The sequence below is a fragment of the Psychrobacter sp. M17(2026) genome (assembly GCF_055699815.1).
The window spans coordinates 1,153,428-2,076,173 of record NZ_CM146741.1; the positions used below are offsets into that span (position 1 = coordinate 1,153,428).

General features: G+C 42.6%; 764 protein-coding genes, 5 tRNA genes, 2 other RNA genes, 7 pseudogenes and 1 other annotated feature (1 of these 779 cut by a window edge). Of the genes and pseudogenes, 380 read left to right on the forward strand and 398 right to left on the reverse strand.

The features are described from left to right. Positions 1-37: 37 nt before the first annotated feature. A complete protein-coding gene (locus tag ACR63T_RS04860) occupies positions 38-682 on the reverse strand; it encodes a hypothetical protein (RefSeq protein WP_305899928.1) in 645 nt (214 codons plus the stop codon). 550 nt (positions 683-1,232) lie between these two features. Here ACR63T_RS04860 and ACR63T_RS04865 point away from each other — a divergent pair. After that, on the forward strand, positions 1,233-1,505 hold the full coding sequence (locus ACR63T_RS04865; protein WP_201572785.1) for an HU family DNA-binding protein: 273 nt from the start codon (positions 1,233-1,235) through the stop codon (positions 1,503-1,505). 361 nt (positions 1,506-1,866) lie between these two features. Beyond that, positions 1,867-3,741, forward strand: coding sequence for a SurA N-terminal domain-containing protein (locus ACR63T_RS04870; protein ID WP_472784941.1), 1,875 nt, complete (start codon positions 1,867-1,869; stop codon positions 3,739-3,741). A gap of 181 nt (positions 3,742-3,922) precedes the next feature. On the opposite strand, the gene purH is transcribed toward ACR63T_RS04870, so the two are convergent. The 6 genes from purH to mrcB form a co-directional block, all read right to left on the reverse strand. Next, on the reverse strand, positions 3,923-5,497 hold the full coding sequence (purH, locus tag ACR63T_RS04875) for a bifunctional phosphoribosylaminoimidazolecarboxamide formyltransferase/IMP cyclohydrolase (RefSeq protein ID WP_305899930.1): 1,575 nt from the start codon (positions 5,495-5,497) through the stop codon (positions 3,923-3,925). Positions 5,498-5,675: 178 nt separating this feature from the next. Then, positions 5,676-5,954, reverse strand: coding sequence for a helix-turn-helix domain-containing protein (locus ACR63T_RS04880; RefSeq protein ID WP_472784942.1), 279 nt, complete (start codon positions 5,952-5,954; stop codon positions 5,676-5,678). Positions 5,955-6,013: 59 nt separating this feature from the next. Further along, positions 6,014-7,402: a zinc-ribbon and DUF3426 domain-containing protein gene (locus ACR63T_RS04885; protein WP_472784943.1), complete on the reverse strand. Its 1,389-nt coding sequence runs from the start codon at positions 7,400-7,402 to the stop codon at positions 6,014-6,016. A 173-nt stretch (positions 7,403-7,575) separates the two neighbouring features. After that, entirely contained in the window at positions 7,576-8,517 is a 942-nt protein-coding gene (prmA, locus tag ACR63T_RS04890) for a 50S ribosomal protein L11 methyltransferase (RefSeq protein ID WP_201572793.1), read from the reverse strand. A 102-nt stretch (positions 8,518-8,619) separates the two neighbouring features. After that, entirely contained in the window at positions 8,620-9,519 is a 900-nt protein-coding gene (locus tag ACR63T_RS04895; RefSeq protein WP_227680371.1) for a tetratricopeptide repeat protein, read from the reverse strand. A 62-nt stretch (positions 9,520-9,581) separates the two neighbouring features. Beyond that, positions 9,582-11,966, reverse strand: coding sequence for a penicillin-binding protein 1B (gene mrcB / locus ACR63T_RS04900; protein WP_472785233.1), 2,385 nt, complete (start codon positions 11,964-11,966; stop codon positions 9,582-9,584). Positions 11,967-12,382: 416 nt separating this feature from the next. On the opposite strand from mrcB, the gene ACR63T_RS04905 reads away from it, so the two are divergent. Next, the gene (locus ACR63T_RS04905; protein WP_472784944.1) at positions 12,383-15,187 is read left to right on the forward strand and encodes a heavy metal translocating P-type ATPase; all 2,805 of its coding nucleotides are present in this window, start codon (positions 12,383-12,385) and stop codon (positions 15,185-15,187) included. Between the two features lie 101 nt (positions 15,188-15,288). Here the strand turns inward: ACR63T_RS04905 and ACR63T_RS04910 are convergent, their stop codons facing one another. Beyond that, positions 15,289-16,011, reverse strand: a complete 723-nt coding sequence (locus ACR63T_RS04910) for a Bax inhibitor-1/YccA family protein (protein WP_472784945.1) — start codon at positions 16,009-16,011, stop codon at positions 15,289-15,291. Between the two features lie 257 nt (positions 16,012-16,268). On the opposite strand from ACR63T_RS04910, the gene ACR63T_RS04915 reads away from it, so the two are divergent. Together ACR63T_RS04915 and ACR63T_RS04920 are read left to right on the forward strand one after the other, a co-directional pair. Continuing rightward, complete coding sequence (locus tag ACR63T_RS04915) at positions 16,269-16,916, forward strand: glutathione S-transferase (RefSeq protein WP_472784946.1); 648 nt, start codon at positions 16,269-16,271, stop codon at positions 16,914-16,916. A gap of 769 nt (positions 16,917-17,685) precedes the next feature. Then, on the forward strand, positions 17,686-19,368 hold the full coding sequence (locus ACR63T_RS04920) for an NAD-dependent malic enzyme (protein WP_472784947.1): 1,683 nt from the start codon (positions 17,686-17,688) through the stop codon (positions 19,366-19,368). Positions 19,369-19,523: 155 nt separating this feature from the next. On the opposite strand, the gene ACR63T_RS04925 is transcribed toward ACR63T_RS04920, so the two are convergent. From ACR63T_RS04925 to ACR63T_RS04935, 3 genes are all read right to left on the reverse strand, one after another. Beyond that, the gene (locus tag ACR63T_RS04925; protein WP_472784948.1) at positions 19,524-21,167 is read right to left on the reverse strand and encodes a histidine kinase dimerization/phospho-acceptor domain-containing protein; all 1,644 of its coding nucleotides are present in this window, start codon (positions 21,165-21,167) and stop codon (positions 19,524-19,526) included. Between the two features lie 52 nt (positions 21,168-21,219). Next, positions 21,220-21,879: a response regulator gene (locus tag ACR63T_RS04930; protein WP_305899939.1), complete on the reverse strand. Its 660-nt coding sequence runs from the start codon at positions 21,877-21,879 to the stop codon at positions 21,220-21,222. Positions 21,880-22,031: 152 nt separating this feature from the next. Continuing rightward, positions 22,032-22,238, reverse strand: coding sequence for a PepSY domain-containing protein (locus ACR63T_RS04935; RefSeq protein WP_472784949.1), 207 nt, complete (start codon positions 22,236-22,238; stop codon positions 22,032-22,034). 256 nt (positions 22,239-22,494) lie between these two features. On the opposite strand from ACR63T_RS04935, the gene ACR63T_RS04940 reads away from it, so the two are divergent. Beyond that, positions 22,495-23,043 (forward strand): manganese efflux pump MntP, encoded by a 549-nt coding sequence (locus ACR63T_RS04940; RefSeq protein WP_472784950.1) that lies wholly within the window; start codon positions 22,495-22,497, stop codon positions 23,041-23,043. 35 nt (positions 23,044-23,078) lie between these two features. On the opposite strand, the gene ACR63T_RS04945 is transcribed toward ACR63T_RS04940, so the two are convergent. From ACR63T_RS04945 to ACR63T_RS04955, 3 genes are all read right to left on the reverse strand, one after another. Beyond that, positions 23,079-23,837: a PAP2 family lipid A phosphatase gene (locus ACR63T_RS04945; RefSeq protein ID WP_305899943.1), complete on the reverse strand. Its 759-nt coding sequence runs from the start codon at positions 23,835-23,837 to the stop codon at positions 23,079-23,081. 48 nt (positions 23,838-23,885) lie between these two features. Further along, positions 23,886-24,356 (reverse strand): diacylglycerol kinase, encoded by a 471-nt coding sequence (locus tag ACR63T_RS04950; protein WP_305899944.1) that lies wholly within the window; start codon positions 24,354-24,356, stop codon positions 23,886-23,888. A gap of 352 nt (positions 24,357-24,708) precedes the next feature. After that, positions 24,709-25,308 carry a PepSY domain-containing protein gene (locus ACR63T_RS04955; protein WP_305899945.1) on the reverse strand — a complete coding sequence of 200 codons (600 nt, stop codon included), beginning with the start codon at positions 25,306-25,308 and terminating at the stop codon, positions 24,709-24,711. A 350-nt stretch (positions 25,309-25,658) separates the two neighbouring features. Here ACR63T_RS04955 and ACR63T_RS04960 point away from each other — a divergent pair, with 350 nt between their 5' ends. The 3 genes from ACR63T_RS04960 to ACR63T_RS04970 all read left to right on the forward strand — a co-directional run bounded on the left by ACR63T_RS04960 (position 25,659) and on the right by ACR63T_RS04970 (position 28,818). Beyond that, the gene (locus tag ACR63T_RS04960; protein ID WP_472784951.1) at positions 25,659-26,639 is read left to right on the forward strand and encodes a CorA family divalent cation transporter; all 981 of its coding nucleotides are present in this window, start codon (positions 25,659-25,661) and stop codon (positions 26,637-26,639) included. Between the two features lie 91 nt (positions 26,640-26,730). Next, entirely contained in the window at positions 26,731-27,582 is an 852-nt protein-coding gene (locus tag ACR63T_RS04965) for a hypothetical protein (RefSeq protein ID WP_472784952.1), read from the forward strand. A gap of 3 nt (positions 27,583-27,585) precedes the next feature. Continuing rightward, the gene (locus ACR63T_RS04970) at positions 27,586-28,818 is read left to right on the forward strand and encodes a phosphatidylglycerol lysyltransferase domain-containing protein (protein WP_472784953.1); all 1,233 of its coding nucleotides are present in this window, start codon (positions 27,586-27,588) and stop codon (positions 28,816-28,818) included. 75 nt (positions 28,819-28,893) lie between these two features. Here ACR63T_RS04970 and ACR63T_RS04975 read toward each other — a convergent pair whose 3' ends face one another. The 12 genes from ACR63T_RS04975 to ACR63T_RS05030 form a co-directional block, all read right to left on the reverse strand. Further along, positions 28,894-30,240, reverse strand: a complete 1,347-nt coding sequence (locus ACR63T_RS04975) for a sensor histidine kinase (RefSeq protein ID WP_472784954.1) — start codon at positions 30,238-30,240, stop codon at positions 28,894-28,896. 82 nt (positions 30,241-30,322) lie between these two features. After that, positions 30,323-31,009 (reverse strand): response regulator transcription factor, encoded by a 687-nt coding sequence (locus tag ACR63T_RS04980; RefSeq protein ID WP_472784955.1) that lies wholly within the window; start codon positions 31,007-31,009, stop codon positions 30,323-30,325. Between the two features lie 44 nt (positions 31,010-31,053). Next, a complete protein-coding gene (locus tag ACR63T_RS04985; RefSeq protein WP_472784956.1) occupies positions 31,054-32,730 on the reverse strand; it encodes a phosphoethanolamine transferase in 1,677 nt (558 codons plus the stop codon). 170 nt (positions 32,731-32,900) lie between these two features. Next, positions 32,901-33,548, reverse strand: a complete 648-nt coding sequence (locus ACR63T_RS04990) for a c-type cytochrome (RefSeq protein ID WP_472784957.1) — start codon at positions 33,546-33,548, stop codon at positions 32,901-32,903. 63 nt (positions 33,549-33,611) lie between these two features. Further along, positions 33,612-35,213, reverse strand: a complete 1,602-nt coding sequence (locus tag ACR63T_RS04995; protein ID WP_305899953.1) for a flavin monoamine oxidase family protein — start codon at positions 35,211-35,213, stop codon at positions 33,612-33,614. Positions 35,214-35,258: 45 nt separating this feature from the next. Next, positions 35,259-36,614: a c-type cytochrome gene (locus tag ACR63T_RS05000; RefSeq protein ID WP_472784958.1), complete on the reverse strand. Its 1,356-nt coding sequence runs from the start codon at positions 36,612-36,614 to the stop codon at positions 35,259-35,261. A 91-nt stretch (positions 36,615-36,705) separates the two neighbouring features. Then, on the reverse strand, positions 36,706-37,320 hold the full coding sequence (locus ACR63T_RS05005) for a YceI family protein (RefSeq protein WP_472784959.1): 615 nt from the start codon (positions 37,318-37,320) through the stop codon (positions 36,706-36,708). A 264-nt stretch (positions 37,321-37,584) separates the two neighbouring features. Then, positions 37,585-38,283 carry a VIT1/CCC1 transporter family protein gene (locus tag ACR63T_RS05010; RefSeq protein ID WP_305899956.1) on the reverse strand — a complete coding sequence of 233 codons (699 nt, stop codon included), beginning with the start codon at positions 38,281-38,283 and terminating at the stop codon, positions 37,585-37,587. A 66-nt stretch (positions 38,284-38,349) separates the two neighbouring features. Continuing rightward, positions 38,350-39,033 (reverse strand): ferric reductase-like transmembrane domain-containing protein, encoded by a 684-nt coding sequence (locus ACR63T_RS05015; protein ID WP_305899957.1) that lies wholly within the window; start codon positions 39,031-39,033, stop codon positions 38,350-38,352. Positions 39,034-39,119: 86 nt separating this feature from the next. Then, positions 39,120-40,268, reverse strand: a complete 1,149-nt coding sequence (locus ACR63T_RS05020; RefSeq protein ID WP_472784960.1) for an FAD:protein FMN transferase — start codon at positions 40,266-40,268, stop codon at positions 39,120-39,122. A gap of 58 nt (positions 40,269-40,326) precedes the next feature. Then, the gene (locus ACR63T_RS05025; RefSeq protein ID WP_305899959.1) at positions 40,327-40,641 is read right to left on the reverse strand and encodes a hypothetical protein; all 315 of its coding nucleotides are present in this window, start codon (positions 40,639-40,641) and stop codon (positions 40,327-40,329) included. Between the two features lies 1 nt (position 40,642). Beyond that, a complete protein-coding gene (locus ACR63T_RS05030; RefSeq protein ID WP_472784961.1) occupies positions 40,643-41,161 on the reverse strand; it encodes a PepSY domain-containing protein in 519 nt (172 codons plus the stop codon). A gap of 388 nt (positions 41,162-41,549) precedes the next feature. Between ACR63T_RS05030 and ACR63T_RS05035 the strand changes: the two genes are divergently transcribed. The 5 genes from ACR63T_RS05035 (at position 41,550) to ACR63T_RS05055 (ending at position 46,396) form a co-directional block, all read left to right on the forward strand. Further along, positions 41,550-42,029, forward strand: coding sequence for a hemerythrin domain-containing protein (locus ACR63T_RS05035; RefSeq protein WP_472784962.1), 480 nt, complete (start codon positions 41,550-41,552; stop codon positions 42,027-42,029). A 63-nt stretch (positions 42,030-42,092) separates the two neighbouring features. Further along, a complete protein-coding gene (locus ACR63T_RS05040) occupies positions 42,093-42,476 on the forward strand; it encodes a TehB family protein (RefSeq protein ID WP_472784963.1) in 384 nt (127 codons plus the stop codon). A 329-nt stretch (positions 42,477-42,805) separates the two neighbouring features. Next, entirely contained in the window at positions 42,806-44,038 is a 1,233-nt protein-coding gene (locus ACR63T_RS05045; RefSeq protein ID WP_472784964.1) for an NnrS family protein, read from the forward strand. A 108-nt stretch (positions 44,039-44,146) separates the two neighbouring features. Beyond that, on the forward strand, positions 44,147-44,731 hold the full coding sequence (locus tag ACR63T_RS05050) for an Rrf2 family transcriptional regulator (protein ID WP_472784965.1): 585 nt from the start codon (positions 44,147-44,149) through the stop codon (positions 44,729-44,731). 183 nt (positions 44,732-44,914) lie between these two features. Then, positions 44,915-46,396 (forward strand): MFS transporter, encoded by a 1,482-nt coding sequence (locus tag ACR63T_RS05055; RefSeq protein ID WP_472784966.1) that lies wholly within the window; start codon positions 44,915-44,917, stop codon positions 46,394-46,396. Between the two features lie 78 nt (positions 46,397-46,474). Here ACR63T_RS05055 and ACR63T_RS05060 read toward each other — a convergent pair whose 3' ends face one another. Both ACR63T_RS05060 and ACR63T_RS05065 read right to left on the reverse strand, forming a co-directional pair. Beyond that, complete coding sequence (locus tag ACR63T_RS05060) at positions 46,475-47,134, reverse strand: response regulator (RefSeq protein ID WP_472784967.1); 660 nt, start codon at positions 47,132-47,134, stop codon at positions 46,475-46,477. A gap of 52 nt (positions 47,135-47,186) precedes the next feature. Further along, positions 47,187-49,247 carry a histidine kinase gene (locus tag ACR63T_RS05065; protein WP_472784968.1) on the reverse strand — a complete coding sequence of 687 codons (2,061 nt, stop codon included), beginning with the start codon at positions 49,245-49,247 and terminating at the stop codon, positions 47,187-47,189. Positions 49,248-49,645: 398 nt separating this feature from the next. Here ACR63T_RS05065 and ACR63T_RS05070 point away from each other — a divergent pair, with 398 nt between their 5' ends. From ACR63T_RS05070 to ACR63T_RS05135, 14 genes are all read left to right on the forward strand, one after another. Then, on the forward strand, positions 49,646-51,025 hold the full coding sequence (locus ACR63T_RS05070) for a NarK family nitrate/nitrite MFS transporter (RefSeq protein ID WP_472784969.1): 1,380 nt from the start codon (positions 49,646-49,648) through the stop codon (positions 51,023-51,025). Between the two features lie 336 nt (positions 51,026-51,361). Next, positions 51,362-55,120, forward strand: coding sequence for a nitrate reductase subunit alpha (locus tag ACR63T_RS05075; protein WP_472784970.1), 3,759 nt, complete (start codon positions 51,362-51,364; stop codon positions 55,118-55,120). A 73-nt stretch (positions 55,121-55,193) separates the two neighbouring features. Beyond that, positions 55,194-56,735, forward strand: a complete 1,542-nt coding sequence (gene narH / locus ACR63T_RS05080; protein ID WP_305899969.1) for a nitrate reductase subunit beta — start codon at positions 55,194-55,196, stop codon at positions 56,733-56,735. 112 nt (positions 56,736-56,847) lie between these two features. Continuing rightward, positions 56,848-57,663 (forward strand): nitrate reductase molybdenum cofactor assembly chaperone, encoded by an 816-nt coding sequence (gene narJ, locus ACR63T_RS05085; RefSeq protein WP_305900272.1) that lies wholly within the window; start codon positions 56,848-56,850, stop codon positions 57,661-57,663. 11 nt (positions 57,664-57,674) lie between these two features. After that, entirely contained in the window at positions 57,675-58,400 is a 726-nt protein-coding gene (gene narI / locus ACR63T_RS05090; RefSeq protein WP_305899970.1) for a respiratory nitrate reductase subunit gamma, read from the forward strand. A gap of 202 nt (positions 58,401-58,602) precedes the next feature. Beyond that, positions 58,603-59,805 carry a globin domain-containing protein gene (locus ACR63T_RS05095; protein WP_472784971.1) on the forward strand — a complete coding sequence of 401 codons (1,203 nt, stop codon included), beginning with the start codon at positions 58,603-58,605 and terminating at the stop codon, positions 59,803-59,805. Between the two features lie 189 nt (positions 59,806-59,994). Next, positions 59,995-61,047, forward strand: coding sequence for a peptidylprolyl isomerase (locus ACR63T_RS05100; RefSeq protein ID WP_472784972.1), 1,053 nt, complete (start codon positions 59,995-59,997; stop codon positions 61,045-61,047). A 66-nt stretch (positions 61,048-61,113) separates the two neighbouring features. Next, positions 61,114-62,421, forward strand: a complete 1,308-nt coding sequence (locus ACR63T_RS05105) for a molybdopterin molybdotransferase MoeA (RefSeq protein WP_472784973.1) — start codon at positions 61,114-61,116, stop codon at positions 62,419-62,421. Positions 62,422-62,603: 182 nt separating this feature from the next. Continuing rightward, a complete protein-coding gene (moaA, locus tag ACR63T_RS05110; RefSeq protein ID WP_472784974.1) occupies positions 62,604-63,713 on the forward strand; it encodes a GTP 3',8-cyclase MoaA in 1,110 nt (369 codons plus the stop codon). A gap of 74 nt (positions 63,714-63,787) precedes the next feature. Further along, a complete protein-coding gene (moaB, locus tag ACR63T_RS05115) occupies positions 63,788-64,318 on the forward strand; it encodes a molybdenum cofactor biosynthesis protein B (RefSeq protein ID WP_472784975.1) in 531 nt (176 codons plus the stop codon). Positions 64,319-64,378: 60 nt separating this feature from the next. After that, complete coding sequence (locus tag ACR63T_RS05120; RefSeq protein ID WP_201572878.1) at positions 64,379-64,675, forward strand: MoaD/ThiS family protein; 297 nt, start codon at positions 64,379-64,381, stop codon at positions 64,673-64,675. A 97-nt stretch (positions 64,676-64,772) separates the two neighbouring features. Then, positions 64,773-64,922, forward strand: a complete 150-nt coding sequence (locus tag ACR63T_RS05125; protein ID WP_201572880.1) for a chlorhexidine efflux transporter — start codon at positions 64,773-64,775, stop codon at positions 64,920-64,922. A gap of 25 nt (positions 64,923-64,947) precedes the next feature. After that, on the forward strand, positions 64,948-65,391 hold the full coding sequence (locus tag ACR63T_RS05130; protein WP_305899976.1) for a CopD family protein: 444 nt from the start codon (positions 64,948-64,950) through the stop codon (positions 65,389-65,391). 293 nt (positions 65,392-65,684) lie between these two features. After that, positions 65,685-66,614, forward strand: coding sequence for a bestrophin family protein (locus tag ACR63T_RS05135; protein ID WP_201572887.1), 930 nt, complete (start codon positions 65,685-65,687; stop codon positions 66,612-66,614). Between the two features lie 144 nt (positions 66,615-66,758). Here the strand turns inward: ACR63T_RS05135 and maiA are convergent, their stop codons facing one another. Continuing rightward, a complete protein-coding gene (gene maiA, locus ACR63T_RS05140; RefSeq protein WP_305900273.1) occupies positions 66,759-67,400 on the reverse strand; it encodes a maleylacetoacetate isomerase in 642 nt (213 codons plus the stop codon). 165 nt (positions 67,401-67,565) lie between these two features. On the opposite strand from maiA, the gene ACR63T_RS05145 reads away from it, so the two are divergent. Further along, positions 67,566-68,426, forward strand: a complete 861-nt coding sequence (locus ACR63T_RS05145; protein WP_472784976.1) for an IclR family transcriptional regulator — start codon at positions 67,566-67,568, stop codon at positions 68,424-68,426. Positions 68,427-68,500: 74 nt separating this feature from the next. On the opposite strand, the gene ACR63T_RS05150 is transcribed toward ACR63T_RS05145, so the two are convergent. The 4 genes from ACR63T_RS05150 to ACR63T_RS05165 all read right to left on the reverse strand — a co-directional run bounded on the left by ACR63T_RS05150 (position 68,501) and on the right by ACR63T_RS05165 (position 73,066). Continuing rightward, positions 68,501-69,076: a VOC family protein gene (locus ACR63T_RS05150; RefSeq protein WP_201572892.1), complete on the reverse strand. Its 576-nt coding sequence runs from the start codon at positions 69,074-69,076 to the stop codon at positions 68,501-68,503. Positions 69,077-69,175: 99 nt separating this feature from the next. Further along, entirely contained in the window at positions 69,176-70,465 is a 1,290-nt protein-coding gene (gene fahA / locus ACR63T_RS05155) for a fumarylacetoacetase (protein WP_472784977.1), read from the reverse strand. A gap of 270 nt (positions 70,466-70,735) precedes the next feature. Next, positions 70,736-71,932 carry an amino acid aminotransferase gene (locus tag ACR63T_RS05160; protein WP_472784978.1) on the reverse strand — a complete coding sequence of 399 codons (1,197 nt, stop codon included), beginning with the start codon at positions 71,930-71,932 and terminating at the stop codon, positions 70,736-70,738. Between the two features lie 207 nt (positions 71,933-72,139). Continuing rightward, entirely contained in the window at positions 72,140-73,066 is a 927-nt protein-coding gene (locus ACR63T_RS05165; RefSeq protein WP_472784979.1) for a LysR family transcriptional regulator, read from the reverse strand. 134 nt (positions 73,067-73,200) lie between these two features. On the opposite strand from ACR63T_RS05165, the gene hppD reads away from it, so the two are divergent. The 4 genes from hppD to nhaC all read left to right on the forward strand — a co-directional run bounded on the left by hppD (position 73,201) and on the right by nhaC (position 77,406). Continuing rightward, complete coding sequence (hppD, locus tag ACR63T_RS05170) at positions 73,201-74,313, forward strand: 4-hydroxyphenylpyruvate dioxygenase (RefSeq protein WP_305899981.1); 1,113 nt, start codon at positions 73,201-73,203, stop codon at positions 74,311-74,313. Positions 74,314-74,464: 151 nt separating this feature from the next. After that, the gene (phhA, locus tag ACR63T_RS05175; RefSeq protein WP_472784980.1) at positions 74,465-75,379 is read left to right on the forward strand and encodes a phenylalanine 4-monooxygenase; all 915 of its coding nucleotides are present in this window, start codon (positions 74,465-74,467) and stop codon (positions 75,377-75,379) included. An 81-nt stretch (positions 75,380-75,460) separates the two neighbouring features. After that, a complete protein-coding gene (locus tag ACR63T_RS05180) occupies positions 75,461-75,799 on the forward strand; it encodes a 4a-hydroxytetrahydrobiopterin dehydratase (protein WP_305899983.1) in 339 nt (112 codons plus the stop codon). A gap of 182 nt (positions 75,800-75,981) precedes the next feature. Further along, positions 75,982-77,406 (forward strand): Na+/H+ antiporter NhaC, encoded by a 1,425-nt coding sequence (nhaC, locus tag ACR63T_RS05185; RefSeq protein ID WP_305899984.1) that lies wholly within the window; start codon positions 75,982-75,984, stop codon positions 77,404-77,406. Positions 77,407-77,703: 297 nt separating this feature from the next. Here nhaC and ACR63T_RS05190 read toward each other — a convergent pair whose 3' ends face one another. Then, complete coding sequence (locus tag ACR63T_RS05190; protein ID WP_472785234.1) at positions 77,704-79,257, reverse strand: ATP-binding protein; 1,554 nt, start codon at positions 79,255-79,257, stop codon at positions 77,704-77,706. 4 nt (positions 79,258-79,261) lie between these two features. Next, on the reverse strand, positions 79,262-79,966 hold the full coding sequence (locus tag ACR63T_RS05195) for a heavy metal response regulator transcription factor (RefSeq protein WP_305899986.1): 705 nt from the start codon (positions 79,964-79,966) through the stop codon (positions 79,262-79,264). Positions 79,967-80,193: 227 nt separating this feature from the next. Here ACR63T_RS05195 and ACR63T_RS05200 point away from each other — a divergent pair, with 227 nt between their 5' ends. The 16 genes from ACR63T_RS05200 to ACR63T_RS05275 all read left to right on the forward strand — a co-directional run bounded on the left by ACR63T_RS05200 (position 80,194) and on the right by ACR63T_RS05275 (position 95,933). Further along, positions 80,194-80,520: a hypothetical protein gene (locus ACR63T_RS05200; RefSeq protein WP_305899987.1), complete on the forward strand. Its 327-nt coding sequence runs from the start codon at positions 80,194-80,196 to the stop codon at positions 80,518-80,520. A 129-nt stretch (positions 80,521-80,649) separates the two neighbouring features. Continuing rightward, a complete protein-coding gene (locus tag ACR63T_RS05205) occupies positions 80,650-80,925 on the forward strand; it encodes a hypothetical protein (RefSeq protein ID WP_472784981.1) in 276 nt (91 codons plus the stop codon). Positions 80,926-81,051: 126 nt separating this feature from the next. Next, positions 81,052-81,648, forward strand: a complete 597-nt coding sequence (locus ACR63T_RS05210) for a c-type cytochrome (protein ID WP_305899989.1) — start codon at positions 81,052-81,054, stop codon at positions 81,646-81,648. A 95-nt stretch (positions 81,649-81,743) separates the two neighbouring features. Next, positions 81,744-82,373 carry a DUF411 domain-containing protein gene (locus ACR63T_RS05215; RefSeq protein ID WP_305899990.1) on the forward strand — a complete coding sequence of 210 codons (630 nt, stop codon included), beginning with the start codon at positions 81,744-81,746 and terminating at the stop codon, positions 82,371-82,373. Between the two features lie 67 nt (positions 82,374-82,440). Continuing rightward, the gene (locus ACR63T_RS05220) at positions 82,441-84,141 is read left to right on the forward strand and encodes a copper resistance system multicopper oxidase (RefSeq protein WP_305899991.1); all 1,701 of its coding nucleotides are present in this window, start codon (positions 82,441-82,443) and stop codon (positions 84,139-84,141) included. A gap of 27 nt (positions 84,142-84,168) precedes the next feature. Beyond that, positions 84,169-85,323, forward strand: coding sequence for a copper resistance protein B (locus ACR63T_RS05225; RefSeq protein ID WP_472784982.1), 1,155 nt, complete (start codon positions 84,169-84,171; stop codon positions 85,321-85,323). A gap of 41 nt (positions 85,324-85,364) precedes the next feature. Continuing rightward, positions 85,365-85,850, forward strand: coding sequence for a DUF305 domain-containing protein (locus tag ACR63T_RS05230; RefSeq protein ID WP_472784983.1), 486 nt, complete (start codon positions 85,365-85,367; stop codon positions 85,848-85,850). Between the two features lie 153 nt (positions 85,851-86,003). Further along, a complete protein-coding gene (locus tag ACR63T_RS05235) occupies positions 86,004-87,347 on the forward strand; it encodes an APC family permease (RefSeq protein ID WP_472784984.1) in 1,344 nt (447 codons plus the stop codon). Between the two features lie 264 nt (positions 87,348-87,611). Then, positions 87,612-87,884 carry a DUF5676 family membrane protein gene (locus tag ACR63T_RS05240; RefSeq protein ID WP_305899995.1) on the forward strand — a complete coding sequence of 91 codons (273 nt, stop codon included), beginning with the start codon at positions 87,612-87,614 and terminating at the stop codon, positions 87,882-87,884. A 205-nt stretch (positions 87,885-88,089) separates the two neighbouring features. Further along, on the forward strand, positions 88,090-90,720 hold the full coding sequence (locus ACR63T_RS05245) for a copper-transporting P-type ATPase (protein ID WP_472784985.1): 2,631 nt from the start codon (positions 88,090-88,092) through the stop codon (positions 90,718-90,720). Between the two features lie 78 nt (positions 90,721-90,798). After that, complete coding sequence (gene tatA / locus ACR63T_RS05250) at positions 90,799-91,113, forward strand: Sec-independent protein translocase subunit TatA (RefSeq protein ID WP_472784986.1); 315 nt, start codon at positions 90,799-90,801, stop codon at positions 91,111-91,113. 82 nt (positions 91,114-91,195) lie between these two features. Further along, positions 91,196-91,552: a Sec-independent protein translocase protein TatB gene (gene tatB / locus ACR63T_RS05255; protein ID WP_472784987.1), complete on the forward strand. Its 357-nt coding sequence runs from the start codon at positions 91,196-91,198 to the stop codon at positions 91,550-91,552. Beyond that, entirely contained in the window at positions 91,549-92,382 is an 834-nt protein-coding gene (gene tatC / locus ACR63T_RS05260) for a twin-arginine translocase subunit TatC (protein ID WP_472784988.1), read from the forward strand. Before tatB ends, tatC begins: the two co-directional genes overlap by 4 nt. Before the next feature lie 130 nt (positions 92,383-92,512). After that, entirely contained in the window at positions 92,513-93,799 is a 1,287-nt protein-coding gene (locus tag ACR63T_RS05265) for an ATP-grasp domain-containing protein (RefSeq protein ID WP_472784989.1), read from the forward strand. Positions 93,800-93,939: 140 nt separating this feature from the next. Continuing rightward, positions 93,940-94,362 (forward strand): ion channel, encoded by a 423-nt coding sequence (locus ACR63T_RS05270; RefSeq protein ID WP_472784990.1) that lies wholly within the window; start codon positions 93,940-93,942, stop codon positions 94,360-94,362. 110 nt (positions 94,363-94,472) lie between these two features. Continuing rightward, entirely contained in the window at positions 94,473-95,933 is a 1,461-nt protein-coding gene (locus ACR63T_RS05275) for a leucine-rich repeat domain-containing protein (protein WP_472784991.1), read from the forward strand. A 210-nt stretch (positions 95,934-96,143) separates the two neighbouring features. Here ACR63T_RS05275 and ACR63T_RS05280 read toward each other — a convergent pair whose 3' ends face one another. The 3 genes from ACR63T_RS05280 to ACR63T_RS05290 all read right to left on the reverse strand — a co-directional run bounded on the left by ACR63T_RS05280 (position 96,144) and on the right by ACR63T_RS05290 (position 98,576). Then, positions 96,144-96,755, reverse strand: a complete 612-nt coding sequence (locus ACR63T_RS05280; RefSeq protein WP_472784992.1) for a nitroreductase family protein — start codon at positions 96,753-96,755, stop codon at positions 96,144-96,146. Positions 96,756-96,817: 62 nt separating this feature from the next. Then, positions 96,818-97,759 (reverse strand): pirin family protein, encoded by a 942-nt coding sequence (locus ACR63T_RS05285; RefSeq protein WP_472784993.1) that lies wholly within the window; start codon positions 97,757-97,759, stop codon positions 96,818-96,820. 106 nt (positions 97,760-97,865) lie between these two features. After that, positions 97,866-98,576 (reverse strand): pirin family protein, encoded by a 711-nt coding sequence (locus ACR63T_RS05290; protein WP_472784994.1) that lies wholly within the window; start codon positions 98,574-98,576, stop codon positions 97,866-97,868. 215 nt (positions 98,577-98,791) lie between these two features. On the opposite strand from ACR63T_RS05290, the gene ACR63T_RS05295 reads away from it, so the two are divergent. Then, entirely contained in the window at positions 98,792-99,118 is a 327-nt protein-coding gene (locus ACR63T_RS05295) for a GNAT family N-acetyltransferase (RefSeq protein ID WP_305900005.1), read from the forward strand. 135 nt (positions 99,119-99,253) lie between these two features. Here the strand turns inward: ACR63T_RS05295 and ACR63T_RS05300 are convergent, their stop codons facing one another. From ACR63T_RS05300 to ACR63T_RS05310, 3 genes are all read right to left on the reverse strand, one after another. After that, on the reverse strand, positions 99,254-99,949 hold the full coding sequence (locus ACR63T_RS05300; RefSeq protein ID WP_472785235.1) for a YoaK family protein: 696 nt from the start codon (positions 99,947-99,949) through the stop codon (positions 99,254-99,256). Positions 99,950-100,031: 82 nt separating this feature from the next. Beyond that, complete coding sequence (locus ACR63T_RS05305) at positions 100,032-100,958, reverse strand: IS30 family transposase (protein ID WP_472783565.1); 927 nt, start codon at positions 100,956-100,958, stop codon at positions 100,032-100,034. Positions 100,959-101,157: 199 nt separating this feature from the next. Then, the gene (locus tag ACR63T_RS05310; RefSeq protein WP_305900006.1) at positions 101,158-101,553 is read right to left on the reverse strand and encodes a DoxX family protein; all 396 of its coding nucleotides are present in this window, start codon (positions 101,551-101,553) and stop codon (positions 101,158-101,160) included. Between the two features lie 157 nt (positions 101,554-101,710). Here ACR63T_RS05310 and ACR63T_RS05315 point away from each other — a divergent pair, with 157 nt between their 5' ends. From ACR63T_RS05315 to ACR63T_RS05325, 3 genes are read left to right on the forward strand one after another with little or no spacing between them, the layout of a single operon-like run. Then, positions 101,711-102,616 carry a LysR family transcriptional regulator gene (locus ACR63T_RS05315; RefSeq protein WP_472784995.1) on the forward strand — a complete coding sequence of 302 codons (906 nt, stop codon included), beginning with the start codon at positions 101,711-101,713 and terminating at the stop codon, positions 102,614-102,616. Between the two features lie 38 nt (positions 102,617-102,654). Continuing rightward, positions 102,655-102,819, forward strand: a complete 165-nt coding sequence (locus tag ACR63T_RS05320; protein WP_472784996.1) for a hypothetical protein — start codon at positions 102,655-102,657, stop codon at positions 102,817-102,819. Positions 102,820-102,847: 28 nt separating this feature from the next. Next, the gene (locus ACR63T_RS05325) at positions 102,848-103,201 is read left to right on the forward strand and encodes an MliC family protein (RefSeq protein ID WP_305900009.1); all 354 of its coding nucleotides are present in this window, start codon (positions 102,848-102,850) and stop codon (positions 103,199-103,201) included. A 660-nt stretch (positions 103,202-103,861) separates the two neighbouring features. Here the strand turns inward: ACR63T_RS05325 and ACR63T_RS05330 are convergent. The 13 genes from ACR63T_RS05330 to ACR63T_RS05390 all read right to left on the reverse strand — a co-directional run bounded on the left by ACR63T_RS05330 (position 103,862) and on the right by ACR63T_RS05390 (position 117,085). Then, the gene (locus ACR63T_RS05330; protein WP_472784997.1) at positions 103,862-105,226 is read right to left on the reverse strand and encodes an aromatic acid/H+ symport family MFS transporter; all 1,365 of its coding nucleotides are present in this window, start codon (positions 105,224-105,226) and stop codon (positions 103,862-103,864) included. Between the two features lie 392 nt (positions 105,227-105,618). Next, positions 105,619-106,395: a 3-oxoadipate enol-lactonase gene (gene pcaD / locus ACR63T_RS05335; RefSeq protein WP_472784998.1), complete on the reverse strand. Its 777-nt coding sequence runs from the start codon at positions 106,393-106,395 to the stop codon at positions 105,619-105,621. Between the two features lie 88 nt (positions 106,396-106,483). Next, positions 106,484-107,725, reverse strand: coding sequence for a 3-oxoadipyl-CoA thiolase (pcaF, locus tag ACR63T_RS05340; protein WP_472784999.1), 1,242 nt, complete (start codon positions 107,723-107,725; stop codon positions 106,484-106,486). A 50-nt stretch (positions 107,726-107,775) separates the two neighbouring features. Continuing rightward, positions 107,776-108,435, reverse strand: a complete 660-nt coding sequence (locus ACR63T_RS05345) for a 3-oxoacid CoA-transferase subunit B (protein ID WP_472785000.1) — start codon at positions 108,433-108,435, stop codon at positions 107,776-107,778. A gap of 37 nt (positions 108,436-108,472) precedes the next feature. Then, positions 108,473-109,174, reverse strand: coding sequence for a 3-oxoacid CoA-transferase subunit A (locus tag ACR63T_RS05350; protein WP_197217509.1), 702 nt, complete (start codon positions 109,172-109,174; stop codon positions 108,473-108,475). 115 nt (positions 109,175-109,289) lie between these two features. Continuing rightward, a complete protein-coding gene (gene benE, locus ACR63T_RS05355) occupies positions 109,290-110,486 on the reverse strand; it encodes a benzoate/H(+) symporter BenE (RefSeq protein WP_472785001.1) in 1,197 nt (398 codons plus the stop codon). A 75-nt stretch (positions 110,487-110,561) separates the two neighbouring features. After that, positions 110,562-111,341, reverse strand: coding sequence for a 1,6-dihydroxycyclohexa-2,4-diene-1-carboxylate dehydrogenase (locus ACR63T_RS05360; protein WP_201619409.1), 780 nt, complete (start codon positions 111,339-111,341; stop codon positions 110,562-110,564). Positions 111,342-111,400: 59 nt separating this feature from the next. Continuing rightward, positions 111,401-112,417 carry a benzoate 1,2-dioxygenase electron transfer component BenC gene (gene benC / locus ACR63T_RS05365; protein WP_011513598.1) on the reverse strand — a complete coding sequence of 339 codons (1,017 nt, stop codon included), beginning with the start codon at positions 112,415-112,417 and terminating at the stop codon, positions 111,401-111,403. Positions 112,418-112,482: 65 nt separating this feature from the next. Next, on the reverse strand, positions 112,483-112,980 hold the full coding sequence (gene benB, locus ACR63T_RS05370; RefSeq protein ID WP_020443471.1) for a benzoate 1,2-dioxygenase small subunit: 498 nt from the start codon (positions 112,978-112,980) through the stop codon (positions 112,483-112,485). A 62-nt stretch (positions 112,981-113,042) separates the two neighbouring features. Continuing rightward, positions 113,043-114,428, reverse strand: coding sequence for a benzoate 1,2-dioxygenase large subunit (benA, locus tag ACR63T_RS05375; RefSeq protein ID WP_472785002.1), 1,386 nt, complete (start codon positions 114,426-114,428; stop codon positions 113,043-113,045). A 128-nt stretch (positions 114,429-114,556) separates the two neighbouring features. Further along, a complete protein-coding gene (gene catA / locus ACR63T_RS05380) occupies positions 114,557-115,480 on the reverse strand; it encodes a catechol 1,2-dioxygenase (protein WP_149408309.1) in 924 nt (307 codons plus the stop codon). A 99-nt stretch (positions 115,481-115,579) separates the two neighbouring features. Continuing rightward, positions 115,580-115,870 (reverse strand): muconolactone Delta-isomerase, encoded by a 291-nt coding sequence (gene catC, locus ACR63T_RS05385; RefSeq protein ID WP_011513602.1) that lies wholly within the window; start codon positions 115,868-115,870, stop codon positions 115,580-115,582. Positions 115,871-115,912: 42 nt separating this feature from the next. Further along, positions 115,913-117,085, reverse strand: a complete 1,173-nt coding sequence (locus tag ACR63T_RS05390; protein ID WP_472785003.1) for a muconate/chloromuconate family cycloisomerase — start codon at positions 117,083-117,085, stop codon at positions 115,913-115,915. 244 nt (positions 117,086-117,329) lie between these two features. Between ACR63T_RS05390 and ACR63T_RS05395 the strand changes: the two genes are divergently transcribed. The 4 genes from ACR63T_RS05395 to ACR63T_RS05410 all read left to right on the forward strand — a co-directional run bounded on the left by ACR63T_RS05395 (position 117,330) and on the right by ACR63T_RS05410 (position 124,522). After that, entirely contained in the window at positions 117,330-118,247 is a 918-nt protein-coding gene (locus ACR63T_RS05395) for a LysR family transcriptional regulator (RefSeq protein WP_472785004.1), read from the forward strand. Between the two features lie 524 nt (positions 118,248-118,771). Further along, positions 118,772-119,005: a hypothetical protein gene (locus tag ACR63T_RS05400; protein WP_472785005.1), complete on the forward strand. Its 234-nt coding sequence runs from the start codon at positions 118,772-118,774 to the stop codon at positions 119,003-119,005. Further along, positions 119,005-121,329 (forward strand): hypothetical protein, encoded by a 2,325-nt coding sequence (locus ACR63T_RS05405; protein WP_472785006.1) that lies wholly within the window; start codon positions 119,005-119,007, stop codon positions 121,327-121,329. Before ACR63T_RS05400 ends, ACR63T_RS05405 begins: the two co-directional genes overlap by 1 nt. Beyond that, positions 121,322-124,522, forward strand: a complete 3,201-nt coding sequence (locus ACR63T_RS05410) for a tyrosine-type recombinase/integrase (RefSeq protein ID WP_472785007.1) — start codon at positions 121,322-121,324, stop codon at positions 124,520-124,522. The genes ACR63T_RS05405 and ACR63T_RS05410 overlap by 8 nt, the downstream gene beginning before the upstream one ends. 36 nt (positions 124,523-124,558) lie before the next feature. On the opposite strand, the gene ACR63T_RS05415 is transcribed toward ACR63T_RS05410, so the two are convergent. The 9 genes from ACR63T_RS05415 to ACR63T_RS05455 form a co-directional block, all read right to left on the reverse strand. Further along, positions 124,559-125,506, reverse strand: coding sequence for an IS256 family transposase, variant Zn-binding type (locus ACR63T_RS05415; RefSeq protein ID WP_472785236.1), 948 nt, complete (start codon positions 125,504-125,506; stop codon positions 124,559-124,561). A 204-nt stretch (positions 125,507-125,710) separates the two neighbouring features. Then, the gene (locus tag ACR63T_RS05420) at positions 125,711-126,982 is read right to left on the reverse strand and encodes a tyrosine-type recombinase/integrase (protein ID WP_472785008.1); all 1,272 of its coding nucleotides are present in this window, start codon (positions 126,980-126,982) and stop codon (positions 125,711-125,713) included. Positions 126,983-127,153: 171 nt separating this feature from the next. Beyond that, a tRNA-Ile gene (locus ACR63T_RS05425) sits at positions 127,154-127,230 on the reverse strand. A gap of 96 nt (positions 127,231-127,326) precedes the next feature. Next, complete coding sequence (locus tag ACR63T_RS05430) at positions 127,327-128,130, reverse strand: pteridine reductase (protein ID WP_472785009.1); 804 nt, start codon at positions 128,128-128,130, stop codon at positions 127,327-127,329. 3 nt (positions 128,131-128,133) lie between these two features. Further along, positions 128,134-129,315, reverse strand: a complete 1,182-nt coding sequence (locus ACR63T_RS05435) for a tRNA nucleotidyltransferase (RefSeq protein WP_472785010.1) — start codon at positions 129,313-129,315, stop codon at positions 128,134-128,136. A gap of 130 nt (positions 129,316-129,445) precedes the next feature. Continuing rightward, positions 129,446-131,767, reverse strand: a complete 2,322-nt coding sequence (locus tag ACR63T_RS05440) for an NADP-dependent malic enzyme (protein ID WP_472785011.1) — start codon at positions 131,765-131,767, stop codon at positions 129,446-129,448. A 293-nt stretch (positions 131,768-132,060) separates the two neighbouring features. Further along, positions 132,061-133,569: a protein adenylyltransferase SelO gene (locus ACR63T_RS05445; RefSeq protein ID WP_472785012.1), complete on the reverse strand. Its 1,509-nt coding sequence runs from the start codon at positions 133,567-133,569 to the stop codon at positions 132,061-132,063. 250 nt (positions 133,570-133,819) lie between these two features. Further along, entirely contained in the window at positions 133,820-135,238 is a 1,419-nt protein-coding gene (locus ACR63T_RS05450; protein ID WP_472785013.1) for an acyl-CoA desaturase, read from the reverse strand. Positions 135,239-135,472: 234 nt separating this feature from the next. Continuing rightward, entirely contained in the window at positions 135,473-136,258 is a 786-nt protein-coding gene (locus ACR63T_RS05455) for a glycerophosphodiester phosphodiesterase (RefSeq protein ID WP_472785014.1), read from the reverse strand. 263 nt (positions 136,259-136,521) lie between these two features. On the opposite strand from ACR63T_RS05455, the gene ACR63T_RS05460 reads away from it, so the two are divergent. Further along, on the forward strand, positions 136,522-137,448 hold the full coding sequence (locus tag ACR63T_RS05460) for a hypothetical protein (RefSeq protein WP_472785015.1): 927 nt from the start codon (positions 136,522-136,524) through the stop codon (positions 137,446-137,448). A gap of 157 nt (positions 137,449-137,605) precedes the next feature. Next, entirely contained in the window at positions 137,606-138,442 is an 837-nt protein-coding gene (lepB, locus tag ACR63T_RS05465) for a signal peptidase I (protein WP_472785016.1), read from the forward strand. Between the two features lie 57 nt (positions 138,443-138,499). On the opposite strand, the gene ACR63T_RS05470 is transcribed toward lepB, so the two are convergent. Then, on the reverse strand, positions 138,500-139,123 hold the full coding sequence (locus ACR63T_RS05470; protein ID WP_472785017.1) for a cob(I)yrinic acid a,c-diamide adenosyltransferase: 624 nt from the start codon (positions 139,121-139,123) through the stop codon (positions 138,500-138,502). Between the two features lie 286 nt (positions 139,124-139,409). On the opposite strand from ACR63T_RS05470, the gene cysS reads away from it, so the two are divergent. The 5 genes from cysS (at position 139,410) to pdxH (ending at position 146,971) form a co-directional block, all read left to right on the forward strand. Beyond that, positions 139,410-140,870 carry a cysteine--tRNA ligase gene (cysS, locus tag ACR63T_RS05475; protein WP_472785018.1) on the forward strand — a complete coding sequence of 487 codons (1,461 nt, stop codon included), beginning with the start codon at positions 139,410-139,412 and terminating at the stop codon, positions 140,868-140,870. Between the two features lie 277 nt (positions 140,871-141,147). Continuing rightward, positions 141,148-142,980, forward strand: coding sequence for a mechanosensitive ion channel family protein (locus ACR63T_RS05480; RefSeq protein WP_472785019.1), 1,833 nt, complete (start codon positions 141,148-141,150; stop codon positions 142,978-142,980). A 282-nt stretch (positions 142,981-143,262) separates the two neighbouring features. Then, positions 143,263-144,735: an IMP dehydrogenase gene (gene guaB, locus ACR63T_RS05485; RefSeq protein ID WP_305900021.1), complete on the forward strand. Its 1,473-nt coding sequence runs from the start codon at positions 143,263-143,265 to the stop codon at positions 144,733-144,735. A gap of 156 nt (positions 144,736-144,891) precedes the next feature. After that, positions 144,892-146,256: a phosphoglucosamine mutase gene (gene glmM, locus ACR63T_RS05490; protein ID WP_305900022.1), complete on the forward strand. Its 1,365-nt coding sequence runs from the start codon at positions 144,892-144,894 to the stop codon at positions 146,254-146,256. Between the two features lie 70 nt (positions 146,257-146,326). Continuing rightward, on the forward strand, positions 146,327-146,971 hold the full coding sequence (pdxH, locus tag ACR63T_RS05495; protein WP_472785237.1) for a pyridoxamine 5'-phosphate oxidase: 645 nt from the start codon (positions 146,327-146,329) through the stop codon (positions 146,969-146,971). Positions 146,972-147,162: 191 nt separating this feature from the next. Here the strand turns inward: pdxH and ACR63T_RS05500 are convergent, their stop codons facing one another. The 5 genes from ACR63T_RS05500 to ACR63T_RS05520 all read right to left on the reverse strand — a co-directional run bounded on the left by ACR63T_RS05500 (position 147,163) and on the right by ACR63T_RS05520 (position 151,835). Next, the gene (locus ACR63T_RS05500; protein ID WP_472785020.1) at positions 147,163-147,792 is read right to left on the reverse strand and encodes a glutathione S-transferase family protein; all 630 of its coding nucleotides are present in this window, start codon (positions 147,790-147,792) and stop codon (positions 147,163-147,165) included. Between the two features lie 44 nt (positions 147,793-147,836). Beyond that, complete coding sequence (locus ACR63T_RS05505) at positions 147,837-148,514, reverse strand: type 1 glutamine amidotransferase domain-containing protein (protein ID WP_201572964.1); 678 nt, start codon at positions 148,512-148,514, stop codon at positions 147,837-147,839. Positions 148,515-148,589: 75 nt separating this feature from the next. Further along, positions 148,590-149,657 (reverse strand): NADP-dependent oxidoreductase, encoded by a 1,068-nt coding sequence (locus ACR63T_RS05510; RefSeq protein ID WP_472785021.1) that lies wholly within the window; start codon positions 149,655-149,657, stop codon positions 148,590-148,592. A 100-nt stretch (positions 149,658-149,757) separates the two neighbouring features. Beyond that, a complete protein-coding gene (locus ACR63T_RS05515) occupies positions 149,758-150,978 on the reverse strand; it encodes an iron-containing alcohol dehydrogenase (RefSeq protein WP_472785022.1) in 1,221 nt (406 codons plus the stop codon). A gap of 221 nt (positions 150,979-151,199) precedes the next feature. Further along, the gene (locus tag ACR63T_RS05520; RefSeq protein ID WP_472785023.1) at positions 151,200-151,835 is read right to left on the reverse strand and encodes a TetR/AcrR family transcriptional regulator; all 636 of its coding nucleotides are present in this window, start codon (positions 151,833-151,835) and stop codon (positions 151,200-151,202) included. Positions 151,836-152,232: 397 nt separating this feature from the next. On the opposite strand from ACR63T_RS05520, the gene ACR63T_RS05525 reads away from it, so the two are divergent. Beyond that, the gene (locus tag ACR63T_RS05525; RefSeq protein WP_472785024.1) at positions 152,233-153,720 is read left to right on the forward strand and encodes an aldehyde dehydrogenase family protein; all 1,488 of its coding nucleotides are present in this window, start codon (positions 152,233-152,235) and stop codon (positions 153,718-153,720) included. Positions 153,721-153,821: 101 nt separating this feature from the next. Here ACR63T_RS05525 and ACR63T_RS05530 read toward each other — a convergent pair whose 3' ends face one another. Further along, the gene (locus tag ACR63T_RS05530; protein ID WP_201572974.1) at positions 153,822-154,052 is read right to left on the reverse strand and encodes a hypothetical protein; all 231 of its coding nucleotides are present in this window, start codon (positions 154,050-154,052) and stop codon (positions 153,822-153,824) included. 216 nt (positions 154,053-154,268) lie between these two features. On the opposite strand from ACR63T_RS05530, the gene ACR63T_RS05535 reads away from it, so the two are divergent. The 3 genes from ACR63T_RS05535 to ACR63T_RS05545 all read left to right on the forward strand — a co-directional run bounded on the left by ACR63T_RS05535 (position 154,269) and on the right by ACR63T_RS05545 (position 156,705). Beyond that, positions 154,269-155,690 (forward strand): DASH family cryptochrome, encoded by a 1,422-nt coding sequence (locus ACR63T_RS05535; RefSeq protein ID WP_472785025.1) that lies wholly within the window; start codon positions 154,269-154,271, stop codon positions 155,688-155,690. A gap of 73 nt (positions 155,691-155,763) precedes the next feature. Beyond that, entirely contained in the window at positions 155,764-156,201 is a 438-nt protein-coding gene (locus ACR63T_RS05540; protein ID WP_472785026.1) for a DUF3429 domain-containing protein, read from the forward strand. A 60-nt stretch (positions 156,202-156,261) separates the two neighbouring features. Further along, on the forward strand, positions 156,262-156,705 hold the full coding sequence (locus tag ACR63T_RS05545; RefSeq protein WP_472785027.1) for an SRPBCC family protein: 444 nt from the start codon (positions 156,262-156,264) through the stop codon (positions 156,703-156,705). 63 nt (positions 156,706-156,768) lie between these two features. Here ACR63T_RS05545 and ACR63T_RS05550 read toward each other — a convergent pair whose 3' ends face one another. The 3 genes from ACR63T_RS05550 to ACR63T_RS05560 form a co-directional block, all read right to left on the reverse strand. Next, a complete protein-coding gene (locus ACR63T_RS05550) occupies positions 156,769-157,080 on the reverse strand; it encodes a DUF1244 domain-containing protein (protein WP_201572982.1) in 312 nt (103 codons plus the stop codon). Positions 157,081-157,141: 61 nt separating this feature from the next. Beyond that, the gene (locus ACR63T_RS05555; RefSeq protein WP_472785028.1) at positions 157,142-157,888 is read right to left on the reverse strand and encodes a hypothetical protein; all 747 of its coding nucleotides are present in this window, start codon (positions 157,886-157,888) and stop codon (positions 157,142-157,144) included. A 109-nt stretch (positions 157,889-157,997) separates the two neighbouring features. Further along, the gene (locus tag ACR63T_RS05560) at positions 157,998-158,744 is read right to left on the reverse strand and encodes a hypothetical protein (RefSeq protein WP_305900036.1); all 747 of its coding nucleotides are present in this window, start codon (positions 158,742-158,744) and stop codon (positions 157,998-158,000) included. A gap of 228 nt (positions 158,745-158,972) precedes the next feature. Between ACR63T_RS05560 and ACR63T_RS05565 the strand changes: the two genes are divergently transcribed. Both ACR63T_RS05565 and ACR63T_RS05570 read left to right on the forward strand, forming a co-directional pair. Further along, positions 158,973-159,764 (forward strand): ankyrin repeat domain-containing protein, encoded by a 792-nt coding sequence (locus ACR63T_RS05565; RefSeq protein WP_472785029.1) that lies wholly within the window; start codon positions 158,973-158,975, stop codon positions 159,762-159,764. A gap of 234 nt (positions 159,765-159,998) precedes the next feature. Beyond that, positions 159,999-160,493: a hypothetical protein gene (locus ACR63T_RS05570; protein ID WP_472785030.1), complete on the forward strand. Its 495-nt coding sequence runs from the start codon at positions 159,999-160,001 to the stop codon at positions 160,491-160,493. Positions 160,494-160,698: 205 nt separating this feature from the next. Here ACR63T_RS05570 and ACR63T_RS05575 read toward each other — a convergent pair. Next, positions 160,699-160,827: pseudogene (locus tag ACR63T_RS05575) on the reverse strand (type I-F CRISPR-associated endonuclease Cas1f); the annotation flags it as partial. A gap of 378 nt (positions 160,828-161,205) precedes the next feature. Between ACR63T_RS05575 and ACR63T_RS05580 the strand changes: the two are divergent. From ACR63T_RS05580 to ACR63T_RS05595, 4 genes are all read left to right on the forward strand, one after another. After that, positions 161,206-162,402 carry an MFS transporter gene (locus ACR63T_RS05580; RefSeq protein WP_472785238.1) on the forward strand — a complete coding sequence of 399 codons (1,197 nt, stop codon included), beginning with the start codon at positions 161,206-161,208 and terminating at the stop codon, positions 162,400-162,402. Between the two features lie 117 nt (positions 162,403-162,519). Further along, entirely contained in the window at positions 162,520-163,680 is a 1,161-nt protein-coding gene (locus tag ACR63T_RS05585; RefSeq protein WP_472785031.1) for an acyl-CoA dehydrogenase family protein, read from the forward strand. A 59-nt stretch (positions 163,681-163,739) separates the two neighbouring features. Beyond that, positions 163,740-165,020, forward strand: coding sequence for an enoyl-CoA hydratase/isomerase family protein (locus ACR63T_RS05590; RefSeq protein WP_472785032.1), 1,281 nt, complete (start codon positions 163,740-163,742; stop codon positions 165,018-165,020). 459 nt (positions 165,021-165,479) lie between these two features. Next, positions 165,480-166,313, forward strand: a complete 834-nt coding sequence (locus ACR63T_RS05595; protein ID WP_472785033.1) for a hypothetical protein — start codon at positions 165,480-165,482, stop codon at positions 166,311-166,313. Between the two features lie 128 nt (positions 166,314-166,441). Here the strand turns inward: ACR63T_RS05595 and ACR63T_RS05600 are convergent, their stop codons facing one another. From ACR63T_RS05600 to ACR63T_RS05610, 3 genes are all read right to left on the reverse strand, one after another. Continuing rightward, positions 166,442-167,068 carry a 4'-phosphopantetheinyl transferase family protein gene (locus ACR63T_RS05600; protein WP_472785034.1) on the reverse strand — a complete coding sequence of 209 codons (627 nt, stop codon included), beginning with the start codon at positions 167,066-167,068 and terminating at the stop codon, positions 166,442-166,444. Positions 167,069-167,218: 150 nt separating this feature from the next. Beyond that, complete coding sequence (gene pal, locus ACR63T_RS05605; RefSeq protein WP_472785035.1) at positions 167,219-167,767, reverse strand: peptidoglycan-associated lipoprotein Pal; 549 nt, start codon at positions 167,765-167,767, stop codon at positions 167,219-167,221. Positions 167,768-168,061: 294 nt separating this feature from the next. Beyond that, on the reverse strand, positions 168,062-168,607 hold the full coding sequence (locus ACR63T_RS05610; protein WP_472785036.1) for a DUF6231 family protein: 546 nt from the start codon (positions 168,605-168,607) through the stop codon (positions 168,062-168,064). Positions 168,608-169,047: 440 nt separating this feature from the next. Here ACR63T_RS05610 and pepN point away from each other — a divergent pair, with 440 nt between their 5' ends. Continuing rightward, positions 169,048-171,648, forward strand: coding sequence for an aminopeptidase N (gene pepN, locus ACR63T_RS05615; RefSeq protein ID WP_472785239.1), 2,601 nt, complete (start codon positions 169,048-169,050; stop codon positions 171,646-171,648). Between the two features lie 166 nt (positions 171,649-171,814). Further along, positions 171,815-173,359: an inorganic phosphate transporter gene (locus ACR63T_RS05620; protein WP_305900045.1), complete on the forward strand. Its 1,545-nt coding sequence runs from the start codon at positions 171,815-171,817 to the stop codon at positions 173,357-173,359. A gap of 120 nt (positions 173,360-173,479) precedes the next feature. On the opposite strand, the gene ACR63T_RS05625 is transcribed toward ACR63T_RS05620, so the two are convergent. Continuing rightward, positions 173,480-174,562 (reverse strand): 3-deoxy-7-phosphoheptulonate synthase, encoded by a 1,083-nt coding sequence (locus ACR63T_RS05625; protein ID WP_472785037.1) that lies wholly within the window; start codon positions 174,560-174,562, stop codon positions 173,480-173,482. Positions 174,563-174,741: 179 nt separating this feature from the next. Between ACR63T_RS05625 and lpxB the strand changes: the two genes are divergently transcribed. The 4 genes from lpxB (at position 174,742) to ACR63T_RS05645 (ending at position 179,716) form a co-directional block, all read left to right on the forward strand. Beyond that, on the forward strand, positions 174,742-176,028 hold the full coding sequence (lpxB, locus tag ACR63T_RS05630; protein ID WP_472785038.1) for a lipid-A-disaccharide synthase: 1,287 nt from the start codon (positions 174,742-174,744) through the stop codon (positions 176,026-176,028). Positions 176,029-176,103: 75 nt separating this feature from the next. Further along, positions 176,104-176,979, forward strand: coding sequence for a ribonuclease HII (locus ACR63T_RS05635; RefSeq protein ID WP_472785039.1), 876 nt, complete (start codon positions 176,104-176,106; stop codon positions 176,977-176,979). Between the two features lie 47 nt (positions 176,980-177,026). Continuing rightward, positions 177,027-178,322 (forward strand): CAP domain-containing protein, encoded by a 1,296-nt coding sequence (locus tag ACR63T_RS05640; RefSeq protein ID WP_472785040.1) that lies wholly within the window; start codon positions 177,027-177,029, stop codon positions 178,320-178,322. Between the two features lie 185 nt (positions 178,323-178,507). Then, positions 178,508-179,716 (forward strand): CAP domain-containing protein, encoded by a 1,209-nt coding sequence (locus ACR63T_RS05645; protein WP_472785041.1) that lies wholly within the window; start codon positions 178,508-178,510, stop codon positions 179,714-179,716. A gap of 2 nt (positions 179,717-179,718) precedes the next feature. On the opposite strand, the gene ACR63T_RS05650 is transcribed toward ACR63T_RS05645, so the two are convergent. Continuing rightward, positions 179,719-180,348: a DUF924 family protein gene (locus ACR63T_RS05650; protein WP_472785042.1), complete on the reverse strand. Its 630-nt coding sequence runs from the start codon at positions 180,346-180,348 to the stop codon at positions 179,719-179,721. 86 nt (positions 180,349-180,434) lie between these two features. On the opposite strand from ACR63T_RS05650, the gene ACR63T_RS05655 reads away from it, so the two are divergent. The 8 genes from ACR63T_RS05655 to ACR63T_RS05690 all read left to right on the forward strand — a co-directional run bounded on the left by ACR63T_RS05655 (position 180,435) and on the right by ACR63T_RS05690 (position 187,392). Next, positions 180,435-181,673: a carboxynorspermidine decarboxylase gene (locus tag ACR63T_RS05655; protein WP_472785043.1), complete on the forward strand. Its 1,239-nt coding sequence runs from the start codon at positions 180,435-180,437 to the stop codon at positions 181,671-181,673. A gap of 266 nt (positions 181,674-181,939) precedes the next feature. Then, positions 181,940-183,220, forward strand: coding sequence for a saccharopine dehydrogenase family protein (locus tag ACR63T_RS05660; protein WP_472785044.1), 1,281 nt, complete (start codon positions 181,940-181,942; stop codon positions 183,218-183,220). Positions 183,221-183,451: 231 nt separating this feature from the next. Continuing rightward, a complete protein-coding gene (locus ACR63T_RS05665) occupies positions 183,452-184,072 on the forward strand; it encodes a hypothetical protein (protein ID WP_472785045.1) in 621 nt (206 codons plus the stop codon). A gap of 183 nt (positions 184,073-184,255) precedes the next feature. Beyond that, complete coding sequence (locus ACR63T_RS05670) at positions 184,256-185,152, forward strand: hypothetical protein (protein WP_472785046.1); 897 nt, start codon at positions 184,256-184,258, stop codon at positions 185,150-185,152. An 80-nt stretch (positions 185,153-185,232) separates the two neighbouring features. Continuing rightward, the gene (locus tag ACR63T_RS05675; protein WP_472785047.1) at positions 185,233-185,862 is read left to right on the forward strand and encodes an FMN-binding negative transcriptional regulator; all 630 of its coding nucleotides are present in this window, start codon (positions 185,233-185,235) and stop codon (positions 185,860-185,862) included. A gap of 33 nt (positions 185,863-185,895) precedes the next feature. After that, positions 185,896-186,273: a cupin domain-containing protein gene (locus ACR63T_RS05680; RefSeq protein WP_472785048.1), complete on the forward strand. Its 378-nt coding sequence runs from the start codon at positions 185,896-185,898 to the stop codon at positions 186,271-186,273. 46 nt (positions 186,274-186,319) lie between these two features. Beyond that, complete coding sequence (locus ACR63T_RS05685) at positions 186,320-186,904, forward strand: HD domain-containing protein (protein WP_472785049.1); 585 nt, start codon at positions 186,320-186,322, stop codon at positions 186,902-186,904. A gap of 26 nt (positions 186,905-186,930) precedes the next feature. Continuing rightward, positions 186,931-187,392, forward strand: coding sequence for a methyltransferase family protein (locus ACR63T_RS05690; RefSeq protein WP_472785050.1), 462 nt, complete (start codon positions 186,931-186,933; stop codon positions 187,390-187,392). Positions 187,393-187,401: 9 nt separating this feature from the next. Here ACR63T_RS05690 and ACR63T_RS05695 read toward each other — a convergent pair whose 3' ends face one another. Beyond that, the gene (locus ACR63T_RS05695) at positions 187,402-188,595 is read right to left on the reverse strand and encodes a hypothetical protein (protein ID WP_472785051.1); all 1,194 of its coding nucleotides are present in this window, start codon (positions 188,593-188,595) and stop codon (positions 187,402-187,404) included. Between the two features lie 122 nt (positions 188,596-188,717). On the opposite strand from ACR63T_RS05695, the gene ACR63T_RS05700 reads away from it, so the two are divergent. The 12 genes from ACR63T_RS05700 (at position 188,718) to radA (ending at position 200,373) form a co-directional block, all read left to right on the forward strand. Further along, complete coding sequence (locus tag ACR63T_RS05700) at positions 188,718-189,548, forward strand: PhzF family phenazine biosynthesis protein (RefSeq protein ID WP_472785052.1); 831 nt, start codon at positions 188,718-188,720, stop codon at positions 189,546-189,548. A gap of 28 nt (positions 189,549-189,576) precedes the next feature. Beyond that, positions 189,577-189,909: a YnfA family protein gene (locus ACR63T_RS05705; RefSeq protein ID WP_472785053.1), complete on the forward strand. Its 333-nt coding sequence runs from the start codon at positions 189,577-189,579 to the stop codon at positions 189,907-189,909. A 296-nt stretch (positions 189,910-190,205) separates the two neighbouring features. Further along, positions 190,206-190,724, forward strand: a complete 519-nt coding sequence (gene tsaE / locus ACR63T_RS05710; RefSeq protein WP_472785054.1) for a tRNA (adenosine(37)-N6)-threonylcarbamoyltransferase complex ATPase subunit type 1 TsaE — start codon at positions 190,206-190,208, stop codon at positions 190,722-190,724. A gap of 87 nt (positions 190,725-190,811) precedes the next feature. Continuing rightward, the gene (gene mutL, locus ACR63T_RS05715; protein ID WP_472785055.1) at positions 190,812-192,557 is read left to right on the forward strand and encodes a DNA mismatch repair endonuclease MutL; all 1,746 of its coding nucleotides are present in this window, start codon (positions 190,812-190,814) and stop codon (positions 192,555-192,557) included. A 30-nt stretch (positions 192,558-192,587) separates the two neighbouring features. Then, positions 192,588-193,715: a tRNA (adenosine(37)-N6)-dimethylallyltransferase MiaA gene (gene miaA / locus ACR63T_RS05720; RefSeq protein WP_472785056.1), complete on the forward strand. Its 1,128-nt coding sequence runs from the start codon at positions 192,588-192,590 to the stop codon at positions 193,713-193,715. A gap of 429 nt (positions 193,716-194,144) precedes the next feature. Beyond that, the gene (gene hfq / locus ACR63T_RS05725; protein WP_201573067.1) at positions 194,145-194,672 is read left to right on the forward strand and encodes an RNA chaperone Hfq; all 528 of its coding nucleotides are present in this window, start codon (positions 194,145-194,147) and stop codon (positions 194,670-194,672) included. Positions 194,673-194,889: 217 nt separating this feature from the next. Beyond that, entirely contained in the window at positions 194,890-195,882 is a 993-nt protein-coding gene (locus tag ACR63T_RS05730; RefSeq protein ID WP_201573070.1) for a KpsF/GutQ family sugar-phosphate isomerase, read from the forward strand. Between the two features lie 120 nt (positions 195,883-196,002). Then, positions 196,003-196,605 carry a KdsC family phosphatase gene (locus ACR63T_RS05735; protein WP_472785057.1) on the forward strand — a complete coding sequence of 201 codons (603 nt, stop codon included), beginning with the start codon at positions 196,003-196,005 and terminating at the stop codon, positions 196,603-196,605. A 2-nt stretch (positions 196,606-196,607) separates the two neighbouring features. Beyond that, positions 196,608-197,189, forward strand: a complete 582-nt coding sequence (gene lptC, locus ACR63T_RS05740) for an LPS export ABC transporter periplasmic protein LptC (RefSeq protein ID WP_201573074.1) — start codon at positions 196,608-196,610, stop codon at positions 197,187-197,189. A gap of 67 nt (positions 197,190-197,256) precedes the next feature. After that, positions 197,257-197,784 (forward strand): lipopolysaccharide transport periplasmic protein LptA, encoded by a 528-nt coding sequence (gene lptA, locus ACR63T_RS05745; RefSeq protein ID WP_201573076.1) that lies wholly within the window; start codon positions 197,257-197,259, stop codon positions 197,782-197,784. A gap of 120 nt (positions 197,785-197,904) precedes the next feature. After that, complete coding sequence (gene lptB, locus ACR63T_RS05750) at positions 197,905-198,615, forward strand: LPS export ABC transporter ATP-binding protein (protein ID WP_305900278.1); 711 nt, start codon at positions 197,905-197,907, stop codon at positions 198,613-198,615. 309 nt (positions 198,616-198,924) lie between these two features. Next, positions 198,925-200,373: a DNA repair protein RadA gene (radA, locus tag ACR63T_RS05755; protein ID WP_305900068.1), complete on the forward strand. Its 1,449-nt coding sequence runs from the start codon at positions 198,925-198,927 to the stop codon at positions 200,371-200,373. 146 nt (positions 200,374-200,519) lie between these two features. Here radA and ACR63T_RS05760 read toward each other — a convergent pair whose 3' ends face one another. Both ACR63T_RS05760 and rodA read right to left on the reverse strand, forming a co-directional pair. Then, positions 200,520-201,125 (reverse strand): septal ring lytic transglycosylase RlpA family protein, encoded by a 606-nt coding sequence (locus ACR63T_RS05760; RefSeq protein ID WP_201573080.1) that lies wholly within the window; start codon positions 201,123-201,125, stop codon positions 200,520-200,522. 392 nt (positions 201,126-201,517) lie between these two features. Further along, entirely contained in the window at positions 201,518-202,660 is a 1,143-nt protein-coding gene (gene rodA, locus ACR63T_RS05765) for a rod shape-determining protein RodA (protein WP_305900069.1), read from the reverse strand. A gap of 354 nt (positions 202,661-203,014) precedes the next feature. Between rodA and ACR63T_RS05770 the strand changes: the two genes are divergently transcribed. Further along, positions 203,015-203,980, forward strand: coding sequence for a D-Ala-D-Ala carboxypeptidase family metallohydrolase (locus ACR63T_RS05770; RefSeq protein WP_472785058.1), 966 nt, complete (start codon positions 203,015-203,017; stop codon positions 203,978-203,980). Between the two features lie 266 nt (positions 203,981-204,246). Then, positions 204,247-204,720 (forward strand): EscV/YscV/HrcV family type III secretion system export apparatus protein, encoded by a 474-nt coding sequence (locus tag ACR63T_RS05775; protein ID WP_201573084.1) that lies wholly within the window; start codon positions 204,247-204,249, stop codon positions 204,718-204,720. A gap of 29 nt (positions 204,721-204,749) precedes the next feature. Here the strand turns inward: ACR63T_RS05775 and ACR63T_RS05780 are convergent, their stop codons facing one another. The 3 genes from ACR63T_RS05780 to ACR63T_RS05790 all read right to left on the reverse strand — a co-directional run bounded on the left by ACR63T_RS05780 (position 204,750) and on the right by ACR63T_RS05790 (position 208,214). Next, positions 204,750-206,315, reverse strand: a complete 1,566-nt coding sequence (locus tag ACR63T_RS05780) for a M16 family metallopeptidase (RefSeq protein WP_472785059.1) — start codon at positions 206,313-206,315, stop codon at positions 204,750-204,752. 92 nt (positions 206,316-206,407) lie between these two features. Continuing rightward, entirely contained in the window at positions 206,408-207,838 is a 1,431-nt protein-coding gene (locus tag ACR63T_RS05785; RefSeq protein ID WP_201573089.1) for a M16 family metallopeptidase, read from the reverse strand. Between the two features lie 217 nt (positions 207,839-208,055). Next, the gene (locus ACR63T_RS05790; protein WP_201573092.1) at positions 208,056-208,214 is read right to left on the reverse strand and encodes a hypothetical protein; all 159 of its coding nucleotides are present in this window, start codon (positions 208,212-208,214) and stop codon (positions 208,056-208,058) included. A 249-nt stretch (positions 208,215-208,463) separates the two neighbouring features. Here ACR63T_RS05790 and ftsY point away from each other — a divergent pair, with 249 nt between their 5' ends. After that, positions 208,464-209,795 (forward strand): signal recognition particle-docking protein FtsY, encoded by a 1,332-nt coding sequence (gene ftsY, locus ACR63T_RS05795; protein ID WP_472785060.1) that lies wholly within the window; start codon positions 208,464-208,466, stop codon positions 209,793-209,795. Between the two features lie 45 nt (positions 209,796-209,840). Continuing rightward, positions 209,841-210,434, forward strand: a complete 594-nt coding sequence (locus tag ACR63T_RS05800) for a methylated-DNA--[protein]-cysteine S-methyltransferase (RefSeq protein ID WP_472785061.1) — start codon at positions 209,841-209,843, stop codon at positions 210,432-210,434. A gap of 82 nt (positions 210,435-210,516) precedes the next feature. Here the strand turns inward: ACR63T_RS05800 and ACR63T_RS05805 are convergent, their stop codons facing one another. Beyond that, positions 210,517-211,272 carry a YebC/PmpR family DNA-binding transcriptional regulator gene (locus ACR63T_RS05805; protein ID WP_201573096.1) on the reverse strand — a complete coding sequence of 252 codons (756 nt, stop codon included), beginning with the start codon at positions 211,270-211,272 and terminating at the stop codon, positions 210,517-210,519. A 414-nt stretch (positions 211,273-211,686) separates the two neighbouring features. Here ACR63T_RS05805 and ACR63T_RS05810 point away from each other — a divergent pair, with 414 nt between their 5' ends. Next, positions 211,687-212,538, forward strand: coding sequence for an ion transporter (locus ACR63T_RS05810; RefSeq protein ID WP_201573098.1), 852 nt, complete (start codon positions 211,687-211,689; stop codon positions 212,536-212,538). Positions 212,539-212,583: 45 nt separating this feature from the next. On the opposite strand, the gene ACR63T_RS05815 is transcribed toward ACR63T_RS05810, so the two are convergent. Then, a complete protein-coding gene (locus ACR63T_RS05815) occupies positions 212,584-213,891 on the reverse strand; it encodes an ABC1 kinase family protein (protein WP_201573100.1) in 1,308 nt (435 codons plus the stop codon). Positions 213,892-214,152: 261 nt separating this feature from the next. Continuing rightward, positions 214,153-214,704, reverse strand: a complete 552-nt coding sequence (gene aroQ, locus ACR63T_RS05820) for a type II 3-dehydroquinate dehydratase (RefSeq protein ID WP_472785062.1) — start codon at positions 214,702-214,704, stop codon at positions 214,153-214,155. 406 nt (positions 214,705-215,110) lie between these two features. On the opposite strand from aroQ, the gene ACR63T_RS05825 reads away from it, so the two are divergent. After that, positions 215,111-215,326, forward strand: coding sequence for a cold-shock protein (locus ACR63T_RS05825; protein WP_305900078.1), 216 nt, complete (start codon positions 215,111-215,113; stop codon positions 215,324-215,326). 26 nt (positions 215,327-215,352) lie between these two features. Then, on the forward strand, positions 215,353-216,507 hold the full coding sequence (locus ACR63T_RS05830) for a DEAD/DEAH box helicase (RefSeq protein WP_305900079.1): 1,155 nt from the start codon (positions 215,353-215,355) through the stop codon (positions 216,505-216,507). A 162-nt stretch (positions 216,508-216,669) separates the two neighbouring features. Here the strand turns inward: ACR63T_RS05830 and ACR63T_RS05835 are convergent, their stop codons facing one another. From ACR63T_RS05835 to ilvA, 8 genes are all read right to left on the reverse strand, one after another. Beyond that, a complete protein-coding gene (locus tag ACR63T_RS05835) occupies positions 216,670-217,503 on the reverse strand; it encodes a sulfite exporter TauE/SafE family protein (protein WP_472785063.1) in 834 nt (277 codons plus the stop codon). Between the two features lie 43 nt (positions 217,504-217,546). Further along, the gene (gene ccoS, locus ACR63T_RS05840) at positions 217,547-217,846 is read right to left on the reverse strand and encodes a cbb3-type cytochrome oxidase assembly protein CcoS (protein ID WP_472785064.1); all 300 of its coding nucleotides are present in this window, start codon (positions 217,844-217,846) and stop codon (positions 217,547-217,549) included. A gap of 162 nt (positions 217,847-218,008) precedes the next feature. Continuing rightward, complete coding sequence (locus tag ACR63T_RS05845; RefSeq protein ID WP_472785240.1) at positions 218,009-218,779, reverse strand: YdcF family protein; 771 nt, start codon at positions 218,777-218,779, stop codon at positions 218,009-218,011. Continuing rightward, the gene (gene murB, locus ACR63T_RS05850; protein ID WP_472785065.1) at positions 218,769-219,893 is read right to left on the reverse strand and encodes a UDP-N-acetylmuramate dehydrogenase; all 1,125 of its coding nucleotides are present in this window, start codon (positions 219,891-219,893) and stop codon (positions 218,769-218,771) included. Before murB ends, ACR63T_RS05845 begins: the two co-directional genes overlap by 11 nt. Before the next feature lie 59 nt (positions 219,894-219,952). Next, on the reverse strand, positions 219,953-220,450 hold the full coding sequence (locus tag ACR63T_RS05855; RefSeq protein WP_201573113.1) for a low molecular weight protein-tyrosine-phosphatase: 498 nt from the start codon (positions 220,448-220,450) through the stop codon (positions 219,953-219,955). Positions 220,451-220,631: 181 nt separating this feature from the next. Then, a complete protein-coding gene (locus tag ACR63T_RS05860) occupies positions 220,632-221,072 on the reverse strand; it encodes an RNA-binding S4 domain-containing protein (protein ID WP_472785066.1) in 441 nt (146 codons plus the stop codon). Positions 221,073-221,201: 129 nt separating this feature from the next. Then, a complete protein-coding gene (locus ACR63T_RS05865) occupies positions 221,202-221,591 on the reverse strand; it encodes an excalibur calcium-binding domain-containing protein (RefSeq protein WP_472785067.1) in 390 nt (129 codons plus the stop codon). 57 nt (positions 221,592-221,648) lie between these two features. Continuing rightward, on the reverse strand, positions 221,649-223,202 hold the full coding sequence (gene ilvA, locus ACR63T_RS05870) for a threonine ammonia-lyase, biosynthetic (protein WP_305900086.1): 1,554 nt from the start codon (positions 223,200-223,202) through the stop codon (positions 221,649-221,651). 328 nt (positions 223,203-223,530) lie between these two features. On the opposite strand from ilvA, the gene rpiA reads away from it, so the two are divergent. Beyond that, positions 223,531-224,190 carry a ribose-5-phosphate isomerase RpiA gene (gene rpiA, locus ACR63T_RS05875; RefSeq protein ID WP_305900087.1) on the forward strand — a complete coding sequence of 220 codons (660 nt, stop codon included), beginning with the start codon at positions 223,531-223,533 and terminating at the stop codon, positions 224,188-224,190. 243 nt (positions 224,191-224,433) lie between these two features. On the opposite strand, the gene argF is transcribed toward rpiA, so the two are convergent. From argF to dnaB, 3 genes are all read right to left on the reverse strand, one after another. Next, the gene (gene argF, locus ACR63T_RS05880; RefSeq protein ID WP_472785068.1) at positions 224,434-225,354 is read right to left on the reverse strand and encodes an ornithine carbamoyltransferase; all 921 of its coding nucleotides are present in this window, start codon (positions 225,352-225,354) and stop codon (positions 224,434-224,436) included. A gap of 129 nt (positions 225,355-225,483) precedes the next feature. Then, positions 225,484-226,602, reverse strand: a complete 1,119-nt coding sequence (gene alr / locus ACR63T_RS05885) for an alanine racemase (RefSeq protein ID WP_472785069.1) — start codon at positions 226,600-226,602, stop codon at positions 225,484-225,486. 134 nt (positions 226,603-226,736) lie between these two features. After that, positions 226,737-228,137, reverse strand: a complete 1,401-nt coding sequence (dnaB, locus tag ACR63T_RS05890; RefSeq protein WP_201573126.1) for a replicative DNA helicase — start codon at positions 228,135-228,137, stop codon at positions 226,737-226,739. Positions 228,138-228,453: 316 nt separating this feature from the next. On the opposite strand from dnaB, the gene pdxA reads away from it, so the two are divergent. The 4 genes from pdxA (at position 228,454) to ACR63T_RS05910 (ending at position 232,847) form a co-directional block, all read left to right on the forward strand. Then, entirely contained in the window at positions 228,454-229,530 is a 1,077-nt protein-coding gene (gene pdxA, locus ACR63T_RS05895) for a 4-hydroxythreonine-4-phosphate dehydrogenase PdxA (protein ID WP_472785070.1), read from the forward strand. A 208-nt stretch (positions 229,531-229,738) separates the two neighbouring features. Next, complete coding sequence (locus ACR63T_RS05900) at positions 229,739-230,725, forward strand: SEL1-like repeat protein (RefSeq protein WP_443553730.1); 987 nt, start codon at positions 229,739-229,741, stop codon at positions 230,723-230,725. 325 nt (positions 230,726-231,050) lie between these two features. Further along, complete coding sequence (gene rsmA / locus ACR63T_RS05905) at positions 231,051-231,914, forward strand: 16S rRNA (adenine(1518)-N(6)/adenine(1519)-N(6))-dimethyltransferase RsmA (protein WP_472785071.1); 864 nt, start codon at positions 231,051-231,053, stop codon at positions 231,912-231,914. Between the two features lie 96 nt (positions 231,915-232,010). Further along, positions 232,011-232,847, forward strand: coding sequence for a symmetrical bis(5'-nucleosyl)-tetraphosphatase (locus ACR63T_RS05910; protein ID WP_472785072.1), 837 nt, complete (start codon positions 232,011-232,013; stop codon positions 232,845-232,847). A gap of 109 nt (positions 232,848-232,956) precedes the next feature. Here the strand turns inward: ACR63T_RS05910 and ACR63T_RS05915 are convergent, their stop codons facing one another. The 8 genes from ACR63T_RS05915 to ACR63T_RS05950 all read right to left on the reverse strand — a co-directional run bounded on the left by ACR63T_RS05915 (position 232,957) and on the right by ACR63T_RS05950 (position 247,609). After that, complete coding sequence (locus ACR63T_RS05915) at positions 232,957-235,425, reverse strand: site-specific recombinase (RefSeq protein WP_472785073.1); 2,469 nt, start codon at positions 235,423-235,425, stop codon at positions 232,957-232,959. 225 nt (positions 235,426-235,650) lie between these two features. Then, positions 235,651-237,435, reverse strand: coding sequence for an acyl-CoA dehydrogenase C-terminal domain-containing protein (locus ACR63T_RS05920; protein WP_472785074.1), 1,785 nt, complete (start codon positions 237,433-237,435; stop codon positions 235,651-235,653). Positions 237,436-237,856: 421 nt separating this feature from the next. Further along, positions 237,857-239,650, reverse strand: a complete 1,794-nt coding sequence (locus ACR63T_RS05925; RefSeq protein WP_472785075.1) for an acyl-CoA dehydrogenase C-terminal domain-containing protein — start codon at positions 239,648-239,650, stop codon at positions 237,857-237,859. Positions 239,651-239,990: 340 nt separating this feature from the next. Continuing rightward, the gene (locus ACR63T_RS05930) at positions 239,991-241,784 is read right to left on the reverse strand and encodes a putative bifunctional diguanylate cyclase/phosphodiesterase (protein ID WP_472785076.1); all 1,794 of its coding nucleotides are present in this window, start codon (positions 241,782-241,784) and stop codon (positions 239,991-239,993) included. Positions 241,785-242,054: 270 nt separating this feature from the next. After that, positions 242,055-242,999: a 16S rRNA (uracil(1498)-N(3))-methyltransferase gene (locus tag ACR63T_RS05935; protein WP_472785077.1), complete on the reverse strand. Its 945-nt coding sequence runs from the start codon at positions 242,997-242,999 to the stop codon at positions 242,055-242,057. A gap of 187 nt (positions 243,000-243,186) precedes the next feature. Next, the gene (locus ACR63T_RS05940) at positions 243,187-244,047 is read right to left on the reverse strand and encodes a methylenetetrahydrofolate reductase (protein ID WP_472785078.1); all 861 of its coding nucleotides are present in this window, start codon (positions 244,045-244,047) and stop codon (positions 243,187-243,189) included. A gap of 47 nt (positions 244,048-244,094) precedes the next feature. Then, complete coding sequence (ahcY, locus tag ACR63T_RS05945; protein ID WP_472785241.1) at positions 244,095-245,519, reverse strand: adenosylhomocysteinase; 1,425 nt, start codon at positions 245,517-245,519, stop codon at positions 244,095-244,097. A 260-nt stretch (positions 245,520-245,779) separates the two neighbouring features. Further along, the gene (locus tag ACR63T_RS05950; RefSeq protein ID WP_472785079.1) at positions 245,780-247,609 is read right to left on the reverse strand and encodes a TonB-dependent receptor plug domain-containing protein; all 1,830 of its coding nucleotides are present in this window, start codon (positions 247,607-247,609) and stop codon (positions 245,780-245,782) included. Between the two features lie 504 nt (positions 247,610-248,113). Between ACR63T_RS05950 and ACR63T_RS05955 the strand changes: the two genes are divergently transcribed. Next, positions 248,114-250,066 carry a mechanosensitive ion channel family protein gene (locus ACR63T_RS05955; protein ID WP_472785242.1) on the forward strand — a complete coding sequence of 651 codons (1,953 nt, stop codon included), beginning with the start codon at positions 248,114-248,116 and terminating at the stop codon, positions 250,064-250,066. Positions 250,067-250,088: 22 nt separating this feature from the next. Here the strand turns inward: ACR63T_RS05955 and ACR63T_RS05960 are convergent, their stop codons facing one another. The 5 genes from ACR63T_RS05960 to ACR63T_RS05980 form a co-directional block, all read right to left on the reverse strand. After that, the gene (locus ACR63T_RS05960) at positions 250,089-250,721 is read right to left on the reverse strand and encodes a DNA-3-methyladenine glycosylase family protein (protein ID WP_472785080.1); all 633 of its coding nucleotides are present in this window, start codon (positions 250,719-250,721) and stop codon (positions 250,089-250,091) included. Positions 250,722-250,819: 98 nt separating this feature from the next. Next, on the reverse strand, positions 250,820-251,557 hold the full coding sequence (locus ACR63T_RS05965) for a Smr/MutS family protein (protein ID WP_472785081.1): 738 nt from the start codon (positions 251,555-251,557) through the stop codon (positions 250,820-250,822). 378 nt (positions 251,558-251,935) lie between these two features. Beyond that, entirely contained in the window at positions 251,936-252,796 is an 861-nt protein-coding gene (trpC, locus tag ACR63T_RS05970) for an indole-3-glycerol phosphate synthase TrpC (protein WP_472785082.1), read from the reverse strand. A gap of 65 nt (positions 252,797-252,861) precedes the next feature. Continuing rightward, positions 252,862-253,995, reverse strand: a complete 1,134-nt coding sequence (gene trpD, locus ACR63T_RS05975; protein ID WP_472785083.1) for an anthranilate phosphoribosyltransferase — start codon at positions 253,993-253,995, stop codon at positions 252,862-252,864. Between the two features lie 185 nt (positions 253,996-254,180). Further along, positions 254,181-254,804 (reverse strand): anthranilate synthase component II, encoded by a 624-nt coding sequence (locus ACR63T_RS05980; protein ID WP_472785084.1) that lies wholly within the window; start codon positions 254,802-254,804, stop codon positions 254,181-254,183. A gap of 713 nt (positions 254,805-255,517) precedes the next feature. On the opposite strand from ACR63T_RS05980, the gene glnA reads away from it, so the two are divergent. The 3 genes from glnA to ACR63T_RS05995 all read left to right on the forward strand — a co-directional run bounded on the left by glnA (position 255,518) and on the right by ACR63T_RS05995 (position 258,298). Continuing rightward, positions 255,518-256,927, forward strand: coding sequence for a type I glutamate--ammonia ligase (gene glnA, locus ACR63T_RS05985; protein ID WP_472785085.1), 1,410 nt, complete (start codon positions 255,518-255,520; stop codon positions 256,925-256,927). 177 nt (positions 256,928-257,104) lie between these two features. Beyond that, a complete protein-coding gene (locus tag ACR63T_RS05990) occupies positions 257,105-257,359 on the forward strand; it encodes a hypothetical protein (RefSeq protein ID WP_201573171.1) in 255 nt (84 codons plus the stop codon). Positions 257,360-257,509: 150 nt separating this feature from the next. Next, positions 257,510-258,298 (forward strand): DUF4124 domain-containing protein, encoded by a 789-nt coding sequence (locus ACR63T_RS05995; RefSeq protein ID WP_472785086.1) that lies wholly within the window; start codon positions 257,510-257,512, stop codon positions 258,296-258,298. Positions 258,299-258,446: 148 nt separating this feature from the next. On the opposite strand, the gene ACR63T_RS06000 is transcribed toward ACR63T_RS05995, so the two are convergent. Next, complete coding sequence (locus ACR63T_RS06000) at positions 258,447-259,178, reverse strand: SIMPL domain-containing protein (RefSeq protein ID WP_201573177.1); 732 nt, start codon at positions 259,176-259,178, stop codon at positions 258,447-258,449. A 304-nt stretch (positions 259,179-259,482) separates the two neighbouring features. On the opposite strand from ACR63T_RS06000, the gene ffs reads away from it, so the two are divergent. The 11 genes from ffs (at position 259,483) to msrB (ending at position 271,021) form a co-directional block, all read left to right on the forward strand. Beyond that, an RNA gene (ffs, locus tag ACR63T_RS06005) (signal recognition particle sRNA small type) lies at positions 259,483-259,579 on the forward strand. Positions 259,580-259,819: 240 nt separating this feature from the next. Next, positions 259,820-260,299 carry a hypothetical protein gene (locus tag ACR63T_RS06010; RefSeq protein WP_472785087.1) on the forward strand — a complete coding sequence of 160 codons (480 nt, stop codon included), beginning with the start codon at positions 259,820-259,822 and terminating at the stop codon, positions 260,297-260,299. A gap of 74 nt (positions 260,300-260,373) precedes the next feature. After that, positions 260,374-260,544, forward strand: coding sequence for a hypothetical protein (locus ACR63T_RS06015; protein ID WP_472785088.1), 171 nt, complete (start codon positions 260,374-260,376; stop codon positions 260,542-260,544). Between the two features lie 65 nt (positions 260,545-260,609). Next, positions 260,610-261,422, forward strand: a complete 813-nt coding sequence (locus tag ACR63T_RS06020; RefSeq protein ID WP_472785089.1) for a hypothetical protein — start codon at positions 260,610-260,612, stop codon at positions 261,420-261,422. A gap of 105 nt (positions 261,423-261,527) precedes the next feature. Continuing rightward, positions 261,528-262,640 carry a 3-phosphoserine/phosphohydroxythreonine transaminase gene (gene serC / locus ACR63T_RS06025; RefSeq protein ID WP_201573184.1) on the forward strand — a complete coding sequence of 371 codons (1,113 nt, stop codon included), beginning with the start codon at positions 261,528-261,530 and terminating at the stop codon, positions 262,638-262,640. Between the two features lie 242 nt (positions 262,641-262,882). Further along, positions 262,883-264,712: an extracellular solute-binding protein gene (locus tag ACR63T_RS06030; RefSeq protein WP_472785090.1), complete on the forward strand. Its 1,830-nt coding sequence runs from the start codon at positions 262,883-262,885 to the stop codon at positions 264,710-264,712. Between the two features lie 65 nt (positions 264,713-264,777). Then, positions 264,778-265,557, forward strand: a complete 780-nt coding sequence (gloB, locus tag ACR63T_RS06035) for a hydroxyacylglutathione hydrolase (protein WP_472785091.1) — start codon at positions 264,778-264,780, stop codon at positions 265,555-265,557. Between the two features lie 83 nt (positions 265,558-265,640). Then, positions 265,641-266,711: a microcin C ABC transporter permease YejB gene (yejB, locus tag ACR63T_RS06040; protein WP_201573190.1), complete on the forward strand. Its 1,071-nt coding sequence runs from the start codon at positions 265,641-265,643 to the stop codon at positions 266,709-266,711. Beyond that, positions 266,711-267,886: an ABC transporter permease gene (locus ACR63T_RS06045; RefSeq protein WP_472785092.1), complete on the forward strand. Its 1,176-nt coding sequence runs from the start codon at positions 266,711-266,713 to the stop codon at positions 267,884-267,886. The genes yejB and ACR63T_RS06045 overlap by 1 nt, the downstream gene beginning before the upstream one ends. Position 267,887: 1 nt before the next feature. Further along, complete coding sequence (locus ACR63T_RS06050; protein WP_472785093.1) at positions 267,888-269,549, forward strand: ABC transporter ATP-binding protein; 1,662 nt, start codon at positions 267,888-267,890, stop codon at positions 269,547-269,549. 248 nt (positions 269,550-269,797) lie between these two features. Beyond that, positions 269,798-271,021 carry a peptide-methionine (R)-S-oxide reductase MsrB gene (gene msrB, locus ACR63T_RS06055; RefSeq protein WP_472785094.1) on the forward strand — a complete coding sequence of 408 codons (1,224 nt, stop codon included), beginning with the start codon at positions 269,798-269,800 and terminating at the stop codon, positions 271,019-271,021. Positions 271,022-271,201: 180 nt separating this feature from the next. On the opposite strand, the gene folE is transcribed toward msrB, so the two are convergent. After that, positions 271,202-271,798 (reverse strand): GTP cyclohydrolase I FolE, encoded by a 597-nt coding sequence (folE, locus tag ACR63T_RS06060; RefSeq protein WP_201573196.1) that lies wholly within the window; start codon positions 271,796-271,798, stop codon positions 271,202-271,204. Positions 271,799-272,123: 325 nt separating this feature from the next. On the opposite strand from folE, the gene ACR63T_RS06065 reads away from it, so the two are divergent. Continuing rightward, the gene (locus ACR63T_RS06065) at positions 272,124-272,933 is read left to right on the forward strand and encodes an enoyl-ACP reductase FabI (protein WP_472785095.1); all 810 of its coding nucleotides are present in this window, start codon (positions 272,124-272,126) and stop codon (positions 272,931-272,933) included. A 113-nt stretch (positions 272,934-273,046) separates the two neighbouring features. Continuing rightward, positions 273,047-273,748 (forward strand): YoaK family protein, encoded by a 702-nt coding sequence (locus ACR63T_RS06070; protein WP_201573201.1) that lies wholly within the window; start codon positions 273,047-273,049, stop codon positions 273,746-273,748. 66 nt (positions 273,749-273,814) lie between these two features. Here ACR63T_RS06070 and ACR63T_RS06075 read toward each other — a convergent pair whose 3' ends face one another. Beyond that, the gene (locus ACR63T_RS06075; RefSeq protein ID WP_201573203.1) at positions 273,815-273,976 is read right to left on the reverse strand and encodes a hypothetical protein; all 162 of its coding nucleotides are present in this window, start codon (positions 273,974-273,976) and stop codon (positions 273,815-273,817) included. 346 nt (positions 273,977-274,322) lie between these two features. On the opposite strand from ACR63T_RS06075, the gene ACR63T_RS06080 reads away from it, so the two are divergent. Continuing rightward, positions 274,323-275,744 carry an SLC13 family permease gene (locus ACR63T_RS06080; protein ID WP_472785096.1) on the forward strand — a complete coding sequence of 474 codons (1,422 nt, stop codon included), beginning with the start codon at positions 274,323-274,325 and terminating at the stop codon, positions 275,742-275,744. Positions 275,745-275,825: 81 nt separating this feature from the next. Here the strand turns inward: ACR63T_RS06080 and ACR63T_RS06085 are convergent, their stop codons facing one another. Beyond that, a complete protein-coding gene (locus ACR63T_RS06085; RefSeq protein WP_472785097.1) occupies positions 275,826-276,998 on the reverse strand; it encodes a JmjC domain-containing protein in 1,173 nt (390 codons plus the stop codon). Between the two features lie 159 nt (positions 276,999-277,157). Here ACR63T_RS06085 and ACR63T_RS06090 point away from each other — a divergent pair, with 159 nt between their 5' ends. Continuing rightward, the gene (locus ACR63T_RS06090; RefSeq protein ID WP_201573207.1) at positions 277,158-277,343 is read left to right on the forward strand and encodes an NF038104 family lipoprotein; all 186 of its coding nucleotides are present in this window, start codon (positions 277,158-277,160) and stop codon (positions 277,341-277,343) included. 15 nt (positions 277,344-277,358) lie between these two features. Here ACR63T_RS06090 and ACR63T_RS06095 read toward each other — a convergent pair whose 3' ends face one another. Further along, the gene (locus tag ACR63T_RS06095; protein WP_305900122.1) at positions 277,359-278,012 is read right to left on the reverse strand and encodes a DUF2238 domain-containing protein; all 654 of its coding nucleotides are present in this window, start codon (positions 278,010-278,012) and stop codon (positions 277,359-277,361) included. Positions 278,013-278,266: 254 nt separating this feature from the next. Here ACR63T_RS06095 and ACR63T_RS06100 point away from each other — a divergent pair, with 254 nt between their 5' ends. Beyond that, positions 278,267-279,382: a WavE lipopolysaccharide synthesis family protein gene (locus ACR63T_RS06100; protein ID WP_472785098.1), complete on the forward strand. Its 1,116-nt coding sequence runs from the start codon at positions 278,267-278,269 to the stop codon at positions 279,380-279,382. Positions 279,383-279,502: 120 nt separating this feature from the next. Here the strand turns inward: ACR63T_RS06100 and ACR63T_RS06105 are convergent, their stop codons facing one another. The 4 genes from ACR63T_RS06105 to purB all read right to left on the reverse strand — a co-directional run bounded on the left by ACR63T_RS06105 (position 279,503) and on the right by purB (position 283,900). Further along, positions 279,503-280,231, reverse strand: a complete 729-nt coding sequence (locus ACR63T_RS06105; protein WP_472785099.1) for a glycosyltransferase family 2 protein — start codon at positions 280,229-280,231, stop codon at positions 279,503-279,505. Next, positions 280,232-281,881 (reverse strand): hypothetical protein, encoded by a 1,650-nt coding sequence (locus ACR63T_RS06110; RefSeq protein WP_472785100.1) that lies wholly within the window; start codon positions 281,879-281,881, stop codon positions 280,232-280,234. Next, positions 281,878-282,249, reverse strand: a complete 372-nt coding sequence (locus ACR63T_RS06115) for an HAD hydrolase family protein (protein WP_305900126.1) — start codon at positions 282,247-282,249, stop codon at positions 281,878-281,880. The genes ACR63T_RS06110 and ACR63T_RS06115 overlap by 4 nt, the downstream gene beginning before the upstream one ends. A 247-nt stretch (positions 282,250-282,496) precedes the next feature. Next, complete coding sequence (gene purB, locus ACR63T_RS06120) at positions 282,497-283,900, reverse strand: adenylosuccinate lyase (protein ID WP_472785101.1); 1,404 nt, start codon at positions 283,898-283,900, stop codon at positions 282,497-282,499. A gap of 299 nt (positions 283,901-284,199) precedes the next feature. Here purB and ACR63T_RS06125 point away from each other — a divergent pair, with 299 nt between their 5' ends. Together ACR63T_RS06125 and ACR63T_RS06130 are read left to right on the forward strand one after the other, a co-directional pair. Next, the gene (locus ACR63T_RS06125; protein ID WP_472785102.1) at positions 284,200-284,865 is read left to right on the forward strand and encodes a hypothetical protein; all 666 of its coding nucleotides are present in this window, start codon (positions 284,200-284,202) and stop codon (positions 284,863-284,865) included. Between the two features lie 131 nt (positions 284,866-284,996). Beyond that, complete coding sequence (locus tag ACR63T_RS06130; RefSeq protein WP_472785103.1) at positions 284,997-285,815, forward strand: hypothetical protein; 819 nt, start codon at positions 284,997-284,999, stop codon at positions 285,813-285,815. A gap of 12 nt (positions 285,816-285,827) precedes the next feature. Here ACR63T_RS06130 and mnmA read toward each other — a convergent pair whose 3' ends face one another. Continuing rightward, complete coding sequence (gene mnmA, locus ACR63T_RS06135) at positions 285,828-287,027, reverse strand: tRNA 2-thiouridine(34) synthase MnmA (RefSeq protein ID WP_472785243.1); 1,200 nt, start codon at positions 287,025-287,027, stop codon at positions 285,828-285,830. A gap of 218 nt (positions 287,028-287,245) precedes the next feature. On the opposite strand from mnmA, the gene ispF reads away from it, so the two are divergent. The 5 genes from ispF to ACR63T_RS06160 all read left to right on the forward strand — a co-directional run bounded on the left by ispF (position 287,246) and on the right by ACR63T_RS06160 (position 292,283). Continuing rightward, a complete protein-coding gene (gene ispF / locus ACR63T_RS06140) occupies positions 287,246-287,740 on the forward strand; it encodes a 2-C-methyl-D-erythritol 2,4-cyclodiphosphate synthase (protein ID WP_472785104.1) in 495 nt (164 codons plus the stop codon). Between the two features lie 141 nt (positions 287,741-287,881). Continuing rightward, on the forward strand, positions 287,882-288,232 hold the full coding sequence (grxD, locus tag ACR63T_RS06145) for a Grx4 family monothiol glutaredoxin (protein WP_010201219.1): 351 nt from the start codon (positions 287,882-287,884) through the stop codon (positions 288,230-288,232). A gap of 224 nt (positions 288,233-288,456) precedes the next feature. After that, positions 288,457-288,978, forward strand: a complete 522-nt coding sequence (locus tag ACR63T_RS06150) for a hypothetical protein (protein WP_472785105.1) — start codon at positions 288,457-288,459, stop codon at positions 288,976-288,978. A gap of 244 nt (positions 288,979-289,222) precedes the next feature. Then, a complete protein-coding gene (mnmG, locus tag ACR63T_RS06155) occupies positions 289,223-291,118 on the forward strand; it encodes a tRNA uridine-5-carboxymethylaminomethyl(34) synthesis enzyme MnmG (protein WP_472785106.1) in 1,896 nt (631 codons plus the stop codon). A gap of 205 nt (positions 291,119-291,323) precedes the next feature. Beyond that, positions 291,324-292,283: an AEC family transporter gene (locus ACR63T_RS06160; protein WP_472785107.1), complete on the forward strand. Its 960-nt coding sequence runs from the start codon at positions 291,324-291,326 to the stop codon at positions 292,281-292,283. Between the two features lie 355 nt (positions 292,284-292,638). On the opposite strand, the gene ACR63T_RS06165 is transcribed toward ACR63T_RS06160, so the two are convergent. Together ACR63T_RS06165 and ACR63T_RS06170 are read right to left on the reverse strand one after the other, a co-directional pair. Continuing rightward, a complete protein-coding gene (locus ACR63T_RS06165) occupies positions 292,639-292,803 on the reverse strand; it encodes a hypothetical protein (protein ID WP_305900130.1) in 165 nt (54 codons plus the stop codon). A 68-nt stretch (positions 292,804-292,871) separates the two neighbouring features. Further along, on the reverse strand, positions 292,872-293,909 hold the full coding sequence (locus ACR63T_RS06170; protein WP_472785108.1) for an LLM class flavin-dependent oxidoreductase: 1,038 nt from the start codon (positions 293,907-293,909) through the stop codon (positions 292,872-292,874). A 407-nt stretch (positions 293,910-294,316) separates the two neighbouring features. Here ACR63T_RS06170 and ACR63T_RS06175 point away from each other — a divergent pair, with 407 nt between their 5' ends. Next, the gene (locus ACR63T_RS06175; RefSeq protein WP_201573227.1) at positions 294,317-294,550 is read left to right on the forward strand and encodes a hypothetical protein; all 234 of its coding nucleotides are present in this window, start codon (positions 294,317-294,319) and stop codon (positions 294,548-294,550) included. A 44-nt stretch (positions 294,551-294,594) separates the two neighbouring features. Continuing rightward, positions 294,595-295,098: a hypothetical protein gene (locus ACR63T_RS06180; RefSeq protein ID WP_201573229.1), complete on the forward strand. Its 504-nt coding sequence runs from the start codon at positions 294,595-294,597 to the stop codon at positions 295,096-295,098. Positions 295,099-295,148: 50 nt separating this feature from the next. Here the strand turns inward: ACR63T_RS06180 and ACR63T_RS06185 are convergent, their stop codons facing one another. Next, positions 295,149-296,054, reverse strand: coding sequence for a LysR substrate-binding domain-containing protein (locus ACR63T_RS06185; RefSeq protein WP_472785244.1), 906 nt, complete (start codon positions 296,052-296,054; stop codon positions 295,149-295,151). A 406-nt stretch (positions 296,055-296,460) separates the two neighbouring features. Continuing rightward, positions 296,461-298,653, reverse strand: a complete 2,193-nt coding sequence (gene katG / locus ACR63T_RS06190) for a catalase/peroxidase HPI (protein WP_472785245.1) — start codon at positions 298,651-298,653, stop codon at positions 296,461-296,463. Between the two features lie 630 nt (positions 298,654-299,283). On the opposite strand from katG, the gene ACR63T_RS06195 reads away from it, so the two are divergent. The 5 genes from ACR63T_RS06195 to ACR63T_RS06215 all read left to right on the forward strand — a co-directional run bounded on the left by ACR63T_RS06195 (position 299,284) and on the right by ACR63T_RS06215 (position 305,551). Then, entirely contained in the window at positions 299,284-300,957 is a 1,674-nt protein-coding gene (locus tag ACR63T_RS06195) for an AmpG family muropeptide MFS transporter (protein WP_472785109.1), read from the forward strand. A gap of 42 nt (positions 300,958-300,999) precedes the next feature. Further along, positions 301,000-301,908: a peptide chain release factor N(5)-glutamine methyltransferase gene (gene prmC, locus ACR63T_RS06200; RefSeq protein ID WP_472785110.1), complete on the forward strand. Its 909-nt coding sequence runs from the start codon at positions 301,000-301,002 to the stop codon at positions 301,906-301,908. Positions 301,909-301,979: 71 nt separating this feature from the next. Then, positions 301,980-302,774 carry a HesA/MoeB/ThiF family protein gene (locus ACR63T_RS06205; RefSeq protein ID WP_472785111.1) on the forward strand — a complete coding sequence of 265 codons (795 nt, stop codon included), beginning with the start codon at positions 301,980-301,982 and terminating at the stop codon, positions 302,772-302,774. Positions 302,775-302,885: 111 nt separating this feature from the next. Next, positions 302,886-304,226 (forward strand): ABC1 kinase family protein, encoded by a 1,341-nt coding sequence (locus ACR63T_RS06210; protein WP_472785112.1) that lies wholly within the window; start codon positions 302,886-302,888, stop codon positions 304,224-304,226. Between the two features lie 77 nt (positions 304,227-304,303). After that, the gene (locus ACR63T_RS06215) at positions 304,304-305,551 is read left to right on the forward strand and encodes a YbfB/YjiJ family MFS transporter (protein WP_472785113.1); all 1,248 of its coding nucleotides are present in this window, start codon (positions 304,304-304,306) and stop codon (positions 305,549-305,551) included. A 6-nt stretch (positions 305,552-305,557) separates the two neighbouring features. Here the strand turns inward: ACR63T_RS06215 and ACR63T_RS06220 are convergent, their stop codons facing one another. After that, a complete protein-coding gene (locus tag ACR63T_RS06220; RefSeq protein WP_472785114.1) occupies positions 305,558-306,040 on the reverse strand; it encodes an Lrp/AsnC family transcriptional regulator in 483 nt (160 codons plus the stop codon). Between the two features lie 201 nt (positions 306,041-306,241). Here ACR63T_RS06220 and leuA point away from each other — a divergent pair, with 201 nt between their 5' ends. Both leuA and ACR63T_RS06230 read left to right on the forward strand, forming a co-directional pair. Beyond that, positions 306,242-308,014 carry a 2-isopropylmalate synthase gene (gene leuA, locus ACR63T_RS06225; RefSeq protein WP_472785115.1) on the forward strand — a complete coding sequence of 591 codons (1,773 nt, stop codon included), beginning with the start codon at positions 306,242-306,244 and terminating at the stop codon, positions 308,012-308,014. Positions 308,015-308,250: 236 nt separating this feature from the next. Continuing rightward, positions 308,251-308,910, forward strand: coding sequence for a hypothetical protein (locus ACR63T_RS06230; protein WP_472785116.1), 660 nt, complete (start codon positions 308,251-308,253; stop codon positions 308,908-308,910). Between the two features lie 145 nt (positions 308,911-309,055). Here the strand turns inward: ACR63T_RS06230 and accC (ACR63T_RS06235) are convergent, their stop codons facing one another. The 4 genes from accC (ACR63T_RS06235) to ACR63T_RS06250 form a co-directional block, all read right to left on the reverse strand. Continuing rightward, a complete protein-coding gene (accC, locus tag ACR63T_RS06235; RefSeq protein ID WP_472785117.1) occupies positions 309,056-310,417 on the reverse strand; it encodes an acetyl-CoA carboxylase biotin carboxylase subunit in 1,362 nt (453 codons plus the stop codon). Between the two features lie 147 nt (positions 310,418-310,564). Next, positions 310,565-310,993 (reverse strand): acetyl-CoA carboxylase biotin carboxyl carrier protein, encoded by a 429-nt coding sequence (gene accB, locus ACR63T_RS06240; protein ID WP_305900141.1) that lies wholly within the window; start codon positions 310,991-310,993, stop codon positions 310,565-310,567. Positions 310,994-311,369: 376 nt separating this feature from the next. Further along, entirely contained in the window at positions 311,370-312,737 is a 1,368-nt protein-coding gene (locus tag ACR63T_RS06245; RefSeq protein WP_472785118.1) for an MATE family efflux transporter, read from the reverse strand. Positions 312,738-313,056: 319 nt separating this feature from the next. Further along, positions 313,057-313,530 (reverse strand): EVE domain-containing protein, encoded by a 474-nt coding sequence (locus ACR63T_RS06250; RefSeq protein ID WP_472785119.1) that lies wholly within the window; start codon positions 313,528-313,530, stop codon positions 313,057-313,059. 201 nt (positions 313,531-313,731) lie between these two features. Here ACR63T_RS06250 and hemW point away from each other — a divergent pair, with 201 nt between their 5' ends. Beyond that, entirely contained in the window at positions 313,732-315,024 is a 1,293-nt protein-coding gene (gene hemW / locus ACR63T_RS06255; RefSeq protein ID WP_472785120.1) for a radical SAM family heme chaperone HemW, read from the forward strand. Between the two features lie 120 nt (positions 315,025-315,144). Here the strand turns inward: hemW and ACR63T_RS06260 are convergent, their stop codons facing one another. Continuing rightward, positions 315,145-315,285, reverse strand: coding sequence for an entericidin A/B family lipoprotein (locus tag ACR63T_RS06260; RefSeq protein WP_201573256.1), 141 nt, complete (start codon positions 315,283-315,285; stop codon positions 315,145-315,147). A 348-nt stretch (positions 315,286-315,633) separates the two neighbouring features. Between ACR63T_RS06260 and ACR63T_RS06265 the strand changes: the two genes are divergently transcribed. Then, on the forward strand, positions 315,634-316,194 hold the full coding sequence (locus ACR63T_RS06265) for a tRNA (cytidine(34)-2'-O)-methyltransferase (protein ID WP_472785121.1): 561 nt from the start codon (positions 315,634-315,636) through the stop codon (positions 316,192-316,194). Between the two features lie 73 nt (positions 316,195-316,267). On the opposite strand, the gene ACR63T_RS06270 is transcribed toward ACR63T_RS06265, so the two are convergent. From ACR63T_RS06270 to tusD, 4 genes are all read right to left on the reverse strand, one after another. Further along, positions 316,268-316,627 (reverse strand): TusE/DsrC/DsvC family sulfur relay protein, encoded by a 360-nt coding sequence (locus tag ACR63T_RS06270; RefSeq protein WP_472785122.1) that lies wholly within the window; start codon positions 316,625-316,627, stop codon positions 316,268-316,270. Beyond that, on the reverse strand, positions 316,624-316,953 hold the full coding sequence (locus tag ACR63T_RS06275; RefSeq protein ID WP_472785123.1) for a hypothetical protein: 330 nt from the start codon (positions 316,951-316,953) through the stop codon (positions 316,624-316,626). Before ACR63T_RS06275 ends, ACR63T_RS06270 begins: the two co-directional genes overlap by 4 nt. 94 nt (positions 316,954-317,047) lie before the next feature. After that, on the reverse strand, positions 317,048-317,371 hold the full coding sequence (locus tag ACR63T_RS06280; protein ID WP_472785124.1) for a hypothetical protein: 324 nt from the start codon (positions 317,369-317,371) through the stop codon (positions 317,048-317,050). 35 nt (positions 317,372-317,406) lie between these two features. Next, positions 317,407-317,817: a sulfurtransferase complex subunit TusD gene (gene tusD, locus ACR63T_RS06285; protein WP_472785125.1), complete on the reverse strand. Its 411-nt coding sequence runs from the start codon at positions 317,815-317,817 to the stop codon at positions 317,407-317,409. A gap of 498 nt (positions 317,818-318,315) precedes the next feature. Here tusD and glnE point away from each other — a divergent pair, with 498 nt between their 5' ends. Together glnE and ACR63T_RS06295 are read left to right on the forward strand one after the other, a co-directional pair. Continuing rightward, a complete protein-coding gene (gene glnE, locus ACR63T_RS06290; protein WP_472785126.1) occupies positions 318,316-321,174 on the forward strand; it encodes a bifunctional [glutamate--ammonia ligase]-adenylyl-L-tyrosine phosphorylase/[glutamate--ammonia-ligase] adenylyltransferase in 2,859 nt (952 codons plus the stop codon). A 208-nt stretch (positions 321,175-321,382) separates the two neighbouring features. After that, positions 321,383-322,312: a branched-chain amino acid transaminase gene (locus tag ACR63T_RS06295; protein WP_472785127.1), complete on the forward strand. Its 930-nt coding sequence runs from the start codon at positions 321,383-321,385 to the stop codon at positions 322,310-322,312. Positions 322,313-322,398: 86 nt separating this feature from the next. Here the strand turns inward: ACR63T_RS06295 and ACR63T_RS06300 are convergent, their stop codons facing one another. From ACR63T_RS06300 to ACR63T_RS06315, 4 genes are all read right to left on the reverse strand, one after another. After that, a complete protein-coding gene (locus ACR63T_RS06300; protein ID WP_472785128.1) occupies positions 322,399-323,466 on the reverse strand; it encodes a ChbG/HpnK family deacetylase in 1,068 nt (355 codons plus the stop codon). Next, positions 323,463-323,888, reverse strand: coding sequence for a GtrA family protein (locus ACR63T_RS06305; protein ID WP_472785129.1), 426 nt, complete (start codon positions 323,886-323,888; stop codon positions 323,463-323,465). Before ACR63T_RS06305 ends, ACR63T_RS06300 begins: the two co-directional genes overlap by 4 nt. After that, positions 323,881-325,059, reverse strand: coding sequence for a glycosyltransferase family 2 protein (locus ACR63T_RS06310; RefSeq protein WP_472785130.1), 1,179 nt, complete (start codon positions 325,057-325,059; stop codon positions 323,881-323,883). Before ACR63T_RS06310 ends, ACR63T_RS06305 begins: the two co-directional genes overlap by 8 nt. A gap of 87 nt (positions 325,060-325,146) precedes the next feature. Next, positions 325,147-326,733, reverse strand: a complete 1,587-nt coding sequence (locus ACR63T_RS06315; protein ID WP_472785131.1) for a glycosyltransferase family 39 protein — start codon at positions 326,731-326,733, stop codon at positions 325,147-325,149. Positions 326,734-327,089: 356 nt separating this feature from the next. Here ACR63T_RS06315 and ACR63T_RS06320 point away from each other — a divergent pair, with 356 nt between their 5' ends. Both ACR63T_RS06320 and ACR63T_RS06325 read left to right on the forward strand, forming a co-directional pair. After that, a complete protein-coding gene (locus ACR63T_RS06320; RefSeq protein WP_472785132.1) occupies positions 327,090-328,184 on the forward strand; it encodes a glycosyltransferase in 1,095 nt (364 codons plus the stop codon). A 505-nt stretch (positions 328,185-328,689) separates the two neighbouring features. Further along, on the forward strand, positions 328,690-329,616 hold the full coding sequence (locus ACR63T_RS06325) for an IS30 family transposase (RefSeq protein WP_472783565.1): 927 nt from the start codon (positions 328,690-328,692) through the stop codon (positions 329,614-329,616). Here the strand turns inward: ACR63T_RS06325 and ACR63T_RS06330 are convergent. The 5 genes from ACR63T_RS06330 to aspS form a co-directional block, all read right to left on the reverse strand. Then, positions 329,613-330,404 carry a glycosyltransferase family 8 protein gene (locus ACR63T_RS06330; protein WP_472785133.1) on the reverse strand — a complete coding sequence of 264 codons (792 nt, stop codon included), beginning with the start codon at positions 330,402-330,404 and terminating at the stop codon, positions 329,613-329,615. The genes ACR63T_RS06325 and ACR63T_RS06330 overlap by 4 nt on opposite strands. 265 nt (positions 330,405-330,669) lie before the next feature. After that, positions 330,670-331,518: a hypothetical protein gene (locus ACR63T_RS06335; RefSeq protein ID WP_472785134.1), complete on the reverse strand. Its 849-nt coding sequence runs from the start codon at positions 331,516-331,518 to the stop codon at positions 330,670-330,672. 113 nt (positions 331,519-331,631) lie between these two features. Next, positions 331,632-332,348, reverse strand: coding sequence for a glycosyltransferase (locus ACR63T_RS06340; protein ID WP_472785246.1), 717 nt, complete (start codon positions 332,346-332,348; stop codon positions 331,632-331,634). Between the two features lie 172 nt (positions 332,349-332,520). Beyond that, positions 332,521-333,534: a lysophospholipid acyltransferase family protein gene (locus ACR63T_RS06345; RefSeq protein ID WP_472785135.1), complete on the reverse strand. Its 1,014-nt coding sequence runs from the start codon at positions 333,532-333,534 to the stop codon at positions 332,521-332,523. A gap of 90 nt (positions 333,535-333,624) precedes the next feature. Then, entirely contained in the window at positions 333,625-335,466 is a 1,842-nt protein-coding gene (gene aspS / locus ACR63T_RS06350; RefSeq protein WP_472785247.1) for an aspartate--tRNA ligase, read from the reverse strand. Between the two features lie 510 nt (positions 335,467-335,976). Between aspS and sohB the strand changes: the two genes are divergently transcribed. The 5 genes from sohB (at position 335,977) to ACR63T_RS06375 (ending at position 341,896) form a co-directional block, all read left to right on the forward strand. Continuing rightward, on the forward strand, positions 335,977-336,951 hold the full coding sequence (gene sohB, locus ACR63T_RS06355) for a protease SohB (RefSeq protein WP_472785136.1): 975 nt from the start codon (positions 335,977-335,979) through the stop codon (positions 336,949-336,951). Positions 336,952-337,257: 306 nt separating this feature from the next. Beyond that, positions 337,258-338,493: an acyl-CoA dehydrogenase family protein gene (locus tag ACR63T_RS06360; protein ID WP_305900286.1), complete on the forward strand. Its 1,236-nt coding sequence runs from the start codon at positions 337,258-337,260 to the stop codon at positions 338,491-338,493. A gap of 168 nt (positions 338,494-338,661) precedes the next feature. Then, the gene (locus ACR63T_RS06365) at positions 338,662-339,969 is read left to right on the forward strand and encodes a phosphotransferase family protein (RefSeq protein WP_472785137.1); all 1,308 of its coding nucleotides are present in this window, start codon (positions 338,662-338,664) and stop codon (positions 339,967-339,969) included. 62 nt (positions 339,970-340,031) lie between these two features. Beyond that, positions 340,032-340,802, forward strand: coding sequence for a histidine phosphatase family protein (locus ACR63T_RS06370; protein WP_472785138.1), 771 nt, complete (start codon positions 340,032-340,034; stop codon positions 340,800-340,802). A 392-nt stretch (positions 340,803-341,194) separates the two neighbouring features. Further along, entirely contained in the window at positions 341,195-341,896 is a 702-nt protein-coding gene (locus tag ACR63T_RS06375) for an SDR family oxidoreductase (RefSeq protein WP_472785248.1), read from the forward strand. A 171-nt stretch (positions 341,897-342,067) separates the two neighbouring features. On the opposite strand, the gene ACR63T_RS06380 is transcribed toward ACR63T_RS06375, so the two are convergent. Next, entirely contained in the window at positions 342,068-342,682 is a 615-nt protein-coding gene (locus ACR63T_RS06380) for a thioesterase family protein (protein ID WP_472785139.1), read from the reverse strand. A gap of 291 nt (positions 342,683-342,973) precedes the next feature. Here ACR63T_RS06380 and xthA point away from each other — a divergent pair, with 291 nt between their 5' ends. The 3 genes from xthA to ACR63T_RS06395 all read left to right on the forward strand — a co-directional run bounded on the left by xthA (position 342,974) and on the right by ACR63T_RS06395 (position 345,753). Further along, positions 342,974-343,795 carry an exodeoxyribonuclease III gene (gene xthA, locus ACR63T_RS06385; RefSeq protein ID WP_472785140.1) on the forward strand — a complete coding sequence of 274 codons (822 nt, stop codon included), beginning with the start codon at positions 342,974-342,976 and terminating at the stop codon, positions 343,793-343,795. Positions 343,796-343,894: 99 nt separating this feature from the next. Next, entirely contained in the window at positions 343,895-345,136 is a 1,242-nt protein-coding gene (gene argJ, locus ACR63T_RS06390; RefSeq protein WP_305900163.1) for a bifunctional glutamate N-acetyltransferase/amino-acid acetyltransferase ArgJ, read from the forward strand. A gap of 218 nt (positions 345,137-345,354) precedes the next feature. After that, entirely contained in the window at positions 345,355-345,753 is a 399-nt protein-coding gene (locus ACR63T_RS06395; RefSeq protein ID WP_201573289.1) for a DUF4377 domain-containing protein, read from the forward strand. 167 nt (positions 345,754-345,920) lie between these two features. On the opposite strand, the gene ACR63T_RS06400 is transcribed toward ACR63T_RS06395, so the two are convergent. Further along, complete coding sequence (locus ACR63T_RS06400; RefSeq protein WP_472785141.1) at positions 345,921-347,354, reverse strand: L-serine ammonia-lyase; 1,434 nt, start codon at positions 347,352-347,354, stop codon at positions 345,921-345,923. Positions 347,355-347,891: 537 nt separating this feature from the next. Here ACR63T_RS06400 and ACR63T_RS06405 point away from each other — a divergent pair. Continuing rightward, positions 347,892-349,304 (forward strand): solute carrier family 23 protein, encoded by a 1,413-nt coding sequence (locus ACR63T_RS06405; RefSeq protein ID WP_305900166.1) that lies wholly within the window; start codon positions 347,892-347,894, stop codon positions 349,302-349,304. Between the two features lie 101 nt (positions 349,305-349,405). On the opposite strand, the gene ACR63T_RS06410 is transcribed toward ACR63T_RS06405, so the two are convergent. Continuing rightward, a complete protein-coding gene (locus tag ACR63T_RS06410) occupies positions 349,406-350,338 on the reverse strand; it encodes a DMT family transporter (protein WP_472785142.1) in 933 nt (310 codons plus the stop codon). 246 nt (positions 350,339-350,584) lie between these two features. On the opposite strand from ACR63T_RS06410, the gene ACR63T_RS06415 reads away from it, so the two are divergent. Continuing rightward, the gene (locus tag ACR63T_RS06415; RefSeq protein ID WP_472785143.1) at positions 350,585-352,183 is read left to right on the forward strand and encodes a WG repeat-containing protein; all 1,599 of its coding nucleotides are present in this window, start codon (positions 350,585-350,587) and stop codon (positions 352,181-352,183) included. 72 nt (positions 352,184-352,255) lie between these two features. Here the strand turns inward: ACR63T_RS06415 and ACR63T_RS06420 are convergent, their stop codons facing one another. Together ACR63T_RS06420 and ACR63T_RS06425 are read right to left on the reverse strand one after the other, a co-directional pair. Beyond that, positions 352,256-353,314 carry an alpha/beta fold hydrolase gene (locus ACR63T_RS06420; protein ID WP_472785144.1) on the reverse strand — a complete coding sequence of 353 codons (1,059 nt, stop codon included), beginning with the start codon at positions 353,312-353,314 and terminating at the stop codon, positions 352,256-352,258. Positions 353,315-353,342: 28 nt separating this feature from the next. Continuing rightward, positions 353,343-353,507 (reverse strand): rubredoxin, encoded by a 165-nt coding sequence (locus ACR63T_RS06425; RefSeq protein ID WP_201573299.1) that lies wholly within the window; start codon positions 353,505-353,507, stop codon positions 353,343-353,345. 380 nt (positions 353,508-353,887) lie between these two features. Here ACR63T_RS06425 and ACR63T_RS06430 point away from each other — a divergent pair, with 380 nt between their 5' ends. Further along, a complete protein-coding gene (locus ACR63T_RS06430; protein WP_472785145.1) occupies positions 353,888-354,400 on the forward strand; it encodes an adenine phosphoribosyltransferase in 513 nt (170 codons plus the stop codon). Between the two features lie 198 nt (positions 354,401-354,598). Here the strand turns inward: ACR63T_RS06430 and ACR63T_RS06435 are convergent, their stop codons facing one another. Both ACR63T_RS06435 and ACR63T_RS06440 read right to left on the reverse strand, forming a co-directional pair. After that, positions 354,599-355,042, reverse strand: coding sequence for a hypothetical protein (locus ACR63T_RS06435; protein WP_472785146.1), 444 nt, complete (start codon positions 355,040-355,042; stop codon positions 354,599-354,601). A gap of 185 nt (positions 355,043-355,227) precedes the next feature. Beyond that, positions 355,228-356,166, reverse strand: coding sequence for a transaldolase (locus tag ACR63T_RS06440; protein WP_472785147.1), 939 nt, complete (start codon positions 356,164-356,166; stop codon positions 355,228-355,230). A gap of 355 nt (positions 356,167-356,521) precedes the next feature. Between ACR63T_RS06440 and pheA the strand changes: the two genes are divergently transcribed. The 7 genes from pheA (at position 356,522) to ACR63T_RS06475 (ending at position 363,812) form a co-directional block, all read left to right on the forward strand. Continuing rightward, the gene (pheA, locus tag ACR63T_RS06445) at positions 356,522-357,715 is read left to right on the forward strand and encodes a prephenate dehydratase (RefSeq protein WP_472785148.1); all 1,194 of its coding nucleotides are present in this window, start codon (positions 356,522-356,524) and stop codon (positions 357,713-357,715) included. Between the two features lie 206 nt (positions 357,716-357,921). Next, positions 357,922-359,040 carry a histidinol-phosphate transaminase gene (gene hisC, locus ACR63T_RS06450; RefSeq protein WP_472785149.1) on the forward strand — a complete coding sequence of 373 codons (1,119 nt, stop codon included), beginning with the start codon at positions 357,922-357,924 and terminating at the stop codon, positions 359,038-359,040. 128 nt (positions 359,041-359,168) lie between these two features. After that, on the forward strand, positions 359,169-361,445 hold the full coding sequence (locus tag ACR63T_RS06455; protein ID WP_472785249.1) for a bifunctional prephenate dehydrogenase/3-phosphoshikimate 1-carboxyvinyltransferase: 2,277 nt from the start codon (positions 359,169-359,171) through the stop codon (positions 361,443-361,445). Positions 361,446-361,596: 151 nt separating this feature from the next. Further along, positions 361,597-362,547, forward strand: coding sequence for an EamA family transporter RarD (gene rarD, locus ACR63T_RS06460; RefSeq protein ID WP_305900175.1), 951 nt, complete (start codon positions 361,597-361,599; stop codon positions 362,545-362,547). 29 nt (positions 362,548-362,576) lie between these two features. After that, positions 362,577-362,966, forward strand: coding sequence for a dihydroneopterin aldolase (gene folB / locus ACR63T_RS06465; protein ID WP_472785150.1), 390 nt, complete (start codon positions 362,577-362,579; stop codon positions 362,964-362,966). Then, positions 362,959-363,471 carry a 2-amino-4-hydroxy-6-hydroxymethyldihydropteridine diphosphokinase gene (locus ACR63T_RS06470; protein ID WP_472785151.1) on the forward strand — a complete coding sequence of 171 codons (513 nt, stop codon included), beginning with the start codon at positions 362,959-362,961 and terminating at the stop codon, positions 363,469-363,471. The genes folB and ACR63T_RS06470 overlap by 8 nt, the downstream gene beginning before the upstream one ends. Continuing rightward, positions 363,468-363,812, forward strand: a complete 345-nt coding sequence (locus ACR63T_RS06475) for a hypothetical protein (RefSeq protein ID WP_472785152.1) — start codon at positions 363,468-363,470, stop codon at positions 363,810-363,812. Before ACR63T_RS06470 ends, ACR63T_RS06475 begins: the two co-directional genes overlap by 4 nt. A gap of 161 nt (positions 363,813-363,973) precedes the next feature. Here ACR63T_RS06475 and ACR63T_RS06480 read toward each other — a convergent pair whose 3' ends face one another. From ACR63T_RS06480 to ACR63T_RS06540, 13 genes are all read right to left on the reverse strand, one after another. Continuing rightward, the gene (locus tag ACR63T_RS06480) at positions 363,974-364,420 is read right to left on the reverse strand and encodes a PACE efflux transporter (protein ID WP_472785153.1); all 447 of its coding nucleotides are present in this window, start codon (positions 364,418-364,420) and stop codon (positions 363,974-363,976) included. A gap of 8 nt (positions 364,421-364,428) precedes the next feature. After that, complete coding sequence (cysE, locus tag ACR63T_RS06485; RefSeq protein ID WP_472785154.1) at positions 364,429-365,292, reverse strand: serine O-acetyltransferase; 864 nt, start codon at positions 365,290-365,292, stop codon at positions 364,429-364,431. 219 nt (positions 365,293-365,511) lie between these two features. Beyond that, positions 365,512-365,955 (reverse strand): YtoQ family protein, encoded by a 444-nt coding sequence (locus ACR63T_RS06490; protein ID WP_472785155.1) that lies wholly within the window; start codon positions 365,953-365,955, stop codon positions 365,512-365,514. A gap of 291 nt (positions 365,956-366,246) precedes the next feature. Continuing rightward, entirely contained in the window at positions 366,247-367,125 is an 879-nt protein-coding gene (locus ACR63T_RS06495; protein ID WP_472785156.1) for an RNA methyltransferase, read from the reverse strand. Next, the gene (locus ACR63T_RS06500; RefSeq protein WP_227680391.1) at positions 367,125-367,550 is read right to left on the reverse strand and encodes an Hpt domain-containing protein; all 426 of its coding nucleotides are present in this window, start codon (positions 367,548-367,550) and stop codon (positions 367,125-367,127) included. The genes ACR63T_RS06495 and ACR63T_RS06500 overlap by 1 nt, the downstream gene beginning before the upstream one ends. A 120-nt stretch (positions 367,551-367,670) precedes the next feature. After that, entirely contained in the window at positions 367,671-371,342 is a 3,672-nt protein-coding gene (dnaE, locus tag ACR63T_RS06505; protein ID WP_472785157.1) for a DNA polymerase III subunit alpha, read from the reverse strand. Between the two features lie 487 nt (positions 371,343-371,829). Then, positions 371,830-372,792, reverse strand: coding sequence for an NAD(P)/FAD-dependent oxidoreductase (locus tag ACR63T_RS06510; protein ID WP_305900290.1), 963 nt, complete (start codon positions 372,790-372,792; stop codon positions 371,830-371,832). Then, positions 372,782-373,087, reverse strand: a complete 306-nt coding sequence (locus ACR63T_RS06515) for an FAD-dependent oxidoreductase (protein WP_305900182.1) — start codon at positions 373,085-373,087, stop codon at positions 372,782-372,784. The genes ACR63T_RS06510 and ACR63T_RS06515 overlap by 11 nt, the downstream gene beginning before the upstream one ends. A 335-nt stretch (positions 373,088-373,422) precedes the next feature. Next, on the reverse strand, positions 373,423-374,871 hold the full coding sequence (locus ACR63T_RS06520) for an alanine/glycine:cation symporter family protein (RefSeq protein WP_305900183.1): 1,449 nt from the start codon (positions 374,869-374,871) through the stop codon (positions 373,423-373,425). A gap of 106 nt (positions 374,872-374,977) precedes the next feature. Beyond that, complete coding sequence (locus ACR63T_RS06525; protein WP_472785158.1) at positions 374,978-376,477, reverse strand: aldehyde dehydrogenase; 1,500 nt, start codon at positions 376,475-376,477, stop codon at positions 374,978-374,980. 99 nt (positions 376,478-376,576) lie between these two features. Further along, the gene (dapA, locus tag ACR63T_RS06530) at positions 376,577-377,458 is read right to left on the reverse strand and encodes a 4-hydroxy-tetrahydrodipicolinate synthase (protein ID WP_472785159.1); all 882 of its coding nucleotides are present in this window, start codon (positions 377,456-377,458) and stop codon (positions 376,577-376,579) included. A gap of 92 nt (positions 377,459-377,550) precedes the next feature. Next, entirely contained in the window at positions 377,551-378,798 is a 1,248-nt protein-coding gene (locus ACR63T_RS06535) for an NAD(P)/FAD-dependent oxidoreductase (protein ID WP_472785160.1), read from the reverse strand. 67 nt (positions 378,799-378,865) lie between these two features. Next, positions 378,866-379,852 (reverse strand): proline racemase family protein, encoded by a 987-nt coding sequence (locus ACR63T_RS06540; RefSeq protein ID WP_472785161.1) that lies wholly within the window; start codon positions 379,850-379,852, stop codon positions 378,866-378,868. A 344-nt stretch (positions 379,853-380,196) separates the two neighbouring features. Here ACR63T_RS06540 and ACR63T_RS06545 point away from each other — a divergent pair, with 344 nt between their 5' ends. Continuing rightward, positions 380,197-381,012: a PAS domain-containing protein gene (locus ACR63T_RS06545; protein WP_472785162.1), complete on the forward strand. Its 816-nt coding sequence runs from the start codon at positions 380,197-380,199 to the stop codon at positions 381,010-381,012. 194 nt (positions 381,013-381,206) lie between these two features. Here ACR63T_RS06545 and ggt read toward each other — a convergent pair whose 3' ends face one another. Beyond that, positions 381,207-383,123, reverse strand: a complete 1,917-nt coding sequence (gene ggt / locus ACR63T_RS06550) for a gamma-glutamyltransferase (RefSeq protein WP_472785163.1) — start codon at positions 383,121-383,123, stop codon at positions 381,207-381,209. A gap of 380 nt (positions 383,124-383,503) precedes the next feature. Here ggt and ACR63T_RS06555 point away from each other — a divergent pair, with 380 nt between their 5' ends. Both ACR63T_RS06555 and ACR63T_RS06560 read left to right on the forward strand, forming a co-directional pair. Further along, a complete protein-coding gene (locus ACR63T_RS06555) occupies positions 383,504-385,516 on the forward strand; it encodes a hypothetical protein (RefSeq protein ID WP_472785164.1) in 2,013 nt (670 codons plus the stop codon). 58 nt (positions 385,517-385,574) lie between these two features. Beyond that, positions 385,575-387,473: a hypothetical protein gene (locus tag ACR63T_RS06560; RefSeq protein ID WP_472785165.1), complete on the forward strand. Its 1,899-nt coding sequence runs from the start codon at positions 385,575-385,577 to the stop codon at positions 387,471-387,473. A 65-nt stretch (positions 387,474-387,538) separates the two neighbouring features. On the opposite strand, the gene ACR63T_RS06565 is transcribed toward ACR63T_RS06560, so the two are convergent. Next, on the reverse strand, positions 387,539-388,192 hold the full coding sequence (locus ACR63T_RS06565) for a hypothetical protein (protein WP_472785166.1): 654 nt from the start codon (positions 388,190-388,192) through the stop codon (positions 387,539-387,541). Positions 388,193-388,664: 472 nt separating this feature from the next. Here ACR63T_RS06565 and ACR63T_RS06570 point away from each other — a divergent pair, with 472 nt between their 5' ends. After that, positions 388,665-389,525 carry a universal stress protein gene (locus ACR63T_RS06570; RefSeq protein WP_472785167.1) on the forward strand — a complete coding sequence of 287 codons (861 nt, stop codon included), beginning with the start codon at positions 388,665-388,667 and terminating at the stop codon, positions 389,523-389,525. A 69-nt stretch (positions 389,526-389,594) separates the two neighbouring features. Further along, a complete protein-coding gene (locus ACR63T_RS06575) occupies positions 389,595-390,194 on the forward strand; it encodes a class I SAM-dependent methyltransferase (protein WP_472785168.1) in 600 nt (199 codons plus the stop codon). A gap of 109 nt (positions 390,195-390,303) precedes the next feature. On the opposite strand, the gene ACR63T_RS06580 is transcribed toward ACR63T_RS06575, so the two are convergent. From ACR63T_RS06580 to pnuC, 8 genes are all read right to left on the reverse strand, one after another. Further along, positions 390,304-390,801: a DUF302 domain-containing protein gene (locus ACR63T_RS06580; RefSeq protein WP_472785169.1), complete on the reverse strand. Its 498-nt coding sequence runs from the start codon at positions 390,799-390,801 to the stop codon at positions 390,304-390,306. A gap of 8 nt (positions 390,802-390,809) precedes the next feature. Further along, complete coding sequence (locus ACR63T_RS06585) at positions 390,810-391,064, reverse strand: hypothetical protein (protein WP_472785170.1); 255 nt, start codon at positions 391,062-391,064, stop codon at positions 390,810-390,812. 50 nt (positions 391,065-391,114) lie between these two features. Continuing rightward, positions 391,115-392,029: a DMT family transporter gene (locus tag ACR63T_RS06590; protein WP_472785171.1), complete on the reverse strand. Its 915-nt coding sequence runs from the start codon at positions 392,027-392,029 to the stop codon at positions 391,115-391,117. Positions 392,030-392,203: 174 nt separating this feature from the next. Continuing rightward, positions 392,204-393,781 (reverse strand): cell envelope integrity protein CreD, encoded by a 1,578-nt coding sequence (creD, locus tag ACR63T_RS06595; RefSeq protein ID WP_472785172.1) that lies wholly within the window; start codon positions 393,779-393,781, stop codon positions 392,204-392,206. 218 nt (positions 393,782-393,999) lie between these two features. Continuing rightward, complete coding sequence (locus ACR63T_RS06600; protein WP_472785173.1) at positions 394,000-394,596, reverse strand: hypothetical protein; 597 nt, start codon at positions 394,594-394,596, stop codon at positions 394,000-394,002. 1 nt (position 394,597) lies between these two features. Continuing rightward, positions 394,598-395,209, reverse strand: a complete 612-nt coding sequence (locus ACR63T_RS06605) for a hypothetical protein (protein WP_472785174.1) — start codon at positions 395,207-395,209, stop codon at positions 394,598-394,600. 38 nt (positions 395,210-395,247) lie between these two features. Continuing rightward, positions 395,248-395,835 carry an AAA family ATPase gene (locus ACR63T_RS06610; RefSeq protein WP_472785175.1) on the reverse strand — a complete coding sequence of 196 codons (588 nt, stop codon included), beginning with the start codon at positions 395,833-395,835 and terminating at the stop codon, positions 395,248-395,250. Then, positions 395,786-396,475, reverse strand: coding sequence for a nicotinamide riboside transporter PnuC (gene pnuC, locus ACR63T_RS06615; RefSeq protein ID WP_472785176.1), 690 nt, complete (start codon positions 396,473-396,475; stop codon positions 395,786-395,788). Before pnuC ends, ACR63T_RS06610 begins: the two co-directional genes overlap by 50 nt. Before the next feature lie 262 nt (positions 396,476-396,737). Here pnuC and ACR63T_RS06620 point away from each other — a divergent pair, with 262 nt between their 5' ends. The 5 genes from ACR63T_RS06620 (at position 396,738) to ACR63T_RS06640 (ending at position 404,420) form a co-directional block, all read left to right on the forward strand. Next, the gene (locus ACR63T_RS06620) at positions 396,738-397,883 is read left to right on the forward strand and encodes a beta-ketoacyl-ACP synthase III (RefSeq protein WP_472785177.1); all 1,146 of its coding nucleotides are present in this window, start codon (positions 396,738-396,740) and stop codon (positions 397,881-397,883) included. Positions 397,884-398,107: 224 nt separating this feature from the next. Continuing rightward, the gene (gene prfA / locus ACR63T_RS06625; protein ID WP_201573340.1) at positions 398,108-399,196 is read left to right on the forward strand and encodes a peptide chain release factor 1; all 1,089 of its coding nucleotides are present in this window, start codon (positions 398,108-398,110) and stop codon (positions 399,194-399,196) included. Between the two features lie 85 nt (positions 399,197-399,281). Next, positions 399,282-400,820 carry a lysine--tRNA ligase gene (lysS, locus tag ACR63T_RS06630; protein ID WP_472785178.1) on the forward strand — a complete coding sequence of 513 codons (1,539 nt, stop codon included), beginning with the start codon at positions 399,282-399,284 and terminating at the stop codon, positions 400,818-400,820. Between the two features lie 166 nt (positions 400,821-400,986). After that, entirely contained in the window at positions 400,987-403,287 is a 2,301-nt protein-coding gene (dnaX, locus tag ACR63T_RS06635) for a DNA polymerase III subunit gamma/tau (RefSeq protein ID WP_472785179.1), read from the forward strand. A 233-nt stretch (positions 403,288-403,520) separates the two neighbouring features. Further along, positions 403,521-404,420 (forward strand): LysR family transcriptional regulator, encoded by a 900-nt coding sequence (locus ACR63T_RS06640; RefSeq protein WP_472785180.1) that lies wholly within the window; start codon positions 403,521-403,523, stop codon positions 404,418-404,420. A gap of 115 nt (positions 404,421-404,535) precedes the next feature. Here ACR63T_RS06640 and ACR63T_RS06645 read toward each other — a convergent pair whose 3' ends face one another. Further along, positions 404,536-405,717 carry an acetylornithine transaminase gene (locus tag ACR63T_RS06645; protein WP_472785181.1) on the reverse strand — a complete coding sequence of 394 codons (1,182 nt, stop codon included), beginning with the start codon at positions 405,715-405,717 and terminating at the stop codon, positions 404,536-404,538. Between the two features lie 82 nt (positions 405,718-405,799). Continuing rightward, positions 405,800-405,994 carry a DNA gyrase inhibitor YacG gene (locus ACR63T_RS06650; protein WP_201573345.1) on the reverse strand — a complete coding sequence of 65 codons (195 nt, stop codon included), beginning with the start codon at positions 405,992-405,994 and terminating at the stop codon, positions 405,800-405,802. 281 nt (positions 405,995-406,275) lie between these two features. Here ACR63T_RS06650 and ACR63T_RS06655 point away from each other — a divergent pair, with 281 nt between their 5' ends. Next, positions 406,276-406,947, forward strand: coding sequence for a DUF938 domain-containing protein (locus ACR63T_RS06655; RefSeq protein ID WP_472785182.1), 672 nt, complete (start codon positions 406,276-406,278; stop codon positions 406,945-406,947). A 187-nt stretch (positions 406,948-407,134) separates the two neighbouring features. Here the strand turns inward: ACR63T_RS06655 and ACR63T_RS06660 are convergent, their stop codons facing one another. Further along, entirely contained in the window at positions 407,135-408,526 is a 1,392-nt protein-coding gene (locus ACR63T_RS06660) for an ABC1 kinase family protein (protein WP_472785183.1), read from the reverse strand. 238 nt (positions 408,527-408,764) lie between these two features. Continuing rightward, positions 408,765-410,123: a phosphoribosylamine--glycine ligase gene (purD, locus tag ACR63T_RS06665; protein WP_472785250.1), complete on the reverse strand. Its 1,359-nt coding sequence runs from the start codon at positions 410,121-410,123 to the stop codon at positions 408,765-408,767. A gap of 469 nt (positions 410,124-410,592) precedes the next feature. On the opposite strand from purD, the gene ACR63T_RS06670 reads away from it, so the two are divergent. Next, positions 410,593-415,452 (forward strand): NAD-glutamate dehydrogenase, encoded by a 4,860-nt coding sequence (locus ACR63T_RS06670; protein WP_472785184.1) that lies wholly within the window; start codon positions 410,593-410,595, stop codon positions 415,450-415,452. Between the two features lie 304 nt (positions 415,453-415,756). Here ACR63T_RS06670 and ACR63T_RS06675 read toward each other — a convergent pair whose 3' ends face one another. The 4 genes from ACR63T_RS06675 to ACR63T_RS06690 form a co-directional block, all read right to left on the reverse strand. Further along, a complete protein-coding gene (locus ACR63T_RS06675; RefSeq protein WP_472785185.1) occupies positions 415,757-419,686 on the reverse strand; it encodes an SbcC/MukB-like Walker B domain-containing protein in 3,930 nt (1,309 codons plus the stop codon). Between the two features lie 81 nt (positions 419,687-419,767). After that, entirely contained in the window at positions 419,768-421,333 is a 1,566-nt protein-coding gene (locus ACR63T_RS06680; protein ID WP_472785186.1) for an exonuclease SbcCD subunit D C-terminal domain-containing protein, read from the reverse strand. Between the two features lie 110 nt (positions 421,334-421,443). Next, entirely contained in the window at positions 421,444-423,144 is a 1,701-nt protein-coding gene (gene cobA, locus ACR63T_RS06685; RefSeq protein ID WP_472785187.1) for a uroporphyrinogen-III C-methyltransferase, read from the reverse strand. Positions 423,145-423,402: 258 nt separating this feature from the next. Then, positions 423,403-424,695: an iron-containing alcohol dehydrogenase gene (locus ACR63T_RS06690; RefSeq protein ID WP_472785188.1), complete on the reverse strand. Its 1,293-nt coding sequence runs from the start codon at positions 424,693-424,695 to the stop codon at positions 423,403-423,405. A gap of 212 nt (positions 424,696-424,907) precedes the next feature. Here ACR63T_RS06690 and ACR63T_RS06695 point away from each other — a divergent pair, with 212 nt between their 5' ends. Continuing rightward, positions 424,908-426,146 carry a WG repeat-containing protein gene (locus ACR63T_RS06695; protein ID WP_472785189.1) on the forward strand — a complete coding sequence of 413 codons (1,239 nt, stop codon included), beginning with the start codon at positions 424,908-424,910 and terminating at the stop codon, positions 426,144-426,146. A 77-nt stretch (positions 426,147-426,223) separates the two neighbouring features. Here the strand turns inward: ACR63T_RS06695 and ACR63T_RS06700 are convergent, their stop codons facing one another. The 3 genes from ACR63T_RS06700 to ACR63T_RS06710 all read right to left on the reverse strand — a co-directional run bounded on the left by ACR63T_RS06700 (position 426,224) and on the right by ACR63T_RS06710 (position 429,205). Beyond that, positions 426,224-426,862, reverse strand: coding sequence for a phosphoadenosine phosphosulfate reductase domain-containing protein (locus ACR63T_RS06700; protein ID WP_472785190.1), 639 nt, complete (start codon positions 426,860-426,862; stop codon positions 426,224-426,226). Between the two features lie 74 nt (positions 426,863-426,936). After that, positions 426,937-427,527 carry a DUF934 domain-containing protein gene (locus ACR63T_RS06705; RefSeq protein ID WP_472785191.1) on the reverse strand — a complete coding sequence of 197 codons (591 nt, stop codon included), beginning with the start codon at positions 427,525-427,527 and terminating at the stop codon, positions 426,937-426,939. Then, positions 427,520-429,205 (reverse strand): nitrite/sulfite reductase, encoded by a 1,686-nt coding sequence (locus ACR63T_RS06710; protein WP_472785192.1) that lies wholly within the window; start codon positions 429,203-429,205, stop codon positions 427,520-427,522. Before ACR63T_RS06710 ends, ACR63T_RS06705 begins: the two co-directional genes overlap by 8 nt. A gap of 320 nt (positions 429,206-429,525) precedes the next feature. On the opposite strand from ACR63T_RS06710, the gene sat reads away from it, so the two are divergent. Beyond that, positions 429,526-430,779, forward strand: a complete 1,254-nt coding sequence (gene sat / locus ACR63T_RS06715) for a sulfate adenylyltransferase (protein ID WP_472785193.1) — start codon at positions 429,526-429,528, stop codon at positions 430,777-430,779. A gap of 86 nt (positions 430,780-430,865) precedes the next feature. On the opposite strand, the gene ACR63T_RS06720 is transcribed toward sat, so the two are convergent. Further along, positions 430,866-431,414: a hypothetical protein gene (locus ACR63T_RS06720; protein ID WP_472785194.1), complete on the reverse strand. Its 549-nt coding sequence runs from the start codon at positions 431,412-431,414 to the stop codon at positions 430,866-430,868. A gap of 278 nt (positions 431,415-431,692) precedes the next feature. On the opposite strand from ACR63T_RS06720, the gene ACR63T_RS06725 reads away from it, so the two are divergent. The 5 genes from ACR63T_RS06725 to ACR63T_RS06745 all read left to right on the forward strand — a co-directional run bounded on the left by ACR63T_RS06725 (position 431,693) and on the right by ACR63T_RS06745 (position 436,945). Then, on the forward strand, positions 431,693-432,769 hold the full coding sequence (locus tag ACR63T_RS06725) for a sulfate ABC transporter substrate-binding protein (protein WP_472785195.1): 1,077 nt from the start codon (positions 431,693-431,695) through the stop codon (positions 432,767-432,769). A 228-nt stretch (positions 432,770-432,997) separates the two neighbouring features. Further along, a complete protein-coding gene (locus tag ACR63T_RS06730; RefSeq protein ID WP_305900222.1) occupies positions 432,998-434,098 on the forward strand; it encodes a sulfate ABC transporter substrate-binding protein in 1,101 nt (366 codons plus the stop codon). Between the two features lie 193 nt (positions 434,099-434,291). After that, a complete protein-coding gene (cysT, locus tag ACR63T_RS06735; RefSeq protein WP_201573366.1) occupies positions 434,292-435,194 on the forward strand; it encodes a sulfate ABC transporter permease subunit CysT in 903 nt (300 codons plus the stop codon). A gap of 1 nt (position 435,195) precedes the next feature. Next, positions 435,196-436,140 (forward strand): sulfate ABC transporter permease subunit CysW, encoded by a 945-nt coding sequence (gene cysW, locus ACR63T_RS06740; RefSeq protein WP_305900223.1) that lies wholly within the window; start codon positions 435,196-435,198, stop codon positions 436,138-436,140. Between the two features lie 82 nt (positions 436,141-436,222). After that, positions 436,223-436,945: a sulfate/molybdate ABC transporter ATP-binding protein gene (locus ACR63T_RS06745; RefSeq protein WP_201573368.1), complete on the forward strand. Its 723-nt coding sequence runs from the start codon at positions 436,223-436,225 to the stop codon at positions 436,943-436,945. A 132-nt stretch (positions 436,946-437,077) separates the two neighbouring features. Here the strand turns inward: ACR63T_RS06745 and ACR63T_RS06750 are convergent, their stop codons facing one another. Further along, a complete protein-coding gene (locus tag ACR63T_RS06750; RefSeq protein WP_201573369.1) occupies positions 437,078-437,392 on the reverse strand; it encodes an ArsR/SmtB family transcription factor in 315 nt (104 codons plus the stop codon). Positions 437,393-437,903: 511 nt separating this feature from the next. Here ACR63T_RS06750 and ACR63T_RS06755 point away from each other — a divergent pair. The 3 genes from ACR63T_RS06755 (at position 437,904) to bfr (ACR63T_RS06765) (ending at position 439,533) form a co-directional block, all read left to right on the forward strand. After that, a complete protein-coding gene (locus tag ACR63T_RS06755; RefSeq protein WP_472785196.1) occupies positions 437,904-438,095 on the forward strand; it encodes a (2Fe-2S)-binding protein in 192 nt (63 codons plus the stop codon). Between the two features lie 348 nt (positions 438,096-438,443). Continuing rightward, entirely contained in the window at positions 438,444-438,935 is a 492-nt protein-coding gene (gene bfr / locus ACR63T_RS06760) for a bacterioferritin (protein ID WP_201573371.1), read from the forward strand. A 118-nt stretch (positions 438,936-439,053) separates the two neighbouring features. Beyond that, the gene (gene bfr / locus ACR63T_RS06765; protein ID WP_305900224.1) at positions 439,054-439,533 is read left to right on the forward strand and encodes a bacterioferritin; all 480 of its coding nucleotides are present in this window, start codon (positions 439,054-439,056) and stop codon (positions 439,531-439,533) included. 105 nt (positions 439,534-439,638) lie between these two features. Here the strand turns inward: bfr (ACR63T_RS06765) and ACR63T_RS06770 are convergent, their stop codons facing one another. Next, positions 439,639-441,015, reverse strand: a complete 1,377-nt coding sequence (locus ACR63T_RS06770; RefSeq protein WP_305900225.1) for a DHA2 family efflux MFS transporter permease subunit — start codon at positions 441,013-441,015, stop codon at positions 439,639-439,641. A gap of 274 nt (positions 441,016-441,289) precedes the next feature. On the opposite strand from ACR63T_RS06770, the gene yghU reads away from it, so the two are divergent. The 6 genes from yghU to ACR63T_RS06800 all read left to right on the forward strand — a co-directional run bounded on the left by yghU (position 441,290) and on the right by ACR63T_RS06800 (position 449,706). Next, the gene (yghU, locus tag ACR63T_RS06775; RefSeq protein WP_472785197.1) at positions 441,290-442,120 is read left to right on the forward strand and encodes a glutathione-dependent disulfide-bond oxidoreductase; all 831 of its coding nucleotides are present in this window, start codon (positions 441,290-441,292) and stop codon (positions 442,118-442,120) included. Between the two features lie 277 nt (positions 442,121-442,397). Further along, positions 442,398-443,594 carry a DUF1176 domain-containing protein gene (locus tag ACR63T_RS06780; RefSeq protein ID WP_472785198.1) on the forward strand — a complete coding sequence of 399 codons (1,197 nt, stop codon included), beginning with the start codon at positions 442,398-442,400 and terminating at the stop codon, positions 443,592-443,594. Between the two features lie 529 nt (positions 443,595-444,123). Further along, positions 444,124-445,815, forward strand: coding sequence for a DEAD/DEAH box helicase CsdA (gene csdA / locus ACR63T_RS06785; protein WP_305900227.1), 1,692 nt, complete (start codon positions 444,124-444,126; stop codon positions 445,813-445,815). Between the two features lie 382 nt (positions 445,816-446,197). Next, on the forward strand, positions 446,198-447,433 hold the full coding sequence (locus ACR63T_RS06790; RefSeq protein ID WP_472785199.1) for a DUF819 family protein: 1,236 nt from the start codon (positions 446,198-446,200) through the stop codon (positions 447,431-447,433). A gap of 129 nt (positions 447,434-447,562) precedes the next feature. Then, complete coding sequence (locus tag ACR63T_RS06795) at positions 447,563-449,191, forward strand: long-chain-fatty-acid--CoA ligase (RefSeq protein ID WP_201573383.1); 1,629 nt, start codon at positions 447,563-447,565, stop codon at positions 449,189-449,191. Between the two features lie 299 nt (positions 449,192-449,490). Continuing rightward, positions 449,491-449,706 carry a hypothetical protein gene (locus ACR63T_RS06800; protein WP_305900229.1) on the forward strand — a complete coding sequence of 72 codons (216 nt, stop codon included), beginning with the start codon at positions 449,491-449,493 and terminating at the stop codon, positions 449,704-449,706. A 72-nt stretch (positions 449,707-449,778) separates the two neighbouring features. Here ACR63T_RS06800 and ACR63T_RS06805 read toward each other — a convergent pair whose 3' ends face one another. Beyond that, entirely contained in the window at positions 449,779-451,176 is a 1,398-nt protein-coding gene (locus ACR63T_RS06805) for an aminotransferase-like domain-containing protein (RefSeq protein WP_472785200.1), read from the reverse strand. Positions 451,177-451,401: 225 nt separating this feature from the next. Here ACR63T_RS06805 and ACR63T_RS06810 point away from each other — a divergent pair, with 225 nt between their 5' ends. Then, positions 451,402-452,592, forward strand: a complete 1,191-nt coding sequence (locus ACR63T_RS06810) for an MFS transporter (protein ID WP_472785201.1) — start codon at positions 451,402-451,404, stop codon at positions 452,590-452,592. A 70-nt stretch (positions 452,593-452,662) separates the two neighbouring features. Next, positions 452,663-453,640 carry an EamA family transporter gene (locus ACR63T_RS06815; RefSeq protein WP_472785202.1) on the forward strand — a complete coding sequence of 326 codons (978 nt, stop codon included), beginning with the start codon at positions 452,663-452,665 and terminating at the stop codon, positions 453,638-453,640. Positions 453,641-453,872: 232 nt separating this feature from the next. Here ACR63T_RS06815 and ACR63T_RS06820 read toward each other — a convergent pair whose 3' ends face one another. From ACR63T_RS06820 to ACR63T_RS06830, 3 genes are all read right to left on the reverse strand, one after another. Continuing rightward, positions 453,873-454,613, reverse strand: coding sequence for a proteasome-type protease (locus ACR63T_RS06820; RefSeq protein WP_305900233.1), 741 nt, complete (start codon positions 454,611-454,613; stop codon positions 453,873-453,875). A gap of 40 nt (positions 454,614-454,653) precedes the next feature. Then, on the reverse strand, positions 454,654-455,439 hold the full coding sequence (locus ACR63T_RS06825; protein WP_305900234.1) for a transglutaminase family protein: 786 nt from the start codon (positions 455,437-455,439) through the stop codon (positions 454,654-454,656). A gap of 74 nt (positions 455,440-455,513) precedes the next feature. Further along, positions 455,514-457,859 carry a circularly permuted type 2 ATP-grasp protein gene (locus ACR63T_RS06830; RefSeq protein ID WP_472785203.1) on the reverse strand — a complete coding sequence of 782 codons (2,346 nt, stop codon included), beginning with the start codon at positions 457,857-457,859 and terminating at the stop codon, positions 455,514-455,516. Between the two features lie 327 nt (positions 457,860-458,186). On the opposite strand from ACR63T_RS06830, the gene ACR63T_RS06835 reads away from it, so the two are divergent. Further along, a complete protein-coding gene (locus ACR63T_RS06835; protein WP_472783474.1) occupies positions 458,187-458,828 on the forward strand; it encodes a GDSL-type esterase/lipase family protein in 642 nt (213 codons plus the stop codon). Positions 458,829-458,928: 100 nt separating this feature from the next. On the opposite strand, the gene ACR63T_RS06840 is transcribed toward ACR63T_RS06835, so the two are convergent. From ACR63T_RS06840 to ACR63T_RS06850, 3 genes are all read right to left on the reverse strand, one after another. Beyond that, entirely contained in the window at positions 458,929-460,011 is a 1,083-nt protein-coding gene (locus ACR63T_RS06840; RefSeq protein ID WP_472783475.1) for a DUF2855 family protein, read from the reverse strand. 89 nt (positions 460,012-460,100) lie between these two features. Then, positions 460,101-461,249: a hypothetical protein gene (locus ACR63T_RS06845; RefSeq protein WP_472783476.1), complete on the reverse strand. Its 1,149-nt coding sequence runs from the start codon at positions 461,247-461,249 to the stop codon at positions 460,101-460,103. 6 nt (positions 461,250-461,255) lie between these two features. Next, positions 461,256-461,564 carry an NAD(P)-binding protein gene (locus tag ACR63T_RS06850; protein ID WP_472783477.1) on the reverse strand — a complete coding sequence of 103 codons (309 nt, stop codon included), beginning with the start codon at positions 461,562-461,564 and terminating at the stop codon, positions 461,256-461,258. A gap of 167 nt (positions 461,565-461,731) precedes the next feature. On the opposite strand from ACR63T_RS06850, the gene ACR63T_RS06855 reads away from it, so the two are divergent. Next, positions 461,732-462,319, forward strand: a complete 588-nt coding sequence (locus ACR63T_RS06855; protein WP_472783478.1) for a TetR/AcrR family transcriptional regulator — start codon at positions 461,732-461,734, stop codon at positions 462,317-462,319. A 358-nt stretch (positions 462,320-462,677) separates the two neighbouring features. On the opposite strand, the gene ACR63T_RS06860 is transcribed toward ACR63T_RS06855, so the two are convergent. Then, positions 462,678-463,325: a hypothetical protein gene (locus ACR63T_RS06860; protein ID WP_472783479.1), complete on the reverse strand. Its 648-nt coding sequence runs from the start codon at positions 463,323-463,325 to the stop codon at positions 462,678-462,680. 283 nt (positions 463,326-463,608) lie between these two features. Here ACR63T_RS06860 and ACR63T_RS06865 point away from each other — a divergent pair, with 283 nt between their 5' ends. Next, positions 463,609-464,013, forward strand: a complete 405-nt coding sequence (locus tag ACR63T_RS06865; RefSeq protein WP_472783480.1) for a hypothetical protein — start codon at positions 463,609-463,611, stop codon at positions 464,011-464,013. 180 nt (positions 464,014-464,193) lie between these two features. Here the strand turns inward: ACR63T_RS06865 and ACR63T_RS06870 are convergent, their stop codons facing one another. Next, the gene (locus ACR63T_RS06870) at positions 464,194-465,108 is read right to left on the reverse strand and encodes a LysR family transcriptional regulator (RefSeq protein ID WP_305898163.1); all 915 of its coding nucleotides are present in this window, start codon (positions 465,106-465,108) and stop codon (positions 464,194-464,196) included. A 161-nt stretch (positions 465,109-465,269) separates the two neighbouring features. Between ACR63T_RS06870 and ACR63T_RS06875 the strand changes: the two genes are divergently transcribed. Together ACR63T_RS06875 and ACR63T_RS06880 are read left to right on the forward strand one after the other, a co-directional pair. Further along, complete coding sequence (locus tag ACR63T_RS06875; RefSeq protein ID WP_472783481.1) at positions 465,270-465,947, forward strand: glutathione S-transferase family protein; 678 nt, start codon at positions 465,270-465,272, stop codon at positions 465,945-465,947. Between the two features lie 108 nt (positions 465,948-466,055). Beyond that, entirely contained in the window at positions 466,056-467,183 is a 1,128-nt protein-coding gene (locus tag ACR63T_RS06880; RefSeq protein WP_472783482.1) for a zinc-binding dehydrogenase, read from the forward strand. 203 nt (positions 467,184-467,386) lie between these two features. On the opposite strand, the gene ACR63T_RS06885 is transcribed toward ACR63T_RS06880, so the two are convergent. Next, a complete protein-coding gene (locus ACR63T_RS06885) occupies positions 467,387-468,295 on the reverse strand; it encodes a hypothetical protein (RefSeq protein WP_472783483.1) in 909 nt (302 codons plus the stop codon). A gap of 591 nt (positions 468,296-468,886) precedes the next feature. On the opposite strand from ACR63T_RS06885, the gene ACR63T_RS06890 reads away from it, so the two are divergent. The 6 genes from ACR63T_RS06890 (at position 468,887) to ACR63T_RS06915 (ending at position 477,378) form a co-directional block, all read left to right on the forward strand. Beyond that, entirely contained in the window at positions 468,887-469,951 is a 1,065-nt protein-coding gene (locus ACR63T_RS06890; protein WP_472783484.1) for a LysR family transcriptional regulator, read from the forward strand. Between the two features lie 205 nt (positions 469,952-470,156). Continuing rightward, the gene (locus ACR63T_RS06895; RefSeq protein WP_371747861.1) at positions 470,157-471,443 is read left to right on the forward strand and encodes an NRAMP family divalent metal transporter; all 1,287 of its coding nucleotides are present in this window, start codon (positions 470,157-470,159) and stop codon (positions 471,441-471,443) included. 472 nt (positions 471,444-471,915) lie between these two features. Continuing rightward, complete coding sequence (prpB, locus tag ACR63T_RS06900; RefSeq protein WP_305898168.1) at positions 471,916-472,809, forward strand: methylisocitrate lyase; 894 nt, start codon at positions 471,916-471,918, stop codon at positions 472,807-472,809. A gap of 67 nt (positions 472,810-472,876) precedes the next feature. Then, positions 472,877-474,004, forward strand: coding sequence for a bifunctional 2-methylcitrate synthase/citrate synthase (prpC, locus tag ACR63T_RS06905; RefSeq protein WP_472783485.1), 1,128 nt, complete (start codon positions 472,877-472,879; stop codon positions 474,002-474,004). A 243-nt stretch (positions 474,005-474,247) separates the two neighbouring features. Further along, entirely contained in the window at positions 474,248-476,881 is a 2,634-nt protein-coding gene (gene acnD / locus ACR63T_RS06910; RefSeq protein WP_472785251.1) for a Fe/S-dependent 2-methylisocitrate dehydratase AcnD, read from the forward strand. A gap of 251 nt (positions 476,882-477,132) precedes the next feature. After that, complete coding sequence (locus ACR63T_RS06915) at positions 477,133-477,378, forward strand: type II toxin-antitoxin system Phd/YefM family antitoxin (protein WP_472783486.1); 246 nt, start codon at positions 477,133-477,135, stop codon at positions 477,376-477,378. A gap of 3 nt (positions 477,379-477,381) precedes the next feature. Here the strand turns inward: ACR63T_RS06915 and ACR63T_RS06920 are convergent, their stop codons facing one another. Then, positions 477,382-477,567, reverse strand: coding sequence for a hypothetical protein (locus ACR63T_RS06920; protein WP_305900348.1), 186 nt, complete (start codon positions 477,565-477,567; stop codon positions 477,382-477,384). A 55-nt stretch (positions 477,568-477,622) separates the two neighbouring features. Between ACR63T_RS06920 and prpF the strand changes: the two genes are divergently transcribed. The 5 genes from prpF (at position 477,623) to ACR63T_RS06945 (ending at position 484,170) form a co-directional block, all read left to right on the forward strand. After that, positions 477,623-478,852 (forward strand): 2-methylaconitate cis-trans isomerase PrpF, encoded by a 1,230-nt coding sequence (gene prpF, locus ACR63T_RS06925; RefSeq protein WP_472783487.1) that lies wholly within the window; start codon positions 477,623-477,625, stop codon positions 478,850-478,852. Positions 478,853-479,281: 429 nt separating this feature from the next. Next, entirely contained in the window at positions 479,282-479,728 is a 447-nt protein-coding gene (locus ACR63T_RS06930) for a hypothetical protein (protein ID WP_472783488.1), read from the forward strand. Between the two features lie 136 nt (positions 479,729-479,864). Continuing rightward, complete coding sequence (locus ACR63T_RS06935; RefSeq protein ID WP_472783489.1) at positions 479,865-481,715, forward strand: ABC transporter ATP-binding protein; 1,851 nt, start codon at positions 479,865-479,867, stop codon at positions 481,713-481,715. A gap of 104 nt (positions 481,716-481,819) precedes the next feature. Continuing rightward, a complete protein-coding gene (locus ACR63T_RS06940) occupies positions 481,820-482,437 on the forward strand; it encodes a GNAT family N-acetyltransferase (RefSeq protein ID WP_472783490.1) in 618 nt (205 codons plus the stop codon). Positions 482,438-482,655: 218 nt separating this feature from the next. Beyond that, positions 482,656-484,170: a bifunctional 2-methylcitrate dehydratase/aconitate hydratase gene (locus tag ACR63T_RS06945; protein WP_305898174.1), complete on the forward strand. Its 1,515-nt coding sequence runs from the start codon at positions 482,656-482,658 to the stop codon at positions 484,168-484,170. A 202-nt stretch (positions 484,171-484,372) separates the two neighbouring features. On the opposite strand, the gene ACR63T_RS06950 is transcribed toward ACR63T_RS06945, so the two are convergent. Both ACR63T_RS06950 and ACR63T_RS06955 read right to left on the reverse strand, forming a co-directional pair. Continuing rightward, positions 484,373-485,128 (reverse strand): SDR family oxidoreductase, encoded by a 756-nt coding sequence (locus tag ACR63T_RS06950; protein WP_472783491.1) that lies wholly within the window; start codon positions 485,126-485,128, stop codon positions 484,373-484,375. A gap of 173 nt (positions 485,129-485,301) precedes the next feature. After that, positions 485,302-486,783, reverse strand: coding sequence for a nucleobase:cation symporter-2 family protein (locus ACR63T_RS06955; RefSeq protein WP_472783492.1), 1,482 nt, complete (start codon positions 486,781-486,783; stop codon positions 485,302-485,304). 646 nt (positions 486,784-487,429) lie between these two features. Between ACR63T_RS06955 and ACR63T_RS06960 the strand changes: the two genes are divergently transcribed. Continuing rightward, the gene (locus tag ACR63T_RS06960) at positions 487,430-488,788 is read left to right on the forward strand and encodes a DUF2868 domain-containing protein (protein ID WP_472783493.1); all 1,359 of its coding nucleotides are present in this window, start codon (positions 487,430-487,432) and stop codon (positions 488,786-488,788) included. Positions 488,789-488,879: 91 nt separating this feature from the next. Then, positions 488,880-490,568, forward strand: a complete 1,689-nt coding sequence (locus ACR63T_RS06965; protein ID WP_472783494.1) for a GTPase/DUF3482 domain-containing protein — start codon at positions 488,880-488,882, stop codon at positions 490,566-490,568. A 29-nt stretch (positions 490,569-490,597) separates the two neighbouring features. On the opposite strand, the gene ACR63T_RS06970 is transcribed toward ACR63T_RS06965, so the two are convergent. From ACR63T_RS06970 to ACR63T_RS06980, 3 genes are all read right to left on the reverse strand, one after another. After that, positions 490,598-491,608, reverse strand: coding sequence for an ArsA family ATPase (locus tag ACR63T_RS06970; RefSeq protein ID WP_472783495.1), 1,011 nt, complete (start codon positions 491,606-491,608; stop codon positions 490,598-490,600). Between the two features lie 40 nt (positions 491,609-491,648). Next, positions 491,649-491,966, reverse strand: coding sequence for a cory-CC-star protein (locus ACR63T_RS06975; protein WP_305898179.1), 318 nt, complete (start codon positions 491,964-491,966; stop codon positions 491,649-491,651). A gap of 192 nt (positions 491,967-492,158) precedes the next feature. After that, a complete protein-coding gene (locus tag ACR63T_RS06980; protein ID WP_305898180.1) occupies positions 492,159-493,838 on the reverse strand; it encodes a carbon starvation CstA family protein in 1,680 nt (559 codons plus the stop codon). A 255-nt stretch (positions 493,839-494,093) separates the two neighbouring features. On the opposite strand from ACR63T_RS06980, the gene ACR63T_RS06985 reads away from it, so the two are divergent. Together ACR63T_RS06985 and ACR63T_RS06990 are read left to right on the forward strand one after the other, a co-directional pair. Further along, complete coding sequence (locus ACR63T_RS06985) at positions 494,094-494,762, forward strand: hypothetical protein (protein ID WP_305898181.1); 669 nt, start codon at positions 494,094-494,096, stop codon at positions 494,760-494,762. Between the two features lie 125 nt (positions 494,763-494,887). Then, positions 494,888-495,451 carry a hypoxanthine-guanine phosphoribosyltransferase gene (locus tag ACR63T_RS06990; RefSeq protein ID WP_472783496.1) on the forward strand — a complete coding sequence of 188 codons (564 nt, stop codon included), beginning with the start codon at positions 494,888-494,890 and terminating at the stop codon, positions 495,449-495,451. Between the two features lie 79 nt (positions 495,452-495,530). Here ACR63T_RS06990 and recD read toward each other — a convergent pair whose 3' ends face one another. From recD to ACR63T_RS07005, 3 genes are all read right to left on the reverse strand, one after another. Beyond that, positions 495,531-497,789, reverse strand: coding sequence for an exodeoxyribonuclease V subunit alpha (gene recD, locus ACR63T_RS06995; RefSeq protein WP_472783497.1), 2,259 nt, complete (start codon positions 497,787-497,789; stop codon positions 495,531-495,533). 98 nt (positions 497,790-497,887) lie between these two features. Continuing rightward, entirely contained in the window at positions 497,888-502,408 is a 4,521-nt protein-coding gene (locus ACR63T_RS07000; RefSeq protein WP_472783498.1) for a UvrD-helicase domain-containing protein, read from the reverse strand. Positions 502,409-502,489: 81 nt separating this feature from the next. Further along, positions 502,490-507,085 carry an exodeoxyribonuclease V subunit gamma gene (locus ACR63T_RS07005; RefSeq protein WP_472783499.1) on the reverse strand — a complete coding sequence of 1,532 codons (4,596 nt, stop codon included), beginning with the start codon at positions 507,083-507,085 and terminating at the stop codon, positions 502,490-502,492. 330 nt (positions 507,086-507,415) lie between these two features. Between ACR63T_RS07005 and ACR63T_RS07010 the strand changes: the two genes are divergently transcribed. The 3 genes from ACR63T_RS07010 to ACR63T_RS07020 all read left to right on the forward strand — a co-directional run bounded on the left by ACR63T_RS07010 (position 507,416) and on the right by ACR63T_RS07020 (position 508,768). Continuing rightward, a complete protein-coding gene (locus tag ACR63T_RS07010; RefSeq protein ID WP_305898185.1) occupies positions 507,416-508,177 on the forward strand; it encodes a hypothetical protein in 762 nt (253 codons plus the stop codon). Positions 508,178-508,266: 89 nt separating this feature from the next. Then, positions 508,267-508,342, forward strand: a tRNA-Arg gene (locus ACR63T_RS07015). A 177-nt stretch (positions 508,343-508,519) separates the two neighbouring features. Continuing rightward, positions 508,520-508,768, forward strand: coding sequence for an integrase arm-type DNA-binding domain-containing protein (locus ACR63T_RS07020; RefSeq protein WP_472783500.1), 249 nt, complete (start codon positions 508,520-508,522; stop codon positions 508,766-508,768). A 459-nt stretch (positions 508,769-509,227) separates the two neighbouring features. On the opposite strand, the gene ACR63T_RS07025 is transcribed toward ACR63T_RS07020, so the two are convergent. From ACR63T_RS07025 to ACR63T_RS07060, 8 genes and pseudogenes are all read right to left on the reverse strand, one after another. Further along, entirely contained in the window at positions 509,228-509,716 is a 489-nt protein-coding gene (locus tag ACR63T_RS07025) for a hypothetical protein (RefSeq protein WP_472783501.1), read from the reverse strand. Positions 509,717-509,799: 83 nt separating this feature from the next. Next, positions 509,800-509,928, reverse strand: a pseudogene (locus tag ACR63T_RS07030) (IS3-like element ISPar1 family transposase); the annotation flags it as partial. A gap of 126 nt (positions 509,929-510,054) precedes the next feature. After that, positions 510,055-511,692: a tetratricopeptide repeat protein gene (locus tag ACR63T_RS07035; RefSeq protein ID WP_472783502.1), complete on the reverse strand. Its 1,638-nt coding sequence runs from the start codon at positions 511,690-511,692 to the stop codon at positions 510,055-510,057. Positions 511,693-511,752: 60 nt separating this feature from the next. Next, a complete protein-coding gene (locus ACR63T_RS07040) occupies positions 511,753-512,847 on the reverse strand; it encodes a WG repeat-containing protein (protein ID WP_472783503.1) in 1,095 nt (364 codons plus the stop codon). 140 nt (positions 512,848-512,987) lie between these two features. Beyond that, positions 512,988-513,740: a WG repeat-containing protein gene (locus ACR63T_RS07045; RefSeq protein WP_472785252.1), complete on the reverse strand. Its 753-nt coding sequence runs from the start codon at positions 513,738-513,740 to the stop codon at positions 512,988-512,990. A gap of 30 nt (positions 513,741-513,770) precedes the next feature. Continuing rightward, positions 513,771-513,899, reverse strand: a pseudogene (locus ACR63T_RS07050) (hypothetical protein); the annotation flags it as partial. Then, positions 513,838-514,719, reverse strand: coding sequence for an IS982 family transposase (locus tag ACR63T_RS07055; RefSeq protein WP_472783504.1), 882 nt, complete (start codon positions 514,717-514,719; stop codon positions 513,838-513,840). The gene ACR63T_RS07055 and the pseudogene ACR63T_RS07050, both read right to left, overlap by 62 nt. Positions 514,720-514,757: 38 nt before the next feature. Beyond that, positions 514,758-515,297 (reverse strand): WG repeat-containing protein, encoded by a 540-nt coding sequence (locus ACR63T_RS07060; RefSeq protein ID WP_472783505.1) that lies wholly within the window; start codon positions 515,295-515,297, stop codon positions 514,758-514,760. 199 nt (positions 515,298-515,496) lie between these two features. Between ACR63T_RS07060 and ACR63T_RS07065 the strand changes: the two genes are divergently transcribed. Continuing rightward, entirely contained in the window at positions 515,497-516,144 is a 648-nt protein-coding gene (locus ACR63T_RS07065; protein WP_472783506.1) for a hypothetical protein, read from the forward strand. A 118-nt stretch (positions 516,145-516,262) separates the two neighbouring features. Continuing rightward, a complete protein-coding gene (locus tag ACR63T_RS07070) occupies positions 516,263-516,880 on the forward strand; it encodes a hypothetical protein (RefSeq protein ID WP_472783507.1) in 618 nt (205 codons plus the stop codon). Between the two features lie 390 nt (positions 516,881-517,270). Here ACR63T_RS07070 and ACR63T_RS07075 read toward each other — a convergent pair whose 3' ends face one another. Next, entirely contained in the window at positions 517,271-518,197 is a 927-nt protein-coding gene (locus ACR63T_RS07075) for a DMT family transporter (protein WP_472783508.1), read from the reverse strand. An 83-nt stretch (positions 518,198-518,280) separates the two neighbouring features. On the opposite strand from ACR63T_RS07075, the gene ACR63T_RS07080 reads away from it, so the two are divergent. Beyond that, entirely contained in the window at positions 518,281-519,171 is an 891-nt protein-coding gene (locus tag ACR63T_RS07080) for a LysR family transcriptional regulator (protein WP_472783509.1), read from the forward strand. A gap of 309 nt (positions 519,172-519,480) precedes the next feature. Here the strand turns inward: ACR63T_RS07080 and ACR63T_RS07085 are convergent, their stop codons facing one another. The 4 genes from ACR63T_RS07085 to ACR63T_RS07100 all read right to left on the reverse strand — a co-directional run bounded on the left by ACR63T_RS07085 (position 519,481) and on the right by ACR63T_RS07100 (position 525,336). Further along, complete coding sequence (locus ACR63T_RS07085; protein WP_472783510.1) at positions 519,481-521,097, reverse strand: NAD(P)/FAD-dependent oxidoreductase; 1,617 nt, start codon at positions 521,095-521,097, stop codon at positions 519,481-519,483. A gap of 447 nt (positions 521,098-521,544) precedes the next feature. Beyond that, positions 521,545-522,747, reverse strand: coding sequence for a 3-oxoadipyl-CoA thiolase (locus ACR63T_RS07090; RefSeq protein WP_472783511.1), 1,203 nt, complete (start codon positions 522,745-522,747; stop codon positions 521,545-521,547). 90 nt (positions 522,748-522,837) lie between these two features. Beyond that, positions 522,838-524,436, reverse strand: coding sequence for a 3-hydroxyacyl-CoA dehydrogenase (locus ACR63T_RS07095; RefSeq protein WP_472785253.1), 1,599 nt, complete (start codon positions 524,434-524,436; stop codon positions 522,838-522,840). Positions 524,437-524,559: 123 nt separating this feature from the next. Then, positions 524,560-525,336, reverse strand: coding sequence for an enoyl-CoA hydratase (locus tag ACR63T_RS07100; RefSeq protein WP_472783512.1), 777 nt, complete (start codon positions 525,334-525,336; stop codon positions 524,560-524,562). 228 nt (positions 525,337-525,564) lie between these two features. Between ACR63T_RS07100 and ACR63T_RS07105 the strand changes: the two genes are divergently transcribed. Continuing rightward, complete coding sequence (locus ACR63T_RS07105) at positions 525,565-526,719, forward strand: acyl-CoA dehydrogenase family protein (protein WP_472783513.1); 1,155 nt, start codon at positions 525,565-525,567, stop codon at positions 526,717-526,719. Positions 526,720-526,840: 121 nt separating this feature from the next. Beyond that, positions 526,841-527,686 carry an IclR family transcriptional regulator gene (locus ACR63T_RS07110; protein WP_472783514.1) on the forward strand — a complete coding sequence of 282 codons (846 nt, stop codon included), beginning with the start codon at positions 526,841-526,843 and terminating at the stop codon, positions 527,684-527,686. Between the two features lie 163 nt (positions 527,687-527,849). Here the strand turns inward: ACR63T_RS07110 and ACR63T_RS07115 are convergent, their stop codons facing one another. Further along, positions 527,850-531,143, reverse strand: a complete 3,294-nt coding sequence (locus ACR63T_RS07115) for a type I restriction endonuclease subunit R (RefSeq protein WP_472783515.1) — start codon at positions 531,141-531,143, stop codon at positions 527,850-527,852. A gap of 127 nt (positions 531,144-531,270) precedes the next feature. Between ACR63T_RS07115 and ACR63T_RS07120 the strand changes: the two genes are divergently transcribed. Both ACR63T_RS07120 and ACR63T_RS07125 read left to right on the forward strand, forming a co-directional pair. Then, positions 531,271-532,095, forward strand: coding sequence for a tetratricopeptide repeat protein (locus ACR63T_RS07120; protein ID WP_472783516.1), 825 nt, complete (start codon positions 531,271-531,273; stop codon positions 532,093-532,095). Further along, positions 532,092-532,511 carry a hypothetical protein gene (locus ACR63T_RS07125; protein ID WP_472783517.1) on the forward strand — a complete coding sequence of 140 codons (420 nt, stop codon included), beginning with the start codon at positions 532,092-532,094 and terminating at the stop codon, positions 532,509-532,511. Before ACR63T_RS07120 ends, ACR63T_RS07125 begins: the two co-directional genes overlap by 4 nt. Positions 532,512-532,692: 181 nt before the next feature. On the opposite strand, the gene ACR63T_RS07130 is transcribed toward ACR63T_RS07125, so the two are convergent. After that, positions 532,693-533,214, reverse strand: coding sequence for a hypothetical protein (locus tag ACR63T_RS07130; RefSeq protein ID WP_305898227.1), 522 nt, complete (start codon positions 533,212-533,214; stop codon positions 532,693-532,695). Positions 533,215-533,432: 218 nt separating this feature from the next. Further along, complete coding sequence (locus ACR63T_RS07135) at positions 533,433-533,570, reverse strand: hypothetical protein (RefSeq protein WP_472783518.1); 138 nt, start codon at positions 533,568-533,570, stop codon at positions 533,433-533,435. Positions 533,571-533,651: 81 nt separating this feature from the next. On the opposite strand from ACR63T_RS07135, the gene ACR63T_RS07140 reads away from it, so the two are divergent. Together ACR63T_RS07140 and ACR63T_RS07145 are read left to right on the forward strand one after the other, a co-directional pair. Continuing rightward, the gene (locus tag ACR63T_RS07140) at positions 533,652-534,005 is read left to right on the forward strand and encodes an IS630 transposase-related protein (protein WP_472783519.1); all 354 of its coding nucleotides are present in this window, start codon (positions 533,652-533,654) and stop codon (positions 534,003-534,005) included. Further along, on the forward strand, positions 533,956-534,498 hold the full coding sequence (locus tag ACR63T_RS07145) for an IS630 family transposase (protein ID WP_472783520.1): 543 nt from the start codon (positions 533,956-533,958) through the stop codon (positions 534,496-534,498). Before ACR63T_RS07140 ends, ACR63T_RS07145 begins: the two co-directional genes overlap by 50 nt. Here the strand turns inward: ACR63T_RS07145 and ACR63T_RS07150 are convergent. Beyond that, positions 534,485-535,108 (reverse strand): hypothetical protein, encoded by a 624-nt coding sequence (locus ACR63T_RS07150; RefSeq protein WP_472783521.1) that lies wholly within the window; start codon positions 535,106-535,108, stop codon positions 534,485-534,487. The two genes, ACR63T_RS07145 and ACR63T_RS07150, sit on opposite strands and share 14 nt — an antisense overlap. Before the next feature lie 267 nt (positions 535,109-535,375). Further along, positions 535,376-535,930 carry an REP-associated tyrosine transposase gene (locus ACR63T_RS07155; protein WP_472783522.1) on the reverse strand — a complete coding sequence of 185 codons (555 nt, stop codon included), beginning with the start codon at positions 535,928-535,930 and terminating at the stop codon, positions 535,376-535,378. 411 nt (positions 535,931-536,341) lie between these two features. On the opposite strand from ACR63T_RS07155, the gene ACR63T_RS07160 reads away from it, so the two are divergent. After that, positions 536,342-537,334, forward strand: a complete 993-nt coding sequence (locus ACR63T_RS07160) for an IS110 family RNA-guided transposase (protein ID WP_472783523.1) — start codon at positions 536,342-536,344, stop codon at positions 537,332-537,334. A gap of 22 nt (positions 537,335-537,356) precedes the next feature. Here ACR63T_RS07160 and ACR63T_RS07165 read toward each other — a convergent pair whose 3' ends face one another. From ACR63T_RS07165 to ACR63T_RS07195, 7 genes are all read right to left on the reverse strand, one after another. Next, positions 537,357-538,730 (reverse strand): restriction endonuclease subunit S, encoded by a 1,374-nt coding sequence (locus tag ACR63T_RS07165; RefSeq protein WP_472783524.1) that lies wholly within the window; start codon positions 538,728-538,730, stop codon positions 537,357-537,359. Beyond that, positions 538,730-541,150 (reverse strand): type I restriction-modification system subunit M, encoded by a 2,421-nt coding sequence (locus ACR63T_RS07170; RefSeq protein WP_472785254.1) that lies wholly within the window; start codon positions 541,148-541,150, stop codon positions 538,730-538,732. The genes ACR63T_RS07165 and ACR63T_RS07170 overlap by 1 nt, the downstream gene beginning before the upstream one ends. A gap of 358 nt (positions 541,151-541,508) precedes the next feature. Next, positions 541,509-542,597 (reverse strand): CaiB/BaiF CoA transferase family protein, encoded by a 1,089-nt coding sequence (locus tag ACR63T_RS07175; RefSeq protein WP_472783525.1) that lies wholly within the window; start codon positions 542,595-542,597, stop codon positions 541,509-541,511. Further along, entirely contained in the window at positions 542,590-544,773 is a 2,184-nt protein-coding gene (locus tag ACR63T_RS07180) for a 3-hydroxyacyl-CoA dehydrogenase NAD-binding domain-containing protein (protein ID WP_472783526.1), read from the reverse strand. The genes ACR63T_RS07175 and ACR63T_RS07180 overlap by 8 nt, the downstream gene beginning before the upstream one ends. Positions 544,774-544,828: 55 nt before the next feature. Further along, positions 544,829-546,037: an acetyl-CoA C-acetyltransferase gene (locus tag ACR63T_RS07185; protein WP_201573457.1), complete on the reverse strand. Its 1,209-nt coding sequence runs from the start codon at positions 546,035-546,037 to the stop codon at positions 544,829-544,831. A 90-nt stretch (positions 546,038-546,127) separates the two neighbouring features. Next, positions 546,128-547,009: an IS982 family transposase gene (locus ACR63T_RS07190; protein WP_201555364.1), complete on the reverse strand. Its 882-nt coding sequence runs from the start codon at positions 547,007-547,009 to the stop codon at positions 546,128-546,130. Positions 547,010-547,140: 131 nt separating this feature from the next. Then, the gene (locus ACR63T_RS07195; protein WP_201573458.1) at positions 547,141-548,292 is read right to left on the reverse strand and encodes an acyl-CoA dehydrogenase family protein; all 1,152 of its coding nucleotides are present in this window, start codon (positions 548,290-548,292) and stop codon (positions 547,141-547,143) included. Between the two features lie 267 nt (positions 548,293-548,559). Between ACR63T_RS07195 and ACR63T_RS07200 the strand changes: the two genes are divergently transcribed. The 10 genes from ACR63T_RS07200 to ACR63T_RS07245 all read left to right on the forward strand — a co-directional run bounded on the left by ACR63T_RS07200 (position 548,560) and on the right by ACR63T_RS07245 (position 559,122). Next, positions 548,560-549,228 carry a TetR/AcrR family transcriptional regulator gene (locus tag ACR63T_RS07200; protein ID WP_472783527.1) on the forward strand — a complete coding sequence of 223 codons (669 nt, stop codon included), beginning with the start codon at positions 548,560-548,562 and terminating at the stop codon, positions 549,226-549,228. Positions 549,229-549,420: 192 nt separating this feature from the next. After that, positions 549,421-549,975: a carboxymuconolactone decarboxylase family protein gene (locus tag ACR63T_RS07205; protein ID WP_472783528.1), complete on the forward strand. Its 555-nt coding sequence runs from the start codon at positions 549,421-549,423 to the stop codon at positions 549,973-549,975. Between the two features lie 190 nt (positions 549,976-550,165). Continuing rightward, positions 550,166-550,834, forward strand: coding sequence for a DsbA family oxidoreductase (locus ACR63T_RS07210; RefSeq protein ID WP_472783529.1), 669 nt, complete (start codon positions 550,166-550,168; stop codon positions 550,832-550,834). 277 nt (positions 550,835-551,111) lie between these two features. Further along, a complete protein-coding gene (locus tag ACR63T_RS07215; protein WP_472783530.1) occupies positions 551,112-551,525 on the forward strand; it encodes a hypothetical protein in 414 nt (137 codons plus the stop codon). Between the two features lie 37 nt (positions 551,526-551,562). Next, the gene (locus ACR63T_RS07220) at positions 551,563-553,638 is read left to right on the forward strand and encodes an FAD-dependent oxidoreductase (RefSeq protein ID WP_472783531.1); all 2,076 of its coding nucleotides are present in this window, start codon (positions 551,563-551,565) and stop codon (positions 553,636-553,638) included. 114 nt (positions 553,639-553,752) lie between these two features. Beyond that, positions 553,753-555,066: an ABC transporter substrate-binding protein gene (locus ACR63T_RS07225; RefSeq protein ID WP_472783532.1), complete on the forward strand. Its 1,314-nt coding sequence runs from the start codon at positions 553,753-553,755 to the stop codon at positions 555,064-555,066. After that, positions 555,063-556,829, forward strand: coding sequence for an ABC transporter permease (locus ACR63T_RS07230; protein WP_472783533.1), 1,767 nt, complete (start codon positions 555,063-555,065; stop codon positions 556,827-556,829). Before ACR63T_RS07225 ends, ACR63T_RS07230 begins: the two co-directional genes overlap by 4 nt. Positions 556,830-556,899: 70 nt before the next feature. Then, a complete protein-coding gene (locus tag ACR63T_RS07235; protein WP_472783534.1) occupies positions 556,900-557,610 on the forward strand; it encodes an ATP-binding cassette domain-containing protein in 711 nt (236 codons plus the stop codon). A 59-nt stretch (positions 557,611-557,669) separates the two neighbouring features. Then, the gene (locus tag ACR63T_RS07240) at positions 557,670-558,341 is read left to right on the forward strand and encodes a CDP-alcohol phosphatidyltransferase family protein (RefSeq protein ID WP_472783535.1); all 672 of its coding nucleotides are present in this window, start codon (positions 557,670-557,672) and stop codon (positions 558,339-558,341) included. Continuing rightward, positions 558,331-559,122 carry a sterol desaturase family protein gene (locus ACR63T_RS07245; RefSeq protein ID WP_472783536.1) on the forward strand — a complete coding sequence of 264 codons (792 nt, stop codon included), beginning with the start codon at positions 558,331-558,333 and terminating at the stop codon, positions 559,120-559,122. The genes ACR63T_RS07240 and ACR63T_RS07245 overlap by 11 nt, the downstream gene beginning before the upstream one ends. Positions 559,123-559,130: 8 nt before the next feature. On the opposite strand, the gene ACR63T_RS07250 is transcribed toward ACR63T_RS07245, so the two are convergent. After that, positions 559,131-559,778 (reverse strand): TetR/AcrR family transcriptional regulator, encoded by a 648-nt coding sequence (locus ACR63T_RS07250; protein WP_472783537.1) that lies wholly within the window; start codon positions 559,776-559,778, stop codon positions 559,131-559,133. Between the two features lie 161 nt (positions 559,779-559,939). Here ACR63T_RS07250 and ACR63T_RS07255 point away from each other — a divergent pair, with 161 nt between their 5' ends. From ACR63T_RS07255 to ACR63T_RS07270, 4 genes are all read left to right on the forward strand, one after another. Beyond that, positions 559,940-561,370: a patatin-like phospholipase family protein gene (locus ACR63T_RS07255; protein WP_472783538.1), complete on the forward strand. Its 1,431-nt coding sequence runs from the start codon at positions 559,940-559,942 to the stop codon at positions 561,368-561,370. 153 nt (positions 561,371-561,523) lie between these two features. Then, on the forward strand, positions 561,524-562,234 hold the full coding sequence (locus ACR63T_RS07260) for a haloacid dehalogenase type II (RefSeq protein ID WP_472783539.1): 711 nt from the start codon (positions 561,524-561,526) through the stop codon (positions 562,232-562,234). 110 nt (positions 562,235-562,344) lie between these two features. Then, on the forward strand, positions 562,345-562,884 hold the full coding sequence (locus tag ACR63T_RS07265; protein ID WP_305898247.1) for a peroxiredoxin-like family protein: 540 nt from the start codon (positions 562,345-562,347) through the stop codon (positions 562,882-562,884). A 172-nt stretch (positions 562,885-563,056) separates the two neighbouring features. Then, complete coding sequence (locus tag ACR63T_RS07270) at positions 563,057-563,737, forward strand: glutathione S-transferase family protein (protein ID WP_201573463.1); 681 nt, start codon at positions 563,057-563,059, stop codon at positions 563,735-563,737. A gap of 6 nt (positions 563,738-563,743) precedes the next feature. On the opposite strand, the gene ACR63T_RS07275 is transcribed toward ACR63T_RS07270, so the two are convergent. Continuing rightward, positions 563,744-563,929 (reverse strand): hypothetical protein, encoded by a 186-nt coding sequence (locus tag ACR63T_RS07275; protein WP_318282056.1) that lies wholly within the window; start codon positions 563,927-563,929, stop codon positions 563,744-563,746. Between the two features lie 77 nt (positions 563,930-564,006). On the opposite strand from ACR63T_RS07275, the gene cadR reads away from it, so the two are divergent. Further along, positions 564,007-564,420, forward strand: coding sequence for a Cd(II)/Pb(II)-responsive transcriptional regulator (gene cadR, locus ACR63T_RS07280; RefSeq protein ID WP_472783540.1), 414 nt, complete (start codon positions 564,007-564,009; stop codon positions 564,418-564,420). A 49-nt stretch (positions 564,421-564,469) separates the two neighbouring features. Here the strand turns inward: cadR and ACR63T_RS07285 are convergent, their stop codons facing one another. The 14 genes and pseudogenes from ACR63T_RS07285 to ACR63T_RS07350 all read right to left on the reverse strand — a co-directional run bounded on the left by ACR63T_RS07285 (position 564,470) and on the right by ACR63T_RS07350 (position 576,194). Further along, positions 564,470-565,780: an arsenic transporter gene (locus tag ACR63T_RS07285; protein WP_472783541.1), complete on the reverse strand. Its 1,311-nt coding sequence runs from the start codon at positions 565,778-565,780 to the stop codon at positions 564,470-564,472. Between the two features lie 68 nt (positions 565,781-565,848). Continuing rightward, positions 565,849-566,565, reverse strand: a complete 717-nt coding sequence (gene arsH / locus ACR63T_RS07290; protein ID WP_472785255.1) for an arsenical resistance protein ArsH — start codon at positions 566,563-566,565, stop codon at positions 565,849-565,851. A gap of 138 nt (positions 566,566-566,703) precedes the next feature. Beyond that, a pseudogene (locus ACR63T_RS07295) lies at positions 566,704-566,982 on the reverse strand (arsenate reductase family protein); the annotation flags it as partial. A 68-nt stretch (positions 566,983-567,050) separates the two neighbouring features. After that, entirely contained in the window at positions 567,051-567,419 is a 369-nt protein-coding gene (locus ACR63T_RS07300; RefSeq protein ID WP_472783542.1) for an ArsR/SmtB family transcription factor, read from the reverse strand. A 253-nt stretch (positions 567,420-567,672) separates the two neighbouring features. Next, on the reverse strand, positions 567,673-568,095 hold the full coding sequence (locus ACR63T_RS07305; protein WP_472783543.1) for an acetyl-CoA carboxylase biotin carboxyl carrier protein: 423 nt from the start codon (positions 568,093-568,095) through the stop codon (positions 567,673-567,675). Between the two features lie 22 nt (positions 568,096-568,117). Further along, entirely contained in the window at positions 568,118-569,305 is a 1,188-nt protein-coding gene (locus ACR63T_RS07310; RefSeq protein ID WP_472783544.1) for an NRAMP family divalent metal transporter, read from the reverse strand. A gap of 53 nt (positions 569,306-569,358) precedes the next feature. Continuing rightward, a complete protein-coding gene (pxpA, locus tag ACR63T_RS07315; protein ID WP_472783545.1) occupies positions 569,359-570,120 on the reverse strand; it encodes a 5-oxoprolinase subunit PxpA in 762 nt (253 codons plus the stop codon). After that, positions 570,110-571,030, reverse strand: coding sequence for a 5-oxoprolinase subunit C family protein (locus ACR63T_RS07320; RefSeq protein ID WP_472783546.1), 921 nt, complete (start codon positions 571,028-571,030; stop codon positions 570,110-570,112). The genes pxpA and ACR63T_RS07320 overlap by 11 nt, the downstream gene beginning before the upstream one ends. 88 nt (positions 571,031-571,118) lie before the next feature. Then, entirely contained in the window at positions 571,119-571,790 is a 672-nt protein-coding gene (pxpB, locus tag ACR63T_RS07325) for a 5-oxoprolinase subunit PxpB (protein WP_472783547.1), read from the reverse strand. 73 nt (positions 571,791-571,863) lie between these two features. After that, entirely contained in the window at positions 571,864-573,210 is a 1,347-nt protein-coding gene (gene accC / locus ACR63T_RS07330; RefSeq protein WP_472783548.1) for an acetyl-CoA carboxylase biotin carboxylase subunit, read from the reverse strand. 69 nt (positions 573,211-573,279) lie between these two features. Then, complete coding sequence (accB, locus tag ACR63T_RS07335) at positions 573,280-573,771, reverse strand: acetyl-CoA carboxylase biotin carboxyl carrier protein (protein WP_472783549.1); 492 nt, start codon at positions 573,769-573,771, stop codon at positions 573,280-573,282. A 115-nt stretch (positions 573,772-573,886) separates the two neighbouring features. Then, positions 573,887-574,678, reverse strand: a complete 792-nt coding sequence (locus ACR63T_RS07340; RefSeq protein ID WP_472783550.1) for a putative hydro-lyase — start codon at positions 574,676-574,678, stop codon at positions 573,887-573,889. Positions 574,679-574,866: 188 nt separating this feature from the next. Next, positions 574,867-575,349, reverse strand: a complete 483-nt coding sequence (locus ACR63T_RS07345) for a hypothetical protein (RefSeq protein ID WP_472783551.1) — start codon at positions 575,347-575,349, stop codon at positions 574,867-574,869. After that, positions 575,346-576,194 (reverse strand): WG repeat-containing protein, encoded by an 849-nt coding sequence (locus ACR63T_RS07350; protein ID WP_472783552.1) that lies wholly within the window; start codon positions 576,192-576,194, stop codon positions 575,346-575,348. The genes ACR63T_RS07345 and ACR63T_RS07350 overlap by 4 nt, the downstream gene beginning before the upstream one ends. Before the next feature lie 212 nt (positions 576,195-576,406). Between ACR63T_RS07350 and ACR63T_RS07355 the strand changes: the two genes are divergently transcribed. Together ACR63T_RS07355 and ACR63T_RS07360 are read left to right on the forward strand one after the other, a co-directional pair. Beyond that, positions 576,407-577,414 carry a tetratricopeptide repeat protein gene (locus ACR63T_RS07355; protein WP_305898263.1) on the forward strand — a complete coding sequence of 336 codons (1,008 nt, stop codon included), beginning with the start codon at positions 576,407-576,409 and terminating at the stop codon, positions 577,412-577,414. Positions 577,415-577,705: 291 nt separating this feature from the next. Then, positions 577,706-578,050 (forward strand): hypothetical protein, encoded by a 345-nt coding sequence (locus ACR63T_RS07360; RefSeq protein ID WP_472783553.1) that lies wholly within the window; start codon positions 577,706-577,708, stop codon positions 578,048-578,050. A 54-nt stretch (positions 578,051-578,104) separates the two neighbouring features. Here the strand turns inward: ACR63T_RS07360 and ACR63T_RS07365 are convergent, their stop codons facing one another. From ACR63T_RS07365 to ACR63T_RS07430, 14 genes are all read right to left on the reverse strand, one after another. Then, complete coding sequence (locus tag ACR63T_RS07365) at positions 578,105-578,854, reverse strand: MBL fold metallo-hydrolase (protein ID WP_472783554.1); 750 nt, start codon at positions 578,852-578,854, stop codon at positions 578,105-578,107. A gap of 188 nt (positions 578,855-579,042) precedes the next feature. Further along, on the reverse strand, positions 579,043-580,038 hold the full coding sequence (locus ACR63T_RS07370) for a phosphatase PAP2 family protein (protein ID WP_472783555.1): 996 nt from the start codon (positions 580,036-580,038) through the stop codon (positions 579,043-579,045). Between the two features lie 9 nt (positions 580,039-580,047). Next, positions 580,048-581,472 carry an aspartate ammonia-lyase gene (locus ACR63T_RS07375; protein WP_472783556.1) on the reverse strand — a complete coding sequence of 475 codons (1,425 nt, stop codon included), beginning with the start codon at positions 581,470-581,472 and terminating at the stop codon, positions 580,048-580,050. A 53-nt stretch (positions 581,473-581,525) separates the two neighbouring features. Continuing rightward, positions 581,526-585,701, reverse strand: a complete 4,176-nt coding sequence (gene hrpA / locus ACR63T_RS07380; protein ID WP_472785256.1) for an ATP-dependent RNA helicase HrpA — start codon at positions 585,699-585,701, stop codon at positions 581,526-581,528. Between the two features lie 154 nt (positions 585,702-585,855). Continuing rightward, a complete protein-coding gene (locus ACR63T_RS07385) occupies positions 585,856-586,173 on the reverse strand; it encodes a hypothetical protein (protein WP_472783557.1) in 318 nt (105 codons plus the stop codon). A 133-nt stretch (positions 586,174-586,306) separates the two neighbouring features. Then, on the reverse strand, positions 586,307-587,311 hold the full coding sequence (locus ACR63T_RS07390) for an alpha/beta fold hydrolase (protein WP_472783558.1): 1,005 nt from the start codon (positions 587,309-587,311) through the stop codon (positions 586,307-586,309). A 230-nt stretch (positions 587,312-587,541) separates the two neighbouring features. After that, positions 587,542-588,945 (reverse strand): guanine deaminase, encoded by a 1,404-nt coding sequence (gene guaD / locus ACR63T_RS07395; RefSeq protein ID WP_472783559.1) that lies wholly within the window; start codon positions 588,943-588,945, stop codon positions 587,542-587,544. Between the two features lie 186 nt (positions 588,946-589,131). After that, positions 589,132-590,121, reverse strand: coding sequence for an XdhC family protein (locus ACR63T_RS07400; protein ID WP_472783560.1), 990 nt, complete (start codon positions 590,119-590,121; stop codon positions 589,132-589,134). A gap of 4 nt (positions 590,122-590,125) precedes the next feature. Continuing rightward, on the reverse strand, positions 590,126-592,708 hold the full coding sequence (gene xdhB, locus ACR63T_RS07405) for a xanthine dehydrogenase molybdopterin binding subunit (protein WP_472783561.1): 2,583 nt from the start codon (positions 592,706-592,708) through the stop codon (positions 590,126-590,128). A 142-nt stretch (positions 592,709-592,850) separates the two neighbouring features. Next, positions 592,851-594,506 (reverse strand): xanthine dehydrogenase small subunit, encoded by a 1,656-nt coding sequence (locus ACR63T_RS07410; protein WP_472783562.1) that lies wholly within the window; start codon positions 594,504-594,506, stop codon positions 592,851-592,853. 658 nt (positions 594,507-595,164) lie between these two features. Further along, positions 595,165-595,854 (reverse strand): 1-pyrroline-5-carboxylate dehydrogenase, encoded by a 690-nt coding sequence (locus ACR63T_RS07415; RefSeq protein WP_472783563.1) that lies wholly within the window; start codon positions 595,852-595,854, stop codon positions 595,165-595,167. A gap of 13 nt (positions 595,855-595,867) precedes the next feature. Beyond that, positions 595,868-599,128 (reverse strand): bifunctional proline dehydrogenase/L-glutamate gamma-semialdehyde dehydrogenase PutA, encoded by a 3,261-nt coding sequence (putA, locus tag ACR63T_RS07420; protein ID WP_472783564.1) that lies wholly within the window; start codon positions 599,126-599,128, stop codon positions 595,868-595,870. A gap of 56 nt (positions 599,129-599,184) precedes the next feature. After that, positions 599,185-600,111 carry an IS30 family transposase gene (locus tag ACR63T_RS07425; protein WP_472783565.1) on the reverse strand — a complete coding sequence of 309 codons (927 nt, stop codon included), beginning with the start codon at positions 600,109-600,111 and terminating at the stop codon, positions 599,185-599,187. Between the two features lie 907 nt (positions 600,112-601,018). Then, positions 601,019-602,314 carry an NCS2 family permease gene (locus ACR63T_RS07430; RefSeq protein WP_472783566.1) on the reverse strand — a complete coding sequence of 432 codons (1,296 nt, stop codon included), beginning with the start codon at positions 602,312-602,314 and terminating at the stop codon, positions 601,019-601,021. A gap of 777 nt (positions 602,315-603,091) precedes the next feature. On the opposite strand from ACR63T_RS07430, the gene tolQ reads away from it, so the two are divergent. The 5 genes from tolQ to ACR63T_RS07455 all read left to right on the forward strand — a co-directional run bounded on the left by tolQ (position 603,092) and on the right by ACR63T_RS07455 (position 607,095). Next, complete coding sequence (gene tolQ, locus ACR63T_RS07435; protein ID WP_305898277.1) at positions 603,092-603,829, forward strand: protein TolQ; 738 nt, start codon at positions 603,092-603,094, stop codon at positions 603,827-603,829. Further along, positions 603,826-604,284: a protein TolR gene (gene tolR / locus ACR63T_RS07440; RefSeq protein WP_472783567.1), complete on the forward strand. Its 459-nt coding sequence runs from the start codon at positions 603,826-603,828 to the stop codon at positions 604,282-604,284. The genes tolQ and tolR overlap by 4 nt, the downstream gene beginning before the upstream one ends. Before the next feature lie 93 nt (positions 604,285-604,377). Then, positions 604,378-605,358: a cell envelope integrity TolA family protein gene (locus tag ACR63T_RS07445; protein WP_472783568.1), complete on the forward strand. Its 981-nt coding sequence runs from the start codon at positions 604,378-604,380 to the stop codon at positions 605,356-605,358. A 241-nt stretch (positions 605,359-605,599) separates the two neighbouring features. After that, positions 605,600-606,808, forward strand: coding sequence for a translocation protein TolB (locus tag ACR63T_RS07450; protein WP_472783569.1), 1,209 nt, complete (start codon positions 605,600-605,602; stop codon positions 606,806-606,808). A gap of 161 nt (positions 606,809-606,969) precedes the next feature. Beyond that, positions 606,970-607,095: a hypothetical protein gene (locus ACR63T_RS07455; protein ID WP_305898281.1), complete on the forward strand. Its 126-nt coding sequence runs from the start codon at positions 606,970-606,972 to the stop codon at positions 607,093-607,095. A 121-nt stretch (positions 607,096-607,216) separates the two neighbouring features. Here the strand turns inward: ACR63T_RS07455 and ACR63T_RS07460 are convergent, their stop codons facing one another. From ACR63T_RS07460 to ACR63T_RS07470, 3 genes are all read right to left on the reverse strand, one after another. Beyond that, a complete protein-coding gene (locus tag ACR63T_RS07460) occupies positions 607,217-607,837 on the reverse strand; it encodes a flavodoxin family protein (protein WP_472783570.1) in 621 nt (206 codons plus the stop codon). 90 nt (positions 607,838-607,927) lie between these two features. Beyond that, positions 607,928-608,938, reverse strand: a complete 1,011-nt coding sequence (locus tag ACR63T_RS07465; RefSeq protein WP_472783571.1) for a purine nucleoside phosphorylase YfiH/LACC1 family protein — start codon at positions 608,936-608,938, stop codon at positions 607,928-607,930. A 31-nt stretch (positions 608,939-608,969) separates the two neighbouring features. Further along, on the reverse strand, positions 608,970-610,178 hold the full coding sequence (locus tag ACR63T_RS07470) for an RluA family pseudouridine synthase (protein WP_472783572.1): 1,209 nt from the start codon (positions 610,176-610,178) through the stop codon (positions 608,970-608,972). A gap of 611 nt (positions 610,179-610,789) precedes the next feature. Between ACR63T_RS07470 and ACR63T_RS07475 the strand changes: the two genes are divergently transcribed. The 3 genes from ACR63T_RS07475 to rpoD all read left to right on the forward strand — a co-directional run bounded on the left by ACR63T_RS07475 (position 610,790) and on the right by rpoD (position 616,782). Further along, positions 610,790-612,022, forward strand: a complete 1,233-nt coding sequence (locus tag ACR63T_RS07475; RefSeq protein WP_472783573.1) for an outer membrane protein assembly factor BamD — start codon at positions 610,790-610,792, stop codon at positions 612,020-612,022. Positions 612,023-612,221: 199 nt separating this feature from the next. Continuing rightward, a complete protein-coding gene (locus tag ACR63T_RS07480; RefSeq protein ID WP_472783574.1) occupies positions 612,222-614,426 on the forward strand; it encodes a DNA primase in 2,205 nt (734 codons plus the stop codon). 451 nt (positions 614,427-614,877) lie between these two features. Further along, positions 614,878-616,782 carry an RNA polymerase sigma factor RpoD gene (rpoD, locus tag ACR63T_RS07485; RefSeq protein ID WP_305898287.1) on the forward strand — a complete coding sequence of 635 codons (1,905 nt, stop codon included), beginning with the start codon at positions 614,878-614,880 and terminating at the stop codon, positions 616,780-616,782. 149 nt (positions 616,783-616,931) lie between these two features. Here rpoD and ACR63T_RS07490 read toward each other — a convergent pair whose 3' ends face one another. Further along, positions 616,932-617,432 (reverse strand): lactoylglutathione lyase family protein, encoded by a 501-nt coding sequence (locus ACR63T_RS07490; protein ID WP_305898288.1) that lies wholly within the window; start codon positions 617,430-617,432, stop codon positions 616,932-616,934. Positions 617,433-617,553: 121 nt separating this feature from the next. On the opposite strand from ACR63T_RS07490, the gene ACR63T_RS07495 reads away from it, so the two are divergent. The 8 genes from ACR63T_RS07495 to ACR63T_RS07530 all read left to right on the forward strand — a co-directional run bounded on the left by ACR63T_RS07495 (position 617,554) and on the right by ACR63T_RS07530 (position 628,538). Further along, positions 617,554-618,423, forward strand: coding sequence for a LysR family transcriptional regulator (locus ACR63T_RS07495; protein ID WP_305898289.1), 870 nt, complete (start codon positions 617,554-617,556; stop codon positions 618,421-618,423). A 523-nt stretch (positions 618,424-618,946) separates the two neighbouring features. Then, positions 618,947-619,594 carry a thiaminase II gene (gene tenA, locus ACR63T_RS07500; protein WP_472783575.1) on the forward strand — a complete coding sequence of 216 codons (648 nt, stop codon included), beginning with the start codon at positions 618,947-618,949 and terminating at the stop codon, positions 619,592-619,594. 118 nt (positions 619,595-619,712) lie between these two features. Then, on the forward strand, positions 619,713-620,411 hold the full coding sequence (locus tag ACR63T_RS07505) for a class I SAM-dependent DNA methyltransferase (RefSeq protein WP_472783576.1): 699 nt from the start codon (positions 619,713-619,715) through the stop codon (positions 620,409-620,411). A gap of 282 nt (positions 620,412-620,693) precedes the next feature. Beyond that, positions 620,694-621,014 (forward strand): YbeD family protein, encoded by a 321-nt coding sequence (locus ACR63T_RS07510; RefSeq protein ID WP_227680454.1) that lies wholly within the window; start codon positions 620,694-620,696, stop codon positions 621,012-621,014. 516 nt (positions 621,015-621,530) lie between these two features. Continuing rightward, a complete protein-coding gene (gene nrdA, locus ACR63T_RS07515; protein ID WP_472783577.1) occupies positions 621,531-623,807 on the forward strand; it encodes a class 1a ribonucleoside-diphosphate reductase subunit alpha in 2,277 nt (758 codons plus the stop codon). A 178-nt stretch (positions 623,808-623,985) separates the two neighbouring features. Next, entirely contained in the window at positions 623,986-626,937 is a 2,952-nt protein-coding gene (locus ACR63T_RS07520) for a hypothetical protein (RefSeq protein ID WP_472783578.1), read from the forward strand. Then, a complete protein-coding gene (locus tag ACR63T_RS07525; protein WP_472783579.1) occupies positions 626,930-627,394 on the forward strand; it encodes a response regulator in 465 nt (154 codons plus the stop codon). The genes ACR63T_RS07520 and ACR63T_RS07525 overlap by 8 nt, the downstream gene beginning before the upstream one ends. Next, positions 627,375-628,538: a phosphorylase family protein gene (locus ACR63T_RS07530; RefSeq protein ID WP_472783580.1), complete on the forward strand. Its 1,164-nt coding sequence runs from the start codon at positions 627,375-627,377 to the stop codon at positions 628,536-628,538. The genes ACR63T_RS07525 and ACR63T_RS07530 overlap by 20 nt, the downstream gene beginning before the upstream one ends. Positions 628,539-628,654: 116 nt before the next feature. On the opposite strand, the gene ACR63T_RS07535 is transcribed toward ACR63T_RS07530, so the two are convergent. Further along, entirely contained in the window at positions 628,655-628,819 is a 165-nt protein-coding gene (locus tag ACR63T_RS07535; protein WP_472783581.1) for a hypothetical protein, read from the reverse strand. A gap of 29 nt (positions 628,820-628,848) precedes the next feature. Here ACR63T_RS07535 and ACR63T_RS07540 point away from each other — a divergent pair, with 29 nt between their 5' ends. From ACR63T_RS07540 to yfaE, 4 genes are all read left to right on the forward strand, one after another. Further along, positions 628,849-629,193: a hypothetical protein gene (locus tag ACR63T_RS07540; RefSeq protein WP_472783582.1), complete on the forward strand. Its 345-nt coding sequence runs from the start codon at positions 628,849-628,851 to the stop codon at positions 629,191-629,193. Positions 629,194-629,279: 86 nt separating this feature from the next. Further along, on the forward strand, positions 629,280-629,429 hold the full coding sequence (locus ACR63T_RS07545; protein WP_201569100.1) for a hypothetical protein: 150 nt from the start codon (positions 629,280-629,282) through the stop codon (positions 629,427-629,429). 85 nt (positions 629,430-629,514) lie between these two features. Continuing rightward, on the forward strand, positions 629,515-630,648 hold the full coding sequence (nrdB, locus tag ACR63T_RS07550) for a class Ia ribonucleoside-diphosphate reductase subunit beta (protein WP_472783583.1): 1,134 nt from the start codon (positions 629,515-629,517) through the stop codon (positions 630,646-630,648). Between the two features lie 75 nt (positions 630,649-630,723). After that, a complete protein-coding gene (gene yfaE / locus ACR63T_RS07555; protein ID WP_472783584.1) occupies positions 630,724-630,990 on the forward strand; it encodes a class I ribonucleotide reductase maintenance protein YfaE in 267 nt (88 codons plus the stop codon). Positions 630,991-631,092: 102 nt separating this feature from the next. Here the strand turns inward: yfaE and ACR63T_RS07560 are convergent, their stop codons facing one another. Further along, positions 631,093-632,424, reverse strand: a complete 1,332-nt coding sequence (locus ACR63T_RS07560) for a S1C family serine protease (RefSeq protein ID WP_472783585.1) — start codon at positions 632,422-632,424, stop codon at positions 631,093-631,095. Between the two features lie 386 nt (positions 632,425-632,810). On the opposite strand from ACR63T_RS07560, the gene ACR63T_RS07565 reads away from it, so the two are divergent. Together ACR63T_RS07565 and ACR63T_RS07570 are read left to right on the forward strand one after the other, a co-directional pair. Next, positions 632,811-633,659, forward strand: coding sequence for a Nif3-like dinuclear metal center hexameric protein (locus ACR63T_RS07565; protein WP_472783586.1), 849 nt, complete (start codon positions 632,811-632,813; stop codon positions 633,657-633,659). Between the two features lie 817 nt (positions 633,660-634,476). Continuing rightward, positions 634,477-635,685 (forward strand): transglycosylase SLT domain-containing protein, encoded by a 1,209-nt coding sequence (locus tag ACR63T_RS07570; protein WP_472783587.1) that lies wholly within the window; start codon positions 634,477-634,479, stop codon positions 635,683-635,685. Between the two features lie 169 nt (positions 635,686-635,854). Here the strand turns inward: ACR63T_RS07570 and ACR63T_RS07575 are convergent, their stop codons facing one another. The 3 genes from ACR63T_RS07575 to ACR63T_RS07585 form a co-directional block, all read right to left on the reverse strand. Continuing rightward, positions 635,855-638,860 carry a LysM peptidoglycan-binding domain-containing protein gene (locus tag ACR63T_RS07575; protein ID WP_472783588.1) on the reverse strand — a complete coding sequence of 1,002 codons (3,006 nt, stop codon included), beginning with the start codon at positions 638,858-638,860 and terminating at the stop codon, positions 635,855-635,857. Positions 638,861-639,117: 257 nt separating this feature from the next. Continuing rightward, positions 639,118-639,615 carry a hypothetical protein gene (locus tag ACR63T_RS07580; protein WP_472783589.1) on the reverse strand — a complete coding sequence of 166 codons (498 nt, stop codon included), beginning with the start codon at positions 639,613-639,615 and terminating at the stop codon, positions 639,118-639,120. A gap of 280 nt (positions 639,616-639,895) precedes the next feature. After that, positions 639,896-640,906 (reverse strand): CNNM domain-containing protein, encoded by a 1,011-nt coding sequence (locus ACR63T_RS07585; protein WP_371747936.1) that lies wholly within the window; start codon positions 640,904-640,906, stop codon positions 639,896-639,898. Positions 640,907-641,603: 697 nt separating this feature from the next. Between ACR63T_RS07585 and yajC the strand changes: the two genes are divergently transcribed. The 7 genes from yajC to ACR63T_RS07620 all read left to right on the forward strand — a co-directional run bounded on the left by yajC (position 641,604) and on the right by ACR63T_RS07620 (position 648,480). Further along, positions 641,604-641,933 carry a preprotein translocase subunit YajC gene (gene yajC / locus ACR63T_RS07590; protein ID WP_201569118.1) on the forward strand — a complete coding sequence of 110 codons (330 nt, stop codon included), beginning with the start codon at positions 641,604-641,606 and terminating at the stop codon, positions 641,931-641,933. A gap of 123 nt (positions 641,934-642,056) precedes the next feature. Continuing rightward, entirely contained in the window at positions 642,057-643,937 is a 1,881-nt protein-coding gene (gene secD, locus ACR63T_RS07595; RefSeq protein WP_305898302.1) for a protein translocase subunit SecD, read from the forward strand. Positions 643,938-644,237: 300 nt separating this feature from the next. Next, a complete protein-coding gene (gene secF, locus ACR63T_RS07600; protein ID WP_318282058.1) occupies positions 644,238-645,236 on the forward strand; it encodes a protein translocase subunit SecF in 999 nt (332 codons plus the stop codon). Positions 645,237-645,389: 153 nt separating this feature from the next. After that, entirely contained in the window at positions 645,390-646,814 is a 1,425-nt protein-coding gene (locus ACR63T_RS07605) for an MATE family efflux transporter (RefSeq protein WP_472783590.1), read from the forward strand. A gap of 120 nt (positions 646,815-646,934) precedes the next feature. Beyond that, positions 646,935-647,654 carry an AzlC family ABC transporter permease gene (locus tag ACR63T_RS07610; RefSeq protein ID WP_472783591.1) on the forward strand — a complete coding sequence of 240 codons (720 nt, stop codon included), beginning with the start codon at positions 646,935-646,937 and terminating at the stop codon, positions 647,652-647,654. Beyond that, complete coding sequence (locus ACR63T_RS07615; RefSeq protein ID WP_472783592.1) at positions 647,651-648,010, forward strand: AzlD domain-containing protein; 360 nt, start codon at positions 647,651-647,653, stop codon at positions 648,008-648,010. Before ACR63T_RS07610 ends, ACR63T_RS07615 begins: the two co-directional genes overlap by 4 nt. A 110-nt stretch (positions 648,011-648,120) precedes the next feature. Next, a complete protein-coding gene (locus ACR63T_RS07620) occupies positions 648,121-648,480 on the forward strand; it encodes a hypothetical protein (RefSeq protein ID WP_201569128.1) in 360 nt (119 codons plus the stop codon). Between the two features lie 369 nt (positions 648,481-648,849). Here ACR63T_RS07620 and purF read toward each other — a convergent pair whose 3' ends face one another. The 11 genes and pseudogenes from purF to ACR63T_RS07675 form a co-directional block, all read right to left on the reverse strand. After that, positions 648,850-650,385, reverse strand: a complete 1,536-nt coding sequence (gene purF, locus ACR63T_RS07625) for an amidophosphoribosyltransferase (protein ID WP_305898308.1) — start codon at positions 650,383-650,385, stop codon at positions 648,850-648,852. Between the two features lie 117 nt (positions 650,386-650,502). Further along, the gene (locus ACR63T_RS07630) at positions 650,503-651,000 is read right to left on the reverse strand and encodes a CvpA family protein (protein WP_472783593.1); all 498 of its coding nucleotides are present in this window, start codon (positions 650,998-651,000) and stop codon (positions 650,503-650,505) included. 108 nt (positions 651,001-651,108) lie between these two features. Further along, positions 651,109-652,140, reverse strand: a pseudogene (locus ACR63T_RS07635) (quinone-dependent dihydroorotate dehydrogenase); the annotation flags it as partial. Positions 652,141-652,263: 123 nt separating this feature from the next. Beyond that, entirely contained in the window at positions 652,264-652,824 is a 561-nt protein-coding gene (locus ACR63T_RS07640; RefSeq protein WP_472783594.1) for a DUF4870 family protein, read from the reverse strand. Between the two features lie 148 nt (positions 652,825-652,972). Beyond that, a complete protein-coding gene (gspM, locus tag ACR63T_RS07645; RefSeq protein WP_305898311.1) occupies positions 652,973-653,512 on the reverse strand; it encodes a type II secretion system protein GspM in 540 nt (179 codons plus the stop codon). Between the two features lie 30 nt (positions 653,513-653,542). Continuing rightward, on the reverse strand, positions 653,543-654,874 hold the full coding sequence (gene gspL, locus ACR63T_RS07650; RefSeq protein WP_472783595.1) for a type II secretion system protein GspL: 1,332 nt from the start codon (positions 654,872-654,874) through the stop codon (positions 653,543-653,545). 79 nt (positions 654,875-654,953) lie between these two features. Next, the gene (gene sixA / locus ACR63T_RS07655; protein WP_472783596.1) at positions 654,954-655,409 is read right to left on the reverse strand and encodes a phosphohistidine phosphatase SixA; all 456 of its coding nucleotides are present in this window, start codon (positions 655,407-655,409) and stop codon (positions 654,954-654,956) included. A 48-nt stretch (positions 655,410-655,457) separates the two neighbouring features. Beyond that, positions 655,458-656,780: an NAD(P)H-dependent glycerol-3-phosphate dehydrogenase gene (locus tag ACR63T_RS07660; RefSeq protein WP_472783597.1), complete on the reverse strand. Its 1,323-nt coding sequence runs from the start codon at positions 656,778-656,780 to the stop codon at positions 655,458-655,460. Positions 656,781-656,888: 108 nt separating this feature from the next. Beyond that, the gene (locus ACR63T_RS07665; protein ID WP_305898315.1) at positions 656,889-657,527 is read right to left on the reverse strand and encodes a nitroreductase family protein; all 639 of its coding nucleotides are present in this window, start codon (positions 657,525-657,527) and stop codon (positions 656,889-656,891) included. 213 nt (positions 657,528-657,740) lie between these two features. After that, positions 657,741-658,841 (reverse strand): cell division protein ZapE, encoded by a 1,101-nt coding sequence (gene zapE / locus ACR63T_RS07670; RefSeq protein WP_472783598.1) that lies wholly within the window; start codon positions 658,839-658,841, stop codon positions 657,741-657,743. A 299-nt stretch (positions 658,842-659,140) separates the two neighbouring features. Next, positions 659,141-659,791, reverse strand: coding sequence for an alpha/beta hydrolase (locus ACR63T_RS07675; protein ID WP_472783599.1), 651 nt, complete (start codon positions 659,789-659,791; stop codon positions 659,141-659,143). Positions 659,792-660,056: 265 nt separating this feature from the next. Here ACR63T_RS07675 and ACR63T_RS07680 point away from each other — a divergent pair, with 265 nt between their 5' ends. The 3 genes from ACR63T_RS07680 (at position 660,057) to xseB (ending at position 662,501) form a co-directional block, all read left to right on the forward strand. Next, positions 660,057-660,437 (forward strand): hypothetical protein, encoded by a 381-nt coding sequence (locus ACR63T_RS07680; RefSeq protein ID WP_472783600.1) that lies wholly within the window; start codon positions 660,057-660,059, stop codon positions 660,435-660,437. Between the two features lie 187 nt (positions 660,438-660,624). Next, positions 660,625-662,184, forward strand: a complete 1,560-nt coding sequence (gene xseA, locus ACR63T_RS07685) for an exodeoxyribonuclease VII large subunit (RefSeq protein ID WP_472783601.1) — start codon at positions 660,625-660,627, stop codon at positions 662,182-662,184. A gap of 71 nt (positions 662,185-662,255) precedes the next feature. After that, on the forward strand, positions 662,256-662,501 hold the full coding sequence (gene xseB / locus ACR63T_RS07690; RefSeq protein WP_472783602.1) for an exodeoxyribonuclease VII small subunit: 246 nt from the start codon (positions 662,256-662,258) through the stop codon (positions 662,499-662,501). A 13-nt stretch (positions 662,502-662,514) separates the two neighbouring features. On the opposite strand, the gene pncB is transcribed toward xseB, so the two are convergent. Beyond that, positions 662,515-663,777, reverse strand: a complete 1,263-nt coding sequence (gene pncB, locus ACR63T_RS07695) for a nicotinate phosphoribosyltransferase (RefSeq protein WP_472783603.1) — start codon at positions 663,775-663,777, stop codon at positions 662,515-662,517. Positions 663,778-664,102: 325 nt separating this feature from the next. Here pncB and ACR63T_RS07700 point away from each other — a divergent pair, with 325 nt between their 5' ends. Continuing rightward, the gene (locus ACR63T_RS07700; protein ID WP_305898322.1) at positions 664,103-664,660 is read left to right on the forward strand and encodes a DUF2058 domain-containing protein; all 558 of its coding nucleotides are present in this window, start codon (positions 664,103-664,105) and stop codon (positions 664,658-664,660) included. Between the two features lie 26 nt (positions 664,661-664,686). On the opposite strand, the gene ACR63T_RS07705 is transcribed toward ACR63T_RS07700, so the two are convergent. The 3 genes from ACR63T_RS07705 to ACR63T_RS07715 form a co-directional block, all read right to left on the reverse strand. Continuing rightward, positions 664,687-665,577 (reverse strand): ATP-binding cassette domain-containing protein, encoded by an 891-nt coding sequence (locus ACR63T_RS07705; RefSeq protein WP_472783604.1) that lies wholly within the window; start codon positions 665,575-665,577, stop codon positions 664,687-664,689. Between the two features lie 80 nt (positions 665,578-665,657). After that, positions 665,658-667,622, reverse strand: coding sequence for a glycine betaine ABC transporter substrate-binding protein (locus ACR63T_RS07710; RefSeq protein ID WP_472783605.1), 1,965 nt, complete (start codon positions 667,620-667,622; stop codon positions 665,658-665,660). A 194-nt stretch (positions 667,623-667,816) separates the two neighbouring features. Then, entirely contained in the window at positions 667,817-669,175 is a 1,359-nt protein-coding gene (locus ACR63T_RS07715) for a coniferyl aldehyde dehydrogenase (RefSeq protein ID WP_472785257.1), read from the reverse strand. A 478-nt stretch (positions 669,176-669,653) separates the two neighbouring features. On the opposite strand from ACR63T_RS07715, the gene lipB reads away from it, so the two are divergent. The 4 genes from lipB (at position 669,654) to ampC (ending at position 673,370) form a co-directional block, all read left to right on the forward strand. Next, on the forward strand, positions 669,654-670,547 hold the full coding sequence (gene lipB / locus ACR63T_RS07720; RefSeq protein WP_472783606.1) for a lipoyl(octanoyl) transferase LipB: 894 nt from the start codon (positions 669,654-669,656) through the stop codon (positions 670,545-670,547). Positions 670,548-670,769: 222 nt separating this feature from the next. Continuing rightward, the gene (locus ACR63T_RS07725) at positions 670,770-671,300 is read left to right on the forward strand and encodes an inorganic diphosphatase (RefSeq protein WP_201569169.1); all 531 of its coding nucleotides are present in this window, start codon (positions 670,770-670,772) and stop codon (positions 671,298-671,300) included. A 176-nt stretch (positions 671,301-671,476) separates the two neighbouring features. Further along, complete coding sequence (locus ACR63T_RS07730) at positions 671,477-671,941, forward strand: hypothetical protein (protein ID WP_472783607.1); 465 nt, start codon at positions 671,477-671,479, stop codon at positions 671,939-671,941. 253 nt (positions 671,942-672,194) lie between these two features. Beyond that, positions 672,195-673,370: a class C beta-lactamase gene (ampC, locus tag ACR63T_RS07735; RefSeq protein WP_472783608.1), complete on the forward strand. Its 1,176-nt coding sequence runs from the start codon at positions 672,195-672,197 to the stop codon at positions 673,368-673,370. An 84-nt stretch (positions 673,371-673,454) separates the two neighbouring features. Here the strand turns inward: ampC and ACR63T_RS07740 are convergent, their stop codons facing one another. From ACR63T_RS07740 to ACR63T_RS07765, 6 genes are all read right to left on the reverse strand, one after another. Then, the gene (locus ACR63T_RS07740; RefSeq protein ID WP_472783609.1) at positions 673,455-674,321 is read right to left on the reverse strand and encodes a hypothetical protein; all 867 of its coding nucleotides are present in this window, start codon (positions 674,319-674,321) and stop codon (positions 673,455-673,457) included. A 195-nt stretch (positions 674,322-674,516) separates the two neighbouring features. Then, positions 674,517-675,431, reverse strand: coding sequence for a lantibiotic ABC transporter permease (locus tag ACR63T_RS07745; protein WP_472783610.1), 915 nt, complete (start codon positions 675,429-675,431; stop codon positions 674,517-674,519). A 289-nt stretch (positions 675,432-675,720) separates the two neighbouring features. Continuing rightward, entirely contained in the window at positions 675,721-676,605 is an 885-nt protein-coding gene (locus ACR63T_RS07750; RefSeq protein ID WP_201569175.1) for an SDR family NAD(P)-dependent oxidoreductase, read from the reverse strand. A 362-nt stretch (positions 676,606-676,967) separates the two neighbouring features. Further along, a complete protein-coding gene (gene dusB / locus ACR63T_RS07755; protein ID WP_472783611.1) occupies positions 676,968-678,035 on the reverse strand; it encodes a tRNA dihydrouridine synthase DusB in 1,068 nt (355 codons plus the stop codon). Positions 678,036-678,128: 93 nt separating this feature from the next. Continuing rightward, positions 678,129-680,177 carry a BCCT family transporter gene (locus ACR63T_RS07760; RefSeq protein WP_472783612.1) on the reverse strand — a complete coding sequence of 683 codons (2,049 nt, stop codon included), beginning with the start codon at positions 680,175-680,177 and terminating at the stop codon, positions 678,129-678,131. 287 nt (positions 680,178-680,464) lie between these two features. Then, entirely contained in the window at positions 680,465-680,905 is a 441-nt protein-coding gene (locus ACR63T_RS07765) for an HIT family protein (RefSeq protein WP_472783613.1), read from the reverse strand. A gap of 169 nt (positions 680,906-681,074) precedes the next feature. Here ACR63T_RS07765 and ACR63T_RS07770 point away from each other — a divergent pair, with 169 nt between their 5' ends. From ACR63T_RS07770 to ACR63T_RS07780, 3 genes are all read left to right on the forward strand, one after another. Continuing rightward, the gene (locus ACR63T_RS07770; protein ID WP_472783614.1) at positions 681,075-681,827 is read left to right on the forward strand and encodes a hypothetical protein; all 753 of its coding nucleotides are present in this window, start codon (positions 681,075-681,077) and stop codon (positions 681,825-681,827) included. 213 nt (positions 681,828-682,040) lie between these two features. Continuing rightward, positions 682,041-683,927: a dihydroxy-acid dehydratase gene (ilvD, locus tag ACR63T_RS07775; protein ID WP_472783615.1), complete on the forward strand. Its 1,887-nt coding sequence runs from the start codon at positions 682,041-682,043 to the stop codon at positions 683,925-683,927. A 228-nt stretch (positions 683,928-684,155) separates the two neighbouring features. Further along, positions 684,156-685,406, forward strand: a complete 1,251-nt coding sequence (locus tag ACR63T_RS07780; RefSeq protein ID WP_472783616.1) for a cation:proton antiporter — start codon at positions 684,156-684,158, stop codon at positions 685,404-685,406. A 46-nt stretch (positions 685,407-685,452) separates the two neighbouring features. Here ACR63T_RS07780 and ACR63T_RS07785 read toward each other — a convergent pair whose 3' ends face one another. From ACR63T_RS07785 to ACR63T_RS07800, 4 genes are all read right to left on the reverse strand, one after another. Continuing rightward, the gene (locus tag ACR63T_RS07785) at positions 685,453-686,808 is read right to left on the reverse strand and encodes a serine hydrolase domain-containing protein (protein ID WP_472783617.1); all 1,356 of its coding nucleotides are present in this window, start codon (positions 686,806-686,808) and stop codon (positions 685,453-685,455) included. A 126-nt stretch (positions 686,809-686,934) separates the two neighbouring features. Further along, positions 686,935-687,528 (reverse strand): protein tyrosine phosphatase family protein, encoded by a 594-nt coding sequence (locus tag ACR63T_RS07790; RefSeq protein WP_472783618.1) that lies wholly within the window; start codon positions 687,526-687,528, stop codon positions 686,935-686,937. Positions 687,529-687,581: 53 nt separating this feature from the next. Further along, entirely contained in the window at positions 687,582-688,505 is a 924-nt protein-coding gene (locus ACR63T_RS07795; protein WP_201569191.1) for a MaoC family dehydratase, read from the reverse strand. A gap of 317 nt (positions 688,506-688,822) precedes the next feature. After that, on the reverse strand, positions 688,823-690,223 hold the full coding sequence (locus ACR63T_RS07800; protein ID WP_472783619.1) for a 3-oxoacyl-ACP reductase: 1,401 nt from the start codon (positions 690,221-690,223) through the stop codon (positions 688,823-688,825). Between the two features lie 1,094 nt (positions 690,224-691,317). On the opposite strand from ACR63T_RS07800, the gene ACR63T_RS07805 reads away from it, so the two are divergent. Then, complete coding sequence (locus ACR63T_RS07805; RefSeq protein WP_472785258.1) at positions 691,318-692,607, forward strand: acetyl-CoA C-acetyltransferase; 1,290 nt, start codon at positions 691,318-691,320, stop codon at positions 692,605-692,607. 209 nt (positions 692,608-692,816) lie between these two features. After that, the gene (gene ppk2 / locus ACR63T_RS07810; protein WP_472783620.1) at positions 692,817-693,896 is read left to right on the forward strand and encodes a polyphosphate kinase 2; all 1,080 of its coding nucleotides are present in this window, start codon (positions 692,817-692,819) and stop codon (positions 693,894-693,896) included. A gap of 41 nt (positions 693,897-693,937) precedes the next feature. Here the strand turns inward: ppk2 and ACR63T_RS07815 are convergent, their stop codons facing one another. From ACR63T_RS07815 to rsmG, 8 genes are all read right to left on the reverse strand, one after another. Further along, entirely contained in the window at positions 693,938-694,285 is a 348-nt protein-coding gene (locus ACR63T_RS07815; RefSeq protein ID WP_201569195.1) for a PilZ domain-containing protein, read from the reverse strand. 117 nt (positions 694,286-694,402) lie between these two features. Continuing rightward, a complete protein-coding gene (locus ACR63T_RS07820) occupies positions 694,403-695,548 on the reverse strand; it encodes a DNA polymerase III subunit delta' (protein ID WP_305900303.1) in 1,146 nt (381 codons plus the stop codon). 78 nt (positions 695,549-695,626) lie between these two features. Further along, positions 695,627-696,463 (reverse strand): 3-deoxy-manno-octulosonate cytidylyltransferase, encoded by an 837-nt coding sequence (gene kdsB / locus ACR63T_RS07825; RefSeq protein ID WP_305898339.1) that lies wholly within the window; start codon positions 696,461-696,463, stop codon positions 695,627-695,629. Between the two features lie 11 nt (positions 696,464-696,474). Beyond that, entirely contained in the window at positions 696,475-697,635 is a 1,161-nt protein-coding gene (gene lpxK, locus ACR63T_RS07830; protein ID WP_472783621.1) for a tetraacyldisaccharide 4'-kinase, read from the reverse strand. A 54-nt stretch (positions 697,636-697,689) separates the two neighbouring features. After that, entirely contained in the window at positions 697,690-699,480 is a 1,791-nt protein-coding gene (msbA, locus tag ACR63T_RS07835) for a lipid A export permease/ATP-binding protein MsbA (RefSeq protein WP_201569203.1), read from the reverse strand. Positions 699,481-699,607: 127 nt separating this feature from the next. Next, positions 699,608-700,756 (reverse strand): ParB/RepB/Spo0J family partition protein, encoded by a 1,149-nt coding sequence (locus ACR63T_RS07840; protein ID WP_201569205.1) that lies wholly within the window; start codon positions 700,754-700,756, stop codon positions 699,608-699,610. Between the two features lie 169 nt (positions 700,757-700,925). Further along, positions 700,926-701,723: a ParA family protein gene (locus ACR63T_RS07845; protein ID WP_472783622.1), complete on the reverse strand. Its 798-nt coding sequence runs from the start codon at positions 701,721-701,723 to the stop codon at positions 700,926-700,928. A gap of 128 nt (positions 701,724-701,851) precedes the next feature. Beyond that, a complete protein-coding gene (gene rsmG / locus ACR63T_RS07850; RefSeq protein WP_201569209.1) occupies positions 701,852-702,556 on the reverse strand; it encodes a 16S rRNA (guanine(527)-N(7))-methyltransferase RsmG in 705 nt (234 codons plus the stop codon). Positions 702,557-702,893: 337 nt separating this feature from the next. Here rsmG and ACR63T_RS07855 point away from each other — a divergent pair, with 337 nt between their 5' ends. From ACR63T_RS07855 to ACR63T_RS07865, 3 genes are all read left to right on the forward strand, one after another. Further along, complete coding sequence (locus ACR63T_RS07855; RefSeq protein ID WP_472783623.1) at positions 702,894-705,758, forward strand: AAA family ATPase; 2,865 nt, start codon at positions 702,894-702,896, stop codon at positions 705,756-705,758. Positions 705,759-705,896: 138 nt separating this feature from the next. Beyond that, positions 705,897-706,952, forward strand: coding sequence for a WYL domain-containing transcriptional regulator (locus ACR63T_RS07860; RefSeq protein WP_201569211.1), 1,056 nt, complete (start codon positions 705,897-705,899; stop codon positions 706,950-706,952). A 94-nt stretch (positions 706,953-707,046) separates the two neighbouring features. Then, on the forward strand, positions 707,047-707,700 hold the full coding sequence (locus ACR63T_RS07865) for a TerD family protein (RefSeq protein ID WP_472783624.1): 654 nt from the start codon (positions 707,047-707,049) through the stop codon (positions 707,698-707,700). A 107-nt stretch (positions 707,701-707,807) separates the two neighbouring features. Here ACR63T_RS07865 and ACR63T_RS07870 read toward each other — a convergent pair whose 3' ends face one another. Beyond that, entirely contained in the window at positions 707,808-708,785 is a 978-nt protein-coding gene (locus ACR63T_RS07870; protein WP_305898345.1) for an ion transporter, read from the reverse strand. A 553-nt stretch (positions 708,786-709,338) separates the two neighbouring features. Here ACR63T_RS07870 and ACR63T_RS07875 point away from each other — a divergent pair. Continuing rightward, the gene (locus ACR63T_RS07875; RefSeq protein ID WP_305898346.1) at positions 709,339-709,965 is read left to right on the forward strand and encodes an OmpW/AlkL family protein; all 627 of its coding nucleotides are present in this window, start codon (positions 709,339-709,341) and stop codon (positions 709,963-709,965) included. Positions 709,966-710,135: 170 nt separating this feature from the next. Here ACR63T_RS07875 and ACR63T_RS07880 read toward each other — a convergent pair whose 3' ends face one another. After that, positions 710,136-711,842, reverse strand: a complete 1,707-nt coding sequence (locus ACR63T_RS07880; RefSeq protein ID WP_472783625.1) for a 2-oxo acid dehydrogenase subunit E2 — start codon at positions 711,840-711,842, stop codon at positions 710,136-710,138. Between the two features lie 39 nt (positions 711,843-711,881). After that, on the reverse strand, positions 711,882-714,695 hold the full coding sequence (aceE, locus tag ACR63T_RS07885; RefSeq protein WP_305898348.1) for a pyruvate dehydrogenase (acetyl-transferring), homodimeric type: 2,814 nt from the start codon (positions 714,693-714,695) through the stop codon (positions 711,882-711,884). A gap of 1,616 nt (positions 714,696-716,311) precedes the next feature. On the opposite strand from aceE, the gene ACR63T_RS07890 reads away from it, so the two are divergent. The 4 genes from ACR63T_RS07890 (at position 716,312) to ACR63T_RS07905 (ending at position 725,424) form a co-directional block, all read left to right on the forward strand. Next, positions 716,312-716,776 (forward strand): hypothetical protein, encoded by a 465-nt coding sequence (locus ACR63T_RS07890; protein ID WP_305898349.1) that lies wholly within the window; start codon positions 716,312-716,314, stop codon positions 716,774-716,776. Positions 716,777-716,891: 115 nt separating this feature from the next. Beyond that, a complete protein-coding gene (locus ACR63T_RS07895) occupies positions 716,892-719,012 on the forward strand; it encodes a hypothetical protein (RefSeq protein ID WP_472783626.1) in 2,121 nt (706 codons plus the stop codon). Between the two features lie 139 nt (positions 719,013-719,151). Then, positions 719,152-724,452 (forward strand): hypothetical protein, encoded by a 5,301-nt coding sequence (locus tag ACR63T_RS07900; RefSeq protein WP_472783627.1) that lies wholly within the window; start codon positions 719,152-719,154, stop codon positions 724,450-724,452. A gap of 147 nt (positions 724,453-724,599) precedes the next feature. Further along, positions 724,600-725,424 carry a hypothetical protein gene (locus tag ACR63T_RS07905; protein ID WP_472783628.1) on the forward strand — a complete coding sequence of 275 codons (825 nt, stop codon included), beginning with the start codon at positions 724,600-724,602 and terminating at the stop codon, positions 725,422-725,424. A gap of 67 nt (positions 725,425-725,491) precedes the next feature. Here the strand turns inward: ACR63T_RS07905 and ACR63T_RS07910 are convergent, their stop codons facing one another. The 4 genes from ACR63T_RS07910 to glpK all read right to left on the reverse strand — a co-directional run bounded on the left by ACR63T_RS07910 (position 725,492) and on the right by glpK (position 730,441). Beyond that, positions 725,492-726,187: a TetR/AcrR family transcriptional regulator gene (locus ACR63T_RS07910; RefSeq protein ID WP_201569230.1), complete on the reverse strand. Its 696-nt coding sequence runs from the start codon at positions 726,185-726,187 to the stop codon at positions 725,492-725,494. 202 nt (positions 726,188-726,389) lie between these two features. After that, positions 726,390-727,418, reverse strand: a complete 1,029-nt coding sequence (locus tag ACR63T_RS07915) for an endonuclease/exonuclease/phosphatase family protein (RefSeq protein ID WP_201569232.1) — start codon at positions 727,416-727,418, stop codon at positions 726,390-726,392. Positions 727,419-727,767: 349 nt separating this feature from the next. Further along, the gene (locus tag ACR63T_RS07920) at positions 727,768-728,316 is read right to left on the reverse strand and encodes a hypothetical protein (protein WP_305900305.1); all 549 of its coding nucleotides are present in this window, start codon (positions 728,314-728,316) and stop codon (positions 727,768-727,770) included. A gap of 499 nt (positions 728,317-728,815) precedes the next feature. After that, entirely contained in the window at positions 728,816-730,441 is a 1,626-nt protein-coding gene (gene glpK / locus ACR63T_RS07925) for a glycerol kinase GlpK (RefSeq protein ID WP_472783629.1), read from the reverse strand. A 347-nt stretch (positions 730,442-730,788) separates the two neighbouring features. Between glpK and ACR63T_RS07930 the strand changes: the two genes are divergently transcribed. The 5 genes from ACR63T_RS07930 to ACR63T_RS07950 all read left to right on the forward strand — a co-directional run bounded on the left by ACR63T_RS07930 (position 730,789) and on the right by ACR63T_RS07950 (position 737,340). Beyond that, positions 730,789-732,552, forward strand: a complete 1,764-nt coding sequence (locus ACR63T_RS07930) for a TolC family protein (protein WP_472783630.1) — start codon at positions 730,789-730,791, stop codon at positions 732,550-732,552. Positions 732,553-732,695: 143 nt separating this feature from the next. Beyond that, positions 732,696-733,562 (forward strand): YihY/virulence factor BrkB family protein, encoded by an 867-nt coding sequence (locus ACR63T_RS07935; protein ID WP_472783631.1) that lies wholly within the window; start codon positions 732,696-732,698, stop codon positions 733,560-733,562. Positions 733,563-733,654: 92 nt separating this feature from the next. Further along, complete coding sequence (locus ACR63T_RS07940) at positions 733,655-734,848, forward strand: HlyD family secretion protein (protein WP_472783632.1); 1,194 nt, start codon at positions 733,655-733,657, stop codon at positions 734,846-734,848. Then, positions 734,849-736,135, forward strand: coding sequence for an ABC transporter permease (locus ACR63T_RS07945; protein ID WP_472783633.1), 1,287 nt, complete (start codon positions 734,849-734,851; stop codon positions 736,133-736,135). After that, complete coding sequence (locus ACR63T_RS07950; protein WP_472783634.1) at positions 736,135-737,340, forward strand: ABC transporter permease; 1,206 nt, start codon at positions 736,135-736,137, stop codon at positions 737,338-737,340. Before ACR63T_RS07945 ends, ACR63T_RS07950 begins: the two co-directional genes overlap by 1 nt. 82 nt (positions 737,341-737,422) lie before the next feature. Here the strand turns inward: ACR63T_RS07950 and sthA are convergent, their stop codons facing one another. Next, positions 737,423-739,072 carry a Si-specific NAD(P)(+) transhydrogenase gene (gene sthA, locus ACR63T_RS07955; RefSeq protein WP_227680209.1) on the reverse strand — a complete coding sequence of 550 codons (1,650 nt, stop codon included), beginning with the start codon at positions 739,070-739,072 and terminating at the stop codon, positions 737,423-737,425. Positions 739,073-739,160: 88 nt separating this feature from the next. Continuing rightward, positions 739,161-740,057, reverse strand: a complete 897-nt coding sequence (gene ppsR / locus ACR63T_RS07960) for a posphoenolpyruvate synthetase regulatory kinase/phosphorylase PpsR (RefSeq protein ID WP_227680210.1) — start codon at positions 740,055-740,057, stop codon at positions 739,161-739,163. A gap of 457 nt (positions 740,058-740,514) precedes the next feature. Here ppsR and ppsA point away from each other — a divergent pair, with 457 nt between their 5' ends. The 7 genes from ppsA (at position 740,515) to ACR63T_RS07995 (ending at position 747,473) form a co-directional block, all read left to right on the forward strand. After that, on the forward strand, positions 740,515-742,899 hold the full coding sequence (gene ppsA / locus ACR63T_RS07965; protein WP_472783635.1) for a phosphoenolpyruvate synthase: 2,385 nt from the start codon (positions 740,515-740,517) through the stop codon (positions 742,897-742,899). A 202-nt stretch (positions 742,900-743,101) separates the two neighbouring features. Further along, positions 743,102-744,088 (forward strand): RDD family protein, encoded by a 987-nt coding sequence (locus ACR63T_RS07970; protein WP_472783636.1) that lies wholly within the window; start codon positions 743,102-743,104, stop codon positions 744,086-744,088. 302 nt (positions 744,089-744,390) lie between these two features. Continuing rightward, positions 744,391-744,789: a 30S ribosomal protein S6 gene (gene rpsF, locus ACR63T_RS07975; protein WP_201569246.1), complete on the forward strand. Its 399-nt coding sequence runs from the start codon at positions 744,391-744,393 to the stop codon at positions 744,787-744,789. A gap of 16 nt (positions 744,790-744,805) precedes the next feature. Beyond that, positions 744,806-745,036 (forward strand): 30S ribosomal protein S18, encoded by a 231-nt coding sequence (gene rpsR / locus ACR63T_RS07980; RefSeq protein WP_010198808.1) that lies wholly within the window; start codon positions 744,806-744,808, stop codon positions 745,034-745,036. Positions 745,037-745,056: 20 nt separating this feature from the next. Continuing rightward, on the forward strand, positions 745,057-745,563 hold the full coding sequence (rplI, locus tag ACR63T_RS07985) for a 50S ribosomal protein L9 (protein ID WP_201569248.1): 507 nt from the start codon (positions 745,057-745,059) through the stop codon (positions 745,561-745,563). Positions 745,564-745,662: 99 nt separating this feature from the next. Next, positions 745,663-746,997: a questin oxidase family protein gene (locus ACR63T_RS07990; protein ID WP_472783637.1), complete on the forward strand. Its 1,335-nt coding sequence runs from the start codon at positions 745,663-745,665 to the stop codon at positions 746,995-746,997. Between the two features lie 20 nt (positions 746,998-747,017). After that, entirely contained in the window at positions 747,018-747,473 is a 456-nt protein-coding gene (locus ACR63T_RS07995) for a hypothetical protein (RefSeq protein ID WP_472783638.1), read from the forward strand. Positions 747,474-747,765: 292 nt separating this feature from the next. On the opposite strand, the gene ssrA is transcribed toward ACR63T_RS07995, so the two are convergent. The 3 genes from ssrA to ACR63T_RS08010 all read right to left on the reverse strand — a co-directional run bounded on the left by ssrA (position 747,766) and on the right by ACR63T_RS08010 (position 749,654). Further along, positions 747,766-748,144, reverse strand: a transfer-messenger RNA (tmRNA) gene (ssrA, locus tag ACR63T_RS08000). A gap of 169 nt (positions 748,145-748,313) precedes the next feature. Beyond that, positions 748,314-748,748: a hypothetical protein gene (locus tag ACR63T_RS08005; RefSeq protein ID WP_472783639.1), complete on the reverse strand. Its 435-nt coding sequence runs from the start codon at positions 748,746-748,748 to the stop codon at positions 748,314-748,316. A 234-nt stretch (positions 748,749-748,982) separates the two neighbouring features. Beyond that, the gene (locus ACR63T_RS08010; RefSeq protein ID WP_472783640.1) at positions 748,983-749,654 is read right to left on the reverse strand and encodes an alpha/beta hydrolase; all 672 of its coding nucleotides are present in this window, start codon (positions 749,652-749,654) and stop codon (positions 748,983-748,985) included. Between the two features lie 589 nt (positions 749,655-750,243). Here ACR63T_RS08010 and ACR63T_RS08015 point away from each other — a divergent pair. The 3 genes from ACR63T_RS08015 to ACR63T_RS08025 all read left to right on the forward strand — a co-directional run bounded on the left by ACR63T_RS08015 (position 750,244) and on the right by ACR63T_RS08025 (position 753,128). Further along, positions 750,244-751,005, forward strand: coding sequence for a response regulator (locus tag ACR63T_RS08015; RefSeq protein WP_472783641.1), 762 nt, complete (start codon positions 750,244-750,246; stop codon positions 751,003-751,005). Beyond that, positions 751,005-752,813, forward strand: a complete 1,809-nt coding sequence (creC, locus tag ACR63T_RS08020; RefSeq protein ID WP_472783642.1) for a two-component system sensor histidine kinase CreC — start codon at positions 751,005-751,007, stop codon at positions 752,811-752,813. The genes ACR63T_RS08015 and creC overlap by 1 nt, the downstream gene beginning before the upstream one ends. A gap of 102 nt (positions 752,814-752,915) precedes the next feature. Beyond that, positions 752,916-753,128 (forward strand): hypothetical protein, encoded by a 213-nt coding sequence (locus tag ACR63T_RS08025; protein ID WP_305898366.1) that lies wholly within the window; start codon positions 752,916-752,918, stop codon positions 753,126-753,128. 163 nt (positions 753,129-753,291) lie between these two features. Here ACR63T_RS08025 and aroC read toward each other — a convergent pair whose 3' ends face one another. Both aroC and prmB read right to left on the reverse strand, forming a co-directional pair. Beyond that, positions 753,292-754,395 (reverse strand): chorismate synthase, encoded by a 1,104-nt coding sequence (aroC, locus tag ACR63T_RS08030; protein ID WP_201569262.1) that lies wholly within the window; start codon positions 754,393-754,395, stop codon positions 753,292-753,294. A 91-nt stretch (positions 754,396-754,486) separates the two neighbouring features. Next, on the reverse strand, positions 754,487-755,635 hold the full coding sequence (prmB, locus tag ACR63T_RS08035) for a 50S ribosomal protein L3 N(5)-glutamine methyltransferase (RefSeq protein WP_201569264.1): 1,149 nt from the start codon (positions 755,633-755,635) through the stop codon (positions 754,487-754,489). 398 nt (positions 755,636-756,033) lie between these two features. On the opposite strand from prmB, the gene ACR63T_RS08040 reads away from it, so the two are divergent. Next, the gene (locus ACR63T_RS08040; RefSeq protein ID WP_305898369.1) at positions 756,034-757,407 is read left to right on the forward strand and encodes a L,D-transpeptidase family protein; all 1,374 of its coding nucleotides are present in this window, start codon (positions 756,034-756,036) and stop codon (positions 757,405-757,407) included. A gap of 122 nt (positions 757,408-757,529) precedes the next feature. On the opposite strand, the gene ACR63T_RS08045 is transcribed toward ACR63T_RS08040, so the two are convergent. Beyond that, the gene (locus ACR63T_RS08045; RefSeq protein WP_201569268.1) at positions 757,530-757,751 is read right to left on the reverse strand and encodes a hypothetical protein; all 222 of its coding nucleotides are present in this window, start codon (positions 757,749-757,751) and stop codon (positions 757,530-757,532) included. A gap of 331 nt (positions 757,752-758,082) precedes the next feature. On the opposite strand from ACR63T_RS08045, the gene ACR63T_RS08050 reads away from it, so the two are divergent. The 5 genes and pseudogenes from ACR63T_RS08050 to ACR63T_RS08070 all read left to right on the forward strand — a co-directional run bounded on the left by ACR63T_RS08050 (position 758,083) and on the right by ACR63T_RS08070 (position 765,100). Next, positions 758,083-759,771, forward strand: a complete 1,689-nt coding sequence (locus tag ACR63T_RS08050) for a DUF389 domain-containing protein (RefSeq protein WP_472783643.1) — start codon at positions 758,083-758,085, stop codon at positions 759,769-759,771. A gap of 177 nt (positions 759,772-759,948) precedes the next feature. Then, positions 759,949-762,621 carry an alanine--tRNA ligase gene (alaS, locus tag ACR63T_RS08055; protein ID WP_472783644.1) on the forward strand — a complete coding sequence of 891 codons (2,673 nt, stop codon included), beginning with the start codon at positions 759,949-759,951 and terminating at the stop codon, positions 762,619-762,621. A gap of 135 nt (positions 762,622-762,756) precedes the next feature. Further along, positions 762,757-764,043, forward strand: coding sequence for an aspartate kinase (locus tag ACR63T_RS08060; RefSeq protein ID WP_201569274.1), 1,287 nt, complete (start codon positions 762,757-762,759; stop codon positions 764,041-764,043). 340 nt (positions 764,044-764,383) lie between these two features. Continuing rightward, positions 764,384-764,551: pseudogene (csrA, locus tag ACR63T_RS08065) on the forward strand (carbon storage regulator CsrA); the annotation flags it as partial. 174 nt (positions 764,552-764,725) lie between these two features. Then, entirely contained in the window at positions 764,726-765,100 is a 375-nt protein-coding gene (locus ACR63T_RS08070) for a HopJ type III effector protein (RefSeq protein WP_201569278.1), read from the forward strand. A 107-nt stretch (positions 765,101-765,207) separates the two neighbouring features. On the opposite strand, the gene ACR63T_RS08075 is transcribed toward ACR63T_RS08070, so the two are convergent. The 3 genes from ACR63T_RS08075 to ACR63T_RS08085 all read right to left on the reverse strand — a co-directional run bounded on the left by ACR63T_RS08075 (position 765,208) and on the right by ACR63T_RS08085 (position 768,274). Continuing rightward, entirely contained in the window at positions 765,208-765,519 is a 312-nt protein-coding gene (locus tag ACR63T_RS08075; protein ID WP_201569280.1) for a YeaC family protein, read from the reverse strand. A gap of 70 nt (positions 765,520-765,589) precedes the next feature. Next, positions 765,590-766,498 (reverse strand): NAD(+) kinase, encoded by a 909-nt coding sequence (locus tag ACR63T_RS08080; RefSeq protein WP_305900306.1) that lies wholly within the window; start codon positions 766,496-766,498, stop codon positions 765,590-765,592. 783 nt (positions 766,499-767,281) lie between these two features. Then, positions 767,282-768,274, reverse strand: coding sequence for a glutathione S-transferase family protein (locus ACR63T_RS08085; RefSeq protein WP_472783645.1), 993 nt, complete (start codon positions 768,272-768,274; stop codon positions 767,282-767,284). 246 nt (positions 768,275-768,520) lie between these two features. On the opposite strand from ACR63T_RS08085, the gene ACR63T_RS08090 reads away from it, so the two are divergent. Both ACR63T_RS08090 and ACR63T_RS08095 read left to right on the forward strand, forming a co-directional pair. Then, a complete protein-coding gene (locus tag ACR63T_RS08090) occupies positions 768,521-768,754 on the forward strand; it encodes a LysR substrate-binding domain-containing protein (protein ID WP_305898373.1) in 234 nt (77 codons plus the stop codon). Between the two features lie 84 nt (positions 768,755-768,838). After that, the gene (locus ACR63T_RS08095) at positions 768,839-770,623 is read left to right on the forward strand and encodes a potassium/proton antiporter (RefSeq protein WP_305898374.1); all 1,785 of its coding nucleotides are present in this window, start codon (positions 768,839-768,841) and stop codon (positions 770,621-770,623) included. Positions 770,624-770,650: 27 nt separating this feature from the next. Here the strand turns inward: ACR63T_RS08095 and ACR63T_RS08100 are convergent, their stop codons facing one another. Then, entirely contained in the window at positions 770,651-771,175 is a 525-nt protein-coding gene (locus tag ACR63T_RS08100) for a TIGR00645 family protein (protein WP_472783646.1), read from the reverse strand. 92 nt (positions 771,176-771,267) lie between these two features. After that, a complete protein-coding gene (locus tag ACR63T_RS08105; protein WP_472783647.1) occupies positions 771,268-772,455 on the reverse strand; it encodes a sugar transporter in 1,188 nt (395 codons plus the stop codon). Positions 772,456-772,657: 202 nt separating this feature from the next. Between ACR63T_RS08105 and ACR63T_RS08110 the strand changes: the two genes are divergently transcribed. From ACR63T_RS08110 to ACR63T_RS08135, 6 genes are all read left to right on the forward strand, one after another. Continuing rightward, positions 772,658-773,413: a M90 family metallopeptidase gene (locus ACR63T_RS08110; RefSeq protein WP_472783648.1), complete on the forward strand. Its 756-nt coding sequence runs from the start codon at positions 772,658-772,660 to the stop codon at positions 773,411-773,413. A gap of 201 nt (positions 773,414-773,614) precedes the next feature. Then, positions 773,615-775,144: a DUF4331 domain-containing protein gene (locus tag ACR63T_RS08115; RefSeq protein WP_472783649.1), complete on the forward strand. Its 1,530-nt coding sequence runs from the start codon at positions 773,615-773,617 to the stop codon at positions 775,142-775,144. A gap of 22 nt (positions 775,145-775,166) precedes the next feature. Then, on the forward strand, positions 775,167-775,442 hold the full coding sequence (locus ACR63T_RS08120) for a hypothetical protein (RefSeq protein ID WP_201569296.1): 276 nt from the start codon (positions 775,167-775,169) through the stop codon (positions 775,440-775,442). 75 nt (positions 775,443-775,517) lie between these two features. Continuing rightward, positions 775,518-776,891, forward strand: a complete 1,374-nt coding sequence (locus tag ACR63T_RS08125; RefSeq protein WP_472783650.1) for a tetratricopeptide repeat protein — start codon at positions 775,518-775,520, stop codon at positions 776,889-776,891. Then, a complete protein-coding gene (locus ACR63T_RS08130; protein ID WP_305898380.1) occupies positions 776,888-778,033 on the forward strand; it encodes a HupE/UreJ family protein in 1,146 nt (381 codons plus the stop codon). Before ACR63T_RS08125 ends, ACR63T_RS08130 begins: the two co-directional genes overlap by 4 nt. A 556-nt stretch (positions 778,034-778,589) precedes the next feature. Beyond that, positions 778,590-779,357, forward strand: a complete 768-nt coding sequence (locus tag ACR63T_RS08135) for a DUF5020 family protein (protein WP_472783651.1) — start codon at positions 778,590-778,592, stop codon at positions 779,355-779,357. A 99-nt stretch (positions 779,358-779,456) separates the two neighbouring features. On the opposite strand, the gene ACR63T_RS08140 is transcribed toward ACR63T_RS08135, so the two are convergent. Continuing rightward, positions 779,457-781,115 carry an alpha-keto acid decarboxylase family protein gene (locus ACR63T_RS08140; RefSeq protein ID WP_472783652.1) on the reverse strand — a complete coding sequence of 553 codons (1,659 nt, stop codon included), beginning with the start codon at positions 781,113-781,115 and terminating at the stop codon, positions 779,457-779,459. Positions 781,116-781,367: 252 nt separating this feature from the next. On the opposite strand from ACR63T_RS08140, the gene ACR63T_RS08145 reads away from it, so the two are divergent. Beyond that, a tRNA-Gly gene (locus tag ACR63T_RS08145) sits at positions 781,368-781,442 on the forward strand. A gap of 210 nt (positions 781,443-781,652) precedes the next feature. On the opposite strand, the gene ACR63T_RS08150 is transcribed toward ACR63T_RS08145, so the two are convergent. After that, the gene (locus tag ACR63T_RS08150; protein WP_472783653.1) at positions 781,653-781,931 is read right to left on the reverse strand and encodes a peptidylprolyl isomerase; all 279 of its coding nucleotides are present in this window, start codon (positions 781,929-781,931) and stop codon (positions 781,653-781,655) included. Positions 781,932-782,560: 629 nt separating this feature from the next. Between ACR63T_RS08150 and ACR63T_RS08155 the strand changes: the two genes are divergently transcribed. Continuing rightward, positions 782,561-783,088: a peroxiredoxin gene (locus tag ACR63T_RS08155; RefSeq protein WP_305898384.1), complete on the forward strand. Its 528-nt coding sequence runs from the start codon at positions 782,561-782,563 to the stop codon at positions 783,086-783,088. 148 nt (positions 783,089-783,236) lie between these two features. Here the strand turns inward: ACR63T_RS08155 and ACR63T_RS08160 are convergent, their stop codons facing one another. The 7 genes from ACR63T_RS08160 to ACR63T_RS08190 all read right to left on the reverse strand — a co-directional run bounded on the left by ACR63T_RS08160 (position 783,237) and on the right by ACR63T_RS08190 (position 790,863). Beyond that, a complete protein-coding gene (locus ACR63T_RS08160; RefSeq protein WP_201569329.1) occupies positions 783,237-784,073 on the reverse strand; it encodes a bifunctional allantoicase/(S)-ureidoglycine aminohydrolase in 837 nt (278 codons plus the stop codon). Between the two features lie 799 nt (positions 784,074-784,872). Beyond that, positions 784,873-785,664 (reverse strand): aspartate dehydrogenase, encoded by a 792-nt coding sequence (locus ACR63T_RS08165; protein ID WP_472783654.1) that lies wholly within the window; start codon positions 785,662-785,664, stop codon positions 784,873-784,875. A gap of 36 nt (positions 785,665-785,700) precedes the next feature. Continuing rightward, a complete protein-coding gene (gene arfB, locus ACR63T_RS08170) occupies positions 785,701-786,114 on the reverse strand; it encodes an alternative ribosome rescue aminoacyl-tRNA hydrolase ArfB (RefSeq protein WP_201569333.1) in 414 nt (137 codons plus the stop codon). Positions 786,115-786,182: 68 nt separating this feature from the next. Further along, a complete protein-coding gene (locus ACR63T_RS08175; RefSeq protein WP_472783655.1) occupies positions 786,183-787,049 on the reverse strand; it encodes an HpcH/HpaI aldolase/citrate lyase family protein in 867 nt (288 codons plus the stop codon). A gap of 315 nt (positions 787,050-787,364) precedes the next feature. Beyond that, positions 787,365-788,126, reverse strand: a complete 762-nt coding sequence (locus ACR63T_RS08180) for an SDR family oxidoreductase (protein ID WP_201569337.1) — start codon at positions 788,124-788,126, stop codon at positions 787,365-787,367. Positions 788,127-788,188: 62 nt separating this feature from the next. After that, positions 788,189-788,974 carry an SDR family NAD(P)-dependent oxidoreductase gene (locus tag ACR63T_RS08185; protein WP_472783656.1) on the reverse strand — a complete coding sequence of 262 codons (786 nt, stop codon included), beginning with the start codon at positions 788,972-788,974 and terminating at the stop codon, positions 788,189-788,191. 68 nt (positions 788,975-789,042) lie between these two features. After that, positions 789,043-790,863 carry an acyl-CoA dehydrogenase gene (locus ACR63T_RS08190; protein ID WP_472783657.1) on the reverse strand — a complete coding sequence of 607 codons (1,821 nt, stop codon included), beginning with the start codon at positions 790,861-790,863 and terminating at the stop codon, positions 789,043-789,045. Positions 790,864-791,026: 163 nt separating this feature from the next. Here ACR63T_RS08190 and ACR63T_RS08195 point away from each other — a divergent pair, with 163 nt between their 5' ends. Continuing rightward, a complete protein-coding gene (locus ACR63T_RS08195; RefSeq protein ID WP_472783658.1) occupies positions 791,027-792,025 on the forward strand; it encodes a GlxA family transcriptional regulator in 999 nt (332 codons plus the stop codon). Between the two features lie 26 nt (positions 792,026-792,051). Here the strand turns inward: ACR63T_RS08195 and ACR63T_RS08200 are convergent, their stop codons facing one another. From ACR63T_RS08200 to ACR63T_RS08225, 6 genes are all read right to left on the reverse strand, one after another. After that, a complete protein-coding gene (locus ACR63T_RS08200) occupies positions 792,052-792,840 on the reverse strand; it encodes an ABC transporter ATP-binding protein (protein WP_305898390.1) in 789 nt (262 codons plus the stop codon). After that, positions 792,833-794,122, reverse strand: coding sequence for an ABC transporter permease (locus ACR63T_RS08205; protein WP_227680215.1), 1,290 nt, complete (start codon positions 794,120-794,122; stop codon positions 792,833-792,835). Before ACR63T_RS08205 ends, ACR63T_RS08200 begins: the two co-directional genes overlap by 8 nt. Beyond that, on the reverse strand, positions 794,119-795,360 hold the full coding sequence (locus ACR63T_RS08210; protein ID WP_472785259.1) for an efflux RND transporter periplasmic adaptor subunit: 1,242 nt from the start codon (positions 795,358-795,360) through the stop codon (positions 794,119-794,121). Before ACR63T_RS08210 ends, ACR63T_RS08205 begins: the two co-directional genes overlap by 4 nt. 97 nt (positions 795,361-795,457) lie before the next feature. Then, positions 795,458-796,318 carry a universal stress protein gene (locus ACR63T_RS08215; RefSeq protein WP_201569347.1) on the reverse strand — a complete coding sequence of 287 codons (861 nt, stop codon included), beginning with the start codon at positions 796,316-796,318 and terminating at the stop codon, positions 795,458-795,460. Between the two features lie 159 nt (positions 796,319-796,477). Further along, a complete protein-coding gene (locus ACR63T_RS08220; protein WP_305898392.1) occupies positions 796,478-796,729 on the reverse strand; it encodes a hypothetical protein in 252 nt (83 codons plus the stop codon). A gap of 435 nt (positions 796,730-797,164) precedes the next feature. Then, on the reverse strand, positions 797,165-797,470 hold the full coding sequence (locus ACR63T_RS08225; protein WP_305898393.1) for a type I restriction enzyme endonuclease domain-containing protein: 306 nt from the start codon (positions 797,468-797,470) through the stop codon (positions 797,165-797,167). A gap of 202 nt (positions 797,471-797,672) precedes the next feature. Between ACR63T_RS08225 and ACR63T_RS08230 the strand changes: the two genes are divergently transcribed. Next, positions 797,673-798,614 carry an acyltransferase gene (locus ACR63T_RS08230; protein WP_472783659.1) on the forward strand — a complete coding sequence of 314 codons (942 nt, stop codon included), beginning with the start codon at positions 797,673-797,675 and terminating at the stop codon, positions 798,612-798,614. A gap of 445 nt (positions 798,615-799,059) precedes the next feature. On the opposite strand, the gene ACR63T_RS08235 is transcribed toward ACR63T_RS08230, so the two are convergent. From ACR63T_RS08235 to cobT, 5 genes are all read right to left on the reverse strand, one after another. Further along, a complete protein-coding gene (locus ACR63T_RS08235) occupies positions 799,060-800,583 on the reverse strand; it encodes an acetyl-CoA hydrolase/transferase family protein (protein WP_305898395.1) in 1,524 nt (507 codons plus the stop codon). Between the two features lie 204 nt (positions 800,584-800,787). Continuing rightward, on the reverse strand, positions 800,788-801,210 hold the full coding sequence (locus tag ACR63T_RS08240) for a tetratricopeptide repeat protein (RefSeq protein ID WP_472783660.1): 423 nt from the start codon (positions 801,208-801,210) through the stop codon (positions 800,788-800,790). 178 nt (positions 801,211-801,388) lie between these two features. Then, complete coding sequence (locus ACR63T_RS08245) at positions 801,389-801,970, reverse strand: histidine phosphatase family protein (protein ID WP_472783661.1); 582 nt, start codon at positions 801,968-801,970, stop codon at positions 801,389-801,391. Positions 801,971-801,988: 18 nt separating this feature from the next. Next, positions 801,989-802,801: an adenosylcobinamide-GDP ribazoletransferase gene (cobS, locus tag ACR63T_RS08250; protein WP_472783662.1), complete on the reverse strand. Its 813-nt coding sequence runs from the start codon at positions 802,799-802,801 to the stop codon at positions 801,989-801,991. Continuing rightward, entirely contained in the window at positions 802,801-803,871 is a 1,071-nt protein-coding gene (cobT, locus tag ACR63T_RS08255; protein ID WP_305898398.1) for a nicotinate-nucleotide--dimethylbenzimidazole phosphoribosyltransferase, read from the reverse strand. The genes cobS and cobT overlap by 1 nt, the downstream gene beginning before the upstream one ends. Before the next feature lie 130 nt (positions 803,872-804,001). Here cobT and ACR63T_RS08260 point away from each other — a divergent pair, with 130 nt between their 5' ends. After that, on the forward strand, positions 804,002-805,162 hold the full coding sequence (locus ACR63T_RS08260) for a glycerate kinase (RefSeq protein WP_472783663.1): 1,161 nt from the start codon (positions 804,002-804,004) through the stop codon (positions 805,160-805,162). Positions 805,163-805,294: 132 nt separating this feature from the next. On the opposite strand, the gene ACR63T_RS08265 is transcribed toward ACR63T_RS08260, so the two are convergent. Together ACR63T_RS08265 and ACR63T_RS08270 are read right to left on the reverse strand one after the other, a co-directional pair. Further along, entirely contained in the window at positions 805,295-805,633 is a 339-nt protein-coding gene (locus ACR63T_RS08265) for a RidA family protein (protein ID WP_201573524.1), read from the reverse strand. 85 nt (positions 805,634-805,718) lie between these two features. Continuing rightward, positions 805,719-806,978, reverse strand: coding sequence for an NAD(P)/FAD-dependent oxidoreductase (locus ACR63T_RS08270; RefSeq protein WP_472783664.1), 1,260 nt, complete (start codon positions 806,976-806,978; stop codon positions 805,719-805,721). Positions 806,979-807,592: 614 nt separating this feature from the next. Between ACR63T_RS08270 and ACR63T_RS08275 the strand changes: the two genes are divergently transcribed. Continuing rightward, positions 807,593-809,575 carry a hypothetical protein gene (locus ACR63T_RS08275; protein WP_472783665.1) on the forward strand — a complete coding sequence of 661 codons (1,983 nt, stop codon included), beginning with the start codon at positions 807,593-807,595 and terminating at the stop codon, positions 809,573-809,575. A 144-nt stretch (positions 809,576-809,719) separates the two neighbouring features. Beyond that, complete coding sequence (locus tag ACR63T_RS08280; RefSeq protein ID WP_472783666.1) at positions 809,720-810,064, forward strand: DMT family transporter; 345 nt, start codon at positions 809,720-809,722, stop codon at positions 810,062-810,064. A gap of 23 nt (positions 810,065-810,087) precedes the next feature. Here the strand turns inward: ACR63T_RS08280 and ACR63T_RS08285 are convergent, their stop codons facing one another. The 4 genes from ACR63T_RS08285 to surE form a co-directional block, all read right to left on the reverse strand. Then, positions 810,088-812,271: an ATP-dependent helicase gene (locus ACR63T_RS08285; protein ID WP_472783667.1), complete on the reverse strand. Its 2,184-nt coding sequence runs from the start codon at positions 812,269-812,271 to the stop codon at positions 810,088-810,090. 59 nt (positions 812,272-812,330) lie between these two features. Then, positions 812,331-813,899 carry a phosphatase PAP2 family protein gene (locus tag ACR63T_RS08290; protein ID WP_472783668.1) on the reverse strand — a complete coding sequence of 523 codons (1,569 nt, stop codon included), beginning with the start codon at positions 813,897-813,899 and terminating at the stop codon, positions 812,331-812,333. A gap of 18 nt (positions 813,900-813,917) precedes the next feature. Beyond that, positions 813,918-814,727 carry a LysM peptidoglycan-binding domain-containing M23 family metallopeptidase gene (locus ACR63T_RS08295; protein WP_201569376.1) on the reverse strand — a complete coding sequence of 270 codons (810 nt, stop codon included), beginning with the start codon at positions 814,725-814,727 and terminating at the stop codon, positions 813,918-813,920. A 132-nt stretch (positions 814,728-814,859) separates the two neighbouring features. Beyond that, positions 814,860-815,660, reverse strand: a complete 801-nt coding sequence (surE, locus tag ACR63T_RS08300) for a 5'/3'-nucleotidase SurE (RefSeq protein WP_472783669.1) — start codon at positions 815,658-815,660, stop codon at positions 814,860-814,862. 500 nt (positions 815,661-816,160) lie between these two features. Between surE and ACR63T_RS08305 the strand changes: the two genes are divergently transcribed. Both ACR63T_RS08305 and ACR63T_RS08310 read left to right on the forward strand, forming a co-directional pair. Continuing rightward, positions 816,161-816,619 carry an MCR_0457 family protein gene (locus tag ACR63T_RS08305; RefSeq protein WP_201569380.1) on the forward strand — a complete coding sequence of 153 codons (459 nt, stop codon included), beginning with the start codon at positions 816,161-816,163 and terminating at the stop codon, positions 816,617-816,619. Between the two features lie 440 nt (positions 816,620-817,059). Beyond that, entirely contained in the window at positions 817,060-818,226 is a 1,167-nt protein-coding gene (locus ACR63T_RS08310) for a D-alanyl-D-alanine carboxypeptidase family protein (protein ID WP_305898407.1), read from the forward strand. A gap of 142 nt (positions 818,227-818,368) precedes the next feature. Here the strand turns inward: ACR63T_RS08310 and ACR63T_RS08315 are convergent, their stop codons facing one another. From ACR63T_RS08315 to ACR63T_RS08375, 13 genes are all read right to left on the reverse strand, one after another. Then, positions 818,369-820,324, reverse strand: a complete 1,956-nt coding sequence (locus ACR63T_RS08315) for a sensor histidine kinase (protein ID WP_472783670.1) — start codon at positions 820,322-820,324, stop codon at positions 818,369-818,371. 193 nt (positions 820,325-820,517) lie between these two features. Continuing rightward, positions 820,518-821,939, reverse strand: coding sequence for a ribosome biogenesis GTPase Der (gene der, locus ACR63T_RS08320; protein ID WP_472783671.1), 1,422 nt, complete (start codon positions 821,937-821,939; stop codon positions 820,518-820,520). Positions 821,940-822,101: 162 nt separating this feature from the next. Continuing rightward, complete coding sequence (gene bamB, locus ACR63T_RS08325; RefSeq protein ID WP_472783672.1) at positions 822,102-823,310, reverse strand: outer membrane protein assembly factor BamB; 1,209 nt, start codon at positions 823,308-823,310, stop codon at positions 822,102-822,104. 91 nt (positions 823,311-823,401) lie between these two features. After that, positions 823,402-824,217 carry a YfgM family protein gene (locus ACR63T_RS08330; protein WP_305898410.1) on the reverse strand — a complete coding sequence of 272 codons (816 nt, stop codon included), beginning with the start codon at positions 824,215-824,217 and terminating at the stop codon, positions 823,402-823,404. A gap of 89 nt (positions 824,218-824,306) precedes the next feature. After that, positions 824,307-825,620, reverse strand: coding sequence for a histidine--tRNA ligase (hisS, locus tag ACR63T_RS08335; protein ID WP_305898411.1), 1,314 nt, complete (start codon positions 825,618-825,620; stop codon positions 824,307-824,309). 55 nt (positions 825,621-825,675) lie between these two features. Next, positions 825,676-826,791 (reverse strand): flavodoxin-dependent (E)-4-hydroxy-3-methylbut-2-enyl-diphosphate synthase, encoded by a 1,116-nt coding sequence (gene ispG / locus ACR63T_RS08340; protein WP_472783673.1) that lies wholly within the window; start codon positions 826,789-826,791, stop codon positions 825,676-825,678. A gap of 44 nt (positions 826,792-826,835) precedes the next feature. Next, complete coding sequence (locus ACR63T_RS08345) at positions 826,836-827,648, reverse strand: helix-turn-helix domain-containing protein (RefSeq protein WP_472783674.1); 813 nt, start codon at positions 827,646-827,648, stop codon at positions 826,836-826,838. After that, positions 827,645-828,514, reverse strand: coding sequence for a type IV pilus biogenesis/stability protein PilW (gene pilW, locus ACR63T_RS08350; RefSeq protein ID WP_472783675.1), 870 nt, complete (start codon positions 828,512-828,514; stop codon positions 827,645-827,647). The genes ACR63T_RS08345 and pilW overlap by 4 nt, the downstream gene beginning before the upstream one ends. A gap of 229 nt (positions 828,515-828,743) precedes the next feature. Next, entirely contained in the window at positions 828,744-829,925 is a 1,182-nt protein-coding gene (rlmN, locus tag ACR63T_RS08355) for a dual-specificity RNA methyltransferase RlmN (protein ID WP_305900308.1), read from the reverse strand. A 498-nt stretch (positions 829,926-830,423) separates the two neighbouring features. Then, on the reverse strand, positions 830,424-830,855 hold the full coding sequence (ndk, locus tag ACR63T_RS08360; protein ID WP_201569400.1) for a nucleoside-diphosphate kinase: 432 nt from the start codon (positions 830,853-830,855) through the stop codon (positions 830,424-830,426). Between the two features lie 205 nt (positions 830,856-831,060). Further along, entirely contained in the window at positions 831,061-832,755 is a 1,695-nt protein-coding gene (locus ACR63T_RS08365) for a hypothetical protein (protein ID WP_472783676.1), read from the reverse strand. Positions 832,756-832,836: 81 nt separating this feature from the next. Next, a complete protein-coding gene (locus ACR63T_RS08370; RefSeq protein ID WP_472783677.1) occupies positions 832,837-834,126 on the reverse strand; it encodes an adenylosuccinate synthase in 1,290 nt (429 codons plus the stop codon). Between the two features lie 129 nt (positions 834,127-834,255). Next, complete coding sequence (locus ACR63T_RS08375) at positions 834,256-835,494, reverse strand: ATP phosphoribosyltransferase regulatory subunit (RefSeq protein ID WP_472783678.1); 1,239 nt, start codon at positions 835,492-835,494, stop codon at positions 834,256-834,258. Positions 835,495-836,017: 523 nt separating this feature from the next. Between ACR63T_RS08375 and ACR63T_RS08380 the strand changes: the two genes are divergently transcribed. The 4 genes from ACR63T_RS08380 (at position 836,018) to ACR63T_RS08395 (ending at position 841,176) form a co-directional block, all read left to right on the forward strand. After that, positions 836,018-836,407: a DUF2237 family protein gene (locus ACR63T_RS08380; RefSeq protein WP_201569405.1), complete on the forward strand. Its 390-nt coding sequence runs from the start codon at positions 836,018-836,020 to the stop codon at positions 836,405-836,407. A gap of 104 nt (positions 836,408-836,511) precedes the next feature. Then, a complete protein-coding gene (corA, locus tag ACR63T_RS08385) occupies positions 836,512-837,705 on the forward strand; it encodes a magnesium/cobalt transporter CorA (protein WP_305898416.1) in 1,194 nt (397 codons plus the stop codon). 246 nt (positions 837,706-837,951) lie between these two features. Further along, positions 837,952-839,571 carry an RCC1 domain-containing protein gene (locus tag ACR63T_RS08390; protein WP_472783679.1) on the forward strand — a complete coding sequence of 540 codons (1,620 nt, stop codon included), beginning with the start codon at positions 837,952-837,954 and terminating at the stop codon, positions 839,569-839,571. A gap of 153 nt (positions 839,572-839,724) precedes the next feature. Further along, on the forward strand, positions 839,725-841,176 hold the full coding sequence (locus ACR63T_RS08395) for a di-heme oxidoredictase family protein (protein ID WP_472783680.1): 1,452 nt from the start codon (positions 839,725-839,727) through the stop codon (positions 841,174-841,176). An 83-nt stretch (positions 841,177-841,259) separates the two neighbouring features. Here the strand turns inward: ACR63T_RS08395 and ACR63T_RS08400 are convergent, their stop codons facing one another. Together ACR63T_RS08400 and folD are read right to left on the reverse strand one after the other, a co-directional pair. Continuing rightward, positions 841,260-841,778, reverse strand: a complete 519-nt coding sequence (locus tag ACR63T_RS08400; protein ID WP_305898419.1) for a phosphate-starvation-inducible protein PsiE — start codon at positions 841,776-841,778, stop codon at positions 841,260-841,262. A 121-nt stretch (positions 841,779-841,899) separates the two neighbouring features. Beyond that, the gene (gene folD / locus ACR63T_RS08405) at positions 841,900-842,787 is read right to left on the reverse strand and encodes a bifunctional methylenetetrahydrofolate dehydrogenase/methenyltetrahydrofolate cyclohydrolase FolD (RefSeq protein WP_305898420.1); all 888 of its coding nucleotides are present in this window, start codon (positions 842,785-842,787) and stop codon (positions 841,900-841,902) included. Positions 842,788-843,857: 1,070 nt separating this feature from the next. Between folD and ACR63T_RS08410 the strand changes: the two genes are divergently transcribed. From ACR63T_RS08410 to ACR63T_RS08435, 6 genes are all read left to right on the forward strand, one after another. Beyond that, the gene (locus ACR63T_RS08410) at positions 843,858-845,507 is read left to right on the forward strand and encodes a sodium:solute symporter family protein (RefSeq protein WP_472785260.1); all 1,650 of its coding nucleotides are present in this window, start codon (positions 843,858-843,860) and stop codon (positions 845,505-845,507) included. A 9-nt stretch (positions 845,508-845,516) separates the two neighbouring features. Next, positions 845,517-845,651, forward strand: a complete 135-nt coding sequence (locus ACR63T_RS08415) for a putative transporter small subunit (protein ID WP_305898422.1) — start codon at positions 845,517-845,519, stop codon at positions 845,649-845,651. A gap of 219 nt (positions 845,652-845,870) precedes the next feature. Continuing rightward, a tRNA-Cys gene (locus ACR63T_RS08420) sits at positions 845,871-845,944 on the forward strand. Between the two features lie 114 nt (positions 845,945-846,058). Next, positions 846,059-846,145 (forward strand) — tRNA-Leu (locus ACR63T_RS08425). Positions 846,146-846,428: 283 nt separating this feature from the next. Beyond that, on the forward strand, positions 846,429-847,229 hold the full coding sequence (locus tag ACR63T_RS08430; RefSeq protein ID WP_305898423.1) for an alpha/beta fold hydrolase: 801 nt from the start codon (positions 846,429-846,431) through the stop codon (positions 847,227-847,229). A 352-nt stretch (positions 847,230-847,581) separates the two neighbouring features. Beyond that, complete coding sequence (locus ACR63T_RS08435) at positions 847,582-849,336, forward strand: alpha/beta hydrolase family protein (protein ID WP_472783681.1); 1,755 nt, start codon at positions 847,582-847,584, stop codon at positions 849,334-849,336. A 162-nt stretch (positions 849,337-849,498) separates the two neighbouring features. Here ACR63T_RS08435 and ACR63T_RS08440 read toward each other — a convergent pair whose 3' ends face one another. The 9 genes and pseudogenes from ACR63T_RS08440 to ACR63T_RS08480 form a co-directional block, all read right to left on the reverse strand. Then, positions 849,499-849,624: an AlpA family phage regulatory protein gene (locus tag ACR63T_RS08440; protein ID WP_371747938.1), complete on the reverse strand. Its 126-nt coding sequence runs from the start codon at positions 849,622-849,624 to the stop codon at positions 849,499-849,501. Between the two features lie 295 nt (positions 849,625-849,919). Then, complete coding sequence (locus ACR63T_RS08445) at positions 849,920-850,096, reverse strand: hypothetical protein (protein ID WP_472783682.1); 177 nt, start codon at positions 850,094-850,096, stop codon at positions 849,920-849,922. Positions 850,097-850,240: 144 nt separating this feature from the next. After that, positions 850,241-850,356 (reverse strand) — a sequence feature (AL1L pseudoknot). Positions 850,357-850,686: 330 nt separating this feature from the next. Further along, entirely contained in the window at positions 850,687-851,646 is a 960-nt protein-coding gene (gene eutC, locus ACR63T_RS08450) for an ethanolamine ammonia-lyase subunit EutC (protein WP_472783683.1), read from the reverse strand. Positions 851,647-851,707: 61 nt separating this feature from the next. After that, positions 851,708-853,087 (reverse strand): ethanolamine ammonia-lyase subunit EutB, encoded by a 1,380-nt coding sequence (locus tag ACR63T_RS08455; protein ID WP_305898427.1) that lies wholly within the window; start codon positions 853,085-853,087, stop codon positions 851,708-851,710. 158 nt (positions 853,088-853,245) lie between these two features. Next, positions 853,246-854,688 (reverse strand): ethanolamine permease, encoded by a 1,443-nt coding sequence (gene eat / locus ACR63T_RS08460; protein WP_305898428.1) that lies wholly within the window; start codon positions 854,686-854,688, stop codon positions 853,246-853,248. A gap of 172 nt (positions 854,689-854,860) precedes the next feature. Next, on the reverse strand, positions 854,861-856,387 hold the full coding sequence (exaC, locus tag ACR63T_RS08465; protein WP_472783684.1) for an acetaldehyde dehydrogenase ExaC: 1,527 nt from the start codon (positions 856,385-856,387) through the stop codon (positions 854,861-854,863). 241 nt (positions 856,388-856,628) lie between these two features. Further along, positions 856,629-856,925: pseudogene (locus ACR63T_RS08470) on the reverse strand (DUF2218 domain-containing protein). Between the two features lie 66 nt (positions 856,926-856,991). Then, positions 856,992-857,810: a DODA-type extradiol aromatic ring-opening family dioxygenase gene (locus tag ACR63T_RS08475; RefSeq protein WP_472783685.1), complete on the reverse strand. Its 819-nt coding sequence runs from the start codon at positions 857,808-857,810 to the stop codon at positions 856,992-856,994. A 26-nt stretch (positions 857,811-857,836) separates the two neighbouring features. Next, the gene (locus ACR63T_RS08480; RefSeq protein WP_472783686.1) at positions 857,837-858,289 is read right to left on the reverse strand and encodes a DoxX family protein; all 453 of its coding nucleotides are present in this window, start codon (positions 858,287-858,289) and stop codon (positions 857,837-857,839) included. Positions 858,290-858,450: 161 nt separating this feature from the next. On the opposite strand from ACR63T_RS08480, the gene ACR63T_RS08485 reads away from it, so the two are divergent. After that, positions 858,451-859,368, forward strand: a complete 918-nt coding sequence (locus ACR63T_RS08485; protein WP_305898433.1) for a LysR family transcriptional regulator — start codon at positions 858,451-858,453, stop codon at positions 859,366-859,368. A gap of 138 nt (positions 859,369-859,506) precedes the next feature. On the opposite strand, the gene ACR63T_RS08490 is transcribed toward ACR63T_RS08485, so the two are convergent. Next, positions 859,507-860,769: an LD-carboxypeptidase gene (locus ACR63T_RS08490; protein ID WP_472783687.1), complete on the reverse strand. Its 1,263-nt coding sequence runs from the start codon at positions 860,767-860,769 to the stop codon at positions 859,507-859,509. Between the two features lie 252 nt (positions 860,770-861,021). Here ACR63T_RS08490 and ACR63T_RS08495 point away from each other — a divergent pair, with 252 nt between their 5' ends. Further along, on the forward strand, positions 861,022-861,573 hold the full coding sequence (locus tag ACR63T_RS08495) for a YkvA family protein (protein ID WP_305898435.1): 552 nt from the start codon (positions 861,022-861,024) through the stop codon (positions 861,571-861,573). Between the two features lie 133 nt (positions 861,574-861,706). Here ACR63T_RS08495 and ACR63T_RS08500 read toward each other — a convergent pair whose 3' ends face one another. After that, positions 861,707-862,000, reverse strand: coding sequence for a hypothetical protein (locus ACR63T_RS08500; protein WP_201569428.1), 294 nt, complete (start codon positions 861,998-862,000; stop codon positions 861,707-861,709). A gap of 57 nt (positions 862,001-862,057) precedes the next feature. After that, on the reverse strand, positions 862,058-862,564 hold the full coding sequence (locus ACR63T_RS08505) for a hypothetical protein (protein ID WP_472785261.1): 507 nt from the start codon (positions 862,562-862,564) through the stop codon (positions 862,058-862,060). Positions 862,565-862,907: 343 nt separating this feature from the next. Here ACR63T_RS08505 and dnaQ point away from each other — a divergent pair, with 343 nt between their 5' ends. The 8 genes from dnaQ to ACR63T_RS08545 all read left to right on the forward strand — a co-directional run bounded on the left by dnaQ (position 862,908) and on the right by ACR63T_RS08545 (position 871,482). Beyond that, positions 862,908-864,557 (forward strand): DNA polymerase III subunit epsilon, encoded by a 1,650-nt coding sequence (gene dnaQ / locus ACR63T_RS08510; RefSeq protein WP_472783688.1) that lies wholly within the window; start codon positions 862,908-862,910, stop codon positions 864,555-864,557. Between the two features lie 65 nt (positions 864,558-864,622). Further along, complete coding sequence (locus tag ACR63T_RS08515) at positions 864,623-866,317, forward strand: hypothetical protein (RefSeq protein ID WP_472783689.1); 1,695 nt, start codon at positions 864,623-864,625, stop codon at positions 866,315-866,317. Between the two features lie 46 nt (positions 866,318-866,363). Next, positions 866,364-867,335 (forward strand): NAD(+) diphosphatase, encoded by a 972-nt coding sequence (nudC, locus tag ACR63T_RS08520; RefSeq protein ID WP_472783690.1) that lies wholly within the window; start codon positions 866,364-866,366, stop codon positions 867,333-867,335. Between the two features lie 101 nt (positions 867,336-867,436). Next, on the forward strand, positions 867,437-868,282 hold the full coding sequence (locus ACR63T_RS08525) for an RnfABCDGE type electron transport complex subunit B (protein WP_201569436.1): 846 nt from the start codon (positions 867,437-867,439) through the stop codon (positions 868,280-868,282). Between the two features lie 58 nt (positions 868,283-868,340). After that, a complete protein-coding gene (gene nth, locus ACR63T_RS08530; RefSeq protein WP_472783691.1) occupies positions 868,341-869,036 on the forward strand; it encodes an endonuclease III in 696 nt (231 codons plus the stop codon). A gap of 282 nt (positions 869,037-869,318) precedes the next feature. After that, complete coding sequence (gene metK / locus ACR63T_RS08535) at positions 869,319-870,485, forward strand: methionine adenosyltransferase (protein ID WP_472783692.1); 1,167 nt, start codon at positions 869,319-869,321, stop codon at positions 870,483-870,485. Positions 870,486-870,593: 108 nt separating this feature from the next. Further along, on the forward strand, positions 870,594-870,938 hold the full coding sequence (locus tag ACR63T_RS08540) for a DUF3144 domain-containing protein (RefSeq protein ID WP_305898442.1): 345 nt from the start codon (positions 870,594-870,596) through the stop codon (positions 870,936-870,938). 193 nt (positions 870,939-871,131) lie between these two features. Further along, complete coding sequence (locus ACR63T_RS08545; RefSeq protein ID WP_305898443.1) at positions 871,132-871,482, forward strand: hypothetical protein; 351 nt, start codon at positions 871,132-871,134, stop codon at positions 871,480-871,482. A gap of 127 nt (positions 871,483-871,609) precedes the next feature. Here ACR63T_RS08545 and ACR63T_RS08550 read toward each other — a convergent pair whose 3' ends face one another. From ACR63T_RS08550 to ACR63T_RS08600, 11 genes are all read right to left on the reverse strand, one after another. Continuing rightward, positions 871,610-873,262, reverse strand: coding sequence for a BCCT family transporter (locus ACR63T_RS08550; protein WP_305898444.1), 1,653 nt, complete (start codon positions 873,260-873,262; stop codon positions 871,610-871,612). 227 nt (positions 873,263-873,489) lie between these two features. Further along, entirely contained in the window at positions 873,490-875,139 is a 1,650-nt protein-coding gene (locus tag ACR63T_RS08555; RefSeq protein WP_305898445.1) for a BCCT family transporter, read from the reverse strand. 180 nt (positions 875,140-875,319) lie between these two features. Next, positions 875,320-876,588, reverse strand: a complete 1,269-nt coding sequence (locus tag ACR63T_RS08560) for a PQQ-dependent sugar dehydrogenase (protein ID WP_472783693.1) — start codon at positions 876,586-876,588, stop codon at positions 875,320-875,322. Positions 876,589-876,740: 152 nt separating this feature from the next. Continuing rightward, positions 876,741-879,338: an ATP-dependent chaperone ClpB gene (clpB, locus tag ACR63T_RS08565; RefSeq protein ID WP_472783694.1), complete on the reverse strand. Its 2,598-nt coding sequence runs from the start codon at positions 879,336-879,338 to the stop codon at positions 876,741-876,743. Positions 879,339-879,781: 443 nt separating this feature from the next. Then, positions 879,782-880,357, reverse strand: a complete 576-nt coding sequence (locus ACR63T_RS08570; RefSeq protein WP_472783695.1) for a L,D-transpeptidase family protein — start codon at positions 880,355-880,357, stop codon at positions 879,782-879,784. Between the two features lie 108 nt (positions 880,358-880,465). Beyond that, on the reverse strand, positions 880,466-881,254 hold the full coding sequence (locus tag ACR63T_RS08575; RefSeq protein ID WP_472783696.1) for an SDR family NAD(P)-dependent oxidoreductase: 789 nt from the start codon (positions 881,252-881,254) through the stop codon (positions 880,466-880,468). Positions 881,255-881,287: 33 nt separating this feature from the next. Continuing rightward, positions 881,288-882,445, reverse strand: coding sequence for a DNA topoisomerase IB (locus tag ACR63T_RS08580; protein WP_472783697.1), 1,158 nt, complete (start codon positions 882,443-882,445; stop codon positions 881,288-881,290). Between the two features lie 208 nt (positions 882,446-882,653). After that, the gene (gene ppnP / locus ACR63T_RS08585; RefSeq protein WP_472783698.1) at positions 882,654-882,938 is read right to left on the reverse strand and encodes a pyrimidine/purine nucleoside phosphorylase; all 285 of its coding nucleotides are present in this window, start codon (positions 882,936-882,938) and stop codon (positions 882,654-882,656) included. Positions 882,939-883,001: 63 nt separating this feature from the next. Then, positions 883,002-884,097 (reverse strand): peptide chain release factor 2 gene (gene prfB, locus ACR63T_RS08590; protein WP_472783699.1). Its coding sequence is split into 2 segments (ribosomal slippage): positions 883,002-884,024 and positions 884,026-884,097, totalling 1,095 coding nucleotides; the frame shifts between segments, so codons are not numbered across the junction. A gap of 115 nt (positions 884,098-884,212) precedes the next feature. Next, positions 884,213-884,887 carry an HAD family hydrolase gene (locus tag ACR63T_RS08595; protein ID WP_201569460.1) on the reverse strand — a complete coding sequence of 225 codons (675 nt, stop codon included), beginning with the start codon at positions 884,885-884,887 and terminating at the stop codon, positions 884,213-884,215. Positions 884,888-884,947: 60 nt separating this feature from the next. Further along, on the reverse strand, positions 884,948-885,484 hold the full coding sequence (locus ACR63T_RS08600; RefSeq protein ID WP_472783700.1) for a gamma carbonic anhydrase family protein: 537 nt from the start codon (positions 885,482-885,484) through the stop codon (positions 884,948-884,950). 294 nt (positions 885,485-885,778) lie between these two features. Between ACR63T_RS08600 and ACR63T_RS08605 the strand changes: the two genes are divergently transcribed. The 10 genes from ACR63T_RS08605 to ACR63T_RS08650 all read left to right on the forward strand — a co-directional run bounded on the left by ACR63T_RS08605 (position 885,779) and on the right by ACR63T_RS08650 (position 898,474). After that, the gene (locus ACR63T_RS08605) at positions 885,779-886,330 is read left to right on the forward strand and encodes a phosphatase PAP2 family protein (RefSeq protein WP_472783701.1); all 552 of its coding nucleotides are present in this window, start codon (positions 885,779-885,781) and stop codon (positions 886,328-886,330) included. A gap of 337 nt (positions 886,331-886,667) precedes the next feature. Beyond that, positions 886,668-887,906, forward strand: coding sequence for a glutamine-hydrolyzing carbamoyl-phosphate synthase small subunit (gene carA, locus ACR63T_RS08610; protein ID WP_472783702.1), 1,239 nt, complete (start codon positions 886,668-886,670; stop codon positions 887,904-887,906). After that, positions 887,906-889,054 carry an AAA family ATPase gene (locus ACR63T_RS08615; RefSeq protein WP_472783703.1) on the forward strand — a complete coding sequence of 383 codons (1,149 nt, stop codon included), beginning with the start codon at positions 887,906-887,908 and terminating at the stop codon, positions 889,052-889,054. The genes carA and ACR63T_RS08615 overlap by 1 nt, the downstream gene beginning before the upstream one ends. Continuing rightward, positions 889,047-889,472, forward strand: a complete 426-nt coding sequence (locus tag ACR63T_RS08620) for a PIN domain-containing protein (RefSeq protein WP_472783704.1) — start codon at positions 889,047-889,049, stop codon at positions 889,470-889,472. The genes ACR63T_RS08615 and ACR63T_RS08620 overlap by 8 nt, the downstream gene beginning before the upstream one ends. Next, positions 889,473-892,751, forward strand: a complete 3,279-nt coding sequence (gene carB, locus ACR63T_RS08625) for a carbamoyl-phosphate synthase large subunit (RefSeq protein WP_472783705.1) — start codon at positions 889,473-889,475, stop codon at positions 892,749-892,751. It abuts the gene before it with no gap. A 254-nt stretch (positions 892,752-893,005) separates the two neighbouring features. Next, the gene (greA, locus tag ACR63T_RS08630; protein ID WP_305898458.1) at positions 893,006-893,482 is read left to right on the forward strand and encodes a transcription elongation factor GreA; all 477 of its coding nucleotides are present in this window, start codon (positions 893,006-893,008) and stop codon (positions 893,480-893,482) included. Between the two features lie 230 nt (positions 893,483-893,712). Then, a complete protein-coding gene (locus tag ACR63T_RS08635) occupies positions 893,713-894,609 on the forward strand; it encodes a hypothetical protein (protein WP_472783706.1) in 897 nt (298 codons plus the stop codon). A 217-nt stretch (positions 894,610-894,826) separates the two neighbouring features. Further along, entirely contained in the window at positions 894,827-896,095 is a 1,269-nt protein-coding gene (locus tag ACR63T_RS08640) for a putative DNA modification/repair radical SAM protein (protein ID WP_201569479.1), read from the forward strand. 60 nt (positions 896,096-896,155) lie between these two features. Beyond that, positions 896,156-897,028, forward strand: coding sequence for a TIGR03915 family putative DNA repair protein (locus tag ACR63T_RS08645; protein WP_472783707.1), 873 nt, complete (start codon positions 896,156-896,158; stop codon positions 897,026-897,028). Between the two features lie 114 nt (positions 897,029-897,142). After that, complete coding sequence (locus ACR63T_RS08650; RefSeq protein WP_472783708.1) at positions 897,143-898,474, forward strand: glycosyltransferase; 1,332 nt, start codon at positions 897,143-897,145, stop codon at positions 898,472-898,474. Between the two features lie 120 nt (positions 898,475-898,594). On the opposite strand, the gene ACR63T_RS08655 is transcribed toward ACR63T_RS08650, so the two are convergent. Both ACR63T_RS08655 and ACR63T_RS08660 read right to left on the reverse strand, forming a co-directional pair. Then, a complete protein-coding gene (locus ACR63T_RS08655; RefSeq protein ID WP_472783709.1) occupies positions 898,595-899,287 on the reverse strand; it encodes a cupin domain-containing protein in 693 nt (230 codons plus the stop codon). After that, positions 899,265-900,002, reverse strand: coding sequence for a gamma-glutamyl-gamma-aminobutyrate hydrolase family protein (locus tag ACR63T_RS08660; RefSeq protein ID WP_472783710.1), 738 nt, complete (start codon positions 900,000-900,002; stop codon positions 899,265-899,267). Before ACR63T_RS08660 ends, ACR63T_RS08655 begins: the two co-directional genes overlap by 23 nt. Positions 900,003-900,332: 330 nt before the next feature. Here ACR63T_RS08660 and ACR63T_RS08665 point away from each other — a divergent pair, with 330 nt between their 5' ends. The 6 genes from ACR63T_RS08665 to ACR63T_RS08690 all read left to right on the forward strand — a co-directional run bounded on the left by ACR63T_RS08665 (position 900,333) and on the right by ACR63T_RS08690 (position 908,267). Beyond that, complete coding sequence (locus tag ACR63T_RS08665; RefSeq protein WP_472783711.1) at positions 900,333-901,676, forward strand: glutamine synthetase family protein; 1,344 nt, start codon at positions 900,333-900,335, stop codon at positions 901,674-901,676. Position 901,677: 1 nt separating this feature from the next. After that, positions 901,678-903,027, forward strand: coding sequence for an NAD(P)/FAD-dependent oxidoreductase (locus tag ACR63T_RS08670; protein ID WP_472783712.1), 1,350 nt, complete (start codon positions 901,678-901,680; stop codon positions 903,025-903,027). Between the two features lie 143 nt (positions 903,028-903,170). Then, entirely contained in the window at positions 903,171-904,664 is a 1,494-nt protein-coding gene (locus ACR63T_RS08675; protein WP_305898466.1) for a Na+/H+ antiporter NhaC family protein, read from the forward strand. A 107-nt stretch (positions 904,665-904,771) separates the two neighbouring features. Further along, complete coding sequence (aguB, locus tag ACR63T_RS08680) at positions 904,772-905,641, forward strand: N-carbamoylputrescine amidase (protein ID WP_472783713.1); 870 nt, start codon at positions 904,772-904,774, stop codon at positions 905,639-905,641. 57 nt (positions 905,642-905,698) lie between these two features. Beyond that, complete coding sequence (gene aguA, locus ACR63T_RS08685) at positions 905,699-906,805, forward strand: agmatine deiminase (protein ID WP_472783714.1); 1,107 nt, start codon at positions 905,699-905,701, stop codon at positions 906,803-906,805. A gap of 88 nt (positions 906,806-906,893) precedes the next feature. Beyond that, positions 906,894-908,267 (forward strand): NAD-dependent succinate-semialdehyde dehydrogenase, encoded by a 1,374-nt coding sequence (locus ACR63T_RS08690; RefSeq protein WP_472783715.1) that lies wholly within the window; start codon positions 906,894-906,896, stop codon positions 908,265-908,267. Between the two features lie 88 nt (positions 908,268-908,355). Here the strand turns inward: ACR63T_RS08690 and ACR63T_RS08695 are convergent, their stop codons facing one another. From ACR63T_RS08695 to ACR63T_RS08705, 3 genes are all read right to left on the reverse strand, one after another. Then, positions 908,356-909,798: an APC family permease gene (locus tag ACR63T_RS08695; RefSeq protein ID WP_201569485.1), complete on the reverse strand. Its 1,443-nt coding sequence runs from the start codon at positions 909,796-909,798 to the stop codon at positions 908,356-908,358. A 357-nt stretch (positions 909,799-910,155) separates the two neighbouring features. Next, positions 910,156-911,427, reverse strand: a complete 1,272-nt coding sequence (gene gabT / locus ACR63T_RS08700) for a 4-aminobutyrate--2-oxoglutarate transaminase (RefSeq protein ID WP_472783716.1) — start codon at positions 911,425-911,427, stop codon at positions 910,156-910,158. 67 nt (positions 911,428-911,494) lie between these two features. After that, a complete protein-coding gene (locus tag ACR63T_RS08705) occupies positions 911,495-912,973 on the reverse strand; it encodes an NAD-dependent succinate-semialdehyde dehydrogenase (RefSeq protein WP_472783717.1) in 1,479 nt (492 codons plus the stop codon). A gap of 256 nt (positions 912,974-913,229) precedes the next feature. Here ACR63T_RS08705 and ACR63T_RS08710 point away from each other — a divergent pair, with 256 nt between their 5' ends. Continuing rightward, positions 913,230-914,000: an IclR family transcriptional regulator gene (locus ACR63T_RS08710; protein WP_305898472.1), complete on the forward strand. Its 771-nt coding sequence runs from the start codon at positions 913,230-913,232 to the stop codon at positions 913,998-914,000. Between the two features lie 58 nt (positions 914,001-914,058). Here ACR63T_RS08710 and ACR63T_RS08715 read toward each other — a convergent pair whose 3' ends face one another. Together ACR63T_RS08715 and ACR63T_RS08720 are read right to left on the reverse strand one after the other, a co-directional pair. Continuing rightward, positions 914,059-915,303 carry a CaiB/BaiF CoA transferase family protein gene (locus ACR63T_RS08715; RefSeq protein ID WP_472783718.1) on the reverse strand — a complete coding sequence of 415 codons (1,245 nt, stop codon included), beginning with the start codon at positions 915,301-915,303 and terminating at the stop codon, positions 914,059-914,061. A 201-nt stretch (positions 915,304-915,504) separates the two neighbouring features. Next, positions 915,505-916,707 carry an acyl-CoA dehydrogenase gene (locus tag ACR63T_RS08720; protein WP_472783719.1) on the reverse strand — a complete coding sequence of 401 codons (1,203 nt, stop codon included), beginning with the start codon at positions 916,705-916,707 and terminating at the stop codon, positions 915,505-915,507. 223 nt (positions 916,708-916,930) lie between these two features. Between ACR63T_RS08720 and ACR63T_RS08725 the strand changes: the two genes are divergently transcribed. Next, complete coding sequence (locus tag ACR63T_RS08725; protein WP_472783720.1) at positions 916,931-917,746, forward strand: IclR family transcriptional regulator; 816 nt, start codon at positions 916,931-916,933, stop codon at positions 917,744-917,746. Positions 917,747-917,862: 116 nt separating this feature from the next. Further along, positions 917,863-918,768 (forward strand): hypothetical protein, encoded by a 906-nt coding sequence (locus ACR63T_RS08730; RefSeq protein WP_472783721.1) that lies wholly within the window; start codon positions 917,863-917,865, stop codon positions 918,766-918,768. Positions 918,769-918,798: 30 nt separating this feature from the next. Here ACR63T_RS08730 and ACR63T_RS08735 read toward each other — a convergent pair whose 3' ends face one another. Together ACR63T_RS08735 and rtcR are read right to left on the reverse strand one after the other, a co-directional pair. Then, entirely contained in the window at positions 918,799-919,527 is a 729-nt protein-coding gene (locus ACR63T_RS08735) for a ubiquinone/menaquinone biosynthesis methyltransferase (RefSeq protein WP_472783722.1), read from the reverse strand. Positions 919,528-919,604: 77 nt separating this feature from the next. Further along, positions 919,605-921,299: an RNA repair transcriptional activator RtcR gene (rtcR, locus tag ACR63T_RS08740; protein WP_472783723.1), complete on the reverse strand. Its 1,695-nt coding sequence runs from the start codon at positions 921,297-921,299 to the stop codon at positions 919,605-919,607. 243 nt (positions 921,300-921,542) lie between these two features. Between rtcR and ACR63T_RS08745 the strand changes: the two genes are divergently transcribed. Beyond that, positions 921,543-922,746, forward strand: the 5' portion of a protein-coding gene (locus tag ACR63T_RS08745) for an RtcB family protein (protein ID WP_472783724.1). 17 nt of this gene lie beyond the right edge of the window; 1,204 of the gene's 1,221 nt are visible here — the first part of the coding sequence; it begins with the start codon at positions 921,543-921,545; the stop codon falls past the right edge of the window.

Here is a 922,746-nt window from a genome sequence, read left to right on the forward strand (position 1 = left end):
TATAAGTACTTTAGCCCCTTATATTTCAGGAATTATCCTAACTCAAAACTGCGTATAAAATAGCAATGATAGCGATAACAATAGCGATAACAGCTGTGATCATCATTGTTTTTTGCTTGCTTTGCAGCTCCTTAACGCTGGTTTCAAGTTCACGATTTTTGATTGTTAAGGTATTGATTTTAGTTTGTTGATCAGCAATGCGAACCTTATAGCGATTGGCTTTTTCCTCTTTTTCAGCGGCACTAGGGTTATTACTGTTGTCTGAACCTTTGAACTTTTTGAGTAAACTTTGGACGAGGCCGCCTAAACCTACTTGAGTGATAAACGCTCTAACCATTTGCACTTGTAGATGTTCACCGCGCATCTGCAATTTATCAATAGTATCGCTGTCATGAGTCGCTATCGCTTTTATGATCTCTACGCTATAAGCATTAATGATGACATCAGGCTCGCTGCGATTAGCAGGGAGCTTGGCATCTAACAGCACCCCTTTATAACTGAAGGTTGCGAATACCTCGATATGTGGCAGATATAGACGTAAACAAACCACAGTACCCTGTTTGGCAAGGGGATAAGCCGCTTTGCGCAAGTCAGAATCTAGACGCAATAATAGCGTCAAGGCAGATTCGATGAATACTAATATAATATTAAGTAAAGAGTGGGATAAAGTAGAGCGCTTCATAGGAATAATCCATTAAATGTAGCAAGTTTATATTTAAAATAAAAATCGGTAATTGTTCAAGAAAGTTAATTTTAACAAGTAGTTTTTTTTAAATAACTAAATAGTATGAAATGATACACAATAAATAATATAAAGACTGTACTTGGTCTTTTAATTGGGTCGCTTCGCCTATCATAACGAATTCATAATAAAAAGTAATGTGTAGCTATGTCAGTTTGTATATTGTTGCGTCATTCAAAACCCCAATGATAAGTCCAAAACATAAACGATAAGTGGTTGATTTATCAAAGTAGATGCTATCAATTAACTGAGTAAGGTAAGGATTACTTACTAGTGTTTTGCGTAAAGTTGAGTGTTAAATACGTAGCCTAGGTCATTAAAATATGTAAAATTGCTTGCGCTGCCTTGATACCCTTGATATAAAGGCGTTAATACCTCGTTATCGATCGATACGCATAGCAAGTATGGTTTATATTGCTTATCTTTGTGTAGAGCGATACAATAATTGACGTTAGCGTGTATTACAGCCCTTAAACTTGAAGGAAAACTTATGAATAAGTCAGAATTAGTTGATAGCATTGCAGAAAAAAGCGGTTTAAATAAGACTCAAGCTGGTGATGCTTTGAATGCCGTTATGGAAAGCGTTGGCCAAGCTTTAGAAGCTGGTGACAGCATCTCATTAGTAGGCTTTGGTACTTTTAGCGTAAAAGACCGCAAAGCTCGTACTGGTCGTAACCCTAAGACTGGTGAAGAGTTGGCTATCCCTGCCAGCAAAGTGCCTAGCTTTAAAGCAGGTAAGAATTTAAAAGAGCGTTTAAACTAAGCTACTATTGCTAATCGACGCTTTAGCCTATTTTTGAGAGTAGTGATTTATCGAAAGTAGGTGTTAATAAGCGCATTATTTGTATTTGAATTAAAGCACCTTAGCAGAGGTGCTTTTTTTATGGCTAAATATTGAAGCGTGTTGTCAATTGAATCATGCGAACAATTTCTAGTGTTTTGTCGTGAATATTTTGAGTCTAGATCAAAATTCACGTATCATAGAGCGCGCTAGTAGGACGACTAGCATAGATTTTACTACCACTTTATAGCATACTGACATCTCTTATTTTACCGTTGCCTTGAATGCAAGACTGACTACTGCAATGGTTCTCACTATCATAGGTTAAAAAGCAGAATAAATTATGGATAAACTGCGGGATTTTTTGAAGAGCTGGCCTGGTCGCATTTTATTGATCCTATGCCTATCACCCCTTGCACTGCTAGGGGTAGAAAGCTATTTTGGTGGTTCAGTTGACCCTAATCAAATCGCTCAAGTAGGCGAGGCAAGTATAGGGTTATCAGAGTACCAAAATGCAGTAAACTCTCGTCGTTCTGAGATTCTAGAACAGCTTGATGATGCCAGTTTACTCAATGAAGATGTGTTGCATCAACAGGTGCTCAAGGGGCTTGTTGATCGTACTTTGTTGGAGCAGCAAGCGGGCAAGCTTGGGATGACTGTATCTGATGACACTATCAATCGTCTATTGCGCCAAGAGCAAGTATTTTTGGATGCTAATGGTGAGTTCTCTAATGATCAGTTCTCAAACTTCTTACGTCAACGTGGCATGAACAAAGAGCAGCTGTTTGCAGAGTTTCGCAATCAGTTAAGCTTAGATCAGCTTAATGCGAGTATCGTAGGGACGGCTATTTATCCTATGCAAGCGGTCAGTCAACTCATTGGTTTGCAGCTAGAGGCGCGCAATCTGTGGGTGCATCGCTTTAATTGGCAAGATTACCAAGCTAAAGTAAAGCTGACCCAAGCAGATATCAAAAGCTACTACGATGCTAATAAAGGGGATTTAAAAAGTGCCGCTATGGTCGATTTGGCCTATATACAGCTAGATCCAGCGACCATCAAAATTGATGAGGTTACCGAAGAGGAAATCGAGCAGCAGTACGAAGCCTACAAACAAAGCTCAGCGGTTGTTGATGAACGTGAGATCAGTCAGATTCTGGTGACGGGTGATAAGAGCAAAGCTCGCGCGGATCAGATAAAGATGCGTTTGGATAAAGGGGAGGCTTTTGCAGCGGTCGCTAAAAAAGACTCTGATGATCCCTCAGGAGCTGACGGCGGCGCTATTGGTCGCTTTAATCCTGCGGTATTCGGGAATGATGCTGACGCAGTTACTAATGCATTACAAGGTTTGAGCGTTGGTGATATCAGCGCGCCTATCAAGACCAGCTTTGGCTATCAGATATTTACAGTCACTCAAGATAATGGTACGCAAGTGCCAACTATGGAGAGCATGCGCTCTGAGCTTAGTGCTAAAGCTAAAGAGTACAAGCGCCAGACTGTGTACGCGGATAAAGTCACCGCGATCAATGATATGGCGGCTGACGGATTAAGTATCGCAGATATTGCGCAGCAAGAGGCTGTAGCGCTAAAGCGTATCAAAGACTATCGTAAGAATAACAACACCTCAGTATTATCGCAGCCAGTAGTTATCAAGCAAGCTTTTGATGAATTTACTATCCAAGATCAGGCTGTTACTTCTGGTATAGGGGTTGGTACAGGGACCATATGGGCGCAGCCAAGTAACTATCGCCCTACTCAAACCTTGAGCTTAAAGGCAGCAATGCCGCAGATTACGCAGACTTTATTAAAACAAAAAGCCAGTGCCTTAGCACTTAAAGATGCTCAAAGTATTGCTGCTGGTATCAAGTCGGCCAGTGATATTAACAAACAAGCGGTAAATTTTCAGTCTCTGGGTCAGACTAATCGTCAAACGACGCTACTGAGTGAAAAAGAACGTGGTTTGGCATTTAGTCAACAAGCACCTGCCAACGGCGTGGTGGCTTTGACTAGTGTGACAGAAACAGGCGCTACAGTAATCGTTGGTGATCGTATTGAAACCGAGCAACAAGCGCAGCTCTCTGAAATAGAGCAAGCGCAAACGGCTCGAATCATTCGCGATAATTTAGGTCAAGATCAACTACAAGATTATCTAGACTATCTACGCTTAGTCTATAAAGTTGAGGTCAATGAGTCGAATATGGCGGGTGCACAAGGCCGTTAATTAGTTAAGCTCAGCTAGGCTAAGTCTTTGAGGTTCAGTCTATAACAAAAAGCCACTACGATAAAGTAGTGGCTTTTTTAACTTTAGAATATAGGTTTTACTAACAGAGTTGTCTTAAATCTATGTTTTTAGATCTATGTTCCCAAATTTTTATCCTTAAGTCTATGTTCTTAAGTCTATATTAATGACGGAAATGACGCATACCTGTAAACACCATAGCGATACCATGCTCATCAGCGGCCGCGATAGTCTCCTCATCACGCATAGAGCCGCCTGGTTGGATAATGGCGGTAATACCTACTTCAGCGGCGTTATCGATACCATCACGGAACGGGAAGAAGGCATCAGAGGCCATTACTGCACCTGTTGTCGCAAGACCTGCGTGCTCGGCTTTTATAGCTGCGATACGTGCTGAATTGACGCGGCTCATCTGGCCTGCACCAATACCGATAGTACGCTGATTTTTGCCATAGACAATAGCATTGGACTTGACATATTTAGCCACATTCCAGCTAAATAACAAGTCAGCAATTTGCGCTTCTGTAGGTTGAACATCCGTGACTATTTTGAGCTCATTGACCCCAACTCGACCCAAATCTTGCTCTTGCACTAAAAGACCGCCAGTGACACGCTTATAATCAAGCTGAGTATTACGTTGTTCAGGTTTTGGTAAGGTGCCTGATACTAAGACTCGCACGTTTTTCTTACTAGCCGTTATTTGTAATACGCCCTCTTCAATGCTTGGCGCAATAATAACTTCTACAAATTGGCTATCAACAATGGCTTTTGCAGTCGCTACTGTCAGTGGTGTGTTGAAAGCGATAATACCGCCAAAAGAAGACTCAGGATCAGTGCTAAAAGCCGTGCGATAGGCGGCTACTTGGTCATGATCTATAGCGACACCACAAGGATTGGCATGTTTGACAATCACACAAGCGGGCGCACTAAAAGTTTTGACGCATTCCAAAGCCGCATCGGTATCAGCAATATTATTATAAGATAACGCTTTGCCTTGTAGCTGCTGAGCAGTTGCGATCGAGGCTTGGCTATCGGCTTGGCTATCGATATAAAAAGCTGCTTGCTGATGAGGGTTCTCACCATAACGCAAATCTTGAGCTTTATTGAGCTGAACGTTAAAGGTGCGCGCAAAAGTCTCTGGCTCTTGAGTATCATTAACCCGGCTACCTAAAAAGTTGGCAATCATACCATCGTACTGAGCCGTATGCTCAAAGGCTTTTACAGCCAAATCATAGCGTAGAGCAGGGGTAAGCTGAATGCCACCATCCAATGCTGTTATAACTCGATTATAATCTTTAGGGTCGGTTACGATGCCTACGTGAGCATGGTTCTTCGCTGCTGCGCGCACCATAGTTGGGCCACCAATATCGATGTTTTCAATAGCGTCATTCATAGTGACATCAGCGCGAGCGATCGTTTGCGCAAACGGGTATAAGTTGACGACGACTAAGTCAATACGTTCAATGTTATGGGCGCTCATGACGTCATCATCCATGCCACGACGAGCTAAAATACCACCATGAATCTTTGGGTGTAAAGTCTTGACACGACCATCCATCATCTCAGGGAAACCAGTATAATCTGATACCTCTGTGACCGCGACATCGTGCTCTTTTAGCAGCCGATAAGTACCACCAGTTGATAAAAGCTGAAAACCTGATTGGATTAGCGCTTGTGCGAATTCAACGATACCAGACTTGTTAGACACTGAGAGTAGAGCAAGTGGGGTTGTACTCATAAGAAAATTTCCGTAAAAAAAGCCTGACAAAAGTGTCTGGCGAGGGATGGTTAGCAGCTATCAGTAAGTCATAGCGATGCTGAGCATCATAATAAAACATTTGAGCGCTTTATACAAAACAGGGTTAGCATTGAGGCTTATTTGATTGATGAGAAAGTCTTATCAACTATTTATGTCACTACATCAAGTCATAAGTTTTTAGTTTTTTGCGTAATGTACCCCGATTTAGTCCCAAAACTTGGGCGCATTTGGTTTGATTGCCACGGGTCTGTTCGAGTACTACCGTCAATAATGGTAGCTCTACTTGCGCTAAAATAAGCTCATAAAGTTCGGTCGGCATCTCATCACCTAAAGCGAAAAAATACTCACGTACCGCACGCTCTACATGAACATGAAGAGGCTCAGTAGGATTAAGAATACCAGCACCCTCATCTGAGGAAGGGATGTGAGATGTCATAAGCTAATATCCTAAAACCTTAAAGAGTAAATGTAAAGCTGATAGTAAATACATGGCCTCTAATAAATAGGCTCTATGGTAAAGCTATTAATTTTCTGGGCAGATAAAGGGATTGTAAACATGATACCTAAGCTTTGTTCACCACCAAGCTGACTTTGGTTACTGAGTAGATAGTCCCCTGGCGTAGCAATAAATGCGCCAAGCAAACCCGCTTCGCCATAAACACTTACTTTAAGATTAGGCAGCAGTTGCGCCTGCGCGCTGCTATTGACTAATTCAGCCTGTAAGTCACTAAAATCAGCATAGGTATTGACTCTACTGCGTCTGATAGACAGCTGAGTGGTATTGAGAGCCGATAAATCAGCATTAGGCAACCCACAAACAACGACTGAACAGATCGCCTGTAAGCGCTTGGCATGTACTGGGTTTTTTATCAGAGTGTTTAGATTGAAGATAATATACTGTGCTATTAACAGTAGTATTAGTACCGCGCAACCCGCTATCCATAGTAGGGTAGCAACAGGTGTTGAGGCGGATCTTGAGGCAGGTGCAACCGTCGGTTGAACGCGATCTAGCATGGGATTGCTATACTGCTGATTTAGAGACGGTTTGTAGTCCAAAATGGTGTTTTTATTGGTTAGTAGATGCGTTAGATGGGTGACAGAAGGTGACCTATCAGATAAAGACTGCTCCTTTTTAACCAGCTTATTAGTGCTGATTTTTTCATCACTTTTTTGTTGAGCACGGTTATCCGTTGAGCTTTGTTGGTCAATACGCTTATCATTGGTAGGGTGGCTAACTACCGCGGATCTAGCTGGGGATTTGTCTTTATTGATAACTGCTGAATGTTGTGCAGGCTTCGCCTTTATCGAGGCGCTAGTAGTAGGTGCTTTTGCGTCAATTGCCGCTGCTGCTGCGACACTATTCGATGAGGTTTTATTAACTTTATCTATTAATTGCTGTTTGCTATTTGCATGCAAATCATCGTTGTGCGTTGTTTTATTTATTGGGTTCTGCCAAGCATTAAAGCTATCAAGTGCTGCAGCCTCTAAATCATGCTCGCCTGAGCGCTGAGTATCTTTAATGTTAGGGCTTTTAACACCCTTTTTATCTGACTTGTTTTTATTTGTCTTTGTGGTGGCTTTAACAGCATCGGTATTAAGGCCAGTGTCACTGGCAACTCTATATATCACTGAGGCAAAATTATAGCTACCGCGTCCTGCTATATTTTCAATACCATTTTGATTAAAAATGCCTTTGTTGTTTTCAAAATCATTTTCGAGCATCGCAGGCTGATCATCAGCAGAAACAACGAGATGATCATTGACCAAAAAAACTTGTTGGCATTGACCACAACGGCCTTTGACGTCTGCTTGGTCTAATTGTTCTTCTAGAACGTCAAAGAGGCTATAGCATTGAGGACAGCGCGTTTGAATAGACAGGGTCATATTATTGAATCCAAAAAATGCGGCAACGACACCGCTTATCTACTGCTAGTATTTGAAATATTTATATAGAAGACTGTCTTTAATACCATAGATTTAAAAAAGCTAAGTAGACACGCTTGATACCAATAAGCTTTAACTCACGATCCCATCGTAACAGATGTAATCAATTGTTGCTAGTCTGTAAATTTACCTGATAGTCGTTGCCAATGCTGATCTTCTTGCGCTGTAAAAGCGTGTTTAGGATCGAGAGAGAAGTAGGGGCTATAAGCGGCACTGACTTGCTCAGTTTGTGATTCAATTAATCCAGCTAATACAATACGACTATTAGATGCCATCAGAGTGGCAAAGTAAGGTGCTAACGATATTAAGGGCTTCGCTAAAATATTAGCCACCATAACATCAACAGGAGCAATAGATTGACTGCGACAAAAATCACGAAAGTCATCAGGTAAAAAAGCTTGCAGTTGACTCTCAACTTTGTTGCGTACTGCATTTTGATTAGTAGCTAGTACGGCTTGTGGATCGATATCTACCGCGTAGACTTGCTTTGCACCCAGCAGCAAGGCGCCAATGCCTAAAATACCTGAGCCACAGCCATAGTCGATGACTATCTTATCCTTTAGGTCTTGCTCAGTGAGCCAATCAAGACATAGCCGAGTGGTCGCATGATAGCCTGTACCAAAGGCTAGGCCTGGATCCATAATGATATTAATAGCCTCAGGTTTGGGCGGCTTAATCCAGTTAGGCACTATCCATAAGTTATTAGCACATTCAATAGGATGATAATGACTCATCCATTCGCGCTCCCAGTCCTTGTCTTCAACAGCGCTTAACCACAGACGACTGGCATTAACCTCAGCACCAATTTCATGACTTAACTGCTCGATAGCTTGCCGACTACTATTGTCAGCACTGCTATTTTCAATACTGACATCAAACAAACCTGTAAGTATGACTTCATCCCACAATGGCGACTCACCTGGAAGCGGCTCAAATAAAGGCTGATCTCCAGCATCATCTAAGGCGATAGATAGAGCGCCTGCCTCTAACAATAATGCTTCTGCAAGATCGACGTTTGCTTTTTCGCATTGTAAGTGCAATTGTTGCCATGCCATAAAATTACCTTATTTTAAATTTAAAGACTCATAGGAGCGTTTGTTAAAAAGAGCACTGTCTTATTATATTGTCTTATTACATTGTTTTAGCAAATATACAGGCTAGCGTAGCGCTTGTTTAGCCTCGTTGATGACTCGAGTACTGTTTTGGGCTTGCCCTGACTGCAATATGATTTGCCATAGTGCGCGCCGACGACTGCTATCTTCTGATACCACAAGACCACGCCTTGCCATAGCTTCAGCCTTACGCGGTTGGTTCTTTTTCAGTGCCACTTGTGCCAAATAAAAATAAACCGCTGATGACTTAGGTGCCATGCGCTGAGCACGGGTAAAGCTGTTCTCCGCAGCGGTTAGTTGCCCTGATTTTAGCTGGTTTATACCTACGTTCATCAGGTTACGAAAGGCAGGTAAGCTACTGTTATCTGAGGTGCTTTGACGGGTCTGCTGCTGAGAGTTTTGTCGAGCGCGCTCAAGCATCTCGCTATGCGATGGCATTGCAGGCATGGATGAGTTACTTGGGCGTTCAGTGATAGCATTATTGGAGCTGGGCTGACTGTACTTTGGATCATAAGGCTCAACTATCGGTTCAGCGGCTTGCTCAACTTTTTGTTGATATACGGTAGACTCATAGGCAGATTCTGCAGTGCTGATATCGGTGTTGTATTGAACAGTATCTTGACTGGACGGTATATAAGGTTCTATAGGATAGGTATTGTTCCCAATAGCACTGTTTTGCTCAAAAGTATCATCAGGATAGCTTTCTTGATATTCATCATCTACAGGATAATCATTATCTACCGAATCTGCTTGAGGTGTAATCGCTTCATTCTGTGATTCAGCAGCTACTATGACTGTCTGTTTCGATATAGTAGTCGGCAGTGGTGTAGAGCTGACAGGCGGAGGTGGCGTCGTTTGACAGGCACTTAGCGTAAGAGCGCCAAACAACGCTAGTATCGATAACTGCCATTTAGAGGACAGCTTGTTACTGTTATATTCGATCATGCCTAAAGCCCCTGACTCTTAGTGTTATTTATGAGCGGATAAACCAAAACGTGTCGTTAATTTTAGAACCATTCAAGCGCACGATCATACCAAGTATCGGCATCTCTTTGCTCGTTGTCGCCAGATTCAATCACCTCGCTATTGGGGATATCTAGCCCTTCGCGTTGGCGCTGCTGATTGATAGCGTCTTGTCCTGATTCAAACTGCGAGCGCTCACGTGCACGCTCTTGCTGATACAGGTTAAGCGCACAGCTACTGGATTCTTCTGGCAGATAAGCTGACATAACAGGTAAGTAACGCGCATCGCTACAGCGCTCATTGGAGAGCTTACCAGAGTTATTCTCAAGCCACATCCACTCGATACCCTCAGGCTCAGCCATAGATACAGGGGTTAGCCTTAAGCGTTTCATATAGTCTACCCATACAGGTAGTGCGCCGCTGCCGCCACTTAGGCCGATAGGCTTATTGTCATCACGACCTACCCATACGACGCTGACATAGTTACCACTATAACCTGCAAACCAAGCATCACGAAAGTCATTGGTAGTGCCCGTTTTGCCCGCTAGATTTAGGTTACTGCCAAGAGACTGAACGCTTCTAGCTGTACCATCCTTGACCACTTGCTGCAATGCATAGTTGGTCAAAAAGTTAGTCTCAGGCGGCACACTGCGCTGGGTATTTAACCCTGTACGTTGCAATATACGTCCGCGATCATCAATCACCGTGCGAATACTATGAATAGGCGTACGAAAGCCGCCCGTAGCAAAGACCTGATAGACGCCAAGCATGTCCATAGGGCTAAGATTGACCGCACCTAACAGCGCTGAGGGATAAGGCGGAATCTTCTCTTCAATGCCCAAGCGGCGTAATTGTTTGGCAAAAGTATCTACCCCAAACTCCATTCCTAAGCGCACCGCACTTTGGTTATAAGACTTGGCAAGCGCAGTCGTCAAAGGGACAAACCCGTGATCACGATTGTCATAGTTTTTTGGATTCCATTTAGTGCCATCACTAAGATTAACCGTAATAGGGGAGTCATCGACTGAGCTGGCTAGATTGTAGCGTCCGCTCTCTAAAGCCGTCATATAGATAATAGGTTTTAATAATGAGCCAACAGGACGCTTGGCATCAACTGCACGGTTAAAGCCTGTAAACTCGCTACCGCTACCGACGACAGCTACCAGCTCGCCCGTTTCAGGATTGGCACTGACTAACGCGCCTTGCAAATCTTTGGTTTTACTACTGTTGCCACGTAGACTGCCAAGCTTTTGACTGACGGCTTTATCTGCTGCCATTTGCGTAATAGGGTTGAGGGTACTGATGATAATAAGACCTTCGTTCTTTAGATCATCTGAGTAATAGACATCATTGAGCTCACGCTTGACGATATCCAAAAAGTCAGGAAAACGGCTCTTGCCCTCTACTGGTTTCTCGACTACGCCCAAAGGCTTCTCGATAGCTTTATCATAGTCTTCTTGAGTGAGAACGCCTATGGTGAGCATATTGTTGAGCACCGTATCCCGACGCGCTTTGGAATCGTTGGGATGGCGGCGAGGGTTATAAACACTAGGCCCTTTTGCCATACCGACTAGTAGTGCTTGCTGATCGATACGCAATTCATTGAGCGGTTGATCAAAATAAAACTGTGAGGCAAGGCCAAAACCATTGATGGATCGATTGCCGTTTTGACCTAGATAGATCTCATTAAGATACGCTTGCAGGATCTCATCTTTACTATAATGCAACTCTAGTAACACCGCCATCAAAGCTTCGTTAGCTTTACGCTTTAACGTGCGATCTGAATTGAGATAAAAGTTCTTTATCAGCTGCTGAGTGATAGTCGAGCCACCTTGGCGGGCGCCGCCAGAGGAGTTATTCATTATTGCCCGTGCAATACCGCGGACAGAGACACCTTTATGCTCATAAAAGCCGCGATCTTCGGTCGCTATTAAGGCGTCAATCAAAGGCTGAGGCACATCATCCAAAGAGACGATCATACGATCTTCATTACTATCAGGATAGATACCACCAATACTCACAGGCTCTAGGCGGATAATACCCGTCTCATTCTGCTCGGTGCTTTGAATAGAGGCAATCTTATTCCCAGAGATCGTCATTTTAATGACTTGTTCTTGATCAACATCATTGGCGCTATAGCTAAAGCCGCGGGTATGGATAAAGTAGTTATTACCTGATTTATAATAGCTACCTGTACGATCATAAGCCTTGTTGCTGCGATAATTGAGCAGCTCAAGCCAAGTCTTCATCGTATCGTTATCAACATTAGCACCTTGATACAATTCAAGCGGCTGCGAGTATACTTTTGCAGGAATGTCCCAGCGCTTACCTTCAAACTTTTTGGTAATGGTTCGATCAAGCTTGACTAAATAAAGCGACAATAACACCATACTTGCGATGATAACGATCAATAAAATGCTGCTAATCACGGCGCCACGCTGTTGCGAGGGTAGCGTGTGAATCGCGACTTTAGATGATTTTGCTGAGGTAGAATAAGGTTTTTGCACTGATAACACACCGTTTTGAGATAAAAAACTGCTTTATAATGACGCAAATTGATAAAATTTTCAATCTATCGTCATCTAGGTAAGTGTTGATAGGTAAGTATTGACCGTCTTATGGGCGTGAGCCTGTATAATGGCAGTCAGTAATAATGAAGCCGTCGCTATAATAACACTAAACGTCGCTTAGCTTTCAATTTAGCTTATAGCGCCTCTATAAAATAGCAGCTAAGAGCTATCGATAAGATGTTTTTTTGATGAATTATTTGAGCTTTCAATAAAGCAGTCGTTCTAAAAGCCCGCGCCATTGCAAGTCAATTTGTTTGAAGGAAATTAAAGTAGCTATGTCTAGCGCCTCATCACTGTCTAATAATGTTTCTACTTATGATAAGTCAATCATCCAAGGGCTAGTATTGCCAATAGCGAATCATTGCTTCCATTGTGGTGATCCTGTACCACGTCCGCCCTTTTATACCGAAGTGCTCGGATCTCAACGTGAAATGTGCTGTATGGGCTGTCAGCTGGCATCGCAAAGTATCGTCGAGGCAGGGCTCGAGCAGTATTATCTAGATCGCTCAGAGATCAATCGTACGGCCAGTTTACCGACTCAACTGACGCGATTGGAGGCGTATGACCATGACGAGATCAAGTCGCAATTTGTCTACGCGCAAGACGGTCTATCGGTCGCGGAACTATCCGTTAATAATCTACGCTGCGCGGCTTGTACTTGGCTGATCGAGTCGCGGTTGTATGAGATCGATGGTATAGATAAGTGTCAGGTCAATCTAACCAACCAGCGGATGCGTATCGTTTGGGATGAGTCCAAGCTGCCTATCAGTCGGATATTAGCAGTGATCAATGAGATCGGCTACGAGGCTAAGCCTTATCGGCAAGATACTCATGAGGCGATGCTTGCCAAGCACAACAATAAGATGCTGCTTAGATTAGGTATTGCCGCGCTCGGTGCCATGCAAGCGATGATGTACGCGGTAGCGCTATACTTTGGCGCGCACGATGGCATGCTGATATTACAGCGTGACTTTTTGCGCTGGGTATCGCTTTTTGTCAGCATACCCGTATTCTTCTATGCTGGCGTGCCGTTTTTTACCTCAGCATGGTCAGCCGTTCGCGCCCGTCAAGTCAATATGGATGTACCCGTCAGCATAGCGCTGATTGTGACCTTTTTTGCCAGCCTTTATGCGACGATTACGGGTAGCGGAGAGACTTATTATGACTCTGTCAGTATGTTTATTTTCTTCTTATTGGCTGGGCGCTATATCGAGCATAATGCACGGCTAAAAGCGGCGACTATGGCGAATGATTTAGTCGTGATTGAACCTATGCTGGTCCGAAAAATAGCTGAAGACAAAGAAGCGGCTAACTTAGTGTTACAGCAGCTAAGCCCTAGTGACGTTAATGATTTCGATACTGATACTGGTATTAATACTGATGCAATAGCAGTTAGTGGTTTAGCTAGCAATTCATCGGTTTTGACCATAAAGACACCCGCCAGCTTTATGCCGCAGATGGATGCTGGCACACAGCTGATCACTACACGCATTGCACAAGCTTGGCAGCAAAAAGAACCGCTATCTTTGCATGAGGATCACCTTATCAAAGATAGTAAAATGGTCACCGCGCAAAGCTTGCAAGTCGGCGATATTATCATGGTAGAAGCAGGTGCTGAAATCATCAGTGATGGCATACTGCTTAGTCCAATGGCTACGGTCTCGCAAAGTCTGCTGACGGGTGAGGGCGACCTCATTACTAAGGCTCAAGGCGACTATATCGTTGGCGGTGCGCAAAATGACAGTCAACCGTTCGAGATGCTGGTGACCGCACTACCAGAAGACAGTCAAATTGGCTTAATTGATCGGCTCATGAACCGTGCGCTTAGTGAAAAGCCCAAACTGGCTCAGCAAGCGGATAAGCTGGCGCGCTGGTTTGTGGCGCGGATATTAGTGCTATCCGTATTAGTATTTATAGGTTGGTATATCGTTGATCCAAGCCAAGCGATTTGGGCGACAGTCGCTGTCTTGGTAGCGACTTGTCCCTGTGCGCTGTCGCTTGCTACCCCTATTGCTTTGACGGTTGCAACCAACCGCCTTGCTACTTACGGGTTCTTGACGACTCGTGGGCATACCTTGCAAACGCTTGCTGAAATTACCCATGTGGCTTTTGACAAGACAGGCACCTTAACTTATGGTAAGCCCAATCTATTAAACATTGAACTACTACCATTGTCGGATGAGCAGACCATTGCACTTGATAAAAACGAGGTATTATCCATTGCGGCCGCTTTAGAGGTCGGTAGCCGCCATCCTATCGCTCATGCGCTACTGACAGCAGCCTATCAATTGCATCTGCCAGCTACCCAAAACCTAGCGCATTATCCTGCTGGCGGCGTAGAGGCTATCATCGATGGCGTGCGATATCGAATCGGTCATGCCAACTTTGCTTTAGATGCAGCTACTAATGCTAACAATAATTTGACTGTAGATTTAAGTCAGCATCGCGCCAGCTCAGCAGTAGTATTATCTTATAATAAAGGTTTAGATGCCTTTAATAAAGCTGGCACAGCATCTGATAAGTGGCAAGCGCTGGCTTGCTTTTACTTCAATGATAAAGTGCGTGATAGTACGCAAGCTATGCTAGATGCTCTAAAGGCGGCAGGGTTAGAATCAGTAATGCTAACCGGTGATCCTAGTCCGCAAGCGCTAGTGATGGCAGATGCTTTGGGCATGCAATCGGCCTATAATGGTCTCTCGCCTGCGGACAAAGTCGCTCATATTCAGCAATTGCAAGCTCAAGGGGCGGTAGTGCTGATGGTTGGTGATGGTATTAACGATGCGCCTGTACTCGCGGCGGCAGATGTCTCCACCTCTATTGCAGGCGCGGCAGATTTGGCGCAAGTCTCAAGCGATAGTATTATCTTAAATGGCCAGATTGAAGCGATTAGTGCGGCTAAACGTATCGCGAATAAGACCGAGCGCATTATTAAGCAGAATTTTCGTTGGGCACTTATTTATAATGGTAGTGTGTTGATACCAGCGGCTCTAGGCTATGTACCACCTTGGCTGGCTGCTATTGGTATGTCACTCAGCTCTTTATTGGTAGTATTGAATGCGCTACGCCTAAAACGTGCCTAATTCAAACGATTTGCTTAGATAAGTTTTTAAAGTTCTCCCATAAAAAACCGCCTTTAGAAGACGGTTTTTTGTGTTTGAATAATGGCTGAAAATTTTATAGATTAGTCTTGTAAGTAGCTTAGCAGACGCATAAATTCAATATACATCCACACTAAGGTTGCAAGAATACTGACGCTAAATAGCCATTCGTAATCTTCTGATATACCTGCTGCAACGCCGCGATCGATGTTATCAAAATCAAGCAGTAACGTGAACGAAGCAATAACGATAACGAATAGGCTAAAACCAATAGCGATAGCGCCACCTTCAAACAAGAAAGGTAAGCTTGAGCCAAAGGCTAAAGATAATACCCACTGCGCCACATAAACCAGCATAATAGCAATAATAGCTGAGGTCACAATTGAGCGAAATTTCTGCGTGACTTTGATCAGTCCTGAGCGATATAGTCCAAGCATTACCGCTGCAGTGACAAAAGTAGCGCACATAGCCGTAACCGGTACACTTGGGTACATACGCATAAAGAATAAGGAGATACCTCCTAATAAGATACCTTCTAAAATGGCATAAGGGATCGCCAATGTTTTGGCAGTGTGAGGTTTAAAGGTCATAAATAAAGCTAAACCAAGGGCGGCGAACATACTACCAAAGGCCGCCATAGTGGTAAAACCTTGTGATAGACCTGTCATAAGGGCATAAAAGAAAAAGCCCACACCCGTGATAGCAGATAAACCTAGTAACAAGCTGGTCTTTTGTATTACGCCTTTGACGGTCATCGGCTCGCCGCCGATCGCAAGTTCCGCGCGACTGACAATAGGATTTGCCATGTTTGTATCCTTAATTAATGATATAAATTCGATATAGGTAAGTTTGACATAGATGACCAATACTTTAGCAAAAGTGCCATTATTGTCAACGGTATTTAAGTGACTGTGTTGCAGCTTTGCAGCTTGATGATGTTTAGGGTCTGTTGTTTGAAAAAGCTAACTATAAAGTAAATAGTATTCAAAACTATAAAAAATAAGTGATGTTCAGCCTATTGTTCTTAATTAAATCATGGATAACTTAAATCACGGATAACCTTATGACTTTCTCACAGCACTGTCTTTACTCTTTTCGTCGCTGCCCCTATGCGATGCGCGCCCGCCTCGCAATCTTGTTTGCCGAGTTATCGGTAGAGCTACGGGAGATTGTGCTAAAGAATAAGCCTGCCCAGTTATTAGCGATTAGCCCCAAAGCCACAGTACCTGTTCTACAGCTTGTAAGTGGTCAAGTGCTTGAGGAGAGTCGGGAGATTATGGTTTGGGCGCTGACGCAGCATGATCCGCAAGGATTGTTAGATAATAGATACTTACGTCAAAGTAATGAGTTGATTGAGCAAAATGATGGCGACTTTAAGTATTGGCTTGATCGCTATAAATACGCTGATCGCCATCTTGAAATGAGTCAAACAGAGTATCGGCTACGAGGTGAGGCCTTTTTGCAGGTGTTAGAGGCATTGCTAATGGATAATACTTTTCTGTTAGGGGATAAGGCGAGTATTACTGATATTAGCATCATGCCTTTTATCCGCCAATTTGCTCATGTGGATCGCAAGACTTTTTATAGTTTGTCTTACCCTAAAGTGCAGCACTGGCTGCAATATTGGTTGCAACAGACTTATTTTTTACAGGCGATGAGCAAGGTCCAGCCATGGCAAGAAGGCGATGATACCGTGACTTTTCCGATATAATGGTTTTGCTCCTTGTCGATAAATTCATAGCACAGAATCTATCAACAAAAAGCTGTCACGGTTATCTAAAAGCTAATCTTCGTTGCGCTTGTATACAATATTCAGCTTTTTAAAAAAATTGTGCCAAGTGTCGGTGAAAATGTAATAGAATAGCTAGGGCGTGTCATAAATTGAAACATTTATATTTTTACTTTTATAATCTAATTGATGACGTGCCGTAGGGCCGTATTTGACCATGGATTGGCAAAGGACTGCTTTTTAGACGCATATCTTAAGATACAAGCACGTTAAAAGTGCTTAAACAATCTATGCACCTTGTTTTGGTACATATCGTCAAAAAACAGTTCAGCCTTATCACGCGGATATTAAAATCATCTCAGGATGCATTGCAAGTCTAGCTATTGCACCTGTATCATCTTTAACTTTCATTTTATCTAGCGCATAGCTTTGATCGGCTACCAGCAGTCTCTACTTGTGAATTATTAAACACGCCCTAAGGTATGTCCGCATTCGATATCATTGCATTTAATGGTATTAAAAAGGCTATATTCTTGCCACTCTCTGAAAATTTATAGACAAGAGATTTATATTCTCTGCAAAATTTACTTTGATTAGCAAAAATCTGTTCTTATCCCTACGAGTCAATTAAGGACACAGCCTAATAAATTATTAAACTTTAAGACTCTTAATTTTAACACCTAAGTTTTAACCTCTAGCTTTTATCACTACTCATCGTACTACCCTAAACTTTTACTAAGAAGATTTTATTATGTCAAACAAACGTCCTTTATATATCCCTTTTGCTGGGCCAATATTGCTAGAAACCTCTTTACTGAATAAAGGTAGCGCTTTTACCTCGGAGGAACGCGATAGCTTCAATCTAACGGGTTTGCTGCCTCAAAGCATCGAGACGATAGAGGAGCAGTCATCACGCGCTTACCATCAGCTTTGCTCTTTTGATAGTGCAATGGATAAGCATATCTACCTGCGTAATATTCAAGATACTAATGAGACGCTTTATCATCATTTGATTGAGCAGCACATTGAAGAGGTCATGCCGCTTATTTACACCCCGACGGTTGGGCAGGCTTGTGAACAATTCTCCAAAATCTATCGCCGTAAGCGTGGTTTGTTTATCTCTTATCCTGAGCGCCATAAAATTGATGATATGCTACAAAATGCCACTAAGCAAAGAGTAAAAGTGATCGTAGTCACTGACGGTGAACGTATCTTAGGTCTAGGTGATCAAGGTATTGGCGGCATGGGGATTCCTATTGGTAAATTAGCCCTATATACCGCTTGTGGTGGTATTAGCCCTGCTTACTGTTTGCCAATTTTATTAGATGTGGGTACGAATAATCAGCAACTGCTAGATGATCCTATGTATATGGGTTGGAGAAATCCACGTATCTCTGGCGATAAGTATGACGAGTTTGTCGAGCTATTCATTCAAGCGGTCAAACGCCGCTGGCCTGAGGTGTTATTACAGTTTGAAGATTTTGCTCAAACCAATGCCACGCCCTTGTTAAATAAATATCGTGACCAGCTATGCTGCTTTAACGATGATATTCAAGGCACTGCAGCGGTTTCAGTCGGTACTTTGATCGCTGCGTGTTTGGAGAAAGGCGAAAAGCTTAGCCAACAAACCATAGCATTTTTGGGCGCAGGTTCAGCAGGCTGCGGTATCGCTGAGCACATTGTTCGCCAGATGCAGCGTGAAGGCTTGAGTGAGGAGCAGGCTCGCAAACAAGTGTTTATGGTGGATCGTTATGGCTTGCTTACCGATAACATGACAGAGCTACAAGAGTTCCAAGCACCGTTAGTACAAAAACAGGCAGACATTGAGGATTGGGACAAAAGTAAGCAACTTAGTTTGTTGCAAGTGGTTAAACAAGCCAAAGTAACGGTGTTATTTGGTGTCAGTGGGCAAAAAGGTCTATTCACCCAAGAGGTGATCGAAGCTATGTGTGCTAATACTGAGCAACCCATTGTGCTACCACTGTCAAATCCGACCTCTCGTATCGAAGCCACACCGCAGGAAATAACGAATTGGAGCCGTGGTCGCGCTATTATTGCTACTGGTAGTCCTTTCCCTAATACTACTTTTGCAGGTCAAGTCTTTGAAGTCTCTCAGTGTAATAACAGCTATATATTCCCAGGTATTGGCTTAGGCGTTCTTGCCGCGCGGGCAACAGGTATTAGCGATAATATGCTCACAGCAGCAAGCCAAGCACTGGCAGATATATCAGTAGAGTACAAAAAAGCACCAGGCGCTATATTACCGCCAATCAAAGTCATACGAGAGATCAGTGAAAGAATAGCTTATGCAGTAGCTTTGCAAGCGGTTGAGGATAAGCTAGCCTTACCAATAACAGCAGAGAATCTAAAGCGTCGCTTAGAAAGTAACTTTTGGCGACCTGAATATCGCAACTATCGCCGTACTTCTTTTTGATTATTAAAATAAGCTACAAGTTATAAAGTAATCATAAAATATAAAGAGCCGAATATTACTGTTAGCAGTAGCATTCGGCTTTTTTTGGTGGGTTCACTAAGGTATCTCTGTAGGTGTTAAAAAAGCATCAAGATTCATCAAAAACTTATATGAACTCAGAATACTAAGGTGATACAGAGTCCTTTATTATTATTTGGACTTGAAAAGCTAGCAGTAGAATTATTCATAAAGACATCGATACCTGCCTGCTCGCAGATTGATTTGACGATTGAGAGTCCTAGTCCTGTTCCCTGTATTTCTTGTGAAGTATTACTAGTACTGTCTGATCTTGAGTCGTTTGTATTATTACTCATGCTATCACTCATATTATTACCCATATTGTTCCTGAGCTGATCAACTGTATTTGATGATTGATTGAGCCGTACAAAAGGCTCAAAAACGGTTTCATAATCGCTAGGATGAATGCCTGCGCCTGAATCTATTATTTGCAATACTAATCTGTTATCTATCATTTTAGATAAACTATTTAACTTGCCAGAGTGAATCACTTGTGAGCCAAAATTATACTGAGCATTTAAAGATGAGTTCTCCAAGCTATCTGATTTTCGCTCAAGCTGAAATAGTTTAACGATGACTTGACCATGAGCTGGCGTGTAAATAATAGCGTTTTGAATCAGGTTTTTGACTAGAACTAATAATGAGGTTTCATTCATATTTATTTTACGGTTAGATTGTAGATCTACCGTGAGCTCGATATTTTTATTATCGGCAATAGGGATAAGTAAACCGATGACTTGCTCGATAATGAATTTGACAGAAGTTAAAGTTTCTTCATTACCAAGCGCCGTATTGATATTACCAGCTCGAGCCAGCGTTAATAGCTGCTCGACCAAACTTTGGTTTCTTTTTAGACGAATCGCTAGTTTGTCTAGTCCTTCTGACATCACGCTATCAGTAGTGATACGCTGTAATCGTTGTAGCTGTAGTGATATGGCGGTCAATGGTGAGCGTAATTCGTGCGCAGCATCGGCGATAAAGCGTTGCTGACGCTCTATACTGACTTTGACCAGTGCTAATAATCGATTTAATGATTCGGCTAATGGCAATAGCTCTGAGGGCAGGTTACTCACTGGTAGAGGGTGCAAATCGCTTTCACGACGCGCGCCAATCTCTTTTTGTAATTGGCGTACAGGCTTCATCATTCGCCACATGATAAAAGGTAGTAACAGTATCAAAAATACCATGCCAATAATTAAGGGTAAAAAAGACTGCAATGCACTAGATCGGGCGAGATCATCTTGGAACTCGGTACGCTGGCGTACTATAACCACTCTATTAGCATCGTTACTACGATAAACGCGCCATACTTTATCATCTATGGTTTGCGTACTTAACCCCTCTGCTATAGCAGGCAAGTCCTCTAACGTCAGATCGTTATAATTGTCTTCATTATGATCATCGGTATCATCATTATTATTTTCATGAGAAGAGCTATACACGAGTGATGATGCTATTGTTGTATTAATAACATCGACGGTGATACTACCGTCGTCATCATCGGTATCAAAATGAATGTTAGATTCGAGCAGCGTAGCAGAGTCAGCTACTTTGACATTAAGCGTTTGCTCAAGTAACGCTGACATACTTTTTAGACTGTCATCTTGAAAGTCGTTGAGCTCGTTATAGCTATACCAAAACCCATAACCGCCAGCGACTATGGCAAGTAGCAACAAGGACACAACAGACCAAAAGATAAGTTGGAACTGTAGCGAGTGAAAGAGCTTATGGAATTTAGTCATAGCAATTAACTTTTATGGATGACAAATTGTTTTTAGTATTATGTGATTAAAGTTAGGCATTGCTGATGTACCATCCCAAGCCGCGAACGTTTTTGATCCGCTCTTGCCCGAGTTTTTTACGTAAGCTATGAATCAAAAACTCAATAGCATTACTTTCAACTTCACCGCCCCAGCCATAAAGTGAATCTTCAAGCTCAGTTTTTGACATCACTTTTTCAGGAGATTGCATAAAGGTAGTGAGCAGCATATACTCTTTTGCGGTTAAATCGACAGGATTGCCCTCCATCATCACGCGTTTGTGTGCGGTATCTAAATGTAAATTGCCAACGGTCACTTGATTATCAGCCTTACCTTGAGCTCGGCGAATAAGCACTCTCATCCGTGCAAAGACTTCTGCCAGCTCAAAAGGTTTGACGACATAATCATCAGCTCCTGAGTCCAATCCTTTAACACGATCTCTTAATTGATCACGGGCAGTGAGTATCAACACTGGTGTATCAATCTTGGCATCACGCATAACCGTCAATACGCCCATACCATCAACCTCTGGCAGACCTAAATCTAATAGAATGATGTCATAAGGCTGCACCCTTAACGTTAGGATAGCTTGGCGACCATCTTTGACCCAGTCAACGGTATAAGCCTCATCTTGCAAGGCTTCACTCAGACTCTCACCAATCATCAAGTCATCTTCGACTACCAATACTCGCATGAGATATCCTTATTGTATGGCTATTAAGAGTAAAAAATATTTATCTATAGTGATACTTTTGATAGCGTCTTTAAACCAAAAAGCTCTAATCGATACTAGTGTGTACAGAGTAGAGCTATTGTTAAGTTATATTCAACTAGATTTTTAGAATATTAATTATCATAGTCTAGCTGACTGCTAATAACTTGACTATTGCTGCTATTGATCACCAATTTGTGTATGTCCATTCCTTTCGCTATTTCAATCCCATAAGCAGGCATGCCATTGTCAAAATCAAATTTGGCTTCAATAATTTTACCATTAATACTTTGAGTCGCTTTTTGCATCGCTTGGGTTAGGGTTATTTGTGCCTTTTTCATAGCGTTATATTCTGCTATGTCGTCTTGATCCAGTTGTTCCTGCTTAGATTTTAGAACTTTACCCGTACTCGCATCAATTTTTACTTCGTAATGCTAGTAGAAGTCCATCATACAGAATAAGACATAGGAGAAACTTAGCGCAAAATAAGGATTCAGTTAGCTGCTACTGTTTTTGAGCTATTGTTTTTTAGTTATTGTTTTTGAGCTATAATGCGGCTGCTTATTCGACAATCTTTGCAAAGAGTACTACTTTATTATGTTAGAGATACTACTATTGGCATTAGCACTAGCTGCGGATGCGTTTGCAGCTTCAATCGGTCTTGGCTCAACGCATAGACATGATGCTAAGTCGCAGTTTATAAAAATGGCATTACTTATCGGTACCTATTTCGGGGTTGCGCAAGGGGTAATGCCGCTGATTGGTTATGCGCTTGGGTCTGCTATGATTGGTTGGTTGAGTAGAGGAGCGGCTTGGATAGGCTTTATTATATTAGTAGCGCTTGGGATTAAGATGCTTTATGAGTCACGTTCTGTGAACGATGATGATACCCGAATCAGTCTAAATCATAAAACGTTACTGTCATTGGCTATCGCCACCAGTCTTGATGCCATGGGCGCAGGTTTTACGTTAAATCTATTGTCCGTCAATGCTTATTTGGCATGTGTAATTATTGCATTGACGACCGCTATTTTAAGTATTTTAGGCGCTTATATAGGGCGTCAGTCAGGAACTTGGCTTGGCAGCTGGGCAGAAGCTCTGGGCGGTTTGGTATTGATCGCTATTGGGGTTAGGATGGTGCTATGACGTATAATGAGAGGTATGAATAATAAGGGTAGTTATCAATTTATCATAGCACTAGATTCAATGTTGCTACTGTCATAAATAGTTGTTTTTTTGAATAATAAGCTGGCAAGGGCACAAGCTATCGTCAGCGACAGCAGCATCGATACCAATGTATGACTAAAAAAATGATCGCCAAAACTCATTTTATACAGTCCCATTGTCCAGCCTAGAACTGTCACGATTTCAAATATCCTATAGCGATACTTATACAAGCTAGGTAAAAACGCCAAGCCATATAAAGAGAACCCTGCGCTGGCATGAGCGGCTGGGAAGCATTTTGCATCGGTTTTAGCGAGCATGCTTTGCCAAAGGTTTAGATAGGGTAAATCACCACCGAAGAGCGTTAAATGATTGGGACAACTGACGTGAGTCACCCCTTTTAATAGCGCAATAGTAGACGGTACTACGACAAGAATAATCAGTAAGTAACTTATTTCACGGATTGAAAAAGGCACAATAAGTTTATTGATCCTGCCTTTGTTATGAATGGAATTACTGCTTGAGCGTTGTTTGTATTTGATAATTAACACAGTGATTAAATAGAGGGCTAGCAAGATCAGTAATACTTTAGGACCATCATAAAAAATAAAAGCATAAGGCTGAGCGCCTTTTTGTATCAGCCATTGCCCATTAGTATAAAAAAGCTCGCTGATGCGAATATCGAACTGACTATGCTCAAAGAGCAGAGTGGCAATAACCGTTAAGCAAAGCAGTTTGAGCCACATCCAAGCAGATAAGTTATTTTCTAAAGCCATTGAAATACCTTTCAATATATTAATTTGCAAAAGCTCAAGTACTCTTCGCTATAAGAAACTAAATAAAGCCATCGACCATAGAATAAACAATAGTAATAACGCCAAAAATTGCGCAGCAGAGCCGACATCTTTGGCTATTTTGGCAAGAGGGTGTTGCTTGGTTGAGGTGTGATCAACGCAGGCTTCAATACCTGTGTTAAATAGCTCGACGATAAGCGACAAAAACGAAGCGATCAGCAGCAGCATTGTTATAGGGATAGCAAAAGGCATGAATATTAGAGTGATAAATAGTATGAAATTAAGCCAAATAACTTGCCTAAAAGCCGCCTCATATTTATAAGCTGCTTTAAAACCATCTATCGAATAGCCCGTCGCTTTTAAAATACGAGCCAACCCCTTTTTACCTTTAACTTCACTCGCAAAGCTATCAGCTACCAGTAAAGCGTCGGATGTTTCTTTGGGTTTATAACCGAGATGTTCGGCTTTATTATCGAGAGTGACAGGTTTGAGAGTGCTCATATTCATTGCTTAATAGTCATTAAAATTAGAGTATGTTGTAGACTGTGAAGATAAAAAAAGTGCAATCACTGATATAGTTATTGTTGTAATGATCCCAGTGTAGGAGGGCACTGGTTAGCACTTGGGTATCATTATGGACTTAGGATTGTTAAGAAAACGTTAAGATGATGCCCTGTAACTTAAATTTATACCGTTAACTTAAGCGGGAGAGATACGAGTTTTGGACTTTTAATCTAGCGCTTTTATTAAACTGAATGCCTAAATCTTGTACAAACCAAAAAGCAGTAGCCAATACCTGTCCTATTGAGGTAAAGGCTACTGCTTTGATTAACAGTAAGATTAAATTTTAAGACTAATCATCCTCCTCCATATCGACTTGACTGCTTAGCACCTTGCCCGTATTGGCATCTATACTCACCTCATATATCTGATTGTCTTTGACAATTTCGATGTTATATAAAGCTTGACCTTTTTCTAGCTCGAACTCAGCGCTGATTACTTTACCATTTACGCTTTGGATTGCAGTTTGCATGGCACTATTCATAGATACTTTGGCCTGCTTCATAGCGCTATACTCAGCCATGTCTTCTTTATCTAGGGTCTCTTGCTCAGTCTTGAGCACTTTGCCCGTATTAGCATCGATCTTCACTTCATAGGAAATACCGTTCGCTACAAATGCAACTTCATATTCACCCGTTACGACACCTTTATTTTTTTCATCGTCGTCATAATCAAACTCTGCGCTGACCAAGTCGCCTTTGGCGTTTTGTTTGGCTATATCAATCGCCTGAGTCAGGCTGATTTTACTTTGCATAGCGCTGACGGCTTCACTTGAGCTGGTTACGGCTTTGGTATTGATGTTGCCAGCAGGGGCTGCGATAGCTGCTGCACCTACACCTGCAATACTAAGAGCGATGATCGCTGACTTGGTTAACGTTGATAAGTTTTTCATGAGATGATTCCTTTGTATTAAGTTGATTTCTGACATGCCGCTTAGTGGTTTATCAGCTACCTTGTTGGTATGGCTCTATAATACGAAATAAGACATAGGAGAGACTTAGCGTAGAGTAAGGGTTTAATTAGCGAGTTAAAAATAATAAATATTATTTGCTTGAGCCATCCAAGATGCTATTTAAATGGTCTTTCCTAAACTTGCGCTGGCAAATATCTGTTAACTTAAGCGTGGATATAGTGCGTTTTAAAATTCATTATTCATTGTTACGCTTAACCTGAATATTAAATTTGTTCAAGCTTTTGAGGTCTTAAGATTTTGTTTAAAAGCCTCTTTATAAGGTAAAAAAGATGTTGGATAAATTCTTAGAAAATACGACACTTATCACTTATTCATCGTCAAAAGTGTCAAAAGCATCCTGTGATGATATTACAAAATTGAGATTTGACTCATACAGTGACGAAGTATTTTGGCTGAATACTTATGGGTTAAGTGAATTCGATGCGATAAAGCAGGTTGTCATCCAAAATCAGTTTGATGATTTTTTGATCAAGCTACTGCAAGACAAAGAACATGCTAATAAGGTACTTGAGCTGGATAACGTGTTGTTTATCGCCTTAAAGGTATTGGAAACTGAAGATAGGAGCCTCAAAAGCGAGCAAATAATTTTTATTATATCGTCCAATATGCTGTGGAGCTTGCAAGAGAATAGTAGCAATCATTTTCAGTGGGTTCGCGATCGCTTGCTTCAAGGTAGGGGTCAAGTCAGAAGTAAAAAAGTGAATTACCTTATATTTCTTTTGATTGAATCGTTAATAACAAACTATGAGGAGACGTTTGAAAAATTATTAAATACTGACAGCGACTTTATAAAGGTAGCCAATATTAATCCAACGCCTTATTTTACCGAAAAGGTTGAGGAGCAAAAGCGACGTATGCTGAATTTTAAAAAGGCGACACTCAGTTTACGCAACACTATCGTAAAGCTGGAAACCATTGATATTATCACTATGGACGTTAAGTATTTCACAGAGCTTAAGGAGCAAGCAAATAATTTGATCGGTGAGATCGATTTTGAGTTATTCGAGCTTGATAGTAAAACTAATCTGATATTTTCAATTCAGGGGCATCGTTTAAATGAGATCATGCGCACGTTGACTTTGGTGTCTGTAGTATTCATACCGTTGACATTTTTAGCAGGTATTTACGGTATGAACTTTGAATACATACCTGAGCTAAAATGGCACTATGGTTATTTTATTGTGCTTGGTTTGATGGTAACCATAACAGTGGGTATTGTCTTGTATTTTAAAAATAAGAAATGGTTTTAAAATAGTCTTAGTCTAGCCTTTCATACTTTGAAAACCGCAAATATTACGTAGGAAAAGTTTAATACCAGCTACGGTATTGTTGAGACTTATCGTGCTAGCTGTTATCGATATCGCTTTAGTCGCTTATATCATTCATATGCTAATACCTGCCAGCACAGTCAGCTATCTAGAGGTTTTCTCAGCTTACGTCCAAGCCATCACGGTAGGTATTATCAGCCATGTGCCTGGCGGACTGGGTGTGTTTGAGCTGTCTATGGTGGCCTCATTACCTAAAGTAGATAAGACCACACTGCTATCAGTATTGCTATTGTTCCGTATTCTTTATTACCTTATACCCTTTGCACTTGGTTTATTGTCGTTCTTTTTGCATGAGGCTTATATTCGCTCAGGTATGGATACTACTAGAAAACGTAGAATTATACCTAGTGTATGGGTGCCGCAGCTGCTTGCTTTGGCAACGGCTGGCTTAGGTATCACTATGCTCGTGCTCAGCATTCTACCGCCTGTTGCTGATCGAGAGCTGCTATTAGGGGAGTTCATACCGATACCTATTATCGAGACCTCTTATCTGCTCAACACGCTGATGGGTTTTGCTTTACTGGTACTTGCGCGTGGACTACATCAGCGTCTTAATGGCGCGTGGCATCTATCAATGTGGCTGCTAGGGCTATCCGTAGTGACTTTACTTACAAAGCATTTGGAAATCGAAGTTGCGGTTATCTGTACGCTATTATTTGCGGTAGCCTATTTTAATCGTAGCTACTTTAGCCGTCAGTCTAATTTGATGAGTTTACGCTTAAACTCACAAACTCTCGTTTTATTATCGGTATTTTTGATTAGTCTATTTTGGGTAGGGATGTATGTCCATCGTCACGAAGCCTATAGCCCTGATCTATGGTGGAATGTGTCAGGAGATAGCGGCGCACGATTCTTACGCTCATAAGCGATGCTCGCTATCTTAACCATCGCCCATACTTTATTTAGCCTCATTCGGTTTAAAAAACCATCTCCAAGCCTTCCTACGCAAATAGAGCTTGCCCAAGCTGAACAAGTGGCTCGTAACTCTGCTTATTCGATTGCAAATTTAAGCTTGCTAGGTGATAAGCAACTGCTATTTAGCGACACAGGCAATAGCTTTATTATGTATCAAACTCAGGGAAGAAGCTGGATTGTCATGTCTGATCCCATAGGTGATGAAAGCGAATTTGGTGATTTAATTGAGACATTCATTGCGTTATGCCAAAGCTTTGGCGGGACCTGTGTTTTTTATGAAGTCAGTAATAGATATCGTCAACTATTCAATGAGAATGGCATACAGCTCCTAAAAATTGGTGAAGAAGCTATTGTTGACTTAGACGCCTTTAGCCTACAAGGAAGTAAAAACTCTAAATTTCGTCAAGTCATCAGTCGCGGCACCAAAGATGGGCTGAGCTTTGAAGTCCTGTCACAATCGCAAATCCCAGCAATACTTGAAGAGTTGAAAGTCGTTTCTGATATTTGGCTAGGAGACAAAAAGTCAGCGGAAAAAGGATTTTCACTTGGCTACTTTGATGAGGACTATCTAAAGTATTTTGATTGTGCAGTCATAAAATACCAAGGCGAGATTGTCGCTTTTGCTAATCTCTGGCAAAGTGGTCAGCTCAATGAGCTGTCTATCGACTTGATGCGTTATAGAGAGGTGCAAAATAGCGAAGGTAAAGCTATAAAAAATATGATGGACTATCTATTTATTAGCTTGTTTATGTGGGGCAAAGAAGCGGGATTTCACCATTTTAGTTTAGGAATGGCACCGTTTACTGGTTTTAAAGTTGAAGATAGGACGGCAGTCAAAAGCCATTCTTTAAAGGATAGTACTGCAAAAGATAATGACTCAAACGACGACGAAGCCTTAAAAACGATGAGCCAACATATTATAGATAGTAAATATATGGAAATTCCAGCAGAAGTAGAAGCTATTGGGCCTAAATGGCGCTATGTGACCAATACCGTGACCAAATACGGTAAGACTTATTATAACTTTACGGGACTGCGTCATTTTAAAGAAAAATTCAATCCTGAGTGGGAACTGCGTTATATAGGGATTGAAACGGGACTTCGTGCAGGCATGAAACCGATTAAAGGGCTAACCGATACCACTTTACTTATCTCTGGTGGGCTAGGTAATTTGGTTAAAATTTAGTAGCGCTCAGTTTGGTTGCATAATCTGAGCCCTCATCAGTATGGCAAGTTTGATCTGTTTATTACTTCAAGAGTATTAATGATAGTGAATACTAAAAGTGCTACCTCCGGACTCATTTGCCTCATGAGTGAGCTGCCATTCCATATGCGTCATGATACGCTGCACAATACTTAGTCCTAGGCCAGTCCCTTCTACTTTATTACTCGATGACTCAGATGAGATAGTATTATTATCTGTATTAATACGTTCTAAACGCTTAAATCTTTCATACAGCAGCGGCATCATATCTTCTGAAATGCCAAGTCCAGTGTCTCTTACCGTTATCTTGTTGCTATCAATAGTGATTTTTACGTCACCTTCGTCGGTGTATTGAAAAGCATTTTTAATTAAATTACCAAGCGCCATTTTTAATAGCTCTGGTCGAACATTGACCGTGTAATCTTTTTCAGCGACGACCGTACAAGTTACTGATTTATATTTTATTAAATAACCGAGCCTAGCTATTTCATTATTAGCGATAGTATTAATAGAGGTTATTGGATTATCTAACTTTTCAGGGTTACGAGATAATAGTAAAAGGGCAGTAATGATCTCTGAGGTTTCTTTTGCAGTATTACTGATACGATCGGTAAATTCACTTAGATAGCTATCGTCTGCTAATTGCGATGCGAGCACCTCAGAGGCGCCCAAAATGATAGTTAGCGGTGTACGCAACTCATGGCTGACATCACCCGTAAATAACTGCTCACGCTTTAGATACTGCTCAAGCTTGTGATTTTTTTCATCAATCGCTCGCGCTAATACACCCACTTCCGATGGTAGATGCGTGAGCTCGGCTAAGTTTTGATGATCGGTTTCTACTGCTTTTTTTAGATCTAATAGCGGCTTAGTAATTTGCCGAGAGGAAAACTGAGAGAAAATTATGGCAATCAGTAAGCTCAAAATCACAGCGACTCTCAAGGCATTAGCAAAAATATCTTCCAATTGTTCAAATATAGCAAGAACAGGGTAGTTCGCCATCACCAGCTCAGAGTCTTCTAAGTAGGTCAAAATATACTCTTGTGCATTTTGCTCGTAGATGAAAAAATGTAGGTTAGTATTGGTGATGCCTGCTTTTGTATTTACAGTGACAGACGTCTCTTGCACCGTATTAGTTGCTTGATCCTTTAAGCGCTCAGGTGCGACATCATACTGATATATTTTAATCCCTGGATCGGCAATATAAATAGATTGCTCACCTTCCTTTTCTTGACTTAGCTCTAATTGCTGTAGCAGCCGCGCTTTGACCAGCTCTTGCTCCATGCGGGTTTCAGCATACATAAAGATGCTGACGAAAGTTGCGCATAATAAAACCGCAAACACGAAGTAGGACAGCCGAAACTTATTAACGATAGAAGTTAAATTAAAAGAAGATAGAGTCATAATGGCAGTGGCTTATTTGGGTTTAACCTATGAAGTCGTTTAAACGAACGAAACATTTATCATTATAGATAATGACTAAAGCTTAAGCGTTATCAGGGTCAATAATCTGATAGCCAACACCCGCTATGGTCATGATCATCGGCTCGATAAAAGGTTTGTCGACTTGTGAGCGTACACCATGCATGTGCGTACGTAAGGCATCGCTACTAGGGATATCCTCACCCCATACTTTCTCCTCAAGCTCATTTTTGCTAACGACTCGAGGTGCTGCACTCATCAAAGTATTCAGTATTTTAAATCCTGTTGGCGTAAGCTTTAATGATTTGCCCTCACGAGTGATCGTATGCTGATCGGTATTTAAAGAGAGCTTACCAACGGTAATATCATGCTGGAAGTGATCATCTTGATGCCGACGGATTAAAGCTTTAATGCGGGATTCTAATTCAACGAGCGAGAAGGGCTTCACTAAATAATCATCAGCGCCACTATCAAAACCTGCGACTTTATCTGAAATCGTATCACGCGCCGTCAACATGAGCACAGGTGTTTTACTATGCAAATCTTCTCGAAGCGCTTTGCACAGTTTAGTGCCATCCATGCCAGGCAACATCACATCTAGTAGGATGACATCATAACGATTATTCGAAGCTAGCGTTAAGCCGCTAATGCCATTATGAGCGTTATCAAGCTCAAAGCCTTTAGGCTCAAAAAAGGCATAGATATTGGCAACGATATCGGGATTGTCTTCAATAACAAGGATCTTATACATAGCGGTCTCGTGCCTAAAAGCTAACAGGGATTGAAATAATAAACTTAACGAGTGGACTTAAAAAAGGTTGGCGCTGCTGCTACCTCATCGGTGGTAATACCGAAAAAGTTAAGTACAGTTGGGGTAATAAAATCGTGTGATACAGGCTGATTAATCATATCCGTCAAGCTGTTTTTATCAATACTATTGTCAGTAGGCGACCAAATAATGATAGGAACCTGCTTTTGCGCAGCAGGTGCTATAGCGTAGGGCATACCATGCAAGTAGATATTGTTTTCACCTAAGCTCTCGCCATGATCACTAACATATACCATTACCACATCATATTCCTGCTGATAATCTTTTAGCGTATCAATAACGTTATTCAAGAAATAATCGGTATAACGAATGGCATTGTCATAAGCGTTGATAACCGCTTGGTCATCGCATTTAGACAGCTCATTAGTCATACAGACAGGCTGGTACTCTTCAAACTCTTTAGGGTAACGCTTAAAATAAGCGGGGCCATGATTGCCCATTTGATGCAATAAAATAAGGGTATCTTTAGCAGGAGCTTCTGTTTTTACAAGCTTATCAAAACCATCGAGCATACCACTATCGCGGCACTCGTCATCACAATTTGGATTGAGATCGCTCGTCTTGAAGTCCTCAAAAGTCACTCGATCCGCCACGCCTTTAGAGCTAGAATTATTGTCACGCCAAATGACGTTTACACCTTGTTTATTGAGCGTATCGAGCACGTTTTCATTATAGTCTGCTTCATCAGGATTATAGTCTGAACGATTAGCATAACTAAACATACAAGGCACTGAGTAAGCTGTAGAAGTACCACAAGAGCTCGCGTTTTTAAAGCTATAAATATCGGGTTGGCGGGCGAGTAGTGGCATTGTATCGCGCTGATAACCGTTCAGGCCAATATGATCCGCGCGTACCGTTTCACCTACCACAAATACCATGAGTTTAGGTTTTGCTGTACGACCATTAGCGGTGCTACGTTTGGCATCAGTGGCATGCATGATCATTGTTTCAGGGCGTCGCAGCTCAGCAGTATAATCCATTCCAAGCTTGATAACAGAATAAATAGGGGTGATAGGGTTGGCGTAACTGCGCACCATTTTATGCTGGCGAAAAAAGGTGGCGTATTGATCGCCAAAGGGCAATAAGCACACGGCTACTAAGGCAATAGCCGCTATCAAAGTAGCTGCCTTTTGCAGTATCGCGCGTCGTAAGGGAGCGTGCTTTATACGAAGCTTAGCAATAATAACAGCGGGTATAACGCCCAAGACCAGCAGCCGAATAAAGAAACTTGGTGCCATCAGCCCCATCGCTTCTGCCTGATCGGTCTGTAAGCTATTGACCAGCATATTAGTATCAAATATGGTGCCATAAGCATCGGTAAAATACCCACAAACAGCCGCTATCAGAACTAAAGCTATTAGCACAGGTTTGGCGATTGGTCGATAGCATAGCAACTGAATAACTAGCCACATTAAGCCAAATAATAAGCCTGTTATAGAGGCTATAAAGCCAACATTCGAGCTAAAAGGATATATGCTTAATACTTGTGCAAAGAAGCCAATATTTGCAGTAGCGACTAAATACAGCGCGATGATGATAATCAAATAGCTAAGGTTAATCTCACGATCAAAAACCTTGCTTAGATAGCTTTTTTTCGTATGAGCTTGAATACTGTCAGCGCTAAGTGCTTGAGAGTGTAACATAAGTGGACTTCTCAACAGGATAGTAAGGAATGAGATTCCCTACGATAGCAAGCAGCCTGTTAAGAAGACGTTAAGAGGATTGAACGAGCAGTGTCTCTTAGCGTGAATATCAAAACTCTTAAAGATAGAGTATTAAGTACTAAGACGTAGCGTTGAAAAGTATTTTCACTTTATTCACTTGGATCAGATCCTGGCGGGAACTCATGACGTAATTGTGCGACATTGTCCGCAGTGACGATATCGGTAAAACTATTTAAATCACTATGCACGTATTGCGTGACCGCGGCTATTTGCTGATCGCTCATCATGCTTTGAAAGCTTGGCATACCGCGTAGACCGTTGATAACGGTACTAATGATATAGTACTTCGATTGCATTTTAGTATTATTAGCGAGCGCTGGATAGTAGCCTGCGCCTTGAGCGCCCATACCGTCTTGCATATGGCAACCTGCGCAGGAATCATCATAGAGCTTCTTACCATCCGTACTAAAAAAACCTTTTTTACCTTGCAAACTATTTTCGAATTTCTTAAGCCAAGGTTGCAAGTCAATATCCGCTGCCATTAGTGGTATCGAGTCGATATCGACGATATTAGCTTGTGGTGATCTTAGCTCCTCTTTAGTCATGTAGACCGCGCCCCAAGCGCCATTATTACGGCTGGCTTGATTATCAAATACGTTTTGCGCCTCTTGCAAATTAGCTAACGTCGGTGCGGTATGAGCAGTTTGCTCTTTGCTATAACGACTACAGCCAGATAAAGTGGTAGCGCTAAACGCTACGGTTATCACAGATAGAGCAAACAGGTTAGGTTTTATCATTGCTATAATCGCCTGTAAATATATTATTAAATTACTACTAATTTGATCAGCATCTAAGGCTAATTAGCCTAGACTTTTGGCTCGTTGATGCAAACGTGTTGCAGCGTCCATACCGGATAGTATCGCGCCTTCTTGCCATGCTGGAATATGTGAGCAGTGCTCGCCTGCTAAGACAATACGATGATCGATGGCGCATAAGGTATCGTAGTATTGATCACGGCTTGACTCGCTCCAAATACCATAACAGCCAAGTACCCAAGGGATACGATGCCATGCCACCGAAGTACCAGAGCGGAACTCTTTGGGATACTGGGGATGGATTTGTTTGCCGTATTGCAAAGCGACATCGATACGCTGCTTAGGCGTTAAACTATTAAATTTATAAGAGGCTTCCCCAAAACCATAGGCACCGAGTAATACCCCTGAGCCTGTCTTGAACATATCTTGTGAAGGATAAGATATTTGGGTAATAGGCAAGTCGGTATAGCTAATCCCGCCATATATCCATTCATCTTCTTCCCAAAAGCGGCGCTTAAACTCTAAGCCGACTTTATAAGAGCTATCGTAAGGGACGGCTGCCATGGCCTGCTTCATAGGCTCTGAGACATTAATGTCCATTTGCGTCAATATTGATAACGGAATAGTACAGATACACCAGTCAGCGCGTACGGTTTTGGCAGTGCCATCAACGTCATTAGCATCAACATAATCAACGCTGACACCGCTATCATCTTGCTTAATTTTGGTGACTTTGGCGTTGAAGGTAATCATGTCGCGGCATTCACGAGTGAACGCATCGCCGATTTTACCCATGCCACCGACGGGCTGAAACATCGTTGGCTGATGGACATGGACAGTATAGTCGTTATACAAATTAGCCCACATTCCTGACGCTAGTAGTTTATCCATTGGAATAGGCGTTGAGGGCTTGGCATCGGGCATAAGACCGCCACCTGGATAGACACTGTAGCCGCGATGCTTGCTGGTTGCGTGGCTTTTGACATAGCGATAATTATTATCAAGGACGCCCCAGCCTTTTAGACCTTCTAGCAGCTTTTCCTTGTCCTCTTTGTTTACTGTGCTATCAAGACTGCCTTTATTAACCGCTTTAGATAATAGCTCTGAGACATAACCGCGCACATCGTTTTGTACTTCGCCTAAGCGCTGCGGTGCGCCATTAAAATGATTGGTGCGATGTAGGTAGGCGCGATCATTAGTTTGGATAAAGGGCTGCAGCGCAACGTTGAACTTTTTACAATAATGAAAGACAGCATAATGATGAATCGGCAAGCGCCACGGACCGCCATTAAAATAGTTGCCTTTTTGAAAGTCGCAACTGACCTCCGCGCCGCCCAATTCAGTGTATTTATCTCCGCTATTAAGCGTCCAACTGCGACCGCCACCGCGATTTTGGTACTCAAGTACAGTGACTTTATAGCCTGCTTTACGTAGCTCGTAAGCTGCTGTAAGACCCGCCAAACCAGCACCCAAAATAACGATACTAGAGCCAGCAGGCGCGCCTTTAAGTTCCATTTGCTGCTTAAAGCTAGACTCGGAGGCGAAACCCAAAGTGGTCATCGCCTGATACATCGCCGTTGCGCCAGCGGTTTTGCCAATCATCGCTAATAGTTGTCTACGCGTTGGTGCTTGAAGTGGGTCAATCATTATATATCCTTGTTATAGAGCATTCGTCCATGACTGTATAAGTCGCTATTTCATTATGTTTTTGACATCACTTTCTGTGACAGTACTAGTGGCTAAACCACCAAAATTAACGCGTACATAATTAGCAATACTGGCAATCTGTGCATGGGTTAAATCTTTTTCAAAACCTGGCATCTTCGGGGCAGTATTTAACGCGCCTTTTGCGCCAAAGCCAATAACATTCACTAGCGCATCAGGTTTGGCGCGGCGAATACTGCTAAGCCCTACTATCGAGGCATAACGAGCATCGGGCTGAGCATAGCCGTCGACACCATGACAGCTGGCACAATGCGTGAGGTATAGCGCTTTGGGCGAATTGATACTATTAATACTGGCATTAGTTACAGAGTTAGCTTTGGCCTGTGATATATACTTTTCTTGCTCAATTAAATCGTAAGTAATAGAGCTACTGATAGGGTTTGGCAAGCGAGCTGTATTTAGAGGTATAAGATAATCATCCGTTTTGATAACAGGCACGACTTTTAGATAAGCCGCCATAGCGCTCAAATCTGCATCAGTTAAGTAGCGCGTACTATGAGCGACCGCTTCAGCCATCGGTCCACCTGCATAAGCGCGTTTATCAAGTTTTCCAGTACGTAGATAAGTGACGATATCGTCTTCGCTCCAGCGCCCAATACCCGTATTATTATCAGGAGTGATATTTGGCGCGAACCATTTGCCCAGTGGCGCGCCAGAGAGATAGCGGTCTTTATCGAGACCTTGTGTTAAGTTGCGCGGAGTATGACAAGTCCCACAGTGCTCGGTATTATTGACTAAATATTCTCCGCGTTGCTGCACTGGCGTTAATCCTGTGCGGTTCTCGGTGGAGGGCACATTAATGACATTCCAAGCCAACATCAACATCCGAATATTTAACGGAAACGGTAGCTTAGTGGTTTTTTCAGGGGGTTCTTCTACGGGCGGCACAGTCTGGAAATAAGCGAATAGGGCGCTAATGTCGTCATCGCTCATACCATGATAGGAAGGATAGGGCATGGCTGGATAAATCTGATGCTCAGGCGAACGGCCTTTTTGCAGCGCTTTTTTGAGATCTGCCTCGGTATAATTACCAATACCGTAGCGACGAGAAGGCGTAATATTGGTTGAATAAATATTGCCAATAGGCGTCTCAATCGCCACACCGCCACTATAATCCTCGCGATGACAAGCCATACAGTCAGCAGTACGCGCCACATAAGCGCCACGATTAGCCAAATCACTATTTGCAGGGCTAACGTTGGGCAAGCTAATTGGGCTAAGAGTGCCAACAGTTGGCTCGCTATCAGCAAATGCAGCAGTAGGTACTAGACTAAGTAACAATCCTAATACTGATGCTGAAAGTCTTATAGATGTGGGCTGCATAATATCCTTATAGAGCTGGCAGGTAATACTAAGTTATTCTACTAAAAACTATATTACTTATGTTGGTTTAACTTATTATCATACTCAAAAACTATTGTTTAGTGGCTTCAACTTGAATATTTAAAGTGAGATTCTTAGTCATACCAAACAAAGTATACTTATTGATATTCCATTTGGTTCGGTCAATGGTCGCTGTAAAAGCGCCGCCACAGACTTCTTTTTTAACAGTAGGATTTAGGGAGCAGTCAAACTTATTCGCTCTTAAGCTGATAGGATGAGTTTCACCATGCAAGGTAAGGTTGCCATCGACTTGAGTGACTTGTGGACTGGTTTTACTATTATTAAAATACCATTTGCTAGACTCAAAACGTGCCAAAGGAAACTGCTGAATATCAAAAAATTCAGGACCTGTTAGTTTAAGATTAAAAGCCTTATTACCTGTATCTAAAGATTTGATAGGGATAATAAGCGAGATAGTGCCCACTTTTGAGCTTGGATCATATTGGAGCTGTCCCTTAACGTTATAAAAGCCGCCAGTAGTGCTAGAGGTTTTGAGGTTATCAAGCGCAAAACGTACATTAGTTTGAGTAGAGTCAATGACGTAACTGGCCGCATAACTGGTAGCAGTGCTACTGACTATGATCAGTAATAGCGATAGCCCTTTATAAAAATGTGTTAGGTATTGCCTGAGAAAAAATCTTACCATAACGACATTCCATTGTTAGATTCTAATACATAAAGAGCTTACTAATTTAAGTTAGATTAAATATTTTTAATTAGCTTATATTTATTTTATACTCTATTTTTCAATAATTTAGTAGATGTTTTTTAGGAGTGTAGTGATAGTAATGACAATGGTCGAAGTTACTCAAAGGTCTCTAGCAAATCTTAATGACCTCTTCTTTAGCATAATCAACAGCGTGTTAAGAAAGCGTTAAGATAAAGGGCAGGTTTTGGGATAAAGTGTGCCCTAAACCGCTACCCCAAATAAGCGCCCAATCAACGACGTTGCTAGCATGGCAAGCGCGCCCCAAACCACTACTCGAGTGGTAGCAGGAACAATAGGCGCACCGCCCAAGCGTGCGGACACTAACCCAAGCAAAGTCAAACCTATCAGGGTTACAGTCGCTAATGACCAGACTAGCGTTGACTCAGGCAAGATCATAATGCCAATAATAGGTAATAGGGCACCAGCAATGAACGATAACCCTGAGGCGATTGACGCATGAATCGGCTTTGCTTGGCTAAGATCAGTCAGGCCTATTTCATCACGAGCATGAGCTTCAAGCGCATCGTGCTCGGTTAATGCTACCGCGACCTGATGCGCCAAAGTGTGATCAAGTCCACGTGTCTCATATATTTTCGTCAGCTCAATAAGCTCGCGTTCAGCATTATGAGTTAACTCGTAGAGCTCCTTCTTCAGATCCGCTTTTTCAGTATCTGCTTGTGAAGATACTGAGATATATTCACCAGCCGCCATCGATAAAGCGCCTGCAGTCAATGCTGCCACTCCCGTTAATAGTAACGTTTGGTGACTTGGATTTGCCGCAGCCACGCCGACTAATAAACTGGCGGTTGAAATCAAACCATCATTTGCTCCCAGTACTGCTGCCCGCAACCAATGATTACGATTACTTAGGTGTGCCTCGTCATGAATAGAGTGATGCATAGATATCCCCAAATACTGCAAATATAAAGTTCATGGTGACATTGTAGCTTATAACTTCATCTCGGATCATCTGAGTTGTCTTAACATCAATAGCCGATAGCTTATCAGTAAAAACACCACCGTCTGACTGACTGCATAAAATAATAATAATGGCAGTGCTCGACTGTCAGATCCCACCATAAACACATGAATACTGATCAGCATGTAAGCCATAAAGGTCAAAAAGTGTAGCCATCGCCAGGCCGATTGGCCAAGGTATTGCTTAATATAAAAGCTAAAAGCGCAGATAAATAACAGCCAAAACCCTAGCTGTCCTAATGCAACACCCACACGATCTGTCTGAAAACCAAAGGGCAGTAATATCTGCCATAAATTAAGATTGAGATAATTATCTGCTAACAATATACCAGCATGAAAGGCGGCAAAGCCCACTGCAATTAGACTTAAATATTGATGCAGTGCAAATACCCGAGCATTATTAAAAGTTTTGCCTAAACGGGTACTTAGCAATAAGCCAAAAACCATCGCTAACCAGAATAAGCTATAGGAGACAATTCCACTGGCTCGCGATAAATACCAAAAATGCTTATCAGTGGCGCTCAGTAATTGAACAGTGGCATCTCCCCATATTAAAAGTGCATAGCCACCAGCCGAAATGCCAATGCCCAAAATTAATATAATCCATAAGACTCTAGCTACTGCTGTCAATTTAGAGTCATTATGACTACTAATAAGATGATTCGTTTGCATAGCTATGCTCCTATGGATATATACCTAACGACTTTTTAATGAATGGCTTTTTGATGTACAGCTCTTCAAAAATCTATCTTCATCATTTAAATCGCTATTGATTCTGAATGAACTAAATTTGAAGAAATGGCGTGGGAGGTCAGTACTTGGTTATCCGTAGCAATCAAAAGTGCCGCAATATGATTTTTGTTAAGCCATGCCATTGCCTCATTAACGCCAAGTAGCACACAGTATTTAGCGTACACCTCCGCCATTAGGGTATCGTCAGCGAGTACAGTTGCGGTTAGGACATCACTGCTTACTGGACGAGAATAATGAGGATGGATTAAATGATGTTGCCATTGGCCCTTATGCCACCAGCGCCGATAGTCTTGACCTGAGGTTGCGACGCCGCCAGATTTGATAGCAAGGATTGCGACGTCTTCCTGATCTTGAATTGGCTCGCCATTCATAAGATGCGGTTTGGCGACAGCAACTCCCCAAACGATAGGCTTATCTATGTCTTGATCGCTTGGGACACCAATCGCTATATCACCACCCATATCTACTAAACAGGGAAAATGCCAATCATGAAAGTGGCTAATTTGCTCAGCCAACTGCATAGCGCACCAGCCTTTGACATAACCATTTAAGTCTAGCGCCATACCCGTTGGCAGATAAACTTGCGGCTGCCCATTATCTAATAAGCGCATCTGGATACGTTCTGCGTGCTGATTGGCTTGGTTTAATTGAGTATCATTCGTTACAGGCATATCTTGTAGACTTGCCCCCGTAATAGCGGTTGATGCAGTATTGGTAGTGCTAATGGGCAGGGATGATATAGCGTGTTTTGGCAGCGCTGCAAATGACTGTTTATAGCCCGCTGCCCACAAAGATTTTAGTAAAGTTGGGGTTACTAAGCCCTGAGTTTTTGGCACAAAATAAATGGCACGCTGCAACACCGCAAATGATTCTGCGCTTACGTTAGTCCATTGGCCAGTATTACTATTGAGGGTCATCAGCTCGCTAGTGTCATCAAAACGACTAAAGATTTGCTCCCAGTAAATTAGTTGCTGTTGAATATTATTTGCCAATAAAGCGATTTGCTGGTCTATAGACGCTTGCGAGTATGGCGTGCTCAGCCTTTCTGTATTTAGCCTTGCAGTATTTAAGCTGATTTGAATGTGACAACCCATCGCGTACAACTTAATCGTTGCCAGTTGTGGTGCATTTTCATGAGATACGTTATTTATCATTAGCGGGCTCCACTTTTTGCGATAGGGTATTAACGTAATAACTGCTGGCCTTTTCTATTTATTGAGAGGAACGGGTACGAGCGACGACGGTTATTGCCTCGACAGGCTGGATTTCATTGACTTGTCGCAGCTGGCTAATATCTACGACTGGCATTGGCTCAGCAGCCTTCTCGTTATTCTTAGAAACAGAAGCATTGAATAGGGCAGTATCTATAGGTTGGCTAGCGGTTTCTTGATTGAGTAGCACTAACCATCCTGCCATAGTGCCTACGATTGAAACCATCATAATGCTGCTTTTGAGTGCCGCAAAAGGGTCTGCTTTTTTAACCCTTTTGTCAGCCGTTTGGGACGAATTTGATTTAGTATTAGTCATCTTAGCTATCCTTATCATTGTCATACTGCTCGTAACTCTTTGTGATTAAACGTTCATTGTTTTTATAGTACTCATCGTCTTCATAATCATCATTATGACCATCTTCATAATCATCATTATGACCATCTTCATAGTCATCATCAAAGTCATCAGCACGATAGTTATCGGTAGCCACTGGATTAAGGACAACTCCTAGATTGGCATCAATGTAAGCCGTGCCGCTATCCAATAGCACCTCATAAGCAACTGTACCGTTATAGTTGATAAGCTCAGGCGTCGCTTGTAGTTGCGCACTAGGCATGTCTTGCTTGGCCAATGCTATCGCTTGCGCAGAAGTCAGCGCAGCAATAGAAGATACATTAGTATTTTGATCAACAAGGCTAGGTGCTGATAACGTCGGCTCTGATAAGAGATCAATAGATTCAGACGACTGGATTGCCAAGGCAATGACACCGCCAAAAAATACCAACGAGGTAGCACCGACTGTTAATAACAAGGGTCTTAATAAAGGCAGGCTCATAGTATGTACTCCGCATTATTTGGTTAGGGAATACAAGTAGCATACGCTATGAATATTAGCTTAGACTTAGGATGTGGCGGTATATCAATATATTATTGATTATGATAAGTTCAGAGGCTTTGGTAATATTGATATCTATCTAGGCGGTATGAGTGCTTGGCAAAAGCTACAGGATTAATGAGGCAAGTGAATGAGTTGAGACTTAAAGGCGTTCAAAAGACTTACCTTCATTGGTAGGATTTTTTTATATCATCGCACTATATTCATAATTTTAAATAATTATCATTCGTATTTATGAATAATAGGAGTAGACTGGCGCTATAGTGTTTTATTCAGTGACTATAATGCCAATAACATTAATAACATTAATAACTTTGGGAGCTTATTTATGAAACGTGCCAAACAGTTACAGCCTCTATCGCGACAGCATCATCTTGGCTTAAATATCGGGCGTCATGGCAAAGAGTGCGCTGATAATCCAGAGCAGATCGCTGAACACTGGCAAGCGCTATCGTCTTATATGGGTGATATGCAGGATCACTTTAGACTCGAAGATGACTTAATTGTTGAGGGCTTGCAGCCTTATCGCAAGGAAGAACCCGAGGTCGCCGCTGTGCTTGGTAAACTGGAGGAGCAGCATAAAGAGCTGCGTGAGCTTACCGCCGATATGAAAGCTTCTTTAAAAACAGCATCGAGCTTGCCTAGCGTCGAACAGGTTAGAGCGCTGGCAGGCTTATTATATGATCATGTCCGTTTTGAGGAGCGCGAGCTGTTCCCCGTTACCGAAAAGTATCTGACAGAGTCTGAGCTTGACGCTATTTATAAAGCTAGTCCAGATGACATTAAGCATTTAGATGAGCTGCGTTAACTATAAAGCTGTTAGTTATTAAATAGAGTAATCAAAATAAAATGTAATCAGTAAGGAGTCACTATGAATCGTCAAGTTATTCCAAGTCACTGGAAAATAAAACGTTCTACGCATTTTTTCACTAAAGATAAAGTCCCTAAAGCTCTGCTGACTCATCATAATACCGCTAAAGGTGTCTTTGGCCAAATTTGCGTCATGCAAGGGGTGGTTACTTTTTACGGCTTTGCCAATGAGGCGGCAACTGATCCTGAACAAACTATCGTGATTGAGGCAGGACAATTTGCGGTTAGTCCACCAGAATACTGGCATCGTGTAGAGCTCAGTGATGACGCGCAGTTCAATATCAACTTTTGGACAGAAGGCGAGACTGAGGGCAAGTCACTGTTTAACAGCTCAACTATCCATAGTAAGCCGATTGAAAAGCTGTTCGATAAGCCAGAAGAGTAGTAATAACTCAAGTTATAAAAATACCCGCATCTCGCGGGTATTTTGGTATTTGCAATAATATATATAATTGAATAAAAGTAATAATGTCACGATTTTAAATTATTTTAACCATAAAGTGCCTAATAACCATTTCTATAGCATCGCTCGACTTAGACTATCTCTAGCAGACATTATGTATTATAATAAACATTCATTTTAAATATATCTTTATTGATTATTTTAAAGCAGTGTCTTCAAAATAATGCTTTAAAAATAGTTTTATCCAAAGTGTCTTTTGCTAGTGTTTAGTAATACCATCTTCCGATTTGCCCTGCTATAAGGTGCTCAACATGCTGCACATCCAGTTGCCGACGAGCCGTCCAACGTCACCCCATCCTATTTTAAACCTTGCCTTTCGTATATTTTTTAGTGCCGCAGGGCTATTTGCAGTGTTAACCATGCTGCTCTGGGCATTGGTGTTTATGGGTAAGACGGATATCGATGTCACTGCTATCAACCCGCTGTATTGGCACGGGCATGAGATGTTATATGGCTATACCATAGCAGTGATTGCAGGATTTTTATTGACGGCAGTTAAGACTTGGACAGGGGTCATGATGCCCTATGGCTATCGGCTGCTGGGCATTTTCTCATGCTGGGCAGTCGCTCGGATAAGCTGGGGGCTAGTGGGAATAGGCGTGAGTAGCGCCAATCTTTGGTTCGCACTGGCGGCAGTAGGGGACTTGGCTTTTATGGTATCGATGGCTTGGGTCATCGCCAAAGCGGTAATGGCGGTCAAGCAATATAAACAGATGGGTATTATCTCCAAGCTAGTACTATTAACGATCGGTAATGGTCTATGCTATTGGGGTATTTATAGTGGTGACATGAGCTATGTGCGAGTCGGTATTTATCTTGGTTTATATATCATTATCGCGCTAGTGCTCACTATTGGTCGCCGAGTCGTGCCGTTCTTTATCGAGCGTGGTATCAGCGCGACGAGTACCGAACAAGTCAAAGTCAAAAACAGTAAAGTCCTTGATATCCTAAGTCTGGTGACCTTTTTAGTGTTTATGCTTGCTGATATTTTTTATCCCAATAAATACTTAATCACCATCAGTGCACTGAGTGTAGCCTTGGTTAATGGCATTCGTTTGCTGGGCTGGTATCATCATGGTATCTGGCAAAAACCGTTGTTATGGTCATTGTATCTAGCTTTTGTAGGCATGTGCAGCAGCTTTATTTTATTTGCGCTGCAGCCTTGGTTGAACTTTAGCCATAGTATAGCGCTGCATGCTTTAGCGCTATCAGGCGTTGGCATGATGACTTTGGCAATGATGTCGCGCGTCTCTTTAGGGCATACGGGTCGCAGTATTCATCAGCCATCGAAGGCGGTGTCAGTGATGTTTGTATTAATGATTGGCGTCTTTATCTTTCGAGTGCTTATGCCGCTTATCACGATGGACTACTATATCGTTTGGCTAATGATAGCGCAGACTTCATGGATACTCTGCTTTGCTTTATTCTGTATGACTTATATTCCGATGTTATCTAGGGCGCGTCCTGATAAGTTATTTGGTTAATTTAAAAGGGATAGATACTGAGCTTATAAAGATTTGTATAGGCTTTAAGAATATAATACGTTTAGAGTTATGAAAATTATAAATAAACCTTAAAAATGGGCTAATACTATGCGTCTAACTAATTATAGTGATTATGCGCTACGAATCTTGATGTATTTGGCAGTGATGCCAACTTCTGAAACTTTGGCAACGATATCTGACATTGCGGATAGCTATCAGATATCCAAAAGCCACTTGACTAAAATCGTGCATCAACTCGCGCAGCTTGGTTATATAGATAGTGTACGTGGTAAGAATGGTGGTATTCGACTGGCTATGGCCGCCAAAGACATTAATTTAGGTCAGATCTTGCGTCATACTGAGCCGGACTTTGCCATTGTTCCTTGCTTTGGAAACAAGTTCTTGCAAGGTGATGTTGTAGCCGAAAACGCAGATAATAGTGTGGACAGTAATAGCAGTCGGCAGGCACTAATCGAAGAGAAAGGCAAAGAGGAAAGCGCAAAGGCAAGTGCGGACAAGGAGAAGATTGACTTGGCGGATAGTCCGTCTAAGACCCTATGTACTATCAATCCTTCTTGCCAGCTAAAAGGTGTGTTTTATGAAGCCACACAAGCCTTTATCAAGGTAATGGATGACTATACTCTTGCCGATATTACTCTCAATAATAAAGAGCTTCAGCAATTGCTGTCTTAAATCATGTTTCATATGCTTTATTCTTATAAATTACACTCGCTATCCAAGGCCTATTTTGGCTCTACCCTCATCCCTCTTAAGTAGTACTTGGTATGTATTTTATACCGCTTTTGCTCAATAGTTAACGTCAGTATTTGTTGGTACATTACCTCCATATTTTAATCAATAAGGAGGGCGTGTGCTATGCATGCAAAAGAGCTGCTGGAGATGGAACGTCGCGATATAAGAGCGCTTCATTATACGTGGATCGCTTTTTTTCTTACCTTTTATGTCTGGTTCAATATGGCGCCGCTTGCAACATCTATGCTGCAAACGGAAAGCTACTTGACGCCCGACCACATCAAGCTATTCTTGATTGCCAACGTCGCGTTGACTATTCCGGGTCGCGTCATCGTTGGTATGGCGCTTGATCGCTTTGGCCCTAGACGCGTCTTTTCAATTTTGATGGTCGTCATGGCGATACCGACTTGGTTCTTCGCTTTTGGCACCTCAGCGATGCAGCTATTCGTAGCACGATTGTTTATGTCTATCGTTGGAGCGGGCTTTGTCGTCGGTATTCATATGACCGCGCTTTGGTTTAAGCCTAAAGACATTGGCTTTGCTGAAGGGTTTTATGCTGGTTGGGGCAACTTTGGCTCGGCAGCAGCAGCGATTACCATTCCGACAGTGGCGCTACAGTTCTTTGGCGGCGATGATGGGTGGCGCTGGGCGGTTGCCTTGTCGGGCGTGCTCATGGCAGCATACGGCGTTGCTTATTGGTTTTTGATTACCGATGGGCCAGACGTCAATACGCATCAAAAATCACGTAAGGCGGGCGCCCTAGAAGTCTCTACTTGGGCGGATCTGCTGCTTTATTGCTTATTTATTATTCCGTTATATGGTGTGCTGTCATTACTGGTCTATCGCACGCAAGGTATGGGGTTTTTAAGTGATACGGGTGCATGGGTATGCTATGGCGTTATTGCCTTAATGGTGATCTATCAGATCTACAAAGCGATTAGCGTGAATGTGCCTATTATCAAAGCGGGTATTCCTGAAGATGATAAATATCCTTTTACCTCTGTTGCGGCTCTCAATGTCACCTACTTTGCTAACTTTGGGGCAGAGTTAGCGGTGGTCTCTATGCTGCCGATGTTCTTTGCGGCAACTTGGACGCTTGATCCAACAGTAGCGGGTCTTGTCGCCTCAACCTTTGCCTTTGTGAACTTATGGGCGCGACCACTCGGCGGCTACATCTCCGATAAAATAGGCAACCGTCGCCTAGTTATGCTGGTATATATGTTTGGTATAGGGATTGGCTTTGGGCTGATGGGCTTATTAAATGCAGAGTGGCCATTATTTATTGCAGTAATATTCACCATTTTTTGTTCAGTGTTTGTCCAAGGGGCAGAAGGCGCAACCTTTGGCGTTATTCCATCTATCAAGCGTCGTCTCACAGGTCAGATATCAGGATTAGCGGGCGCTTATGGTAACGTGGGCGCGGTATTCTACTTATTCGTATTTACCTTAGTTGAGCCTAATCAGTTTTTCTTTATTATCGCAATCGGTGCCTTTATTGCTTGGGTACTTTGCTTCTTTTGGTTAAAAGAGCCTGCAGATGCCTTTGGTGATGAGTATCAAATGTCATCGGTCGATCGTCAGATTGCTAAAGAATATAACGGCTAATTTTATTTTTCCTATACATATAAAAACCAGCCAATTTATAATTAGCTGGTTTTTATATGTATCAGTTTTGATCAAGAGTTATTTAGACAAGTTATTCACGGTCCATACCGCAGCATCTACACGAGTACGCAAGCCCGTCTTATTAAGAATGTGCTTCACATGTACTTTTACTGTTGACTCTGCGATATCTAGTTTATTAGCGATCATTTTATTACTGAGACCTTCGGCGATCATTTGAATGACCTCAAGCTCTCTTATTGTCAGGTTGCCCGCAATGTCACTAGCACTTGGGGTACGTAGTGTCTGTGCTAATATCGATGCAAGATTAGGGCTAATAACTAGCTCTCCGCGCAGTATCTTCCTGATATCATCAATGATTAAGTCAGGCTCCATATCTTTTAATAGGTAACCATCGACCCCTAATTTTAATGCTTCTTGCACATCATTACCGCTATCAGAGACCGTAAACAACAGCGTCTTTACCTTAATATGTCGAGCTTTGATTTCCTTTAAAGTTTCAATACCAGTCAATACGGGCATATTGTGATCAAGGATAACTAAGTCAACCGCATTGTTTTGTAGAAAGTCTAAGGCTTGCTTGCCATCGCTTGCTTCGCCCACCACCTTGACATCGCCCTCAAGACTGAGTAAATCTGACATGCCTCGGCGTAACATAGGATGGTCATCAACCAGTAATAGTTTAGCTGGCGAGGTCGCGGTATAAACAACAGTACTCATAACAGTCCCATAAAGTAAAAAAAAGAGTTTTCAAAGTTAACCACTATATAAACTAATAGCGGTTAAAAAAGTCAGGGGCGAACTTGACCGCTATAATCGTGCCTTTTGGCTCATTATCAGTCACGATCAAGATGCCGCCCAAACTGTGCGCGCGCTCTTCCATAATCATCAGGCCATGATGTAGGGATTGATCAACCTCGCCTGCGATACCAACCCCATCATCTATAATCGCCATAACGATATGAGTGTTTTCATCATTGTGGCCAAAATCAATCTCTACATTGTTGGCATGAGCATGACGGCTTATATTTGATAAGGCTTCTCTGGCGATTTGAATAAGATCCACCTGTTCAGCGGCGGTTAGATTGAGCGTCATGACGTTATTATTCACGGTCACATCAAAGCCACCTTTTAAGGCAAATTCGCTAGCCGATTCGTGCAAGGCTTCATCAAAGTTATCGTTATCAATAGTCAGACGAAAGGTCACCAATAAGTCTCTTAGCTCCTGATAAGCAGATTTTAGCCCTGTTTTTATGTGCTCAATATGCGCCCAAACATTTTTTTCAGCTGCTATCTCTTGTTGGGTGAAGGCTTTTTTCAGGTGTTTTTCTAACACGCTAATCTGTATCTTAAGATAGGACAAGGACTGCGCCAAAGAGTCGTGCAGCTCTCTTGCAATAGTCGTACGCTCTTCAAACAGCACCAGCTGATACTCCTGCTGTCTTTGTTTACGTAGTGATAGCGCGGTACTGATTAGGCTGGTGAGCGTAGTAATGAGCTCATCATTTTCAAAGCGAAAATATGGGCTATTTTCATCAATAATCGGAATACGATTGGAGGCTTTCGGTGATCTTTGAAAAGTTTTTTCACCCATATTGGCAGCGCTAGATGTTGATAGATCAGGCGATTGTGATTGTGGCGGGGTAGTCGGTAGCATAGACTTAGGCCGCACTCTTAACTCACCAAATTTAGCCTTTTGATGGGCGATAAGATAAGATTTAGTATGCTCATTGTTTTTGATACTACAATTATCACAAGTGAGTTTGGCGCACAGCTCTTGCATATTATCACTGTGCAAGGCTATAGAGTCTTTATGATTAAGTACATCATTTTGTAGGCACAAGGTGAGCTCTAGGTGCGGCAGTATCTCGCCAAAGTCAGTAATTAAGCTGTCAAGTTTATGCAAGCTTAACTGGCTGGTGGTTAAATGTTGGGCGAAATCATAAAGTAAGGTCAATGCTTGGTTAGCTTTGATTAAATGCTGGGTCTTTATGCTTATCTCGTTTTCAAGGGAGAGCTGGCACGTATCAATCGTTGCAGCCATCTTATTAAAAGATGCCCCCAAGGCATTAAATTCGCTATAGCCTGATATAGCTACTCTCGTATCATATTTGCCTTGTTCAAATGCTGTATTAGCGTTAATAAGCTGCTCCACTGGCATCAGCACGTTGCGTCGAAGCTTATACAGACCGACCATCATAATAAGTATAGTCAGCACTAGCGAGACAAGCTGGAGCAATTGCTGCCAGTTTTGCCGCTGCTCATTCCTATACTGCAATTCACTCACTAACGCATCCACATCATCAACATAAGGTAATGAGGCGGTATAAAAAGCTCCTTTATCTTGTAATAGCAATGCAGGCTTTAGCTGCTGTAACCACTGCTTTTCAATGCTGTCAAAACCTTGATCAATGAGCTTATGCTTACGCTTACTTTCTATTAAATAAGTATCTAACTTTCCCAGCCTAGCTTCCATATCTGTGATGAGAATCACTATTTTTGCATCATCTCCAAGCACATGAGCCGTTTTGCTATCAGTCAAGGTATTAGCTGTCTGCTGGCTAGTAGAGTCATTTACCTGCGAAGAGCTTTCTATATCAGTGCTAGCACTACCAGTAGGATTAACATCAACAAAATCAGTCGCCAATTGAAAATTAATTCGATAAGCGGCCATCCGTACTGATCCTGCTGTATTAATGGCTTGAGCATCGGTCTCTGATATCCATGCCAGCATACCGCCGCCGAGCGCTGATACCAAGCATAAGAGAGCAATAGCACAGGCGCTCGCCCATGCTTGAATAGGTAAAGAATGACGTAAAAATTTTCTGATCATGAATAACACTTCACTTATCAAATACTATAACGAATTTAGGGGATAAAAAAGCCAAACAATAATCACTCATTGCTTATTCAACTTCTTACCCTTTTAACTTTTACCCTACAGATTGAGAAGGATAGCGCCTTAAACCTACTAAGGACTACTCCTTTAGGGTGCCAGTATACCACCATGTATGAATACTAATAAAACAACACTCAGAGTAAGGTGAGATATAAGGTTTTATTCATAAATGACTTTTTAACTGTACTGATTTAACCGTACTGATCAAAAATAAGATAAAAATAGGGCGGATAAGCAAAGGTGGTGGACGATATCGCAGAGGTTCAGAGTCTGTTTTCTACTACTTGATGATATCTAGCGACTTATATAAGCAGTGATAAGCGAGGAAGAGCATGAGTAATAAACACTATACAAAAGGCGGTAAACTAATTACTGACTGGCGTCCTGAGGTGCAAGAATTTTGGGAAAATGGTGGTAAAAAAGTAGCTACGCGTAACTTATGGATATCGATACCTGCCCTGTTACTTGCCTTCGCGGTTTGGATGGTATGGAGCGCGGTCATCGTAAACTTACCTGAGATTGGCTTTAGTTTTGATGATGGTCAGCTGTTTTGGCTAGCAGCGCTGCCAGGACTGACGGGGGCAACACTACGTATATTTTACTCTTTCATGGTGCCCATCTTTGGGGGTAGACGCTGGACCGCAATTTCAACCGCATCCTTGCTTATTCCAGCATTATGGATGGGCTTTGCGGTTCAAGATCCAAATACACCATTCATAACCTTTGCTATTATTGCGCTGTTGTGTGGTTTTGGTGGCGCGAACTTCTCCTCTTCTATGTCTAATATCTCGTTCTTTTATCCCAAATCTGAGCAAGGCACGGCGCTAGGTCTAAATGCAGGCTTAGGTAATCTTGGCGTCTCAGTCATGCAGTTCGCTATCCCTGTCGTTATTGGGCTAGGTGTTTTTGGTGCTTTGGGCGGCGCGCCGCAAGTCACGGCAGCTGGCAAAGAGCTGTACTTACAAAATGCAGGCTTTATTTGGATACCTTTTATCGTTGTTGTCTCAATAGCGGCTTGGTTTATGATGAATGATATCTCATCTGCCAAAGCATCGTTTAAAGATCAATCGGTTATCTTTACCCGTAAGCATAACTGGATAATGTGTATTCTTTATATGGCAACTTTCGGCTCATTTATTGGCTTTTCTGCCGCTTTTCCAATGCTGATAAAAGGCTCTTTTCCTGAAATAAACCCCCTTAAATACGCCTTTTTAGGACCATTTGTCGGCGCCATATTTCGTCCATTAGGCGGCTGGGTATCGGATAAAATAGGTGGCGCACGAGTAACCTTTTGGAACTACATAGTGATGGTTATTGCTGTCATTGGGGTGATGTACTTTTTACCTAGTGAGACCAGTCAAGGCAGCTTTGTCGGTTATTTTATCTGCTTTATGGTGCTATTTATTACTACAGGTATCGGTAACGGCTCAACCTTTACTATGATCCCTGTTATTTTCAAAACCTTTTTAGAGCGTCTACACCCTAGTAGAGTAGGCACAGAAGCCTTGTTTATTGAAATACGTAAGGAGTCTGCTGCAGTTGTTGGCTTTACCGCAGCTATCGCAGCTTATGGTGCTTTCTTTGTACCGAAGATGTTTGGTTCAGGTCTAGGAGTATCTGGTACTTTCATTGCTTTGATTATTTTCTATATCGTTTGTATCGTTTTAACTTGGTGGTATTACAGCCGCGGTAATGCTGAAATCCCTTGTTAAGAGGTTTTAAATCTAAAAAATAAATCCAAAATGATTGTTCGGTTTGGCTACTTATCTGAGTAGCCTTTTTTTATTTAATTTTTTATCAGATTCAAGCGGATAGCGAACATCGAGCACTACTACTAAGGGAGTAGATCCATGCTCATATTAGTCAATAGTCAGACTATGTAAGGTTTCATAAAATGATGATACCGAAATAGTATTGTTAGCTGTATTCATAGAGCTAAGCATTAGACCAAATATTAGAACTCTCTGTTAGGACTAAGCATCAAAGCTATTTATTAAACGCATGCTAGGGCTAGATATATAACGAGCATCAACACAAAGGATAGAGATATGAGCCATTTACTTGACCAATTTCGTTTTTTTAAGCGTAAACAAGGCGAGTTCGCTGACGGACATGGCGAGACTCGTGCAGAGTCACGTTCGTGGGAGGATTCTTACCGCAACCGCTGGCAGTACGACAAGATTGTGCGCTCAACTCATGGCGTCAACTGTACTGGCTCATGCTCTTGGAAGATTTATGTTAAAAACGGTCTAGTAACGTGGGAGACGCAGCAAACGGACTATCCAGAAACCCGTCCAGATCTGCCAAATCATGAGCCGCGCGGCTGTCCACGTGGTGCTAGTTATAGCTGGTATATGTACTCGGCTAATCGGGTCAAATATCCTAAAGTTCGTAAGCCGCTACTCAAGCTATGGCGCGAAGCCAAAGGCCAGTTCCCAGACCCTGTTGATGCCTGGGGCAGTATTGTCGAAGACCCTATCAAAGCCGAACAGTACAAGTCTAAGCGCGGCATGGGCGGCTTTATCCGCTCAACATGGGGCGAGGTCAATGAAATCATCGCGGCTAGCAACGTCTATACGGCTAAGACTTATGGCCCTGATCGCATTGTTGGCTTCTCACCGATTCCTGCAATGTCAATGGTTAGCTATGCCGCAGGTAGCCGCTATCTATCTTTGATTGGTGGTGTTTGTCTATCGTTTTATGATTGGTACTGTGATCTACCACCAGCCTCACCGATGACTTGGGGCGAGCAAACGGACGTGCCTGAATCAGCGGATTGGTACAACTCGGACTATATTATTGCTTGGGGCTCTAACGTGCCGCAAACGCGTACGCCTGACGCGCATTTCTTTACCGAAGTTCGTTATAAAGGTACCAAAACCGTCTCTATTACCCCTGATTATGCGGAAGTGTCAAAGCTTACTGACTTATGGCTTAACCCTAAACAAGGAACGGATGCGGCATTAGCGCAAGCGTTTTGTCACGTTATCTTAAAAGAGTTCTATCTCAAGCAGCCAAGCGACTATTTTTACGACTACGCCAAGCGTTATACCGATTTGCCTATCTTAGTTATGATAGAGGGCGAGGAGGGCATGCGTCGTCCTGGTCGCTATCTGCGAGCATCAGATTTGGTCGATGATTTAGGTCAAGAAAATAACCCAGAATGGAAGACGATTGGCTTAAGTCAAACGGGCGAGCTGGTATCGCCACAAGGCTCAATCGGTTATCGCTGGGGCGAAAAAGGCAAATGGAACATCGAGCAAAAAGACGGCGCAACGGGTAAAGCGTTTGATTTAACTCTAAGCCTAAAAGACAGCGCTGAGACTTGTACCGTCGCTTTTGATTACTTCGGTAATGTCGAGCATCCTCATTTTAACTGTGTACCTGGTGAGGCGATCCAGCAAAAAACGATTCCTTGCAAGACCATAACCCTTACCGATGGCACAACCGCTACGGTTGCCACAGTGTTTGACTTAACCACTGCCAGCTTAGGCGTCGATAGTGGTCATGGTGGCGATCATGTCACTGACGATTATAACGATGCAACCGTACCAGGCACGCCTGCTTGGCAGGAAGTGATAACAGGCGTAAGCCGTGAGCGCGTGATTCAAGTAGCCCGTGAGTTCGCTGAAAACGCCCATAAAACCCACGGCAAATCGATGATTATCATCGGTGCGGGTATGAATCACTGGTATCACCTCGATATGAACTATCGCGGTGTCATCAATATGCTCATGCTCTGCGGCTGTATCGGTAAGTCTGGCGGCGGCTGGGCACATTATGTGGGTCAAGAAAAACTGCGCCCACAAACTGGCTGGTTGCCACTAGCCTTTGCACTCGACTGGCATCGTCCGCCACGTCAAATGGCAGGTACGAGCTTCTTTTATGCGCACAGCTCGCAATGGCGTCATGAGACCATCTCAGCGCACGAGATACTATCACCACTGGCGAATAAAAAGTTCTTCCCAGAGCACATGCTGGACTACAACATTCAAGCAGAGCGAGCGGGCTGGTTACCCTCAGCGCCGCAGCTCAATCGTAACCCGTTGACTATCGCCGCCGAAGCTAGAGCCAAAGGTCAAGATATCGAGGAATATGTCGTTGATTCCTTACATGAGGGCAGCCTACGCTTCGCTTGTGAATCTCCAGATAATCCCGTCAACTTCCCGCGCAACATGTTTATCTGGCGCTCGAACCTTTTAGGCTCATCAGGTAAAGGTCATGAGTATATGCTCAAGTACTTCTTGGGCACCTCAAACGGTCTACTCAATGAGGAAAACCCGACGGGGCATCTGCAACCTAAAGAGGTCGATTGGGTCGAAAAGGGTCCTACAGGCAAGCTTGACTTAGTGGTGACCTTAGATTTTCGCATGTCATCAACTTGTCTGTACTCTGACATCGTCTTGCCAACCGCGACTTGGTACGAAAAAGATGACATGAATACCTCAGATATGCACCCGTTCATTCATCCTTTGACCGCTGCTACTGATCCTGCTTGGGAATCCAAAACCGATTGGGAAATCTATAAAGGTATTGCCAAGACCTTCTCTGAAGTCTCTAAAGGGCATTTAGGCGTTGAAACCGATGTGGTCACTTATCCGATGCAACATGATAGCCCAGGTGAGCTGGCTCAGCCTTTTGGTGGTACCGATTGGAAAACCGCTGGCGAAAAACCTGTTCCTGGTAAAAACTGCCCAATGATCAAAATCGTTGAGCGTGACTATCCTAATACTTATGCCAAATTCACCGCGCTTGGGCCACTCATGGACGAGCTAGGTAATGGCTCTAAAGGGCTGAACTGGGATACTAAAGAAGAAATTGTTAACTTAGGCGATCTGAACTACAGAATCGTGAATACTGGTGTTGCTGAAGGTCGACCACGTATAGAGACAGCGGCTAACGCTTGTGAAACCATCCTAATGCTAGCGCCTGAAACTAATGGTCATGTCGCGGTTAAAGGCTGGGCTGCGTTGTCTGAATTTACGGGTCGCGATCATAGCCATTTGGCCAAACCTAGTGAGCATATAAAAATTCGCTTCAAAGACATCGTCGCGCAGCCACGTAAGATTATCTCAAGTCCGACGTGGTCAGGTATTGAGTCTGACAAGGTCAGCTATACCGCAGGCTACACTAATGTTAATGAGCTTATTCCTTGGCGTACGATTACTGGTCGTCAGCAGTTTTATCAAGACCATCCTTGGATGCAAGCCTTTGGTGAACAGATGCAGCAGTATCGTCCACCAATCGATACCAAAACCACTGAAATCATCAAAGACGCCAAGCCTAATGGCAATAAAGAGATTGTCCTAAACTTTTTAACACCGCATCAAAAGTGGGGTATTCACAGTACTTACTCTGAAAACCTACTAATGCTGACCCTAAGCCGTGGTGGTCCTTGTGTTTGGATGTCTGAAACAGATGCACGCAAGGCAGGTATCGTCGATAACGATTGGATAGAGCTGTTCAATGCTAACGGTGCGCTAACAGCCCGTGCCATTGTCAGCCAACGGGTCAAAGAGGGCATGGTCATGATGTATCACGCTCAAGAAAAACTAGTCAACATCCCAGGCTCGCAGCAAACCGGTATTCGTGGCGGTATTCATAACTCGATGACCCGTACTATCCTAAAGCCCACTCATATGATCGGTAGCTACGCCCAGCAATCTTACGGCTTTAACTACTATGGCACGGTAGGCTGTAACCGCGATGAGTTTGTCGTTATCCGTAAAATGTCAAAAATCGACTGGTTAGAAGAAAAACCAGATGATGAACTGCCGCGCCCATTGCCAACCACTATCGATGGATAAAACGGCATTGCAGTATTTTAGGATAAGACAAGTTTTTAATTATGCTTTTTAATGATAGCTGGAGCACACACCCATGAAAATTCGTTCACAAGTCGGCATGGTGCTTAACCTTGATAAATGTATCGGTTGCCACACCTGTTCAGTCACCTGTAAAAACGTTTGGACCAGCCGCGAAGGTATGGAATACGCGTGGTTCAATAATGTTGAGTCAAAACCAGGTATTGGTTATCCCAAAGAGTGGGAAAATCAAAATAAATGGAAAGGTGGCTGGATACGTAATGCTAATGGCACTATTAATCCGCGTATCGGTGGTAAGTTCCGCGTATTAGCCAATATCTTTGCCAATCCTGATTTGCCTGAGATTGATGACTATTATGAGCCGTTTGATTTTGATTATCAGCATCTGCATACCGCCCCTATCGGTAAGTATCAACCGATTGCGCGCCCACGTTCTTTAATAACGGGCAAGCGTATGCAAAAGATCGAATGGGGCCCTAACTGGGAAGAAATCTTAGGCACTGAGTTTGAAAAAAGACGTAAAGATAAGAACTTTGACAATATCCAAGCTGAGATATATGGCGAGTATGAAAACACCTTTATGATGTATCTACCGCGCCTTTGTGAGCATTGTTTGAACCCTACTTGCGTCGCCTCTTGCCCTAGTGGTGCGATCTATAAGCGTGAAGAAGACGGCATTGTCTTGATCGATCAAGACAAATGCCGTGGTTGGCGCATGTGTATCTCTGGCTGCCCTTACAAAAAGATCTACTACAACTGGAAGTCTGGTAAATCTGAAAAATGTATCTTCTGTTATCCCCGTATCGAAGCGGGCTTGCCGACGGTATGTTCAGAGACTTGTGTTGGGCGTATTCGCTACTTAGGCGTATTGCTCTATGACGCTGACAAAATCGCCGAAGCCGCGAGCACCCCTAACGAGCAAGACTTATATCAAGCACAGCTTGATATATTTTTGGATCCGAACGATCCTGCGGTCATCGCTCAAGCGTTAAAAGATGGCGTGCCGCAATCGGTTATTGATTCAGCCCAGCGCTCACCTGTTTATAAGCTGGCAGTCGATTGGAAACTAGCGCTACCGTTACACCCTGAATACCGTACGCTACCTATGGTTTGGTATGTACCGCCATTATCACCGATTCAAAACGCTGCTGAAGCGGGCAAAGTCGGTATGGACGGTCTCATCCCTGATGTTGACAGTTTACGTATTCCACTGCGTTATCTTGCCAATATGCTGACAGCAGGCGATGAAGAGCCGGTACGTTTGGCTCTGAAACGCTTGCTCGCTATGCGTAGCTACAAGCGTATGCAACTGGTCGAAAAGCAAGAAGTACAAAGCATCTTAGACGACGTCGGTTTGACTAAACTGCAAGTCGAGGAGATGTACCGTTATCTGGCTATCGCTAACTACGAAGATCGCTTTGTCATACCAACCGCGCACCGTGAAGAAGCCTTAAGCGATGCATTCGCTGAACGTGGCGGCTGTGGCTTTACCTTTGGCGATGGTTGCTCATCTGGTGAGTCTGATAACAGTATGTTTGGGCAAAGTAAAACCAATCGTCGCGACTTTACCCAAACTGTCCAAAAGTGGGAGGTATAACATGCCAAATTCTAAACTAAATAGCCCCGAATCTTATAGCGCCCAGCCTTACAATAATGATTTAGGCGACGATTTAGATAATGATTTGGATCATGATACGGATGTGCTTCCTATGATTGAACATTCTGAGCTGAAGATCCTCAAAGTACTCAGCTTATTGGTAGATTATCCAACCAATGAGCTGTTTGCAGACGATACTTTTGCGACCTGCAAGCAAATAGTAATGAGTTCAACCTTGATCAGTCCACAAGTGCGCCGTCAAATTAGCGACTTAATCGATAGTTTAATCGCTAAAGGATCGCTTGAAGCGCAAGCGGAATATGACGGACTATTTGAGCGTGGTCGTACTTTATCACTATGGTTGTTTGAGCATGTGCATGGCGAATCGCGTGATCGCGGTCAAGCCATGGTGGATCTGATGAATCAGTACGAAGAAGCTGGTTTTATGATCAATATGAAAGAGCTACCAGACTATATTCCTTTATATCTAGAGTTTTTGGCTTATCAAGCAACGGTGATAAACGACGATATTCAGATTCGTATGGAGATAGCTGATGTCAGCCATATTATTGCTTTGCTAGCCGCTAGACTCAAAGACCGCAGTAGCCTGTACGAAGGTTGTTTTAATGCGCTATTGCAAATCGCTGGTAAGCCGCTTGATATCGTGGCGGATTACGATGAAAAAATCAGTAAAGAGCCACGCGATGACACTTTTGATGCCATAGATAAAGAGTGGGAAGAAGAGGTCGTTGATTTCTTAGATGCCCAGCAAGAAGAGCGCTGCGCCTCATCCACTAGCACGCAAAGCCTTGCGGCTAAGGCTGGAGTTAGAAAGTCTACGTCAGCGGCAAAAATGGTTGATGCGCCCGTACATTGGGTGGATTTTAAGCAAACTAGCAAGCAAAACCAGACAGCTGACCAATTATAAGGAGAGATAACATGAATCTTGGAGCGCCTAGTTTACAAGCTTTAGCCAGCCTAAATTGGCTACAAATATTCCTTTTTGGTGTTTATCCCTATATTGCGTTGGCTATTGCTATCGTTGGTACTTGGGTGCGCTTTGATCTATCACAGTACTCTTGGAAATCCAGCTCTTCGCAGATGCTCAGAAAGAAAAACATGCGCTGGGCGAGCAACCTATTTCATGTCGGTATTATTATCGTGTTACTTGGGCATTTATTCGGTTTGCTCACGCCGCATATTTTATATGATCGCTTTATCAGTGCAGGTAATAAGCAAATATTAGCAGTAGTGGTTGGTGGTATTGCTGGCGTGTTCTGCTGGATTGGGCTAGTGATGCTGATGTGGCGACGTTTTACTGATGATCGCATCTCTAACACTTCTAAGTTTTCCGACAAAATGATATTGGTAATATTGTTTGTGCAGTTAACGTTAGGACTAGGCACTATCTTTACCTCAGCTCAGCATTTAGATGGATTGACCATGCTCAACTATGCAGGGTGGGCACAGGACATTACACTCTTAAGACCAATACAAGCCGCAGCACGTATCGAGCAGGCGGATCTTATTTATCAGCTACATATGGCATTAGGTATCACTTTGATTATGATTTTCCCATTCACCCGTTTGATTCATATTATCAGTGCGCCTGTGTGGTATCTCGGTCGTCGATATCAGATCGTTAGACAAAAAAGCTCTCAATAAAAAGCTCTCAATAAAAAGTCTCAATAAATAGTCGCAATAATGATGCAAGGGAATTTGAATAATGTTATTATAAGATGTATTTAAAATGAATGTTTAACGATGGTTTGATAGCTGGCCTATAAACCATCGTTGCATTTTTCAAATGCATACCTTCAATACATATATTAATTAACTTATTTAGATCCTGAAAAAGAGAAATATTATGGCTACTGCACAAACGCTAAAAATCGTCAAAGCAACCGTTCCTGTATTAGAAGAACACGGCAACGCTATTACCACTGTATTTTATCAAAATATGTTCGCCAATCATCCTGAGCTACTCGATATCTTTAATGAAACCAATCAAAAGCTAGGCCGCCAACAAACGGCATTGGCAACGACGGTTCTGGCGGCCGCGAAACATCTTGAGCATTTGGAAGTTTTATTACCACAAGTGACCGAAATAGGTCATAAGCATCGTGCTTTGCAGATCTTGCCAGAGCATTACCCTATCGTCGGCGAGCATCTAATAGGCGCTATCAAACAAGTGCTAGGCGAGGCGGCTAACGATGACATTATAGAGGCTTGGACTGAAGCCTATGATGAGATCGCTAATGTCTTTATTCAGTTTGAAAAAGGCTTGTATATTGATGCGATGTGGAAAGGCTTTGCGAGCTTTAAAGTCGTCGAAAAAGTAGCCGCTGCAACAGATATTGCCGCCTTTACTGTCGTTCCTGTAAATGATGATTCAGAAGATAAAAGCCAAAATATTGATTTGAGCAAACTTGCTTTAACCGCTGGGCAATACATCACGGTAAAAACAAACCCTCAAGACAGCGACCATTTAGCGCTACGTCATTACTCTTTAAACTCCACTATTACCGATAAAGGTATTCAGTTCGCTGTCAAAAGAGACAATCGCAATGGTCATTATGGCTTAGTCTCTAACTATCTACACGACGAGCTGCAAGTGGGCGAGACGCTGTTATTATCAGCACCAGCGGGCGACTTTGCTCTTGATAAAGAACTTATCCATCAGAACGATATTCCATTAGTATTTATTAGTGCTGGCGTGGGGATTACGCCTATTCTAGCGATGCTCGAGACTCAAGTAACGGCGAACCCTCAGCGTCCTATTATCTGGGCTTATGCTTGTCAAAATAACGATCATCATGCTTTTGAGAGTCAAGTAAATCAACTTTTAGAGTCAGCGACCACGGTAGAAAAAAATATCTTCTACTTTGATAGTGGACAGCTATTAGGTAACGACTTACTGGCTACTTTGCCTAAACCTGCTGACATCTACGTCTGCGGCTCTATGCCGTTTATGGAAAGTATGATTGGTGGCTTAACAGCGCTTGAGCACAGCACTGATAGTGTCCATTACGAACCGTTTGGTCCTAAAATGAGCCTACAAATCGCTTAAGTCTTTGTATTAATAGTAATGATAATAACAACAGAACGGCATTTAAGCAGCATTGTAATTAACCCTCATTATGCTTTTAAACGCTGTTCTGTTTATTACTTAATAAAATTTTTCAGTTTTGCAGTAAAGTTAATGATTTTTTGAATTTTGATTACCTAATTTGATTATTTAAATAGCGGAGTAGAACCTATGACAGTCAGTACTTATAACCCAGCCGACTACATTAATAACGACGTCACTCATGCCGCTAACGCCCCTACTGTCGCAAGCAAGCTGGCAACGCATACTATCGACACAACACCTGCCAATAACAGTGATGACATTGTCCGTGTCATGCCCAGCTTAGCTGACCTACAAAAGCCACATTCTGATCAAGAGTTTATTGATAAGGCCATGCGCGAAGAGCGTAGCAATCACAGCAATAATAGCAATCTCATCGGCTCTAGCCGTGAAGAGCTACCAACGGTCAGTGTCAACGGTGTAATGATTGATAAAACCGCTATCGCGCAAGAGCTACAGTATCACCCTGCTAAGGATAAAGATGACGCCCTGTTTTTAGCAGCCCAAGCTCTAGTCGTTCGTGAACTGTTAAGAATCGCTGTATTAGAGGATAATAATCTTGGCGAGTCTGCATGGATAGAGGATGAAGAGCAGGCGATCTCAGCACTCATTGATAAAAATGTCCAAGCTGTGATGCCAGATATAGACACTTGCAAACGCTATTATCAGCAAAATACTGCTGACTTTAAGACCGATCCTATTATGTCAGTGCGCCATATCTTATTAGCTTGTCTGCCTGAAGATGGTGAAGAGAGATTAGCCGTCAAAAAAACGGCTTATGAGATGATTGAGCAGATTAATAATAATGCCAATCCCAATGCAGAATTTATTCAGATAGCACGTCAATACTCGGCTTGTCCCTCAAAAGAAGCGGACGGTGAGCTTGGCGTGGTTAGTAAAGGTCAAACGGTTTCAGAGTTTGAAAGCATATTATTTAGCTTAGAGACGGGCCTTGCGCCAAGTCCTATCGAGAGTCGATACGGCTTTCATATTGTCGAGGTGCTCGATAAGCAACCAGGGATGCAAATGACTTATGACCAAGTCGCAGCGGCAATCTCTAATAAATTAAGCCAGCAAGCCTTTCATCAGTCGCTTTGTGATTATTTATTTATGTTATCTAACGAAGCCGAGATAGAAGGTATTGAGGTGACGCTTGAGCAAGAAAACATCTTTCGAGGATAGTTAGCTATCGGCTTAAAATAATTTTATTTACTATAGTCTTTTATTGAGAATAGGGGTACGGCGTTTATGATCACGACAGATCAGTTGCTCCATGCGATAACCAAGCGTGTCGAGATTTACAATAAAATTGATGCTCCTATAAATAAAAGAGCTACAGAGATGTGCTCGCTTTTGGAGAGTCGTAATAAGATCTTAGCGGATTATATTATGTCGCCGTTTGACGTTCCTAGACAGAATGTATCAGCAATGGATGGCTATGCTATAGCGAAAGGCAGTACGCTCTCAAAAGCCACTATGATTGAAATAGTTGGCGAATCACAAGCGGGAAGCCCCTTTGCAGGTTCGCTTAAAAAAGATCAGGGCATTCGTATTTTTACTGGTGCTGTCGTGCCAGACGGCTGCAATACGGTTATTATGCAAGAGAACACCAATTTTGAGTTTATAAAAGATAGCATTGATAAAACCCAACCTTATGAGATTATATTAGCAAAAGCGGCAGACACGGATGCGCATATCCGTAAGCAAGGCGAGGAGATACAACAAAAGGAGTTGATGCTACCGCAAGGCAAGCGCTTGAATCCTGCTGATATCAGTTTGCTTGCTAATTTAGGCATTGATAAAGTAAAGGTATTTGAGCCGCTCACCGTCGGCATATTAGCGACGGGTGATGAGCTGGTGACACTTGGCGATAAGTTAACAGACTCTGCGCAAATATATAACTCCAATACCCCAACGCTTAAAAGCATGCTGTCTGATCTGCCGATTGTCATTCGTGATTATGGCATTATCCCTGATGATTTGGATAAAACCACTAAGATTGTCAGTAAAGCCATGCAAAAGTGTGACGTGCTGATATCTACCGCTGGCGTGTCAGTAGGTGATTATGATTTTTTGACTAGGGTCATTGAACAATTAGGTCAGATCAATCATTATAAAGTCGCGATGAAACCAGGTAAGCCTTTTGTTTTTGGCGAACTACTAGGTGATAAGAATAAAAAAATGGCTAAGCCAGTGCTCTATTTTGGTTTACCAGGCAATCCTATATCAACGGTGGTCGGCGCTCTACAATTTATAATCCCAGCGCTATGGCAATTATCTGCGGTCTCAATACAAGATCAGCCTATGCCATTGACCGTAACGGCAACGCTGACCACTGATATTAAAAAATCGGTAGGTCGCACGGACTTTCAGCGTGGTCTATTAACCCGAGATAAACAAGGCGATTATCAAGTCGAAAGCTTCTTTAATCAACAGTCGCACCGAATAAAGCAGCTTAGCCGAGCCAACTGTCTTATTGTACTATCACAAGATACTGGCAATATAGCATCAGGCACTAAGGTAGAAGTACAACCCTTTCCTTGGTTGAATAGTTAAGCTATATAGTCAAAAGTAGTCTCTCCAAATCTACTACTAAAGGGGTAGGGAGGAGGGCTCTTTTGGTTAATAGTCATCTTTACTGAACCTGTCATAATAAGTTTTAATACTAATATATTCACTCACAACCTGAGGCAATGCCTAAAAGTCGACCGTACTCTCAATAGTAGTGGTAATCATCTATGAACCCTCTTGCCCCCATTATAGGCGGTGCTCAGTTATACTCGCCTGCCGTCCCCGCTGTTTTTGATGATGATTCATCGAAACTTGCGGTCTTATCTACTCAATCGTCTACTCAATCCTTCATCAAACCCGCTGAACCTTTAACTGATAGCTTTTCACGGCAGCTCACTTATCTGCGCCTATCTATTACTGATTTTTGTAATTTTCGCTGTGAGTATTGTTTGCCAAACGGCTATCAAGGTAAGCCGCCACAGAATGAGTTAAGTGTGACTGAGATTGCTACCTTAGTGAGCGGCTTTGCGCAAGTTGGGACTAAAAAGGTACGTATTACAGGTGGTGAGCCATCTATTCGTCGCGACGTTGTCGATATTATAAAAGTGATTAAAAATACTGAAGGTATAGAAACCGTCGCTATGACCAGTAATGGCTACAAGCTTGGTAAGCACTTAGCTGATTGGAATAGTGCGGGACTGAATCAAATCAATATCAGTATGGACAGCTTTGACGCTGGGACTTTTCATAAGATGACAGGCTTTGATATGCTGCCGCAGTTAATGACCGATATGGATAAGCTGTTAGACACCACTGATATTGAGCTAAAAATAAACAGTATATTAATGGCAGAAACCGCCTTTGAAAATCTGATGAATGCTATTGAATACGTCAAAGACAGACCCGTGACTTATCGCTTTATAGAATTTATGCAGACCAGTGATAATAGCGATCTATTCTTTGCGCAATATGCTCAGTCTGATCTTATCACTAACTATTTAATCAAGCACGGTTGGCATGCGCATGATCGCGGTAGTGCCGATGGCCCTGCTATTGAATATAGTCACCCTGATTATATCGGACGCATCGGTATGATTGCGCCTTATGCTGCCCACTTTTGTGATAACTGTAACCGTCTGCGCGTCAGTAGTCAGGGCAAAGTCCATCTTTGCCTGTTTGATGACGGTAACTATGATATTCGTAGCTACTTACAGCAAAACGATATTGCGGGCTTAATCAATACTTTACATAGTTTTATGCCGATCAAGCCTGAGCATCATCACTTGCATGAGTCCAACAGCGGTATGATGAATAATTTGTCAATGATTGGTGGCTAAGTTCTTATTAGTAATTTTTTATAAAACAACAACTAGCAAAACACTGACTAAATAATAATCGTTAAGGAACCCTAATGTCCAAACCTGCTGCCGAATTTATCCCACTTAATATCGCCATCTTAACGGTCTCTGACTCTCGTACTATTGACGAGGATAGCTCAGGGCAATATCTGGTCGACCAATTGACCGCTGCGGGGCATCATCTAGCTGATCGCCAGCTTATTACGGATGATATCTACAATATCCGCGCGGTTATTAGCAGTTGGATTGCCGATTCGAATATACATGCCGTTATTACCACTGGTGGCACAGGGTTTTATATTCGTGACAGTATGCCCGAAGCAGTTGGGGTGTTATTTGATAAGTCGATTGATGGTTTTGGTGAGATGTTCCGCTTAATATCAAAAGATGATATCGGCATGGCAACCGTTCAGTCGCGTGCGATAGCTGGCATGGCTAATGGTACTGGTATCTTTTGTCTACCAGGATCAACAGGTGCGTGCCGTACAGGATGGGAGGGCATATTAAAAGAGCAGTTTGATAGTCGTACTCGCCCTTGCAACTTTGTGGCACACTTTATGCGCGCCAATCCTAGCCCTCATTAATATTTTTAATAAGTGCTTTTTTTATTAGCTTTCATTCAAATAGCGAAAGGTGAGAATTTTATGCTCATTACTTATACGGATAATACTATCGCTGATAACACTATGACGATTGATGTTTTATATTTTGCAGATGTAACTGATAAAAAGGATTATAGCGAAGAGAGAGTAAAAATTGAGCAAGCAGCTTCACTGACTGATTTATATAAGCAGCTAAGTCAAAATCATATTTTTAGTCATCCTCAATCGAAACTACGAGTGGCAATAAATGATGACTTCGTCAACTGGAATGAGCTGATTTATGATGGTGATAATGTGGCATTTATTTTGCCAGTTATCTCGCCAGTAGCTTGTAGTTAAAGCCATAAGGATAAATTATATTCAATCATTAAGTTGCTTAATTTTAAATATAACTAAAAAAGGAAATCATAAGTAGTTAAAAAAATTAGGAAGTATCATGCGTATTATAAAAAATCGTATCCGTCATACCTTAGCTTTTAAAATAATAGGTTTAATTGTTTTTACACCATTAACAAGCTGGGTATTCGGGTTTGAGATGTATTTGATAAGTGCAATAGCCAAAGATAACTTCAACAAACTCTTTTAAATTTCAATTTTCAGGATTTAGCTTTATGCTCAACTATATACTAATCGCTCACTTGTTAGGCGCTACAATTTGGACAGGCGGCCATCTGATTTTATCACTAGTTGTGCTACCCAAAGCCTTATCAAAACATGATGTCAATGTACTGCTACAATTTGAAGAACAGTTTGAGAAAGTCGGTATTCCCGCCTTAGTTGTACAAATAAGCACGGGTCTATGGATGGCGTACAAACTGATGCCAGACATTGGAGGTTGGTTCACTTTTGATAACGATATTAGTATTTTGATTGGTCTAAAATTACTACTGTTGTTAGCCACTATTGTTGTGGCTCTACACGCACGCTTTTACGTGATACCTAAACTATCTGCTGAAACGCTAAAAGCCTTTTCAGTAAATATTCTCTTAGTAACTCTGCTATCAGTGAGCTTCGTGGTCGTTGGTACACTTTTTCGGACAGGCTTAAGCGGATAAGTACAATAAATGCTGGTTATAGTTGATTATTAAAGTAAGACACTAGGACATAAGATACCAAGCACCCGATTTATTTTAAATAATATGTGATAGGTGTTTATGTTATTGGCAATTATACGGTTAATACACTTGGCATTATAAAAAGATAAGTTTTAGTGATAAAATCGTCACTCGCTATTTTCTCAATAAAAAGTGTTTTTATAAGAGATAGGTAAGTTATTGAAATCATTCAATCGCCACTCAGATGGTGAATTTGCTATTGCCTGTCCAAAATTTATCGATAAGAAACTGTTATGATCGTCCGACAAAAACCGAATGCATTCAAAATACTTTTTACGTTACGTGGCTCTGTCATTCCGCACATTTATCCTCAGGTTTTATTCATTACCTTACTCAGTGCCATTATATCAGCCGTTCAACATTGGATTCCAAGCTCTTTTTCTACTTATGGTGCCGCGCCTTTTACTTTACTCGGTATCGCTTTATCTCTATTTTTAGGCTTTCGTAATAATGCAACTTATCAACGCTGGTGGGAGGCGCGAGGATTATGGGGTCAGCTGGTCTTTGACTCTCGTAGCTTAACTCGTCAAGTGCTTTCGTTTATTGATGATGAGAGTGAAATAGGACGCGACACACAGCAGTCTATTATCCGCCTTAATATCGCTTTTGTTCATGCGCTACGACATAGACTGCGCAATACATCCCCATGGCAAGATGTTGAGCGTTTTGTAGAGCCTGAATATCATATCAGTATGCGTCAAGCGCGAAATCTACCTGAATACTTGCTACGATTAATGGGTAAAAAATTAGGCTATAGTCGACGCCAGAGTTTGTCCTCGGATCTTATGATACAGAATATGGATAACACATTATCCTCGTTGACGGTAGTTTTGGCAGCGTGTGAGCGTATTCATACGACACCGTTGCCCTTTGCTTATATTCTACTCGTCCATCGAACCACTTATTTATTTTGCTTTATGCTGCCTTTTGGTTTAGCGAACTCTTTAGGTTGGGCCACCCCTTTGATGTGCGCTGTCATTGCCTATACCTTTTTTGGTCTCGATGCTTTGAGTGAAGAGATCACTGATCCCTTCGGTACAGAGGCTAACAATTTACCACTGACGGCCTTATCACGGATTATTGAAATAAACTTGCTAGAGGCAATGGGAGAGACGGATATCCCAGACGAGATTAGTCCAATAGATGGTTATTTTTTAGAGTAAATCATAGATATGAGCCTGCTAAGTGAGAGTAGCTTTTAACAGACCCTATGCAAATATGCTCAAAGTTGGTAGTTTGAGCATTGCGATAAAGATATCTTGTAGCGGTGATCCTCTACTATACTTTTTTCTGCACAATCTATAGGGTCAATGAGGCGCATCAGGCTGCATCATAGGATCAGCGTCGGCAAAGGCTTTTAGCGTACGGCAGTTGGTATCAACAGCGACAATATTGGGGTAAGGACTCAAATCGACTTTGAAACGGCGAGCCGAGGAGACCTGCGGAATAAGATAGCAGTCTGCTAAACTAGGACTGTTGCCATAGCAGAAGTCACCACGGGTTTTGTTGGCAGCCAAGCGCTTCTCTAGCGCAGCAAACCCATCACTCATCCAGCGCTGACACCACGCCATGACTTTGTCTTCTTCCACTGACAGCTCATTACGTAGATATTGCAGTATGCGCCGATTGTTAATCGGATGCATATCACAGCCGATCATGGCACTGATAGCGCGGACGTGCATGCGCCCAGCAGCATCTTTGGGCAGCAATGCAGGTTCAGGATAGACCTCTTCTAACCACTCCAAGATAGCAGGGCTCTGATATAATAGTAAATCATCGGCTTGCAGCACCGGCACTAGTCCTTGTGGGTTAAGCGCTTTAAATTCTGCCTCCAACTGCTCATCCTGTGCTAAATTGACCGTGATATTATCATAGTCCAAGCCCTTTAGATTCATCGCGATACGCGTGCGGTAAGCGGTGCTACTGCGAAAATAGCCATAAAGCGTCATCATCATTAAATCCTTTTATTGTGTTATATAAAGGTAGGTGAAATGGTTATAATTACGCCTACGATCATCACTTTATAAAATCATAAATATCTATTATGACTTTGCGTCTTATATCAATATATAGTAATAGCTAATTAAGCAATCAAAAAATCAATTGAGCCAATCATGCCAGCAGCTAAAAATCCTGTAGATAAATCTATAAGCGCGAGTAAAAGCCAAAACGGCGTGCAATCCCTTGAAGTTGGACTATCGATATTAGATGTGCTTATCGATTATAACGAGCCTATGATGTTAAAAGACATCGCGCAAGCGATACAGATGCATCCTGCAAAGTGCCATCGTTATTTGGTCAGTCTTATCCGCACAAACTACGCGCGTAAGCTCGATGATGGCCGCTATGGGCTTGGCGATAGGGTCAGCTCATTAGCAGCGTTAGGCGCAATGGGTCACACAGGGTTTAACCCGAACAATATCTTAGAGCGCCTCACCTATATTGCTAATGATATTCAAAAAACGACAAACTGCGCGGTACAAATCGCCAAATGGTTCAATGAAGGCCCTATTATCATTCAGTCTGTCGAACCTGATAGTCCTATTAGTATTATTACGCGCATCGGCTCACGTATGCCATTGACGACATCGGCTACAGGCCAGCTGTTTGCTAGTTATCAGTCTGACTCTATCATTAAGCCACTTGTTATCGCCGAATGGAAAACTAATGATACGGCGTTAATAGCAGAAAAATGGCAGCACTTTGAGCAACTAAAAATCGAGATACGCCGCCAAGGGTATGCAACTGTGACGGGCGATATGCTAATGGGTATTAATGCTATTACTATCCCTGTGATCCTACCAGCGCTTGATTGTACCTTCGTTAAGCCTAGCGATAGTCGCTCATTGACTGAACAACCCTCGTTAGAGTATGCGATCACCGTTATTGGTACTACAGAGCAGTTGCCAATAAGTGCAAAACATAATGTCATCGAGAAAATTATGGCAATCGCGCAGCGCTATCAAATTGCGTAGCGATTGCCTTTTTATAGGTTACTAATCTTCATAAGCAATGACTCACTTATCCAAGCGAGTAAGCCACTAAAGGCTTACTCACCCACAGGTGCAACCTCTCTTGCTTCTGCCAATTCCTCAGCGTGCAAAAACTGCGTATGCGCGGGTGCGCGCTTGGTACGTGACCATTCATCGAGCATGTCTCTCTTAATCTCTTCGGTAATCATAGACACTTTGTCTTCTGAGGTCGGATCGTCATAAGTTAGCTCTAAGCGATGGCCATTGGGATCAAAGAAATAGATAGAATGGAAAATGCCATGGTTGGTAACGCCGATAACATCAACTCCGCCATCCTCTAATTGCTTCTTAGCCGCTATCAAAGTATCGCGGTCTTTTACTTTCAGCGCTAAATGCTGAACCCAGTTGGGTGTATTAGGATCAAAGCCCATTTCAGGCTGATTAGGCACTTCAAAAAATGCCAGCACATTGCCATTACCAGCATCTAAAAAGATATGCATATAAGGGTCAAAGGCTTTGGTAGAAGGTACATGGTCTTCAGCAAAGGCTAAAATAAAATTCATGTTTAAGTGCTTTTGATACCATTCGACGGTTTCTTTGGCGTCTTTGCAACGATAAGCTACGTGATGGATTTTTTCAATTTCAAAACTCATATCAAACTCCTTTTGATAGGCGTGCTGTTAATATAAATTGCCAATGGCTAATGGGGCGATTGGCAACTTATATTTGCAAACTAATACTATGTATAAACACTATTGGTTAAAATCAAAGCTGAGCGCGGGCAATACTTTGCCGCGTACTTCACCAAAGCCGATGCGAACACCGTCTTTTTCGCTATAACCTTTCATAATCACAGTGTCACCATCTTCGATAAAGCTACGCGTCTCGCCACCTTTGAGGGTGACTGGTTTGGTCGCATTCCATGCAATCTCAAGCATCGAACCATAAGAGTCAGGTGTAGGTCCCGAAATCGTCCCTGAACCCATCATATCGCCAACTTCCACTTTACAACCCGTAATGGTGTGATGGGTCAGTTGCTGTGCCATCGACCAATACATATATTTGAAGTTAGTCTCACAAACGACAGTGGCTTCATCGCTGTTTTCAGGTAATAGCTCTACTGATAGATTAATATCATAGCTGTTATTGGGCTCTTTTTCATTGAGATAAGCCAGCGGCTTTGGCTCTTGGGCTGGGCATGGGGTTCTAAAAGGGGCTAGGGCATCCATAGTTACAATCCAAGGCGATACCTCAGAGGCAAAGGTTTTGGCATTAAATGGGCCGAGCGGTACATATTCCCATTTTTGAATATCGCGAGCTGACCAGTCGTTGAGCAGTACCATGCCAAAGATATGCTCGATAGCAGCATCGACGGCAATCGGTTGACCGATATTATTGCCTTGACCGACAACGAAAGCGGTTTCAAGCTCAAAATCCAAACGCTGACAGGCTGAGAATACAGGGCGCGCATCAGCATTGGGTTTTAGCTGACCTGATGGGCGTACTACATCGTCCCCACTGACGATGACGGTGCTGGCACGTCCGTTATAGCCAACGGGCATCTCAGTCCAGTTCGGCAGTAGGGCGTTACTTGGATCACGGAACATAGTACCGACGTTGGTCGCGTGCTCTTTAGAAGAGTAAAAATCGGTAAAGCCAGGTACTCGTACTGGCAGATGCAGGGTGACGTCTGTTTGCTGGAATAGCGCTTTTTTCTGCAAGTCTGTATTGTCGCGTAAGCTATCACAGTCACTAGAGAGTAGGGTTTGGATAGTTTTGCGTGCTGTCGTCCAATTATCACGGCCAGAGTCAATAAAGGCGTTCAGCGTTGACTGGTCAAAATAAGGCCCACCGTCTAGGCTCAGTAAGCCCTCCGATTCAAGCACGGATAAATCTAATACCCGCTCGCCAATAGCTACGCCTGCGCGGCGTTGACCCTCGGCCGTTTCACTAAAGATGCCATAAGGCAGGTTATGAATTGAGAAGTCAGAATCTTGAGCGACATCGATAAAAGAGGTGAGGTTTTTGTCAATCGTTGACATATAGTGCTCCTTGCTGAATATGGATTTGAAAGTATTAAAATAATAGGGTAGTGAATTACGTTATATATAATTACTTACGTATAATGTAATTTATCAAATTGTAGATTGCAAGCACTTTTATAAATGTTGTACATAAAGCAGTCTCATAGTTGATACTAAATAAAACAGGCACAAAAAAAGGCTGAGACTGGCTCAACCTTTCTAATTCATCTATATTTTGCTAAACCTTGTAGCGGTTTGCTTAGGTTTTCCGTTTAATTCTCAAGCTGTTTAGTCTTTTAATACATCCGCCATAGCGTTTGCCACATAATCGATGTTATTGGTGTTCAATCCTGCCACACACATCCGTGAGTTGGATATCATATAGATACTATACTCACTTTTTAGGCGCTCGACTTGCTCAGGGGTCAGACCAGTAAAGCTAAACATACCGTTTTGACGGGTAATGTAATCGAAGTTGCGGTTCGGAATTTTGGCCTCTAATACTGATTTGAGCTTTAGGCGCATGGCTTTGATACGGTCACGCATCGCATAGACTTCACCGATCCATTGCTCGTGCAACGCGGCATCGTTCATAACAATATCGACGACATGGCCGCCATGTGACGGTGGGCTTGAGTAGATACGACGTACCATAGAGTTTAACTGACCGAAGACGCGCTCGGCTTCATCTGTCGTTGGGCAAACCACTGATAGACCGCCAACTCGCTCACCATATAGCGATAAGTTTTTGGAAAACGAGTTACTGACGAACAAGGGCAGACCCATATCTACCGCTTTACGGATAGCATAAGCATCGCTATCCATGTCCTCGCCAAAGCCTTGATAGGCGATGTCCATAAAGGGAATCAGCTCATGCTCTTGAATGACATTTAATACGGTATCCCATTGCGCATGGGTCAAATCTAGTCCCGTTGGGTTATGGCAGCACGGGTGGAGCAAAATCACATCGTTTTTATTTAATGTTGCAAAAAATGCAATCATCTCGTCGAATCTGAGGCCACCTGTTGCGGTGTCGTAGTACGGGTATTTACCGACTTCTACATTAGAGCCTTCAAATATAGCGATATGGTTGCCCCACGTTGGGTCGCTAACGTAGCACTTAGATTGCGGGAACCATTCATTGATAAACTCTGCCCCAATCTTTAGAGCGCCTGAGCCGCCGATAGTGGCGATAGTCGCAACTAAGCCGTCTTTTAGAACCTGAGCATCTTTACCGAACAGCAAATCTTGACAGCCTTTGCGATGTCCTGGCAGGCCTGCCATAGGCAGGTATGGACGTGCAGAAATCGAGTCAGCGATACGCTTTTCTGCGGTTTTTACGCAATCAAGCACAGGCATCACGCCATTTTCATCATAATAAATGCCGATACCTAAATTGATTTTATTAGGATTTTCATCGGCCAAAAATTTTTCTACCAATCCCAAGATAGGATCACCAGCATAATAATCGATACGTTCAAACATGTTGCTTCCTTGTTTTCTTTATACAGCAAAATATAAATCGAGCCGCCAAAAATCATAGAGCAAATTGACGACGAACTCAATATTAGATTCAGTTATCTTTGACAATAAGTGCAATAATGAGCTGTTTTTATCGTACTTTAAGGTTTTAACCTGTACTCAACCACCGCGTAGACAGTACTTAAGCACATTATAAACCATCGCTGCAAATCATCGTTGCAAGTCATCAAAGTGATCAGAAAAATAGCGCTGCAAAAATTCCCTAAAGGCGATAGTGGCAGGCGATAAAGCACGCGACGAACGCTGATAAATAAAGAACTGCCGCATTTTTCTCGGTTGTGCTAATGGTCGCATCTGTAAACTATTGGCGCTGACCCAGTCAATGACCTCAGGCATATAGGGCAGGCATAAGGTAATGCCAAACCCTTGACGGGTCATCTCAAGAGCAGTGGACATAAAGTTGACCTTGTAGCGCGCCTGCTGGACATGGCTTGCCACATCGTCAGCGAGTTCAGCGGTGACTTGCTCCAAAAAAGGCCCTTGTAGGGTAATAAGCGGGCTATGTAACAAATCCTGCCAAGTGATGGCAGATTTTTTTGCTAGTGGATGCCGCTCAGGTATCACCACGCAAAAGGGCAGCTGATATAACAAATCGGCTTTGATGTCATCCTCGGTGTCTATAAATCCAAGCTCAGTGCCAACGCCTAAGTCCACTTCAATATCTTGAATATGTTTGAGTAAATTCTCAGCCGAGCAGTCCAATAACGACACGCTAATATCGGGATAGTGTTTGGCAAATTGCGCAATCACCGCTGGCATGGAGGACGCGGCAAACTGCGATACCGCAAGTCTCACGTTGCCTTGCGCCAAGCTGGTTAAGCTACTGGCCTCGTTTTCGAACAATTGCATCTCATTTAAGATACGCCGCGCTTGTGGTAGCAAATGATGCCCTACGACGGATAGAGACAGCTGGCGCGTGGTGCGATCGAACAATACTACACCGAGGTTTGATTCTAATTCTTTAATCAAACCGCTGACCGCCGATTGAGTCAAATGCATCTGGTCGCTGGCACGAGTAAAGCTGCCGTTGTCAGCGACTTTAATAAAAGCGTTTAATTGGCGAATGCTGATATTCATAAGTAAACCTGATAAATAAATCATAAAAAACAATTAGTCTTATAAATAAAGCTACTCTACTATAAATACAACGTCAATAAGAATTATTGATTTACAGCATTTTATACCACCAATTGAAATTAAGGATGATGACAATGTCAGAGTTAAAGGCAGATTTATTTGACAACCCAATGGGCCTAAACGGATTTGATTTTGTTGAATTCGCCTCACCTCAGCCTGATACCGTTGAAGCTTTGTTCAAACAGCTTGGCTTTACTCATGTTGCCAATCACCGCTCAAAAGACGTGGCGCTATACCGTCAAGGTGATATCAATCTTATCTTGAACCGCGAACCAAAAAGCCAAGCCAGCTACTTCGTTGAAGAGCATGGCGCTGGTGCTTGCAGTATGGGTTTTCGCGTTCGCGATGCCAAAAAAGCTTATGAGCGTGCTATTGAAATGGGCGCACAGCCTGTTGATGTTCCAACTGGCGTAATGGAGCTGAGACTACCTGCTATCAAGGGTATCGGCGGCTCATTGATCTATCTTATCGACCGTTATAAAGATGGCGAATCTATCTACGATGTCGATTTTGAATTTTTTGCTGATATCGATAGAAGCCCTGTTGGCCACGGTTTTAAAGTCATCGACCACTTAACCCATAACGTCTATCGCGGTCGCATGGCTTATTGGGCAAACTTTTATGAGCGTATCTTTAATTTCCGAGAAATCCGCTTTTTCGATATCAAAGGCGAATACACAGGCCTGACCAGTAAGGCTATGACCGCACCTGACGGTAAAATTCGTATCCCGTTGAATGAAGAGTCAAAGCAGGGCGGCGGTCAAATTGAAGAGTATTTGATGCATTTCAATGGCGAAGGTATACAGCACATTGCCTTGGCCAGTGATGACTTGTTTGCCAGTATTGATAAGCTAAGAGCCGCTGGTATTCCGTTAATGACAGCGCCAAATGATACCTATTACAAGATGCTTGATGAGCGTCTCCCTGGCCATGGCGAAAATATCTCTGATTTGCAAATGCGTGGCATCTTATTAGACGGTACAACAGAGAGTGGCACGCCGCGTCTGCTGCTACAGATTTTCTCTGAAACTATCTTGGGCAGCCCAGTTTTCTTCGAGTTTATCCAGCGTAAAGGTGATTACGAAGAAGGTTTTGGCGAAGGTAACTTCAAAGCTTTGTTTGAATCCATCGAGCGCGATCAAGTTCGCCGCGGCGCGGTTGGTCAGTCAGAAACTGAAACACCGTAATTAAAGTGCTGAACGGGCAGGACAAAAGGAGTTCGTCCTGTCCCTATTAATCTGTTGTTTATAACCTATTGCTATTGATAGCGTTGTTTTAATGACGGTTGCTAAACCCTAAATAGGGTTGGAGATGACCCGTAATAAAAGGAAGAGGGGCATGGAACGTCCATTATCTAACATGATTCAGCAGACAGTTAGCGCCAATAGTGCGCTTACTGCTAAAGCATCTGCGCACCACAATTCTACTCATAATGTTTCTACTCCCAGTGTCTCTGCTCAAAAGCATGCAGCTGATAAAAAGCAGCCCTACGTATCGCGTCAGCCAGATGAGCACGGTCATATTGGTTATAGCGCTGATGAGAATATGATGTGGCAGACGCTGCTTGAGCGTCAAGCCGTACAAATCCCTAATCGTGCCTGTTCGGCTTATCTAGAGGGCTTAGAGAAGCTACAGCTGCCTACGACTTATATTCCTCAGCTCTCTGATATCGATGAAGCGCTGCAAGCTACCACAGGCTGGCAGACTGCGGCGGTGCCTGCGCTGATCAGCTTTGGTAAGTTTTTTAAGCTATTGGCTAATAAGTCCTTTCCCGTAGCTACCTTTATTCGCCGCTTTGAGGACATGAACTATATCGAAGAGCCTGATATATTTCACGAAATCGTCGGACATTGTCCACTGCTGACCCATCCTGCGTTTGCCGCTTTTAATGAGACTTATGGCAAGCTAGGACTGGACGCTAGTAAAGAGGAGCGATGGTTTTTGGCGCGTCTTTATTGGTTTACCATTGAGTTTGGTCTCATGGGCGCGACCAAAGACACTCGTAGAATTTATGGTGGTGGCATTTTGAGCTCACCTTTTGAGACCGTCTATGCCCTAAGCGATGAACCCGAATGCCGAGCATTTGATTTGGTTGACGTCTTGCGCACTCCTTATCGTATTGACCAAGTCCAACCTATTTATTATGCCATTGATGACTTAGATACCTTATTTGATATCGTAAATAGCGATATCATGGGCGCGGTAAAAAAAGCCATGAATTTAGGCTTGTATGCAGCCACTTATGCTGAGTAATAGCGATTAAAGAAAGTACGTGCAAAATAAATTAACCCTTAAATAACTATCACTACAGAAAAATAAAACAAGGAAATTATTATGTCTGCATTATCACAAGCCAGCTGTGAAGTCTGCCGTATCGGCGCGCCAAAAGTTACCGATTTGGAGGCTCAAGAGCTGATGCAACAAATCCCTGACTGGTCACTTATTGAAGTGGATGGCATCCAGCAGTTAGAGCGTCACTATAAATTTAAGAACTTCGTAAAGGCGATGGCATTTGCCAATCAATTGGCTGAAGTTGCTGAAGCCGAAGGCCATCATCCCGGTATGTTGGTTGAATGGGGTAAAGTGACGGTTACATGGTGGTCGCACAGTATCAAGGGTCTACACAAAAACGATTTTGTGATGGCGGCGAAGACTGATGCTTTGCTCAATTAATAAGGTGCTAAGTTTTTCAGAAGTGATTATTTTTAAAACGCTTATTTTAGAAAGATTCACAGCTCTTTAATTATTGCCCTTTAGTCACTGCTGTTTACTATTAGACTTTTATCCATTCGTTTTTAATGATTTAAGCCTCTATTTTAGAGCTTTAATAAAAACAGGCCACATAAGGATGTGTCATGCCGCCGCAAGTACTTACCGAGTTATCTCCTAAATTAGCCTTTATCATTGCCAGCGTAGTCATCGCGATTATGGGTGTCACCATGATCGGTTTTGGCTGGGTGCCGCACCTATCATTAATGCTTGCTATTGCCATTTTGCTCGCTCTAGGTATGTTCAAGGGCTTAAGCTTTGAGAAGATGCAGGAACAAATGTCATCTGGCGTTGTCAGTGGTATTGGTGCGATCTATTTATTGTTCTTTATTGGTTTGCTAGTTGCCGCGCTTATGATGTCAGGCGCTATTCCTACTATTATGTACTATGGCTTTGAGCTGATCTCGCCACAGTATTATTATATTTCCGCCTTTGTCTTGACCTCGATTATTGGGATTGCCTTGGGCAGTAGTCTGACTACGGCTGCGACCATCGGTGTGGCATTTATTGGTATGAGTAATGCCTTTGACGCCAATGTCGCTATCGCTGCAGGGGCTATCGTTTCAGGTGCGTTCTTTGCTGATAAAATGTCGCCACTCTCAGATACTTGTACGCTAGCGTCTTCTGTTGTGGGTATCGATTTATTCGAGCACATTCGCAATATGATGTATACCACAGTACCCGCGTGGCTTATCACCGCAGGGCTATTTTGGTTCTTCTCAGGGCAAGCAGGTACAGGCAATTTAGACCAAGTGACTTTGTTGCAGTCGCAGTTAGTAGATAGCGGCTTAGTCCATGGTTATTCTGTCATACCGTTTATCGTGCTAGTCGTCTTAGCGCTTTGTCGAGTGAATGCCATTTATACCATTATTTACACGATTGCCAGCGCTTTGATTATTACTTATTTACATAGTATGCCGAGTATTGGACAGTTGGGCGGCTATATGTTTGGTGGCTATGCGCCTGCTGAAAACTTGGCTCTTGGCGAAGTAGGCGGTATGATTTCACGTGGTGGTATGCAGAGCATGTTCTTCACCCAGACCATTGTGATATTGGCATTAAGTTTGGGTGGTCTACTGCGAGCTTTGGGTGTATTACCAGCACTATTGTTAGGTATCAAAGATATGCTGACCAGCTCAGGTCGTGCCATCTTTGCCGCCGCTATGGCAGCCCTTAGCATCAACGTGTTAATCGGTGAGCAGTACTTAAGTATTCTATTGTCAGGTACAGCCTTTCGCCCGACGTTTGAGCGCTTAGACTTACATCCTAAAAACTTATCGCGCACCATTGAAGATGCAGGTACGGTCATCAACCCACTGGTGCCGTGGAGCGTATGCGGGGTGTTTATCAGCCAAGCGCTAGGAGTACCAGTGCTCGACTATCTGCCCTATGCGTTCTTCTGTTACTTATCTCTACTGCTAACGATAGTGTTTGGTTTTACTGGAATAACGATTACCCGTAAAGATGGCAGCAACGTGCGTAAGTACCAAAAAGCACAATCCGCTCATTAATAAGTCGATATGGCAGAGAGCTTATACAGCGTTAAGAAGTACTCTACATTAAGCGCTAACGATAAGGGGTTGTGTTTTTAGAAGCCATGAAAATGATGGACAAAGTAACAGCGCAAGCTGACAGTACTATAGAAAATATTAACCACATCACCTAAGAAAATCAGGCTTCACACTTTAGCTCTATACGCTATATAAGTAATAGCATATAGGGCTTTTTTGACTTATTAAAATGAATTAAACCTATAAGGATTTCTACACATCATCGATATTCTAAATACTAAAATATTGAGGTTTTTACTACCTAGCAATCAATAAACCCACGGTAACCTCAAAACAATAGTCATCTTTGATAACAATATTAACCTCCCCTTTATGAGCAGTAGCGATGGTCTGAACGATAGACAGCCCTAGACCTGAGCCTGAATGGTGCTGGCTGGTCTTGTCATGACGATAAAAGCGCTCAAACAATCGATCTGCTTCGCTTTGGTTTAAAGGTTTTTGTAGATAATTAGTAAAAGTTATCTCTAGCCAAGGTTGCTTAGAGATTTGAGTATTACCCTTGTCATTCTTAAACAGACTATTAGTATTAACAGGAGTTTTTGAAGTATTAATAGTAGCTGATATCGTGATAACGCTGTGACTAGTGGCATAGTAGATGGCGTTGGACAGTAGATTAGCAAATAATCTTTGCAGTAAACCCTCATTACCTAATACTGCACTGAACTCACCTGATTTCTCAAAAGTTATTCCACGATCCTCGGCAATCATTTCAAAGTAATCTAGTAGCTTGTTGATTAGGCTCTCAGTATCTACAGTAGTCACTTGCGAATCACTCAGTCCTTTTTGTGTTTTTGCGAGCAGCAGCATGTTATTAATCATCGCCGATAACTGTTCTAAGGTATTATGCTGATGATGCAATTGCTCAATGTATTCCGCTTCTTCTCTAGGCTTATTCAACATGACTTGCGTTTGCGTACTTAACGTCGCTATGGGCGTGCGTAGCTCATGAGCGATATTATCTGAAAATCGCGATAAGGATTCAAAATTGCTTTCAAGCTTAGCTATCATTGAATTATAGGACTCGGCTAAGGGTCTTAGCTCTAATGGCATATCACTAACGGTTACTCTTTCGCCCAATCTTTCAGGGTTAATACTCTTCATCTTCTGAATAATCGTTGATAAAGGCGCAAATCCCCAATAGACGCTCAACGCTGCTATTGACACCAACAGCAAGGTAATAGCAAATAAAATCATACTCAGCTGACGATTGAACTGCAATAAATACTGATGATGCACGTCGATGGGCAAGGCGATAAGGGCAAGCATATTATCGTCTTCGATGACCATAGCCCGATAACTTCGGTCACTGATATTGATCACAAACTGTCTATCATCATTATTTTGCCGCAAGGATAATAGATTGAAACTGCCACTTAACTCATCAGCAAAGATATTTGGAGTGCTCGATAGCAATCGTCCCTCTTTATCAGCAATGACAGTTTTTAAGTCGTAATCTAGCCAAGCAGAATGTAGATGATCATCATTTTTCGTGGCTATGGTAGGCAGCAGATTTGAAGGAGCTTGCGAGCGAAATTGTTGTTGAGTATTTGATGGACTTTGAGTTTCGGGTAGGGTCTGAGAGGCTATTTGGTTATCCACCTCTGTTACGCGCTTACGTAGGTTGAAGGCTGCGTGGGTGATAATCTCAGCATCCATCTGCTCAAAATGCCCTTTGACAGAGCGCTGTACCCAGATATAAATGATGACCTGAGAGATGACGACGAAGATTGTTAGTAATAATACGGTACGCCACAATAAAGGCAAGCGCCGATTATCAAAAGCTCCTCTCATCTTATTAGCAGTCATGTTCATGAGTATCAGCGTCAACAGAATCTAAACGATAGCCCATGCCGCGCACCGTATGAATGAGCTTGGTCTGATAACCATCATCGATCTTTAGTCGTAGTCGTCTAACGGCCACATCGATCACATTAGTATCGCTATCGAAGTTTATATCCCATACTTGTGAGGCAATGACTGAGCGTGGCAATACTTCACCGCGGCGCTCTAGCATGAATTGTAGTAAGGAGAACTCTTTTGCCGTCAGTTTGATAGGTGCGTCATCTCTGTGTACAGTGCGCTTGGCAATGTCCATTTTGAGATCCGCTATTTGCATCAGCGTACTTTTATAATCAGCTTGATTAGCACGGCGCAGCAAGCTTTTTATACGCACGACTAATTCTGCAAAGGCAAAAGGCTTGGTCAGATAATCATCACCGCCAATCTCAATCCCTTTAATCTTGTCATCCAAATCATCTTTCGCTGTTAGAAATAATACTGGCGTATGCTTGCCCGCCGCTCGGTAATTACGTACTAGCTCAAAACCACTAACATCAGGCAGCATAACATCCATGAGTATCACGCTAAATTCTTCAGTCATCATAGCATGGTAGCCATCTAAGCCTGTTAGCTGGTGGTCGACAATGAAGCCTGCTTCGCTTAAACCTTTTTTTATATATTCGCCAAGTTTTAACTCATCTTCTACTAGTAGTACTTTCATAATAATCCTTTAATGTAATTATGGCTTTTTAATGCTCGAATTGACATAAGTGACAAAATGGACTGGTGTCTGACAAAGATGTCACGTGCTCGTCAGCAAACGGTCAGTATTCATTTGCTACTCTATATCCATAGTACATAGCGGCTCATTCATGATACGAGTAGCTACTATGAATTATTCCTACAGGTCATTAATTTTGATATTCAATAATTTATTAAGGGTTTTATATGAAAAGTTATCTTTCATTCAAAAAAGTAGTACTGCTGTCTGCTTCAATGCTCATTGGTATGTCAGCGGCTAATGCACATACGACCAATCTAAGTACTTCGATTATCGACAACTGCGATAACGTTACTAAGTTTGCCAGGAATCTAGACCACAATAATGCGCAAATCTCTGATGCGCAAATGAAAAGTTATATTGATGCACGAGTCGCTTGTCAGGTTCAACATCAAGACCAGCATTTACAATCTGAAAAATACTTTATCAATAAGTATGGTAGTCAGAGTAATCGCAGCTCTGATGCTATATTAAAGGAATACGTGCAGCATTAAAATTCAAATGTATAAAGATGACAAGATTGTAATCTTAGCGTCATCTAGCAGTCAGAATCACTATTGTATTATCTAGACTGGTCCAACGTCTTTATACTTTCTAACCCAATTCACTACTAGGAATTATTTATGTCACAATTTAAATTACTATCTAAATCAATCGCAGCAACGGCTATTGCTTTAATTGTTTCAACATCAGCGATGGCGCATTCTCCAGAAATGCATGCACAAAAAGATCAAATGAACTGCGAAAAAATGGAGAAGCATATGCAAATGATGCAAAAAATGGATCATAGCAAAATGGATATGAATGACCCGGCTATGAAAGCGATGATGACGAATATGAGCAAGATGAAACAGATGTACCAAAAGCATTGCGTCGCCAGTGACAGTGCTTCTAAATAATTTTAGCTGTACTAGTTATTAGGCAATACGCAATAAGTCAGATTTAACTACAATCTTCGTTAAATCTGATTATTTTGACTAGATTGATAGTAAAGTTTTGACAGCAACAAAATCAAGGACGAACATATGAGATTTTTATGGGGTGCGCTGTTTACTATGTTTGTCGCCATCGTTGGCGTTTTTACGGTAGTTTCTAGTGGCATTATTAATATTGGGGCAGATCAACTCCATACTCCAATAGTCCATGGTTTTTTGGAGACGGCTCGCGAACGTTCTATAGAAAATGCGAGTAAAGACATCGTTGTTCCAGACCTACAACAAGTGGATATGATCAGCTCTGGCGGCGCGGACTACAAAGACATGTGTGCAGGCTGCCATCTAGCACCTGATGCAACACAAACAGATCTGAGTGAGTACTTATATCCGAAACCACCAAACTTTACTAAGGCTGAAGTGGTCGAGCGTTTCAAATCTGAAGCAGGTGCGCAGCAAAGCTTTTGGGCGATTAAACATGGCATTATGGCATCTGGAATGCCTGCGTGGGGCGCGACTCACGATGACGAGAGAATGTGGGCTATGGTCGCTTTTATCAGAGCATTGCCTGAGTTAGATGAGGCGCAATATACGCTACTTACCACAAGATTTGACAGCGATATGATGGATATGTCGTTTGACGATGAGATGATGGATATGTCGGATGGTGACACTGAGATGCAGCATTAATGTGATAACTGGTAGTGCTGTGGTACTACCAGTTATCAGTTGAGATTTAATTTTTAGAGTATTTGCTAGACAAATAAACGCTTAGGAGTAGTTTTATGAGACGCCACACTGATATATCTTTCAATGAGCATCACTGGGCATCCGGGCGTGCTCTTTTGTTGGTTTCTTCATTGTCACTAGTACTTGCAGCTTGTAGTCAACCAAGCTCTACTGCTACTAGCTCGATGCCAGCTACGCAATCGACGACGACAACTGCAGTAGAGCAGCCACAGGCTCACATGATGCCTGTTAGCGCAAACTCAGACACGCAGTCAACTATTTTAAGGGATGTCTCAGCTACTGTTTACAAAGATGCCAATTGCGGCTGCTGTAAAGAGTGGGTAGGTTATGCCGAAGACAATGGTTTAAACGCAACGGCACAAGACGTTGCAGATGTGTCCCTTTTCAAAGACCGCTATGGCGTACCCCAACAGATGCGCTCTTGTCATACTACTATCACCACAGATGGCTATGTTTTTGAAGGACATGTCCCTGCCAAACATATGGCGCAGTTTTTGACAAATCCGCCAAAGGATGCGATTGGTCTGGCTGTACCTAGTATGCCTGTTGGCAGCCCTGGTATGGAGTACCAAGATAAGTTTATGCCTTATCAGGTAATGCAGCTGAACAAAGATGGTAGTACTCAAGTTTACGCTGCTATTGAATCACCAGCGCAGCAGCTATAGTTTTATTAATAAGTCGTTAGATATATAAGTTCAACTCTCATTTCATGGATTAACTTAGGTCAATATTATGAATAATAAAAGTATATTTAACCGTAGGCGTTTTCTGACAGGGTCATCCACCTTGCTCGGCGCGTCAATGCTATCCACACTACCGACGATGGCCAATAGTGCACTAAGCAAAAATCAAAAAGTTGCTGTCAACAGTGATCGAGCCGACCATATCGTACCTGTTCTGACAGGTAATGAGTTTGACCTATATGTTAGCGAAAAGATGATAACGGTCAATGGCAAATCAAGTATGGCAACCTTGATCAATGACTCGCTACCAGGGCCTACGCTCAAAATGCAAGAGGGCGACACGGTTACCATTCGGGTTCATAATCAGCTCAATGAATCGACCTCTATTCATTGGCATGGTTTGCTGGTACCGTTTGAGATGGATGGCGTACCCGGCATTAGCTTCGACGGTATTCCCGCCAAAAGCACTTTTACTTATAAATTTAACATACCGCAATCGGGTACTTATTGGTATCACTCGCATTCAGGGTTTCAAGAGCAGACGGGTATGCGCGGCGCTATAGTCATTGAGCCCAAAGGAGCGGAGCGTTATCCAGTAGAGGAAGACCATGTGATCTTGCTCAGTGATTGGACGCACCGTGACCCGCATAATTTACTCAAACTGTTAAAGCAGCGTTCTGATTTTGACAATTACCATTTGCCAGATTTCAAAAAGCTGTTATCTGATATCGCCGCTACGGATCTTGAGGCCGCTTACGATAAGCGTAAAATGTGGAATCAGATGCGCATGATGCCGACTGATTTTACGGATTTGTCAGGTGAAAACACGTTCACTTATCTTATGAATGGTAAGACCACAGCGGCTAATTGGACGCAACTGGTCAAAGCGGGTCAAAAGGTCAAATTACGTTTTATCAATGCTTCTGCGCAGACAATATTTGATGTACGTATACCCGGTCTGAAGATGACCGTCGTCTCGACAGATGGCAATGATGTTGCACCTGTCAGTGTTGATGACTTCCGTATTGGTGTTGCTGAGACTTATGATGTTATCGTCACGCCAACTGGGGATGCGCATACGATATTTGCGCAAAATATAGATCGCTCAGGTTTTGTTGCCACTACGCTTGCGACCAAAAAAGGCGCTCGCGCTGCGATACCTGCTATGGATAAAATCGAGTGGCTCACGATGGCCGATATGATGGGCGCGATGGGCGCGAATGGCTATGAAGCCCGTCATGCTGAAACAGAATATGACTTTAAGACGGACATGCGCGTTGATAGTGCACGTATTAACATTGATGATCCGGGTATCAATTTACGCGATATCAATCGTAAGGTTTTGACTTATGATCAATTACGCTCTGTAGATAAGCAAGTACTAAGCGAGCAGCGCAAGCCTACTAGAGAGATTGAAATACACCTAACAGGTGCTATGGAGCGCTATATTTGGGCCATGGATGGGGTTATGTTTAAAGATGCCACGCCCGTCAATATCAAGCCGGGTGAACGTGTACGTATCACCTTGGTCAATGACACCATGATGAACCACCCTATGCACTTACATGGTATGTGGAGTGATCTACGTGCACCTAATGGAGACTTTCAAGTCCGCAAGCATACCATCGTCGTGCAACCTGCACAGAAGATTAGCTTTGATGTCACAGGAGAAGCGGGACGATGGGCGTGGCATTGCCATCTGCTTTATCACATGGAAGCAGGTATGTTCAGAGAAGTCGCCGTTGTTTAAGTTATTCTTTGATAGGTGAGAGATAAGATGAAAATACGTAAAGTAAGGTTTAACACTACTGTATTGCCAGTATCCATATTGTCTGCAGCAATGTTGTTGGCTATGCCAGTGGCGAATGCAGCATCAAATCCTGATGCTATGAGTAAAACGAAAATGCCAGTAAGTGACATGTCAGGCATGGATCACAGCGGTATGGATATGTCGGGTATGGATCATAGTGGCATGGACATGTCGGATATGGATCATAGCAGTATGGACATGTCGGATATGGATCACAGCAGTATGGACATGTCGGATATGGATCACAGCAGTATGGATATGTCTGGAATGGACATGTCAGATATGGACCACAGCAGCATGGATATGTCAGGTGATATGGCAGGCATGGACCACAGCGGTATGGATATGTCAGGCGACATGGCAGGTATGGACCATAGCAAAATGAACATGGACATGTCAGGCATGCAAGGTGGTGAGGCTCCAGCTGATGCTCGTAGTTCAGATTATTCCAACGGTGTCCCTTATGGACAGTATGGTAAGCCTGTCATGATGGGTAGCATGCCATTGTGGGGCGTTTCAGTAGATGATTTAGGCTATCAGTTCGATGATGATCAGATCAACTTTGAGATTGAGGGATGGTATGGCGATGATAGTAACCGTTTCAGATTGCGTACAGAGGGAAGTGCTCAAACCAAAGACGATAAAGAAATTAGTAGTTTGAGCTCATTGGCTTACTGGAAGCCACTCGGCATTTATTGGAATGGGGAAGCGGGTGTTGCTTATAATACTGAAAATGATAAGCCAGCGGTAATGGCAGGTATTGTCGGTACGGCTCCATACTTTATTGAAACAGATGCTAGAGCCTACTTATATAGTGATGGTCAAGTACAGCTTGATCTGGGTGCAGAATATGAATGGCGTTTAACTCAACGTTGGGTGGTGATACCAGAAGTAGGTTTGACTGCGTTTAGTAAAGACGATAGTGACAACCAAATCGCTAAAGGCTTCAATGAAATGGAAGCCGAAGTGAGACTAACTTATGAAACCTTGAGTCGGCAGTTAGCACCTTATGTTGGTATAAGCTACGAGTCAGCTTTGGGTGATGCACGTGATTTGCGTCGTCAAGATAACGAATCAGTTGATGGCAGTAGTCTGACTGCGGGTGTCAAATTCTGGTTTTAAACCGTTAATTGTACAATTGTTAAATTTAAAAAGGTCATATTATGAATGCTGATAACCAAAATAGTATGAATCATCAACAGGGTATGAATCCTTACCTAAAGTTTACCTTGATGATTGTCACATCTACAATCGTAATGTTTGTCATGATGTATTTCAATACCTATAAACTCGACCATATTTATTTTAGTGAGACTCGCGCTTATATGGCGCTATACATGGGCGCAGTGATGGCTATTATCATGCTAGCCTTTATGACCAATATGTATAAGAAAACCAAGATAAACTTGATGGTTTATGGGATTAGTGTCTTTCTTTTTGCCTTTGGTCTATGGGGTGTACGCTCGCAACAAACGGTCGATCAGGTCGATTGGATGCAAGCAATGATTCCGCACCATTCGATTGCAATTTTGACCAGTTCACGTGCCGATATCGAAGATCCACGGGTGCGTCAATTAGCTGATGATATTATCGAAGCGCAGAAGCGTGAAATCGGTGAGATGCAGCAATTGATTGATGAGCTGGAGTAAAGAATTATAAGATTAATAGGAGTACTTTAAACTAAAAAATAGTGAGCTATCGAATAGTTACGGTTGCTCATACAGATATATGTACTCAAAGTTCTTATCCACCGCAGATTTAAAGTCCTACTCGTTAAAAAGGTAGTGAAAGGATAAATTGGCATGGAACAAAACAGAACGACTCGTTATCAGCAAGATAGTCTGACTTTATCAGGAACAGTTATGCTAGGTACCGGTGTCATGATTGGCGCCGGTATTTTTGCATTGACTGGGCAGATGGCTCAGATGGTAGGTTCGCTTTTCCCCTTAGCGTTTTTAGCTGCTGCAATTGTTGTTTCTTTTAGCGCCTATTCCTACATCAAAATCTCTAATGCCTACCCATCAGCTGGCGGTGTTGCAATGTATTTGCATCAGGCATACGGAGATCGTTTACCGACTGGCTTTAATGCTTTGCTGATGTATTTTTCCATGGTTATAGCGCAAAGCTTTCTGGCTCGAACGTTCGGGTCATATACTATGCAGTTATTCGGTGGCGATGACAGCGGTCGCATGGTATCTGTTCTTGGTGCAGCACTTATTCTTGCTGCATTCTTGATTAATTTGCTTAGCAATCGTTGGATCCAAGGGGTCGCATCATTTATTGGTATTATAAAAATTGTTGGAATTCTCATCTTCGGTTTAGTTGGTGTCTGGCTAGCTGATAGCTTTGCAATTGATTCTTCCATATTAGGTGATACTAATACTGCTGGTAACTTTCTTGGCGCAACGGCGTTAGGCATACTGGCATTTAAAGGTTTTACCACAATTGCCAACAGTGGCACGGAGGTAAAAGATCCTCATCGTAACGTTGGCCGTGCCATCATAATCTCAATTGCAATCTGCGTAGTTATTTACACTTTAGTCGGTTTTGCGGTGTCTAGTAATCTGTCCCTTGCCGAAATTATTGAAACCAAAGACTATTCCTTGGCTGCTGCCGCACGGCCAGCGCTTGGTGATTATGGTCTGTGGTTCACAGTGGCAATCGCAATGGTAGCTACCGCTGGCGGTCTCCTTGCTAGCATCTTCGCAGTCTCGCGGATGCTTGCTATGTTGACTGACATGAAGCTGGTACCCCATCGTCATTTGGGGATGCCAGGAAGCGTTCAAAAACATACGCTGGTCTATACCGTGGTGTTGGGTTTAGCTCTTACGACGTTATTTGATCTTTCACGCATTGCAGCGCTTGGGATTGTTTTTTATCTAATCATGGATATTGCTATTCATTGGGGGGTTCTAAGATACCTTCGTCAGGATATAAAAGCGGTGGTGTGGGTGCCTGTAGTGGCCATAATTCTTGATATCTCAATTCTTAGTGGCTTTATCTGGATTAAACTAAACTCAGATCCATTTGTGATTGGCGTGGCAATTGTCACTATTATAGTGATTGCTGTGGCTGAGCAGATTTACTTGAAATCTTCAGCGAGGAAAAAAGCTATCGAAAAAGATGCACTTGCACAGTATTCTTGATAAATGCATGGCTCGCTCGACGTGAGGAACGGCATATGCTCGAATCATTTGGTGAAGGTTACCTTGCTTGTAAACGGCAGGTACCAATGTTTATTCCTCATTGGGGTCGCTAGCGTCAACTCGCTGGCGCCACACGAATCAAAAAGTAATGCTAATACAGCATAAAGCTTTTACTTATACTGGTTCTTTAAATTTAGAACGGAAAGGTGGACGTTTAATTAGTTTAAGCTTGAACGACATCATGTAATAACAAGGAGTATTAAGATGGTCAAATCAAACTTAACAACAAGTACCTTAAGAATTGTCCCTGTTGGCAACAGTGTATCGTTGTTTTTACTCATTAGTTACCTGTTATGCATAGGCTTTGGTTTACTCGCTCCCGAGCAAATATCTATGCATGAAGCTTGGGCGCCTCTACTACCCGGCTTTGAATGGTTGACTTGGACAGGTTTTCTAATTGGACTTGTAGAATCGTACCTTTATGGTTGGTATTTCGCAATCTTGTTCGTGCCACTATACCGTTGGTTCGCAAAATAGTTCAAAGGTACCAATATTAATCATCAAGGCTCTGCTCAAATATTTGAATGATAAAGACTAAAGTCCAATTGAAAGTATAAAAAGTAATTTTTTAGATTAATGATTATATGAATTAATGATTATATTAATAGCAATTGAGAATTGATAATAGTGCTTTAAGAGCTGTACTTATTATCAACATTTATTGTCTTCAAGGAGTAAATTTATGAAACATATTGCCGATGACAAATCTATCAAAGGTGGTCAGTACGATAAAGTGCCAGAAAATTATAGTGGTACGGTTTATATCTGCCCGATGCATTCTGAGGTTAGAGATGTTGAAGCTAGCGATTGTCCGATATGCGGTATGTTTCTCAAACCTGAAGACAAGGCTACTCAATCCAACAATAATGAAGATAGTCATGCGAATTGCCATGGAGCAGATACTAATAATAGCACTGAGGCAAAACCTATCGAAGGCGGTAAGTACGATAAAGTGCCAGCCGATTACAACGGTACAGTCTTTATTTGCCCGATGCATCCTGAGGTCAGAGATGTCGAAAAAAGTGACTGCCCCATATGCGGGATGTTTCTTCAGCCTGAAGACGAAGTTGCTGACTCAAGCGACAAAGAAGACAGTCATGCCCATTGTCATGGAGCGGGTAATGGTAGCGGCTCGGTAAAATCTATTAAAGGCGGTAAATACGATAAAGTACCAGACGATTATAATGGTACGGTCTATATCTGTCCCATGCATCCAGAAGTCAGGGATGTTGAGAATAGTGGTTGTCCAATATGCGGCATGGCACTTGAGCCAGAAACGGTCACCATTGGCGAAGAAGATACCTCAGAGCTTAATGATATGACCCGCCGATTTTGGATTTGTACGGTACTCACTATCCCGCTATTAATATATGTTATGAGCGGTATGTTTGGAATAAGCTTAGCTAACTTTAGTCAGTATGGTATACCTTCACAGGTTTTACAATGGGCTGAGTTAGTGCTTGCGACACCTGTAGTGCTTTGGGGGGCTGCCCCGTTTTTCGTTCGTGGCTGGCAGTCTATAAAAAGTCGCAATCTCAATATGTTCACTTTGATTGCCATAGGCGTAGGCGCTGCTTATATTTTCAGTATTGTCGCGACCTTTTTCCCCAATATTTTCCCAAACAGTTTTAGAGACGCTAGTGGTCAAGTCGGCGTCTACTATGAAGCAGCAGCTGTCATCGTAACCTTGGTACTACTCGGTCAAGTGTTAGAGCTCAAAGCCAGAAGTAAAACTTCAGGTGCGATTCGAGCATTGCTTGAGTTAGCTCCACCGACTGCAAGACGTGTGGATGAAAACGGAGAAGAGATCGAAGTCTCGCTTGATGAGGTTGTCAGTGGCGATAAGCTACGGGTTAGACCTGGTGAGAAGTTGCCCGTAGACGGTACAGTGATCGATGGTAATAGTAATGTTGATGAATCAATGGTAACGGGTGAACCAATCCCTGTATCAAAAGTAGCAGGAGATACCGTGACTGGTGGTACGGTAAATGGCACCGGAACGCTATTGGTCGAAGCGGTCAATGTTGGAGCAGATTCGGTATTATCCAAAATTGTACAAATGGTTAGTGAGGCTCAGCGTAGCCGCGCGCCTATCCAGCGCTTGGTAGATCAAGTGGCGGGTTGGTTCGTACCCATTGTTATTATCAGCTCTATCATAACCTTTATTGTTTGGGCGATATTCGGCCCTGAGCCCGCTATGGCTTATGCTTTGGTTAACGCGATTGCAGTACTGATTATTGCCTGTCCTTGCGCCCTTGGTCTGGCGACACCTATGTCCATTATGGTCGGTACGGGTAAAGGCGCGCAAAACGGTGTCCTTATCAAAAATGCCGAAGCGCTAGAGACTATGGAAAAGGTCGATACCATCGTCGTCGACAAAACTGGCACTCTGACTGCTGGTAAACCTGAGCTGACCGCAATCGATGCGTTGGCAGGTCAAGATGAAGATGAATTTTTAGCCTTAATAGCCGCAGTAGAAAGCGCAAGCGAGCATCCTTTGGCAGAAGCTATCGTGAGAGCCGCTCAAGAAAGATCACTTACTATTCCTAAAGCCCAAGACTTTAATTCGACGACGGGCGAGGGCGTACAAGCCATCGTCAATGGTAAACAAGTCGCTATCGGTAACTCAAAGCTTATGGAGAGTTTAAACAGCTTCGATCAGGATTTATCTACTAAAGCCGACGTCCGTAGAAAGGATGGGGAAACGGTAATGTTTGTGGCTATAGATGGTAAAGCGGCAGGGATAATATCAGTCGCTGATCCTATTAAACCAAGCACCAAGGAAGCCATAAAGTTACTACACGACTCGGGACTAAAAGTTGTGATGCTAACCGGTGACAACGAAAAAACCGCGCAGGCAGTCGCTAATAAATTAGGCATTGATGAAGTTCATGCGGATGTCTCACCAGAGGATAAAAACCGTATCGTCAAAGAAATGCAAGACAGCGGTAAATTGGTCGCTATGGCAGGCGACGGTATTAACGACGCGCCTGCACTAGCGCAGGCTAATGTCGGTATTGCTATGGGAACGGGTACTGATGTGGCGATGGAGAGTGCGGGTATTACCCTGCTAAAAGGTGATTTGATGGGCATTGCCAAAGCTTATAAGCTTAGCCACGCCACCATGCGTAATATCAGACAGAATCTGTTTTTTGCCTTTATCTACAATGCACTTGGCATTCCAATTGCCGCAGGTGTGCTCTATCCCGTATTTGGGCTTCTACTTAGCCCAATGATAGCAGCGGCAGCGATGAGCTTGTCGTCATTCTCGGTGATTGCTAACGCGCTTAGACTACGTCGGTTGGACTTATGATGTGAATGTCATAAAGAGAGTATTAAAGTGCAGTGCCCAGTATGGGTTTGATTAAAACTTAAAAGTAAGGATGTTGTTATGGGTAGTTTTTCTATTACACATTGGCTGATATTGTTAGTAGTCGTGGTAGTGGTGTTTGGTACTGCCAAGCTTAAAAATGCAGGTAAAGATTTAGGCAGCGCAGTAAAGGGCTTTAAAGAAGCGGTCAAAGATGAAGAAACTGAGCACGCTCGCACGCGGCAGGCAATTAGCCATGAAGCCACTACTTCAACTGCAAATAATGACTTAAACGCTAATAATTTAAGTACTAATAACTTAAATACTGAGGGTAGCACTCAAGTCGATGATTTAGAAGTTAGTCCGGTTCCCACTGATGACAAGAATACGTTGTAAAGCGTATTACTAGCCATATTCAATAGCCTATTCACTAATATATTTGCCTATTATGTTTGATATTGGATTTTCCGAGTTACTCTTGTTTGGCGTTATAGCATTAATTGTCTTAGGTCCAGAAAAATTACCTCAGGCGGCCCGTACCGCGGGGCAATGGTATGCCAAACTGCGTCGCATGATCTCAACCTTAAAGTCTGAAATAGAGTCTGAGCTTGATCTGGCTGAGACACGAAAACAAATGCAGGATGAGCTGGCAAAGATTCGTCAGACTGAGACAGAAATGAAGCGCGAATTGGCCGAGATGCGCGGTAGTATGGATAAGTTTGAAAACTCGCAGAATCAAAGCTCAGATAGCTCCTATAGGCCAACCGCTCCTCATCAGCAAAATCATAAGCCAAATATTTCCTCATTATCGCATGTAGAGAAGGGGGATGAATGAGCTTGTTTAAGCGCCGAAAAAACCACCAAAGAAAGTTAGCGGATACAGATACTAAAGCGCCAGATACTACCTATAGTGCTGAGACTGATAATATGCTAAATGCGCTCAGCGATATGCCTATTACTGAGCATTTGATCGAATTACGCAAGCATCTCATCAGAATATGCGTAGCCGTTTTGATTGTCTTCTTAGCATTGGTAGGGTTTTCGCGCGAGCTCTACAACCTCTTATCAGACCCTTTAGTCGCGCAGCTGCCTGCGAATTCGACTATGATTGCCACTGATATCACCTCGAACTTTATGTCACCCATTCGCTTGACGATTTTCGTTGCTGCCTTTGTAGTGATGCCTTATATTTTGTATCAAATTTGGTCATTCATAGCCCCCGCATTATATAAAAAAGAGAGAAAAGTCACTATTCCAGTGCTGATATCTTCAATATTTCTATTTTATACTGGTGTTGCTTTTGCCTACTTTGTGGTACTCAAAGGCGTATTGAAATTCTTTATCCTATTTGCTCCGCAAAACGTCATACCCATGACCGATATTGATAGTTATTTGAGCTTTACTCTCAAATTATTTATGGTATTTGGACTCACCTTTGAGATTCCAGTCGTGACTCTACTACTGATAATGGTTGGAATCGTCTCTACAAAGAGCTTAGAGGATAAGCGCCGCTTTATCATAGTTGGTTGTTTTGCAATCGCAGCGGTAGTGACACCGCCCGATGGTGTCTCGATGCTGTTACTCGCGATTCCAATGTGGCTATTGTTCGAATTAGGCTTGTTTTTGGCAAAAATATTAATCAAAGAAGAGCGTAAAACCGTTTAATCTTACAAAGTCACTATTTCGCAAAACAACTATAAAAATTAAATTTATCTAAACATTCAAACCCTTCTTCTACTTTGGCTTCTCCTTAAACCCTATTAGTTCATTCACTCTATTTAGTAATGAGATTAAAATGGAACCCCTAATCAATAATAAAAATAATGACAATTTTGCAGATCGACTTAATCAAGAGTGCTATTGCCATACTTTAGATCGCAAAGCACTTAATACCAGCCTTCAAAATCAGTTATCAGACACTACAGACAACCCAATAGGAGCTAATGAGCTCAATAAGCTGTTTTCAGCAACGCCAGTGTTCGTCCCTAAAACAGAGATCAAGACAATGATGCGTATTGTTGAAGCTATTGAGTCGGCTGCTAGACTGCCGTCTTATCAACAGCAAGTACTGTCATGGGCACCCAAAATAGCGGCTTTCGATTCTGGTCCAATAGGGGCGTTTATGGGTTATGACTTTCACTTAGGTAGCGATGGCCCTCAACTTATTGAGATCAATACCAATGCAGGCGGCGCGTTTTTAAACGCAGCACTTGCTCGCGCACAAAAACACTGCTGCCACCCATCCCAGCAAAGTGTTGCTACTACTAAAATGCTTGATGGCTTTGAAGAAGCCGTCACTAGCATGTTCATAGAAGAATGGCAGCGACAATCAGCGACTGCCATGCCCAATCGAATCGCTATTGTGGACAACGATCCCAAAAACCAGTTCATGTATTTAGAGTTTCAGCTGGCCTGCAAACTACTTCAGGCTAAGGGCATTGATACCGTTATACTTGATCCGTCCGAACTAAATTATGTTGATGGAACACTGACCGCCCATGGCAAGCCCATTGATATGATCTATAATCGCTTGGTTGACTTCGCATTTGAAAACCCCAACCACGCCACACTCAAAAAAGCCTACTTAGAGGGCGCGGTAGTGGTAACCCCTAATCCGCATGTTCATGCTATATTCGCTAATAAGCGCAATCTTACTTTGTTATCCGATCCGCAAACGTTACGTTCGTGGGGACTAGATAACGTCGCAGCAGAACACCTAAAAAGATCAGTACCAATAACGAGAATGGCTACGCAAAACGACGCAGAAGAATTGTGGCGTACGCGGCGACAATGGTTTTTTAAGCCAGTAGCTGGTTATGGTAGTAAGGGCGTTTATCGTGGCAGCAAGGTTACTCGTCGAGTGTTTGAGAATATATTAGATGAAGACTATATTGCGCAGACTTTTATACCGGCAACAGAGCGCTCAATAAAAATCGATGATGTTGTGACGACTAGAAAGGTAGACATACGTCTTTACACCTATGCAGGACAGTTGCTACTCACTGCGGGACGTATCTATCAGGGTCAAGTGACCAATTTTCGTACATCAGGAGGTGGATTTGCGCCTGTTTTTCAAGTGTGACTATTTGAGTTTGGTGTGCTTACATCGGTAGAGAGGGATAACTACCATTGGTTGATAGATAGAATGTAATCATCTGTGCTGTCCTTTCGACTATAAAACGGTTGTCTTGAAGAGGGTAAAAAGTGATTCTGGCAATGATAATGGCGGCGATTCTGATCGCTGTCTGCACGACAATACATTACGGCGCACTAAAGTTCTCATCACAGTTTGTGACGCCGTCTCGCCATTTAGGACACTGCCTTGGGGTCGCAGTCGGCTTAATCGTACTTGCCCAAACGTTCGAGGCCTTGCTCTATGCTGCTGGCTTCTGGTTTGCGGTGCACAACCTTGAGGTCGGTAACCTTGTATCATCTTCATCTGGCAATGGCGACGCTCTTAGTTTTATGGATTACTTTTACTTTTCGCTAGTCAACTTCACCACGCTTGGACGAGGCGATCTCATGCCTAACGGACATCTGCGATTCATGACTGCGATGGAAGCTTTTCATGGGTTTTTACTGATTACAGTATCCGGAACCTTTGTTCTACAGATTATGAGCGGTAAAAAACCCCTTTCAAACTAGTTAAAAACTTTCTCAATGATACGTCACGCAGAGTTGCATAAGCTATGTCAGGACGCTAATACTACTCTGATACGGATAAAATAGTTCAAGTGGTTAAAAGGAATAAATCTATGACACGAAGCAACAAAGATCATCAGGACATTGATCAGTCTATTAGAACCCTAGATTCTGATGACAACTGGATTGAGAAAATATGGGCATGGGCAGATGAGTTTGAGCTAAAGGACTCAGAAATCCCTCGTGACAAGAAGTCATTACTTGCTCTAAAAAAGCTAGAGATTTTGGAGCTTGAACTCGATAAGCAACACTCAAGGGACGTCTATAGAATAGACTATGTACCTGATGAGCTTACCAATCTTACCAATCTAATAGAAATAACGATCAGTGGTTTGTCTTCAAGTCATTTACCTCACAATATAGGCAAGCTCAATAATCTAACTAAGCTATCTATTAGTCACTCTAAACTTATCGCATTACCTGACAGCATCGGAAAACTCAGTAACCTCCAAGAGCTCTTCATTGATGATAGTAGACTTGAAGTGCTACCCGATAGTATTGGGCAACTTTGTAGTCTTACTAAAATGTTTATTGGCCGTTGTCCGCTTCAACATCTACCTGACAGCATAGGATTACTCACTAATCTGACAGTACTTGATCTCGTTCACTGTGAGCTTGAAGATCTGCCTGATACCATTGGACAGCTTAATAACCTTGCTAAGCTTTTTATGAGTTATTGTCTGCTCAAGCACTTGCCTGATAGCATAGGGCAACTCACTCACTTAATTGAGCTTGAATTTATCAACTGTGATCTCAAAGACCTACCTAGTAGTATTGGACAGCTAACTAACCTTAACAAGCTTTATATCAATCGTTGTAATGTTAAAGAGCTGCCTGACAGCATTGGACAGCTCAGCAATCTTACAGAGCTTTTTATTAGTCATTGCGAGCTCAAACAGCTACCTAATAGTATAGGCCAGCTTGTGAGCTTAATTAACCTTGACCTGCTTCACCTTGAACTGACAGAGCTACCCGATAGCTTTGGACACCTCATCAATCTTACTGAGCTCAATATTATCAACTGTAAACTTAAAGTATTGCCTGATAGCATCGGACAGCTCATTAAATTAACTAAGCTCAATTTTAATCATTCCAAGCTTGAAGTCCTACCTGACAGCATAGGGCAGCTCACTAACCTTACTGAGCTTTTTATTAGTCATGGCAAGTTTGACAAGCTACCTGATAGCGTAGGTCAACTTGCTAATCTAGAGAAGCTTTATATTAACCATTGTAGCCTTAAAGAGCTGCCTGAAAACATAGGGCAACTTAAGAGTCTGACTGAGTTTTTCATCAGTTATTGCAAATTGGACAAGCTGCCTAGTAGTATTGGTGAGCTTAATAATCTCGCTAAGCTTGAGCTTATTTATTGTAATCTAATTAATCTGCCAGACAATCTTGTACAGCTGAATAGTTTGAGATGTATCAATCTTACTGGTAATCCTCTTGATAGACTCTCTTTAGAGGTGAAAGATTATTTGCGTGCTATAGATACAGTCTACGGTTGGGATGAATAGTTATATTCTGGTCTTAACAACCTCATTTAAGTAAAACTAAAAGTATGAAAAACCTAATATTATTAACGAGTTTTGAAGCTACTATAGTACAGCCAGCTAACTAGCATGCTTTTTAGAAACTGGATTCCATCCCATAAAAAATGATGGCCACCATTAAGCTGACCATCATTTTTTCGAAATTTACTTGGTTTTAACTAAGACAGTTGTGCCTTACTTACCAAACACTTTCATACGCTTGTCTAAAGACTGGAACGCTTTGTCGCTTGCTGGCTGCTCGATTGCACCAAATACCATCTGGGCGTTTAGTTCCCAATCGGTATCAATATTCCAAGTACTCGCAACTTTGTCATCTATCACTGGATTATAATGTTGTAAGTTGGCACCGATATTGAGGCTAGCTAATGCCGTCCAAATCACGTACTGATGCATAGCACTGGTTTGGTGTGCCCAGATAGGGAACTTATCGGCATATAAAGGCGCAGCTTCTTGCATATTTCTGACGACGCCTTTGTCCTCAAAGAACATAATCGTGCCAGCGCCTGCTCTAAACCCAGCGATCTTATCTTTAGTGCCTTGGAATTTCTCTTCATCATTAACGATAGCTTTTAACGTCTCTTCAGTTATATCCCAGAGCTTTTTATGATCGTCGCCGAATAAGACGACAATACGCGCTGACTGCGAATTAAAGGCTGATGGTGTGTGCAAAATAGCATGTTCGACCAGATCAACGATCTCGTCTTTTGAGACGGGCAGATTGTCGCTAAGCGCATATATAGAACGACGCTTTTCAGCTAGTTGTTGTAAGTCTTTTAAATTTGACATAGTTATCTCCAGTGGTTATAAATTTAAGTAAAATGTAAAAATAATCTAAAATGAAGCGGTGATTAGCCTTTAAAGCCTTCAGGTAATTCTGGTGCTGGCAAACGCTTCATATCAGAGTCAACATTACCGAAACGCTCATGACCATTGTTCCAGTCAATGATTGATTGCTCAATCTCTTCCTTATTATCCGCGACAAAGTTCCACCAGAGTAGCACTTGGTTATTCAAGGGTTCACCGCCGATAAACATAATACGCGTGCCTTTTTTAGCCGCTATTTTAATGCTCTCATTATTAGCGACATCACTATCATGGAAGCGAAACAATTGATCTTGCTTACAGATTTTGCCTTCAGACTCTATTTCGCCCTCGCTAACTAAGATGCCATACTCAAAGCCTGACTCTAAAGTCATTATGGCTTCATCATCTTCAATGAAATAAACGTCGATACCGACCATCTTTGAGTATTGAATAGTAGGCGCTTCAAAATGCTTACCTGAAGCGTTGGTATAACTACCTGTAGTCAGGATCATCTCGACATTATTCTCCTGCCAAGTGGGCAGATCAGGATAATGATGAAAACCGCGCTCTATCTGTTGATCAGTCGGTAGGGCAATCCATAGCTGCACCATGCTTAGGGCACGCGATGCGTCTGGTGAGCCACCTGTATCTGCAAAGACACTTTGTTCAGTATGACTAATGCCTTGATTCAAGCCTGTACCTGCGGTCATGACGTTGACTTGATTCTTGGTAATCACTTGCTCGTTACCTAAGCTATCCTTGTGCAGTACTTCACCATCAAGCATCCAGCTAAAGGTCTGTAGATTGATATGCGGATGGCGACCCACTTGCATACCTGATTCATCTGCATCAAATTCGGCAGGACCTGCATGGTCCAAAAAGCACCACGCACCAATGGGCTGTTTGCCTTTATTAGGCAGCAAACGTGCAATCGGAATACCACCGACATCGGCCATTCTTGGCTCTAAGGTTTGAATACTCATCATTTACCTCTTATTATTCATTAGTTACTATTTATCAGTTATTAGGCCTTGAGCTGGGTTAACTAAGTTAAAAGCCCAGCCTGCGCCACTTCAATCTTTACTGCACTCTTTATTGCATTGGTACTTCCATTAATAGAACTCTAGCGTCCTCATCAGCATCCATTGTAAAGCTCTTAGTATCCCAAATACCGAGACCATCGCGAGTAGCTAAAACGTTACCATTAATAGTGACACTACCTTCTAGTACTAAGACATAGACGCCATTTCTAGTATCTTTGAGATCATAACTGTGCGTGATGCCTTTGTCGAAATGACCCATATGGAACCAAGCATCCTGATGAATCCAGACCCCAGCATCATCTGGATTTGGCGATAGCACTTGGCTGAATTCATTAGGCTTCATTTCATCAATCATATGCAATTGCTGATAACGTGGCTCGACACTGCCTTTATTAGGAATAACCCAAATCTGTAAGAACTTGACTGGCTCATTAGCATCACCATTCATCTCGCTATGAGTAATACCCGTACCTGCTGACATGACCTGAATCTCACCCGTCTCAATAAAGCCTTCATTACCGATATTATCGCCATGACCTAGCTTGCCAGAGAGTGGAATACTGATGATTTCCATATCGCGATGTGAATGCTTACCGAAACCGCGACCACCAGCGACAAAATCGTCGTTGATAACTCGTAGTGCACCAAAACCCATACGCTCTGGATTATGATAATTAGCAAAGTTAAAGGTATGACGGCTTTTGAGCCAGCCGTGATTGGCATCGCCGCGAGAGTCTGCTGCATGATAGATCGTTTTCATAAACTGTCCTTTATAATTAATCTGCTTGTTTAAGCTATGGGTCTATTATAATTGTTAATCCAGAGTAGATAAACTAAGCTAATCGCAAATGACTATTCTTATTTTTAGAACAATAAAGGCGTACAATTAACGTACTATAATGCTAGTTTGATAATCCATATAACCTGCTAGCATAAGCCAGTAAATGAATAGCCAATTATAAAGAGGGAATAACTATGTCAAATCTACATACCACGCACTACGATGTGATCGATAATAAAAGCCAAAATCGCTTTGAGATTCATATCGAGGATCAGATTGCTTATGAAGACTATGAGTTTTTTACTACCTCACAAGGCGAGAAGGGTATTGAATATAAGCACACTTTAGTACCAGAAGCGCTTAGTGGTCGCGGCATTGCAGGCTATTTAGTAAAGGTTATCTTAGATTGTGCAGCCGCTAGAAAACTGCGCGTAAAACCGACTTGTCCTTATGTAAAATCTTACATTGATAAGCATCCAGAATACCAAGCCAATTCAGTCTTTCATGACGCTACTCCTTAAAGCAGAAGCTCAAAACAGTTAAAGTACCTTTTAATAAAAAGTATCTTCAATAAAAAAGTAACGTTCAATAAAAAAGCCATGACGAGTAATCATGGCTTTTTCGATTAATGACGGTAGAAAAAAATAAAACTTTAATTAGCTGATATGCTGTAAAAACTTTGGATCACGTGCCAGTATCGATAAATACAACACAGGAATGACAAATAAACCTACTGCCCAGTAGCTCAACTGCACATACAATAAAGCACCTAATAGCGCACCAACCACGAAGCTGATGACCAATGCTGAGCTATTGGCTAGTTTTCTAGCATTCTCCGAGGTTCTATTGGCTAAGTAATCGGTAAGTCCAATACCTAATTGGGTCGTATTGCCTGTCATTAGCACGGTAGGACTCATGCCTTTGATGACCGTTTTACTAGCGGTATTACGAATAGCAAGTGCGGTTAATCCTAAGCCCCCTGTCAATGCGACGTTAAGACTATCGGCATCGGTAAAGGGCCCAAAGGATAATCCTGCTATCATAAATGCGGTTAAGAATAGCGCTTCTGCTAAAAATAAATGACTCAGTACCAACGACTGTTTTCGGCTATTATCGATATATAGTTTAGTTACTACTACCGTCAAAATAAATAAGGGTACTGAGGCCAGCTTAATCCACAAGCCATCTTCACCTTTGACCAGACCGCTACCCGCCAGCACTAAGTTACCCGTGACATGCGCGGTAAAAAAGCCAAATAGCGTTATAAAACCAATAGTATCAATCGCACCGCCTACTACAGTCAATAAAATAGGCGCTTGATAGCGCTGCCAAAAGCTTGGCTGATTTGATATGTCTGTCCCTACATTATTGGTTTTAATAAAGTAATCCTTACTTGACTATTAACAAACTTAGATTAACACACCAAGTGCAACGCTAATTAATATTATAGAACGCCTGCATAGGCGTTTTAAACCCTAAGCGTTTTCTTGGTCTGTTGTTTAGTTTATTCTCAATGTCCTGTATCTCATTATCAGAGACTTGTCTAAAGTCACAACCCTTAGGCAAGAACTCTCTGATTAAGCCGTTAGTATTCTCGTTGGTTCCTCGCTGCCATGACGCATAAGCATCGGCAAAGAAGAAAGCGCTAAAGAGCTTTTGTTTCACCTTCTTATGCTGAGCAAACTCTTTACCATTGTCAGAGGTAATGGTCTTAACCTGTAACTTCACTGGCTTTAGGATACCTATCATTGCCTCTGATACTTGCTGTGCCGTTTTATGACCCACACGCTTCATTTTAAGCAGTCCTGTTTTACGTTCAACGAGCGTTACAATCGCTTGCTTGTGATGCTGACCGATAACGGTATCCGCTTCCCAGTCACCAATACGTGATCGTTCTTCCACAATACAAGGGCGCTCATGAATCGAGACTCTGTCGTTGATACGGCCTCGGGTCTCAGCCGTTAGTCGCTTACGGTAAGGTTTGGCTTTGCGTCTGAGATACTGCCATAACCTGCCGCCTTGTCTCTTGTCCCTCCAGATATAGCGATAGATGCTCATGTGACTAATACCACCATGAACTCCGGCTATTTGTTCAGGACTCCAGCTGTCTTTTAGCTTGTCTGTGACCCAATCCCATACATCAGCGATGATAGTGAAAGCATTGTTAGAGCGTCTGTCACAAGCCTTGTTATTAGCATGATTAGCTCGGTAACCTCGAAGGCTTTTATTGCGTCTGATCTCTCTTGATATGGTGCTAGGACTTCTTCCTAATGTGTCAGCTATAAATTTAATACTATGTTCTGCCCCTATAAGGGCATAAATCTGGTATCGTTCTCCTAGGCTTAGATGTGTATAGTTCATGGTTGCAATCTCACTTTGGTCGGTGGATAAAGACTTTGATGCTAGCGCATCTAGGTCTTTTTTTCACCTCGCATTTGATATTGCACTTCATGTGTTAATCTAAGAAAGCAAATAGTACCGCAAAAAACACATTAGATTCGCTATGCTACTTTTATAGCAGATTCAATACAATGTCTTTTTCTTTGTGAGATCTAAGTGATTAGAGCTTATCCATAGTATGTCGATTATCAATAGAGTAAGCTCCAGCGCCATGCGCAAATATCATCAAAAACCCACCCGCCATAGCGATGTTTTTCATAAATGGGTTCATTTGCGACTCATCTATCCAGAACTGATGGAAAAGCAGCGCCGATATAACATTAAATCCCACTAGCAAAATAGCAGCCAAACGCGCTTTAAGCCCAAAAAGGATAGCAAGACCGCCCAATAATTCAACCGCTATTACTAAAGGGAGTAGCATACCTGGTACTCCCATTGACTCCATATAACCTTGAGTACCTGCATAGCCTGTAATCTTGGTAAAGCCTGAAAATATAAATATCATTGATAAAAATAGACGTCCAATAGGGGCGCTTAATTCTTGTAGTTTATCCATTTTATTGCTCCAATTATTGATGTTTTTGCTCAATCACGTATGAATGAAGCTATTATAATCGTTGACGGAAATTGAATAAACACAGATAATTGCAATTATAAGTTCTTAATATTAGAACAATGATTCTGTTATCATCGAAAAAAATAGGATAAGCCACATGGGACAATTAGAAGACATGGCGATGTTCGTACGCATTGTCGAGGCGGGTAGTATTACTAAAGCCGCTGAACAATTAAATATTGCAAAGTCTGCGGTTAGTCGCCGTTTAAAAGAGCTTGAGTCACGCTTAGGCTCGCAACTCATCAGTCGAACGACAAGGCAATCTAATCTAACCCAAGCGGGTGAGCATTATTACAGACAAGCATGTAGTATCCTAAATGATGTCGATGCTCTTAATGAACAAACCAGTGGAGCGCCCACGCAAATTGAGGGTACGCTAAAGATGACTGCGCCGTTATCTTTTAGTCTGTTGCATTTAGGCGAAGTTATTGATGACTTTGCTTCTATGCATCCTAATTTGAGCTTTGAGCTAGATTTAGCGGATCGGCATGTTGATTTAGTAGAGGAGGGCTATGAGCTTGCTATCCGTATAAGTGAGTTACAAGACTCTAGCTATCAAGCCAAGCGCTTAGCTTTGATTCGCTTTGTCATGTGCGCCAGTCCTGAATATTTGGCGAAAAACGGTACACCTGACACGCTAGCGACACTCGCTCAGCATGAGTTTGTGCAATATGGTTTAGGTAAAGATATCACCTTAGAATTAATGGATGCTAATGGCAAAAAACACAACCTGACCGTTGACTCAAAGATAAAGGCTACTAATGGAGAGTTCCTAGTAGATATGGCAATTAAAGGTCATGGCATCACCTATATTCCGACCTTTATTGCTTATAAAGCTCTAGCAGATGGCAGGCTAGTTGCGGTAATGCCAGAGTATCAATTGCCAACTCTAAACGCTTATGCGGTCTATCCTAAGAATCGCTTTTTATCACAGCGCTGTCGCTATCTTATTGACTTCATTGCTGAGCGTTTCGGCGATAATCCTTATTGGGATGAGTTTTGATAAGCATTTACGGCTCGACACTTAACGGACAAGCTTAAATGATTACTATAGCTGCCCTCAATAAGATAAGTGCCCGAGATCCTAACGAACCCAATCGACCCTCAACTACGCTAGAGTTATTGTTTGATTTAGTCTATGTCATTGCGGTTGCCGCTGCAGCAAGCGGGCTACATCATCGTTTGCTCGAACATGATTTTTTTTAATGACTTACTTTTATCAATAAAGACTTTTATGAAAAAACTAATGGCTACGGCCCCTATTATGTTACTACTAGCTGCTTGTGCTACTAATGCGCCTATGACTAGCGAAAACCAAACGACTACTATGACGTGTGAAGACGGTGGTCAAGTCCTAGCAGCGTATTCAGATAACAGTCAAGTGGCCAATCTAAACGTAACTTTGCCTAAAGTTGGTATAAACAATAAAAAGATCAGCTTAAATCAAGCGGTATCTGCTTCTGGCGCTCGTTATGTTAATAATACTGACCCTAAGGTGAGCTATGATTGGCACACCAAAGCGGACTATGGTGTTATGAGTGTGCGTATGGCCAATGGCCAAGAATATAGCGTGAACTGTCAGCTATAATTAAAAATAAGTCATCCTATTTAGTTTAAGAGGTTGACTGTGCTAAAGGGTTGTTAATGTCTGATTTTTAGGCTTTAATAACCCTTTTTTTATAAAATAAGTGCTTTTATAGAGAATGCAAATACCGATGACATATTTTGTATATTGTTAAAAGAAGAATGGTGTTTTGCCACTATTGGCGTCTATAAGACTTCCAGAAATCCCATAAAAAAAGGCTTGCTGCATCACTGCGAACAAGCCTGATTGTTTTCTATAAAGTGTAAAACTTAAATTTGGTGGGCCCAGTAGGACTTGAACCTACGACCAAAGGATTATGAGTCCTTGTTCTTACAACAACAATACACAATATATAGCGATAAGTAGCTGTAATTTCCGGCCGTAAGTCAATTAGTATAAGGGTTTAGAGTATAATATAAATATACCTATCAACAAGTAGATATATCTATCAATAAATTCAGAGTATCAAAATAGTATCAAAAACAATGGTATTAACAGTTCTTTGAAAAGTAAGTATCTATAAATGAAACTTTTAAGTGATGAGCAGCAGAGGACTAATCTTTCATTCAAAGTATCAAAAAAGCGTACCCACATTGTGAATACGCTCAATACTAATAAGTACAAAAAAAGAATATCTGGATTAAAGTAAAGTCTGACTCAGATCTAGGTCGCTATAGGTCTATCTAAAGTAACTGGTGTCACGCTACCATGTTTACTGTCCACTGCTGCAGTAAGATTTACTAAGAAGATAGCAATGGCTGCGATAATGCCTGGTATAGCGATAAACAAAAAATTCATCTGATGAGTTAGTTCTAAGGTGAGTAGCGCACCAGTTAGAATAGGACCTACGATAGCACCAATACGTCCAATCCCTGACGCCCAACCCATAGCAGTCGTGCGTACAGCGGTAGGATAATATTGAGCCACAAAAGTATAAAGTAGGATTTGTGAGCCGATGGTTGTAGCACCTGCAATCGCAATGAGCGTATATAGTACAATTTGAGGACTGTTGTAGCCAAGCAAAATTAATGCTACTGCCCCAGCGACAAACATAATAGTTAGTACAGGTTTTAAATGGAATTTATCAGCTAAGACACCACCACCAATAGCCCCAATCATCCCACCAATATTAAGTGCAAATAGAAATAACATACTAGCACCTAGCGAGTAACCGGCTTGAATCATTAGCTTTGGTAACCAGCTTGCTAAAGCGTAAACCATCAGCAAACACATAAAAAATGCTACCCAGAACATAATAGTAGTGAATCCACGTCTGTTCAGAAATAACGCTTTAATTGGTGCATCATCACCTTTGGTGGGTTCGTCCAGTACTAAAGTGGTAGAGGGTGTAACTTTTTCTTGAGGAGCCAATTTTTGAACGATATTTTTAGCTTCATCTTCTCGATTTTCTTTGACTAAATACATCAAGGATTCAGGTAGCATCTTCCATATAATTGGCAATAGTAAAGTAGGAATGCCCGCAATATAAAACATAATTTCCCAGCCAAAATCTAGAACCAAAAAAGATCCTAATAATGCTGACGTCATACCGCCAATTGCGTAACCACTGAACATAATAGCGACTAAAGTACTACGCATACGTTTCGGTGCGTATTCAGATGTTAGTGCCACGCAGATTGGCATCACGCCGCCAATACCTAGACCTGCAATGAAGCGTAAAGCCGCAAACTGCATAGGCCCACTAGCGAAAGCACCAAAGAAAGTAAAGCTACTGAATAGAGCGACACAGATCATAATTGTTTTTTTACGACCGATCTTGTCAGATAAAGTGCCAAAAATCATGGCGCCAAACATCATGCCGAATAGTGCTGCGCTAGCAAGAAAACCTGCTTGTACCGAAGTCAATGACCACTCTTCCATAAGTAGTGGGAGAGCCACACCGTAAATAATGAGGTCGTAGCCGTCAAAGATAATAATCAGTAAGCACCAAAATAGGACTTTCCAATGAAAAGGTGAAAATTTGGCTTCATCAATAACTTTATTGATGTTTAAGGTTTGAGATTCCATTCATATTCTCCGTTGATGATATCCTTATACGTGCTTTACAAGTTAGGGTTTTACAGGTGCTAAGTCAAAAACTATCTAGGTATTAATCGATACCTAAAAGGTATATCTTTCCATATAACACTTTATTGAAATAATGTTGGCCTTCATCTTAATTAGAGGAGTGAGTACTCTTATAAAGTATTAGATACGAAGAATGATGCTTGCAGTGAGTGTATGTAAGACAACTAACACCAAAAATTTTCATTGATTTCTAATATAAAAATACCGGATGCGCAGAAAATCATCCATATACTAAAAAAATATATAGATGATTAAACATGTAAGATAAATAGATTAAATTAGCCTAATTAATCAAGGCTAATAAATGTGTTTTTTAAAAGCATTTACTGGCGTTATTGTAGGTAATATCTAACATACTCATTAAATGCTTCAGGTTGTTCAATATTTGAGATATGCGAAGCATTGATAGTCGCAAGCGTAGCATTAGGTATATGATCGACCATATATTGGCCATCGGCAACGGTCGTCACTGGGTCTTCAACGCCTGCTAACACTGTAATTGGTACACGAATATCTTTTAACTGTTTGTGAGTATCAGCGATAGATAACGCCTCGCAGCAGCTTGCGTAGCCCTCTGCACTGCCAGTCGCAAGAGCGTTAGACAATGACGTGACTACATCTGGGTAATGATCGATAAAATCTGCTGTGAACCAACGCGGAGCAGCTGTAGCCGCGATAGTAGCTAGACCTTGCTCACGTACCAATCTTGCACGCTCCGTCCATGCTATTTCGTTACCAATTTTCGCTGCAGTATTACATAACATCAAGTGGTGGAAGCGGTCAGGGTGATTGATAGCTAGCCATTGACCAGTCATACCGCCCATAGAAATGCCACAAAAAAATGCCTTATCAAGATGCAGGTGATCTAACAAGTCAATCACATCTTGCCCCAGCTGGTTTAAATTATAAGGACCTTTGGGTGCTGATGATTTACCATGGCCACGAGTGTCATAGCAGATGATAAAGTAATCGGCTTGCAAAGTATCGATTTGTGGTTGCCACATATGATAGCTAGTACCTAAAGAGTTGGAGAATATTAGGGCAGGGTTGCTGCTATTGCCAAAGGTGGCATAGTTTAGCATGACACCTTTATTTTCAAATACAGGCATGATGAACGTCCTTGTTTTAACTTTCGGGTGATTAAGGTTTTCTTTTTGATTTATCAAGCTGGGTGTCTATTTTATTTTGAGCTATCAATCAATTCTTAACATGCTCAACCCGCTCAATAATCATCGCAATACCTTGTCCAACGCCAATACACATCGAGCAAATTGCATAACGCTTATTAGTATGTTCAAGCTGATTAAGGGCGGTTATGACAAGACGTGCACCTGATGCGCCGAGTGGATGACCAAGGGCAATCGCACCACCATTCGGATTGACACGTGCGCTATCGTCAGGCAGACCTAAATCACGAGTACAGGCTAATGATTGCGATGCAAAGGCCTCGTTTAATTCAACGACATCCATATCATCAAGTGACAGACCAGTTTGCGCTAGTAGCTTTTTCATCGCTGGTGCTGGGGCAAAGCCCATAATACGTGGCTCAACGCCTACCGTAGTTGAGGCCACGATACGTGCACGTGGCTTCAAATTGAATTCTTTAACCGCTTGCTCTGACGCTACTAAGAAGGCTGCTGCGCCATCATTGATTCCAGAAGCATTTCCAGCGGTTACTGTGCCATCTGCGGTGACGATAGGGCGTAATTTGGTCAACTTTTCAAGTGTAGTATCAGCACGAGGATGCTCATCAGTATCGATGGTGACAGGCTCGCCTTTACGTTGGGGGATGACGACAGGGGTAATCTCATCTTTGAAGAATTCTGACTCTTGCGCCGCTGCGGTACGTTGTTGGCTACGTAGCGCAAATGCATCTTGGTCAGCTCGATTGACATTAAATTGCTCTGCAACATTTTCAGCCGTTTGAGGCATGGTTTCTGTGCCATATAGCTCATCAAGTTTTGGATTGATAAAGCGCCAACCCATGGTGGTATCTTCAAGATTTTGGCTGCGACCAAAGGATTTGTCTGATTTACCCATCACAAATGGCGCACGGCTCATGCTCTCAACACCACCTGCGATAATTAGATGAGCTTCACCGGCTTTAATCGCACGCGCAGCTATCGCTAACGCATCCATCGACGAGCCGCACAAGCGATTAACCGTAGTTGCAGGCACTTGATAAGGTAGGCCGGCTAGCAATGACGACATACGTCCGACGTTACGGTTGTCTTCGCCGCTTTGGTTAGCACAGCCGTAGATGACGTCATCTACTTTTACCCAATCGACATTAGTATTACGTTCGATTAGCGCCTTGATAGGGATAGCACCTAAATCGTCCGCACGTACTGGTGCTAGACCGCCGCCGTAACGACCAAAAGGGGTACGAATGGCATCGATAATATAAGCATTATTTAAACTAGTGATTGAATCAATCATGGTGATTATCCTGAGTTTTAATTGTTCTAGGCTTTTAGTAAGAGGGTTTTTTATTGAGTAGCGTCAATTAACATTGCACCAGTCAATTCTTGCAAGTCCAAAAAGCTCATATCGTCGACCATTTCAGTGACTAGCAGTCCTTTATCAGTGACATCAATGACGCATAGGTCGGTATAAATCCGATCTACGCAATTTTTCCCAGTCACAGGGTAGGTAAGTTCGCTGACGATTTTAGGATCCCCAGTTTTGGTGATGTGATTGGTCATTACAAAGACTTTTTTGGCGCCGACGGCTAAGTCCATAGCACCTCCAACAGCTGGTATCGCATCCTCTGCACCAGTACTCCAATTGGCTAAATCACCATTAGCAGCTACTTGAAACGCACCCAACACGCAAATGTCGATATGGCCACCGCGCATCATGGCAAAAGAGTCACCATGATGAAAGTAGCTACCGCCATCGAGCATAGTAACGTATTCCTTTCCAGCATTAATCAGTTCGGGATCTTCTTCACCCTTGGCAGGTGATGGACCAAAAGCTAATAAGCCGTTTTCTGAATGCAAAAATACGTCTTTATCATTAGATAAATATTGTGCGATTTTAGTCGGTAGTCCGATGCCTAAATTGACATAGGCTCCATCTGGAATGTCTTGTGCAGCTCGTTCGGCTATTTGGTCACGGGTCAAAACGGTGTAAGAGGTATGGCTCATGATGACGCTCCTTATAATTGGCAGTATTTAGCGGTGGCTACGCTGCAGTATCAGAAAGTTCAGTACTAGTGCTAGCAGGTTGGACTTGCACCACGTGCTGCACAAAAATGCCTGGTGTAATAACGTGCTCAGGATCAAGCTCACCTAGATCAACTGTTTGAGAGACTTGAGCGATAGTCACGTCAGCTGCCATTGCCATAATTGGACCAAAGTTACGTGCAGATTTTCGGTAAACTAAGTTACCCCAACGATCACCCTTGTTTGCTTTTATTAAGGCGAAATCAGCTTTAATTGGATATTCCAAGACATAGTCTTTGCCATCGATATGACGAGTTTCTTTGCCTTCTGCGAGTAGAGTGCCGAACCCTGTTGGTGTATATACGGCTCCAAGCCCCATGCCTGCCGCTTGAATACGGCAAGCCAAATTACCTTGTGGTACTAATTCCAGATCAATTTTTCCTGCATGATAAAGCTCATCGAATACCCATGAGTCTGATTGACGAGGAAAAGAGCAAATGATTTTACGTACCGCGCCCGTTTTTAATAATCTGGCAAGACCATGATCACCGTTTCCAGCATTATTATTAATAATGACAAGGTCTTTAACACCTAAATTGATAAGGCCATCAATGAGTTCAGCTGGTTGCCCTGCAGTTCCAAAACCACCAATCATAATAGTGGCGCCATCTTTAATTTGGCTAAGTACATCCGTGATATTTTTTTCAGCTTTATTAATCATGTTTATGTCCTATACAAAAGTAATATTAGGTATTGCGAGACTTAAATTTTATGCATCTTCGAGACTGTCTTGTTGTTTTAGCTGTTTTATTAATAAAAGTGACGTATATTTTTGCTTATGAAAACAAAGGTAATAAGCGTTTTTTGCTTAAAATATAGTAAGCAACCATGCCGATAAGAATGCCCCAAAAAACAGAGCTTAGTCCTAGAAAACTCATACCAGATGCTGTTGCTAAAAAAGTGATTAGCGCTGCATCTCTTTGAGAGTCATCTTTCATTGCTATAGTAATGTTGGTAGAAATGGCACCGATAAGTGCAAGACCGGCTAATGCTGCAACTAGCTCTTTGGGCAGCAAGCTAAATACCATCACGATGCTACCGGCAAGTAGTCCCCCTAATAGATAAAAAATACCGTTTGCTACACCTGCTATGTAGCGTTTCTCTTTTAATTCATGGGCATCCTTACCAGTACAAAGTGCTGCGGTGATTGCTGCTAGGACAATCGTAATACCCCCTACACAGGCGACTGCTAACGAAGCTAGGCTTGTAATACTGACGATAGGCTTGGCTGGTGTGTCATAACCACTAAGATTAAGAATCGCCATACCAGGTAAAAACTGTCCAGTTAAGCTCACAAGAATGAGTGGAATCGCAAGGTTGAATACGGCATTCCATGTCCACTCAGGCCATATCACAGTAGGTATGGTAATGGCTAAATCTATATCGACAGGGTTCATCTTACCCAATAGAACACTTAAAATGACACCGCATAGCAGTACCCAAATCATGGTATAGCGCGGTGAAAAACGTTTGGCTACTAAGTAACAGCCAAGCATGCTAAACACGATAAATGGCATCGTATTAGTTGCTACAAATAACTCTAAACCAAATTGAAACAGGATGCCTGCCATCATACCGGCAGCGATACCATTAGGAATCCATCTTAAAATTTTGTCAAAAGATCCAGTTGCGCCTACTAAAAAAATCACAATCGCTGATACGATATAAGCGGCTATCGCTTCATTAATACTCATCTGTGGAAATAGGGTAACCAGTAAAGCGGTACCAGGGGCGGACCATGCTGTAATAACCGGTGTTTTATATTTAATAGATAAATAAATACCAGGAATGGCGGCACCGATGGAGACACCCCAAATCCAAGACGCCATCATGGCATCTGAAACTTGTGCGGCTTGTGCGGCCTGAAAAAAAATAATCAAAGGACCCGCATAAGAAATAAGAACCGCTAAGAACCCTGCAACCGATGCGGAGAGCGACCAGTCGTTTTTTAAGGTTTGGATTACAGAGGCCATATTGCTTCCTTGCAAATTAGCATTCGTTACAGGGCTGCAAATTAAGATGCATGCTACTAATTGGCAGATTTACTATTAGCCTTCGTCGCCACCGCCCACAGGAATGGTACTACCAGTGATATAAGAAGACTCATCGGATGCTAAAAACAAGATGGCATTGACTTGCTCATCAATCGTGCCGTAGCGTCTCATAAAGGTGCGATCAATGGTTTGGTCAACCACCGCATTCATCCATGATTTTTCATCATCAGTTAATGGTTTGGCGTTACGTGGAATCTTTCTGGGCGGCGCTTCAGTACCGCCAGTTGCCACTGCATTCACACGGATGCCATCGTTTGCATACTCAAAAGCGAGCGATGCGGTCATGGCGTTCACGCCGCCTTTCGCTGTCGAATAGGGTATGCGGTTGATACCGCGAGTAGCGATAGAGGACACATTAACAATAGTGCCTGATTGCTGTTTGACCATGGTTGGTAAAACAGCATGACAACACCATAATGTTGGAAATAATGAGCGGCTGATTTCCTTTTGGATTTCTGCTTCAGAGAAGCTGGTAAAAGGTTTCATCCATATTGCGCCGCCGACATTGTTGACCAATATATCGATACGCCCATAGCTATCAAGTGCCTTATCAATAGCCTCTTTAGCACCTTGATGGGTTTCAAGGTCAGCTTGAATGGTAACGGCTTCTCCGCCATCAGCAATGATTTCAGCCAGCACCTCTTCTACTAATGGAGAAAAGTCTGCCATGACGATTTTTCCGCCCTCACTTGCCAAACGTAAAGCGACTCCGCGTCCGATGCCTTGGGCGGCACCAGTAACGATACATACTTTATTATCAAATCTTTTACTCATGACAGTCTCCTAAAAATCTTGCTCATGCTTTGCTAGTAGAGAAATACGGCTAGGCTACGTTATTGCTCACTGGGCGTGAATTTTTCATAGTAAAAATTACTCGGTTTTAGATTACTGCTGTCTAACCAGTTACTCACCGCATCCACCATCCCTAACGGGCCACACAAGTAGACATCGACGTCACCATCGTTTAGCCACTCATTATCAACATGACCGGTGACATAGCCTTTACGCTCATGCTGGCTGTCTTCAGTGGCGACACAGGTGCGGTAGTCAAACCAAGGGTGGTTTTGTTTGACTTCTTCTAGTTTCTCAACTTCTATCAGATCAAAGTCGTTGGTGACGCCGTAGACCATCCTGACAGGATGATGAGCACCAGACACTTCTAAACTTTTTAGCATCGATAAAAAAGGCGCGATACCAGTACCACCTGCTAGAAATAGGGTCGGGCGGATTAGAGGGCGCAGGTAAAAGCTACCAAATGGACCCTCAAAATTAATCTCTTGACCTATAGTCGCAGTATCAGATAAAAAGGTGCTCATTTTGCCGTTAGGAATATTGCGGACGACAAATTCAGCCTGATTGGCACTAGGTATAGAGCTAAATGAATAGGAGCGTGTCTCGTTAGAGTCAGGAATACTGACATTGACATACTGGCCTGGCAAAAATACTAGTGCATCTGGATTGTCGACTTCGACGCCAAAGTGAATGGTAGATTCTGACAGTACATTCAGCTGTTGTAGTTTGCCTTTGAATACAGACTTGCCGACTTTGCAGGCTTCAGAGGAGGTTGGTACTTTGATCACGCAGTCGCTTTCTGGAATCATCTGACAGGTGAGTACATACCCTTCAGCAGCTTCAGCTTCTGTCAGTGCATCTTCGATATACATATCAGGGTGCATGTCGTAGCTGCCAGATTCACAATGGCAACGGCAAGTACCGCAAGCACCATCAAGGCAATCCACAGGGATATTAAATTTTTGACGATAAGCGGCTTCGGCGACGGTTTCGTCGGCTTCACATTTGATGAAGCCTGTGACGCCGTCTTCGAACTGTAGAGCAATATTATATTCCATGAGAAATATCCCTTTTCAACACGTATTAATTAAAAGCTAGTGGCTAAATAATGAGTGAATAATGATTAGACGTGATAGACGTCCATGATTTGATGCACATAGTCGTCTTTTAAGACCACATACTTATCCAAAATTTTTGGTTGGTCTTGAGTCATGTCTATTTTGTACTGAGAGTAACCCCAATAGGTGTTGGTCTCGTGATAGCGAAAGGACTTGTTGATCCAGTTGAAACGCACCGTCACAATACCGTCATTGTCTTCGAGCAATTCAATATTCGATAAATTGTGCGTGGTACGTGTATCAGGAATGGTCGCTGATGAGCGCTCAGTCTCGATGCGGAAGATACGATCTTCAAGACCACGGCGATCCGGATAATAAATCAGCGAGATTTCTCGTTGTGGGTCGCTGATGAGCTGACCATCGTCATCCCAACTTGGCATCCAGAAAGGGCAGTCTTCATCGTAATAAGTAAGCCATTCTTCCCATTTTTTCTCATCCAATAAACGCGCTTCACGGTATAGAAACTGTCTAATGTCTTCAATGTTAACAGTTGCATTTTTCATGATTGATATCCTTATTTTTTTGTCAGTTCTACAATAAATAGCAGAGTAATAATAAAAATGTATTAGTCGCTATTAGCACCGTGTAGCTGCTGCTCTTGCTCTAGAGCTTTTTTCATCTCTTCGTGCCAGTAGCGATGTTGGACGGTATATAGCCCTTCATCTTCAGTCTTAACACCACTCATCAAAGGTTTAAGGTCAATAGCGGCCGCGCCTTCATCTGCACCTTGAATCCAATGCTCAGAGCCTCGGCACATATCATTCCATTCAAGCTTGATACCGTTATAACCTTCTTGACACGAGCGGAACTCTTCTAAGTCATCAGGTGTTGCCATACCAGTAACGTTAAAGAAATCTTCATACTGACGAATACGGCGTGCACGTGCCTCATCGCTTTCGCCTTTTGGTGCGATACACCAGATACTGACTTCAGTTTTATCAACCGCGATAGGGCGGAGCATGCGAATTTGTGAGCTGAACTGATCCATGATGTAGACGTTTGGATATAGGCATAAGTTACGTGAGCGCCCAATCATCCAGTCCGCCATGGCTTCACCGTAGCTGGCGACATACTCATCGCGATAAGCATAGTTTGGACGGTCTTGTGGGTTTTCCCATTGTGTCCATAACAGCATGTGACCGTTTTCAAAAGAATAAAACCCACCGCCTTGTCGACCCCATTTGCCAGCGTTCATGGCTTTGATATTGTCTTCTTTGACAGCTTCAGTTTCTTTACGGCGCGCAGTTGTCGCAGCGTAGTTCCAATGGACGGCTGATACGTGATAGCCGTCGGCACCGTTTTCAGCTTGCAGTTTCCAGTTACCATCAAAGGTATAGGTTGAGGTGCCGCGTAGAACTTCTAGACCTTCTGGCGACTGATTGACAATCATGTCAAGAATTTTGGTAGAGCCGCCAAGCCAGTCTTCGATTGACTGAACATCATCATTTAAGCTGGCAAAGATAAAGCCTTTATAATTGGCCATCTTCACTTGTTTTAGGTCGTGTGAGCCTTCTTTATTGAAGCATTCTGGATAGCCTGCATGTCTTGGATCTTTAACTTTAAGCAGCTTACCTGAGTTGTTAAAGGTCCAACCGTGGAATGGGCAGGTGTAAGTGGCTTTATTGCCTTTTTTATGTCGGCAGAGCTGTGCACCACGATGTGAGCATGAGTTAATCATGCAATGCAGCTCGCCTTCTTTATTGCGGGCAAGAATCACAGGCTGACGACCAATGTATGAGGTGTAGTAGTCGTTGTTATCAGGAACTTGAGACTCATGAGCCAAATACACCCAATTGTTTTCAAAGATGTACTTCATCTCAAGCTCGAACAACTCTTCGTTAGTGAAGGCGCTACGATGCAGGCGATAAATCCCTTTTTCACTGTTCTCTTCTAAAAAATCATCAATAGTGATGTCTGATCCTTCAGGTACTAGATTGATACGCTCGCTCATGGCTGCCTTCCTTGTATAATGACGGTATAAAATGAGATTAGAAGCTAACGTTTGATACGACAACTGAGGACATATCAAACGTAAGTCGCTAATAGTTATTAATGAATGCTATTTAATATGAGTGCTCATTAACCTTGAGCACGGCGGCGTTCTACTTCGCTGCCTTGTATAGCTTGGTCAATGTCTTTTACTAAATGAAAGTCAAAGTCGATACTTGCGTAAGGCTTATCAAGCGCTTTTTCTTTTAGCTTGTCCGCATCTTCTACCATCGTTACCTCTGGTACCAAACCTTCGCGGCTTGCAAAAGCAAAGTCATCCCATAGGTACTCATCGCCATCGATGTTAATCTGCGTGGTCAGTTTGCGATGACCGTCAGCACTGGCAAAGAAATGAATGTGAGCTGGGCGATGACCGTGACGTCCTAGCGCGCCCAATACTTTTTGCGTCATTCCTTCTGGTGGTACTGAGTAACCTAGCGGCACGATGCTGCGGAATGCATAATTTCCGTTTTCATCGGTAATGATGCTACGACGTAAGTTGAAATGAGACTGTGATTCATCAAAGAAAGAGTAGTTACCTAAGCTGTTGGCATGCCATACTTCAACTTTTGCGTTTGGAAGAGGCTTTCCATCTTCACCATAAACAGTGCCTTGCATAAATAGCACGGTGCCATTATCAAGGTCAGTGCCATCATCTAGACGCGCGAAGCCTTTTTCTTCTGGCGCACCAGCGACATAGAGTGGACCTTCAATAGTACGCACAGTACCACCGTCAAGACCGGCTGCTTTTAAATCCTCTTCAATCATTAAATCCATGAAGTGATCGAAACCCAAGCCTGGTGATAACAAACCGGCTTCTTTGCCTAAATCACCGATAAACTCAACGCCAGACCAATACTCATCGGCGGTGATTTTTAAGTCATTAATGGTTTGCATAAGGTCGGTCACAATACGTAATACAATCTCTTGCACGCGTGGATTAACTTGCTCAGGGAAGTCGATTTTGCCTTTGATGAACTGAGTGGCTAATGCTTCAATTTGGCTGCGTTCCATGTCTCTCTCCTTGTTGAGGACTGTTTTATTAAGGGGTAATTACAGTGAGTATTCTTACTCAGTTTTTATAGATTCTGATATCAGCTGTACTGGCTTGCTTTAGCTGTCATCACTACGAACAGATGATGGATGACGTAACAATGGTGTCACTTCAACCTTCATGTACGGATAGAGCGGTAATGACATCATAATGTCGTGTAGCTCTTCATTACTCTCAACATCAAAGATACTGAAGTTAGAATACTGACCGGCTATGCGCCAAATATGACGCCATTTACCTTGCTCTTGGAGCTTTTGTGATAATGCTTTTTCGGTGGCTTTAAGCTCGTTGACCTTGTCGGCGTCCATATCTGTTGGGATTAAGACATCCATTCTGACGTGGTATAACATAATTATTTCCTTATATTTGATGACGGGTAATTTTTTTAGCTGTTACAGTATTTCAGTTTGAGCATTAGTGGCAAATTGCGGCTTTGATGATTTAAGTGAATTATTGATTGCTTGTTTGGCGTAGTGATAGACTTTATCGCTATCTACTTCGATACCAAGACCTGCGCCCGTAGGTACATTTAAACCAAAATCTTGATAATCAAGAGGCTGTACTAAAACGTCTTCGGTTAATAGTAAAGGACCAAAAAGTTCTGTATCGAAATTTAAACTGGGATAGGTTGAGAATACATGGGCGGATGCGGCTGTACCGATAGGACCTTCTAACATGGTGCCACCATAGAGCTCGATACCTGCTAGATGTACCATTTGTCCGATTAAGCATGCTGCTTTTAATCCGCCTGCTTGATTGATTTTCACGGCAAAAACATCGGCACAGTGATCCGCTGCCAATTGAAACGCATTATATGGATCTTGCACGACTTCATCAGCCATAATAGCCACGTCGAAGTGTTCAGCTAAACGCTTCAGCGCTGATTTATTACGCATTGATACTGGTTGCTCGATTAAATCAACACCGCCATTCTGTAATAAATTTATACCTTTCATAGCTTCAAGCTCTGTCCATGCTTGATTGACATCAACGGTGATGCGGCAATCAGGTAAGGCTTGTTTAATAGCTAACACATGGGCGACATCATCAAGAATAGGGTTGCTGCCTATTTTTAGTTTAAAAATCCGATGTTTTCTTTGTTCAATCATTCGATGAGCTTCAGTGATGTCGGTATCAGTATTTCCGCTAGCAAGTGTCCATGCCACTTCAATACGATCACGGATGCGACCACCGATGAGCTCGCTGATAGGTAGGCTGAGTCTTTTGCCTTCGATGTCTAGTAGAGCAGTTTCAATCGCGCATTTTGCAAAACGATTGCCACTGATGTGGGTATTCAATAGCTGCATTGCTTTTGCTGTGCTTGTAGGCTTTTCTTTCATCAAGAGAGGGGTAAAGTAAGTATCGATATTAGTTTTGATACTATGAGGACTTTCTTCAGCATAACTTAAGCCGCCAATCGTCGTTGCTTCGCCCCAACCTTCGTAGCCATCTTCGGTTTGGATATGTACCAGAACCAATACTTGTTCATTCATTACGGTACAAGCCAGTTTATGCGCTCGAATAGTAGGTATTGGTACTAGTAAAGTATTAATTGAACGAATCATATCTATCCTTAGTATAAAATTTTGGCTTCCTTATGCTTAATAAGAACTATAGGTGTTAAATATCGACATGTCTAAGACCTATTTAGTCTTGTTTTAATACTTTTTAGGTATTTTGTCGAAAGGTAGGTAGCATGTTATGTTCTTTAGGTATGGACATTTTGTATATGAAGTAGGTGATAGATAAAAGGGAAGAAATTAGAACGACTTAGGATAGAAACAATAGGAAGTCAATCAAGGAAGAATAATGGAACTCAGGCATTTACGCTATTTCATAGCTGTGGCAGAAGAAAAAAGCTTCAATAAAGCAGCTGCTCGTTTGTACATCTCGCAGCCACCACTTAGCCGGCAGATAAAACAGTTGGAAGAAGAGATTGGCGTTACGCTCATCGATAGGGAGAACCGTCCCTTGAAACTCACTGAGGCTGGCGAGTTTTTTTATGATCATGCTATTCAAATTTTAAAAAAATCAGACGACTTGCGTACTATGACTATTCGTAAGGGAAATTTTGATAATTCACTTTCAATAGGCTTTGTATCATCTATATTGTATGGCATATTGCCGAGAGTAATATCCCGTTTCAGAGAAGTTCATCCGAATATCGAGGTTAAACTGTATGAGCTAAACTCTTGGCAACAAACGCAAGCATTGACAGAAGGTAAGATAGATGTAGGTTTTGGCAGGTTGTTATTTGAAGATGCTTCCATTAGGCGAATGGTGCTTAGAGAGGAAGATTTAGTAGTCGCTGTTCCTATCGAGCACCCATTATCAAAAGAAAAACGCGACAGTTTAAGCTTGATCGATTTAACAAATGAAAACCTCTTACTTTATCCAACAGCACCGAGGCCCAGTTTCATTGATTACGTATTAGAACTATTTGAAAATCGTAATTTGAAGGCGAATTATTTCATGGAAGTACGTGAATTGCATATTGCCCTAGGGTTAGTAGCAGCAGGAGAAGGGTTGACTATCGTACCAAAGACACTTGAGCATTTACGTCATCAAGAGATAACCTATATCCCATTTGAAGAGGGGATATTAACTTCGCCAATCGTGATGAGTGTCAGGCATTTTGATAAGTCTGAATTACTGGAAACGCTATTAGATGTTACTTATCAAATTTATGACGAAGAAGGCTTCATTTATAAGCGTGAGAAGGTTTGAATATATCTCAAATCTCAACGTCAAGACTCTTAATTATAGTCAAACCCCAATATTAAGCACATCACCTAAGTAAAATACTAACTAAAGAAAGGTTGCTGACACTATGGATAATATAGTGTTAGGAACCTTTTTTAATTTTATAAAAATCAGCCATACCGTATATGAATTTATAATCTTAATATTCCTATAAACACACTAATGAGGTAATTAGTACCTAACAAATCTCAAGCCAGCCTATAAAGTTATTTCTCTATAGCGTTAAACTTAGTTAAAGACAGCATGGGTCTTGAATATCAGTCAAGAGCGGTAAACATTGTCATTTGTATACGAACATGATTCATCTAGCTTAGCAGTTATGAGCCAGTCATCGCCACAATATGTGCGCTAGTCTGCGTCATAATGCCATCTAGTATGCACCCAAGCGGTTCGATTCACCTGCTGATACGTATAGTGATTACCCATGTTTAATCATCCCTGAAAGTATCAATGATATTCAGCAGCTAGCATGGCGAGAAGTAGTCAGTTTGATTTCATTGAAAGGTATCAATCATCCTGATTTATTTAAGGTACTGAAAAATAACGCGCCTCAAAGTGTTATATGTCAGTTGATGCGTATTAAGTATTTGACCGTAAAGGAATACTGCCGCTTTGCACGTATTAGCCAGAGCAACTATGAGTATCAAAAATGCAAGTTTGCATCAGAAGAGCGTGTCATAGGTATGCCTAAAAGCATGGACTGGCTGAGTGACGCACGCTAATGAATATGCATAAATTCGATACTACTGAATTACAGAGAGTCCTAGAACAGCTAGTACCCTCTAATTCACCGCACTATATAAAAGTACAAAATTTGATTGTTAATCTGCTGGATATCAATCCAAACTTTTACCTGCACATTGGTGAACATGCCAGCCTAGATATACAGGTATTGACACCGTCTGAATGTGAAGCTATTGCCGGTACAGTTATCAAAGAGAAAAAGATTGAGGATTGGGCCGTCACTTATATGCTGGTTTTGTTTTACCAGAGATATGGTCAAGTACATATTAATAATGAAGCATGGCAGTTTATGAGTGCATACCTGCAGGTCATTATTATGATTGCTGCACGTAAAGATGAGCACTCTGCCAAAATCAATCAGCTAAGTGTGCGTCTTAGAATGGGATTAAAGAACAACAACCCGCAATCTAAAATCGTCGAGAAGTTAATCACTATTCATGCTCAACATGATTCAATGGCAAACGTACTATCAGCGTTACGTCAGTATGAAGCTCAGACAAAAAATAACGAAGCATCAGGCAAAGTCATTAATCAAAAATTGGCGGGTAAAATTGGGCAAATACGACTTGCTTATGAAGTGGTTGCAGAGAACAAAGTCTTTGTAGGCAAAACTTATACCAATTCAAAAGATAATGAGCCTAGCAAAGGACACTCTAATACGCTGTATCTGGGTAGTACTGATGAACCACTAAGAGCTACAGTATTTGGCAATACCCATAAAGAGGATAACGTTGCTTATGATGAAAATATTGCTGACGACGAACCACCTAAACTTTTAGACAATGACTTCAAACCTTCCAAGACAACAGCCAAATCCTCAGAATTACAGCAATGGAAGCTAAAAAACAACTATCGACATGCCCGCCGCAATCAATTTAATTTTCCCACCAATATTCGTCAGTTACGTTTATTGAGTTATCAGATGCTATTCACCAGAGTTTGGCAACTTTTTACCATTGTCAGCTATAAACAGCGTCAGGTTTATGCCGTTATATTGCTGTCAATGCTAAGTGGTCGTAAGATTCAAGAAGTAGTTCATGAGCTGCAGTTGGATAAAAGTCAGCGCAAGTGGCTGAGTCATGAAAGCGGTTCGGCTACTAATGGTTATGTTATGAGCATCACTATTAACGTGACCTCGAATCGTAGAAGTCACTTATTACCGTATCGTCAGAGTTACGACAATAAATTTAAATTACCTTTGCCAATTAGATTACAAGCGGTCATTGAGAATAAGTTTTTGGTAAATAGTAATGAGATCTCTGAAGTGCTGGCAAGTTTAAAAATGCAACTAGATCTACCAGCATTATCAAATCAGCATATTGATGCTTGTCTATATACGATTATCAAGAATGAGCTTCATGAGCCACTCCATGCCGAGATTCTGACTGGGGTTGATGTGAAGCACAGTTCACCTTTGTATTACACCAGCATTGAGACGATAAGCTTAGAGCAGACATACAGCAATGTTATACATCTATTGACCCAATACTGTACGGCGGACGTTCAGAATGAAGTTCGACCATTTATTCTATCTAGCCCAAAAAGTAATCAGTACAAAAAATATATCGGTAGTGACATGACTTTAAATACTGATATCTGCCAAAGGTTCTTTGATGAGCTTGCTGAGGCAGCTGAGAGCTATAACGGTCGATTAAAGCGGAACGTAAGCATAAGGCAGGACCGTTATATTGAGCAGTTTAATGCTTATGGTGTCTGGCTATGGCATATCATATTTATTCAGACTGGGATTAGACCTGTAAAGCATGCGCCGGGGCTTTTAAATCAATTTGACTTTAGGCAAAGACTGTTATGGGTGTCCGATAAAGAAGAGCGTCAGGGACAAGGGCAGGGAAGACTCATTCCTCTAAGTGATTTCTTGATCACAGCCGTTCAAAACTATATTGAATATATTAATCAATTTGCAGTCTTCCATAATGCAATTTATCCAAATGACCAATTCCCACTAGACGACATATTAAACTCTAAACAGCCAATCATTCAGCTTTTCAGTAAAAATCCTAAAGGGTTTTCTGGTATTACGCCTAGTAAAATTCGTTATCAGACAAGGCACTTTTTTAGCCATCAAGATAATTGGCTAAGGCATCAATTACGCTCAATGCTAACAAATAAGTCTCCTGAGCATTTGATCTGCGCCTTATATGGTCATGAACATCCAGATCAGGAGGCTATGCATCCTATGTCGTCACTATCCATTAATGAGCTAAAAAAACTATCTGCTGACTTAGATAAAGTTGCAGTTGAGCTTAACCTACGACAAGTTGAGGTGACTATATATGGATAATGCCGTTGCTCATCAGTTAAGAGAAGAAAATAGAAGCAAAAGTCATGACGCTATCAAAAATGAGGCGAAAGTTTTGATAGCGTCGTATGTTGATGACAATCACATAACGACAGAAAAAGACCTAGTTGAATGCTATCAAGCAATCGATAACGTGCTTAAGACGCGCTTTGATACCGCCCATACTTACTACTTAGCCAGACAAGGTTTTTTAGCATTCATTCGAAGTTACAACAAAAAGAATGATACTGATTTAGATGAACCTGTGGTGCCCGTCATCGCAGAGCGCGATAATTTAATCATCTCTTATGATTGGATGGTGAATGGCGCTCAAATAAGCCTTGCTAGTCAGCAAATGATTGAAATATGGCAACGAAAAAGAAGATTCTCAAATAATGACTTAATTGAGTCAGCACTCTACTGTAGCGTGATGTATGGTGGATTGAATGACGTAGACGCACTAAAAGCACTCTATCAGTGGCTGCTAGGCGAACGTGAGATATATCAATTGCAGCTACCAGCAACTGATGAATTATCAGGTTCAGGTGTCAGTAGCGAGAGTTTGGCGCTAATTTTGCTCAGTATTGATGATGACAATTACGGTTGTTCTTATACGCAAGGATATACCTCAGAGGATGTATCTGCTACAAACTTACAGCGCTATATAGAGTACATACCTGATGATATGACACTTTGCTTTTTATACGCGCTAAAAGATAAAAAGTTAAAAAAAGAAAAAGAAGATGTGAAGTCGTTTGAAACCATTATCAGTGATATTTGTAAAAAGCTAAAACTACAAAATAAAGATAAAAGCAAACCGCATTTATCGCAGTTAATAAAATACGCTGACTATCATTGGCGGCAGATGAAGGGTGCCGATATAGATAGTGCGCTGTCTATTGTTAGACAGGGGAAAATTAAAACGACTGGCTTAACTACAAATAAGCTTATTAATTATAATCAAGAGGTGATTAGCTCAAACCCGCTACCACTTACGTGGTCAGAGCTGTTTGTAGCAAGTTATTCAGGATCAAATAAAAGAAGTACCAATAAAAGTAATTATCCAAGCTTTAGCAAAAATCTTGTTAAAAAGGTGCAAGATGCTCTCAAATGCAGCAGGGCATCAGCTATTTTGCATATAGAGTTATTACAACAGGAGTTCACTCAACCGAATGCCATGCGTCTTTTAGGGTGGGTAAGAAGCTTATTGAACACTAGCAATAACAGGTTAAATACCATCAGTAAATACGTGGGCTGTATTGGTCGTGATTGGCTGATGCTAATGATGGATGAGACTCTTGATGAATGGTCGGATGAGGACTTTGAAGCTATCTATGAGGAGATTATTCAAAGTAAGATTAAGGATGGTCGTAAATCTTCGCTACTTAAAAAAGATTCTGATTTCAACGATGAAGCTATAAGTAACATAAATGAAGATGCAGGCATTATCGAAAATGAGGTACCTGATTCCCCAAGCGTATTAAATGAGCTGGCAAGTGACATTAAAGTATCTTACTTAGATCAGCTTAAAGATACTCAAAAATTTACCTATGGTCGCCTGAGAGCATTTCATGATTATCAAATAGAGTATTACGATGCTCCATATGTGTATTTTCCATGGGGTAATAAACGTCAGGTTATAAAGGCGAGTATGATATCGCCTCGTATATATCATGCGATGAAAGAGTATCTGGTCACCTCGGATCTAGACTATGAACAGAAAAACCTTTGCTTAGTAGTCTTAAATCTGGCATACCGAACAGGAATGCGAATAAAGGAACTCATCGGTATTAAAGTTGCTGATGTAGCAGATATCTATGCTGATGAGCATGGACAACGAATAGAGCAACCACAAATATGGCTAAGACCGAATCGCTATCGAAGATTGAAAAGTAGCAGTGCAAGTAGGCTTATACCGGTTGATTGCTTACTTAAGCAAGACGAGCTGGAACAATTTATTCAGTTATATTATCAGCAGAAAAGACTGAAGCGACGTTACTTGTTTTCTCAAGGATCAGGTGATCAGCCGTTACCCAGTGTATTTTTTAGCAATCTCATGAAGTTAATTTGGGATAGATTGCTAGGAGAGCACGACTTCACATTTCATAGCTTTAGACATACTGCTATTAGTCAACTGGCATTAGTGCTACGTGAATCTTCATTGGCACAGGTGATGACGGATTATAATAACGACCAGTGCGAAAAAATAGTGAAAGGAATTCTTGGTTATCACAAAGAGCAGGGCGCTTGGTTCGGGCTGGCAAGTCTTGCAGGGCATTTAACGTGCGACACAACCTTCGAGCATTACATTCATACTGCTCACTTGCTAGCAGGGGAACAGCTCAGCAGAGCGTGCTTGCAGCTACCTATAGCCGTTTTAGAGTTAATAACAGGGCTTGGTTATTCAGCTATATATAGACAAAATAAAACTGCTTATGATGCAACGACAAAGATGGTGCAGCTAAATAAGATAAGACCATATTTACTTAAAAAGATAGCTTCCAATAAAGTATCATTATTCAAGAATATAGATGAACCTGAACATAATGCTAGCCAGCAACTGTTAAACGATAATTTGAATGGATTTAAAGAGTCGAATACAAATTCAATTTTCATTCATCCTAAATATTCGGACGTCATAGGTTTTTTAGAGGAATTACAGAAGTTAAATATCAACTCTAGAAATGAGCTGTTACCTGAGATTGCTATTAGACATGGTATAGGTCTAAATGAATCTAAATGTTTATATCTGCGCGCTAGTGAGCTGTTTGATGATGACAGGCTATTACTAGGTAGGCCTAAAGGTAGCAAAAATCAGGAAGTAATAACTAGAGCATTAGATAGAGCTTATCAGATGTCCACAAAAAATCCTGAGAAGTTGAGAATGTTTATTGAAATATTTGCACATAAACATAACTTAAATAACTCATCGATTCATTTTGGTATTAAGGAGACCCAGCTTGAGACGCTACAGAGTTTCATGCTAATAGGTTGTCAGCTTATTGATGCCAGTCATTGGCAGGTTAGGGCATATAGCGAGCAAGTTGTGAGTGATGTTAAAAAAGACTTGAGTCTGAACAGCTCAATACGTGTCGGTGCTCGTGAAAACTTCCACGGCTATGAGGTAAGGGTAGTGCAGAAAAAGCGTAAACGTTCTGATAAGAATTTGGGGTGTAATGGACAAAATTCATGCTAAAAAGTAGAAGGTAGTCGCTAATGGACATAATTCATGCTATTTGAGTGACTTTGATAGTAGAAAGTCCTTTATAAACCGTAACTTACGTTCCTCATTTAGCCCGTGATGACTGTGTAATTGTCGCTTTAACTCACTGAATAACCCTTCAAGAGAATTGGTGGTATTTGGTATATCTAAGTGGTTGTATTCTTGATAAGTAAACAACCAATCGCTATTGGTTCTAAGACTACGATAAGCACTTCTAAGACGCTTATGCGTGTACCACGTTCTACTGTTATCGTCATTGGTACTACGCTCATCAAGATAGTTTTCATGAGTTAAGTACCATTGATCTAAGCGCTTTATAAAGTCAGTTTTATCAAGCTGTGTTATCTCTAAAGTAAGTCGTCTAAGCTCAATACTAGCGATATTCTTAGGGCGACGAGTCAAGTAGCGAGTTACTATTTGTACTTGATGGAACTGGCACATCTGGCAAGGGGTACGGGTGAATAACGTTCTAAGCCCTCGTCTACCATCACAGGTGATGCTTTGTATATCAACGCCTAACGACACTAGATGATCAATCCCTTGCTTATAGGCACTATTGGTTTCATGGCTGACTATCGCGTAATAAAGAACGGCTCTAGTAGTATTATCCATAAAAACCATTAGACCAAACTTACGACCGAAGTAAGTGGTGTCGATGATGATGTTAGCAGTCTTTGGTCGTTTAATCTGATATTCAATATTAACTTTATCTAAGCGTCTTTGTATGGTTTTAAGACTACAGTGATACTTATCAGCTAGCTGCTTGTAGGTCTGTTTACCTTGCGTATATTCAGTCCATAGGGTTTGGTTATTGAGTCTTATGCCACCTAAAAACTGCCGTTTGCAAGCTAGACATTGATACTGCTGTTTGCCAAGCTTAACCCCGTTCTTCTTGGTGTGTTTTTCACTACAAAAAGGGCAGTTTTTTGATTCATGGCTTTGATTCCTTGCAAATATAGACAGTATATAGCGTTAGACTCTAAGCCAGCATGAAAAATGTCCATTACACCGAATTTGGCTATTACTGATGATTACTACGCTTCGTCGGGGGTGCTTAAATACCTAGGTTATTTGTTAATGGTATTGGTTATCTTTTAGTGAGATTTTAAATGCTATGGACTAGGTTCGGTCTATAAATTTGATAAGAATTGCAGCTTTGATCTATATGAGTGCTTTTATGAAGCCGCTTTGTGTCGTGCTAGCATGCTGACAATAGAAAGACTCTATTGAATTTAAAGCGTCTCGTAGTTGCCGCTGTGACACTTGAACATATTGTAGGGTAACATCATCGCTTGATTTAGCTTCACGATGATTGAGCAAGCGTTTAAGGACTGGATAGCTGATATTTAAGCTATTGGCTACTGTTCCAAAAGTACGACGCAAGTCATGAGGTGTAATATATAGGTTTGCTTGTTTACCTATGGACTTATAACTACCACTTAAGTCTTTTATATGATCATCGCTAGCTTGCAAGTCACTTGGAAATACCCATTGCTTACCAGAACTCATTCTCCACCTTTCTTCGAGTAGAGCCTGTAAAACATCACTAGTAGGCATATGATAATCAGAACCGTTTTTGGTATCTTTGAATATTATCCTGCCAGCTTTAAGGTCGATGTCAGACCACTTTAAAGACTGTGCTTCGTTTAAACGCACACCAGTAAACATGAAAAATAGCATGATATCTCGTGCATTGTTGCTATGAGGTGCTTGCATGTGAGAGCTTCTATCAACATAATTTAAAAGCGTTTTAAGGTACGTACCTAAATATTCTTCTTCGATATGTTTGGTACGTGGCTTAACTCTATTCCAATCTTTCTTTGCGTTAAGTATGCGTATAGGTTGCTCTTTGATTAAAAAGTCTTCGTCATCATCTAAAAAGCTATCACGACAATAGTTCCAAATTGATCTTAGAGCTCTCATAGTTGCGTTAGCCTGAGCTTCGCTATGCTTACTTATCTCCTTATGTTTATCACTTATCATTGACTTGGTAATATCATTTAGAGAGATATTTAGCCAGTCTTTCAGCTTATGTAGTATTTGACGGTCATAAGTGGTAATAGTGCCTTCAGCTAAGCCAGTCTTCGTTGATTTAAAGTAGTCATAAGCTTCTTGCAGTGTTGGCACATTATTGGTCTTGTCCTTCGGCTCTTCTAGGTTCTCATGAAGCCCGTCATAAACATGCATGCCTTTTTTGATGTTAGCCATCATTATGCTTGCTTTTTCACGTGCTTCGGTTAGCGTAATTAGATGCGTTTCCTCTACTTCGTCTCTATACAGATCTCCGTTAATGCGCTTATGCAATGTATAGCGTTTAGACTGCTTACCGACACGTAGCGCAAATCCAGTTAATACATCATCCATATAGATATCAGTACCTTTAACGGTATAGTCTACTGAATCGATAAGTTTTTTGGTAAGTTTAACTTTCATATATCACCCATGCAGCAGTATATAACCATAGTGTTAGTAGTCATCATACTTTAATTACTACAAGGGTCAAAGTATCAAGATAGTATCAAAAAATTAATTATATCAGTGCACTTGCATGAAATTTAGACAATAAAAAACCCTTACAAGTCAATGACTGTAAGGGTTTGAATTTGGTGGGCCCAGTAGGACTTGAACCTACGACCAAAGGATTATGAGTCCTCTGCTCTAACCAACTGAGCTATGGGCCCTAACGCTAGACGGACAATGATACATTAATTTTTTAGTTTTTCAAGTAAAAGATAGCATCTAGCTGGATTTTATTATTAATAGAGTGATTGTTTATCTCAATCACCTGCCAAAGTTAGGCTACGTCCGCCGTCTACGTTAATGATATGCCCCGTAATATAGAGAGCCTCAACCAAAAACAGCACGCTTTGTGCGATATCCTCAGGGGTGCCAATACGCTGCATAGGAATAGAGCGGACGATGTTGTCTTGTTGAGCTTGATCAAGCGCTTGATCGCTATCAGCATCAGGTAAGATATTGACGCCAGGGGCAACCCCGTTGACTCGTACGTCAGGCGCTAGCTCTAACGCCAAGGATTGTACCATCGTACGCTGCGCCGCCTTGGCCATATTATAAACGGTGTAGCCACTAAAAGGTTTATCGTATGCATGGATATCGAGTAGGCTGACGATACAGCCTTGCTGTACTTGCAGGTAAGGGAGTAGGGCTTGGCTCAGTAGTAGCGGCGCTTTGGCATTGGTTAGCATCAACTCATCCCATTGCGGGTTATCGATACTACCGATCGGCGTAGGATAAAACCGAGAAGCATTATGTACTAACACATCTAACTGACCAAACGGTTCTATGACATGCTGTACAAAATCGTTTAGCTCAGCTTGATTATTGACTAGCGCTAAATCAGCGACTACTACTGATGCGCTATCAGCTCGAATACTATTCAATGCTTTTGCTAAGCGCTCAGCCCTCTGTTGACTGCGATGACAGTGAATGATGACTCGATAGCCCTTATCATGCGCCGCTTTGATGATAGCCGCGCCGATACGCTTAGCGCCACCAGTCACTAACATTACAGCTGTATTATCCTGCAAAGTTTTATCCGCCTTTTGATCTAGCTCATTCATATACTAAGCCTGCTGCTCTTGCGTCTGTAAATGCTTAATACGCGCTTGACGTAACGCATCACCGATAGCTGCACCCTTTATGTCTGGGTCAATATTATCCATACCAATAGCATGAAAGCTGTTTAACGCAAGCATCATTTGTCGATGCTGCTGAGCTAGTTGCCAAACGTTACTAGTAACGAGTAGTTGAGATAGAGTGTTTGGGTCTTTATGAGCGCTACAGGCTTGAATAAGATCAATTCTATCGCTAGCAGTTAGCTCATTTATTTTGTTCAGTTTAGAAGCCTGTTGAGTGAATAGTTTGGCAAACTGAGTCTGTGCTTTGGGTATTTTCGCATTATTACCTATTTTAATAACGCTTTTTATAGGGTCATCAGTGCTCGTGTCAGTACCGACATCGAATAAAGACGAATCGAGGCTATTCATTAATAACGCCCAGCGCTGAGATAAATTGAGCTGCATTTGCCCTGCAAAGTAGAGCGCAGTTTGAACCGTTTCACGAATAGAAGTATTCGTCCAAGCTTGCTCTAAGGGTGCAAAGTAATCATTGAGGGCGCCAAGCTCGTACAGTTGCTGCCAATAAACCTGCGGTGAGGTCTGCATCATCGCACGGCTAGACTCTTGCCATATGCGCTCGCGACTTAAGTGTGCCAGCTCACCTGAGCTGACTAACTCACGCATCAATTCCAAAGTTTCATCGGCTATCGTAAAGCCTAAATCATAATAGCGACTATAAAAGCGTGCAACGCGTAATACTCGCAGTGGATCTTCGCTAAATGCGGCTGAGACATGGCGCAGGGTTTTATTTTCGAGATCATCTAGTCCGCTATAGTAGTCGATTACCGTACCATTGATAGGTGTATCATCAGTGAGGCTAGTGACTTCAATCGCTAACGCATTGACGGTTAAGTCACGACGCTGCATGTCCTCAAGTAGCGTCACTTTACTACTAGCATCGACGCTAAAGCCTTGATAGCCATGGCCTTGCTTGCGCTCAGTACGAGCCAGTGCATACTCTTCATGAGTTTTAGGATGCAGGAACACTGGGAAATCAGCACCAACTTGCACAAAGCCTGCTGTCAACATATCGGTTACGCTAGCACCGACTACCACAAAGTCCTTATCCTTGATGGAACGTCCTAACAGCTGATCTCTTACGGCTCCGCCAACTAGATAAACTTGCATGATGACCTCTTTGATTATTTTTATATCTTAAGCTCAAAATAAAGCCCGTCGGCACTATTTGCGCCAACGGGCTTTATTATAACAGAGGGCTACTGTCTAATATAATAGTAGCCAAGACTGCAAGTGCTAACTATTGTTGCTCATTCTCTAAATCCATCGCTTCAGTAACCGCAAGGGCTGTCATATTGACGATACGACGGGCAGTAGCTGATGGGGTTAAGATATGCACAGGCTTATTGGCACCCAAAAGAATAGGGCCGATTGATGCACTATTAGTCGCTGTTTTTAGTAAATTAAAGGCAATATTTGCTGCATCCAAAGTAGGTAGAATCAATAGGTTTGCAGAGCCTTTAAAATTAGTAGAAGGGAAGTCCTCTAGACGAATGTGCTCATTGAGCGCCGCATCGCCTTGCATCTCGCCATCAAATTCAAAATCAACGTTCATCTCGGTCAATAATTCAAAAACTTTACGCATTTTCACAGCACTGGCTCGGTTTGAAGTACCAAAGCTTGAATGTGATACTAAGGCGACACGTGGTGTCATGCCAAATCGACGCAATTGGTTAGCTGCCAATACCGTCATTTCAGCTAATTGCTCAGCGGTCGGGTCTTCATGGATATAAGTATCAGCGATAAAGATGTTGCGATCTTGCATTAAGATGGCGTTCATAGCATAGAAATTACTGACGCCCGTCTTTTTACCGATAACGCTTTGCACGTATTCCAAATGCAGCTGGTAATGACTAAAGGTTCCACAAATCATACCTTCAGCATCGCCGTTTTCGACTAGTAATGAGCCAATAAGAGTAGTCTTACGACGGACGTCACGGCGAGCAAGCTCGATACTTACGCCATTACGTTTATTCTTTTCGTAGTAGCCTTGCCAGTAGTCTTTATAGCGATCATCGTCATCCACATTGACGATAGTGATATTTTCCCCATCTTTTAAACGTAGACCCAATCTCTCGATGTTCGTTTCGATAATAGCGGGACGACCCACTAAGATAGGCTGCGCCAATTGCTCATCAACGACGACCTGCACGGCAAGCAGGACGTTATTGTCTTCGCCTTCACAATAGACGATACGTTTAGGGTCAGATTTTGCCCGTGAGAAAATAGGCTTCATCACAAACGCTGAGTTATAAACAAATTCAGAGAGACGCTGACGATAGGCTTGCATATCGTCGATAGGTAGGGTTGCAACCCCCGAATCCATAGCCGCTTGGGCGACCGCAGAGGCAATCTCGATGATTAAGTTTGGCTCTAATGGTCCTGGAATTAAGTAGTTAGGACCAAATCTTGCGATGTTATCGACATTTCTGACATTAGCCGTTGGCGTGGCCTCAACATGTGCCATCGCTGCAATAGCACGCACACAAGCAATTTTCATCTCTTCATTAACCGTCGTTGCGCCAACATCTAACGCACCACGGAATATATACGGGAAACACAAGGCGTTGTTAACTTGGTTCGGATAGTCCGAGCGGCCTGTTGCCATGATAACGTCTGAGCGTACTGAGTGCGCTACTTCTGGCATAATCTCAGGCGTTGGGTTAGCTAAGGCAAAGATAATAGGATCTTTTGCCATACGACGAACCATATCTGTTGACAGCACACCTGGCATAGATAGACCTAGGAACATGTCTACATCGTCCATCACCTCTTCAATAGTCATCGCGTCAGTATCACGAGCATAGCGCTGTTTGGTTTCGTCAAGGTTTTCGCGACTAGTGCTAATAATACCGCGTGAATCAGAAACAAAGACATTGTCCTTATTGACGCCCAAAGCACAGATAATATTCAAGCATGAAATAGCCGCCGCACCCGCACCTGAGCAGACAATTTTGATGTCTTCGATTTTTTTGCCTGTTAACAATAAAGCATTCAGCAGAGCTGCAGCAACAATAATAGATGTACCATGCTGATCGTCATGGAAAACAGGAATGTTCATGCGCTTACGTAATTCGCGCTCAATTTTGAAACATTCTGGTGCCTTGATGTCCTCAAGATTAATCCCGCCAAAGGTAGGCTCAAGTGCTGCTACGGCTTCGATAAATTTATCAGGATCGTTCTGCGCAATCTCTAAATCGAATACATCAATACCTGCAAACTTTTTGAATAAGACGCCTTTACCTTCCATCACAGGCTTTGAAGCCAACGGCCCGATATTGCCTAAACCAAGAACAGCCGTACCATTAGTGATGACGCCGACAAGATTGCTACGAGCGGTATATTTAGCCGCTAGTTTTGGATCTCTTTCAATCTCTAAACAAGGAACCGCAACACCTGGTGAATAAGCTAGAGCCAAATCACGTTGATTAGCCATCTGCTTAATAGGTGTAACCGAAATCTTACCAGGTCTTGGAAACGCGTGATAATGCAGAGCCGCTTGTTCGAACTGCTCTTTATCAGTAGTAGGAGTGTCCATATTCAGATTATTATCGTCAGTCATAATGAGTACCATTGTTGGAATAAAGGAGAAAATAGAGTAAGGCTCAAGACACAAAAGCGATCGTTATATTTAATACGGCTACTAAGTTTAAGGACGATAAGCCAATAGTAAAGCAGCATCATAAGAAACATAAGCTTACAAGTTAACTATTCTAGCACTATTGTCAATTCGCTGGCTAGCCGATAAAACCAAAACAAGAAACTTGTTGCTTAGATTTATAGTAAGTATTTTGTGCCACGATAGCCGTAAGTGTTATACCTTTATTAAACAACTGCTGTTAATGAAAACTAACTCTACGAAGAGCAGCTTATAGGTTGTTGCCTAGCATTACGAGCGGGCGCAGTCGTGTCCAGTTCGATAGCACGATCTTGTACCGTATAAGGACTAGCAAGTAACTCATAAAGACGAGCGACTTCCTCAAATTGTCCTTGTTCAGCAGCAAGAATAGCGCGCTGCGCCATATCATTACGTAAGATGTAAACAGGATTATTACTTTGCAAACTATCAATGACTGCGGCTTTATCTAGAGAACTGATTTGAGCGAGATACTCCTCACGCCAAGCCTGCCAAACTTGTTGCGCATCAGTACTAATATTAGTACCAATCTCTTTATTGGCATTGTCGCCAAGCTCTAAGACAAGCGTATCCAATAGCTGCTGCTCATAAGGACAGTCCTCTGGTGCTACAAGTGCTAATAATGCGCGAAAACTGTTAGTGTAATCTAGTAAGTTATCCTCTAACAGCGTCAAAAATTTAAAAGCTAATTTTAGACTCTCAGACTGATGAGGTAATCCTAATTTGGCACATAGTCCTTGCTGATAATGCTGCATAAAGGTTGGCTCATAGACGGCTAAACACTCCGCCAAGCTGTCACGAGTGACGCCATCTTGCGTCAAGCGCATAAAGTGCGAAAGCCAAACGTTGAGATTCCAGTGACCGATGGCAGGCTGGTTTTGATAAGCATAGCGTCCTGTATGATCAGAGTGATTATTGATCCATGCTGGATTGAAGCGCTCCATAAAGCCAAAGGGGCCAAAGTCTAAAGTGCTACCGGTAATCGATAAGTTATCGGTATTCATAACCCCATGAGCAAAGCCAATAAGCTGCCAATCGGCAATCATCCTCGCTGTTCGCTCAACCACAGACTGTAAAAAGGCCAAGACGGGCTGGTCGCTATCACGGCACTCAGGATAGTAAGTATCTATCATATAATCCGTAAATTCAGCGAGTAAATCAGGGGCAAAGCTGGCAATCCACTCGACATGACCGAGACGAATATGACTATCAGCAACCCGCATTAGCGCCGCACCTGCCTCCATACGCTCGCGGCGAACGGGCGTATCAGATACCACAAAGCCGAGCGCATTGGAGGCGGGGATGTTCAACTGATTTAGCGCATGTCCGCACAGATATTCGCGAATAGTGCTACGCAGTACCGCACGGCCATCGCCCATCCGCGAATAAGGTGTCAAACCGCTACCTTTTAAGTGTAAATCTTGTAGTTGATCGTTATTGTCGAGTACTTGTGCCATAAGTAGACCACGACCATCGCCCAGCTGTCCTGCCCACTGTCCAAACTGGTGTCCCGCATAAGCCATCGATAGTGGTGCAAACTCAGCAGGCACATAGTGACCCCCCAGAATTTCAACCCAACGTGTCATCAGATCATCATCGTCATTCCAGCCCAATTGTTCGGCTACTTGAGTATTAAAGTGACCTACGCGAGGATTATCTAGTGGGGTCGGAGGCTGGCGATGGTACAGACGGGTATCTAAATTGGTATAAGTATTTTGGTAGCGCATAACAGCGATCTCTGTCAAGTTTCAAGGTGTGAGTGATTTAAGCTACTATAACATAGCCACATTATTAGGCTTATGAACTCTGTAAGCATTAATAACAGGACTCGCTAAAAATGTTTTGCGCGTCCATAAAAAAACCCCTATCTAGGATGATAGGGGTTCTTGTACTATTTAAAATAAGCTCTAATCAAAATAAATGTTAGCTATTTAACAAGTATAGGCTTAATGAACTTGCGCTAAGCGGCTTTGGTACTTAAGCAGCCTTGCTATTGTAACCAATTGAGCGAAAAGCAACTTTTAAATTGTCATTATGAGCATGGATCTTTTGTTCGATATTGGCATACTCATGCTTGAGCTTATCATCGACTTCATGCAAACGATCAGCAAACTCTGTCTTTTTCATCTCAATAGCTTTGGCTTTTAGCGCTTGCCATTCCTCTACTGTCTGAGTGAAAGCATCAAATTCAAACTTAATGCGATCTTGAAAAGCTTTCATAGTGTGCGGAATATCTAAACCACCAGCGAAGACGTTATCAATCTGCTGCTGCGCTTGTTTAAACTGCATTTGCACTTCAGCATGCTTGATCGTAGTATCATCAACAGTACGTAATTCAGTAGTTAAACCAACTTTTGATAATCCACCAATCAACCACTTAGTAGGATCATACTGCCACCATTTAACACCATTACGGTAATCGTACTGGAAGAAGTGATGATAGTTATGATAACCCTCGCCCCAAGTAAAGATAGCTAAGAAGAAGTTATCACGCGCTGTATTGGTGTCCGTATAAGGACGCGATCCAAACATATGGCACAAAGAGTTAATAAAGAAAGTAAAGTGATGAGTCAATACTAGACGTAATAAACCCGCTAGCACTAAAGTACCCCAAACATCACCAACTAACCAGCCGACCGCCGCAACCAAGCCAACGTTGGTAGCCAATACCCAAAGACCGTAGTATTTATGCTGAATCTGTAAAGTCTTATCTTTGGTTAGATCTGGAATGTTTTTATAATCAAAACGACCACTAGGATAGTTCTTAAGCATCCAACCTATGTGACTAAAGAAAAACCCACGCTTGGCTGAGTACGGGTCGTCCATGACATCATCAACATGACGATGATGACTACGATGGCCTGATACCCAGTCAAATGCTGAACCCTGAATAGCAAGAGTTGAGCCTAATAATAAAAAGTTTTTGACAATTGGATGCGCTTTATAGGCACGATGCGCGAGCAGGCGATGATAGCCTGCAGTGATACTGATACCCGTCCATACCATGAATGCACCAAAGATACCCCAAACAGGCGCACTAACTTGATGAGTCATTAAGTACCAAGGGGTAATAACTGCCGCTGCAAGTGGTGTCGCTATCAAAAAAGCAGCAGGAATCTTATTAATTGGTGAGTTCTTAAACTCAAGCTCACGAATATCTATAGGCTCACTAACAGATACCGCGCCATTACCTTTACTTATATCAGCGCTATCACCAGCAGCAACTTGCTCAGCGCCAGTCACCGTAGAATCCGCAGTTTTTTCAGCATCGCCATTCTCATACCACGTCTTAAGACGTAGTGCCTGAGTGCCTGCCGTTTGAATAAGTGTATCGCTAGATTTTATAGCTAAACGTAAAGTCTTAAGCGGTAAACCCATTACTGTTTTTGCAATCATGTAATATCCCTTGAGGTATTAGTTTCAGTGTTTATTTTACGCTATTAATGAGAGAAAGTGAACACCTATACACTATAAAAATCTTGCTAAATAACAATAACTTGTATGAGTTATATAACATAAGGCCTTAAAACCTTGTTGTCTGTCAGGAATTAAACAAAATGGTAAGAATTTATGTCAATAAGTAGATAGCAATATTGGATCAGTGGATTAAAGAGTGAGGGTGTTAATAGCTCATTTCAAGCCATACAGCCCTAATAACTGTGTTGGAATATCGGTAATAATCACATCGACTTGCCATCGAATCAGCTGTTTGACCATATCAACATCATTGACCGTCCAAGCACTGACTGGTAAGCCATAGCGGTGACAATGTTGAATCACTTGCTGATTGAGCAGTGGATAATGAATACCTAACTGCCCACAGCCCAATTGCAGGGCTGTATTAGGCGCTATACGTAGACTATTAGTCTCCTTTACTAATAGTCCTCGGGGAATGGTAGACAGTAGTTTATGACGCTGCAATTGGGCAAGCAGCTGTAGATCAAAGCTAGTGAGTACGATAGGTAAGCCGGCAAGAGGGCTATCAATGAGATAGCGGCATAGCGCGCGAATCAGATGCGGATAGCTAGTACGACTGTGGGTTTTTATCTCAAGCTCTATATGTGAGAATCGACTTAAGGGGTTTTTTATTTCAATAGTTGGAAACTTAGACGAGGATAATAGAGGCCACGACAACTTATCCAAAGTAATAATTTGATGACCCAGTTGCAGATGGCGCTGAATCTCAGCTAAGTTTAGCTGATCAATGCGTGATTGCAGCCCGCAAAGCCGCTGCAGAGTATCATCATGAAAAACGACTAAATGCCCATCAGCAGTCAATTGCACATCAAACTCAACACCAGCCAGTCCACGCGCTTGCAAGTTATAAGCATGCTGGAAGCCTTGTAAGCTGTTTTCTAACACCTCATGACGCGCACCGCGATGGCCTAACAGTCGGGTGTTTCTTAGCTCTAGCATAGTTATTCAAATTTTGTAGGTTTATCAGTTATTAGGGTCTATTGTTAAATATGTTTTCAGTAATTAAATAGGCTTTGAGTTAAGTACGCTCTAAACCTACGCTGATTTTATAGCTTTATTCAGGTGCAATGTTTGTTATGTTTTTGCAACTAGAGCGGAAATTTTGAGCTTTTGACTTTTTAAATTGGCATAGTAGTGGCCTGAGCTAATGAACATCTAAGCTAAACCCCGTATAATAGTTTTATTTTAGGAGCAGTATCAGTATGAGCATAGTGAATCATCAATGGATTAAAGGAACACAACTTGCTGGAGTCGGCCTGCTATGCAGTTTAGCTATTGTTGGCTGTAACCGCTCAGAAAAAGACGAGCTGGATGCCGATGAGGTGGTTGTGGTTAATGAAGAGACAGTCGCTCCCGTTATCGCTTGTGATAATCCATTGGTGCAAGATAAGCTCAAAGCAGCACTCAAGAATATTTTGAATCAGCAAGCGCAGAGCTTAGCTGCCAATTATGCCAATGCTACAGAAGTCAGTGTTAATGCTAATGCAATTACTAGCAAAGTTAGTCGTATCTTAATCGATGTACAAAACACGGCACTTCTCCAAGAAGCTAACGCCAATGGAATGACAACCTGTCAAGCCAGTGTCAGCATGACGCTAGCTAGTGAAGATCTATATCAGGCCAGCCAGTTGCAGTCCGCTAATAATCAGCCAAGCTTGCAGACGCGTTTGGCGCAGAATAACATCCGTATCAATAATAATATGCTCGTCGACGATGCGTTTAGTTATGTCGTCGGTACTCAAGGTGGTCAAGTGCAAGCTCGTATCATCGGTCAGCCAACGCTAGTTACTTTAGTGTCAGAAGTCGTAGCAGGCTCAGCAGTCAGTACTTTGGTATCTGAACGTCGCGCTACACAACAGCAGGCCGCCCAAGCTGAACGTCGCACCGCGGCTGCACGCAATAACGCCGCCCAAGCTCAGCGCCAACAGTCGCAAGAAGTTATACCACTTGAGCCTACGCGTCCCGCTCAACCTGTCCGTCCCGCTCAGCCTGCATCGCCACCAACCATCACTCAAGGCCCAGAGGTACAGAGCAGTACGCAAGCCGCGCCAGTAACTACTCCTAAGAGTGTGCCGAAAGATGAAAACATTGATATGGTCATTATCGAAGATGAAAGCGCTATTTATTAACTGGTAGAGCACTTAAAGTAATAAAAAAGCAAGGATTATGATGCCTTGCTTTTTTTATGTCACAAAAATAATGCTGATAAATTTTGAAGATATGCTGAGCAAATTTGACAAGAATATAAACTATGCTTAACAAACACTTTCACTTAAGGAGAGGCACTTGAGCGAGACATGGCAGCCAAAAGTTTGGATCGCAGTATTATTGGGTATTATCGTACAGCCCTTTGCTTTTTTGTATCTGAACAAGCTCGTGCTATTCTGGTTATATCTGATATTAGTTAGCGTTGTAAACCTATTAGACTGGCGATACCAAATGCATTTAAGCATTATTTTTATGGTTATTTGTCCTATCCATGCTTATCTAGTCGCCAAAAACTATAATGCCAAAACAACACGTAACTGGTATTCACAATGGTGGGGTATTCCAGCTGTCTATGTCGTTATATTTTCTACAGGGTTTTTGATACGTTCGTTCTTCTATGAGCCATTCAGCGTACCAGCAGCCTCTATGAGTCCTAGCCTTGAGGTAGGAGATGTGTTTATTATCAAAAAGCTAGGCTTCGGTGATTATGGTACTTATGGAATGAAGCTAATGGATACAGACTTGTCGGATGGTATCGATTTAAAGCGTGGGAAAATGTACGCGTTTTATCCGCCCAATTTAGATATACCTTATGTTAAGAGACTCATTGGCAAGCCTGGTGACGTTATAAAAATTGAGCAGAACAATATATCTGTCAATGGTTCTTTATTGAAGACCACTTTGATCTCTAAGGATCAGGAGTTTAACTACTATAATGAAGTCTCTGGTGTGTATTCATATCAGATAAAGACTACAGAATCAGGGTCACCTATAGAGGCCTCAACTACCACAGTTCCAGAAGATAACTATTTCTTTTTAGGCGACAATCGTGATAATTCTGCTGATAGTCGCTACTGGGGCACGGTACCTAGTACTGACTTCGTAGGTGAAGTGGCTTATGTGTTCGGTAAATAAGTGTTGAAAAACCTGCGCTCTTAATAGAGCACAGGCTATTCTACTTAAAGCTATAGATTATTTCTTAACATCCAAATCTTGCAACACTTGGCTATCCCATAAAACCTCAGATATGTGCTCGGGATTCGTGCAGAATCTAGCCGCAACGAATAGCCAATCAGATAAGCGATTGACTAAGCTGACCGCCGTACTGCGAATAGCTTTTGGGCGCTCTTGCTGTAATATTACCGCTTGGCGCTCGGCACGGCGACAGACAGTACGTGCTACATGCAGCTGACTGACTAGCACTGAACCTGTCGGTAGAATAAAGTCTTTGAGTGGCGGCAGATGAGCGTTCATCGCATCGATTTGCTGCTCCAACCAGTCGATGTGAGTAGGATTGATACCTTCGTATTCTGGCATTGCCAGCTCACCACCTATATTAAATAGCAGATGCTGGATGACGATTAGTGCTTGATTAAAGTCAGCGCCCGCTTGTGATTTTAATCGTTCTGGCAAAGCATTGTCGTCGTTTGCATGAGTGAAGTGCGCGCGTACTAGCCCAATATGAGAATTGAGCTCATCAATATCGCCCATCACACTAAACAGCTCATCGGCTTTGCTGACGCGGCTACCATCCGCCATACCTGTAGTGCCGTCATCGCCAGTACGGGTATAAATTTTGCTTAAACGATTGCCCATGATATATCCTCAAATTTATAAAGTTGATGCTAAATGATATGAGTTTCAGCGAGCCACAACTCTAGTTTATAGCCACTGCTTCATTAATACTCAGTCATGCTAAAGCCTTCATTGTAGTATTTTAACGCTATTTTCGCTAATATACAGGGTTGCAACAGTAAAGTAGCTATCTTTTCCAATTGTTAACGCAGATATAGTTACTAACGCAGATTGCGTGCGCTATGCGGCTACTTTTTTGTTACTACTATCTTAATTACTACTATTTTATTTAAAAGGCTAGTTTATTATGACCCTATCTCATGCCGACGCTACCTCTCAATTGATGATCTATGACTCATTGACTGCTCGTAAGCAACTTTTTACGCCACTAAAAGCTGGAAAAGTCGGCATGTATGTGTGCGGTATGACGGTTTATGATTACTGTCATATTGGTCACGCACGAGTGATGGTTGCCTTTGATATGGCAGTGCGCTGGCTCGCTCAATTGGGTTTTGATGTCAACTATATTCGTAATATTACCGATATCGACGATAAGATTATCGCGCGTGCCGCTGAGAACGGTGAAGACATAAGCGCCTTGACTCAGCGCTTTATTGCAGCGATGCATGAGGATGCTAACGCTCTTGGTTGCTTGTCACCAGATGCCGAACCGCGCGCCACTGATCATATCGACGATATGCAGCAGATGATTGAGGCGTTGGTCAAAGGCGACTATGCCTATGCGGCAGATAACGGCGATGTCTATTATGCGGTTGATAGTTTTGCTGATTATGGCAAATTGTCCAAGCGCAATCTTGATGAGATGCAAGCAGGCTCGCGGGTAGAGGTTGAGACCGTCAAACGCAATCCCTTTGATTTTGTGCTTTGGAAAGCGGCCAAGCCCGATGAGCCGCAGTGGGCATCGCCTTGGGGTCAAGGGCGTCCTGGCTGGCATATTGAATGCTCGGCAATGTCGACGCAATGCTTGGGCAACACCTTTGATATTCATGGCGGTGGGCATGATTTGCAATTTCCACACCATGAGAATGAGATTGCCCAGTCTGAAGCAGCGACTGGCTGCGAGTATGCGCGCAATTGGATGCATGTCGGCTTTATCAATGTCGATGGCGAAAAGATGTCCAAATCCTTGGGTAACTTTTTTACTATTCGTGAAGTTATGGCGAAGTTTTTACCTGAAACCGTGCGTTTCTTTCTATTATCAAGTCATTATCGTAGTCAAGTGAACTTCTCAGATGTAGTGTTAACGGATGCACATAATAGCCTAAGTAGACTATATCAAGCATTAAAAAATGTTGAGCAGCAGCAAGATCAAAAGCTAGAGCTTGACGATGAGATTGTTAGTAATGCTTATAGTAGTGCGGCAGGACAAGCGTTTATCACCGCGATGAATGATGACTTCAATAGCTCAGCGGCAATAGGTATATTATTTGGTCTGGCGCGTGACATTAATAAAGCGGTTAAGGCTGATGATGCCACCCAAGCATGGCAACTGGCAGGGCAGCTCAAGGCTTTGGCACAAGTACTCAATATATTACAGCAGCCCGTACAGCAGTTTTTGCAAGCCGTAATCGGTGATGAGCAAGAGAGTAGCCTTAGTGACGCCGATATTGATAGTCTCATCACCCAGCGCGCCGATGCCAAGGCCAATAAGGACTTTGCGCGCGCCGATCAGATACGGGCGCAGCTTTTAGATACTGGTATTGAGCTTGAGGATAGCCGTAGCGGTACGACTTGGCGACGTGCTTGAATTTTTAAATAGCTTTATAGACACAAACTAACAAATCAAGTCAGCTTCGCGCTGGCTTTTTTTAGCTAACTGTTTTAGCTTATGTGGTAATTTTCTCTGAAACATTGATCAAATGGCTATTCTTTATAAATCCAGTTCTAATAATCTTATGAATACTTATAATTCTCATAAAAGTGCCGCCAATAAAGCTTGCCAAAGTGACAGAGGGTCAAGCTATCATACAGCTCGGTATATAAGATTTAGCTGGCTATTACTCGTGCTATTAAGCTTAGGGTACATGCCAGCTTATGCTGACAATCAAACGTCAGCTGAAGTTCAAAACCAAGCTCCTACGCAGTCAAGTACTGAGCCTGACAATCTATTTGATTATGCTGAGAAGCAGCTTGATCAGCTCTCAGAGCAGGATATTGATCTCCCTGATAGCGTAGCAGATGTCTTTATTACCGATGATACAGAGGTAGCCGATCAGGCTGGTCAGCTGCAAGCAGATTCAGCACTGACTGGAGAGTATAATGAGAGCTACTACCTGTTAAAAACGCTGAATAGTGGTCTAAAGACGCTCTCAACACCCCCTAATTTGGCGACGCCACTCGCGACATTGGAGTTTTTTCAATCAGCGATTATAAAAGAGCAGTACGACTTGGCCGCCTATGCGCTAAATATGAATTTGCTCGATAATGACACCCAAGCCAATCGTAGCAGCGAGCTGGCTCAGCGATTGGATTTTTTATTAAATACCAAAGGTCTCTACGTTTTTAATAGTATGCCTGATCGAGCTGATGGTCTGATAGAACCGCCTATCGGCAGTAGCAGTAGTATCAGCGGTATTCCGCGCCGCTCCATTAAATTGGGCTATATCAATTATCGTGATCGACAAGTTCCGCTATTTATTGAGCGCGTGCGAGTGAATGACGAGGCTCCTATCTGGGTGTTTTCAGCACAGACCGTAGGTAATATAGATAATCTCTATGATCGGTATAAGCCACCAGAGTTTGAGCAGTACATACCTGAGTGGATGGTCTTAAGATTCTTTGGGATGGCTGTTTGGGAGTTCTTAGCGCTAGTATGTTTCTTTTTAGTCACTATGGGAATGGGTTGGCTGGTAAGTCGAGTGACTGGTAAGTTAGTCAACTGGTATGTTGGTGATGCAGCAGTAGAATCTCTTACTCATAGTAAAAGAAGCATTACCGAGTTTATCGATCAGTTAACCGTACCGCTGACTTTTACTATAGGCTTCTCGTCAGTATTCACTTTAGTCTCTGGCGGTTTTCCGTATATCGAATCCATCGCAACCTCAACTAGACCTATTATGTGGATAGGGCTGGTAGTCAGTGCTGTATGGCTAGGCATCCGAGTAATCAACTTTTTTGCTAATCGCTACAAAGATCTGCAGATCGATGGATTAGCCGATGATGAGTATGATAAGTATCGAGTGCGCCTCACTTACGTATCGGTATTTCGTCGTTTATTTATATTCGTCATGATCCTTGGTAGCATTTGGGTTGGGGTTAGTGAATTCACAAATATTGAAGGCTTGGGCACAACTTTACTGACCTCGGCTGGGATTGCAGGTGTCGTAATCGGTGTGGCTGCACAACCTACCTTGGGGAATATTATAGCGGGTCTACAAGTGGCTATTACTCAGCCAGTACGCATTGGCGATACTGTGATGATGGAGGGCGACTGGACTACTATTGAAGATTTGCGTTATACCTATGCGGTACTCAAAACTTGGGATGAGCGTCGTTTGATCGTGCCGATGAGGCATTTTGTTATCGAAATCGTTGAAAACTGGTCGCATACCGAGTCTCATCAAACCTGTGTGGTCTATCTGTTTGTCGATTATGGAATCGATATCGATACGGTTCGACAGAAATTTATAGAGGTTGTCAAAGCGCATGAGCTTTGGGATGGTAAGACAGACCCTGCGCTGATAGTAGTCTCTGTTAATGAAGAGACTATTAAGCTGCGCGGTGCACTAGCCTCTGATAGCCCTCTAAACGCTTGGACGCTTGAGTGTGATGTCCGCGAACGCATGCTCGAATACTTACATAATGAGCAAAAAGGCTATCTGCCTACTGAACGTATTACCCTCAAAGAGGCTCAATAATTCATTAGGTGACTGGCAAAGATAGTGCACTGAAATAATCATGCGGATAAGAGTGTTATTTGATATAATATGGCGTTATTTTAACGGGATAACTCAAGGCGTCTTACTATTTAAAGTTGTTCTTCAATAAGATAGTTTGATCGCTGATATGCTTTAGATACTGATAATCGATTGGCTACATTGGCGCAGTCGTATTCTAATAACTAGCTCATTATTGAGCTTAGTATCGAGAAGCTTGGTATCGAGCTCCCATCCATCAAAATAGCCACCATAGGGGTCTGTATGTTACGTATTGTCGATGAAGCCTTCACTTTTGATGACGTATTATTGTTGCCAGCTTATTCTGAAGTACTTCCAAAAACAGCTGACTTGTCTACACGCTTAACCAAAAGTATTACTTTGAATTTGCCACTGGTTTCTGCGGCGATGGATACCGTTACTGAGTCTGAAATGGCGATCACCATGGCGCAACTAGGCGGTATGGGTATCTTGCATAAAAATATGGATATCAGTAAGCAGGCAATGCAAGTTCGCCGCGTCAAAAAGTTTGAAGCGGGTACCGTCGTTGATCCCATTACTGTGCATCCTGAGATGACGATTGGGGAGCTGCTCAGGCTAACCCAAGATAACAATATCTCTGGTGTGCCTGTGGTTGAAAAGGGCACTGACAAAGTTGTCGGTATTGTCACCCATCGTGATTGGCGTTTTGAGACCAATCTGACGCTGCCAGTCAGCCATATTATGACGCCAAAAGATCAGCTAGTTACGGTGCATGAAGGCGAAAGCAACGAGAATATCAAAAAACTACTGCATGAACATCGTATCGAAAAAGTGATCGTCATTAATGATGATTTCCGCTTGCGTGGTCTGATCACGGTTAATGACTTTGCCAAAGCTGAAAACAATCCTAATGCTTGTAAAGATGATCATGGTCGCTTGCGAGTAGGCGCGGCGGTTGGCACAGGCGCTGATACTCAAGCGCGCGTTGAGGCACTCGTTGCTGCTGACGTCGATGTTATCGTAGTCGACACCGCACACGGTCACTCAAGAGGCGTCATCGATAAAGTCGCTTGGGTTAAGAAAAACTTCCCTCATATTCAAGTCATCGGCGGCAATATCGCGACAGGCGACGCGGCTTTGGCATTACGTGATGCAGGCGCTGATGCGGTAAAAGTCGGTATTGGCCCAGGTTCTATCTGTACCACGCGTATCATCGCCGGTATCGGTGTGCCACAGATATCAGCGATTGATAGCGTAGCCAGCGCACTACAAAACAGCATTCCACTGATCGCTGATGGCGGTATCCGTTATTCAGGTGATATGGCAAAAGCTATCGCCGCTGGTGCTTCTTGTATTATGGTCGGCTCACTGATGGCAGGTACGGAAGAAGCCCCAGGCGAAGTTGAGCTATTCCAAGGTCGCTACTACAAAGCCTATCGCGGTATGGGCAGCTTAGGCGCGATGTCTGGCGACAATGGCTCATCGGATCGCTACTTTCAAGATGCAAAAGATGGGGTTGAGAAGTTGGTTCCAGAGGGTATCGAAGGTCGCGTTCCTTATAAAGGTCCAGTCGCTGGTATCGTCAATCAATTGGTCGGTGGCCTGCGCTCATCAATGGGTTATACAGGCTGCGCTACTATTGAGGACATGCGTACTAAGCCGCAGTTCATCAAAGTAACCTCAGCAGGTATGAAAGAGTCGCACGTCCATGATGTACAGATTACCAAAGAAGCGCCTAACTACCGTGTTAGCTAAATCTTGGTAATCATTAAAATGTAGCTAATAACAGTCAACAGTGCTTGCTCATTGTTGGCTGTTTTTTTTGACTAATGTAATTATTCCCTAGATTGATTGAGGATTAATAAGTATTATATTTAACAGGTTTATAATATAAAAAAGGATATAAGTACAATGAGCTATTTTGGTACGGACGGTATTCGTGGAAGATTTGGTGAGCTGCCTATTACTCCTGATTTTATTCTCAAGTTAGGCTATGTGACGGGACAAGTACTGATAGAAAGCAATGGCAATAGCTCGCGTAAACCGAGTGTCGTCATCGGTAAAGATACTCGGCTATCAGGCTATGTGATCGAAGGCGCATTGCAAGCGGGCTTTAATGCGGCTGGAGTCGATGTGCATATGTTAGGCCCACTGCCGACGCCAGCTATTGCTCATTTGACCCGTAGCTTTAATGCCGATGCTGGGGTGGTTATCTCTGCCTCGCATAACCCTTATTTTGATAATGGTATCAAGCTATTTTCAGGTGATGGTAAAAAGCTCACTGATGCCATGCAAAACGCTATCAACGATAAGCTTAAAGCTATTATGGAAAGCACTGATGCAAGTGCCCTGATGCCGATAGTAGATCCTGCCAATCTAGGTAAAAACCATCGTATCGACGATGCTAAAGGCCGTTATATTGAATTCTGTAAGGGCAGTTTTCCTTATCAATACGATTTGGATCATTTGACCATCGTGATCGACTGTGCTAATGGGGCAGGCTATAGCGTCGCTCCTAGAGTATTGCGTGAGCTGGGTGCTACGGTAATCGCCATTAATAATACTCCTGATGGTCTCAACATCAATGAAGAGTGCGGCTCGACTCATCCTAAAGGGCTACAACAAGCGGTACTCGATCATAATGCTGATGTCGGTATTGGCCTCGATGGTGACGGTGATCGTATCGTTATGGTCGATGATAAAGGTCGACTGATCGATGGTGATGGCATCCTTTATATATTGGCGACACAGGGCGTTCAGCAAGTCGCTGGCGTGGTCGGTACTTTGATGACCAATATGGGACTTGAGCTGGCGCTTAATAGACTCGATATTGGCTTTACCCGTGCTAAAGTTGGTGATCGTTATGTCATGCAAGAGCTTGACGCTAACGGTTGGATATTAGGCGGCGAGCCATCAGGGCATATATTGTGTCTGGATAAAAGCCGTACAGGAGATGCCATCATAGCAGGCTTGCAAGTACTAGCCGTTATGCAGTCTCAAGATAAAGCATTAAGCGCAATGCTAGAGGGCTTTGAGGTATTACCGCAAAAGCTTGTAAATATACGCCTAGCGCAAATGCAAGATCCGTTCACTTATCCTGAGCTAGTAGCTGCATTTGATAAAGCACGTGATACTTTAGAAGGTCGCGGGCGTCTGCTTATTCGTCAGTCAGGTACTGAGCCGATGATTCGAGTGATGGTAGAGTCTGATGACGAGATAGAGTGTGATGTGATGGCTAATGATTTAGCCGATCATATTAAGGCTGTGCTAGGTTAATGCAATTTTATTGCAGCGAGTAATAACTAAAGCTAATAATGATTAAGGCGAATAAGGAAAAACTATGAGCATGGACTTTACCGATCAGCGTTTATCATACGAAAAAGGAGTTTTGGATCAGAACTCAGTACCAATATCACCATTTGAGCTATTTAAAACTTGGATGGATGAGGCATTAGTACAAAAGGTAAAAGAGCCTTATGCGATGAGCTTAGCCACTTGCGGCGCAGATAATAAGCCTAGTGTACGCATCGTACTCATGCGCGAGATTACCGAAACAGGTATCGTGTTCTATACCAATTATGACAGCGCCAAGGGTCGAGACATCGCTGAGAATCCAAACGCTGAAGTCTTATTCTTCTGGAATGAGCTTGAGCGCCAAGTACGTATCAGTGGCTCTATTGCCAAAATTGACGCGAGCAAATCTGCGGACTATTTCCATAAGCGCCCACACGATAGTCAGCTTGGCGCGTGGATTAGTGAGCCACAAAGTGGCGAGGTGGCAAATCGCGCGATTATGGAAGATAAGTTTGATCAGCTAAAAAGCGACTATCCAAAAGATAGCGTTGTACCAGCGCCAGAGTTTTGGGGTGGTTATGAAATCACTATTGAGAGTATCGAGTTTTGGCAAGGCCGCGCTAACCGTGTACATGACCGTATTGTCTATACCCAAGATGATGCTAATAGTTGGACGACTAAGCGTTTATTGCCATAGTAGCGCACTGATTATTGAAAAAATGAAAGCCACTCTGAGGCTCGTAAGGTGAAGGTTTAGAGTGGCTTTTTTATGCCAATTATTAATTGACTAATCGCACCTTGTTATCAAACCACGCATAAAAAAACAGACCATGGTAGGTCTGTTTTTTATATCAAACTGATGAATTATCTGCCATTTAGCACAGGTAACTACATAGATTCATCATACTTTGCTTCTAACTGCATGGCACGTTGATAGCTATCAAGACTGGCCAGCTTTTCAGCATATTGTTTAATATGTGGATAAGCATCGAGCTTTTGACGCTTAGCAAGAATAATTAAGTCAAACGACAGCATAAAATCAGCACCACTGAGCGTATCCCCTACGATAAAAGACTTACCGTCAACAGAGGTATCCAGATATTTGAATAATCTGGTTTTTTCTGTCTCGATATACCCGTTCAAAAACTCATTGTCATTAATACCTGCTTTGTTAGTAAACAATTCAAGCATTAATGGCAGCATGAGCGAGCTTTCAGCAAAATCAATCCACTGTAGATAATGCCCGTAATCGGTGCTATCAGGAGCAGGGCGTAGACGATCTGGCGCAAAGCGTTCGATCAATAGCTCAGTAATGGCCCCTGACTCCGAGTATGTTTCACCATCCATTTCAATGACCGGTGATTTACCAAGAGGATGCACAGCTTTTAAGCTATCAGGTGCCAGATGCGTTTTAGCATCGCGCTGATGACTGACCACCTCATAAGGCACGCCTAGCTCTTCTAAGAGCCATAAAGTGCGTAATGAACGTGATTGATTGAGATGATGTAAGCGAACCATAGTATCGACCTTATTTCGTGGTGTGATTTATAGACAGTTGGGTCTTAACCTTTAAGCTTTGCGATTAGACGCGTAGCCGCTTCTTCTGATGAAGCTGGGTTTTGACCGGTGATCAACAGACCATCTTCAACCACAAATGATTCCCAGTCGGCCGCTTTTTCATAGTTACCGCCATTGGCAATAAGCGCATCTTCTACTAAGAATGGTACGACGTCTGTTAGGCCTACTGCATCTTCTTCTGAATTGGTAAAGCCCGTGACGGTCTTGCCTTTGACTAAGTATTCACCATCGATTTTGACGTTTTTGAGCGCAGCTGGAGAGTGACAAACAAAAGCAACAGGTTTGTCTTGCTTAACGAAAGTCTCAATCAAGTTAATAGAGTTTTCATCTACTGCCAAATCCCACAATGGGCCATGACCGCCAGGGTAGAATACAGAATCAAAATCTTCTGCTTTCATATCAGCGAGTTTTTTAGTATTAGCCAAATGCTCTTGAGCGTCTTTGTCGTCTTTAAAACGCGTGGTATCTTTGGTTTGCGTATCTTCGGTATCACTACTAGGATCTAGTGGTGGCTGACCGCCAGCAGGAGAGGCGAGTGTCACATTGACGCCTGCATCAAGAAAAGCATAGTAAGGGGCGGCAAACTCTTCTAACCAAAAACCTGTCTTTTTGCCCGTATCACCCAATTTATCATGTGAAGTTAGTACCATTAAAATATTCATAATTGTTCCTTATTATTTATTGATTAAATGTGCTTTAAATTATTGGTTTAATATTAGCTTATCTACTATCAAAAACTATTCTACATCAGCGACTTTAACGACCGTTTTACCGAAGTTATCACCTTCTAGCATTCCGATAAAGGCTTGTGGTGTTGCGCCTAAACCCTCAACCATATGCTCTTTAGTTTTGATTTCACCTGACTCAACCCAAGCGCCCATCGTCTTTAAAAACTCAGGGAAATGATCGCCATACTCTTCAAAGATAATAAAGCCTTTGACCGTTAGGCGTTTGCTTAGGACATTACCCATCAGCATGCCCAAACGATCTTTACCATCAGGTAACTCGGTAGCGTTATATTGTGATACTAGACCGCATACTGGAATACGCGCGTGAGCATTGAGTAGGGGTAATACAGCATCAAATACTTTGCCACCGACGTTTTCATAGTAGATGTCGATGCCATTAGGGCAGGCCGCTTGGAGCTGCTCAGCGAAGTCATCAGCATAATGATCAAGACATTTATCAAAGCCTAGCTCATTGATCGCATAAGCGCATTTTTCGGCTCCACCTGCCACACCGACGGTATTCAAGCCTAATTTATTACCGACTTGACCGACCGTTGCCCCAACAGGGCCTGTAGCAGCAGCAACGACTAATGTCTCGCCTTGTTGCGGTTTACCAATATCGGTCAGACCCATATAACCCGTAAAGCCTGGCATACCTAGAACACCTAAACCGTATGAGGGGTGCGGCATATCTTTGTCTAGTTTGATCACGCCTTCGCCATTACTGACGCTATAATCTTGCCAGCCTGAGTTAGAGACTACCAAGTCACCGACGGCAAATTTGTCTACATTCGATTCGACCACTTGCGCAACCGTACCGCCGAGCATCACATCACCGACTTCTAGCGGATCAGCGTAGCTTTTGGCATCGCTCATACGTCCACGCATATACGGATCGAGTGAGGCATAGACGGTACGCAGAAGCATCTGGCTGTCATTAGGCTTCGGTATCTCGCCAGTCGCCATTTCAAAGTTATCAGCAGTTGGCGCGCCATTTGGACGGCTGGCTAGTTTAATTTGACGATTGATTTGATTATTTTGTTGTTGTTGAAAGCTCGACTGTTTATCAGTACTCATAGGAGGCTCCTTTTCTTATTAATAGTATTGTTTTTAGGCAATTGAAGATCAAGCCAAACGGCTACTAGTAAAGCAACCGTTTGGTAATTAATAAAAGCAACTAGCTGGCTTTTGCTGTCACTGCTCGCTCTAAGATACGGCGTGATACTTGCAAGTCGTTTTTGCCATGCTCACCTAATTTGACCATTTGATGCGCTTCCAATTGCTTGATAATCGGATCAATGGCTGACTGATCTAATTCGGCATCTTCTAAGCTAACTGGCAGTCCGAGCTCGCGGAAGAAGTTTTCAGTATGACTAATAGCGGACTCTATGATAGCGTCATCATCTTGACCCTCTTCAGTGATGTGCCATACATTGCGAGCATACTGGAGCAGTTTATCTTTTTTGCTGTCTTTAAGCTCACGTAGTACTGATGGCAATACGATGGTCAAGGTGCGAGCATGATCAATAGCATGCAATGATGTTAGCTCATGACCGATCATATGAGTCGTCCAATCTTGTGGTACGCCCGTACCGATGAGACCGTTCAGAGCCATAGTGGCGGTCCACATAATGTTTTTGCGGACTTCCATATTCTCTGAATCTTCTTTGACGGCTCTACCTTCATCAATAAGGATTTTGAGTAGACTCTCAGCGAACGCATCTTGTACCTTGGCATTGACTGGATAAGTCAAATACTGCTCCATTACATGCACAAAAGCATCTGCCACACCATTCATCACTTGACGATCAGGCAAGGTCAAAGTCTTGCTAGGATCTAAAATAGAGAATTTAGGGAAGGCTAATGGATTACCAAACGGTAGCTTCGCTTGGCGTTCGCTATGGTTGACTACACCCCCTGAATTCATCTCAGAACCCGTCGCTGGAATCGTTAATACGGCACCTAAATCAATAGCAGAGTCTATATCTCTACAATAGCTAGTTAGCGCGCTCCAAGCTTTATCACGTGATACCGTACCGTCAACATTATCATCATCATGTAATGAAGAGACCAGTGCGACAAATTTGCTACCATCAATAACTGAGCCACCACCGACTGCTAACAAAAAGTCGATATTGTGCTCATTGACCATATCAGCTGCTTTTAGCAGGGTCACAAACTCAGGGTTTGGCTCAATACCACCGAACTCAAATACTTCACGGCTACCGCTAGCCGCTAGTGCTTCTCTGACTTCAGCTAAAGTGCCTGTGCGCTCAGCTGAACCACCGCCATAAGTAATTAACACGCGGGCATCAGTCGGTACTAGCTTAGATAGCTGCTGGATTTGGTCTTCACCGAAGACGATACGTACTGGATTGTAATATTGAAAGTTATTCATAATATTCCTAAATCTTTATTGAGGTTAATTAAATTAGTTTTATTAAAAATTTTGATTGGTTATAAATGTCTAATAAACATAGATAACCAGAAACTGTTTGCATTGTACATTAATTAGACCGGTCGTCTAGTCATTATTTATAATAGTTACAAAACAGCTGTATAGAGATATTTAGACAAGAACAATTGATCTAACAACAATAAAGCTAGCCTATAAATACTTTAACGACCCATCTCAGTCGTAGTCATTTGCCAGACCTCAGATAGGGGTGTATTAGTCTGACTAATTTTGGCAATCAGGCTGGCACCGAGCCATGCAAAATACCAGCGCTTGGCGATACTCTCCGCTGAGATATTGGCGCGCTTAGGTATTGAGCCATCTGCCCAACCAGCTTTGATATGTGTCGCTAACCAGTTTATAGTCTGCTGATAGCCTGTATCTAGCGCTTTACGCATCGGCTCTGACATATCAGCCACTTCAGCACTTAATTTTACTACCAAGCATTTTTCATGATCGCAGCCGTTCTGCTGAGTGTCATACCAGTTTTGAAAGTAGTCATAAAGCTTTTGCTGAGCGCTAGTATCTTGCTGATTAATCATATCTAGACGCGTTTTATAAAGAGTAAAATAGTAATTGATGATCGCTTCACCAAAAGCTTCTTTTGACGCAAAGTAATGATAAAATGAGCCTTTAGGGACACCTGCGGTATCCAGTATTTGCTTGATACCAACAGCGGTAAACCCCTTTTGTGAAAGGAGCTGATAGCCGGTCGTCAGTAGATGCGTCTTAGTATTGGTAAGCGTGGTACTGTTTAGCGTAGTATCATTAATAGAAACAGCTGAGGTAGTAGCAGACATAAAAATTATGCCCTCCTTATTGTGTTGGTTTTGACATTAGGTTGTATTGGTTTGAACTATCGAGCAAATGGCATTTAGACCAATCGTATTTGGATGAGTTACGTTTTTTCAACAAAGTCTGCTGATAATAGTTTTTGGTTTTAAGTGTCTCTATGTTAGCATTAGACCAGTCGTCTAGCAAGTTAGGTTTGTTTATTCACTATACTTACATTAAAAATAGACTTTTATGATTGAGAGAAAAGAGTCGCTCTTATTGGAATAATGACTCAATGAATGCCAAATAGACAACATTGAAGTAAATTTTAACCCATTAAAACATAAATGTTTTAATTGATGACACGCCCTAGATAACTCTTAATTTATACAGTCATTAACTTGAATAAAAATAGGAATGATCATGTCAAATAATAATCAATCAAGCACTGAGAAATATAGCGATTTTGGTTTTCAATATATAGCGGGCGAGTGGCAACAAGGTCAAGACGATAGCGTCAATACCGACACCAACCCATTCAACGGTGAGACCTTAGTTGAGATTAAGCAAGCCACGAAAAGCCAATTAGATGAGGCTTATAAAGCGGCAGAAATAGCACAGATTGAATGGGCAAAAACCAGCCCAGCCGAACGCGGTGCACTACTACATAAAGTGGTTAGCATCTTAGATCAGCGTCAAGATGAGATCGTTGATTGGCTAGTCAAGGAGTCGGGCAGTACGCGTATCAAGGCGATGGTCGAGTTTAGCAGTGCACGCGCCATTACGGTAGAAGCGGCAGGTTTCCCTAATCGTGTGCATGGTGAAATACGTGCTTCAAAGATTCCGGGTAAAGAGAATTTTATCTATCGTGAGCCTATTGGGGTTATTGCAGTGATTAGTCCATGGAATTTTCCGTTTCATCTGACCCAGCGCTCAATTGCACCAGCTCTAGCGCTAGGTAATGCAGTAGTGCTAAAGCCTGCCAGCGATACGCCAGTTACAGGCGGTCTACTGCTTGCCAAGATATTTGAAGAAGCGGGACTACCAAAGGGACTGCTTAATGTAGTGGTTGGCGCAGGTAGCGAGATTGGTGATGCTATCGTCACCCATGACACCCCAAGACTCATCTCTTTTACAGGTTCAACATCAGTCGGTAAGCATATCGGCGAGCTGGCCAATAGTGGTAATACTATTAAAAAGCTAGCATTAGAGCTGGGTGGCAATAACCCTTTCGTAGTGCTAAAAGACGCTAACTTAGATAACGCGGTAAAAGCGGCGGTGTTTGGCAAGTTCTTGCATCAAGGTCAAATCTGTATCGCTATCAACCGCATTATCGTTGAATATGCTATTTATGATGATTTCGTTGAGCGTTTTCACGCGCATGTAAAAACGTTAAAAGTGGGTGATCCTAACGATCAAGATACAGCGATTGGACCTATTATTAATGAAGATCAGCTTAAATCAATCAAAGATAAAATCGCTAAAGCAAAAGATGCTGGCGCGAACATGATTATGAGTGGCGAGATTGAGGGGCAAGTGGTGCCGCCGCATATCTTTACTGAGGTTACTGCTGATATGGATTTATCTTGTAATGAAATATTTGGTCCATTAGTCGGTATTATCCGTGCCAAAGATGAGGATGAAGCCTTAAAGCTGGCTAACGATACTGAGTATGGATTATCAAGTGCAGTATTTACCGAAGATATGGAAAAAGGTCTGCGCTTCGCTCGCGGTATCAAAGCAGGCATGACCCATATCAATGACATCACCGTTAATGACGAAAGTAATGCACCATTCGGTGGGGAGAAAAACTCTGGTATTGGGCGCTTTAATGGCGAATGGGTGTTAGAAGAGTTTACAACTTTGCATTGGATATCTGTGCAGCACGAGCCTCGTAACTATCCTTTCTAAAAACGGCTGTTTTTACTCAGATGATTTAAAATAATGTTTTTAAAATGAAAAAAAGACTGCTGTATAGGCAGTCTTTTTCTATGGGAGCTTTGATAGTAGGATTAATTAAGGTGAAAACCTAACATATCTTTGATCTCATCGATGGTCATGTGCCTAACGAGCGCCTGATCTTCTACTGACAAGCGATTGGTATGCTCTTTGATCATCTTATGGATACTGCGTGCCACCTCAGAGGTTGTGGCATAGTACATTTGTGGTTCTTCTTTGGTGAGTTTTATCAAAAATTCATTTACGATTTTACGTTTGTGAATCACAACGTGTTCTACAGTCATAACATTCTCCTAGAGAGGAACTATTTAAACAGTCAGCTTAAATTTAGTCAATAACAGCTTAGTGAAGATGTAGTACCTACATAATATAAGTAAAGCAAAAGTAGTATTAATACACGCGGTTAACAAGCCATATACTGTTCGATGTTTCTTTAGATACTATAGTTTAATATGCCCTAGTTTAAGAGACATAGAACAATAACTTTTGGAACCGTAACGATGTCAAATACGCCTGTAAATAGTCCACCTACTGCCAAAACATCACTAGTGCTATTCCATAATGATCTACGCGTTCATGATAACGCCACTTTAGTTAAAGCCGCCCAATTGACTGATGATAATAACGGACGACTGCTACTGGTCTACGCGCAAGCACTAGTGGATAGCTCAAACTCAAATAATTGGAGTCAGGCTTATCATTTTGATGAGATGGGCGTATCAAGAGCGCAATTTTTACTAGAGAGCTTGGCGGATTTAGATCGCTCTCTGCAGCAGCTTGGTAATAGGCTACTATGCCTAAAAAATGACGGCTTTCAGCAAAGCAATTCACAGGATGAGTCAGCACAGTCAGACACCTTTACTCAATTATGTCAGCTGATCGAAGCACAACAGGTCACTGATATTTGCGTGAGCCAAACGGCAGATTACGCGCAAAATCAAGCTTATAAAGCGCTGCAAGATAAGTACCCACATATCGATTGGCATGTGCAAGCGGTCACGACCCTGTTTGATGACATGCCGACCAAAGCGTTACCGCAAATCTATACTCAGTTCCGTAAAAAGGTTGAGTATGATCATGATTTATTGACTGCCGACTTTGATTTACTTATTACTCAAACACCAGCGACGCTGCCAGAAATGCCTGATGCTTTGATAAATATCAATGGGGATAGCGAGCTGTTTTTTAGTAATCAATTCTTTAATAATCAGGCGGAAGTTAATCCTCAAAGTCAGTTTAAAGGCGGTGAGACTAGCGCTATAGAGCATCTTAATAGCTATTTTGAATCTGATGCACCCAGCATTTATAAAGAGACGCGAAATACACTTGATGACTGGACACACTCTACTAAGTTCTCTGCTTGGCTGGCGAATGGCTCACTATCTGTAAAGGTACTGCTCAATCGCTTACGTCAGTATGAGCGTGAAATTGTCGCTAATGACTCTACTTATTGGATATGGTTTGAGCTGCTCTGGCGTGAGTATTTTTATTGGTATGCCGATGTTCATCAAAAGCAGCTGTTTACCTTCCAAGGCATCAGCAGTCACAAGCCGGCAACGCTGTACGATAATCGCTCAGGTAAGGCGCCTAAAGAGCAGCGACTTATTCAATGGCAAAAGGGCGAAACGGGCTACCCTATAGTCAATGCTTGCATGAATCAGCTCAATAGCACGGGCTATATGTCCAACCGTGGTCGGCAGATAGTAGCCAGTGCCTTTATTCATGAGTTGGGGTTAGACTGGCGCTATGGGGCGACTTATTTTGAGCAGCAGCTAATCGATTATGATGTCGCCAGCAACTGGGGTAATTGGCAATATTTGGCAGGAGTAGGGGCTGATCCTCGCGGCTGCCGACAGTTCAATCTATCAAAACAAACCCAGCAGCATGATCCCAAAAATAAGTTTATCGATAGATGGGCTTAATGTTAGATAGAACATAATCTAGAAGTTGAATTATAAATTAATTACAACAGACTCTATAAAACGAAATGACTTTATGAAAAAACCCAGTCCTTATTTGACTTTTGCAGGTGCTATCCCTTTTATAGCTTGTGCTGTTCTGATTACTATTGGGATCGATGCGATACAGGCTTTGGGTACGACTGAGCATATTCTAGCGGTTTATGGTCTAGTGATTGCTACCTTTATGGCAGGGGCGCAGTGGGGTAATCATTTGAGCTTAGCCGATGACAATGCTTGGGCAGTTAAATTACCTATTTTCAGTAATGTCATTGCGCTAGCTTTATGGCTTGGATTTTTAATATTATCAATTGCGAGCTTTATTTGGTTGCTTATTATTAGCTTTATTGCTTTACTCATTATCGATTATGGACTTAATAAAGCACGAGTAATCGATGACAAATATTTTACTGTGAGAAAGTATGTGACGTTAATCGTGGTCATTTCGCTGATTGTGGCAGCAGTACAACTATAGAACTTATCTGTGAATAATATAAAAGAAAGCTAAATCCTTTAACTATAACGAGATAACCTAATGTTTAAAATAAAAGTAGAACGCATTATAAAAAAGCCGATTGATGAAGTGTTTGAAGCACTGAGCGATCATGCCAGTTATGGATCATTCAAAGCTGTAGGGGTTGCTAAGCTAGTGACTGAGGGTGATAAGGAGCGCAATGGTATTGGCGCTCTGCGTACCATACAGACGGGACCTATTAAATTTTGGGAGCGAATTACTGCGTTTGAGCGTCCGACTCACATGCAATATCAAATAGAAAAAGCTAGGCCTGTAAAAATGCAGCACGATAAAGGCATTATTGATCTAAAAGATTTAGGCGATGGCAGCACACGGGTGACTTGGGTGTCCGAAGGTCGAATAGTAGTCCCATTGCCATTAATCGGTCGTTTACTTGATCGCAAAATGCAGAAACAAGGTACAGTAGGATTTAGCAGCATACTCAAGGCAATAGAAAGCCGCTAACTCAGCGGCTATTTTTCACTATTTAGCGGTTAAAATTTTAAGCTTAGAAGACTACTTTTAATTTTAATCGGCTTTATTCTTGGCAGCTTCAATTTCGTTAAAGCGCGCCAACTGCTCGGGCGTTGCTTTTAGTTGATACTTGTCTTTCCATTCAGAATAGGGCATACCATAAACGAGTTCGCGTGCCTCTTCATAATCGATTGCAATGCCGCGCTCCTCACCAGCCGCTTTATACCATTTAGATAAACAGTTGCGACAAAAGTCAGCAAGATTCATAAGTTCGATATTTTGCACATCTTTACGCTCGTCTAGATGAGCTAATAACCGCCGAAAAGCAGCGGCTTCTAACTCGATATTGGATTCTAATTTTGCCATAAAAAACTTCCTTAATTGTTAATGCTCAATTTTTAATACAAACGCTTAAGCTTTAATTGACTTAAGAATTTTCAAGTTTAGGACGAGCTTTATTTACTGCTTTAAGCAAAGATTTTTCAAATTCGCCTTCTTTAAATCTAACCAAATAAGAGTGTGCGGCGCAGAAGTTGCGCACTTCACGCCAGTCATGAGCTAAGTTACTTGCCCAATCACAATACTCTTTACCTGCGTTTGAATTGTCGTCAAGTGCTTTTTTGGTTGTCGGATGCAGCATAATCTCTGGTAGCAGTTTCCCAAGCAACTTAGTAGGCGGACTCATAAAAGTGTCATCGACATGCAAGCTTTTACTAGCTGGATGATAAGCTAAAAGCGAGCCTGCATGAATCATCTCGTTGGCATGAATATAGTAGATCCCTTGCGATAGTGAAAATTCAAGCTCAGGATAGCGCTGCGCTACAGCTCTACTCTCAACTAAATCATCGCTCCAACTTACATCAGCTACTTTTTGCTTGTGACGGCTACTACCATAAAAGACAGCTTGCGGAAAATCTTTCGCCATTTGCGCACAGTGAATAGTGTGAAAGGGATGCAAGTTGAGCACTGCTTCTACATCTTTACCATCGTTCGTCAAGCCCATAACTTTTGAGCGAATATCATCGGTTAGCGTATAGCTATCCAAAAAGATAAATTTGCCTGACTCAAGCTTGACTAGTGAACACTGGGTGCCGATGTTGATAACGCCACCAATACGAAAATCACCACGTATGTTCCAAAATCCTGAGCCTAAATCATGAATTTTCTCTGACATTGATATCTCCTAATTAGTTTTTATTTTAGAGATATGTACAATTGACTGTATATATCTCTGAAATTTAAGTTTTAACAGTTGAGTTTTAAAGTTTGAGATTAATGATAATTTATCCTGCTTCTAAAGTTGAACGCGCTTTATCGATAGCCGCTAGCAGTTTTTCTTCAAACTCACCTTCTGCAAATACGACTAATCCAGAATGCGCACTACAGAAATGGCGTGTCTCACGCCAATCATGCGCAAGCTTTATTGCCCAGTCGCAATAGTCTTTGCCCGCGTTTGGCTCATCAATGAGCGCTTTCAAAGTAGTCGCATGCAAATTTATATTTGCTTGCACTTCGTCAAATAGCTTGGAGGGCGGAGTCTGAATAGTATCATCCACATACAAGCTTTGACTAGCAGGATGAAAAACTAACAGCGAGCCTGAATGTATCGAATCATCTGGCGCTATATAATAAATTCCTTTAGGAACTGAAAATTTAAGCTCTGGGTAGCGCTCAGCTACTGCTTTACTTTCGACATAATCCTCGTTCCAATCGACTTCTGGAACCTCTTTGTGATGACGAGCACTGCCATAAAAGGTAGCGTGCGGAAAGTCTTTGGCAACGCGAGCACAGTGTACAGTATGAAAAGGATGCACGTTGAGCACGGCTTCTATATCTTGACCGTTATCAGTCAAAGCCATAACTTGCGCGCGCACTTCACCAGTGAGGGTGTAGCTATCTAGGAGGATGAACTTGCCTGATGCCAGTTTGACTAACGCTGATTGATTGCCGATATCGATGATGTTGTCTCTGACAAACGAGCCACGAATGCTCCAAAAACCTGCGCCTAAATCATGAATTTTGTCTGACATAGTGATTATTCCTATTTTACTTTGAATTAATAATATTTAAGGTGAATAGTACCTATTATTTCCTTTAAGTGATAACACAGGTAACAAACGCTATACAGCGTTTTGTCTTCTTATTCTAAAGCTATGCATTACAATTTAGCTTTACTAAATGATCTTTAATTAGTGTTATTTTCAAAAACGTCTTTGATATTGATGCTACTTATTCTTTTACTTATCTGAGGCTATACCATGAATTATATTTTTAAACTAAGCGCTTCAGCTATTATGACGGCTATGCTGATGACAGGCTGCTCAAATATAAGCCCAAATAGCAACTCTAAAGCTAATACCACGACTATAGCCGTACAAACTGCACCTACCCCGCAAACGGGCTATCGCTTTAGCGCCGCTGAAAACTTCGATATCGTCAATAAGGACAAGCTATCTTATCGTAACTTTTATGCCAAGCCATCGACTGGCGTTGATGCTAAATGGTTCGATGCGGTCAAAAAAGGCGATCTACCTACGGTTAGATACATGGTTGAGAGTGGTCAAAACTTAGAAGCAAAAGACACTGGTAATTTAGGTCAAACGGCTCTTGGCTGGGCGGCATTTATCGGTTATGAGGATATGGTAGATTATCTGATTAATCAAGGTGCTAGTCTGCAAGCTACTGATAAAGGTGACGTCTATAATGTGCTAAAGTCAGCGGCATTAGGCAAGAATACTAACGTAGTTAAAAAGGTTTATAACTTATTGGATGCTAGTGAAGGCGTTGATCTAAACGATCAAACTCGTGAGAGCGATGGGGAGACGTTAATCATGGTGTCAGCCAGTAATAATCGTTTAGAGACGGTGAAATATCTATTCTCTAAAGGTGCTAACCCCAATTTAGTAGCAACCACTGATAACAAAAGCTTAGGCTCATATAACCAAGGCGCATATTCCTATGCGTGTACTCGCGGGTTAGTTGAGATGCAGCAGTTGCTAAAAGCCAATGGCGCGATCAACCATCGTACGGGTGAGGCGAGCTGTGAGTAGGTAGAACTAAGAATTGGGCATTCAGCCAGAAAGGCCGCTAATCATTAGCGGCCTTTCTGGCTATTTTTAAGACGCGAATTGCTCCTGCCAACTTTCCAGCTACGTCTATGATCAAGATACCTAATATGCTCAAAGTCACTCACTGCCTAGATGGTAGGTCGAACACAAAGTCTATTATTGTTCAAAGCAATAATGATACAATCAGTCAAAACATATCGGATAGAGGGCTTGCTCATGCGGTTACAGGCGGGATTGGTAGCGATAGGTGTTGGGGTTAGTTTGGGCGTGCCATCTACAACGCAGGCTAGCATCTTAAATGAGGATGACAGCCTTATCTGTGCCGTTTATCTCATGATGGCAGTAGATGATTTGATGCCTGCAGGTAGTATGACAACCGAACAAGCTAAGGAAAACATGAATCGTAGCTACAGGCGTTTAACAGCTATGAGCCTGATGCATGATATACCTGCCAGCGAAATAGCACAGCGCTATTCAGACGCTCGAAAATATGAACGCCAAAATATGACTATTGATGGTCAGCCTGCCAGCCGCTTGATTTATTCTGATCGCTCGCTTGAGTATACAAGGTTGCTAGCGGCTAGAACACAGCAGTATTGTATGCACAGTGAAGGTGATATAAAGCGCGTCTTTAATGATATGCCGCTAGGCGCATCAATATTGCGTCTTAGAGCGATAAAATTTGAGCTTCAAGCAATTGAAGAAAATTAATTTTGAAAGTTGTTGAGATAGAATGCAGCGGTAAGTTTGTCCTTATCATAGACGATAGTAGTTTTAGAACATTTAAAAAAGCGTTTGACGAATTAGATGATGCTATTGGATAGATAGAGTCAATCAATCATTCATTTCTAAGTAACCTATGCGGTGATGAAGTGCGATATGAGTTTGGTCAACTGTACCTGTGCTTACTAAGTCACTTTTGCATAACCCGACAGTGCGACAAATAATAAATATTAGCGCGTTTTGAATGTAAGATAGTTTTGAGATCGGATGAGGCGAAGCTATTATCGGTATAAGCGTTTTTGCGAGAGGTAGGTTTGACCATAACAGCTCCAAGAGGTATCCAATGAGTCAGAAGTTTTATAATAATACAAAAGTAAATTATTGTTGATTTATACTAAACAGCTCTGTCATTAAAAACAAGGGTTAAAATTAGTCATACGACAACAGATGACGCTAGATATTTATTTATTAATAATAATCAACAGACCCTAGTTATTGCACTGTTATTGCACCCTTTTTAGCGCTGAGACCATCTTACAATGTGCTACCATAGCGTACTTACAACCGTAATCACTAAGCGCATATCAAGATTGGTTTTTACGATTTTACTCCTACTAGCCACGCCAGCTAAACCGCGTCCAACATAGTCAGCCTCCTTGTGAATAACTCTAAAACATCAACTTCTAACGACTCAGCGCCCATGTCACCACAAGCCAGCTCGCCATCGCTGGTGCTCAAGCTGACCATTGGGCTCATTGGAGTATTTGCCTTTTTACAGGTGTATTCGATACAGGCGATACTACCTGTGTTAATGACGGATTTTGCTGCGACTGAGGTACAGGCAGGGATGATCGTTGGTGCAACGATATTAGCGATTGCGATTATGTCGCCATTTTTGGGGATGTTATCGGATGCTATGGGTCGCAAGGTCTTTATCGTTGGCGCGTTATTATTCTTAGCTATTCCAACGGCGCTTATTGCGCAAAGTCCAACGCTTGGCTGGCTAGGATTATGGCGCTTTATGCAGGGTCTATCCGTGCCTGGCATCACGGTGGTGGCGATAGCTTATATTGGTGAAGAGTTCAAAGGCAAGGCAGTGACTGAACTAATGTCCTTTTATGTGTCAGGCGCGGTGCTTGGCGGCTTTATGGGACGCTTTATACTGGGGCATTTAGAGGAGTTTATCGGCTGGCGACACGCTTATTATGTGATGGCTGGCATGACCCTTATTGGCGCGGTTTGGGTGACGAGAGCCTTGCCCCAATCACGCTGCTTTAGGGCCAATCCTAACTTTCGCTCTGCTATAAAAACTCTTGGCGAGCATCTGACCGATCGTTATGTGGTGACCGCTTGTCTGCTCGGCGCTTGTGTCTTGTTCTCACTGGTGGGCTGCTTTACCTTTATTAATTTGCATTTGGCTAATACGCCTTATAAGCTGAGCACTGGTCAGCTAGCGAATATTTTTGCCGTGTATCTAATTGGGGTCGTTATCACCCCATTGACCACTTCTCTACTCAATCGATTTGGCTCAGCGCGAACGATACAAGTGGCAGTAGTAGTGTCGATGCTCGGCGTGCTCTTGACTCTGATGACACCGCTATGGGGCGTAGTGTTAGGGCTGGCGGTTATGTCTACTGGCGTGTTTGTCACCCAAGCGGCAACGATTAGTTACATTGCTGTCAATGTAAAAAAAGGTCGTTCACTAGCCTCAGGGCTGTATTATATGGGCTACTATGCAGGTGGCACATTGGGCGCGTGGCTATGCGGTATTGCTTATACCCATGGACAATGGTCGCTTACGGTATGGCTGCTGTTATTTGTGCAGGTATTGGCGCTATTAATGGCAAGTTTTGGCATGATTAAGACCAAGCGTACCGCCAAGCTAGCTACCCATTAAAAGTGTCAAGGCTGTTTTTATAAAAGCTTATAGCTTGTATGAGATTTTTTATTATACTGTTTATCTATAAAAGAGACTTAACCCATAAAGACTAATTCAACGATGAAGGAGTAATTGATGGATTTTTCATTAACCGATGAGCAAATTGCTTTTAAACAAACTGCAAAGCAGTTCGCTGTCAAAGAGCTACAACCCAATGCGGCTACCTGGGATCGAGAGTCCTACTTTCCAGTAGAAGTCATCAAGCAAGCGGCTGAACTTGGGTTTTTGGGCTTATATACGTCTACAGATTACGAAGGTTTAGGCTTATCGCGTTTAGATTCAGCTATGATATTTGAGCAACTGTCTTGGGGTGATACCTCTATAGCTTCCTATATGACCATCCATAATATGGTGTGCTGGATGATTGGCGAGTATGGCAGCGCGTCATTAGCGCAGCAGTATGTGCCACAGATGGTCAATGGTGAGTTACTCGGTAGTTATTGTCTAACCGAGGCCAATGCAGGCTCAGATGCCGCCTCCTTGCGTACCAAAGCTGCTAGAGAGGGCGACTATTATTTATTAACAGGCGAAAAGGTTTTTATCTCAGGAGCAGGTGCCACTGATGTGTTAGTCGTTATGGCACGTACAGGTGCAGCTGGGCCCAAAGGTATTTCTGCATTTGTAGTTGATGCGCACAGTGAGGGCATTGAGTATGGTAAGAGCGAGCATAAAATGGGCTGGAAGGCGCAGCCAACGCGCACGATCAGCTTTAATAAGGTAAAGGTGCCAGTGGCGAATCGCTTAGGCGAGGAGGGCGAAGGCTTTAAAATGGCGATGAAAGGCTTGGATGGCGGTCGTATTAATATCGGTATCTGTGCGGTCGGTACTGCGCAAGCCGCGCTTGAGACTGCGACTAGCTATGTCAAAGAGCGCAGTCAGTTTGGTAGTCCGATAGCAGATCTGCAATCGGTACAGTTCAAGCTGGCTGATATGCTTACTCAAACGATTACCGCGCGGCACATGATTTATTTAGCCGCCAGTAAAGTCGATAGCCATGATCCCCAAGCTGGCGTCTATTGCGCGATGGCAAAACGTCTATCAACTGATTTGAGCTTTGAGGTTGCGAACCAAGCTCTACAGTTGCATGGCGGCTATGGTTATCTCAATGATTATCCGCTTGAGCGCCATGTGCGTGATTTGCGTGTGCATCAGATATTAGAAGGCACCAATGAGATTATGCGCGTCATTATCTCGCGGCAATTGCTACAAGAGGACGGACTGGATCTGTTGTATTAAACGTATGGTAACTTTTTATTTTCTATTTTTTAAAACTTATAAAACATATAGGCCACTTTATGAGCGCAGCAAACGATCCTAAATATGATACTGACATAAGTAATAACAATGTTAGTAATGCCAAAACCAACGAGCGTACAGCAGCAGATGCACCTGTGATTTTTACGACCGAAAAAACTACTAGCGGTCATTATCTAGGTATTATGACTTTGAATAGCCCAAAGTCTCTAAACGCGCTAAGTGTAGAGATGTGCCAGCTGTTATCGCAGCAGCTTGAGCAGTGGCAGACGCAACCTGAAATAGTAGCAATACTGTTAAGGGGAGCAGGCGACAAAGCGTTCTGTGCAGGTGGCGATATCCGTAAGCTCTACGACAGTATGGGCGTCGATGCGCCAATGCCTAACCCTTATGCCACTGAGTTTTTTGGTGATGAGTATAAGCTCTATCGGCAGATGCACTTTTATCCCAAGCCGCTAATCTTGTGGGGCGATGGTATTATCATGGGTGGCGGTATGGGGTTGATGGCCGCTTGTAGTCATCGGATTGTCACTGAGCGCACACGTTTTGCGATGCCTGAGATCACTATCGGCTTATTCCCCGATGCCTCTGGTAGCTGGTTTTTGCAGCGTATGCCTGCCAAGCTAGGACTGTTCTTGGGGCTAACGGGCGTGCACTGTAACGGCAATGATGCCTTATTTACGAGTTTTGCAGAATACAGCGTTGATAGCCAAAACTACAACTTAGTTTTGCAGAAGCTATTAGCAAGCGATTGGCAGTCAGTATTTGACTCCAGCTATCTGATTGACGCCTATAGTATTGTTAGTCGCACTTTAGCCCAGCTGCCCAAAGCCGATCTTGATCAAAGTAAACTGGCGACTCATTGGCAGCCGATTCAACAAATCATGAATAGTGGTGACTTGCTAGATATCGATGCGCTATTGCGAGATGATAGCGCCTTAGCTAAGCTTGATACGGCATTTGCTCAAGACCCTTGGGTACAAAAAGCCATCAACACCTATAGACAAGGCTGTCCAGTTACCGCCGCGCTTGCCTTTACGCTGTATCATAAGGTTGCACAGCTCTCTTTAGAGCAAGTCTTGTATTTAGAGCTGAATGTTGCTGTGCACTGCGCCGCCAATCCTGACTTTAAAGAAGGGGTACGCGCACTGCTTATAGAGAAAGATAAGAATCCAAAATGGTCACGCCAGCTCGTGGATTGTTTTAGTGCTGAGGGGCAAAGTTATATTGAGCAACATCTGCAAAATCCTTATCAATCAGGTCAGCATCCTTTGTCTACTTGGTTAGGAGACGACGCTCTTAGTGCTCAATATGCCCGTTAGGCTAGACTAATTAGATTGAGCTTATACAAATACAGCTAATAAAATACAACTTTTTCTTAAAACGTAGCATTAATATAAATAAGAAATACTAACAAAATACAACATTTGTGTTACATGTAGTGGTATACCATACGCGGTGTCATAATAGGCGTCACTGATAGATGTTGTAAAAATGAAGTAAGGTTTGACTTGTAACTCCTAATTTTAAACAAAGTTTAGTAGCTACTCTATAAAACTGATTTGCAGGTGTAATGTAACCACAAAGCCTGTATAGCCAGGTTGTATTAGTAATCATTACAATTGCTATGCAATATTTACATAACAGTAAATAAAAAGAGTGCTTTTAGGGGTGACTTTTTGAGCCAAAATTGTTTTAATCTGCTCAACAAACTGATTGTTTAAAACAATACCAAATAATCGTTTTTTTCGGGCTACATTTCATACTTTAGGAGAACCACCATGAGAATTATTCAATTAACGGCAATTTCTGCCGCTGTTTTAGCTTCAACTGCTGCTCTAGCCGCTGAGCCAGTTTATATGGTTGACGGTAATGCAGTACAGCCTACTAACTCGTCTAATTATGCTTATGAAGACAGAGGTGTTATCCGTAATACTACTGGTGCGGTGGTTGGTGGTATCCGTAACACTACTGGTGCACTAGTTGGTGGTACTAAAACTATCTTCGGTACTTTGTTAAACCCAGCTTCTATCAGTGCTGAAGTTGGTTCAATGGGTTATGGTGCTAACTTAGGTTACAGCATCAACGATAAAGTTGAACTACAAGCAGGTTGGGCAGGTGGCGATGTTGCTGATCTAATCGGCGGTGATTTTGATGCTAACGATATCAACTATGAACTAGATACAGACTTTAGCAATCCGTATATGGGTGTTCAGTTACGTCCAGCAGCGAACTGGTTCACTATGGGTGCTGGTATCATCGTTCCAGATAACAATATCGACGTAACTGCTAACTCTAATGGTGGCGTCTACAGAATTGGCGACGTAGATTATACTCAGGGTGGAACAGATGACGTAGGTACTTTAAAAGGTACTCTTGAGCACCGTAACAAGTTAGCCCCTTACCTAACTGTTGGTTTCCGTCCTAATATTACTAATAACTTCGGTGTGTTTGGTGAAGTTGGTGCTGCATACTTAGGTAAAGTAGATGCTGATGTTACCGCTAGTGGTACTGATACAAGAAATGCGGCTGCAGCTGCTACACAAGAGCTAGAAGATAAAGATTACTTAGAAATCTTACCAATCGTTAAATTAGGTGCAACTTACCGCTTCTAATTTATAGAAAAGTAGCTTCTATAAATGATCAAAAAAGAGCAGCCTTCGGGTTGCTTTTTTTATGTCTAAAATCTACTGAAGTAAAACTTGTAAATGTCTAAAGTGATCGGCTAACCATGTATTTTTTACTAAAAAACAATAACCGTCTGTTGTGTTGCAAGAATCATAAGCTGACGGTTAGCAGCGTGATGATGATTCAATTGAATAGATGAGCTATCAGCTATATCATCATTTTCAACTAACTGTCTAGCCAGTGCCGTATAAGGCACACCCAATCCTGCTGCTAACTTATTTTGATCAATTTTGATCAAGCTTTCTTTGACTTGCCAAAGTAGCTTGACTAAATAATCACGTCTCGCGATTGGCAATAGCTCTAGTATCGCAATTTCACTGGCATGATAATAACGTTTGGCGACTTTCCAAGCTACGGTATTGACCTCAACATCAATACCGACAGCTTGCTGATAGCTGATAGCTACCGCGACTTTATCCGCCGAATGGCTAAAGCACACATAGTATCCATGGCGGGTGAGTCTATAGGGGAAAGTCAACTCATCTAAAGTATCTACAATAGCCAGCTCAGTCAGTAGCCTTTGTAGTAGTAGTCGTACACCGTCGCGTTGATTCTGACGTTTTGAGGTTTTATCTGTCCAAGCGTCTGACCCTACTATCGGCACAGTCAGCGCTAAGCTTGCTGTAGCGCAATAACTATTAGCATCAAGCTGAGTAAACTGAATATTATTGAGTGATATCATAAGTGCAAACATCAGTATTAGTGACTGTTTTAAAGTTTTGTGTTGTTAAAGACAAGCTCAATTTTAATGCTAAAAAACCCAGCAATAATAATATCACTGGGTTAATTTTATAACAGCTGGTTGATCAGAGCGTGTTGGACGCTTTTATAATTAATAAGAGAGCTCAGCGCGACGATTCTGCGCGTAGGCCTCTTCACTATTGCCAGCTACAGCAGGACGCTCTTCGCCGTAGCTAATCACACGGATATTATTAGGCGCGACGCCTTGACCTGCTAAATAAGCACTAGCGGCTTGAGCACGACGCTCACCTAGAGCGATATTATATTCACGGCTGCCACGCTCATCGGTGTTACCTGCGATCAGTACGCTGGCGGCAGGATTTGAGCTTAATAGGTTCGCATGTTGATTAAGAATGCTTGCAGATTGAGCCGTAATAGCACTACTGTCAAAGTCAAAATAGACCACTGCTTGCAAGTTGTCAGCAGCGCCAATGATAACATTAGAGTTACTAACTAGTGCGCCACCAGCATAACCGATTTGACCACTTGGGATACCTAAAGGTGCAACCACAACCTCTGAGGTTGCACGTTTGGTAGCACAACCTGTGGTTATCGCAACGGCAGTAGATAATACCGCTAGAGCTGCAATTTTACCAAAACGGCTAGTGGTTGTATTAGAAAAAGTAGTATAGAGTGACATGTGAAGCTCCTAAGTGCTTGATAAATATTTTTATTGTCAAAACGGATGCAAAAATTGAGCAATTGCTGCTCATAGTAGAGTCGGTGTTAAGATGTGTAAGTAGTATTACTGTAAATCTGATCGAAGTCTACTTATTATTATGTAAGTGGTCATCTATTTACATATCGAATGGCTTTATCAAGCGATTAAAAGGTGATACATGTCTTTATTGATAATTTTTGATTATGTCTTTCGATTATGTTTTTTTAGTGATACCGCCACGCGATTATTATAACGACTGCTATAAATTATCATTTACCAGCGACGCTTATCCCAGTTCTCAGGGTTGGCCCAATAATCGCTATTTAACCAGTTTGGCAGTTGCTTATAATCATAAATGTTAAATTGCCAAATAGTTATATCTAAGGCTGCGTAAGGAGCGGCTTGCTCATGATTAACGATATCTAAAGGTATCAGGCCATAGTGACGCAGATCGATCTCTTGACTTACTGCGATTATCAGGTGCGCCGCATAGAGATCACGGTAGCGCATCATTAACGGAATATAAGGCTGTAGTGTCTCCTCTGTCAATGTCGGCAACCAAAAGCACGCCAAGTTATAGCGACTAAGAGAGGTTTGTTTTGCTAGCGCTAGTAAGGTTATGGTCGTATCGTTTATCGCATGACTTGTGGCTGTATAGGCATGAGCTTGAGCATTCAGGGTCGCCAAAGCGTCTTTATTTTCCATGACCCACAGCAGATCTGTATTTTTATCTTTGTCCTTTAGCGTCGTCGATAATTCGGTCACGTAGGCTACTAGTAATGGTAGAGTGACTTTAGGAGACTTAAGATTATTTTGCATAATGATTAACCATAGTACTGACCATTCTTTGATAGGGTTGCACCTGAAAATAAACTATACTTGAAATAAAATTTTATACCAACCCAAGTAAAGCTTAGGGTCTGTTGAACATTCATAAATGAGCACTGCTGATAGCTAAAATGGTTCTAGTCTAGGTAAAAATTGCAGGTAATGCAGATGCCTTGGCTAGATTTTTACAACGAATAGAGCAATTTTAGCATCAGCCTGCAAGGACAGGTCGCTTTTTTGCCGATTCGTCATTAAAAAGATCCGCTTAGAATGACTAAACTAGATATTTTTAATCTAGAATCGACCAAAAAATAGTCGCTGTCAGTGCCATGATCGAATGTTCAACAGACCCTGATCTCGACAAATTATTTATTTAAATAGGAAGTATCATGTCAATTACCGACAATAATAACACTATTATCAATGCCCAAATGCCTGATGTTCCCGATCACAATCCTAGTGAACATAGTGATAAGATTAATCTAAAAGACTATCAGCCACCAAGTTTTACGGTAAAAACGGTGGATTTGGATATCAAATTATTTGCTGATGACGCCACAGTGGACAGTAAGCTGGTCATGTCACGACAGAGCGCAGGTGATTTGGTACTGTTCGGTGAGGATATGGAGCTGCTCACTATCAAGCTTGATGGCGAGACACTATCGACCGAGCGTTATCATCAAGATGCCAATAAGCTGACGATCACCGATGCCCCAAATGAGTTGACCTTAGAGCTACAGGTGAGAATCTGCCCACAGACTAATACTGCGCTTGAGGGCTTATATATAGCGGGTACAGGCGCGGAGACGATGTTTGTCACGCAGTGTGAGCCTGAGGGCTTTCGTAAGATAACGTTTTATCCTGATCGCCCCGATGTGCTATCGGTCTTTACTACCCGTCTTGAGGCTGATAAGCTTTTTCCAACGCTGCTCGGCAATGGCAATTTAGTTGAGCAAGGAGAAGTCGCAGGCGATACCGATCGTCATTATGCGATTTGGCACGATCCGACTAATAAGCCGAGCTATCTATTCGCCTGTGTGTTCGCTGATTTAGCAGTGCTTACCGATCAGCACATCACCAGTGAAGGTCGTGAGGTCACTCTTGAGTTATTTGCCAAAGCCAGTGACATCGATAAATGTCATGTTGGTATGCAAGCGCTCAAAGACTCGATGGTCTGGGATGAGATCAATTATGGCCGTGCTTACGATTTAGATCGCTATATGATCGTAGCAGTAAGTCAGTTCAATATGGGTGCTATGGAGAATAAAGGCCTTAATATATTTAATACCGCTTGCGTGTTATCGAGTCCTGAGACCACGACTGATGCGCGTAGCTTTAATGTCAAAGCCGTTATTGCCCATGAGTACTTTCATAACTGGACAGGTAACCGTATTACCTGTCGCGATTGGTTTCAATTATGCCTAAAAGAAGGTTTTACGGTGTTCCGTGATCAGTCGTTCTCAGCCGACCAACAGTCGAGCGCGGTACAGCGGATCGACGATGTAGCAACCTTGCGCGCTCATCAGTTCGCTGAAGATGCAGGGCCACTAGCGCATCCTGTGCGTCCTGAGAGCTTCGTTGAGATCAATAACTTTTATACCGCTACGGTGTACGAGAAAGGCGCTGAAATCGTACGCATGATTGCCAATACACTTGGACCAGATAACTTTAGAGCAGGCACTGACGAGTATTTTCGCCGTTACGATGGACAAGCGGTAACGGTTGAGGATTTTTTATCCGCGCTCAGTATTACTGATAGTAAGGTTGAGGACTTTATCGACTGGTATCGTCAGCCAGGTACGCCTGTGCTATCAGGTCATCAGCAGTACGACAGCGAGACGCAAACGGTAACGATTACCCTGAGTCAGCAGACCCGTCATGTTGCTGGATTTGATGCGCCAAAGCCACTACCTATCCCTGTAGCGACCGCGCTTTTTGATAGAACTACAGGCGAAATTATTGGTGAGCGTATGCTGTTGCTTGAGCAAGCAGAGCAAACCTTTAGCTTTGACAATATTAGTAATGAGCCAATAGTGTCGTTATTGCGCGACTTTAGTGCGCCTGTACAGCTCAATTATGATTATCAAAATGAAGACTTAGCGTTTTTGCTCACGCATGAGACTAATGGCTTTAATCGCTGGCAAGTAACGCAAATGCTGGTTAATCGAATCTTATTGCAAAATAGCGATCCAAAGGTATATTTAGCCGCTTTAGCCAAAACCTTGCCTATGCTTGCAGCTACTGATGCAATGTTAGCCGCACGCCTGCTCGATATCCCATCAGCACAAGAGCTGGCATCGGCTATTAGCACGGATTATGATCCAGAACAAGTCAAAGAGCAGCGCCAAACGCTGTACAGTCAAGTTGCCGAGTCCCTAAAAGATAAGTTAGCGAAGCTTTATGAGCAGCTGCCACTACAGCCTTATTCAGACACACCTGAAGCATTAGGCGCGCGTGCTTTACGTAATGTGGTGCTAGATATGGCTCTGACAGCTCAAGTTGATGGTGCTGATATTTGGGCAAAGCTGCAGTACGATAATGCCAGCTGCATGACCGAGCGTTTGGGCGCGCTAAAAGCGATGGTTAATCATCAGCATTTATCTGCCGATAAGTATTTAGCGGATTTTTATCAACGCTTTGCTGCTGATGATCTGGTGATAGATCTGTGGTTCAGTGTGCAAGCCTCTAGCACTCATGTGACCACTGATATTATCAAGACTTTGCTGGCGCATGACGACTTCGATTGGAATACACCAAACCGCATACGCTCAGTGGTAAGTGCTTTTACCGCTCAGCCTGCGGTATTATGGACCGATGAGGGTTTGGATATTTACATTAATGTGATCAAAAAGCTGGATGAGGCAAACCCTGTGATGGCGTCACGATTACTACAAGTACTAGCCCGCTGGTACACCTTGGTCGAGCCGCGCCGAGCTATGGCACATGACAAATTGGTTAATTTGCAGCAACAAGCGACGTCCAAGCATGTGCTTGAGAGTTTGGATAGCGTATTGGGAGCGGCGAATAAGTAGGCACAATTAAGCAGTCAGCTCAAAAAGTCAATTAATAAAGGCTGTCTTAACTAAGATGGCCTTTATTAATAATTATAAAATACAAGCGAATTACTAATTTTGTTAGATATCTTTTTAAAATAGTATTAGGGGTGTTTGGGGTATGGATCTAAAAAGTATTGAAAAAATGGAACAAAAATCGGGCTACGGTCGCGGTGAAGCACTGCGAATGGGCTTAGTATTGTTATTCATTATGGGTGTTATGTTGTTTACACACTTTAATACTGCTGATGTTCCAAATCGTTTAATGCTGATAGTAGCGGCGATGATTGGCGGTTATATGGCATTGAATATTGGTGCCAATGATGTGGCGAATAATGTGGGCCCCGCGGTAGGTTCACAAGCTTTGACTTTGATGGGTGCGATCTTTATTGCAGGGATATTCGAGGCAGCCGGCGCACTTATTGCTGGCGGGGATGTGGTTAGCACTATCAAAAGCGGTATTATCGACCCTAGTATGATTGAGGATAGTTCAGTCTTTGTTTGGGTGATGATGGCCGCTTTACTGGCGGGAGCGGTATGGCTTAATTTTGCCACGGCAATAGGGGCACCAGTATCGACGACGCATTCTATTGTGGGCGGCGTTATGGGTGCTGGTATAGCAGCAGGCGGTTGGGGTATTGTTAATTGGAGTCAAATGATAGCGATAGCCTCAAGTTGGGTGATATCTCCAGTCTTAGGTGGCATCATTGCCGCTGCTTTTTTGATGTTTATCAAGCATACGATTACTTATAAAGACGATAAAATAGCCGCCGCTAAGCGTATGGTGCCGCTACTGATAGCTATAATGGCATGGTCATTTAGTAGCTATCTCATCATGAAAGGCTTGAAAAAAATATTTGAAGTTAATTTTTTATCGGCAATCTCTATTGGACTTTTTATCGCTATTGTCACCTACTTTATAATCAAGCCCTTCATTGTCAAGGCCGCTGATAAACTTGAGAATGACAAAGATTCCATCAATGCGCTATTCACTGCGCCTTTGATATTTGCCGCTGCTATGCTTAGTTTTGCTCATGGGGCTAACGATGTTGCCAATGCTATCGGGCCATTAGCTGCAATTAACGATGCGATTACCAGCGGCGGTATCGCTAGTGAAGCGGCTATTCCGCTATGGGTAATGCTGGTTGGCGCTATCGGTATCGTATTGGGCTTAGCACTATTTGGTCCTAAACTTATTCGTACGGTCGGCTCGGAAATCACAGAACTCAATAAGCTACGTGCCTTTAGCGTGGCGATGGCAGCGTCTATTACAGTCATTTTTGCCTCACAATTAGGCTTACCCGTCAGTTCTACCCATATTGCTGTAGGCGCTATCTTCGGTGTGGGATTCTTGCGTGAATATATCAAAAAATCCTATGATATAATGGTCGATGAGATTATGCAGCACCATAAAGAGTCTGAACATGAAGTGGTTGAGACTTTTTTAAAGGATTTTCAAAAGGCAACGGTAGCGGGCAAGCACAGGATGTTGCAAACCCTAAAACAAGAGAATACGGCTACTGTCTTTACTAAGCGTGAAAGGAAAAACCTAAAAAAGGTATATAAAAAAGAGCTAGTAAGGCGCTCAGCATTGCTAAGAATCGCTGCTGCTTGGCTCATCACTGTACCAGCCTCTGCTCTATTAGCGGCGTTGATTTTTTATACTATTAGAGGGGCACTGCTGCCTTAATATTCTTATCAGTACTTTTATAATAGTTATCGATACAAATAAAAAGCCCACCTAAATAGGTGAGCTTTTTATTTTTTATAAAAAGTGCAGCTCATCAAGTGAGCAAGTAAATATAAGTAATCAGCGAGTAGGTAAGATGTCTTTTACCATATCGCGCAAATTATGCAGGGCCGTAACCGTGCTATCCCAATCGAGGCAACCATCAGTGATCGATACGCCGTATTCTAACTGGCTTAGATCTGCGGTGAGTTTTTGACTGCCGCCTTTTAGATGGCTCTCAATCATCATACCGATAATCGACTTATTACCGTTTTGAATTTGCTCAGCGACGTTATTGATGACCATCGGTTGCAGGTAAGGGTCTTTACCTGAATTGGCATGGCTTGAGTCAATCATAATCTTATTGCTGGTTTTACCTTGAGAGAGCGCGTTTTCGACTTGCTCAACAGCAGTAGCATCATAGTTAGGCTTGCCGTTACCACCACGCAATACGACATGGGCGTATGGATTACCTTTAGACTTGATGATAGATACTTTGCCATCTGAGGACAGACCTAAGAAGCTATGTCCTGCTTTTACCGCCTGCATCGCATTGACCGCGACAGTCATACCACCATCAGTACCGTTTTTGAAGCCGACGGGGCAAGATAAGCCTGAGCTCATCTCACGATGCGTTTGACTCTCAGTAGTCCGTGCACCAATCGCCGACCAGCTAATCAAGTCTTGCATATATTGCGGAGTGTTTGGATCGAGCGCTTCGGTCGCGCAAGGCAAGCCCTTTTCATTTAGGTCGAGCAGTAACTTACGGGCGGTGCGTAGACCTTTTTCGATATCGAAGCTGTCATTCATATCAGGATCATTAATCATCCCTTTCCAGCCAACAGTCGTACGCGGCTTTTCAAAATAGACGCGCATAACGACAAAGATACTATCTTCGATCTCTTTAGCGAGTACCGCCAAGCGATCTGCATATTCGTGAGCGGCTTTTATGTCATGGATTGAACAAGGGCCGATCACCACAAAAAGACGGTGGTCTTTATCATCTAGGATGTCTTGAATCGTATTACGACCTTTCAATACCGTTTTATAGGCGGCATCTGACAAAGGCAGCTCAGTTTTTAGCTCAGCTGGGGTAATTAAGGGTATGAACTGTTCGATATTCACGTCATCGATATCTGCATTATGAGTAGCTGGTGTGGTCATGATAATACTTCGTATAGCCAATTTATAGGAATAGTTATTATGCGTTGAAAACAGTGCGTTGACAAGGGCAGTCGGTACTTTTATTACCTGATAACTGGAATGTCAAAACCAATAATTTGTTATACTCATCCTTTTTAGAGCCCCTCATTCATAGCGTGTTAATAATAAGAAGAGTTTTCATGGCCAATTCTATCGCCCCTGTTAAGCATACAGAGCTACTCTCTCAGGCACAGAATCATCATAAACCGCCACTCGTGATAGGTATAGTGGCAGGTGAGGTATCGGGTGATAGCTTAGGCGCGGACTTTATGCGCCAGATGAATGCTCTGCGTGACGATATCGTGTGGGTGGGTGTTGGCGGTACCAAGATGCAAGCTGAGGGGATACAAAGTATTTTTCCGCTGGCGCGCTTGGCAGTGATGGGCTTAGTGGAAGTTCTATCGCAATTGTCCGATCTTTTTAAGGCAAGACGCGAGCTATTGACGGCATTTGCAGACGCTAATATTGACTGGTTTATCGGTATTGATGCGCCTGATTTTAATCTGCGCGTAGCCAAGAAGCTCAAACCTAAAGGCATATTTTGTGTGCAATACGTTAGCCCATCGATCTGGGCGTGGCGCGAATCACGTATTCACGGTATCAAAGCCGCTACTGACTTAGTGCTATGTTTATTTCCGTTTGAGCTGGCCGTTTATGAGCGTCATGACCATCCTGCTATTTGTGTTGGACATCCGCTACTACATACTATAGATAAGCACTTGGAGCATACGCCTACCAATCAATTACGTAGTGAGCTGGTCTGGCATAACGATGGTTTGCAGCAGTTTTTTACCACCCGTTTCGCCGAGGTCAGTCAACTGGTCTGTGTGATGCCAGGCTCACGGCGCGGGGAGATTACCGCTATTTTACCGTTGATGCTCGATGGTATCCAAAAGCTGCTATTGCTCGATCCGAATCTATGTTTTATCGTACCAACGGTCGATCAAAATCATCAGTACATTGTCCAAGAAGTGATTGACAAGCGCTCTGAGCAGCTACGTGCCGCGATAGTCGTGGTCTATGACGAGAGCCTGCCAGCCTTTAGCCAGCAAGCCATGGCGGCCTCAGATATTGTCCTATTAGCGTCAGGCACAGCCACCCTTGAGGCAATGCTACTTGAGCGTCCAATGGTTGTGGTTTATCAATTGAATAAGATGACCTACAGAATAGTCAAACGCTTAGTCAAAGTCTCCTATGTCGCCTTGCCGAATATCTTAGCCAATCACGCTATTGTGCCAGAGCTTATTCAAGAGCAGGCTAGTGGCGAGAATATCTGTCGTACTGTTATGCAATTACTTCAGCCAAGAGCTTATAGTGAACAATTACAGGCTCTCAAAGATACTAAGCACATGCTACAACAACAGAGCAATCATGACCCTGCAACTAGTGTCATTGAGCACTGGTATCTAAAAAACAATGCCAAATAAAAGCTGTCATCGTCAACTGAGTTATCATTAACGAAGCTGAGCATAAGCAAATTATCATCTATAAAAAGTTAATTTATGAGCTATTATTCTAGTTTGGACAAAGCCGTTATCTGTATTGAAACCACTATCGAACGTATCGATGTTAAGGGGCAACACCTCAGCTTAGCAGCACCTATTTATATCAGAGGTGAGCTAAAGGCCGCTGATCTGTGCAATGAGTTGCAATCCTTTACTCAAGATTTAGCTCAAGCGCCGTTACAGATCGGCATCGATGAAGCAGGTCGCGGCCCCTTACTGGGCAGTGTCAATGTGGCTAGCGCACTACTACCCAGCGCTTGGTCGGGACTCATTGAAGATAAGCCCTTACAAGATACGCCACTATCTATACTCACCGACTCCAAACAGCTTAGTGAAAAAAAGCGCGATATTCTCTATCCGTTAGTACAGCAGCATGCGCTAGGCTATGTGATCGCCGATATACCTGCAGCTATCATTGATCAAATCAATATCTTGCAAGCTACGATGCTGGGTATGCGCTTATGTACTGAGATCTTATTAGAAGCAATAGCACCGTATGTTACTAACGATGCCAAGAGCGCGTCTGAATCAGTATCAATTGAAGTGTTATACGACGGTAATCGCTGTCCTGAGCTCGATTATGACAAGCTGGCCCAAGCAGGGATAGAGCGTGCCAACATCGATAGCCAAGCGTGGGTGAAGGGTGATGCGCGCCATACTAGCATTGCCGCCGCTAGTATCTTAGCTAAAGTCAGTCGTGATAAAGCGATGTATGCTTTGGATGCAAACCATCCACAGTATAATATTGCAAAGCACAAAGGCTATCCCACCCGCGCTCATATCCAAGCTATCGATGACTATGGGGTATTAGAGGCGCATCGACGTAGCTTTGGGCCAGTCGCTAAAAAGCTAGCCAAGAATAAAAACGTCTAGAATGAAAGCGGTCATTATAACAATGACAAGAGTAAATAGGGCAGTGCATGAGCGCCAAAGCATTTAGTCAGTCATCTAATAAGCCGTTAATAGTATTAATCCTACTTTTACTATTACCTGCCCATGATGGCGCAGATAGGACTTATCTAAAGGCGATATATATAAAAGATTTAGATGCCTTTATGGTCAAAATGGTCGCTGCAATTGCTGATTTTCGAATGACTGATGACCTTGATCCAGCTAGTAGCTTGCCAGATAATAATGCAGATAGCCAAGCTGGTAAGCCAGCTTTTGAAGATACTATGGCGGATGACACTATAGCTGCTAGCCATTCGGATAATGGTAGCAGCTCTGATAGAAATGCCGCTAGCATTGCCAATAATGAGATCAATCTAGCGCGGACAAGTTGCAAGTTAAGCGATTTATCAGAGGATTCTGAGCTGGAGAAAATGGCAGTTACTCATGCCAATTATATCAATTATGTTTTTGCAAACTCGACGCCAACGCTTTTTAACGCGCATTCTCAAAGACAGATTGACGATATTGCAAAGGTAACAGGTCGCAATAATCCGTACTTTACAGGTGATGAGCTCAAAGAGCGCTTGCAGAGAGCAAACTATAATAACATCGCTTATGGCGTCGCTGAGAACATTGCTCAATCCAGCTACTATCATTCTCTTGGTGATATGGTCGCATCAGATAGTGCGTCACGGTCTATGATTAAGTCGTTGCTTGCTGCCCCTTATCATCTGCGGGCGTTGATGATTCCTAATTCTAGCGTGACAGGTACGGGCGTAGTCGCTTTCAAACCTTACGATAAAGATGCCAACACCTATCAAAGCTACGCTCTAGTCAACTATGCCGCCGCCGCCAAAACCAGCAAAGATGTCAGTTATAGCGGTATTTTTACTTATCCTTGCCAAGGGGTGACAGATACCGTCACAGCGCTGTATAACGAGACGCCAGATCCTTTTAGAGGCACGCGCAATCTGCAAACCAATCCCATCGGACAACCTATCTATATCAATGTGCCTACTGCTACAACCATAAAGATCAGCAACGTCAGCTTCTATGATGTCGCACGTAATAGCGAAATACCCATTCAGCTACTAGATACTGATCAAGATCCCTACAAAAATACCAGCTATGAGCTTCCTGCCAATGAGGCTTTTATTTTGCCGCTGACAGATCATCTCAAAAGCTGTGAGCATCGACCTAAAATTGGTGAAAATTGTGGTCTGTATGGTAATAGCCAATACCGCGTAAGCTTCGATGTCATGATAGATAATAAGGCACTCGTCAATAAAACCTTTACCTTTAGCACAGGTGAGGTAAGTTATTGATTTCAATATATAGTTTAACAGTGCTTAACAAACACTTCTAAATAAACTATTTATCTTCTCTAAAATCTTGAACTTGCAAGTCGTCCGATTAACAGAAATACTTTGTAAAAAAATGTTTAACTATCCTATTTTTTAAATATAGTGCGTCGCTTAGGCACGCTTATATCGATAAAACAGGATAGATAATGACTGCAATACCCGCATGGAAGCATTTAGGGTTGGCTCTTTTGTTTATACCATTTGTTATAGGCTGTAACAGTAACCAAGCATCAAAAAAATCAATTCGCGCGGCAACACCGCAAGATATGGCTATGGATAGCCGAGCTGCAAAACCTATCAAATCAATAAAAACCCCCGCTCATAATCACCCTGTGGTTATCATCAATGGCAGGTCTGCCAGCCATAACAAAGCCGCGGTTACTATCTCTAACAATGAAGTTAATGTAGCTCGCAAGCGCTGTGGATTAAGTACTCTGTCAGATGATTTAGAGCTTGAAAATATGGCCATTAATCACGCAAACTATATTAAGTATGTGTATGCCAACGCCGCGCCAACAGTCTTTAACGCGCACTTTCAAAATAAAATCAGCAATATAGCTCATGTCACAGGCGCAAGTAACCCTTTCTTTAGTGGCGATGGTATAAAAAAGCGCTTACTAACGGCAAAGTATAGTAAAGCTTCTTATGATGTTTCTGAGAATGTTGCGCAATCCATTCACTTTAATTCTTTTGGTGATATTATCGCGCCCGATATCGCAACGAGATCTATGACCAAGTCGCTACTGGCCGCCCCTTATCATTTGCGCGCTCTAATGAAGCCTAACTTGAGCTTGCTAGGGTCTAGTATGGCCGCCTACAAGCCGTTTTCTAAAGATGCTAATACCTATCAAGGCTATGTTTTGGTCAACTATACAACCGCAACACAAGCGACCAAAAACACGACAGTAAACGGTGTTTTTACTTATCCTTGCCAAGATGTCAAAGGAACCGTTACCGCACTCTATAATGAGACGCCAAATCCTTTTAAGACCAAGCGCAACCTGCAAACCAATCCTATTGGACAGCCTATCTATATCAATATACCCTCTGCGAAATCGATGAAAATCAAGCAAGTGAGCTTTTATGATGTTGCGCGTGATAGGGAAGTGCCCATTCAGATACTAGATGCCAGTCAAGATCCCTACAAAAACACTATCTATGAGTTACCTGCTAATGAAGCCTTTATTTTACCGCTAACCGACCACCTCAAAAGCTGTGAGCGTAAATCCATAAAGAACACAAATTGTGGCCTTTATGGTAATAGCGACTATCGGGTTAGTTTTGATGTTTTGATAGATAACAAAAGACTCGTCAACAAATCTTTTACCTTTACAACAGGTCATGTAAATTATTAAGCCTAAAACGACGAATCAGGCTGCTCTAAAAACGCTAATTCTTTAGCAGTTGATTCACGACCCAATATTTCATTACGATGCGGATAACGACCAAAGCGTTCAATAATAGCGCGATGCTTATGCTCAAAATTTAAGGTGCTCTCATCATTTAATTGCTCAAACAGCGGTAAATAGCGCTGATGAATAGACAGAGACTCAGAATGCATAAAGGGCATGATCGTAAAACGGCGCCACTCCATTGGTAGCATATCAAACTGAGACTGTTTGATAGCCTCTTGCGCTAAAACCACTGACATACTATCTTGAGTAAATGAGCAGGCTTGATTGCGACATAAATTACGAGAGAACTGATCTAACACGATAATCTCTGCCAGTCGTCCTGCTAGATCCTCTAAAGCATTCGGTTTATTGCTTTCGCCACGTCGCCAAAAACTAAGCTCGCCTTGACAAGCTTGTTCCCATAAATCGGCAAACTTATCATCAATTTTTTGATCAAAGCTATCGTCCTGCACAAACCAATACGGCTCGTTTGCTGGATTAAACCAAAACTCTAATACTGCACGGGCATCAGGGTAGAGTAGGTCAAAATCGGATCTTTTAAAGAACTTATTGTGGTCAGTTACAGTGGTCATAAGCTATTCTATTTAAGATGAATTTAGTCTACTATAGCGAAAAATATTATTCGCTACTGTTATCAAATGCTATTGAGTAAATTATTATGAACGCATCACTTGTCAATCAATCTATCCCTGTTCCAACCCCTTATTATTTGCTTGATGAAGCGGCAATAGTCGCTAATATGCAGGTTATTGCTCGTCTGTGTGAACTGTCGGGCGCTAAGGCGTTACTGGCGCTAAAATGTTTTGCCACGTGGGGGGTGTTTGAGGCTATGCAGCCTTATCTGCATGGTACAACCTCATCATCATTGAATGAAGTGCGCTTAGGGTTTGAGACTTTTGGTAAGGGCAAAGACGATATCAACAATAAAGAAACTCATGCTTACAGCGTTGCTTATAGTGCAGACGAAATCCCTGAAGTATTGAAATATGCTGATAAAATTATCTTTAATTCTATTTCGCAATTGAACGCTTTTAAAGAGCAGGCGGCAGCACAGAACACTCCAGTAGGCTTGCGACTGAACCCCAATACCAGTAACTCGTCCTTTATCATCGCTGATCCTGCGCGACCCTTTAGTCGTTTGGGTGAATCTGATAAAGATAAAATATCTGAAGTTTTGAGCGATATTACCGGTGTTATGATCCATAATAATTGTGAAAATGACAGCTTTGAGGCTTTTAGCAATAGCTTAGCCGATATCGAAGCTCGCTTTGGCGATATCTTACAGCAACTAGACTGGGTCAGTCTCGGTGGTGGTATTCATTTTATCGCGTCCGATTATCCATTAGAGCAGCTCGCTGCACGGCTAAAAGAGTTTAGTGAGACTTACAGCGTACAAGTTTATCTTGAGCCAGGTGAAGCCAGCATTCATGGCGCTGGCACGCTAGTCACTACTGTTTTGGATGTTATGACAAATGAGAAAAATCTAGCCGTAGTGGACTCTTCTATCGAAGCTCACATGCTGGACTTACTGATTTATCGTGAGTCTGCACCTATTTCGGCTATTAATCATCAGGTTGTAAGTATTGCAGCGCTTGCTGTTAGTCCTATTGACAATGATCCTGCTGATAATGGGTCAAGAGATGACAATTCAGCGGATAATACCATTATCTATGGTCGCTCTTGTTTGGCGGGTGATATCTTTGGCGAATATGCTTTAGCTGATACTTTAAAAGTAGGTGATCAAGTTGCCTTTGCCAATGCTGCGGGCTATACGATGGTAAAGAAAAACTGGTTCAATGGCGTTGACATGCCAGCGATTGTGATTCGTCGGCTTGATGGTAGTATCGATATACAGCGCGAATTTGACTATTCAGAATATAAGGCGAGCTTGTCTTAATCGCTGGGTTACTAATTGATTTTAAAGCAGTTATATTTTTATATAATGTAAATACTGCTTTGATTTAATACTTAATTATTCCTAAAAAGCTTATAAAAATTGTTATAATTATTACGGGTAGCGACAAGCGTCGTTACTTATCGGGTGCGTGGGTTTTCCTCGGTCTTCCTTTTTTATTCACGCACATCATTCATCTGTTGCTATATCGATCAGCTCAAGCTTAATAGGCAGTGGCGACGATAGGAACACAAAGGAGGATTGTAGCCTTGACTACACAAAATACATCACCAAAGAATTCAACCAAAAAAGACGTGCTCATTATCGGTGCAGGTGGCGTGGCACAAGTCGTCGCCCATAAATGTGCGATGCACAATGACGTATTGGGCGAGATTCATATCGCCTCACGTACGCTAGATAAATGCGTGGCTATTGCACAAAGCGTCAATGACAAAAACAGCTTCCAGCAGCCAGCGACTCTACATACGCATCAGATTGATGCGTTAGATACCAAAGCTTTAATCAGTCTAATAAAAGAGACGGCTATTCAAATCGTCATTAACGTCGGCTCGCCGTTTCTCAACATGAGCGTGTTAGAAGCTTGTATCGAAACGGGCGTGGCTTATATCGATACCGCTATTCACGAAGATCCACGCAAGATTTGTGAGACGCCGCCTTGGTATAATAACTACGAATGGCAACGCAAGCAGCGCTGCGCCGATAATAATATCACTGCGATACTAGGTGCAGGCTTCGATCCTGGTATGGTCAATGCTTATGCGCGTTTGGGCTACGATATGATGGATGCAGGCTCAGTCACTGACATTGATATTATCGATATTAATGCAGGCGACCATGGTAAATACTTCGCCACTAACTTTGACCCTGAGATTAACTTCCGCGAATTTACGGGTACAGTTTATTCTTGGCAAGATAGCAAATGGCAGTCGAATAAGATGTTTGAAGTCAAACGTACCGATGATCTACCTATCGTCGGTATGCGCGACAGCTATCTGAGCGGTCATGATGAGATTCATTCATTATCGGCTAACTTGGATGTGCCAAATATTCGCTTTTGGATGGGCTTTGGTGAGCACTATATCAATGTGTTCACAGTACTGCAAAGCTTAGGCTTATTGTCCGAGCAACCAGTAACGACTGCGGAAGGTCTAGAGGTCGTACCGCTAAAAGTAGTCAAAGCGGTGCTACCAGACCCAAGCTCATTGGCGCCTAACTATACGGGCAAGACTTGTATTGGCGATAAAGTAAAAGGTAAGATCGACGGCGTTGATACTGAGGTATTTATCTATAATATCTCTGATCATAAAGAGGCCTATGAGGCGATGGGTAGCCAAGGTATCTCTTATACCGCAGGCGTGCCACCCGTTGCTGCTGCTATGCTAGTCGCTACCGGCGAGTGGGATGCAGGCAAGATGGTCAATGTCGAGGAATTAGATGCCAAGGCGTTTATCAATCTATTAAACAAGATTGGCCTGCCAACGCGTATTCAAGATGCAAACGGTGATCGTGCGTTAGAGTTTGAGATTTAATCGATAGTTTTTCAATCGATTATTTCTATGTAAAAAAGCATCCTATTGAGTTATTACTCGTTAGGGTGCTTTTTTAATGCTAGCTAGTAATGACTAAAACGCAAGTAGGCATAGGGTGTTCTCCAGCGCACCGACACCTAGGTTACGATTGACATCAGTGCTTAAAAAGCACCCTACACAAAGTAAGTGAATTAAGTATTATGAGTAAGTTTGATACAAGGAAACCCAATTTTGTCTTTAGATAAATATAAAGTATTCAATCTAATTGAAGATGTCAGCGCCTTAAAAGTATTGATTATTTTAGAATCGCCCCATGTTGATGAATATATCCATGGGCATCCAGCAGCAGGCGAGTCCGCACTTGAGCTCACGCAGTTTTTAATCTCGCAAGGCTATCTAAATGACTTCGATGCGCAATTACCTATAGGCTGTAATATTAAAACGCTGCACTATAAGCCGCTTGGTATTTTAAATTGTTCTACTTTGCCAATGAATGGAGTATTTTATCCCTGTACTTTGACTGATGACGAGCGCTCACAAGTCGATATGCTGGTGACGGTTAAGCAAAACTTGGCGCAGAATAATAGCAATGAGCCGATTGATTTAATTAAAACGGACATTTTTCAAGACTTTACTAGCCGCTTAACTCAAGTGCTTGAGCAAGCGCCCGCCGATATTATTATTGTGCCTTGTGGTGATACTGCTATTGGGTTTATCGATGTCTTTAGGTCCAGTTATCATCAGCCGCTAACAGTGTTAGACGGCTTGCCGCATCCTACTGAAGCCGATTGGCATGCTAAGATAAATAGCATTCGATTGACTGACCTCATCGCACTTGCGTTACTACCGTAATTTTTGAGGCTTGAACTTTATAAAGGGCGACTGTTTATATCCGCCAGTGATATGCTAGTCGCTAAATAAATCGCGCCAATGCAGTGGGCGCATAAAAAGGCAAAATGCCTGCCTTGATGATAAGGGTGTAATAGTGGTACAGAGCCGTGAACCATAACAGATACTTTATAAGTGAGCGTTACTATGAATAAATTATATATCGTACCTTTTGTAATAATGCTAAGCGCTTGTAGCTCTGAAAATCAAATATCTACTGTCGATAGCGTTGAACAATCGAGCAGTTCACAAGATAATGTCCATGTTGATCAGCGCTTATCAACCAATAGCGAATATATAAAAATTGCTAATGTCAACAAGATGTCGATGGATAAAAGCCATAGTGAGCCGTTGCAATCTTTTACTGCTACTGAGCTTGCGCAAATGTATGACAACGAATTATATGAGTTCTACAATTACGATGTGAACATTGATAGGATCAAAGATAAAATCATCACCCATCAAAACGATGAAAAAAACTTTCATCAAGGTAGTGACTTGTATGTGTATTTAGGAAGTAAAAATAATCATTATAAGCTCAGTCTTAAATCTGATAATTTCACTGATGAAACTGGATGGTTTTTAAATGGTATCATTCCACGTAACAATCGTTTAGGGTTTATATTAACAAACTTTTATTCCCCTCGTGGACATTCTGAGCAGTCCTTTTATTTTGGACAACAAGATGATGAATGGATACTTAGAAAGTATGTGTCAGAGGGTACGCTTATCTCAGGAGAAAAATATTATTGCGTAGAAAATCAGATTTCTAGTTTATCGAATCGCAGCTATGGAAAATCAAGAGAGTATTCAGAGTCAGAGTTTGTAAAATACTGTCCACCGCTAGCGACCAGTTATCAAGTCACTGTCAATAAAGCTGAAATCCTAGACCAAAATTTCGATCCACAAGTGCCTTCAAACTACTATATAAAAGACGATGTTATTAAGGTGTTTTCTCAAAACGAGGACTGGGTTGAAGTTTCTTATAAAAATAACACTAAACGTGGCTGGGTAGATAAACGTAGTCTTCAAGCACTGCAATAAATTTTGTTAACATGCCCTAATTAATAACAGTGGTTTACCTTTAAAGTTTTAAAAAGACTGTAACTACCAAAGAAACCGATATGCATATTCCTAATAAATTCCAACAAAACGATGACAAAGAGCTTTTGGCGCTGATACGTGATTATCCCTTTGCAACTTTAATTACTTACTCTGCATCAGGTATCGAAGCCAACCATTTGCCTATCTCTATCAGCTGGCAGGGCGATAAGCTCTATCTGCATGCGCATATCGCTAAGGTAAATACGCTTTGGCAATCCGTTGCTGAAAGCTCTGAGGTGCTGGTTATTTTTAATGGACTAAACGCTTATATCTCCCCAAATCATTATCCCACCAAGCAGCAGACGGGCAAGGCAGTACCGACTTGGAATTATGTTGCTGTCCATGTAAAAGGCGCTATTCGTTTTATTCATGATGCCACTTGGATACATCAGGCGCTTGAGACCTTAACATCTGAGCATGAAGCCCAGAACGATAAACCTTGGGCAATGTCCGATGCGCCAGCGACTTATATTAATAAAATGCTACCAGCGATAGTTGGGATTGAAATAACGGTCACCTCAATGACAGGGCAGTGGAAGCTTAGTCAAAATCAGCCAGAGATTAACCAGATTGGCGTCATTAAAGGTTTATCCGAGCAGAAGAGCACTAATGCAGACAAAGTAGCGACTATGATACAAGCGCAGCAGTAACAAGTTTAGTAAGTTAACAAAGAGGCGAATGGTATGAACAATAATATTAGTAATGAAGCAATAAATTTTCAAGAAAAGTTTACTCTATTCAGTGAGCAATGGTCTCCTAAAGTTATCGCAGAGATGAATGACTATCAATTTAAATTGGTCAAAATTCAAGGTGAGTTTATTTGGCATAATCATAAAGATACTGATGAAGTGTTTATCGTGCTTAAAGGTAATATCAGGATTAACTTTCGAGTAGGCCATGTTGATCTCAAGCAAGGTGAAATGTACGTTGTCAAAAAAGGAGTGGAGCATCAACCCGTTACTGAAAATGAGGCAGAGATTTTAATAATTGAGCCAAAAGGTATAGTCAATACTGGTAATGAAATAGATAGTAAAACAGCAGAAGACGATGCTTGGATTTAAATGAATCTGTCAGGTTATAACAATTTTTTATAGTAAGGAATGCACTTTGCCAAACAACTTAAACGATATTACCCAATACCTACTCGAGCTGGACGCCTTAAAGTTAGTGAATCGACGCACCTATATCGATGGCGGACTGCGCGTTGAGAACTCAGCCGAGCACTCTTGGCATTTGGCGATGGCGTGCTGGACGATATCTAGAAGCTTTAAACTTGAAGTATGTGAAGAGAAGCTACTTAAACTAGCGCTCATTCATGATTTGGGCGAGATTGATGCTGGCGATACCTTTCTTTATGACGTTAATAGAGATAGCGCGCATAATGCCGAGCGAGAAGGGGTGCAGCGTTTACAGGCTCATCAAGGTAATGCGGTTATCGAGCTATCTGAATTATGGGAGGAGCAAGAAACTGGCACAAGCCCTGAGACTAAGCTGCTTAAAGTTGTCGATAGACTGCTGCCGTTTTTGCATAATATCAATAGCGAGGGCAGGACATGGCGAGAGTCAAATGTCAAAAAGTCCCAAGTTGCGAATGCCCATGCCTTTATTGCGGATGATTTTCCTGATATTTATATGTGGATGACGGGTCAGCTTAACTTAGCATTAGCTAAAGGTTGGTTAATTGATGCTTAGTCTTGCAACATCAACAAGGTGACGTAATGAGTTCTCTAGAATTAAAAGTACCACCCGTGCTGCAAGTAATAACCATAGCATTTGCGATGTATGGCTTATCTGGACTATTTCCAAACTTACAGGTCATGGTTTTTGGTACAAAGTGGCTGGCAAGTGGCTTAGCTGTAGTAGGTATGGCACTAGCCATAATGGGTATATTGGCGTTTAAAAAAGCGCAAACCACTGTCAATCCGCATACTCCCGAAAAATCAGCAAGTTTAGTTACTAACGGTATTTATCACTATACTCGTAATCCCATGTATTTAGGCATGCTACTGGTTTTATTAGGTTGGGCATTTTATTTATCCAATTTTGCCGCTTTATTGGTTCTGCCTGTCTTCATTATTTATATGAGCCGTTTCCAAATTCAGCCTGAAGAGCGCTTTATGAAGCAGAAGTTTAGCGATGAGTATCAGATATATATGACCAAGGTGCGTCGTTGGCTTTGATTTATCAAGTTAATTTTTAGCAAAGATTCGGCATTGCAGACTTAATTGTGGATAGGTGCTTTTATCATACGTATCGATAGTCAAGCGCTGACTGTCTAGGCGCAGCTGCCTAGTAGGTTGCCAGCCTTTAGCTACTGACTCTACATAATGCGCTGAGTCAGTATTGCACTGCGCACTGAGCGCTGCTTGCCACAGTCGCAGATGAGCATTAGCATCTTGCAGACGATACTGATAAGCGCTGTAATCAGGCATGGCAACATTCAACAGTAACGCGCCAATTTTATTAAAAAATAATGGCTTGTACGCCTCTATTAGTATGGCAGGCATCCGCTTATCGCGGTATATACTTACAAGCCGCTCATCAGCACAATAAGGTTGCGCCCACTTCTCTAATTGTTTGATTGAGGCGCGACGACTAAAAAGTATGGGCGTACGAGGGGTAGCCATTATCTCATTTGTCATCTGTCGGCTCTCAGATTTGACCAAGGGACACATAGAAGTGCCTGCGCGCTTCATAGGAGTTAGTGCCTGTTGACAGCTCGATGGCAGTGGCTGCGATGACTGTGCTAGTAGATCAAGCTGTGAGTGGACTATCATTGTACCGACCATAGACTGAATGAGGTTTTGTTGCGAGCGTATCAATGACTTGCCAAAAGCCACATCTGCACAAATCTGTATTAGCGCTTGTTTTGGGTCGTCATGAAAGATCAGTGCATTTTTCGTTAGTAAAGTTTTGGTTATTAATTGATAAGAGGGCAGAGGGCTGCTCATTAGCTGTAGGTTCGATGGAAATACACTCTTAAGCTCGCTGCTATTGGCTTGGCGTAGCTTATCAATATCGTGAAATACAGGTTCTAGGGTTTCTATACTTTGGCGATAAGATTCTGTGTTATTTTTAATTTGCGCTAAACAATAACTAAAATCTGAAAAGTCGCATAAGGTGAGGGTGTAAGGGTCAAGGCTCTCAAAAGCATCACGTTTAGATTGAGGGGCGCTTTGATTCATTGGATTAAAATAAGTCGCCTTTACGCGATTTTGTTGATAGATATTGAAAGCTTGAATATCCTGTTCTACCACACTCATACGCCGCTCATCTGGTATCTGATAGCCGAGCAGGTATAGCGTCACCGATGGCGGCTCTGCATAACTCGCTATAGGCACTGTTAGCAAGCTGGCAAGTAAAGCTTTAGCCATTAAATTCATAATATTTCCAATGTTCAACAGATCCTAAATAATAGCCACTTTTTATCATGTTGCGAGAATTACTGATTGATAGCAAGTATGCAGCTATAAAAAAGTTAATTTAGCCCACGGAAATCACTACCATGCAACTCGAAATCAATATCATTGACGCTTTTACTGATACAGTATTCAAAGGTAATTCGGCCGCAGTTATTATTACTGATAGCTGGCTAAATGATGAGCTGATGCAATCTATTGCTATGGAAAATAACTTATCCGAAACTGCCTTTTTAGTGCTTAGTGAGTCTAACGAAAAGACTGATAAGGAGACGCTGGCTTATCATATTCGTTGGTTTTCACCGCTAACTGAGATTGCGTTTTGTGGTCATGCGACCCTAGCTTCTGCTTTTGTACTGTTTAAGAAGAACCCTGCTGTAACTACGATCAAGTTTGTAGCGAAAGCCGTCGGTACATTATCAGTTGTGCAGACGGATTCAGGCAAAATTCAAATGGACTTTCCCAATACTAAACCTGAAAAGATTGATGACATTCCTGAAAATTTATTGGCAGGTCTGTCTATTGCGCCTGTTGAAGTCTATCGTAACTCGCAAGCGTATTTTGTCATTTATGATGCTGAGGCTGACGTGTTGACGGTTGAGCGTGATAATGAAGTTTTAAAGCAGCTCGCGCCTTTGGATGTGGCAGTCACTTGTCAGGCTAAGTCTGATAAATACGAGCAATACGACTTTATCTCCAGATACTTTTGGCCTGCGAACGGTGGTGATGAAGATCCCGTAACAGGCTCTATTCATACTGGACTTGCGCCATTATGGGCAGAGCATCTAGGTAAAAGTCAGTTGCTTGCTTATCAAGCCTCAAGTCGCGGTGGCGTTTTGGAATGTGAGGTGGCAGATGACCGAGTGCTCATCTCTGGTAATGCCGTGCAGTACATGACAGGCTTTATTACCGTTTAGCAGAGTGACATTAGATGAGGATTTCAGGATGCCTGAATTAAAAACGCTAGCTCTTTTCTTTTTGACCGCACTAGCAGAAATCATAGGCTGCTATTTGCCTTACCTGTGGCTGCGTGAAGATAAAAGTATTTGGCTGCTTATCCCAGGGGCATTAAGTTTGGCTGCTTTTGTGTGGTTATTGACTTTGCATCCGACTGCTGTCGGTAGAGTATATGCTGCTTATGGCGGGGTATATATCGCCACAGCTATTATGTGGTTATGGGCGGTTAATGGCATTCGACCTAGCATGTGGGATATTGTTGGGTCAGCGGTGGCGTTATTGGGGATGGCGATTATTATGTTTGCACCGCGCAATGTTTAAGTAGTGCCTAAAAGTAGTGCCTAGATATTACTTTAGTACTGCATAAATAAGCTTTAATGAGCAAGCTTGTTAATAAGCACTTACTTACGTGCTGCTAGTGATTTGTTATAATATAGCGTACAAACTAACTATTCGTTTTAATACTTACTATTTTGGCTAATTAATTATTATCCGTATCCGTATCCGTAAACTCTTTAAACTTGAAAACGCTCATGTCATCCGTATGCCAAGCTCATTCGCGGTGAGCGATTTATCAATTTTATGGTAATTATGCAAGTATAAACAGGTGCTGTCTAATGACTATTCATAATGATGCTTCTTTAAATGACAAAAATTTTAAAGTATTGATCTTGCGTTCAGAAGACAATACTAAAAGTCTAGCCGATCAGCTCGCTACTCTATTAGTCTCAGGTAGTGTCTGGCTCTCAGGTGACTTGGGAGCGGGTAAAACTACGCTTACCCGTTACTGGTTGCAAGCTCTTGGTCATAAAGGCGCGGTCAAAAGCCCGACTTATACGCTGGTTGAACCTTACAGCATTGAGCAAGATGACGATAAAATTAAGCTGGTCTATCATACCGATCTATATCGTGTAGAAGATCCTGAGGAGTTATCTCTTATTGGGTTTGATGAATATCTTGATGATCCAAACGCTTTGATCATTATAGAGTGGCCGAGTCGTGCTGATGACTATCTACCACCACCACTATTATTCATTGATATCACCCAAGGCGTTGATGAATCGCGTCAAGTTGATCTTAGGCTATCAAAAATAGGGCAAGCGCAGGGTTTAGATTTATCAGCATTGCAAATTTAGCTTTTCCAATGCAGCTCTAAAAGTTGGACTTTCAATTTTGCTTGTTCAATAGGCTTTATACTTCTTAAATAACGATACCAGATAGCTATGCCAGATGAAAAACTACAGACCCGTATAAAAAAACTCTCACCGCTATTGATCAATCAATTGGCAGCGGGCGAGGTAGTGACGCGCCCATCGGCTGTGGTCAAAGAGTTACTGGAAAACGCTATCGATGCCAATGCCACTCATATTGAGGTGCGTATCACTCAGGGCGGTATGGGTATGGTTGAGGTGGTAGATGATGGCGAGGGTATTCACCCTGATGATATGGTCATGGCAATCACTCGTCATGCAACCAGTAAAGTCGCTGATGTTGCCAATCTGCACGGTATTAGCACTCTAGGATTCCGAGGTGAAGCACTAGCAGCGACGGCTGCGGTTTCGCGCTTGAGCCTGAATAGTAGTCATGATGACAGCGGTATCGGTCGTCAGCTGCAAGTCTCTGGCGTACTGGCTGATGAGCCAAAGCTAGTACCTGTAGTTCGTACACGCGGCACGACTATTACTGTCAAAGATTTATACTTTAACGTGCCAGCAAGGCGCGGTAATCTAAAATCGATTGCCACTGAATTTGCTCATATCGAAACGATCGTCCGTGAAGTCGCTTTGGCTCACGCTGATGTGGCGCTGAGTTTATTCCACGACAATAAAAAACGCTTATCATTATCTGCTCAGGCGCAAGGTAATAAGGCTAATAGCCTAAGCAATACAGATAATCGATTACCCCTATCTAGACTAGAGCAAGCGCTGGGCGTAGCTTTGGTTGACAATGCACTAGAGGTCAACGTAGATTTGACACCGCTCATGCAGCAAACCTCTGACTCCAATCTACAATATCCAGCAGCTGATTTTATGACTTCTATAGCTAGCATTAGTGGCTGGCTATGGCCAAGCTGTGATGCTCAAGCTAGTAGTGCTCTACTGCCAAAGCTGCTATATATCAATGGTCGTCTGGTCAAAGAGCCACTCATTAGCAATCAGCTACGCCAGCTGGCACAGAGCGAGCAGCTGGGTAGTATGGGTTATGCGCTTTATTTTGAGCTACCGCTGCACTGGCTTAATATTAATGTGCACCCGAGCAAACAACGTATAAAGATCAGTTCTTTGAATAATGTAATGGCGCATCTTAGCCATGCTGTCAGCATGCAACTAAAGAGTATTGAACGTAAAGACAATAGCAGCGCAATTACTGATGTTAATACTGAAACTGATGTTAGTACTAGCAGTCAAAAAGTTCAACACTCCTCAAAAGTAGAAGAAAGCCTACAGCCTTATCGGCACTCAATGGTGGATGAACCATTAGCCCTTGATAATTTAGTTGCTAATAGTTATGCCAAAAGCCATCAATTAGTCGTCAACTCTAAATTAAATCCACGGGTAAATTCTACTGATGATACCGTTGTAGCTAATGCTATAAGTGGTTTTGAGTTGCCTCGATGTTTAGAGGTCATTGATAGCTTAGTCAAGTCACTAGAGTTAGATCCAATAAATAGCCTAAGCCATCTGCCTTGGCTACTATTCTATAGATCAGGTGAGATGGTGCTGATTAGTCAACAAGTTTGGCAGGCGAGCTTAGTCGCATTATTTAAGGTAAGCTCATTAGCTATTAGTAACAACGTGACAGATGCCGCTGATATTAATCAGCAGCTGGTGAGTTATGCGACTCAAATGTCCAAACCTGATTTTATAGCTTTTAAGGCTGATATTGATAATATACTCACCACCAAAGCTATAAAAACTTTAGACAGTGCTCAACTCATAGCACTACTGCTATCTCCTTATTCTCTTTAAGCGCTTATCATGAGCGGCAAAGGCCAGTCTATGTCTTACACATCTAATAACGCTTCTAGTCTTTTGACTACGCGCTTGCCTGAGAATAGCGTGGTCTGTTTAATGGCACCGACCGCTAGTGGCAAAACTGCACTGGCTTATGAGCTATATGATACGAGGCGTTATGAGCTAATTTCGGTAGATTCGGCACTGATATATAGGGATATGAATATCGGCACTGCCAAGCCAACAAACGCTGAGCTGGCACGTTACCCGCATCACTTGGTCAACATTATTGACCCAACGCAAAGTTATAGTGTCGCCGAATTTGTCAATGACGTAGCAGTCCTTATCGACAGCTGTCACCAAAATGGCAAAATACCGTTATTAGTCGGTGGCACTATGATGTATTACATGGCACTGCTTGAGGGGTTGTCGCCAGTTCCTGATAGCGACGATGAAGTGCGCAGGCAAGTTGAACAGTGGCGTCAAGATGATGGCATTGATACACTTTATGCTTATCTGGGTAAAGTCGATGCCATAACTCATGCGCGTCTTAAGCCTACTGATACTCAGCGTATTACACGCGCTATTGAAGTGTACAAACAAACAGGGATAGCGATTAGTGACTGGCAAAAAAAGCCTAAGCAGGCACTCGCACATAATACGAAGCAGCAATGGCACGTATTAGCGGTAATGCCTGATCGGCCTTGGCTACATCAGCGTATTGAGCAAAGATTAGATATTATGTGGGATGAGGGGCTTATCTCTGAGGTTATTGATTTGTTAAGTCGCTACCGATTGACGCCCAATATGCCGTCTATGCGCTGTGTTGGCTATCGGCAAGTACTGGAATACTTAGTACAGAGTAATCATCCCGTATTTGAGCAAGCCCATTTAGACAAAGCCGCGTTTTGTAGTGCGTTTAAGCTAGAAGAAAATGGCACAAAGTCCTCACAAAATATAGACGTTGAGTTTAATGATGATGAAAAAGCGCCGGCTTATACTGACATGCAAAATAAAGCACTATATGCCACAAGACAACTGGCAAAACGTCAGTACACTTGGCTGCGAAAATTGATGCAACTAAAATCAAATACCTCTGTTAATAACCAACAAATAAATTTACAGGTATTTGACTCTATGATAGAGGTAAGGACAAGTTTGCATAGAGATTAATGGGAAATGATTTTTTAAGCTATTGATAGCATATTTTGCTCTGATAATAAGTTGCAAATAAACGCTATAGAAACTGCTATACTGATGACCGCTTTAGCATTTAATTTTAATTGAGCATTATATATCATAATCATTTGAAACAGTTTTTAAGTGTTAGCTATACTAATGCCATTTAAAAACAAGTAGTTAGATGTAAATCTACAATAGCAGTCAAGAAATAACAGTTAAGTGAAATGAAGGCCTATTTGGATACGTTTTACCCATAAAAAACATTTTGTCAGTCTTGTATAATCATTATAATGACCTTAGTGTCACTAAAACTGTTTTCGAACTGCCAATTTTGAGGTCAATACTTGTAACTCTGTTTCATGTTAAATAAGTAAAGCGCTATACTCAAAATATAACATTATAATAATAAGGAGAGATTCCATGTCAAAAGGACAAACCCTACAAGATCCGTTTTTGAATTCATTGCGTAAAGATCGCATTCCCGTATCTATTTTTTTAGTTAACGGTATTAAATTGCAAGGTCAAATTGAATCTTTTGATCAGTACGTGGTGTTACTCAAGAATACTGTCAGCCAAATGGTTTATAAGCATGCCATTTCAACGGTCGTGCCAGCACGTAATCCACGTACTGGCACCGCGGCCAGTAGTAGCAGTGCACAGGCATCATCAACTAGCACGGGCTATCAAGGTAGCAACCCTAGCAGTGGTTTTGAGCGTGGCAGTGCTAATACGGGCACTAGTGGTTTCGAAGAGCGTGGCTTTGCCTCAAACCGTAGTGGCTTCAATCGTGGTGGCTTTAACCAAGGACAGGAGCGCGGTGGTTTTGGACAGGAGCGCGGCGGCTTTGGACAAGAGCGTGGTGGTTTTGGACAGGAGCGTGGCTTTGAGACGCCAGCAGATACTTCAAGCTTTGAAGATAAAGCTAATGATGATTCTGATAATAGCTAAATTCTGAGTAATGAATTTTGTACTCCGTAGAGCTCAAATTTATATTCTCAGCTACTTAGCATTAAACCTACTATCGTAATAGTAGGTTTTTTTATGGCATAATTTTATCTTATGACTTTCGATAATAAGGTACTACCAATACTCCAGCATCTGCGCCTATTTATATCAGCTTTATTATAGTAAAATGCTTTATCAATAATAAGCTTTGAGTGAATTTATGAGTCAGCCCAATCGATCTTTAAGTCATGAGCAGTATATTACCACGGCTATAGAAGCCATCAATACTGAGCGTGCCGCTTTGAGCCTACTGACTGAGCAGATTGATGATCGCTTCGCACAGGCTTGCGATATCATTTTGGCGTGCGCAGGCCGAGTTGTCGTGACGGGTATGGGCAAGTCGGGATTGATCGGGCGCAAGATTGCTGCAACTTTTGCCTCAACGGGCACGCCTGCGTTTTTTATGCATCCAGGTGAGGCAGGTCATGGCGATTTGGGTATGCTAGTCAAAGGTGATGTGTTGTTAGCCATCTCCAACTCTGGTGAGTCCGATGAGATCAAGACTTTGCTACCCGTGGTCAAACGCTTAGGTATTCCGCTGATCAGTATCAGTCGTGACCATCGTGGCATGCTACCAAGTGCAGCTGATATCGTGCTGACATTGGGCAAATCACAAGAGGCCTGTCCGCTGAATCTAGCGCCGACATCGAGCACTACTGCAACGCTCGCCTTAGGTGATGCCTTGGCAGTCGCTTTGGTGCATGCGCGTAATTTCACTTCAGAAGATTTTGCTTTGTCGCATCCTGCAGGCGCGCTAGGTCGTCAGCTATTGACCCGCGTTGAGGATTTGATGCATACCAGCTTCGAGCATCTGCCTATAGTCGATCAACAAGCGCCGCTAAAAGAGGCGCTATTCACTATGAGTCATGGTCGCTTGGGTATGACAGTGGTGACAGATGAAGATAAAAAGGTAGTTGGCGTGTTTACTGATGGCGATCTGCGGCGTGGCCTTGAGAAGGGGATCGATCTTGATACTCCTATCTATAAAATAATGACCACCAACCCGCGTCAAGTCACTAAAACCATGCGCGCATCAGATGCGCTAAGCGTTATGAATGAGAACGCCATCAGTCAATTATTGGTCATGGATGAGCACAGTCATTTAGAGGCCATCATTACGGTACATGATTTATTACAAGCGGGTGTTAAGTAACCGTCACCTATTATTATTTCAATTATAGATAGGGCTTAGAGTACAACAAGTATTTAGAGTGCAATAGTCTTTAAGCTGAAATACCAAAAACATAATTAAAAGTATAAGAGAGCTATTATTATGCAAGACTTGATCAAAAAAGCGGCTCAGGTAAAGCTATTAGTACTGGATGTCGATGGTATACTGTCTAATGGTCAGATTATTTATGATGCCAATGGCGTAGAGACCAAGGCATTTTCAGTACAAGATGGTGTCGGCATCAAGTCATTAGCTCGCTACGGTATTTTGACCGCTATTATTACGGGTCGTAGTAGTCCGATGGTCGATAAACGCGCCCAAGAGATTGGCATCGACTATGTGGTACAAGGCCGTGATGATAAGCTGATTGCGTTAACCGAGCTGTTAGCTAGTATAAAAGATCTTAATATTAGCGCGGCAGATTGTGCTTATATGGGTGATGACTTACCTGATATCAAGGCACTGCAAACCGTTGGTCTTGCCGCGACTGTGCCTAACGCACATTCTGAGGTAATTAATCGCTGCGATATGGTAACCACGCGAGCAGGCGGTTATGGTGCAGTGCGTGAAGTGTGTGATCTGATCCTAAAGGGTCATGGACATTATCAGGACTTTATTGCGCAGTACACTTTAGATGAGTTAGAGCCTACTATGAATAGCCTCAGCGCTAGTATGACAGCCCCAACCAAGACACAGGATAAATAACCGTGAATACTAAGGTGCTGATTGTTTTAGCGTTAATTATTGCTGGTATTGCGGGTTGGTTTTTTCAACAGCAAGGTAAAATAGAGCCGCCAATAAATATTGAAGCATCAGAGGTCGACTATGAAGCGACTGATATAAAAGCAGTCCAGACCAATGAGCAAGGCGAGACTGAGTATGAGCTAAACGCTGAATCACTCACTCACAATCCTCAGACTAATGAAGATGTGATGTCTGGTATTACCATGAATTGGCAGCCCTCGGATGAGCAGCGCTATATTATCCAATCGGGTACCGCGACCATTAACCAAGCGTCTGGCGATTTGCATCTGTATGGTGGCTTTAGTCTGCTTAGTGAAGATAAAGCCAGCTCCGATATAGAGCCGATTAAAGTGACTGGTGCGGCGCTAAAGGGTAATACCAAGTCAAGGCAAGTCTATAGCGATGAGCCCGTCAAAGTTGAACAAGGGCTCAATCGTTTTGAGGCAGCTAGCATGAAAGCCAATCTTGAGACGGGCGAATATGAGTTCGGTCAAGTAGCCGTAAGCTTTACGCCTGCCGAGCGTCAAGATAAAGCGTTGTTTTAATCTAATGCTGGTTATTAAACAGTAGCAGACCCTATTATCAATACTAATTAAAAAAGAGCACTCTTTTATGAAATCAACTCGACTGTCTGCCCTACGCGCGCTACCGATCGTTATGCTACTAGCGCTGCCTATCTACAGCCATGCGCTGCCCTCAGATGCTAACCAGCCGATTAAGCTGTTAGCGGATAAGGCGACTTATAGTGAGCGCACGGGTATTACTAGCTATACAGGTACGGTGGTCATTACCCAAGGTACCTTCAAGATGACTGCTGATGACATTACGGTCAACCTATCACAGGGCCGTAGTATCAATTCAGCGGTGGCGACTGGCCGTCCAGCGACCATGCAACAAGTGGTCACTCAGGAAAAAGGCTTAGCTAAGGGTCAAGCTAATAAGATTGATTATAATGCGGTCAATGGCATTATTACGCTAACAGGCAATGCAAAGCTGGTGCAAAATGGTGCAAGCTTTGCAGGTAACGTTATCCGTTACAGTCTCAAAGCAGGTGATGTAGAAGCGACCGCTGGCGGCAATCAGCGCGTTGAGCTAGTATTCCCGCCGAACAGTAATACTAGCCAGAGTAGTTTGCGCTAATTGCTGTGCTTATTTGAAATTTTGTCTGCCACCGTAAAATAATAAGAGTAATTCATGAGTGATAGCAATACTAACTCTATAGCCAATGCTGATAACAGCGAGCCATCTATACGTTTGGTTATGCAAAATCTAGGCAAGCGCTACAGCAAGCGCTGGGTAGTAAAAGACGTCTCGTTCTCAGTTGAGCAGGGACAAGTAGTAGGTTTGTTAGGCCCTAATGGTGCTGGCAAGACCACAAGCTTTTATATGGTGGTAGGACTGGTCAATATGGACAAAGGCCGCGTTACTTTGGGCAAAATGGATCTCTCCAAATACGCGATGCATGAGCGCGCCCGAGCTGGTATTGGCTATTTGCCTCAAGAAGCCTCTATCTTTCGCAAACTGTCTATCGAAGATAATATTTTAGCTATTCTACAAACTCGCAAAGAGTTATCTGCCAAGGAACAACGCCTTGAGCTTGAAAAACTCATCGGTGAGTTCCATTTACAACATGTCCGTCATTCCCTTGGCATGAGTGTATCAGGTGGAGAGCGTCGCCGCTGTGAGATTGCTCGTGCGCTAGCTGCTGATCCGAAGTTTATACTATTAGATGAGCCGTTTGCTGGGGTCGATCCTATCTCAGTAGGTGATATCAAAGACGTTATCTTAGCGCTAAAAAATCGTGGTATTGGCGTGCTTATTACTGATCATAACGTCCGTGATACTTTAGCTATTTGCGAAAAAGCCTATATCGTCTCCGAAGGCGCTATCATCGCTGAGGGCACACCAAAAGAGATTTTGGATAATGAATTGGTCAAATCTGTCTATTTAGGCAAAGACTTTCAGGTTTAGATTATTCTTGATCGCTTTTAGGTCTGTTTTCTAGAATCGTTTTAATCAATGATGTAGATTATTTCTATCTTTCATCTTGTTCTATTATTGTCTTTAAAAACCCTTATATTGACCCTATATACAAAGGCAAGTCTATTTAATTTGCTTATAGCTATAAGTAAGTTGCCTATCAAATTTTCTTTATATTAATTTTTCTTTATCTATTCTAATGTTAGTGATGACTTTATAACTCATGTCATAATCTCCTTTTATTCATTAAATTTAGTATTTCTGCACCCTATTTCATACTTTATATAAGGCTTAACTGTTATGGCAAAAAATACTAGTAGCTATGTTTGCCAAAACTGTGGGGCGCATTTTGGTAAGTGGGCAGGGCAGTGCTCTGATTGCGGTGAGTGGAATACCTTAGTCGAAGCGCCTAATGTCAGTATGCCCCATCATAATAAAGGCACTGCCAAGCCTAGACCCGCTACTCGTGCTACGCCTCGTAATACAGAGACAAGTAATGCAGGCTCTGGCAACTATTCAGGCACGCACAGCGCTGTCATGCCACTCAATGCGGTTAGCGTCACTTTAGATGCGCGTATGCCAACGGGTATCAGCGAGTTTGACCGAGTATTAGGCGGCGGCTTAGTTGCAGGTTCAGTGGTGCTGATAGGTGGTGATCCAGGTATCGGCAAATCAACTATCTTACTACAGACGGCGACTAATATGGCGCGGGCTGATTCGCTGGCGGGCAGTGCGTTGTATGTCACAGGCGAGGAGTCACTAGCACAAGTCGCTATGCGGGCTAAACGCTTAGATCTGCCAGCCGATAGACTAAGAGTGCTGGCTGAAACCAATGTCGAGACTATCTGTGCCGCGCTCACCCAAGAGCAGCCTGCTATTGCTATTATTGATTCGATTCAGACCATCTATACCGATGCCATCAATTCTGCGCCAGGCGGAGTCAGTCAGATTCGCGAGTCGGCAGCTATTTTGACTCGTTATGCCAAGCAAACGGGTACGGCGCTATTCTTGGTCGGTCACGTGACCAAAGAAGGTACGCTGGCAGGGCCAAGGGTACTTGAGCATATGGTGGATACGGTACTATATTTTGAAGGTCAATCCGACTCTCGTTTTCGCATGATTCGAGCAGTCAAGAACCGCTTTGGCGCGGTCAATGAGCTAGGTATCTTTGGCATGACGGATATGGGTCTCAAAGAAGTTGCCAATCCCTCAGCTATATTTTTGAGCCGCTATGACAAGCCTGTGGCAGGCTCAGTGGTTATGGTCAGTCGCGAAGGTACAAGGCCGTTATTGGTTGAAGTACAAGCGTTGGTCGATGACTCGCAAGGTCAGCCAAGACGAATGGCGCTAGGGCTTGATTTTCAGCGCTTGTCTATGCTGTTGGCAGTTATGCATCGTCACGGTGGTATTCATACGAGTGGTCAAGATGTGTATGTCAATGTCGTCGGCGGGGTAAAGGTCATCGAGACGGGCTCTGATCTGGCGGTACTGCTTGCCTGTGCTTCGAGCATTAAAGAGCGCGCGCTGCCATCCTCATTAGCGGTATTCGGTGAAGTGGGCTTATCGGGCGAGATACGCCCTGTACCTAATGGGCAAGAGCGTCTAAAAGAGGCAATGAAGCATGGTTTTAAGCATGCTATTGTGCCAAAATCTAACGCACCAGCGGCCAATTCAGCTCAATTTAAAGGTATAAATATCATTGCTGTTGAACGCTTAGACGATGCTATCGAAAAAGCCTTTGAGATATAAGTCATTCTAATTTATGAGCTAAAATACAGATTTATAAACTAGAATACAAAAACCGCCAAGCTGATATCAGTTTGGCGGTTTTTAATTGAGCCGTTTAATTGAATAAACAATCAAACTTTATAAATTTACAGTATTAAAAAGTGAGATTAGGGTCCTGAAACGCGCTCGATAGAGACGTTGCCAACACCCTTACTAGTGATGCCTAGTTGTTTGGCCGCACCGTAAGATAAGTCCATCACGCGATTACCATGAAACGGGCCACGATCATTGACCTTGACTACTACGCTTTTGCCATTGGTTTTGTTAGTTACTTTTACATAGCAGTTCAATGGTAGTGAGCGATGAGCTGCAGTTAAGCCATTCATATCGAAAGTCTCACCACTGGCAGTTTTGCGACCATGAAACTTACGACCATACCAAGAAGCAAGACCTGTCTGCTTGAATTTGCTCACTGAGTTTGAAGCGACAGCGGTCAAACGTTCTAATACATCTTCATCGTTAGATGACTGCGAGGTATTAGTAGCTAATAATGAGCTATTGAGCGCCAAAGAGGCTGGTTGACGCGCTGACTTAACCAAACTTGATGCACTATCATGCTGGCGGGTCAACTCACCAAGGACACGATCGATATGAGCGGAGTTGTCTTGCGCAAGAGCCGCTTTTGTTTCAGCCGCGTTAGCAGTAGACGCTATCGTAGAGCCGGCGAATAAACACACTGACACGGTAAGTAAACCAGATAAACGCTTATACATAGTTGAGCCTCTATAACTTAAATCTTAAAATCTGCTTAACCGCTAATGGGTTGTCACATGCTGAACTAAGTCAGATTTTAAGATTTAGTAAGTTTTAATTTATTAATTTGAAGGTTGTAAAACCTAGCGTTGGCTTACGTTCATTGTATTAGTGTTATCACTCATACTTGATTAATTTATATTCTATGATGAATGATTACTAATGAATTATTTAAGTAATAGCTTTAAAATTTTAAGTGCCAACTATACGGATGCGCTACAACTTGAATATAATTAATTGATACCTTTATAGGTATATATGTACAGATTGTGTATAAGAAATACATTAAAAAGAGAGTAACGCAAAATTATGTAAAAAACAAGATTTAAATGATGTAAGTAAAACTGAGCTTTTATCCAGTCTTATGAGTGTGAATGGACATCAGTAGCCCAAAGCCTGCCATCAAAGTGACGATAGCCGTACCACCGTAGCTGATAAAAGGTAGCGGAACGCCGACGACAGGTAAAATACCACCGACCATCCCAACATTGACAAATATATAGACAAAAAACGACATAGCGATAGCACCTGCCAATAGTCGACTATAAGTATCAGGATGAGTAAACGCTATGTATAGTGCTCGCAGTAAAAGGCAGGCATAGACGAACATAAGTAATAGGACGCCAAGTAACCCAAACTCCTCTGAAAATGCTGCGATAATAAAGTCAGTATGACCTTCAGGCAAAAAGTGTAAATGTGACTGCGTCCCATCCAAATACCCTTTGCCTGTCAAACCACCAGAGCCAATAGCTGTCTTAGACTGGATAATATTCCAACCAGCACCTTGGGCGTCGCCCTCAGGGTTGAACAGCGTTAATACTCGAGTACGCTGATAATCATGCAACAAAAATTGCCAAGCAATAGTAACTATCGGTACAGACAACGCCACCGCTCCAGCGATCATCCACCACGATAGACCTGCTAAAAACAATACAAAGAGTCCACTGGCAGCAACGAGTAGCGAGGTTCCCAAATCAGGCTCTTTGGCAATAAGGAGTACTGGCACGATAATCAAAGCCAAAACGACACCGATACTTGAAAACGTCGGCGGCAATTCACGCTTGGATAAATACCACGCACACATCATCGGCATACCAAGCTTCATAAACTCTGAGGGCTGAACGCTACCAAACCCCGGCAGATTTATCCAACGCTGAGCACCCATACGTACTTCACCAATGATATCTACTAACACCAGTAGGACTAGGCCCAGCATATAAAAAATAGGCGTAAAGGTACGATAAATGCTAGGAGGTATCTGTGCCATAACAAACATGACAATAAAGGCCACACCATAGCTGATAACCTGACGCAGGACCATGGCATTATCTTGAATGGAAGCGCTATAAAGGATAGTCAAACCGATACAACAAATAGTCAGTAGTAACAAGGTTAACCAAGGATCAATATGAATGCGTTGCCATAGCGTCGGCTCTTGACGTTGGCCTAAATGATGACTTTGGCGTGAAAAACGATACTGCGGATTAATGGACATAGGCAAAATTTGGTGTAGAGTCTCAAGGTAGATACAATGATCATATTAAATACAATGGCTATATAAGGACAAACCTATAAAATAGTGCTCGTCGTTACTATACAAGTTTAATGGCTTAGCTTATTTAAGAGCACATAAACGCTTATTATTGCGTTTATGTGCCCAAATAATCTGTTAACTGTCTAAAAGTAACTTTAGCGTAATAAAGTCACAATACTATCAAGAACCGTCAGTATAAGTGTTAATTATAAACCAGTTACTACTCATTACGCGGCGATAGTTTAGCCTGCCTTGTAAAAATTTGATAGTATCACAAACAGTATTGATATAAGTTTTTAGGGGTAGCTGTTAATCATGAAAAATATAAACAACCATTGTACTTTGCCTGCACTAAGGCCCCTGTCAACTTGGTTCAAACTGGCAATTAAACCTATAGTAGTGCTTACGATTGGTGCCAGTAGTATCAGCACTTATGCCGCGGTGTTAAGTATCGATAATGAGCGCAGAATTCAAGTTCGCTCAGGAGGCGGTGATACTATCAATGCTTATATTACCTCAACGACTTCAAATACTGTAAACAGTGACAGTATGCAAGGTCTTATCGAGCAAAAACAGCAACAATATGAGTTTGATGCTAGGGTATCAATAGAAGAGAGCAAGCGCGTTTACGTAAGCCCGCCCAGTTATAATACTCGCTATGCGACCGCCTATCCTTCAAGCTACGGCAGCAGCAACAACACTCGCTACGGCTATAATAACACTGCCAGTATGAGTATGGACTTTGGCAGTTGGCTGGGTAGTAATAGCTGGCGAGCTGAACAGGTAAATAATTACAAGCGTTATCTAAGCGCACGGCTAGGAGCGCAAAACGTACCACCGCTGAACCAGCTGCTAACCACCGCCCGTAGCTGGGATAAGTGCGGCTATGAGCCTTACCAATTACCGCCACAAGAGCTTTGGGCAAACATTGTACCGACGCTACGACTCTATAACGATCTAAAATCTCAAGGGGTACTACCAGCCTCAGCTGAGATACGTTCAGTATATCGAAGCCCAAGTCTCAATGCTTGTGCAGGCGGTGCGGATGCGAGCAAGCATATGACTGGAGGAGCGATAGACATTTGGGTGCCTGAGTATCAGGATGACTTATGGCGTATCAGCAAGCTACAAGATAATCTATGTCAGTTTTGGCAATACCAAGGGGTCGGTTACAACTTTGGTTTAGGTCTATACTCGACAGGTGCTATTCATTTAGATACCGAAGGCCATCGCAAGTGGGGTTTTCAGCATTCCAGTAGTAGCTCAGCGTGTCGTTATTGACAATAAGTTCTAAAGCCCGTGCTACTTAAAACGCTCTAGCATAAGAGGTGTCAGTATCTGACAAGTTAATTGACGGGCAAGTCACCTATAGTAGACGAATGTTGGTGAAATTATGATTAAAATGGACTTACAAATAGTAGCCGCTATAGTAAGTGTAATTTATGAATAAAGTAAGTCTAATATTATTAACCAACACCAGTCTCTACCCGCTAAAAAAACACTATTCTCTAAGCTCAAAAATAATGCGTGTAAGTGGTAGTAGTATTATGACTTGCACATTATTATTAACCAGTGGTTGTTTGGCTGAGAATACTAGTGAAGAGCTTGCCGATACGACTACTAAAGAGGCGGCTCTTGAATTACAAAGACAGCAAGATATCGCTGACATTGAAGACAACATTATCAACTCTTATGCACGCCTAGCGGCCAAGCGCCCTGATCTGTGTCCCAAGATACTGCAAAAAGAGACTGACAATGATGTGATAGAACGAGTAAACGAGGTGATGGTGGACAGTTCTTGTGACTACTATCTATATCCAGAGGTCAATCAACGCCTCAAAGTTACCCTTAATACGGATCAAATTGAAGCGCTGCTGATTGTACCGACCTTGCACAATTTCGCTAACGGCGATTATCTAGTGGAGTCCTATGATAAGCATGTGATTCGGCTGAACTATATTGGATCTAAGTATAAGCCTGAGCGCCTCAATTATGATGTAAAGATTGAAGTCAAAGAGTAGTCGCGCTTTAGAAAGTTGTCGTCATATTTTTATTCTAAATCTGCATTCCAAGGACTATCTTGTCCTACGGTCACGATCAAGAACTTGTCAGGGTTAAGGGTATCATTCAAGGTTTGATTGACATCGGTAAGGTTAACTTTATCGATACGATTCATATAGTCCGTCAAATAATTATCAGGCAGCTGATAAAAATTCATCATACCTAGTAAATTATTGATACCTGCATTACTCGCAAAGCTCATCGGAAAGCTGTTTTTTAGATTATCAGTAGTTAGTCGCATCTCAGACGCTGTTATCCCTTGGTCTAAAGTATCATCTATCACTTTTATACTGGCGTCTATAGCGGTGCGAGCTTTATCATTACGCGTTGAAAAGCCGATTTGATAAGGGCCGCGCGTCAGCATTGGACTCATTGAGCCTGATATGCCATAAGTAAGCCCAAGGTTTTGTCTTATCTCAGTCATGAGCCGCGCATTAAAGTCGCCTCCTGCTAGCACCTCATTACCCACCGCAAAGTTTGTCTGCTGTTGCTGAGCTTGCGCGTCAGTGGCGCGTTTATTACCTAATTGACCCATCAGCACCGTGGTCTGGGTACTTGGAAAGTCGATATGAATACGCTGAGCTGTTCTCAAGGCTTTGGGTTCAGGTAGCGTGCCTGCGGCTTGACCAAGCGGAAGGTTGGCTGTAATAGTCTCAGCAATCATACGTGCTTGCTCTAAAGTCATATTCCCCGTCATCGCTAGTGACGCATTTGCCGCTACTAAATAGCGATTTTGAAAAGCGATTAAGTCTTGGCGCTCAATACTTGGCACACTCTCAAGAGTACCTGATGAGGGGTGAGCATAAGGATGATCGCCGTACAAGGCTTTGTCAAAGGCAAGGCTGGCAAGACTGCCAGGATCTTGCTTTTGCTGTTGTAATCCAACTAATAATCTGGCCTTGTTACGCGCTAGGATCTCTTTGTCAAAGGTCGGTGTCGTTAGCATCTGAGTCATCAGATCTACAGCAGGCAAGAGATGCTCGTCATCAGAGAGACTACGCAAGGATACGATAAACATATCTTTATAAGCGCTGCTGTTTAGGTTGATGCCTAAAGTCTCAACCGCGCGAGTAAAGTCATCCTCCGCTAAATTTTGCGTGCCTTGGGTCAGCATAGTGGCGCTCATGCTGGCAATACCAAAGCCATTTGAATCATCCATGCGTACATCACCATCGCGAGCGCTACCTGCGTTAAAGCGCAAGTCAATATCGACGATAGGCAGAGCCGCTGCCTGCACGAATGATACGCGCACGCCAGCTTGAGTCGTGAAGTGCTCAATACTAGGAACAGTAACGCTCAAAGGCTGGACATCATCAAGGCTAGTGAGCGTCGCTAGGGCTGCGATAGGCGCGTCAGCATCCACCATAGCAGCCGCTCTCTCAGATTCAAATGCAGCTTCAGCCGCATGCGCTTGCATATTTAACGCTGCAAAACTCATGAATAGAGCTGCGCTTAAAGCGGATAACGATTTATAATTTGGGCTTGATGTTTTATTAATGGATACTTGATTACTTGATATCTTATTAACAGTAGCGGTTATTTTTAATTTTGACATTATGGTTTCTTCTTATTTACAGACTGGATAGCGATATTTTTAGAGGTATTGATAAATGGTGATTAAAATGTATAGCAAGGTTAGGGCTATTTTTATTTACTCGCTGAGTCTTTCGGCGGTATCACCTGCATCACCGTCAAATTATCATTGACCAAATACTTTTTACTAGCCGCTTGAATATCCGCGACCGATACGCGATCTAACTTAGCAGGTAAGCTGGCAAGCAATCGATCATCGAGACCGATAGACTGCATGGATCCAATCATCCGCGCTTGTCCTGCCATGCTGTCTTGCGCGTACACTAGGCTTGTGACAGTATTTGTTTTGGCGCGATTGATCTCATCCGCTGCGATAGGGTCTATTGCTAATTTATTGATCTCATTAGTAATAGCTTGTTGCGCCTGCTCTAAGCTGACGCCTGCGCGGGGTGTCGCTTGAATTAAAAATAAACCGTCACCACGATCTAGCAGGTCATAGGAGGTGCCAACAGTGGCAAGCAGACCTTGCTCGCGAATGAGGCGACTCTCAAGTCTTGCTGATAGACCACCATCTAATACGTCCTGTGCCAGTGATAGCGCATAAGCTTGCTTTTCATTAGCACTGCCAATAGTCAGCAAACTTGGTACGTTGTAACCCATCAATAATACTGGCACTTGTACCGCTTGCTCGGACTCTACTTTTTTATAACCGCGAAACCCTTGCTGGGTCACTGCTGGCCGCGCTGGCAGCTCGCTTGGTGTCAGCTGACCAAAATAGCGTTTTACTTGTGCCAATACCTCACTTGGCTCTACATCCCCTACGATAACCAAAGTTGCATTATTGGGCGCATACCAAGTGCTATACCAGTCTTTTAGCTCGGGTAAAGTGATAGATTCCAGCTCATTCATTGGCCCAATGACTGATTCACCTTTAGGGCTATCAGGCATTGCGAGCAATCGAAAGGATTCGTACGCTTTTGCTAAAGGGTTATCATCGGTACGCTGACGGCGCTCCTCCATCACCACCTGATGCTCCTTAGCAAATTCACTTTCATCAAATAACAAATTGGTCATTCGATCCGCTTCTAGCTCTAATGCTAATGGCAAGCGATTAGCTGGGAACAGCTCATAGTAGCCTGTGTAATCGTAGCTAGTAAAAGCATTATTGGTGCCACCAAATTTTGCAATCAAACGCTCATAATCATCGCTAGATACTGCACTGGTGCCCTTGAACATCATGTGCTCTAGCAAATGCGAGATTCCGCCTTTATCGATTGGCTCATCGGTAGAGCCGACGTTATACCATATTTGGGTCATCACCACAGGCGCGCGGTGATCTTCTTTGACAATGATTTTAAGCCCGTTATCCAGCTTATACTCATGACGACCAGATAGGTCTATAGCCAAGGCCGACGACGCCTCATTATTTTGCATAGCAGCTACAGTACTGGGTGTAGAGACATCTGAGGTAAGCGTTTGGCAAGCACTAAGCGCGGTGGTGAGTGCTAAGGCAAAAGCTACCTGTAAGATATGAGATGACGACATAGACTTTTCTACTTATAAATGATGATAAAATATGAGCGTTCAATTTGAGTATTAAAAACTAGAGAGCTTTTGCTATATCAGTAATCAAAATTGCGGTAGGCTCTAACGCTCTTAGCGTACTACAACCCGATACCGAAAAACATGATATCGATAAAACAAGGGTATAAACAATTTTATTCAATGATGAGTCCATCCTATACAATACTTAAAAATTGGATTATAAAGACTTACTCGCGCCAACCATAATGCTAGCTGTGGGTTTAAACTCTTGCGTAGTGCTACAGCCAGTCGCAGATACCGTTATAATCGTTAGCAAAACGGCTGCGCTTATAGCGGTGACTTTATGAGTTAGCTTTTTCTTAGAAGTTGATAACATGGCTTTTCCTTATACTATTATGAGCCCGTCAAACATGCAAACATGGCGTAAGCATAGGGGATAACTGGCAAACTTAAGGTCATAATTTTGTGTCCTAATCTTAAGCTCATCTTACTCAATTGAATAGGATGAATGCTGAGCATACCTAGAGTTATGCTAAACTAGGCAAAATACAATTTATACCAAGCGCATTTTATTATAAGTCAAAATCACTGAATAAAAACTCTTGATAATATTTAGGTCAAATTTATGAATAATACTAATAATAGCAGTCGTGTCGTCATTAACCTTGACGGCAGTCTTGATGAATTAGATGACGATGATATCACGCTACCCAGTATGCCTGCGCAGTCTGTCGCTATTGTTGATGAGCCTGACGCTGCAACCGTAGAAGATAGTAAAGATATAGTCGATAGAGACTTATCTAGCGTAACAGCGGTAGGCAATATAGCTCTGGGTGCTCCTTTGATTACGCCTGAGCTTGATAAGACCCAACTTGATAAGAATGAGCAGGTTGCGATTAGCCATCACAATGTTGAAGATGAATCAGCGCAAATTGATATACCGAAAATGCCGCTACAGGCACAGTTAGGAGATAATGCCGACTCTGCAACAGAGCAGCAGGATGATGAGCCACAAGGCAGTCAAAAAGGCAGCTGGTTCAATCGGATGAAGTCGGGGCTGAGCAAATCGCGTAAGAATTTGGCTGGCGGTATGGTCAATATCCTAATCGGTGGTAAAGAGATCGATGATGAGCTGTTAGAAGAGGTCGAAGATCAGCTATTGGTCGCTGATATCGGGGTCAATGCGACCAATCGTATTATCAAGAATTTGACCGAACAGACTGATCGTGGTGATTTGATTTATGCGCATTCGCTCTATAAAGCGCTGCAAACGGAGCTGGTTGATATTCTCACACCTAAAGTCGCGCCCCTAATAATCGATACCACCAAAAAGCCCTTTGTGATTTTAGTAGTCGGAGTTAATGGCGTAGGCAAAACTACCACTATCGGCAAGCTGGCTAAGCGATTACAAGGCGAGGGCAAGTCCGTAATGCTAGCCGCTGGTGATACTTTCCGTGCGGCGGCGACCGAGCAGCTACAAATATGGGGTGAGCGCAATGATATTCCAGTGGTCGCTCAAGGTCATGGCTCAGATAGCGCCTCTGTTATTTTTGACGCTATGCAGTCGGCTAAAGCCAAAAACATCGATGTGTTAATTGCGGATACGGCTGGACGCTTGCAGAACAAAGCCTACTTGATGAATGAGTTGGAAAAAGTCGTACGGGTTATGCGTAAAGCTGATCCAAGTGCGCCGCATGAAGGGATGATTGTTCTTGATGCAGGCACAGGCCAAAACGCGATTAATCAAGTTGAGCTATTTAATAAAGTTGTGCCGTTAACAGGGATTGCCATTACCAAACTCGATGGTACCGCAAAAGGTGGTGTCGTCTTTAATATTGCTGAAACTACTGATGTGCCTATTCGTTATATAGGAGTCGGTGAGTCGATAGATGATCTACGCGCCTTTAGTCCTAAGCAGTTCGTCGCCGCCCTGTTTGAGACCGATGATAAAGAGTAAAAAGTATTGGTTGATACTTGAGTCTTTTGTATAAGGGGATGATAAATGATGATGACCGTAACTATTACCAAGCTGCAAACCTATATCTTGGCCCTAATCGTAAGGCAGAGCGAGAGTGATTTTTCGAGTACAGGCGCGCCACAGCTTGTTGAGATGAGTTGGCTCTCTCATGATGAATGGTGGACAGACTCAAAATCATTTGCCAAGCTTAAAGCTCATTATAAACTCGTAGATAAAGATTTTAAGTTTATTGAAAAGCACAATTTAGTGAGGACTGATCCTGCTCAAGCGGTATTATTAGACGCTATTATGCAAGTCGACGAATACGCGCAGGAAGAGAGAAAACACTTTGATTTGCCGTTAGATCTCTCTTTAGGTACTCAGTTTCAACAGCGCGTATGGCGAGAGCTGCAAAAGATCAAATTAGGTGAGACAATAAGTTATGCTACTCTAGCAACACGCATTGGCAATCCTAAAGCCTATCGTGCAGTCGCCAATGCGAACAGCAAGAACCCGTTTAGCCTTATCATTCCGTGTCATAGAGTGATTGCTAGCGATGGCAAACTTGGCGGCTATACGGGTGGTCTGGATAAAAAGGAGTATCTACTTGCTTTGGAAGGAGTTAAGTGTAGGTCTTAATTTATTTCTTTACCTAATAAAAAAGCCAAATGCTTTGATAGCATTTGGCTTTTTTAGTTTAAACTTTTGATTCTCAACACCATTACTCTTGGTTCTCAAGCTCCGCCATCACCGCGTCAGAGAAATTCACATTGCTATAAACTTCTTGCACATCATCGGCATCTTCTAACATATCGATCATTTTCATAATCTTTAAGGCGTCATCGACATTATCGATATCAGCGCTAGTTGAGGGTGACATCGTAACCTCAGCATTATCAGAGACTAGCCCTGCATCGTTTAGCGCATCTTTGACTTGCCCGAGATTTTCCCACTCGGTGATGACTAGTAATGTCTCGCCATCGTTCTCTATGTCAGTAGCGCCCGCATCTAAGGCCACTAGCATAACTTCATCCTCCAAGCTGACATCGTTGAAGCTAATTTCGCCACGCTTAGTGAACATATAAGCGACAGAGCCTGATGTACCAAGATTACCATCACATTTGGTAAAAGCATGACGTACTTCACTGACCGTACGATTGAGGTTGTCGGTCATTGTCTCGACCAATACGGCCACACCGCCAACACCATAACCCTCGTAGCTGACCTCATCCATATTGTCATTGTCACCGCCGCCTGTACCGCGATCAACCGCGCGATTAATCGTATCGCGGGTCATATTGACTGAAAGGGCTTTTTCGATAACGGCACGCAAACGTGGGTTTTTATCGGGATCGGGATCACCTTGCTTGGCAGCTGAGACAATCTCACGAATAATTTTGGTAAATACTTTGCCTTTTACGGCATCTTGACGGGCTTTACGATGTTTAATGTTTGCCCATTTGGAATGACCTGCCATATTATATCCTTCGGTTTACTTAGCGATTAAAACCTAGATTCAATACGAATCTAACAAAGCTACGCTATCTATTAAAATAAAAATTGTTAATAAAATCTAGTGTTTTTATAGAAATTAAGAGTTTTTTTATAAGCTAGTGACTATGCGCCTGCATCATAAGTATAGAGATCTTAAAAGGCTGTCTACTTATATCGCAAGCTTACGCTCAGGGTAGCGATTTGTATATTGTTGACAGCTGTTTTTTGTTACACTGTGGCAAATAAGATGCGACTAGTTGAACAGGCGTCTATAAACATGCGAGCTAGTATAAATGACTTTTGCATCGTTTGGCCACTCTGATTTAATCCTGACAGTTACACCCTATATCATTCAGCACTATAAAGACTTTGATGTTATGAGATTACTGACTATCCTATGAAGCAGACTACTACTGAAGCCATCACCCATCTGAGAAATCGCATTCATATCATTGTTGAAGGCACGGATACTCGTTCGGGTAAGTTTTTTGATATTGTGTTATTAATCGCTATTTTGACCAGTGTGGCTGTCGTTATGCTCGATAGCGTGCTGTATATGCGATTGCAATATGGCACACTATTTTATTATGCTGAGTGGTTTTTTACTATTTTATTTACCACTGAATATTTATTGCGGCTATTTTCAGCGCCCAATCGTATTCGTTATACTTTTAGCTTTTTTGGTATCGTTGATCTATTGTCTGTATTACCCAGCTATTTAAGCTTATTGCTACTATACTTAGGCTCAACGTTCGTCGGTATCCAGTATCTATTAGTGATTCGTATCTTGCGTATTTTGCGAGTCTTTCGCGTGCTTAAGCTCAAAGCTTATATGCAGCAGGCAGGATTTTTGGCATCAGCTCTCAAAACCAGTCAGCAAAAGATAACGGTTTTCTTTTTGTCTTTAGTATTGCTTGTGACCATTTTTGGTTCAATTGTCTATGTGGTGGAGGGGCCTGAAAATGGCTTTACTAGCATACCACTATCTATTTATTGGGCGGTGGTGACGGTGACTACGACGGGTTACGGTGATATGTCACCAAAGACGCCTGTCGGGCAGGCGATCGCTTCTATGGTGATGATAACCGGTTATGCCATTATTGCCGTACCAACAGGTATCTTTACCGCTGAGCTGGCACGTAATATGCGTCCACAACTGAATCCTATCGCTTGTCCTAACTGTGGTAAATTTGGTCATGCGGTGAACGCAGAGTTTTGCGATCGCTGTGGTCATGCTTTGCATGTATAGCAAGATAGCTATGCTATAAAACATAGCTACTGGGCTTTATGGGGATTAAGACGGCATGTCTAAATACTCAACCACCAAAGGCGAGAGATCAATCTCAACGCCTAAATTTACCAAATTCCAATACTGTCCTGAGACGGTGCGATCGAGCATCATAGTGGTCGCTGAGGGTTGAAACTGACCGAAATACTTAAGTGCAGTACGCATTTGAGTCATGGCCTCATGGTGAACTTGGCTAGTAGCAAAGTTAAAAGCGCCTTCTTGATAAGGCGGAATAGATAGAGGTTTGAGACCGATATCAAGCCATCTTTGATAAAACTCACCTGGTACATCCTTTTCATCATCACGGCGTACACCCAAAGCAATCAAATCTTGCTCCAAAGCTGTCACATCACTGGTTATTGCATGTTTGGCAAATCTACGAAATAGTTTAACTTCGCTATCACTATAGCTACGAATACCGCCAAAATCATAAGCGATTAAGCTGCCATCCTCGCGGAAAGCAAAGTTACCAGGATGCGGGTCACAGTGCATACGATATAAGCCAAATAGCTGACCTGCACTAAAATGGAATAGACGTGTAGCGATTTTTTGCTTAATTTCATTGTCCCAAGTAGCAGCAACGGCTAGAGATTCGCCCATCTCTTCAGTCAAAGTCAGCACCCGTTTGGCTGAATGGCTCTCAATGACTTTAGGAATAACAAGGCCTTCATCATTGGCATGAAACGCGCCAAACACCTGTAAATTGTGCGCCTCTTTGGTATAGTCAAGCTCATCATGTAAGCTTTGGCGAATCTCATTAAATAGCTTATCTTGTAGCTCACGGCTCATATTGAGCACGCCTGCAATCTTAAGCGCCATACGCACTTGTTTTAGATCGCTATCACAGTTGTCATCGACATCAGGATACTGCACTTTTATCACTACTTTTTGCCCTGAGGGCAGGGTCGCTCTATGCACTTGCCCGATGGAGGCAGCCGCAAAAGGCTGCTCTTCAAATTCAATAAATAGCTCATCGATAGGTGCTTTTAGCTCGCGTTCAACCTGCGCCTTTATCTGCGAGTAAGGCATAGGCGGCGCGTCTTTTTGCAGTTTTTCAAGCGCAGTTGCCACCTCAGGCGGGAATACGTCTTTATATTGTGAAGCAATTTGCCCCACCTTCATAACCGCCCCTTTCATCTCACCTAAAGTCTCAGCGATCTGCACACCCACGTCTTGCATCAGCTCTGAGCGTGCTTGCAGACGTTTTTCTTCGTCACTAGAGAGGTGTTTTAAGGAGTTTTTCGCCGCTTTACCAGCGATGCTTGCCGTCATGCCTGCGAGTTTTATAAAGCGTTTTCCAGACGACTTTGCCATTCATATCACCATGTATTGGGTTATTAATACTAAAACTTATTTATCAAATCAGCTCAAATCTATTGCGTTGAGTTATTTCCATAACCTTATAAGTGCAGGCTTATGATTGGTATTACAAGGATAAGCTAGGTGTTTTTATGTCAATCATTATTACCTAGCTGTTTTTATAGAAAATTCACGCTATTTTTAACGGTGATTATTTTTTAACAACTTGCATCAAGTTTATAGTGGCGTAAAGCTTTTGGATAGAACTCATGAACCTTACAGCTTTATTTTATAAAGAGTGGTTAGCCAATACTCTAGTGCCATCTGATAGCCCAATGAGCCAAGACCCGTAATCACACCAACGGCTACATCGCTAAGATAAGAGTGCTGGCGGAAACTCTCACGAGCATGAACGTTGGATAAATGCACTTCGATAAAGGGCTTTTGGGTGGCAAGCAAAGCATCACGTAGCGCCACTGAGGTATGCGTAAAAGCGGCAGGATTAATAATGACAGCGTCAATTTGTGTATCCTCATCCGCGAGTAGACCATGATGCTGAATATCATCAATGAGTTTACCCTCATAATTGGACTGGATACAAATGAGCTCAATACCATGTTCAGCCGCAAGGGTTACCAAAGTGCCCTCAATGTCCGCCAAAGTAGTGAAGCCATATATCTCAGGCTCACGCTTGCCGAGTAAATTTAGATTAACCCCATTAACTAATAGCAGCTTACGATTGAGTGTAGCCGTAGTTTTATCCTTGGTATTGGGTTTGGGTTTGGTATCAGCGCTATTTTCGACTGACTGTGCTGAGGAGGTACTCATAAAAGCCTCTAAAATATGAAAAATAGGGTAGGTAATCAGCCATTTATGACTATTGTTATTATAACGGTACTGCTACAGCGATACTATTATAACGCTGCTAGAGCCCTCTTATAACAGCCCTCTTATAACAGCCCTCTTATAACAGCCCTCTTATAACAGCCCTCTTATAACAGCCCTCTTATAATAACAGCTGAGCTAACAAATAATTAAAAAATTACAGCATTATATAGTGGATCACTCAAAATCATGCTAAAAGTCTTTGTGTTACCAAAAACCCGTGCTATGATATTTTTTATGTCATAAACATTACAAGTTTGTTACAGATGATTCTATGATCTTAGTTTCCACTTAGATGCAATGTTGCAAGGAAATTAGAAACTAAGTCCACTTTTTAGGAAGCATTACTATGTCAGATCGTGAACAAGGTATCGTTAAGTGGTTCAATGATTCAAAAGGCTTTGGCTTTATTCAACGCGATAGTGGTGAAGATATTTTTGTACATTTTCGTGCCATTCAAGGTGACGGTTACCGCTCTTTAAAAGATGGTGAAAAAGTCGAATTTACCGTGGTTGAAGGTGAAAAAGGCTTACAAGCTGAAGAAGTTAGAAAACTTGAAGAGTAAGCGACTCACCACATAAGGATAATTTTTTGAGTAATTTTAGTACATTTGATGATTTGCCACTGTCATCAGCGACTCTCAAGGCGGTCAATGACTTAGGTTTTACTGAGCTGACGCCTATTCAAGCAAAAATATTACCTTATACCTTAGCCCATCAAGACGCTATTGGTCAGGCGCAAACAGGCACTGGTAAGACGGCGACTTTTTTGATTACTATTATGGAGGCGCTGCTTAAGCGCCCTTTTGCTAGTGATGAAGAACGCTATCTAGCGGAGCCACGAGCCGTCATTATGGCGCCGACGCGTGAGCTTGCTCAGCAGATATTTGACGATTGTGTCGAGCTGACCAAATACACAGATTTGCATAGCGTTTGCATCATGGGCGGCACTAATTATGAGACTCAGCAGCATGAGCTTGAGCGCAACTATGTCGACGTACTGATCGCAACGCCTGGTCGTCTGATTGATCTGATGAATAAAGGTATGGTCTATTTAGATCGAGTAGAGGTGCTGGTACTAGATGAAGCCGATCGTATGCTAGACATGGGATTTATCCCTGATATCAAGCGTCTGGTTGGTCGGATGCCACCCAATACCGATCGCCAAAGTCTTTTATTCTCCGCAACTTTCAATCAAGATGTGATGAATTTGGCTTATCGTTGGTTACATGAGCCGCAGTTCGTTGAAATTGAGCCTGAGCACAAAACGAGTGAGCTGGTCGATCAGCACTTTTACTTGCTGACAGAAAACCAGAAGCTTGCCGCGCTGCAACGCATTATTAGCGATAGTAATGTCGAAAAAGTCATTGTCTTTGCCAATCGCAAAGATCAGGTCAAGCGTCTTTATCATAAGCTGCGCCAAGGCAATAGAGTGGTGATGTTATCAGGTGATGTTATTCAACAAAAACGTGAGAAGTATCTACAACGTTTCAAAGACGGTCATGCGTCGATATTAGTGGCAACTGATGTCGCAGGGCGTGGTATACATGTTGATGATATCAGCCACGTGGTTAATTATACGCTACCTGATCAGCCTGATGATTACGTACACCGTATAGGTCGTACGGGTCGCGCAGGCCAAACAGGTATTAGTATTAGCTTTGTCAGTGAAGATGATGCCTTTAATATACCAGCACTTGAGAAGCACTTAGATACTAAGTTTAGTCTTGAGCAGTGGCAAGAGTAAGCAGGTATATCAGTATATAACTACTGTGCTTGTGTACGGTTTAAACCCTAAGCGTTTAAAACACGAAAGGCCTTAACTTCATTTAGACGTTAAGGCCTTTATTTTTATCGTACAAATCTTATTTAGAGTTTCAAAATTTTAAAGTTCCAAAAGTTTTAAAGATCAGTTACTCATATTGCTATGGTTCATGCCTTCATGAGCACTGTGGTCCATGTTGTCACGATCCATATTGTCATGACTCATATCCATCATTTGTGTATCAGTCATTTGCATATGATCGCCCGAACCATGACTAGGCATAGCAGACATATCATGTCCACTATGCATATTTGCCATTACCATAGGCACTACCACAACGGCTAAACCTGATAACACCATGATAGCGCCATTTATTTGTCGTAGACGCAAACGCCCAATCTTATCACGTAGCCAGTTCACCGTTTCATGGGTGGCAACTAACATTGGGACAGTCCCTAAGCCAAAGACAAACATGAGCGCCGCACCACTTAGTGGGTCATGAGCTACGACGGCAATAAGCAAGGCACCATAGACTAAGCCGCAAGGTAAGTATCCCCATAATAAACCAGCCGCTAACGCCCGCGGATAAGTGTTTAGAGGGAAGACTTTTTGACGGATGGGGCTAAGCAACTGCCAAAAGCGCATACCGACTCGTTCAAGCTTCGTCAGAAACGGCGCGCCCAGCATAGTGAAACCGACAAATACTAATACTAAGCCTAATAGAATGCGCGGCGTACTGTTGCCCTTCATTAATGGCTCTAGTACGGTAGTACCAATAAAACCAGCCGCTAAACCCAATACAGCGTAGCTGGTTAGGCGACCAAAGTGGTAAGTAGCAATCAGCGCACGGCGCTTGGCAGGGCTAACATCCTTCATAGAGAGGCTAAAAGCCGCGACCAGCCCACCACACATACCTAAGCAATGCGGTGAGCCAAAAAATCCCATCAATAATGCGGCAACCAATAATGCTGTGGTCATAAAAAGCATCTCCTAGCGTCAATGAATACTGGGGCTTACAGGATTAAAGTTTTTTATTAATGACTTTTTCAGTGACGATTTTATTATTATCTTGCTGTGGCTCATTAATAGGGTCATGATTTTCAATAGTTTCAACTTCGATGTCAGTATTATCTACAGTGCTGGCGGCAGGGGTATGTTCTTGCATGGTTTGCCGACGCTCTTGACGATCATCTAAGATAATACGCTGCGAGGCATTGTCTAAATCCTCAAATTGATTGGATTTGACGGCATAGCGGACCGCCCAGATAGCCACCACGAACAGCATCAGGCTCAAAGGTATTAATAAGAATATACTGAGCATCACGGTCCTCTCTAAGAGCAGTATGGATAGAATTAGAAGCAGTATGAATAAAATAAATAGGCTCTATTATACGCCTTTTTTAGCCTAGTCGCTCAATTGGCTAAGCCATTGTCTGAGCCTAAGCTATAAAAGAGTTAGTATTGTTAGTAAAAATGACAAAGGCTATTCAGGCGCTTTATTGACACGACCTCTAGGGGTGAGTAGTTGCTCAGTACTGACTTCATCAGCGCTACGACAGTCAGGTTGTGGACGTAGTACATCACGCAAGTAGGCGGCGACTTCATAGACAGCACGTCTAGAGTGGCTTAAGTTTTGTGCAGGTTGCGTCCAATCGCGAGGAACAGGAAGGGGTGCGTCGATAGGGGTGCTATTAATATTACTCAAGGCAAACTGACGCCTAGCACGCGCCATATGATAACTGTCAGTGACCAGATAAATATGATGTAGGGGAATGCGCTTAGCCGTAAAACGGGCGTTCTCACAAGTATTCATACTGGCATTTTCACTGATTAGACCATCGATACCATGCTCGTTGAGCCACTGTCCAAGCCAAGGCGCTTCAGCACCGCTTAGTACAATAGGTAAAGGCAAGTCATGGTAGGCGGTAGCTAAGGTGCGTACGCGATTAAGACTATACGCATTGAGGATAATCTCGTTATCCGCATCGTTGGTCAAGCCACCACCAAGCACCACATAGGCTGTAGGCGGCGAGCTCGTAGCAGCACCTGTCATAGCGGGTAGTGGCAAATGCTGCAATAGATAGACCACAGACCTTGAGAATAAAGGCGTAAACAAGCTAATAAGCAGGATAATAATAAGCGTAGAGCCAATTACAAAGGTAATATTAATAATCCGTAATACCTTTATAGTACGCTCAGCTGAGCGCAAATAATAGCGCCACAATCGTGTCGACCAAGATCGCTTAGTGCCCATGCTCGCCTGATCCAATTGAGCCATCTATGTTGACCCATACAGGCTCACGCGCTAAAGATATCGCAAACTTTTGATAGACGCAATCAGCAATATAAGCTTGCGCTTGTGCGACCTCAGCTTGCGTAGCCTTATAAGGGCTATGATTGGTCAGGACTAACGCCTGCTTTTGATGGGTCATAATAGGAGCAATACCGCCACCCTTTAATCCTGCTTGCTCAATCAGCCAGCCTGCGGCGACTTTAACTGTGCCATCAGCTAATGGATAGCCGACGATATTAGGATAGCTGGCTTGTAGCGCGGTGAACTCATCATGACCGATAATAGGGTTTTGAAAAAAACTACCGCAGTTCGGTAGGACACTAGGATCAGGAAGCTTAAGCTTACGAATATCAACGATAGCTTGCATCACATCGATTGGCTGCGCTTGGCTGCGTCCTTGTAGCAAAGCATAATCTTGCGCTACGCTTTGCACATCACCATAGCCTGCCGATACTTTTGAGACATCTTTATGCAAGCGAAAATTCACCCGAGTAATAAGCCAAGTATTTGGCGCGCGCTTAAAGAGACTATCACGATAGCCAAACTGACAGTCTATCCTAGATAAGTTATGCCAACTATGCGTCGGCATATGATAAGCGCGCACCGACAGCAGGCAGTCCTCTAACTGCACCCCATAAGCGCCGATATTTTGTACAGGAGCTGCGCCTGTTAATCCCGGTATCAAAGCTAAGTTTTCCAGCCCATACCAGCCATTATTGACCGTATAAACCACTAAATCATGCCAATTCTCACCCGCCATCACCTCGATATCGATAGACTCTGAAGTCTCATTAATGACCGTAATCCCGCTTATTAAAGGCCTTAGGACAGTAGCCTGTAGCTGATCTGGTAACAATACATTGCTACCCCCTGAGAGCACAAATAACGGTGGCTCAGAATTATCCGACAAGCTCTCACCTTTGTAGCAAGCCATAAACTCATCAAGCTGAGCTTCAGAATTCAAAGTTACCGCAGTATCAGCAACACAAGCTAACGCCATAGTATTGATATGAGAGAGATCGTATTGAGCATGGCTATTTTGGGCACTAGCGGTGGCGCGCAAGGCGGTAATCATAGGGCGATCCGTTCAATAGATGAATATGGATATATAACTTATATTAAGGGCGATGCGCTTTAAGACATTTTCCAGCTCTCAATCCAAGCTTGTGCGCTTGACTCAACACGCTCAATCACCTCATCAAAAGCATCTGCATCGCCTTGATACGGATCAGGCACATCATCGCCGCCATAAGTAGGATCTTCTTCACTAAATAGCGCCAAGCGCGCCAAGGGTTTTGTAGGAGCTGCAATATTGTCTTTTATAGTTTGTAAGTCCGCTAAGTTTTGCGCGTCCATTGCCAAAATCAAATCAAAGTTATAAAAATCATCAGCCGTGACTTGACGGGCGACCAGCTTGCTAATGTTATAGCCATTGGCTTTAGCATGCCGCTGCGCACGCACGTCGGGTGCATGACCTATATGCCAATCACCCGTACCCGCTGAGTCAATTTTTATATTGAGACCCGCGACAGCTATCTGCTGGCGAAAGACTTCTTCGGCGGTAGGGGAGCGACAGATATTGCCTAGACAGACTAATAGTATAGAGGTGGGGGTGGAATCTTTTATCAGCATAAAGTGACCTATTTATAATAATTTATTAGAATAGAGCAATAGTAAGAAAGAATAAAAGGCAGTAGCTTACTTACAAGCTTACCCTTAAGCGCGCTCTGAGCATAAATATGAGCGTCTAGCGTAACGATTAATAGCGATAATGGCAAGAAGAGCGGCTAACTAATAGGGTTATAGATAGAGTTTAGTCTTGACCGTGTTTAAAACGTTGCAGATCGCGACGCTCTTTTTTGTTAGGTTTATTATCAGGACGAGCCAAATTAGCTAATTTACGCTGTTCAGAATAGTAAGCACGGCGGTTTTCACTCTCCTCAGTCTCAGAATAAAGTACCTGAGCCGCTGTCGCATTACCGCGCTGCGCCGTTAATGCCTCAACAATGACAGTCTTTTCGGTCATAGCGGTAGCTGAGCCTTGGCGAATTTGCAGCTCATCGCCAACCGCAATCTCTTTACTAGTCTTGACTCGGCTTCCTGCATAATGCACTCGTCCGCTTTCAATGGCCTCTTTGGCAAGGTTACGCGTCCGATAAAAACGCGCTGCCCATAGCCATTTATCAACGCGCATACGCATAGCATCGGGCTCACTATGGCTGGGCTGATTATGATTTTTATTATGCTTCTTCATAAAAACCTCATTGATATCAATTATGTAAGATAATAATGGTGGTTTATTTACCAATTAAAAGTAGGTGTTAATAATTAGAGTCAATTTTATCGACTTTACGTATTGCGTTTTGATTGTAACTTTAAATGATTAACACCACTGCTGCTCGCAAGGGACGCCATCATAATTGCCATCCATTTTAGTATCAGGACAATAATTATTAAAGTAAGTCGCCTCAGCACATGATGTCATTTGCGCGCAATGCTGTCTGCCATCACAATTAAAACTTGTCATATCTTGCACTGTAGACAGTGATACTGGCAGTTTATCTGAACCCAAGTCCACATAGGTCGGTGATATGTTATCACTATCTGTAAAGCCATCACTATAGACAGAATTGTCCGATGTTAGAGTCACATCAGCGCGACTAGCCACGCGCTCGCTAGTCGTCGACACAGCAGTTGACGAATAAGATTGGTAAATTCTAAACCCCACCAGTGCTAATACTATCAAGATTAAGACAATAAAAAAATTTCTCATAATTTTTATCCAAACTCGATGGACGCCAAAGTTTTACAATCTATATCGAATGAGACTTTATTTTAAAAACAGCTGATAGCCGATATTGTCATTGAGAACCGTACAGTCATAGCCTATATCGAGTAGCGCATCTTGTAGCTGGCGTGAATTGCTTGCTGAAGCTTGTAATCCAACGAGTACACGACCCTCAGCTGCGCCGTGATTGCGATAATGAAATAGAGTAATATTAAAATCATCGCCAAGTTTTTCCAAAAAGGTCAGTAGGGCACCGGGACGCTCAGGAAAAGATATTTTTAATAATTGCTCGTTCTCGACATGAGCATGACCACCTATCAGATGACGGATATGGGATTTGGCGATTTCATCATCGGTGAGGTCATATGCGGTATAACCGTCAGCTGCTAATTGCTTGCTGATCGTTTGTCGCTCTGCCTCACCTTCTTTTAGAGCAATACCAACGAAGATAGCCGCAGGATCTAGAGAGTCAGGTGATAATTTATTATCGGCACGATAGTTAAATTCAGTAATGTTACGTCCATGCAGGCTACGGCAGAAATCCAAAAATGCACCTGTCTTTTCAGGAATAGTCACGGCAAAGATCGCTTCTTTTTTCTCACCGATCTCAGTACGTTCAGCGATATAACGCAAACGATCAAAGTTCATATTAGCACCGCAAATGATACCGACGCAGTTTTTATTATTTAAGCCGTGCGCTTTAATATACTTTTTCATACCAGCGACAGACAATGCGCCTGCGGGCTCGACGATGCTGCGGTTCTCTTCAAAGATGTCTTTGATAGCGGCGCAGACTTCATCATTACTACAAGTGATCACCTCAGGTTCTACCAATGGCCCTGAATCATCGCTCTTTTGCATGCGCACGACCTCAAAGGGCAATTCGCCAATTTGGGCAACCGCGACGCCATCGACAAACAGACCAACTTGTTCTAATTTGACCCGCTCGCCCGCTTCAAGTGCTGCTTTTAGACAGGCAGACTGATCAGCTTCTACCGCGATGACTTTGACATGGGGTGCAACCTCACCTAAAAATGCAGCTATGCCTGAGATCAGACCACCACCGCCTACTGCCACAAAGACATAATCCATATTGCGCCACTGCTGAGATAGCTCAAGCGCAATCGTGCCTTGGCCTGCGATTACTAGCTCATCATCGTAAGGTGGCACATAGGTCAAGCCCTCTGTTTCGGCACGATTAATGGCATAGCGATTGGCTTCATCAAAGCTGTCACCGTGCAAATCGACATTACCGCCAAGCGCTATCACCGCATCCACTTTAATATCTGGAGTAGTGGTCGGCATCACGATAATGTTATTCAAATTAAGCTTGCGAGCTGAATAAGCGACGCCCTGTGCATGATTGCCTGCCGAAGCACAAATAACGCCACGCGCTTTTTGCTCAGCGCTCAATTGACTAATACGGTTATAAGCGCCACGTAGTTTAAAAGAAAACACAGGCTGCAAGTCTTCGCGCTTTAGGCGAATGTCATTGTTGAAACGTTGAGTTAATTTGGGTGCAGGCTCAAGTGGGGTCTGAATGGCAACATCATAAACAGTAGCTTGCAAAATGGCTCGTACCCAGCGTGACAACATAGTAGTTCCTAAAAGTGATAAAAATTTTAATAAAGTAGAAAAATAAAGGGATTAGCCTATGCTGATTTTGAGTTTGTTGCAAGGCTTGCGCGCAAAATTATTTAAGATATAGTTAGCGCACTTTTAAACTGCTACGGTGTTACCCGCCTTATATGTATTGGATGTACTCGGTATACTATCTGCAAGCAGTCGCCTTGTATCAGTTTTAAAATTCCTTGACTATAATAACTTAATCAACAGATTGAGCGCACATCTATGATTATCATCGTTTATAATAAGCGCGATTCATCCTTTTATATTGCCTAATTTATCTAGCCAAGGACTTAATATGAGCGATCAGAATGCCCAGAAGCAAGCTGCTGCTAAAGCTGCACTGCAGTATATCGAAGACGATATGATACTCGGTGTAGGCACAGGCAGTACCGTTAACTGTCTTATTGAACTGCTGCCGACCGTTAGGCTAGCAGGTGCGGTTGCCAGCTCGCAGGTGACCGAAGATAAACTGCGTGCATTAGGCATCGATATTGTCGATCTCAACTTTGCAGGTACATTAGATGTTTATATTGATGGCGCAGATGAGGTCAATAGCGATTTGCAACTTATCAAAGGCGGCGGCGGCGCATTGACTCGCGAAAAGATAGTAGCAGCTGCGTCTAATAAATTTATCTGTATGGTCGATGCTAGCAAGAGCGTTGAGGTGTTGGGGCGCGCGTTCCCTGTGCCCATTGAGGTACTACCACAGGCGCGCTCTTATGTCGCCCGTCAGCTGGTGCAACTGGGCGGTGAGCCTGTCTACCGTGAGGACTTTGTCACTGATTATGGTAATGTGATCTTAGATACTTATGATTTAGACGTCAGCGACCCAATCGCGCTTGAGCAGCAGCTTAATAATATCGTAGGGGTAGTCTGTAATGGTATTTTTGCCGCCAATCAAGCGGATGTGTTATTGAAGGCAAGTAGCTCCGGGGTTGAGATTTTGACGCCCTAATCAAGCTATCTTTATTTCATAAAATACAAACCAAGGACACCAAGCCCCATAACAGTACCAAATAATAGAAACTGTATTACGATGTCCTTATATGACTTTTTTAATTTTTCATTACTCATAATACTCTCTTGCTATGATTTATAACTATTGACTGAAAACAGACCTTGTTACTAGTTTTTTCATTTCAAAAAGGCAGGTTACTATTAAGGTAATCTGCCTTTTTATCATTTACAATAATACAAGCTAAGCCAAATTAATCTTATCCTTTAATAAGAACTCCATCAATGCCTTTTGAGCATGCAGGCGGTTTTCCGCTTCATCCCAAACCACTGAGCGTGGATCATCGAGCATATCGTGGGAGATCTCTTCTCCGCGATGGGCAGGCAAGCAGTGCATAAACACGACATCAGGATCGGCTCTGTCTAATAACGATGGGGTCACTTGATAAGGTGCAAAACGACGGGCGCGGGTATTTTGCTCAGACTCTTGACCCATGCTTGCCCAAACGTCAGTGACGATTAGATTAGAGTCCTTCGCGGCATCTTGCACGTTAGGTACTAGGCTTACGCAATGCGCGAAGCGTTTCATTAGTGCCGCATCAGGCTCAAACCCGTAGGGCGCAGCTACTCGTAACTCAAAGCCAAACTGGTTCGCAGCTTGCATAAAGGAGGCGCACATATTATTGCCATCACCAACCCAAGTGACGATTTTATTTTCGATACTGCCACGATGTTCATAATAAGTTTGCATATCAGCGAGTAGCTGACAGGGATGAAAATCATCCGTTAGCGCATTGATAATAGGAACACTTGAATACTCAGCAAAGGTTTCTACCTTTTCATGCCCAAAGGTTCGAATCATAATGATATCGACCATGCTAGATATGACGCGAGCTGAGTCTTCTAATGGCTCACCGCGACCGAGCTGAGTATCATTAGGCGATAAAAATATCGCGCTACCGCCGAACTGACCCATGCCCGTCTCAAAGGAGATACGGGTACGCGTAGAGGATTTCTCAAATATCATTCCTAGCGTACGCCCAACAAAAGGCTGATAAACCTCACCAGCATGCTGCATTTTACGCAGTACGCTGGCTCGTTTAATTAAGTCTTCTAGTTCTTTTTTACTCAAATCAGATAAAGTCAAAAAATGGCGCAAGCTCATAGCAATCCTAGCAGTCGAACAAAGTCAGTGAAAATAGACGTTATCATATTTAATGATTTAAACATCCTAATAACAAACTTTTAGTATAGCCTAATTAATTTCAATGTAAACGCCCAATTTTATAGCGATTTACGGTTCAATATGAACAGCTCGTTTTGGACGAGTACTAAGTCTACACAGCAGCTCATAACCAATAGTACCTGCGTATGTGGCTACTTCATCAACATGTGGCGCATCTCCCCAAAGGCGTACTTCACTGTCCAAAGTAATATGACTAGCAGCACTGATATCTATGGCAATCATATCCATAGCGACGCGACCTCGAATAGGGCAGCGCTGGCTTTGTGCGGTTTTACTATCTATCACGCAAACATAAGCGTCAGCGCTCACTACTCTTGGATAGCCATCGCCATAGCCAATACTGACTAGCGCGGTTTGAGTATCCTCTGTCGCAAACCAATGACTGCCGTAACCTATTGAGTCGCCCGCTTTAACAGTTTGTATCGCCATAATACGGGCGCTAAAATCCATAGCAGGTTGTAAATCTAGCTCAGCAGCGCGCTTATGAATGACAGGCGAGCTACCATAAAGCATGATGCCTGGACGTACCCAATCGTGATGATGCTCAGGGAAATTAACTAATCCTGCTGAGTTGCATAACGAGCCTTGGATATCGGCATCAATGGCCTGCTGTAATACTTTTAATATTTTATTAAAGCGCTGTATTTGCACTGTATTTAATGGATGCTCAAAATCATCCGCATTCGCAAAGTGAGTGGTCAAAATCAGCTGATAGCCTGCGTCAGATAGCTGTTGTGCGGCATCAATGACAGTATCATCGTCAAAACCTAGGCGATTCATACCTGTGTTATATTTTAGCCATACGGTGCGCGTTGGGCTATCATCTTTAGGGATGTTATCCAGCGCCCAATTCAATTGTGGCGCATGATGAATCACACAACTGCAATCATGGTCAATAGCTTGTTGCCACTCTCTAGCGCTAAATACACCCTCAACTAAGCCAATAGCCTTTCGCCACCCCAGCTCTCTCGCCTCTAGCGCTTCTGTGAAGCTTGCTACGCCGATACCATCGGCTTGTTGCAGGGCAGGCAAGACAACTTTGATGCCATGACCATAAGCGTTGGCTTTTACCATGGCGAGCACTTTAGAGTTCGGTGCTCGTTTTTTGACTTGTAGTAAGTTATGAGTGAGGGCAGCGGGCTTGATGGTTACGGTAGCAGTACGCATAGTAGTCTTCTTATATAACGATATTTTTAAGCTATTAATAGTCAAAGCTATGGTTAATCCTAGCGATTTACTATTAACAGCGGCTGAAGATGAGCGTTTAAGAGTTTTGTTGATAATTAATAAGCTATTAAGCGCTATTCATCATCAAAATTGACGCCTTGATAGTATTCAGGGGTCAAGTTAGTAAAGCGCGTATATTGACCTTCAAAGGCCAAGCGTAGCGTACCGATAGGGCCATTACGCTGCTTACCAATGATGACTTCGGCCACGCCTTTATGATCAGTATTCTCGTTATAGACTTCATCACGATAGATAAACATGATCAAATCAGCATCCTGCTCAATAGCACCAGATTCGCGTAGATCTGACATGATAGGGCGTTTATTAGGACGGTTCTCAAGGCTACGGTTAAGCTGAGATAAGGCAATAACGGGACACTCAAGCTCACGCGCCAAAGCCTTTAGACTACGGGAAATCTCTGATATCTCACCGACACGGTTACCGTCCAGATTCGGCACTTTCATTAGCTGCAGGTAATCGACGATGATAGCGCCAAGCTTGCCATCGTGGTTTTTGGCGATACGGCGACAGCGTGAGCGCAGCTCTGAGGGTGGCAGAGCGGTGCTGTCATCAATATAAAGATGCTTAGATTGCAGGTGCTGAATAGCGTTCATCATCTTCGCCCATTCATCCTCATTCATCTGACCTGAGCGCAGATGAGTCTGATTAATCGCGCCCCATGAGGATAGCAGACGCATAACGATAGACTCAGCAGGCATCTCCATGGAGAATACGACGACAGGAAGATTTTCATTAAATAACACCCCTTCCGCTAAGTTCATCGCAAAAGTCGTCTTACCCATAGAAGGACGTGCCGCAACAATGACTAGATCGCCTGCTTGCAGACCTTGGGTTTTATTGTTCAATTCAGTAAAGGGCGTTTGCAGACCGATCATGCCATCAGGATTGGATTTGAGCTCTTGAATCTTGTCAATGACGTTGGTCAATACCGAAGTGATACCAACAGGGCCGCGCTGCTCAGCACGCTTATTGTGCTGCTCATTAATACTAAAGATAGTCGCCTCAACACTGTCCAATATATCGCTTACCGACTGATCTTTTGGATTATAAGCAAGGCTCAACATCTCATTACCCGTAGTAATCAATTGGCGTAGAGTCGACAGCTCACGCACGCGTTGGGCATAGGCAGTCAGGTTAAATAACGTCGCTGGGCTTTGACTTAAGATATCTGCTAGATAACTATCACCGCCGGCGTTTTTGAGTAGCTTTTGCGCCTCCAGCCAATCGTGCACCATCACCGTATCATAAGGCTCATTGACCGCTGCCAGATGCGCAATCGCTGCAAAAATATGCTGATGGCGTCCCGCATAAAAGTCATCTTTGCTGACGATATCGGCAATTTTGTCATACGCCTCTTCGATACTCATAAGTGAGGCTAACAGTGCCTTTTCAATATCAATGTTATGTGGCGGTTGTTGATTGAGTAAGTCATCTTTTTTATCAGTATCTGCCATAAGTGCCTAGTTATTCTCTTTATCAATACACAAGTTCAGTATTTGTAGCGCTGTCACACTAGCTTTTTTTAGGTTATTGGCTCAAAAAATCTATAAGACAGTCCTATCAAAACGCGTCTAAATTTTGCTTAATTGATGCTACAATCAAAAGCGAAAGCTTAACACATTATGGCATTTTAAGGACTGCTGATAATTACTTTTGATAGTAACTTTTTAACAGCAACTTTATCTACATTGGCTAGTCGTCAATGGCGCCTACTCAAATCAGTTTAAAAATTAAAAGTATAATAATATTAATTTAAAATAAGGAATTTTCATGCAAAAACTGCCACTATTATTGACGACGGGCGAGCCTGCTGGGATAGGAATGGATGTGGTGCTGTTATTGGCAAATGAGGGCAAGCTACAAGGTTTTAATCGGCCTATTTGGGTGACAGCAGATAGCCAAGCTATGCAAGCTCGTGCCGATGCTCTATTAGCCGCTGGCGTGCTTGCCACTTGTCCTGCTTGGCAAGTAGTAACCAGTGAAAACGAGTCTTTTATCGATGGACTCTCACAATTAAATACTGATGCTGGTAAAGACTTTATCTTAATCGATATTGCAACGACCGCGCCTGTTGTTGCAGGTCAAATTGATATCAATAACGCGGCTATGGTTGCGCAGCAATTAGAAGTAGCGCATCAACTAGCGATTAATAATGCAGTAGCGGCTATTGTCACTGGCCCCTTGCAAAAGTCTGCGCTAATTGATGCCGATATCAAATTGCTCGATGGTACGATGTTTAGCGGGCATACTGAGTTTTTTATGCAGCAAAGTAATCGTGATAAAGTCGTTATGATGCTCGCTAATCCATCTATGAAAGTCGCTCTAGTTACGACTCATTTGGCGCTCAAAGATATCCCTGCTGCTATTACCAAAGACAATGTACGTCAAACGGTACAAATCGTCCTTGATGATATGCATTCAAAGTTCGGCATGGCTGATCCGCGCATTCTAGTTTGTGGTCTCAATCCACATGCAGGCGAGGGTGGACATTTGGGCATGGAGGAGATCGAAATTATCAATCCTGTCTTGCAAGAGTTCATTGATAAGGGCGTCAATATCTCGGAGGCCATGCCAGCCGATACTTTATTTACCCCAAGACATTTAGCAGACTGTGATGCGGTTATCGCCATGTTCCATGATCAAGGACTGCCTGTGCTTAAATCACATGGATTTGGTGATACGGTTAATCTAACCTTAGGGCTACCTTATATTCGTACCTCAGTCGATCATGGTACTGCACTTGATTTAGCGGGTCGCGCTGGGGCTAGCTCTACGAGTCTTTATCAAGCTCTAGTGATGGCGGATGAGATGGCAGACAGATCCATTGGAAATAGACCTCTTGCATAAGTCGCTGCCTTAGCGACATTTGTCACGCAGTATTGGGTAACCTTAGTTTAAATAATGTCTATTTATTAATCATCAAACACGGTCTAATATAAGTGGTTCCATTATAGCAGTCTGTTTTAAGTAGTCTGTTAATAGGTTTAAAGGGTGAAACAGCTGGTTCCGTTGGGGTATACTTGACCAATAATTTTACAATCAGTGAATCAAATATATGATTTTCAAAAAAACTAAATTAGTTTCCCTCCTCTTTTCTACCGCTTTATTGCCTCTTACGCTTACGAGCTGTCAGAAAATGCAAAGTGAAGCCAAAAACGAAGCTTCTGAGGGCCAAATGGTTATTGAGGAAATAGAGACAGAAACTAAAGCTGAAGACGTACAGGGGTTAGCCGAACAGGGCGATGCAGAAGCACAATTCGATTTGGGTTGGATGTATGATATAGGAGAGGGCGTTCATCAAGACTATGCCAAGGCTGCGCAGTGGTATATGAAATCGGCTAATCAAGGTTTCCCTGAGGCGCAGTATAATCTTGGTGTAATGTATCGTGAAGGCGAAGGAGTCCCTCAAAACTATGCTGAAGCAATTAAATGGTATACGAAAGCAGCCAATCAAGGCTTTCCTGAAGCGGAGTATAACCTTGGCTTAATGTATACCCAAGGCAATGGCGTAGACCGAGACCTTTCACAAGCTCTTAAGTGGTATACAAAAGCCGCTAATCAAGGATATGTCATTGCACAAAATGACTTAGCCGCAATGTATTACGAAGGCAATGGTATAGAGCAAGACTTGTCGCAATCACTTAAGTGGTATACAAAAGCTGCTGAGCAAGAATATGCTCCTGCGCAAGCTAATTTAGGTGCAATATATTATCAGGGTAATGGCGTAACACAAGATTTTTCACAGGCTCGAAAATGGTTTGAAAAAGCAGCTGATCAAGAAAATGCTAATGCACAATATAATCTTGGTGTGATGTATTACATGGGTCACGGTGTAGGCCGAGAATTCTCTCAAGCCTTTAAGTGGTATACAAAAGCTGCTAATCAGGGATATGCTCCTGCTCAAAACAATCTTGGTGCGATGTATCGCGATGGTGTAGGTGTTAATCAAGATAATGCTCAAGCAAAGAACTGGTTTGATAAGGCTTGTGAAAATGGGCAACAAGAAAGCTGTAATAACTTTAGGAATCTAAATCAAAATTAAGTCCGTTTGACCTCAAAAAATTAATATGATGTATACCGTGAAGTACACTACAGTTATTTAAACAACCCAAACTATTGCTATCATTAACCTACAGCTAAAGATTCAAGTCCTCACTAGGGTACCGACTATATAACCAATATTATAGAAAATGGTTAAAAATAAAAAAACCCTGTGGCGGTTGCGCGAAGGTATGAGCGGTTTATCGATAAAATGTCTCAAAAACACAGCCTAATTATGAGCTGTGGTATAATTTGTCATTGTAATACCAGCGCATTGCTGCCTCTACATTATTGCCCACTTATCTTTTATTCATTAAGAAACCTTTATGTCCAAACCTACCTTTGATACTGCGACCCTAACCAATAGCTTACGTGCAGCTAAACATCAGCCCCGTAAGCGCTTTGGGCAAAACTTCTTACATGATGGCAGCGTTATTCGTGAGATCGTCAATAGCATACGTCTTGAGCGTGAGGATAATCTGATTGAGATTGGTCCTGGTATGGGTGCGTTGACTGAGCCGCTATTAGCCGAGGTTGACGCAATGACTGTAGTTGAGTTGGATCGTGACTTGGCGGATAGTTTACGGATTCGTATTGGCGCGAACAGCCATCCGAATTTCACTATTATCAAAGCCAATGCTATGGATGTCGATTACCGTGAGCTATACAGCACTGATCGTGGCAAGCTGCGGGTCGTGGGTAACTTACCGTATAATATCTCGACGCCGATATTATTTCACTTGCTAAGCTACGCTGATGTCATTGAAGACATGCATTTTATGCTCCAAAAAGAGGTGGTCGAGCGTATCACTGCCGATGTCGGTAGCAAAACTTATGGTCGCCTATCAGTCATCATGCAATATCATTGTGATACTGACTACCTGCTAACCGTACCGCGTGGTGCCTTTAATCCGCCACCAAAAGTAACCAGTGCGGTTTTTCGTTTGACGCCGCATATCATTAAGCCAGTCGTCGCAGAGGACGAAGAGTATTTCGCGCTTGTGGTACGTGAAACCTTTAACCATCGCCGTAAGACGCTACGTGCTATCTTTAAAAAATCAACGTTGCTACCGACATTGAGCGAAGAAGATTTTGCAGCGTGTAGCATCGACCCACAAGCACGTCCTGAAGTCTTAAGTGTGAAGGATTTTGTGAATTTGAGTAATCAAGCGCGTAAAGTAGAGGTTTAAATTGAGCTACTGCCGATTCGTCGTCAAAGACATTTATATGGAAATGATGATATAAAATTTTCATACAAAACTATCACGTAAAAACACTGAGGATTTATGAGATTTCGCCATCAGTATGTCATCGGTGACCTGCAAGGTTGCTATGCGGCGTACCTTCGTTTACTTGAAATATTGGATTTTAATCCTGCACAAGACAAGCTATGGTTTGCAGGGGACTTGGTGGCACGTGGTGAAGACTCGTTAAGTACCTTGCGTCATGTCAAAGCACTTTGCGAGCGAGGGGCAGCCGCGACAGTACTCGGCAATCATGATTTGAACTTATTGGCGGTCTGGCTTGGTGCCACTAATATTAAGAAAAAGGATAAAACCGCGCCTATATTTGCCGCAGATGATTGCGATGAGCTATTGAACTGGTTACGTCATCAGCCGATTTTGGCCTATCCTGATGCGCATACGGTACTTGTGCACGCAGGTATTCCGCCGCATTGGACTATTAAGCAAGCAGAGGGCTATGCCCAGCAATTACAAGCCCAGCTTCGAGGTAGTATCACGCAGCTCAAGCGCTTGTTGCCCAATCTTTATAGTAAGAGGGCGGACGAGTGGAATGACGATATCCATGGCTATACTAAGATGCGTGCTATCGCCAATTACTTTACCCGTATGCGTTTATGTCAGCAGGATGGCATGCTGGAATTTAGCTTTACAGGGAGTCTTGATGAGCCGATGTTAGATGGCTATCTACCTTGGTTTGCTTGGCAAGTCCCGCGTGAGCGTAAGATACTGTTTGGGCATTGGGCAGCGTTAAAAGGCAGTGTTGATCTGCCTCATGTGCGTGCATTAGATGGTGGCTGCGTTTGGGGTAATGACCTATTAGCTTATCGGTTAATTGATGGACAAGTCATTAGATCAAGCGCCCATTGTCCAAAATCGTAACCGTTAGACAATGCTAGTGGCATCAGGCTAGTGCTATTAAATTTTGTCCACATCGGATTCTGTTTGTACCAAATTTTGTTAACAACGGTAGTGACCGCCATAAACTTGTCTAGGGCAGTTTAGGCGGTTTTTTAGGTTTTGGTAGTGGTACTTTGGCATCACCGCTTGCTTTTTGCTCAGGATTTGTCGACTTATTTAAGTGGTCTTTGGCATCTAAGGTTTTGCTGGCTTGATTATATTGGATATCACTGGTAAAGGGTGTGCTGGTTAGCTCTTCATCTATTAGACCATCATCTAAGTTCACCACCTTTTTGGATGCTGTAGTTGCTTGCGCACTAGCATTATTATTTACTGATCCATTATCGATACCACTGTCAACGCCAGTATTAACATCAGTATCGTAATTAATATCAGTATTTAGCGCACTACCATTAGCGACTACTTGCACGATTTCAGGCGGTATCTTGACATCAGATAAGCGTCTCACCACATAGTTACTTGGAATCGCTTTACCGCTTTTTTGGGCAGAATTATCCTCAAATATCATATGACCTTGGCTGTCTATTTTTGCATACTGCATAGGCTTGTGACGCGGCCAAAAAAAGTCTGAGGGGTGACTAATGATATGGCCAATAACTAACTTGGTTAAGCGTCCCCATTCAAAAAACCGTACCTCTTTTGAGCGTAGTGCGACAAATAAGGCCAGTGAAAAGCTAACCATTAAGTTGACTATACCGATTAAAGCCACGCCTAAGATAGATAATAAAATCAAGCTCCAACTGATTTGTGAAGCTGATATATTAAACAGTCCATGCGCTAGGTTCGCTGAAGCAAAAGCAATGTGGCGAATATCAATAGGCAAGCCAAATATATAGCCAATAGTTGCCGTACTCCCTAAGAACACGCCAAATAAGAAATTACCCATAATTGCGCCAAGGTTGGCTTCCACAAAGCCGCCCAAGCGCTGTAACCATGATTTGGGCATTAAGTATTTGAGCAGCCAATGCCGACGAATACGGGCGCCAATCTGATTATAAACCGCTAAATTATCGTAGTAGCCTGCAATTAAACCTGATAAAAATAGATAAACGCCAGCGATAGCCGCATGCGGTAGCGCCAGCGAGCGAAACGGATCTAAATCATTAAGTAAGTGCTCCGCCTTTCTAGTATCAATCATTGATTCGCCAGTGTATTGAAACCAAGCAAAGGAGATAATTAAAGCGACAGGAATAGCGAGCATGACATTACCCATAATCGCGATAAACTGGGTACGCATAATATCGACGACCAATTCAGAGAGCTTGGTCAGCTGATGGGACTTTTTGCCTGAGCTGTCCGAAATAGTAGAGGCAATCGCTGCGGCAGTCATCGCCGGCTGCTTAGTGGCTACTGTGCCATGCACCACATGAATAAAGACGAAGCCCAAACCATAAATCATACTATTAATAAAAGCGCGACCTATAGGCGCTAATGCCAAGTGATACGCTAGTATCTTGATAGTGGCCATAAAGGCAATGATAAAGCCACCGATTGAGGCTTTTTTGAACATCTTTTGATAGCCTGATTTATCGGTGCTGATATAATGCTCACCGACGCGGCTAGCGTTCTCAGTGACTTTGCGCGAGAGTAGCTTGGTACTATTATCGATCAAATAGCCTATGCTATAGCGATTGTTAGCCGTAGTAATCAAGGTCTCAATCAGCTCAATAATGGCCTTATCACGCTTACTACGATCATCGGTCACCAGCTCCGTCAGGATACGTACCCGCCGCAAACTTTGATCAAGACGTAGCATCATATTGGTTAAGTGAATGGAGATACCTGTCTTATAGATACGTTTACGTATAGTGGCGACGATATCTTCACACTGCTCTAACATTACAAGTAATGGCGCTGGATTGACCGCTTGTTCGGGGGTAATATCAGTCAAAGTATCTAGCTCATGTGCTTGACGATATTGATTAACGAACAGCACCGCTTCTTGATTTTGTGCGACAAAAGCGGCTGAATAGTTCAGTATCTCAGGATACGATTCCATCAAATCAGGGTGTAGACCTATACCGCTAATGCGATACGATAAAATAACGATAGCATTCAAGATGCTGTTTTTGGCAGTGGCAACTAGATTAAGATGATCATCTTTAACTTTTAATAGAGTAACCAGCTCATCCCATTTCTCTTTTTCTATGTTAGCGAGCCAGCGCTCATCTTGCGACTTATCAAACAAATAACCTACCAGCTCAACGACAGACTCTTCTTGGGGCAGTAGGGGCAAAAAGCGATGACCGATTAGGCGGCGTAAGCTACTAAAAAACCCTTGATCCGACATGATTCCTGTATCAGTGTAGAGCGCAATTTGACGTAAATTTATAATCAGCTTTAAGACAAAGCTGGCAAGCCCGTCGCCATATTCAGGATGCAAACGCAAAATATCGATAAGCTCTTGCAGCCTTTTATTGGCAAGTGCAGGCTCTTTTTCTCCAGCGCGTAGCTCATCAATCAGACGTTTAAGAATAGACGCATCGGGTACTTCACTTAACGCAGTAATCTGCTGCAAAATGCGTTTTATCTCTGACACAGTAGACCCTTTATTGTAGTTATATTGCAGGAGTTATCCAACGTTTCACGCCTCAATAGGTAGCAATACTATTGGCATCATTTTAATCTGAATAAGACAGTCATAGTCAATTATTTTGTTAGTAGTTGTTTTGATTGCAGGCAAATAAAAAGGACAGTATCAAACTGTCCTTTTTATATTAATAAGTTTTATAGACTGAATACTGTTATTGACTGACAGCAACTCTTAGCTAACAGCAACATTAAAATAATCCAAATCAAAGTTCATCATCGGATCACTACCAGCTTGTACCATTTGCGCATGGGCATCGATACGTGGCAAGATACGACCGACAAAATAATCAGCAAGTAAGGCTTTATCAGTATAGAACTTACCTTGCTGGCCATCAGCTGCTTCCACCATCATCGCAAACATGTATGAGTAGCATAAGTAGCCAACGGCATGCATATAGTCAACTGCACAGCCATTGATCTCATTTTTGCGATCTTGAATATTTGCCAGCACCGTTTTAGTCAAGGCTTCAACCGTATCAGCTGCACCCAAAGTCGCTTGCTTAATACCATGCTCAGCGCTCATTGACGCCACGTAATCACGAATTTCGGCTAGGAAGTTATCAATATATTTGCCGTCGTTACGGGCAACCTTACGTCCTAGTAGATCGAGCGCTTGAATACCGTTGGCACCTTCATAGATCTGTGCAATGCGAGTATCACGGACGATCTGCTCCATACCCCATTCACGTACGTAGCCATGACCACCAAAGACTTGCTGGCAATCAACGGTCGCCTCAAGCGCTTTATCAGTCAAGAAGGCTTTAGCGATTGGGGTCAATAAAGCAACACGAGCAGCGGCAGCTTGTGCAACATCAGGATCGGCACTGAATTTTTCGAGATCAAGCTGCTGAGCGACATACATAGCAAAGCAGCGCGAAGCTTCACTATTAGCCTTAGCATTCAATAGCATACGGCGTACATCGGCATGATGAATAATAGCATCGGCAGGCTTTTCTGGACTTTGCAATTGCGTATCGCTACGACCTTGCGCGCGATCAAGGGCATAAGCGGCAGCGTTTTGATAAGCCAGCTCAGAGCCACCAAGGCCTTGTAGACCCATAGTGACGCGCTCATAGTTCATCATAATAAACATAGAAGATAAACCAGTATTTTCAGCACCAATCATCCAGCCACGAGCACCATCAAAGTTCATCACACAAGTCGCTGAAGCTTTGATGCCCATTTTATGCTCAATAGAGCCCACGGCTAAAGTATTACGCTCGCCTAAGCTACCATCATCATTGACCAAGAATTTAGGCACAACGAATAAAGAAATACCCTTTGAGCCAGCAGGAGCGTCAGGCGTCTTAGCTAGTACTAAATGAATGATATTATCAGTTAGATCATGCTCGCCGCCTGTGATAAAAATCTTAGTGCCTGAGATGTTATAGCTGCCATCATCATTTGGCTCAGCTTTGGTCTTAATAATACCCAAATCTGTACCGGCATGAGGTTCAGTCAAACACATCGTGCCTGACCAGTCGCCTGAGTACATTTTTTCTAAATAGATTTGTTTGATTTCATCAGAGGCCGCCGCATTCATACATAAGGTTGCGCCAACCGTCAGATTGGGATATAACGCAAAAGACTGATTGGTGGTAAACAGCATCTCTTCGGTCAGCATAGTGACCATTTTAGGGAAGCCTTGACCACCGTACTCAGGATTGCCGCCCAAGCCGACCCAACCTGATTCAGCGTATTGCTTATAGGCTTCTTTAAAACCACTAGGAGTAGTAACTACGCCATCACCCTGAAAAGTTGCGCCTTCCTCATCACCACTACGGTTGATAGGTAATAGGACATTCTTAGATAATTTGGCCATTTCTTCTAAGATCATATCGACGGTTTCCATGTCAACATGAGCTAAGCTTTCGTTATTTTGCCAAAGCTCATGAGCCTTGAATACATCGTTTAAGATAAAGCGCATATCATTAAGAGGAGCATTATAAACTGACATAAAAAATCCTTTTTGTTGGTATTAGTAGGGCGTATTGAACATTCACAAATAGTCTCTGTCAGTGCCACGGTCGAATGTTCAATACGCCCTATATATTCTGTTATGTATAAGCTAAATAATAGATGGTTAAAGTTTAGCAAATTAGCCGCCGAACTTGTGTAGCGGTTCGTGAATTATGCGTGTACTAAAAGTTATCAGTAGCTCTTGAATTACGCAAAAATAAAGTATTTCTGTTTTTGTTGATTTAATGCCTGGACTTGTTTTATGCCAGTATCTTTTATTTTTAAATAGCGTAATAGCAAAATCGGCAACATACCTGAGTATATTGCCGATGGGTATATTGCTGATATATCTAAAACAGAACATTTAAAGCAATATATTCGTGCTTATCAATAGCTTTAAGCTATTAAGATTTAAGCCATTAAAACTCAAACTGCTCAACATCCATACTCATATACGGCTCAACACCTGTCGCGATACGCTCAGCATAAGTAGAGGTACGCGGTAGCAGTTTTGCGAAAAAGAACTGTGCCGTCTTAACTTTGGCATCATAAAACGCTTTTTCGCTATTGCCGTTAGCAATCTCAGTTTGCGCAACTTTTGCCATACGAGCCCATAGATAAGCGAGAGTGACATAACCACTAAAGTACATATAATCGACCGCTGCACCGCCAACGGCTTCAGGATTCTCTTCCGCTTGATTAGCGATGTCTGCGGTCAATTCGCTCCATTGCTCAAGGTGCTGCATAAGTGGCGCTGTAAACTGGCTCATTTGCTCATTGTTATCGTTGTCTTCACAGAATTGCTCAATAACTTTGATAAAGTTAGCCAATAGCTTACCTTGTGAGTTCAATACTTTACGACCGATTAGATCAAGGGATTGAATCTGAGTAGTACCCTCATAGATGCAGGCAATCGTGGTATCACGAACGTTTTGCTCAAGACCATATTCAACACAATAACCGCTGCCACCTAATGCTTGCACGCCATGATGCGCGGACTCAAGACCCGTTTCAGTCAAGAATGCTTTACCGATAGGCGTCAATAATGACAACATTTGATTGGCGTATTCAAGCGCCTCGCCTTCACCTTTGGCAACGGTGTCAGCAAACTGCGACATATAGCAGATCAAAGCGCGACCACCTTCAGCAAAGGCTTTGGTCGTCAGTAACATATCGCGAACCGCCGGATGGACGATGATAGGATCAGCTGCTTTATTAGGGAACTTAGCCCCATCTAGCGAGCGAAAGGCTAAGCGCTCTTTGGCAAATGCCAATGCACCTTGAAAGGCAAACTGTGAGGCAGTAACCCCTTGAATAGCCGTACCAATACGCGCCACATTCATAAAGGTGAACATACAGTTTAGACCACGGTTTTCTTCACCAATTAAGTAGCCTGTTGCGCTATCATAATTAATAACACAAGTGGCTGAGGCTTTGATGCCCATTTTGTGCTCAATTGAACCACAAGAGACCGCATTGCGCTCGCCTAAGCTGCTGTCTTCATTGACCATAAACTTAGGAACAACGAATAGCGACAAGCCTTTAGTGCCCGCTGGAGCATCTGGCAGGCGCGCTAGTACGATATGAATGATGTTCTCAGACATATCATGTTCACCCGCTGAAATCCAAATCTTACCACCTGTAATGCTATAGCTACCATCGCCATTCGGCTCAGCTTTACTACGTACTTGATTAAGATCAGAGCCACACTGCGGCTCAGTTAAACACATCACCCCAGACCAAACGCCTGCGACTAATTTAGGCAGATATTTTTGTTTTTGCGCGTCAGTGCCATGATGCTCAAGGGTCGAGATGCAGCCTTCTGAGAGTCCAGGATACATGCCAAATGACCAGTTCGCTGTACCCATAAACTCAGAAATAGCTGAGTTGAGTGACACCGGCATTGCTTGACCGCCAAATTCTTCTTCAGCTGTCAACGAGGTAAAGCCCAGCTCACAATACTGCTTATAAGCTTCTTTAAAACCTTTGGGCGTTGTGACCACGCCATTATCGAAATGACAACCTTCTGCATCACCGCTTTGGTTAAGGGGTGATAATTCGTTCTCAGCAAAACTAGCAGCAGTTTCTAAGTAGCTGTCTACAATGTCCGCCTCAATATGGGAAAAAGCATCGATAGATTGATAATGCGCTTCAGTATTTAGCAGTTCATGCATGACAAATTTCATATCACGTAAGGGCGCTTTATATTGCATGTTGTCCTATCCTTTATTGACTATATAATCGTATCGATAATTACGAAAAAGCTATCAGAAATCATTATTATGATAATTAAACCAATAGCTTAAATTCGATACTTGGATATACGATTTACATTAAGAGTAATAAATACAGTGTAAAAGATAGGCGTTAACAGAGGATTTTACAAGTTTGCAGATAATACTGATAAGTCATCAACCAAACTTGCATACTAATTATGGCGTGTACTGATAGTCACAGCTATTCGCGGGTAGTACAAAGGGATAGATGATTTAAGAGGTTTTTATAATGAACATAACTAATTTATAGATTGGTATAAGGAACTTAGAGTTTAGGCTAGTAGCTCACCTGATCAGTTAGCAATTGGGTGGCGACTTTGGCATCGACAGCGCGACTAAACCAATATCCTTGAGCATAGCGACAGCCCATTTGAGCGAGCATATCACGCTGCTCTATAGTCTCAATACCCTCAGCAATAGCACTCATATCTAAAGCTGTTGCTAAATCTAAAATAGCTTTTACGATAGCCTGCTGCGTTTTATTATCAACAATACTGTACATAAAGCTTTTATCAATTTTAATAAAGTCAAACGGGTACTCTTGCAAGTAGCTTAGGGAGGCGTAGCCTGTACCAAAGTCGTCAAGTGCTAAACAGACGCCTAAGTCTTTGAGGGCAGTTAGTTGCTGTTTAACCTTTGAGTGACGTAGCATTAAAGAGGATTCAGTGACTTCTATGTGCAACTGAATAGGATCAATAGCGTACTCGCTAAACAGATGGCTGACAAAGCCAAAAAAATCAGGATGATTAAACTCAGCAGCATCAGCATTGATACTGATATATTGCTCAAATCCTAACATCTTCCACTCGCTTAGATGCTCAGCAATTTGCTTAGCCAATTGACAAAACAGCTCAAAGGATAGCTTGTGTTTGACAATAGCTTCAATAAATTTAGCAGGCTTAAGCAGGCCACGGGTAGGGTGTTGCCAGCGTACTAGGGCTTCAAATCCTGTGATTTGCCCTGTTGCTAAAGCGACTTTTGGTTGATAATGCGGAATAAACTGCTGCCCATCGATTGCTTTGCGCAATTCTGCTTCTAACAGTAAATCATCTACGCTTAGCTCATTGAGCTCGTCATGATACCAGCTCATATTGACCCCATCATGCTCTTTGACATAATGCAGCGCTTTTTCCGCTTTAGCTAGTAGACTCGGCAGCTGATTATCATCTTTGGGGTAACGGCTAACGCCAATGGATAGATGCAAATAAACATAGCTACCCTCAAGAGTATTGTCTGTATCAACGACATCATAAGCAGCTATTGGATCATAAGCTTTCGATACTGTATCACTGTTAGTAGAAGCATTATCCGAGGCGTTACTTAATACAAAGGGTTGTTCGCAAATTTGCGTTAATCTATCAAGCTGATACTGAACCATCTGCCCATCACTACACTGAAATACCATAGCAAAATCATTACTACCAAAATGAGAAAAGCATTTTAAATACTCTAGCTCTTGCGCAGTCACTCGCTTTACAAATTGAGTGATTAAAAGGTTTATCCAGCTGATCCCTAGAGTATTAGTAAGCGTGCGAAAATTATCGATATCAAAGCGCACAATAACGATCTCGTCGCTACTATTAAGCGATAGCTCGCTGACCTGAGTTAAAAATAACTTACGATTGGGTAATCCAGAAACCTGATCAAAGTTAAGCAAGTGTGTAATTTTTTTTTGATCTTTGACGAGTGTTGAGGTATCACGAATCGTACCCACATAATAAATCTCACCATCTGCGTCTATTCTGCGACAGCTAATCTGACACTCTATCATTTGACCATAGCGCGTCGCCAATGAAAATTCCTGCTCATAAAATCCTGTACTTTTTAGAAGGCGAATAACAGTATCTAAAAGTGTGCGTTCTGACTCAGATAAAAATTCAGTCGCATAAACCCCAATGGTTCGTCCCAGTAAGAACTCTAAATCATAGCCCATCATTAGCTCATAAGCTGGATTAATGCCTATATAACAAAGATTAGCATCCAAAATGAATATGCCGTCATCAAATTGCTCACACAATTGCGCAAACAACTGCTGCTTAATAGAATTTGAAAGTGGGGATATAGTACTCATAATCTAAGCTCACAAAATGAGTGCAAAATAATTTGACCAATTAGACCACATTTTGAACATTAAATACAGACAAAAGTTTAATTATTTCTTAATGGATGCTAAGTAAAATAGATAGGTACTCTTGTATCGCGTGACTAGTAAAGATTTTATGGCTTACTACCTACGCTGACAGAGACTACAAAACAGAGGTTCTCATAATAATCATACCCCTCAAGTGGTTGTGTGTCTAAAATAAATGAACTATATATGTTGACCCTAAAGTATTGGTTATCAATAATGGCTAAGCGTGTGCAAAGTAGCTAAAGCAACTACAGGCGCAGTCTCTGTTCTCAGGACACGATTACCGATTTGCCAAGGTAAAAAATTAACTTGCTCGGCTTGCTGGCATTCAGCTGGACTCAATCCGCCTTCAGGCCCAATCAGTAACTCAATATAGGGTAATGGTTGTGTGAGTACTGATGTGAGTACTGAGCTAAGAGTCGCAGGCGCGCGCGGTTGATCCGCTGATGGTACGCTGAGCATCAGCCTAATATCCGCTTTGTGACCTAATATTTGATAATAACTATCTTGACTGAGTTTTGCGACAATAACGCTCACTGACACGGCTTTATCAGTCGACATCGCTTTATTGTTTGAGTCATCATTTAGCTCAATACTGTCATTTATTTCAGCGTTTAATTCAGTATCAGGATTTTGCAACCATTGACTGATAGCGACAGGTGCAAGTATCAGGGGCGGCCGATTAAGTCCACACTGCTCACAAGCGGCGATGGCGATCTGTTGCCAATGCGCAAGCTTTTTGTCAACCTGCGTAGGCTTTAGCGTGACTTCACCATGATGACTGGTCAATAGTTGAACAGCGGTAACGCCAAGCTCGGTGGCCTTTTGAATAGCATAATCCATACGCTCGCCGCGACTCATTACTAGCGCTATTTTGCTAATAATAGGTGCTGTATGATCGTCAGCGTCATGAGCTAATACAGTAGCGGTTGCTTGTTTTTTACTGATAGTTGCCAGCTCAACCAAGTACTCACCACCGAACCCGTCGAACAAAACACCTTGATCACCACTATTAGCTCGCAATACACGACACCAGTGATGAGTGATGCTCTCTGTCAAAGTCAGGGTAGTGCCCATAGCGAAAGTACTCAAGGCTGCAAAGTCGCACTCGCCATCTTTATTAACGTCAGTAGCTGCATAAAAAAAACGTCGCACGTTATCTTATTCCTATTATTTATGTTATTTGAATATATAACAAAATATACGATAATCATGATAAACACAATAATCAGTATTCTATAAAGTTATCATTGTGGGTTTGAAGAGCCATAAAAAAACTGGCGCTCCTAGGAGGACCAGTCTTTGATAGCGACAAAAGTTTTATAGCTTGAACGTCTAATGCTTATACGAGCAACTCAGGCACTAGTCCTAAAGACTCAACTAAGCGCTTATTAGGATTAACTTTGTTCATGCTATAAAAGTGCATGGCAGGCACACCTTCAGATATCAAACGCTCACACAAACGATGGACTACCTCAAAGCCAAACTCGCGAATAGCCGTGCGGTCATCGCCAAAATCAGCAAGCTGCTTGCGTATATAACGCGGTATATCAGCACCACAGCTATCGGCAAAGCGCATTAAATTGCTAGAGTTAGTAATGGGCATAATACCAGCAACCAATGGCTGTGTGTCCATATCGATACCACGTTGCTCTAAGGCATCACGCAAATATAAGTAGCTATCAGCATTATAAAAGAACTGAGTAATAGCAGCATTAGCGCCAGCCTTGTACTTATTAACTAGATTCTCAATATCGAATAAAAAGCTGCGTGCTTGCGGATGCATCTCAGGGTAAGCGGCAACTTCTATATGGAAATGATCTCCTGAATGCTCACGAATGAACTTGACCAAATCTAGGGCAAAAGGCAGCTGACCCATACCCACTTGACCTGAGGGCAAATCGCCACGCAATGCAACCAATCGATCAATGCCTAAGCTTTTATAGAGTTTTAATAGCTCGGCAACCTCGTGTTTATCATCACCAATACAGGAGATGTGCGGCGCCACAGGAGTCGTGCCACGCGCACACAACTCCTTGACGATCTTTAGCGTACGACTACGAGTAGAGCCACCAGCGCCATAAGTGACTGAAAAGTACCCTGGTGCTAGCTTGTTTAGCTCATCGTAAGTGCCAAGCAGCTTTTCATGGCCAATTTCCGACTTTGCAGGAAAAAATTCAAAAGAGAAAGCAGGCTTACTCACAGTCGCGCTCCTTGTTATTAATACCAACAGTTAAATCAGCATTCATATTAGTATTTATAAGCTTCAGGTTTGAACGGACCTTCAACAGGCACACCTAAGTATTCAGCTTGCTTAGTGGTCAGCTTAGTTAACGTACCGTTAAAGCCGGCAACCATAGCGGCAGCAACTTCTTCATCAAGCTTTTTCGGAAGTACTCTGACGTATAAGTTATCAAAACGCTCATCGACGGGTAGCTGGGCGAATTTTTCTTCGAACAGATACATCTGCGCGAGTACTTGGTTAGCAAATGAGCCATCCATCACGCGTGATGGGTGACCCGTTGCATTACCTAAATTCACTAAACGACCTTCAGCAAGCAGAATTAGATAATCATTAACATCTTCTGAGCGGAAGATTTGATGCACTTGTGGCTTAACTTCTTCCCAGCGCCAGTTGTCACGCATAAATTGGGTATCGATTTCGGTATCGAAATGACCGATATTACAGACCACAGCGCCAGGCTTTAGAGCCGCTAGCATGTGTTTGTCACACACATGGTAGTTACCCGTTGTAGTAACAATCATGTCCGTATCTTCTAGCAGACGGGTATTGATGTTGTCGCTACCGCCAGTGTTATCGCCATCGATATAGGGTGATAATACTTCATAGCCATCCATACAAGCCTGCATCGCACAGATAGGATCGACTTCTGATACGCGTACGATCATGCCTTCTTGACGTAAGCTCTGGGCTGAACCTTTACCAACATCACCATAACCGATCACTAAAGCGCGACGACCCGCGAGGAACATATCCGTACCGCGTTTGATCGCATCATTTAAGCTATGACGGCAGCCGTACTTGTTGTCGTTTTTAGACTTAGTAACCGCATCGTTGACGTTGATAGCAGGTACTTTTAGCGTGCCTTTATTCAACATCTCGATTAAACGATGTACACCAGTGGTAGTCTCTTCAGAGATACCATGAATGATATCCAGCATTTGCGGATACTCATTATGAATAAGTGCCGTTAAATCACCGCCATCATCTAGGATTAAGTTGGCATCCCAAAGCTGACCAGATTCTTCACCGCCCACAAAGATTTGCTGACGTAAGCACCATTCGTACTCCGCGTCCGTCTCACCCTTCCAAGCGAATACGGGCGTGCCAGCAGCAGCGACAGCAGCAGCAGCGTGATCTTGAGTTGAGAAGATATTGCATGAAGTCCAGCGCACTTCGGCCCCAAGCGCGATTAGCGTCTCGATAAGCACAGCAGTTTGGATAGTCATGTGAATACAGCCGACGATCTTCGCGCCCTGTAATGGCTGATCGGCTTCGTAGCGACGACGCAAACCCATTAGGGCTGGCATTTCGGCTTCAGCAAGAGTGATTTCGCGGCGACCATATTCTGCTAAGCTAATGTCAGCAACTTTATAATCAGTGAAAGTGGGGTCGATCGTATGGACAGATGGGATATTAGACACTGCGTCCATCATATGCTCCTATTGTTAATAGATGTATGATAAAAAGCAGGTGCCGTTATTTGCGCTGTAAGCGACCAAAAATAGGACGTTCGACAGTTAACCGAGCCTAACACAACCTATGATTTGCATGATTTTAGCTCTCAATGCAATATTCGTGGTCATGGTGCAACACCTCTCGGAGGACACTATTGTAATAGATGAGCGTTAATTTGTCACCCATAAAAAAGACCATCAATCGATGGTCTCTTGTAACAATAGAACAAACAACTTTAGTACCAGTTATAGGTTAAAGAGGTAAAGAAGTTAGTGCCATCAGTGTTATAACGCGTACCATACTGACCAAAATTAGCATTGGTCGTATAATCCTTATTTGTTATATTATTAAGTCGACTGGTAAGCGTTAGGTTTGGGTTTATATAATAATTACCGCTAATATTGAATAGAGCATAATTATTAAGTTCGTCGTAGTTTGAGCTATAACGCTTGCCTACGTATTCTACCTCAGCACGTATATCTAAATTGGGTAGACGATAACCGGTATAAATCAAACCTGAGTGTTCGGGGCGAAAAGAGAGGAAATTACCATCGTTAGCACCTCCACTGTCATCTTTGGCTTGCTGATAGTCGTAACTACCGCCGAACAAGTAATTATCTAGCTCCCAATCCGATGTTAATGACACCCCTTTGATCTTGGCTTGATCTATGTTTGCAGCAGTTCCTTGTCGATAGGTAATTAAGTCATCTACCTCATTATTATACCCAGTTAGACGAGTAGATTGAAGTATGGAATCATACTCCATGAATACCTCGTAGTTATCGCTAGTTTCAGGTTGTAATTCAGGGTCTCCACCATAGCCGGGATATATCTCATTAAAGGTAGGCGCACGGAAGCCTTTTGCGTAGCTAGCACCGATACGCCAATCAGGGCTAATATGGTAGGCACCACCCAAGTTATACGTAGTCTCGTTGCCATACTGTGAATTATCATCAAAACGAACATTGGCTTGTGCGTCGAACTGATTATTAACAAGTAAATAACCTAAAAATGCACTAGTTACATCACGATCATCAAGATCATAACCAGCAGCAGTAGTATCAAGACTTTGGTTGAGATATTCTAAACCATAGATACCCTGACCAACAGGAAGCTTATGTTCACCGACCAAACTAATTTGATCTTGTTTACTATCAAAGGTATTAGGAAAATTATCGTAACTATCACTTTTATCAACAGAATGACCATATTGCAGCTTGACTGACGAACCTGGCAAGTAACGCCAATCAACAAAAGCTTGAGCCGCGCCATTTTCTTGGTCAGCATAAGTATTTTCTGGTGTTGCACCGTTATCATACTCAGTAGTGGATTTACTATATAGGGCACTAGCGCCTGCTAACCATTGATCGTTAATACGCTGGTTTAGAGCGATACTAAAATTATTACTTTCAAAACCGTCATCATCTGCATTGTAGTTACTACTAACAGGGTTAGGCGAAATGGCATTGAAACCGTTAGTTTCATTACGATTAGCTGAAAAACTTAAGTTTGTACCATTATCATTAGCAAACTGTGCTGTAGCGCCGTAAGTATAATGATCATGTGAGCCAACACCTGCAGTTACAGAAAAGTTACTGCGCTCAACGTTATTGCCTTTAGTAAATATTTGAATGACGCCGCCCATAGCGTCCGCACCGTAAATACTAGAACCAGAAGCCCCGTATAGTATTTCGATACGGTCTATTTGATCGGCAGGTAACAAGTTGAGAGCAGATCCACCAGCGCTAACTGAGCCATAGCGTATGCCATCAATCAGGACTAAAATTTGATTACTGCTATAACCACGTATATAAAAGTTACTACTTGTCCCTAAACCGCCATCTTGTTTGATATTAAAGCCAGGCTGACGTTTCAAAACCTCTATAACCGTTTGACCTTTGTATCGCTGTAACTCTTCGCTATCGACAACCCGTGTTTGGGCGATAGTGTTGCTGATTTTAGTCGGCGTACGAGTAGCAGTCACGACAATTTCATCAAGCTCAACTTGCGGCAGATCATTATCGCTTGTTGCACTCAACTCAGTATTTGCTGCTGTAGCACTCATAGCAAATATGCCAAGAGCGCTTAAAATGCATACTCTTAAGTAGGCAGACGACTGTGATAAAACCATAGAGGATTCCAAAATAATAATAGTAAAAGCAACGTTAAAAAGGATATTCGAAAAACTGAATTTATAGTGCTTATTTTACAAACAAAAACAGTTGAGCAAAACTACGTTTATTATCCACAAAAAGAGGATAAATATAAACCACTTTTTAACTAATGATTATTCATCAGAGGATGAGCAGATTTCATGATAGGGGACTAAATTTGAAGGAAGAAGTTTCGAGTATTCATTTATAGGCCTAAGTTTTGCAATTTATGCTAACTGTTTATGATAAAAAGCCACAATCAAAATCACTACTGTTATAAATAATTGTTATCATAGCGCCTAGTTTTGTCATTAGCCCTATATTTTTGTCTAATCTGTTAAGTTAAGAGGTTTGTCTTGTCTACTGAGCGCAACTTGAGTCCGGTTAAAACACCTACGTTCATGTTATTTATAAAGGTGTATTTGTGGTTAGCTATATTACTACTAACGACAGTATTGAGTCTATCACCGACTAGCGCATTGGCTGCGGAGGCGGGTCTATTAGGTATTGGTAGCGCAAACTCTGAGGAGAGCGTGCGCACACCGATACCAGACTCATTTGGTCGTGATACGCCGCGTCAGACGGTACAAGGGTTTATCAGCGCCTTAGGTGAAAACGACTATCTGCTGGCAAGTAATTATCTTAACTTGTCCAAATCTGATAACCCAACAATAGCGGTACGTCAATTAAAGCGAGCACTTGATGCTGGCGGGCGCTTCTTACCTGACTTGCAATTGAGCAATTCCCCTGAGGGTTATTTGACCGATCAGCTCCAACCTAATCAAGAAAAAGTCGGTACGATTAATATTGATGATAAGTCTGTACCTGTCTTGCTAGAGCGAGTGGTCTCAGATAAGGGCGAGCAGTACTGGCAATTCGCAACTGACACTTTAACCTCAATCCCTGAAGTATTAGAAAATACCGAACCCACTTTGGTCTCCAAGTATACTTTTGAGTCATTAGAGGGTACTAAATTATTTGGTTATCAGTTGACAGACTTAATCGCTGCGATACTAATGACGGTAAGTAGTTTTTTATTAACTTATATTGCGGTATGGTTGTGGTATCACTTTTTGAGAATTGTTTATCCCTATTTTCGCCAAGAGCCACTGCCGCTACCAGACAAAATAATATTGCCCTTATCAGTGGTTGTTATGGCGCTGATGCTGTCGGAGATTATGGTTTACGCTGGAATATCGGTAACCCTGCGAGAGCCGATTAATCGTTTTACGGAGATAGCATCGTGGCTAGCTATCACCTGGCTGCTACTGCGTATCGTCGATGTTGTTTTCACTCGAGCTGTCAATCTAAGCTATAAAAAGAATCACACCGAGCGGGTTTCAATTCTTGGACTGCTACGTAAAGTCGTCAAAGCATTGCTATTAATATTTGCGGTGATTGTGATCTTTGGTAATTTAGGGTTTGATCTGACCACAGGTATTGCAGCTCTAGGGGTTGGTGGTCTGGCATTGGCATTGGGTGCACAAAAAACCATTGAGAACTTGGTCGGTAGTGTGGTCGTGGTAGCAGACTCGCCCGTGCGCATAGGGGATTACTGTAAGTTTGGGACTCAAGAAGGTACGGTCATCGATATTGGCATTCGCTCATCACGGGTACGTACTTTAAACCGTACCGTCGTCACGGTGCCCAATGGTGATTTCTCATCGATGCAAATTGAAAATTTTAACTCACGAGATATGTTCCACTTTTTGCATAATTTATATATTAAGCGCAGCGCTGATATTGACGTCATATTTAAAATGGTTAATGACTTAGAAAAACTGCTAGATGAGCATGAGCTCACCAACAAAGAGTGGAATCAAGCCCACATTTTGGAGCTACGTCAAGACTGTTACGTGATTCAGCTACGAGCTTACGTTAACGCATTAGATGTTATAGAGTTCTATGGCAAGCAAGACTTGCTTTTGGTTGATATATTGACGCAGGTAAAAAAATATAAAGTTGAACATGCGCTGCCAACGCAGCAGCTCATTGTTGATCAAGGCGAGCTTGAGCACACTAGTGAAAAGGTCGATTTTAGTGATGATTTGCCACCTGAAAATGATAACAACAAATCTGATGTTCATAGCAGTATTGATAATGAGCATCGCCTCAGTAGTCAAAGTACCAATGAGAAGCTCAGTGAGAAGTTCAGTTCTGTTGAATATAAAAACACAAAGGATGATAAGCAGACCGATAACGTAGCAAAAAATAAAAGTGGCTTAAGTTTAAATAAATTTAAAAAGGATAAACCTAAAAAAAGCAGTGGCTTTCGACTAGCAAAACATAAATTTAAGCATTTTAAGCTTAGCAATAAACCTAAAGGCAAAAGTAACAGTCTCTCTATCTGGAATCAGCCATGGCACTGATCTGCCAATCACTAACCTAGTGTTAACTTGGCACCGCAAGACGATCGCGCATTTTTCCATAGTACGACCATAGCAGTAGACTTGCGGCACTTCGATGAGGTGACCAGTCTTGAGTGGCAAGTTTTAATTGCTTAGGCGTTGGACGTTCCGCTAGTCCTAGCATCTCCATTGCAGCAACGCGAATGGCTAAATCATCAACGGCTAAGATATCCGCGCGTCCTAATGAGAAAAGCAGATACATCTGAGCCGTCCAGCGCCCAATGCCTATTACCTGTGTCAGAGTTTCTATAACCTCGTCATCGCTCATCGCTTCTAGTGCTACAAAGTCTATATCATGCTCAATCAATGAGCGAATGTAGCGAATCTTTTGTCTGGATAATCCTTGCGCCCTCAAATCGTCATCTTCTGCTTGGCTTATAGTTTTGGGAGAAGTTAGATCAGCATCTACTAAACGGCTCCAAATACTACTGGCCGCCGCCACCGATAGCTGTTGACCGACCATCGCTCGCATGAGCTGCTCAAAGCCACCTAAGTTACGTCTTAAACTTGGTATGCCAACTTGTTCGTAGATAGGGGCGAACTTAGGTTCGATAGCGATGAGGGAGGTAATATGTGCTTTTAGCTCTGTTAGGGTTTTAATCGTTTGCACAGTCATAATGTTTTATCCTAAATAGTGTGATAAATGCCCAATCAGTATATGCAAAAAAGGACTGCCTAAGCAGTCCTTTTTACGTTGTGCAAAAGGCTTAGCCTTTACTTATCTTTTTCATCAGTTTTAGTTTTTTTAAGCAGTACTAGAACCGCACCATTACCACCATCTTTTGGTGGCGCTGAACAAAACGCTAATACTTCTGGCAATTGACGCAACCAGCCATTAACGCAAGTTTTTAGGATAGCCTCAGAGCCTTTGCCATGAACAATTTTGACGGATGTTTCATTACTTTGTTTGGCTTGAGAGAGCAGTTGAGTCACAGCAGCGCGCGCCTCTTCAATAGTACAGCCATGAATATCGACCGCATCATACCAGCGCAACTTACCTTGCTTAAGCTGAGTAAATACTTTGTTTTGTAGCGTTGGTTGCTTGTAAGACAAGATGGATTCAGCAGCGACTGGATTGAGTAGCGCTTGCATATCAGATAGACCTACGCTTAACTCAGCGACATCGCCACCTTGAGCGGCTGCACGTTTTGATAGAGTTGTGGCATCAGGTTTAGTCGCTTTTGTAGCATCAGCAGGGGAACGTACGTTTTTATCTTCCAATTGATTGACGCCGTGCATCGCTTGCATAAAGAGCACTTTGTCATCATCGACATGTTCGCTATCCATCTGCTTGACGGTTTTTTTGACTTGCTTTTGGGTGAGTAGTGACACAGGCTCAGTTGGCTTTTCATTTTCACCATCGGGTGAGGTAGTATCACGGCCTTTAGTCAGTTGACCTTTTAACTCTTTGAGCTGATCTTGCATTTCTTTTGAGAATAGAGAATTTGACATAATAATTTATAATTCTGTTTGGTTAGGGTCTGTTGAACATTCATAAATGAGCACTGCTGATAGCTACTAGTTTATCAAAGCTGTGTTCTAGTCTAGGTAAAAATCGCAGGTAATGCAGATGCCTTGGCTAGATTTTTACAACGAATAGAGCAATTTTAGCATCAGCTCGTAGAGACAGGACTCCTTTTTGCCGATTTGTCATTAAAAATGTCCGCTTAGAATGACTAAACTAGATATTTTTAATCTAAAATCGCCTAAAAAATAGTCACTGTCAGTGCCATGATCGAATGTTCAACAGACCCTAGTGAAGGATTTGGTTTATAGCGTTTAAAATTATAAGCTATATTTTCTAGTAAGCCATGTTTTCTAAAGATTACTTTACCTTTGTGCTGCGACACTCGCAAGTAAGGATTGTAACGCCTGACCTGGATGATCGGTTTTCATAAACTGCTCACCAATCAAAAAGTGCTGAAAGCCTTGATTTTTCATTAACGTTACATCACTAGCGTTATCGATACCGCTTTCAGTGACGATCAGGGGTATATCCGATGTTTTGTCTTTTAGACCTGTACTTAGTGCGTTTTTAAGTTTGATAGAATGCTGCAAGTCAACATTAAAAGTATTGAGGTCTCGATTGTTAATGCCATAAATATTGTGATGAGAGTAAGGCAAGCGTAGGGCGCGCTCAAGCTCATCAAAGGTATGAATCTCAATTAAAACATCCATACCCAGCTCGACACTTAGGGCATGCAGCTCATGTACTTGCGCATCATCCAAGCAGGCCATAATCAATAAAACACAATCAGCACCGAGCAAATAAGACTGATAAATCTGATAAGCATCAATCATAAAGTCTTTACGCAATACAGGTAGATTACAGTTATTATGCGCCTGTAATAGATAGCTATCATCACCTTGGAAGTAGTCTCGATCCGTCAAGACTGATAGACAGTTAGCGCTTGCTTGCTCATACTGCTGCGCAAATAAGGCAGGGTCAAAGTTATGATTGATAACACCTTTAGAAGGTGAGGCCTTTTTGATTTCAGCAATGACCCCTAGATTTGCTAAACGTAGGGCAGTGGCAAAGCCGCGACGCGCACGCTTATCAGCAGCCACTTGCGCTTTTAAATCGGATAAAGATAATATAGCCTTTGCAGCAGCCACTTCTTCAATTTTGGTAGCGACTATACGTTGTAATACTGAGGGAATGGTAGAATTTGGATCGGTAGTATTGGTCATAGCAGTCATCCTAAAAGCCTAATGGGTAAAATATAGCGAAATAAATAGTAGTGATTCAACAGACTCTAAGCTTGTGCAGCTAAATGTTGAGTATGAGTCGCTAATGACTCAAGCTTTAAGAGAGCACTACCATTTTGAATAACGGCTTGAGCGCGACTTACGCCGTTGGCATAATTGCTGGCAAGTCCAGCCGTATAGATAGCGGCACCTGCATTAAGCGCAATCATGTCACGGGCTTTTAGCACTGATCGATCATGGGTCTCCTCACCAGATAAAGCGGCACAAATTAGCTGTAAGCTTTGCTGTGGAGAGTCGACATCGAGGCCTATTAGGGTTTGTGACTCGATACCAGCATCTTCAGGGGTTAGCTCATAGACACTTATCTCACCGTCTTTTAATTCTGCGACGGTCGTCGAGGTTGCCAAGCTTATCTCATCCAAACCATCTTTTGATCCGACGACCATCACGTGACGCGCCCCTAGATTCTGCATAACTTTGGCGATAGGCTCACATAGCTGCGGGCTAAACACGCCTATCACTAAATTTGGCACGCCAGCAGGATTGGTTAATGGCCCCAGTATATTGAAGATGGTCCGCGCTTTTAGCTCACGACGCACAGGATTAGCATAGCGCATAGCACTGTGGTGATTAGGCGCAAATAAGAATCCTATCCCTTGATTTTCGATACAATCAAGCGCTTGCTCAGGTGATAAAGCTAAGCTAATACCTGCTTGTTCTAGCAAATCTGAGCTGCCAGACTTAGTAGAGACGCCGCGATTGCCATGCTTAGCGACTTGTGCACCCGCCGCTGCTGCGACTAATGCTGAGGCAGTTGATACATTAAATAGATTAGCACCATCGCCGCCAGTACCAACGATATCGACTAGGTAATTGCCCTTTGGTGCTATATTGGCGGCCAAATCACGCATGGCACTGGCAGCGGCGGTGATCTCATCGATAGACTCGCCTTTCATACGTAAGCCTGTCAAAATCGCGCCCATCATCGCATTACTGCATTTGCCTTGCATAATAATCAGCATAACCTCACGCATCTCATCAAAGGTCAAATCGATCCTTTGTAAAATATGATCTAGCGCTACGGCTAATAGCTTATGAAGTTGTTCATCCGAGCGTTGGGCGATACTTTCTGGAGTAGCTTTAGCGTTTTTGCTAGCGCTTGAGAGGGCAGTAGTACTCATAGAGTCTCACTTATATTCTTATTTTAGTGGCTTGTTTTAGTGACATTGTATTTTGGTGACATTGTATCTTGGCAATATAGTATCTTGTTGAAATAGTATCTTGGCGACATTGTATTTTCGTAGGGCCTAATCTTACGGAGCATGCCGCTGCTTGAGGTGGTATATAATTATTCAAAGGTAATAAACTAGCCAACCTGCGGTAGCTCATCAGTACTCAAAACTGCTAAATGATGGGTTATCAAGAAGTTATTGAGCAGCTGATAGCCTGCTTCGCTTAAGATAGACTCAGGATGAAATTGCACGCCTTCGATGGCAAAAGTTTTATGACGTACGCCCATAATCTCCTCGATACTACCATCCGCATTCTTAGTCCAAGCGGTCATCTCTAAGCAGTCAGGTAAGCTGGTTTTGTCCACAACTAAGGAGTGATAGCGAGTCACTTGTGAGGGATTAGGCAAGTCGGTAAATACCCCTTGTCCATTATGATAAACAGCGGATAGGCGACCATGCATAACGGCACCTGCTTTAATAACTTGTCCGCCAAACGCTTGACCAATCGCTTGATGTCCTAAGCAGATACCCAAAATAGGTATGACCCCTTTAAAGGCTTCAATGATTTCTAAAGAGATACCAGCGCGGTCTGGATCACAAGGGCCAGGACCGATGACAATAACATCAGGGGCGAGAGTTTTGATCTGCTCGATAGTGACCTGATCATTACGCCAAACCGTGATATCCTGCTGCAATTCACCAAAGTACTGGACAATATTATACGTAAAGCTATCGTAATTATCGATCATCAAAATCATTATGGGTAGCACCTATTAATAGAACAGTCACTGCTTGATATATAATCAGCAAGTTAAGAGACAAATAGAGAAAAATCTATCTTTGCTATCTTACCACTAATCTATCATCTAGCAAATGTACGGTATAAGCCATCTACTGCTAGATAATAGTTTTTTGAACGCCGTTTGAAACCATTAAGAGCGATGGTCTAAACTATAAGTATCTATTGAAGTAAGCAAAGCAAAGTTAACGACTACAATCATAACGCCAAAATGATTTTAAATTTTATTCATAGTGTATAGTAGTGCACTATAATAACGCTGTTCTATAAGTATTGCACTAAAGTAGTGCAATAAATCATAATATTACTATGCGCATTTTGGGATTAAATCTATTATGATGATTAGTAATCTAAAGGTAATATATATAACATATTGATACTAAATACAATTGTTCTGGAATTACTACATTGGCATAAGGCTTGCACCTTTTATCATGTAGATTACTTAAATAAATGAGCGTTATAGAAACATGCGCTAGATAAATTTGTATAAAATAGCTTAGCACTATAAGCTTAGCACTGTAAGCTTAGAAGCTATGATGACGGATACATTATTGTCTTGCTCGTTAAGTATTATTAACAGTAATCAGCGTACTATTTATGTATTTAGACCATTACGTATTTAGCGTCAAAACTAGCTTTATCTCATACTAATCATAAGGAAGACTATTTATGTCGAACAAACTTTTAGATCTTATCGAATCAACCAATGCCAAATGGGTCGATTTTCGTTTTACTGATACTCGCGGTAAAGAGCAGCACATGAGCTTTCCGGCATCTACTATTGATGAAGAGTCAATGGAAGATGGCAAAATGTTTGACGGTTCCTCTATCGCTGGCTGGAAGGGTATTGAAGCCTCTGATATGATCTTGCGCCCTGACCCTGAGTCTGCGTTTGTTGACCCATTCTTCGATGCGGTCACTATCGTTGTCACTTGTGACATCATTGAGCCATCAACCCTACAAGGTTATGATCGTGACCCACGTTCTATCGCCCGCCGTGCTGAAGAGTATTTAAAGTCAACAGGCATTGGTGATACTGCCTACTTTGGCCCTGAGCCTGAGTTTTTCATCTTCGATGAAGTAAAATGGTCGATTGAGATGTCAGGGGTTAGCCATGAGATCATCGCAGAAGAAGCGGCATGGTCAACCAATAAAAATTACGAGTGGGGCAATATGGGTCATCGTCCGCGCGTCAAAGGCGGTTATGTTCCTGTACCACCAATCGACAGCTCACACGATATGCGCGCGGTTATGTGTGAGCGTATTGAGGATATTATCGGTGAAGGCTGTGTTGAAGTTCATCATCATGAAGTTGCGCCTTGTCAGGCAGAGATTGGTGTTGCTTTTAATACGCTGGTCAAAAAAGCCGATGAAGTACAACAATTAAAGTATGTCGTTCACAATGTTGCGCATCAGTTTGGCAAAACGGCGACCTTTATGCCCAAGCCTATCGTTGGTGATAACGGCTCAGGCATGCATGTGCATATGTCAATCTCAAAAGATGGCGTCAATACTTTTGCGGGTGATGAGTATGCGGGTCTATCAGAATCAGCCCTTTACTTTATCGGTGGTATTATCAAGCATGCCCGCGCCTTGAATGCGATTACCAATCCATCGACTAACAGCTATAAGCGCCTTGTACCGCATTACGAAGCACCTATCAAGCTTGCTTATTCGGCGTCTAACCGCTCAGCTTCTATCCGTATTCCACACGTTAGTAGCCCAAAAGCGGTACGTGTCGAAGCGCGTTTCCCAGATCCTGCGGCGAATCCTTATTTGACCTTTGCAGCACTATTAATGGCAGGTCTTGACGGTATTCAGAATAAAATCCATCCAGGTGAAGCGGCTGATAAAAACCTATATGACTTACCACCAGAGGAAGAAGCACAGATTCCAACGGTTGCTGAGAGCTTAGAAGTCGCGCTACAAGCTTTACGTGATGATCATGAGTTCTTACTCAAAGGTGATGTGTTTACCAAAGACTCTATAGAAGCCTTTATCGCGCTTAAGGAAGAAGAAGTACAACGCGTTAACGTTACTGTCCATCCAGTAGAGTTTGATCTGTACTATAGCTGCTAATTAGCTTTTAAAAATTCAGAATAAGAAAAACCAGCTGAGAATATCTTAGCTGGTTTTTTTGTGGTTGTAGGTAGATAAGTAACTATAGCTTTTTTAAGCTATAGTTAGATCGTTGTTCTAATTAAAAGTTAAGTCGCGCTTGGATCTAAAAATATATCAAGCTATGTGGGTCAAAAAATGGAAACCCTTAGAATCATAATATTGATCACTGGCAGTCTTGCCATAATTTTTGGCTACCTGCGCTTTATTACAGATGATAAAGGCAATGTTGATTTAAATAATTATCGATTTACAGGAGGACTGGGCGAGGTTATTTTTGGTTTGCTTGATGGGACAAGAGATGTATTTTCACATCGCTTAACGGCAAATGCTATTTCAGCTGTTGTCTTATATTTTGGTGTTTTATTATTCTATATAGGTTTTAGAATGTGAATAAACAATTTTAACAGTTTTAATAGACACTATTATGTCAAATTAGACTCAAGCAGCAATCCATTTGCATAGTCACTACTGCTTTTACAGTAAAAGTATCGCATAATAGGTAAGTATAAATTATCAGAATAAATACTAAGTGGGCTGATTATGACTGTATTATCTAAAGCAAACCTATCAGTAAACGATCAAATCACAAAGGTAATAATAGCTCTAATAATTAGTACTGCTAGTCTTTATGCTTCTACACTTAATGCGGCGCCTATTTACAAAGTTGTCGATAGTCAAACGGGGCAGATCACTTTTACTGACAACCCACAAAGCTACGATCAGCAAGAAAATAAGCAAGTCAGTCAAACGGGAATTACTACGGGTAACAATAGCAATAGTCCAAGTGCTAGCTCTGCTAATAGCGCTAATCAAACTTCTACCAGCCAAGCGAGTAGCCGCCAAAATAACAACGCTAGCTCTACGCTCAGTGCTCAGTCTGTTGCTGACTTGCCTGAGATGACGGCACAAACTAGAGCAGTGAATTATCAGCTGACAATGCTTGAGCCAAGCGAGGAGCGTGCTTATCGTCGTCCCGCACAAAGTATCGCAGTGCAACTGCAAATGAATCCTGCACTGCAAGCAGGCGACACTGTCACGATTTCTCTTGACGATACTGTTGTAGCGCAAGGGCTCAGCGCATCAATAGCAACTGTTGATATCTTGCCGGGCGAGCATAATATTCGAGCAGTGGTCATGAATAAAAAAGGTCAGGTGGTACAACAAGTCTCGCGTAAGGTATATGTGATTCAAAACACTGTCAGATTGCAACAAAATAAAAAAATAGCCGAGCAACTACTGGCTTATGAGCGTTTATCTTGGACACAAAAAATGTTACTTAAGCTACGTAGGGATAAAGGTACTAATGTTCAATTTTTGAATACGCCATAAGTCAATACAACGATGACCCTCGAAATACCTGCTATAAAATGATGTTTGATACATAGCATTTGAATCTATTAAAAAAGGCAATCACTAGAGTTAGCGATTGCCTTTTTATTATCACTTAATAAATACGGTTTACAAAATTTATCCTAACTTATTTAGTCAGCTCAATGGTGCCATTAGCAGTGACTGAGATTGTACTATTGCCCGACTCAAAGTTTTGACTGGGTACTGAAGCATCCGCTGAGGTGGCTCGCATCTCCATAGCACTATACATAGGACGTGGGTAGTTATTGCCTGTATTGAGATTGACAGTCACTACTCGATAGCCACGTGCATCCCAAGCGCGAGTTAAGTTTTTGGCTTGTTGCTGAAAAGCGCGCGAGGCATCAGTCATTAGCTTTTGCTCAAGGGCGTCCTTTTTAACCTCAGATACTCCAAAGTTTAGATTATTCATTACTAATGTTTCTTGCAAGTCTGCTATGAGCTGGCTGGTTGCCACAAAGTCAGTGCTCTTAAGATCGATATTAGCTTGCCCAGTCCAGCCGATGATTTTGTCGTTTTTATCATAACGTGGATAGGTGTTTTGCTGCCCTGTACTGATGGTGACTGTAGGGTAGCGCTTAGCAATAGCTAAAGCTCTATTGATTGAAGTCGTCAGAGTCGTCGCTAAGGTTTTTGCATCGTTAGCTTGCGCCTTTTTATAGAGACTGGCTCTTACTTCATCATTAGCAATCTCTTCTTTCACTTCTGTCTGAAAGCTAAGCTGATCGTAACCTGTCGGCTCGGCGTGAGCGCTACTCATAAGGGCTGTCAGTAATAACGCTGTGCTTGAGGCAATAGCTGTTTTCTTTAACCATTTATTATCTAAAATAGTATTTTTCATAATTATTTCCAAAATAGTGAAATGCTCCAGAATAGTAAGGAGCGAGCATGGTAGAGTATCAAGGTATGTTTAGATTAAGTTTAACTGTTTTATAGACGAGTTATTACAAACGCGTTCTAGCTAAAATAACAGGTCTAACTACAGATGCTATAAGGGTTTTGTTATTTATCTTACCGTTCTATAACCGGTAACTTCTGTGTGTCATTACAACTTATAAATAAGCCATATTCTAAAAGTTATCCTCTATCTAAACACAGGGGTTGTAAAATTAAAAAAAGTGGGTATAATTTGCAACTGGTGGCTCCATTGGTAGCCTCGCAACATTGTTCTATGAACCCCGCCAGGACCGGAAGGTAGCAACGGTATTAGTTACAATGTGTGCCGAGGATGTGCTTTTGGAGTCGCTTTTTTTTGCCTGCTGTTTATTGAAAGCTAATAGTTATTTAAGTACGTACATATTCTTGTGATATATCGAATCCTTATTATTATTAATAAAGGATTTTTTTTGCCTAAAATTTAGCTAGAGAGTTTAGAAGAGCCGTGGTTATGAGTTAAGATAGTTAACACAAAATACCAATAACTCGACTGTTTGAGAAAGTAACTATTGAGACAGTAACCATTTAGAAAGCAACTATGAATGATTGACTTATTTAACCGTTAATATTAATAATAATTTTGATAGCAGCGCTGACTCACTAGTAGCTCATTCACCGTCAATTTATTCATCAAAAGCCAAGTCAAAACCTCAGCAAGCAACGATTTTATCATTATGGCAAGCATTGCATTTGCAGCAGTTATTACCCGTCTTACAACAAGTGTTAGGCGTGGACACAAAAACGGCCTCTTATCAGCAAGTGCTACAGGCATGCATTGAGAGTATTACGGTACAATTAGACCCATCAGGGCAACTATTTCAAGGTCTTAATGCTGCCCAGCAGATGATGCTTATTATATTGGCTTATCGTTTATCGACCTCATTTGATCCGCAAGCATTAAAAAATAAAGGTTATGTTTTAGACTTAAGACGTTATGCGCGCTTGATAAGTATAGATCTAGCAGCGATCAGCGATACTGATTTACAATGGTTATTATTGACGGCAAAGCGTTTAAATAGTTATTAGTCATTATCAACACCTCTCCAGTAGCGCATAGCACTTATGATAAGCAAGATGACAGCCGACTAAAATTGGAAAAAATGGCTTATAATAACCATACCTATAGCGCGTACAAGCATAACGATTATCGACTATGGCTGAGCACCTTGCATACGGCTATGTTACACGATACGATAGTCTCGCAAGATGAATACGACTGTTTGACAGTGTCAGCTGAGCGCTGGATTGGCGTACGGCAGTTGGTTGATTGAGCCTTTATTCAGTATCAACACATTTTAGTATCTTTTGTCAGAATAATTAGGATAAGCCCCTTTTCATGAGTAATACCCAAAATGTTACCGTATTACAACAACGCCATTTGCAGCAGCAAGTACAGCAGCGGCAGATTTTGGCGATGATGGGTATTGGGCTGTGGATACAGCCGAGCTCCGCGACTCTAAATATAGCGGATGTTGCTCATTCGACTGAAACAGCTCATATTGATCAACCCTCTGTTGATAACCCTGTTAGTCAGTCAATGAGCAAGCAAGATGCTGTAAGTTCAGATGCGGTAAATTTGACAGCATCGCCCTTAGTCGCAGCAGATAGCGAATGGGCAAATAATGTAGATACTGTAACGCAGGATTCTGACGCTGTTGCTGCCAGAGCAAGACAAGACATGCCGACAGTGGCAGATGTTGTTGCGCCCTTGATTGAGCAAACGACTGCGCCTACTATCCTTGACGCTTTTGATAACGCTAATGTTGATGTTGATAATGCCACTTTAGACCAAGTAGCAGCTTTTGACTTGCAGGGCGGGCGCTATAATAATTGGGTGCTTATCGTTGATATCCAAGCGCTTAACAGTGATAGCCAAAAGCTGTGGCAAAATATTACTCAAGCTTTATCGTTAGAGTGTGACACGATCTCTTTTCCTATTTGCGCGGGCATGGACACAGCTGAGCTTGCCAATGCTAGCCTTGCAGGTTACCTGTTCAAAATAGGGCGCAGTGAGGAGAGTCAAGTTGCTGCTTTAACTGAGCTGCCTGCTGGTTTGACCCATCCTAATTTGGTCAGCGTCGTGACCTTGGATGCTATGCTTGCAGATAGCACGCTTAAGCGTCAGCTGTGGGAGCAAATTTCTCAGTAAAATAAATAAGTTTATCACTGCACACCGATACCAAACGCACCTTATAATTAAAACTGTTCGACTCTTTTTCTTTTATCTAACTCAAACCTATTTAGGACGATAATTATGACTGATAACAAACCTGTTGCCCATCGTACCCCTAACTTTAGTGCGGGTCCTGCAACGATACCGACTCAAGTGTTGGAGCGGGCGCAAGATGAGCTGCTTGATTGGCAAGGTCGCGGTGTATCGGTGATGGAGGTCAGTCATCGCAGTAAGGAATATCTAGCGATCACCGAAAAGGCGGAAGCCAAACTGCGCTCGCTCATGGCTATCCCCGATAATTATAAAGTACTGTTTTTGCAAGGGGGCGGTAGTTTACAGTTTTCAGCGATTCCATTGAATCTGCTTAAAGACGGACATGCTGATTATCTCACCACAGGTACGTGGTCAGCCAAAGCAATTAAAGAAGCTCGCCGTTACGAAGCATTAGGCTTAGGTGAAGTAGTCGAGGTGGCGACAGGAAAAGCTTCTAGCTTTACTGACGTACCTGCACAAAGTGAGTGGAAGCTGAGTGACAATGCGGCTTATTTTCACTATTGTGCCAATGAAACCATTCATGGCGTACAAATATTTGAGCCACCAAAAGTTGATGTACCCCTTGTCGTTGACATGTCGTCGTGTATCTTATCGCAACCTATTAATGTTTCTGACTATGGGATGATCTATGCGGGTGCGCAGAAGAACATCGGTCCAGCCGGCTTAGTCATTGTCATTATTCGTGAAGATCTGCTTGGGCAGGCAAGTGAATGGTGTCCATTACTCATGAATTATACCCATCAAGTTGAAAAAGAGTCGATGTCGAACACGCCAGCGACTTACTCTTGGTATCTTGCAGGGTTAGTCTTTGACTGGTTAGAAGAGCAAGGCGGTGTTGAAGCTATAGGCAAAATTAATAATCAAAAAGCCGAACTGCTCTATAAGACTATCGATGACAGTGAGTTTTATCATAACCCAGTTGCGACTAAGCATCGCTCGATCATGAACGTACCTTTTACGCTAAAGGATAGTGAGCTTGATAAAGTATTCCTTGAGGAGTCAGAAAAGGCTGGATTATTACATCTAAAAGGTCATCGTGAAGTCGGTGGTATGCGCGCGAGCATCTATAATGCAGTATCACTTGAATGGGTGCAGCAGCTGGTTGACTTTATGAAAGATTTTGAGAAGAAGTATGGTTAGGTAGTAGTAGAGATAGTAGCTTGTTTATGTAGATAAAAGGCGCAATTACTGACAAGGCGTAGTCACTGACATAGTGATTACGTCTTTTTTTATTTTAAGTTGAACACGCTCTAAACCTTCAACAGCTTTATCTGTATTGCTAACTTCGCAAACCATTAGGTTAAAAAAGCGAAGTTTGCTATGATAAATATTTACAATATTAGTCACCTAGTTAAGCGCACAGGTTTTTCACCGCATTCACTATGATAAAAACTACCTTCGTAAAGACCACATTAGTCAGTCTAACCATCAGTTGGATAGCAGCCAGCCATGCTGCGCCTATTACGGTGTCAGCGCTTGGGCACAATAGCACTGCCGAGTATGTCAACGCTCCCTTTATGCCGTATGCCAATCCAGATGCACCCACAGGTGGTACGTTATCTTTAGATACGCGTGGTACTTTTAATGCGGCGAATAAGTGGATGACTACTGGGGTGGCGATGATAGGTACTGATTATCTGTATGATACGCTGATGACCGGCTCGCTAAACGAAGCTTTTACCATGTATCCACAGCTGGCAAGTCAAGTTACCTACGATCCAGACGATACCAGCTGGATTATTTATCACATTAACCCTGACGCAAAATTTTGGGACGGGTCGCCCGTTACCAGTGATGACGTCAAAGCAACTTATGATGCATTGCTGACCAAAGGCCCGATGTTCATACGTAGTTATTTAGGCGATATTAAAGAAGTACAAATCGTTGATAAGCAGCGCGTAAAGTTTGTATTTGCATCAAGCGACAATAAAGAGATTTTATTAACCGTCGGTCAATTTCCTGTATTTGCCAAATCTTCTATCGATAAAGACTTTGAAAAAATCAGCCTAACGCCTCTGATGGGTAGCGGCCCTTATAAGCTGGGACGCGTCGAGGCGGGACGATCAGTGAGTTATGTGCGTGACCCAAATTATTGGGGACAAGATCTAATGGTCAATCGTGGGCGTTATAATTTTGATAGGATCAAGTTTGTTTATTACCAGAGCGATGAGATTGCTTTTGAGGGTTTCAAATCAGGTCAATACCGCTTTCGCCCTGAGAACAAAGCCTCTAACTGGGCAAAAGGCTATAACTTCCCCGCGGTAAAATCTGGCATGGTCAAAAAAGAGTCAATAAGCACTCAAAATCCAGTGCCAATGCAAGGGCTGATTATGAATAATAGACGGCCGTTGTTTCAAGATATTCGCGTACGCAAAGCGCTAAGTCTCGCTTATGATTTTGAGTGGATGAATAAGACGTTATTTCATAATCAATACGAGCGCTTGCAAGGCTTTTTTCATGGCTCAGAATTAGCAGCTACAGGCACGCCGTCTACTGAAGAGATGGAAGTTTTAACACCGCTACTACCTAGTCTTGAGCCTATGCAGCGTCAGGAAGTATTGGCCAAGTGGCAATTGCCTACCAGCGATGGTGGCGGCTTTAATCGACAAGGCTTGCTAAACGCACGTAAGTTGTTGCTTGCGGCAGGGTTTTATTATGAGAATATGAAGCTGTATCAGCCTGATGGGACGCCTGCGCAAATTGAGATACTAATGACAGGCGACTCTCTAAGCCGCGTATTATTACCTTATATTCGTAGTATTCAGCGTTTGGGATTTGATGCTAAGCTGCGCCAAGTGGATGGGCCACAGTTTCAAGAGCGTATGCGTAGCTATGACTATGATATGAGCGTCGATGTGTTCGCGCAAAGCTTGTCGCCTGGCGCTGAGCAGGCTAGCTATTGGGGTAGTGCTGCCGCTGATGAGGTAGGCAATAATAATACGATGGGCATTAAGAATGTAGCGATCGACAAAGTCGTTGAGGCGCTCGCTGATGCTGAGAGTCGTGATGAGATTGTACTCTATACTCATGTGCTCGATCGTCTGCTGCGCGCAGGTCATTATCTAGTCCCTTTATATGGTAAATCAGGCACTAATGTCGCGTATTGGGATCAGTATCGTCATGCTACTTTGCCGACTAATGCTGTCGGTATTGATTATTGGTGGGTAGATGCTGAGGCCGAGGCGCGTGTCGATAAGTATTTAAACCGCTAAACTAAATCCTTTAGAGTACAATAGAAACCGTTGCTAAAAACATTGTTAAAAAATAAGGATCTACTATGGATATGCATATTCATCCAATCAAAGCATTTAATGACAATTATATTTGGACATTAATTAATAAAAATAATAAACAAGCTATCGTCATAGATCCAGGTCAATCGGCCCCAGTTGCCGAGTATATGCAAGAGCATGGGCTTGAGCTAATCTCAATCTGGACCACGCACCATCATTTTGACCATACGGGCGGGGTGATGGAGCTGCAAGAGTATTTTCCGATGTCGCATATCGTCGCCCATAGCGAACATGGCGTTGAAGAAGATCAAACGATTAAAGATGGCAGCACGGTCAGCGCTTGGGGCTGTTCAACACAAGTTTGGGATATCCCAGGCCATACGGGCAGTCATATTGCCTATGTGTTAGATAATGAGGGTCGCAAGCACTGTTTTTGTGGTGATACCTTATTTAGCGGCGGCTGTGGTCGAGTATTCACAGGCACTATCGAGCAGCTTTTTGGAAGCTTTAAGCGCATTAATGAGTTGCCTGCTGATACTTTGTTGTATCCTGCCCATGAGTACACGGCTAATAACTTACGTTTTGCCCTAACTATTGAGCCTGATAATGTGGCTATACAACAAGCGCTGGCACAAGCCGAAGAGCAAACGGCACAAGGTGTGTGTACGCTGCCTGTTACCTTAGAGCATGAACGCGCGGTCAATGTATTTTTACGAGTAAAGGAGCCTAGTGTCATTGCAGGAGTTCAGGCCAAGATGGCGCTTAAAGATGAAGAGCCATTGACTGTGTTTGCTGCATTACGCGAGCTTAAAGATAACTTTTAAAAGTGCTGTTTAGCTTTATTTTACATTGCTTTGTTATAAGTATTTTTATCTAAATTTTATTTGCCAGTTAGGAAGCCGTCGCTATGGGTCGTTATATCTTAAAGAGGCTGCTGCTGATATTACCGACGCTGTTCTTAATATTATTGGCAAACTTTGTCATTGTACAAGCAGCCCCTGGTGGCCCCGTAGAACAACAATTAGCACTCATTGAACAAGGCGCTAAAGATAATGCGCTCAACGGTAATGTTGGTGCTGGTAGCGCAGGTGGTAGCGATAGCACTTATCAAGGTACCCGCGGTTTATCAGCCGATATGATCGCCGCTATCAATGCGCAATATGGCTTTGATAAATCAGCTCCTGAGCGCTTTTGGATCATGCTAAAAGACTATGCGCGGCTAGATTTTGGTACGTCGTTCTTTAAGGGTCAGTCAGTGACCGACTTAATCATTGAAAAACTACCAGTCTCTATCTCCCTTGGTCTGTGGAGCACGCTGCTCATCTATATGATCGCTATTCCGCTTGGTGTCTATAAAGCGATGCATCATGGCTCAGGTATCGATAAAGCGACCGCTATGCTGTTAGCGATAGGTCATGCGATACCTGTATTTGTATTTGCAGTGATATTGTTAGTATTCTTCGCAGGCGGCAGCTATTGGAATATCTTTCCATTACAAGGTTTGACCTCAGAGAATTTTGATCAGCTATCCTTGCTTGGCAAAATAAAAGACTACTTTTGGCATCTAGCTTTGCCGCTGCTAGCGAGCACCGTTGGCGGTTTTGCAGGCTTGACTTATTTGACCAAGTTTAGCTTTTTAGAAGAGCTTGGCAAGCAGTATGTACTGACCGCACGTGCCAAAGGCTTGGGCGAGCGCCAAGTGCTCTATGGGCATGTGTTTCGTAATGCGATGCTGATTATTATTGCTGGTATTCCAGCGGCTATCGTTGGGATATTTTTTGCGGGTAATTTCTTGATTGAGATTATTTTCAAGTTAGATGGACTTGGACTGTTAGGTTTCGAGGCTATTCAACAGCGTGATTATCCTGTGATCTTTGGCACGCTATTTATCTTTACTTTACTGGGTCTGCTGCTGCAGCTGATCAGTGATCTAAGCTATCACTTGATCGATCCGCGCATTGATTTTGAGGGTCGCTAATGTCAACTTCTCATATAGCACCTGATCCTCATGCTACTACTGATGCCAAGCTTGCTAGTACTAGTTTACGGGACTCTAGCTCTTCCAAACCCTCTCAACATCCTGAATCTGAGCCACCCTTTGACTCCAATCTGACCGTATCTGCTCATAAAAAATCACGGTTAAATCCTATTTGGCAAGCGCGGCTAAAGCGCTTTAAAAGCAACCGCTTAGGGCTGATATCATTAATTGTGTTTGCCATAATTTTTGTCATCTGTATGGCGGTTGATGTCATTGCCAACGATAAGCCCTTGATGGTGCAATACGATGGCGGCTATTACTTCCCTGTTGCCAAAGCCTATCCTGAGACTACCTTTGGCGGTATCTTTGAGACTGAAGCCAATTATAAAGATCCTGCGGTTCAAGAATTAATAAATGCCCAAGGCTATTATGTGATGCCACTAATACCGTTTGCCGATCAAACGCCAAACGTCGAGCTGGCGATTCCTTATCCTGCCGCGCCCAATAGTCAAAACTGGCTGGGTACGGATGACCAAGGCCGCGATGTGCTGGCACGTATTCTCTACGGTTTGCGCGTGTCGCTACTGTTTGGCTTAGCGCTGACTTTAGCAGGCGCGCTGATCGGTATTATTGTTGGTGCTATTCAGGGCTATTATGGCGGCTGGGTCGATCTAGCGGGTCAGCGCTTTATGGAAGTCTGGGGCGGGATGCCGCAGCTGTTTATGATTATTATTCTTGTCAGTCTGTTCAGCCCTAGCATCTATGTACTGTTTGCCTTGATGCTACTATTTGGCTGGATGGGGCTGGTAGGTTTAGTGCGAGCAGAATTTTTACGGGCGCGTAATTTTGATTATGTGCGCGCGGCGCGTAATTTAGGGGTTAGCGATAGTCAAATCATGCTCAAGCATATTTTACCTAATGCGCTAGCATCGAGTCTGTCACAACTGCCCTTTATTTTGACCGCTAATATTATTGCTTTAACTGCACTGGACTTTTTAGGTTATGGTCTACCGCCAGGCTCGCCTTCGTTAGGAGAGCTGATGGTACAAGGTAAAAACAACTTAGATGCGCCGTGGCTTGCCTTATCAGGATTCTTTAGTCTCACCTTTATTTTATCGCTGCTTATATTCATTGGCGAAGCGCTACGTGATGCGTTTGATCCGAGGCGCTCTTAATATGATTATTAATAAAAAAATACCTATAGTGCCAATTCCTGAGCCAATATTGACAGTAAATGAGCTAACTATCACTACCAAAGCAGGACTAGTGCTAGTTGATAAGCTCTCTTATCAGCTCTGCCAAGGTCAGACACTTGCTATCGTCGGTGAGTCAGGTTCTGGTAAGTCTATTGCCAGCTTAGCGCTATTAGAGCTACTGCCTGAGAGCTTGACAGTCAGCGGCAAGGTACAAATAGCGGACAGCATTAATAATAGCAATATGCTTGAGCTACCTATTGTCAATGCCCGTAATCGTAATAAATCGCTACAAGCTATTCGTGGTCAGCGTATTGGTATGATATTTCAAGAGCCGATGACCGCGCTCAATCCGCTACATACTGTTGCCAAGCAAATCGCTGAATCGCTGCGATTAAGCGGCGTTGCCAAAAAGCAATGGCGCACGCAAACCATCACTCTGTTAAATGATGTCAATATTATCGATCCTGAAGATAAGCTAGATCGCTATCCGCATGAGCTATCTGGTGGTCAGCGTCAGCGGGTAATGATCGCCATGGCGCTAGCTCAGCAGCCGGATATCTTAATAGCGGATGAGCCAACCACGGCGCTGGACGTGACCTTGCAGCATGAGATATTAGCACTGCTCAATGATCTCAAGTCGGATCATAATATGGCGATGATTCTGATCAGCCATGATCTAAATCTCGTTAAGCGCTATAGCGATGACCTTATCGTTATGCGCCAAGGTCATACTATCGAGCAAGGTGCGACCGCTACGATTTTTGCCAGTCCCAAGGCTGAGTATACTCGTACCCTCATGCAGCAAGACTTTGGACAAGCGCTTGCTATCGAGCAGCTCAAAGCGTCAGATAAAGCAGCTGTATTACAAGTTGATGATCTACAAGTGCAATTCCCGATTGAAAAAAATATATTTGGCGCAACTAAGCGCTGGTTTGATGCGGTAAAAGATGTCGATATGACGCTAGCAGCAGGCCAAGCTTTAGGGATAGTCGGCGAGTCGGGATCAGGTAAAACCACTATCGCTTTAGCACTCAGTCAATTGCTTAGCAATCAGGCAACAGTTAAGGGTCAAATAGCGATTGATGGTCAAGATATCGCTATGCTATCAAAACGTCAGCTGCGCAAATTCCGTGCGCAGATGCAGATGGTCTTTCAAGATCCGTTTGCTAGTATTAATCCGCGTATGACCGTGATGCAAATTGTCGAGGAGGGGTTGCTAGTACAAGGCATCGAAAAAGCAGCGCGCGAAGATGCCGTTATGCAGAGCTTAACCACGGTGCACCTACCGACTGACTTTGTCCATCGTTATCCGCATGAGCTATCAGGTGGTCAGCGTCAGCGCGTGGCGCTCGCAAGAGCATTGGTGATGCAGCCACGCTTGATTATTCTTGATGAACCCACCTCAGCTCTCGATAGTACGACTCAAGTTACCGTTGTTAATTTGCTACGTGAAATACAGCAAAAATTTAATATCAGCTACGTGTTTATCAGCCACGATCTAAAAGTAGTTCGCGCGCTCTGTCAGCATATTATGGTGCTAAAAGAAGGCGTATGTGTGGAGTCAGGCGCAACAGAAGCTATCTTTGATAATCCCCAGCATCCTTATGCGCAACGATTATTACAGGCAAGTATGCAGCTATAAAATAGCCTAAGTAAGGTTTATAACTTGATTCAGATACCAAGTTATGATGCCAATATCCAAACTATATTTTACTATGAGCGTTTAATTTTACTTCAAGGTAATTAGTCATTAGTAATGTATTCTTAAGGTAACTGTCAGCTATAAATTGACTGTTATTAGGTAAATAAACTACATAATAAAAATATTTCGGTGATACCTAAAAGATATAATAGGACTATAAATTACTAGAAAATCATTAGGAGCTTCTTATGAACTTCAAAATACAAGCCAAAGTCATTGGTATGGCGATAGTAGCCAGCAGTGCACTATACGCAGGTTGTACTGCTACTGACAATAGCACTACCGTTAAGAACCCAACCGCTGTCAACCCTTATGCACCAACGGATCCAAACTTAGCCGTAGCGACGGTAGCTGGTGGTTGTTTTTGGTGCGTGGAAGCTGGATATGAGAAGATACCTGGGGTGATTGAAGTAGTCTCAGGCTATGCTGGTGGTGATACGCCAAACCCAACTTACAATACTGTATCAGCAGGGGGCACAGGCTATACTGAAGCTGCGCAAATCTATTATGACCCTACTCAAATTACTTATAATGGCATAGTGCAAGCATTATGGCGGATTGCTGATCCCACTGATGCTGATGGTCAGTATGTCGATCGTGGTACTCAATATCGCCCTGCTATTTTTTATCATAACGAACAAGAAAAACAAATTGCAGAAACCGCTAAACAGGACCTACAGGCCTCAGGCGTCTATGAGAAGCCAGTAGTGATTGAGATCGTCCCTGCTACGATGTTCTATCCAGCCGAAGAGTACCATCAGGACTATTATAAAAAGAACCCACTACGCTATAAAGCCTATACCTTTAACTCTGGTCGCTATCAGTTTATTGAGAGCGTCTATGGCAAAGACTACGAGCTGGACTTTAACCAGTTCAAACCTACTGCTGCCGATATTGCTGCGCAGTCAAAGGCAAGTGAGAATACAACAAGTAGCGCTATATCGAGCAAAGGCTTTAATCCAGCTACCTTTGTTAAACCTTCACAAGATGAGTTAAAAAAATCATTGAGTAGTATTCAATATAAAGTATCGCAAAAGGATGGTACCGAACGCGCTTTTGATAATGAATATTGGGATAATAAACAGCCAGGACTTTATGTCGATATCGTATCGGGCGAGCCGTTATATTCCTCGCGTGATCAATTTAAGTCTGGCACAGGCTGGCCAAGCTTTACTCGTCCGCTAAACGCTGAGATGGTGGTTGAAAAAGCCGATCCAGGTATCTTTGGTACTCGTACTGAAATACGCAGTCGTTATGCAGACTCGCATATTGGCCATGTGTTCGATGATGGTCCAGCACCGACTGGCAAGCGTTATTGCATGAACTCGGCGGCGATGCGCTTTATACCACTAGCTCAGATGGAAGCGGCGGGCTATGGTAATTGGATCGATGAGGTAAAAACCGCTAGCTAAGTTTGATCACTGTTTTTATATTTAAACAAATCGCTCACTGATGGTTAAGCATCGCTATAGTGAGCGATTCTTATTGAGTGATTCTTATTGAGTGGTTTTCTGTTCAGGTTTGAATATTTTTATAACAAAAAATGCTGACTTTATTGAGTCAGCATTTTTGTTTTAATGGACGTACAATATTCAAAACGCAGGCTGTCGTCTAGGTAGTGCGTTTAAAAACTCATTACGCGCTTGATTATCGTGCATATACTCACCAAGCATCGCAGTACTACGAGTAGTCGAATGCTGCTTGCTCACCCCGCGCATCATCATACACATATGGGCAGCATCCATCACCACGGCAACCCCGCGACAGCCTGTTACATCCATAATGGTTTGCGCCACTTGCTCGCTAAGATTCTCTTGGATTTGCAAGCGACGAGCGAACATATCGACAATACGAGCAAACTTAGACAGACCTAATACGTGTCCATTAGGCAAATAACCGATATGAGCGATACCATGAAAAGGCAGCATATGGTGCTCACAAAGGGAGTAGAACTCGATATTTTGTACTAATACCAGCTCACGATTGGTCGAGGGAAATACGGCATCATTGACGACTTCCTCTAGGTTCTGATGATAGCCTTGAGTTAAATGCGCAAACGCTTTTGCTGCGCGCTGAGGCGTGTCCTCTAGACCTGGACGCTCTAAGTCCTCGCCCGTTGAGCTGATTAGCTGACGATAGGACTCAATACTTTGCTGATAATCAGAGATTACGGTTGGAGTGTTACTCATAAGGGGGCAGCCATCCAAAATGTGGGTATAGCATAACGCTAAATCTTAGGGTTTCAATCATAGTGAACCAAGCACGATGAACCAAGATTTTATAAAGTGTTTGCAAGCTGAAAAGGACTGTGATTATACTTGAAATTCACCTAGTTTCATACCGCTATAGGCAAAGCAATATAGCAGGGCTTTTTCAACAGACCCGAATAAAGATCAATTCTTTAATTCGCTATCAGTTTACGTCTGTTTACTTAATTAAATTGCTGTATAATGAGCCATCTGATTGCTCGATTTAAAATACCCTAATAGCTTAACTATTTAATAAGGATTTATTATGCTACTACAAGGACAACGTTTTGTCGTAACTGGCATCGCAAGCAAACTCTCTATCGCTTGGGCGATCGCTGAAGCGCTGCACCGTGAGGGTGCTTCACTGATCTTGACCTATCCTAATGATAAAATAAAAAAACGGGTAGATATGGCAGCCGAAGCGTTTGAAGCGGATCTTGTCCTTGAGTGTGACGTAGCCTCTGATGAGTCTATCGCTGCTTGCTTTGAGCAAGTAACGGCTCATTGGGGTGACGGAATTGACGGTGTTGTTCATGCCATTGGCTTTGCGCCGATGGATCAGCTCGATGGTGATTTTGTCAACGCGACCACTCGCGAGGGTAGTCATATTGCTCATGATATCTCAAGCTATAGCTTTGTAGCACTCGCCAAAGCGGCGCGCAAGCTACTAGCGATGCGTCATGGCTCTATGTTGACGCTCACTTATGAAGGTAGCATCTCAGTACTGCCTAACTATAATGTCATGGGTATGGCAAAAGCTAGCTTAGAGGCCAGCGTACGCTATCTTGCTACTTCTATGGGCTCTGAGGGCATCCGAGTTAATGCTATCTCAGCAGGTCCTATCCGTACGCTAGCAGCAAGTGGTATCAAGTCATTCCGTAAAATGCTTGATATCAGCGAAAAGATAGCCCCTCTACAGCGTAATGTGAGCCAAATGGAAGTTGGTAATGCTGCATTGTTCTTGTTATCGCCATGGGCCTCAGGTATCACAGGCGAGATTATGTTCGTTGATGCCGGTTTTAACACCGTCGCTATTAGCGAGCAGCTCATGACGTTGGGTGATACTGAAAAATAGTCTCAGCAAGGTTATATAACTTAAGTGATAATAGTTTAAGAAGGCGGCCAACGGGCGGCCTTTTTTGGTTATACTAAGGGCATTTTTGAGCGACCAGCTTATAGGCAATAGCTATGATAACCAGACTTCCAAGGTGGATATTGTGGGGCGGGGCAGTATTGGCATTTAGCGCAGGCTGTCTGAACACTGCCGCGCTAATGGGCTTTACTAACTTATCCGTATCGCATGTCACAGGGAACGTAAGCTTATTTTCAGCCGCTATTGCTCATTTTGATGGACGTAGCATTCTCTATATTAGTGCGTCTTTATTGGCCTTTTTGGCAGGCTCTATACTTAGTGGCTTTGTGATCGGGCAGACCTCTCTAAAGTTGGGTCGGCGCTACGGTAACGCGCTATATATAGAGGCGGCTTTACTGCTGCTCAGCTATTTTCTCTATCAGCAGCACGATTATTTAGGTCAGCTTACCGCTGCTATGGCTTGCGGGTTACAAAACGCTATGGTTGCCACTTATAGTGGTGCGGTCATTCGCACCACGCACTTAACAGGCTTGACCTCAGATATGGGTGCTTCAATCGGCAACTGGCTGGCAGGACGCTCTATTAGTAAACCGACGCTTGGCTTTCAAGCTATCATTTGGTATTGCTTTTGCGGCGGCGGGGTAGTCGGGGCTTTTTTGTATGCAAGAATCGGCTACGGATCATTATTTGTGCCTATTACTATCGTATTGATAGCAGCATTTGTTTATAACAAAGCTTCTGATAGATTACCAGAGAGACGACAACCTAAACGCAAAAAGCGCTTATCACAGTTATAAATATAAACAGTGGTAAGCGCTTTTTGTAATATACAGCTTTTACAGTGGTAGAGCTGTTAGATCAGACTATTCGTCTTCAGCGTCTTTGTGGTCTTCATGCTCATGCATAGCTTGCATCATACCTAGTGCTGAATCATCAGTACGTTGCTGATCCTCTTTGGCTAAATCGTCTTGATTAATATCTTTCGGCGCCAGCTTAGTGGTTGGGTCAACTTTATTACGTGTCATAGTATGCTCCATTTAGTTATTATTATATAACGATGTCTTAACTCTTTAATTATGAATTAATATTGATACCATTAATAGAGTATCATTACATCTCTTTGGTATCTGTGTGTAAAGAGATACCTGCTGATAGAGATATTGTACAGAGAATATTTAAGAAGTACCTGAGTACTTATTTCTAAGATAATGTTCAACACGCTGTATTATAATGGTTTTATATACTTTGCACATTCTTATGTTTCTATAGATAAAAGTCTGTTACTATCATTTTTTTTAGATAGCAACAGACCCTAATTAAAAAATTAACTTTATATTATCTACTAGGTCTCTTATGTAATGAGGGTGAGTCATGCCAGAACAAAGATTAGATAGCCATATTCCTGATGATGGCAATGAGTATTTATTTACGGATACTTTTCCCAAAGGAACAGGTAAAGGACTAATTGTGGTCGCTATAGCCGCGATTATCAGTGTCATTATCTATAACGTATTGCCTTATGATATCAATGCTAATAAAGGTCTAGCAGTGCTATTTTTTATAGGCGCATTATGGTTGACTGAAGCCATCCACGTGACGATTACTGCTATATTGGTGGTAGTCGTCGGTGCCTTAGTAGGTATACCAGAGTTTGATGCCAAAATAGGTTTAGAGAGTTTCGCCAACCCTATTATCTATTTATTTTTCGGTGGTTTCGCTTTGGCAGCCGCCCTACATGTACAGCAATTAGATCGAAAAATTGCTCTAAAAATTCTATCGATGTCAGGTGGTAAGCTTGGCACGGCAGTATATTTAATATTTGGCGTTACCGCTTTTCTATCGATGTGGATATCGAATACTGCTACGGCTGCGATGATGCTACCACTAGCTCTAGGTATTCTTACCCAAGTGGATCGTGAAAAAGATAGAGGGACTTTTGTTTTTGTGCTTCTAGGTATTGCTTATTCCGCAAGTCTTGGCGGTTTAGGGACGATCGTCGGCTCACCTCCAAATGCTATTGCTGCCGACGCTTTAGGTATTGCCTTTATCGATTGGATGAAGTTTGGTATTCCAATTATGCTAGTGCTATTGCCCTTGTTATTGGGTGCCATGTACTTTGTGCTTAAACCTAACCTTAATCGTAAAGTAACACTTGCCCAAGACGACTCTATCGAGTGGAACAAGCCACGGATAGTCACTATCATCATCTTCATTTTGACTGCGCTTAGCTGGATATTTTCTAAGCAGCTTGGTGCCGCGCTTGGCATTAGCGATACCGATGCTGTGATTGCATTGACAGCGGCGGCAGCTGTCGTTAGTTGTGGACTGGTGTCATGGAAACAAGTTTCAGACAATACTGACTGGGGCGTACTCATGCTTTTCGGTGGTGGTATCGCATTATCAACGGTACTTAAAGTGTCTGGCGCCTCTTTAGTGCTAGGTCAAACAGTTGCTAATGCTTTAGCAACTGCGCCACTAATCTTAGTGATGATTGCTGTATCGGCCTTTATTATCTTCTTGACAGAGTTTGCCTCTAACACGGCATCTGCTGCATTGCTAGTTCCTGTATTTGCCGCAATTGCAGAGCAAATGGGCGTACCGACTGAAGTCTTGGTATTGGTTATTGGTATTGGTGCTTCTTGTGCCTTTATGCTGCCTGTTGCAACACCACCAAATGCTATTGTATTTGGTACAGGGCTCATAAAACAATCGGAGATGATACGAGTTGGAGTCGTGCTCAATATTATTGCTATGTTCGTCGTTGGTTTGTGGGCGTATTTCTTTTTACTATAACGGCTTATTAACTTAACGATATATCAAAAAAACCGCTGTCTAAATGAGTTAGATAGCGGTTTTTTCAACAGACCCTAGACTCTAGCCAATATAATCCAGCCATATCCAACCATTTTCAAGCCATTCCATTAGCTCATCAGGATCGATATCTTCAATATCATCTTGTTGGATTTGCTCGCCATCAGCAAAGCGCTTTAACAGCGCAGTTGCGGTATTATCCAATCCGTCTAGTCTTTGTCCATTAGCATATAGAGTAGTGTTGCCATCATACTGATTATAAAGCAGGCGATTGCTATAATCGGCTTGCAAAGTAGCACCCTCAGCCAAAGCTTGCATCAGCTCATCAGTGCTTATAGTCTCTTCTGGCATTAATGCATCGTACTGGCGCTTACTAACGACTTCACAAACCGCTTGACGAATAATATCAGCGCCTTGCTCAGATTGCAGTAGCTGTAATAGCTGAGAGGTTATCGCGTCAATACTGTTCCCTTGCAGCTCGCCTGATACTTGAGACGCTTGCGGTAGTAGCATCGGGGTGAATAGGCGACTATCATTGGTTGCCACATCGGCCAGACTATCGATAATTTGCATCAAATTAGGACGGCGACAGCCAAATGAAAAGGTCAAACAATCATCCTGCGCTAAGCCAAAATGCGATAATTTAGGGGGCACGTATAGTACATCACCAGCTTCTAATACCTCATCAAAAATTATCTCACCCATATCATCAAAGAGTCGTATAGGTTCGCCTGTTACAAACTCAGTATGCTCATCACACACCTTGCCAAGTTGCCAGCGCCGTGAGCCGTATCCTTGGGCTAAGAATACATCATAATCATCATAATGCTTACCGACTGAGCCGCCTTTTGGGGCGTAGGACACCATAATATCATCGCGCTGCCACTGCGGTATAAAGTCAAACGCTTGCCATAACTGTCCAAGATCGGCTGACCACTGTTCCAAATTTTGTACTAACACGGTCCATTGTTCTGGCAAATTATCAAAGTCTGTCTCTGTCAGTGGACTCTTTTTGACTTGCCATTGTGGCTCATTGTTTTGCTTAGCAGCGGACTGAGTCAATAATCTGGCACTAGCCTCTTCCTCTAGCGCTAAGGCCAAGATATCTTCTGGTTCAAACATGCCAATGAGCTGAGGTAATCCTTGTCTAATCAACAACGGCTTTTTTTGCCAGTATTCACTCAAAAATTGCTCAGCAGAGAGTAACTCAGGTAAACAAAGTGCTATAGCGCTCATAGGAAGATCCGTATGGTTATAAAAAATTAAAGGGCTTGTTGTCAGGATGTATTTGAACTTTCACAAGAGGGTATATCGTTAGCAAATGGCTTTAGTAATGCTGTTTAATAGTTTATGATAAGCGACTGCTTACCCGTCTAAACCTAATTTGAGAAACTTATGAAAAAACTACAGATTATCGCTATTATTACGAGTCTTTTTTTCCTGCAAGCTTGTGTACACAAACTCGTCACCGTACCTGTAAAAGTCGCTTATAAAACCACAAAGGGGATTGCCAAAGGCACAGTAGCAGTCGGCAAAGCCATTATACCTGGTGATAGTGATGACGATAAAAAAGACGATTAATCCTACTAAATAAGCTTACTTAATAGGTAAAACTTGCTGCTTGTGCTTGTTATTTCTATCAAAAAAGACAGTCATTGCAGCAGCGGTAATGCCGCCAATCAATGCCAGCGCCATATCTTGGTGCGCATCCCACATATCTCCTTGCTGACCATTATAAGCTTCTGCCGCCTCAGGTGATAGCGTGGTAGCAATACCCCATTCAAATAACTCGTAGAGTAGGCTGGTTGACATATTCAGCATTAATGTTAATACGATCAACTGCTTAGTCGACTGAATTTTTAGCACATAATTTAAGCCCTGATACATGACGCTAAATATCAATAATCCATAGCTAAAATGCACGAGCCGATCATACATATTGCGTTGCCAGCCAAATACTGTACTTAATCGTACACCGAATAATTGCTGCGTCCAATCGTCGTAGGGCACATAAGAATATAAATAGCGTGCTCCAATGATATGGATGAATAAAAACAGAGTTGCGAGTACGTACGCCTTAGCGCTAATATGCCAGTAACGATACAATGCTACTATTACTGCCAAAAATATCAGCGTGCCCGCTTGGTGCAGTAGATAGCTTGACCATTCTAAAGGATTTATGCTGGCAAGTATCATGACAATTAGCACAATAATAGTGCTAATAAATACAGGATTAAAGCGCTTACTCATACATAAGCCTAGCCTTGATTAACATGACTTAAGAATTAAGACGTAAAAGAGTCGTATCATAGCAGTCACTAGCAAAAATATCTAAATATTGCTGTAATTAGTCTATTTTATAATAACAATGACTCTCATCATAAAAATTGCTAACACCGAGCTATTGATAATAAATTAAAGACTTATTAACGGTTATTTACTATAAATTCATAATATTTTTTTGCTAATATAATAAGTCAATGACTACATATTTTGAGGGCAATATGATTAAAAGTAAAAAAATAACCGTGGTTTATCAAGGGTATATTGACCCTGACAAGCTAGGATCAGGAAACTCCGATGGTACTGATTTTTTATATAACTTAGCCCAGACTAAAGCGGCGCTACCTGATGCCAAAATTATACTATCGACTTGGAATAGCTTTGAGTTTCCAGCCCAGTACAACACTGCGCAAAAGCTTGGCGTCGATAGCTTGATTTTGAACGAAGACCCAGGTGGATTACCTAATATTAGATTCGGTTTTGATGCGCCAAATAATGCCAATCGCCAAATTACCTCAGCAGCCGCTGGTATGGCATTAGTAGATACTAAATATGCGTTAAAACTGCGCGCCGATAGTTACTTAACCAACGCCAACCTACTAAGTATTTACGATCAGTATTTAGAAGCCGTGCAGCGTGGCGCACCGCAACGAGATAGCAATACTTTAACCTCAAAGAATAAGTCTAAAGCTAAATCCAAAAAAGCCACTGCTAAAGCTAAAAAGTCTGGCAAGAAAACCAATAAAAAGTACTCGCCAATTGCGGTCGCTAATTTCTTTACTATTGATCCTAGTATCTATCAGCATATGGCCTATCATGTTAGTGACTGGCTGCAATTTGGCCGCCGCAAGGTGTTGCAAGAGTACTGGTCAGTGAAACCTATGACTACAAAGAACGCAACTTATTTTGAAAATAACGCCCACGATATGGAGGCGACTTTTTATGATGATCAGTTCCGTACGCGCTTGGCAGTCGAGCAGCATATCGCCGTTAACTATGCCAAATCTCGCGGCTATAAAGTGCCAAATTTGTACAATGAGACCGATGAGACTATATTGGCAGGTCATGATCGCTTTTTGGCTGAGCATTTTGTAGTGCTTGATATCGATCAGTTGGGTCTAAGTTTTCCGAAATACGACTGGGTAAAAAACGATGAGTTTGCGGTGCTTAACTGTGTCAATCACGAAGATTGGTATCGTCTGTTTGCTGACTATTGGCAAGTGAGATCGCCTAATCAAGTGTTGTTGCAGGCAGGTGATGAGCGTCAAGCTCTAAAGCGTAATGCTGTGTCTATTACGACTAATCAGCTATCAATGAATCAAATTTATCCTCAATAGTATTGTTGACTCAAGTGCTCTGATAGCAAGTGTTTTGACCATAAGCGATTAACTAATAAAAGCGGCTAGTTAACTTTAACTGGCCGCTTTTATTGTTTTACAAAGCTATTAACTATCAAGTTAATCTGTTTTTAATCCTTTTCGTAATAGATAGTTATACTCATCAGGAGTACCACAAAAATCAATCTCATCAGCGTTGATACAGTGATAACGTACTTCTTTGCCTTGTTCAATTAATAAGTTATAAATAGGAGCAATGTATAGCTCGTTGTTGACCAGCATATTTTGCGCTTTTGCTTTGACTATCAAATCGATATATAGCGCTTTGCTCGCAAAATAGTACAAGCCATCACTACACAAATCTGAGATGCGCTGTTTTTCCGTGGTACGACTGACTCTATCGTTATCGTCTATTTCAATGAATGACCAGTGCTCACCATCACCGCGAAATACTTCTAAATAGCCTGCGCAATCATTGATGAAGTCAGGTTTTTTAAAGTCATAACGAAAGGTGTCAATGTTGAAGATAAATAGTGGTTCATCATCATTAATACTAGAATCCTTAATTCCTAACAGCACTGTTTCAGCTTGCCCTTGCGTCTCAAAATCTAAGACTCTAATAAGGTAATGCTTAATATTAAGCGCTTGCAACCGCTTTTCAACGAATTGCCTAGTATCAAAGCAATCTCGCAACACAATAACAAACAGCTCTGATTCAAAATAGCACCCAAAGGACTTGAGCGCTAAATCAAATACATACTCGTCATCGACAGTTAACTGATATTTTGGCACCTCAAATCCTGCCTTAAAAAAGCGACTACTAAGTCCCGCCATAGGAATCACAATCATTTAACTCTCCAAAATATTGTCAGTTTGCTCAGCATCGACTAACTGGTTACTGATGCCACTATGCTCAATAGGATTGATATACACATATTCTTTGTATAAGCGAAAAGCGTTAATAAGCATGGCTTGCTGCCGATCCGGTCTATCAGCGTGAAGAGGTAACATCGATAAAAACAGTAACACTACTGCTGGCATAATATCTATGGCATCTATACCTTCAACAAAGTTGAATTGTAGAAATTCCGCTTGAATACGCTCTAAGCGCTCATCCATATCAAAATGAATAATATTTCCTGCACCTTTTACCTCATGACTGGCAATAATCTCAAAGCGCCCAGCAATAATGAAGTCATACATACCAACTACTGAGTGAGCAAGCTTAGCCAAATCATAAGACATATCACCAAAAATACTAAAGTTTTCATAGCAATCGAGACCACGCGGGTCGATTAATTTTAATCGACGACCACGAGTATCAAATAGCATATTACTAAAACATAAATCACCGTGCATAATAACGGGACGTTTGGGCAATTTAAGCATTTTAGTTATGCAATCTTGGGTAATATCATGTATGGGGCCCAGCTCAATCCCTTGATAAAAAACTGGAGAGTGTAGATCAATTTGAGACGATTTTTGATAGGCTTTTAGACGGCTAAGTGTTTTTTTGCAGTATAGACTGTCTCGGCATTCATCAATATCGCTAGCATCAAGTGTATGGATATATTCTTTACTTGCAGCATGACCAAAATAATCTTTTATTAGATCAAATGTATTGCGCCAAAACCAAATAGGATTACGCCCATGAACATACAGCTCGTTCAATGGTAATAATGGCAAAAACTCCAAGCAGTAATAGGTCGTAATGCCGTCTTGCAAACGTCCATTATCAATAAATTGCGGCGTAAAACGTCGAAGTTTTGGTGGCAAATGAGAGAACCAGTAGATTTCCGCTTGAATCTTAATATCATCATTGCTCGTTTTAGTGACGATACCTGACTTTATAATTAAAGCATTAAAAGAGCGTTGAGTGGTGATACTAGATCTGGCATCAAAGTAACTTCTAAAATGACTGCAATTGTACCAATCTGTTGGCTGGACCTCGCTTACAGCAATACTGTTTTGATAATAAGCAATCGCTTCAGGAAAGCTCTTTGTAAAAAGTGCTAAAGCCTTTACCAAATCAGCTTTGGAAGAAAAACAGTAGTAGCCAAGCCAGCGCGATTCATTATCTTGACGCTGATATCTATCATACCAGTCGCCTTGTCTATTTTGATCAACGGTTGCGATACAATCACTATCGGTTGGGATATCATTGAGTAGTCGATTACCTTGCAGAATTCGGATTGGCTCAGTAGGACAATCAATCTCAATGTTAAGAACATGCAACATTGATTCAGCAAAGCCAATAGTATCGCAAATACGTTGAATACTAATATTCAGCTGATTGATGACCATTTGCTCATTGATCGTGAGTTGGTAATGCTGCGGTAGTGTCACTATTATTTTTTCATCAGCAAAATAACTACGAAAATTATTAACTTGTAGCTCCAGCATTTTCTTGTTGCCAATAGGAAGCATACAAGGTGGTATTGGACCGACTTCTGCCTCAAGCTCAGCATTCACAAACTTTGAAGAATGAATAATAATCATGGCGACATTCCTAATAGTTTACAGATATCCTCATAAGATAAATCCAAAAATTCTTTAGGTCGTATCGCTTTGTCATCGATATAAAACCCTTCAAAACCGCACCAAGGTTTACCGACATAGATCTCGTCGTAAGGAATATCATGTCTGGCCAGCCAGTCAATAATAATAGGCAGGGTGTTTTTATTAATCTCGCCAATATTGCTTGAATAGGTGCGCATGTTGCGACTGGTATTTAAAACGATAGTAAAGCCTTGGCTATGGTATTCGCGAAGTTTTTCTACCATCGCAAGGATAGGTTTGGCATTCGTATAATCAGAATTCTGTGTATTACATAAAGTATCATCTATATCGAAAATAAGACGTTTCATAAGTATTTTTCTTAATAATAAAGTCAAAGTTAGTAACGCTATTAGGCTGCACTTCGATTATTATTATGAATTAATCACTTATAAATCATGGTGGTAGTAGAATATAAATATCGTATTGTTGTTGTTTGTCTAAGCAAGTTAAAATTACATAATACTACTCAGGATTAGTGTAGATAGACAAAAAAATGACACCTAAAGAGGTGTCATGATGTTTTTTGGATGATATATGCATTACTAAATTTGACGATTAAAGCTTGGCAATCCACTCTTTAATAGTGCTTGCTTGCTCAGCGGCATTACCAATATAAGTCGCTGGCGTTAACTGTCGCAGACTGTCTTTATCCGCCTCACTAACGGCCGATAGCTCATCACTTTCTACAAAAGTCAGCATCGCCGCGCGGGTCATCGCATTACCACGAGTGAGCGCTTTTAGCTTCTCGTAAGGGTTTTCAACGCGATAGCGACGCATAACTGTTTGGATTGGCTCTGCTAGCACTTCTTGCGCCTTGTCCAAATCGTCATTTAAGCGTTGGGCATTCAATTCAAGCTTACCCACACCTTTTAAGCAAGCATCATAAGCGATCATGCTTTGTGCTAGACCAACACCGATATTACGCAATACGGTTGAATCTGATAAATCGCGCTGCATCCGTGAGATTGGTAATTTTTCACCTAAATGAGCGAGCATAGCATTTGCAACGCCCAAATTACCCTCAGAGTTTTCAAAATCAATAGGGTTAACTTTATGTGGCATGGTTGATGAGCCAACTTCACCGTCTTTTAGACGCTGCTTAAAGTAGCCTAAGCTGATATATTGCCAAATATCACGGTTAAAATCGATCAATATAGTATTAAAGCGCTTGAGCACATCAAATAGCTCGGCGATATAATCATGTGGCTCAATCTGCGTGGTATAAGGATTAAAAGTCAGCTCTAGACGCTCATTGATAAAGTGTTCAGCATGCATCTGCCAATCGACATCAGGATATGCCGAGTAATGAGCATTATAGTTACCGACAGCACCATTGATTTTGCCTAATAATTCAACTTGTCCTGCCTGCTTGATTTGACGCGCTAGACGATAAGCGACGTTCGCCATCTCTTTACCTAGCGTCGTCGGGCTAGCTGTTTGCCCATGAGTGCGTGACAGCATCGGTTGGTCAGCGTGGGTAATCGCCAAATCGACGATACTGTCTGTCACTTGTTGCATCTTAGCCAGCACGATGCTACGGCTGTCTTTTAGCATCAAGGCATAAGATAAGTTATTGATATCTTCACTCGTACAAGCAAAATGAATAAACTCTAAACTTTCTTCTAATTGCTGATTACCACGGAATTTGTCCTTAATGAAGTATTCAACGGCTTTGACATCGTGATTGGTTGTCGCTTCAATATCTTTGATTGCTTGGGCGTCGTCTTCACTAAAGTTGTCTACGATAGCATTTAAAAAGTCATTAGTATCACTATCAAAAGCGGCTAACTCTTCAATAGCCGTATTCTCAGCGAGTGACTGCAACCAACGAATCTCAACAGTGACACGGGCTTTTATCAGGCCAAACTCAGACAAATAAGGGCGTAAGCTGTCGGCTTTGGCTGCGTAGCGACCGTCAATTGGGGAGAGGGCCGTTAGGGCAGATAACGAGGTGGTCATAACAATACCTTTCAATGAATAGTAAGTGAATCAATTTATGGTGCAGTAGGGTGTTTTCGGTAGATGATTATAACAAGAGTTGCTACAAAAAAGGCATGATTAAAGCAAGTGTTTGGTTCAGGTTACCAAGCTATCAGAAAAAAGGGCTATATAAATAAAAACTACCACAAATCTAGTGTATATATACCCTAATATAAATATATACATTTGTTCATATTTTCATTGCACTTTAGAAATAAAACTGCTTAAATACGCTTGAAATGCTATTAAATTTTGGCTTGCTTAAGGAAAAATAACCAATGAATAAAAAGTTAAGCGTTGTGCTACTGAGCGCAGCTTTGGGATTAAGTGCTTGTGGTGGTGATTCTGATAGCAGTGGTTCTTCAAGCTCCTCTGGTGGCGCTCAATTAGACGGATTATCAAACTGTAATATTACAGGGAATATCATCACTGTTAATAGCATTGGCAGTAGCACGGCAAGTAGATGTGTAGTCAAAAAACCTAATATTAATAACGGCAAAAAGTTCTCATTGAGCTGTCAGATTTTTGGTCTGCCAAATCTGCCAGGTGGTCAGACTGCAAGATTTAGTATTTTAAGCGAGTCAGGTGGCGATGCTGATGATGTCAAACGTGACATTGAACGCAACCCAAATGGTAGATATGCCTATGATTGTGTCAATAATTCTAATCTAAATCCAAGTATACCTACCAGACCTACAAGACCGAGCCTACCTAATGTGAGTCCTGATCTTAATGTTTCTAAATCCTGCAGTATAGTAGGTAACACGGTAAATGGTTTTGGCAATGAAGATTGCAGATTAATAGGGGCAAATACTAATGCCGTTATTAGCTGTTATAGTAACTCACTATTGGTTAATGGCAGCTTTGAAGGTATTAGCATTACTAATACAACTTATACTTCAGGCAGAGCAAATATAGGCAAATACTCTATACAGTGTCCTTAATACAATAAAAAATGACCCTCTACTAATTTTTATTAATGAGCTATTCAATAAAAAGGCATTGTCTATTAAGTAGTCGATGCCTTTTTTAATGAGTCACGGATAAATAGATAAATAGGTAAATAGTTTATATTATGAAAGACAAAACTCTCTTCGTCTCATCGGTTCTTGTAGCATTTATATTTGGTATCTTGAGCACTTATCTAGTTATGACCAAGCAGCAGATGGATCAAGTTATGCGAGCAAAGCAGACTTCTGTAGTCTCAAACAATCAAAACGTTGCTAATCAAGAGAACAATCCACTAATAGCGTTAGAAAACTTTGCCAATAGTGAAGAGACAAGATCAGAAAATGGTAAGGGTTCAAATAGTCCATCTATAAACGACTACTCACAACAGCAAGCATTAGAAATAGTCAATCAAATGCCTGACTATATGCTGGGGCAGTATGTTGATAAATTTATGGCCAAAGGAGCAAGCGAAGTCATTGGCGACAAGAGACGCTTTGCCCAAAGAGCGGTTGAAGAGTTATATAAAGAAAACGACAATCAACCTTTATCAGGGTCTATTAAATTATCTCTTGATTCATCTTTGCCTTCTATATCCGTGGACACGTCAAATCTTAATAAAGACGCTAAACTGTTTGCTCATTTAGATACCGATGGAAAAGTACCCGCCAGCGCCTTTGTATTCGTTAAATGGGTGAATAATCAAACGGGTCAAGTACTGTTGTTTGAGAAAAAAGACATCGTCGCTAATAGTAATCAAAACTGGGTTAGCTTTAAGCCTTATGAGGGTTGGACTCAGGGTAGCTATGATATTCGCTTTTATCAATTTACCTCTGAGCTTGAGCCTATTGCGCAATTGACTTATCAAATCTTTGAGGTTAGTGAATCTCAAAATGGCATGAGTGCAAACACAGATGGTGTCGTTACGGCAACCATTAGTCAATAAGAATACAAATCTTTAGACTTTGTTAGGCGCATCGATAGATTCAATGACGCCGCCGCCTAAACAAACCTCATCAATATAGAATACCGCTGATTGACCAGGGGTGACTGCGCGTTGTGGCTCATCAAATACTACTCTGACTTCTAAGCCTTTATCATCGAGGGCGAATACATGACAAGCTTGGTCGGGCTGGCGATAGCGTGCTTTTGCCATACAGAGCAGACCCTCTGTGGTAAAAACTTCCGCAGGTGGCAGGCCATCGACCCAATCCATTTTATAAGCTGTCAGCTCATTACTTAGCATCATTGGGTGTTCGTGTCCTTGACCGACAATCAAACGGTTCTTGTCCAAGTCTTTTGCCAATACAAACCATGGCTCCTCTGGACGGTCTTTAACCCCACCAATACCGATACCACCACGCTGACCTAAAGTGTAATACATAAGCCCGTCATGCGTACCAATAGTGTGGCCATCATCAGTGATGATATCGCCTTTTTGCGCGGGCAAGTACTGTTGTAAAAAGTCTTTGAATCGGCGCTCACCAATAAAGCAGATGCCCGTAGAGTCTTTTTTATTAGCCGTGATCAAATCGTGCTCTTCTGCAATCTGGCGCACTACAGGCTTTTCAAGTTCACCGACGGGAAATAAAGTTTTAGCAATCTTATCGCCGCCAACCGCATGTAAAAAATAACTTTGATCTTTATTGTTATCAAGGCCACGTAATAGCTGCGCAACTTCAGCGCCATCAGTATTGCGATAATTGATGCTACGGCGAGTATAATGACCCGTAGCGATATAATCTGCACCAAGCGTCAAGGCGTAATCTAAAAACGCCTTAAACTTAATCTCCTTATTACATAAAATATCAGGATTGGGTGTACGACCTGCTTTATACTCCGCTAAAAAGTGCTCGAAAACTCTGTCCCAATATTCCATCGCAAAATTCGCGGTATGCAATTTGATACCTATCTTATCGCATACTGATTGCGCATCCGCCAAGTCGTCCATCGCCGTACAGTATTCGCTACCGTCATCTTCTTCCCAGTTCTTCATGAACAAGCCTTCTACCATAAAGCCTGCCTGTTGCAGCAACACGGCTGATACCGACGAATCGACACCGCCTGACATACCGACGATGACACGTATGTCCGCAGGATTATCGATATCGCTAAGGGTTAGGGCAGTATGAGCACAAAAGTTTTGGGTCGTTGACATTGCGAGTGTGGTTGACATAAAAAGTCTCTTAACAACTTGTGGTAAAATAAGCGTCGTATTATAACAGCTAATGACGATCTGTTGGCGCGACTCACGAGTTGCATAAGCCAATCAGCACGGATTGAAGACGTCGCTAGTGATCTTAATAAATTTAATTTACTTTAGACATTGTTCAACAGACCCTACTTACTTTTGGTTATTTACTTTGGGAAAATATAATGATAAAAATTGGTCAAGGTGTCGACGTTCATGCTTTTCATAATAGTGGCGAGCAGCAGCAATACGTCATCCTAGCAGGAGTAGCAATCGAGCATACCCATAGCTTGCTAGCACATTCTGACGGTGATGTGGTATTACATGCACTCGCTGACGCCTTGCTTGGCGCATTAGCACTGGGAGATATAGGTCAGCATTTTCCTGATACTGATGCCGCGCATGCAGGGCTGGATTCACGAGTATTACTGCGTTACGTCTATGGCAAAATTCAAGCAGCAGGATATAAGCTAGGCAATGCTGATATCACTATCATGTGTGAGCGACCAAAGATTGCCCCTCATAATGAGGCTATGCGTACTAACATTGCTAACGATTTGCAAACAACAATTGATAATATTAGCGTTAAAGCCACTACTACTGAAAAGTTAGGGTTTACAGGTCGTCAAGAGGGCGTTATGGTCAATGCCGTGGTATTATTAACCAAAAATGAGCACTAAGACTGATTATAAAAATAGCAAGTCTACTTGATTTACACTTGTAATAAAGTACGGATTGCCCCATGTATCAGCCACATATCGTTTGAAATTCACTTTTGATACCACTATTTTTCACAAACCCTCTAATAATTAGGAGCTTTTATGAGCGAGCAAACCCCAAATACTGCTGCCAATGATGTCGAACAATTGATCCGTGATCAAATCAAAGACAACAAAGTTATTTTATACATGAAAGGCACGCCACAATTTCCACAGTGTGGATTTTCAGCGAAATCTATTGAAGTATTGACCCAAATTGGTCGTCCTTTTGCTTTTGTAAACATCTTAGAAAACCCAGAAATTCGTGCTACTTTACCAAAAGTTGCGAACTGGCCGACTTTTCCACAGTTATGGATTGATGGCGAGTTGATGGGTGGTTCTGATATTATTTTGCAAATGTACCAATCAGGTGAGCTTAAGCCTTTAGTTGAAGCCAATAGCCCAGCGGCATAGTTTTTTTAATATATTGTCTTTTGCTATGTTGTCTCTTGATGCATTAGCAATCAGCACCTATTTATAGCTAATGCGTTTAGCTCAATACTCAAAAAGCTCGAATAGTCTAATACTGACTGTTCGAGCTTTTTATTGTCTTTATAGGTCTTAAGCTTAGGTTTTAATTTTAGGCTTTGACCCCATGTAGGGCACAAGTTTCAAAAGTTTAATAATAAGAGAGTTCTATGACTAATCAATCTATTGACCAACAAGCCATTGAGCGTCGCCGCGAAAAATTAACCACAGATTCAGCGCGTATCATTGATATTGCTGATAATGAATCACACTCAGCGCTGAGATGTATTCATCAGCTTAGTGTCGCAGGCGGCGCAACGGAGGCAACCTATTTAGCCATCGAGCGTCGTATTGTCGCTGATCAAGATATAGCTGGAGCTTATCATTTGGCGCTGCTCGCGCAAGGAACCTCAGATTTGCCTATCGATGTCCGTCAACTTATTGAAATGGTAGTAGAAAAGGGCGACAATCAACAGCGTTTGGCGCTACTTAAGAACTTACCTCATCCTCCTGTGGATAGTATCAAGTCACAGATTTTGATTAGTGATGATGGGGAGGCGATTGGGCAGATGAATGCTTATTTACAAATAAATCCTGAGGGTTATGGTAGCCAGCATGTACTTAGTGCTCAGCCTGATACAGTTGCAACAATGAGTTCAGGTTTTAACAATGCCGATGATGACAGTAAATAGTCTAAGTATGCTGTTGCTGATCTAATTTTGGATTAAAATTTTTTGAGGTAAATATTCTTATACTACCCAAAAATTGCTATAATTACCGGTTACATCTTTATTATTAGTCGTTTATATCATTAGTCATTTATTCCAGTCATTGCTGGTTTTTTACATGCGATTGTCAATTACTCGTTTTGTAAGTTATTTTTAGCTAATCAATGACTTGCAGTGCGATAGTTATCATCAATCAAGCGAGGCAAATATGCAATATCCCAAAATTTACGATGTGGTCGTTATCGGCGGTGGTCATGCTGGTACAGAAGCCGCACTTGCTGCCGCACGTATGGGTGCGCAAACCTTGCTACTGACGCATAATATTGAGACGCTTGGGCAGATGAGCTGTAATCCTGCGATTGGCGGTATCGGTAAGTCACACTTAGTGCGTGAGATTGATGCGCTTGGCGGGGCGATGGCGCTGGCAACTGATAAATCAGGCATTCAGTTTCGGGTATTGAACAGTCGTAAAGGGGCGGCCGTTCGGGCTACGCGTGCGCAGGCGGATCGTATTCTTTACAAAGCCGCTATTCGTCATACCTTAGAGAACCAAGACAACCTCGATATCTTTCAACAAGGTGCGGATGACATTTTAGTCGAGAATGGTCGCGCAACTGCGGTGGTCAGCTCAACGGGTATCATATTTAAGACCGAAACCGTAGTGCTAACCTCAGGGACATTCTTAGGCGGCGTTATTCATATTGGTCTTGAAAACTCAAAGGGTGGACGGGCAGGAGATCAGCCTTCTATCAAGTTGGCCGATCGCTTGCGTGAACTCAAGCTACCAGTCGGTCGATTAAAGACAGGCACGCCCGCGCGTATTGATGCGCGTACGGTGGACTTTAGTGTGATGACCATACAGCCAGGCGATACGCCATTACCAGTGATGAGCTATATGGGTAATGTCGCTATGCACCCTGAGCAGGTCAATTGCTATATCACGCATACCAATGCGCGCACGCATGACATTATCCGTGAGAATTTAGATCGTTCGCCGATGTTCTCTGGCAAAATCGAAGGCGTAGGCCCGCGCTATTGTCCGTCTATTGAGGACAAAATTCATCGTTTTGCGGACAAGGACAGCCATCAGATATTTATTGAGCCTGAAGGTCTGACTACCCATGAGCTATATCCTAATGGTATTTCAACCAGTCTGCCATTTGATGTACAGCTTGAGTTTATCCATAGCATGAAAGGGCTTGAGAACGCTCATATTACCCGTCCAGGTTATGCGATTGAATATGATTACTTTGATCCACAAAGCCTCAAGCCAACTTTAGAGACTAAGTCGATTGATCGGCTGTATTTTGCAGGTCAGATCAATGGTACGACCGGTTATGAAGAGGCTGGCGTGCAGGGTCTATTAGCAGGGACAAATGCCGCGCTAGTTACTACTAATAATAAAGATTTTGACACTTGGACACCGCGTCGTGATCAGGCTTATTTGGGCGTACTGGTCGACGATCTAATCACTCATGGTACTGATGAGCCGTATCGGATGTTTACTAGTCGCGCTGAATATCGCCTGCTATTACGTGAAGATAACGCCGATCAGCGCTTAACTGAGATTGGTCGCAAACTAGGCTTAGTTGATGACACGCGCTGGCAAGCCTACGAGCAAAAGATGGACGCTATTAGTACCGAGACTGCGCGTCTAAAAGATATGTGGGCAACGCCGATGAACGAGCTTGGTAAGCAAGTCGCTACCCAAACAGGTGAAGTGCTATCTAAAGAATCTACTGCTTATGATTTGCTCAAACGTCCACAGATTCACTTCGCTGATATAGCTGCAATCACTGATTCACAAGTCGATACACTAGTTGGCGAGCAGATTGAGATATCAGTTAAGTACGCAGGATATATTGATCGTCAGCAGGAAGATATCGAACAGATGAAGCGCCTTGAGAATACTCCGCTACCTGTAGATTTTGATTATACTGTCGTATCTGGCCTATCAAATGAAGTAGTACAAAAGCTCACTCAAGTGCGTCCAGCAACGCTTGCGCAAGCCAGTCGTGTCAGTGGCGTAACGCCCGCTGCAATCCAGCTACTCGCGATGACGGTCAAAAAGCATAAAAAAGCCAAGGCTGCTTTAGAGTCATAGTTTCATTGTATATTTTAGACTATTACTTTTTATAGCAGCTTATGCCATTATACCGCCACCCTCAATTTCTAAGCGTAGGCTGTGGGTCTAAATCAGCATTGTAATTTTTTAAAGTTATTCGCTGGGCTAAAGCCACAGCCTACAAAAAATCATATCAAGTTGAGAGTCGCTTAGTACCTTTTGTTTTGATTGCTTGAGTCCCTCTATGACCGCTGCTATTATCTTCGCCATTACCATTGTACTGCCCAACCTTTTCTTGATGGGGTTGGGTTTTTTTATGAAAAGACGCGGCGAGGCCAGCAAAGAATTTATCGATCAAGCGTCAAGCTTTGTCTTTAATTATTGTCTGCCAGCATTGCTATTTTTTAGCGTCGTCGATAGTGAAGTCGATTACGGCAAGCAAATAGTGCTGATAGTCGCTGGTATAGTGGTCACTTTTATTTTATTTATCGGCTCTGAACTCTACGCTAGTCGCTTTATCAGCGCACCTGCTGACCAAGGCGTCTTTGTCCAAGGTGTGTTTCGCAGTAATATGGCGATTATCGGGCTTGCGACCGTCGCCAATGCCTATGGTGATATCGGTCTAAGTATTGGCGCGGTGTATATGGGCATTGTGACGATACTATTTAACGTGTTAGCGGTTGTTACTTTGAGCCGAGTGTCCAAAAGTGCTGATGATACTTGGGTCAGTCGTAGCCTGATGATTGTCAAAAAGCTATTGACCAATCCATTGATTTTGGCGTTATTGGCCGCTTTTGCTTACAAAGCTTTGCCACTACCACCGCTAACAGGCGTCATTCATATTACTGGTGATTTGCTCGCAGCGGTCGCTTTACCCTTGGCGCTGATATGTGCGGGTGCCAGTATTGATCTAAAATCGATGCTACACCCTTCTGGGTTATCGATGCAGGCGAGTATTGGTCGCATTATTGTTGCGCCTATCTTAGCGATTACCATCGGTTTAGCTTTTGGTTTGACAGGCGTACACATGGGTGTGCTGTTCTTGATGGTCGCGTCCCCTACGGCTGCTGCCAGCTATGTGATGGCAAAAGCCATGGGCGGTAACGACGTGTTAGCGGCTAATATTTTAGCATTTACCACCGTAGTAGGATTGTTTGGCATGGCGATTGGCGCAGCGCTATTACGTGGACTAGGGCTAATGTGAATGCTAATGTTGTTTTTACTTATCCACACTTAAACAAAAGCTAACCAATATGGCCTCAGCATCGCGTATTTACCAAGATAGAAATATGCGGGTCAGGGCTCAACATTCTGTAACGACTCGCCTCAGCGCTCGTCCCTCACGCAAAAGCTAGCAGCATTGAGCTAATAAATCCTAGATTAGGATATTTCGATACTTTTAAAACAGCCTGAAATTTAGCAAATATTTTAGCGTTTACTACCTTTGTAGAACTATTTGGCACGACATCTGATGCGATCATACTACATAGCTTTGAGTCGAAAAAAATCCAGTAATGCGATTGCATTACTGGATTTTAATGAAACTTAATACTAGTTACTTACTTACGCCTTTCACGTTTTGCTTCACGACGTGCTTTACCTTTAGGGCTGACACGATAGGTCAAATAACCAAAGAATCCCAAAACCACTAAAAGAGCTACGATATAAGCAAATATAGTTGAGCCAATGACTAATGAGGCGCTGATAATAGGAGTAGTATCCATGATGATTATCCATTGATTAATAATTATTATCGATTGGCTTGCGTCAACAAACCTTTATCTATCAATAATTATGCAAGGGCGACCGAAGATTGTAAAGTAAACAAGTTTAGCTGAGGTGTAAGTTCTAGTGAACGCAGGCGTGCAGCTTGATCATAAATATTGGCAGTTACGATCAATTCGTCAGGCTGATATCGCGCTATAAAGTCAGCAAGCTTAGGCTGTACCGTGTCAACTGAGCCAATAAACGATACTGACAACGCACTATCGACCATCGCCTTTTCGCTCGAATTCCAGATACTGTTCATATCCTCGACAGGTTTTGGCATTTGTCCTTTTTCACCTCGTCGCAAACGTACAAAACTCTGCTGGGCTGAGCTAAAGTGATAGTTCGCAGTCGCATCATCATCAGCAAGTAGTAAGTTTGCCGCTAGCATGACATAAGGCTTACTCAAATAGGCTGACGGTTTGAACTGCTCACGATAAGTGCTGATAGCGTGCTCTAACATCTGCGGAGCAAAGTGTGAGGCAAATACATACGGTAGCCCTAAATGAGCAGCTAGCGTTGCACCAAATAGCGATGAGCCTAATATCCAAATCGGTATGTTTGAATGAGCTCCTGGAAAAGCTTGCACAGGACTGTTATCCGTACCATTCCCTAAAAAGTACATCAGCTCTTGCACATCTTGTGGAAAGCGCTCAGCATCACTCATTTGCCGACGTAATGCCTGAAAGGTCGCGCCATCGGTACCAGGGGCGCGGCCTAAGCCTAAGTCAATGCGATCACCATAAAGGGCTTGTAGCGTACCGAACTGCTCAGCGACCACTAAAGGCGCATGATTAGGCAGCATAATACCGCCTGCACCGATACGGATGCGATTCGTTTGGCTACCGATATGCGATAGTAATACTGAGGTCGCTGCACTAGCGATACCTGCCATATTATGGTGTTCTGCCATCCAATAGCGATTAAATCCAACGTCTTCTGCCTTTTGCGCAATCTCTACGGTTTGAGCGATACCGTCAGCGATAGTGCTACCCATGGGTACGGGCGCTAAATCTAAAAAGGATAATGGGATTGTATTAATGTCAGTCTCAGTATTTTTCATAAGTCACCTATTATTTATTGATTTATAAGCATTGAAAAACTCTCTAACAGTCTTGTTTTATAAGTTCTAACGGCTATTTATAGAAAGTCTTAAATGCTTGATAGGTAATATAATGGGGTAGAATATAGGTTTATAAAGGGCTATGTTAATGAGGGTAACAAATCTTGGTGTTGCGTTATACTCAATCATTTGATCTGTGTAGGCTGAATTTTCAACCCAGCTTTAAGACTCTACAAAGTTTTAATATTGAGATAGAATTCTACATGTATTGTGGGTGGTAACCCATGGATTGAACGTAGTCTGCTACTCGTGAGCCGACACACTAAGGATTGCCATCTATATAAGAATGAAACTAGACGTAAAGATATCGTTATCAACGAACAAAGTAATTAGTTATAGAGAGCAAAATGATAGAAGATGTCTTCGAAGGTATGTTCAGAGTTATCGGTCGCTTGATTGGATATTTTGTAATTGAAATAGTGTTTGAGATACTATTAAAGGGAACTGGTTATTTCATCACTAGATTATTTACCAAAAACAACCCTAATCCAGAAGGCTTATTAGTAGTTTTTGTAGGAGCAGTGTTTTGGATAATTATATTTACTTTAGCATATAGTATTCACATCAATGCTAATTGCTAAGCTATTAGCATTGATGTGAATATGAATTTATTAGGTATCTAGCCATGAACACAGTAAAAATCGAGTTTGGTGTACCAGTTGAAGGTTGGTTAGAGCTTACTATTAGTAATCAAAGCCAATGCATCATATTAGATATCTCTGACGTTTCATGTGATTCAATTAGCGAGCTAGCTAAAGCAGTTATTAATCTGCAATTTGGCAGCAAAACTGAAGAAGTTGAATTTTCATTAGAGCCTGATTTTGCATTATGGCGTTTTATAAGCTTTACAGATGAACTTCAAATTCAGGTATTTCCGAATTCTAGTTGTGGTAAGCCGTTCATATTTAAAGGCACTAGAGAAGAAGTGCTTGATAATCTATATGAAGCTTTGAAAGATTTTGAAACTGAATCATTTAGGCAGAGTCCTGACGATATGATGCATGTTTGGTCGTGGGACTTTCCAAGCACAACATTGAATAAATATAGTAGACGTAGGGTGCTCTCCAGCGCACCAATAATGACGCTATTGCCGACCATCGGTGCATGGAATGCACCCTACAAAAGATAAACTTGTTAGACACTGTCAATTATACTTTTCGGTTTGGTGTAAATTGACGTCTAAACCAAATCACTATGATGATCGAACTGCTTTTGACATAATTCCATAAAGGCGCGTCCGTATTGACGTATTTCTGCATCATCTCGTACCGCCATCCAACTAGTAAAGCGGCCAAAATGATCGACAGGTATCGCCACTAAGTTGTGATAATTGCTAGGATCATAAGCCATTTCAGCAATAATGCCAATTCCTAGACCTAGCTCTACGTAAGTGCTAATCACATCCGCATCGAGTGCGGCGAGTACGATATCAGGCTCAAGCCCTGCCGCGTCAAAAGTCTTATCAATAGCTCCACGTCCTGTAAAGCCACCATGATAAGTAACGATAGGGTAGCTGGCAAGCGTTGGTAGATCAATGCTCTCTAGACCCGCCAGCTCGTGATCACTTGGCACGATAATACGATGTGTCCAGTCATAGTAGCGATAGCAGCGCAGATAGTTATTATGTAGTAGCGATTCGGTTGCAATACCGATATCAGCCTGTCCACGAATCACCATCTGTGCGATAGTTTCAGGATCCGCTTGCTGTAGGATTAGGTTTACTTTAGGAAAGCGCGCTTTAAACTCTTTGACCACTTGTGGTAATACATATCGCGCCTGAGTATGCGTAGTTGCAATCGTGAGCGTACCTGTATTTGGATTATTAAAATCGAGGCTCAAATTCTCAATCGTACGAATCTCTGCAAAGATAGCCTCGATATGGGGTAGCAGAGCCGTACCCATAGTGGTTAGGCCTGTCAAGCGCTTGCCTTGACGCACAAACACTTCGGTTTTGAGTTGATTCTCAAGAGCGGCGATATGCTTAGAAAGACTGGATTGACTAGTGTGTAGCACTGTGGCCGCTTGGCTTAAATTATAACCATTAATGACGGTATGCCATACTGTTTCAAGCTGCTTGAGCTGAATTTGCAAGTGCCGCTGGTTTACCACCACATCGATTGCCATTATTTAGTCCCTGTTATCTACTATATTTATTTAAAGCTATTTACTGAAAACTACTGTTTAAAAGCTACTTTAGAACTGTCTTATATTTTTATAAGCATTTCAAACGCCAAAGTTTGGCAAGCGCCTAGTTTAATTCAAAGCTATTATTCTTGTATATACTAGATAGGTATCTATTTATGATATTTTGGAATATAGAGAGATTGTTGGCTTAATCCTGACGATCCTTTGTGTCATGAACAACAAACAATGAACACCTCAATTATTTGGCTAACTTAATATCAGTCACCACAAAAAACGGCCACCTTATAATAGGTAGCCGTTTTGATAATGTTAAACAATAGAAAGTGTTAATAACTAGCGCTCAAGTTTAAAAACGATCCGCAGTCATCACTTTATTCCAAGCATTGATAAAGTCATGAACGAATTTTTCTAAATTATCATCCTGCGCGTATAGCTCGCTATAGGCACGTAAGATGGAGTTGGAGCCAAATACCAGATCAACACGAGTGGCTTGCCATTTGACTTTGCCCGTTTTACGCTCACGCACTTCATAAAGATTGGAGGTATGGCTGGTGTCATCATTGTCATCAATAGGGTGCCAAGTCAGATTCATATCGGTTATATTGACAAAGAAGTCATTGCTAAGCACGCCAGCACGGTCAGTGAAGACACCGTGTTGCTTGTGCTCATAGTTAGTATCTAACACGCGCATACCACCGATCAGCACAGTCATCTCAGGAGCGCTCAAGCCCATCAATTGGCTGCGATCAAGTAGCATCTCCTCAGGCGATACCGCATAGTTATCTTTTACCCAATTACGATAGCCATCATGACGCGGCTCAAGATCGTTGAATGAATCAGCATCCGTCATCTTGTCAGTGGCATCACCACGCCAAGTCTCAAAAGGGACTTGCGCATGGACGCCTGCATCAGCCGCCGCTTGTTCAATAGCAGTATTACCCGCAAGTACAATCAAATCCGCTAAGCTAACATCTTTAGCAAATTCAGTCTGAATCTGAGTCAAAGCATCAAGCACTCTCCCTAACTGCTCAGGCTCATTAGCGACCCAGTTTTTTTGCGGAGCCAGACGGATACGAGCACCATTAGCACCGCCGCGCAAATCAGAGCCACGATAAGTGCGAGCGCTATCCCATGCGGTAATGATTAGCTCACGACGGCTAAGACTGCCATTATCAATTTGTGTTGCGATTTTCGCTTTTAAAGTAGCTATGTCATCAGCATTCAAGTCAGCAGGGCTCTCTGGAATAGGATCTTGCCAGATAAAATCTTGCGCTGGCACGTCGGCCCCTAAATAACGCGATTTTGGCCCTAAGTCACGATGAGTCAACTTAAACCAAGCTCTTGCAAACACCTCATCAAAGTATTCTGGGTTCTTATGAAAGTTCTCTGAAATCTTGCGATAAGCAGGGTCTTTGATCATTGCCATATCGGCATCGGTCATCATAGGGTTGCGGCGTACACTTGGATCATGAGCATCAAGGGGCTTATCCTCCTCCTTAATGTCCGTCGGCTCCCATTGCCAAGCGCCTGCTGGGCTTTTGGTTAGCGCCCAGTTGTGATTGAATAGCAGCTCAAAGTATTCGTAATCCCACCGCGTAGGGTGAGTCGTCCAAGCGCCTTCAATACCACTGGAGACGGTGTCGCCAGCATTGCCCGTACCATTAGGGTTACGCCAGCCAAGCCCTTGCTCTTGTATACCAGCGGCTTCGGGCTCATCTTCTAGGGCAGTGGCATCGCCATTACCATGGCACTTACCAACGGTATGACCACCAGCGGTTAGGGCCACGGTTTCTTCATCATTCATCGACATCCGTGCAAAAGTAGTGCGGATATCTTGTGCGGTTTTGAGCGGATCAGGATTACCATCGACGCCCTCTGGGTTGACATAGATCAAGCCCATTTGTACCGCAGCTAATGGATTCTCTAACGATTCGCGTTCGTTATCGTCGTCATAGCGATTTTTGGTTGCCGCTAGCCATTCGCGCTCAGAACCCCAATAGATGTCCTTTTCTGGATGCCAAATGTCAGCGCGACCACCCGCGAAACCTAAAGTTTCAAAGCCCATAGACTCATAAGCCATGTTACCCGCTAGTATCATCAAATCTGCCCAAGATAGCTTATTACCATATTTTTTCTTGACAGGCCAAAGTAGGCGACGAGCTTTATCAAGATTGACGTTATCAGGCCAGCTGTTCAAAGGTGCAAAGCGCTGATTACCCGTATTAGAGCCGCCACGACCATCAGAGTTACGATAAGTACCTGCTGAGTGCCATGCCATACGTATCATCAGTCCGCCATAGTGACCCCAATCTGCTGGCCACCATTCTTGTGAGTCAGTCATCAGATCCTTTAGGTCTTGTTTGACAGCCTCTAGATCCAATGTCTTAAAGGCCTCAGCATAATCGAAATCGGCACCCATAGGGTTAGTCTTGTTATCTTGTTGATGTAAGATGTCTAGATTTAAGCTATTTGGCCACCAATCTGTTGCTGCTGATGCAGTCGTTGTATGCGCTTGATGCATAACGGGACAACCACCCATACTAGGACGCTGCGGTGCATGTGACTCATCAATGTTTTGATTATGAATATCAGGACCTAAGCCATCACCTTTATCATAAGTCGTATTACTTGGCGTATCTTTGGTTGAATGGTCAGAATCACTTGAGCCTTGTTCTGCACTTTTTGTGTGTGGGTAAGGGGTAGATTTGCTCATCTTTTTGCTCCTATGCCAATATAAAACCGGCTATGATAAAAATTAAGGGTGTCTGTAATAATGCCTATAGATATTGTCTAGATACTATCGTTTATAGTTTTATCTTATAACGTTATCGTTGATTGATAAAATAAATATATAATAATTATGTGTTTTAAATTATAAATCGTAATATCAGGGAGGATAGATGTCGATCGACCGTAATTCTAACGTAGCTATTATAGAACTATGGCAATAACAGTTGTGCAAGCTTATAATACATCCAGTTACAGCCAAGATAGATGCAACAAAGATAGTCTAGCTATGAGTCGTTTAATGCAAAAATATCATCATAATGCCTAGTCAAAATACACGTTCTCAAGTACCATAATTCAATTTTGTCACGATCACATTTTTGTGCAGCACTAAAACGGCGTGCACTGTGATGTTTCCTGTCCTATGTTTCGGTGAATTGTTATGTCCGCTGTCAAATCTGCACCGCCTTCTACATCATCAAAGTCGCCTATTGCCAAGAAGTCATTGAGTGAGAGCCTAAAAGCTTATCTCGATCGCCGCGCGATAATTATGTTGCTTTTGGGCTTTGTCGCAGGCATTCCCATTTTATTGATTTTCTCAAGTCTTTCTTTGTGGTTACGTGAAGCTGGTATAGATCGTACTGTCGTGACGATGTTCAGCTGGGCAGCTCTTGGTTATGCCTTCAAGTTTATTTGGGCGCCCCTTATTGATGCTGTGCCACTGCCCATATTAACGAAGCTATTAGGTCGTAGGCGTAGCTGGATATTAGTATCGCAGATTATGATTATTGCGGCCATTTGTATTATGGCAAGTGTTAATCCAGCGATTGAGGGTAGTTTGTTCTTAATGGCAGTGGGCGCGGTACTACTTGGCTTTTCATCCGCCACCCAAGATATTGTCATTGATGCTTACCGTATTGAGCTGGCACCGCCAAGCTTGCAGGCAGTATTGTCGGCTATGTATGTTACGGGCTATCGCTTGGGTATGATTGTCGCTGGTGCTGGCGCGCTATACTTGGCAGATTATTTTGGCTCGACCGAAACATTTTATAGTTATGAGGCGTGGCGAAATACTTATTGGATCATGGCTGCGGTGATGAGCGTTGGGGTTATTACCACTTTGGTTATTCATGAGCCTGTTAGCCAGCAGGTATTGGTCGAGCGTAAAACTTCGGAATATACTCGCTTAGTACTCGTATTTGCCATATCAGTCATAGGTTTTGTACTGGTATTTGCCAATATGGGACCGTTATTGCCTGAGACTGAAAGCGTGCTATTTGGCTTTTTAATTGAAGTAGTACGTATGGTATCGAGCTTGGCCGCCGCTATAGCGATTGGCTATGGCTTGGTTAAGGCCAACCTTGTAGAGCCAGAATTTGCAAGGACGACATGGGTTGAGCCTATTGCAGATTTCTTTCGTCGGTATGGTATGAAAGCTTTATTGTTATTGGCGCTAATTGGTCTATATCGTATCTCGGATATTGTTGCGGGTGTAATCTCCAATGTCTTCTATCAAGATATGGACTTCACTAAGGTTGATATTGCCAACGCTGTCAAATTGGTCGGGGTCATTATGGCTATCGGTGGTGGTTTCTTAGGAGGCATATTAGCGCAGAAAATGCGTATTATGCGCGCTATGATGGTTGGTGCCATCCTTGCTTGTGTGACTAATTTACTATTTATTTTGCTGACCTATCATCCCGGTAGTTTGCCGTATATGTATTTGGCGGTCATTCTTGATAATCTAGCAGCCGGCCTTGCCAGCGCCGTATTTATTGCCTTTTTATCAGCATTGACCTCTATTCGTTTTACCGCTGTGCAGTATTCAATATTCTCCTCCTTGATGACCTTATTACCTAAGGTGATAGGGGGCTATTCAGGAGCTATCGTCGATAATACCAGTTACCCGTTTTTCTTTATGTTTACCTTTGCTATTGGTATTCCTATATTGGTGCTGATTTATTTAGTCGATAAACACATTGTCATTGGCGGTCATGATGATATTTATGGTGATGACGATGATAAGGGCAGTGGTAAAGGTAATGCAGGGCTTGAGCTAGCCAAAGCGAATCCTAATCTGACCAATACAAAAGAGCCACCACGGGCAAGCGAATAAAGTGTTGATTAAATAGTGTTAAATAGGTACTGAGAGTAGCTCATGGAAACGTCTAAAGCAGAGAATATGACAGTACGGCACATCAAACAGCAAGCGCCACAGTTCGCTCAAACGTTTGGCGTACCGTCATTTTGGCTAACTGATTGGCTACTTTACGTTATTGATAAGCCGTCATCATTCTCAATAACAGATGAGAGTTATCAGCTGACGGCTAGCGAATTTGAGCGATTCAATATTGGCGTGGCTCAGATGCAGCAGGGCATGCCGCTAGCGTATTTAACAGGTCGGCAAGAGTTTTGGTCGCTTGATTTTAAGGTAAACGCACATACGCTAATTCCAAGACCCGATACTGAGGTTTTAGTTGAGCAAACGCTATCTTGGATTAAAGCTAATAAGTCAGAGCTTGAAAACAGTGATCAAAATAAGCGCCTACTAGATTTAGGTACTGGATCAGGCTGTATTGCGATTAGCCTAGCGTATGAGCTGACTAATAATAAGTGCTACAAACAGTATAGCTGGCAAGTGGTCGCAGTGGATTTATCACAGGAGGCGCTAGAAGTCGCTTGTGAAAATGCTAAGCTAAATAAAGTCATTAATATTAAGTTTGTGCAAAGCAGTTGGTATGAGCAATTAAATAATGACCATGCTGATAAGTTTGACATTATCGTATCTAATCCGCCTTATATCGATGAAACGGATGAGCATTTAACCAGTCTACAAGCTGAGCCGATCAGTGCCTTGACTGCACCCAATCAGGGTTTAGCAGATATCGAGCATATTGTCCAGCAAGCGCCTAACTATTTACTTAGTAATGGACTATTAGCGATTGAACATGGTCATGATCAAGGGCAATCGGTGCATCAATTATTTATCAAAAACGGTTTTGATAAAGTGCAGACGGTGCAAGACTTTGGTGGTAATGATAGAGTAACGCTTGGGCAGCTTCTTTGACAATTAGTGTCTTTAGAACTAGTGTCGCTAGAATTTCTTTTTTACTATTAAGATAAGCTTTGGTATTGAATATGACTCAGTTAACCGATAGCCAGTCACTGACCGATGATGAGCTACTGCTCTATGCGCGGCAGGTATTACTCGACGGTTGGGATATTGATGCTCAATTTCGCCTCAAATATTCTCGTGTGGTGATGATTGGCGCAGGTGGTTTAGGGTGTCCAGCATCAGAGACTTTGGTGCGCGCGGGTGTTGGACAAGTACATCTGATTGACGATGATGTCATCGAAGCCAGCAATTTACAGCGTCAGACTTTGTTTTTACCTGAGGACATAGGTCAGCCAAAAGCGACTACTGCTGCTGCTATGCTGGGCAGAATAAATCCATTGATAAAGGCAAAGGGTAGCGTCGCTCGTTTAGATGAAAATAACGTCTATGAGCTGCTAGCAATGGAGTCGGGCAAGCCCAATTTATTACTGGACTGTACTGATAATTTTGCCACTCGCGATATGATTAACCGTATTAGCGTGCGCTACCAGATTCCGCTATTATCAGCTTCTGCTATAGCAATGGAGGGGCAGCTCGCGCTATTTGAACCGCAGCTTAATACAGGTTGCTACCATTGTGTATTCGGTGAGACCCGTGTTGATGAAGCAGCTGATGCGCGCACCTGTGCCAATTCTGGCGTGCTGGCAAGTACGACGGCGGTTATGGGTAGCTTACAGGCCAATGCAGCCTTGCAATACTTGGGCTTAACCAAAAATCCACTGACAGGCAAACTGCTATTGTGGGATGGTAGCCGCATGCAGCAGCGGCTGATGGGTTATAGGCAAGATAAAGATTGTATCGTCTGTGCTAGCCGTTAATCTTTTATATCGTTAAGTAAGCTCATTGATTTATTTTGTGACTGCCAAGCTCATTGAATATTCTGTTAACTATCCCATCTAACTCCTTTATTTTCGATACAGTTGTCTTTTATGAAAATTCATCGCCCTCATTTATTAAAACATACCTTTAATGTGGTCAATCGCGTTCGTCAGACTGCCAGTGTTGCAGGACTGTCAGCCCTTAGAGTCGCCACTGGCGAAAAGCCTGATGCGCAACTACTAAAAGAAACCTTTGAGCAGCTAGGTACGACTTATATCAAAATCGGTCAGTTTATCGCTAGTACGCCTTCACTATTTCCACGCGAATACGTCGAAGCCTTTCAAAGCTGTTTGGATCAGACCACACCCTTATCCTACGCTTATATTGAGCAAGTATTAAGGGCTGAGTTAGAAGTCTATGGTCAAACCTTAGAAGAAAAGTTTGCTCATATCGACAAAGAGCCGATCGCCTCAGCATCAATTGCGCAGGTGCATGGTGCGCGTTTGCACAACGGCGATGAGGTGGTGCTAAAAGTACAAAAGCCTAATGTTGAGACTATTATGCAGACGGATTTAGGCGTCTTGCATATGGCAACCAAGCTATTAGAGCTGATAATGCCGTCGATGAAGTTTGCGAGCATTGCACCGATCATTGATGAGATTCGTTTGCGTATGCTCGCTGAGACTGACTTTATTGCTGAGGCGCAAAATATCCGCGACTTTCAGCAGTTCTTACAAGTCTCAGGCAATACGCGTGTTATTGCACCGAAAGTCTATGATGATCTAACCACCAAGCGAGTGCTCACTATGAGTCGACTGCGTGGGGTGTCTATGGTTGATGAAACTGCTATGCGTCAGTATTGTAGTGACCCTGCACAAGTGATGGCCGATACGCTCAATACTTGGTTTGCAAGCCTAATGCTCTGTAATAGCTTCCATGCTGATTTGCATGCAGGTAATCTGATGCTGTTGACCGATGGACGCATTGGCTTTATCGATTTCGGTATCGTGGGTAAATTAAAAGCCGAGAGCTGGCGTGCCTGTATGGGTATGATGCAAGCGCTGCAGGATAATAACTATCAGGCCATGGCGCAGTATATGATCGATATGGAAATGACAGGCGCTCGTGGCCAAGTCGATGTGGCGGCACTCGCTGAGGATTTACAGCGAATGATGCAGGTTGTCATGGCTGAAAATATCACCTTTACTAGTGGCGTACCTGTCAATGTCAAAGAGCAAGCGGATGAGCTGAATAAAATGATGCTGGAGATTGTCGAGGTTGGTAAACGTCATGGTATTCATTTCCCGCGCGACTTTGCGCTATTGACCAAGCAGCTCCTCTATTTTGACCGTTTTATGCGCACCCTTGCTCCTGATATGGATATGTTCAGCGATAAGCGAGTTGCTATGCTCGGGCAGGACGATACAGCGCTACCTTCCGTTGCCTCTTAATGTTACTGTTCCATAATAATTATCTGTGAAGAGGGTAGGGTGCTGATGGCCACAATTAGGTATGAACGAGCAGTATCATGAATTCCGCTCGGCGCTCTATCGTCCCAATCATCACCAATCAAACCGCGATCGCTTGGATAGGGCTGTACTGTCTGGCGGTGGCGATGGGGTATGGGCGCTTTTTATTTACAGCGACTCTGCCTGACATTATGACCCAGTTGACACTATCAACCACTATTGCTGGTTGGCTGGCATCAGTTAATTATAGTGGCTATTTTATTGGGGCACTGATTTCGATGTTTGTGCCGCAGCGCCTTACTTACAGGGCGCTGATGGTAGGAATTATTCTGAGCATTGTGACGACTATTGCGCTAGTTGCGCCTAACATGCCTTTGAGCTTATGGTATATCATCCGCTTGCTAGCAGGTATTGCCAGTGGTATCGGTATGATACTGGGCTCGTCTTTTATTATTCAGCACTTTAGCGGCGCTCAGCGCTCACTATTATCCACAGTACATTATGCGGGCATTGGGACAGGGATTAGCGCTTCGGCTATTTTGACTTGGTGGTTATTGACGCTGGGTTATCATTTTGAGGTGATTTGGCTAGTCGCTGGGATAAGTAGTTTACCGCTGATAGTGTTGCTTTATGCTATACGGCCTATAAAATCAGACGCCACACAATTAAATTCTACAGTCAAATACCCTTCTATCAAGCAAACCTATATTAATTTTAAACGCTCATTATTCGAGGCGATGATAGGTCATACGCGGGCGATTGCGCTGTTATCCGTCAGCTATCTACTGGCAGGATTTGGGTATATTACCTCAGCGACTTTTTTGCCAGTGATGGCGACTGGTCAGCTTACCGATCAGAATTATGCTGGTCTACTGATTTGGCTCATAGTCGGTATTTTTGCGATGCTCTCCAATCCATTATGGGGTGCCCTTGCCAAACGTATTGGTGAGATTAAGACTCTAATGGGTTTGACGATATTGCAAGCTATAGGTATGTTTGCACCTTGGTTATTCGACAGTGCTTTAGGTCTGTATGCAAACGCTGTCATATTGGGATTGACTTTTGTTGGTATGGTATCAATGACTCTTAATATCATCAAAAGTATTAATCCTGCTTACTCCAACTTATTGATGGGTTTGGCAACGCTAGCTTATGCCGTAGGTCAATTCGTTGGACCCTTAATCACTGTGGCGTTAGCAGGTAGTAATGATAACTTTAATGCTGGTTTGATAGTGGCAGGTATTGGCTTACTAATCAGCCTAGTCTTATTATTGCTATTTCGTCGGCAGCCACAATCGGAGAATTAGAGCGCACTAAATCATACTCCGACTAAAAACCTCACGCAGCTCAAAGCTAGTATGGACTTGTGCGACCCCTTCGATACGATTAAGCCTATGTAATAAAAACTCTTCATAATGTGCCATATCGCGCACGCATACCTTTATTAGGTAGTCCTCAGAGCGTCCTGTGACAATACTACAGCTAACCACCTCATCAAAGCCTTGTACCTTACGTTCAAACTGCTCGAAACGCTCTGCGGTGTGTCGATCCATGCTAACCGCGATAAATATAGCCAGTGGGTAGCCAAGCTTTTGCGCATCCGTTTGAGTATGATAACCCGTAATGACTCCTGTATCCTCCAAACGTTTGATACGCCTAGCGCAGGGTGTCGCTGAGAGATTGATGCGTTCGGCAAGCTCAGTAATACTCATACGAGCATCGACTTGCAGCAGACGTAGCAACTTCTTATCAACCTCATCGATTGCTACTATTGATTTGTTGTCATCATTTATCATAACTTGCACCAAATATAGTGATTTTCTCTAATTATATCGCTTAAATAAAGAATTATCACTAATATAGTTGAGAAATAAAGACAACTAAGGTGTTTTTCACTTGATAAACTTTGCTATTATAATGGTATAAACCTCTGTTATCTCGTATGATAAGCGCATCATTTAATCACTACAATTCGCTAAATTATTTAAGGATTGATTATGTCTCAACAAGCCACAGCTAACACTGCCGATGCCAAAGTAACGCCTAAACACGCCGCTTTTGATTATAAAAAGTATCGCCCGTTTGCGTTTGCCCCACTATTACCCGATCGTACTTGGCCGAGTAAAACGATTGAAAAATCGCCGATGTGGGCCAGTGTTGATCTACGTGACGGTAATCAAGCGCTCATTGATCCAATGACTATTGAGCAAAAAATGCGCTTTTTTAAGACAATAGTAGGTGTAGGCTTTAAAGAGATCGAAATCGGCTTTCCGTCAGCTGCGCAAGTGGAATTTGATTTTGCACGTAAATTAATTGAAGAAGATCATGTTCCTAATGATGTGACCCTACAAGTATTAGTTCAAGCACGTGAGCATTTGATTGCTCGCACCTTTGAGTCACTTGCTGGCGTTCGTCGCGCTATCGTCCATGTCTATAACTCAACCTGCCGTATTCAACGCGAAAAGGTCTATGGCAAGAGCAAAGAAGAAATCAAAGAGATTGCCATTACTGGGGCAAATCTATTAGTGAAATATGCGGCCAAATATCCTGAAACTGAATGGGTATTTCAGTATTCTCCCGAGAGCTTTAGCCAGACTGAGACTGAGTATGCAGTAGAAGTTTGTGATGCGGTCTGCGAAGTTTGGCAGCCTGAGAATGGTCAAGAAGTCATCTTAAACTTGCCCGCAACGGTTGAAGCGTCTATGCCTAATGTGTTTGCCGATCAGGTGGAGTATTTCTGCCGTAATTTAGCTAAGCGTGAGCATGTCACTATTAGTTTGCATACTCATAATGACCGTGGTTGTGCGGTCGCAGCGGCTGAGCTTGGCGTATTAGCTGGCGCTGATCGTATTGAAGGTACGCTCTTGGGTAACGGCGAGCGTACGGGCAACATGGATGTTATGGTCATGGCGATGAATTTGTTTAGCCAAGGCGTAGATCCAGAGCTTGATTTTAGTGATATGAGTGAGATTGTACAAGTGGTCAGCGAGTGTAATAATTTACCTGTGCATCCACGCCATCCGTATGTCGGCGAGCTGGTCTTTACTGCCTTTAGTGGCTCGCATCAAGACGCTATCAAAAAATCGCTTGATTATAATGAGGAGCACAAAGATAAAACCGAAAACGTATGGGATGTGGCTTATTTGCCTATCGATCCGGCACATATCGGTCGCAGCTACCAAGATGTGGTCCGTATTAATAGCCAGTCAGGCAAAGGCGGCGTAGCTTATATCCTACAGCGCAATTATGGCTTTAATCTGCCGCGTTGGATGCAAATTGACTTCAGTGGCGTAGTACAAAAGCAAGCAGAAAGTAGCGCCCGTGAATTACAAAACGATGAAATCTTGCAGACCTTTGAAGATACTTACTTGCAGCAAGGTGACTATGATTTACTTGATTATAGCGTCAATAACAAAGGCGGCGAGGTGTTCTTTAATGGTCAGGTACATATGAATAACGAGACTATCACCGTTGAAGGCTCAGGTAATGGCCCGTTATCCTCATTTATTGATGGTTTGGCAAAGCATACCGGCAAGTCGCTACACATTATCAATTATGCAGAGCATGCGGTAAACCCTCAGCATAGTGACGTCGATGGCAATAGCGTCGATAATGATAACAAAACCAATGCCAATGCTGCCGCCTATATTCAGCTTAATGTCGATGGTGAAGTATATTCAGGTATTGGCACCTGTAGCAGCACAGTATCAGCTATGCTAAAAGGGGCATTATCTGCTTTGGCTCAGGCAAAGACAGCGACTGCTGCTTAGGTTTAAAAGCTTAGATTCAAAGGCATAAGTCAAGGTTTAAGTAACCGCTAATAGCGCTATATCAAAAGCTTTAATAGAGCTTAAAATATAGCGCTATTTTTTGCATAACAGATAATACAGCTGATCATTGAAGTCGATGGCGCTAGGGTGATAGCATATTTTTACTTGTGTTTTTAGCGTCGAAGACTTACGCTGGTAGGCTATATACCATTATAAATAAAATAAAAAGGTGAACTATGGAACCTATCTCATTTGCTTCATTTACCTTGGCAGGGATTCTGTCTACTCTTCCTGTTGCAGGCGAGCAAGTCAGCCAAGCAGTCATCACGACGCATATTAGTCCTGCTATAGCAGGACAGTGGCAGATAGATCTGGAACGTACAGAAGTGATGAGTAAGCGGGTAGAAGAGCTGGCTTTTGCCGATGAACAACGAGAACTAGGCTTAAGCTCAGACAATGAGCCAGCAGTCACCGCTACCTCACTAGATGGGGTGTTGGATCAAAGCGAGCGCCGCTTTATAGAAACTTCATTGAGTGATGGCTTGATTAGCGATAGTGCTCAAAACGCGGCTGCACAGAATACAAGAGCCGCCTCAATTCGTAATAATCAATGTCGTGAGTTATATAATTTTGCTGCAGACAATGAGATGCGAGCTGTCAGTGGTAAAGAGACGACTTTTGGTCGCTACTTAATCACACATCGCGAAGAGGGCTTACCTATTATCGCTATGAAAACCACTTATGATAATAATGAGCCTGACTGTTCAGGTAATCAAGTGGATCAAACAGGCGATGCTTTAGTAGCTTTTTTGAAGCATGATGGTAATAGTATGCAGTGGTGCGCAGATTCGGATGGTAATGAGTGCTTTATGGATTTTTATAAAGTATTGCCTTAACTACTTACAGTATAAACAGTACAAACAATGTCATTTTCAAGCTTTTTAATTTCAAAAATATTTATTTTCTAAAACAAAAACCGCTATTCTTCAGAGATAGCGGTTTTTTGATAGTGCATCACGTAATCGTAAATATTATGGAATATTAAGAAGCCTTTTTGTCTTTTTTAGGTTGGAGTAGCTCTTTTTCTAAATAATGGATATTCTGAGCTTCTTCGGTAAAGTTAGTATCCGCCAAAATAACATCACGGTGCAACGGAATATTGGTCTTGATACCTTCAATAATAAGCTCATCTAAGGCATGCAAAGTTTTTGAAATAGCTTGCTTTCGAGTTTGACCGTGGCAGATGAGCTTGCCAATAAGTGAGTCATAATAGCTAGGTATATCGTAGCCTGGGTACAAATGAGAGTCAAAGCGTACGCCTGTACCACTTGGGGCAAACAGTTGAGTTACTGTACCAGGAGAGGGTGCAAAAGTGGTTGGATCCTCAGCATTAATACGGCATTCGATAGCATGACCTTGAATCTCAATCTCATTTTGACGATAAGATAAGCCATAACCTGCGGCAATTTTTAACTGTTCAACCACCACATCGATACCGGTAATCATCTCAGTAACAGGATGCTCAACTTGAACCCGCGTATTCATCTCAATAAAGAAAAATTCGTCATTTTCAAATAAAAACTCAAAAGTACCTGCACCGCGATACTTGACCAGCTCGCAAGCCTTAACACAAGCATCTAAGATAGGCTGGCGTACATCATCAGGAATACCAGGCGCTGGTGCTTCTTCTAGGACTTTTTGATGACGACGCTGTAGCGAGCAGTCACGATCATATAGATGGATAGCATTGCCATTGCCATCAGCCAATACTTGAATCTCAACGTGGCGCGGGTTTTGCAAATAGCGCTCCATGTAGACAGTATCATCACCAAACCAAAGCTCAGCTTCTTGTCTTGCCGCTTGAACTTGACCGACAATCTCTTCAAAGCGCTCAACGACACGCATACCGCGACCGCCGCCACCTGATGCTGCTTTGATAATCAGTGGAAAACCGATATTGCGAGCTTGTTCTTCAGCGTTTTTGATGGTGACCGCACCAACAGAGCCTGGCACGGTCGGCACGCCAGCTTTTCTCATCGCATTAATAGCTGAGACTTTATTACCCATTAAGCGGATATGATCAGCATTAGGACCGACAAAGGTAAGACCTGCCTCTTCGACACGCTCGGCAAATTCAGCATTTTCAGCCAAAAACCCATAACCTGGATGGATAGCATCAGCACCAGAGATTTCAGCTGCGGTTAAGATAGTGCTGATATCTAAGTAGCTCTGATTGGCGTTAGGTTTGCCAATACAGATCGCTTCATCAACAAAACGCAAATGCATCAAGTTTTCATCAGCAGTGGAATAGACGCCTACAGTTTCGATACCTAGCGCTTTACAAGCGCGGACGATACGTAAGGCAATCTCGCCTCGATTGGCGATGAGCAGTTTTTTTATCATGGGGTCATCCTTGTCAAAGCGGCAGTGACTGATAGGCCTATTATAAGACGGGTATTACTTAGCAAAATACTAATATAGGGTCTTATGCAAGGTAGTCGTAACTTGCTATCAGTCATAATTGTAGAGTGGGCAGATATTATAAGCGCATTAAGCTTTATAACGTACAACAGGCTGACCAAACTGTACAACCTCTGAATTCTCTACCAAAATCTCATCAATGATGCCGCTTTGAGTTGCCTCAAGTGGGTTCATAATTTTCATAGCTTCGATGATACCGATAGTATCGCCCGCTTCTACTTGCTGACCGACTTTTACAAAAGGAGGATCATTAGGGGTTGGGGCAGAATAAAAAACACCAACCATAGGTGAGTTTTCAACTTTACCCGCTTTGGCAGCGGCTTTTGCACTGACAGCAGCAGGTGCTACGCCAGCAGCAGGTGCGGCCATCATAGTCGGCGCAGGGGCTTCGTAATGGCGAGTTAAACTGATGTGCTCATCGTCAGAACTGACTTCTAGATTAACCAGTTCGTTTTCTTCCATGAGGGCGATTAGGGTGCGTATTTTTTCAATATCCATAATTTTTATGAGACCTTATACTAAAGTTTAGAAAAAAAGTACTGGCTAGGAGTAGTACTAACTGATGTAACAAAATATTGATTAGGTATTCGCTCATGATACCTATATTCACTGCAATGAGCAATCAATGTACATCTGTTAACTGGATTTTTTACATATTTTTAGCTTAAGTTGAACGTCATTTTATAATTAAGTACTTATTTAGGCGTAAAACTCAGCTTCAATTGCAAGGTTCAATTGAAGCTGGTGGTTAAATAATAAATTTATATAAATTTTTTCAAGTCTTATCACAGCCTTGAGCTTTATAGTAGCCTTAAGCTTGATTATAGCCTTGAGCTTTATCATAGTATAACCAGTCGAGTAGCGCCAGTACTGATTAGCCCCACTGCGCTTGCAAGCGTTTTTGCTGGAAGCGCAGGCGTAGTGTGAGTAAGATAGACGCTAAGAATAACCCTGTAATAAGTGCCATCCAAAATCCTTGTGCGCCTACATTAGTATAGCGTACCAGATAGACACCTAATGGCAAGGCTACGATCCAATAACAGAACAGCGTCACCCACATCGGTACAGTAGTATCCTGCATGCCACGTAAAATACCAGCAATATTAACTTGCCAGCCATCAAACAATTGGTAGGCAAGGGCAAAAATAAGTAAATGCATCGCTTGCGCTCGTACTTCTATATTATCTGTAAACGCCGCTGCCACTTGTGGCCGAAATAACCAAATACCAAGCATGCAGACAATGGCAATGAGTATCGTCCAAATAAGACCAGTCGCTTGCACTTGTTTTAGCGCTACTAGGTTCTTTTCACCATAGCGATTAGACACCATAATGGTCAATGCCATAGCCACTGATATGGGAATCATAAAGAGCTGACCGGTCACTGACAAGGCGACTTGATGCGAGGCCGTTGCAATCTCACCTAAGGGACTGATAATGATGGCGCCTAAGCTAAATAGACTGGCCTCAAAGAATATTGAGACACCAATAGGAATACCAAGCTTAAGCAGCTTAGTAATTTGCGCCCGATTTGGTGCTGTAAAATTCTGAAAAAACCGAGTTTCAGCGATCTGCTGACGTTTGGTAAAGGCAGTATAAGTTGCTAATAATATGACCGTAATCCATAACACTATAGCAGTGGCCACCCCGCAACCTGCGCCGCCCATCTCAGGCATCCCAAACAGCCCATGAATAAAAATATAGTTCAGCGGGATATCAGCTAATAAGCCTACGATACTGATAATAGTCACAGGCTCAGGGCGGCCCAAGGCTTCGCAATAACTGCGCAGCACGGCATACACTGCCATAGCAGGAAAACCAAAAGAGACGCCATGTAAATACTGAGCGGCAATAGGCTGAATGTTAGCAGGCACACCCATAATATTGAGCACGCCTGGCATGAGATTGACAATAATAAACCCTAAAATGCCAATCACGCTTGCTGTCCAAAGCGACTGCTGAGTGATATGGGGCACTTCGCTGTGCTTGTTTTGACCTATCGCCTCGCCAATCAGTGGCGTGGTGGCAATTAAGATACCTGTCGCCAGCAAAAACAGCGGCAACCAAATACCAGAGCCGACTGCGACTGCTGCTAAGTCAAGCGCTGAGACTTGTCCTGCCATAATGGCATCAACGACACCCAATGCCGCCTGACAAAATTGAGTGACTAAAATAGGGAGCGCTAGTACACCTAAGCGTAAGCTGTAGCTCTTAAAATCGGTAAAGGATATTGGCAAAGCCATGATGAGCAACTTTTTATTATTTAAGGAAATTATTGTTAATAGAAAAATGATGCTATCAACAAAAATAGTAACGAAAAAATAGTAGCAAAATAGTCAAAGAGGAAGTTTTAAAAATGCTTATCTAAATAAAAATAACCTGTCAACTCAAAGTATAAGTAGACAGGTCAAAAGCTAAATTTTTTTAAGGGTGTAGCCAAGCGTGATGGTAAACAAGCCAAGCTATGATGTCAATATTTTCAAGCTATCGCTTATGTCCTAATAGAATTTATACAACGCTGCAATAATGATCGTGGATTTGTCTAAAACCTGCTGAAATCTATTATCGTAGCTCTAAATCCTCAGCCATATCCATAATCGCTTGCCAGTGTTTGGGCTCAAGCGGAATAATGGTTAACTGCTGGCAGCCTTTTCTGAGTAATAATGAGTCTTCAAGCGCTGGTATAAACTTAATAGCAGATAAGGGCAGAGTTTCCTTAAACGCTTGCTCAAAGGTGACGTCAACCATAAACCATCTTGGGGCATCCTCAGTCGCCAAAGGATCATAATGGCGATGCTCAGGATGAAACTGGGTAGGATCAGCATAGCCTGCGCGGCTAATGGTCATAACTCCTGCAACTCCTGAAGGCTTAGCGCTTGAGTGATAAAAAATAACTTGATCGCCAACTTGCATATCATCGCGCATAAAATTGCGCGCGCGATAATTGCGTACCCCTTCCCAAGTGTCTGTTCCTAAGTGTTGTAAATCATCAATACCAAAAAATTTTGGATTAGATTTCATTAGCCAATAAGCCATAATTACTTGTCCCTAATGTTTATTAATTATTTTTATGTATAAAACTTTGTATATAGTGCCTGTAATGCGTTCAAAGTAATATTAGCATTCGTTACTGATTTTGTTATTGCTGTCGATTGTTTATAATACTGGTTTTTAGCATTGCTGTTTATGCTGTCAGTCACCATCAACACTTGATCTTTATGTCAATAAGTTTACTTTATGTCACAGCTCCAAATAAGCCCAGTCAATAGCAATTTTAATACTATGGACGCACAAGCAATTCCGCTTGCTCTCTATATTCATATACCTTGGTGCGTAAAGAAGTGTCCTTACTGTGATTTTAATTCGCACGAGTTGCCCTCCATTAGTCAACTATCGATGCACGATACCTATAGTCAGTATGTAGATGCGTTGCTAATGGACGCGCAGATGCAGCAGCCATTGACGCAGGCTCGGCAAATCAGCTCGATATTTATCGGCGGTGGTACGCCATCACTACTGCCTATTGATCAGTATCAGCGCCTATTCGCAGGACTGCGCGCTTGCTTTGACTTTGCTGATGATATTGAAATTACCATGGAGGCCAATCCTGGGACGCTCGAACATGCGCCATTTTCCCAATACTTAGACGTGGGTATCAATCGCTTGTCTATAGGAGTGCAAAGCTTTGCTGCTGATAAGCTTGTAGCTTTGGGACGTATTCATGATCCCAAGCAAGCGATAACGGCAATTAAAGCGGCGCGTGAAGCAGGGTTTAGCCGAGTGAACGTGGACTTAATGCATGGGCTGCCGCAGCAAAGCTTAGTTGAGGCGCTACATGATATTCAGCTGGCCCATGATACTGGTGCCACTCATATCTCATGGTATCAGCTGACTATTGAGCCTAATACGGTGTTTTATCGGGATCAGCCTGTACTACCAGATGAGGATAGCTTGGCAGATATTGAGCAGGCAGGCCAAGCATTACTACAAAGCTTGGGCTATAACAATTATGAAGTATCGGCATGGGCGGGCAGGTTAGATACGCCCTGTCAGCATAATATAAATTACTGGCAGTTTGGCGATTACTTAGCGATTGGCGCGGGGGCGCATGGCAAGATAACTATTAGTAATGATGAGTCAGAGCTGTTACAAAATCAGGGGTCAAACCAGAGTTATTCAATGGCTGCTGGTATATATCGCTTTAGTAAGTCGCGTCTACCAAAAGATTATGTCGCATACAGCGCTTCTGAAAAAAAATTATTAATAGCCAAATCCGCACCGAAGATGATTGGTTGGCATACTATAGCTGATGATGAGCTGATCAGTGAGTTTATGCTCAATGCGCTACGTCTGCACGAGGGTGTAACTTGGGCGCTGTTTGAGGCGCGTACTGGACTAAGTTATGAGCATATCGCTGAGCAAGTCACAAAGCTCGTAGCGCAAGGCTTACTTATGGATAGTCAAGACAGGTTGCAACCGACTAAGCTGGGACTGCGTTATCTTAATCAGATATTACGAGAGTTTTTGTAATTACTTTCAGGTTTTTAGGTTTCTAGTTTTGGTTTTATAAAGCATTAGTGCTGACAAAACTGACAGCAAAAAAAAGACCTACCAAATGGTAAGCCTTTTTTAAATCTAACAATGAATAGCTTAGATTTTTTTCTGAACTTCTGATGCAGTACCGGTAACAGCATCACCAGCGCTTGATACGTCTTGGCCAAAGCCTTTAAAAGTGTTGCAACCAGTCAATACAAACATAGCGGTCAAAGATGCGATGATTACTTTTTTCATAATAATTTCCTCAATAATAAGTAGGTTAAAGCTAACAAAACAAATGACGTTAAGCACTTTGCTCAAACGTCATCTATCAAATATTGGATAGACAAATAAAAATTTAGCTTTATGACATAAGCACAACTTTGTCTTGCTATCCGACAAAGATATAATAGTGAAAGTTAAATTCCATGCACAGTATCAAAATGTAACTATCACTAATAAACTGTAACTTTTGATTACGAGTTATCTATAACTATTAAGCACTCTGTTAGTTTGCTTATAAAAATTGACCAGTTGCTAAAATTAAAATAGAGAGTGTTTTCCCTTAACGCCTTCACATATACCAAGTTTTATGGAAATATTATGACTATTCATATCGTATTAGTGGCCCCTAAGATGCCTAGCAATACAGGTAATATCATTCGCTTATGTGCTAACACTGGTGCGCAGTTGCATTTAGTTAAGCCCTTAGGGTTTGAGCTTGATGATAAAAAACTGCGCCGCGCAGGACTTGATTATCATGAGTATGCCCATCTGCAAATTCATGAGGATTGGGTCGCCGCCAAGCAGGCGTTAATAACAGCAGACTGTCATACTATTACCGCGCTGACCACTAAACTTAGCAAGTCGTTTTATGGGTATGATTTTTTTGATCACACGCCTGCTGGGCAAGCTCATAGTGAGAACAGTGCTAATATTGCGCTTGTTTTTGGCTCAGAAACCGCAGGACTTGCCGATGAGATACGTGCAGATATTGGTCAGGATAATTGGCTCAGGCTACCGATGTTGCCAGATTCGCGTAGTTTAAATCTATCAAATAGCGTGGCAATATGTCTTTATGAAGTCTGGCGTCAGCAGGGGTTTGGCGGGGATCAAGGTCGTAGTACAGGTTATGAGACCTTGAGCGTTTATGATCCGAAATAGTTGTTTTTTATAATTATCATTCTCTAAGAGCTATCATTCTGTAAAAGTTCTAAACCTCTAAAAGTTACAAAAGCTATAAACAGTTTGGCGGCTTAGGTAACCCAGCAAGCCGATTGACATGGCGAGCGACTAAGCCTGTATTAAACAGCTGTTGTAGCTTTTGATTGCTAACATCGTGCTCAGGTAGCGTCTGCTGTAGCCATTTTATTAATGGGCGCGTAGCTGGCGAGTGGTTAAACTTATCAAAAAATGCCCTAACTTGTTGCAAAATAACCAAGTGCTCGTCATTTAGCACAACTGCCAAAGTATCGGCAAGTTGCTGGGCGATAGCAGGTGTCCACAAGGTGTGATCACACAGATGCCCCTCTTGGTCTAAGGCGATGACGGGTGTGTTAGCTTTTGAATAAGTAGCCGCTAGATTCTCATTACTCATAAGGCAATCGTCACTACTTTGTCAAACGCATCGTCTTGAGTTAACGCCACCCATTCATTATCTGTCAACAACGCCTTCAGCTTAGCGCTTAGACTAAGTTTAGCAGTGGTATTTACGCCCAATGCCGCGACATCATCAGCCAGAGCATAGATCGCTTTGATGTCTTCTATATCTGCATCATTCAGATAAGCGTTGAGCCAGTCAATAAAAGCGACGGTTGACCCTAGTAAAATAATGCTATCACCTGCGCGCCAAGTCATTGCCATCTCAACAGTAGCGCTTCTAAGGTTATCCATTGTACTGTGTAACTGGTAGAGCGTTGCCATATAGATATCCTTCTTTGCAAATTATGCATACTAAGATTATTAAAACAGTAAAGTATTAAAATAGTTAAGCTTTGAAGATTTTTAAATTAAAGGATCAAAAGGTTAATAATTGATCGAAGTCTTGTGAATGGACTACTTCAGGGACAAGGGTTAACTGCGCGGCTAAATCAGTAGGCACCATGCCAGTCAGCCAGCCACTAAACACATCATCGGGTAGCCAAGCGGCTGGCATATCGTATAGTTCAAGGGATTGAATCATGCCATGTAGACGCGACTCAAGCTGCATAATCAAGCCAAAGACGGGCGCATCGATATAAAGCTGCACATGATGACCAAATGTCGCTAGCGTCAAAGCCAGCGCACAGCCTTCATAACTTGCCATTTCAGTAGGGGTACGCAGTTGAATCAAAAGCTTCATTATTTAACCTTATAATTTTTACTAACAGCCTAGATCTAAAACTGTACTAAACGACAATCGCCTTGCATCATCATCGCCAGCTCACTAAGGCCAACCAGCTCAAAACCTTGGGCTAGATTATCGCCTTGCAATTGATGACGAGCGCTATTATCGCCATCACTGATACCGCGACTAAGGGCGGTACTGACGCATACAGGTAAGCTGATATTGTGTTGTGCTGCGAGTGCTTGCCACTGCTCAGTTAGATTGATCTGATCAGCCGATTGCCAACGCAAGCGATTAGCAATATGCGCGGCGTCCGCATAAAAGAACAGTTTTAAAGAGTCGCTATCCATCGTAGCCGCCTGCTCAAAATAGGCTTGTGCATAGCGCAATGCCAAATGAGCAAGGGGATGGCTTGGGTCTTTGGTGATGAGTAATAGAGGCGCAGTCATAGCAGTAGTCATAGAGGCAGCAGTTATAAAGTTGGTAATTATAAAGTTATTAGCCATAAAGTCAGTAGTTATAAAACAAGCATCATAAACGATGTTAGATGACTATAATAACAAATTCTAGCCGTTGCTAACATCAGCAACTTTAATCATTTGCTTACTTGTGTTGTCGCCTTCAAATAGGCCTTTGTAGGGTCAAGATTTGACGCCAGCTTATTTAATTTTTCTTAAGCTTTTATGCTACCATAAAGTCGATTGAGTCTTAGTTTAGCTAGGTTATTAATAGTAATTTTATGCTAAACACTATTGCTACGAACGAGTAGCTATGGATATTAACTTAAGTACTAAGCTTTAAGCACTAAGCTTTAAGCACTAAGCTTTAAGCACTAAGCTTTAAGCACTAAGCTTTAAGCACTAAGCTTTAAGCACTAAGCTTTAAGTACTAAGATAACAGTATTAAAATAAGAATTTTGATGGTCACCTTTATTTATCTCATAAGGAGATTTTCTCGCTATGCCCAACCTTAAAGACTATCAACCAACCAGCCATCAGTTGCAAGTATTACAAACGGCAAGCGAATTTGCTTATAACATTTGGGAAAGTCGCACGATCTCGTGTCAAACCTTTCTGCGCAGTTATCCTCTTGATCAGACTTTGACTCGCCAGCAGATTGATGATCTTATTCAAGATTATACTTTGGATGATAACTATCAGCTGGCAGATGAGCCCAAAGTGATGAGCGGTTTGCGTCATCTGCGCAATCTATTGATGATGCGCTGGATTTGGCAGGACGCACTGGGTGATATCGAGCTTGAGCAGCTAACCGATGAATTATCAGAGTTTGCGGATGGCTGTATTTTATTTGCCAAAGACTATACCTATGGGCAGCTGATTACCCAATATGGACAGCCGACGTTCATCAATGCGAAGGGCAATAAACAAACCGACAGTATGGCTATTATGGCGATGGGTAAGCTTGGCGCACATGAGCTGAACTTATCAAGCGATATCGATTTGGTATTTATTCATCAAGCACGCGGCGAGACTGATGGTGATAAGGCAAAGGGCACGCGTAGTATCGACAATAAACGTTTTATGACGCGTTTAGGACAAGGTATTATTAAATTGCTCGATAATAATACTGCTGATGGCTTTGTATTTCGAGTCGATATGCGTCTACGACCTTGGGGTGATGGCAGCGATCTGGCGATTCATCTATCGGCACTACAAAAATACTTTAGCAATCACGGTCGCGCTTGGGAGCGCTTTGCTTGGTTAAAAGCGCGAGTGGTTGGACAGGTTGAGTCATCGTTCTACCGTGACTTGCAGGCGATGATCAAGCCATTTGTATTTCGCTATTACGTCGATTATAGTGCGTTTTCAGCGCTACGTGAGATGAAGTCTTTGATCCAAAATCAAGTCGCCCAGCGTGAAGATTTAGATAATATAAAGCTCGGGGCGGGTGGTATTCGTGATATTGAGTTTATTGTACAGGCGTTTCAGCTGATTTATGGCGGTCGTCATCAGCAGCTACAAGTCAAGTCTTGCCTGCACGCTATGCAAGCGCTATATCAGTTGAAATACCTAAAGCTGCCAACGTATGAGAAACTGCAAGCGGCTTATCGCTTTTTGCGTCGGCTAGAGCATGGCATTCAAGCTATTAACGATCAGCAAACCCAAAGACTGCCACAGGATGAGTTTTGGCAGCATAATTTGGCGACTACTTTGGGCTTTACAGACTGGCAAGCATTGCTCTTGACTCTAAATGAGCATCGAGAGCAAGTCAATGCGCCGTTTGAGCGTATGGTCACTGAGCGCCAAGTGGCAACTCAAGAAGATACTACCCTTGTACCTGCCAAGCTTGATGAGCAAATAGCGCAGTTAGACACGGTATTGAGCGAACAGAATCGCGAGCAGCTAGAGAGCTTTTGGCAGTCAAAAATAATAGCCAATCTAAGCCCAGAGGCAAGGTCTCGTTTGGATACCGCCTATCCTGTAATCTTGCATGCCTTGCTTGCGCACCAAAAGCAGCAGCAATTGGCAAATAAAGCGTTACCCCGACTCATTACCTTATTAGAGGCGATCAGTCGACGCTCTATCTACTTAGTAATGATTGCTGAAAACCCTAACGCGACCGTCGAGCTGATTCCGATGCTGTCAGCCAGTCCTTGGATTGCAGGTGAGCTGGCACGCTATCCTGTACTACTTGATACATTTTTGCAGCAGCGCTATCATCATCTGCCTGACAAGATCGAACTGCGCGATATTTTGCGTCAGCGTCTTTTGCGCGTCGAGCCTAATGATGAAGAAGGGCTATTGAGCGTACTGCGCTTGTTTAAGAAAAATCAAGTGCTTGCAGTAGCCGCCAGTGATGTGCTGGCCGAAAGACCAATTATGAAGGTATCAGACTCGCTCACTTATATCGCAGCGGTGGTATTAGAGGCGGCTCTTGAGCGTGGCTTTAGTGAGCTGGTCAAGCGTTACGGTTATCCTATCGGCAAAAGTGGTGATCCTGTCACTGAAGCCGACTGCGGCTTTGCTATCATCGGCTATGGTAAGCTTGGTGGGCTTGAGTTGTCCTATTCCTCTGATTTGGATCTGGTATTTTTGCATCAGATACAAGAGCAGGGCATGACCACAGGCGAGACCTCAGTGAGTGGCATGAAGTTTGCCGCGCGTTTGGCACAAAAGCTGATGACTTATCTAAATACCCAGACCCGTGATGGCCGTGCTTATGAGATCGATATGCGCCTTCGGCCATCAGGTAATGCTGGCATGATGGTGGTGTCCTGTCATGCGTTTGAAACCTATCAGCTGAGTAAGGCTTGGTCGTGGGAGCATCAAGCCTTGGTGCGCGCGCGGGCAATCTGTGGCGATAAACAGGTTACTGCAAGTTTTTGTGCTATTCGCCGTGAAGTTCTATCTTTGCCACGCACCCTTGACGAAGTGCGCGTTGAGGTGACGAGCATGCGTCTCAAAATGCAAAAGCATCTTGGCACTAGTGAGAGGGAGCAAGAAAAAGGTAAGTTTCATCTTAAACAAGACGCTGGTGGCATTGTCGATATTGAGTTTTTAGCACAATTTGCGGTATTGGCTTATTCTCACCATTATCCCAGCTTGACCAAATGGAGTGATAACGTGCGTATCTTTGAGGAGATGGCGCTACTTGAGATATGGGACACACAAATTTGCCAAGATTTAACCGACGCCTATTTGCGTATTCGCGCTGCCACTCATCAATTAGCGCTATCTGAGCAGTCGCTCTTGGTCGATGAGACGCTATGGGTTGACACTCGCGCGCTAGTACAGGATCAGTGGCAGCGCTTGATGGGTGGCAGCGATGACGGCTATACGAACGAAGGGACAAACTAACCTTTATATCCTAATTTGATATAAATAAAAGTCTAATTTAGGATAACTAAAAGATTTCATTTATTCAGAGCGCTGGTGCTATAATCTCTCGCAGCTTACAGCGATTCTTTAATTATCTGTATCGCTTATAAGACAATATAATCAATAAACCAATATCTAAAACTCAACAAAAAAGTTAGGCATCAGCACTAACGTTAAGGATGATTCAATGAGCATGGAAACACAAGACGGTAAGCTTTGGATGAATGGCACAATGATCGAACAGCCTGATGCCAAAATTCATGTGCTGACTCATAGTCTACATTACGGTATAGCGGTATTTGAAGGGGTACGTGCTTATCAAACGGATGATAAGCGCACTGCTATCTTTCGTCTAAAAGACCATACTGAGCGTCTATTAGGATCAGCGAAAATATTTCAGTTAGAGGTACCCTTCGATGCGGCAACCTTAGAGCAGGCGCATAAAGATGTCGTTAAGCAAAATAATTTAGCCGAAGCTTATCTTCGTCCGTTGATATGGATAGGTGCCGAAAAACTGGGCTTGGCGGCTCATAATAATAGCGTTAATGCTATGGTTGCCGCTTGGCATTGGGGCGCTTATTTAGGAGAGGAAGGTATTCAAAAGGGGATCCGTGTCAAAACCTCTTCTTATACTCATCATCTGCCAAACGTCACCATGTGCAAGGCAAAAGCCTCAAGCAACTATCCCGTATCAATCATGGCCAATCGCGAAGTCACGCGTAATGGTTATGATGAGGCGATTATGATGGACTCACAAGGCTATGTCTGTCAGGGCTCAGGTGAGAATTTGTTTCTGGTCAAAAACGGCGAATTACATACTCCAGATTTGGCTGGTGGCGCGCTAGATGGCATTACCCGTCGTACTATTATTCAGTTCGCTAATGACTTAGGCATAAAAGTCACTGAGCGCCGTATTACTCGTGATGAGTTCTATCTTGCGGATGAGATATTTATGACCGGTACGGCAGCTGAGGTCACCCCGATTCGTGAATACGATGATCGTACTATCGGCAATGGTGGCCGTGGCCCCTTAACTGAAAAGCTGCAAACTTTGTACTTTGACGTGGTGCATGGTCGTAATGAGCAGTACATAGACTGGTTAAGCTTTATTGATTAATTCAATCTAAAAATAATAGATGCTAAGTAAAAAGCCAATATTCAATAAATATTGGCTTTTTTCATGCAGTAGCAGAGTAAGCCTATTTAATTACCTTTTGTAATATCCGACCAACTCATCAGTCTAACCTCGTTTTGTAATAATAAATCTTCAAACTGATAGCTCATTAGCCACTCAAATTCACGCTCGCGTGCCTGCTTGATATCATCTTGCCAGCCACTATTAGGCACCGCTGGATGACACATAATCAGCGATGTTTTTATATCGCGTGGTAGACCTAACGGTACGGAGTGAATCGCAGGGGTAGTACTGCCATACTGAGAATAAGTGCCTTGCGAGGCAAGATTTACGTCCAAGTTGTATAAGCCTGGAGTGAGAAACCGAGTACGAGGCGCGGCGCTTAACCACTGATTCCAAAGCGCTGAGAGCTGCGCAGTATCGGTATCAAATCCATATACTCCGCCGAACTTGTCATTGGTCGTGATGTTATTGTCAGCGCATAGCTTACGCCAAGATTTGCCACCTAAATGATAGATAATTTGTGATTTTATATCGTTAACTAGCGGTGTAGTAACACGCGCACAAATAGTGCTCTGTGCTCCTTCACTATAGCGAGTAGTCAACGCTTTTATTAAGCACTGACGAATAACAGGGAACTGATGAATGTGTTGATGACCATCTACGAAGGCTGGCGCACGTCCAAAAGTATCCTCAAAACTATCAAATTGACGGTTGATAATATCAGTCACTATTGCAGGTTTGAGGCGACGCAGATAGCTGGTAATAAGAAGCGGCTTAAGCGATCCTAGTAAGTCTGATGGAAATATCCCCGTCAGATCTAAATGCAGACCCACATCGACGTTTAGCTCGCTTAGCCGACTTATAGTATCAGCGCTGATGCTACCTCCAACCATATAGCTACTAGCACCAATAAGCCCGCGTTCAGCCAAGCGGATAACCGCTTGATTAACCGCCTCTGACAAGCCTAAATCATCAACGTTAATGATAATAGCATGAGCATTATTAGTAGGAGTATTGGTCTGCTCTAGGTTTTGATTTTCTTTATTCATCATAGCTATAGAGTTATCGTTTTGAGAGTTGATATTTTCAGAGTTGCTGTTTTGAAAATTATTATCTTGAGAGTTATTAGTCATGATTTAAAGGCCCAAAGTTTACCTAATGCAAAAGTCATTACCGTAATAATAGCCGTGATTACCAGCCAAATAAAGATATAGTAACGCTCGCCAAACCAGTTAAGACCCAGTACGAATAGGCCTTGATTGGCAGCAAAGCCAATAACAGAGCTGGCAAACCATTTTAGTAAAGTGTGCAGAGCTGGCTTATCTTTGTAAAGGCTAGAGGTAGTCGATGTATTAAAAGTTAAATAAAAGTGACCCAAAAAGCTGACAATAAACGCCAATAAAAAGGCAATCACGTTAGCCCAAGCAGGGCTGATAGTCGTAAAGCTTACCACGCTAATGAGTACTAAAAAGTGCACAGCAGCGGCGCTTGCACCAACAACTAAAAACCATAATGCTTGGCGAGAGGCTGATTGAGTCAGAGCGATTTTATTCATTGAGAGTAGCCGTATTCTTGGCTTGAGTAGAGTGATAAATAGGATGACTGTCCCTAGCATTGTTTTCAATAGTGTCGTTTTCAACAGTGCCGCTGCCGTCCTTGATAGTAGCATCAACTGGTCTGCGGCTGCTAATGGTTTCATTGACTAAGTATAGTGGGCGCTGCTTTACCTCTTCGTAGAGACGACCGACATACTCACCGATGACGCCGATACATACCAATTGAATGCCCGTCGAAAACATAATACCAGCGGCTACGGTTGCCCAGCCTGCGACGTCACTACCAAATAATAGCGTCTCAATAACGATATAAAGGCCATATAAGAAGGCCAACGCGGAGACGATAAACCCCATGCGTGAGATCAGACGTAATGGTTTTTGTGAAAAAGAGGTAATCCCGACTAATGCCAGCTCAAATAGACTACCAAAGTTAAACTTGCTCTCACCTGTATCCCGATTGTCAGCGGTAAACGGCAAATATACCGTATTAAAACCGACCCAAGCGTACAAGCCTTTCATAAAACGTTGACGCTCAGGTAATGAGCGCAAGGCTTGTACAACCTTACGATTCATCACTCTAAAATCACCGGCATTAGGGCGAATCTCATAACGCTGACGATCTTGAATAAAATGATAAAAGCTGGCTTTAAAAGTTTTGGCTAGGCGGCTCTCATGAGGACGATTGGCCTGAATACCCGCTACCATATCGATATTTGATTGCTCAATCATAGTGATCATTTGCGCCAGTACGGGAAGCGGATGTTGTCCATCAGCATCTATCATAGCGACGATGTCACCCTCAGCTTGACGTAGACCGGCACTGAGGGCAGGCTCTTTGCCAAAGTTACGCGATAGACGTACCAACACCAGCTCTGTATGACTAGGGCGGCTTGGCATCAGCGCCGTTACGACTTCGACTAGATTGTCACTACTGCCATCATCAACGATAATAATTTCACAAACGATGGCTCTATTAATAGTGTTTTTACTGGGGCTATTTTTGATAGTACTATTTTCGACAGGGCTGTTTTTGACAGCGCTATCATTAGGTATAGCCAGCTTAGCCGAAAACTCAAACACTTGTGGTAAAAAAGCTTGCAGCGCCTTAGCATCATTATAGGCGGGCATAATAATAGACAAGTAAGGCGCGTAACTATAATCTTGCGGCATGCAGAACCTATATAGAGTTGCAAAAAGTATGGTGACAAAAATAAATGCTATCTAACTAAGAATGGCTAATGTATCAGCGCTAGAGAACTATTTAGCGCAGCGCGCAGGCACATAAGCTATCCAGTTTACCACTAATGGTTCAGTGATATTAGTCTCTCGCCAAGCCAGCTGCCATTGACCCTGTTTTTTGATCAATGAGTCGCTCTTTGAGTTATTAGAAGCGCTAGCATCTAGTTGATCTAATAAGGGTAGTACTACCTCGTCATCGCTCTGCCACATTACTAAAGTACCGTTTTGTTGCAAGCGTTTAATACTCATCCATGGAGAATGACTGGCAGGTCCTGAGATCATTTGTGAGGGAAAGCCATTATTTATCGCAACCAGCGCACCCAGCCAACGATCTCCTGATACGCTATCCAGAGGACAACTGCTAACCGATTGCCATGTTGTTAAAGCTTGCCCAGCCAATGCCTGTTCAGGCCACTGCATTCTTGATGACTTGTCTCGTAGCTTATCGCCAAAACCGACATACACTACCATAAGCACAGTCACCAGCGATAACCAAATAGCGAGCGCTTTGTGTAATTTACGGGTCATTAACGCTTGCGTTGTGGGTATAATAAATGAAGCCGCTAGCAGTCCTGACAACGCCCACATCGGCATACCCCACATATCGCGCAGACCCATACCAAACACTACACTTAGTACTACTAGCACTACGATTGGTGATAGCCACAGATACCACAGCAGCGATGCACCTGCTGGTAGATGATCTTTGTAATCACGCACAGCAAATAAGCGCTTACGGTTGAAGATAAGCATCAACAATAGCGGAACATGGGCAACAATTTGAGCGGTAATAAAGCCGATCCAACCGAAGTGGTTTTTGATCGTATCAGCCCCTTGTGTAACTTCGTTTGCGCGTCCGCTCGCGTAACCAAAGGGTAGCCAATCATGGGTCATGAGCCAATATAGATGCGGCGAAAATAGTGCCAGCATGATAAAGGCAGCAAGCCAAGGCTGTGGCTGTTTTAGCAATGGCCATTGTTTTGGTAATACTAAATACAATGCCATTGGCAACAGCAAAAATATCACGCTGTATTTGGTAAGCATACCAAGACCACCTAGCACGCCTAGTAATACCCAGTCCATCAGACGATTTTTGGTGAGAGCTTGATAAAAGACTAAGTATAAACCTGCCCAAATAGGAAATTGCGCCACATTATGATTAAACTCTAAACTAGGGTAGCTATAATAAACCACTGCTAAGGTCAAAGCGCTACCCAGTAACGCTATCGGCACTGACCATACTTGTTTTCCTAATTTATAGATAATGAATAAAGTGAGTAAAACGTAGAGTTGGCTGAGTAAATAAGGGCCGATATGACCAAACATTTGATAAAAGCTGTATAATATCCACGATGAAAGTGGGGGGTGTTTGTAATAACCCCACTGCCACTCGCTGCCCCAACTGACACCCTCGCTAACGTCGAAGGGTACACTACTCGCTAAAAAGGCGGGAGCAATAGACCAGATAACAAAATAGGCGAGTAATAATAGGCCAAACTTTCGCCATTGTTGCCATGTATTTTTATCAATACCTAAGTTTTTGTCATGACTATTGCGATCAGATTTAGGGTCGGCGCTCAAGAAAGGTTTATTATTAGAGGTCATGATTAGATACTTCTTATTGCGCAGAGAATGTGAACAGAGCTGAGAGCAAAAACTCTAGTCTAATAAGTATTATTTGTTTTAAATGATGATACGCCCTAGTATAAAGTCTATTGTTCAGAAGTCATAGTCACAATAAGCACTGCGCTGAACTTTATAAAGGGTTAGATGCTATCTTTAGGCACTATGGTTAGATAATATTTATAGATGACATTATTAAATTGATTGATAAGTATGACACTCTATAACTTATCTAATTTTTGAATATAAAATTTTTGGAACGCAGCATCGATTCTTGAAGTTCAGCATTAGTCGTGTGCTTTTAGTTAAATACTATATGATTATCGGGACGTCTTTTTATGAAGCATCATAGTAAATCTGCATTACTGGTTATTAATTGTCTTCAAGGAGGCGGTGCAGAGCGTTTTGTTTTAACTTTAGGACAAGGACTCTATGAGCTAGGGTTTGAGGTGCATATTGTCAGGTTTAAGCCATTGATCGAGTACGAGATTAATCCAAATCTTAACTATCATTTGATTAGATATAAACCTTATAAGCTAATACCAAGTATCACGGTTCGAGATAAACTGTTTGCAGCAGCACTTGATCGCTATGTGTTAAGTAAAATTGGTCAGCCTGCTATTGTATTATCAAATCTTGATCGCGCAGATAACGTTCTTAGTCACAGTCGCTTGCCAAATATTGTCAATGTCATTCACAACACTATCTCATTAGAGTATAAGTTTGATGAGATAAAAAATATTGCGCATATTAAGTCAAAACTGATTGATATTTACTCAAAGCATCCTTGCGTTTGTGTCAGTCGAGGCGTTATGAACGATTTTGTAGAAAATCTTGGTGATATTACACCGATTACCGCTATACATAATCCTATTGATCAGAAGGCAGTTCAAAAACTAGCCAATGCTTTTGTTCCTAAATCTCAAAACTATAAGTATCAAAACTATATTATTCATGTAGGCAGTTTTAAAGAAGCTAAACGCCACGACATATTGCTGAACGCTTATGCACAAACCGATCAATCCATGCCTCTATTGCTACTTGGTCAAGGTAAACATAAAAAAGATATGGAACAATTGGCAATTGATCTAGGTCTCAAGGACAAAGTAGTATTTTTAGGCTTTTGCGAAAACCCTTACCCGTTTATCAAGCATGCGCAATTTAAGATATTAACCTCAGATTGGGAAGGGTTCGCTATAGTCATTGCAGAAGCGTTAGCACTTGGCACACCTGTTATTAGTACTGATTGTCCGTCTGGCCCTAAGGAGTTGTTACCTGCGGCTAATCTGATGCCAAAAGGCGATATAGACGCTATCACTGCTACCTTGAGACGAGCTATGCAAAACCCCAAGCAGTTTTATGCTGAGTTTGATGAAGAGCTACTACCAACTGTCATTGCCCAAAAATACTTAGATTTTTCTCGAAATATATAGAGCTTACAGGTTTATACGTTATTGAGAATACCTTTCTCATCTTATATTGACAACATAATTGAGGATATATACTAATTAATTTTCTCAACAGAATTATTTTGGTTGTCAGACACTAAAAATGGTGTGCCTATGAGTATTTCTCTTACATTATATTTGTCTTTTATTTTTTCAGAACCTACTATAGTCATAATTTTATCTGATGAAGTACTCTTGAGATGCTGCCACTCTCTTGAAATAAACTCTCTAATAGGACTATTATATTTTGGGAACTTAAGTCTTTGTTCAAAACCAGTCAATACCTCTATATTAATTTCAGAAAAATTAGTCGATAGAAATTCCTTATAAAATTCTTGATAATTTTTGGTATATTTATTATCTGTATTCCAAGGCTTATTATTACTCTTAGATTAACACATGAAGTGCAATATCAAATGCGAGGTGAAAAAAAGACCTAGATGCGCTAGCATCAAAGTCTTTATCCACCGACCAAAGTGAGATTGCAACCATGAACTATACACATCTAAGCCTAGGAGAACGATACCAGATTTATGCCCTTATAGGGGCAGAACATAGTATTAAATTTATAGCTGACACATTAGGAAGAAGTCCTAGCACCATATCAAGAGAGATCAGACGCAATAAAAGCCTTCGAGGTTACCGAGCTAATCATGCTAATAACAAGGCTTGTGACAGACGCTCTAACAATGCTTTCACTATCATCGCTGATGTATGGGATTGGGTCACAGACAAGCTAAAAGACAGCTGGAGTCCTGAACAAATAGCCGGAGTTCATGGTGGTATTAGTCACATGAGCATCTATCGCTATATCTGGAGGGACAAGAGACAAGGCGGCAGGTTATGGCAGTATCTCAGACGCAAAGCCAAACCTTACCGTAAGCGACTAACGGCTGAGACCCGAGGCCGTATCAACGACAGAGTCTCGATTCATGAGCGCCCTTGTATTGTGGAAGAACGATCACGTATTGGTGACTGGGAAGCGGATACCGTTATCGGTCAGCATCACAAGCAAGCGATTGTAACGCTCGTTGAACGTAAAACAGGACTGCTTAAAATGAAGCGTGTGGGTCATAAAACGGCACAGCAAGTATCAGAGGCAATGATAGGTATCCTAAAGCCAGTGAAGTTACAGGTTAAGACCATTACCTCTGACAATGGTAAAGAGTTTGCTCAGCATAAGAAGGTGAAACAAAAGCTCTTTAGCGCTTTCTTCTTTGCCGATGCTTATGCGTCATGGCAGCGAGGAACCAACGAGAATACTAACGGCTTAATCAGAGAGTTCTTGCCTAAGGGTTGTGACTTTAGACAAGTCTCTGATAATGAGATACAGGACATTGAGAATAAACTAAACAACAGACCAAGAAAACGCTTAGGGTTTAAAACGCCTATGCAGGCGTTCTATAATATTAATTAGCGTTGCACTTGGTGTGTTAATCTAAGACTGATAAAATGAATAATATATGGATTCATGCTTTTTATGAGTTCACTAGTTAACTGATGTATTTGCCAATTAAAATCAAATGGTAATAGTGCTATATTGTCTAGTAATACTCTATTAAGGGCAGATTGATCATGGCACTGTAAGCTATCAGCATTATCAATAGCGTAATTAAAGACTTTAGAGAGTATCTCTTCTTTTACATAATTTTCAGTATTAAATACTAAAACTCCTGAATTGCGATAAATATGATCAAACTTATGATAAGAGCTCACATATTCATCTACTTTTTTTGCTTTTATTCTATGGGATGAGCGAAGATTAAGTTCAGTGATATCAGCTGCAGCGGCAACGCAAAAATCAGCGGGTAATGTTTCTACATGCTTTAATAAATCATCGTAAAAAGCCTTATTGACAAAAGTATCAGCATCTAGGTAAATAATATAGTGATAAACACCTTCAAAAATTTGAGGTAAAAATAATCGGTGATAAGCAGCTAAGCTAAGATGGCCTATAGGTAACGAATCTATACCATTGATGGATAGCTCAATAAAACGAATGCCTTTACCTTGAAACCTTTGGGGTACTTTGCTGATATCTGGCAGGCAAATACAAATGTCACAGGGCAATTCTGGATGTAACGTTATGAATTGTTCAGCAGCAAACAAAGCATAAGGTAAATAATTCTCATCAACACAAAATGCTAATGTATTCACATTATTCGCTTGACCTGTTTGCTTAGTAATACTTGCAGAGATATCCATAAAATGACTCTTAAATTTTGAAATAAAGATGGTTATTAATGTTGTTATTGAAACACTAAAATAGTAGATATTGGTTGCGTCTTTCAATGCATGTGGATAATAGCATAATGATAACCATTTAATTTATGATATAAATTTTATAAAAAGATCTGAACTATAGTTAATATTTATCATTCAGATCAGCCTCATAAATATTTTTTAGACTTATAGCTTTAACATTGTGATATACGAACTTGTTATTGGTAAGGCTACTATAAAAACAATATCAACCCAAATCATCGAACAAATATTGAGACACGGGCGAGTGGTTAATAACAGGCACACCATGCTGCTTGTACACCCGACCTAATAGATTCAGCGAAGGCACAATACGCTCGCTAACTGCTTTATCCAGCTTACTTGGTGCGCTATTTTCTGTATTCTCATAAAACCGTGGTAGATTACTATTGATTAGATCCACACCATATAGATGAATAGCGCCAGCGTTTCGTGAAAAAGCGAGCTGCGCGGCGACATAGACTACTGTTCCCGCTTCTACAAAGCCTTGAGTAACATCAAGAGAGACACCGATTGGCACGGGCTTATGCTCATTATCAATCACAAAATTAGGATCATTAGAAAAGTGAGACAATGGCTTTTTTTTGTTAAATAGCTTTTGCTTAAAAGATAATATATCAAACCCTAGCTTATTGGCTTTGACGCTCCAAGGTCTATCCACGGGATATAGTATACGCATCGAACTTGGATACTCACGAATAATATTAGGATGGCTTGCCGCTATTGCCTCAAACACAGCTAGGGTTGCATATAAAGGCTGACCATTATAATATTTTGTAAAAACCTCAGGCTGATGACTGATAAAACGGGCATCACTAATCACCCAACCGACTACATTATTAAAAGTATGCTCAGCAAGTAGACTGATACTGCCGTTGACAAATATAGTCGCGGTATCTACCAGCTCCAAAAATGTTAGATGCGCAATAGAAGGGCCTGAAGCAATGATATTAACCGCTTGCTGGTTTAAGCTTTGCCCACTTTGGTTGGCGTTAAAGCCATCAATAGTAATGGGCTGGTGGTCAATATCAAAGCTGGCGCAAGGGGGCAGTTGCAATATTATCTTCCCTGTTTATTCAAATCATTTAAAAGCATAAAGGTATAGCATATAGATAGTTATCAGGTTATCAGCGGCTATTTAGAATATTAAATAAAAATCACTAAATATAACTATTGCCAGTGCGCTTGCAGCCAAGGACTTGGTTTGATATGACGATACCATTTGCCACCAGTACCGTTAATAGCATCTGGCGGATTGATCTCACCATGAAAGATAACTATCTTAGCCCCATCAGGTAGCTTCGGTGTGCGAATAAAGTTAAAAGGAATAGGGGCGATGCATTGATACTTAAAGCTGACGCACCAGGTTTTATCCCAATATTCTAAATGATGATGCTCGCGCAGATAATTGGATAAATAGGCTTGCTCATGACGCACTTGGGTACGTATCGTTTCAAAGTTACGCTCAAAGTTTGCAAGCAGGTCAGGGTAGGTGTTCATACCAATGTTAAAACGATATACAGAGCTGTTACCGATCATCCGCCAAGGCTTTTTCCAGTCACGGATAATAACTACGCTATCCTCATGCGCCGCCTCATAAGTAAAAAATCCATCCATGTTAGCAACGATAACAATATCAATATCTAAAAATAGTGCCACACCCTTTAAGTCGTATAACTCAGGTTTAAACGTCGTAAGCTTCTTCCAGCCCCTCTCAGGACCTGCGGGCAGATCCATCTCAGGTATAGGATAGCACTGTATTGCAGGGTCGATACCGCTACTATCATCAGTCAAGCACACCATCTGAAAGTCTAAGGTTAGATGGCGGTTGACCATATTATATAAGCGATTGACGTACTCGCTACCGTACTTATTACCCCATTTCATGCAGATAATATAGCGCTGCTCTACTAGATTAATAGTAGTATCAGTTTGATTGGACAAGGTCGTTGTAGTTGTATCAGTAGCCATAAAATACTCATGTAGAGGTTAGGGAATACTCATATCAGTGATAGCAGTATAAAGTTGAATGAAGCATATCACCCATGATTATAAAAATCTAACCAGAGGGTTCATCAGCGTTATTAACTTCATTGGTATTGGTATCAGTGGTGAGCTTAGCGTTTGTAGCTTGAGTATTTGCAGTTTGAATAGTGCTGTTACGAGCAGTATTCATTTGCACAAATGCTGTTAGATCACTCTCACTAGCGCGATAGGGGTTGCCTAATTCAGGAATATGCTTAAAGCGCCTATAACCCCACATATAGTGACTACAATGTGGCTTTATGATACTCTCCATAGCTTGATTAAGCGCATGGGTTGAGATATTAGCATTACGATCATACAAATCGGGATTATCAAGCCGATAACAATGAATATTAAAGCCACGCCCATCACTGCGACGAATACAGGAGATACCTACCAAAGCACATTTAGTTTTGCTAGCCAGCTTAGAGGTCAAAGTACTGGTCAAAGTCTCAATGCCGAAAAACGGCACTACCACACCACCTGAGGGTTCAGGCACATGATCGGGCAGTATCATACTGAAGCCGCCTTGCTTTAAAGCCTTGAATACAGCTTTGACACCACTACCGTCAGTTGGAACTAAAGTAGCGCTAAGGCGTTGACGACCTTGCAATATAAACTCATTGGTCAATCTACCTTTTACGGGCTTATACATAATAGTCGGTGCGCCAAATTGATTAATCCACGCATTCATTATCTCCCAAGTCCCTATATGCGGCAAGATAGCAATCATACCGTTGGGATTGGCTAAACCTTCTAAAAGAATCTCTTTATCATAGACATCAATGATCTGATCTATGCTCCACTGCGGCGACATCGCCCAGCTTTTAATAGACTCCACGCTACTTAAGCACTGATTAAGCACAATCTGTTTATTAAGAGTATGCTTTTGCGCCTCAGACAAGGCGGGATCTATCAAAAGCGTATTGATGCGAATCGTGCGCAGCAAACTCGCGTTTGGCAGACGCATAATGATCCAAGCAACGCTACGTGCCAGACCGCGTAAAAGCGATAAAGGCACGTATTTGAACAAATGATAAGGGTTCATAACTATTCACAGAACAGTAGCTAAGACTGTATAAGATAATAGGGCCTGCTTGTGAATGATCAAGCAGACCCTAATACATTATCGAGTCATTTACTGTGCAGGTTGTTGTTTATTTGCATCAGCATCCGCTTGTGCTTTTTCGCGCACTCGAATACCTAGATCACGTAACTGTTTGCTATCGACACCAGCAGGTGCTTGAGTCAGCGGACATTCAGCGGTCTTAGTTTTTGGGAAAGCGATGACATCACGGATAGAGTCTGCGCCAACCATCAACATAATCAGACGATCCAGTCCAAAGGCCAGACCACCATGCGGCGGCGCACCGAATTTGAGGGCATCTAACAAGAAGCCAAATTTGTCTTCGGCTTCTTGTTCGCCGATACCCAAAGCTTCGAGCACTGCTTGCTGCATGTCATAGGTATTGATACGTAAGCTACCACCACCGACTTCAGTACCGTTTAGCACCATATCATAAGCGATAGATAGGGCAGCAGCTGGATCTGTTTTTAATGCTTCAACTGAGCCTTTAGGTTTAGTAAACGGATGATGCATGGACGTCCACTTGCCATCATCAGTCTCTTCAAACATTGGAAAGTCAGTGACCCATAGCGGTGCCCACTCGCAAGTTTGCATCTCAAGGTCGAGGCCGATTTTCTGACGTAGCGCACCCATCGCATCATTGACGATGCTGGCTTTGTCAGCACCAAAGAAGATGATATCGCCGTCTTCTGCTTGTGTGCGTTCAATAAGACTATTGAGTACCTCATTGGTCATGTTTTTGATAATAGGAGATTGCAGACCTGAGTCTTTATCGACGCCATTATTGATGTTGCTTGCATCATTGACTTTGATATAAGCCAAGCCGCGCGCGCCGTAGATACCAACAAACTTGGTATAGGCATCGATCTGCTTACGGCTTAGCGCGGCACCATTAGGAATACGCAGTGCGGCAACGCGACCTTTTGGATCGTTAGCAGGGCCAGCAAACACTTTGAAGTCAACGTCCTTCATCAAGTCAGCAACGTCTTGTAGTTTCAATGGGATACGCAAATCTGGCTTGTCGGAGGCATAATCACGCATCGCCTCAGCATAAGTCATACGCGGGAACGTCTCGAAATCAACATCCAACATCGTCTTGAATACATGCTTGATCAAGCCTTCATTGATACTCATGATCTCCTCTTCATTCAAAAATGAAGTCTCGATATCCACTTGGGTAAATTCAGGTTGACGATCGGCACGTAAATCTTCATCACGGAAGCATTTAGCGATCTGATAGTAGCGATCAAAGCCTGACACCATCAATAACTGCTTAAATAGCTGCGGCGACTGTGGTAGCGCAAAAAAGTTACCTGGACGCGTACGTGATGGCACAAGATAGTCACGCGCACCCTCAGGAGTGGCACGAGTCAAGATAGGCGTTTCAACATCTAAGAAGCCATGATCATCTAAATAACGACGAATGGCAGAGGTGGCACGGGCACGGAAAACCATACGCTCTTGCATCTGGGGGCGACGCATATCAAGGTAGCGATATTTTAGGCGTAGATCTTCAGAGACGGTCATATTCTCATCATTGAGCGGGAAAGGCGGGGTTTCAGACTTTGCTAACACCTCAATCTCTTTGCCCAATAGCTCTACTTGACCACTGGTCATGTTTTTGTTTTCAGTACCTTCGTAACGACGACGCACGCGGCCTGTTATTTTGAGGACATATTCAGGGCGAACCGCGTCAGCAGTGGCGAAAGCTTCAGGAGTGTCTGGATCGACAACCACTTGTAGGATACCTGCACGGTCACGCATATCTAAAAAGATAACGCCACCATGATCACGGCGACGATGCACCCAGCCGACGATAGTGATCGTTTGCTCAAGTAAATTTTCATTTACTGCGCCGCAATATTCATCGCGATAGCTACTATGTACGCTCATTTCACTTTCGGTAATAGATTTAGGTTGCTCAATGCTGCTGTCGGTCATAATAATAGTTATCCAGTTGTCTGCCCAATTCAAAAAACAATAATGCAGCCATCGTTAAGAGATTTCAACCAATTCAACAGTAACTAGCGCCAGTGATAGGCCTAGTGTGTTTGAATTAACTCGTTTATCGATAAATTCTAACGATTGGTTGCATACAAAAACGATAGGTTACATAAAAATAAATGTAAACGCATATTATGCCTAATGTGCTTTTGTTATACAACTATACTTATAGAACATAGAACATAGAACATAGAACATAGAACATAGAACATAGAACATAGAACACACCTCAGCTTTTTATTTAGCGAGGTTTTATTTTTATTCGTTCGCTAAATATTGGTGCGGTGCTTGAAACTCTGTGACATCGTGCACATATTAGGCTGAAGGTAAGCAGTTCTTGCTAATAAATCTTCTAAAAACTATTATCCCAAAGCTTATTTATATTAAGGAATACCGTTTATGCTATTTCATCCTCCTAAGAACCCTGTTGAGCTCAAAGTGCTCCATCTCAACAAAGCTCAAGAGCAACGCCGCGAAGATTTACTTGAGGCAACTCAAGGCAAAGCGGCACTCAAACAGCTCAAAAAAACAATGGCAAAAAAAGCCAAGCAGGCTCTAAAAACCAAAAACAAACGTAAAAATAAAAATGACAGTCAGCAAGTATTTGTACTGGATTTTGATGGCGATATAAAAGCTTCAGCAGTCAAGCATTTACGCGAAGAGATTAGCACCTTAATCAGCACGGCGAATGCAGGCGATGAGGTTATCATCCGCTTAGAGTCGCCAGGTGGGATCGTCCATGGTTATGGGCTGGCCGCCGCACAGCTAGTACGTCTAAAAGAAGCTGGTCTAAAGCTGACGATATGTGTGGACAAAGTTGCAGCCAGTGGTGGTTATATGATGGCTTGCGTCGCGGACAAAATTGTCGCTGCACCGTTTGCAGTTATTGGTTCAATTGGTGTGGTATCTCAATTACCAAACTTCCATAAATGGCTCAAAAACCACGACGTTGATTATGAGCAATTTACCGCAGGCGACTATAAGCGTACCGTGACCGTATTTGGCGAAAACGATGACGAAGATCGGGCTAAGTATCAACAAGATCTTGAGCAAACTCATGAGCTGTTTAAGCACTTCGTCAGCACTTATCGCTCTCAGCTTGATCTTGATAAAGTCGCCACGGGTGAGCATTGGTATGGTGAAGATGCGCTAAAATTAAAACTAGTGGATAAACTACAAACCTCTGATAGCTATATTTTAGAGCTAATGGCAGATAATGAAGTCTATGCGCTGCATTCTCGTCAAAAACCAACCTTAGCCGAAAAATTAGGCTTAGCACAAGCGGCAGAGGCAACGCTTAATATAGCAGTAGATAAACTGCCTGACGCCCTAGCGCGTTTGGACTTTAATAATCGATTCAATATTTTAAAGTAGCGTTGTTTACAGTAGCATTCATTAAAGTGGCACTTGTAAAAGTAGATTTATGCAGCAGTAATCCAATTTTTATTAAAGGCATTTGAAGGCAGCATCTGTTCTTATTTTGTAAAGGCGTGACCTAACTAGTCGCGCCTTTTTTGCTGTTTATTAGTAGGTGCTATGTTATAAATAAGTCTGCAAAAATAGTAAACGCCTGTACACTATAAATCACATGATGCTTTTTTGCTATTGTGGTCTATAAAATAAAAAGTTAAGGCAAAAAACGATAATATAAGGATGTTAATGATGTCTACTAGTGATTTGATGTTTACCACAAGCGCCCATGGTCAAGCAATGCATAGCCAAGTAAAAGAATTTATCGCCAATAAAATTGCGCCGATAGAAGCGCAGTTCTGGCAAGACTGTCATAAGCTCAATCCTGATGGAGACTGGAAAAAATGGCAGTGGCCAGCCGCTTATGAGAGCTTGCGTAAGGAGGCTCGTCAAGCAGGACTTTGGAACTTATTCTTGCCAGATGACACGCTTGGCGCAGGATTATCGGTTACGGATTATGCACCTATTGCCGAGCTGACAGGGCATAGTCTGCTCGCGCCGCATATCTTCAACTGCAATGCACCTGATAGTGGCAATATGGAGCTGTTATGGCGTTATGGCAGTCCTGAGCAACAAGAAAAATGGCTCACGCCGTTGCTAGATGGTAAGACGCGGTCGGTATTCTGTATGACTGAGCCTGCTGTAGCCTCAAGCGATGCCACTAATATGGAAGCAACCGCTGTCATTGAGGGCGATGAGATCGTTATCAATGGTAGTAAATGGTGGTCATCAGGTCTCGGTGATCCAGCAGTCGATTTGCTCATCGTTATGGCACATACCCCAGATGAAGCCCAAGATCGTCATCATCAGCACTCGCAGGTGCTAGTACCTGTTAATACTCCTGGCGTCAAGATTGAGCGGATGCTCAAAGTATTCGGTGATTACGATGCCCCGCATGGACATGGTGAAGTCAGTTTTAATAATGTGCGAGTGCCAGTAACGAGCTTTATCGGTGGTCCTGGTATGGGGTTTGAGATCGCACAAGGTCGCTTGGGGCCTGGTCGTATTCATCACTGTATGCGTTGTATCGGTGCAGCAGAGCAGGCCTTAGAGCTTGCCATTCATCGTGGTATGACTCGCAATGCCTTTGGCAAGCCTATACTACAATTGGGCGGCAATCTTGAGCGGATAGCGGAGGCGCGTATCAAGATTGATCAAGCGCGTCTGATGACTCTATATGCCGCGCAAAAGATGGATAGTCAAGGCACCAAAGCGGCATTAACTGAGATATCGGCTATCAAGGTTGTCGCGCCAACGGTACTACAAGAAGTCGTCGACATGGCGATTCAGATTCATGGCGGTATGGGAGTTTGTCAAGATACTATGTTGCCAGGCTTCTATGCGCAGGCTCGCGTGTTGCGTTTGGCAGACGGTCCTGATGAAGTTCACAAAACCATGATTGCCAAGCTAGAGCTTAAGCGTCAAGGGTTTAGCCGCAAGCGCTAACGATAGCAGTATCAAAGCTAGTAATGCTTAGGCATCTAATGCTCTATAGACTATCTAAGCTTAGCGGCTGGATAGTTTTTATAGAGTTTGTCACTGAATAAGCATTGACTATTGATAAACATAAACTATTGAAAAACGTAAAATCAAACCTACGATAAGGATTATCAGATGGCAGACAATAACAACAATAGAGATGAAGAAGTCTTAGATAAAGGTGATGACGTTCGTGAAGGCGAAGAGCTTGATGGAGAGGCTGTTAGCGTATGGCTGCGAGGTCAGGGTCTTGATGTTAAAGGCGATCCCATTATCACGCAATTCGCAGGAGGCGCATCAAACTGGACTTATCGTCTGCAATACAATATCCTCAATAAAGACAATAGCCTCAATGAAAACAATAGCCCTGATAAAAACCAAGATTTAATTCTACGTCGCCCGCCCAAAGGCACCAAAGCCAAATCGGCTCATGATATGGTACGTGAGTACACCGTGCAGCAAGCGCTGGCAGGTGTCTATCCTTACGTACCAAAAACGCTTGCGCTGTGCACCGATGAGACAGTTATTGGCGCAGATTTTTATGTCATGGAGCGCTTAGAAGGGATTATTCCGCGTGCTAATTTACCCAAATCGCTTGATTTGGATTCAACTCAAATCCGCAAGCTGTGTACCAATGTCATTGATGCCCTAATTGAGCTGCATCAAGTGGACTATCAACACCATCCCGATTTAGTAGCGCTAGGTCGCGGGGCAGGATATTGCGAGCGGCAGGTGACAGGCTGGGACAAGCGTTATGTCAAAGCTAAGACCCCAAATACCCCGAGCTTTGCGCTCGTTAGACAGTGGCTCAACAACCATATTCCTAAAGACAGTAAAACTTGTATCATTCATAATGATTGGCGTTTTGATAATGTGGTTTTAGACCCTAATGATCCCACCCAAGTGATCGGGGTGCTCGATTGGGAAATGGCAACCTTAGGTGATCCGCTAATGGATTTAGGGAGCGCATTGGCCTATTGGATCGAAGCGGATGACAATGCGATCATGCAACAAGCGCGTCGTCAGCCCACGCATCTAGAGGGCATGATGACTCGCGATGAAGTGGTTGAGTATTACCTCTCTAAGTCAGGACTCAAGCTCGATAATTGGGCTTTTTATGAAGTGTTTGGTCTGTTTCGCCTAGCAGGTATTATTCAGCAGATTTATTATCGCTATTATAATAAACAAACCAGTAACCCCGCCTTTAAGAACTTTTGGATTATCAATCACGTCCTCCATGCAAAATGCTTGAAGCTCATCGCCAAGCATGAGGGCGAAGCTATGTTTATGAGCTATGTGCAGCCGCACCTGCAAGATCGAGGCATAGATGCTGCTACTATTGAGCAACTACCAAGTCCATTACAAGCGGTGATAAAAAGCGTATTACCTAAAGCTTATTTTAAGCAAGAGATCGATGATGATTCAAAAAACACGGATGAATAACGGCGCTTACTTCTCTTAAATTGAGCCAGTAGTAACTATATAAATATAATAGGCCACTCTTTATGATAACCCTTCTGTTAGCTCGTCATGGACAAGCCTCCTTTGGACAAGAAAACTACGACCAACTCTCAGAGCTTGGGGTAGTACAGGCTAAGAGATTAGGTGAGCATTATGGCAGTACCCAGCGCCGTATCGATGCGATATTTAGTGGCAGCTTAGTACGGCAACGTGATTCAGCTGAGCACTTTTATCAAGCTTATCGGTCAGTCTCAAATCATGATTTAGGTATAAAGCCTATTTTTGATAAGAGCAATCCTGAGAGCTGTGTTTTGCCTATTTTTAACGAATTCAATCACGAAGATGTCTTTGTAAAATCCAATCCTACTTTATCGACGCAAGCTCAGATCGCAGCTGAGCTCAACCGTAATAATCAGCCTATTTCCCGTTTAGGTGAGTTATTTGGTCAAGCTATGCAGCGCTGGCATGCAGGCGAGCATGATGATGAGTACCTTGAGAGTTGGCCGCAGTTTAGTGCGCGGGCCGTGCAAGGGTTAGAGGAGCTACGCAACCAAGTTGACGCTATGCACAATCTAAATGCAGATAGCCTAGACGCAGACAGTACGGTGCTAGTATTTACCTCAGGTGGTGTCATCGCTGCTATCACTGCGCATTTATTGAAGCAAAGCAGTGCAACCGCTTATCAATTGACCCAAAGTTCAGTCAATACGGGCGTCACTAGTCTTGTTGTTCAACAGCAAAAGTTGCAGCTGCTCTCTTATAATGAGCACAGTCATCTGTTTAGCGAAGGCAAAAGTCTAATAACGAAGCACTAATAACGAAGCTTAAGTAACGAAGCACTAATAACTAAATGCTAATAAATGATCTAATAAGAATAGTCTTTGAGATAGTAATGAATTAAAGGTTAATTAACAGCTCCTACATAATTGTTATGCATAAGGAGAGTAATAACCCTTATAATAGCGACTTTAACTCGACAATTTTGGACTCAAAAGTCAAGCTTATTATCTTATATCTATAGACATCGAGAGGACTGTTTATGCAGCATAAATTATTTAATTTAGTGACCCAAACCGCTAAGCAAAGCAAAGATCAAGCTTATAGTGCTATTCAGCCTGCACGTTATCTAAAGGCGCGAAACAAAAAACAGGTCGGTCAAGACAAAACGGTTTTGATCACAGGTGCCAGCTCAGGTCTAGGTGAGGAGATGGCACGACTATTCGCTAAACTTGGCTATAATCTGGCAATTTGTGCGCGACGTACGGATCGCTTAGAGCAGCTCACAATCGAGCTGACAGACAGTTATCCTACTATTCGGGTGGAATATAAAGCCTTAGATGTTAGTGATTACGATGCTATATTTAAAGTATTTAAGGCTTTCAAAGCGGACTTTGGGCAAATTGATCGCATAATTGTCAACGCAGGCGTCGGTGAGAGTCGCCGTATCGGTAAAGGTCGGTTTGAGACCAATCGCCGCACCGCTGAGATTAATTTTGTGTCAGCGTTAGCACAGTGTGAAGCAGGTATGCAGATATTCCGCGCGCAAAATAGTGGGCATCTGGTAGTGATATCGAGCATGTCAGCCATGCGCGGCTTGCCTAAACACATGACCACTTATGGCGCTACTAAAGCAGGTTTAGCGCATTTAGCTGAGGGTATCCGTGCGGATATGTTGCTTACTAACTTGCCGATTAAAGTATCAACTATCTATCCAGGTTATATCCGTACTGAGATCAATACGAATGCTAAGCCGTTACCATTCGAAGTAGATGTCGATACGGGCACCAAAGCGATTGTTGCTGCGATCGAAGCTGAGGTTGATGAAGCTTGCGTACCAAGCTTGCCGTGGTCGATAGTCGGTCAAGCAATGAAGCATTTACCTTTGAGTGTAGTCAATAAGATCAGTTAATTTGATGAGACTCTTATTAACCCGTATTTGTCAGTTAAAATTTATCAAACAATATAAAGCCCTTTAAACTAATCATAGCTTAAAGGGCTTATTCAATAATTTTATAGTGCTTTTGGCAATGTTGCTCTAAGATAATGCTGATAGCTGATAAAATAAAAATGGCTATCAGCATTATTTATTAGCATGATTGGCAATCGCTTGTGTAGTCATAGCGTGCAGCTTTGATGGTACGCGAATCGGTCTAATTGGAGCAACATTTGTCATAGTGGTGGGAGCATCTCCTATTTGCTCTGATGCATGACTAGAATTGGAGGTTTCAGGCTGCACTTGGTTTTGTACGCAAGCGATCACGATTCTAGCACTGCTTAGTAGAGTATCAGTAGGCTTAACAGCAGCGGCTGAATCGGCATCTTTAGCCTTGCGATGAATGCTTTGATAAAAGATAATGCTGGCAGGTTTTAGCTCCACTTTATCGATACGTGTTTCAATGATCTCATCGAGTAAGATGGCTTTACGATAATTTAATTCGGCCTGAGAGACGACAAAGTGCTGCACTTGACCATTATCCGCTTGCAGGAAATAACCATTGAGTCCAATTTTCGTAAACCAATCACGGCGAGCATTCTCAAAAAACACTAAATGATTGGCATGGTAGACTATGCCGCCTGCATCAGTATGATTGATATAGATGTGATATTCTGTTGCAAATAGAGGCGTAGTTACGCTAGCGACTGTATCGCTACTTGCATTGTTACTGGTATCATTGTTTGTATGGTTAGAGATCATATCATTGCCTGATAAATTTTTAGTGTTTGTAAGTCGTTTATAACGGTTCAAGATGCTGATTAAACTTAGCGTTTGTAAACCTAGCGGCTGTAGAATAGCTACTTTAGCGTAACGGTCAAAGTTGAGCAATACTTAGACCATTTTAGGTCTGTTATTGTAGGTTAGTAAAGAACCCGTCTCAGTTCAAGACATCAGCTCAATACGTCATCTCAACACGTCCTAAAGAGCGTCAACAAGGTTGTAGATATATCTTGTAATAGATCCAACCCTCAAATAATAATAGGTTAAACAATGGCTTGTTTTGTTAGTTTTAATATCAATGGTATTCGCGCCCGTCAGCATCAGCTGGAAGCCGTACGTGACATAATCGATCCCGATGTCATGGGTCTACAAGAAACCAAAGTCCATGATGATCAGTTTCCACTCAGCGATGTCGAATCACTAGGATATCACGTGGAATACTTTGGTCAAAAAGCGCATTATGGGGTAGCACTGGTATCAAAGATTGCACCGATATTTGTACAAAAAGGCTTTCCTGGTGAAGACGCGGAGGCGCAAAAACGCTTTATTCATGCGCGTTACTTATTAGGTGGTCGTGAAATTGATGTGCTTAATGGTTATTTTCCACAAGGTGAAAGCCAAGACCATCCCACTAAATATCCTATGAAACGCGCTTATTATGCTGATTTAATGACTTATATTGATACTCTCAAAGCTGAGGGGCGCTCATTGATTGTTATGGGTGATATGAATATTGCCCCAGAGGACATCGATATCGGTATAGGTGAGGCTAATGTCAAGCGCTGGCTCAAAAATGGTAAGACCTCGTTCTTGCCAGAGGAGCGCGAATGGTACGAGGCGCTGATGTCACGCGATCTTATTGATACTTATCGTCAGCATTATCCTGATAGCCAGGAGTTGTATAGCTGGTTTGACTATCGCAGCCGCGGCTTCAACGATGAGCCTAAGCGCGGTATGCGTATTGATCATATCTTATGTACGCCCGATTTAACGGATCACTGTGTTGACGCAAGTATCAGCTACGAGCTACGCGCTATGGAAAAGCCTTCTGATCATGCACCGATTTGGTCAACTTTCGATTTAAGCAAGTAACCGTTTGAGTGTTTTAACCATTGAATAATAAAATGGTAAAAATATAGGCTTTTTAAAACAGAGTTTTTGAATATCTATAACCATAAATAAGGACTCATTATGGCAGTCGGCAACATTGCAGTACCAGATACTATTTATCCTATCGATGGGATTACGCTTAGTGCTACGGCAGCGGGTGTGCGCTACAAAGATCGTAATGACTTAGTGCTCATTAAGATAGCAGACAGTGCTACCACAGCAGTAGTCACCACTAAGAACACCTTTTGTGCTGCGCCAGTGCGAGTACTACGCACGCATTTTGATCAAGCAAGTCCGCGCTACTTAGTTATTAACACTGGCAATGCGAATGCGGGTACGGGCGCTGATGGTTTGCGCCGTGCCACTGATATCTGTACTGAGCTGGCAAGCAAAGCGGGCATTGATGTCCGTTCAGTTCTGCCGTTCTCAACGGGCGTAATTGGTGAGCCACTAAATAGTGAAGCGATAATCACAGGCTTAGATCATGCCTTGACACAGCTCAAGTCAGATAATTGGCTGGCGGCAGCAGACGGTATTCGTACTACCGACACTGTCCCTAAAGTTGCTAGCCAAAAGCTCGATATTGCTGGTAATAGTACTGCTCAGAGTGGCAGCTACCATATCACTGGCATCTCCAAAGGCTCAGGGATGATACGCCCTAATATGGCCACTATGCTTGGGTTTGTGGCGACTGATGCTAATATTACCGCTGATCTGTTACCAAAGATGCTCAGCGCTATTAATGAGAAATCCTTTAATCGGATTACTGTTGATGGTGATACTTCTACCAATGACTGCTGTGTGTTAATAGCAACAGGCACTGCAAGTACAGAGCTTATTGACAGCACCGATCATCCGCATTATCAGCCATTATTTGATGCTTTAAGCGCCGTGTTTATGCGTTTGGCGCAACTGATCGTTCGTGACGGTGAAGGCGCTACTAAGTTTATGACGGTCAAAGTGACAGGTGGCAAGACGACTCAGGAATGCTGTGATGTGGCTTACGCTGTCGCTCACTCGCCATTGGTTAAGACGGCGTTTTTTGCCAGCGATGCCAATTGGGGTCGTATATTAGCAGCAGTTGGTTATGCAGGTATAGATGATCTGGACACTGAGCAAGTCGATGTGTCGCTCAATGAGGTCTTAATTTGTCAAAACGGCATGGTTGCACCAAGCTATACTGAGGTGGCTGGCAAGGAGGTGATGAGTCTTCCTGAGATTACTATACACATAGAGTTAGCGCGAGGAGAGGCTAACGATACGGTTTATACTTGTGATTTATCTTATGATTATGTCAAAATAAATGCAGATTATCGTAGCTAATCAACAGCTTATCAGATAATTGTATTTTAACGGTTTATCCAGCGGTCATAAACTAGTATTTATATAGTAATAACGGTAGTATTGAACAGATAGAATCTAATTTATGACTGTTGCAAACTTTGACGTATAATTACAAAGCAGTTATAGAGTGTAAGGTTTTATGCGTTTTATAATGAGCGCCAGTACAACAATAAAGTATTTTAACTGAGGATAATTTAATGAAAAAATTAGCAATTGCAGCATTAGCATCAACTTTCGCATTAGCAGGTTGTTCTACTATGGGCCTTGATGATGAGCGCTCTATGGTCGTTGATGGTCAGCCAGTCAATGTAAAAGTCGTTAACATCTCAAGCTTCGAAGTAGAAGTAGCTCCACGTAAAGCTATTTGCGAGTACACTGCTAACGACGGTAACCGTGTTGAAGCTGAGTGCCTACAGTATCGTCAAACCTTTAATAAGAACTACAATACGCTTAATGGCAACATTCAAGGTTTTTCTTATGAGCCAAACTACCGTTATATCTTAGACCTACGTCAAGAAGCAGTAGCTGATGAAGCATCTGGTATGGTTAAGCCTGTATGGATCTTGAATGAAGTTATCTCAAAAACTGCTGAGTAACTTAGTTAAACAGGTAATTAGTTAGATGGATAGATAGTTTTTATTGAGCTATTTAAAGCCGCTTACAGTAATAAGCAAATAGTGATAAGCAAAAGCCTCTAAAATATTAGAGGCTTTTTTGTATTTATAAATTGTATTTGTGGATTATCAGCCATGAGCTGGCATGATTAACACTGACTGTATTTGACGCTCACCCCTTGTGATGCGGTAGGAATACGATTATCAGCGTAGACCGCCAATCCGCCACGTGAGGTTTCTTTATAATTATCCAGCATATCAGCACCCGTTTGCTTCATGGTTTCGACTACTTTATCGAATGATACAAAATGCTGACCATCACCACGACAAGCAAGGCGAGCGGCATTAATGGCTTTGACTGCACCCATAGCATTACGCTCAATACAAGGCACTTGCACTAAACCGCCAACAGGATCACAAGTTAGTCCTAGGTTATGTTCAATGCCAATCTCAGCGGCGTTGAGACACTGAGCAGGGTCACCACCCATAATCTCAGCTAGAGCCGAGGCGGCCATTGCACAGGCAGAGCCGACTTCACCTTGACAACCGACCTCAGCACCAGATATTGAGGCGTTCTGTTTAATCAAACTGCCGATAGCGGTTGAATTGAGCAAAAACTTACGGGCGCCGTCCGTGCTATAGCTGGCTAGAAAGTCGCGATAATAATGCATTACTGCTGGGATAATACCAGCTGCGCCATTAGTCGGAGCGGTGACCACATTGCCGCCATTGGCGTTTTCTTCATTGACCGCTAATGCATATAGATCGACCCAGTCCATAGCGGCAAGCTTATCACTTATAGTGCTTGGCTGATCTTTTTCATCACAAAGTTGCAGGTATAGCGCTTGGGCACGGCGCTTGACATCAAGACCTCCTGGCAGAATACCACCGTTTTGACAACCACGAGTGACACAATCTTGCATCGCCTCCCAAATAGAATCCAAATAAGCGAAAACCTCGTCTTTATCACGATAGTGACACTCATTAGCCAATACCAGCTCACTGACACTCAATCGATGTATGCGGCATTGCTCAAGTAGCTCTGCTGCAGTATTAAAAGGGTGGGGGATAGAACCAATGGAGGGAGCGGCACTATCTTCATCAGGATTATTGGCATCAGCATCATTAATAACGAAGCCACCGCCCACTGAATAATAAGTTTGCTGATAGCGAGTACCATCAGTTAATATCGCGCAGATAGTCATAGCATTAGGATGATAGGGTAGTACCGTATCACCGTACCACTGAATATCACGCTCAGTATTGAACGCGACACTATGCTCACCTGCTAAAGACAATTGTTTATCAGAAAATATAGGCGTGAGGTACTGACTGGTCAAACGAGTATCAATAGTGCTTGGCGCGTGTCCTAGCAGCCCAAGTAGTATTGCCGTGTCAGTAGCATGACCTTTGCCCGTAGCCGCTAGCGAGCCATATAACTCAACTTCGATAGCAGTGACATCGCTCAGCGCTGCACGCTTGCGTAGGGAGGCTAAAAATAAGTTAGCGGCGATCATAGGGCCCACAGTATGTGAGCTTGATGGGCCAACACCGATCTTAAATAAATCAAAGACACTGATCATAATAAATCATCCATGATGAGTTAAAAAAATCGTAATAATAAAAGATGCTATATGTGATATCTACCTTTGATATCTAAAGCACTTAATGTTTATAACGACTTTCTTATCATTTTTAATTGAGTTTCGAATTTTGAGCTTAAGTTTTAGATTGAAAATACTATTGAAATGGTAAGCGGATTAGAACTATAAAAAGTGAGTCAGTATTTTGTTTAGAAATAAGTAAGCTTGCCAGTCTAGTAGACCTTTGTGGTTCAACAGGTATAGCAATAAACGCTTTTTTTTAGTATTAAATTCCGTTATGATGCACAGCATCGTTTCCAATGTAACATTCTGTAAAGGCATGAATATCGTAAGCTCTGTAGCAAGCCTGCATTATAACCAATTAGTTTGATAATAACCTATGATTATCTATTGTATATACAGCCTACAGTCATAACTAAGAGCTGTCATTCCATAATAGAAATAACTCGTTGCCTATAATTTCAAAGGTATTATATCAGTCCTATGTCCGAAATAGACCAAAAGGAACCAGCGCGTATGACCTCACCCTCAGAGCATTCTTCAGCAGATAATCCCATAGATAACAACTCACCTAATGCATTACATAATGCTGGTGTTGATACCGCTTCACTGAGCTATTCAGACAATCCAGACTTTGAAAACGGTCGCTGGTTCCCGACATGGCGACCTTTTAAAGGTGATTTGGATCGTAATCCAGTAGGGATTAATGAATATCTACCCGCTGGTAAGAGTTTCTTGCTAGGTGTACAGCATACCTTTGCTATGTTTGGCGCAACAGTGCTTGCGCCATTATTGATGGGCTTTGATCCTAATCTGGCGATCCTTATGTCAGGCATCTGTACGGTGATGTTTTTTGTGATCACAGGTGGCCGTATGCCCAGCTACTTGGGGTCGAGCTTTGCTTTTATTGGTCCTGTGATTGCAGTGACTGCCTATGCAGGTGTGGGTTTTAATAGCAATCTTGATGTCGCTTTAGGCGGTATTATGGTCTGCGGTATTATTTATGCGTTAGTAGGCTTATTGGTGGTTAAGACGGGGACGGGCTGGATTGAGCGCTTGATGCCGCCTATTGTTACAGGTGCTATTGTGATGATTATCGGCTTGAACTTAGCGCCAGTGACCATTCAAGGCGTGTCTGCCAATCAGTTCGATGCTTGGATGGCGGCCTTTACGGTGCTGCTCATCAGTGGTGTGGCAGTGTTTACTCGTGGTATGCTCAGACGCTTGCTATTACTGGTCGGTTTGATACTGTCTTATGTGGTTTATTATATCGTCACCAATCTGTTAGGATTTGGCGTACCGATTGATTTTAGTAGTGTCGCAGCAGCGTCATGGTTCGGTCTCCCTAGCATCCACACCCCACGTTTTGAGATGAGCGCTATTATCTTAATTGCACCTGTGGCCTTTATTTTGATCGCCGAAAACTTGGGGCATTTTAAGGCGGTTGAGGGTATGACCAAAGCTCGTGTGACCCCTTATATGGGTCGGGCGTTTTTTGCTGATGGGTTAGCGACGACGTTTTCGGCGGGCTTTGGCGGTACGGGCGTGACCACTTACGCTGAGAATATCGGGGTAATGGCAGTTACTAAAGTCTATAGCACAACTATCTTTGTCATCGCAGGTATTGTTGCTATTGCTTTAGGATTATCGCCTAAGTTTGGCGCTATTATCCAGACTATTCCACCAGCGTTATTAGGCGGCGCCTCTATCGTAGTCTTTGGTCTAATCGCTATCGCTGGGGCAAAAATTTGGTTTGATAGTCATATCGACTTTAGCAAGAACAGTAATCTCATTATTGCAGCGGTCACTGTGATTATGGGAACGGGGAACTTTAGCTTGCATTTAGGCGGCTTTGACTTAGGTGGTATCGGTACGGCAACGCTTACCGCCATCGTGCTCAATGCTTTATTTAATCTTCAAAAAGATTGATTTTTTGCATAGTGTAAGCCAGTATTTACGCTAACTAAAGACAGCTTAAATCTGATTGGATTTAAGCTGTCTTTAGTTTAAAAGTCATTTTGATCAATAGCTTATTTATAATGACGCTTATAAAATTTGGCAAAAAATCGATAACGGCCTAAGGCACGCGGTTTGGGTTTCAGCGATGCTAAGAAAATAGCAGCCATGGTCAAAATAGCGCCCGCCCATTGCAAGGTATTAATAGGCTTATCCAGCCAGCTATAATCAATAATGAGTGCAGCAATCGGCTCAGTGAGCAATAATAGACCAACCATAGTAAGCGATAGTTTAGGTATTGAGTAGGCAATCAAGCCCCATGCCAAGCACTGCATTATCGCACCATAGACTACTATCCAACCCACTTGTGACCAAGTCGCAGGCATGATGGCGCCTTGATCAAAGATCAGCATTGGAACTACCATTGCCAGTACTCCACCGATGCTAACCAGCTGCATTAAGATAAATATGGAGGTGGGCTCAGTATCATGGGTCTTACGGATAAAGGTCATTGATGCCGCTAGCATAGCACCTGAAACAATACCCGCTACAAACCCCCAAGTCGCATCGGTATTTTGCGCAAATTCAGGACTACCAATTAGTGCCACACCGAAAAGCGCCATACAAAGACTCAGTAGCTGTAAAATAGACTGGCGTTCATTAAAGTATAAAAACCCAATCGCCGCTAAAAAGAAGATCTGTAAGCTGTTGAGTAGCGTTGAGATACCAGGGCCGACTGCATGAATACTCTCATGCCAAAGCGCTAAGTCTAGACCCAAAAACGCGCCTGATAATAAGCCATAAACAATAGCGCGACGCGAACGAGGCAGGCGTTGCCCCATCATCTTAGCTAGTATAGTAAAAATTATTCCTGAAACCGCCAGACGCCAAAAAGACATGGCCCAACTGCCAATAGCGACATGAGCAACAATTAGGCTACCCAAACCAAAAATAATACAACCGATAGCTAAGCCAATAGCAGCGGAGGGTGAAGGATTATCAGCCATAAAGTACTCTAAGCTTTTTGAACAAACGACAAGTGTAAACCTTATTACTCCTTAAATGAAGACTTGCGGATTTTCTTTATTTTATAACCACAATGAATTCATTCAAAGCTTACCGTTATTTTCATAGAATGCATCTATTCACAGAATGGAGCTATAGGTTAGCCGCGCTATTTGCTAAGCTAACCCCTAGATGATTCAATGACTCTTATATTCAGCAATTTACCCGTACCAAGCTTAGGTTTTACTATGATTCAACGTCACTTATCTCAAGAACCTCGTCAATCAATACAGCAATTACCAAGCGCAAAGCTAGTGCCTATAACCTTAGCTTTATTCGCTGTGCTATTCACTCTGTCAAGTGCCCAAGCGGCTAGCTGTAAGATCCCTAAAAGCTACTATAAAAACGTCGCTTGCAGCTCAAGCAGTGGCTATTACTTAGCGAGCAAAGACTTTGGTGCGCCCGTAGCTTTGATAGATTCTAAAGGTAAGCCTGTTGTTGATTTATTGCGTTATCAAAAGGTCGCAGCTGATAAAATAGCGAGCGGTCTAATACCCGTGCAGCGTAATGGCCGCGTCGGTTACATAAATATGCAAGGCCGCGAAGTCATCCCTACGATGTATGATGCTCTGCGAGAGTCAGGAGGCTGGGCACGAGCGGTAAGCGACGGGCGCATTATCGTCAAAAAAGACGGTAATTATGGGGTTATAAACACTAGTGGTAAGATAATCGTGCCTTTTTCATCAGGCTTTAGCGATATTGATAATTATCGTAGTGGTATTACACAAGTACGCAAAAACAAAGCAACTAGCTGGTTGAATAAAAATGGTGATACTGTAAGTGATCCCAATGGCGCTCCTAATAGTGCTACTAAAGTCACTGCTAAAACTGATCCTGATAAAAAGGTCTCTACCGTACAACCAGCAACAAAACCTGCCACCTTTACTACGCTACAGCCTGCTCAGCAAGACGGCAAATGGGGTTTTGTCGATGAGAAAAATACCATTATGATTACCTACTCATTTGATGAAGTCAGACCTTTCTCTGAGGGCTTAGCAGCAGTGCGAATAGAGGATAATTGGGGGTTTGTCAACTTAGGCGGCGAGTTAGTCATTCCCTTTAACTTTGCAGACAATACTGCCACCACTGTGAACAGTGAGTCTATGTTTGTGTTTAAAGAGGATAAAGCGTGGACGGGTACGCTTGAAAGTGGTGATAAAGTATGTATCGATAAAAAGGGAAATATTACCGATTGCGATATTGTAAAAGCACTTGATAAAAATGACAGCAATTTGCCTAATAACACTAGCGAAATCAGCGAAATCAGCGAAATCAGCGAAATCAGCGAAATCAGCGAAATCGGTGAGATTAACGAAGTCAGTGAGATTAAACCAACTAACGAAGTCAATGAGACCCAAGAGGTGAGAGAAATCAGCGCTCCTAGCTCTGTCAAAGAATTGGGCAACATTACGACTACTTCTGTCGTGTCCAAAATAACACTCACTACTCCAAAACCTGACTCTGTTATAACGCTAAAGCCTGCCAAGCAAGATGGCAAATGGGGATTCATTGATGAGCAAAAGGCTGTTGTGATTGCTTACGCATTCGATGAAGTGCGACCCTTCTCAGAAGGCTTAGCTGGGGTACGCGTTGATGATAAATGGGGCTTTATTGACCTAAAAGGTGAGTTCGTTATTCCATTAAGTTTTGTGCATGATACGGTGCAGAGTAATGAAAATTTTGATGATATGTTTTTATTTAACAACGAAAAAGCGTGGATAGGTAGTCTGCAAAATGCTGACAAACTATGTATCAGTAAAGAGGGCAATAAGGTTAGCTGTGAGTAAAAGTACAGTGATAAAAAAACGGATAGTGATCACTATCCGTTTTTTATGTTAAGTACTAAATTTGCATAATTTTTAATCTAATAAATGCTTGCTGATCAAGTCAACTAAATAGGGCTGATAGTAGCCTGGAATATCATGTGCCATGCCCTCTATCAAGTAGAACTTAGCCTTGGGTATAGTCTTAGCGACCACGCGTCCTTGTGATGCAGGCAGCAGCCCATCAGCGCTACCATGAATGACGATAGTGGGTGCTTTGACTTGCTTGCTAAAGCGGGCGATAGAGCCTGAGGATAAAATAGCATTGAGCTGTTGTACCGTGCCTAGTGGATGAAAATTGCGTTGGTAACGCAATTTAGCAATCTCACGCACGGTACGAACATTGACATGCCCTGGCGTACCGACCGTTTTCATAAACCATACGCTATGACGAACAATATCGCGCTCAGAATGGCTCTCAGGTCTATTGATTAAAGTATAAAGCTGCTTAGGGCGCGGTGGTTTTAAAAAGGCGCGATTAGTCGTAGTGAACATCAATACCATTCTATTGACCAAACTTGGATAGCGAGCCGCGACGATCTGCGCGATCATTCCGCCCATCGAAGCGCCTAGTAAATGCGTGCTTTTTAAATTTAGCGCCTTAATCAAGCGCACCGTATCCTCTGCCATATCGGTCAAGTTATAAGCCACTTGTGCTGCTTTATTGGACAGCCCTGTTTGCAGACGTAGCATCATTTTTAGCTGACTGACACGCGGTAGACCCTCGATCTGTACTTTTGAAGATAGACCAATATCACGATTATCAAAACGAATGATAAAAAATCCAGCATTAATAAGACGTTTGATAAAGTCATCTGGCCAAAATATCATTTGTGAGCCCAGACCCATTACCATCAACAATGGCGGATTATTTGGATTACCACCAGCCTCGACACACAGCTTGATATTATCGCCGATGTCGATCATCGCTTGTTGCAAATGCTCGCTAAGATCTGATGCGCGCCAGTGATGCGCGCCAAAACGCTCCCATTCAGGTGTCGGGTAGTTGACCGCGTTTTCAGTACTAACGTTCTCAGTACTAACGTTCTCAGTAATAGAGTTGGCAGTTAGGTTTGGCTTATTGGGTTGGGTCATGATCTCTCCTGCTCACAGTGTCATCGACTTAAACTTCCATCATCTCAAAATCTAATTTGCCAACACCACACTCAGGACAAGTCCAATCATCAGGGATGTCATCCCATGCTGTACCAGGTGCGATACCCTCTTCAGGGCAGCCAAGCGCTTCATCATAGATCCAGCCACAGACAATACATTCATAACGTTTCATATATAATTCTACCTATTATTACTATTGTTGCTTGCAATATGTGTCTTAAAATATTTCTGATACCATATTACATTGGAAATTATAGAGCACAAGTTATTATATTGTGCGTTCAAAACGGCGTAGTTTAGCATATAACCGATCTATACTGGGTTAAGTTTACACTTGTATATTGAAAGTATAGCGTATTTTTATGAGCGCTTGCTAACAGACTACGAGTTTTATCTTATTCAAATAGTGACAAAGCTTTATCGGCTTTGTAGGGTATGAGGTGACGGATAAAACAGGAGTCAAGATAGCCCGTATGTTATGATAGTCGACGCTAGTTTTTGATAGCAATTCATTAACTAAATATCCAAATACCTAACTACAATGAGAGCAAGATGAATACTGGGCACCCCTTTTGGCAAGTGATTCGTACCGTACCAGATTTTCCTATAACCGGTATCGATTTTTATGATATTACGCCTTTACTGCGTAGTCACGTTAATGAAGTCATCGATGCGATGTTGGCTACATTACCAGTAGGGCTCATGGACGAGGTGGATTGCTTAGGCGCGGTTGAAGCGCGCGGCTTTGTATTTGCAAGTCTGCTGGCAGGACGACTAGGTAAAGGTATGATATTGCTGCGTAAACCTGGTAAGCTGCCGCCACCAGTCGCTAATAAAGCTTATGCGCTAGAGTATGGTAAGGATACCCTTGAGATGCAAAATAATTTGCCTCCTGAGCGCGTGCTGTTAGTCGATGATATCTTAGCAACAGGTGGTACGCTGACCACTGCTTATGAGCTGTGCAAATCTGCTGAGCATACGGTGGTTGGGGCGTTGGTGTTACTGGACTTAGTTGACCTACATGGTGAGTTTCCAGTGCCTGTTTATACCGTACTTAAAGCTTAGATGAAAATTCAGATGATCTGCTAGTTTTAAAACTATTTAGTGAAACGTCCAATCATATTTTATCAAAAAGCGCTCCAATTATTGTATCAGAGCGCTTTTTTAAAGTAATACCCTTCACAAAAAACTAGAATAGGCGTAAGGTACATAAAGTGCACCCTACAAAAAGTTAAAATAAAAATTACTTATTTGCAATAAAAATTACAGTGCTAAAGAAACTGACGATAAGCCAGCGTACTCAGTGCCTTTAGACAGTACATATCGCTTGTTAGTTTCGCCATCGGTCAAGAATCCGCCAAAGGTTTGTGACACGGCGCTGAATAAAATAATACTAACGGCACTTAGCGCCTCTTCAGCCAGTACGTCAGTATGTAGCAGCTCTCTTGCGTGAGCAACGCTGATAACCGCGCAGCTTTCATTTTCACTCAAACGTGGGTTCTTCTCTTCGTTATAGTTCTTATAACAAAAAGCGATTGAGATATATTCTTCAGAGCCTGCCAGCTGTGCTAAGAATGATTTATCGATATGATTGACCGCTTCAATGCATCTCACTGCTGGCTGCTTTTTTAGTGGCTTTAGACGTTTGCTATGGACGATGTGAATAAACACTTCTTGCTGAGGTTGTTTAGATTTTGACTTTAACATTGAGTATCCTTTTCAATTGAAAAAGGGGTGAGCAAATTGCTAAACCCTGATGATTAGTAATAACATTATATAATAATATGTTGACCAATTAGTCAGGTATTTTATTTAAAGTAAATAAAAAAAGCTGGGTTTTTTAACCCAGCTTACAAATAGTTCTAACACGTCCTAGTTAGTAGCAAATCTAACTAACGAATAGCCGCCAACGTTTGCGCCAATTCATCACGCGCGCCTATAAAGCCGTCGATGCCTTTGGGAAGTAAGTTTTGAGTGACTTTATCTTGCTGATAGGCATCGTTAAACTGCTCATGAGTCAAGCTTACCTTGTTTAAGTCATCTGTAGCCATTGAGATATTAGGCGATAACTGGCGAGTAACCTCAGTATCCATAGCAGCCAGCTCATCAATGAGATTGGGTGCGATAGTCAATAAGTCACAACCTGCCAGCGCCAGTATTTGCTCAACTGAGCGAAAGCTGGCGCCCATAACTTGGGTCTTATAATCATGCTGCTTGTAATATTGATAGATAAGCTTGACTGACTGCACACCCATATCATCGGTAACAGGTACATTCTGGCGATTCTGTTGACGCTTTTGCCAGTCTAAGATGCGACCGACAAAAGGAGATATCAGAGTCACACCCGCATCGGCACAAGCAATGGCTTGATGCTGACCGAATAACAATGTCAGATTGCAGTGAATGTTTTGAGTCTCTAAATAACGCGCTGCCTCTATCCCTTGCCAAGTCGCTGCCATTTTTATCAGTACGCGCTCTGAGTCGATACCTGCTTTGGCATAAGCGTCCATAAACTCCAGCGCTTTATCGATGGTCGCCTGAGTATCATAAGACAAGCGTGCATCGACTTCGGTAGACACACGGCCCTCAATCAACGCCAAGATATCACGGCCAATCTGAATGGTGAGTGCATCAATCACGGCATCGACGTCGCCTTTATGGCGGTTCATCATATCAGCTAGCATCGCTTGATTATCAGGCTCGATAAGCGCTTTGGTAATTAGGCTTGGATTGGTGGTAGCATCCTGAGGTTTGAGTCGGGCAATGGCGGCGAGGTCACCTGTATCGGCAACAATAGTAGTCATAGTGTGAAGCTGCTGTAGAGCACTCATTGCATATCCTTGAAATTAATTTAGAATGAACATTGTTATTCGTTGTTCGTTGCAAGTTTGACAAAGGTTTGAGAGAATATCTTGAAACTTTACCATAGTTTGACCTTGAATTTCGCTGACAATATCAACTTGAACCTTAAATGAATTAATTTGAAGCAATTTAGCCCATTTAGTTTATTTTCACATGGGCACTCAGCATAGTTTTTGCTATAGTAGGGCGACAGTTTAATTAGCTACTACTGTTTGATATACCGTCAATGCTGTCATCAAAAAATCAGCAAAGCAGACGATTATAATAGATTATTAAAAATACTTATTAAGAATAAAATAGTAGAAACAATAAGGATAGGCGCTAATGAGCGAGCAACCAGCAAACAACAATGATTTAATCAGCAATCAAACGAATATAGACGCTAGTGAAAACAGTCAAGGCACAACAGACCAAGCGTTCTTAAGCAAATTGCGTCAAAGTATCGATGCCGTTGACAGTGAAATTCATACGCTGATTAATAATCGAGCTAAGTTAGCCCAGCAAGTGGCAACCGTCAAAAAAGAGCAAGTGGCTCTTAACAATGACAACGCTTCAACAAAAGATCCTATTTTTTATCGTCCAGAGCGTGAAGCGCAGGTGCTCAAAGCGGTTATGGCTCGTAATGTCGGTCCTATCTCAGATGAGAAAATGGCGCGTCTATTTCGAGAGATTATGTCGGTCTGCTTAGATCTAGAAGCGCCGCAGCGTATTGCCTTTTTAGGTCCCTTGGGAACATTCACCCACGCGGCTGCACTAAAGCATTTTGGTAAAGCGGCTGATACGATGCCGCTTAATACGATTACTGATGTCTTTCGTGAAGTGGAAGCAGGCACGGCTATGTACGGCGTCGTGCCAGTAGAGAATTCTTCAGAGGGCGTGGTCAATCATACTTTAGATGGATTTTTATCCTCAAGTCTCAAAATTATCGGTGAAGTTGAGCTGCCTATTCATCAGAACTTCTTAGTGGCTGAGCATACTAAGCTTGATAGCATCAGTCGTATCTACTCGCATCAGCAGTCGCTTGCGCAATGTCGTCATTGGCTCGATGTCAATTATCCCAATGTTGAGCGTGTTGCAGTATCAAGCAATGGAGAGGCGGCGCGTCGCCTCAAAAACGAATGGCATTCGGCTGCTATCGCAGGCGACGTTGCTGTCGCTGAATATGATCTGCACAAGCTATATAAGAATATTGAGGACAACCCGAGCAATACCACGCGCTTCTTGATTATCGGTCATGAGGCTATTGCGCCATCGGGTCAAGACAAGACCTCTATTGTAGTCTCAGCCCATGATAAGGCGGGTGCTTTAATTGAAATACTAAAGCCGTTATCCTATCACGGGGTATCGATGACTAGCATCGAGACCCGTCCTGAGCGTCCTAATAAATGGGCTTATGTGTTCTTTATTGATATGGATGGCCATATCCAAGATGCTAATGTCAGCGCTGCTATTGCCGATATTCGCCCGTTAGTGAAGGATGTGCGTATATTAGGCTCTTATCCTAAAGCGGTACTATGATTTCAAAGTGCTGTGATTTCAAAGTGCTGTGATTTCAAAGTGCTATGATTTCAAAGTGCTATGATTTTAATGGGTTATGGTTTTAAAGTGCCATAACTTAAAAATACAGTGAACCCGTTTAAGCCGTTTTCACTATTTAACGCATTGCGATTCTATATAAATATTTTTTACCAATAATAGATGGGTAATACCTCTAAGGATAACTCATGCAGTCCTCTCAAGAGCTTGATTTGGCACGCCTAGCACCTGCTTACGATAGTATTCTACAGCTAGCGCCTTATCAAACGGGTAAGCCTGTAGAAGAATTAACGCGTGAATATGGGGTGTCAGATGTGGTCAAGCTGGCCAGCAATGAGAACCCAATAGGCTGCTCGCCATACGTGACGCTCGCGATTACGGAGCAATTGACTCAGCTGGCGCGTTATCCAGATGGTAATGGTTATTATCTTAAACAAGCCTTATCTGATTTTAATAATATTAATATCGATTGCATTACCTTGGGTAATGGCTCTGATGACTTGCTCGATATTTTGGCACGTAGCTTTGTGGGCTGCGATGATGCGATTGTCTATAGTCAATATGCCTTTGTGGTCTATTCTATGCTAGCCAAAATACAAGGCGCAACAGGCATTGAAGTACCCGCGCAGCGCTTTGGACATGATCTAAATGCTATGCGTCAGGCAGTCTTAGACAATACTAATACCAAGCTGGTCTTTATCGCGAATCCCAATAATCCAACAGGTACTGGACTTGAGAGTGAAGCAATACGTGAGTTTATTGCCAGCATGCCAGCTTCGGTGTTGGTAATATTGGACGAAGCTTATATTGAGTACAGCCCTGAGACCAATAATCGCACGTTATTAGATGAGTTTGATAACTTAGTTATAGTGCGTACCTTCTCTAAGGCTTATGGGCTGGCAGGTCTACGTATTGGCTATGCGCTAAGCTCTGCACCAGTAGCGGATTTACTCAACCGTGTGCGTCAGCCGTTCAATGTCAGTCGCATTGGTTTGGCCGCGGCCGCTGCGGCATTGGCTGATCAAGATTTTATCGCGCAAACTCGTAAAGTAAATGAGAGTCAAATGCGCTGGCTTAATAAGCAGTTTGACGCGCTGGGACTGGCGTTTGTAAAGTCGCATGCCAACTTTATAATGGTTGAAATAGAAGACGCTGTAGCTATCTATCAAGCACTCCTTGAGCAAGGGGTCATCGTGCGCCCACTAACAGGCTATGGCTTGCCTAATTGGTTACGTATTACCGTGGGCTTAGCAGAAGACAATACGCGCCTGATCGATACCCTACGTTCTATATTGGTTAATGATTAATGGATAAGCAAAGCTTTAATACGCCCGTTACTTATAATACTAGTAATCCTAGTTTTAAAAGCCATTTGAAAACTGAGCCGCTGTTTCAACAAGTCTGTGTTATCGGCTTAGGACTGATTGGCGCAAGCATGGCGCAAGCTATTAGAGACAATCAGCTAAGTCTGAGAATAGTCGCAGTTGATAGACACCAGCCAAGCATTGAAGCTGCTATAGAGCAAGGATTGTTAGACGCAGGCAGTAGCGAATTAAGTGCAGTCGTTGCTGGTAGTGATCTCATAATCATCGCAACACCGGTGCAAGCCGTGCCAGTGATATTTGACGCTATCAAGTCAGCAATGGATAGCGGACAATTAGCTGCTGACTGTATTATTAGTGATGTCTGTAGCACTAAAGTCAATGTCATTGAAGCGGCTCAGCAGGTGTTTGCAGATTTGCCTGTAGGCCTTCCCATAGGCTTAGTGCCAGCACATCCGATTGCTGGCGCAGAGGATTCAGGGTATCATGCTCGGCGCAGTACTTTATTCATCAATCACAGCGTCATTATTTGTGAGTTGCCAACGACCACGCTCACTGCTATCACTAAGCTGCGTCAGCTATGGGAGGCGATAGGGGCGACGGTAATATCGATGAATGCTGAGCATCACGATTCGATACTCGCGCATACCAGTCATTTGCCGCACCTATTAGCGTTTAATTTAGTGGATCAACTGGCAAGCCACGATGATAATTTAGATATGTTTCGCTATGCTGCTGGTGGGTTTCGTGACTTTACCCGTATTGCCGCTAGTGACCCTAAGATGTGGCATGATATATTCTTTGCCAATCAGACCTCGATAGTTAGTGCTCTTGATGAGTACAGCGATTATCTTACCAATATACGTACCCTTATTATTAATAAGGATTCAACCGCCCTGATGGGGCTTTTGGGCCGCGCGCAAGCCGCACGGCGACATTTTGGCCATATGTTAGCCAGCACTCCTTATACGGATATCTCTGCTATGTCAGCTTCTTATATTATCTCGCCCAAAAATAATAACAGCAATACAGTTTCTGGCGTTATCTCCATTCCTGGCGATAAATCTATTTCTCATCGCAGCATTATGCTAGGTAGCTTAGCGACAGGCGTGACTCAAGTAACGGGCTTCTTAGAAGGTGAAGATGCCTTGGCAACACTGCAAGCCTTTCGCGATATGGGGGTCACTATTGAAGGCCCTGATAAAGGTAAGCTAACCATTCATGGTGTCGGCATGAATGGCTTGAAGCCTAGCAAAACGCCTATCTATATGGGTAACTCAGGCACTAGTATGCGTCTGCTAGCAGGTATATTAGCGGCACAAAATTTTGATAGTGTATTAACAGGTGACACCAGCTTAAATAAGCGCCCAATGGAGCGTATTGCCGCGCCACTGCGTCAAATGGGTGCGGTAATTCAAAGCACAGGCACGAAAGGCACCTCACCACTTAGTATCACGGGTCGTGATAAAGTCGGTCAACCCTTACAAGGTATAGATTATGAGATGCCAGTGGCCTCGGCTCAAATCAAATCTTGTCTATTGCTAGCAGGGTTATGGGCGCAAGGGACGACTACCGTCACTCAGCCTGAGATCAGTCGCGATCATACTGAGCGTATGCTCAGCGCGTTTGGCTACCCTGTGCATGTTGATGGCAATCGCATCAGCGTTGAGGGCGGCGGTCAGCTGACGGGCGGCGATATCGCGGTGCCTGCTGATATCTCATCGGCCGCGTTCTTCATGGTAGCGGCAGCTATCAGTCAAGATAGCGAGCTAACTTTAACGCAAGTTGGTATCAATCCCACGCGTACGGGTGTCATCGATATTCTTAAGCTGATGCAAGCAGACATTACCCTTAGTAATAAAACTTATGTTGGCGAAGAACCCGTTGCTGATATTACTATTCGCTCATCAAACCTAGTCGGTATCAAGATTCCAGAGTCGCTAGTGCCGTTAGCGATTGACGAGTTTCCAGTGCTGTTTATTGCGGCTAGCTGTGCAAAAGGCCGTACTGTGCTGACAGGCGCAAAAGAGCTACGCGTTAAAGAGTCAGATCGTATTGCAGTGATGGCAGAAGGCTTGCAAACTTTAGGTGTAGAGTGCACCGTTACCGAAGATGGTATGATCATTGAAGGTAGGGGTAGCGCAGGCAGTAAAGATGGCGCGAACAGTAAACAGGTGAACAATAGCCAGCCTGTATTTGGTGGTGGTCACATCACCTCGCATCATGATCATCGTATCGCTATGAGCTTTACCGTGGCCAGTCTGCGCGCATCAGAACAAATCATCATCGAAGGTGTTGAAACGGTTAATACCAGTTTTCCTGGATTTGCGGAACTGGCCAATCAAATCGGTATGGCGATAGAAGTGGATAATGGTGTCAAGCCAGAATAAAACTATTAATGTCGAGTTGTTAGACCACTAGTTTTTAGGTAAGCTAGCCTATTATCAAGTTTTAGCAATGCGTCAGAATTTATATATTCTGACGCATTGCTTTTTTATTTTAAGCGCAAGAGCGCTCTTTGCTCAAAAAAGTTGTTGTCCTATGACTACCCAAAACGTTGTCAAAAAACCAGTCGTCCCTATCAAGACCACTCAGCGTGGTATCTTTACCGCGCTTATTGCTTTTTCTATTTGGGGTGCATTTCCTTTATATTTTAAACAACTATCGACTTATAACGCGACTGAAATTATTGGTCATCGTATTGTTTGGACGTTTTTATGTTTATTAGTAGTGCTTGTGGTGACTAAGCGCTGGCAATGGATTAGCACCTTAAAACAAAATCCAAAATGGATCGCGCTCACTTTTTTATCAGGGCTGATTATCGCGGTTAACTGGCTCACTTATGTATGGGCGGTCAATAGCGATCAGATACTAGAGGCCAGTTTGGGCTATTTTATTGGCCCACTTGTCGGCGTCGCGCTATCAATGATCTTGTTTAAAGAGCGTATGCGCACACTGCAATGGGTGGCAATTGGCTTTGCATTACTATCCGTAGTGATTCAGGTGGTAATGCTCGGTAGTTTGCCATGGGTGTCTTTAATTCTGGCCTTTAGTTTTAGCACTTACGGCACTATTCAACGGCAAACGCCATTGACCGCAGTTGACGCGATGTTTGTCGAGACGACGATGCTATTACCGATATGCTTGTGGTGGTTCTGGCAAGCAGATGTAGCAAGCTCCCAGCTTAGCTTTTGGGTCAGCTCCAATATTTGGCTATTAATGCTGGCAGGTCCGATTACTTTGATACCGCTACTGCTGTTTAATAAGTCTACTAAGCTAGTGGCTTATAGTATTCTTAGCTTTATGAATTATCTAACGCCGACCTTTATTTTCTTTTTGGCGGTATTCTATTACAAAGAGCCGTTCGACCTGCACCGATTAATGGTATTTGGTCTGATATGGTTCGGTCTGTTATTATTCAGCATTGATCTATGGCGTCATCGCCCAAGTAAAATGTTAAAGACAGCAAAGCTAGATAAAACGACTAAATAGTAATACTAAAAACAAATAGGGATTAGAACATGTTTAATATTGAAGCTGACGTAGTGTTTGTCAAAAGTCTAAAAGTTGAAGCAGTAATAGGGGTCTTTGCTTGGGAGCGCGCGATTACTCAGCCAATCTTAATAGATATTGCTCTAGAAACTGATATTACTAAAGCCGCGCAATCAGACGATGTAGCGGATGCACTAAGTTATAAAGAGGTCTGCGATGATGTTGATGCTTGGTGTAAAGAGCTAAAGGCTGAGCTGTTAGAGCATTTAGCCGTCGAGCTTATGAATAGATTATTTGCTAATTATAATTGTCAAAAAATCACCTTGAGCGTTGCCAAGCCAACCGCTATTGTCGAAGCCGACGCTGTAGGTATTCAAATCACTCGCTATGCAAAAGCTGTTGATAAATCTAATGAATGACACCTCTTATGACAAACAAAACTTAGTAATAGAAAATGTATATGGTTTAGAACGGCAAACCTTTGAGCAGCTACATGCGCAAATGGTCACGGCAGTAGTGTTAGCGCTAGGGAGCAATTATCAAGCCGAGCAGCATTTAGCTACTGTGCACGAAAAACTTGCTGAGTTGGGCAAGGTAAAGCTATCGACAGCTTTCTTAAATCCTGATATTACTGCCACACTAGCTCAGCCAAAACCTGATTATATTAACCAGTGTGTATGTCTAGCTTTAGAATCGTCAATGACATTGCAGCAATTACAGCAGCGACTTAAACAGTTTGAAAACGACTGTGATAGGCAGCGCCAAGCTGATCCTAACGCACTTCAGCAAGTTACAATGGATATCGATATTTTATTAGTAAGATTAGAAGGTGATAGCGAGTGGAGAGTTATGGCTGAACGTTATCCGTTTAAGGCGCATGAGATGGCTGGGGTGGTTGAGTTGGCGGCTGAGGTTTTAAGATGATTAGAGCAAAAGATAAGTCTAATAAAAGCTATGTATATATTTATTATATTTACGAAGCTTACAACTATTCATTAAATAAGGTTTGTACCTATTACTTATCTAGTTGTGATAGTTATACTGGGTTATTAGTATTGAAAGAAGACGAAATAGAAGATTTAGAAATTTTAGTTGATAATTACATACGCATAGCTGAGTTTCAACCTTCTGCTGGTCAAAAAGATTTGATACATCCTGTGCTTTATCACTTTTTAGAAGATGATTGGCAAATTTATGAGGGTATCGTAGAGGGAGTCGAAGAAGCATGGTTGAAGTTTGAAAAGGAATTAAATCATAGACCATAATAAAAATTAGACCACAGGGTTAAAAACCCAGCTTACGAACTGCTAATACCTATAAAACAAAACCTACTGTTTCAATACTATAATTTGGATGGCGGGTTACGCTTGAGCTAACCCACCCTACATCTCATAAATTTTACAAGCTTGTATCTGAGTCTTTTTACCTAAGCGCGCTGCTCATCCGCCATAACTTGATAAGGTAAAGTAAATACCTTGTCAAAGATTAAGGTAAAAATAAAAGTATAGATTAAGAAGAACAGCAGCAAGGCTGACTCCATGATAAAGGCTTCATACAATCCCACACCGTACCAAAACATATACAGTGGCAAGCAGAGCAAGAATAATCCACCCTCAAATATTAGAGCATGGATAACGCGAATCATTAGAGTGCGTTTTGGATTACCGCGCCGTTGCTCCCACGCCTCAAATAGGGTATTAAAAATAAAGTTCCAGATAACCGCAGCCGCTGAAACCATGACAGCAACAGGCAGTGACTGAGCGGCATCACTACCGCTTAACAGCATCAGAATCGATGTTGCCGAAATAATGGCTACTATCTCAAATATGACTACATAAATGATTCTACGTTTGATAGGACTTAAAGTAATCAAAATAGTCTCTATTTCTCTTCTGTGCCCGCTGCATCCATATCGCTGTCACCAATGACATCTAAATCTTTTAGACATAATTTATCATAGTCTTTTTTACAGAAATCAGGATCGAGCTTGCACATAGCATCTTGCAGCTGATCAAGGCGATTTTCTGACTGCTGGATATGCTCAAGCATCTTAGCAAAGGCTTCTGCCACTGGATCTTGTGAAGATTGCTCGATACCATAGGCCTGAAAAGTTGAAGCTCGTGTTGAGCTGGTTTTTTTAGTCGCTTTGATCTCTTTTGCCGTTTTAACGATTGGATTGCCTTTTTCGTCATGATGATCCGATATCATACGCGCGGCGTCGCCAATCATAGTCGCGCCAGCAGGAACAGGCTTTACCACTACCGCGTTAGAACCAATTTTGGCGCCTTTACCAACGGTAAAAGGCCCGAGAACTTTTGCGCCAGCACCAACGATGACGCCATCTTCTAGAGTAGGATGACGCTTACCATTATTCCAAGATACACCGCCTAAAGTGACACCATGATATAGCGTTACGTCATTGCCAATCTCAGCGGTCTCGCCGATGACGACACCGACACCGTGATCGATAAAGAAGCGTTTGCCAATTTTGGCAGCAGGGTGAATCTCAATGCTAGTCAGCGCCCGCGAGCCATAAGAGACGATGCGTGCAGAGAGTTTATACTCACGTTGCCAAAGATAGTGTGCACCCCGATGCAAAACAAGGGCATGAATACCAGGGTAGGTCAGTATCACCTCTAGGCTATTACGCGCAGCAGGGTCACGAGTAAAGACGGCTTCGATATCTTCTTTGAGATCTTTTTTTATGCGAGAAAGTGATTTGAATAAAGAGGCTGGCGATGGCATAGCACGTCCTATCGTATTTTGATTATAGTCTATTAAGTTATAGCAGTTTTGGTCTCTAAAATATAGCTATGAGTTATAAATAAAAGCAGTTTAGAGATTAAAATCAGGGCCTGATGAATATTCAACAGACCCCGATTTTTACTTAAAGGTATATTTTTTTAGGTATAGTTATAAGGTACTTTTTATACTGCTACCTAAATTGCGCCTTTACGATACAGCTTAGCTATCACTTACGGTATATTTTAGTAGCTCAACCACTTGCTCTGGCGTTTGTGCCCATGCCATTGCTGCCGCGTCTACCTCTTTTAGCGGGTGGATAATATCTTCTGCGTGTAAAGTGATATAAGGCTTACCTAATGCAGCGCAAGAGCCTGCGTCAAATGCGGCATTCCACTGCTTGTATTTATCACCAAAACGAATAATCGCAATATCACATTTTTGAATCAGGTTTTTGGTACGAATTGAGTTGACCTTTGAAGACTGATGATCACGCCAAAATTGATTGTCATTTTCGCCTAATAGGTCACCAGCTGCATCGCTAGCTTCGTGTTCAGTCACCGCTGAGCTAAAAGTAATAGGCAGATTGTGCTCTTTAGCGCCTTGCATGATCTTTTGACGCCAATCAGTATGTATCTCTCCAGATAAATAGACATTCCAGTTCATAAGTCATTCCTTTTCATTATTTGAGATTAAGTATTCAAGATCAATATTTAAAATGAGTATCAAATTCGCTTTGTAGGATAGCTATTGCTGGTGTTACATCATTTAAGATATAAAATAAGATAGGTTGCGTGCGCTAGTATATAGCTAGAGCTAGTGATATAAAAAGCTTAGGTTGTTCGCATAAGGTGTATTGTTAAGATGTGGCTTGTCTCAAAAGTGCAACCTGCAAAGTAGTTCAGCTGGTTCAACGCGGAGGTGCTAAAGGCAAGTATCCAGCAAATTCGTACAGTTCTAGTCTTTTAGTAGTTTAGCGACTAAAGCACTTAATAGTTGATACTCTTTTTGATCAAGTTGTAGTCGTGATCCTAACCGTGACAGGCGCGATGGTAAGGACCGCAAGTGTTCACTATCTGCTAAATTACGAGCAACCATTAGCTCTGTGATACGCTTTATAAGGTGCTGCAGTTGTTGCTGATTAATGGCAGGCTCATCCCACTGTTGACGTCTAAAGGTAGACAACATCGGTAGCTCCAAGCTATCTTCTATCTCATCTGCGGTCATAGTAACTGCATTTTTAGCCGAATTATTAGCAACATGACTCTGTACATAAGTAAAAATAAAACTGGCAATGACTTGCAGCGCTGAGGCGACATTGAGTACGGGATAGTCAGGATTGGCATCTATTTGAATATGATAATCTGCCAAAGAGAGCTCCTCATTAGTCAGCCCGCGATCTTCACGACCAAAGAGAATAGCAATATTAGGCATATTGCCAAGCTCGATTGCGCTTTGACTATCTATAAAGTCCAGCATGATCTCTGCCGCTTGCATTGGATTGACGACAGGACGCGGTAGATGACGGCTGCGGGAACTGGCGGCAAACACCAGCTGACAGTCACTAATCGCTGTCTCTAAATGATCTACAATTTTAGCGTTTGCCAAAATATCTTGACCACCTGCAGCATGCGCGATACTAGTATCATCAATAGGGTGTTTTGGATTAACAACACTCAATCGTGTCAAACCCATAGTATGCATAGCGCGCGCTGCTGAGCCAATATTGGCAGGCAGAGTAGTGTTGACCATAATTACTTGCAAGCAAGATAGATAGTCAACCGTTTTAGATACTGGAGCATTTTTATCTGATATAGACGTATTATTGAGAGACATTATAATCCTAATCGTGAGCTAATTTCACGTTCAACCTTTTGCAACGCTACTGATATCTGATCGATAAGAGCGGTCTGGTCCGCAATATTATGATCACGACAAGCGTCTTGCAGTCTACCAGATAATATCTCTAACTGCTTAGCACCTAAGGTAGCACTAGCACCTTTTAGCGCATGAGCTGCTTCATAGCCCTCAGTATTGTTATTACTAGCTTGTGCTTCGCGCATAAGCTTAATACGCTCAAAACTATCTACAAAAAAACTTTGTACCAAACCTGCAAAGTCATCTTCGAGCAATGTGCACATATCTTCAAACTGCTCTTCGTCAATAACTATCTGATCAGGTGCAGGCTTGTGCGTGACCTTGATTTTATAGTTATTTTTTTGCATATAATTTGGGTTGCGATTTACTTTGAATTCAATCATTGTCCTCAATCCTAAGGTATAACATTAAAACTAAGTATTACTAAAGACCTAAACATTACTAAAGGCTAAGTGCTTATATATTTAATTTTACCTTTGTCCTCAATATTATACCTTATAAAGTCAGCTATAGTGAAAGTGCAAATTATCGTCGCTGATCATGCTCTTAAGCGCTTGCAAATTATCATCGTTGGGATAAACCCGCCAGTGCTCAGATAGGGCTACATTGGCGATACCGTAGTCGGCATAAATACTTAAGCCAAGCGCCGTACAATTATCATTAATATCATCATTACCAAAAGCGGAATCTGCATCGTTCTGTGCAGTATGCTGCGGCTGTGCCATTAAATCATTGCCTGCCTCATCATATACTTGAGCTTCCATGCCAGCGTTATAAGCACTGCCATCATCATCTTGTTCATAGTTATAAGATAGGCGCGGCGCTGGAATAATACTCGCTTGAGCTGACTTTAATAGAGGTTGCAAGCGCATTAATAATTTAGTGTCCTCGCCATGTACTTTTATACTGATTTTTTTAAGCCAGCGCAGACGTGCATCAATCATGGTCATAGCATTATCAAGACGGGCAAACAGACGACCGTCACGCTCACGGATACTGCCCTTGATAATGACTACCTCATCGACTTTTAACTGCTCTTTTACGCGGTTAAAGCGCTCAGCATAACAGCTAACCTCCAATCTTGAGGTGCCATCATCTAGTATAATAACATTTCGATTACCGAAGTTTGCCATGTCGATGATCAGCCCTGCAAAATAACAGCTGCCATTATATCCTGTATCTGTGAGTTTATTTAAGCGAATCCCTGAGGTATAGCGTTTTAGCTCTTCTAAATACTCATTGATAGGATGTCCTGTCAGATATAAGCCTAGAGTATTCTTCTCAGCCTTTAACCGGTGCTTATCACCCCAGATCAGGTCGCTGGTCATGACCAATGGTGGTGCTGCAACCACGCCATCCATCTCACCGAACAAGTCCATCATACCGAGCTCTTTGTTTTGTCGATCTTGCTCAGCGGCTTGCACGGCGCTGGGCAGCTGACTCATCAGCGCACCGCGAATCTCGTAAGCGGCGTCCGCTGGTAGATCCGGTCGCAGGGTCGCGGCAAAATCATCAAAACAACCCGCGCTAACCAAAGCCTCAAGGGTGCGCTTATTGACCTTTTTGATATCGACACGGCGACAGAAATCATATAGATCTTTAAATAAGCCATCTGTGCGACGCGCCTCAACGATAGATTCAACCGCGCCTTCACCCACACCTTTGATGGCACCTAAGCCATAAATAATATTAGTCGGCGTATCAGCGACAAAATGCCATTCACTGCGATTGACCGAAGGATTGACCACCGTCAAGTCAAAGTTTTCACGGCAATCATTAATAAAGAACACTACGTTATCAGTATTGTTCATATCAGATGTGAGTACTGCTGCCATAAACTCCGCAGGGTAGTATTGCTTTAGATAAGCCGTTTGATAAGCCAATACGCCATAAGCGGCAGAATGCGAGCGGTTAAAACCGTAACCGGCGAACTTCTCCATCAAGTCAAACACCCCACCTGAGGTGACCTCATCAATACCTTGGGCAGTTGCCCCTGTGATGAAGATATCACGCTGTTTTGCCATCTCCTCAGGCTTTTTCTTACCCATTGCTCGCCTGAGCATATCAGCGCCACCTAGACTATAACCTGCCATGACTTGCGATATCTGCATGACTTGCTCTTGATAGACAATAACGCCGTTGGTATTCTCTAAAATAGGCTCAAGGTTTGGGTGATCGTAGATGACCTCCTCACGCCCATGCTTACGGTCAATATACATCTCAACCATACCCGCATCTAAGGGGCCGGGACGATAGAGCGCGCACATAGCGATAACGTCTTCAATGTTAGTCGGCTGCAATTTGGCAAGGTACTTTTTCATACCCATGCTCTCTAACTGAAAAACAGCCGTGGTCTTAGCATCTTGCAGTAGCTTATAAGCCTTTTTGTCATCTAATGGCAAATCTTCTAACACCAGCTCCTCTACACCCTCGATAGCTCGGCGCTTATTGATATTTTTAACGGCGGCATCAATGACTGTCAAGTTACGTAAGCCTAAAAAGTCAAACTTGACAAGACCTACGGCCTCGACATCGTCTTTGTCAAACTGACTCACCCGTGAACCATCATCGTCACAGTATATCGCGCTAAAGTCAGTAATTCGATTTGGTGCAATCAATACACCACCTGCGTGTTTACCCACGTTACGACACACGCCCTCAAGCTTGATTGCCATCTCCCAAATCTCAATAGCATCTTCGTAATCCATATTGTCAGGATTGGAGATGAGATCTTTGAGCTGTGGCTCTTGCTCTAGGGCTTGGCTTAAAGTGATACCTGGGGTCTTAGGTATGAGCTTAGACATTTTGCTGGCGAGAAAGTAAGATTTACTTTGCGCGCGCGCCACATCTCGTACCACAGCTTTAGCCGCCATAGTACCAAAAGTGATAATCTGCGAGACTGCTTCACGACCGTACGTTTGCGCGACATAATCAATCACCCGATCACGACCTTCGATACAGAAATCAATATCGAAATCGGGCATAGATACCCGCTCAGGGTTTAAGAAGCGCTCAAAAAGTAAGTCGTAATGAATAGGGTCAAGGTCGGTAATGTTCAGTGCATATGCCACTAAAGAGCCTGCACCTGAACCGCGTCCAGGACCGACAGGTACGCCATTGGCTTTTGCCCAGCGGATAAAGTCCATAACGATTAAGAAGTAACCTGGAAACCCCATTGATAGGATGATTTCAAGCTCATACTCTAGGCGTTCGTCATACTTCTGGCGAAAATCATTCCAATGTTCACTACGTTCTTCAACAGGAAAGAGCCTATCCAAGCGATTATTTAGACCACGTATAGACTCTGCGCGAAAGAAAGATTCAATGGTCTCACCCTCGGGTACAGGAAAATCAGGCAGTACATTAATGCCAAGTATCAAAGTCACATTACAACGAGTCGCTAAGGCTAGAGTATTATTGATAACCTGCGGAATATCAGCAAATAACTGCTCCATCTGCACCTGCGTCTTTAGGTACTGCTGATCGGAATAGTTTTGCGGACGATTGGCATCAGCGAGTACATACGAGCCTGCAATACAGACACGTGCTTCATGCGCATCAAAGTCATCTTGCTGCAAAAAACGCACATCATTATGGGCAATAATTGGAATATTATGTTTTGCGCCTGCATGAATAGCTGCCTGTATAAAAGCGTCTTCGCCAGTGCGATTGGTACGCTTTATAGCAAAGTATAAGCGATCAGCAAACGCCGCTTGCCATTCTAATAACAGCTCATCAGCGCGCTCTGGCATTGAGCCGACTAACGCTTGTCCGACATCTGACTTTTCAGTAAACAGTACGATCACGCCTGCGGCATGCTCAAGAATATGGCTGCGCTTGATAACAGGCACGCCATGATTGGCATCGTCAGCACGCCCTTCGGTAAAGCCAAGCGAGACAATACGAGTGATATTTTGATAACCCTCATTATCCATCGCTAATAATACAAGGCGCGAGTCTTCATTTTCCATGATGACTTCGCTACCGATGATCGGCTTAATGCCAGCACCTAGACAGGCACGATAGAACTTCACCGTAGCATAAAGATTTGAGAGGTCAGTCAACGCTAAGGCCCGCTGATTGTCCGCCGCTGCCGCTTTTATTAGTGGCTTGATACGTACAATTGAGTCAGTGATTGAATACTCACTGTGAATGCCAAGGTGTACAAATGCCATAAAGAACTCTTAGTTATAGGTTTAAAAGCTATTTCGAACATAACTGCAATTAGAGATTTATTCAGGTAAAATAATTATAAATAACAACGTTTTACAGTGATTTTAAAACTAATATTTCTAAAAAAATAGAGATTTAATTTTGTATTTCTCGATATCAATCTGGCTAACAATAGTAGCATTATTTGACGCGAACAGCTATAAAATCAGCTTCAAAAATAATCATAATGAAGTTTGAGGGATGATTAGCGGTATTGACAGAATTGTATTCAACCGGCTCTAAACAACAAGCTTGATCTAAACAGCAATATTGGAATATGAAAGCAAGTGCTGTCATATTCCAATATTGCTGTTTAGATAAGTAGGAAAACCTTGCTATAAAGATAGCAGAATATTGAATATTTGAATGAGTGAAAGTGTTTGATATTAGCTTCAAAAACTCTTTAGATCGTAACAATAGAAAAGGTTTTTTTAGGAATATTAGTAGACATCATTGACGAGCTTTACCGAAGCGGCTCAGTTTATAAGCTGTTGGATCAATAGTATCCGGCTCATTAAAATAATATTCGGTAATTATACGCGCACTCACGACTGATTGCGTTAAGCCTAAATGATGATGACCAAAGTTTAAAAATACTCGTCCGATATTATCAATGACGGGTAAAAAGTCTACAGTCGTTGGTCGAAAGCCCATCCATGGCACGCTATCATCGGTATTTAACAGCTCTTTTAGCATAGGATTGGCATGCTGCAATAGCTTGTGCGCTCGCTGCATATTGGGAGGCGCGTCAAGTCCTGCATATTCTACTGTACCCGCTAAGCGTAAACCGCCTTCCATCGGCGTCATAATAAAATGTCGATCCAAGCTTGATACTGATGTATTTAAGCGCTTACTTTCATGCGGGAGCATCAAGTGATAGCCGCGTTCGGTATCTAAAGGTACTTTTACCCCTGTCAGCTGCTTAGCTAGCGACTTTGAGTATGCTCCTGCCGACAGTACTACTTTATTAGCTATCATATCGCCTTGGTTCGTTTTTAAGTGAATGCTGTCTTCACCTAAAATAGCTTCGAGAACTTTGCACTGCTCAATTATATGACCGCCAAGCTGCCGAAAAGTGGCGGCAAGGCTATCATGAATAGCTTGCAGGTTAGTAAAATGCCCCGTTTTTGAGAAATATAGCGCATCAAGATTATCATTCTTTAAAGCGGGTTCATGCTCAGCGATCTCATCTTTGGTTAGCAGATGATTGGTCACGCCAACATCGTTAAGGCGTTTGCCATAATCGGTTAAAGTCGCGAGTTTTGTAGGATGTTCGATCGTCAATAATGAGCCGCTGGTATGCACCCATTGACTCAGCTCAAACTGAGTAGCGAAGTTTTGCCATGCCGCCAAGCTATTTTGGTTAAGGTTCAATGTTGATTTATGAATACGCTCAAACGGTTCAGAACGCATATTTAACAAAAGCTGCACCGCCCATGGCATAAGCCGTGGAAGATAGCGCCAGTCCACCGTAGCGGTCCAGTAGGATTGAGCAGCATCGCTGGATATGGCGGAGCATACTGGCATCAGCCACAGGAAACACTTGCTCAGTAGCCAAGTGCCCTGCGTTACCTGATGAGGTGCCCTTACATATCTCATCAGCTTCGAGCAAAGCTACTTTTACTCCGCGGGCCTGTAGCGTCACCGCCGTCGTTAGACCAATAATGCCGCCACCAATAATATGTATGTCAAAGTCTTGAGTATTCATAAGCGCTCTCAATAGGCTAGTAGGAATGACGGTAGTAAGTTTCGTTAGTATGTTTCAATAAACCTTAAAAGCTAACGTATCGCTTGTTACTTACTATAAAGATATCGATAGTGTTTTTTAAAAAAAGTAGCAGTATGTTATACAGAAATCCTAAAATAGTAACCATGCTAGCTTTCTGATTCAAAAGCTTGAGTCAGAAAGCTAATATCTTAGCTCACATAAAACATATACGAGTCTGCAGCTCAATGATGTGTTTTAAAATTAAAAAACTCTCGCTGTTACTGTAACATCGAGAGTTTACATTCATAAGGTATTAGCAGTAATGTCATTAATGTTTAGCGTTTATCATGTTTATCGCTATATGCTATCCAGAAGTCTGCATTTTCAACACCCGCTTTTCTAGGGTCAAAGACAGGGTTGAGTCCCAGCTTCATTTGCTCGTCGTAGTCTTTTAATACTTTAAGAGCTGTTTTACTCAATAAAACGATAGCAATAAAGTTAAGGTAACACATACTGCCGAAGCCGATATCGCCCAGCGCCCACATCATACCTACTGACTGTATACTACCGCTAAAGCAAACGATTAGAAATACAATTTTTAGTAATGGTTTTAAAATAGGATAGCGCATCTTGCTGTCTAGATATACCATCGTTGTTTCAGCGATATAGTAATAAGCAATCAAGCAGGTAAAGGCAAATAAGAAGATGGCAATAGCCACGAAGCCACTACCATATTGGCTAAATACGGTTGAGACTGCGGCTTGAGTAAATGCGGTTCCAGCTGCGACCCCTGGCATATTCTCGACCAGTACCAAGCCTTCTGCGGGAATGACATTGTACATGCCTGTCGATAAAATCATCAATGCGGTAGCAGTACAAACGAGTACGGTATCAATATAGATAGAGAAACTTTGCACTAAACCTTGCTTGGCGGGGTGTGAGACTTCTGCTGCTGCTGAACTGAAAGTTGCTTCGCCTGCGCCTGCAACGTTTGAGAATACGGCACGGCGTACGCCCCAAGAGATTGCTAGACCAACAATACCACCGAAGACAGCATCCATGCCAAACGCACTTTTAAAAATAAGAGCGAACATAGCTGGTATATTGGATGCATTAAATAATAATACGATGACCATCATCAATACGTAGCCGACCGCCATAATAGGCACGACTTTGCCAGCGAAGTTTGCAATACGTTTTATGCCACCGAATATGATAAATGCTAACAACGCAACGATAATGAAACCAGTTGCAACAGGTGGGATATTAAAAGCGGTATTAAAAGAATCAGCAATGGTATTGGCCTGTACGCCTGGTACCAAAACACCATATGATAGGCAGGTAACAGCCGCAACGACAATGGCAAAAGGCTTCATTTTAAGCCCCCGCTCAATATAAAAAGGTGTACCGCCACGATATTGATCATCAACGGTATGCTTATATACCTGTGCAAGTGTTGACTCGATAAAGGCGCTGGCACCACCAAGCAGACCCATAACGATCATCCAAAATACTGCACCAGGTCCACCAGCTGCGATTGCAGTGGCAACCCCGGCAATGTTACCGACACCGATTCGGCCTGATAAGGCCATACTAAAGGCTTGAAAGGAGCTAATACCTTGGGTTGAGGTTTGTTTGTCAAATAATAGTTTAACCATCTCTTTGAGATAGCGGAACTGTACACCGCGAGTCATCACGGTAAAATAAATACCGACACCGAGTGCCAAATAAACTAATGCGTCGCTCCATATATAACCGACGATAGTATTAATAATCGCTTCCATGGCCCTACTTCCTTGTAAGTGTTTGACTAAAGTTTTAGATTATTTTAATAATACGAAATGCTGTCATATCACTACATCAGGTGACATGACAGGCAAGCTATATTGACTAGTTGACCAACCAAACGGTTTTGGTTTGTGTATATTGTGATAAGGCTTCTAGCCCATTATCACGACCGCCAAATCCAGATTGCTTGTAGCCACCGAACGGGGTGGTGATATCACCCTCTGAAAAACCATTGATCGAAACGGTTCCAGCTTTAATGGCTGAAGCAACTCGGTAAGCACGCTTAATGTTTTGAGTATAAAAAGATGCCGCTAGACCAAAATTGGTTTCGTTCGCTAATTTTACGGCTTCATCTTCGGACTCAAAGCTAGTAACGGCTAATAATGGGCCAAAGACTTCTTCTTTAAATAAGGTCATGTCAGCGCTGACGTTATCAAAAATAGTAGGCTCAACATACCAGCCACTGCCTAAATCTTCGCGAATAGAGCCGCCTGCAACAAGGGTTGCACCTTCGTCTTTAGCCGTCTGTAAGTAATGGCAAACTTTATCGAAATGAGCCTTTTCAATCATCGGGCCAATCGCAGTATCGACATCATAAGGTGAGCCGACTTTCCATTCTTTTAGACCATCTTTTAATTTATCAAGAAGGCTTTCTTTTTGGCTGCTGTGGACTAATAAACGTGAACCACAGCTACAGTTCTCGCTCATGTTCCAAAAGGCGGCCGATAAGATATCGTTAATAGCGGCATCATCAAGTACAGCATCATCAAAGACGATTTGCGGACTTTTGCCACCGCACTCTAAGACAATCTCTTTTAAGTTGCTTTGTGCAGAATATTGTAGGAATAGACGTCCGACCTCTGTTGAGCCAGTGAATGACACCATATCAACATCCCTATGTTGACCGAGCGCTGCACCGACATTTTCACCAAGACCACAAACCATCTGCAAGGCAGCTTTTGGCACACCTGCTTCATAGGCAAGTTCCGTTAAACGGTAGGCAGATAAAGAGGTCAGTTCAGCGGGTTTGACGATGACCGAGTTACCCATGATGAGAGCAGGGGCGACCTTCCATGCATACATTTGTGCTGGGAAGTTCCAAGGCAATACTGCACCAACGACACCGATTGGCTCTTGGACGATGAGCCCTAAAGCTGCGCTACCTGTCGGAGCGACTTTGCCAAATACTTTGTCAGCCGCTTCGGCATACCACTCAAAAGTCTCGATAGTCGCTGGCATGTCAGTGTTTAAGCATTCAGTAATCGGTTTGCCCGCATCAACGCAATCTAATGCTGCTAGCTCTTCAAAGTGTTCATGCATGAGTGCACACCAGCGCTGCATAATAGCCTTACGTTCAGCAGGGGCTAGACGACGCCATTCACCATTCTCAAAACTATCGCGTGCGATTTGTACGGCAATATCGACATCATCGCTAGTACCAGAGGCAATTTGACCGATGATGCTATTATCAATTGGGGTAATATTGTCTAAGGTGGCAGTTGATAAATTCTTATGATCAATCAGATGGCCTGCCCATAGCTTTTGCTGTTTGGCTTGTTCGAACACTTGCTCTTTGGAGATTTGTTTTTTTGAGAACGTCATTTTTACACTCCTTGTTGACTACATTTGATACCGTAGATCGCAATACGGCATCAAATGTAGCGTTAGCTATTCTTGATATTGTTTTTATGAAGCTGAGGACTATTCAGAAAGCAGCGCTAAAAACTCTGCTTTTTCATCTTCTGGCATGTTAGTTAATGGCACCCGTACTGAGCCCACATCAACGCTACCTTTTAAGCAGCCTGCTTTAGCTTTTTGGTTATAATTACCTGATTCCATAGAATGAATAGCAGGATAAATCTCACTCATAATTTGCTTAGCTTTGTCCCAATCACCTTGTTGAGTTGCATTGAAAAGCGCTACTTGTTCTTCTGGAAACACATTTGCTGCGCCAGCTATCCAGCTCTTGGCGCCCCAAAAGAAGAAATCAACCGGCTGATCATCACAGCCGCACACCACTTCAAAGTTTTCAAAATTAGCCTGCAACATACGTAGGGCATGACTAAAGTCACCGCTACTTTCTTTTACACCAACGATGTTAGGGTGTTTGGCTAAATGGGCAACGGTATCAAACTCAATAGCAACGCCGACACGATCAGGGAAGTTATACATGATGATTGGCAGCTCGCTGGCGTCCGCGACTTTTTCAAAGTGAGCGATGATGCCATCTTGCTCAGGCAAGCTATAAGGCGTAGCAGAGAGCATAAGGCCGTCATAACCTAAGGCTTTGGCTTGTGCAGCAAGTTCAATAGAGTGGTCAGTCGATAAGCTATTGATACCTGCAATCAGGGTGACTTTATTTTCAGCACCTTTTTCTTTGGCAGCCTCGGCGATAGTAGTCAACACCAGCTCGCGCTCTGCTGCCGAAAAGGTATAGTATTCCCCTGTGGTACCGCAAGCGACGATACCGGCTACGCCCTTGTCGATAAAAGCTTCGACCAGTGTCGTTAATTTTTGCGCATCAACGTCGCCGTTATTGTCGAAAGGGGTAACGATTGGGACTAAAATTCCATTTATATTCATGAGACTATCCTTATTGGTGTTGATCTGATGGGTAATGATTCAATAATGAATCGGTTGGTTTTTGCTTGGTTCATAACCGTTTGGTAAGCAGCTTATTTAAAGCGAGCAAGTTGATACGGTTTTGGATCGATAGTATGTTCTTCATCAAAATAGTATTCGGCAATCATTTGCGCACTAACGACAGCTTGCGTTAAGCCTAAATGCTGATGACCAAAGCTCAAAAGTACGCGCTCGATTTTGTCGATAACCGGTAAGGAGTCTGCAGTCGATGGCCGAAACCCCATCCAAGGCTTGCTGTCAGTAGCATTTAATGGGCTGTTAAGCATTGGCTGCGCTAGGCTTAATAGCACCTGAGCACGTTCCATGTTGGCAGGTGCCTCAAGTCCTGCGTATTCCACCGTGCCAGCCAAACGCAAGCCTTCTTGCATTGGCGTCATGATAAATCGTCTATCCATACTTGACACTGGTATCTGTAAACGTGCGCTTTCATGCGGTAGCATTAAATGATAACCACGCTCGGTATCTAAAGGCACATTTATGCCCGTGAGCTGCTTGGCAAGCATTTTAGAGTGCGCACCTGCTGATAGCATGACCTTGGAGGCGATCATAGCGCCTTGACTGGTCTTCAAGTGGATACCGTCCACGCTGTGTGTCGCATCAAGAACTCGGCAGTGCTCAACGATATGTCCACCCAGCTGTCTAAAGGTGACGGTCAACTGGTTGATGACAGCTGTTAAGTTGGTAATATGTCCGGTATCAGGGAAAAATAATGCATTAAGCTGATTGTCCTGTAAGGCGGGCTCACGTTCTAATAAGGCTTCTTTGGTCAACCATTCATTAGTTACGCCAATATCATTAAGACGTTTGCCATGGGCGATTAAAGGATTGACGCTGTTAGGGTTTTCAATGGTCAATAGTGAGCCTTGCCCCTTTACCCAATCCTTAAGTTGCCACTGATTTGCAAAATCTTGCCATGCTTGTAGGCTGTTTTGGTTTAAGCTCAATAAGGCTTGATGAATACGCTCAAATGGCTCTGCACGCATATTCAGTAATAGCTGCATTGCCCATGGCATCAAGCGTGGGAGGTAACGCCAGTCTAGTCGCAGCGGTCCTGCTGGATTGAATAACATAGCTGGAATATGGCGTAGCATGCTAGCATCAGCAATCGGGAATACTTGCTCAGTTGCAATGTGCCCAGCATTACCACAGGACGCGCCTTGTCCTATCTCATTTGCTTCAAGCAATGTTACCTTCACACCTCGTGCTTGCAACGTTACCGCAGCCGCTAGGCCGATAATGCCACCACCAATAATATGTAAGTCGAAGTCTAGGGTAGTCATAAATATTCTCAATATTACTTAAATGATGCTATGCGCTTATAGTTTCTGGCTTATTGAAGTCAATTTATTAAGGTTGTATACCCCATTTATAAGGGTCGTCTTTTTGTACGATAAGTGTCGTCTCAGCACAAACATAAGCATGACCACAAATCGTTGGTAAAATAGTATTGTCAGGGTAAGTCATACCAGATGCGTTTTTGAGGTTTGCCACATACTGGTAGCTACCAGTAAATACGCTCCCAATGACACCTTGTTGCTGCCATAACTGCTCGGGAGCAAGTTTGTTGTCAGCAGCTAGACAGGCAAGTTTGGCACTGGTGCCAGTGCCACAAGGGGAGCGGTCATAAGCAGCGCCTGGGCACAAGACAAAGTTTCTACTGTCGACTTGCGTATCTTCGCTATCTGCGAACAACTCAATGTGGTCAATCTCGCTACCGTTTTCGCCCGTGATGTTGGCAGCGATCAGTGCTTGCTTAATTTGCATAGTTACTTGAGTGAGTTGTTTAACATTGCAGGCTTTAATATCTTGCCCATGCTCACTGACTAAAAAGAACCAGTTGCCACCCCATGCGATATCACCTTGGATGAGTCCCAGCTCAGGAACGTCTACTGTTACTTGTTTTTTATAACGATAAGAGGAGACGTTTTGAACGCTACAGCTGCTATCTTCATGGAGCGTGGCTTGGACTAAACCCACAGGAGTCTCAAGCCAATGCACGCCAGCAGTTATTTTCTGTTGATATGCTAAGGAGACGATAACGCCAATAGTGCCATGGCCGCACATACCCAAATATCCAGAGTTATTAAAGAAAATAACACTAGCTACCGCTCTAGGATCTATTGCAGGGAACAGCAGGGCGCCAACCAGTACATCATTACCGCGTGGCTCTAGAATGATACTTTGACGCAAATGATCAAAGTTTTGTTTGAAGTATTGCAGCTTGTCTTGGATAGTGCTGCCGATGAGATCAGGGAAACCATCATAAACCATACGCGTAGGCTCACCGCCAGTATGTGAGTCAATGATTTTGAAATTAAATAGTGTAGAGACCATGACCGACGTCCTAATTCATCCGTGAAAAAATTGCATTCCATTATTGTTCCTTAGACCTGATCGTCACTTTTTTATAGGGAATAACAAGTGACTTATGATTGAGGTCTATCAATAGAATGGACTTTTTTAAATGTATCGTCTTGCTGTTTTTTGATGAAAAAATGCGTACTTCTGCATAGTGGGTCGGTGTACACTAGAAGAGGTTTTAACTGAAATTAAATGAGCAAGTGTTTATTCGAAGTGGTGTAGCGATAGCTGGTCTTATATGATGGCTATATAGCAGTAGTATCATTCGTTAATAAAAAACTGTTTTACTACTGCCATTGATACGACAAGGAGTAGGTATGAGTAGTCATTCTGTAGAAAGTTCAGCGCTTACCATGCTTCCAGTGTCATTGTCACAGAGCATGGCAGATTACAATCCAGACAGTAGCGAGGTATTCACTGGTAGTGTTTCGCTTTTGCTGCCTTTGTTCGATACGCTTTCCAACGTAGTTTTTTTTGTAAAGGACGAGCAGGCACGGTATCAACTTGCGAATAAGACCTTGTTGAAACGCTGTAAATTGCATAAGCATGAGGAAATTATTGGTTTTACCTCAGAACAGATGTTCTCTCACCAACAAAGTAAAGATTATATTTTGCAAGATAAAAAGGTGTTACAAGAAGGCAAGGTGATAGTTGATAACTTAGAGCTCCATAGCTATGCATCAGGAAAACTCGGTTGGTGTATCACCAATAAACTGCCTATTTATGATAAGAAGCAACAGATTATCGCAATGGTAGGCATATCAGTTGATATTGATGAAGATAACGAGCGCATTTTACGCAAGCATGCGCGTTTGGCTGCGGTGGCCCAGTTTGTGCGTAATCACCTTGATCAGAAAATACATATCTCGCAGTTGGCGGAGTTAGCCAATCTCAGCTTATCGCAATTAGAGCGGACGTTCAAAGCAGTACTGAACATGTCACCATTACAGTTTGTCCAAAAGATCCGCTTAGAGTACGCGATTAAATTGTTAGCGATGCCTGAGATGTCAGTGACTCAAATATCATTAAACTGTGGCTATAGTGATCATAGTGCTTTCAGCCGCCAGTTCAAACAGTTTACAGGAATGTCGCCTACGCAGTTTCGTCAAGTACATCTATCGATAATACGCTGAATATTGATTAGGACGTCCAGATAGTGACATACTCAAGGTTAATACTACCCATAAAAAAGCCCTCGATACTGTTACATAAACGAGGGCTAATATAATCGTAATTAGTGCTACTGCGTGTCTAGTAATTCAGTCAACAGCATAAGTGCCTATTCTTAGCAATATTTAGTCCTCTACATTCAAGTTAGGGACATTTACTAATACCCAACCACAGCCGCATCGACGATACGTGGGTCAGATGAGCCGTAGACACCGTTTGGCGTTATCATAATCGACTGAGTCGAGCCCATGGCAGCTTTTGGACTGATCGTATGGCCCATTGATTCAAGCTTTTTGACGGTGTCGATATTTAACGCTTTTTCGATGCGAATCTCATCTGGCAACCATTGGTCGTGAATGCGAGGTGCATGAGTGGCCTCAGCGATATTCATATCATGGTCGATGACGTTTGATAGGATTTGGGTGACGGTGGTGATGATACGACTACCACCTGGGCTACCTGTGACGATATAAGGCTTGCTGTCTTTGAACACTAAAGTAGGGCTCATAGAAGACAAGGGGCGCTTATCGCCTTCGACCGCATTGGCTTCACCGCCAAGTAACCCATAACCATTAGGCACGCCCGGCTTAGCAGAGAAATCATCCATTTCATTATTCAATAAAATTCCTGTTCCTTCAGCGACGAGGCCAGTGCCATAAGAGAAGTTCAACGTATAAGTATTGGCTATCGCATTGCCATCTTTATCCACGATAGAGAAATGCGTGGTTTGGTCACTTTCATAAGGCAGAGGGTTGTTGGCTTTAATCGTCGCGGCTGGCGTGGCTTTATTTGGATCAATTAAGGTGCGCAGTTTGTCTGCATAAGCTTGAGAGGTGAGACCGCTGGCAGGTACGTCGACAAAGTCTGAGTCACCTAAGTACTCCGCTCGATCTGCATAAGCCAATTGCATCGCCTCAGCCATTAAGTGGATGGTCTGGGCGCTGTTTTGTCCATAGTCTTTGAGCGGATAGCCTTCTAAAATATTCAAAATCTGGATGATATGAATACCACCAGAAGAAGGCGGTGGCATCGAGACAATCTCGTAGCCACGATAATTGCCTTTGACTGGCTCGCGGGCGATTGCTTTATAATCGCTCAAATCCTGCAAGCTCATCAGGCCGCCTGCTTCGTTGACTGCTTTGACCAATTTTTGAGCGGTTTCTCCCTTGTAGAATCCATCGGCGCCTTGCGCGGCTATCAGCTTTAGCGAGCGGGCAAGCTCTGGCTGCTTTAAGCGCTCCCCAGGTTGATAGGCACTGCCGTCTGGTTTAAAGAACACCTTCTTAGTGCTGGGCCACTTTTGCAAACGGTCACTTAAGGCTTCTAATGATTCAGACAGACCTGCGGTCACTTCAATGCCATCTTCTGCTAACGCAATCGCTGGTGCCATGACTTGCCCGCGGCTCATCGTGCCGTGCTCTTCTAATGCTTTGAGTAGTCCTGCCACCGTGCCCGGCACGCCAACGGCTAAGCCGTGATAGCGAGACAAATCGCTGACGGCGTTGCCTTCCTCATCGAGATACATATCACGAGTGGCGCTACTGGGCGCTTTTTCACGGTAATCGAGCGCCACGGTTTTGTCTTGCTTGGCATCATAAATCATCATAAAACCACCACCGCCGATGTTGCCCGCACGGGGTAGAGTGACAGCTAAGGCAAAGCCAACCGCGACGCCAGCATCGACAGCGTTACCACCCTCTTTTAAAATCTTTAAACCGATAGCTGAAGCGAGCGTTTCTTGCGTGGCGACCATGCCATTCTTTGCCCAAACGGGATGATGAATCGCATCCGCAGAGTAGATGGCTTGATCCGTTTTAGCCGTTGTGTTGGGTATTTTCTTTAGACTATCAGGCGCTGCAACAGTAATGCGCTGAGTTTCAGAAAGTATCGTTGGTGCGTCAGTCATGATCGCTAGATTTATGGCGCTAGTATTTATCGAAGTGGTATTGATAGTGTCTTGAGTAGGTTGAGCGGCGTGAGCAGGTAGATGAACTAAAAACGCACTACTAATAATAACAATAGCGGCTTTAATCGTCGTTTGGTTTTGCTTGAATTTTAGAGGTGATTTATGCATCGCAAAATCCTTTTTACGGATAAGAAGAGAGTGACTAATTTATCATTAATAATTGGTATCATTCGTTTAATGATAGGTTTAGAGTAGCAGTATAAAAGCGTAACGGCTAGAAATTAAATAAGGTTAAGCTTTTACTTTGTATGATCTGATATAAAATCAATAATGTATCTTTCAGCAGCCGCTACCTATTATCTTTTCATGCGTTACGATAATTTTTAGCGTGGCTTAAGGACATGCTACTTGACTATTAAAGAGTCTTTATTAATAGAAGATAAATATACCTTACTTTTTAATTACTAAAATGTAATCTTATGTGTTATAAATAAAAGTATTATTAGCATAGCTAAAATATCCATTATTTGATAAACATAAGGGTTTTTATGTCATTGCCTATCCAGCACTCGTTGGCTAAACAACAAACATCACACCTTGAACCTACTAAAAAAGCCAAGCATAGAACCCTTTCACTAGCAGTCTGTGCCTTGATGCTTGGGAGTACTACGTTAGTAGGCTGTCAGTCCAATCCTATACCAGTCAAAAACAATAGCAAGGCTATTATCGACTTCAGTGTCGCCGATAGTGTTCAAAATCAAGCCCAAGCCCAGCGCTTTAATATGGCGCTCGATACTAATGACGAGCGTTATCAGCAGCTATTTGATCAAAGCCAATTTCCTAATACGGAAGCTCAAGCCAAAACTCGATTAATAAAAGCCATACGCCAGCATTTAGCGACAGAGCAAGTTGCCGTAGCGCAAGCGCGTTATTATTCAACGCCTTTTATTAAGTCCGATAGCATTGACGCAGGATCTACTAGTCTACTCAAGACAGTTATTGAACTCTATGCTTATAATGCTGAAAATCAAAGCTATAGCGATTATGATGATGCAGAAGACGATAGTTATTATGAAGAAAGCGTCTACGAAGAGGATGAGTTAGAAAGTGATAGCCGAGTGGACGCAGCAGACGAGGTGGTCGTTGTAGAGCCCGACGCTGATGACTATGACGCCGCGCTTGAATATGATGCTGAGGGTTATGATGAGTATGGTTATGACTACGATGGCTACGATAGAGATGGCTATGACTATGATGGTTATGATTATTATGGCTATGATATAAACGGCTACGATTATGAAGGCTATGATGAATACGGTTATGATCAAGATGGTGACTATGGCTATAGCTCGGACGACGATTATGAAGATAGCGGCATAAAGGATAAGCTTGATAAATTAAACCCAAAAGGGTTATTAAAGAGCTATGAGGCGATGCAAATTCAAAAGCAGCAAGCGAGCACTAACAAAGATAGTGTCACTGCAAATGAGCCTTTGACAGGTATGCTTGGCAGCATGTTGGGTATGCTGGATCGTACCCCTGAGCAAGTGCAAGCGATGAATGCTTATCAATACAAAAACTTAACCTTCAATAGTGTGAGTCACTATAAGCCTGAGCAAAAACAACTGCAGAGTGTCTATAGCTACGACTACCTAACGCCAACGCTTAGCTCATCGATACAAATACCGCTAGCACTGGATTTTAAAGACAGCCGTATCACTCTTGATCCCTCGGCATTGATGCCGCTAGCGGCTTTGCTCAATCCTGAACATACGCCGCTACCCAACGAGATGACAGCACATACGGTAGATTTTGGTCTGCCTGAGAGTATAACCTCGCAGCTGCCTTTTGAGGTGATATATGATGCGCTCATCAGTGCGGTACAAGAGGGTATGGCGGAGCTGCCTGAGGACAACTTCAGTGCTATAGATATCAAAGGTGATGCCTTTGCAAAAGAGGTCGGGGCCACGCGCGCAGTAAAGGTCTATTTTGGCAGTAAGCAAAGCGGTGAGTTGCTCGGTAAAGTCCTTAAACACTTCAGCCAGTCACTAGATAGCTATGTACAGGCCAATCCTGATAAGTATCCTGATGATGCTGTGCTCAGCCGTGCTATTGCCAAAATCCAGCTCTATAATAAAGGCTACCAAAGCGCCGATATAGGGTCGCTGATGCAGCTGATAGAGGCGATCGGCCCTCTGTCATTTAACCAAGTCAATTACTATTATCTGGACAGCTCAGATCGCCTGCTCGCCAAGCAACAACGCCTCAATATAGGTGGCGATCTGTTCGGTCAACAGACGGCTATGCTCAATCAAGTACGCTACGATCAAGCCCAGTTTGATCAGCATATGCTAACGCCATTATTAACGCAGTCCTTTGGTGTGAATGCTGCGCCTGCAATAGATGGTAATGCTTGGCTTGACGATCAGCGTTTGCAAAAAAAGAGACTCTCGCAAGCGCGTTATGCTCGCTATAGTTATGACGATAGTGACTATGACTCTTATAATGATGTCACTGAAGACGTTGCTGATGCTTATGAAAGTGACACTGATAACGATTAAAGATGATAAGAGTCATTCAAAAGTCAATATATCAGAGTAACGCATTTAAGGATAAATAATGAAAACCATATTTCAAGCTAAAATAAATAAATTGCCGTTAAAAAGTAATGTTACCACCTTGTTATCGAGCGCCTTTGTCTTTAGCGGTTTGTTACTCGTAGGCTGTCAGACGACACCTACCAATGTCTCCAGCGCTGCTAACAACACGTCTACAGCAGCTAAAACGATTTTGGCTCAAGCACTTCAAAAGCAGCGTCGCCAGTCTTTTAGCTACCATAGTGATATGCAGATCAGTAATGAGCAGCAGTTTAGCAATATTGACAGCACGCAGCTGGTCGCTACCGATGATGTCGATAGTTATTGCGTGGATACTCATGATCAAGCGTATGCAGACTTGATAACGCAGGCCGAGGCGCTAGACGCAGAGGTAACAGATACGGCCTTTGAAACCCAGCGCGGCGCTATAAAACAAAGCTATCTAGACTGTAATCAAGCTTATGAGGCATGGAGCGCTCAGCAAGGTTATGACGATTATGATTATGATAATGGATATTACGAAGAGTCTGACCCATACAATTACGATGAATCAGCCTATAGCGAAGATGATGAAATTGTTGTTGTAGAGTCTGAGGAAGTAGGGCAGGAGGGCGCAACTATTGTTGAAACCAGCCGTATTAAATCCAACGCTACTGATAATAGTAAGAGCGAAAATAATAATAAAGAAGCTATATCCCCTTATTATCAGCAACTATTTGATAGCTTTGATGACAAAACCAGCGTATTAGATATCAAAAAAGCAAAATTGCTAGACGCTTATCTACTAAAGCCCTTATCTATTAATGCCCAAGGAGTTTATCAGCCGCTGGCAGGTCGATTCACTATGCTCGGTAGCGCTCAATATCAGTCTCGCAATAATACGAGCAGTATTAATCAGCCTGTTTATGTCAATCTAAAGTCAGGTAATATTTACCTTTGGGCAGATAATTTTGCGATGTTTAATTCAGAATTATTAGACAATAAGCTTGGTGTTAATTGGCAAAATAAATGGCTGCGCTTAGCGATTGACGATGGCACTTTACCGAAAGGTTTTGGTAGTGCGGTCATAAAAACACACTTTGAGGCGATAGACTATATCTATGAGCAAGCAGATGTCAGCCAGTTTGATTTTATTGCGCCTAATAGCTTACTTACCTTAACTCCTAAGCTACCCGAGCAGCAGCTTGCGCCTATGATGCAAAGCCCACAAATTATTCGTCGATTACAAACTAGTACTAGCTCTGAGCAAATGCAAATGGACTACTTGCGTTATTTTTATGAGAAAATAAGCGTACAGTATCCTGAGCTTATAGACAATGACATCGATGTAGAAACCCCAAGCGCGATTTTTGCTACAGGCTCGCTTAGCAGTAATAATATTGTCAAAAAAGGACTAGCGATGATTAATAAAATAATCACTGCCGATGATGATGTAGCCGATATCGACAATATGGATGTCGTTGCTAGTACAGACGGTTTAGAAGATCTGGACAGTTCTGATCTATCAGCTAACAAAATTGAGTCGATAGCACAGCAATTATATGGCTTTGATAATAGAGGCCAACTACAGTGGTATCATGAACGTGGTCAGGTCTCGTTTGACACTAGTGCTAATGATACCGCTAAGCCGCAAAAGACCATTGATGTACTACAGCAATATCTGCCACTACAACGTCAAGACATTATCTTTCCTAACTTACCAAGCGATGTGCAAATACCTAATGCCAGTAATAGCGTAGATATAAGAGCCTATAGCAAAGAGCTGGCTGAGTATTATCGCGCGGGTAATGGCACCTTTATGGGTAAAATGTTATTCAATATGTTATCTGTATTCAAAATGCAAACAGAGGCGTTAGCTACTGAAGAGGCCTATGAGTTAGAAGAAGAGGCTATGGATATTGTCGTTGAGGAAGCTGAATAACATAGATTTGTTTGTTAGGAAGGCTACTTTTATAAGAGTAGCCTTTTTAAACATGCTCTATAAAACTACTTTAGAGCGATCGTATAGCTTAGCGGTTTATCTTGTAAGTTGTACGTCTTAATAGCCTGTAGCTTAAAGGCGTTGCGATCATAAAAGTTTTCATCTTGCGCGGCTCTGAGCTCTAGCATGTCCATCATAGAATAATAATCACCTGAGGTACTCCCAAAGAGTTTTTTGGCAATATAATCTAGATAGGCTTTATTGTAGCCCTGTATTTCAAACTTAGTATAATAACTATCCTCAGCGCGATTGATCAGCAGCTCGTCGGTAATCTCTATCCGTGATGGGCAATTAAAGCAGCCTGGAATAAACTGTACATTTTCTATATCAACTTGGCTAAGTAAATTCCTAGTCTCAGTGTTTTTACTATTATAAGTGACATTTGATTGGGTGCTATACTGACAGTTTTCAGTGTTCATTATAGTAATGAAATTTATTTTACCGCTTTTAGTGACTCCTACATCCAGCTTACAAGCGTCTGAATCGCTATTGCTATAGCCATTCCAGTCTTGTTTACTTAGCCCCAGCTTGTACTGCTTATTTAAAGTATTGACATCCTTACCTAAGGAGCTTGGCGCAATAAAACTGTTATAGTTAGCGGCATAAGTAGGTAAGCAAACCACAGTGCCAACAATTATTATCAATAAGCTATTTTTCATAGTAATACCTAGTTTTAAGATTCTAAACTCAAGCTAATTCAACATCCAATTATTTCGTTGTTATAGTTAGGGCATGTCTCTAATCTGAACGTCCGAGACTAAATGGACTAAAAAAGGCTAAATATTGGCAGAGCAGTGTCAAATAGCTCATCAATATCTCGATATTAATAGCGCTATTATTCTAGCCCTGCTGCAATTTCGCTCATTTTTATCACCATTTTCAAATTGAGCCACGCCCTAGTAGCTAAACTATTAGTTATAAAAACGAGCTAACGTTTATGAATGTTCAACAGGCCCTAACAATTATAAATCTATTTTAGCTGTCTATAGCTTGATTTATGTATCAGTGCTTATTATGAGCAGATTAAAGATTTGTCTAATTAAAAAATTTATAGTATCAGATACCAGACTTGGTGCTTTCAATCGACTCTCTTAGCAACTACTGTCAACAGACCCTAATTAAGGAGAAGTTATGACTACTCAATTGAATATTTTAGCATGTGTTGATGGATCAGCGGTGACGGAGTCGGTTTGCGATTATGCCATTTGGTATGCCAATAAATTAAATCTACCAGTAGCCTTGCTCAACGCTATAGATGTTCCAGCATCAACAAGGCGTAGTTTAGCAGGCTCGATAGGGATGAACAGCCGCCAAAATCTATTAGAGCAATTGACTAAGATAGACGAGCAAAGATCACAAATAGCTAATGATTATAGTAAAGCGCTAGTTGAAGACACCAAAAGTTATATTAATGGGAAGTCTGACGTTGAGGTTAATGTTTTTCGCCGCCGTGGCAAGCTGTTATCCGTAATTGAGTTCTATAAAGACAATAGTCGCGCCATCGTCATGGGACGACGCGGAGAAGATCATAAAAATGATCATATTAATATCGGTAGTCAAATTGAAACCATCGCTCGCTCATCAAGTGTCCCTATCTTAATTTGTTCTGAAGACTTTAAGACGCCAAGCTCATATATGATAGCTTTTGATGCCAGTGATACTGCTGTCAAAGCAGTTGGCTTAATCACCAAAAGCCCGGTATTAAAAAGCTTGAAAGGTCATATTGTCATGATAGGCAATCATGATGACTCTTCAAGACAGAGCTTAGTCGCCGCCTCAGAGCAGCTAAAATCGGCAGGATATTTGGTCGATACCCATCACTTACCTGAGTCTAATGCGGTTGATGGACTGCTCGCGTTTCAAGCGAAAAACGATGTGGATATTATCGTCATCGGTGCTTATGGTCGCTCTAAATTTCAGCAGTTATTCTTAGGCAGTACGACGACCAAAGTGATCGCTAAGACGACCTCTCCTGTTATTTTGGTACGTTAGATCATTCTTATCATTATCGTAGCGTGCTCATAATTTGTCATCGGACGTATGAATAAAAGGAGAAGTAAAATGTGGGATGAGCGTTATAGCGAGGCAGGGTTTGCTTTTGGGACTGAGCCTAATGATTTTTTGAGAGATGAGTTTGGCCGTATACCAGCAGGCGGACGCGTACTGTGTCTGGCTGAAGGTGAGGGTAGGAATGCTGTATTCTTGGCTCAAAACGGCTATCAAGTTACGGGTATGGACTCCTCTAAGGTAGGCTTAGATAAAGCACAACAACTGGCTAATGATAAAGGTGTCACTATCACGACTCAAGTAGTAGATCTTGCTGATTACGAGTTTGGTGAGCAGCAGTGGGACGGTATTGTCGTTATGTGGGTACATCTGCCAACGCCGCTTCGTCAGCATATCCATGCTCAGATTGCAGCAGCGTTAAAGCCTGCTGGCGTGCTTATTTTAGAGGCTTATACCCAGCAGCAGCTCGAGATGGATGCGGTTGGTGGGCCACCAGCGACTCAAAAGGATCGATTTGGCTCATTAGCCACTTTGCAGTACGAGCTTGCAGAACTCAAAGAAGTCGTTGGGGTAGAGACACAGCGTATGGTTTCGGAGGGCACGCGCCATCAGGGACTTAGTGCTGTAGTGCAGTTTATAGCGTACAAAAAATAGCTGATTTGAGAAATTGTAAAAGGGTGGATTATAGAGCTAGCTCTTGGCTCTATAATCTACCCTTTTTTAAAGGATAGTTTTATAAATGAGCGTTAACGATATAAGCATTTTATTTTACGGTTGCAGCAGCTGCTAGACTATTAAGCAGCATAGATATGTTGCTGATAACTTTGTCGCAGCCTTTAATATTGTGACGCGCTTTTAGGTAGCTGGGATCATTATAAGTGAGCGCAACTAGACCTCCGGCATCTTCGCTAATGAGTACTTTTTGTGGTAAATCAATGGCAACGCTTGGGGCGCAATTCATCAAAGGCGTTCCTGCTTTAGGATTACCAAAGATGATAACTTCAGTAGGTTTCAAGGTTAAATCTGCATTCATAGCGTTTTGTTGATGGTCAATTCTAGTGAATACTGTTAAGCCTTTATCTTTAGCAATAGACTCAAATCGATCAGCCGTCTGCTTGACTGAGTGATTGCTTTGCATACTGATCAAACCGTTGTTTTGCATAGCGCTTTGTTGGTGACTGTTGGCATTAGAGTTAGATTGCAAGCTAGCGCAAGAGGACAAGGCTAGGACGCAGGCGATAGCAGGTATAAGCTTTATCATAAGATTTCCTAGTGATTGGTTTTGGGCATGAAAAACAGTGCTTCAAATATAGCATCAACATCTTCATCATATATACCTATTTCTTGAATTCTTCTATAAGAAAAATACAATATTCTATCAATATTAGAATTCTGGTAATTCTCATCTTGTATAATGTTCTTCAATCTATCTAATTCTGGAATTGAGACGTTGTGCTTAGCTTTTAAAAGCAGTCTAAGCTCATCCAACAACTCAATTGATTGCTTAAACGCTATGCTATTCATAATACAATACTCTTAAGCTCATGCTTGCTTTATCAGAAAGAAAAAGCATTTTAAGTAGCTAATTTCATCACCTTTTTATTTAAAATAAACACCAACACCGCGCCTAAAATAATGCTACTTGCGACTATAAAACGCATCGTTAACTGTTCAGATAAAAACAGTACACCAGCAGCAGCGGCAAGCACAGGAACACAAAACTGGACAACCGCTGCTTGCGTACTCTTTAATAATGGCATCGCTGTATACCAGATGCTATAACCAAGGCCTGAGGTGATCGCGCCTGAGATAAAGGCTAACACGATGCCTTCAGACTGAATATCACTTAGATAGCCAATTGCCATCAAACCTATAATAGGAATAGCAACTAGGCTTCTTATAAAGTTAAATCCAGTAGCCCGTAGCGGTGATATACAGGATTGTCCACGGATACTATATACGCCCCATGCTATACCGCTGATAGCCATAATTGCTGCACCAGATAATGAGGGCACAGCGGCTGAGGGCAGCATTAGATAAATAAAACCAGCCACGGCTACCATAAAAGCGATCCATTGCAGCGCGCTTAGTTGCTCCTTTTTATAGATACCCCAGCCAATCATCGTCAGTTGTACGGCTGCAAATAAGATAAGCGCACCAGTACCTGTATCGAGCTCTACATAAGCCAATGAAAAGCATAGCGCATAGACTACTAGGCTTATACTACTTAGCCAGCTGCCTTTATCGTTTAAAATAGCGTTATTATTAATGCTGATATCGGTATCAATGCTAGTATCGGCCATACTCTGGCGGGTGAGACGGCGTGCATGTACTACCATAATAATACTAAGGCAAATAGCGCCACCTAACAGCCGAATGATCGTAAAGCTCCAAGCATCGATGTAACCTTCTGCTAAGGCCATTCTACAAAAAAGTGAGTTTGCAGCAAAAGCAATCAAGGCGATAATCGTATAGAGCGCAGCTTTCAAAAGCATTCCTAAAATTAGAAATATTAAACAAAATAATTGTTTTATATTTTATGATAAATGACTTGGCGCACTTTACTACAAAAGGACAATCTATTGTTAAAATAAATTGCCCATTAATCATCAACAGACCCTAGTTTCAGTACCAAAATTAAGTAATGAGATGCAGTATTTATATCAAGCCACTTTATACCAGTCAATCTTACGGGTCATCACCATTACGCAGGCGAGTAGTACAAAGCAGAATACGGCACCAAGTAATAAATTCATATCCTCTGTGGTCAAGATGCCATAAAACGCGCCATATAATCCAGCTAATATGGTGGTAAAAATAGCCGCTCGTTTTAACCCATTAAGTACATAATAAGTGTACCAGCCAATCAGTCCGACACAGGCACTGGCAGCAATAGCATAAGCTTGCCAAAAAGCAATCTGCTCAGCAAGAGGCAGCAACAGCACATAGAATACTAACAGCGCACAACCGACCAGCAAATATTGAATCGGGTGGATACGACTGGATTTTACGATTTCAAACAAAAAGAAAGTGGCAAATGATACCAGTATTAATAGCAATGCATACTTCATGGTGCGTTCAGTTTGTAGGTAGACGTCATTAGGCTCAGCAAAGCTCACGCCAAAGCTATTTAGCTGCGCATTACTGCTGACAGTGCCGTTTGCTTCTTCAACCGCCATAGCTGCTGCTTGGTCAGCATAGTCATAACTATTGGTGTCAAAAGTAGCTTTACTTATGACCGTGCACTGATTGTTAGGAGTCGCTAGGCATTGGGTCAGGTATTGGGTGTTAGCGACAGTCAAATACTGATTTTGCCAATTTGCCTCAAAACCATCCGCACTAAAGTCTTTGGTATTCGGCAGGGCTTTACCGATAAAGTTTGGCGCATGCCAGTTACTACGCATAGCCATTTCAAAGTTCTGTCCAGTCGGCACCGTGTTCAAGCTACTAATACCTGCTAGCGGCAGATCAATAGCAATCTTGATAGGCTGTCTGTTTTTGTTTTCCTCGATAGCTAAGGCATTAGAGTTTACGCTACTGTTAACCTTTAAAGGTTGAGTGCTTAACTGAGCTAACACTTGCTGAGGCAAAGCGACTTCGACATAAGTCAAACCACGAACCATTGGTGTCTCTGGATAAGTGGCTTTAATAGCTTGTTTATTGATAGTCACTGTCGGCAAAGTCGCCACACCACGTAAGTCTGATACGGGAATAATTAATCTTGCTCTATCCCAGTGAGTGATTGTTTGCTCAGGAGTGACCCTGCTTGCATTATTGGCCAGCGCTGGTGTAGTTGCTACCGCTAGGTCTTGACTTGAAGTGTTCAAAGAAAGCTCATTTGATTGATCTGGTAATAAATAGTTTTGATCAAATTTTATATCGCCATTGTAGCTAGTTGCATGATAAATACCGCGCTTATAGGTATTTGTACTCACTTCTAAATCTTGCTTGGCCTGAGTTTGCGCGGCAAAAATAGTTTCAACTTTGTTATAGGGTGCTGCACATTCTGAGGCTTTTTCGGTGGCAACAATGGCACACTTTGGGGTTACAGTAGTAGGGATTGCAATAAATGGGGTAATAATCTCCTGCGGATTCACATGCTGCTCAGCAATTTCTCTAACGACTGAATCTGCATAGCTTTGTCGCTCATAAATAACAGAGCTAAATACATTGAGGCCAATGGCAAAAATAAAGCATAGCCCAGCGATAATAAATATTTTGATAGCCAGTGTCTTTTGCATGATAGCTCCCTATATGAGTTTTAATACCGAACTGCTGATACAGCCGATGGTTTTAAAATAATCATAAGGGAGAAATAATGAAAAATAATGCAGAGAAGATGGAGAGTTTATGGAAATTAGCCTTTAGTTATAGGTTTTAATCTAATTATGCTTTATTAGGCCTGTTTGATTTAGAGCACCTAAGCATTATGCTTAAAAATTAGATAAAACCTACCTCACTATTTATCCTTTCTAACCGCTAATACAGGCTGACTTTCATCCCAAAGATTTAATTCTATGCCATAAGGCGTGTTAATCTTTACATCGTACTGCGGCATTAAAGCATTCAAAATTGCACCGGGTCTTTTAACTTTGCCAATAGTGTTGTCACTTGTTTTCACAACTTGCATAGAGCTGTAACCCTTATATGCGTTACCAGTGGTACTTACGCATATAAGGGTTTGCTCGGTATGATTAAAGCCATAGTCTGAGTGCCCACTATTATTGATGACTTGACAGCCTGTGAACTCAGTTTTTTGATTGGGCATTTGCCACCCTTTTGGATAAGAGAAAACAATAATTTTATTATCCATCTCTTCGATAACCACCTTATCTATATTAAACAGAGTATTATCCCAAGACTCCTCGACTTTATACTCTCCCAAAAAAGTTCTATAACTTCCTAATTTTTCTTCATTTACTCGTAATTCACCAAAGGCAACAGCGGTATGTGTATTTTGCTGTTTATGCATTAAATTTGATGCTCTGATGCCTGCGTCTGATATACAGGCAGTAAGTAATAATGGCAATGAAAGTAAAAGTAATAGTTTCTGCATGTTATCGCTCCCAGTAGTCAGTCATTAAAGTGTTAATTTCTAAGACGTCATCCCTGGTTAGTGCCATCGTTCTATTAGCCATCAAGCCGCGCATAGCGCTATCTCTAGCATTAGAAACTAAAACAGGCTGCTTTGAGGATTGTTCAATCTGCACATACCAATCGGGTTGCTTTTTTGGTACGGTCGAATACTCAGATTTTAGATAAGCAAGCTTTTGGTTTAGCGCTTGAAGGTTTGTCTGAATCATTAAAGAAGAGGAAGCGGTTGAGCTAATGAATAGTGGAAAGACTTGCTGCTGATTCTGATTTTTATAATAAGAGCCATACTTTATATCCTCTCCATAAGCTGACGTATATAGTCTAACTAGTTTCTCTCCACTGGATACCTTAGTACAGCCAACGATTTTAACTTCTTCAAAGGCAGTATGAGGCTCATATCTTCTAATATAATAAGGATCGTTTTTTTTAAAAAGATTACTGCTCTTATCAAAGCCATTTATCTCTATAACTCCCAGACCAGTACAATCCATAATATTTTGGGCGTTTAGCTTGGGATTAGTGGTACAAGCACTTAGTAAAACACTAGCTACCAAAGTTAATACCATATTTCTCATAAAATTCTCATTTATTAAATAAAACAGTCTAAGCAAAATTAAGTAAAATCTTTCAAGCATTCTACAACTTGATGAACACGCTGCTCTCTATCACCGCCAATACTTTGGAACGCCTTGTTGTAGTGATTAAGCTGTTCTTCAAAGCGTGTACTTATAGCATCTCGAGCATTGGGACTGTCCCGCAGATCATCAGCGACCCAAGGAGTATCGACCTTAGTCAGTAGAATCAAATCGTAATGATGAGTCAGAGCAGCTTGAGTTAATTCAGTAGGGCAGTCACTATAATACCAATTGGCGTATACCATCAGCTCAAACAGACTAGTGTCGCAGAATAAGTATTTATTCTCAGATTGTGCAGATTCTAGCACCAGCTTGTTCTCTAGCGCTATCTGACCTTGTGCAATAGGCAGTAAGTCCTCCCAAGTACAAGTCTGCCCATCTTTATCCCATTTCTCTTGCAAATAAATACGCATATACTCAGGCACCCACGGACACTCAAAATGCGCTGCCAAATCGCGGCAAAGCGTCGTTTTGCCCGTACTCTCAGCACCTAATATGCCGACTTTAAAGACAGTATCAGGCGTATGCTGCATCAGATTGTACGCGGTAGCGCTGTTGCCATTCATAATAAGCCCAAATTGCAATTGCGGTAAACACTACATACTGTAGCGCGGTGAAGGTAAGACCTTTATAAAAGTATAGCGGCACTGATATCGCATCAGCCACTATCCATAGTAGCCAGTGTTCGATCTTGCGATTGGCCATCAGCCACATAGCCATTAAAAACAGCGCGGTCGTCAGCATGTCGGTATAATCGACCCAAGTAAATAAATGCATGCCGAGCACTACACCATCAAAGCTAAAGTTATTGGTGATGACGGGACGAAGATAGTATATCAGCGCTACAAAAGCGACAGTGGCACTAGCCAGCAGCGCTAAAGTTGGAATATCACGGACTTGAATATGCTCGATACTGATATCGTTGTGAGCATCATTGGCTTTGTTTTTTGTCCAGTTAAACCAGCCATAAATACCCATCGCTGTATAATAAGCATTAATAAAAAGATCACCAAATAGCTGCCACTGCCAAAGTAAGTAGACAAATATGGCGGTGCTAATAATGCCAATAGGGAACACTAGCACATTAAGCTTGCTGGCAAGTAATACGCTTGCTACGCCAAAGATTACAGCAATTAACTCTAGACCAATAAAAAGCGTAGGATAATCAGCATACTGACCAAACAGCCCATTAAAAATCTCTATCATTACTATTCCAAATTTATTATTAGTTATTAAAATCGTTTAAATAGCACTGATTATAACGCAACTTTTAGCAGACAAAATGGTGCTTTGCTTCAATATCTATCTAAATTGGTTATTTGTAACAAACTATTAGAATAATGAACTTATTCAGGCATAATAAAGACGTTGATTCTCATTTACTGCTACTTACTGAATGTACTCTCACCTTTTGAGCTAATTTGTAAACACTATAAGCATTATCAGTAATAAATAAGGAAGCCTAATTATGACCACTTGTATCACTGGCACTGGCCTGTTCATCCCTCCCTATAGCATCAGCAACGAAGAGCTGGTCGAATCCTTTAACCATTATGTTGAAAATTATAACCAAGAGCACGCCGAGGAGATAGCGAACGAGACTATACCCGCCTTGCAGCCATCCTCTGCTGAGTTTATCGAAAAGGTATCAGGCATTAAGTCCCGCTATGTGATGGAAAAAGACGGTATCTTAAATACTGACATTATGGCACCTGTGATACCTTATCGTCATCTTGGTGAAGAGCTGTCAGTCATGGCAGAGATGGGCGCAGCAGCGCTTAAAGACGCGCTAGCGGACGCAGGGTTAGAGGCCAATGATTTGGACGGTATCATCCTTGCTTGCTCGAACTTTCAGCGCACATATCCTGCTATCGCTATCGAGATTCAAAATGAGATCGGTATGATTGGCGGCTTTGCTTATGATATGAACGTCGCTTGTAGTGCGGCGACTTTTGGTCTGTCACAAGCGCACGGCTCTATCGTATCAGGCTTAGCCCGCCGCGTTGCAGTCGTTAACGTTGAAATTACCTCAGCGCATCTGAACTGGCGTAATCGTGACAGTCACTTTATCTTTGGCGATGTAGCAACGGCATGTATCGTTGAGGATTTAGAGACGCCAAAAGGCTATGAGATCGTGAATGCGAAGCTATTTACTCAGTTTTCAACCAATATCAAAAACGAATACGGCTTTATGGATCGCTCAGAGTTCTTGGCAGCCCAGACGCAGATGTACCCTGATATACGCGAACCTGTAACTGATAAACTATTTTTGCAAAATGGTCGCAAAGTATTTAAAGAGGTCTGCCCAAAAGTATCACAAGTGATCTTAGAGCATTTACAAGATAATGAAATACCAACTTCTGATATCAAAATGATGTGGCTACATCAGGCCAATGCCAATATGCTAGATCTTATCTTGCGCACCGTAATGGGTAAAGAAGCTGATAAATCAATTGTGCCAAGCGTGATCGCTGAATTTGCTAATACCAGCTCAGCCAGTCCGATGATTGTTTTTCATCGCTACAAAGACGAGCTACAATCAGGTGATTTGGGCGTCATCTGCTCCTTTGGTGCGGGTTACTCCATTGGCTCAGTACTGGTCAAAAAGGTTTAGATAGCGCTTTTACTATATATTATTCATGGTTGAAAATAGTATTAAAAAATAGCTGAGAGCAATCTTAGCTATTTTTTACTTTAGATTTGCTCTCAACACTGATATTTATACTCATTTTTAATCTAAACGTTATATAAACCGCAAGTTTACGTAGTGATTCTAATGTTGTGGCAAAAATTTGCTATAATCGCTCTCTTATTATAATTATTTAAAAAAGTTACATTATGAAAGAATCCTTACGCCTACGTTTAGACCAGATGGTAGACCGCTATGAAGAGGTTACCGCACTGCTATCTGATCCTGAAATCATTAGCGATAATAATAAATTCCGTGAGCTGTCTGTCGAACATAGCGACTTAATGGATATCACCACGCTATGGCTCAATTATGGTAGCGCAGAAAAAGATCAAGCGGATGCTGAGGCTATGCTTGAGGACGCATCTGATCCTGACATGAAAGAGATGATGCAAGATGAGATCGATAGCGCGCGCGATACTATTGTAGAGATGGAAGAAGCGCTCAACGTCATGATGCTACCAAAAGATCCTAACGATAAAGTTCCAGCATTCTTAGAGATACGAGCGGGCACAGGCGGCGATGAAGCGGCGATATTCTCAGGCGATCTGTTTCGCATGTATCAAAAATATGCCCAAACCCAAGGCTGGACGCTTGAGGTGTTATCAGCCAATGAAGGCGATCATGGCGGCTACAAAGAGATCATCAGCCGCGTCTCTGGTAATAGCGTATACGGTCGGCTAAAGTTTGAGTCAGGTGCGCATCGAGTGCAACGGGTTCCTGAGACTGAGAGCCAAGGCCGCGTGCATACCTCAGCCTGTACTGTCGCGGTTATGCCAGTCGTTGAGATCGATGATACGGTCGATCTTAATCCTGCTGATATTAAGATGGATACCTATCGCTCAAGTGGCGCAGGTGGTCAGCACGTCAACACCACGGACTCAGCGGTGCGCCTAACGCATATCCCAACAGGGGTAGTAGCAGAGTGTCAGCAAGAGCGTAGTCAACATAAAAACCGCGCCAAAGCGATGCAAATGCTGATATCGCGTATTCAGCAAGCTAAGGTGCAAGCGCAGGTTGATACGGCAGATGAGATCCGTCGTGATCTAGTCGGTAGTGGCGACCGTAGTGAACGTATTCGTACTTATAACTTCCCACAAGGACGCATGACTGATCACCGCATTAATTTGACGCTTTATAAGCTGGACTCAATCATGGAAGGTGATTTAGACGAGTTGCTTGACGCTTTGATGCGTGAGCACCAAGCCGATCTGATGGCGAGTATCGGTGGTGAATAAGCGTAACGGTTATTATCTATTCAACAGACCCTATAATAACTAATGCACTTTTTATTTAAATTTATTAAACAATTTTGAGAGATTTATGTCAAAGCAGAATACAAATAATCAAGAAGAACAAACACCAACCTTAGAAGAAGCTAATGAGCTTATTGCTCAGCTGCAAGCCAAGTTAGACGAGATTACCGCGTCTGGCAAGCAACCTTACCCTAATCAATTTAAACGTACTGACTATGCGGCAGACTTGCAAACTGCTTTTGAAGGTATAGACAAGCAAGAGATCGAAGAAAAAGCGGCTAACGGTGACAAGATTCAGGTCAATGTTGCAGGTCGAGTGATGCTGAACCGTGGCTCATTTATCGTCATTCAAGACATGAGTGGTCGTATTCAACTCTATGTCGCTCGTAAAGAGTTAGATCCAGAAACGCTGGCTAGTATTAAATCGCTAGATTTGGGCGATATCGTCGGTGTATCAGGCTACATCGGTCGCTCAGGTAAAGGCGATCTGTATGTCCATATTGAAGACTTTACGCTATTGACTAAATCGCTACGTCCAATGCCGAATAAGTTCCATGGTCTAGCGGATGTTGAAGCACGTTATCGCAACCGTCATCTTGACTTGATGACTAATGAGACCACACGCGATACCTTTATGATCCGTAGTCAAGTGATTAGTGGTATCCGTCAATTTATGCTGGATGAGCGCTTTATGGAAGTCGAGACGCCGATGATGCATCCGATACCAGGCGGTGCGGTTGCGCGTCCATTTGAGACTCATCATAATGCGCTAGATATGGCACTTTATTTACGTATTGCGCCTGAACTATATCTGAAGCGCTTAGTGATTGGTGGCTTTGAAAAAGTATTTGAGATCAATCGCAGCTTTCGTAATGAAGGGGTGTCAACGCGCCATAACCCTGAATTTACCATGATTGAATTTTATCAAGCCTACGCAGATTATCATGATTTAATGGATTTGACTGAGCGTATGTTTGCAAAATTAGCCAATGATATTTTGGGTAGTACAGAGATTACTTATCAAGAAGAGGCGATTAGCCTAAAAGCACCATTTGCTCGTTTATCAATGTCAGATGCTATTGCGCAGTATGCTGAAGGCTTTGATATGGCGCAAATTAATAATCGTGATTATCTAGCTGATTATGTTGCCAATACTTTACACCAGCCTGTTAATGATGTGTTCGGGGTTGGCAAGCTTATGACTATAGTGTTTGAAGAAACCGCTGAGCATCAATTGCGTCAGCCTACTTTTATCACTGAATACCCTGCTGAAACCTCGCCACTGGCGCGTCGTAGCGATGATAATCCTGAGATTACCGATCGTTTTGAGTTGTTTATTGGCGGGCGTGAATTAGCTAATGGCTTCAGTGAATTAAATGATCCTGCCGATCAAGCTGAGCGCTTCCGTGGTCAAGTGGCAGAAAAGGACGCTGGCGATGATGAAGCGATGCATTTTGATGAGGATTATATCGAAGCCTTATCTTATGGCCTTGCACCAACGGCAGGCGAGGGTATCGGTATCGATCGCTTAGTCATGCTATTTACGGATTCGGCTAGCATCCGCGATGTGATCTTGTTCCCACATATGCGCCGTAAAGCGGATTAGTCATCTGTTTGATAGCTTTTACTTAGTACTGTTTAAAAGCTAATAAAATCTAAACGCTAAACCCAACAAGTCAGACGTCAGTGCTGGCTTTTTGCTATAATAAGAGCGCTTAAAATAGTACGCAAATTGCCTGATTTAAATATAATAATTAGTAAAATGGATAGATATGACCCAGCAATATCAAGTCTTAGCTCGTAAATATCGGCCCAAGAACTTTCATGAACTGATTGGGCAGACCCATGTCTCACAAGCGCTGATCAATGCCATTGATTATAATCGGTTGCATCACGCTTACTTGTTTACGGGTACACGCGGTGTGGGTAAAACGACTATCGCGCGTATTCTAGCTAAATGCTTGAACTGTGATTTGGGAGTGACTAGTACGCCATGCGGTGTCTGTGATAATTGCGTGGCGATAGATCAAGGACGTTTTATTGATCTGATTGAGATTGATGCTGCCTCACGTACCAAGGTTGAGGACACGCGAGAGCTACTCGATAATGTGCCTTATGCACCAAGTCAAGGTCGCTATAAAGTCTACCTAATTGATGAAGTGCATATGCTGTCAACGCATAGCTTTAACGCGCTGCTCAAAACGTTAGAAGAGCCGCCTGAGCATGTGAAGTTTTTATTAGCGACCACTGATCCACAAAAGCTACCGATTACTATTATCTCGCGCTGTTTGCAGTTTGTATTGCGTCCACTAGCGCAGACGTTACTGAGCGAACATCTCGCTAATATCTTGACCCAAGAGCAGGTTGACTATACGCAGCCAGCACTATGGCAATTAGCAAGTGCAGCTAAAGGCTCAGTGCGCGATGCCTTGTCATTGACCGATCAAGCCATTGCCTTTGGTCAGGGTTCGCTTGATGATGCAACCGTCAATGCGATGCTCGGCTTGATAGATGCCGCTGATTTGGTGCGCCTAATTACCGATATCTATAATCATGATAAGTCGTTGGTCGCGGCACATATCGAGCAGATGCGTGCGCAAATGGTCGACGCGTCCAGTATGTTTGATGGTTTAGCTGAGCTATTACATCAGCTGGCATTGACGCAATTGCTACCAGAGGTGGCATTAAACGTCAATGAAGCGCAAGCTGAGACTATCACGACTTTAGCCCAGCATATCAGCCCTGATGTGTTGCAACTCTATTATGAGATTGTGGTGCAAGCGCGTGAAGGTATAAAGCTGGCAAGTACGCCTATGCAAGCACTTGAGATGTGTATTTTGCGTCTGTTGGCTTTTAGACCTTTGCCTGTCGATGAGATAATCGCTCCAGTATTTAACGATAGTTCAAACTTGAAGACTATAGATCAGGTCAGTTCAGCATCTAAAACGCTAGCTTATGATATTGATTATCAAGCAAATGATCCTATTATCGAAAAAGACAATAGTATTGACTCAAATGAGGCTGGTTTAAATGGAACTGATTTAATCGATGCTGACTCTGATGTAATTGATGATGATTTAGGTACTGAAGCTCATAATGATAGCTATAGTAACTATGATCTAAAAGCTAGTACTGAAGTAAAGCAAAGCACTACGTTAGAAAATAGTACTGAGTTAGAAGATAGTACTGATAATCAAGACGAGGCAATCGCTGTTACTATTGATAGTGAGCCTGCTTTAAATGCCGATCTTAATAAAGAAATAGAGGCTAATTCGGTTAGTGATTCTGATGTAAATGCTGTTAATGTTACTAATGATAATATTGAAAGTAATGATTCAAGTAGTGCTATCGGAAATACTGAATCAATTGGTGCTAGCCTAAGTTTTATGCCAGCCGTTAAAGACGAGACTAACTCTGACTTAATCACTGAGCCTGAGCCTAAAATTGAAGCAATGAATCTCTCCTATTCAGATATCCATTCTGAACCTGCTGTTAATTCCAAAATGGATATTGCAGTTATAAGTAGTGACTCTGTTGTTAACGATATATCAGCTACTAAAGCTAAAGTAGAAGATGATCTTCAAGAGGTAGCTGCACATGACGAAAGTGATGTTGATAATGAGATTGCCACAGTCGATCCGCGTACTTTGCTACGTTGTCCTGAGCAAGTATTAACAGGCGAATGGACGCCAGAGAAATGGGACTATTGGCTACAAACGGCTCGTGAAGAGAACAGCCTAGCAGAAGATGAGCGCGCTCTAGCTCGCCAAGGCATGATGACAGGACTTTGTAACGGTGAATCGACCTTTATCACTAACGTAGACAGTAAGCATCTGCAAGCAACTTTTGAGCAGCTATCCGCAAAGCTGCAACAGCAATTCACCCAAGCTGAAATAAGTCTGCAAATAGATAAAAACGTTAGCGAAAATAAAGATAAAACCCCTGAGAGTCGTCAAAAAATGCGCTTAGAACAAGCGACTTTGGTCGCACAGACATTATTGTTAGAGTCACCAGTGATGCAGTACTTGTCGCATCGTAATGAAGGCAAAATGGGGAAGGTTAAGCTGACTTAAATAGTCGATGATAGTATTCAAAATAGCTTTTTTTGTTATCTGACTTAATATAATTCTAGCGTTAAAAAACGAAATTTTTTAGTCAAACGCTAGTCTGCTGATTTTTATAGGATTTTGATTATTCAAACTTATTAATTGTGCGTTATAGATATATTTAAGACAGATATACAGAATAAAATTCAGATATAATGGTTAAGTTATATTAAAAATTAAAAGTCAGGTTGGATGGAAATATGATAGATAATTTACGCGGTATGGCCGTGTTCGCAAGCGTAGTCGGACACGGCTCTTTTAGTGGCTCAGCTCGTGAGCTTGGTATTACGACCAGTGCCGTCAGCCAGCAAATTCGCTCATTAGAAAACGAGCTCGGAGTGGTATTACTACACCGATCAACTCGTAAGCTGAGCTTAACAGAGGCGGGTGAGAGTTTTTATGAAGCGGCCAAGGATGTCGTCAGTGCTGCTGAACAAGGGCGAATAAAAGTCAATCAGCTACGTGATGAGCTAGCAGGTAGCTTGCGTATTGCTACGACGCCTGAGCTTGGTGTCAATCATATTTTGCCAGCTTTATCAACTTGGATGGCCGCTCACGACGATCTCAGCATCACCTATTTGGCGGATAATCATTATATTGACATGATTGATGAGCGTATTGATATTGCGGTTCGTATGAGTCCTAGCATTAATGATTCCACCTTGAGCAGTCATCCGCTGACTACCGTACGTCAGCTATTGGTTGCCTCGCCGCAGTATTTGCGTCATCACGGTAAGATTGAGAGCACAAAAGATCTAAATGAGCATCAGCTGATCTGTATTGATATCATGAAAGATACCAATCAGGTTGATTTAACGCAGGCTGAAACGGGTAAAAAATCTCGAATAAAAATGAATTCGCGTATCCACACCAATAACGTCTTTATGGCCACGACTTTAGCCAAAGAAGGTCATGGCTTAGTGCGAATGATGGAGATGGATATCAAAAAAGAGCTCGACAGTGGCGAGCTGGTTGAGGTTTTGACAGGTTATAAGTTACCAAGCTTTGTACTTTATGCGGTTACGCTCAATCGCGAACAGCAGCCTGCCAAGATTACCCGTTGCTTAGAAGTACTAAAAAAATACTTCCATGCCAGTTAATATTTAGATAGCAAAGAGTTTAAATATAAAAAGCCTGTAGATACAGTATTGTCTACAGGCTTTTTTGCACCAATAATAAATTAAATAAAACCTAGCTTATAATTTAGCTTACAATTTATAGTAAGGGGCGTAATAGCCTAAGCAGACGATCAACCACTTGTTCGCTTTCGTTACGATTAATATTTAGTGGTGGCAATAGGCGTATGACATGGCCACCAGTGACGTTGATAATCAGCTGTTGCTCATCACGAGCTAGATCTACCAGTTGACTACAGTCCATAGTTTCAGGCAGCACGATACCAATCATAGTGCCAGCACCGCGACTACTCACACCCTGTTGTTTTAATTCATCGGTAAGGCTATCACGGATAAACTGACCTTCAACTACTGAATTGTCCATAATATCGGTATTTTTTAGCACATCGTAGACGCTATGAACCACACGGCTGGCAAGAGGAGTACCACCATAAGTAGAGCCATGACTGCCTGCACCGAACAGACCATTGGCTCGGCCTCGCACCATACATGCGCCAACAGGAAAGCCATTGCCCAAGCCTTTTGCAGTCGTTAATACATCAGGACGCGCATTACTATGCTGATAAGCAAAGTATTTACCAGTACGACCATTACCTGTCTGCACCTCGTCTATCATAAATAGCCAATTGTGTTTATCACAAGCGGCTTGTAGATCTTCTAAATAGGCGAAACCATTGACTGCGGTATTAAGACCACCTTCACCTTGGATAGGCTCTACAAAGATAGCGCAAATATCACTATGATCTATAGCGGCTTGCTCAATCGCCACCATATCACCAAAGGGTACGCGAATAAAATCGTCATCTAAAGTAAAAAATCCTTCACGAGCTTTTGGATTGGCCGTAGCTGACAGTGATAGTAAGGTGCGACCATGAAATGATTGCTCCATGACGATGACTTTTGGACGCTTAAAGCCTCGGTTGTACGCATATAACCGTGCCATTTTGAGCGCCGCTTCATTAGCCTCAGCGCCACTATTAGCAAAGAATACACTGTCCATCTGTGCCGCCTTGCATAGGGACTCACCCGCGCGCTCTTGCCAATCGATACCGAATAGATTGCTAGTGTGAATAAGGGTTGCTGCCTGCTCCTGAATAGCCTCAGTGACTTGAGGATGACAATGTCCTAAACCACAAACCGCAATACCTGTAAGCGCATCTAAATAAGGAGTGTCGTTCTGAGTATAGAGCCAGCTGCCAGCGCCTCGGGTAAAGCTGATCGGCTGACGGTTATAAGTGGGCATCAGATAAGTCGCTGACATACAAGTATCCTATAATAGTAAAGTATTAGATAATAAAAAGAGTTTAGAGCAAGCGCTAAGTAACTAAGTAAAGATCACTAAGCTATAGCTCATCGGAGAATGGCGTCGACTCTGCGGGTAAAGTATACTCTTCACTTGCCCAAGCCCCTAAATCCATAAGCTTACAGCGCTCACTACAAAATGGCTTTGATTTATTATCTTGCCATGGTGTTTTAGTGCCGCAACGCGGGCAAGGGTAAGTTTTGGGTAGCGTTTCGGTTTTTGATGATGTTGTCATAAGGCTGAAGATGTACTCGTAATAGTGATAGAAAGTGTCATCAATGAAGCAGAATGGTTATAATAGCATGCGCTTATAAAAAGACAAATATAGCTGAATTTAAAACAGTAACTAAGAAGATGTAGCCTGCTAACTTATAGTCTGAACGCGGCTATCAACCATCTTAGCAAAGCCGGCGTTAAGGTAGCTTGTTTAAGACATCAACCAAATTATTAATAGTGATAAATAGCCTAAGTAAATTACTATAACTAATACTATGTAAGTAAAATGAAGAGGTATAAATGCTCGATCAGCAAAAAATGTCGCATAAACAGTCAAGAGCCTTTCAGGCAGATAAGTTATCACCACCGCGCGATTTCACTATCCCTGAAGCTTTAGCGAGTACCAAAAAAATTAAGCAACCTTTAGTTTTAGAGATTGGTGCAGGGAAGGGCAAACATGCTTTGCTATTTGCCAGTCAAAACCCAAACAAGCAGCTAATAGCTATTGAGCGTACTCGTAACAAGTTTGAGGCGTTTGCTAAGCTTGCCACAGAGCATAATCTGACTAACCTAACCCCAGTCCATGCCGATGCTATCGCTTGGATCGTTCATGCTATAAAGCCTAAGAGCATTGCCTGTATTTATATTCTATATCCTAATCCTGAACAGCATAACCCCAATCAGCAGTGGTTAAACATGCCCTTTTTTGAATTTTTATTATCGCGCTTGAGCGATGGCGGGGAGGTGATATTAGCAACTAATATCGAAAGCTATATGGATAATGCTCAGCAGCAAGCTAAGTCTATATGGTGTCTACCCACACTATGTGAAAAAGTCCCTGCTGATAGTCAACGTACTCACTTTGAAGTCAAGTACTTAGCACGTAACGAAACCTGCTGGCAGCTAACGATGACTAAGCCTAAAGGCTATAGGACTAGATTTGATAATTGGGTAACAGCACATAAGAAATAGCCTAAGTAAACGTGATGACTAGCTCATAGAGAAGCTACAACACTCAGTGTGCAATACAGGATTATTAAAGTTTAGTACTTAATCTAGAAACATAAAATAGCCTAAGTAAAAAAAATAATAAAATTAAAGACCGCCACTAAAGGACGGTCAAATTTTATGGCTTATTCGATCAAAAATAAAATAGAACTTACAGAAAAGGTTTTACTAATTTATCTGAATTGGTATGAGCATCTAGCACTGTTAAAAAGGTATAAGCGCCTATGAACTTACGACTGATGAACATAAACTCTTTTGGTGGTAAATTAAACTCAAATGATTGCATGGCGCGTTGAGCCGTCGCTGAAATACGTGAATGCAGTTTACTATTAGCCCAAACATAACGCTGATTCTCATCCAAGCAATTAGCAGGGATATCAGGGTTAGTAGCAGGATCACTAAAAGGCTCAGTGGCTAATAAAAATAAAGCAGCAATATCTGAGTTAACCTTTTCGCTCATGCTATAAAAGAAATCATAGCCTGTCATAGCCTGTTTCATAGCTTCATGATCATGGTGATAGCCTGCACGAAGTAGGCCATGCGCTATCGTTAACAGATGATTATCAAACTGACGAATAGCGCCAAAGTCTAGCAGCACTAGTTTATCTTGCTGATCCTTAGTGTCAGCAATGCGAATGAGATAGTTACCAAAGTTTGGATCAGTTTGCATCTCGCCCCATACAAAAATCTCTTGCATCATGATTTCAATGGCCGCTTGACCAATTGCATTACGGCGCTCATGAGACAATACCTGCAAAGATTCTGAGGTGATCGATACACCTGACTCATAGCTCATACATAACAGATATTTGCTAGAGTAGTTGCGGTTAATCTTTGGCACGACATAACGGGAATCATCTTGCAGACGCTGATAAAAACGCTCAGTGGTCGCCGCCTCAATAGTATAGTCAACCTCGACATGCAACAAGTCGCGAATCTCTTCAAACCAAGTATCTAGCGCGCGCGTTTGCGGTACCGCATTGCTCACCTTTAAGAGACGCTTGAAAAGAGCTAGATCTGAATCAATAGCATCAGCCACACCTGGGTATTGGATCTTTAATACCACATCTTCACCAGTAGCTATAATAGTAGCGCGATGAACTTGGGCTAGGGAGGCCGTACCAATAGGAACAGGATTAACTTCAAGCTCATCTAACTTGTCACCCAAAGTACGACGCAACGTTTGCTCGATTTTTGGCCAAGCAAGGGTAGCGGTATCATCGTTGAGCGTTTGCAGAGCACGAGTAATCTCAGGAGGCAGTACATGCTCGCCATACATCGCTAGCATCTGACCGATCTTGACTACTGAGCCCTTAAGTTTACCGAGCTCTTCGGCGACATAATTTGCTTGAGCCTCCATAAAGACTTGGTTGCGCGCAGAGCGAGCTTTTTTATCCAAGAACATACCAGACACGCTGTTACCTGCCCAGCGTCGACCGATGTTTAAAGAAGTTTTTGCAATCGACATACGACGCTCAAAACCTGAGGTTTTCAGATTATCGATGGATTGCTTGTTATTAGGTCTAGTCGTATCATTTGCCATAAGTATAGGTGTTTGCCAGAGTAGTTATGATTTGTGGGTTCAAGCCTCATAATACAAGTGAGTGTTGCCACCAATATACAAAATTGTATCATACTAAACGCTATTGATTGGTAGCAGATAACGTCTGCTGAGCACACATTAAAGTAATCCTGGTAGTTCTTAATAAATAAAAACGCTGTCCGATTGCTAAGACAGCACTTTTAAACTATAAAGGTCCGATATTATTATCAATAAATGATCAGAGCATTTCGCGACTGATAGCATGATGGCCAATATCACGGCGATAATGAGCACCTTCAAAGCTAATAGCACCTGTGACCATCAGCGCCGCTTGCTGCGCATTTGATATCGTGTTAGCAAGGGCAGTGACACATAACACGCGCCCGCCATCGGTAACCACTTCTTTTTCACTATTTGTATTATTGGTATAGTCATCAGCGCTATCACTATCGTTAGACTTAGCAAAAGTTGTACCGGCATGAAATACTTTTACTGCTGTATTTATATCTGTTGTCAGTGCTGGCAATCCTGATATTACATCACCTTTTGATGAGCTCTCAGGATAGCCTTTTGAAGCGACTACGATACCAAGGGCAACTCGATCATCCCAATCCGCTTGACTAGGCAAATTTCCCGCCAGCCCTTGAGCCACTAAATCCACCATTGAAGACTGCAACCGCATAAGAATAGGCTGGGTCTCAGGATCACCTAAACGGCAATTGAATTCAATGACCGAAGGGTTACCAGACTCATCAATCATAAGGCCTGCATATAAAAATCCAGTATAAGGATGACCCGCTGATTTCATGGCATCAACCACAGGCTGAATCACTTGCGTCATAGTTTTTTCATAAACTATGTCGGTAACGACTGGCGCTGGCGAATAAGCTCCCATACCGCCTGTATTCGGTCCCATATCACCTTCAAAAGCACGTTTATGATCTTGGCTGGTCGCCATTGGCAAAATATTATCGCCATCAATCATACAGATAAAGCTGGCTTCTTCACCCGATAAGAACTGCTCAATGACCACCCGGCTACCAGCCTCACCGAACTTGTTGCTAGCCAGCATATCGTCTATAGCAGCATGTGCTTGTTCTATCGTTTCGGCGACGATGACACCCTTGCCAGCAGCGAGGCCATCCGCTTTTATCACAATAGGCGCGCCTTGCTCATCAATATAATTCTTAGCTAAAGCAGCATCCGTAAAGCCCTCATAAGCGGCGGTTGGGATATTATTGGTCGCCATAAACTCTTTAGCAAAAGTCTTAGAACCCTCCAATTGCGCGCAATAAGCTGTTGGACCCCAAGCTTTTATTCCTGCATCACGACAAGCATCGACTATACCAGTGACTAATGGCGCTTCTGGCCCAACAATCACCATATCAATATTATTATTTTGACAAAAATCAATAACGGCGCTATGCTCGCCAGCCGTTTCACTAGTCGTTTTTAGGACTACGTTTTTGCATTTTGGTTCAAGAGCAGTGCCTGCATTACCAGGCGCGACATAGACTTGTTGTACCTTGCTATCTTTGGCACACTGCCATGCCAAAGCGTGTTCGCGTCCACCTGCACCTAATACCAAAATATTTATCATATGCCGTGCCTTTTATGTCTAAAGTCGTATTGTGAGCGAAAAAGTCGTATCGTAAGTTAAATAGTACCAAGGGTGACGAATCATCATCTGTATGCTCATGCTCATTACTGAGCATAAATTGGTTAGAGACTTCACCATACATTGTCCAGCTGCATTCTAGCAAAAAAACACTAGCGATTACATTGATAAAATCGTGTTTTGTGCTTTAGCCATGTTTTGTGCTTTAGCTATGCTTGTGGATGCGTTACACTTTGATATATTCGTTGTAGAACGATACTAATAAGATGTTAAATAATTACGCTGTTCAATAATAAGGAATGTATAAGGTCAAGGTTAAAAAAAGATCAATACGTAAAATTTACTTGTCATCACTAATAGATGCTTGATAAAGATACTGCCAATAATATGATCAAAAGTTAAAATAACAGTCAATTCAAAAATCAAACTTATTAAAAGGATTTAATCCATGCTTAACTCTCTCAATATTACAACAGAACGCATCGAACAAATAAGCGACATTGCCACCAGTTATGTGCAAAAGGATAAATCGCTACTCGATCACTTTGTGCGCACCTATTACCAACAGCTGCATCGTGATACCGCTGATGCTACGAGTGATGCCGATCTTGCGGGTATGGTTCTGCATCATTTCACTTTGCTCAAGGCCTATAACGGCAAGCAGCCACAGCTCGCAATTATCAATCCATCGGCTGAAGAGCAACACTTTCACAGCTCGCATACTATCATTCAGATGGTGGCCTATGATCGACCATTTTTGGTAGATACCTTACTTATGGGTCTTGAAGAGCATGGGGTCGACGTCCATCGAACTTACAACACCATTGTCAATGTGCAACGTGATGATGACGGTACTATCACGCACGTTGAAAATGCTGAGGAAAGTGCTACTAATCATTTATCATTGATTCATTGTGAGATCGCTTACCAAAATAATGACAAGCTCGCTGAACTACAAAAGATATTGTTCGACAAAGTAGACACCCTTGATATCGTGGTTGGCGACTGGAAACAGATGCGCGAACGTCTAGTGGATATAAAGCAAGAGATTGCAAAAAAACCACTACCTGAATCCTTTTATCCGCATCAAGAAATTCAAGATTTTTTGGAGTGGATATTGAACGATCATTTTATTTTCTTGGGATACCGCGAGTATCGCACAGAAGGGGGTCGTTATATTGAGGTTAATGAATCGTCAAAAAATGATGCCAAAGATAGCAGTGCTGATTTAGATTTATTCACTGTTGCTAAAAGTGGTCTTGGATTATTGCGCAGTGATAAACAAGACGCTATATCAGAAAGCTTCAGCAAACTCCCTAAAGAGTTGAAGCGACTATTGACTGAGCCTAGAGTGCTAATGCTGTCTAAGTCAAGCCGTGTATCGCCGATACATCGCCCCGTCTATATGGACTTTTTGGGTATTCATAAGTTCGACGATAATGGCAAATTAGTAGGTGAGTACCGTTTTATTGGACTATTGACCTCGCAAGCCTACCAGTTGAGCGTACAGCACATCCCATTATTACGTGAGAAAGCCAATCAGATCATGGCTATGGCGAAGCTACCTCGTGATGGACATGCACACTACAAGATGATGCATGTCATCAACTCATTACCACGCGATGATTTGTTCCAAGGCAATGTAGAAGAGCTATTTCCTATTGTTTCAGGCATAACTCAACTACAAGATAAAAAAAGCTTACGCTTATTTAGCCGTATCGATCACTATCAGCGCTTTGTGTCTTGCTTGGTCTATATTCCACGTGACAAGTTCAACACCGAGCTGCGTATCAAAGTACAGCACATGCTCAAAGAAGCTTATGGTGGGGCTTCATCTGGCTTTACCACTGAGTTTGATGAGTCTGAACATGCCCGCGTTCATGTGCATGTTCGTACCACGCCAGGTCAAGTCAATGATGTCAATACTAGTGAGCTTGAGGCTGAGTTGTCAGCGCTGATGCAGTCATGGAGCGATCACTATGAAGAGATGCTGCTGGATAATGTCGGTGAACAGCAAGCAAACGCTCTTAATCAGCGGTTTCTAGGTTATATTCCTGCCGCCTATCAAGAGCGTTTTGATGGTCGTACTGCGGTAGAAGACATCAAGCGCTTATCTCGACTATCAGATAGTCAACCAATGATTTGGCACTTGTATCAGTCAACAGGAGATGCGGGTAATCAGTTACATCTCAAGCTATACGGTCGCCAGCAACCTATTATCTTATCCAAAATATTACCTGTACTTGAGAACTTTGGTGTGGCGGTATTCTCAGCTCAGACTTACGAGTTTGACTTACCCGAGCAGACTATTTGGATGCAGGAATATGAGCTCACCTTAGAGCATGTCGATAAAGTCGATATGCAAGTGGTTCGAGGTCAATTTGAAGATAGTCTCAAGCAGATTTGGGCAGGACGCGTGGAGAGCGATGCCTTTAACGAGCTGGTGTTAATCACTAAGCTGGATACTTTTGATGTGGTCGTACTACGAGCATTGTCACGTTATATGTTACAAGCCCGTGCCCCTTTTTCTAGTGCTTATATCACCCAAGCGGTCGTCAAAAACAGTGCAATTAGTATCTCATTAGTTGAGCTTTTTCACGCACGCATGAATCCTCAGCATGATGAAGCAACGCGCTTAGCAAAAACAGTAGAGCTGCAAGAACACATTACTACGGCATTGGTCAAGGTTGATAGCCTAGATGAAGATCGTATCCTACGTTGGTATCTAGATTTGATCAACGCTATGGTGCGTACTAACTTTTATCAGCGCGATGAGAACAATGAGCGTAAAGATAGACTTTCTTTTAAATTCTTAGCTGCAAAAATTCCAAACTTACCTAAGCCAAAGCCAATGTTTGAGATATTTGTGTACTCTCCTCGCGTTGAAGCGGTACATATGCGTGGCGGAAAAGCGGCACGTGGTGGCCTGCGCTGGTCAGATCGAATGGAGGACTTCCGTACTGAGGTGCTCGGTCTGGTGAAAGCACAAATGGTCAAAAACGCCGTCATTGTGCCAGTAGGCTCTAAAGGTGGCTTTATTGTTAAGACCAAAAGCATGGCGGATGGGCGTGATGTGTTTCAGGCAGAAGGGATCGCTTGTTATCAGACATTCTTACGCGGCATGCTCGATGTGACAGATAATATCGTTGATGGGAATATCGTCCCGCCAGCCAATACCGTCCGTCATGATGAAGATGATCCGTATTTAGTTGTCGCCGCTGATAAAGGCACAGCAAGCTTCTCTGATATCGCTAACGCTATCTCTACTGAATATAACTTTTGGCTCGATGATGCCTTTGCCTCTGGTGGCTCAGTAGGGTATGACCATAAAGCTATGGGTATTACTGCTCGTGGTGGCTGGGAGTCGGTCAAGCGTCATTTCCGTATGCGTGGAATGGATATTCAAGGGCGCGATGACTTCACCGTCGTCGGCATCGGTGATATGAGTGGTGATGTATTCGGCAACGGTATGCTGCAATCACGACATACCAAGCTGGTCGCTGCCTTTAACCACATGCATATATTCATTGATCCAAACCCGGACCCTGAAGCGTCATATATTGAGCGTGAGCGCCTGTTCAATATCCCACGCTCAAGCTGGAGTGATTATGAGCAATCTCTGATCAGTCAAGGCGGCGGTGTATTCTCCCGCACCGATAAGACCGTTGCTATCAGTAGTGAGATGAAAGCGCTTTTCGATATCAGTGCCGATAGCCTAGCGCCTAATGACTTTATTAGTGCACTATTGCGCGCGCCAGTCGATCTGTTGTGGAATGGTGGTATTGGTACTTATGTGAAGAGCAGTAATGAGACTCATGCTGATGTCGGTGACCGTGCTAATGATGCGGTGCGTGTCGACGGTCATGAGTTGCGTACTGCCATTATCGGTGAGGGCGGTAACTTAGGGTTTACTCAACAAGGGCGTATTGAATACGCACAGACAGGAGGACGTATTTATACTGATGCTATCGATAATTCAGGTGGCGTCAACTGCTCGGATCATGAAGTCAATATCAAGATTTTACTGGGTAAAGTGGTCGAGCAAGGCGACATGACTCTCAAGCAGCGTAATGAGTTGCTTGAGAGTATGACCGATACGGTTGCGCAGTTAGTATTGCGTCAAAACTATCTACAACCGCAAGCAATCGAGCTAAGTCATATCCGTGCTGCCGCAAACTTAAGTGATCATCAGCGCTTTATTCAACAGCTAGAATCTGAGCAGCGCTTAGATCGTGCCATTGAGTATTTGCCCTCGGATGATGAGATTGCTCGTCGCCAAAAAGCAGATACTGGCTTGACCAATCCTGAGCTAGCAGTGGTCATGGCTTATGGCAAAATGTGGGTCTATGATAACCTGCTATTATCTGACCTGCCTGATGCGCCATATTTCATTAACGAGCTACGTAAATACTTCCCAGAGGAGTTGGCGTCACGCTTCTTTGATGAGATGACAGAACATCGCTTGCATCGTGAGATTATTAGTACTTACTTGACCAATAGCGTAGTCAACCGCTTAGGTATCGAAGCGCTGTTCCGTCTTTATGAAGAAACTGATCAGTCGCTTGCGACTATCATCCGTGCTTATGCCATCACCCGTGAAGTGTTTCAAGTGTCCAAAGTATGGAATCTGCTTGAGTCTCTAGACAATAAAGTTGATGCTAAAGTGTTGCTAAAGCTAGAGCTGAGTCTACGTGACTCACTCGAGCGTGGTGTGGTTTGGTTCATTAATGCCTTTGGGCAAGATCTGCAAGTTGCCGATATGATCGAGCGCTTCTCTGGTAGTGTCGAGCAATTGACCAAAGGCGGCGGCTTTATCGAGCAGCAGTTTGCTGATTATCTACAAGAAGATACCGCAGCGTTGAATACCGATGGTCTGTCAGATAGTGATGCTATGTTCTTTGCTATTCTACCTTATCGTGTCGATGCCCTTGATGCTGCACTGCTTGCTGAACAGTATGAGCGCTCTGTCGATGATATTGCCTCGTTATACTTTGAGGCGTATCAGGTCTTGCAGTTAGATTGGATGATGGAGAATATCGCCACATTGCCGCAGCAAGACTATTGGGATCGCCGCGCTCGTCATGCCTTGGTCAATGAGCTATCGCGTAGCCTACGCTTATTGATGGATGCGATACTATCACAGCCAGATGCCAAACAGGCCTTTAGCGACTGGAAGTCTCGTCATAGCGCTCATCTACAGTCAGTCACAGGTGAGATGAAAAAACTAGACAGTAATAATGATAGCATCATCAGTCTGTCGACTTTATCAGTATTGATGAGTGAGCTGAGTGGCATTGCTAGCAAATAGTTAATTGGAAATTGAAAGTCATAATACAAAAAACCACTCTTAAGAATTTAAGGGTGGTTTTTTACGTTGGTTGTTGGCTTTTGTAAATGCAAACACAATAACTATCAAATAAACAGTCTGTGAAATTAGTAGTGTCCTATACGGAGCTGGCAATAAGCATCGAGGCTATTACGGCTAAACAAAATACCGCAATAGGTAAAATATTGCTATAGAAAAAGGCTATCAGTGCTTTTATAAAACCAGTCATCTCACCATCTTTTAACCATACTTTTGTGACCATAGCACTAATACCTGTATTGTACTGTTAACTAGCAATTTTCTGGCAACCTTGACCACTAATATGACTAAAGCCACCTGAAAGTTTGGTAACCTGAATTTGCGTTAAAATGCGCTCTTTTAAAGCCGCTACGTGAGAGATAACACCAATCAATTTACCTTCTTGTTGCAAGCTGGTCAGGGTATCAAGGGCAATATCAAGCGACTCTTCATCTAAAGTACCAAAACCTTCATCTAAAAACAATGAATCGACGCGAATATTATGACTGGCCATCTGTGACAGTCCTAATGCTAGCGCTAGACTAATGATAAAACCTTCACCGCCCGATAAGTTCTTAGTACTGCGAATCTCGCCACCTTGATAGTTATCGATAACGTTGAGCTCCAACGCATTGTTATCATCGCGTATTAGTAGGTAGCGATCGCTCATTTTATGCAATTTTGCATTGGCATGACTGACCATAATATCGAAGGTTAAACCCTGCGCGAAGGTGCGATACTTTTTACCGCTAGCGGAACCAATCAATTCATTAAGTTGTCGCCAAACTTGCAGCTTTTCTTTTTGCACATCGATAGCCTCTCGTTTTTCTTGCTGACTATTCTTCTTCTCACTATTGTCTTTAAGCTGTTGACTCATTGCACCTATAGTCTCAAGCAGGCGATTATTATCTACCTGAACCAGTTGCTGTTTATCAATAAGCATTTCTCTATTATCAGCCGTCAAAGGGTTGGCTTGTTTTTCTGCTAATATTTGCTGGGTCTGCTGTAGTGCAGCGCTCGCTTGTTGTAGAGCGTTATCGATGTGCTGTTGCTGTACATTTAAAGAATTACGCTCATCTAGTGGCAGGCGTGCTGCTACAAAACTGTGCTCGGTAGCAAATTGCGAGCTTGCCAGCGCTGAGGTAAAGTCGCTTTGTTGAGCATGTAGGGTCGTAGTAGCAGATTGTATTTGCACTGCAAGCTTTTGCTGGCTGTCTTGTAATTGGGCGAGTCGTTGCGCAGTATTATCGTGCGAGCGTTGCGCAGTTGTCTGCTCATTTTTTGCCTGCTCTAACAAGTCACGTAGGCGCTCCTCCTCGACATCAGGATTTTTGTTTTCGATATTCTTCAACTTCTCATCGCGCTGTTGCTGTGATTGCTTCAGTGCAATTTCTTTATCACTGACTATCTGACTAAGCTTAAGCCGCTCATTTTTTTCATTATTCAGTTGGGCTTGTTTGGTTTCAATCTGAGCATGTAGATTACCTAGCATAGTTTTTAAGGTTTGCTGCTGATCTTTTTTCTCATGGAACACTGTCTTTAACTGCAACAAAAACCCGCGCTGCTGACGCAAAGAGTGCAGATGTTGCTCAATCCTTACGTCACTAAATATACTCTGCGTATCAATGCTGTTCTTTAAAGCCTGTAATTGCTCAGAGATATCTAATACCTCATCAATATAATTTGTATAGTTAGTAGCGGGATATTTATCTACTGATGCATGCAGGCCAGCACCAAGCGTTTGCAACTCAGAAAAATTATTACTGATCGTTTTCTCAAAACTTGCCAGCTGTTGTTGGTTGAGCTTGATGCTGGTTTCAATCTCACTAATGGCACTGGCCTGAGTAAAGCGTTGCTGCTCCGCGTTTTCGATGGCGTTGCTAACAATAGCTTGCGACTCAGTCAGTGCCTCATATTGAGATACTATCGATTTCAGCTGCTGTTTTTTCTGAGTCAATTGCTCTCGAATAGTGCTTAAGACAGACTGGATATTATTAATAAAGTCAGCGTCTTTAGCGTTAGCAATGCTATTTTTTAAAGGTTCGATAATAGCGCTAATAGTATAAGTATAAGTATAAGTATTCTGCTTATTATCAGACATTGATAGGTCAATCAAAGACGCTACGATGTTTTGTATCTCAGCCGTTACGGTTTTTGTTTGAGCCTGTATCGCTGCCAATTGCTGCTGTTGCTGGTCAATACGGTTTTGCTTAGTGGCACGCTCAACCTGCTGCGTTGATAAAGTCTGCTGCAACGCATCAAGTTGCTGATCTAATCCTTTGATCTGCTGCTGAGTTTGAGAGGTAATAGATTGCTCATCTTTGCTTTGCTCTAAAATAGGATGATACTGACCATAAGGATGCTCGGTCGCACCGCAAAGCGGGCAGGGGTGATTGTCTTGTAGCTCAACAATATAGTCCTCAAGCTTTGCGACTTTTTGTAGTAAATATAGATGCTGTTGCTTGTCTTGCCGTTTAGCTTTGGTCTCTGCTATTAACGTCTCGTTTTCCGTAATTAAAAGGCTACTCTCAACCAATTCTTTACTAATTATAGGTAACGCTTTTTCTATTTGACGGCGTTCTTGATCAAGTTCAGCAACTCGCTGCACTTTAGAGCTCACGTGCTCGATAGTAGTGTTGATCTGATCAATTTGCTCTTGTTCTACTCGCATCTGACTCAACGGCTTGTCGGCGATTAATTGTGCTCGCTGCTGCTGTAGCATCTCTAATTGAGTGCGCGTGTCACTCATGGCTGCTTTATCAGCAGCTTGCTGCTCATTGAACTTCTCAAGCGCCGCTTGTAATTGATTGGCTTGTTGCCTAGCGCTCATTCTGTCAGTTGCTAAGCTCGTATTGTCTTGTAGTAATGCCTTTAGACGACTGCAATTATTATTAAAAGTCGCGATATCGGTATCAAGATCATTAAGCTCATGGTGCATATTCAAAAAAGTATCAATACTTACCAGCTGCTCTTTACTGGTGGTCTGTAATACGTGATGGCTATTAATCTCTTGCGTTAGTCGCCCGATGTTAGTAGCGAGATTATCCTTACGTAGAGTGTTATCAGTTAGGCTATGGGTTTGTTGATTTATATCAGCTTCTAAGGCGCGTACTTGAGCTAAAATAGGTAAGGTAACTTGTAGCGCGTTATTAGAGTGCTCGCTAAGCTTATTAGCTGTATCCAGTTTGATAGCGGCTTGTTCGAAGTCTGCTTGTTGGGTCAGTATATTATCACTCAGTGCTTGCTGTTCATCGGTCAGGCTTTTAACCGTATCTCGATGATAAGTGAGTTGACTGTATTGACTATCTAACTCTAGTGCTTTATTCGCGGCTGAAAGGCGTGCTGCATCTGGAATAAAGTTTTGCTGTGACTGCTTAGCGGCTATTAGCTCATTATCATAAATCGTAAGCTTTTGCTGCAACTCGCTCACGGCATCCAGCCAACTTATTTGCTCATACAACTGGTTAAGCGCTTGTTGCTGCTCGCTCTGCGCCGTCTGCTGGATTTTTAAGGTTTGCTTAAGCTCAGCTTCTTGCTCGCTATCTAATAACGTTAATCCATCGAGACCGAATTGTAGTTTGCTGAGTGTCTCTTCCTCAGAGCGTTTTTTCTCATGGACGTGCTCGGAGATAGTCGCATAAATATCGGTACCGGTTATCTTCTCTAAGATATCGGCACGCTCGTCAGATTTGGCTTTTAAAAACGCTGAAAAACTGCCTTGAGCCAGTAGTATCGAGCGGGTGAACTGCTGAAAGTCCATCCGTGTCAGCTCAATGATTTTATCTCGGGTGCGCGATAACTTACTCTCTAAAATTTCAGCTTCTTTTGAGGGATCACTATTTAACTTGGCAATCTCATGAGTGGCATCTTGCAAGTTGCCATCAGACTTACCATAAGCGCGGCGCTGACCCCAACGGCAGCGGTATTGTCTACCGTTTAAATCAATCACTACTTCGGCAAAACACTCGGCAGTTTGGCGGGTCATGACCTCATTACTGCTTTTGCTAATGCTAGCAATACGCGGCGTCTCGCCATATAAAGCTAAGCAGATGGCATCCAAAATAGTGGTCTTGCCAGCGCCCGTTTGACCTGTAATCGCAAAGATACCTTCATTGATAAATGCAGGGTCAGTGAAGTCAATATGCCATTCACCCTTAAGAGAATTGAGGTTTTTTAGTCGTAGTTCGATTAGGCGCATAGGATAATCTTTATAGTTTTTTATTTTTAACGAAGTAGAATTTTAATACGTTTAGCTGATGCTGCTATTAAATAGTTGACGTTACTCAGCCCGACTATCATCATGATGGATATTATGTACTATCTGCTTATAGGCATTACGCAAACTTAATTTTTGTTCGTCAGGTATATTGTTGACTGTCAAACAACGCTCAAACACTTCCAACTCATTTAAATCTTGTAGTGTCTCTGTGCTTTGTTGTTGCTTCAGCACTTTATTATATGAATTGGCATTTTTGGTAATTAATACCTCAAAAGCTGAGCCTTCTACGATTTCATTAACTTTATCCTTTAGATTGCTGACGATTTCATCACCGTTATACACAACCTCTAGCCAAGTAGACTCACTGTTATCCATAGCTTGAACAGTCGCTGCGATAGTTTGCAGATCGCCTGTTACTTGCGCTAATTTTTGAAAACAAGGTATAGGCAAAGATAGTACTTTCATGTTTTTTAAGTTGTCATGATGCAGTACTTTGTGGTCAGACGCAGAATTAGGCAAGTCGGCATTCTCTTTTACAGTATTAACTAATGATTTATTATGAAGTTCTTCGATATGATCGTCAGAATCCTCGACTTCATCAAAGCCAAATAAATCATCCATTAATGCATTGCTTTTATTAATGGCTTTTTTAACGGTTTTTTCGGTAGGTTCAATTACTTTTTCTATAACTTCATCAACTACGTTTGTGACTAAACTTTCATTATTAAAATTATTTAACACATAGCCAAACTGAATAAGCAAGACTTGCTTTTGTTGACGAGCCTCGCCAAAACCCATGGCGATAGGCGAGCCTGAATAGCGGATATGCTCACAGCCTCCGACACATTGCGGTACGTGCAAATGACCAAGCGCCACATAATCAAAGCATTCATCAAACATCTCAGCAGAGATTTTACCTAAATTACCGACATACAGCTCACGTACACCATCATCTTCGGTAGTTTTACTACCAGCGGCAAATAAATGACCTGTCGCGATTATAGGGATATGGCGTTTATGAACTTTACTTAGCTGTCGTTGATTATCTTTCGCAATTTGAGCGACGCTATCATAATGGCTGCGAATACCTGCTATAACGTTAGCGTCTTTACTAGCCGCTGACTCGCCAGCGCTACTACCGCGCACATCGCGGTCGCGCAGGTAGGGCACAGCAGCAATAACGCAAAGCGGCTCGCCATTGTTATCATTTAGTACCAGTACTTCATCATTTAAGTCGTCACAAGCGGTGCCGATGACATGGACATTTAAAAATTTGAGTATTTGGCTGGGCGCATCTAAAAAGGTAGGTGAGTCATGATTGCCCGCGACAATGACGATATGCTGACAGCAAAGAGTGGAAACTTTGCCTAAAAACTCATAGTACAACGCCTGAGCGCGATTACTTGGCGTCATGGTATCAAATATATCGCCTGCGACAATCAAGACATCGACTTGGCGCGAGCTAATAGTCTCTTGTAGCCAGTTTAAAAATGCTTCAAATTCTTCATAACGCAGTCGCCCATACAGCCTGCGCCCTAAGTGCCAATCTGAGGTGTGCAGAATGGTTAAAGACTTGCTATCAGTGAGTGCAGATACAGTCGAATATTTGGTTGAAGGTGCAGACATAGCGATATAAATTTATAATTAGTTTAAAGGCTTCAGTTTAGCATAAAGCATAAAAAAACCACGCTAACATTCATTAGCGTGGATTTTTTATAGCTATTATTTGTATAACGCTAACCAATAACCAACTGCTCTAAACTATCGCTCTGTTGTTCAGCTAAGTTAGTAATCATTGATAGCGCATGGGCTTGCTGGCTAGATGGGTTCTCAGTCAGTTGATCTTTTGGTGTTGAAGCCGTACCACCGCGTAGCCAATTATCAGCTTTTTCATGATGACTATGCAGATTATACCAAGCTAAATCATCATGCAGCGCGACCACATCACCCATAATTAATAGCGCAGGGGTCGGCAGTTGGTTTTGCTCTTGCAACTCATTGATGGTCGCAAGTGTCCCTGTTAATACTTGCTGATTGGGCATACTGGCGTTGGATACGATAGCGATTGGGGTATCACTATTACGTCCTGCTTCGATCAAACCTTCGGTCAGACGTGCCAGCGAATGTAAACCCATATAAAATACGACGGTCTCATCGGTATTTAAAAAGCTGCCAAAGTTATTATTCGGTGCGCCTGCCTTTAAAAAACCAGTGACAAAGCGTACCGATTGCGAATGATCACGGTGGGTCAAAGGAATGCCTGCATAACTGGCCGCCGCATTGGCAGCGGTAATACCAGGCACCACTTGATAAGGAATATTATGGGCGCGCAGGCTCTCGACCTCTTCACCACCACGTCCAAATATAAACGGATCGCCACCTTTTAAACGGACAACACGGCGACCTTTTTTAGCCTCATTAACCAATAACTCATTGATGCCTAATTGCGCAACCGCATGATTGCTGCGTTTTTTACCGACGAATACTTTGTCCGCGTCACGGCGACACAAATCTAGCACTTGCGGAGAGACAAGCGCATCATAAAACACGATATCGGCTTGCTGCATCAGGCGTAACGCTTTAAAAGTTAATAGCTCAGGATCACCAGGGCCTGCACCAACGATATAGACTTCACCGACTGGCGGAGTAGACTGAGCTACTGTCTTACTATCACTAGCGGCTGACTCATTGCTAAGCACAGGCGCAGTCAGTGAATCGGTGTGCGTTTTTTGCGTAGCAGAATGCTGGTGAGTTGGTGCGTCTTTATTGGCATTTTCATGAGCGCTGTTATTAGCAATTTGAGCTGCGGTGCTATCTAAATCCGCTTGTAATTGCGCCGCCGCTTGACTCTCATTCCCAGCAAACATCAGCTCACTGACTTGACCTTCAAAAGCGCGCTCCCAAAACTGCCGACGTCCTGTAAGGGTTGGTATTTTAGTCTTTACCTCTGCACGAAAGTCACCCGCTAGCTTAGCTAACTTGCCATAGCCTTGCGGAATCAAGGTCTCTAATCTTGCTCGTAAAAGCCGAGCCAGCACTGGCGCTTTGCCGTTGGATGAGATACCAATAACGATAGGATTGCGATCAACGATAGCAGGGAAAATAAAGTCACATAGCGGCGGAGTATCAACCACATTCACAGGAATATTTAATTCAGTAGCATCAGCATGCACTTGATGATTAAGCGCCTCATCATCAGTGCCAGCAATGATAATGCGCGCGCCTGCCATATACTTTTTATTATATTGCTCATGGATAAGCTGATGCTTGTCATCTTGCAATAAAGCTTGCAGCTCATCGCAAATATGTGGCGCCACGACAGTAATACTCGCGCCAGCACGGCTGAGCAAATCGGCTTTGCGTAATGCCACATCGCCGCCACCAACGATAAGCACTTTGCGGCCTTCTAATTTAAAAAATAAGGGAAAAGTATTCATAGTATTTGTAATCTAATCAATTTAATTTATGGCGCTATTATGGAACATCATAAGCATAGGCTCACCTAATGAATTGGCATTAGCATAGTCGCTTTTGAGATAACAAAGATGGTTTTTGAATAAAAAGAGAATAGGTAAATTTTAAAGTAAGTATCTCCTATTATTGAATAGGATGCGTAAAAAAGAGCATATTACGCGAGTGGCAATATACTCTTTTTATTTTTTAACTCAAAATTATTGTAAAAAATCTAGATAAACTTAAGCTGCACTAGCTGCTTTTTCGTCACTAGCAGCCTTAATCTTAGTTAAGATCTCTTTAATACCTGACGCTGGCATATAAGTTGGCACGGCATAAGTATCGCTAACTTCTTTGGCAGCCGCTTTGGCGATAGCATCAAAATCACTCTCTTGCATACCTTTAACGGTAGGATCAATATTGACCGTAGTGAGTAGCTCACGTACCTTAGCGATGAGATGATCGGCTATTTCGCCATCGCTATTATTGACTTGACCTTTTTCTACCAGACCAATCTTTTTAGCTAATTTAGCCAGTCTTTTTTCACTAGATTTACGATTCAAATCTAACACATAAGGCAAGACGATAGCGTTGGCACGACCGTGAGGAATATGATAATAAGCGCCTAATTGATGGGCGATAGCATGAACGTAGCCTAAACCTGCTTTATTAAAAGCAATGCCGCCATAGTGCGCTGCGATACCCATTTGCTCACGGGCTTTGATATCTTTACCATCCTTAAACGCGGTCGGTAAATTCTCCATGACGCCTTTAGTGGCAGAGGCGGCATAGTAGTCAGTCTCCGCGCCAGCGTTAACACTCATCCAAGCCTCAAGGGCATGAGTCAACACATCGATACCCGTATCTGCGGTGATATGAGGCGGCATGCCTTGCATAATAGTAGGGTCGATAGCCGCAGCTAATGAGACCATTTTTGGATCAATAGCGATCTCTTTTTGATGGGTTTTATCATTTGATACTACTGCGCCAATAGTCGCCTCTGAACCAGTACCAGCCGTCGTTGGAATACAGTATAGCGGTGTGCCTAGCTTGCGAGCTTTGAACAGTCCAATCAGTTTTTGCGGAGTGGTGTTGTTACCTTGACTCATAGCGATCATCTTCGCGGCATCAATCACCGAGCCGCCACCGATAGCCAGTACCGCATCACAGTTAGCGTCTTTAGACTGGCGCAACCCTTCTACTACTACCGTAAAAGTTGGATCAGGGGTGATACCATCATAGATATGATAGTCAATACTGTTCGCTGTTAGATAGTCGGTGACTTTGGCAGGTATGCCCAATTTATTGAGCACTTCATCGGTTACGATAAATACACGGCTCGCGCCTTCATTAATCATCATGTCGCACAGCTCATGACAGGACTGCTCACCGACGAACAGTAGCGGTCGTGGCATAGGAATAACCATTGAAAATACTTTAAGTACTTTGGCTCGCGTTTTAGCAACGGCTAAATAGCTGGCATGCTGCAAAGTGTCATTATGCATGATTTTGGCGATAGGGCTTTGGCTTGGCATAGAGGCATCCTTGTTAATTAAACGATGAATAGCGATTAGTTTTACTTATTCCTTATTGTGCCATTTATACATTCGTAAAGCTGATATTAATGCATACTGATGTGTTCTTATAAATATATTTATAAGCTCTAAACAAATAGCTAATGCGGTATGGCTTGAAATAAGACATAATTCTAGTCTGAATTAAAACTAGCAATCATAAGACAGTATCTATGAAACTAAGCAGCTATTTTAAAACATTAAAGAAGTTAGGCGCTATTTTTGGAGTGGCGTGTGGTTTGCTGTTAAGTGGGCAAGCACTAGCAGAATGTCAATTAGAAGTGGGTTATGAGTTGCCAGAGGGCATTGAGTTTGACGCTGGCTGTCGTTTTACAGAAGGTTTAGCAAATGATTTTGATAAAAACAATATGTGGGGAGCTATAAATAGAACAGGTCAAATTATTATTCCTTTCGAATATGACAGTGTTTCTGCCTTTGAAGATGGTATGTCGATAGTCACTAAAGATTACAAAGACGGTATTATAAATAAAGACAATGAAATCGTTATACCTATAAATTATCAATATATTGCTATATATGATAATAAATTTATCAAAGCTAGAAAGAATGATCAGTATGGTGTTATAAACTTTAACAATGAAGTAGTCGTTCCATTTAACTATGATAATGTAGATTTATTTCATGAAAAGCTAGCTATGGTAATCAAAGGAAGTCATTCAGGGTATGTGAATGCCAATGGAAAAATAGTTATTCCTCTTAAGTTTGATGCCTATATTCAATCAGAATTTCAACCTCATTTATCTGCTTTTAAAGATGGCTTAGCTGTAGTTTCTAAGTCTAACAATAAAGGTATGATTGATAATGAGGGTAAGATTGTTATTCCTTTCCAATACGAGGATTTGTCAGGTTTTTCTGAAGGCTTTTCTGTCGTAAAAAAGGGGAGCAAATACGGTTATATTAACAAGAGAAATGAGCTGGTAATTCCCTATACTTATGATAAGGCATTTGATTTTTCTGAAGGACTTGCTCTTGTGAAAAAAGATGATTATTACGGATTCATTGATGCGTTGAACAATGTTGTTATTCCTATCAAATATAATAAAGCACAATCTTTTTCTAATGGATTATCATTAGTAGATAAAGAAGGAGATGACAATCCGTTTCTAATTACAAAACAAAAAAGTGATGGAAATTTTTATTTTATAAATAAAGAGAATAAAATTGTATTAAATCTTGATTACGGAATGGCTTTCCCTTTTGTTAATGGTTTGGCTTTAGTCTATGATAATGACAGCGGTAAATTCGGCTTTATAGATGCTCTAGGTAAGGTAGCTATTGATTTTAAATACGATTCAGTTCCCCTTGCAGATTCGTTTCGTGATGGCACCGCTTATGTACAAGAAGATAATGAGTGGTTCTATATTAATAGGCAAGGAAAGCGAATAAAGTAGTTTTTATAGACATAAAAAAGCCCTCTCTTGATTAAAAGAAAGGGCTTTTCGTTTTTCAATAGCTGCAAATCACTAAACTACAACTGCGTATGCAACCCACACTCACGATGCTCTTCTACTTTCGTTGGATCAAAGTAATCAAACTCATTTGGCAAGTTATGCTGCTCTAAATACCCATCTAAATCGCTATCGGTTTTTTCAAACAAGGGTGCGACTTTTAGCACGCCATCTTTTGACAGACTCAGAAAATCAAGACCTTGACGGAACTCCGTTTGATCTTTACGAATGGCGTTAAACCATACATCAGGCTTTAGCTCATCAAGCGCACGGCGGAACGGCTCAAGCTTAACTTGATCAGTAAATTCGTCATGTTGCGCGTCATCAACACCAGGAATGCCATTCATGGTGACATCACGGTGAGCAGCGGTTTGCTTAGGAATATAAGTAATGACGTTTAAGTTTAAATCTTCAATAACTTTATTCGCAAATTTATAAGTCGCATCCGTGTTATAACCTGAGTCTACCCATAATACGATGATGTCTGGGCGCTGTTTAGCCACTAAATGCAAAATAGCAGACTCGTACGGGCGGAAGTTAGTGGTGATAATTGGATTTTTCGCTTGCGATAATGCCCATTCGACGATTTGCTCAGGGGTTTTACCTTGCAAGTCTTGATTGGCCTGATCGATATCTAAAGTAGGGTGTAACTGGCTCATGTTTTTTCCTTAGTTGAGTTTATTATAAAAGTGGTAGTCATTAACTTGAAAATTTAGAATGCTTAATCTTTTAACTAAGCTCCTGCAAACATAGGCAACGCTGAGGCATCTTGACCATCATAGCTACTAGCCAGCGCGGTAAAGGCTTGGCTGATATCTGATTTTAGGTCATGCTCACAAAGTACAAAACTATCGACACCAACGCGTAATAGATAGGCTATTTGATCACGGCCAAATTTACCTGCGATACGAATTTCACCTTTATAGCCAAGTTGGCGCAGGGTCTGGGCGAAGCTAAAGTCGCGTCCATCAGCGAATAGGGGCACATGAATAACAATCAAGGATTGCGCTAATAAGAACTCGCTCAGTCCAGCTAGTGCATCAGCATCAGTATCAGCGGTCAGCCAAATTCCCAACCGACCAGTATGCTGGGTGAGTAGCTCATAAACCTCATGAGACAGTCCACCTGCCAGCTTACCACTGCTATCTAACAAATCAGTTAGTGGTACGATGACATTAAGCTTTTCTTGCTTATGTAATAGCTCAAGCAAAGTAATATGAGATAGCGCAATACCATCAGGCAACTCAGCAGTGCTTAGCGCCTGCCAATTGTCTTTAGCGCTAACATCAATGCCAATGCTATTTAAGATATGATGATTACCCATAGACCTTCTCCTTAAAGGGTGCGATACCAACGCGATCAACCATAGCACCAAAGCTTTCAACATCGTTATCGGTGCTGACGCGCAGATCAACATAAACATCAACGATCTTTTGAATGGTGTCAGCGACGGCTTCGGTTGCCACCGATCGGCCTAATATTTTACCGATTTTGGCATTATCACTAGAGTTACCACCGAGGCTAATCTGATACCAGTTTTCACCTTTTTTATCGACACCTAGGATACCAATATCACCGGTATGATGATGGGCACAAGCATTGATACAGCCTGACATGTTCAGGCGAATATCACCCAAATCATAGAGATAATCTAAATCATCGAACTGCTTTTCGATTTGCTCTGCGATATTATAAGTCGTGGCGTTAGCCAGTGAGCAATAATCCCAACCAGGGCAGACGATCATATCGGTCAAAGTATTGATATTAGGACGCGCTAAATGTAGCTCAACCAATTGCTGCCATAGCTCGTATAAATGACTGACTTGCACATCGGCAAAGACTAGATTCTGCTGATAAGTACCGCGTAATTCACCAAAGCTATAGTGATCAGACAGATCCGCCAATGCATCCATTTGCGAGTCAGTCACATCACCTGAGGGTACATATTTGCCATCGACAAGACCTGCTTTTAAAGAGATAACCACCGCGCGGTAGCCACCGATTTTATGAGCGACGGTATTTTGGTTATACCAATTGGCAAAATCTTTATCAGCGGCCAGTTGCTTTTGCAAATCAGACTGTACTTGCAAAGCATCAATGTCTTGATAATCAGGCTCACTAAAAAAGCTAAGGGCCGTTGTGAAGTTATCTTCCGTTAAAGTTAGCTTGCCATCTTTAGTGTTCGCTTCCCATTCGGCATCGACCAGCTTGGCAAACTCACGTCCACCCATGCTCTCAACCAATATTTTGATACGCGCTTTATATTTATTGTCGCGGCGACCATGCAAGTTATAAACGCGTAAAATCGCATCTAAATAGCTGAGCAAATGCTGACGAGGTAAGAACTCATTGATAGTTTTGCCAATCACAGGCGTACGACCGAGCCCACCACCGACTATCACTTCAAAACCTAATTCACCCTCATCGTTTTGCTTAATATGCAAGCCAATATCATGGACTTGTGTTGCCGCGCGGTCGTTTTCCGTACCGATAACCGCAATTTTAAATTTACGCGGTAAAAAAGCAAACTCAGGATGAAAGGTCGACCACTGGCGGATAATCTCACAATAAGGACGCGGATCAGCGATTTCGCTTTGGTGAATGCCCGCATAAGGGTCAGTCGTGGTATTACGAATACAGTTACCCGAGGTCTGAATGGCATGCATCTGCACGGAAGCCAGCTCCGCCAAGATATCGGGCACGTCTTCCAATTTTGGCCAATTGAGCTGCAGGTTAGTACGAGTGGTGAAGTGACCATAGCCTTTATCGTATTTTCGGGTAATTTCAGCGAGTTTGCGCAACTGATAGCTGGCAAGTAGACCATAAGGAATGGCAATACGTAGCATCGGCGCATAGCGCTGAATATACAGGCCATTTTGCAAGCGCAGCGGCAAAAACTGCTCTTCGGCAAGCTCACCTTTTAAAAAGCGCTCGGTCTGATCGCGAAATTGGGCGACCCGTTCCTCAACCAAAGCTTGATCGGCATAATTATATTGATACATGATGGTCTCTCAATTCTTAACTCGAAATTTTTAAGTGATTTATAGCGATGTACGCAGCTTAGGTCATCCAATGCTTAAGCCAAATTATACAATGATTCGCGTGTTTATTAGGGTATCCAGTGGGCAATATTTAAGCTTATAAGGCGCTTAAACCCATTCAGTGTCACATCATATAAGCTTGTCCGTGAAAACTTAAATTCCTTTAAGTCATATCCATAGTAAAACAAGGCATAAATTTTCATAACGAAACTTAGGTAGCCTATGCATATCCGATTTAACGCACTATTTTTGTTCAATGATTATTCATTAAGGTTTAAGAAATGACATCTACTACTTCAAGTCCAGTTCAATCCAATCTTGTTGCCCCGCACGGTAGCGCCACCCTTAAGCCGTTATTATTAACAGGTGCTGCACGCGAGCAAGCTCTAAAACTTGCCAGCACTTTGCCACAAATTACCTTGAGCTCACGTGAGCGCGGTGATCTAATTATGCTAGGTATTGGTGGTTTTACCCCACTCAATGGCTTTATGAATAAAGCCGATTGGCAAGGGGTGGTTGATGATATGCGTCTGCAAACAGGCAACAATGCTGGCTTGTTTTGGCCGATTCCGATTACTTTATCAGCACCAAAGGCAACGGCTGATAGTTTAAATAGTGGCGATAAAGTCGCTTTGGTCGCAGAAAACGGCGAAGTCATGGGCGTGTTGACGGTGGAGGAAACGTACATTATTGATAAAGCGCACGAGTGTCAGCAAGTCTTTACCACCACTGATAGCGAGCATCCAGGCGTACAACAAGTACTTAGCCAAGATGACGTCAATATCGCAGGCTCAGTCGAAGTGTTAAGCGAAGGCGAGTTCCCAACGCTATATCCTGATACCTATAAAACCCCTGAGCAAACTCGTCAAATATTGATCGACAAAGGCTGGAAAACCGTTGCCGCTTTTCAGACGCGTAACCCAATGCATCGCTCGCATGAGTATCTAGCCAAGATTGCTATTGAAATATGTGATGGCGTACTCGTGCATTCACTACTTGGCGCGCTAAAACCTGGCGATATCCCAGCCGAAGTCCGTCAAGATGCAATTAAGACTTTGATCGATAATTACTTTAAGCCTGACACTGTGATTCAAGCCGGTTATCCGCTAGATATGCGTTATGCGGGGCCTCGTGAAGCGCTACTGCATGCGCTATTCCGTCAAAACTATGGTTGTAGCCATCTCATTGTCGGTCGTGACCATGCTGGCGTCGGTGATTATTATGGTGCGTTTGATGCGCAGACTATCTTTGAGAAAATAGAAAAAGATGATCTACTAACTCAGCCGCTCAAGATTGATTGGACGTTCTGGTGTAACGCTTGTGGCGCAATGGCATCTAGCAAAACCTGTCCGCATGATGCCAGCCAGCACGTCAAAGTATCAGGGACTAAGTTGCGTAAGGCGCTGTCAGAGGATGAGGAAGTGCCAGATAACTTTAGCCGTCCAGAAGTGTTAGAGATATTGCGTCGCTATTACGCCAATATCGCCAAGGAAGAGCGCGAAGAGGTGAAATTAACAGGTGCTTCAGCGGTTTAGAACTGCCTAATTAATCGCTTAATAAAAAAGGTGTCAGACATAATGTTTGACACCTTTTTGTTTTGCAAATTTAGTGATTAATGGACTTAGCTAAGCTCTAAGTGACCAGCAAGCTTTCGATAATCACCCGCCAGCGTCCCACCACCTGAGCAGAATGCGTTAAGCGCGTACTTATCCTGTGCATCAATGGTCAGCTTACCGTCTTTAAATTGCAAAAATGTGGCGCTATCATTGGCTACGGTTTTAAAAATAACCCCATGCGCCTTATCTTGACCAACTAGCGTCGCGGTACCGTCAAAGCTGCAAGTTGGTTTTTTGATATCACTACGCGAGCGCACTTTTATATCTATGCTTTGATTATCAATGGCTCTTATTATTACACCTGTCCAATCATAGCCTTGCGCGCGCTTATTATAATCTTCAGTTGCATAATCACCGTTTACCATTTGCATAGCTGGCGAGAGATCGGCTTGTATTTTAGTAGCAGGCTGCATGACTGTATTTGGAATAACGGTAGCTGGAGCGCTAGGATTTTGCACATTTGGCGATACGTTATTGCAACCCGTCAAAGCAGTAAAAGCAGTCGCCAAAATTAGCAAACTAGTAGATAAGCGTGTCGGTAAATTTAGAATCATGCGAAGATCTCACCAAATAAAGTGTGTTTAGCTAATAGAGGGCAATAGTCAAATTCTTTTAAGCGAGCACATTATGCCACATTAGCAAAAAACAGTCTTAATAATTAGCTTAGCAAAGCTTAATACTTATTTTATTAAAGAATGGCTCTTAGAGTCTAAATACTATATGACAACCCTTATGCCAAATTAATAGTTTAATAGCCTTATTTGGCACTAAGAGGGCTGTAGATAAGCTGCTAGCATAGCGCTAATTACTCTCAATCTGGCAGAAATTCCACATGCAAACTAACTCTTTTTCTTTGCCGTATAAGCTGCTGTTAACCAGCGCACTTGCAACGACCCTGTTAGTGACAGGCTGCAATCAAACCCAATCTGATGTTAACGGCACCGATAATCAGGCGACTCAAGATATTGAGTTACTCAATGTCTCTTATGATGTATCACGCGACTTTTATAAAGAATACAATCCTTTATTCATCAAAGATTATAAAAGCAAAAATCCAGCTATTGAGTTAGCTATTAATCAATCTCATGGTGGATCGAGCAGACAAGCTTTGTCTGTCGCTAATGGTTTGCAGGCTGATGTCGTCACCTTAAATCAAGCGAGTGATATGAATTTGTTGGTTGAAAAGGGTTTAGTAAGTGCTAATTGGCAACAAGCATTGCCTAATAACGCCATACCTTACACCAGTACGATGGTGTTATTGGTGCGTACGGGTAACCCCAAAAATATTAATGATTGGCAAGATTTGGCTCGTAATGATATCAAAGTGGTTATGCCTAATCCAAAGATCAGCGGTACCGCGCGCTATGCGTTTTTAGGCGCTTATGGTTACGGCTTACAACACTTTAAAGAAACCACTCAGAACCCCGCCCAAACCAACAGCTACATGAAAAATTTATTAGCAAACGTGGTGACTTACGATAATGGTGCGCGTGCAGCGACGACTAGCTTTACTCAACGTGGCCTCGGTGATGTGCTGATAACCACTGAAAACGAGGCGCATTTGGCTGCTAGCAAGCACGCTAAAGGCAAAGTGGAGATTATCTATCCTAGCTATTCAATAAAAATCAATAATCCTGTAGCTGTTAATAAAGTAGTCACAGATAAAAAAGGCAACACTGAGGCGGCTAATGACTATCTAAAGGGGCTATGGGACAAGCCTGCTCAAGAGCTGATGGCAAAGATGTACTTACGTCCTAGTGATAGTCAAATCCTAGCGGCCCATCAAGATGTTTTGCCGCCCATTAAAACTTTTGAACCTGTAGCCGTATTTGGCTCATGGCAGCAAATTATGGCTGAATTTTTTGTTGATGGTGGGGTATTTGATCAATTGGCTACTATTAAACAGTAATGAGTGATTAAGTGGTCGCAAGTTCTAAATAACTGATAGTGCTACTATTTGTCAAATGAGACGCTGTGACTCATTTTTTATCAACAGTCTTTAATTCGTATTATTCCATTTTGGCACAAACATACACATATTCGTCATTAAAGATAATAAGCTGACGCTGTTAGCATGGCTGCATTCAGTAATAAACATCAGCTCATAACCAAACTAACTATTACCTTTGAGGCATTTATGAAATCTTACGCAGCAAGCTCTTTATTCGGTAAATCAAAAAACAGTAAGGCACTGAGTGCACTGAGCATCGCGGGTGTTGCTATGACTTTAGGGCTAACAGCCTGTAGCAGCAATGACACCGCAGAGACGACTAACGCGGATGGCACAGTAGCCGAAAACATCGAGCTACTTAACGTCTCCTACGATGTCGCTCGTGACTTTTATAAAGGCTATAACCCATTATTTATTGAGCAGTACAAAGCGGACAATCCTGGTGCGAACATCTCAGTCAACCAGTCTCATGGTGGCTCAAGCAAACAAGCGTCGTCAGTGGCTAGCGGTCTGCAAGCGGATGTCGCGACCATGAATCAAGGCTCTGATATTGAGCTTCTTGAAAACGCAGGTTTGGTCGCCAGCGATTGGGAAGGGCAGTTCCCTGACAATGCCGTACCTTTTACCAGCACTATTGTGTTCTTAGTGCGTAAAGATAATCCAAAAAACATCAAGGACTGGGAAGATTTGACCCAGTCTGGGCTTGAGATTGTCATGGCCAATCCAAAAGTGACGGGTAATGGTCGCTATGCATTCTTAGGTGCTTATGGCTATGGACTACATGCTTTTGATAATGATGAATCAAAAGCTAAAGGCTATGTCAAAGATATGCTCAAAAACGTTAAAGTTTATGAGAATGGTGGCCGTGCAGCGACAACTACCTTTGTGCAACGCGGTATCGGCGATGTGCTCGTGACTTTTGAGAATGAAGCTAATCTAGCCGCTACTGATTTTGGTAAAGGGGAAGTCGATATTGTCTATCCTAAGTACTCTATTAAATCAGAAAGCCCAGTCGCTATTGTCAATACAGTGACCGATAAAAAAGGCACCACTGCCGCTGCCAAAGCTTATCTTGATTACCTATGGAGCGAGCCTGCCCAGCAACTAGCCGCTGATCTGTATTTACGCCCTAGTGTTAAAAGCGTGCTAGATAAAAACAGCGATAAACTGCCAGAGATTGAGACTTTCCGTCCTAATGATGCGTTTGGATCTTGGGATGAAATCATGGGTACCTTCTTTAGTGACAATGGGGTGTTCGATCAGTTATCGATTAACGCGCCACAGTAGCATTGTTAAGCTGTAACATCGTTCAATAGTAGCGCTAACTATATTTGCAAAATGTATTTGCAACAACCAATCAAGTAGTGCTTTAAAAAGGACATGGCCACTTGTGCTATGTCCTTCTACTTTTTACCTCATGACTTAACTAAATAATAAAAATTAAGATTTGATTAGGCCTTAAGCAACAGGACACTATTATATGAGTGCTGCAACTTCTCCTTCTAATAAACCCAATAATAAAAAGGGCTGGCTGATGCGCATGCGTCAGCGCAATGTGCTACCAGGGTTTGGGCTGAGTATGGGCATTACCGTCTTTAGCTTATCACTCTTGGTGGTGCTACCGTTTGCGATGATGGCTTATACGAGTACCCAGTTGGGGTGGATTGGGTTTTGGGAGGTGATCAGTCAGCCCCGTGTCGCCGCTGCTATTAAGCTGAGCTTATGGATGTCGTTTTTGGCGATGCTTACCAATTTGGTATTTGGTACGCTCGTGGCATGGGTACTCGTGCGCTATGAGTTTTGGGGTAAATCCTTGATTAACGCGCTAGTTGATTTACCCTTTGCCTTGCCAACCGCAGTGACGGGTATTTCACTGGCCACGCTCTATGCACCAAACGGCTTGATTGGGCAATATTTTGATAAGTTTGATATTCAGGTGGCTTTTACACCAATAGGAATTTGGCTGGCCTTAGTAGTGGTGAGCTTTCCGTTTATTGTTCGTGCCGTGCAGCCCGTACTCGCTGAGCTATCGGTCGAGTTTGAAGAGGCCGCAGCCGTTTTGGGCGCCAATCGCTTGACGACTTTTACTAAGGTAATTATGCCTGAGCTGCTCCCTGCGATGCTCATGGGTGCTGGTATGATGTTTGCGCGCGCCACTGGCGAGTATGGCTCGGTGATTTTTATCGCGGGCAACATTCCTATGGAGACTGAGATTTTACCTATTATCATTATGAGTAAGCTTGAGCAGCTCAACCCTCAAGGCGGCTTTGATGTACAAGGCGCTTCAGCGGTAGCACTATTTATGCTGATGATCTCTTTTGTTATTTTGTTAACCATTAATATTGTACAGTGGAAACTGTCGCGCCGCGTAGGAGCTCGCTGATATGCAAATAGCCAATAGCTACGACTACCAAAGCAATCCTGCGACTAAGGATACCCCTTGGATTAGGCGCGTGTTCATTACCATTGCCGTATTATTCATGGTCATTATGCTAGTTGTTCCACTGCTAGCCGTATTCTATGAAGCTTTTAAGGATGGCTGGCAGTTATATATCGCCTCTTTAGTTGATCCTGAAGCGCTACAAGCTATCAAGTTAACCTTATTGACCGCAGGTATTGTACTGCCGATCAATATGGTGATGGGTATTGCTATCGCTTGGCTAGTGACTCGCTATCAGTTTAAAGGCAAGCAGTTGGTCACGACCTTACTTGACTTACCTTTCTCAGTATCACCCGTCGTTGCAGGCTTAATGTTTGTCTTATTATTTGGTCTTAATTCTACGGTCGGCGGCTGGTTTGAGAGTATGGGCTTTCAGATTATCTATGCCGTGCCAGGTATTATATTAGCGACGCTTTTTGTCACCTTTCCGTTTGTGGCGCGTGAGCTGATACCTTTGATGCAGACTCAAGGTGATTCAGAGGAGCAGGCGGCATTGACGCTTGGCGCAAGCGGCTGGCAGACCTTTTGGCATATCACTTTGCCTAATATTAAATGGGCGTTGCTATATGGTTTGATATTAACCAATGCTCGCGCTATGGGTGAGTTCGGCGCGGTCAGCGTAGTATCCGGTCATATTCGCGGCGAGACTAATACCATGCCGCTACTGGTTGAGGTCGCTTATAATGATTATAACTTTACCGCCGCCTTTGCTTTATCGAGCATATTGGCAGCGCTAGCTTTAGTGACTTTGCTTATACAACAACTTATGACTAAATGGCAAGAGCGCAAGTTTGCCAAATCTGAGCGCCTAGTGAGTGCCCCTGAGCTGCCCGTTAGTGCCAATGCGACTGTTGATAAAACCGATAACAACATTAGGTTTGATAAATAGCTAGTCAAATAGACCATAGACCATAGACCATAGACCATAGACCATAGACCATAGACAAAGAAACATAATAAGAGACGTTACTATGAGTATTGAAATTCGAGAAGTTAACAAGAGCTTTGGTGACTTCAACGCGCTAAATAATATAAATATCACCGTACCTACGGGTAAGCTGACGACTCTGCTTGGACCATCAGGCTGTGGTAAGACAACCCTTTTACGTATTATTGCAGGGCTTGAGTATGCCGACTCTGGGCAGGTGCTCTTTGATGAGCTGGATGTGACCAATACACCAGTACAAAAACGCAATATTGGCTTTATGTTTCAGCATTATGCGCTGTTTCGTCATAAAAACATCGCCGATAACATCGCGTTTGGACTGACACTTTTACCCAAAAGCGAGCGCCCAAGTAAGGCGGATATCAATAAGCGCGTCGATGAATTGTTAGAGCTGGTACAACTGCCGCAGATTGCTAACGCTTACCCGCATCAGCTCTCCGGTGGTCAGCGTCAGCGCATTGCTCTAGCACGGGCGTTAGCAGTAAAACCCAAGCTGTTACTACTCGATGAGCCGTTTGGAGCACTCGATGCCAAGGTACGTAAAGAGCTGCGTACTTGGCTCAAAAACATTCACCATGAGCTGGGCATCACCAGCATCATGGTGACACATGATCAAGAAGAGGCGCGAGCGATATCAGATGAGATTGTGGTGATGAACCATGGTCGCGTTGAGCAAGTCGGCACCTCAGAGCAGCTGATTCATCATCCTGCGAATAGATTTGTTAGCGACTTTTTGGATATTGTTTAAATTTTTAGGTTCTTAAAACTATTATCTATGACCATTGATCTGACATAACAAAACCCCTATAGGCCAGCTAGCGTATAGGGGTTTTGTTATGCACAAAGGCAGATAATATATTACAGTTAAAGTAGAGAAAAACTAACGTACGTTGTCCTTTTGCTCTACCAAAGTACTATACGTTGTCTGTAATATATCCTGACACCAAAGCGGAAGATCATCCGCCATTTCATACCACATCCAAGTTCCATCGCGCACCGCCTTTAATATACCCAATTTTTTTAGGTGATTCAAATGACGAGATATAGTCGGTTGTGGTTGCTCAAGTATCTCAACAAGCTCGCCTACGCAGCGAGCTTCTTTTTGAAACAAAATTTGAAATAGCTTTAATCGTGTAGGGTCAGACAGCACTTTGAACAACTCAACGGGTTGAATAATAAAGCTATTGTCAGACATAAACTATCTCCATATATCATAATAATTATTGATGTGCTTCTAACTAATCACCTATAAGTTATTGAAATACCTGAATAAGTATTCACTGCTAGGTAGTAAACGTGTCAGTAGCGTGTGCAATATAACAAATTATGATAATAAAAACATTTTAATCTAATGAAACAATGACAGTTGTTACTGTTTAACATCAAAACACTACCTTTTGTCATTTAACCGAAAGCCGTAACTATACTTGAGTTACCGATTATTCAATATTGTATTATGTATGGTTCATATCTTAATAGGAGTAGAGTCATCTCAATGTCACTAAGTAATTAAATAGCTAAACCAAGTAGGTAAATAATCAAAGATAAAAGTTGTAAAAGTTATTGTAAATGCTAATAATTATCGTTATTATAACAACGTAATAAATGTCTTAGCACAAACGAGCTTTTTAAAGCTAAAGGCGCGGTCATTGTCTAAGATTCGATATTTTGTAAAACGATAGTTGCTATATAGCAGGAGCAAGTCTATGTATGTCTGTATCTGTAATGATGTAAAAGAAAAGCAAATTCAAGCTGCCATTGCCTCGGGCATTGATACGCTTAGTGGCTTAAAAGATACGTTAAATGTAGCAACCTGTTGTGGTTGTTGTGAGCCTATGGTCAATGACTACTTAGATGAGTATCATGCAAAACTCGACGTACTCGCTTACGCGATTTAGCTATCGCTATGTGTATTACTATTTATTTGCATTACTGTTATAAATATTTTATCCGTTTATAGATGACTAGTTATCCCCCTTTATTAGCCGTTCATACTCATTTAGAGTAGGGCGGTTTTTTTATGATTTATATTTTTTGCTTATCTATACCGCTTTTTTTTGGACTATCGTCTTTGAAATAATTTTAATCAATTGTAATTCTCAACTAATATCTCATTGCCAGTTAGCAACCGTTACAAGCCCACGGCTGGCGTGTGCTACACTAGCTGTGTAAAATTATGTTTTTTATTTAGTTACAGTCATTATATTAATAAATATAGCTGATTTGTCGGCTAGGGAGTGCAGATTATGATAGGCAGCCAAAAAGTTATCGATTATTTAAACTTTTTAGTAGGGGGCGAGCTGGCCGCTCGTGACCAGTATTTTATCCACTCTGAGATGTATGCTGAATGGCATTATGGCAAACTATATGAGCGTATTCATCATGAGATGGAGGATGAAACCTTACATGCTCAGGCTATTATCCGCCGTATCTTGATGCTGAGCGGCACGCCGAATATGAAAGTGAATGGCATTCACATTGGTAAAACTGTCCCAGAGATGCTTCAGCTCGATCTTGATCTTGAGTATGAGGTCCAGCAGCACCTAAAGGACGGTATTGCTCTATGTGAAGAGGAGCATGACTATGTTACTCGTGAGATGCTCGTGGTGCAATTGCGAGATACGGAAGAGGATCACGCCCATTGGCTTGAGCAGCAGTTGCGTCTTATCGATATGATTGGCTTGCCAAGATATTTACAAAGCCAAATGGCTGAAGTACCGCCTAATCTTGAGCCATAAGTTTAGAGAGTAGCTCACCGTTAGATATTATAAGATACGCCAAAAGCTACCGCGTTGACCTATTATATTTATAGGTAGCTACAGCTGGATTAGAATAAAATTATAAGAGGCAATAACTATGAAAGGTGATAGAGAAGTTATTCAGGCACTCAATAAAGTGTTAGGTCAGTCGTTAATTGCGATTAATCAATACTTTTTGCATGCTCGTATTGCACGCCATTGGGGACTTGAAAAGTTAAATGATAATTTTTATAAGCAGTCGATTGCTGAGATGAAATGGTCGGATGACTTAATCGGACGTGTATTACTGCTGGGTGGACTGCCTAACTTGCAAGAATTAGGTAAGATGTTTATTGCAGAGGATGTGGCTGAAATGATCGATTGTAACTTACGCTTAGAGAAGCAAAAGTTCGACATCATTACTGATGCTATCGCGCTGTGTGAGCAGCATAAAGACTATGTGTCACGTGCGCTGCTTGTTAAGCTCAAAGATGGTAATGAAGAGTACGATGATTGGCTCGATACCCAACGAGATCTCATCGAAGATTTAGGGATACAGAACTATATCCAAGCGCAGATGGATGATGATGCGTCTTAATAAATAAACCCTAGATAATTTAAAGTTATTCTCAACATGAAAAAGCCAACACAGGTGTCAAATCTGATGTTGGCTTTTTAATGTCTAATGGAAGTCAATTTACTATTAATATAAGCCGCGACCATCTTCGGGTTTTAAACGTAAAAAGTACAACCCCGATAAAATAGTGAGAATACCTAATAACCAGTAAGTCGTCTGAAAGGCCGCTAAGTTATCAAGTCCAAAGCGCTCGCGTAATAAGTTGAGCATCGCTGCACCAAAAGCAATACCAAAGCTGATAGCTAATTGTTGATTTACCGCCATAAGGCTATTGCCGCTACTGGTCTGAGCCCCTTGCAGATCACCGATAGTAATCGTGTTCATCGCGCTAAACTGTAGCGAATTACAAGCGCCCATTATAGTCAAAAGCGGTATAAACCATAGCCACTGCGCGGCATCATTGAATTGTGCCAGCAGGATAATGAGTATACCCAATAATAAAGTGTTATAGACCAGTACCTTGCGATAGCTATAGCGCTGAATCAGCTTACTGACAAAAGGTTTGACACCTATTGCACCAACAGCAATAGGCGCAAGTAGCCAGCCTGCTTGTGATGGCGAATATTCAAATACCACCTGTAGCAACAGCGGTAGCAAAAACGGCACAGCACTGATGCCAAGACGGGTAAATAAGTTACCGGTAATACCGATGCGAAAGGTACGAATGTTAAAAAGACTGAGCGGAAATAGCGGCGCTTGTCGTCGCCTCGCATGCCAGATATAGGCTCCTAGCAGCGTTGAGGCTATTACAGCTAAGAGCAAGCCATACATGGCACGCCCAGGTTGCGCACCAAATTCAACGGCAAGCGTAAAGCCGCAAGCGGCGGCTGCAAACAATAAGAACCCTGTCCAGTCCAGTCGTTTGGTATCTTCAAAGATAGCAGGAACTAATCTTTTGGCGACGACAAAACCAAAAATACCCATCGGTATATTAATCAAAAATATCCAATGCCAGCTGGCATATTGTACCAAATAGCCACCGAGCAGTGGGCCAACCAAAGGTGCAATAAGGGCTGGAATCACCGCAAAATTCATCACCGTTAATAGCTGATTGCGTGGATAGGACTTGACCAAAATTAGGCGAGCAACAGGCGTCATCATAGCGCCACCAATAGCTTGCACGATACGCGAACCTACTAGTAAATCTAACGTTGGCGAGGCGGCGCACAGCAGTGAGCCGATACAGAAGATGACAATCGCACTCAAAAACACCCGACGGGTACCGTATTTGTCTGCCAAAAACCCACTAATAGGAATAAAGATTGCCAAGGTTAGCGCATAGCTAATAACAGCCCACTGCATCTTGAGTGGCGACTCCCCTAAGGCTTGCGCCATCTGCGGCAAGGAGGTATTTAAGATAGTGGCATCCAAAATCTGCATAAATAGCGCTACTGCTAACACGTACGGCAGGTATTTGGTTTGGGTTGCGCTTAGCGTTACCATAGAGCTTTTACCATGAGAGCCTTGAACATAAATTTTAGCCTATCGTTTTGATTTGTATAACTACTGATTCATACAGCTACTGATATTGATGCGCTTAGTATAAGAACAACCTCAAGATAATAAAAGAGAAACCCTATGATAAGCAGTGATGAGTACAGATTAATAAGAGATACATTGATTACACGAAACCGCTTTATCAAGCTGGCGTGCTCTCGCTATAGTGTAGGCACCGAAAATCAAACCAATAACTGAACGATTAACAATAGGATGCTTTATGACGGCTAACAAAGATCAGACACCAAGTAATGAGTATACACCGCCTAAGATTTGGACTAACGACAAAGAGAACGGAGGAAAGTTTGCAAGCACTAATAGCCCGACGGCAGGCACGCGCCATGAGCAAACGCTACCCGTAGGCGATGCGCCACTACAACTGTATTCGCTCAACACGCCTAATGGCGTCAAAGTCAATATTTTGTTAGAAGAGTTGAGCGAGCTGGGTATAAAAGCGGCCGCTTATGATGCCTATAAGATAGACATCTCTGAGGGTGATCAGTTTGGCTCTGACTTTGTCGCTATCAACCCTAACTCAAAGATTCCCGCTCTGGTTGATTATTCTAATAAGAATGAGCCGATACAACTGTTTGAGTCAGGGTCTATTCTAGTATATTTAGCCGAGAAGTTCGAAAAGTTTATACCAATGCAGCAAGGGTCTAAACGCGCCAATTGTCTATCTTGGCTAATGTGGCAGATGGGTAGCGCGCCTTATCTAGGGGGTGGCTTTGGTCACTTTTATGCTTATGCGCCAGAGCCTATGGAGTATCCAATTAACCGCTTTACTATGGAGACCAAACGGCAAATGGATGTTCTCAATAAGCATCTAGAGCACACTACCTATATGTGCGGCGATACTGAAGCGGATTACACTATTGCCGATATTATTATTTGGGCATGGTACGGTCAGCTAGCGCTAGGTAAGCTATATGACGCTGGCGAGTTCTTGCAAGTTGACAGTTATCAGCACTTGCAACGCTGGGCAAAACTGATAGCCAAGCGTCCCGCAGTACAGCGAGCAGTAGACTTAGAGCTGAAACCTATCAGCTAATAGATAGCAGTCCTAATAAATAAGGTTTAAATGAATAATCAAGCCAATAGAAAAAAATCTGTTGGCTTTTTCTATTGGCTTATTGGTAGTAACTAACGGATGAATAGACAATATGTGGTTATAAGTGGGATTTACTAAAGCATTTACAAAATGATACTTTGATATAATAGGTAGAAACATTACTAGTTTATGCTATTAAGGCTGATATTTACGGGCTAGTAATTGCATAATTACGGCTCTGCATAGCACTTAATAGGCAATAAAGTGAGTACTAACTATGAGTAAATCATTTCAATCTATCTCAGCACCCTTATTTGCAAAAATTAAAAGTAGTGGCATGACACGCGCTAAAAAATTCGATATAAGTTCACCTAAAATGAAAAATAATTTGAAATTTGATAATACAAAAAGTAAGTTTTTAGGCTCATCTATCGCATTCATAAGTGCGATAGCCATAAGTCCAGCTAGCTATGCCGCTAGTCCTGTTGAATATACTAACAAGGATTGGCAAGTGGTTTGTGATAATACTCGTACTTGTCGTATGGCAGGGTATCAAGCTGATATTAACAGCGACTTTGCCGCATCAATATTATTAACTCGCCCAGCAGGTGCTAATGCTGAGGTGACAGGCGAGATTAAGCTCGGTGGTGATAATAAAGGCTCCAATAAAGCCTTGCTAGAATTGGGTAATCGCCATCGCGTGGCGCTGTTTATCAATGGTAAGGATCTAGGCGAGACCAGCTCCTCATCGCTAGGGGCAGGTTATGCCAAGCTCACGACTAGCCAAGTAAAAGCAATATTAGCGTCGCTGACCAAATCCAGCAATATTGAGCTGGTCGTACGTAACTCACGCTGGCAAGTGTCTGATAAAGGGGCTACCGCGGTCATGCTAAAAGCTGACGTGGCGCAAGGGCGAGTTGGCACAGCCAGCGCTTTAATCAAAGCTAATGCTAATAACTCGAACAACGATGTACTTGCTCCTAAAGAGCTACCACAACTGCGCCTAGTAATGCCTGAGCAGGTCGCTAATGTTAATAGTAATAAAGGCTTTAGCCTAAAATCCTCACAGCTTAGCGCTATGATGCAAAGCACGGTAGGTGACTCTACTAGCGAGTGTCCAAAGCTTGCAAACAAGACTCCATGGAAAGTCAACCGTCTCAATAGTACGCAGCTCTTGGCACAGCATAGTTGCTGGTCTGGGGCTTATAATAGCGGTGAGGGTATGTGGGTTATCAACGATCGCGCTCCCTTTGATCCTAAGCTGGTCACTACGAGCGCCACTAGTTACGATAGAGGCGTTATCAGCTCTACTCAAAAGGGGCGAGGTATTGGCGATTGTACAGCGACCACTGAGTGGGTCTGGACAGGCAAAAGCTTTGATAAGAGTTATTCGGGGACGACGGGGCTGTGTCGCTCGGTCGCGGATGGCGGTGCATGGAAGCTCCCTACTTATGTGACAGATGTAAAACGTTAATAGGTATAGAAATCGCCGATAGCCCTTGTTAAATTTTTCGCTAAAAATACATCCATCAGGCAAAACAGAGCTTAGTTTATCGTTATTCTAAAAATAAATAATATTATTATAATTGTTGTGCTATACTACGTCGCCACGTTAGCAAAGCTTACGTGAATTATGAGATTGATAACATCGCCTGCGATTTTGAGCCTAGGATGGCTGAGAGTAATTGTTGCCGATGATTTTGTGTACTTAAATAACTCATTATTGAATAACTAGAATAGTGTTATTTTTGACTCATATCTTATCTACTGGTTCCATTTAAAACCAGATTGGTTGTAGTTTGCAGTTATCAGCTTTGGACAAAGCTGAATAAAGTGGCAAGCGCAAGCAAGGATGAGACACTCGGCACTACCACCAAAATACGCCAGATAGCACGCAGCGCTTTTATTGAGCATTCAATAGAAGCGCAGGGTGAATGAGCGGTTATCAGTGGTAGGCAACAAGTACGCTGAATTTACAGCGGCTTACTCTACCAAGGATTCTCATGACTGACATCTTATCTACTATCGCCGCTCAAAACGGTATCATCGAAGAAACTACTACTGTAAATTCAGACACTGCTGTACAAGCTACTTCTGAAGCCGAGTCTACAGAAGATCAAGTCACTTTTGCTGAACTTGACATCGCAAAGCCGATCCTTACCGCGCTTGAGCGTAGTGGCTATACCCACCCAACTCCTATTCAAGCACAAGCGATTCCTTTTGCTTTACAAGGTCGTGACTTACTACTTTCAGCACAAACAGGTAGTGGTAAAACAGCGGCATTCGTCATTCCAGTATTGGATCGTTTAAGCCGTGCGACTAGCTTTGATAAATTAACCAAAGCCCTTATCTTAACGCCAACGCGTGAGCTTGCTCAGCAGGTTCATGATAGCGTACGCACTTATTCGAAAGATATGCGTGGTTTATTCTGTGTGCCGCTAGTCGGCGGCGCTCCTTATAACGGTCAGATTACCGCGCTCAAAAAAGGCGTCCAAGTTATTGTTGCAACGCCTGGTCGTCTGCTTGACCATATCAATGCTGGTCGCGTTGACTTATCAAACCTTGAAGTACTAGTACTTGATGAAGCGGATCGTATGCTAGATATGGGTTTTGCTGATGATATCAGTGATATCCTAAAAGCAGCTCCTACTAATCGTCAGACTATTATGTGCTCGGCTACTTGGGATGGTCCTGTTGGCAAGATTGCCGCGACTTTCACTAACAATCCTGAGCGCGTTGCTATCAAAGTAGAATCGGCTCATATCGATGAGACAGTCTATTATTGTGATGATTTCAATCATAAAAACAAAATCTTAGACAAAATCGTTTGTGAAAAGGACGTTGATCAAGTGATCATCTTTGCCGCCACTAAACGCAGCACTGAAAAACTAGCTAAGCAATTACAAGATGACGGCCACAAAGCCAGCTTCTTACATGGTGACTTGCCACAAAGCAAGCGTAACCGCATCGTGCAAGACTTACGTAATGGTAAATGCAAGATTTTAGTCGCCACTGATGTTGCTGCTCGTGGTCTTGACGTTCCAGCTTTATCACATGTTATCAACTATGATTTACCACGCCAAACTGAAGATTATGTCCATCGTATCGGTCGTTGTGGTCGTGCGGGCCGTAGTGGTGTTGCTATTAACTTATGTAGCATGGATGATCGTCCACAGCTCAATGCAATCAATCGTTATTTGAATCGCAAAATGGAAGTGTCTGTGATCGAAGGCTTAGAGCCGAAGAAAACTTATGTACCAAGTGAGAATAAAGGTAATGGTCGCGGCCGTGGTCGTGGACGCTCAAATGGCGGTGGTGGTAATGGCCAAGGCCGTGGTCGCTCGACTGGTGGCGGTTATCAAGGTAAGCCTGAAAATGCTCGCGGTCGCTCAGGTGACAGTAGCAAAGGTACAGGTCAACGCGCCAGCAACGATAGTGGCTATCAAGGCCAAAGTGCTGGCAAGCCACGCGATTCATCAGGCAAGCCTAATGATCGCTTCGGTGGTAAGCCGTATCAAGGTAAGCGTACTGGCGGTCCTAGCCGTGGTGATAGCGCTGGCGTTCCACGCGGTGAGCGCGCTGCAACAGGTCGTGGTCGTCCAAGTGGCAGCCAAGGTCGTCCAGCCAACCGCTCAGACAGCGGCAACCGTGGCCAAGGTCGCTCAAGCGGTGGCAACCGTGGTAACAATTCGTAAGATGCTCAACAAAGCAGTATTCTATACCTAAAGCTCGCTATCAAGATAATTATCTAAAGCCAGCTTTGAAAAAAAGCCAGATACTCGTTATCTGGCTTTTTTGTGTCCGAAGCAAATCTTTGTGTAGGGTGCGGTTAGCGCAGCGTAACCCGCCATTAAATTATCTTGGATAGTTATTTTAGAATAATAAACTAGCTGCGTAGGCTGGACTTTTAACCCAGCTCATTTGTTTGCATTATTCAATATAGCCTAACTACTTATTAATTTCATAGTCTATTTATAAAGATTAATTTGTTAGTAACCGCGACTTGCGCATAGATTTTGCCTTTATTATACTGCACGCTTTTACTGCTCCTTATACTGGAAACCTGCGATGCTCGCTATGTCTTACTCAGCTATTGAAAGCTTACCTGTTGCCTTTGGTATTATTATGGCGATTATTGGGCTAGTTTTTTATACCCAAGCACTGCCAGGCAATTTCTGGCGACGTTTTTATGCCGTTTTGCCAGGTATTGTGCTTTGCTGCTTTATACCTGCAACGCTCAATAGTCTTGGGGTGTTTGCCGATGGCATAGGCTCACAGATTTATGGCTTTACGGCCACTTATTTGCTACCAGCCAGCTTATTACTGATGACATTATCTATGGATGTTCCTAAGATTTTAGGACTTGGTTGGAGAGCTGTCGCTATGTTTTTTGCGGCAAGTGTCGCTATTGTTATCAGTGGGCCGATCAGCTTAGCGCTGGCAAAGTGGGTATCGCCCGAGATGTTCACTGATGACACGCTATGGCGTGGGTTTTCAGCGGTAGCGGGTAGTTGGATAGGGGGCGCGGCCAATCAAGCTGCTATGAAAGAGCTGTTTGGGGTCAGTGATGATCTATTTGGGATGATGATCTTAGTTGATACCACTAATGCCTCGCTGTGGCTCTTGATTATTCTAGTGCTGGCGAAGCATAGCGCCAAGATAGATAACTGGTTAAAAGCGGATTCTAGCAGTATTGATAAAGTCATCAAAGCTGTTGAGAGCTATGAGCGTGATCATGAGCGACCAGCAACGCTCAATGATTTGATGGTGATGTTTGGCTTATGCTTTGCGATGGTTGGAGCGGCGCACTTTATTGGTGGTCAAATCGCAGAGGCTTTTGCACCTTATAGTTGGGCGGTGCAATATAGTTTTGCCAGCGCGTTTTTTTGGATGGTGGTTATCATTACCTTAATAGGTGTGGTTTTTTCTTTTACCAAAATACGCAGGCTTGATCACGTAGGCGCATCAAAGATAGGCACGGTATTTATTTTTGTGTTGATTGCCGCCATAGGCATGCAGATTAATTTGGCAGGTATCGTCTCGCAGTGGCGGCTATTGCTAATAGGACTGGTGTGGATGGCTATCCATGTGATCATTATATTTATAGTTGCCAGAATTATCCGCGCACCGTTTTTCTTTTTGGCCGTCGGCTCCAATGCTAATACTGGTGGCGCATCAAGCGCTCCAATTGTCGCGACTGCCTTTCACCCTGCGCTTGCGCCTGTTGGCGTGTTTTTGGGAATATTAGGCTACGCAATGGGTACTTTTGGTGGTTATATTAGCACTCAGCTCATGCGTTTAGTAGTGACCTGAGGAGTCATCACTTCAGTTTATTTTAGATACAAACATCGCTGTAAATGATAAAACTGATATCGTATACTGATGGGAGTATTTTTAATACTTAAGTGTTAGCACTTTAAACATCACTATAAGGATATACAGATGTTAGGAAAAATGATGTACCAGCCATTACTTCTTAGTGGTTTACTCGAGCACGCGGCTCAGTACCATGATGATACTGCCGTGTTATCAAAAGAAGTCGATGGCACTATGACCCATAGTGACTGGATAACTGTTTCGAACCATTCAAAACAGTTGGCAAATGCTTTGGCAGGATTAGGTTTGCAAGCTGCGGATCGTGTTGCCACGCTGGCGTGGAATAATGTCCGCCATCTAGAAGCTTGGTATGCCATCTCAGGCAGCGGTATGATTTGTCATACGATTAATCCTCGACTATTCCCTGAGCAGCTCAGCTATATCATCAATGATGCTGACGACCAAGCATTGTTTTTCGATATTACCTTTTTACCCTTAATCATGGCGATTAAAGAGCAGATCAAAGGCATCAAGCACTTTATTTATCTTGGTGATCGTGATGAGAAAGTATTAGAAAAGCTCCCAGAAGCGTTGTTTTTTGATGAGTTATTAGCGGATAACAGCGCTGATTTTGACTGGCCGCAATTTGACGAAAAGACTGCCAGCTCTTTATGCTATACCTCAGGCACTACGGGCAATCCAAAGGGTATCTTATACTCGCATCGCTCGTCAGTGCTACATGCTATAGCGCTTAGTATGCCTGATGTATCATCCCTTTCTGCAAAAGATGTGCTACTACCTGTCGTCCCTATGTTCCATGTCAATGCTTGGGGCACGCCCTATGCTGCCGCGCTCACTGGTTGCTCGCTGATTTTACCTGGGCCTAACCTTGATGGCGATAGCTTAGTCAAGCTGATTGATGAGTATAAAGTCACCCTATCCCTTGGTGTACCGACGATTTGGCAGAGTCTACTTGCTGCTGCCAAAAGCAGTGGTAGTAAGCTTGAGAGTATGACGCGTACTATCGTCGGCGGCGCAGCTTGTCCACCCTCAGTGATCAAGACTTTCCGTGAAGACTTTAATTGTGATGCGATACACGGTTGGGGCATGACCGAGACCAGCCCGCTGGGTACGATGAATCAGATAAAAGCGAAGCACAAATCACTCAGTAACGATGAGATGAATAAGCTGCGTGAGTCGCAAGGTCGTCCGCCTTATGGAGTACAGCTACGCTTGATGGACACCGAAGAGCCAACCAAACCTGTAGCAGAAGATGGTCACTCTCAAGGGCGCTTGCAAATCCGTGGTCATTGGGTGATTGATGATTACTTTACTGAGAACCCAGATGCTATAACGGCTGATGGTTGGTTTGACACAGGTGATATCGCAACTATCGACGCTGATGGCTATATGAATATCCGTGATCGCTCAAAAGATCTAATCAAATCAGGCGGTGAGTGGATATCATCGGTGGAGCTGGAAAACATCGCCGTTGAACATCCACAAGTGAAGATGGCAGCCGCCATTGCCGCCAAGCACAAGCAATGGGGTGAGCGCCCTGTACTGATCGTAGTAAAAGAAGAAGGTTCAGCCGTCACAGAGAGTGATGTTTTAGAGGTTTATAACGACCGTATCGCTAGTTGGCAAATACCAGATAAAGTGGTTTTTGTTGACAATATAGTGTTGAATGGTGCAGGTAAGATGATGAAAAATAACTTACGTGATGCCTATGGTGATGTATTGCTTGAGTCGTAAGTTTTTGACTGAATAAGTCTTGTTTTTGTTGAAGGAGCCTGCAATCTTGTAGGCTTTTTTATTGTACTTATTGCTCTAAAAAACATGCCCTAGTCAAAAAAAGTAGCTTTGATTCATCATATACCGGTGCTAATAGGACGTCTTTAAAGTGTTGTGGCTATCAATTATCAATTATCAATTATCAATTATCAAAAAAACGGTTTTTGATAAAAATAAAATTAGATAGTAAACTGATGTATATCATCACTCAAATTAAGATAAAAGATTAAGTCGATAATATGAATAATGAGGAGTCAAACATGAGCAAACGACAAGCAAAAAATATTGAAGACTATAGACATTTAACCGTCGATGGTCCGCTAACATTAGAGCTGACTCAAGATCAACAAGCTATGATCCTAAAGACTTATGACTATGGACTTAATAAGTTAACTGATGTGGATGAGATGCTATTAAGCGCGGTCATACGGCAGATGAAAGAAGCTATTCATCCAGAAAACCATTCAGGAAAATAAGTGTGTTTTGCACAAGTCGCTAATGACAGAAAAGATGATGAGTACTTTAATCGAACGCGCTAATTGAGCTTATTAGACGTTTCTGTCTAAATAATATCCTAACCACTCTAAGAATTTATTACTAGTTGTCGCCACATTTAGTCGTAAGTAAGTTGATTCTTTAACACTAGGATTGAATAACTGCCCTGGAGCGACTAGCCACTTATCCTTGTAAGCATCTAATGCCAGCTGCGCGGTATCTTGCCCAGTATCAACCCAAACGAACATGCCTGCCTGCGTCTGTTTAGGATAAACAATACCAATACTCGGTAATGATTGGCGCAAATTCTGATGAGCCTCATATAAATTCTGCTGTACTTTTTTTAATTGGCGTCGATATTCTCCTTGCGTCCATAATTTATGAATCACTCGCTCGCCAAATTCTGGTGTAGTCATATTACTCAAGGTTTTGACTCTTAACATATCCTCAATAAATCTATCAGGGCATACTAGCATACCGACACGCCAACCTGATGACATAGATTTTGAAAATCCTGTCGCATAAAACACCCGCTCGAACTGATCAAGGCTAGCATAACGCAATGCTTGACCATCAGGCACAAAAGCGGCGTATAAATCGTCTTCAAAGATATAAGCATCGTATTCATGAATGAGCTTTAGGACTTGATGAGCGCGGGCAGGGTGGAGATTATAGGACGTTGGATTATGTAATACGCTATTGGTAAGATAGAGCTTAGGTCGATGCGCTGCAAACAACTGCTGCATCTGCTCAATGTCAGGACCTAAATGATCACGCTCTACAGCAATTACTTTAAACCCCAGTTGCTGCAGGCAACTCGACAACCAAAACCAGCCTGGATTATCTACTATCACCGTATCACCTGACTGTAATAATAATTGCGCCACCAAAGTCACCGCTTGTGATACACCAGCGGTGGTCGCCACATTGTCAATAGAGGTATGCATTCCTAAAGTATCTAAGTGCTGAACTAGCTGCTGACGCAGAGGTAGATATCCTTTAATATCTCCATAATCATAAACAAAGCTGTCGGCTTGAGCAGTAACTTGCCGAATAGCCCACTCCATCTTGTCATTGCGTATCCAATCATTCGGTAGCACACCAGCACCAGGTGCCTGATGGCGCGGTATCTCACTAAACATCTGATTGACCAGCCAGCGGGTATCTATGACGGGTGTTTTACTCTTTGTTTCTACCGTCCTCTCTACCGTTGCCTGCTCTCGAACATAATATCCTGAGCCAGGCTTAGCTAGAAGTATGTTTGTAGCCACTAGCTGCTCGTAGGCTTGAGTCACTGTGAAGCTTGAGATATTGAGTAATTTAGCAAGCTTGCGAACCGATGGTACGCGTTGATTAGGCAAATAAATCTGCCAGTCAATGCGCTGCTTTATCCATTCAGTAACAGCGACTGTCTTGGTTACTTTAGGATTGAGAACATAGGTATCTATCATTGTTTCGCAAGCCTTTGGTTAAAGTGTTATGGTAGCTGTATTAGCAACTGTTATGGTAAATAAATCTATACACTTTGTTGATTGTAAATAGAACTGTATCGGTACTGTTATGATGCTAATCGCTATTATAACAGTATAAGTAACAGTATAAGTAACTATGCCTTAGGTCTATAATCATCCTCTCAAAGTTGGTCGTTAAAAGTTAGCTCTGCACAAGGCCTATATATGCAAATCAATAACAAACTGCCCAACCACGTCTATTTTTTATTAATTGGTCAAAGTATCAATCTAACGACAGCGGTGCTATCGGTAACTGTTGCAGCGCTTGTCGGGCTATCTTTGGCGCCCAGTATTGGTTACGCTACTATTCCCTACGGATTACAGTTTTTAGCCATTCTACTAAGCACCGTTATGTTTTCAAAACTTATGAAGGCATTTGGTAGATATCGGATTTTTAATGCAGGTATTGGCTTTTTGTTTTTGTCAGGCATCATAGGGTTTTTATCTTTAATAGATCATAACTTTTTTTACTTATGTATCAGTCATTTTCTATTAGGGTTATTTATATCAACCGCTAACTTTTATAGGTTTGCCGCTACAGATAGTATAAGTGGTGAGCTCGTCCCCAAAGCCACTTCAATGGTCATCTCAGGTGGGGTGTTTGCCGCGATAGTCGCACCATTACTAGCTATCAATTTAGCTAAAGCGTCAGACTTACCTGATTACTCACTTATTTATCTGGCTTTATCCGTGCTTGCCATTATTTTATTTATCATTATTTATTTTTGGAATCAAGCAAACGCGCGTCACGATAAGAGCATTGTAAAAACAAAAACGCCTGTCGCTAATGCTATAGAAGTCAAAAAGTATATTATTGTCATTGCTGTATTGGGCGGCGCTTTAGGCTATTACATTATGAATCTTATGATGATAGCGTCGTCATTATTCTTAAAGCAAAGCCATTCTTTTGATTATGCCTCCTACGCTATTCAAATGCATGTACTGGCTATGTTTTTGCCTTCGTTTTTTGTAGCCAAGCTCATTAACCTCATCAATAGCGTCAACACCATCATATTGGGCTTTGTTTTAATCTCTATATCTTGCTTACTGCCCGTTCTTTTAGACAATACTATTTTTATTAATATTGCTTTGATTATCTTAGGCGTTGGCTGGAATTTTACTTATTCAGGAGGCTCAACACTGCTGAGTAATATTCAAGGCGCGCAGAGGTTAAAATTCCAAGGAATTAATGAAACGGTCATTGCTTTTTTTGCAACCTTAGGCGCTTTTCTTCCTGCGCCTATATTGAGCTATTTTGGCTGGATAGATACTAATTTAGTATTCTTTATTTTTTCTATTTCGATATCTATCTTTTTTATCGCATCGGTATTTATCTTTAAAAAACGCAGCTATTGATTAAGAGTTATATTATCAACACTTTGAATTTGAAAATATTTTTTTAGAATAATAAATTTAGGATAAACACATGACGCCTATTCATATTGCCTTAGCAATACTGGTGACCTTCATTTGGGGGGTGAACTTTACCTTTATCACTTGGGGGCTTGAGAGTTTTCCGCCATTGATGCTCACTGCGATGCGATTTTTCTTTACCGCTGTGCCATTGGTTTTGTTTCTTAAGCCACCAAAATTTAATCGTAGCTTATTTATCTATGCTATCGGTACTTTTGTTATGCAGTATGCCTTTGTATTTACGGCGATGCATTTGGGTGCATCAGCAGGATTGACCGCGTTGGTGCTACAGCTGCAGATATTTATCACCGTATTACTTGCGTATTTAATGCTAGGTGAGGCGGTCAGTCGCATACAGATTATCGGTATGCTAGTCGGTGTCCTAGGGCTGAGTGTGATTGCGCTAAATCTTGGCGGTGACATGCCGCTGATCGGCTTTATCTGCATCTTGATTGCGGCAATAGGTTGGAGCTTTGGCAACATCGCCTCAAAGCAGGTCTCAAAACAAGTATCTAGGCAAGCCGCTACGAAGACTATGCAGCAAAAGGCAGGCGTATCTAATGTTCAGCCTAATACTGTAGGAAATAAAGCATCAGCAGTAACGGCTTTAGCATTAGTCGTTTGGGGTGGTCTAATTGCTTGTGTGATTTTAATTGTAGCGTCACTTGTATTTGAGAGTGATGCCTGGCAACTAGCTACCTTTACACAAGCATCGCTCAAGTCTTGGTTATCGCTTGGATTTATTGTGTATATTTCAACGCTGATTGGCTTCGGACTATGGGCACATTTATTGGCGCAAAATACCGCCTCTAAAGTTATGCCATTCGCTCTGTTAGTGCCTATATTTGGTATGGCGACCTCAGTGTTGCTCACGGGCGAGCAGGTGACATGGTGGAAGATGCTAGCGATGGTATTGATATTATCGGGATTGGTACTGGCTAATGTGAAGGTAGGGTTTATCAAAAAAATATTTATCATTAGTAAAAAATAGCTTCTGTAAAGTGGGTTTTACGCACCGACAATGACACCTTTTAACTCTGAATTCTGGTGCGATGGAGTGCACCCTACGCCTGAAATTCATTTTATGAAGTAGATTAAACAACAGCTAGTTCTAAAACAAAAACCCAGTTATCGCTTAGCGTTAACTGGGTTTTTACTGTGCTGTTTTCGGGAGTGTTAATAATAAAGCACTTAACTTAATTTAAATCTCTGGAACTTAAAGTCTAGTCCCAATAGCCTTTAGGGCACTTAGGCAACTCAACCAAAGTCTTACGCAGGGCGTCTGCCCACTGATGACGGATAGTATTAAAATACTCATCACGCTCATCAATACGGCGACCCTTAGGTATCTTTAGGCTGTCGTTTTCATAGAGCATAAAGTCTATCGGCATACCTACAGATAGGTTGGAGTTTATCGTTGAGTCAAACGACAGCATTAGCGCGCGCGCCGCATGTCTAGGATCGGTCTCATAATCAATAGAGCGATCAAGGATCGGCTTGCCATACTTGCTCTCACCTAACTGAAAGAATGGCGTATCCTCGGTGGCCTTGATACAGTTGCCCTCACGATAAATCTTATATAGCTCAGCAGGCTGACCTTTTATCTGACCGCCCAGCATAAATGAGCTAGTAAATTGACCGTCAACATTCGCGTTGGCGACTTGTTTGGCGTGGTTCATGACATTACGCATGCATTCACCAACCATTTGCGCCGCATCAAATAGGCTCAAGACTGTGTTTAAATTACTCTCAGCACGCTGGTCGATATCATTCTGCAATTTGGTAAATACTGCCTGTGAAGTAGCTAAGCTACCTGCGGTTTGGAGTACCATAAAGCGCTCGCCTTCAATACCATAATGATAGAGCTTTTTGAAGGTTGAGATGTGATCAACGCCAGCATTGGTGCGAGTATCACTAGCGAAAACCATGCCATCCTTTAAACGAACGGCGGCACAATAAGTCATAGAAACCCTTAGTAATGAACATAAATAAAAATAGCGGACGCTATGATAGCCTAGTGACAAGGACTTGACTGTAAAGATTTTCGTAACCGCCGCCCATGCGCACTCCGCGTACTGGTGCGGTATCTAGATAATCGCGACCGATCGCCACATAGACATGCGAGTTAGGCTGAAACGCTTGGTTGGAGATGTCAAAAGTGTACCAGTAGCCATCTAAGTAAGCCTCAGCCCACGCATGACTTGCCATGTGGTTTTCGGTATCGTCATATAGGTAACCTGACACGTAACGTGCTGGAATCTGCTTATCACGCAGCATACTGATAAACACATGGGTATGGTCTTGACACACGCCCCCTTTAGTGGCAAAAGACTCAGCAGCCGTGGTGCCAACATGGGTTACGTTCTTCACAAAAGGCATCTTCATAATCAGCTCATTAGCCATAGTTTTGAGACTATCATGAGTGACATTCTTCAAGAACGGTGCAGCGAAGTCGCGCATCTCTTGTGAGCACTTGGTCAAGGGCGTCTGCACTGTAAATAGCAAATAGGGCACATGATCCATGTCTTGTAGGCGCTCAGTATCGGTATCGATTTCGACGATGCCTGAGGCTTGCATCTGTAGGTTATTGTGTGCCTCGTTACGACTCAAGGTGAGCCAATCATTACCAAAACCATCCTTTTGATTGGTGGCCACTTTGGGTAGCATAACATCCCAGCGGTGAATAACTTGATGGGATAGCTGCATAGGCGTCATACGGATATACTGCACACTACGCTGCGCCAGCTCATCGTAATAGTAATTGGTTTGATGACTGATTTGAAGTTTCATAGTCTCTTCCTATTGGTATTTTATTATGTCTTATATATCTGCAGTTTATTCTCTAATCTCATTCATTAAAGTCATTAGACACCTTGACGCAAGATAAGATTGAACTCTTTGCTGATTAAGCCAAAATCACTAAAGCGTTTAGATCTGATCATCTGATTGGTCAGACGGATTAGCTCACGCCAGCGCGTATTCTCAGGTAACTCATTGATCCAATGCTTAAATTGTAGACTAATTTCCATCGAGTCCTCATCCAGTAATACTGCTCGTTCTAATTGCTCAAATTGACGCCCTAACTGCCAAAAGCAAGTCACGGTTGCATGCTCTTGCTTCATAGCAGCATTACAAGCGTACAGCTGTAAGGTGGCAGCACGATAAGTACCTGCGCTTGAGAGGCGCTTAATTAAGTTATAGAGCTCTGCAGTATCTTTACCTAGTACCCCTTTGGCTTCTTGGACGTTGGCCTCAATCGACTGTACGACATTAGGGATGATAGTCTGCTCAAGATTAATCATGATTTGAGCTTTCATAACTTTAAGCGATTCGTCAGCATCAGCTTCAAAGCCTAAATGCGTGATCAGATGCTGTACTTGCGATTTTTTGAGATCGCCTTTGATTATCTGTTTCATAATGCTGTCATAATAATACAGACGCTCACTGTAACGACCAAGCCAAATTAAATGACTGGCTGTTGAGAGTAGCAAGATCATAGGCGCATCATCTAAATGCTCATAACCTGCCTCTATAGGCTGCGCACGATCAAAGTATTCGGAGTGACTTGAGAGGTTTTTTTCAAGCGCATGGTCTGGCTTGCCAGCATTAGTATTAACATTGTCATTGGCACTGCTATCTGAAATGCTGTCATCAATAACCCAAGTGTCTTTGATACCGCCGCCTTGCGATGAGTTGACCACCAGTGAGCCTTCAACCATCGCGACACGGGTCAAACCACCTGGTACGATATCTACTGAACCATCGCCGTGACTGAGGATAAAGGGGCGCAAATCGATATGTCGCGGCGCGATACCATCAGCGACAGCAGTAGGGTTGGTTGAAAGCGAAATCGTCGGCTGCGCAATAAAGCCTGCTGGGTTTTCAAGTAAGCGAACACGATAGTCTTCAATCTCTTTTTTAGTGGAGGTTGGGCCAATAAGCATGCCATAGCCACCAGAGCCTTGCGTTTCTTTGACTACCAGCTTATCTAGATTATCTAAGACATATTTGAGCTCGTCTGGTTTACGGCATTGAAAGGTTTGGATATTGGGCAGTATTGGCTCTTCATCCAAATAAAACTTAATCATATCAGGCACAAAAGGATAAAGACTTTTGTCATCAGCGACGCCTGTGCCGGGTGCGTTAGTTATGACGACATTGCCAGCACGATAAGCGCTCATCAGCCCTGATACACCCAGTATAGAGCTGGACTCAAACGCTAATGGGTCAATAAACGGATCATCGATACGGCGATAGATCACATCGACTTGTACTTTACCGCGTATGCCTTGCATGTAGACTTTGCTGTCTTCAACCACCAGATCATAACCATGTACCAGTGGCACATTCATCTCATGCGCTAAGAACGCATGCTCATAATAAGCACTATTAAATCGCCCTGGGGTCAAGATTACAATTTGCGGATCGTATTTGCTCGTTGAGCTGGCAAGACATTTTTTGAGACGCATCGGGTAATCACTAATCCCTAGAATAGGGGTGTGATCGAACATATCGGCTAACAGCGTCTCAGAGATATTACGGCTCTCCAGCATATAAGAGACGCCAGAGGGTGTACGTAGATTATCCTCTAACACACAAAACGTGCCATCCTCATCACGGATCAAATCAATACCGCTAATATGCGAATAGATAGGCTTATCCAGCTCAATACCCATCATCCATGGCTCATAGCAGCCACTAGCATAGACGTAACTATCAGGCACGACGCCTGCTTTCATGATAGCTTGCTCGTGGTAGATGTCATGCAAAAAGGCATTTAATGCAGTAATACGCTGCTTACAGCCTTTTTCAATGATCTCCCATTCACTAGCGGCGATAATACGTGGAATAATATCAAAAGGGATCATCCGTTCAATATTCTTAGCGTCGCTATAAACCGTAAAGGTGACACCCTTACGATAAAAGATATTTTCGGCTTGCTCATTAAGATGATTGAGCGCGTCCATATTGATGGTGTCTAGCCAATTACCAACGGTTTTGGCGACAGGCCGATACTGACCTTCGCTAATGATTAGCTCATCGAAGCTTGGTTTTTTAGTGGGTTTTTGCGTGTCCTTGCCAGCGCTTTTAGGACTATTCTTAGTTGCAGCGGCTGTAGATTGACTTTGCTCCTGAGTGCCATTGTCGGCTGAAGTTTGAGTATCTGTTGCAGATTGAGTCTGTTTTTGAGTTTGGGTCTTTTTATTCATAAATACCTCACGCATCCTTGATAGAGTTATTGACTAAGGACTATAGACTAATAGTGATGAGTCCTATAGCTGTTTTAATTGATCACATATCCTATGTCTGACCTCGACTATACCGCGTCTATAGGCTTATGCACAACATGAGTTTGATAATTTAATAACGTTAAAGTTACAATCTAAACGATAATTAAAACAATCATTACGAATAATATAAGCACTTGCACGATCATTATCTATAGCTCAATGTCAAAATATACTGATAATAAAGAAGCGCTATAAAATCAATGTTAATAGCAGCGAATTAAGACAAGTAAAGGGGTAAACGTAATTATGCACAGTTGTTATTCGTTTATAAGATCAGCTACTGTTGCAATAGCTATTATCAGCCTAAACGGCTGTAGTAATAATGAGGATGTCATTGAGCTTGTCTTACCGACAGGCAGTAATGTTGTCGCGCTTGGAGACTCGCTCACTTACGGCTATAGCGTCAACAGAGACCTTACTTATCCTGCGGTGTTAGCAGATATGACTGGTTGGAAAATCATCAATGCCGGTGTCAATGGTAATACTTCAGCCAATGTACTGGGGCGGATTGATACTGTTATCGCGCAAAATCCAGATTTGGTATTACTGAGCGTCGGTGGTAATGATGTACTGCGCCGAGTACCGTCAGAGGTTACAGCGGCTAATATCACAACGGCTGTTAAGCAGCTAAAAGCCGCCAATATTGACGTTATCCTAATCGCACAGCCTTATTTTAGCGCCAGTGCACTGTTCGGTCGTGCCAGCGACAATCCAATCTATGCTAGTATCGCTAAGAGCGAAAACGTACCGCTATATAGCAAGCGCTGGTCCGAGGTAATCTCTAACAATGCGCTCAAGTCCGACCAAATTCATGCCAATGCTGCAGGCTATCGCTACTTTGCAGAGGGGTTGTACGCGTATTTACAACAAAATGGCGTAGCGCGTTAAACTTTGAACGATTTTTAGATGTAAAAAGGAGCGCTTAATCAATAAGCGCTCCTTTTTATTCATATCCCTTAAAACAAAGCGTTAAGCTTGACGGTGACAGCTACATTACAACGATTAATCCTTCATCGGCAGGTATCTTGCCCGCGCATACCTCAGCGTATACATTAGATAATCCTTCAACGCCATCGAGCTGCTTAATCTGCAGCCATTCATTGGTTTTAGCCATGCTGTGCATCACATAACGCATGGACTGCTTATTGAATGCTTCCATACCTAATTGCTTTATTAGATGCTGAATGTGACTCGGCGCAAAGAACGGATGGCTTCGCTCACGGATAATACCCTCGACCTGACGCGGCTCATCCCAATGGGTCGCACCGACATTGCTGGTATAACGCATGTTATCACCTAAATGCGTATGCAAGCGACTGAGCACATCGGTATTGGCGGACATATCGATAATAGCTGTGGGTTTACTGGCATCGATCTGTTCTAGATCATCATAGCTGAGCACACTATCGTAAGCGTTGATTGAGTTCACAAAGTCAACGTTACGCGCTGAGGTCAGACCAATCACTGCAGGCGCGTTGTCATCATTAATGAGGCCATAAGCCAACCCTGTACTGGTCTTACTTGAGGCGCTAATGATGATAATTTGCTCGGCATCGAACCAGTGATTGCTCTCAAGCAAATCGTGCAAGCAATACGAGGTTAAGTGCAGCACAAAAAGCAGCATACGTGAATTATCATTAGCACGATCATAGCCACGCTCATGATTGACGCGCTGATATAAATTATAGCCTGGCGGCAGGTGCGAGCGATGGTCGCTGGCATCCATCATACTCGTCTTGGTGATGTGCGCAGGCTTGAGCACTAACTCATTAGCGGGCGGGAAGTAACCAAATAGACGCTCACCAACAGGTAGATCTGCACAGTTTGACTGAACGACATCAGCAAAACCCCATACTGGGATAATACCCCATTGCTTAGGGTCGTCACCGTTTGGCGCAAAGAACTGCCAGTAACGTAGTTGATCGCCCATGACCGCATAAGTGATATTATTCGCGGTAAAAGCAAAGCGATCGACTTTAACTAGTACCTCACCGTCGCTGATCGTTTGCGCGGGTGCCTCAACTACACGCGATTGGGCCAAATCTGCTTTATTAGTTTGAAATTCCTGCATAATTTTGTCCTTTTATTATGGTTCAACGTTTATCATAACCTACAAGCACCTTGATAAAGTCATAAAGACGCTTGTAAGCTGACAAGACTCTAAGACTTTGCGTGACGCGCTGCCATAATTTGCATGGTTTCACCGACGAGCTTTGGCATATTCGCCGCCGCTTTTGGCATTGCCGATTTGATACGCATCAAGGTAGCGCCTTGCTCTGGCGTCATCTCACTGCTCGGTTGGACTAGTCGGGTAAAGCCATCCAAGCGATTATTAATCAGCCAATCGCGTATCTCAGGCTCTTTGGCCCAGCGCTGCTGATTACGCATTTGCGCCATGATGCCCATGAGCCAATCGGTATCATGGTTCGGTAATGGCACAACGCCGCATATCTCGTTTTTGGTCGCCTCATCATCGTAGCTTGCCTCAATATGAGCGATGAAAGCGGCACTAAATACCGGCTGATAGGAGCGTACGGTCTGCACTATGATCTTGTTACCTTTGAACACTCTATAGATATCGGAGACCGGTACCGCGCGCGCGGAGCAATCAACATGCATCGTATTGGCAGTGGTTGCGATGCTATCTTGCCCACTGTTACCAAAAGCAATCTTATCAACGTCCAAGCGGGTCACTCGGCCTTTACGCACGATGTTTTTGACGCGGCGTAATTGTGCTAGCTCATCTTTGCTGACAGTCGCCCCATGAAACATCTGCGGTTTGACGTCGGGGTCAATACGCATCAACACGCCTGCTTGCTCTAATCGATTAAATAGATCGTCCATGTTTTCAGCTTCGCCAATAGCTTCCGCTTGTGCTGCTTGCGCGCCCATCGTATCGTTAAAAAATTCACGCGAGGGCTGAGCGTTTTTGCGATCGAGTAGCCAGCCATCTCTTGAGACTATCCACGTGATATCATCAGGCTCTATTTGATTCTCTAGTAACCAAAGTACCGCATCGATACCTGTTTTGCCGCCGCCAATTACGACGTAGCCATCACGCAGGGTATTTATATTTGGTAAGTTGTTAAGCGGCTCAAATTGTACCCCATCGGCAACTGTAAAACTTGGCGTATGCGTTGAGGGGACAGAGGTTTTAAAGTAAGTACCATCGACAATTTTTTTATTAACTTTAACTTGATACTCTTTATCAGACAATATTGACTTAAAGGTAGCGACGCCGTCATCTGCGTTCTCACTGTCATAATCATACTCACACATAGGGAAGTACTGAACGCGGCCACTCGGCAAAAACGTCTACTTCATGACCTGATCATAGTAGGCCATCACTTGATCGCCAGTTGCCAGCTCCGCTAAGCCTTTGTTTAAGCCAACCTCATCGACAGTACCATTGCACAGCTCGCGTGAGCTTACCCCATAAAAGGAGGAGGGCTGATGTAGCGTCACGAACGAATACGCATCGTTCCAATGTCCACCCGGCTTATGATGACGATCGATAATGATGATATTGGCATTGGTCTCAGTCAGCAATGTATCAGCAAAGGCCATTCCAACCGCGCCGCTGCCAATAATCAAATAATCAGTCTCTACATGTTGAATAGGCATAGCGTCTTTGCATCCTGTGTGAGTAAACGAATAATTAACGAACAAGTGTTGTTAAATAACAGTGTTATATATTAAGATGACACTGTTATAATTGTCAAGCTTTTATCAATTATACTTGTAGATAATGCCAAAATAGCTTATAACCGTCAAAACATAGCGAGAGTCCAATGAGTACAGTAGATCCTAGAACAAAAATACTAAACGCCGCTTCAGCTTTATTCTTAGAAGGCGGCGGTGCGGCCCTAAGCGTCCGTGCTATATCAAGCCGCGCAGGATTATCAACGATCGGTATTTATAAGTACTTTCAAGGCAAGCAAGGCATATTGGACGCGCTATATATCGAAGGCTTCAATTATGTCCGCGATGCAATGTGCGTGCTCGCTGATGATGAGCGGGCAAGTAAAGCGCAAGTATTGGCCTCTTGTCTAGGATATCTTAATGTTGGTGAGCAACACGAAGCGCATTATCGACTTATCTTTGGCGAGGCGGACGCCGGTTACGAGCCATCAGAGAATGCAGTTGCCGCGCGCAACAAGGCGTTTGCGAAGTTAGTTCGCGTGGTTGGCTCCTATCTGGATGATAACGCAAGCTCATCTGAATGTCGGCAATTGGCGTTAGATATTTGGGCGATAGTACATGGCTATGTCAGCATCAGTCATCATGTCGCGCTCACGCACAATAAGAATCCTGATTGGAAACGTATGGCGCTGCGAGTCGTCGTTAACCAATTGGACGCGGCAAAACAGTCGGTTTAAAGTGAGTTATTCAAAATATACAAAATCGTTTTTCTTAGAAAATGACTGTTTTAGTAAGCGAATATTTTATAGATGATTTTACAGACGAATGCTTTGTAGAGGACTATAAGTGTACGTTTTACGATTCTTGCATTATGTAAATACCATCTCCGCCTTGAGTTTGACGGCAGAGGTTATGCAGCAAATAGATAAGATGGATATAAATTAAGTTATTGATTTTGTTTATATTATGTCGGTTTGTAAGCTATGTCTTTAGGCAAAGCATTTTATCTTTTTTAAAGTAGTAAGCGAAAAGGGCAGTGCATGAGTCAAACGGTGCGCTGCCTTTTCCTTTTTGTAACGCTTGCCAGCCAAACGACTATATTGTCCATTGATCTGAGATAATAGCTACTAGGTAGCGCTGCCCTTGATATTCATCAAATACCAAGCGTATTGCGCGCCAGTCCATGCCGCTATATTGCTCACTGCCACCATGATAAAACTCAACAAAATCAGCGTCTTGATAGACCTGATTTAAGTTATTGATGCTATTGCCGATAGCTTTTGAGTCATTAACGCTAATGGTCGGCTGGTTATCAAATTGCTTAGCATTAACCCACGTCTCCAAGTATTTAGGTAGTGGCGTGACTAACAGCTCACCTGTACCGTCCTTTTCACCCCACGTGAAGCGGATATTGGACTGCTGCAGATACTGAGTGAACTGCGCACGACTAAAGACTTTATCGGACTGAGGACGGACATAGGCGTACATCGAAAAGCGTACGCCACGTGTCGGGTGGATATCACTGATAATACTGGCATAGTCTTTATTGGCGAGGGCAGATTGTATGCCAAGCGCTTGTTCAGTCAGGGATTGATTTGTGGTCATGGAATCATTTGAGGTGTCTGACGATTTATTTTGCTCAGTAGGTGCAGTATTGCTAGGTAGCGACTGACAGCCTGTTACTGTTAATAATAGTGCCAAGCTAGCTGCGATAGCTAAAGATGAGCGAGAAAATGAAATCATAAAGGTATTCCTTTTAAATATATAAAAAAGCATAATGTGTTGTTATATTGGGGTGAGAATGATCGATAAGTGGTGTCATTCATTGTCGACAGTAATAATTTTATTACTGTCGACAATGCACATAGTTATGCTTAAATAAAGGTTAGCTATAAGTAGTCATGATGTCGTTTAGGAGAACATTATGCAAATGATATATTTATTGATAAAGAGGCTTCGGCTAGTATTGTTATTAATAACAATGATGACCAGTTCGGCTGTTGGCAATAATAAGCAATTTATAACAATGGACACAGCTAAGATAGCAACCATTAGCCAAATGTATGAGCAAGATATCAGTGTAGAAGGATTTAGCGAAAAACCTGTATTATTGGAATATAGCACAGCGGAGCTAATAGCCGCATTTGCGCTTGAGCAAGCATATTTTGACAGAGAACAGATAAGCTGTAATATCGGTCATGACATATTATGGGATTCACAAGATCCTGACTATAGCCAAGACAAGCAGTTTGCTGTCACTGAGCAAGGCTTAGTCAAAGTCAGCTTAGCGCAAGGCAGTAATATTTATTATGAGCTGGCGTGTACCAGTATCGATGAAAAAGCAGAATGTAAAATTGCTGACGTGATGTTAGATGAAGATATATATGGTAGTCGCACGTTAAAAAGTTATCTTATAAAAAACTGCGTTTAGATAGTCGGCGTGAATTTCAAAATTACTTTAAATATCTACAAGCTGAGACATTATGTGAAATTACATACGTAAAGTCTTAATATGGCGCAAACTCTAATAGTTAACTGGAATCTGAATAACCTCAAAGCCGTTGGTTTGTTTTCGCATAATGTATATTATGTTAAATAGACTCTATATTAGTTAACCGTTTATATCGATGGTCGTTATCTTCTCAACTAAAAAGTCCACTGCCGCTTTTACCTTTGGTACTAGATAGCGCTGTTTTTGGTACAGCAAATAAACCGCCATATCAGCATTTTGTGTGATGGCCAAATCGTGCTCAAATATCAGCTCTTGTAGTGCGCCTGATTCAAGATAAGATGCTAGTGCCCAACGAGTTGACATAAAAACACCTTCACCATTGCAAGCTTTTTTGGCAAGCCAAGCGCCATTGTTGGAGATGGCAACCGCAGGCCCTGACACATCGTGCCACTGATCCTCTATATAACATAACCACGGCGTTGGCCCTGTTGGGGTTTTAAAATACAGACCGCTATGATTTTTGAGCTCCATGGCAGTGCTTGGCATGCCATGCTTTGTAAAATAGCTTGGTGCGGCGACTGGAATAAAGCCATTATCCATAAGCCTGATCGCAATCACTCGCTCATTTGGTGCGTAACCACCACGAATAGCGATATCGACATCATCGCGTCCCAATGTCGACAACTCATCACTCAAACTGACATCCAATACAATCTGTGGGTACAAAGCACTAAACTCATCTAAGATCGGCAATACTACTTTTTCTCCAAAACCTACCATCGAGCTAATACGCAAACGACCCATTGGTGTAGTCTGATAGCTACGAACAGTCTCTTTGCTTTGCTCTAGTTGACTGAGTATCTGCTGCACGTCATTATAATAGACCTGCCCTACTTCGGTCAGTTTGACCATTCGCGTTGAGCGCTTTAATAATGTGGCTCCCAATGTTTTTTCTAAATCTGACACTCGTCTCGATAATGATGATGGTGGCACATTAAACACTTTTGCTGCCTTGGTAAAACTACCTGTTTCGACAACTTTACAGAAATAACGTATTGCACGTAACTGATCCAACTGAGCTCTCCAACCACTAAATATCTAAGTATTTTTATTTTATTATTGCCATAAAAGCAATAGTGATTGCTATTATCTGTTATATACAAGCCAATTAAAACCAGTAATAATGATTTTAATTCAATTTTTTACCTTTTAAGCCAATAATGGATGACTACCTTATGATTACTTTGCATGGATTTGCTGCGAGCAACTATTACAACTTAGTAAAACACGTTCTTTTACACAAAGAGATTCCCTTCCAAGAAAACTTGGTTTACCCAAGTAGCGATGAGCTATTAGCCGTCAGCCCCGTTGGCAAAGTACCCGCTATCACAACAGCTGAAGGTTTTGAGCTGTCAGAGTCCAGTGTTATCTGCGATTTTCTTGAAGATAGTTATCCCAAAAAGCCGCTATATCCCAAACCGGCCACAGAACGTGCGGTCGTACGTCAAATTATGAAAATAGCAGAGCTTTATTTTGAGCTATCTAGCCGTCGACTGATACCTTTTGTCTTCTCGGGGGCACAAGCACCACAAGTAATCAAAGACGAGGTACGTCAAGTCTTGACGCGCGGTATTATTGCTATGAATCGTTTGTGTAAATTTTCACCTTGGATTGCAGGCGATACATTCACGATGGCTGATATTTATATGTATTATGTCGCTACTATCGTACATACCTTTGCTTCAAGCCAGCTTAATTGGGATGTCTTAGCAGAGATTGACGGTATGAAAGCGTGGAACGATACGATGAAGCAAACTGACATTGCTCAAGCTATAGAAGCTGATCGTATGGCAAATATGCCAGAATTTATGCAACACGTACAAGCCCAAATCAAAGCTGCCAACGCCAAGTAGAGCTGAACTAAACAAAGCTAAATAATAGCTCATTTAAATAACGAACTATTTACGATCAACAAAAGACGCTTTGTCTAATACCTTTAATCATTTGCAGGAGCAAAAATTATGAGCGATACAAACATACAATTAATATCTACCATTAGTGCCGACAACAAACTTACCGTATCGTTGCAAGATATCGGCATGCCGCAGCCAAATGACGACCAAGTTGTCGTACGTATTGAAGCGGCGCCACTCAATCCATCAGATTTAGCGATTTTGTTTAGCGTCGCTGATATGTCTACCGCTGCGCAATCAGGTACCGAGAAAAACCCAGTTATCACAGCAGACGTCCCTGACAAGTTCATGCCAGCGGTCAAAACCCGCGTGGGCAAAGATACGCCTGTGGGTAATGAAGGCGCAGGTACTGTAGTTGCCGCAGGCTCATCACCGGCAGCGCAAGCCTTGATGGGAAAAATCGTTGCGGTCATCGGTGGCGGTACTTATCGCCAGTATCACTGCGTCAACGTGCAAAGCTGCTTGGAGCTAAAAGAAGGCACAACGGCTAAAGAAGGCGCATCCTCTTTCGTCAATCCGCTAACCGCCCTTGCGATGACTGAGACCATGCGCGCAGAAGGTCATAAGGCGATTGTTCATGCAGCAGCCGCTTCAAGCCTAGGTCAAATGCTTAATCGTATTTGTATGGCTGATGGCATCGATCTTGTCAATATTGTCCGTAAAGAAGAGCAAGAAACCTTGCTTCGTAATATGGGCGCAAAATACGTGGTTAACTCAAGCAGCGAGTCATTCCTTGCTGATTTGACTTCAGCGATTATCGAGACGGGCGCTACGATTGCCTTTGATCCTATCGGCGGTGGTCAGCTAACCAGCGATATCTTGAACTGTATGGAAGCCGCTATCACACGCGACGTCGAAGAATACAGCGTATACGGCTCTAATACCTTTAAGCAAGTCTACGTTTATGGCGGATTAAACCGAGGTCCTATTGTCCTTAATCGCAACTTTGGTTTTTCTTGGGGCGTTGGCGGTTTCTTGTTGTTCAATGCACTCGGTAAATTGGGAACCAAAACCGTTATGAAAATGCGTCAACGTGTGGCAGATGAGATCACTACTACCTTTGCCAGCAGCTATACTCATGAAGTGTCATTACCTGAGGTTCTACACTTACAATCTATCGCCGCCTATGGCAAACAAGCCACAGGTGAGAAATACTTAATTAAGCCTCAAAGCTAATGATGTTTTTAGCCAGTTGATTGATGGTACAGATAGCCTTTGAGCTCAAAACCATCTATAAAACTAGGTACGAAAAAGGCAGATACTGTATACAGTATCTGCCTTTTTTATGACTTATCCTAGGATGCTATTATTAAATATATCGTCAGCTAGAAAAATGACTTGCTGGATAGCTGAATAAGCAACACACTACACTAATTGCCTCATCGGCTCTCACGATACAATGTTGTTTGTGATTCGTTCTTAAAATCATCATAACTAATAGCGGGTTCGGTATTCACATCGCCCACATTCATCGAGCGCAGTCTAGTCGTTGATGGCGATACGGATTTATACTCTATCGGTCTTATATTTGCGGCAATAGTATTTAGACTCTCATTAACAGAATCCAAACGCGCAGCATTAGCCGCCTCTGCCGCTTCCTTGTCCGCTGTAGCTTGAGCATTGGCTAACGAGGTCTCTTGACCGATAACAGATATGTTTTTGTTCACCGCTGACATCTGAGAGTTAACTGAGCCTAGGCGATCGCTTAGCGCCACTAAACTATTATTGGCATTAAGAATAACGATAACGATAGCTATCAGTAATAAAATACAAAAAATGGCAATAGCAGTAAGTATTCTATAAGTATTGTTAGGCTTGTTATCAAAGTTACCGGCTAATACCCTAGTGTTATTAGCAAATGCAGGCTCGGATATTTGATAAGTAGCTGTATTCTCGTAAGCTACCGTTGTTTTATTTTGCTTGGTTATTCTTTTGTTAGCTCTTGTTTTATTAGGACTTGAAGAATTATTGCGGTTACTATCCGATAAATCATCAAAAAAAGCTATTTCATCGTCGGATAGATCATCAGAACCATATAGATGATCATCGGAAATATGGCCGTGGGTTCTATCATTTGCAGTCGTTTTAGCTGCTACTGAGCGCTTGTCAGTATTCTCATCAGTCGGCTCTACTGCCAACTCAGACTTTCTAAAAGTTTCACTGGCTAAAGTTTGCTTTAAATAACGCTCATAGACACTCAGACTCCTACTATTAATATTAAGCTTAATAGAGTCTTTAGATAGCTCTGTACTATTGTCAGGATTACGAGTATCGTCTGGGGAGGTCATAAAGTATTACCATAGCATTAGATTTCATTAAGGTTATGTAATTGTTAGTATTTCTTATAATACGGACGCTTCAATGTAGTCTGCAATCAGTTTTAGTATGGGCGCTACGATACAGTGATAAACGGTCTTAAATGATATTAATAAGCTACTATAGTCGAATAAAGCACTAACAATCTGTTTAAAAAATAACCAACCGTTATGTTTATAATACTTGATCTGATCAATCTATAAAAAATTAAAAGCTATCATTACCAAAATTAAGTCAATACTTTACATTCAACGGTATTTTATTTGCATAGCGGCATACGTAGGTATCAGTATAGATTATTGCTACATAATAACAATATTGTAAACAGACTGCTTATATAATTTCACTCTAAACTTAGTCTTAATCAGGCTAAGTTTAGATTAAATGCAAAAAGCACGCTATACGGATCAGTATAATCGCACAAACAAGCGCCTAGAAATATAATCGTACACTGTATTTCGCATTCGGCGCATTGCATATACAGTATTTATGCAAAATATGAGTAAAGCATAATATAAACGTTAGTCAAGTATAAGCAAGATGTATGCCAAGGATATCATTATATGGACTTAAAGCAGCTCAATGCGTTTATCGCCATTGCCGATTTACAGAGCTTTAGTGCAGCGGCTAAGACTACAAGGTTATCTCAGCCGAGTCTTAGCCGACTGCTAAAGCAGCTGGAGACTAGTCTTGGTGTCGAGCTCATCAATCGCTATCATAGACCCTTACAGTTAACAGAAGCGGGTCTGTTCTTTTATGAAAAAGTGAGCGCGATACTCACAGAGCTTGAGACAGTGACAAACATGACTCAGCGGCTATCAGCGCCTGATACGGCACTCAATATTGGCTTTGTACCCTCCGTCCTCTATGGTCTACTGCCAGAGGTTATCGCCACTCTTAAGCAACACAGCGCAGGTCATGAGCATCCTAATAGCAGCTCTGCTACTGATATCGAAGTGAACTTAAAAGATATTAGCTCATATCAACAAGTTGAGGCGCTAAAATCTGGCGAGATTGATGTGGGCTTTAGCCGCTTTGCCCACCAAGATCCATGGATTCAGCAGATATTACTGCGTCATGAGCGCTATGTAGTTGCGCTACCCAAATCTCACCCACAAGCTAATATCTCTGATCATCGCTTGATTGATTTGGCTAATAATCGCTTGATTCTCTATCACCAAACCCATTTGCCCGCGCAAATACCTAATACTGATTCTGTTACTACGGCAATGACGCAAAACGCATCAGCACTGCAAAAAGATAAATCCATAATGGAGCCTGCCAGCGCTATAAAGTCAACTTCAGCATCTACAGTGACTGAGCCTTTACTGAATTTATTTGCCCGATATAGCATCACGCCCTTTGCCACCACTAAAGTCAGTGATTTACAAGTCGCCTTAGGGCTAGTCGCGGCAGGTGTTGGTATTACTCTAGTACCTGCCAGCTTGCAGACCATGCGTACGGATCAGATTAGCTATCAGCGTTTGATTCACGAGAATGTCACCTCTCCTATTTATTTGCATACGCTAAAAGACTTTAGTCATCCCAAAGTATCTGAGCTGCTAGAGGCTGTCTATAAAGTCTACGAAGCACGCGGTATTACTTATCGGCGTCAGCAGTTCATTTAGAGACAACTTATCTACAGTCAATGCTGATAGAGAAAATGATTCTAAAAGCTGGCATTAGTCACAAAAATTATTATTATCTTCAATGGCGCAAGCTGTGATAGAGTTAGCGCCATTTTTTGGTCTGTATTTAATTTTTAATTGGTAATAACTAATGGCCGGCTTACACAAATGAGTGTGAGTTTGCCACCTTTACATTGAGGTACTCATGACCACACAACGAATCAACACTACAGATAGCAGTAACCAAACTGCTAACGCTACGCAAGAAGGCTTTAGCTGGCGTATCTTTGGGCCTGGCATCTTAATGGCGACGGCCGCTATTGGTGGCTCACACCTGATTTCATCGACCCAAGCAGGTGCTATCTATGGCTGGCAGCTGGCTATTATGATTATTTTAGCCAATGTCTTTAAGTACCCGTTTTTTCGTTTTGGTACAGACTATGTCTACGATACTGGTGAGAGCCTGATCGCAGGTTATGCCAAACGCTCAAAAGCTTATCTTTGGATATACTTTCTGCTGTCTATTTTGTCAGCAGTCATCAGCACAGGCGCAGTATCTCTGATTGCTGCGGTGATATTGGGCTTTATGCTGCCCGCCTCTATAGGCTTATCCACTATTCCACTAGCATTGATAGTCACCGCAGTATGTTGGGTGTTCTTAATAGCAGGTCATTACAAATTGCTCGATGGATTGACCAAGTGGATTATGATCGCTCTCACCACAGCGACCTTAGCAGCAGTCATCATCGCTGCTGGCAAGCCGACGGTAGTCACCGCTGATTTTATAGCGACTTCTCCTTGGAATTTGGCAACTTTAGGCTTTATCGTCGCGCTTATGGGCTGGATGCCAGCACCGCTTGAGTTTGCCGCTATTACCTCAATGTGGACGTCAGCTAAGCGCAAAACGGACAATACCACTAAGCGCCAAGGCTTATTAGATTTTAATGTCGGCTATTCAATCTCTGCTATTTTGGCATTATTCTTCTTGGCATTAGGAGTATTCGTACAATACGGCTCTGGTCAAGAGATTCAGATTGCAGGCGGCGCATACATCGATCAGCTAATTAGTATGTATACCAATACCATTGGCGAATGGTCTAGACTGCTAGTCGCCTTTGTCGCCTTTATGTGTATGTTCGGTACTACGATTACTTGCGCTGATGGTTACGGTCGCGCTAATGCTGAGTGCTGGCGGTTGATCAAAGGGGATAGTGAAATTAATAAAAAGCAAGTCGCCTTTTGGACCACTTATGCGATCGGTGGCGGATTGATTATTATCAGCTTTTTTGCAGGACAGTTAGGCTCTATGCTGAAATTTGCCATGATATCCGCTTTTGTCTCCGCGCCTATCTTTGGTTGGCTTAATTACTCACTAGTACGCAAGCATCAGAAGCTATCCGTAGCTATGAATGCCCTCTCCATTGCAGGGTTGCTATTTTTGGGTGGCTTCGCTCTATTGTTCTTAGCCAATCTTGCTGGCGTATTTGCTTAAAGCTGCTATCGAAACACGCTTAGCGAAAACCTTCTCTATACGTCATACGTCAGGATAAGAACAAGCCTTCATAACTTTAATTATGAGGGCTTTTTTATACCTTATTATTATGTAAATGACACTAAAAGAGTTAACTAGCCAATTTCAGATACACCAATTTGTAACTAAATATGTCAAAAGTCATCCAAGATTCTAATTTAGTTTTATTAATATGAATAATAGACTCAGTAAATTAAGACAATATAGATAGCAGTATTCATAAATAAGATAGTTGTAGTTTTATTAATTAGTTATTTTAATTTATATTGATTAAAGCTTTTAAGTTTATCTTTAAAAGTTGGCCCATTACCTATACTCTAAAGCTATACAAGCGTCAGAGATAGAGCCAAAGATAGAAAGATAAATAGTGCTGATAAACGGTGACGCTTAGACCTTTTTTATTATTATCTTAAAATCATATAGGGATTATAGAATGACTTCATCTTCAGCAGGCGCACGCTTTCGTAGTGCAATGCAACAACAGAACGCTAATAACGCACCACTGCAAATCGTTGGTACAATCAATGCTTATACGGCAATGATGGCGACTCAAGCGGGTCATCAGGCTATCTATCTATCTGGTGCTGGTGTGGCAAATGCCTCTTTTGGCTTACCTGATTTGGGCATGACAAGCCTCGATAATGTATTAGAAGACGCGCGCCGTATTACTGATGCGGTGGATACGCCACTACTAGTCGATATCGATACAGGCTTTGGTGGTGCATTTAACATCGCCCAAACCGTGCGTAAAATGGAAAAAGCAGGCGTCGCAGCGGTACATATCGAAGACCAAGTCGCCCAAAAGCGCTGTGGTCACCGCCCTAATAAAGAAATCGTCAGCATTACTGAAATGGTTGATCGTCTAAAAGCGGCTATGGATGCCAAAACCGATCCAGATTTTGTCGTTATGGCGCGCACCGATGCCTTATCAGTCGAAGGCTTAGATGCTGCGGTTGAGCGCGCGGTTGCATTCCAAGAAGCTGGTGCGGATATGATCTTTGCTGAGGCCTTGACCGATATCGAGATGTATCGCAAGTTTACCGACGTATTGGATATTCCAGTACTGGCTAATATGACTGAGTTTGGTCAGACTGATCTTTATACTACTGAGCAGCTGCATAGCGTTGGTGTTGATATGGTGCTTTACCCGCTGTCAGCGTTTCGTGCGATGAATAAAGCCGCATTCAATGTTTATCAGCATATTTTGGCTGACGGTACTCAAGAAAACGTCGTCGATACTATGCAAACCCGTATGGAGCTGTATGACTTCTTGAACTATCATGAATTTGAGCAGACTTTGGACAAATTATTTGCTGATAAAAAGTAAAGCCTTACCCTTAAAACTGTAGTATTAAAACCGTAACACCCCAAAAGCCACCAAAAAGGAATGTATCATGGCAGCACAAAAGGAACTATCAGGCGCAGGATTGCGCGGTCAAGTCGCAGGTAAGACTGCTCTATCTACCGTCGGTAAATCAGGCTCAGGTCTGACCTATCGCGGATATGACGTCTCAGACTTGGCAGACAAATGCATCTTTGAAGAAGTCGCATATCTATTGCTCTATGGCAACTTGCCAACCCAAAGCGAGCTTGATGCTTATCAAACCAAGCTCAAAACGATGCGCGGTCTACCGCAAGCGCTCAAAGACGTACTTGAGCGTATTCCTGCTAGCGCCCATCCAATGGACGTATTGCGCACGGGTTGCTCTATGCTCGGTAACCTTGAGACTGAAATGGACTTCTCTGAGGAGAACGATCAGACCGATCGTATGCTAGCGGTTTTCCCATCGATCATTAATTACTGGTATCGCTTTAGCCATGACAATGTGCGTATCGAGACCGAGACTGATGATGACACTATCGGCGGGCATTTCCTGCATCTGCTTAAAGGCGAGAAGCCAAACGAGCTACATACCAAGGTCATGAACGTCTCACTTATCTTGTACGCTGAGCATGAGTTTAACGCTTCAACCTTTACCGCTCGCGTTTGTGCCTCTACCTTATCTGATATTCATTCATGCATCACAGGCGCAATTGGTTCATTACGTGGTCACTTGCATGGCGGCGCAAACGAAGCAGCTATGGATATGATTCAAGACTTCAAATCAGCTGATGAAGCTGAAGAAGAGATGATGGCAATGCTGGCGCGTAAAGATAAAATTATGGGCTTTGGTCATGCCATCTATAGCGAGTCTGATCCGCGTAACGTCATTATCAAGAAATGGGCTGAAAAACTAGCTGACGATGTTGGTGACACGGTGCTATACCCTGTATCGGTACGCTGTGAAGAAGTCATGTGGCGCGAGAAAAAACTGTTCTGTAATGCAGACTTCTTCCATGCCTCAACCTACAACTTTATGGGTATTCCAACCAAGCTATTCACACCTATCTTTGTCTGTTCACGCTTAACAGGTTGGGCCGCTCACGTGTTTGAGCAGCGTGCGAATAATCGTATCATTCGCCCAAGTGCGGAATATATCGGTGAAGAGCCAAGAGACGTGCCTGATATTAGTGCGCGTTAAGTTTTGAGTTGATTAAGTAAAGTTGAGTTGTAGGGTGTGCCGTGCGCACCAATTGTTAAATATCTTTTTCGATGGTGCGCTGGGCGCACCCTACAACTCCTCTCTTATTTTCATATAGTTTTTTTAGCAAAGTTTGATTTAATCGATAACAACTTTACTAAAAGAATTACCCTTTCTTATATAAACCCATTCCAATCAGCTAACTGCCAAAGGTGACTTATGGACAATGCTCTAGTACAACCGATGAATGACCAATTTAAAAAGCCCCTACCTGATACTGAGCTGTATTATTTTGACACTCGTGAAGCCGTTGAAAATATTCAAGCGGGCGCGTATGACAAGCTCCCGTTCTGCTCAAAAGTGCTGTGCGAAAACTTAGTACGCCGTTGCCCACCAGAGGATTTAACCGCGGCTCTTAAACAGCATATCGAAGGTAAGCAAGACTTGGATTTTCCCTGGTACCCTGCGCGCGTGGTATGTCATGATATCTTAGGTCAGACCGCCTTTGTCGATTTGGCTGGTCTACGTGATGCTATCGCTGAACAAGGTGGTGATCCGTCTAAAGTAAATCCTATAGTACCTACTCAGTTAATTGTTGATCACTCCTTAGCCGTCGAACATGCAGGCTTTGAAGAAAACGCCTTCGAGAAAAACCGCGCGATTGAAGAGCGCCGTAACGATGACCGTTTTCACTTTATCAACTGGTGCGAGTATGCCTTTGATAACGTTAACGTCGTACCGCCTGGTAACGGCATCATGCATCAAATCAACCTTGAAAAAATGTCACCCGTCGTGCAAGTGGTGCAAAATAAAGCGGGCGAGCAAGTGGCTTTTGCTGATACCTTAGTCGGCACCGACAGCCATACGCCTATGGTTGATGCGCTTGGCGTTATCTCTATCGGTGTTGGCGGCTTAGAGGCTGAAAGCGTTATGCTAGGCAATCCCTCTTACATGCGCCTGCCTGATTACGTTGGGGTGAAATTAACCGGTAAATTACAAAAAGGCATTACGGGTACGGATTTAGTCCTCGCGATGACTGAGTTCTTACGCGATGCTGGCGTGGTATCGACTTATATTGAATTCTTCGGTGAAGGCGCACGTAACCTAACTGTTGGTGACCGCGCTTCTATCTCTAATATGACCCCTGAATATGGCGCAACTGCTGCGATGTTCTATATTGATGAGCAAACTATTGACTATTTACGCCTGACAGGCCGTAGTGAAGATCAAATTAAATTAGTCGAGCAATATGCCAAGCAAGTTGGTCTATGGGCTGATGGCATGGAAAATGCCGAATACGCGCGCGTCTTAGAGTTTGATTTATCCGCAGTTGTGCGTAACTTAGCAGGCCCATCGCGTCCACATGCGAGGGTTTCAACGACGGATTTAGTCGCAAAAGGTATCGCCCACGCGCCTGAGAACAAATTACCCGAGCCAAAAGACGGTATGATGCCAGATGGCGCAGTTATTATTGCGGCTATCACTAGCTGTACTAACACTTCAAACCCACGCAATATGGTAGCTGCTGGCCTAGTAGCCCGTAATGCTAACGCCAAAGGTCTACTGCGTAAGCCTTGGGTCAAGTCATCACTCGCGCCTGGCTCTAAAACGGTTAAGATGTACTTAGAAGAAGCAGGACTAATGCCAGAGCTACAAGAGATTGGCTTTGATGTGGTTGGTTTTGCTTGCACCACTTGTAACGGTATGAGCGGCGCGCTCGACCCTGATATCGAAAAAGAAATCATTGATAATGACCTATTTACCACGGCGGTATTATCAGGTAACCGTAACTTTGATGGGCGTATTCATCCGTATGCCAAGCAAGCATTTTTAGCATCACCACCATTAGTTATCGCTTATGCTATCGCCGGTAATATTCGCTTTGATATTGAAAAGGATTCGCTCGGCCAAGACCAAGATGGCAATGACGTTTATCTAAAAGATATCTGGTTCGACGATGAAGAGGTCGATGCTATCGTTGCGGCAGCGGTGAAGCCTGAACAGTTCAATGCCGTCTATATCCCGATGTTCGATGAGGCCAAAAAGGATACGGGTAAAGCATTGAGTCCTCTTTATAACTGGCGCGAGCAAACCACTTATATCCGTCGTCCGCCCTATTGGGAAGGCGCGATGGCAGCGATGAATAAGCTCACAGGCATGCGTCCATTAGCGGTACTTGGTGACAACATCACTACCGATCATATGTCACCATCGAATGCTATCTTAGGCGAATCTGCTGCTGGCGAGTATCTTGATACGATGGGATTGCCTGCGGAAGACTACAACTCGTACGCTACCCATCGCGGCGATCACTTAACTGCTCAGCGTGCCACTTTTGCTAATCCAAAATTGCTTAATGAGATGGTACGTGACGCAGATGGAGAAGTTATCCAAGGCTCATTAGCTCGCGTTGAGCCCGAAGGTGAAGTCATGCGTATGTGGGAAGCGATTGAAACCTACATGAACCGCGATCAACCTCTTATCATTATTGCAGGTGATGGTTATGGTCAAGGCTCAAGCCGTGACTGGGCTGCCAAAGGGGTTCGTTTAGCGGGTGTTGAAGTGGTCGTTGCTGAGGACTTTGAACGTATCCATCGTCAAAACTTAGTCGGTATGGGCGCACTGCCCTTACAGTTCGAAAAAGGCGTTAATCGTAATACCTTAAATATCGATGGTACCGAAGTATTTGATGTGACAGGTAGCGTTTCTGCTGGCGGGTTCATGACCTTAGTTATTAACCGTACTGATGGTAGCAAAACGGAAGTTCCGATTATCTGCCGCCTAGACACTGCTGATGAAGTCAAAATGTATAACGCTGGTGGTATGCTACAGAGATTTGCTAAAGAGTTTATCGATGGGACGTTAGATATGGCTTAGTTTTTTAGCATTCTAAGCTGATAAATACAAAGGAGCCGATGTTGTATAGATTTATATGGCATCGGTTTTTTTATCCTATTATGGTAAAGATAGTAGGATTGAATATTAGTATTAACGCTATTACATTAATATGTTGGCGTAGGCTGGGTTTTTAACCCAGCTACGAATTCTGCAAAATCGCTATGCTGGGCTAAAAGCCGCAGCCTACAATAGATCGTACTTTATTGAAATCTTATATTAAGAAAAATATTATGAAAAGTATCAGTTTTGTAGAAGCCAATAATGATCTGAAAGCTATTTTAGACACCGTATGTGATAGTAATGACGTTATCACTGTTAAAAGCTTTAACACGGGTGATGCAGTAATTATGTCGCTTGCTCATTATAACAGCTTGATGGAAACGCTTTATTTGCTAAAGTCGCCTACTAACGCTGCTCATCTAGCTAAGTCGATTGCACAATATGAAAACGGTGAGATGGATTCTAAAAGTAAATAGCATTCACCCAAACTCATAAGGCTCAACTTTACCAGCATCAACTTCTGCCTGAGCAATTAATAACTGATGTACAAACTCGTAAGACAAATCAGGATTGTCTTGCATGATCCGCTTAATTTTTTCCGAACTTTCCTTGTGCTCTTTATTTACTGTCATAACCTTCTCTATTTTTAGATAATCTATATTCATTCATATTACCAATAAAACCATAGCTAAGTTATAAAAATACAAAAGGACTCTCACAATGACCCAATCAAAACCAAAATTCGCCCCACAAATCTCAGTCCCCGCCACCTACATGCGCGGCGGTACTTCAAAAGGCACATTCTTTAAACTATCTGATTTACCTGAGCGTTGCCAAGTGGCTGGCAAGTCGCGCGATAATTTATTATTAAAGGTGATTGGTAGCCCTGACCCTTATGGTAAGCAAATTGATGGCCTAGGTAATGGTAGCTCTAGCACTTCAAAAACGGTAATTTTGTCCAAGTCAGACAAAGCCGACCATGACGTTAATTATCTATTTGGACAAGTCAATATCGCTAAACCGATGATAGATTGGGCAGGAAATTGCGGTAACTTGACCGCTGCGGTTGGCGCTTGTGCCATTAATATGGGCTTAGTTGCTACCGATAAAATTGAAGCTAGCACGGACAGTGGCATTTGCAAAGTGCGTATTTGGCAACAGAATATCGGCAAAACCATTATCGCGTATGTTCCTGTTTACAAAGATGATAACGGCCGCGTACAAGTACAAGAGACGGGTGACTTTGAGTTAGATGGTGTGACCTTCCCTGCGGCTGAAGTCAAGATTGAGTTTATCGATCCTGTCGATTCATCAAGCGCTATGTTCCCGACCAACAATCTATTTGATGATTTTGATGTCTCAGGTTGTGGTCTTACGTCTGATAGTGTTAAAGCCACTTTTATTAGCGCAGGTATTCCTACTATCTTTATGAATGCTGCGGACTTGGGATTTACTGGTACTGAATTACAAGGTGATATTAATAGTAATCAGGAGCTACTTAGCAAACTTGAGAAAATACGCGCCCGTGGCGGAGTTGCAATGGGTCTGTTTAAAGATGAGTCTGAGGCGCAAGCTAGCCAACATATTCCTAAGATCGCCTGGGTGGCTCCAGCAGAGGGTTATACGGCTTCTAGTGGTAGCGAAGTTAAGGCAAATGATGTTGATTTAGTGGTACGCGCTATGAGTATGGGTCAATTGCATCATGCGATGATGGGTACGGCAGCGGTCGCTATTGCCGCAGCGGCAACCACCCAAGGTACGTTAGTTAACCAAGCGGCTGGCGGTGGCAGCCTTGATGAAGTTAGATTCGGTCATCCCTCTGGTATGCTACTCGTTGGCGGTGCAACCGAACAAGTCGATGGGCGCTGGCAAGCCAAAAAAGTGTCGATGAGTCGTTCAGCGCGACGTATTATGGTCGGTGAAGTGTTCGTACCAGCGGATGCATTTTAGATAACAATTCTTTTTGATATCATTAAGTAAATAAGTCTTCTATACGCCGTTTATCGTATAGAAGACTTTATTTATTATAGTACTGAGTATCGCTTATTTATTATGTTTTAGGCACGTACCAAAGCCATCACTTCTTATTAAAAACAGCCTTCATAAGCTTTGTTTTAGAGTCGATAACACCCTTCATAGGCTGCTCATTGTTATTATTAACTATTATTTAGTGTATGCTATGATGATACGCTAGCATGACTAAGGGCTTTTGCTATCGTTCTCACCATCTTTATACTAAAAAAAATCAAGACTCATAAAATAGACAAGAAGCAATTTGTCTAAATAATAATAGCCTATGAAAGAAGTATAAAACAAATGAAAGGAATCAAGTTTTCGCTATATTTAAATTAAGGGAAAACTAAAGCGAAAGGAAAAAATATGAAGCTATTATCATTTTTAATTTTTATTTTATTTTCAAGCCAATACGCTATGGCTCAATACACAGTAGAGGAAGAAGTAGCCGTTGAAAAATGTCAGAATTTAGAAACGACACTAGATAGAAAGAGGGATGATTTAAAAAACCTTGGCATTGAAATAGACAAAGAAGAAGATCATCTTAGAGATACCGTCAGGAGTATTAATAATACCGAAGCTGCACTAGAGTACCTCGTTGAAAGGTGCGAGGAAGATGGTAGAGGATGTCGTTCTACGAATAGGAAGATAGATGCGCTCAATGATGATGAGAGATACTATAGAAACAAGGTTAAACAAATAGATAGCATGATAACTGAGTACAACGACGAGATTGAATACTTACGAACTCTAGAAGAGGGTTATCAAGCCAGAATATGCCGCGTTTTTTTGATAACACACGAGAGGAGTTAAAAGTTCTTTCCAAGATAAAATTGTAGTACTTAATGAAATGATAGATAGATACAATAAAGAAAATAGATATTTTAATACTCATAAAAGAAGTTATCAAAAAAAATATAGACCTTAGAGATATAAATAAATTTTATCTATGACAACCACTCCCAACCTTAATAAATCTCCTTTCAAAAAGCCTCCCGTTCATAAAAAAGAGCGGCGGGCGCTGCTGTGGAATATTCTAAAGAAACTAGCCGTATTTGCCGCACCTTATAAAACACTGATTGTTTTAACCTTGATATTAACTGTGCTTGGCTCCTTTACTGCACAGGTTAACGCTTTTGTCTTGCGCTACACTGTCGATACCTTAACTGAAATTGCAACCTTAGCTGACCCTTGGCAGGCAGGTTTGCGCATGTTGGGTATTATTAGCGCTATTCTGTTAACCAAAGAAATCCTGTCGATATTTATCTCCTTCGGTCAGCGTTTTTATGGTGAAAAGATCCGTATTAATCTCTCACGCGATTTATCGCAGCGTATTATTGAGCGCATATTGACCTATCGGATGGCATTTTATACCAGCTCTGAGAATGATAGCGGCAAACTGCAAACCCGTATTGATTATGGCGTTATGAGTCTGACCAGCTTAGTGCAAAACTTTTTTATCGATATGCTGCCACTATTTGCCAGCGCTATTGTTTCACTGATTATTATGTTTTCCACCAACTTTTGGATCGGTTTAGTGGGTCTTATTATCATTCCGATTTATTTCTTTATTAGTCAAAAACAAGCTAAGCGCTTGCAAGGCTTTCGTCGGGAGATGCGCGGCTTTAGGGAAGCTAAGAGCGGCTTAGTTATCTCCTTGATTAACTCAATTAGCGTGGTCAAATCCTTTGTCCGTGAATCTATCGAAGCCGATAAGCACTATAAAATTCAGCGAGAAATGACCGATAATCAGCTGCGCATTCGTAGTATTGGCTTTATTTATGATGCGGTTAAGACCTTTATTGAGCAGATCGGTATCGTGGTTATTATTCTGCTGACTGCCTATTTTGTGTTAAAGGGCGAGATGACTATCGGCATGGTGTTATTTCATGTCTTGCTTTTCCAAAACGTCGCCGCCCCTATTCGTCAATTGCATCGTATTTATGACCAAATCAATAACGCCTTAACCTATGCCGAAGGGTTTTTTGAGATATTAGATGATGACGCGCAAGTTGAAAATATAGAGGGCATCAGTAGCGATTATCTAAAAGGTCATATCGAGCTGAAAAATGTAGATTTTACTTATCCTAATGGTACAAAAGCACTAGAAGACGTCAGTTTTACCATTAAGCCTAATCGTATTACCGCCTTAGTTGGTCTATCAGGTGCTGGTAAAAGCACCATTATCAGCTTATTAGTCAAATTCTATCAGCCAGATTCAGGTACGATATGTCTAGATGGTCATGACCTGCAAGACTGTGATACGCATGAATTACGCCAGCGCATCGGCTTAGTGTTACAAAGCAATCATATCTTCTCAGGCACTATTAGCGAAAATATCCGCTACGGTGATATCAATGCGACTGAGGAAGACATCGTTATCGCCGCCAAAAAAGCCTCTATTCACGAGCAGATTACTCAATTACCAAAAGGTTATGAGAGTACGGCAAAATCGCTGTCAGGTGGTCAGCAGCAGCGTATCGCGCTGGCAAGGATGTTCCTAAAGGATCCACCGATTGTATTCTTGGATGAGCCAACCGCCAGCCTTGACGCTATAGCCAGTCAACAAGTCAAAAAGAGCTTAGATCTGATTAAAAAAGATCGGACAGTAATCATGGTCTCGCACAATATCGCTCAGATCATTGATGCGGATGATTTAGTGGTTATTGAGCATGGCCGTGTGGTTGAGACAGGTACGCATGAAGCGCTATATGCTAGACGTGGTAAATACTATGAAATCTTTAGCGCGATGTCAGATAGCTTAAATTTAGATAAGATTAGTCAGACTATTAACGGTTAATACTTTTAAAAAAGTGAAAAAGTGCTGATATTCCTAAATATCGTTATAATGGTCCACTTTACCGTCATTGATCCCCCTATTCCATTGCTAGAAGTGTCTGAATTATGAGCACCCAATTTTCTATAAAAACCTTTGATGAGCTGACCTCAATCGACATCTATCACATCTTAAAAGCGCGCTCGCAAGTATTCGTCGTTGAGCAAAACTGCGCGTATCAAGATATGGATGAGGTCGATTTTGATTGTCTGCATCTAGTCGCTCATAGTAACGAAGCGCTGGTCGGCTACTGTCGCATTCTCCCGCCCGATATCAATACCATGCGCTCCAATCTGTCTGTAGCCGATGGCTCAGTCAGTGGCCCTATAATGCCAGCGATTGGTCGCGTGCTAGTATTACAGCAGTACAGAGGACAAGGGCTGGCACGTCAAATCATGATGCAAGCTATCGCCTATTGTCATAAAAAGTACGGTAAGAAAAATCCTATTATCATCTCCGCCCAGACTTATCTCATAAACTTTTATCAATCCTTAGGTTTCGTTCCTGAAGGTGAATACTACCAGATGGATGGTATCGAACACGTTAAGATGATCTTGGGTATCGCCAAAAAAGTCAAAGTCAAAAAAGAGCCATCAGGATCATCAGGCGTAGCTACTACATTAAATATCTTATTATTGATATTAGGTATAGCCTTTATTGCAGGGTTAATCTACTTGATGACTTGAAATTTGTGATTGCACTTCATTTGTTAATCTAAGAATCTATTCATTAGACCGATACTTAAGACCCGTACTTAAAAAGATAATCATTATAAAACCTGCCTAAAGCCATAAGCGTTTTACACTACTCTACTGATGTTTGACTTTGATTATGCTACTTTTAATTATGTTATTGTTAATAAGGTAGTTTTAACCATTTTACGCTTAAGGATGAGGAGATTACGATGTCAAATACCCAAAGCGTGACCGTAGAGAGCAATGTACGTCCAGAGTACGATGTTGAGATTCAAAAGATTGCCGATTATGTGCTCAATTATTCTATCGATGATGCAGATAACAGTGCTGATGCTTGGAATACGGCTCGTTATTGCCTGATGGATACTATTGGCTGTGGCCTATTGGCGCTGCGTTTCCCTGAATGCACCAAGCATTTAGGCCCTAACTGCGTCGATCAAATCACCCCAAATGGTGCGCGGGTACCAGGTACTTCTTATAGGCTGGATCCCGTAAAGGCTGCCTTTGATATCGGCTGTATCGTGCGCTGGCTGGATTATAATGATACTTGGCTGGCAGCAGAATGGGGTCATCCCTCAGACAATCTCGGTGGTATCTTGGCAGTAGCAGATTTTATTAGTCAAAGTAATATTAGCAAAGGCCATTCGCCACTAATCATGCGCGATGTGCTAGAGGCCATGATTATGGCGCATGAGATTCAAGGCGTCTTGGCACTAGAGAACTCCTTTAACCGCGTAGGCTTGGATCATGTGTTTTTGGTAAAACTCGCCTCAACCGCTGTGGTTGCCAAATTATATAAGTTATCGCGCGAACGTATCATGGCAGCGATATCACAAGCACTCGTTGATGGTCAGGCACTGCGTACTTACCGCCATGCGCCTAATGCCGGTAGTCGCAAGTCTTGGGCAGCAGGGGACGCTACCAGTCGCGCAGTACGCTTAGTCGATATCACCTGCCGTGGTGAGATGGGGATACCTGGCGCACTGACAGCGGCGCAATGGGGGTTTTATGATGTGCTATACAGCCATACCAATAAGGATCTAGCGCTCAAGCCCGAATCAGAACGACAATTTACTTTTCAGCGCGAGTTTGGCAGCTATGTGATGGAAAATATCTTATTTAAGCTTAGCTTCCCAGCGGAGTTCCATGCGCAGACCGCTTGTGAGGCGGCTGTTATTCTATATCCTCACGTAGATGATCGACTCGGTGAGATTGACAAAATAATTCTAACCACCCATGAGTCGGCTATCCGTATTATCTCCAAAGAGGGAGAGCTTAATAATCCTGCTGATCGGGATCACTGCTTACAGTACATGGTCGCCGTCGCGCTACTAACGGGCGATTTAATGGCAGAGAATTACGAGGATGATTATCATGAGCAGCATCATCTACTGATAGATTCACTGCGGCGCATGATGGTAGTAATTGAGGATGAGCAGTACTCAAAAGACTATCATGATCCTGATAAACGCTCAATCGCCAATGCGATTCAAGTATTCTTTAAGGATGGTACTAGTACAGACAAAGTCGCTATCGAATATCCCATTGGTCACAAACGCCGCCGTGCTGAGGGCATCCCTGTATTACAGGCAAAGTTCCAATCCAGTCTAGCCACTCGCTTTGTCGAAGGACGTTGTGAAGAGATTATCGCTTTGTGTGATGATCAAACGCTGCTTGAGCAAACACCTGTTAATGAGTTTATGGATATGTTTGTGACCAACTGATTGGCTTGGTGATAAGAAATAGAAACAATAGTAGCCATAGGGTTATGCTCCATAGCACCAATTGTTCTAGCTACTGATGCGCATGGCGCACCCTACAAAAGCTATAAAACCGGTCTACAGAAAAAGGTTCTGCTATTAATAGCAGAACCTTTTTACTTTTAATTAATGAGCGTTATAACTTACTTATGAAAAAACGCACCTACTACCAAGGTATAGATTCCCCTGCCCAATCGACAAAGCTGCCTGTCTGATCGGCGCTCATACCAGACAGCACTTCTAATAAGCACTCAGCGCTGTAGGCTGGCGAGAATAGATGACCATCTGCGACATTAGACTGAAAAGGCGCGGATAGCTGGGTATTAACGGTACCAGGTTGCATGACCACGATACAGACCTCTTTTAAGGAGCGACCCCATTCTATGCTAAGATTTTTCATACCCATATTGAGCGCCGCTTTGCTCATACGATAGCTGTACCAACCGCCAATTTGATTATCACTAATACTGCCTACTCGTGCTGAGATAGTGGCAAATATCGCAGGATGCGCGTTACTTCGCTCGGATTTGGCTAATAATGGCTTGACATGCTTAGCGGTAAGCAGCCCTGCTAAAGCATTGACTTGCATATTTTGCATAAAAAAGTCAGTCTCGACTTGACGCAGTGCCTTTTCAGGTTGCGACTGTTCGGTATGTAATAGTCCCACACAATTGACGACCCAATCGATATGATCGCTGTGCTTTTTAATCTCGTCTATGGCTTGCTTGATACTCTCTTCACTACTGACATCCATAGGTAACCAATGCAGATTATCTGCTTCGATGTCTGGTACATTTCGATAGTAAGTTGCAAACACTTTGTTGTCTTTATTAGTGATAATCTGCTCGACCATAGCGCGTCCGATACCGCCGATACCACCGATAATGAGGTAGGTTTTTTTAGTTAGCTTTGAAGTTGTCATAATCACTCCTTATCTAGACTTTTTATTAATAGTGACCTTAACCATAGCAAATCTTTATCAATAATGATGTTATTGATAAGTTTTTAAATCTCTTTTTAATCAAATGGTAGTGCATAAAAAAGCCGCCTCTAATAGCGACTTTTATTATTTATTATTCTTGGTTTTTATAAAACCTAGTGAGCTGACTCTTTTGGCGCGATTGGCACTTCGTTATTATCCACATCAAATAGCTTACCTTCGGTAAAGTAATCGCCTTCGGTTAATTCGATGATAACTGTAGGGCGTACAGAGCGCGGCTCAGTACCCGCTGCAAACACCGACTGATTCTCAGAATTACCTACTTTTAGATGGTTAAACAATAAGTTTAGAGCGATTGCCATAATAGCAGTCGAGCTGATACCTGAATGGAAAATAGTAGCGAACCAGTCTGGAAATTGATCATAAAATGCAGGCGCGGCAATCGGTAACATACCAAAGCCGATTGAAGTCGCTACGATGATCAAGTTCATGTTATTGGTATAGCTGACTTGCGCAAGGGTACGAATACCACTAGCAGCCACAGTACCGAATAGTACAATACCTGCGCCGCCAAGGACTGCTGTCGGAACAGTAGCGATAACACGGCCCATAAGCGGCATCAAGCCTAGTACGACTAAGATAACACCAGCCGCAGCAACGACAAAACGACTCTTAACGTTGGTGACGGCAACTAGACCGACGTTTTGCGCAAAAGCACTTTGAGTGAATGAGCCAAAAAATGGCGCGACGATACTAGAGATCATATCGGCACGTAGACCATCACCTAAGCGTTTTGAGTCAATATCGGTCTCAATAATATCACCTACTGCTAAGATATCCGCTGAGGTTTCAACCAAAATGACTAATACTACAATGAACATGGAGATAATAGCGGCCAGCTCAAAAGTTGGCGCCCCGAAGTGCATCGGTGTTGGGAAGGCAAATATTGGTCCTGTCATGACGTTTGAGAAGTCAACCAAACCGACCGCCCACGCCCCTAAAGTGCCGATAACCATAGCGAGTAGGATGGATAAGCGACTAATAGCCGCGTTGCCAAGCTTACTCATAAGCAGCACTAAAGCTAAAGTGAATGCTGCCAGTCCAATATTAGTCATACTACCAAAATCAGGCGCTTTACTATTACCACCCATCGCCCAACGTGCGGCAACTGGCATCAAGGTCAGGCCAATAGTAGTAATAACCGCACCTGTGACCAATGGCGGGAAAAACTTAATAATTTTGGAAAACACAGGCGTAATGATAAGCCCCAGTATGGAGGCGGCAATGACCGCACCAAACACGGATGGTAACCCTCCTCCTGCCGTGACAATAGCAACAATAGTGGCGACACTAGCGAAAGACACGCCTTGGACTAATGGCAGCTGACAGCCAAAATATGGCACACCAAGGGTCTGCAGAAGCGTTGCCAAACCACCGATAAATAGTGAGGCGGCAATGAGCAAGCCAATCTCGGCGGATCCTAAACCTGCCGCTTGTCCGACGATAAGAGGCACAGCGATGATGCCACCGTACATCGTCAGTACGTGTTGAAAGCCATAAGCGACGTTGGCAACCATACCTAGATTTTCATCTTCTGGGCGCTCAAACGTGGGTTGAGAAGTAGGTTTCATATCCATAAGTTAACATGCTCCCTGCGTGTTTGGTGTTTAGTATGTCCTAACTGACACACTATATAAGAGGATAAAAAGTAAGAGGATAAAAAGCGTAAATAATAATAATTGATCCGTATTACAGTGCTAGATAAGTCTTTATAATGAGCAATAGTCAATAACACTCGCCAAAGCACAATGAATTTCATACTCTAAAACGGCTCATTAGCCACTATTAAAGTAAAAAAAGAGCAGTAGCTGCTTCAATTCAGTATGAGGATTAGCTTGTGTTTTGAGGTAGAGAGTCTTAGAGGTTCTTTAGATGTCTATATTTTAGGTAACTATAAAGTCGTTATTAGTTAAATACTTTGAGCAATAATATTATTAACGATATTAAGTGTTTGTTTTTAATGATTATTTTTATATATCTACTATAATGCTAACTCAGTTTTTACTAAAATTTGACTGCATATATCTTAGTGCGGTTTTAGCATAACGTTTATTTCAGCTAATCGCTAGTACTTTTTGACCATTTGGTCAGGTTTTTATAATTATAATTGATAATTACCCACTGATGTTTGTTCAATCTGTTAAATTCTAATTATTTATTATAAGTTAAAATGTATTATTATCTATTACCCCCTAAAAACGACTATTTGGATATCCTTGCCCTATGTTGTCACCTCAAGACCAGCTGACTGAATTGGTACGTACCCTCGAGAGCGAGCAGCATGTTTTTGCTACAGACCCTCTATTAGTCACTGAAAAACTGCACTTAGAAGCAGGCACATCACTGCAAAAATTACATCGGCGTGCCGCTCGTATAGATAATAATGGCGCGTTGGCTAAAGTACTAGGCAAGATAGAGGCTAGACTAAAAGGCATTATGGGTATCATGAGCGTGATTTGGTGCGTGTCTGGATTTGTGGGTTTGTTTACTTTACTGCAAGCTAATGTGGTGAATTTCTTTTATGTATTGGTGTGTCTGCTAGGCTTTCACACTATTATGCTAGTTGGCTGGCTGGTACTCACTTTGATCAATCAGTCTAAACACTCTACTAATTGGTTTGCCAGTTTTGTCAGTCCCAGTTATTTAATTCGCGGTAAAGACGATGTGACTCAAGCGGCAGTTAAGCTTTATGAGCAGCAATTACAACATAGCGGTATGCGCTGGTATTTGGGTCGATTTAGCCACCAGCTGTGGCTGGCGACGTTAACAGGGATGTTATTAGCCATTATCTTTTTATTAATAGTGCGACAGTATAGTTTTAGTTGGGAGTCCACCTTACTCTCAGATCAGGCGCTAATTACTTTGACGCATGTGCTCGGCTGGTTGCCAAGTATGGTCGGCTTCGACGTTCCTAATGATGCCGCTATTATCCAAAGCCGCCTAGTCACTGATGCTTTGCCCTTATCTATTGCTAGACAATGGGCAGGCTTGCTGATCGGTAGTCTACTGGTGTATGGCATCGTCCCAAGAGCGCTGGCGTGGATATTTTGTGCGCTTATGTTCAACCGCAAAAAAATGCGTTTGGATATCAAGCTGCCCTATTATCAAAAGATTATTAACTTTTGGCAGCGTCAAGTGATCGATGCTGATGATTTTATCGAAGTTGACGCGCCTATTGCACCCAAAGCGATCGTGAGCTCTGCCAACAAGCTAGTTGCCTTACTGGAGTATCCTACTGACATTACTAACTGGTGGCAGGCAGGTTTGATGGATAATAGTGAGTCTGTAGAGGACTTCGGTATTATTGATGATCGCGACGATATGGCGCGTCTGACGACTTACTTAGCGGCGCATCCTGTACAGGTATTGTTGGGCATTCATCAAAAGGCGTTACCTGATCGCGGCACATTACGTAAGATTGATCAGATTGCCGCTCAAGCGCAGGCAGGTCTGATTATTCAGTTATTAGAGGATAAAGATCATATCGCTACTGATTTATCCAATAGCAAATCAGTACGCTATCAGCAGTGGCAAACGGCTTTAGCTGAACGTCAGATAGGTTTGGTCGATACTGCTCGTTGAGCTATATCACAGTACTTAATAACAGTACTTATTTATAATTTACTTACGATAAACTGATCTTAAACGCGCTCATTCACTATAAGAAACCATTATGACTAACGATAATAATAAGCCTGCGACCACTCAACATAAGGGGCTATTTGCTGATAAAGCCTTAAAAGATGACCCTGCGGACTCAAAGAGCGCAAGTTTGATAGAGAAAAATTTTGAGCATGCTGATATTGACGTGCCTAATTATTCTACTGATCTAACCAAAGATTCTTCACTTAGTTTGCAAAACAGCACTCACAATAAAGCTGCAAATAAAAAGACCATCGCTAGTGGCGAGCCATTAAAGCTAGCAGTGGTCGGTCATACCAATACAGGCAAGACCTCAGTATTACGCACCTTACTGCGTGATGTGTATTTTGGCGAAGTCAAAAACGAAGCGGCGACGACTCGTCATGTGGAACGAGCGCAATTAACGGATAGTCAAACTGGAGAGGCGCTGGTTACTCTCTATGATACGCCAGGACTTGAGGACGCCTCAGGGCTGATGGATTGGCTTGAGGATAATACTGCCAGTCGCCGTGATGGTATTGAGCGCTTGCAGCAGTTTTTGGCAGCAGATATTGCAACGGGTGCTACTAGTGGGCTGCAAGGTATAGACGATTATAGCCAAGAAGCCAAGGTGATCCGTCAGCTGCTGGCAAGTGATATGGCGATATACGTGGTTGATGCTCGTGAGCCTGTACTCGGTAAATATAAAGATGAGCTGGCTATTTTGTCATGGGCAGCGATACCTGTGATGCCCGTCTTCAACTTCACCGACTCTCAAGATGCCAATATCGATGACTGGCAGACGATGCTGGCAAGACGCAATCTGCATATCTCTACCCGCTTTGATTCAGTCGCCTTTGAGTTTGAAGATGAGATGCACTTGTGGCAAAATCTTGCGACCATGCTGACCCATTCTGAGATGCTTGAGCAGCTGATGCAGAGTCGGACTACGGACTGGATGCAGCTCTATGATGAGGCGCATATTATTATCGCTGATTTTTTATTGAACGTCGCCGCCATGAAACGTGAGATTAATGAAGACGACGATCCAATGCCAACGCTCACCCAAATGCAAGAAGCAGTTCGTCAAAGCGAGCGCGCTATGCAGCACCAGTTATTAAATTCCTATAAGTTTTATGATAATGCGGTCGCGGCGACCCCACTTGAATTGCAAGCCTATCAGCAAGATCCTTTCGATCCTGAACTGCTTAAAAGCTATGGTATTCGTACCACCTCTGGCGCGGCCGCTGGTGCATTGCTAGGGTTAGGGATTGATGCGGCAGCTTTGGGTACCACTCTAGGACTTGGTGCTGCTTTGGGTGCTATCGGTGGCGGATTATTATCCAATACTAGTAGTATTGCTGACAAAATCAGCGGCGTAAAGCGTCTATATATAGATCCGCCTACTCTGACCTTGCTCGCAACACGAGCGCTTGATCTATTGACGGCCTTACGCCATCGGGGTCATGCCGCAACGGATGCCACCCAACTGCTTTATAATAATTCTAATAGCGGAGCCGATAACGTTGCTCGCGATAATTTTACTGATGAAGAGCTGGCAGATGCCAATAACGAAGACAACTTAATGACACCATGGCAAACGCACAAATTACCTAGCGAGCTCAAAAAAGCCCGTAGCAAGTCGCAATGGTCATCATTAAATAGTGGTAAAGCTGAGCTGGCGCAAAGTTTACGTACGGATGCGACTTGGTCGCTGGCAAGTAAGCTGCAACGTGACTAGTTTTAGTAAATTCATATTCAAGTTTGACGTTATTTTAATAACTCACTCAATGCCTCAGTTCCACGTATATCAGTTTGCTGTAAGTAGATGGGATATAGCGGATACTTTTTAAAAGCTTTCTCGATATCGGACATTATTTGCTGTTGTCTATTAGCACGATTTTGCCAAAACTCATCCGTTTGGGCTGGCTTTATTAATTGATTGACTACGATAGCGGCAGGCGTAAGTTTTGCGACTTCCAATTGCTCAGTGGCACGTTTGGTCTCTGCCAAGGGTAATACATCAGCGGTCATTACCAATACGATAGCGGTTTGGGTGCGATCATGTAATAGCATTCCCGCTTGACGGAATAATGCCTTGCGCCGCTCTAATACTGCTACCGCTTGCTCCCAGCGATCAGGCTTATGTTTCTCAAAAGGGTTAGCGACATCTTTGGTTTTTTTATTAGCCTTATCTGTACCTTCTAAATGCGTTGCTACTGAGCGCAATTTCGCTTGACGACGCTGCTGAGTCAGTAATCCATCTGTCCAAGCACCCATCATCTCTGGCAATACTAACAATCGTAGCGTATGTCCTGTCGGTGCAGTATCAAATACAATATGCTCATAACCATCAGCAGTAGCGGTAACTAAATGCTGACACATGGACTCTAGCATTGCCGCCTCCGCGGCTCCCGGCGCTGATTTGGACAGGCGCAAATGCTCACGAATCTTTGGCATCATGTCAGGATTGGCATAGGCCATAATCGTGCGCTCAACTTGAGCGAAATGCGCATCTACGATCACATCGGGATTCAGCTCGATAGCATCAAGATAAGGGGTAATTCTAGTTTTCTCATTATTTAACTTTACGTCTAACACATCGCCTAAACTATGCGCAGGATCGGTCGATATAATAAGGGTTTTTTTATTATTACTAGCGAATTGGCTGGCAAGCGCTGCGGCAGTAGTGGTTTTACCTACTCCGCCTTTACCACCAACGAATATAATAGGCTGCGCTGATAATCGAGTAATCAAAGTATCCAAAGACTGTAAAGCCATATTCTTATCTCAATTTTTATAATTATCTTTATTTGTTAAACTAGCAGCACCCAACATGATCAAACGGACATCTGTCCATTCCCATACGGGTATGCCATTCATGAAAATTTTCCAAAAACAAAGGCTGCAACTCTAAAGTATAGAAGCTGGCAGGATTATCAATTCCTAGGCTCTCGGCGAACATCATTAGCATAAAAAAATCTTCTTCATCACGAGCAGCACGCGCCATCGTTTGTCGATATGGCGCATGATAAAACTCATTTAATCCTTCGCTAAAGCGTTGCCACCAAGTAGTGTTGGTTTTGCTTGCAGCTGTATTTATAGATTCTTCTATTAAATTATCTTCATTATTTTTCATAAGCTTTGTTAACCTACCTATTTTTCTTAGCTTATACTATGTTAATAAGCTTATTGTATAGCGTAACACTATATCAACTCTATGATTTTAAATAATTAGCACAAATCAAAATATTGGATCTTTATAAATTTGCAGCATAAAAAAACGCCAGCAATTGCCAACGTTTTATTTTTATTGATAACCATTTATATATTAAGTCTTATGTTTACCTTTATGCTCGCTCCATTCTCGGCGCAGTACTGAGAAGCTCTCTAAAGTAACTAACACTGAGGCGATCAGAATGACTAAATCCATAATGATTAATAGCCAGTTACCATCATCATAGAAAGTTTTGAGTTGAATCAGCAAGGCAAATAATGTCATAACTAGTAAGAAACATAATGGCGCTAAAGTGTACCAAACGGTCTTACCCTTACGTAATAAGATAACCGTCACAATCATTAATGTCAGAGCAGCCATTAACTGATTCGTCGTACCGAACAACGGCCAGATAATCATTCCACCCGCTCCATCGATACCGCCTGCGCCAAAAGCTAGTAGCAGACAAGTTCCTACTGCTAGTAAAGTAGCGATCCAGCCTTTAGTCAATGCTGGCAAGTTATAAAATTCACCGAACTCTTGGAAGATATAACGCTGCAAACGTACGCCTGTATCCATAGTAGTACCTGCAAATAATGCAGCCATTACTGTTAGCATAGTTTGTGATAACACCATATCAATCCCAATGCCATTACTCAAAATAGTAGCACCACCATCGATAAAGGCACCGATAGAGCCGTCACCAAAGTTTTGATACACCGCTTGCCAATCACCAAGCGTCGCAAAACCTGCTGTCGCCGCTAAGATAGCGCCAAGCGCTAACATGCCCTCGCCCAAAGCACCAAAGTAGCCCACGAATCGCGCGTCTTCTTCTTTATCGATTTGCTTAGAGGTTGTCCCTGTTGCGACTAAACCATGGAATCCTGATATAGCACCACAGGCAATCGTCACAAACAATAGCGGCACGATAGAGGGAGCACTCATCGGTAAGTCAGTATTGATCGCTGGCGCGACAATATCAGGCGTTGAAATAAAGATTGCGGCATACAATAAAATCAAACCAACGAATAGCTGCAAGCCATTAATATAATCTCGAGGCTGCAATAGCATCCAGACAGGTAGCAATGATGCGACTGCCGCATAAGCAAATAGAATAATGATCCAAACCGCATTGTCTGGAAGACCCATAAAGGTTTCAGGTAGAACGAATGGGAACATAGGCCCTAGATAAATCAGCCCATATAGTGCAGTAACCCCAATAATAGAGACCCAAACAAGGCTCATGTTATAGCGATAAATACACTGACCGATAATAAAGGCTACAACTAAAGCACCCCATACAGGTAATACAGCAGATGGCGTTTTAATCATCATATTGGCAATAGCAACACCAAATACGGCATTAACCATGAGCAGTAATAAGAAAATAACCACCATCATCAGGCTGCGCACTCGCGTACCCATAACGGTACCAGCGATTGAGCCGATGGACTGACCGCGATTGCGCATACTAGCCCAAATCGCTGACATATCATGGATACCTGCCATAAATATCGTGCCAAACACTACCCAAATCACCGCAGGTAACCAACCCCAAATCACCGCGATTGCAGGACCGATAATAGGAGCGGCTCCTGCTACTGAGGTAAAGTGATGTCCCCATAAGACGAACTTATTGGTAGGTACATAATCCACCCCATCTTTCATCGTATGGGCTGGCGTGGGAATACTATTATCTAATCCTAAAATTTTACTCGCTATGAATTTTGAATAAAAAGCATAACCGCATAGCATCAAAGCGACACCGACAACGAGTACAATAGCACTATTCATTTTACTACTCCTTTTGAACTTAGCGCTGTCCATATAGAACAAGACAGTTATTTGTCTACAAGTTTATTATAGTGAACCCAAGAGTCCAAAAAATTAGTATTTCCAAAACGACTACTGTCAACTATTGACTGGCACGTCAACATTAAAATAGGATTGTAAATGATTTGACATACAATGTAACGCTAATAAATCAGTATAATAGCTATAATTTTTAATTAAGTTATCACAACTAAAATTACTACTATAGGTAGCACAATGGCACATTATTTTGGATTTATACCCTCAGATAAATTAAAACAGTTGGCTGCAGAAGCTGAACAAGTTAAACAGTCTGATGAGCAAGTTGATTATTATCCTTATCGCGATGCATTGACCCATCAAACCGCTCATGATCTTATCGATAACTTACTGGAGGGACTGATCGATAACATCCCTAATCCTGAGCGCCAAGTGGCTATGCGTAAAGTGATCACCACTATTGAAAAAGCGGCTGATACTATGTTGAACATTCTATTAGGTAAAGAGAATAATGAAGATATTATACCAAGCTTTAACTTTTTAAGAGATCAGGCTACTTTTATAGATAATGAAGGTGCTAGTCGAGTGGGCTTCAAGCTTAGCGATGAAGATACGCAAACGATCGTTGCAGGTTTTGCAGCGGTTACCCCTGATAATGTTGATGCGGCAAAATTCAGAGAAGCGCTTGAAACGATGAATGAGGCGACCTTGACCCATTTTGTCACTCGCTTTGCTGAAACACTCAAACTGGGCATGATAAAGCGCAAATCTGTGCCTGTCGCTAAAGCCGCTATCGATAAAGGTATGAACATGGCGCTTAATAAACTACTACCAGATCTACCTGATAGCTCGTTAAATCGTTTAGCAAACTATTACCGTCCTTTTATCGTTGTCAAAGCCGACTAATCTTTCGCAGCGCTGCTATTAAAAGTTATTAGCAGCAGACTATTTTTTTTGGATAGCAAGGTTTTATAGGCAAACCTGTTAAACCTTGCTAAAATAAGCAGCACTTTTCACCGAAGGCGCATCCTATGACTCAGATCAGTAATCAAGAAATCGAAAAAACCTTACGTAACTCAGAATGTTTAATTAGCAGTATCGAAGTTGCCGCTGCTTATGAGCGCCTTGCAGCCCAGCTCAACCTGCATTATGTTGGTCTTAATCCTATCGTGATGGTTGTCATGAATGGTGGTCTTATTCCAGCGGGGCAACTGCTCACTCACCTTACCTTCTATCATCGTATGCACTACATTCATGCGACTCGTTATCGTGATAACGAAGGTACTAATGAGCTGGATTGGAAGTTTAAGCCTGAGGTAAACATTAAGGGTGAGCACGTACTGCTCATTGACGATATTTTTGATGAAGGTATTACTCTACAAACAATCGTAGAAGACCTAAGTAAAGAAGATCCTGCATCTATTGAATGTTGTGTGCTACTCAATAAAGAGCATGACCGCAAAACTAAAGATTTTGACGTTGATTTTGTCGGTATCAATGTGGCTGATCGCTATGTATACGGCTGTGGTATGGACTACCATGGTTATTTGCGCCACTTGCCAGGCATCTATGCTATTAAAGAAGATAAAGTATAAATTTAGCAAGTTTTGATTGAATCAGTAAAATAATAAAAAAGCATCCAAATTGGATGCTTTTTTATTGCTATAAATCATGCTATTTCATAATATTATCAAACTGTAGCGCTAACCCTGTATGGCGCTTAGTTGGTGTTTGCACAGCCTTTTCAAAAGCGTGTTTTGTGCTGTATATAGTGACTTGTTTCTTGGCTCGTGTTACTGCGGTATAAATAAGCTCTTTGCTCAGTAATCTTACATGACTATTATCAAAAGCGATTGCCACGTGATCAAATTCAGACCCTTGTGATTTATGAATAGTCATCGCATACGCGGTAGCAATGACCTCATCATTTAGTAAGTCGACCGCAATTCCCTGTGCTTTATTCTCAAAGAATACTTCAAGTCGACTGTTACCCTCTCCTATTTGTAAGCAAAAACCGATATCGCCATTAAATAATCCTAGCTCATAGTTGTTCTGTAGAACCATCACAGGACGACCGTGAAACCAAGTATTCTGACCTAAGGGCAGCTTCAACTCGGTAAGATGCCACTGGGTAAGGTAATTATTAATATAGTGATCACCCCATTCGCCATTATGACCTGCACTAAGTACTCTAAATTGATTAAATGCTTTCATTAATGAAGCAACTGTATTTTCCATTGAATCTGGCATAGATTTTTCTACTGAGTTATTCTGCAAACGTTTAACTTCTTTTATGAAGTTTTGATAACTTGAAGATACTTTTTTTAGAATTTTTTTGTTGCTTAGGCTATTTTTTTTATCATTGTCTTTAGATGCTGCGGCCTGTATTGTATTCATGTTATTTACATTCTGAAACCTCAGCGCTGCATCGCTTTTCAACAACTGCCAAATAGCTTGGGTATCTGTGTTTGCTCTATTTATTTGATAAGCAAGCTTACCGATACCAGAGTCAGCACTGAATCGGCGACTCTCTGTCAACTCTACGTGAATAGGTTGTAATACTGGAATATGGCACAAATCAGCCAATACAGCCCCTGCGTCTACCGCTGCCAACTGGTTCGCATCTCCTAATAATATCAGCCTTGCGCCAGGCTTTACTGCACTCACAAGATAGTTAGCCAGCTCTACTCCTAACATTGATGCTTCATCGACGATAATAATATCTTCACCAAGTGGATTATTAGCGTCATAACGTGGTCTGCCTGTGCGACCAATGCCTAATAAGCGATGGATAGTCTTAGCTTCTTGCAGCTGCAGCTCTATATCCGCGGCATCTATGGCCGACTGTAAAGATTCCTGCATTCGCTGGGCCGCCTTACCCGTCGGTGCCGCTAATGCTAGACTAGCACTGTCTGTGCTGAATCTAATACTTTTACGATCATCTCCCCTACTCTCTGTGGCTTGTTGTAGCGCCATTACTAACTGAGCAACGGTATAGGTCTTGCCTGTACCAGGGCCACCAGTAATGATACTAAAAGCATTATTATTAGCCACAGTAATAGCTGTCACCTGCTGCTCGTTTAGATTTTCGGGTAATGATAGCTCTAAAGGTATTACCTGCTGATCTAAAATATTGCCAATATTATTGGCTAAATTAAACTCCGCTTGCCATGTGCGATGCAACCAAAAAGTGAGCGATACTGTTCGGCCAACTGTGTTCTTGTTATTTATCAGTCGGTAGATGATAGGTTTATTTATTTTGCTTAGGCTATTTTTATTATCATTATCATTTATATCAGCATTGACGTTAGCAAATAAAGAGTGCTCAACAATCAGCTGAACGAGAATGCTTAAGTCGGTATTTTTTAACAACTGATAGAGCGCAAAGACACTCTCAAAACACTTGAGTAATCTCTCTTTTTCATGGTTGCTAAGTGCTAGCTGTGCCCATAGCTGAGCTTGCTTAGCAAACAAAATATCCAACAAATCAAATAGTGATAATATAGCTGTAGTACCTTCTTCTTGAGCAACTGTTTCTTGAATAACTGTTTCCCGAGTAACCATCTGAGTATCAATTAGCGCTAGGATTGGCGCGGCTAACCTCTCTATTAGTTGCTGCTGCCAACGGTATAGAGCAACTACCTCGCCATTGACTTGTCCTTGTAGCGGCTGCTCTTGCTCAGCTGCCTCAATCGTTAATACGGTATGCCCCTCTTCCAAATGGGTCGCCAGTACAACGAATAACGCGCTAAATAAGCCACTGTCTGCTATCTTATCTATCTGCTGGCTATCAGCATGAATCGTTGTTGTATCAGTTGCTTTATAGGCTGAATGCGTCTGCTGACGACGTAGCAAAATATAGTCACTAATATTACTAGCCCAGCTTTCTTGCAAGCTAACTGCCGCCCTGCTCTTACTGTTAGTATTACTCATAAGTTACTGCTCATAAATTATTGCTCGTTATATGCTTAGATATAGTTATTATTTATTTAACGCTTTATTTAGATCGTTATCTAATTAATTTTTAAAGCCTACGATTCTGGCAGGCCAAACAATGCATCTAAAGCCTTGACAAAGTCGATCGGGATATCCCAAGTGACTAGTCCGTAGCGCTCATTATGCATGGAATGGCTGTGATCAGGGTTATTAACTTTTGGTAATACCTTGGTTTCTGGTGAGTCGTCAGTAGCTGACTGAGAATCTGAATCATATACGCCCCGTAAAAAGACATATTCGACAGCACCTAAGTATTTATCCTCATTACCTTGATAATCACTCACTCTCATCGAAAGAAATCGATGCAAGGCTACTTGGTAAATCGCTGCTTGTAACCAATATCCTGCCTTTGACATCGCCTTTTTAAGGGTATCTTCATTATAATCGCTTAGGCTATTTCCTAAATAGTTACTCTTATAATCGACAACATAGTACTTGCCAGCGTACTCATATACCAAATCAATTTCACCACGTAAATAACGATATAAGTGCGTTTTATTTTGCGCGATAAGAGTCACATGCTTATCTGTCTCATTCGGCAGATACTGCTGAAACAGCCTACTGATATCTTGCGCTTTAAAGTGCTCTGACAACCCCATGTTGAAATCTAACTCAGCAAATCTTTGGCTCACATCAAGAGAGCGTAAAGATTGATTGGATGCTAATAATGGCGACTGTAACACCTTTTCAATCCAGTCTATCAAGGCCTGATGTTTGCTAGTATCTACCGAACCAGTATCTATTGATTGGGTATCGGCTAGAGTACTATCTGCTGACTGTTTCGTCTGTAATAGTCGGCTTTGTTGCTCAGCGCTACTGTATATCAATGGCAACTGATAGCTGCTAACCGCTCTATCGATAACTTGAGACCACTGCGATGAATTATTAAAATCAATTTTTTCGAATATTTCATGCAAAAATGTACCAGCATTAGCGCCTTTTACAAAGGTAAAACGAATATCGTCCTCTGACTTAAGACGTAATTCACTAACGGATTCAGCAAGCTCTACCTTACTAGATGATACCGCTTCGACCGATGCTGAGGTCTCTGTCATATCAATATCTATAGCATCGTCAATACGTTCATCCATCACCGCCATCGCTTGTGTGGAGTCATCTAACTGACGGGCTAAAGCGGTAAAACTGGTCTTCGCCCAACCATAGAAATAATCGGTTTTCATGACTTCTGAAAAAGACGCGTACTCAATAGCTTCTGTTATAGGCTTTGTAGCCATGTGATTGATACTAACTGTCGAGCCTATAGACTTAGCAGACTGACCATAGTGATTATCATAGAACTCATTAATATTATGCCCTCTGAGCATACCTGTAGTGCCTTTAAGCCTATCAGGCATCTCAAACTTTGCCTCTGGAGAATCAAACCAGTAGAAGACTGGCTTTAATTCAAAACTTGTTTTATTACTAGGGTCTCTTAACACTACATAAAGCTGCTCACTGGCACGTGTAAAGGCCACATAGCCGAGCCTGCGTAGCTCATCAAAGTCTTCTTGGGTCTCAATATCAGTATAGTAACCCTCTGTAGTCGCAGAGCCTTGCACAGGTGAAAAGCGGCGCTGATTGCTTGTTGATTGCTGCCCTAAAGCTGATTGATCTTGGAGCTCGCTGTCTTGTTGGCCATTATACAAGTACAGTCCATAATCTTCCTTATTGCCTGACTTGCGACTGGCATCACCCATACCCAGTGCATAGACAATCGGAAATTCTAATCCCTTAGATTTGTGAATAGTCATCAGTTGTACACCAGACTCGGTAGGCAGCGGATATTGCTTGGCCCAATCACTATTAGGAGCTGCGTCTATATGTTGTCTGAACCAAGCCAATAGCTCATGCTCACCCATACCTATGCCGTACTGCGCCATAATGTCCATCACGTGACGCAAATCCATGATATGACGGTCGCCTTCTGGATGAGCCGCTAATGCTTGCCAGACTCCTTGCGGCTGCACTGGGCTTTTATCCAATAGATAATGCAGTGCTGATAAGATACCAAAGTGCTGCCAGCGCTGCGCCCCTTCTTTGAGGTAAGTAATAAAGTCTTGATAGCTTTTTTTATGAGTACCAGCGGAGGTGCTTTTTACATCAAAACTACTTATATCAAAGCTATTCACTGTTAGCCCTGAATCATGATCCATCATCATGGCTTTGACTTGTTTGATACTCAGTCCATATAGATGACTGGTCAGCACGCGATTAATCATGTCATGGCGATAAGGGTATAGCATAGCACTGAGTAGCGCGGCCACGTCTTCGGCCATGATGGTCTCAAAGATGCTGACATCGCTAGTGGTCAAGGTCGGTACTTTGAGCTTAACCAATTCATCCTCAACCTGCTTTAGATCTTTTTTGGTGCGTGCCAGCACACCAATATCGCTTGGCTGGATAGGCTTTCCCTTTAGGGTCTGATTACTACCGAGTAAAGTGGCAATATGGCGCGCGGTGATCTCAAACTCATCGTAATCCAGCGTTTTTTCTTTATCATAAGGCAAGTGTAATAAGCTTACTGACTGAGCAGAGAGCACCTCAGTGACTAAAGGGCTGTCTTGATCTAACTCATTAGACCAAGACAGCTGGCTCTGTGTTCTTGCAGCTTTGATATGTTGATAATAAATACCACTACCTAGCTGTGATAGCTTATTGTCAGCTGTCTTTGCGGTTGGCATACCAAACCAGCAGTTCAAGGCATTAATAACACTAGCGTTTGAACGACGGTTGATATTAAGCGTCCAGATACTGCTGTTTTCAAACTGGGCTTTCATATAGTTATAGTTAGCGACATCACCACCACGAAATCCATAAATAGCTTGCTTTGGATCACCAACCAATAGCAAGAACTCATGACTGGCTTTCTTGTTACTTGACTGCTGATCATTAGCAGACGGTTTAGGTTTGCTCTTAGGCAAATAGATACTTTCAATCATCGTAGCCTGCTCGCCATTGATATCTTGCGACTCATCAATGAGAGCGACAGGATAGTGATGACGAATATAACGTGCCAGCTTCTCTCCTTGCCGACCGGTTAATGCTTGGTTTAAGCGTACCATTTGCAAGCTAAAGGTAGTTTCACCGCGTTCTTCTAGGATAACCGGCAGTCTGTCACGAACCGCCAGCACGATATGGCGATTGAGATTGGCTAAAATAGTAATAACGTAGTCATCGAGCTTTTTGCTTTCTTCAATATACCGTTTAAAGTCACGAACCACCTGCAACTCATTAAATATCAAATTAACTCTTTCGCCGTCTTTTGGCTTGTAGAACTGTTTGCCTATATCATCAGTTTTCTGAAAAGCTTCAATTAACTTTCCAGTATAAGTTTTTTTGTCTGATATGAACTTATAAGCGGCGGGACCAGACTCTTCTAACACTTGAACGATTTTCGGCCAAGACTCTCTGTTATTCTGCAACTGTCCTTTGGGAACTTCATAATATTCGCCGTCAGGCTTAAAGAAAGCATCAAGCTCATCGCTGCGCTCAATGATACTGTGGATAAGCCGCTCATAACCCTCAAAAGAAAAATCACTGCTCACAACTTCATTAATCGGCGCAGAAACAAAATTCAGCGACCGAGTCACATAACTTTTATGATCGCCAACCGCCGTCAGCTTACCTTGCTGATCCATTAGCGCATATAGTTTAGGCTGCTCATGATACAGCCTACTTTGAAACTGACGCAGCTCATCATGAACAATACTGTCCGTCACTTGCTCAATACTGCTGTCTTCAATAATAGCCATGCCTTGCTGATGACCGGTCTCGCTGCTATATTCGGTGAGCCACTTTTGCGCCAAGCTATCGAGCGTCCCGACGAACAGTTTATCTAGCGTGGTTAATACCAGTGCGGTGCGGCGAAGAGCTTCAGTCATTGGATAGCTATAGACATGATCAAGCAAAAACCCAAGCAAATGCAGGTTAATTGGATCTTGCATGATGTCATCTAAGCGGGCGTATTTAGCTTGTTCTACTAACCACGTTTCACGCTCTTTTTTTGCTTTTATTTTTAGTTGAGCGTTGTTTTCAGTAGCGGCTTGTTTATCATGTTGCTCATCATCGGCAAGGTCTTGATTTAATTCGTCAGCGCTAGTCTTAGCACTTAAATCTGTATCTGTCCTTGAGTCCTTATCTACTAACTTATCCTTGCTACTTTCAGGCGTCACCTGTAACACATCAGGATATAAATCAGACTTATTATTAAGATCAGCACTCAAGCTGTTGATCCACTGTAGCAATTGATAAAACTCTACCAAGCGATCGTGAATACGCTGACGCATCTCAGCAGCAGCGGCGCGAGTAAAGGTAGTGGCAATGATTTGCTCGGGGGCACGCCTTGCCTCAATCAACAGACGTAGCACGATACCCGTCAGTGTCCAAGTCTTACCTGTACCAGCTGAGGCCTCAATGAGATGTCGACCCGTTAATGCAACATCGACGGCTGGTACAACATCCGCTTTACGTTCACTTATATCGTCACTATCATTACCTAGCTGTTGTGGCAATGTAGATATATTATTTATATAGGTCAGGTCGGTTAAATCAGTCATAGGAGCGCACACTTTTTATTATTATTCGTTAAAGCTATTTATTAAATTTATATATTAAAACCAGTCATTTGATATGACCATCTAATTCTGTAAAGGCTCTAGTGCAGTAAACATCGGCTCGTATAGTGGCTGTGCTAAGGTTATCAACGCTGATGATAGCGCTTTAAAGGCATCTTGATCACGTAGGACGTACTGCCAAATAGCATGCTGCGAACAGGTATCGTATACCGCGTCTATATGGTAGCTCGCTCTTAGCCAATCTGAGAAGTCTGCTCGTTTTGGCCAGTAACTGCCTTCTTGACCTTCTTCGGCTTTTACACGCTTTTCAAGATAACTTAGTGCATATTCTGGCAATAAGGTAATGGGTACTTGGCCTGATAGCTTGGCAAACATCGCCCACTTGACCAATTCAACCACTGCCTCTTCGTATAAGATGGGTTTTAACTTAAAAGCGATTGCGTTCTCATATTTCTTAACGCCCGATCTGGGCTTATTGAAGCGCCAGATACTTACTCCATCCTCTAAGGCCACTTGCTCGCTAGTGGTACGTCTAGCAACTTGCCAATACACATGTGCTAACCAAAACTTGAGTAGATGCTTAGGGTCGGCAGAGTTAGGGAGGATATTTAACCAGTACTTAGGTGTTCGATCAGCATAGGGCATGCCAGCCTGTAGATGAGAGCGACTGTTGCTGTTATTTATAGATGTTGATTCTGATGTTGGTGCTAATATTGGTACTTGTATTGGCACTGAGCCTTTTATTTTAATAACTTCAGGTAGTCGCTTGAGTAGCGATTCATGCTCGGTAAGATTTAGCACAGCTGACAGCTCTATCTGCACCGGTTGTTCGGTAGTTGGGGTAAGCAGTTGCAAAGCTGTTGCATCATCTATACCGTTTTGTCCACCCTGATTAACTAAACCAATCTCATCAAAGCCATTCGCGATTAACTGCTCTTTAAACGCTAAGCATTGCTGTTGCAGCTTTTTATATTGATTCGGCAAGGTCGTTTGACGAGCCACCCCTGCTGGCATGATTTTTTGGTACATCAAAGTTTGGCTAGTGCTTTGTGTTACCTTATTGGCAATATCATTATCGCTCGCCAGCTCCTTAAGCAGATGCTCCTTAATCTGATAAGTCGTCAAACCGTCCAAAAACAGTGGCTCTTGCTGCGCTATTGCCTCCTCGCCTTGCACCACATGCACCTCTTGAGTATGCAAAAACGCCTTGGCAGGATGACGCACTTGGTAGGCGAGCACCCCTTCAACATCTATCTCGCCAATGTTAAATACGCTATCAAAAAGGGTTTTATCAAGCGTTTCAGAATGAGCGGTGGGACTACTGCCATCACAAATACTGTCTAGCGCCAGCATATCAGCCAATGCAGACAAGGTTTGACTATCGACTTGTCCGAGTTGACCTAAGCCTTGACCAAGCAGTTGAGCGATGGATTCATACTGTATCTTTGTAGGCAAGCAAACCAATGGCGGATGCTCGCTAGCAACGCGCCCCTTTAGAGTATTAAATACAGCTTGCCATAGTGGTGCGGGAGGAAATTGTTTTTTCTGAGCTAATTTCGTCTTACGCATGGCTGTATTTAAGAGAGCATCTAGCTCATCAATACTATCCGTTTTACTGCTACCAACAGGGCTATGGTATTTAGCATCGCCTTGAGTCTGATCAGCACTCTCATCGCTATTAATACTATGAGACGCTTGCTCAGAGATATCCGTGTTTTCATAAACATCAGTGTCAACGACTGTTTCGAACAGACTCTCATGGAAAGGTAGTGCAGGATGCTCAGTGACCAGCCACTGTTGAATCAACTTAGGTAAGTAACGTTTGAGGCTCTCGGTAGTTGAATCAACGCTTTTAGGTAAAACGTCTAGTGAATCCAGAGAGTTTACTTGCCACTGCACTTCACCTTGCAAAAAATGTAGCAATTCACTCACTGGGTTGGCTGGCAGGTGCTCATGAGTATCGGTCAGGCTCTGACCATTATAGAATATCCAGCAAGCACTACGCGCGCACAGCAGCGCATCCAAAAACGCACCATTATCATCATCTTCGCTGACTCTGTCACCTCGGCGAGCGTTAGTAGTTTTCATCAAATCATAACGATTGTCACGATCACGCCCAGGGAATTCCGACAGATCCATATTGAGCATAACGACCAGCTCAAAAGGTACGTTCCTCAAGGCGCCAAATTTACCAAAGGTAATCACGCCAGTGGGCTCCGCACTCACTTGCTGACTCTCAAGCTCGGCTTCGATACTATCCAGCATAAAGCTCAGCTTGAGCGGTAGCTGCTCAACACCTGCCAGCTTTTGCTCGACTTCTTTTTTGTTGGCACTATTAGCATTGTTAGCACTGTCGCTGCTAGAGTATTGCCTGTAATGACGATTGGCACGCAGGCTAGACTTAAAGCCATTCATAGCATTATAAATAGCGCGCATAGTACGCGTTTGATCAATATCACCGAAATAACGATGAATCACTTGGGTCTCAATCTGATCAAGCCAATCCTCTGCTTTCATCTTTTGGGTATGGTCATTACGGCGCGCTACCAAACCAGTATAAATACGGCAAAGGGCTTCAACGATCATGGCATCATTAAGGCTCACTTGTGGCAGCGGTAAGCTCATCTCAGGCATTGCCGTACTCGGCCACTCCTCCTCTGCTAAGGGATATAAGCAATCGCTTGAGCTGGCCTCTGGCATTACTAGCCCTAATACTAATCTATCTAGCGCTTGCGCAAAGCTAAAGCGATAATCAAAGTCGTTACTGTCTAAGGTTTGCTTAAGGTGCCATTCATCAAAGCCGCGGATAAAGCCCGCTTCTACCAGCAAATCGCAACCACGGCTCATCTGCTCATGAGTTAGCCCAAAGCTCTCGAACAAGGGCGGTAGCATCAACCAATCCAAAACCTCAGCCGCCTCAAAACGAGCGCTATGACTGCCGAGCAGCTTATAAAAGCCAATAATAGCTTCCCATAACTGACGAATATCGGCATCGACCACACCCGTGACTTTGGCAGGCAAGGTTAAGCCGTCTTGACCTTTACCACTGACGAAAATAGAGCTAATCAGCGCATGATGGCGCTCAACATCAGGTAGCAGTACTACGATGTCCGATATATGGCGCTTTTTTTCGCCAAGTCTGATAGGTTCATTCAACCAGCGCCCAACCATAATACGCATTACTTCAAGCTGACGTTGCAGGCTATGACACGAATGTATGCTTAGGCTATTATCTTGTGCAGACATGGCCCAAAAGCGATCTTTCTCAAAGCGCTTACTCTCTAATGCCTCATCGTCATACCAAGGTGTTTGTGACTCCTGTTGATCCTGTTGTTCAAGGCCTAGCTCTATCTGCTTGCCTACCTCCTGCGACACTTTTGCAGCGGTCGCTTGTTGGGTCGACTGCTCATCAAGCATTAAGACATCATTTTGCAAACGCCGTAATAAACTCGGACTATTTTGCGTAGCTTGAGCACTTTTATTAACGTTAACATCAACATCAAACTCATCATGCCAGTCCCTATTTAAATCATCATTAAAGCCATTATCGCCAACATCAAAGCTATCTTGCCACTCTACCAGTTCATCTTGATATTGCTCATTGCCCGACAAATTAGCCAGCATCGCAAAAGTATCACGTGACTGTTTACCCAGACGCGACAGCAAGCTATGCCCATAGTCGCGCAGGAACACGCTTTCAGGATTAATAATCTGCTGGCGTTGCAGCCAAGACTTATCGACAATATCCGCCCAAAATAGCTTGGAGGGATTGTAGTGCAGTAGCAAGATATCCATATATTTCGATAAGCGCTGTAGAAAGTCGAGCTCAGTCTGCGGCAGTTGCTGAATAGTAAAAATACGCAGCACTTTTGGCAATTGCTCGCGCTCATTAGCTTTATTGCTCTCTAAAGCCGACCAAAAGGTGTCCTCAAGAGCCACACGGTGCAGATGCACATCGGCAAAGAGCTGCGACCATAAAAAACGCTGAGCCACTTCCAACTCCACATAATGCTCAACCAACCACTCAGGCGTACCACGTGCATATTTATCAAAGCGCAGTGACAGCTCATCCTTTTCGACTATCAACTCATCGACATTAAGTGGCTTGTTATGCGACCACAGCGTTAACCAATCTTCACGATGGGTCAAATAGCGGTTAAACACCCGCGCCAAATCGCTTGCCAGCTGCCAAATACGCGCATCTTGTCGCGCTTTATCTGCTTCGACTGCTTGTTGTTGCGGCTCATCTATCAGCGATGCCAATAGCGGATGAACAGGATGCTGTTCATTTTTGACGATCGACTCTTGATAATAAGTCAAATAGCCGAATAATCGCCACTGCATGACCGTTGGTGATAATACCGCCACCTCAGGCACACTTAAGGTTGTCGCTCCAGGGTCTAGCTCTAATAAATAGGCGTTATGACGGCTTAGCACATTTTGCATCAGCGTCCACTGATACTGCCCCCAAAAAGTAGTAGTGACCAGAGTGCTAATACCCGCTTGGCTGGCAATCGATTTATCCAACCAATCGCCTAACACCATCGAGGGTACAATGACGATAAACTCTGCAAAAATAGGTTGGTTCTTTGCCTTGTAAGCAGTCAATAACTCATCTACTAAATATTCGGTGCGGTGTGACTGGATAATTTTAAACATAAGTGACGATCTAATTAGGATGGAGGAATAAAAGGCAGGAAATAGCAGTCACGTTAATAAAAGCATTAACGCCGATAACGAAACGAAAATCGTTACTCATAAAAACATCTATGACAATACTTATAAAGGTATGTTTTGCAGTCGTGGCTGCTATTTTTTTCTGTTAAGATAACGGCGCTTGAATTAGTGTGCCATCGATAGGGGTAGTTTACCAGCATACTATCTCAATACTGGCCTAATACTTGCTCAATAATCACTGATATGAAATAGCTTACGACAGATAGTGTCGTACTATATATGAAACACCTTATACAACAAGAGCTGTAACCTATGAGAGACTACAAGTTAGTATTCGCCGGACTAGTATTGTTATTCATATTCATTATTTTTGGTGTCTTCTCATGGCTATGGATTAATAATCAAAAAAATACTAACCCGCTACCTATCTTGAGCGGTAAAGACGTACAACTAGTGCAAGAAAGTGCCGAAGAAGATAGCGATGAGGTCAAAAACAACGCGGATGCGAATACGCTATATATTCAAGCGCAGCAGCCTTTGCAAGTACCTTTAGATGAAGTCATCGTCAGATTTGAGGCACGTTACCCACAGATTCAAGTATTGACTAATTACGTGCCAGCGACCGCTCTGTTAACGCTCGACAATACCAACGCTACTGATATAGTTATTGCTGAGGATCAGCTCTCAGACTCTCTATTAAGCCTACTACAAGATGAGCTCGATAGAAATGTAAAAAACAATATTGTTAATCCACCCGTACAAAGCGGTGCTGATACAGACCCTGAAGAAATAGCAGCAGAAAACAGTGAAGCTCGTACTCTAAATCCGTTTGGTTATGCTATAAAAAACTCACAAATGCTCGAAGGCGTGATTGTAAGTGCTAAACCTGTGGCTATTAACTTCCGCAACTTCCTAATCTCAAGCACTGGGCAAGACATTTTAAGAGAGTATCAGTTCGATGATATTAATGGATATCAAAATAGTGTCGATGATTTATTTAACCCGACGTCAGATGGAAAAACAACTACAGAAAAAACTGAGGTGGTCAAAGACGCTCTAACCAATAGTGAATAACGGATTGGTATCTTTTGCTATCTGGGTAAACCATAAACTCTATTCAGCGATTGCTTTTATAGCTATATTTTTTTACAATGAGCCCTTATGCGCCTATAGCTCAACAGGATAGAGCAGTTGCCTCCTAAGCGATCGATCCGAGTTCGAGTCTTGGTGGGCGCACCATATTACTATAACACAACACCCCATATTACCCCGTAAGCCTTAGGCTACGGGGTTTTTTAATATCTACAAATAACCTTAACTTACCTTAATTACCCAAAACTATCTATTGCATACCGTAATTAATGCGGTATTATTTACGGTATAGTTAAAAATAACTAAAATGGATACCGTAAAATCATGGCAAAAACCAAGCAGCCTTTAACTCATACTCAAGTTAACCAAGCTAAGCCAGCTGATAAACCATACAAATTGACTGACGGTGGTGGTATGTACTTGTATGTTAGCGTCGCTGGCACGAAATCATGGCGTATTGATTATCCCGCGCCTTTAACAAAAAAAAGAGTGACTATTACCTTAGGAAAATTCCCTGAAATTACACATTTTATCTTAATCTTTGGTATGAACGTGACCTTGCACCAGTTGTAAAAAACCTCTTTATTGATGTTTGTTTTTCAGTAATCGAGTGTAAACAGTATTTTGCCATATAGCGCACCAATGACGTTGGTTCGATTTCTGGCTTGCCAGTTGTAACTGTCAATGCAAAGGCTGCCAATGAGGGCATAACCGTTGGACTGATATCATAAAAGACGGCAGCTACAGCATAACTCAAACTATCAAAAGCGTCTGATATAGTCAATTCACTATAAAAATGACATAGCGCTGCTGGGATAAATTTTGTGCAGCCTCTGTGATAACAGTACGCCAGTAAAATTTATACCAGTAGTGTGTTTAAATTTATAACCATTTCACTTTGAGCTGACTCTAGCATCGCACTAATAATACCTAGATCAAGATGCTAATAGGTTGGCTATTTAGCATTCAAAACGCTATGTTCTAAGTAGTTTATTAATAGGTCTGTTTAGGTGGCTTTTATAAAACATCGCATTAAACATACTCATGACAAGTAATGCTTTTTTGTTTTTTATCAAAAATTAATTCTACTGTACCTCCACGCCCAACTACGTAACCACTAGCACTATCTTCTTGTATATCTATATCGCCTTTTGGCAACTTGAATTGTGGACGTAACGTTGTAAACTTATCATCTTTAAAATATAAGTCTAATTGGTGCCATTCATAGCCCACTTGAAATTCAATTTTTAGCAAAGGCTTTCCGAAAGCCATGGAGTTATTTAAGGTATAAGTAGTATGTTCAACTATATCTTCGGTTTCTAAGTTATATCTTTCTTTTTTGATTACATTTAATATGCTAATAATGGATGAATCGTAACGTGGAGATAGCGTATCAGGTAAATTTACATAACCACATCCTGACAACATGGGTTTTAAATATTGAGTCCAATCTGTCGCAGCATTAACCTGTATCAGATTACCTAGGAATAACCCCGCTAATATTATAGGTAGTATTTTCATATGCCTTTGCTCCTTTAAAAAATCTAATATTTTTTGGATTGCTTATAAATATCTTGGATTCAACATTGAAGTGCAACGTAGACCTTTTTTAATATTTCTCGTTCCTCTTCAGCTACTTTAAGCTGTCGCTTTAGGTGCTTTACTTCTTCAAGCGCACCCATCAGTTGTGGATCTTACTTCTGAGTAGCGATAAGCTTGCCTTGATTGGCTTTCATGACTTATCTATCTAGAATGTTATCTTTATCTTATTTATTACTACCATTTTCAGCAATTAGAAGAAAAATATATCTGTGTTATTTCATCTCATAACTAGAAAAACCTAACAATCTTATAGTATATTATCGACATGCTTTCCCTATACTTTTAATTGCTGAAACTCCATATTGATCGAAAATATCTGTTATCTCACAATTATTATCAGTACATTGTAGAGAGTACTCCTTGAGTCCACTACTACCACCCTCTAAAGCTGTCAATACTCTTACATCTTCATTTCGTAACTCTATAAAATCAAAAACATCTTCTGGACTACGACCATTACTATCTAACAGATGCAATCTCTGTATAGCTTTATGACACTCTGCTTCCTTGTTATTGTCGTTCATTACACTAGCATTCTGCGCTAAAAATATTACATCTTTCAAATCTTCATGAGCGTAGTTATAGAGAGTTTTAGCATCATAAGAGCTATCATTTGTCTTCTGAAATTTGTTAAAAGTATCTGAGTATAAGCCTTTGATGGTATCTATTCGTAAACTAGGATTTGGTTTAGTTAAAATTTCGATTGGAGATGAAACAAATGGTGTTGATGTATTTTTAGCACTATTATTTTTGGAATCAGACTGAGTCTTTTCAAGATATAGATCAGAGGTGTCTATAAGATATGGTGTTGATGACTTATCAAATTGTATTGACACCTTTTCAACACTATTGTCTGTTAAGTCAGACTGAGCCGTTTTAATGTATCGATCAGAAGCGTCCATGATGTTCAAAAGAGTGCAGCTTACTTTATCTTGATAATTGGTACATGCTTCATGAAACCATGACTTTACTTTCTCACGATTTTTTATAGCATCATCGATACTCATATCTTTAAAGCTATCATTTCTTACAAGTACGTTTATAGGCTCATCATAACCTAAATTAATCCCTGTTTCGAAAGCTCTATCCTTCATTGCTAAGTTATAATTTTTAAATGCCTTTTCTAAATCCCTATCAACAACTTTTGGCTTAAAAAAAGCTTCCCCTTCAATCACATAGTAGCGAGAGGAAAGGTAATCAAATGTTTTCGAGATTAATTTGAAGCTATTAGCTATTACTCCAATGCCCTCCATAAACCCAATAAATGCTGCTTCATTTTGAAAGTTATTTCCTGAAACAGGGTTATCAAAAAAGTCAGATATCTCTAAATCTATTTTATCAAGAGATTCACTATAATATTGATCTGCCATCTCCTTATCTTGCTTTATTACTATACCACTATCATATATATTACCAAGGCGTAGCATAGACAAGGTATCACCTTGATCAGCAGCTAATTTATAGTTTTCAATAGCCTTCATATAGTCTTGATCTACACCCTTGCCATTTTCATACAAGCTCCCAAGATGAAACTGAGATATCTGATCTCCATTTACTGCTTTTAACTTAAGAGTATTTATCTCAGACAGTGGCAGCTCAATTCTATTTAGATACTGCTCCTCACGCTGATATACTTGTCCCATTTCATTTAATGGTACTTTTTCATCGTACCTCTCAAGTTTACTGAATCTTTGAGCATTACCCATCGGCAATTCAAGTATATTAACTTCCCTGTTAAAACCTTCTAGAATACTTCTATCTATATTCGGCTCTATTTGAAAATAACGTTCATTAACACTAACTTCTGAAAAGGCTACTGTTGTAATAGCACTACACAATATCCCAATTACTAATGACCGTGGCTTTAACGCCTTTTTAAAAGTGAGTTTATTCATAATCGCCCTCTCCATTACAAAAATTATTTATTATTTTTTAAAAAATTAAAATATTCAATATTACTTCCAAGGTTTGACTGTTTCTTTTCCTTGTTTATTAATGTAATGCCAAGTCTCTTCTATTTTGACTTTAGCGATACCATTTAAAAATGAACAAACCTCTTCATAGGCTATAGGTATCATGACGTTGCCTTGTTTATCGATAAAACCGTATTTACCCTCTTGACTTACGGCTACTAAACCTTCTGAAAAAGGTAAAACTATATCACTGTATTCTATAGGAACAACAACATCGCCTTTTTTGTTAATAAGACCCTCTAAGCCTTCTTCTTCACCATCTGTACCATGAACTAAAGCTAAGCCATCTAAAAAAATTTCTGAATAAGAAAATGGAAACATATTGTAGTAGTTATCTACATCTAAAATTTCAGTACCTGTCTTATCAATAAATATATATCTCTCATTTTTTCGTACTCTGGCTAATCCTTCGGAGAACCTGCTTGGTCGATCGTATTCAAAAGGTATAACCGTCTCTCCTTTTAGATTTATAAATCCAGCCCTTTCGTCCTCCCATACTACCGCAAGACCTTCACTAAAATTGCTACCGTCATTATATTTAAAAGGTATTACTACATCGTCCTGCTTATCAATATAACCAGTCTTACCCTCTAATGTTACTTGCAATAACCCATCGGAAAAAATTCTAGACGAGCTATCATACTTAATTGGTATAACTTCATTCCCTTGCCTATTAATAAACCCATACTTATCGTTTTTTCCAACCTTTGCTAAACCTTCTGAGAACTCATTCGCACTGTCATACTTTAGAGGAATAACTACATTGCCACTCGTATCAATAAAGCCATATCTTTCTTCATTTGCAACAACTGAAAGTCCTTCGAAAAAACCTACTGCATGGTCATACTCTAGAGGAATAACCAACTTGCCTTTGGTATTTACAAAACCATATTTATTATCTTTTCTAACTCTGAGAAGTTCATCAGCAAAATAATCTATACCTTCTAACTCATTTGGTATCTGATAACCCACCTCTAGTCCGCAAGGAATGTTGTCAAGATACCTAGCATTAGAAGCACTTATCATTGACATTGCTACTAAAAAACTAATACTCGTTTTTTTTATAAGTGCGTTCATGACGTTTTTCCTTAGGGTTAGACTGACAGTACTCATTTTGAGTATCTATTAGTTCAGTTCTTCAAAGTTAATACACAAAAGCAGTGGCATCATAATTGTAAACCTACTTATCGAACCTATTAACGAATAGAGTAATGCAACTAATGATCCACCATCTTTTCGCCTCGTTTATTAACATAGCGCCTCACTCCGTCTTTCTCAACCAGAGCCCAATCTCCATTAAACTCACTAGCATAATCGTAAATTATGGCTATCACAGCTTGACCAGTATTGTCTATAAAACCATATTTATCGTCTTGCCTCACGAGTGCCAATCCATCTATAAAAGAACCTGCATATTCATAAACTCCTAACTTTGGTTCTTCCACGCCACATCGGTTGATAAATTTATATTCCTCATTTTCTATAGCAACCGCCATATTAGAGCTGATAGCACCAAGTTCATCATACTTTGGCACTACGACTATTCTTCCCTTCTCATCAGCTAATCCATACTTACCATTATTTTTAACGACTAATAATTTATCTGAAAATGAAGTGATATCTTCATATATAAAAGGCAGTACGACCTCTCCAGAACTGTTGATAAGACCATATTTGTCATCCTTTTTGACTTTGACTATGTTTCCTTTTCGCTCAGTCATCCTCTCAAAGTCTTTGAGTTGAATAATGTAGTCATACTCTAATGGTGCTATCAGTTCACCCTGCCTATTAAGTAAGCCGTATTTTCCTTGTGCATTTTGCACTATCAACATGCTGTTGATGACATGACCATTTGCAAATCCATACACTTCTGAATAGTCTTCGTTCTCAGCAATAGCGTATGAGCCATCAAAAGAGAAAACATTACTTCCTTGCTTATCGATATAGCTTGTTTCTCCATCTTCTATCACTTGAGCCAGGCCTTCAGAAAACTGCTCGGCGAAATCAAATTGAAAAAGAATAACTATTTTTTCCTTTGAATTGATATAACCATATTTAACCCCACTCTCAACTTGAAATAAGCAAATCAAACTGAAGTGGCGGATTACCCAGTTTTTGATTGAGTACAAAGCACAGATTGTGCGACAGAATCTTACGAATCAATCGATGAGACAAATGCCATAAATCTCTTGCTCGTACCCTTTGTATATTAAATCGTTCTGATAGCTGACCAATGACTGTTTCAACGATACGGCGTGCTTTCATTAGCCGTCTTACCACAGGTTTGGGTCTATTCTCTTTCATGTTAGCTCTGAGTGGCGTTTGTAAATCTACTCCTTGAGCGTCGTAGTACGATCTCAGACTAGGACTGATATACCCTTTATCAGCGCCAAGCAGCCCATGAATATGAGTGGTGATTTCTGGGGCAACCGCTCTTTCATCAACATTAGCAGGGGCAAAAGTAAAACCTTTAATCATGCCCGATAAATTAACAAGCAAATGTCCTTCAAAGCCATAGTACCTCTCTTGCTTAGCTGCACAGTAGCTAAAAGCCGCTAAGTCTTGATAGTTTTTATGCCGATAAGCGCGTCCATAATGACAGACAGGTATCGGAAAGCCGTCCATAAAATGGATGTTGTCACAGCCCTCAAGCTGACTGACTTTATCTTGTATCCGCTGTTTGACTTGCCACAGATTCGCGCAATGCTTTGCGAAGTTAGGATATGATCCTATGGCTGGAAACCAAGATTGCCAATGCTGGGTAAAGTATTGCCAAATCTGTTTGTCTTGGTCTAGGTTTAAAAATTCACCGACCAGTTCCATGCAAATAATCTCAGGATCACTCAGCTTTGGCGCGTAACCTGCACTTCGCAAGGGTTTGGTGACGACTATTTTGTAATATTGCTCTACCATTAAATAGATATTGATGATAAATTCGTCTATGGGCATCTCATGACTCCGTTGTATTCTTGGTCGAAAACAATAGATTAGTGAGATGCTCTTCTTTTTTCAATCACTTTTAAAGTTGAGAGTGGGGTATATTTACCATTTTTCTGTACACTAGCCAGTCCCTCAGAGAAATCCTTAACATCATCATATACAATAGGAATAACGACTTCCCCATACTTATTAACGAAGCCATACTTCTCTTTTCTTTCAACACTTGCTAAACCTTCTGAAAAATATCCTACCGAATCATACTCAGTGGGGATAACTTCTCTGCCTTGCCTATTCACAAAGCCATATTTACCGTCTTTCTCGACACCTAAAAAGCCTTCTGTAAATTCAGGATATAGTGAGTCGTATTCGATAGGGATGATGGTTTGACCTCTCTTATTTACAAAGCCATATTTACCATCTCTTTCAACTTCAACTAAACCCTCAAAAGAATTAAGACCTTCAGTCTCCTGAAGGTCTAATGTTATTGCGCAAGTATAAGAAGTTCCTAAGGCACTAGCTTGAGAGGTAATCATTGAGATTGATAATGTGATAGCACTGAAGTTTATAACCCAAGTTAATTTGCTCATGCTGAATGTCCTTGTTCTAAGAGGAACTCCGTTAAATATAATATTGACTTAAAAATACGAACATCGCAAGTATAAATGCACTTTAATGAATATTTGTAATATCCATTAAAAAGGTTTACATTTAAATAGAGTTAGTTTTGCATTCAATGGGACTTACGAGAAGGCAGGTAATAGCATGCATCTTAAGCCAGTAGGTTTCATGACATTATTGAGCACTCTTAGCTTAGGACTTGGCGGCTGCTTTGGAATGGATGGTGGTCCCTGCAGTTATGACCAAGATAGCTTTTTGACACAAATAGAGTCTAAGTCCGATGTTAACTATATCTTGAGTACCATGGATAATAAAACCAATCCTCTACCACCCTCATTGATGAGCTCTTTCGAAGTACCCATTGCGGAGCTGAATCCAAGTTTACTAGATTCAGACTATTTGATGACAACTGTACAGTACATCACCTCTGGCACTTGTACGCCATCACATGTCTTAAGTGTTGAGGAGTTTACAATTGGAAAACTACAGCTTCAGGTAGATGATGGACTTTATTCCAAAGCTGCTTCTAAAGTTCAGACAATACAAAAATGTATTGGTAACCAAGCTTCACAGTGTCCAAACATAGAGCATATTCAATATAGTAAAAACGATGTGGATATATTACGAATCATCAATACTAATACTCTCAAGGGCTGCTCATTAGATGCAATTAGAGAGCATATGCTTCAATTAGATAAGTTATCTTCAAATAAATATCTGGTGGGGTGTGCAGCCACTAAAAGCCAAGATAGAGAGTTACCACTGTATTTTGAGCGGAATAATGACAAGTTGATGTTTCGGGGTGTGCTTTTTTAATCTTTCAACAATTTATGTCTAATTAATAACATATCAAGCTGTGAACACAGTTGTTAGCTAACTCAGACTTCATGAGTTATATATAGCGAAATAATCACAACTAAAAAGTGTATTTAAGATGAGTGTAAATAAAGCTTTAGCTTGTTCAGGTATTGGTATAGCTTTACTTTTGAATGGTTGTACTGAGAATTCAATCCTTAGACCTTCCTTGAATAAAGATATCACTCACAGTGATACCAAAGTAATTAGCACAGTAGCTAAAGACAACCAAATAAAAATTGAACTACCCGTTGAACAAGCTGCTTTACCATTGAATACTATAATTGACTGGACACCATTTCTAAAGCCAATGATGTCAGGATGTAGATTCCCGTCTTTATATCAGGAGCTGCCGCAAATATATAGACAATCTATTAATTCAGTTTATAAAAAAGGAGACCCTACGCTTGAAGAGGATAGTTTTACCACTACTTATAAGTTAAAGAATACAATAGCTTTTGGATATTCTATTGCTAGCATCGAACATCTGGAAGGGTACGAGTGGAGTCGCATAAAATTATTTTTTAAAGATAGTGATTTTATAAAATTAAGATCGCAGTTTGAACCCCCAAAGGTAGATGAGTATTCAGAGGTCGTTGAAAATAATAGTTTAGGGTATGAGCATATGAGTGGTGCTTATACTTCTTTAAAATTTGATACCAAAGAGAAAAGCATCACTTGTGAATCAGGTATTTGATTTAAAAAACCTAGGACTTTGACTCATTATAAACTTGAATTTAAAAGAGTAAAAACAAGCATGGTATCAAGATTCGAACGAGTATAAGAGCTTTATAATGTTGTTAAATTTGTTGTTAAAAATAAATATACAACAGACTTAATCCTTAATAGTAAAAGACTTAATCCTTAATAGTAAAAGACTTTGCTAGATTGATTGAAGCGTGGTGGGCGCACCATATAATATATTTTTAGTTTGCTTAAGAACCCCATAGCCCTTTGGTTGTGGGGTTTTTTGTTGCTTAAACGTTTTGACCCCTGTCGTCAAATCCGTACAGTTGGGGTTTGAATAAGGTATTATCGTCACTGCTTGATACTTATTCTTTCAATATATGAATATCCACCACTTTTCTTAACGCCGATTTGTCAAAACCACTCCAGTTATCACCAGCGCGCCACCGAGTAACATCGAAGAGGATATCTGCTCATTGAGTAGCAAAGCGCCGAGCAACACACCAAATAACGGAACAAAGTTAGTAAAAACCGACGTTTGCGCCGCGCCAATCGTTTTGATTCCTTGGTAATACCAAATAAAAGGAATAACGGTGCCAAATATCGCCAAATAGCCAATAGCGGCACCGATCTTCCAGTTTAACTCAGGTAGCACCTGCACGTTTGGACTGAACAACCACACCATTAACAGCAGTAGCAACCCCCAAATAGCAGCATAGGTCGTTGATACTAAAGGTGATAGACCAAGCAGTGCTTTGCGCCCCACGACGGTATAAATAGCCCAACTAATTACCGCGCAGAGCATTGATAATTCACCATGGCCAAAAGCCTGACTACTGCCTTGGATCACGGTCAGTAGATGACCATTACTGATCACGGTCAGCGCGCCCAATACCGCCACAGTTATCCCAAGCAACATCTGCAATGAAAATTTTTCTCGATATAAAAGGGAAACCAGTACCGCCGTCGCGATAGGATTAAATGCAACAAATAGAGCGGTACGGGAGGCTGGCATTTCAGAGAGCGCCGTAAAAAAGAACAGATTGTAGGTAAATATTCCAGTAAGACCGAGCGTGAAAGTGATCGCGACCTGCCTAAGCGATAGCGTTGGTAGCTTACCTTCTAATTTTATAGTAAGTAAAATGAGTATAAATACCGCCAGACCAAAACGGCCTATCGCTGACATTAACGGTGAAAGCGATTCCGTCAGTAAACGCCCTGCGATAAAAGTTCCTCCCCACAGTAAGGCAACCATGATAAGTTTTAAATAGATTGGCCAGATGGAGGGTAAAGCTAAGTCGTTAGAGGTATTAGTAATTGGTTGCATGATGTCGCTCGATTTAAGAGTTAACCTGATATGTGCTATAGTATTTCACTAATGTTAACTCATAGTAAAATGAGCAAAAGGTCATGACGTTTAGCCAACTTGAAGTATTTGTGGTCGTTGCAGAGCTGTGTGGATTTACCTTGGCAGCCCAACAGTTAGGCATTAGTCAGTCAGCTGTTTCGCATGCACTGAAAAAACTCGAAGAAGATTTAGGAGTCAGCCTTATTGAGCGTAATAAGTCACAGGCAGAATTGACTGTCGCTGGATCTCGACTGCTACCCCGCGCTCGAGAAATACTGGGGTTGTCTGAGACCATACGCCAAGAAGCTGCTGATATTAAGGGGTTGCAGCTGGGTAGCCTGCGTATTGGTTCTTTCGGTCCCACTTCTTCTTTGCGCTTACTTCCTGAGATTCTAGAGAGTTACCGTAAGCAGTTTCCCAATATCGAGGTGCGTATTGATGAAGGAAATGACCAACAGATCGTGCAATGGCTACAAGAGCGGCGTGTTGATGTTGGCTTTGTGGTGCTTCCTGATGAGCATTTTGATACCTTTGCATTGATTAAAGACCAAATGGTTGCTCTTATTCCCAAAACACACTCATTGGCGAAGAAAGACGAAATTGCACTTCAAGATTTATGTCAGGTTCCTTTTATTCTGACCGAAGCAGGTTCAGCGCAACTCATTTCCAAGCTATTTGCAGCCGAGGATCTGATCCCTGATATTCGCTACAGAACAACACAACTGATGACGACAATTGCCTTAGTTTCAAAAGGTGAAGGCGTTGCCCTCGTTGCTGAATTAGCACTCCCTCAAGCGTTACCAACCGATGGCTATGTGGTTCGACAACTAGCGCTGCAATACAAACGAACGATTGGTTTAGCACTGCACAGTAAACGCCAAGCCTCTCCTGCTGCACAGGCATTTATAAAAATGGCCGTACAATTATTAAAAAAGGAAAAACTGGCACGTTAAGACGAGAATACAGCGGCTATGTGAAAATCGGGGTTTTAGTTAATTTTAATTTAATATTTTTCATTATTTAAATTATTATAGTCAATAAAATTCATGTTTTTACAAAATATATTGGGAGCCAAAGCTTGTTATTTTCAAGCGCTTAGAACCTAAAAATCCATTAAAAATACAAAAGCAACTCATCATTCTCAAAACACAAAAAAGCCTTTCAAGCTTTATACTTCATAGCTTGAAAGGCTTTTTCGATCGCATGCTTTTATCTAAGTGAGCATTTTAATATTAGGATTTGCTTACCGTTTAGAGCCGCTCTCACTCTATGTTCAACATCGATTTCGCCACGGCTTCGGCCACTTTAATGCCATCAATCCCTGCTGATAATATGCCGCCTGCATAGCCAGCACCTTCGCCTGCAGGGAATAAGCCTTTGGTATTAATGCTTTGAAACTCTTTATTGCGTTTAATACTGATTGGTGACGAGGTTCTGGTTTCTACGCCAGTTAGTAAACCGTCATCAGATGAAAATCCTTTGATTTTTTTATTAAACGCTGGAATGGCTTCACGTATGGCATCCACGGCAAAGTCAGGTAAAGCTTTACTTAAGTCGGTTAAGGTAATGCCCGGTGTGTAAGAGGGTTTTACATCACCTAATTCTGAGTCTGGCTTACCTTTTAAGAAATCACCAATAGTTTGCGCCGGTGCACTGTAGTCTTTGCCACCTAATTCAAACGCTAAGGTTTCTAGTTGTCTTTGTAAGTCGATACCAGCAAGAGGGTGGTTTGGGTAATCTCGCTCTGGGTCAATGCCGACAACAATAGCACTGTTGGCGTTACGCTCGTTTCTTGAATATTGGCTCATGCCGTTAGTGACAACACGACCTTCTTCTGATGCGGCGGCAACCACAGTCCCGCCTGGACACATACAGAAGCTATAAACAGAACGACCATTTTTACAGTGATGAACCAGTTTGTAATCCGCAGCGCCAAGTATTTCGTTTCCAGCATTGTCACCAAAGCGTGCTTGGTCTATGGTTGACTGCTTATGTTCAATCCTAAAGCCAATCGAGAAAGGTTTTGCTTCAACATACACGCCTTTATCATGGATCATTTGGAAGGTATCACGGGCGCTATGACCAACAGCAAGAACAACATGGTTGGTTTTTAAGGTTTCGCCACTATTAAGTGTCACGCCTGTTACTTTTGAGTCAGTGATATGCAAGTCGTCTACGCGAGTAGCAAAACGGACTTCCCCACCAAGCGCTATGATCTCGGCACGCATTTTTTCTACCATGGTGACTAACTTATAAGTACCTATGTGCGGTTTACTAACAAATAAAATTTCATCTGGTGCGCCGGCTTTTACAAATTCTGTCATTACTTTACGGCCGTAATGATTGGGATCTTTCACTTGGCTATATAATTTACCGTCAGAAAAAGTACCCGCTCCACCTTCACCAAATTGTACGTTTGATTCTGTGTTTAATTTGCGCTGACGCCAAAAGCCAAAGGTGTCTTTGGTGCGTTGTCTTACTTCATTACCGCGTTCAATGATAATAGGTTTAAAACCCATTTGAGCAAGGGTCAGTGCTGCTAATAAACCACAAGGTCCAAAACCAATAACAACAGGACGCTCAGTTAAATTTTCTGGCGCTGTACCTACATATTTGTAGCTGGTATCTGGTGTTGCCTTAACATGATTGTCTGACTCAAATTGAACCAGTAAATCATTGGTTAAATCCGAGTCAGTCAGTGTAATGTCTAGCGTATAAATTAATTGGATATTTCTTTTATTACGAGCATCATAACCACGTTTAAACATCACAAATGACGCCATTTGCTCAGCAGAAATTTTAAGTTTTGTCGTTATAGCAGTCGTTAGATCTGCAGGTGCATGATTTAATGGCAATTTAATTTCAGTTAAACGTATCATTGGTTACTCATAAACTCGTGTAGAAAACAGTCTCGCATTTTACTGGTACTGATACAAATAAGCGAATAAATATTTTACTTATGCAGGGTAAATTTATGGATTGGTATTGTGATTTGAAAATGAGCTATGCTGAAGAAACCTTAGAGATAAACTTGGTAAACTAGCGACTCGATGAGACGTTTACCATGACCAAGAAAATCAGAACTTACAATACAGAGGTCGAAGTCAAAGCTGTCAAGAAGATAACAGACAACAATGGCAATATCTCAGCGACTGCATACGTTTAAATTTAGAGTGTAGCGAGCGCCTTGACCATCAGCATTGAGTGCAGACGCTAGGGTACTCGATAGAGTCTATAATACTATCTGTCAATGAGTAAAAAAGACGCCTTTTGGGTCTCCCGTCGTGCCATTCGTATAGAATGTCGTAGCGATGATATTAATAGTGCTAGACTCGTTCTATCACCATGGCAAGCCCTTGCCCAATACCAATACATAAACTGACTACCGCGTATTTTTCGCCTGTGCGCTGTAGCTCGCGCGCAGTACTTAACGCCAGTCTTGCGCCTGATGCGCCAAGCGGATGTCCGACGGCAATTGCCCCGCCATTAGGGTTGACACGCTTGTCATCAAAGTCAATCTCTAAACCTTTTAAGCAACCAAGTACTTGCGAGGCAAAGGCTTCATTAATCTCAATGATGGACATATCATCAAGGGTCAAGTCAGCACGTTTTAATGCCAGTTTAATGGCTTCGACAGGGCCAACACCCATAATATTCGGCTCAACACCCATCGCACCAGATGAGAGAATCTTAGCAATAGGTTTAAAGCCTAGCTTCTCTGCTGCCCGCTTTGAGCCAATAATCAGCGCAGCAGCGCCATCGTTAATTCCCGATGCATTGCCTGCTGTAACCACTCCATTTTCGTTTAATGGTTTTAGTTTTTGTAATGCTTCAACAGTAGAGCTAGCGCGAGGATGCTCATCATCTGTTATCGCTTTGTCTGGTAATTTTCTACCTTGCGATACCATAATGGGCGTTATTTCATCGTCGAAAAAACCAGCTTGTTTAGCTGCTTGATATTTAGCTTGCGAAGCCGCTGCAAATTTATCCGCCTCTTCACGAGTGATACCATATTTGCGAGCGACGTTATCGCCCGTTTGCGGCATGCTGTCGCTGCCAAATTCTTTAGTCAAAAGAGGATTCGGGAAACGGCTGCCAATGGTCGTATCAAATACTTTAAATTCACGACTAAAAGGCGTTTCGGTCTTAGCAAACACAAACGGTGCTCGGGTCATTGACTCAACGCCACCTGCCAAAAATATGTCACCCTCGTTACAAGTGATACTGCGAGCGGCATCAATGACAGTAGATAGCCCTGACGCACATAAACGATTGACGGTCTGACCGGGCGTTGTGACATCTAATCCCGCTAGTAGAGCAGCATTACGAGCGATGTTGCGTGAGTCTTCACCTGCTTGGTTGGTGTTACCGATCAGTACTTCATCAAAGATGTCGCTGGGCAGTTGGTGCTTGTCGATCAAAGCTTTTATCACTGTCGCGATCATGTCATCAGGACGTACGGTTGCTAATGCGCCGCCATGGCGACCAAAAGGGCTTCTTAATCCGTCATAAATATAGGCGTCTAACATAACTGTTCCTTGTTGTGTTTTGAGAGTGTATTTGATTGAAATATGGGATTTCGCAACTGTACTTGGGCGCGCTAAGTCATTAATAAGCCATTAGCCTAAATAATTATTTTGCTGAGTAAACAGTGATATGCTTAGCTTGGCACGGCGCTGTAACCATGGACTAGGACGATAACGCGGATCTCCCGTTAACCCATAAATACGCTCTGAGATAAGTAAAATTCGCTCGGCACCAAGCTCGTCTCCCCATGAGATAGGACCATACGGATAACCCAATCCAAGCTTGACGGCATTGTCGATATCCTTTGGTGTGGCAATGCCTTGCATCGCAATATCACACCCTAAGTTAATCACCATCGCCACGACTCGCTGTGCCACAAAGCCAGTGCTCTCATTAATCAGTGTGGCATCGACAGCAACATTTGAGTCCTCATCCGAGCTTTTATCCAACTTATTATTTCTGCCAAATAGGGCATATGCTTGCGTGACAAAGTTATCTTGCGTGACGATACTTGGCATGAGAGTACGATGCTTGGATAAGTCCGTCAACATATCAATGGCGACCGCTTGTTGAGGGTTAACTTGATAACGGATAGCGGCGTTGGTCGTATCTTCACCGTAGATTGCCAGCAATACTAAGCTGTCAGATTGTGGTTCGTCGTTATCGTCGATAGTTATGTCTTTAGCATTTAGATAATCAACCAGCTGTTGTTTATCTGCCGCTAAATCCGCACCAATCCAAACTGAGCTAATGACTGTATCAGACCCTTTTTTTGAAACTGACACTTCAAGCGATAACTGTTTAGATGTATCTATAGTTACTTTTTGACCATTTTTATACTGGTAGAAGCCCTCACCCACTTTACGACCCAGCTTGTTGCCCTCCAGCATTTGACGAGTCAACGGATGCGGACGATAGCGCGGCTCGAAGTAGTATTGGTTATAAATTGACTCCATCACGGGGTGCGACACATCGATACCAGTGAGATCGAGTAGCTCAAATGGTCCCATGCGAAAGCCTGCGCCATCACGCAAAATACGATCGATGTCCTCAAAACTGGCCACGCCTTCGCCTAGTATTTTTAAGGCCTCTGTGCCAAAAGCTCTACCGCCATGATTGACAATAAACCCTGGGGTATCTTTTGCGACAACCCCTAAATGCCCCATGCGTCTGGCTAAACTGGTGAGCGTCTCGACGACTGAAGGTTTGGTAGAAATACCAGGGATAACTTCAACGATTTTCATTAGCGGCACGGGATTAAAGAAATGAAATCCTGCCACACGCTCTGGGTGCTCACAACCAGAAGCAATTGCGGTTACCGCGAGCGATGAGGTATTGGTTGCCAAAATGGTTTCGGCGGGAACGATGCTTTCTAGCTGTTTAAACAGCACCTGTTTTATTTCTAGATTTTCGATAATCGCTTCAATGACGATATCTACCTCGGCAATTTTGGCTATATCTTCAATCACGATTAGATTAGCCAAAGTCGCCTGTAGCTGCTCCTCGGTAAATTTACCTTTAGCGGCTAATTTCTTGAGCATAGCTTGAAGCGATTGGCGTCCTTGCTCAGCGGCACCCGCTTTGGCATCAAATAACAGCACTTGAATGTCAGCTTGAGCCGCGATTTGGGCAATACCTATGCCCATGATACCGATGCCAACAATGGCTAATGATTTAACCGTCATAATAATCCTTTATATGGTCTTGTTAATTTATATGCTCTTATTGCTTTATATGCTCTTATTGAATAGTCTCATCTTCAAAGTATATTTGCTGTTTCGCTCTATGCTTTGAGAAGTCTATACTTTGACAAGCTATTGCCCTTTATATTCAGCACTACGTTTTTCCAAAAAGGCTTTGGCGCCTTCTTTTTGATCTTCGGTGTCGAACAAAATCTGAAAAGCTTTACGCTCTAAAGCCAATGCGCCTTGTAGAGGCATGTCAACGCCAAGATTAGCAACTTCTTTAATTTGTTCTACAGCAATCGGTGAATAACCTGCTAGTTGTTCAGCAATCTCAATAGCACGGGTGATAGTCGCCTCATCTTCCACCACTTCAGAGACCAGCCCCATTTGATCCGCTGCTTCAGCGTTTATCATGTCGCCCGTCAATATCAGCTTCATGGCTTTATGTTTGCCAATCAAGCGAAACAGCCGCTGCGTGCCCCCTGCTCCAGGCATTAATCCGATTTTGATTTCGGGTTGTCCAAACTTAGCCGACTTGCCCGCGACAATGATATCAGCATGCATAGCGAGCTCACAGCCGCCGCCAAGCGCATAGCCATTGACCGCTGCAATAATCGGCTTGCGACAATTGGTGATGGCATCCCAATAGCGTTCACTATGACGCAAGTACACATCGACTGTTTTTGCGGTTAAAAAATCATTGATATCAGCACCAGCCGCGAACACCTTATCGCCGCCAGTCAACACAATCGCCTTGGTATTCGTATCGTCATTTAACTGAACAAAAATCTCTGCCATTTGCTCGCGCAATTCGGCATTTAAAGCATTGCGAACTTTAGGGCGATTGAGGGTTATCACACTTACGCCATTATCCAACGTCTCATAGGTAATGATGGACTCTTCCATGATGCTATCCTTAGTAGTTATTTTTTATATATTATAAAAATACCGCACTGCGGTTTATAAAACCGAAATTGTTGTAATCTGCTTTAGTATAGATTATGCTATTTAGCTCATACAAGCCATTTATGTAAAACAGTCATTTGTACTATCAGTTATTCGTACTATCAGTCACAAGTGTCAAAGTAGTTCACACTATTTTTAATATTCAATCCCATCAGACAAGGAAGTCACATGATTAGAGATAAAGAAACCCTCGACCATATCGTCAATACTGTTCGTCAGTTTGTGAATGAGCAGCTGATACCTAAAGAGGATTGGGTCGCCGAAAATGATCGTTTGCCAGAAGATATCATTGAACAGATGCGTGACTTAGGTCTATTTGGACTGACTATTCCTGAGGAATACGGCGGACTAGGTCTGACTATGGAAGAGGAGGTTATCATCGCGTTTGAGATGGGTCGCACCTCTCCTGCCTTTCGCTCGCTTATCGGTACCAATAACGGTATTGGTTCTTTGGGTTTGGTCATTGATGGCACTGACGAGCAAAAACAAAAATATCTGCCACGGCTCGCTAGTGGCGAAATTATTGGCTCGTTTTGTTTGACTGAGCCTGAGGCTGGCTCAGATGCCGCGTCTCTTAGAACGACCGCTATCAAAGATGGTGATACTTATGTATTAAACGGTACTAAGCGCTATATCACTAATGCACCTGAAGCCGGCGTCTTTACGGTTATGGCACGTACCGATCCTACGAACAAGCGTGCGGGTGGTATTTCTGCCTTTATCGTTGAAAGCGATACCCTAGGTATCACTTTAGGCAAATGGGACAAAAAAATGGGGCAAAAAGGCGCGCACACTTGTGATGTCATTTTTGATAATTGCGTCGTGCCAGCAGATGCTTTGATCGGCGGTGTTGAAGGTGTCGGCTTTAAAACGGCGATGAAAGTGCTGGATAAAGGTCGCTTGCATATTGCAGCTGCTAGTACGGGCGCTGCTACTCGTATGCTAGATGATGCCCTCAATTATGCCGTAGATCGCAAACAATTCGGTCAGCCTATTGCAAGCTTTCAGCTGATTCAAGCGATGCTTGCGGACTCAAAAGCGGAGATTTACGCGGCTAAATCTATGGTACTTGATGCCTCACGTCTGCGTGATGAGGGCAAAGATGTCGCTACGGAGTCCTCTTGTTGTAAGATGTTCGCGACCGAAATGTGCGGGCGGGTTGCTGATAGAGCGGTGCAGATCCTTGGTGGTGCAGGTTATATTGCTGATTATGGCATTGAGCGCTTCTATCGTGACGTGCGCTTGTATCGTCTCTATGAAGGCACCACGCAGATCCAGCAAATTATTATTGCCCGTAATATGATTAGAGAGGCTACTAGCTAATTAAAGCAGCCATTAGCTAAGTGTTTATTACCCGTCAAAGTGCATCCATGCTTTGACGGGTTTGTCAGACCCTAATAAATTTTTATTTTTTGTGATTTCGATTCGAAATAGTTGAGCGCCTATGACTAATGACACCCTTACTGATAAAAATGCTAACTCAGCAATGCATGCCGAATGGTTAGAGCCCATTGCAGAGATGAGAGATAAAAACGACAGGCAGTTTGTCACGGCTTTGGCTCGTGGACTTGAGCTACTGCGTTGTTTTACTCCGCAGCGCCCTTATCTTGGCAATCAAGACCTAAGTCAACTAACGGGTCTGCCTAAAGGGACGATCACACGTCTGACTTATACCTTAGTCAAGTTAGGATATTTAAAGCAATCCACCACCAGTAGCAAATATCAGCTAGCCGCTGGTGTGTTGGGATTTGGCTATACCATGATGGCGAATATCTCCATCAATAATTTGGTCACGCCCTATATGGAAGGGTTAGCGGATTACGCCAATAGTGCCGTTGCTATGGCAACCCGTGACCGCCTAATGATGGTTTATCTAAACGTCGTGCAAGGGTCTGGCACTACGACCATGCGACGTAATGTTGGCTCATACCTGCCTATTCATTTAAGTGCCATGGGACGAGCTTGCTTAGCCAGTATGGCCCCTGCTGAGCAAGAATTCATCCTTGATGCCATTCGTAGCAAGTACAAAGATGATTGGTTAAAGATTAGGCGAGGACTGGATAAAGCTTTCAAGGATTATGAAGATTATGGGTATTGTTTTTCGATTAGTGAATGGCAAAAAGATGTCAATGCAGTCGCCACTGCAATAATGCACCCTACTGAGGGCTTACTAACTTTTAACTGCGGCGCGCCAAGTTTTGTGCTTAGCCGTACTAAGTTAGAAGAAGATGTCGCTCCTCGTCTGCTACATATGAAAAATAATATAGAAGATAATCTCTACATTATCTAAGGTGTGTTGAAGCCCCTAGTGGCTATATAAACATTCATATTTGATAGCTAAAACTGCAATACAGTATTTAAACTTTCAAATATAGGCAATTAAACATTCAAATATAGGCAATTACTCGCTGATATGTGATCAATCAATCTAACATCAAACAACTATTTGTTCACTAAGCACATAATAAATCATAGACAACCTGCGCAAATTTCTGAGTCTTAACAGGATCTGAGAGCAGCTGCATCATCTGTTCTTCGTGTGCAGCACTACTACTCATAATGGCATCATCTAACGACTTAGAAAAGCCGCCGAGCATCGCTTGTGCTTTAGCATTATTAGCTATTTGCTTCATGACCAGATCATCTTCAGACATTTTGTCACTGACCGTATGCGCATAGTTCAGCATGTCCTTATCTGTCAGGTTTTCTGTGCTAAAAATCTCGTTGAGCCTAGTGATGACTTGCGATAACCGCTCTTCTTTTTTATCTTTGGGCTTAGCCGTACCAGCGCCGCCGCCTGCATCCAGCTGATACTCACTTTGACTCTCTTGCAGCTTTAAGTCTTGCTGATAAAGCTTTGAGACACGATAATGACTCATCACGATATTACTCAAATCAATATCGTCATCATCACTGGCACTTTCACGTAATAGCGGCTGTAGGTTACGCGCGTATAGGCTGAGCTTCTCAAGATCCTTGCTGTCATAGTCAACGATTTGCGACATAAACTCATACTGGCGGGTAAAAGTGCCTAGATCCTTTTTAAAGATCTCAAGCTCGTCTTGCTTAGCCTTATAGCCTTTGTAGTCGTTCTCAGCATTGGTAATCAGTACTACATTACCTGTCGTTTTAGTTTCCTCAAGCATCGTTTTAGCATGTTTTGCTTCTGTACGCGCCTCAAGATACTGCTTTTGCCAACGTTCAACCGCTGGCTTACAGATATTACTAATAGCCGCGTTAGATTTGTTCTTGCTATAAAAAGCCTTAACGAACTGCTCGACTTCGTTTTTGGTAAAAATATTGCTGCTATCTAACTTGTTGTAAAGGTCATAAACTTGATCAGGGTCAGACACGTCCGCCAAGGTCGCAGTCTCGTAGTACGGCTGAAAGGCGGCTAAGATATCATCAGGATCGTTAAAGAAATCGAGCACAAAGGTGCCGCTCTCCGCCTTGCCTTTATAAGTACGATTAAGCCGTGACAAGGTCTGGACGCAATCGACACCGACTAGCTTCTTATCGACGTACATGGCGCACAGTTTAGGCTGATCAAAGCCCGTCTGGAACTTATTAGCTACTAGCATCACCTGATAGTCGTCACTGTCAAAGGCGGTACGTAGGTCACGTTTTTTTAAACCAGTATTCATATTATGTTCAGTGAACTTCTCACCGACCAGCGCACTACTATCAGGGTCACTGCTGTTTTCTAAATCATGGGCGTCAAAGGTAACTTCCCCTGAGAACGCGACCATCGCATTAATACCGCGATAACCGTTGTCAGCGATATAGCTATCAAAAGCGATCTTGTAGCGTACCGCCTCTTTACGCGAACTGGTTACGACCATCGCTTTGGCTTGCCCGCCCAGTAAGCCTTTAACATTGTCATTAAAGTGCTCAATGATGACTTTGACCTTTTGTGCGATATTATGGTCATGGAGGCGCACCCAGTTATTCAATTTAATCTTGGCACGGCGCGAATCGACTTCGTCATCAGCTTTGAGGGTTTGCTTGAGCTGATAGACCACTTTGTAGTTGGTGTAGTTCTTGAGCACATCTAAAATAAAACCCTCTTCAATAGCTTGACGCATAGAATAGACATGATAAGACTCAGGCTTATTCTGTTTAGAGGCGGGCAAGTCAGGATTGGGCACTCGCCCAAATAGCTCAATAGTTTTGGGCTTGGGCGTGGCGGTAAAGGCATAATAACTTAGGTTAGGACTACTACGGCGCGCGGCAAGATTGGCCTCCATTGTCTGATTGATGACATCTTCATCAGATAACGCGCTATCCTCGCTCTTTTTTATCTCACCTGAGACTAGCACTTCTTTGAGCTGGCGCGCGGTAGATCCTGTCTGTGACGAGTGCGCTTCATCGGCAATGATGGCATAACGACGAGACTTGAGCACGCTTGAATCTTCAATCGCTTTGAGGACAAATGGAAAGGTCTGAATAGTAACAATGATAATCGGTTGTGAGTTGACTAGCGCGCTGGCGAGCTGCTCAGACTTTGAGCCGTCGCCCTCGTTTCTATTGATCTTACCGACGACGCCATCGGCATGTTCAAACTGATAGATAGTGTCTTGCAGCTGGTCGTCGAGTATCGTGCGATCGGTGATAACGATGACGGAATGAAATTGCTTATCGCCTTGCTCGTTATACAGCGTTGAGAGCTGATGCGCCGTCCATGCAATAGAGTTGGACTTGCCTGATCCTGCGCTATGCTGAATCAGGTACTTTTGCCCTGCGCCCTCATCAATGGCGGCCTTGACTAATTTGGTCACCACATCCCACTGGTGATAACGCGGAAACATCATGGTTTCCTTTTTGGACTTAAGTCCAATGACGTCCTCTTCTTCCTCGATTTGCAAGTGCATAAAGTGCCCAAGGATCGCCAGCAAATTATCAGGCGTCAATACTTCATTCCATAGGTAGTCGGTGGCATAACGGCTGCTATCTGTCGGTACATCATTGCCCGCGCCGCCACTGGCTGTGCCTTTATTAAACGGTAAAAAGTAAGTATTCTCGCCTGCCAGCCGTGTGGTCATATAGACCTCATACTGACTGACGGCGAAATGTACCAGTGCACCGCGCTTAAATGTCAGTAGCGGCTCAGGCTTACCTGTAGCAGGGTCTTTTGGCAGGCGGGTCTTCTTATACTGGCTAATCGCATTATCAACCGACTGCTTAAATTCAGACTTTAGCTCCATTGTCGTGACAGGTATGCCATTGACGAATAGGACGATGTCGATACGGTTACGCTTAGCAAGCTTACCGTCTGTTTTATCTTTTGGGCTGTTTTTTACGCTGGTATGCGGGCTATACACGACCTCAGGGACAATTCTACAGATATTAGCCTTGTAGCGTGCCATAGTCTCAGGGTTCAGGTTGTGCTCAGGCTTGAACTGACACAGAGAGAAGCGCGCGTTACGGATCTTGAGATCATGACGCAATACGCCCAAGGTGCCATAAGTACGTGAGGCTTTATCGGTCGCATTCTCATCCGCTTTATTCAGCTGCTTAACTAGTGCGGCGATAAATTGGCGCTCACTATCGATAGGATGAGTACGACAGAACTTCTCCCACTCTTGTGGCTGGGTGGTCTGTACAAAGTCGAGCACGTCTTGCTCATATAGCGCGGTCTCAGCCGTATAGCCGCTGGCATGACCCAATTGCCAACCATGCGCTTGCATCTGAGTGACGATATCAGCTTGAAAGACAGATTCGTAGGTAACATTGTGCGCGTTAGTCATGTTGAGTCCATTCTTATTGTATTGACTGTCGTTGTAAGTATTTGGTCTGTGACCGCTAACATCATTAGCATTTACTAAGATTACTACCAATGGTAATATACTTTTACTTATATAGGTATACCAATATATGACCACACCTCAAGCACAGACTAAGCTTAACGAAGTCTATGACTTTCTAATATCTTTTGAGGGGATGATCAATCCTGATAATATTAGATTTAGTCGTTGGTTAAGAGATGCTCAAGCCTTGCGTAAAAGCAATCCTGCTGAGGGTTTCCTTATGGAAGCTCTAGTCTATCGTGCGCAGGGCAAGCTTGATAAAGCGGTTGATTATGGCAAAAAATCTTATCAATTAAACAGAACAGTTGCTTGTAATGCTTATGCTAACCTTTTATCAGAAGCGGGACAGTTTGAAGAGGGTATAAAGTTAGCTCTACTAAACTTGCAAGAAGATAATTTTAATAGGAATGCTTTAAATAGACTGATTATAGATTCTTCAATAATATTAGATAAAGAAGCGTTATCGCAAGGTTTGTCTTTATTTAAAGTTACTAATGATAAGTCTAAAGACTTATTGGTTTTAGTTAATGACAGGTTGAACAAAATTGATGAAGAGCTATTTATCTTAGAACAAATAAAAGTTAACCTTGCTACTTTTAAAGCAATTTCATCGTTAGCAGCTAGGGCTTCAAATTCATATTGTTTAGGTGGTAGTCAAATTAGTATGACTTTACAACATAACGAAGTAGGTACTTTCTTAATCATAGATGAGCATATGCCAAACATTGATATTGATGATTGCTTTGTCATTCATGATAAATATACTGATGACTTAATTGATAGTGACTTATCTTTTAAAGATTATAAGCGTATCGTTTATAATTTTTTACCCTTAGAAGAAGACGATTTATCAAATGATGAGGTTCGCAAGCAACAAGGGATTTTAGTTTGAGTGTAACGTTGAATGAGCTGAAACAAGCTATAGATCACCTGTTTCCTGATCCCAAAGCTATTACAGAAGAAGCCATTCAAAGAGCCTGTATCAATCGTCATTACTATTTCATCTATTCCACTATGCTAGAAGTTATTAGGGACAACTTTCCTCAGTACGATATGAGTAGAGACGGCTCATTTAAGAATACGGGTTCTCATAATAGAGTCTTTCTTGTATTTGAAGAGATAGCAGAGCTAACAGATAGTAAAACAGCTAAAATGCTATCTTTGCAATTTACTAATTTTCTAACCAAGCGCCATAAAGCCGATTATAAACTCGATGAGACCTTCAGTAGTGGCGAATATGCTCAATGTCTAAGATATGCTGATAGAATACCAGAGCTTGCACAAGCACTGGTTGATGAGCAAGCTTAGCCAGTTGATTTTAGCTCGTAGCGTGGGTGCTAACCCACGAATTAATTTGAATTTATACTATAGATATTTATAAAATTGATTTAGTTAGTGAAGTTAAATACAATCAAAAGCAACAACTCCCCTAGTTTTACCAATCCATGCGATTGGATCATAAGGCTAGGGGCTTTTTATGCGTTAAAGACTAAGTCGCATCGCGTGAGAATCCACCAAGGGCGCAAATGGCTTTGGCATATGGTTCTTCAAAAGAATGAGGCCTTCTGTCATAGTCTTCACCAGGACCAAAACCAATCAGCTGAAATTTCTTTTGATGGTCAGCGGTATAGCTATTACCGAATAGTTTACGTCCATAGCCTTGATAACAAAAAAACTGATAAGTGGCAATCTTATAGCTTTGGTCAACATTGAGCACTTTGACCTCTGATGTGGCCGTATTTTTAGTATTTCTAACGCTAGTATCGACAAAGTACGTTCTGCCTTTGTCATCTACACTGACTTGCAGCCAAGTATTACCGATGATGTTTTTATCAACGACACTTTCGGTAGCGGCGCGTTTGAGTATGGCGTCACGTTCTGCATGAGTAGGATAAATAGTATCTAAGGCTCTATTTTGCACACGTTCATTAGACGCATCTATCGCATCCATTACTGCACAACCTGATAGGCTTACGGCACTCATCATAAGCATGGCTATGGTTTTTTTCATAAATAGAATCCTTTGGTTAATCCATGATTATTTAGTAAAGGTATTAAAATCTTACAAATGTTAATTCTTATTATTGATATTGTAAAGCGTTTTATTACTTACTATCAGACGCCCGCCAACCCCTCACATCAATCTTACCCGTAACAGCAGCAGATATTAGAGCGGTGCGGCATACTTGCACGGTTTATTCGACTTCATTAAAAAACGTAATCCAAGTTTTACGGCTCATCGCACATCTGCTTAAAGCTTTTACCGAATAACGCTTTATTCAGTTTTTGCTGATTTTTAAATACCACATCAGAGTCAGCATGATAGACCTGCTCATTGACGCAATTACCAAAACCAAAAGTAACCAAGTTTATCTTGGCGTACTTATAGTCAATCTTTTATAAATAAGATACAATACTTTTAAAACACAGATAAAGATATTAATAACGATGACTTATTCCGCAGACTTTCGAGCGCAGGTGATCAAAAGCGTCAAGAACAAAGACATGACTATTCGTGAAGCTTGTACTTTCTATAGTGTTAGCAAAACGGCATTACAACGCTGGTTGAAGAACCCAACTATCAAACAAAATCGGAATAAGCCACCTAGCAAAATACCGAACGACGCACTTCTTAATGATGTTGCACAGCATCCAGACGATTACATGTACGAGCGCGCACAGCGTTTAAATTGTAGTAAGTCAGGCATTGAGATTGCCTTAAAACGTTTAGGTATCAGTCAAAAAAAAGACCTTGGAGCATCCAAAAGCGTGTCCGATCAAAAGAGCGGCGTATCTAAGTAAGCTTGATAGCTTTATACAACAAGACTATCCTATCGTCTATATGGACGAGAGCGGCTTTGAGGCTCAAACAATGAGACCTCACGGCTATGCGCCAATCGGTAGCCCTTGTGTTGACAGCTACAACTGGCAAGCTAAGAAGCGAACTAACGTTATTGGTGCTCTTTATGAAAAGGTGCTATTTGCACTAGACTACTTCGAGCAGAACATTAACAGCAATATATTCTATAACTGGTGCAAACAGACATTAATCCCAAGTCTCAAAACCAAATGCGTGATTGTGATGGATAATGCTCGCTTCCATAAAAATAAGCGTATTCAAAAACTACTAAACAGACATGGCCACCGTATTTTATGGCTACCACCCTACAGTCCTGATCTAAACCCTATTGAAAAGAAGTGGGCACAAGCTAAGTTTCTACGCCAAGGGTGGATGGAGAATAATCTGCCTAAACTATTTCATAATATGGGTTGTATCTCTTTTATTGTGGATTGACTATAGTAGGGTTGCTGGCTTTTTCTTCCTGATAGCGCTTGGTAGCCAAACTGCGGTAATACTTACCACCATCGTCTGTGATATCTGCTTGTTTTTGAATTTGCTCTTCAACAAACTGCTTCCATCTATTTTGCACAGCCGTTTCATTCTTTAATAACGACTCAATATAAGTTTTACACATTTGCGAGCTTTGCTTGAGTGCCTCACTGGGATTCAGATATCCCAAAATCGTCAATTTATTTTGTTTATATTCGCCGTCAATAGATTTGACCAACTCTTGCTTATAACCTTTTGCTTCAGGCACCACATCAAGTCGTTCAATATTATTCTTAACTTTTATATATTCTTCAGTAAGCTTGTCTAAGTCTTTCATCGATAACTTGTCTAGCGCGTCAATATCCATCGGTGGAAAAAAGCTATCTAGATTTGATCTTGTTAAGCTCTCTAGCACAAAATATGAGTTTTCGATTTGCTTAGCAGTATATTTATTACTGTCAAAGTCACCTTTCATACTGCAAAAATCATCTTGCCATTTATAGGTCTGTGCTTGGGCGATGGTGGTCACGGCCATTGATGCCAATAGAGCTGCTACGGTAACTGCTTTCATCATATAACTCCTTTTATTGTTTTGTTATTTGTAGGGTACTTTTTAAGCACCTGAAAGTCGTTAAAACAAAGCACTGCTAACTGCGAGCATAGCTCTTGTCTTGCGTCGGACAAAGCAGTGCTTTGCCTATTCCTCCTCAAGACTTGCAAGGAAAATTCTTTAAATAGAATTTTCTAACAACCTTAACGGTGCATGGAATGCACCCTACAAAAACTCATAATTATGAATTCTTTAGAACCTACGTAGGGTGCTTTTTAAGCACCATTATCGTCACTCTAAACCTTCTATAAAATCTGCTGAAAACTCAATGATACTCTCGCCCCAATCTGCTGAATAAAAACCACTTTTTACATAGCGATGAAAGCTAGAATGATTCCAATCAGCTGCTCTTTCAACCAGACCATGCTTTACAGGATTATAATGTATATAGTCGATGTGCTTTATAAAATCTTCTTCGCTGTGTATTTGGTGTTCATGAAAACGACGCTGCCATAGGCCTTTCTCGTTTCTGTCTATGCTCGACTGACTCAGACTTTCATAAGGTAAGTGATATTGCGGACAGGCTTGTGTGGTCAAACGTTTTATACGCGACCAGCACTGACTATAATCTGTGCCGTCCGTCGACATTTTCCAAATACAATGCAGGTGGTCAGGAAGCTGAATCCAAGCGATTATCTCAAATGGATATTGCTGTTGAACTTGTTTGATACTTTCTCTAAAAGCCTGTAAGAAATCTCTTTCACAAAATATAGGTCGTCTATCATAAGCAACTAGTGTAAAGAAATAAGTCGCGCCTTTGGTATATGATCGAATATAGCGCGGCATTGCTTTAGATTCCCGTATTAAGTGTCGGATATTTTTGAGTAATAATTATCAATTTTAATAATCTTAATGGTGTGTGGAACGCATCCTAAAAAAACTCATAATTATGAATTCTTTAGAACCTACGTAGGGTGCTTTTTAAGCACCGATTGATTATTCTAATAACCTTAATGGTGCGTGAAACGCACCCTTGTATCCTGAATAACTGCTTAATACTATCGATGAAAGTTGATAAACTGTAGTGGATATTCACGAGCATTGGCAGCGTGAACGCACCCTTAGTGCCTAGACACTGAAACGTAGATTACGCCCAATGCTCACCCTATCATCTTCATATTCTGAATGGTATCCGAGTGCCTCGTCGTCTTTTAAGATGCCATGAGTGACACTGCATAGACAAGGGAAGACATAAAGATGACACACTATATTGGCATAGACGTTAGTAAAAACAAACTAGATATCGCATGGCTCAAAGACACTGACAAACTCAAATTCAAAACCAAAGTCCTTAAAAATGATCACAGTGACTACGCCATTCTTATCGACTGGCTGAGCGCTAACCTCGCTGATGACTTAAAGGATATCCATGTCACCCTAGAGGCCACAGGTGTTTATCATGAGAACATTGCTTACTACCTATTTGATAAAGGACTCAAGGTCAGTATTATCAATCCTGCTTACATCAAAAGCTATGGAGCAAGTTTAGGAAGTCGTAACAAAACGGATAAAAAAGACAGTGTATTATTAGCCCGCTACGCCCATAGTGCTAAGCCTAAGCTATGGACACCGCCGCCCGCTGAGGCGCGTCACCTTAAGTCTTTGCTGTCGCGTTCATACGCGCTACAAGAAGACTTACAACGTGAGCTGAATCGATTAGAGAAAGCGAATGCGACAGATACTGCCCCTGTTGTTACCGCCTCTATTAAACAAATGATAGCCTCATTGCAAGAGGCTATTGCTAAGCTTAATAATGATATTGATGACCATATAGACCGTCATCCTAACTTAAAGCAAGACCAAGATCTATTGCAAACGATTAAAGGCGTTGGCCCTGTGGTTTCAAAGCAGATGGTGTCGCTGATGCACAACAAACAATTTAGTCAAGCCTCGCAAATGGCAGCCTTTCTAGGCTTGGTGCCCAAGCATCATGAATCAGGGTTATTTAAGGGCAAGTCTCGCTTAGCAAAGAATGGCTCAAGTGCTATAAGAGCCAAGCTGTATATGCCAGCGCTAGTCGCTATTAAGCATAATCCTGATATTAAGGCGCAGTATGAGCGACTGCTTGCCAATGGTAAGTGCAAAATGCAGGCTGTCTGTGCGGCTATGCGTAAGCTTGTGCATATCTGTTTCGGTGTGATTAAACACCAGCAGCCCTACCAAGCAAGAGTTGGGCTAATTAGTACTTGATTTGGCTTTTTTAAGATGGTATCTACAAAAGCTCTGCCGCCCGCCAACCCCGAACATCAATCTTACCCGTAACCGCAGCCGATATTAAAGCGGTACGGCGTTCCTGCATCAGTTGGATGGCTTGTTCTGCTTGTAAAATTAAAGAATCATATTTAGCTATATTTATTTTTAAAATATCAATTATTTCTTGCTGCTCATATAATGAAGGAAATGAAATATCAAAGTTTCGAATGTTATCTACATTAATTCTTTTGAATGTAGAACCAACCATCGCTAAATCAAGCTGCTTCTTGATAATGCCAGAGTTCAAAACGTACATTATATATTCAGATAATATTTTATCGTTCGAACGAATTAAACAGATGTCTTGCCCCATTGCAAAGTCAGGCATATCGTCTATAACTAATGCTGCTTCTCCAACAGTGGCATTTCTGCTATATAGAATATCTCCAATAACGGGCTTTCTCCCATTTTCAATTAATTCTAAATAATACTTTTTGGTTGTAAACTTTGATGTTGATAAATTAACTGTCCATTCTTTGACTTCACTAATACTTGCTAATGGATATCCGTCCTCAACGAACTCAGCTGTAATATGCTTACAGTCGATAATATCAGCCCAATATTTTAATGCGCCAACACTCCAATTGCTAGGAATACCTCCTAACCATTCAACGCCCGAATCTTTCATCGGTGCATCAGGATTTAAGCCTTTGGTCACCGCATGACTGATCACCGCTTGGCGCTTTTCTTTTAACAGTTGAATAAGGGTTTGTTGTTTTTCGATTAAGGTATCGATTTGGGCGGTTTCATAGTCGAGAAAATTGACAATCTTTACTCTTTCATTCAATGAAGGACAAAGGAAATATGCGCCATATAAATCATCATTCGACATATTAGCTTGAACTGTACCAAGTCCCTTTGCTTTGAGCTGCCCTCTTAACTCATCTGATAGAAGCCAATATCTAATAAAGCGAATATCAAACTCTTTATCTAGTATAAGCTTGCCAACGCGCTGATTAAGAAGATAAACAGTGTTCACGTCTAAGCCTTCTAAAATGGCAGGTACTGCCAGAAAATCGAGGCTTGGACTCATATCTGTCATTGCAATTATTGCATCGCCTTCATAAAGCCTATACTCACTGTAAATATCTTTATATTTTTCAGGAAGATATTTTGTGTTGTGTTTGAGATCTATATGACCTCCCTTTTTAATATTCCCCATCCTTATATTTACTACGCTAGAACTATCAAGATATTCACTACTTTTAAAAGCCATGCCTTGCATAATTTTTAAAATATTTTTATATCTTAAAACTTTCCATCCAAGAGGAATCCTACCTAATAAACCAACCTCTGAATCCTTATACTCCTCATATTGCTGATATTTTGCCATTATGAATGCACCTCACCCAATAACTGCATGATTTCCGTACTAACGGCATCCAAGTCTGCATCAATCTCAGCTAGCGGACGTGGTGGCTCATACACATAGAAATGACGGTTAAACGGTATCTCAAAGCCCACAATGCCAACCTCTTCATCGATGGCATCTGTTTTGTCGCTATTGATCCATGCATCAGGGACATGCGGCTGTACTTCACGAGCGAAGTAACTTTCAATCAGCTCAGTGGTCGTCACCTCAGGATTGAGCGGTACGTTTTCATAATCGCGTAAATCGCTGTCTGTTTGGAACTCTAGAATCTTGGTCTTGCTAGCGGGATCGGTATAGCTAAACGCACCATAGAGCGGATTGGCAACCTTAACCGCTTTTTTGATGACAGGTTCTGCCTCAGGATTTTTCCAAGTGATCGCATCTATCAGCTGCTTTTTCTCTTTAGCATCAAGGCTAATATCTAAGCTGGCATCAGCATCGTTTAACGCTTGTTTAAACACTTTTTCAAACGCATTGAAATCATCGAACTGGTTTTCACCGATAGCCGCTTGTAAGGCTTTGGCTTTCGTCATAATCGCGAGCTGATCTTGCCAAACCTTCGCATCAAGCACGTCTTTGATTTGCTTTTCTTTTAGCTCAGAGAAATCCGCCTTGATCATGGCGCGTGCTTCTAATACGACCGCTGATAAGTCACCGTAGTTGCTAGCATTAGCATCACTGTCATTATCAGTAGCCCAGTCACTACCAAAGGCTTCATATAACGCTGGCATGACCATATCGAACGGTTTAGAGGCATAACGTAGGGTTTCGATAGCCGCGTCGGATAACTGCGCGGATAGACGTAGCGGGCGTTCAATGGTGATACGGCGATAGCCAAACTCATGAGTGGCAAATATCTTACTGGCAAAGGTTTTGGCAGGAGCAGTTGTCGGGTTTGCCGATTGGCGACCACGGTTCGACTTTACCTCTTCAGGCTTATCTAATACACGCGCGTCCACCACCTCAAAGTCACCAAAGCTGCGAATAATGGTCTTAGCATCATCCTCGCTCATCTCATTACGCTTTGAGCCAAGTGATTTACGCATCTTGCTGTATAGGTTACTGCCGTCGATTAGTTGAACTTTACCTCGACGCTCAGCGTCTTTCTTATTACTTAATATCCAGATATAGGTGGCAATGCCGGTGTTATAGAACATATCGTTTGGCAAAGCGATAATGGCCTCAAGTAAATCCGCTTCTAAGATATAACGGCGAATCTCACTTTCACCGCTCCCCGCACCGCCCGTGAATAGCGGTGACCCATTCAAGATGATACCGATACGGCTGCCTTGATTATTGGTTTGATTGGTGTTTTGCGTGCTTCTGTTATCCGTCTCTTGCTCACTAGCCAGCTCGTTACTAACGATAGGACGCATCTTGCTTAGCAGATGCATGAGGAATAACAGCGAGCCATCAGACACCCGTGGCAAGCCAGCCCCAAAGCGACCGTCAAAGCCTTTTTGATCGTGCTCGTCTTTGATCTCGCCTGATATCTTTTTCCAGTCCACCCCGAATGGCGGATTGGACAACATATAGTCAAACTTCTCGCCTGCCAACTGATCACTGGATAAAGTATTGCCCAGCTTGATGTTATTGACCTCTTGCCCTTTGATCAGCATATCGGCTTTACAGATGGCGTAGGACTCAGGGTTTAGCTCTTGCCCGTAGGTACGCATCACCGCGTCAGGGTTTAGCTCTAGCACGTATTCCATACCCGAGGACAAAAAGCCGCCCGTGCCCGCTGTCGGATCATATATCGTGCGAATGATGCCTTCCTTGCTCAGAACACTGTCATCCTCCATAAATACCAGTGACGTAGTCAAGCGGACGATATCACGCGGGGTAAAATGCTCGCCTGCGGTCTCGTTTGAGCTTTCAGCAAAGCGGCGGATCAGCTCTTCAAATACAAAGCCCATTTCATGGTTAGAGATAGCGTCAGGGCTAAGATCCGTAGTGGCAAACATCCGCACCACTTTATACAGTAAGTTGGCATCGGCGAGCTGCCCGACGAACTCTTCAAACTTGAAATGCTCAAATATCTCACGCGCATCTTTAGAGAAGGATTGCACGTAGGTATTTAAGTTGTCTTTTATATCGCTTTGACCCATCTTGCTCAGATCCATCGGCGAGATATTGTAGAACGGTCGCTTGCTGGCACGTATCAAGAACTTCTCTTGTGCTTCCTCAGATAGACCCATCTCAGCGATGCGCAGGCTTTCAGTGACGACATTGGCCTTGTGCTCTTCTAACACACACTCTAGGCGGCGCAGTAAGGTAAAGGGTAAGATGATGCGACCGTATTGAGATTGCTTAAAGTCACCGCGTAACAGGTCAGCGACAGACCAGATGAAAGCCGCAGTTTGAGAGAAGTTTTTGGTCATTGGAGTCATCTTTTGTTTGTTGGGCAAGGATAGAATCTTTGAATTGTCTGTAAGCGATGAGGCAGTTATACATTCATTGACAAAATATCACCATCATAAGGGTATTCGATATTACTCGGCAAGTCTGAATATGAAATTCTATAAAAATAGTAGGTTTGATGGCTAGGGCGCGAGACCGATCGGCTGAGCGTCTATCATCAGCAAATCAACCGAATCAAAAACGCTGGTGATCAGGGTCTGTTGAACATCAAAAAAGCCACTATACTTTTATAGCGGCTTTTTAATCTCTAGCGATAATCTCAGTCGCATCATGCTTTGACATCATTGACTGTTTAAGACCATATAACTCACCCTGCTATTAGCTAACCCTCTGCCAACCTGATGTCGCTTGATGGTTATCCTGATGAGCAAATAATGGATGTGCTTTTGCCTCCTCTAAGGTTAGTACAGGCGTCACGCAGACATCTGCTGCTGCAAATAGATCTTGCCAATGTGTGAGTGGTTGACTGGCAAATTTTTCAGTGACTTTGGCGGCGGCCTCTTTGCTAGCAGGCAGGTTGGGCATCACACCGCGTTGCCAATGCGCGTTTTTGAGTTCAGGCAGCTCTAACACTTCACATAGCCCTTGCCAGAACTTCAGCTCTAGTGACCCTACTGCCATGTAACGATTATCCAAAGTTTTATATAAGCGATAGCAAGGTAGCAGTCCACCCAAAAAGTCATGTTGAGGCGGTGGATTCTGTCCTGAGAAGCTCTTAACTAGCGTGCCTGTCGCCTTGGGCATAATCATGTGATTATATAAGCTATGCGTCATACTGACTGCGACATGCCGACCTTTACCCGTACGCTGAGCGGCAAAAACCGCTGCAAGTAAGGCAATTACTGCGGTATCACTGCCGCCCGCCAAATCTGCGAACTGGACGTTGGGCATCGCCTGTTCACCGGTTACGGTACGCAGCTGATCTAACACGCCACTCATCGCCATAAAGTTGATATCGTGACCGGCTTTGTCTGCCCAGTCATGAGTCACGTCGTTGTCATCAACCATGCCATAGCCGGTAATCGAGACGATGACCAGCTTTGGGTTTATCGCATGCAAGGTTTGGGCGTCTAAACCCATACCCTTTAGCACTCCAGGACGAAAGCTATCGAGCATGACATCAGCATTATTAAGGTACGTCTTGACTGAAGCTATGCCCTTGTCATCACGAAAATCAACCTTTTCGATAGTTTTACCGTGGTTCAAGGCGTCAAACAATCCACCCAAAGCGCGAGCGGGATCGCCGCCTTTGGGCTCGATTTTTATAATTTCAGCGCCCAAATCAGCAAGCAAACGCGTGGCAAAAGGCCCCGGCAGATTGCGCGTCAAATCTATGATGCGCAATCCTTGTAAGCAATCGCTCATTTGACTAATAGCTGATGGATGTAAACTATCATTATTAGCCATCTACAAACTCCTTGCCACTTGAAGCCATCTCTACCAAGATGTTAGCTGGCTCAAAACGCTCGCCATATTGCTTGGCAAGCTGACGACTACGGGCCACAAACTGCTCGACACCCATAGCGTTAATAAACTGCAATGTACCGCCTTGATGCGGCGCAAAACCCCAACCAAAGATAGAGCCGATATTGGTATCCGCCACTGAGCGCACGACGTTTTCTTCAAAACACTTGGCCGACTCGTTAGCTTGAATAAACATCAAACGATCCACTAAATCCTCTTGGCTTGGCTGCTCAGCGCTTGTGGGATATAAGTTCACCAGCTCAGGCCATAAGTGCTTATCGCCTTTATCGGGATACTCATAAAAGCCTTTACCGTTCTTTTTACCTTCACGGTCATGCTCTTTGACTAAAGTTTTGAGGATATTGTACGACGGGCGCATCGCCATGGTTTTACCCTCCGCTTCCATATCCTTTTGCTGCTGCTCGCTCACAAGCAAGGCTAGGCTTAGTGACACCTCATCTTGTAGCGCTAAGGGCGGCATAGGCATGCCCGTTTTCATACCTGCAACTTCGATACTGCGCGGATGTACGCCCTCGCCTAACATGGTGACACCTTCTGACACATAAGTGCCGAATACGCGTGAAGTATAAAACCCGCGACTGTCGTTGACGACGATTGGGGTTTTGCCGATTTGCAATACATAATCAAAAGCTTTGGCTAAGGTGTCATCGTCGGTCTTTTCGCCCACGATAATCTCAACTAAAGGCATCTTGTCAACGGGCGAGAAGAAATGTAGACCGATAAATTGCTGTGGACGTTTGCTCGCTTGGGCCAATCCAGTAATAGGCAAGGTTGAGGTGTTAGACGCATAAACCGCTGATTCTGGAATAACCGCTTCAGACTGCTGCGTACACTTGGCTTTGATTTCACGGTTCTCAAACACCGCTTCGATGATTAAGTCGCAATCTGCTAGATCGTCATAAGAGACGGTCGGCTTGATACGATCTAGTAGCGCTTGTTTCTTGTCCTCATTTGAGCGTTTGCGACTGATGGCTTTGTCCAACAGATTAATAGAGTACGCTTTGCCTTTTTCAGCACCCGCTAGTTCGGTATCAAGCAATACGACCTCTAGTCCTGCTTTGGCACTGACATAGGCAATACCTGCGCCCATCATACCCGCGCCTAAGATGCCTACTTTTTTGGTTTTGTAGCGCTCAATGCCATCAGGACGAGACTGGCCCTTTTTGATGCTATTAAGCTGTGTCCAAAGGGTGTTGATCATGTTTCTAGATTCGGACGATAACACACAAGCGGCAAAAAAGCGCGACTCAAGCTCAAGACCGGTGTCGATATCGACGATACAGCCTTCAAAGACGCTAGACATGATATGAGTGATCGCAGGATAGTTGCCATGCGACTTTTGATTAGCCATGGCAGGTGCGATTGAGAACATTTGCACCACTTTAGGGTGCATGCTGTTGCCACCAGGAATTTTAAAGCCTTTTTTATCCCAAGGTTGCTGCGCTTTGGGATTAGCTTTGATCCAGTCTTTAGCTTGCGCCAACATATCATCGAGATCAGTAGCTGTTGCATCGATAAGACCGATATCTAAGGCCGCTTTAGCCCGAAGCTCAACCCCTTGCGTCATCAGCTCAAGCGCTTTTTGAATACCGACGAGCCTTGGCAGGCGCTGAGTACCACCGCCACCCGGCAATAATCCTAGCTTAACTTCTGGCAGACCGAGCTTAGTCTTTGGAGAGTCAATCGCTATACGGTAGTGACAGGCTAATGCCAGCTCAAGCCCGCCGCCCAATGCCGTTCCTGTCATGGCAGCGACTACAGGTTTACCTGAGGTTTCAAGTTTACGTAGGCTAGATTTTAGATCTTCGACCAGATCAAAAGCCTGCTCAGCGGTTTCAATGTTAGAGAGCTGATCGATATCCGCGCCAACCACGAAGCTGTCTTTTGCTGAGGTTAAGATGAGACCTTTAGCAGACTCATCGTTAATAAAACTGTCCGTCATAGCGGCAAAAGCTTCGGTAAAACCGTCACCGATAACGTTCATTTTTCGATCGCTTTGATCGATAGTTACCGTAACGATGTCGTCATCACGTTGCGCTGAAAAATTGGCTAGAGTATTGATAGCATCAATGCTATCTGTAGCTGTATTGGTAGTCATTTTTTATCCTTTAAATGATCTCTTGATTATCACTATCTAGGTGATGATTAAATTTTTAGACGCGCTCAATGATAGTCGCGATACCCATACCACCACCGACGCACAACGTCAGCATAGCGGTTTTGAGGTCACGGCGCTCCAGCTCATCTAAAACCGTAGTCATTAGCATAGCACCCGTAGCACCTAGCGGATGACCCATAGCAATAGCGCCACCATTGACGTTGACGATATCAAGCGAGATACCTAAGTCATGAGCGGTGTTCATAGGAACCGCAGCAAAGGCTTCGTTGATCTCCCACAGATCAATATCAGAGGCTTTCATACCCGCTTTATCTAGCGCTTTTTGGCAAGCAGGCGTGGGACCAGTCAGCATGATGGCGGGTTCTGAACCAATAACCGAGGCCATAGTAATCTTGGCACGCGGTTTAAGGCCCGCTTTTTTGCCAGCAGCAGCACTACCAACTAGGCATATCGCCGCACCGTCAACGATACCCGATGAATTACCTGCATGATGGACGTGGTTTACTTTTTCGATAGTGGTGTATTTATCCAAGATGACGCTATTAAAACCCATCTGACCAGGCATAATAAAAGAAGGATTCAGCCCTGCTAACGTCTCAACCGTAGTATTTGGACGGATAGTCTCGTCTTTATCCAATAACAACATGCCGTTAATGTCTGTGACGGGCACAACTGATTTATCATTATAGCCCTGCTCCCAAGCGTTGGCAGCGCGGCGATGTGATTCAGTAGCGAACGCGTCAACATCGCTGCGACTAAAGCCTTTTAGCGTGGCTATCGTATCAGCGCCAACCCCTTGTGGTACAAAGGCAGTAGCCGCGTTGACTCGTGGATCCATATACCAAGCGCCGCCATCAGAACCCATAGGCACACGGCTCATAGACTCGACGCCACCTGCGACGACTAAATCCTCCATGCCCGACATGACTTTGGCCGCAGCAAGATTAATAGACTCAAGACCTGAAGCACAGAATCGAGATAACGTTAAGCCTGCGGCGCTCTGTGCCCAGCCAGCATCGAGAACCGCAGTACGAGCAATGTCAGAACCCTGCTCGCCTACTGGAGTGACGCAGCCAAGTACCACGTCATCTACCAAGCTAGTGTCTAGGTTATGACGCTGCTCCATCTCTTTTAATAAACCACGAACCAGCCATATAGGCGATGCTTGGTATAAAGATCCGTCCTTTTTGCCTTTACCACGCGGGGTACGAATACTGTCATAGATATAAGCGGTCTCAGTCATAAAAATCCCTTTAATATTTTTGATAAGTGCTAAATTATATGATATTGAGAAGGACGTATCTTTCTCAATTTATGTTTAATAACCCCACTCTCAACTTGAAATAAGCAAATCAAACTGAAGAGGCGGATTACCAAGTTTTTTGTTGAGTACAAAGCACAGATTGTGTGAAAGAATCTTACGAATCAATCGATGAGACAAATGCCATAAATCTCTTGCTCGTACCCTTTGTATATTAAATCGTTCTGATAGCTGACCAATGACTGTTTCAACGATACGGCGGGCTTTCATTAGCCGCCTTACCACAGGTTTGGGTCTATCCTCTTTCATGTTGGCTCTGAGTGGCGTTTGTAAATCCACGCCTTGAGCGTCGTAGTACGATGTCAGACTAGGGCTGATATACCCTTTATCAGCGCCAAGTAGCCCATGAATATGAGTGGTGATTTCTGGGGCAACCGCTCTTTCATCAACATTGGCAGGAGCAAAGGTAAAGCCTTTAATCATGCCCGATAAGTTAACAAGCAAATGGCCTTCAAAGCCATAGTACCTCTCTTGCTTAGCGGCACAGTAGCTAAAAGCTGCTAAGTCTTGATAATTCTTATGCCGATAAGCGCGTCCATAATGACAGACGGGTATCGGAAAGCCATCCATAAAATGAATGTTGTCACGGCCTTCAATTTGACTGACTTTATCTTGTATCTGCTGTTTGACTTGCCACAGATTGGCGCAGTGCTTTGCGAAGTTAGGGTATGAGCCGATGGCTGGAAACCAGTCTTGCCAATGCTGGGTAAAGTATTGCCAAATTTGTTTGTCTTGATCAAGGTGTAAAAATTCACCGACCATCTCCATGCAAATAACCTCAGGATCACTTAGCTTTGGCGCGTAACCTGCACTTCGCAAGGGTTTGGTGACGACTATTTTGTAATATTGCTCTACCATTAAATAGATATTGATGATAAATTCGTCTATGGGCATCTCACAACTCCATTGTATTCTTGGTCGAAAACAATAGATTAGTGAGGTGCTCTTCTTTTTTCAATCACTTTCGAAGTTGAGAGTGGGGTGTTTAATATTAAAAATATATAGCTCTATCTCGATTATAGAAATTACATAAAGCGCGAGGCCAGCTCTTTCATAATCTCATTAGTGCCGCCGTAGATTTTTTGTACGCGAGCATCAGCATACATACGAGCGATTGGATATTCTGACATATAACCGTAACCGCCAAATAGTTGCAGGCACTCATCCATCGTTTTGCACTGTTTTTCTGTCACCCAGTACTTAATGAGCGAGGCTTGCGCGGCGTCAAGTTTACCTTCTATTTGCGCCTCCACTGCTGAATCGCACAAGGCTTTTACTGCTAAATAGTCCGCTTGTACCTCAGCGAGCTTAAAGCGCGTGTTTTGGAACTTCCAAATCGGCTTGCCAAAGGCTTCACGTTGTTTGACATAATCGAGTGTCAGCTCTAAAGCCAGTTTCATAGCGCCGCAGCCACTTAGAGCAATAATCAGGCGCTCTTGTGGCAACTCTTGCATCATGTGCATAAAGCCTAGACCTTCCATACCGCCGAGTACGTTTTTCTGTGGCACACGGACATTACTAAAGAATAGCTCTGAGGTATCTTGACCAGCAAGGCCCGTCTTTTTAAGGTTGCGACCACGCGAGAAACCTTCTAAACCATCCGTTTCAACGAGGATAAGAGAGACGCCATGAGCACCTTTGTCGCGGTCTGTCTTACAAGCTAATAGCACAATATTGGCATGCTGACCGTTAGTGATAAAGGTCTTTGAACCATTGATAATGTAGTCATCGCCGTCCTTTTTGGCAAAGGTCTTGATGGCTTGTAAGTCAGACCCTGTACCAGGTTCCGTCATCGCAATAGCGCCAACGTATTCGCCCGTTGCCATCTTAGGTAGCAATGATTTTTTCTGCTCTTCTGTGCCAAGCTTATAGATATAGGGCGCTACAATACCTGAATGCACCATACCGCCATAACCTGCTTGGTTCGCTTGCGCTTGCGCTAATAAAATAGCAGCTTCATGACCAAAGTCGCCACCGCCGCCGCCATATTCTTCTGGTATTGATGCACATAAAAAGCCCATCTCGCCAGCCTCTTCCCAAGCATCACGATCAATCATGCCGTTTTCGCGCCATCCTTCGTCTCTGTCTTCCCAGCTTTGAAACATTTTTAGAGCACTGTCATATACCATTTCGTGCTCTTCGGTCATCCATTTTGCTGCAAATGCGTTAATACTCATATTATCTATCCTTGATTTTATTTAATCCATGAAGTACAAAAATTAAAGCTTTGTTAATGGTTACAATAAATGGTAATTTATATTACCCTTTTATTGGTGGTTTAAACCCATGTAAATAATAACTTATAAACCCTATACTAGATTATAAAAAGTCATCATTCAATTAATTTTATAAAAATGGTAATTTTTATTACCCTATGTAAATATAGTATATTAAATAAATAAAGTGACTCTAATTTAAGCAAATTAATAAGGGAGCAAACGGTAATGACAGTTAAAATAGTCAATCGAAAAGTGATCCATCAAGACAACAGTACGAAGACTTCTCAACACTTAGCGCCGCTAGCAGATATGCGGCCAGCCACCCTAGATAAAATAGAAAAAGCAGTACGCCAACTATTTGCTACCAGTGATGCCAGCGAAGTGACTATGATACAAATCGCCAGCACGGCAAACGTATCGCTGCAAACGCTCTATAAGTATTTTGGTGATAAGCAAACGGTGCTTTATACTATTATGGATATCGTATTAGGTAGGCTGGCGACGAGGATTATGGATCATCTGCAAGGGATTGATAGTGTCAAGGATCGCTTGCGAAAAACGCTGTGGGTGTGCTTAGACTTTGTGGACACTCAACCCGATGCGGTTATGGTGCTATCTACTGTCTCAGTATCACGCTTTCACAATATTGCTATTTATGAGAATAAAGAGCTTATTGATGCGTTTTTGAGTGTGCTGGCAGATGGTCAAAATCGAGGCGTTTTGAATGATAAAGTCCCTTTGTACATACTCTTTGATGTCTTTATGGGATTTATCAATCGTCTAGGCATTATGCACATTCTGCGTAAAACCGATAGAGCTATTAACACAGATTTTGATACTTTGTTTGAGATGTTATGGCGCTCAATGGCCAAGCCTGAGATATCAACTCATTAAGTTAAACTTAGATATTTACAATTAATATAAACAATCACTCAAATTGATGTTGAGCAATCACTCAAATTCATTTATAGTGGTTCATGTCGTTCAATTTAAGCAATGCTATATTACAAATTGAGCACTTACTCAAATTGATAGAATTTTTAATTTGAGTCACTTATACCACTAAATATAAAATTAGGATCTATTATGACTGAATTTACCCTTCACGATAAACAAAGCGCCCCAACAGACAGCCAAGCCTTGCTTGACGTATCTATCAGTGCTTTTGGCATGGTACCCAACTTACATGCGGTTATGGCAGAAGCACCGGGACTACTTGAGGGCTATCAGCGTTTGCATCAATTATTTTTAGACAGCAGTTTTGACGACGAAGAAACCACCGTCGTGTGGCAGACTATTAATGTCGAGCATGCTTGTCACTATTGCGTTCCTGCCCATACGGGTATCGCTAAAAGTATGAAAGTAGATGACGCTATCACGGAAGCACTGCGTAATGAAACGCCGCTACCAACTGAAAAGCTTGAAGCACTGCGCAACTTTACGCTATCCGTCGTTCGAGATCGTGGTAACGTCGATGATAGCGCGGTACAAGCGTTTTTAGATGCTGGATTTACCAAGCGCCAAGTTCTTGAAGTCATCCTCGGTGCCGCGCAAAAAGTAATGAGTAACTACACCAATCATCTTGCTAACACTCCGATAGACAAACCATTCCAAAAGTTTGAATGGCACAAAGTCGACTAACGATTCAAACTAATTAAGCCGACTAAATATATAAGTTAAGGCGACAATTAATTTGATGTTGCCATAACCCCTTTAGTCTTTTTATGCTATTTTCAGAAGACTGTTACCTGCGAGATAATTGGGTGGCAGTTTTTTTGATTAAACTCATAGATAACAACCAAGTTATAGACAACAATTAACGAGAAAGCATATGGAAAACTCAAAGCAATTATCATCAGAGCAACCACTGCGCATAGATATCGTATCGGACGTTGTTTGTCCTTGGTGTGCTATCGGCTATCACCAGCTAGCAAAGGCACTAGAAGAAAGCGGTGTAGCGTATGAGATACAATGGCATCCGTTCGAGCTAAACCCACATACACCGCCTGAAGGACGAAACTTGTATGAGCATATTATGGGCAAGTATGGCTCAAGTAAGCAAGAATCTGATGCCAGCCGAGCGAGAATGACCCAAGCTGGTAGCGAGGTTGGCTTTGAGTTCAATTTCCATGAAGATACGCGAACGTATAATACTTTTAACCTGCATCAACTGCTGCACTGGGCGGATCAGCAAGGGCGTATGCACGACTTAAAGCTGGCACTTTTTACGGCCCAATTCACTGATAGTCGCAATGTATCTGATAATGATGTGCTTGCCGATGTTGCAGCAGATATTGGGTTAGATCGCAGCGAGGCATTAGCGGTCATTGTAGATCAGCGTTTTGCTAAAGACGTACGCGAGGCCATACAGCACTCACGTGAACAAGGTGTTCAAAGCGTGCCATCAGTTATTTTCAATGGTCGTCACTTAGTTAGCGGTGCTCAAGGGGTTGAGAGCTATATCAGCATTATAAATCAACTGTCTGAAATGCCAGACTAGATAAAGCTCATTGTTGTACCCTATTAAATGAATCAACATTAAAAGCTTAGCCAAAAGCACTGTTCTTGAAGATAGTTAGACATTTTTAAAAACAGTACTAAAGTCATACTTAAGTAGCATGACTGTCACTAAATTTGAGCAATCATTCAAAAATAATAGTAAGAGCGTTAGAGTGATACCTATAGTAAAGAAGGATCAGTGGTTTAGCTAAAAACTATAGTCTCTTCTAACACTCGCTATCCACAACAGTTAACACAAATCTTAAAAGGTGCACGACATGCCAAAACATTTGCCGCTTTCACTGCTACTACTTCGTATTGGTATTTTTATTGTGTTCCTATTTTGGACACTCGACAAATTCGTGAACCCTGACCACACAGCAGGTGTTTTTTCTAAATTTTATGCCATGGAGGATTTAGGTAATACTCTGATTTATGTGATGGGTAGCTTACAGATGGTGCTGATACTTCTGTTTGTAGTCGGACTATTTAAGGTTTGGACTTATGGCATTGTGTTGCTATTTCATAGCGTCTCAACGCTAGCGACTTTTGGTTTATATCTAAAACCTTTTGATAATTTACTATTTTTTGCAGCGTGGCCTATGTTAGCGGCATGTATAGCGCTTTTCTTGTTGAGAGATTGGGATACCTTTACTTTAGCTAAAACAGCAAAACCACTCCAGAGCTTCTAGATACTAAACGCTTCAATGCTGATGATACGGATGTATTATGATTAAGAAAATAGTTTTATTATTAATTGCAGCCATAGTGATTGCTCTGTTCTTTTACTTTGACCTGAACCAATTGCTCACCCTTGAAGGCCTGAAAGGCTCAATGGATCAATTTAGTCAGTATAAAGAGCAATCACCAGTCCTCATCATCGGCGGTTTCTTTTTACTCTATGTGGTCGTCACTGCCCTTTCCCCCTCAACTATCGGCGCTACAGTAGCATTTTTGGTATCGCGTTACGTGTTACGTGATACTATCCAGCAGCGTTTTCCAGAACGTCTAGCGGCTATCGATGCTGGGGTCAAAAAAGAAGGCGGTTTTTACTTATTTACCTTACGTCTAGTGCCCGTGTTTCCTTTTTTCCTTATTAACTTATTAATGGGCCTGACTTCTATAAAGACATGGACGTTTTATTGGGTCAGCCAATTAGGTATGTTGGCAGGTACCTTTGTATTTGTGAATGCTGGGACACAGCTGGCGCAGATAGAGAGCTTGTCAGGTATCCTATCCTTTAAATTGATAATGTCGTTTGCTTTATTGGGTATTTTCCCATTCATTGCCAAAGGCATCTTAAACATGTTTAAAAGACGCAAAGTATATAAAGGCTACACTAAACCTAAAAAATTCGATCGCAATATGATCGTCATTGGTGCAGGTTCGGGCGGATTAGTAACGAGCTACATTGCAGCTGCCGTAAAAGCAAAAGTGACCTTGATTGAAGCGGGTGAGATGGGCGGCGACTGTCTAAACTATGGCTGTGTGCCAAGCAAATCTATTATCAAAAGTGCTAAAGTCGCTGAGCAAATACGTAACGGTGAGCTTTATGGCTTAGACGCTATAACCCCGCAATTTTCATTCAAAAGAGTGATGGCACGCGTACATCGAGTCATCGCTGATATCGCCCCGCATGATAGTGTTGAGCGCTATGCTGATTTGGGAGTGGAAGTTCTGAAGGGGTACGCCACTTTAGTCGATCCGTGGACAGTAGAGATTAAACTTAACGACGGTGGCAGCCAGACACTCACCGCGCGTACTATCGTTATCGCCACAGGGGCACGCCCCTTTGTACCGCCATTACCAGGTATTGAAGAGACAGGTTATGTCACCAGCGACACCCTATGGGATAAGTTCGCGCAGTTTGATGAAGCGCCTAAGAAACTAGTCGTGCTTGGCGGTGGCCCTATCGGCTGTGAGCTGGCACAAAGCTTTGCACGGCTCGGCTCAGAGGTCACGCAGATTGAGATGGGTGACCGTATTATGAGTAAAGAGGATACCGAAGTATCTGACTTTGCGCATAAGTCATTGACCACAAGTGGCGTTGATATTCTCACCTCACATCAAGCCATACGCTGTGAGTCACGTGACGATAAAAAATATATCGTAGTCAAACATAATGATGCTGAGATGGCTATTGAATACGATGAACTCCTATGTGCCGTTGGTCGTAGTGCCCGCTTGACAGGTTATGGCCTTGAAGCCTTGGGAATTGAGACAGATCGCACGATTGTCACCAATGAATACTTAGAGACTCTCTATCCCAATATTTATGCGGCAGGCGATATCGTTGGTCCTTATCAGTTTACTCATGTGGCTGCTCATCAAGCATGGTACGCCGCTGTTAACGGTTTATTCGGTCATTTAAAAAAATTCAAAGTTGATTATCGAGTGATACCATGGACAACGTTTATTGATCCAGAAGTGGCTCGCGTTGGCTTAAATGAACAAGAAGCTATCGACAAGGGCATCGACTTTGAGATTACCCGTTTTGAATTTGAAGAGCTAGATCGTGCCATCACAGAGGGAGCGACGAAAGGCTTTATCAAAGTCATTACGCCTAAATGCAAGGATAAGATCCTTGGAGTCACCATCGTATCTGAGCATGCGGGCGACTTATTAGCAGAATTTGTCTTAGCGATGAAGCATGGCTTAGGACTCAATAAAATACTCGGTACCATTCATAGTTATCCTACTTGGGCTGAGGGCAACAAGTCTGTCGCTGGTGAATGGAAAAAAGCACATGCCCCTGAGACCGTATTAAGCTGGGTAGAAAAATACCATACTTGGCGTCGAGGCTAGTAGCTAAGTAGTATCTACGCGTAGGTTTTAAAGAGTATGAAACCTACTTATCGTAAGAATTAAAAAGAAATTCATAGATAAAGAATAGCCCCTATCGCTCAAAATGGAATTGAGATGCTCATTACTACTCCTAGGTCACTATTAACCCGCTATCGCTATCACTGGATAGCGCTTATCATTGTTCTTATTGTAGTCAGTATAGCTTCGAGTATGGCTATAACTAACACTCGCGTGACAGTTGAGGAGTCACCCTACTGGCAGCAGATAGAAGCGCAAGGTAAAAACCAAGACGTTTATTTCTATGCTTGGGGCGGTGATGCGCAGATAAATGCCTATTTGCAATGGGTCGCTCGTCAAGTCAAAGCTAAGTACAACATTAATCTTGTGCATGTCAAACTCAGCGATACGAGCGAAGCCGTCAGTCGCGTACTGGCAGAGAAATCTGCGAATAATAATAGCCAAGGTAGTGTTGACTTGGTTTGGATCAATGGTGCTAATTTTGCCACTATGAGCGAGCACTCATTGCTACGCAAACAGTGGGCCAATAAGCTCCCTAATTTTGCGCTGACCGATCCTGCTAATAACCCTACCGTAACGCTCGACTTTGGTATTCCGACCGACGGTATGGAATCACCATGGGGTCAGGCATCACTCACTTTTTATTATGATAACTTAGCCATTGATGGCTCAGTAGATAATCAACCGCCGACCACGTTAAGTGAGCTTGCAAGCTGGAGCGCGGCACATCCTGGACGCTTTAGCTATCCAAAGCCACCTGACTTTTTGGGTATGAGTTTTTTGAAGTATGCTTTGATTATGCTGCATGAGCAAAGAGCTGAAAGTATCGAAAAAAACCTATCAGCACAGCTCAATGAGCCTGCAACGGAGCAAAATACAGCGCTGGTACTAGAGCCACTGTGGGCATTTCTGGATGAATTACATCCTTCATTGTGGCGTAATGGCGACTACTTTATGCAAAGTGGGGAGCAGATGCAGCGTTTGGTTGGTGATACTGAGCTGAGCTTGGCGTTTACTTTCTCCGCACCTACTGTGCCAGCAGCCGTACAACGTTACGACTTACCGAAAAGTATTCGTAGCTACGCGATGGATGATGGCAGCTTAAGCAATACTCACTTTGTTGCTATTCCTTATAACGCCAGCCATCAAGCTGGCGCACAACTGGTTGCTAATTTTTTACTTAGCCCTGAGGCTCAGGCACAGAAGCAAATCCCAACGGTTTGGGGTGATCGCACTGTGTTAGTACAATCTACGCTCACTACTGAGCAACAAGCATTATTCAAATCAAGCCAGCCACATCCGAGTGCCCTACCTGTAAATAGCATCAAACGTGTGGTCAGCGAACCGCATCCAAGTTGGGTTGCAGCAATTTTGCAGGGCTGGGAGCAACGTTATGGGGCGAGCTCATGAGTACAACACCTGATAATACGCTCACCAAAGAACCGAACCATAAGGCAGTTACCGGACGATACAAACCTGATCGCTTTACGCGCCTGGTGACTATGAGTCCGCGCCTGTTATTGGTACTTTTGATCGTACCCGTACTTGGGGGTTTGCTCAGTGTGCTATTGCCGGCTTTTGGTTGGGCGCCAGCACTTGAGCAAACAACATTCGGCCTGCAAGGTTTTAGGGCGCTTTGGCAAACGCCAGGTTTGATAAAGATGATCAGTTTAAGTGTAGCAACAGGTTTTATTAGCACTTTGCTGGCCATGATCCTCACTGTGATGATTTTGGCAACCTTTTTTAATAGCCAATGGTTAAACCGTATTGAGCGCTTATTTAGCCCTATCTTGGTGATTCCACATGCAGCGGCAGCGATTGCTGTTGGGTTTTTGATTGCGCCATCAGGGATGTTTGCTCGGCTGATTTCACCTTGGTTGACGGGTTGGGAGCTAGCGCCACAAGGTATACTGCCGCATGATGCTTATGGTATTAGTATTATTCTAGGCTTAACGCTAAAAGAGATGCCTTTTTTAGTACTGATGGCGTTAGGCGTGTTAGCTCAGCCCGAGCTAGGTAAAAAATTGCGCGGGCATTATAAAGTAGCAGTTAACTTAGGTTACTATCCAATGACTGCCTTTTTTAAAGTGGTATGGCCAAGCCTTTATCCGCTATTGCGCCTGCCCTTATTTGCAGTACTCGCTTATGCTAGTGCTAGCGTTGAGATACCTTTAATACTAGGTCCTAATACGCCTCCGACCCTTGCCGTTGCTATCGTACAATGGTTTAATGATGTCGATCTAAACTTGCGGATTAAAGCGTCTGCTGGGGCAGTATTACAGCTTTTATTGACGGGCGGTTTAATTGCCCTATGGATATCTGGCGAAAAAGCAATCAATATCATATCCCGTGGCTCTTTGACCAACGGTCGGCGTCAGTATAACGATACGCTCTGGCAAATGATCACTGTAGTGCTCACCGTTTTAATTATCGGCTTTATAGTACTAGCCATGGCGGGTTTAGTGATGTGGTCTGTTGCAGGCTTTTGGCGTTTTCCAGCGGCGTTGCCAGAGCAGTTAGTATTATTACATTACCAAAGCTCCTTTACACAAATGGGCATTCCGCTGTTTAATACGCTAACCATTGGTTTTATAACCACAGCATTTGCAATTGTACTGACGTTACTATGTCTAGAATCAGAACAATTAACCAATCGAACCATCTCACCGTTTACTAGCTTGATCATCTATTTACCGCTGATGGTACCCAGTATTGCCTTTTTGTTTGGCTTAGTGTGGTTGCAGCAACTAATTAATAATCAAACGGCTTTTTTTAACGTCGCCTTTACCCATTTGCTATTTGTACTTCCCTACATCTTTTTATCGTTATCTAGTAGTTATCGACGCTTAGATCCTCGCTTTGCTAACGTTGCTGCAAGTCTCGGTGCAGCCCCTAGCAAAGTATTCTTTCAAGTAAAATTGCCACAACTTTTTGCGCCTATTTTGATAGCCGTTGCTTTGGGACTAGCGGTTAGTTTTGGACAATATTTGCCGACTTTGCTGGCAGGTGGTGGTCGTATAGCGACGATAACCACTGAGGCCGTTACCCTTGCCAATGGCGCCAGCCGTCGCACTAGTGCTGTATATGCCATTATCCAAATGATTTTGCCACTTGTTGGTTTTGCTTTGGCATGGATATTACCGAAGTATTTGTATAAAAGCGCCAAAGTCTGAATATTCAAGTCAAAGTGGCGAATTGGCACGGTCAAGTGTCAAGGCTTAACAGCAAAAAGTATTAGTACAGATGATCGCTAACAGCTCTTGTGAGATAGAAGTCCACTCTATAAAAGGTATCGGTATGCAATCCGCTCTACAGATAAAAAACTTAACGCTCTATTTGCAAGATAAGCAACTGCTTAGTCTCGATGAGCAAGTCAATGGTGGCGAGATACTCACTATCATGGGACCTTCAGGTAGCGGCAAATCGAGTCTATTGAACTGGCTAACAGGTACGCTTACCAGTAGTTTTAGTGCTCGTGGCGAGATAATATTGGACGGTCAAAGCATTAATCACCTTCCAACTCATCGGCGTCATATTGGGGTGCTGTATCAAGATGCGTTACTGTTCTCGCACTTATCAGTCGCGGGTAATATTGCCTTTGCGATGCCTAAAGCTAATAAAGAAAATGGTAAAAAGATCAATAAAAAACAACGGCTGGAAAAAATAGACGAAGCATTGACGCAATTAGGCTTAGCGGGTATGGGCGATCGTCATCCAGACACGCTCTCAGGTGGCCAACAAGCACGCGTAGCCTTATTACGATTACTGCTTAGCGAGCCAAAAGCTATTTTACTCGATGAGCCGTTTAGTAAGCTTGATACCCAATTAAGAGTCGAGACGCGTCAGTTAGTTTTTGAGCAAATACGTGAGCGCAACTTGCCTGCTATTATGGTCACTCATGATCATAGTGATGCTGAAGCTACACAAGGCAAGGTGATCCAAGTAGCGGTTTAAAACCTTAATATTAGAGTGATAAGTTGTCACTTAAAAGACTTAATGCCAAAAGGTAATGAATGTTAGATAAATATATTACGCCTGTTATTAAGCCTGTACTGTGTCCAGTAGTAAAGAAGCTACATGGCTATGGTATAACGGCGGATCAATTAACCGTCGTCGGTTTTTTGATCGGCATGCTAGCAGTACCACTACTTGCCTTTGAACATTGGTATGCAGCCTTAGCGGCTATTGGTTTAAACCGTATTTTTGATGGGCTCGACGGTGAGCTGGCAAGATATGCTAACCAATGCTCGAGTGCTGGCGGGTACTTAGATATTACCCTCGACTTCTTATTTTACGCAGCGATTCCATTTGGATTTATTCTTGCTGACCCTGCCCAGAACGCTATTGCTGGCGCTTTACTATTAGCGACATTTATGGGTACTGGCTCAAGCTTTTTAGCTTTTGCCATTGCAGCAGAGAAGTTCGATATTGAAAAACCACAGTTTAAATATAAAAGCTTTTATTATCTCAATGGTCTCACCGAAGGCACCGAAACCATTGCGCTTTTTATCGCCTTTTGTATTTGGCCGCAGCATTTCGCCTTGTTCGCGACGCTATTCGCCATTGCTTGTACGATTACTATTTTTACTCGCATCTATGGGGGTTATCACACGCTCAAACGCCAAGAAGCCAATATACAAAGCAATATAAAAACCGAAACGAATGGAGCAACCGATGACACATGAAGTATGGTGGCGACTCGGTTTCTTTTTTAGCGTTTTAGTCATAATGATGTTGCTAGAATGGCGAAAACCAGCACGACAATCGTCCATTAAAAGTAGTAAGCGTTGGTTCGCAAATTTTGGTTTGGTATTTGCCTCATCGCTTATTGCGCGCTTAGCAGTGCCCGTTGGTCTCACTGCAGTAGCACTCTATGCTCAAAAGAATGGTATCGGCTTATTCAATCTAATAGAGTTGCCAAGTATCGTCGTCACTGTAGCAAGTCTACTATTGCTCGACATTTTGATATATTGGCAACATCGACTGTTTCATCGCGTTCCTATTTTATGGCGTTTACATCGGGTCCACCATGCCGACGCGCATGTCGATACCAGTACTGGACTTAGGTTTCATCCGCTTGAAATCGTACTCAGTATTCTCGTAAAGCTGATTGCTGTTATTATCTTAGGTGTGCCTGCGATAGCCGTCCTTATATTTGAGATCGCGCTAAATGGTTTGGCATTGTTTAATCATGCCAATATTCGACTGCCAGCAGCCATTGAAAAGCCAGCCCGCCTTATATTAATGACCCAAATTTTGCACCGCATACATCATAGCCAAGTCGTCAGCGAGACCAACTCAAACTATGGCTTTAGCGTCATTTGGTGGGATAAGTTATTCGGTAGCTATAAAGATGTCGCAAAAAAAACCGATAATCAACTTGATATCGGTTTGATTGAGTATCCTATGGCCAAACAAAACGCTTCATTATGGCGCTTGCTAGTGATGCCATTTCAGAACAAATGAATGGCTTATTAACTGGTTACTGCCCTGTTATTGATATCACCCTGATAAAGCACTTCTAACGATAGCGCCATATCTTCGGCAACTTCATGGACAGCGCGACTATCGACATCACGCTGAGCAAAGGCACGCAAACCCATGACCTCAGCCTGTAAGCGACGCCCAAGACGGATAGGATCTAGCTGTTGATCAATCTCACCTAAACCTTGTGACTCAATAAAGCAGTTCGTAAAATAAGTCTCCATTCCAGCTAACATCGTCTCAACTTTATCCAATGCCAGCTCTTCACGTTGACCCAGCTCTAGTAAGCTCTTGACTAGCATGCAAGCTCGGCTCGGCAATACTTCATCACGTATGCCGCCTAGCAAACGTAGGTATGCGGCTAATCCTAATAATGGTGAGCTATGCGCCTGTAGAATACGTTGCAACTCGACCATGGCTTTGTGCGCATAATGATCAAGCGCTTCTTGAAATAACCCATCTTTGCTGCCAAAAGCGGCATAAATACTGCCTGGTCGCATATCGAGTGCGTTTTCCAAGTCTTTTAATGAGGTAGCATGAAACCCCTTTTTCCAAAACAGCTGTAAAGCTCTATCTAAAGAGTCTTGCCTATTGTGAAGCTGTGCACGAGCCATAATTCCTTCCGTTTTTACAGTCATAAAATTATCTAATAAAGATAAAGTAAAAAATTACTTTGCAATATGAGTGATTACTCAATTTTATCTTGACTCGCTATAACAGTCTAGTTAAAGTTTATAAATAGTGCTTAAGATAGGATAGTCAAACCACATAAGCGTCCACTACCGTCGAGGCTACTTACATGTATAAAAATTTGTTTACTCACAATGGCAGTCTGTCTCAAAAACTCTCAAGTCTAAGCGTGTCTTCTCGATTGCGCATTATGTGGTTATTGATAATCCTTATCTCTTTATTCCTTCTGCTGACCAGTTGTACGCCGCGAGTCTGGAATATGCCAATAACAGAGAAGACAAGTACTCGTTATAATTTTAAAAATAACTTGCCAAGTAATTCAGATGATGTTTTTGTGGTGCTTGCTTTCTCTGGTGGCGGTACGCGCGCAGCAGCACTGAGCTATGGCGTACTCGAAAAGCTACGTGATACGCCAGTGATGATAAATGGCGTGGAGCGCAGGCTACTAGATGAAGTGGACGTCATCTCTTCAGTATCAGGTGGGAGCTACACCGCCGCTTATTATGGCTTATTTGGGGATGAAATCTTTGAGCGATTTGCGCCAGAGTTCTTATATGAGGACTGGCAGTCACGACTGATGAGGCTGGCGATACGACCACAAAGCCTGATAGCGATGAGCAGCTCTGAATATAATCGCGGTGACCTAGTCGCCAATAACTTACATGAGAGCTTATTTCGACAAAAGAGCTTTGCTGACATAGGCCGTGGCAAATTGCCGTTTATTATTCTTAATGCGAGCGACCTAAATAATGCTATGACTTTTTCGTTCACCCAGCAGCAGTTCGATTTTTTATGTTCAGACTTATCTAGCTACCCTGTGGCCAATGCGGTAATGGCATCTTCTTCTGTGCCTGGCATCTTTGCCCCTATTGCCCTACGCAACTTTTCTGACTGTCCTCAGCGTTCTCAGCCTTGGGTCAAAAAAGCGCTAAATCAAGACGATCATTTGCCACGCAGTTATGCCATAGCCCGCGCATTGGATCGATACTCGCAACCAGATCGCATGCCAGTAGTGCGGTTGGTAGATGGCGGGGTCACTGATAATCTAGGCGTACGTGGCTCAATGATGAGCCCTGTGACTCAATACGGTGATGTCCCTAATATGGCAGGTGCGTTCAGTCCTGACAAGTTGCGTCAGGTCAAACAAGTGCTGGTCGTCGTCGCCAACGCCCAAACTTACTCAGAGCATGAGTGGTCCGTTCAGAGCGAAGATCCGAGTTTCATCGAGACTATTTCGGCGGCGAGCGAAGTTGCCTTGGGTACTTTAAATAACGAGACTATTTCATCCGCTAAAAAAGAATTTTTACAATGGGGCGAGCATGTCAACGCTCAGCGTCCAACAGGGTCTCCTCAGGTCGAAGTACATTTTGCTACATTGACCTTTGATCAGATCAAAGATAAAACTAAGCGTGCAAAGTTCGATGCTATGCCAACGACCTTTCGTTTGCAACCAGCGCAAGTTGATGACCTGCGCGCTTTAGGGAATCTATTGATGGATCAATCTGAAGAGTTTCAAGAATTTCGTCAAGCCTTACAGTGATCTAATATTCGCCAGATTCTAATTTTTTATCTAGAATAACAAAAATATTTGAGTGATTACTCAAATTAACTTGAAGCGCTATTCTATCTCCTTTAGAGTGAAGCATTAACACTATAACCAAATATTATAAAATAATGGTAACGAGGATATTCAATGACTCAAAATAAAACTGCGAACGATAAACCTTTTTCTATTCTAGTCTTTGATGTCAATGAAACCTTACTTGATATCGAAACGCTTGCACCTTTGTTTAAGCGCCTATTTGGTCACGAGCGTATATTAAGAGAGTGGTTCGCTCAATTGATACTGTACTCGCAAGCCATGACCTTATCTGGACTTTATACGCCTTTTGGTGAGCTTGGTGTTGGTGCTTTGCAGATGACTGCTGATATTCATAACGTTGCTCTGACAGAGGACGATATTGACGAGCTAAAAGAGCGCATGAGCAAAATGCCTGCTCATCCTGATGCCGTGCCAGCATTGACCCAATTGCGCGATGCAGGGTTTCGCTTAGTTACCCTCACCAACTCATCACCTAGTGAATCTCCTACACCATTAGAAAAAGCAGGATTGAGTGAGTTTTTTGAGCATAATTTTAGCGTTCAAATCGTAGAAAAGTTCAAACCTGCGTCTGAGACGTATCAGATGGTCGCCAAAGAGTTATCAGTCGAGATGTCAGATCTCTGCCTAGTCGCTTGTCATCTGTGGGATACGATTGGTGCGCAAGCAGCTGGCTGTCAAGGCGCGTTCCTCAAGCGCCCTTATAATGCCATGTTGCCTGCGTCTAATGTGCCAATACCAGACTTTATGGCCTTAGATCTGGTCACACTTAGCGATCAGATTATTAAACAGCTTCAAACCTAAAAGGTACTTATACTAAATTTGTTCATTGATAAAAAATATTTCCTATTTGACTAAGCATCAAAGCTCAAGTCAAATCATTCCCTTCAACACAAACGTCAAAGGATAGAACTATGCAAAATGCTAATACCCAAAAACCACAAGCTGGCAGCAAATTCCCTGATATCGAAGTAACCATGCTAAATGGTGATACGAAATCACTTGGCAAACCTGAAAACGGTCATGATTGGAAATTAGTGGTAGTGTATCGCGGTCAACACTGCCCGATTTGTACTAAATACCTTAATCAATTAGAGACGGTCAAGAAATCATTTTATGATACTGGTGTCGATATCATTGCGGTATCAGCGGATAGTAAAGAACAGTTAGAGAGTCACTTAGAAGAGAAGATAGATATCAACTTCCCGATTGCTTATGGCCTAAGCGTTGAGCAGATGAATACTTTGGGGCTTTATATCTCTGACCCACGTTCAGAAAAAGAGACTGACCATCCTTTTGCAGAGCCTGGTGTATTCGTGATTAATGCTAAAGGTGAAATTCATATCATTGATATCTCAAATGCTCCGTTTGCACGACCTGAACTTGAGTCACTGGCAAGTGGCTTAAGCTTTATTCGAGAAAACGACTACCCTATTCGCGGTACCCATATCTAAGCTTAACTTTTAAATAATTATAGAAATTGAGAATAATAAGCTCAATAACTCAACGTTTGCTAGAACCAGCTACTGAAGTCATTCGTTAAACTTGATTTCGGTAGCTGGTTCTACAGTATTGATATTTAATTACCTTTACTACTGTCAAAATAATAATGTTATGGGAACCACTATGCTTAAGTTTTATTTTCATCAGACGCCAAATCCAATGAAGGTTGCGCTATTCTTAAAAGAAACTGGTCTACCCTATGAGCTCATTGCTGTTGATACTATGAAAGGTGAACAGCATACGCCAGAATATCTAACTATTAATCCAAATGCTAAAACACCAGCTATTGTTGACGATGGTAAGCGCGTTTTTGATTCAACCGCTATCTTAATGTATCTCTCTGAGAAAACTGGAAAGTTAGCAGGGAAACCTGAAGATCGCGGTGAGATGTTGTCGTGGTTAATGTTTATAGCGACAGGCTTAGGACCATTTTCTGGTCAGTCGGTACATTTTAGACATAAAGGGCCTGAAAAAGTGCCGTACGCGATCAACCGTTATCTGCGAGAGGCGCAGCGTCACTATGAGGTTTTAGAAAAACACATGGCAGGTCGCGATTATCTGGTTGGCGATGAGTACTCGATTGCCGATATATCTGCGTGGGGCTGGATCGACAAAGCCGCTTTTGTCTTAGGTAATGACGGATTAGAGCATTATCCCAATTTAAAACGTTGGTTTATGAGTATTAATGAGCGTTCTGCTGTACAAGAAGCACGAGAGATTGCGCAAGATATCGAATTCAAAACTGACTTTGATGACGTCGCTGCTCGCGCGCTGTTTCCACAAAATTTTGATAAAAAAGCTTAGTAGCATTTAGCAATGAGCAATTATTAAAAACAGCAATGCAGTCGCTAGTACCTGACGCTGTTGTCCTTGCGCGTCCAATAAGATAGCAGTCTTTGGCACTAGCGAAGATAAGGCTTTGATGCCTGTGCGGGCACGATCAGCCGCTTCTTCGGCCTCTCCAATAACAAGAGCACCGATAGCCGCGACGGACATTAGCATCTCAATTGAAAAAGGCGATCTCGTTAACTTTATAGTTTTAGATAACAGAAACTATATTTGAGTAGATAAATATGCTAATCAAAATTGGCGAGCTTGCCACACGCACAGGTGCAACGGTCGAAACCATTCGCTATTATGAAAAAGAGAAATTGTTACCAGAGCCTGCGCGTAGCCAAGGTAATTATCGGTTATATCGTGAAGCGCATATTGAACGTCTACAATTTATCTTACATTGTCGGACGCTCGATATGACTTTGGATGAAGTACGAACGCTACTTCAGTACTGGGACAAACCTGAGGAGAACTGCGATGAGGTCAATGTGCTATTTGATGAGCATATTGAAGCGGTCAAAATACGTATGGAGGAGTTGGCGCAATTAAAACAGCATCTACTGGTGTTACGACAAAAATGTGCAAGTGCAGCTCCAGCTAAATCATGCGGGATACTGAATGCACTTGCTGATAATTCTTGTCATCACAGTTGATAGCATATCAACCATGACGCAGCTTTGGTGCAAATAGGTGCCTGCTAAATTAAATGCTGGTTAACATCGGCAACCAAAACACCAAAGCTAACAAGGTGATGAATAGTACAGGTGGCGTGATTAACAAACCAACTTTCATATACTGACCCCAGCTGATTTTATAGTCTTTTTCTGCCAGTACATGTAGCCATAACAAGGTTGCCAAGCTACCTATTGGGGTGAATTTTGGCCCCAAATCATTGCCAATGACATTGGCATAAATCATTAGCTCACGCGTAGCCGCTGGTACTTGGGCACTATCAATAGCAAGTGCGCCGATCAGGGTTGATGGCATATTGTTCATGACTGAGGCGACAATAGCGGATAAAAAGCCAGTCCCTAGTGTAGCAACAACATTGCCTTGCTGTCCGAGCCAATTAAGCACTTGCGCCCCGTAAGCGGTCAATCCAGCATTACCTAAGCCATAAACTACCAAATACATCCCGATTGAAAACAACACGATCTGCCAAGGTGCTTTGCGCAAAACATCAGTCACAGACAACTTGGTATCACGGCCGCCTTGCCACCAGCGACCTGCAATGGCCATCAGTACTAGCGCTGCAATACCTGTCACCACTGAAATCACCAGTCCTAATGACTCAGTAGCAAAATAAGCGATAAGTAACAAGGTCAATAGTGGAAAGGCCGCTTTAAAAACTAACGGATCTTTGATAGCGGATTTTGGCAAACTTAGATTATCTATCTCATAATGCTTAGGAATATGACGCGCATAAGCGACCCATAATACTAATAATGTCGCGATAACTGACACTATATTCACGGGCACCATCACCAGAGCATAGCGACCGAAACTAATATCAAAATAATTAGCGCTAACGATATTGACGAGGTTGGAGGTCACTAAAGGTAGGCTTGCGGTATCGGCAATAAAGCCCGTCGCAATAATAAAGGCCAAGGCTGATTTAGGTGCAAAATCAAGGCGTAGTAGAATGGCGATAACAATAGGCGTGAGCAATAACGCCGCCCCATCATTTGCAAAAAAAGCGGCAATAAACGCGCCTAAAATAACAATCATCGGAAATAGCCGTCGACCTTGACCCTTGCCCAATCTAGCGACATGTAACGCTGCCCAACCAAAAAACCCTGCCTCATCCAATATCAAAGAGATGATAATCAGCGCGACAAAAGTAAAAGTAGCATCCCAAACAATGTCCCAGACGACAGCCACATCAGACAACTGCACTACACCGAACAATAGCGCCACTAAAGCGCCACCCATCGCACTCCAACCGATGCCCAGTCCTTTTGGCTGCCATATTACTAAAGTCAAAGTGACAATAAAAATTGCTAATGCGAGCATACAAATGCCTTAATAAAGCAAGGATATTAAAAAGTATCAAAAATGGTAACGTTAAATACGCTCTCGGGTTAAATCGATTTCTGATTCACGCGTTGTGACAGCGCCTCTGCACTCTCCACACGCTCTGAATAGCGATCAGTTAGATAAGCCGAGCGTCCACGAGTAAGCCATGTAAATTTAACCAACTCCTCACAGACATCAACAACCCGCTGATATAAAGACGAATTTAGCATACGATCATTATCGTCAAACTCCAGAAAAGCTTTGGGAATAGACGACTGATTGGGCATGGTAATCATGCGCATCCAGCGCCCTAAGATACGCAGCTGATTGACAGTATTAAAGCTTTGACTGCCACCACTGACTTGCATTATTGCTAAGGTCTTGCCTTGTGTCGGACGGACGCCACCTAGTGATAGTGGAATCCAATCTATCTGCGCTTTCATAATGCTAGTGATACTGCCATGACGTTCAGGGCTGACCCATAGCATACCCTCAGACCACGCTGCTAGCTCACGCAGTTCTTGTACCTTTGGGTGATCGGCATCGGTACTATCAGGCAGGGGTAGACCTGTGGGATCAAAGGTACGTACCTCACAACCATACCAGCGCAATAGCCGACTGGCCTCTTCGCTTGCCAATTTAGAAAACGAACGCGCACGCAGAGAGCCGTATAACACTAGTATCTTTGGTGGATGACGGGGATCAGTTGCACTAATCAGAGCATCGATATCGATCGGCTGTAGCTCGGCGGCCTCTATATTAGGTAGCTCATATCGATCAATAGAATCTTGCAATGCGTCCTCTTTAGCAGAGTAAAGCACTTCACCATCTTCTTTGATAAAGTGGCGCACTGGGTTATCTAATAATTCAAACACTCGCTCTGAAGGTCGGCAGAGTGCAGCGCCTTTAGACGTCACTACAATAGGACGATTGATCAAAATAGGATGCGCCATCATGGCATCAATAAGCTGATCATCGGATAATTCTGCATCATCCAGCCCCAACGCAACCATTTCCTTTCGGCGTAATAACTCACGCGCAGATATGTTCATCACTGCTAATAGCTCAAGTAAATACTCACGGGTAGGCGGTGTTTTTAGGTATTCAATGACGTTGGGTATTTCGCCTGATGCTTTGATGATAGCTAAGGTATTGCGAGAGGTGCCACAGTTAGGATTGTGAAAAATAATGGGTGTCATAACGACCTTTTATGCTGTTAGCAAATTATAAAATTAGAAGGGTTTGTATTATCAAAAATAATAGTAGCTTAACCACTAGGCTTAACGGATGTATCGGATGTGTCAATATCACAGGTACTCGAGCTGTCTACAAGCGAGCTACATAGCTCTGGGTGACCGCTACAGCAGTCTTTTAATAAGAACTGAATGACCTCTTCCATATGTGTGAGGGAAGCTCGATAGATAATTTGGCGGCTTTGTCGTTGTGAGGTTACCCATTCTGCCCGCGCAAGCACAGCTAAGTGCGCCGACATCGTATTATGCGGCACATCAAGCGCGCGTGCGATATCACCAGCAGGCAAACCATCAGGCTCATGACTGACCAGCAGACGAAAAGCTTTTAATCGAGTGCCTTGAGAGAGCGCAGCAAAGCTGGCAGTAGCGTCTATTATTTCCATATGTCCAATAATATAGACATATGGAAATAAATCAAGAGTTTTTATGGGTTATACTATTCTCTGCCCAAAAAATGGTGGCACGGGGTCACCTAGCTTACAGGGGCAACCTTAGCCAGCTCAGCATAAATTTGTATACTTAAGCTGAACTAGCTGATAAGCCATGCAAGCTGACGGATGGTAGCATGCCCTCATAGGTTAGCGTTTTTTATACTTTTAACTTTTTATACTTTTAACTTTTTATACTTTTAAAATTTTATGCCTCCAAACTAAAGATAGGCTGACCATATTCTACATTCTGCCCCTCTTCAACTAAGATATCACTGATGATCCCGTGTTTATCACTGACGACAGGTAACAAGCGGGTCAGCTCATCAATAAAGCAGACGGTTTGACCCTTTTCAATACGATCACCTTTGTTAACTAAAGGATCGGTGGTGGCATCTTCACTTAGGTAAACTTGACCGACGTAAGTAGCAGATACTTGCAAACTCTTGCTACTATTATCTTTGCTCTTATCAATAGGCGCTGTTGCGACTGTCTCTACAGAGCTGTTAGCACCCTGTTTAGCTACTCTATTAACCACCGTAATAGACTGCCCATTATTGGCAATGGTTACTTTATGCAACTGACTACTCTCGATCAGTCCAACGACACGTGCCACTTGTTCTATATCCATAACAGACTCCTTGATTTGTCTTTTAGCTCATTCCAAGATATTGCATAATAGTCATTACGCTTAATATAGTCATTGATACAGCAATGACCCAACCAAGCACGGCAATCCAGATCGGATGCTTATAATTACCAACAATGTTTTTTCTATAAGCGGCAATAAGAATAATGACCATAGCGATAGGCAGCACCAAGCCATTTAACGTACCAACCAAGACTAATACTTGAGCAGGCTTACCAATAGTGGCAAATACGAATGTCGAAATAATGATAAAACCAATGATAAAATAGCGCTTATGTCTTTCGATAAATGGATGAAAGTTGGTCATAAAAGAGACAGAGGTGTAAGCTGCGCCAATGACAGAGGTTACAGAAGCGGCCCAAATTACAATACCAAAAATAACTTTACCAGTATTGCCTAAGATGTACTGAAAAGGTGACATGGCTGGGTTCGCAGGATCCAATGAAACACCTTGAGAAACCACGCCTAAAACAGCAAGGAATAAGAATACGCGAATAACAGAGGCCACTAAAATACCCGTTACTGAACTTCTAGTAACGTCCGCTAGGTTTTCTTCACCACTCACGCCAGCTTCTAGCAAGCGATGCGCGCCAGAGAAAGTGATGTAACCGCCGACGGTACCGCCAACTAAAGTGACGATAGCGACGGCATCTATCTTGTCTGGCATGATAGTTTTAGTGACGGCCTCTGCTAGTGGCGGGTCAGATTTGAATACCACATAAATGATTAATACAATCAGAATAAAGCCCATTAATTGCGCAAACTTGTCCATCATAGGCCCAGTTTCTCGGCCTAAGAATATAGCGACAGCGATCACCCCACTGATTAGAGCACCTGTGATCGGCGAGATATTGAACATTGACTGCATACCAAGCCCAGCGCCGCCAATATTACCGATATTAAAAGCCAGTCCTCCTGCGATAATCAGGAAAGCTAGCAGATAACCAACCCCTGGAAAGACTAAGTTAGCAATTTCCTGCGCACGCTTTTTGGATACTGCAACTATTCGCCAAACGTTAAGCTGTACCCCAATATCCATAATAATAGATATGAGAATGACAAAACCAAAGCTGGCCATTAGGCTTTCGGTAAAAGTAGCCGTTTGGGTCAAAAACCCTGGCCCTACTGCTGAGGTTGCCATCAAAAAAGCGGCGCCCAAAATAGCTGTATTGTGTTTTTTTAAGGTACTCATATACATCCTTGTTTTATACAGAGTAGGTGGTTCAAACTATTTTTAAGCTGATGTTAAGCCGATATCTTAATACCTTGAAGCTCTAGCTGCTTCTTTATCTCCTGCGCAAATGAGATGGCATGTTCACCATCACCATGTAAACAGATACTTTGCGCCTCTACTGGCACCGTCGCGCCACATATACTAGTGACTTCTCCTTCGTTAATCATTTGCAATACATGCTTAACGGCCTTGTCAGTATCGGTTATTACCGCGTTATCTTTGCTGCGAGAGACTAGTGAGCCATCTTTTTCATAGTTTCTATCGGCAAATACTTCTGATATCACCTCTAAGCCATGGTTTTTGGCTGATTTGACTAGATAGCCCCCTGATAAACCCATCACTTTTAAATTGGGATCAAAACGCTTTATTTCGCTGACCAAGATATCTGATAGCTTCTCATCGCTGGCTGCTTGATTATACAAAGCACCGTGTGGTTTTACATATTCTAATGAGATTCCAACCAAGTCACAGAGCGCTTTTGTCGCGCCCAACTGATAAGCCATCAAGGCTCGATACTCACCCTCGTCTAAGGATTGATTGGTACGACCGAAGTTCTCTCTGTCATTTAGTCCAGGGTGCGCGCCTACTCTGACGTTGTTTTGTTTCGCTAATTGCAAGGTAGCTAACATCTCAGCATAAGAGCCTGCATGAAGACCGCAGCAGACGTTAGCCGAGCTAACTATGGTCAATAGCTTGTCATCTTGGCCGCAGCCTTCGGCAACGTCGGCGTTCAAGTCAACGCTATCAACGGTTTTTGAGGCATCAATTTTCATGGGCGTACTCCTTGATTTGCTCGATATAATAGTGTCGGTTTTGCTGTTCATATAATGCCTGCTCTACAGTTACCATGGCAAATTGACAGGTTTTACCAAATCTAATTTGCGCCATGAGCCCTATATCTGCGTTAATCACCGTGGCTATTTTAGGATAGCCGCCTGTGGTTTGTGCGTCAGCCATCAGCACAATCGGCTGACCTTGTGGCGGCACTTGAATCATACCGATATCGACGCCGTGCGAACTCATCTGTATAGCTTCAATAAACTCAAGGGCGTTACCATTCAAGCGATAGCCCATACGGTTGCTGCTACTTTGTAGTTGCCATTGTTGCGACTCAAACGCCGCTTTTGAGTCAGAGGTAAAGTATTCGTACTCGCTGTTTTTTATCACTCTAATAGTCTGAGTAGGTACAAGCCTTGCCACCCCTATGACAGGTAAGTTTGAGGCGGCTCTAACTTTTAGGGTATCGTCTGCCTTGAGATATCTACCCTCAAAGCCACCGAACCCAGCTTTTAGGTTGGTACTAGTAGACTGCAGGACAGGCTCTATATCAAAGCCACCGTGCACACACAGATAGGTATACATCCCTTGTAATGGGCGTATGAGTTTGAGGGTTTGCCCTGCCTGCGCATTGATACGCCAATAGCAAGCAATACGCTTATCATCTAAATAAGCCTCGTATAACGCACCGGTTAGACAAAAACTGACCGCCTCTTCAAACTCTATGACCAACTCACCCATAGCGATCTCAATAGCAGGCTCATTAACCTCGTTTTTCATCAAAGCATTGCCTGCTTGCAACGACCAGCTATCCATGACGCCATTTCTACCTACCCCCATACTTCGGTAGCCAAATCGTCCTGAGTCTTGGATGCTAGCAAGCGCATTCGTGGTTAAAATCTTCATCGATGCTACCTTTTTATATTTCTATTTATTTTTTATTTCTTTCTTTTATTGATACCTTTTATTCATGTAGCCATTACTTATAGCGGTACTAGTCATGAATATCGATAGCTCTAAACTGTAAGGTATCGCCTGCGCTGAGCAAGGTAGGAGACTCTTTGCTTAAATCAAATAAAGCACTATCAGTCTGCCCTAATAGCTGCCAGCCCCCTGGAGACTCAAAGGGATAGACGCCTGTCTGTTCACCGCCGATACCGACTGAGCCTGCGGGTACTTGCGTTCTTGGGATAGCATGCCTTGGAAAATATAAAGATTCGGATAAGCCACCAAGATAAGGAAATCCAGGTTGAAAACCAATGAAATAGACGGTATAAGTCGCTTCGGTATGCAGATTCACCACAGCCTCAACCGAGAGACCTAGTTCAGTGGCCATAGACTTTAGATCAGGACCATATTGACCGCCATAGCGCACTGGAATCTCAACATGATTGCCATTGATTATCTTTGATGGGATATCATCAAGCAGCGCGGATAGCTTATCTTTAAAGCTCTGTAGCTCGATCCATACTAGCGGCGCTATAAATACACTGAGCGTATTCATCCCAATCACCACTTCTATCACTTCTGGCAGCTGTTGTATACTATCTGCCAACGCCCAGCACTGTTGCTGTTTTTCTAAGGTGATAGGTTTAGGGAAGAATAAAACCAGGTTGGTCTCACTGCATAGTTGCCACTGTAAATTCATTAGCGCACGCTCCATCATCTTTGTTTTGCATTATCTTGGTTATACACTGTCTTGGTTATATATATTTTCGTTATACATTGCCACTCAAGCTTTAGATATTGTCCGTTATCCATTCCGCTAGATAATGAATACTCATTTGACCTTTACAAAACCCTGCATCTTTGAATAGGCGCTCATGAAGACTGATATTAGTATCAATCCCTGTAATTTGCGCCTCTGACAATGCCGCTTGCATCTTTTTTATCGCTTGCTCTCTTGAAGCATCATGCACGCATATTTTGGCAATTAGGCTATCGTAAGAAGGTGGCACGACATAATTGGACTCAACATGACTGTCCACTCGGATACCAAGCCCTGCTGGCATATGACAGTAGTCTATACGTCCCGCATTTGGCAAAAAGGTATTAGGGTTTTCAGCATTAATGCGGCATTCAAAAGCGTGTCCAGTGATAATAATATCGCTTTGCTCATGGGCTAGCGGTAGCCCTGCGGCGACTCGGATTTGTTCTTGAACGATATCTACCCCTGTGACCATCTCAGTAATAGTATGCTCAACCTGAATCCGAGTATTCATCTCGATGAAGAAGAACTCCCCATTTTCATATAAAAATTCAAACGTGCCAGCCCCTCTATAGTGCATTTGCTGGCAGGCAGTCGCACAAGCTTGACCTATCCGCTGTCTTTGCTCATCGGTAATACCCGGTGCTGGTGCTTCCTCGATGACTTTTTGATGGCGGCGCTGCATAGAGCAATCGCGCTCACCCAAGTAGATAGCGTTACCATGAGTATCAGATAAGACTTGAACTTCAACATGCCGAGGCAATTGCAAGTATTTTTCAAGATAAACGATATCACTACCAAAGTTGGCTTTAGCTTCGGTTTGGGTCATAGAAATGGCGGTCAATAGATCGTCCTGTTTGTCGACAACACGCATACCGCGACCACCGCCACCGCTAGCCGCTTTAATAATGACAGGATAGCCGACGTCATTTGCAATCTTGATCACTTGATCCGCATCAGTCGGCAAAGCACCTTCGGAGCCAGGAACACAGGGCACGCCCGCTTGCATCATTTGCTTCTTGGCCTCGACCTTGTCTCCCATCTCTCTTATATTGTCGGCTGTTGGGCCAATAAATATCAGACCTGAGCTTTCGATTAAAGCTGCAAAGTCTGCATTTTCGGATAAAAACCCGTAGCCTGGATGAATAGCCTCAGCGCCTGTCATTTTTGCCGCGGAGACAAGCGCTCTTTGATTGAGGTAGCTATGTGTGGCATTAGCAGGGCCAATGCATATTTTCTCATCGGCTAAGCGCACTGGTAACGAGTCTTTATCTGCTTCTGAGTAGGCAATGACGGATTGAATACCTAGCTGTTTACAAGCTCGGATAACCCGCAGAGCAATCTCACCACGATTGGCAATCAAGATTTTTGAGAACATATCAGTTTCCCTAAGCTGGTCTTTTTAAAGAATATAGTATTGGCTATAGCGTTTATTGGCTATTTGGCTCTATTGCGGCTCTATAACAAATAAAGGCTGCCCATACTCCACGACATCCCCTTCATCAACCAAAGCCTCTTTGATAGTACAAGCCACGTCTGCTTTTACCTCATGCATCATTTTCATCGCCTCAATGATACACAACGTCTGTCCTGCATCGACTTGATCGCCAACGCTGACAAACTCATCAGCGCTAGGCTCTGAGCGTCGATAAAAAGTGCCGAGCATAGGGGCTGATACTTGATTGCTTTGATTGTTTTGGTCTTCGGCAGGCGGGGTTTCATCAGTGCTGTTAGCGCCTACATTGACATCGTCGCTAGTCTCTAGATGCTGTCCGCTACTATGACTGGTATGATTAGCCGTTTGGTGATCGCTGCCACTGCCATTAGACTGACAAATGACAGTAATACGCGCATCGCCATCCGTGACCTCTAACGAGTGTATATCAGAGCGTTCCGCTAGCTTTATGAGCTTTTCTAGATCAGTGAAATTAATATCCATATTATTAGCTATTCCATTAGAGTAAAAAGGGATTCATTACTTTATTTAAGGGTCAACATAACAAGAAGTATTACAATATTCAACCGTGGCATACCCCTATATTTTCAACTAAAAACTATAGGACAGCCAAGTCTTCATCTTTGGGATCACAGATGAACATATACCCTGGTGAATGAGTGATCATAAGCTCAGGCTTGCTGGTCATAGCTATACTTTGCGGGGTGACACCACAGGCCCAAAAAACAGGCACTTCACCCTCTTTTATTATCGATGAGTCACCGAAATCAGGCAGATTTATATCTTTTATCCCTATTAGGCTAGGATCTCCTATATGGATAGGTGCGCCATGTACTTGAGGGAACCTAGACGTTGCTTGTACGGCTCGGGTCACCATCTGATACGGTATTGGTCTCATACTGACCACCATTTTTCCATGGAATTTTCCAGCAGGCTCTGTTTCTATATTGGTCACGTACATAGGTACATTGTGATTGTCTTCGATATGCCTTATGGGAATTGACGCATTTAGCATGGCAGCTTCGAAGGAGAAGCTACAGCCTAAGAGAAAGCCGACCAGATCGTCTCTCCAATAGTCGGTTAGATCAGATACTTCATCTGTTAATTCACCATATTTATATATTCTATATTTTGGTACATCAGATCTTAAATCGGCACCTTTCGCCATGAGCTTAGGTTCTGCGCTACCGATATCTGTGACATCTAAAATAGGACAAGGTTTAGGGTTTCTTTGTGCAAACAACAAAAAATCATAGGCCAAATCTTTAGGAACGATAACTAAGTTTGCCTGTATATGACCTTTGCACATACCAGAAGTAGATTTATTAATTTTATTATTGCTGATTAATTGCCTGACCTCTTTGGGACTCATGTTTGCCAAATCTAGCATTGTCGATACCTCTTCTGCTATTTTACGAAAAATAGTCTATCAATTACTCTTATCATATAGCGATAATTTGCTTAGAGAAAACTTAAATTGAGTGCTTTTGTTACTTGATAGCCAAATGTAGATTTTGATAGATAATACAAAGTTAGTAACATCGCTTGAGGCTAGCAATAAAGAAAAAGTAATCACGACTATATCTGGCAATTTGCCATATCTTTTATTCGGTCAGGAGTAGGTAGATGTTCGGCAAGAGGTTTGGGAAGCGACAAAAGCTCATTATAAAAATCAGACAGCGCTTCATCATCTTTAATAATTTCATTTTGTACTAAATACTTAGTGGCATAGCAATCTGCAGTCGACTCGTTCTCCTCAACGACGGTATCAAAAATAAAGTGTCCACATGTATGAGCGAACCACCACTGTGCAACATTACTTGAATATTGACTTAATATATCGGAGTTCACTGAAATATATGGCATCCCAAGAAAATATCTCGTAGACAAACCAACGTCATTAAATCCAGTATCTGTGAATATTGATGCTTTTACATTTTCAGGTGTCGTGCAACTCATTTGTAAACCTCTGATATCGACCTGATTTGTTGCTGCGTGCGCTACTGTCATCTGTGAATACAGTAAAGCAGTCATAGCCAAAATAAATGTCATCCGTCTCATATATACTCTCCCTTTTTATTAATAGTGATCCAAATATTGTCTTTTTTTACTTTTGCGACACCGCCTGAAAAAGAAAAAGCTTGTTCAAAAACTATTGGTATAACGATTTTTCCCTGTTGATTGATAAAACCGTATCTACCTTCATAGCTAACACGCGCCAGCTCCTCTGAAAAAATAACGGCACTATCATACTTTGGCGGTACAACCTCTTGACCTTGCTGATTTAAAAAGCCGTATTTATCGTTCTGCTTAACCATTACCAAACCTTCTAAAAAGGGCAAATCAATGAGATCGTATTGTATAGGTGCAACAAGCTCCCCTTTTTTATTGATAAGTCCTTGCTTAGCTTCGGCTTCTACTAGAGCTAAGCCATTCAAAAAAATCTCTGCGTAAGAAAAAGGATTCAGGTTATAGTACTTATCGACATCCAAAACCTCTGCTCCTGTCTTATCAATAAATATGTATCGTCCATCTTTTCTGACTCGTGCCAAGCCATCAGAGAATCTACTTGGTCGGTCGTAATCAAATGAAATGACGACATTCCCATGTGTATCTATAAATCCTGATTTGCCCTTTTTTTCGACACTCGCCAGCCCTTCTGAAAATGCCCCAACCTCATCATATATAGCAGGCACTACAATATCGCCCTGACTATTTATAAAACCATATTTACCCTCTTTTTCAACTTCACCTAAATTCTCAAAAAAATAAAGACCTTCAGTTTTCTGAAGATCTACTGTTGGTGCATAATTATGAGAGATTTCTGAGGCACTAGCTTGAGAAGCACTTATCAAGATTGATAATATGATGACACTGGGACTTATAAGCCAAGTTAATTTGCTCATGCTGAATGTCCTTGTTCCAATATGATCTCCGTTAAATATTATATTGACTCAAACAAATAAACATCGCAAGTATAAATCCACTTTTAAGAATACTTGCAATGCTTCTTATAAAAAATTATATTTAAGTAATGCCATATTTATCGTACTGCTTTGCATAATAATCAAAAAATAGTTTTTTTATACCTCTAATACTCACATTAAGGATACTGACAATGACACACTCATGGACAAAAACGGTTAACTGTAGTATCCCATTGTTGTTATCTTTAGCTTTAGTCGTTCCAGCAATGGCCGATAGCAACCTCTCGCAAACACAAACATCAGCGAACCAAGGTGACCCTAGCGCTCAATATAATCTCGGCCTTAAATACTATTCAGGCGAGGGTGTGAGCCAGAGTTATAATAAAGCGTTTGAATGGTATCAAAAATCCGCCATGCAAAACTATTCCGATGCTCAATATAACTTAGGTCACATGTATGAAAATGGCAAAGGTACTTCTAGAGATCTAAGTAAAGCGCTAAGCTGGTACAAAAAATCAGCGTTACAAGGTGATGCTGATGCACAAAATCAGATAGGCTTGATTTACTCTAAAACCTCCTATCAAGATTGGGATAAAGCAATGGATTGGTATCTAAAAGCTGCGAATCAAAACCATGCAGAGGCACAGTCTAATGTGGGAAAGCTGTACTACTATGGGTTTGGGGTGCCAAAGAACAAAGACGAAGCCTTTGATTGGTTCAAAAAATCAGCGGATCAAGGGAATCAACAAGCGCAAACTAAAGTTGATGATATCTCTAATTTTAGACTCTCTATGAAGTCTATCGACGATAAGTTAAATAAAAGCCGTAACTATTTAATAGATCAAGGATACTCTAATTATAGTAGCAATAGTATAGTCGGAAGCTTGAGCGACTCTTCTTCGAAAATCGAAAATATGTCTATTTTATCTAACGGAACTTACGCTCTTATCGCGGCTTGCGCTATGGATTGTAGTAAAATAAATTTATACGTCTATGATCGTGATGGCAACTTATTATCTAAGGCTATTGACGATGAAAATAATTCAATTGTTCAGTTCGAAGCGACCTATACTGGCGATTACGATATCAAGGTAGATTTTGATTGCAAGGCTGAATCTTGTTCATATGAGATTCGAGGTTACGAGCCTATGAGTGACGCTGAAATTATGTATAGTTGTATAGTTTGTGATTTTTTATAAAATATAGGGCTAAACACTCAAACATCAAGCATGCCGTGATGGGCAATGGGAGAGCTCAGATTGCTAAATATAGCTTACTCTAAAAGGACGCTATCAAGCGATGATGTACCCTAATCCGATAACACCCTCCTATTCAAACGCTTTCCCCTCACCAACCTCCTCATGAGTGACGCCGTCGCGAATATGATAGATACGCTTAAAAACGGCTGTTTGAGCATGATGATCGATTAAGTATGATGCTCAACTCAGTGTGACGGTCATCCAATTTTGGGACAATTTTAGGGTAATATTATGAAACGACTTTTCAGTAATTTGCCTTATCTACTACGCGCCCAGAGGATGGTTCATCCCACACTAGCGCTGACAAACACGATAACAGTAATAATAGTAATAGTAACGACTAACCTTATCGATGTAATACAAGGCTGCGCACCCAGTCAAAAATTCAATGGCTATACTTCGTGTCCGCTGCTCATAAAAGAAGGTGAAGCGATGCTGGTTGAGTTCGATTATGACAATAACTTAACCCCTAGCGTACCTTTAGTAGATCCTTTAAAGGAAAGCTACTTTGCTGGGTTTTTAGAAGAGATGATGCTAAAGCCTGCGTATATGACGGTCGCTAAAGGTCGGATCTAGCGTTATATGCAGAGCCGACTTCATTTTACAATTGATGACACGATCTAGATTACATTAACCTTGAGGGCTTTGAGTCATCTGGCGACAGTAGCCCGCCAAGTTATCTGGCAAGTCGTCTGGGCAGACACCGCATTGCTGGTTACCAGGTACGGCGTGGTCAATGAATTTTGGATACGGCAGGTTCAAATTATTCATGATGTCCCTGAACGCCTCAATAGATATGTCCCCACCGAGCCGTGGATTGCGTTTTTTCTCTTGAGCGATTGAGGAGACAAAGCGCTCTTTGTAATCATGCGCGGGATAGACTAAGGTCTCATCGGGTAAAGCAAACAGCTTGTTGCGCACAGAATCATACAAGGCATCAGCATCACCGTTCTGAAAGTCAGTGCGACCGCAACCCTCAATTAACAAAGCATCACCTGTAAATACCCGTTCATTAAAGAGATAAGCAAAATGTCCAGCAGTGTGCCCTGGCGTATGTAAAGGGTCTAAGGTAATGCCAGCAACCTTTAGTGGTATGCCCTCTTCAAGACCAACATCGGCGCACTCTAACCGATCATAGGCGGGCGCTGCGATCTGACTGCCAACAGCACGCTTCATCTCTAATGCTGCGGTGATATGATCGGCATGAATATGCGTATCAACGGTATAGGCTAGTTTCAATCCTAACTTATGCAATTCGGCCAAATCCCGATCCATAGTTGCAATAACAGGATCAATAAGAATCGCCTCTCCTGTGTCCTCATCCCCTATTAGATAAGTATAAGTACTCGAAAGGGGCTCGTACAATTGCCGAAAAATCATAGCTATTCCTCATTTAATGTAGATTCTGATATATAGGTTATAATATATAGTATCTATATATTATCTTATAGTATAGTATTTTTATATAATTCTACATAGCAGGTTCTTTATGTTGACCTAATTGCACGAAGTCGTATAAAGCTTATTGAACATCTACCTGAGGGCACTATTGATAGCTAAAAAATCATCTAAAGTAGCAAGGGGAATTGATAAATCCTTGCATATATCAAAGTACTCATCAGGACCCCAACTACACTGAACCAGACTAAATATATCTGCGCGTTTGACCAAGTTATTTGCCAGTTGATTTTGTCTTTAATCGTTAACCATTCAGTCACACTGATAGCCACTGTCAACCATAATGTGCCAACCAAATAGCCGCCTAATACATCGCTTAAATAATGCTCATTGAGCACTATTCGACTCAACCCTATTAGTACCGTCACTAAAATAGTCATCATAACGATACGCACTTGGACGGCAAAGCGCTCACTAAAGCGAATAGCAATGTAAGCCAAAAATCCATATAGGGCAACGGTGACGGTCGCGTGTCCACTTGGGAAAGAATAGGTACTCTCAAGCAATAAAATATCTATGGGACGCGCGCGCTGAAAGAGCATTTTAGTTACAAAGGTAAATATCGTGCTACCGATCACGGCTATGAGTAGGCCTATGATGATATAGCGCTGACGTATAACCCAGCATATAATAGCCGTCAGTAGCATCACTAAGATAGTAATCGGTGTAGAGGCTAAGCTGGTGATCGCAATAAAAACATCAATGACCCCAGCTTCACTGAGCGAGCTCATCTGCTGTGAGACTAAGTGATCGAGCGCCACTATAGAATCGGAGGTAACGACATCTTCGACCAGCCCCACGAACACAGCTGCTATATAGATCATCAGTAACGATAAAATAGTCAGCGGCAAGCCATGAAAGTGCTGAGCATGTAGCCGTCGCCAAAGAAACTGATAGAGCTTTGGCTGGCTATTTTTTAGGTGAGTGAGTCGCTTATCTACACCAAAATACTGCTCAAACTTGTGCCAGTATCGCTTGATTAGCATAAAGGCGCTTTTGCCATAGCGAATGACGACGTACTGCAATCCCCATAAAATTACGATGACTATTAATAGCAGCACGCTTAGTACCAATAGCGGCTGATGGGTTTGCAGTAAAGTTATCACACCCAACCTTTATAAGTTTGTGGTCATAGCGCTAGGAGATAAAATCGCGGCGAGCTGCTCATCGCTTAGCAGTTGCTCGCGTCTGACCAATTCTGCCACACCAAGACCACTGTGTAATGCTATGCCTGCGATACGGCTGGCATTGTCATAACCGATATGAGGCACTAGAGCGGTGACAATACCGATACTCCTCTCGACGTATTGGGCACAGTGATCCTCATTCGCGGTAATACCCTGAATACATAGCTTATCGAGCATACGTATGGACTTCTCTAACATTCGCGAGTTATTGAGTAAATTATAGACGATTAAAGGCTCCATAGCGTTAAGCTGTAGTTGCCCTGCTTCTGCTGCCATAGTCACCGACATATCCGTGCCCATTATCTGAAAAGCCGTTTGATTCATCGCCTCAGGTATGACTGGATTTACCTTGCCTGGCATGATGGAGGAGCCTGGCTGTACTGCTGGTAGATTTATCTCATTGAGACCCGTACGCGGGCCGCTTGAGAGCAGACGCAAGTCATTGCTGAGCTTGGACAGCTTAATAGCTAAGCGTTTGAGCGTCCCTGAAAAGGTCACAAAGTCACCCATATCAGAGCTAGCGGCCATCAGATCCACAGCCAAGCGTATGGGCAAACCACTGATATCGGTCAGCTCTTTTACCACTAAGTCTGCATAAGCACTTGGCGCATTGATGCCTGTACCAATTGCTGTACCGCCCAAATTCACCTCGCATAGTTGCTGGCAGGTATGCTCAATGTGCTCTGTCTCACCGCCCAAATCACTAGCAAACGCATTAAACTCTTGACCCAATGTCATCGGCACAGCGTCTTGCATTTGGGTGCGACCCATCTTAAGAATCTCACTAAACTCTTGACCCTTAGCTTCAAGGCTACGCTGCAGATCACTAACGGCTTGTTTTAGGGTACGAGCTGAGAATATAATCGCTATACGTGCAGCACTTGGATAGACATCATTAGTCGATTGTGAGCAATTGACATCATTATTAGGATGCAAATGACGGTACTCACCGTACTTATAGCCCATCTTAACAAGACCAAGATTAGCAATGACCTCATTGGCATTCATATTGGTCGACGTGCCAGCACCGCCTTGAATGAGATCCACTATAAAATGCTCATGATGTACGCCCTCAATCAGCTCTAAACAAGCATCAGTGATAGCATCAGCTTTATCATCACTCAGTATGTCGAGCTGATGATTCGCTTTAGCGGCCGCGTATTTCACCATAGCTAAGGCGCGTACTAGCTCTGAAAAATGACTGATAGGCGTGCCTGTGATATCGAAGTTTTGTGCTGCGCGCTGAGTTTGGATGCCGTATAAAGCACTGGCAGGAACGGACTGCTGACCTAGCGAGTCCTCCTCTACGCGAGTAGATGGGTCTTGGTTCGCAAGTTTTTTTATAGTGGTCATAGTGGTGATCTCAGTTATAATTTTTATTAACACTAAAGTTGCAGTGTAATCTCTTAACCCACCTTATCCCACATCTTACTAAGACGCTTAGGCGATACTGCCATACGCGTTTTCATCGGCTGGGCAAATAGCTGGATTCGATATTCCTCTACCATCCAACGATAGTCACTAATCGCGCTATCACTAGCCCGATTGCCCAATCGCTCCATATGCAAATCAAGCGCATAGACCCCGTCAAGATCAGCCTCCAAGTTGTGCTCAAGGCGCTCAAGACGCAATTCTAACGCTTCTAGGTAACGCGGATACTGCTGCCAATGACTATAATCCATACGGTAAACAAAATCTGCCAAATGCAAATCTGCTAACTGATCTTCGATATCGTCGATAGATTCAGCAAAGATTTCGCGATCAAGCATCAGTAGACTTTGACGAATACGCTGCCAGCGAGTGTAGACACTTTTGAGAGTTTTGATAACATCTTGACCGATAAGTAAGAAGTTACTGATGACGACTTTTTCTGTTTGTTGGTACTCTTCAACCGTAAAGGGCAACTCTTCGCTCAACCCAATAGCGATACTATCAGCACTCTCAGGCAAATCACTACTGTGATCGAATAAGGCATAATGCTCCTCAAGCGTCGCATCTACTGCCGCATCAATAATGATAGTTTTGAGCTTTTCCATATCGCCAAGTGGCGCAAAAGCCAATTTAAATATATTATCAATTTGACTAGTCAGCTGCTTTTTCTTTGCGCCAAGCTTAGCTTTAATCAAAGTCAGCACACCAATGCGATGAGCTTGCAGCGCAGCATTGACATCCGTATATTGATGAATAGAAACGGCCTCACCTGATGCGTCCGCAACGAGCGCTGAGAACTGCTTCATGACCACGCCTGCACTATGCCGATTCTTACTAAAAGCGAAGTGCTCAGGGAACTCAGTGTGTGCCCCTTGCTGCTCAGTAATCGCTTGGCTGGTCTCGCTAGCATGACGAATCTGTAGCGTTTGTAGATCGCGACCTTTTTCGATCACGCGGTTTTTGTCATCGACCACTGATATTTGCGGCTGCAAGTAGCGATCAATTGATGCGGGGCTAAACTTATCAGGTGTCACTGACATAATGCCACGACGGTTAAGCGCATGGCACAGTTGCTTAAGCAGACCTTGCTCGCCTTGCGGTTGTAATTCATCGAATAAGCTATCAGCCATATCTGGAATAGGCACAATCTGACGGCGGATATCTTTGGGTAGTGACTTGAGCAATTGCAGTACTAGCTCATAGCGCCAACCAGGCACGCCCCATAACAACTCAATCGCATCCAACTGTGGTAGCGCTGCTAATGGCACACGAATAGTCACCCCATCATCATCACTTGAGGGATCAAAGATGTAGCGCAAAGGCAGTTTTAAATCGCCTAATTGCCAAACTTCTGGGAAGTCGCCAGTGGTTGGCGCTTGGCTATTGAGGACATCGTCGTCGGTAAAGAAAAGATACTGCGTATCGCTCTTTTCCATCTCCGCACGCCAATCTTCAAAAGCTTTGCGACTGGCAACATGCTCAGGTATTTTATGATCATAGAACTGATACAGTGTCTCTTCATCGACCAGTAGATCACGGCGACGCAGCTTATCCTCAATGCGCTCAACATGAGCGATCTTGTCCATATTGTGCTGCAGAAACGGCGCTTGGCGACCGAGATTGCCTGTCACTAAGCCATCACGGATAAAGATCTCACGCGACTCGACGAGATTGACTTGCTCATAGTTTGTTAGCTGCTTAGGGATAATAATCAGACCAAATAGGCTAATCTGCGCGTAAGCTTTAACCCGTCCTGTTTTCTTTGACCAATGCGGCTCAAAATAATGATATTTAAGTAAGTCGCCTGCCGCTGAAATAATCCATTCAGGCTCAATCTTGGCAACAGTACGCATGAAGACTTGTGAGGTTTCTACCACTTCAAATGCCATAACCCAAGGTGGTATCTGCTTGAATACGGTACTCGCTGGAAAGATTTTAGCTTTTTGCTGGCGTGCAGCCAAGTATTCGCCACGACTCTCGGTCTTATGAGCGATAGTAGAGAGCAGACCTGTCATTAAGGCGCGATGCAAATTCGCGTACTTAACCGCTTTGATTTCTTCATCATCGACACCAGTGGGATCGCTACCATTGGCTAATGCTTTTGAGCTATTTTTACTGTTTTTAGTATTGTTGTTATTACTGCTACTAGTGCCATTACCTTTGATATCATTGACATCAGTTAGCTTTAGATCCGTAACCATCTGTACCAGTTGACGATGGGTTTGATTCCATTCACGTACCCGCGGAAAACTGAGATAATTTTTTTTGGTAAACTGCTTACGCTGATTGCCAGAGAGCTTATTGCCATGTTCATCACTTTCAAACAACGCCTTCCACAGGGTTAAATAGAACAGAAAATCTGAGTCGTCTTGACGAAATTCAGCGTGCTTCTGATCGGCTTGTTGGCGCTTATTAGCAGGGCGCTCACGCGGATCTTGTACCGCAAGGGCAGCAACCAAGATGAGCATCTCACGAATACAGTCAAAGTCGCTACCAGCAACTAACATACGTGCCAGTCTTGGATCGATAGGCATTCGCGCCATCTTTTGACCTATAGCCGTCAGATGCAAATGATCTAAACCATCTCTTTTGGACTTATTATTTACATTACTAGCTGCTTTATCATTTTTAGCAGTGATTGCGCCTAACTCATCCAGCAGCTTATGGCCATCAGTAACTAAACGACTATCAGGCGGCTCAATAAACTCAAAATCATCGACACTGCCTAGGCGCAGGTTTGCCATCTGCAAAATAACCGAAGCTAAGTTAGTACGTAGAATCTCAGGCTCAGTGAACTCAGGACGACCCTTGAAGTCCTCTTCACTATAGAGTCGAATACAGACGCCTGGCGCGACACGACCACAACGACCTTTACGCTGATTAGCAGCGGCCTGTGAGATTGCCTCAATCGGCAAACGCTGAACGCGTGAGCGATAAGAATAACGCGATATCCGCGCAAACCCTAAATCAATGACATAGCGAATACCAGGGACGGTCAATGCGGTTTCGGCAACGTTGGTCGCAATGACGATACGGCGACCACGGCCTGAGGGCTGAAAGATACGCTGCTGCTCTTCATAAGTCTGACGGGCAAATAGTGGCAGCACTTCGGTATGTTTGGGGCCATGACGCTCAAGCACCTCTTGCGTCTCGCGAATCTCCGCTTCGGTCGCGGCAAATATCAAGATATCGGCTTGATCGGCGTGACATTTACTCTGCGCGTCATGAAAGCATTCTTCTACTGCGGCAACGACAGCGCGCGGTAGATTCTCTTCAAAGTCATCATAGCTATCATCATCAGAGCTAGTTACTGGCTCATCAGTGAGCGGACGATAGCGCACTTCGACTGGAAAGCTACGGCCTTCGACATTGAAAATTGGCGCAGGAACTTTACGTTTTTGCTTAGCATCATAACGGCTAAAATACTCACTAAAGCGCTTCGTATCGAGCGTTGCTGAGGTAATAATAACTTTTAGATCAGGACGTTTAGGAAGTAATTTCTTCAGGTAACCCATAATAAAGTCGATATTGAGACTACGCTCATGCGCCTCATCGATAATGATAGTGTCGTATTTGCTCAAAAATCGATCATGACCCAATTCAGCGAGTAAAATACCATCGGTCATCAGCTTGACGACAGACTGAGCAGTACCTTCTTCATTGAAGCGAATCTTAAAGCTCACTGTATTACCAAGCTTTTCACCGAGCTCTTCAGCGATACGGTTTGAGACACTACGCGCAGCCAGACGACGCGGCTGGGTATGTCCTATCTGTCCTCTTATACCACGACCTGCCAGCATTGCCAGCTTTGGTAATTGGGTGGTCTTACCTGAACCTGTCTCACCTGCGACGATAATCACTTGATTATCAATAATCGCTTGAATCAAGTCTTCTGCGCGTTGGCTGACAGGCAAATCAAGGTTTAGTTTCGTGGGTAAGTCTTGGGGAATGCTATCAATACGCGCTTGCACCGTCTGCTGTGAGCGGTTTTTTATTTTGTCGTATTGGGCACGCTTCTTCGCCAGCTCTTTTTCGGCTTTATCGCTATTTGATTGTTTGCTAGAAACAATAGCACGCGCCAGCTCACGCTCCAAACGGCTGAGATAATAGCTATCTTTAGCAAGTACAGGAATCTCTGCCAAATTATTTATATCAGTATTCGTATTTATTGTCTTATTGCTATGATTTAAGTTTGCAGGTTCTTGGATATTCTCGGAAACGTTAGGCATATTTACTTAGGCTATTTATTATTAATAAGTGCTTAGATTATGGGGATTTTTTAGGTTGGATTCAAGAAGGGTTTGTTTAATTACTACTGGTATGAATAACCTGCTGCTTCTGTGAAGCTGACTCAAAAAAGCTTCGCATTTTTTGTAGTGGCACTCTAGGAAACGGTAGATGCAGCGAGAGTATTAAGGTCTCAAACGCTACCATTTCATCAACTAATGCGCGAGCCATGTCAGGCTTAATCTGTGGATTATCATAAAGCGTATCAATCAGCCCTGTTAATTGTGGGAACTTAGGATTGTTATGAACCTGATAAAGAGTAGGTACTAAGTCATCAGGAATTTGGCAGCGTGTTTTGCGAAACATGCCATCTTTGTAATACATATTAAGAGCCATATTATTATCACTTCTTTAATTTCAGATAACCAGTATTGGTCTCGTTTTCTCATTGAGAATACCACAGCTCAAAGACAAGTCCATCAATAATAGTTTCTATATAAAACTTATTGAACATCTTAAGCTCTGTAACTTATTTAGTATCAATTAAGAATTGTTGAACTACTGCAACGGTTGCCAATGAGTCTTCTTCGTGTGGCACATGGCCTAAGTTGTCAAATATCTGCAACTGACTATTAGCTATATCTCGATGAAAGAACTCAGCATTCTCAACAGGAATAAGCTCATCTTTCGCGCCCCACATAATCAATGTTGGCAATGCTAATTGCTTAATTTGCTCTCTATCCTCTATATTATCAAAGTCATTTAAACGAGCTGACAACGCGCCACGGTTACCAGTACGCAGAGATAAATCATAGTAGCGATCGATGAGCGCGTCATCGACTTTGCTATCATCAGCATAGACACTTAAAATACTTTTTTTGACGACACTTCTAGGTAGAATACGACCTAAGATAGGTCTTAGAGCTGGATAGGTTGCCAGTTTAAAACCAAGAGGAATGCTTTTTGGGGTCGCAGGATAACCAACGGCATCGACCAATATCAGCTTATCTATTCGCTCAGGATACAGTGCGGCGGTTCGCCAAGCTATTTTGCCCCCTAATGAGTTACCCGCTAAAATAACGCTATCTAAATTTAACTTATCAAGAACTTCGATAACAAAAGAAGCATAATTGGCGCTCGTATATCGAGTCGAGCTATCAGCATAAGGGCCCGTTAAGCCAAAACCTGGCAAATCCATACTCACTACACAATAGTCAGCGCTAAGCGCTTCTGTCCAGCCCTCCCAAGTATGTAAGCTCGCTGAGGTACCATGCAGTAAAACAATCGTTTTTGGCTGTTCTGTATTAACCGCATTACTTTTTGAAGCACTATCATGATAGCTAGCACATTTATTAGCGCGTACTACATGTGCTTGCATGCCTTGAACGGTTATAAATTCGCTATTAGGCAGTTGCCATTGTTTTAGCTCGGCAACGCTACGATCCGGTGCCCAGTAGATTATGACAGGTACAATAAGTAAAAGACTTGTGCCGACAGCCGTTAGCAATACAATTTTGGCTAAACGTTTTTTCATTGTTGCAACACTCAATAATTTAAATAAGTTCAATCAGTTGTAGATGATACTAGATAAAAAAGATAAATATTAGCGTATTGCGTGACTGCTATGAATTTTTATTACTACTTCTGCGTTGACTATATTTATAATATAAAAAAGCCAGCGCCTATTTCCTTAAGTATAAAACTTAGTAAATAGACCCTGGCTTTTTTGTAGGAATAGACTCAAATCAATCTACAGTTTGATTTTTAAGCGGCCTTCTTATAACGACTCACTCCAGCGATAATCGTTTCATCAATTACCCGATCATCACCTAGCATCATTAGTACAAATAACTGCTCTTCCAAGGTTTTGGTCTGACTCATACGCCGCTCAAGTAATGCCGTTCCAGCTAAATCAATCACTACAAAGTCGGCTTCTTTATTCGGCATAAAATTACCGATTTTGTCATCTAATACCAGTGACTGCGCATTGCCTAAAGTGATCTGATACAGACCTTGATGCGCAGACAATGGATTGTTCTGTAGTTGCTGAACTTTGTATGTCTCTGATAAAGTGGTTAGCATCGAAAGACTAGTTCCCGCACCTACGTCAGTGGCGATACTGACACCGGTATAGCTTAAGGTATTGGATAAATCAAACAGTCCACTGCCTAAAAAAAGATTAGACGTTGGACAGTGCGCAATCTGCGTCTCAGTTGCCCGAAGTATCTCATACTCCTGTCTTTCAAGATAAATACCATGCGCCAGCGTAGTATAGCGTCCTAATAAGCCCATATCCGCATACACATCGAGATAGCCTTTATGATTGGGATAAAGCTCTTTTACAAAAGCTACTTCCTCACGGTTTTCGGCTAGATGGGTTTGCAGATAGACATCGTCATAACTGGCGTACAGCTCGCCTGTCATTTGTAGCTGTTTTGGCGTCGAGGTGATCGCAAAGCGTGGCGTGATAGCTACATGCTGACGACCGCGCTTGTGCCACTTATCGATGATGTTCTGGCTATCACGGATGCCCTGCTCAGTTGGTACGCACAGATGCTCAGGCGCATTGGTGTCCATCAACACATTACCGGTGATCATACGGGTATTCAGGCGCTCGCTCTCATTAAAAAACGCTTCAACCGATTCAGGATGGCTAGTGGCAAATACCATAGCGCTGGTTGTGCCATTAGCAAATAGCTGATCTAAAAAGAACTTTGAAGCATCATGTGCGACCTTGGGATCACCAAAATTAGCTTCGGTAACAAAGGTATAATTATTGAGCCAATCCAATAATTGCTCACCATAAGAGGCGATCATATCGACTTGTGGATAATGCACATGGGTATCGATAAAGCCTGGCATGATAAGCTTGTGCTTGCAGTCATGAATTTTTACTGGCTGTTGCCCCTCTTGATTATGAGCATGATCAGCTGACATAGCTTCTCTACTACCATAGTCTATAACGAGACCTGTGGCATCATCGACGACTAATGCGCCGTCTGCAATATATTCAGGATAAACGGTTATGCCTTTAATCACTGGATTTAATGCGGTGCTTTTATCTACAGATGATGTTGTTTGTGCTCCATTTTCTAAATGCGTTCGTTGAGTCAAATCATCTTCAGTAAGATAGTGCAAAAGTTGTGCTTGATAGATATGAATAGTCATAAGAACATCTCACTTTAATAAGTAAAAATAAGGTTGTTAATAGTCGTCTAATAAGTGATTAAAACCTTGAAACAGCATCGTTCGGCGTAATGCGGACACAAAGCTGCTAAATGTAGCCGATAAATGATTCTGGCTAACGGTTTTGGCAATACTTTTTTTAAAGTAAAATCTGATACAAATTTAAAGTTAAGAGTTATGGTACTGCTGCAAAATTTGTGCGGCGATAGAAACCGCTACCGCCATCGGCTCTTTGCCACCAAGCGTCAAGCCAATAGGCATGGTAATCTGATTCACCAGCTGCTCATCGTAACCGCGCTGAAGCAGGCGATCTTGAAAACGCTTGGCTTTAGTCGCCGAGCTAATACAGCCAATATAAGGCATAGCGATTTTTGTGTAGTCCGTATCTTTGTTAGCAGCATCAACACTAAGCGCTATATAGCTGTCTAGCGCTTCCCGTACTAGATCAAAGTCAAGACTATGATCATGGGTCATCACTAAAATAAAGCGCTGTCCTTGCTTTTTGATAAACGGTCTAACAAAATCGATAGGTTCCTCATCAATATGCACACGAACATGCGCAGGCAGATGATAAGAGCGCTGATTATCTTTGCCTTTATCATCCTCTGACAAATAGCGCTCAAACATCTCAGGGCGACTATCAATCCAGTCCACTTGACAAGGTAATTCTGCCAGCAGCGTCATCAAAGCTGACGCTACATGTCCTGCCCCAAATACTAAAATAGACAGAGGTGGCGTCACGTTAAAGCACTCAAACATAACGGTGACACTACCGCCGCAGCACTGCGCTAGCTTAGCACCGAGCGGGTAATGCTTGGTATAAACAGCATTACGTCGTATCAATTTGGCCTTTTCAGACTTATCTTCTGCTGATCGTTTCGAGTTTGTCGCCACCTGAGTATCGATTTCACCCTTGAGCAATTGCCGTGCTGTATTTATGACATCATGCTCAAGGCCACCGCCACCGAGCGTGTCACATATCGTATCTGGCGTCACGATCATCTTAGCTTGTAGCGCGCGCGGCGCTGAGCCATTGACCGCAACGACGGTCGCCAATACATGCTGGGCCCCCTGCTGCTGATACTGTGCTAGTCCGTCATACCAGCGTTTAGGTGCTTGAGCGGTTGCTGATGACGCAACTGGCGTAGGCTTTAACAATAGATCACTCACTGTGAGCAGGACCTCGACCGACGGATACATTAGGGTTTTTTATGTGCTCAGGCTGATCATCATGTAGCTGACCTTCAACCTTTGGCGCATCAATGTTTTCGCTATGCGACACCTCTAGCGGCTCAACCTTATCATCATCAATACCATCAACCGCGCTAGTACAGTCACTATTATGCTTTAAGCTCTCGATCGCATCAGTATTGATATCGGTTGAAATCTCCCACGCCTCGCCTTGCAGACGCATAACGGCCTTTAGCACGGCCTCTGGCGTAGCAGGCATTGTCAGCTCAGGATTTTTCTTATAATCTGCCATACTGGCAACTGCATTATTGATAGCGCACCAGACACTAGCGGCTAACATAAACGGCGGCTCGCCCACTGCTTTGGAGTTATAAATAGTCTGCTCTTCGTTTTTGCGATCGAATAGCTTGACGTTCCAGTGCTTAGGCAGATCATGAGCGGTAGGTATTTTATAGTTAGCCGCAGCGTTCGAGGCCAGCTTGCCTTTGTCATCCCAAATAAGCTCTTCAGTCGTAAGCCAGCCCATACCTTGTACAAAGCCGCCTTCAATCTGACCAATATCAATAGCAGGATTAATCGACTGGCCAACATCATGCAAGATGTCACAGCGCAGTACCTTGTATTCACCGGTCAAGGTATCAATCTCAACCTCAGAACACGACGCTCCCAAGGCATAATAGAAGAACGGGCGACCCCAAGCTTTTGAGCGATCATAGAAGATCTTTGGTGTTTTATAGTAGCCAGTAGATGATAGGCTGACCCGATGTTGATAAGCTAATAGCACTAAATCAGCAAAGGTGAGTACTTCTTTATCAGCGATATGCACGTGATTATTTTCAAAGGTAATATCATCGCCTGCGACCTCAAAATGCTCAGCAACAAATTCAACCAAACGCTCTTTGATAGTAATACAAGCATTTTGCGCCGCTTTACCATTGATATCGGTACCTGATGAAGCTGCCGTTGGTGAGGTGTTTGGCACTTTATCCGTACGCGTGGCGGTGGCCTTTACCGTGTCCAAATCAACATCGAATTCGTTAGCGACAATCTGGGCAATCTTGATATACAGACCCTGCCCCATTTCAGTACCGCCATGATTGATCTGAATCGTACCATCAGTATAGATATGTACTAATGCACCAGCTTGGTTGAGATGCTGTACGGTAAATGAGATGCCAAATTTGACAGGCGTTAGCGCTAGTCCTCGACGCTTATCAGTATCTTCAGCTTCTGCTTTTTTATTGAACGCTATAACGTTTTCGCGGCGCTCCTTATAGTCACAGTCATCGGCTAAGGTATTTATGATAGTCGCTAAATCAAAGTGCTCAATCGGTTGCCCATAGTGAGTACTTTGACCGTTTTGATAAAGGTTATTCATCCGTACTTCTAGCGGGTCTTTGCCTAGCGTATAAGCGATATGATCCATCATATATTCAGCAGTGAGCAATCCTTGTGGACCACCAAAGCCGCGATAGGCGGTGTTCGATACGGTATTTGTAAAGCAGCGATGGCCTGCGATTTTAGCGGCTGGATAAAAATAGCCGTTGTCGCAATGGAACATCGCACGATCCACGATAGCATCAGATAGATCGGGTGAATAGCCACACAGCCCAGACAACTGCATATCGACCCCGAGTATTTGACCAGCATCATTGACACCGACGTCATAGCGGTTGGCGAACTCGTGACGTTTACCTGTCACTACCATGTCATCTTGACGATCGAGACGCATGCTCACAGGCACGTTTTGGCGCTTGGCAACGATGCCGCACATACAAGCCCATGCGGCTGCTTGCGTCTCTTTACCACCAAAGCCGCCACCCATTCGCCGTACAATGGTAGTCACTGCATGAAATGGTAAATCCACTACTTCAGCGACCAGCTGCTGTACTTCACTAGGATGCTGAGACGAGGTATAGACCTCCAGCCCGCCATCATCACACGGCACGACATAAGACACTTGACCTTCCAGATAGAAATGCTCTTGGCCTAGCATATGGTTATAGCCCTGAATGCGAGTAGGCGCACTCGCAAGTTCAGTTTGCGCATCACCGCGCTGCATAAAGTGACTAGGACGCACGAACTTCTCTTGCTCGAGTGCCTGCTCAATGGTTAGAACGGCAGGTAACGGCTCATACTCTACTACTGCTTTTAGCGTTGCTTTTTTAGCAGCGCGATGGCTAGTAGCTACCACTGCAAACAGGGTTTGACCGACATATTCTGCAACTTTATCGACCATCAACGGATCACCGTCGAATACAGGACCGATATCGGTCTTGGCAGGCAAGTCTGCAAAAGTAATCACATCGACTACCCCATCAGCTGATCTCACCGCGCTAAGATCCATGTTCAGCACACGAGCATGCGCATGAGCGCTCTTGCCAATAGCCAAATGCAGAGTATCTTGTGGTTTTAGCATATCGTCTACATAAGTAGCGGTGCCCATAACATGGCTGATGGCGCTATCATGCTTAGCGCCTGTGCCAATTTTGCTTTTTGGTGGACGCTCGCGTCGAATACTGTAGCTGTCAAAAAGGGATGAATGATGGCTCATAATAGTTCTCTTTTTATCTGTTGTTGCCTGTAGTCAGCGTCTATATTAATGACGAATCAAGGCAAAAATAGTTTTGGTAAAATGCAGTTAAGTAGTCTTGAAAATTTGATAAACTCTATTTTCTAAGCCCAACGACATCTCGCTAAGCACCCTCAGTTTGAGCGCCCTTTATTAGCTGTTTACCACACTTAATTAATAAACGCTGCACCACATGCAAGCGATACTCACGGCTGGCACGTACATCAGTCATAGGTGAGACATCTAGTGGTAATGCCTTTGCTGCTTGCTCAAAGCTAGCTATTGTGAACGGCTGACCGATAAGCGCTTGCTGACAATTCTCAACCAATAAAGGCACTGCTGCCATACCGCCTAGCCCGATCTTTACGTCATCAATAGTCGTGCTATCAGCTGATAAATCCAAGCGCACAGCCACTAAGCAGGCTGAGATGTCATCCTCGAAGCGCTTGCTTATTTTATGAATAAATAGATGCTGATTGTCTTGCATAAGTGGAATATGAATAGCTACGACATAACTACCTGCACGTAGCTTCGTCTTTTTATAATCCAAGAAGAACTCAGATAAAGGCAAGGTTTCATCGACGAAGGGTTGATCGCTATTGTCAATTTCATCATTATTGCCATCACAATGACGTATGTGAATACTCGCGTCCAACGCCAGTAGAATCGGCGGCAGATCGCCAATCGGTGACGCATTAGCGACGTTACCACCGATAGTGCCCATGTTGCGAATCTGCGGCGAGGCAATACGCTCAAATAAATCAGCAAATTCTGGAAAATACTGCTCTAATGCTGGCAGCATGCCTTTGTAGCTCATGCCTGCACCAAATATCAGTGTCTGAGTAGCATCCTGAGTTGTCGCTTTTGTTGTTGCACTATTGGACTGGCTATCAGCATCAACTACTGACCAAGACTTCAAAGACTCGATAGCAGCTAGTTGAATGATAACCTCATGATCCACTAAGTTTTGGGTGACGCTTAAGCCCAAATCAGTGCCACCCGCCCAAATAGTCGCTTTTGGATAGAAGGCTAATAGCTGATCAAGCTCGTCGGTCGATTGAGGAATGAATAATTGACGCGCGCCTTCGATGAGCGCTGGTGCGATGGTTTGCTTATTATCATTAGTATTTGCCGAAGCATCATTGCTCTTAGACGTTGCCATAGCATCTGTCGCTAGCGTCACGGCTAAGTCTTTGGCACTGACCTGATCCTCTGCTCGCTTTTGTGCGATCTTTTGCATCGACAAGCCAGCTTCTATAATAGGTCGGTAACCCGTACAGCGGCATAGATTACCTGCTATCGAAGCGACAATCTCATCGTAGCTTAGTTCATTAACGCTTAGCTCATCAGTCTTGGTATCTTGCATACGCTTATTCTCATAAACGCTAGCTAATGACATGATAAACCCTGGCGTACAAAATCCGCACTGCGAGCCGTGACAATCGACCATAGCTTGCTGAGCGGGATGCAGTAAGGCACGTTCGGGATGGTTTTCTGGGTTGTCCGCTAAGTAAGCTGCGGTCATTATATGATGATTATCCATCAGCGACAGTAAGGTGATACAAGCGTTGAGGGTATAAAAAGGAGCGCTATCGACAGGGGTCTCTGCGCTGGTAGATAAGCGCTGCGCCATCACGGTACAAGCACCGCAGTCACCGCTACCACAGCCTTCTTTAGTATCCATCTGACGCGCGTGCAGACGTAGATACTCAAGTACCGTAGTGTTGGGGTTAAGCTGGCTTATCTCGTGAGGTTGTCCGTTTAAATAAAAAGTAATCATAGCAATACTCGGCTGTTCAGATTAATGGGGTCATCATTAATGTCAGCTAGTGTGAGTATTTATTGATATTTCAGTACTAAATGCTAGTAGCTGATTTTTGGAGGGTAGCTTGATGGTATGTAGTGCGCCTAACTAAAATTCTAGTAACAAGGCTTCTAGCTATCCGTTCAATAAATCCCGCACATGACTAGTTATATCTAAATAGATATAAATAATGATATTCAATAGGGTTACTTTACAGTCCTGTTTCCTTCAGTTCGAAGGTAGTAGAACTTTGATAGCTAAAGGCGGAGGTCGTCCACTATATAGTATGCATAAGATTTTAAATAAGATAAGAGACATCTCAAAGATATCCTTATCAGAGGAGATAGGTAATATTTATAGCACTTCATTTTAAATGAGTCAATTATTTTTGCACAAATCAAAGGGTTAATTTTAATAAAATATTATTTTATATGCTTAAAATGACTTTAGCTTTTCACTCATGTTTAGATAATATAGTCAGAGAAAAGTGATATCGATAACATTACGTATTACTGGCATAAAAAAACCAACGCCTAATTATTAAGAATTCTGAAATCCTTATAACTGAGCGCTGGCCTTAATTTATCTTATAATGAATACTGTTCAAAGGATAAAAACGAATGAATATCTAACCTTAAGTACCCAACTCAAGCAAAGTAGCATTACCACCGATGGCTGTTGTATTGATCGTTCTAACACGCTCAGTGACAAACCGATAGAGGTAATCAGGAGTTAGCATATCTGCTAAACCGTCCATGTCAGTGACCGCAATAACTTGCGTTAAGATACCGTCTGAATTAGCAAGCTCTTGGCTAACAGCCTGCACCTCGCTTACGCTACCTGCTACCGCAACTTGTGCTAGACGCTCCATATGCAGCAAAGTTACTAGCTGTGAGTCATTAGCGATGCTAATAACGTCTTCACTAATACCCGCCTCATAAAGCGCTTTTACCGCCTCAATGCACATCTCATCTTGGCTTGGACAATGCAGTACTACCTCATTACCTGTCAGCAATGCCGCAATGAGCTGACCTAATACGGCTAACGCTTTTGCAGACTCATCACCGATAACCATCGTTTTGCCACGAGCGGTCACATATAGCTCATTAGATTCACCCGTTGCACCTGTCATGTGATGCACTTGATCAAGCTTAGGAGCAAACCTTAATAAATGAGTGAATAAGGTACGGGCTTTTTTGGTGTCGCCTGTAAGCAGTGCCAACTTAGCAACAGCAGCTTCTAGATAAGCGACGCGATTGGTTGCGCCAAGTAGTCGCCAAGCTTCACAAACTTGGCCATGATCTTTTTTAAATTCAGTTGCCATTTTGCTAGCTCCTTTATGCCTGCTCTGCAGAAGTTGATGATTGAGTGTGCTCAGTAGCGCTGGTAACGGCCTGCTCAGATACCGTTTGTTCAGATACTAGTTGCATCAGACGCGCCACATAATGTGGGCCACCCGCTTTAGGACCAGTACCTGATAAACCACAACCGCCAAACGGCTGTACATTGACCACAGCACCGATCTGATTACGATTGACATAAGTATTACCGACAACAGCACGGCGCTCGATATGTTCAGTGACATTCTCAATACGGCTATGAATACCTAGGGTCAAACCAAAGCCTGTCGCATTAATAGCATCGATAAGCTTATCTAAATCACGTGCTTTGTAACGCAATACATGCAATATCGGCCCAAAGTGCTCACCACCAATCACATCGATACTATTGACCTCAATGGCGGTCGGCAGCACAAAAGTAGCTTGGTCTTCGCTCACCACTGAGCTGGCGCTCATCGGTGTTTGTCCCAATATCTTCGCAGTAACTTCTCGCTCCATGCGCTCAATATGCGCCTCAAGGCCTCGCTTAGCATCTGCGTCAATCACTGGGCCAACATCAGTCGATATAAGGGTTGGGTTGCCAACGACTAGCTCCGCCATATGACCTTGCAATAGCTCAATGAGCTCATCAGCGACCTCTTCTTGGACACAAAGGATACGACAAGCTGAACAGCGTTGACCTGCTGATCCAAATGCTGATAATACAGCATCTCTAATCACTTGCTCAGGGAGCGCCGTTGAATCAGCGATCATCGCGTTTTGACCACCTGTTTCTGCTATAAAGACAGGCAGCTCGCCATTGGCTTGCGCATGACTATTCAAGCTTTGGTTGATGCGCTGAGCGGTTTGGGTTGAGCCTGTAAAGATAACGCCCGCCAGATTGTCCGCTTTAGTCAATGCCGCGCCTACTTCTCCTGCACCAGTGACAAATTGTAGTGCACTGGCTGGCACGCCTGCTTGGTACATAAGCTGCGCACCAAAATGCGCAATCAGGCTAGTCTGCTCAGCAGGCTTGGCAACGACAGTATTACCAGCAGCAAGCGCTGCAACGATTTGACCCGTATATATCGCTAATGGAAAGTTCCAAGGGCTAATACAAACAAAAGTACCGCGCGCCTTATAAACTTGACGCATTAACTTACCAGATAGATTGCTAATCTCTGTTACTTGAGCGTCTAAGCGCTCAGCCTCATCGGCATAAAAGCGACAGAAATCAACCGCTTCTTTAATCTCATCGATACTATCTTGGGTGGTTTTGCCCGCTTCAGCCTGACATAGAGCCATAAATTCAGCGTAATTCTCTTCAAACAAATCAGCGGTTTTACGTAGTATCTCAGCGCGTCTACTAGCTGGTACTGCTTGCCACTCAGCTTGACCTGCTACGGCAGCATCAATAGCTTGACGCGCTAGATCCGCGTTAGCATAGTGCACTTCGCCTACAGCTACTTCATGGTTCCAAGGGGCACGGATGCTATGGTTCTCAAGCTTGTGCTGCTCGCCATTACTCTCATAACTGCTGATAGCCTGTCCGTCGATAATAGGCGTGGCTGACCACGTCTTTTGGAGCTGCTCATCGATAGCGGCTTTGAATGGCGTCCACTGCGAATCAATAAAGATATTGGGTCCAAAGCTGGCACGACGATCGCCATAGATATCCAGTGGCAGAGGAATATCTGGATTATGCAAACTTGCATTGGTAAGCAATTTGTCATACGGATGCACGACTAATTTGTCGATAGGATAAGACTTATCTAACAGCTGATGAACAAACGAGCTGTTCGCACCATTCTCAAGTAAACGTCTGACTAAATAAGGCAGCAAGTCTTTATGGGCACCAACAGGAGCATAGATACGGACTGGGATATTATAAGCGTGTAAGATATGGTCATATAGCGCGTCACCCATGCCATGCAAACGCTGAAACTCAAAATCGCGATGGGCGCTCATCGTCATAACCGTCGCTAAAGTATGCGCATTATGAGTGGCGAATTGTGGCCAAATAAGACCCCGCAGATGCTCTGATAATAAAAAGCGAGCACATGCCAAATAAGCGGTATCTGTACCCTCTTTACGTGTCCATACTGGATAGCCTGACAGACCACGCTGCTGAGCAAGCTTGATCTCGGTATCCCAATAAGCACCCTTAACCAGACGTATAGGGATGCGATCACCAACATCACTAGATAAGCTAGCAAGCCATGCAAATATAGCAATGGCACGCTTTGAGTAGCCTTGGACAACGATACCTAACCCATCCCAACCTGCGGTTAACGGATCACGATATAGCGATTCAAATAACTTTAATGAAATCTCCAAGCGATCTGCTTCCTCAGCATCGACGCTCAGATCAACATTGACCTCTCGTGCCGCTTCAATCAGTAGCATACAGCGCTGACGCAATAGACCCATCACTTGCGCTTCTTGAGTCGCCTCATAGCGTGGATGCAGTGCTGATAACTTAATAGAAACCGAAGGCTTAGGCATACCCTCTTTGACTTTGACATTAGCAGTCGCTTTTATCGCATGCAGATAATCATTGAAATATTTTTCGGCATCATGATTGGTGATTGCCGCCTCACCCAACATGTCAAATGAGTAGGTATAGCCTTTATCGCGATACACTTTACTGTTTTTATTGGCATCCTCAATGGTCTCACCCAATACGAACTGATGACCCATAATACGCATGGCTTTTTGCATTGCCGCCCGAATCATTGGCTCACCCATCTTTTTGGTCATCCGATCCAAGAACCCAGCCGCTGTCGTACCGTTGTCGATGCTTACCACGCGACCTGTCATCATCAGACCCCATGTTGACGCATTAACCACCATTCCGTTGTCGTCTTTGAGATGCTTTTTCCAGTCCGCCACGCTCATTTTGTCGCGAATAAGCGCATCAGCCGTGTAGTTATCTGGTACACGAATCAAAGCTTCGGCCAAACTCATCAGCAAGATACCCTCTTGAGTATCTAGGCTATACTCTAAGAGTAGTGAGTCGACCATTTTGATCGCTTTGCCATCATTACGCACATACTCAACCAATTTGCGTGTTTGCTCGGCTGAGGCTTCTCGCTCCTCATCACTAGGCTTTGCTAGTGGCAGCAGCTTAGATAACCAACGCTCCTCATCAACACTATACAAAGGCGAGATACGCGCATACAACTCAGCCGTTGGTAGAGTGATGTACTCAGGCTCAAGCATGGCCGCTGGGCTAAATAAAATAGGCTCTTTTGGGGTAAATTTATCTACTGGGTTCATACCAACTCCATAACTATCGTTTAAAGATCACTTAGATTAACACACCAAGTGCAACGCTAATTAATATTATAGAACGCCTGCATAGGCGTTTTAAACCCTAAGCGTTTTCTTGGTCTGTTGTTTAGTTTATTCTCAATGTCCTGTATCTCATTATCAGAGACTTGTCTAAAGTCACAACCCTTAGGCAAGAACTCTCTGATTAAGCCGTTAGTATTCTCGTTGGTTCCTCGCTGCCATGACGCATAAGCATCGGCAAAGAAGAAAGCGCTAAAGAGCTTTTGTTTCACCTTCTTATGCTGAGCAAACTCTTTACCATTGTCAGAGGTAATGGTCTTAACCTGTAACTTCACTGGCTTTAGGATACCTATCATTGCCTCTGATACTTGCTGTGCCGTTTTATGACCCACACGCTTCATTTTAAGCAGTCCTGTTTTACGTTCAACGAGCGTTACAATCGCTTGCTTGTGATGCTGACCGATAACGGTATCCGCTTCCCAGTCACCAATACGTGATCGTTCTTCCACAATACAAGGGCGCTCATGAATCGAGACTCTGTCGTTGATACGGCCTCGGGTCTCAGCCGTTAGTCGCTTACGGTAAGGTTTGGCTTTGCGTCTGAGATACTGCCATAACCTGCCGCCTTGTCTCTTGTCCCTCCAGATATAGCGATAGATGCTCATGTGACTAATACCACCATGAACTCCGGCTATTTGTTCAGGACTCCAGCTGTCTTTTAGCTTGTCTGTGACCCAATCCCATACATCAGCGATGATAGTGAAAGCATTGTTAGAGCGTCTGTCACAAGCCTTGTTATTAGCATGATTAGCTCGGTAACCTCGAAGGCTTTTATTGCGTCTGATCTCTCTTGATATGGTGCTAGGACTTCTTCCTAATGTGTCAGCTATAAATTTAATACTATGTTCTGCCCCTATAAGGGCATAAATCTGGTATCGTTCTCCTAGGCTTAGATGTGTATAGTTCATGGTTGCAATCTCACTTTGGTCGGTGGATAAAGACTTTGATGCTAGCGCATCTAGGTCTTTTTTTCACCTCGCATTTGATATTGCACTTCATGTGTTAATCTAAGTCATAATAAATAGCGCTGATAGATTTTTTAGCATAACTCTTATATGCCAATTGACTAAAAAACCTATCGCTAAATAGGTGTCAAAACCTGTTGATTAAAATCAGGTAAGCAAAATCTAGTAAGTAAAAATCAGACAGCGTTATCACAAAACGAGCATCCAGCCAAAGCTAGAGACGGTTAAGTAGGTCGTCAAGTGTTATACGGGCTACATTAACAATACAAAGGCAACTATAAAATTAAGCGGCATTAGTGCCTTCTTCTTGTTTGTAGTGAAAGGAGTGCGATTATGAATTTTTGCTTATTTAGCTATTGCTTCAACAAATATTATAATCTTGGATGGATTCACTGTAAGAAAAACCTCTACGGCGTTGATTGAGGTGATGCGCTTAACTCGGATATAATATCATGAAAAAAGCGCTCAAACCAACGCTAAAAACTATTTAAATCAATAAATTTATAACTTTAAAAACAACGAGATAGCGCCAATAAAACCTGACCATTTGGTCAGTTTAATCGAATTATTTTAGGCTTATCAATAATTTTTTAAAGAATAAAGTTGTTATCACCTTTATAAACGAATTATGTTCATGCTTGCACATTTAAAACGTTAGAGTTATCAACATTTTACTTTGTTCTTATCCATTGAATCTTATCTAAAAAAATCTCCCTATCGTGAAGATAGAGAGATTGTTAAAGCTATTGTTAGCTTAAATACTTTTACCTAGTTATTTAGAGGCCTAATCACTTAATAGGATTAGTCACTTAATAGGATTAGTCACTTAATAGACCTAGTCGTTTAAAGGTTAGACAAATATAATTTTCGCTAGTAATACGATGGTCAGTAATAACACTGGAATACCAATTTCAGAGAACTTCCCTGTCAACGCTTTTACTGCAGTAAAGGTAATAAACCCTAGAGCAATACCATCGGCAATAGAGTAAGTTAGTGGTGTAAATAGCAAGACTACAACGACTGGAGCCGCCTCCGTCAAGTCAAACCAATCGACCTCTTTTAGAGTAGCCAGCATAAGCACGGCAACATAAAAGATCGCGCCGCCAGTAGCATAAGCGGGAATCATACCAGCAAGCGGAGCGAAGAACATACTTAGCAGAAATAATACACCGACAGTTACCGCCACTAGACCCGTACGACCCCCTGCAGCAATACCTGATACACTTTCAACAAAACTGGTCGTTGATGAAGTACCTAAGAGCGTCCCTGCTACCGTCGCTGTTGAATCTGCTAGTAAGGCTTTACCCATATTAGGTATTTTACCATCTTCCTTGACTAGACCTGCCTGCTTAGTCGTTGCAATCAAAGTACCTGCGGTATCAAATAAATCAACGAACAAAAAAGCAAAGATAACACTGATCATACCAACATCAAACGCACCAGCAATATCAAGTTGCATGAGTGTTGGCGCGATAGATGGAGGCGTAGATATAAATCCTGTAAACTGGGTATTACCAGTAAGCAAGCTAATCAAAGCCACTAATAAAATACCGATAGTCACCGCGCCTGGCACTTTTTTATAAGATAGACCAACAATAACGATAAAGCCTAAAGCGGCCATTGCGGGACCAAAGGTGGTCATATCACCTAAGCCTACTAAGGTGGCATCATTATTGACGATCACCCCTGAGGTTTGCAGCGCAATAAAAGCTAAAAAAGCACCGATACCTGCGACTACCCCTTGCTTTAAAGAGTTCGGAATAGAATTAATAATAATTTCACGAATCTTAAACAAGCTTAACAGTATAAAGATACAACCCGACAAAAATACCGCACCTAGTGCGGTTTGCCAAGGATAGCCCATGCCCAGCACTACGCCATAAGTAAAAAAGGCGTTAAGACCCATACCAGGCGCTAGTGCTACTGGCAGGCGGGCATAGAGCCCCATAATAAAACAGCCGATTGCTGCAGCTAGACAAGTAGCTACAAACACCGCGCCTTTATCCATACCAGCGTCTGCTAATACGTTAGGGTTGACAAAAATGATGTAAGCCATCGTCAAAAACGTGGTTACACCTGCGAGAATCTCTGTCTTGATGGTGGTGTTATCACCGTTGATTCCAAAATATTTCTCAATAGCATTCATAGTATCGCTTCCCAATTGCGTTCATTAAGTACCGCTTCCAATTTGCGTTCCAAACAGGTCAGTTATCAGTTAATAAACTAAAAACACCATAAACACCAAAAAAGCATTTATAGCTCAATAGTATTTGTTAGGACATATTTGATTGTTTGATCATGTCGTTGACACATGATCCTGTATAGAATGGTTTTTAAGCGATACGAGAAGAAGCTTATCTAGTTTAGTCATTCTAAGGGGTTAAGATTACTTGCTAGCATCGTTAGGAGTCTCGCCCCCACGTTTATAAAAACCCGACACTATGGTAACCCTACCCTTTGTTGCATAATGTTCGTTGCAGAACAATAGCAATTAGCATTCCTATTGTTCTGCCTTTACTCTAAATTTTAGCTTTAATAAAAGTGTAGCTATGAGCAGTATTTATCCTGACTCTCAAACATACCCTATTAAATTAACGCCTCATAATTTTTGAATTACACAAGCAGCTGTTTCATAAATGCTACTGATAGACATATTGTGTAATTTAAAATTACAATTTGACCTGCAAGACAAACCTTATTATATTTTTTCAAGCTTGTCATCTTTTATTTGACGACTAGGTAGCATATTGTCTAAATAACATATTAATAATGACCTTTTAGACATTTAGAAGTACACTAACGGTTTAAAACAGGCTGCATAGCTGCTGTAAAAACAGTCGTCAACCACTTATTCTAAAATTTTAGGTTTAATTGATGTAGAGCTGCCCCTTTACGTTACTTTTATTCACTGCGAGTCCATTGTATGCCCGAATCCTTAAATATCATTGATCTCATTACCCAAGCCAGTTTATTGGTGCAGATCGTTATGGCGCTATTATTATTAGCGTCGCTACTGAGCTGGGTCATTATTTTTCGTTTAAGCTCGCGTTTAGGCACAGCTAAAAGCTTTGATCAGCAATTTGAGACTTGGTTTTGGTCAGGTGAGGATTTGGCCAAGCTTTATCAAGGCATTCAAGGATCTCCTGATCGCCAAGGGCTTGAGCAAATATTCTATGTCGGGTTTTCTGAATATCTGCGCATGCATAAAAAACGTCAGCCAAAAGATGACATCATCGACGGTGTAGAGCGTAAGCTGCGCGTAGGTCTGGGCCGTCAACAGCAACAGCTAGAATCAGGTATCGCCACCCTTGCCAGCATAGGATCGGTTGCCCCTTATATCGGTCTGTTCGGTACGGTATGGGGTATTATGAATGCGTTTTTGGGCTTGTCACAAACCGAGCAAGCCACCCTTGCTTCAGTAGCTCCTGGCATTGCCGAGGCTTTAATCGCTACCGCTATGGGTCTGTTCGCCGCTATTCCTGCGGTACTCGCCTATAATCACTTTACCAATAAATCTAGCCGACTATATGAGTCGCGAGCGCTGTTCTGCGATGAGATGACAGGGATGCTGCAACGTGAGACTAGCACTGAGAGTCAAACGGTCTTACCAAAAACGCAGATCGCTAGAGGATCTCAAGGTATTCAGGGCTCTGGACTATGAAGCCAAGTCCTTATAGCCGCAAAAAGTCTGAGCTCAATGCCGATATGAATGTCGTACCTTATATTGATGTCATGTTAGTGCTACTGGTCATCTTTATGGTAACGGCGCCTATGCTGACGACTGGTGTCGATGTTGATCTACCTAAAGAGCAGACCACTAGTATGAGCCAAAACCAGCTACCTGTTATTATCTCATTGACCAGTAATGGCGAGATCTTTATCAGCTACGAGAATAATATGGACATGCCTGTCAGTGAGCCTGAGCTGATCGATACTCTGAGTAATCTACAAGCCCAAAGTAGCGCCGAGAGCGGACAACCCATCCAAATTATGATTAATGCTGATCAGAATAACCAGTATGGCGCTATCATGGCTCTAATGGCGAACTTGCAACAAGCAGGTATCCAAAAGGTAGGATTATTAACGGGTGCGCCTCTACCTACGCCTGCACTATAATGGCTGTTAATTAATAAGCAGTTATAAAGTTATAAAATCAAATAGTTATTTGCCAGATAAAAGTAGATCGTCAAATTCTTAGGTCTTTATATTATGAACAATGCCCCTGCCGTCTATGTACCGACTCAGCCTGAAGGCGATGGGCTCACAATGCCTACGCTGCTAAGTTTGCTGGCGCATGGTATTATACTTGGGGTACTTATTTATACTTATCAGACGCCAACACTTGAGATTGCAGGTAGTATTGAGACAACGATGGTAACGCCAGGTGAGCTTGCTGAGATTCAAGGGCAAATACTTGCCAATCGAGCCGCATCGGCCGAGCAAGCCGCTAGTGCGAGTAGTAGTGCTGCAGCCCAAATGCAAATGAATGAGTCTGATAGTAGTGATATGTCAGATCAAAGCACCGCTCAGGCAAGCTCGCAACAAGAGCCTGTGTTTACGCGTTCTGATGAGCCCGCCAGCCGCCCGATGCTGATGAGTGAAGAGCAACACCAAAAACGTCTTGAACAAATGGCAGAATATAATCGCAATGTAGCAGAAGCAGCAGCGGCTTTGGATGGTACGCAAGCACTTGATGAATTCCAGCAACAGCAAAGAGATGAGCGTATCGAAGAGCAGAAAAGACTTAAAGACTTTCGTGCCAAAAGTAATGATCAACCTAGAGTGAATAAACCCACTCGTGGCGATCGCAATATCAATATTGATCTGGGCGGCTCAAGCAACGCAGGCAAAACCTTTGATTTAGCGGATGGTCAGGCTACAGTATCTGGCGGTAGCTCATCTGCTACTAGAGATGGCGGCTCAACACGCTCTACAGGTGACTTTAAGAGTGGTATTGCTGATAAGATTCAAAGAAATCTTAAAGCGCCCGTTCAAACACAAGGCATAACTGCTAGAATTACGCTGCAGTTAGATGCACGAGGTAACGTATTGTCTGCTAAAGCTAGCGGATCAAACTCAGATGTCAATAAAGCAGCAGAAAAAGCAGCTTACGATGCTAGCCCATTGCCAATTGATCTAGACAATGCCAAAGCTTTCGCAAGTTTAGTAATTAATGTGACAGTTACCTAGTTTTGAGAGTATTAAATCTAGATAAAGTATTATCATGTTCTGCTATCTCAGTAGTGCTTTATGAAGTTATTGCAAAGCTTAAAGCTAGCTTTTGTTATTGAGTCGCTATAATAATTACATTTTTGAATTAGGGTATTAACTTATGAAATTGGCTACGTCATCTATTCTCGGTATAGTATCAAGTACATTTTTGCTAACATCATTACTCGTAATACCTAATTACACTGCTAATGCTGCACCAATGGAAATTGATGTAACCGTGGTTGCTCCAAGACAACAAAACCAAGTCGCCTTTGTGCCTTTTGCCGGCGATACCACTATGTCATCAATTATTTTGAATGACTTAGGTCGGACAGAGTTGAAAGTGACCAGCACAGGGTTACCACAGCAGCCACGTAGCAGCAGTGAGCTGGCAGGCACGCTACCTGTTTGGCAGAACACAGGTATCCCCTATTTAGTGGTCGGTAGTACGCGTAGCGATCGCGGTAAGATCATCACTGATTATGAAGTGATCAATGTTAATACTGGACAAGTCATACAAGGCAAGCAGTCCTTGAGCGCCAATAACGATAAAGAAAGTATGCGTTATGCTGCTCATGTCATCGCTGATAAAGTCTATGAATTAGTTACAGGTATAGAAGGCGACTTTTCAGGGCGCATTGCTTATATCGAAGAGACAGGCGTAGGTAAAGATAAAGTCTCACGCCTCAAGGTAATGGATGCCGATGGCGAGAATGCTAAAACAATTACTGAGGTAAATGGCTCAATATTTGCACCTGCTTGGTCACCTGATGGCTCAAGAATCGCTTATTCTGTCCTACGCGACAAATCTTATCAAACGATCTATGTACAAAATGTCAGCGGCGGCGGTGCTACCTCTATCACCCCTTATAACGGTACTAGTATCAGTCCTTCATTCTCTCCTGATGGTAGCAACATCATTTTTTCAGGGAGCTTTGAGGGTAGTGAGAACATTTATCAAATCAATGCTGGTGGCGGTGGTCTAGTCAAACTGACTAATTGGCCCTCTAGCGAATCACAGCCAAGTTACGCGCCTGATGGCAAGTCTTTTGTCTTTGTCTCAAACAAAGCCTCATTCAATCGACCTGAGATCTACCGTTATGAGTTTGGCTCAGGACGCATTAGCAAAGTTTCTAGAGGTGGCTATGCTACTACCCCAAAATATAGCAGCGATGGCACACAAATTGGCTTTTTGAGTGGTCGCTCTGCCGCTATTATGAATACTAGCGGCGCTGTAGTAACGAATATCGGTAGCACGGGCATCGACGAAGGGGTCAGCTTTTCACCCAATGGTAAGCGCGTGGTTTATGCTTCAAGGCAGAATGGTAAAGGCGTGATAACCATTAAATCACTTAATGGTGGCGCGTCTTTTGGTAAGTCTGGCGATGGTACTATTCGCTCGCCTGTCTGGTCAGCCAACCCTAATTAATTGTAAGCGCTCAACAATAAAGAAGCGACTAGTAGTATTAGTCGCTTTTTTATCAGCTTATTTTTTTTCAACTAACGATATATACTAGGGCATGTTGATTCGATAGTTAATGCTAGCCGTAAGCTATTTTATTTATTAGCCCATTTAGGTTGAAAGTTTATATGAAAATATTAACGCTTACTTGGATGTTAGCACTGTCCACTTTATTAACAGGCTGTCAAAATTTAATTCAGCTTGGCGCTAGTCCTATTCCAGTGACTGCTTATGCAGATGACAAACGACCTTGATTCAAAGCTCAAAGAAGCTAAAACTTCATAATTTAAAATGCAGTAATAAGATGCTAAAAAGGGCAGATATTCGTATGAATATCTGCCCTTTTATAATAAAACCTTAAGCCCTCTTTATGATTTAGACCGCTATAGGTTGATGCTTAATGATAGTCTTAGCCAAATGATCGCCAAACCAGATCGCAGTATCGATATCGCCCTGACAAGGGGTCTCTTCTGGTGGTGCATCTCCTGATTGAGTCATCAATCCCAAAAAGCTTGAGAGACGGTTTAGATCCGTTTCCGTATGGCCAGTAGGCATCAAGGGCAAACCTATCCAGTTCATCCCATGCTGCATAGTATATAGACATATCTGCTGTAATACGGCAAGCTTATCCCCACTTAGCCCACCTGAGTTAGCAAAAGCGGCTGCCCACTTGCCTTCCCATTCACGATTGTACCAACGCTTTGAGGTCTCATCCATAAAGGTCTTAAATCCAGCAGGCACGCTGCCCATATACACTGCACTACCGAACACCAATAAGTCCGCTTGATCCAAAAAATCCCAATCGACATCATGAACATCTACTGCTTTGACTTGCGACTCAGGCAACTGCTGACGTGCGCCAGTCGCTACCGCTTCAGCGACACGCTTGGTATGCCCATAATTGCTATGGTAAATCACTGCAATAGATAGGTTAAAATCAGATAACTTAGAGTCATGGCTATCAGGTTTTTTGGTAGGTGCTACAGATGTATTCATACAAGCTCGAATTTTTTTATTGGAAGATAATTTTATTAGTTAAGGACATGCCTTGAATAGCAGTCTCAAAGCCATACGCTGAGTCAATAGCTAGCTTTTAGACATACGGTTTTCAATGGGGTCGTGATGGACAATAATCAACGCCATCCTCCCTGTCATAGATTGTTGCAAATGGGTCTGACGGCGATAAGAGTAATAACGACTATCATCATAGCTACAGTCAATAGCTGACTCATTTAATAGTGTAATAGATAAGGCTTGTAACTGCGCTATAGCTAACTTTGGCAGATCAAGCCTAAGCTTGTCATCGCTATTACATCTATCTTCTTTATCGCTTTTTAGACAAAATAGCTGAGTAAAGTTATGCAGCTGAGCGCTTGATAACAATTGATTATCCGTGCAGCCTGCTAGCAATTTGTCAGCGACCTCACTACCCACTTCGTAGTTTTCTTGACTGATACAGACCCCGACCCAAGCCATAATCGGCGATTTATTATCGAAGCGCTCGGCGGTAGCTTTTATTACCCCACAAGCCAACCCTTGCCAGCCTGCATGGATAGCGGCTATCTGGTGAGTCGCTGGCTGGTATAAAACAATAGGCACGCAGTCAGCGGTCATAATCGCCAGTCCTACTCCGCTTTGCCGACTGACCAGCGCATCAGCATCCAATGGTTGCATAGATAGCCGCGACGCATCGATATCATGGATTTGCTGACCATGAACTTGATTGACCCAATGTAAGCTGTTGATAGCTGGGATTTTTATAGTTGAGTTTGGCAAAGCTGTTTGTGCTAGCTCTAATTGCTGATTAATAGTGCCTAATAAATCCATACGGTTTTGTAAGACGACTTCAGCATTGTCTTGTACATGTAAGCCTAAATTGAGCTTGCCATAGCTACTCTGACCTGTTTGCAACATATTCGAACGATGTTGCTCGCTATCATTTTTCTTACTGTCGTTTTGCTCACTATCATCTTGCCCGCTATCAACAGCATCAATGACCAAAGCTGACGTTTGATAGACGGTCACCTCATCAAACTGCGCCACTACTGATAGTGGCATAGTTTGAGTGGAATCACTACTTGCAGGCAAGTTGTTCATATTTTATTCAACATTTTTTATTCGATATTTTTTATTCAACATCATAGCCTTCACTCAGAACCGCAATAAGCTGTTGCATATCCTCAGGGACAGGGGTTGTGACTTCGATATCCTCACCTGTAGTTGGATGGACAAAGCCTAAGGCGTAAGCATGCAGCGCTTGACGCGGAAAGCTGCCGATAGCTTGGCGCTGTGCTTCTGTTAAGCCTGCTCGCAATTGACGACGACCACCATAGACCCGATCACCTACAATTGGATAAGTGATATGACTAAGATGCACGCGGATTTGATGGGTACGTCCCGTCTCAAGTCCGACATCTAGCAGGCAATAATTATCGTTTAGTGGCGTGATATCTAATAGATGGGTTACGGCATCGCGACCTGCAGTCATCACTGTCATCTTTGTGCGTTGATTGCGGTGACGTCCAATCGGTGCATCGATGCGGCGATGGCGAGCTAGAGCCGCTTGATCTCCTGCAACGACACACTGATAATGACGGTAGACTGATTTGTCTTTTAACTGCTCCATTAGTGCCATTTGGGCAGGCTTGGTCTTACCGATAAGTAATAGCCCTGAAGTGTCCTTATCGATACGATGCACGAGACCTGCTCGCGGCAAATGATGCTGCTGCGGATAGTGATACAATAGCGCATTGACCAGCGTGCCGGTCTGATTGCCCGCGCCTGGATGGACGACCATACCAACAGGTTTATCAATGACAAGTACGGCATCGTCCTCATAGACTACGTCAATGGCAATATTCTCAGGCATATCTTCGCTATGCTGTTGCAAAGTCGTTGATAAATGCAACACATCATCGGCTTTGACTCGCTGTTTGGACTTTTGAATTTCGCCATTGTGCAGTAGACTGCCATCAGTGATCCAACCTTGCAGCTGAGCACGCGAAAAGTCCGTAAATATTAGCGCGGCTAACTTATCGATACGCAACCCAGCCTCATTATCCGCGACCGTATGAGTAATGTTGATAATCTCAGGTATGCTCTGCGGCGCTACCTGTTCATCGTCGTTATCAAGAGCCTCATCTTCATCGTCTAGCAATTCGTCGTTATGAGCGTCGTTATGATCATCGTCTAATGACTCGTCATAATCGCCACAGTTATCATCAGCGGCAGCTGATTCTTGAACCAAGGGTTCGATGTCTGATGTGACATTAGTCTTGTCAGCGTGGTTGTTTTTAGTAGTATCATTCATAGGGTTGTTGCTTATATTGTTAGTCATAACAGTTAGTCATAGCAGATAGTTATAGATTATAAAGGCACGAAATAAATTTTATAATAATTTGATGTAGATAGCTGATTTATCTCGCTAATTTATACTAAAACTTATAGGTGTAATCAATTAGGCGCCTAGTGTAGCACGCTACAGACTGATGCTCTATATACTGATAATAATATAGCCATGATAAAAACATAAAAAATTCTTATGCCAGCAGCCTCATACTGTCTGGAATATGACTTCGTGGTAATTTACTGTATATTTATCGGCATTGCTAGGATTCTTCATTACCCATTATCACGACCCATGCTAAACTGTACAAATTATCGTACTATATATCATTATTTTTTTATTGTTGTCGTCTGTACTTGCTGTCTATTATTTTATGGCTATGGCTAACTTGAAAGAGATATAGTAGAGCCTTTGACATGACCTGTCTAAAATAAACCACGAAAAAATAGACGAGGCTGCTATTATTCTATAAAGTAAGGCCTATTTTAGCGCAAGCTCTTATTTTAGTTTTATTAATTTAGCAGCTTTATTAGAGTCTATTATCATTAACCTGTTATCAGCACGATGGCTTTTGCTGTTATGCATTTTGTGCGGAGAGAAGTATGCGTCCTGTAGGCAACACCTTTATCAAATTATCATCGGTAACTTTACTGGCACTAAGCGTAAATTTAGTGGGCTGTCAGACTATCAAAAACTTAACCAGCAAAGACGTTGATGCAGTCGAAACTGCTGAGAAAACTGAGCAAGGGTATTACCGTGATGCTATCACGCAGATCGACAAAGGTCGCTATATTCAAGCGGTAGAGGACTTGAATAGTCTGCGCACCTTTTATCCTACTGGGCAATATGCTGAGCAGGCACTGCTTGATATGATGTACGCGCAGTTTGCAGGTGGTAATTATGAAAATGCTGCAGCCAGTAGCGAGCGCTTTATCAGTCTATACCCGTCAAACCCGCAGGTGAGCTATGCTTATTACGTACGCGGCATAGCCAATATGCAAGGCTCATCTGAGGGGCTTAAGCTGTTTAAGACCAATCAAGCTGAGCGTGATACTGGCTATTTACGTCTTGCTTTTGCTAATTTTCAAGAGCTGATTAACAAGTACCCTAGTAGTCCTTATGCGCCTGATGCCGCGCAGCGTATGACTTTTATTTATAATCAATTTGCTCAAAGTGAGCTGACGGCTGCTAATTGGTACATCAAACGCGAGGCTTATGTTGCCGCTGCCAATCGTGCCAAGTGGACTTTTCAGTACTACCCGCTTAGCGAATCAGTACCAGAAGCTATCGCTATACTCGCTTATAGCAATCAGCAATTGGGATTGACTGACTTGGCTGAGCAGTACAAAACCCTGCTACAGATCAACTATCCAGACATGCTTACCCGTGATGGACAAGTAAAAATCGATACTCAAGCGGATCGCTCTTGGCTGAACAAGCTGACCTTTGGACAATTGGGCCGCGCCAGCATGAACGACACTTCAAATGCTCAAGGTCAGTATAGCGGCGCAACTAAGACTCAAACTATCCTTAATGCGGCGCAGTTGCAGCTACCTGCTGCAAATACTAATGCTCCCGCACAAGGTTTGGGCAATCTATCAAGCCGCCGTAGTGGTATTAATATCGGTTTAGGCTTGCCTGAAAGTGCCACTGAGCAAGTATCTGGACAAGGTAGCGCGAGCGCCGCCGCTATAGAAGCCGCTGTTGATCCACAGAACATCAATCCAACTCGTCGCACTACTCTGCCTAATGATGATCGCGATAGTATTCGTCTAACGCCAGGCAATACGCCTATTGAATCTATTGATTTTGATGTTGATTTAGAAGATGAATAGCTGATATATACCCTACTCTTAATTTTGTAGGTTTATATACAAAAGCAAAGGTAAGACTAACTCATTCGTTGGTCTTACCTTTATAGTTTTAATGAGTAAATTTAATTGTTTGCCTTGCTTAGGCTATTTTATAATAATTAAATATAGGCTATATTTGATCCAGTAAATCATCTCTCTCGTATGGTAAAATGCCCTTCTAATGAGTATCCCAAATCACATCCTTGAGCAACTAAGTAGCCAAGCTGATCTTATCAGCATTATTGGTCGCCATACTACGCTTAAACGCGCAGGAAGTGAGTATCGAGGCTGTTGCCCGTTCCATGGCGAAAAATCGCCCTCTTTTTATGTCAATCCACAAAAGAATATCTATCACTGCTTTGGCTGTAATGTCGGCGGCAATGCTATTAGCTTTTTACGTGATTACGAGAACCTTACCTTTATAGAAGCAGTAAAAGAGCTATCGAAGCAGACCGGTATTGAGATACCAGAGGAGGATCGCCAAAACGTCAGCTATAAGCGCACGGTGACTAAACCTAAAGCGGCATCTCAGCATGATAATTATCAGCCCAGCAATGATCAGCACAGTAATAATCAAAGTAATAGCAAGCCATACGCAAAACCTACGGCTCAATCAACAAGTGCTAGCCCTGTCCAAACGCAAAAACCTGCTGCCAGCTCACCAGCTAATGATATTGTCAGCTATGATAACGCTGACGATTACAGCAGTTATGCCAATCAGAACTTTTACGACGATGACTATAATAGTACAGGTTATGATGATAGCTACTTTGTCGGTGGTGCTAGTGTCGGTGCTCATGACGACAGCCACGACAGTACGCCCCCATGGTTAAATGATGAGAGTGCTGCTAACACCAATATTGAAAATAGCGCTGACAAAGACGGCAATCTGTACGATTTACTGCTACAAATTGAGCAATTCTACCAGCGTAATTTGCAGACTCATCCGCATGCCAAGCATTATTTTATGACACGCGGTATCACAGAACAGAGTATTGAGACCTTTGCTTTAGGCTACGCGCCTTTTGGCTGGCAGCATCTTGAACACGAGTTCCCGCAAGATATCGAAGGTTTAAAAGCGCTCGGACTAGTGCGCCAATCAGACTCAGGTCGCGACTATGACCTACTGCGAGATCGGATTATCTTTCCGATTCGAGATAATCAAGGTCGTACTATTGGCTTTGGTGGACGGGCGCTCGATGATCAGGTCAAGCCCAAATATATCAACTCCTCAGACTCGCCCGTCTTTCATAAGCAGCATGTACTCTATGGCTATTATGAATCGCGTCAGCAACGTGCCAACGACTGGCTAGTGGTCGAAGGCTATATGGATGTTATCGCTCTGCATCAAGCAGGTATTTATGGGGCGATTGCCTCGATGGGTACCGCTATTAATGAGAGCCAAATCTCACGGCTATTGACCCTGAACCCGACGCTAACGTTGAGCTTTGATGGTGATAGCGCAGGTCAAAAGGCCGCTTGGCGTACCCTTGAGATTGCGCTGCCTGTGCTAGGTGATGATAAAGAGCTGCGGTTTTTAAGTCTGCCAAATGACCATGATCCTGATACCTTTATCAAAAGTCATGGCGTTGAAGCTATGCGCGAACAGATCGCTCAGGCCATGCCACTGTCGCAGTATATCTTTGCTTATCTAAGCGAGCGCTATGACATGAGCTTGGCTGAAGGTAAAGCTAAGCTCATGTCGCAAGTACGGACGCTGACCAACTCTCTGCCTAAAGGTAGTAGCTTTCGTTATTTACTCAACAACGATATCTATCAAAAGCTTGGCGGCAGGCGCAGTCAAAACGTTGAGGCCAAAGACGCGCTATTAGACTTTGATGGTGAGATGACCATCAGCCAGCAATTACAGCTGTGCTTTTTGTTTCAACCAAGCGCATTAGCTGATGATCCTATTCAGGTTATTTGGCAACAAGCGGGTATTCATGGATTAAACCTACCCGCGCATATTAAGCAAAAAGCGTCTGATGATGCTCTGCGCCCCTTGGCTTGGGACGATCTACAAGACGACCCTTTACTCGATGTCGTAAGCACCATTCAACGCTGTTCGAACTACTTGCCACTAGATGCCAATGCCGCAGCTCACTTTGTTTTATCTAATTTAAAACCCTCAACTCAACAAGCACTCAGCCGTAATTGGGGCGCTTTTTTTAAGACCTTAACCCTAAGAAATGTGTTAAGCCTTGATGAATTGATTGAAAACTTAGTGAGTCAGCTGTTAGAGCGTAACATGAGAAAAAAGATACAAGATTTAGTAAAAAACCCCGATCATATCAAGGCGACTATTGTACGTATGCAGGCTCAGCTCTTGAGTAACTGGCTACGAGAGCAGCAGGCAGAACAATCCGCGCAAATGGTTAGTATTTGAGTTATTTTTAATTAAAAAACAGATAACCGCTGCAAGTCCTTTAAAAGCCAGCCTACTGACCCCATTGTTTATGGTTAAGGTGTCTTATATAAAGCCAAAAAATATATAGACATAAATGTCCTAGTGACTTTATAACCGTTAATTCATAACCTTATGCTCGTTTACTAGGGTCTGTGCTAAACTACGCCGTTTATATATTCTTAGTGGCTCTAAACCAGCGCTTTTAAATTATAAAACACCATGAATTTTGATACTTGTTTCGATAAATTATTTAGATAATATTTTTTGAATAACCTTGTAGTATTTTGAGTTTTTATTTATATCCATTCGTTTTTATTATTGGTATTTATGACTACGCTTAACTAGGATCAGTCTCATGACTAGATCAGCAACCCAAAGCTAGTATGACTGACCTAAATAATAAAAATGTCCGACAAAAAAGTGAGTATTTATGAACGATAAGTCAGTTTCTAAGTCCACATCTCAGCTAGCCACGCTTATCCAAATGGGTAAAGAGCAAGGCTATTTGACCTATGCTGAGGTTAACGATCAGCTACCCGACTCCATCACCGAAAGCGATCAAATCGAGGACATCATACAGATGTTGACCGACGTCGGTATTAAAGTATTTGAATCGGCACCTGATGCTGATGATATTTTGATGAACGATGACTCAAACGATGATGAGGCAGCAGCGGATGAGGCTGCGGCAGTATTGGCAGCGGTAGAAACTGATCCCGGTCGCACCACGGATCCTGTACGTATGTATATGCGTGAGATGGGTACGGTTGATCTACTGACCCGTGAGGGCGAGATTGCTATTGCCAAACGTATTGAAGAAGGTATTCGTGACGTGCAGCATGCGATGTCATATTGGCCAGGAACGGTACAATACGTGCTTGATGAGTATCAAAAAGTGGTCGATGGCGACAAGAAGCTCTCCGATGTTATTACGGGATTTTTAGATCCTGAAACTGAGGAAGATAAAGCCGCTGCAGAAGCCGAAAAAGAGCGAGCCAAAGAGGCACGCGAACGCGAGAAAGAGCGCGAGAAAATGCCCGTTGTCAAGACCAAAGCTAACGCAAAGGATGATGATGACGAAGACGATGATGATGAGACTGAGGAAGAAGAAGAAACCACTGGTATCGATCCTGAAGAAGTGCGCATTCGCTTAGAGGAGATCGAGGGCTTATTTATGACTGCCAAGCAAGCGCTGCTTGACTATGGTCGTGGTAGTGAGCAAGCTAACGAAGCTTATAAGCTGCTCGCTGAGCGTTTTATGATGCTCAAGCTCAATAATCGTATGTCTGATCAGGTCATGGCTATTATGCATGACGTCTATGATGATGTGCGTAAACAAGAGCGTCAGATCATGCGCTTGGTGATTCGCCGTGGTCGTATGCCGCGTGAAGAGTTCCGCAAAACTTTCCCAAGTAATGAGACTAACGTCGATTGGTTGACCGAACGCCTAAAAGGCAAGCCTGCCTTTAGCGAGACTTTAGAAAAAGTGACCGACGACGTTATTCTTTTACAGCGTAAAATCCGTGATTATGAGCAAAAGCTTGAGATGGAAATTCACGACATGAAGGATGTGGCGCGTCGTATGGCAATTGGTGAAGCCAAAGCCCGCCGTGCCAAAAAAGAAATGGTTGAGGCTAACCTACGTCTGGTTATCTCCATCGCCAAAAAATACACCAACCGTGGCTTGCAGTTCTTGGATCTTATTCAAGAAGGTAATATTGGTCTAATGAAAGCGGTCGATAAGTTTGAATATCGCCGTGGTTACAAGTTCTCGACCTACGCCACGTGGTGGATTCGTCAGGCGATTACTCGCTCTATCGCCGATCAGGCGCGTACTATCCGTATCCCTGTGCATATGATTGAGACCATCAACAAAATCAACCGTGTCTCACGTCAATTGCTACAAGAGATGGGCCGTGAGCCGACGCCTGAGGAGTTAGGCGAACGCTTAGAGATGGACGAAGTAAAGGTGCGTAAAGTACTGAAAATTGCCAAAGAGCCGATCTCTATGGAGACGCCAATCGGTGATGATGAAGACTCGCACTTAGGCGACTTTATCGAAGATGGTACGATCTCAAGCCCTGTTGATGATGCGACGGCAGCTGGTCTACGCGAAGCGACGCGTGATGTGTTGGGTAATCTAACTGAACGTGAAGCCCGCGTATTGAAGATGCGTTTTGGTATCGATATGCCAACCGATCATACGTTGGAAGAAGTCGGCAAGCAGTTCGATGTGACCCGTGAGCGTATTCGTCAGATCGAGGCAAAAGCGCTACGCAAACTACGTCATCCATCACGCTCTGAGCATTTGCGCTCATTCCTTGAGAATGACTAGATAAAGAGTGACTAAGTTTGATAAAGATAGTTATCCAAAAAAGCTGAGCCATTGCTCAGCTTTTTTGTGGCTATTAGTTTGTGGCTATTAGTTTGTGCTTATAAGATAGATTTTATGTGAAAGCTTACTCCAAGATTAACAACTTACTTTCAGTAAGCGCCTTCGCTATAGATAAGCTCATAGCTGTGACTATAAATCTCAACGATATTACCAAACGGGTCTTCCATATAAATCATACGATAAGGTTTTTCGTCTGGATAGTAGTAGCGTGGCTTTTGCATGCGTTTTTTACCACCAGCCGCCACAATACTCTCAGCAAGCCCTTCTACATCAGGATCTTGCACACAAAAATGAAAGATACCCGTTTTCCAATATTCAAAATTATTCTCAGGATTTTCTTGATTCTTAAATTCAAATATCTCCACGCCTATGCGATCGCCAGTCGATAAATGCGCGATACGAAAGCTGCCCCAACCTGCGCCAAACACTTCCGTACACATCTCACCAATTGGACTGTCATCTTCAACGATCTCAGTCGGCTCCATAATAATGTACCAACCCATGACTTCTGTATAGAACTTCACCGCTGCTGCTAAGTCAGGTACTGAAAGACCAATATGTGAAAAACTTCTTGGGTAAACCTTACTCATTGTTAGTACTCCTGCTTGATATGCTGTTTTTGATTAGTGATCGCTTGACACAGGACTACTATACAAAGGTACAATCATTACGTAAAATTATCATTTATTATATAAATAAGTATGGTTTGTAATGATAAATACTATCTGGCTACGCACTTTTTGTACTTTGGTAGAAGTCGGTCACTTCACTCATACAGCTGAGCGTCTGCATATGACGCAATCGGGCGTCAGTCAACATATTAATAAGCTCGAGGCGCAGTTAGATATCTCGCTGCTTATACGCCAAGGTAAGCAATTCTCATTAACTAGTGCAGGCGAGTACCTCTATGACGAGGCAAAAGATATCTTGCTAAAACTGACTCATTTAGAGCAGCGTCTTGGGGAGGATTTAGCTTTTGAGGGTAAGGTGCGTGTGATGTCGCCTGGAAGTGTGGGGCTCAAGCTCTATCCTCATCTTTTATCATTGCAACAGATGCATCCTAAGCTGATAATCAATTATAGGTTTGCACCTAATAGTGACGTGGAGCAGGCGCTGGTTAGTAGTGATATTGATATCGGTTTTATGACTGATATCTCCCGTATTTCCAGTATCAATTGTAAGCCCGTGGCGACGGAAGCTTTGTTATTAGTGACGTCAGCGCAGATTAAATCAGTAGACTGGGAAGCTTTAGTCCAACTTGGATTTATTGGTCATCCTGATGGCGCTCATCATGCCAATCTATTATTAGGCGCTAACTTTTCTGAGTTTGAGCATATTAACGACTTTGAAGAAAAGGGCTTTTCTAATCAGATAGGGTTGATTTTGGAGCCTGTAAGTCGCGGATTAGGATTCACCGTGCTACCTGAGCATGCTGTCGTTGCCTTTGAAAGATCTCATCTTATCAATAGCCACCCTCTATCTACTCCCATCAGTGAAACCCTTTATGTGGCGACCAAACGCGAGTATGCCATGCCTCGTAGAATACAAACCCTCATTGAGGAAGCGCAAAAATGGCTGTAAGTGATGCCCGTTTCATAAGAACTTTGAATAATATAAGAAATTTAAATAATATAAGAACTTTGAATGAACAGTAGCTTTGAGCAAAACCATCAGTTAAAGCAATGTTAGCGACGCTTTTGTATAGAGGCACTTCGAAGCTTCAATATAAGGGCACAGACAGAACCATTATTTATGGTTCTGTGCGCATCACTTGCTAATGATGCCAGAGTTCGTCTATCATATGGCTCAACTGCTCAAATAACAGCAGATCTAAACTATTTATTCCTAAAAACCTTGTCGGGGTGCTGTGATTTTTGATGCTTTTGACACCATCACAATCATGGCTGAGAGTTACCCGCGAACCTGATGCAGTTAGCACTGACGTAGGAAACAAGCGTGACATTTTGTAGCACACCTCTTAAGCCTATTTTGCTAAGCAAGCCTTGCCCGTTTATATCCATAATCTGCTAAGTTTTTTGTGCCTACTCACTTCTCGTCTCCTACCACCTGCTTACTTGCACTTTTATAAAGGCAAGTGCACCCTATGAATTATCAAACGCTACGTCACAACTGCCCAACGTGGGATGACTACATCCAACATGACTTTGTCAAGCAGTTAGCGGCAGGCACGCTTGCCCCTGACAGCTTTCGTCATTACCTCGTCCAAGACTATTTATATCTGATTCACTACACCCGCGTGATGGCTTTGAGTGTCTATAAAAGCGCAACGCTGGCGCAAATGCGGATGGGTCAAGCAGGTATCAATGCCATGCTCGATATGGAAATCGACATGTATCTTGACTTCTGTCATCAATGGAACATACCCCTTGAACAAGTTGAGAGCGCTACTGAATCTGCCGCGACCATCGCTTATAGCCGCTATATCTTAGACGCTGCGATGTCAGGCTCACTGGCCGAGCTTTATGCGGCTATTGCCCCTTGCCTAATGGGCTATGGAGAAATTGGCAAACGCATTAAAGAGCAAGGTTTTATCACGGGCAATCCGTATCAGCCATGGACTGATGTGTTTTCCAGTGACGAATTTCAAGCGATTACCGTGCAGAACGAAGCACAGATTGATGCTCTACTCGCACAGGCTAGCCCTACGCAAATGGATAAATTCCAGCAGCTATTCAATACTGCTGCGCGTATGGAGGTCAGTTTTTGGCAACAGGCGTTAGATCTGTCTTAACCTATGTTTTTAACTCATATTTGAAATTATCGTCAACCTAGCTTGTAGTGAATATAAGCCTCTAAAATTAACCTTAGCCATCAACAACTAACAATAACTATCAACAAGGAAAAATATCATGGCCGCATTCGATGAACACGCCAGTGCGTACGACAGCTGGTTTTTGGATAACCAGAACTTACTAGCCAGCGAGCTAAAGCTGGTCGCACGCTTCTTAGATAAAGACAGTAAGATACTGTCTATCGGCTCTGGTAGCGGGTTATTTGAGTCGCTACTAGCAAAGGAATACGATATCCATATCACGCATGGTATTGAGCCATCAAAAGATATGGCAGAAATCGCTGAAAAACGTGGCCTACAAGTAGACATTAGCCCTGCTGAAACCTGCGAGATTGAGCCTAATAAATTCGATATCATCCTGTTTAACGGCAGCGTCAGTTATATTAGTGATTTGGACATTTGTATCCAAAAAGCCTATGACGCCTTAAAAACTGGTGGCAAGCTTATCCTCATCGATGTGCCTAAAGAGAGCGGATTTGCCACCCTTTATAACTTAGCCAGCGCTGTAGATACTTGGCAGCACCCTTTACTGGAACACATCTCCCCTGCTGACCCTTATCCTATTGAGCTGGTCAAATCAGCGAACTGGCGCACCTCTGATGAAAAAATCACACTGATGCAAGCGAATGGTTTTGTTGATTTTGAGTATGCGCAAACCTTGTTAACTCATCCTATGTATGCCAATGATAAAGTCCAAGAGGTTATTAAAGGTTATGATCGTGGCGACTATGTCGCGATTTGTGGCTATAAAAAGTAGCTGATAAAGGATTTGCAACCTCAAAGCTAGGATGCACCCTTGAATAATGCCTTATGTATCATTATAAATAGAATATGCAATGGCTGCTCTTACGCGTTGATTGACGCTATCATTACTCTCAAAAATCGTTATCAAACATCACTGTCAAAAAATCTGAGCCCATCTCAGATTTTTTCGCTAAAAGTCAGAGCGCTTCATCATTTAAAACAATCATAAGGATTACTCATGAGTGATAACCAACAAAACCCAGATGTAGAAAAAGACAGCAAAAAAGAAATCGAGATGACCGATATGACGCCTAATGAGGGTATCTTAAAAGGCAAAAAAACTGATATTCAAAATCCTGAGCTCTGGGACTTTCCTATGGACTACCCGATGAGCATTATCGGGCATGAAGGCGAGTATGATAGTCTTCTAAATGAGATTAAGCTTATCCTCGGCAGCCAATTTCCAGATTTTGACTTAGCCTCTATCGAAGTCAAGCCTTCAAAAACAGGTCGCTTCCATTCAGCGCGTGTGAATATACACATTACCACTGCCGAGCAAGTGAATACGCTCTATGCGGCGCTTGATGATGCCAAAACCGTACGTATGGTGGTATAAGTTAATGCGTTACTGGCCTATTGAGTGGCCTGCTCAAAATAGCGAGCTATAAATATAAAGGTAAAATACGCATTACGTAATCGTCACTTATTTGGGTGGCGATTTTTTGTGTACTGCGCTACAATCTACGCCCTCATTTTCACTCTGACAGCGCTATTATTAGCCATGACTTTTAATCATTATAAAAACGAAAGCGCAAGCCTTTTTTTATAAAATATTTTGTTATTGCTTACATTTTCTCTAAGCCTTATCCCATCACCCTTTGCTCTCATTTGAGCGCGATACATGCCTTCATCAACATAAATCCTAGTGAAAATCAATATAGCATTTTCAAAAAATTCCCGCTATATTGTGCCTACTTACTAATCAACACGCTATATGTAGTGCTCAATGATTTTTATCATTATTTTGAGCAAGGGTATATTTTTGCCCAAAAAGCACTGACAGTATTTAGAGCAGTAGTTAGTAAGCTTTCTGACAAAACAAATATTATAAGCAAACACTGATGAGGGTAGCATGACACATATCGACAAGATTCAAGTGACCAAACGTGACGGACGTCTAGAGCCTATTGATTTGGATAAAATCCACAAGGTTATCGAGTGGGCCGCGCACGACTTAGATAATGTGTCGGTGTCACAAGTTGAGCTAAAATCGCACATTCAGTTCTATGAAGGTATCAAGACTCGTGATATCCACGAAACCATTATCAAAGCTGCCGCTGATCTGATCTCAGAAACGACCCCTGACTATCAGTATTTAGCCGCGCGCCTAGCGATCTTCCATCTGCGTAAAATCGCCTATAATAAATTTACCCCACCGCATCTGTACGATCATGTGAACAAACTGACCGATGCAGGTAAATATGACGAGCATATCCTAGCCGATTATAGCCGCGAAGAGTTCGATGAGCTTAACGAATATCTTGACCATTGGCGCGATATGAATCTGGCCTATGCTGCGGTTGAGCAAATGGCCGGTAAATACCTCGTGCAAGATCGCGTCACTAAGACCGTCTATGAAAGCCCGCAGTTTCTTTATATGCTAGTCGGTATGTGTCTGTTTGCCAATTACGACAAAGCTGAGCGTATGAGCTATGTGAAGCGCTTCTATGACGCCACCTCACAATTTAAAATCTCCCTACCGACGCCTATTATGTCTGGTGTACGTACCCCATCGCGTCAATTTAGCTCATGCGTATTGATCGAATGTGGTGATAGTCTTGACTCAATCAACGCTACCACCAGCGCTATCGTGCGTTATGTGTCGCAGCGCGCGGGTATCGGCATCAACGCGGGTCGTATTCGTGCCCTTGGTAGCCCTATCCGTGGCGGTGAAGCCCAGCATACGGGCTGTATTCCTTTTTATAAATTATTCCAAACGGCTGTAAAATGCTGCTCACAAGGTGGCGTGCGTGGCGGTGCTGCAACGTTATTTTATCCAATATGGCATTTAGAAGTAGAGTCGTTACTGGTACTCAAAAATAACCGCGGCGTCGAAGACAACCGTGTCCGTCATATGGACTATGGTGTTCAGTTAAATAAAACCATGTATACGCGCTTAATCAAAGGTCAAGATATTTCGTTATTCTCACCAGGCGATACCCCTGGCCTATATGATGCATTTTTTGAAGATCAAGATAAATTCGAAGAGCTATACACCAAATACGAGAATGACCCGAGAATTCGTAGCCGTCAAATCCCAGCGGCAGACTTGTTTAGTCTCATGATGCAAGAGCGCGCCAGCACCGGTCGTATCTATATCCAAAACGTCGATCATTGCAACACGCATAGTCCCTTTGACGCGACGGTTGCGCCGATTCGCCAGTCAAACCTATGCATGGAAATCGCGCTACCGACCAAGCCGCTCGATAACATCAATGACGAAGAAGGTGAAATCGCTCTTTGTACACTATCAGCGGTCAACTTAGGTAAAGTCGAGAATGTCAGCGATATCGAAGAGCCAGCCGAGCTGATCGTCCGTGCCCTTGATGCCCTACTCGACTATCAAGACTATCCTGTCAAAGCCGCTCAAAATGGCAGTATGCGCCGCCGTACTCTAGGTGTGGGCGTGATTAACTATGCTTATTACTTGGCGAAGAATGGCGTGCGTTACTCAGATGGCAGTGCTATTGGTCTGACCCATCAAACCTTTGAAGCGCTGCAGTATTATCTGCTAAAAGCGTCGAATAAGTTAGCAAAAGAGCAAGGCGCTTGTCCTGCTTTTAATGAGACCACTTATTCGCAAGGTATCTTACCGATCGATACTTATAAAAAAGATCTCGATAAGATCTGCCAAGAGCCATTGCACCTCGATTGGGAAACCTTGCGTAGCGAGATTACCGAACACGGTTTACGTAACTCGACCCTAACCGCGCTAATGCCATCTGAAACCTCAAGCCAGATTGCCAACGCCACTAACGGTATCGAGCCACCACGCGGTCTCGTGTCTATCAAAGCGTCAAAAGATGGCATCCTTAAGCAAGTTGTGCCTGAGATTGAAAAACTAGGCGGTCAGTACGAGCTACTCTGGCAAATGCCGAACAATGATGGCTATCTAAAGCTGGTCGCTATCATGCAAAAGTTCGTCGATCAAAGTATCTCAGCCAATACCAACTATGATCCTACGCATTATGAAGGCAATCGTGTACCGATGAAGGTATTGCTGCAAGATTTATTAACCGCGTATAAGCTGGGCGTGAAAACGTTGTATTATCATAATACGCGTGATGGTGCGAATGACGCGCAAGCGGATATGGAAGATGATTGTGCTGGTGGGGCTTGTAAGATATAGGTTTGCAAGAGAAGTTCTTTAAATAGAATTTTTAGAGGATGGCGGGTTTGGCTTTTAAGTCAAATTCGTTATTATCTTATAGTAAGCAAAAAGCACTGAACGACAAGCAACTAAAATGAAGTAAAACTTGAATATTCATCTGTGCATCTTGCAGTTGATATCTATATGTGAGTTGGAAATGACAAAGCCCAATATAATTTCTGTTATAGATATACATCATACTGATCATAATGAGAAGTGGTTCTTTAAAAATGCAAATGCAAAAAAAAAGAACTTATTAAGAGCGCTACTATATGATGAAAATACAGACACGAGAAAAGCCATTCTCAGGTTAAGGCAGATATGCGCAGTAAAAGAAATCATTGTAATTGAGAACATATTAGTAAAAAATAAAACACTAAAGAATAAAACAGAAGTTGAAAAAATAACTCAAAATTTGTTTCCCGAAGTTCCAGTTATTAGTAATCATCGTCCATTATTAGACCCTTTAGACTTCCAAAGGACATTAGGTTTAGTAAGTGGCTATGCTTACCAAAATAAAGATGTTTTAAATTTTTTCATAGAAAATATGCATAAGGTTAACTCTTGCATCCTACAAGGTGACTTTGATCAATGTGATGAACATATCAAAAATATAATAGACAAATGTGGTTATAGTTCAGCTTTGATAAGAAAAATTGTTCTAATAAATGAGCTATCTGATCAATTTGAATTAAACCCCTCTTTGTACACTTATAAATTTGTACAAGAATATAATGCAAACGGTGTTAATGTTTTTTTAAGCTCCCTTCAACAGTGCTACCAACCTGAAGTAGATTATTTTAGTTTGAAGAAGTCATTAATGAGATATACATCAGTAGACTCCTACTTGTCCTCTATGGTTCGTTTTAATCATAAACATAGACCTAACGAGTCGGAGCTTTCAAAAAACTTATATTATAGCTTGTCTAGCTCGCTAATAGATGCCCTGATCTACATAAAGCTAAACGAGGATTTGTACAACATAGATTCACTTAATGGTATTAAGTGGTTTATCGATAATTTTGACTCGTATCAAATCAGTATTGATAGTGTTTCTAAGTTTTATCTTGATTCATATCAATCAGAAAAAGAAAAAAGTGAGATTGAAAGTATTTTCTTCAAACAATCAAGTGCTTGGTATGACGTTGATGGAATCAAACCATATAGATTACTACTAGATTTCTTTAATGATAGTCCTAACTCTAGCTACTTAGATTTCGATGATCAATTATTGTTATCGATTCTAAATTCCTACGTAAAAACTAACAACCTAACACAATTAATTTCTCAGACAGGCATAGTAACTGGCAATAATAAAAATTTTAATTTCATAAAACTTATATCTGAAGGTTATGCTACAAAATCAGCCATATTTAATTATGAAGTTTTTATAAATTACGAAAACTGGATATTATCTACTAAACATTTATTTTCAATAATGGAAAGGACATCGGATTTACCAAGAACTATTGATAGCGAAAAAATGCTGTTAATGGCTTCCAATATTAAAGATATAGATTCACAGATTATTCTTTATATTCTTATAAGTAAAAAAACTCAAAATGATGAGCATGGTTTCCTACTTAGGAAAATGATACAGAGAATTACTATTGATAGATTTGAATGTAGTCTAATAAGTTTACTTGATTACTTTCATAAGATATCTCCAACTGTAGCATTGTATACATACGAAGTTTTGACTGAAGATTGCTTAGCTCTTATGCCTTTCTTAATTGATTCAGCATACATGATTACAGAAGTTAGAGCTAATCTACACGATTGGAGGGGCAAACACTCTACCCCTGAAGATAGAAATTCGTATTTTAAAATGGCTAAAGCCTTAAAAATTGAACACCAAATCAGTAAAATACGTAATAAGATTGACGATAATAGGATTTATGTGGATATAACACGTTTTAATGAATGGCTGTTTAATGAAGCATATATAAACCTGAACAATGCCATAATGGTTTTAGCACATCAAAACCTATCAAAATTTGAATCTCCCCAACTTTTAGATTTTATCAACACTATATATAATGAATTCTGTACTAATAGTATTTTTGGAATCACATCATATTTAGGTAGAAGAATAAGGCATGGTACTTTCAAAGGTCATGCTTTCTCAAACATGAATAGTTACATGGAAGAAGAGTTCTCTTTTTTAAAAGATTCTTCTTTTTCACAAACATGGACGAACTGGAAGTCTATTTACGAAAAAAAGATAGATAATATAATTACTGAAAAGCTTCATATTCAATCAGGAGATAAAAAAGGTGGTTTAATTAAACCAACTATTTACGACAACTCTTCAAAAGAAATAATTGCCAAAGATTGTATAGAAACTCTTATTAAAGACTACGAAATTAATGAGGGTAATGGTTGTATCTCAATTATTGATGAGTACTGTTGGAACCTTATAACTATTAACTTACGAGAAATAAATATCTTTTTTCAAAAAGAGAAACATGATGTTGTAGAGCTCGCTAAACGTTACCTGCTAGAGGAAGCTGAGATATTTATATCAGAGAACAATATAGAAACAAAAAAACCTTTCAGTCTAGACTTTCATAGAAATGTTAATGATAAATATAAAAAGATTAATGATTGGTTTCAAAGACCTTCTAGCGTAGCTCCTCAGATATTATTATCATTGTTATATACCGTAGTCGTGAAGCAGGTTAAAGAAACTTTTAAAGACTTCATATGCGATGAGGAGATTGTTATTGATAATGATATCGATCTTCTAGGTAGTTCTTTTCTTTGTATTTATGACGCATTGTACGTTGTAATTTATAATGCAGCTAAACATGGTAGCAGAACCTCAAGTTTATTTAGTCATATTTCTTACAACCCGGTTAGTCAACTAATTGATTTTGAAGTTAGCTCTAAACTAAATGATTCCGATAGTGAATATGAAATAAATAAACGACTCCAAATCTCTAGTGATGAAGATATTGAAAATGCTCAATTAATTGAAAACAATAGCGGTATTAAAAAGCTATATAATTTAAATCGTTATGATGATTATTTCACACTCAATGAAATAAAATGTTATGACAGAAAAGTTAATGCGTCCTTTACTTATAGGATTAAAACTAATGTTTAAAATACTAATCGTTGAAGATGATGAGTTTAAACTAAATAGCTTAATTGATTTTTTATATAAGAATCTTAAATCGATTGAAATACATGAAGCGACAAATCTATATGATGCTACTGTAACTATTAATAGCAAAAATTTTGATTTAATTTTACTTGATATGTCAATACCTAGTCACCCTCTTGAGATAGCCGGTGGAACGCCTAAGTCTCTTCCTATTGGTGGGTTGCAGATTATTTTTGAGCTTAAATCACTTAAAAGAACTGATGATTGTATAATTATTACGCAGTATCCAGACATAGAAATTTGCGGAAATCATTACCCAGTAAAACAAGCAGAAGATTATATATTTGAGAATTATAATTATAGGATACTAAAGTGCATTCAGTACTCCGAAGGAGCAAAATCATGGGAAATAGAACTCACAAAGGCGTTAAGTAATTATGAAAATTTTAATTCTTGAAGATGACGCATTAAAGCTTCAACATATACATTCATTGATTAACGGTATCGACTCAACAATTACAATAGAAAACGTAAGTAACTATCAATTATTTTATAAAAAGATCCTACTTGCTAAGTATGATTTAATATTGATGGATCTTTTGGTGCCACGTTTAGAAGGTGATGATCCTCAAGATTTAAGTAAAGAGCTAATGATAGCAGTAAGAGATGAAGATTGTATAAACTCAACTACTAACGTGATTGCTCTTACTAAGTTTCAGGAAAAAGCTCTAGATCATTTTAATGATTTAAATACTAAAGGTATTACTGTTATCACTTTTTCAGATGATAGAAATTGGGAAGAGCCAGTAGTCAGGTACATAACCGACAAGATTAACGTACCACAATATGATTTTGTAATTATATGTGCTTTGGAAAAAGAAGCGCTCGGTTTCACAAGAGCGGGTTACGACGTTTCAGAAATCACACCGATAAGAGGTTTGAATTGTAGAAATATTGATATTGATGCTTTTAGAGGTGTTATTGTAACTTGCCCTAGGATGGGTTTGGTGGACGCAGCAATTACATCTTCTCGAGCTATTGAGATTTTTCAGCCTAATTTAATTTGTATGAGCGGTATTTGTGCTGGTGTTGAAGGTGAAGCAGAAATCTACGATTTAATTATTCCTGATACTTGCTACCAGCATGACTCTGGAAAATGGACTATTGAAGGTTTAATTCCTGAACCGTATTCGGTACAACTAGATAATTCAGTCTATATTCATTTGCAAAGTATTATAAGCTTAGATAACTTTAGTAGTAGCTTAATGTCAAACATGAACCTTAAGAGGAGTCAAATACCTGAATATCTTGAAAATATCAATTTGACAACTAAATTAGGTGTAGCTTCTAGTGGTAGTACAGTCATTGCAGATAAAATAATCAATGAAAACGTGAAAGGTCAACATAGAAAAATAATAGCATTTGATATGGAGAATTATGCTGTATATGAAGCTGCTAGATTAGCCCATTCATCATTAAAATTTTTTAGTATCAAGAGTGTAGTTGACAACGGAAATGACGATAAAAGCGATAAATATCAAGAGTTGGCTTGTATTATTGCTGCAAAAGCTACAATAAAAATTCTTGAAAATATTCTTTAATATAAAAATATTATTTAATATAAACAGTATTTAAAATTTACGTATCAACCTTTTATTATTGTTAGTCAAAATATTTATAAAACCAGCAATGCTACAACGAGGTTTTTTAGCCCTGACTATAGCGGTATCCTGCCAACGCTGATGGCGATGCAGGCTGTGGCTGGGCGTAGTATCGAGGCAACAGGAATGCGACCAGACACAATAGACTGCACGCCAGCGGTTAGGCAGATACAAGCGGTAGGCGGGATTAGCTCCCAAAAACTGCTAAAATTAAATCTCATACAAAACAATAAAAACAGAGGTCATAAACATGAACTATACCGCAATCATCAAAGACGGTGGATTGTTTATCCCTAACGTATTTTCAGATCTAGATGATGGTAGCTCGCATATCGTCCAAGTACATGTCGATATCGAAGCTGTCCGTGAGCAATTAGACGTTAATGAAAGTCCAAAAAAGACAATAGCAAGACAGTCGAAAAGACCTGTGAAAAAAGCGACTAAGAAACAGATACACGATGCAGATTTGGATAAACTACGTCATAGTGCTACTGGTGAATTAGCCGCCTTTGATGATGGTGAGCTCAGCGAAATGCTAAAAGCTTATATGAATGATGAGCAGCTATCAGCGCAGATATCGCTTGAGAATTTATAGTTCTTAAAATGTATCTGGAAACCTGATAGATATATTAAGTTGTTATAATTAAAAGATATTTTCTTAGATCAATGAAGGAAAACACTATGACTCATGAAGTTGATGAACGGACAAATATATTGAGTTTGATAGATGATATTTCTGAAGAACAGAATGATATAGAGCTAGGTAAAATAGTTGAACAGCGAATAAATGATGGACAACCACCGATACGAGTAATATTAGACGATTTGTAATCCTATAACGAATACTTTTATTTTGCTGAGCTAAAGCCACAGCCTACACTTACTAACAGACGCATAACCAATAAAGGCCACTCCCATGACTTACTCAATCTTTAATCAAACGCCAAATGATGCTATGAAAGAGCCTATGTTCTTTGGTCAGCCGGTCAACGTCGCGCGCTACGATCAGCAAAAGCATCCTATCTTTGAGCAATTGATTGAGAAGCAGCTGAGCTTTTTTTGGCGTCCTGAGGAAGTCGATGTCTCAAAAGACCGTATGGATTATGGCAACTTGTCCTCGCATGAGCAGCATATCTTTACCAGTAATCTAAAGTATCAGACCCTACTCGACTCTATTCAAGGTCGTAGTCCCAACGTCGTGCTATTGCCATTAGTCTCTATTCCTGAGCTTGAGACGTGGATTGAAACGTGGACCTTCTCTGAGACTATTCATTCGCGCAGCTATACCCATATCATTCGCAATATTGTCAATGATCCTGGTCTTATCTTTGATGACATCATGCAAAATGAGCATATCTTAGAGCGTGCCTCTGACATCGCGAAGTATTACGATGACTTGTACTACAATGCCCAGCTCTATAATTTATATGGTGCGGGTACGCACCATATTAATGGCGAGACGGTCACCGTTGATTTGCGCTCGCTTAAAAAGCAATTATATCTCTGCCTTATGGCAGTCAACGTCTTAGAGGCGATTCGCTTTTATGTGTCATTCGCTTGCTCATTTGCCTTTGCTGAGCGCAAACTGATGGAAGGCAATGCCAAAATCATTAAGCTGATCGCGCGTGATGAAGCGCTGCATCTGACAGGGACGCAGCACATGCTCAATCTAATGCGTAACGGTCGCGACGATCCTGAAATGGTGGAGATTGCTGCTGAGTGTCATGAACAAGGTATTGAGATATTCCGAAAAGCAGCTGAACAAGAAAAAGAATGGGCAGGTTATCTATTTAAAGACGGCTCTATGATTGGTCTAAATAAAGACATTCTTTGCCAGTATATTGAATATATTACTAACTTGCGTATGGAAGCCGTTGGTCTACCATCAGCGTTCCCAAATTCAAAATCTAATCCAATACCTTGGATCAATACTTGGTTGTCCTCTGATAATGTGCAAGTGGCCCCGCAAGAGACTGAGATTAGCTCTTATTTAGTCGGTCAGATCGACTCTGATCTTTCAGATAACGATTTTGATGATTTTGAGCTTTAATACTGAATGACAGATTTGATTTATAAAGCTCAATTAAAAATATTTTAGAGAGTATTAAGTACGGCAGGGTTTATTATGACTTGGGTAACGACTAACAAAATGCGCTTTTATTTGCATGATGATGAGAGTCTGCTTGATGGGCTCTTGCGTACCGGTCATGATGTGAATTTTCAATGCCGTGAGGGCTATTGCGGTAGCTGCCGCGTGCTGAAGCTATCCAGCTCACATGAGGTCGACTACCCTTTTGCACCGCTGGCGATGATTGAGGATAATGAGATTTTGCCTTGTTGCTGCCGAGTCAAAGGGGTGATCCATATCGACCATGAGTTTATCAAGAACTAATACCTTTAGCGTTAACACCCTTAGAATAAGAAAATGAATCAAAAAAACGCGCTAACTCTATGCTAGCGCGTTTTTTTTGATCTGAGCGTCGCTCTGTATAGCCTACTGAACCGCACCGTCTTGCTCAAACAGCTTCATCAGCTCCTCACGCATACGATCACGCTCCTCCTCACTCATCATAGGTCTGTTTTGAGCCTGACCATGATAATCAGGCTCTTCAAGGCCACCTTGCCCACCTCCAATAGCGACAGGACGTTGCACGACTTCTTGTACAGGACGCTCCTCTAGCATAATCTCAACTTGAGCATTTTTGCCTTTACGCAATATTTGCGCGTTCAATACCATATTAGGCGGTTTACGCGCTACGTATTGAATTAGTCTATTGGCATCAGTCATCTCAACATCATCGATAGTCAAGATAACATCGCCTACTTGCAAGCCACTCTTAGCCGCTGGGCCTTGTGGGACGACTTTTAACACTTCGACACCCGTAGTGGTCTCAAGCTGGGTTGGATCACGTAGCTGTGATTGAATCTCAATGCCTAGCCAGCCACGACTGACGCGACCGTCCTTGATTAGCGCGTTCATCACTTGCTCAACCAGTGCCGTTGGGATAGCAAAGCCAATACCCATCGAGCCGCCTGAGCGTGAGAAGATAACCGTATTAATCCCGACCAACTCGCCACGCGCATCAACTAATGCGCCCCCTGAATTACCAGGGTTGATAGCCGCATCGGTCTGAATAAAGTCTTCAAACTTATTGACACCTAGACCAGTACGACCCGTCGCTGAGATAATGCCTTGGGTAACGGTCTGACCTACGCCAAATGGATTACCAATCGCTAAGGCTAAGTCACCAACGCGAATAGGCTCTTCACGAAATCCTAAAGGCGTAAGTCCTGTCATGTCGACTCGAATCACCGCCAAATCACTATCAGGATCCGTACCAATAACTTTTGCGCGGCTCTTACGCCCATCACTAAATGCTACGGTAATCTCATCGGCCTTTTCGACCACATGCGCGTTAGTCACGATATAACCATCTTCTGAGACGATAACACCAGAGCCTAAATTAGTAGGCCCTGCGCCTTGCTGACTGTCTTGATTTTCAAAAAATCGACGCAGGACAGGATCATCAATGTAGGGATGCTCAGCCATAGCTTGGGTGGTATAGATATTGACCACTGACTGTGAGGCGCGCGCGACCGCATTATGATAAGACGAAATCGGTGCAGGCGTATCGCTTACAGGTGCTGAGGCTTGTTGCTCCTCAGGCGTCGTCCTCGGCGGCTCCCAAGCGTTTGATGCGCTATTCATACTAGTGAATAGCCAAGTAAATGCAGCAAGAACTATTAATAAAAGCACCCAAGGCAGCCACTTTAGTAGCGTGCCCTTACTGTTAGCCTGTGAGTTGTTAGCTCGTGGAGACGACATATAAAACCTCTGTAAATTTTATGCGGCAAATAGTAGCGAATATAATACTTAATTAAAAAACACTTAGTTAAAATTTAGTCTGAGTCTATATTTTTCTTAATAATTAAGACACAGTCAAATAGAATTTATGTAGATCATTACCCTTGAAGACAAGGCTTAGCAATCATAAATAGTTTGATAAATAGCTTTAGCTAATAATTATAGCTGGGCTTACTATTTAATAGTAAATCTTCGTGTAGCCTTTAAGTTATCACGGTTAACGCAATTTTTGCTATCGCTTAATAGCGAAACCTTAGGACATATTGCGTCAATTAATGATGTGATAAACTACAGTCAATAATGATAACTTGCTTATTCATTTAAGCTTAGCAGATTAGGAATACTCAATGACCCATAACCATAATGTAAGTGCTCTGAGCGTAACCCGCAACAATGATACCCATACAAAACCATCTTCTATAACGCCACAGGCTCTAGTTGCATTCTGCGATGACTATTTAGAGGCAAGCGCATTTAAAGACTATGCTCCCAATGGACTACAAGTAGATGGTGGTCAAGTCATTACCAGTATTATAACGGGTGTTACCGCTTGCGAGGCGCTTATTGATGCCGCAATTGCGGCAAAGGCTGACGCTATCATGGTACATCATGGCTATTTTTGGAAAGGTGAATCTGAGCCTATCACAGGCATGAAAGGTCGCCGTATTCGTAAACTTATGCAACATGGCATCTCTCTGATCGCCTATCACCTCCCACTCGATGCGCATCCTATCATCGGTAACAATGCCAAACTTGCTCAAGCTTTAGGGTTAGCGATAACAGGCGCGCTGTATCCGCATGAATCGCATCCCGTCGGTAATATTGCAACATGCCTGCCGCAAAGTGCAGCAAGCTTGAGCGCTACTATTACTCAAGCTCTGCACCGTGCTCCACTACATATCGCCAGTAGCTTAAGTTTAGAAAGTATAAACTCTGAAAAAACTATCGAGCGTATAGGAATATGTACAGGCGGCGCACAAGATATGATTGACCAAGCGGCACTTATGGGCTGTGATGCTTACCTCTCAGGAGAGATATCAGAACGTACGACTCATAGCGCGCGCGAACTTGGCATAGATTATTTTGCTTGTGGTCATCATGCAACAGAACGCGGTGGTATTCAGGCTTTAGGCGATATAATTGCTGAACAATTTGCGCTAAAAGTAGACTTTATAGATATCGATAATCCTGCTTGATTGTTAATTTTTATTGCTGATTTATTAGTTTAACTTGAATAACAGCCTTTAGATCCCTATAAAGTGTAATTGTAAGAGAATGTTCCGTCATGAAACTTTTCATTAACTACAGCCTCCGGTTATAGCATTAGCATGGTTTGTTAAATCATTTTATATAAGTATCGCTATAAGTAATTAGATCCTTGTATAAGCTAATGTTGCACTCATTTTGAATTTGCTCTTAAATATTTATCAGCGTTTTGGCTTTGCTATGCAAAATAGCGGTAAATTTAAGAGACTTTATAATGACGCTGGATGATCGCTATTTGATATGAGATTATTTTTACTAACAGTATCTAAGGTAATTATTTTTATCCTTAGACCTAGATTACTTAGTGGTTATCGCAATAATTTATTCATGACCTGACCCCTGTATCGCGTAATTAAGCTCGTTATAGTGAAGCGACTATTAAGTGAGTTATCTTTACAAGTTCAAAGTTTGCTATTTATTTAAGTGACTTGTTAATTTAGATAATCCACTAATTTAAGCAGCTTACTAACGAGTTATCTGACTATCATTTTTATTTATAGCTTTATTATCGATCCTATATTTAATTGATAATAAGCGTAAATTGTAATTAAAAATATAGTCGTGATTAATAGTCGTGATTATTTAAATGATTAAAATTATGCTGATACAAAGCAATGCTTGCCTAACTACTGTGTGCTATAGCACCTAATAGAATGGCATTGTACAAGTCGCAGTTTTAGCTATAAGTTAAATTATGCTAAACGTGCGCTTGAGGGTGAGTAGGATGGCTACAATTAGGAGACATCCATGCAGCGTATTACTTATCGTGTAAAAGTATCTGTGCAAGGCGCTAAACGTAGTATTACCCATTTACTACGGCCCGCTCAGCGTTTGCTTAACACCAAAAGTAACCTCGTTACATCTGTTCCATCGGCTAAAGTCACTCGTTTTGCCAAGTCCAAAAAGGTGGTGCAGGTTTCTAGCATCGCTATGCTATCTCTACCTGCTCAAAGCTTAACCACTACTAATAGTGATGTATCTGCTTATGATCAGGTTATTGTCAGTAATACTTTGACGATTGCAGCAGTCCCAGGTGATAGCACTTATTTTGCCACCGATGGCTTCCAGCATGGTTTTGGCTACGATTTAGTACGCAGCTATGCCGATGAGCTTGGCGTGGCTATCCGTCTTAAGGCTTACGCTAATGAAGAGGCGGCTCTTAGAGCACTAAAGTCAGGTGATGCTGATATGGCACTGACTACCGCCAGCACTGAGCTGAGAAATGAGCTTGCTCTACCCTCAGTCAATGTCAGCTGTGGCTATGATACTAGCTTGACCAAGAACGGCCTACACCCCAAGGTCAGCTGGGCTTTTCAAGAGTCTGACGATCCTCTATCAAAAAAAGCCAGCAGCTTTTTATGCAATAACATCAAGCTTAATAACACCCAAAAGCTAGCCGCATTTTATAATCAAAACTTGTTAAAAGATGCGTACAGTCAGCAGCACTTTCAAAAGACCTTGACTGAAAAGCTGCCTGATTATCAGTCTTCTTTTAAGGCGCAAGCTCAAAACTATAATCATGACTGGGAGCTGCTCGTCGCAATGGGTTACCAAGAGTCGCATTTGGATGCGAGCGCCGTATCGCCTACTGGGGTGCGCGGTATTATGATGCTGACCAACGTTACTGCTAAAGAGATGGGCGTCGCTGATCGCGTTGATCCTTATCAAAGTATTGGTGGCGGCGCGCGCTATCTTAAGCAAGTAAAAGCAGACTTTGCAGATGTACCCAAAAGGGATAGAGTTTGGTTTGCCTTAGCAGGCTACAATATGGGCCCTAATGCGGTAAAGCGTATTCAACGTAAGCTACGTGCACAGGATATAGATGATAAGAGCTGGGCAAATGTATATTCTTATATGTCTGAAAATAAAGCAGATAACAGTCGCTATGGACAAGCAATGCATTACGTCAGCAATATCAGAAGTTATCTCGAAACGATTAAGACCCAGACAGTTTAATCGTTTCTGTTAATGCGTTAGTCTTTGTAGGGTGTGTTCCATCGCACCGTCAGCTGAGATACAACCGCTAATCAGTAGTTAGTCAATCGAATTCATATCTCTTAACCATGTAAAAAGGCGACTCTTAATAGAGTCGCCTTTTTAGTGCTAATCGCTCTAAAACACAGTATTAACGATTAGGAACCGTTAGCTTCTGACCACGCTGGAGCATAGTATCCGCTGCAATACTATTCATATCAGCCAGCTCTTTGGTTGAGACACCATACTTACGTGCCAGTCCAATTAAGCTGTCACCTGAGCCTACCGTATAGCTAACGGTAACTTTAGGAACTTTGAGGGTTTGTCCGCGTTGCAATTGTGCATTAGCCGCAATGTCGTTAGTTGCTGCTAAGTCCTGCACAGATACGCCGAAACGCGCTGCTAAAGCAATCAAACCATCACCCGATTGTACCTTGTAGTTTTCAGTGTTGCCTAGCTTCTTGCCATTACTGCTGCTAGAGGTGCTGGTTTTATTACTACTGGTATTGCTACTCGTACTGCTGCTAGATGATGAACCACCGCTACCATTAGCAGGAATGGTCAAGCTGCGCCCTAATATTAAGTTTGAGGTAGTGCTTAGATTATTAGCTGCTGCCAAGTCACTTACGCCAATCTTGTAACGATTGGCCACCCCAATTAAGGTATCACCTGATTGAATCTTGTAGCTGACAGGCTTGTCATTGAGCTTGATATCTACTTGAGCTTTAGACGCTGGCACTTTTATCGTTTGACCGCGTTGCAGACGTGCGTTGGCATCAAAGCTACTATTAACCGCCGCTACTTGCTCAGCACTCACCCCAATGCTATTGGCAATACCTATCAAAGTTTCGCCTGATTTTACTTTGTAAGAGCTCGTCGCCACTGAGCTGGCACTGCTTGAACTACTGCTGCTTGAGTTACTACTTGTCACACTCGTATCAGCATTAGCAGGGACTTTTAGAGTCTGGCCTACATATAGGGAATCTCTAGCACCGATACCGTTGAGACCCGCTAGTGCTTGCGTCGAAATACCGAACTGTTTTGCTAAGGCAATAAGTCCATCACCTGAGCGCACTTTGTAGTTCTTGGTTGCTATGTTTGGCTTACTTGGAGCGGCAGCTGGCGTGCTAACAGGGGCTTTTACTTTGCCCGGAATTAACCATAGCTTTTGCCCTCTGAGTAAATCGGCACGACTGCTTATATTATTATAGCTGGCCAACTGAGTGACCGATAGACCAAAGCGGTTGGCGGTACCGATAAGGGTATCGCCGCTTTGTACAACATAGCTCTCAGGCTGGCTGGCTGTTGTAGCGCTAGTACTGCTTATAGGCTCAATGGTTTTGGCATTATATAAATACAGCGTACTACCTGATAATAAATTGGCATTGGCGTCAATCTGATTCCACTCTGCAATATCACGCCAGCTCACGCCAGCTCGGGTAGCAATATTAGATAAGGTATCGCCGCGCTTTACCGTATAAGTAGAGCGTTCACCTTGCGGTTTTGGCTTATCGGTAGCTTTATTTGAAAAGGTTATTTTTTTCTCTTTACCACTAGCCTCTAAGATAGACTGCTGGGTTTGGATTGCTGAGAGCTTAATATTACCGTCGACGGCGCTAACGATATCGCGCTGCTCAGGCGTTTGCCGTTGAATCTGTTGAGCAATAAAGTCACGCTCAGCTGCACTTAGTGGTGGCTCTTGGGTAATAGTATTATTACGGGTTATCTGTGCTGAGGTCGTCGGCAAGCTATTGCTGCTCTTAAGTTCAGCATTGATTTTATTGGTTTCACTGCTAGTAATCGGCGGCTCACTACTGACTGACGCATTACTGCTATACACTGAACTGCTGGTCGGCGCTTGAGTCGGTGAGATATAACTCGTCGTTTGCTGCGGGACGCTGGCGCTCGAAGCATACTCCGCTAGTCCACCACCAGTAGAAGGCAGTGAGGAGCTAGTATAAGGCTGATTGTTATAGCTTGGTGTATTATTTGAGGCGCTGCCAGGTGTCGTTGAGGCAATCACATTACTACTACCATTACCTCTTAGGCTGCTCAACTTTGCATCGACATTGAGATCAACGTCATTAGGAATAATCACCCGCTGCGGACCTGACGAGTCAACACGAGAAGAGGTCAATGCGGTATTAAGCCTTTCTAGCTCATCATAACTGACACCCGTCACCTGTGATACCTCAGCTAAGCTGACGCCATAATTAGCAGGCACGCTGCGAAAATGCTGACGGTTGGCGATAGCTGGCAGATAAACCCCAAATTGCTGTGGATCAGCGACGATTTCAGCTACTGCCAAAAAGCGCGGCACATAATTCATCGTCTCTGTTGGTAATCTGAGTGACCAATAGTCGGTCGGTAAGCCTTGCGCTGCATTGGCGTCTATTGCTTTTTGGACACGACCAGGGCCTGCATTATAAGCCGCTAATGCCAGCTCCCATGAGCCAAACTGATTATGCAGAGCGGTCAAAAAGTCATAAGCGGCTCGTGTTGACTCAATGACATCTCGACGACCATCATAGGTACTGCTCTGATTAAGACCATAGATGCGACCCGTACTGGGAATAAACTGCCATAATCCTGCCGCAGCTGCGCTACTAGTTCCACTGGGGTCATAGGAGCTTTCAATGACAGGCAATAGCGCCAACTCAGTTGGAATATTACGACGTTCAGCCTCACGTACTGTATGATAAAGATAACGACTTGCTCGGGCAGTAAGGCGATTTAGATAGTCTTGTCTGCTAGTAAACCAGCCCTTTTGACCTTCGATACGTTGATTATAGGTAGCTTGACCGCCATTCATACGATAGCCTGCACGCAGACGACTCCATAAATCACCGTACTGTTGAATGGCAAGCTTATTGCCCTCAACCATCGTCATGTCACTGGCTTCAAGCAAATCCGCCAGCTCATCTAGGCTATCAGCATCCAGATAGGCTGTTGAATAATCGGTGCCTGTATTGGCGGTAGGCTGAGTCACCACTGGTGGTTGACCAACAGGGCGCTTGGTCACTACTGGTGCCTGTTTGGAGATCGTACCTTGTCTGACAGTCGAGGTATTGCTACAGGCGCTAATGAGTAGCGTTGAAATAACTAGCGTCAAAGGTAATGCGACGAATGAGCGAGATTTGGAGGACACAGTAGACATAATTATTGATATTTCCTAGCAGCGAGTACGGTTAACTTGTATAAGAAACTAAACGGCTTATCTAATAGCACTTTTTAATGAGTAGCTTAATCAGTAGTATAGTATGCAATGCTAGCTAAAAACCATAACTAGCTAAAGATATTGAATTAAATTTTAATTTAGTAATGAGTAAGATGATTATCCCGACATCAATTGTCACAGGCTATCATATCTACTCTAATGACAACTGCTTTGAGTTGCCTTTAATCAATCGATAATTAATCAATGGTCACTTGTGATACTGCTCTAAGTAATACCGCATTGCCGGTGGCTACCGTTAAGGTGACTCGTGAATTAGTAACAAACGAGACATCTTGACCATCTTTGACCCAGCTTTCGGTCGTAGTCACATTGGCTTTTGCCTGTTCACCAGTCGTCACGATATTATTAATGCTAATCTCATAACGATAATTGGACGTTTGATTCCAGCCTGTTTGTAGCAGTTTTAGGTAGGCGTCTTTGTCTAAACTAGTCGACTTGCCTTTTCTAGATAAAGAAATCAGCGCGTCATCAGACACCAAACGTGCCACTTGATTAATATTTTTGCTGTTGGCAGCGGATTTCATGGCAGATGAGTAATTCTGAACTAAGCTATCTGTCATAGTCGCCGCTTGCGCGCTGATAACAAAAGTGCTGGCGACCGCTGCTAGGGCAACGATACTGGTACTTTTAATGAGTAAAGCGAATAGACCTTTTTTCCATAGTTTTTTCATCATAATCCTTAGCAATAATAGTGGTTAAGTATGCAGCACTAAATATTTATACTTCAAGATTTAACTGACCTTAGGTTATAGTTATTCCTAAATCTTAATACAAATTATTTAGCCGTTTTTTTAGCCTAGCTTTAGCGTATCATTAATTTATCACAACCATGTAACACCCTGTGTGAGTATTGATATAACACGCTTATGCCTTTCTTATAATAAAGCTTATACATCTATAATAGTCTTATCATAAAATAAAATGAAAATTGCCTTTAGGCTCTAAAAGTCAAAACTACATTCTAGCCTCATTATTTTGTTTTTCATGCTCTTCATCATCACTAAGTTTCATACCCAAGCGCTCAACTCGTCTATCCATCATCTGCCGTGCGAGCGCCTGCATATCTTCAACTCGATCAATCTCGTCAACGATCTCAAGCCCTAATAAAGTCTCGAACACATCTTCTAAAGTAACGAGTCCTTTGACCTCACCATACTCACCGACGGTGATGGCGATATGAATGCGGTTTTTTAGCATTAGCTCTAATAGATCAAATAGCTTCATCTTCGAGAATACAAAGCTAATTTCCCGCTCAAACTGGGTCAAGGGCTTATGCATCGCATGGTTTACTTTAGCGAGTAGCATGTCCGTCTTGAGCACAAATCCTGTAATGTTATCCAAATCGCCATCATAAATAGGTAGCCGCGAAAAGGTTAGTTTAGGTCGATCAACCATCACCTCAGCGACTGTCTTAGTCTGCTCAAACGCCAGCATTACCGAGCGCGGCGTCATGATATCTTCAACTTTTATCGCACCAAAAGCTAATAAATTACGAATAATACGCGCCTCAAGCGGATCAATTTGACCCGCCTCTTCACCAATATTCGTTAACGCTGCAAACTCACGGCGACTAAACACATTAGTATCTTTACCACCGACCAGCAGCTTAGTTAAGCGCTCAGACAGCCAAATAAGCGGATATAAGACAATAATAATTCCGCGCACAAAGTATGCGACAGGTCCACTTAACTGACGCCAGTAGACTGTGCCTAAAGTTTTGGGGATAATTTCAGAAAAGGTAAGAATCGCTAAGGTCATTAACGCTGAAAACAGCCCGAACCAAGCACTACCAAAAACGATAGTCGCTTGCGCACCAGCGCCAATAGAGCCTAGTGTATTCGCAATAGTATTAAGCGTTAAGATAGCGGCCAAAGACTGATCGACGCTGTCTTGCTTTAAACGCTTAAGCATTTTTGCTTTTTTGGGATTACTCTCTTGCACATCAGCAATATATGATGGCGTCATACTCAGCAATACAGACTCTGCCATGGAACAGACAAAAGATAGACCAATAGCCATACTGACAAAACCAATGAGCAATAACACATTGGCAGTGGTCGGTTCAGTTAAAGTCTCAGCAGCAAAAGCAGGATAAGGTAGTATCAAGAATATCAGTAGTAAAGTATAAGACATAAGCCTTGCAAATTTACTATGAAAATAATCGGATAAATAAAGATGGCAGGCAAACCTCATCGGCGGAGGTTCTGCAGGCGCTTCTTGTTCAGAGGCGCACGAATGAGATAAGCAAGGTGTAAACATAGGATTGGGGAGCAAGGGTAAGTAACCTAAAGATTATGAGAAGAATAAAAGGTAATTTAGAAAAAACATCAAACACAAAATATTAAATACGGGGTATCAAACATAAGGTTTTTAATGATTCGATAGTAGCATTGATAAAGCTGTTTAACAATAATTTGTATGGGCAACTACTGTTTATTTTCGTAGATTTTTGCCATTATACTTTAGTTTTTAAATCGCCATATTAAATCATTCATGACAGCGATAGCGTTTATCGAACTTGCAAGATATCTGCCTAGCTCAAAAACAACAGCGCCAATCGCAAAAATATACCTATGCGCTAGTATTAACTAATGCTAAGCCTAAGAAATTTTGTTACTATGCGTCTAATTTTATTATTATCTACGACTTACTGAGAGAATTTATGAGCTTTTTTATCCAATCTGCCCATGCCGCTGAGGCTGCTGGCGGCGGCGCTTCGTTATTTGGTCAAATCTTACTACCTGTAGCTTTTTTTGCTATTTTTTACTTTTTAGTCATTCGTCCACAGTCTAAACGCACCAAAGAGCATCGTGCTATGGTCAGCGCTTTGACTGTAGGTAGCGAAATTATCTTTGCGGGTGGTCTTATGGGCCGCATCAAATCTTTAGAAGGCGACTACGCCATTGTAAGCCTGAATAATAATACTGATGTCAAAGTACAACGTGCATCAGTGATTTCAGTACTGCCTAAAGGTACTATTGAAAGCGTTTAGATTGTCAAGACAATCTAGCGTATCAATATAAAAATTTATAAAATGACCGTTAACGATTTACGGTCATTTTCTGCTTACTTGTGGCCTGCATCGCCAGTATTTTATTAACATAAAGAAGTGATTATGCAATATCCCGCTTGGAAATACTTCGTTATCGTCATCGTGCTCATAGTAGCTGGTCTCTATGCAGCGCCCAACCTCTATCCTGATGAGCCCGCTGTACAGATCACTAGTGCTGCGGCTGGCACTCAGCTGTCTGAGGGGGTGTTGACTCAGTCGCAAAGCCTGCTCGATGATGCTGGCGTGAGTTATATAGACGGTAGTTTTGAGGGCAATAGCGCTCTGCTACGTCTAAATAATTCAGTTACTCAGCTCAAAGCTCGAGAGGTGCTGATACAGAACTTAGGCGATGATTACGTAGTCGCGCTCAATTCAGCGCAAACGACTCCGCAGTGGCTACGTGATATCGGTGCCAAACCGATGAAACTAGGACTTGATTTGCGCGGTGGCGTACGTTTTGTCTTAGAAGTAGATATGGATGAGGCCATAGAGCAGCGTTTGAATAATGCAAGCCGTGAAGCGCGTAGTAGTTTGCGTGCTGAGCGTGTCGCTGTCAAAGGGATTAAGACTGAAGGGCAAACTATCGCTCTGCATTTCGCTGATACGGATACCCGTAATCGCGCGCAAAATATTTTGCAAGGCGCTATGGGTAATGATTTTAGCTTACAGTCATCAATCGATGAGCAAGGCCCTGCCCTTATCATGGCATATAACGATGCCAAATTAGATGAGATCAATAGCTACGCGGTCAATCAAAACTTAAATACTTTGCGCAATCGTATTAGTGAGCTTGGGGTTGCTGAGGCGCTCGTACAGTCACAAGGTGCTAGCCGTATCGTTGTTGAGCTACCAGGGATTCAAGATCCTGCTGAAGCCAAGCGGGTATTGGGCCGTACTGCCAATCTCGAGTTTAGAATGGTTGCCAAGGATGCTGAGAACTTTACAGGGGGTATTCCGCCTGCAGGTACTGAAGCGTTCCCCTTTGAGACTCTTGATGGGCCGCCCGTGCTGCTTGAGCGCCAAGCTATTGTTACCGGTGAGAAAGTCACTGATGCGCAGACCAATGTTGATCCAGAAAGTGGTCAGCCTGAGGTTAGCATTACTTTAGATAGTGCCGGTGGTAAGCTGATGCAAAACGCGACTCGTACGCGTGTTGGCGATCAGATGGCGGTATTGTTTATTGAAAATAAGCAAAAAATTACTTATGAAGAAGATCCAACTACAGGTGAAATCACGGAGATACGTACGCCGTATTCTGAGACTAAAGTCATTAACCGCGCTAATATTCAGGCGGTATTAGGCTCTTCCTTCCGTATTACAGGTCTAGATAGTAGTGCCGAAGCTGCTGAGCTTGCCCTGCTCCTACGCTCAGGCGCACTCGCTGCTCCGATGTATTTTGTTGAAGAGCGCACCATTGGCCCATCACTTGGACAAGAGAATATCGATAAAGGCTTATTCTCAACTCAAGTAGGTTACCTGTTAGTCTTTGCCTTTATGATTATTTTTTATCGGGTGTTTGGCGTCATTGCCAATATCGCCTTGGCAGTCAACGTTATTATCATAATCTCCATTATGTCTATCTTAGGCTCATCACTCACCTTACCTGGTATCGCAGGTATTGTACTGACTATCGGTATGGCGGTCGATGCTAACGTGCTGATCTTTGAGCGCATACGTGAAGAGCTGGCAAATGGTATCAAACCAAAGAATGCGATCAGCGCAGGGTTTGATCGCGCCTTTAGTAGTATCTTTGATGCCAACATCACCACTTTGCTAGTCGCCTTTATTCTATTTGCCATTGGTACGGGACCGATCAAAGGCTTCGCAATTACATTAGCTATTGGTATTGTCAGCTCGCTATTTACCGCTATTTTGGTCACTCGAGCGCTAGTACAAATTGCTTATGGTAAGCGCAAATCAATCAAACGTCTGAGCATCGGTTAGGAGAATACTATGGCGATCGAACAAAAAGGCCCTACCAATAAAGACAACACACCGACTTCTAATAGTTCAGGTGGCAGCTCAGGTGGTGGTTCCAATAGTGGCAATGAGGCGGCACAAGAAAAAGCACGCCGCCGCCGTAATAAGCCACGCCGCGATGGCAAAGGCAGTAACACTCAGACTAATAAGTCTAGTGTCAAGGCTGACACTACTAAAAGCAAAAAGCGCGGTGAAAAAACATCCCATAGCTTAGCAGTACAGCCACCGGTAGCGACGCATGAGCCTATCGATAGCATGGATAGTATGGAGGAGAGCGCAGCGGCACAAGCTGAGGGCGGTATCAAAGCGATTGGTAATCAGCGTATTATCCCGTTTATGAGTATAGAGAAGCCGATGGGTATTCTATCTATCATCTTGGTGATTGGTAGTATCATCGCTATTGCAGTTAACGGTCTTAACTTCGGTCTGGACTTTACGGGCGGTGTCTCAGCTGATGTAGCATACGAGCAGCCTGTTGAGCAAGTTGCTGTCGTGCAAGCGCTTGCAGATAATGGCTTTGATGATGCGGTCGTACAGTACTTAGGGACGCGAGATGAGCTGCTTATTCGCCTGCCACCACAAGCGGATGATATCAGTGGCTTAAATACCAATCTTGAAAACGCCTTAGCGCTACCTAATAATCAAGTCGAAATCACCAACGTTAATATTATCGGTAGTCAGGTCGGTAATGAGGTTTATCTCAACTCATTAATGGCGCTAGCTTTAGCGCTGGTTAGTATGCTCGGCTACGTCGCGCTACGCTTCCAGTTCAAACTAGCATTAGGTGCTGTGTTATCGCTATTCCATGACGCTATCGTGACTATCGGGGTTTTTGCGCTATTTGGTTTCCCCTTCGATTTGACCGTACTAGCGGCTATCTTAGCGCTGATTGGTTATTCATTGAATGATACCATCGTCGTCTACGACCGTATCCGCGAGAACTTCCGCCGTGTACGAGGCATCACCCCGCGTCAAACCCTTGATCTCTCATTGACCGAGACTTTGCGTCGTACTATTATGACCATCTCGACGGTACTATTAGTCGTGCTGGCTATGATGTTCTTAGGCGGTGACGGCTTGTATTGGTTCTCAGTGGCGCTATTTATTGGTCTGCTTGCGGGTACTTATTCTTCAACTTATATTGCCAGCTCTATTCCATTGGCAATGGGTCTATCGCGTGATGACTTTGTTGTAAAAGTAAAACCTGAGTTTGAAGAAGAAATCGTCACTTTCAATGACCCAAAAATGTTTGAGCAAGAGTAGTTATAATAATCCAGTAAAACGTTGCTAATGTTTGCAGCGTCTTATAAACACTCTATAAAAGCACCTATTCGTTAGGTGCTTTTATCTTTTTGCTGTTTTGTGCATACTGCTTTTGTATGCCGCTCTTCGTATACTAGTACAAGCGATTCTTTCATGACTTCAGTTGCCCCACCTAACACTCTTACTCCTATTGATACTCGCTATAAGCGTATCATTGCTATTGCCGTGCCTGTGATGTTGGCTAATTTGGCAGTGCCTCTACAAAGTGTGATTGATACGGCTATCGTTGGTAATATGAATGACGCAGCGAAGCTGGCTGGCATGGGTTTGGCTATTCAGTTACTGTCGCTATTACTGGTCAGCTTTAACTTTTTGCAATATGCTTCTTCGGGATTATCTGCGCAGGCACTCGGACAACTGGCGAACAGCAATTATGAAAAGGGTAATAAGAATAATGTAGAAAACTCTATAAAATCGCAATCTCCCCTATTACCTATTTTGCAGCGAGCGCTACTACTGGCTTTTGTTATTGGCATGGTATTGCTGCTGGCAAAGCCTTGGCTAATTGATTATGGCTTGCAAGCTTTATCAGCCAATCCTGCCAGTGGTCTGGCTGCCAAGACTTATTTAGATGTGCGTTTTTGGGGCGTCATCGCTGAATTAATGAACTTTGCCTTTATTGGCTGGTTTGCAGGGCAAGGCAAGACCCGCTATATGCTCTATCAACAAGGCTTTATCGCCTTTGCTAATATTACTTTGACCTTGTTTTTTGTTTATGGTCTACAGATGGACTTGGTCGGTGTGGCATTAGGCACCACTATTGCGTTTTGGCTGGGTGTAGTATTAGCGCTCTGGCTCAGTCGCCAACATTTAAGCATCAATTGGCAGGCCTTATTTGCTATCAATCCAGAGCAGTTTACTCGCTTTAAGATGCTTAGGCTATTTATGCTGAATAAAGATATTTTTATTCGTACGCTTATCTTGACGGTAAGCTTCGCTTGGGTCACTCGCTTATCAGCGCAAAGTGGTGATTTGGTGCTGGCGGCGAATGCTATTTTACTACAGATATTGAGTATCTCAGCTTTTGCGCTTGATGGTGTGGCAGTATCTGCTGAAACCTTGACCGGTCAAGCAGCAGGTCGCCGTGATTGGAAGCGTTTTGCTATCATCGTCAAACGCACAGGTATCGTCAGCTATGGACTTGCTCTAGTGCTCAGCTTGATTTGGTGGGCTGCAGCACCTAGTTATTTGACAATGATGACTAATATTAGTGAGGTCTTTAATTTAGCGAACGCCTATAAAAATTACGCTATTTTATTACCGCTGATAGGCGTTGGCGCATATTGGATGGATGGGATATTTTTTGGTTTGACCGCAGGCAGTGTCATTCGCAATGCGGCTATCATATGGGCGGCTATCTTTTTTCCGATTAGCTGGCTGCTTTATCAGCGTTATGATATGACCGGTATTTGGCTCAGTGTCTGGTGTATTTTGATCTTGCGCATGCTAGTGCTTGGGGTATATCTATATCGAGCACAGCGCACAGGCAGCTATGAGATTTTGCAGCCTGACCAATAATGGCTGTGCCATTCCTCATAAAAATTGAGAGTAAAGCTAAGCAAAGATGTCATGAAAATAGCAAATTTTCGGCTTAGATAAAATAATAAGTATATAGAACGCTAAAATCTAGGATATCAAATGGAAACCTATTCGCAAGTACAATTACAGACGACTCAATGGGCACAAGGCTTTAAAAAAAGTATTCCTGTCGCCATGGGGTACCTGCCAGCTGGCATCGCATTTGGCGTGTTGGCGCAAGTGGCAGGCGTGCCTATATGGGCGACGATTATGCTTAGCATAGTTTTGTATGCAGGAGCCGCGCAATATGCTTGTTTGCCGATGCTGAGTGCGGGCTTACCTGTGGGAAGTATGGCGACTAATATCGCTGCTATTAATCTGCGTCATGTGTTCTATGCCGTGCCTTTATTACAAACCATGCCGACCCAAAAGCTCGCCAAGACTTACTGCCTATTTGCTCTCACCGATGAGACCTTTTCGGTGATGACCAGCTTGCCTGTCAGCGAGCGACGAGCACTTATGTTGCCGATTAGTCTATTTAATCAAAGCTGGTGGGTGCTAGCGACGGCAATCGGGGTGATGATAGGTAGCGCCTTAAATGATCTAGTGCCGAATTTGGACTTTGCTTTAGTATGTCTATTTGCCATTTTGGCTTATGAGCAATTTAAAATGATTAAACGATATTTCCCAATTATCATAGCCGTTATTAGCTTAGCTATCGCCTCCCTATTTACCAGTGATTGGTTATTACTCGTGGCGATTGCTATCTGTATGGTAATGATTTTAGCACGTGGATTTTGGTTAAAAAAAGTGGCTAAAAAAGCGAGGACTAGCAAATGACAAGTAGTTATTTAATCTTAGCAACTTTTGCGATGGCAGCTGTGACCTTTATCACTCGTGCAATACCTGCGCTGATACCTCAAAAGTTACTCGACAAGCCTTGGCTACATCGTCTTAACGAGAGCTTACCGTTATCGGTGATGGTCTTACTGATTCTAACCAGTCTGAGTTATCTAGATTTAAATATAACCACTCGCATTGATAGTCCAGAGTTACATTTATTATTATCACAAATAGGCGCTTTGGGATTGGTATTACTCGTCTATCATGTAAGCCGTCAGCTACTGGTCAGTATGGTCGTTGGCATTGCTGCGTTAAATGGCTTGCTTTGGGTGTTTGAGCGGTTTTTGGGTTAGATTGGCGTTTATTTTCTTTTTATAGATTAAAACCCTGATTGTGTATCATGGCGAATAAAAGGTGCAACAGACTCACCCGACATTTCAGAGCTTAAGAAAGGAGGCTTTAAATGGAAAATCCAGAAGAGTTAAATATAGGTATGTCATTCGTTCGAATAATAGCGAAATACATAAGAAGAGGATGGTATCGGGTTGGTGGTAGAGGAGATAAACTAAATTGTATAGTTTTTCATACTCACCAAGATGACGGTGATAAAACAGAAAAACTTATCCGTCCATTGCTTAGTGATTATTGGTTTTTTGATCGTTTTGCCTCTAACCGCTTTTTAATTTGTTCAAAGCTGTACCACCAACTATCGATTATAGAAAAAAGGGATATGCAATATGTTAATAAAACACATCCTAATCATAGTTATGAGACTGGTAGCGAGATGAAAAAGTTGATAGAGATTATTGATAAAATGGACTAAAGTTTGTTATATCAGAAAGCGTAGGGTAGGTTAGTTTTGTCAAATTCTTGTAGAGAATATAGACAAGACGTAACCCACTGTTGAATGTTTGAATTATAGATTTGGTGGGTTAAGCTATCGCTAACCCACCCTACGCTTTACTCAAGGACTAAGCTGAATTTGCCGAGGGTGAGCGAGGAAACAACGAAGCACAGCTTTTGCCGAGGGACGAGGCGTGAAGCTAAATATTAAAGAACGATAACCCAAGCCCCGCATATTTCACGACTATTAAAGAACTCAAATCTAGAGGCCATTCTTTTAAAACACAAAAAAGCTGGACTCACATAGAATCCAGCTTTTTTTATTATCAAAACTTTTATATCTAAACGCTTAGATCTCTTCAACACCCATCATATCGACTGGGGTGTCCGCGACTATTTGCATGCCCTTCTTGCCTGTTTTAGCCGTTTCACTACGCTGCTCTTGCAAATGATCAAGGTACGCTTCGTTGATCTGACCTGTGATATAACAGCCATTAAATACGGCACAATCAAAGCCTTCAACACGGCTATGCTTGGTATCTTTTACCGCATCGATCAAGTCATCTAAATCCTGAAAGATTAAGCGATCAGCACCGATAATTTTACGGACTTCCTCGACGCTATGACCTGAAGCAATCAGCTCACTACGTACAGGCATATCAATACCGTAGACGTTAGGATATTTAACAGGTGGCGCGGCACTAGCAAAGAATACCTTTCGCGCGCCCGCGTCACGGGCCATCTGAATAATCTCATAACAAGTCGTGCCACGGACGATTGAATCATCGACTAGCAAGACGTTTTTACCTTTAAACTCTAATGGTACAGCACTCAGCTTTTGACGCACTGACTTTTTGCGCTGCTGCTGACCTGGCATGATAAAGGTACGCCCGATATAGCGGTTTTTCATAAAGCCTTCGCGGTACTTAATATTCATCTGTAGCGCCAGCTCCATCGCTGAGGTGCGCGAGGTATCAGGAATAGGAATGACCACATCGATATCGTGATCCTCGCCCCACTCTTTCATGATCTTTTGTCCTAGTTTTTCACCCATGCGCAGACGTGATTTATAGACAGAGATATTATCCATGATCGAGTCTGGACGAGCAAAATACACATATTCAAAGATACACGGTGTGTACTCTTGCTGCTCAACACACTGATGGGTATGCAGCTGATGATTTAGATCAATGAAGATTGCCTCACCTGGCTTGACGTCACGGATGATAGTATAGCCACAACCTGTCAAGGCCACTGACTCAGAGGCGACCATGTATTCTGTACCGCCATTCGCGGCTAAGCGCTCACCAAAGATTAGCGGACGAATACCATTAGGATCACGAAACGCTAATAAGCCATGACCCGTAATGAGGGCCACTACTCCATAAGCACCTTCGATACGGCTATAGACAGCAGTCACTGCTGAAAAAATATCCACAGCGGTTGGATGAGTTTTATCTAAATTTTGCATCTCATGAGCCAAGACATTCAATAAAACTTCAGAGTCTGAGTCGGTATTAAGATGACGACGGTCTTCTACATAAAGTGATTTGGCAAGGCTCTCAGCATTAGTTAAGTTGCCATTGTGCGCCAAAGTGATACCGTATGGAGAATTAACATAGAACGGCTGCGCCTCGGCGCTGCTAGAAGTACCCGCAGTAGGATAGCGGACATGACCGATGCCAAATTTACCGACTAGCTTGATCATATGATGGTTCATAAACACATCGCGAACCATGCCATTTTCTTTACGTAGATACAAGCGACCATCTTGCAGCGTCACAATACCTGCTGCATCTTGCCCACGGTGCTGTAGCATCGTGAGGGCATCATAAAGAACTTGATTAACGGGTTCATGAGCGGCAACGCCGACAACTCCACACATAGGTATATCCTGTTTTAAGCAAATAGTGATAATGAGATAAAGCTAATCTAACACGGTTGAAGCGTAATAATAATGACTCACATAATAATAGTAACTGGCAGTGTTTTAAAACGCTGTTTATGACTGATTGATCTGACCCCAAGCGGCACCAAGCATATCTTTAGCCAGCTCTTTGCCCATCGGTGCATAGGGCAGTAATTCAGGAGCAATCACTGAAGCTTGCCACTGCGGCATTTGTACTAATAGTGGCGCGCTGATACTGAGAATGACAAGGATAACTAGTACATTTTTGGCAGCGCCTAATACGCCGCCCGCCATCTTATCTACTACCCCTAAACGCAAAGTTTTGAGCGCACTTGAGAATACAAAGGCGAGCAGATGCATGATGGCTAATATAAAAATCACTACCACTAAAAAAGCTAGAGCGGTTTGTAATACGGGGTTTTCAACGATAGCGGATAGCTGCGGGGCAATATAGCTTGCCAGACGAGTCGCCGCAATCAAAGCAATAAACCAGCCCGCTAGACCGACGGCTGTCTTAATCAAACCGACTTGAAAGCCGCGCCATAAGCCAATTAACACCACTACGGCAATGACAATATCTATGCCACTCATAAACAGCGTCCTATTATTTTGACTACTTCATTACTGTTCATTTGGTTTCATGTCCACCGCATCACTATCTATCATATTACCGGCTTTATTGTCATCATCTATTGCATCGCTATCCATCGCATCGTAATAGCCACCGATAGCCTGAATACAGGATTGCACTAGACCTGGACCTCGATAGATAAGCCCCGTATAAAGCTGTACTAATTCTGCGCCCGCTTTTATTTTTTTAACCGCTTTGTCGCCACTATCAATACCACCAACCCCAATTAGTGCAACTTTATCACCCAACTGATCAGAGAACTGTTGCAATATTTGGGTACTAGTATGACTGACAGGACGCCCTGATAGACCGCCCATTTGATCACCGTCGCGCAGATCTTCCACCCCTATACGGCTCAAAGTGGTATTAGTGGCTATAAGTCCATCAATCTCAAAGTCTAATAGCTGCTGGGAGATATAATCAACTTGTTCAGGATCTAGATCAGGTGCGACTTTTAGCACCAGCGGCACGTAAAAGCCGTACTCAGTTGCCAGCTGACTGTGGCGGTTTTTGATGTTGTCTAATAGATGAGTAAGTGCTTCTCCGCTTTGTAGATCACGCAGATTCTCAGTATTAGGTGAGGAGATATTGACGGTAATATAGGAGGCGTGGGGATAGACGCGCTCTAAACAATACACGTAATCATCAGCTGCTTGCTCAACAGACGTGCTCGCGTTTTTACCAATATTAATACCTATATTGCCTTTATATTTGCAGTACTTAACGTTTTCGATCAGATGCTCAACGCCATGATTATTAAAGCCCATACGGTTAATAATGGCATCGGCTTGCTTGAGTCGAAACAGGCGCGGCTTATCATTACCTAATTGCGGCTTTGGGGTGACTGTACCGACCTCAATAAAACCAAATCCTAACTCGGCAAGCGCATCAATATAGTCGCCATTTTTATCTAGCCCTGCTGCTAAGCCTACTGGATTATTAAACTGCAGACCCATACAAGTGGTGGGCTGCATGTGCTGACCATAAGCCAAGCCCAAAGCACGCGCTTTATGAGCTTTTTCAAGCAAAGCCAGCGTCATATCATGAGCGTTTTCAGGATCCATCTTGAATAATAACGGACGCAGTAAGGCGTAAGACATAGCAAAAATCAATCCAAATTAATGGTGAATAATAGGGCAATACAAATAAAATTAACCTATAAAGGCAATCGCTGCGATTATATCAGCTTAATAGAGATAACACTAAAGTTTCATGTTGAGCAGTTAAGGCACTGGACGATTATCAGTCAAAGCAATCCAGCCTCTAACAATACGGTACAAGTGCCAAATAACGGTAATACCAATAATGAATACTCCAAAGCCGCCCAATGCCATCGAGCCGTAAGTCATGCCACTACTGTTGGCTAGCGTGCCTATACCTAGTACACCAAAAGCGGATAACAAAATGACAGTACCGATGACAAAACCGACAATACTGTACCAAAAGGTCTTAATCTGCCAATCAAAATGAGTTGCCAGCCAAGTGTTATCCGCATCGTGACGCTTGATGTAATTCATCACAATAGGCACGATCCATAATAACCCAGCGGTAAAATAGCTCAGTACATATAACAAGTAAGTAATATGATTATAAGCAGTCAGCGTGCGCTGTTGACTATCACTCATGCTATTACTTTGCCGTTGCTGTGCTAAATCATAACTCAATTGCGACTGTATATCAGAGTCAGCAAAGGATCGAGGCGGCTCAGTGATTTGCGTTTGGTGGCGCTGACTATTGTTAGTATCGTCATTGTTATCAGCTTTATTATTTAAAGGGTCGTTCATAGTAAGCATCCATAATAGGCGGCAACCACTTAGCATTTTTGCTCAAAAGCTTTAGGACACGCCTAATAAAGTATTTTAAACCTTATCATCGTTTTATTGTGGCATTATTGAGCGTTTTCAAGATAAACCACTTCAATGCTCATTAGCATTAGTTAATAATAGTAGCTTGTACTTGGATCTGTTTAGTCGCTATATCTTGTTGCATCGTCAATTGATCAAACTGCCAGCCTTGCTGCTCAAGCTGACCGAGCGCATTACTGACCACGCTTTGACTACTATTGGCAAAACTTAATTGCACTGACTCGCCAGCCGCGACGACTTGCGCATCATTGATACCTGACCCATTGAGTAGAGCACTAACTCGACTAGCCGCAGGCTGCGCTGTACCCTCATTATTGTTATTATTGATCGCACTGCTATCGATATTACCCGCTTGCGAGCGTAACCAAAAATAGTCCGTGACTTGCTGTTGGTACTCAGTTTTGCTGTCTTTGGCGGATTGATACAGTGTATAGCCACCAAACCCACCAATGAATAATAGTAAAAATACTAATAAGACACTCAGAGCCAGCTGATCGCGCGCGGACAGGGCTTGCCAGCGTGACCATAGCAAATCTTGATAGCCACTGGTACGAGCAGTTGCAGAGCTTGCAGATGCATTATTGTTGCGACGCTTTAATATACTCATCCTGTAGCCTTGTCCAAATCTTATCTTAATTTAAGAATCTGCGCTGAGCCTAGCAGCAGGCTGATTATTTGCGGCCTCATTTACTGCGTTGTCTGCGATATTAACCGTAATCTGACCACTAAATTGCCCCTGCTCGCTACTATTGACCCGCTGTAGGCTGGCACTTAACCCTTGCTCGTTCAAAGTATTGGCGAATTTATCTAAACTATCGCGATCGGGCGCTATGATAGTAAAGCTCAAGCTCGTTGGTTGTACAGTTAATGCTTGTGCTTGCAGGGAAGACTGTTTTATCAAAGGCGAAATACGCGCTAAAGCTGCCATAGAAGGCGAGGTTTGAGCACCAGTACGCAGCTTGTCACGCATCTGTGCCTCAAGCCCTGTCCGTGGATTTAAGCGCTCATCAACGAACCAAGACTGATACTGCGTTGCAATCGCTTGTTCAGTAGCGCTGGTGGCTGCATCGTAACGATACCACTGCAAGCCATCTGCCGCCATTTGTAATACGAGTGCTGATAAGGCGACCATTAGAGTTATGCGTAGATAAGGGGATAGCTTAGTTTCTGATGTTTTGACAAAAAAGTTAAGCGTATGACGTTCAGGATAGGCAATAGGTTTAGGGCTAATGGCTAATGGTGTCAATAGCAGCTGCTGATCGCTAATAAGGGTGGCTGTCTCAGCGGTGACATTATTAATGTAGTTACTGTCAATATAGTTGCTGTCAATATAGTTACTATCTGATGTCTCGCCACTTATGTCGTGAGTAGTATCGCTAATAGCTGGCAAGCTACACACTTCGCTTAGCTGTGGCAGGCGCTCAAATAGTAACGGTAGATAACTAACTGCAAGCCCTTGATACTCCGCCTGACGCACTAAGGTAGTATCTGCATCTTGATAGAGGGCAACTTGCTGCCCTGCCCCCTCCTCAGGGGTCGGTAATAACAGAAAATCAGGAAGCAAAGCACTGACTTTTAGCCCCGCTAAAGCTGCACCTTGTTGCCAAGTTTCGATATCGTTTTGTGCTAAGGCATACAGATAAGAGGCATTGGTCTGATTAATCTGCTTTACGCTCAGCTGCTCAATCGGCGTCAGTGACGTCTCCTCGAACAGATATTGTCTGCCTGTACTCCCTAGCTGCTTAAGCTGCGCGCTAGTCAATTGAGTGTCAACTTGCAACATATGGCTAGTAGGAAAATACAGACACAACGCCTTACTGCTATTGGCTCTATGGCTAGAATGGATACCATTAGAATTAACATAAGTATCATGCAGCTGTTGCCAGCCATCGACAATATGCCATTGTCCTGTCTCTGCTTGCCAGACAGCCAACGAGCTGTGCTGCGCTCTCAACCATACCTGTAACACTAAGCGCGTCCTCAATGAATAAAATAACGAAGTAAAGGGCTTACAAAAACAGTAACGTTAAGCTTAGCTATTATTAAGGCTAAGGCTGCTCAGGTACAAAGCGATCAATCTCGGTTGCCATACCTGACATGACAAACTCCATCTCAAATACCCGAGCCTCTGCTAGTGCAAAGCTCTCTGGGCTTATTCCTGTGAGCAAGCTGGCAATGTTAGCAATAATGGACATATGACAGACCACTATCAGACACTCAGCTTCGATACGGCTAAGCGCTGCCAACGCTGCACGAGCGTCGTCACCTGGAGTAATATTATCTTGTATAGTAACAGGTATTTTTGGTGCAATCGCTTGTAATTGTTTTAGCGTCTGCTGCGCTCGAACGTAGGGACTGACCATAAAATAATCAGGCTGATAGTTGCCGATAATATAGTCCGCTGTTTGCGCTGCTTGGCTGTGACCAAAGTCGGTCAATTGACGGGCACTATCAGGGTGAGTATAGTCTCCTGCTTGACCATGACGCATTAATATAATTTTCATCGCTGTCTTTTTCCTACTTCTACTATTTGACTTTATTAATTATTAGCTTTACTTATTGTCAGCGCTATCGTCACTGGTATCTCTATCATCACTGCTATCGTCATCTTTTTGCGCCGCTGCCTGCATCTGCGCGGTTAATGCAGCGTTACTATGATCGTGCGGCATCACAAACTCGACATCACTACGGAATCCTGCTTCCATTAGATGTAGAGCCACGCCTAATGCCGCTTTATCTTCATAGATCACTGCATATAAAGCATGGGTGATTGGCATATAGATGCCCTGTCTGGTCGCTTTTTCATGTACCTGCTGAATGGTATTGACCCCTTCAGCGGTCTGACCCAGCTTTTTGAGCGCCGCATCAATACTCATACCGCGACCGAGCATATTACCGATACGATAATTACGACTGAGCTCAGAGCTACAAGTAGCATACAGATCACCTACCCCTGATAAGCCTAAAAAGGTCAATGGGTTGGCACCTTCCTCAAGCCCAAAACGACTCATCTCGGCAAGTGAGCGAGTCAATAGCATTGCTTTGGTATTCTCGCCTACGTCATACGCCGCCGCCATACCCATCGCGATAGCATAGATATTTTTGAGAGCACCGCCAAGCTCAACACCACGGATATCATCGCTGGCAAAGACACGGAAAAACGCACTGTGTAGCGCGGCTTGTACTGCATGACGTAGTGGCTCAGATTGACTGGCAATCACTGTCGCTGATGGCATATTTTTCATGATTTCAATAGCCAAATTCGGCCCTGACATCACCCCAAAGTTCACCTCTGGCAACTCATCTTTGATGATATCACTCATCATAGCAAAAGTATCTTTTTCCATACCTTTAGTGAGTGACACTATCGACTGCCCAGTGATGTAAGGGGCTATGTTTTTAAGGGTTTGACGAAAGGCTGAACTAGGTACTGCCAAAAAGATAATATCTTTATCTTTAACCGCTGATTCCAAGTCATGGCTAAATTTGAGTCGATCATCGAGCTTAAATCCAGGCAGATACTTCTTGTTCATGCGTAGCTTCGTCATTGACTTGACCGTCCGCTTATCGCGCACCCAAAGCGTGGTATCACAGCCATTGCGTGCGGCTAAGTTTGCCATTGCCGTACCAAAGCTGCCACCGCCCAAAAACGCCAAGCGCAGTTTGGTTGGCGACTTATGAATATCATCCATATTATTGGCTACAGCAGATTCTATACTACTAGGATTAAGCTTTTTACGCACAAGTCCTGACTTGTTAGCGCGCTCAATAATAGTTGCCAGCAAGCCGCCTTGCTTTTCATTGTTAGCGTTATTAGCATCAGAATCATTGTGATTATCTATATCACTGTTAGGCGTTTTATTATCTTTAGTCATATCTATTATCCAATCCTCTGATATTATTTTGGTTGCTTGTAGGCTTGACGCCTAAAGATATAGCTTTATTTTACAGCAATCTCAGTTTGCTTTAAGTTTATATTAGTTCTAAGACTCAAAGCGCAACAAAGTCTCGATATCGATAGGCTTACGTGAGGTTTTTTCCACAGGACTTGTACCTGTATAGACAAAAGCGGTGACATAGTCATCCTCGCCAATACCAAAGTAAGCTTTTACAGCGGGCTCATTACATAATAATCCTGTCCGCCATACTGTGCTAAAGCCTTGTGCTTTTAATGCTAATATCAGATTCTGTACCGCAGAGCCTGCGCTTAACATCTGTTCGAAGGGTGGCACTTTTTTATTTTCTTGCATTTGAGTGACTACAGTAATAATGACGGGCGCGCGCAGGGGTAAGTTCGCAGTCTTATGCACAGTTTTCTCAGATAACTCTTCATCATCAATAGCTGCTTTAGCTTGAGCGGCAGCGACCAGTGCTTGACCTAATTGATGTCGAGCTTCACCTTCGGTAACAATAAAACGCCATGGTCGCAGCTTTTTATGATCAGGGGCGGTTGCTGCGCAGCCAATAGCCGAGCGAATTTGCTCATGATTTGGTGCAGGCTCATTTAGAGTACCTATGCTACGTCTAGAGTTAATCCAACCAATCAGCTGCTCAGCGCTCATTTGATCGTCAGTATTATCATTAGTTACATCGTCATCATCGATATGATTATCTATACTCATTATCTATCCTTAATTTTTAATTATTTTTAGTGTTGAATGCTTTCGATAGTTAATCCTAGTTTAATTCTATCAAGCGTTTTAAAGTATAAAGCCATACAAAGCTATTTTTGTATGGCTTATGCTGAGCATTCTTACGGGCTCACTGTAATAAGTTTGGATACAATGCCATAAGCCACACATGACAAAAATCTATCGCATCTATTACAAAAAATCTTACGCTATATCATCAAGGCGATGCTTCATTTTTAGATAATCCTCTGACTGCATCTCAAGCAACCGTGAGCGCGTACGCTCAATCTCAAAGGCTAACTTTTCGCCTTGATATAAGTCTAAAATAGACTGCTCAGCTCGAATTAACAGTTTGACCCGTCGATCATAGAACTCATCAACCATATAAATAAAACGCCGAGTCGGATCACGCAGATCGTCGTCTAAGGCAGGTACGGCATTGACCAGCACCATACTATAACGATTGGCTATTTCAATAAAGTCTGACGCTGAGCGCGGCTGCATGCACAAGTGCCGAAAATCACAGAAAAGCATGGTTTCCGTACGGGCATTTATTTTGACCTCACGACCATTGACTTCGATAGGCTCGCTGCTAATCTTAATATTAGTAGATAAACTAGCAAAACGGTTCGCCAGCCAATTGTGATTCTCTCGCGTCATTGGTGATTTATACAGCTCAGCTTGTTGCAATAGCCGCAATCGATAATCCACCCCTGCATCGATATTCATCACCGTAGTATGAGTCTCAACCTCAGCTATCGCAGGTAAAAATCGATCCCGATGCAGACCATCTTTATACAAGCCAGAGGGTTCGATGTTGGAGGTGGCAACTAAAGTCACCCCACGATTAAACAACATAGTAAATAAGTCGCCTAAAATCATCGCATCGGAGACGTTAGAGACAAAAAACTCATCGAAGCAGATAACAACGGCTTCGTTATAGATAATATCAGCCACTTTTTCTAGGGGATCTGCTTGACCCTGAATCTGATTAAGCTCTTTATGTACTCGCTGCATGAAATGATGAAAGTGCTGACGCATCTTGCGATCGATAGTTAGTGAATCATAGAACATATCCATCATCCACGTCTTACCACGACCGACTCCGCCCCACATATACAAGCCCTTTGGCGCGGCAGGTTTTGATTTTAAAAAACTAAACATGCTCTTTTTTTGATTCGCACTTTCATTCAGCTGATGGTAGAGATGATCAAGATAGCTCATAGCTTGATACTGTTGCTCATCTTTATTAAAGCCTTCTTGCTCAATGGCTTGCTCGTAGCGCTGCAATGGAGATAAACTCATAATGCGACTCATCATTTGACAAAATAAATAAAAGTATTACTATCAACAATGGCTACTAACTTATGTCTTTAACACTGAGTATAGTGACCATTGTACTACCAGAACAATCTTCAAACAGCATCTAAAAACCAACTTTATAAACCACTATCAAAGATGAACTAGCTTAAGCTTGCCGCTTAATATAGGCTTTAGAATACAAGCTTTAGACTATAAACTCTATAGCATAGGTTATAAAACATCGTCTTTATAACTTAAAATTTATAACCTAAACCTTAGCACTTGGCCTTCAAACATCAGCTTTACTCTGCGCTATGCTGCGCCAATAGTTTTTTGAGCTCTGACAAGCGTCCATGAAAAAAGTGCCCTGCGCCATCAACGACACTGACCTCAATGCCTAAACGCTCAGCAAAAGCTTGCATATTGGCAGGCTCAATCACTTCATCAGCATTGCCATAGATCTCAAAAGTTTTTTCTATAGGCAAGCTGATATCATCGCTAGCGTTTTTCTCTATTGACGGCGAGATTAGCGCTACCTTGTCAATCTCAAAGTCACTCAAGCCCCATATATGAGGTGATATTAGTATCTGTTCAGCCACTCGGGCGGTCACATAACCCCCAAAAGAGAAGCCGCCAAGCCATAGCTTGCGGGCGTTAGTTTGGGTCGCCAGCCATTGTAGCACGGTCATAGCATCGAGTAATTCACCATCCGCGTAATCATGCTCGCCTGTCGATTGACCCACGCCGCGAAAATTAAAGCGTACCACATGCATGCCATTGTCACGGGCAAATCGGTACATAGTAGTGACGACTTTATTATTCATCGTGCCTTCAAATAGAGGGTTAGGATGGCATAATAGCGCTACAGTATCGGTACTAGCATCGTTAGGATTGTCTTGTTGCCAAAGCGCGTCAACTTCCAACACGCCAGCAGGAGCAGGAATTAAGGGCATAATGATAACTACAGGTTAAGAATATAGACCAATTATCCTAGATACAGCTTATATTTCAAGTTATTTGCTGCTTATCGAACAAAATAGCTCTAATAAAAGCAATGTTGCTATCGAAACATCTGTTTTTTATTCTACTCATATTATCTTTGGGCAACATAGAGGTAATATCGTACACACTAACCCTCTATACGCTACCACTATTAATCAGGTAGATTCACATGGTTCGTTAGAAGACTAATTTTGCATGACTTAAAGGACATAACTCATGATAAATAACCAAGCTACTTTGAATAAAACTTTAGCGCTCAGTGCAACTATTGCAGCGGCTTTAGCCCTTAGCGCTTGCCAAAGCACGCCCTCATCCCCAGTCATTCAGCGGGCTGACGCCACTTTCGAGACCACAGGTTTAGGCGAGTCAAAAGTAAAAGCGCAGCAGAACGCTATCGATAGTGCCAATAAAACCTGTCGCAGTAAACAAGTGATCATCATCAATGACGAAGTGAAATATAATGGGCTATTAGATGAGCGTGCTGGACGCATGATTGGACAAGTAGGTGCGGTGGTCGGCTCAGTGCTGGGTAATAAATCACCAGACTTTTCGCGTGATGATGATTATGAATACACTATTAACTTTCGCTGCCAGTAATTTAAAACCTCAATGGTAAAGTGTCAAAATTTTAGCCAATAACAATTTTAGCCAATAACTAGGATAATAATTTTATGGTCGTTATTGGCTTTTTTATGAATAGACTTTTTGTTAGCCTACTTTTAAGCTAAGCTAGCGCTTTGACATTTTATTATAGACATATCATCGATAGCTATCTGGTCTTATTATGCGTAAACCTAATCTTAATGCTGTATCAGTAAGCAAAAAATCAGCCGCCGAAAATAACGCTAAAGTAATAACCCCTGCCAAGGATTTAGAAACTCTAGAGGCTGAGCTGGCCGAGGTTGAGGCTAGTTTAGAGACCAATCTTGAGGATACCGTACTGCGCCTGAGCGATTATCTCGCAGCAGTAGATATGGTCATCAAGCAAACCTTTGCGCATCGGGTTTGGGTCAAAGCTGAGATTCGCAACTTATCCAGTAAAGGCGGACATTATTATTTTGAGCTGGCTGAAAAGGACGATGATGGCAAAGTGGTTGCCAGCTGTCGTGGTAATCTTTGGCGCTTTAAAGCCACGCGTGTATTAGCCAAGTTTGAGCGCGCGACGGGCATGCCACTGGCACGCGATCTAACAGTGCTGCTAAAAGTCTCCGCCAGCTTCCATGCGCAGTATGGTTTTGCCTTAACGATTGAAGATATCGATCCTAGCTATACTTTAGGCGATTTGGCGCGCCAATATGCGCAGATGGTCGATCGTCTGACGGGTGAAGGGCTACTCCATCTGAATCAGCAGCTACCCAAGCCCTTTGATATCGAGCACGTTATCGTCATCGCCCCTGAAAAGGCAGCAGGACTCGGCGACTTTCAAGCCGATGCCGATCGACTTGCCAGCACAGGCGCTTGCCAGTTTCACTATTATAATGCTACCTTTCAGGGCAATCATGCGCCAGGCGAGATACGCCAAGCGATTGTCAGCGCTCAGCAGCAGTTTTATGATAATTATCAGCACCTCCCTGATTTATTAGTGATTATTCGTGGTGGCGGTGCGGTTGGCGATTTGGCTTATCTCAATGATTATGAGCTGGCGGCCCTCATAGCTGAGCAGCCTGTCCCTGTTTGGGTAGGTATCGGTCATGAGCGTGATAAAGTCATCTTAGATGAAGTGGCGCATACTAGCTTTGATACGCCCTCCAAAGTTATCGCGGCTATTAGCGCGCATTTGGCTAACTTAGTTGCGCAAACGGTGCAGTATCGGGCGCAAATCACACAAGCCGCCCAGCGACAGCTTAAAAGCGCTGAACAACAAGCTATTCGTCAGCTTAGTCAGTTGCAATCACAAACTATAGGTCAGCTAACCGCGCTGCAAAAAGATAGCGACTATGCTTGGCGCAGTATTCAACAAAGTGCTCAGCGCCAAGTCAAGCAAGCGAATAGATTAACTATCGATTATCAAAGTCAAATAGAACAAGCCGCCCAGCAAATTATAACGACGGCTAGTATAGAATCTAGCAACCAACGAAAGACAATTATGCACAGCGCTGAGCAGCAGCTAATAAAAGCGCAACGTGAAAGCGCTTATCTGCGCGACATTGTACTATTGCATCGACCTGAGCGAGTACTGAATCAAGGCTATACCCTGCTAACGACTACATCAGGAAAACATACCTTGACCAGTAGCAAGCAGCTTTACCCTGAGCAAATAATAAGCATTGTGTTAAAAGATGGAAACGCTGTTGCACAAATCTTAAAGGTTGAAAACTCGAATGTGGAAAGCTTAGAGACTTAAAATTTTAATTTAGCAAAAACAATGTCTTAAAATATGAAATTTTTTAAAATCATGAACATTAAGGAAAAATTATGACGACTACCACTACCCGTAAACGCAAAAAAGCCACCCCAAAAACTTTTAAGGCAGCTTATGATATTTTAAAAACCAATGCCGCTGACTTGCAAGCGCAAGATGAGCCAGATATCGACAATTTGATGACGACCGTTGAAGAATCTATTGCCGCCTATCGCGTTTGTGAGACTCGTATCAATGCGGTGCAACAGGCATTAGACGCAGCGTTTTCTGATGAAGAAGTGGTTGATGGTGATGAATAACTATTGATAAAAATCAGTCCAACGCATCAACCTCAAATACTTGGCGCAAATAAGCCAGATAAGTATCGTTATTAATCATAGTTTTGCCAGGACTATCAGACAGCTTAGCGACAGGCTGACCATTACACTCAACTAGCTTTAGGACAATATTCAATTGCGTCAAGCCCATATCATTAGTCAAATTGGTGCCAATACCAAAGCTGGTCTTAATACGATCTTTGAAATACTGATGTAGCTCCCAAGCCTTATCAAGATTAAGCCCATCGCTAAAGGTTAATACTTTAGTTTTAGGATCTATTTTTAGCTTATGATAATGAGCAATCGCTTTATCACCCCATGCGTAGGGGTCGCCACTGTCATGGCGTAGACCATCAAATAATTTGGCAAAGTACAGATCGAAATCTCTTAAAAAAGCATCCATACCCACTACATCCGTCAAGGCAATACCCAGATCACCACGATATTCATGCACCCAAGCCTCAAGCGCCGCTTTTTGTGAATCACGCAGACGTACATCGAGCGCTTGAAAGGCTTGCATAAACTCATGCGCCATCGTGCCTATCGGCGTCATTTCTAGGTTTTTTGCCAGCAACACATTTGAGGTGCCACTCACGATATCGGGCTCAGCTTTATGCAGTGTCTCGACCACATGCGCCTGCCAGCTTTTGCTAAAACGGCGACGCGTGCCAAAGTCTGCCACAATAAACGGTGGTATCTTTTCCTGCTTGTGGTCAGCTTGATTATTATCAGCAGACTGGCGCTTTGCATAATCATGCAACAGTGCTACCTTTTCATCCAGTCGACGCTGACCTTCTTTAATCACACTAGGATCGGATAGAGCATTGAAATACAGCTCATTGACGATAGCTAACACGAAGACTTCAAAAAACATCGCTTGAATCATTGGTCCTTCGATATCAACAATCAATCGACCTTTGCTATCGGTACTCACCGTAATGAAGCGACGTTTAAGCTGAAACAGCTCCAAGTAATCAACAAAGTCTGAGCGCATAAAACGTAGACTACGTAGATACTCAAGCTCATCAGGTAAAAAGCGCAATTGACATAAGCTATCTAATTGCTGCTCTAGCGCCTCTTTGATAGTGCCAAGCGGATAATCAGTATCTTGGTTATTGCGACAACGGAACCGATAAACACCATGCGTCTGTGGAAACTGATGTAACATTGCTTGCAGCATGGTAAATTTATATAAGTCATTATCAAGTAAGGATGTGATAATAGGAGGATAAACTATAGGGTTGGATGTAGCTGTCATGCTGAAACCTTAAAATAATAAAAGCAAAAATGAGAAAATTGGTAAAAAAATAGAGGTAGTATTTATAATTTTAAAATCAATAAAGCGCCATTAGCATTAGTGAACGCCCAGTATAAGCAAATAGTATAACCAAATTCGCGCTTCGTTGTTGCTTTCACTACTTATTACAAACACTTTCTATTGTGATACTAGCGCTCATATCAATAGCAGTAGACAATGACGTCTATAGTAAAATTTGCTAAAATATAATGTCTTTTTACGATATTTATTAATTATTTATTTAAAAGTCACTTATTTAGAACCTACTTATTTTGAGAATTAAATTATGGCAAAAAATGCCCTGCAAGCGCAGCTGTTAAAAGCTGGATTAGTCGATAGTAAAAAAGCGAACAAGATAAGCAAACAATCTCAACATGCTAAGCGCACAGGGGATGCCTCCAACATTGAGGCCAAAAAAGCATTAGCCGAGGCGCAGGCCAAAAAGGTCGCTAAGGATCAGCAACTTAATCATGAAAAGCAGCAGCTTTTGGAGCAAAAAACCTTACATGCTAATATTATTCAAATGATAAAACAGCATCAGCTCACAAACACTCAGGGCGAGGTCAGTTATCAGTTTGTCGATAATAGCAAAATCAAAAAGCTCTATGTCACCCAGAAGCTCTATGAGCAAATAGTTGCAGGTCATGTGGTTATTGCGCGCTTAGAAGATAATAGCAGCTTAGACAACCCTCTGAATTATGCCCTACTACCGCGGCCACTAGCCGATCGTATTGAGTCCAAATTGACAGGATTCATAGTAGTGTCGAATGATAAGTCAGATATCGAGCTGGAGGAAGATGATCCTTATGCCGCTTATGTGATTCCAGATGATTTGATGTGGTAGTTTTCCTAATCGAATGAGGATATACCCTAATGCTTAGCACTCATAAACTGCGCAACATAATCATCCGCAGGCGTGTCACGTAATTGCGCAGGGGTACCCGTCTGTACTAAGCGCCCGCCATTCAAGATACTAATACGCTGACCGACTTTGACTGCTTCGTCGATATCATGAGTGATAAAAACAATGGTTTTATGCAGGCGCTCTTGCAGCTCTAATAGCTGATCTTGCAATTGATTGCGAATAAGGGGATCCAGCGCGGAAAACGCCTCATCCATTAGCAGTATAGGGGTATCTGTAGCCAAAGCACGCGCCAGCCCTACCCGCTGCTGCATCCCACCTGATAACTCATCGGGATAGCTTTGCTCTAGATTTGGCAAGCCAACTTCGTTTAGCCAATGCCGTGCGATCTCATGGCGCGCGCTGACACTCATTTTGCGCACTCGTAGACCGTAAGCGACATTCTGAATAACGGTCAGATGCGGCATTAAGCCAAAATGCTGAAATACCATACTGATGGTTTGCTGGCGATATTGCTGCAGGCCTTTATCATCTAATTCTAAAATATTAATAGCAGAATCTGTCACGCTGTTACTGGTGCGCTTTGCTTCAAAATTACTCTTATCAAGGGTAGTCGAGTTGATGCTAGTATCTACCCATATCTTGCCACTAGTCGGATCTATCAGACGATTAAGATGGCGTATCAGCGTTGATTTACCCGAACCTGACAGCCCCATAATACAATGCAGCTCACCTGCTTTTATCGCCAGATTGACATCATATAGTCCTACCGAATACCCTGTTTGCGCTTTTAGCGTAGCGCTATCCATGCCCTCAGCTAATAGCTTCAATGCTGACTCTGCTTGCTTGCCTTTAGCATTATATATCTTACTGATATTTTCAAGTTGAATATGATTCATTATTATTCTCAATTTGCTAATTTTTAATATGGATTCAAAAAGCTACTGTTTATAAACTCAAGTCATAAGTTTAAAAAACTTTAGCCAGCATGGCGCTTGGCTGCGGCAATAGTCTTTTGACGGGCGCGTTTACCTTGACCAAAGGCTTGAGTAATACGATCAATAATAATGGCTACTATGACAATAGCCGTCCCTGCTTGCAGACCTTGCCCAATATTGAGGGTCTGGATAGATTGCAACACATCTTCACCAAGGCCTGGCGCACCAATCATAGAGGCCAATACCACCATGGCTAGTGACATCATAACCGCCTGATTGATACCTGCCATGATGCTAGGCAGCGCTTGTGGTAGCTTAATCCAAATCAATAATTGCCAATGCGTGCTACCAAATGAGCGCCCCGCTTCTATCATTTCATGATTAACCTGCTTAATACCGAGCGTCGTTAAGCGAATAAGTGGTGGCAACGCATAAATAATCGTCGCAAATAGCGCAGGTACTTTGCCAATACCAAACAGCATAAGCACAGGTATCAAGTAGACAAAGCTTGGCATCGTCTGCATCACATCTAGGATAGGCGTGACTATCTTACGTAATATAGTACTCCCCGACATCGCAATTCCGATAGGAATACCGATAATAACCGTGACTAATACTGAGACAATAAGCAAAGCAAAAGTATCGATCAGGGCAACCCAGAGACCAAAAGAGCCAATCAAAAACAGCCCAAAGCCGCAAGCTAAGGCAAACCATATTTTGCGCACGCCAAACCAAGCTAATATCGTGACTAGAGCGATAATCAGCCAAGGCGGAACGATAGTTAACAGACGCTCGATGGGCAGTAGTAAATAAGTCAACGCGACATGGCTGATACCTCGAAACACATCACCGTAGTTTTTGACTAGCGCTGATAAAGATCGATTTAAGGGGTCTTCGAGCGACCATGAAGGGAAATATGAGGATAAAGCTAGTATAGAGCTAGTGCTGTCAACGCTATTAAGCGGACTATCCACCCCAGTATTACCAGCACCACTTGCTTCAGTATTTATACCAAGAGTTATTGCAAGGTTATTTGCAGCTTCAGGTGTCAGCCAAGATTGCCAAACTTGCGGATTCTCTCGTAAGAATACGAGCGCTTGCTCATCACCGCTGCGCTTATTCTCACTCATAGCTAAGATTGCGCCATTGAGCTGATCGGCGGTGAGCTGCACTTTTTTATAAGCTTCTGTTAGCTCTGGATGACTGGCGATAAAAGGCGTTGAGGCCGCAATTGCTAAAGGCGATACAGGCGCGCCTGAGACACAGTTAGAAGTACCTTCGGCTAATAATAAGTCCTGCCAGCAAGCATCATCATGTGGCGGAAACTCTATCTTGGCAAAGTCATATTTAGCGATTAGCCCTGTTGGCTGCCAATAATAAAACAGTAACGGTTTGCGCTGCTCAAAGGCGGAGGCAATTTCCGCATCTAGTGCTGCGCCTGTACCTGGATGAGCATTGTTAAAGGTGCTATCAAGCCCTGTGTTTTCAAGCAGGCGCGTGTTAAACACTTCACACGCCCAGCCCGATGGACAGTTCATAAAACGCGCTTTACTGGGGTCTTCAGGATCGGTAAATAATTCGCTGTATTTGGGCAAATCTTGATAGCGACGCAAGCCTGGATTATCATCCATCACATATTGCGGAACATACCAGCCTTGGGTGGCACCGCCTTTGAGCGTATCACCAATCACCGCGACTTTATTATCGCTAATGGCTTGCTCCATGATCGGCGAGCGCCCCACCCACTGCTCGCCAATGATTTGGATATCATCTTGCGACAATGCAGTCTCAAGCGCAGGCCCAGCCCCTGGTACTTCCTCGATGGCGCAGCCGTAACCGTTCTCAGTAATGTATTTTAGAATACCTGTAGTGAACTGCCCGCTCTCCCATGTCAGTGCCCCAAATTTGATCGGCGTATCACAGTTTGTGGCTGAAGCTGCCAATACCGTTGATGACAAGAACAAAGAGCTTATTAATAATAAACTTATCGCAATCCATTGGCGCATAAAATGTCCTAATTATTAAAATTTTTATTATTAACAAGTTTTAAAAGTGTAGCTGCTTATCCTATCTATAACCAACAGCTATTTGGTAACGGTTTTAAAACGAATTATAAAAAACAAGTTATAAAAGATAGGCATAAAAAAGCGCTTATCGTGATAAGCGCTTTTTATTAAAATAAATATTTAAAACAAGCAGGCTACTTTAAGAACATACCCATAGCTCGTTTGAATAACTTGTCATATGGTGGCAAGAATAAATTCAGACCGTTCAGTTTAGACTGTACAAATACAGGCTTCATATGGCTTAAGCGCTCAAAGCCTGCTTTGCCATGATAAGAGCCCATTCCTGAATGACCGACACCACCGAATGGTAGATCATGCTGCGCCACATGAATAATGACTTCGTTAATACAAACGCCACCTGAAACGGTATGAGTTCGTATCTGCTCAATGCTGCGATCATCATTACCGAATACATAGAGCGCCAAAGGACGTGGACGATCATTGATAAAATCAATCGCATCATCAAGGGTGTCATAATGCATCAAAGGCAGTACAGGGGCAAAGATCTCATTCTGCATAACGTCGCTATCAAGCGCAGGCTCCGTGACGATAACAGGTGGCATTAAGCGTGTCTCAGTATTGGCATCGACATCAGTCGTCTTATGAACGCTATCGGCAGGCAAGCTCTCAACATAGCCTTGTACACGATCAAACTGCTGCTGATTAATGATATAACTGTAATCTTCGTTGTTAGCGATATCTGGATAATGCGCTTGCATCCACTCTTTGGCTAACTCAATAAAGCGCTGATGCAGCGGACGTTGAATCAACACATAATCAGGCGCGATACAAGTCTGACCTGCATTAATCGTTTTGCCCATCATCACTCGATTAACCGCTGATTCAAGATTGGCATCGTCAAGCACGATCACCGGCGACTTACCGCCCAGCTCTAGAGTCACAGGCGTCAAGTTTGGCGCGGCGGCAGCCATTACTTTTTTGCCGACCTCAGTTGAGCCTGTATAAAGCAGATGATCAAACGGTAATTTACTAAACTCTGTCGCTATATCGACCTCTCCTAACACGACGCTGACCATGTCGGAGGAAAAATACTGCGCAATTGCCTCAGCAAAGGCTTGCGCAAACTTAGGCGCCGCTTCACTCATTTTTATCATGATGCGGTTACCAGCGGTCAGCGCATCTATCATCGGCCCTATCGCTAGATACAGCGGATAGTTCCACGGTACCATAATACCGATAAGACCTAATGGCTGTGGCTGAATCTCGTTATGAGCGGGCAAGTATAAAGCGGAGATAGCCACGCGGCGGGTTTTCATCCAAGATTTGCCGTTCTTTTTGGCATGTGTGATGCCCGTAAAGCTTGGGAATAGCTCAGCAAATTGAGTCTCAGAGGTGCTGCGATAGCCGAAATCGCTACTTATAGATTGGGCTAGCGTATCTTGATTGTCTCGAAGTAGCGCATCTAGCTTATCCAGTAGCTCGGCGCGCGTGTCCCAATCTAGGATAGGCTGAGTACGGCTAAGCTCTTGCATATGCGTAAACTGAGCTTTTAGCTTATCTATAGTCGTGATGATGCTAGGTTTAGCAGTAGACTGAGTGTTAGCATTTAAGCTGTCAAGATGACGCTCATCAAGCTTTTGATCAAAAGTGTTCTGTATAGTATCCATTATCGGTCATCCCTTTAGTCATAAGTGTTAGAATAAATGCATTCTAGGCTAGTCATCAATTGATTTATTCAATAGAAGGCCTTGAGCTAATAACTTATTTTATTTAATTGCTATGTAATGTAACTTATTGACTAGACAATGAAAAGTTTATTTATAACACTGATAGGTGCGAAATAGGTTACAAATCAGCTATAAAATCTTAATAATGAGTCAAGATTGAATAATGACTCTCACTGGAGTTTAAACGCTTTTATCAAAATACTGCTAAACTCTAGCTATTAATCTACAATACTACTGTGCTCGTTTAGAATCCTTATGCTAAAACTATAAGACGATAACGCTTATGACCTCGACGACTCCTATCAATGCCGATGATTTTAACAACGGTCTTGCTAATGATCTTAATAACAGTCTTGATAATACCAGTCAGGCTGCTGATTTGTGTATCAATAAGACTAATATTAATGCCACGCTTATAAGCAAATCGCTAAACGCTGCTGATTATAATCCCACTCATGAAGCCATGCTGGCGCGTACTCTAGAGCGCATCGCTGTCAAAAAACAGCAGGAACTGCGCACCCCTGATGAGCTATGGATCGTCGATCATAATGATGTCTACACCCTTGGGCAGGCGGGCAAAGAGGAACATATCTTAGCGCATACCACTACCCCTATTATCAAGACGGATCGCGGCGGACAAGTCACTTGGCACGGGCATGGACAGCTAGTGATTTATTGGCTATTTGATCTGCATAGTTTAGGCTGGAGTGTGCGCAACTTAGTCTCACATGCTGAGCAAGCGATTGAAGATGTCATAAACGAATGTCTGCATGGGCAAAATAATATCTATGCTAAGGCACGTAGTGATGCGCCTGGCGTCTATCTATATAGCAAAATAGATGCTAATGCTAACAAAGGCATTGAAAATAACAATGACCCTATTATGCTCGGCAAAATGGCTTCATTGGGCTTTAAGATCAAGCACGGCTTTAGCTATCATGGTATCGCGCTCAATATTGATTGCGACCTAAAAGCCTTTAATGCGATTAATCCTTGCGGCTACGCGGGTATGCAGATGTTACGCTTGAGCGATTTTATTACTATAAATGACAATAATGCGATGAGTGGTGCTGACACTGATTCATTAAGTTATAGCGAGGTCACCCAAAAGCTTATTGATAATATTGCTCAGCGTCATGCTGGAATCCTTAAGCTGCGTCCTATCGCTGCTAACTGACTAACAATAAAATATATTGAGTCTTTTTTTGCATAATATCGTGCCAGCTTTGACTTAAGCGTAATCACAAAAACGCGGTCAAACTTGCTATACTCGCTCTCGATATAATTTATGCAGGGTTACGACTTATTGCACCGTCGATAAAGTGTGTAGCCCGTGATAAAAACAGTGCATTACCCTTTTAATAACTTTCTATTTTTAACAAAAAGCACAGGAGTAGTTATGGCAGATTTTAATAAAATTTTGGACGCAGGTGATGTTGATGGCGGTATTATCAATGTAGTCGTTGAGATTCCAGCAAATAGCAGTCATAAGATAGAGTGGAACCGCGAGTTAGCCGTTTTTGAGCTGGATCGTATTGATCCGCAAATCTTTGCTAAGCCTTGCAACTATGGTTTTATCCCGCAAACCTTGGACGAAGATGGCGATGAGCTAGATGCGTTAATTATCACCGAACAGCCGCTACCTACTGGCATATTCTTAAAAGCCAAAGTCATTGGTGTGATGAAATTCGTTGATGATGGCGAAGTCGATGACAAAATCGTCGTTGTTCCTGCTGATGATCGTGACACAGGCAACGCCTATAACAGCTTAGAGGATCTGCCAAAACAGCTTATCAATCAGCTAAACTTCCATTTTAGTCACTATAAAGACCTGAAAAAAGCAGGCACAACGGTGGTTGAGTCTTGGGGTGATGTCACGGAAGCCAAAGAAGTCATCAAAGAGTCTATTCAGCGCTGGAAAGATTTATAATTTTAGAAAAATTGTAAGTCATAAAACTATAAATTTTAAAAATCTCAAAAATACCGCAATCAAGTTGATAGCGGTATTTTTTTGGATAACGATTCGATTATAAAATTCAGCCATAGAATTGCTATACTAGGCCATGTTGTTAAAAACCGTTTTGACTTTTGCCTATAAGGATTTTTATGTTCAATCCAGACGCTAGCGCCCAATCAATCCGTAAAAAGCTGCCAAAATCGGTTGTGATCATGGTCGAAAAAGGCAATTTGGTTATGGCAATTAAAACCTTAGCAGCGGATGAAGGTATCTCAATGGAGACAGCCAAAGCTCGTATTGATGAGTATGAAGACGCTATCAAAGCCAAACAGCAGCAAAAGCTGACAACTATCGCCAATAAACAAGGCATCCCTAATAGCGCTATTAGCTTTGATGAAGCGCCTATCGAAGAAGAATTTGGCACGCTATCAAAGGATAAAGTTAAGACCACACCAACAGAACAAGGTTTTAAGAGTCTGCAAGCTGGGGTCAATAGTCAGCTTGATGACTTAGGTTATAAAAAGCCGTTCGTGCCTTTTTGGGGTAAGCGTCTGCTCATTATCGCAATCATTATGCTCGGCGTATTTTGGATATTATGGCGTGTTTTTAGTTAAATAGTCTGTTGTAAGTGGTTTCATTATAGTGGTCTGTTTTAAGTAGTCTATTTATTGATTATCAGGACTGTTTTGGTAGTTTCGTAGGGGTGTACTCTATTGGAAGCAATCTGTAGTACTGAATCGTTAAGATTGTCAGGGATTCAGCATTCTGAGATAATATAAAGCGGTATACCCTAACTAAAAGCAAAGCGCTATTTGCATATGCATTAAATTCTTAGTCCATTTATTAGAATAAACGAGAAGCCCTACAATGAAAAGATTCGTTCAAACTCTGTTAAATCAAGTAGGACTTATCGCTTTAGTGACAGTAGCATTGCTATCTGCAACGGTACAGGCAGCTGACAGTGATGATCTTCTGGAAAATGCCGTTGATCAGCAAGCCAAATTACTAATGAACGAGCATGATATTTCAGGGATGGCTTTTGGCATTATTATTGATGGTAAATCACACTTCTATCATTATGGTTTGGCTGATAAGAAAGCCAAAATACCTGTCTCAGAAAACACTATTTTTGAGCTAGGCTCAATCAGTAAAACGTTTGCGGCTACTTTAGCCAGTTATTCAGAATTAAATGGCACACTTAAGTTAGAATATACCGCTGACAAATATATTCCCTATCTAAAAAACAGCCCCATTGGCAATACTAAGCTTATAAACCTAGCCACCTATTCCGCTGGTGGTCTGCCGCTACAAGTCCCTGATGACGTTAAAAATAATGAACAGTTACTTCGTTATTATAAATCTTGGCAGCCAGTCTTTCCCGTCAACTCAACGCGTTTATATTCCAATGCTAGCATAGGATTGTTTGGCTATATATCTGCATTGAGCATGGACGCTGATTACACACAATTGATGGAAGAAAAAATACTGCCGTCACTCAATATGCCCAATACCTTTATCAATGTGCCTAGTGACAAGATGGCTGATTATGCGTTTGGTTATAATGCTGCTGGTGATGCTATCCGAGTCAATCCTGGCATGTTAGACGCTGAAGCCTATGGTATTAAATCCACCATTAAAGATATGACGCATTTTATGGCGGCTAATATGGGGCTGGTGCCGCTGGATAAAGATATTCAGCAAGCGTTAGTCAATAATAGAAAGGGTTACTATCAGGCGAGCACTTTTACACAAGGGTTAGGATGGGAGATGTACCCTTATCCTACTCAGCTAAATACCTTACTCGAAGGCAACTCAATGGACGTGGTGCTAAAGCCCCAAACCATTACAACAGATAATCATCCAACGCCTATTTTAAACAACGTCTGGGTCAACAAAACAGGCGCTACTAATGGGTTTGGTGGCTATATCGCTTATATTCCTGCCGAAAAATCAGGCATTGTCATTTTGGCAAATAAAAACTATCCAAATGCGGATAGGGTGAGAGCTGCGTATACGATTTTAGAGAGTGCGATAACTCATTGATTGAGCATGAGTCACAAAGCGACTTTATAAAAGCGACCTTTCACTAATAACCCAGCTAGATGCTGGGTTTTTTACGTTCAACTTTTAAGAGCAACCTTCCACCAAATAAATCGCTTCTGGAATACCAATATCTATGCTTTTTACCTCACCTTTTAAGAGGTTTTTATGGTCTGCTGTCCACTCAGTCGTCTTAATCGTAGAATTACTCAGCTTTTGACCGCCTTTAATATGATATTCAATTTGTAGGGGCAACTTATCCTGTTTATTATTAAGCTCAATATTGTCGTTTTTTAAGAATTCTTCAAGTGGGCTTTCTTTTATCACCTTAAAATTGACATTAGCAATCAGGTTATAGTAATCACCATCAACTGCATATTTATCGACCTCGTAGCTAAGCTCGTCATTATGTGCTTTCATAACGTCTGTAGCTAAATTGCCAACGTTGATGTCTTTATAAAACGCTATGCTTGGATCCTGAATACTGATCAGAGCAACTTTACCATCTATGATTTGATATAGCACAGAAGCACGTTCACCGTAATCTTTATCGATATAGCTCAATTTTGGATTACTGACGTAATAGCATTGTTCGTTACCGCTCTTGGCTTTGGTCATTCCTAGGCTACTTAGCAATTCGGGGGTAATAACCTGACCGAAGCTTAGTTTCTGATACCCTGACGGACTGACGGTTTTCTCATCAGCTATATCTGCTGCTTCGTTAGTTTGTACTTTATCCGTAGCACTCGTATCTGTAGGCGCTGGATTGACAGACATCTCATCATCCTTAGCCACATTTTTATCTGTATTATTCGTTTGTGCAGTGCCGTCATTACTTGAAGGTGAAGGCTGTGAGTTACAGCCTGTCATCAGTTGTACAGTACCGATTAGTAAAGCAGAAGCCATTGCCGTTTTGAATATAGGCAATGATGATTTTAAATGAAAAAATAACATGACTTAATTCCTGAATTTGGATCATTGATATTAATATATACCTTAACGGACCCTATATAAACTGTCTTTCTTATGCTCAATAGATTCAAGTCCTCACTAGGGAACCTGACCCTTACCTCATAATGTCAATGACATAAAAAAGGATACCTCAGCCCTTAGATACCATGAGCTGAAAACTAACTTTAAATCTATAGTTCAAGGTGTATGGCGTTTTGCCATATATTTGCCCAGTAAAGGTAAGCAGAATGCTGGTAATTGAAAGGCACCCAGTAACGGTAGAAACACCGCGCCCATAAAGGGTACCGTTATAGTGTAAGCAAGTAGTACATTGCGTCCGCCACATACCAGCGCAGCGACAATGGCATTTTCATAGCCAAAACGCCGATATATGATATAAGCGCTAAAATAAAACACCAATGCCAATACCGAACTTAGCACTAGTAATAACAATGCTTGCCACGGATCGTGGTCAAAGGTAGTACGAAATCCTGCCATCAGTCCCAATGGAAACAACATCAGCAGTAAAATATTAAACTGTCCAATTTTGGGATAATAACGTGACAAAATAGCAGGTGGAACGAACCGACGCACCCCTACAGCTAGTACCATTGGCATAACGATATAAACTAACAAGCGTTTGATATAAGTACCAACATCTAAATGCGCATTTCCATCGCCTAATAGCCACAATACGCCTAATAAGGTAAATGGCATAACGAGGGTCGCAGCGATAGTTTTTGCCGTTGCCAGTTGTGCATCAAACCCCACTGCATTGACCAACGCACCACTACCAAATAATGGAGCAGTGGCACCAAGACCTGCAATGGCCAATAGCCAATCGCCACGTACACCAAGCGCATAAGCAATGACTATCAAAGCTAGACTCATGCCCCCGCTTTGTAACAAGGCAAAAACCCAGACATAGCTTGTCGCTATACGCTTTAACAGCGCATATTGATCGATACCCAATAAAGTGAAAAACATCAAGAAGAACAGTATTTGGGGTAAATATACCAATACTGCATTGGATAAGTTTGGAAAAATAAAGCCCACAATAGCGCAAACTGGCATAATTAATGTGCTATGACGCGCAATAAAACGAAGAAGCATGACCTATCCTAATAAAAATATTCATAAAAAAGTGGGGGAGTAATACCCACTTTTTTACCATCCGTTATGAAAATAATCCCCACATAATACGCTTTTAGTACTTTAATTATCTAGGGTCTGTTGAACAATACACTGCTACAAACCACTCAAAATCTTAGTGCCATTGTCCTAAAGCCAAACCTTAAAGTCTTCACTGGGAAATCGCGCGTATCCTCGTAGAATCAATTAAACAAAAAAAGGATACCGAAGTATCCTTTAATTCTTAGAGAGTAATATTAAACTATTGGAATTAATGCTCGCCAGGGATCAGCTTTGCAAAGGCACGTTGGGCGATATTAGGTTTAGAGTCCGTGGTTTGTGCGGCACTTGAGCTTGGGAAGATACGATAGCCAATAGACTGGACACCGACGTTGAACGCTGGCACTAATGAATAAGTCGCCGACGCAAATTTACCCATATTACTAGCGATGCTATTGGGCTGCTCTACTATCGCTTTTGCTACCATCATTGCTGCCTCATCAGGCATCAGCGCTGGCATATAACGGTACAGCTTAGTCGGCGCAATCATAGGCGTGCGCACTAGCGGCATAAAGACATTGGTTATGGTGATATTATTGCCTTTTACTTCAGCAGCTAGACAACGACTGAAAGCATCCAATGCTGCCTTTGATGCGACGTAAGCGGCAAAGCGTGGACTATTAGCAAGTACACCAATAGAGGAGATGTTAACAATTTGACCTGTCTGGCGACTAATCATAGTTGGTAAAAAGGCCAAAATAGTCTTAACCGCACCAAAATAGTTAATACTCATGGTGCGCTCAAAATCATGAAAGCGATTGACCGACTCATGAACCGAACGGCGGATAGAGCGTCCTGCATTGTTTACCAGTATATCTATATGACTGAAGTCAGCAATAATTTGATTAGTGATTTTTTCGATATCATCCATATCCGTCAAATCACAAGCATAATAACTAGCTTTACCGCCGTTTTGCTCGATTTCGTCCTTGACCATCTTAAGATTTTCTTCTGTACGTGCCAGTAAAATGACATGAGCGCCACATTCGCTAAGCAAATGCGCAGTGCGCTCACCAATACCACTTGAGGCACCTGTGATAAGAATGTTCTTGCCCTTAACGGCCTTAGCGATTACTTTTTTTGATATATTAGCCATAAAACGTCCTTGTTGTTTAATGTGGTCCAGCCACTATCCAGTTTTAGCATAGCAAAAACTAATTACTCTTAGTTAAAGAGATGCGCATAAAGCCTTATAATGCAGCGATTATCACCATTAAGCAAATATTTGTAAAGGTATTAGTAGTCATAGTAATCTATCAGTTATATAGTACCGTTTAGCTTATTGCTATTGACAAATATTATTTAGCAAATATCAAAGCATTATTAATCAGTAACTATTTAGCAGTAGCTTTCATTTTTCGCTAATTTATCTTATGCACTAACTTACTTATATAAAACAGCTCGCAAGTCTTAAAAAACAATCTATTAGAGGCTTTAAAATCGATATTTTAAATCACTTTATTCATGCGCTTGTAAAAAACTCTCCACTACTTTGAATTGTCCAGCAGTGCTCTCCTCCCCATACATCGCTTGGCGAAAGGCATTAGAATTAGGAATACCTGTGGTATACCAAGCAATATGCTTACGAGCGATACGACAGCCAGAGTATTCACCGTAAAATCCATACAACTCTTGCAAATGTGTCAACACTATCTCTTTAATCTCACTAACCGTTGGCGCAGCTAGTACCTGACCTGTGCGCAGATAATGCTCGATATCACGAAACAGCCATGGCTGACCTTGAGCGGCGCGACCGATCATCACCGCATCACAGCCCGTTAGCTCGTAAACCTGCTGAGCTTTTTGGGCGCTATCGATATCACCATTGGCAATGACGGGGATGCTAATACTGTCTTTGACCTCACGTATCAGCTCATAACGTGCCTCGCCTGTATACATATCCTCGCGAGTACGACCATGAATAGCAATCGCCGCAATGCCCGCTTGCTCGGCCATCTTGGCGACGCGCAGAATATTCTCGCGACCATTCTCAAAGCCTAAGCGCGTCTTTAGCGTTACTGGTGCGTCGACCGCGTTTACTGCTGCATCAAGTAATCTTGCGACTAGATCCTCATCTTGTAGCAGCGCTGACCCTGCCAGCTTACGGCAGACCTTTTTGGCAGGACAGCCCATATTGATATCGATAATCTGTGCACCATTATCGATCTGATAGCGTGCCGCTTCGGCGAGTTTATCGGGCTCAGCCCCTGCAATTTGTGCAGAGATAGGCGCAATTTCATTATCGAAGTTAGCACGATAAAGCGACTTTTTACGCGCATAAAGCGCCGTATCAGCGATGATCATTTCGCTGACTGCGTGACCTGCGCCAAAGGATTTGCACAATCTGCGAAAAGGATTATCTGTGACGCCAGCCATTGGCGCGACCATTAAGCGGTTCTCTATCGTCAAGCCGCCAATCGCTAATGGCTGTAATAGCGGATGAGCACTATCAGACCTCGCTGCTGCGGCAGTATTGGGACTGAGTTCTAGACTTGATTTTGGACGAATGAGCGTATTTATAGACATAAAAAAAGGCTTGCCCTTTGATAAAATTAAATCAATAAAAACAAGCCGTTATTCTAAGGGTTATTATAGGTTTTGCAAGGTTTAAAACCGATACTATTTATCAAACACACTACCCTGCTCAAGGGTAAGGTCTTCATCATGCTCTTGCATACGCCATGGCAAACTATTAGGCGACTCATTTAAGAAGTGCAAGTACTTTTCAAACTGATCAATGATGTCGTTAATGACAGACTCTGATTGATAGCCATATAGATCATAGGTTTGGGCACCGCGGCGTAAGTACACTTGCGCTCGATGATAGTGATCTTGCGATAGCCCATTTTTTGAGTCATCTGAGTAATAATCAGGCGTATCATAATGTGATAAGCGCACTTCATACCAAAACTCGACATCGTCACCACGTTGTAATTCCAATACCGCTCGATTATTAGTATCATCGTAGTTAACTTCAGGAATCCAACCTGTCTCTTTAAATTTCTCGGCCACCTCAGTCATAGACGACATAACCGTACCTTTGATATATTCCAGTACTTCCTCACGACTTGGTTGTTCGGTAATATAGTCAATACGGTCGCGCCATGATTCAAGTTTGAGCAGGTGCGGTGGTAGATGATTGTCATTGGCCAAACTTTGATTACGATGACCCTCAATGCGTAGGGCACGCCACATGCCAAAGATAGAGATTAAAATAATAATGGCAAAAGGTAGAGCACTGACGATAGCCGCCGTTTGCAACGCTGTCAAACCACCTGCAATTAACAGAACAGCAGCAACTGCGCCCTCTGTTACTACCCAAAATGAGCGCTGCCACCATGGTGTATCACTACGGCCACCAGCTGCTAGTGAGTCAATCACTAGTGACCCTGAATCCGATGAAGTCACAAAAAAAGTAATAATTAACAATACCGTGATAGAAGATATTATCTGAGTAAAAGGCAGATTCTCTAATAATTTGAATAACGCAATCGCTTGGTTATTCTGCACGTCAGTGATTAAAGAGTCATACCCTTGAACCATAATCATATTAAGCGCAGTATCACCGAATACTGAAAACCAAAAGAAGGTGAAAATAGTTGGCACCAGCATGACACCCGCGATGAACTCACGGATAGTACGGCCACGGCTGATTTTAGCGATAAACAAACCAACAAAAGGCGCCCAGGCAATCGTCCATGCAAAGATAAACAGTGTCCAACTACCAATCCAATCACTAGACTTGTAAGCTTGCAAACTAAAACTACGCTCAACGATATTACCTAAATAACTGCCCGTGTTTTCCATAAAAGCGTTTAGAATAAATATCGTTGGACCCACAACGAATACAAAAATCATTAATGAAGTTGCCAGCACCATATTTAAGATAGATAAGCGCTTGACCCCTTTGTCCATACCTGCCAACACTGATATCAGCGCCAAACCCGTCACCACTGCAATCGTAATCACTTGTACCGTTGTATTAACGGGGACTAAGTTAGGTAATAGATAATTTAAACCCGCATTAATTTGTGCGACAGATAGCCCTAAACTAGTGGCAATACCAAACATCGTCCCTAAAATTGCAAAGACATCAACCGTATGACCAATAGGACCATAGATTTTATCACCGATAAGTGGATAAAGAGTGGAACGTATAGACAAAGGCAAACCATGTCGAAAGGCGAAATAGGCCAGCGATAAACCAACAACCCCATAGATCGCCCAAATATGCAAGCCCCAATGAAAATAGGCGATCTGCATGGCTTCTTTAGCGGCAGCAATAGTTTCAGGCTGTGAGAGTGGCGGACTCGCAAAATGTATTACTGGCTCGGCTACACCATAAAATAGTAGTGCAATGCCGTAACCTGCTGAAAACAGCATCGCAAACCATTCGAGAAACTTATATTCCGCTTCGCCATGATCAGGACCGAGCTTGATACTGCCATAAGATGAAAAAGCTAGCATAATGATAAAAATCAAAAATATAGCGACCGCTAGCATATAAAACCAGCCGAAAGTGTCGGTAATAAAATTGAGCACATCGCTGAATACTGCACCAGCAGCTTCTGGATTAATAGACGTACCAATAACTAACAAAATCATAATGATAGCTGCTGGTATAAATACAGGCAGCAAGATGGTAGAACGAGAGGATCTATTTTCCATAAACGTGGTCTCTTATTATTATGGTAACAAGGTTCTATTAAAAGTTCTGTTACTAGCCTTAAGCATTGAGCACTTACAGCCACTGAATCCATATAACGATGCTATGCAGGTTATAAAAAAGGTTGTAGGCGACAATAATTAACACAATCATTAGAAAAACCCCAGAAAACGACCTAACATATAACAATACATTAACATTTGTTACTAGACTGTTACCCAAAATTAAAAAAGGCAACTTGTCAGCTGCCTTCTTCATAGTTAGATCATAAGTGCGTAGTCAAGATAGCTTACTCAATTATTTTTCCAGCAAGTTGCTGAGCTAATTTGGCCAGCTCTGCATTATCCGCTTGTGTGACCGCATGACGACCTAGCTCATGAATGCTGCTAGGGATAAGATGAATATGATAATGAAACACCGTCTGCCCTGCCTCGCTACCATTAAGCTGCATTTGAACAATTCCTTCACGCGCAAATACTTGCCGCTGGGCTGCCATGACTTTTTTGGCAGTCATAAGTATCGCCGACGCATATTCAGGCTCAAGGTCGGCCAAATCAACCGCTTTTTGTTTAGGTATCACGAGTACGTGCCCCTTCGCTTGCGGCATAATATCCATAAAAGCGAGCGTTTTATCATCTTCATAAACCTTATGATAGGGAATATCACCATCAAGCATTTTAGCAAAGATATTATTATTGTCATAAGTGGCTATTGAGTAAGTCTGGCTCATGGTTAATCCTTTAGTTATTAATAATGACATCTACGATATAGTGGACGAATTTTTATGCTAGTTCAAGTAATGTCTTATCCTAATGTCTCATCCAAAAAACTCTAAATTGATGGCGAGATAATCCATAAAAAATGTTATATTAGTAGGCTATTTTTATAACCTTGAGCTTATGAATTTGACTGTTTCGCAGACTGAATCCATTGACATTATAGATACTCATATCGAATCCTATGAGGACATGCCGCATAAGGATGTGGTGAACAATATCGATACCGATAACAAGCAATCCATCGACCCCAACGCTATTATTTTGACTGAGGTGTTGACCGATAGCGCTATTACTTGGCGTATTCATAATTGTAAAGTTAGCAAAAAGACCGTAACTCAAGATTTGCCACTTCAATTTTTGTATCATTACGATAGTCTAGATAACGTGATTAAACAGGCGAATCCATTAACACCCAAACTATTAGCGCAGTTTAATACGCCGATGACGGCAACTGAGGCTGCGCAACTTATTGGCATTGATACGGCACTAATCTCCAGTCCTTGGCATGTCAAGGTGACAGGATCATTAGTGGTGTTTAGTGAAGCGCTACAATTAGCAGTACGGCTGCATTGGACCAATACGGGTAAAGCGACCGAGCAGCTTTACACCAAAGATGCCGCTGATGCGCTAGTAGCCGCCTTTAAAGAGTGGCAGTTCTTTGGTCGTATTGATGTGCTATACAAAAGCGCGAAGCAGGCTTTGATCAGTGTAGACGAAAGCGCTATAGATAACGCACAAGTACTCACTATTGAGGCAAGCACTGACTATCAGTACTTACCAGCGCCTCACGCCCTACTCGTTATTGCCAAATTAGAAGCGGATAAAGAACAACTACCTTGGTTTGAATCGGCTATCTTAGAGCGTCTTGAATAGTGTTAACCGAAATACCTATGTGCGCTTCAACGATCTTAAAACTATCCGCTGATTGTTTTGACTTACTGATAGCTGATGGTAAGGTAGCCACTTAGTATTATTCACTTGTCCTCACTGTTTATAAAAAGCACAATAATCATAAAAGTCACAACAACTTTATTATATTTGTAGGTGAAAACTTAAGTCACCTCGACTAATCGCAAGGAATCTCACATGGATTATCGCTCAAAGACCTCAACTGGCGGTCGTAATATGGCGGGTGCTCGTGCACTATGGCGCGCCACTGGCATGACTGATAGCGACTTTGGCAAACCTATTATCGCCATTTCAAACTCTTTTACCCAGTTTGTACCAGGGCATGTACACCTAAAAGACTTAGGTCAGCTGGTCGCGCGTGAAATTGAAAAAGCAGGCGGTGTGGCAAAAGAGTTCAATACTATCGCGGTCGATGATGGTATTGCCATGGGTCACAGTGGCATGCTGTACTCTCTACCGAGCCGTGACTTAATTGCTGACTCTGTCGAATATATGGTCAATGCCCACTGCGCCGATGCATTAGTGTGTATCTCTAACTGCGATAAAATCACTCCCGGTATGTTGATGGCAGCCATGCGTCTCAATATTCCAGTGGTATTTATATCTGGTGGCCCGATGGAAGCTGGTAAGATTGTCGCCAGTACCGTCGGTAAAAGCCATAATAATGAAGACAGCAATGACAGTGCCATTCGTAAGCTTGATCTCGTCGATGCGATGATGGATGCGGCTGACGATAGCATTAGTGATGAGGATGTTGCTGCTATCGAAGCTTCAGCTTGTCCTACTTGTGGCTCATGCTCGGGCATGTTTACCGCCAACTCAATGAACTGTTTGACCGAAGCATTAGGATTGGCACTACCAGGTAATGGCTCGCTACTTGCCACCCACTCACTACGTCGTGAGCTATTTTTAGAAGCAGGTCGTACTATTGTATCTCTTGCCAAGCGTCGCTATGAGCAAGATGATGATTCAGTACTACCACGCTCTATCGCGAGCAAAGCGGCGTTTGAGAATGCAATGACGTTAGATATCGCTATGGGCGGCTCGACGAATACTATTTTGCATCTGCTAGCCGCTGCTAATGAAGCAGAAGTCGACTTTAAGATGCATGATATTGACCGTTTGAGTCGCGGTGTACCTTGTCTGGCAAAAGTAGCGCCAGCTTCACAAAAATATCATATGGAAGATGTGCATCGTGCTGGTGGTGTCTTTGCGCTGTTAGCAGAGCTGGATCGGGCAGGATTATTAAAAACGGATTTACCTACTATTCATAGCGCTACGATGAAAGAGGCGATTGATAAATGGGATATTATGAATCCTGATAATAGCGAGGCACGAGCACGCTATATTGCTGCTCCTGGTGGTGTACGTACCACGCAGGCCTTCTCACAATCTCAGGAATGGTCAAACCTCGACGTCAATCGTGAGTCAGGCTGTATACGTAGTGCTCAGCATGCTTATTCATCAGATGGTGGCTTGGCAGTGCTTTATGGCAATATCGCTGAACGTGGCTGTGTGGTCAAGACCGCAGGCGTTGATGACAGTATCTTAGTATTTACAGGTCGTGCACGACTTTTTGAATCTCAAGATGATGCGGTAGCTGCAGTACTTGACGACCAAATCGTCGCTGGTGACGTAGTAATCATTCGTTATGAAGGTCCAAAAGGTGGCCCTGGTATGCAGGAAATGCTCTATCCGACTACCTATCTTAAATCTAAAGGATTAGGTAAAGAGTGTGCCCTACTTACCGATGGAAGATTTTCAGGTGGTACCTCAGGACTATCGATTGGTCATGCCAGCCCTGAAGCTGCTGAAGGTGGCGCTATTGGTTTAGTTGCTGAGGGCGATACTATTCATATTGATATCCCGAACCGTACTATTAATATGCTGGTTGACGATGCTGAATTGGCCGCGCGCCGTGAGGAAATGGAAAGCCGTGGTAGTCAGGCATGGAAACCTGTCAGTCGCGTACGTCATGTGACTCCTGCACTTCGAGCCTATGCTGCGATGACGACTAGTGCTGATACTGGCGCTGTGCGTGATGTCAGTCAAGTTGAGCGTTAGGATTTATCTATAGTTTTACTTAAAAATTATCATTTAATATTAAGCCAGCGCTATGCTGGCTTTTTTTGTGGCTCATTATTTATACAGCTGACTATTTGTATAGCTATTGATGGGCAACTACCAAAAACCAACGTAATCTAAGCTCTGATAACGTTTTTTTGCTTAATATTTTTATTTTTTGCGTCATTATAAATAACTTTTTATCATTAGGGCGTGCCTGCAAAGCTGATGCTTGAAAATTATAATTTACTCTTATTAATTGGTGGTTTTGCGTTTTTACTTGGCGCTCTGTTTCCTATTATCTTTAGACGCACCCCTATCTCCTTGCCTATTTTACAAGTTCTATTCGGTATGGCGATAGGGTATTGGTGGACGGGTCTAACGTTTTTAGACCCTATTGATAATGGCTTAGCGATTGAAAAAATCACTGAGATTGTGGTACTAGTCTCGCTGGTTGGCGCGGGTATCAAGATTGATACTGATCTGACCTGGCAGCTATGGCGGCCTACTATGCGCTTGCTGCTTATTACAATGCCCATTTGTATTTTTACCATGGCGGTACTCGGCTATTATACTTTTGGCCTGAGTATTGGTGCCGCTATTTTACTTGGTGCGGTACTAGCGCCTACCGACCCAGTATTAGCCGCTAGCATCCAAGTTGGACCCCCTAATACAGGCGGTGAAGATACGACGCGCTTTACCTTGACCTCTGAGGCTGGACTCAATGATGGTCTGGCGTTCCCTTTTGTCTATTTAGCCATCAAAGTAGCCGAAGCTTTTAGCGAGGGCAAGCGCTTCACCAGTGAGATGCTATGGTCATGGTTCACCCAAGACGTACTATGGCAAATCGGCGCAGGCGTCATTGTTGGCATAGTCGTGGGTAAAGTATTGGCAAAAATAGTATTTTCAAAACATACCAAAGATACAGCGCTCTCACAAGGTTATGTGGTGATCGCGCTGACGCTGCTCGCTTATGGCTTGGCTGAGCATATACATAGCTATGGCTTTATTGCGGTGTTTGTCGCTGCCTTCGCTTTTCGGCGTTCAGAGTGTGAGCATGAGTATCATGAAAAACTCCATGACTTTGCTGAACAGTCCGAGGGTTTACTCATGTCACTAGTACTTGTAGGTTTTGGGATATTAATCGGTCAAGGCTTACAATCTGATATTGAGCTGACTTGGAAAGTATATGCAGTCAGCTTAGCATTTTTAGTATTTATACGTCCTTTAGGTGGGATTATTGCTCTATCAGGCTTAGATATGCACCGAACCGAAAAATATGCTATATCAGCATTAGGTATCCGTGGTATCGGTACCTTATATTACTTATCTTATGCCTTAAATCAAGGTTACTTCGCTGATGATGATGCACTTAAATTATGGATTGTTTGCTCTATTGTTATCTTAGCCTCAATCTTCGTTCATGGATTAAGTGCGCCAAGTTTATTGAAAATGACGCCAAAAAATCCTCATAATTAATGGCTTTTTTATACTTAATATTAGGGCGTTGTTGCATTCAATAATTTTATTCATTAGTTTTATCAACTAAAGCTAATATTGCTTCTGTCAATGCAAATTGACGAATATCGTTTAGCATAGTGACATCAAAATTATGGACAAAAGCAAACGATAATTGGCGCGTCGGCTCACACCACGCTACCGAACCGTTATAGCCCATATGTCCAAAGCCCTGCTCAGCGTTATTATTGCAGATACTAAATAGTCGGTGATAACCTAGACGCCAGCTCATTTCTGCTGGCATGACTGCATCCATGCCCGTCACTTGCAGCGCTGATAATTGCTCAAAGGTGCGGCTATCAATCAAGGTTTTACCTTGCCATACGCCGCCATTGGCTAGCATAGCGTAAATCGTTGCTAATGCCTGAGCTGAGACAACACCATTTGCTGCTGGAATGACCGCTTGCATCACTTGCTCATCATAGTAGTCAATAGGCTGTTTACTCGCAGGAACTAACGCCGCTCGGTAGTTATTAGCATTGATACTGCCATGACTAAAATATAAGCGATTAATTTGCACAGCATTGAGCTTATCGTCAGCTAAGTTGAGCTGTTTCTCGGTGGCTTGCTGTAGCCAACATGGATAACTCGCTAGCTGCTGATAGGTTTGCATAGTAGCTTCAGAGTCCACTTTTAGAGTCGGCTTATGGCGTTTTTTGCCCAGTTGTGAGTTATTACCTTTGTCTGCGGTAAAGTCTTTGGTCAGCTTGGCTACTTCACCAACACGCTCAGTTGGCACACCAAAGTAACAACTGTCCGCAATGCCCAAAGGAGTTGTTAAATAATGCTTTAGTGCTTTAGCCAAGCTCATCTCGCTAACAATCTCTATCAAACCACCCAATATCCAACCATAAACCAAAGCGCTGTAGGCAGAGTGATAAGCTGCTGACGACTTTTCATCTTGACTAGGTGTCGTCAACGGCATAGCCGCCACTAAATCAACCATCTTATCCCAGTCGAGCAGTGTTTCGTTATCGACGTCAATAGTACTGATTGCAAACAGATCAGCTTGATGCGACATCAGCATCCGCAGCGTTATATCAGCTTTACCATTGGCGGCAAATGCAGGCCAGTACTCAGCAATTGGCGTATCGTACGCAAGCCGTTGCTGCGAGACCAATACGTGAGCCAAAGTTGCCAATACACCTTTACCTGTCGAGAAATTCAGTGATAAAGTATCAGCTTGCCAAGGCATGTCTATTTGCGCCATACCGACACTGGCTTGTGCGATGCATTGACCCGCTTGATAAACCATTAAAGACCCGCCAGCTGGCGCATCATCTAGCTGCAAATCAATTAGCAGTTGTTGTAAGTGTTGCTGCAACTCAGTGTTACTAAAAACGATGTTCTCATTATGGGTCATAGCTGTCTCATTGCAGTTCATCTATAGATGGATCAGTAGCGAATAGTAAAACAGGCCACTTAATAGTTGCCTGTTTTATGAAATAAAATTTTATAAAGAAGCTTATAAATTCAGAAGCTTTTAAGCTTAGCGCGGTACAAGCAAACGGTTATGCGCCTCTTCCTCTAAGCTTGTCAGCCCATGATCATAGCCATGCTTCATTGCCGTATCCATTTTGCGACCACGCAACCAACCAGAACGCAGCGTCATTGCAGCGCCTACTCTATTGCCAGAGCCACAATGCATCGCTATTTTTTTGCCATGATACTGACGTAATAGCTTGTCAAACGCTAATATCTTAAGCTGCTTTAGATCCTCTGCGCCACCGATAGGCAGGTGCTCATAGGCCATACCCGCTTGTTGCACAGCAGCGGCTTCATCAAAGTTTAGCTCAGTATCAGGCTGTAGGTTAATTACTAGTTCAACGCCAGCATCTGCTAGCGCTTGCACTTTTTTATCATCCAATGCTCCGCAAACGATAGTCTGCTCATTTGGGCGATAATAAGGACTCAACGTCGCAGATAGATTGACAGTGTTATCAGCGTCAAGATAGATCACACCCTCTTCGCTATTATCTATTTCTTTGCCATTGAAAGTATCGTTAGCCGCCATTTGGTCTTGGCTATTTCCAACTTGATTACTTTGAGCTTGGTTGCTCTTATCTTGATTACTTTGCGTCATAGTCATAGTTCTATAAAGTTGCGATCGCTTGTTAGTTGTTAATGGTTATAAGATTAGGCCTTTTCTTTATTAACTAAATTTAGGTGACCTGTTAGATGCGGCTTATCATTTTTGGCACTATATAAACCGAATACACAGTTGTCCTCAGCACTCTTAAGCTTAGCAACGGGCTCAGCGATCAGCTCAACCTCGGATGGCAAGAAGATCGGTAGCTTAAATGCCACGACAGCGCTACAAGCCTCTGGTAGCTCGCCCATCATCGCTAGACACTTAGCTTTAGACCACATGCCATGGGCGATAGCTTTAGGAAAACCAAAAGCTTTGGCTGATAAAGGATGCAGGTGAATCAAATTAAAATCACCCGAAACAAATGCATAACGACGACCCATATCTTCAGGGACTTCAAATATCTTATGGACGCCCGCCTCATCAATCATTGGCTTGACGGTCACAGGACGCGGCGCACTTTTCTTGATGGCAGCGCTATCGCCTTTTTTGTTACTACGCGCCAAGTAAGTTGACGACCCTTGCCAAATAATATCCTCTTGCGACTTAACAATGGTCACAAAGTCAAACTGCTGCCCCTGCGCATGATCGCGTAGGTTTGCAAAACTGACTGACATACTGACAGTCTCGCGCTCTCCAATGGGGCGATACTGCGTCACAGTATTATCGACATGTACTAGCCCTAATAGCGCAAAAGGGAACGGCTCTTTAACCATCATGTTCATCTGCAGCGCTTGTGATAATACTGAAAAATAAGTAATCGGCACTTTACCATTATCCAAAAACCCACAAATCTTGCGATAATCATCGAGATTATCTTGATCAATATGCATATCATCGACGCTATAAGTGGCTTGTGGCAGCTGATCCTTGCTAACTTTGCCACTATTACCGATAGGCAGTAAGCTCTTGATGATATTAGCGTAAGTGGTATGCGCTTTAGGAAGAGCATCAAAATTTTTATCTGACATAAGTGAGTCCTAGATATTTTTTATTAAGAAGTGATTATATGAAGCGTTTTAAAATAGTTGAGCGTTAGATTTATTTTACAGTATTTCTAGGAACAATTCATAGCATAACAACTTGAATGAGTACTAAATAAATAATATAAAAAAAGCCACCCGTAGGCAGCTTTATCGATCTTCATCGGCGTATTTTTGGTAAGCAATTATTACTTTCAACATAGTTTAAAAGTAGCCTTAAAAAGTAATCATTAAGCTAACTCCACTTGTAACTATAGTCAAAAGTAATAGTATTAGAGATCAATAATGTTAAAGAGCCACAGCTTTTATGCACCTAGCAGACTTTGACCACAGACACGGACGGTATTGCCGTTTAGGCCGCCTGAGGCAGGAGACGCAAGCCAAGCGATCGTTTCTGCGACATCTACTGGCAAACCACCTTGACTCATAGAGTTCATGCGACGACCTGCTTCACGAATAGCAAAAGGAATCGCTTCGGTCATTTGAGTTTCGATGAATCCTGGCGCTACAGCGTTAATAGTCATGCCTTTATCGTTGCGGCTTAATTTCTTGGCAGTCGCATCGACTAAACCAATAACCCCTGCTTTTGAAGTGGCATAGTTGGTTTGACCTAGGTTACCTGCGATACCTGATATTGATGAGACACAGACGATACGAGCATCGTCTTTGAGTACGTCATTATCGAGCAAATAGCGATCTAGCTTGGCGATACTGGCCAGATTAATATTGATCACCATATCCCACTTTTGCTCATCCATATTGGCTAAAGTTTTATCACGAGTGACGCCAGCATTATGGATAATAGCATCAAGACCACCACGTTTTTCGGCAGCGTCAGCAACCTGCGCGCCAGCATCGTCGCTAGTGATATCAACTAATAAAGTCGAGCCGCTAATCTCACTGGCGACTTTTTGTAGATCTGCTTGCTGCTGTGGCACATCCAAGCAGATAACATGAGCGCCTTCACGAGCTAGCACGCGCGCGATTGACTCACCGATGCCGCGACTAGCGCCAGTCACTAGCATGGTTTTGCCACCTAGCGGCTGCGCCCAATCAATATCAATAGCATTGGCTTTACCGACACGGATAACTTGACCTGAAACATATGCGGAACGCGCTGAGGTAAAAAAGCGCAAGGTTGAATCTAGGTTTTGCTCAGCATCTTCAGCGACGTAGATCAATTGAGCCGTAATACCACGTTTGAACTCTTTACTGACGGACTTGATAAAACCTTCAAGCGCGCGCTGAGCCAAAGCGAATTCGATATCATCGCATTCCTCTGGTGGACGACCGATAATAACCACACGACCTGAGCGCTCAACACGGCGAGCGACAGCATGAAAGAATTCATAAACTTGTTTGAGCTCACTGGCATTACTGATATTACTAGCATCAAACAGTAAAACTTTGAATTTGTTATCAGCAGCCGTATTAGCTTTGGCCTCAACACCCGCATCAGCCAGCGCGCCTTTGACATAGTCATTATTATTAACAAAAATTTCGGCATGTAGCTCTGAGAAGATACGGGCAATAGCTTGGCTGACACGGTTGTCTTCACCAGTCGCAGCACCGACTAGTACGCTACCGCGTATTAAGCGTTGACCACTCTCAAAACGATCTAAGCCTACTGGCAGTGGCAAGCCTAAGTTTTTGGCGACTTTTTTGCCGATTGAAGATTGAACGAAATCACCATAACGGTCTGACATAATATAATCCTATTATTTATGATTAAAGGTTAACTATTTAAAGATAAAAAGCGTATCTATAATAGTAGATACACTTTTTGAGATTGATTATTTAGAGTTCAATAAATGAGGCTTAAGCTGTCCTAACTATACACATCTAGAATGGACAAGTCCAAATGTCTATAGTCATTTGTAAACAATCCAGTACACAAGTTGTTCATCGTAACTGACATATATCGTCAAATGCTTATGCTAGAATGGAACTTATAAGTTATAGCTCATGCAAATAGCAATAACAATATATTATCAGAAACTTCATACTACTAGGTCAATTATTGATACTGGTCAGTTTATAGATTAGCTTGATACTGCTTATAAGACTGTTTTTACATTACTTTATTTGCTAAAGACCTACAATAGCGCGATAAAAACCTAATATCATAAGCAACTATATTATTTTATACGTTATCACTTTCTACCTTGTTTTCTTCTACATCTAAAGTCGTAACCCTAGGGCAAATAAGCCCTCTGTCAATATTTTTATTTTTACGACTTACTTTTTAATCAATTTTTAACTAACTTTTTTTAACTAACTTAAGGAACCTATTATGAGCAACCAAAAAGACAGCCCAATCGTTGAGAGTACCGTTGTGAAAAAAGGCACTGCTACCACTAATAAAGCCGCTGAGCCGTCCAAAGCTGAAACCAAAAACAGTAATGAACAGTATGACTCTATCGCTGAGCTCAAAAAAGCCACCGATATCGTTGATGCAGAGGGTAATTCAGTTAACAAGTCAACCACAAGCGACCAAGCGGCTAAGAAATCTAAGCTGAAAGAAGAGCTAGTCAGTGAAGCCAAAGAGTTAAAAGAGGCTAATGACCTTACTGAATCTGTCAATGTTGCGCCAGCTAAATCAGCCGATAGCGATAGTCAAGCTAACGAAAAAGAAGCCCCTAAACCTAGCGCGCAGAAAAAGACGTCAACAAGCACCGCGCAGAAAAAAACTCCAGCAAGCAAAGCGACTGTAGAAGCTAAAAAACCTAGCGCTAAGCCTGAAAGTAAAAAGCCCGCCGCTAATAGAAGCGCCGCTGCTAAGAAAAAGCCCACCACCAAAATGAATGCAGGCCAACACCGCGTAGCTATCTTAGGCGGTAACCGTATTCCGTTTGCCCGCTCTAACGGTGCTTATTCTGATGCTAGCAATACCGACATGCTGACCGCTGCCCTCAATGGTCTAATTGAGCGTTATAACTTACAAGATGAGCTACTAGGTGAAGTGGTTGCAGGCGCTGTTATCAAGCTTAGCCGTGATATTAACTTAACTCGCGAAGCGACCCTAAATACAGCTCTTAATCCACAAACCCCCGCTTATGATATCTCTCAAGCTTGTGCCACTGGCGTGCAAGCAACCTTTGCTTCGGCTAATAAAATCGCTTTAGGCATTATTGATTCAGCAATCACAGGTGGTGTAGACACTACCTCTGATGCGCCTATCGCAATCGGCGATGGCCTACGTAAAGTACTGCTAAAGCTCGGCTCTGCCAAAAACATGAAACAGCGCCTCAAAGCGCTTAAAAAGTTCGATCCTAAAGACTTAATCGACGCCCCACAAAATGGTGAGCCGCGTACAGGTCTCTCTATGGGCGATCACCAAGCCATCACCACGCTGGAATGGAATATCAGCCGTGAAGACCAAGATAAATTAGCCTTTGATAGCCATAAAAACCTAGCACAAGCGTACGATGAAGGCTTCTTCGATGACTTAATTACTCCATATAAGGGTCTCACGCGTGATAATAACTTACGCCCCGATTCTACAGTTGAGAAACTGGGTAAATTAAAGCCCGCCTTTGGTAAAAAGAATGCCAATCCAACAATGACTGCTGCTAACTCTACGCCATTAACTGATGGTGCTTCTTGTGTGCTATTAGCAAATGAGGATTGGGCAAAAGAGCGTAACTTAAAGCCATTAGCTTATATTGTGCATCAAGAGACCGCTGCCGTTGACTTCATCGGTAAGTCTGGTGACAAAGAGGGCTTATTAATGGCACCAGCATATGCTGTGCCGCGTATGCTCGAACGTGCAGGTTTAACCCTACAAGACTTTGATTTTTATGAAATTCATGAAGCTTTTGCCTCGCAAGTATTGTCTACACTTGCGGCTTGGGATGATGAGAGTTTTTGTAAAGAGCGCTTAGGGTTAGATGACAAACTAGGCTCAATTGATCGTAGCAAGCTCAATGTGAATGGCTCATCACTTGCCGCGGGTCATCCGTTCGCCGCTACTGGTGGTCGTATCTTAGCCACTGCTGCAAAACTATTGGATCAAAAAGGCTCAGGTCGCGCACTAATATCTATTTGCGCGGCGGGCGGTCAAGGCGTGACTTGTATTCTCGAGAAATAGTCTGCAATAAGATACAAAGACTAATAATACACAGCGTAATTATTATCACAATAGCTACTGATTGACCCGTTCAGCCAGTACAGATGCTCTACTAAAACGCCCTTTACTACATAAATTAAAGGGCGTTTTTTTATGCGCTATATTTGTCACAATAAAAAACCTATAATAGATTTACACAATAATTACTCAGCTGATTAGAGGTGGAGTCTATGGGTATATTACGCTCGCTGTTGAATAAACTTAAGCATACTATTCTTGGTCATGAGGAGCTTATCGTGGCAAAACCACTCTTAACGCACCAGTCTCAACCCTTGAAAGTACAACCGCACACTGATAAAAAAGCGTTAGAGCAAACTGCTATGATTCAACGCATCGATAAAGATGTATTGAATGATGAGCTGCGGCGCAAGATGCACCAAGACTTAATTGACACTTATGACGAAGAGCTTGAAAACGAAATTGATGACTACATGCGCGATTTGCGATTCGATGGGCATGTGATGACTGAGCAAGAAAAACTTGATCGTCGCACTTATTTTCAGGAGCTAGTACGTTTGCAACGTGAATTGATTAAGCTACAAGACTGGGTAGTGGATAGCGGTGAGCGTATCGTGGTGGTGTTTGAGGGGCGTGATTCTGCAGGTAAAGGCGGTGCGATTAAGCGCATCACTCAGCGGCTAAACCCAAGGGTTTGCCGAGTTGCAGCCTTGCCTGCGCCGACCGAACGTGAGCAGACGCAGTGGTATTTTCAGCGTTATGTCGCCCATCTACCAGCAGCTGGCGAGATCGTCTTGTTTGATCGCAGCTGGTATAACCGCGCTGGTGTTGAGCAGGTAATGGGGTTTTGCAACGGTGGGCAATATGAGGAGTTTTTTCAGTCGGTGCCTGATTTTGAGCGTATGCTAGTACGCTCAGGCATACGCTTGATTAAGTATTGGTTCTCGATCACTGATGATGAGCAACACTCACGCTTTATGAGCCGTATTCATGATCCACTCAAGCAGTGGAAGCTCTCACCAATGGATTTACAGTCCCGTAGGCGCTGGGAGGATTATACCAAGGCTAAAGAGACTATGTTTGAGCGTACTCATATTCCAGAAGCCCCGTGGTGGGTGGTTGAAGGCAATAATAAGAAGCGCGCACGACTCAACTGTATTGCGCATTTATTAGATCAGATACCCTATAATGAAGTGCCGCGTGATGAGGTAGAACTGCCTGATCGCACGCGTGATAATGAGTATTATCGCGAGCCTATTCCTGATGATATGTATGTACCGCCACGCTATTAAAGCTTTTAGCCATCAAGGCTTTTACTAGTAGTAACTTGAACCTACATCGTATAAGTCGCTTGCTGGCTGTCTATTTTGCCCGCTAATAAGCGCTCTACTTCGTTTTTAATACGCTGTCCACTGGCATCCTGACCTATTTGTACCGCAAATCCTGCTGGTCGATTGCCTTGAGCTTTTCGATTGATCCAAATCACTTTACCATTCATTGGCAAGCGCTCACTAGAATTTGGCAAAGTTATCGCAACAAAGACTTCATCGCCTAAGTTTTGTACGCGATCACTCGGTACAAAAATCGCTCCATTATCAACAAAAGATAAATAGCTGGCATACAACGTTGCTATATCTTCGATATGATGAGTAACAATTCCACCGCGACTGGGCATTGCCATAATAAGCTCCTTATAGAAACAAAAGGTATAAAAGACAGTTAAACGCAAAATATATGATAATCATAAAGATAGTTATAGCTTAGATTTGCCGTTTAGAACAGTACTATACGAACAGCGTTATAGCTGAGTCAGCTGTTGCATTAGCTTATCATAAGCGAACTTCTCTTGAACATTTTGTTGTAGCGATATTTTTATCTGCTGTAGCATCTGCTCTATCATTGTAAGGGCGTTATCGCTTGTCAAGTTGTCGTTTAGCGAAGAATCATCAAGCAGATGAGGATTTACAGCGGCTAATAAATCGATATCTTTTTGACGGCTTGGTAGTCCCATATAGACTCGCCGAATATCAACCAGCATCATCTCACTCAGTTTTATAAAATCCGCGATATCCAGCTGTTTTTGCCAATAGTCACTAGCAGCAATAGCACTACGTTTGCCATTACGTAGCGCTTGCCAAGTCGTTAGCCAAAGCCCACGCTTGCTATACCAATTCGCTTGCGCCAAATCTATAGCAGCAAGTGGCGCTCCATTGGCTAGTTGCAATAACTGACTGATCTGATCAGGGCCGACCGCCTCTCGATTAACAGTACTGCCTAAGGCTTGGGTGACATAATTAAGCGCGCCGGCAGACTCTATCTGCTGAAGCGGCAACTGCTGGACTCGACTCTTAATAGTAGGTAATAGCTGAGTTGGGGTATCACTAATAAGGAATAAATGTACCTGTGCTTGTGGCTCCTCAAGGGTTTTGAGTAGCGCATTAGCTGCAGCTATAGTCATCTGTTCGGCATAGTCTAAAACACAAATGCGAATACCTTGCCCGCCTTGGTAAATAAAAGGCTGTAGCGCGCGGATGTCATCTACTTTGATAGTGACTGATGCCTTAGCCGTGGCTTTAACAGATTTTTTACTGTTTTTACTTGCCAGCTCGCTCGCTTGACTGCTGTTGGCACTTATTGGCATTTGCGCCAGTGGCAGTACTTGCAAGCTGGGATGAGTGCCCGACTTGAGCCATTGGCAACTAGCGCATTGACCACAGGCACCCTCTGAATGCTGATCTCGCTGCAAGCACAGTAGCCAAGCCACCAAACGCCAGATAAACGCGCGTTTACCCATGCCTTGCATCCCTGCTGCTAGTAACGCATGAGGTAGCGATGAGCTTGACGCGCGCGCCGTCAGCTGCACCCATAGACTTTGTTGCCAAGGCAATAGCGGTGCAAAGTAAATGCTGTCATCGATGTCGTTGATGTTGGCAACTCCCAATATTTTTATAACTTTTATGGATAACGGATTAAAACTTATTCACAATAAATAGTTTAGTTTTAAAAAATACTTAGGCTATTTTTATGCATACTCGTCGTTTTGAAAGTCTGCTAAGCTCATGTTATTAAGACGCTCTAAATCTTCTACAGTATCGACACCTGCTGGCAATTTTACTTTGGCCGCTTCGATAGCGATAGCGCCACCATTCTCCATGACCCGCAGTTGCTCTAGACTCTCCAAGGTTTCAAGTGCGGTTGGTAGCCAGTTGACAAACTGTTTTAGCAAACTGACGCGATAGGCATACAAGCCTAAATGACGTTTGGCAGTGCTAGGTACAGGCAGAGCTGATGTATCTGATAAATCAGCATTATTCTCAACTGATAACACCAAATCACGATCACAAGGAATAGGCGCTCGGCTAAAATACAATGCGCGTTGCTTATTATCATAACTGGCGCTTACGACTTTGACCACAGAAGGTCTTATAAAAGTAGCGTAATCTTCGATAGGCTCATATAGCGTCGCCATCACACTTTGACTGTCTTGTACTAGCAGATCTTTGACTTGCTGCAATAATAAAGGTGGCACTAATGGCTCATCACCTTGCATATTAATGATAATATCTTGCGCGCCCCAGCCCTTTATAGCGGCAACCTCTGCCAAGCGATCAGTGCCTGAAATATGATCTTGACGCGTCATAACGACCTCAAATCCTGCGTCACGACATATCTTGGCAATACTCTCATCATCCGTTGCAATACACATATCATCGGCAAAGGTAGCCGCTTGTGCTTTTCGGGCGACCCAAAGTATCATCGGCATACCATGGATAGCCAATAGTGGTTTCCCTGGCAGACGCGTGCTGTTAAAGCGAGCAGGAATCACGATATGGGTTTTGACAGGGACAGATGAGGACATAATAGAGCCTTCTAATAAGTAGCGTTTTTTATAGCAATACCTAAACCTTGTAGTTGCCGCTGCAGTTTAGTATAACAGGCGTCTGATAGCTCAGCGCTGACCGGTAATACCCAAAGTCTAGCGACCAGCTCAGCGAGCTCAGCTTTATTGAAACCATCAAACTCAGTTTGTTTATTTTCATCGTTATTTATAGTATCAAACACTTTTGCTAATAGTGCTCGTATTTTTACCGCATCTTTACTAGTAATAATAATAGGATAGTGCTGGTATTGCAGTAAATCAGTGAGCTCAAAATCGTAGTGATCAGGATAAGGATGAGCGCTCACTTTGAACCCTAACGCTTCAAGAGTCGCAAAAAACCGCTGCGGATAGCCAATCCCACTGACCCCGTGTACTTGGCTACCTGCCAAAGGCTTAACACCTGCTGCTTGTGAAGTTACGCACAAACTATCGGCATCACTAGACCATAAGCTAGGCCATAAAGCTTGCAGGCTATCAGGTTGCAAATGCATAGTTAAACGCTCAGTGGACTGCGAACTATTCGCTGTTGAATGGCTATCAATCTTTTCATGATAGATAACCGTCGCCTTATCTAGTCGTGACATCGGCTCGCGCAAAAACCCTGTCGGCAGTAATTGACCACTACCAAATCCACGCGCAACATCGACCACTATCCATTCAATATCGCGCTGCAACGCATAGTGCTGTAGCCCATCATCAGCGATAATGAGTTGTAAGTTAGGATGAGCTTGTATGAGAGTGCTTATGGCTTGCTGCCGATTAGGACATACCGCCATCGGTACCCCTGTCATAGAGACAATCAAGCTTGGCTCATCGCCTACGACGCTGGGCAAGCTATCGGTAGTCACTAAAGCTGGCATCTGAGCGCTATCGCCGCCATAACCGCGGCTAATCACCCCTACTGGCACCTTATGCTGCTGCAAATAGTCGACCAAAGCCATAATAAGCGGTGTTTTACCGCTACCACCAACGGTGATGTTACCTATCACCATAATAGGTATAGGCGCACGATAGCTTTTTGCTAAGCCAAGCTTATAGGCTTGCTGACGTATTGAAATTATCAGACCATATAACCAGCTAACAGGAAGTAGTAGCCATAACCAAAGGGCTTGTCGTTGCCATGCTTGAGTGATTTTAGTTTCAAGACTCATAGCTGAATTCTTATTATGCCAGTTAGTTTTTCACCTAGACAATCAATCGCTTCTTTATTCAAAGTCACGCTCATACATTTGGGCATAATAGCTCTTATTGCCTAACAACTCTTTATGAGTACCAATCTCGACAATTCGGCCGCCATCAAGTACCACAATACGATCAGCGGACTCAATAGTCGTCAAACGATGGGCTATGACGAGCGTAGTGCGATCCTTCATAACATTATCAAGCGCTTGTTGAATGTAATGCTCAGACTCGTTATCCAAGGCACTAGTAGCCTCATCTAAGATGAGAATAGGCGCGTCTTTTAATAGAGCACGAGCGATCGATAAGCGCTGACGCTGACCACCTGATAGTTGCAGGCCTTCGGCACCGATTTCACTTTGATAACCATTAGGCATTTTACTAATAAAGTCATGAGCAAAGGCATCTTTTGCCGCGCGTTCTACTTCAACAGGCGATTTACTGGCTAAGCTACCGTAGGCAATATTATTGAACACCGTGGTATTAAATAACACCACTTGTTGATTGACCATCGCAATCTGCGCGCGCAAGCTATCTAGAGTAATATCGTCTATATCGAACCCATCCATAGTGATACGCCCTGAGCTGGTGGTCAACGTACGCGTCAATAAATTGACCAGCGACGACTTGCCTGCACCACTACGACCGACTAATGCGACAGTCTCACCCGCTTTTATATCTAAGCTAAAATCTTGCAGAGCAACGGTTGAGTCAGGATAAACCAAATTAACTTGATCAAGGGTGATCGCGCCAGACAACCCTATATTAATAAGACCGGTATCGACCTCTTCAGGCTCATCAAGCAAAGCAAAAATAGACTCACCAGCGGCAATCCCTTTTTGCAGCTTTTGGTTGACGTCTGTCAGCGAGCGCACAGGCTTGCTCAGCAGTCCAGCAGCGGCAATATAAGAGATAAATGCACCTGCTGAGATGTTATCAATAACCGCAGGGCGCAGTGCTAGCCATACTACGACAGACATCGCCATTGCCATTAATAACTGCACCATTGGCGTATTAATGCTATTGGTTACGACTATTTTCATACCCTGGCGCAAGTTCTTTTTGGAGATCTGATCAAATCGCTGGGACTCGTACGCTTGACCACCATAGTTTTTGACCACATGATAACCACTAACCACCTCATTAGTGATATGACTCACCTCGCCCATGGTCTCCTGAATCCCTTTTGAGAGCTTAAGATAACGTTTTGAGGCAACACGAATCAGCCATAATATAGGCGGCAGTACCACAAACAAAATCAAAGTTAAACGCCAATTGCTATATAACAAAAACCCAATCAAGGCTACGACCGTCAAGCCATCACGCAACAAGGTTTTCATTGAGTCTGTACTGGCAGCAGTGACTTGCTCAACGTCGAATATCAGCTTAGATGAGATCGTCCCTGCAGGATTGGCCAAATAAAATGTGCTGGGTAGACGCAGCAATTTATTAAATACCTCTACCCGCAGTTGATAGACTAAGTTGCGAGATACGAGCGCGGTATAATAATTCCCCAAAAAGCTACCAACACCGCGCACAAAGAACAGCATGATAATAATGAGCGGGAATAAATTTTGTTTGGTCTGATCGTTATTATTGATAGCATCAGTGATGTATTGCAACAACTTAGCGATCCAAATCTCAGTGCCTGCGTTAATAGCAAAGCCGATAACCGTCAATGCAAGCGCCCACCAATAAGGCTTAAGATAACTTAGCAGACGCAGCAAAGTTTTATGCTTAGGCGGCGTTACAGGCGCGTGCGCTGTCTCATTGCTAGCGGAAGCTTTGGTTATATCAGCTGGTACAGGTTGGCTCATAAAAGCCTCAGTTTAATGATATTTGGTGAGTTTTTCACTTATACACTACTGCTCATTCAATATAATGTAGACAGTAGCCAGTGACTTGACATTGAGATTTATAGTGACAATATTGAAAATAGTGACATTAGCGCTGTGCTTCTAGCTGTTTGATTAAAGCGGTGAACTGTTCATCATCATGAAAAAATATCTCGACACTGCCTTGACCATCTTTTTTATGCTTAAGCTTAACTTGTGCCCCTAGCGTATCCGTTAGGCGCTGTACCATCTGCTGGGTATCAAAGCTAGCTACTGCTGTGTTGGGATTGGCTTTAGGTGCAGGCTGCAAAATAGACTTGACCAGTTTTTCAGCTTCGCGCACCGTCATTGCGCCATCGATGATTTTTTGAGCGATGATAGGCTGCTGCTCAGAGGATAATGCCAGTAAGGTTCGCGCATGGCCCATATCTAGAGCACTGGTCGCTAGATGATCTTTGACCGTATCGTGCAGCTGATTGAGACGCAAAAGGTTTGATACTGTCGTTCGCGCTTTACCAACAACTTCGGCAATCATAGCATGACTCATACCAAACTCAGTATGAAAGCGTTGCAAAGCGGCAGCTTGCTCAATGACAGATAAATCTTCGCGTTGAATGTTCTCTATTAGTGCCAAAGCAATAGCCAGCTCATCAGACAAGGCGCGTTCAATCGCTGGAATCACTGCTTTACCAGCCATCTTTGCCGCACGCCAGCGCCGCTCACCTGCGATAATTTCATGGGTCACTTGCGCACTGCTTTTGTCCTCGCTTGCAAGTAATGGTCTGATAACGATAGGCTGCATTACCCCATGCTGCTCAATTGAGGATGCTAGCTCTGCTAGCGCAGTCTCACTCATATCGCGGCGCGGCTGGTATTTACCTGCCTGCAGATGCAGCACATCGATCTGAATGAGGCTGATTTGATCTTCGCTACTGTTAGCATCAGGATTGGGCTTAGTGCTGATAGCACGTGCTGCACGAGTACGGTTTTTAGTAGTAGCACCTTCAATATTATCTTTTTCATTAGCAGTAGCTTTTGACCGTTTAGCCTTAGCAGGGATAGCACTTTTAGACCCAGTACTAGTCGCTGATGGTAGATCGGTATCTAAAGCCGTTTTGGTCGTGGCAAGGTGATGAACGTCATGATGCGCAACCGTATCATCTTGTAAGGCTGAGGCAGTAATTTGCTTTTCTTTTTTGATTGAGCCCAACAGAGCATCCAAACCTCGATTGGCAGCTAAGCCTCGTTTTTTCGCCATGATTAGCTATCCTTTCATACTGTAATAAAGATAAAAATAATAATAAAAGTCAAAATAAGAGCCCTATCATTAGGGTAATGGCTCAATAGTGACTGTAAAATTAAATAATTAAAGTTAAATGCTTAACTAGCGCTTTAAAGGCTCAGCTAGTGCAAAAGCTTTTTAGGCTCTATTTGAGCCGCTCAGCTGATTTTTTTGGGCTTTGTTTAATCACCTCAGCCGCCAGCTGCTGGTAAGCCATAGCCCCTTTTGAATTTTTATCAAATTCAAGTACTGGCACCCCATGGGCTGGTGCTTCTGCCAGACGTATATTACGTGGAATATGGGTTTTATACATGATATCGCCAAAGTGTGCTTGTAATTCAGCTGAGACATCATTGGCTAAGGTATTACGTGCATCGAACAAGGTTCTAACCACGCCGCGAATATAAAGCGTAGGGTTGAGCTCTGTTAAGCGCTCTATAGTCTGCGACAAATCAGCCAAACCTTCAAGCGCATAATACTCGCACTGCATCGGAATAATGACGCTATCGGTTGCAATAAGAGCGTTAACCGTCAGTAGGTTCAAGCTTGGCGCACAGTCCATTATGATATAGTCATAAGGTTTTTTAACGCTTTGATCAGCTATCAGTACACCCATAGCTGCTTTTAATAATTCATGGCTATTGGTTTGACCCATCAAAGTAATATCTAGACCTGCCAGCTCACGATTGGCACCGATCACATCAAAGCCCGCTGGACTCTGAACCGTTGCCGCTGCCAGTGACACGCCATCAAGCAAGACATCAGCTACGGTCAAGTCCAAATCGTTTTTATCCAAGCCCGTACCTGAGGTGGCATTACCTTGCGGATCTAAGTCAATCAGCAGGACACGCTTGCGCTTAGCCGCTAGGCTTGCCGTCAAATTTACCGCCGTTGTGGTCTTACCCACGCCGCCTTTTTGATTCGCAATGGCTATGATTTCCATACACTCACTCAATTTGATTAATGTGATACTTTTTATTTATCTATCTATCTAAGTTTTCAGATATTCAGTCGTAGATTGTAGCGGTAAAACTGTAGTGGCTAAAACTCTAATAGTTAAAATTATAGCGGCTAAGCTAGAGCTTTTTGGGTCAGCTCAATAAGATGACGACTGTCTTCAAGACGCGGCACCTTTAATTTGATCGTTCTAATCTGCCATTTTTGCTCTAGCGCTTGCAGCTCATCAAGGGTCGGCTCTTTGCCCTTCATCGCACACAAATAACCATCGCTCGCCAAACGTGGCTGGGCAGCTGTCACAAAGTCAGTCAAGCTAGCAAAGGCTCTAGAGGTAACTACCTTATACTGCCCCTCATGAGCTTCAATACGCGCAGCAATAGGCTGTATATTATCCAATCCAAGCTCGCTACTGACCTGTTTAATAAAGCGGATTTTTTTCTGATTACTATCCAGCGCACTACACTGGCGCTCAGGCTGGCAAATAGCGATAATAACTGCTGGCAGTCCAGCTCCTGTACCGATATCCAACAAATTCCCAGCGGGTAAATGCGTTATAATAGCCAAGCAGTCGATCACATGCTTGATAAGTGCCTCTTGTGGATCGGTAATCGCCGTCAAATTATAGGTTTTACTCCATAATAGCAACTGATCTAAATATAATAATAGTTTGCGCTGCTGTACCATAGTTAGCGATAAATCGAGTTCCTGTATAGCCTGCGCTAAGATAGCGGCTAAATCTGGCAACTGCGCGCCAAGCTTTACAAATCCAGTAGGATCAGCCAGTTGATCGCTATTATAGGCAAATTTAGAAGCTGACATACTGTATATTATCCTGTTTTAGCGCGTGAACCGATTATTTTATCACGCAGGCTGCCCCTTGAATAGTTGCAGATTGCGTCATTGACCGTCATCTTATACTATCTACACTAATAGTGAAGATTTATTCGATTTTACTGCTATTAGGCTACTAAAATTGTACTTTTAACTTAGCGCTATGGTGACTGCTCTCACCTTTGATCAAATACTGATCCAACGCTTTGTTGTTATCCATGCATTGTTATCCACGTGTTGTTATTTATACTTAGCAATGTCACGCTTTGCCTATTAACGAGCTTTACCTACCAAGCTTTATAACTTTTGAGATAGTGTACCGCCTATGACTGACCATGATACCGCAATGACTCAAAAGACCGTTGTTATTGACTCTTTATCTACCCAAACACCTGCACAGATAAATGAGGCAGACGCTAGTGTGCTCCTTGACAACCTCTCTAATGACACTCTTAATAATAAAAAAAGCACTAATAAAAAGTCTACTTCCAAAAATAAAGCTTCTAAAAATAAAGCCGCGAAAGATGCATCGGTAGATGACACAGCAATAGCCGCTGAATCAACGCCGCATCCTATTTCGGTACAGATTAATGAGCAATGTTTTATTTCAGCGGAACATCTAAAACGCTATACCCAGCCAAGCCAGCTGCCAACGGACACTCGCGTAGCTGATGATTTGGACGTGGGTTTTGGTCAACAGCGGGCTATCAAAGCTTTGCAGACGGCAGTGGATATCAAAGCCAGTGGCTATCATGTGTTTGCAGCAGGTGAGAACGGCTTGGGTAAACGTACTATTATTAGCCGCTTGCTACGCCGTATCGCAGGCGACGCTCCTACGCCTGATGATTGGGTCTACGTACATAACTTTAGCGATCCGCGTGCGCCGCTGGCGCTGAGCTTACCTAGTGGCCAAGCCTTATTATTAAAGCAGCAAGTCAATAAGGTATGGCAGCAAGCCCACAAGCGCCTTAACCAGCGCTTTCGTAGTGATCATTATCAAAATGAGATCGAAGCGATTAAGAACAGCACTCAGCAGCAAGAAGTTTTGGCTTATGACGAGCTAAGTGCTGAGGGCAAGCAGTATAATTTGGCATTGACGTTTCGAGCTTTTGATAATAAAGCACTGTTTGTGCATCCGAGCCAATTACCAGAGAGTATTGAAAACACCTCTATTTATACTAAGCATACAGAATCGCCTGATGAGCTTAGGTCTGATAAGTCGAATACTCGGTCATCCTCGCATAACACAACCGATCAACATGAGCACGATAGCGTTGAGAAAAACAACTTTGCACAAAAAAACCACATGCACAAGCGTTTTAGTCAGCTGACGATCGTTTTGGAGCAGTTAGAAGACGAAGCTAACAGCGCTATTGAAACCCTACATAAAGATATCGCCCAGCGCGCACTTGAGCCACTATTTGCATCACTTTATAAACAGTTCGCCGCTAGCCCCTTAGTTATTGACTATTTGCACACTATATTTGACGATATGATTGAGCATGCCGCGCATATTGTTAATGGCGATGATGAAGCGTTTGTATCTCCACTCTTGGCTACTACTCCTAGCCGCTATAGCGTGAATGTTATGGTCAGTCATGAGGCTGATAGTGGTGCGCCCGTTATCTTTGAGGATCTACCGACCCATCTGAATTTACTTGGGCACGTTGAGCAGATCACCCAATTGGGCACAGTGACCACAGATGTCAGTATGATTCGCGCAGGTGCTCTGCATCGCGCTAATGGTGGTTATCTGATTTTAGAGGCCAGCCACGTTCTTGAGCACCCTTACGCTTGGCAAGGACTAAAACGCGCGCTGCAATCTCGTAAAATAAAACTGTCTAGCCTTGAGCAAATGCTAACGTTGACAGGCAGCTTATCGTTGGCACCAGCGCCTATTGATTTGGATATAAAGGTAATCTTATTAGGCGAAGCTGATTTGTATTATGAGCTGCTCGAGCTTGAGCCTGAGTTTGATGCAGTCTTTAAGATACGCGCGGACTTTCACGATGATGTCACTCGCACCCACGCGCATGAGCTAGCACTAGTGGCAAAAATGGCTGATATCATCGACTATGCCGATCTACATCCTTTTGATAGCGAAGCACAAGCGGCATTACTTGAGCATTTGAGCTTACAAGCTGAAGATCAAAACCGTCTTAGTCTACACAGCGATCGCTTGATTAAATTACTACAAGAGTCCAATCGTCATGCCCGCCTGCAAGAATGTGAGCTCGTTGATGCCAGTCATGTCACTCAAGCTATCGCTGATATGGATGAACGCTCAGGCTATCTGCGTGATTTATACTGGCAGGAGCTCAAAAACGGTCAGCAGCTCATCAACACCCAAGGCACGGCTGTCGGACAGGTTAATGCGCTCACGGTAGTCAGCTATGCTGATAGCGAATTTGGCATGCCTGCGCGCTTGACTGCTTTGATTCAGCCCAATATCGGTGCAGGTGAGATACTAGATATCGAGCGTGATGTTGATCTAGGCGGTAGCTTACATGCCAAGGGTATGCTGATTATGACCAGCTATCTACGCGCCTTATTTAGCCGCCATCATGCGCTAAATTTTAGTGCTTCACTCGCCTTTGAGCAAAGCTACGCTCATATCGACGGCGATAGTGCGACCGTCAGCGAAGCCTGCGCCCTGCTCTCAGCGCTCGCCGATGTGCCGATCAATCAAGCGCTAGCGATCACCGGCTCCATGAACCAGCTGGGCGAAGTACAAGCGGTTGGTGGAATTAATGCCAAGATAGCAGGGTTCTTTGATGCCTGCCGCGAGCAAGGTTTGACAGGTGAGCAAGGGGTTGTCATCCCTATGGCTAACGTCAAGCAGTTGATGTTACGCGACGATATTATTGAAGCGGTTGATGCGGAGCAGTTTTATATTTATGGCGTCAATACGCTCAGCCAAGCTCTGACGCTGATGATGGGATTGCCTATTGATATCATGACTAAAAAGGGGCGCTACCGTAAAGAGACGCTCTTTGGTAAAGTCTTACAGCGCTTAATGTTATGGGATGAAAACCAAGCCGATGCGGCTGATATTGATGATAAAAAAGCGAATAAAGCCAAAAAGAAGGCCAAAGCTAAGCGCAAGGCTAAAAAAAAGCGTAAAGATAAAGAGTCTGCTTTGAATGACCCTATAAAGGATGAGGACCAACAAGATGCCAATCAACCATAGAGCAATGTTAGTATTAAAATCTACGGTCGCAAGATTTCATCTAACAAACCTAGACGCTACTAATTTTTTCTGCGATGATAATTCATTAGCGATATAAACCAAATAGCTTTAAGACTGACTGATAAAGGTAATTCCTCCATGAGCGAGCAAACAGCATCCAAAACCGAAGACAATACTAATGATGCTGCCAGCCGACACGGAGCCGCGACCACCGCACGTCAATGGCAGGTGCTATCACAGTTGCAGCGTAATCGCTGGGTGGGCACGACTCATGTTTATGAGCAGCTCAAGCTGGCAGGGTTTGATATTAGCTTACGTACAGTGCAAAGAGACCTCAACGCCTTAGCCAAACGCTTTCCGATTGAGAAGAATAACGCCAATCCGCAAGGCTGGCGCTGGTGCGATGATGCGCCACTGCAAAGTCTACCGCATATGAATCTATCGCAAGCGGTGGCCTTCAATATGGTTGAGGCCAATCTGACTCAATTATTACCGCCTGCTATTTTAGATGAGTTATTTCCTTGGTTTGATCTAGCGCGACGTCAGCTAAAAAATAGCAAGGTTACCCATTCATGGATAGATCGTGTGCGTATTGAGCCTGCCACTCAGCCACTAATTGCCCCGCATATCGACTTAGAGAGCAAAGACAATATCTATCATGCGTTATTTTATCAGCTGCAGATTCAAGCGTGCTATACCCGTAGCAATAAGCTTGAGGCAAGTGAATATACACTGAACCCTATCGCTATTATTCAACGTGGGGTCATTATCTATTTGCTCGCAACCCGTACTGATGATCCTGATGTTATTATTCGCACCTTTGCCCTACACCGCTTTGCTAGCGTTGAGCTATTAGAGACTAGCGCCCAAACGCCAAGCGGCTTTCAGTTAGATAGCTATCTAGATGCTGGCGGTATGGGCTTTACCCATCCGCTACTGAGTCAATTACCTGACCATGGTAAAAACACCGCCATCGAGCTGCACTTTACTAAAAGCGCTGGTAGAAGCTTGACGGAAAGTAAGTTAAGTGACGATCAAACGGTAACCCTAAATGACGATGATACCCTGACCATATCGGCAACGGTAAATCTTACCTCACAGCTAGTCTGGTGGTTACGTGGCTTCGGTAATGGCTTGTTGGCTACTAAGCCCGCTCTGCTTTATCAAGCTGTATCAGGTATTGAATTTGAGTAAACCTCTGAATCAGTAAATTTATTGTCGGTTTTATTTCTAAGATAGCTCATTCATCAAAACTTATGAAAAACCGTTATTACAAAAAAGGAATACTATGGCTATCGCAATTCAATCTACATTGTCTAACAGTCTATCCACATTAGGACTCACGGCGAAGACTTTGTTTTTTTCGTTGAACTTTGACTTTACTCCGCCTAAAACTGAGAAAAAGAAAAAAAATCGTTTTAAGCAAAATCAAGGCGCTATAGACATTGATATCGCTTGTGTGCTTTATGATAAGCAGTGCACTATTGTAGACATGGTTTGGTTCAAGCAGCTGCGTGATAGTGCTGAGTCTGTTCGCCATCAAGGTGACAGCCTAAACGGTAAAGATCGTGGCGAGCAAGCGCTGTATCATGCGCCGCTCGATCAAGAGCAAATCCGTCTTTATTTGAAAGATATTCCTGCTCAAGTGACTAGTATCGGCCTATTAGCGAACTCTTATTATGAACAGCCCTTCAGACGCGTCCATGCCGGTGAGATACATTTGAGCGATGATGAAGGCAATCGGGCTTTTGATATTAATTTAAAACAGTTACCAGGCGATTGTCATACACTTTGGGTAGCAAGCTTACATCGTGAGGTTGGCGATTGGCATTTGATCCTACAGAATCTGCCCCTATCTGCCAAGGATTTGGAAAAGGCGGCGCAAGAAGTCGCGCATGAGCTAGCGCGTGCCCTACCTGTGCCTCTATCAGTTGCTACCTAAACCTCTATTATACGGTTCACAACAATTTAAATTAAAAAAGCTACTCTCTAATACATAGAGAATAGCTTTTTTTAATACTATATATTTAAGTATATTGATAAAAACGCCTATAAGGACTCACCACAATTAGGGCAGAAGTTCTTTTGCTTTACTTCTTTTTCGCGCTGCTCTAGCGCTTGCTCGCGCAGTACTTGTAAGACGATAGCCTGTGCCTCTTCTCGATCCAATCCCAGCTCACGGCGTATCTTATCGATCATTGTCTGATTCTGCACTAGATCAAAATCACCATCGACTAAATACTCACGAAACTGCTGCTCGATCTCATCACGGCGTTGTTCAAGCTCATTGGCAAGGCCTGTGGCCAAAATACCTGCTGGCAAAGCTGCCAAGCCAACGCCCAAGATAGTAATAATAGCACCTAATATCTTGCCTGCATTAGTGATCGGCGTGACATCACCATAACCGACGGTAGTTAGAGTCACCACCGCCCACCACATCGCTTTAGGTATAGATTCAAACTCCTCAGGCTGGGCATGATTCTCAACTAAATAAATGCCACTAGAGGCGGTCACTATCATAATTATTAAAATAAAGATAACCGCTTGAAACGAGCCCTTCTCTTTGCTGATAACCACGAGCAAAATACGCATTGAAGCAAAATAGCGCGTGAGCTTTAAGATTCTAAACAAGCGTAATATACGCAAGAAGCGTAAATCGATACTGACAAAGAAGTTCAAAAAGGCAGGTGCAATAGCGATAAGATCGATCAGTGCTGAAGGGCTTTTGAGCCACTCCCAACGTTGTCGCCAAGTGGTATTATCAGGCTTAGCCTCAGCGACACTCCAAAACCGTAGCAGATATTCGATCGAAAACACCACGATGGAGAAATTTTCAAACCAAGTAAAATAGTCTTGATAAGGGTAATACCACTGATCGACAGACTCAGCAATAACGGCAGCTACGTTAGTCAGGATTAACAAAATTAAAAAGTAATCAATGCTCCGACTAAACAAAGTATCGTGGTCATCGTTTTGCAGAATGTCATAAACAAAGTGACGTAAGCGGTGTATGGGATGAAATGGCATACTGACCTTAATGGCTAATGGCTAATGGCTAATGGAGCTTATAAAACTCAATTAAAATCTTGAGCGTTTTATAACGTTTAGGGCGTGTTAGAACCTTATTATCATGACTTTAACAAAAGCTGTGACAATTATACAAAATTTGCGTAATAAATATAGCACAATACCAATAGCAATAAGGCAATGATACCCAACGACCAGCTCAAAACTTGCTGTTCTTTATAAGAGCTGCTACTTAAGTTATTTGCTTGCACTAACGATAAGCCGCATTCTGGACAACGGTTATCATCTGCGCTCACTACCTGCATTAAGCGCGCACTATTACAGCGCAGTGGGGAGTTACTACAGTATCCAGTCATATATTAACCAATAAGATAGTTCTCTATAAAATTGTTTAGAGTTTATTTTTAAATCACTACAGTTTGTAAGGGTTTTATATTATAATAATACCTATAAGCTACTAGTTGTTTTTTATAGTAACTTTGTCTCTCAGTAAATGATGCCATCCCTCATCAATAATTACTGAATATTATTTATTATGTTAAGGACTTAAACAATGAAACTACAATCCCTAGTTTTAGCCACTGCTACGGCACTTAGTATGACCACTGCTTTTGCGGTTCCTGCTGGTACTTGGTCTGTTGCTGCTGGCGCGCACATGGTAGATCCAAAAAGCGACAATGGCACTTTAAATAATGGTCTAAATGTTGATGTCGATGATGATATTCGTCCAACAATCAGCGGTGAATACTTTATCGCTAATAACGTCGGTATTGAATTACTAGCAGCTATTCCTTTTCATCATGACTTTACTTTGAACGATGCGGCTGGTAATGAAGTCCTTACAGGTAGCACCCAACATCTGCCACCTACTCTGTCATTACAATATCATTTTGACTATGACAATATGCCATTAAATATCAAGCCATTCGTAGGTGTTGGTGTCAACTATACGATGTTTTTTAAGGAAAGAATCTCTAATGGTGCAGATTTAGATCTTGATGATAGCGTTGGCGTAGCAGGTCATGTTGGTATCGATATTCCGTATGCTGCAACTGAAGCTTTCCGTATTGATGCCCGCTATATGGATATCAAAACTGACGCTAGCTTGAACGGTGCCGACATTGGTGAGATTGATATCAGCCCTTGGGTTTATGGCGTAGCATTCGTTAAACAGTTCTAATATAGGTAAATTTCAGATAAACTTATTAATAAAAAGCCAGCGTTGATGCTGGCTTTTTGGTGTCTATTACCTATAAATATCAGGCCTTGAATCAATTAGTTAAGCCCATAAAAAAGACCGTCTGTAGACAGTCTAATTTTTATTAAATCTTCTAGATAGTTAAATCAGCTCTACAACAAAATCTTGCGTGGATCAGCCAACAAACTCGCTACATAACGGGTGAATACTGCTGCATCAGCGCCATTGATAACACGATGATCATAAGATAATGATAGTGGTAACATTAAACGCGGTTCGAAGGTCTGTTTGGCAGCATTCCACACTGGTTGCATCGTTGCCTCTGAGGCACCTAAGATACCAACTTGTGGCCAGTTAACTAGTGGTGTAAATGCTGTACCACCTAAGATACCTTGGCTTGATATCGTAAAGCTAGCGCCTTGTAGATCTTTGGTACTAAGCTTTTTATCACGGGCTTTTACAGCCAGCTCGCCAATCTCAATAGCAATCTGCTTGATGCCTTTATCTTGCGCATCTTTAATCACAGGAACTATCAAGCCGTCATCAGTAGCGACAGCAATACCCATATTCACGCTTTTGCGTAGGATAACTTGGGTATTATCATCACTTAGATGACTATTGAAGCGCGGATGCTGAGTAAGCGCATAAGCAGTAGCCTTAACGATAAAGGCTAAAATAGTCAGACCTATACCTTGTGCTTTCATACCGCCTTTAAGCTCACCACGTAGTTTTTCGGTCTCAGTAATATCCGATAGGTCAAACTGAGTCACTTGTGGTAAGTAAGTATTATAGTTGAGCTGCGGTATAGACACCTTTTGCAAGCGTGTCAGATCTTGCACCTCAAGCTCGCCCCAGATTGCAGCATTACTCATATCAGGTAATGTAGGCAGACTAGCATGCGCACTACTGCTAGTAGCAGGTGCTGCTTGCTGAGTGCTCAAACTGTTTTTTACATGCGCAAACAGATCTTCTTTTAGGATACGCTCATTGATCGCTGAACCACTCACCTGAGTGATATCAACACCAAGCTGACGGGCAAGCTTACGCACAGCAGGGCCTGCATAAACCTCTGTTAATTTTTCATTAACTTGAGATTCCGTCAGCTTAGCAGTCGCTGCTGGTGCAGTACTGGCTGTCGCAGCCTTAGCAGGAGCTTGCTTAGGCTCACCTGTGGTTTGTGTTGCTTGCTTGTCTGCAGTAGACGTTTTGGCTGTCGGCTCATCAGCTTTAGGCTCATCTACCTGAGCGCTATCATCCGCAGCACTGCCAACGATCACAATAAAGTCTTGGCCATTAGCAACCATATCACCAACATTGACTAAGATTTTTTCAATCTTACCCGCCTCTGGTGCTGGTACTTCAACCGAAGCTTTGTCAGATTCGATTAACAGTATTGATTGATCCTCAGTGACCATATCGCCAACGCTGACCATAATCTCAGCTACTTGCGCTTCATCGACGCCAAGATCAGGCAATGGATGCGTTGTTGCGGATTTTGCTGCCGCTTTAGCAGGTGTGGCTTTGGACTCAGAGGCGTTATCGCTTGCCACTTCAGTCTTAGCTTCATTGCTTTGAGTCTTATTTTCTGCTGGTTTTTCTTGGGTCTCAGGTGTGCTTTCGGCGCTATCAGAATCAGCGCTGTCAATTTCAATTAAAAGTACGCCTTCAGTGACCTGATCGCCAATAGCGACATTGATCTTAGTGACTTTTCCAGCAGCAGAGCTTGGTACTTCGACTGAGGCTTTGTCAGACTCTAATAATATAATATTATCATCTTTGGCAATCACATCGCCGACTTGTACCATAATCTCGCTGACTTCGGCACTATCGACGCCTAAATCGGGGGCTTTAATTTCCATCCTTACTATCCTTATCTTAAGACTACCTTGTCTTGTAGTTTATTCTGCGACGTCATCATCATTAAGTAACTGGGCATCGGCTTTGTCTTCAGCGCGACCTTCACTACTGATTTCATCATCGTCTTCACCAACAAACTCAGGTACAGGATTCGGGTTTACCTTGTCAGGCGCAGGTGCATCTGGGAAATGATCATAATGAGGTTGCTGCTGCCATGCTGGTGGCTGATCAACATCGATTCCAAAACTTGAGATCGCGTCTTTGACCAAGCGCATTTCAACTTCACCTTCATCCGCTAGGCGCTTAAGAGTTGCAACGACAATGTGTGCCGCATCAACATTAAAGAAGCTACGTAAGTTCTCACGGGTATCCGAGCGACCATAACCATCAGTACCTAAAGTAGTATAAGGACGGTTGTCTGGTAACCAAGCACGGATTTGCTCAGAATAATTACGCATGTAATCCGTTGCTGCAACCACGATACCTTCGTGCGGTGCTAACTGCTCAGTGATCCAAGAAACTTTTTCCTCTTCCATAGGGTGCAAGCGATTGTAGTCATCACAAGCCATACCGTCACGAGTCAGCTCATTAAAGCTCGTTACACTCCAGACGTTAGAGGTGATGTTAAACTCATCTTTTAGGATACGAGCTGCTTTTTGCACTTCGCGTAAGATGACCCCTGAGCCTAATAGCTGAACTTGAGTTGAACCATTATCTTCTAACAGATACATACCACGTTTGATACCTTCTTCTACACCTTCTGGCATAGCAGGCTGCTCGTAGTTCTCATTCATGAGCGTCAAGTAATAATAAACGCGCTCGCCTTCACCATACATACGACGCAGACCGTCATGCATCACGACTGCCAGCTCATAACCAAAGCAAGGATCATAGCTGACACAGTTTGGCACGACATTGAACAATATCTGCGAATGACCATCTTGATGCTGTAGACCCTCGCCATTTAGCGTAGTACGGCCTGCTGTCGCGCCTAGTAAGAAACCCTGAGCCTGACAGTCTCCTGCTGCCCAAGCCAAGTCACCAACGCGCTGGAAACCAAACATTGAGTAGTAAATATACATCGGAATCATCGGTAACGCGTTAACAGAATAGCTGGTTGCCAAAGCAATCCAGGCACTCATAGCACCCGCTTCATTGATACCTTCTTCTAACATGTGACCGTCGATGGCTTCTTTATAGCCCATCAAAGCTTCGCTATCTTCTGGCGTATATTTTTGCCCAAGAGCAGAGTAGATACCCAGTTGACGGAACATACCTTCTAATCCAAAGGTGCGTGCTTCGTCAGGTACGATAGGTACCACACGGTCTTGGATGTCTTTGTTTTTTAGCATGGCCGATAGAAGACGTACAAACACCATAGTCGTCGACTGCTCTTTGCCTTTGCTACCTTGTATTACGCGATCAAAGATAGACAACTCTGGAATATTTAGTGGAATATGACCACTACGGCGGTTTGGTAGATGACCGCCTAACGCTTCACGGCGACCTTTTAGGTATTTCATCTCCGCTGAACCCTCTTCAGGGCGATAAAAAGGTAGCGTCTCTAGCTGCTCATCGGTAAAGGGCAAATCAAAACGATCACGGAAATATACCAAAGCTTCTTGATTAAGCTTTTTGATTTGATGTGAGTTATTGACTGCTTGCGCTTGGTTAGATAGGCCGTAACCCTTAACCGTCTTAACCAATACAACGGTTGGTTGACCTTTGGTTTTCATCGCTTCACTAAACGCAGCATAGACCTTCATCGGATCATGACCACCACGGTTTAGGCGTGAGATGTCATCATCTGTCAAGGCATCTGCCATCTCTTCTAGCTCAGGATATTTACCAAAGAACCCTTTGCGCGTAAATTCAGGCGTACGCGCCTCATATAATTGATACTCGCCATCGACCACTTCTTCCATACGGTGTTTGAGCACACCCGTATCATCATTGGCAAGCAAACTATCCCACTTACCGCCCCAAATCACCTTTATTACTCGCCAGCCTGCACCGCGGAATACTGACTCGAGCTCTTGAATAATCTTACCATTACCACGTACCGGTCCATCAAGACGCTGTAAGTTACAGTTGACTACCCAAATGAGGTTATCAAGCTTCTCACGACCAGCAAGAGAAATAGCACCTAAGCTTTCTGGCTCATCTGTTTCACCATCACCTAAGAACGCCCAAATTTTGCGCCCTTCCGACTCTAGCAGTTTACGGTTTTCCATATAGCGATGGACATGCGCATGATAGATCGACATGATCGGACCTAAGCCCATAGATACTGTAGGGAACTGCCAATAATCTGGCATTAGGTAGGGATGTGGGTAGCTTGACAGTCCCTTGCCGCCTACTTCACGACGAAAGTTATCTAGCTGCTCCTCATCCAAGCGACCTTCTAAATAAGAACGCGCATAGATACCTGGCGCTGAGTGACCTTGGTAGTAAACCATATCACCGCCAAAATGATCACTGGCAGCGCGGAAAAAGTGGTTAAAACCTGTCTCATAGAGGGTAGCACTAGAGGCAAATGATGCCAAATGACCGCCTAAGTCGTCGTCATTTTTGTTTGCACGCATCACCATTGCCAAAGCATTGTAGCGAATCAAGGCACGAATCTTACGCTCAATAGCTGGGTCACCAGGGTACATCGGCTCATCTTCAACAGCGATAGTATTGACATAAGCAGTGTCCAAACGGTTAAAAGGCAGCCCTTCTTGCACCGCCATGTTGTATAACGCTTTTAATAAAAACTGTGCGCGATCTTTGTCCGCGTGTTTTATGACGGACTCAAACGCTTCCAGCCATTCTTGGGTTTCGGTGCTATCAGCATCCTTATAATAATTCATCTACGATAATCCTTATATATCAGTCGTTCCTGCAATAACAGGGGGTAATTGAACAGTTTGATGAGACAAAGGTAGCTTAACGACGTCCTTGCTACATTTAAGCAGTCCTGTGTCCAGCGGGGCAACAGCACTCAAAGGTGTCTGTCAATTTAGTAGGTTGGTGCGATTAGAGGGGTCTAACATGGTAATACAAAAATTACGACATAACCATAATTGCATAATTATAAAGACTAATGACAAAACTAAAAACCTTTATCTATTCTTTATGATCATTTAATTTTGATAGCACCCTAATTGAAATTAAGTCAGATCTTATTCGATACTGTCTATCACTTCGTTTAGAGCAGAGTATTGCTATGCTAGAGATTAATCAGTAAATAGGATCGAGTGTTATTGATTAGGTTAAGATTAGAGCTCACTTATATTGCCATCGTCTCAAACACAACATCACTCATCACTTGTCTATAAAATAGCGACTATCAGCTGACTATAACATATAGTCAGTATAATTTTCCCTTATGCCTAAAACTTATGTACTTGAGAGCTATGTACCTGAAACCTATATACCTAAGACTTAGTAAATAAAAGACTTGATAGCCTCTATACATAGAATTATAGCCCGTTATTATAAACAGTTATCCCCGTGTTGTTTATAACTGTTTATAAATACTATTGGCATAAATATTTTTTAGATAAATGATCAATATATTCACATTATTAAATATTATCTAGGAAACGTCATTTTTTATAGATTTTTTGTAATATGCGACAAATCTATAGCCTTACACTGTTAAGAAAACATTAAGGGTGACAAAATTTGTCACCCTTAATAAACTGAAGTGTCAAAATTTGGTTTTCTCAATTAATAATGACTATTATTCCCTCATACCTCCTATCTTATATCCTCTGACCATAATCGTAGTATTAAAAGACATGCCTGTTATTAAATCTACCCTCGTGTATTCACGATAAACCCTATCTGTTTCAAATTATTACTTGCATATGAAGATCAAATATCAGATACGTATATTTACAATTTTAACTTTACTGGTACATTTATTGCATATAAATACCTAAGACCTAGATCTTATGTTAATTAAGCGCAATTTACTCTAGCTTATAGAATTGAAGCATTTAACAGAGGAGATGAGGTGATATTGAATTACAGAGTGTACAAATCAATGATGAATTATCCACTCCTCCAATAAAGTCTGTTTTTAGCCCACTACGTTCGCTTGGTATTGCTGCAGAAGTTTATGCTCGCAGTAACCCTTCATATATGGTCGAAACAGCACTGTCTTATCCAGCAAATTTGAATGGGTAAAAGTGCTTGCTGGCTCCACCACATCAATAAAAGCCAAATTATTTTCTGACACTAAATAAGTTACGGCAGCTAATCAATCATTTAACTATATTACTGTAAACGCTATTAATTTTACCGTTTATCGGAATTAAAGTGACTATATGTAACTTATTTGTAAAAATGGCTACCAAATAAGTCCGTTAAACAGCCGTATATCGCAAATAAATGTTTTATATAATATTCTGGCACAATATTTGCTCGTTTATTATAGATTTAGAATTTTTTAACACAATATTCATATAAGGGATATTAAATGAAATATGTAAAGCCTATTCAGAGTGTTTTGATCGCAGCGTTAGCATCAGTATGTCTACTCAATACTGCCTATGCTGAGGAAGCACTAAAGATGGAGCTATCTGCTAATAAAGTTATCACCGCAGCCAATGGTAAAGTTTCTTATGCCCCTATTAGCACAGCACCTGCTGGCACAGTCGTTCAGTACAAAGCGACTTATGTAAACACTGTCAACAAAGATATCCAAGATTTGGCAGTAGTCTTACCTATCCCTGCCAATATGACCTTTACTGGTGAAGCAAGTCCTACTAGTGCACAAGCAAGCATCGATGGTAAAAACTATGCTGATATGCCACTGATGCGCAAAGTCGAGGGCAAGCTAGTCAAAGTTCCCTTTTCTGAATATCGTACCCTACGCTGGAATATTAAACTCTTGCCTGCACAGAAGTCCGCTGCTGTCGCTCTTAACACTATTGTTGACTAGTACTGCTAATCACTGGCTGGTTACTACCATTGTTAGTTTACTATTTTTTATTTAAACCTTTGTTGAATGGTTCATTTTAGAGCTTTTCATTTAGAACCTTTAGGAGATTCACCGCATGAAATCTAACTTATTTAAACACTCAGTACTGACCGTTGGTATTGTCAGTGCACTGGGTATTACTGGTACTGCTATTGCTGCCACGACATCAGTAGGATCGACCCCTACTGTTACTAACGTGGCTACAGCGACTTATAGTATTGGTGATGTAGCGCAGACTCCAGTCAAATCCAACCCTGTCACAGTAAATATTACGCAAAGTGCTGCATTTGACTTATCAGCTGATAACGAAGATGGCGACACAGCAGATGACTTTAACAAAAGCATAGTCGTTACTCCTAAAGGTCGTGTCTCTTTTAATCATACTTTGACTAACTCAGGCAACATAGATGACACTTATACCATGTCATTGACTCAAGGTGGCACTATTCCAGGTATCACACCTCAAAATGCAAGCGACTATGACTTGGATCTAACCAACGTCACTTATATTATTTATAATGCATTAGGTACACAGACTAGCTCTACTACAGTCACAGGTACCGAGTTCCAAAATAAAGTCATTACGTTACCAGCGGGCGCAAGAGCAGACATCGCTATTTCTGCGAAAACTCGTGACAACGTCGGTGGTGAACTACAAAACTTGACACTAGGAGCAAGCAGTACCTTTATCACTACTGCTGAACCTGGTTCAGCTGATCTTACAAACGTCAATAACAGTACGACAAAAGTACCTGTCTTTAAGATTACCAGTCGCACGGGTAGTACTTTGGACTTAAATGATGCCAGTGATATCGTGACTTATACCGTCACTGTGCTGAACGATGGTAGTGCAGCTTATGCCAACGCTGCTAATGGGATCAATATTATTGATAACCTACCAGCAGGCTTACGTTTGGCAAGTAGCCCAAATCTGAGTGTGAGCAACGGTGCTAGTATTGCTGCGGGCAAGAACGGCGCAGGTTCAGGTTCCAATAACGATAGTGTCCTTGTTACTAACCTTAATCTAGCCGTAGGCGAAACAGCGACCATCAAGTTTGATGTGCAAAGAGATGCTGACGAACTTAGTGCTGTAGTCAAAGGTGTTGTCAACCATGCCGTAGTCAAGCTTAATTTAGGGGCTGACAGTGGTGAGATTTACGATACAACAGATCCAGATGATACCGCTCAAAACACTGGAAATTATTATCCAACAACTGACGATAGTGAAATCATCAATGGTGCTAATAACGCTGCTACTGGTGGTGATTCAACGTCCCCATTGATCGCTAATCAGCGTGCTTTTGACATTAGCGGCGAAACTAGTAAAGAGATTCCAACCAATACTTCTGCGACTACGTTGGTGACTCATTCTGCCGTTATTACTAACTCAGGAAAAGAAGTCGAAGGTGACACGCCAGGCGAGATTAAATTTACCATTAAGCCTGACGCTAATAATAAAGTAACCGTAGTAACGGGTTCAGTCGAGCTAGTATACGATCCTGATAATAATCCTGCTACGCCTAACTTTACTTATACTATCCTACGTGATGGCAACGGTGATAATGACTTAACTAATGCCCTTCCTAAAGATGGCGCGCCTGCCTGGACTGGTATGGCTCCAGGCTCAACAGTTACTATTAACTATAAAACTAAATCTGAGAATGCTGTTCTAGGCACTACAGAAAATATTAATATTACTTTAATTCCAGGTGGTACAGATGCCCCAGTTGTGCCTAATACTCAAGTCATCAATAAAACGGTAGTTAAAGGTTTAATACTCAATAAACAGCAAGCTTTGAATGTAACTTGCGGGGCAAATGCGGCATTAAACTTCGCCGACGGACCTATTAGCGCTACGCCTGGTAACTGTATCGTTTATAAGATATCTGCTTTTAATAACTTCTCGACTGCAGATGCGCGTTTCACTTTTGATAACACACTTATAAGTGATGTTATATCTCAGTTCGGTGATATAGCTACTGTTTTGACTAGTACAACGACGCCAAGCTTTGAGATCAAACTTGATGACGTTACTGGCCCAACTATAAAGCCTACTACCAATAAGTACTCAGCTGATTTGGATGCCACTAGAGTTGGCGGTACCGTCACTACAATAGCGCCACAACAGTACGCTGCTATGATGTTTGCAGTAAAAATCAATACTGCAGGTACTGAAGAAGATACTACTCAGCCTTAATAAGAATGAGCATTTTTGATCTATGGTGCACTTTCTTAATAGTTTAATAAAGTGCCCAACCCAGCGGTCTTTGTTGTTATAAGATCATCAACAAAGACCACTTTCTTACCCTTTAGATTTGATTGGATAATCACGTATTATGACACTTTACTGTATTTCTCAGTCTACTCGTCTGACTACAAAAGCGGCTAAGCTATCGGCTTTGACTGCAGCTATACTGATTATGCAATCAAATTCTGCATTAGCAGCGACCGACCTGTTAAGCGTGATTGATAACACCGCACAGGCCAGTTATAACGTTAATGGTGAAACCAAGGTTACCTTAGAATCCACTTCTAACAAGGTACGCGTCAAATCTTCTGCGCTACCTGAATATGGTATTACCTTATCCAAACCGCTTAGACAGACGGTATCGCCTGGAGCGACTGCCAGCTGGATCAACGTTTTAAGTAACACAAGCTATAACGATCAGACTATTGAGCTCAGCTTAGCTGCCCCAACGACTTTGTCTAACCTGATGGTCTATCGTGACCTAAATAACAATGGTATCGTCGATGCTGGCGACCAATTGGTTGAATTTAAAGATTTAAAGGCACAAATTACTTTAGGACAAAGTGAGAGCATTCAGCTGATTGTGCAAGCTTTAACCGATCGTAATGCAAGCGAAGGCGATACCGCTGATATTCGACTAGGTGCTGTTGTTTTAGAGGATCCCTCAGTATCGGCAGCAACCGCCACTGATGGCTTAGTAATCGTTGAACCTAGTATCAACTTCACGACTTTTAAGTTTGATGGTAATAAGAGCACCTCACAAGTTGGTGCAGATATTTATGTCCAAGCTAATTATGCTCAGTGTAACTTTAGAGCCGATAAAACTGACGAAGTTTGGGTCACTGTCAAATCATCCCAGCCATCAACGGGAACTGGTGATACTTACTCATTAAAAGCTGTTGAAACGGGTAATAATACGGGTAAGTATCAGGTAAAGGTACTGACAGAGAACAATGCCAATGCGATTAATGACAAGATTGTTCAAACGTTGGAAGGCGACAATCTAACGGTGAGTTTGGATGCTTGTATTGATAACGATGGCAATCGCGTCGATATTACTGAAAATATTAACAGCGCTATCAATATTATCAACGAAGCGCCCAGCCTATTAGTGACCAAAGAAAGTGAGGTAAAAACCGCTGAGCTTGGTGATTATGTCAGCTACAGTATCGATATCACTAATAACGGTCGATCTACCGCTTATGATGTCGAATTAAAAGACGCGCTGCCCCGTGGCTTTGACTATGTTGAAGGTAGTGTGCGTATTACCCCGACTACTACTGTCGATATCAATCAACCACAAACTACTGAGTTCAAAGCTGAAGGCAAATATCAAGTATTAGGCCTAGGCGATATGGCAGTGGGCGAAACTAAGAGCATTACTTACCGAGTATTGTTAGGAGCATCAGCGCTAGGTGGCGACGGTATCAACCGTGCTACTGCCAACGCGCGTGACGAGCAAGGGTTAACCTTAATCTCAAGAGAGGCACAGTGGAAGATTGAAGTTGAGCGCGGTGTGATGAATACTGACGGCATCATCATCGGTAAGGTATATCATGATATAAACCGCGATGGCATCCAGCAAAAAGAAGATGGCGAGCTTGGCGTTGCGGGTGTACGTATCTACATGGAAAACGGTAACTTTGTCGTCACCGATCCTGAAGGTAAATATAACTTTTATGGTATCAGTGCCAAAACCCACGTGCTAAAAGTGGATCGTACCACTATTCCAAACGCTACTGAACTCGTCATCCAAAGTAACCGCAATGCAGGCGATGCAGGCAGCCGTTTTGTCGACCTAAAGTACGGTGAATTGCATCGTGCTGACTTCGCTATCGTCGGTGGTATGGGTGACAGTACTGAGCGCCTAAACAAAGAGCTGGTTACCCGTAGCAAAACTATTAGTGCCAAGAACGATACTCTCGAGCAAGCGGTCAAAACGGAACTTACCTTAGACCCTGATTATAGTCGTGACTATGAGGACAATGTCGATGCCAGTGGCTGTAATATTAATGGTGATTTAGACCTCGGTATTGGTTGTGACTCGGCCATTGTCAATGATATGGTCAACTCTGCGGATCGCATAGATATGGAGGTCACTACCGTCACTCAGCCGCAACCAAAACTGCTTGAAGAATATCTAAAAGATGTCGCTAGTAACGATGTTAGCTTTATTAATCTAACGGCGGGTCAACAGCTAAGCACTTATAAGCAGATGGTACAAGTACAAGCGCCCTTAGGCTCTATCTTTACCCTTTATGCCAATGGCAAAGCGGTATCAGAGCAGCAAATAGGTAAAACGGCTGAGCAAGAAAACCAGAACGTTACTGCCTTTGATTATTATGCAGTCGACCTAAAACGTGGATCTAATACCCTGCGCGGCGTGGCCACTGATATCAATGGTAAGGTTATCTCTGAGCAAACTATCGAAGTCTTGACACCTGATAGCTTGCAAGCCATCAATTATCGTACTCAAAAGCAATTGATACAAGCCGATGGGATCAGTGAATACCAAGTCGTCATTAGTCTAAAAGATCGTGATGGTCGCCCCTTTGTAGGTGCAACGCCGATCACTATCGATACTAATATTGGTCGTGTTAATCTCGAAGATAGCAGTAAAGATGACGCTGGTGTCCAAGTTACGGTTAATGGTGGCGAGCTGTTAATACCAGTCGTAGCGCCAAGCGTACCAGGTCGTGGCGAGATGATCATCAACACAGGCAATAGCAAACAAGTTATTCCACTGCAGTTCACCTCAAAGCTACGCCCACTCATTGCCGTCGGTATCGTTGAAGGCGCTATCTCACTAAAAGACTTTGATGGTGGTCAGATCACTGATGCGCAGGGCGCGTTTGAAAAAGAGCTGCATGAGTTTGCGGGTAACGATGATTACTCAGCTACCGGTCGTGCGGCGATGTTCCTAAAAGGTAAAGTTCGCGGTGATTATCTACTGACTTTAGCTTATGATAGTGACAATAAAGGCGAGCGCCTGTTCCGTGATATCGAACCTGGCGAGTACTACCCTGTCTATGGTGATTCATCAGCTAAAGGCTTTGATGCGCAATCAACTAGCAAGCTGTATGTACGCGTTGACAAGGGTCGCTCATTTGCTATGTACGGCGATCTAAAGACGCAAATCGACGGTGATGACGGTATCAAGCTTGGTCTGTACAACCGTACATTAACGGGTGCTAAAGCTCAATTCGAAGATGACAATACTCGCGTTACTGCTTTTCTTGCAGAAACTAGCAGCAGTCAGCGTGTCAATGAGACTCGCGGTCTAGGTATCTCAGGCCCTTATCCACTAGCTGAGAACTTCGATGCGGTACTAGAGAATTCTGAGACTATCGAGGTGATCACTCGTGATGCGAACAACCCTGGATTGATCATCAATCGTGAGGTTCTAACGCGTTTCGCTGATTATGAGATTGATCCTATTAGTCGTAGTTTATTCTTAAAATCACCTATCGCAAGCCAAGACCTCAGTGGCAACCCTATCTATATTCGAGTCACTGTAGAAGTGGACACAGGTGGCGAGAAATATTGGGTCGGCGGCGTGGCAGCTAAGCAGCAATTGAGCGAAAAAGTCGCTATTGGTGGCAGCTATGTTAAGAGCGATGATCCGCTCAATAATGAGGAGCTTGCCAGCGTGAATACTGTCGTTAAATTCAATAACAATCTAAAACTCGTTGCTGAATATGCGATGAATAAAGCACAAAACCCTAATTATCAAGCCAGCAATCAGATTAATGCCGCTTTGCTAACCGATCAAGATGCTAAGGGTGATGCGTTACGTATCGAGCTTGACTATGACAATAAAAACAATACGCTTGCCAAGGCTTATTATAATGATGCAGAAGAAGGGTTTGTTACTGGTGCTTCACCCTTAACTGCTGGACGCACAGAGTCTGGAATCAAACTTACTCACCTTATTAACGATAAAAATACCGCGCTCAAACTTGAGGGCGTGAGCACTAAAGACAGTACTACTGAGGCCAGTCGCCAAGGGGTGCTTGCTAGTATCGAGCAGCGCTTAAGTACTAACATAGTCGGTGAAGTAGGCTTGCGTTATTATAAGCAAGATTCAACAGCAGCCTCGCGTAATATTCAAGGCGCTACTGATGTCGTTGATGTCACTGATGACACTATCTTTAATGATGACATTATCAATCAGTCTGCACTCAACGGTGTTAGCACTGCTGATAAAGACATCGAAGGCACTACGGCACGCGCGCGTATCACCGCTCGTCTGCCTAAGCTCAATAACTCCTTAGTCTTTGCAGAATATGAGCAGGATATCGACAATAGCGATCGTAATGCAACCTCAATCGGTGGTGAGACGCCACTAGGTAAGTTAGGTCGTCTTTATGCGCGTCATGATTTGATTAATAGCTTATCAGGTAGCTATGGTCTTGATGATACTGAGGAGCGTCAACGTACGGTCTTTGGTTTTGATGCCACTTATATGAAGGATGGCAAAGTCTATAGCGAATATCGGATGCGTGACGCTATCAGTGCTCGTGAAGCTGAGGCGGCTATTGGCCTTAAGAACAAATGGTATGTACAAGATGGCCTAACGATAAACACCTTATTTGAGCGTGTTGAATCCTTAGAAGGCGATGACGATAGTACAGCTACTGCAGCCGGTATCGGTGTCGAATACTTGGCTAATGAGAACTACAAAGCCTCTGCGCGCTTTGAAAATCGTTGGGGTGATACCAGTGATACTTTATTAGGTAGCGCTGGTATTGCTTATCGTTATACTGATGAGATTACTCTACTCGCCAAAGATATCTATTCAAAAGTTAATTATGATGATGGTCACCGTACCGTTAATCGTTTCCAGCTTGGAGGCGCTTATCGTGACTATGATAGCAATCAGTTAGACATGCTAGCCAAGCTTGAGTATCGTTTGGATGATAACCAGACAGGCAATGATGCTTATCAAAAAGATGCGATCATCTGGTCTTTAAGTGGTAACTACCATCCTACTCGTCCATTGACACTCTCTGGTCGTTACGCAGGTAAGTATACTCAGTTTGACGCTGACAACATCAGTAGCGATAATACGGCTCATGCTCTTTATGGTCGCGGACTTTATGATGTTAGCGAGCGCTGGGATATTGGCTTACAAGCAGGTACTTATTGGAATGCTCAAGCTGATGATATGTCCTATATGCTTGGTGCTGAGGTCGGCTATAGCCCGATGACTAATCTTTGGTTGTCGTTAGGTTATAACTTTATGGGCTTTGAAGATGAAGATATCGCTTATGAAGACACTACGCAACAAGGGGCTTATTTTAGATTACGCTTTAAGTTTGATGAAGAGCTATTCAAACGTGATGATCCGCGTAAAGATAAGCGCTTAAACAATATCTCTACGCTATAGTTTATTATAGTTGTATTTATCAAAGCTGTATTTGTCAAAGCTGTATTTATCAAAGCTACTTGTAGCAGTTAGCGGTACTATAAGCCCCTATTAAAGCCTATATTTACCGCTATACTAATTTACCCTTATACTATTAAGGTCTGTCCTATGTCTAATGCTACAATCGCGCTACCCCAAGTGTGTCGTCCTTATTTATCATCAGCTGCTCGTACTTTGGCGGCGCTGCTTTTGATGGGCGCAGTATCTAGTGCTGGGGCAGCAGATGTAGACACTTATAAAGTGGATGCCTTTGCTCAATCAGCTACTGGCTGTACTACTACAAATCTATCGGACCCCTCAGCCCTAAAATCAAGACTGCATCAAAGCGCAAATCGCGCGAATATCGAGTGTAAGCTGGCTGAGCTTGAACGTTTTCAAGATGAGGCTGTATTGAGTACTTTAACCAAACCTCAAGCGGCTCGCCAGCAGTACTTAGCTTACAAAGCACAAGCTTGGCTAAATTATGCCACCCATGAGAATAGTATAAAAAGCCATACAGCTGCTGGCAATCATGCGCTACAATCTGCTGATATTATCTTACAGGCATTAAAAAACTCTAACCTGCAAACGCTTGATCTAAGCCCAGATATTCCTGATAGCTCAGCGCTAATGCGTCCTGATCTTTGGGCTGTATTGACAGCGCTAAAAGACAAGGATGGTATGGAGCAGGCGCCAAGAGAGCTGGCCTTTAGTGAAGTAGCACTAGTATGGGCAGCGGCCGATCACTGCGAGCACGGCGCTCGTCAATCAGTCTCTCACTTTCGGATGGCGGATCGCTGGCTTGAGCAGGCACGCGAAGCTTATGTCAATGCTCACGACTCAGAGACTAACGTAGCGCTTGAGAGGCTCACTAATAGCTATTATAAGCAATACGCTCTTGTTGATTCTAATGATGATAGTTGTCGTAGCTATCGCTTTCCCTCTGCTATATAAGATATCAATATTTAAAGCATAAAAAAGCCGACGTAATGTCGGCTTTTTTATGCTTTAAATAGAACTATTAACGACTTTTGCGCGGGAGCTTCTCTGGCATATAGCAACGCAAATAAGCGATAGAAGCAGTGTTTGCCTCTTGTACATAGTTATCCGTGATACTGCCATGACGACGATAAGACAAGGTAAAGATACCGTTAATAATGCTATGGGTAATCAGCAAAGTATCTTGAATATCATCGAATTTGGGCATCTCGTAGCGTTCAGATAAGCGCTCATAAACTAACTTGACGATCTGATGATCCATATCTTCACCGAAGCTGTCCCCTTCAAAATCAGGCGTATTAGTATCATATATTAGCTTAGCTTTGGTTTCATCATCATGGAATATGTGCACACAGCGCTCAATCAGGGCGGTTAAATATCCCTGCCATCTATCGTAATCGCCATTTTCGACAGTCTGCAATACTTCTAATATCTCAATAGCGTTCAAAAAACGTAACGCTAAAAATATCGCTTCGATATTTGGGAAAAAGTGATAAGCAGAGGCACGAGGGATACCCGCTTCTTCACACACTGCTGCTAAAGTAATATCATTAATAGGATGAGTCTCACTAAGCTTTTTGGCACCCATTAATAGTTTTTGGCGGCGTATACGGCCCTGCTGACTAGTAAATTTAAACTTGTTTGGCACCAGCTTTTTGGCCAGCTCCGAATCTACTAGTACATCTTCGATTTTATCGTCTGTTTTGTAGTCACTCATCATAAACCCTTTCTTTGTGTGTGCTCTATTATAAATTACGAATCTATCAACGATTATTAGTACTCAATTGGCGTATTAATAATAAGGGTAACTATCAATATGATAATCATCCTATTTGATTTTCGACGTTATAACTGCTTGTACATCAGCAAGCAAGGAGCAAGTATAGTCAATGTAATGTATCGATTTATCAAACTTATGATCAATCGCTCAAGCGTATTTTTGCTCTGACAATGCCATGGTCGATAACTCTGTCTTCATAGTCCCATTTTAGATGATCATTAAAATAATCCACTCGCTCAACATGACCTATAGCAAATTTACTATCGGGCAAAAACTCTTCTGAGACGAATAGCTGATCGATAACCTCGGGAATACCTTGATAGATATGAGTATAAGCCACATCTTTCATCCAACCATAGCGAGCCTGAATACGTGCCGCATCGAACAGTGCGACATCGCGCATACTTTTATCATAATTAACCTCGCCTGTCTCTGCCATCAACTGAGTAGTCACGCTTCCTGTCACATCATTCATATCACCTAACAATATAAGGGGCTCACGAGTACGGCGCAGGCGCTCGATAATTGTCATCCTAATTGACGCCGCCTCACTGGCACGCATACAAAGACTACGCAGTTTGGCACGGACTCTAATATTTGGATCGTCCATATCCTCTAGTAGGTTGCCCTCTTTATCGCGTAAGAAAAACGCCCGCTTACTCTTTAAATGTGCGGTGATAATCGTCATAGGCTGACCATAGGCATCAACTCGCAGTAATAATGGTGGCCGCTTGAATTCGCGATAAGGTCCAATATCAGGGATATCTATCACAGCCTCGCTAACCACGTCCTGCAATAACTGCTGCTCCAATGGCTTGAATCGGCTAATAATGCCTACTGCAGGAGTACCTTGTGCACCTCTTCCCTGCGTATAGCGACTATAACTATCGTTACTGGCTAATGGAACAATAACTTGGTCAGGGGTAAAGCCCAAACCCGTAGCAACTGCCTCTAATGCATTGCTATCCCACACCTCTTGTACCGCTATAATGTCAGCATTGGCTTTTGAAAGCAGATCAGTAATCCCTGCTACCTTACGCTGATAGCTTTGCTCATCATAAGCTGGAGCATTATCATAATAAATACGCTTAGGATTGGCAAAATTGAGCAAATTTGCTGTAGCAATATAAAACTGTTTATGATTATTTTGCGTATTGTGCTGAGCCATATTTTACCTATTTTGGCTAATTATTATTCTTATAATACTTTAACAGGTGCACTCAATAACGACAGTCTTTCGAAATAAGTATTCGTTGTTGACCTATTGTGTTGTTGTAGACGGATTATTTGTAATAATAATCCGTAGATTAGCAAGTTATCAAAACTCGCTATAATAACAAACCTTGTGCTTAAGGTTCAGAAATAATTTTCGTTTATTATGAACTATTGTTTATTTTAGTATGAAATCATGTTCAGAATATGTTTAATATACAGCAAAAAAAAGCTCCCGAAACTATTTTCGGAAGCTTTTAACAAATCTAAGTCATTGTAAACGCGTTATTTCACGCTATAAGTGGTTACTTGATACGGTTCCAAGCATCACGTGATGCCATACGTGCTTCGTTCCACTCCATACGTGACTCACCTTTTACTTCTTCCCATGAGCGTTTTAGGTCTGCTTCATGATCTTCAAAACGTGCATCGGCAGGATAGCGTCCACGATTGGCATAGCCTACTGCATAGGCAGGATGCATATCACGGTCAAAATCATAGCCTTCTTTGTGGTAATCAGTATTAACAGCTTCTGCACGCCAATAAGCTTCTTCATGTGTAGGGTCGATAGCTTCAGCTGAAGCATGACCTGCACCACCACCAGCGATGGCACCGATAGCACCACCAATCAACGTACCTAGTGGACCTGCCATAGAACCAATAGCGGCACCAGCTACAGCACCACCAACACCACCAATAGCTGTTCCTACTGGGTGTGAGCCTGGCTCACCAGTAATAATATCGGCATTAAGATCATGCTTAGTTTCTTTTGACATGTGCTTAACTTCACTACGATCAATATTACTCGGGTCATTAGTAACAACCTTTCTATCAACCACTTCAGGATCAGCCATTCTACGAGCATTATCATCAATGATACGCTCTCTATCGCCAACCCCAAGATCATCATCAGTGACAATGTAACCATCTGTGCTCGCTAACTGATCACTAACATGTGTAGAAGGATGAGGATTATCAGTATTAATGATATAACCATCTGTACTCACTAAGGTTTCGTTTTCAATATCTCTGTTACTCATTATTATATCCTTTTGATTATTAGTTAATTATTAAAATAACCTAAACTGTTCGTTCACCTGTTATCTATTTACTCGTAAAGTATATAAACATGTCTACCCTGACAGCTATGCGTAATATGTAAGCTATGTCATCATCGCGATGACCTTGAGTTACAGCATGTATATTAATAACTGTTATTGATAATGAGCAATGAAATACAGTAACTGCGCATACGCCTATACCCAGCCTTTGATAAAAAGAATCGGTCGTTGGATAAAATTATTAAAGCAACAAAACTATTGAAATAATGATTCCATTGAAGCAACAAGGCTATTAAAGCAACAAGGCTTTGGCGATAACTTGTTGCCACTTATCAAGGTGCTGCTCACGGCGCTCACCTGACATAGTTGGCTCAAAGCTTCGCTCTATCTGCCATGAGTCTTGCATAGTTGAGTCATCATATAGTCCCATCTTAAGACCTGCTAGTAGCGCTGCACCTTTGGCAGTGATTTCAGTATCTTTGGGTCTTAATACAGGCACGCCCAATAAATCCGCCTGAAACTGCATCAATAAGTCGTTATTAGCCGCCCCGCCATCAACCCTCAACTCTGTCAATGGATGAGGACTATCTTTTTGCATAGCAATCAGAACATCGTAGGTCTGATAAGCAATAGACTCAAGAGCTGCTCGAGCGATATGAGCTTTGGTTGTACCGCGGGTCATGCCGCTTATGCTCGCGCTAATATCTGAACGCCAATAAGGGGCACCAAGTCCTGTAAACGCAGGTAGCACGACCACCTCTTCGCTACTATTCACTTGCCGTGCTAGCGTTTCGATATCACAGCTTTGCTTGATCATCCCTAAGTTATCGCGTAGCCATTGTACGATAGCCCCTGCCATAAATACGCTACCTTCGAGAGCATAAGTAACTTGATGCTCAGCACTACTAGTCCTAGCATTGGTACTGGCGTTTGGCACTTGTAATAGGCGCTTGCTCGATTGCATGATTTGATTAAGAAATAGATTATCATTTTGACTCACAGGCGTTTTGCGTTGCCAAGCGATAGTCGTTAATAATTGATGTTCACTAATTTTGGGCATTTGTCCGATATTCATCAGCATGAAACAGCCTGTGCCATAAGTATTTTTTGCCATACCTGCATCCAAGCAGCCTTGTCCAAATAGCGCCGCTTGCTGATCGCCAAGTACGGCATGAATAGGAATTTGCTTAGCAAATAGTCCTTTTTTAGTTTTACCAAACTCACCATCTGAGGGTAGTACTTTGGGTAATAAGGTCATAGGAATATTAAAAAGGTCGCATAGTTCATCCGACCAAGCCAGCTTATGTATGTCATACAATAGCGTTCGCGAAGCATTGGTGACATCGATGACATGCTCACCGCCAGTTAGCTGATGAATCAGCCAGCTATCGATAGTACCCACCGCCAGCTCATGTCTGCTCGCACGCGCCCTTAGATTAGGAGTGTTATCAAGTAGCCAAGCGATCTTACTGGCGCTAAAATAAGGATCAAGTCGCAGACCCGTTATACGCTGTACTTGCTGCGCTAAGCTATCATTGCCATCAGACTCAAATCGCTTGTCCGCTTCTCTCTTGGCTAAGCTTTGGCAATACTGAGCGGTACGTCTATCCTGCCAGATAATCGCTGGCGCAACCGCCTTACCTGTTTTCTTATCCCAAATAACGATAGATTCGCGCTGATTAGTAATGGCGATGCCTGTCACATCAGTCGCGAGCAAACCTGCTTGGTTAATGACATCATGAGCGCAGCTGATCTGCGTTTGCCATATCTGCTGCGCATCCTGCTCGACATAATCGGCTTTTGGGGTTTGCAGGCTAGTAGGCTTTTGCACTATTTTGATAGGTCGCGCTTGATCATCGTATAAAATCGCCCTGCTCGAAGTAGTGCCTTGATCTAGCGCCAAAATATATCCTGCCATTACCTACTCCTTAATCCTGCTGATTTATGCTTATCGATAGCGCTTGTTGGATACAGCTTATTAAATATAGACTTTTAACTTATAAAAAAAAGCACACCCATCACATTGTCTACTGTAGCAAATCCTAGACTTTAGCCCCTAACAAATTTTTATCACTCACTTATGAATAATGCTATTATTAATGCTCAAATTATTGAGCTAACACAATCCATCATTTTACTCAACGATGGACTAGAGAATACTTAGCCTTGACCAGTCATGATTGACGCTCTACAGTGTGCGCACCGTTATCGATGACATTGTTTTTTATTATCAGCTTAATTATCAGCTCAAACACCGGCTTAACTATGAAATCTGCTTTATCTTTTGTTTCTACTGCTATAAGTATGACTATGCTAGCTGCTGTCTCAAACCATTCATTAGCAAGTCATTCTGAGCTTTTTGATAGTAGTGTCAACGCTAATGGCTATGATAATAGCGTGCAAGACATGGTATCGCCAGTGGCGACCACTCAAATCATTGATGCTCGGATGGATGATTCTCGTATAGACAATTCTGCCATAGATAGTATGAGCACTGATAGTATGAGTACTATCAATAATGGCTCGCCTGCTACCATGCCAAATACAGCAGATATCACATCAAAGACAGAAGCAGACTTTGAACCTGACAGTACTCTGACAACCTTACTTGATCCCGTCACCCATAAATATATCGAAAACAGCTATCCCTTAGAAGTCTCTAGCTTTTTGAGCCTTGAGCAAGCGCAAGCTATCTTGCTGCAAGTATCGCCAAAGCTTGCTGCCAATGAAGCCGCTGTTGCTGCCAGCAATTATCAAACTGAGGCGCTCAGCACTATCGATAGACCTTTTGTATTTGCCCGAGTTTCAGCTAGCACCTACAATTTAGATGCTGATGTGGATTTGTCCTCGCTTAGAAATGGGGTGGTCAATGAAGTCAATAATAGCGTCGACACAGTCATTCCTTCTATCCCAGGCATTCCAGATCTACCTAACTTTGGTGAATTGGTAGGTGATCGTATTCCTGATTCCTATAACTTTAAGCGCTCAGGCTCTACTACTAGCGCTGGAATTGGAGTCGCTTGGCCTATCTATACGGCTGGACGTACCAAAGCATTGACTGGCATCTCTAATGCGCGTACTCAAGAGGAAATAGCTGATGGTACGTTGGATAAAAATGAGCTTTATAGCACTTTGATTGAGCGCTATTTTAAAGCGCAATTGGCTATAATCGCTGCTTATTTACGTGAAGATGCCTATGAAACGTTGCAACAGACCGATCACATGGCTAAGCGCTTGTTTGAAGAAGGTTTTATATCACGAGTGGAGCGCTTAGAGGCGCAATCTGCACTCGCGGATGCTAAGAGTGAGTCGATTAATGCTAATAATGACGCTCGTCTGGCAATGATTGCTTTGCAGCGCCTGCTACGCACTGAGTATCGTATCAAACCGACGACTCCACTATTTGTCTCCAGCCGTCAGCTACCTGATGTCAGTTACTTTCAGGAGCTCGCGCTTACCTATCATCCAGGCCTACAAAAAGTCGCAGCCAAACGGGCGCAGGCTCAGCAGCTTCATGCGTTATCTGATACTGGCTATAAGCCGACAGTGCTGTTATACGGCTATGGTCAGCTAGAGCAAGACCCTAGCTGGATTGCGGGCATATCTGCCAGTTGGAAGCTTTGGGGCGGGCTCGATAAAAAAGCGACCTTGGCTTCGAGTAACGCCAAAATACGCCAAGCTGATCTGTCTGAGATTGAGGTCAGTGACAATTTATTATTACTTGTTGAAAAAAACTGGCACGATGTCAATAATGCGCAGTCTCGCTATCAAGCGCTACAAAGCAACGTTGATCTGGCAGCAGAAGTATTGCGCCTGCGCCGGTTAGGCCTACAAGAAGGTGTCAATACGACTATCGATTTGGTACAGGCGCAAACCCAATCTCTCAAAGCTCGTACTGAACAAGCGCAAGCGGCAAATGACTACGTGCAAGGGCTAGCGGCATTAATGCAAAGCTGTGGTACGCCGCTAGCCTTCAACGCTTATCTTAATGCGGCTGATATTCGCCTACCAACTTTATATAGCGAATAGTTACGATAAATAGCAAATAGTTGCGACAATAGCATTAGAGCTCGCTCAATAAATTTTGCTATTATCTTGTTATTAAATGGCACTTTCTCATTAACTTAGTGCCTACTTACTTTTTAAACAATGACTCGAATAAGACTACTCTTATGACTAAAAGTACCGCTAAAATACCTAGTTGGCTAGCGCTTATATTACCAACTTGGCGTAACACTAATAACTCTAGTATCTGGGCACATTGCGCCAGTGTCGGATTTTTTGGTTTTTTATCTATTTTCCCAGTTATGGCGGTATTCGTATTGATATATGGTCTTGCCTTCTCACCTGACCAGATGCAAGAGCAGATCTCATTTTTGCGACCCTTTGTCCCTACTACAGTATACGAAGTGCTCGATGCTCGCTTAAGTCAGCTGGTCTCTAATACTAATACGCGCCTGACTTTTAGCTTACTTATCTCAACCTCTGCGGCACTTTATGCAGGCTCCAAGGGTATCAAGTCTTTGATTAAACTGGTCAACATTTCCTTTGGTATTACCCAAGAGCGCGGCTTTATACAGAGCCTTATTAGAGCTCTAGGTTTGACATTTGCAGCTTTAGTTATCTTTATCATAGCGCTATCGTCGATTGCCCTAGTGCCGTTATTAGCCGCCTATTTTCCTTTTCCACAGATAGCAAAGACTATTGCGCTTTGGAGCCGATGGCCTCTATTAGCTGGCATTATATTTATCGGCTTTCTAGGACTTTATCGAGTAGCACCAAATCGTGCTGCTATGCCCCTGAAAAAACTAGTGCCAGGAGCGGCTTTGGCAACGGTGCTCTGGATACTACTATCTGCTCTTTTTTCGGTATATGTGCAGAATTTTAATAATTATAGTGCTGAGTTTGGTGCGTTGTCAGCTGCGGTCGTTATTATGTTGTGGTTGTACTATTCGGCATTTATTGTCGCCTTTGGTGCAGTCTTTAATTTTCAGGTTACCGAAGGCAATAAGTCTGATGCTATTCGAGTTTATTCTTAACTAATTCGTTAACTGTGTAATTAAGCAGTCGGACAGTAAATCAATACTTTGTAATAACTTTTATTATCAACTGCTTTAGGAAGTTTGCTGTTATGTCTGAATCTCATAATAATTCTGATGATGCTAAAAAATTAGACCCATTAGATACTCCTCATAACGAGCAAGACTTTAACCCTAGTGATACTAATACTGATAGTTCAGAGCCAGTAACCACTACTTATAAGCGTAGCAAAACCGCCAAGCCTGCACTTATCAAAAAAGCGCTTCTTGCACTATTAGTATTAATCATACTTAGCATTATCGCTTACGGACTGTTTAAAAGTAATCAGCATAGCGAACCTGAAAGCATCACTTTGCAAGGTCAAATGCAGATGCAGCAGACCTCTATTAGCGCAAAAGTACCTGGACGTATTGCACAGATATTGGTGACTGAAGGCGATAGTGTCGAGATAGGCCAACAGCTGATCGAGATGGACTCGCCAGAGATTAATGCCAAGATTAATCAAGCTCGTGCTGGTAAGGAGATGGCCCAAAGCCAACTGGATAAAGCGGAAAACGGTGCACGACCACAAGAGATTGCGCAGGCCAAAGCCGCTTGGCAAGCCAATAAGGCGGCATCCGATTTGGCAGCCAATACTTATGAGCGTATCGATCGTCTCTATGAGGAAGGGTTGATGGCTAGGCAAAAGCGCGATGAGTCTTTTGCTCAGTATCAAGCGACTAAAGCGCAAACCGAAGCGGCGCGCCTGCAATATGATTTGGCAATGGAAGGGGCACGCAGTGAAGATAAATCAGCGGCGACAGCGCAAGTTGCACAAGTCGATGCCAAGCTAGAAGAAGCCTTGGTTGCCAAACAAGAAGCCAACTTAAAAAGTCCGATTGGCGGTATTGTTGATAATGTCATCGTCAGCCCTGGTGAAGTCATAGGTCAAGGTGTCCCTCTATTAACGGTAGTCGATACTAGTAAGCAATGGGCCGTCTTAAACGTGACTGAGACTTATCTTAACCAGTTTGCTATCGGTCAGCAGTTTATAGGTACTATCCCTGCGCTCTCCTCTACTGAGCGCCCTTATACTAAAGAGTTCACCGTCTACGCCACTTCTACCTTGTCTGACTTTGCCACGTGGCGTCCGACCAACAACGACGATGGCTTTGATGTACGTACCTTTGAGGTAAAAGCAAGACCGACTACACCAGACTCGCGTATTCGTTCGGGAATGAGTGTTGTTGTCCGCATAAATCCGCAAGCGACTAAGCAGTCCACTAGCCAGCAGAGTCAGCCATAAGTGACGCGTTTAACTGAAGTTTTTGTACGCAGTGCTGCCTATGAGCGGCGATTTTTGGCCAAAAACCCATGGGATCTGGCGATGATCGTCTGGATTCCTTTGGCAACGGTACTGCTCATTTGGTGGATATTTTCGCAGACGCAAATTACTGACTTACCTATTGGGGTTATCGATCAAGATCATAGCCCGATGTCTAATACTTTAACTCGCTACTTAGAGGCTAGTCCCGATATCACTATCGCCAGTTCCTACAGCTCGCCAGCAGCGGCTAAAGATGCGATTTTGCAGCGCGATATCTATGCCTTGGTTATCATTCCTGAAGACTTTTCGCGTAATATTTTATCTAGCAAACCTGCGCCTATTGTCTTACAAGTCAATGCTCAGTACGGTACGCACTCGGGCATTATTCAAAAGAGTGTCCAATCCGTAGCAGGCACCCTATCGGCAGGGGTCGAGATTCAGCGTTTCATCAAACAAGGCATGGCACCCTCGCAAGCAGCCATTGCCTACTCGCCAATTAGTATCCAACGTACTAGCCTGTTTAATGCTACGACTAATTATCAGCAGTTTTTGGCATCAACGGTTATTCCAGCGCTGTTGCATATTTTAGCGATGGTCATTGGCGCAACGACTATTGGCCGTGAACTACGCGATAAACGCTTAGGTCGTTGGTATCGCTTTATTGATAACAAACGTAATGATCTGAGGCTGATAGAAAATGACAAGCTCAATGCACATATAATAAAAGATAAGCAAGCAGCGACTACTATAATATCACTGGAGAAAAGCAGCTTGTCTGTATTATTATTTGGCTTGGCAGGTAAGTATTGTTGGCCGACACTCGCTTATAGTCTTTGGGCCGCATTAGCGCTGTGGTTAGCCACTTTGCAAGACTCTATTGCTATAAGCTCGCTGCTGGCTACTTATATTGGCTTAGTATTATTGATGATACTGTCATTTTGGCTAGGCGCTATTTTTACATTAGCGTCTTTCTCCTTGCGCGCAGGCTTGTCAGCGACAGGCTTTATCTCCGCCCCCTCTTATGCTTTTGCTGGCGTTACTTTTCCTTATATTGCTATCAGTGAAGGCGCTCAGCATTGGTCAGATGTTCTGCCATTAACGCATTATCTCAAACTTCATATTGCTCAACTACAAATGCATTCCCCAACAGCCATTTCGTTACCTATCGTCTATGGTTTAGCGTTGGCGACTATGATTGCTATGCTATTTACAGCGCTGTTAACGAAGCGTGCCCTGAAACATCCTGAACGTTGGGGAGCACGCTGATGTTATTGGCTAACAAAACCAAAAAGACGACAAAGCTCTCAAAGCCAACATCATCACTAGCACCGACGCCATCACCGATAACGTTTTGGGCGAGCTTTTTGCAAACGTTTAAAGATATTTTTACAGATAGCGGTGTGGTGCTCATGCTGCTTATCGCGCCTGTCATTTATGGTTTTTTTTATCCTTGGCCCTATTCAAATGAGACGGTTAATCATGTGCCAGTCGGTATCATCGACAATGATAATAGCCCTCTATCTCGTACTATCGTCCGTTATGCGAGTGCCAGCCCCCAGCTAGATACTCAACGTTTTGTCAATGAGCAAGCCGCCAAACAAGCGATATGGACTGATGACATCGCCGGCTATATGATTATCCCAAGCGGTCTTGAGCAGCAAGTGCTATCAGGTAAGGCCGCTAGCGTCAGCGTTTTAGGTAATGGCGGTTATTTTATTCTCAATAAAAACGTGCAATTAGGATTTTTACAGGCAGTAAGCACGGTATCGGCTGGTATCGAGGTCAAAAAGAATGTAGCACAAGGCGCTTATCTAGCAACAGCTGCGAGTAATACCCAAGCTGTGCCCCTACAAATCATTCCTTTATATAATCAAACTGAGGGCTATGGCGCTTATGTGGTGCCAGCAGTAGCCATTTTGATTATGCAGCAGACTTTATTAATGGCGGCAGCGATGTTGATTGGCACGTGGTATGAGCAGCGTCGCCACGCGACTAGTATACGAGGCTGGCTTGGACGTATCATGGCGCTAAGCGCTTTGAGCTTCATTGTTGGCTGCTTTTATTATGGCTGGGCTTTTGAGCTGCATCATTACCCGCGCGGCGAGAATATGCTTGGCAGTTTATTATTTTTGGCGCTGTTCTGTCCGACGGTGGCAACGCTCGGCTGCCTGCTTGGTTTATGGTTTCGTCAGCGTGAGCGTAGTTTACAGATTTTGATATTCAGCTCACTGCCTTTATTTTTTATCAGCGGCTATCCATGGCCTGCCAATCAGTTGCCCGAAGTACTGCAAGTGATACGTTGGCTAGTACCAACGACACCTGGGTTAAATATGTCAGTACAGATGAATCAAATGGGCGCAAGCGTTGCCCAAGTGGCTACTGGCTTTTATGCACTAGTGGGATTGTGGGCATTGTATTTTATTCTGTTATTGGCTTTTCGCTGGCATGATAACAAAAAGATTTATCAGTGATATCTATATTTAAAAAATCAAAAAAAGCGCCTGTAGTTCATACAGACGCTTTTTTATTATTATCAAGTTAGCTTTTTCAAATTTAAAACACCCGATTAAGACCGTTAAGTGCTGCTACCCGATAAGCTTCTGCCATCGTCGGATAGTTAAAGGTCGTATTGACGAAGTATTCAAGTGTTGCACCACACTTCATGACCGCCTGTCCGATATGGATAATCTCTGAGGCATGGTTACCATAGCAGTGAACGCCTAATAACTGTAGCGTCTCACGATGGAATAATATCTTGAGGACACCTGTGCGTTCGCCAATGATTTGCGCGCGCGCCAAGTCTTTAAAGAACGCCTGCCCGACTTCATAAGGAATCTGCTCATCTGTGAGCTCTTGCTCGGTTTTACCAATACTTGAGATCTCAGGAATAGTGTAAATACCCGTCGGCACACTAGAGACAGGCTCAGCGTCACTATCACCGACCATAAAGGCGGCAGCACAGCGCCCTTGGTCATAAGCGGCTGAGGCAAGCGACGGCCAGCCAATCACATCTCCTGCCGCGTAGATATTATCCACCTCAGTACGGTAGGTATCATCGACTTTGAGCTGTCCGCGGCTATTAGGTGTTAGACCCAAGGCTTCTACATTTAATCCTTCCGTATTACCCGAGCGTCCATTAGACCACAAAATAGCATCGGCCTTTATCTTCTTACCGCTCTTTAAATGCAAAACAACATAATCATCATGGGTTTCTAAATGATCAATTTCTTCATTATTGCGAATAACCACACCAAATTGTCTAAAATCATGGGCAAGAGCGTCGCTAATCTCACTATCTAAATAATTTAATAATCGGGTTTGATTATTAATTAAATCTACTTTGCAGCCCAGACCCGTAAAGATTGAGGCATACTCAGAGCCGATCACGCCTGCACCATAGATAATAATCTTACGAATAACATAATCCATTTGCAGTATTTTATCTGAATCAAATACGCGTGGATGATCGAAGTCTAGTAGATCAGGGCGATAAGGGCGGCTACCGACCGTAATGATAGCTTTGTTAAAGGTAACAGTCTCAAAGACGTTTTCTTCGGTTTCAATCTTGACCGTATGCGCATCAACGAAGCTTGCCCAGCCGTGAATCACATCGACTTGATTACGCTCATAAAACCGCGTATGCGTAGTAACCTGACGGCGAATAACTTGACGAGCATTAGCCAGTACCCTATTTAGCGGTACTCTGTGGTAATCCAAGGTTTTGGTAAACATCGGATCACGACGGAAATTAATCAAGTTAAATACCGATTGACGCAAGGATTTACTCGGTATGGTACCGACATGAGTACAGTTACCACCGACTTGATCACGTGGGTCAATGACCGCAACCTTTTTGCCTGATTTAGTCAGCTTCATAGCTGCCGCTTCACCAGCAGGCCCTGCCCCTAATATTACTGCATCGTAAGTGTAATCATGATCGTCTTTTTTTAAGCGCTCAGCATCTTTACCATACCCTGATTTGACGTAGACGCGCTTGTCATCTAGTGGACTGACTAAATCAGGATGGTGCATGATATCGTCAGTAACTTGCTCATGTGTTTGCTCAATTTTTTCTTCTTTACTCATAGCTTGAGTTTGCTCAGGCGCAGTTGTTGGTGCGCTGCCACTGTCTTTATTTGAGACTTCGGTTTGCGACTCTTTGCCAGTATCATTAGTGGCATCATCTTTACGTTTGCTTCCCATAGTATCCTCTTTGTTCTTCCGTTTATTTAGCATTTAGCTCTTAGGATTCTTTTAATAGTGAATAAGACAATAACAAATAAAAATCAGTTTAACCAATGCGGCGCTTTAGACCTGTCATTTGTAATATACGTGTGGCAATCTCTTCAACGGACATCTCTGAGACATCAAGGCTTGGAATACCTTGTGAGATATAGATACCTTGTATAGCACGCTGCTCTTGCTGCACTTGTTGATAGCTCGAATAGCGACTACCCGCACGACGCTCTTGACGTATCTTAACCAACCGATCCGTGTTAATCACTAAACCGAACAGCTTGTCTTTATGCTCACGCAACGCTTTTGGCAGCTGATTATCATACAAGTCATCTTCGGTCAGCGGATAGTTTGCCGCACGAATACCGAATTGCAGCGCTAAATAAAGTGAAGTTGGCGTCTTGCCCGAACGCGATACACCAATCAAGATTATGTCAGCCATACTATAATGACGGGTACGCGCGCCATCATCGTTGTCTAGGGCAAAATGCACTGCATCGATACGCTCTTTGTAGTTCTCAGAGTCGACGTTATCATGAGCGTTACCCGAGTGACCATCAGGCTCGACGGCAATCTCTTCAGCAATACGACCGATCAGACCTTCATACATATCTAAGTTGCAGCCGTGAGCTGAATTGACTTTTTCACGAATCTCAGGATTGACAATGGTATCAAACACCAGCGGCAACAGACCGTCACGCTGATAGGCAATGTTTATTTGCTCAACCGCATCTTCAGCGCGCTCCAAGCTATCAACATACGGCAGCACTCGCGTCTCAAAAGGCACGGAGGCAAATTGACTCAAAATGGAGCGCCCAAGAGTCTCAGCGGTAATAGCCGTACCATCCGATATAAAAAACGCACTTCTTATCGTTTGTGAATTGTCTAAGCTTAGCGCATGATGGTTTTGAATAGTGGGCTTATCCTGTTCGGATGTCTGATTAGAATACATAACTGCAGAACCTCAATGATGGCCTTTGGACAATAACCTTTAGACGACTACGGTGATTGAGCCGTTTTTTGATACCCCTATCAAAGCAGGCTTAGATACTATTGCTTAGATATTGTTATTGCTTAAATACTATTATTGCTTAGGTACTATAACTTAGATCTTATAGCCTAAATATTATGGCTTACATTATACTCATAATAGCAAACCAATAGAAATCAATGTTACTAAATCTGCTAAAACATGAAAGTCTATTGTAGACAATCGTCATTGATTATTACTCATTGAAACCAATAATTTTGACAACAAAACATATCGTAAAATGATAAGCCGTCAAAAAAAGCAGATAATTTTTGTCAGTTTAATCATTTTTTCACTTTATCACTCGAAATCTGACCAATATAGGGGTATAATTCCGCGTTATAATCCTTACTAAATAACCTTATTTCTTGGAGTTATCATGGCAGAGCAATCTTCAGCACTTGTAATCAACCTTAATAAGCTAGGTAAAAACGATGTTGACACGGTTGGTGGCAAGAATTCATCGCTTGGCGAGATGATCAGTCACCTATCAGATTTGGGCGTTAGTGTCCCTGGTGGCTTTGCAACGACCGCCGATGCTTTTAATCGTTTTTTAACCGAAACGGGTCTACTTGATAAGATTAATGACGAGTTAAAAGCTTTAGATGTTAATGATGTTAATAAGCTAGCAGCGACAGGTAAAAAGATTCGCGGTTGGATTATTGATCAAGACTTGCCGAGTGATCTTGAGGCGCAAGTACGTCAATCTTTTGAAGAGATGAGCAAAGGTGAGGATATTTCGGTTGCGGTACGCTCTTCTGCTACTGCTGAAGATCTGCCAGATGCCTCATTTGCCGGTCAACAAGAGACTTATCTAAATATTCGCGGTATTGATAACGTACTGATTGCTATAAAAGAAGTATTTTCATCGCTATATAATGACCGCGCGATCTCTTATCGCGTCCATAAAGGCTTTGAGCATGAAGGCGTTGCGTTGTCTGCTGGTATTCAGCGTATGGTACGCTCAGAGACGGGCGCAGCTGGCGTTATGTTCACCCTAGATACCGAAAGCGGCTTTGATCAAGTGGTATTCATTACTTCAAGCTATGGTCTAGGTGAGATGGTCGTACAAGGTGCGGTCAATCCTGATGAGTTTTATTTATCTAAAAGATTACTAGAAAATGGCAAGCCTGCGGTTATTCGTCGTAACATCGGTAGCAAGCATAAAAAGATGATCTATGGCGATGAAGGCAGCACTGCCAAATCAGTCAAAATTGTCGATGTTGAAAAGCAAGAGCGTATGCAGTTCTCACTATCGACCGAAGAGCTAAACTCACTAGCCAAGCAAGCCATGACCATCGAAAAACATTATGGTCAAGCGATGGATATTGAGTGGGCAAAAGACGGCGACACGGGTGAAATCTTTATCGTTCAAGCGCGTCCTGAAACGGTTAAGAGTCGTCAGGACAGCAACGTCATGGAGCGTTATATCATCGACACTAAAGGTGCTAAAGTGCTATGCGAGGGTCGCTCAATCGGTCAACGTATCGGTGCTGGTAAAGTGCGTATCGTCAATGATATTAGCGAGATGGACAAAGTAGAAGATGGCGACGTACTAGTTTCAGACATGACGGATCCAGATTGGGAGCCAGTCATGAAGCGTGCCTCAGCTATCATCACTAACCGTGGTGGTCGTACCTGTCATGCCGCTATTATCGCCCGTGAGCTCGGTGTGCCTGCTATCGTCGGTTGTGGTAATGCCACAGAATTGCTCGTCGATGGTCAAGATGTAACCGTCTCTTGTGCTGAGGGTGATACTGGCTTTATCTATGAGAGCCAAATTGATTTTGATATTCAGACCAACTCTATCGAGTCTATGCCTGAGCTTGCATTCAAAGTGATGATGAACGTCGGTAACCCTGATCGTGCTTTCTCCTTTACCCAAATGCCAAACGAAGGTATCGGCCTTGCCCGTTTAGAGTTTATCATCAACCGCATGATTGGCGTGCATCCAAAAGCACTGCTCAATATGAACAGCTTACCGCGTGAAGTGGCACAAGCTATTCATGAGCGTATTGCAGGCTATGCTTCACCTGTTGACTTCTACGTTGATAAATTGGTTGAAGGTATCTCAACACTAGCGGTTGCCTTTATGGATCAACCGGTCATCGTACGTATGTCTGATTTTAAATCGAACGAATATGCCAACCTTTTGGGTGGTAAATTATACGAGCCATCAGAAGAAAACCCAATGCTGGGCTTCCGTGGTGCGAGCCGTTATGTCTCTGACAATTTCCGTGACTGCTTTGAGCTTGAGTGTAAAGCCCTCAAACGCGTCCGTGATGAGATGGGTCTAACTAACGTTGAGATTATGATTCCGTTTGTGCGTACTGTCGGTGAAGCGGCGCAAGTTATCGAGTTGCTTGAGAAAAACGGTCTCAAACGTGGCGAAAACGGTCTGCGCGTTATCATGATGTGTGAGCTGCCAACCAACTGCCTACTAGCAGAAGAGTTCTTAGAATACTTTGATGGCTTCTCTATCGGCTCTAATGATTTGACTCAGCTGACTTTAGGTCTTGATCGTGATTCAGGTATTATCTCGCATCTATTTGATGAGCGTGATCCTGCAGTCAAAAAGCTACTTACTATGGCGATTGAAGCTTGCCGTAAACACAACAAGTATGTCGGTATCTGTGGTCAAGGCCCATCAGATCATCCTGATCTTGCCTATTGGCTGATGGAGCAAGGTATCAGCTCAGTATCACTGAACCCTGATTCAGTACTCGATACTTGGTTCTTCTTAGCGGATGAAGAAGTCAAATAAGCGCTCCATAAGTTACATGCTTTATATTTAGGGTTTGTTTGCCACTCATCTTGCACTTTGATGAATCGGCAAGCAAACCCTAAACTGTATTAAGTAGGCGCTGATAGCGGTTAATCAGTTTACTTATGAAATCAGTTTACTTGTGAATAGTAAATACGCCCTAATATAACAAAGTAAGCTACCACTAAAGATATAGGCTATTATGCAGATTTTTCTTGCTCGAAATAATGTACAAGCGGGTCCTTATACCTTAGATCAGCTCAATATCATGTTGACCTCAGGTGAGGTGATGCTTGATGATTTGGTATGGCATGAGGGTTTAGATAAATGGCAACGTATCGGCGATTTGACCGCCAATCAATACGCTTATCGCCCTGCTAATACAGGATCTAACTCAACAGTTACCAATGATTCTATTATTAACAATGTCACGGTGTTCCCTGAAGATAATAATCCTCAAGGCTCAAAGACTAATGATGGCAAAAAGATGTCTATCGATAGACTCTATGGTAAGCCTGAGTCTAAGTCTACTGCTAAAAATACTAAAGCTGATATGACGACCAATCGTCAATATTCGCCCAACAACGTTTCATTGAATAAAACCAATAAAGCAGCTTCGGCAAAAGATGTTGTCATTGGTGATGTGATCCTTGCGCCTATTATGTCGCGAATATTAGCGACAGCGATTAATGCGCTGATGTATCTATTAGCCATCTTTCCCTTGGTGTTGGCTTTAGCCAAGATGGATGTCGATTATACTAAGTTTCAAGATATCCAAAATATGGATGCCGCTTACCAGTACTCTTTGACATTGATGGAAAGTATGCCTAGTGGCACTCTGATGATGTCACAGGTTCTCGTATTTGGACTATTTGCGCTGCAACTGGTATTTATTACCCTACGTGGGCAGTCTCTTGGTAAGCTCATTACAGGTATTCGGGTGGTTGATCAAAGCACTCATCGTCTGCCTTCATTTATCAAGCTGATTGGTACTCGTACGCTATTATTATTTATCATTTACAATCTATTATTTTCTTTTACTAGTTTTATGGGCTTTTTAGTCGTTGCGATCAACTATTACATGGCCTCAAAAAGCCCTGAAAATATCGGCTGGCATGATAAACTGGCTAAGACCTTAGTCGTCAAAGCCGATAGTAACCAATTGGTTAAACAACCTAAAATTAAATAGCTTTAAGCTATTCGATAAGCATTAATATTTCCAACAAAATAACAGCAGCGCTTCGGCGTTGCTTTTTTATGCACTCCCTTTTGTAGATAAAATCTTTATTTGCCAAAATTCATTACTGTTGTTTTTAAACTTTGTATTAATCATCAGTTACTGTTATACTACGGCGCTTTATAAGCTAAGCTTATTCTTTATTTTAAAGGCTTTTTATTATCGAGACCCTTTATTATTAAGATTAGGTTTACTCTATAAATCTCCTTGCTATTAACATAGGGTTAATAGCTACTAATCCGTAAGGAGTCCAAATGCGACATTACGAAGTGGTGTTAATTGTACACCCAGACCAAAGCGACCAAGTGGTCGGCATGGTTGAACGCTATATCAAGTTGGTTCAAGACAATGGTGGCGCTATCCATCGTTTAGAAGATTGGGGCCGCCGTCAATTGGCTTATCCAATCAACAAGATCCATAAAGCTCACTATGTTCTTTTCAACATTGAAACTGACGGTGATACTTTAGAAGAGCTTGAAGAATTGTTCCGTTATAACGATGCCGTTATTCGTAGCCTAGTTATGCGTCGTGACGAAGCTGTCACTGAAGAGTCGATGTTAGCTAAGAATGCCGATGAAAAACGCGCACGCAAAGCTACTCCTCGTCGTCCAGATCAAGACAATGACGACAACGACAACAACAGTGATGACTAATTAAAGGAGAATACTCATGGCACGTTTCTATCGCCGTCGCAAATTCTGCCGTTTCACCGCTGAAGGCATTACTCACATCGATTATAAAGATGTTGAATTGCTAAAACAGTATATCAGTGATAATGGCAAAATCGTACCAAGTCGTATTACTGGTACTTCTACAAAATATCAGCGTCAACTAGCGACTGCTATCAAGCAAGCTCGTTATTTATCGCTCTTACCATACACTGATAACCATCAGGGTTAACCGTTAACTAGGAATGACTCATGCAAATTATTTTGTTACAGCGTATCGTCAACCTTGGTAAGCTCGGTGAAACTGTCGATGTAAAACCAGGTTACGGACGTAACTTTCTTATCCCTCATGGCAAAGCACTTCCTGCTACTAAGCTTAACATCGAAAAGTTCGAAGCACGTCGTGCCGAACTTGAAGCTGAAGAAGCTGCTGAGGTCGCAACTGCTCAAACACGTGCTGACGCGTTAACTGACGTTAATGTAATCATGCGTGCAAAATCAGGCGATGAAGGTAAATTATTCGGTTCTATCGGTACTCGTGATATCGCTGAAGCATTAACCAACTCAGGTCTAGAAGTAGATCGTGCTGAGGTTAAGCTACCAGAAGGTACACTACGTCAGATCGGTGAATACAATGTTGATATCCAATTGCATCATGATGTAACGGCTACTATCTTGGTCACTATCCTATCAGAAGATGGCGATGATGAAGACGAAGATCTAGTAGAAGAAGAACAAGCGGATGATTCTGAAGAGTAATCTTTAGCTAAGCTTGTTTGGATTAAAAGAAGCCAGTAACTTATGTTACTGGCTTTTTTTATGCTATATTTTTAGCATTAAATATAGCAGAGCATCATTATGATATTTTATTCAAAGCCAAACTATTCTAAGCATCTACACGAGTGGCTCAAACGCGGTAGAAACTGGCACATTGAATATGATCAATACCTCTCCAATCACATCACCCACAATTGGATTGCATTGGATGCCGCTGGCGTTAGCAAAAGTAAAATGCAGTGGTGGCAAACCGTTTATATCAATGAGGGCATTTTTAAAGATGATGTTAAGGATACGAACAGAGATGCCATGAGCGCTACAGCAGAGTCTGGAATGCTTGCGCCACCTCGTAAAAATGCACTTTACTACACGGCAATAACAGAAGCTAATTGGCTAAACAATTTGCAGTCTACTCGGATTGGCTTTGAATCATATCGTGACTTTTTTGATGCAAAAATAGCAGAGCTAGGATTAAGCGTCTGCCTCAAGCGCTACTACCCTACGCTTTCAAAAGGTATGGCTGGAGCTGCACTACATCCAGTCATTCATACGGGCTGGGCAGTCGATGTTGAGTCTGATGATATGGCAGCAGAAGGACTTGCTTATATGGCAACGGCCTTTCAGCCCTTAGCAACTGGCGCAAATCATAGTGACTATCAACCTTGTCAGCTATGGTCGCCTGATGCGCCAGATATAATCGAAGTGCTTAAGCAAATCTTGACCGATGACAGAACTGCCAAACTGACAGAGCAAGCTTATGCATTGAGCAAGACTGAAGATTATAAAAATTTAAATAGAGGTAAGTTTCAACAGCGCTTGATTACCTTTGATAATCCTGATGAACCGATGGCACAGTTCCTTAACGAGATGGTGACGCTAAGATTACCTGACATTGATGACGACTTAGCTGCCTCTGACCTAACGGCTTCTATCGAAGTACTAACCGTGATTGCAGCAATTGCCGTGTACAGTAGCGATAATGAGTTCTTTATCGTACATGGATTGACCAGCCTGCATGCAGTATTGTGCGTGCTGCCACATCTCGATGAAAACGCACAGCGTAATGCCTTGGGATATTGGTTTCGAGCACTAATAGCGGTCATTATCCTTCAAGGCAGTCCTGGCGTTACAGATGCTCTTACCATGCTGGAACAATGGAGTGCTCGTAGAGGTGACAAAAAAGATAGCGGGTATCAATTAAACGACAAACAACAAGCATGGTGGCTGCAAACTTTGCAATCAACTACCGACAGTCTAGATGAGCATGTACCAAAAACGGTATATGTGTTAAAACGCTGGGCGGAATGGAAAGTGTTCTCTAGTGCTTCACATGATATATTTGCAAAAGCTACGCGTCATATCGCAACGCCAAATCAGAGTGGTGGACTTGAAGATAACTTGTGGTTTAGTCGATGATATTATAAGGAAGCAATAGAATGTACATATTTAAAGCATTAACACTACTTATCTCATTAGTATTAATCAGTAGCTGCCAATCGTTTAACATGCCTAAATCTAAAATAAAAACTACACAAAATGAAGAACCTTTTTTTACTTACTCTGTACCAAAAAGCAATAGGGTTGTAATTGCAAAAGCTCTAATGGGAGAGTTTAGATACGAGGATAGTTGTCTTTTAATATTTAACGGTATTGAACTTATGACACCCGCTTTTCCAGAAGGAGATGCTACATTTAGTCAAGAAACTAAGACCTTAACGTTGAAAGATACAGAATATAAAATGGGAGAAGTAGTAATAGCTGGCGGTAACTCAGTTCCTAATAGTCTTCTTACGGATATTAGGTTTGACAAAAATATTTCTAACAAGTGTATTACAGAAAATATTGCTATATTTTTTGAAAATTATGAAAAAACAACTTGGAATAAAGAGTAATTATATTGCAAGTAGCAATCACTCCAAAGCCTCCCCCAATACCTCATAAACTCTAGCATCTACAGCATGCGCTACATTAAAATGCATAAAGCTCTCCGCATTTTGTATTCAGCTAAATGCCTTGCATAGCGCCAGCACCACTCCTTACGCCAAACATTGACTTGCCAGCTTAGGAACAGTTTGCATCCAAGCTTTTACTAACGTGTATGAACAGCGTTTTAGAGACAATTATCATCAGTTTATAGGCATAAAAAAACCAGCCACCTAAGTGACTGGTTTCTCTATCAAAATTTGGTGGAGATGGCGGGAGTTGAACCCGCGTCCGCCAGCATTACGCTCATGAATCTACATGTTTAGTTTCTGTCTTTAATTTTAGTCTGCACCGATCCGACAGTCAGGATGGATTAGCCGATTCTCTACTTTTGAACCCAAGCGATTGAGACAATCCCTTGTGGCGAGCCTACATGCGGACGCTTCAACTTAGTTGACCAACTGTAGGTGATCAGCAACTAAGTAAACAGGGTTTAAACCAAGTAAACTGGGTTTAAGCTGCTAGAGCGTAATTTTCGTCGTTTGCGACTATAACAATATATGTTGGATTAACGAGAGGACATATACTCTCGACATGCATCATTGAGTTTCATCACCAGCGTCGAAGCCAGAACATCCCCAATAGATGAGCGTATTATATAGCAACTGTAAGACTTGTTTCAACTGCTAACTTGGTATTATTACATTAATTAACAGCTTATGTTATATAGGCTCAGCTTGTTTGATAACTTATAATCACTTTGCTCAAAGGTGTGTGATTATTGATTTAGTTATACACTTCACTCAACTTTAGGTCTTTAGTTGAGTTGCCCAGCGATATAGCTTTTCAAGACCAAAGCTACCAGGATCTATAAGCTCCAGCATATCAGCGCAGGCCTCAGAGCAAAATACTAGGCGCTCAGGATTATAAAAACCCGGTACGATAGTACGAATCAAGGCTAGATAATCATAACCAAAGCCTTGGCGCTTATTGAACCAACGTACCGCGTAATCAAGATCGCATTGTACAGGTACTAGCTCCCAATGATCGGTAGTCATATCAATTACCTTGCGTCTAAGCCCACCATCACGGTGGCTTGAGCTAATACAGTCATAATGTTTATTCCCAAGATCCTCAATGATTAGCTCGCAATGGCTATAGGGTGAGCCATCAATTTTGCTAATGATTCGATCCAATAACTTGCCTTGATCCGCAATATAAAACGCTAAATGAGTTGTTTGCATGGGTTGCCTCCAAAAATTATGTGTTATTTGGATGAGAGCATTGAAATAAATAATTGCCCACCATCAAGCAAAGTCAAACTCTATATTTACCAGTGTAAATGTATAGCGCAAGTATTACTATGGCTTATTCAATAATAAAACCAGCCGCTTTATAGGACTGGCTCTATTATTATCTAATATAAGATCAAACAGATCTTGTCGAATTTAATTAACAACGAGAAGTCGCTTAAAAACTTATCCTAATACCTTATTCAGCCATACCCCAATACCTTGAATCTGTGGCATACAGACTTGATGCGCCATAGGATAGGTAATGTATTCAACATTATAGCCTTTGGCTGATAAAGTCTTAGATGCTTGCTCGCCTAAAGCGACAGGCACGACGGGATCATGAATGCCATGCTCAATCAATATCGGTAACTCTTTATTAGCATCGCTATAATTAATCTGATCGTTAGTGGCTAAATAAGTGGATAGCGTCATCAAGCCTGCCAAACGCTGCGGATAGCCGAGTGCTAAGTGATAAGCCACTGCCCCGCCCTGCGAAAACCCTGCGATAACGATATGCTCAGGCTTGACGCCGCGCTCAACCTCACGATTGATGAGATCTTTGATCTGCTGGCTTGATTGCTCTATTTGCGCAACGTCGACTTTACGATCTAGGCTCATCTCAAAAATATCGTACCACGATGGCATCACCATACCGCCATTAATAGTTACTGGACGACTCGGTGCATGTGGGAATATAAAACGTACTGCCATATCGTTATCTAAGCCCAACTGCGGGACGACTGGCTCAAAGTCATGACCGCTTGCGCCTAGACCATGCAGCCAAATAACCGCGCGGTCTATTGGCTTGTTCGATGGGTTGTGCTCTACCGTTACGACGTCTAGATAGTTGCTCATACAATCTTCCTGTCTTTATTAAAAGATGAATTAAAAATAGTTATTAAATTGAAATAATGGAAAGCTTTATTACAGTGACTGTTATCCATCAATTTTCCACAATCTTTGCTTAGCTATTGCATAATATGAAAATAATTTTATGCTAAGCTTAATTTAGTGTAAATACTTGCACTTTGAATAATCATTACTGTTTATGATGTTAGATCAGCCCTTTTCAATAGTTAATGCTGCAAATCTAATTTCTATATTATTGGTAAAGCTTGTTAGCATCTTCTCAGTATTTAGGGCGTGTTGAACATTCGATCGTGGCACTGACAGTGACTATTTTTTAGGCGATTCGCAGATAAAAATTGTAAGTTTAGTCATTCTAAGCGTCTATTTTTAGCAATGAAGCGGTAAAAAAGAGTCCTGTCCCTACGGGCTGATGCTAAAATCGCTCTATTCGTTGTAACCGTCTAACTAAAAACAGCTAGCCAAGGCATCTGCATTACCTGCGATTTTCACTTAGACTAGACCAATTGTAGCTATCAGCAGTGCTCATTTATGAATGTTCAATACGCCCTAATCGATAATAAAAAGATAAAATCTTATGACTCATATTCTTTTAGTAGAAGACGATCCCGCTATCGCCATGTCACTGAAAGTGACTGCTAAACGTGAAGGCTGGCAGATCACTTGGCTGGATAATGCCAGTAGCGTGCTGCCGATGCTTCATGCTGCCGAGGCGCAAGATCTATCCGCTATCATTCTAGATGTCGGTCTGCCCGATGGTGATGGCTTGAGCCTTTGCCAGCAGATTCGCCATGCCGCTGATATTGATAGCCTAAAAAATATTCCGATTATATTTTTGACCGCACGTAGCGAAGAGGTGGATCGTATCTTGGGTCTTGAGATGGGCGGTGATGATTACTGTGCTAAGCCCTTTAGTCCTCGTGAATTGGTCGCACGCCTCAAAGCGATTTGGCGGCGCGAGCAATTATTAGTAGAAGCGCAAGAGTCCGTAAGCGCTGGTAACACTGATAAGCCCGCAGCAGATAAAGCTTTAACGTTTGATGGCCCCTCAGGTCACTGGTACTATCAACCGCTAAATTATTCGCTGACTTGGCAGGAACAAAAGCTAGATTTGAGCAATACTGAGCGCAAGATTTTATTAGCGTTATTACAAGCGCCCAATCAAGTCTTTAGCCGCGAGCAGCTACTAAATGCTGTCAGCGACTATCCGGATCATCGTCTGGCAAGAACGATCGATAGTCATGTTAAATCCATCCGTAAGCAGTTGGCTATGATTAATCCAGATACCGATGTTATTCATACTCATCGCGGTCTTGGTTATGCTTTGTGTCCCGCCTAATGACTGATAATAAGCCCAATAACAGCACTCAGTCGAGCCAAAACAGTTGGTATGCCAAGCTGCATCCTATAGGTAGCGATCAACAAACCACTGCGCCCAAGCGCGTCCTAAACTTAAGTATATTTTTTCGGATTTGGCTTGCAGTCGCTTTAGTTCTTATTATCTGCGGTATCGTAGTATTTACTCAACTGTTCGGTCATGTCAAACCTACCGCCCAGCAAGTGATCGAAGATACGCTATTAGATACTAGTAAATTGCTGGCCGCCAGCTTACAGACACCTCTGCAAACAGGCGAGATGTTGACTGAGTCTTATCAAAGACAACTCGATAGTGCCTTTGTCCATGTGCCAGTAACGTCTGAACCCAATAATAGTAGTAAAACAGCCAACAGTACTAGGCTCGCCAATAGCGCGGATAAGTACCGACAAGTCTATAAAGAAGAGCCTGCCTATCGACGCAAAGCTTATAGTAGCTTTCGGATTTATGTCACTGATAGCACAGGTTTAGTCATTTACGACTCACGTCCCACGTCTACTAATGCCGAAGGCCAAGATTATAGCCGATGGAACGACGTTTATCTAACGTTACTAGGTCAATACGGCGCCCGCAGTACGCCAGATATCAATAGCAAACGTGATAGCTCAATCATGTATGTGGCGCAGCCGATTAACGATGCGACAGGTCAACTTATCGGTGTGGTCAGCGTCGGCAAACCCGTCGATAGCGTAATGCCCTATTTGGACAATACCCGTCGACGCATGCTCATTACTATGCTGCTGATAAGTATAGTCGCGCTGCTGTTAGCAGGGCTGGTCGCTTGGTGGCTTAAGCAAAGTATCACGTTAGTCACTCATTATACTCGTGAGCTAGCAGAGCAGACCAAGAAGCCTTACTTTTATTTAGGTCACGAGCTCAACAGCCTGACCGATACTATCGAGAGTATGAAGCATCGACTAGAGAATCGTGCTTATGTCAGTGACTATGTGCATACATTGACTCATGAGCTTAAAAGTCCATTGACCGCTATTCGTGCCAGCAGCGAGCTATTAGAAGATGATGGTCTTGACGCTGATGATCGGCAAATGCTCAATCAGACGATAGGTGAGCAAAGTATTAAGATGCATCAGCTGATAGATCGGCTATTGCTATTGGCTAAAGTGGAGCAGCCAACTTTTAAGCTCAATCGTGAACCGATAGCCCTATTGCCTTTGCTTAGTAGCCTGATCAAAGACAGTACACCAAAGCTACAGCAGCGTCAGCTACCCGCTATCGAGTTGTTTATAAATAATCAGCTGTTAGCTAAAGAAGATATCATTAAAAATGATTTGATGGAAAAAACGACGGTGTATGCCGATAGCTTTTGGCTACTACAAGCACTACAAAATGTGCTCGATAATGCGATTTATTTTGCCCAAAACAATGTCAGCTTCAATATAAATATTCATGTAGAGCAAGTAGTTACTCTAACTGTATTTAATGATGGCAAGCCACTACCCGATTATGCTTTAACCAAAGCTTTTGATCGCTATTTTAGCTTGTCGCATCAACGCAATGTCAACCAAAACAGCGCCTACCAGACTAGTAATCAAGCTAATCAAACGACTGAGTCAAAGGCTGAGCAAAATCCTACGCTACAAACCACACCAAAAAAAGGTACAGGATTGGGTCTAACACTAGTTAAGCAAGTGATCGAGCATCATGGCGGTACGGTAGCTATCGATAATGTAGAAGGTGACGCTAACGCTAACTCATATGCTGGGGTAATATTTAGCATTACCCTGCCTTTAGCTAAACCTTCGAAAAATTGAGCAAACTAATTCATTAACTTTTCATCGTTTACCCATCAGTTTTATATCTGCTTATTCTACGATAGCTTATTGAATCAGCTATTTAAATACAGGTATAAAACCATGCACAATTCTACAATTCACCCTACTCTTCAAAACTCTTTCATCAATAATTGCTTAGGCTATAGTCGTCAGCACTGCTTACAATTATTATCAGACCATAGAATAAGCAATATTGCCTTTGCGCACTGGCTCGCTATTCCTAGCCAGCAATTACTGTTGGTCTTTCGTCATCAGCACTGCGTCGCGGTTAATTACTACGATACTAGCGTTTAAAGCCTTATATCACTTGGCTTACCTATTTATAAATTCAATTTTTTTACTTTAAAAAACGCGATATAGTCTTAATTTTGATATTTACAAAACCATTAGCCAATAAAAAACCCTCTATCTCTTAAATCAAGAAATAAAGGGCTAGTTTCCGATAAAAATAATGAGTTTAAGTAATCGACTCAACTGGCGGTACAACATCCCCATTCTGTCCACGGTTACGTAGATAATGATCAAGCAATACTATAGCGAGCATAGCCTCAGCGATAGGTGTCGCTCGTACACCAACACACGGATCATGACGGCCTTTAGTCAGCATATCAACCGCCTCGCCTTGGGTATTGATACTCTTGCCCGCAGTGGTGATGCTCGAGGTAGGCTTGAGTGCAATACTCACGCTAATATCTTGACCTGAAGAGATACCGCCTAAGATGCCACCTGCATGATTGGCCGTAAAGCCATCTGGGGTTAGCTCATCGCGTGACTTATGCCCGAACTGACCAGCGACACTCATACCATCGCCAATCTCAACGCCTTTTACCGCGTTGATACTCATCATCGCATGGGCAATATCAGCATCTAGTCGATCGAATACAGGCTCACCCAATCCTACAGGCACGCCACTAGCGATAATTTCTAACCGCGCGCCACAGCTAGTGCCTTCGCGGCGTAGACTGTCTATAAGCGTTTCAAAACGACTAACTGCATCTTTATCAGCACAAAAGAACGGATTGCTATTGACGAATTCCCAATCAATAGCGTCGGTGTCTACTACTTTACTAAACTCGTTGCCTATTTGGGTGACATGACCACGCACTTGCACGCCTAGACGGTCATGCAAATACTTTTTGGCAATCGCGCCAGCTGCCACGCGCATAGCGGTTTCACGAGCAGAGGAGCGACCCCCACCACGATAATCACGAAAGCCATACTTCATGCTATAAGTATAATCAGCATGACCTGGGCGAAAAGTGTCTTTGATCTCGCTATAATCTTTTGATTTTTGATTGGTATTGCGAATGAGCAAACCGATAGAGGTGCCTGTGGTTTTGCCTTCAAATACCCCTGAGATAATCTCGACCTCATCAGACTCACGGCGCTGGGTTGAGTATTTGGACGTACCAGGTTTACGACGATCTAAGTCAACTTGTAGATCCTCAGCGCACAGCTCAAGCCCAGGTGGCACACCATCCACAATCGCTAATAACCCTGGCCCGTGCGACTCACCGCAAGTGGTCACACTAAAGAGCTTACCAATACTATTGCCTGCCATGTCTATCCTTAACAATCGATTTTATTTGTCAGTACTTTACTTCTTGCAACTAAAACTTAGCAACTAAAACAGTAGCTAACACTACTGTCTATTATTTGACGGCTGCGGCTGCATTTACGTAACGCGCAAAAAGCTCACGATGCTCTACTAGCTCATCAAAGGTAATAGCAAATACGCCATGACCACCATGCGCGAACTTGAGCCAATCAAACTGAATATCTGGATAGGCTTGGCTTAATGCCCATTCGCTATCGCCAACTTCACAGACCAATAGACCTTCAGGACTGAGATAATCTGCGGCCTCGAACAAGATATGATGCACAAGATCTAAGCCGTCTTGACCCGCAGCGAGCGCTTGCTCAGGCTCATATAAGAACTCTGGCGGCAAATCTGCCATAATGGCGGCGTCGACATAAGGTGGATTAGTGACGATTAGCTCATATTGATGCTCAGCAGGCAGCTTGGCAAACAAATCCGACTCAATGACATTGACCTGATGATTGAGATCATGATGATCGACATTGACCATAGCAACTTCAAGCGCTCCCTTATCGATATCGACAGCATCGACTAGCGCATCGACAAAACGGGTAGCTAGTGCAATAGCAATACAAGCAGAGCCCGTACATAGATCTAATATGCGCTCAGGCTGTGACAGCTGCTTCATCTCAAGCCCGTGCTCATAAAAGGTTGCAGGCTGATTATTAACAGTCGCGCCTAGAGGTTTAGCAAATTCATTGGCATCAAAATAAGGGTAGAACTGCTGACGAATCAGCTCTGCTATCGGTGAGCGCGGTATGAGTACGCGTTCGTCAATATAAAAAGGCAGATCACAAAAGTATGCCAAATTAATCAAATAGCTCAACGGCTTACGATCGCTGATACGCTGCTCCAAAAGACTTAGCACCGCTTGCTTCTCGCTAGTCGTCAGACGACAATCGAGTATCTGCTCATCCGCTGACCACTCTAACGATAAAGAGTGTAGAACGATTGCGGCCGCCTCAGCAAACTCATCGGTAGTCCCTTGTGCGACGACGACATCATAATTGCGCAATTGTGTGACGGAAAATCGGATAAAGTCACGAATACTCACTAGCTCCTCACGCGCCTCTGTAAGCTCTGCCTGTAAGGTTGCAAGCTCGTCCTCACTGAGCCTCTCATTATCCTCTGTTGAGTCATTATCCTCATAATCATACTGATTTTGAAAAGCTTCCGCGCTTATAATCTGATCTTCTGGCATATCGCCCCTTATTAACTATCTATTTATTGATAATCTTATTGATAATTTGGTATTTTAAAACCATCACGCATTATAGACATAAATAGCCAATAGCGCCAATGATGCCCGCCTATATCTGTTATCAAAGATTGTACTCTAAATAAGGCTTACGTTATAAACATCAATTAGAATAAATAGTGCTGATAGATCGTCATCTTCTTGATTTATTCAGTCATGCACTCAACAACAGACTCTCTACTCCCTATCTATCATATCTCAAATATCACCAAATTGTAGCGAATACGTCAACTGCTGGCGCTTAGTATTCTATTGATCTAAATATATGTATCAAAAGTTTGCGCAGCGTCGAAAGTTTGCGCATAATAGGCTCATTCGTAGCAACCTTGTGATCCCCTATTATGAAAATAAAATTACTTATTACATCAATGGCTATCGTAGCTCTCAGTGCTGGTATTAACATCAGTGCTCAAGCCGCTGTAGATACCGATGCGCGTACGCTACCTGTACGTACGATGGATAGCCAGTCTAGTATGGCAGTCTTAGCAAGCCTTAATGTTGATGAAAATCGTAGTCGCAGTGTTAATGTTAATCCTAAACCCAGTAAGCCTGCCGCTAAGCCATCAACAGATCGAATGGGCCAGCTGATCAATAGCCAGCGCGAGCAACCTTCAACGGCGAGCGTTAGTCCTGATAACATGAGTGTTGAAGAATTAGTGCTTAAAGATCGGCAATCAGAGAGTGCTGACGATATTAGCGATGGGCAAGCATTTGCAGGTCCTGATACAACGTCAAATGTGTCGCAGAGCGAACAAAATCAACTTTCAAACAATGACTCTGCTATAAAAAGTATTGAAGATAAAGATGGCAAGACTTATACGACATTGAATCTGTCTAATTATGCCAAACAGGTCAATGACTCAAAATGGTCGCCCAATATGAATGTTAATTCGGCAATGACTATTAAGATGCAAGCCTTATTGGATTGGAATCATGCCTCTCCAGGTCCTATCGATGGCGGCTGGGGTATGAACAGCAAAAAAGCGCTCATTAACTTTCAAAATATGAAAGGCTTGCAAGCGACAGGCAAAATGAATCAAAAAACTTGGGAGGCGCTAAATAAAAATATCCCTGCCAATAAGCCCGTGCTAGTTACTTATACTTTGACCGAAGACGATCTTAAAACCAACTTTTCTGCGACGCCTTCAGGTTATGAGGCTAAATCAAAAATGAAAGGGCTTTATTATCAAGACATCAAAGAGATGCTAGGTGAGCGCTTCCATATGGATGTGCGCTATTTAGATAAGCTCAATCAAAACAAAGATTATAAAGTTGGCGAAACGATTACTGTGCTTAACAATCGCGGTGCGCTCAATCAGCGTATCAATCGCGTAGTGGCGAACAAAGCGGATCAAACACTTTATGCTTATAACGGTGATAAATTAGTAGCTACTTATCCGACTACAGTAGGCAGCAGTAGCACCCCTTCTCCGCAAGGTACCTTTAAGATCGTCAATAAAGTCAAAATGCCTTGGTATAAAGCCACTGTTGGTGAAGGTAGTGGTAAAGAAGTGCATATGATACCACCTGGCCCTAACAATCCAGTAGGTGTCGTATGGATGGGTCTATCTAAGCCTTCTTATGGTCTGCATGGCTCGCCAAAGCCTGAGGGCATCAGTCGCCAAGCATCGGCAGGTTGCGTGCGCTTGACTAACTGGGATGTGCTTGAGGTATACGCTAATATCGAAAATGGTGCGACCGTAGTACTGCAATAAGTAATCATCTCACGTCAAATTAAAAAAACAGCTTCTATTTATTAGAAGCTGTTTTTTGTTTAAAACCTTTCTAGCTCAAAACTTATAGTTATTGATATCTAATGTTTTCAAATCTAAGCATGTTAAATAGTAATATCTTTATAACCTTCTTCATTACCAGTGATACTATTTATTTTTTTGGTAAAATACATACCTGCTGGTATAGAGACTAAAAGCCCTACGACTACAGCAGTTTGAATATGAGGGATCTCATTAAAGCCTGTGACCAAAGCGGTAATCATAAATATTCCGACGATTACAGTAGCAGCCATAGAGTAGATAACAGAAAATAGAGGCCAGTTCATAATCAAATCCTTATTTTAGGTGTGTGTTTATCTTGTATACCACCTTTATACGCTATATCCACAAAAATAGTAAGTATTTGACATAGACTCTAGAGCCTTTTATTTTCAGTGACTCCGCAGTAAAACCATGTTATTATTAGGGAGTTAGTTGAGGTCTTATGAAATCCTCTATTTTTCAAGTTATTCAACTACCAAATCCCTTCTATTTATCTCTTAGATATACAAAACGTAAAACAACACAGGTATCTGATAGCAAAAAGGCGATATAACTTTTTATATTTATCATTATAATTGTGGCTTTCTATTATTTTATTAATAAAGCCTTATTACTATGACCTCACCCTCTGCTAATACTCAACCTACGCGCAACCCTACCTCTCTGAACCCAGATGATGCTCAATCCGCCACGACAAGTGAAGACTATATCTCTGAGGAACTAGCTAGCAACGATGATGTAGTGACTGCAAATCATAGCGAAGAGCTTAGTAATAGTACAGATGCTACTCATAAGCAGACAACACTAGATGCGAGCATGCAGGAGACTGAAACTAAGATAATTATTGATTCGCCTGAGCCTGATGTCGCTATAGCTACTGTGGAGAGCGTTGATGTTGAAACTTCTACAGATATCTCAGTTCCTACTGAAATAGTGTCTTCAAATAAAGCGCAAACCTCTACCGCCCCCGATATAGCCGCAACGAAAGACATCAAAAACGAAGATATACTCTCTGTGAATACAGAGGATAGTGATGATCTTAACAACCTTAATAGGTTGGTTGAAAAAGGTGTCATCGATATAGAGCTTGAGCAAGCGCCGCCTATGCCTGATGAGGATGAGTCAAATGATACTACAAGTACAGATGATCAGACTGAATCTGACTTGCAGGATCTAGAAGATATCGAAAAAGCTGAAGAGGCGGTTCAAGAAAAAAAAGAAGCCAAACTTGAGTCTTATAAGCAGTTTATCGCTGAGCAATTTAGCAATCAAAAAATAGATTATCCAGAGATACGTGTCAAGATCGAAGCAAATGCCTTGCCGAGCAAGATGTACTTTGTGATGAATATTCTCTCCGCTATTATTGCAAGCTATGGACTGGTCACCAACTCAGCAGCTGTCGTTATTGGCGCTATGTTAGTTGCTATGATGCTAGGGCCTATCACAGGTGTCGCACTTGCCATCATTGATTATCGTATGCCGCTATTACGTAAGTCATTATTTACGGTGCTAGCTGGCGTCTCTTTGGTTATATTTGTAGGGTTTTTGATTGGTACATTACATAGCGCACAGCCGCTAACCGCAGAGATATTATCGCGTACTCAGCCCACATCTATGGATCTAATGATTGCCTTAGCGGGTGGTACGGCGGGTGCTTATGCTATGGTCTCACCGCATCTGTCTGTCGCTGTCGTAGGTGTAGCGGTAGCGACTGCTTTGGTGCCACCTTTAGCTGCCAGCGGTATCTTGTTCGCTCATGGTGAGCTGTCGATGGGATTTGGAGCGGCACTGCTTGCGCTTACTAATATTATTGCCATTCAGTTTACCAATGCTATGGTACTGTGGCTATTAGGCTTTAGGCGTTTGGTAGATGATGATTATAAATCTAAAACTTATTTGACTTTTTTGCGCCGCAACGCGATAACCATACTGCTATTAGCTGGCGTGGGATCTTATTTAACGATAAATCTACAAACCAATGCCAAGCAACAAGTGTTTGAGAGCAGTGTCAAACAAGCCATTAATGATCACTTTATAGATCAAGGTAATGTGTTGACCAATACTCAGTTTACCAAAGCCAATGGCAATCAAATTGTTCGTGCGGTTGTTCGCGGTGAGACGATCCCTAACTCAAGCGATGTCAATAAAATTGAGGCCGTGGTCACCCAAGATATGGTTGAAAATTACCCAAACTACTTACCTATCAAGTTACAACTGCGCTATATACCCGTACAAGTTATTGAATCTAACCCAGTTATCAGAGATAAGCTTGATCAAACCGATGCCGCTATCTTGACTAATTAATCAACCATAGCGCCAAAGATTATACAATCACTGTGTATCGATGGCTGACTGTGCAAGACTAAGGGTGAATGGTCAAACACCCTACGAGCATTTGTGCTAAAATCGCTTGCAAAATTATTTAAGTTGATTTTTAACTTACCTTTTATTATTTTATTTATTTGCCAGTAAGGAGCCGCTGTGAGCCAGCCACATCAAACAGCCGATATACGTAAGGCGTTTTTCGATTTTTTTATAAGTAAGCAGCATACCCCTGTATCTTCATCGAGCTTAATTCCGCATAACGACCCTACTTTACTGTTTACCAATGCCGGTATGAATCAGTTTAAAGAGACCTTTTTGGGATTGGAGCCACGCGATTATACCCGCGCAGTGACTTCACAAAAATGCGTGCGTGCTGGTGGCAAACACAACGATCTTGATAATGTCGGCTATACCGCGCGTCATCATACTTTTTTTGAGATGCTCGGCAACTTCTCTTTTGGCGATTATTTCAAATCAGCGGGTATTGCTTATATTTGGGAGTTTTTGACATCGACTGAGTGGCTGGCGATAGATAAAGATCGTCTGTATGTCACTATCTATGAGACTGATGACGAAGCTTTTGATATTTGGCATAATGATATTGGCTTACCAAGTGAGCGTATTATCCGTATTGGTGATAATAAGGGCGCGCCCTTTGCCTCTGATAACTTTTGGACGATGGGTGATACAGGTCCCTGTGGTCCTTGTACCGAAGTGTTTTACGATCATGGCAGCGATATCGAAGGCGGCTTGCCAGGTACACCTGAGGAAGATGGCGATCGCTATATTGAGATTTGGAATTGCGTCTTTATGCAGTTCAATCGTCAAAAAGACGGCACCATGCTGCCACTACCTGCGCCAAGCGTCGATACCGGTATGGGGCTTGAGCGGATCAGCGCTATCATGCAAGGCGTGCATGGCAACTACCAAATTGATTTATTCACCCATTTGATGGATGCTGCGGCCGCTATTTTAGAGATTGATAATGAGCAACAGGCCTCTCTAAAGGTGATTGCCGATCATATACGCGCGGTATCATTCTTGATCGCTGACGGCGTGATGCCAAGCAATGAAGGTCGCGGCTATGTATTGCGCCGTGTGATTCGCCGTGCGGTACGTCATGGCAATAAGCTCGGTGCCCAGAGTGAATTTTTCTACAAGATGGTTGCGCCTTTAGTCGAGGAAATGGGCGACGCTTATCCTGAGCTCAAAGAGCGCCAAAGCATCATTGAGAGCGCTATTGAAAAAGAAGAAGCCCAGTTTGCTAAAACCTTGGCACAAGGTCTCCGCCTGCTAGCTGGTGAGCTAGATGACTTAAAAGAGGGAGATATTCTCTCTGGCGAGGCTGCATTTAAGCTGTACGATACTTATGGCTTTCCGCTTGATTTGACTGCCGATATCACCCGTGAGCGCGGTATCAGTATCGATGAAGCCCAGTTCGATGAACACATGCAAGCGCAGCGCGAACGTGCTCGTGATGCAGGTAAGTTCGATGTTGATTATAGTAGTGTAATTCAGGTCGATGAGCCGACAGTATTTATCGGCTATGAGCAGCTGAGCGATCTTGAGGTCGAAGTGATAGCGATGTATCAAGACGGCGATGCGACGACTAGCTTGACGGAAGGAGATGAGGGTGTACTCGTCCTGAATCGTACCCCATTTTATGCCGAAGGCGGTGGACAAGTCGGTGAGTTGGGCGAGATTCGTACGGAGTCTGGCGTGTTTGAGGTACAAGATACCAAAAAATCTGGACAAGCCATTATCCATTATGGCGTGGTCAATATGGGCGTTGTTCATACCAGCCAAACCGCAGAGGCTCATGTACTATCCAGTATTCGTGCAGCTAGTGCCAAAAACCACTCAGCAACGCATCTATTGCATGCCGCCCTGCGTGAAGTATTAGGCGATGAGGTCACTCAAAAAGGCTCGCTAGTCTCTAGCGAAGTACTGCGTTTTGATTTCTCCTACGACAAACCTATTAATAGCACTCAGATTGCACGCGTTGAGCGCTTAGTCAACGAGCAAATTCAAGCCAACACCTCAGCTAGCATCGAAACCATGTCTATCGATGCGGCTATGGATAAAGGCGCAATCGCCCTATTCGGTGAAAAATACGGTAGTGATGTGCGCGTCTTAACGATGGGTACGGACAGTATCATTGATGGTAAGTCTCAGCTCTTCTCTATTGAGCTATGCGGTGGACTACACGTGCAGCGCACAGGCGATATTGGCCTATTAAAAATCACTAGTGAAGCAGGCATTGCAGCGGGTATTCGCCGTATTGAAGCCGTAACTGGTATGGGTGCAATCAAATACATCCAGCAAAACGATCAACAATTGGGTCAGCTTGCAAGCCAGCTCAAAGCCAAACGCCCTGAGGTAGTCGCACGCGTCCAAAGTATGGCGGACAAGCAGCGTGAGCTAGAAAAGCAGTTAGAGCGTCTAGAGCAGAAACTTGCCAGCCTACAAGCCGCTGACTTGATCAGTGAAGTGCAAACTATCGCAGGTGTCCCTGTGTTAATCAGTACCCTTGCTGGGGTCGATGGTAAATCCATCCGTCCGCTGATGGATGATATCAAGTCAAAGCTACCTGATAGTATAATTGTATTAGTCGGTGATAAAGACGGTCAGCTAGCGCTCTCAGCTAGTGTAGCCAAATCGCTTACTGCTCGTATCAAAGCGGGCGATATTATCCGTCATTTAGCAGGCGAGCTTGGCGGTAAGGGTGGCGGTAAGCCTGATTACGCTCAGGGCGGCGCGCCAAAAGCGGCAAATACGGCAGCCGTTATCAATGCGCTACCCGCTTGGGTTGCAGAACAGCTGGGTTAATTTTTTTACGTAAATATGATATAACATAAACGGTATGTTTATAATTGAGCGTTATCTTTATCAAGGAATAGTATTTATTCCAATTGAAATGATAAATAGCTATACAGCCCCTTGTAAATAATAGGTAATATTTTTATGGCGTTAATAGTACAGAAATACGGCGGCACTTCCATGGGCAGTATTGACCGCATCAAAAATGTCGCCAAACGAGTCAAGCGCTGGCATGATCATGGTCATCAAGTGGTGGTAGTGGTATCGGCTATGAGCGGTGAAACCAACCGTCTTATCGATCTCGCCCGTCAGATTAGCACACAACCTGATCCGCGTGAATATGATCAAATGGTCTCAACAGGCGAGCAAGTATCAATCTCCCTACTCGCTATGGCGATCAAAGAGCTCGGCGTTGGCGCGCGCTCATTTACGGGTCGTCAAGTAGCAATAAAAACCGATACCGCGCACAATAAGGCTCGTATTGAGTCAATTGATGATAAAAATATCCGCGAGCAGCTTGATGCGGGTAATGTGGTCATCGTTGCAGGATTTCAGGGCATTGATGAGTATGGCAATGCCACTACGCTAGGTCGTGGCGGTTCTGATACCACGGGGGTCGCTATTGCTGCAGCTCTAGGCGCTGATGAGTGCCAGATTTATACTGACGTTGATGGGGTTTACACTACTGACCCACGTGTGACTTCAAAAGCTAAAAAGCTTGAGAAAATTACCTTTGAAGAAATGCTAGAGATGGCCAGTCTTGGCTCAAAAATATTACAGATTCGCTCAGTAGAGTTCGCTGGAAAATATGGTGTACCGCTGCGTGTACTCTCTAGCTTTGATACCGATGCAGATGGCAGCTTTGATGATGACTTTAAAAACAACGTAGGCACTTTAATTACGATAGACGAAGGAGACAGTATGGAACAGGCAATTATCTCAGGTATCGCTTTTAACCGTGATGAGGCAAAAATCGTGGTGCGCGGTGTTCCCGATCATCCTGGTATTGCTTCTGCTATCCTTAGCCCTATTGGACGTGCCAATATAGAAATTGATATGATAGTACAAAACCTATCTACCAACGGTACGACCGACTTTACTTTTACCGTCAACCGTACTGACATGGAAAAAACCATGAAAGTACTAGAAAACGAAGTCAAAAATGAGATCGGTGCCAAAGAGATATTGGCCAATGATGAAGTTGTTAAAGTCTCATTAGTCGGCGTTGGTATGCGCTCTCACGCTGGTGTTGCCAGCCTTATGTTCCAGACTCTTGCCGAAAACAACATCAATATTCAAATGATATCAACTAGTGAAATTAAAGTCTCTGTACTTATTCAAGAGCAGTATTTGGATAAGGCCGTCAAGTCGCTACATACCGCATTCGGTCTTGATCGCGAAGATGGTGATAGTAAAGTTGCTGGACAATAGCTTTACAAATGACGGGTATCTTGACTAATAATTATTAGTACAGCAGAGTTATCACTAGCCTTGTGTTTTAATATTTAGCTCTACCTAGCAGTTTTGTGAAAATCAGTGACAGTCTTGAACGTGGCACTTATAATGGTGACTTATTTGGGCAAAATACATTCACATATCGTTATATATGCTTGTATTTAACATTTTAATAGAAATTAATAGACTTAAGTAGTTATTTTCAAGGTATAGTTTAATATCTATATTTTGACAACTAGCGCTATAGTGATATTCAGCAATTAAGAAGCAAAGCAATGAGCAATACTATTTTATTGCGACATAAGGAGTATGACGCATGTTAATTTTGACACGCCGTGTGGGCGAGACATTAATGATCGGTGATGAAGTTAGCGTAACGGTTTTAGGCGTTAAGGGCAATCAGGTACGTATTGGGGTTAATGCCCCCAAAGATATAGCAGTGCATCGTGAAGAGATTTACCAGCGCATTCAGCACGAGCGCTCGGTAAAGTCGCAGATGCAGCATTTAGAATCAGGCAGCTTTGCGCCATCATTTGACGATGAAGATTATTTCAATCGTTAAAGACTTGATATTTTTTATAAACACCTTTGTTTTTAGCTTTTATATTGAATATTTATTAAAATTTTATTGGTTTAATTCGCTTTAAGGTCATAACTTATGAGTATTCGCCAAGCAGATGTATCCGCCCTACTGAATGGTCTAAATAAAAAATCTATCGGATTCAATGATGTTATCAGTTTTATCGATGACTTTTATCGCTATACGCCAAGACCTTTTACTAATGGTACGGTCTATAACGGCGCTGGTGAAAACGAAGGTAGTGCTAAGATCTTTGGCTTTGCCAAGCATCACGGACTAAGCCAACTTGATACTCTTAAATTATTTGGTGAGTATTATACTCGGGTCCAAGAGACCCCTAATGGCACCGATCATGCCAATATTCGTAATTTTTTACATTGGGGCTGGCAAGGGTTTTTGATGCAAAAAAACCCACTGACTGCTCGACCAACTGTCGATACAACTGAGCTATAAAGCTAAAACAGCTCGTCAACGACTGTTAAAGCACTTGTTATAAAAGGGCCTCGCTATTTATGATAATAGCGAGGCCCTTTTGTTCAAAAACGATTTGCTCAAACTAGCTACTTATCAACAAACTTCACAGGTTGTATCGCCCCTTTGGGATTGGGCATATTAGGATAATGATGCTCATGCTCGACATCGCATTCAGCACCTACGACAGTTCCGTCGTCTCTTACTGGCTTATGCAAAAAACCTGTACGTTCAGCTGGCGGTAGGTTTTCATGCTCCCATATCATAACTGCTTGCATACAAGTCTCGCGCTGATCAGAGGTTAATTGACGCCCATCAGGCCATTTGCCCAATTCAATAGCCATACGAAACTTATCGACAACTTCTGGGGTTATGCTAGCTAATACGGTTTGTTTATCCATGCTACTTACTCCAATTATATCTTTAATATACTTATTGGCGAGTCTTATGCCGTTTCAACACTTTTTTTACTTACAGATCATCCATAGTATCATCGTCTCTATCAAGATCGAACTCTTCAGCATGGACGTTCCAGTGTAGTTTTGTTCGACAAGCCTCATAAAACTCAAATCCTGGTGGATGCAGCAGCGTCAACTTATCAGGATGCTTACGAATATATAATCTCTGCTCCTGATCAAGCGATATGCTCGGCTTACCATCTGCGCTTACCATCGGCTGGGTACGATTATCCTCGTGAATACGAATGCAAATCTCACTGTTACCACTGACTACGATAGGCCGACTCGATAGCGTATGCGGATGCATAGGCACTAAGCAGATAGCATCCATGCTTGGGTGAATAATAGGCCCGCCACCTGATAGAGCATAAGCCGTTGAACCCGTAGGCGTCGATACTATAAGCCCATCACTGTGCTGACGATAGACATCTTGCCCATCAATTTTCATCTGAAAATCTATCATGTGTACCGACTTACCAGCATGCAGTACGATGTCATTAAGCGCCATATCTTCATGCAGTACTTTTTGACCCTCACGTATCTCCATCGTTAATAAGAACCGATGATCCAGCTGATAGTCTCCCATCAATACTTGACGCAGCTTTTGTGCCACTTCATTGGGTTTCACATCTGCCAAAAAGCCAAGCCGACCACGGTTAACGCCAAGCACAGGAACTCTGTAGCGTGCTAACGCCTCTGCAGCATGCAGTATTGAACCATCACCGCCGACCACGATAACTAAGTCACAAATCTCACCGATCAGGCTACGCTTAACGATCTTAACTTTTTCGATCTCTGTCAAATCTAAAGTTGGTAGATTAGCAGTTTGCACATCCATGATTAAGGTCAGACCCATCTCATTGACGATATTCGCCACTTGCGCCAGACTCTGGGTAACGCTACGCTTACCTGCCCGCCCCATCAACCCAATACGACGAAAGGCAGGGTTTTTCACAGCGTGAAATAGCTCTGATTCATGTAAATGCGGCAATCTTTCTGACTGCGCTGAGTGTTCCATAAGACGACTCGGTATAGCATAAGGTGAAAAGGCAAACTTTGGCTGCCTAGTGAATTAATTAGTAGCTCGAATATAAGCCTAACAATGATAGCGATAAATAGCAGCTTAGACCAGTAGGTTTTATTAATTATCGTTGTTAATTTTAGACCTAGAGAATATAAAGCAAGCTTTTTCGAGAGTGGCAGCGTAGCCTTTTATAAGGTTTTTGCGATTTTATTGCCCTAGCACCTGTAGACGCTCACTGATGGGCTTAAAGTTTTTTAATAATCACTGACATAGTTATTTCCTATTTTGTAATAATTAAGGGTTATTAGTTTAGGGCGTGTTGAACATTCGACCGTGGCACTGACAGAGACTATTTTTTAGGCGATTTGCAGATAAAAATTGTAAGTTTAGTCATTCTAAGCGTCTATTTTTATCCATAAAGCGGCAAAAAAGAGTCCTGTCCCACTCGAGCACAGCTCTCGTCTTGCGAACGGGCAAAGCAGTGCTTTGCTCGATCCGTTCTCAGGGCTGATGTTAAGATCGTTCTATTCGTTGTAAAAATCTAACCAATGCAATGAGCATTACCTGCAATTTTTACTTAGACTAGACCAATTTTAGCTATCAGCAGTGCCTTCTTGTGAATGTTCAACACGCCCTAGTGATTAATATCTTAGTTACTGCTCATTTGATAACTGATATTTGCTAGATATTCATCGACAATAACTGCTCACGCCCATGCGGAGTATTAAAGTCAAGATCAGGACCGACAGGTATAATACGGGTTGGGTTAATGGTTTCGTGGCTGCCATAATAATGCGCTTTGATATTATCAATCGCCACAGTGTCGGCGATACCTGGTACTTGATATAGGTCACGCAAATAACCCCAAAGGTTCGGATAGTCAACGATACGGCGCACATTACATTTAAAATGTCCGACGTAAGCAGCATCAAAGCGTACTAAAGTGGTAAACAGTCGCCAGTCCGCCTCAGTGATAGTATCACCTAGCAAATATCGCTTATTTTGCAAACGCGCCTCTATTGTATCTAGCGCTGCAAACAATTCTGTCACCGCTTCCTCATAAGCGTCTTGGGTCGTGGCAAAACCTGCTTTGTAGACCCCATTATTGATGTTTGGATAAATGAAGTCATTTAATGCATCAATATCTGTTAACAGCTCTGCGGGTGAGAAGTCTCCTGCGGTTGCACCGATTTCATCAAAGGCATTATTGAACATACGAATAATCTCAGATGATTCGTTATTCACGATAGTATTGGTTTTTTTATCCCATAAAATAGGTACGGTCACTCGGCCGGTATAATCGGCTTGCGCGGCGGTATAAATCTCATATAAATGAGTAGCATTAAAAATAGGATCAGCTATGACCCCCTCACCAGACTTAAACGTCCAGCCCTCGCCTCCCATAAAGGCATTGACCACTGATATTGAGATCATATCCTCTAAGCCCTTTAGCTTGCGATAGATCATCGTACGATGCGCCCAAGGACACGCCAGCGAGACATACAGATGATAACGATCAGCCTCAGCCTTAAAGCCGCTGTCACCTGTAGGCCCGGCGCTACCGTCAGAGGTTACCCAATTGCGAAAGCTTGAATCTTGACGTTTAAAACGACCACCATTGGATTCGGTGTCATACCATTTATCTTGCCATTGGCCGTCGACTAATAAGCCCATGATACTCTCCAATATTCTTAGTTAGTTTTTAGCTGTTAGTTATTCTTCATACTTAATCTTAGATATTAAGGTGTGCTTTAATTAATAGCTATTAATTATAATATCGCGTTAATGCTTTAAAGTTAACTTAGATTACCTTCCTTTATTCATTAACTTGCTGCTGAGTAATAATAGCATTCTAACTGTTGACGGAGCTTGGATAAACAGTGGCAATGACAAATGTAAGTTCTAATCTGGAGAACAATTGTGGTGCAGCTTGGAGATATGCTAATATTTGTACGTATTGTCGATGAGCTAGCCATTCGTATTGCTGAGTTGCAGGACTCTAGTTATCAAGCAAGACCTTTAGCCACCATCCGCACTGTGATTTGTGCAAGTCCAGAATGTTTGAGCAAAATGGGTACGCTTACAAATTTGACAGACCTTGCAGATCATACCTTTTTGCATTATGGTCTAAGTAAACAAAACCACATAGAATGAACCGACCTAATACTAGCTAAGTCGTCTTACTTTATAAGTCTTTTATCAATACCATTATCATCTAACAACAGGGTTTAAAAAAACATGGATACCTTAAATATCCTGTACTTAGTCGGTGCATTGCTCATATTTGCCAGTATCATGGCCAGCACTTTATCAGCGCGTTTGGGTGTGCCGTTATTGCTACTATTTTTGATAGTCGGCATGCTGGCAGGTGAAGACGGTATCTTAGGGATTCAGTTTGCAGAGTATGGTCTCGCAAACTTTGTTGGACAGGCGGCACTAGCTTGTATTTTGCTTGACGGCGGACTGCGCACCTCGTTTCAGTCGTTTCGAGTTGGCCTGAGGCCTGCGGTGGTGCTAGCGACTTGGGGCGTACTCATCACGGTCGTGGTGCTAGGGGTATTCGTCACTTGGTTATTGGATGTGGATTGGCGAATAGGCGTCCTTATGGCGGCTATCGTCGGCTCAACCGATGCCGCAGCGGTCTTTTCGCTATTACGTAATGGCGGTGTCAAGCTCAATGATCGGGTACAGGCAACGCTTGAATTAGAGTCAGGCGCAAACGACCCCTTTGCCATATTATTAGTGACTGGCCTGATTGCATTGAACGTTGATCCTGCTGGTCAGACAGTCGTGGGATTTTTATTATTGCTATTACAGCAGTTGGGCTTTGGACTAATAGTCGGCTTGCTGGCTGGGTTTTTGCTGTCCAAATTATTACCTAAGCTGCATCTGCCAGAGGGCATGTATGCCATCCTTATATTGTCAGCAGGCTTGTCAGTGTTTGCCGCGACTAATCTGATTGGCGGTAGTGGCTTTTTGGCGATATATTTAGCTGGGGTTATCATTGGCAATCACAAAGCACACTCGACTGAGCATGTTTTGCGAGTGATGGATAGCTTTGCATGGTTATCACAGGCCGTATTGTTCGTAGTGCTTGGCTTGCTGGTCACCCCTTTTAATGTGTTAGATGTCTGGTATTACTCTGTTGCGATTGTGGCCTTTATGATTTTGGTCGCCCGCCCTATCGCGGTTTATACCAGCGTCAAACCTTTTAAATTCAAAGACCGCGAAATAGGCTTTATCTCTTGGGTAGGCTTGCGTGGCGCTGTACCGATTACCCTTGCTATTTTGCCTGTGATGGCAGGGGTTGATGATGCCTTTATGCTCTTTGATATTGCCTTTGGCGTTGTGGTGTTGTCTCTAATATTACAAGGTACCACCATTCCCCTCATGGCAACCCTATTTAAAGTGCGTATTCCTGCCAATAACGAACCCAAAGAAGAGCACGAAGTTTGGGTGTCGGACAAGGCCAGCATCACGCTTTACGAGTTTGAGGTGCAATCGGGCGCGTTTGCTATTGGTCGCCATCCCAAAGTCATATCCAATCGAGTCAGTCCTGATGAGATCAGTGTGTTCGCTTTGGTGCGCCAGCAAAAATTAGTAACCGTTACAGAGGATACCCAGCTAAAGTTTGGCGACCATGTCTGGTATGCCATGCAAAGTAATCATGCTCGTCCAATCGCACAAATATTCAATGATACTAAGCTTGATCGCCGCGCTATCGATGACTTTTATGGCGACTGGTTATTATCTCCGAGTGTCAAGCTTGGCGACTTACCGTTTTTTACTGGGGTTATGCAATCAGAGTCGCTGGTCACTCGGCTTAGGTCTAAGACTGATGATGACGCGACTATTATGTGGCAGCAAACCGTAGCTGAATATGTGACCGCAAGTTTAGACGTTAAGCCCGTCTCAGGTGACACCGTCGCTATTAATGACGAATGGTCACTAGTTATCAAGGAGCTGGATGACAAAGGCGGTCTGCGAACTATCGGTCTCAAACGTGAGGAGGCCGTTAAATAGTTATGGCGAGTTAGTGTGAAATATCTGTTAGTGCTTTTTGGTATCACCAACTACTTTGTCCATAAAGGCAAATAACAATCCAGACAACACAAAGGTCATATGAATAATGACTTTCCACATTAACTTATCAGCTTCACCTTCGCTTATCTCATTGGATATATTCATAAATGATTTTAAGAGATCGATTGCCGAGATAGCGACAATAGCGCCAATTACTTTTAACTTTAGACCAGAAAAATCTATCTTACCCATCCAAGCAGGTCGATCATCATGCTCGCCCGTATCAATTTTTGAGACAAAAATCTCATAGCCACTAAAGATAATAATGAGCAGTAAACTGGCAACTAAAGCAATATCGACTAATATTAGAATACCAACAATAACGTCAGCTTCGGTCGAAACAAAGATATCGGCGATCATATACCATAATTTTTGGATAAATTTGATGAATAGTAAAATGATGCCTAATACCAAACCTAGATAAAAAGGAGCTAGTATCCAACGACTATTAAAAATCGTTTTCTCCAGTGATAACTCAATTTTCTTTAACATCTTGTACTCTTAGAGATTTGATAGGTGTCGATTATAATAGTATTTTTTTTGTTAGTCGTGGCATTTGCAATAATAATTGGCAATAACATCATCTAACGTAACCTAGCAAAGCGCTTGATCATAAATAGTATTAGCATTAGAGCTAAAGCCGCAATCGCTGCGCCTACAAAACCGATAAAAGGCAGCGTCAGGTGGGTGACCGTATAGCCACCAATCAGTGCGCCTGCGCCAATACCTAAATTAATAATGCCTGAGAACATCGCCATCACCACATCTTGAGCACCTTTATCGATCATAATGACTTTGGCCTGAACGGCAAGTATCAGTAGCATCAGCACAGTGCCCCAAATCAGCGTCGTTATACTCAACAGCCATATCGAGGTTACCACCCATAATAGGACAAGCATCGACAGCGCTAACAATAGCGAAGATATGACGAGTAAGGTTTGGCTCGATCTCTCACCCCACCGACTAAACAACACGCTGCCAATAAGTCCTGCCCCGCCAAATACTAACAGCACTAAGGTTACTGAGCTTTCACCAATAAATCCCACCTCCCGCATAAAAGGCTCGATATAAGAGTAAGCGGTATAGTGCGCGGTAAATGCCAGTAAAATGAATAAGTACAGTCCCACTAACAAAGGGTTCTTGAGCAGCTCTGGCACTTTTTTATAATCACCGTCAAACTGACTGGGTAAAGTCGGTAACAGCTTAGCTTGCAGGATAAAAATAATAAGCGCCATAACGCCGATACCCGCAAAAGTAGTCCGCCAACCGAACCATTGCCCGATCAAGCGCCCTATGGGAACGCCGAGCACCATAGCTAATGAGGTGCCCATAGCTATGACACTTAGTGCTAGCGCGCCTTTACCTTTAGGTGCCACGCGTAGGGCTATGGCCGCGGTAATCGACCAAAATATCGCGTGCGCTGAGGCGGCACCGATACGGCTAATCATCAATATCTCAAAACTCCACGCAAAAACAGTCAGCACATGGCTGGCGATAAATACTACAAATACTGCTAGCAGTAAGCGTTTGCGCTCAAGCTTACCTGTCAATAACATCAGTGGTAGTGACAAGGCAGCGACGATCCAAGCATACAAGGTCAACATCCACCCTGTCTCGGCAGTGGTAATAGAAAAGTCTTGCGCGATATCGGTCAACAGCGCTACAGGAACGAACTCTGTGGTATTGATCACAAATGCGCTAATGCCCATTAATATAACTCGAAAATATTGGGTTTGGCGAGAGTCTGGCTGGGCTTGTACAGTAGGTTTCATAACGCTCAATCTAAGGTGTGCTTATACAGCATGATTAAGGCAAAGTGGCTATAACGACTTACCTATATAACGAGGTACTTTATTTGCGTAGTATAAAGGTTACCGCGAAAATTATTAACTTTATAGCTGCAATACCTCGAATGATAACAACAAATACTTTAAGCCATTTCAGTCATACCAAACCGTCTTAAGGATACAGAGCATGTTTAGCATAATAAAAGACTGGCGCGAACAGCGTATTTTAGATAATAGCCCATTCAAGCGCACAGACTGGCAGCAAGCTGCGCAGAAAATTCCGATACTCAATAGATTGACAGAGGACGAGCTCACTCGACTGTTTGATTTGGCGACTTTACTGCTCGATGACAAATCATTTAGCGGCGCACAAGGCTTTGTTATTACCGACAGCGTCAAGCGCTCCATTGCTCTACAAGCCTGCCTGCCTATCTTAAATTTGAGCCTTGAGTGGTATGCAGGCTGGTCGTCTATTATCATCTATCCAGGCGCTTTTAAGAACGATAGTACGACTATCGATGAAATGGGCATCGTCCATCAAAACAGTCATAGTCGTAGCGGTGAAGCATGGCTACGTGGTCCTGTCATTCTGTCATGGAGTGATGCCAAACACTCAGGCGAGCGTGATGGTCATAACGTGGTGATTCATGAGTTTGTGCATAAGCTCGATATGTTGAACGGTCGTGCCAATGGCTTCCCGCCGCTACAGCCTGATATGGATGCCAGTCGATGGACGCAGACTATGGAGCATGGCTTTGCGGACTTTCAAAAGCATCGTAAGGCGGGACTCGATCGTTATGGCGCGACCAATCCAGCAGAGTTCTTTGCGGTATTGAGCGAAGTGTTTTTTGAAACGCCAAGCAAGCTGGTCGATGCTTATCCTGAGATTTATGCGATTATGGTAAAGTTTTTTCGTCAAGATCCGCTTGAATCAGCGATTTGAATTTATAATCTTTGTCATTGTAATTAAATGTAAAAACCGATAGATGATACGATTTTTCTGATAAAAAACCTACTAGATACAAAAAGATAGGTGTATAGTTAAGATTAACTTAATAAGACGACTATTTAATTTTTCTTATTGAGTTTTGGATAGTAACCTATTTATCTTAACTATCACTTCAGTTTCTTTACAAGGATTCGTATGAAACATACTGCAACCGCCCTTATAGCAGCCATGGCCATTTGTGCCAGTGCCACTGCATTAGCTTCAAGCCATCGTGAAGCGCCTTCTATCACTAAATCTCCAAAAGTCGACGCTACTGATCTTTATATGTTTAATAGTTATGAGAATGGCCGACAGGATTATGTCACAATTATCGCTAACTATCTGCCATTGCAAGATGCCTATGGCGGACCTAATTATTTCTCACTCGATGACGATGCTCTGTATGAGATCCATGTCGATAACAATGGCGATGCGGTCGAAGATATCACTTTCCAGTTTAGATTTACTCAACAGCTAAATAGCATTGAGCTGGATACCGATGGCGATCCAAGTACAGCAAAGGTTGCAGTACCTCTTGTTAACATTGGCAACGCTACTATGCCAGGTAACGTACAAACCAATGAGAGCTATGCTATCAACATGGTCAAAGGCGATCGACGCAGTACCGATCGTACCGCTTTAGGTAGCTATCAAAAGCCTTTTGATTACATCGGTACTAAGTCTTTCCCAAATGATAGCTATCCAGCCTATGCGAATGGCTTTGTTAAAACCCTAGATATGGGCAGCTGCGCAAATGGAAAAATGGGTAAAGTATTCGTCGGTCAACGCGCTGAGAGCTTCGCTATCGATCTGGGTAGAGTATTCGATCTCATTAATCTAAATCCACTAGGCTCTCGTACAGCGGGTACCAATATCTTAGCTAACAAAAACGTAACCTCTATCGCTATGGAGGTGCCAAAATCCTGTCTAGTTAACTCAACGTTAGCAATAGACTCAGATGATAATGGTAGCTTAGATAAAGTCGATCCTGTAATTGGTGCTTGGACAACTGCGAGCGTACGTCAAGCCACTTTAGTGAATCCATCGCCTGAATCTGGTATTAGTACGACAACCAAAAAGGGTGGCGCGTGGACGCAAGTGTCAAGACTAGGTATGCCACTGGTCAACGAAGTGGTCATCGGACTCAAAGATAAAGATAAATTCAATGCCTCAGAGCCAAAGAATGATGCGGCTAACTTTGCGCCTTATGTATTCTATCCTACGCTTCCAGCTTTGATTCAAGTGTTATACCCAAGTGCTAAAGCGCCTACTAATTTCCCACGTCAAGATCTAGTCACAGCGTTTTTGAAAGGTGTACCAGGTGTTAATAGACCTGCTAATGCTAATCAAGTGCTTGGGGATATGCTGCGCCTAAATACTAGCACTGCTACAAAACCTGCTAATACTCAAGATGATTTGGGCGTGATTGGTGGCGATAATGCAGGATTCCCGAATGGTCGCCGACCTGGTGATGATGTCACTGACGTCTCATTAAGAGTGGCTATGGGTGTGTTATGTCATGCTGGCCTAGATGCAAAAGCTACTTGTGTTCCAAAGGATGCTGCTGCAGGTGAACTTGGATTCACTGATGGTGTTCGTAAAACCGCCGCTGAATTTGACTCAGTCTTTCCGTATCTAAGAACGCCTAACCCAGGTGCTACAGATACTAACTCAAGCGATTCATAAGCCTCATTTAAGGAGAAACAAAATGCGTTACATATGTTTAGCCGTATTGATGGCGGGGTCAATGGTGCTTACCGGTTGTTTTGGTGATGACGACGATGATGGATTCAATAGTCAAAACATTGGCGAGGTAGCCATAGACCAAGCTAAAGCGGTACAAGCTGCTAGTCAAGTCGAAGCGGTTATTGCAGCGAGTCGTAATCTAGATACCGATGAGCCGCAAGATATTAGCCGTATTGTACTACCTGAGGCGAACCTAGCTGAGCCTGTAAAGGTGAGTGGTGCCAACGCTTCATTATAATTTAAACTTAATTAAATAAAACACCTGATCATGCAAATGATTGGGTGTTTGTTTATATGTTAATGGAGATACCTTATGCGCAGAACAAAATGCATGCACAGAATCAACTGTCCCATTGGCTTGACCCTTATATTATCTATTATTAGCTCACAGCTATATGCTGCACCCTTTACTCCAGCTAACGATCAACAAATACTAGCGATCCTTCCTACAAACGTAGCGCCTCCTCTTTATACTAATGCACAAAGCTTTTCGACATCGACTAAACCACTTAATAATACTCAAACCGAACAGCTCTTAGAACGTGCTTATCTGCAAGGTGATCCACGAGCGCTAGGACAAGCACAAGCTCATCTCGATCAAACCACCAAGCAAGACACTGCAACGCTAATGTTAAAAGCACGGGCGCTACAATCTGATCATAAGTTCGATAAGGCAAAAGATACTTTGGAACAAATATTAGCCAAAGAGCCTAATAACCCCGATGCCCTACTAACCTTATCGTCCTTGCTAGTCGTAGAAGGTCAGTATGAACCTGCTATGGAGCACTGTGAAAAGCTCACTGATAGCTCATTACGCGTCTATCAGCTAGCCTGTATGGCACAGATCCAGACCATGACAGGCCAGCTTGAGCAAGCCAAACAGACGCTAAGTAGTCTTGCTAGTATCGCATCTGGACTTGACCCCTCTACTGCTCGCTGGATATACCTTATCCAAGCTGATGCCGCTTTGCGTAGTCGAGATACCGATCTTGCCGAGCAAGTCTTTAGAGTTATGGATAGCGATACGGTGCCCGCGCTCATGGCGCAAGCAGACTGGCTATTAAAGACGGGGCAATACAGCCAAGCCCGCCAGCTCCTCCAAGATCATACTGACAAAGACGCACTACTGCTCAGGCTTATTACCGCTCAGCTTAAGCTTAAAGATCCAAAGGCGCAGCAAAACCTTGCACTTATGAAGGAGCGCATGCAAGCCCTACAACTACGTGAAGAGAGCGCCCATATTCGCGAGCAAGCTACTTATGCGCTACTGACTAATCAGCTTGACTCAGCACTTGAGCTGGCTCGTGCAAACTGGCAGCAACAGCGTGAAACTGCCGATATTATTCTTTATGCAACCGCTGCCATCAAAACAGGCAGTGACAAGGATATCGAAGTTATTCAACAGTTTATTACCGATAATAACTACGAGTACCCTGCTCTAGAGCGCGACTTGCGCTTAGGTAAAATCAGTGGCTGCTTAGACTGTCAAACCTCTGATATTCAAGCTTCTAGCAGATCCGCTTACCGTTCTGACTTTTTTATTCATGATTCATTGAGCAGTCTTTTAAATCTAAAAGCCTTAGGCACGACTAACGCTATGAATGCTGTTGATCGGCTAGGTACAATAAACCCTATTAATACAGTGCGAGCAGTTAGTCCATTATCTATTAAGGAGATACCACTATGAGTGTCTTTTGTAGCCTCATCTGGCGTCATACTTATCGCTACTTAACTTTACTGGTGCTAATACTGACTTGTACGACGCTACAGGCTCACGAAGCCAGTACCGCTTATCTAAATCTAGAACCCACTAGCGCTGAAAGTGGCGCTGATAATACTTATAATGCTGAATATGAGCTGTCCCTGCGAGATCTCGCACTGCTTATCAATATAGATGCCAACAATGACAGTCAAGTCAGCTGGGCTGAGGTGAAGTCCCAATCGACACTGATAGAGCAGCTGATTGGCGCTCAAGTCAAGCTTAGTACAGATACCCAAGCTTGCCAGCCCACCGACTTTGCGCCCTTAGCGATCAACAATCGCGGCGGTTTTAATTATTTATATACTAATTTCAAACTAAGCTGCTCAGCACCCATCTCAAGCCTTGACTATCAGGTACTAGCAGGTGTCGATGCCAATCATCGCCTGATCTTGACCCAGATAGAGGGCGGGCTACCCGTGCAAGTCATGGCAGTAGGACAAAGTCCATTAGGAGCAGCTGCTGATACAGGCTGGCTGGCGACAGCGACTATATTCCTAAAAAGCGGTATTCACCATCTATTGATCGGCTGGGATCATCTACTGTTCTTATTTGTGTTACTTATCCCCGCCGTATATTCTCGCAAGGAACATGGATTAGTAGCTGTCAGCAAACCAAAAGCCGCGCTAGTTGAGGTGTTTTGGATCGCCACCTCATTTACCCTCGCCCATTCCATCACTTTAACACTAGCGGCTCTAGATATCGTCAGTATCCCAGCCGCCTTTATTGAGTCTGTCATCGCTCTATCGATAGCCTTTGCTGCGCTCAATAACCTAGTGCCTATGTTACGGGTGCGTGCTATTTATCTAGCGTTTGTGTTTGGCTTGATTCACGGTTTTGGTTTTGCCAATGTGTTAGTAGATCTACCATTAGCCACCAGCGAGCGTGTATTAGCACTATTGAGCTTCAACGTAGGTATTGAGCTTGGACAATTAGTATTCATCTTAGTAGTATTCCCGATAGCGCTATTACTACGTCATACGCAGTTTTATAAGATAGCTATATTTTATTTGGGCTCGCTGATTAGTGTGGCGATAGCTTTATGGTGGTTTGCTGAACGAGCATTTTGATAACGGGCTTTAATAAACAAAGATGTCATAACTTGAGGGTTAGACTCAGTTTTTTGTAACTGAATCTAACCCTTTGCTTTTGCTATATAATTAATTTTTTAGAGTGCTGATAAGTTCATTTACCATTGTTACAAATTATTTTTATTTTTTATCGATAATAAAACCTGACTATTTGGTCAATTTTATTTATTAAAATCAGCGCTTTAGCTTATTTTCGTGACATAACGACACTTAAAGTACCTTTACTTTGGAATAAATTAGAGTTGTTAGGCTTTAGAAAGTATGGTTAACTGCTTTAAACCATAAGTAAACGTTCTGTTACTTTGTTAATGGTTCAAGTCATTCAGTAACTCTTTGAGATAACCAATAGCGCTAATAATCATCGTTATTTTATTCACAGTTATTACTGATTAAGTCATTATTGACTATCTAAACTATATCTACTTATCCCCTAGTGGTGATGCTGCGTTTTGACAGGAAGTTAAAACCCGTTGTTACGTGCCACTATAGCCGAGACTGCTAGGGAAATTACGACTGTACATAAGGGAGTTACACTGTGCGTTTTAATCTATCAAACCTATCTGTCACTAAGCCGTTAACTATCGCAGCCGTTGCTGTTATCGCTATGGGCACGATGTCTACGAGTGCCAATGCCAAACGCTTTTTTTCTGATACCAGTATTTCAGTCCTTTATGGCACTGACTATGAGCTAGCAGAAGAGGGCGAATTGACTACTCTTACTTTAGAGCATGCATCAGCCTTTGACTGGGGTGGTCTATTCTTCTTCGTTGATCGCCTACAAGGCTCCAGCGATGCGGCGGGCAGCCGAGCCAAAGATATCTATGGTGAGCTATCACCTAAGTTCAAGATCTCAGACTATAGCAACAGCTTTATCAAACAAGTTAATCTAGCAGGTACTTATGAGTTTGGAACCAGTAGTAGCGGTTTTGAGCAAGACAACTATTTAGTGGGCGTTGGTGTTGATTTAGATATCCCTATCGATGGTATGAAGTACGCTTCGGCATCGCTTTATCACGCTTTTAACGACGATACATTTAGTGATGCCGATGACCAACAAATTACCTTAACTTACGGTTGGGAAAAGAATAATTTCGTCGTCGATGGTTATGTTGATTACTCTTTTAATAACGATGATAAAAAAGACAGCTTACACATCAACCCGCAGATCAAGTACAACTTGCAAGAAGTGCTTGGTATAGATAACCGTGTTGAGCTTGGTGTTGAATACAGCTACTGGAATAATAAGTTTGGTCAAGACGTTACTCAAAGCGTACCAAGTGCCCTATTAAAAGTTCACTTTTAATCTCTACTATTCTAAGTTATCAAACTTCCTAATCATAAAAACCCGTTCATAATTGAACGGGTTTTTTGTATTGTTAAAAGTAATCGTTCTTTAGAACCATTATTTAAGCGCAGCAGCAATATCGGCAAGCATAGGTGGTATATCATGCTTATCAGTCACCACCTCAAGCATTACTAACTTATTCGTCGCTAAGGTTGCTTTTTTTAGAGCGGACTTTAATTCACCCATCGTTTTAGCCTTGATAGATAAGCTGTTGTCTTTATTAGCACCAAACGCTTGCGGCATCAGCTGCCAATCACACTGAGGAATATCGTTATAGCGCTGGTTTGCCCCATGAATAGCACGCTCAACGGTATAGCCACTATTATTGATCAGTACGATTACAGGATTAATGCCTTGTTGAATCATAGTCGCCATCTCTTGAATGGTTAAAAGCGCCGAACCATCACCGATAAGTAGGATACTGCGCTTGTGTGTAGAAGCAAGCGCTGCCCCTAAGCTGGCTGGCAACGTATAGCCAATCGAACCCCACATCGGCTGTCCATAACAAACCACTCCTTCAGGCAAGCGCACCCCACTAATACCAAAATAAGAGGTGCCTTGATCAGCAAAGACGATGTTATTAGCACTTAAATGATCGGCAATGATATGCCATAGATCATCTTGGCGAATGGGCTCATTATCAGCGCCGTTCTGCTCGTACGGATGTACTTCATCAGCTAAAGGCATAGGCGTGATCTCTATGCCCGATGTCATAACCTCATGTAGCGTTTGCAAAGCATCCTTTAGCGCAATAGGGGCATAATTCTGACCGCTAATACTAGCGCGCTCGTAATGCAAATCAACTACTACCTTGTCATCAATATCTTGGCTAAAGCCTGCGGTAGTAGTATCCGTATATTGCACACCAACTTTAATTAAGCACTCACAGTTCTCAACCGCATCTTTGACCACTGGACGTGAAGCGATGCCAGCATAAGTCCCAGCCCAACGCTCACTGTTTTCATCTAATAAAGTCTTGCCCCATGATAGTGTAGTATAAGGAATTACGGTATCTGCAATCAGCGCCTTGAGCTGATCTTGCAAACCCAAACGATGCACCATCAAATCTGCCATCAAAGTCGTTGTCTTATTAGGCAGAAAGTCTATCAGTCCTTGTTTAAAGGCTGCTAGGGCAGCTTGGCTAGTCACATCCTCCACACTATCGACAAGCTTAGTCGTCGGTGGATAGATAGGCTGACTTGCCACATCTGGTGATAGCATTAGATAGCCTGGGCGATGCTTTTTGAGCACCATCCGAATGACTCTATCAATCTCAGAAGCTGCGTTTTCGACAGTGAGCTGGGCTCTAGCTACAGTAACTGGCTCTACCATCTTAATAAAATGATTGAACACGCCATCCCCTAATGAGTGATGAATGCGCTGTTTGGCATGTTGCTGCTTGGTCGATGGCGCGCCAACTATATGCAGTACTGGCACATGCTCAGCGAATGAGCCTGCGGTAGCATTGATTGCCGATAGCTCACCTACGCCAAAGGTAGTCACCATAGCTGCAAAACCACGCTCACGGGCATAACCATCTGCGGCGTAACCTGCATTCAACTCATTGGTATTACCGACCCAGCGCAGCTTATCTGATTCAATAATATTATCTAAAAACGCTAGATTAAAATCACCTGGCACCCCGAAGATCTCAGTTGCGCCTGCCTCAGCGATACGCTCAAATAAATAGTCAGCGATGGTATATTGTTGACTCATACTACTTATCCTTAAGTGTAATGTTTATAAATCATAAATATGATAAAAGTAATTATAAAACTGCATTCCAGCCTATTTATAGAAAGGAAAGTTTTTGGAATGTATATTATAATAATCTGTTATAACATAAATGAAGGTTAGGATAATATGCCAATTTACTTACTTTTAATTTTTCTAGTACTATGTATTGACACGCTCAAAAAACTGCGTATAATGTGCCCTCATCAACTGACGATAGTTAATTGATAATTAGCGGGAATAGCTCAGTGGTAGAGCATAACCTTGCCAAGGTTGGGGTCGAGAGTTCGAATCTCTTTTCCCGCTCCAAATATGGCTTGAAAAAGCACTAAAAGCCTCACTCCTTAACTAGGAAGTGAGGCTTTTTTTTGTCTAATTTTCAAGAGCTGCAGCGGTTTTTGTAATTCTTTAACCAATCTTATCTTTAGCTTTATATAATATATTAAAAGCCCAAAAATCAGCACCATGACCAAACTATAGAAAAGCTTTGGCTTACAACCAAAGCTCCAATTCTAACTTTTATGTTCTATAAAGCACTTTCACCACATGCCAGCCAAATTTGGTTTTTACCAAATGCGGGATAAATAGTTCACCGTTGAAGCAGATTTTATCAAATGCTGGCACCATGTCGCCTTTTTTAAATTCACCTAAGCTGCCACCTTTTTTAGCTGATGGGCAGGTTGAGTGTTTCTTAGCCAACACATCGAACTGGCCACCTTTTTTGAGCTTGGCAATAATATCTTCAGCTAACTCTTTGTCTTTTACTAAAATATGTAGTGCGCTGGCGGTACGAGACATAATTTAACTCCTTTATAAAATATCGATTATCGGGACATTATATCATTACTTACTTTTGCTGCTAACTTTACTTATATACGCTGCCTCATCAAATTTACTATCTACATAGGCGTCACTCTCTGGATAAGACTCGCAATCAAGATACGCGCGTTGAAGGCTGGATGAGAGAGATATGAGACGGGATTGATAACCATAATAGGTATGGCAGCTCTGACAGTACTGTTCCTCGTGATCGTGACGCACTACATCTGCCCGATAGTATTGCCAACCTAAAAGCATTGGAACAACTTGATGTCAGTGAGAGCCTTGTGTCGAATCGATCAGAAACTACAAGTCAATTTTTGCATAGTTTTGGTGGTAACGTAACTTGATAAAAGGTAGTATGAACCGTCCCATAACACTATCCCATCATAAATATGGCCATCAAAAGCCTATGAGATAAACCATACTGTCAATAAAGATAAGTCCTTTGGGATAAACTAATCTTTGACTTGGCTTTTCTTACCATTTACTTTGATAGCTTATATCGTGGATATGAGCTTAAAGATTTGCTTGTGGACTGCTACAACTATTGTTATATAAATGAAGCATTTTGGAAAAAAATACAATACCCTAAATCGGAGTAAATAATGATTACCCATGTACCTGATATGACTTTTAAGACTCGTGTTCGTGATGAATCTATCGGAGGAGACAACCCATTCACATGGTATGACTTAACCACAGATGAGTTATTTGCTAATAAAAAAGTGGTTGTGTTCTCGCTACCAGGTGCCTTTACGCCAACATGTTCGACCAGCCATCTCCCTCGTTATGAAAAGCTATACAGTGAGTTTAAGGCGTTGGGCGTAGATGAAATCGTTTGCATTTCTGTCAATGATGCCTTTGTCATGTACCAATGGGGCCTAAAGCAAAACCGTGAAAACGTTTTCTTGCTGCCTGATGGTAATGGTGAGTTCACTCGTAAAATGGGCATGCTTGTTGATAAGAGTAATCTTGGCTTTGGTATGCGCTCATGGCGTTATTCGATGGTTGTCGACAATAAAGAAGTTAAAAAAGTGTTTAAGGAAGCTGATTTTGGCGATAACTGCCCAATCGACCCCTTTGAAGTATCAGATGCGGACACTATGTTAGAGTATTTGAAAACTAATGCCTAATACTGATATTTAAATACTGTCGAAATGCCGAACTGTGTAGTCCTTAAATATAAGGGCTACACATTTTTTCTGGTTGCAAAAAAACTGCGCTATCAACAGCATTGATAGCGCAGTTTTCAAAAGTAATATAAATACTACTTATAATATCTTATCTTTCTGGACGGATAAACGGCATATGACGGTTTACATCTTTATACAGCAAGTATCTGAACGGACCAGGACCGCCAGCATAGCAAGACTGCGGGCAGAACGCGCGTAACCACATAAAGTCTCCTGCTTCTACTTCGACCCACTCAGCGTTTAAGTGATAGACCGCTTTACCTTCTAGTACATACAAGCCATGTTCCATAACATGAGTTTCATCAAATGGAATCACACCGCCTGGCTGAAAGGTTACAATGTTGACATGCATGTCGTGACGCATATCAGACTGCTCGGTGAATCTAGTGGTTGTCCATACGCCATCAGTACCTGGCATTTCAATAGCTTCAACATCATGATCGCTAGTAACAAAAGCTTCAGGCGCATCAATACCGTCTACGAACTGATAAGCTTTACGGATCCAATGGAACTTAACATGCTTGTCGCTGTTGTTTTTTAGCGACCATTTGCAGCCTGGTGGTAAGAATGCATAGCCACCCGCTTCAAGGTGATGCGACACGCCTTCGATAGTCATGTCCATTTCACCTTCAACGATGAATACAACCCCTTCAGCCTTGGCATCTAGCTCAGGTTTTTGAGAGCCACCATTTGGTGCAACTTCAACGATGTATTGCGAGAAGGTTTCTGAAAAACCAGTCAAAGGACGGGCAATTACCCACATGCGCATGCCTTCCCAAAAAGGCAGGTAGCTAATAACAATATCAGTTAATACGCGCTTTGGAATAATCGCATAAGCTTCGGTAAAGATAGCGCGATCAGATAGCAATTGTGTTTGTGGAGGCAGACCACCAGTTGGGGCGTAATAAGTACTTTTTGTTGACATTTATAGTATTCCTTAGTGGTTTTGGTTTTGTGCTGCGATCATGATGTTTGAACTCATGGAGCAAAGAAGAAGCCTAGCCGTTTGGATAAAACTTTTCTTTAGACACTCAATAATATACAGCTTGGAAGGCTAAGCTATGGTCAAAATCCTCAGACATAGCTTGGCGGTTTGTGTTGCTTGAATTTTGTTGAGTGATAACTGCGGTTATTTCTAATGGCGCACGGAGTTGTGCTTTAGATAATATTTTATGTTTTAATATATAGCAGATGTGCTGATAGAAACACGTCAAATTGCTTTGTCTGTCAAGAGTTTAATATTAAGTTCAATATTATTGGTATCAGGCATGGCGCACTTGGGCAGAACCAGAGTCGTTATCTCTTGCAAATCAGGGAGTAGTTCGGACAATTAACTTTAGAATATCTGATACGGTTTGGGGGTACATCTACAGACCGCTAAATGACTTCCTTAATACCTTTCACGATCATCCTTTGACCGCTACGCTTAATCACAATTGATAATACACCCATCATTATTGTGCAAGACTCATCGCTACTCGATGAGATAGGTGCGTTGAACTGTTTTTGGTTGATGCCATATTACCATAAAATTACAGTGACTAAAAATATATTAATCAACTTGATTTATTTAATGAGGTTGGGCTTGCGCTTCAAGTATCGCCCATTAAAAGCGAAAGGCTTCATTACTTATACTGACTAATACTGAGTTATTTATTGGTAACGACTATTTTTCTTATTGTTTTGCTTATTGCCTTGCTTATTACAAAGCCTGAGCTCTGCCTTTACATCTGGTAAACCTGATCAAGCTGACAGCATAATCGTAGCGCACTAAAAGCCGCTAGGCTCGACGTCTTAGGGTTTTCAGCTAAAGGTAAGCCTATCATACTGATCTCAAGCTGACCGAACACACCTTTTGCTACAATATGATGAATATTATGCTCAAGCGTCGGATCAACGATTAGCTCAACCTTAGTATCATCTAGACCTACCCCTGCTAGCGCGATAGTAGCGGCCACATTAGCGTTAGCAGGAAACAAATTAGCCGCTTGCCTAGCGCTACCGGTAAAAAACACTTCAGCTTGCTCTAAGTTATCATAGTCGATCAGCTCATCGGCATGACTGCCCTTCCAGCTCTCAGGTTTTTTGCGGCCTTGATAAGTCACCTCATTGAGTCCTGCTAAGCTTGCCGCATTGATACCATCAATACCCGCGACAGCTCCAGCTAATATATGGATTTTTACCCCATTTTTTTGGGCAGTATCATGCAAAACGCGTGCAAACTTGTCATCAGTAAAAGCACCTACTGATACGATACCAAGAGGGATACCTCTCTCTAAAACCCCAATAGCATGCGCTTCAAGACCACTTTGCCCTGCCATCTCAACAGCTAAGTCAGGTGTATCAGACAATTCATTGACCGTTGTAATAACCTTTATATCATCGCCAAGCTCAGCTCTTATTTTATCGGCACCTCTTTCACTGGCTATAATTGTTGACAGGACGACAGTCTCAGGTAGCATCTGATGGACTTTTCTTGCCATCGAGCCGTAGCCTATAAACATAACTTTTTTCATAACTCTCCCTACTTTTTACCTATCTATTTTTATCTTTTAATAATCGACCTTACCACGTAGCACTTTGGTTTTGCCGCGCTGAGTCTTTTTGTCCACGCGTTTACGTTTAGCGTTCCTGCTTGGTTTCGTAGCCTTGCGAGTTTTGGTGACGTAAGTGGCTTTTTTGATAAAGCTCTGCAAGCGTTCAAAAGCGTCGGCTTTATTTTTTTCTTGGGTGCGAAACTGCTGAGCTTTGATAATAAGTACGCCATCTTTGGTAATACGTCCATCTTTACTATCGATGAGGCGCTGTTTATTAACAGTGCTTAGACTGGATGCGGTTATATCAAAACGTAGGTGTATGGCGGAAGATACTTTATTGACATTTTGACCGCCTGCTCCTTGCGCACGAATGGCGGTAATCTCAATCTCACTATCATCGAGGCTGATACTAGGTGTAATAAAGATCATAGCGTTTTACTAAGGTGTATTGAATAAGGTATGTTGAATGATTAACGAGGTTTTATCATAACCTATTATTAAATGTTCGGCCACTTTGCCAATAGCTGACGACAACGCTCAATCACTGGCGCATCCACCATATTACCATCGACTTCAAATACCGCCTCATGACTCCGTTCATACTCGACGACTACTCGCTTGGCAAAATCAAGCTCAGCCGCGCTAGGTTGCAAGGACTGCTGGATAACGGCCACTTGCTTAGGATGAATACACAGCATGCCTGACAGACCCATTTGCGACCATAGTATTACTCTATCATAAAGACCTTTGTTATCCTTAAAATCAGGATAAACAGTATCGATAGGAGCCAGTAACCCTTGCACTTTGGAGCTAACTAACAGCTGATAGCGAATCTGATTGGCAATATGATCAGCCGCTGGCGTGCCAACTTGTACGTTTAAATCATTACACAAATCTAAGAATCCATAGCTAAAAGCCAGCAATCCTGACGCACCTGCCATGTTATCGACTTGAGACAATCCTAACGCGGTTTCAATCAGAGCAATAACGGGTAAGTTAGTCGCTTGATTCACATATTCGATAGCGGCGGCTTGCTCAGCTTTGGCTAGTATTACGCCAGCTAGATTTGGCAACTGCTGACACAGCGCGATATCTTCCATAAACTCTACACTACTCGCCCTATTAACTCGTAGCCAAATAGGCTGATAGTCTTGACTGTGGTAATAGTCTTGTATAGCTATACGCGTTTGTGCTTTATCTGCTTGAGCGACGGCATCTTCTAAATCAACAATAACGGCATCCGCGCCACTGGCAAAAGCTTTTGCCACTCGCTCCATCCGAGTCGCAGGCACGAATAACCAGCTATTAATGTTGGCGAAATCGTTATGAGTTGCGATAGTTTTTTCAGTACTGTTTGACTGCATTTTTGCTATAAACCTCAATCATATCATTTGTATTGTTCACAGTATAACTAGCTCTAAAGTCAGATTACTATAACATTGAGTTAAGAAGTAATCTGGTTTATGATTTATAGATTCAATTTATATTTTAAATATAGCAGTAACATTGATTATGTGGCTGATACGATAGTAATCGTGTCGCAATACTAGTTTCTTGATGATAATCAATGACTTAATATTAATAGTATAAAAAGCACAGTCTAAATAATAGTCTGTGCTTTTTATTGATCTGAGGATATGTTTGTTTATAGCGTTGCTAAAACCTAAGCCAACATTAACCTAAGCCAACATTCCACCATCAACGATAATACAAGCGCCCGTTGTATAGCTTGAGGCATCAGATACTAAGTACAATACCGTCCCTGCCATCTCATCAGGGTTCGCAACACGTCCTAGCGGAATGGCATGCAGTGCCATGTTCAATACTTTATCATTAGAGGTCAGCGCTGAGGCAAACTTAGTGTCTGTTAGCCCTGGTAGTAGTGCATTAACGCGAATATTGAGCGGACCGCACTCTTTGGCAAAGGCTTTGGTCATGCTAATAACTGCGGCTTTGGTAATAGAATAAATACCTTGCTTATCGCCTGCTACTATACCATTTACCGAAGCGGTATTTAAGATAGCACCACCACCCTGCTCGGCCATCATCTGACCTGCGGTGGTTGACATAAAGAAGTAACCGCGAATATTGACATCGACGGTTTTCTCGAACGCTGCTACATCCGTATCCAGAATATGACCATAATAAGGGTTAGCCGCGGCATTATTGACTAAAATATCAATGCGCCCAAAGCTGTCTTTAATATGCGCAAAGATGGCCTCGATTTGATCCATCTCACCAACATGACAAGCAAATGCACTGGCCTTGCCACCATCTGCCACAATACTATCGGCAACCGCTTGGCAGGCATCGATTTTACGACTAGAGACGATGACATGTGCGCCTCTTGTAGCTAGCAGGCGCGCGATAGACTCGCCAATACCGCGACTAGCGCCTGTCACTAAAGCAATCTTGCCTGTTAAGTCAAATAAGTCTTCCATTACTATTCCTTATGTTTTTATAGTTTCTGTTTATTTATAGTGACGTTCATTTATAGCGCAATTTAAGCCAACATCCCACCATCTAGAGTAAAGGCATGACCATTCATAAAGCTGCTCTCATCACTCGCCAGCCAAGCAATGGCGCTAGAGACCTCTTCTACTTTTCCTAAGCGACGCAGTGGACTGGCATTGATAGTGGCTTTTTGCGCGCGCTCGTCCATTTTGGCCATCGTATTCTGTACCATAGGCGTATCGATAAAGCTCGGACATACGGCATTAAAGCGAATATTGACCCGCGCATATTCATGAGCGGCTGACTTAGTAAGACCCATCACGCCATGTTTGCTCGCGCTATAAGCCGATAGCAGCGGCGCTGAGCGCAGACCCGCAATAGAAGCCACATTGATCACATGACCGCCACCACTGCCCGCCATACAAGCGACAGCCGCACGCATACAGTGCCAGACGCCTTTTAAATTGACCGCGATACTACGATCAAAATCATCGTCACTCAGCTCATGCATCGGCTTAGGGTTATGATCGATACCTGCATTATTAATCACGACATCGAGACCGCCAAGCTCTTTCATAGCAAAATGAAATAGTGCACGTACTTCATCGCCATTGGTCACATCGACCTTTTTAAAGGTGATGCTATTGCCTGCGTCTACTCCTTGCCGAGCAATACTTGCCCCTAGCTCCTCATTCATGTCACCGATGACCACTTTAGCGCCCCGACTAGCTAGCAATAGTGCGCTTGCTGCGCCAATACCTGATGCGCCACCTGTGATCAGGACTCGCTTACCTGTAACATTCGATGCTGGTAAATTTAATATATCTGTCATCATTACTTCCTTTTATTGAATATCAGAGTTCGAGCTGTGCTATTTTGTAAACTGGTAACATTCTACATATGCTAAAACCACTGCGCTTGCATGTCAGTACACACCGCATTGTCATTATTTAATAGCGCAATATCGCGCTGGATAGTCGGCAGCTCCCAATCGATAAAGTACTTAGCCGCCTGAATTTTACCTTTATAAAAGTTTTGCTTATCAGCATTTTGCGAATCGTTAGCTTCTACATTAATAAGCAGCTGCTCAGCTTTGCTGGCTTGACGGATCCAAATCCAGCTGACTACAATTGAGGCAAATATATTCATGAGCGCTTGCGCATTACCTGTCAGAGTAATAGCTTTTTCGGTAGGTAATACCTTGCTTAGATGCACTAACACGTCATGCAAATGTCCCATATAAGGCGTGAGTTTACCTGCCAGCTTAGCCGTCTCAGGGGTGGTGATACTCTCCAAATCAGTGGTGATTTCACGCTTTAGAATTTGAATACCTAAGCCTTTATTCTGCCATAACTTACGAAAGGATAAATCCAGCGCCTGTACGCCATTTGTGCCTTCGTGGATAGGGTTGAGTCGATTATCGCGCCAGAACTGCTCGGCATGATACTCTCGGGTGTAGCCTGCACCGCCTAGCACTTGAATACCTAGATCATTGGCTTTTGGCCCATATTCTGACGGCCAAGCTTTGAGTACTGGAGTCAATAAATCAAGCAATTCAGACAACTCGCTTTTAAGCGTATCGTCATCGGTAGTGTTAATACGGTCAATCAAATTTGAGCCATATAAACACAATGAAATACCACCTTCGCTATAGGCTTTTTGTGCCAGTAGCATACGTTTGACATCACCGTGATTGATGATAGCGGTCGCGTCATGCTCAGGTTTATTGTTCGGGGCGATACGACCTTGAGTACGGTCTTTAGCATAATCGAGCGAGTACTGATAACCGCGATAGCCAATCATCGCCGCGCCAAAGCCAACCGCGATACGCGCCTCATTCATCATCTTAAACATATAACGCAAACCAAAATGCGGCTCGCCTACCAGATAGCCGTGACATTCGCCTTTATCACCAAAGCTCAGTGAAGTAGAAGTCGTACCGCGATAGCCAAGCTTATGCAGCAGCCCCGTTAAGTGCACATCATTACGCTCGCCTATTGCACCCTCATCACCCAATCTAAACTTTGGTACGACAAATAATGAGATGCCTTTAACCCCACCCGGCCCGCCTGGAATCTTGGCCAATACTAAATGCACAATATTGTCAGATAACTCATGATCGCCCCCAGAGATGTAAATTTTGCTGCCCTTTATTCGATAAGAGCCATCATCTTGTAGCGTCGCTGTGGTTCTGATATCGGCCAATGATGAGCCTGCATGCGGCTCAGTCAGTGCCATCGTACCCGTGAATTCACCCGTCAGCATACGCGGCATAAAGGCTTGTTTTACCTCATCGCTGGCAAAATGTGAAATCACATTGATCGCAGCGGTGGTCAAAAAAGGATAGGCGGTCGTCGAAGGATTAGCCGCCATAAAATAACCGGCTACCGCTGTCATCACAGTCTCTGGTAATTGCATCCCACCATCGTCAAAGCTATAGCGACCTGCGATAAATCCTGAATCACGAAAGGCATCAAACGCGACTTTGACCTCATCGATCATGCTGACGGTTTTGCCATCGAACTGCGGTTCGTTTTTGTCTGCGATATGGTTATGCGGCAGAAACAAGTCTGTTGCTATTTTTTTGGCAGTATCTAACACCGCATCAAAGGTTTCGCGGTTATGCTCATCAAACTTCGCACTACTGCAAAGGCTCTGAGTATCCAAGACATCGTACAACTGAAAGGGTAATTCAAAGTCATTGATAAGGGTATCGGTCGCCATAATATGCTCTCTGTATTGATCTATATTGACTTATAGTGATAAAAATTAAAGGCATTAAAATTAGTATTTATCAATAGTAAGCTAATTTAGCGACTTACCGTATTGTCATTTATGACATAATTAAGGTCAAATAGGACAATAATTAGTAAATAAAGGAAATCCAATGTCACAGGCAGAGCCTTACAAGGTTATCGTTCTTGGGTTTGATGGTGTACTCGGTAGCGTGTTGGCAGGCGCTTTAGACTTGTTTTCATTCACGGGGGTTAGCTGGCAGCGTTTTTTGGATCAAGAGGTTACGCCAAGATTTAAGGTACAGATTGCGAGCCTTGGCGGCGTCGATATTCGCTGTAGCAATCGCCTGAGTCTGCAAGCCCATTGCGATATCAACGAAGTTATAGAGTGTGACTTATTATTGATACCGACTATTGGTGATTCTATCGATAAAGTGCTGTTGCACAATCAGTTATTGATACCTCATATTATTCGCTTGGCTAATACCAAAGCGGATGTCGCCAGTAACTGTAGCGGAGCTTTTTGGTTGGCCAAAGCAGGATTGCTCGACGGACGCGCCGCAACCACTCATTGGGGCTATGCTGATAAGTTTAAGCGCGATTATCCACAAGTTGACTTGCAACAAAACCAGTTCGTCACCCAATCGGATAATATATTTTGTGCGGCAGGAGGCAGCGCTTTTTATGATTTAGCGCTGCTATTGATAGAGCGCTATTGCGGGCGTGAGATCTCAACGCAAGTGGCAAAGACCCAGATTATCGATAGTAAAAGAGGTAATCAGAACAGTTATACTAATGTGACCTTGTATAAGCCTCACAGCGATCAGTTGGTTAAAAAGGTACAGGATTATATTGAGAATAATTTTGAGCAAGCGCTATCAGTAAGTGCGCTTGCCACTCAAGTTAATATTACGCCACGTACTCTAAATCGACGATTTCAATCGGCGCTAAATTTGCGACCGATTGAGTACATTCAAGCAGTCAGAATTGAGCAGGCCAAACGTTTATTAGAGTCGAGAGACGTCAGTATCAAATCGTTAGCAGATCAAGTGGGTTATAGCGATATCTCTTCTTTTACGCGGCTCTTTAAGCGCGCAACAGAGCTGACGCCAAAAGAGTATCAAGACAAGTTTTCGCGGATAGCTGTTTAGCTTAAGGATTTATTAATAAAATAATATTAACTATTAAGCGAATCACTCTCAATACGTCCATCCACTAGATTGATAGTACGATCACAGGACGCTGATAGGCGCGGATCGTGAGTGACTAGCAATACTGCGCAATCACGCTCACGATTGACCTTACGAAACAGCTCAAACACCTCCCCTGCCGTGACCGTATCCAGATTACCCGTAGGTTCATCAGCCAGCAATAAGGCCGGCTCAGTGATCAAGGCTCGTGCAATAGCCACACGCTGCTGTTGTCCACCTGAGAGCTCGTTAGGCTTACTGTCAGCAAAGCGCTCTAGACCAACCGCTGCCAATAACTCTCTCGCTTTTTGGATAGCTGACTTATCTGGACGACCTTGCGTCAAGGTGAGCGGCATCAGGATATTATCCAAAGCGCTAAAGGCTTGGATCAGATGATGGAACTGAAACACAAAGCCAATGCTATTGCCACGCAAAGCGGTGCGGCCAGCATCATCCATAGCGCTGGTGGCTTGACCCAGTAGATACAGCTCACCGCTGGTCGGCTGATCCAATAAACCTAACACATTTAACAAGGTGCTTTTGCCAGATCCTGAAGGGCCGATTAATGCGGCAAAGTCGTCGTTACTAATCGTCAGATCGATACCGTGCAGCACTTCAATCTCATTGGGTTGTCCGATGTTATAGGACTTTTTTAGAGCCTCTAAACGCAAAACTTCATGAGAGTGATTGAGGTTAGACGTTGACGGCTTAGCCAGAGACTGGTCGGCATTATCCAAAGTATCGGTAAGAGTATGGCTAGAGTCAGGATTAGACATAGCGAATGGCCACCACTGGATCAAGGGCTGCGGCGCGCTGGGCTGGGATAGCCGCTGCTATAATCCCCGTTAGCGTTGCTAGCAGCATAGTTATTGAGATCAAATTTATAGATATTGGAATCGTAAATATACTGGGCCCAAAGGTATTGAACGACCAGACTAATATATAGCTGACGCCACTACCGACAATCGAGCCTAATAGGCCGTATATAGCGCCTTGAACTAAGAATACTCGCAGGATTTGCTGACGGGTTGCGCCCATAGCTCGCAAGATACCGATCTCGCGCGTGCGCTGTACGACACTGACTGATAATACACTGGCGATGCCAAAAGCGCCTGAGATCGCTACAAAAATTACGATCATATTACTCGATAAACTTTGCGCAGTGAGACCACGCAACAGCTGAGCATTAGTCTCAATCCAGCTCTCCGCCTGTAAGGAGGTCAAGCGCCCCACTTGCGCGGCGATCTCCTCTGCATCAAAAATATCTTCGACGGTTAAATCAATGACAGTGATACCACCTGGCAGACTGAGCAGAGACTGCGCTTGCTTTAAGTCTAAATAAACGTAACGAGCATCCAGCTCTCGTACACCCAGCTCAAAGATACCGGCAATATTGACCACGGCACTGTCGTTGTTGCTATTAACGCCATTGGCGTTGTTGCCAGCACCAATATTTATAGTGCTACTATTACTGCTGTCTTGAGCAGTATCTAAGCGCAACTTACTGCCGACTTGTACACCTAAATTTTTGGCCAGCTCACTACCGATTAGTACATTGTCCGCACCTACGCGTAGCTCGCCACTCACTAAATACTCATCAAGCGGGATGATTTGTTGATAACGTGCCAGATCAGTACCGACCAATATTACTGACTCTAATGCCTCACCACGTCGAACAAACCCAGGCCCAGATACGTTTGGCGATACAGCGGTTAGTAGCGGTAGCTGATCTAAGGTATCTGTGATCTGCTGCCAGTTATTAATGGATCGCAAACGCTGTGGACGTCTGTCCTCTTGTATTAACTGTAGCGTGTCATCATGAGGCGGCACTATTAGATTGACTTCATCTGGCGATACTAAGCGAATATGAGCCTGACTACCAAGCGTACTATCGATAAGGTTAGTCTGTAACCCTTGGATTAGTGCGGTGATGAATATAATCACTGCAACCCCTATCGCAACTCCTAGAGTAATCATTAGCGACTGTACGCGCCCTTCACGTAAAAAACTAATGGCAATAGTAGCTTCAATCCAAAGCCTACCAAAAAGGGCTGTCAATTGACTGTCCCCGCTGCTTGATTTTCAACGCTTGTCGTCGTTGTTATCTGCTCATCAGTATTAGCAAAAGACGCTGATTGTTGGGTGGTTCTAACTCGTGCGCCATTATCTAATGCAAGCGTTGCATCAACCAGTATCTCATCGCCAGCACTCAAACCTGAGAGTACCTCTGATGCTGCTAACCCGCGTAGTCCTAATGTCACTGGCTGGCGTTGTACTCGACCCTCACGCAACAACCAGACCTCGGCATTATCCCCTCTAACGTTAGCTAGCGCATCATTAGGAACGACCAATGCCTTGAGGCGTCGATCGGTCTCAATGTTGACTGAAACGGTCATATCTTGACGCAAAAAATCAGGGACAGGATCGACGGCCAATCTGACTTCGACCGTTCCGCGCTGCGGATCTATGCTTGGTGCAATAAAGCTGATACGTACGGGAAACGCCTCATCAGGATAAGCATCAGCAATAGCAATCGCCTCTTGCTGCACGGCCAATCGCGATAGATTGCGCTCATCCAGCGGTACTCGTATCTCAGTATTGCCATCGAGAGCGATCGTAAACAGGCCTTGACCTGGCTGTACCAAATCACCTATCTCGACAGTACGGCTAAGAATAGTGCCTGATACTTTGCTACGGACTTGGGTCTTATCCAATTGCGCCTGCAAAGCTGCAATGCGCGCGCGTAATAAGTCCTCTTCGACACCGCCAGCGGATAATGCATTTGCTCTTAGGCGAGCGTTTTCGAGATCATTACGGGTTTGTGCTTGCGCTTGAATCGCCTGCTCCATCTCTTCGTCAGAGATAGCTGATATCGCTGCTAGATCACGCCTACGCTCGACATTACGGCTCGCTTGCGCTAGCGCCACTTGGGCATTGGCCAGATCTACCGTTGCCTGTGGACGGGTGCTACTTGTCAGCTGTGCAAGCTGTGCCTGCGCTTGACTTACTTGAGCGGCAACCTCATCGGAGCTCAGGGATAGTAATAGATCACCTACCGCTACTTGCTCGCCCTCTTGCACTAGTCGCTCTACGACTACACCGGCCACTTCGCTACCAATCTCAGTACGTGATACGGCGACGACTCGACCGGTCGCGACTACGGTTTGTACCAAGGGCATCGAAGATATGGTATAGCTCGGTAATAGCGGTCCTTGCCACCAGCGAAAAGTCAAAAAAGCAGCGATAACTATAACCAACCCTATGATAACGATAGACTTATAAGGAACCGCGCGCAATGACTTTCTCCCGCTTAACATAGTGTTTTCAAATAGCTACTGGCTTTTAAATAGCTAACAGCTTTTAAGATAGCGCTTGGAATGACACAAGCTCGCTTTAACGCACCAAGATCACAGGCGACGAGGTGCTAGCGATAATCTCAGTCGTCGTACTACCTAGGAACAGCTGCTGCCATTTCGAGCGACCATAAGCACCAATCACCATAATATCGATGTTATGCTCAGCCTGAAAAGTTAATAAACCATTAACCGCATCCGTTTGTGGCAAGTGATGTGATGTGACCATAAACCCTGCATCCATCAGCTTTGCGGCGGCCGCGGCTAAATGGTTTTTTGAGCTATCATCATTATTACCTATCATCACGATATGACCGGACATACCTTTTAGCACCTGACTTCTAGCCACCAGCTCAATAGCTCTTATAGAGGTCTTGCTAGCATCAAAGGCTATCATATAGGAGTTAGGCGTGGTGAACGCTTCTGAGCAAATCAAGATAGGCACACTCGAGGCACGGGCGACGGTTTCGATTTGGCTACCGATATTGATACGGCTATCTTTGTGATCTTCACCACGCCTTCCCATGATAATAGCGCGGTTTTTTGATTTGAAGTGTTCGATGGCGGGTAGCAGCTTACTACGGCGCTGATAAACATTAACGTCTACAGCAAAGTTTTCTTTAATATGGCTCTTGGCATCTTCTACTAAGGCATTGCTATAACTATTAGCAATCTTGGCGCGGTGCTCATCAATCTGCGATAGTTCTTGTAATAGTATTTGCCGACTATCTACCCCTATCGAGCCTGACAAATCGCGCCTCGTAGACGCTGGAACCTCAATGACATTCAATAAAGCCACGGGCATATTTAAGCGTTCGGCATACCAAGACGCGTAGCCACAGACAGACTCAGTCACTGCTGAACCATCGATACAGGCTAAAATGTGCTGCTCTATAGTCATGACTGCTCTCCTTAAAATTTAATGAAGTTTATATTTATACTTACTTATATTGATACTAGGATGCTAATTTAGTCTAGCATTATTTATCAGTGATATCCGCTATCATGCCACTATTCAGTAGTTCCTGAGCTTTTATGGGGCTATTTATTATAGCAGTGGCTAATACTCGACCGTCAAAGGCATCAACAGCACCCCTATAATAATGAATGGAATACAAAGTAGCGCTTTTATAACAGGGTCTTTGCACTGCGCCCAGCGGGTGATAATAAAATACAGATTAGCGAATGGTAGGAACAAATATAATAAACCCCATAACACTGACTCACTAAAGGCAATGATAATCAGCTTGACGCTGTAGATAAAAGCGATAATCATGCCAATGAACAGAAAAATCATTCCTATCGTTTCCACACAATGCTCCTAAAATAAATTTATTTAAAGTTGAAATTTTATATATTAATATTATTCTGCTCTACTTATAGCTCAATAGTATTGAACGCCTGTCAACGTATAGTTTTTCCAACTACAAATAAAACACTTCATTCAAAACCTGTGTTTTTTACCAAATTGTTTTGACCGTTATAACCTTATCTCACTCTTGTAAAATGCTCGACCAAAATATAAGAAAAATGCATAAAAAAACGCGCTGCCCAATACTATATCAGCAGCGCTCACTGTTAAAGAATTTATCGCGGCAATCACCATGACAAAAGTCGTAGGAATAATAGGTAGCGCATAGCGTAATAGTTTATGATGCCAAAAATAACCACTTAAGAACATCAGTCCTACTAGTATTATGAACGCAAGCCAAGTATAAATTTCACCAGCTAATATTGAGATAACAATTTACACCACCCGATGCTTCTTAGAGTTCTCCGCTTGCTTAAATATCTCTTTGTAGACCTCTTTTGAGTCCACAGGTGGATAGCACCACTCATCGAGCAATATCATCAGATCAAACTCTAGCTCCGTTTTAATATCATCGCGCTTGTTCCAATCCGTGTACTTAGCCTTATCGTTTACCAGCTTTTTAACTGCTTTAGCTAACTCAATGAGTTTATCCTCTGGATAGTTAAGGTTATTCTCGATGGATTTTGTAAATGAGTGCAAAGGACGAAAGTTTATGATCAATAGTAATCGGTCATCCATCATAATCCGTCACAGCACAAATGCTTGGGATTATAGCGCACATTAGCACTTTGGATAAGAGCTATCGTCTCTCAGCTGAATCTGTATCATCACCAGTCACGCGCGACTTTATACACGCCTAGGGATATCTGCTAAAATCACTCTGCTCAAGTCGTATCGTAATTATAATCACAACCAACAACACAGGGTATAGATAGGATCTAATATGCAACTGGCCCCACTGTTTCAAAAAGTACATAAGCGCGCGCCAAGACTCGGTAAAGCCTTGTCGCTTGCCACTGCGACTGGCGTTATTTTAGGAAATAGTTTTGCAGGTAGTATCCCTGTGTGGCTGATGGGCGCAACCAAAATAGTAACGGGCGCTGCCATAGCAGACAAAGCGGTCATAAAAATCGCCAATCATTGGATCAATAGTAATAACGCCCTAATCGATACCATACTACCGCAAAAGGACTGGCGCATTAGCTTGCCTGATGATGTGCATATCAATGGCAAATATCTATTGATATGCAACCATCAATCGTGGGTCGATACCAGTGTAGTACAGTATATTAGCCAAGATCGGCTGCCGTTAACACGGTTTTTTACCAAGTTTGAGCTGATCTATATCCCTATCGTCGGGCAGACCTTTTACTTTTTAGACTTTCCGATGATGCGTCGCCACTCCAAAAAGAAAATCGCCAAAAACCCAGATCTCAAAGGTCAAGACATCATCGAAGCCAAACGTGCCTGCGCCCTACTTAAAGGTAAACCTTTTACTTTGCTTAACTATCTAGAAGGCACGCGCTTTACCTCAGCTAAGCGCGATAAGCAGCGCTCGCCTTATAAGCACTTGCTAAAACCACGGGCAGGCGGCTTAGCACTAGCGATCAGTGCCTTAGGCTCAGATATCGATGGTATCTTAGATATGACGATTGTCTATCCTGATGGCATACCGAATTACGGCGATCTATGGCAAGGCAATATTCAGCGCTTGGGTGTTGATGTGCGTTATATAGCGATACCTAACGGCTTATCGAGCGCTATTCAAAGTGGCGGTTACGAGAATGAGGATAGCGTCAAAGCAGAGATGTTCGACTGGGTGGCACAGCTATGGCAAGACAAAGATACGCGTATTGATGAGATGCTGGCTGGGTTTGAAGAGTAGACTTTGTAGAAGGTGCTGAGTTGTAGGCTGGCGCTTTTAGCCCAGCATTTCATAACTGAAAGTAAGTTTTATAGCTTTTGTAGACATCATCTTGCCCAATAATAATCAAGGATCAATATTCACAGCTTGAGGCTGCTGAGGCGAATAAGCATGACATCCGAAAAGCAAATATGTACTAGGCGTAGGGTGCATTTTATGCACCAGAATTTAGAGTTAAACGGTGCTTAAAAAGCACCCTACGACTTAAATAAACTTTTTGCCGAATTTAATTTTTTGCTGGGCTAAAAACGCCAGCCTACGGATTAGTTATTAACTTATCAATATGTATAAGCAATGAGCTTTAAAAAAATAATACTCCCTATTAGCAAAAAAACACCACCATAAAAAATACCCCTCATCTATTTAGATAAGAGGTGTTTTTTTGATATACGAAAAGCGAATAAACTTACTTAATACGCATATCGCCTGTCTCTACAAAACGCTGATGCCATGATAAGGCTTCATTTAACAAGTGCGGCGTATGTAGTGAGCCCGCTTTTTCAGCGCGCGCATAGTAATCTTGTAGCATTGGACGATAGTCTGGATGTGAGCAGTTATCGATGATCAGCTTGGCACGTTGACGCGGTGACTTACCACGCAAGTCAGCAAAGCCTTGCTCAGTGACGATAAACATAACGTCATGCTCAGTATGGTCATGATGCGATACCATAGGCACGATAGAAGAAATAGCACCGTCTTTGGCAGTCGATGGGCTTACAAAGAATGAGAAATGCGAGTTACGTGTAAAGTCACCTGAACCACCGATACCATTCATCATCTTAGTACCCATGATATGGGTTGAGTTGACGTTACCATAGATGTCGGCTTCGATCATCGCATTCATAGCGATGATGCCTAGACGACGAATCACCTCTGGATGATTGGTATACTCTTGTGGACGCAGAATCAGCTTATTACGCAGGAACTCAATATTGTCATTGAAGCGCTGTAGCGCATCAGGGCTAAACGATAGCGCGGTTGCTGATGCTGATATCATTTTACCGCTTAATACTAGATCTAGCATACCGTCTTGTAATACTTCGGTATAACCCATCAAGTCATCAAATGGGCTATCTTGTAGACCCATTAGCACCGCGTTTGCTACGTTACCCACACCAGATTGTAGTGGTAGTAAGTTTTTCGGTAGGCGGCCTTGTTTGACTTCATGATCCAAAAACTCAATGATTTGTGAGGCGATGGTTTTGGACTTCTCATCTGGATCGGCAAACTTACTGTTTCGATCAGGCGCATCCGTCATCACGATACCGATGATTTTATCAGGATCACACTCTAGATATGGCGTGCCGATACGATTGGCTGGCGCGACGATAGGGATAGGCTGACGATGTGGCGGCTCACCGATATCTGTTGGGATATCATGCATGTTCTCAAGCAGCATGTTTTGGCGTACATTCACCTCGATGATGACTTTTTTGGCGGTCTTAAGCCACTGATTATTAGTACCGATACCCATAGAAGGAATAATTTTGCCTTCTGGTGTGATAGCGGTCGCTTCGATCAAAGCGATGTCCATATCACCATAAAAGCCAAACCTTACTTGCTGCTCAAAGTGTGATAAGTGCATATCGACATAATGCGTGTTACCCGCATTAATACCGTTACGCAGCGCAGGATCTGACTGGAATGGTGCGCGAAAGTTGATACAGTTGGCCTCTGCCAATACGCCATCACAATCCTGAGCGGTCGATGCACCAGTAAGCATACCAATGCCGAATTCTTCACCACGGGCATGGGCTTCTTTAGCGATATTAGCGATAGCCGTCGGTACAAACTTTGGATAGCCTGCGCCAGTAAAGCCTGCAATACCAAGAGTCATACCATTTTTTACAAATGAGGCGGCTTGCTCGGCTGACATAATCTTGTTACGTAAGCCTTCGTGTTGTACGCGATCTTCGTGATTCGTTGACATATTATTTCCTAGTGACTTCCCTGTTAAAATAAAATCTCTATAGCATTATGCTAGGAGGAAAAGTATTACCAAACACATAAATGTAAGTTCGTTTGTTTTTCATTGCAATATATTAAACAACTTCACAACAAAATGCGAGTGGATTAACCCTAATATTAAAATGGTTATGTGATGGGGGTTCATTTTTAACGGTTCGCGCTAAAACTACTCTTCTACCAAACTTGCCAGCATCTCATCAATCTCTACCTTAAACTCACGATCCTCAATTTTATTAGCGCTGACTTTAGCATTTTGTAGACTAGTGATAGCCGCGTCTTTTTGACCCATCTCAAGCTGAAGTACTGCCATAGAAAACGCAATCGACGATAAATGATCTTTTGAGTTAATCGCTGTTGCTTTACCTAAAGCTTTTTCGTATTTGACCAGTGCCTCATCCATATCTGCGGTAAAATCCGCTAGCGTCTCCCACTGCTCAGGGTGATCTTTATCAGTATTTTCATTATCTATGCATAACGCTTGCAGATCCTCGTAAAATTTATCAAAGGCCACTTGGTCGCCTATTCGATCGGCTTCTAGTAGCTCTTCTGCCAATTTGTAAATAGTTTTATATATCTTAGTGTTAATCATAAACCTTCCTTTTTTAAAATATTATTTGAGCCAAATAGAGTGCATTTTATAAGCCCAATCACGCCGAATTTAAAGTTTTATAAATATTAGAATCTGTTGAACAGCATTGATTTATAGCATACGTAATTTAGATATCGGTGCATAGAATACACCCTACATTATATTAGTTTTATGCAATCTATCTAAACGATTTTGATAATTCCTTTGGTAATTCCCCTGACAAATCAAAGACACTTAACTCATTATAAGCGACTGCCCTTGGCCAATCGATAGCTAAACTCGGTACCTCTTGCCCATTAGTGATCATCTTAGCCGCATTAATCCAGCCTGCATGACCGACGGCTAGTATAGCGCTATTCTCTGATGCTCGCGCCTTCAACCACTCCTCAACCCGATTAAATAACTGCTGCAACATCTCACCATTGTCAGGGGCAAAAGTCGCAAAACTCTCGCACCAATCGTCAATCTCTCGCTTCGGTATTTGCGTCCAATACAGGCCATCCCACGCGCCAAAATTTAGCTCAGATAGCTCAGTGGCGATATGACAGGTAAAACCTCGTTTTTGTAAAAGTTGCCCAACCTTTTGTGAGCGCTGTAGCGGACTGACCCAAATCACTTTGGGCAACTGATTCATACGGACGAAGCGCTGAATCTGATTAGCAAGGCGTTTGAGCTTACGCGTATCGACAGCCATATCGGTCTGCCCAAGACAAATGCCCTGAGCTGCTGGCTTGGGATGTCGCCAAATATACAAGGTCATGGTCAGCCTTAAACTTTTCTAAAAAGGTAGCGTTACTGCAAGCCCTGCATAAATAGCCACTTCGCTAAGCTGCTGTGTCGCACCCAATCCATCCCCAGTATAGCCGCCTAAGCGCCTACGTAATAAGCGCCGCATATAGTCTGTAGCGATAAGGGCTAGCATAATCGCTAATAATACTTGCCAAATACTGATCAGCTGGATAATCTGAGGGAATAGGGCTAGCACTAGAATAATAGCCAATATGACCCAACCACTAGCAAATAATGCTTGTTGCGGCGTTAGCTGCTGCGCCATAGGTTTGGCCTTGGCATGTTCCAGCTCGCCGCCATAAGGTAGTAGCGCTATCAGACTGATACATAAAAGCCGCGAGGCACTATGAGCGATAATTAATGCCGCTATCGCTACCAGCACAGGCATAGTAGCGAGTAGGGTTATCTTTAACAGTAGCGCTGAAACCAAGCCCAAAACCCCGTAAGTCCCTAACCGCGAGTCCTTCATAATCTCCAAAGTACGCGCACGAGTCAGACCACCGCCGAGACCATCGCAAGTATCGGCAAGACCATCTTCATGAAACGCACCGGTTAACTTAATACTAAAGACCGTACTGGCAACCGCAGCCACTAACGGACTAAACAGCAAGCTTGCCAGCCAAAACACCACCGCGCACAGCACGCCGACCAATAACCCAACCGCTGGAAAGTGCCGACTACTCTGATGCAGCCATTGCGGATCATAATGGTCAAATGAGGGCACGGGTATACGGGTCAAAAACTGAATAGCGACTAGTACTAAGCGGGCTTCATAGTGTATACGCTTAAACAACGATGACATTAGTTGTTTTTCTCACTGTTGTTTTTCTCACTGACACCTGCATCACTAAAGCTTGCCATCTCATTAATAATGGCACAAGCCGATTGTAATAGTGGATAAGCTAATACCGCGCCGCTACCCTCGCCTAAGCGCATTTGCATATCGAGTAATGGCTCAGCGCCTAGTAATTTGAGCAATTGCGCGTGTCCTAGCTCGACCGAATGGTGCGCAAATACGGCATATTGCAAAACGCCTGGCGCAAGACGTTCCGCGACCAATAGCGCTACGCTGGCGATAAAGCCATCGATCAATAACACACGCCTATCGCTAGCCGCTTGTATTAAAGCACCTGCCATCATGGCAATTTCCAGACCGCCCAGTGCCGCCAATGTTTCTGTAGGTGATTTTGCCTCACTATGACGCTGTAATACTTGCGTCAAAATAAGCTCTTTATGCTGCATTCCTGCATCATCTAGACCCGTACCACGTCCGATACACTCAGCGATAGGCAAATTGCCAAGCCTAGCCAGTAGCAAGCTTGCCGCTGAGGTATTGCCAATGCCCATTTCACCGACGATTAACAAGTTACCTGTTAATGTTTTGGCCACCTCTATACCGTTATTTAAAGCAAGCTGACATTCTGCATTCGTCATCGCAGGCTCGCTTAGCGCATCACGACTACCCATGCGCACTTTATAGTCGAGCAATTGCGTAAGATCGATATTAAAGCTTGCAAAGTCTACCGCTACCCCAGCATCGACTACTTTTAGCTCGATATTATGCTGACGCGCTAAGACATTAATAGCCGCACCACCTGTCAAAAAGTTCACTACCATTTGCGCGGTCACACTGCTTGGATACGCGGATGTACCGTGTTTGGTCAAGCCGTGATCTGCGGCGAACACGCGGATTTGTGGCTGATCAATGTTCGGTGTCATCACTCCTTGAATCATACCGATTTGTATAGCCAAAGTCTCTAATCGCCCAAGCGATCCTTGTGGCTTAGTTTTATTATCTAAGATCTGTTGTAGCTGCTGCTGTAATGGCTCATTAGCCAATTTAATAATCTTGGGGGCAATAAAAGTAGACAAAGGATTATCCCAATAATAAACAAATGGTATAGATCAAAAAAGCGCGAGCTATGGTAGCAGATTATACCGATTTTAATGCTATGATTGATAAACTTAAGCCTTGAAAACTAACCTAACAATAGAGTCATTTATGAAAATTCTAATCGCTCCTGACTCCTTTAAAGAAAGCCTAAACGCCCTTGAGGTATGCCGCGCTATAAAGTCAGGGTTTACTCAAGTATTCCCTGACGCTAATTATACTTTATTACCCATGGCGGACGGCGGCGAAGGCACCTCTGCTGTCTTATCCTATGCGCTTGGTGGACGCTGGAAAGAAGTACGCGTTCATGACCCCATGATGCAACCCATCATAGCAAAGTATTTACTATTACCTGATGCTACGGCAGTGATAGAAATCGCTCAAGCTTGCGGTTTGCATCTGCTAACTGTCAATGAGAGAAACCCTTTGAGCACTAGCAGCTTCGGGGTCGGTGAGATGATTGCAGATGCGCTAGATGAAGGCGCTAAACGCATTATCATCGGTCTTGGCGGCAGTAGCACTAACGATGCAGGTTTAGGCATGCTTATGGCACTAGGTATCATGTTCTATGATTACGATGGTGACTCTTTAGCACAAGGCGGATTGCAACTTGCTCGCCTGCAACATATAGACGAGAGAAAATTTAATCCAAAGGTTTTAGACACGGTTTTTACAGTCGCCTGTGACGTGACTAATCCATTATGCGGCGAATTGGGTGCCAGCGCTATTTTTGGCCCGCAAAAAGGGGCAAATCCTGAACAAGTTGTGATGCTTGATAATGCTTTAAATAACTTTGCTATCGTTTGTAATCAGCACTTTAATAATGACAAAGACTATCAAAATATAGCAGGCGCGGGTGCAGCGGGCGGGCTTGGTTTTGCTTTAATGACATTTTGCGATGCGCAGCTGCAATCAGGCTTTGCCACCGTTGCCAAAACCGTGCATTTGGCTGAGCATATTGCGGATGCTGACTTAGTCATTACAGGGGAAGGAAAACTTGATGCGCAAACCGCTATGGGTAAAGTTGCCAGCGGTGTCAGTCAACTTGCAAAAAAGAATAACAAACCTATTATCGCCATCTGTGGCAGTGTAGATGGCTCAGGGCTGAATGATCTAGATCCAAAAAACAATAGTCAGTTCGATGTGGTGATGCCAAGCATTCAAAAGCTAGATACTTTGGAAAATATCTTAGATAATGCCTATAGTAGTATCGAAACTACGGCTAAAAATATCGCTGCTAGCATGCGATTGGGTCAGCAGATTTTGAATTAATGTTATAAGAGAAGGCAAAAGTACAGGCATAAAAAAGGACACCATAATCATTATGATGTCCTTTTTATTTTACCCTGCTAAAACTATGCCATTAAAGTAAGCAATCAGACCTACTTAATTAAACTTAAGCCATTACTCAGCAGCGATAACCGTTACTTCTACCAATAGCTCAGGACGCGCCAGTGCTGACTCACCACAAGCGCGGGCAGGTGGCTGTACGCCTTCAAACCACTTATCCCACACTTCATTCATCGCGGCAAAGTCTGACATACTCTTAATCCAAACCGTAGCCGATAGCATCTTCGATTTATCGCTGCCAACTTCGTTCAATAGACTCTCTACTTTTTCAAGACAAGTGAGCGTTTGTGCTTTGATATCATCTTCTGCATTACCCACTTGACCACATAAATAAATGGTCTGATTGTGAATGACCGTTCTACTCATACGCTGAGTGCTATGTAACTTTTTAATCATAATGTATCCTAATTATATTGTTTATTAGGGCGTGTTGAACATTCGACAGTGCCTTCTTGTGAATGTTCAACACGCCCTAGATTTATTTAGAAAAACGCTGCGCATTGAAAGGTTCAACATCTACGGTTGTAGGCTTATCGTGAATCAGCTCTTCAACCAGACGACCCGTAATCGGCCCAAGTGTAAAGCCTTGATGACTGTGACCAAAGGCAAACCATAACTTATCATGTTTGAGCGCAGGGCCAATAACGGGCTTCATATCTGGCATACAAGGGCGCGATCCTGCCCATGCTTCACTCTCAACCGCCTCGTCTAATGGTAATATTTTTCGCGCTAGCTTGAGTACGGTCTTGAGCTGACCAAAATTCTTTGGTGCATCCATCGTGGTCATCTCAGCACCTGTTGTGATACGAATGCCTTGCTGCATCGGCCCCATCACAAAGCCTTTGTCCATGTCGAACATACTATGATGAATCGTATTTTTGGCACTGACTTTGAAGTGCTGATGATAGCCACGCATAGGGAATAATGGCAAATTATAACCTAACGGTCTAATCAATTCATTCGACCAAGGTCCTGCGGCTACTACCAAATCATCACAGTAATAAGTCTCGCTATCGGTGACGACTCTCCAGCCATTGTTATCGTTATCCGAATCAGGAGTAATCTCTTTAACGTTGGTTTCTTTTATTTCCCCTCCCATCTGCTCAAAGTTTTTGGCATAAGCTTTGACCAGTAAGCTTGGATTCGACACCTGCCAAGAATTCAACCAATGAATAGCACCGACAAAGCCATCGAAGTTTGCATTTGGCTCCATAGTCTTAAGCTCGTCTAAGCTCAGTACTTTATGCTCAACACCCTGCTCGCGATCAAGTATCGCAGTATCAGCAGCTATCTTGAGCGTCTCTTTGGAGCGATGTAATTGCAGCCAGCCATCACGAGTGATCAGCTCATCGGCACCTGAAGCCTCAATCATCGTCTGATGCTCACTGGTACAATGCTCAATCAGCGTTTGCCACTCGCTTTCAATTTGCTTAACCATAGCAGGTGCTGAGTACTTCCAATACTTTAGTAAGGCTTGGTGATAACGCAAGATGGCTGGTATACGATAACGGATATCAGTGCCTTGATTGGGCATAACTCTAACCAATTCAGTAAGCTGACGCGGAAAAGGATGAGTATGAATCGCCTCACGTTGAATCAAGCCTGCATTACCGTAAGAGGTTTCAAGACCTGGTAATTTGCGATCGAGCATCAAAACTTTTGAATTGTTTTTTTGTAAATGCCAAGCTGCAGAAGTACCGACCATGCCGGCACCGATAACAATAACGTCATAACGCATAACATATCCTTTTAGAATAAGTACTACTAGGTATTAAAATCTGATCAATGCTACCGCGGCTAATCATAATAAAATAATCGCTAACAGTAGCCATTCACATCTCTAAATGCAGAAGTGATAGTAACGCGAACTTATCAATTAAGGAACCCATATTTAACAGTATTTTTATTGCTCCATACTGTTAGTTATTGTTGATCGTTTTGGTTAATACTATTGCTCATCTATTAAGTTAACAATTGTTTTTAGATAAAAGCGCGCCTAGGTTAACAAAGGCATTCTAGGTATTTTTAACTAGCTGTAACCCTATATAAAAAATGATGATTTCTAATATTTATTGGCTATTAGTTGGCGCAATTATTGCAATATTTAACTAACAATATTTGGTTTGATTTGATTAAAACGTTCAATAAAGTCGTTCAAACTGGGAATGTATCAATTATGAGCCAAATTATACTGATAGACATTTACTGTTCTTATACACTATGCTTATGTTAGTGATATATTTTAACTTAATAAAACATCGAAGAGGTTATGAAATGATAGTCAGGAAATACCTAGAATCTGAGTCACTAATTAGATTCAGCATTTGCGCTTTATCACTAATAGGCCTAAGTTTGACTAGCCATTCAGCATTTGCTGCTGTTACCTGTCCCGCTGGTTATATTCCTGATGAATTTTCAAACTCAGATTATACTAATTTAGCACCTGTTATTTCACCTCCTGCTCCTAACAGTAATCAGAATACAATTGGCATAAAGAACGAGAGTTATCTGATTACTTCTAACACTCTGGTTACTAACGGCACTTTGGACACCGGTGGAACAAACGTATATCAATCCTCGACACTTGAAGGAATTCAAATCTTTCGATTCTTTCAAGATTTTGCTAATAAAACCAGTACACGAACTGCCTCTTACACTTTTAAGAACAAATTTGATAATCAATCGCAAGCACTCGATAATGTAAGTATAAGCTTATATGATATAGATTCAAGCTATGTTGGAAGAGACGGCGCTGGTAATAGATACTTTGAGTTTTTTGATCAAGCAACCATTACAGGTGTTACCAGTACAGGAGTGACTGTCAATCCTATTTTAAAGTCTAAGGGTTCTGGCATAAGCAACTCAGCACCTTATCGTCAAACAAATTTGACTAGTAGCGTTGGTTGTGGTGGCTTAGATGATAATTGCAGAGTTTCAGTAGCTTTTAGTCAGCCTGTTGTTAAAGTAGATATCACCTATGGTAATAATCCTGACTTGAATTATTATGATCAGGCTGATGATGATGGAGATGGAGTACAATTTAATGATCCAGGTGATCAACTTGTGGATATTAAATTTGACGGCTACTGCTATCTACCGCAACCACGACTTGTCTATAAAAAAGAACTTGCAGATCCTCGTAAGGCAGATACTGACGAGTTTGTCGTTCAAATAAAAGATAATACAAATAACTCAGTAGTAACTAATAGCATTACCACTACTACTACAGCGGGTGCAGGTAATATCGTCACCAATGGAACTGGTACTACTGGTACCTTTAAAGTCGATCCTACTAAGACTTACACATTAACTGAAGCTACAGCCGGAACCACAAACATAGCAGGTTATGCTGATGCATATTCATGTAAAAAGTCTGACGGTACGACAGTAACGACGTTAGATCCACAAAACTTAAAATTAACTTATGGGGATAACTGGACTTGTACTATCACTAACAGCTTAAAGCCTTATACCTTTTCAGGTATCGTCTTTAATGATAACGGTGGTATCACAGCGAGTAGTAATAACAGACAAAACATATCGTCTACTTTTATAAATAACGCCAGCTACTTTAACGGTGTTTTTGATAGTGCTACTGAATCTGGTATCTATGACAGTAACTTGCAAATACGTTTGACTAACTGTAATGGTAGTGACATCGCCACCACCTCATCCAATCCGCAACTGGTGTCCGACGTTCAAGCCACTAGAGGCAGATATAACTTTATAGTACCAGCGAGCGCACTTACCAATTCGACTAAGGTTTGCCTCGTTCAGAGCGAGCCAAGCTCATGGACGTACACCGTAGATACTACGTCTAACAATCGTGAGGTTACTTTAGTCAACAATGTCTATAATTATAAGACTGAGAGTAATGGCTCTCGAAATTTAGACTTTGGTGAAGTACAAGCTGATAACGCCGCCTTAGTACTGATAAAATCACAGTACGTCCATAAGTGTAATAACAATTTGAACTATCAAAGCGTGACTAACAACACTGATCCAACCGTAGGCTTTAGCATCAACCCTATCAGTGATATCAAGCCAGGTAACTGTATTGCTTATCGCATACAAGCTTATAATCGCGGTCATATCGGTCTTCAGCAGGTGCGCATTAGTGATGTGCTACAAACCTCTCCAGTGACCTCAAGATTCCAGCAGCCAACGCCGTTATTCACGCCAACTTCAGTGGCTAGCCCAACCGTAGCTTATGATACTAATGGTACGATCCAATCCAATCTATTCAACTTGGCAGCGACTCAGCCTACCGCAACTCAACCGACATCAGCTATACTATATTTCAATACGAAATATGGTACGACTGAAGCACCATAAACCAAATCAAGCTCTATCGTTGGCAGATCAATAAGCTCACGATAGAGCTGACAGTTTGAGGTTTTTGAGTGATGTTTTTGGTTTATAATGCAGCGCTATGAATATGCTATTCAAACGATGCAAAAATAGCGGGAGCAGCACCTGATGAACCCTGTCCTAATTGGCTACGGCTTTTTGATGCTGGCCATTATCTTTGAAGTGCTTGGTACAACCTTTTTGGTCAAGTCCGAGCAGTTCACTCGTCTAGTGCCTACCCTACTCACAGCCGTGCTGTATGTTTGCTCGTTCTACTTTTTGACTCAGACTTTAAGGACAATCCCTTTAGGTATCGCTTATGCGATTTGGGGTGGTATCGGTATTGTGCTGACGGCTATTGTTGGGCTGGTTATATTCAAGCAAAGCATCGATATACCAGCGATTATCGGTATTGGTCTGATTATCTTGGGTGTGGTGGTGATTAATGTGTTCTCGCAGACGGTTGGGCATTAGGGTTTAATGATTATATCTATTTCCTACCACCAAACAGGATCACTACTCTCTTTATGCAATTTAGCTATTTCTATCTCAACCTTATCCGCAGACAGCTCGGCGATAAATCGTGAGGGCTTATCAAAGTACCCTGAATAACTGGCAAAGTAATCAGGCGCAGTGAGATACAGGCGAGTTTTCGCACGACTACACGCCACATAGAATAGTTTACGCTCTTCCTCCAACTCCTCAAAGTCATCGATAGAGCGATGATGCGGAGTCATGCCATCGACCAGTGAATTGACAAATACCACTGGCCACTCAAGACCTTTCGAGCTATGAATGGTCGAGATCGTGACTTTATCCTTATCATCACTATCCTTATTCACATTATCGGTTGCTGCGATTGAGTCATTGGGTGGATCAAGCGCTAAATTCTCTAAGAAATTATCGAGACTATTATGCTCATTGGCTAAATTTTTGAGTACGCGAAAATCCTCGGAGCGCTCGCGCCAATTTTCCTCAATCGTTTTTAGCAGTGGAATATAGAATTCTAAAATATCCTCAATGACGGTTTCAACGGACTCTGCTTGGCTAGCTTTGGTTAATACCGTATATAAAGGCTCAAGCTGAGCGCTTTTTTTGGTAAAGGCTTTAGCTCGCAATGGTTCAAATGAATTATTATCAGTGTTAATCGCTTGAGTCAATTTAGTAGCAGTCACTCCACCGACGCCACGAAACAGGGTCAAAATTCGATGCCAAGCGATCGCGTCATTTGGGTTGTAGAGTATTTTGACAAAAGCTAAGACGTCTTTTATATGCCGTCTCTCAACGAATTTAATACCACCAACGACGATAAAGGGAATATGGCGCTCCATCAGCTCTAGCTGCACATAGTTAGATCCAAAAGAGGTACGACAGAGTATTGCAAAGTCTTTATAGTCATAGTCAGGCTTATGCTCAACGATTTTATTGGCGATATATTTCGCCTCACGGGTCTCATCACTTAGACGGCTAAATATAGGCTTTTGCCCTGCTATCGCCATATTAGAGTACAGCTGCTTTTGATAGCCAAGCGTAATCTGCTCCGATAAGCCATTGATATAGTCGAGCACCGCAGGCGTGCTGCGATAATTTTGCTCCAGCTTAATCAATTGTGCTTCTGGATAAGTCTCACCAAACAGTAAGATATTCTCATAATTAGCCCCGCGAAAGGCATAGATGCTTTGGTTATCATCACCGACGACCATGAGCGACACCGAAGCTGGCGCGGCAATAAGATCTATCAACTGCTTTTGCGGAATATTCGTATCTTGATATTCATCGACCATGATGTAGCGATAATTCTCTTGTAGCAGCGCTCTAAACTTACTGTTGGTTTTTAAATGGCTGACCACTTGACTAATAATGTCGTCAAAATCATAGAGGTGATTAGCGCGCTTATAAGTATGAAAATCAAGCGCTAACTGTTCAATAATAGGGATATGGATGGCGATATCGGGATAGTTAGTCTCAATCAGCTCACGAATATGAATACGGCGATTTCGAGAAGTTGAGAAGATATTTTGCAGCGTCTTTTTACGTGGGAATGCTTGTTTTTTAGTTTGCGCAGGGTACTTTTTTTCTTTAAATATCAGATCTATCGCATCTTCACTATCAGCGGTATCTAAGATGGTAAAGCGCGGATTGATACCTAGCAGACCTGAGTACTGACGCAGTAGTCTATTACAGAATGAGTGAAAAGTGCCACTAGTAATATCATTTAAGGTTTTAGTCGTCGGTAGAACATCTTCGGATAACTCATCGTCAGACAAGCGACTTGCCAGCAAAGTCTTGGCGCGACTTTTTATCTCGTTAGCTGATTTACGGGTAAAGGTCAGTAGCAATATTTGCTTGGGCGCAATCCCGTTCTCTAATAGATAGCTGGTACGATAAGTCAAGGTTTTGGTCTTTCCCGAACCTGCCCCAGCTATCACTAAAACCTTACCGTCAATGGTAGTCGCAGCTAATAATTGATTGGGGTTTAGCTCGCTGGCGTAATCGACTTGTAAGCCTAAATCATGTCTTAAACGCTGCTCAAGCAGCTTTTTATTCATATCAGCATCGGCATCAATTAGGTTAGCCTCTAGCTTCTCAATAGCTTGCTCTAAACGTGCCAGCTTTGGCTTGATATCAGCAAAGTTTTGTGGGTATTGATAATTTTGGGTATCGAATAGGGTTGCGCTCATTATTGACTACTGCCTTGCGATTTTAGGTTTTAATATTTTAGGCTTTAATAGTTTAGGTGTTAATATTCTAAGTTTTTGGCACTGGCCATAGCTTTAATCACGTCATTAGGTAAATATATGTCTGATAAGTGCGCATTAGGATAGTGCTGATTTATCCAATTTTTATAAGTATTTACGCTTAGCTTATCACAATATACTAAATACAAAACCTGCATCGCAATACTGCGTGAGAACCCCATCACACAATGAAAGTTAATCAGCGTCGGTTGAGGATTAGCAGATGCTTGCCTCAATTTGTTCTGATAGATGAGCTGATGTAACTGCTTAAATAACACTATCAATAGTGGCACATCTGCTCGCCTAAAGGGTTGTAAATCTAGTAACGGCAGATATAAGTAATGCGTATTAACGGTCTGAACACGGTCTTTATCTATAACAGTATTAAGCTTTGATAAATGACTATTAATCTCTGCGGCTACATCAACCACGATTAGCTGGCTAGCTTCCCTGTTATCATTCATTGATCTATAGCTAATTGGCATAAAACTATTGATAAATTTAGCTGATGATAAGCGGGCACTTGCAGAGACTAGCACCTTGTTATCAATCGTATGCCAAAGGGTACTGTTAACCATTTCACTTTGTTTATTAGCAAAATAAAGCTGACCTAAATGCGACATTATTTTATAGGCTAATAAAACAGGTGCAAAAGCTAACCAAGTGCTTAGCGTTAATTTGCCAACGCTGTTTTTACGCAAATAACGTTGATTGACTTCAATATTATTCGCTTGATAGAGCCATGACAGCAGCATAAAACTAGCCAGCCAATAGCAGGCAAAGGCTATGCTAAAATATTTAATAGCAAAATATTTGTCTATAAAAAAACTAGCGATAGCTATTAATAAAAACCCGCCAATGCCAACTGTTAGATATTTAAGTACCAAGGCGCTTTGTAATTTATGCACGATAAGCAGCACTATACCAGCCAGCACAAACCCACCTACTATATCGAGCAGATGATGCTGATAAGTAAATACCGTTGAGGCAATGATTAAAATACAGACTATGGATAGTGCTAAACGATAGATGACTAATCGCCACTTATATCGACTATACTTTTTATTAACTACGCTCCACAAGGACACGCCAAGTAGCAGCGCATAAGTGACATGTAAGGATGGCAGCTGATTAAAGGGCTTATCGGTCGCGTTTAAAAACTGATAGCCAAAGGCCGTCCAATCCATCGTTAATGGACGAATAAAACTAAAACGCGCTGGGATTAAATAGAAGACTAAGCAGGCCAATAAAGTGGCGACGATCAAACGCGCGCTCAATACGGATAGCTGGCGTGCAGTACGTACCATAAAAAAGCTGGCAATGAATACTATCATTGACCAGCTATAAGGCACTATCATGGCAGGTTTAAAAGGTATTGTGCTATCGATAGTTATCGCTAAGCTATGAATACGCTCAGGATAACGATCAAAAACTGCGGCGCTATAGGTATTGGTTAAGGTATAAAATATGGCGAATAATAGTAACGCTATTATTAAATGCTGTACGCGTAATGATAACTTTACCTTATCTTTATCAATACTAAGCTCGTTATTCCAGCTCTCATTTACCATAAATCATACTACTATCAACTAACGACCCAGTACAGATCTTGGATCGATAGGATTGCCATTTAGACGCACTTGAAACTCTAAGCCGACTTGATTGGACTGACCGCTGCTGCCCATAGTAGCGACGCGCTGACCTTTTTGAACCTGCTCACCCTCTTTGACTAATAGCTGGGTATTATGCGCATAAGCGGTAATATAATTATCGCTATGGCGGATCATAATCAAGTTGCCATACTCTGAGAGACCGTTGCCAGAATACAGCACCGTACCGCCTTGGCTGGCTACGACTGGATCGCCAACCTTACCTGCAAACCACATGCCCATATTACCTGCTGAGGCGTCAAAGTTGCGCACTACTTGGTTGGTACTTGGATAATCATAGCCTGAGGTGGAGTTGGCCGTGTTTTCATAGGCAGGGGCTGCTGGTGCTTGGTTTTGTACTGGCGCAGTATAAACGGGCGCTGAATTGACAGGCTGACGATTGCTATTGTTGTTCGCATTGTTGTTATAGATACTGGCTACCGCTTGATTGCCTTGCCATAGTACGAGCCTCTGGCCGCTATAAATAGTATATTTACTATCGAGACCATTCATAGCACCGATTTGACGGTAGCTTAAGCGGTAGCGCTCAGCTATTTGACTGACCGTATCACCACGTTTTACCACATAATAGTTAGGCACTCCTTGGCTATTGGTGATGATAGTAGGGCCTGACTGATTGTTTTGATAAGTGGGTTTAGTGGCACAGCCGCTCATAGTAAGGATGCTAATAGCAAACGCACTTGTCAGGGTTGCTGTTGCTAATGATGAGCCAAGGGAGAATCTTTTCATACGAGGTGTCCTATTTTTTTACATTGTTTTCTACATGAGTTATTACTGGTAAATTTGCTATATTTAGAGGCACTTAAGTATAGCAGTTAGTGTTTTTATTAGGGGCTGCATAGGCATTGACTTAACACTGTTTTATAACGTCAAAGCCGACAGCTTAGCTAAGGCGTCTATTGGGGTATGATGTATTCTAACAGGCGATAAGCTAATAAAGCCATCTGCTATCGCTTGAATATCGGTATCATTGGCTGATGTTGCCAAAATCATGGCGGTAGATCTGACATATGGCACCTTACGCAAACACAGCCAATAAGCCTCGCGCCCTCTAGGGTCAAGCATACAATGCACAGGATTAGCGATTGAGCTATGACCTAAACTTGTTACTTTGCGCCCCTTAATATCAGCACTACTGGCGACATCTGGAATGTTAACATTCAATACATGATAGGGCATCTGTTTGATAGTCTTTAATATAGAGGTCTCGGTAATGAGCGCAACGATTTGCGCGGCGGCCATCCGATAACGACTATATTGATCTGCTCTGCTATGACTTGCACCAACTAAAGAAGTCGCTATCGCTGGGACGCCAAATAATTGAGCGCTCAAAGCGGCGCCAAAGGTGCCTGAGAATAGCACATCCTGCCCAAGATTAGCGCCTGAATTAATCCCAGTAATCACGCAGTCAAAACCAGTCGCGCAATAGAGCTGCTGCAGGGCTAAATAAATACAATCGGCAGGCGTACCATTGACCGCTATAAACCCTGATTCTAGCGTTTGTGTATATAGCGGTTGCGAGATATTCAGCGCACTAGCACAGCCACTTTGCTCAGTATCAGGAGCGACGACAGTGACCGATCCTATTTTGGATAGCGCTTCGTATAATGCACGCAAACCTGGCGCATGCACACCGTCATCATTACTGATCAAAAACTTCATAGCGACTCACTACATTTATTTTCAAAGATTCATTGATAAAATTTATGGCTGCCAATAATAGCATCAAAACACGTGCTGGTATTTTGGAACAAGTTTAAGGTGCTTATTTTGAGGTGCCTATTTTTAGGTATGCATTTAAGATAACGATTTTAAGATAACGATTCGTAGATAATTACAGGTGATAGATTATAGATAACTACAGGCAAGAAGATATATAAAATATTGATTTTAATACCGCTATCTTCAATAAATTTAGGGGTTTGGAGTAGTTATTTAGGACCAAGAATAGCAAAAAATAGATTATATTAGACAGTAAGTCTTAACAATACAAACTTATCTGCAATGCTTAAGCAACTTATTAGTCCATGCTACCGTTATGTTGCTATAATTGGCCTTCAGGTCACAATATATCTACACATCGGTCAATATAATATGTGACTTTTGTTTTTATTCCTATTACCATAACAGCATCAAATAATGCGAAGCGAGTGTGATACTGAATGAATAATCAGCCAATGTTAGCTATAGTCTCAACCCTGTCCAAAACTCTCTCTACTAGTGCAATGAAAGCTGTAGCCAAAGTTGGCTTAGCAGGATTGGTCACCTCTGTCGCTATGCTATCCCAAGCAGCTTATGCGGCACCGAACTCAAGTACTACTATTCCTCTTGATATGTCGGGGATGAATATTACTAAGCACGAGATTGCGGTTATGCAAGTACTATCTGAAATCTGCCCGCCTATGTTAAACGGCAATCAAAAGCAGCGCTTTTATAAGTCTTACAATGTACATTTGCACGAGCTTATGCCAACGCTTGAAGACCCAAAATCAGCTATCCAATACTTATCGACTCAGCAAGACTATCGTCAGATTTTGCGAAGTATTCGTAGCTGGACGATGAGCTTCTCTAAGCAAGATAACAAAGCCATCTGTGAAGACTTAGCCAATGCAGAGTACTAAATCTAGCGTACTACACATAGCGTGTTAGGCTTAGGCACTAGTTTAGCGGCTATCAATTCGCTAAGCTAGAGCAACATTTGATTGAGCTGGTGCTATTATTTGATTTTTAATTTCAGCTTGCTGTTTACTTACTCATCCTATTGAGAAGTACAGCAAGCTTTTTTATGAGCGCAGACACGATAAGACAAACGTAGTAAAATAATTATCAGTAATAACTTTGAGCAAATTGCTCATTTGCCTATTGATGATAGCGCCTTTTTAGACTATTCTCTTCGGCAATAATTATTTGTAGTTATGCATTTCACCTTAGCCACTAAGTTGCTAAGATGATGCGTCAATCTTACGTCTAGTATTTTTTACAATTGATCTCTTATTCCAATAAGGTCAATTGCAGCTCATACTCTAGACACATCTAGTCTTATAATGTGGTGAAATAATCTATGAGCGTAAAGCGTGTAAAACAACAGTTGGCACAGTTAGTAATCGGTGTCAGTGTATCTTTGGGGACAGTCGCCGTACATGCCGCCATCACTCCCCCTACGATGGACAATACGGCCTATGTGTTAATGGATTACAACACAGGCGAGATACTGGCGCAAAAAAACGCCAATCAGCCTCTGCCGCCAGCTTCATTGACCAAAATGATGACCAGCTATATTATCGAGCAGCGCTTAGCATCAGGTGATTTGTCTGAGGATGAACCTGTACTCATGAGCGAGAACGCTTGGTGCCGTGGTAGTAGCAGCCAATCTTGCATGTATGTCCCTGTTAATAAGACCGCCAGTGTCATCGATATGTTGCGCGGTATTATCATTCAATCAGGTAATGATGCTTCTACAGCCATGGCCGAGCATATCGCAGGTTCTGAGGCATCCTTTGCTATTTTGATGAATGAGGAAGCCAAAAAATTAGGTATGGAGAATACCAATTTTGTTAATCCAACGGGTATGCCTGCTGAGACTCATAAAGCTTCAGCACTTGATTTGGCTGTATTGGCACGCGCTATTATCAAAAATAGCGGCGACTACTATAAACTTTATGCCGAAAAAGAGTTTACTTATAATGGTATTACTCAAGGCAATCGCAATGCGCTATTAGCGACAGACAGCACCGTAGATGGTCTTAAGACAGGTCATACTGATGCCGCAGGGTATTGCTTGGTAGCATCGAGCAATCGTGATGATATGCGCCTGATATCTGTCATTATGGGTACTGAAAGTCAACAGGCTCGCGCTGATCAATCGCGCGCGCTACTCAATTGGGGTTATGGTCATTTCACAACCGTCACCAAAGCACCAGCAGGACAGTTCGTAAGTAAGCTACCTGTATGGTTTGGTGAGGCCAAAGAGATCGATGTGGCAACGGGTGATAATCTACAGATTCTTACCACTAAAACGCAAAGAAATAAAATTACCACTGTAGTTGATATTCCCGAAAGCTTAGAAGCCCCTATTAAAAAGGGTCAAGAGATCGGTAAAATGCTAGCAGTCATCGATGGTAAAGCAGTCGCCTCAGTTCCTATTGTAGCGACGAGTGACATCGAGCAGGCAGGCTTTATCGGTCGTATGTGGGAGCATGTGGTACGCTGGGCGCAGAATTTATTTTAATTCGTTTTGATTAAAGTTTTTGACACCTAGTATTGATAGCGATGACTGAGTACTCACATTCGCTATTAATACTAGGATTTTTTATGACTTTATTCCAGAAATTGAAAAAATAACTTTTAATACTATTTAATTAATTAGTCAGCTAATCTCTTCCCGTCCATTTTTGTAATAACTCAACCAAAGTTTCAGGATGCTCAGGCACACTATGATAGTAGTCAATACCAGCAATCTTTAGCTCATGCTCAAACTTATATCTCTCATGCGCTCGATCCATCGGATACCAATAAATAAGCAACGTTCGGTGTTTGGTTTCGTAATCTCGCACCAATTGCGCCAGCTGCGCTACTTGCTCAGGTAAAATATCTTCGGCAAACATCATCATATCAAACCTAGCATCAGCCAATTGTGCCATCGACAGTTGCTCAATGGGCCAAAAAGTCACCTCTGCGCCCAAACGTTGTAGCTCTTTTGCCAAAAAGTCATTATCGTCAGCATGACAGTAGATGATCTTCAAACCCTCTAGTGGAGAGTGCTGCCAATTTTTATATTTATTACGTAGCGGAATAACAACGGTAAATTGGCTGCCCTCACCGACACGGCTATCCACATCAATGGATGCGGCTAGCAATTGGAGCATTTGCTTGACGATTGGCAGGCCTATACCAGCTCCCTCATATTGACGAGTTTTTGAGGAGTCCACTTGGAAAAATGGCATAAAAATATTATCAATATAGTTATTATCAATGCCAATACCGGTATCGATGACCTTGATCTGCCAACGTATACTGTGATTAAAATGAGTCAATTGCGACTCAAGAGTAATCTGCCCTTGATGGGTAAATTTGATCGCATTATCAATAAGCGCCGTTAAGACCTGCTGAATTTTATTGGCATCACCTTCAAGAGTGTAGTCAATATGATGCGTATGACTGATTAGCGCCAAACCTTTTTTTTGTGCAATAGGATCAAACTTGGCCAGTAGATCGGCAATCATTTGCAAGGGATTAAACTCACATAAATTGATCCTCACTTGACCTTTTTCAATTTTATTAAGTTGAATAATTTGCTCTAAAGTAAGCTCCAAATGTTGACTGCCTTTACTGATAATAGCTAAAGTATCTTGCTGATCATAGCTCAAATTCTGACTATCTAATAATTGCAAGCCACCTGAGATAGCATTGAGCGATGTTTTGAGCTCATGGGTAATCATACTTTGAAAGTTATATCGCTGCGTCTCAAGAGATTTATCTTTTTGCTGCAAGCGCTGCTCTAAATCTCCTAGTGCCGCATACTGCTCGCGCAGCTCGCGCAAGCGCTCAAATAAGAGAACAAAAGATTGTTTGATATGCATCAGCTCACGAAATTCGAAACGCTGCTGAATCACAGGCAGCTGTTCTAGATCAGGATTGTTGATTACCAGCTCACAAGTCGTGGCAAGCGCTGTAATATCTTTGCTTGAGCGTAACAGTTTGCGAAAAATAAAAGCCATCACTAAGATGCCTAGCACTAAGGTTAGTAGCCAAAGCGGAATAGTCTTACGTAACCATTGCATACGCAGCTTTTTAACATCTAAGGTAATATTGATATAGCCTACCAGCGCATTAGTAGCCGTTGATTGATCTACTGTAGCGCTAGTATCTAGTGCAGTATTGCCCCTTTCTAGTGACGATAGCTTTGTATTGAGCTTCTTAACTTGTGTTTGATCATCTACAGCGTAGCGGCTGGTAACTGCACGGTTGAAACTGACGGTATCTGCCAACAGCGCGTTATGCCAATCACTACTGGTTCGGTCAATGTCCGCTTGGCTAAGGTTATCAATGGGATGATCGGTGGAATAAAAAACGATATTTTGAATACTAGCTTCATCAGCTAGTAATATACTGACTTGATTGGCTACTAAATTAGCGCCATCAATCGTTGAGGCGCTGCTAGCTAATAGCTCTGCTAATTGCTGCACATGCAAGCGCTGCTGCTGATAATAGTAGACATAGCCGTAAACGAAAGACAATAAAAAAGCGATTAAAACAGCAACAGCTATCCCCTGCAACACACAGTTCCAAATAAGAATTGGGAGCGTTTTAACCGAATTTATACGCATGTCACTGAATCATGCCAATAATGTTTTAACTTATATTACCTGATATTTGACTAGGGGTTGTATAAAATTAATAGATTGATTTTAATAGCTTGTATAAGTCTGTACTTATGGGTTTTGATGATTATTAAGCACTCACTTATATAACAACTTGCCAAGACTAAAAAGCGTGTTTGCAATGCAAACACGCTGATAGTTAACGCTTCTTTTTCTCACGAGTAGTGAATTTTTGTGCTCTATTACGCTCACGCTGGCGAAGCTGTTGCGCTTTAGCTTTAGTTGGTGTATCACTTTTAGAAGCATAAGGGTTTTCATTAAGCTTGAACACGACGTTGAGTGGCGTGCCTTCAAGCTTAAATACCTCACGAAATTGGTTCTCAAGGTAACGCTGATAGCTCTTAGGTAGCGAGCCGGTTTGATTACCATGAATGACGATAACCGGTGGATTATGACCGCCGATATGAGCATAGCGCAATTTGATACGGCGACCTGAAATAGCAGGTGGCGGGTTAGCAGCGACCGCATCTTGCAAGATCTGAGTTAAGCGATTAGTCGACACTTCAAACATTGAAGAATCATAAGCACGTAAGAGTGAAGGATATAAATTGCCCACCCCAGTACCATGTAATGCTGATATTAGATGCACTTTTACATAAGGAATAAAGTTAAAACGGCGATCCATTTCGATCTTAATATAGTTTTTTTGATCTTGAGTCAAACCATCCCATTTATTGATGGCCACTACCAAAGCACGGCCCGCATCAAGTGCATAGCCAATCATATGCAGATCTTGATCAACGATACCTTCTTGCGCATCAATGACAATGACGGTCACGTTCGAATCTTCGATAGCTTGTAAAGTCTTGATTACTGAGAACTTCTCTACCTTTTCATCAATCTTACCGCGGCGACGTACCCCTGCGGTATCAATCAATACGTAATCTTTGCCATCGCGCTTATAAGGGATATAAATACTGTCACGAGTAGTTCCTGGCATATCGAACACGACGACTCGATCCTCGCCTAATAGACGATTGACTAGCGTTGATTTGCCGACGTTTGGACGACCAATAATCGCCAGCTTCAAACCTTGTGGCTCCACTATCGACTCTTTTTCTGGCATATCTGCAGTAATGACTTCAAGCAGATTACCCACACCTCGGCCATGACTAGCGGCCATAGGATAAGGCTCGCCAAGACCTAACGCATAAAACTCAGCAGGCGCCGAATCATGAGCGCCATCGACTTTATTAGCGACCACGTAGACAGGCTTGCCTAAAGTGTGCAAGAACTTACCAATCTCAGCATCAGCACCGATCATTCCTACGCGTGCGTCTACCACAAACACGACGATGTCAGCTTCATGAATAGCTGTATGCGACTGCTCAGACATATAATCATCGATATTACCGCTACCGTCATCTGCTTCACCGATACCACCAGTATCTACTACGATAAAAGCTTTATCTTCGTATTCAGCATCGCCATATTGACGGTCACGGGTCAAACCCGACAGATCAGCGACTAAAGCCTGACGACTTTTAGTAAACTGATTAAATAAAGTGGATTTACCAACGTTTGGGCGGCCAATTAAAGCGACCACGGGCTTGATACTCATGCGTTACTCTCAATGATAGTGTTTAAAAGCAAAAACAGCGAATACGCTGTTGATCACCTTAGACACTAATAAATAATAATAAAATTTTGCTAAAAACTTGCTAACAATAAGCTCATAGCTTATCAATAAAATCAAATTGGCATAACAAAACAAAAATAGCGATTAACGAGCCAGCTGCCAAACAGCGACTTGGCCTGAATTGCTTTGGGTTAGCAAGCGACTGCCTTGCACTTGTAAGGTATGCAGTGCGCCTTTGGTTTGGACGCGACTTACGATAGTACCTGTTGCTGAATCGAATAGATGTATTACCCCATCCAAGTCACCAACGGCAATATAGTTGCCTATCATCACAGGATTTGTCAATTGACGATAGCCTAGCTCATCGTTTTGCCATAACACTGCGCCGCTATTACGATCATAGGCGGCTACTTGACCTGCTAAACTGGTCGCTACTACTTGCTGAGCGTTGACTGCAAGAGACTTTAAGCTTGCTCGTTCATTCACGAATTTTACTTGTCTTGAAGCCAAGTCAATACCTAGCATCTGTCCACTATAGCTGATGGCGAACAGTTCATTATTGTCGACGATAGGTGCGCCATCGACATCACTCATACGTTCAACTTCACTGCTACCTGAGCCAACGCCAATACGACGTGACCACTGCGGCAGTCCGTTATCGACAGTAATAGCATGTAGACGACCGTCAGCGGTCGCCACTAGCGCGGTTTTATCGTCTAATAAGGTGGGCATAGCGCTGCCACGCACGCTAATATCAGGTACTTGAGTCGCAAACTGCCATACTGATTGACCATTTTGCAAAGATAATCCATGCAAAAAGCCATCATTAGCTGACAAAATGACTCGGTTATTACTGATCAAAGCTGGGCTGAGCACTGAGCCAGTTAATTGTTGCTGCCAACGCTTAGCACCTGTTGTGCTATCAAACGCCATAATCAAGCCGCTACGCGTACTAACAATAGCAGTTTGGCTAAAGTCGTCTAGTGCTACGCCACCTGTGATTTGATCGCCGACATTAACAGACCAAAGGCTTTGACCTGCGTTATTAAAACCTGATAAATCACCACCGCGTGAGGCAGTGACGATTTGATCATTACTATAGCCAACTTGTAGGCTAAGTGGATCTTTAGCACTAGCTTTTTTGCCAGCATCTACGTTGAATACAGGCTGTAGCACACTGATCGGTTGGGCGAGCTGAACCAATTTTACAGGATCATTGACCACGGGCTTAATACCTCGCTCACAGCCAACGACTGCACTGGTCATAAGCGCCAATACTGCGACATGCGTAACCATTGTTCTTATATTTTTTTTATTGACTAAGCGGTTATCAAGGCGAATAAGTAAAGTCATGGTTGGTTCTCATTACAAATAAGTGAACGATCTATAAAGGCTGAAATCTTTGCTCAAAAACTACAATCAATAGTTTAAGCTTTAAGTATATTTATTGTGCTGTTTGAGTCTCAGTATTTGCAGCGTCATCTGTTACAGGTTCTTGATTAACAGTCTCTGGATTAATAGCTGGCGCAGCAGCAGCTTGGACAAGCTCCGTAGGCGCATCGATAGACTCAGGCACTATACCCAAACTCTCCATTTTCAAAGCTAATACGGCTCGAGTTTCTTGACGCTTGCGTAGCAGCTCCCAAGCATTGTTGTAAGCCTGAACAGCAGCGTCTTTGTCATTTTGAGCCAAATAGATATCCCCTAATAGCTCTTGCTGACTGCCCTCAAAAGAGCTTGGCATATCGGTCTTAGCTTCGGTTAACGCCGCTTCAGCATCGCCTGCGGCTAGTAGAGTCTCAGCGTAACGCAAACGAGCTATGGCTGTAAGTCCTGCATCGCCAAGATCAATAGCTAGTGCCTGCTCAAAGCTCTTACGTGCTCCTGCAAAGTCATCGCTATCGACCTGTCCGCGAGCCTTTATCATTAGCGCTTGCCAAGCATAAACTGAGCTACCATGAGTGCTCACTAAAGTATCGATGTTAGCATTCAACTGCTTACGACTATCGGCAAGTGCTGTTAAAGCATCCGCTTCTAGGTCTGGATTTTGCGCCGCCAAACTGACTTGCTCATTTAACAGCTGAATATCCGCATATTGATCAGCGGCAACGGTATCGACCCGTGCATGGTTATTTTGCCAATAAGTCCAGCCAAAGTAACCTGCTAATGCCAGCAAAATAACGGTGATAATATTACCACCATATTGTTTTAACGCTTGCATTGAGCCATCTGGGTTTGACGTATTAGGGGTCAGAGCCATGAATATTTACCTAGTAAATTTATAGTAAGTGCAATCATTATGACTGTCAAATCAATAAAACACAGTCAATAAAACGAGCTATTTTATAATCAGATATTTATGTGTGTAGCAAAGTTTTGTTCGTCAGCGAGCCAGTCTTGAGCTACGCTTCGTTGCTCACCTGTTTGCATATCCTTAATACTGATCTCATTAGCGTCCAGCTCTTGCTGCGCAATGATAACCGTCAAGCGCGCGCCTGATTTGTCCGCTTTTTTCATTTGCGCTTTTAGTCCTGTAGCGCTCGCCATTCTAATACGCAAATCTGGACGCTGATAGCGAAGATTCTGGGCATAAGTCATACCTGCGCCATAAACTTCAGGATGCGCGGCAATAAAGACATCACAGGCAGCCGTTTCGCTAAAAGGAGCAACTGCGTCTATCAATAACAATAAGCGCTCAAGTCCCATCGCAAAGCCGACCGCAGGCTCAGACTTGACAGGCTTAGCATCAGCTTTATTATTGCCACGAGTGTCCGTTGATTTTAGCTGACCGACTAGGCTATCATAACGGCCACCAGCACAAACTGTAGCTTGGCTACCCAGCTTATCTGTCACCCACTCAAATACGGTTTTGTTATAATAATCAAGGCCACGCACTAGATGCGGGTTGATCTCAAACTTAATACCTAAAGCCATCAAATAGGCTTGTACTTGCTCAAAATGTGCCACACTATCTTCGCCTAGAAAGTCAGCAAGTTTTGGCGCATCAATAAGCAATGCTTGAGTACTCGCCTCTTTGCTATCTAAGATACGTAGCGGATTGGTAGTTAAACGGCGCTTGCTATCGTCATCGAGCTGATCTTGTTTATCGGTTAAATAAGCCACTAGGGCATCGCGATAAGCATGACGCTCATCAAGCTCGCCTAGGCTATTTAGTTCAAGACGCAGCTCATCTTTGAGACCTAACTGTTGCCACATCAGATGGGTCATCGCAATCAGCTCAGCATCCGCATCTGGCAGCGCACTACCAAAGCTCTCAACACCTATCTGATGAAACTGACGATAACGACCTTTTTGTGGACGCTCATAGCGAAACATAGGACCGATGTACCAAAGCTTTGGGGTATCACCGCGTAATAAGTTATGCTCAATCACTGCCCGCACGGCTCCTGCTGTGCCTTCTGGACGTAAGGTCAATGGTGTAGGTGGCTCAGACTTATCTATAAAGCTATACATCTCTTTTTCAACGATATCAGTAGCACCGCCAATAGCACGCGCAAACAGATCAGTCTGCTCAACGATAGGCAGACGAATATGCTCATAGCCATATCTAGATAACACGTCCGCTAATATAGACTCAAGCTTTAGCCACTGTGCAGACTGATCTGGCAAAATATCGTTAAACCCTTTAATAGCTTTGATCATGTGGCACTTATATCCTAAATTTTTAATTGTTATTTTTAGCCAATTTTACAAAATACTATTTTACGCGAATGATTTCATTTTCACGAGCTTTCTCGAGCACTTCCGCATGAGCGCGTACCATACCTTCGATTTCATCAACTAGATTATCCGTATCGATAAGATGGCTCTTCTCGCCCATACGGTAGACTAGTGATCGACGCGCGGCTCCTACAACACCAATATCCGCTTCTTTGGCTTCGCCTGGTCCATTAACCTTGCAGCCAATCACTGACAGATTCATCGGCTCACGAATATCCTCTAGGCGTGCTTCCAAAGCAGTCATCACCCGTATCACATCGAACTCTTGACGTGAGCAACTAGGGCAAGCAATAAAATTCACCCCGTTTGAGCGAATATTTAATGACTTGAGAATATCATAGCCAATTTTGATTTCTTCTTCAGGCTCAGCGGCGAGTGATATACGGATCGTATCGCCTATGCCATCAAGTAATAATCCGCCAAGCGCAATAGCAGATTTGACTGCACCCGTACGATAGACACCCGCTTCGGTCACCCCAAGATGTAATGGGTTATCGATCTGTGCTGATATTAGACGATAAGCATCCAAGGTCAAAAATACATTGCTAGCTTTGACTGACACTTTATATTGATCAAAGTTGAGACGATCCAAGATATCGATATGACGCATAGCGGACTCAAGCATAGCCTCGCCCGTTGGCTCAGTATATTTGCGCTGAATCTCTTTTTCTAGAGAGCCTGCATTAACACCGATACGAATAGGAATATTATGGTGACGCGCGCAAGCGACGACTTCGCGCACTTTAGCATCGCTACCGATGTTGCCAGGATTAATACGCAGACAATCAGCGCCTGCCTCGGCTACTGCTAAAGCAATCTTATGATCAAAATGTATATCAGCGATGAGTGGTACACTCACTAATTTGCGAATCTCACCAAAAGCGGCAACACTCTCCATAGTCGGTGTAGATACACGCATAAGATCTGCGCCCGCTTCTACACAGCGCTCTATTTGCGCAACAGTGCCCGGGATATCACAAGTATCCGTATTAGTCATGCTTTGTACGCTGATCGGTGCATCACCACCAATAGCAACGTCACCGACATATATATTTTTGGTAACACGGCGAACGATAGGTGCTGATGTTGACATAATTAATCCTTTTCAAATACAAACTGTAAATAAGTCTAAAAATATTAAGGAGTCAATGCGAAGCTAGCTTGCTGACCTGTTGCATACTGCTCTAAGGCAACGGGCTGTTGATTCGCAATTAGCTCAACATTATTGATATTATCAATAACAATATTAAAAGGCGGCACACCAGAGAGCTGATAACTACCTTGGGTCTGCTCACCGCTAATCAAACTATTACCATTAGCATCAATGACTCCAACTGAGGCGGTATCACTCAATTTGAACTGCAATATAGCAGTTGCTGCAACATCACCACCCAAGTTTAACGCTGAGCCTGAGGCGCCAACACTAGTATCAAGCTCATCAATAGCAGCCCCTTGGGTCTGCTCCGATAGCGTTATATCCTCAGATATAGGCGTGACTTCCTCAGTATCTTGGGTAGCATTAGTTACCATACGGAACAAAAGCACGGCTAAAATAATAAGCGCAATCACAGCTAGTATTAATAAGGGATTGAAGCGGATACGGCTGCGATTATCGCGCTGTAACGTACCCATAGGCCGCAGTGGCGACTCAATATTACCCATGGCACGCGGCTTTAGCTCATTAGGATAGGCATTATCAAAGCTACTAGCCACCTGTACAGGATCTAATCCTAAAAACTTGGCGTAGTTAATAGCGAATCCACGCGAAAAAGCCGCTTGTGGCAGATTAGCAAAATCTTCATCCTCTAAAGCTTGCAAATGACGCTTGAGTATAAATAACTCGCTTGCCACCGTCTCTAAGCTCATCTGCTTAGTCTTGCGAGCGTTTTGCAACATAACACCGAACGATTTCTGAGCGGTTGATTGATTAGTAGATGGTGGGTTGGTCATTTCCATGGAGCCTCTGGATTGTTAAGCCAAGTCTTAAGTTGTTTTGCCTCAATGCTTAAAGGATAAGCGGAGAGCAGCTGTTGTGCCAATTGTTGACGGGTCGTAGTATCGTTTTGTGCAGCCGCTAATTTGATGCCTTGTAGCAATAAGCGTGGGCTAATACCTTGACCTTTTACCAGTATCAAAGTCTCATCATAAAGCTGTTGCGCTTGGATAATACGCTGCTCTTCAAGCAACAAATCAACCAATTCTATATGGGCAATTAAGCTATTGCGATTACCCTCTAGCGCCCGTAAAAAAGCTTTGGCTGCTAAAGTATGATTATCAAGCTGTAAATAAGTCCGCCCTAAATTTTCAAGAGCTCCAATACGGCCTTCGTAACCTAGTGTCGCACCTGCAATCTCAAACTGAGCAACGGCTTCATTATAGCGCTGCATCTGTGATAAATAGACGCCATAATTATTACGCGCCTGCGTAAAGTCCGCGTCTAATGAAATAGCCTGTCTAAAGTACTGATCGGCCTTTTCAAGATTAAGACGGCTGCCTTCTTGCTGCAATAAAACGCCCATCATATCATAGGCGGGCGCATATCGGCTATTAGCAGCAAAAGCTTTTTCTAGTTGCCGCTGAGCAGCATCTAGCTCGTTTTTGCGAATGTACTGCGCTGCAAGAGAGGTACGAACGCGAGCAATCTCTTGTTTATCTGAGCTGCGACTATCTGTAGGCTCAGTTGAAGTCTGGTAACGCGTACTACCGGTTAGATCGGTGGCCGTATTAGAGGTACTTTGACAGCCTGTTGCCAATACGGTCAGCAAGACACAGCTAGCTACTTTTACTTGAAATCCTCTATTACCTGAGGAACTCAAAAGAAATAGCTTTAGGGGTTGCAGACTATCATTAGAGTCTAATTTATCACTAAGTTGACAAAAATATCTATAAATCATTATGACCGCCATAGTAGCGCTAGGATTCAATTAGCCAGTAGTTTAATAGATTTGAAGCTAATAAGTACAATTTAGTTGCTATTAATTCTACTAGCTACACTTCTATCACGGTAAGGATAGAGAAATGAAAGCAATCGGCATGGTTTAGATATTACTCAGTCGCCTCTATATTACTGGACTTTAAGTTACTACGATCTTTTATACTTTGTTGCCAAGCTGCCGAGCGTCGGGTGCGATCCGCTACTTGCCCGACCAGCTGACCACAAGCGGCATCAATATCATCACCGCGGGTTTGGCGGATAGTGCAGACAAACCCTGCTTGGCTAAGTATATTACTAAAAGCATGGATACGATTGTTACTAGACTTATCATAGCCTGCATGCGGAAAAGGATTGAATGGAATAAGATTCACCTTACTTGGCAAATCAGCTAGCAGAGCGACTAACTGTTCAGCGTGCTCATTACTATCATTGACGCCATTGAGCATGACGTATTCAATGGTCACATGCTTTTTGTGGCGCGGATTGGCATCAAACACGTAATTTCGCGCCGCTGCCATCAGCTCACTTAGAGGATATTTTTTGTTAATAGGTACCAGCTCATTGCGTAGCTCATCATTGGGCGCATGTAGCGATATCGCTAATGCCACATCGATATCTTTGGCAAGCTGATACATTTTGGGCACTACCCCTGAGGTTGACAAGGTCACGCGGCGCTTGGATAGCCCATAAGCATGATCGCTGAGCATCAGCTCCATCGAGCTGACAACAGGTGTATAGTTAAGTAGCGGCTCACCCATGCCCATCATGACCACATTGGTCACCTGATTGTCCCACAAGCTATGATCGACATGCTCAAGACTGTCATGATCATCTGTCATATAAGAAGCGTTAGCAACCCAAAGCTGACCTAAAATCTCAGCCGCGGTTAAATCCCGTTCAAAACCCTGCTTGCCCGTGCTACAAAAGCTACAGTCGAGCGCACAGCCCACTTGGGAGGAGACACATAAAGTCTTACGGCCGTTCTCTTTGCTGTCATCAGCAGGTATCAATACGGTCTCGACTAATGAGCCGCCTGTCACTTCAAACACCCATTTACGTGTACCATCATCACTATATTGACGATGAATCACCTTTGGTGGAATAACACAAGCATTAGCAGACAATTTATCACGTAATCCTTTGCTTAGATTGGTCATCTGCTCAAAGTCTGTGACCCCTTGCTGATAAATCCATTTAATCACTTGGGTAGCACGAAACGGCTTCTCACCAATGCTTTTGAAATAGTCTGCCAGCTGCGCCTGTGTCATACCCAATAGGTTGGTCTTAGCCATCGCCTCATCGGTCAGCTTGATGCTATTGAGCCTAGTGGATTTAGATGCTTTAGTTGGCGTATGTGCTTGTACTGGCTGCGTAGACGTGGCTGTATTCATAGCCGTTTTTTCGATGGTAGTGAGCGTTGACATAAGAGATGGCCTTTTTACTGAAACTGATTTTACAATTTTTAGATACTTTCATAGATGCTTTTTACAGGTACTGTTTATGAGTGCTGTTTATGAATACTACAATAAGCAATCCGTTATGAGCGCAATACTTCAGAATAAAAGCTTATGCTGATAAGGGATTGATTACGTTATAGCGGACATTATAAAGCAATAGTCATGATGAGGGGAGATCATCTAAATTTCAATACAAGCGCTTTGATGACTTACTACCCTAATAACTAAAACGGCTTATACCCATAAGATATAAGCCGTTTTATGTGACTATTTAACAATGCTACAGAGTCATACTACAGCCATCAATTAGTAATAAATCAACAGCAGAGCATATTAACGCGTGCGAGCACAAACTTCGTCATCATTGAAGAAGTAGCTGATTTCGCGCTCAGCTGATTCAGCTGAATCTGAACCATGTACCGCGTTTTCATCGATGCTGCTAGCAAAGTCCGCACGGATAGTGCCTTTGTCAGCATCTTTTGGGTTGGTTGCGCCCATGATTTCGCGATGCTTAGCAATAGCGTTCTCGCCTTCTAGTACCGATACTAATACTGGGCCTGACATCATGAATGACTTTAGATCATTATAAAATGGACGTTCAGCGTGCTCAGCGTAAAAACCGCCCGCTTTCTGATCATCAAGTTGTAGCATTTTTGCGCCAACGATTTTTAGACCAGCTTGTTCAAAACGATCATAGATAGCGCCGATATGGTTGCCGCCAACCGCGTCAGGTTTGATAATAGATAAAGTACGTTCGATAGCCATGTAAAGCTCCTAGTTGATTACTAAAGCGGAATTTTAATTTATAAATTACTATTCATAAACTTAGGTATCAAAATATTAGCTTAGGCTATTTTAAAACTGAAAAAAACAAACCGATATTGCTAATAAATGATTGCTGACTATTATAATGATTAAGGCTATAAATGATAGGATTAATTTATGGAGTGTCACTATTGAAACGTGATAATTAATCTAAGTCTGATATAAAATCTTTGAACCATAAGTCTTGGTGTAACGACACTAAATCTGGATCTTCAAGTAAATGACTTTTATGCGGTAAAGTTTTATTTGCCTTACATGTCATTAGTTTTATCTTAGCTTCCTCAATTTTATCTAATCGAATGTAAGCACATGCAAGATTATAGACATCTTTGGATTCAAGTTCTTCGGCTATCAAAAGTTTTTCTAGCGCTTGCTGATTGTAGGAACTATCCTTTTCTAACTCAGCTAATCTCAAAAAACCTGTCCCTAAAAGAAGCTTATTATAAAAATATAACGGTTGAATTTTATCTGCTTTTTCGAACTTGGCAATACTTTGCTTATATGTTTCTATGTCTTGCGTTAAGTCAGCTACATCGTATAGAATTAGACCCCAATCGATATGAATTTCATGCATATTTGGTTGTAATTTTTCTGCTTTTTCAAAACGTGTAAAGATAGGTTCGAGCGTATCTTTTTTTATATCTAAATCATTGCTATTAAGTTCTAGCCAATCTTTGTTTGCTTGATTAATTTGTGCCCAAGCATACATATATTTAATTTCCTCACTTATAGTACTTGTATTATTGTTAACTAAATTTTTATCTATTTCTTCTTCTATGGCACTTATAACCTCATTATATTTACCCTTCATCATGAAATTTGATAACTCTGCTGAAAAAGACAGTGTTTGTTTTCCGAGCTCTACCATTTGCTGACGTAGGTCGCTTAATATATCAATTTTATCGTCAGTATTAGGTATTGGAAAATTAGTAACTTCGTCTAATACTTCTATCGTATGTTGAGCATGTTTAGTAAAAAATTCAGGTGAACATTCAAGATTTTGCATAAGACTTACAAAGAAATCATCTGCATCTTGCCCGCCAATATAATAAGCATGATTGCTATACTTTTTAAAGAAATCTTGCAAATGTTCTGGTATTTCGTTGTCATATCCGACCCAGAACAACCTTTGTTCGCCACAATAATGTTTATCAATTTGCTCAAAAAAGCCATCGTTAAAGCCACTGTAGCCTGCAACTATCACAGGCGATGTATTCAGAGTCTGAGCAATAAAATTAGTCATATTGTTAGCATGATTTTGTGTCTCATGTTCATCATTCAACTGCCGAAAACCGTAACTTTGACCATGCAAATAAATAATCGAAGGGTCAATAATGAGATTCTGAAGATTAACATCAGCATTAGTAAAGTCATAGATAGCAGGGTATAAACCAATTAATCCACAAGCTCGCATCAGTATGTTATCAAAATTAAAAGTTAATACTCTTTGTACATATCCATTAGTCATTAAAGATGCTAAACCAATATGCGCCCAATTGATACTTGCTTTTGCAATGTGATTTTGAAGCAACTGCCTTCTTTCTTGATGAGTTAAAGCATTCATACATTTGTTGTAATTGCTTCTATCTTCATCAGTTAAATTACTCAACTGCACATCAAATTTATCGTTCATTTCTGTAACTAGTTGACCTGCTAAAGGTATTCCTGAAGACTTAGAGCACCCTGCTCCTGTTAACATTACATAGGGATTTGCATTATCTTTAGCTTGTCTCATTAATTCAGCAATGTTAGCAATGCTGAAGGTCGGCTGCTTCTTATCAGAAGAAATCCCTAGTTCAATGAAAAATTTCTTATTAATTTGTTTTTTTATATTTGACATTGCTATCCCTATAAATGTGAAAAACCCCATGAAACAACATGAGGTTCTTATAATAAATTACAATAGTTGACTTTAGATTATCTAAGCATCGTACGGATCACGCAATACGATCGTTTCTTCACGATCAGGGCCCGTCGAGATAATATCAACAGGACAATCGATCAATGCTTCGATACGCTTGATATAGATTTTAGCGTTTTCAGGTAAGTCGTCATAGTTAGTCACCCCAACCGTTGACTCGCTCCAACCTTGCAGGGTCTCATACTTTGGCGTTACTGACTCATAAAATTCAGCATCATGAGCGCCTGCACATTCAGTCTCTGGCACATCATAACCGACACCGATGCGCAGCTCCTCCAAACCGTCTAAAACATCAAGCTTAGTCAAGCAAATCCCAGATAGAGAGTTCAACACTACCGCACGGCGTAAGGCCTCAGCATCAAACCAACCACAGCGACGCGCACGCCCCGTAGTCGCACCAAACTCATGACCGACTTTAGCTAAATGCGCGCCAACATCATCGAACAGCTCGGTTGGGAAAGGGCCACTACCAACACGAGTGGTATAGGCTTTGGTAATACCCAATACATAATCTAAGTATAGTGGTCCAATACCCGTCCCTGTCGATACGCCACCAGCGGTCACGCTTGAGCTGGTTACGAACGGATAAGTCCCATGGTCGATATCTAATAAAGTGCCTTGCGCGCCTTCAAACATCAAGTTCTTACCAGCAAGACGCATCTGATTTAATTCTTCAGTTACATCCGTAACCATGCCTTTGATGGCTTCTTTCCACTCTTGACACAGCGCAAAGGTCTCATCAAAATCAATAGCATCGACTTTATAATATTGAGTTAATTGAAAGTTATGGTATTCAATTAAATTACGTAGCTTTTCCTCAAGATCATCACGGAACAGATCAGCCAGCTTGATCGCACGGCGAGCGACTTTATCTTCATAAGCGGGACCAATGCCGCGACCGGTCGTACCGATTTTGCCACTGCCACGTTTGGCTTCGCGAGCTTGATCAAGCGCAACGTGATACGGCATGATAAGCGGGCAGTTTGGCGAGATACGCAAACGCTCGCGTACGGGTACATTGTTATCTTCTAACCCTTTCATCTCTTTAAGCAGGGCATCAGGTGCAAGCACTACACCATTACCAATAAAACAAGTCACCCCTTCGCGTAGAATACCTGATGGAATCAAATGTAGTACTGTCGTTTTTCCATCGACTACCAGTGTATGTCCTGCGTTATGGCCGCCTTGAAAACGGGCTACCGCTGAGGCTTTTTCGGTCAATAAATCGACGATTTTGCCTTTACCCTCATCGCCCCATTGACTTCCTAAAACTACGACATTCTTACCCATGATAAATCCTCAGATGTGTTGAAATGTATAATAAAACTTTAGCTTGATTAAGTATTAATTTATATTTATAAAAATTACTTTTGAAAACTATTAAGACTTTTGAAACAAATAATTTAAAGTAAATAACGACTAAATAGTTTCTAACTGCCAGTTGTCCTCGATCATACTCAAGCGATGACTGATATCTTTTGGACAGTCATTGGCATCTAATGGCATAGTGACGCGATAGCCTTTATTGCGTAAATCCGCGACTTGGCTTTGCAAATTCTGTAATTGATCACTAGTACCAGTAGTCATATCGCTATAATTAACCACAACTATATTGGCCGGCTCAAGCTCTATGTGCGCCAGCAATCGGCTAACATCCATACTAAAACCAGTAGCCTCACGAAGCTGCTGCATTCCATCAAAGCGCCCACCGCGTACTAGCGGCTGGGTCTCGCTATTGATATAGCCATTAAATACGATGCCCGTATGATAATGATAACCCGATAATTCAGTGATATCGATACTAACCTCACACTGCCACTGCTCTTGCAAATGGGTTTTAAGACGCTGTAGCTCCTCAACGGCTGTCGCAATATCGTTATCTTGCTGCGCAGTATTTGAGAGCTTCGCAGATAGCTGTGTCATATCATGACCAAACCGCGCTAAAGCATAAAAATCTGCGCCCATATCCAAGCTTTGGCAGACTCGTTTTAGCTCAGGCAGATTCTTATTGGCATACAGATGCATCAGCTGCTCAGTATCACTCTCGGACAGATCCGCTAACACCGATAAGCGCTTAAATATCGCTACATGCCCTAAGTCCACATGCAGATCAGCGCTCATATTAAGACTATTGACTAAGCTAAATAGCACATCTATCAGCTCAATATCAGCATCAAGCGACTCGCAACCAAAGATTTCAGCGCCTAATTGTAATGGTGTACGCGAACCGAACAGACCTGTCGGTAGCGTATGAATAACATCGCCTGCATAACAATAACGCGCAATGCCCTCACCGCCCCATTGCGCATCAATACGTAAAATCTGTGGCGTGATATCAGCACGTACGCCCATTAAGCGCCCTGTCAGCTGATCAATAATCTTAAAGGTTTGGCGCTTTAGATCCTCTGAGGCTTCACTCAATAAAGACTCTGTAAACTCAATCATCGGTGGAGAGACGAGCTGATAGCCCCTACTAATAAGCTGCTGAGTCAGTCGGTAGCGCAGTACTTCTTGCTTTTGCGCCTCATCAAACAACACATCGACCACCCCATCAGGGAGTAGCCAACTATTCGCCACTTCATTAGCAAAATTACTCAAATGAAAATTACTCAAGTAGGGATTAGAATCAGAGGTTACAGCGTTAGAACTAGCAGACACGATAAATCCTTGTTTGGCATAGCGCTTACCCAAAAGCGCAGCACTATTGAGATTTTGACATTGTTGTTAAGTAAGACAAATTTATAATGTAAAAGTGCATATCAATGACTCACAACTGACAAACTTTAAAAAAGCTATGAGGGTAGCACTACAAATATGATTCTGACACGCAACATTAAAGCTCAATTATAGAACTGAGTGCTAAATTTAACTATGCGCTTTAACTATAAATTATGATCATTCAAAATAACGAAACACTTAAATTTGAACGCTTAATGACCTGTCAACTTATGGCTTTAGTTTAGCATAGCAACTAAACTTCGCATAGCGACAATTGTGTTTGTCTCACACTTTTACAAGTTACCCTTAACTCATTTTACCTCTAACAAAATCTATTGATAACTAGATCTATAAATAAGGTAGCCAACCTTATTCGAGCGACAATTAGACCGGCTCATGCTACACTAGCGCATATTTTTATCATGCAAATTATCCAATAACAATCAACCTTTTAGGAGGCTTTATGTCATCTGATTATCATCCTAATCCAGCCGTCAATCAAACCAATGTTTTAGGTACGGCCCTTGCCAGCTGTTGTTTTGATCCTATTACGGGCTACTATCGTAACGGCTTTTGCCATACAGGCAATCACGATGTCGGTCAGCATACCGTCTGTGCCAAGATGACCAGTGAGTTTCTCAATTTTTCTGCCAGTCGCGGTAACGACTTGATTACCCCTCTACCTGAGTATAACTTTGCCGGTCTCAAACCTGGTGACTATTGGTGTATCTGTGCGCTGCGTTGGGTTGAAGCTCTAGACTTTGATATTGCACCACAGCTTAAGCTTGAGGCTTGCCATGAGAGCCTATTAGCCTTAGTCGATATTGAGACGCTAAAAAGCTATGCTATATAACGGCTATTTTTAGCTTTATCACGACTGAACTTACACTATTAATGAGTAAGTATTTATTAGTAATTATTCATCGTGATCACTGATAGCAACTTAAGGAGGGCAATATGCAAGACGATCATGATTTATCTGTTAAAAAGAGCACCCATATTGCACCTGATACTAATATAGATTATATCTATTCAGATATGATTGATTATGATAGTTACATCTACGGCGATGCAGATGCTACGCCAGAGGATACGCTTGAGACCATGACGGTTTATGATCCTGATGCCGATCGCTTTGAGGATATTGATGTCTCGAGTATGGATGAAGTGGTCAATTGCTATGCATACTCGCGTAAGACGGGCGAGCAAACGAGCCAGCTTGAGCTAAGCGATGTCAGTAAATCCCTGAAGAATAACAATCAGTTTATCTGGCTTGGTCTATATGAGCCGAGCTTGCAGACTATCGCCAAAGTGCAGAATGCTTTTGACCTTCATGAATTGGCTATAGAAGATGCTTTTGCTGATAATCAACGCGCCAAAGTGGAGAGCTATAATAACGACACCATATTCTTAGTGGTACGTACCGCTAAGCTTGAAGATAATTTTATTCGTTATGGCACAACAGCAATATTTATGGGTAAAAATTATCTTATTACTATTCGTATAGGCCCCTCGAACGCTTACACCCCTATCCGTGAGCATTGTCATTTACGTCCTGAAAAGCTCAGAATGGGGCCGATCTTTATTCTGCATGCCGTGCTTGATTTTATTGTCGATAACTATCTGCCAGTGACCGACAGATTGGGTAGCTATTTACGTGAGCAAGAGCGCAATATCTTTACTTACGAGTTCAATAAAAGCACGCTGAAAAACCTTTATGAAATTAAGTCGCAACTGGTACACATGCGCGCAGTAATCCTACCCGTACAAGATATTTGCAACTTCTTTATTAACCATCAAAAAAGCGATCTCGTTCCTGCCTTCCCTAATGCCGCAAAGCCCTACTTTCGTGATATCAATGATCATCTGCTGCGCTCACTCGATGCCGTTAATGGTCTAAATGAGATGTTAAGTTTGGCCATGGATACTTATATGGCTATGGTCAATATGGGACAGAATGAGGTCGTGCGTAAGCTTGCTGCATGGGCGGGTATTCTTGCCGTACCGACTGCTGTCGCTGGTATCTACGGGATGAACTTTGACTTTATGCCAGAGCTACATTGGCGGTATTCTTACTTTGTGGTTTTATTCTTAATCTTAGCGGCTTGTGGCTATTTATATTATAAATTTAAGAAAGTGAAGTGGCTATAAAGCAAAGCCACGCAAACGAAACGACAACATGATCATAGACTTCATTATTATTCTAAAAATTTAAGATCACTTTAGAAACTTTATACAGTCAGCTTATAAAACCAGCTGGCTGTTTTTTTGTATATTTTTTATATAGATATTGATAATAGTTATCATTTGTAATATTATTCGCATTAAATGTTTCTAGCTCATTGCTCTGTTACTTAGACAACTACTCTATTTTGTAAATCATATACTGAGACTTCTATGCGCTTATCCCCATTGGCTCAAGTTTTATCACTTTCAACGATGGTTTTGCTACTTACTGCTTGTAACGACAACAATGACTCTGATAATACTCCTGTCATCCGCGATGTTACCCCGCCATTATTGACTACAAACAGCGACTTTGATGACAGTACAACTGCCGTTGCTGCTAGTTTTATTTCAGGTCAAGTTCAAGACACTGGCGGGATCAAATCATTAACTTATGGAGTCAATGATAACCCTATTCAGACTCTTAGCTTAGATGCTGACGGCAACTTCACTGATACTATCTTGCTAGCATTAGGAGACAATCAAGTTACCTTAACTGCAACAGACAATGCAGATAATATCACTACCTCTACTAAGACTCTCTATTTAGGCGATACTATTGCCGCTGGTGGGTCTCATACTGGTGCACTTAGAGATGGGCATCTCTATAGCTGGGGACGCAATAACTACGGTCAAACTGGTCTAGGATCAGTCACTAAGTTATCTGAAAATAACAACTCGGTCATACCCCTACATCCCAATACGCCATTTATGATGAGCAGCACTCCTATAGACCTCATTAGCATTGGTTTTAACCAAAATCATTCCTTAGCCATAGCACAGGATGGGCGTGTTTATAGTTGGGGCGAAGACAAATCTGGTCAATTAGGTCGTGGTGATTTAGGTCGCGACAACTGTAGTAGCACTGAAGACTGCCGTCTTGATATTGGAGCGATAGCAAATATTGAGAATGCAGTTATGGTTGCACCAGGATATAGTCATAACCTAGTACTCACTCAAGATGGCACGGTTTGGGCAATGGGCGCAAATGGTCAAGGACAATTGGGCAATGCTACTATCACATCCAGTAGCAGTAGCATACCTGTCAAGGTTGATTTTTCGGCAGCAACTGACATTGGTCATATTGTGCAAGTTGCTGTCAGTTCTGGTAGCTCCTACGCGCTAGATGATAAAGGTCAGGTTTGGGGTTGGGGTAGCGATGATTATGCGAATTTGGGTAAAGGCATCGCTTGCACAACCGCTAATAATTGTATTAATGAGAATCCAGTGCCTGTGCGTATTACCGTTATTATAGACACAGCAACTGATGAAAAGGTTACTCAACTAGCCGCAGGTCGTGATCATGTACTAGCACTAACTAATAAAGAGTCTGTCTACGGTTGGGGGATTAATTCTAGTAGTCAAGTAGGCTACAACGGTCAACAATTTAAAGATACTGAGAACGCTTGGGACAGAACTATAACCGCTCCAACCAAACTACCTTGGTTCGCTGATAAAGAGGTAAAGCGGGTCTATGCTAATGGCAACTCTAGTTATGTATTACTAAATAACGGCAAAGTTTATCCATGGGGTATGTTTGGCGAGACCAATAGTGAAGGCCGAACTATATATAACAATTTAGATGAGCCCAATGATAACCTGCCGAGTTTGACAGATATTGAAAATATAGGTATGGGCGCTCTACATCTTATTGCACAAGACAAGAGCGACCACTTATATACTTGGGGTTGGAGCTTTGAGGGCTCAATAGGTAGCAAGCTCGCTACTAATATTTGGATGTATAACGTGCCCTTCTCTATTAGTCTACCTACTCAATCAGCTGTCAATTAAATCTATCCGTTAATAACTGATTACTTACTGGTAGTAGCACCATAATAAAAGGGCCGCATTAAATGATGTCGCCCTTTTTTATCCTATCTATTTATCATTATTTCTATTCATTATCATTTAACTCTATTTCCAATCACCCTGTTAGGTAACGCCATGTCTTTATTAATCAGCTCATTACCGAAACCTCATTCAATGTACTTATCTTTTGCAGCGCGCACAACATTACTCGTTTTAATAGTCGCTCTTAGCGCGTGTGGTGGCTCAGATGATGATACGCCATCAAGCAACCCAAACCTGCCCGACATACCTAGTAATCCTACTCCAGAAGTCGATACCAATTGGCTACCAGCAGGTGGCGTGGCAACTATCAGATCGGACATTTCACGACCGTTTTTACAGATTATTCCTACTCTACCAACGAGTAGTTTGGGCAATATATCAGCGGGTCGTGAGTTGTTTATTACGCAATGGACACCAGCAGGCGAAGGTCGCGTATTATTTGATGGTGTTGGCCCAATCTTTAATGCCAACGCTTGTACTCAATGTCATAGTAGCGAAGGCCGTCAGCCTACTTATGCACCCAATGGCGAGATGAGAGACGCTATCTTATTTAGATTAGGTAATAAACAAGGTATAGCTCACTCCTATTACGGTGAGCAAATGCAGCATCAAAGCATAGACTCAAGCGTCGCTACAGAAGGCAAAATGCTCTACGATGTTATCACTGCTGTAGATAGCCCTTTAAGTACTGTCAGCTTTAGCTTTATTCCTACTGACTCTAATCAGCCATTAGGCGATAGTGCTATCAGCGGACGGATATCACCGCAGCTGGTCGGTATGGGTATGTTAAACCTCATTCCTAATGTTGATATCATCGCAGCAGCAGACGCTGATGATGTCAACGAAGATGGTATTAGTGGTCGTGTACATTGGGTCATTGAAGGCAGTCAACAGCAAATTGGTCGCTTTGGCTGGAAGGCTATTAATTCAAGTCTGCGCATTCAAAATGCCAATGCTATGTCACAAGATATGGGCTTAACCACTTCAGTATTTGCAGAGCCTAATTGCACGGTTAGTCAGTTCATTTGTAAAACCTTGCCCAATGGTGGGTTTGCAGGTGGGCCTGAGGTCATCGATGAAAGCTTAGATGCGGTAACAGAGTTTATGACTGCCTTAGCTGTTCCTGAGCGTCGTATTGGTAATTTGCAAACCTTTAATCAAGGCGCTACTTTATTTGCTCAAACAGGCTGTGCTGGCTGCCATACACCTAAGCAAAAAACCGGAGATAGCCTGCGTTTTCCTTTATTATCCCAACAAACGATCTATCCTTATACGGATTTATTACTCCATGATATGGGCACAGGTCTTGATGATGGCGTAAAAGAGAAAAACGCAGAAAGCTATGAGTGGCGCACGCCACCACTTTGGGGTATTGGTATTGTCGCTCGTGATCCAGAGGCGCGGTTTTTGCATGATGGTCGCGCGAGTAGTTTGACTGAGGCGATACTTTGGCATGGCGGTGAGGCAGAAAGCACAAAAAACCGCTTTGAGCAACTTCCTGACGATGAAAAGCAAATCTTGCTAACCTTCTTAAACGGTATTTAAATTCCAAATTACAGCATTTGACACCATAAAAAAGGGCTTATTCGTTAGCCCTTTTTATGGTGTCAAAGTGATCATTCAGGCTTCTATTCGCGGCGATTTTTCGTACGGCTATCAGGTATCTGAGCATTATCAGGTAGCAGCGTTTTCATGATAGAAGTCCTATGCTGACCCTCTAAATTATCCTCTGGACGACCATAGGTTCTAGCCGTCCATGTCAGTATCACAATAGACGCACTCAATAAGATAATCACCACAGAAATCGTTGCGAGTAACCATAAATGAAAATAATCAGAGACGGCTTGTACATCCACCACTAAATGTCGTGACAATGCCGTTATCGCAATAAATATCAGAAACTGCACAGGTAGGCGATGGGTCTTAAAATAAATACCGATCATAGCGAGCAATTCTAAATAGATAAACAACATTAAGATATCTTTTAGCGCTGCTGAGCCTTTTTGAAAGATGTAAAAGAACTCTTTACCTGCCGTCCAGATCACAACTAAGCTGATCAAAAATAAAATGATATAGTGAGAAATATCAACGAACTCTCTGCCAATATGCTGTAATCGCTCATGAATATCTAGATTTTTTTTAGCCATTTGAGACCCTATCAACTTTTTTGTTTGGTTGATTTAGTCTGATACCACTCTATAGCATCAGACGCCTTATCTATGGTCAATAAATATTTAAATCCGTCATTTATTTGCTAAGCGTACTCGTCTATAAATCAGCTGATTTCTCAGCTGCGATCACCGTTTGGCGAATAAGGGTATTAATAGTCATAGGCCCGACGCCGCCTGGTACTGGTGTATAAGCACTGGCAATATTTTTAACACCACTCATTTCGATATCACCGACGCCGCCATTATCAGTAGGATGGAAGCCGGCATCGACTACTACTGCGCCCGCTTTTATCCAGTCCGCCTTGATAAGCTCAGGGACACCGACAGCACCAACGATAATATCTGCACGTTGCACATGAGCGGCTAAATCTTCAGTTCTGGAATGGCAAATCGTCACCGTACAATTAGCGTTGAGTAGCATCATCGCCATCGGCTTACCTAAGATAGGACTACGACCGACGACAACCGCTTGCTTGCCTGAAAGCTCAATATGGTGATGATTTAGCAAGTGCATGATGCCTTGTGGCGTACAAGAGCCAAAGGCTGATTCCTGCATACTCATACGACCAAAACCTAAGCAAGTCACCCCATCAACATCTTTTGCTAGATCAATTTTCTCAAAACAGGCGCGCTCATCAATATGACTCGGTACAGGATGCTGAAGCAAAATACCGTGGACATCTTGATTATTATTAAGCTCATCGATCTTTGCCATTAACTGCTCAGTAGTCGTTTCACTTGGCATCTCAACCTTAATAGAATCCATACCAACTCGCTTACAAGCATTGCCTTTCATGCGCACATAAGTCGCAGAGGCTGGATCAGCACCAACCAAAATCGTCGCCAAAATCGGCGTACGTCCTGTCTTGGCTTTGATACTTTCAACGCGGCTGTATAACTCTTGTTCTATCTGCTTGGCAAGTATTCTGCCATCCAAAACAGTAGCGGAATCTTGAGAAGCTGGCGACTCTTGAGCAATTGACATGATAACTCCAGTAGAAAAAGCAATAAAAAAGGACAGCGCGCGTAAATATCTTACAGGCCTGTCCTTTGCTAAGTGAGCGTTTGATAGCGGTTATTGTACCTTTGTTCCTAGCAAAAGCCCAGCCACATGCACCATTCAGCATAAAATCTAGCAAATTTTTTGTCGCAAAATATAACTTGTTAAAACTGAATGGTCAGGGTACCTACCCGTTTATAACGTCTATAGATTTGAGCTCAGAACCATTATAGGGTATTCTCTTGGAGTATTAATGTTACCTAGGTTTAACGCAGTTGTAGTCTTATTTATCAATAGTAATGCCAAAATCACTATATTTACCTTATAAGAATGCAACCTAATTTTTTGCAATTGAATAAAATCAAGTGTGCAACTCATCTGCAACTGGCCGATAATTTTGTGCCAAGTTACCTACTACAGCAGATTGGCTCGTAAGCGATGGTCGTTCTTGCGACAATCTTAGCTGTCAGCTTTAACTACAGATTATTTATCTCTGTACCTTCAATGTTCACTTAGCAGTACTCATTGAAAACACTTAGGGTCTGTTGAACATTCATAAATGAGCACTGCTGATAGCTAAAATGGTTCTAGTTTAAGTAAAAATCGCAGGCAATGCAGATGCCTTGGCTAGATTTTTACAACGAATAGAGCGATTTTAGCATCAGCCTACAAGGACAGGACTCTTTTTTGCCGATTCGTCATTAAAAAGATCCGCTTAGAATGACTAAACTAGATATTTTTAATCTAAAATCGCCTAAAAAATAGTCACTGTCAGTGCCATGATCGAATGTTCAACAGACCCTAATCTATAAACATTAAACTTATAGACACTTAGCTAAAAATTCTTAGTTAACGAGTGCTTAGCTAGTAAGTACTTAGTCTTGATTGTCGCAACAATATATAGCTATCTATTATCACGGCTATTCGTGTAATCGCTGTGCCTTCAATAGACACGCCTTAGAATTATAGTGCTAGACATATATATTTTTGTGTCAGTTTTAGCTTATATAAACCACTACAAACAATTGCGAGGTATGAATTTGAAAACTGAGTCATTGTTCCAATTCTCAGCAGTAACCGTTATTTTATTATTAGTAGCCTTTTATGGCGGTACTTATTTGTTATCGCTACTGATTAAAAAAGACAAAGAATCAACCACTGGCTTTATGGTGGCAGGTCATGGCGTTGGCTTTGGTATGGGCGCTGCCAGCATGACCGCGACTTGGATTTGGGCGGCATCGTTTTATGCAGCAGCCACGTCCGGCTACAAATACGGCATATCAGGACCAATACATTATGGATTTTGGGGCGCATTGATGATTTTATTCATCTACCCTTTCGGTATGCGTTTTCGTGAACTCGCTCCTGATGGTCACACTTTAGGGGAGCTAATTCACGCCCGCCATGGCTCATCAAGCCAATTAATTTTAGCCATATCCAACATTATGGGCAGCTTAATTAGCTTGATGGTCAACTTTACTGCCGCTGGTGCGCTAGTATCGGTATTGTCGCCACTATCGTTCCAAACTGGGGTTATTATCGCTGGTATTGGGGTGCTGAGCTATACCCTCACCTCAGGCTTTCGGGCCTCAGTATTTACCGATTTTGCTCAACTGGTCGCGTTGATGGCGATTGGGGTCGTGATTATTCCAGCGGTGCTATTCGCGATGGGTGGTCCTTCGGTCATGGTAGAAGGGCTGTCAAATCTTACCTTTGAGCAGCAAGACTTCTTCTCATCTGAAGCATTCTTTATGCAAGGAGCGCCGTTCTTTGTAGCCGTGCTTGCTTATGCTATCGGTAACCAAACCATTACCCAGCGCCTATTTGCCATTGATAAAACTAAAATCAAAGCGACCTTTATCACAGCTACTGTCGGCTATGCGGGTATTGTCATTGGTCTTGGTATGATAGGTCTCATGGCGCTAACGATAGGTATTGAACCTTTAGATGGCAATATGAATAACCTGATTCCGCAGATGGTTAGTACTTATTTGCATCCTGTGTTTATTGGCCTATTCTTTATCTTAGTTATCGGCTCACTATCATCAACCGCTGATTCAGACTTATCTGCGCTATCGACGATTATGATGGCCGATGTCTATGGCAAAAACATTGCCAAAAAAGGGCACGTTAAGCCCAAAACCATGATGCTAGTCGGTCGTGGTACGATGATTGTCGCCACTGCTGCAGGGCTTGTTTTTGCCAGCTTTAAGCTAGATATTCTCGTAATGTTAGTCTTCGTTGGTGCTTTATGGGGCGCTGTCGTTTTCCCTGTTATTGCTAGTGTCTATTGGAATCGGGTGACCAATACAGCCTTTACCGCAGCGGTGTTGGTCGGACTGTTATTCTTCTGTATTGCCCGCTTTGAGCTGATACCTATTGTCGGTATTACCGCTCTATTCTTCGAAGTTATGGCAAGCGTCGGTGGCGCAGTCGTTATCGGGCTTATGGTGTTTGGTTTCTTAGGTCGCAAAATAGGTATGGGCGCGGCGGCTATCGCACTCGTATTCATGCTTGTATTTGCCACTGGCTTCTTGCGTCAATACATGGTGCTCGTCGCTTCATTGACAGCTTATGGCGTCAGTACGCTTGTCTGTGTCATCATCAGTCTTATGGGTAATGAGTACTTCGATTTTGATTTGATTAAAGAACGTGTGGGCGACTATGACAAAAAAGCAAAGACACCCTCATTACCCAAAACTTAAGGAGCTATTATGGATAACGTTTACCTTTATGGATTCTATATTTTAATTTGGCCCGCGATTACGCTTGGCGTACTGGTGTTAATCTGTACCGCAACCTATCGCGACATCAAAAAGGCTCGTAGCGATAATAAAGATATTATTTAAGCCTTTAAACGAGTCTTTGATAGCCTTACTGAGCGATCGCTTGGTAGGGCTATTTTTTGCTAGGCATTTTTGACTAATAGCGTTCATATAATTCTAAATAGCCAACTCTTTAATTATTAATAGAAGCATCAAGGTACTATTAAGTGCTAAATAAAGTGCTCTTATCTAAAAAATAGCTTGTAATTTAAAATATTTTTGCTAATATAGTCAACCTTGATTGGCTGGATAGCAAAGTGGTAATGCACTGGACTGCAACTCCTTGATCGTCGGTTCGATTCCGACTCCAGCCTCCAATTATTTATTAAATTTTAGCTTGCATTCTCAATAAAATTGATTATAATAGCGACCACTTATCCAGTAACTAGATGGTCTATCAGCTAGATTACGCTAAGGATAAAACAAGTTTTGCCCGGGTGGTGAAATTGGTAGACACAAGGGATTTAAAATCCCTCGCTAGCAATAGCGTGCCGGTTCAAGTCCGGCTCCGGGTACCATTATATAGTTCTAAAAACACCGTTAATCTTTGAGATTAGCGGTGTTTTTTTATGCTTATTTTAGATGACTAGTTTTAAATAACTAACCGCTTATCTCGGCTACCAAAGATAGCTTTATCACCACGATTGTACACGCGCAAATTAAAATCTAGATTGTAGTCTCAAATACACAAACAGTTTCGAATACATTAACAACAGTTATTTGACATTTTCCCATGCTATTATTAAGTTCGCTAGATGCTATCTATTTGAATTAATAGTGTTTACTACAAGGAAGAAGATTATGCCAACAATTGATGTTAACGGAACTACGCTTTTCTATGATGAGCAAGGCCCCAAAGACGCTCCTACATTGGTACTGAGTCACTCACTATTTTTTGATCGAGAAATGTTTATTCATCAAATAGAGGGACTCTCTAAGCACATCAGAGTAATAACCTATGACCATAGAGACCAAGGGAAAAGTGCTCGATCTGAATTGAAAAGCGTCGATATGGATACTTTAACTGACGATGCCGCAGCTTTCATTGAGGCGCTTGATATAGCCCCTTGCTTTTTTGCTGGAAACTCCATGGGCGGTTTTGTTGCTTTGCGTTTGGCGGCTCGTCGCCCAGATTTACTAAAAGGATGTATCGTACTTGGATCTAGCGGCGAACTTGAATACAAACTAGCAGAGTTCTCACCTCTCATTGATGGCGTAGAGGCAAACGGTACTGAACCATTTATTGATACCCTTATGTACATTATGTTTGGTGATGACTATTTAGCAGACTCTTCGCGTGAGAGTGAGCGCGAAAATTGGCGTAAGTATATGATGGAGCTAGGACCAGATATTTCACGTAGTGCTCACGGCGTTATTCATCGAAAAGGTGTGCTGGACGAACTCAAAGAATCTTCGGTTCCACTATTAATATTAGCAGGCGAGCAAGATCATGCCTACGAAGTCCCACTCTCAGAAAATATTGCTCAAACCGTATCTGAGAGTCAGATGTTTGTAGTTGCTAAAGCTGGTCACTCAGTAGCGCTTGAGCAACCTGAAATTGTAAATGATTATATTGCGAATTTCATCTCAGAACACTCTTAAGATGCTTGGTAATCTATTGGACCAAACTCTCTATGAATACAGCCTAATATCATGATGGTTGGGCTGTCGCAAGCTTTAAGATATCCTATGTCAACAGAAAAACTTGCTAAGTGTATATTTACTATAATGTCTCTTATTAGAATCTTGAGAACGCTAATTTAAGTAACCAAAAGTATGTCTGTATCATATGCAAACTAATAAAATATGACTGCTTAAGATCACTTAACAAATGAATTAATGTTGTTTCTAATTATTGCTATTTTAAGATATGATTGTAAGGTGAAATAGTAAGTGTCTTTACATACTGTCTAATTCCGATAATTAAACTTTAACAATAACATGGACGTTATTTATGAAAAAATACCAGCATACTTCCGATGTAAGTATATCGATGAGCAATACCTCAGTTATTAAGTCATTAGCTACCAAACGTTCTCTTACTTTAACAGTGCTGGCAACGTGCATAAGCCTTGCACTGGTGGGTTGTGATGATGACGACTCCTCTTTTGAAGAAGTCGTTCAAAATCCTGCAAATCCAATTAAATTACTTGAATCGCCTGAAATTACGAAAGTATTTACTGCCCAAGAGCTAAAACAAGCTATCGATGCTGAAGGCATCAATGTTAGTGCCAAGGTAGATGATCCTGTTTGCGGTATCACTGTCCACTATATCAATCATACCACCACTGGAGTAGCAGGCGAGGCAACCAATGCAACAGGAGCTGTGATTACTCCCAATGGTAATGATCCTATCTGCCAAGGCGAGCGCCCTATTACGCTATATGCACATGGAACGAACTCTGATAAAAACTACAATCTAGCAGCGCTCAACGACCCTACTAACCCTGCTTATTTAAAATCGTTAGTAGTAGCCGCTACTTACGTCGGTCAAGGGGATATCTTAGTTGCCCCCAACTATCCAGGTTATGACAAATCTGACTTATCCTATATTCCGTATAATACGGTGGAGCAAGGTAAGCAGATGATTGACGCGCTAGAAGCAGGTAAGCTTACGGTCGATACAGTCAATACTAGCAATAGACAGTCTGTGAGCAGTACTGTCACCTATAACGATAAGCTCTTTATAACGGGGTTCTCACAAGGTGGTTACGCTACAATGGCGACTGCTAAATTACTTGATGAGGCAGGAACACCAGCTACCGCTATCAGCCCAAGCTCTGGTGCTTACGCTATCTCTGCCTTTGCCGATTCTATTCTCTCAGGTAACGTTATTGCTGGAGGTACTATCTTTTTACCTTTGCTGAGCGCAAGCTACAGAGAAGAGTTCAAAAATGCTAATGGTGAGGGTAGTCCCTTCGATGAAATTTATGCTGCTCGATACACCAATGCGCCTAATTTATTTCCGACACAAGGCTCCGTCAATAGCTTGTTCCAAACTGGCCAATTGCCCGTCACTAGCTTATTCCAAGCAGCACCAACTGGTTATGACTTCTTAGATCCCATTTCTCCTGCTTCGCCACTATTTGCTTTTGGTTTTGATAAAACAAACTATCTATTCAATACCGACTTTAGAGCTAAATATGTACAAGATATGAGAAAATATCCTGACGGTACATTCCCAACCTTTACTACAGCAGCATTGGCAGTTAATAGTGAGAACGGTGTACGCCAAGCTTTTATAAAAAATGACCTACGTAATTATGAGCCGACGATGCCTGTTCTTATGTGTGGTGGTAATCAAGATCCAAGTGTGATCTTCGATATTAACACTACAACTCAGTCACGCATTTGGCAAGACAAAAAAGACATACAGTTTGCTGCATTAGATGTGGATATTACTAATAAAGACGCACGTATCGCTGCTAATAAATCAGCATATGTTAGTACGTTGCCAACCGTTATTAATAATGGTATTCAACCTGTCGTTGATAATGTTCAGAAAAACTTCTCCACTGAACTTAATACTCTTCTAACTGCTGCTTATACCTCTGCCTTTACTGCTGCTATTACTTCAGGTAGCACTCAAGCTGAGGCTACAGGCGCAGGTCAAGTTGCAAGCTATACTGCGCTACTCTCAAACTATCATGGCATAGCTGATACTTATTGTGTCAGAGCAGCAAACGGTTTCTTCGCTCAATACCGCTAAAAGATTCGTTGCTCTCATTTAATCTTAAATGAGAGTACTGATTTAAATTAATAGATTCCTCTCCATAACCAAGGAGCAAAACCATTTGGATGATCGATACCATTGAGGACGCAATTAAACCGCCCTACTCGATCGAGCTGAAGCAGTTATACAAATTCAGACTTAGCGCTCATTTATCTTAGTGTTAATCCAACTCGCAATCTCACTAGCTACCCACACTACTCTTACCTTCGTAAGCTGTATCTTTTTAGGGAATGTTGGGTCGTAGCGGTCAGAGTTTTCATTGATAAGCTCATATAGTAGAGCGGCTTAGAGCAGTATAACTACTAACATCTTTAATGCTTAATAGCTGTGGAATGTGGTTGCATTGCTCAATGGAGGGCAGAATTGTTTGAGTCTGAGTATTTGTGTTCAAAGTTTCCATGATTTGCTCCTTATAAGTGAATGAGAGCGTTTCCTCTCATATACTTATCGAGTCCCATATTTTTTTACTGCGTCCTGTGCAGTCCTGTCTGTACTTAGCCAAAAAAAGAGAGCTGAATCACTCAGCTCTTTTTTATACCGTAAGTTTGCGTTGGCTGTACTAGCTTACCGCTGTCACACTTTGCCGTAGCTCCTGCTCAGTGCTTGTAGCATCATGTATTGGCAGTGTTTTCACTGGATTAACTTTTTGTATTTCATTTTGATCACTACCTTCATTAATATTGAACTCTTCTACCTCATAAGCCTCTTCGCTATCAATCCCAAAGCACGAGTTCACGTAACCTTGCTTCGCAGTCTTAGTGCTGCTTGATCAAAGCCATGTTCGCTAAGCTCAGTATCAAATGTAGAAGCCGTCATGCTGACTGCGTAATGAGTGCTTCTCAGGACAGACCTCTAAGTCTTTAGCGCGATAATAAGTCGATGGAGTAATCGGTAGGACTCTACAAACTGACTCGATCCCGTATTGATATTTATGCTCATCGATAAACCTAACCATTGTCTTAGTCAGCGGGCGAGCTCCGCCTGGGCAAAAAAGCGGATGCCTTCCTGATAATCTCGTTGGCTTGCTTGAGTTATTTGATCTCGCGTTCAAGCTCTTTAATACGTGCAGCTTGATCTTGAGCTTGAATAGTAGCTGGTATGGTTTTATCGATGTGCTTTTTATGCCAGGATCGCAGGGTTTCAGGTGTGCAGCCAATCTTAGGCGCTATGACTTGAATGGCCGACCAGGTAGAAGGGTAGTCATTCGCAGCTTCAATTAGAATACGAATAGCTCAATCTTTAATCTCAGGGGTGTAGTTTCGTGTTTTCATTGTCGTATTCTCTCAGAAAGTTAGGTCTCCGACAATCACGGGGCGGTTCAGTCAGCTATAAAAACTTTATCTTTGCTTGACCTTTGTTCAATACAGGCAACTCTTGCTCATCCTTTAAGTCAACGCCTGATAACTCAAGTTGATAAGATTTTTTCATCAGTGCTAATAGACGGCTTGCGGCTACTCTAATTGGAAGCCCAGCTGTTCGTACATTAGAGATGCAATTTCGCATAGCGTCATGGCTTGATGATTGAGCTTTCCAAGTATAATAAATACCTAAGCTATCAGGCGAGCTTAGACCTGGGCGCTCACCAATCAGCATCACCAACATCTTAGCATTAAAGCTTTCTGCAACCTCATCGCCTAAAGCAACGCGACTTCCAGTAGCAATAACTAATGGCGCAATGCTCCAGCCTTCTTCCTTAAATAAATGAATAAGTTCTGCAACAAGCTTTGGTCCATTCTCTGCTATTGCCCTTGCAGATAGACCATCTCCCATGACAATCACTACGTCATAAGACTTATCTTCACCAAACTGCCCTACCTTCTTAGATGAGTCAGTACTTAGCAATCTTCCCCAGTCTGGACGTTTAAGATAGTCCGCTTTATTCTTAGCTTGGCTCATTACTTTAAGGAGTTGCAAGTTATCGTCTGACTGTTCTGGTTCTTGACTATTAGTCTGTAGCAAATCTTCAGCTGTTCTATCTATGTCTATCTCTGTAATAGTTGTATTGCAATATTTAGATAAATCAGCTATTAAAGCGTCGACATCTAGATCCTGTAGTACTGCATCTTTAGCTTCCGCGTGATCAAGCTGAAATTTTAATAAGGGTTTGGTCGGAATACTACAGCCAACCCGACCTAAAGCAATTCTGGAGTCTGTATGTTCTTTTAGTTTTTGCCAAACATCCCTATGAACCAGTTCGGTAGAATCGCTATCGGAGTGAGCACTACTTGCTTCAAGCTGACTGTCTATAACATCCGATTGCTTCGTTTGTCGATAGTCAATAGACATAGAGTTCTCCATCATAAGTTAGTACTACAATAAATAATTAATTCACGTCAAAAAAAGATCATCACATTATTCCAGACAACAGGGCAGACGGTTTATCAGACCAATAAATCTTATTTTTAGATTGAGTGTATATCTCGTTATCACTTAGCCAAGCAGCAAACTCAGGGGCAGGAGTCAAACCAAGTAATTGCCTAGCGTATAACGCGTCATGAAATGATGTGGTTTGATAATTGAGCATAACGTCATCGGACCCTGGAATACCCATGATAAAATTAATTCCAGCATTCGCCAATAAAGTGAGCAAAGTATCCATATCGTCTTGGTCAGCATCAGCGTGATTGGTATAACAGATATCGCATCCCATAGGCACGCCAAGAAGCTTGCCACAAAAATGATCTTCTAATCCTGCTCGAATAATTTGTTTACCATCGAAAAGATATTCAGGACCGATGAATCCAACCACTGTGTTAACCAGTAGAGGATTAAACTCACGAGCCACAGCATAAGCTCGCGCCTCAAGCGTCTGCTGATCAGCATCAAAGTGGGCATTACTTGAAAGCGCACTCCCCTGACCCGTCTCAAAATACATCACATTCTGACCTACCGTGCCACGATTAAGGCTAAGACCGGCCTCGTACCCCTCTCTTAACATGTCTAGATTTATACCAAAGCTAGTGTTTGCCTTTTCACTACCAGTGATTGACTGAAAGATTAAGTCAACCGGTACATTCTTATTAATAAGTTGTATGGCTGAGGTGATATGAGTTAGAACGCAAGACTGTGTAGGGATCTGATATTCAGATATAACATGATCTAATAGCTTCAATAATTCAGAGAGGTTTTGCAAGTTATCAGTAGCTGGGTTGATACCAATTACTGCATCACCGTTGCCATACATCAATCCATCAATAATGCCTGCAGAAATGCCTAACATATCATCAGTTGGGTGATTCGGCTGCAGTCGCGTAGATAGACAGCCCTCAAGGCCAATTGTATTACGGAACTTGGTGACAACTCGACACTTTTTCGCAACCAATATAAGATCTTGCACCCGCATTATTTTGCTAACAGCAGCGACCATCTCTGGTGTAAAAGCGTACTTTAGCTCAGATATTGTCTCTGTTGTTGCAGACTCTCCTAAGAGCCAGTCTCTAAGATCACCAACTGTAAAACTAGATATCTTAGAAAAAGCTTGAGGATCATGCTGTGCCATAATTAAGCGAGTGACTTCGTCAGTTTCATAAGGAATAAGAAAGTCAGTTAAAAAATCGCTTAGCAGGCATTCAGATAAAGCCATTTGTGCTGCAACACGCTCGGTCGCATCAGAGGCAGCAACTCCAGCTAACTCATCGCCAGAGCGCTTCGGTGATGCTTTTGCAAGTAACATTTTCAAGTCTTTAAACTGATAGTTTCGTTGCCCTACTGTATGTTGATATGCCATTTTATACACCCTAAATCTGTGTGTTCGCAATTATCTTCAATACGTTCTTTATTGCACATATATCGAAGATAATTTTAAAAGTGTGGTTCAAAATCGCTTAAACTTAAAACCACACTAGCAAATTATCTTGAATTAATAAGACATAATGGTAAATGACTTTAACTCAAATCATCTGTTGCAGCTTTAATTTGAGCAAATTCTTCTTCTGGTGTACCACTCACTAAGTGGTGACGACTGAATATAACGAAGTAGAGAATAAATACCACATAAATTCCTGCAGCCATAAACCAAACCTTAGGATCGACCATCAACCCAGCTATTACTGCAAGTGATGCCAAAACTAGTGCGATACCGGAAGTAAAGATACCACCTGGTGTTTTATAGGGACGAGGAAGATCAGGACGAGATAAACGTAATTTGATGTGAGAAGCCATCATAAGTACATATGAAATAGTGGCACCAAATACTGCCATGAGTATTAGAAGATCACCCTCACCGGTAAGTGATAGTAAGAAACCTATAATACCAGGAACGATAAGAGCTAGATAAGGTGCCTTATTACTGTTAGTTAGTGAGAGCTTTTTGGGCAAATAACCAGCACGAGATAATGCAAAAATTTGACGAGAGTAAGCATAAATAATAGAGAAGAAGCTTGCAATAAGACCTGCAAGACCAACGAAATTCACAAAACTTGCTAACCATGTATCTTTACCGTATACGGCAATTAAGGCGTCAACTAAAGGCGCACCCGAATCTTTTAATGCATCTGCACCTGCAGCACCCGGACCTAGAAGTAGCACAAGCAGTGCAAACGTCGCTAAAATCAACATTGAACCAATCAAACCACGAGGCAAAGATTTAGCAGGATCTTTAGCTTCTTCAGCAGCTAGAGGCACACCCTCAACGGCTAAGAAGAACCAAATGGCGTAAGGAACAGCAGCCCATATACCGATATAACCAAACGGTAGGAACGAGCTGGCACCTGTTTCAGTTCCAACTGCAATATCAAATAAGTTTTTGCTATCAAAATGTGGAAACATGGAAACTATGAATACGCCTAGTGCGATACATGCCACTGCGGTAATACCAAACATTATTTTTAATGCTTCTCCAGCACCTTTTAAGTGGAGACCTATGAAAAGTATATAGCACGACAAATATACGATCCACCCTCCGATACCGAAAAGTGATTCACAGTAAGACCCAATAAACACCGCAATAGCAGCTGGTGCAATAGCGTATTCAATTAAAATAGCGGTTCCTGTTAAATAGCCTCCTAAAGGACCAAAGGCTGTGCGTGCAAAGCTATAACCCCCACCTGCCGTAGGTAACATAGTTGCCATCTCTGACATTGAAAGACACATGCACAAATACATTATAGCAACGACTATTAGAGCAACGAATAAACCTCCCCAACCTCCTTGTGCAAGACCAAAGTTCCAACCTGCAAAGTCTCCAGAAATGACGTAGGCAACGCCGAGACCTATTAATAGTACCCAGCCCACTGCCCCTTGTTCAAGTTGTCTTTTAGCAAAATACTCTTTGTTATTTTCAATACTGTTATTTGATCCACCATCTATCTGATTATTGGAATCTTCCATGCTGTACCCCTAAACTCGTCTAATAAACCGGAGAGTTATCATCGAAGCAATGTTACTAAAAACAAAACTATCAGCTTTACGAATCTACTTTTTGCTCAAATTATTAGCCGTTAGTAGATTCGGATCGCTGACAGTGTGATCAGTACATGCTCCTCATTTTCTAAATTAATCTTTAGAAGAATCCCATAGCTTTTGGATCATAAGAGACCAGCATGTTTTTGGTTTGTTGATAATGATTGAGCATCATTAGATGATTCTCACGACCGATACCAGACTGCTTATAACCACCGAATGCAGAATGAGCAGGGTAGAGATGATAACAATTGGTCCATACACGACCTGCTTGAATACCACGGCCAAAACGATAAGCCTTGTGTACACTGCGAGTCCAAACGCCTGCACCTAGACCATATAGCGTGTCATTAGCAATACTCATCGCCTCATCATCATCTTTAAAAGTCGTCACAGCAAGTACGGGCCCAAAGATCTCTTCTTGGAACACGCGCATATCATTGGTGCCCTCAAAGATAGTCGGCTGTACATAGTAGCCCTCTGCAATACTACCTTCATGTTTGGCACGTTCACCACCGACTAACACTTTCGCGCCTTCTTTTTTACCGATATCCAAGTAAGATAGGATTTTCTCTAGCTGATCGGAGCTGGCTTGTGCGCCAATCATAGTATCGGTATCTAGTGGATTACCCATTTTGATCGCTTTGACACGTTCGACACAACGCTCAATGAACTTGTCATAGATGCTCTCATGCACAAGGGCACGAGATGGACAAGTACAGATCTCGCCACTGTTAAGCGCAAACATCACGAGGCCTTCGATAGCTTTGTCTAAGAACTCATCATCTTCATCCATAACGTCGGCGAAGAAGATGTTCGGACTCTTACCACCGAGCTCTAAAGTCACGGGAATGATGTTTTCACTGGCGTACTGCATGATCAGGCGACCTGTGGTGGTCTCACCTGTAAAGGCTACTTTGTTGATGCGTGGATTAGAGGCTAGCGGCTTACCGGCTTCAACCCCGAAACCATTAACGACGTTAAGCACCCCTTTAGGAAGGATATCTGCCGCACCAATGATATCGAGCATAAACAGAATAGAGGCAGGCGTTTGTTCAGCAGGCTTTAGGACGATACAGTTACCTGCAGCAAGCGCTGGGGCCAATTTCCATACGGCCATTAAGATGGGGAAGTTCCAAGGAATGATCTGACCGACGACGCCAAGGGGTTCATGAAAGTGATAGGCGACGGTATCGTTATCGATTTGACTCAGTGTGCCTTCTTGCGCACGAATGGCACCAGCGAAATAACGGAAATGATCAATAGCTAAGGGAATATCGGCGGCCAGTGTCTCGCGTACGGGCTTACCATTCTCGTAGCACTCAGCAATAGCGATGGCTTCTAGATTGGCTTCCATACTATCAGCGATCTTAAGCAAAATATTAGAGCGCTCTGTCACGCTGGTTTTACCCCAAGCGTCTTTAGCAGCGTGAGCGGCATCCAATGCCTTTTCGATATCCGCTTCTTTAGAGCGTGCCACTTGACAGATAACTTTGCCATCGATAGGGCTAGTATTATCAAAGTACTCACCATCGACGGGCGCGGTCCACTCGCCATTGATAAAGTTGTCGTATTTTTCTTTAAATTGAACGCTGCTGTCGTTGGTATTAGGATACGGATATAACATAAACTATTCCTTGTTGTTTTACAGAGGCATGAGCTGCCTTAAATTGTTCTTCCTGATCAATTTACTAATATATATAACAATGACTTTTTTCTTCAAATCACAGTTCATTCTAGAGCTGTTTTTAGTAAAAAATATGTATGCTTTTCGTTATGTTGATAAGGTTGAATTTAACTTTAACCAATACTAGTGTACCGATAGAAACATGCCAAGGCACTAGAGTCTGTCCAGCTATATTAACAAATCAAGTCCATTCGATAATAAGCGTTTCTTTGCCTGCCATGCGTAGCAGATGATCGCTTACTACTTCCTGTAACCTTGCCATCTGTTCGGTATCACTGCTAAGCTCCACTGTCAGTTAATCGGTACAATGCAATCGACAGATACCCATAGGCAGCTCAATCTCACCTTGATCTGGGCTAAGAGTCACTGGTAGTTTGTGTGCCCAGTGTTTGCACAGCCGATTCATTATCCGCTGTGGACTCTGCGTTAGAATAGTTGCACTAGATAAGCTTTTATTGTCATCAAGTTCGGTTTTCATTCTATTTTCCTGTTGATAAATGAGCGTTAGTTTATTAATAATTAGGTTTGTATCTGCTTATTAAAGTTAGCCAAACTGAAAGGCTGATAACTGAGTCTTAAGCACTTGCTGGGAGTAAACCTTATGACCTTTATCTCCCTCTGCTGCGCCTACTGCTACCATAAGTGGCAACAAATGTTCCTCTGCACCTAACAAATGAGAATCCAAGGCATAGGGCGCTTGCGTCCAATCACAGAGACCAGCAAAGCGCTCATCTTGATCAGCTGCAACCGTGGTCGTTAACCACTCATCAAAACGCTCTGATGGCATAGTAAAAGTTGCATCGTTGTAGCCATCCATATTGTGAAAGCTCATACCACTACCGATGATTAGCACCCCTTCTTGTCTTAATGAAGCTAGTGCTTTACCAGTAGCTATATGCACCTTTGGATTTAAATCATTGCGCAGCGATAGCTGTACTACAGGAATGTCTGCCTCAGGGAACATAAGCTTCAACGGTATAAACATCCCATGATCAAAACCTCTAGAGCAGTCTCGATTGTTATTTATACCTGCATCGGTAAGCAGCTCACTGATCTTTTTAGCTAATACGGGGGCGCCAAATGCAGGATAAGTCAATTGGTAAGTATGCTCAGGAAAGCCAAAATAATCGTAAATAAGCTCAGGTTGCATGCCCGCGGTAATACTAAACTCAGGCGTCTGCCAATGGGCGCTAATTACCAAAATAGCTTTGGGACGCTGTGGCAGACGATTAGAAATACCTGTCAAAAACTCAGCCATTTTGTCCCAGGTGCTAACTGGTTGCCACTTCATAAAAAAGCATGGTCCTGCACCGTGAGGTATAAACAATACTGGCTGCTTGACTAGGGTTATTTGACTGTTCATGAGCACGAAGCCTTTATTTATAATCGTTAAACCTGCCCTGTTTTCTCTGAGAATGCATTATCAATACTGAGATGGCCACCGCCTTGTACGGCTAACGCAATTAGCGCCACCATCAACACTAGTGCGTACTCATAGCCACCATCAGCCGCAAACAATCCATTACCGATATGCACAGAAAAAATAGCAACGAGCATAGTAAAGGCTGCAATTATGGCAGCAGGTCGCGTCAGCAGTCCCAGCACTAAAGCAAGGCCACCGAAGAATTCAGCGCTTCCTGCTAGTATTGCCATTAGTAAGCCAGGCTCCATACCCATACTGCTTAGCCATTGAGCTGTTCCTGCCAGTCCATTACCACCGAACCAACCAAATAGCTTTTGGGCTCCATGAGCCATCAAAATCAAGCCTACAGGTACACGAAGAATTAAAGCTGCCGATCCAGCATCTGTTGTAAAAGCTTTATTCAATAATGAGTTTTTCATCGAGGATTACTCCATAGCATTTCAATAAATAGGCGGTTAAGCCATTAGGTATAGACATACTTTACTATCAACAGCAGTAAAGATTAAGACAAGATATATTGAATGATAATCAACATATCATTTATAATAAATTCATTACTAAGATAAATAAAGGACGAGACATGGATAGAATCGACGCGATGCGTGCTTTTGTAGCGGTAGTGACAGAAGGCAGTTTTAGCAAGGCTGCCATTACTATGCAGCTCTCCCCGCAGTTGGTGAGTAAGTATGTGGCAAAGTTAGAGGAGCAGTTACATACTCGCCTGCTCAATCGCACTACTCGTAAAGTAAGCGTGACTGAATCTGGCAGCCAATATTTTATCCACGCGCAGCAGATCTTATTGAGTATCGATGATATGGAGGCGCAATTAGGCGGCTTACAGCAGCATCCTAAGGGTACTCTTCGAGTCAGTGCCCCTGTCTCATTTGCTTTAAAGCATATGGCAAAATTGATTGCTGACTTTCAGGCAAGCTATCCTTTAGTCACTGTTGATTTACAACTAAGTGATAGAAAGGTGGATATCGTTGAAGAAGGCTTTGATATTGCCCTGCGTATCGGACAACTTGAAAGCTCATCACTTATTGCTAAAAAAATCGCACCCATTCGCGTAGTACTGTGCGCGTCACCTGAGTATTTAAAGGTTCATGGCACTCCTAAACGACTTGAGGATCTAGAAGCACATCGCTATTTGCATTACAGCTATATGAATGTAGAGACTAAGGGAGAAATATTTAAATACTTAAAAGCAAAACAGCTTAAGGAAAGTAGTGTTTTTCGGAGTAACAATGGCGATGTCTTAGTAGAGGCCGCTATTGAAGGCGCAGGATTGGTGTTACAACCAACTTTTATTGCTAGTAAAGCACTAAATGCTGGCAAACTAGTCATAGTACTGCCTGAATATGAGCCAAACCCTTTAGGCTTATATGCCGTTTATGCCCACAAAAAGCTGCTACCTTATAAGATTAGGTGTTTTATTGATTTTATGACGGACTATTATGGTGCGCCGCCGTATTGGGATGAGCAAATAACGGTCACCTAACTAACCGCTTGGATAGCTGTATGATTAACACTTTTAAAGTTTGCTATTCTTGTGTTAGAAACGAACAAAAAAGATAATAATTATGGCTCATTGCTACAGCATCGCCCGATAATACTGTTATTAAAAATAGTGACGACATCATTGGCGCGTTGAGGGAAAAATATGCCATAACCCCTCAACATTCACAGCCCCAGCCCCAGCATCAATAACAGGGTAATCGGCAAAACGTAATCGATAACCGCCACTATTATCAGCACTTATCTCGCAAGTCGCCCCAAGCGGAAAGCTTTGCTTTTGTGCAATATGCCCAAAGCGCATACCGTTATAGATAGGCAATCCTGTCAGCTCATGCAAGTTTTGAATGACGATAGAGATATCATAGCGCGCGTCATAGCTGTCCTCACCTGTACCAGTGATCGACCCAAAGATTATCGCTTGCTGATCTTTGAACACGCCTGCTAAGTACAAATCATAAAGCATACGCTCGATGCGATAAGTCTGCTCACCGACGTCCTCTAAGAACACAATTCCGCCTTTGATACGTGGCATATACGGACTACCTGCCAGCGCTGATACCACACTGAGATTACCACCCCAGATAGTGCCCGTTATCGTTTGTGTGGCGTTAGTCGCTAATACGGTAGGTAGCTTTTCACTCGTAATCGCAGCGCTGGCAACATCGATAATGAGGTTCGGATCAGTCAGGGCTTTGGCAAACTGCCGACAGCTGACTTGATCAGGATTGGTTTTGCCAAACTCGCTATACAGCATCGGCGCGGCAAGTGAGCTCATATTCCCTTGCGCCAGTAGCGCACACTGAATAGCGGTAACATCGCTAAATCCTGCCAGTATCGTTCCGCGCTCGGTCATAATGCGACCAAGCGTTTGCCAATCAATCAGCGGCAAAATGCGCATAGCGCCATAACCGCCGCGCACCCCTAATAACAGCTTGGGCGCAGCGATAGCGCCCGTAGCGATATTCTGTAGATCACTGGCGCGTTGGCTATCAGTACCTGCAAAGCGCAAATACTGACGCTCAGTAACCGCTGGATTGTTAACTTTAAATCCCGAGCAAGCCATACGTTGTAGAGCTAACTGATTGCGGGTATTACTAGCACCAACATTGGAGCTGGCAAATAGGTGCGTCTCGATAGTAGGCGTTATGCAATTGGCTTGAGGATTGGTATCTCTAGCATTAGACGTTATGAATTGATTATTATCTAGCCCAGAGGTTGGCAGATCATCTTTGGTCAGTTGCGCATCGTTTCTGTTTTGCTCAGCAGTATCAGTATTTAATAGTGCTTGGGCGATACTTTGGCTGGCAAGTAAGCTGGCGCTTGCCCCTACTCCCACCTTGCACAAAAACCGTCGGCGACTAAGCCTATCCGTCCTATTTTTCATCACTCTACCTTTCATTTGATTTTAAGCGCTCATCACAGACTATACAGCCCCTAGTCTTACTTCAAAGCTTGTCATTGCCTTAAATAAAACGATACATAATACCTTATCAGCTTGTTTGGCGCATGCTGTTACTCTTGCTATAGTAGTTAAACGTGAATGGCAGCTGAGTATTAGTAATAATCAGATATAAATAGTAGCTAAGCGTAAACAGCATTAAAGTATAATGTTTTATAATAACAAGGATGATAAAAAATGACTGATATCGATGAAAACAAAGAAAAAGATGAAAAAGGCCTTTTAGATAGCCTAAAGCTGATTGTCAGCAAAGAGAGTAAAATTAATGATCAACTTAATAATGGTAAAGGCTTGCAACGTTATGCTAAGGATCTGCTATTACTATTCAGTTTAGCCAAAGATTATTATCAAGGTAATTACCGCGACGTCCCTTATAAGACTATCTCTGCAGCCGTTGTGGGCTTACTCTATGTCATTAACCCGATCGATATCATTCCTGACTTTATTCCCTTTATTGGTCAAGTGGATGACGCTTTGGTATTGGGGTTCTGTCTAAAGTTAATTGAAAAGGACTTACTTAAGTATAAAAACTGGAAGGATGGGCAAACCGAAGATAAGCAGTCAAAGAATAAAGCCAATAGCGCAACCAGCGATGAGCAAGATAACAGCAAAGCTGATAATGATGATGACAAGGAAGCTGACGACGAGAAAACCAATAGTGATGATGAAGATAAAAAAATAGTATCAGAGGTAGATAGTAATGATGAAGATTCAAAGTCTAAAACTTAAATAACCGTTAGCTTTAACAAAAAACACGGTCAGAAAATATTTTCTTTGACCGTGTTTTTGCTTATATAGTTTTGAAATAGCGTATTTGACAGTTTCGCCCCAACAAGTATTCAACATTAATAGAAAAGGCTTATCAAATCAATGACTTTTCTGGTTTTAAGCCAAATGAGAATACAAAAGTCGCCACAATGCTATTAATAATAATAAACATCAAGTCCAGCTGAATATGACCCAACATATAACGCCCAATCATCCATGAGATAATCAACATAATAATAAAAAACCCACCTAGATACCCTAAAATAGCAGGATGCTTTAAAGTATAAGGCGTGTCAGACTCAGGCTGCTTGTTTAATACATGAGTGCGGATAGCCCAACCTGCGGCATAAGATAAGCCGCCTAATATGACATAACTCAAAAAATTCATAGCTGTTGACTCTTATAATGCTTTTACTTTTATAGGGCGTTGTTATCTTTTTATGGATCAAATACTCTCATTGACGTTGTCGATGACTATATTGGCATGCGGATTAGCCAAGATATCGGTGTTAACCTCATCACACTCAACCCGATAAATAGTATTCGCGCCTTTATAAATATAAGATAAATATTCACTATCTAATAAGGGGTCTATACTAGCATAGACGGGCTTGACGTGAGCCAATACTAACACTCGATCAGGACGCGCGATTACCCCATCGACGTTATCTGGATCGATAGAAAAGAACTTTGGAATCTCACTGTTATCGACCACTTCTAATTCCTCTGGATCATCCCAAACTCGGTTGGCGCTGGCCGGCTCTTTCATTTGCATGACCCACGCGCCTTGTTGCTCACTGACTTTGATCTGTGCAGGTTCATCGAAACTGACGGTATAGCAGCCCTCAAAGACAGACAAATCAACGGCAGCGGCAACTTCAGTCTCAGCGACGCTGTCGGTATTATTACAAGCAGTTAATGACAACATGCTACCGATAACAGCCGTTAGCATAAGCGCTTTTAGCTTGTTATCTTGAAAAAGTTTTTGGCAAGCAGCTTTTGAGCGTATAGGCATAAAGTAGTTATCCTGCATTAAAAATAAAATGGTAGTGATATTTTAGCAAATATTGAGGATAATTCTGTTTTGATATGTGCGCTTAAGGAGCAAAGCTTCCTATTTTTATATTTCATACTCGAGTGTATTTATTATCATCACCTTGGTTTAATTTGCTACACTACTTGTTACACTAAGCGGTATAAAATAGCGCTTTAACGGTCATACCAAAAATAGCTGATCTCAATAAAATTAGTGTTATCTCTAAACTAAAATAACTAGCCCTTATCAATGAGCTTTTATGTCAGAAAACGTTATGTCAGAGAACTTAAGTAACCATCACACAACTAATCCTATGGCAGCAAAACCAAATGTGACCATCGCTTATACCGATGGTGCCTGTAAGGGTAATCCTGGCGCTGGTGGTTGGGGCGCGCACCTTATATTTAGTAATGGCAGCAGTCAAGACCTATATGGCGGCGAACCAGAAACGACCAATAATCGTATGGAGCTGATGGGGGCAATCTCCGCCCTCGAGCACAGTCCGCAGGATATAAAAATAGAGCTATGGACGGATTCGAGTTACGTCAAAAACGGCATTAACGAGTGGATTGCTAATTGGAAAAAACGCGGCTGGAAAACGGCGAGTAAAAAGAGCGTTGCCAATCAAGACTTATGGCAGCAATTAGATACACTAAATAACGCACGTGATGTAGATTGGCATTGGGTAAAGGGTCACGCAGGACACGCGGGTAACGAAAAAGCCGATGAGCTGGCCAATTTAGGGGTCACGTCAAGTAGCGAGCGCGATACTAATAACGCTATTAAAAACGCTATTAAAAAAAAACAGCCTTTAGCGATTGATGCTGATAATGATTGGCTAAGCTTTGACCCGCTAGGTCTTGATGACTTTGAGGATGAAGAGGCACAAGAACTAGAAGATACTGTTTTGTTAAACGACTCTGTCACTACAGAAAAAAGTTTGACCGTTGCAGCGAACCATAAGCCTTATGATACAACACCTATATCCGAGATGTCGACAACTAAGCCGATGAGTACTGATACGATGATTGCAAATACTACAACTTCAAATACTGTGATTTTAGACCCAGTGAATTCAGACCCTATGATTTTAGACCCTGTAAATACAGATAATGATCATCAAACAGGTCTACCAAAATTCGATGGTGATACCAGTCGCGCTAATCCACATTTTCGTCCCTTATTACCAAAGCCTATCCATCGCGGTGAGAATGATCGTCAGCTGATTATGGATACCGAAACCACAGGCTTAGATGCGCTCAAGGGCGATCGAGTGATTGAAGTGGGTATCGTTGAGATGGTTGGGCGCAAATTTACGGGTGAGAAGCTGCATGTTTATATCAATCCGCAGCGTGGAATGGATGAAGAAGTCATAAGAATCCATGGTATCTCAGAGGCTTTTTTGACCGACAAGCCGACCTTTGATCAAGTGGCACAGTCACTTTATGAGTTTATGGATGGCAGCGAGATTATCGCTCATAACGCCTCTTTTGATATGAACTTTTTGACTATGGAATTTGATAAAGTGGGTATGAGCGACTTTGCACAGCGCGTGCAAGTTACCGACTCACTCCTCATGGCCAAGCAGCAATACCCAGGACAGAAAAACACGCTTGATGCTTTAGTACGTCGTCTAGATGTCGGTAAGCAAGATCGTACCTTTCATGGCGCTTTACTAGATTCAGAGATTTTGGCTGAGGTTTATCTGGCGATGACTGGTGGTCAAGTGACGCTAGCTATTGAAGAGGACGCGCAAAGCGATGGTGGTGCGACGACTCATGCCAACTTTGCCACCCTTGCCGCGTTATTATTGGAGTCGAGCAGTGATAACACGGCCCATCATGCTTGGTTTGCTAATTTGGCAACAGAACATCCTGAGATTGAAAATAAAATGTCGCAATGGGTCTAGAGTCTAAATAATCTTACAATAATAATTTTATACTTTTAGTTTGTCTCTTTTTAAGGAAAATAATTATGCGCCAATCTGAACCGTCAGGACTGAGCACGCCCATACTTAGTATTACTAATTTTGATCTACCCTCCCTTCATTTATTACATAAAGAGATTGCCCTCACTCTAAAAGATGCTGAGTTTCATCTTAGTGAATTTAATGATGACCAACAGCAAGTCGATTTATTATTAGACTCAGTAGAGGTGTTTAAACAGCTGGCTAGTATTTTTGAGATGATCTCATTAAAAGGTGCAGAGGTTTTAAGTAGTGCCATAGAAGGCGGTTTACAGCAGTTATTTGATAGCGAAAACGATGATAATACAGCACTGATTATGGATTTGTCAGAAGCTATTATGACGCTTGATCGTTACGTTGAATTTGTGCTATTGACAGAGACTGTAGAACCTACTTTGCTAGCAATCATTATAAATAAGCTACATGCGCACCAATCAAAGGAAGCGATAGATGAAAATTATTTTTCTCGCTTTGGTAGTAGTAGTGTCGTCATCGCCAACCCTGAGCAAAACTTTGAGCCATTGAGCGCACTTGATGTAGATACGGAGCTGCTGACCCACGCCTATCGTAGTGGTCTTGCGGTCGTACTAGCGAATACAGATGGTCAAGTTAGTGCTGCTGAGAAGCCAAAGATTGAGGCTATGAGCGCCGCTTGTGCACTAATTGCCACTCATTCTCAAAGTCTGTTTTGGCAAGCGGCTAATGCCATCGTGACTGACATTGAGCAGATATTGCCGCTGAATATTCGCTATAAGCATACGCTAATTTATTTGGAGCAGCAGTTTCAAAACTATTTACCCGTTGTAGACACTCGCTTCGCTGATTTAGTCAGTTTGGCTTGCCAGCGTAATCATGTGCAGGCTGAGCAGCTCTGCGAGCAATACTCTAGAAATACCTTGGATAGCTCGCAACGTCTGCAGTTGAAGAATTTTTTATTTGGTCCCAATCGAGAAGTCGTCAATACGCTGCATGCTTTGTTTCAAGTTCAGATAAATAATATTAAAGAGAAAGTCGACAGCTACTCGCGTGGCAATTTTTCGAATTTTGCAGTGACGACTGCCAAATTTCAAGCAACGGCAATCGCCACTGATCTGTTAGAACTGAGCTCAACGTTACGTTTGTTGGTTTTGGATAATGCAGCGGCGGCTATACAAGATGCAGGCCAAGCGGTTATGCAGTGGCAAAAGCCGAGCCCTGATGATTTTGATCATTTATTGCTGGCGCTAATGAGCGCTGAAAACGCGATGATCACTATGACTGAGAAGCATACACCCGGCGAGATCTACTTGTGTATCAGTAATACTAATATTTCACTACATCAGCTCAATAGTGCTTATGAAACTTTGCTCAAAGAGAGCCGCGTCACCTTAGTTCGTGCTGAACAAATCATTGATGATTACTTGACGATAACAGAGGATAATTCACTAATTTTAGAGCATTTACCTGAAATGTTATACCAAGTTGCTGGGGCGATGCGTTTTTTACAGCTGTCGATTTCAGCGACTATGCTCAATCAATTGGCAAAATTTCTGGAGCAGCGTTTTGCAGGTAATTTGCCTTTTAATGACGATATACTCGCCAATATCGCTAATGTCATGATGTCTATTGATTATTATCTAGAAAACTCTCAACATAACAGGCCTATTAGTAAGCAATCCTTAAATGTAGGACAACACAGCTTAAGTCAGTTGCTTGCTGCCTAATCTATACCCGTTTGGCGATAAACACTTTTTTAATATTGGATAAGTTATGACTTGCGCGTTTGTATTTAAAGATGAAACGGTATTATGCCATCAAACCGCAGATGGCATACGTCCGCTACCAGTTTCGCTTTCTACCCTATCATCAAATCAAACCTCTGATGCTCAACATACTCCAGTCTATCAGCTTGGGTGCGTGCCCTTATTCGCTGCTATAGAGGTTCATGAGACAAATAGATTATCATCACCAAGCGCTAATGAAACAGGCGCTAATAAAGAGCCAAACGCGGTAACGCTGTTTGCTATCAGTCATGCCTATGCGCTAAGCCATAAGCTGGCGCTACCCACAATCGTTGACGCTGACCATATCAATGATTTGACTGCTTGTCATGCCGATACCGCCGCCTTTATTGCCTATCGGCAGCTGATCACACTAATGCCAAGCGCGGTAGCTGATACGCTCAGTCAAGGCATTCAACTGCTACGCTGGCGTGAAGATACCCAGTTCTGTAGTCGTTGTGGTGCTACTGTCAATAGCGCTAAATCAGGCGAGCGCTCGATGGTGTGCTCGGTATGTCGATTGCGTCAATATCCACGCGTACAGCCCTGCGTCATCACTGCCATAACGCGCCCTAATCCAGAGACAGGCGAGACCCAGATATTGCTCGCTCATCATCATCGTTATGGTCAGACCAGCTTGCCGCTACAGTACGGTTTGATTGCAGGCTTTGTCGAGGTGGGTGAAAGCTTAGAGCACGCTGTGGTACGTGAAGTTGCTGAGGAAGTTGGTATTACTCTAAGTGATATCCGCTATGTCAGCAGTCAGCCTTGGCCTTTTCCCTCAAACTTAATGCTGGGCTTTCGCGCCAGCTATCAAAGCGGTGATATTGTACTGCAAGAAGATGAGCTATCGCATGCAGACTTTTTTGATTTATCAAACTTGCCAAAGATACCTTTTAAAGGCAGTATCGCTTACGATTTGATTGCCCAAATTGCCCAAGAGCAAGGCGTAGTGATTTAAACCTTTATTGATTCTTAAATATGCTCGTTATTTTTGAAGATAATTAGTTTTTTAAAAAACATAGCGACTACTTTTATACCAGCCTATAGGCCAGTAATCAGATGCCAAATAACTCGACCCTCCTTCCTAATAATAAGCGCTTAGACAAGCTACCACTGCTATTTGATACGCTAACGATTGAGACCATGCCGCTAGCAGTACAACAAAGAATAGCGCTTATTGACGCCTGTCTGCCACAGACTCAATGTGGTCTATGCGAGCACCCTGACGGCTGTCTGCCCTATGCAACAGCTATTGTTGTAGATGGCGAACCCTACAATAAATGTGTGCCTGGTGGTCAGCCAGTGACCGACGCTATTGCCTTAATTATTGAGGCGGATGATAAAGGGTCACTGAGCGCTGAGCCATCAAAATGGCCTCTAGACTTATCATCACAGCGCCCTACAGAGGTACGCGCTATTATCCGTGAGGATGACTGTATCGGCTGTACAAAATGCATTCCCGCCTGTCCTGTTGACGCGATAGTCGGTACGGGCAAGCATATGCATACCATCTTCACTGACCTGTGCACGGGCTGCGAGTTATGTATAGCCCCTTGCCCTGTTGATTGTATCGATTTAGTCGTCATTGAGCGTGAGCTGACTATTGATGAGCGCATGCAAGAACAAAACGATCTGCGCTTGCGTTATCATACTCATCTTAATCGGGTAACTGAGCAGCTTGCCGATAGTAGCAATGCTAGACCCGTCGTCAGCATGGTTGAGGCTAAGTTGAATAATGCGGCCAGTCAAAGTCTCGATATAAGCGAGCAGCAAGCAAAGGACACTATTGCAGCAGCAAAATTGCGTAGTAAAATTAAAAAGCTAGAAAAGCAGATCAGTGTCCGTACCAATGCTACCAAACAAGAAGAGCTTGACGCTCTAAAGACAGAACTGGCTCTGCTTTAAACACTGAAAACAAGCCCTCTTAATTCGCCTAGATATTAATGATTAGATAACAACAATTATGAGTAAAACCGTCAAATATAAAACCGCAGATACCCCGCCGTCACGGCTTATGCCTATGCGTAACGTTAGGCCATTCTTTGAAAAGCTAGCGGCGACGATTGAAGAGCCGGTCACAGAGCTGCGTTTTGATAGCAACTTTGAGCTACTTATCGCGGTGATTCTTTCCGCCCAAGCGACTGACATTAGTGTCAATATTTCCACCGATCAGCTCTATCCTGTGGCAAACACCCCTGAAGCCATATGGGCATTAGGCGTCGAAGGTCTTATTCCCTACATCAAAAATATTGGCCTTTATAATGCTAAAGCAAAAAACGTTATTAAGACTTGCCGTGATCTAATAGACAAATTTGACAGTACTGTTCCCGACAATCGTAAAGATCTAGAGTCGCTGGCGGGCGTCGGTCGCAAAACAGCTAACGTCGTATTGAATACTGGCTTTGGACAGCCTACTATGGCGGTTGATACTCACATCTTCCGCGTCGGTAATCGTACTGGCCTTGCCACTGGCAAAAACGTATTGATCGTTGAGCAAAAACTGGTCGCGCGCATACCTGAAGACATGATGATAGATGCCCATCATTATTTGATCTTACATGGGCGCTATACTTGTCAAGCGCGTACGCCTAAATGTGGCAAGTGCCCTGTCTATGATGAGTGCATGTTTAAAGATAAAGCTGATTTTTTAGAGCTATAGCTATTAACTTTCGACTATTTTTTGATAGCTTTGAAACGCTAGATTGATTGACTCTTATTTCATCCATGATATAGATATCAAAATAGCACGAGTATCAAAGCAACGGCTATGCCCTCCAGTAATCGCAGCTTTGCTAGCGCTGGTCGGCTATTATCAAACCTAGCCTAGAGTTTTAGTCAAAATCACGGTAAGATATGGTAATTTTTTTGACTCACTTTTTCTAATTATCTTTGAAAATTATTGAATATCTAATAACAGTCCCTGCAATTAAGCGATCCTACTATGCGTGAATACAATTTATTTACCTCAGAATCTGTAAGTGAAGGCCATCCTGATAAAATGGCTGATCAAATCTCCGATGCTATACTTGATGCTATTTTGCGAGAAGACATCAATGCGCGTGTCGCTTGTGAGACTTTAGTCAAAACGGGCGCAGTAGTGTTAGCGGGTGAAATTACAACTACAGCCAACATTGACTTTGAGCGTATCGTCCGTGATACCGTAAATGGCATTGGTTATCATCATTCAGACCTTGGCTTTGATGGCGAAACTTGTGCGATTATCAATATGCTGGGCAAGCAGTCGCCTGAGATTGCACAAGGCGTTGACCGTCAGAATCCAGAAGAGCAAGGTGCAGGCGATCAAGGTCTGATGTTTGGCTATGCGAGCAACGAGACTCAAGTGCTGATGCCAGCGCCTATCGAATACGCGCATCGCTTGATGCAGCGTCAGTCCGAATTGCGCCGTGCAGGTGAGCTACCTTGGCTACGTCCTGATGCCAAAGCGCAAGTAACGCTCAAGTATGATGGCAATCGTCCTGTCGCTATCGACGCGGTTGTACTATCGACTCAGCATGATCCGAGCATTTCACAGACAGATCTGCAAGAGGCGATAATGGAAAACATCATTAAGCAGGTACTGCCAGCAGATTTATTGCATAAAGGCACGCGCTATCATATCAATCCAACAGGAAAATTCGTCATCGGTGGCCCTGTTGGCGATGCAGGCTTGACGGGTCGCAAGATCATCGTCGATACTTATGGCGGTATGGCGCGTCATGGCGGTGGTGCTTTTAGTGGTAAAGATCCTTCTAAAGTCGATCGTAGTGCCGCTTACGCGGTGCGTTATGTCGCCAAAAATATCGTCGCCGCTGGTATTGCGGATCGCTGTGAAGTGCAGATTAGTTACGCGATTGGCGTGGCAGAGCCGACTTCTATCTCTATCAATACCTTTGGTACCAATAAGATCGATAATGATGAGATCATTCATCTTATTCGTAAGCATTTTGATTTGCGCCCCTATGGCATCACCCGTATGCTAAACTTGTTGCAGCCTATGTACCAGCAGACTTCTACCTTTGGTCATTTTGGTCGCGAAGGCTCTGAGACTGCCTTTACTTGGGAAAAAACCGACAAAGCTGAAATGCTAAAAGCGGATGCTGGTTTATAACCTTTTAATACGATCAAAAACCTGACATGATCAAAAACTTGGTCTGATCAAAAACTTAGTATAATCAAAATAAGTAACGCTATCCCTTATATTTATTAGGACACTCTTATGGCTCAAAATGACATTGAAAACAATAATGCTGATTCAAGCGTTGAGATCACCCCTGAAATGCAAGCGTTTTATCAACGTGCCGATGAGATAATTGGTGTCGCTAATAGTCAATTAGGTGACAATGCGCATTCAGGTCAAGTCGGTGCTTCCCTACTCTATGCAGCAGCGCGCTATAGTGCTTCTGTGGCCTCAATCGGCTTTGTAAAAGGCGATGACTTTGCTCAAGAAAAAGATGACATCGTTGAGTTTTATACCAAGCAATATCGTCAGATGCTCAGTGATAACTTAACGGATTATGCACAGAATTTTGAAAAATACATTAATATTGAAAAACAGTCTTAATTAGCAATATCACTATTCATATATTGAAGAGCCTATCTATAAGATAGGCTTTTTTTATACCAAAAGGCATTGGCAAATTTATTTATTGTCCATCAACTATCTTTAATATGACTGTCTTACAATTTCTAACAAAAAGAGCTATAGTAAATTAGAAATAACCGGGCGTTAACTAATTTATAAACGAGGAGGTACTATGTCTAGTAAAATTTTAACAACTTCATGGCAGTTTTTGGTTGGTTCTTGCTCGGCATTATGTTTGTCATTGATATTTGGTTTGGCAGGCTGTAGCGAAATGGCCACTATTGTCACGCCTGATACTACATCCATTCCTACCCCTACTGCTGGCAATCAAATGCCAAGCACTGGAGCCTTCTATATGTGTCCCCCTTTTAATCCAGCGAATACCACCTGTACAGCACAATACGAACCCGTTTGCGTCAAGTCCCTAGTTTCTTCTGTAGTCAGCTTGCGCACTGCTAGCAATGCTTGCTCGGCATGTGCGACGCCAGAGGCAGAGGGTTATGTGAAGGGTGAATGCATTTAGTTTTGTTATTCAGTAATTTTTAACAGCTATAGCCCCTTATAAATCTTCTGATACGATAGTTTTTAATAAAAAAAGCCCCAGCTTACTTATAAGCTAGGGCTTTTTAGTTTCATAAGACGACTTATTATTAATTATCTTTTTCGATATCAGGTGGTCCTGTTAATAACTCTTCATCACGGAACTCATTGGCAGAATTGTGCTCGGCTGATTCTTCGGTGGTAAACCACTGCTGATTACGATAGAGAATCAAATGATCGCGACTCAGGCCACGCAGTAGCGAGTACATCATAATCACGATGACTATCGCAAACGGGAAACCTGAAACAATCGAGGCCGCTTGCAGTGCGCCAAGTCCACCAGCCGCTAATAGTACCGCTGCGATAACCCCTTCTGTACCTGCCCAAAATAGACGCTGAATCTTTGGCGGATTAGTATCACCTCCTGAGGTCAGCATGTCGATGACAAAACTGGCTGAATCCGATGAAGTCACAAACCACAGTACAATCATAATCACAATAAGCAAGTTAACCGCTGAGGTTAACGGATAAGACTCCATAAGCTTAAAGATAGCGCTACCTGTATCGGCTTTTACCGCTTCGATAAGACCAGGACTTGCCATAGTAGGATCAGCGGCTGCTAACATCTCTAAATGTACCGCCGCGCCACCAAACGCTGTAAACCACAAGAATAAAATCGTGATAGGGATTAATAAAACCCCTAGTATAAACTCACGGATAGTACGACCACGAGAGATACGCGCCACGAATACGCCTACAAATGGCGACCAGCTAATCCACCATGCCCAGTAAAATATCGTCCACGACGACTGCCAGTTCTCTTCGCCATTGTAAGACTCAGTCCACATGCCAAGTGGGATAACTTGGTGCAGATAATTACCGATATTCTCGACAAAGCTATTAAAAATAAACTGCGTAGGCCCTAAGATAATCACAAAGCTAAGCAGTACTACGGTAAATAAGATATTGATATCACTTAAGCGTTTGATGCCTTTATCTAATCCCATGAATAAGGATAGCCCTGCTAGCATAGTGATAAAAGCAATCAGGATAATCTGTACCGTAATATTATTAGGAATACCAAATAAAGCATTAAGACCCGAGTTGATCTGTAATACGCCTAAACCTAAAGTCGTCACCACCCCAAACATCGTTCCGAATACCGCTAAAGTATCGACCGTATGACCCATAGGGCCGTAGATTTTTTTGCCGATTAGCGGATATAACGTTGAGCGAATCGCTAAAGGCAAACCGACACGATAGTGAAAATAAGCCAAAGCCAAAGCCACCATGCCATAGATCGCCCACACATGAAAACCGTAATGCAAAAATGAGATATTCATTGCAAGTTTGGCGGCTTCCACCGTCTCAGGCGTCCCCAATGGCGGTGCCATAAAATGATACAGCGGCTCAGCAGTACCCCAGTACAGCAGACCAATACCAATCCCTGCTGAGAATAACATGCCAATCCAAGAAATGAGATTGTATTCAGGCCTTTCTGTCTGATGACCAAGCCTAATGTCACCGTAGCGACTAAAGATCATGTAAATACTCATAACCAATGCAAGATTGACCACGACAATAAAAAACCAGCCAAAACGTACTGATACAAAGGCTTTGGCTTGATTAAAAACTAACTCAGCCTGCTCATTAAAAAATGCACCAAAAATAATAAAGGCAATAATCAGTATTGCAGAAGTCAAAAACACAGGTTTACTTACCCGTGGAAAAGGGCCCAAGCGGCCAACTTTTACATGATCCATAATATTGTCTCGAAAGTATCGTCTCAAATTTTTAAGTGGCATACCTTAACAAGTTATAACCTAACTATCAAACTTGATACAAAACTTGGCAGTTTTAGCAAGTAAAAAAGCCCCAAGATAGCAAGGTATCTTGGGGCTTTGTCTTTAAATCAATAATTAAAAAAACATTGTGGCACTGTTAAGATGAGTTTATAAATGAGCTTAACCGCTTATATCTTAGTTATAACTTAGTCACCTTTTACAATCTTAGGCGGACCCTTAAGATATTCCTCATCAATGAATTCATCAGCGGTATTATGATCAACTGACTCTGCCGTAATAAAGCGCTGTTCAGCACGATAAAGTATGAGTCGATCTCGACCTAAACCACGCCATAGCGCGTACATCATCACAAATATAACTATAGCAAAGGGTAGTCCCGCTACAATAGCGGCGGCTTGTAATGCGCCAAGTCCACCTGCTGCTAATAATATCGCCGCAATAAAACCTTCCATCGTCGCCCAAAACAAGCGCTGAATCTTAGGTGGGTTAGTATCACCACCTGCGGTTAGCATATCAATGACGAAACTGGCTGAATCCGATGACGTCACAAACCAAAGCACAATCATAATCACAATTAAGAGCGTTATGGGCTTGGTTAGAGGGTAATATTCAACCAATTTAAAAATAGCACTGCCCGTATCCGCTTGTACCGCTTCAACCAATCCTGGACTGACAAGCGCAGGATCAAGAGCCGCTAATAGCTCCATATGAATAGCAACACCGCCAAAGGTAGTAAACCAAAAGAACAAAATCAGCATTGGAATCAATAGCACACCCAACACAAACTCACGGATAGTACGACCGCGACTAATACGCGCAATAAATATACCAACGAACGGTGCCCAACTTACCCACCACGCCCAATAAAATATCGTCCAACCACTCTGCCAGTCAGTATTGCTATAAGACTCACCCCATGTCGATAGCGGTATCATAGCCACCAAATAGTTACCGATGTTTTCAATAAAGCTATCAAAGATAAATAAGGTTGGGCCCAAAATAACCATAAAGGCGAGTAGCACGCCTGTAAAGCCCATATTGATATCACTTAAGCGCTTAATACCTTTATCCAGCCCTAGCATCAGCGATCCGCAAGCTAAAGCCGTCACAAAAGCGATAATGATAAATTGTACAGTCAACGAGTTTGGAATACCAAATAAATTCTCAAGGCCTGAGTTAATCTGCATCACCCCAAGACCTAATGAAGTCACAACACCAAACATCGTACCAAATACGGCTAAGATGTCGACGGTATGCCCCCAACCACCATATATCTTTTTACCCAATATTGGATATAGCGTTGAGCGAATAGATAGCGGCAGTCCACGGCGAAAATGAAAATAGGCCAGCGATAGCGCCACTATAGTATAGATCGCCCAAGCATGTAATCCCCAATGCATAAAGGAGATATTCATTGCAAGTTTGGCGGCCTCAACGGTTTGAGCCTCACCTAATGGAGGCGCCATAAAGTGATATAAAGGCTCAGCCGTTCCCCAATAGACAAGGCCAATACCGATACCCGCGGAGAACAGCATCCCAATCCATGAGAACAAGCTGTACTGTGGTTGTTCTGTTTGGTTGCCTAAACGAATATCACCGTATCGGCTCGCTGCTAAATAAATACAAAAAACTAGCGCGGTGTTCATCAAAATAATGAACATCCAACCAAATTTATTAGTAATAAAACTTTGTAAATAACTAAATAAAGCTCCAGCCATTTCGGTAAAAAATACACCGAAAATAATAAATCCAACAATAAGCAGCGCTGAGGTAACAAAAACAGGTTTACTTACTTTTGGAAACGGACCCAATCTGCCCACTTTCACATGATCCATCGTTGATTCTCAATTTTTAAGGAAAGTTACTGTAACAAACTGATTACTAATTATCAATAAGCCTTAAAAATTAAAACCATATAATAATCAAAATATTTTCAATAACTTAGCTTAACACCAATAGTAAAACAAGCATTAAGTAACTGAGTGGTCAGCAATTTTATTGAATGGCAATTAGGCTTAATTTGGTAGTAACTTTAGTAATTTGCCACCATTGCCATCTTCTAATGCCCACACTTGCCCCTCTACCACTAACACATTGCGCATACGTTTGCCCATGTCATAGCGGTAACGCTCAGAGGCGTTAAGACCCTTCAAGTTAACAACGATCAAAGCTTGTGATGACAAGCCGCTAACCAAGGCATTACCCTGCCACGCTGGAAAATCATTATAGATTCCAGACCTATAAATACTCATAGAAGAGGGTGAGATGACTGGTGTCCAACTGATTTTGGGCGCTGTAAAATCAGGCTGCGTATCATGATCAGGTATATCAATACCTGAGTAATTGCGCCCGTTTGACACCACAGGCCAGCCATAATTACTACCTTTTTCAATTAAGTTCAGCTCATCACCGCCGCGTGGGCCCATCTCATTGGCCCACAATCTACCACTATCGTCAAATGCCATACCTAATACATTACGATTGCCCAGCGTCCAAAATTGCTGGGCGACTTTACTATCATTGTCAAAAAATGGATTATCCATCGGCACGGAACCATCAGGACTTAACCTTATTATCTTGCCTAAATTGACACTCATATCTTGCGCTGGATCTTGTTTTTGTCTATCACCTGAGCTGATATATAAATATTTTCCATCAGTCGAAAACAGCAAACGGTGGCTGTAATGCCCTTGACCTTTAACCTTTGGCGTCTGCTGCCAAATAGGCATAATGGCCGTCAAACTTGGCGAATTACTATTCAATCCCATCAGTTTCGCGCTGATAACTTTTGCACCAAATATATTACTATCACTTCCTTCACCTGCTTCAACATAGCTTAGATAAACCCTGTTAGTCGCGGCAAAGTCTGGCGCCAGAATAATATCACCCAAACCACCTTGCCCGCCATAAGCGACTTTTGGCACAGCGCTGACAGCTGTTTTTATACCTGACTCAGTATCGACAATAAACAGCTCACCTGTCTTTTGAGTAACTAATAGCTTAGGTGGTGAATCGTCCTGTTTGGGTAATGCGGTCATCGCCCATGGCTCATCGAAGGTCGCTATCGCTTGAGTGGTAAAGCTAGGTTTTTTATCATTAACTTGGTCAGCAACTTGACTACTTTTATCACTTTGATCGCTAGTTTTTACGCTACGAGTTTCTGTTAGCGTAGTGTCTGTCGAAGAGTCGGAGCAAGCGGCTGTACTAAAGAGTAGTGCCATTACGGCTAAAGGTAAGGCTAAAGGTAAGGCTAAAGGTACACTTATAAGCTTAGGCGTTATCATGTTATCTATCCTTATTGAATCTATAAAAATATTTTGCATTTAGTTTATTTATAGCACAATGTTAATACTTAGAAGGTAAAAAAATAACCCCTTATTTGCTATTGCAAGTAAGGGGTTATTTTGTTTATTAAGGGATGTACGTAAAAGGAAAACTAACTCATTCTAAGCTTGTTAAAAGTCAGCTTATCATTGTCACCAACGTCAACTTTGATGATATCGCCTGCGACAAAATCACCTGCCAGCAGCTTCAATGAGAGTGGATTTTCGATCTCCTGCTGAATGGCACGTTTCAGAGGGCGCGCGCCATAGACAGGGTCATAACCCACCGCAACCAGCTGATTCATCGCCTCATCACTCAAGGCTATATCGAGCTCACGCTCTTGCAAGCGGCTACGTAAACGCTCCATCTGAATATCGGCAATACCTGCCATTTGCGCTTGGCCTAAGGCATGGAACACCACAATCTCATCAATACGGTTAACGAACTCAGGACGGAAATGCTCGCCCACTGAGTCCATGACCTCAGACTTGATGTCTTCATAACTCTCGCCAACCATCTCTTGGATCTTATGCGAGCCTAAATTACTAGTCATGATGATAACGGTGTTTTTAAAGTCGACGACTCGACCTTGCGAGTCGGTTAGACGACCATCATCCAATACTTGCAGTAAAATATTAAACACATCAGGATGCGCTTTTTCGACTTCATCGAATAACACAACGCTATAAGGCTTACGACGTACCGCTTCGGTGAGTGCCCCGCCTTCTTCATAACCAACATAGCCAGGAGGCGCGCCCACTAAACGACTGACGCTGTGCTTTTCCATATACTCGCTCATATCAATTCTTACTAGTGAATCCTCTGAATCAAATAGGAAATTCGCCAGCGATTTGGTCAATTCCGTTTTACCAACTCCTGTAGGTCCTAGGAATAAAAATGAGCCTGACGGACGATTGGGATCTGATAACCCTGCCCGGCTACGACGTACTGCATTGGCGACGGACTCAACCGCTTCATCTTGACCAATAACGCGCTCATGGAGCTTATCTTCCATCGCCAGCAATTTATCACGCTCGCCCTGCATCATTTTATTAACAGGTATCCCTGTTGCAGCGCTGACCACTTCGGCAATCTCGTTATCGGTGACTTTGTTACGTAGCAGTTTGATTTCGATAGGCTCACCGTTCTGCTCTTTTTGCTCTGCCGAATCAAGAGTAGCAATTTGCTTTTCAAGCTCAGGTATCACCCCATATTTGAGTCGTGACATCTCGGCCACGTCACCTTCACGAGTCACTTTTTCTAACTGTATACGGGCTTTGTCCAAGTCCTCTTTATGCTGTTTACTGCCTTCAACCAATGCTTTTTCTGCTTGCCAAATCTCTGTTAAGTCAGCAAGCTCTCGCTCTATTCCTTCTATCTGTGTATCGAGTAGTTTAGTTTCGGCCTTAGCGCCAGCATCTTCTTCGCCTTTGAGTGCTTCACGCTCCATTTTTAGCTGAATTAAGCGACTATCTAACTTGCCTAGTGACTCAGGCTTACTATCCATCTCCATACGCAAGCGACTGGCCGCTTCATCGATCAGATCGATGGCTTTATCAGGCAATTTGCGATCGGTAATATAGCGATGACTCATCCGCGCCGCAGCAATAATCGCGCTATCTTGAATACTGACTGCATGGTGTAGCTCATAACGCTCTTTGAGTCCACGCAAAATCGCAATTGTGTCCTCTACCGTTGGCTCATCAACGAGAACCTTTTGGAAGCGGCGCTCAAGAGCAGCGTCTTTTTCAATATATTGACGGTATTCGTCTAGAGTTGTTGCACCAACGCAATGCAACTCACCGCGAGCTAGTGCAGGCTTGAGCATATTACCTGCATCCATCGCGCCATCGGCTTTACCTGCACCGACTAAGGTATGCAGCTCATCAATAAACAAGATGACATTACCTTCTTGCTTAGATAGATCACTGAGAACGGCTTTTAGACGCTCTTCAAACTCACCGCGAAACTTAGCACCAGCGATCAGCGAACCTAAATCTAGCGATAGTACTTCTTTGTGACGCATACCCTCTGGCACTTCACCGTTGATAATTTTTTGCGCCAGCCCTTCGACGATAGCCGTCTTACCAACGCCTGGCTCACCGATCAATACAGGGTTGTTTTTAGTACGGCGTGAGAGCACCTGAATGGTACGACGAATCTCTTCATCACGGCCGATTACAGGATCCAGCTTGCCAAGCTCGGCTTGCTCAGTCAGATTAATAGTGTATTTATTAAGCGCATCACGCTGGTCTTCAGCGTTTTGGTTATTCACAGTTTCATCGCCACGCAGCTGCTCAATGACTTCTTTTAGCTTCGCCGCTGTCACGCCTGCGCTTTCAAATATTTTTTTGGTCTCGCCTTGCTCAGCGAGCGCCAACAATACCCATTCAGTCGCAATAAAATCATCACCCTCTTTTTGCGCTTGACGATCAGCTAAGTTCAATATTTTGACTGAATTTGGATTTAGATTGACGTCACCTGTCGGATCGCTAATCGTTGCTTGATTGTTCAACGCTTTTGCCACACCGTTCTTGAGTGCTGGAATAGACGCACCTGCCTGCTGACAAATAGACAGATTAGCTTCATCTTGTAATAGCACTGCCAATAAATGCACAGGGTCAATACCCGTATTATCACGGCCTAAAGCTAGGCTTTGGGCTTCTTGAATAGCGGATTGTAATTTCTGGGTAAATTTCTCAAATCTCATGTGATTATCCTTTTATAATTAGTATCAATGTATACCTACGGCAGCGTATTTTTATCACTATTTAATAAAACAGCTTACCGTTGTCTGTCCTCTATATAAGGTAGCTTCACTTACATTTCAAGCAAGTTAAACAATAAAACCTTATTAGAAGTAATGATATTATTCTCAGCTTGTATATAAGCGTACTTAAAAAGTATTTCAAGATAAATACGGCACTATAAATCTAAGAAAAAGCGCTTGCTCAATAAAGAACAAACGCTATAGTTGATTCATTTTAAAACCGATACAGTGCAACTGGGATTAATTTTGCGCAGCCTCTGTCAGCGTAGACACAGCACGCAAGTAAAATTTATACTAGTTGCACATTAATATCAAAGTATAGATTTTATTTCGAACTGACTAGATCCGTGGCTCACACTTAAAAAGCACTTAAAAAGAAAAAACTACTCCACAATCTCAATCGGCATCCCTGCTTTATACACCAACATAATTTCATCCATCTCATCATCAGTCACGGCGATACAACCATCTGTCCAATCACGCTGCTGAGTCGTTTCGGCCAAATGCCCATAACCATTTGGCTGTCCGTGAATCATAATATCGCCACCTGGGCTGACGCCACGGTTACGGGCTTGCGCCTTGTCGCTTGCGTTGGGATAGCTGACATGGATAGAGCGATAGTACTTAGATTTTTCGTTTTTATAATCGAGCTTATAACTGCCTGTTGGCGTACGCTCGTCACCTTGCTGTCGTTTGTGACCTGCTGGACTGTCGCCAAGCGCTATACGATACGTCTTAATCACTTTATCACCGCTTAATAACTTCAACACGCGCTCAGACTTATCGACGAAGACTTTATCAATAGTGACATCTGTAAGGATGGTTCGCTGTGCCGTATTTTTCGTACTGCTCTTAGCATACGTTATCGCGCTCACGCTAATGAGCCCCAAAAACATTAGCGTGACGGTAGCCCATAGCGAAGTCTTGATGTTGTAAGCTTTTAAACGAGAAAATGACATAGTAGTGACTTATTATAATTAATATTTTAAAAAACTCATAAGTTATAAGATAACAAAAATCTAGGGCAAGTTTTGTGCAAAAGTTATGAATAAATTAAGCACTATCGATTACACCATGCGAATCGCGCCATCTAAGCGAATGACTTCCCCATTGAGATAGGCATTATCGATGATATGTAGCACTAGTTTGGCAAACTCATTAGGATCGCCTAAACGCTTAGGATACGGAACGGCAGACTCCAGCTGCTCGCGTGCCTTTTCGGGAATGCTATTCATCATCGGTGTAGCAAATATACCAGGCGCGATAGTCATCACTCGGATGCCATGCCTTGCCAGCTCACGCGCTAATGGTAGGGTTAGACCCACAACCCCTGCTTTGGATGAGGCATAACTGGCCTGCCCGACTTGTCCATCATAGGCCGCGATAGAGGCGGTATTGATAATAATGCCTTGATCAGCGTTTTGTTCAGTTTCGCTTTGACTCATATTAGCTGCGACACGTTTAGCGATACTAGCTGCTACCAATCGCGCGACATTAAAAGACCCAACAAGATTGATGGTTACGCCACGGCTAAAATCCTCAAGACTAGAGGGATTATTATCACGATCTAGTAGCTTTTGTACTACTGCAATACCAGCGCAGTTGATAGAGCCATTCAGACTACCGAACTCTTTTTCAGCCAAATTTACAGCAGCTTGTACATCAATGCCACTAGTCACATCGCAGCGAATAAAGCGCGCTTTGTCACCTAGCTCATTAACTAATGCCTGTCCTGCTTCTATATTTAGATCAGCTATAACGACTTTGCCGCCTTGCGCGTTGATTCCGCGTACCACTGCTTCACCTAGACCTGATGCACCGCCTGTTACTAAAAAGCTATTATCCCGAACTTGCATGATTTTCTCTCCATTATCTTTTAATAGTGGCAATCAGTCTAAACGATTTTGCTCTAAAGTATGCAAGAACCCAAGCAAGGCTTTTTCCTCAACACTTTGATGCTTTTTGGTGCGACCACGGCGAGCTTGCTTGTAAGGCTCATAAAACTGTCCTGCCAAGAATTGCTCAATGATGATAGGATTGATATAAGAGGAGCGACAAACACTTGGAGTATTGCCTAATTCATCAGCCACCTCTTTGACCATCTCAGTAACCAGTTTTTGCCTAGACTTGCTATCAGGCTCGCTGGCTAGTATCTCCTCGTTATCAGAGGTTTGCAACTCATCATAAAGATAACTCGCCGCTAAGACACTAGCCATCCATGTCCGAAAGTCTTTAGCACTATAACGTTTATCGATACTGTCATCGCTGTCATTAACACTACTGCTATCAGCACAAAGATGCTCGCGTAAATAAGTATTAATATCACTGCTATCAACGACTTGCTTGTCACCGTCCTCATCAAAATATTTAAATATCTGATAGCCTGGCAGCTCAGAGCATGCCTGTACAATGTCAATTAAGCGCTCATCTTGCAATTCGATATGATGAGTCTTCGCGCTTTTACCCACAAAATCAAACGCCAAGCCATTATCTGTTTCGCTGACATGCTTACTACGTAGGGTGCTGAGACCATAGCTTTTATTGAGCTTGGCATAGCGACTATTACCGATACGAATGAGCGTGGTTTCTAATAGTTTAACCACTGCTGCCAGTACATTAGCGCGTGACAACGATTCAGCCTCTAAATCCAATTCAACCTGCGCACGCAGATTAGGCAAAGCTTCAGCAAAACCTAGCATCGCATCGAATTTAGCTTGGTCACGTACCGTATCCCATAGCTCATGATACAAGTATTGCTTACGCGCTTTATCATCGCGTCCTGTTGATTGCAGATGACCTTTTTCATCCTGGCAAATCCACACCTCTGACCATAGCGGTGGAATCACCAAAGCATCAAAGCGTTTACGTAGTTTTTTGCATTTTACGGTATTGCCAGTCGCATCCCGATAGGTAAAGCCACGCCCATGACGGCGACGCTCAAAGCCAGGCTCATCATCTCTAACATAGCGCAGTTTGGCGCGCTTGGCTAAGCGCTCATAGTCATGACGCAGATCGTCGATAGTAGCTTGCTCAGCAGACTTTGCCATAAGATAATGCGCCTTGTATTAGATCGATGTTTTTTCGAGGTAGTCAGAGCTTTAGCATAAATAACTACTGCTATTATTACTGTTTGCTTGGCGCAGATAATATGTAAGGCTGTGTAAAAGCTGGGCGTAATAAAACTAAAAAAACGCCAAATGCTGAACACTTGGCGTTTATAAAAACTTTCAAATCAGAGCGATTAAATCTTAATTGCTATTGACCATAAACACATAAATAAGCACTTTCTACTTCGACTTTTACGTTAAATTTTTTATTAGCTTCAACGGTGAATTGCTCGCCAGCATTAAAAGTTTGCCAGTTATCGCTCTCAGGCAGCTTAACAGTTAGAGCACCGCTAACGACACTCATAGTTTCAAACTCACTGGTGCCAAATTCATACTCACCAATCTCCATAACACCGACTGTGGCAGGGAGAGTGCTCGTTTGAAAGGCAATAGAAGTCACTTTATTATCGAAATATTGATTAACGCTTGGCATAAACTTTCCTTAAATTAGTTTTGGTTTTGAACGAATAGTTTGTGCTAATGATTATTATAAAAATTACAATCCTGCTTTTAGGCTGGCTTCGATAAATTGATCCAAATCACCATCGAGCACTGCGCCTGTATTAAAGGTCTCAACGCCAGTCCGCAGATCTTTGATACGCGAGTCATCAAGGACATAAGAGCGGATTTGACTGCCCCAACCGACATCAGACTTGCCATCCTCAACGGCCTGCTGGCTCTCCATACGTTTTTGCATTTCCAGCTCATAGAGTTTGGCGCGTAGCATTTTCATCGCGGTCGCTTTGTTACCGTGTTGGCTACGCTCATTTTGACAGGTGACAACGACGCCACTTGGCTCATGAGTGATCCGCACTGCAGAATCTGTGGTATTAACGTGCTGACCACCTGCGCCCGATGAGCGATAGGTATCAATACGTAAATCGGCTGGATTGATATCGATCTCGATATCATCGTCAATCTCAGGTGAGACAAATACAGCGGCAAATGAGGTATGGCGACCGTTGTTACTATCAAAGGGTGACTTACGTACTAACCGATGCACGCCAATCTCCGTGCGCAACCAACCAAAGGCATAATCACCTTTTATCTCGATAGTCGCCGACTTGATACCCGCCACGCTACCTGATGAGGTCTCAATCACCTCAACCTTAAAGCCGTGCGCTTCCGCCCAACGCGTGTACATACGCAAGAGCATTTCAGCCCAGTCTTGTGCTTCGGTACCACCACTACCCGATTGAATATCTAAATAGCAGTTATTGGAATCCATCTCACCGCTAAACATCCGACGAAACTCTAAGTGAGCGACGCGTTTTTCAGCATTATCTAATTCTGCTTGTACCTCTTTTAGTAGTGATTCATCGTCTTCTTCAACGGCCAGCTCCAGCATCGCTGCAGCATCTTCTAGCGTAGTTTCAAGCGAGACCACCACATCGATAACACCGTCAAGATGACTTTTTTCTTTACTGATTTTCGTCGCACGTTCTGGATCATTCCATAATTCAGGACTTTCCATTTCTAAATTGACTTCCTCTAAGCGCTCTTGCTTACCATCAAAGTCAAAGATACCTCCGAAGATCCTGCCCACGCTCAGATAAGTCTTTGATTTGTTCTTGATACGGATTGATTTCCATAAGTGTTCCTGTGTGTGTTAAAAATACGATGCACTATTTTAAATGAGATTTACGTAAAATGTTTAGCTAACTTTCACTACTACTTATTATAATGATACTGCTTAATGATGATAAACTAAATCGACCAATCCTCAACTGCCCAGCGATGTGCTAGGGCGTGCGCATGTAGCGCGTCATCAGGGGACACGCAGATAGCCACATCCGCCCACTCAAGCAGAGGAATGTCGTTTTTGGAATCAGAATAAGCGTAGGTTTTATCATAATGAATGTCAGCCAGTTGCTGCTTGCCAATCCACTTGTCCAAGTGATAAATCTTACCTTCTTTAAAGTTTGGCTTATCAGCTAATTTGCCAGTATAGCGATCCTCTTTTATCTCAAGCGGTGTCGATAGTACATTGCCATCTTCAATGCCAAAGCGCTTGGCAATCGCAGATACTACAAAGTCATTAGTAGCGGAGATGATAACTACCTCGTGACCCAGCTCAATGTGCTGACACAATACTTCCATCGCCTTTGGGCGGATATGCGGCTCAATTTCAGTTTTGATATAATCTTCACGTAACTCATGCAAACGCGGCATTGGCAAGCTAGTCAAAAACTGGGCGACAAACTCATTGTACTCCGTCGCATCAAGCGTGCCTGCGATATACTCTTCATAAAACTTTTGATTGGCTGTGCGGTACTCGGCCTCGTCAACAAGACCATGATTGACGATATACTCGCCCCATAAGTAGTCACTGTCAACGTCAAGTAAAGTATGGTCTAAGTCGAATAAAGCTAAAATTTTCATAAATAGTGCTCAAAATAATAAGGTTATCAGTTAAAAAATAAGCGTTGAAGAGGGTACGCCCTAATCAGGCTGCTCAACCTCAATAAGACCCGTTTTAAACTTCTGACAGCGATCCGCGTAATGCAGTGCTGATAGCTTTAATAGTGCCGCTTGCTCATCCGTTAGGGTTTTGACCACTTTTGCAGGAGCACCCATAACGAGAGAGTTATCGGGAATCTCTTTGCCTTCAGTCACTAAGGCTTTGGCACCAATGATGCAGTTTTTACCGATTTTGGCGTTATTCAATATCACAGCGCCGATACCGATTAAGCTATTATCACCGACTTCACAGCCATGCAACATCGCTAAATGGCCAATGGTCACATAATCGCCAATCTTAACCTCAATACCTGCATCAGTATGAATCACGCTATTCTCTTGTACATTACTATAATCACCGATATGGATACGCTCGTTGTCCCCGCGTATCACCGCACCAAACCAGACACTAGCCTGATGACCTAAATACACATCGCCAATGACCCGTGCCGTATCCGCCACCCATCCATTGAACGGGCTGGCAAATTCAGGGGTTTTATCCAAATATTGATAAATCATAGTCTAGCCTTATTGTTGTTAAGGTAATTGGTTAAACTTACATTATTAGTTAAAAACACTTGCCTAACAGTCGTTACTATTATTCGTTGCTATCAAGTACTGATTATCAATAGTTATTAGTAGTAGATAATCAGATATTAGCCGTACTTTATAGTACAATTGCCGCAAATGGTACCATTGCCGTAACACCAGTTCTAGCTCATTTAATATGACTTATGAGCAGATAAGAAATTGATAATAGCATTATGCTCTTTACAATAGAATTAAAGCAAAAACATCTTTAGGAATAAGGCTATGCGCTATAAAAATCAAGCCTCGCTACTGTTGCTATCTTCAAGCTTAATCCTCGCCAGTCCTATTTGTGCTGCCGATAATTCTGATCTTGAGCTGGCAGGTGATATCATCGCAGTTGCCATCCCAGCGCTTGCCTACGGTAGCACCTATTATAAAGAGGATAAAGTAGGTCGTCAGCAATTTTATAAATCATTCGCTACTAATCTTGCGGCAACCCAAGTGCTCAAGTCGACTATTGATAAAGAGCGTCCTAATGGTAGTGATGACGATTCATTTCCCTCACGGCATGTCTCAGTAGCTTTTCAAGGCGCTAGTTTTATCCACAAACGTTATGGTTTGGAATATAGTATTCCCGCTTATGTTGGTGCAGGGTTTGTCGCTTATACTCGCATAGAATCTGATGAGCACGATGCTACTGATGTGTTAGCTGGTGCCGCTTTAGGGATTGCCAGCAGTATGTACCTAACCAAGAGCTATAATGAGCAGTTGCATATCGCGACCGATCTAGCGCCAGACTATTATGGGGTATCTATGCATTATGAATTTCCCTGATTGTCTTAAAAGCACCGTAAAAAAATAAAAGCGAATGCTACCACTCCCTCACCTTTTTAAATACTGGCTCTTAAGCCAAAATTCTAGTACAATGCACAAAATCTGACCCTAAGCGAGTGGACATGATGTGAGTTACTCTTCACCTTAACGTGAACTAAGTATCTTTTCATCTATTTGTCTTCTCGCTTTTTTGCGGAAAAAATTCGTCTTAGTAGTAAGCATTGTAATAAGCATTTACAGTAAATACAGACATTGAAAAACCAAATATTTGCATCAATAAATAAAACACCTTTGCAACAAAAGACAGCAAACTCATCAACAATAGCGGAGAATACCATTGAACTCATCGACCCAAACCCAAGCCATTTTGGCACTAGCAGACGGTACTATTTTTCGCGGTATAAGTATTGGCAGTAGCGGGCATCGTGTCGGTGAAGTCGTATTCAATACAGCGATGACAGGCTATCAAGAGATCCTAACTGACCCAAGCTATGCCCGTCAACTGGTCACCCTAACCTACCCACATATCGGTAATACAGGCACTAATACTGAAGATAGTGAATCAGGTAACGCGCATAAAATCTGGGCAGAAGGTCTTATTATTCGTGATGCCACTATGGTTACTTCAAACTTCCGCAACTCTGAGTCGCTGACTGACTATCTGCTAAATAATGATACCGTTGCTATCGCTGAAATCGATACTCGCCAGCTCACCCGTATATTACGTGATAAAGGTGCTCAGCACGGCTGTATTATGACGGCATCAGATGGCGAAACTATCAGCGATACAGACGTACAACAAGCGATCAAGTTAGCACAAGGCTTTGCAGGTCTAGAGGGTATGGATCTCGCCAAAGAGTGCTGTCATCCTGATGGGTTTGAGTGGACAGCAGGCACTTGGGAGTTGTCTGATACGCTCCTAAATCGTGATGCACCTGGTAGCCATGATAGCGGTACGGGTGGCTTTTTTAAGCAGCTTGGGGAGCACATCGAGCACAAATACAACGTTGTCGCTTATGACTTTGGTACTAAGACCAATATCTTACGTATGCTGGTTGACCGTGGCTGTAAAGTAACGGTCGTGCCAGCACAAACGCCTATTGCAGATGTCATCGCGATGAATCCAGACGGTATCTTTTTATCCAACGGTCCTGGTGATCCTGCGGCCTGTAGTTACGCTATCGACAGCGTGCGTCATATCATTGAAGAGACTAACATTCCAACCTTTGGTATCTGCTTAGGCCATCAGCTCATCGGTCTAGCCAGCGGCGCTAATACTATTAAGATGAAAACGGGTCATCATGGTGCCAATCATCCTGTACAAGATTTAGAATCTGGTGTGGTAATGATTACCAGTCAAAACCATGGCTTTGCGGTTGATGAAGATACCTTTCCTGATAACGTAAAATCAACCCATCGCTCATTATTTGATGGTACCAATCAAGGTATGGAGCTGACTAATAAGCCTGTGTTTAGCTTCCAAGGTCATCCAGAAGCCAGCCCTGGCCCGCATGATGCGGATGGATTGTTTGATCGTTTTGCTGAGATGATGGATAAGGCTAAGGCGGCTGTCTAATGCAACCAAATTCAACTCAAGAGTGGAAAATTAAAGACCTTAAAGGCGTTGGCGATGTTGAATTATCATTGGACGCAAGTAAACGTGTCTTTGTTTTTTTTGGTAGTAATGGCGTTGGCAAAACCAAGACTTTAGAGGCTCTACTTTATTTTTCGCTAGCGCAGAATAAAAATTTTGCACCTAAAGGTCATGCATTAAAAGTACCAGATAGTATTTTTCAATCAATATGTTTAAATAATTTATGTATAAATGTGAAGAACGCTTTACTAAGCGAAAATGAAATTTATCTTCCTAAAATATTCAATCAAGTTGAGGTAAAAAATTACGACTCAGTTGCTTACCTAGGAGCAAAACAACGAGGTTCATCTGAAAAAGATAGTAGCCTTAGAAATAAATCCATGGGAAGTTCTGAGTCACGCAAAAGTATCCATTCTGATTTTTTTGAGTTAGCTAGTGTTAATGGTAATTTAGATAAATTAGGGATGAATCAAGATATTCATCATTGGTTCATTGAACGTGCCCAGTCTGTCAATCCTTATCAAAAATCTGAGGATAATCGGCAAGTTGATATAGATACAGTACTCAGTGCTTTAAATACTTTAGATAATCGTATTGGTAAGACGCTTAATGTCGATGGTGATGATAATGTTTATTTGACTATCGAAGGTCAAGAAACTGAATTAAATGAGCTTAGTTCAGGCTTTATCTCAGTCGTGAAGATCATTCAAGCCATTGTATCTGCCTACTCTGCTTTTACCAACGCTCAAGATTTATTGAACGTCAAAGGCGTGGTACTCATTGACGAAATCGAAAGCCATTTGCACGTAGAATGGCAAACACGAATCATACCAACACTAAAAGAGCTATTTCCAAATACTACTTTTTATATTGCTACTCACTCCCCCTTAGTGCTATCCCAATTAGATGAAGGTGAAGCTTATTTACTCAAGCGTGAGAATGACGATGTCATACGCTCACACGTAATTGATTCACCGAATAAACGTATTCTAGCTAACGTACTACGTGATGCTTTTGGTATTGATTTGAATGCGCTCAAAAGAGAATCCATGGAAGATAGTGATCAGGATTTGGCTAAAAGCCGCTTATTAAAGCTGCTAAGAGATCCAGCAGGTGACGTAAGTGAGTAAATACATTCTGCTAGATGCTAACTTACTGATCGGTGCTTTTGATCACGATGACACTAATACAAAACATATTGAATCTAAAAAAATTGTCGAGTCTTTATTATTAGATGTTAATGTAAAAATCGCTATAACGCCTTTAATTCGCTATGAAGTATTACGTGGCGTGCGTCGCGTATCCACTGAACAGATGGTAGAGATTTTAAACGATTTTGAAGAGTTTGAAATTACCGATGTAGAAGGTAATAGAGCCTCAGAGATATATCGTTTAGCCTTCTCACAAAACCAGAAATTAGATAAACGCAGTTTTGACGTCTTTCATTATGTTGTCGCTGAAATCCGAGATTTAAAATGGATGAGCCAAGATACTGATATAAGCAAAATTGCCAGTCTCGCTAAACCCATTATTAAAGGACAACTATAAATGCCAAAACGTACCGACATAAAAAGCATTCTTATCATTGGCGCTGGCCCCATCGTCATCGGTCAAGCCTGTGAGTTTGACTATTCAGGCGCACAAGCTTGTAAAGCGCTACGTGAAGAAGGCTATCGCGTCATCTTAGTCAACTCAAACCCTGCCACGATCATGACTGATCCAGATATGGCGGACGCCACTTATATTGAGCCAATTACTTGGCAGACGGTTGAGCAAATCATCGATAAAGAGCGCCCTGATGCTATCTTGCCAACCATGGGCGGTCAGACCGCGCTGAACTGTGCCTTAGAGTTAGATAAACATGGCGTGCTAGCTAAGTACGGTTGTGAGCTGATTGGTGCGACCAAAGACTCTATCGAGATGGCAGAAGACCGCGACTTATTCGATAAGGCCATGAAGCGTATCGGCCTTGAATGTCCGCGCGCTGAGATTGCTGAAACCATGGAAGAGGCTTTTTCGACTCAAGAGAAGATGGGCTTTCCGTGTATCATTCGTCCGTCATTTACGATGGGTGGCTCAGGTGGCGGTATCGCTTATAACCGCGAAGAGTTCATTGAGATTTGCGAGCGTGGTTTTGACTTATCGCCTACTCATCAGCTCTTGATTGATGAATCACTAATCGGCTGGAAAGAGTACGAAACCGAAGTCGTCCGTGATAAAAACGACAACTGTATCATCATCTGTACTATTGAGAACTTTGATCCCATGGGCGTACATACAGGCGACTCTATCACCGTCGCGCCAGCGCAAACCTTAACCGATAAAGAATATCAAATCATGCGTAATGCGTCGATTGCGGTATTACGTGAGATTGGCGTTGAAACAGGCGGCTCAAACGTACAGTTCGGTATTAATCCTGATAACGGACGCATGGTGGTGATTGAGATGAACCCGCGCGTATCACGCTCCTCAGCGCTAGCGTCAAAAGCAACGGGCTTCCCTATCGCTCGTATCGCCGCTAAGTTAGCGGTTGGTTATACCTTAGATGAATTACAAAATGAAATCACCGGCGGTAAAACTCCAGCGAGCTTTGAGCCGACTCTGGATTATGTGGTTACTAAGATTCCACGCTTTAACTTTGAAAAGTTTCCACAAGCAGACAACATTTTATCGACGCAAATGAAGTCGGTTGGTGAAGTCATGGCGATCGGTCGTAACTTCCAAGAATCCATGCAAAAAGCGCTACGTGGTCTTGAGACTGGCGCAGACGGTTTTGATGAGCAGATCGATTTTGCCGCTATCAAAGATGGCAAACTCAGCGAAGATAAAGCCCGCTCTGAGATTACCAATCGCTTAACTATTCCGACCCCTGAGCGTATCTTCTATATTGCTGATGCCTTCCGTATCGGTATGAGCGTCGATGAAGTATTTAAATTAACCAACATCGATCGCTGGTTCTTAGTACAGATCGAAGATATTATTCAAGTGGAAGCAACGGTCAAATCGCTAGGGTTTGGTGGTCTTAATGAGACTAATTTACGTAGCTTTAAGCGCAAAGGCTTATCCGATTTGCGTTTGGCTAAATTGCTTGGCGTCTCACAAAAGCAGCTGCGTAAAAAGCGTTGGGACTTAAATGTCTATCCTGTTTATAAGCGTGTCGATACTTGCGCGGCTGAGTTTGCGACTAGCACCGCTTATATGTACTCGACCTATGACAGCGAGTGCGAGGCCAACCCGACTGACAAAAAGAAAATCATGGTCATCGGCGGCGGTCCAAACCGTATCGGTCAAGGTATCGAGTTTGATTATTGCTGCGTTCATGCTGCGCTTGCCATGCGCGAAGACGGCTACGAGACTATCATGGTCAACTGTAACCCTGAAACCGTCTCAACCGATTATGATACCTCAGACCGTCTCTACTTTGAGCCAATCACCCTTGAAGACGTGTTAGAAATCGTCCGTATTGAAAACCCAGATGGCGTAATTGTACAGTTCGGTGGGCAAACACCATTGAAGCTCGCCCGCTCTCTTGAAGCTGCTGGGGTCAAAATCATTGGTACGAGTCCTGACGCTATCGACCGTGCTGAAGACCGCGAACGCTTTCAGCATATGATTCAGCAATTAAATCTAATCCAACCAACTAATGCCTTGGCGACTAGCTTAGAAGACGGCTTATTTAAAGCCAAAGACGTCGGCTATCCATTAGTGGTACGCCCATCCTATGTGTTGGGTGGTCGCGCTATGGAGATCGTCTACAACGAGGAAGAATTAAGACATTACTTGCGTACTGCGGTACAAGCGTCTAACGAGGCACCAGTACTATTAGATCGCTTCTTAGATGACGCGATTGAGGTCGATGTGGACTGTGTTTGTGACGGTACAGACGTGGTGATCGGCGGTATCATGCAGCATATCGAACAGGCAGGCGTGCACTCTGGTGACTCGGCTTGCTCATTACCACCCTATTCGTTATCAGAAGAATTATGTGATGTGATGCGCGCGCAAACAGTGGCGATGGCAAAAGAGCTTGGTGTCATTGGTCTGATGAACGTACAGTTTGCGGTAAAAGGTGAAACCATCTACATCTTGGAAGTCAATCCACGCGCAGCTCGTACCGTACCTTTTGTCTCTAAATGTATTGGTACGTCACTCGCGAAAATTGCCGCGCGCTGTATGGCGGGTACTTCTTTAAAAGATCAAGGCTTTACTAAAGAGATCGTGCCGTCATTTTTTGCAGTAAAAGAAGCGGTATTCCCATTCGCCAAATTCCCTGGCGTCGATCCTATCCTAAGCCCTGAAATGAAATCTACAGGTGAAGTTATGGGTGTTGGCAAGACCTTTGGCGAGGCATTCTACAAAGCGGTTATCGGTAGTAATGAGCGTCTGCCAGGCTTGCCTACTGATGGCGAAATTAAAACGGTATTCATCTCAGTACGTGACAGCGATAAAGAGCAAGTCGTACCTATTGCCCGTCAGTTAGCCGACTTTGGCTTTACTATTGTCTCAACAACGGGTACCAAAAAGGTTTTGGATGCTCACAATATTAAGTGTACACAAATAAATAAAGTCACCGAAGGTCGTCCTCATATCGTTGATGCCGTCAAAAACGGTAAGATCGATTTGATTATTAATACGACTGAGGGCAAGCAAGCGCAAGAGGATTCGTTCTCTATTCGCCGCAGTGCCTTACAAGGTAAAGTGTTCTACGTGACGACTTTGGGCGCAGCCGATGCGGTCTGTAAATCTTATGACATTGAGTTACCGTTTGATGTTTATAAATTGCAAGATTTACATCAGCAAGCAAAGTCTATTGACGTGGCTCAATAAATTGCGTAGATTAAGCATAACGATTTCGCTTATTTATTAAAAGCAACTTATAGCAGCAACCTTAAAAAGCATAGTGGCCCAACTGCGACTATGCTTTTTATTACGTAAGTTGATTACGAGTTGCTGTTTTTAGCGGTTCAACCAAATACATCCATTTTATATTTTATATTTTATATTCATTTTAATAGCCTATTAATCTTTATCACACCATCTCAGTAAGAGGTGGTGTGATGTTATTGGCTTAAGGAAAAAACATGCAACGTTACCCTATGACTCCACAAGGACACGCCGCTCTTGAGAGTGAGCTTAAGCAACTAAAAAGTATTGACCGTCCGCGTATTACCGCCTCTATCGCCGAAGCACGCGAACATGGCGATCTAAAAGAAAACGCTGAATACCATGCTGCTCGTGAGCAACAAGGATTTTGTGAAGCACGTATTCGTGATATCGAAGCCAAGCTTGGCGGCGCGCAAGTAATTGATCCCTCAACGCTCAAAAACGAAGGCCGCGTAGTATTTGGCGTCACTGTCGTCATTGAAAATATGGACACCGAAGAAGAAAAACGCTATCAAATCGTCGGTGATGATGAAGCCGACTTCAAAGCGGGTAAAATCTCGGTCAACTCGCCTATCGCTCGCGGTCTAATTGGTAAGTTTGAAGGCGATGAAGCCCGTATCGAAACCCCAAAAGGCGTGGTTGAGTACGAAGTGATGAAAGTAATTTATAGCTAATTAGTTATAGTTATAGACAGAAAGTTTAAAGTGTTAGCAATGCTTTGCATGCCTGAGTTGGATTAATTCATACTTAATCCAACTCAGGCATTTTATTGTCTGCCAGTTACACAATGTGGCTGTTCTTACACGATGCTGCTGTTCTATAGTCGTTGCTTTAAAGAATAATCATCTGCGTTCAAAAGTTAATTTATTTGCTAACTATTAAACCCCTTTTTAAGGAAAATATCATGATCATAACCACATCTATCAAAAAAACAGCCCTAGCTACTGCGCTGATTGCAGGCTTATTGGCTAGCGCTAGCAATGCTGCCCCGATGGTAGTCGTTAATCAGGGCAGTACTGCCAGCTCTACGCTAGTTGAGCAGTATGCAGATGGCAAAACTACGACGATTACCGCAACGCCTAACGGCATCAGTATGCGTGATGGTGCGCCCTTTTATGCAACCCAAATCACCACTGTACCTCGCTATACTATCAGTCAAGGGGCCTCTACAGTCGTCACTACCAGCCCAGTAGTATCAGCACCGATAACGGGTCAAGTCACCCAGCAGATCGGCAATACAGTGGTCACGACTCCTATTGCGGCGCCCGTTATAGCGCCTACTCAAGTGTTGACCCCTATCACTACCACTGTTCCTATAGTCAATCATCAAGTTATCAGTACCCCAGCTGTCAATAGCTCTATAGCCAACAGTCAAGTTATCTCAACGACCTCTATAGATACGCTACAGCTGACACCAACTTTCAGTACACCAAATGTCGCCACAGCCAATACTAAAATCATGAAAATATTAAAGAATAGCGCTGGACGCGACATTGCCGTTCCTGCTAATAATATTGCTCCTGGTGACGTTATTGAATATCATACGACTTACGTTAATAATAGCGCTCAGCCTATACGTGACTTGAATGCAACGGTAACGTTGCCCAATGGCGTTCAATTAGTATCGTTAAACAGTCCGCTATCGACTATGGGTACTATCGGTGGCGATAATTATCAAACCATTCAGCAAATGGGTAATGATGTAGTGATTCAACAAAACTACTCTGGTCTAAGATGGAATCTTGTTAATCTTGCTGCTAATACTCCGCAGACAGTAGTTATTCGCGCTAAAGTACAGTAGCTTAGATTTGAGGATGATAGTGCGATAAAGCATTAAAATTTGACTAAGAAAAAATGTAAAAAGGTCTTGAATATTCAGGGCCTTTTTTTGATGTCGTAAAAATCATATATACGACAACCGTTGTCGTATAGCGTCTATACTTTGTCAATAATTACAGTGACTTACACTGTATTTTGTTAAAATAGCCCTCTATTAATGGCTTGGTAACTATTTACTTATGGCAACGATTAATTATGATAGATTACAAGGTAAGCTCAATATTTTAGCCGATGCGGCAAAGTATGATGTCTCTTGCTCCTCCTCCGCTGGTACCCGCAAAAATCAGGGCGGTGGCCTTGGTGATGCCTCAGCTACTGGTATTTGCCATAGCTATACCGAAGACGGTCGCTGTGTCAGCTTACTCAAAATCCTACTGACCAATCACTGTATCTACGACTGTGCATATTGCACTTCGCGTAAAAGTAACGACACCCCGCGTGCTGCTTTTAGCGTCGAAGAAGTGGTTGATTTAACTATGCAGTTTTATCGTCGTAATTATATCGAAGGCTTATTCTTAAGCTCAGGTATCTTTAAAAGTGGCGATTATACGATGGAGCGTTTGGTTGAGGTGGCAAAGATACTACGCACCCGCGAGCGCTTTAACGGCTATATTCATCTAAAAACTATTCCAGGCGCGTCAAAAGAGCTGCTATTAGAAGCTGGCCTGTACGCTGATCGTTTAAGTGTCAATATTGAAATCCCTACTATATCTGGTCTAGCGCTGCTCGCACCAGAGAAGTCACATGACGAGTTAAAAGCGCCCATGGAAACGGTCAAGACGGAAATCATTACTATCCGTGAGAGCCGTAAAACCCATAAAAAAGCGCCCAAATTCGTGCCAGCAGGTCAGACCAGTCAGATGATCGTCGGCGCGAGTAACGAGACGGATTTGCAAGTGATTCAGCTCTCGAGTCACTTTTATAAAGAGTATGATCTCAAGCGTGTCTATTACTCAGGTTACGTGCCGATGTTATCGGATAGTCGCCTGCCAGCAATTGGTACGCCTGTGCCGATGATTCGCGAAAACCGTCTCTATCAAGCGGATTGGCTCATGCGCTTTTATGGCTTTGGCGCGCATGAGATCGTTGAGCCAGACTCGCCATTTTTGGATTTAGATTGCGATCCTAAGCTAGCTTGGGCGATACGTCATCGCGAGCACTTCCCTGTTAATATTCAGACCGCCTCCTATGAGATGATTGTACGTATTCCTGGTATTGGTACTAAGACGGCAAGAAAGATTGTCAAGGCGCGTAAGTTCAATCAGTTAACGCTATATCATCTAAAGAAAATGGGTGCTGCGGTTAATCGTGCGAAGTACTTTATTGCGACCACAGGCAAGAATGAGCATCTCTCACATTTGACTCGTGATAACTTTCGTCAATATGTGCTCGCGCAAACTCAAACGAAGTTTAAAGATCAACGTAGTGGGCAGTTAGCGTTATTCTAGACGATAGTTTGTATTTATATTCTTATTAAGAAAAGCCTTTAAATTATTTTAGGATAACCTATGACTCAGCTCGCTTTAAAAGACGATTTTGCAGTCGGTCATCTAACACCAAGTATCTTATTATACGAGCCAAGCTTTGAAGGGTGGCTCAGTGCGGTTTATCAAGTATATGAGCGTAAAATGCAGCATGATGAGTCGTTGCAATTAATTGCCGAGAATCGCTATATACCATCTTTGATTAGTGGCGCAACTAGTGTGATTACCGATGATGAGCAAGCGCAGCGGGTACTAAAAAAGCTGAATAAGCTATTAGGGCGCTCAGGCATGCGCCAAATACTTTGGGGCTTTTTGTCGGAGAAACCTAACATTGGCACGACATTATTTCATATCGTCAAATACGCCATTTACTATCCTAAGCGAAATATTCTAGAAGATTTAGGTCATTTGGATGTGTTAGAACTGGCGCAAACGGTCAAATCCGTACATCGTGAAAAGCATCGCATGGAGGCCTTTGTGCGCTTTGAGCATACCACTGACGATATTTACTTTGCGCGTGTAGAGCCTGATTTTAATGTGCTGCCTATTATCGGTGAGCATTTTCGTCAGCGCTATCAGGATCAGCATTGGGCGATATATGACTTAGTTCGTGGCTATGGTATCTATTATGATAAATCTGGCAGTACGCCATCGCGACCTGCTGAGCTACAAACTATTAGTGATCTTGATGATGCGGTACTACGTAATCCTACCAGCATTCATAGTCCTGATGAGCAGCGTTATCAAAGGTTTTGGCAGGGGTACTTTACTAATGTCAATATTAAAGAGCGCAAAAATACACGCCTGCATAAGCAGCATATGCCACAGCGCTATTGGAAGTACCTTAGCGAAAAGCAAATCCTACCTAATGCTGAGTACCTACAAAAGAAACGTTAACATTTATGAGCTATTATCTTATTAAATTTTTAGCTAACTCATCTCTAAGGTTGAGTTTTTTACGTTTCTGACTGACAATAGCACCTTAACCTCGTTGATGTGTATATCTTCTTTATGATAGTGATGCGCCTGTTATCCTCCCTAAAACATGATGAGTCCGAACGGGGCATCTTTCATCTTGGCCGTGCTTTGGTCAAAAAAGATCATACGTCAATTATCATCTCCAGCGCGGATAATGATAATGAGCTGGTTAAGCGCTTGGAGCGTGAGGGTAACCTGTATCATCAGCTGTATATGAATAAAAAGTCATGGGCCGCGTTATTACAGATTATTCCTTTACGTCATCTTATTGAAAAATACAATCCTGATGTGATTCATGTGCATTCGCGTACACCCGCTTGGATCTTGCATTTAGCACTACGCCGCGCACGCGTCAAACGTCTGCCCAAGATAGTCTCGACGATGTATGGGTTTTATCCGATTAATAAATACTCACAAGCCCTACTCGATGTCGACACAATTATTACTGTCTCTGATAGTGTGACTAATTACCTAACCAAGGGCTTGCGCCGTGAAGAGATGGGTCGCAAAGTCATCAAGCGTATTTATCGCGGTGTCGACACCCGCCGTTACCCTTATCGACATAATCCATCAGTGTATTGGCTAAGGCGTACCTTTGCAGAATTCCCTGAGCTTGAGCATAAAAAGTGGCTCGTATTTCCAACCGTTATTGGCAATGAATACGGTCAAGAATGGTTGATCGATATCTTAGGCAATTTGCAAGAGCAGTTCCCCCTGATTCATGCAATTATTATGGATGAGGATTATAGAGAAGGCGATGTAGCACATGAGGACTTTCGTCAACGTATGAATGCGCTTGGATTAGGTGAGCGGGTGACGTATGTCGGCAGCAAGCGTAATGATATGCGCGAATGGCTATCAGCGGCCAATATCGTTATGGCACTAGCCAATCAGCCTGAGTCCATCGGTATTAATGCTCTGCAAGCTATTCATTTAGGCACGCCCGTTGTCGGCTGGGATCAAGCCGCCTTTAGTGAAATTTTGCAGCCACTATATCCGCAAGGGTTAGTCAAAAAATACAATGCCCAAGCACTATGTAAAGCGGTTAGAAACCAATTAGAAGGCGTGACCCGTCCTGAGATGACAAATCAATTTACCATGCGTGAGATGATTGATGAGACCATAAAAGTTTATCAAAAACTGTATGAAGAAGCGCTAAGTGAAGAGCAGGCCCGTCTGGACGCTTATACGACAAGCAAAATTAAAAAGCATCTTAAAGCCGCTGCTAAACCCTTTAGTAAAGTGTCAGATCATTTTATTAATAGTGAAGATATCAAATTTAATAACAAGCTTAAAGGCGATGCTAAGGTATCTCTTATAAAACAAAAAGCTGTCAAAAAAGCACGAGATCAAGACCAACAATAATCTTTATTTACCTCTCTTTTGGCATTCCTTTGTTGAGGCAAGTTTATCCAGAAGTATGTACTATTAAAAAAGCCTAACGTTTAACGCTAGGCTTTTTTGTGAGCTATTAATTCTGAGACGTTAGAATGTTGCTGGTGAATGGGCGCTAACGATACGGGTAATGCCGTTGCTAGGGTTTAAAAAGGTATGCGGATGACTGGTGTTAATAACATAGCTGTCGCCCTCGTTTAATAAGTAAGTCACCTCATTAATACGAATCAAAATCTTACCTTCGATCACCGTGCCAATCTCCTCGCCTTCATGAGATATTCGATCCTCAGTTGAACTATTGGGCTGATACTCTTCAATCAAAAATCCTAAATTCTTGGTAGGACTGCCATTAAAAACCTGCTTGATTGAAACCTGACTATTAGGCTCACTGATCTCAATCAAATCTTTAGGGGTTACGACCACTCTTGCCTTGCGCTCCTGCCACTCATCACTAAAAAAGGTGCTAAGATCAGAGTCCAATACCGTCAAGATCGCCTTTAGGGTGTTGATCGCTGGGCTCACTTTATTGCGTTCTATAGCACTTATCGAGGTATTAGTGACGCCAGCTAGCCGTGCTAATTTCCTTTGCGAAAATCCTTTCGTCAGCCGTAGCTGATTTATCTTTTGGCCAATGTCTTCTTCTATTTGCTCATCTAGCTGTTGCTCGTTTAGCTGATTTTGATACGAGTCAGCTAACATTTGCTCTTTAACCGACGCTGACTTAGGCTCATCGGCTTGAGAGTCATTAGCTTGAGAAACATTAGGAGTGTTTTTGACTGGCATAGTGAATAAATTCCGTAAACAAAAATTTGGACAAGTCATCTTTCGTATAGTTTAGCTCAGGATGCCATTGTACACCAATCATAAACGGATGTTTCATTAAGCTGATAGCCTCAACCAATCCATCACGTGCCAGCGCTTCTACGAACAATCCTTTGCCGACCTCATTAATGGCCTGTTTGTGCAAAGAATTTACATGCCACTCGTCGCCAAAAGTAGCCAATCTACCATCAGGTTGAATAAGCACGTCATGAACAGGCTGATATTGCACCTCTAATGGCGCAGTACTGTCCTCTAGATGCGGCTCATAAAATCCTTCAACCTCACGCCAATCAGGATGTAGAGTTCCGTCAAAATAGACATTCATCTCTTGTAGTCCTCGGCACACTGCTAATAGAGGCATACCTGATCGCTCAGCAGAAGCCAATAACTTAAAGCTAAGCGCATCACGATTCACGTCCTGCTTTTCTTCACTATGCGACGCACCATAACGCATGGGCGCGACATTGCTATAGCTGCCTGTCAATAAAATACCATCTACTACTGTCATCAGCGCCTCAAGGTTCACGCTCTCAGCAGCAGTATAGGGTAGTAATATCGGGTTGCCACCATAGTGCTGTACGGCATCGATATACTTTTGATACACCGCTTGTGCTGGCTGACCATCGACCATTTTATGACAAGATACGATGGCGATTATAGGTCTGATAATAAGCATATTTTATTTTCCTAAATAAGGTTGGCTAAAGTCTAATTTCTATTTAAGTAAAATTTAGCACAGTATTCTTACAAATGTAAACTATAAGTTTCATTATAGTTAATAATCCTAATCAATGAATAATATAAATTACTTTTTCATGATTTTAAATAAACATTGACAACTATAAATTTCATATCTATATTAAAGGACATCACTAACAGTAAGTAAGATATTGACAGTAGAAGCCCACGATTAGGTCGTTATATCCAAGCACTCTAAGTCGTTAATACCATAGATAAAAAATGCTAAACAACCCTGAGAAGCTCTAAAATAATAGGAATAGTAGACATGACAGCAGCCAATGGAATGGTCGAATCTGCAAACAATACTGAGTACGTATATATTGCAGCAGGTGATATCAACGGTTTACTACGCGGCAAACGCATCCCGTTTGATCAGATGGACAAGGCTCAAAATGGCGGCGTACGCTTGCCTTTATCTATTTTAGGCGTTGATATTTGGGGCGCGGATGTCATTGAATCCTCACAATGCAATGGTGACATTGATGCTCTTGTCCGTCCTACTGGACGCGCCGCTTTCAAGTTGTTAAATACCAGTGCCCCATCATCGCTTCTACCAGTCTGGTTATATACCGAAGACGATGAACCTTACTATGGTGACGCCAGACACGTATTGGACTTTATCAGTAAAAAATTCAAAGCACTTGGTTTGACACCAGTTATGGCAACTGAGCTTGAGTTTTATTTGGTGGATTATGTGGAGGGAGAAACTCCTAAACCGCCTATTCGTCCAAAAAGTGGCCTTAGATTAAACAAAACCTCTATTTTAAGTATCACCGATTTGCTACAGTTCGATGAGTTTTTAGATGACGTTTACACAGAATGTAAAAAACTAGATATCCCTGCTGATGCCGCTTTGGCAGAAAACGGCTGTGGTCAGTTTGAGATTAATCTGTTGCATGTCGATGATCCGCTTAAAGCGGCAGATGACGCTATTTTATTTAAGCAAGTGGTCAAGTCTGTAGCGACGCGTCACGGATTGACGGCAACCTTTATGGCAAAGCCGTTTGGCTTACAGTCCGGCAACGGCTTTCATGTGCACTGTAGTTTGCTCGACAAAGATGGCAATAACATCTTTGATGATGGTAGCGATGCAGGTTCTGATACCTTACGTCACGCAGTCGCCGGATTGCTCAAGACTATGGCAGATTGCACGCTATTATTTGCACCTCATGTCAACTCTTATCGCCGCTTCACTCCAGGCACGCTTGCTCCTAATAACATCTCATGGGGCTATGAGAACCGTACGGCAGCGGTACGTATCCCTGGTGGCGATACCAAAGCACGCCGTATCGAGCACCGTGTATCTGGGGCAGACGCCAACCCTTATCTGGTCTGTAGCGCGGTATTAGCCGGTATGCTCTACGGTATAGAAAACAAACTCGAAGCACCTGAGCCGATCAATAGCATCACTTATGATGATACCGATCTAAAAACTTTACCTTTAGACTGGCTGTCGGCAATTCGAGAGTTTGAAAATAGCGATGTGATTAATGAGTTATTCCCAAATGAGATGATCGAGCTGTTAATTGCCGTCAAAAAGCAAGAAGCCAAACGTTTTGCTCAGCAAGTTACTAATCTTGAATATCGTACTTATTTACAGGATGTCTAATATGTCAAATACCACTTTACCTAACGACGCGTCGACCAATAACAACCGCCGCAATATTCCTCATTATTCAGATAAGGGACAGTATCCTGACAGTTACTATGCGGCTAGTCGCAATCCTAAGCCTGATAGACCAACATTAAAAAACGATATTCAGGCTGAAATCTGTGTAGTTGGTGGTGGCTATAGCGGGTTATCAGCTGGGCTACACCTTATAGAGACCGGTCACGAAGTCGTCATTTTAGAAGGTGCACAGATTGGTTGGGGCGCCTCAGGGCGCAATGGCGGGCAGATCGTCAATGGCCTAAATGCCAGCTTGCAAAAAATCAAAAAGTCTTATGGTCAACAAAACGCTGATTTTGTCAGTCAACTGGTCACGCGCGGCGGCAAGATTATGCGCCGATTTATCCGTGATTACGATATTAAGTGTGACCTAAAAGAGAAAAATATATTTGCCGCTTTTAATACCAGCCAGCTAAAGGATCTGCAAGACACCCACAACTTGTGGGAGAGCTATGGTATGCATGAGCGCGAAATGTTAGATAAAGATAGCATCCAGAAGTACATCAATACCGATGCCTACATTGGCGGCATCATTGATCACTCAGGCGGGCACATTCATCCGTTAAACCTAGCGCTTGGCGAGGCGGCTGCTATTGAGCAAGGTGGCGGCACTATTTATGAAAACACGCTTGTCGTTGATATCGAATACGCGGATGACTCTATCAAAGTTATTACCGAATTTGGTACGGTCACCTGCAAGCAAGCGGTACTATGTGGCAATGCATATTTGAACAAAGTGGTCCCTAAGCTTACCGATCGGGTCATGCCCGTCTCTACCCAAATTATCGCCACTGAACCATTGGGTGATCTAGCGGATGAGCTAATTCCATCGGATGTTTGTGTTGAGGATGTACGCTATATCCTCGATTACTATCGCCTGTCAGCGGACAAGCGTATGCTGTTTGGTGGTGGCTCTGTGTACGGTGGCCAAGATCCTGCCGATATCGCTAATAAAATCAAACCCAACATGTATAAGATATTCCCGCAGCTGCGCGACTTCAAAGTCGACTATGCTTGGAGCGGCAACTTTGCCTTATCTTTTTCGCGCGTGCCGCAGTTAGGTAAGTTACATGAGCGAGTTTATTTTGCGCATGGCTATAGCGGGCATGGTGTGACAGGCTCTCATCTGTTTGGACAGATATTGGCTGACGCTATCAATGGTAAAAAGGATGAGTTTGACGCTTTTGCGCTGATTCCATGGATACCTTTTCCTGGTGGGCGCGCCTTGAGAGTACCGTATTCGGTAATGGGCTCATGGTGGTATTCGCTGAAGGACAGTACTGGTATGTAACTATAGTCTGATATCGAGAGCTATACTAAATAAGTCGTTTATTTTTATGCCATGGTTGTTGATAGGGCTGCCATGATCGCATTTTAAGATTAAGAACAGGACTGTTCTATTAAAAATAACGAAGTCTTACAGGGAATGTATCTATGAATATGAAACTCAATGATGCGGTCGAACACCAGTATCAAAACAAGCGTATGTTTATGACCTTGGCAGCGGGGATTATCATATATCTCGTTTTTGCTTGGATGTCATTTAATCATGACGAGGCAGAATCTTGGGGTGCATTGTCTTTGCTGCCAACACTATTGGTGTTGGTCACTGCTATCGTCTCTAGGCGTCCCTTTGAATCGATGATAGCAGGTTGTATCGCTGGCCTCGTCATGCTTAATCCTTTCGATTTAGTTTCCCCCTTTGCAGATAATATATCGATAGTATTAGGTAATGAGACGATCATTTGGATCGTCTTGGTTTGCGGACTAATGGGTGGTCTTATTCAGCTGCTTGAGATCAGTGGCTGTTTGGATGGCTTTAGTGAATGGCTACAGAAAATTATCAAATCACGCAGGCAGTCGTTATTAGCGACTTTTGCATTAGGAGTCGTGGTTTTTATCGATGACTATCTAAATTGCTTAGCGGTGTCAACCTCAGTCAAAAAACTCACGGACGTCTATCAGGTATCACGCGAGAAGCTGGCTTATATTGTTGATTCAACCGCAGCACCGATGTGTATCATCGTTCCTATTTCTACATGGGCGGTATATTTTTCTGGTTTATTAGAAGAGAATGGTGTAGCAGGAGACGGTGAAGGATTGGGTCTTTATATCAGTGCTATTCCTTATATGGCCTACGCTTGGTTTGCTCTACTGATCGTATTTTTGGTCGCTTACGGTATCTTAGGTGATTGGGGACCGATGAAAAAAGCAGAAGCACGCGCTAAAGCAGGTAATCCTGTGCCGGAAGAATTCGTTGAGGAGCAGCTTGTCTCTAACGTGCAGGCCAAACGTAAATTATCCTTTAAAGCCAACATCGCCAATTTCGCTTTTCCTATGATTCTGCTTATCGCTTCAACAGTTTATTTTGAGGTTGATCTATTACGTGGTGCATTATTCACCTGTTTTGTCACGGTTATTATCTACTGGATACAGGGTATCTTAAGTTTTAATACTCAAGTTGAAGCCATTTTTAAAGGCTTTAAGGTTATGCTTTATCCTCTCTCAACCGTTATTGGTGGCTTTTTCTTAAAAGAAGTCAATGATAGTCTTGGTATGACGACTTATGTTATCGATGCTATTACGCCTTATATGACTATCATTATCTTTCCTGCCGTTATCTTTGTCGTTATGGCGTTTTTGACTTTTGCCACCTCATCGAGCTGGGGTCTGTATGTTCTTGCGATGCCAATTGTATTCCCAATCTCATTAGCACTTGGTGTCAGTACGCCCTTGATGATCGGTGCACTTCTATCTGCATCATCGTTTGGTAGTCATGCTTGCTTCTTTAGTGATTCGTCGTTATTAGCAGCACAAGGTGCGGGTTGTTCACCGATGCAACATGCCTTTACCCAGTTCCCTTATGCAATGCTTGGCGCAGGACTAGCGGCTGTTAGCTTCTTAGGTATGGGTTTTGCAATGGCTTGATATTACTATCAATCTCTGATTTTGGGTAGTTGCTAGCTAGTAGCTACCCATGTTTATCTGATTCATTGACGCCTTTTGTCAAAATTGTTTATAAAAGGATTTATATTATGCGTAACGTTACCGTCGCTACGACCCAAATGACTTGTGGTTGGGATATTCAGCAAAACATCGATACTGCAACTGAGCTGGTCACCCAAGCGGCCAAAGCTGGTGCCAATATTATTTTACTGCAAGAGCTGTTTGAGACGCCTTATTTTTGCCAAGTACATGACTTTGACTACTTCAAGCTGGCCACTTCAGTTGAAGATAATGCCGCTATCACTCACTTTAAAAAACTAGCGAAAGAGTTAGAAGTGGTACTACCCATTAGTTTTTATGAAAAGTCAGGTAATGCTTTTTTTAATAGCGTCACTATCATTGACGCAGATGGCAAAGTATTAGGCACTTATCGTAAAACGCATATACCAGATGGTATTCCTTATGCTGAAAAGTTTTACTTCACTCCAGGCGATACAGGCTTTAAAGTTTGGAATACTAAGTACGCCAAGATCGGTGTCGGTGTCTGCTGGGATCAATGGTTCCCTGAATGCGCGCGTAGCATGGCGCTCATGGGTGCTGAGCTATTGTTTTATCCAACCGCTATTGGTGATGAGCCAACATTGAATGTCGAATCAAAAGATCATTGGCAGCGCTGTATGCAAGGACACGCAGCGGCAAATCTGATGCCCGTTATCGCCTCCAATCGGATTGGTACTGAGACGATTACGCAAAATGCGACTGATAGCGTTATGACATTTTACGGCAGCTCTTTCATTACTGATGGTCGCGGCGAGATGATCAAAGAGGCCTCCAAGGATAAGCAAGAAATTATTAGTGCTACTTTTGATTTGGATAAGCTAGCAAGTGATCGTCAGCATTGGGGTATCTTTCGTGATCGCCGTCCATCGATGTATGGCACTTTGTTGACTCATGGCTAAACTGTCATTAATTTACCAAATCACTATCTAATGTAATACTGATAAAAGGACAAGCCTATGTCTAACCTCATTCAAAACTCAACACCTAAACATGATGGCTTTTATATGCCAGCAGAATATGCGCCTATAGATAAGGTGTGGATGGTATGGCCTTATCGAACGGATAACTGGCGCCAGCAGGCTACTCCAGCGCAAGCCGCTTATGCAGCCGTTGCCACAGCCATCAAGCAGTTCTGTAACGTTAGCATTCTGGTGGATGCTGATAATTTACAGAGTTGCCAAGATCAACTGCCAAATGATATTGAAGTCATGGCAATGCCAAGCAACGATGCGTGGGCGCGTGATACTGTGCCGACCTTTTTAATAAATGATCATGGCGAGCTGCGCGCTTGTGATTGGACGTTTAATGCTTGGGGCGGCGATTATGATGGTCTGTACTCCCCTTGGGATGATGATGACAAGCTTGCTGAGCGCTTATGTGAGCAGTTGGCTATCAAGCGTTACCGTACTGAGGGCTTTGTAATGGAGGGCGGCGCGTTTCATGTCGATGGTGAGGGTACGGTACTCACTACACGTATGTGCCTACTTAGCCCTGGACGTAATCCACAATTAAATGAGCACCAAATCGAAGATAAGCTCAAAGATTATCTCAATGTCGAAAAGGTACTATGGATTGACGATGGTATCGATCCTGATGAGACTACCGGTCATATCGATGACTTAGCCTGTTTTGTCCGTCCTGCCGAGGTAGTCTGCTTATTTACTGAAGACTCTAGTCATCCATTTTATGCGGCTACTCAACAAGCCTACGCACAGCTGTGTGCCATGACCGATGCCAAAGGTAGACGTCTAAAAGTTCATGAACTGTGCTGTACTAAAAACCCAGTAACTCTGCCTGATAACCACGATATTGTATCCTCTGATGATGCCAAACCACGACTTAGCGATGATGTCTGTATCGCCTCTTATGCCAATTTTTTGATTTGTAACGAGGGTGTTATCGTACCGCAATACGATGATATAAATGATAGCTTAGCCATTGAACAACTTGAAAAGATCTTTCCTCATCATCAAGTAGTAGGTGTACGCACAAAAGAGATTGTATTTGGCGGTGGTAATATTCACTGCATTACACAGCAGCAGCCAACGACAGATGCAAAATAGACGCAAAATAAACACATGTTGATAACGTGTTATTTTATGTTCTATCTTTAAATAAAAACCAAAAACGGACTTTAACCCAAGGAATTTTATGAGCGATTATCAAGTTAACAACCCAGCTACCGGCGAGCTTGAAGCTACCTATCCAGCTGCCAATGACAGTGACATCCAACATGCGATCAAAAGTGCTGATGATGCCTATCAAGACTGGCGTCATGTCTCGATAAATGAACGCAGTGCATTGATGCATAAAGTCGCTGATGTTTATATTGAGCGTCAAGATGAGCTGGCACAAATTGTAGCAACAGAGATGGGCAAACCTGTCGCGCAAGCTAAAGGCGAGATCGGGTTAGTTGCTGAGATTTATCGCTATTATGCCGATAATGCAGAGCAGCTATTAGCGACTAGTAAAATTGAGGTTGATACAGGATCAGCGTCGGTAGAAAAACATCCAGTAGGCGCGTTACTTGGTATCATGCCGTGGAACTATCCGCATTATCAGGTAGCACGTTTTGTCGCGCCAAACGTTATGGCGGGTAATACTATTATCCTAAAGCACGCGCCGCAGTGCCCTAAGACTGCTGAAGTTATCGTCGATATCCTCAAGGATGCCGGCTTACCTAAAGGCGTTTATAACAATATCTTTGCCACTAACGAGCAAGCTGCGACTATTATCCAAGATAAGCGGGTTCAAGGCATCTCATTAACGGGCTCTGAACGTGCTGGTGCAGCGGTTGCCAAAGAAGCTGGCGGCGCCCTCAAAAAAGTCGTGTTAGAGCTTGGTGGTTCTGATGCCTTTATCGTGGCAGCAGATGCTGATATCGCGCAAGCGGTTCAAAACGCTATTGTCGGTCGCTTTGGCAATACAGGACAAGCTTGTAATGCAGCTAAACGTCTTATAGTAGTAGAAGAGGTGTACGAGCCGTTTGTAAAAGGCTTCACCGATGCGGTACGCGGTATTTCAGCGGCTGACCCTATGCAAGAAGATACTTTTATCGGTCCTATGTCTTCAATGAGTGCTGCTAAGAACTTACAAAAGCAGCTAGATAGCGCTATTCAAGACGGTGCAACGGTACTGGTTGAAGGCGGTATGACTAAAGACAAAGCTGGTGCTTGGTTTGCACCTGCCGTCCTCGCTGACGTCGATAGCTCTATGAATGTCTATAGCGAAGAGCTATTTGGTCCGGTTGCTGTCATCTATAAAGCGCGCGATATCGCTCATGCAATTGAGATTGCTAATGACGTGCCTTTTGGTCTAGGCGCTTCTATTCAAACTCAAGATGCCGATCTTGCTGCTGATATCGCTGATAAGCTTGAGGTAGGTATGGTCACTATCAATGCCCCTTCTGGTTCTGAAGCTAATACACCATTTGGCGGTGTTAAGCGTTCAGGATTTGGTCGCGAGTTAGGTACCCTCGGTATCACTGAGTTCTTAAACTATAAACTCATTCGTGATAAGTCTTAATCGATAGACTTAGCTCAAGAAAAGGGCCTAACTATAAAAGTTAGGCCCTTTTCTTGAGCTATTTTAGAACAAAACAGTGACTTATAAGTTATCTTTTAGGAGGATTATCCTTTAACCAAAGCTGGTTAACGATTTTCAGCTCACGTAACTCTTCAGCCATGATAGATTCACTGATGCCAGGGTATCTAATTCTTGCATAGCTATACAAAGCAATACCAAGTAATGTCCACCCTATAAAGATCCACCATTCAACACCAATAAGTGCTGAAGGCATGCCTGGCATATACAAGGTCAATAAGCCAAAGCTGAGAATAATAGTGACTACACCGACAAGCTTACCTGCTGGTATTTTAAAGGGACGTACCATATCAGGCTCGCGATAACGCAACACCAGAAACGAGATCGCCACGCATGTATAGGCAATCACAATACCAAAACCGCCGGCATCAACAATCCAAACCAACATCTTACGACCAAATAACGGCGCAAGTGTAGCAAGGCCACCTATCAATAAAATAGCATTCACAGGGGTGTTGTACTTTGGATGCAGCTTACCTAAAAATGCTGGTAACATCCGTGCCTTAGACATCGCGTAAAGCAGACGACTACCACCAATTAAGAACGCATTCCAGCTCGATAAAATACCGAGTACACCACCAATGACCAGTAAAATGCCTGCCCATTTACCACTCCAGGCGTTGGTCATCGCATCAGCCGTTGCCAATGTCGAGTTCTCTGCTTGTATTAATGGTAGCGTAGTGCCAACACTCCAAGCCACAGCAACATACCATAATACCGCGATGACGATTGAGATAATCAAAAACTTACCGATATTAGGACGAGTAAGATCGATCTCTTCTGCGGCTTGTGGAATAACGTCAAACCCTACAAACATAAAGGGCACCATCACGATAACCGCCATTACGCCAGCTGCACCACCAATAAACGCAGGTGCTTGTACTGCCGTTGAATTGGCAGGGTTATACAATATAGCACCAACAAATAGCAGTATACCAACGAACAAAATACCAACGACTGCGGTTTTTTGGAACCAAGCGCTGACCTCCATGCCACGAATATTTAGCCAAGTGACAACCACTGAGCCAAGCATCCCTACACCGACCCAAGTGGCGTAAACATCCCAACCAGCGATAGTCCATAAATAGCCTTGGTTATAGTTGGGAATAAAGTATTCAACCACCGTCGGTAATGCAACAGCTTCAAAAGCTACTACAGAGAAGTAACCAAATAGAATACTCCATGAGCAAATAAAGGAGACGTTGACCCCTAACGCTCGATGCGTATAAGTATGTTCACCCCCAGTAATAGGCATTGACGCTGCCAACTCAGCATAAGTCACCCCAATTAGGATCACTGCCATGCCCCCTAATAAGAATGCTAACATCGCACCCCAAGTTCCAGCAGCAATAATCCAACCCCCTGCCAAAACGACCCAACCCCAACCAACCATCGCTCCAAATGCTAAGGCGATAATATCAAACACCCCTAGCGATTTTTTTAATCCAGACATAACCTACTCCTTGTCTTAGTGTCATCCTTGATAGATCAAACATTTGACCGCCTTAGCTGCTCAACTAACAGCTACTAAGTAAGCTATTCGTTAATCAATCAAACCTGTATTACTAATCCTAATCTTTATTATTTATCAGTGTTTTTAATTTATCTAAACGCTACTGATGAAGTAATGCTACAAACAACAACGGCGTCTTGTCGTGCAAGGCGCCGTTGTGTTACTCAGACCGATATTAAACGTAAGGTCATAAGCGCTAAGCAGTGCCTTGCTTAAGATTTGAATTATCAAATCTTATTACTTATACATCAGGGCTTATAAACTAGGGCTTATAAACAGCCGCTTATAAACGACTACTTATGCAGCGGTTAGTATAGTCTTGATGATATCAAGACCTTCTTGCAGTACCTCGTCTTCGACAGTGAGCGGTACCATGACGCGGATGGCATTGCCATGCATACCACAAGAGGCTAGTAATAGCCCATGCTCAAAAGCTTTGGCTTTTAAATGAGCAGTCGCGGCGGCATCCGGGTTACCTTCGCTATCGATTATCTCAAACGCTAGCATCGCGCCTTTGTGACGGATATGACCAATACTGCTCAAGCTCATATCTTTTAAAAATTTTTCAATTTTGTCGCCAATCTCGATACTACGCGCAAGCAGGTTCTCTTCCTCAATCACTTCCATCACGGCTAAAGCGGCGACACAAGCTAGTGGATTACCCGAATAAGTACCGCCAAGACCACCTGTTTTCGGCGCATCCATAATATCGGCGCGACCGATAACAGCTGAGATCGGATAACCACCCGCTAGGCTTTTGGCGCACGTCATCAAATCAGGCTCAACGCCTAATTGCTCAGTGGCAAATAATGTACCGGTTCTAGCAAAGCCACACTGCACTTCATCAAATATCAATACAATGCCATGCTCGTCACAAATAGCGCGCAATGCTTTTGCAAATGATGGCGTCACTTGATGGAAACCACCCTCGCCTTGCACAGGCTCAATGATCATCGCAGCCACTTCACTAGGATCGATAGACGCTTGGAAAATCATCTCAAGGCTATGCAATGCTTGTGCTTCTGTAACGTTTTGCTCTTCACAAGGAAATAGCGCATGAAAAATAGAGCCTGGCATAGGGCCAAAGTCTTTTTTGTACGGTATGACTTTACCCGTCAAGCCCATGCACATCAATGTACGACCATGCCAGCCGCCAACAAAAGAGATAATACCAGGACGACCTGTTTTAGCACGGGCGATCTTGATGCAGTTTTCGACCGCTTCTGCGCCAGTGGTCAAAAATAATGCCTTTTTATCACCGCTAATCGGCGCTTTTTCGCATAGCTTTTCAGCCAGCTCAACATAGCATTCATAGTTGATCATTTGCGCGGCGGTGTGAGTAAACTTATCGAGCTGCTCACGGACGCGCTGAGTGATCTTAGGATGGCTATGACCCGTATTCAGTACCGAGATACCACCAACAAAGTCGATATAGCGATTGCCTTCAACATCCCAAACTTCTGAGTTTTTGGCTTTTTCTGCAAAGATAGGAAACGCGATGCCAAGTCCAGTGGGTAGTACTGCTTTGCGGCGCTCAAGTAACGATTTATTGGTGGCTGTAGTCGTCATAAGAATGTCCTTTTCTGTATTTTAGATATAAAAGTTATGTGATTAGTGATTTATTTAACGAATAAAGCTAGCTGATGTCTGAACACCAGTACTTAGTCACGACATATTCTTCTATGCCGTATTTTGAGCCTTCGCGGCCAAACCCTGACTGCTTAACGCCACCAAACGGAGCGACTTCAGTAGAAATCATACCCGTATTATGACCGACCATACCGTACTCTAAGCTTTCAGTGACGCGCCATGCCCGCGCATAATCACTAGTATAAAAATAAGCGGCTAGGCCATAAATAGTATCGTTAGCGGCATGAATAACTTCTTCTTCGCTTGAGAAGGTAAATATCGGTGCGATAGGGCCAAATATCTCTTCACTTGCGATATCCATGTCGCTGCTAATATCGCTGATTACTGTCGGGTTGTAACTGAGCGCTGAGGCATTATTAGTGCTGCCACCAGTGATTAAAGTAGCCCCTTTATCCAAAGCGTCTTTTAGTAATGCTTGTACTTTCTCTAGTGCTTTTTCATTAATTAAAGGACCGACGTTAACCCCTTCATCTAGCCCATTACCGACTTTTAGCTCAGCGACTTTTTTGATGAAGATGTCTAAGAATTTTTCTTTGATGCTGTCCTGTACATAGACACGGTTGGCACAAACACACGTCTGACCGGCATTGCGATACTTAGAAGCAATCAAGCCATCAGCAGCTTTGTCTAAATCGGCATCTTCAAAGACGATAAAAGGCGCGTTACCGCCTAGCTCTAGCGATAGCTTTTTGATCGTTGGCGCACACTGCGCCATTAAGGTACGACCGACTTCGGTAGACCCTGTAAAAGATAGCTTATGAATACGCGCATCACCGGTCAGGATGTCGCCGATGACTGAAGACTTACCAGTAACCACTTGAATCACGCCAGCTGGAATACCCGCTTGCTCAGCTAAAGCGACTATAGCTAGTGCCGAAAACGGAGTTTCGGTAGCAGGCTTGATAATCATCGTACAACCTGCTGCCAGTGCCGGTGCCGCTTTACGAGTAATCATCGCTGCAGGAAAGTTCCAAGGAGTAATCGCCGCACAAACCCCAGCAGGCTGCTTTAGAATGACATAGCGCAGCTCTGCTTTGCTAGAAGGAATGACATCACCATAGACTCGTTTGCCTTCTTCAGCGAACCAACGAATAAAACTATTGGCATAACCAATCTCGCCGCGAGATTCGCTCAGAGGCTTACCTTGCTCAACGGTCATGATAATCGCTAGATCCTCACAGTTAGCATCAATAAGATCAGCCCACTTCTGTAATAGCATGCTACGCTCTTGCGCGGTTTTGGCCGCCCAGGCAACTTGTACTTCATGAGAATAGCTCACCGCATCATTGACATCTTGGGTCGTCAAGCTTGGGACAGTACCAATGACATCGCCACTAAACGGATTGGTGACGTCAATAGTGGCATCATCACTAGCACCGTACCAGCCATCTTTGATAAGGCACTGCTGCTTAAATAAGCTTGGATTAGATAGATTAGATTTTGTTTTCGCTGATGTGTTTGACATCCAGACGCTCCTTGTCGTTAAGCCTTAGCTGCAAGCTTATTAATTTTATTATTCGTTCGTTTCTAAAGAATATAAGTTATGATTCAATAAATGATTGATAACCAGTAATTTATTCTATACTATACATTGTTCAATATGCTGAACACATGTTCTATATATGAGACTCATTATAGGAACGATAGGCTGTACTTTGCAACCTTTATTATTAATATTATTATGATGGCTGTGGTCACCATTTTTAGGGCATAGGAAATATATGAGCACTACCGCCGTTCCCGCTTTGGACAAGACTTTTCAAATATTAGATTTGATTACTGATAGTGGTCAGCCGCTAACAGCTGCGCATATCGCTCGGCAATTAGACTTGCCTCGTAGCTCTACTCATAATATTTTACAAAGTTTGCTCGCCAAACATGTGATCTACAAAGACGCTGATAGCCGCTTTCATTTGGGCTCCTATCTATTATATTGGGCTGGTAAATATGAGCAGCAGCAAGGTGTCATACAGTTATTCAAAGACTTAATTATCCAGTATCCTGTACTACTACAGCATACGGTAACTTTATCCAAGCTTGACTTGGGTGAGGTGGTGTTTTTGGCCTGTCACGAAGCTCCTGCCTCTTTAGGATTTACTTTCCGTGCTGGCGTACGAGTGCCTGCGGTGTTTTCGGCCACGGGTAAAGCTATGCTCTCTACCCTATCTATGCAGACTATTGAGTCTATATATGAAAGCAAGTTTCCTTCGCCCATCACCCAAAATGGTGTAGATAGCTTTGTCAAATTATCTGCTGAGCTTAGCACTATTAACGGTAGTCGTATCTCGCTCGACGATGGACAGCTACGCGATGGCATGTATTGCTTAGGCACTTATATCCGCAATGCTTCAGGCAATGCTACTATAGGGATGGCAGTCAGCTTTTTGCAAGCAGAGTACGAGTCCAAACGAGCTGAGGTCAGTGCCGCTCTCATTGAGCTGGCTGAACAGATAGAGCAGCGTCTGGGCTTTCATGCCGCGCACTCAGCATAACTGGATAATGTTACGCCTAAACACTCCCTTAATTAGCAAGACTGTAAAGGAGTAACTACTAAACAATGCCATCCGCTCTAAGCTTAGCAATCATCTCGCTGTCATAGCCAAGTGATGCCAGCGTACTATCGGTATGCTCACTCAATCGTGGTGGCGGCGTACGATAACTGACGGGCGATGCTGATAGCTTAATCGGATTTCCTAATGCTCGCACTGGACTACCTTGTGCAGCAAAATCAACAATCATCTCACGCGCCTGCGCTTGTGGCATAGCCAAGGCTTCAGCGACATTATGAATAGCACCCGCAGGGACACCTGCTTGTGATAGTGTCCGTAACCAATACGCCCGAGGCTGCTGAGCAAACTTTTTACTTAACCATTCACATAGTAGTTTGCGATGCTTTACTCGTGCTGGATTAGTAACAAAACGCTCATCCCGATGCCAACTAACCTCTAATGTTGCGCATAGCTTAGCGAACTGGCTGTCGTTGCCACAAGCTAAGATAAAGTGCTGATCGCCCTCACCTGCGAACACTTGATAAGGGACGATATTAGGATGCTGATTGCCAAGTCTGGGCGGAATCTTGTTCGAAGCTAAATGATTCATGCCGACATTAGCCAGCATCGCCAGCGCACTGTCGAGCAGTGCCACATCGACATGCTGTCCACGCCCGCTATGTTGCCGTGCTATCAAGGCAGCTTGAATACCTATCGTCAGCTGCAAACCTGCAAATAAGTCAACGACGGCGACCCCGACTTTGTGCGGTTCACCAGCGCTCGGTCCAGTAATACTCATTAATCCTGATAGCCCTTGGATAATATAATCATAACCGGGCAGCTTAGCATCAGGGCCAGTCTGTCCAAAACCAGTCAAAGACGCATATATCAAGCGTGGATTTTCTTGCTTAAGACTGGCGTAATCCAAACCATATTTCTTTAGACCTCCAACCTTAAAGTTCTCTACCAAAATGTCGCTATCGGCTATCAGCTGTTTAATAATGGTTTGCCCAGCTGGCGTAGTGATATCCACAGTGAGTGATTTTTTATTGCGATTAATCGTCGCATAATAAGCGGAGGTGTCATCACTAAAAGCAGGCGGTGCCCAATGTCGCGTCTCATCACCAATATGTGGACGCTCAACTTTTATAACTTCTGCGCCTAAATCCGCCAATACTTGAGTGCAAGATGGCCCTGCTAATACTCTAGATAAATCTAAAACTTTTATACCGTGCAAAGCGCCCTTGTCATTATTGACACTATTATCATTGTTATCACTATTGGCATTAACCGCATTTGTGGTCATAAAACCTCCTATATCTTAATAAATCTTTGCGCACTTTTATTAAGCCATCTATTATTTTTTACTTAAAAGCTGCTATTAATAATTGATAAGCGCTTTTGATAGATTTTTTGGTAATCAATAGCCAATAAAAAGCGTACGTTGCTGAACGCTATATTAAGAGCTGAACAGTAGCGCACGCTTGTTATGATTAACTAAAACGTCTTAGTAAAACGCTTGGATACCCGTCTGAGCACGACCTAAGATCAACGCATGGATATCATGAGTACCCTCATAAGTATTGACCGCTTCTAAGTTCATGACGTGACGGATGATATGAAACTCATCAGAGATACCGTTACCACCATGCATATCACGGGCGACACGAGCGATATCGAGCGCTTTGCCGCAGTTGTTACGCTTAATCAGCGAGATCATCTCAGGCGCTGCATTGTGCTCGTCCATCAGGCGGCCGACTCGTAGAGCCGCTTGCAAGCCTAAAGTAATCTCCGTTTGCATATTAGCAAGCTTTAATTGTATGAGCTGATTTGCGGCCAGTGGACGACCAAACTGCTTACGATCTAAAGTATATTGACGCGAGGCTTTCCAACAAAATTCTGCAGCCCCCATCGAGCCCCAAGCAATACCATAACGGGCTTTGTTTAAGCAACCAAAGGGTCCCTTGAGTCCACGAATATCTGGAAAGGCATTGGCTTCAGGGACGAACACTTTGTCCATGACAATCTCACCTGTCACCGAGGCACGTAGTGAAAACTTACCGCTAATTTTGGGCGCTGATAAGCCTTTCATGCCTTTTTCTAATATAAAGCCACGGATAATACCCTCATCATCCTTAGCCCAAACGACGAATACATCAGCGATAGGACTGTTGGTAATCCACATCTTCGTGCCAGTCATCTCATAACCGCCAGCGACTTTACGTGCACGCGTTGACATAGAGGCAGGATCTGAGCCTGAGTCCGGCTCAGTCAAGCCAAAGCAGCCTACGTATTCGCCAGATGCTAATTTGGGCAAGAATTTTTCTCGTTGCTCCTCAGTGCCGTACTCATAGATAGGATGCATAACCAAGCTTGACTGCACACTCATCGCTGAGCGGTAGCCTGAGTCAACCGCTTCCACTTCTTTAGCCAGTAAACCATAAGCGACACTGGACATACCCGCGCAATCATAGCCCTCAATAGTCACACCAAGCAGACCCATCTCACCCATTTGACGCATGATATTACGATCGAAAACCTCATTGCGATTGGCCTCAACGATATTAGGCATCAGCTCTCTTTGAAAAAACTGGTGCGCGGTATCGGTGACCATACGCTCTTCATCCGTCAACTGATCGCGTAATAAAAACGGATCTTCCCAATCGAAACTTGGGCTGGTAGTAGTACGTAGGCTAGTAGGTTCTGTCATATCGTGCTCCTTGACGGGTTTGCGTGGTATAGGCGTTAATAGAGGGTAAAACGCTATATTTATAATAGAACTGTGAATATGAGTATTAAGCGTTAATTTACTTATCTTAAATTTGCTGCTTGCTTTACTAGTTCCACTATGCGAAACTTAGTTTCATATTATGAAACCATTTAAGCAGAATTATAGACTGCTGTAAACCCCTATCGCTAACTATGGCTATAAAATGATAAAAAACACGCTTTTATTAGAGAACATTAATAACCAGCTCATACACAGTAAAGAAGCTGAAGATCGGCGATTTATCACCGCGCTTGGCCGTGGTTTACTGTTGCTCTCTGCATTTGAGCATCAACCGCAAATAAGCCATCAACAGTTGTGTCAGATGACTGGGCTACCCAAAGCCACCGTTACGCGACTGATTTATACGTTGACTACCCTTGGATTCTTGCGTACCACTGCGCAGGGTCAATATCAGCTAGGCAGCAGTGCGGTTCGTTTAAGCGCTAGCGCTTGGAGTCAGCATGATTTGGTGGCATTTGCAGAGCCTCTATTGCGTCAGTTTGCGTTAGACAATGAAGTGTCAGTGAATTTAGCCACCGAGATTGAAGGAGAGATGCGTTATTTAGCCTGCTATCGTAGCCCTGCACGGCTATCGGTAAATCTGCAAGTGGGCTCCGCTGTCCCTATTGCTGATACCGCTATTGGTCGGGCATTTTATGCCGTAAGCTCATTGACTAGACAGAGTGTTATTGATGCTAATTTGCGAAATCGACTCAGTGAAGCGAATGCTCTTCAGGCAAGAGCGACTCTAGTAAAATCAGCGCAATATCACCAAACTCACGGCTATACACTATCTGATGGCGAGTATTCAGCAGATATCTTAGCAGTAGCCGTTGGGGTATTTGATGTAACGACAGGACATTATGGCTACTCGTTGAACGCTAGCGTGCCAAGAGCGAACTGGGATGCAAAGGAATATGCAGCAATGATAGTGCCTAAGTTGCAGACATTGGCTGAACAGATTGGGAATGGGATTTAAATAAAAGTAGCATAGCTATATCTATTCCATCAACTTTCCATTTAACTTCGTTGAAATGTTAAATCATATGCGTATGATTAAATATACCGAATATAAAAAGTTATATAGGAATGCGCATGACTCATTATAATAAGAATTTAGCGAAATCGGCACTATCTTTTGGCATTAGTTTAGCAGCTATGCTAATGCTTAGTGCTTGTCAGCCCAATAATAACCCTGACGCTACAGACAACATTCAAACTGATAGTCCAACTCAGACTGATAATTCAGATGCCAGTACTGCTACTCCAGCGCCAATCGCCACGCAAATTGAGTTCCCGCACTATATTAAAGGCTGGCCTACTCTGCTTCATCCGATCTCGCCGCTTAGCTTGACTGCTGAGCAGGATGAAAGTTTAAGTAGTATAAAATCTAGGGATAAATGGCAACCTACCATTTTTGCAGAAACGGAGCCTTATACCTATCAGACCTACCTCAGCAATATTGTTTTTGAAGACCTCGCAACTGGCGTAGAAAAAAAGTTACTGGATGACGATAGCTTTATTATCCGTAGTATCTTCATTCCTCATATCACCAAAAAACGTATTTTAAAAATAAATTCAAATGATGATGCTATTGTGGACGCTAATATCGTGACAGATATAGAGTCTGATAATGCTACAGACGAAGTTTATAGAACGCCGCGTTTTGAGACCGTAAACACTTTATTTAAGCATGCTATCTATCATATTAATGAGATGCTAAATCAAAAAGATGCCAAAGATAAAAATTTATTGAAGCAACAAGCGCTGTATATGAGTGACGATAAAGGGGATAAGTTGCTCAAACTGCATCCTGATAATGAATTTATCCAAACCACCAAATGGCTACCACAACTATCGCGTTATTATTTTATCACTCGCTCAGACAGTGACGGTAATGGACTTATCGATGATAAAGATCAGACTCATAACTATCAAATTGATTTCTCTAAAAGCACGCCAGCGGTCAAAGGCTATGACTTTGAAAATAGCAGCGATTGAGCGTGTGTGCATATCATAGCAGTAGCTTGACTATAGTTTACGTGCCATATGAATAGCGACAATGCCAAAGCTTAAGCGCTCAAAATTGACCTCACCAAAGCCAATATCTTTCATCTCTTGCGCTAAGACTTCGGCACTAGGGAAGTCTTTTACGCCCTTAAGCAAGTACTGATAAGCTGAGCTGTCACCACCCGTTGCCAGCCAACCAATCAGTGGCATTACCACTGACATATATCCTAAATATAATTTATGAATCCAGTTAATAGGAATGTTAGAAGCTTCTAAAACGACTAGCCTACCCTCTGCTTTTAATACTCGATAAGCTTCTTGCAATGCCTTATGTCTATCACATATTTTCAATCCTAAAGAGATAGATACCACATCTTGGCTGGCGCTCTCAATCTGTATCATATTTTCAGCGTCTAAAGGCATAAATGAAGTGTTCGCACTGTAGTTAGTCATTTTCTCTTTAGCCTTATCCAGCATTTGCACACTTATATCTGAGACGATAATATGATGCAAGTTATCCGTAGCACTACTAAATTGCCGCTGTTGCAAAATTCGATAGACGATATCACCTGTACCTGAAGCCACATCTAATAGGTTTTGCCAAGGCGAGTGGCCAATGATACAAGCAACCCTACGCTTCCAAAACCTGTGAATACCAAAACTAAATAAATCACAAAGGATATCATAGCGATTGGCAATACGACCGAATACATCATCATCTTTTGGCGTGAAATCAGCAGAATTATTCATAATAAGTGGGTGTACCTAGAATAGAGAATAGTGTAAATAACAAAGGTAACAAGTGCGTCAAATACTTATTACCTTTATTAAAATGATAACTCATCGAACTTAAGCCCAAACTTCATCAGATACTTACGTAATCTATCGCTATCATTCGGACTTTTGAGTTTATCCCTTGAGTTAGCATAAAGGTAGCGCCCTGCTGTGGCTTGATTTTTATGATCAATACAAACTTTAATCACATAAGCCAATTGCACCGCATCAAAAGGGTCTAATTCAGCTAAGGTTATTTCATCCAGATGAGATTCTAAAATCTCATTGGTGCTGTGTTTTAATTGCTTAGGATCAAATAAAAAATTAGTCTGCGCATCAGAATTTATATTACTTAGGCTATTTTTAGACTGTATGTCTATCGATGATGACCATAGCTCAGTCAAACGTTCAATTTCTGCTTGTACACCCACTACTCTAATCACTTTGCTATCGGCAAGCGTAGTCAAGCGAATCATACTAGCAGTCAAATCTCGAAAATTGCCTTGCCATGTTGCCTGTGGACTCATTGCAAAGTCTTCATACAACTGTCGTGCACTCGGCTCAAAGCGATATTGTTGCTGCTGTTCGCTACCTAAACGCGCCAGCTCATAATCGATATTAGCGGGCAAATCCTCTAACCGATCCTTAAGCGATGGCAAAAAGAACGTCCACGTATTCAACCGCGCAAACAAATCCGCACGAAACTCGCCATTGGCGACTGCTTGGCGCAAGTCCTTATTGGTGCCTGCCATTAACTGAAACGAGACGTTAATCGGCGTATCACTACCTAATGGATAAAAGCGCTGTTCCTCTAGTGCGGTCAATAGCATGGCTTGCTCATCAAGACCCAGCTCGCCTATTTCATCTAAGAATAACAGACCACCATCGGCAGATTTTAGCAGCCCTTCCCGACTAGCAGCAGCGCCTGTAAACGCACCCTTCACATGACCGAATAATACACTCATTGCGGTATCACCACGTAGCGTTGCGCAATTAACCTCAACGAATTTATCGAGCGCATATTTAGCTTGGGTAGCGCTATCGGCTTTCGCCTTTTTAATGGCATAGATTTGGCTGGCCAGCTGCGACTTACCTGCCCCTGTCGCACCCATTAATAGTATTGGCGCTGTTGAACGAGTGGCGACCTTTTCAATATCAGATATCAATTGCTTATAAGCAGCATTTTGGGTAACTAGATTGGCTTGCAATGTTTGCCAATGCTGTGCCTTTTCCGCCTCAAAACGCGCCCGTAAGCTGTCATAACGCGAAACGTCTAAATCGATAACTTGATAACGGCCTTGCGGGTCCGCTTGGTCAGGCCTAGGACAAGGCGAGGTTTGAATAAAGTTCGCAGGAATAAATCCCGCTTCAACTAATAAAAACCAGCAAATCTGCGCTACGTGAGTGCCCGTGGTGAGATGCAGTAGATAATCGGTCTGCGCATTGAAGTTAAAGCTTGCGACAAAGTCATAAAGTTCGGCATAGACATCAGCGAAATCCCACGGGCTTGATAGCGCCACATGATGACCAATTACTTGCGTTTGCGGACTAACTCTCGCTACGTCATCAACCACTATCTTAAACAGTCGCTTATCACGCCTGCTATAGAGAATGTGCAACTCATCAACGAGTAGTTCATCATGCAAGCCTAAGCTAACTGTCGGACGCCAGCGCTGCCAACGCTTATCATTAAATCCGTTATCTAAGGTGGTGCCGAGAAAGCCTATAACGGCGGTTTTATTAGTCATTTAATTAAGTAGCCTAATATCAGATAAGCTAATATCTTATATTAAATTCTATTATTATAGAAATATATCTAACATTTTAATTTTATATAAATTTAGCGCAACTTATTTCAATCTAACTAACAAATATTTATTTAAAACAAATCAATAACTTATAAATTTAAATCAAAACTATTTAAAACTTGGCACACCCTTAGCAGTATATAAAGTACAGATAAATCATTTTATAAGCTAAGGAGCAAACCCATGCAACCGTCTAACCACAATGTAATCCAAGAAGGTGGTACGCCGATTCGTCTATGGACGCAGGGTGTCCCTGTCGAAGACCAAGCGCGCGAGCAGCTGATTAATACCTCAAAAATGCCGTTTATCTATAAATGGATGGCAGTGATGCCCGATGTACATTTGGGTATGGGTGCGACTATCGGTAGCGTGATTCCGACCAAAGAAGCGATTATCCCAGCAGCGGTCGGTGTCGATATCGGTTGTGGCATGATGGCAGTGCAAACCACGCTGAATGCCAATGATTTGCCTGATAACTTGCTGGGTCTACGTACCGAGCTTGAAAAAGCCATTCCGCACGGACGTACGCCACGTGGACGTCGCGATAAAGGTTCATGGACAAATCCTGATGATACGGTAATGAATGGCTGGGGAACGCTAGCGGATGACTTTAACTATCTATGCCAAAAGCATCCGCGTCTAAAAAATACCAATAACCTAAAGCATTTGGGAACGCTAGGTACTGGTAACCACTTTGTCGAAGTGTGCTTGGATGAGACCAATCAAGTATGGATTATGCTACATTCAGGCTCACGCGGTGTCGGTAACGCTATTGGTCGCTACTTTATCGAGCTGGCGCGTGAGGATATGCGTAAGTGGTTTATCAACTTGCCTGATAAAGATTTGGCTTATTTTGCAGAAGGTACAGAACACTTTGATGATTATTGGTTTGCCGTGGGTTGGGCGCAGCGTTTTGCCTTTAAAAACCGTGAAATCATGATGGAAAACGCGATTAAAGCATTGCGTCAAATTATCACAAAGCCTTTTGATGCCAAGGTTAAAGCAGTGAACTGTCACCATAATTATGTCGAAAAAGAAGAGCATTACGGCGAATCCGTGTTTGTCACTCGTAAAGGCGCAGTGCGTGCCCGCATTGGTGAATACGGTATCATCCCAGGCTCAATGGGCGCAAAATCCTTTATCGTCCGTGGTAAAGGTAACGAAGAATCGTTCTGCTCCTGCTCACATGGCGCAGGTCGGGTGATGTCACGGACGCAAGCCAAAAAACAATTTACCGTAACCGATCAAATCGCGCAAACTGAAGGGGTGGAATGCCGTAAAGATGCCTCAGTGATTGACGAAATCCCAGCGGCCTATAAGAACATCGATGATGTGATGCACGCCCAACGTGACTTAGTAGAAGTGGTCCATACCTTGCGGCAGGTGG

Bases quoted from the DNA above. Each gene is read 5' to 3' on its own strand.
- ACR63T_RS07910 (WP_201569230.1), bottom strand. From the start codon at position 726,187: ATGAGTGACTACAAAACAGACGATAAAATCGAAGATGTACTAGTAGAT.
- cobA (WP_472785187.1), bottom strand. From the start codon at position 423,144: ATGAATACTTTTCCCTTATTTTTTAAATTAGAAGGCCGCAAAGTGCTT.
- ACR63T_RS05505 (WP_201572964.1), bottom strand. From the start codon at position 148,514: ATGAATATTTTAATGGTACTAACTTCACATGATAAATTGGGTGATACG.
- ACR63T_RS07455 (WP_305898281.1), top strand. From the start codon at position 606,970: ATGAAAATATTAACGCTTACTTGGATGTTAGCACTGTCCACTTTATTA.
- corA (WP_305898416.1), top strand. From the start codon at position 836,512: ATGCAAGACGATCATGATTTATCTGTTAAAAAGAGCACCCATATTGCA.
- ACR63T_RS06745 (WP_201573368.1), top strand. From the start codon at position 436,223: ATGAGTATTGAAATTCGAGAAGTTAACAAGAGCTTTGGTGACTTCAAC.
- ACR63T_RS07020 (WP_472783500.1), top strand. From the start codon at position 508,520: ATGGCAAAAACCAAGCAGCCTTTAACTCATACTCAAGTTAACCAAGCT.
- catA (WP_149408309.1), bottom strand. From the start codon at position 115,480: ATGGAACGCAGCCAAATTGAAGCATTAGCCACTCAGTTCATCAAAGGC.
- ACR63T_RS05245 (WP_472784985.1), top strand. From the start codon at position 88,090: ATGAAACATATTGCCGATGACAAATCTATCAAAGGTGGTCAGTACGAT.
- ACR63T_RS08110 (WP_472783648.1), top strand. From the start codon at position 772,658: ATGTTTAGCATAATAAAAGACTGGCGCGAACAGCGTATTTTAGATAAT.
- ACR63T_RS06105 (WP_472785099.1), bottom strand. From the start codon at position 280,231: ATGATTGTGATTCCTATGGCGGGACTTAGTAGTCGCTTTTTTAAGGCA.
- ACR63T_RS05925 (WP_472785075.1), bottom strand. From the start codon at position 239,650: ATGCAATATAAAGCGCCCTTACGTGATATGAAATTTGTCATGCATGAA.
- ACR63T_RS05295 (WP_305900005.1), top strand. From the start codon at position 98,792: ATGTCAAATCTACATACCACGCACTACGATGTGATCGATAATAAAAGC.
- ACR63T_RS08280 (WP_472783666.1), top strand. From the start codon at position 809,720: ATGAACCCTGTCCTAATTGGCTACGGCTTTTTGATGCTGGCCATTATC.
- ACR63T_RS05595 (WP_472785033.1), top strand. From the start codon at position 165,480: ATGAGAATTATTCAATTAACGGCAATTTCTGCCGCTGTTTTAGCTTCA.
- ACR63T_RS05965 (WP_472785081.1), bottom strand. From the start codon at position 251,557: ATGTCAAATTCTCTATTCTCAAAAGAAATGCAAGATCAGCTCAAAGAG.
- ACR63T_RS06710 (WP_472785192.1), bottom strand. From the start codon at position 429,205: ATGTATCAATATAATTATGCCGATCAAGCTTTGGTTGAGGAACGGGTC.
- ACR63T_RS05305 (WP_472783565.1), bottom strand. From the start codon at position 100,958: ATGAACTATACACATCTAAGCCTAGGAGAACGATACCAGATTTATGCC.
- ACR63T_RS06605 (WP_472785174.1), bottom strand. From the start codon at position 395,209: ATGAGAAATATGGTATTAACTTTGGTAGCTAGTGTTTTACTAAGTGCT.
- rpsR (WP_010198808.1), top strand. From the start codon at position 744,806: ATGGCACGTTTCTATCGCCGTCGCAAATTCTGCCGTTTCACCGCTGAA.
- ACR63T_RS06045 (WP_472785092.1), top strand. From the start codon at position 266,711: ATGTCAACTTCTCATATAGCACCTGATCCTCATGCTACTACTGATGCC.
- ACR63T_RS06030 (WP_472785090.1), top strand. From the start codon at position 262,883: ATGATAAAAACTACCTTCGTAAAGACCACATTAGTCAGTCTAACCATC.
- folB (WP_472785150.1), top strand. From the start codon at position 362,577: ATGTTTAATATTGAAGCTGACGTAGTGTTTGTCAAAAGTCTAAAAGTT.
- surE (WP_472783669.1), bottom strand. From the start codon at position 815,660: ATGAAGTTTTTGATCAGTAATGATGACGGTGTGCATGCGCCAGGTTTG.
- pcaD (WP_472784998.1), bottom strand. From the start codon at position 106,395: ATGCCTGTATTTGAAAATAAAGGTGTCATGCTAAACTATGCCACCTTT.
- ACR63T_RS06920 (WP_305900348.1), bottom strand. From the start codon at position 477,567: ATGAATATAGATTATCTAAAAATAGAGAAGGTTATGACAGTAAATAAA.
- ACR63T_RS07490 (WP_305898288.1), bottom strand. From the start codon at position 617,432: ATGAGTAAGGTTTACCCAAGAAGTTTTTCACATATTGGTCTTTCAGTA.
- ACR63T_RS05030 (WP_472784961.1), bottom strand. From the start codon at position 41,161: ATGAGCCTGCCTTTATTAAGACCCTTGTTATTAACAGTCGGTGCTACC.
- rsmA (WP_472785071.1), top strand. From the start codon at position 231,051: ATGTCCAAACCTACCTTTGATACTGCGACCCTAACCAATAGCTTACGT.
- ACR63T_RS07760 (WP_472783612.1), bottom strand. From the start codon at position 680,177: ATGGAAAATAGATCCTCTCGTTCTACCATCTTGCTGCCTGTATTTATA.
- ACR63T_RS07245 (WP_472783536.1), top strand. From the start codon at position 558,331: ATGACACATGAAGTATGGTGGCGACTCGGTTTCTTTTTTAGCGTTTTA.
- ACR63T_RS05240 (WP_305899995.1), top strand. From the start codon at position 87,612: ATGGTCAAATCAAACTTAACAACAAGTACCTTAAGAATTGTCCCTGTT.
- ACR63T_RS06700 (WP_472785190.1), bottom strand. From the start codon at position 426,862: ATGAGCCAGTTACACCCTACTTTAGATATCGATCAGGCCAATCAAGAC.
- ACR63T_RS07805 (WP_472785258.1), top strand. From the start codon at position 691,318: ATGAATGCAGGCCAACACCGCGTAGCTATCTTAGGCGGTAACCGTATT.
- ACR63T_RS05290 (WP_472784994.1), bottom strand. From the start codon at position 98,576: ATGAAAACGATCTATCATGCAGCAGACTCTCGCGGCGATGCCAATCAC.
- ACR63T_RS06260 (WP_201573256.1), bottom strand. From the start codon at position 315,285: ATGAAAAAAGTAATCATCGCATCTTTGACCGCTATGTTTGTATTGACT.
- clpB (WP_472783694.1), bottom strand. From the start codon at position 879,338: ATGAGATTTGAGAAATTTACCCAGAAATTACAATCCGCTATTCAAGAA.
- ACR63T_RS07285 (WP_472783541.1), bottom strand. From the start codon at position 565,780: ATGCTCGCATTAGCAATTTTTATTGTCACTTTGACTTTAGTAATATGG.
- ACR63T_RS06515 (WP_305900182.1), bottom strand. From the start codon at position 373,087: ATGAATACTCAAGACTTTGACATACATATTATTGGTGGCGGCATTATT.
- ACR63T_RS05275 (WP_472784991.1), top strand. From the start codon at position 94,473: ATGACACGAAGCAACAAAGATCATCAGGACATTGATCAGTCTATTAGA.
- ACR63T_RS08120 (WP_201569296.1), top strand. From the start codon at position 775,167: ATGCGTTACATATGTTTAGCCGTATTGATGGCGGGGTCAATGGTGCTT.
- ACR63T_RS06325 (WP_472783565.1), top strand. From the start codon at position 328,690: ATGAACTATACACATCTAAGCCTAGGAGAACGATACCAGATTTATGCC.
- ACR63T_RS07605 (WP_472783590.1), top strand. From the start codon at position 645,390: ATGACTTCAGTTGCCCCACCTAACACTCTTACTCCTATTGATACTCGC.
- ACR63T_RS05600 (WP_472785034.1), bottom strand. From the start codon at position 167,068: ATGATATCACTCAATAATATTCAGTTTACTCAGCTTGATGCTAATAGT.
- ACR63T_RS07615 (WP_472783592.1), top strand. From the start codon at position 647,651: ATGACAAGTAGTTATTTAATCTTAGCAACTTTTGCGATGGCAGCTGTG.
- ACR63T_RS05165 (WP_472784979.1), bottom strand. From the start codon at position 73,066: ATGAATATCAGCATTCGCCAATTAAACGCTTTTATTAAAGTCGCTGAC.
- ACR63T_RS08675 (WP_305898466.1), top strand. From the start codon at position 903,171: ATGAATATGAAACTCAATGATGCGGTCGAACACCAGTATCAAAACAAG.
- rtcR (WP_472783723.1), bottom strand. From the start codon at position 921,299: ATGACTAATAAAACCGCCGTTATAGGCTTTCTCGGCACCACCTTAGAT.
- ACR63T_RS06435 (WP_472785146.1), bottom strand. From the start codon at position 355,042: ATGTTAAAGTCAAAATCTAAACAACCTCAGCAAGAAGTGTTTATTCAC.
- ACR63T_RS05055 (WP_472784966.1), top strand. From the start codon at position 44,915: ATGCATGCAAAAGAGCTGCTGGAGATGGAACGTCGCGATATAAGAGCG.
- creC (WP_472783642.1), top strand. From the start codon at position 751,005: ATGACTGATAATAAGCCCAATAACAGCACTCAGTCGAGCCAAAACAGT.
- ACR63T_RS06125 (WP_472785102.1), top strand. From the start codon at position 284,200: ATGAATAAAAAGTTAAGCGTTGTGCTACTGAGCGCAGCTTTGGGATTA.
- tsaE (WP_472785054.1), top strand. From the start codon at position 190,206: ATGACTATTCATAATGATGCTTCTTTAAATGACAAAAATTTTAAAGTA.
- ACR63T_RS05995 (WP_472785086.1), top strand. From the start codon at position 257,510: ATGACTGTATTATCTAAAGCAAACCTATCAGTAAACGATCAAATCACA.
- ACR63T_RS08435 (WP_472783681.1), top strand. From the start codon at position 847,582: ATGAAAAAATACCAGCATACTTCCGATGTAAGTATATCGATGAGCAAT.
- ACR63T_RS05960 (WP_472785080.1), bottom strand. From the start codon at position 250,721: ATGACTGTGCAAACGATTAAAACCCTAACAGAGCTAAAAGCACATATT.
- ACR63T_RS07745 (WP_472783610.1), bottom strand. From the start codon at position 675,431: ATGCTTCTTCGTTTTATTGCGCGTCATAGCACATTAATTATGCCAGTT.
- ACR63T_RS07130 (WP_305898227.1), bottom strand. From the start codon at position 533,214: ATGAAAAAAACCATAGCCATGCTTATGATGAGTGCCGTAAGCCTATCA.
- ACR63T_RS05330 (WP_472784997.1), bottom strand. From the start codon at position 105,226: ATGGAATCTCAAACCTTAAACATCAATAAAGTTATTGATGAAGCCAAA.
- ACR63T_RS07005 (WP_472783499.1), bottom strand. From the start codon at position 507,085: ATGTTTAAAATTATCCAGTCACACCGCACCGAATATTTAGTAGATGAG.
- ACR63T_RS08180 (WP_201569337.1), bottom strand. From the start codon at position 788,126: ATGGAAGACTTATTTGACTTAACAGGCAAGATTGCTTTAGTGACAGGC.
- ACR63T_RS08575 (WP_472783696.1), bottom strand. From the start codon at position 881,254: ATGCAAGTTCGGGATAATAGCTTTTTAGTAACAGGCGGTGCATCAGGT.
- ACR63T_RS06780 (WP_472785198.1), top strand. From the start codon at position 442,398: ATGAGTAAATCATTTCAATCTATCTCAGCACCCTTATTTGCAAAAATT.
- phhA (WP_472784980.1), top strand. From the start codon at position 74,465: ATGGAACGTCCATTATCTAACATGATTCAGCAGACAGTTAGCGCCAAT.
- ACR63T_RS05190 (WP_472785234.1), bottom strand. From the start codon at position 79,257: ATGAGAGGAGCTTTTGATAATCGGCGCTTGCCTTTATTGTGGCGTACC.
- ACR63T_RS05135 (WP_201572887.1), top strand. From the start codon at position 65,685: ATGATCGTCCGACAAAAACCGAATGCATTCAAAATACTTTTTACGTTA.
- ACR63T_RS05000 (WP_472784958.1), bottom strand. From the start codon at position 36,614: ATGCAGCCCACATCTATAAGACTTTCAGCATCAGTATTAGGATTGTTA.
- ACR63T_RS05060 (WP_472784967.1), bottom strand. From the start codon at position 47,134: ATGAGTACTGTTGTTTATACCGCGACCTCGCCAGCTAAACTATTACTG.
- ACR63T_RS06495 (WP_472785156.1), bottom strand. From the start codon at position 367,125: ATGTCTCTCAATAATACGTCTATATCAGATAAAAATGCTCCAGTATCT.
- hemW (WP_472785120.1), top strand. From the start codon at position 313,732: ATGTCACAGCTCCAAATAAGCCCAGTCAATAGCAATTTTAATACTATG.
- rodA (WP_305900069.1), bottom strand. From the start codon at position 202,660: ATGTCCATTAATCCGCAGTATCGTTTTTCACGCCAAAGTCATCATTTA.
- ACR63T_RS08710 (WP_305898472.1), top strand. From the start codon at position 913,230: ATGAGCACTACCGCCGTTCCCGCTTTGGACAAGACTTTTCAAATATTA.
- ACR63T_RS08060 (WP_201569274.1), top strand. From the start codon at position 762,757: ATGGCGTTAATAGTACAGAAATACGGCGGCACTTCCATGGGCAGTATT.
- ACR63T_RS06855 (WP_472783478.1), top strand. From the start codon at position 461,732: ATGAGTACAGTAGATCCTAGAACAAAAATACTAAACGCCGCTTCAGCT.
- ACR63T_RS05645 (WP_472785041.1), top strand. From the start codon at position 178,508: ATGACTGCAATACCCGCATGGAAGCATTTAGGGTTGGCTCTTTTGTTT.
- ACR63T_RS07150 (WP_472783521.1), bottom strand. From the start codon at position 535,108: ATGATGAAAGCAGTTACCGTAGCAGCTCTATTGGCATCAATGGCCGTG.
- aguB (WP_472783713.1), top strand. From the start codon at position 904,772: ATGCGTAACGTTACCGTCGCTACGACCCAAATGACTTGTGGTTGGGAT.
- ACR63T_RS06545 (WP_472785162.1), top strand. From the start codon at position 380,197: ATGAGTAGTCATTCTGTAGAAAGTTCAGCGCTTACCATGCTTCCAGTG.
- ACR63T_RS06795 (WP_201573383.1), top strand. From the start codon at position 447,563: ATGTTAGGAAAAATGATGTACCAGCCATTACTTCTTAGTGGTTTACTC.
- pcaF (WP_472784999.1), bottom strand. From the start codon at position 107,725: ATGATTGATTCAATCACTAGTTTAAATAATGCTTATATTATCGATGCC.
- ACR63T_RS07305 (WP_472783543.1), bottom strand. From the start codon at position 568,095: ATGGATATAGAACAAGTGGCACGTGTCGTTGGACTGATCGAGAGTAGT.
- ACR63T_RS05310 (WP_305900006.1), bottom strand. From the start codon at position 101,553: ATGGATAAACTACAAGAATTAAGCGCCCCTATTGGACGTCTATTTTTA.
- ACR63T_RS06975 (WP_305898179.1), bottom strand. From the start codon at position 491,966: ATGAAAAATAATGAAGATAATTTAATAGAAGAATCTATAAATACAGCT.
- ACR63T_RS06070 (WP_201573201.1), top strand. From the start codon at position 273,047: ATGATAACCAGACTTCCAAGGTGGATATTGTGGGGCGGGGCAGTATTG.
- ACR63T_RS05040 (WP_472784963.1), top strand. From the start codon at position 42,093: ATGAATCGTCAAGTTATTCCAAGTCACTGGAAAATAAAACGTTCTACG.
- ACR63T_RS07220 (WP_472783531.1), top strand. From the start codon at position 551,563: ATGATTAAGAAAATAGTTTTATTATTAATTGCAGCCATAGTGATTGCT.
- ACR63T_RS07795 (WP_201569191.1), bottom strand. From the start codon at position 688,505: ATGTCAGATAAAAATTTTGATGCTCTTCCTAAAGCGCATACCACTTAC.
- ACR63T_RS06510 (WP_305900290.1), bottom strand. From the start codon at position 372,792: ATGCGTTCTGAACCGTTTGAGCGTATTCATAAATCAACATTGAACCTT.
- ACR63T_RS08650 (WP_472783708.1), top strand. From the start codon at position 897,143: ATGATAGTGATGCGCCTGTTATCCTCCCTAAAACATGATGAGTCCGAA.
- ACR63T_RS08665 (WP_472783711.1), top strand. From the start codon at position 900,333: ATGACAGCAGCCAATGGAATGGTCGAATCTGCAAACAATACTGAGTAC.
- prmB (WP_201569264.1), bottom strand. From the start codon at position 755,635: ATGCCAGAAGATCAGATTATAAGCGCGGAAGCTTTTCAAAATCAGTAT.
- folD (WP_305898420.1), bottom strand. From the start codon at position 842,787: ATGTCAATTGCTCAAGAGTCGCCAGCTTCTCAAGATTCCGCTACTGTT.
- ACR63T_RS04950 (WP_305899944.1), bottom strand. From the start codon at position 24,356: ATGAGCACTCTCAAACCTGTCACTCTCGATAATAAAGCCGAACATCTC.
- ACR63T_RS05990 (WP_201573171.1), top strand. From the start codon at position 257,105: ATGGAAACCCTTAGAATCATAATATTGATCACTGGCAGTCTTGCCATA.
- trpC (WP_472785082.1), bottom strand. From the start codon at position 252,796: ATGACCAATACTACCGATCCAAATTCTACCATTCCCTCAGTATTACAA.
- glnE (WP_472785126.1), top strand. From the start codon at position 318,316: ATGCCCAACCTTAAAGACTATCAACCAACCAGCCATCAGTTGCAAGTA.
- ACR63T_RS05265 (WP_472784989.1), top strand. From the start codon at position 92,513: ATGGAACCCCTAATCAATAATAAAAATAATGACAATTTTGCAGATCGA.
- ahcY (WP_472785241.1), bottom strand. From the start codon at position 245,519: ATGGACGCAGTGTCTAATATCCCATCTGTCCATACGATCGACCCCACT.
- ACR63T_RS06180 (WP_201573229.1), top strand. From the start codon at position 294,595: ATGAACACAGTAAAAATCGAGTTTGGTGTACCAGTTGAAGGTTGGTTA.
- ACR63T_RS07355 (WP_305898263.1), top strand. From the start codon at position 576,407: ATGACACACTCATGGACAAAAACGGTTAACTGTAGTATCCCATTGTTG.
- narI (WP_305899970.1), top strand. From the start codon at position 57,675: ATGAATCTTGGAGCGCCTAGTTTACAAGCTTTAGCCAGCCTAAATTGG.
- ACR63T_RS07630 (WP_472783593.1), bottom strand. From the start codon at position 651,000: ATGAGTGGCATAGATATTGTCATTGCCGTAGTGGTGTTAATTGGCTTA.
- ACR63T_RS05035 (WP_472784962.1), top strand. From the start codon at position 41,550: ATGAAACGTGCCAAACAGTTACAGCCTCTATCGCGACAGCATCATCTT.
- ilvA (WP_305900086.1), bottom strand. From the start codon at position 223,202: ATGTTGTCACGCTGGGTACGAGCCATTTTGCAAGCTACTGTTTATGAT.
- ACR63T_RS07475 (WP_472783573.1), top strand. From the start codon at position 610,790: ATGCGTCCTGTAGGCAACACCTTTATCAAATTATCATCGGTAACTTTA.
- ACR63T_RS04915 (WP_472784946.1), top strand. From the start codon at position 16,269: ATGACTTTCTCACAGCACTGTCTTTACTCTTTTCGTCGCTGCCCCTAT.
- ACR63T_RS07390 (WP_472783558.1), bottom strand. From the start codon at position 587,311: ATGAAAAAACGTTTAGCCAAAATTGTATTGCTAACGGCTGTCGGCACA.
- ACR63T_RS05920 (WP_472785074.1), bottom strand. From the start codon at position 237,435: ATGTCAGTTTATAATGCTCCTCTTAATGATATGCGCTTTATCTTAAAC.
- ACR63T_RS07385 (WP_472783557.1), bottom strand. From the start codon at position 586,173: ATGGCTCTTAATATGTATTACAAAGATGGCATGTTTCGCAAAACACGC.
- ACR63T_RS07705 (WP_472783604.1), bottom strand. From the start codon at position 665,577: ATGAATCATATTCAACTTGAAAATATCAGTAAGATATATAATGCTAAA.
- ACR63T_RS07700 (WP_305898322.1), top strand. From the start codon at position 664,103: ATGGCAAAAAATGCCCTGCAAGCGCAGCTGTTAAAAGCTGGATTAGTC.
- ACR63T_RS06085 (WP_472785097.1), bottom strand. From the start codon at position 276,998: ATGAGCGCTATAGCACTTTGTTTACCTGAGTTACTCTCTGCTGAGCAA.
- prpB (WP_305898168.1), top strand. From the start codon at position 471,916: ATGACTTCATCTTCAGCAGGCGCACGCTTTCGTAGTGCAATGCAACAA.
- ACR63T_RS06965 (WP_472783494.1), top strand. From the start codon at position 488,880: ATGACTAACGATAATAATAAGCCTGCGACCACTCAACATAAGGGGCTA.
- ACR63T_RS07250 (WP_472783537.1), bottom strand. From the start codon at position 559,778: ATGACTGTAAAAACGGAAGGAATTATGGCTCGTGCACAGCTTCACAAT.
- ACR63T_RS07715 (WP_472785257.1), bottom strand. From the start codon at position 669,175: ATGCAAGAGCTTAGCCGTACTCAGCCTATCCTAGATTGGGACACGCGC.
- ACR63T_RS06560 (WP_472785165.1), top strand. From the start codon at position 385,575: ATGAAAACCATATTTCAAGCTAAAATAAATAAATTGCCGTTAAAAAGT.
- accC (WP_472783548.1), bottom strand. From the start codon at position 573,210: ATGTTCTCAAAAATCTTGATTGCCAATCGTGGTGAGATTGCTCTGCGG.
- ACR63T_RS06875 (WP_472783481.1), top strand. From the start codon at position 465,270: ATGATTACTTTGCATGGATTTGCTGCGAGCAACTATTACAACTTAGTA.
- ACR63T_RS05230 (WP_472784983.1), top strand. From the start codon at position 85,365: ATGAATGCTGATAACCAAAATAGTATGAATCATCAACAGGGTATGAAT.
- ACR63T_RS07545 (WP_201569100.1), top strand. From the start codon at position 629,280: ATGACTCATGAAGTTGATGAACGGACAAATATATTGAGTTTGATAGAT.
- ACR63T_RS08605 (WP_472783701.1), top strand. From the start codon at position 885,779: ATGCGCTATAAAAATCAAGCCTCGCTACTGTTGCTATCTTCAAGCTTA.
- ACR63T_RS08390 (WP_472783679.1), top strand. From the start codon at position 837,952: ATGCGCTTATCCCCATTGGCTCAAGTTTTATCACTTTCAACGATGGTT.
- ACR63T_RS05560 (WP_305900036.1), bottom strand. From the start codon at position 158,744: ATGTCAGACAAAATTCATGATTTAGGCGCAGGTTTTTGGAGCATTCGT.
- ACR63T_RS07470 (WP_472783572.1), bottom strand. From the start codon at position 610,178: ATGACTAACAATATAAGCAACAACCCTATGAATGATACTACTAAAAAC.
- ACR63T_RS05835 (WP_472785063.1), bottom strand. From the start codon at position 217,503: ATGACCACAGCATTATTGGTTGCCGCATTATTGATGGGATTTTTTGGC.
- ACR63T_RS06320 (WP_472785132.1), top strand. From the start codon at position 327,090: ATGAAGCATCATAGTAAATCTGCATTACTGGTTATTAATTGTCTTCAA.
- ACR63T_RS07870 (WP_305898345.1), bottom strand. From the start codon at position 708,785: ATGCCATTTCATCCCATACACCGCTTACGTCACTTTGTTTATGACATT.
- fahA (WP_472784977.1), bottom strand. From the start codon at position 70,465: ATGTCAACGATTGACAAAAACCTCACCTCTTTTATCGATGTCGCTCAA.
- ACR63T_RS05610 (WP_472785036.1), bottom strand. From the start codon at position 168,607: ATGCAAAATAATCTTAAGTCTCCTAAAGTCACTCTACCATTACTAGTA.
- ACR63T_RS06195 (WP_472785109.1), top strand. From the start codon at position 299,284: ATGTCCGCTGTCAAATCTGCACCGCCTTCTACATCATCAAAGTCGCCT.
- ACR63T_RS04970 (WP_472784953.1), top strand. From the start codon at position 27,586: ATGCTCGCTATCTTAACCATCGCCCATACTTTATTTAGCCTCATTCGG.
- ACR63T_RS05825 (WP_305900078.1), top strand. From the start codon at position 215,111: ATGTCAGATCGTGAACAAGGTATCGTTAAGTGGTTCAATGATTCAAAA.
- bfr (WP_201573371.1), top strand. From the start codon at position 438,444: ATGATAGGCAGCCAAAAAGTTATCGATTATTTAAACTTTTTAGTAGGG.
- ACR63T_RS06245 (WP_472785118.1), bottom strand. From the start codon at position 312,737: ATGGCTTTGCCAATATCCTTTACCGATTTTAAGAGCTACAGCTTACGC.
- ACR63T_RS08485 (WP_305898433.1), top strand. From the start codon at position 858,451: ATGGATAGAATCGACGCGATGCGTGCTTTTGTAGCGGTAGTGACAGAA.
- ACR63T_RS05670 (WP_472785046.1), top strand. From the start codon at position 184,256: ATGAATAAATTATATATCGTACCTTTTGTAATAATGCTAAGCGCTTGT.
- tusD (WP_472785125.1), bottom strand. From the start codon at position 317,817: ATGACTACTGCTATGACTGCGCCTCTATTACTCATCACCAAAGACCCA.
- ACR63T_RS05010 (WP_305899956.1), bottom strand. From the start codon at position 38,283: ATGCATCACTCTATTCATGACGAGGCACACCTAAGTAATCGTAATCAT.
- sthA (WP_227680209.1), bottom strand. From the start codon at position 739,072: ATGGGAAGCAAACGTAAAGATGATGCCACTAATGATACTGGCAAAGAG.
- ACR63T_RS07580 (WP_472783589.1), bottom strand. From the start codon at position 639,615: ATGATGAAAAAACTATGGAAAAAAGGTCTATTCGCTTTACTCATTAAA.
- tolR (WP_472783567.1), top strand. From the start codon at position 603,826: ATGAAGCCAAGTCCTTATAGCCGCAAAAAGTCTGAGCTCAATGCCGAT.
- ACR63T_RS05460 (WP_472785015.1), top strand. From the start codon at position 136,522: ATGAGCATAGTGAATCATCAATGGATTAAAGGAACACAACTTGCTGGA.
- ACR63T_RS07905 (WP_472783628.1), top strand. From the start codon at position 724,600: ATGTCTAATGCTACAATCGCGCTACCCCAAGTGTGTCGTCCTTATTTA.
- ACR63T_RS05205 (WP_472784981.1), top strand. From the start codon at position 80,650: ATGTCACAATTTAAATTACTATCTAAATCAATCGCAGCAACGGCTATT.
- ACR63T_RS07995 (WP_472783638.1), top strand. From the start codon at position 747,018: ATGTACATATTTAAAGCATTAACACTACTTATCTCATTAGTATTAATC.
- ACR63T_RS05160 (WP_472784978.1), bottom strand. From the start codon at position 71,932: ATGTTTGAACGTATCGATTATTATGCTGGTGATCCTATCTTGGGATTG.
- ACR63T_RS07175 (WP_472783525.1), bottom strand. From the start codon at position 542,597: ATGGCTAATAATGATAGTTTACATCCATCAGCTATTAGTCAAATGAGC.
- ACR63T_RS08015 (WP_472783641.1), top strand. From the start codon at position 750,244: ATGACTCATATTCTTTTAGTAGAAGACGATCCCGCTATCGCCATGTCA.
- accC (WP_472785117.1), bottom strand. From the start codon at position 310,417: ATGATAAAAAAACTGCTCATCGCCAATCGAGGCGAGATTGCCTTACGT.
- benB (WP_020443471.1), bottom strand. From the start codon at position 112,980: ATGAAAAATGCAACTGTTAACATTGAAGACATTAGACAGTTTCTATAC.
- arfB (WP_201569333.1), bottom strand. From the start codon at position 786,114: ATGATCTTTATTACACCTAGTATCAGCCTCGATGATAGTGAGATTGAG.
- ACR63T_RS05845 (WP_472785240.1), bottom strand. From the start codon at position 218,779: ATGGGCACTAAGCGATCTTGGTCGACACGATTGTGGCGCTATTATTTG.
- ACR63T_RS06050 (WP_472785093.1), top strand. From the start codon at position 267,888: ATGATTATTAATAAAAAAATACCTATAGTGCCAATTCCTGAGCCAATA.
- ACR63T_RS08155 (WP_305898384.1), top strand. From the start codon at position 782,561: ATGATTACCCATGTACCTGATATGACTTTTAAGACTCGTGTTCGTGAT.
- xdhB (WP_472783561.1), bottom strand. From the start codon at position 592,708: ATGAGCCATCATTCATCCCTTTTTGACAGCTACAGTATTCGACGCGAG.
- ACR63T_RS05195 (WP_305899986.1), bottom strand. From the start codon at position 79,966: ATGAAAGTACTACTAGTAGAAGATGAGTTAAAACTTGGCGAATATATA.
- ACR63T_RS07040 (WP_472783503.1), bottom strand. From the start codon at position 512,847: ATGAACGCACTTATAAAAAAAACGAGTATTAGTTTTTTAGTAGCAATG.
- ACR63T_RS07535 (WP_472783581.1), bottom strand. From the start codon at position 628,819: ATGAGATTTAATTTTAGCAGTTTTTGGGAGCTAATCCCGCCTACCGCT.
- ACR63T_RS08430 (WP_305898423.1), top strand. From the start codon at position 846,429: ATGCCAACAATTGATGTTAACGGAACTACGCTTTTCTATGATGAGCAA.
- ACR63T_RS07740 (WP_472783609.1), bottom strand. From the start codon at position 674,321: ATGTTATTTTTTCATTTAAAATCATCATTGCCTATATTCAAAACGGCA.
- ACR63T_RS05430 (WP_472785009.1), bottom strand. From the start codon at position 128,130: ATGAATGAGCTAGATCAAAAGGCGGATAAAACTTTGCAGGATAATACA.
- ACR63T_RS06500 (WP_227680391.1), bottom strand. From the start codon at position 367,550: ATGATTGAATTCAAAGTAAATCGCAACCCAAATTATATGCAAAAAAAT.
- xseB (WP_472783602.1), top strand. From the start codon at position 662,256: ATGACGACTACCACTACCCGTAAACGCAAAAAAGCCACCCCAAAAACT.
- ACR63T_RS08345 (WP_472783674.1), bottom strand. From the start codon at position 827,648: ATGACCAACCCACCATCTACTAATCAATCAACCGCTCAGAAATCGTTC.
- ACR63T_RS05655 (WP_472785043.1), top strand. From the start codon at position 180,435: ATGAACGCATCACTTGTCAATCAATCTATCCCTGTTCCAACCCCTTAT.
- ACR63T_RS05020 (WP_472784960.1), bottom strand. From the start codon at position 40,268: ATGATAAATAACGTATCTCATGAAAATGCACCACAACTGGCAACGATT.
- ACR63T_RS08240 (WP_472783660.1), bottom strand. From the start codon at position 801,210: ATGATTAACACTAAGATATATAAAACTATTTACAAATTGGCAGAAGAG.
- ACR63T_RS06655 (WP_472785182.1), top strand. From the start codon at position 406,276: ATGCTCGATCAGCAAAAAATGTCGCATAAACAGTCAAGAGCCTTTCAG.
- ACR63T_RS08005 (WP_472783639.1), bottom strand. From the start codon at position 748,748: ATGCAAACAACTCATTTAGCGTTTTATATTGCGGATCAAGGCAAGTTA.
- ACR63T_RS08495 (WP_305898435.1), top strand. From the start codon at position 861,022: ATGACTGATATCGATGAAAACAAAGAAAAAGATGAAAAAGGCCTTTTA.
- ACR63T_RS04905 (WP_472784944.1), top strand. From the start codon at position 12,383: ATGTCTAGCGCCTCATCACTGTCTAATAATGTTTCTACTTATGATAAG.
- ACR63T_RS07890 (WP_305898349.1), top strand. From the start codon at position 716,312: ATGAAATATGTAAAGCCTATTCAGAGTGTTTTGATCGCAGCGTTAGCA.
- ACR63T_RS06990 (WP_472783496.1), top strand. From the start codon at position 494,888: ATGACTCAGATCAGTAATCAAGAAATCGAAAAAACCTTACGTAACTCA.
- ACR63T_RS07085 (WP_472783510.1), bottom strand. From the start codon at position 521,097: ATGATACGTTTAACTGAAATTAAATTGCCATTAAATCATGCACCTGCA.
- ACR63T_RS07710 (WP_472783605.1), bottom strand. From the start codon at position 667,622: ATGCGCCAATGGATTGCGATAAGTTTATTATTAATAAGCTCTTTGTTC.
- ACR63T_RS06170 (WP_472785108.1), bottom strand. From the start codon at position 293,909: ATGAAAAATACTGAGACTGACATTAATACAATCCCATTATCCTTTTTA.
- ACR63T_RS06075 (WP_201573203.1), bottom strand. From the start codon at position 273,976: ATGACACGTAATAAAGTTGACCCAACCACTAAGCTGGCGCCGAAAGAT.
- ACR63T_RS04940 (WP_472784950.1), top strand. From the start codon at position 22,495: ATGTTAGAGATACTACTATTGGCATTAGCACTAGCTGCGGATGCGTTT.
- ACR63T_RS07230 (WP_472783533.1), top strand. From the start codon at position 555,063: ATGAGTACAACACCTGATAATACGCTCACCAAAGAACCGAACCATAAG.
- ACR63T_RS04980 (WP_472784955.1), bottom strand. From the start codon at position 31,009: ATGTATAAGATCCTTGTTATTGAAGACAATCCCGATATCGTTGCCAAT.
- ACR63T_RS06565 (WP_472785166.1), bottom strand. From the start codon at position 388,192: ATGAAAAATAGCTTATTGATAATAATTGTTGGCACTGTGGTTTGCTTA.
- ACR63T_RS05125 (WP_201572880.1), top strand. From the start codon at position 64,773: ATGCGTATTATAAAAAATCGTATCCGTCATACCTTAGCTTTTAAAATA.
- ACR63T_RS05445 (WP_472785012.1), bottom strand. From the start codon at position 133,569: ATGCGCTACCAAAATACTTATACCAATTTAGATACCCGTCTGTACCAT.
- ACR63T_RS06940 (WP_472783490.1), top strand. From the start codon at position 481,820: ATGAGCACCCAATTTTCTATAAAAACCTTTGATGAGCTGACCTCAATC.
- ACR63T_RS08225 (WP_305898393.1), bottom strand. From the start codon at position 797,470: ATGATGGATGACCGATTACTATTGATCATAAACTTTCGTCCTTTGCAC.
- purH (WP_305899930.1), bottom strand. From the start codon at position 5,497: ATGAGTACAACCCCACTTGCTCTACTCTCAGTGTCTAACAAGTCTGGT.
- ACR63T_RS05100 (WP_472784972.1), top strand. From the start codon at position 59,995: ATGACAGTCAGTACTTATAACCCAGCCGACTACATTAATAACGACGTC.
- ppsR (WP_227680210.1), bottom strand. From the start codon at position 740,057: ATGTATTCTAATCAGACATCCGAACAGGATAAGCCCACTATTCAAAAC.
- ampC (WP_472783608.1), top strand. From the start codon at position 672,195: ATGAAAAGATTCGTTCAAACTCTGTTAAATCAAGTAGGACTTATCGCT.
- ACR63T_RS06945 (WP_305898174.1), top strand. From the start codon at position 482,656: ATGTCAAATACCCAAAGCGTGACCGTAGAGAGCAATGTACGTCCAGAG.
- ACR63T_RS07340 (WP_472783550.1), bottom strand. From the start codon at position 574,678: ATGCTAGATTTGGCAAACATGAGTCCCAAAGAGGTCAGGCAATTAATC.
- ACR63T_RS06885 (WP_472783483.1), bottom strand. From the start codon at position 468,295: ATGACCTCCCCAGACGATACTCGTAATCCTGACAATAGTACAGAGCTA.
- ACR63T_RS05315 (WP_472784995.1), top strand. From the start codon at position 101,711: ATGGGACAATTAGAAGACATGGCGATGTTCGTACGCATTGTCGAGGCG.
- ACR63T_RS08050 (WP_472783643.1), top strand. From the start codon at position 758,083: ATGACCTCACCCTCTGCTAATACTCAACCTACGCGCAACCCTACCTCT.
- xthA (WP_472785140.1), top strand. From the start codon at position 342,974: ATGGCTTGTTTTGTTAGTTTTAATATCAATGGTATTCGCGCCCGTCAG.
- ACR63T_RS06935 (WP_472783489.1), top strand. From the start codon at position 479,865: ATGACAACCACTCCCAACCTTAATAAATCTCCTTTCAAAAAGCCTCCC.
- ACR63T_RS06840 (WP_472783475.1), bottom strand. From the start codon at position 460,011: ATGCAGGAATTTCAAACTAATAAAGCAGATTTGGCCCAATCGCGTGTA.
- hppD (WP_305899981.1), top strand. From the start codon at position 73,201: ATGTCAGAGTTAAAGGCAGATTTATTTGACAACCCAATGGGCCTAAAC.
- ACR63T_RS06420 (WP_472785144.1), bottom strand. From the start codon at position 353,314: ATGACCCAACCCAATAAGCCAAACCTAACTGCCAACTCTATTACTGAG.
- ACR63T_RS06265 (WP_472785121.1), top strand. From the start codon at position 315,634: ATGACTATTCATATCGTATTAGTGGCCCCTAAGATGCCTAGCAATACA.
- greA (WP_305898458.1), top strand. From the start codon at position 893,006: ATGCAACGTTACCCTATGACTCCACAAGGACACGCCGCTCTTGAGAGT.
- ACR63T_RS06095 (WP_305900122.1), bottom strand. From the start codon at position 278,012: ATGAGTAAGCGCTTTAATCCTGTATTTATTAGCACTATTATTGTGCTA.
- secF (WP_318282058.1), top strand. From the start codon at position 644,238: ATGGAGGAGAGCGCAGCGGCACAAGCTGAGGGCGGTATCAAAGCGATT.
- ACR63T_RS06790 (WP_472785199.1), top strand. From the start codon at position 446,198: ATGTCTTACTCAGCTATTGAAAGCTTACCTGTTGCCTTTGGTATTATT.
- bfr (WP_305900224.1), top strand. From the start codon at position 439,054: ATGAAAGGTGATAGAGAAGTTATTCAGGCACTCAATAAAGTGTTAGGT.
- yghU (WP_472785197.1), top strand. From the start codon at position 441,290: ATGACGGCTAACAAAGATCAGACACCAAGTAATGAGTATACACCGCCT.
- ACR63T_RS08190 (WP_472783657.1), bottom strand. From the start codon at position 790,863: ATGGCGACCGATACCCTTATCAATGACTTTGAATTACCCTTTCAGTTG.
- pxpA (WP_472783545.1), bottom strand. From the start codon at position 570,120: ATGAAAATTGATGCCTCAAAAACCGTTGATAGCGTTGACTTGAACGCC.
- ACR63T_RS04920 (WP_472784947.1), top strand. From the start codon at position 17,686: ATGTCAAACAAACGTCCTTTATATATCCCTTTTGCTGGGCCAATATTG.
- hisS (WP_305898411.1), bottom strand. From the start codon at position 825,620: ATGATCAAAGCTATTAAAGGGTTTAACGATATTTTGCCAGATCAGTCT.
- ACR63T_RS07915 (WP_201569232.1), bottom strand. From the start codon at position 727,418: ATGGCTCAGCACAATACGCAAAATAATCATAAACAGTTTTATATTGCT.
- narJ (WP_305900272.1), top strand. From the start codon at position 56,848: ATGATTGAACATTCTGAGCTGAAGATCCTCAAAGTACTCAGCTTATTG.
- purF (WP_305898308.1), bottom strand. From the start codon at position 650,385: ATGTGTGGAGTTGTCGGCGTTGCCGCTCATGAACCCGTTAATCAAGTT.
- tenA (WP_472783575.1), top strand. From the start codon at position 618,947: ATGAATTATCAAACGCTACGTCACAACTGCCCAACGTGGGATGACTAC.
- ACR63T_RS05440 (WP_472785011.1), bottom strand. From the start codon at position 131,767: ATGACTGACGATAATAATCTGAATATGGACACTCCTACTACTGATAAA.
- ACR63T_RS05360 (WP_201619409.1), bottom strand. From the start codon at position 111,341: ATGAGTAAAAGATTTGATAATAAAGTATGTATCGTTACTGGTGCCGCC.
- ACR63T_RS08080 (WP_305900306.1), bottom strand. From the start codon at position 766,498: ATGGGGCGGGCAGGTAAGCGTAGCGTTACCCAGAGTCTGGCGCAAGTG.
- ACR63T_RS08645 (WP_472783707.1), top strand. From the start codon at position 896,156: ATGACTCAGCTCGCTTTAAAAGACGATTTTGCAGTCGGTCATCTAACA.
- ACR63T_RS07665 (WP_305898315.1), bottom strand. From the start codon at position 657,527: ATGAGTATAGATAATCATATCGATGATGACGATGTAACTAATGATAAT.
- ACR63T_RS06405 (WP_305900166.1), top strand. From the start codon at position 347,892: ATGACCTCACCCTCAGAGCATTCTTCAGCAGATAATCCCATAGATAAC.
- ACR63T_RS07930 (WP_472783630.1), top strand. From the start codon at position 730,789: ATGAAATCTGCTTTATCTTTTGTTTCTACTGCTATAAGTATGACTATG.
- ACR63T_RS08125 (WP_472783650.1), top strand. From the start codon at position 775,518: ATGCGCAGAACAAAATGCATGCACAGAATCAACTGTCCCATTGGCTTG.
- ACR63T_RS06305 (WP_472785129.1), bottom strand. From the start codon at position 323,888: ATGAATAAAATCGCTCTGACTCAATCAGCCTCTCGCCAAGCATTATGG.
- ACR63T_RS07540 (WP_472783582.1), top strand. From the start codon at position 628,849: ATGAACTATACCGCAATCATCAAAGACGGTGGATTGTTTATCCCTAAC.
- ACR63T_RS08310 (WP_305898407.1), top strand. From the start codon at position 817,060: ATGAGCGTAAAGCGTGTAAAACAACAGTTGGCACAGTTAGTAATCGGT.
- ACR63T_RS08635 (WP_472783706.1), top strand. From the start codon at position 893,713: ATGATCATAACCACATCTATCAAAAAAACAGCCCTAGCTACTGCGCTG.
- ACR63T_RS05780 (WP_472785059.1), bottom strand. From the start codon at position 206,315: ATGTCAAAATTAAAAATAACCGCTACTGTTAATAAGATATCAAGTAAT.
- ACR63T_RS06490 (WP_472785155.1), bottom strand. From the start codon at position 365,955: ATGAACTGGAATGTCTATTTATCTGGAGAGATACATACTGATTGGCGT.
- ACR63T_RS07680 (WP_472783600.1), top strand. From the start codon at position 660,057: ATGATAAATAACCAAGCTACTTTGAATAAAACTTTAGCGCTCAGTGCA.
- mnmG (WP_472785106.1), top strand. From the start codon at position 289,223: ATGCAATATCCCAAAATTTACGATGTGGTCGTTATCGGCGGTGGTCAT.
- ACR63T_RS07185 (WP_201573457.1), bottom strand. From the start codon at position 546,037: ATGACTGAGACCGCTTATATCTATGACAGTATTCGTACCCCGCGTGGT.
- ACR63T_RS05800 (WP_472785061.1), top strand. From the start codon at position 209,841: ATGATGATGACCGTAACTATTACCAAGCTGCAAACCTATATCTTGGCC.
- miaA (WP_472785056.1), top strand. From the start codon at position 192,588: ATGTCTTACACATCTAATAACGCTTCTAGTCTTTTGACTACGCGCTTG.
- ACR63T_RS04865 (WP_201572785.1), top strand. From the start codon at position 1,233: ATGAATAAGTCAGAATTAGTTGATAGCATTGCAGAAAAAAGCGGTTTA.
- ACR63T_RS07495 (WP_305898289.1), top strand. From the start codon at position 617,554: ATGATAAATACTATCTGGCTACGCACTTTTTGTACTTTGGTAGAAGTC.
- maiA (WP_305900273.1), bottom strand. From the start codon at position 67,400: ATGACGCTTTATGGCTATTTTCGCAGTAGCACCGCTTACCGCACGCGT.
- msrB (WP_472785094.1), top strand. From the start codon at position 269,798: ATGAACTTCAAAATACAAGCCAAAGTCATTGGTATGGCGATAGTAGCC.
- ACR63T_RS04995 (WP_305899953.1), bottom strand. From the start codon at position 35,213: ATGATTGACCCACTTCAAGCACCAACGCGTAGACAACTATTAGCGATG.
- ACR63T_RS05065 (WP_472784968.1), bottom strand. From the start codon at position 49,247: ATGATCAGAAAATTTTTACGTCATTCTTTACCTATTCAAGCATGGGCG.
- ACR63T_RS06980 (WP_305898180.1), bottom strand. From the start codon at position 493,838: ATGAATAGTGCTATTGTACTCGTTGTCGGTGTCGCTTTGATGCTATGC.
- ACR63T_RS07510 (WP_227680454.1), top strand. From the start codon at position 620,694: ATGACCGATATGACGCCTAATGAGGGTATCTTAAAAGGCAAAAAAACT.
- creD (WP_472785172.1), bottom strand. From the start codon at position 393,781: ATGCAAAAGACACTGGCTATCAAAATATTTATTATCGCTGGGCTATGC.
- ACR63T_RS05075 (WP_472784970.1), top strand. From the start codon at position 51,362: ATGAGCCATTTACTTGACCAATTTCGTTTTTTTAAGCGTAAACAAGGC.
- ACR63T_RS05515 (WP_472785022.1), bottom strand. From the start codon at position 150,978: ATGAATAACTTTCAATATTACAATCCAGTACGTATCGTCTTCGGTGAA.
- alr (WP_472785069.1), bottom strand. From the start codon at position 226,602: ATGCGTACTGCTACCGTAACCATCAAGCCCGCTGCCCTCACTCATAAC.
- acnD (WP_472785251.1), top strand. From the start codon at position 474,248: ATGAATGACCAATTTAAAAAGCCCCTACCTGATACTGAGCTGTATTAT.
- ACR63T_RS05215 (WP_305899990.1), top strand. From the start codon at position 81,744: ATGAGACGCCACACTGATATATCTTTCAATGAGCATCACTGGGCATCC.
- ACR63T_RS05105 (WP_472784973.1), top strand. From the start codon at position 61,114: ATGATCACGACAGATCAGTTGCTCCATGCGATAACCAAGCGTGTCGAG.
- ACR63T_RS07565 (WP_472783586.1), top strand. From the start codon at position 632,811: ATGACCCATAACCATAATGTAAGTGCTCTGAGCGTAACCCGCAACAAT.
- ACR63T_RS06370 (WP_472785138.1), top strand. From the start codon at position 340,032: ATGATAACCCTTCTGTTAGCTCGTCATGGACAAGCCTCCTTTGGACAA.
- ACR63T_RS08525 (WP_201569436.1), top strand. From the start codon at position 867,437: ATGCCAAATAACTCGACCCTCCTTCCTAATAATAAGCGCTTAGACAAG.
- ACR63T_RS05520 (WP_472785023.1), bottom strand. From the start codon at position 151,835: ATGTCTGCTACTACCTCAGCTGTTTCTATTAATGATACTACGCTAAAC.
- cysE (WP_472785154.1), bottom strand. From the start codon at position 365,292: ATGCCATCGCCAGCCTCTTTATTCAAATCACTTTCTCGCATAAAAAAA.
- ACR63T_RS07730 (WP_472783607.1), top strand. From the start codon at position 671,477: ATGTTCAATCCAGACGCTAGCGCCCAATCAATCCGTAAAAAGCTGCCA.
- ACR63T_RS05775 (WP_201573084.1), top strand. From the start codon at position 204,247: ATGACTTGCACATTATTATTAACCAGTGGTTGTTTGGCTGAGAATACT.
- ACR63T_RS07215 (WP_472783530.1), top strand. From the start codon at position 551,112: ATGCCAAAACATTTGCCGCTTTCACTGCTACTACTTCGTATTGGTATT.
- ACR63T_RS05950 (WP_472785079.1), bottom strand. From the start codon at position 247,609: ATGAGTGCTACAGCAGCAAATACTGAGTTGAGTGCAACAAGCGATAAT.
- ACR63T_RS06695 (WP_472785189.1), top strand. From the start codon at position 424,908: ATGAAACTAAGCAGCTATTTTAAAACATTAAAGAAGTTAGGCGCTATT.
- glnA (WP_472785085.1), top strand. From the start codon at position 255,518: ATGTCGAACAAACTTTTAGATCTTATCGAATCAACCAATGCCAAATGG.
- prmA (WP_201572793.1), bottom strand. From the start codon at position 8,517: ATGGCATGGCAACAATTGCACTTACAATGCGAAAAAGCAAACGTCGAT.
- ACR63T_RS05930 (WP_472785076.1), bottom strand. From the start codon at position 241,784: ATGAGTACTATATCCCCACTTTCAAATTCTATTAAGCAGCAGTTGTTT.
- ACR63T_RS05815 (WP_201573100.1), bottom strand. From the start codon at position 213,891: ATGGCAAAGTCGTCTGGAAAACGCTTTATAAAACTCGCAGGCATGACG.
- ACR63T_RS07425 (WP_472783565.1), bottom strand. From the start codon at position 600,111: ATGAACTATACACATCTAAGCCTAGGAGAACGATACCAGATTTATGCC.
- ACR63T_RS08045 (WP_201569268.1), bottom strand. From the start codon at position 757,751: ATGAACTGGCCTCTATTTTCTGTTATCTACTCTATGGCTGCTACTGTA.
- ACR63T_RS08100 (WP_472783646.1), bottom strand. From the start codon at position 771,175: ATGTTAAAGAAAATTGAGTTATCACTGGAGAAAACGATTTTTAATAGT.
- ACR63T_RS05270 (WP_472784990.1), top strand. From the start codon at position 93,940: ATGGCGGCGATTCTGATCGCTGTCTGCACGACAATACATTACGGCGCA.
- ACR63T_RS07415 (WP_472783563.1), bottom strand. From the start codon at position 595,854: ATGGCAACTGAATTTAAAAAAGATCATGGCCAAGTTTGTGAAGCTTGG.
- ACR63T_RS06820 (WP_305900233.1), bottom strand. From the start codon at position 454,613: ATGACTTATTGTGCCGCCGTTCGTTTAAAGGATGGCATGGTTTTCGCT.
- ACR63T_RS05675 (WP_472785047.1), top strand. From the start codon at position 185,233: ATGCATATTCCTAATAAATTCCAACAAAACGATGACAAAGAGCTTTTG.
- ACR63T_RS08085 (WP_472783645.1), bottom strand. From the start codon at position 768,274: ATGGGCTTATTAGTCGACGGCCAATGGCAAGATAAATGGTATGACACC.
- ACR63T_RS07070 (WP_472783507.1), top strand. From the start codon at position 516,263: ATGAGTGTAAATAAAGCTTTAGCTTGTTCAGGTATTGGTATAGCTTTA.
- ACR63T_RS06865 (WP_472783480.1), top strand. From the start codon at position 463,609: ATGGACACAGCTAAGATAGCAACCATTAGCCAAATGTATGAGCAAGAT.
- serC (WP_201573184.1), top strand. From the start codon at position 261,528: ATGACTGATAACAAACCTGTTGCCCATCGTACCCCTAACTTTAGTGCG.
- ACR63T_RS06015 (WP_472785088.1), top strand. From the start codon at position 260,374: ATGGCTTATAATAACCATACCTATAGCGCGTACAAGCATAACGATTAT.
- moaA (WP_472784974.1), top strand. From the start codon at position 62,604: ATGAACCCTCTTGCCCCCATTATAGGCGGTGCTCAGTTATACTCGCCT.
- ACR63T_RS08670 (WP_472783712.1), top strand. From the start codon at position 901,678: ATGTCAAATACCACTTTACCTAACGACGCGTCGACCAATAACAACCGC.
- ACR63T_RS05070 (WP_472784969.1), top strand. From the start codon at position 49,646: ATGAGTAATAAACACTATACAAAAGGCGGTAAACTAATTACTGACTGG.
- ACR63T_RS06340 (WP_472785246.1), bottom strand. From the start codon at position 332,348: ATGAAATGGGGTAATAAGTACGGTAGCGAGTACGTCAATCGCTTATAT.
- ACR63T_RS05450 (WP_472785013.1), bottom strand. From the start codon at position 135,238: ATGATTGCAAAAACAGTAATGGGTTTACCGCTTAAGACTTTACGTTTA.
- ACR63T_RS05695 (WP_472785051.1), bottom strand. From the start codon at position 188,595: ATGAATTTAATGGCTAAAGCTTTACTTGCCAGCTTGCTAACAGTGCCT.
- ACR63T_RS06725 (WP_472785195.1), top strand. From the start codon at position 431,693: ATGCAAACTAACTCTTTTTCTTTGCCGTATAAGCTGCTGTTAACCAGC.
- ACR63T_RS05390 (WP_472785003.1), bottom strand. From the start codon at position 117,085: ATGATTCGTTCAATTAATACTTTACTAGTACCAATACCTACTATTCGA.
- yajC (WP_201569118.1), top strand. From the start codon at position 641,604: ATGAGCTTTTTTATCCAATCTGCCCATGCCGCTGAGGCTGCTGGCGGC.
- ACR63T_RS08290 (WP_472783668.1), bottom strand. From the start codon at position 813,899: ATGGTAAATGAGAGCTGGAATAACGAGCTTAGTATTGATAAAGATAAG.
- ACR63T_RS06310 (WP_472785130.1), bottom strand. From the start codon at position 325,059: ATGCCGCAAGATTATAGTTACGCGCCTTACTTGTCTATTATTATGCCC.
- ACR63T_RS06110 (WP_472785100.1), bottom strand. From the start codon at position 281,881: ATGATTATTATTCATTCTTCAAAGTTTGTGAATGCTGAGCTTGAGGCA.
- ACR63T_RS06270 (WP_472785122.1), bottom strand. From the start codon at position 316,627: ATGAGTAATGAGAATCTAGCGGCTACTTATTCAAAAGCTAACACACCC.
- ACR63T_RS07165 (WP_472783524.1), bottom strand. From the start codon at position 538,730: ATGGCAAAATATCAGCAATATGAGGAGTATAAGGATTCAGAGGTTGGT.
- ACR63T_RS06525 (WP_472785158.1), bottom strand. From the start codon at position 376,477: ATGACGTTCTCAAAAAAACAAATCTCCAAAGAGCAAGTGTTCGAACAA.
- accB (WP_472783549.1), bottom strand. From the start codon at position 573,771: ATGGATATTAATTTCACTGATCTAGAAAAGCTCATAAAGCTAGCGGAA.
- argJ (WP_305900163.1), top strand. From the start codon at position 343,895: ATGGCAGTCGGCAACATTGCAGTACCAGATACTATTTATCCTATCGAT.
- pnuC (WP_472785176.1), bottom strand. From the start codon at position 396,475: ATGATAGAGATTTTTAATGGGCTGTTTGGTCAGTATGCTGATTATCCT.
- ACR63T_RS05760 (WP_201573080.1), bottom strand. From the start codon at position 201,125: ATGTATAAGCGTTTATCTGGTTTACTTACCGTGTCAGTGTGTTTATTC.
- dnaX (WP_472785179.1), top strand. From the start codon at position 400,987: ATGACCCAGCAATATCAAGTCTTAGCTCGTAAATATCGGCCCAAGAAC.
- ACR63T_RS05220 (WP_305899991.1), top strand. From the start codon at position 82,441: ATGAATAATAAAAGTATATTTAACCGTAGGCGTTTTCTGACAGGGTCA.
- ACR63T_RS08490 (WP_472783687.1), bottom strand. From the start codon at position 860,769: ATGAAAAATAGGACGGATAGGCTTAGTCGCCGACGGTTTTTGTGCAAG.
- ACR63T_RS05980 (WP_472785084.1), bottom strand. From the start codon at position 254,804: ATGATTTTGATGATCGATAATTACGATAGCTTTACGTATAATATTGTC.
- ACR63T_RS08215 (WP_201569347.1), bottom strand. From the start codon at position 796,318: ATGACTATAGAGCAGCACATTTTAGCCTGTATCGATGGTTCAGCAGTG.
- ACR63T_RS08160 (WP_201569329.1), bottom strand. From the start codon at position 784,073: ATGTCAACAAAAAGTACTTATTACGCCCCAACTGGTGGTCTGCCTCCA.
- ACR63T_RS07770 (WP_472783614.1), top strand. From the start codon at position 681,075: ATGAATTTGACTGTTTCGCAGACTGAATCCATTGACATTATAGATACT.
- ACR63T_RS05225 (WP_472784982.1), top strand. From the start codon at position 84,169: ATGAAAATACGTAAAGTAAGGTTTAACACTACTGTATTGCCAGTATCC.
- aceE (WP_305898348.1), bottom strand. From the start codon at position 714,695: ATGAATTATTATAAGGATGCTGATAGCACCGAAACCCAAGAATGGCTG.
- dnaQ (WP_472783688.1), top strand. From the start codon at position 862,908: ATGTCAGAAAACGTTATGTCAGAGAACTTAAGTAACCATCACACAACT.
- ACR63T_RS06020 (WP_472785089.1), top strand. From the start codon at position 260,610: ATGAGTAATACCCAAAATGTTACCGTATTACAACAACGCCATTTGCAG.
- ACR63T_RS06115 (WP_305900126.1), bottom strand. From the start codon at position 282,249: ATGAAACGTCTTATTTTCGATATAGATGATACTTTATGTAATACACAG.
- ACR63T_RS07780 (WP_472783616.1), top strand. From the start codon at position 684,156: ATGCTTGAAAATTATAATTTACTCTTATTAATTGGTGGTTTTGCGTTT.
- ACR63T_RS08690 (WP_472783715.1), top strand. From the start codon at position 906,894: ATGAGCGATTATCAAGTTAACAACCCAGCTACCGGCGAGCTTGAAGCT.
- ACR63T_RS08600 (WP_472783700.1), bottom strand. From the start codon at position 885,484: ATGATTTATCAATATTTGGATAAAACCCCTGAATTTGCCAGCCCGTTC.
- secD (WP_305898302.1), top strand. From the start codon at position 642,057: ATGCAATATCCCGCTTGGAAATACTTCGTTATCGTCATCGTGCTCATA.
- ACR63T_RS06215 (WP_472785113.1), top strand. From the start codon at position 304,304: ATGAATTCCGCTCGGCGCTCTATCGTCCCAATCATCACCAATCAAACC.
- ACR63T_RS05735 (WP_472785057.1), top strand. From the start codon at position 196,003: ATGCAAGACTTGATCAAAAAAGCGGCTCAGGTAAAGCTATTAGTACTG.
- tatC (WP_472784988.1), top strand. From the start codon at position 91,549: ATGAGCTTGTTTAAGCGCCGAAAAAACCACCAAAGAAAGTTAGCGGAT.
- ACR63T_RS06300 (WP_472785128.1), bottom strand. From the start codon at position 323,466: ATGACTAATAACTCTCAAGATAATAATTTTCAAAACAGCAACTCTGAA.
- ccoS (WP_472785064.1), bottom strand. From the start codon at position 217,846: ATGCTCAGTATATTCTTATTAATACCTTTGAGCCTGATGCTGTTCGTG.
- recD (WP_472783497.1), bottom strand. From the start codon at position 497,789: ATGAGTAATACTAACAGTAAGAGCAGGGCGGCAGTTAGCTTGCAAGAA.
- ACR63T_RS08705 (WP_472783717.1), bottom strand. From the start codon at position 912,973: ATGTCAAACACATCAGCGAAAACAAAATCTAATCTATCTAATCCAAGC.
- ACR63T_RS06825 (WP_305900234.1), bottom strand. From the start codon at position 455,439: ATGAAACTTCAAATCAGTCATCAAACCAATTACTATTACGATGAGCTG.
- mutL (WP_472785055.1), top strand. From the start codon at position 190,812: ATGCCAGATGAAAAACTACAGACCCGTATAAAAAAACTCTCACCGCTA.
- ACR63T_RS05050 (WP_472784965.1), top strand. From the start codon at position 44,147: ATGCGTCTAACTAATTATAGTGATTATGCGCTACGAATCTTGATGTAT.
- ACR63T_RS06425 (WP_201573299.1), bottom strand. From the start codon at position 353,507: ATGAAACGTTATGAATGTATTGTCTGTGGCTGGATCTATGATGAAGCG.
- ACR63T_RS05145 (WP_472784976.1), top strand. From the start codon at position 67,566: ATGCCAGCAGCTAAAAATCCTGTAGATAAATCTATAAGCGCGAGTAAA.
- ACR63T_RS07900 (WP_472783627.1), top strand. From the start codon at position 719,152: ATGACACTTTACTGTATTTCTCAGTCTACTCGTCTGACTACAAAAGCG.
- ACR63T_RS07200 (WP_472783527.1), top strand. From the start codon at position 548,560: ATGACAGTTAAAATAGTCAATCGAAAAGTGATCCATCAAGACAACAGT.
- accB (WP_305900141.1), bottom strand. From the start codon at position 310,993: ATGGATATTGAAAAAATACGCACCCTAATCGCCCTCATGGAAGAAAAC.
- ACR63T_RS07800 (WP_472783619.1), bottom strand. From the start codon at position 690,223: ATGTCAGACCGTTATGGTGATTTCGTTCAATCTTCAATCGGCAAAAAA.
- ACR63T_RS06410 (WP_472785142.1), bottom strand. From the start codon at position 350,338: ATGGCTGATAATCCTTCACCCTCCGCTGCTATTGGCTTAGCTATCGGT.
- ilvD (WP_472783615.1), top strand. From the start codon at position 682,041: ATGGATTATCGCTCAAAGACCTCAACTGGCGGTCGTAATATGGCGGGT.
- ACR63T_RS08560 (WP_472783693.1), bottom strand. From the start codon at position 876,588: ATGATAACGCCTAAGCTTATAAGTGTACCTTTAGCCTTACCTTTAGCC.
- ACR63T_RS08715 (WP_472783718.1), bottom strand. From the start codon at position 915,303: ATGACCACAAATGCGGTTAATGCCAATAGTGATAACAATGATAATAGT.
- ACR63T_RS05405 (WP_472785006.1), top strand. From the start codon at position 119,005: ATGAATATGCATAAATTCGATACTACTGAATTACAGAGAGTCCTAGAA.
- rlmN (WP_305900308.1), bottom strand. From the start codon at position 829,925: ATGGCTAAGACCAACCTATTGGGTATGACACAGGCGCAGCTGGCAGAC.
- ACR63T_RS06220 (WP_472785114.1), bottom strand. From the start codon at position 306,040: ATGATAAATGATGACAACAAATCAATAGTAGCAATCGATGAGGTTGAT.
- ACR63T_RS08480 (WP_472783686.1), bottom strand. From the start codon at position 858,289: ATGAAAAACTCATTATTGAATAAAGCTTTTACAACAGATGCTGGATCG.
- ACR63T_RS08285 (WP_472783667.1), bottom strand. From the start codon at position 812,271: ATGAGCGCAACCCTATTCGATACCCAAAATTATCAATACCCACAAAAC.
- ACR63T_RS07525 (WP_472783579.1), top strand. From the start codon at position 626,930: ATGTTTAAAATACTAATCGTTGAAGATGATGAGTTTAAACTAAATAGC.
- ACR63T_RS07270 (WP_201573463.1), top strand. From the start codon at position 563,057: ATGCTTAAGTTTTATTTTCATCAGACGCCAAATCCAATGAAGGTTGCG.
- ACR63T_RS07725 (WP_201569169.1), top strand. From the start codon at position 670,770: ATGGCAGATTTTAATAAAATTTTGGACGCAGGTGATGTTGATGGCGGT.
- ACR63T_RS05180 (WP_305899983.1), top strand. From the start codon at position 75,461: ATGTCTGCATTATCACAAGCCAGCTGTGAAGTCTGCCGTATCGGCGCG.
- ACR63T_RS06815 (WP_472785202.1), top strand. From the start codon at position 452,663: ATGACGCCTATTCATATTGCCTTAGCAATACTGGTGACCTTCATTTGG.
- ACR63T_RS06210 (WP_472785112.1), top strand. From the start codon at position 302,886: ATGAAAATTCATCGCCCTCATTTATTAAAACATACCTTTAATGTGGTC.
- ACR63T_RS05410 (WP_472785007.1), top strand. From the start codon at position 121,322: ATGGATAATGCCGTTGCTCATCAGTTAAGAGAAGAAAATAGAAGCAAA.
- ACR63T_RS06805 (WP_472785200.1), bottom strand. From the start codon at position 451,176: ATGATAGATACCTATGTTCTCAATCCTAAAGTAACCAAGACAGTCGCT.
- ACR63T_RS08165 (WP_472783654.1), bottom strand. From the start codon at position 785,664: ATGAAAAAAGTTATGTTTATAGGCTACGGCTCGATGGCAAGAAAAGTC.
- ACR63T_RS08150 (WP_472783653.1), bottom strand. From the start codon at position 781,931: ATGTCTCGTACCGCCAGCGCACTACATATTTTAGTAAAAGACAAAGAG.
- ACR63T_RS05510 (WP_472785021.1), bottom strand. From the start codon at position 149,657: ATGAGTACTGATAAACAGTCGAGCTTTCAACAACAACAAAATAATCAA.
- ACR63T_RS05640 (WP_472785040.1), top strand. From the start codon at position 177,027: ATGAGCGCCAAAGCATTTAGTCAGTCATCTAATAAGCCGTTAATAGTA.
- cysS (WP_472785018.1), top strand. From the start codon at position 139,410: ATGACCCTATCTCATGCCGACGCTACCTCTCAATTGATGATCTATGAC.
- pepN (WP_472785239.1), top strand. From the start codon at position 169,048: ATGCCTGATGTTCCCGATCACAATCCTAGTGAACATAGTGATAAGATT.
- ACR63T_RS05590 (WP_472785032.1), top strand. From the start codon at position 163,740: ATGAGCGCAGCAAACGATCCTAAATATGATACTGACATAAGTAATAAC.
- ACR63T_RS06915 (WP_472783486.1), top strand. From the start codon at position 477,133: ATGAAAAGTATCAGTTTTGTAGAAGCCAATAATGATCTGAAAGCTATT.
- nudC (WP_472783690.1), top strand. From the start codon at position 866,364: ATGACTTGCGCGTTTGTATTTAAAGATGAAACGGTATTATGCCATCAA.
- ACR63T_RS07675 (WP_472783599.1), bottom strand. From the start codon at position 659,791: ATGCCCTTAATTCCTGCTCCTGCTGGCGTGTTGGAAGTTGACGCGCTT.
- ACR63T_RS07105 (WP_472783513.1), top strand. From the start codon at position 525,565: ATGATTAGAGATAAAGAAACCCTCGACCATATCGTCAATACTGTTCGT.
- ACR63T_RS07055 (WP_472783504.1), bottom strand. From the start codon at position 514,719: ATGCCCATAGACGAATTTATCATCAATATCTATTTAATGGTAGAGCAA.
- ACR63T_RS05565 (WP_472785029.1), top strand. From the start codon at position 158,973: ATGAATTATATTTTTAAACTAAGCGCTTCAGCTATTATGACGGCTATG.
- ACR63T_RS07875 (WP_305898346.1), top strand. From the start codon at position 709,339: ATGAAACTACAATCCCTAGTTTTAGCCACTGCTACGGCACTTAGTATG.
- ACR63T_RS06555 (WP_472785164.1), top strand. From the start codon at position 383,504: ATGTCATTGCCTATCCAGCACTCGTTGGCTAAACAACAAACATCACAC.
- ACR63T_RS04925 (WP_472784948.1), bottom strand. From the start codon at position 21,167: ATGACTAAATTCCATAAGCTCTTTCACTCGCTACAGTTCCAACTTATC.
- ACR63T_RS07445 (WP_472783568.1), top strand. From the start codon at position 604,378: ATGAACAATGCCCCTGCCGTCTATGTACCGACTCAGCCTGAAGGCGAT.
- ACR63T_RS07480 (WP_472783574.1), top strand. From the start codon at position 612,222: ATGAGTATCCCAAATCACATCCTTGAGCAACTAAGTAGCCAAGCTGAT.
- glmM (WP_305900022.1), top strand. From the start codon at position 144,892: ATGAGCTATTTTGGTACGGACGGTATTCGTGGAAGATTTGGTGAGCTG.
- ACR63T_RS07365 (WP_472783554.1), bottom strand. From the start codon at position 578,854: ATGATTTTTCGGCAATTGTACGAGCCCCTTTCGAGTACTTATACTTAT.
- ACR63T_RS04880 (WP_472784942.1), bottom strand. From the start codon at position 5,954: ATGACATCTCACATCCCTTCCTCAGATGAGGGTGCTGGTATTCTTAAT.
- ACR63T_RS06275 (WP_472785123.1), bottom strand. From the start codon at position 316,953: ATGGCAACGCTCTACCAGTTACACAGTACAATGGATAACCTTAGAAGC.
- ACR63T_RS05025 (WP_305899959.1), bottom strand. From the start codon at position 40,641: ATGACTAATACTAAATCAAATTCGTCCCAAACGGCTGACAAAAGGGTT.
- ACR63T_RS07450 (WP_472783569.1), top strand. From the start codon at position 605,600: ATGGAAATTGATGTAACCGTGGTTGCTCCAAGACAACAAAACCAAGTC.
- putA (WP_472783564.1), bottom strand. From the start codon at position 599,128: ATGAACCCAGTAGATAAATTTACCCCAAAAGAGCCTATTTTATTTAGC.
- ACR63T_RS07880 (WP_472783625.1), bottom strand. From the start codon at position 711,842: ATGGAAATTAAAGCCCCCGATTTAGGCGTCGATAGTGCCGAAGTCAGC.
- ACR63T_RS07935 (WP_472783631.1), top strand. From the start codon at position 732,696: ATGACTAAAAGTACCGCTAAAATACCTAGTTGGCTAGCGCTTATATTA.
- exaC (WP_472783684.1), bottom strand. From the start codon at position 856,387: ATGTTATATCCGTATCCTAATACCAACGACAGCAGCGTTCAATTTAAA.
- ACR63T_RS08315 (WP_472783670.1), bottom strand. From the start codon at position 820,324: ATGCGTATAAATTCGGTTAAAACGCTCCCAATTCTTATTTGGAACTGT.
- ACR63T_RS07300 (WP_472783542.1), bottom strand. From the start codon at position 567,419: ATGGAAATAATAGACGCTACTGCCAGCTTTGCTGCGCTCTCTCAAGGC.
- guaD (WP_472783559.1), bottom strand. From the start codon at position 588,945: ATGACTATTCATATCTATCAAGCACAACTTTTGCACTATCTTACTGAA.
- ACR63T_RS06230 (WP_472785116.1), top strand. From the start codon at position 308,251: ATGGAACCTATCTCATTTGCTTCATTTACCTTGGCAGGGATTCTGTCT.
- ACR63T_RS07120 (WP_472783516.1), top strand. From the start codon at position 531,271: ATGACCACACCTCAAGCACAGACTAAGCTTAACGAAGTCTATGACTTT.
- ACR63T_RS05620 (WP_305900045.1), top strand. From the start codon at position 171,815: ATGGAACAAAAATCGGGCTACGGTCGCGGTGAAGCACTGCGAATGGGC.
- ACR63T_RS06570 (WP_472785167.1), top strand. From the start codon at position 388,665: ATGACTACTCAATTGAATATTTTAGCATGTGTTGATGGATCAGCGGTG.
- ACR63T_RS05860 (WP_472785066.1), bottom strand. From the start codon at position 221,072: ATGAAGAAGCATAATAAAAATCATAATCAGCCCAGCCATAGTGAGCCC.
- ACR63T_RS05480 (WP_472785019.1), top strand. From the start codon at position 141,148: ATGCCAGCTTATGCTGACAATCAAACGTCAGCTGAAGTTCAAAACCAA.
- ACR63T_RS07895 (WP_472783626.1), top strand. From the start codon at position 716,892: ATGAAATCTAACTTATTTAAACACTCAGTACTGACCGTTGGTATTGTC.
- ACR63T_RS06675 (WP_472785185.1), bottom strand. From the start codon at position 419,686: ATGCGCCTAATCGAACTACGACTAAAAAACCTCAATTCTCTTAAGGGT.
- ACR63T_RS07610 (WP_472783591.1), top strand. From the start codon at position 646,935: ATGGAAACCTATTCGCAAGTACAATTACAGACGACTCAATGGGCACAA.
- ACR63T_RS07465 (WP_472783571.1), bottom strand. From the start codon at position 608,938: ATGAACAACTTGCCTGCAAGTAGTGATTCCACTCAAACTATGCCACTA.
- ACR63T_RS08550 (WP_305898444.1), bottom strand. From the start codon at position 873,262: ATGGATCATGTAAAAGTTGGCCGCTTGGGCCCTTTTCCACGGGTAAGT.
- prpC (WP_472783485.1), top strand. From the start codon at position 472,877: ATGGCAGCACAAAAGGAACTATCAGGCGCAGGATTGCGCGGTCAAGTC.
- ACR63T_RS07100 (WP_472783512.1), bottom strand. From the start codon at position 525,336: ATGGAAGAGTCCATCATTACCTATGAGACGTTGGATAATGGCGTAAGT.
- ACR63T_RS05730 (WP_201573070.1), top strand. From the start codon at position 194,890: ATGAGTCAGCCCAATCGATCTTTAAGTCATGAGCAGTATATTACCACG.
- ppnP (WP_472783698.1), bottom strand. From the start codon at position 882,938: ATGCCAAGCGTTAATCAATATTTCGATAATAAAGTGACTTCTATTGCC.
- ACR63T_RS08235 (WP_305898395.1), bottom strand. From the start codon at position 800,583: ATGTCAACGAATCACGAAGATCGCGTACAACACGAAGGCTTACGTAAC.
- ACR63T_RS08595 (WP_201569460.1), bottom strand. From the start codon at position 884,887: ATGAAAATTTTAGCTTTATTCGACTTAGACCATACTTTACTTGACGTT.
- nhaC (WP_305899984.1), top strand. From the start codon at position 75,982: ATGCCGCCGCAAGTACTTACCGAGTTATCTCCTAAATTAGCCTTTATC.
- folE (WP_201573196.1), bottom strand. From the start codon at position 271,798: ATGAGTAACACTCCAACCGTAATCTCTGATTATCAGCAAAGTATTGAG.
- argF (WP_472785068.1), bottom strand. From the start codon at position 225,354: ATGAGCTTGCGCCATTTTTTGACTTTATCTGATTTGAGTAAAAAAGAA.
- ACR63T_RS07520 (WP_472783578.1), top strand. From the start codon at position 623,986: ATGACAAAGCCCAATATAATTTCTGTTATAGATATACATCATACTGAT.
- ndk (WP_201569400.1), bottom strand. From the start codon at position 830,855: ATGGCTATCGAACGTACTTTATCTATTATCAAACCTGACGCGGTTGGC.
- ACR63T_RS06895 (WP_371747861.1), top strand. From the start codon at position 470,157: ATGACCACACAACGAATCAACACTACAGATAGCAGTAACCAAACTGCT.
- ACR63T_RS06660 (WP_472785183.1), bottom strand. From the start codon at position 408,526: ATGGCAAATGATACGACTAGACCTAATAACAAGCAATCCATCGATAAT.
- ACR63T_RS04945 (WP_305899943.1), bottom strand. From the start codon at position 23,837: ATGGCTTTAGAAAATAACTTATCTGCTTGGATGTGGCTCAAACTGCTT.
- ACR63T_RS04910 (WP_472784945.1), bottom strand. From the start codon at position 16,011: ATGGCAAATCCTATTGTCAGTCGCGCGGAACTTGCGATCGGCGGCGAG.
- ACR63T_RS06150 (WP_472785105.1), top strand. From the start codon at position 288,457: ATGACTAATCAATCTATTGACCAACAAGCCATTGAGCGTCGCCGCGAA.
- ACR63T_RS06440 (WP_472785147.1), bottom strand. From the start codon at position 356,166: ATGAGTGCTCTACAGCAGCTTCACACTATGACTACTATTGTTGCCGAT.
- ACR63T_RS05470 (WP_472785017.1), bottom strand. From the start codon at position 139,123: ATGGGCAATCGTTTAAGCAAAATTTATACCCGTACTGGCGATGACGGC.
- tatA (WP_472784986.1), top strand. From the start codon at position 90,799: ATGGGTAGTTTTTCTATTACACATTGGCTGATATTGTTAGTAGTCGTG.
- yfaE (WP_472783584.1), top strand. From the start codon at position 630,724: ATGACTTGGGTAACGACTAACAAAATGCGCTTTTATTTGCATGATGAT.
- dapA (WP_472785159.1), bottom strand. From the start codon at position 377,458: ATGAATATAAATGGAATTTTAGTCCCAATCGTTACCCCTTTCGACAAT.
- ACR63T_RS06475 (WP_472785152.1), top strand. From the start codon at position 363,468: ATGATTAGAGCAAAAGATAAGTCTAATAAAAGCTATGTATATATTTAT.
- rpoD (WP_305898287.1), top strand. From the start codon at position 614,878: ATGAACGATAAGTCAGTTTCTAAGTCCACATCTCAGCTAGCCACGCTT.
- ACR63T_RS06175 (WP_201573227.1), top strand. From the start codon at position 294,317: ATGATAGAAGATGTCTTCGAAGGTATGTTCAGAGTTATCGGTCGCTTG.
- leuA (WP_472785115.1), top strand. From the start codon at position 306,242: ATGTCTCAACAAGCCACAGCTAACACTGCCGATGCCAAAGTAACGCCT.
- ACR63T_RS06395 (WP_201573289.1), top strand. From the start codon at position 345,355: ATGAAAAAATTAGCAATTGCAGCATTAGCATCAACTTTCGCATTAGCA.
- gspM (WP_305898311.1), bottom strand. From the start codon at position 653,512: ATGAGTATATTAAAGCGTCGCAACAATAATGCATCTGCAAGCTCTGCA.
- murB (WP_472785065.1), bottom strand. From the start codon at position 219,893: ATGATTACCGCCTTGCGCGCCACCGCTAGTGCCCAAAATAGCCATGCT.
- dusB (WP_472783611.1), bottom strand. From the start codon at position 678,035: ATGTCTATAAATACGCTCATTCGTCCAAAATCAAGTCTAGAACTCAGT.
- ACR63T_RS05580 (WP_472785238.1), top strand. From the start codon at position 161,206: ATGTCACCACAAGCCAGCTCGCCATCGCTGGTGCTCAAGCTGACCATT.
- ACR63T_RS06575 (WP_472785168.1), top strand. From the start codon at position 389,595: ATGTGGGATGAGCGTTATAGCGAGGCAGGGTTTGCTTTTGGGACTGAG.
- mnmA (WP_472785243.1), bottom strand. From the start codon at position 287,027: ATGTCAACGACCCAAAACTTTTGTGCTCATACTGCCCTAACCCTTAGC.
- ACR63T_RS06250 (WP_472785119.1), bottom strand. From the start codon at position 313,530: ATGGCTTATTGGCTAATGAAATCTAATCCAAAATTTTTTGGTATTGAT.
- ACR63T_RS07570 (WP_472783587.1), top strand. From the start codon at position 634,477: ATGCAGCGTATTACTTATCGTGTAAAAGTATCTGTGCAAGGCGCTAAA.
- sohB (WP_472785136.1), top strand. From the start codon at position 335,977: ATGCTATTTCATCCTCCTAAGAACCCTGTTGAGCTCAAAGTGCTCCAT.
- prfA (WP_201573340.1), top strand. From the start codon at position 398,108: ATGAAAGAATCCTTACGCCTACGTTTAGACCAGATGGTAGACCGCTAT.
- pxpB (WP_472783547.1), bottom strand. From the start codon at position 571,790: ATGATGGAGCGTGCGCTAATGAATTTACAGTGGCAACTATGCAGTGAG.
- lipB (WP_472783606.1), top strand. From the start codon at position 669,654: ATGACCTCGACGACTCCTATCAATGCCGATGATTTTAACAACGGTCTT.
- dnaB (WP_201573126.1), bottom strand. From the start codon at position 228,137: ATGGCAGATACTGATAAAAAAGATGACTTACTCAATCAACAACCGCCA.
- pncB (WP_472783603.1), bottom strand. From the start codon at position 663,777: ATGACAGCTACATCCAACCCTATAGTTTATCCTCCTATTATCACATCC.
- ACR63T_RS07080 (WP_472783509.1), top strand. From the start codon at position 518,281: ATGACGTTTAGCCAACTTGAAGTATTTGTGGTCGTTGCAGAGCTGTGT.
- ACR63T_RS08365 (WP_472783676.1), bottom strand. From the start codon at position 832,755: ATGTCAAATATAAAAAAACAAATTAATAAGAAATTTTTCATTGAACTA.
- ACR63T_RS04985 (WP_472784956.1), bottom strand. From the start codon at position 32,730: ATGTTACACTCTCAAGCACTTAGCGCTGACAGTATTCAAGCTCATACG.
- ACR63T_RS07090 (WP_472783511.1), bottom strand. From the start codon at position 522,747: ATGTTAGACGCCTATATTTATGACGGATTAAGAAGCCCTTTTGGTCGC.
- pdxH (WP_472785237.1), top strand. From the start codon at position 146,327: ATGGACTTTACCGATCAGCGTTTATCATACGAAAAAGGAGTTTTGGAT.
- radA (WP_305900068.1), top strand. From the start codon at position 198,925: ATGGCAAAAAATACTAGTAGCTATGTTTGCCAAAACTGTGGGGCGCAT.
- rsmG (WP_201569209.1), bottom strand. From the start codon at position 702,556: ATGTCAGCTTCTAAATTTGCCTATAATAGCGATCAACTGGCTGATCCT.
- ACR63T_RS07255 (WP_472783538.1), top strand. From the start codon at position 559,940: ATGTATAAAAATTTGTTTACTCACAATGGCAGTCTGTCTCAAAAACTC.
- ACR63T_RS07155 (WP_472783522.1), bottom strand. From the start codon at position 535,930: ATGCCGCGCTATATTCGATCATATACCAAAGGCGCGACTTATTTCTTT.
- ACR63T_RS06970 (WP_472783495.1), bottom strand. From the start codon at position 491,608: ATGGCTTTACAGTCTTTGGATACTTTGATTACTCGATTATCAGCGCAG.
- xseA (WP_472783601.1), top strand. From the start codon at position 660,625: ATGCGTAAACCTAATCTTAATGCTGTATCAGTAAGCAAAAAATCAGCC.
- eat (WP_305898428.1), bottom strand. From the start codon at position 854,688: ATGGAAGATTCCAATAATCAGATAGATGGTGGATCAAATAACAGTATT.
- ACR63T_RS05535 (WP_472785025.1), top strand. From the start codon at position 154,269: ATGTCAAATACGCCTGTAAATAGTCCACCTACTGCCAAAACATCACTA.
- ACR63T_RS07060 (WP_472783505.1), bottom strand. From the start codon at position 515,297: ATGAGCAAATTAACTTGGGTTATAAACTTCAGTGCTATCACATTATCA.
- ACR63T_RS07345 (WP_472783551.1), bottom strand. From the start codon at position 575,349: ATGAGACGGATGACATTTATTTTGGCTATGACTGCTTTACTGTATTCA.
- carB (WP_472783705.1), top strand. From the start codon at position 889,473: ATGCCAAAACGTACCGACATAAAAAGCATTCTTATCATTGGCGCTGGC.
- ACR63T_RS06580 (WP_472785169.1), bottom strand. From the start codon at position 390,801: ATGATAAAGCTTATACCTGCTATCGCCTGCGTCCTAGCCTTGTCCTCT.
- ACR63T_RS08070 (WP_201569278.1), top strand. From the start codon at position 764,726: ATGAGTATTCGCCAAGCAGATGTATCCGCCCTACTGAATGGTCTAAAT.
- ACR63T_RS07865 (WP_472783624.1), top strand. From the start codon at position 707,047: ATGGCTATCGCAATTCAATCTACATTGTCTAACAGTCTATCCACATTA.
- ACR63T_RS06880 (WP_472783482.1), top strand. From the start codon at position 466,056: ATGAGCGATACAAACATACAATTAATATCTACCATTAGTGCCGACAAC.
- ppsA (WP_472783635.1), top strand. From the start codon at position 740,515: ATGGCAGAGCAATCTTCAGCACTTGTAATCAACCTTAATAAGCTAGGT.
- ACR63T_RS05910 (WP_472785072.1), top strand. From the start codon at position 232,011: ATGAGATTTCGCCATCAGTATGTCATCGGTGACCTGCAAGGTTGCTAT.
- ACR63T_RS07195 (WP_201573458.1), bottom strand. From the start codon at position 548,292: ATGAGTATTAACGCATTTGCAGCAAAATGGATGACCGAAGAGCACGAA.
- benE (WP_472785001.1), bottom strand. From the start codon at position 110,486: ATGGCCTCTGTAATCCAAACCTTAAAAAACGACTGGTCGCTCTCCGCA.
- ACR63T_RS06165 (WP_305900130.1), bottom strand. From the start codon at position 292,803: ATGGATACTACTCCTATTATCAGCGCCTCATTAGTCATTGGCTCAACT.
- ACR63T_RS06430 (WP_472785145.1), top strand. From the start codon at position 353,888: ATGAATACTGGGCACCCCTTTTGGCAAGTGATTCGTACCGTACCAGAT.
- eutC (WP_472783683.1), bottom strand. From the start codon at position 851,646: ATGTCTATTGACTATCGACAAACGAAGCAATCGGATGTTATAGACAGT.
- ACR63T_RS04870 (WP_472784941.1), top strand. From the start codon at position 1,867: ATGGATAAACTGCGGGATTTTTTGAAGAGCTGGCCTGGTCGCATTTTA.
- ACR63T_RS06860 (WP_472783479.1), bottom strand. From the start codon at position 463,325: ATGATTTCATTTTCTCGCTCATCTTTAGCTATCGCAGCTAGCTTGGCA.
- ACR63T_RS06830 (WP_472785203.1), bottom strand. From the start codon at position 457,859: ATGAATAAAAAGACCCAAACTCAAAAACAGACTCAATCTGCAACAGAT.
- ACR63T_RS06130 (WP_472785103.1), top strand. From the start codon at position 284,997: ATGAAAGACAAAACTCTCTTCGTCTCATCGGTTCTTGTAGCATTTATA.
- ACR63T_RS05865 (WP_472785067.1), bottom strand. From the start codon at position 221,591: ATGAGAAATTTTTTTATTGTCTTAATCTTGATAGTATTAGCACTGGTG.
- ACR63T_RS07350 (WP_472783552.1), bottom strand. From the start codon at position 576,194: ATGAGCAAATTAACTTGGCTTATAAGTCCCAGTGTCATCATATTATCA.
- ACR63T_RS05320 (WP_472784996.1), top strand. From the start codon at position 102,655: ATGATTACTATAGCTGCCCTCAATAAGATAAGTGCCCGAGATCCTAAC.
- ACR63T_RS07025 (WP_472783501.1), bottom strand. From the start codon at position 509,716: ATGAAAATACTACCTATAATATTAGCGGGGTTATTCCTAGGTAATCTG.
- ACR63T_RS07180 (WP_472783526.1), bottom strand. From the start codon at position 544,773: ATGACTACCAATACAGCTACAGATAGCATTGATGCTATCAATACTCTA.
- pheA (WP_472785148.1), top strand. From the start codon at position 356,522: ATGAGCGAGCAACCAGCAAACAACAATGATTTAATCAGCAATCAAACG.
- gabT (WP_472783716.1), bottom strand. From the start codon at position 911,427: ATGACGACTACAGCCACCAATAAATCGTTACTTGAGCGCCGCAAAGCA.
- ACR63T_RS06295 (WP_472785127.1), top strand. From the start codon at position 321,383: ATGAGCATGGAAACACAAGACGGTAAGCTTTGGATGAATGGCACAATG.
- ACR63T_RS05570 (WP_472785030.1), top strand. From the start codon at position 159,999: ATGCGGTTACAGGCGGGATTGGTAGCGATAGGTGTTGGGGTTAGTTTG.
- cadR (WP_472783540.1), top strand. From the start codon at position 564,007: ATGCTAATCAAAATTGGCGAGCTTGCCACACGCACAGGTGCAACGGTC.
- nth (WP_472783691.1), top strand. From the start codon at position 868,341: ATGAGTAAAACCGTCAAATATAAAACCGCAGATACCCCGCCGTCACGG.
- ACR63T_RS04955 (WP_305899945.1), bottom strand. From the start codon at position 25,308: ATGAAAAACTTATCAACGTTAACCAAGTCAGCGATCATCGCTCTTAGT.
- cobS (WP_472783662.1), bottom strand. From the start codon at position 802,801: ATGTCATCGTTGTTTAAGCGTATACACTATGAAGCCCGCTTAGTACTA.
- ACR63T_RS07240 (WP_472783535.1), top strand. From the start codon at position 557,670: ATGTTAGATAAATATATTACGCCTGTTATTAAGCCTGTACTGTGTCCA.
- ACR63T_RS07260 (WP_472783539.1), top strand. From the start codon at position 561,524: ATGACTCAAAATAAAACTGCGAACGATAAACCTTTTTCTATTCTAGTC.
- ACR63T_RS08245 (WP_472783661.1), bottom strand. From the start codon at position 801,970: ATGACCTTGTATATTTGGCGACATCCCAAGCCAGCAGCTCAGGGCATT.
- sixA (WP_472783596.1), bottom strand. From the start codon at position 655,409: ATGAAAATTATATTAATGCGTCATGGTCAAGCAGGAGACTATACTCAC.
- ACR63T_RS04895 (WP_227680371.1), bottom strand. From the start codon at position 9,519: ATGATCGAATATAACAGTAACAAGCTGTCCTCTAAATGGCAGTTATCG.
- ACR63T_RS08725 (WP_472783720.1), top strand. From the start codon at position 916,931: ATGATAAAAAACACGCTTTTATTAGAGAACATTAATAACCAGCTCATA.
- ACR63T_RS06080 (WP_472785096.1), top strand. From the start codon at position 274,323: ATGCCAGAACAAAGATTAGATAGCCATATTCCTGATGATGGCAATGAG.
- ACR63T_RS06380 (WP_472785139.1), bottom strand. From the start codon at position 342,682: ATGATCTCTAACCATACAAACAATGATACCAGTAACAATGCAAGTAGC.
- ACR63T_RS08330 (WP_305898410.1), bottom strand. From the start codon at position 824,217: ATGGCTCTGACCCCTAATACGTCAAACCCAGATGGCTCAATGCAAGCG.
- ACR63T_RS06000 (WP_201573177.1), bottom strand. From the start codon at position 259,178: ATGAAAAATACTATTTTAGATAATAAATGGTTAAAGAAAACAGCTATT.
- ACR63T_RS06955 (WP_472783492.1), bottom strand. From the start codon at position 486,783: ATGGATATGAAACCTACTTCTCAACCCACGTTTGAGCGCCCAGAAGAT.
- ACR63T_RS08400 (WP_305898419.1), bottom strand. From the start codon at position 841,778: ATGGCTAAAAAAAATCTAGATATTCATGAGCGATTACAGCATATTGGC.
- ACR63T_RS05325 (WP_305900009.1), top strand. From the start codon at position 102,848: ATGAAAAAACTAATGGCTACGGCCCCTATTATGTTACTACTAGCTGCT.
- ACR63T_RS07575 (WP_472783588.1), bottom strand. From the start codon at position 638,860: ATGTCTACTGTGTCCTCCAAATCTCGCTCATTCGTCGCATTACCTTTG.
- ACR63T_RS05805 (WP_201573096.1), bottom strand. From the start codon at position 211,272: ATGGCAGGTCATTCCAAATGGGCAAACATTAAACATCGTAAAGCCCGT.
- ACR63T_RS06365 (WP_472785137.1), top strand. From the start codon at position 338,662: ATGGCAGACAATAACAACAATAGAGATGAAGAAGTCTTAGATAAAGGT.
- ACR63T_RS05790 (WP_201573092.1), bottom strand. From the start codon at position 208,214: ATGTTATCAACTTCTAAGAAAAAGCTAACTCATAAAGTCACCGCTATA.
- prpF (WP_472783487.1), top strand. From the start codon at position 477,623: ATGACCCAATCAAAACCAAAATTCGCCCCACAAATCTCAGTCCCCGCC.
- ACR63T_RS08305 (WP_201569380.1), top strand. From the start codon at position 816,161: ATGAATAATCAGCCAATGTTAGCTATAGTCTCAACCCTGTCCAAAACT.
- ACR63T_RS07010 (WP_305898185.1), top strand. From the start codon at position 507,416: ATGAGAGACTACAAGTTAGTATTCGCCGGACTAGTATTGTTATTCATA.
- ACR63T_RS08720 (WP_472783719.1), bottom strand. From the start codon at position 916,707: ATGACAGAACCTACTAGCCTACGTACTACTACCAGCCCAAGTTTCGAT.
- nrdB (WP_472783583.1), top strand. From the start codon at position 629,515: ATGACTTACTCAATCTTTAATCAAACGCCAAATGATGCTATGAAAGAG.
- glpK (WP_472783629.1), bottom strand. From the start codon at position 730,441: ATGGCAGGATATATTTTGGCGCTAGATCAAGGCACTACTTCGAGCAGG.
- ACR63T_RS06520 (WP_305900183.1), bottom strand. From the start codon at position 374,871: ATGGAAGCGATTATTAATACTATCGTCGGTTATATATGGAGCGACGCA.
- ACR63T_RS05045 (WP_472784964.1), top strand. From the start codon at position 42,806: ATGCTGCACATCCAGTTGCCGACGAGCCGTCCAACGTCACCCCATCCT.
- ACR63T_RS05015 (WP_305899957.1), bottom strand. From the start codon at position 39,033: ATGCAAACGAATCATCTTATTAGTAGTCATAATGACTCTAAATTGACA.
- hfq (WP_201573067.1), top strand. From the start codon at position 194,145: ATGTCAAAAGGACAAACCCTACAAGATCCGTTTTTGAATTCATTGCGT.
- ACR63T_RS05680 (WP_472785048.1), top strand. From the start codon at position 185,896: ATGAACAATAATATTAGTAATGAAGCAATAAATTTTCAAGAAAAGTTT.
- ACR63T_RS05345 (WP_472785000.1), bottom strand. From the start codon at position 108,435: ATGAGCCATACCTCTTACACCGTTTTGACCCGTGACCAAATAGCCGAA.
- ftsY (WP_472785060.1), top strand. From the start codon at position 208,464: ATGAATAATACTAATAATAGCAGTCGTGTCGTCATTAACCTTGACGGC.
- ACR63T_RS07840 (WP_201569205.1), bottom strand. From the start codon at position 700,756: ATGGCGAAAAAACGAGGCTTAGCTGCCAATCGAGGTTTGGATGCTCTG.
- benA (WP_472785002.1), bottom strand. From the start codon at position 114,428: ATGAGCGAGCGTATCAATCTAGTACCTGAAGGATCAGACATCACTATT.
- ACR63T_RS05120 (WP_201572878.1), top strand. From the start codon at position 64,379: ATGCTCATTACTTATACGGATAATACTATCGCTGATAACACTATGACG.
- grxD (WP_010201219.1), top strand. From the start codon at position 287,882: ATGAGCGAGCAAACCCCAAATACTGCTGCCAATGATGTCGAACAATTG.
- ACR63T_RS06535 (WP_472785160.1), bottom strand. From the start codon at position 378,798: ATGACTACCCTAGACTTCGACTTACATATTATTGGTGGTGGCATTATC.
- ACR63T_RS07560 (WP_472783585.1), bottom strand. From the start codon at position 632,424: ATGTCGTCTCCACGAGCTAACAACTCACAGGCTAACAGTAAGGGCACG.
- ACR63T_RS07000 (WP_472783498.1), bottom strand. From the start codon at position 502,408: ATGACTGATTTAACCGACCTGACCTATATAAATAATATATCTACATTG.
- ACR63T_RS08140 (WP_472783652.1), bottom strand. From the start codon at position 781,115: ATGAGTCAACAATATACCATCGCTGACTATTTATTTGAGCGTATCGCT.
- lpxK (WP_472783621.1), bottom strand. From the start codon at position 697,635: ATGAGTCTTGAAACTAAAATCACTCAAGCATGGCAACGACAAGCCCTT.
- ACR63T_RS05200 (WP_305899987.1), top strand. From the start codon at position 80,194: ATGAAAAGTTATCTTTCATTCAAAAAAGTAGTACTGCTGTCTGCTTCA.
- ACR63T_RS05130 (WP_305899976.1), top strand. From the start codon at position 64,948: ATGCTCAACTATATACTAATCGCTCACTTGTTAGGCGCTACAATTTGG.
- ACR63T_RS08040 (WP_305898369.1), top strand. From the start codon at position 756,034: ATGAAAATAAAATTACTTATTACATCAATGGCTATCGTAGCTCTCAGT.
- ACR63T_RS08270 (WP_472783664.1), bottom strand. From the start codon at position 806,978: ATGCGTTATGACGTTATTGTTATCGGTGCCGGCATGGTCGGTACTTCT.
- ACR63T_RS06950 (WP_472783491.1), bottom strand. From the start codon at position 485,128: ATGACAACTTCAAAGCTAACTAAAAAAACCTACCTCATTATCGGTGGT.
- ACR63T_RS06770 (WP_305900225.1), bottom strand. From the start codon at position 441,015: ATGGTAACGCTAAGCGCAACCCAAACCAAATACCTGCCGTACGTGTTA.
- ACR63T_RS08730 (WP_472783721.1), top strand. From the start codon at position 917,863: ATGACTCATTATAATAAGAATTTAGCGAAATCGGCACTATCTTTTGGC.
- ACR63T_RS07950 (WP_472783634.1), top strand. From the start codon at position 736,135: ATGTTATTGGCTAACAAAACCAAAAAGACGACAAAGCTCTCAAAGCCA.
- ACR63T_RS07265 (WP_305898247.1), top strand. From the start codon at position 562,345: ATGCAAAATGCTAATACCCAAAAACCACAAGCTGGCAGCAAATTCCCT.
- ACR63T_RS05150 (WP_201572892.1), bottom strand. From the start codon at position 69,076: ATGAGTTTTGAAATTGAAAAAATCCATCACGTAGCTTATCGTTGCAAA.
- ACR63T_RS06960 (WP_472783493.1), top strand. From the start codon at position 487,430: ATGTTGTCACCTCAAGACCAGCTGACTGAATTGGTACGTACCCTCGAG.
- lpxB (WP_472785038.1), top strand. From the start codon at position 174,742: ATGGCCAATTCTATCGCCCCTGTTAAGCATACAGAGCTACTCTCTCAG.
- ACR63T_RS07205 (WP_472783528.1), top strand. From the start codon at position 549,421: ATGACTGAATTTACCCTTCACGATAAACAAAGCGCCCCAACAGACAGC.
- rarD (WP_305900175.1), top strand. From the start codon at position 361,597: ATGACTACCCAAAACGTTGTCAAAAAACCAGTCGTCCCTATCAAGACC.
- aroQ (WP_472785062.1), bottom strand. From the start codon at position 214,704: ATGAGTACCTCCTCAGCACAGTCAGTCGAAAATAGCGCTGATACCAAA.
- ACR63T_RS05530 (WP_201572974.1), bottom strand. From the start codon at position 154,052: ATGACTGTAGAACACGTTGTGATTCACAAACGTAAAATCGTAAATGAA.
- ACR63T_RS06755 (WP_472785196.1), top strand. From the start codon at position 437,904: ATGTATGTCTGTATCTGTAATGATGTAAAAGAAAAGCAAATTCAAGCT.
- ACR63T_RS06315 (WP_472785131.1), bottom strand. From the start codon at position 326,733: ATGACCTCTAATAATAAACCTTTCTTGAGCGCCGACCCTAAATCTGAT.
- ACR63T_RS08640 (WP_201569479.1), top strand. From the start codon at position 894,827: ATGGCAACGATTAATTATGATAGATTACAAGGTAAGCTCAATATTTTA.
- ACR63T_RS08555 (WP_305898445.1), bottom strand. From the start codon at position 875,139: ATGGATCATGTGAAAGTGGGCAGATTGGGTCCGTTTCCAAAAGTAAGT.
- aroC (WP_201569262.1), bottom strand. From the start codon at position 754,395: ATGGCAGGCAATAGTATTGGTAAGCTCTTTAGTGTGACCACTTGCGGT.
- moaB (WP_472784975.1), top strand. From the start codon at position 63,788: ATGTCCAAACCTGCTGCCGAATTTATCCCACTTAATATCGCCATCTTA.
- ACR63T_RS08230 (WP_472783659.1), top strand. From the start codon at position 797,673: ATGCAACTGGCCCCACTGTTTCAAAAAGTACATAAGCGCGCGCCAAGA.
- ACR63T_RS06345 (WP_472785135.1), bottom strand. From the start codon at position 333,534: ATGAACCCTTATCATTTGTTCAAATACGTGCCTTTATCGCTTTTACGC.
- ACR63T_RS08505 (WP_472785261.1), bottom strand. From the start codon at position 862,564: ATGCTAACGGCTGTTATCGGTAGCATGTTGTCATTAACTGCTTGTAAT.
- ACR63T_RS05005 (WP_472784959.1), bottom strand. From the start codon at position 37,320: ATGGTAAGATTTTTTCTCAGGCAATACCTAACACATTTTTATAAAGGG.
- ACR63T_RS07075 (WP_472783508.1), bottom strand. From the start codon at position 518,197: ATGCAACCAATTACTAATACCTCTAACGACTTAGCTTTACCCTCCATC.
- metK (WP_472783692.1), top strand. From the start codon at position 869,319: ATGCGTGAATACAATTTATTTACCTCAGAATCTGTAAGTGAAGGCCAT.
- ACR63T_RS07190 (WP_201555364.1), bottom strand. From the start codon at position 547,009: ATGCCCATAGACGAATTTATCATCAATATCTATTTAATGGTAGAGCAA.
- ACR63T_RS04930 (WP_305899939.1), bottom strand. From the start codon at position 21,879: ATGCGAGTATTGGTAGTCGAAGATGACTTGATGATTGGTGAGAGTCTG.
- ACR63T_RS05900 (WP_443553730.1), top strand. From the start codon at position 229,739: ATGATTTTCAAAAAAACTAAATTAGTTTCCCTCCTCTTTTCTACCGCT.
- ACR63T_RS06160 (WP_472785107.1), top strand. From the start codon at position 291,324: ATGACCGCTGCTATTATCTTCGCCATTACCATTGTACTGCCCAACCTT.
- ACR63T_RS06850 (WP_472783477.1), bottom strand. From the start codon at position 461,564: ATGCCTATTCAACATGTAGAGACTGATTATTTGATTATTGGCAGCGGC.
- cysW (WP_305900223.1), top strand. From the start codon at position 435,196: ATGCAAATAGCCAATAGCTACGACTACCAAAGCAATCCTGCGACTAAG.
- ACR63T_RS06540 (WP_472785161.1), bottom strand. From the start codon at position 379,852: ATGGTCTCTACACTATTTAATTTCAAAATCATTGACTCACATACTGGC.
- ACR63T_RS04935 (WP_472784949.1), bottom strand. From the start codon at position 22,238: ATGAAAAAGGCACAAATAACCCTAACCCAAGCGATGCAAAAAGCGACT.
- ACR63T_RS05545 (WP_472785027.1), top strand. From the start codon at position 156,262: ATGTTTAAAATAAAAGTAGAACGCATTATAAAAAAGCCGATTGATGAA.
- ACR63T_RS05395 (WP_472785004.1), top strand. From the start codon at position 117,330: ATGGAACTCAGGCATTTACGCTATTTCATAGCTGTGGCAGAAGAAAAA.
- purB (WP_472785101.1), bottom strand. From the start codon at position 283,900: ATGACCACCTCGTTATCTGCCCTAACGGCCCTCTCCCCAATTGACGGT.
- ACR63T_RS07920 (WP_305900305.1), bottom strand. From the start codon at position 728,316: ATGGCTGATCCTGAAGTGGTTGATAGAAAGGTTGTTACTAATGACCCG.
- ACR63T_RS08540 (WP_305898442.1), top strand. From the start codon at position 870,594: ATGGCTCAAAATGACATTGAAAACAATAATGCTGATTCAAGCGTTGAG.
- guaB (WP_305900021.1), top strand. From the start codon at position 143,263: ATGTTACGTATTGTCGATGAAGCCTTCACTTTTGATGACGTATTATTG.
- ACR63T_RS08395 (WP_472783680.1), top strand. From the start codon at position 839,725: ATGTCTTTATTAATCAGCTCATTACCGAAACCTCATTCAATGTACTTA.
- rpsF (WP_201569246.1), top strand. From the start codon at position 744,391: ATGCGACATTACGAAGTGGTGTTAATTGTACACCCAGACCAAAGCGAC.
- ACR63T_RS07310 (WP_472783544.1), bottom strand. From the start codon at position 569,305: ATGAGTACCTTAAAAAAACACAATACAGCTATTTTGGGCGCCGCTTTT.
- ACR63T_RS05625 (WP_472785037.1), bottom strand. From the start codon at position 174,562: ATGACCACACCAGCTACTCATAATGCAGATATCGATGACGTGAATATC.
- ACR63T_RS06330 (WP_472785133.1), bottom strand. From the start codon at position 330,404: ATGGATATCTCTGCAAGTATTACTAAGCAAACAGGTCAAGCGAATAAT.
- ACR63T_RS06100 (WP_472785098.1), top strand. From the start codon at position 278,267: ATGATTAAAAGTAAAAAAATAACCGTGGTTTATCAAGGGTATATTGAC.
- pal (WP_472785035.1), bottom strand. From the start codon at position 167,767: ATGTCACTCTATACTACTTTTTCTAATACAACCACTAGCCGTTTTGGT.
- narH (WP_305899969.1), top strand. From the start codon at position 55,194: ATGAAAATTCGTTCACAAGTCGGCATGGTGCTTAACCTTGATAAATGT.
- ACR63T_RS04990 (WP_472784957.1), bottom strand. From the start codon at position 33,548: ATGATAAAACCTAACCTGTTTGCTCTATCTGTGATAACCGTAGCGTTT.
- lptA (WP_201573076.1), top strand. From the start codon at position 197,257: ATGAAATCAACTCGACTGTCTGCCCTACGCGCGCTACCGATCGTTATG.
- ACR63T_RS07115 (WP_472783515.1), bottom strand. From the start codon at position 531,143: ATGACTAACGCGCACAATGTTACCTACGAATCTGTCTTTCAAGCTGAT.
- ispF (WP_472785104.1), top strand. From the start codon at position 287,246: ATGATAAAAATTGGTCAAGGTGTCGACGTTCATGCTTTTCATAATAGT.
- ACR63T_RS06650 (WP_201573345.1), bottom strand. From the start codon at position 405,994: ATGACAACATCATCAAAAACCGAAACGCTACCCAAAACTTACCCTTGC.
- ACR63T_RS06800 (WP_305900229.1), top strand. From the start codon at position 449,491: ATGAGCAAACGACAAGCAAAAAATATTGAAGACTATAGACATTTAACC.
- ACR63T_RS08515 (WP_472783689.1), top strand. From the start codon at position 864,623: ATGCGCCAATCTGAACCGTCAGGACTGAGCACGCCCATACTTAGTATT.
- ACR63T_RS08545 (WP_305898443.1), top strand. From the start codon at position 871,132: ATGTCTAGTAAAATTTTAACAACTTCATGGCAGTTTTTGGTTGGTTCT.
- ACR63T_RS04960 (WP_472784951.1), top strand. From the start codon at position 25,659: ATGTTGGATAAATTCTTAGAAAATACGACACTTATCACTTATTCATCG.
- ACR63T_RS08500 (WP_201569428.1), bottom strand. From the start codon at position 862,000: ATGAATTTTTTGAGTTATGTCATATTAGGCGGCTTATCTTATGCCGCA.
- ACR63T_RS04885 (WP_472784943.1), bottom strand. From the start codon at position 7,402: ATGACCCTGTCTATTCAAACGCGCTGTCCTCAATGCTATAGCCTCTTT.
- ACR63T_RS07765 (WP_472783613.1), bottom strand. From the start codon at position 680,905: ATGAGCCAGACTTACTCAATAGCCACTTATGACAATAATAATATCTTT.
- ACR63T_RS08655 (WP_472783709.1), bottom strand. From the start codon at position 899,287: ATGCCAGTCAAAAACACTCCTAATGTTTCTCAAGCTAATGACTCTCAA.
- ACR63T_RS07110 (WP_472783514.1), top strand. From the start codon at position 526,841: ATGACTAATGACACCCTTACTGATAAAAATGCTAACTCAGCAATGCAT.
- ACR63T_RS07170 (WP_472785254.1), bottom strand. From the start codon at position 541,150: ATGACCAAAAACTTCTCTCAAACTGCGGCTTTCATCTGGTCTGTCGCT.
- ACR63T_RS08455 (WP_305898427.1), bottom strand. From the start codon at position 853,087: ATGGCATATCAACATACAGTAGGGCAACGAAACTATCAGTTTAAAGAC.
- ACR63T_RS07460 (WP_472783570.1), bottom strand. From the start codon at position 607,837: ATGAATACATCTGTAGCACCTACCAAAAAACCTGATAGCCATGACTCT.
- ACR63T_RS05525 (WP_472785024.1), top strand. From the start codon at position 152,233: ATGTCAAATAATAATCAATCAAGCACTGAGAAATATAGCGATTTTGGT.
- lysS (WP_472785178.1), top strand. From the start codon at position 399,282: ATGTCAAAGCAGAATACAAATAATCAAGAAGAACAAACACCAACCTTA.
- ACR63T_RS08570 (WP_472783695.1), bottom strand. From the start codon at position 880,357: ATGTCATTTTCTCGTTTAAAAGCTTACAACATCAAGACTTCGCTATGG.
- rpiA (WP_305900087.1), top strand. From the start codon at position 223,531: ATGAGCGATCAGAATGCCCAGAAGCAAGCTGCTGCTAAAGCTGCACTG.
- ACR63T_RS06585 (WP_472785170.1), bottom strand. From the start codon at position 391,064: ATGAATAGCATAGCGTTTAAGCAATCAATTGAGTTGTTGGATGAGCTT.
- ACR63T_RS07210 (WP_472783529.1), top strand. From the start codon at position 550,166: ATGGAAAACTCAAAGCAATTATCATCAGAGCAACCACTGCGCATAGAT.
- ACR63T_RS07845 (WP_472783622.1), bottom strand. From the start codon at position 701,723: ATGGAAATCATAGCCATTGCGAATCAAAAAGGCGGCGTGGGTAAGACC.
- ACR63T_RS05700 (WP_472785052.1), top strand. From the start codon at position 188,718: ATGCAACTCGAAATCAATATCATTGACGCTTTTACTGATACAGTATTC.
- ACR63T_RS08025 (WP_305898366.1), top strand. From the start codon at position 752,916: ATGCACAATTCTACAATTCACCCTACTCTTCAAAACTCTTTCATCAAT.
- ACR63T_RS05810 (WP_201573098.1), top strand. From the start codon at position 211,687: ATGAAGCAGACTACTACTGAAGCCATCACCCATCTGAGAAATCGCATT.
- ACR63T_RS07855 (WP_472783623.1), top strand. From the start codon at position 702,894: ATGACTGACCATGATACCGCAATGACTCAAAAGACCGTTGTTATTGAC.
- cysT (WP_201573366.1), top strand. From the start codon at position 434,292: ATGAGTGCTGCAACTTCTCCTTCTAATAAACCCAATAATAAAAAGGGC.
- ACR63T_RS07585 (WP_371747936.1), bottom strand. From the start codon at position 640,906: ATGACGCCATCATATATTGCTGATGTGCAAGAGAGTAATCCCAAAAAA.
- ACR63T_RS06670 (WP_472785184.1), top strand. From the start codon at position 410,593: ATGCTTAACTCTCTCAATATTACAACAGAACGCATCGAACAAATAAGC.
- nrdA (WP_472783577.1), top strand. From the start codon at position 621,531: ATGACACATATCGACAAGATTCAAGTGACCAAACGTGACGGACGTCTA.
- rplI (WP_201569248.1), top strand. From the start codon at position 745,057: ATGCAAATTATTTTGTTACAGCGTATCGTCAACCTTGGTAAGCTCGGT.
- ACR63T_RS06065 (WP_472785095.1), top strand. From the start codon at position 272,124: ATGCTACTACAAGGACAACGTTTTGTCGTAACTGGCATCGCAAGCAAA.
- ACR63T_RS06360 (WP_305900286.1), top strand. From the start codon at position 337,258: ATGTTTACCACAAGCGCCCATGGTCAAGCAATGCATAGCCAAGTAAAA.
- ACR63T_RS07815 (WP_201569195.1), bottom strand. From the start codon at position 694,285: ATGGCAATGCCCAGTCGCGGTGGAATTGTTACTCATCATATCGAAGAT.
- zapE (WP_472783598.1), bottom strand. From the start codon at position 658,841: ATGAGTTTATCTCCATTGCAGCGCTACGAGCAAGCCATTGAGCAAGAA.
- ACR63T_RS08095 (WP_305898374.1), top strand. From the start codon at position 768,839: ATGGATACCTTAAATATCCTGTACTTAGTCGGTGCATTGCTCATATTT.
- ACR63T_RS07320 (WP_472783546.1), bottom strand. From the start codon at position 571,030: ATGAAGATTTTAACCACGAATGCGCTTGCTAGCATCCAAGACTCAGGA.
- ACR63T_RS08195 (WP_472783658.1), top strand. From the start codon at position 791,027: ATGTCACAGGCAGAGCCTTACAAGGTTATCGTTCTTGGGTTTGATGGT.
- der (WP_472783671.1), bottom strand. From the start codon at position 821,939: ATGAGTATCAAGCCCGTGGTCGCTTTAATTGGCCGCCCAAACGTTGGT.
- ACR63T_RS05235 (WP_472784984.1), top strand. From the start codon at position 86,004: ATGGAACAAAACAGAACGACTCGTTATCAGCAAGATAGTCTGACTTTA.
- ACR63T_RS05855 (WP_201573113.1), bottom strand. From the start codon at position 220,450: ATGCTGATAAAAGATTCCACCCCCACCTCTATACTATTAGTCTGTCTA.
- ACR63T_RS07860 (WP_201569211.1), top strand. From the start codon at position 705,897: ATGAGCGAGCAAACAGCATCCAAAACCGAAGACAATACTAATGATGCT.
- ACR63T_RS08295 (WP_201569376.1), bottom strand. From the start codon at position 814,727: ATGAAAAGATTCTCCCTTGGCTCATCATTAGCAACAGCAACCCTGACA.
- ACR63T_RS06835 (WP_472783474.1), top strand. From the start codon at position 458,187: ATGCACAGTTGTTATTCGTTTATAAGATCAGCTACTGTTGCAATAGCT.
- pdxA (WP_472785070.1), top strand. From the start codon at position 228,454: ATGCAAAAACTGCCACTATTATTGACGACGGGCGAGCCTGCTGGGATA.
- ACR63T_RS07530 (WP_472783580.1), top strand. From the start codon at position 627,375: ATGAAAATTTTAATTCTTGAAGATGACGCATTAAAGCTTCAACATATA.
- ACR63T_RS05705 (WP_472785053.1), top strand. From the start codon at position 189,577: ATGCCTGAATTAAAAACGCTAGCTCTTTTCTTTTTGACCGCACTAGCA.
- ACR63T_RS05435 (WP_472785010.1), bottom strand. From the start codon at position 129,315: ATGCAAGTTTATCTAGTTGGCGGAGCCGTAAGAGATCAGCTGTTAGGA.
- ACR63T_RS06705 (WP_472785191.1), bottom strand. From the start codon at position 427,527: ATGGGTAATCATCATATCTTAAATAGCATTGGCATTGATGTTAGCGCT.
- katG (WP_472785245.1), bottom strand. From the start codon at position 298,653: ATGGGTGGTTGTCCCGTTATGCATCAAGCGCATACAACGACTGCATCA.
- ACR63T_RS06730 (WP_305900222.1), top strand. From the start codon at position 432,998: ATGAAATCTTACGCAGCAAGCTCTTTATTCGGTAAATCAAAAAACAGT.
- ACR63T_RS05420 (WP_472785008.1), bottom strand. From the start codon at position 126,982: ATGAAAGTTAAACTTACCAAAAAACTTATCGATTCAGTAGACTATACC.
- ACR63T_RS08260 (WP_472783663.1), top strand. From the start codon at position 804,002: ATGAAAATTCTAATCGCTCCTGACTCCTTTAAAGAAAGCCTAAACGCC.
- ACR63T_RS06470 (WP_472785151.1), top strand. From the start codon at position 362,959: ATGAATGACACCTCTTATGACAAACAAAACTTAGTAATAGAAAATGTA.
- ACR63T_RS08200 (WP_305898390.1), bottom strand. From the start codon at position 792,840: ATGTCTAATCCTGACTCTAGCCATACTCTTACCGATACTTTGGATAAT.
- ACR63T_RS07505 (WP_472783576.1), top strand. From the start codon at position 619,713: ATGGCCGCATTCGATGAACACGCCAGTGCGTACGACAGCTGGTTTTTG.
- ACR63T_RS06415 (WP_472785143.1), top strand. From the start codon at position 350,585: ATGATTCAACGTCACTTATCTCAAGAACCTCGTCAATCAATACAGCAA.
- ACR63T_RS07660 (WP_472783597.1), bottom strand. From the start codon at position 656,780: ATGACTAAAGATAATAAAACGCCTAACAGTGATATAGATAATCACAAT.
- ACR63T_RS05350 (WP_197217509.1), bottom strand. From the start codon at position 109,174: ATGATTAATAAAGCTGAAAAAAATATCACGGATGTACTTAGCCAAATT.
- ACR63T_RS07375 (WP_472783556.1), bottom strand. From the start codon at position 581,472: ATGACCACTATAAAAAAACTTGCGAACCAAGACCCATCTACTCGCGTA.
- prmC (WP_472785110.1), top strand. From the start codon at position 301,000: ATGGAAACGTCTAAAGCAGAGAATATGACAGTACGGCACATCAAACAG.
- ACR63T_RS08175 (WP_472783655.1), bottom strand. From the start codon at position 787,049: ATGCAGTCAAACAGTACTGAAAAAACTATCGCAACTCATAACGATTTC.
- ppk2 (WP_472783620.1), top strand. From the start codon at position 692,817: ATGGGTATATTACGCTCGCTGTTGAATAAACTTAAGCATACTATTCTT.
- ACR63T_RS07140 (WP_472783519.1), top strand. From the start codon at position 533,652: ATGACTTATTCCGCAGACTTTCGAGCGCAGGTGATCAAAAGCGTCAAG.
- ACR63T_RS08075 (WP_201569280.1), bottom strand. From the start codon at position 765,519: ATGGATAAACAAACCGTATTAGCTAGCATAACCCCAGAAGTTGTCGAT.
- ACR63T_RS07360 (WP_472783553.1), top strand. From the start codon at position 577,706: ATGAAACGACTTTTCAGTAATTTGCCTTATCTACTACGCGCCCAGAGG.
- ACR63T_RS08380 (WP_201569405.1), top strand. From the start codon at position 836,018: ATGTCATCTGATTATCATCCTAATCCAGCCGTCAATCAAACCAATGTT.
- ACR63T_RS07225 (WP_472783532.1), top strand. From the start codon at position 553,753: ATGCTCATTACTACTCCTAGGTCACTATTAACCCGCTATCGCTATCAC.
- bamB (WP_472783672.1), bottom strand. From the start codon at position 823,310: ATGACTTTACTTATTCGCCTTGATAACCGCTTAGTCAATAAAAAAAAT.
- ACR63T_RS06640 (WP_472785180.1), top strand. From the start codon at position 403,521: ATGATAGATAATTTACGCGGTATGGCCGTGTTCGCAAGCGTAGTCGGA.
- ACR63T_RS06720 (WP_472785194.1), bottom strand. From the start codon at position 431,414: ATGATTCTAAATTTACCGACACGCTTATCTACTAGTTTGCTAATTTTG.
- msbA (WP_201569203.1), bottom strand. From the start codon at position 699,480: ATGAGCCAACCTGTACCAGCTGATATAACCAAAGCTTCCGCTAGCAAT.
- ACR63T_RS04975 (WP_472784954.1), bottom strand. From the start codon at position 30,240: ATGACTCTATCTTCTTTTAATTTAACTTCTATCGTTAATAAGTTTCGG.
- ACR63T_RS07430 (WP_472783566.1), bottom strand. From the start codon at position 602,314: ATGAATGCTATTGAGAAATATTTTGGAATCAACGGTGATAACACCACC.
- lptB (WP_305900278.1), top strand. From the start codon at position 197,905: ATGCAAAATCTAGGCAAGCGCTACAGCAAGCGCTGGGTAGTAAAAGAC.
- aspS (WP_472785247.1), bottom strand. From the start codon at position 335,466: ATGAGCGTACATAGTAGCTATCGCGATGAATATTGCGGCGCAGTAAAT.
- benC (WP_011513598.1), bottom strand. From the start codon at position 112,417: ATGGAATATAATATTGCTCTACAGTTCGAAGACGGCGTCACAGGCTTC.
- ACR63T_RS08415 (WP_305898422.1), top strand. From the start codon at position 845,517: ATGGATAACGTTTACCTTTATGGATTCTATATTTTAATTTGGCCCGCG.
- ACR63T_RS07235 (WP_472783534.1), top strand. From the start codon at position 556,900: ATGATCGCTAACAGCTCTTGTGAGATAGAAGTCCACTCTATAAAAGGT.
- ACR63T_RS06930 (WP_472783488.1), top strand. From the start codon at position 479,282: ATGAAGCTATTATCATTTTTAATTTTTATTTTATTTTCAAGCCAATAC.
- ACR63T_RS06680 (WP_472785186.1), bottom strand. From the start codon at position 421,333: ATGTCTGCACCTTCAACCAAATATTCGACTGTATCTGCACTCACTGAT.
- ACR63T_RS05650 (WP_472785042.1), bottom strand. From the start codon at position 180,348: ATGACCACTGTAACTGACCACAATAAGTTCTTTAAAAGATCCGATTTT.
- ACR63T_RS07785 (WP_472783617.1), bottom strand. From the start codon at position 686,808: ATGACCCATAATGAGAACATCGTTTTTAGTAACACTGAGTTGCAGCAA.
- ACR63T_RS07990 (WP_472783637.1), top strand. From the start codon at position 745,663: ATGATATTTTATTCAAAGCCAAACTATTCTAAGCATCTACACGAGTGG.
- catC (WP_011513602.1), bottom strand. From the start codon at position 115,870: ATGTTATACCACGTCAGAATGGATGTCTTAATCCCAACAGATATGGAC.
- ACR63T_RS05095 (WP_472784971.1), top strand. From the start codon at position 58,603: ATGGCTACTGCACAAACGCTAAAAATCGTCAAAGCAACCGTTCCTGTA.
- ACR63T_RS06600 (WP_472785173.1), bottom strand. From the start codon at position 394,596: ATGCAGAAACTATTACTTTTACTTTCATTGCCATTATTACTTACTGCC.
- ACR63T_RS05500 (WP_472785020.1), bottom strand. From the start codon at position 147,792: ATGGTTCGCTTACATCATCTCAATCAATCACGTTCATTACGCACTTTA.
- ACR63T_RS07790 (WP_472783618.1), bottom strand. From the start codon at position 687,528: ATGACGCAAAGTAATCAAGATAAGAGCAACCAAGCTCAAAGTAATCAA.
- ACR63T_RS06610 (WP_472785175.1), bottom strand. From the start codon at position 395,835: ATGAATGGCAACAGCGCTACCGCGTACAATCTGATGCAGCATACGCCT.
- ACR63T_RS06690 (WP_472785188.1), bottom strand. From the start codon at position 424,695: ATGCCAAGCCAAAGCCCTATCGCCAAAATCATGCATAATGACACTTTG.
- ACR63T_RS08370 (WP_472783677.1), bottom strand. From the start codon at position 834,126: ATGGGTAAGAATGTCGTAGTTTTAGGAAGTCAATGGGGCGATGAGGGT.
- ACR63T_RS07970 (WP_472783636.1), top strand. From the start codon at position 743,102: ATGCAGATTTTTCTTGCTCGAAATAATGTACAAGCGGGTCCTTATACC.
- ACR63T_RS06620 (WP_472785177.1), top strand. From the start codon at position 396,738: ATGACCACTTGTATCACTGGCACTGGCCTGTTCATCCCTCCCTATAGC.
- ACR63T_RS05785 (WP_201573089.1), bottom strand. From the start codon at position 207,838: ATGTCGTCATCTCATATCTTACAGGTAGCTTTTGCCTTAGCACTCACC.
- ACR63T_RS07065 (WP_472783506.1), top strand. From the start codon at position 515,497: ATGACATTATTGAGCACTCTTAGCTTAGGACTTGGCGGCTGCTTTGGA.
- sat (WP_472785193.1), top strand. From the start codon at position 429,526: ATGACATCTACTACTTCAAGTCCAGTTCAATCCAATCTTGTTGCCCCG.
- ACR63T_RS08115 (WP_472783649.1), top strand. From the start codon at position 773,615: ATGAAACATACTGCAACCGCCCTTATAGCAGCCATGGCCATTTGTGCC.
- ACR63T_RS08185 (WP_472783656.1), bottom strand. From the start codon at position 788,974: ATGATGACAGATATATTAAATTTACCAGCATCGAATGTTACAGGTAAG.
- hisC (WP_472785149.1), top strand. From the start codon at position 357,922: ATGCAGTCCTCTCAAGAGCTTGATTTGGCACGCCTAGCACCTGCTTAC.
- ACR63T_RS06205 (WP_472785111.1), top strand. From the start codon at position 301,980: ATGACTCAGTTAACCGATAGCCAGTCACTGACCGATGATGAGCTACTG.
- ACR63T_RS05555 (WP_472785028.1), bottom strand. From the start codon at position 157,888: ATGTCAGAGAAAATTCATGATTTAGGCTCAGGATTTTGGAACATACGT.
- ACR63T_RS07035 (WP_472783502.1), bottom strand. From the start codon at position 511,692: ATGAATAAACTCACTTTTAAAAAGGCGTTAAAGCCACGGTCATTAGTA.
- ACR63T_RS08735 (WP_472783722.1), bottom strand. From the start codon at position 919,527: ATGAATAATTCTGCTGATTTCACGCCAAAAGATGATGATGTATTCGGT.
- yejB (WP_201573190.1), top strand. From the start codon at position 265,641: ATGGGTCGTTATATCTTAAAGAGGCTGCTGCTGATATTACCGACGCTG.
- ACR63T_RS06750 (WP_201573369.1), bottom strand. From the start codon at position 437,392: ATGTCTGACAATAGCTTTATTATTCAACCCGTTGAGTTGTTCAAAGTG.
- ACR63T_RS05585 (WP_472785031.1), top strand. From the start codon at position 162,520: ATGGATTTTTCATTAACCGATGAGCAAATTGCTTTTAAACAAACTGCA.
- ACR63T_RS05210 (WP_305899989.1), top strand. From the start codon at position 81,052: ATGAGATTTTTATGGGGTGCGCTGTTTACTATGTTTGTCGCCATCGTT.
- ACR63T_RS07160 (WP_472783523.1), top strand. From the start codon at position 536,342: ATGACACACTATATTGGCATAGACGTTAGTAAAAACAAACTAGATATC.
- ACR63T_RS05285 (WP_472784993.1), bottom strand. From the start codon at position 97,759: ATGATGAGTATTCAAACCTTAGAGCCAAGAATGGCCGATGTCGGTGGT.
- ACR63T_RS06400 (WP_472785141.1), bottom strand. From the start codon at position 347,354: ATGATCAGTGTCTTTGATTTATTTAAGATCGGTGTTGGCCCATCAAGC.
- ACR63T_RS06090 (WP_201573207.1), top strand. From the start codon at position 277,158: ATGAAAAAACTACAGATTATCGCTATTATTACGAGTCTTTTTTTCCTG.
- ACR63T_RS08010 (WP_472783640.1), bottom strand. From the start codon at position 749,654: ATGAGCAACTATCTAGACGTCGTAACGGTAGAGCACAACCCATCGAAC.
- ACR63T_RS07410 (WP_472783562.1), bottom strand. From the start codon at position 594,506: ATGATTACTTTTTATTTAAACGGACAACCTCACGAGATAAGCCAGCTT.
- ACR63T_RS08615 (WP_472783703.1), top strand. From the start codon at position 887,906: ATGCAACCAAATTCAACTCAAGAGTGGAAAATTAAAGACCTTAAAGGC.
- ACR63T_RS07940 (WP_472783632.1), top strand. From the start codon at position 733,655: ATGTCTGAATCTCATAATAATTCTGATGATGCTAAAAAATTAGACCCA.
- ACR63T_RS06280 (WP_472785124.1), bottom strand. From the start codon at position 317,371: ATGAAGCTTTTGATTCAACTGCGTACCCCTACTGAAATGGCAAGTTAT.
- ACR63T_RS06985 (WP_305898181.1), top strand. From the start codon at position 494,094: ATGGCACATTATTTTGGATTTATACCCTCAGATAAATTAAAACAGTTG.
- ACR63T_RS08695 (WP_201569485.1), bottom strand. From the start codon at position 909,798: ATGTCTGGATTAAAAAAATCGCTAGGGGTGTTTGATATTATCGCCTTA.
- ACR63T_RS06890 (WP_472783484.1), top strand. From the start codon at position 468,887: ATGGACTTAAAGCAGCTCAATGCGTTTATCGCCATTGCCGATTTACAG.
- ACR63T_RS05280 (WP_472784992.1), bottom strand. From the start codon at position 96,755: ATGTCAAATTTAAAAGACTTACAACAACTAGCTGAAAAGCGTCGTTCT.
- ACR63T_RS06455 (WP_472785249.1), top strand. From the start codon at position 359,169: ATGGCGCAAGCTATTAGAGACAATCAGCTAAGTCTGAGAATAGTCGCA.
- csdA (WP_305900227.1), top strand. From the start codon at position 444,124: ATGACTGACATCTTATCTACTATCGCCGCTCAAAACGGTATCATCGAA.
- ACR63T_RS08660 (WP_472783710.1), bottom strand. From the start codon at position 900,002: ATGCTTATTATCAGACCTATAATCGCCATCGTATCTTGTCATAAAATG.
- gloB (WP_472785091.1), top strand. From the start codon at position 264,778: ATGGATATGCATATTCATCCAATCAAAGCATTTAATGACAATTATATT.
- kdsB (WP_305898339.1), bottom strand. From the start codon at position 696,463: ATGTCCTCATCTGTCCCTGTCAAAACCCATATCGTGATTCCTGCTCGC.
- ACR63T_RS08130 (WP_305898380.1), top strand. From the start codon at position 776,888: ATGAGTGTCTTTTGTAGCCTCATCTGGCGTCATACTTATCGCTACTTA.
- ACR63T_RS08580 (WP_472783697.1), bottom strand. From the start codon at position 882,445: ATGGCAAAGTCTGCTGAGCAAGCTACTATCGACGATCTGCGTCATGAC.
- trpD (WP_472785083.1), bottom strand. From the start codon at position 253,995: ATGAGTACTACTGCCCTCTCAAGCGCTAGCAAAAACGCTAAAGCTACT.
- ACR63T_RS07620 (WP_201569128.1), top strand. From the start codon at position 648,121: ATGGAAAATCCAGAAGAGTTAAATATAGGTATGTCATTCGTTCGAATA.
- ACR63T_RS07275 (WP_318282056.1), bottom strand. From the start codon at position 563,929: ATGTCCGTCGCGGCTATCGGTGCTCTTGTTATTGGAGAGGCCGAAGAA.
- ACR63T_RS08105 (WP_472783647.1), bottom strand. From the start codon at position 772,455: ATGAAACCTACTGTACAAGCCCAGCCAGACTCTCGCCAAACCCAATAT.
- ACR63T_RS07640 (WP_472783594.1), bottom strand. From the start codon at position 652,824: ATGAACGACCCTTTAAATAATAAAGCTGATAACAATGACGATACTAAC.
- ggt (WP_472785163.1), bottom strand. From the start codon at position 383,123: ATGCATAAATCACCTCTAAAATTCAAGCAAAACCAAACGACGATTAAA.
- ACR63T_RS05550 (WP_201572982.1), bottom strand. From the start codon at position 157,080: ATGGCAAAATTAGAATCCAATATCGAGTTAGAAGCCGCTGCTTTTCGG.
- ispG (WP_472783673.1), bottom strand. From the start codon at position 826,791: ATGTCAACATCAGCACCTATCGTTCGCCGTGTTACCAAAAATATATAT.
- ACR63T_RS06810 (WP_472785201.1), top strand. From the start codon at position 451,402: ATGCAAATCAATAACAAACTGCCCAACCACGTCTATTTTTTATTAATT.
- ACR63T_RS04860 (WP_305899928.1), bottom strand. From the start codon at position 682: ATGAAGCGCTCTACTTTATCCCACTCTTTACTTAATATTATATTAGTA.
- ACR63T_RS05635 (WP_472785039.1), top strand. From the start codon at position 176,104: ATGAGCTATTATTCTAGTTTGGACAAAGCCGTTATCTGTATTGAAACC.
- ACR63T_RS06645 (WP_472785181.1), bottom strand. From the start codon at position 405,717: ATGTCAGCGACTTATCTGATGCCCACTTATAACCGTCAGCCGATCAGC.
- ACR63T_RS05540 (WP_472785026.1), top strand. From the start codon at position 155,764: ATGAAAAAACCCAGTCCTTATTTGACTTTTGCAGGTGCTATCCCTTTT.
- ACR63T_RS06375 (WP_472785248.1), top strand. From the start codon at position 341,195: ATGGCACGACTATTCGCTAAACTTGGCTATAATCTGGCAATTTGTGCG.
- tolQ (WP_305898277.1), top strand. From the start codon at position 603,092: ATGCCCGAATCCTTAAATATCATTGATCTCATTACCCAAGCCAGTTTA.
- ACR63T_RS05770 (WP_472785058.1), top strand. From the start codon at position 203,015: ATGAAAAATATAAACAACCATTGTACTTTGCCTGCACTAAGGCCCCTG.
- ACR63T_RS08475 (WP_472783685.1), bottom strand. From the start codon at position 857,810: ATGAACAGTCAAATAACCCTAGTCAAGCAGCCAGTATTGTTTATACCT.
- ACR63T_RS07750 (WP_201569175.1), bottom strand. From the start codon at position 676,605: ATGGCTAATATATCAAAAAAAGTAATCGCTAAGGCCGTTAAGGGCAAG.
- dnaE (WP_472785157.1), bottom strand. From the start codon at position 371,342: ATGGCATTTGTACACCTTGGCATTCACAGTGAGTATTCAATCACTGAC.
- ACR63T_RS05690 (WP_472785050.1), top strand. From the start codon at position 186,931: ATGAGTTCTCTAGAATTAAAAGTACCACCCGTGCTGCAAGTAATAACC.
- ACR63T_RS05455 (WP_472785014.1), bottom strand. From the start codon at position 136,258: ATGCTAGAGCTAAGAAACACCCGACTGTTAGGCCATCGCGGTGCGCGT.
- aguA (WP_472783714.1), top strand. From the start codon at position 905,699: ATGTCTAACCTCATTCAAAACTCAACACCTAAACATGATGGCTTTTAT.